The sequence below is a fragment of the Streptomyces sp. NBC_01485 genome (assembly GCF_036227125.1).
Taxonomy (GTDB): Bacteria; Actinomycetota; Actinomycetes; order Streptomycetales; family Streptomycetaceae; genus Streptomyces.
The window spans coordinates 7,558,015-8,480,760 of sequence record NZ_CP109435.1; the positions used below are offsets into that span (position 1 = coordinate 7,558,015).

Consider the following 922,746-nt stretch of genomic DNA (forward strand, 5'->3'; position numbering starts at 1 on the left):
CGGCGGTCTGCCGATGACGTAGTCATGGCTGCAGTTGAGCGCCCAGACCTGGGAGTCGGCGGTCCAGGCGAGCGGTACGCCCGTCGCGGGGGCCGAAGCCTTGCCGCCGGTTCCCGCGACGGTGTCCGGGGAGGGGAAGGACGAGGTGGCGCCAGGTGCGGGGGAGGTGGTCGGGCTTGTGGTGAGTGCGGGGGTGGGGGTGGGGTGAGGGGACGTCGTCCCGTAAGGGGCGGTCGCGGATCCGGAGGGGCGGGAGGAGCCGGCCGGGTCGTCGGAAGCCGACGGGTGGCTGCCGCCGCCGGGCAGCGCGGAGAGGCTGCCGAGGGTGGCAAGGAGCGCGCAGGCGACACCGACGAGGACCGTGGTGCGCCGACGGCGGTACCAACGGCGACGCGGTGCCTGTTGCTCGTCCGGCTTCCGAGGCTCCGTAACTGCCGAAGCCGCTTCCGGTGTTTCCGACGTTTCCGGTGTTTCCGATGTTTCCGATGTTTCGAGTGTCTCAGGAGTCGCCGCCGTGCTTCGCGCCGCCCGCTGTTGCCGTGCCGCCACCGCTCGCAGCCACCGCCGGTGCAGTTCGAGGCGTTCCTCCGGTGTCGCTCCGCAGAACTCCGCGAGCCGTTCCACGGGCGCGAATTCCTGAGGAACCGCTTCCCCCGCGCAGTACCGGTGCAGCGTCGAGGTGTTCATGCCCAGCCGGCGCGCGAGGGAGCCGTAGCTGCGCTCCGTGCGCCCCTTCAGTTCCGTCAGTAACGCGGCGAACTCCGTCACATCGCCCACACCGTCGTCGGTCGACACCGTTCCCCCGTGCTCGTCCGGCCCGGGCGGTCATCCCAGGCACCCGTATACCTGCACGTCAGATGGGCTGGGATGGTTCCACCACGGCCGATCGGGCGAAGACCGTTGCAGCGGGCCACCCGGGCAGCCGATGCTCTTGGTGTCGCACCGACCAGGCCGAACCGACCAACCGGCATCGCGGCGACGACCCACACGCATCCACACACCCATGCACTCACTCCTGCACGGACTCACGGGGGACACCCATGCCCAAGCGCATCCGAACCGTCACGCTCACCGGGCTCACCGCACTCACGGCCGCGGGCCTGGCCCTCGGCACCCTGCTCGCCGTGCCGGCAGGCGCCGCACCCGCCGGCGCCGCCGCCCCGCAGCGGCCCGGCTTCCTCTCGGCCGCCGACCTGCCGCCGCACCCCAGTTCGTCCTGGACGGCCGGCCGGATCACCGCCGGCGCGTCGCCGGAGGTGGAGGTCGACCGCTGCCTCGGCATGGCGCTGGGCGACGGCTGGGACTCCTGGTACCGGGACTTCCGCACCGACCTCGACACGAGCGCCCGTCAGGTCAGCGTCGAGTTGTCGAGCGTCAGCGCGGCGAAGGGGCGGTTCTCGCGGGTCAGCGAGGACATCAAGTCCTGCGCCACGCGCATCGAACAGGCCGACCCGGAGGTCGAGGCCACGCTCAGGGACTACGGGACGGTGAACGTCGAAGAGGGCGCCCACGTCTACGGCCTGCACACCGAGACCACCTGGGGCGCGACCGACATCCGCCTCCTCTCCGTGGGCCGCGACGGCACGACGGTGACGGTCGTGGACTGGCGCCAGCTCGGCGACTTCGACGACGCGCCGGTGAAGGCCTTCAAGAAGACCACCGTCACAGCCGTCAACAAGCTCCACTGACCGCACCACCTGCACCACCCGCACGACCACTGAGAAGAGCCGGGGCCGCCACCCTCCCGCCACGGGGGTCGGGAGGGGCGGCGGCCCCTCACACACGAGACGCACGAGACACGAGACGCACGAGACACGAGAGACACGGGGAACACGCGCATGACCAGCAACATCAGCAACAGCGCCACCACCAGCAGCGCCAGCAGCAACAACGGCGGCAAGAGCACGAACCGTCTTCGCTCCACCCGCCGCCGCACCACCCTGGCCGTCGGCCTCGCCCTGGCGCTCGGGCTCGGCGCGACGGCCCAGGCGTCCGCCGGCAGCCCGCGCAGCGTCAGCGGGAGCCCGTCCGACAACATCACCCGCATCGCCGACTTCTACGGCGCCTACATCGACGCGGTGACCGACGAGGGCGGCGGCAAACTCAAGGACGAACTCCGCAAGCACTACCTCACCCCCGCCTTCCAGAAGGAACTGAACGCCTGGGAGGCCAAGAACCACGCCGACGGCGTCCTGCAGGCCCAGAACGTCCCGCTCGCCTGGAAGGTCACCGACAACGGCACGGCGAACTACACCGAGGCCGGCGTCACCCTCACCTGGAGCAGCGACACGAGCACCAAACTCGTCGTCGGCATGACCCGCGACCACAAGATCTTCCACCTCGGGACGAAGGGAGCCGCAGGCAGCTAGGCACAACCGGGCAAACGGTCGGACCGGTTCCCGTCGAACGTCCGCGTGCGGAACCACTGCATTCCGGCCAACCTCGCCGACTACGGGCAGCCGGTGTCGTCCAGTACCACCCGCCCCGCCCCTTCCCCGGCTACGGCCAGGTCGGCAGCGGTGAATCCGTAGACGGTCCGAGGCCCGGCGGTCGGCAGGCCGCCCAGGTGCGTAGGTTCGAAGGGGTGGGGGACGGCCGGTTCGGCGTCCGCCTCGCGGCGCGGATGCACCGGCTCACCACCGCTCACGGGGGAGGCGAGCGTCGGGCGGGCGTTGCGCGGGTGAGCGCCCCTCAGCGGGACGTCCGCGCCGTCGTACGGCGTCCCCGCCGCCCGGAGGCCGGGGCCGTCACCCGCTGAAACACGCCCGGCGGGCCGGGCGGCGGCACGCGGGGGCCGTGCCGCGCGGGGGCGCACGAACCAGGCCCCGGACGGCGCTGTCGGCCCGACCCCCCACCCCTCTTGGAGCGTTCGGGAGTACTCGGGAGCGTTCGGGAGTACTCGTGAGCCCTCGGGAGAGCCTTCAGGACCGCCCCCCGAGGCCCGCCCGAACATGGCCGAACACCCGGTCGTTGATGATTCGACATGACTGGGCCGGTGCCGACCGGGCAAGGATCCCCGTGAACGTGTTCGAGCAGGAGGGGAACCGACATCGACACGCGGGCGGGGGCCATGGAGAGGCAGGCACGGGGAAGCGGTCCGGCGACGATCGCGAGCACCTCGGCGACGGGACGGACAGGGGAGGACACGGCCGAGGACGGGGCGGAGCAGGACCGGGCGCCTCAGCTCAGCCGGCGACTCGGACGGTCGGATCTACGCGCGGTGCCCGAGGCGCGCCGGGCGGTGCGGGAGCTGTTGCGGGACTGGGGAAGGCCCGGCCGGTCGGAGACGGCGGAACTGCTGACCAGCGAACTCGTCACCAACGCGCTCGTGCACACCGACGACGACGCGGTCCTGACGGCCACCGTCTCGCCGTCCGGCCTGCGGGTGGAGGTGCGGGACTGCGCGGCCCGCCGCCCCCGGCCGAGATTCCCGAGCTCCGACGACGGCACGCACGGCCGGGGCCTGGTCCTGGTGGAGTCCCTCGCGGACACCTGGGGCGTACGGGCACAGGGCGGCGGCAAGGTCGTCTGGTTCGAGCTGGAGGCCGACGCCGCCTGAACGACGTCCGATGCACAGGGGCAATGGGAAGGGGGCGCGACCGTCGTGGTCGCGCCCCCTTCCCGGTGATGCCTGACTGTCCGTCAGCCGAACTGCTGCTCCAGGTCCTTGAGCTTGCGCTCCAGGGAGTCGAGGCGCGGCAGAGCCATGGTGTCGTCCTCCGCGGTGAGGTCGACGGTGATCATCGGGTCAGCGCCCTGGCGAACGGGCTGCAGGGAGTGCCGCGAGCGGGTGGGCAACTGCTCCGCCGAGTTCGCTATGGCAGGCTCCGCGGAGACACGCTCGGCCGTGGCCCGCTCCAGGGCGGCCTGGGCCTCCACCTGACGGCCACCGCCGCCACCGCCGCCGCCACGACCGGGAAAGCGGCCGTGACCTCGGCTGATCGCCTTCAACTGCGCACGCTCGACACGCTGCTGCTCGCGGCGACGCAGCCTGGTCTCCTCTTTGCGGGCCTTGTCGTCGCGGACCTCGTCGACGGCCTCGTCCAGGCTGCGCACGTTCTCCAGCAGCATCAGCGACCAGGCCTTGTAGGTCTCACGGGGAGCACGCACCCAGCGCACGACGCGGATCTGCGGCAGCGGACGGGGCACCAGGCCCTGCTCGCGCAGCGCGGCCCGGCGGGTCTGCTTCAGGGCCCGGTCGAAGAGCACGGCCGCCGACAGCGACATACCGGCGAAGAAGTGCGGGGCGCCAGCGTGGCCCAGGCCCCTGGGCGCGTGCACCCAGTTGAACCAGGCCGCGGCACCCGCGAACGTCCACACGAGTATCCGGGAGCCGAGCGCCGCGTCACCGTGGCTGGCCTCGCGCACCGCGAGCACGGAGCAGAACATCGCCGCGCCGTCCAGGCCGAACGGCACCAGGTATTCCCAGCCGCCGGTGAGGCCGAGGTTCGTCTCGCCGAAGCCGACCAGGCCGTGGAAGGAGAGCGCGGCGGCGACGGCCGCACAGCAGAACAGAAGGACGTAGGAGGCGGTTCCGTATATGGCTTCCTTGCGCCTGCGGCGCTCCTCGGTGCGCTCCCACGAGTCGTCCGCGTTCGCGTCTGCCCCGGAGGAGCGCTTGCCGCGCGCGAGCACCGCCACAGCCGCCAGCATGCCCAGGAGCAGTACGGCGCCGGGAAGCAGCCAGTTCAGCGATATGTCGGTCAGTCTCATCTGGGGGTCCCTTGCATTGGGATAGGGCGTAACGCCCGCCATAGTGGCCCAATCCCGCCGTCCCTCAGGGGGTTTCGGGGCAAGAGGCCGCCAAGGAGGTGCAAGGGGATGCCCAAGGCGACGTTCTGCTCGAACTGCCGCTTGAGGGGCGGGAGTTGAGTTCGAATAAGACTACCCGTACGAGTGGTTCCACGGAAAGTTCCCGTGACGGGTGAGGAAATTGTGAATCGCCTGTGGCCGTCGGGGAGTCTCGTCCGGGTGATCCTACGGGACGGCCGGGCGTGTCCCGTCGTCGGGGGCGTCTGAGTGTGCCTCAACTCGCGGCGGCAGCGGTGAGCTTGGTGACGCGGTCCGCGTCGCAGGTGCGCGGGCAGGTGGCGCAGGTGTCCTCGGGGCGCACCGTGTAGAACATGCAGCAGCTCGCCCGGTCCCTGGTGGGCAGGGCCGCGCCGTCCGGTCCGGTCAGCTCACGGAAGGCCGCCGAGCCGACGTACGGCCGGGTGGCGCCCGGCAGCAGCAGTTCCAGTTCCCGTCGCGCCCGCCGCTGCTCGTCCTCGCCGAGCAGTTGGGCGACGTACCAGAGCCCCTCGACGACCTCGTCGGTCACCATGCCCCACAGGGCCCGGCCGCGACGCCGCGCCCGCGGCCCGAACCCGGCGAGCACCGGCTCGTGGTGCTCGGCTATCGCCGCCCGCACCTCCGCCCGCAGCGCCTCCTCGTCCCCGACGATCCGGGCGCCGGGCAGCAGTGCCGCCGGGTCGCCAGGCAGGCACGCGAAGGAGGAGGGCGGGCGGACGGCCATCCGCATACCGTCGCCGGTGCGGTCGTACGAGACGTGCGTCACGGGAAGCCGGGGCACCCGGCGGTGCAGGAACCAGGGGACGGTGATCAGCAGGCAGGCGGGCCACGCGTACCGGTGCAGTCCGAAGCTCGCGACGACGTCCGGGCGCGCCTTGTGGTCGTAGTCGCGGACGATCTGGGCGTCGTCCCAGGCGAGGAACGCCTCCAACGCGGCTCCGCCCTCCGCGAGCTCGGCCGCGGCGACCCAGCCGCCGCCCCGGGGGAACGGTTCCGCGTGCCCCAGCTCCGTGACGGTCAGGCCCGGGAAGACCTTCGCGAGACGGGTGTAGGCCTCCGCTGTGGCCGACGGGGCTGTGGGCATGCCGGGACCGCCGTTTCGGGAGCGATTATTCGGAAGTGATTAAAGGTAAGCCTTACCTCACCTAGTGTCGTCGGGATTTGAACTGGCGGCCAGTACGCCTAAGGTGCTTGACGGGCGAGTAACAACCCGCCGTAATGACCCCAAGTACCGACAAGGCCGGAGGAGACCCCGTGGAGCAGAGTGCGCAGGGCTCCACGAGTACGGGAACTCCGGCCGGGCCGGGGGGCGACGGCCGTGCTGTCCGGGTGCCGGCGCAGTCGCGCGCCGGGTTCGGGGAGGGCGCGGACCGTGAGCGGTGCGGGCCGACGGGCGACGCGCGCGGCGAGCACACGCACAGCGAGATCCCCATCCCGCGTCCCCGGCCGGTCGTCCAGCGTGCCTCGGTGCGCGGTCAGATCCTCGACGCCCTGCGCACCGCGCTCGTCGCCGGGGAACTGCGGCCGGGCGAGGTGTACTCGGCGCCGGTGCTCGGGGACCGCTTCGGCGTCTCCGCGACGCCGGTCCGGGAGGCGATGCAGCAGCTCGCGCTGGAGGGCGCCGTCGAGGTCGTCCCCAACCGGGGGTTCCGGGTGATCGTGCGGGGCACGCGCGAACTCGCCGAACTGGCCGAGGTGCGGGCGCTGATCGAGGTTCCCGTGATGCTGCGGCTGGCCCGTACGGTGCCTGCCGAGAGGTGGGCGGAGCTGCGGCCCCTCGCCGAGGCGAGCATGTGCGCGGCGGCCTCCGGCTGTCCGGTCACGTACGCGGAGGCCGACCGTGTCTTCCACCGGTCGATGCTCGCGCTCTCCGGCAACGAGCAGTTGGCCGGGATCGCCGAGGATCTGCATCGGCGGTCGCAGTGGCCGCTGGTCGGCGGGGCCGTCTCGCGCGGACGCGCCGATCTCGTGGCGGACGCGACGGAGCACGTGGCTCTGCTGGAGGCGTTGACGGTGCGGGACTTGGACGGGGTGCGGGCGCTGGTGCGTGGGCACTTCGCCGGCGCGGCCTGAACCGGGTTCGTGGCCCGCGCCTGTTGGTGGCGTCCCCCGGGGGCTGCGCCCCCAGACCCCCGCTATCGGCCCTGAAGGGGCCTCGTCCTCAATCTCCCCCAGAGGGGGACCCCCAACGGGCTGAAGGGCACTGACCGGCGCTGAAAGTGTGCCGCCGGCCAGCCCCTGTGCCACTGCCCCCTATACCGCTGCCGGCGGTGGCGCCAACTGCCTTGTCAGCCAGGTTGGTACGCCGCCCAGGAGACGGAACAGGCGGCGGGCCTCCTCCCGTAGGCGGGAGGCTTCCGGCTCGGTTTCTGCGTCTGCGAGTGAGGCGAGGGCCGGGGCGGTGCCCACCAGGTAGCCCAACTCCTCGCGGATGCGGAGGGATTCGGCGAAGCCGTGGCGGGCCTCTGCCATCTCGCCCTCGCGTAGGGCCAGTCCGGCCAGATGGCGCCAGGTGAAGGACAGCAGCAGGGAGTCCGAGTGCGCCGCGGCCGCCGTGTGGGCGCGGCGGTAGGCGGCCCGCGCGGCCTGCGGGGAGCGGGCGATGTTCTCCGCGAGCAGGCCCCGGCGGAAGTCCAGGAGCGCCCGGCCCTGCGCGTCCGGCGGGATCAGCGCCGCCGCCCGGCCGAGCGCGGCCCGTGCCTCGTCCACCCGGTCGCGCACCCCGTGCACCGTGGCCGCGTAGGCAAGTTGCCCGCGTTCACAAGCGGCGGCGCCCCGCTCCTCGTCGTCGTGGGCCAGTGCCTCCGCCGTGCGCAGCGCGTCCTCGGCGTCCTGCCAGCCCTGCTCGGTGTACAGGCACCGTTCCACGAGCAGTGCGGCCCGCTGGATCGCGCCCGGCGCCGTGTCGGGCGGGACCAGTGCCGCCGCGTCGGACCAGCAGGCCCGCGAGCGCAGCCGCCAGACCGCGGTCTGGAGGGGGTCGTCACCTGAGGTCGTTCCGGTACCGGACATGGCGGTGTACGCCACGTTGCCCTCCCCGAGCGCGCCGTCGAGCTTTGAGTGGTGGCCGCATCTCAGCACGAATCCCAGCACCGGGCCAAGGGGGCGGGTGAAGTATTTCACAAAGTCGTGGGGCTCTCCGGCCCGAGCCGGCCCCAGCCGGTGTGCGCCTGTCGTCAACTCATCCTTAGCGCCAGGAAGAAGTCCAGCTTGTCTTCGAGGCGTGACAGGTCACGGCTCGTCAACTGCTCGATGCGTCCGACCCGGTAGCGCAGTGTGTTGACGTGCAGGTGCAGGCGGGCGGCGCACCGGGTCCACGAACCGTCACATGCGAGGAACGCCTCCAGCGTCGGGATCAACTCGGCGCGGTGGCGTCGGTCGTAGTCGCGCAGAGGGTCCAGGAGGCGCGCGGTGAACGCTCTGCGGACGTCGTCCGGGACGAACGGCAGCAGCAGTACGTGCGAGGCCAGCTCCTGGTGCCCGGCCGCGCACACCCGCCCCGGGCGGGCGGCGGCCACCCGCCTCGCGTGCCGTGCCTCCTCCAGCGCCCCGCGCAACCCCTCCGCCGAATGCACGGCCGCGCTGACGCCCAGCGTGAGCCGGCCGTCGCCGTCCAGCCCCGACGACAGCGGTTCCCGTACGGCCGTCAGGAGCGCGTCGGCGAGGACGCCGTTCTCGGAGCCGTCGTGCTCGGTCGACACCGCCGGCAGGGGTACCAGGGCGATGGCCTCGTCGCCGGTGTGGGCGACGGCGATGCGGTCGGAGGGCTCCGGGCCGGTGGCGAGCGGGTCGACGAGGATCTCCTCCAGCAGCGACTGGGCGACCGGGCCGGCCTCCAGGTCTCCGTCCTGCCACTCGACGCGGGCCACGACCACCTGCCACTGCGGGGCGGCCCCCAGGCCCGGCAGCAGCACCGGCGCGGCCACCCGCAGGCGGGCCGCGATCTCCGCCGGGGCCGCGCCCGTCTGGACCAGCTCCAGCACCTCCTGCGCCAGGCGCCTGCGCACCGTGCGCGCGGCGTCCCGGCGCTCGCGTTCGACAGCGATGAGCTGGGTGACGCCCTGGAGCAGGTCGAGGCGTTCGTCCGCCCACTCCCCGGCGTCGGCCTCGACGGCCAGCAGCCAGTCCGACAGCACGCTCTCGCGCACATCCCGACCGGCGTGCGGGGTGCGCGGGGAGCGGCCGCCGCTGCGGATCGGGAACAGCGAGTACGTCGTCTGGCCCAGCAGCACCCGGTGCGGTCCGCGCCGGCCCGTGCGGACGGCCGCCAGATGCTCCGCGGCGAGCTTCGGGCACGCCTCGGGCGGCAGGCCCGGCCCCGCCGCCTTGGGGCCCGCGATGAGCCGGCCGGTGGGGGACAGGACCCAGGCGCGCAGGTCCAGGTCGGAGCCGAGCAGATCCAGGACGACGTCCGGGCCGCCGCCCGCCGGGCCCGAGGTCATCATCCGGCGGTGCCGGTCCACGACGGCCGCGAGGTCCCCGGCGCGCTCGCCGGACACCTGCCGTACGACGTGCTCGGTGATCGCCGCGAAGGCCACCGACTCGTGCACCGCGAACAGCGGGAGCCGGTGCCGGGCACAGGCCGCGACCAGATCCTCCGGGACGTTGCCCAGCTCCGCCTCGCCGGCCCCGAGCGCGGTCACCCCGGCCTGCGCCAGGATCCGTACGAACGGCTCGGAGTCCGCCGCGTCCCGGCGCCACGCCAGGCCCGTCAGCACCAGCTCGCCGCCGGAGAGGTAGCGGCTGGGGTCCCGCAGGTCGGTGGTCATGACACCCCGCACCGTGCGGTCCAGCTCGTCCTCGCCGCCGAGGAGCCTGAGGCCCAGCGCATCGGTGTCCAGCAGTGCGCGCAGCCGCATCTCGTCGCCGCCGTTCTGTGTCTCGAAAACTACGATGATGGGTGAAGGAGGTGGCGGGAAGCATCCGCCGGACGGTCACGAACCGCATTCTTCGACTGCCAGACCGTTTCCTACGTTTCCACAGGAAAACGAAGGGGTTACCGATGGCATACGTTCATACGAATCTACAAGATGCCCCGGTCGACCAGCCAACTCCTTCATGGTTTCCGTGACTGACCCGGTCGGCGCGAGGCGCTGTGTACTGGCCTCACCCCATGTGAACAGGACATGAGCGAGCCGGGCCCGCCGCACCCGATTCTGGCTTGATCGATACGACTCACGAGACGAAGAAGAAGAGAGCCGTTCATGGACTTCCTTCGCCCCGCCAGCTGGGAGGAGGCGCTCGCCGCCAAGGCCGAGCACCCCACCGCTGTGCCGATCGCGGGCGGCACCGACGTGATGGTCGAGATCAACTTCGACCACCGCCGGCCCGAGTACCTGCTCGACCTCACCCGGGTCGGTGACCTCTACGAGTGGGAGGTCGGCGAGGACAGCGTGCGGCTCGGCGCCTCCGTCCCGTACACCCGGATCATGGAGAACCTGCGCGCCGAGCTGCCGGGCCTCGCCCTCGCCTCGCACACCGTGGCCTCCCCGCAGATCCGCAACCGGGGCGGCGTCGGCGGCAACCTCGGCACCGCCTCCCCGGCCGGCGACGCCCACCCCGCCCTGCTGGCGGCCGGCGCCGAGGTCGAGGCCGAGTCGGTGCGCGGGACGCGGCTCATCCCGATCGACGACTTCTACACCGGCGTGAAGCGCAACGCGCTCGCCCCCGACGAGCTGATCCGCGCCGTGCACGTCAAGAAGGCCGACGGCCCGCAGCAGTACTCCAAGGTGGGCACCCGCAACGCCATGGTCATCGCCGTGTGCGCCTTCGGCCTCGCGCTGCACCCGCGGACCCGCACCGTCCGCACCGGCATCGGCTCGGCCGCCCCGACCCCCGTCCGGGCCAGGACCGCCGAGGAGTTCCTGACCGCGGCGCTCGAAGAGGGCGGTTTCTGGGACAACGGAAAGATCATCACCCCGTCGGTCGCCAAGCAGTTCGCGGACCTGTGCGCCGCCGCCTGCAACCCGATCGACGACGTCCGGGGGACGGCGAGCTACCGCCGTCACGCGGTGGGCATCATGGCCCGCCGCACGCTGACCTGGACCTGGGAGTCGTACCGCGGCACCGCCGCCCGCCCGGAGGGAGTCGCGTCATGAGGGTCAACTTCACCGTCAACGGACGTCCGCAGGAAGCCGACGACGTGTGGGAGGGCGAGTCCCTGCTGTACGTGCTGCGGGAGCGGATGGGCCTGCCCGGCTCCAAGAACGCCTGCGAGCAGGGTGAGTGCGGCTCGTGCACGGTCCGGCTCGACGGCGTCCCGGTGTGTGCGTGCCTGGTCGCCGCCGGTCAGGCGCAGGGCCGCGACGTCGTGACCGTCGAGGGGCTCGCGGACTACGCCCGGCAGCGGGCATGCGGTCCGCGAAACTGTGACACTTCAGCGAAAAGTGTCACAGTTTCGCCGGCCGAGGCCCGGACCCGGCAGGCCGAGCCGACCGATTCCCCGACCGATTCCCCGACCGATTCCCCGACCGATTCCCCGACCGACTCCCAGACCGGCGAGGGCGCCGAACTCGCCCCGATCCAGCAGGCGTTCATCGACGCCGGAGCCGTCCAGTGCGGCTTCTGCACCCCGGGACTGCTGGTCGCCGCCGACGAGATGCTGGAGCGCAACCCCAACCCGACCGACGCGGACATCCGCGAGGCGCTCTCGGGCAACCTGTGCCGCTGCACCGGCTACGAGAAGATCATGGACGCGGTCCGCCTGGCGGCCGCCCGGCAGGAAGAGGCGGTCTGACCATGCCTGCCGACACACCCACCAACAGCGCTCCCCTCGGCACTCCCACCAAGGTCACCCAGGGTTCCCGGACCAAGGGCGGCATCGGCGAGTCCACGCTCCGCCCGGACGGCACCCTCAAGGTCACCGGTGAGTTCGCGTACTCCTCCGACCTGTGGCACGAGGACATGCTCTGGGGCCAGATCCTGCGCTCCACGGTCGCCCACGCCGAGATCGTCTCGATCGACACGGTCGAGGCGCTGAAGACCCCGGGCGTCTACGCCGTCATGACGTACGACGACCTGCCGACCGAGGTGAAGAACTACGGCCTGGAGATCCGGGACACCCCGGTCCTCGCCCACGGCAAGGTACGCCACCACGGCGAACCCGTCGCGATCGTCGCCGCCGACCACCCGGAGACGGCCCGCCGCGCCGCCGCCAAGATCAAGGTGGAGTACCGCGAACTGCCCGTCATCACCGACGAGGCCTCCGCGACCGCGCCGGACGCGATCCTGATCCACGAGAACCGCGCCGACCACCACAGCGGCCACGTCCCGCACCCGAACATCGTCCACCGCCAGCCGATCATCCGCGGCGACGCCACCGAGGCCGCCCGGCGCGCAGACGTCGTCGTCAGGGGCGAATACACCTTCGGCATGCAGGACCAGGCCTTCCTCGGCCCGGAGTCCGGCCTCGCCGTGCCGGAGGAGGACGGCGGCGTCCACCTCTACATCGCCACCCAGTGGCTGCACTCCGACCTGTGGCAGATCGCGCCCGTCCTCGGCCTGCCCGAGGACAAGGTGCGGATGACGCTGGCGGGCGTCGGCGGCGCGTTCGGCGGCCGCGAGGACCTGTCGATGCAGATCCACGCCTGCTTGCTGGCGCTGCGGACGGGGAAGCCCGTCAAGATCGTCTACAACCGTTTCGAGTCCTTCTTCGGCCACGTCCACCGCCACCCGGCCAAGCTGTACTACGAGCACGGGGCCACCCACGACGGCAGACTCACCCATGTGAAGTGCCGGATCGTCCTCGACGGCGGCGCGTACGCCTCCTCCTCCCCGGCGGTCGTCGGCAACGCCGCCTCGCTCTCCGTCGGCCCGTACGCCGTGGACGACGTCGACGTCGACGCCATCGCTCTCTACACCAACAACCCGCCCTGCGGCGCGATGCGCGGCTTCGGCGCGGTCCAGGCGTGCTTCGCCTACGAGGCGCAGATGGACAAGGTGGCGAAGGAACTGGGCCTGGACCCGGTGGAGTTCAGGCAGCGCAACGCGATGGAGCAGGGCACCCTGCTGCCGACCGGGCAGGCGGTCGACTCCCCGGCGCCGGTCGCCGAACTCCTGCGCCGCGTCAAGGCGATGCCGCTGCCGCCGGAACGCCAGTGGGAGAGCAGCGAGGGCGCTGACGTACGGCAGTTGCCCGGCGGTCTGTCCAACACCACGCACGGCGAAGGCGTCGTACGCGGCATCGGTTACGCGGTCGGCATCAAGAACGCCGGCTTCTCCGAGGGCTTCGACGACTACTCGACCGCCCGGGTCCGGATGGAGGTCATCGCCGGCGAGCCCGTCGCGACCGTCCACACGGCCATGGCGGAGGTCGGCCAGGGCGGTATCACCGTCCACGCGCAGATCGCCCGCACCGAACTGGGCGTCGCGCAGGTCACCATCGTCCCGGCGGACACGCGGGTGGGCAGCGCCGGTTCGACGTCGGCCTCCCGGCAGACGTACGTCACCGGCGGCGCCGTCAAGAACTCCTGCGAGCTCGTCCGGGAGAAGGTCCTGGAGCTCGGGCGCCGCAGGTTCGGCTCCTACCACCCGGCCTGGGCGACCGCCGAACTGCTCCTGGAAGGCGGCAAGGTCGTCACCGACGGCGGTGAGGTCCTCGCCCACCTGGTCGACGTGCTCGAAGGGGAGGCCGTCGAGGTCGAGGCCGAGTGGCGGCACCGGCCGACCGAGCCGTTCGACCTGCGCACCGGGCAGGGCTTCGGACACGTCCAGTACACATTCGCCGCGCACCGCGCCGTCGTCGAGGTCGACACCGAACTCGGCCTGGTCAAGGTGATCGAGCTGGCCTGCGCGCAGGACGTCGGAAAGGCGCTGAACCCGCTGTCCGTGATCGGTCAGATCCAGGGCGGCACGATCCAGGGGCTGGGCGTGGCGGTCATGGAGGAGATCATCGTCGACCCGAAGACGGCGAAGGTCCGCAACCCCTCCTTCACGGACTACCTGATCCCCACGATCCTCGACACGCCGACCATCCCCGTCGACGTGCTCGAACTCGCCGACGACCACGCCCCCTACGGGCTCCGTGGCATCGGCGAGGCGCCCACCCTGTCCTCGACCCCGGCCGTCCTCGCGGCGATCCGGAACGCGACCGGGCTGGAACTCAACCGCACGCCGGTACGGCCCGAGCACCTGACGGGCACCGCGTAACTCCCGGCGCTGCAAGGCAAGTTCGTCGAACCTCACGTGCGTCGACTCATGTTCGTCTCGGGCCGTCCCCCGGGTCGTGCACCTTCCCAAACCCCATTGAACCTTGGGAGACGGCACCATGACCCAGCAGTCCGTGGAGCCCAGGGCCGTCGCCGGCGACGCGGGTGAAGGCACCCGCGTCCCGGCCGGACGGTCCTGGCTCGACCGGTACTTCCACATTTCCGGACGGGGATCCACGCTCGCGCGCGAAGTGCGCGGCGGCGTCACCACCTTCATGGCGATGGCGTACATCCTTCTGCTCAACCCGCTGATCCTGTCCGGCAAGGACGCGGCCGGGAATACCCTCGGCCAGCAGGCGCTGATCACCGCGACCGCCTTCGCCGCCGCGATCCCGGTCTTCCTGACCGTCGTCGTGATGCCGTTCACCTACAGCATCACCGCCGGTGTCTCCGCGGGCGTCATCTCGTACGTCGCCATCAAGGCCGCCCAGGGCAGGGCGCGGGAGACCGGCGCCTTCATGTGGGGCCTGACGGTCATCTTCCTCGTGTACTTCGCCCTCAACCCGATAGAGAGCTGGCTGGGCGTGCGCTAGCAGGACTCGTAGCAGGTCGTGCACCAGGTCTTGAAAAAGCCTTCCCCACAAACCCGTTAGGAGACCGAGAGATGCTGGACATCGCCGAGGAGCTGAACCGGTGGGTGGAGCAGGGCCGTGACTTCGCCGTCGCCACCGTGGTGGCCGTCGGCGGCAGCGCGCCCCGCCGGCCGGGCGCCGCCCTCGCGGTGGACGCCGACGGCACGGCGATCGGCTCGGTCTCCGGCGGCTGTGTGGAGAGCGCGGTCTACACACTGTGCCAACAGGCCCTGGAAGACGGGGAGTCGGTCCTCGAACGCTTCGGCTACAGCGACGACGACGCCTTCGCCGTCGGACTCACCTGCGGCGGGATCATCGACATCCTCATCACCCCGGTACGGGTCGGCGACCCCGTCCGCCCGGTGATCGCGGCTGCCGTCGAGGCCGCCGCCGACGGCCGGGCCGCCGCGCTCGCGCGGATCGTGACCGGCCCGGCGGACCTCGTCGGCCGCGCGCTCCTCGTCCACACCGACAGAAGTCACCACGACGGTTCCTGCGACGGCGGCCATGAGGGTGGCTTCGGCGCCCATCCCGGGCTGGACCGCACGGTCGCCGCCGAGGCCACCGCCTTCCTCGACGCCGGTCGCACCGGCACCCTGGAGATCGGCGAACAGGGCTCCCGCTGCGGGGCCCCGCTCACGGTCCTCGTCGAGTCGTCCGTCCCCGCGCCCCGGATGATCGTGTTCGGCGCGATCGACTTCGCGTCGGCGCTGGTACGGGTCGGCAAGTTCCTCGACTACCACGTCACGGTGTGCGACGCGCGCCCCGTCTTCGCGACCAGGGCCCGCTTCCCGGAAGCCGACGAGGTCATCGTCGACTGGCCGCACCGCTACCTGGAGCGCACCGAGGTGGACGCGCGGACCGTCCTGTGCGTCCTCACCCACGACGCCAAGTTCGACGTCCCCCTGCTCCGGCTGGCGCTGCGCCTCCCGGTCGCCTACGTCGGCGCGATGGGCTCCCGCCGCACTCACCTCGACCGCAACGCCCGACTGCGCGAAGTCGGCGTCACCGAGCTGGAGTTGGCCCGACTGCGCTCACCCATCGGCCTCGACCTGGGCGCCCGCACACCCGAGGAGACGGCACTGTCGATCGCCGCGGAGATCGTCGCCAACCGGCGAGGCGGCAGCGGCATCCCCCTCACCGGGGCCCACACGCCGATCCATCACGACGCGACGTCGATGCCCGCCGGCCGGATCGGCTCGGTGGCCTGAGTAGCCGCCAAGCGCACGGCCGGCTGATCGGGCCAGGTGAACGCGTAACGCCGGTCACCGCCCTTGCTCAGCCGCAGGTAGCGCAGCAGTTCACGCACGATGCCCGCGTTGCCCATCGCCCACCCGGTCTCCGGTTCGAGGTCGCCCGGAGCGGGCCGGTGCGCGACGTTGGACCAGCGCGCACCTTCGGCGTCCCGGGTCGCGTGCGAGGCGAGATCCGCGACGAGGATCCGGGCGAAGTCGCGGGAGTCGGCGGAGTCGGGGGAGTCGCCGCGCTCGGCGATCCGGTCGCAGGCCAGTGCCAGCACGCCCGCCGTTCCGCAGCAGCGGCCGTTGTTGTCCCAGAAACCGGGCCGCAGCCGCTGCGGCAGACCGGAGCGGGTCACGGTGTGCCAGCAGCGGTCGGCGAGCTCCGCCCAGGACGGCTCGCCGAGGACGTCCCGCAGCAGCCGGAAGACCTGGGCGTCGCCGGCCGGGCCGTGACACCAGCCGTAGCTGTGACGCTGGACGATGTCGGGGCGGTGCGGCGGGTCGGAGTGCGGGACGAGGAAGCCCTCCGGGCCGGCCTCGTCACGGGACACGACCTCCGCGACCCCGGCCCGCGCGAGCTCGACGAGATCCGCCCGGCCAGTGTCCGCTCCGACGGCGGCGAGCGCGTACGCGATGCCGAGCGAGCCGTGCGAGATGTGGTGCAGCCGGGACTCGCGGTCGCTGCGCCACTCCCAGGTCACGCCCGCCGCGGTCGGCTCGGCCGTCCGCACGTACGGCTCCAGTGCGCCGATCGCCGACTCGGCGTCGCCGCACAGCAACACCCCCAGTCCGATGCCCGCGTTGCCGCCCATCAGCTCGAACAGGTCGCCCCAGCGCGTTCCGTCGAAACGGGACCGCACCCGTGCCAGGGCCCGGTCCGCGGCGGCGTCGGCCGCGCTGTCGCCGAGTTCGCGGTGGACGGCGCGCAGCACGAGGGCGATGCCGGTGAGGCCGAAGTACAGGGAGTCGTCGGAGTGTTCGTCGACGGCGTCCGCGAGACTGCGGGCGGCGCGCAGCGCGGTGTCGGCGTACGCGTCGTCCCCGAAGTGCCGCCAGGCCTCCAGGAGCACGGGGACGATCCCGGCCGTGCCGTTGTAGAGCATCGGGTCGACGTCGTCGTCCGAGGGCCGGACGGGCCAGCCGAGCCCACCGCCCCCGGTGTCCCGCGCCGTGCCCCGCATCCAGCGCAGGGCGTCCACCGAAAGTTCCTCGACCTCGTTCACTCCCGTCATGCGCTCACCCTGGCATGCGGCTACGGTCCCGGAACAAGCAGGGTCACCCGAACAGTCAAGGTCTGCGCAGCAGTTGGTTGACGGTCCGTCCGAACACCGTGCGGGCCGTGGCCTTGAGGAGCGGATCGAGGAGCGACGGCAGGAAACGCAGCCGCAGTTCCTCGCGCCAGATCACGCGGGCCCGCCCGCCCGGCCCCGGCCGTACCTCGATCTCGGCCCAGCCCAGGACGACCCGGCCGCGCTTCTCCAGCCGGCACCGGCCCGGCTCGTCGAGGGCCGGCGGCTGCCAGACGGTCACCTCCATCCGGTCGTCGAAGGCGAACGGGCCGAAACCCGAACGCGCGACGATGACCGTGCCTTCGCCGGTCGGTGGCGGAGTGAGCACGGCGACACGGGTGAGCGGCACCGCATCGCCGTGCCGGGACCACTCCGTCAGCCGACGCCACGCGTCGTCCAGGGAGAGCGGTGCCGTGCGTTCGAGCTGGAAGATGACCACGCAGTGATCGTAGGGAGTCGGGGCTGCCTGGTGGAGGAGCACCCTCCGGCTCACAGGTTCGGCCCGGTCTCCCCGTCTTCCCACCGAGCCCGGGTCAGCGGTAGACCCGCCCCGGCAGGGCCTTCCCGGGCGCCAGTAACTGAGGAACCGTCACAAAAACGAATCCGCGCTCCTTCAGCGCGTCGATGATCCCGGGCACGGCCGGTACGGTCCCGTCGTATATGTCGTGCAGCAGGATGATGCCGTCCCGGTCGGCCTGCGCGAGGACCCGGCGCTCGATCAGCGCGGAGTCGGTCGTCGTGTAGTCCTTGGCGGTCACCGTCCACAGCACCTCGGCGAGGCCGAGCTCGCGGGAGATCTCGTGCACGGTCTCGTTCGTACGGCCCTGCGGCGGGCGCATCAGGGTCGGCCGACGGCCGGTGAGGCGCTCTATCTCGTCGTTGGGGCGGCGGAGCTCCTCGCGTATCTCCTCCGGCGTGATCCGCGTGAGGATCTTGTGGTCCCAGGTGTGGCTGGCCACCTCGTGCCCCTCGGCGGCCATGCGTCTGACCAGCTCCGGGTACTTCTCGATGTGCCGCTCACCCAGCAGGAAGAAGGTCGCCGGGACCTGTTTCTCCTTCAGGATGTCCAGCAGGCGGGCGGAGTTCTCGCTCGGCCCCGCGTCGAAGGTGAGCGCGATGCACTTCGCCTGCCGGCAGTCGACGGCGCCGAAGCGGGCGGCCTGGGTGGCCTGAGTCGTGGGCGTGGTCGCAGGGTCCGCGCGGGCGGCGCTCGGCTGTGTGGTGTCGGCGCCGCCGCAACCGGTCAGCGTGACCGCCAGGCATGCGGCCGCCGCGGCGATGGCGACGGCACGCAACCCGGCCCCCGTGTTCTTCATCTTCCTGGTCAGAGAAGGCATAACGAGACTATACATAGAGTGTATACACCCTATGTATAGTCTCGGCGTCATGCTCGCGTCGTGCCCGCGGTCATGCCCTCTCGCGCCCTCACTGGGCGTAGAACGTCGCGTCCCCCTTGTCCGCCGCCGTGCTCGGCGTCTGCACGTACAGCAGGTAGTCGTAGTGGCGGAGGTAGCGGCCGGCGAAGTTGTACGACTCGTACGAGACTCCCGCCGAGTCGGCGAGTCCGGCGCGCTGGTAGAAGCTCGCGTCGGACGCGAACGCCGAGGTGCCGTCGTTCTTCTCCACCCACGCCTCGAAGTTCTTGTGCCGCAGGTAGTACCCGGGGAAGTTCGCCGACTCCAGCGAGACCGTGCCGCTTCCGGCCAGCCCGGGCACCACCCGGAACTGCGAGTCCGCGAGCGGGCTGACGTTCGCCTCGATACGGCCCCGGAACTCCCAGTGCCGGATGAAACGGTCCGCGTAGTTGTACGAGGAGAAACGCTGCGGGGTGACGCCGTCGGCCACCGGGATGCCGAAGTCGGGCGTGCCGTCGGCCTTCCAGTACACCTTCTGCACACGGGTGCGGCGGTTGGGGTCGTTCAGCGGATCGCCGGTGATGTCCTTGTAGCTGCGGTCGTGGTAGACGAGGACGTCGGACTTTCCGTCCTCGGAGACCGTGAACGAGTTGTGGCCCGGCCCGTACTGCGAGGTCGAGGCGTTCGTGGTGAAGACGGGCTGCGAACCCTTGGTCCAGGACGCCGGGTCGGTCAGGTCGGCCGTCGCGGAGGCGGTCAGCATGCCGAGGCAGTAGTTGGCGTCGGTCGCGCTCGCCGAGTAGGTCATGAAGACCTTGCCGCCGTGCTGGATCAGCGCGGGCCCCTCGTTGACCTTGAAGCCGACCGTTTCCCAGGAGAGCGTCGGCTGTGAGATCTCCGCCGGAGTGCCCTGAATCGTCCAGGGGTTGGCCATCTTCGCGATGAACAGGCTGGTGTTGTTGTTCTCGGACGGGTTGCGCTGAGCCCAGGCGAGATAGCGGACACCGTTGACGACGAAGGTCGTGGAGTCGAGCGAGAAGCTCTGCCAGGTCGTCGTGATCTGGCCCTTCTCGGTCCAGGTCGCGGTGAGCGGGTTGGCGCCGGTGCCTTCGAGGACGTACATCCGGATCGCCCATATGTCGGACGTGGACCCGGCCGCGAAGTACACGTACCACTTGCCGTCGATGAAGTGGATCTCCGGTGCCCAGATGTGGGCGCCCATGACCCCGCTGCTGTGCTTGGTCCAGATGGTGACCTCCTGGGCCGTCGACAGGCCCTGGATGGTCGTCGCCCGGCGCAGCACGATGCGGTCGTACTCGGGGACGGTGGCGGTGAAGTAGTAGAAGCCGTCCGTGTGCTTGAAGATGTGCGGGTCGGCGCGCTTCTCGGCGATCGGGTTGGTGTACGTCACGGCGGGGGAGTCTGGCACGGCGGCCTGGGCGGGGGCGCCCAGTCCGGTCAGGCTGGCCGCGAGGGCGACGAGGACGGCCAGGAGCAGCCGAACGGCGTTGCGACTCAAGAGAGTTCTCCTGATGGGCGGGGAAGTGGAGTGGGGGGAGGGGGAGTTGGGGGGAGAGGGGGTGGCTCAGGTGGTCGGCACGAGGCGCCACTGCTGGCAGTTGTTGTTCAGCCAGGTCCACTGCCGTACGTCGGCGCCGTTCGCGGTGCCGCAGTTCGCGACGTCGGCGACCTTGCCGCTGCCCTCGCCCACGAGCCGGACGTAGTCGCCGCTCGCGGTGAAGACGAGCCGGAAACGCTGGCACTTGTTGTTGAGCCACGACCACTGGCGCAGATCGGCGCCGTCGGCGCTGGAGCAGTCGGCGGTGTCCATCACCCCACCGGTGGCCACGTTCACCAGCCGGCTGGTGTCGTCGGCCTGGTCCTCGATCCGCCACTTCTGGTTGGCCGCGCCGGTGCACGCCCACTGGAAGATGTTCGTGCCGTTGGCGGTGGAACCGTTTTCGACGTCCAGGCACTTGCCGCTGTTGCGGTTGACGAGGGTGTACGACGTCGGGGTCGCCGCCGTCTCGCCGGACGGGCCGGGGAGCGTCGTGCCGAGCGCGACCGGGGTGCCGAAGTTCGGGGTGCCGTCGGCGTTCCAGGTGAACTTCTGGGCGCGGGTGGTCCGCCCGTTGCCGCAGCCGCCGTTCGCGGCGGAGTTGGCGTGGTAGACGATCCAGTTCTCGGTGCCGTCGGGCGAGGTGAAGAAACCGTTGTGGCCCGGACCGTAGACGCTGTTCGCGTCACTGCGCTGGAAGACGGGTGTCTGCTTCTTCGTCCAGGACGCCGGGTTCAGCGGGTCGCTGCCCGTCAGCTCCAGTTGGCCCAGCTTGTAGTCGGGCGTCCCGCAGAAACTCGCGGAGTAGGTGAGGAACGTGCGGCCGTCGTGGTACAGCGGCTCGGGCCCCTCGTTGACGGGTTGGCCCGATGTCTCCCAGCTAAGCGTGGGGCTGGAGATCACCGTGAAAGTGTTGCTGGAAAGGGTGTACGGGTTGCTCATCGGCGCGATGACCAGGCTCTGCGTGCTGCCGTTCACGAATCCGCTTCCGACCAGATACAGGTTGCCGTTGTTCTGCAGCACGGTCGCGTCGATCAGCCAGCCGCCCGGGGCGAGGTTGGAGCCGGTGAGGGAGCCCTTGTAGGTGTAGGGGCCCAGCGGATCCGTGCCGGCGCTCTCCAGGACATGGGTGCGCTGGGAGTCGCAGCAGGAGACCCCGCCCTGCCCGGCCGAGTAGTACATGTACCAGTGGCCGTTGAACTGGTGGATCTCCGGCGCCCAGATGTTGGTGTTGCGGGTCGAGGTGGTGTCCGACCACACCTGCACGGTGGGCGCGGTGGCGAGACCCGCCAGGGTCGGCGACTTGCGTATGCCGAGAACGCCCGTGAACGTCGTGGTGACGAGGTAGTAGTTCCCGTCGTTGTACTCCAGCCAGGGGTCGGCGCCCTTGGCCGACTTCAGCGGGTTGGTGTACGGGCGACCGTCGGCCGCGGCCACCGGCTGGGTCGCCGCCACGAGGGCGAGGAGGAGTGACAACACGCAGACGAGCAGAGATCTGCGGCGGTTCGTGAGAGCCATACAGGACCGTCCCTTGTCCAAAAAATTGCCTGTTCGTGATTTCGAACATGGTTCGCAACTTCGGCCAGAAGATAAAGGGCTCGCATGCCGTCGTCAATGGTTTCGGCAGGTCGTGACCCGGGCGTGAAGTGCGGCGACCTCTGTGTCATCGACCTGCCGTGGGTGGCGCGGACCGTCGGATCGCATCTGTATTTACTGGCCACCTTTCTTCCGTACGCTCCGTGAAATTGCTGGGGAAAGGTGGTCGGCTCGGCCCCTGATCCGGCCTTTACCGCCGGGCCTCGACCTGCTGGTTCAAGCCTGGGGCCTGGCCTGAACCGGTCGGTTTCCTCGGGCCGCATTACTCTTCCGAGTGACGGGACACGTCTCGGCTTGGATTCTGCCCTCGGGGCTCCGATAAGCTGATGCAGGTTCGCAAATGCCGGGGGCAATCAGTTTCGGTCCCCGAAAAGAAGGGGTACGACTCATGCCGCCCGTAGTTCCCCCGTTTCTGATCGGTCTCCTCGCCGCGTCGCTCGCCAAGCGGGTCGTCAAACCGCTGATGCGCGGACTGGTGAAAACGTCGGTGGGCCTGGTGCTCGAAGTGAAACGCGCGGCGCAGGAGGCCGGCGAAGGTCTGCAGGATCTCGCCGCCGAGGTCACCGCCGAAGTCGTCGCGGCCCAGATGGCGGGCGGCGGCCAGTTGGAACCGCAGTCGCAGGCCCAGCCGCAGTCGCAGCCGCAATCGCAGGAGCGGGTGGCGGCTCAGGAAACACCCGTTGCCGATGCCCAGCCCAAGGGGCCCGGCAAGGGGCGCACGCCCGCCGTCGCCACCGGCAAGGCGCACTGAACGCCCACGCCTCAAAGAGAAAAAAGCTCGGGGATCTGCTGAACATGACATTGCTGGTGGGGGCTGCGGCCGCACAGGGGCCTGCCCGGGAGAACACGGAAACGTACTCACTGAGAGTGTGCTCGGCGATTCCCGGACGGCAACGCTGGAAGATTCCCGAAATGGAGGGCAGAAAGCACTTCGCGGAAGTCCTGGAAACCGTTCTCGGAAAATCTCCCGGCGTGAGAACGGCAAGGGTCAGCGAGGTCACGGGAAGCGTTCTCGTCCTCCACGATCCGTGTCTGGAAACCGTCGAGGTCGAAAGAATCATCCGTGATTCCCTGGCGGCCGTTTTCCGGGCCGGGGAACGGCGGTCCGCCTCGCCGCCGAGCCGACGCGACCCTGGCACCGCCCCGGCCCCTGCCTCCACTCGCACCCCAGCCCCCGCCCTGGTGCTCGCCGGCGGTGCGACGGTGGCCGCGCTCGCCCTCGGCCCAGGCAAGCTCCTGCGCAAACCGCTCGCGGTGCTCGGAGCCGTCGTCACCGCCACCGTCGTCGTCGTACGCCGCGCCGTGCGCGCGGCGGCCGACGGCACGCACGCCACCGCCCCCGGTCCTGCCCCCGGCTCCACCGCCGACGAGGCGTCACCACCCCGGCCGACGTCCTCCCTGCGCGCCCTGCTCGACATCGTCGGCCCGCACAGACCCCGGCTCTGTCTCGCCTCCGGGCTCTCCGCCGCATGCCAGTTGACCGAGGTGGCGCTCGGCCTCTTCCTCGGCTGGATCGCGCTCGTCCTCATCAAGGGCGAGGCCGCACCCCTTCTCGCCCTCGGACTGACCAGCGCCTCGGCCCAGTTGTGGTTCCTCGCGGGCGCCGCCGCCGTGGCCTGCGCCGCCGTCGCCGGCCTCTCCTACGCGGCGAGCGTGGAGTGGCGGGCGCTCGGCCAGGCCGTCGAGCACGACTGGCGCAACGCCACCTACGCCCAGGTGCAGAAACTCGAACTGCGCCATCTGGAGGGCGAGCGCACCACCCGTATCGCCGGCGTCCTCACCGACGAGGTCTCCCAACTCGGCTCCTTCTTCGCGTCGGCGGCCAGCGACGTCGTCCAACTCGCCGCCAGTTTCCTGGTGTTGGTGCCGGCCTTCCTCCTGCTGGCCCCCGAGATCGCCTGGATCGCCTTCCTGCCGATGCCGATCGTGGCCTGGCTGTCCTTCCACTACCACGACCGGGTCGCCGCCGACTACGCCGTCTCCAGCGAGCACAAGGCCCAACTGCACAGCCAGTTGGTCAACAGCCTGGAAGCCGGCGCCACCGTCAAGAGCTTCTGCACCGAGGAGTACGAGGCCCGACGCGTCGGCGACCTCAGCGAAGTCTGCCGCGACAGCACCCACCGCACCGACCGCTCCACCGTCCGCCACGCCGAGACGATCCGCGCCGTCACCACCGCCTCCATGACCGGCACCCTCCTGCTCGGCGGCCGCTCCGTCCTCAACGGAACCCTGCCGTTCGAGGTGTTCAGCCCCCTCATCGGCCTGCCCCAGCAGGTCCTGCTGCGGCTCACCCGGCTCGGCTCCATCGTCGACCAGTACCAGCGCACCCTCGCCGCCCACGAACGCGTCCTGCACCTGCACGCCCTGCCCACCGAACCCGTCGGCCCCGAACACCGCGTGGACGCCGAGGACGTCAAGGGCGCGGTCACCCTGGACCGGGTCACCTTCGCCTACCCGGGCCGCCCGCCCGTCCTCAAGGATCTCTCCCTGCGCATCGCGCCGGGCCGGGTCACCGGCATCGTCGGCCCCACGGGCTCCGGGAAGACCACCATCGCCAAACTGCTCATGCGGTTCCAGGACACCGACTCCGGCCGGGTCCTGCTCGACGGCCGGGACGTGCGCGACCTGTCCCGCCAAGGACTGCGCGGCGCCGTCGGATTCGTCGCCCAGGACCCCTTCCTCTTCGACGGCACCATCGCCGACAACATCCGTTACGGCAGCTTCGACGCCACCGACGAACTCCTCGTCGACGCCGCCCGCATGGCCGAGGCCCACCCCTTCATCGAGGCCCTGCCGAGCGGCTACGACACGATGATCGGGGAGCGCGGCGCGGCCTTGTCGGGCGGCCAGCGACAACGACTCGCCCTCGCCCGCGCCATCCTCAAGGACCCGCCCGTCGTCGTCCTCGACGAGGCCACCTCCGCCGTCGACAACGAGACCGAGGCCGCCATCCAGCGCACCCTGCGCACCTTCGCCGAGAACCGCACCCTGATCATCATCGCCCACCGCCTCTCGACGATCCGCAACGCCGACCGGATCCACGTCCTCGACAAGGGCGGCCTCGTCGCCGAACAGGGCACCCACACCGAACTCCTCGCCCGCGACGGCCTCTACGCCTCGCTGTGGCACCTGCAGGCGGGCGAACAGGCGGCGTGAGCCGCCCGGTACTTCCTGTACCCCCGGAACCGGGGGTCGCCCGGCCCGGGTGACCGGTTCCGCCCGACTGCTCATCCGACCGTTCGTCACGTCTCCTCTCCGCAGCCTGCGCGTCTGCGCACCTGTGCCCGCGCCCGCGTCCCCGGGCGGCCAGGTGGCCGTCTCCTCGTCTCGCGCCCCGCTCCCGGCGGCCCCAGCTCCACACAGCACCTCTGGAGGTACCCCCATGTCTGCTCGCGATGACGTCGCCCTGCCCCTGACGGCGGCTCAGCGCGAACTCTGGCTCGCCGAACAGCGCACGGACGGGGTGATCCCCACCTACCGCATCGGCGAGTACGTGGACCTCCCCGGCCCCGTCGACACCGACCTGTTCACCACCGCACTGCGCCAGGTCGTCGCCGAGAACGAGGCCCTGCACGTCACCTTCACCGACGGCGCCGACGGCGACCACGGCAATGACGGCGGCGACGACGGACCACGGCAGATCATGGGGGAGCCGGGGGACTACAGCCCCCGACACCTCGACCTGAGCATGCGCGACGACCCGCGCGCCGCCGCCCTGGAGTGGATGGCCGCCGACCGCCTGCGGCCCCTCGACCTCACCCGCGACCGCCTCTTCAGCCAGGCCCTGATCAAGCTCTCGGACGACCACCACCTCTGGTACCACAGCTACCACCACCTCCTCTCCGACGGCCTCGGATACGCCCTGATCGCCCGCCGGGTCGCGGCCGTCCACACCGCGCTCGCCGAAGGGCGTACGCCGGAGCCGACCCCGTTCCCGCCACTCCGGGCCGTCGTGGACCGCGACGCCGGCTACCGCGCCTCCGACCGCTTCACCGCCGACCGCGCGTACTGGGCCGAGCGCCTCGCCGCCCTCCCCGAGCCCGTCCGCATCGGCCGCTCCGCGGGCCGCCTCACCGCCGGCCCGAGGCACACCCCGCTGCCCGCCGAGCCCGTCCGCCACGCCCTCGACACGCTGGCCGCGCGCGCCGGAGTGCGCTGGTCGCGCGTCCTGATCGCGGCCACCGCGCTGTACGTGCACCGCCGCACCGGCGCGTACGACGTCCTCCTCGGCCTCCCCGTCACCGGCCGCGACCACGGCGACCCGGTCCTCACGGCGACTCCGGGCGTGGTCTCCAACATGGTGCCGCTGCGGCTGACCGTACGGCCCGGCATGTCCTGGTCCGCGCTGCTCGGGCAGGTCGACGCCGAGGTCCGGGCGGCGGTACGGCACCAGCGCTACCGCGGCGAGGACATGCACCGCGACCTGGGCCTGCCCGGCGCCCCGGGCTCGGCCTACGCCGCGGTCGTCAACATCATGTCCTTCGACAGCGATCTCCGCTTCGCCGGCCTGGCGGCGACCGCGCACAGCCTCGCCGAGGGCCCCGCCACCGAACTCGCCGTATGGGCGCTGGACCGTCACGACGGCACCGGACCGCACCTCAAACTCCAGGCCGCCGCCGACGCCTGGGACGACGACGAACGCCACGCCCACCGACACGGCCTGACGAGCCTCCTGGAGAGCCTCGCCGACACGGACGAGGAAGACCGCCCGGTCGGCCGCGTCGAGGTGCCGGTGCCGGTGCCGGTGCCGACGTCCGTATCGGTATCGGCATCGGACCCGGCTTCGCCCGCCCACCTCGCAGATCTTTTCGAACAGCAGGTCGGCCGCACTCCGGACGCCGTCGCCGTCGTCGCTTCCGACGCGACCCTCACCTACGCCGAACTCGACGCCCGAGCCAACCGTCTGGCCCACCTCCTCACCGCGCACGGCACCGGTCCGGAACGCCTGGTCGCCCTCGCGCTGCCCCGCTCCGCCGAGCTGATCGCGTCCGTCCTGGCGGTCCTGAAGACCGGCGCGGCCTACGTCCCCCTCGACCCGGACCATCCCTCCGCCCGCCTCGCCGACCTCCTCGACGACACCCGCCCGACCGTCCTGGTGACCGACGGCACCACCCGGTCCCGGCTGCCCCGGCTGCCGCACGACGTGACCGCCGACGTCGTCGTCCTGGACGCCCCCGACACCGCCGCGCGCCTCACCGCCGCCCCGCGAACCGCCCCGCACGCTGTCCGCGACCCACGTCACCCCGCCTACGTCATCCACACCTCGGGCTCCACCGGACGCCCCAAGGGAGTCGTGGCCACCCACGCGGCGGTGACGAACCTGGTGCTCCACCAACTCGGGGCGCTGTACCCGTCCTTGGGCGACCGGATGCGGGTGGCGCTGACCACCTCCCTCTCCTTCGACGCCTCCTGGGACCAGCTCGCCTGCCTGTTCGCCGGGCACGAACTGCACGTCCTCGACCGCGACACCTGGGCCGACCCGCAGGCCTTCGTCGCCCATCTCGCCCGCCACCGCCTCGACTTCGTCAACGCCACCCCGTCGTACCTGCGGGTCCTTCTCGACCACGGCCTGCTCGACGGGGAGCGGGAAGACGGGGAGGGGTGGCGGCCGTCCGTGATCGTCGCCGGTGGCGAGGCCGTGCCGGAGAGCCTCTGGCGGGAGTTGCGCGCCGCCGAAGGCGTACGCGTCCACAACTTCTACGGCCCCACCGAGTGCACCGTCGACGCCGTCACCGCCTCCCTCGACACCACCACCCGGCCCGCGATCGGCAACCCGGTGACCGGCTGCCGCGCCCATGTCCTCGACAGCGCTCTGCAACCCGTTCCCGACGGAGCGCCCGGTGAGCTGTACATCGCGGGCACCGGCCTGGCCCGTGGCTACCTGAACCGGCCCGGACTCACCGGCGAGCGCTTCGTCGCCGACCCCTACGGCCCGCCCGGCACCCGCATGTACCGCACCGGCGACCTCGTCCGGCGCACCTCGCAGGGCGTACTCGAGTATCTGGGCCGCGCCGACGACCAGGTCAAGATCCGGGGCTTCCGCGTCGAACCCGCCGAGATCGAGGCGCAGTTGAGCGCCCACCCGGCCGTGGCCCGCACCTCGGTCGTGGCCCGACAGGACGGCAGCCACCAGGACGGTGACACCGGTACCTCCCGGCTGGTCGCCTACGTCGTCGCCGAGCCCGGCAGCACCCCGCCGCACCCGGACGAACTCCGCGCCCACCTGCGCGAACGCCTCCCCGACCACATGGTCCCGGCCGCGTTCGTCACGCTCGACGCGCTGCCGCTGACCCCCACCGGGAAACTCGATCGGCAGGCCCTCCCCGCCCCCGCCGCCCCGGACGCCCGGGAGAGCCGCGCCCCGCGCACCGCCCGCGAGGAACTGCTGTGCGGACTGTTCGCCGACGTCCTCGGCGTCCCGCACGTCGGCGTCGACGACGACTTCTTCGCCCTCGGCGGTCACTCGCTGCTGGCCATGCGCCTCCTCGCCCGGATCCGCGCGGCCCTCGACACCGACCTGCGGCTCGGCGACCTCTTCGACGCCCCGACCCCCGCGTCCCTCGACACGGTCCTGGACACCACGAACACCACAGGCAGCGCAGACGGCACGGCCACCACCGGCCGCACCCGTCCCGCGCTGCGCCCGTACGAGCGGCCGGACGCCGTACCGCTGTCGTCCGCGCAGCGCCGGCTGTGGTTCCTCCAGCGCATCGAAGGCACCGGCGTCACCTACCACATCCCGCTCGCCCTGCGCCTGTCCGGCATCCTCGATCAGGCCGCCCTCGTGGCGGCCCTGCGGGACGTCGTCACCCGGCACGAGAGCCTGCGCACGGTCTTCCCCGACGAACGCGGGGTGCCCTTCCAGCGGGTCCTGGACGTCGACCGGGCCGCGCCCCGCCCGACCGTCACCCCCGTCACCGAGGCCGAACTCCCCGACCTGCTCGCCGCCGCTGCGCGCCGCCCCTTCGACCTGGCCGCCGAACCGCCCGTCCACACCGAGCTGTTCGCGCTCGCGCCCGACGAGCATGTGCTCCTCCTCGTCGTCCACCACATCGTCGGCGACGGCTGGTCCCTGTCCGCCCTGGCCGACGACGTCACCCGCGCCTACGCGGCCCGCTGCCGGGGCGCGGAGCCCGACTGGTCGCCGCTGCCCGTGCAGTACGCCGACTACACCCTCTGGCAGCGCGACCTTCTCGGCGACGCCACCGACCCCGACAGCCTCTCCGCCCGCCAACTCACCTTCTGGGCAGCCAACTTGGCAGACCTGCCCGAGCGGCTCGACCTGCCCTTCGACCGGCCCCGCCCGGCCGCGACGACCTACCGTGGCGAGCAACTGCCCCTGCGCCTGGACGCCGACCTCCACCGCCGGCTCCGGGAACTCGCCGGCGCCCACGGGGCGACCCTGTTCATGGTCCTCCAGGCGGGCCTGGCCGCCCTGCTCGGCAAGCTCGGCGCGGGCACCGACATCCCCCTCGGCGCCCCCGTCGCCGGCCGCACCGACGAGGCCGCCGACGACATGGTCGGCTTCTTCGTCAACACGCTCGTCCTGCGCACCGACCTCTCCGGTGACCCCACGTTCACCGAACTCCTCGACCGGGTCCGCCGCAACGCCCTGGCCGCCTACGCCCACCAGGATCTGCCGTTCGAGCACCTGGTGGAGGAGCTCAACCCGACACGCTCTCTCGCCCACCACCCGCTGTTCCAGACGATGCTCGCCCTGCAGAACGCCCCCCTCGGCGAGTTCGACCTGCCCGGCCTGCATGTACGGACGAGCCTGGTCTCCACCCGCACCGCCAAGTGCGACCTCACCTTCAACCTGGCCGAACGCACCCACCCCGACGGCACCCCGGCCGGCCTCGTCGGCACCGTGGAGTACAGCACCGACCTGTTCGACCGGGAGACGGTCGAGACGATGGCCGGCCGCTGGACACACCTGCTGAACACACTGGTCGCCCAACCGGCCCTACGGCTCAGCCGGTTCGACGTCCTGACGGAGGCGGAGCGCGAGCTGCTGCTGCCCGCGCCCAGCAGCATCGCCGAAGCGCCGTCCGTCGTGGACGGCGACCTGGTGGGGTTGTTCGAGGGGCGGGTGCGGGAGACGCCGGATGCGGTGGCGGTGGTCGCGTCGGGTGAAGTGGCGTTGTCGTATGGGGAGTTGAACCGGCGGGCCAACAGGGTTGCGCATGCGTTGATCGGGCGTGGGGTGGGTGTCGAGGACGTCGTCGCTCTGGCGTTGCCGCGTTCGGTGGAGTTGGTGGTCGCGGTTCTGGGCGTGTTGAAGGCGGGGGCGGCCTATCTCCCGCTGGACCCCGACTATCCGTCCGCTCGACGGGAGTTGATGCTGGAGGACGCCCGGCCGGTGCTGGTCCTCGATGATCTGGGCGGGGTGGAGGCGGAAGGCCTCCCCGACACCGACCCCATGGTGCCGTTGGACCCGCAGCATCCGGCCTATGTCATCTATACGTCGGGTTCGACGGGGCGTCCGAAGGGTGTGGTTGTTCCGCACGGGAATGTGGTGCGGTTGTTCGCGGCGACGCGGGAGTGGTTCGGGTTCGGTGCGGATGACGTGTGGACGTTGTTCCATTCCTACGCGTTCGACTTCTCGGTGTGGGAGTTGTGGGGTCCGCTGCTGCACGGTGGTCGGTTGGTGGTGGTGCCGTTCGAGATGTCGCGGTCGCCGGAGGCGTTCTTGCGGCTGCTGGCGCAGGAGCGGGTGACGGTCCTGAACCAGACGCCGTCGGCCTTCTATCAGTTGATGCAGGCAGACCGGGAGAACCCGGGCACCCAACTCGCCCTGCGCACGGTCGTGTTCGGTGGAGAGGCGCTGGAGCCGGCCCGTCTCTTCGACTGGTATGCCCGTCATGCGGACGACGCTCCGGTGCTGGTGAACATGTACGGCATCACCGAGACCACCGTCCACGTCACCCACACCGCCCTCACCCGGGACAGCGCCGTCGTCGGCACCGCGAGTGTGATCGGGGCGGCGATTCCCGACCTGCGCGTCCACGTGCTCGACGACCACCTGCGTCCCGTACCGCCCGGCGTGGCAGGGGAGTTGTACGTCGCCGGGGCCGGCCTGGCCCGTGGCTACCAGAACCGGCCCGGACTCACCGGCGAGCGCTTTGTTGCCGACCCCTACGGCCCGCCCGGCACGCGGATGTACCGCTCCGGTGACGTCGTGCGCCGGAACGCCCGTGGCGTGCTCGAGTTCGTCGGCCGAGCCGACGACCAGGTCAAGGTGCGGGGCTTCCGAATCGAACTCGGTGAGATCGAGGCCGCGTTGGCGGCCCATGCCGAGGTGGGCGATGTGACCGTCGTGGCCCGCCAGGACCGTGCCGACGACACCCGGCTCGTCGCCTACGTCGTCCCCGCACCCGGCGGCACGGCGCACCCCGCGACTCTCCGAGAGCACCTCCGTGAACGCCTCCCGGAGTACATGGTCCCGGCCGCGTTCGTGACGCTGGAGGCGCTGCCGCTCACCGTCAACGGCAAACTGGACCGGCGAGCGCTGCCCGAACCGCAGGTCGGTGGCGGTCTGGGCGCGGGCCGGGCACCGCGCACGCCGCAGGAGCAGATCCTGTGCGAGCTGTTCGCCGAGATCCTCGGGGTCGCCGAGGCCGGTGTGGACGACGGTTTCTTCGACCTGGGCGGTCACTCCCTGCTCGCCACCCGGCTCGTCGCCCGCGTCCGGGCCACCCTGGGTGTGGAGTTGGAACTGCGCACCCTGTTCGAGGCCCCGACGCCGGCCGGGCTGGCCGCGAGCCTCGCGGGCGCCGGACAGGCCCGTCTCGCCCTCACCCCGTACGAGGAGCGGCCCGAACTGGTCCCGCTGTCGTTCGCCCAGCGCCGCCTGTGGTTCCTGCACCAGTTGGAGGGCGCGAGCGCCAACTACAACATTCCGCTCGCCTGGCGGCTCACCGGCCCGCTCGACCGACCCGCCCTGACACAGGCCCTCGCCGACGTCCTGGGCCGCCACGAGAGCCTGCGCACGCTGTACCCGCAGATCGACGGCACCCCGTACCAGCGAATCCTCACCGGGTCCGCAGCGGAGGCCCTGCTGCGGCTGACGGCGCGGGAGACGACCGAGGCGGACCTCGACGCCGTACTGGCGGAGGCGCTGCGCCGTCCCTTCGACCTGGCCGTCGACCTGTCCCTGTACGCGGAGCTGTTCGCGCTCGGCCCGGACGAGCACGTACTGCTGCTGGTCATCCACCACATCGCGGGCGACGGCTGGTCCCTCGGACCGCTGGCGCACAACCTCGCCGACGCCTACGCCGCCCGCTGCCGGGGCGCGGAGCCCGACTGGTCGCCGCTGCCGGTGCAGTACGCCGACTACACCCTCTGGCAGCACCAACTGCTCGGCGACGCCACCGATCCCGGCAGCCTGTTCGCCCGCCAGGCCGCCCACTGGACGAGCACGCTGCAAGGACTCCCCGAGCAGATCCAACTCCCCACCGACCGGCCCCGCCCGGCGGTCGCCTCTCACGAGGGAGGCTTCGTCCGGGTCCGGCTGGACGCCGAACTGCACGCAAACCTACGGGAGTTGGCTCGCGACCAGGGCACCAGCCTGTTCATGGTGCTCCAAGCCGGACTCGCCGCGCTGCTGAACAAGCTCGGCGCCGGGGACGACATCCCGGTGGGCAGTCTCATCGCCGGCCGCACCGACCAGGCCCTCGACGACCTGATCGGCTACTTCGTCAACACCCTCGTCTTCCGCAGCGACACCTCCGGCGACCCGACCTTCACCGAACTCCTCGACCGGGTCCGGGACGTGGCCCTGGCCGCCTACGCCCACCAGGACCTGCCCTTCGAGTACCTCGTCGAGGCCCTCAACCCGGTGCGCTCCCTGGCCCACCACCCGCTCTTCCAAGTGATGCTCGTCCTGCAGAACGCACCCGGCGTCGACTTCGCCCCGCCCGGCCTGTCCACCAGCAGCGTCCAGCTCACCACCACCACGTCCAAGCTCGACCTGATCTTCTCCATGTCCGAACGGCACACGGACGACGGAGCCCCGCAGGGCATCGACGGCTTCGTCGAGTACGCCGGCGACCTGTACGACGCCGACACGATCCAGGCCATGTGCGACCGCTGGGTACGCCTGCTGCGTGCGGCGGTCGCCGAACCGGGGTGCCGGCTCAGCCGGTTCGACGTCCTGACGGAGGAGGAACGGCGACTGTCGCTTCCCTCGGCCGAGCCATTCGTTGCGGAAGACAGCCTCGTGGGGTTGTTCGAGGGGCGGGTGCGGGAGACGCCGGATGCGGTGGCGGTGACCGCGTCGGGTGAAGTGGCGTTGTCGTATGGGGAGTTGAACCGGCGGGCCAACAGGGTTGCGCATGCGTTGATCGGGCGTGGGGTGGGTGTCGAGGACGTCGTCGCTCTGGCGTTGCCGCGTTCGGTGGAGTTGGTGGTCGGGGTTCTGGGTGTGTTGAAGGCGGGGGCTGCCTATCTGCCGGTGGATCCGGATTATCCGGCGGCGCGGCGGGAGTTGATGCTTGAGGACGCCCGGCCGGTGCTGGTCGTGGATGACTTGGCGGCGGTGGAGTCGGAGGGCTTGCCGGACACCGACCCCGTGGTGCCGTTGGACCCGCAGCATCCGGCCTATGTCATCTATACGTCGGGTTCGACGGGGCGTCCGAAGGGTGTGGTTGTTCCGCACGGGAATGTGGTGCGGTTGTTCGCGGCGACGCGGGAGTGGTTCGGGTTCGGTGCGGATGACGTGTGGACGTTGTTCCATTCCTACGCGTTCGACTTCTCGGTGTGGGAGTTGTGGGGTCCGCTGCTGCACGGTGGTCGGTTGGTGGTGGTGCCGTTCGAGACGTCGCGGTCGCCGGAGGCGTTCTTGCGGCTGCTGGCGCAGGAGCGGGTGACGGTCCTGAACCAGACGCCGTCGGCCTTCTATCAGTTGATGCGGGCCGACCGGGAGCACCCGGGCACCCAACTCGCCCTGCGCACGGTCGTGTTCGGTGGAGAGGCACTCGAACCCGCCCGTCTCTCCGACTGGTACGCCCGTCATGCGGACGATGCTCCGGTGCTGGTCAACATGTACGGCATCACCGAGACCACCGTCCACGTCACCCACACCGCCCTCGACGCCCGGTCCATCGGCGACAGCTCCAGCGTGATCGGCTCACGAATCCCGGACCTGCGGACGTATGTGCTCGACCGGTGGCTGCGTCCCGTACCGGCAGGTGTGGTGGGGGAGTTGTACGTGGCCGGGGCCGGTCTCGCCCGTGGCTACCTCAACCGGCCTGCCCTGACCGCCGAGCGCTTCGTCGCCGACCCCTATGGACCGGCCGGTGCCCGTATGTACCGCACGGGTGACCTGGTGCGCGTGCGGGCCGACGGCACGTTGGAGTACGCGGGACGTGCCGACGACCAGGTCAAGGTGCGGGGCTTCCGGATCGAACTCGGTGAGATCAAGGCCGTGTTGGCCTCCCATCGCGGCGTCGGTGACGTGGCCGTCGTGGCGCGTCAGGATCGTGCCGACGACACCCGGCTCGTCGCGTACGTCGTCCCCACCGGCGCGGGGGAGGTCGAACCGGACGTCCTGCGGGGGTATCTGCGGGACCGGCTACCGGAGTTCATGGTCCCGGCCACGTTCGTCGCGCTGGAGGCGCTGCCGCTGACCGTCAACGGCAAGCTGGACCGTAAAGGTCTGCCCGAACCGGAGTTCACGCCCGACGCGGCCGGGCGGGTGCCGCGCACTCCGCAGGAGCAGGTGCTCGCCGAACTGTTCGCGGAAGTGCTCGGTGTCGAACGCGTCGGCGTGGACGACGACTTCTTCGGCCTGGGCGGTCACTCCCTCCTCGCCACCCGACTCGTCGCCCGCGTCCGTGCCGCCCTGGGTGCCGAACTCGAACTGCGCGCCCTCTTCGAGACGCCGACCGTGGCCGGGCTTGCGGAAGGGCTGAGTAGTGCCGGGGAGGCGCGGCCCGCGCTGGTGCCGGCCCCGCGGCCGGAGCGGATGCCACTGTCGTCCGCGCAGCACCGCCTGTGGTTCCTGCACCAACTCGACGGGAACAGCGCCGCCTACCACATTCCGCTCGCCTGGCGGCTGAACGGCCCGCTCGACCGTGAGGCCCTCGGTCGGGCCCTCGCCGACGTGGTGGCCCGGCACGAGATCCTGCGCACCCTCTACCCGACGTCCGCCGACGGAGTGCCCTACCAGCTCGTCCTGGACGCCGAACAGGCCCGCCCGGACCTGCCCCTCACCGAGGTCGACGCGACCGACGCGACCGACGAGGGCGATCTGCTGGCGCTGCTCGACCGTGCCGTAGGCCGGACCTTCGATCTCGCCGCCGAACCGCCGTTGCGCGCCGGGCTGTTCACCACCGGAGCCGACCGGCACGTGCTTCTGGTCGTCGTGCACCACATCGCGGGCGACGGATGGTCGCTGGGCCCGCTGTCGAAGGACCTGGCGACCGCGTACGCGGCGCGCAGCGCCGGGCGGGAGCCCAAGTGGGCACCGCTGCCGGTGCAGTACGCCGACTACACCCTCTGGCAGCGTGCGCTGCTCGGCGAACCGGCCGACACCGGGAGCCTGTTCGCCCTTCAGGCCGCCCACTGGACGAGCACGCTGAACGCGCTTCCCGAGCAGATCCAGTTGCCCACCGACCGGCCGCGCCCGGCGACGCCGTCCTTCCAGGGCCGCCAGCTGCCCGTCACCCTCGACGCCGAACTGCACGCCGGCCTCCTCGGCCTGGCCCGGCAGCACGGCGCCAGCCTGTTCATGGTGCTCCAAGCCGCACTCGCCGCGCTGCTGAAGAAACTGGGCGCCGGGGACGACATCCCGGTCGGCAGTCTCATCGCCGGTCGCACCGACGAGGCGCTTGACGATCTCGTCGGGTTCTTCGTCAACACGCTGGTGCTGCGTACGGACACCTCCGGCGACCCGACCTTCTCCGAACTCCTGGGCCGGGTAAGGGAGTCGGCCCTCGGGGCCTACGCCCACCAGGAACTGCCCTTCGACCACCTGGTCGAGGCACTCAACCCGGCCCGGTCGCTGTCCCGCCAACCGCTGTTCCAAGTACTGCTCGCGCTGCAGAACGTGCCGCGCGGCGCCTTCGACCTGCCGGGCCTGCACGCCGAGATCCTGCCGGTGCACCACGCCACGGCCATGTTCGACCTCTCCTTCCACCTGTTGGAGCGCGGCACCGGTGATGCGGCCGGTCTGCACGGCTACGTCGAGTACGCCACCGACCTGTTCGACGACGCCACGGTCGAGCGGCTCCTCGCCCGCTGGACGCGCCTGCTGCACGAGGCGGTCGCCCACCCGGACCGGCCGATCGGCCGCTTCGACGTCCTCCTCGACGACGAACACGACCGGCTTCTCGGAACGACGCCGTCCTACGGGCCGGCTGTCACCGACGTAAGCCTTCCCGAGCTGTTCCAGGCGCGGGTACGGGCCACCCCGGACGCCCCCGCAGTCGTCCTCGAGGACACCGTTGTCACGTATGCGCAGCTCAACGCCCGTGCGAACCGGCTGGCGCACGCGCTCATCGGCCGGGGCGCCGGACCGGAGACGGTCGTCGCGCTCGTCCTGCCCCGCTCGGCCGAGTTGGTCGTCGCGATCCTGGCGGTCCTCAAGACCGGCGCCGCCTACCTGCCCGTGGACCCGGAGTATCCGGCCGCGCGCCGCGCGTTCATGCTGGACGACGCCCGTCCGATCCTCGTCCTGGACGACCCGGCCGCCGTGGACGCGGGGGCCGCTCACCCCGACACCGACCCTGACACCGACCCCGATGTCGCGATCGACGGCCGTCATCCGGCGTACGTCATCTACACCTCCGGCTCCACCGGGCGGCCCAAGGCCGTCGTCATGCCGTCGGCCGCGCTCGCCAACCTGCTGCACTGGCACCACCGCGGTGTGGGCGGCGGCCCCGGCACCCGTACCGCGCAGTTCACCGCGGTGAGCTTCGACGTATCGGTGCAGGAGACGCTGTCGGCGCTGCTGTACGGCAAGACGCTCGTGATCCCCACCGAGGAACAGCGGCGCAGCGCCGAACTCCTCGCCGGCTGGCTGGAGACACACCGCGTCGAGGAGCTGTTCGCGCCGGCCCTGGTGCTGGAGGCGCTCGCGGAGGCCGCCGAGGAACACGGGCGGGACCTGCCGCACCTGCGGACCATCGCCCAGGCCGGCGAGGCGATGCGGCTCGGCGACGCGCTGCGCCGCTTCCACGCCCGCCGCCCGGACCGGCGCCTGCACAATCACTACGGCCCGGCGGAGACCCACGTCGTGACCGCGTACACGCTCCCCGCCGACCTCGGCGACTGCCCGCTGCCGGTGCCCATCGGCCGCCCCGTCGACCACACCCGCGCCTACGTGCTCGACGCCGCGCTGCGACCCGTACCGACCGGCGTGCCCGGCGAGCTGTATCTCGCCGGGGCCTGCCTGGCCCGCGGCTACCAGAACCGGCCCGCCCTGACCGCCGAACGCTTCGTCGCCGACCCCTACGGGCCGGCCGGGGCCCGCATGTACCGCACCGGCGACCTCGCACGATGGCGTACGGACGGCGAGCTGGAGTTCCTCGGCCGCGCCGACCACCAGGTGAAGGTACGCGGTTTCCGCGTGGAACCCGGCGAGGTCGAGGCCGCGCTCACCGCCCACCCGACGCTCGCGCGGGCCGTCGTCGTCCCCCGCGAGGACCGGCTCGTCGCCTACGTCGTCCCGGCCGCCGGAGCGAGCGTCGTACCCGTAGTACTTCTGGACCACCTGCGCGACCGCCTCCCCGACTACATGGTCCCGTCACACGTCGTCGCGCTCGACGCCATCCCGCTCACCCCCAACGGCAAACTCGACCGTGCCGCTCTGCCCGACCCCGCCCCGGACACCCGGGGGAGCCGGGCGCCGCACACCCCGCAGGAGCAGATCCTCTGCGACCTGTTCACCGAGGTGCTGGGGCTCGACCGCGCCGGGCTCGACGACGACTTCTTCGACCGGGGCGGCCACTCCCTGCTGGCCACCCGGCTGGTGTCCCGCGTCCGCGCCACCCTCGGCGTGGAACTCCCCCTGCGCCACCTCTTCGAGGCCCCCACCCCGGCCGGACTCGCCGCCCGCCTCGACGAGGCCGCCGTAGCCCGCCCGGCCCTGACTCCGGCCGCGCGGACCGAGCACCCTCTTCAACTGCCCCTGCCGCTGTCGTTCGCCCAGCGCCGTCTGTGGTTCCTGCACCGGCTGGAAGGCGCGAACGCCGGCTACCACATGCCGCTCGCGCTGCGGCTGCGCGGACCGCTCGACCGGGCCGCCCTCACCGAGGCGCTCACCGACGTCGTCGGCCGGCACGAAACGCTGCGCACGGTGTTCCCGCACACGGACGGCGTACCGCACCAGCGGATCCTGCCCGCCGCCGAGGCCCGGATCCCCCTCACGGTCACCGACGCCGACGAGACCGACCTCCCCGTACTGCTGACCGCAGCCGCCTGCCACGACTTCGACCTCGCCGCCGAACTACCGTTGCGCGCCCACCTGTTCACTCTCGCGGCAGACGAACACGTCCTCCTCCTCGCCCTGCACCACATCGCCGCCGACGGCTGGTCCCTGCGCCCCCTGTCGACGGACCTGGCGACCGCGTACGCGGCCCGCCGCGCGGGGCAGCAGCCCAACTGGGCTCCGCTGCCCGTGCAGTACGCCGACTACACGCTCTGGCAACGCGACCTGCTCGGCGACGAGTCCGACGCGGACAGCACCTACGCCCGCCAACTCGCCCACTGGACGCACACCCTCGCCGGCCTGCCCGACCTCCTCCACCTCCCCACCGACCGGCCGCGCCCCGCCGACTCCACCCACCGGGGCGGCCTGCTCACCACATCCGTCGACGCCGGACTGCACGGCGAGCTGGCCGCCCTCGCCCGCCGCACCGGCGCCAGCCTGTTCATGGTGCTCCAAGCCGGTCTCGCCGCCCTCTACACGCGCCTCGGCGCGGGCACCGACATTCCTGTCGGCAGCCCCTTCGCCGGCCGCACGGACCAGGCGCTGGACGATCTCGTCGGGTTCTTCGTCAACACGCTGGTGCTGCGTACGGACACCTCAGGCGACCCGACCTTCACCGAACTCCTGGGCCGGGTGCGGGAGTCCGCCCTCGCCGCCTACGCCCACCAGGACGTCCCCTTCGAGCACCTCGTCGAGGCCCTGAACCCGGCCCGCTCCCTCTCCCACCACCCGCTGTTCCAGACGCTGCTCGCCGTCCAGAACACCCCCGACGGCGACTTCGCCCTCGACGGCCTGGAGACCTCCCCGCAGCCCGTGCGCACCGGCACCGCCCGGCTCGACCTGGCCTTCGCCCTCACCGAACGGCGTCGCCCGGACGGCACGCCCGACGGCCTCGACACCATCGTCGAGTACAGCGCCGACCTGTTCGACGAGGACACCGTCCGCACGCTCTTCGACCGGTGGGTGCGCCTGCTCACCGCCGCCGTCACGGCACCCGACCGCCCGATCGGCCGCCTCGACATCCTCGACGCCGACGAACGCACCGCACTCCTGCATGCCAACGACAACGACAACGGCCAGGACCACGGCCACGATGCCATCGACGTTCCGGAGACCACGTTTCCCGAACTGTTCCGACAGCAGGCGGCCCGCCGCCCGGACGCGGTCGCGGTCGTCTCCGGCGGCACCGAGCTGGCGTACGCCGAACTCGACGCGCGTGCCAACCAGTTCGCGCATGCCCTCGTAAGCAGTGGTGTCGGTGCGGAGGATGTCGTCGCCCTTGTTCTGCCGCGTTCGGTGGAGCTGGTCGTAGCCGTGCTGGGGACGATGAAGGCGGGGGCCGCCTATCTGCCCGTCGATCCCGGGTATCCCGAGGCGCGTATCGCCCACATGTTGGAGGATGCACAACCTGCCTTGGTCGTGCGGGACTTGGACTTCGCCGACGGTTTCCCGGAGTCGGATCCCGGGGTCCGTGTGGACGTGCGGAATCCTGCCTACGTCATCTACACCTCCGGTTCGACCGGGCGACCCAAGGGCGTCGTCGTCACCCACGGAGGCGTGCCCAGCCTGGTCGCGGCGCAGGTCGCGCGGCTCGGACTCGACGACTCCAGCCGGGTGCTCCAGCTCAGCTCACCGAGCTTCGACGCCTCCTTCTGGGACCTGTGCGCAGCGCTGCTCACCGGAGCGTGCCTGGTCCTGGCCCCGGCCGATGCTCCCCTGACGGGCCTGACCTCGGACATCTCCCATGTGACGTTGCCGCCGTCGGCGCTGGCCGCTGTTGAGGAGCTGCCGGTGTCGACGTTGGTGGTGGCGGGGGAGGCGTGTGCGCCGGAGTTGGTGGCGCGGTGGGCTTCTGGGCGTCGGATGATCAATGCGTATGGTCCGACGGAGACGACGGTGTGCGCGACGATGAGTGGGCCGCTCGCGGCGACGGGTGGGGTGCCGTCGATTGGGCGGGCGATCGTCAACGCGCGTGTGTATGTGCTTGATTCGGGGTTGCAGCTTGTGCCGCCTGGTGTGGCGGGTGAGTTGTATGTGTCTGGTGCGGGGCTTGCGCGTGGGTATCTGCGGCAGCCGGGTCTGACCGCCGGCCGTTTCGTCGCCGATCCGTTCGGTGAGACCCCCGGTGGGCGTATGTATCGCACGGGTGATGTGGTGCGGTGGCGTGCGGATGGTGAGTTGGAGTTCGTCGGCCGGGCCGACGAGCAGGTGAAGGTGCGTGGGTTCCGGGTCGAGCCCGGCGAGATCGAGACCGTACTCGCCGCCCATCCCGCCGTGGCGCACGCCGTGGTGGCCGTGCGGCAGGAGCGGCTCGTCGGCTATGTCGTGGCCGAGCGGGACGCGGAACCGCAGCCGGCCGTGCTGCTCGGCTTCCTGCGGGACCGGCTCCCCGAGCACCTGGTGCCGAGCGCGGTCGTCCTGCTGGACGCCCTGCCGCTGACCCCCAACGGCAAGCTCGACAAGGCCGCCCTGCCCACCCCGGACTTCGCGCCCGAGACCGCCGGGCGGGCTCCGCGCACCCCGAGGGAACAGTTGCTGGCCGGGCTGTTCGCCGAGGTGCTGGGCGTCGAACGCGTCGGCCTCGACGACAGTTTCTTCGACCTGGGCGGACACTCTCTGCTCGCCACCCGGTTCGTCTCACGTGTCCGGGCCGTGCTGGGGGCGGAACTCGCCCTGCGCACCCTGTTCGAGACGCCCACCGTGTCCGGGCTCGCCGCAGCGCTGGACGGCGCCGACCGGGCCAGGCCCGCACTGACGGCGGCCGACCGGCCCGAGCGGACACCCCTGTCGTTCGCGCAGCGCCGGCTGTGGTTCCTCCAGCAGATGGACGGCCCCGGCACCAGCTACAACATCCCCCTCGCCCTGCGCCTGTCCGGACGGCTCGACGAGCGGGCGCTGGCCGAGGCCCTCGCGGACGTCGTCGCCCGGCACGAGACCCTCCGCACGGTCTTCCCCGAGGCCCACGGCGCCCCGTACCAGAACGTGCTGGACCCCGACACCGCCCGCCCACGCCTGTGCGCGACGCACACCGACGAGTCCCGGTTGGCGCAGGCGCTCGCCGAGGCCGCCCGCCACCCCTTCGACCTGTCCGCCGAAGTCCCCCTGCGCGCCCACCTGTTCACGCTCTCGGACGAGGAGCATGTCCTGCTGCTCGTCATGCACCACATCGCAGGCGACGGATGGTCCACCGGACCCCTCTCCCGCGACCTCGCCGAGGCGTACGCGGCCCGCAGCGCGGGGCACAAGCCCGAGTGGGCGCCGCTGCCCGCCCAGTACGCCGACTACACCCTCTGGCAACGCGAACTGCTCGGCGACCCGACCGCCCCCGACAGCGTCTTCGCCGCCCAACTCGCCTACTGGAAAGAGCGGTTGGCGGACCTCCCGGATCAACTCCAGCTCCCTGCGGACCGGTCCCGCCCGGCCGTCGCCACCTACCGGGGCGAGTACCTGCTCGTCGAGCTGGACGCCGAGCTGCACGCCGGACTGGCCCGGCTCGCGCGTGGCTCGGGCGCGAGCCTGTTCATGGTGCTGCGAGCCGCCCTCGCCGCCCTGTTCACCCGTCTCGGCGCGGGCACCGACATTCCCGTCGGCAGCCCCATCGCCGGCCGCACCGACCAGGCCCTCGACGACCTCGTCGGGTTCTTCGTCAACTCGCTCGTCCTGCGCACCGACACCTCCGGCGACCCCTCGTTCGAGGAGCTGGTGCGGCGGGTGCGGGAGAACGCGCTGGGCGCCTACGCCCACCAGGACCTGCCGTTCGAGAACCTCGTCGAGGAGCTCAACCCGGCCCGCTCGCTCTCCCATCACCCCTTGTTCCAGGTGATGTTCGCGCTGCAGAACGCGCCGATGGGCGAGTTCGACCTGCCCGGCCTGCGGGTCGCGCCGGTGACCGTGCCCACCGGCACCGCCAAGTTCGACCTCGGCTTCAACCTGTACGAACGGCACGCCGGCGACGGCTCCCCGGCGGGCATCGCGGGCGCGGTCGAGTACGCCACCGACCTGTACGACCGGGCCACGGTCGCCGACCTCGTCGACCGCTGGACCCGGCTGCTGCACGCCGTCGTCGCCGACCCTGCCCGGCCCGTCGCCCGCATCGACCTCCTCTCCGCCGACGAACGCCACCGTCTGCTCCACGACGCCAACGCCGCCAATGTCGCCAACGACACCGCCGTACCCGTCGACCCGGTACCGCTGCCGACCGCCTTCGCCCGCCAGGTACGGGCCACGCCCGATGCGGTGGCCCTGGTGTCCGACGACGGCACCGAGCTGACGTACGCCGAACTCGACGCGCGTGCCAACCAGTTCGCGCATGCCGTCGTAAGCAGTGGTGTCGGTGCGGAGGACGTTGTCGCCCTAGTCCTGCCGCGTTCCGTGGACCTCGTCGTCGCGATCCTGGGCACGATGAAGGCGGGGGCCGCCTATCTGCCCGTCGATCCCGGGTATCCCGAAGCGCGTATCGCGTTCATGCTGGACGACGCTCAACCGGCGCTCGTGGTCCTTGACTTGGACTTTGTCGGCGGCTTCCCGGAGTCCGATCCCGGGGTTCCTGTGGATGTGCGGCATCCTGCCTACGTCAGCTACACCTCCGGTTCGACCGGGCGGCCCAAGGGTGTCGTCGTCAGTCACGCGGGCATCGCGCACCTGGTGGCCGCGCAGGTCGAGCGGTTCGCCATCGACGCGACGAGCAGGGTGCTGCAGTTCGCCTCGCCCAGCTTCGACGCGTCCGTGTCCGAGCTGTACACGGCCCTGCTCACCGGGGCGACTCTCGTCCTCCCGCCACCGAACAACCCTTTGGCAGGCCTGACTTCGGACATCACCCATGTGACCTTGCCGCCGTCGGTGCTGGCGGCTGTGGGTGTGGGGGAGCTGTCGGTGTCGACGTTGGTGGTGGCGGGGGAGGCGTGTGCGCCGGAGTTGGTGGCGCGGTGGGCTTCTGGGCGTCGGATGATCAATGCGTATGGTCCGACGGAGACGACGGTGTGCGCGACGATGAGTGCGCCGTTGACGGTGTCGGGTGGGGTGCCGTCGATCGGGCGGGCGATCGTCAACGCGCGTGTGTATGTGCTTGATTCGGGGTTGCAGCTTGTGCCGCCTGGTGTGGCGGGTGAGTTGTATGTGTCTGGTGCGGGGCTTGCGCGTGGGTATCTGCGGCAGCCGGGTCTGACCGCCGGTCGTTTTGTCGCCGATCCGTTCGGTGAGATCCCCGGTGGGCGTATGTATCGCACGGGTGATGTGGTGCGGTGGCGTGCGGATGGTGAGTTGGAGTTCGTCGGCCGGGCCGATGAGCAGGTGAAGGTGCGTGGGTTCCGGGTCGAGCCCGCCGAGATTGAGACCGTTCTCGCCGCTCATCCTGGCGTCGGGCGTGCCGTCGTGGCCGTACGCGATGAACGGCTCGTCGGCTATGTCGTCCCCGCCGCCGACACCGCCGCCGACACCACCGTCACGTCCCGTCCGGAGCGCGACCGCGGTCGTGAGCAGGACCACATCGCCGGCTGGCGGGAGATCTACGACGCCCTGCCGGTGAGGGCCGCGCAGGCTGCCCTCGGTGAGAACTTCACCGGCTGGAACAGCAGTTACGACGGCCGTCCCATCCCCGAGGCGGAGATGCGGGAGTGGCGGGACGCCACCGTGGACCGCATCCGGGCGCTGAAGCCGCGCCGGGTCCTGGAGGTCGGCGTCGGCACGGGGCTGCTGCTGGCCCGGGTCGCGCCGGACTGCGAGGCGTACTGGGCCACCGACTTCTCCGCCACGGCCGTCGACGCCCTCGCGGAACAGGTGGGCCGGGACCCGGCGCTGGCGGAGCGGGTCGTGCTGCGCACCCAGCCCGCGCACGACGTCGCCGAACTGCCGGGCGGGTTCGACACCATCATCCTCAACTCGGTCGTCCAGTACTTCCCCAGCGCCGAGTATCTGCTCGACGTCGTCCGGAAGTTGACCTCACTCCTCGCGCCCGGCGGTGCCTTCTTCATCGGCGACGTGCGCAACCTGCGGTCGCAGCGGGCGCTGGCCACCGCAGTCCAGTTGCACCGGGGCAACGACACCTACCCCGACCCTGACACCGACACCGCCCCCGATCCCATGGAGGTCCGCCGAGGCGTCGAGCGGGCGTTGCGCACCGAGGAGGAACTCCTCGTCGATCCCGACTTCTTCGCCGCGCTGCGGGGCCAGGTCGACGCGGTCGGTGCTGTCGCCGTCGAGGTCAAGCGCGGCCGGCACCACAACGAACTCACCCGCCACCGCTACGACGTCACCCTGCACATCCGGCCCGCCGGGCAGTGGAACGGTTTCACGGAGGTCGCCTGGGGCCGTGCCGTGGGCACGCCGGACGACGTACGCGACCTCGTGGCAGCGGAGGACCCCCCGGTGCTGCGGATCACGGGCGTGCCCAACGCCCGGGTGAGCGGCGAGGTCGCCGCCGACCGAGCGGTGCACGGGGACGACAGCGGTACGAAGTCCGGAGCCGACCCCGGTGTTGACCCCGGTATCGACCCCGAGGTCTGGCACGCGCTGGGTGCCTCCACGGGTCGCCGGGCGCACGTCACCTGGTCGCCGGACGCCCCCGACCTCCTCGACGTCGTGCTCGTCGACCCGGCGCGGGCGGACGACCCGGACGCTCCCGTCGAGGCGTACTGGCCGGCCCGCCATACCGGGACGTTCACCAACACGCCTGCCGCCGACCGTACTTCCGGCTCCCTCGTCCGCGACCTGCGGGACTTCGTGCGCGTACGGCTCCCCGAGCACCTCGTGCCGTCCCTGTTCGTCGTGCTCGACGAACTTCCGCTCACCGCCAACGGCAAGCTGGACCGGGCCGCTCTGCCCGCCCCCGCCGACGCGGCGAGCCGGGGCAGCCGGGAGCCGCGCACTCCGCAGGAGGAGCTGCTCGTGCACCTGTTCGCCGAGGTTCTCGGTGTGGGCCGGGTCGGCGTCGACGACAGCTTCTTCGACCTGGGCGGACACTCGCTGCTCGCCACCCGGCTGGTCTCCCGCGTCCGGGCCGCGCTGGGCGCCGAACTCGACGTCCGCGCCCTGTTCGAGGCGCCCACACCGGCCCTGCTCGCCGTACGGCTCGACGAGGCCGGGGAGGCCCGGACGCCGCTCACCGCCCGCGTGGAGCGTCCGGAGCGGGTGCCGCTGTCGTACGCCCAGCAGCGGCTGTGGTTCCTGCACCGGATGGAGGGGCCGAGCGCCGCCACGTACGTCATGCCGCTGGCGCTGCGACTGACCGGTCCCCTGGACCGGATGGCGCTGCGGCTGGCCCTCGGTGACGTCGTCGCCCGGCACGAGAGTCTGCGGACGGTGTTCCCGGAGGCCGACGGCGTGCCCCACCAGCTCGTCCTGGACGTGCGTCCGGAGCTGCCGGTCACCGAGACCGACGAGGCGCGGCTGCCGGAACTGCTCGCCGGGGCCGCCCGGCGCGGGTTCGACCTCGCCGTCGAACCGCCGCTGCGGGCCGAGCTGTTCGCGCTCACGCCCGACGATCACATCCTGCTGATCGCCGTCCACCACATCGCCGGGGACGGCTGGTCGATGGGGCCGCTGTCCCGGGACCTGGCGACCGCCTACGCCGCCCGGTGCGAGGGCGAGGAGCCCAACTGGGCTTCCCTGCCGGTCCAGTACGCCGACTATGCCCTCTGGCAACGGGAGCTGCTCGGTGAGGCGTCCGACACGGACAGTCGGCTCGCCGCCCAACTCGCCTACTGGACACGGACGTTGGTGGAACTGCCCGCGCAGATCACACTGCCGGCCGACCGGCCGCGTCCGGCCGTCGCCTCGCAGCGCGGCAGCACGCTGCCGATCCACCTCGACGCCCAACTCCACCGTGCCTTGCGGGACTTCGCGGCCGAGCGCGGTGCCAGCATGTTCATGGCCCTGCAGGCCGGTCTCGCCGCGCTGCTGAGCCGCCTCGGGGCCGGCACCGACATCCCCGTCGGCAGCCCGGTGGCGGGACGTACCGACCAGGCGCTGGACGACCTCGTCGGGTTCTTCGTCAACACGCTCGTGCTGCGCACGGACACCTCCGGCGACCCGACCTTCGCCGAACTCCTGGGCCGGGTACGGGAGTCCGCCCTCGCCGCCTACGCCCACCAGGACGTGCCCTTCGAGCACCTGGTCGAGGTTCTCAACCCGGCCCGCTCGCTCTCCCACCACCCCCTCTTCCAGGTGATGCTGGCCTTGCAGAACGCCCCCGGCGGAGGCCCCGGCGGAGGCTTCGGCCTCGCTGGGCTGACGACCGTGCCGGTGGCCGTGCCGACCGGCACCGCCCGCTGCGACCTCACCCTCAGCCTCGCCGAGCGGTACGCCGACGACGGCACCCCCGAGGGCCTCACCGGCGCGGTCGAATACGCCACCGACCTGTTCGACGCCCCCACCGTGGCCACGCTCGTCGCCCGCTGGATCCGCCTGCTGGAGGCGGTCGTGGCCCGGCCCGGGGAGCCCATCGGCGGCATCGACCTGCTGGCGGACGACGAACGCCACCTGCTCCTGATCGGCCACAACGACACCGGCGCCGTACTGCCCGCCGCCGCCCGCCGTTCCCTGCCGGAACTGTTCGCCGAGCGGGTACGGGCCACCCCGGACGCGGTGGCCGTGGCGAGCGGCGACGACACGCTCACGTACGCCCAACTCGACGCCCGCGCCAACCGCCTCGCCCACGCGCTCGCCGGTCAGGGAGTGCGGGCCGAGACACCGGTGGCCGTCCTCATGGAACGCTCGGCCGACCTGGTCGTGGCGATCCTGGGCGTCGTCAAGGCGGGCGGCGGATACGTGCCGCTGGACCCGGGGTTCCCGCCCGCCCGCATCGACCTGGTTGTGCGTGAGACCGGCGCCGCCCTCGTCCTCACCGAGGACGTGCTCACCGCCCTGCTGGCCGCCGAGCTACGTACCGACGCACCCCAAGTCGACTGCCGTCCGGACCAGTTGGCTTACGTGATGTACACCTCGGGCTCCACCGGTCGTCCCAAGGGCATCGCCGTCACCCACGCCGACGTGGCCGGGCTCGCCCTCGCCCCGTGCTGGGGCACTCACGACGCCCACGACGCCCGCGACGCCCACGAGCGGGTGTTGCTCCACGCGCCGGCCGCGTTCGACGCGTCCACCTACGAGCTGTGGGTGCCGCTGCTGGGAGGCGGCCGGGTCGTCGTCGCCCCGCAAGGCCGTCTCGACGTACGGGAGTTGTGTGCCGCGATCGCCGAACAGGGGGTGACCGGCCTGTGGTTGACGGCCGGGCTGTTCCGGGTCGTGGCCGAGGAGGAGCCCGCCGGGCTCGCCGGGGTGCGTGAGGTGTGGACCGGCGGTGACGTGGTGTCCGCGACGGCCGTCGCCCGCGTGATGGACGCCTGCCCGGGCCTCCGGGTCGTCAACGGCTACGGCCCGACGGAGACCACCACGTTCGCCGCCCACCACCGCATGGACACCCCGCCCGACCCCGCCCGTTCCGTGCCCCTCGGACGTCCCATGGCCGGCATGCGGCTGTACGTCCTCGACGACCGGCTGCGGCCCGCCCCGGCCGGTGTGGTGGGCGAGCTGTACATCGCCGGGACGGGTGTCGCGCGCGGCTACGCCGGCCGCCCCGCCGCCACCGCCGAACGCTTCACCGCCGACCCCTACGGCCCGCCCGGCGCCCGCATGTACCGCTCCGGCGACCTGGCCCGGTGGCTCGACGACGGCACCCTGGAATTCGCCGGCCGCGCCGACGACCAGGTCAAGCTACGGGGCTTCCGCGTCGAACCCGGTGAGGTCGAGGCCGCCCTCGCCCGCTGCCCCGGCGTCGCCCAGGCGGCGGTCGTCGCCCGCGAGGACCGCCCCGGCGACCAACGGCTCGTCGCCTATGTCGTCCCTGCCGCCAACACCGGAACCGGCACCAACACCCCCACCGGAACTGACCACTTCGACCCGCTCGCCGTCGCCGAGCTCCTCCGTCGCGACCTGCCCGCCCACCTCTGCCCCGCCGCCTTCGTCACCCTCGACGCGCTTCCGCTGACCGCCAACGGCAAGCTCGACCGGGCCGCCCTGCCCGCCCCCGAGTACGGCCCCGGCAGCGACGGCACCGGGCGCGGCCCGCGCACCCCGCACGAGCAGGTGCTGTGCGATCTGTTCGCCGAGGTGCTGGGCCGGGACCGGGTCGGCATCGACGACGGGTTCTTCGACCTGGGCGGTCACTCCCTGCTCGCCGCCCGTCTCGTCGCCCGGATCCGCGACACCCTGGGCGCCGAGCTCGGACTGCGCACCCTCTTCCAGACCCCGACCGTCGCCGGACTCGCCGAACGGCTCGCGCTGCGCGACACCGACGACTCGCTGGACGTCCTGCTGCCGCTGCGCCCGGAGGGCTCGGGCACCCCGCTGTTCTGCGTCCACCCGGGCGGCGGCATCAGCTGGTGCTACAGCGGTCTGCTCAACCATCTCGCCCCCGAACACCCCGTGTACGCGATCCAGGCCCGCAGCCTCGGCCGCGACGAACCCCGCCCCACCTCCTACGAGGAGATGGCCGCCGACTACGCCGAGCAGATCCGCAAGGTCCAGCCGGACGGCCCCTACCTGCTCCTCGGCTGGTCGGCCGGCGGGCTCATCGCGCACGCCGTCGCCACCGAACTCCAGCGGCAGGGGCAGCGCACCGCGCTCCTCGCGATCCTCGACGCCTACCCGGTCGCCGACCTCACCTTCGACGAACCGCCCGTGCCCAGCGAACGCGACGTCCTGGTCGGCATGCTCGACTGCGACCCCGCGGAGGCGGGCCCGGAGCCGCTCACCCACGAGCAGGTCATGGAGGTGCTGCGGCGTCGGGGCAGCGCCCTGGCCGGGCTGACGGAACGGCACATCGAGGCCGTCGTCGCCATCATGATCAACAACGCGAGCCTGGCGCTGACGTTCCGACCCGCCCTGTTCCAGGGAGACATGCTCCTGTTCAACTCCACGATCGACCGCGAACAGGACTCCCCGGGCGCCGACGTCTGGCGCCCCTACGTCACCGGGTCCATCGACTCGTACGACATCACCGCCCGCCACGACCGCATGACCCAGCCGGGCTCCCTCGCGCAGCTCGGCCCGCTCCTCGCCGCCCGCATCACCGAGATCCAGCGGCACCTTCCCGACCGCAACCTGTCCGACCACCACCTGTCCGACCGTCACCCATCCGACAGCCCTCGCACCACGCAGGAGAACCAGTCGTGAACAACCCCTTCGAGGACCAGGACGCCACCTACCTCGTGCTCGTCAACGACGAGGCGCAGTACTCCCTTTGGCCCGCCTTCGCCGACGTCCCCGACGGCTGGACCGTCGCCCACCCCGAGGACACCCGCGCGGCCTGCCTGGAGTACGTCGAGGCCACCTGGACCGACATGCGGCCCAAGAGCCTCGTCGAGGCGATGGCGGCGGGGACGGACACCACGTCATGAGCGCCGTCACCACCGGCGTGGCGGACTTCGCGGCGGCTCTGCAGTCGGACGCGTTCCGCCGCGACCCCTATCCGACCTACGCCCGGATGCGCGCCGAGTGCCCGGTGTACCCGGCGCCGCAGGGCGTCTGGTACGTCACCCGGCACGCCGACGTCGAACAGGCCCTCGGCGACCTGCGGTTGTCGAACGACCGTGAGCGGATGACCGGGGCGCTGGTCGCCCGGGACGGCCGGATGCGCGACCTGAGCCGCCTCACCGCCCGGCTCGGGCGGGTCATGAGCAACACCGACCCGCCGGACCACGCGCGGCTGCGGGGGCTCGTCAACAAGGCGTTCACCGCCCGCCGGGTCGAGCAGTTGCGGGAGAGGGTCCAGGCGGTCGTGGACCGGCTCGTCGACGACGCCGTCGCCGTGGGGCCGCCGACCGACGTGCTCACCGCCGTGGCCTCGCCGCTGCCGCACACCGTGGTCTGCGAACTGTTCGGGATCCCCGAGGCCGACCGGGACCGCGTCAAGGAGTGGTTCCGCGGGCTCGGCCGGATCCACGAGGACATCGAGCGCGCCGAGAAGGTCGTCGACGAGTTCGAGGCGTACCTGACCGCGCTCGCCGCGCAGCGGCGCGCCGAACCAGGCGACGACCTGATCAGCGCCCTGGTCACCGCGCAGGCCCGCGGCGACCGGCTCACCGACCACGAGCTGCTGTCGACGTGCTTCCTGCTGATCACCGCGGGCGACGAGACGACGACGAACCTCATCGGCAACGGCGTCCTCGCCCTGCTCCGCAACCCGGACCAACTGGCCCGGCTGCGCGCCGAACCGGCGCTGATCCGCACGGCCGTCGACGAGATCGTCCGCTACGACAGTCCCAGCCAGGCGATCGTCCGGGTGGCCGCCGAGGACGTGCCGCTGGGCGGGCGCACCCTGCCCGCCGGCGACCTCGTGTATCTCTTCCTCTCCTCGGCGGGCCGCGACCCCGACCGGCACGAGGAGCCCGACCGGCTCGACCTGACCCGTCCCGCCCACCGCCATCTCGGCTTCGGCCACGGGCCGCACTTCTGCCTCGGCGCGCCCCTGGCCCGCCTGGAGACCGAGCTCGCCATCGGCACCCTCGTCCGCCGGCTGCCCGACCTGCGGCCGGCCGTCGAACCCGGGGAACTCCAGTGGCGCCCCAACCCGCTGCAACGCCGGCTGACGGCGCTGCCGGTCACGTACACCACCGTCCGAGAGAGGAAGTGACCCGTATGGTCCGCGAGTTCAGGGTGCGCCGTGAGCAGGTGCTGCCCGCGACACCCGAGCAGGTGTGGCACGCGGTCGCGACCGGCGAGGGCAACCTCGGCTGGCTGTACCCGATGGACATCGAGCCGCGTGTCGGCGGCGCGGTGTCGCGGGGCCAGGCCACCGTCGTCGAGTGGGAGCCGCCCTCCAGGTTCGCCTGCCGGAGCGCCGACCAGGGCGGCTTCAGCAACACCCTCGACTACACCGTCGCAGCGCACGGCGACGGATCCGCCCGGCTGTCGATGGGCGTCCACTGGGTCCACACGGGCGTCATCGACGACGGCTGGGAGACCCGGGCCGACGCCGCCGAGAAGCACATCGACTTCTATCAGCACAGCCTCGCCGAGTACCTGCGGCACTTCGCCGGCCGCCGCGCCGTCTACGTCAAGGCCACCCGCCCCGATCCGGCGGTCTCCGGCAGCCTCACCGCCGTCCGCGACCGGCTCGGGCTGCCCGGGGCGGCCGGCGCGGGCGACACCGTGAAGGTGACCCTGCCGGACCGGCCCGGCGCCCCCGTCGAAGCGGTCGTCGACTTCCTCGACGCCGACTTCCTCGGCCTGCGCACCGCCGACGCCCTGTACCGCTTCTACGACGGCAGCGCCTGGAACTGGCCGGTGTGGCTCGGCCACCACCTCTTCGCACCGCGTGCCGACGCGGAGCCGGTGACCGAGCCGGTGACCGAGGCGGACGACTCCACGCACGCGTGGGACGCATGGCTGGCGGAGGTGGCCCCCTGATGGAGACCCCTCTCTACGCGGCCGAACTCGTCGAGGAGGACGGCGTGTTCAAGCTCGTCGTCACCGATCTGCGCCGGGACACCGTACAGACCGCCCACCTCCCCAAACGGGCCGTGGACAAGCTCCCTTACTTCCTGTCGCTCCTCAACTCCCGCCAGTTCAGCGCGTTTCGTTAACTCAGGAGGACCGTCCGACCATGGCACCGACCCCCCTCACGACCGCCGCCGCGCTTCCCGCGCCCCGGCGGGCCCCGGCGGACCGGTGGTTCCGGGTGCACCGGTGCCGTGCGCCCCGGGCCGCCCGCCGGCTGCTGTGCTTCCCGCACGCCGGCGGCACCGCCCACCTCTTCCACGGCTGGCCCGCGCATCTGCCCGACGACGTCGAACTCCTCGCCGTGCGCTACCCGGGCCGTCAGGACCGGCTGGCCGAGACCTGTGTCGAGGACATGGGGGAACTGGCCGACGCCGTCACCGAGGCCCTCGTCACCGAGGTCCTCGCCCCGTACCCGGACCTGCCGCTCACCCTGTTCGGCCACAGCATGGGCTCCGCCGTCGCCTACGAGGTGGCGCTGCGGCTGGAGGCGCGCGGACTGCGCCCCGCGCACCTGCTGGTCTCCGGCCGCGCCGCCCCGCACCGGGCACGCCCGGCGGGCGTCCGCGACGGGGACGACGAGGCGCTGCTCGCCACGGTGCGGGGCCTCGGCGACTACCAGGCCGAGGTCTACGAGATCCCGGAACTCAGGGAGCTCCTCATGCCCGCCCTGCGCGCCGACTACCGCCTCATCGAGGCCTACCGCCCGGAGCGTCCCGTACCGCTGCGCACTCCCGTGACCGCCTACACGGGCCGTGACGACGGCAGTTGCCCGGCGCGGTCCGTCGGCGCCTGGGCGGAACTCACCGAACCGGGCCGCTTCGCGCTGCGCTCGTTCCCCGGCGACCACTTCTATCTGGTCCCGCACGAGGCGGAGTTGGTCGCGGACATCGCGGCCCGCCTACGCGACCGAACAACCCTGCCTGACTGAACGACCCTGTATGACAAGGGAGTTGACCCATGCCGAACCCGACCGCCCCCCTCCTCTCCCGCCCGCCCGGAGAGCTGTACCTCCTCGACGACGACCTGAAGGCCGACCCCGCCGCCGGTTACGGCAAGGTCCGCGAACAGGGTCCCGTGGTGCGCGGCTGGCTGACCGGGACCCAGCCGGTGTGGCTGGTCACCCGCTACGACGACGTCCGTGACGGCCTGCGCGACAGCCGTTTCGTCAGCAGCCCCGCCGCGATCGAGGGGGACACCGGGGAGGACCCGCGCCGCACCCTGGTGGACATGCTGAACCTGCCGGAGGAGGTCCAGAAGTACTTCCTCGTCTCGGCCCTGGACACCGACCCGCCGGACCACACCCGGGTGCGCGGAGCCGTCGGCCGGGCCTTCAGCGCCCGCCGTACGCAGGCCCTGCGCCCCCGGGTGGAGGAACTCGCCGCGGAGATCCTCGACGACCTCCACCGCCGCTCGGCCGACGGCGTCCTGGAACTGGTCGACGGCTACGCCTACCCGCTGGCCAGCACCGTCGTCTGCGAACTCGCAGGGGTCCCCGAGAAGGACCGGGCCGTCTTCCGGCGCTGGGGCGACGACATCCTGGTCATGGAGCCCCAGCGGCTGCGGGAGTCGTCCCCGGCCGTGGTCGACACCGTCCTGCGGCTGCTCGACCAGCGCCGCCGGGAACCCGCCGACGACGTGCTGAGCGCCCTCGCCGCCGGCCGCGACGACGACCGGTACCGGCTGACGGAGGAGGAGGCCGTGGCGATGGTCCTCAACGTCGTCATGGCCGGTTACGACAACACCGCCCAGCTCGTCGTCAACAGCCTCGCCGCCCTCCTCACCCACCCCGACCAGCTGAAACTGCTCCAGGCCGACCCCGGCCTGATGCCCAGCGCCGTCAACGAGTTCATCCGCTGGTGCGGGCCCGACATCATGGTGCGCATGCGGCTGGCCGCCGAGGACGTCGACTTCCGCGGCACGTCCATCCGCAAGGGCGACTGCGTGCAGTTCGTGCTGGTCTCCGCGAACCGCGATCCGCGCGTCTACGACGACCCCGACCGCCTCGACATCACCCGCCGCCCGCACGACGGCTCCGAGGGGCACATCGGCTTCGGCCACGGCATCCACTACTGCCTCGGCGCGGTCCTCTCCCGCCTCCAGTGCGAGATCGCGCTGACGACCCTGCTGGACCGCCACCCCGGCCTGTGCCTCGCCGAGGGCCCGGAGAGCCTCCGGCGCCTGATCATCCCGGGAACGGCGCCCCGGCTGCCGCGACTGGCCGTACGCGTCTAGGACTCACCGGATGCGGCGTCCGTGACCGCCGGAACGCGCCAGGGCGCCCGGCTCGACCCGTGAGGGCCGGGCCGGACGCCCTGGATTCTCTGGTTTTCCAGTTGTTCTTGTTCTGACCGGGATCAGATCAGGTCGAACCGGTCGAGGTCGGAGACCTTGGCCCACGCCGCGACGAAGTCGTTCACGAACTTCTCCTTCGCGTCGTCGCTCGCGTAGACCTCGGCGAGCGCGCGCAGCTCGGAGTTCGAGCCGAAGACCAGGTCGGCACGGGTGCCGGTCCACTTGACCTCGCCCGTGGCGGCGTCGCGGCCCTCGAACACGGTCTGGTCCGAGGACGTCGACGACCACGCCGTACCCAGGTCGAGCAGGTTGACGAAGAAGTCGTTCGTCAGCTTGCCCGGCGCGTCGGTGAGGACGCCGAGCGCGGACTGGTCGTGGCCTGCGCCCAGCACGCGCAGGCCGCCGACGAGGACCGTCAGCTCGGGCGCGCTCAGGTTGAGCAGGTTCGCCTTGTCGAGCAGCAGGTACTCGGCCGGCAGGCGGTTGCCCTTGCCCTGGTAGTTGCGGAACCCGTCGGCGGTCGGCTCGAGCGCGGCGAACGACTCGACGTCCGTCTGCTCCTGCGAGGCGTCCACACGGCCCGGCGTGAAGGGGACCTCCACGGCGTGACCGGCGTCCTTGGCGGCCTTCTCCACGGCGGCGGCGCCACCGAGGACGATCAGGTCGGCCAGGGAGACCTTCTTCGCACCGGAGTTGAACTCGGCCTGCACGCCCTCCAGGACGCGCAGCACCTGCGCCAGCCCGTCCGGGTTGTTGACCTCCCAGCCGCGCTGCGGCTCGAGGCGGATACGGGCGCCGTTGGCGCCGCCGCGCTTGTCGCTGCCGCGGAAGGAGGACGCCGACGCCCACGCCGTGGACACGAGCTGCGAGACGGTCAGCCCCGAGGCGAGAAGCTTGGCCTTGAGGGCCGCGATGTCCGCGGCGCCGATGACCTCGCCCTCGGCGGCGGGCAGCGGGTCCTGCCACAGCAGGGTCTCCGCCGGGACCTCCGCGCCGAGGTACAGGGACTTCGGGCCCAGGTCACGGTGGGTCAGCTTGTACCAGGCGCGGGCGAAGGCGTCCGCGAACTCGGCCGGGTTCTCGTGGAAGCGGCGCGAGATCTCACCGTAGATCGGGTCGAAGCGCAGCGAGAGGTCGGTGGTGAGCATCGTGGGGCGCTTCTTGGAGTCGCTGTGGGCGTCGGGGATGATCGCCTCGGAGTCCTTGGCCACCCACTGGTTGGCGCCGGCGGGGCTCTGGGTCAGCTCCCACTCGTAGCCGAAGAGGATGTCGAAGAAGTCGTTGCTCCACTGGGTGGGCTTGGTGGTCCAGGTGACCTCGAGACCGGAGGTGATGGCGTCGCCGCCCTTGCCGGTGCCGTAGGTGGACTTCCAGCCCAGGCCCTGCGCCTCCATGGAGGCGGCCTCGGGGTCGTCGCCGACCGACTCGGCCGGGCCCGCGCCGTGGGTCTTGCCGAAGGTGTGGCCACCGGCGATGAGGGCGACGGTCTCCTCGTCGTTCATCGCCATGCGGCGGAACGTCTCACGGATGTCGCGGGCCGCGGCCAGCGGGTCCGGGTTGCCGTTCGGGCCCTCCGGGTTGACGTAGATGAGGCCCATCTGCACGGCGCCGAGCGGGTTCTCCAGCTCGCGGTCGCCGGTGTAGCGCTGGTCGTCCAGCCAGACCTTCTCGGGACCCCAGTACACGTCCTCGTCGGCCTCCCAGACGTCGGCGCGGCCGCCGCCGAAGCCGAAGGTCTCGAAGCCCATCTGCTCCAGCGCGACGTTGCCCGTGAGGATCATGAGGTCGGCCCAGGAGATGGACTGGCCGTACTTCTTCTTGACCGGCCACAGCAGACGGCGGGCCTTGTCGAGGTTGCCGTTGTCCGGCCAGCTGTTCAGCGGCGCGAAGCGCTGCTGCCCGCGCCCGCCACCGCCGCGGCCGTCGCTGATGCGGTAGGTGCCGGCGCTGTGCCAGGCCATACGGACCATCAGCGGGCCGTAGTTGCCGAAGTCGGCCGGCCACCAGTCCTGCGAGGTGGTCAGCACCTCGGCGATGTCCTGTTTCACGGCGGGGAGGTCGAGGTTCTTGAACGCCTCGGCGTAGTCGAAGTCCCCACCGAGCGGGTTCGCCACGGCGGGGTCCTTGGCGAGGATCTTCAGGTTGAGCCGCTCCGGCCACCACTGGCGGTTTCCGCCGCCCTGGGTCGGGTGCGCGGCGCGACCGTGCGCGACCGGGCAGCCACCTGCCTCCGCCGCCTTCGGGTCGGTCACGATCGCATCATGGTTCTCGGTCATGGGGGAATCCTTCTGGGCTGGTCGGATCACATGCTCACGTACCGCAGTTCTCGGGTACTGCGGTACTCGGTACAGCGGGTACTCGGGTGCTCAGTTATTGGCGGCGGTGGAACAGACGGGGCACAGGCCCCAGTAGATGACCTCGGCCTCGTCTATGGAGAAGCCGAGGTCATCGGCGGCGGTCAGGCAGGGGGCGTGGCCGACCGCGCAGTCGACGTCGGCGACGACGCCGCACGAGCGGCACACGAGATGGTGGTGGTTGTCCCCGACGCGCCCCTCGAACCGGGCCGGGCTGCCCGGCGGCTCGATACGGCGCACCAGTCCTGCCGTGGTCAGCGCGTGCAGCGCTTCGTACACGGCTTGCACGGAGATGTGGCCCACGCGGTCGCGCACCCCGGTGGCGATCGCCTCGGCACCGAGGTGGTCGCCACCGCGGACGGTCTCGAGCAGCGCGACGCGGGCGGCCGTCACCCGCAGGCCGACACCGCGCAGCTCCTCGGCGGTGGTCGGTGTACGGGGTGCTGTCATGACACCGAACCTACTCCATAAACACGAACGGTTCAAGAAAACGAACAGTACAGGTCTGGGGAACGGAGAAAGTCGGGGGAAGGGCTGGGGAAAGTCGGTAAGCGCACGTCAGAGGAACGAGGCGAGGCCGTCGAGGAGCCTGTCGACGTCCTCGGTGTCGGTGTAGGGCGCGAGTCCCACCCGCAGGGCGGGGTCGTGGAGCTTCAGCGCGGTGAAGGGCTCGTAGGCGTAGAAGGACCCGGCCGGGGCCACGACCCCCCGGGCGGCCAGATGCGCCTGCGCCTCGCGCGCGTCCCGGCCCTCAAGGGTCATCAGCACGGTCGGGGTGCGGTCCGGCGCCTTCGAGTGGACGGTGACGGCGTCGCCCAGGGCGCGCAGCCCCTCCTCGACGCGGGCGCGCAGCGCGTTCTCGTGATCGTGCAGCGACCGCAGCGACCGCGCCAGCCGCTCCCTGCGCGACACCTCCGGGGTGTTGTCCGTCGTGTCCATCGCGGCCAGGAAGTCCACGGCGGCGGTGGCGCCCGCCAGGATCTCGTAGGGCAGCGTGCCGAACTCGAAGCGCTCGGGGACCGTGTTCGTGGACGGCAGCAGCTTGTCCGGTTGCAGGGCTTCGAGGAGGTCGGGGGCCCCGGCGAGCACACCGCAGTGCGGTCCGAGGAACTTGTACGGCGAGCAGACGAACAGGTCCGCCCCCAGCGCGGGCACGTCCACCAGGTGGTGCGCGGCGTAGTGCACGCCGTCCACGTACACCAGGGCGCCGGCCTCGTGGGCCCGGTCGGCGATGCGGCGCAGCGGCGGCTTGGTGCCCAGCACGTTCGACGCCGCCGTCAGCGCGACCAGCCGCGTCCGGGGCGACAGCGCCCGCTCGTAGGAGTCGAGGTCGAGTTCCGTCGTTCCGGCGTCGATCTCTATCCAGCGGACGGTGACCCCGGTGTGCTCGGCCGCCTGTATCCAGGGCCGTACGTTGGCGTCGTGATCCAGGCGGCTGAGGACGATCTCGTCGCCGACCCGCCACTCCTTGGCCAGGTGCCGTGAGAAGTCGTAGGTGAGCTGGGTGGCGCTGCGCCCGTGCACGACGGCGCTCGAGGGCACGCCGAGCAGGTCGGCGTAGGCGGCCCGGAAGCCGGCGACGGCCTGTTCGGCGTTGCGCTCGGACGGGCTGACGAGCCCCCGGTTGGACAGGGGGCCGGTGAGCGTCCTGGTGATGGCCTCGGCGACGGGGGTGGGGGTCTGGGTCCCGCCCGGCCCGTCGAAGAAGGCGAGGCCGTGCGTGAGGGAGGGGAAGTGGGCCCGAAGGGCGGCGATATCGATGGACATGGCCCAGACTCTGGCATCCGGGGCCGGGGCCCACCAGCCGTTGGACCCGGTTCGTCCGGATCGTGTCGCGCCGCAAGATATTGTAAGACCCTTGACTGTCTTGGTTTTGACGAATGCATGCCGTTGGGTCGGAAGGGGCCACAGGTGACCGAGAGCACCGACAACACCGCGAACGCCGCGAACGCGGAGGGCACTGAGAGCGCCGCGGACTTCGACGCGGACGTGGTGGTCGTGGGGCTGGGTCCGGTCGGGGCCACGGCCGTGAACCTCGCGCACGACCTGGGGCTGCGGGTCGTGGCGTTCGACCGGGCCGCGGAGGTCGAGAAGCGGCCCCGGGCCGCCGGGTTCGACCACGAGGCGATGCGCGTCTTCGCCGGCCTCGGGCTGGCCGACGCGATCGCCGGCCACACCATGCCGTACCGGCCCTCCGAGTACCGCAACGCCGACGGGCAGGTCATCAAGCGCATCGACACCGCGCCGCCGCCCCACCTCCTCGGCTGGGCGCCCAACTACGTCTTCGACCAGCCCCACCTGGAAACCACCCTGCGCCGGCGTCTCGAAGGGGCGGACGGCGTCGACGTGCACCTCGGCACGGAGGTGACGGACGTGCGCCTCGACGAGGACGGCGCCACCGTGCACGCCGTCGACGCGGCCGACCCGGCGGGCCGCCCCCGCACGGTGCGCGCGCGGTACGTGCTGGCCTGCGACGGCGGCGGCAGCCCGTCGCGCAAGCGGCTGGGGCTCAGGATGGACGACCTGGACTTCGACGAGCCGTGGCTGGTGGTGGACGTGCGCCTGCGCCCCGGCGCGGGGGCCGGGCTGCCCCGGACGAACGTCCAGTACTGCGAGCCGGCCCGGCCCAGCACCTTCGTCGTGGGACCGGGGAGCCACCGCCGCTGGGAGTTCATGATCAACCCCGGCGAGCGGCCCGAGGACGTGACCGACCCGGACTTCATCAGCGCCCTGCTGTCGCGCTGGCTGACGCCGGGGGAGTACGACCTGTGGCGGGCGTCCACCTACCGCTTCCACGCCCTGGTCCTCAAGCAGTGGCGCGTGCGGCGGCTGTTCTTCCTCGGCGACGCGGCGCACATGACCCCGCCGTTCCTCGCGCAGGGCATGTGCCAGGGCATTCGCGACGCGTCCAACCTGATGTGGAAGCTCGCCCTGCGACTGCGCGCCGGCGCCGACGATTCGCTGCTCGACACGTATCAGCGGGAGCGTGAACCGCACGTGCGCCAAGTCACGCTCACGGCAAAGGAGTTCGGGCACGTCATCTGCGAGCGCGACGCCGCTACGGCCGCCAAACGGGACGTGGATCTGCTGGCGGAGCTGGCGGCGTGGCCCGAGGGAACGGTCCGGCAGTCCCTGATCCCCGGCCTGCACGCGGGGTTCCTCGCACCCGAGGGGTTCCCCGCGTGCGGCGACCTCCTGCCGCAGCCGAGAGTGACCGACGCCCGGTCCGCCACCGGACTGCTCGACGAGTTCACCGGGAGCACCTTCCGCCTGGTCCTGCGGCACGACACGGACCCGGCCGCGGTCGAATCCGCCCTGCGCGCACACGAGTCGGCGGACGGCTTCCCGATCCGCCTGGTCCGGCTGGTCGGCGGCGTCGAGCCCGTCGAGCGCGTCGGCCCGGACGAGTACCGCGAGGAACAGCCCGTCCTGGACGCCTGGTTGGGCCGGCAGTCGTGTGTCGCGGTACTGGCCCGCCCCGACCACTACGTCTTCGGCGGCGTCCACACGGCGGACGACCTCGACGCCCTGCTCGCCTCCGCCCGCCGGCAACTGCGCGGAGCGGCGCGGGGGTGAGCGGGGAGACCACGGGATGTGGCCTCCCGGGTCCAGGGTGTAGCCGGATTCGGCGTCGGGGCCGGACGCCAGGGGCGCCGACGCGCGATTGTCAGTGCCGGGTGTCAGGCTGAAATGACCGGATCTGCGAAGGGAATCGCCGTGATCACCACTGACACCACTCCCGGCACCCCCTGCTGGCTCGACCTCGGCGCCCCCGACTTCAAGTCCACCGCGGCCTTCTACGGCGCGGTGCTGGGCTGGAAGTACGAACCCATGGAGGGCGAGAGCGAAGGCGAGGAGATGGAAGGGGGGATGTTCCAGAAGGACGGCAAGACCGTCGCCGGGCTCGGCAAACTCACCGAGGAGGGTGCGCGCTCGGCCTGGATGATCTACTTCACCGTCGCCGACGCGGACGCCGCGAGCCAGGCCGTCGAGCGTGCGGGCGGCACGGTGCGGGTGGCGACGAGGGACCTCGGCGACTGGGGTCGGATGGCACAGTTCGACGACCCGCAGGGCGGCCAGTTCGCGGTCTGGCAGCCGGGGAAGAACGCGGGCTTCGAGCTGGCGGACAAGCCGGGCTCGCTGTCCTGGACCGAGCTGTACACGAGCGACGCGGCGGCGGCCAAGGAGTTCTACGGCGGCGTCTTCGACTGGCGGTTCGGCGACATGGAGATGCCGGGCGGCGAGGGGACCTACACCCTCATCACGCCCGCCGGGCTGCCCGAGGAGCGGATGCAGGGCGGCCTGATGGAGCTGCGCAAGGAGGATCTCGCCCTGGCGGGCGGGCGGCCGTACTGGCACCCGGTATTCGCCGTCACCGACTGCGACGCCGCGGTCGCCAAGGTCGCCGAGACCGGCGGCAGCGTACAGATGGGCCCGGCGGACATGGAGGGCGTCGGCCGCCTGGCCGTCTGCCTCGACCCGTCGAACGCCGACTTCGTACTGCTCGCCCCGGACGCCCCTGCCACCCCGGCCGCCCCGGCCTAGGGCTGGCCGCCCCGGCCTAGGGCTGACCGGTCCGGGGGCTCTGAGGGGATAGTTGCACGCCAGTGAGCAATAAATTAGCCTGCACATCGTTGGGCAATTAACTGTTCGCAGTGCCGCTTCCCCTCAGGAGCCCCCGATGCCGCTCGTCGTCAGCACGCCCGCCGAGAAGATGACCGAGCCGTATCCACGGCGCTGGTGGGCGCTGGTGGTGCTGTGTCTGAGCCTGCTGATCGTGGTCATGGCCAATACGTCGCTGATCGTGGCGGCGCCGGACATGACGACCGACCTGGGACTGTCCAGCAGCGACCTGCAGTGGGTCGTCGACGGCTACACCGTCCCGTACGCGGCGCTGATGCTCGTGCTGGGCTCGATCGGCGACATGTACAGCCGCCGCGGAGCGCTGATCGTGGGGCTGCTGATCTTCGCGGCCGGCTCGGTGACGGGCGGACTCGTGCACGGGACCGACCTGGTCGTCGTCGCCCGCGCGATCATGGGCGTCGGCGCGGCCGTCGTCATGCCGGCCACCCTGTCCCTGCTCGTGGCGATCTTCCCGAGGGCGGAACGCGCCAAGGCCATCACGGCCTGGACCGCCACCTCGGGACTCGCCGTCGCCGCCGGTCCGCTGGCCGCCGGCTGGCTGCTGGAGAGCCACGCGTGGGGCTCGACCTTCCTGATGAACGTCCCCGTCGCGCTCCTCGGCGTCGTCGGCGCACTGTTCCTGGTGCCGCCGTCGAAGGCCACGACGGCGGGCGGCATCGACTACGTCGGCGGTCTGCTGTCGATCGTCACCGTCGGCAGCCTGGTCTACGCGACCATCGAGGGCCCGCACTTCGGCTGGGGCGCCGGAACGGTCGCCGCCGCCGTGCTCGCCGCCGTCGGCCTGCCGGCCTTCGTCGCCTGGGAGTTGCGCCACCCCCACCCCATGCTGGACGTGCGCAAGTTCAGGGAGCGCCCCTTCAGCGGCTCCATGCTCGCGGTGATGTTCTTCTTCTTCGGCACCTTCGGCTCGATCTACTACTCCACGCAGTTCCTGCAGTTCGTCCTCGGCTACAACGCGCTGGAGACCGGCGTACGGCTGCTGCCGCTGGCCGGAGCCGTCTTCGCCGGGTCCGCCGTCACCGGGCGGCTGGCGCCCAAGCTGGGTGTGAAGCGCGTGGTCGGCACCGGCATGGCGATCGGCACGGCGGGCGTCCTGCTGCTCACGCGGATCGAGTCGGGCTCGACGTACACCGACTTCCTGGCGCCGCTGCTGCTGCTCGGCTTCGCGATCGGCCTGAGTGTGTCCCCGGCCACCGACACCGTCATGGGCTCCTTCCCCGAGTCGGAGCTGGGCGTCGGCGGCGGCGCCAACGACACCGCGCTGGAACTCGGCGCCTCCCTCGGCATCGCCGTCCTCGGCTCGCTGCTCGCCACGTCCTACAAGGACAAGCTGACCGACCTGGCCGGCGGCCACCTCCCGGCCGCCGCGATGGACGTCGCCAGGGACTCGGTGGGCGGCGGCATCGCGGTCGCCGAGCAGGTCGCGAAGAGCCCCGACGGCGGACCGCAGCAGGCCCGGACCCTGGTCGCGGCGGTCCACGAGTCCTTCGCCCACGCCATCGCCCACACGAGCCTCGTCGGCGGCGTCATCATGGCCGCCGGAACCGTGCTCGTCCTGCTGGTCCTGCCCGGCCGCCGCCGGTCCACCGGCCAGGACCGGCAGACGGAGCCGGCGCAGGCACAGGCGCAGACGGAGAGGGAGGCCGACCGGGACGCGGAGCCCGCGGAACTCGCCGAACCCGCGCAGGACGCCAACTCCGTCCACTGAACCGGGTGTCGTACCGGCGGTGATACGGGCCACCCGGCGGGGGCGATCGAGATCACGCCAGGTGGTGCGCTATTGGCCATGAACCCGACACAGGGTACCGTCGCTCTGTTATCGACGACGGCATCACGGAAGCCGGTGAGAATCCGGCACGGTCGCGCCACTGTGGTCGGTCCGCCCCCGCTGGACGGGGCGCACCGCTAGTCAGACCCGGGAGCGTCGTCCTCTGCACCACCGAGATGGGACGCGAACTCCCAGAGGAGGCCCTGCCATGGCTCAGCACGTCGCCCAGCCGACCGTCAACACCCCTGTCATCCCCGCGAAGCTCCCGTTGAAGGACATCGCCCCGTGGGCGGTCTTCTTCGGCATCCTGATGCTGGTCCTGCTGTACTTCGTCGGCGCCGAGCAGGGCGCGACCTCCGTCGTCTCCGGCGAGGACGTCCACGAGTGGGTCCACGACGCCCGCCACCTCCTCGGCTTCCCCTGCCACTGACCCGAGGGGAAACCAGCACACCCGTGAACTCCGCAACGGTAAGAAACCTGCTCGTGCGGGGCATGCTCGCCGGCCTCGGCGCCGGCGTGCTCGCCCTGATCGTCGCCTACTTCCTCGGTGAACCGAACGTCGACAGCGCCATCGGCTTCGAGGAGTCCCACGCCCCCGCCCACGAGCACGAGGTCGAACTCGTCTCCCGCAGCCTGCAGTCCACCGCCGGGCTCGCCACCGGCGTACTGATCTACGGCGTCGCCTTCGGCGGCATCGCGGCCCTCGCCTACTGCTTCGCCCTCGGCCGCGTCGGCCGCTTCGGCCCCCGGGCCACGGCGCTGCTGCTGTCGGGCGCCGCCCTGCTCGCCGTGTACGTCGTGCCGTTCCTCAAGTACCCGGCCAACCCGCCGTCCGTGGGCGACCCGGACACCATCGGCAAGCGCACCACCCTGTACTTCCTGATGATGGTGCTCAGCGTGCTCCTCGCGGTCGCCGCGGTGATCGTGGGCAAGCGGCTCGCGCCGAAGCTGGGCAACTGGCACGCCACCGTCGTCGCCGTCCTCGGCTTCGTCCTCGTCATCGGGCTGGCGTACGAGTTCCTGCCCGTCGTCAACGAGGTGCCGGGGGACTTCCCGGCCACCCTGCTGTGGCGGTTCCGGCTCTCCGCCCTCGCGATGCAGATCACGCTGTGGGCAGGCTTCGGACTCGTCTTCGGCGAACTGGCCGAGAGGCTGCTGCACCCGAAGCCCGCCACGCTGTCCGCAGGCACGGCGGTGGCCGCCCCGCACTGACGTCACCGACACACCACAAGAGGGCCCACGGAACCGTCCGGGGCCCTCTCGTGTTCTGCGCTCAGCTTCTCCGCTCAGCGACGGCTCCCGTCACCGGGACGCGGCGTCATGACCCGTCGGAGTACCTGGTCGTCGGCTCGGCGGACTCCAGCGGATCCCCGAGGCGCAGGTTCCAGCGGCCGCTTCGCCCGCTGATCGTGGTGGCCGTCAGCGGCGGCACGTCGACCCGCCAGAAGGCCGCCGGGGGCGCCCCCAGCACGTGGACCACCACGGCCCGCACGACCTCCGGCTCGACGACGGCGAGCGTACGGCCGCCCGTGTCCTGGGACGTCTCCAGCCAGCGGGTCACCCGCCCGCACAAGTCCTCGACGGACTCCCCGCCGTGGGGCGCCGACGCGGGATCGGCGAGCCAACGGGCCACCGCCTCCGGCTCATCGGCACCGACCTCGCCCAGGGTCAGCCCCCGCCACCGCCCCACGTCCAGCCCCGCCAACTCTCTTGCTTCCGTTGCCCCCGTCGCCTCCACCGCGTCGAGACCGAGCGCGGCCGCCGTCTCCCGGCAGCGCACACTGGGCGACGTCACGACGCGCACGGCCGCGGGCAGGGTCCCGGCCACGGCACGGGCCCGTACCGCCCCGCCCGCGTCGATCGAGCCCCCGTCGTCGAAACGGGCCTGACGCAGCGACGAGTTCATCGCCGGCGAGACGAAGGTGACGCGACTGGTCACGGGCTGACTCCTCCTGGTGCGGTCACGGTGCGGTGATGGCCCGCACGACTCAGTCTCCCCGCCGGGCTTCACCGCTCGGCTCCGGACCGGACGGGAGGGGGCCCAGGAACCGTATGTGCGGGCGGTCGTCGGGGCCGGTGCGGGTGACGGTGGCGCGGACGCCGTAGACGTCGGCGATGAGGGTCTCGGTGAGGACGTCCCGCGGGCTGCCGCAGGCCACCACCCCGCCCTGCCGCAGGACGACGAGCCGGTCGCAGTACATCGCGGCCAGGTTCAGGTCGTGCAACGCGACGACGCTGGTGAGGCGCAGCTCGGTGATCAGCGTGAGCAGGCCGAGCTGGTGCTGGATGTCGAGGTGGTTGGTGGGTTCGTCCAGCAGCAGTTCCCGTGGCTGCTGGGCGAGGGCGCGGGCGATCTGGACCCGCTGGCGTTCGCCGCCGGAGAGGGTGTGCCAGGGGCGGTCTGCCTTGTCGGTCAGACCGGTGCGGGCCAGTGCGGCGCGGACGGCCGCCTCGTCCTCGGCCGAGGCGGGGCTCCAGGCCCGGCGGTGCGGGATACGGCCGAGGCGTACGACGTCCACGACGCTCAACGCGACCTGGGTGTCGGCCTGTTGCTCCACGACGGCGACCCGCTGGGCGACCGCGCGACGCCCCACCCGATCCAGCGGGCGGCCGTCGAGCGTGACGGCGCCGGAGGCCGGGGCGAGGACACCGGCGAGCAGCCGCAGCAGCGTGGACTTGCCGGAGCCGTTCGGACCGAGCAGACCGGTGACGGTTCCGGGGCGCGGGGTGATGCTGACCCCGTCCAGGATCAGCGTGCCGCCGGCCGAGTAGGTGACGCGCTCGGCGCGCAGCCCGGTGCCGTCGTGAGACAAGCCGGCGTCGGTCATCGCGTACTCCTGGTCCGGTACAGCACGAGGACGAACGCCGGGACGCCGATCAGCGACGTCACCACGCCCACCGGCACCTCCTGCGGGTCCAGGACGGTGCGGGCGAGGGTGTCCACCCAGACCAGGAACACCGCCCCGGCCAGCGCGGTGGCCGGCAGCAGCCGGGTGTGCCCGGGGCCGGTCAGCGCGCGGGTGGCGTGCGGGAGGACGAGGCCGACGAAGCCGATCGCCCCGGCCGAGCTGACCAGGGTGGCCGTCAGCAGGGCGGTGGCGCACAGCAGGATCAGCCGGGTGCGCGCCACGTGCACGCCCAGCGAGGCGGCCGCGTCCTGCCCGAACGCGAACGCGTCCAGTGTCGTCGCGTGGCCGGCGCACACCAGCAGCGTCCCCACCAGGACCGCGAGGCCCACGCCGACTTCGCTCCAGCCGGCCCCGCTGAGCGAGCCGAGCAGCCAGAACAGCACCCCGCGCGTGGTCTCCGCGTCCGCGGCCGTCAGGATGACGAACGAGGTGAGCGCGGAGAACAGTTGCATGGCCGCCACACCGGCGAGCACCACCCGGTCCGTGGTGCCGCCGAGGGTGTGGCTGAGCAGCAGCACCAGCGCGAAGGAGAGCGCCGCGCCCAGGAACGCGCCCCCGGAGAGCGACAGGACACCGCCGCCCACGCCGAGCACGACGACCAGGACCGCGCCGGTCGAGGCCCCGGAGGAGACGCCGAGGACGAAGGGGTCGGCGAGCGGATTGCGCAGCAGCGACTGCATCACCGCGCCGCACACGGCGAGCCCGGCCCCGCACACGGCGGCCAGCAGCGTGCGCGGCAGCCGCAGATTCCATACGATCCCGTCCCGGATCGGCGTCAACTCCGCCTGCCCCCAGCCGAGATGGGCGGCCACCGACGCCCACACGTCACCGACGGCGATGTCGGCCGGGCCGATGGTGATCGCCACGGCGACGGAGAGGACCAGCAGCGCGAGTCCCGCCGCCCACAGCAGCGCGCGACGCAGCCCGCGCACCGCCGCCGGGCTAGCTGACGGGGTTGCCGTCGGGGTCGTCGCCGGCAGGGCGTCGGTCATCCCCCGAGGCCGTACGCGCGCAGCGCCGCCGCCACTTTCTCCACGCCCTCGACGGTCCGGACGGTCGGGTTCATGGCCTGCCCGGACAGCAGCACGTACCGCTTCTTCTTCACCGCCGTCATGTTCTTCGTGACCGGGTCGGACTCCAGGAACTCGATCTTCTTCGCGGCGGTCTCGGCCGTCTCCTGCTTACGGCTCAGGTCGCCGATGACCAGGACGTCGGGGTCGCGGTCGGCGACGGTCTCCCAGTTGACCTGGGGCCACTCGTCGTGGCTGTCCTCGAAGGCGTTCTTCGCGCCGAGCTCGCGGGTGATGATGCCGGGGGCGCCGCAGCAGCCCGCCAGATACGGGGACTGGGAGTTGGCGAACCAGTACATGAGGGTGATGTCCTGGGCGTCGAGCCCCGAGACGGCCTTGTCCACCCGGGCCTTCAGGTCGGCGACGAGCTTCGTGCCGCGCTCCTCGACGCCGAAGACCCTGGCCAGGTCGGTGACTTCGCCGTAGACCGCGTCCATGGTGAGCGGCTCGGTGCGCGAGCCGTCGCCGTCGCCGGTGTTGTCCTTGCCTACGCAGTCGGAGGGGGAGAGGTAGGTGGGCACGCCGAGCTTCTCGAACTGCTCGCGGGTGGCGACGCCGCCCTTGCCGAGGGTGGAGGCGAACGAGGAGGCGACGAAGTCGGGTTCGGCGTCCAGGACCTTCTCGAAGGAGGGGGCCTTGTCGGCCAGCCGCGTCACCTTCGCATTGGCCTTCTCCAGCCCCTTCGCCACCGGGTCGGTCCAGGTGGCGGTGCCCGCCATACGGTCGGCCAGCCCGAGGGAGAGCATGATCTCGGTCGTGCCCTGGTTGAGCGAGACCGCCCGCTTCGGAGGCCCGTCGACGCGGACCTTCTGCCCGCAGTTGTCGAGCGTGACCGGATAGCCGCCGGAGCCCCCCGACGCCGAGCCCTTGCCCGAAGAGGCGGATGAGCCGGACGAGTTGGGCGAGTCGGACGAGCCGGATGCGGCGGTGGAGCCACCGCAGCCGGTCAGCAACAGGCCGCCGGCCAGGAACAGCACGGCAGGACGAACAGGGCGGACGGGGCGTGCGAGCGGCACGGAACTTCCTTCGGTGTCGAGGGCCCTTGCGCGAAGCCCGGTCGTACGGTGCTCCCCCGGCCGTCTTACGGCATCGGAGGCCGCCAGCAGGTCTTCGGACTCGGGGTCAACCGGACGAGGCGCCTTCCCGGACCGCGATCGCGCTCCAGTGGCCAGTGCCCCGCCCGTCGCCCTTACCGCTGCGCGTCAGCTCCGGATTCGCACCGGATTCCCTGGCTCATGCACGTACAAATACGCACATGGGTACGACTGGCTTCGGCAAGTTACCACAGGGGCCCCGGGCTCCCGGCCGGGAGAACGGGGCCGCCGTTACGCGCAGGCCCGGGGGAGTAGCCTCGAAGTACGGAGGACATTTCGCACATCCCGGCCGTCGCCGCCGCGCCGCCGTATCAGCCGTACCAGCCGTACCAGCCGACGGGAAGGTGAGGACGATGGTGACGTTCGTGACCGTGATCGTGATCCTGGCGATGATCGCGCTCGGGGTGTTCCTCATTCACCGGCTCAACACGCAGCACGGCGAACGCATCGCCGCCTTCCACTACGGCCGCTCCGGGACACCGATCGAGGGACCGGACCCGACGGCCCCCCGCAGATCACGCTCGCGCAGACGGCCCCACCTCCGACACCGCACCCACAAGGGAACGCTGTGAGCCCCCGGTCCTGACAGCAGGTCGCCGTCCATGGGCCCACGCATTCCACGCGTCTTCCACGCGTCCTATGCGTCCTGGATGTCGAACTCCGGGATCAGGTCCCCGATCAGCCGGATGCTGCGCAGCACGCTCTCGTGGGGCAGGGCGCCCACCTGCTGGAAGCACATGAGGCGGTCGATGCCCAGGTCGGCGTAGGCGCGGAGCTTCTTGCGGCAGGTTTCGGGGCTGCCGACGATCAGGGAGTCCTGTTCGCTGAGGGCCTCGAACAGCTCGTCGTCGGGGACGGTCTCGCCCTGGAGGATGCGGCCGATGGCCAGTTGGGCGCGGTTCGGGCCGCCGGACGCCGCGGCCTCGGCGCGCAGGAAGGCGCCGGCCAGGCCACCACCGCCCGGGGCGCTGACGAGTTCCTGCTCGCGGGCCATGTTCTCGACGAACGCCTCGGCGGCCTCGAAGAAGATCAGCGCACGTGCGGTGTACCAGGCGGCCGCGGCCGCCGCGCCGTCGCGCATGGCCTGTTCGTCGGTCTCGGCGCAGTGCACGAAGGTGAAGAAGGCGACCTGGTCGTTGACGAACGCGCCGACCGGTTCCCGGCAGTCGGCGGCCGCCGTCCGGTACAGCTCGACCAGCCGCTGAACCCGGTCGAGCGATTCCCACAGCGTGGTGCCGAGCACCCCGACCCCGCGCCGCCCGGCCTCCTCGAACGAGGCGGGGGTGGAGGCCGCCTGCCACAGCGGCGGGTGCGGACGCTGGTAGGGCGCGGGCAGCACCGGCACGCCGCCGGTGACGGTGGTGTCCCCGGCCCACATCCGCGGCACCTGACGGAAGGTGTCGGCGACCTGGTCGCGGACCGTCGCCGGGTCGATGCCGAACAGCCGCCACTCGGGCGCCGTCGACCGGGTCAGGCCCATCTCGACCCGGCCGTTGCTCAGGTGGTCGAGCATGGCGGCCCGTTCGGCCACGCGGATGGGGTGGTTGATGGCGGTGGGGGCGAGGACGGCGGCGTGGCCGAGCCGTATCCGCCGGGTCTGCTGGGAGAGGGCGGCGAGGAAGAGCTCGGGCGCGGAGGAGAGGCTGTGCTCCTCGGCGCCGTGGTGCTCGACCTGCCACCAGCAGCCGTAGCCGAGTTCGTCGGCGAGCCTGGCCTGCTCCAGCGCCTCCGTGATGCGCGTGTGCTCGTGGTCCGGGGACCACGGCCTCGGGTCCTGGATCTCGCTGAACATGTCGAGTTTCATCGGCACGGAAGCCTTTCTGTTGCGCGGTGGCGCGCTGCGCGGTCGTACGCCTTGCGCGGCCTTTCGCCCGCCCGAACGGCATGCGAATTACATTGATAGTTCAAGTATCGGTGATGGTCCCGCAGCCCTCCGCACCGGCCCACCGAGCCGGCCCACGCACCGGCCCACCAGGAACGGCTCCAGGCCTCTGAGCTCACGGGAGCCGCCGGGACGGGAGTACGGTGGCAGTACCGAGCGCACCTCGCACGCCGTCTCCGTTTCGGCGTCGCCCTCGGGGAACGGCAATGCCGGAGCGCATCGCGTCCGGTCGGAAATGAGCCGCCCCACATGAGTCTGATGAGTCTCGGAGTGCTTGCCTCCTCTCACAAGGAGAATGAGTTCCGCCTGCCGCTGCACCCCCGCCACCTCGACCGGATCGCCCCGGACGTCCGCGCGAGGATCTTCCTCGAACAGGGCTACGGCCAACGCTTCGGCGTCGCCGACGGCGCGCTGCGCCCCCTCGTGGCCGGCCTGCGCTCCCGCGAGAGCCTCGTCGCCGAGTGCGACGTCCTGCTGCTGCCCAAGCCGATGCACGAAGACATCGCCGAGCTGCGCGAGGGCCAGGTGCTGTGGGGGTGGCCGCACTGCGTGCAGGACGAGAAGATGACGCAGATCGCCATCGACCGGCGGCTGACCCTGATCGCCTGGGAGGCCATGAACCACTGGACCTCCACGGGCGCCTTCAGCGTCCATGTGTTCCACAAGAACAACGAGCTCGCCGGCTACTGCTCGGTGCTGCACGCCCTCCAGCTCGGCGGACTGACCGGCAGCTACGGGCGCCGGCTGCGCGCGGTCGTCATCAGCTTCGGCGCCACGGCGCGCGGAGCGGTCACGGGCCTGGGCGCCATGGGGGTCTCCGACGTCACGGTCCTCACCCAGCGCGCGGCGGCGGCCGTGGCCTCGCCGATGCCCTCGGTCGTGATGGGCCACTTCGAGGAGCAGGAAGACGATCCGTCGAAGCTGCGGGCCGTCACCGCGGCCGGTCCCGTGCCGCTGGCGGAGTACCTGGCCGGGTTCGACATCATCGTCAACTGCGTCCTTCAGGACACCGACGCGCCGCTCATGTTCGTCACCGACGAGGAACTCGCCCTCTTCCGGCCCGGCACCTTCTTCATCGACGTCGCCTGCGACGAGGGCATGGGCTTCGCCTGGGCCCGCCCGAGCGGCTTCGGCGACCCGATGTCCACGGTCGGGCCGGGCTGCCACTACTACGCGGTGGACCACAGCCCGTCCCACCTGTGGAACTCCGCCACCTGGGAAATCAGCGAGGCGCTCCTTCCCTACCTGCGCAAGGTCATGAGCGGCCCCAAGTCCTGGGACTCCGACGTCACGGTCAGAAAGGCCATCGAGATCCGCGACGGCACCGTCCAGAACCCCAAGATCCTCTCCTTCCAACACCGCTCAGCCGCCTACCCCCACCCTCCCGAGCCCCCGGCGACCGGCACCGGAACCAGCGCCGCCGCCTGAAGACGACGCACAGACCGGTGCGGACGGGGAAGCGCACGGCAAGGGCGAGTGTGGCCTGCCGGCCATGCTCGTTCGCCGAGGGACAGGTGCCCGGGGTAGGGCAGGTCCCTCGGTGGCCTGCTGCCATTCAGCCGGGTCGAGTCCCTGGTGTGTCCGCTCGCGCGGAGAGCACGGTGGCCTTCCGATCCATGCCGGCGACGGTCAGGAGGCTGTGCCAGGATCCGCCGCACCACGGCGTGTCACGGGTTCGTCATCCACCGCGTATGTCTGACCCCCTCGTCTGATATTGGCCTGGGCACGCTGGTACGCGCGTCGGCCCGGCGGGTCCGAGGCCCTGTTCTGTTCGTCGCGGCGCGTGGTCAACTCCGCCAGAACAGCCCGGGCTTCGTCGAGCGGCATCGACGGGAGATCCACGGCGCGGGTCTGGCGGGCAGCTGTCTGTACCTCGAGGTAGGCGTTCGCACAGGTCGTCGCATGGGTCATTCGCTGAGGCGGGTTGACCGTCGTCATGATGGTGCCGAGGCCGGCCGAGACGAGCGCGAGCACCCCGGCGGCGATGCGTCCCGTCGACTCCACCAGCGCGGTCGTGCCCGCGATGGCGGCCAGCAGGCTGGTGGGAATCCCCATCATCAGGTGCACTCCGCGCCAGTGCTTCGCCGTCTCGAACTGCATCTGTGCCGTGTACATGGCGCTTTCTTCGAGTCTGCGGAGTTCATCGCCGATCGCCGCCCGCCGGGCCCGGGCATCTGCCTCAGAGCTCTCTGCCACTGCGTGCCTCCTTGTCGTCGGTCACCGCGGACGGCCCTCATGGCGTCGGTTCTCGACCACGGCCGGGATGAAGTCAGCGACCGCGCTCCTCCCCGTAGAGCCTCAGGGCCACGGCGACGGCGTGATCGGGCGGGAGAGCCGCCGATGCCTGCTTCCACAGGCGCAGCGTCGCCACGGAGGAAGCACGCAGCGAAGGCACCAACTCCACTGCGGGGACGTACCGCAGAGCCGCGAACGGCACGGCTGGCTCGTCAGCCGCCAACTGGAACCGTCCGCGCGGAGTGAACAGGGCCAGGCTCCCTTGCCAGGACTCCCCCGTACCACGCAAGGCGACCCAGAACCTACGCGGTTTCGAGTCCGCCGGATGGAGGACGAGCGGTACGACGAGACCGTCCGGTGCGGCCCAGGCGCCCGCGGCCGCACCCGAGGAAGCCGGCAGTGTCAACGTCACCTTCAGCCGGCCTCCGGACGTCTGCTGCACCTCTGCCTCGAAGAGACCGTCCCGGACGCTTCGTCTGTGGGAGGTCCCGGCTGTACGGGCAGCGGCCGGCAGTACCGGCTCCAGCCGCAGTGTCAGAGAGGTCGGCCGGTCGGCCGTCGCGTCGGGGCGCAGACGGGCGGCGACCAGGCGGGCGGTGTGCTCCAGCAGCGCGTCCTGTCCTCTCAGCCGATCCGCCAGCCGACCGAGCCGGTGGGCGGATCGGCTGGGGATCCGATCCACACGGGCCGTCAGCAGACCCGTCATCAGGGAGGCGGCCTCATGACGCAGGACGGCCGCGTCGCGGCGCTCCCGCATTCCGCGCTCCAGTACCGCGAGAGGGCCGGCCACCCGGGTCACCGCGGGGGTGAACCAGTGGCGCAGTTCGTGGCCGGGGGGCTCGACGGACGACGCCCCGCCGAGCATGGTCAGGACGTTGTCCGCGACCGTGTCCAGCGCGGCCCAGGGAAGCGCGTGAAAGAGAACCGGGGACGGGTCGGTCTCGGCGTCGAGCCGGTGCAGCAGAAAGTACCTGAGGTCCGGGCTCTCCTCGGCCAGCGTGCCGAGGACGTCCGGATCCGCGGACGGGGCATCCCACTCCGTCTCCATCCGGGCCACCAGTTCCGCACCCTCCCGGCTCACCCGCAGGGGCCTGCCCTGGTCGTCCAGCTCGATGTAGGTCGTGTCGCGTACCGGATGGTGAAGTGCCAGTGCGCGGGCCGCCGGGATGCCGTCCCGGCTCGCGACCACGCTCGTCCTGCGCCACGCCTCGTCGCGGAACAGGCGGAGCGTCCGCGCGTCGGTCCGCTCGGCACCGTCGTTCACCGGTCCCGTGATGCGGTGTGCGCCGGTGCCGGAGGCCTCGGCGTGCGCTACCCAGCGGGCGATGGGCCGGTGCGGGGTCGACGCCGCGCCGTTCACTCCGCGTCCTGCCGCAGTGCCCGCACCAGATTCTCCACGCCCGGCCCCAGAATGCCCGCCACGGCCGTCTGCCGGTCCGTCGGCACTCCGTCCAGGCACTCGCGGTGCAGGGTGCGCAGCCGGCTCCAGTTCTGGGGGGCTCGCTCGCGGACGCGGCAGGCCAGGTCGTCCGGAAGCCCCTGCGCCCAGGCGCGCAGCTCATCGGTGTCCACCGGGCCGTCCGCCTCCCACCGCACGACGAACTTCATGGCTCGCACAGCCACGGATGCCTGGACCAGCGGATCGGACGACGTGTTGACGGGCACCAGCGCGCGTCCCGGCACCGCCAGGTCCTCAAGGCCGCGTTCGCTCGCGTCGATGACGAGGTGGCGCTCGACGTCGTAGAGGATGCTGTTCACCGTGAAGTCCCGTTGCAGGCTGTCCGCGACGAGGTCGGTACCGGTGGCCGGGAATCCGAAGTCGCCCACGCCCAGGCCCCGGTATTCGACCAGGGGTGCGGACGGGTCGTCGCCGAGCACACAGCAGACGAGGGTGTCGGGGCTCACGGGGATCCGCAGTTCGTACGTCTCGCCGTCCTCTTCCAGCGCCTGGCGGGTCAGCTCCACGAAACGACCCGCCGGCGCGGTACCCGTCAGATCCAGATCGCGTACCGCCTCGGGCCCGTGGCCGGACAGGAGCTCCCGGGGGGCTCCGCCGCTCAACCAGAGCTCGTGCCCCGCCGCGCGCATTGCCCCGGTGATCGGGCCGATCACCTGTGCCCAGGGCGAGGAAACGGTCGTCAGAAGGCCGTTCACGGCCGACGGGAGACACGGGGACCTCCGGGCGGCGGGCACCACGCAGTGCTCCGGCAGCCTGCGATGGGGCGGCCGTTCGTCGTAGGGTCCCGGGGCTCTGAGAGTAGGGACGGGGCGCTGCGGGGGCACGGCCTTGTCACGGTCGCTCTCTGTCAGAAGACGGTCGTCATGTGCGCTGGGCAGCAACGGTGCCGGCGGTGGAACGTAGCCGAATCCGGCGACGCGTTCCCCGTCGACGACGTCTCCCACCATGATCGGGCCGGTCGGAGCGCGCCGCTCCGTGACCTCATGGGCCGACGAGAACGGGGGACAGGATCGGCCGCAGACGCAGTCCGGCACGTCCGGCGAGGCACCGGCGCCCCCGGAGTGCAGGGCTCCGGCGTCATCCGTACATGTCATGGCGTGAGCCTTCCCACCCAGAGGGCCTTGCCGCCCGATCCCAGCCGAAGTTGTAGCCGGTCGTCGAGTTCCGGCGCGTAGACGGTGCCGTCGTACGAGTCCTCGTCCTCCACCGGGACATCGAGCAGGGCGATGTCCTGAATCTGCTCGGAGGTGCAGCTGACGTCCTGGCCGGGCTCGTCGACGCAGTGGTGGGCCGCGAGCCCCGGGAAGACGACGCCGTTCTCGGTCCGGCCGGGATGGCTGCTCAGCAGCCGTACCAGCGCACGGCGCCCCTCTACCGTCGGGAGGGCCGCCAGGGTCTCCTCGTCGCAGTGGGCGCACAGCGAGCGCAGGAGCGGGACGTCACCGGCTTTTGCCGCGTCCCTGATGCGCTGAGCCAGCGCACGCAGCGGTTGGGGGAAAGGCTCTCCACGGTCGTCGGTACGGGCCACTTCGCTCTGTGCGGGCTGTGGCGTGGCGGGAGGCTCGGCCGCCCTGGCGCTCTCCGCCGGGGTGAAGGAGAAGAAGGACACGCTCGTGCCGATGACGAGACGCCCGCCTTGTCGGTCGGTGAACTCCAGATCGCCGAGGGCGGGGAAGGGGTTCTCGTCCGGCTTCTGGGCCGCCGGCCGCTCGGGGACCAGGAGCCGTGCGGAGCGTCCCTCGGCACCGTAGCCGAGGGCCAGCATGCCTGATCCGATGAAGCGCCAGGCGCCGTCCCTCAGGTAGTAGGACACGAAGCGGGCCGGATGCACTACCTGGCAGCCCACCAGCGGGCCGAAGGTCACGGTCAGGCCCTGGCCTGCCCAGGCGAAGGCGTTGACGGCGATGCGTTCCTTCAGCAGGCTCTGGGCCATCGCCGCGTCGGCGGGACGTTTCGGCGACTGGCGGGCCTTCAGGTCGTACGACGCGAGCCGGATGTCGGCGACGTTCCAGCAGGCTCCGCCGGATTCGTAGGAGTTCCATACGATGCTCTGCCCGTCGGGAGATGCCTGGCCCTCCTGGAAGGACGTGGGCGCCCCGGCCGGACGGAACGGCGACACCGCGCCGGATCTGTCGACCGCGACCAACTGGTACTGGCCGCGGCCCACTTGCATCTCGGGCAACGGACTCACGACGGTGACTCCGTCAGCACCGCCTGCGGCGACCTTGGCGTAGTCGGGTTGCGGGGCGCTCAGCGGCGCACGCCGGGGCGCGCCGTCGTGCGGGAAGAGCAGCAGCGCGTCGCCGTCCGTGGTCACCGTGGCGACGTCGTCGCCGAGGAAGCCGACACCGCGGCAGGGGCACGGCGTCGCCCGCTCACGCCCGGTGGCGATGTCGAGGACGTGCAGCTTCCGCCCGTTGGGGCTGTCGTACTCGGCGTCGATCCACGCCAGGGCGGATGCGTCGGGGGACCAGCGGACATCGTCCGCCGGTGCGGTCAGCCGGGCGCCTCGCCAGGTCCGGCCCGCCGCGTCCGCCAGCACGATCTCGTTCGCCTTCGGCCGGACGAAGGCGAGAACGGGGGAGCCGCGGTCGGCCGCGCCGGGTCTGCCGCTGCCGCCGGGCGATGCGTCGTCCGGGCTCGGCGCACCGCAGCTCGCCCCCAGCAGAGCCGTCCCGGCTGCCAGGACCGCCAGCCGTCTCAGGGCTCTGCCGATCCTGTTCATTCGGTGACGCCTTCGCACAGGTTGATGTACTCGACGGAGCTGTTCACATACTTCTTCCACTCATCGCGTGAGAGGTCGCCGTCCGCCCAGTCGCACATCCGCTTCTCGAGTGATCCCTCGGCCAGCTTCCAGATGTCGACGGGCCCCGGATTCCTGCTCGCCCGTACGGAGGGCAGGGTGGCTCCGACCAGGTAGGCGCCGTCCGGCGACCAGGCCAGGGACACCACGTCGTTGCCGTTGGTGTCGTGGAGCGGCGGCATGGTCTGCCGACCGGAGGCCAGGTTGTGGACGAGGACGTGGTCCCCCTGCGCGGTGGCCACGAGCCGGCCGTCCGGCGAGATCTCGGCTTCGGTGGCGATGTCACCGGCGGGCATGCTCAGCGGCTTGATCAACGGCTTCAGATTCCCGCTGTCCAGGAGGCTCACGGTGTTGGTCTCCCAGTCGAGGGTGAGCAGCCGGGACCCGTCCGCCGAGAGCGACAGCCTGGCGACGCGGGGCGTGGCGACCGTGCGCAGTTTCCTGCGGGTGACCAGGTCCACCTCGACGAGTTGGGTGTCCTGCCCTTCGCCCTCGGTGAAGTAGCCGGTACGGCCGTGGAGCACCATGGCCGTCGTGCCGGGTTCGAGGGAGATCGTTCCCAGGCGGTCCCAGTTCTTGGTGGACCAGATCCCGACGTCTCCGGAGGTGTGCCGTGCCACCATCAGGCCGGCCTCCGGGACGAAGCCGACCTGGGCGACTATGCGGTCGGGCGCCTTGCGCTTCCGATCGTCCTCCGGGGACATCAGGATCTCCTGGAGGAAGGTGCCGTCCTTCTTCCACACCTGCACCGATCCGAGCCCCCCGGACTGACCGGCGGCCGCCACGAACTTGTCCGACATGGCGAGCGAGTTGATGTACGAAGCCGAGGCGCTGTAGTCGACCACGGTCTCGTACGAGGAGCCCGCGGTGCTGATGAAGTCGGGCGCCGAGTCGATGTCGACCGTGTAGGCGCCGTAGGAGGAGTTGGTCATGAAGAAGTCGGAGAGCAGCAGAGTGTGCCCCGGGCCGAAGGTCGCGCCCGTCGAGGGCTTGGCCGGGGGCAGCGCCCGTTGGACGGGAGTGTTGGCGAGCACGGTGACGCGCGCGCCGTCCCCCGCCGCCACCACGGTTCCGTCACTCGCCCGCACAGCCGCGACGGAGCGCCCGCCGCTGGGCACGGACAAGGTCTGGGTGGCGCTGTCGGCGGAGGAGCGCACGGGAATCACCGCGGTCCCGCTCGGTCCGGCGATCACCACCAGGTCGCCGTCCTGCTGCATCCCCTTGGGCTGGCTGGACAGCCCACCCAGGGGGTAGGCGATCCGGCTCTTCTGCTCGCGGTCCCAGGCCAGTACGCCGCCCTCCGTGGCCAGTGTCACCATGTCGTCCGACGCCTGGACCAGTGAGGCGGCGCGGGGCACCTCCGAGGCGGGGACGACCCGCGACACCTTCTTCGTCCGGAGGTCGACGCTCACCACGTCGTTCGTGGTGAGAAGGATGACGGCCTCGTCCGCCGCGCCGTCGAGGCCGGTGCTCCCGGGCACGATGTCCGCGCTCATCACGGGCCGGCCCTGCGGGAGTTGGCCGGCGAGATCCTTCCCGGCGATGTCGCCGAGGTGCAGACACGCGGTCGTCGTACGGCTGACGGGGTCGATGCTCGTCACGCTGCCGTCGTTCCAGACGAGGGTGAGCGCGGAGCTGTTGGCGGTGAACGCCATCCCCTTGATCTCGCTGAACTGCCCCACGCAGGACGGTGCCTTCACGTCGCCCAGCGGTTGGGGGACGTCGCCCGACGTGTCGAAGAGCCTCAGCTCCCTGCCGTCGTGCGCGGCGAGGATGCCTGATTCGGTGTCGCGTACGAGTCCGGCGGCCCGGCCCTTCACCGCCGCCAGTTTCCGGCCCGACCGGGTGTCCCAGACACGGATCGCGTCGGCGCCGCCCGAGGTGTAGACCCGATGCCCGGTGTCGTCCACCGCGAGGACGTCGACGACGGTCTTGTCGGCCACCCAACTGCGCACCATGTTGCGGTTGGTCTCGAGGACCTCCTGCATGGCGTCCTTGGCGTCGGTGTTCTTCGGATCGATCCGGTACCCGGCGAGCGCCAGCAGACCGGCTGTTCGCGGATCGGTGCCGCTGAGCTTGACCGCTTTCGTGGCGAGCCCGATCGCCACCGCCTTGCGGTTGTTCTGCTCGCTCTCGTGACTGGCGAAGCCCCACGCGACCAGGGCAGCGACGAGGCTCGTCACCAGCACGGCGCCCAGCAGACGCGATGTGGCCCGGCCGTCGAGACGGCGGATCGCCTTCGCGGCCTCCTCCACCGTGACCACACCGACGATGGCCGCCTGGTTCGGATTGGACTTCCGCGCTTCCGCCTCGTCGCGTTTCGGCACGACGACCCGGTCGCGTTCGCTCACCACACTGAGCTTGCTGTTGTATCCGGTGACGGACTCGACGACCTGGGGGTTCGCCGCGGACACCGAACCGACGACAGCCGTACTGGGGTTGACCCTGCGCAGCCGCAACGGTCCCCGGAACCTGGCCGCGGTCCTGCCGAGCTCCGTGAGGAGCACGGCGAAGGCCGCGCCGAAGGAGGAGTCGCTCACGTGGTCGACGGGTCCGTCGCCGTCACTCAGCGACCAGAGCACCGCGCCCTTCAGCTTGGCCGGCCGCGCGGTCGCCCACGCGTCGGCGAGCGAGCGGCGGAACCCCTCGTCACCGAGGAACGCCGTCATGCAGCGCGGGTCGGGCAGGAGGCCCGGCGGCAGTTCGCGCACCAGGTCCAGTCGGAGCTCGAACCGCGCGCCTCGGTAATCACCGCGGTCCGCGAGCACCGTCAGCCGCGGTCCGCGCAGGGGTTTGGGCAGTCCTCCGTCGAGTGCGAGAAGGACGAGGGAGAGGTGTCCGCCGACAGAGGCGGGGGCACACTCGGCGGTGACGAGTGTGCCCAGCCGTTCACCGTGGCGCAGGTCCGGGTCTGGGGTCCACGGCGGCGTTGGTATGGCAGTCGGCGCCGCGGCCGCGCTCTGGAGCAGCCAGGACGTTCCCACCCGCAGATGCTCTTCGGCGTTTTCGAGGTCTCCGACCAGGGCGAGCCCGAGCGCGGCGTAGGCACGTAACGCGCGCGCCGGGACCGACTCGTCCTCGACGAAGGGAGCCGCCACGGGCTCGTTCGAATCGACCCAGCTCGGTGCCTCGTCGAGAACGTCGTGCAGGGGCGTCCTGCCTTCCATGAGCAGTCGCAGCGTCTCGGCGTCGTCCTCGGCGACGCACCGGGTGAGGAAGGCCCACAGCGGCTGTTGCGCACCGGTGAGACGGGAGTACAGCTCTGAGACGTTCGTACCGGGTGGCAGGCCGCGCAGCAGATCGCGGACGTCGGTTGCTTGTGGGCGATCTTCGGCCACGGCTGCCTTTCCTTCGCATTTCTCGCGTGGCAGTCATTGCAGCACGATCAGCGGGAGGTCATCTTGGCAGCAACGGAAGCCTGGGGCGACGGAAATAGTCGAATTCAACAAGTGCTCGTCTCGCACGGGACGGCATAAGACCACGTACGCATCACCAGAAACACGGGAAGCAGGAATCACGCATCGCGCGTATGTGCGAGACATGCGAACTGGTTTTCGTTCGCGTATATCCGCACCAGGAGCTCCGGCGCTCTGCCATTCTTTCCCGGACCGTTCACCATCGAAGGAGAGCCGGCGTCCATGGCCTCTTCCCGGAGCCTTCGACGGCTTCTGTGCCTGCTCTGCGCGGCGATACTCCTCTCCGCACCGCTCTCCGCGTGCCAGAGTGGAGGAGATGACGACAAGCCCCGTCCCGACACGGTTGCCGTGAACTGGCGTCAGATTCCGCTCGCCGATCTTCCTTCCGTCTTCTTCGGGCTGACGGCCGGGTCGCTCGTCACCGCGAAGGACGGCTTCCTGTTCGCGGGCCGCCTGCCGGGCGGCGGATCCGAGATGTACCGCTCCGCTGACGGGATCCACTGGCGGGCTTCCCAGCCCTCGGCGGGAAACATGTCGGTGCGCGCGCTGGCGGCGTACGACGGAGAGGTGGTCGCGGGGGGCAAGGTGCTGCGGGACGGGGAGGACTCCCCGGCGGTCATCCGCTATCGCGGAGAGGGGCGGTGGAGTGCCGTCCAGTACCTGCCCGGGGGAAAGCCCTCCGACGTCGTCCTGGCCGCGGCCCGTGGACCGCGTGGCAGCGTGGTGGTGGGCCACGACGGCGGGCCGTTCGAACCGGACACCGAACGGAAGCGGGGCCGGAGCCTGCGTGTGTGGGTCTCGACGGGCACGGACCCGTTCGGCGCGCCGCACGAGGTGACCTGTCCGCAGTGGCCGGACCAGGAACCCGAGGTGGGGGCTCTCGCCGACGAGCACGGATTCACCGTGTGGGCGAGGTGTGCGGATCCCTGGGGCACGTCGAAGTCCCTGGTCATCGACAGTTCGGACGGTGCGGACTGGCACACCGCGGTCGGGCCCCGGACCTCGCTGCCCCTGAACGCGGCCGTGTCCGGCCCGTCGGGCTCCGTCGTTCTGACGGGTCCCCTCACGTCCGCCGCCGCGACGGCGAAGTCCCCGGAGGCATGGAGCCGGAAAGCCTCGGCCGACGGCTCGGGTTGGCGCCGGACCGGGAGCCTCGGCGGGACGGAAGGCGAACGCCGGTTGATCGGTGACGTGGTCGCCGTGCCCGGCGGATATGTGGCCGCGGGGTCGGCCGAGACCACGGCCGGCGTCACCGGTGCCGTGTGGTCTTCCGCCGATGGGCGGCACTGGAACAGGCAGACGGGCGGCGAGGACGGCTTCCGGCAGTCGGTGCGGGTGGATGCCGTCGCGGAGTACAAGGGCACCTTCCTCGCCTTCGGCACCGACCCGGCCACGGACGGGCACCCGCCCTCCAACACCCGGGTGTGGCTGGGCACGTCTCCCGGGCACACGCCGAAGCCGCTCCCCACCAAGGGCACGGGGCTTCGGGCGGTCGCCGGTGACTGGGGCTGGGCGCAGGGCTCACTGAAGATCTCGGAGCAGGGCGAGTTCGCCTACCGCTTCCGGATCTTCCGGGACTGCGCCACCGACGGACCGCCGTGCGACGACGTAGACACCTCCACCTGGGGTGGTGTCGTCACCGGCACGGTGACGGAAGGGTCCGGTGGCGGCTTCCAGGGCCGAGTGATTTCCTCCAACGCGCCCGACCGGCCCTACAAGCCCGGCACGGCGGTCGCCGTGACCCGCGAGCCCTACAGCGCGGTCGGCCTCACCATCGGCAAATCGGTGGTGGGAGTCTTCTGCGCACCCGGTGCCTTCGACGAACGATGCCTTGACGTCCAGGGCTGATTCCTCGCGCCGGCACCATTCATGTCGGCGTTGAAACCAACCGGGGAGCGGCACAGATCACTCCGGCCAGCCCGCCACGGAGGGGCGAGTGACTCGCCCACGTGCAGGCCGTGCGAAAACGCAGTACGTCTGTGAAAGCCGGTCCGCGTTGACCCCTACGTTCTTACGCAGACGTCTGGGCCAGCCATGATGGTCATAGAGGCTCCGCCCCGGGCGCCGGATGCTGTCGGCGAATTCCGCCCGGGCGATCCGGGCCGGGTGAGGGTGAGTCCGTGCTGGAGATCCGGGGTGCTGCCGGCCGCGAACTGTGACACTTCCTAGCGGGAGTGTCACAGTTGCAGAACTGGTACCCGGCCGCCCGTGGATTCGCCAACAGCGTCCGGGCGCCGGGGCGGAGCCTCTTCGTGGGGGAAGGGAATCCGCTGCGAGCGAGTTCGGGACCCATTTCTGAGCCGGCCGATCGTCTCCGCGTTCGCTGAGGCCGCGGTAACGGGCCCGTACAGGGAACTGCCCAGACCTCGCCCCACCGTGCCTGCACGAGCGCAGTCTTGGGGCGTTCGGTGAGGGTGACCGGTGAATCGGCGTCGAGGAGTACTTCCCGTGCCGCGCGAGTCAGTTCGTATGACGCGGTCCGGGCGGAACCTGTACCTCCCCAGCGCGCCTTGCCGCCGCCGTCGACCGGTTCGACGAAGCATCGCCGCCGGGACCAGCCGACGTACGTCACCTGCCGGGGATACACCTGGCGGGGAGACACGACCGAGCCGGCCGGCTGCCGCAGGCCAACGCGGTTCAGACGGCACCTTCCGCAGTCTGATCAACAACTCTCCGCCTCAGGTACTGTGATGGCCGCTGAAGCCGTCTGCCCCGACCCGGCGGCATGCCTTGCGGGAGGCGCCCCACACGTGGACGTGACGCGATCTTCCCTCTTGCGCCCGCGAGACCCCGCCGAGGAGCGACTTGCCGTGTCGCCTGCCCGAGCCGCAGTGCGCAGCACGGGCCACGTCAGCAGGCCTGGCGTCTCTCCCCGCCATACCCCTCTTTTGGAGACCTGAATGACCATTCACACAGCCACAGCATGGGTGCTGCTGGCCTCTGGACTCATCTTCCTGCTGGCACTGATCCTCGGAGTCTGGAAGTGGTTCGCGATGACCGGCTCGCCGGAGGGTCGTGCCCATCCCTACGTCGACGTCGCTCATCGCTCCGCGTTGCTGTACGCGTTCGCGACCCAACTCATTGCCGTCCTCGTCGAACTGTCCGGATGGTCGTCCGTGGTCAACGCGACCGCGGCCTCCGTGATCATCCTGCTGTTCGTGGGGACCATCGGAAACTACATCCGACTCGGACTGCAGGGCGGAACCGACAACCAGATGCGCAACCCGCCTCGAGGTCATCTGTTCGTCCTGCTCACCCTGATAATTGGTGAGATAGGCAGTTTCGGTGTTCTGCTTGCAGGCTTCGTCCAGGCTCAAAGCAGCGTCCTCTTCTGACGGATCGCATGCCCCCTCCGGCCGTCCGCCCGGCAATTGCCCGGGCGGACGGCTCCCTCCGTACCGCCTGCTCGCCGCCGTCTGCGCGGCCCTGTTCCGGCGCCGCCGTCCGTCCCGGAGCTGCCGTGACGGCTGGTCGCGCAGTTCCCCGCGCCCCTTCAGGGCACTGCCGCAGTGGACTTCGCCGGACCCGCTCAGGGAGTGTCTGATCGACGGCTGATCGCGTCGGCCGGCGGCGGGTCGGCTCAACGGTCGTGGAGCAGCCCGGCGTCGTGTGCGAGGACGGCGGCCTGTACGCGGTTGGCGCAGCCGGTGCGGGTGAGGATCCGGCTGATGTGCGCCTTGACCGTGCCGGCGCTCAGATACAGCTGATCGGCGATCTCCGCGTTGGACAGGCCCGTCCCGAGCAGTCGCAGGACATCCCGTTCGGTCGGGGTCAGTTCCTCGGTCCTGTGCAGGGCGGCCTCGGTGTCGCGGCCGGACCGCACGTGCCGTTCCAGTAGCTGCCGGGTGATCCGGGGGGCCAGTACCGGCTCACCCTTCGCGGCGAGTTGCACGGCGCGGATCAGCTCGGCGGGACCGGTGTCCTTGAGGAGGAAACCACTCGCCCCGGCCCGCAGGGCGCGCGTCACGCTCGCTTCCTCGCCGAACGCCGTCAGCATCACGACACAGGTGCGGGGCGAGAGGCGGGCGATGTCCTCGGCGGCGGCGATTCCGTCCCTGGACGGCATCTGGATGTCGAGCAGGGCGACGTCGATGTCCTGTGCGCGGCATGCCGCGGCGGCCTCGCGGCCGTCGCCCGCCTCGGCGACCACCTCGATGTCGTCGGCGTTCTCCAGGATCAGCCGGATTCCCGCGCGCATCAGCGCCTCGTCGTCGGCGACCAGGACTCGGATCATCAGGTCATCTTAGGACCGCGTTCGCCAGCAGTACGACCAGGAAGGCGATCGTCGGCAGGACCACGAGCAGCGCCAGGCAGCCCGATCCCAGGACTCGCGGCCAGGTCAGGATCTCGTCCGGCAGCGGGGCCCGCGCTCCTCTCGGTTCGACGCCGTCGCGATGGAAGCGGGCCGTGTCCGGAAGGGGTTCGGCAGCGGCTCCGGGGAGCGCGGACAGTTTCGCGGGGCCGCTGCCGCGAGTCGGCAGCCAGGCCGCCATGCGGAAACCACCGTTCGGCAGGGCGCCGGCCTCGAACGTGCCGCCGAGCAGCGAGATCCGCTCCTGGCAGCCGGCCAGCCCGCTGTGGTTTCCCCCTTGGGAGCGGCCCGCCGCGCGGGGCGCCTCGTTGGTGACGGACACCTCGATCCCGCTGCCCGTGCCCCTGACCACCACCGTGGTCGGCGCGCCGGACGCGTGCTTCAGCACGTTCGTCAGCGCTTCCCGGACCACTCGGTGGATCGCCTGACGCGTTCGGAGCTCCACATCGGCCGTGTCGGGGACGGACCAGTCCAGCTCGACGAGGCTGCCTGTCCGCCGGGATTCCGTCACCAGAGAGGTGATGTCCGCACGCGTACCCGTCTCGTCTCCGGTCCTGCCCATCGGGTCCGTCATGTCCTCGTACCGCAGGACGCCGAGGATCTCGCGCAGTTCCTCCATGGCCGTACCGGCGGTCGTACGCAGGAGCTCGGCCTGCCCGGCGAGGGCGGGTGCCTTCCGCGCGGCGGCGAGTTCCAGCGCCCCGGCGTGCACCGAGATCAGGCTCAGCCGGTGGCCCAGGAGATCGTGCATCTCTCCCGCGATCCGAGTCCGTTCCTCCATCCGGGCCGCCGCGGCGGTCAGCGTGCGGGCCTGTTCCAGATAGGCGTTGCGCTCCCGCAGCAGGCTGACCAGGGGTCGCCGCCGCCCCAACAAGGTTCCTGCCAGGGCGGGAAGCAGAAGCAGCAGAATCGCCGAGACCGCGTTGTCGGCCAGTTCCGAAGGCAGGTCCTCGGGCAGGACCAGGGCACGGGCGACGGTCAGGACACCGACGGCGGCGCACGCCACCGCGACGAGCTGCCACGCCCGCCGCGGCGGCCCGATACGACGGGTGGCGGACAGGACGACCAGCGGCACCACCGCCAGCGTCCACGCGTTGTCACCCACGACCAGCGGAGCGGACCCCACGATCGCGGCGATCGGCCGGCCGCGCCGAGCGGGGACGAGCAGGGCCGCCCACAACGCCTCCAGAACGGCCGCCGACGGCCGATGCGGGGGCGCCAGCAGCAGCGGTGTCAGACAGAAGGCCGCCGCCAGGGCGCAGACGACCGACTCGACGACGACCGTACGGCGTTCGGCGGCCCGCACCGCGGCCCAGCTCGCGGCCACCTCATGGCGCGTCCACCGTGGCACACCGGTCAGCGCGTGCCTCAGCCGTACGGACGGGCGCGACAGCCGCGTGTCTTCGGACGCCTGACTCATCGGAGGTCCCTTCGTGGATACCCCCGGCTTTGGCCGGGGGCGGAAACGAAACCCCTGCGGAGCAGGGCAAGGAGCTGGGATTCGCTGCCAGGGCGGATCATGGTGTCCTGACCCAGGTTTGCTCTTCACCTGGAGTTGATCTAGTTCGTGAGCGTGACCGCGAACCATGCGAAGCGGGCGTTCAAGTACCGCTTCTATCCGACCGATGCGCAGGTAGCCGAGCTGTCGCGCACGTTCGGTTGCGTGCGGAAGGTCTACAACCTGGCGCTCGCCGCCCGTACCGAGGCGTGGGCGCGGCAGGAGCGGGTCAACTACAACGCCACGTCGGCGATGCTGACGGCATGGAAGAAGACCGAGGAGCTGGCGTTTCTGGGCGACGTGTCGTCGGTGCCGTTGCAGCAGACGCTGCGGCACTTGCAGACCGCGTTCACCAACTTCTTCGCCAGGCGGGCGAAGTACCCGCGCTTCAAGTCGCGGAAGAAGTCGCGCAAGTCGGCGGAGTACACCACCAGTGGGTTCCGCTTCCGTGACGGGAAGCTGACTCTGGCGAAGATGACCGACCCCCTGGGCATCGTCTGGTCCCGTCCCCTCCCTGACAGGGCGAAGCCGTCCACGGTGACCGTTTCCCAGGACGCGGCGGGACGCTGGTTCGTCTCGTTGCTGTGTGACGACCCGTCCGTCCAGCCCCTCCCCGCCACCGACAGCGCGGTCGGAATCGACGTCGGCCTGACACATCTCCTGACCCTCTCCACCGGGGAGAAGATCGCCAACCCCCGGCACGAGCGCCGGGACCGCACCCGCCTCGCCAGGGCCCAGCGCAGCCTCGCCCACAAGGCGAAGGGCGACGGAGCCAACCGCAGGAAGGCCCGGACCAGGGTCGCGAAGATCCACGCGCGGATCACCGACCGCCGCCGGGACCACCTGCACAAACTGACCACCCGGCTCGTGCGTGAAAACCAAACGCTCGTGATCGAGGACCTGACCGTGCGCAACATGGTCAGGAACCGGAGACTCGCCCGCGCCATCAGCGACGCGGCCTGGGCGCAGTTCCGGAGCTTGCTGGAGTACAAGGCCGCCTGGTACGGGCGGGAAGTGATCGCGGTCGACCGCTTCTTCCCCTCCTCCAAACTGTGCTCCGCGTGCGGCGCCCTCGCTGAGAGGATGCCGCTCAGCGTCCGCGCCTGGACGTGCGACAACTGCGGAACGGCCCACGACCGGGACGTGAACGCGGCGAACAACCTTCTGGCCGCCGGGCTGGCGGTGACAGTCTGTGGAGCCGGTGTAAGACCTCAACGGAGCACTCCGGGCGGGCAGTCGGCGACGAAGCAGAAAACCCCACGGCGCGAGCCGTAGGAATCCCCCTCGTTCACGAGGGGGGAGGAAGTCAAGATCCTCCTTTGCCCGTCTCACAGTGGATCCCCCGGGAGGGACGGTAGCCGCGGCGGTGGTCGTCGCGCGGCGGACCCCGGGTGTCACGCGCCGAGCCTGAGGCCCAACTCCGCCCGCAACGCGGCCACATCCACCTGGTCGGCGGCCAGCAGCCGTACGACCATGACGTCGGCGTCGGCGTCGGCGTCGGTGTCGGAGTCCGTGCCCGTGCCCGTGTCCGTCGCCGACTCGTCGAGCAGCGCGGCCAGCAGGTGGACCGTGTCGACCGTGGGCGAACCGTGCTCGGCGGCGGACAGTTGCGCCACTGCCCTGACCCGGTCGGCGGCGGCGGACGGACGCACCTCGCCGCTGTCGGGAACACCGGCGGACGGGATCGCCGAATCCGAAGCCACGACCGAAGCCGACGTCCCGACCGAAGCCGAAGTGACCAGGGAAGACTGCCGTACCCCGTGCCGACGCATCAGGGCCGGAGCGGAGTTGGCCTTCGCCAGCTTCTCGGGAAGCGAGCGCCCGGCGACGAACAGGGCCCGGTCCAGGGCCAGTATCCCGAGCAGAAGATCCACCGGCTCCACCGCGGCGCGCCCGCTCCGTACCGCCTGCCGCGTGGCCTCCATGAACACCACGGACAGAACCGGTGAGCCGTTCATGGGGCTTCCGGAGGTCCACGAAATCAGCGCGCGGGTCAGGCGGTTACCGCTTTTGCCCAGCGTTCCGGCCTGTCGAAGAAGGGTGACACCGCGGGATTCCGGCCCCTCGGTCCACGCCGGGGCGCTCGCGTCCAATGCGTCCAACGCGTCCAACGCGTTCGTCGCGGCGGAGAGATCCAGCCTCTCCAGCACCATCGCCTCCCGTGCCCTGCTGTCCGGCAGTTCCAGCACGGCGCGGGCGACATGCCGGCAGCGCACCGAGATCGTCCCCTCGGCGCGGGCCGACCTGAGCGCGAGCAGCAGGCACGCGCGCAGCGCCCCGGTCGTCCCGGGCGGCACCCGGCCACCTTCCGGGGCTGATCCGCGCACCCCGAGGCCGTAGCGCCACCGGGCCTCACGCCAGGTGGCGTCGACCTCCTTCTCGTCGGCTTCCTGACGGGGGGCTCCCTCATCGGCACCGGCCGCGACCGGCACACCGCGCACCTCGTCGTCGCTCACCCAGCCGTGGCCCGCCCGACCGGCGATCAGACCACTGAGCGAACCGGCCTTCCGCATCCCGGGGGCGATCGCCTCACCGGCTTCCGTGTCCCCCAACACGAGTGCCCCCAGCAGGGTGTCCGTCCCCACGGCCGACAACTCCCCCTTGACCGCCCGGCGCAGTGTCTCCACGAGCAGGTCCATGACGTCCGGCTCGAACTCCGTGGCCGCCCCGATCACGGCCGTGCCGTCGTCGGCGTGGACTCCGGTCGTCTCTTGCTGCCCCATCAACGTTCCCCTCGCAGTGCGGTGGTGGCCTGGTGACGACGACGCTAGGCGCGCCTCCCGCGACACCGCGACGGCCGACCGGCCAGACTCCCGGTCCGATCGGCCATCCGGCTACGGGACTCCGTGCCCCTGCGAGGGATCGTGCAGACCGGCGAGCAGTTGGAGCCGCTCGGCGTCGGGGCCGCCCTCGACGGCGGTGTAGACGATCAGCATCGGGCCGGGAGTGCCCGGCAGCGGGTAGGCGTCCCAGTCCAGGTTCAGCTCCCCGACCAGGGGATGGTTGACGCGCATCCGGCCGCGCGTCGTCTCCGCCACGTCGTGGCGGGCCCACAGCGTCGCGAACTCGTCGCTGTGGACGGCGAGTTCGCCGACCAGCTCCACGGCGCGCGGATTCCCCGGATCGGCGGCGACCTGTGCGCGCAGCATCGCGGTCAGCTCGGCGACGGTGGCGGCCCGTTCCGGGCAGGTCTGGTCGGCCTCCGGGTGCAGCAGGAGCGACAGCAAGTTCCGTTCTGCCAAAGGGAGTTGGGTGAACTCGCCCAGCAGGGCGCCGGCCAGTGGGCTCCAGGCCAGTACGTCCAGGTGGCGGCCCACGACCAGTGCGGGCGAGGGCATCGTGCGCAGCAACCGCTGTGTGGTGTCGGGTACTTCCTCCGGTTCGTACCGGCGTGCGGCGCGGGCCGGTGTCCGCGCGGCGGCGGCGAGGCTGTGCAGGTGCCGGGACTCCTCGGCGGAGAAGCCGAGGGCGCGCGCGAGGGCGTCCAGGACCTGTTCGGAGGGCCGTACGTCGCGTCCCTGCTCCATGCGCTGGTAGTAGTCCGAACTCACCCCCGCCAGCAGGGCCAGCTCCTCACGCCGCAGCCCGGCGACACGCCGCCTCGGGCCGGGTTCGAGGCCGACGTCCTCCGGCCGCAGCCGGGTCCGGCGGGTGCGCAGGAATTCGGCGAGTTCGCGTCGGGGATCGTCGGTCGGTGCGAGGGGGGCGTCGGTCACGGCGCCAGTATGCCGCCGGCGCCGCTCGGGAGGGTGGGTCTGCCAGTCCCAGGAAAAGGCGAACGACCGTGATGCCGCGAGCGGGGACCACTATCGGTTCCACACCAGCCGACCACGGAAGGAACAGCGCCATGAAGGCCGCCCAGATCACGAGTTACGGTGCACCGGACGTCCTGCGGATCAGCGATGTCGACCGCCCCGCTCCCGGTGCCGGCGAGGTCCTGGTGTCGGTCGAGGCGTCCAGCGTGAACGGACACGACGTGATCGTCCGCGCCGGGGAGCTGAAGATGGTGTCGGGGCGCCGCTTCCCGATCGGCGCGGGGCTGGACTTCGCGGGCGTCGTCGTCGAGACCGGCGCCGACGTCGAGGGCTACCGGGCCGGGGACCGGGTGTGGGGCATGGTGCATCCCCGGCAGCGGCACACCACCGCGGGGGCGGCCGAGTACGTCGTGGTCCCCGCGGACCGGATCGCGCCCGCCCCGCCCGGCATCTCACCGGTCGACGCGGCCTCCCTCGTCGTCGCGGGCGCCACGGCGCTGATCGCGCTGCGCGACAGCGTGCACCTCGCGGTCGGGGAACGGGTCCTCGTACGGGGCGCGGCCGGCGGTGTCGGCACAGCCGCCGTGCAACTGGCACACGCGCTGGGCGGCCACGTCACCGCGCTGGCCCGCGACCGCCACGCCCGACCGCTCACCGACCTCGGCGCCGACGAAGTCCTCGACCACGGCTCCACCACGTCGGACCGGATCGGACCGTTCGACGTCATCGTCGACACCGTAGGCTCGGAACTGCACTGCTACCGAAGCCGGTTGGCCAAGGGCGGCCGGATGGTCACCGTCGGCCTGTCCGCGTCGGCCCTGGCCGCGATCGCCGCGTCGAGCGTGCACGGCTCCCGCCGTATCCGCACCTTCAGCGCCAACCCGGACACCGCCCTACTGCGCGCCCTGGCCGACCACGTCACGTCGGGTGCGCTGCGCCCGGTGGTCCACAGCGTGTACCCGCTCGCGGACATCGCCGCCGCGCACGCGGCGTTCGAGCGCGGCGGCGTCGTGGGCAAGCACGTGGTCGCGGTGTCCGCGTAGCTCCGTCTGTTCCTCACGGGTGGGCTTCCGGGTGCGGTGGTGCCGTCCGCTCGGCATCGATGGTGGCGCGGCCGGTGGCGGCCAGGAGTGCGAGCAGTGCGAGCACGGCCAGCAGGACGACGACCAGCAGCAGGATGGTCAGAGCCGTCGGGTGGTTCCAGAGCGCGAAGACCAGGGCCACGATCAGCAGGGCGGCCAGGGCGATCCACCGGCGGTGGGTCTGGGTCCAGGTTCCCACCCGGCCGGTGCGGACCTGGTGGGCGTAGGCCCACTGGGCCGCGGAGCCCGCGGCGCGCTCGGACGTGCCCCGGACAGCGCGCGGCAGTCGTCCGGGGCCGATCAGATAGGCGCCCAGCGCGATGACCACGCCGAGCACGATCGCCGTGCGCAGACTCACCTTGAGGAAGTGCACCAGGGTGTCGAAGACGGCTGCCGCGGCTGCCTCCGACTGGACCTGGGGCGGGAGGTGGTCCAGGTAGTAGCGGCGGGCGACGACCAGGACGACGGCCACGACCAGGCAGGCGAAGGCCGCGCCCAGAGCCGTACGGGCCAGGGCCCGGCGGCGCCGGTGGGCGAGCAGCACACCGGCCGCGCCGATCACCACGACGATCACGGGAAACCAGTTCCCGACCACGTCCAGCAGATGGGCGCCCTTGCGGATCTTTTCCAGTTGGTCGGACTGGAAGAGCACCATCTCCTTGTCGACCTCGGGGATCTTGGAGGCGGGGGATACGCCGGCGTTCACGAGCGCCTGTTTGACCTGTTCGACGGCTTCGCCGACGTCGAGGGTGACCGTCCCGCCGTTCACGCCCACGGCGCCACGGCCCTCGCCGGTGAGCGCGTGGACGACCGCGGCGTGGGCGCGCCGGTTGGCGTTCGTCCAGATCCGCTCGAAGCGGTCGCTCCGCACGAAGCGGGTGGCCACCTTCTCGACCGTGTCGTTGACGGCGGAGTCGAGCTGCGGGCCCAGCCCCTTCACGGCCTGCGCGGCGCGGGGCGGCAGCCCCTGGGCCTGGAGCCAGGCGGCGATGTCCGCGGCGGCCCGGCTGCCGTCCACCCGTACGTCGGCGGCATGGGTGATGCGCTTGACGGCCGCGTCCTCGATCGCCGGATCCGAGGCGAGCGGCGAGACGGTCTCCACGTACCGGTCGGTGTCCAGCGCGATGTCGTGCACCCACACCGTGAGCAGCGCGACCGGCACCAGGATGCAGGTGAGCACGATGAGCACGGCCGAGACGGTGTTCCGGGCGATCCGCGAGGCCGCCGTGCCGTGCTCGGGCCTGCTCCCCGCCGCGCCGCCGGCGCCCCCCTTCGGGACGGCAGCGGGCTCGGACGGCTCGTGCGGGCTGCTCATGGGGTCTCCAGGGCTCCTGGGGGATCGGCCTGCCTCCATTTCCGCCGCTTTACGGCGAGACGGCCCGCCCAGATGGGCCGTACGGGCGAGACGCGGTCAACCGCGCGGCGGCGGTGGTGAACATGCGGCGCACACCGTCGGGTGGTGCACTGGCAGTGGTGGTGGGGGCGCTTCCGCGTGGACGGCTCGCGGCCGTGGACGCGGCGGTGCCGCGTACGGTCGTGTCGGCCGTGCCCGCGACCGGCAGGAGGTTCCATGCACAGGGACTCCGGGGCGCGCGTTCGCCCCGCACAGCGTTGGTCCGCACGCCTTGCCCTCGCGGCAGGGCTCGCCGCGGTCGTGATCCTGCTCCTGTTCGCGGGAATCAGGAGCATCGCGCTCCTGGGCGCCGGGCTGGCCGGGTTGGCCGTATCGGCGGCGAGCCTGTGGTGGGCGCTGACCCTGCGTGGAATCGGCAGGCTGCTCGCCTTCACCCTGGCCGCCGTCGCCCCGCTCGCGGTGCTGGTGCTCTACGCATGGGCGGAGCTGCTGTGGGTCGTACTCGTCTCCCTCGGCCTGTGGGCCCTCGGGGTTTCCGTCGGCGGAGCGGCACTCAGCGCGGACAGGGAGGGCAGCGGGGACAGCGGGGACGGGGAGCCGGCAGGGCCCCCGGAGACGCGGACGGCTCCTCCCAAACACCCCTTCCTCATCATGAATCCACGGTCAGGCGGCGGAAAGGTGGGGAAGTTCCACCTCAAGGAGAAGGCCGAGGCGCTCGACGCCGACGTCCTCCTGCTGGACACGGCTCATCAGCAGGACGTGGTCGCGCTCGCCGAGAAGGCGGTCGAAGACGGCGCAGACCTCCTCGGAGTCGCCGGCGGTGACGGCACACAGGCCCTGGTGGCCGGCGTCGCCGCCCGGCACGGCATTCCCTTCATGGTGATCTCGGCCGGAACCCGCAACCACTTCGCCCTCGACCTCGGCCTGGACCGGGACGACCCGTCGACCTGCCTGGACGCGCTCGCCGACGGCGTCGAACTCCGCGTCGACATCGGTTTCATCGGTGAGCGGGCCTTTGTCAACAACGCCTCCTTCGGTACCTACGCGGCCGTGGTGCAGAGTCCCGCCTACCGCGACGACAAGGTCCGCACCGTCCTGCGGACGCTTCCCGACCTGCTGACCCACCGACGCGGCCCGCGGCTGGCCGTCCAGGCTGCGGACACGGCCATCGACGGGCCGCAGGCCGTGCTCGTCAGCAACAACCCCTACCGGATGGGCGACCTCGCCGGCCTCGGCCGCCGAGAGGTCCTGGACTCGGGCGCCCTCGGCGTCCTGGGCGTCAACGTCGACAACGCCGCGCAGGCGGCCGAGCTGCTCGCGGGGAGGCACGCGCCCGGTCTCACCGCTCTGACCGCCCAGGAGGTCGTCATCGACGCGGACGAGCCCGAGATCGAAGCCGGGGTCGACGGTGAGGCGCTGACCCTGCCGACACCCGTGCGGTGCACGATCCGACCCCGGGCCCTGCGCGTACGCGTACCGCGCCACCGCCCCGGCGCGCCCCGCACGAGGGCCCCGATGGACTGGCGGCGGCTCCGGAAGCTGGCACTGAGCTGAGCTGAACTGAGCTGAACCGGTTCTGGGTGCGTTGCGAGGAGGGGGTCCCGCACGGCTCGTGCGGTGCGTAGCCCGGCCGTGTGACGTGCCGCGCCGAAATCGGCGGCGCAGCGTGCCGGTCGGTACGCCTCGCGGCGCGGGGTGCTTTCGTCTGGAGGCCGGGTGGGCGACGGCTCCTGTGTCTGTCCCGACGGCCGGCCGAGTGCCGGCCTTCCCCATGCGCGTCGCAGGTTTCCCGAGGGCGTGCCGTCCGAATCGGCCAAGGAGAGATCGTGGTGGCAGTGAAAGTCGAGAACCGCGGGACGACGTCAGCGCAGCTTCTCAAGGGCCAGAAGGCGCTGGTCACCGGTGCCAACTCGGGGATCGGCCTGGCGACCGCCGTCGCCCTGGGCCGGGCCGGGGCGGACGTCGTGGTGAACTACGTCGTCGGTGAGCACGAGGCGGACAACGTCGTGAAGGAGATCGAGAGCTTCGGCGTCCGCGCCTACGCCCACGAGGCCGATGTGTCCGACGAGGACCAGGTGACCGCCATGGTCGCGCGGATGGTCGAGGAGTTCGGCACCATCGACATCATGGTGGCCAACGCGGGCCTCCAGCGGGACGCGGCCCTGACGGAGATGACGCTCGCCCAGTGGCAGAAGGTCATCGACGTCAACCTGACCGGCCAGTTCCTGTGCGCGCGGGAGGCCGCCAAGGAGTTCATCCGGCGCGGTGTGGTGGAGGAGGTCTCCCGTTCGGCGGGAAAGATCATCTGCATGAGCTCGGTCCACCAGATCGTCCCGTGGGCGGGGCACGTGAACTACGCCTCCTCCAAGGGCGGTGTGGGCATGCTGATGCAGACCCTCGCCCAGGAGCTGGCCCCGAAGCGGATCAGGGTCAACGCGGTGGCGCCCGGCGCCATCCGCACGCCGATCAACCGCGACGCCTGGTCCACCCCCGAGGCCGAGGCCGACCTGCTGCGCCTGATCCCGTACCGCCGCGTGGGCGACCCGGACGACATCGCCAACGCCGTCGTCGCCGTGGCGTCCGACCTGCTCGACTACGTCGTCGGCACCACCCTCTACGTCGACGGCGGCATGACGCTCTTCCCCGGCTTCGCCACCGGAGGCTGAACTCCGATGCAGGATCACGTCACGCCCCGCCGGGTGGTGATCCTCGGCGGAGGGTTCGCGGGGCTGTTCGCCGCCCGTGCCCTGCGGAAGTCACCGGTCGCGGTGACCGTGGTCGACCGCCGCGCCCACCACCTCTTCCAACCGCTGCTGTACCAGTGCGCCTCCGGGATCCTGTCCGAGGGGCAGATCGCGCAACCGCTTCGCGCGGTCCTGCGGCGCCACCACAACGTGCGCTGCGTGCTGGCCGAAGCCACCGACGTGGACGCGGGCGCCCGGCTGGTCCACGCCCGGCGGCCCGACGGCGCAGCCCTCGCGCTGCCGTACGACGATCTGATCGTCGCGGTGGGCATGCGCCAGTCCTACTTCGGGCACGACGAGTTCGCCGCGCACGCCCCCGGCATGAAGACCCTGGACGACGCGCTGGACATCCGCCGACGGATCTACCGGGCGTTCGAGATGGCCGAGACGGCCGCGGACGAACGGGAGCGGCGGCAGTGGCTCACCTTCGCACTCGTCGGCGGTGGGCCGACCGGTGTCGAACTCGCGGGACAGATCCGGGAGATCGCCGGCCACACGCTCGACCGGGAGTTTCAGCGGATCGATTCCGCCAAGGCCCGGGTGCTGCTCTTCGAGGGGTCCGACGCGGTGCTGGGCGCGTTCGGCCCGCGACTGGCCCACCGCGCGGCCCGGACCCTGCAGGATCTCGGAGTGGAACTCCACCTGGGCACGATGGTCACCGACCTCGACGCGCACGGCCTGACCGTACGAGACCATGACGGCGCGACGACCCGCTTCGACGCGCGCACCGTGCTGTGGACGGCGGGCGTCGAGGCGCCGCCGATCGCCGCCGCGCTGGCCCGGGCGACCGGCGCCGAACAGGACCGGGCCGGACGCATCCTCGTCGAACCCGACCTCACCGTCCCCGGCCATCCGGAGATCCGCGTCACGGGTGACGTGATGAGTCTGAACCGGCTGCCGGGACTGGCCGAGGTCGCCATGCAGTCGGGCGCGTACGCCGGCCGGAGTGTGCGCCACGTCGTCGAGGGCAGGACGAAGAAGCCGAAGCCCTTCAGATACGTGGATCTCGGCAGCGCCGCCTACATCTCCCGCGGCCGGGCCGTCGTCAAGGCCGGTCCGCTGCATCTGTCGGGCTTCACCGGCTGGCTCGCCTGGCTCTTCATCCACCTGGCCTTCCTCACCGGCTTCCGCAGCAGGCTGGGAGCGGTGCTCAGCTGGTCCGTCGCCTTCGCCACGGGCTCGCGCCGCGAGCGCGCCTTCACCATGCCCGACGCCGACGCGCCGACGGCCCAGGCACCCCCGTCGCCCTGAGGAGCGCCCCGGCCGCACCCCCTCCACGTCCCTCCCTCCTCAGCCCCGCCCCCCTCCCTCCCCGCAGGGCAGACCATCGAGGCGCACATGCTCAGCACCGCCGTCCTTGTGGCGAACAGCACCCCGGCCCAACTCCTGCCGGCCCGAGAGCTGATGGCCTTCACCCTGGCCTCGCACATCCTGCTGGTTCCGTTCGGTGTGGCACTGCCGTTCATCACTCTGCTGATGCACCACCGGGCGCTGCGTCGCAATGACCCGGTCGCCCTCACACTCGCCCGGCGCTGGTCGGCGGTGATGGCCGTGCAGTTCGCCATCGGCGTCGTCACCGGCACCGTGCTGTCCTTCGAGTTCGGCCTGCTGTGGCCCGGCATGATGGGCCGCTGGGGAGACGTCTTCGGCCTCGGGTTCGGCATCGAGGCGTGGGCGTTCTTCCTGGAGGCCGTCCTGATCGCGATCTACCTCTACGGCTGGCGCCGGCTCAAGCCCTGGACCCACTTCTGGCTCGCCGTACCGCTGCCGCTGGCCGCCCTGATGGGGGCGTTCGGCATCATCGCGGCCAACTCCTGGATGAACACCCCCCAGGGGTTCAGCCTCGACGCCCAGGGCAAGCCGATCCACGTCGACGTGCGACAGGCGATCTTCACCCCGATGTTCGGCCCGGAGTACTGGCACTTCGTGGTCGCGATGCTCCTGACCGCCGGGTACGTGGTCGCCGGCGTGTACGCGGTCGGCTGGCTGCGCGGCCGCCGCGACCGCTACCACCGGCTCGGCTTCACCGTGCCGTTCACGGTCGCCGCGGTCCTCACGCCGGTCCAGTTCATGCTCGGCGACTCCGCCGCGCGCGCCGTCTTCCACAAGCAGCCGATCAAGTTCGCCGCCACGGAGATCGTCTGGAAGACCGACACCCACGTACCGGAGTACATGTTCGGGCGGCTGCATCCCGACGGGACGATCTCCGGCGGCCTCAAGATCCCCCAACTGGACTCGATCCTCGCCGGATTCAGCCCCGACACCAAGGTGACGGGCCTGTCGTCGGTCGCCGCGAGCGACCGCCCGACGGCGACTCAGGCCACCATCGCCCACTGGGCCTTCGACATCATGGTCACCGTCGGCAGCCTGTTGATCCTGCTCGCGCTCTGGTACGCCTGGTCCTGGTGGCGACACCGGGACAACCCGCGCGGCCGCTGGTTCTACCGCTGCGCCGCGCTCGCGGGAGCCGCCTGCCTGGTCACCGTGGAGTGCGGCTGGATCACCACGGAGGTCGGCCGCCAGCCCTGGATCGTCTACCAGCACATGCGGGTCTCGGAGGCGGTGACCGACACGCGCGCCGGATCGCTGTGGGCGATGCTCGGCATCGTCGTCGTCGTGTACGTGACCGTCTTCGGCGCGTTCCTCGCGGTCGTCCTGAAGATGCGCACCCGCTGGCGCATCGCCGACGAGGGCACGGCCGCCGCGCGCGCCGAACTCCCCCCGGAGACCGACACCCCGTACGGGCCCAGAAGCGAGCCCGAGCCCGCGGCCGCCCAGGCCGCGCCCGGCGGCGGGTCCGACCACACCCCTGGCGGTGCGTCGTGATGGCCGACTTCATCGCATGGGTGCTGGTGCTCGCGATCGCCGCCTACGCCTGCGCCGGAGGCACCGACTACGGCGCGGGCTTCTGGGACCTCATGGCCGGCGGCGCGGAGCGCGGCAAGCGGCCCCGCTGGCTCGTCGACCACGCCATGGCGCCGGTCTGGGAGGTCAACAACGTCTGGTTGATCTTCGTTCTGGTCATCATGTGGACCGGCTTCCCGACGATGTTCCAGGCCGTCTTCTCCGCGATGTGGCTGCCGCTCGCCCTCGCCGCCGTCGGCCTGGTGCTGCGCGGCGCCGGGTTCGCCCTGCGCAAGCCGTCCCGCCGCCTGGCCCAACGGCGGATCTACGGCGCGGTGTTCGCCGTCTCGTCACTGGTGACGCCGTTCTTCCTCGGAACGGTGCTCGGCGGCATCGCCTCCGGCCGGGTCGAGGTCGGCACGACCGCCTCCGCGGACGCCTGGGCCAACGGCACCTCCGTCCTCGTAGGGCTGCTGGCCATCGCCGCCACCGCCTTCCTCGGCGCGGTGTTCCTCTGTTCCGACGCCCTGCGGTTCGGCGCGCACGATCTCGTCGACTACTTCCGCCTGCGGGCGCTGATCGCCTTCGGCGCCGTCGTGGTCCTCGCGCTCATCGGCCTGCCCGTCACCCACGACGACGCCCGGTACGTCTGGGACGGCCTCACCGGGGGCTGGGGGCTGGCGCTGGTCGTCCTGGCCGCGGTCTGCGGTCTGGCCACGGTGCTGCTTCTGCTGCGCCGGTCCCACGGCTGGTCCCGCTACTCCTCGGTGGCGAGCGTCGCCCTGGTCGTCGGCGCCTGGGGCTTCGCGCAGCGCCCCTACGCGCTGCCCACCTCGCTGACGGTGGCCGAAGCGGCCGGCGCCGCGCACACCCTGCGCTGGCTGATGATCGTCACCGGCATCGCGATCGTGCTGGTCGGTCCGGCGCTGGTGCTGCTCTACCGGCTCGACACCATGGGTGAGCTGGAGGAGCTCACCGACGCCGACACACGGGCCGCCAGAACACCCGGCGACAACCTGTAGCGACGTCCCCGTCAGCCCAGGCGGGCGGCGATGTGGTCGCCGACCCGCAGGGCGTTGGCGATGGCGGTCAGGGACGGGTTCACCGCGCCGATGCTGGGGAAGAAGCTGGTGTCCACGACGTAGAGGTTGTCGAGGTCGTGGGCCTTGCAGTTGACGTCGAGGGCCGAACTGCGCGGGTCGTCGCCGAACCGCACGGTGCCGGCCTGGTGCGCGGTGGCTCCGATCGGCATGCCTTTGTGCAGGTAGATGCTGTGATCCAGCAGATGGTGCTCGTGCATGCCCAGGTGCCCGAGCATCCCCCGCAGCTTGTGCTGGAGGCGCTTCAACCCGGCCACGTTGTTCTTCTCGTCGAGCGCCAGGTGGATGGCGTCGTCCTGGTCGAGGGTGACGCGGCTCCCGGGCAGCGGAAGATCCTCGCCGCACAGCCAGAAGTCGACGGCGTGGTGCGCCAGTACCTCGAAGGGCATGTCGGGCGTGACGGCGCCGGCCCAGCGCGGCGCCTCGCCGTGGATCTGGTCGGCGTCCGACTTGCCGAGCATCTGGATGCCGCCGAGCGGATACTCCCAGTCGTCCGCGCCCAGGTACCAGTCGTTCAGCGCCAGGGTCTTCTGGAACCTGGTGGGGTTCGGTTCCTTCGACACCGCCATCAGCGCCAGGTTGTTGTGCCGCATGTAGTGGCGTCCCACCACGTCCGAGCTGTTGGCCAGCCCGCCGGGGTGCTTGTCGTTGGCCGAACGCAGCAGCAGGACGGCGGAGTTGACCGCGCCGGCCGCGACCACCACGATGTCGGCGCTGAACCCCTCGGTCACTCCGTTCCGGAGCTCGGCGACGACTCTGGTGACGGTGCGTCCGGTCGGGTCGGTCTCCAGGCGGCGCACGTTGGCGTCGGTCACCATCGTGACGTTGTCGTACCTGAGCGCCGGGTCGACGCAGATCACCTGCGCGTCGGACTTCGCGCCCACCAGGCAGGGGAAGCCGTCGACCCGGTCGCAGCGGATGCAGACGCTGTCATGGGCGGCCCGGCCGTGCTCGTCCTGGGTGAGGTTCACGCCGATCGGCAGGTGGAACGGGTGCAGCCCGGCCTTCCCCAGATCGTCGCTGAGCTGCTGGATGCGCGCCTCGTGCTCGACCGGCGGGTAGGCGTACTGCGCGCTGGTCGGCCCTCCGGTGGGGTCCTCGCCGTGCCGGCCGTGCACCAGGTAGAGGTGCTCGGCCTGGGTGTAGTACGGCTCCAGGTCCTCGTAGCGGATCGGCCAGGCAGGGGAGATGCCGTCGTGGTGGCGCAGTTCGCCGAAGTCCTCGGGCCGGAGGCGGAAGAGCGCGGCGCCGTAGAACTTGGTGTTGCCCCCGACGTAGTAGTTGACCTCCGGGGGGAACTCGTTGCCGTGCTTGTCGTACCAGAACTCGGGGGCGCGGTACTTGCCCTTGACGAAGACGGCGGTGGAGTCCCAGTTGTCCCGCTCGCGTGGCAGGTAGCCGCCGCGTTCCAGGATCAGGACCCGTTTGCCGGTGGGGGCCAGCCGGTGGGCGAGCGTACCGCCGCCCGCTCCCGTACCGATGACGATGACGTCGTAGTGCTGATCGTCGGTCATGAGAGGGTCCCGTTCCAGGAGTCGTACAGTCGGAACATTCGGCACCGATTACCAAGCTATCGGGTGGGCCGGGTGGCTGCGACCCGGCGGAGTCGAACGGGCGTGCGGCCACCGTGCGGTCACCTCGTGTTCCGTACGGCGTGCACCGCCTGGTCGACGATGGTCCGCGGGTCGGCCACCGCGGCGACGGTCAGGCCGGGCTCGTCCGGCCGCAGCGGTTCGAGGGCGGCGTACTGGGAGTCCACCAGCCGGGCGGGCATGAAGTGGTCCACACGGCCCGCGACCCGCCGGTCGGCCGTCGCGCGGTCGAGCGCCAGATACAGGAACCACGCGCCCGCGCCCGCCCTGCGCAACAGATCCCGGTACTCGCGCTTGAGGGCCGAGCACGCCACCACCCCGCCCCGGCCGGTGTCGGTCGCCTCCCGGATCCATTCGGCGACGGACAGCAGCCACGGCCGCCTGTCCTCGTCGTCGAGCGGGTGACCCGCGGCCATCTTGGCGCGGTTCGCGGCCGGGTGGACGTCGTCCGCCTCCAGGAAGGGCACCCTGAGCCGCCGCGCGAGCAGCGGTCCCACAGTCGACTTGCCCGATCCCGAGACCCCCATGACCACCACGACCGTGGGCGCCGGGGTCACAGGACGGCGATCGGGTTGACCGGCGAGCCGGTGGCGTCCGGCAGTCTCAGCGGGGCGATCACGCAGAGGAACGACCAGCGTCCCTCCGCCTCGCAGACCGGGGCCAGGTCCTCGAACTGCAGGTAGTCCAGCAGGTGAAGGCCCATCGCGTGGACCGCCAGCACGTGCACGGGGAAGTCGACGCCCTCGGTGGAACTCGGGGCGGTGTCGTTGTTCCCGTCGCCGCCGAGCACGGCGACCCGCCGGTCCGCGAGGAACTCCAGCGCCGACGGGTGGAGCCCGGCGCGCTCACGTGCCGCGTGCCACGCCCCGAGTTCGGCGCGGCGCCGACGGTGACCGACCCGGACGAACAGGAGGTCGCCCTCTCCGACGCGGAGGCGCTGGGCGCTCTCGGCCGCGGTGAGGTCGTCGGCGCTCACGTGATCACCCGGTTCGAGCCAGGACACGCCGCGCAGCCGCGGGACGTCCAGCAGCACGCCCCGTCCGACGATCCCGTCGCGCGCCGCCTCGACGGAGAGCGCCGTGGCCCCGCCCGCCGTGACGCTGCTCGCGGACACGTCGCCGTGCAGTGTGCCGTCGTAGATCACGTGACACAGGGCGTCGAGGTGGCTGTCGGCGTCGCCGTGCACGTTCATCGCGAAGCTGTCGAGCGCGAAGTGGAGCCCGCTGGAGGTGTCTTCCTCCGGCCGCCCGCTCATCCGGTGCTTCGCGGGCTCCGGGTTGTCCGGGCCGGGCCGCGTCTCCACCGGGGCGGCGAGCGTGACCGTCCGGCCGGTCCGCACCTCGCGGGTGGCGGCCAGCACCCGGGCGGGAGTGAGCGCGTCCAGCGCGCCCCGCTCACCCGCGGCCCAGGCGGCGCGCGAGCGCAGGCGCCGGTACAGCGCGCCGAACTCGTCCTCGGTCAGCGGCGGCGGTCCTGCCGGACGGGCATGCGTGACCATGGGTCAGCGCCCCTCCTCCGCGTCGAGCGCCTGATCGAGGGTGGTGGCCGCCATGATGAGCGACAGATGGGTGAACGCCTGCGGGAAGTTGCCCAGTTGCTCCCCGCTGGGGCCGATCTCCTCGGCGAAGAGCCCGACGTGGTTGGCGTAGGTCTGCATCTTCTCGAAGGTGTAGCGGGCCTGGGGCAGCCGCCCGGCCCGGGCCAGCGCGTCGACGTAGAGGAAGGTGCACAGACTGAAGGTGCCCTCGGAACCGCGCAGCCCGTCCGGCGACGCGGCGGGGTCGTAGCGGTAGACGAGGCTGTCGGAGACGAGCTTGCGGTCCATCGCGTCGAGCGTGGAGAGCCAGGCCGGGTCCTTCGGGGCGATGAAGCCGACCCTCGGCATGAGCAGCAGGGAGGCGTCCAGGACGTCGCCGCCGTAGTGCTGGACGAAGGCGCCCTCCTGGTCGCTCCAGCCCCGTTCCATGATCTGTTCGAGGATGGAGTCCCTGGCGCCGCGCCACTTCTCCAGGTCGGCCGGCCTGCGGAAGTGGTCGGCCAGGCGCAGCGCGTGGTCGAAGGCGACCCAGGACATGACCCGGCTGTAGGTGAAGTCCTGACGGCCGCCGCGGGTTTCCCAGATGCCCTCGTCCGGCCGGTCCCAGGCTTCGGCGAACCAGTCGAGCGCCCTGGTCAGTGTCTTCCAGCCCCGGTAGGTGGCCTGCTGCGCGATCTCCCGGCCCTGCGACAACGCGTAGACGGCCTCGCCGTAGATGTCCAACTGGAGTTGGCCGGCGGCGCCGTTGCCGATGCGGACGGGGGAGGAGCCTCGGTAGCCCTCGAAGTGTTCGAGTGTCTCCTCGGGCAGGTCGGGGTTGCCGTCCACCCGGTACATCGTCTGGAGCGGCTCTTCCTCCTTGCCCTCGCGCTCCTGCAGCCTTTCGATCAGCCAGTGGAGGAAGGCGGTGGCCTCCTCGGCGAAGCCGAGGTCCATCATGGCGCGCACGGACAGCGCGCTGTCGCGTACCCAGGTGAACCGGTAGTCCCAGTTGCGTTCTCCGCCGACCTGCTCCGGCAGGCCCATGGTGGCCGCCGCGATGAGGGCGCCGGTGGGGGCGTAGGTGAGGAGCTTGAGGGTGATGACCGAGCGGTGCACCAGCTCGGGCCAGCGGCCCCGGTAGCGGGACTGACGCAGCCACTGCTGCCAGAAGAGGCCGGTGTTCTCGACCTGTGCGGTGACGTCTTCGACCGTGAGGGGCGCCGGTGCCTCACCGCCGGACGCGCAGACGGTGAACACGGCGCCGCCGGACTCGCCGGCGCTCAGCGTCACCCTGCCGCGTACGTCCTGGCCGTCCCGCTCCAGCGGGAAGGAGGTCTGCAGGTGCGCGTCCATCCCCGGGGACCGGAACAGGCCGGTGTTCTCGCCGAGTTCCAGCCGGTGCTCGGCCCGGCCGTAGTCGAAGCGCGGCCGGCACTCGAACGTGAAGTCGACGGTCCCCCGCACGCAACGCACCACGCGGATCAGGGTGTGACGGTCGCTGGCGGTGCGGGTCCGGTCCGGAGGCATGCAGTCGACCACCTCGCCCACCCCGTCCGGTGACATGAACCGGGTCACCAGAATGGCCGTGTCGGGGTAGTAGAGCTGCTTGCAGGACGCCTCGGGGTGCTCGGGGGCCAGCAGCATGTATCCGCCGCCGTCATGGTCGAGCAGGGCGGCGAAGATGCTGGGCGAGTCGAACCGGGGTGCGGCGAACCAGTCCACGACACCCTGCGACGAGACGAGCGCGGCGGTCTGCAGGTCGCCCACCAGGCCGTGTTCGGCGATGGGTGGGTAGCGGTCCATGGCTGCTCCGAGTTCTCGGAAAACGCCCCCTGCGTCCACTATCGGCCACTCGGGTGACCCTTGCGCGTCGGAAGCGACCGGCGACCGCCCGCCCACGGCGGCCGGTGACGGCAGCCCCCCGGCCGGCACCAGCACCCTTTCGGCGCAACGGGGACGTGTCGCAGGCCCGCCGCGGTCATGGGGCAGCGGCGGGCGGCCGAAGCGACCGGGGGCGCCGGAGCCGAAGCAGCCGGGGGCGCCGGTGCAGAGCACCGCACCCGGCTTGCCGTCCCCCGCCCGTCGGGCGTTACTGACCGGAGTCGGTCGGTCACAGTCGGGGGAGGCTCGGCGCTCGGGCACCGTGGCGCGCCTCGACAGCGCCTCGGCGGGTCCGTCGGCCGAGCGATGGAGGTGGTGCATGGAGATGATCCACGTCCGACTGGTGAGCCCCCCTGATCTCACCCCCCGGGCGGTCGGGCTGCTGACCGACGACCGCTATGTCTTCAACCTGGTCGTGTTTCCCGAACTGGCGCACAACCCCGACGGCGACGCGATCGAGTGCGACATCCTGGCCGGTGCGGCCAACGCCGTGCTGCGCGGTCTGCGCGAGCTGGAACTCGACCGCCGCGGATCCATCGTCATCGAGCCGGTCGAGATGGCCTTCTCCGGCACCGCGGCCGCGGCGGAGCGCCAGCAACTCGGAGCGCTCGCACACGCGCCGGTCTGGGAGGAGGTGGAGGCGCGCATCCGCGCCGAGGGCACCTATCTGCCGAGCTTCTACGTCTACCTGGTCATCGCGGGCGTCATCGGGGCGGTGGGCATCATCACCAACTCCCAGATCCTGATCGTCGCGGCGATGGTCGTAGGACCGGAGTACGGCGCCATCACCAGCGTCGCGCTGGGCATCGACCGCGGCAACGGCACCAGGGTCCGGCAGGGCCTGTTCGCCCTGACCGTGGGATTCCTGCTGGCCGTCCTGGTGACCTTCCTGTTCTCGTGGGCGATCCGGGGCCTCGACTTCCAGCCCGAGGCGTTCGACCTGGGCTTCAGGCCGGTCTCCACGCTGATCGACGCCCCCAACGTCTTCTCCGTCGTCGTCGCGGTGCTGGCCGGAATCGTCGGGATCATGTCCCTGACCCAGGCCAGGACGAGCGCACTGCTCGGCGTCTTCATCTCGGTCACCACCATCCCCGCCGCCGCCGACATCGGCGTCTCCTGCGCGTTCTCCAGTTGGAGCGAGGCGCGCGGATCCCTGGTCCAACTCCTGCTCAACATCGTGCTGCTGATCCTGGTGGGCGTACTGATGATCAGATTCCAACGGGCTGTCTGGCGGCGCATCGGCCGTCGTACCCACCCGTGACGACGGACCAGGTGCTCATCGGCGTCGGCCTGATCCTGGTCATGGCCGTCGGATCGCAGGTCCTGGCCGGCCGCCTGCGCGTCCCCGCCCTCATCGTCCTGCTGCCGGTCGGCTTCGCCGCCGGCGCGCTGATCGACGACGTCGACCCCGAGCGGCTGCTCGGAGCGGCGTTCTCCCCGCTCGTGTCGCTGGCCGTCGCCGTGATCCTCTACGACGCGGGCCTCGGGCTGGACCTGGCGCGGCTGAAGGGCCACACCCGCCGCGTCGTCGTCCGGCTGATCTGGATCGGCGTCCTGATCACCGGGCTGCTCGGCACGCTCCTCGCCGTGCCGCTGCTGGGCATGTCCCCACGGGCGGCCCGTCATGACCGGCGCGATCCTCGTGGTCTCGGGGCCGACGGTCGTCGGACCGCTGCTCGGCTTCGTGCGACCGAAGGACCGGCTCCAGCGCATCCTGATCTGGGAAGGCTCCCTCATCGACCCGGTCGGCGGCGTCTCGACCTCCGTCGTTCCCGGCGGGCTGCGTCGTACCTGGACCGCGACTCACCCGGCCGCCCGACTCACCGGTGTCCGCGCACGTCACGTCACCCGCATGGACAGTCCCGGTGGCACGTCGACGTACACCGGTGCTTGCTGGTCTTACGCCGCCCGCCGGGCGTGCGCGCGGGCCGCACCGGACGGGGGAACACAGGACCGTCATCGGACGAGGCACACCGGCCGGGAGAGGAAGCGGAAGACCGCCCATGGAAAGGAAGCTTCAGGCGCTGCGCACGCCACGAGCCGCAGGAGTGGTGGGGGTCGCCTTCGCCCTGCTGCTCGCCGCGGCCATCGTTCTGATCCGCGTGGCGGTACCGGACGAGCCCGGGAACATGGGCAGCGACTGGGTCACCGACCCCTCGCGCCGGGGTACCGTGCAGACGGCCCTCAACCTCATTCCCTTCGCGGGCATCTTCTTCCTGTGGTTCATGGGCGCTGTGCGCGCACGCATCGGAGAGGCGGAGGACCAGTTCTTCGCCATGGTCTTCCTGGGCAGCGGTCTGCTGTTCGTGGCGACTCTCTTCGGGGCCGCGGCGGCGGCCGGCGGCCTCCTGGTCACGGCCGATGTGTCCAAGGCCGGCTCCACGCTGCAAGGGTGGCCCTTCGGCCGTCACGTCACCTACAGCCTCCTGACGACCTACGCGATGCGCATGGCCGCGGTGTTCACCTTCACGACCTCCACCGTCGGGCATCGGCTCGGAGTCCTTCCGCGCTGGCTTGCCTTCCTCGGCTATCTCGTCGCTCTGACGCTGCTTCTCCTGACGCGCAGCATCGCCTGGTCCGAACTGGTCTTCCCCATGTGGGTACTTGTCGTCAGCCTGCACATTCTCGTGGCCAGTTTCCGCCCGGGACCCGGACCTGCCGGTGCGTCCTGATCGTGCGTCCTGATCGGTGCTCAGGAATCGAGGATCCTGCGTTTCCCGGCGGAGGTACGAATTACCGGCGCACTCCGCCCCTCGCCGCGCGAATGGCGGTGTTCTGCCGGTCTGTGATTCTCGTGGCAAGCTGATATGAGGGTGACCGGGCCGCGGCCACACCAGTGGCGACGTCTACGTGGGAGGAGCCCGATATGGCTACGACTGGAATGCACCACGAACACAGAACAGGGAGCAGCGGCGAAGGCGCGTGGGTGACCGGCTGGACCGGATTCGCCGGCGTCATGATGATCTTCGGCGGGCTGATGGCGATATTCCAAGGAATTGCCGCCATCGCCCAGGACGACGTCTTCGTCGTCACCCGCGACTACGCCTACAACTTCAACCTGACGAGCTGGGGCTGGATCCACCTCTCCCTCGGCGTCCTGGTGGTCCTCGCGGGCGCCGCCGTGTTCCGCGGAATGCTGTGGGCCCGGGTGGTCGGCATCGCTCTGGCCGGCCTGTCGATGATCGCCAACTTCATGTGGCTGCCGTACCAGCCCGTCTGGGCCATCGTGCTGATCGCCGTCGACGCCTTCGTCATCTGGGCGCTGTGCGTCGGAAAGGGCCGGGAGGCTCGCACCGATTAGTCGACGGCGCGTACCGGTCCATCGAATTCCATTTCATCACCGGGCCGAAATCGCCGTACCTCGGCGGTCAGTGGTGATCATGTCGGTCGCCTTCACGATCCGCGAGTTCCCGGACCCTGGTGGCATCCGCGATCCGGCATCGCAGAACCGCGCCTGAGCAGTTCCCGATTTCCTCGGTGCGTCACCGCCGCACGAATCCGGCGGTGACGCACCGCTGTTCATGACCTTCTCAGTACGGTGCCATCACGAGATCGCCGATCACCCGCAACCCGACCTGCGCCGCCAGCCATGGAGCGCGTTCGGCCTCGATCTGCTTGACGTGGACGAAAACCGTGTGATCGGCCGCGGGCTCCTCCAGATCGAGGTCGCGGACATTCACGCACATCGTCACGAACGCGCCCCTGGTACCCCCCGCATCGAGGCCGACTTCAGGGGCCTCGGGCCAGCACGCGAAGTCCCACCTCACCGTGGCCGGGCTGTCGCCCACCGCCTCGAGGAACGGCTGCACGGTCTCCACCGGCATGGCCCAGCCCCGCAGCCGGATGGGCAGGTGTGCCGACGGATCGTCCCCCTTCCTCGACGAGCCGTCCCTGTCCCCGTCCACCCACCATTCGGCGTCCGGCAACACGACCAGCGCGGCCGAAAGGACGTGCGTCGACGAGATCCGCACGTCGAAATCGACTTCGAGATCACTGAGATCGGCGATACCGAGCAACCGCTCGACAACGGACAGCCCGTCCGAGAGGTCGTTCGTCCTCAGGACGGGTTGCGCGTAGGAGTTGGACATGGCGACCATGGTGCCACCGGGCGCTTCTCAACCACACCGGCGGCGACCGCCGTGGCGCTCCTGGTCATCGGAGTGTCCAGGTCTGGTTGTCCCTCCCGTTGCATTCCCAGAGGACCGCCCCCGTTCCGCTCGCGCCCCCGAAGATGTCGACGCACTTCTGGGATTGATCAGCCATCAGCCGGGTGCCGGCGAGGTGGAACCGCTGGCCGGCGTCGCCGTCGCAGCCGGCGAGTTGGATCTCGGTCCGGTCGTCGGTCGCCCCTCCGGCCAGTGTCATGCATTTCCCCGATGACCGGAGGGTCCCACCCGGTCCGGTCCGCCATCGCTGCGCCGCGGAGCCGTCGCACGTGGCCTGGAACAGTTGCAGTCCCTCGGTCCCGGCGCCGCTGCTCAGGCACTTCCCCGAGGCGGCGACCGCCAGAGCACGGCCGACCGGGGCGACCGATGTGCCGGATCCGCTCTCCGTGGACGTGTCCTTGTCCTCGGATTCCGGCTCGGAGTCGTCCTGCGCGGCTTTTGACGCCGACTGCGATGGGGCGGGCGTCGGCGACGCGGTGCCGGAACTCGCGGCGTGTGACGAGGCGGCCGGGGATGTCGCGGGTGCGGGCGTGTCCGTGGGCTGCGGCGTGCGGTCGTCGGCCGCGAGCGGGCCGCCCGACGCCGTGGCCTTGGCGCCGTTGTTGTGCGTGGGCATGGTGATCAGCACAGCGATCGCGATCAGCAGCGCCGTGGCGACGGCTGCGGCAAGCACAACCGGCTTCTTCGAACGGGCCGGGGACCGCTGCGTCCGCAGTTCGGTCGTAGCGGGCTGCGGACGTTCCGCGGGTCGCCCGGCAGCGGGTGCCTCGTCCGTTCCGCGGCCCGAGTTCAGCCCCGCCCCCGACTCCGACGCCGCCCCCGACTCCGCCCCCGACTCCGACCCCGACCCCGACTCCGACGCCGACCCCGACTCCGACGCCGACGCCGACCCCGACTCCGACCCCGACCCTGACTCCGACGCCGCCCCCCACGCCGCCCCCGACCCCGGCTTCGTCACCGGAGCCGGAGCGTTGTCGGCCGTCGTACGGGCGGCGGGCGCCACGGCGGAAGAGCCCGCTTCGCCTGCCGGTGCTCGCAGCATGCGCTCGGCGTCCTCGGCCGAAAGCCGCTCGGCCGGTTTGGCGGCGAGCAGGCCCTGGATCAGCGGGGTGAGCGGCCCGGCGCCTCGCACCTCGGGAGGCGGCTCCATGGCGATGGCGTACATCGTCTGCGCCACCGTGCTCCGGAGAAACGGCGAGCGGCCCTCGACCGCCTGGAAGAGCGTTGCCCCCAGCGCCCACAGGTCGGCCTCCGGACCCGGCGCGCCGCCGACGAGGCGCTCGGGAGCCATGAAGTCGACCGACCCCACGAGTTGGCCGGTACGGGTGAGGTGACTCCTCCCCCCGGATAAATCCGGGGGGCTTCTCCTGTCGGCGGCTAGGCCACGTCGGGAAGGACCAGCCCGGCCCTGACAACGGCGGGCGGAGGCCGGACCGCTCGACACCGGCTGCTCCGCGAGAGTCCGCCCGGATCGGGGCGCGGCGGATTCCCCCTCACGACGTCTGCTCAGAGCGGGGCCACTTCAGGCACATCGGCCGCCCGGACCCGGACGGCTCACTCCGCGTCGGCGACGACCGAGCCCACCCGCTCGGCCAGGCCGGGGTCACGGCGGACCAGGAGGGTCGCGTAGCCGACGGCCGCGACCAGGGTGGCCAGGGCCGCGTACGGGAACCAGTTGTAGGGGGCGGGCTGGCCGGGCTTGGCGAGGTAGTAGAGCGGAACCAGGATGGCGAGGGTACCGATCGCGGGCAGCACGAGGTGCCGGACGGTCCGGAACTCCTGTGGGCGGTATCTGCGGTAGTACAGCGGCAGGGCGATGTTGGACGCGAGGTAGACCAGCAGGATCAGGATGGTGCCCAGGCTCGAGGACTCCGTGAAGAAGACCACGGGGTTCATCGAACCGTCGTCGGACCCGAGCAGATGGCCCAGCCCCCAGCCTCCGATGATCAGCAGCGCGGTGGCGGCGAAGGTGACGATCGCGTTGTTCGGCGTACGACGGGTGGGGTGGACGTAGCCGAAGAAGGACGGCAGCAGCCCTTCGCGGCCGGCGTTGAACACCAGGCGGGCCTGGGAGTTGATGCCCGCGATGAGTACGCCCAGGGTCGAGGTCAGGCCGCCGACGTAGGCGAGGAGCGCCAGCGCGCCGAGCGTGTGGTGGGCGACGTCGATGAAGGGGATCCGGGAGGCGCCGAGCCGTTCCACGTCGTAGCCGAAACCGGTCACCGTGGCGTAGGAGAAGAGGATGTAGCTCACCGTCATGATCGCGATGGAGGAGAACACGGCGCGGCCGACGTTGCGCCGTGGGTTCTCCGTCTCCTCCGCGAGTGCCGCCGAGTTCTCCCAGCCGATGAACAGGTACACCGCCAGCGGGAAGCCGGCCGCCAGCCCCTTGAGGCCGTGGGTGAGGTGGCTGGGCAGGAACGGGGTGGCGGAGAGGTCGCCGCGGTGCTCGACGATCGTCGCGACCGACACCACGACGAGCACCAGCATCTCCACGCCGAAGAAGTAGCCGGCCCACTTGGTGGAGACCACGATGCCGCGCAGCATCAGCACCACCGACAGCCCGGTCAGCAGCAGCGTCCAGATGATCCACGGCAGGTCCACGCCCGTGTAGTGGTCCAGGGTGATCTGCACGAAGCCGCCCGAGATCGCGATCACCGAGGCCATCGCGATGATGTAGCCCAGTCCGGCCAGCAGCGCCGTGGTCACCGCGCTGACCGGCCCGAACGTCCGGCCGACGAAGGTGGTGAAGCTGCCCGCCGAGGGGTGCGCCCGGGAGAACTCGGCCAGCGTGTTGCCGAGCAGCGCGACCGCCACCCCTGCCGCCACGATGGTCAGCGGGGACGCCACCCCCGCGGTGGTGGCCAGGAAGGCGAAGCCGAAGAAGAAACTCATCGCCGGGCCGACGTTGGCCATCGTGGCGGCGGCGATGTCCGCCATGCCGAGGACGCCGCCGCGCAGCCGCTGGGGCGCGCCGACGGGGGGGCCCGACGTCGACGACGGGCCGACAGCTCCGGGGTCCGGCATGGCGACAACTCCTTCTGCGGGGTGGCGACACGGGGAAGGGAGGGAAAAGAGGAGATCAGTGCAGGCCGGCGTGCCGGTGTGCCTTCACCGCGTGTACCGCCGGGTCCATCGCGCCGCAGGTGAGCTCGTCGAGCAGGTCGGCGTGGCAGCGGTTGCGGGCTCGTACGACCGCGGGGTCCGGCGAGGGCCCCAGCAGGCACTGCCGGCCGAGCAGGTCGGCCGCGAACTCACGGATCCCGGCGCCGCCGAGGGCCTCCGCGAGGCCGAGGTGGAAGCGGGTCTCCAGCTCGAGCAGCCGGGCCGGATCCTCGACCAGGTCCATCTCCTCGACCAGCGCCCGCAGTCCGTTGAGCCGCCCGTCCGGGACCTCGCCGGTGTTGTGCGCCACGAGACCGCATTCGAGCAGCAGATGGAAGGATTCCAACGCGGCCGCCTCGTCGGCGTCGTGCAGTACGGCGACGACCGTGTCCCAGTCGGCGGCGACGAAGGTCCCGCCCGCCCGGCCCCGACGGCGGTCGAGCAGGCCGTCCTGGCACATGGCCTCCAGCGCGCGGCGCACGGTGATCTCACTGATCCCCAGTTCCTCGGCGAGGACGCCCGCGTCCGGCAGCCGGTCTCCCGGCGCCACGGACTTCAGACGCACCCGCAGGGCGATCCTGGACCGGACGAGCTCCGCTCCCGTGGGCCCCCGGCCTGCCAGGACGCGGGTGTCCCATGCCCCGCCGACCGGCGCGGACCGCGCGGGCACCGGCTGGTTGTAGGGACCGAACTTGCCCGCTGCATTCACCACGAAGCCACCCTAACGGCCTGTCGAGCGCGGGCCGGGCCCACGGCGACGGCATCCGCACGGAGGGTTCTCGCGACCGTGCCGCGGTGTGATGCATGGGGCTCCCCAGGGGACCGGAACACGGGGACGACACGGCGGCAGCCACGGGGGACGGAAGACGCCGTGCGCACTGCACGAAAAATAGAGCAGGGTGAACAGTTAAACAAGTCTTGTTCTTTTAGATCGCACTGAACTAATTTCCAGGGGCCCTGGTCCGCACTCCCTCCATGGATGTCGAGATGACCACAACCGTCCCCAAAAGCCCTCCCGCGGAGCCCGAGTCCGGCCTGCAGGCCGGACTGAAGAGCCGCCATCTGTCGATGATCGCGATCGGCGGTGTCATCGGCGCCGGCCTGTTCGTCGGCTCCGGCTCCGGCATCGCCGCCGCCGGTCCCGGCATCCTGATCTCGTACGCCCTCGTCGGCGTCCTGGTCGTCCTCGTGATGCGCATGCTCGGTGAGATGGCCGCGGCCAACCCCACCTCCGGCTCGTTCTCCGCCTACGCCGACCGCGCGCTGGGCCGGTGGGCCGGCTTCACCATCGGCTGGCTGTACTGGTTCTTCTGGGTCGTGGTGCTCGCAGTCGAGGCGACCGCCGGGGCCAAGATCCTGGCCGGCTGGATGCCGGCGGTCCCGCAGTGGGGCTGGGCCCTGATCGTCATGCTCGTCCTCACCGCCACCAACCTGGCCTCGGTGAGCTCCTACGGTGAGTTCGAGTTCTGGTTCGCCGGCATCAAGGTCGTCGCGATCGCCGCGTTCATCGTGGTCGGCGGCCTTGCCATCTTCGGCCTGCTGCCCGGCTCGGACCACCCGGCGAGCGGCTTCTCCAACCTCACGGCGCACGGCGGCTTCCTGCCGAACGGACCCGGAGCGATCCTCACCGGCGTCCTGATGGTGGTCTTCTCCTTCATGGGCAGCGAGATCGTCACGCTGGCGGCGGGTGAGACCGCGGACCCGCAGGCCGCCGTCACCAAGGCCACCAACAGCGTCATCTGGCGGATCGCCGTGTTCTACCTGGGCTCGATCCTGATCGTGGTCTCGCTGTTGCGCTGGGACGACCCGGCCATCCTCAAGGACGGCTCGTACGTCGCCGCGCTCAGCTCCGTCGGCATCCCGCACGCCGGCCAGATCATGAACACCATCGTGCTGACCTCGGTGCTCTCCTGCCTCAACTCCGGCCTGTACACCGCCTCCCGCATGGCCTTCTCTCTCGGCCGCCGCAGCGACGCCCCGGCCGCGTTCGGTCGGACGACGGACCGTGGCGTCCCGCGCTCGGCCATCCTCGCCTCGGTCGTCTTCGGCTTCGTCGCGGTCGCCTTCAACTACCTGTGGCCGGACACCGTCTTCCAGTTCCTGCTCAACGCCTCCGGAGCGATCGCCCTGTTCGTCTGGCTGGTGATCTGCTTCTCCCAGCTGCGGATGCGCAAGATCATCGAGCGGGAGTCGCCGGAGAAGCTGGTCGTCCGGATGTGGCTCTACCCCTACCTGACCTGGGCCACCATCGCCCTCATCACCTTCGTCCTGGGATACATGCTCACCGACACGGCTGACGGCGGAGGCCGCGACCAGGTCGTCCTCTCCACCCTGCTGGCCGTGGCCGTGGTGGTCTTCGCCGTGGTCCGCCAGCGCCGGGCCGCCCGGAACGGGACACACACGCCAGACCGCGTCACGGCGTCCTAGGAGGAAGGAGCACCTTCCGCCCCGCCCCCGCGGTGGTGGCATGAGCCTCCCCGGCCATGGCACCACCGCGGCGTCGCTTCCGCGGAGTGCGAAACCGGCAGGACGTCCTCGATCTCGTCGTGGAGAGGGGATGGAAGTGCCCGTACTCCGCAGGAGAGGCAGTGCTTCCGGTGCCTGGGGCGGAGCGGCTGTGCTGTCCCGACCGGCGGATGCTGAGCGGCCTGACCTGCGTGTCTGGCTGACTGCCGATGTGCCGGCGGTCTTCCGTTTCTCTTCAGTGTCCGGCACACCCGCCCCCTCAGTTCGCAGCCTGGGACCGGGCGGGCAGGTCGCGCGAAGAGCCGTCGGCCAGGATGCGCTCCAGGGATCGTCGGCCCATCCGACTCATGACCGGGTTGCTGTCGACGTAATACCAGACCAACCCCATCGCCTGAACGAAAGCCCACGCCTTGCCCCGCTCCCGTTGAAGGCCGCCGCAACCCAGGTGATCGAGGAGCACCTCGCGCGGCCCGGCCTCCAGCAGATGCCACGCGCTCACGAGATCCAGCGACGGGTCCGCCGGCCCGAAGCCGCCGACGTCGAGAATCCCGGCAAGACGGCCGTCGGACACGAGCACGTTGCCAGGAATCAGGTCACTGTGGGCCATGACGTCCTCAGTCGCGCCTCGCGGGAGATCGCGCAAAGTCGCCCAGATACGGCGGAGCCGAGGAACGTCCAGGAGCTGCCCACTGTGCCTGAAACAGGTCTCCATCCAGGCGTCATGGGTTCGCAGGTCGCCTCCTCGACCTGTGCCGGCGAACGTGCGGCCACGCGTGTCGATCGCGCGTAGGTCGCCGATGAGATCGGCCAGGTCGCGGGCGAACGCCACCGATTCGCCCGGGTCCTCGTCGTCGGCCACGGTCCCCGGCAGCCACGTCTGCACCGACCACGGAAGCGGGTAGCCCGCCCCGGATTCACCGAGTGCGACCAGCTCGGGCGTGGGGAAACGCGTGCGCCCTGCCAGCTCGCGAGCCGCTTCCGCTTCGGCCTTCAGCCGGCGCCGTGTCGGCTCGACGTCTGCGGGTTCAAGAGGGAAGCGAGCTGCGAACCCATCGCCGATGCGGAAGACGGCGTTGACCGTACCCTGTGCAGCGATGCTCCTGACGGGCAGGCTCTGCCACTCAGGAAACTGCTGATCCACCAACATGCGCACCGTCTGAGGCGACACCGTCAGCTGGTTGGCGTGCATCTGCATGGCGGAAGCTTCCGCGTCACCCTAGTGACTCCTGTCCGTCCCCAGGGATGTCAAGACGGCGTCAAGGTCCCCGTGATCGGTGCCAAGGAAGCGCTAACAACCGCCCCGCCCGGTCGCCGGAAGCGTTTCGGTGGAGAGAAGCAACCCGCCTCCCGAGGGAGTTGAGCCAGTGAGCGGAGCGCGTCGGCGGCGATGAGTGGTGACGTACGGCCCGGACGGCTGAAGGTCTACCTGGGGGCGGCCCCGGGGGTGGGCAAGACCTACCGGATGCTCGACGAGGGGCGGCGGCGGGCTGCCCGCGGCGCGGATGTCGTGGTCGGCCTCGCCGAGTGCCACGGCCGGCCGCGCACCGAGGCCATGCTGGACGGCCTGGAGGTCGTCCCCCGTGCCCGCTGTGTCCACCGTGGCGGCGAGTTCGAGGAGATGGACCTCACGGCGGTGCTGGCCCGCCGCCCGCAGGTGGCGATCGTCGACGAGTTCGCCCACAGCAACGTCCCCGGTGACGGCCGCAACGCCAAGCGCTGGCAGGACATCGAGGCGCTGCTCGCCGCCGGCGTCGACGTCGTGACGGCGCTGAACATCCAGCATCTGGCCTCCCTCAACGACGTGGTGGAGAAGATCACCGGGGTGCCGCAGCACGAGACGGTGCCCGACGACGTCGTCCGGCGGGCCCATCAGGTCGAGCTGGTGGACATGCCCCCGGAGGGCCTGCGGCGCCGTATGGCCCACGGCAACGTCTACGCGCCCGAGAAGGTCGACGCGGCCCTCGCGAACTACTTCCGGCCGGGCAATCTGACCGCGCTGCGGCAACTGGCCCTGCTGTGGGTCGCGGACCGGGTCGACGCGGCGCTCCAGACCTACCGCGCCGAGCACTCCATCGGCGGCGTGTGGGAGACCCGGGAGCGGGTGGTCGTCGCGCTGACGGGCGGGCCGGAGGGGGACACGCTCGTCCGGCGGGCCGCCCGCATCGCCGCCCGGTCGGCCGGGGGCGATCTGCTGGCCGTGCACGTGGCCCGCAGCGACGGCCTGGCCGCCGGTGTCTCGCACGCCTCGCTGGCCCGGCAGCGGCGGCTGGTGGAGGACCTCGGGGGCAGCTACCACTCCGTCGTCGGGGACGGCATCGCCACCGCACTGGTGGAGTTCGCCCGTGCCGAGAACGCCACCCAGCTGGTGCTGGGCACCAGCCGCCGGGGCCGCCTGGAGCGGTTCCTGACCGGACCCGGCACGGGGGAGACCGTGACCGAGCTGTCCGGGGACATCGACGTCCACCGGGTCACCCACGAGCGCGCCGGGCGCGGCTCCCTGCTGCCGTCCCGCCGCCGTACCCTGTCCACCGCCCGACTGATCGCGGGGCCGGTGGCGGGGCTGGTGCTGCCGGTGCTGCTGACGGCCGTCCTCGCCCAGGTGCGGGGCACGGTGAACCTGACGAGCGAGGCGCTGCTGTTCCTGCTCGCGGTGGTGGGGGTGGCCTGCATAGGAGGGGTCGCTTCGGCGCTGATCGCGTCGGTGACGGCGTCCCTGCTGCTGAACTACTGGTTCATCCCGCCCATCGGCGCGTTCACACTCGAGGATCCCAACGCGCTTCTCGCGCTGGGGGTGTTCGCGGTGGTGGCCGTCACGGTGGCCGCCGTCGTCGACCGCTCGCTGCGGCTGTCCCGCCGCTCGGCCCGGGCCACCGCGGAGGCCGAGACCATGTCGTCGCTGGCCGGCAGCATCGTGCGCGGTGGCGCGACCATCCCGGCCCTGCTGGAACGGACCCGCGAGACCTTCGGCATGGACTCGGCGGAACTCGTCGACGAACCTCCCGATGCCGAACCGCCCGATGCCGAACCGCCCAACTCCCAACCTCCCGATGCCGAACCGCCCGACGCCGAGGGCGCCACCGCCGTGCCGGCCGGTCCCGGCGCGTATCTGCTGCTGCGGGGGCGGACGCTGTCGTCCTCCGAGCGGCGCGTGCTCGCCGCGTTCGCCGCGCACGTGGGGTCGGCCGTCGAGCGGGCCCGGCTGGCCGAGGCGGCGGCCGAGGTGGAGCCCGTGAAGGCCGCCGACCGGATGCGTACGGCGCTGCTGCGGGCCGTCGGGCACGACCTGCGCACCCCGCTCGCCGCGGGCTGGGCGGCCGTCACCTCGCTGCGCAGCCGGGACGTGGAGTTCACCCCGGAGGACCGCGACGAACTCCTCGCCACCGCCGACGAGTCCATGGCCAAGCTCAGCCGCCTGGTCGAGAACCTCCTCGACCTCAGCCGCCTGGAGGCCGGCGTCCTCCCGCTGAACCTGCGGGCCACGACCCTGGAGGAGGTGCTCCCGATGGCGCTCGCGGACGTGCCGGCGGCCGAGGCGCGGGACATGGAGCGGATCCCGGCGGTGCTGGCCGATGCGCCGCTGCTGGAGCGCGTCGTCGCCAACCTGGTCGGCAACGCGGCCCGGCACACGCCGCCCGGGCAGAAGGTGATGGTCACCGCCAGCGCCCTGGCGGGACGCGTGGAACTGCGGGTCGTCGACCGGGGGCCCGGCCTTCCCACCGACGGCCGGGAGCGGCTCTTCGAGCCGTTCCAGCGGCTCGGGGACACCGACAACACCACCGGTCTCGGCTTGGGCCTCGCCCTCGCCCGGGGCCTGACCGAGGCGATGAACGGGACCCTCACTCCCGAGGACACCCCGGGCGGCGGCCTGACGATGGTCGTGTCGCTGCCCTGCGCGGAACAGGCCGGCACGACGCGGCCGGCGCAGAACCCGCACCCCATGGTGCGCGGGGCGTAGAAGGAGCCTGATAAGCACCGGAACCGGAACCGGAACCGGAACCGGAAGCGGCAGATGGCGGATGCCGCGCCGTACGGGCGGCGCCGGCGCAGCGCACCGTGTCCCGCACGTCGCGCGCCAAGCGGAGGTCGTGCGCCGCGTCAGCGGGTCCGCGCGCGCCGTTGCGGGGGGCCATGCGGTGACCGTAGGGATCCGGAAGGCCGGACCGCCTCCGTTTTGACGGGACGCTGACGGCGCTGTCACCTGCGTCACATCCCCGTCAAGGTCCCGTCAAAGTCGGCCGCTTCGGCGCGAAGAAGCCGCAAAGGACGGTCGGCCTTGGCCGGAAACGGACACACCCTGAGTGCACCGCGCACACCTCAGCCCTCGTGCACGGACCTGGAAGAAGGAGCACGCGCCGATGTCCGTCCTGACCCTGGAGCCGGGCGCGACCCCCGCCGACGAAGAGCCGCCGGATACCGGCGAACGCCACCGGCTCACCGCTGTCACCGGCCTGGCCGCCCTCTCGCTCGACGCCATGGCGTCGGTGGCCTACGGCCCCGAGGCGATCGTCCTCGTCCTCGCCGCGGCCGGTGCCCACGGCCTCGGTTTCACCCTGCCGGTGACGCTGGCCATCGCGGGTCTGCTGGCGGTGCTGGTCGCCTCGTACCGGCAGGTGATCGCCGCGTTCCCGGACGGCGGCGGGTCGTACGCCGTGGCGAAGACGCATCTGGGCGCGCGCACCAGCCTGGTCGCGGCCGCGTCCCTGGTCCTGGACTACGTGCTCAATGTCGCGGTCGCCGTCACCGCCGGTGTCGCCGCGCTGACCTCGGCCTTCCCGGAGCTGTACGGCGACCGCCTGTGGGTGTGCCTGGCGGTGCTCGTGCTGATCACGGCGGTGAACCTGCGGGGCATCGTGGAGTCGGCGAGGGTGTTCATCGTGCCGACCGTGGTGTTCGTCGGCTCGATCCTCGTCCTGATCGTCGTCGGGCTGTTCCGGTCGGCCCCGGTCAGCACGGCCACCGCGGACGGGCATGCGTCGGTCCTGGCCGACAACGCGACCACGGTGGGCGCGCTGCTGTTGCTGAAAGCTTTCGCCTCTGGTTGCGCGGCCCTCACCGGAGTCGAGGCCATCGCCAACGCCGTCCCCTCCTTCCGGGTGCCGCGCGTGAAGCGGGCCCAGCACGCCGAGGTCGCCCTCGGCGCCGTGCTCGGTGTGATGCTGATCGGTCTGTCGGTGCTGATCTCCCGCTTCCACCTCCAGCCGGTCGAGGGCGTGACCGTCCTCGCCCAGCTCGCGGACGCCTCACTGGGGCACAACTGGGCTTTCTACGTCATCCAGTTCGCCACGATGATCCTGCTGGCCCTGTCCGCGAACACGTCCTTCGGCGGGCTGCCGGTGCTGCTGAAGCTGCTGGCCCGCGACAACTACCTGCCGCACGTGTTCGCGCTGAAGGCCGACCGCCAGGTGCACCGGCACGGAGTGCTGGCCCTGGCCGTGGTCTCGGCGGCGCTGCTGGTGTTCTCCGGCGGTGACACCAACACCCTCGTGCCCCTGTTCGCGATCGGCGTCTTCGTCGGCTTCACCATCGCGCAGGTGGGCATGGTCCGGCACTGGCGGCTCGAACGCGGGACGGGGTGGCGGGGCAAGGCCCTGCTCAACGGCTTCGGCGCACTCCTGACCGGTGTGGCGACCATCGTCGTCACCGCGAGCAAGTTCGAGGAGGGCGCCTGGCTGGTCGTGGTCGCGCTCCCGCTGCTCGCGCTGGCCTTCGTCGCCGTGCACCGCGCCTACGCCCGTATCGGGGAGAGTCTGGGCCTGGGGCGGATCCCTGAGCCCCCGCACCGCGAACGCTCGCTGGTGATCGTCCCCGTGTCCTCCCTCTCCCGCCTGACGTCCGAGGCGCTGACCGCGGCGGCCTCCCTGGGCGACGAGGTGCGCGCGGTCACCGTCTGCTACCCCGACCCCGAGGACCGGGTCGCCCTCCACGCGCTGGAGCGCGCCTGGGCGGAGTGGGACCCCGGGGTGCCGCTGGTCCGGCTGACCTGCGAGAGCCGCAGCCTGGGCCGTCCCATCGCCGCGTACGTCCGTGAGGTCACGGCGGCGGAGCCGGCCACCCAGGTCACCGTCCTGATCCCGGAGACCGAGCCGGAGCGGCTGTGGCAGCGGCTGCTGCAGAACCAGCGGGGCGCGGTCGTCGCCCACGCCGTGCGGCGGGAGACGGACGCGGTCATCTGCCGGCTGCGCTTCCGGCTGCTGTGACCCTCGCCTCCAGCGGCGTAAGAGTCCCGTCAAAGGTGTGGGGGCCGCCGTAAGAGACGCGTCAACGACCGCGGAATCCGGCCAAAAAGGCGGTTTCCTCTAATCGTCCGTTCCACCCGAACCTCTTCTAGTTCTAGGAGTTCGCGATGGCCGATCTGGCCTTCGTCGTCACCACGATCGCGGTGTTCGCGCTGGTGGCTCTCGTCGCCAAAGGGGTGACGAAGCTGTGACCGCCGAGAACGTCGTCGGTCTGGTCGTGGCCGTCGCCCTGCTGGGTTATCTCGTCCTCGCCCTGATCTTCCCGGAGAGGTTCTGAGATCGTGATGGGTCCCGTACTCGGCGGCGTGCTTCAGTTGCTCGCACTCATAGCGGCGCTGGCGCTCGCCTACGTCCCCCTCGGCAACTACATGGCCAGGGTCTACTCCTCCGACCGGCACTGGCGCGTCGAGAAGTGGATCTACAAGGGCATCGGCGCCAACCCGAACACGGAGATGCGCTGGCCCGCGTATCTGCGCGGGGTGCTCGCCTTCTCGGCCGTGAGCGTCCTCTTCCTCTATCTGCTCCAGCGGCTCCAGGGGCATCTGCCCGGCTCGCTCGGCTTCAAGGCCATCGACCCGGACCAGGCGTTCAACACGGCCACGTCGTTCGTGACGAACACCAACTGGCAGTCGTACTACGGCGAGCAGGCCATGGGCCATGTCGTGCAGACGGCAGGCCTCGCGGTGCAGAACTTCGTGTCGGCGGCCGTCGGCATCGCCGTCGCGGTGGCGCTGGTGCGGGGGTTCGCGCTCCCCCACTCTCGGCTTCGCTCGAGCGGGGGGACCCCCATGCGCACCGGTGAGCTGGGCAACTTCTGGTCGGACCTGGTGCGCGGGACCATCCGTATCCTGCTGCCGCTGTCCGTCGTCGCCGCGGTCGTCCTGGTCGCCTGCGGCGCCATCCAGAACTTCTCCGGGATCCACGAGGTCGGGCAATTCCTGAATGGGCACAGCATGGGCGGCCACCAGCAGTGGAACGGCGGCGCGGTCGCCTCGCAGGAGGCCATCAAGGAGGTCGGCACCAACGGCGGCGGTTACTTCAACGCCAACTCCGCCCACCCCTTCGAGAATCCGACGCCGTTCACGAACCTCTTCGAGATCTTCCTGCTGCTGGTCATCCCGTTCGCGCTGACCCGCACCTTCGGGATCATGGTCGGCTCGGTCAGGCAGGGGTACGCGATCCTCGCGACCATGGGCACGATCTGGGTGGGCTTCATCGCGCTGATGATGTGGACCGAGTTCGCGCACCACGGCCCGGCGTTCGAGATCGCGGGCGGGGCGATGGAGGGCAAGGAGACCCGTATCGGGGTCGGCGCCTCGTCGATCTTCGCGGTGTCGACGACGCTCACCTCGACCGGCGCGGTGAACTCCTTCCACTCCTCGTTCACCGGGCTCGGCGGCGGTATCACCATGCTGGGCATGCAGTTGGGGGAGATCGCGCCCGGCGGTACCGGTTCGGGTCTGTACGGCATGCTGGTGATGGCGATCATCGCGGTGTTCATCGCCGGTCTGATGGTGGGGCGTACGCCCGAGTACCTGGGCAAGAAGATCGGGACCCGTGAGATCAAGTTCGCGGCGTGCTACATCCTGATCACCCCGGCGCTGGTGCTGGTCTTCACAGCCGCGGCGATGGCCCTGCCGACCCCGGGCAACTCGATGACCAACAGTGGGGCGCACGGGTTCTCCGAGATCCTGTACGCCTACAGCTCGGCGGCGAACAACAACGGTTCGGCGTTCGCCGGGCTGAACGCGGACACGCAGTGGTTCAACAGCACGCTGGGGCTGGCCATGGTGCTGGGCCGGTTCCTGCCGATGGTGTTCGTGCTGGCGCTGGCGGGTTCGCTGGCGGAGCAGAAGCCGGTGCCGGCGACCGCGGGCACCCTGCGCACCGAGAAGCCCCTGTTCACGGGGCTGCTGGTGGGCGCGATCCTGATCATCACCGGTCTGACCTACTTCCCGGCGCTGGCGCTGGGTCCGCTGGCCGAGGGGCTGGCGTCATGACCACCGACACGCAGAAGCAAGAGGACTCCATGTCCACAGCCACCCCGACCCGGGCACCCCACCAGGACGTCCCGACCGGTCACAAGGAAAGCCGTGTCGGCGCGGGCCTCTTCGACCCCAAGCAGTTGCTGAAGTCGCTGCCGGACGCCTGCCGCAAGCTCGATCCGCGGGTCATGGTCAAGTCGCCCGTGATGTTCGTGGTGTGGATCGGCTCCGTGCTGACCACCGTGTTCTCCTTCAAGGACCCGGGCGACTGGTTCGGCTGGACGATCAGCGCCTGGCTGTGGCTGACGGTGATCTTCGCGAACCTCGCGGAGGCGGTCGCCGAGGGCCGAGGCAAGGCGCAGGCGGACACTCTGCGCAAGGCCAAGACCGACACGGTCGCCCGGCGGCTCGTGGGGGAGTCCGAGGAGGAGGTGCCCGGCACCGAACTGCGCATCGGCGACCTGGTCGTCTGCGAGGCCGGTGACATCATCCCCGGCGACGGTGACGTCGTCGAGGGCGTGGCCTCCGTCGACGAGTCGGCGATCACCGGTGAGTCGGCGCCCGTCATCCGGGAGTCCGGCGGCGACCGAAGCGCGGTCACCGGCGGCACGAAGGTCCTGTCCGACCGGATCGTCATCAAGATCACGACGAAGCCGGGCGAGACCTTCATCGACCGGATGATCAACCTGGTCGAGGGCGCTGCCCGGCAGAAGACGCCGAACGAGATCGCCCTCAACATCCTGCTCGCCTCGCTGACCATCGTGTTCCTGCTGGCGGTGGCGACCCTGCCGCCGTTCGCGGACTACGCGGGCACCCACCTCACGATGGTCGTGCTGGTGGCCCTCCTGGTCTGCCTCATCCCGACGACGATCGGCGCGCTCCTCTCCGCGATCGGCATCGCGGGCATGGACCGGCTGGTGCAGCGGAATGTCTTGGCCATGTCCGGGCGGGCCGTCGAGGCTGCGGGCGATGTGTCGACCCTGCTGCTGGACAAGACCGGCACCATCACGCTCGGCAACCGGCAGGCGTCGGAGTTCGTGCCGGTGACCGGGACGACCGAGGCAGAGGTGGCCGACTCGGCCCAGCTCTCCTCGCTGGCCGACGAGACCCCCGAGGGCCGTTCCATCGTCGTCCTGGCGAAGGAGAAGTACGGGCTGCGCGAGCGCCACCAGGGCGAGCTGTCCGGCGCCGAGTGGATCGCCTTCACCGCCCAGACCCGCATGTCGGGCGTGGACGTCGACGGGCGCAGGATCCGCAAGGGCGCGGCCGGCTCGGTCATCACCTGGGTCAAGGAGCAGGGCGGCACCGTCTCCAAGGACGCCGGCACGCTCGCCAACCGCATCTCCGAGGCCGGCGGCACCCCGCTGCTCGTCGCCGTCGAGGACGACAAGGGCGCCCGTGTACTGGGTGTCATCCACCTCAAGGACGTCGTCAAGGAGGGCATGCGCGAGCGGTTCGACGAGCTGCGGCGCATGGGCATCAAGACCGTCATGATCACGGGCGACAACCCGCTGACGGCGAAGGCGATCGCCGAGGAGGCCGGTGTCGACGACTTCCTCGCCGAGGCCACTCCCGAGGACAAGATGGCCCTCATCAAGCGGGAGCAGGCGGGCGGCAAGCTCGTCGCGATGACCGGCGACGGCACCAACGACGCACCTGCGCTCGCCCAGGCCGACGTGGGTGTGGCCATGAACACGGGTACGTCGGCCGCGAAGGAGGCCGGCAACATGGTCGACCTCGACTCCAACCCGACGAAGCTCATCGAGATCGTCGAGATCGGCAAGCAACTCCTCATCACCCGGGGCGCGTTGACGACGTTCTCGATCGCCAACGACGTCGCGAAGTACTTCGCGATCATCCCGGCGCTGTTCGCGGCCGTCTACCCGGGCCTGGACAAGCTCAACGTCATGGGCCTGGCCTCGCCGGACTCCGCGATCCTGTCCGCCGTCATCTTCAACGCGCTGATCATCATCGCGCTGGTGCCGCTCTCCCTCAAGGGCGTCCAGTACCGGCCGGTCAGCGCGGACAGGATGCTGCGGCGCAACCTCACGATCTACGGCATCGGCGGCCTGATCGCCCCCTTCATCGGGATCAAGCTCATCGACCTGCTCATCTCCCTCATCCCCGGGCTGTAATTTCTTGAAAGCGTGCTGAAGGTCATGAACAACTCCGTAACCAACACCGTCCGGTTGCTCTGGGCGGGCCTGCGCGCCCTCCTCGTACTGACCCTGGTGACCGGCGTCATCTACCCGCTGGTGGTGACCGGTATCGCCCAGGGACTGTTCAGCGACCAGGCCAACGGCTCCGAGATCAAGTCGGACGGCAAGGTCGTCGGTTCCTCCCTCATCGGGCAGTCGTACAACCTGCCGCTGAAGACGGGTCAGGAGACTCCGGAGCCCGACCTGAAGTGGTTCCAGGGGCGTCCGCAGAACGGTCTCGGCAGCAACAGCGTCAACACGCAGTACAAGTTGATCCTGTCCGGCGCGACCAACCGGTCCGGTGACAACAAGGACCTGATCGACTGGGTGACCGCCGCGAAGAAGGCCGTCGTCAAGGACAACTCGGTGAACGGCTACACGGTCAAGCCCTCCGACGTGCCCGCCGACGCGGTCACGTCCTCCGGCTCCGGCCTGGACCCGGACATCTCCCCGCAGTACGCGGACATCCAGGTCCACCGGATCGCCGAGAAGAACGGCCTGCCCGTCGCCCAGGTGCAGAAACTGGTCGACGCCCACACCGACGGCCGCACCCTCGGCTTCATCGGCGAACCCCGCGTCAACGTCCTCCAACTCAACATCGCGCTCAAGGAACTCGCGGCGAAGAGCTGATGGAGTTACACGTCCCACAGAGGAGTCGGCGGTCCGGGAGGGAGAGCCCCGTTCCGCCGACTCCCGCCGTCATGAAGCCGGTACGGCCCGACGACGTACGACAGGAAAGGCGCACGCCCATGACACGGGTGCTGGTGGTGGAGGACGACCCGCAGCTCGTGCGGGCCCTCGTCATCAATCTCCAGGCACGCCGGTACGGGGTCGACGCGGCCTACTTCCGGCCCGGCAACCTCACCGCCCTGCGCGAACTGGCGCTGCTGTGGGTGGCCGACCGGGTCGACGCCTATCTGACCGAGTACCGCAGCGCGCACAGCGTCTCCACCATCTGGGGCTCGCGGGAGCGGATCGTCGTCGGGCTCACCGGGGGCCCCGAAGGGCGGACGCTGATACGCCGCGCGGCCCGGCTGGCGGAGAAGGGCGCGGGCGGCGAGGTGCTCGCCGTCTACATCTCCCGCAGCGACGGCCTGACGGCGGCCTCTCCGAAGGAACTGGCCGTCCAGCGCACCCTCGTCGAGGACCTCGGGGGCACCTTCCACCACGTCGTCGGCGACGACATACCGGTCGCGCTGCTCGACTTCTCGCGCGGGGTCAACGCCACCCAGATCGTGCTGGGCGTCTCCCGCCGCAAGGGCTGGCAGTACGCCTTCGGCCCCGGCGTCGGCGCCACGGTCGCCCGCGACTCCGGACCCGACCTCGACGTCCACCTCATCACCCACGACGAGGCCGGAAAGGGCCGCGGACTCCCGGTCAACCGGGGCGCACGCCTGGGCCGGGCCCCGTCTGATCTGGGGCTGGCTGGTCGGCCTCGGCGGCCCCGTCCTGCTGACCTGGCTGCTGAGCAGCGTGTCCCCGGACGTCGGCCTCGCCAACGACATGCTGCTGTTCCTGGCCATGACGGTGGCGGCGGCCCTGCTGGGCGGGCTCTTCCCCGCGCTGGCCTCGGCCGCGGCCGGTTCCCTGCTCCTGAACTGGTACTTCACCCCGCCCGTCCACACCCTGACGATCGCCGACCCGAAGAACATCGTCGCCATCGCGATCTTCGTCGGCGTCGCCGTCTCCGTGGCCTCCGTCGTCGACCTGGCCGCCCGCCGCACCCACCAGGCCGCCCGCCTGAGAGCGGAGTCGGAGATCCTCTCCTTCCTGGCCGGCAACGTCCTGCGCGGCGAGACCAGCCTGGAGGCGCTGCTCGACCGGGTCCGCGAGACCTTCGGCATGGAGTCGGTGGCGCTGCTGGAGCGCGAGAACGAGGTGGCGCCCTGGACCTGCGCGGGCAGCGTCGGCCCGCGGCCCTGCGCCACCCCGGAGGCGGCCGACGTCGACGTGTCGGTCGGCGACCACATGGCCCTGGCGCTGACCGGACGGGTCCTGCCCGCCGAGGACCGGCGGGTGCTCGCGGCCTTCGCCGCCCAGGCCGCCGTGGTCCTGGACCGCCGGCGCCTTCAGCAGGAGGCCGACCAGGCCAAGGAACTGGCCGAGGGCAACCGCATCCGCACCGCCCTGCTCGCCGCCGTCAGCCACGACCTGCGCACCCCGCTCGCCGGCATCAAGGCCGCGGTCACCTCCCTGCGCTCGGACGACGTCGAGTGGTCGCAGGAGGACCAGGCGGAGCTTCTGGAGGCCATCGAGGAAGGCGCCGACCGCCTCGACCACCTCGTCGGCAACCTCCTCGACATGTCCCGCCTCCAGACCGGCACGGTCACCCCGATCATCCGCGAGACCGACCTCGACGAGGTCGTGCCCATGGCGCTCGGCGGTGTGCCCGAGGACAGCGTGGAACTCGACATCCCGGAGACGCTGCCCATGGTCGACGTCGACCGGGGGCTCCTGGAACGGTCCGTCGCCAACATCGTCGAGAACGCGGTGAAATACAGTCCGGCGGACACCCCGGTGCTGGTGTCGGCGAGCGCCATCGCGGACCGGGTGGAGGTGCGCGTCGTGGACCGCGGTCCGGGCGTCCCCGACGAGGCCAAGGACCGCATCTTCGAACCCTTCCAGCGCTACGGCGACTCGCCGCGCGGCACCGGCGTCGGCCTCGGTCTGGCGGTCGCCCGCGGTTTCACCGAGGCCATCGGCGGCACCCTCGCCGCCGAGGACACACCCGGCGGGGGCCTCACCATGGTGCTGAGCCTGCCGAGATCGGCGAGCCACCCCACGACACCGGACCCGGGCCTGCCGGCCACGGCCACACCCTGACGGCAGGCGGACCGGCGGCCAGGCGCTCGTGCTCGCCGTTCCCGTGGTCGGCGCGTACCACCTGCCGATGGCCTCCGGCCACAACCTCGTCGGCCGCCCACCCGTGGCCGCCGTACGAGACGGCCTCGCCCGCCTTCCGGCCCGCCGGGTCCTCACCTTGTGTGCCGGGCGCTCAGGGAGTTGAGAAGGGCGGCTCCGCGTTCGGCGTCGTCCACGCTCACGGCGAACTCCCGGCCCTTGGAGGAGCGGACGACCAGGCACTCGCCGCCGCGCAGCATCACGGTGGTGCCCAGCCCGCTCAGCCGGTACCCCCAGCCGCCGACGTGGCCGGGCGTACGACTCTCCACGCGCGCCGACTCGACGTCCCCGGCGGCCCAGTGCCGCGCGGGCCACCCGAAGGGCCCGAACGAGACGTCCAAACCCCGCTCGTTGACCCGTGCCTGCACGGAGGAACACCCGAGAACCAGAAGAGAGGCGAAGACGAAGGGCGCGGCGGCCAGCAGGAACGAAAGGCCCGCCAGACCCGAGAGCGCCGCCACGCCGACCCCGACCGCGACCAGCCCGCTCAGCGCGGCAAGCGCCTGGAGCCACGAGTTCGACGTACGAGCCAGCCATACGACCCGCTGCCCGACGGGAATGTCCAGGGCCGGGCCCTCTGCCGCGGGCCGGGACAGCGCAGGCGCCCGGCGCGCGGCCAGCAGCCCGACCGCCCCCACAGCGGCCGCGACGGCGACCGTCCCCACGACCCAACTGGTCACCGATTCGGCGTCGCGCCAGTCCGCACGATCCAGATTCGCCCGCACGATGGACGCCTGCCCACCCAGCAGCATCACCCCACCGAACCCGAGGCCCGCGACCGCCCACCCCGGCACCACGCCACCGGCCCCCGTCCGGCGCAGCGTCAGCATGACGACGACTGCCGGCACCCCCCAGATCAGCGCGGGGAACAGTGCGGCGGCCCAGAACGGCATGGAGCCGTCGGGCCTGCCCGAGCCGGCGCCCCAGTGGGTCGCCAGCCGGTCCGGGAGCCGGCCGCTCGCGGCCAACGGCAGCCCCACCAACAGGGCCAGGACGCCGCCGCCCCAGCCGACGGCGCCCCGCGCCGCCCCGCTCCTACGCGCCCGGTCGGTCACGAGATCCCCCTGATCATGTCGATGAGGTCGTCCTTGCCGTAGCCGAGGTGCGTCGCTTCGGTCACCAGGTCGCGTACGCGGTCCAGCAGGACGGAGCGCTGGTCCGCCCCGTCGGCCACCGTCACGCCCCGGCCCCGCCGGAACTCCAGCACCCCTTCGTCACGCAGCGCCCGAAGACCCCGTAGAACCGTGTTGACGTTCACATCCAGGGCCTGGGAAAGATCCCGGGCCGGGGGAAGGCGGTCTCCCGGCCCGCACTCGCCCTCGGCGATCGCGCGCCGGATCGCGCCGGCCACCTGCTCGTGCAGGGGGCGACTGTCCGCAGTGTTCAGTCTCAACAGCATGGTGCTAATGAAGCTAGCACCAACGACTTGAAATGGGGCGAGGTTCTGAGAAGCTAACGGCAGGGGCAGCGGCAGGGGCAGGGGCAGGGGCCGGTTCGCGTGTGCTCACGGCGCACGTTGCTGCTCCTTGAGCACATCTCGCAGCCGCCGCAGCTCGTCCGCGGGCCGTCCCAGGCCGTTCAGCTGCAGCCGGGCCGCCTCGGTGCGGGCGTCCGGATGCCCGGTGTACGCCAGGTTCGCCGACTGCCGCACCATCCACTGGTGGTAAGCGAGCAGCCGCCCCGCGTACGCCCGGGCCTGTACGAGGTCGATGTCGGTGAGCAGCAGCTCCCGCAGCCGGGCTCGCAGGTGGAGGAGAGCTGAACTCGCGTCGCCGCAGGCCCGGGCGGCCCGGCCAGGGACAGGGCCGGGCTCGCCACACGCGGCCACCGCCGCATCGGCGGGCTGCTGGGCGGCCACAGCCTCGTCCAGTACCGCGAGCAGCGCCCGCACCTGGGCCGGGCGCGGCAGGCGGACCGGCGCGGGACGACGACGGCGCAGACGCTCGAGGAGGCGGATTCCACGCTGCCACCGGGGCCGACCGGACCGGGCCACGGACGGGGCGAGGGCGCTCGATGAGGGCATGGCTCCTCCTGGTGGCACCGCTGGATCAAGGGACCACAGCGGACGCCTCCGCGCTGCGGCGAACCCGTCACCGGGCCCACCTGGAAAAGCAGAGGTGTGCCTGGTGGTTCTGACCTGTGGTGATGCCGCTGATCACTCCTCTGGCCTGGGCTGATCCATCTTTCTGGGTCTTTCGGGTTCGTGCCCGGTTGCGCAGTCGATTCTCCCCGCACGTTCCCCGGAGGTCCTCCAGACTCCCCAGGCTCTCCCCAGGCGAGGGTCGCGGTCAGGATGCGTGCGACATGATGTGCGGGCTCGTCTGACGGGTTGCGGGAGCGAACGACGGGTGACTTCTGCGGCGGGTCGTGAGGGGCGGGCGGCGAGCGTCGCCGCGATGACCGCTGGCTGGAGGTCAGGTACCTGTTGCCGGAGAGGTGGCGGGGAACCGGGGTCGTCCCTTGGTCAGCCCGGCTTCCATGGCGGCGAGCAGGGTGAGGGCCGCGTCGAGGTGCCGGGTGTCATGGTCGGCGGCCGCGGAGACGGCCTCAGCCCATTCCTGTCGAACGAGGACGGTGTTGTCGCGTCCGCGTTCCGTGGAGTGGACCGTCACCCCGCGACCATCGCCCGAGTGGGCGTGCCGCTCGATGAAGCCCTTGTGTTCGAGGCCGCGCAGGACCGTGGAGAGGTTGGTGCGCTGCAGCCCGGTTGCCGCGGCGATGCGGCTGGGTGTGGTGGCGGGGTCGCGCTTCAGGTAGCGCATCACCATGCCTTCGGACTGCGACAGGTGGACAGCGCGCTCGTCCGTGTAGCGGCGGAACTGGATCTCCCGGCTGATGATCAGCACCAGGTCGGCCAGATCGGCCCATCGCTGATCTGCATCCGGTGCATCCGGTGCATCCGGTCCGGCCGCGGGGCCCGTCGGCTGGGCTCTGTTGCGCATCACATCTCCCGGGTACGGGTTGCCAAGGAACTAGTTATGACACCATACTCGTCATGCCCTCATAGTTATGAGTGCATAACTACAATCGAGGATCTGTCATGACGACAACCCTTTCCTCCGGGCGGACCGGGACCGCGACGGCCTCGCCCCGCGCCATGGCCCGCGCGGGCGGGCTGCACCCGGTCGGGGTGTTCATCCTGCTGGCCGGCGCGTTTCTGCCGATCATGGACTTCTTCATCACCAACGTGGCCCTGCCCAGCATCGACGCCTCGCTGCACGCCTCCGCGTCCTCGTTGGAACTGGTCATCGCCGGGTACGGCGTGGCGTACGCGACTCTGCTGGTCCTCGGCGGCCGGCTCGGTGACCGCTACGGCCGTCGCCGTATCTTCCTCGGCGCGCTCGTCGGCTTCGTCCTGGCGTCGCTGGCCTGCGGTGTCGCCCCGAGCGTGGGTGCGCTGATCGCGGCCCGCATCGTCCAGGGTGCCACCGCCGCCCTGCTCATCCCGCAGGTGCTGGCGACCTTCCACCACGTCCTCGAAGGCGAACGCAAGGCTCGTGCGGTGGCTCTGTACGGGGCGACCTCCGGCATCGCCGCCGTGGTCGGGCAGCTGGTCGGTGGCCTGTTGGTCAGCGCCGACATCGCCGGAACCTCCTGGCGGCCGATCTTCCTGGTCAACGTGCCCATCGGCGTGGTCGTGCTCCTGGTGGCGGCCCGGATCGTGCCCGCCACCCGCTCGCACCACCCCGTCGGCATCGACCTGCCCGGCACCGTCCTGTTCGCCGCCACCCTGACCGCCCTGCTGGTGCCGCTGACCGAGGGGCACTCCCTGGGCTGGCCGTGGTGGACTTGGCTGCTGCTCGCCGTCGCGGTCGTCCTGGGCGCCGCCACCTACGTCGTGGAGAAGCGCACCGAGCGGCGCGGCGAGGTCCCTCTGCTGCCGCCGTCCCTGCTCCGCCTGCCGTCGATGTCCCGCGGGCTGACCATGGTGTTCGCCTTCAGCGTCGGCTTCGGCGCCTTCATGTTCGTCTTCGCCCTCACCGTCCAGAACGGCCTGCACGCCGACGCCCTGCACAGCGGGCTGGCGATCCTGCCGATGGCCCTGCTCTTCTTCGCCGGTTCGCTGGTCGCGCCCCGCCTGATCACACGGTTCGGCCGGGCGGCGCTGTCCGTCGGTGCCGTCGTCCAGCTCGCCGGACTGGTCTCACTGGTGGCGGTCCTGCTCCAAAACTGGCCGCACGTCAGCCTGTGGGCGATGGCCGTACCGCTCGCCCTGGTCGGTGCCGGACAGTCGATGCTGTTCGCCGGCCTGTTCCGCAGCGTGCTCGCCGACGTCCCCACCCACCTGGCCGGCATCGGCAGCGGAGTGCTGATCACCCTCCAGCAGAGCGGACTCGCTCTCGGCGTGGCCACCCTCGGCACCCTCTACCTGGTCCGGGCGCCGCGCAACGTCGCCCACGCGTTCGCCGGAGTCGAGTACGTGCAGATGGGCATCGTCGCCCTCCTCGCGGTCGGCGCCGCCGCCCTGCCGCGCTTCACCAAGGTCACGTCGGCCGCCACTCCCGTCGTCGACGCCTGAAATCCGACCCTCTCCCAAGGGAGCTGTGATGAGTCTTCTCGACTTGTCGCGATGGCAGTTCGCCATCACCGTCATGTTCCACATGACCTTCCCGGCGATCACTGTCGGACTCTCGATCTTCCTGTCGGTCGTCTACGGCCTGTACTGGCGTACCGGCAGGGCGGTCTACCTCCAGATGTTCCGGTTCTGGCGGCGCGTCTTCGCCGTCGGCTTCGCGATCGGCGTGGTCGCAGGCGCTGTCATCACCTTCCAGATGGGCCTCAACTGGGGCGTGTACGGAGCCAGGACGGGCCCGGTCATCGGGCCGATCATCGGCATGGAGGTCGTGACGGCCTTCTTCGTCGAGGCCGGCTTCATCGGCGTCCTGCTCTACGGGGACGGCCGTGTGCGCAAAGGCACGATGTTCCTGTCCACCGTCATGGTGTCCGTGGGCACCGTCCTGTCGTCCACGTGGATCATCGCGGCGAACTCGTGGATGCAGACGCCCGCCGGATTCAAGGTCGTCCACGGCCGGTTCGAGCCCACGGACTGGACGCACGTCATCTTCAACCCGTCGTTCATCTGGCGCTGGCCGCACATGCTGGCCGCCGTGCTGATCTCGGCGGCGTTCTTCGTCGCCGGGATCTCGGCCTGGTACCTGGTGAAGGGACGCGCGAAGGGCTTCGCCCGCCGCTCGATGTCGATCGCGATCGGGATCGCTGCGCTGGTGATGCCCGTTCAGCTCTACCTCGGTGACAACGTGGCCGGGCATGAACTGCCCCGTCAGCTCTCCAAGTTGGAGGCGATCGAAGGCAACTGGGACAACGGAGACACCGGCTTCGTCCTCTTCTCCGTCCCCGACCAGCAAGCCGCGCGGAACATCGCCGAACTCGACATTCCCTGCCTTGGCAGCTACATCGCCAAGGACCTCACCTGCAAGACGGCCATGCCCGGTCTGAAGCTCACCCCGGCTGCCGACCGGCCGGACATGGCCGCGACCTTCTGGGGCTTCCGCGTCATGTTCCTGGCGGCCGTGCTGATGTTCGGTACGACGTTCGCCGCCACGGTCCTGCGCGTGCGCAACCGCCTGTGGACCGCGCGCCGCTTCCACCGGTTCGTCCTCTGGACGACACCGGCGGGGATTCTGGCCGTCCTCGGGGGCTGGGTCACCGCCGAAGCGGGACGGCAGCCGTGGATCGTCTTCGGGCAACTCCGCACCTCGGCCGCGGTGTCCCGCCTGGCGCCCGGTGAAGTCCTGTTCTCGGTGATCGGTTTCTCCGTGCTCTACCTGATCATGCTGGTGGCGTACGTCGCCTACATCGTCCGCACCATGCGCATCGGCCCGGAACGCGACGACCCGCGACACGAACCTCCACCGCGGGACCTGCCGGACAACGGCCTCGCCGAGGACGGCATACCGCTCGGCTCCCGGGAGGTGGCGGCGCGATGACCATCACCCTCTGGGCGGCGACCGTACTCGTCTGCCTTCTGATGTACGTCGTGCTGGACGGTTACGACCTCGGAGTCGGCGTCGCCACCCTCTTCGAACGCGACCCCGCACACCGGCGGCACATGCTGGAGTCGGTCGCGGTGGGCTGGGACGGCAACGAGACCTGGCTCGTCCTGCTCGGCGTCGCACTCTGGGCGGGCTTCCCCCTGGCCTTCGGCACGATCCTGCCGCACGCCTACCTACCGGTGACCGTGGTGCTGTTCTCCCTCGTCGTGCGAGGCGTGAGCGTCGAGATGGCGTCCCAGGCGCCGCCTGCTCCCCGCTGGACGACCGCCTTCGGCGTGGCGTCTCTGCTGGCCTCGTTCGGGCAGGGCTTCGCCCTGGGGACGCTGACCTCGGCAGTGCATCTGCAAGGCGACGACGTGTACACCGGGTCGGCCTTCGGGGCCTTCAGCTGGTTCTGCGTGCTGTCGGGGCTCACCGTCACGGCCGCGTACACCGCTCTCGGCTACGCCCACACCAAGCACAAGGCGACCGGACGGCTGTGCATGTCGGCGGCGCGACGGGGTGCGGTCGCCACGGCGATCGCCGGGGCCCTGCTCATCCTCGTCCTGGTCACCGTCGACACCACGGCGGCACCGCTGAACCTCGACAGCCCGGGGCGCACCGCCGCCTTCGTCGGCCTGCTGCTGTTCGCCGCCGGGGGAGGGGCCACCGCGCTCGTCACGTTCCCGTGGAAGCGGCGGTCAGGGACGGCGGACGCACTGCCGCTCGGCGGGCTCGTGGTCGCCACGGTGTCCGTTTTCCTCGCGCTCGGCGTGGCCCGCTACCCGGTGCTCGTACCGCCGGGTCTCACCGTCGACAGTGCGGCCGGCCCGCACTCCACGATGGTCTTCATCCTCGTGGGCATCGGCCTGAACATGCCGCTGGCGCTGGCCTACAACGTGTTCGCTCACCGGGCCTTCGCAGGAAAGTTCGCCACCGGACCCACAGGAGCACGCCCATGACCACCCGGGACTCCGGCCACGCGTCGGCGCTGCCCACGCCGTTCCGTGTCGTGCTGCGGCTGCTCGCCGCCGTCGTCTGGACTGTGCTGGGCCTGCTCGCCTACTTCGTCTGCCAGGGGATGTTCGGTGGCTACGCGCAGATCCACTCGCAGCTGCTGACCACCCTGGGCATGATCGCCATCGCTCTGGCCGGTGGCATCGCGTGGATCGTCGACGAGCGGCGCCCTCATGACGACGAATGAGATGTACGAGAAGAGTGAGCACGACGACGCCCGGCTCACCGGGTGCGCGGCGCCGGGGCGGCACTGGTTCGGCCTGTCGGGCACCCTCCGGACACTGGAGACGCTGCTCACGATCGCCCGCTGGGGCGCCCTGGCCTGGACGGCCCAGGCTGTGCTGGATCGAGCCGCGGTGCGTGAGACGCGGGGGCTCGTGGCGTTCGCCGTCACGGGCATGCTGGCGGTGGGCGCCGACTGGACGGCCGACACGCTCGCCGACCGGGGCGCACGTGCCGTCGCGACCGGCCTGCGGCGGCAGTTGACGGGCGCTCTGCTGCCGACCGCCGGGCGGATCAGCGAGACCGGCCCGGCCGAGGCCGCGTGGGCGATGGTCGATCTGGCCGACGACGTCGCCGACTTCCACGCGCAGGCCGCACCCCTGCGCCGGTCGGCACCGCTGTCCATGCTCGCCGTGCTGGCGGTCACGGCCGCCGTGCACTGGCCGGCTGCCATCGTGCTCGTCCTGACCACCGCCCTGCTGCCCCTCAACATGCGCCTCGCGGGACTGTTCGCCCAGCACGGCGCGGACCGGCAGGCGGCCGCGACCCGGCACCTGAACGCCGTCGTCCTCGACAGCTTCCGCGGCCTGCGGACGCTGCGCGAGCTCGGCGCGGTCGGCCGGCGCGGCCGGACCCTGACGACGGCCGCCGAGCAGCTGAACAAGGCGACGATGAGCGTGCTGCGGTGCGCCTTCCTGTCGGGGCTGGTCATGGACGTGGTCATCACGTTCTCCATCGCGGTGAACGCCACCTACATCGGCCTGTCGCTCCTCGGCTACGCACAGGTGCCGCACGCACCACGGCTCGACCTGTTCACCGGTCTGCTGGTGCTGCTCGTGTGTCCGATGTACTTCGCCCCCGTGCGCGCCCGGGCCGCCGCCTTCCACCAGCGGGAGCGTGCGACGAACGCGGCCGGTGTCATCCGCGACATCGTCAAGGACACGCCCGCCCAGGTGACCCACCGGGCCCGTCCGCAGTCGGCCGAGCCGGTCGGTGTGTCGCTGACAGCAGTCCGCTTCCGGTACGGCGGAGCCGACCAGGACACCATCAGAGCCGACGCCGACTTCGCGCCGGGCACCTGGACCGTGATCACCGGTGTCTCGGGTTCGGGCAAGAGCACGCTGCTGTCGTTGATCGGCGGTCTGCGGCGGCCGTCGGCCGGCGAGGTCCGGTGGCGGACCTCGTCCGTACGGCGGGAGCCGACGCTCGGTGGATGCGCCTGGGTCGGACAGCGGACGGTGCTGCTCGACGCGACCGTCCGCGACAACATCCGCCTCGGCCTCCCGGCCGCCACCGAGCAGCAGATCCTGCGGGCCGTCGACGCCGCCGGGCTGAACGCCGTGGTCGAGGGCCTCCCCGAGGGACTGAACACCCGGCTCGGCGAGGGCGGTCGGGGTGTGTCGACCGGTGAGGCCCGCCGGATCGCCATCGCCCGCGCCTTTCTGCGCGGAGCCCGGCTCTGGCTGCTGGACGAGCCGACCGCCCACCTCGACGCGGACAGCGAACGCGAGGTCGTGGAGGCCCTCAGGCGAGCCACCGACGGCTGTACGGTCGTCATCGCCACCCACTCCTTCACACCGGCCGCCGCGGCCGACACCGTGCTCACGATCGACGACGGCCTCCTGCGCGCCGCGAGGCCGGTGAACGCGCGATGAGCAGCAGCCGTCGCCCGAACGTCCGTCGTCGGCGGGGGAGTTCCCTTGCGGCCGGCGGGCTGGTGATCGCGGTCGTCGCCGAACTGTCCTCCGCCGGACTGCTCGGTCTGTCGGGCTGGTTCATCAGCGCCTGCGCCGTCGCCGGGGCGGCAGCCTTCAGCTCCTTCTCCTACCTCGCCCCGAGCGGCGGTGTGCGTGCCTTCGCCCTGGCACGCGTCGCCGGCAACTACAGCAAGCGTCTGGTGCTGCACGCGGCCGCCCTGCGCCGGGTCGCCGGCGCTCGGGCCGCTCTCTTCGACCGCGCCGTGGCCACCGACCGGGCACAGACGGACGGCCTGTGGTCGGGTGAGCTGCTCGACCGCAGCATGGCCGACGCCGACAGCGCGGGGATGGCACTGATCGAGTCCACGACCCCCGTCACCGTCACCGCCGTACTGACCGTCGGCGCTGTCCTCGCCGTCGCGGCGTCCACGTCCGTCGTGCCGGCAGCCGTACTCGCGGCCGGCGTCGTCCTCATTGCGTCGATCGCCCACCGTGCCCCCGGCACTGCCCGCGAAGCCGAGCAGACCACCCGAACCCGCAAGGCGCTGCGCGCCGAACTCGTCACCGCCGTCGACGCATGGACCGAGATGGCCTCGCTCGGCGCCGCCGAGCAGCTCGCGGCGCGTACGACAGCGCGGTTCACCCGACTCGACACCGCTCGGGAAACGGCCGGTCGGCGCCGGCACCGGACGAAGGTGGCCAACGGCCTGATCGGCACAGCCACGCTGACCGCCACAGCCGCCACCGGCAGCGCACCGGATGTCCCCACGTTCGTGTTCGTCGCCCTGCTGTCCCTCGGCGTGCTGGCCCAGGCCGAACAGCTGACGACCGCAGCCGAAGCCCGAGCCATCGCGAAGGCCGCACACCGCAGGCTCACGGCAGGCGTGCCGCTCACCGCGAGCGATCCCACTGTTCCGGAGATGCGGTCATGGTCCACCGAGCAGGGCATCGGCTTCGCCGGATACCCCCTTCCGCCGATGGCCCTCCGGCCGGGGCGCCTCCTCGGTGTCACTGTCGCCCGAGGCGCGATGCTCGTCGTCACCGGCCGCTCCGGCAGCGGCAAGAGCACCCTGCTCCGAGCCCTCGCCTCATCGCTGCGGCAAGCAACCGAAGGCCGCGGAGGCCGGCCCGCCGTCGTGGCCGTCGCCGCCGACGACCACCTCTTCACCGGCACACTCGGCTCCAACTGGCGCCTCGCCGAAGCCGCCCTGACCGACGACGAGATCGACGAACGCCTCGCCCAACTGCGGTTGAACGACAGCGGACTGACCGCCCGAACCCCCGTCGGCCCCGGCGGCAGGCAGCTCTCCGGCGGTGAACTCCGCCGGGTCTACCTGGGCCGGGCCCTGGCCCGCCACCCGCACGTCCTGATCGTCGACGAACCGACCACGGGCCTGGACCACCGAACCGCCCGACACGTACTGGGCATCCTCACCAACCTGCCCGACACCACCGTCGTCATCGCCCTGCACGCCGTACCGGCATGTCTCGAGCCGGCCGGGCAGGTGACGCAACTGCCGCTCGACCACAGGGGACCGTGAATTCCGTACCTCCCAGGAGGCACCATGACCACAGCACAACTCCGCGATGTGCTCGCCGACAGCCGTTGCGGGCGGCCGAACGCGACGCAGGCCGAGGCGGAGCTCCAAGCCGTCCCGGTGGGGCTCGTCCGGGCGGGTCGGCGTGATCACTTGGCAGGATATAGGGGGCAAACGGTCGAGGGTGGGACGGGCGAGGCCCGGCCGGAGGGGGCGTTGCGGACAGCCGGTGTCCGCATGCCCCGTTAGCTTGCGGTGCATGACGAAGACGACGCCCCCGGCGGCCCCCGTGCTCGGCGCCCGCGCCCTCAACCGTGCCACCCTCGACCGGCAACTGTTGCTGCGTCCCTCGTCGCTGTCGGCCGGGGCCGCCGTGCGGCACCTGCTCGGGCTGCAGGCGCAGAACGTCAAGCCGCCGTACTACGCGCTCGCCGCCCGCCTCGACGGCTTCGTCCCGCAGGAGCTGTCGGCGCCGATGGCGGACCGTGAGGTCGTCCGGATCGTGAGCATGCGCTCCACCATCCACACCCACACCGCCGACGACTGCCTGACCCTGCGGCCGTTCGTCCAGCCTGCCCGCGACCGTGAGCTGACGTACTTCCGCAAGGGGCTCACCGGAGTCGATCTCGACCGGCTCGCCGTCCTCGCCCGTGACCTGGTCGAGGCCGAGCCGCGCACCATGAAGCAGTTGCGTGAGGCCCTCTCCGCCGAGTGGCCCGACGCCGATCCCCAGTCCCTCGCGGTCGCCGCCCGGTGCAGGCTGCCCCTCGTCCAGGTCACCCCGCGCGGGCTGTGGGGCAGGAGCGGGCAGGTCGCGCTGACCACCGCCGAGCACTGGCTCGGCCGGCCCGCCGAACCGGCCCCCGCCGCGGACGCCGTCGTCCTGCGCTACCTGGCCGCCTTCGGTCCGGCCTCCGTCAAGGACATGCAGGCCTGGGCCGGCCTGACCCGGCTGCGCGAGGCCTTCGGACGCCTCCGCCCGCACCTGCTCACCTTCCGGGACGAGCACGGCGTCGAACTCTTCGACCTCCCCGACGCCCCGCGCCCCGACCCCGAGACCCCGGCCCCGCCCCGGTTCCTCCCCGAGTTCGACAACCTCCTCCTCTCCCACGCCGACCGCACCCGGGTCGTCCCACCCGAGTACTGGGGCCGCAGTTGGCAGGGCAACCAGGCCTACCGCACGCTCCTCGTCGACGGCTTCCTGGCCGGCCTGTGGAAGCTGGATCAGGACGCCCTCGTCATCGAGCCCTTCGCCCGCCTCACCAAGGCCCAGCAGGCGGACGTGACCCGAGAGGCCGAACGCATGCTGGCCACGATGCACCCACAGCAGCCCCACGACATCCGCTTCGGCACGGTCGTGCGCCCCTGACGGGCCGGCCCCCACCCATGAATGAGAAGCCCCCACCGACAGCAAGCCCCACAGACAAGAAGCCCCACAGACAAGAAGCCCCCACCCGTGAGAGGTGGGGGCTGGATAGAGGGCGCTGCGGGCCGCTCGTGGAGGCTCGCAGCGCCCCCTGGTATTTCCCTGAGGGGTGCTCAGGAGTTCTTGTGGGCTACGAGTTGACCTGTGCGGTCACCACGCTGGAGAAGGTGGTCAGCCGGGTGTAGACACCCGGGAAACCGGCCTGCGCGCAGCCTTCGCCCCAAGAAGTGATCCCTGCCAGGACGCCCCCGATGAGCAGGGGACCGCCGCTGTCGCCCTGGCAGGTGTCTGTGCCACCGGACGTGAGTCCGGCGCAAACCATGTCGGACTGGACGAAGTCCGTTTTGTAGGAGCTCTTGCAGCTGGCGTCGGACACGATCGGGACGGTCGCGGTCCGCAGCTGGTTGGAGGAGCTGCCGTTCTCCGAGGTCGCGCCCCAGCCGAGGATGCGGGCGGTGGTGCCGGCCGCGTACACGCTGGTCTGGGACGAGGAGACGTACGACGCCGTGGTGTACGGCATCGCGGTCGAGAGGGTCAGGACGGCCAGGTCGTCGCCCTTGGTGGCGGTCGTGTAGTCCGGGTTGACCCAGATCTTGCTGACCCGGCTGACCGTGCCGTTGGTGCCGCTGAGGTTCGTGCGTCCACCGACGACACGCACGCCGCTCGCGGTCTCGTCGACCATGCAGTGGGCGGCCGTGACCACCTTGGTCGGCGAGACGAGAGTGCCGCCGCAGAACTGGTTCTGCGAGGCGTCCGTGATCTGCATCATGAACGGGTACGCGGTCGTCGTGGTCGTCGTGCCACCGACGATCGGCTGCGGCGCTGCGACAGCGGTGGGGGCGCTGAGCAGAGCGGTCGCCGCCGCGGCGGCGGTCGCCACCACTACGGCGGCGGTCTTCTTGGCACGGTTGAGCCCGAACATGAGTCTCCTTGCAGGGGGGTTGCCGGTGGGGGGTCGCGCGGGTGTGGGGGTAAGCACGGAGGTCGCGGGACCGACCCCCGTGTGCCCGGGCGAGCGGCACATCCCTTACGCTAGGACCCGCCCCCTGCCGGCCCCAATGAGGGAACCCCCTAAGGGAGTTGGGGAAGGGAAAACCCTCGGTCCCTTCAGGGAACCCACAGGCGCCGCCGAGCGTCCACGCAGGGAGGCCAGGGGAGACCCGGGGGAACCCGCTAAGGGTGAGTAGTCCCCGTGGCGGACCCTGAGGCATCACCTGACGGGGAGTTAACCCGCGGATTCCTCACTTCGCGTGACGCCCCGCCGCCAGTCGGACGATGTCCACGCGCGAGCGGATCCCCAGCTTGCGGTAGACCCGGGTCAGGGTCGCCTCGACCGTCTTGACGCTGATGAACAGCCGCGCGGCGATCTCCCGGTTGGTCGCGCCCTCCATGACGAGCGCGGCGACCTGACGTTCCATCGAGGCCAGGCCTTCGAGGGCGTCGGCGGACGCGGGCGACTGCGGGGCGGCGGCGACCGGCTGTGCCTGCCCCTCCGCCGCGGCCACGTCCACCTGACGCAGCCAGGGCAGCGCCCGGCACCGCCGGAACAGCCGCGCCGCCTCGTCGTACGACGTCGGCCCCGCACCCGCCCCCGGCCGCAGGGTGCGCAGCCGGGCCAGCGCGAACGCCGCCCGCGCTTCCTCCAGGCCGTAGCCCAGCTTGGCGAGCCGGTCCTGCACGGACGTCAGCCGGGACAGGGCAGCCTCGTGGTCGCCGAGTGCCGCCCGCACCATCGCCTCGGACCGGTCGAGCACGGCGAGCACGCTCTCCCGGCCCAGCCGCAGCGCGTGCTCGCGCGTCACGTCGATGACGTCCTGCGCCTCGCCCGGCTCGCCGACCCGCACCAGCGCCTCGGCGAGGTCGCCCTGCCAGCGTCCGCGCGCCGGGTCGGTGATGCCCAGGCCCTGTTCCAGTTCCCGCACCCGGCGCAGCGAGCCGACCGCGCCCGCCGCGTCGCCGGCCACCAACTGGGCGTGGCCGAGGGCGGCCAGGGCGCGGGAGACGTACATCTGGTCGCCGTCCTCCTCGGCGTGCTCCGCCGCCTCCCGGGCCAGCGCCAGCGCCCGGTCGACGTCACCGCCGGAGGCCTCGGCGAGGGAGGCCAGCATCGCGGAGGCGCCCAGACCGATGCCCGAGTCGCGGGCCAGCCTGAGGCTCTCGCGGGCCAGGTCGAGGGCGCGCCCGCAGTGCCCGGAACGCAGTTCGGTCTCGGCGAGGAAGCGCTGGAAGTGCACCTCGCTCTCGACCATGCCGCGCCGGCGCACCTCGCGCAGCAGCGCGGTGATGGTCGAGCGGGCCTCGGGCAACTGGTCGCTCATCAGCAGCCAGCGGAAGCGGGCCGCGCCGACGCCGTTGTGATGGCAGGCCACGTACGGGTCCTGAGGCTCCTTCAGGGCGCGCTTGATGGTCTGGGGGGCGTTCGGATGGCCCATCAGGGTCTCGGTGGACGACTGGAAGGACAGCGCCATCAGCTCGGTGCGCCGGTCGCCGCCGCGCGCGGCCAGCTCCGCCGTGTGCGCGGCCTCCTGCCGGGCCTCGGCGAAGTCGCCCTCGACGATCAGCTTGCGCCAGGCCAGCCGGTAGTGGACCAGGGCGAGCAGCCGCGGATCGTCGCCGGCGTCGGCCAGGGCCTGCGGGAAGACGGCGTCGACCTCGCCGAGGGACTGCCCGGCGGCCTCGATCACCACCTCCCAGGCCCGGATCCGCTCGGCGGGCACGGTGGCCCGGGTCAGCACCTCGCGCGCGATGTCCCGGGCGAGGTCCACCTCACCGGCCGTGATCGCGTCCTCGGCCGCCTGGAGCCGGCGGTCGTCCGGGGCGGGCGTGCCGTCCGGCGGGGTGTGCCGGGCGGCGAGCAGCCCGAGCGAGGCGGCGACCGAGGGCGCGCCCCGGTCGCGGGCGAGCGCCGCGGCCTCGGCGAGCCGGGCTGCCACCTCCGGGTCGGTGCCGGTGGTGGCGAGGGCGAGGTTGCGGGCCCGCTCGATCGGGTCGGAGGCGGCGGTGGACAGTGCGGCGTGCACGGCCCGGCGCTCCTGCGCGGGCGCCTCCGCGTACAGCGCGGCCGAGATCAGCGGATGCGCGAACCGTACGGCCGGACCCTCGGGCTCCGTCGCCAGCAGCCCGAGCGCGGCGGCCTGCGCGGTCTCCGCCTCGGCGTTCTCCCGGCCGGCCGCGTGCAGCAGGGCCAGCGTGGGGCGGGCGCCGGCGCTGGCCACGAGCAGGGTGCGGCGCGCTTCGCCGGAGAGCATGTCGAGGCGGCTGAGCACCAGGGCGCGCAGCGAGGTCGGCACCGGCAGGGGCTCGCCGGGACGCGGCGGCGTCGGGCTCTCGCCCAGGGCACGGCCCAGTTCCAGGGCGAACAGGGGGTTGCCGCCACTGGTGCGGTGGATCTCCCGCATCGTCGAGCGGGGCAGGTCGGTGTAGCCGCGGTGGTCGAGCAGCGCGGAGACCTGGGCGCGGGAGAGCGGGTTGAGGCGGACGGCGAGGGTGTCGGGCGGGGACGCGCGTAGATGACGGTCGTACTCCTGCCCCTCCGTGCGTACCGCGCACAGCAACTGGACAGGTGTGTCGCCGAGTCGGCGGGCGGCGAAGCCGAGCAGTTCGGCGCTGGCGGAGTCCAGCCACTGGAGGTCGTCGGCGACGAGCAGCACGGGCCCGGTGGCGGCGAGGGCGCGCAGGGCGGACAGCACGGCCAGCCGCAGGGCGAGGCCGTCACTTTGCAGAGTCGATTCTCCACGGCCGGTGAGCGCCGACTCCAGGGCGGTGCGCTGGGCGGCGGGCAGCTTGTCCGAGATTTCGTCGAGGACCAGGCCGAAGAGATCGGCCAGGGCCAGGAAGGGGAGGTGGGATTCGGACTCGGTCGCCGAGCAGCGCAGGACGGTGCGCGCCGCCTCGCCGTAATCCGCGGCCAATGCCCGCAGCACGGTCGACTTTCCTATTCCGGCAGGCCCGTGCAGCAGCACACTGCCGCCGCGCGTCAACTGCTCACGGGCGGCCGTGAACAGCTCTTCCCGGCCGATGACCTGGTCGGAGCGGCATCTGGCAGGCTCCTTGAAGTCCCGTCGCACGGTCACCGCTCCCCTCCGAGTGTCGTGTCCGGGCCAAATTCTAGGCAACGTCTCTTTGAAATTCGGAGGCACGGCGTGGTGAGGGATATAACAACGTGACGCATAGGGAAATTCAGGGAGACAGTGAGTGAATGGTCTCTTGTCGTGTGGGACCTCCCTGGCTGGATGTGATCGCTGCTTGCAGGCATCCTGCACCGTCCGCGCTACGGGCGTGTTGCGCACCCCCCGTTAGCCCTCCCGTCCGCGCCCCGGCCGACTCCCCGCCGACTCCTCGCCCACCCTCCCGTCCGCCCCCGCCGGCTCCTCGCCTGCGACCCCCCGGCCGGCTCCTCGCTACGGCAACAGACCCGCCCTGCGGGCCGCGACCACCGCCTCTCCCCGGGTGTGCGCGCCCAGCCTGCGCATCGCCGACCGGAGATAGCCCTTGACCGTCTCCGGGCGCAGCCCCAGCCGCTGGGCCGCCGCCGCGTTCGTCGCCCCCGCCGCCACGCACGCCAGCACGTCCAGCTCGCGCGCGGCGAGCGTGACCCGCTGATCGCCGCTGTCGGACGTGAGCAGCCCGCAGGCGTCGAGGAGTTCGGCGCGCAGGTCCGGGTCGGTGATCCGCGGGGCCAGGGCGCGCAGGGCCGCGTGCGCCTCGCGCACCAGCTCCCAGTCGGCCCCCGCACCGGCCCCCGCACCACCGGTGCCCGCACGGGACCCTCCGCTCGCGCCGCCCGGCCAGGCCGCCGCCGACAGCAGGTCGCGCACCTCGTCCCCGACCACCAGCGCCTGTTCCACGTCCCGCGCCACCTGCACGGCCGCCGTCAGCGTGCGGTCGCCCAGCGGCTGCGCCGTGCGCAGAGCGCCGTACAGCACCCCGCGCACCCGGCGTCGTACGACGACCGGGATCGCCAGCACCGAGCGCAGGCCCTCCTCGGCGACGGCCGCGTCGTACTCGTGGCTGATCTGCCGCGAGAGGGAGTAGTCGACCACGGCGCACGGGCGGGCCAGCGCGACCGCCTTGCCGCCGAGGCCGTTGCCCGGGGTCACCGCGATGCCGCGCAGCGCGAGACCGGTCGCGCCGCTGAACTCGCTGATCCGCATCCGCTGCCGCCCCGGCTCCACCAGGCCGCCGAAGGCGACCGGCAGTCCCGTCGCGCGCCGCAGTCGCGCCGGCGCGGCGCGCATCTCCATCGTTCCGGCCGCGTCTGCCGCCACGTTCTCGCCCTTTCCGTGCGGCTGGGTGCCCGCACACCCCCGTTCGGGGGTAGTGAGACCTGCATCACGGATTACACGATGGCAGAGAGCCGCCCGGCAATGGTCCGGCACCACGGGAGTGAACCCCAGGGCGCATCGGCTCGGCACGCCCCGGCGGTGGACGACCGCGAACGAGGAGGACAGATGACGACGGCGACGGCGACAGCGACGCAGCGATTCCGCACGGCCCGCGACTTCCTGCTGGAACACCGTGAGGACTACACGACCGCCTACGAGCGTTTCGAGTGGCCCCGTCCGGAGCACTTCAACTGGGCCCTCGACTGGTTCGACGTCATCGCCGACGGCAACGACCGCACCGCCCTGCACATCGTCGAGGAGGACGGTTCGCAGGCCCGGCTCACCTTCGCCGAGCTGTCGGAGCGCTCCGACCGGGTCGCGAACTGGCTGCGCGGGCGCGGGGTCGGCGCCGAGGACCGGATCCTCGTCATGCTCGGCAACCAGGCCGAACTGTGGGAGATCGCGCTGGCCGCGATGAAACTGCGCGCCGTAGTCATCCCGGCCACCCCGCTGCTCGGCCCGGCCGACCTGACCGACCGCGTCGAACGCGGCCAGGTCCGGCACGTCCTCGCCCGGTCCGCGGACACCGGCAAGTTCGACGAGGTCCCGGGCCGCTTCACGCGCATCGCGGTCGGCGGCGCCCCCGAGGGCTGGCAGCCGTACGAGGACGCGTACACCGCCCCGGCCGGCTTCACCCCCGACGGCCCCACCCTCGCCGACGACCCGCTGATGCTCTACTTCACCTCCGGCACCACCGCCCGCCCCAAGCTCGTCGAGCACACCCACACGTCGTATCCGATCGGGCACCTGTCGACGATGTACTGGATCGGGCTCCGCCCCGGCGACGTGCACCTCAACATCTCCTCGCCCGGCTGGGCCAAGCACGCCTGGTCCAACCTCTTCGCCCCGTGGAACGCCGAGGCGACCGTCTTCATCCACAACTACACCCGCTTCGACCCGGCCCGGCTCATGGCGGAGATGGACCGGGCGGGGGTGACGACCTTCTGCGCCCCGCCCACCGTCTGGCGCATGCTCATCCAGGCCGACCTCACCCAACTGCGCACCCCGCCCCGCGAGGCCGTGGCCGCGGGCGAGCCCCTCAACCCCGAGGTCATCGAGCAGGTGCGGCGCGCCTGGGGGCTGACCGTCCGGGACGGCTTCGGCCAGACCGAGACGGCCGTGCAGATCGCCAACAGCCCCGGACAGGAACTGAAGACCGGCTCGATGGGCCGGCCCGGCCCCGGCTACCGGGTGGAGCTCCTCGACCCGGTGTCCGGCGCGCCGGGCGCGGCGGAGGGCGAGATCGCGCTCGACCTGTCGGCCCGCCCGGTCGGCCTGATGACCGGCTACCACGGCGACCCCGACCGTACGGCGGAGGCGATGGCCGGCGGCTACTACCGCACCGGCGACATCGGCAGCCGGGACGAGAACGGCTACATCACGTACGTCGGGCGGGCCGACGACGTCTTCAAGGCCTCCGACTACAAGATCAGCCCCTTCGAGCTGGAGAGCGCGCTGCTGGAGCACGAGGCGGTCGCCGAGGCGGCCGTCGTCCCCGCCCCGGACGAACTGCGCCTGGCCGTGCCCAAGGCGTACGTCGTCCTCGCCGAGGGCTGGGAGCCGGGCCCCGACACCGCGAAGGTGCTGTTCGAGCACTCCCGCCAGGTCCTCGCCCCCTACAAGCGGGTCCGCCGCCTGGAGTTCGCGCCGCTGCCCAAGACCGTCAGCGGCAAGATCCGCCGCATCGAGCTGCGCGAGGCGACGGCGGCGGGCTCGGCGGACGAGTACCGCGAGGAAGACTTCAGGTGACCTCGCCCACGATCGAACTGCGGGAGAAGTACGGCCGTCAGCGGCCGGCGGTCAGCGGTCGCCGCCTCGGGCGTCGAGGGCGTCGGCAACCGCGTTGACCGGCTGCGGGGTGCCCGTGAGGTCCAGGACGAACAGCGGGACGCGTAGCTGGTCGGCGCGGGCGCGGGCGTCGTCGGCGTATCCGGCGAGGGAGAAGTAGACGCAGTCCGCGGACTCCGTCATGGCCGTCAGCCACAGACACTCCACGTCGCGCAGCGAGGCCGGGTGCACGCTCGGGTCCACCTGGGCCAGCAGCCCGCGGGCGGCGAGGCCGACGCCGGAGGTGGGCCGCTGGTCGGCCCGCCGGATGTCCCCGTGCCCGAGCCAGTTCAGATACAGCGCGGTGGCCGTGACGGCGTCGCGTGCGGTGCGGATGGCGATGGGGCGGAAGGTGCGCGGTCGCGCCGACTGGGCGGGTGCCGACGGCGGGAGCGGTGGGGACGGCGTCGGCGTCGCGGGCTCCCGGGTGGCATGCGGGGCGGCGTACGGGGTGGCCACCGGGATGCGTAGCACCGTGCCGCAGGCGCAGCCCAGTTCCGGGTGCGGCCACTGGTCCCGGCGGCCGCAGGCGGGGCAGCGAAGGGCGATCCAGTCGTCGTCCCACGTGCGGTGTGCGACGGTCGTCGGCGCCGTCCGCCGGTCGAGGACCGGCGTGACGGGGGCACCGCACGCGCAGGGGTAGGAAGGCGCGGTGTACAGGCGCTCGCGCCGACAGGCCGGGCAACGCACCGGCACGCTCTCGGGCATGGCCCCCATCGTCCTCCTTCGGCCCCCGCTTGTCCGTCTCTTGACGACCTTCGCGCACCCACTTACATTGCTTCCAGATAGCAGAAAACTGTTTCCGCAATGCGGAAAGAGAATGGGAAGAGGAGTTCTCGCCGCGGGGCGCGACGGGAGAGCGAATCCGACAGTCGAAGCAGCCGAAGCAGTCGAAGCAGGAGTACTCCATGGCTCGTATGACCGCTGCCCGCGCGGCAGTCGAGATCCTCAAGCGCGAGGGCGTCACCAGCGCGTTCGGTGTCCCCGGCGCGGCGATCAACCCCTTCTACGCGGCACTGAGGGCCGCCGGCGGCATCACCCACACCCTCGCCCGCCATGTCGAGGGCGCCTCGCACATGGCCGAGGGCTACACCCGCACCCGCCCGGGCAACATCGGCGTCTGCATCGGCACTTCAGGTCCGGCCGGCACCGACATGATCACCGGGCTGTACTCCGCCCTCGGCGACTCGATCCCGATCCTGGCCATCACGGGCCAGGCCCCGACCGCCGTGATCCACAAGGAGGACTTCCAGGCCGTCGACATCGCCTCCATCGCCAAGCCGGTGACCAAGATGGCGGTCACCGTCCTGGAGGCGGCGCAGGTTCCCGGCGTCTTCCAGCAGGCCTTCCACCTCATGCGCTCCGGCCGGCCGGGCCCGGTCCTGATCGACCTGCCGGTCGACGTCCAGCAGACGGAGATCGAGTTCGACCCGGACACGTACGAACCGCTGCCCGTCTACAAGCCGGTCGCGTCCCGCGCGCAGATCGAGAAGGCGGTCCGGATGCTGAACGCCTCCGAGCGCCCGCTGATCGTCGCGGGCGGCGGTGTCATCACCGCCGACGCCACCGAACTCCTCGTGGAATTCGCCGAGTTGACGGGCACTCCGGTCATCCCGACCCTGATGGGCTGGGGCGCGATCCCCGACGACCACGAGCTGAACGCCGGCATGGTCGGCCTCCAGACCTCCCACCGCTACGGCAACGCGACCTTCCTGGAATCCGACTTCGTCCTCGGCATCGGCAACCGCTGGGCCAACCGCCACACCGGCCGCGTCGACGTCTACACGAAGGGCCGCACCTTCGTCCACGTCGACGTCGAGCCCACCCAGATCGGCAGGATCTTCGCCCCGGACTACGGGATCGCCTCCGACGCGAAGGCCGCTCTGGAGCTTCTCGTCACGGTGGCACGGGAGTTGAAGGCGGCGGGCACGCTTCCCGACCGCTCCGCGTGGGCGACCGCCGCGCAGGAGAAGAAGGCGACTCTTCAGCGCCGTACGCACTTCGACGACATTCCCATCAAGCCGCAGCGGGTCTACGAGGAGATGAACAAGGCCTTCGGCCCGGAGACCCGTTACGTCACCACCATCGGCCTCTCGCAGATCGCCGGCGCCCAGATGCTGCACGTCTACCGGCCCCGGCACTGGATCAACTGCGGCCAGGCGGGCCCCCTCGGCTGGACGATCCCGGCGGCCCTCGGCGTGGCGAAGGCCGACCCGGAGGCCCAGGTCGTCGCCCTCTCCGGGGACTACGACTTCCAGTTCATGGTCGAGGAGCTGGCGGTCGGCGCGCAGCACAAGATCCCGTACGTCCATGTCCTCGTCAACAACGCCTACTTGGGGCTGATCCGTCAGGCGCAGCGGGCGTTCGACATCGACTTCCAGGTGAAGCTGGAGTTCGAGAACGTCAACTCGCCCGAGCTGGGCGTCTACGGAGTCGACCACGTCAAGGTCGCCGAGGGGCTCGGCTGCAAGGCGATCCGGGTGACGGACCCCGCCGAACTGGGCGCCGCGTTCGAGCAGGCGAAGAAGCTCGCCGCGGAGTTCCAGGTGCCGGTCGTCGTGGAGGCGATCCTGGAGCGCGTCACCAACATCTCGATGAGCGTCACCAACGACATAGGAAACATCGTGGAGTTCGAGGAACTCGCCACCGAACCGGAACACGCGCCGACGTCGATCAGGCCCCTGAAGGTCTGACACACCTCGCCAACGAGTAAGGGCGGCCCATCCGTTGGGAGGGGTCGCCCTTGTTCGCGCGTGTGTTTACGGTCGGTTCAGTTCAGTTCAGTCCGGGCCGCCGCCGCTCCCGGAGCGCCGCGTGCACGGCTGCCGGCAGGGCGGACAGGGCAGGCAGGCCGTCTTCCGCGTCCTCGGAGGGCGCGGGCGCGACTCCGGTCGCCCGGATCCTCCCCGGCCGGCCCACGTCGATCAGTCCCCGTAGGTGCAGGGCGAGTACGGCGACCGTGACCGCGGCGCGGGAACCGCCCCGCAGCAGCGCGATCTCGTACGGCTCCGGCCGGACCGGCGTACCACCGCTCATGTCGTCCCCCCCGTGGCGGGGCCCGCCGCCCCCGTGTCGGCGGGCCCCGCGTGACCACAATGTGCCCTGTCCTGGGGGTGGTTGAAGCCTCCTGAACCATGTTCAGAGGTTGATTTGAGGTTGCCGCGCCTTACGTCCCGTGCGGCTCGGAGAGTCCCGGCCAGTCCTCGGGGCCGCCGCCCTGCCACTCGATGAGGTCGCTCTCCTCCACCTCGATCCGGTCCAGGTCGGCCAGCCGCAGGATCTCGACGACGTCGTCGAGGTGCGAGGCGACCCCGAGGACGGCATCACCCGAGGTGACCCGGCGGGACCCGTCCAGGGCCGGGGGATGGACCACGATGTGCGGGTACTGGGGCGGGGGCTGGGGCGGGTGCTGCGTCGCGTTGGCCATGCCCTCAGCGTCCTGCGGACGGGGCGGTTCCGCACGCCGGGCAAGGGCGAGGCGGTGCGGGAGGGCGCGGGCGGTGCGGGAGGGCGCGGGCGGTGCGGGAGGGCGCGGGCGGTGCGGGAGGGCGCGGGCGGTGCGGGAGGGCGCGGGGTAACGCGTAGCGCCCCCTCGACGGCCCTGCCGACGGGGAGCGCTGGGGCGTCGAGGGGGCGGGTTTGGCCGTCCGGCGGCGCGAGGCCGGGCGCGACAGGACGTTCGCGCCGCCGGACGGGGTTCGGTACGGCTGGGACCGCGGCGGGTACGACGGAAACCGGGCGTGCCTTCCCTCAGGTCGAGAAGGGCGGCTCGGGTCCTTCACCACCGCACTGGCTCACACGCCGCCGCGGTCCTCACCTCGCCCGCACGCCGCCGACCGGTCACCCCTCATCCGGGCCGTTCGGCTGCCGCGGGCCGCTTGTGTGGTCAAAAAGTGTGGGGAAGTCCTCGTGGTGCGGTGGACGGTGGGGGTGGGGGTGGGTGGACGGGTGGATCAGACCCGGTCGCCGGAGAGGCGCTCGACGGCCCGCAGCAGGGCCGAGTGGTCCAGGCCGCCGTCGCCCTGCGCACGCAGGCTCGCGACGAGTTGGGCGACCATCGAGCCGACGGGCAGGGCCGCGCCGACGCTGCGGGCGGCGTCGGTGACGATGCCCATGTCCTTGTGGTGCAGGTCGATCCGGAAGCCCGGCTTGAAGTCGCGGTCGAGGAAGTTGTCCTTCTTGCGCGTCAGCACCGTCGAGCCGGCGAGCCCGCCGTTCAGGACGTCCAGCGCCGCCTTCAGGTCGACGCCCGACTTCTCCAGGAAGACGACGGCCTCGGCGCAGGCCTGGATGTTGACGGCGACGATCAGTTGGTTGGCGGCCTTCACGGTCTGGCCCGAGCCGTGCGGACCGCAGAGCACGATCGTCTTGCCGAGGGCCTCGAAGAGGGGCTTCGCCTCGTCGAAGTCGGCCTGCCCGCCGCCGACCATGATGGACAGCACGGCCTCGACGGCACCGGCCTCACCGCCGGACACGGGGGCGTCGAGCACCCGGATGCCCTTGTCGTGCGCCGCCCGCGCGAGGTCGACCGAGGTCTGCGGGGTGATCGAGGACATGTCGATCAGGAGTGCGCCGGACCGCGCGTTCTCCAGGATGCCGTCGGGGCCGTACGCGATGGCCTCGACCTGCGGGGAGGCGGGCACCATCGTGATCACGACGTCGGCGTCGCGGACCGCCTCGGCGATGGACGACGCCGAGGTGCCGCCGGCGGCGGTGAGCCGGTCCAGCTTGGCCTGTTCCAGGGTGAAGCCGGTGACGTCGTAACCCGCCTTGATCAGGTTCTCGGACATGGGGGAGCCCATGATGCCGAGGCCGATCCAGGAGACCTTGGGGAGTGCGTTGCTCATCGGGAATGCCTCTCGGTACGGGGGGTCAGCGGGGCAGCCAGTCGAAGGCCTCGGCGCTCGGGCGGTCGCCGGGCTTGTACTCCAGGCCGACCCAGCCGTCGTAGCCGGACTTCTTCAACTGGTCGAGGAGCTCCTCCAGCGGCAGCGTCCCCGTGCCCGGCGCGCCGCGGCCCGGGTTGTCGGCGATCTGCACATGGCCGGTCTTCGAGGCGTACCGCTCGATCACCGACGGCAGGTCCTCGCCGTTCATCGACAGGTGGTACAGGTCCATCAGGAACTTCGCGTTGCCGAGCCCCGTCGCCTCGTTGACCTGGTCGACGACCTTGACCGCGGCCGGTGCGCCGACCAGCGGGTACAGCGGCGACTCGGGCCGGTTCAGCGCCTCGATCAGCAGGACCGCGCCGATCCGGCTCGCGGCCCGGGCGGCGAGGGTCAGGTTCTCCAGCGCGAGCGCGTCCTGTTCGGCCGGTGCCACGCCGTCGACGCGGTTGCCGTACAGGGCGTTCAGCGCCGTGCAGCCCAGGGACTGCGCGAAGTCGGCGGCGACGTCGATGTTGGCGCGGAACCGCTCCGACTCCTCGCCGGGCAGCGACAGGGCGCCGCGGTCGGGGCCCGGGAGCCGTCCGGCGTAGAAGTTGAGGCCGGTGAGCTGTACGCCCGCGTCCTCGATCGCCTGCTTCAGCGCGTCGAGCTCGGACCGCTCGGGGGTGGGGGAGTCGATCCAGGGCCACCACAGCTCGACCGCGGTGAAGCCGGCCGCGGCGGCTGCCGCGGGGCGCTCCAGGAGCGGGAGTTCCGTGAAGAGGATCGACAGGTTGACGTTGAAGCGCTGCTCTTCGAAGCCCATGGTGTTCCGCGCTCCCTTCCGGGTCGACTATTCCGTATTGCGGAAGTTGATTTCTGCTTAATGGAAGATTGCCGCTCTGGGGCGCGGCTTGTCAAGGGGGTGCGGAGGTGTTCCGGTTCCCGCGCGCAGGGGTCGGCCCGGCAGGGCGGGGCGGAATCCCCGGTCCCGCGTGATCGTCCGGCGGGTCCGTTAAGGTCGGGGTTCGGGCGGTGACGGTCCGGTCCTGTTCAGAGAGGTGTGGGGGCGCGATGCGACTGAAAGTGGAGTTCACCACCGAGCCCTTCGATCTCGAGGAGGCGCCCGCGCACGCGCTGGTCGCCCGCGAGGTGATCGAGGCCGCCGACCTGGACGCGGTGGACGTCGGACCGTTCGGCAACACCGCGGAGGGCGCCGCCGACGCGGTCCTCGCCGCCGTGGACGCCCTGCTGCGCAAGTCCCTCGGCGCGGGCGCCACCCGTATCTCCCTCCAGGTCAACGTCGTCGGGGAGGGCGAGTGAGCACCGGCGGCGACGAGGCCTTCATCGCGGCCGTGAAACCGTTGGTCGACGCGATGGGCGGGGAGATGCTCCCGCCGGACGAGGCCGGCCCCGACGACGTGGTGCTCGCCTGGGAGGGCGTCGACAGCGTCGCCGTACGCCTGCCGCAGCTCGCCGACTCCCTCGATCACATCCTGGCCGCCATGGAGCGCAAGAAGGGCAAGCCCCTCGCCGACCTCGACCGCAAGGCCAAGCAGGAGGTCGTACGGATACTCGAGGCGCGTGGCGCCTTCTCCGTACGGCACGGTGTGGAGACCGTGGCGAGCGCGCTCGGGGTGAGCCGCTTCACCGTCTACAACTACCTCAACCGGGAGAAAGAGGCCTGAGGCGTCAGTCCAGGAGTCCGCCCCGAGGGGTCCGCCCGCAGCGTTCCGTTACCCGGAATTTTCAACAAAGTGTTGACGCGGTGTCGTGGAGGGGCGTTAGCTGAACGCAGCCCGCTCAAGCACGAAGGCCGTCTCGCGGCCACGGAGGCTCCCGTGACTTCGACTTTCCCGCCCCCGGGCCTGGCCCGGTTCAACGACCTCGAGGAGGCCGCGGCCCGCGCCGCCCTCCACGAGGCGTGCGCCGCCACGGAGTGGGCGGACCGACTGCTCGCGGCCCGCCCCTACGCCACCGTCGACGCCCTGTACGCCGTCAGTGACGCCGCCATGGCCGACCTGACCGCCGCGGACCTCGCGGAGGCCATGGCCGGACACCCCCCGATCGGCCGCCCCAAGCCCGGCGACCCGACCTCGGCGCGCGAGCAGCGCGGTATGGCCGGCGCCTCCGAGGAGCTGAAGACGGAGATGCTCGAACTGAATCTGGCCTACCAGGAGAAGTTCGGCCACGTCTTCCTGATCTGCGCCACCGGTCGCACCGGCGAGCAGATGCGGGACGCGGTGAAGGAACGGATCGGCAACGCGCCCGAGCAGGAGCGGGAGATCGTCCGGACCGAACTGGGCAAGATCAACCGTATCCGCCTGGCCGGTCTCGTACAGGAAGAAGCGGCATGAGCACCGACACCCCAGCCTTCGACACCACCGCCTCTGACGCCAAGGCGTCCGTCGCCACCGCCTCCGGCGCCCCGGCCTCCGTGTCCACCCACATCCTGGACACCAGCGTCGGCCGGCCCGCCCGGGGAGTCGCCGTCCAGCTCGCCGCACGTGCGGGGCGCGCTGCCGACTGGCAGCCGCTCGGCGGCTCCGCGACCGACGCGGACGGCCGGTGCAAGGACCTCCCGGCGCTGCCGGCGGGGACCACCCACGTACGGCTCGACTTCGCGGTCGAGGCGTACTTCGAGACATCCGCGAAGAAGCAAGCCGATGCGCAGCAGGACGCCCCCGCGTACCGGGACAGCGGTGCCACCGGGGTGTTCTTCCCGGAGGTGGCGATCACGTTCGCCGTCGTGCCCGGCGAGCACTACCACGTACCGCTGCTGCTCAACCCGTTCGGCTACTCCGTATACCGAGGGAGCTAGCAGACACATGCCCACGATCCTGGGACAGAACCAGTACGGCAAGGCCGAGAACCGAGTCGTGAAGATCACGCGGGACGGCGCCACCCACCACATCAAGGATCTCAACGTCTCCGTGTCGTTGAGCGGCGACATGGACGAGGTCCATCTCTCCGGTTCGAACGCCAACGTCCTGCCGACCGACACCACCAAGAACACGGTGTACGCGTTCGCCAAGGAGCACGGCATCGAGTCCGCCGAGCAGTTCGGCATCCACCTCGCCCGTCACTTCGTGTCGTCGCAGGAGCCGATCAGGACGGCCCGGATCCGTATCGAGGAGTACGCCTGGGAGCGCACGACGGGGGGCCACTCCTTCGTCCGCAAGGGCCAGGAGACCCGGCTCACCCAGATCACCTACGACGGCCGGAACTGGGAAGTCGTCTCCGGGCTCAAGGACTTGACGGTACTCAACTCGACGGACTCCGAGTTCTGGGGCTACGTCAAGGACAAGTACACGACGCTGCCCGAGGCGCACGACCGCATCCTGGCGACCGAGGTGTCCGCCCGCTGGCGCTTCAACTGGTCCGACGACGCACAGGAGATGCCGGACTGGGAGGAGTCCTACGAGCGGACGAAGCAGCACCTGCTCCAGGCGTTCGCCGAGACGTACTCGCTGTCGCTCCAACAGAGCCTGTACCAGATGGGTTCGCGGATCATCGACCACCGCGACGAGATCGACGAGGTCCGCTTCTCGCTCCCCAACAAGCACCATTTCCTTGTGGACTTGGCCCCGTTCGGCCTGAAGAACGCCACCTCCGACGGAGCTGTGTACTTCGCCGCCGACCGCCCCTACGGCCTGATCGAGGCCACCGTCCTGCGGGACGGCAGCGAGGCGAGGATCCCGGCGGACCTCACCAACCTCTGACGCGAACCCGGCACGGCAGTACGGAAGTTAGGACGAACGATGGTAACGATGGTTCAGCGCGTCGTCATCGAGAACTGCGCGATCGCGACCGTGGACGCCGCCGACACCGAGTACACCACCGGGTACGTCGTCATCGCCGGCAACCGCATCGAGTCGCTCGGCGCGGGCAGGGCGCCCGAGGGGCTGGCGGACGTGGTCCGGCGCATCGACGCGACCGGTCACCTGGTCACCCCCGGCCTGGTCAACACGCATCACCACTACTACCAGTGGATCACCCGGGGCCTGGCCACCGACCACAACCTCTTCGACTGGCTCGTCGCCCTCTACCCGACCTGGGCGCGCATCGACGAGCAGATGGTCCGCGCGGCGGCCCAGGGCTCCCTCGCGATGATGGCCCGCGGCGGCGTCACCACCGCCATGGACCACCACTACGTCTTCCCGAAGGGCTCCGGCGACCTGTCCGGCGCGATCATCGACGCCGCCCGTGACATGGGCGTCCGCTTCACCCTCGCCCGCGGCTCCATGGACCGCAGCGAGAAGGACGGCGGGCTGCCCCCGGACTTCGCCGTCGAGACCCTCGAAGGCGCCCTCGCGGCGACCGAGGAGACCGTCCGGCAGCATCACGACGCCTCCTTCGACGCGATGACCCAGGTCGCCGTCGCGCCCTGCTCACCCTTCTCCGTTTCCACCGAACTGCTGCGCCAGGGGGCCGAGTTGGCCCGCCGGCTCGGCGTGCGCCTGCACACCCACGGCTCGGAGACGGTCGAGGAGGAGAAGTTCTGCCACGAGCTGTTCGGCATGGGCCCGACCGACTACTTCGAGTCCACCGGCTGGCTCGGCGAGGACGTGTGGATGGCGCACTGCGTCCACATGAACGACTCCGACATCGACGCGTTCGCCCGTACGAAGACGGGTGTCGCCCACTGTCCGTCGTCCAACGCCCGGCTGGCGGCGGGCATCGCCCGCGTCCCCGACATGCTGGCGGCCGGCGTCCCGGTCGGCCTCGGCGTCGACGGCACGGCGTCCAACGAGTCCGGCGAACTCCACACCGAACTGCGCAACGCCCTGCTCATCAACCGCCTCGGAGCCCACCGGGAAGCCGCCCTGAACGCCCGTCAGGCGCTGCGCCTCGGGACGTTCGGCGGTGCCCAAGTCCTGGGCCGGGCACGGGAGATCGGCTCCCTGGAGCCGGGCAAGCTCGCCGACCTGGTGCTGTGGAGGCTGGACACCCTCGCCCACGCCTCCATCGCCGACCCGGTGACCGCCCTGGTCTTCGGAGCGGCGGCCCCGGTGACCGCCTCTTTCGTGAACGGCCGTCAGATCGTCGAGAACGGACGCCTGTTGCACGCCGACGAGGACGAGATTGCCCGCTCCACACGCGCCGAGGCCCAGCGCCTGGCCCGCATCGCCGCGCAGGCGTAGACGCGGGAAGTGCCGAGGCCTGAGAACTCCGGCCGAGGGGGACGGCCCTCGGCCGGAGCCATGGACCCGGGCAGGGCCCATGGCGGACGGTGACCGGGGCGCGCATGGACGGGCGCGCCCCGGAGCCACCTACCCGCGCCCCGGCCACCGCATCAGGCTCGCCGGCAACTCCGCCTGCTCGACGGCGTCGTCCGGCGCACGATGCCCCGGCCACGGCATCGGGTTCGCCGGCAACTCCGCCTGCTCGACGGCGTCGTCCGGCGCACGATGCGTGTGCGGGCGCTTCGACAGCAGCGCCACCGACATCGTCCGGTTCGCCACGAAGGCGGCGCTGCCGCTGGGAACGCCCAGTCGTACGAGGCCGGGAGTCACACATCACCGGCTGCGCGCCGCCTCTCACCTCGCGCACCCAGCGGGTGAACTGGGCCAGCCCGGCCCCGGGGGAGGGACGCTGGTGGCGAATCCACGGGCGGCCGGGTACCAGTCCCGCGAATGTGACACTCCCGGTAGGAAGTGTCACAGTTCACGGCCGACAACACCCCGGGTCTCCAGCACGGACTCACCCTCACCCGGCCCGGATCGCCCAGGCGGAACTCGCCTACAGGTTCGCGATGCCGACTGCGCTGGCACTGTCGCCCCACCGCTCCTGTACTCGCACCGCATCCGCATCCGCATCCGCATCCCCACCGCTTCCGCCTCGGTCCGGGTCAGTCGCCGTTGCGCTGTGGCCGCCTCGTCCGCAGTGCCGTCGCGGCCAGTACCAGTGCTGCCGCCGCGATCACCGAGGCGACCTGGAAGGCGAGTTGGTAGCCCTCCGGCCAGCAGGAGCAGCCCTCCGAAGGGGATGAGATAGGCGTTGACGACCCAGGCCACCCCCGGGCCGCTGAACCCGAGGTCGCGCTGGATGGCGGGCATCGTCAGCCGCCGCATGCTGACCCTCACGCTGCGCAACCTGGAGCGCGACGCACTCGTCACCCACACCGTGCACCCGACGGTGCCGCCGAAGGTGGAGTACGAACTACCTCGGTGGCCCGCGAGTTGCACAAGACGCTGCAACGCCTCACCGACTGTGCGGAGCGCAACAGGGTCTACGTCGCGCAGGCGCGCGCGGCCTACGACGCTGAGAAGGAGCCGGAGTCGGTGTGATCGAGTGGGCTGCTGGCTAGAGCCCGAACAGGCCGGGGTCCTTGGCCAGTTCCCTGAAGTAGCCGTGTGGGTTCTTGATCATCCGGCGGTTCTCCAGGTCCAACAGGCCGCCGACCGAGGTGAGTTCGGCGGCGATCGTGCCGTCCGCCTTGCGGATGGTCTGCTGGATGCGGAAGGTCTTGCCGTCGCCCCACTCGAAGGCACAGGTCACGTCGACCTCGTCCCCGGCGAGGAGTTCACGCCTGTAGCGGATGGTGGTCTCCAGGGCGACCGGGCCCACGCCCCTGCCGATCAGTGCGGCCTGACTGATGCCCGCCGCGTGCAGTAACGACCAGCGAGCGTGTTCCGCGTAGTTGATGTACACGCTCTGGTTGAGGTGTCCCTGCACGTCGGTCTCGTAACCGCGCACAGTGACCCGGACGGAAAACGGCTCGCTCACTGCTTCCCCTTCTCGTCGACGGATCGATCTTGGCATGTCTGCTACACCCGGCGAGGGGAAGCCAGCAGATAACGCGCTCTCGTCCGGGGATCGGTGTGCTCGCCGGCCTGCCAGCCCGTCTTCTCCAGTGTCGCCGCGCAGTCCCGCAGCGTCGCGTCGTCCGGCCCGTGCACGGCCACCGCCTCCGGCTGCGGGGTGGCCCGCACCCGGTAGCCGTCCGTGCCCTGTGGCCCGGCGGGGTGGTGGCCGGCCGCCTCCAGGGCGAGCGCGGCGGCCCGCACGAGATGGGTCCGCTCCCAGCCGCAGGGCCGGTCCGTGCCCCCGTCCGGGTTGGTCATACGGCGCAGCTCCAGCAGCCCCTGCCAGGCACTGTGCACCTCGCGGGCCCGGGAGGGACCGCCCGCCCCGGCATCCTCCTCGCCCCCGACGCGCGCGGCGAACACACCGGTATCGCCGGCATCAGCAGTATGTGGGTCCGCCGTCTTCGCGGGCTCAGGCACCGTCTCCCGTGTCCGATGTCCCGCCGGGGTCAGAAAGTGATCGTGCGGGGGCCGGGGGTGGCGGAACGCGAGCCCGTGTCTGACCAGGGCCGCGAGTTGCGCCTCCGTACCCCGCAGGCGCCCGGTGACCGGGTCGGCGGCGTCGATCACACGCCGCTGCGCGGCGGTCGGCGGTCGTGTCACGGCGTGCGTGCCCCCTCCGAGTGCGTGCCGCCCCTCGGCAGGGCGGCCTCCTCGAAGGCTACGACCCGGGACTGACATTCCAGGCGGCGATCACCGGCCGCCCGTGCTCCGTGCCCAGCCGGCCCAGCGTCCCCGTCGCCAGTTGGAACAGCGCCCCCGCCGACGCGGGCAGTCCGAGCCGCCGTGCGGTCAGCACCCGCAGGAAGTGCCCGTGCGCCACCAGCACCACACCCCCCTCGGTGCCGGCCTGCGCCGCGTCGACCTTGGCCAGCATCCGGTCGGCCCGCTCCCCGACCTGCTCGGGCGTCTCGCCGGGGTGGTCGGGCGGCCCGGGCGCGACGCCGTCCGTGAACAGGAACCAGTCCGGCCGGGTGCGCTGGATCTCGGCCGTCGTGACGCCCTCGTAGCCGCCGTAGTCCCACTCGCGCAGGTCCGCGTCGGCCCGGACGTCGTCCAGCCCGATCAGCTCCGCCGTCTCCCGCGCCCGCTCCAGCGGGCTCGCGAACGCGGCCCCGATCCGGAGCGAGCGGATCAGCGGCGCGAGCCGCCGCGCCTCATCGCGTCCGTGGTCGGTGAGCGGGACGTCCGTCGATCCGGTGTGCCGTCCGGAGCGCGACCAGGAGGTCTCGCCGTGCCGGACGAGGAAGAGATCACCCATGGGTACAGGCTGGCACAGCCGACGGGCGCTACTGCCGGTACCCGCTGAGGAACCGGCCGATGCGCCCGATCGCCGCCTCCAGGTCGTCCGCGTGCGGGAGGGTGAGGATGCGGAAATGGTCGGGGGCGGGCCAGTTGAAGCCTGTGCCCTGGACCACCTGGATCTTCTCCCGCAGCAGCAGGTCCAGGACGAATTTCTCGTCGTCGTGGATCGGGTGCACCTTGGGATCGATGCGCGGGAACGCGTACAGCGCGCCCTTGGGCTTCACGCAGGACACGCCCGGGATCTCGTTGAGCTTCTCCCAGGCCATGTCCCGCTGGTCGTACAGCCTGCCGCCCGGCACGGTCAGCTCGCGGATGGACTGGCGGCCGCCGAGCGCGGCCTGGATGGCGTACTGGGCGGGCGCGTTGGCGCACAGCCGCATGGAGGCCAGCATGGTCAGGCCCTCCAGGTAGTCCTTGGCGTGCTGCCTGGGGCCGGTCACCACCAGCCAGCCCGAGCGGAAGCCCGCCACCCGGTACGTCTTCGACAGGCCGCAGAAGGTGAGGACCACCAGGTCGGGGGCGAGGGCGGCGGCCGAGTGGTGGACGGCGTCGTCGTACAGGATCTGGTCGTAGATCTCGTCGGCGAAGACCATCAGGCCGTGCCGGCGGGCGAGGTCGAGGATGCCCTCGATGATCTCCTTGGGGTAGACCGCGCCGGTGGGGTTGTTCGGGTTGATGATGACGACGGCCTTCGTGCGGTCCGTGATCTTCGACGCCATGTCGGCCAGGTCCGGGTACCAGTCGGCCTGCTCGTCGCAGAGGTAGTGGACCGCCTTGCCGCCGGCCAGCGTGGTGACCGCCGTCCAGAGGGGGAAGTCGGGGGCCGGGATGAGGATCTCGTCGCCGTCCTCCACCAGCGCCTGTACGGCCATCGACACCAGCTCCGAGACGCCGTTGCCGAGGAGGACGTCGTCGACGCCGACCTCCAGGCCCCGTTCCTGGTAGCGCTGGGCCACGGCGCGGCGGGCCGAGAGGATGCCGCGCGAGTCCGTGTAGCCGTGCGCACGCGGGAGCATCCGGATCATGTCCTGGAGGATCTCCTCGGGCGCCTCGAAACCGAAGAGCGCGGGGTTGCCGGTGTTCAGGCGCAGGACGCTGTGGCCCGCCGCCTCCAGCGCGTCGGCGTGCTCGATCACCGGGCCGCGGATCTCGTAACAGACCTCGCTCAACTTGTTCGACTGCCGGAACTCCATGCGCGCTCGCCCCTCCGGTTCGTTGTGTCGCTTGGTTTTACCAAGTATCAGCTTGGAAAGTCCAACGACATGTCTAGACTGCGTGCCATGTCACCTCGCCGAAGCTACGACCAGTACTGTTCCGCCGCCCGCGCGCTCGACACCGTCGGCGACCGCTGGACCCTGCTGATCGTCCGGGAGCTGCTCGCCGGCCCGCGCCGCTACACGGACCTGCACGCCGACCTGCCGGGCGTGAGCACCGACGTGCTCGCCTCGCGGCTGAAGGACATGGAGCGGGACGGCCTGACCACCCGGCGCAAGCTGCCTCCGCCGGGCGCGGCCTATGTGTACGAACTCACCCTCCGGGGGCGGGAGTTGCTGCCCGTCCTCCAGGCGCTGGGGAAGTGGGGCGAGGGCGAACTCGGCGAGCGCCGGCCCACTGACGCCCTGCGCGCGCACTGGTTCGCGTTGCCCTTGTTGCGCGGGCTGGAGGGCGCGGGGGTCCAAGGCGAAGGGTTCGACGGCGAAGGGCTTGTAGGCGAAGGGCTCGTCGAAGTCCGGCTACAGGAAGGGGACTTCCATCTGTTCGTCGGTGTGGAGGGCGGCCCGGTGTACGGACACGGTCCCGCGCCCGTGGAGCCCGACGCGCGGCTCGTCCTCGACATGGACACCTGTACGGCCGTCGCCCAGGGGGAGTTGACCGTGTTCGACGCGGTGCGCGCCGGGCGGATCGGCGTGAGCGGTGACGGCGCTCTGGCCAAAGCGCTGCGGGAGGCCTGAGGGCGGGCCTGGCAGGGGGTGTGTGACAGAAGGCCCACCACGGTGTTGTGGCAGGCCTTCTGGTGATGCGTCAAGTCGTACGTAAGGACGCCGGGGTCTGTCAGGCGCCCGGCGGTACCTGTCGTGGCCGGCCCGATCCTCGGGTCAGCGTGTAGCCGCCGATGCCGGCGAGGGCGGCCAGCATCGCCCCGATCGCGGTCCACACCCAGCGGTCGGACCACCAGCCGGACGCCCAGCCGTCGTCCGGCTCGATGCTCGACAGCACGGCCGAGGCCGGCGAATCGTCCTTCTCCGCCTCGGACTTGACCGCGATGCCCGGAACCAGCGGCTTCGCCAGCGAACCGTCGACGGCTGCGGACCCCCCGATGTCCTTGGAGTCCACCCGCAGTTCGGTACCGACCGGCAGACCCAGGTCGGACGCCTTCAGGTCGAGGACCGTCAACCGGACGTAGTACGTGCCCGGCAGCGGGTCGTTCGCCCACGGCTCCGACCATGCGCGGATCGTGCGCAGCACGCAGGCCAGTTCGACGGAGGCCGTGTCCGCCGCGGCGGTGCGCGTCTGGGCGCCGTACTGGCAGGCCTGACGGCGCCGCAGACCGTCGTACACGTCGACCTGCCAGGTCTGCGCGGTGTGCGTCTGGGGAAGCTTCACCGTCGCCTTCACGGTGGGGCGTTGACCCGAGTCCGCCGGGAACGACCAGTACAGGTAGTCGCCCGCCGAGCCGCTCGCCGTCGCCGTCTGGCCCTGGTCGATCTCCGTCGCCGTACGGAACGACGTGCCCGCCTCCGTGGGCGCGGAGCTGTCGCCGGACGGGCTCGCCGACGGGGTGGAGTCGGCCGCGGCCGACGAGACCGCCGGGCCGAGCGTCAACCCGACCGCCAGTCCGAGCGGCAGGCCGACCGACAGTCCCAGCGACAGCCTCAGCGTCGGCAGGGTTCTGCTCAATGCACGTGTGATACGCATCAGTTGGTCCTCCAGACCGCGACCCGCCAGCGTGACAGCCAGCCCCACAGCACACCCGCGAGGAAGCCCGCGAGCACCAGGACGCCCAGCAGCCACCAGCCGCGGCCGAGGCCGAAGGAGGCCACGTCGCTCGCCTGCGACGGGCCGTCGACCACGTCGACGGTCAGTTCCAGCGGCATGCCCGGCGTGGTCTTCACACCGGCCGCCGCCGAGTAGGAGTTGGTCACCTGCACGCACACCGTCTCGGCTGGGGGTGCCCCCTCTGGGGGAGCCTCGTCGTCGTCACTCTCCGCCTTCGGGTAGCGCAGACCGGTCGAGATGACGTCGGTACGGCCGTTGCCGGCCGCCTCGCCGCGCACGATCTCCCGGCCGTGCGCCGTGACCGCCCGCAGCAGCACCCCGTAGTCGGGGTTCATGGCCCGGTCCGCCGACACGCTCACCGAGGCCCGCAGTTCCTGGCCCGGCTCGACGTCGACCCGGTACCAGCGCTCCTGGCCGAACTCCTCGCGGTCGGTGTACAGACCGGACTTCAGCGTCGGCGCCTTGGCGCAGGAGGCCGCGCCCTCGGTGGCCACCGGCGTCACCACGGGGTCGGCGGCCCGGTCGACCAACTGGTTGACGCGGTCGGCGAGTTCGTCGGTGTGCTCCACCGACGTGTAGGTGCCGCCGGTCGCCTCGGCGATGCAGCTGAGCTGCTGGCGCATCTTGACGTTGGGCACCAGGCCGAGGGTGTCGATGGTCAGGCCGATGCCCTTGGCCGCGATCTCACGGGCCACCTCGCACGGGTCGAGCGGAGCGCAGGTGTCCTCGCCGTCACTGATCAGCACGATGCGCTTGGAGCCGGTACCGCCGTCGAGATCGCCGGCCGCCTTCAGCAGGGCCGGACCGATCGGCGTCCAGCCGGTCGGCGACAGGGTCGCCACCGCCGTCTTCGCCTCGGTCCGGTCCAGCGGGCCGACCGGGTAGAGCTGCGCGGTGTCCTTGCAGCCCGTCTTCTGGTCGTCGCCCGGGTAGTTGGCGCCCAGGGTGCGGATGCCCAGGAGAACGTTCTCCGGGGTCGCGTCCAGCACCTCGTTGAACGCCTGCTTGGCCGCGGCCATCCGCGTCCCGCCGTCCATGTCCTTCGTCCGCATCGAACCGCTGACGTCGAGGACCAGGTCGACCTTGGGCGCGGTGGCGGTGGTCTCGTCGGCGACCGCCCCGGCCGGGAACGCGATCCCGGCCGCGAGCGCGGCGAGCAGGGCGCAGACGCCCGCCGCCAGCCGTTGTGTTCTGATCATCGGCGGATCCTATTGATCAGAGGCGTCCCGCCACAAAACGGAGACGGAGTCGGTATCGATACCGGGGTACCGAAAACGCCGTCAGTCCGCGTCCGCGCGCAGCGGGTTGGGCAGCAGGGCCCACTGGTCGCCGGGCGTCCCCGGCGACAGCCGCATCAGCGTCAGCGCCTTCGTGGGCAGCGGGTTCTCGCACAGCGCCACGAGGTCCGGGGTGCGCGGCAGGTCCCGTACGGCCGTCTCCAGGGCCGTCCGCAGGGCCGGCCGGCTGCCGGCCGTCGCCGCGAGCGCGCCCGCCACGAGGGAGCCGAACAGCTTGCGCCGCAGCGCCGTCACGTCGTCCGTGAGGATCCGCGCGGGCAGGCCGTCCGGCAGTGGGACGCCGTGCCGGGCCAGCCGGGCCGGGCTGACGCGGATGTCGGCCAGGTCCCGGTAGACCAGCCGCAGCGGCGCGCCCGACGCCGACAGCACGACCAGCAGGTTCTGGCCGTGCGCCTCCAACGCCACGCCCAGCTCCAGCAGTCGCAGCCCGACCGTGAGCGCGAGGCGTGCGAACCGCGCCAACCAGGCTGTGGAGCTGGGCAGTTCGGTCCCGGCGAGGGCCGCCACCGGGACGACGTGCTCGCCCGGCGCCCCGTACGCGCGCGGCGACTCGCGCAACACGGCCGCCAGGTCGGGGGAGTCGGCGGTGGCCGCGCCCAGGGTGCGGGTCATGTGCAGCAGGCCGTCCGCACGCGGCGTCAGGCTCTCCGCGAACGCCGACAGGGTCGCGGAGGCGGCGATGGAGCCGACGGAGATGTCCCGCACCGAGGACGTCAGCCGGGTGCTCAGCGCGGTCTTGACGTGCGGCCCGCCCGGCAGCGCGAGCGTACGCAGCGACATCAGCGGATGCGCCACGACGCCCTCCTCGCAGGACCGCTTGAGCACGTGCGCCGCCTGCCACGGGTGCACCGGGATCAGCAGCCGGCCCCCGTCCCGCAGACACTCCGGCCACTCGCCCGACACCAGGCACTCACCGGCCGGCACCGGCAGCAGACCCAGCCGCACCGACGGCCGGTGCTCGGGCCCGTACGCCAACTGCTCGGCCACCGAGAAACCGGGCCGCGTACGGCAGTTGGGGTGATACGGATGCCCGTCGACGACCCGCTGCTCCCACTCCCAGTCGGCCACCGGCCACTCCTGCGAGCCCTGCAAGCCCTGCGGTGCCTTCAACAAGGCCTCGTCGGGCCCCTGTCCGGCCCGTGACAGTGCCAACGACGCGACGCTGTGGCCGAGTTCGGCGGCGAAGGCCGCGCCGTGCGGTACCGCCAGCTCCGTCATCAGCCGCGCGGGATCGTCGTACGCCACCCCGTCCAGCCGTACGTCCGTCACATGGGCGGCGGTCGCGTACGGGTCCGCGCGCGGGCCGTGCAGCCGACGGCCGTCGCGCAGCCGCACCGAGCTCTCCGACCCCGGTCCCCTCGACGCCCCCGACTCCTCCCGGCGCTCGGTCCAGGGCAGCGGCTCGTGGACGAGCGCTCGCCACAGCCGGGTCAGGACGGCCGCCCGCGCCCCGGGCAGCGCGGCCGCGTACCGCGCGCCGAGAACGGGGCGGACGGCCTCCAGTTCCGCGGCGAGCTCGGCCTCGGCGGTGGGGGAACGGTGCACGGGCGGGCTCCTGGGGTACGGGTACGGACGTCACGGAGGGCCGTGACGACAGCGATACTGATCGTCTCCGCCCCGAAGAACCGTAGGGACCCAGGGAATCAGGGAGCCAGTGGATCGCGTGGACCTCATACGCCCGCCCGCCGGGGCCGCGGCACCCGCCGTCGGCATCGCCGAGCGCGCCGACGGCTACGCTGCCGCGCCGCTGCTCAACTGTCTACTGCGGGAACTCGCCGAACCGCTGCCTGGCCCACAGGGGGGTGACGGCCGACTCGTCGTGTACCGCCTGTCCGGCAGCGGCCTGCTGCTGCGCGTACGCGGCACCCGGCGGCCCGCCGCACCCGAGGTGCACACGGCGGGCGCCTGGCACCGCCTCGGCCACCCCGCGCTCGTCGCACTGGTCGCGGACGAACTGCGCCGGCGCACCGGGCTGGCCAACCACGAACTGCCCGCCGAGATGACCGACAGCCGGGACGCGGTCGCCGCGCTGCTCACCGCACGCGCGCGTGCCACTCCGCCGGCCTCTCCCTACCTGCGCTCCGAGCAGTCCCTGATCACCGGCCACCCCCACCATCCCGCCCCCAAGGCGCGTGGCGGGGGCCCGCCCGCAGGCTGGCTGCCGTACGCCCCGGAGGCGCACGCCCGCTTCCCGCTGGCGCTGCTGGGGGTGCGCGAGGACCTGGTCGTCGAGGAGGGCGACACCTCCGCGCTGGACGCGCTCGGCGAGGCCCCGCCCGGCTACCGGCTGCTGCCCGCCCACCCCTGGCAGCTCGACCTGGCCGGCCCGCAGCTCGCGCCCGCCTTCGCCGACGGCCGACTGCTGCGGCTCGGCACGACCGACTTCGACGCCTGGCCGACGGCCGCCGTACGCACGCTGTACGCGCCCGAGCGGGACCTGTGCCTGAAGTTCAGCCTCGACGTCCGCATCACCAACGACATCCGCCGGCTGTGGCGCCACGACCTGCTGAAGCTGCGCCGGACGGACGCGGCGGCGGCCCGCGCCTTCGAGGCCCGCGCTCGCGAGACCCCTGGCGGGACCCCCGGCGGCCCTGCGGTCTGGCTGAGCGACCGCGGCTACCGCACCGCCGCCTTCGCCTTCGAGGAGCTCGCCGCGCTGGTCCGCGACGGCCTGGACGGCCGCCTGCTGCCCGGCACGAGCCCGCTGCTCGCCGCGGGCCTCGTGGAGGGCTTCGACGGCAGCCCCCTGGCCGCGACGGCTGACCCGGCGGCCTGGTGGGAGGCGTACCTCGCCGTCGTCGTCCCGCCGGCGCTGTACGCCTTCGCCGACCACGGCGTCGTCCTGGAGGCGCATCTGCAGAACACCCTGGTCGCCGTCGACGCCGACGGCACCCCCGTGCAGGCCCTGTTCCGGGACGCCGAGGGCGTGAAGCTGCTGCCGGACGTGACGCGGGCGGCCGGCTGGGAGCGACTGGTGTACTGCCTGGTCGTGAACCACCTCTGCGAGGTCGCCGCGGCCCTCGCCGAGCACCACCCCGGCCTCGATCCCTGGCCCGCCGTGCGCCGCGAACTGGCCCGCCACGACCTCCCCGAGGCCGCCGCCCTGCTCACCGCGCCCACCCTGCCCGGCAAGACCAACCTGCTGCTGCGCTGGACGGGCGCGGACGGGGCGGACGCCCGCTACCTGCCGTTGCCCAATCCCCTGGCCGGGGCCGCTGGCATACCCTGACCGGCGTGCTGCGCGATGTGACTGCTGTTCGATACGTGACCCCGCTGAGGTCCGGCGGCTCCGTCCCCGGAGTCGTCGAGGCCGACGACCTGGGCACCTACGTCGTGAAGTTCACCGGCTCCGCGCAGGGCCGCAAGGCGCTGGTCGCCGAGGTGATCGTGGGCGAGCTGGCCCGCGCCCTCGGCCTCAGGTTCCCCGAGCTGGTGCTCGTGCACTTCGACCCGGCGATCGCCGACGGCGAGCCCCACCAGGAGGTGCGGGACCTGCACGGCGCGAGCGCGGGCCTCAATCTGGGCATGGACCACCTGCCGGGCGCGCGGGACTTCACCCCGGAGGTCGCCAAGAGCTTCCCGGTCGACCCCCTGGAGGCGGGCCGCATCGTCTGGCTCGACGCCCTCACCGTCAACGTCGACCGTACGGTCCACAGCTCCAACCTCATGGTCTGGCCGACGCTCGGCATCGCGCCCGCGCGCCTGTGGCTGATCGACCACGGCGCGGCCCTCGTCTTCCACCACCGCTGGGACGGCTCCGACCCCGCGAAGGCGTACGACTTCCGGCATCACGCGCTCGGCCACTGCACGCCCGACGTGCGGGCGGCCGACGCGGAGCTGGCTCCCCGGGTGACGCTCGAACTCCTGCGGGAGATCGCGGGCGTCGTCCCGGACGCCTGGCTGGCCGGCGAGGAGGGCTTCGCCGGCCCGGACGACGTCCGGAAGGCGTACGTCGACTATCTCCACGCGCGCGTGCGGGCCTCTGCGGCCTGGCTGCCCACCGACTTTCCCACCCGGGAGGAACTCGCCGCCGAGGAGGCCCAGCGCGCGGCGAGGACGCAGCAGGGCCGCCCGAACTGGCTCAAGCGGGTCCCCGACCTGCACGGCAGACCGGCGGCTGAACAGGATTGGTCGGTGCACCTCGGATGACCGAGAACGCGCAGGACGCGCAGGACGCGCAGGACGCGGAGGACGCGCAGGACGCGGAGGACGCGCAGGACGCGGAGGACGCGCAGAACACGCAGGTCGTGCAGATCGAGTACTGCACCCAGTGCCGCTGGCTGCCCCGCGCGGCCTGGCTGGCGCAGGAGCTCCTGACGACCTTCGAGACCGAGCTGACGGAACTGTCCCTGAAGCCCGGCAAGGGCGGTGTCTTCGTCGTCCGCGTGAACGACGAGGTCGTCTGGGACCGCCGGGAACAGGGTTTCCCGGAGCCGACGGCGGTGAAGAGGCTCGTACGCGACCGAGTGGCCCCGGGAAAGTCCCTGGGCCACTCGGACCAGCCTGCGTCTTGACGCTCAGCCGTTGATGTTCAAGCGCTACTGCTCAGTGCCTGATGCTCAGCCCTTGAGCTGCTCGTACGCGGGCAGTGTCAGGAAGTCCGCGTAGTCGTCGTCGAGGGCGACCTCCAGGAGCAGGTCGTGGGCCTGCTGCCAGTGGCCGGAGGCGAAGGCCTCCTCGCCGAGTTCGGCGCGGATGTTCGCCAGTTCCTCGGCGGCGACCTCGCGGGCCAGCTCGGGCGTCGCCTTGACCGTCTGTCCGTCGTGCTCGAACTCGACGCCGGCGTTGATCCACTGCCAGATCTGCGAGCGGGAGATCTCGGCGGTGGCCGCGTCCTCCATGAGGTTGAAGATGGCGACCGCGCCGAGGCCGCGCAGCCAGGCCTCGATGTAACGGACGCCGACCTGCACGGCGTTGACGAGACCGGCGTACGTCGGCGCGGCCTTCAGCGAGTCGATCGCGATCAGTTCGCCCGCCTCGACGTGGACGTCCTCGCGCAGCCGGTCCTTCTGGTTCGGCTTGTCGCCGAGGACCTTGTCGAAGGACTCCAGGGCGATCGGGACCAGGTCGGGGTGGGCGACCCAGGAGCCGTCGAAACCGTCGCCGGCCTCGCGGTCCTTGTCGGCGCGGACCTTCTCGAAGGCGACCTTGTTGACCTCGGCGTCCCGGCGGGACGGGATGAAGGCCGCCATGCCGCCGATCGCGTGCGCGCCGCGCTTGTGGCAGGTGCGGACGAGGAGTTCGGTGTACGCGCGCATGAACGGGGCGGTCATCGTCACCGCGTTGCGGTCCGGGAGGACGAACTTGGCGCCGCCGTCACGGAAGTTCTTGACGATGGAGAACAGGTAGTCCCAGCGGCCGGCGTTCAACCCCGAGGCGTGGTCGCGGAGTTCGTAGAGGATCTCGTCCATCTCGTACGCGGCCGTGATCGTCTCGATCAGGACGGTGGCGCGGACCGTGCCCTGCGGGATGCCGACGTAGTCCTGCGCGAAGACGAACACGTCGTTCCACAGGCGTGCTTCGAGGTGCGACTCCGTCTTCGGGAGGTAGAAGTACGGGCCCTTGCCGAGGTCGAGCAGGCGCTGGGCGTTGTGGAAGAAGTACAGGCCGAAGTCGACGAAGCCGCCGGGGACCTGGCTGCCGTCGGCGTCGACGAGGTGCCGCTCGTTGAGGTGCCAGCCACGCGGGCGCATGACGACCGTGGCGAGCTCGCTGTCGTCCTTCAGCGCGTACGACTTGCCCGACCTCGGGTCGGTGAAGTCGATGTTGCGGGTGTACGCGTCGGCCAGGTTGATCTGACCGAGGACGACGTTCTCCCAGGTCGGCGCGGAGGCGTCCTCGAAGTCCGCGAGCCAGATCCGGGCGCCCGAGTTGAGCGCGTTGATCGTCATCTTGCGGTCGGTCGGACCGGTGATCTCGACCCGGCGGTCGTTCAGGGCCGCGGGGGAGGGGGCCACCCGCCAGGAGTCGTCCGCGCGGATCGCGGCGGTCTCCGGGAGGAAGTCGAGCGTGGAGGTGCGGGCGATCTCGGCGCGGCGCTCCGCGCGGCGGGCGAGGAGCTCGTCACGGCGCGGCGTGAACCGCCGGTGCAGCTCGGCCACGAAGGCGAGCGCCGCCTCGGTGAGGACCTCCTCCTGCCGCGGCAGGGGCTCGGCGTCGACGATGGTCAGCGGGGACGGCGCTGGTGCGGACATGAACGGTCACTTCCTTCAGCGGTGGCACCAGGTGCCAGTCGAACCGGGGTAGGGCGAGCAGGTCCCCGGACGGGCCGGGTCCTTCTGAACAGTGGATACTAGTTTCCTCATCGTGGAAGTTCAATGGTTTGTTGATATCAAGATTCTCCGGGTCGAGGCAAGGTGGCGCTCAGTGCCAGGCTCCTCACTCAAGGTTGACGAGATCCCGACTCGAGGTGGACGAGATCTCCGGGGGTGTCGATGTCGAACGGCCGGGCGACGTCCCCGCACTCCACGAGCATGATCGCCGCCTCGTGTTCCTTCAGGTAGGCACGCGCCCCCCGGTCGCCGGTCGCGGTCGCCGCGACGCCCGCCCAGTGGGCGGCCCCGAACAGCACGGGGTGGCCGCGTACGCCGTCGTAGGCGGCGGAGACGAGCGAGGACTCGTCCTCGTAGGCGGCGCGTACCCGGGCCACCGCGTCCGGCCCGATGCCGGGCTGGTCGACGAGCGAGACGAGCGCGGCCCGCGCCCCCGTCCCGGCGAGCGAGGCGAGCCCGGCCCGCAGCGACGTGCCCATGCCCTGCGCCCACTCCGGATTCGGCACGATCACGCACCCTTCCAGCCGCGCCCGCTCCCGTACGGTGCCGGCGGCGGCCCCGAGGACCACGTGCACGCGCGTGCAGCCCGCCGCACGCAGCACCCCGACCGCGTGCTCCACCAGGGGCCGCCCCCGGTGTTCGAGCAGCGCCTTGGGCCGCCCGCCGAGCCGCCGGCCCCCGCCCGCGGCCAGCAGCAGGCCGACCACCTGGTCGCCGGTCGAATCGCCGGCCGAATCGCCGGCCGAATCGCCGGCCGAATCGCCGGCCGATCCGCCGGCCGGGCCGCCGGCAGGGTCTTCCTTTTGCGTCATGCGTCCTGCATACCTGACGCGGCGTCGACCACACGCTTTCCCGGGGCCGAATTTTCGTCCGCGTGGTGGCGCACCCGGCATCGGGTGGCGTTTACTGACCCGCGCGTCCTCCGGCGCCCGCCGGCGCCATGGGGACGCGGGGCGGGACCACGCGCGCGTGCGCGTGTGCGAGGGGGGAGAGCTGTGTTGCGGAGCTTGGGGCAGAGAGCAGTGACCGGCAGCGACGAGGATCCGAAGGTGGCGCGACTGCGGACCGCGGTGTCCCGGCTGCGCCGCGAACTCGCCGCGCACCCGGCCGAGTTCCCCGACCGGGTCATCGCCGAGGACGAACTCGCCGCGCTCGCCGCGATGGCGACCCACGGCGTCCCGGAGATCCGCCGGTTACGCCGTTCCCTGCTCCTGATCGCGGGCGCGATCGGCTCGGTGAGCGCACTGAACCGGGGCCTGTCGGACGTACGCGACGCCGTGGAACTGTTCGGGGACACACCACGTCGCTGAGCCGTGACGGGGCGAGGCGGGCGGGGAGTGCGGGGCGTACTCGGATGTCGCGCCCCGACTCGTGGCCGCCGCCCCGGCGGCTTCTAGGCCGCCGGTCCCGAGCTTGTCAGCGCCTCTGACAGTTCCACCGCCACCTGTTGCAGCACCGGCACGATCCTCTCGATGGCCGACTCCGTGACGCGGCCCGCCGGGCCGGAGATGGAGATGGCCGCGGCGGTGGGGGAGTCCGGCACGGTCACCGCCAGGCAGCGGACGCCGATCTCCTGCTCGTTGTCGTCGACCGCGAACCCGGCCTGGCGCACGTCCGCGAGCGCCGCGAGGAAACCGTCGGGGGTGGTGATCGTCTTCTCGGTGGCGGCGGGCATGCCGGTGCGGGCGAGCAGGGCGCGCACCTCGCCGTCCGGGAAGCCCGCCAGCAGCGCCTTGCCTACGCCCGTGGAGTGCGGCAGGACCCGGCGCCCGACCTCGGTGAACATCCGCATCGAGTGCTTGGACGGCACCTGCGCCACGTACACGATCTCGTCGCCGTCGAGCAGCGCCATGTTCGCCGTCTCGCCGGTCTCCTCGACCAGGCGGGCCAGGTAGGGGCGGGCCCAGGTGCCCAGCAGCCGGGACGCGGACTCGCCGAGCCGGATCAGCCGCGGGCCCAGCGCATAGCGGCGGTTGGTCTGCTGACGGACGTAACCGCAGGCCACCAGGGTGCGCATCAGACGGTGGATGGTGGGCAGCGGCAGTCCGCTGCTCGCGGAGAGCTCGCTGAGGCCCACCTCGCCTCCCGCGTCCGCCATCCGCTCCAGCAGATCGAAGGCGCGCTCGAGGGACTGGACCCCTCCGCCGGCGGACTTGGCGGCGGAGTCGGTGGTGCTGGCGCTGGACGTCGGCACGGCGCGTTCCTTTCGAAACAGGCGGGAAGAGCTGAAGCCTACCCGCCGGTCGGTTGACTCCTCGCTTGTGCCTAGCTACGTTCTGCTTGTCGGAATACTAATTCCGCTTTATGGAAACGTCCAGAGTGGCGGCGGTGGGTGCACTGTGGAAAGTGTGCCCTTGACGGCATGAAGGCGGGAGTGAAGACTTCTTCAACAGAACGTTGAATTCCGTTACGTGGAAGTTTCTGACGGAAGACGAGAGGGGTCCGGGTGTCCGACGCTGAACTGGTGCTGCGCTCGACGCGCGTCATCACTCCCGAAGGGACGCGGCCCGCCGCGGTCGCCGTCGCGGGCGGCGAGATCACGGCCGTCCTGCCGTACGACGCCCCCGTCCCCGAGGGCGCCCGGCTGGAGGACTTCGGCGACGACGTCCTGCTGCCCGGCCTGGTCGACACGCACGTGCACGTCAACGACCCCGGCCGCACCCACTGGGAGGGCTTCTGGACCGCCACGCGCGCGGCGGCGGCCGGCGGCATCACCACCCTCGTCGACATGCCCCTCAACTCCCTCCCGCCGACCACCACGGTCGAGCACCTCCGCGTCAAGCAGCGGGTCGCCGCCGACAAGGCGCACATCGACGTCGGCTTCTGGGGCGGCGCGCTGCCCGACAACGTCAAGGACCTGCGCCCGCTGCACGACACCGGCGTCTTCGGCTTCAAGGCCTTCCTCTCCCCGTCGGGCGTGGACGAGTTCCCGCACCTCGACGAGGACGGACTCGCCCGGTCGCTCGCCGAGATCGCCGCCTTCGACGGCCTGCTGATCGTCCACGCCGAGGACCCGCACCACCTGGCCGCCGCCCCGCAGCAGGGCGGCCCCAGGTACGCCGACTTCCTGGCCTCCCGTCCCCGCGACGCCGAGGACACCGCCATCGCGCACCTCATCGCCGAGGCCGGACGCCTCCACGCGCGCGTGCACGTCCTGCACCTCTCCTCCAGCGACGCGCTGCCGCTGATCGCAGCCGCCAAGGCGGAGGGCGTCCGCGTCACGGTCGAGACCTGCCCGCACTACCTGACCCTCACCGCCGAGGAAGTCCCCGACGGCGCCAGCGAGTTCAAGTGCTGCCCGCCCATCCGCGAGTCCGCCAACCAGGACCTGCTGTGGCAGGCCCTCGCGGACGGCACCATCGACTGCGTGGTCACCGACCACTCCCCGTCCACGGCCGACCTGAAGACCGACGACTTCGCCACCGCGTGGGGCGGCATCTCGGGTCTTCAGCTGAGCCTGGCGGCGGTCTGGACCGAGGCGCGCCGGCGCGGCCACGGCCTGGAGGACGTCGTCCGGTGGATGTCCGCGCGCACCGCAGCCGTCGCCGGCCTCACCCGCAAGGGCGCGATCGAGGTGGGCCGCGACGCCGACTTCGCCGTCCTCGCCCCCGACGAGACCTTCACCGTCGACCCGGCCGCCCTCCAGCACCGCAACCGCGTCACGGCGTACGCCGGCAAGACCCTGTCCGGCGTCGTGAAGTCCACCTGGCTGCGCGGCGAACGGATCGTCGCCGACGGCGAGTTCACCGAGCCGAAGGGCCGACTCCTCACCCGCACCCCCTGAGTCACGGGGGCGCCCGCACCCCGTGCCCCGTACGTACTACGACTCCCCGCACCTGCACCCGCACCGGCCGACCCCCGAAAGGCAGACCTGATCACCGTGACGGCGATAGAGAGCTTCACCGGCGACGCGAACCCCTACGGCGGCGGCGACCCGTACGCGGACTACCGCACCGCCGACTTCCCCTTCACCCAGTACACCGACCTCGCCGACCGGCAGCTCGGCGCTGGCGTCATCGCCGCCAACGACGAGTTCTTCGCCGAGCGCGAGAACCTGCTGGTGCCGGGGCCTGCCGAGTTCGACCCCGAGCGCTTCGGGCACAAGGGCAAGATCATGGACGGCTGGGAGACCCGCCGCCGCCGCGGTGCGTCCGACGACCACCCCTGGCCGACCGCCGAGGACCACGACTGGGCGCTGGTCCGCCTCGGCACGCCCGGCGTGATCCGCGGCATCGTCGTCGACACGGCCCACTTCCGCGGCAACTACCCGCAGGCGGTGTCCGTCGAAGGCACCTCGGTGGCGGGCTCCCCGTCCCCCGGGGAACTGCTCGGCGACGACGTGAAGTGGACGACGCTGGTCCCGCGCACGGCCGTCGGCGGCCACGCGGCGAACGGGTTCTCCGTGTCGGCGGAGCAGCGCTTCACACACCTGCGGGTCAACCAGCACCCCGACGGCGGCATCGCCCGCCTGCGCGTGTACGGCGAGGTCGTCCCCGACCCCGCGTGGCTGGCGGCGCTCGGCACCTTCGACGTCGTCGCCCTGGAGAACGGCGGCCGGGCCGAGGACGCCTCCAACCTCTTCTACTCCCCGGCCTCCAACACCATCCAGCCGGGCCGCTCCCGCAAGATGGACGACGGCTGGGAGACCCGCCGCCGCCGCGACCAGGGCCACGACTGGATCCGCTACCGCCTGGCGGCCCAGGCGCAGATCCGTGCCCTGGAGATCGACACGGCGTACCTGAAGGGCAACAGCGCCGGCTGGGCCACGGTCTCGGTCAAGGACGGCGAGAGCGGCGAGTGGACGGAGATCCTCCCGCGCACCCGCCTCCAGCCCGACACCAACCACCGCTTCGTCCTGCCGGCCCCGGCCGTCGGCACGCACGCGCGCGTGGACATCTATCCCGACGGCGGCATCTCCCGCCTGCGCCTGTTCGGCTCCCTCACGGACACGGGCACGGCGGCCCTGACCGCCCGCCACCAGGAACTGGGCGGCTGACCCGAACCTCCACCACCGTGAACCACGTGGCCACGTGAACACCCGGGCGGGAACGGGGTGTTCACGTGGTTCACCCGCACTCACGCCGCGTGTCCGCCGTCCACGGCGAACTCGGCGCCCGTGACGTAGGCGGCCCCCGCCAGATGCGCGACCGTCGCCGCCACCTCCTGCGCCGTCCCGAAGCGGCCCAGCGCGGTCATCGTCGTCTGACCGGCCGCGTACGGGCCGTCCGCCGGGTTCATGTCCGTGTCGATCGGGCCGGGGTGGACGAGGTTCGCCGTGATCCCGCGCGGGCCCAGCTCCCTGGCCAGGGCCTTGGTCAGTCCCACCAGGGCCGACTTGCTCATCGCGTACAGCGTCCCGCCGGGACCGGGCACCCGCTGGGTCATGCAGGTGCCGATCGTGATGATCCGGCCGCAGCCGTCCGGCATCCGCCCGGCCGCCGCCTGCGAGGCCAGGAACACCCCGCGCACGTTGACGGCCAGCACCCGGTCGACGTCGGAGAGGGCGAGCTCCGCCAGCGGACCGAGGACGCCGACGCCCGCGTTGTTCACCAGCACGTCGAGCCCGCCCAGCGCCCGCACCGTACGGTCCACCGCTCCGGCCGCCTCCGCGGGGTCCGCCGCGTCCGCGCGCAGCGCCGCCGCCCGCCGCCCGAGCGCCTGGACGGCCCCTACGACGTCCTCGGCCGCCTCCTCGCCGTTCACGTACGTCACCGGGTCACCGCCCTCAAGGAGCGCACCGGAGGCGAGCTCCAGGTCCACGGCAGCGGCGCCCTGGCCCGGTCGCTGTTCGCGCAGGACCTCGTGGACACCGTTCACCTGCTGACGTTCCCGGTCGTGCTCGGCTCCGGCCTCCGGCTCTTCGCCGAGGGCGCCCTGCCCACCGCGTTCCGGCACACCGGCGGCCTGATCACCGCCGCGGGCGTCTCCGTCCAGACGTACGACCTCCAGGGCCGTCCGCGCTACGGCTCGTACGAACTCCCGGACAACGGCTAGCCGCAGGTTAACTTCCCGAAAACTCAACGGACTTGCCGGGAAAATCCTCGGAGTTGTCATTGACATGCCACGCTCTACGCGCGTCATCATGAGGGCATGAGATTCCCCCCACGCATCACCCGCATAGGCGCCTCGGCCGCCATCCTCTCCGCCCTGCTCGTCGGCGGCACCGTCTCCGCCACGACGGCGCACGCCGCGGTCGGCAGCATCTGCTACGGCGATCTGCCCTCCCAGGCGTACGACACGCTCGAGCTGATCGAGCAGGGCGGCCCGTTCCCGTACTCCCAGGACGGGGTGGTCTTCCAGAACCGGGAGGGCGTGCTGCCCTCGAAGTCGACCGGTTACTACCACGAGTACACGGTGAAGACCCCCGGGTCGTCGACGCGCGGAGCGCGCCGCATCGTGACCGGCAAGAAGACCGACGAGGACTACTACACGGCGGACCACTACGCCACGTTCGACCTGGTCGACTACGGCTGCTGAGCCGTCGGGCGATCACGGTCGACCGCCGGGGACGGCGAGGCCGTCCAGGAACGGCGCGACCGGCCGGAGGTCCGACTCCCCCCACTCAGTCGGGCCTCCGGCTCTCCGCCTCAGCCGGACTTCTTCCGGCTCTCCGCGGCGGCGAACAGGGCGAACGCCCGGGCGATGAGCGCGACGCCGGCGTAGACCTCGTAGCCGTCGAGGAGGCCGATCCGCTGCACGAGGCCCACGTGCCAGTCGCTGAACTCGTGCACCAGGCCCAGCACACCCTGCACCAGCGCGAGAAAACCGAGCACTTCCAGCAGTTGCTTCATGACCAGAGCCTCGCCCCGCGAACCTCCCACGGGCCATCGGCCGCCGGGCGAGACCCGTCCGACGGAAGGCTCCGGTCCACCGGTCCGGCAGCGCCGAAAGTAGCCGGCGGCACGACTTCGGTCGATCGTCGGCACCCTTCGGTAGGGGATCCCGTCCACAGGGAGGTGACGCGGCCCTTCGCTGCGTGGATTTGCCGACCATGAGGGCAGACGACGAGGCGGGGGCAGAGGCGGAGGCCATGGCCGCCGTGGACACCGCTGACGCCGTTGACGACACGGCACGGCCGGCGTCCGGGTTCACCCGCCACCGGTGGCTGCTGCCGTCCGCCGTGGTCGCGGGGCTCGACCCCGACACCGAGCGGCCCGGCCGGCCGCACCGGCGCACCGCACGCGACCGGGTCGTCGACTTCTGCTGCTTCCTCCTGGCCGTCGCCGTCGGCCGGGGACTGTCCAACGCGGACATCGCCGCCGACCTGTTCATGAGCGTCGCCACCGTCAAGGCCCACGTCTCCCGGATCCTGGCCAAGCTCGACCTCAACAACCGGGTGCAGATCGCCCTGTTGGCGTACGACGCGGGGCTCCTGGAGGACGGGACGGGGGACGGGCACTAGCCGGCGCGTCTGCGCGTCGGGGGAGTGGGAACACACACGCCCGCCCGCACCCCGCGGACGCGCTCACCCGCCCCCCGACGTCTCCGGGATCTCCGCGAGCCACACCGCCCGGCGCTCCCGGCGGGACCGCTCGCAGGCCTCCGCGATGCGTAGGGCCTGGAGGGCCTCGTGGCCGTTGCAGGGGTTGGGGCGTTCGCCGCGTACGACGTCCACGAACGCGATCAGTTCCGCCTCGTACGCGGGTTCGAAGCGCTCCAGGAACCCGGTCCACGGCTTGTCCGCGGCCGGCGGACCGGTGGGCTCGGTGGACGCGATCGGCGTGCGGTCGTCCAGGCCGACGACGATCTGGTCGAGCTCCCCGGCCAGCTCCATGCGGACGTCGTACCCCGCGCCGTTCAGCCGCGTCGCCGTCGCCGTGGCGAGCGTGCCGTCGTCGAGGGTGAGGACGGCGGCGGCCGTGTCGACGTCCCCCGCCTCGCGGAACATCGCGGGCCCGGCGTCGGACCCGGCCGCGTACACGTCCGTCACCTCGCGCCCGGTGACCCAGCGCAGGCAGTCGAAGTCGTGGATGAGCGCGTCCCGGTAGATCCCGCCGGACGCCGACAGCCACGCGGCCGGCGGCGCCGACTCGTCGGACGTCAGTGCCCGTACGGTGTGCAGCCGCCCGAGCCGCCCCGAACGCACCGCCTTCCGGGCCCCCGCGTACCCCGCGTCGAAGCGGCGCTGGAAACCCATCTGAAGGATCGTTCCGGCGGTCTCGACCTCGGCGATCGCCTGTAAGGTCCCCGCCAGATCCAGGGCGATCGGCTTCTCGCAGAAGACCGGAAGCCCCGAGCGTGCTGCCCGACCGATCAGTTCGGCGTGGGCCGAGGTCGCCGTCGTGATCACCACGGCGTCCACGCCCCAGCGGAAGATCTCGTCCACCCCCGGGGCAGCCGTCTCACCCAGCCGGTACGCGAGCTCCTGGGCCCGCGCATGGTCCGCGTCCGTCAGGATGAGGGATCCGACCTCGCGGTGACGGCTGAGTGTGTTCGCATGAATGGTGCCTATGCGGCCCGTCCCGATGACCCCGATGCGCATGAATCCAAAGTGGGGTCGAGGGGCACATGCTGTCAATGCGTATGTCCGGACAATCGAACTACACAACTTCCCGTCACCCGGCCGCAGAGCTACGCTCGGCCCGTGCCGAAACCAGAAGTGGACCCTACCGTGCAGCTCGAACTCCGTGTGGACCGAAGCTCTCCGGTGCCGTTGTACTTCCAGCTGGCCCAGCAGTTGGAGGCCGCTATCGAGCACGGCCTGCTCACCCCCGGCAGCCTCCTGGGCAACGAGATCGAGCTCGCGGGTCGCCTCGGCCTGTCCCGGCCGACCGTCCGCCAGGCGATCCAGTCGCTCGTCGACAAGGGCCTCCTCGTCCGCCGCCGAGGCGTGGGCACGCAGGTCGTGCACAGCCAGGTCAAGCGCCCGCTGGAGCTCAGCAGCCTGTACGACGACCTGGAGGCGGCCGGGCAGCGTCCGGCGACCACGGTCCTGGTCAACATCATGGTCCCGGCGTCCGCCGAGGTCGCGGCGGCGCTCGCGGTGCCCGAGGGCAGCGACGTCCACCGGGTGGAGCGGCTGCGGCTGGCGCACGGGGAGCCGATGGCGTACCTGTGCAACCACCTCCCCTCCGGCCTGCTCGACGTGCACACCGGCCAGCTCCAGGCCACCGGCCTGTACCGCCTGATGCGGACCGCCGGGATCACCCTGCACAGCGCCCGCCAGTCCATCGGCGCCCGCGCCGCCACCCCCGCCGAGGCCGAGCGGCTCGCCGAGCACGAGGGCGCCCCGCTGCTGACCATGCAGCGTACGACCTTCGACGACACCGGCCGGGCGGTGGAGTTCGGCGACCACATCTACCGGCCGACCCGCTACTCCTTCGAGTTCCAGCTACTCGTACGCCCCTGAGGACCGCCGACCACGGCCCGCACGCCTGACGAGATCACGCCGGATGATCTGCGCCACAAGCTGCAACGGAGACAAGGGGCGCGCGGCCGAATCCGATGTGCGGCTCCGCCGCGTGGGCGCGACCAGCCCCGACGAGTCCGCGGGCGGCGATGCCGGCGCAGCCCCCTCGCCGCCCCGCTCGGCACCCGGCGTGACGGTGAGGCAGAATCGGCGACGATGAGCACCTACGGCAACTTCAGCGCCCCCATCGGTTCCCGCCGCGCCCCCGCACTCCGCACCGTGGGCACGAGGGAGCGCCGCTCGCACCTCACCGCGCCCCGGGTACCGACCGTCGGCATCGACATCGGCGGCACGAAGGTGATGGCGGGCGTCGTCGACGCCGACGGCAACATCCTGGAGAAGGTCCGCACGGAGACCCCGGACAAGTCCAAGAGCCCGAAGGTCGTGGAGGACACGATCGTCGAGCTGGTCCTGGACCTGTCCGACCGCCACGACGTGCACGCGGTCGGCGTCGGCGCGGCGGGGTGGGTCGACGCGGACCGCAACCGCGTCCTGTTCGCGCCCCACCTGTCCTGGCGCAACGAGCCCCTCAGGGACCGTCTCTCCGGCCGCCTGGCGGTGCCCGTCCTCGTCGACAACGACGCCAACACCGCCGCCTGGGCGGAGTGGCGGTTCGGCGCGGGCCGCGGCGAGGACCACCTCGTCATGATCACGCTCGGCACCGGCATCGGCGGCGCGATCCTGGAGGACGGCCAGGTCAAGCGCGGCAAGTACGGCGTCGCCGGCGAGTTCGGCCATATGCAGGTCGTGCCCGGCGGCCACCGCTGCCCGTGCGGCAACCGCGGCTGCTGGGAGCAGTACAGCTCGGGCAACGCGCTGGTCAGGGAGGCGCGCGAGATGGCCGCCGCCGACTCTCCGGTGGCCTACGGGATCATCGAGCACGTCAAGGGCAACATCGGCGACATCACCGGCCCGATGATCACCGAGCTGGCCCGCGAGGGCGACGCCATGTGCATCGAGCTGCTCCAGGACATCGGCCAGTGGCTCGGCGTCGGCATCGCCAACCTGGCCGCCGCCCTCGACCCGTCCTGCTTCGTGATCGGCGGCGGCGTCTCGGCCGCCGACGACCTGCTGATCGCCCCCGCGCGGGACGCGTTCAAGCGCCAGCTCACCGGCCGCGGCTACCGCCCCGAGGCCCGGATCGTCCGCGCCCAGCTCGGCCCGGACGCCGGCATGGTCGGCGCCGCCGACCTGGCCCGGCTGGTCGCCCGCCGCTTCCGGCGCGCCAAGCGCCGCCGCGTGGAGCGCTACGAGCGCTTCGAACGGTTCACCGACGCGGCGCGCCGCACCCAGGACACGGCATGACGGCCGCGTCACCCCGCACGACCTGAGACACTGCATGACCGCCGCACCACCCCGTACCACCCGTACCACCTGGGACATCGCATGACAGCATCGCTGCCCCACCAGGCCGCGTCCCCCGAGGAGCCGCCCCGCCCGCCGGAGGACCGCCGCCATGTGATCCGCCGCAGAGCGCTCACCCTGCTGATCATCGTGCTGCTGATCGGTGTCCCGGCCGGCTACCTGGTGATCTCCGCCAACCAGAGCCGCGACAGCGGCAAGGACAAGGAAGCGAAGTACTCGGCGACCGGTCTGACCGCGGCCTGGCCGTCGAAGGTCCAGCGCCGCCTGTACCAGGTGCCGATCCCGCACCCTTCCAACCAGGTCGCCTACTACGAGACGAACAACTGGAAGACCAGCCGCCTCTACGTGCAGTTCCAGACCACACAGGCCGGCCTCGACCAGTTCCTCGCGGACATCGGCGTCAGCCGGGCCGACCTGAAGAGGGGCGACATCGCCATCAGCGCCCGCGACCAGCAGATCACCGGCTGGAAGTTCACGGGCCCCGGCTCCCGCCCCGGCGACGACTTCGGCATCGTCCGCGCGCAGGAGAACCCCGACCCGACGCTGGACGTCGTGGTGAACACCGGCAACGCGATCTACCCCTTCGTCTACGTCGTCTCGCGCACCGTGCCCTGACCGGACCGGACCGGACCGGAGCATCGGCATCAATGTCAGACCCCGCCCGTAGAGTCGAAGACGACTGATCCGACATGCGGGCGGGAGGTGGACACAAGGTATGAGCGCCATGATCGGCGAGACGGCTTCGGCCAAGCCCGGCTCGGGATCCGGCCCGGGTTCCGTCGCCGGATCCGGAACCGGCTTCGTCTCCGTGCGGCTCGCCGCCGTCTTCCTGCCCGCGGCCCTCCCGCGCGAGGGCCGCGTCGCCTTCTGGGACCCGTCGGACGGCCCGCCGACCCTCACGGCGGACGCGGAACACGCCGTACATGATGCTGAAGTCACGGAGCTCAGCGTCGTCCGGCGGCACGGCTCCTCGATCCGCCGTAAACAGGCCCCCGCCCTCTCCCTGCCGCTCGACAAGGCGCTCCCGCTGCTCGTGCGCGCGCGCCGCGACCCCGCCGCCCACCCGGCCACCGCCTGCTGGGGAGCCGCCGCGCTGCACGCGCTGCGGCTCACCGCCCGCGGCCGCCTGCTGCCCGGCCTGACACCCACCGGGCACGACGCCTGGCGGGCGGGGCCGCTGGACCCGGAGGACATCGCCCACCTGCGCGCGGTCGCCGCCGCGCTCCCGTACGAGGGTCACGCGGTGCCGCTGACCGGCCCCGGCCCGCTCCGGCTGCCGAAGCCGGAGGCCCTGATGCGGTCCTTCCTGGACGCCGTCGCGGACACCCTGCCCCGCACCCCGGCCGCGCCCCACGCGTGCGGGAGGCCCTTCGCGGACCGCCGGCCCCAGCGGCTGCCCGGCGCGCACGACTGGGCCGCCGAGGTCGCGGCCGGCATGGACGCGGGCGTGCGGATCTCGCTCCGTCTCGACCTGTCCGCGTACGACATGTTCGACGTCTCCGACGACGACGGCGGGCGGGGGCGCAGCGCGGGAGCCGCGATCGTCCAGGTGCACAGCCTCGCGGACCCGACCCTGGTGACCGACGCGGCGACCCTGTGGGCGGGCGGGGCCGACGCCGCCTTCGGGGCACGCGCACGCGTGGACGCCGCCCTCGCCGTGCGGCGCGCGGCCCGCGTCTGGCCACCGCTCGCCCGGATCGCCGAACAGGACGCACCGGACGTCCTGGCCCTCTCCGAGGACGAACTGGGCGACCTGCTCGGCGTGGCGGCCACCCGGCTCGCCGCGGCCGGGGTCGCCGTGCACTGGCCGAGGGACCTGGCGCAGGACCTCAGCGCGGCCGCCGTGGTCCGGCCCGCGCCGGGCTCGGCGACGGACGGCACCGGCTTCTTCGAGAGCGAGGAACTGCTCCAGTTCCGCTGGCAGTTGGCGCTCGGCGGCGACCCGCTCAGCGAGGCCGAGATGGACGCACTGGCGGAGGCCCACCGCCCGGTGGTCCGGCTCCGCGACCAGTGGGTCCTGGTCGACCCGGCGCTCGTGCGCAAGGCCCGCAAACGCGAACTGGGCCTGCTGGACCCGGTCGACGCCCTGTCCGTCGCCCTCTCGGGCACCGCGGAGGTCGACGGCGAGACCGTGGCGGCGGTCCCCGTCGGCGCCCTGGCCGCACTGCGCGACCGGCTCACCGCCGGGGTGCGGCCCGCGCAGCCGCCCGCCGGCCTGCACGCCACCCTCCGCGACTACCAACTGCGCGGCCTGGCCTGGCTGGACCTCATGACCTCCCTCGGCCTCGGCGGCTGCCTCGCCGACGACATGGGCCTCGGCAAGACGATCACCGTCATCGCCCTGCACCTGAAGCGGGCCCGCACCGAACCGACCCTGGTGGTCTGCCCGGCCTCCCTGCTGGGCAACTGGCAGCGCGAGATCACCCGCTTCGCGCCCGGCGTCCCCGTCCGCCGCTTCCACGGCGCCGACCGCAGCCTGGCGGACCTGACCGGCGGCTTCGTCCTGACCACGTACGGCACCATGCGCTCGGTGGCCCCGGCACTGGCCGACCAGTCCTGGGGCATGGTCGTCGCGGACGAGGCGCAGCACGTGAAGAACCCCTACTCGGCGACGGCGAAGGCGCTGCGCACGATCCCGACGCCCGCGCGCGTGGCCCTCACCGGCACCCCCGTCGAGAACAACCTCTCCGAGCTCTGGGCCCTGCTCGACTGGACGACACCGGGACTCCTCGGCCCCCTGAAGTCCTTCCGCGCCCGCCACGCGCGCGCGGTGGAGAACGGCGAGGACGACCAGGCGGTGGAGCGCCTCGCCCGCCTGGTGCGCCCCTTCCTCCTGCGCCGCAAGAAGTCAGACCCCGGCATCGTGCCCGAGCTGCCGCCCAAGACGGAGACCGACCACCCGGTCCCGCTCACCCGGGAACAGGCCGCGCTGTACGAGGCGGTGGTGCGGGAGTCCCTGCTGGCCATCGAGACGGCCGACGGCATCGCCCGGCGCGGCCTGGTGCTGAAGCTGCTGGGCGCGCTGAAGCAGATCTGCGACCACCCGGCCCTGTACCTCAAGGAGGAGACCGCCTCGGTCGGCGACGCCCTGGCCGCACGCTCCGGGAAACTCGCCCTCCTGGACGAGCTGCTGGACACCCTGCTCGCCGAGGACGGCTCGGCCCTCGTCTTCACGCAGTACGTCGGCATGGCCCGCCTGATCGCCGCCCACCTCACGGCCCGCGCGGTCCCGCTCGACCTCCTGCACGGCGGCACGCCGGTACCCGAGCGGGAGCGGATGGTGGACCGCTTCCAGAGCGGCGAGACCCCGGTCCTGGTCCTCTCCCTGAAGGCCGCCGGCACCGGCCTCAACCTCACGCGCGCGGGCCATGTCGTCCACTTCGACCGCTGGTGGAACCCGGCGGTCGAGGAACAGGCCACCGACCGCGCCTACCGCATCGGCCAGACCCAGCCGGTCCAGGTCCACCGCCTCATCACCGAGGGCACGGTCGAGGACCGCATCGCCGAGATGCTTCAGGCCAAGCGCGCCCTCGCCGACGCGATCCTCGGCTCCGGCGAGTCGGCCCTCACGGAACTGACGGACCGCGACCTGTCCGACCTGGTCAGGCTGCGGAGGGAGACGTGATGGGAGAGCCGGAGAAGGGCGAGATCGGGGCCGGGGCCGAGGTTTTCACGGCAGCGGCAGCGGCTGAGGCTGCGGCGCACCAGGAGCAGGGCATCAGGCCGGCCGACGAGGCCCGCCGTGCGCTGCGCGCGGCTCGGGAACGGCGGCAGGAACAGCAGGCGCGGGAGTCGTCACAGCACCCCGGAGACCCTGCCCCCCGGCCCGCCGACGCGGCCCGCGCGGCCCTGCGGCGCCCGCCGGCCCCGGCTCCCGCAGCGGCCCCCGCTCCCGAAGAGGGCACCTCGGCAGCCGACGCCGTCCCCGTCCCCGCAGCGGCCCCCGTTCCACCGGCGGATGCCGTCCCACCAGCCGACAAGCCGGGCACCCCGACCGCTCCGCCCGCCCCGACCGGCTCGCGCCCCGGGGACATCGCCCGCGAGGCCCTGCGCGCGGCACGCGCGCAAACGCGACAGGGCTCCGCCGAGACCGAGCCCAGGGAACAGGCGGGACGGGAGCCCGTACGCAGCGGCCCCCGCCCCCGCACCGATGCCCACCCCTCCGAAGCCCGGCGCCCCGGCCGTACACGTGACCACGTCGCCGATGAACGAGCCCGTGTCGTAAGGGAGTTGCTCGCGGACGCATTCCGGATGCCACCGGAGGAGACGCCCGAGCAGGAGCCCGAGCTCGCGCCGGAGACAGAGCCGGACCCCGGTCCGCAGATGGAGCCCGAGCCCGAGCCCGAGCCCGAGCCCGACCGGTACAACGCGCCCCCCACCCCCCGCTCCATGGCAGCCCCCTCCCGGGACGGCGACCACCGCCGCACCTTCCCCGCTCTCCCCGTTCTCCCTGCCCTCCCCGCTTTCCCCCCTCGCACCGGCGGAGCCTTCGCCGAGACCTGGTGGGGCAACGCCTGGGTCAGCGCGCTCGAAGAGGGTGCCCTGGACCCCAAGCGCCTGGTCCGCGGCCGGGGTTACGCCGAGCAGGGGCACGTGGACGCGATCACGGTCACCCCCGGGCTCGTCCTGGCGTACGTGCAGGGCAGCCGTCCCCGCCCGTACCGCGTGCAGGTGCGGCTGCGCACCCTCGGGGAGGAGGACTGGGAGCGTTTCCTGGACGCCGCCGTCGAGCGCCCCGGGCACATCGCCGCGCTGCTCGACAAGGAGATGCCCGAGTCCCTGGCCGACTGCGGGGTGCCGCTGCTGCCCGGTCCCGGCGACCTCGACCCGCACTGCAGTTGCCCCGACCACGGTCGCCCCTGCAAGCATGCCGCCGCCCTCTGCTACCAGACGGCGCGGCTGCTCGACGCCGACCCGTTCGTGCTGCTCCTGCTGCGCGGTCGCGGCGAACGCGAAGTGCTCGACGAGCTGTCCCGCCGTAACGCCACCCGTGCCGCCCGCGCCGCACAGGAGCAGCAACCGGAACCGCTGCCGGGCGTACGGGCCGTCGAAGCCCTCGCCGAACGTCGACTCCCGCCCCTCCCGGCCCCGTTGCCCGGGCCCCCGCACCCCGAGCAGCCCCCGGCGTACCCGTCCGCGCCGAACGGCCCCGACTCCTTCGCGCTGGACCACCTCGCGACCGACGCCGCCGCCCGCGCCCACGCCCTGCTGACCACCGGTCATGACGAGATCGGCGAACTGACCCTCTGGCAGGACGCCGTCCGTCTCGCCGCGTCCCGCCCCGGCTCCGGGCTCACCGCCACCACCCGCGCCCTGTACGCCTCGCTCGCGCTGGCCGCCGGCCGCACCCCGTCCGAGCTGGCGCGCGCGGTGGCCGCCTGGCGGCAGGGCGGGCCGGACGGACTCACCGTCCTGGAGGAGACCTGGGACCCGCCGGCCGGCCGCTTCGACCGGGCCCGCCCCCTCCTCCTGGCCGCCGACCTCCCCGCCTTCCGCCCCCGCCGCAACCACCTCACCCACCCGCGCGGCCACGTCCAGCTCCGCTTCGGCCGCGACGGCTTGTGGTACGCCTACGAGTCGGAACCGGGCCACGACGACTGGTGGCCACGCGGCACCCCCGACCCGGACCCGGTGGGCGCCCTCACCGGCCTCGGCGCCTCGGACGAGCTGTGAGCCCCGGAGCGATGCGCGGTGTGATCGCGGTGTGAGCCGCCGGAAGATACCGCACCGACGGGCCTCAGGAGCGGGATCTCCGGGAGGTCCCGGGCCGCGCGGGATGCCTCTGTACGATGCCTGACGCCGGAAAACGGCATGTGGAGGGAGTGTCGAGGATCTTCGCGCCACCGCCACAACGTGGGAGGGACTGCGCAGCGTTCCCACCCGACGCCGTGAGAAAACGTGAGATGTGAGAGCGTGAGTCGAGTGAGTGAGACGACTGCCGCACCCCTGCAATACCGCTTTGACGGTCCGGAAGACGCTCCGGTGCTGATCCTGGCTCCCTCACTGGGTACCACCTGGCACAGGTTGTAGAGACCGTCTTCGGGCGTCCACGTCAGTCCAGGGCGGGTGCGTAGTGGCAGGTCAGAGCATCGCTGTCCGGGGGAGTCGGCGTAGTTGGTGACAGACGTGTGACAGCGCCCGTGAGAGAGGCGTTCGACGGCAAGCCCCTGCAGACGCGGCCGGAGGGCGCTTCCGAGCGGGTGTGCTGCAGCTCCGGCGGTGGCACCGCACCCCCCGGGTTGTCCCCCAACGAGCACTTGACGCGAGGGCGTAGTGATGACACACGCGCCTGCGGTAGATGCGGCCGGGGCTCTTGGCGAGCAACAGGTCATAGCCTTCGCCTCTGCAAATTTGAACGCTTCTGGAGGTGTCTGAGGCGATGCCTGCCCCGCTTGATGTTCCGAATGACAGGCACGCTGGAGCAGAACTTCAAGAGCGTCCTGAGTCGTAACAAGGCCGGCGGGGTGGACTGGATCGCACGTACCGCCGTCTTCACCACCAAGATCCGCCAAGCCGTCGTATCCCAGAGCCGCTATCACATCGAAGGCTGAGCGCTCCAGCGATCCCCCCCGCCGACCGGTCTTGGTCCCAGCCTCGCGTATCTCGCACCTGCGCTCCCGTTGGAGACCAAACCGGCCGGTGGGCTTCCTCGGGTCGGCCACTTCAACAGGGGCCTGGAAGGTGTGAGAACGGTTGACTCGGTTGAGCCCTGCGGTCGTTGGGACGGAGTGGAAATGGAATGAGAATGGCTCGCGGAGCGACCTACGATCGTCTGTCATGGGTGTATACGTGAGCCGGGATCGGACGGATGCGGCGCCGAAGCGGGCGGCCGAGCCACAGGCCGAGTTCTTCGAGAGGGTCGCCGGCCCGTTCTGGGACCAGGTTCGGAATGTGATCAACGAATGGTGGTCGCGATTCCCTGACCAGGCTCAGCCCGGCCTGCTCAGCCGACTGCGGGACCGAAACTCCGACACGAACGTCTACTCTGCGCTGTGGGAGCTGTACCTGCACCAGATGTTGCTCGGTTCCGGTTGCAGCGTGGAGGTTGAGCGGCAGACGGGAACAGGTGGCTACAAGCCCGACTTCCTGGTTACTCGCGACAACGAGCAGTTCGTCGTCGAGGCGATCTGGAAGGCTCAGAAGCGCGACGCAGGGTCTTACCCGCTCCCACCGCAGTTGAGCGATGCCATCGATCGCTTGCCGAGTCCGAACTTCTTCGTATCGTGCGAACTGCACAGCGCCGGTACGGCAACGCCGCCGCAGAGACGATTGAAGTCCGGGCTGACGCGGTGGCTTGAAAGCTTGGACCCCGACCAGGTCATCGCAGACCACGAGCGCAAGGTGCCGCTTCCCAGTCACACTTGGCAAGAGGCTGGCTGGTGCCTCACGTTTCAAGCGATCCCCCGCAGCCCAGGCAAACGTGGCAATCCATCCAGCAGGACAATCGGCGTCTACCCCTCGGCATGGGCGGTCGAGGACGGGTCGGAGCGAGTGCTCCACGCCGTCACACACAAGGGCGGGAAGTATGGTGACCTGGAGCTGCCATTCATCGTGGCGCTAGGCCATGCAGCCGACTTCCCCGAAGATGAGGACATCGAGAGAGCGCTGTACGGGAGTACGGTTGAGTTCGCCTACGACAGCGGTTCGACCTTCAGCCGAAAGCCCGATGGTTACTGGACTGCCACCTACGACCATGCCCACAGCCGTGTCAGCGGCGTGCTCGTCGTGAACAACCCAGCACCTTGGACCTGGACGAAAAACACTCCCGTTCTCTGGCAAAGCCCGGACCCCGCCTCGCTTCCTGCCCCCATCTTCCCTACCTGGGCAACCGCGCAACTGGCTGGGATCCAGGTCAAGCGCCAGCCCGCGATTCGCTCCGTCCACACCGCTCTCGATCTGCCGGAACGCTGGCCGACCGGCGATGCCTTCCCCCGGAGTGCCCCGAGATGACGGCAGCGGCACCGTCGGTCTCGATAGCGGCACCCCGGTGAGATCACCTCATGTGCACGGCAGCGTTCGGTGGGGGCCTCTGCGTGGACTGGGGAGGCCGCTCGACCGGGTTCGGGGAGCATCCGTCGTACACGGGGCGGACGCCCTGATCGGTCGGCCGGCGCTGTGCCGCACCCGAACGTAATGGCCTGCCGCGGGCCGAAGGCTGGGAGGCGGATGTGGCTTGCGGGCGGGTTCTCGCCTGCCAGGCCCCGCTTTAGGCTGCAACCGCTCCGAAATCTGGCGATCTTTTGGAGGGTGCGCAGGATGAAACGAGCTCTCATGACCGCATCGGCGGCAGCAGCGTTGGTCGTGTCCGCGGGCAGCACCACTGCCTCCGCCCACAATGCCCCGCCGCGAACAACGCACGGTCCTTGCCAGTACACCCAGACCCCGGACGAGCCGGCGGCGCGGCCGGTTCCCCTGCCGCCCGACCCGCGGCACACCCTCAGTCATGGCGCGGTCGGTATGGCTGTCCGGACCAGCCAGGGCCCGCTCCCGCTGCGTCTGGACCGGGCGAAGGCGCCGTGCACGGTCCAGAGCTTCGTGCACCTGGCGCGGCACCGGTTCTTCGACCGTACGGTGTGCCATCGGCTGACGGCGTATCCGACGCTGAAGGTCCTGCAGTGTGGCGACCCGACCGGCACCGGCGAGGGTGGGCCGGGCTACGAGTACAAGGACGAGCTGCCGGTGGACCTGCCGCCGGCACCGAGCGATCCGACCGGCACCCGTCGCCTTTACGGGCGTGGTCTGCTGGCGATGGCCAACGCCGGGCCGAACACGAACGGTTCGCAGTTCTTCGTCGTCTACGGCGACTCCGCGCTGCGACCGAACTACACGGTGTTCGGCACGGTCGGTGCCGCGGGCCTGAAGACGCTCGACAAGGTCGCTGCTGGCGGAATCGAGCCAACTACGCAGGACCCGGAGCCTGTCGACGGCACGCCCGTGTTGAGGACCGAACTGCTCAGCGTCCGGCCGTCCTGCCGCCCCTGATGGACTGCGCTGCGGTCACCATGGGTCCAGCCACGTGTCTGGTCTCACGGTGATGTGAAGGAGCCGTTGCCGATGTCCGCACAGGTGACGTCGCCGATGCTGTCGTAGAAGGTGACGGACGACGGTTTCAACGTCACGCACGTCCGCAAAACCGTCGACGTCACCGAACGCCTCTGGAGGTGTCTGAGGCGATGCCTGCCCCGCCGATGGGCGAGTCCGGGCTCGGCGTCGCGAGTGAACAGGCTGCAGCCTGCCAGCGAGTCGGTGTGGCTGGGTTCCACCCCAGGAAAGGGCTGTCGGCCGTGACGCTCATAGGTAGGGCGGGTCATGCGGCTGTCCGTCAATGCCGGTCACGAGTGGCAACCTGGTCAGAACGGTATCCACCGATCCCCACACCGCTCGCGGTCCTGTTGACCGGCGGCAACCGCAACGATGTCACCCAGTTGCTGCCCCTGCTCGATGCGATTCCGCCGGTCCGCGGCCGGGTGGGCCGTCCGCGCCGCAAGCCCGACGCGCTGTTCGCCGACCTGGGCTACGACCACGCCACCTACCATGACCAGGTCCGCGACCGAGGCATCGTGCCCTCGATCACCGCGGGTGTGGTGGGCACCGGGCGGCCTCCTGGGCCAACTGCCCCTCCATGCCGTCGGCTACCACACCGACAGCGCCAGCGATCCAAGGCGGCGCACTGTCATGGACCGGGTAGTTTCCTCCTACACCCCCACCGTGCGCGCACTCCGCTACACCCGACGGCACCCTCCCGGGCCAAGGAGCCGCACTCAAGCCCTGATCGTCGCGATGCCCACCACCCCCGGACTTCCCGATCACGGTTGGCTAGACCACGTCGGCGCCGAGGTCGCCATGCTGGGCGACCGCCTACCCAACCACATGCTCCTTCGCGAACCCGCCCGGCCGACAGCAATCTCACCGACGCTCAACGTCCTCTACCGACCAAGGCCAACGTCCTAGAGTCCCTGCCCACATGCCAAATCGCACACTTCGCCTGCCATGGCGCGAGCGACCGCGCCGACCCGTCGAAGAGCCTGCTGCTGTTGCACGACCATGCCAGTGATCCGCTCACCGTGGCCAGCTTGGCCCCTGTCCGTCTCGACAACGTCCAACTGGCGCGCCTCTCGGCCTGCCACACGGCAGCAATCCATACCCCGAGCTCATCGACGAAGCCATCCATCTGACCGCCGCCTTCCAGCTCGCCGGATTCCCCCACGTCGTCGGCACCCTGTGGGAGATCGACGACCAGATCGCCGTCAATATCGCCGACGCCTTCTACACCAACCTCACGACCGATGAGGGCACCCTCGACGTCAGCCGAGCCGCCTACGCGCTGCACCAGTCTGTACGCGGGGTACGCGACGGCCACGACCTCTCCGGCCAATACGACCGGACCCAGACCCCCTTCCTGTGGGCCGCCTACCTCCACGTTGGAGCCTGACTTGGAACTGGACTAGACAGGTCCCACTGTCCAAGTCAGATTAAGCTCCTGCCGGTGTAGACGATCCTGACCATTACGGTCGCCGTCATGTGGGGCGCCGGCTAGGGCTTGCTCACTCACGCTGGGCCTGCTGGCGTGCCGGATCGGCCAGCTCTCCGAGCAGATCCGGGAGCGTGGACACTCGTCTGATCCGGCTCGTCAAGTGTCATGCCCCGCAGCTGCTCGACGTGGTGGGGATCGGTCCGGACACGGCCGTCGCTTTGCTGATCACGGTGGGGGACCACAACGCCTGGACAGTGAGGCGTCCTTCGCCGTCCTGTCGAGCGTTCCTGGGGACGCTGGCAGTTGCGTCGCCTCAACCGTGGTGGCGACCGTCAGGCCAATGCCGCGCTCCACCGCATCGTGTTCATCCGCCTGCGGGTCGACCCGCGCACTCCGGACTATTACGAGCGCCGGATCAAGGAGGGTAAGGCCCGTCGCGAAATCGTCCGTCGCCTCAAACACTACGCGGCCCGGGACGTCTTCCACCTGGTCGGACAGCTACAGCCAGGACCCCGCTCATAGGTGCTGTCGTCGAGAGCATGGCAGCAGACGCTGAGTACTGGTTTCGCACCTACACCTGGCTTTCCAGTAGGCGTAGCCGCCTCTCCATATTGTCGGCCTCGGTAATCTCGCCCTGGCTGCGGGCGTCCTCAATGCCTTTTCTGATTATTCCACGAGCCTGCTCGGTGAGCAGCTCCGGGTTCTGTTTGAGAACTCGCATGGCAGCTTGGTCGGTCGTGGCTCTCATGAAGCTGTTGATCCCATCAAACAGCGGCTGCATGAAAGTACCCACCACTTCAGCCATTTGACGGGCGAACTCTTCATCGCTTGGGTCGGGTTGCGTTGACATCGCGTCCCACCTCGCAGTAATCAGGAATGCAATCTAATTACTAGTGACCGCCTGAAGAGGCGAGCTCATCCCCTTTATCCAGACCAACACACTAGTGGACGCCCTGCAACTTTCCGAGTCTTTACCCGGATCGTCGGCAGGGTGCGGCCTCGTTGCGTTAGCGATCCTGTCGGGTGATGACGGAGCGGCTGATCGCGGTGTCCGAGCCTTTTGGATCACCAAACCCCGTTCACCGCGCGGGGAGCGTGCTACTTCACCAAGATGCGGCGGAGAGCACGTGGGCAGATCCTGGGAGTACTGATGATTTGGGGGTGAAGCTGCTGAATCTTTGGTTACAGAGGTTTCGCACACAATCGCGGTGGCGTAGATCAGCTCGGTGGTGTGAGGGCTAATTCCGACACACCGGTGACGACCGCGGGCCATCGGATGGCGTCGCCGAGCTGCGGCGACGCGGTGGAGTGAATTATGACAAATGCAGGCTCCCCAGAAGGGGCTGGCGCTGAGTACGGCGAGGATCGCGCTCGGCTAGAGAGGCTGCAGAGGGATAGGTCAGGACCACCTCAGGCTCAAGCCCGTGCGTTGCTTGAGTTTGCCACGGAGCTTGTGACTGCTGGCAATCTCGATGTCGGATGGCTGGCCTCGACTGCTGCCCTGCAACGTCTGGAGGAAGAGGAGGACACAAACTTCATACTCCGTAGCTACGCCCACATGCAGGTGGGTGGGCTAGCCATGATGCAAGGAGACCAAGAGCAGGCCCAGTTGCACATGGAACGGATGGGGCACTTTGCTGAAATTGCTGGGGATTCCGAGGCGCAGACACGAGCTGAGACGTTGCTCGCCGGCCTGGCCCAGGCCCGGGGCGACCTAGCACAGGCACAGCAGCACTGGGGTCAAGTGCTCCGCTTGAGCGCGATGGCCGAGGACGTGGATCAGCAAGCTGCCGCGAACTGGTTCATCGGCATGCTCGCAGTCGACCAGGGAAAGCTAGCGGAGGCAAGATGCCACGTCGAGCAGGTGCTGGAGTTGACGGAAAATCCGCTGCTACTAGGCGGGGCCGAGCTACTCCTCGGCGGACTCGCGCGGCGCCAAGGCAATCTTGTGAAGGCCAAGCAGCATGCGCGGCGATCGATTGAGTTGGCGGAGGCTGCGGATAGCGTGCTCGGGCGAGGGGACTCTTACCTTTTCGCGGCTCAGCTGTCGCGGGACGACGGTGAGCTGGACGAGGCGCAACAGTTTGCTGATCAGGCATTGAACCTGGCCGAGGCGGCCAACGACGAGCTGGAGCCTGAGGAGTCACTTAGATTCCTGAGCCAAGCCCACTGTGTTGTAGGGACGTTGGCCAGGGAACGGGGAGATCTTGCAGAGGGACAACGGCTTGCTGAAAAGGCGTTGGAACTGGCCGAGACCGCCGGAAGTCGTGGGATGCAGGCCGATGCTCACGACCTGCTGGCATTGATTTCGGGGCATGAATGGGGGGATCTATCCCGGGCACGGCAGCATGCGGAGCGGGCGTTGGAGCTGGCCGAGGCTACGGGTGATGTATTGCAGCAGAGTCGAGCCCAACACAAGCTGGGTGAGCTGGCCGGGCATGAGTCTGGTGACCTGACCCAGGCGCGAGAGCAAGTGCAGCGGGCGTTGCAGCTGGCCGAGGCCGCCGAGGACGTGTTCGAACAAGCCCACGACCATGCGATGCTCGGCGAGATAGCCCGGGTCCAGGGTGCCCCCAGCGTGTTTGAAGACCATGTGCAGCGGGCACTGGAGCTGGCCGAGGCTGTCCACCATAGGGTGGGTCAGGGCAACGCCCACCACCTTCTTGCGGAGCTGTACTACCAGCGGGTGGACGTCCCGCAGGCGCGAGAACACCTGGAACAGGCTCTGTCGCTTGCTAGGAGTGCTGGGGATACGCCGGAGCAGAGCAAGGCACACTTGATGCTCGGCGACCTCGCTCGCCTACGCCAGGAATATCCTTCCGCCCGCGATCATGCTCAGAAGGCCCTCGAGCTGGCAGTGGAGGCGGGGGATGATCTCGGTGCAGCCAAGGCCCATGTGGTCCTGTCGAATGCGCTAGTAGCGGACTCGCCCTGGGAGCTAGCGACGGCGCTCAAGCACATGATGGCAGCTATCCGCACACGGGAAAGAGTGCGACTGCGAGTAGGCAGTTCGGCCGACCGGGCGCGCATCCTCGCCGAATCCGCGGACTGGGACCAGGTAGCTCTGTCGCAGGCCGCAAGCCTTGGTGATGGATGGGCTGGCCTAGAACTTGCAGAGATCGGCCGGGGAGAGGCGGTGGCGCAACTTTTGCACTCCCGCGGCACTTACGGTGACGCGCCAGAACCGGTACGAGCCCTGCTACACGATCTGGACGAGCTGCACTCCCGCAAGGGGGCACTGTTGGACCCGCGGCCCATCGCTGACGAGCCTGTCATCAACCCGAGACTGCTGCGCGCCCGTAAGGAGGCCCAGGAGGAACTCGACGAGCGGATCGCACAACTCCACAGGGAACTGGCTACGGCCGTGGGCAGCGCGTTCCAGCGCGCCTTCACGGCTGAGCCGATTGCCGCCGACAGCTTGCGGGGGCGTCTGCATGGAAACGTCCATGCGCTACTGCTCAGACTCTTTCCATACAGCCAGGAGTCTGGCGGCCGGCTCCTGTACTCCGTGTGGGTACCTCCGGAACCCACCGAATCGCCAGTCATCGAAGAGAAGAAGCTAACCGCGGAGCAGGTCAACTGGCTGACCGACCTGACGAGTCCGAGAGACGCACACCTAGCCGGTTGGCGTCTACTAGAAGACACCGGACATCGCTGGCGCCGTGAGCTGGGCGAGTGTCTGCTGCCCGTAGGGCTGCGCACGCTCTTGAGCGACGTGAGCCGGAACACGGAAGGAGAACCGCCAACCCTGCTGATCGTGCCTAGCGGGGAACTTTGGGGGCTACCATTCGCCACCCTTGACGTTAGCGGGCGCTGCCTGCTGGATCTCGCTGCCCTAACCTTGCTGCCTGCTTTGCGGATGCTGCCCGAAACCCCGCCGTTGAGGAAACCACAAAAAGACGGCCGAGGGCCGGCACGAGCCCTGGCATACATAACCAGACCAGACGCGCAAGCCGAACGCGACCAGCTCGCCCACGACTACGGGAGCCAACTAGATGTAGAAACCGACCCCCAACAGCTGGTGACTAAGCTACGCAACGGCGACCGTTACCAACTTGGAGTTCTGTCCGTACACGGGGACGCGGAACTCGGACTGGCGCACAGCATCGAACTCCAGCGCGATCCACCCCACAAACTGTCCGCAGCCCGCCTCCTCGGCCTCAGCCTTCCGTCGCGTCTAGTGATCGGAGCCTGCTGGTCAACGCGCGTGTCGTCCGGCCCAGGCGAGGAGCCGATTGGACTGCCTACTGTGGCCCTCACTCGCGGCGCTACCTCGCTCACGACTGCGCTCTACCCGGTCCCAGACAAGGCCACGGGAACTATTCTTGCCGCCTATTACCAGCAACTGGCTGCCGGCGTGCCACCCGTTCACGCCTTGCGTAACGCGCAGAGAGGCTACGTCGTCGCTGCGCAGCACGACGATTCTCCCGATTGGGAGCTTGGAAGGACTCCTGGGTACTGGGCAGGGTTGACGCTGCTCACCATCGAACCCGGACCGCAAGGCTCTGGCGATCGGGATGGATGACCTCAGCCACCTGCAGTCTCGCCAGCGTCTGGGTGCCAGAGCCAGCACTTCGAGCCATGGTTGAAGCTCAAAGTTCCGGACCCGAAGCGTGACAGATCCAGACTGTGGAGTTGCTCATACGCTTCTTCGGGAAGACCCGGCTCCAGGAGTACCCGCAGCTCCGTTTCCCTGTCCTGGAACGCCGCTTTGCGACCTCCGGCACCGGACGCTTGGAAAAGATCCTCAATTGCTTGCCGAAGTGCTCGGTAGGCATCTTCGCCCATGCTGCTGAGAAACGCCTGCAGCGGGAGAATTACAAGAATTAACAACAGCTCGATACTGCGCACATTTGGGCGAGGGGTAGGGGTATGGACGCCCAACGCCGACAACGTATCGAGGAGATGCTGACTCATGTCTCTTGGTATATCTTCACCGAAGAAGCTGACATCTGCCTCTATCACATCTGACCTGCTCACGAACCCTCCTTCGCGCCCGCCGTCTGGGTAGTTGGCGAGCAGACATCGGATTGCGCCAAGTGACCTCCCCCCACCAGGTCAGCACACACTCGTGTGCCTCGCACCCTTTGAACAGCGCATCGGGGCAATCCCCGAATGCCGCATAGTCTGGATTGCTCCTTGAGGCAGCTTGCCAAGCTCCACTGGCGCATCGAGCACGACTACCGCGAGATGAAGCAGGCCCTGGGGTTGACCCAGGGCCCTGATAGTTTGCCCGGTTCGTCTGAACTTGGTCGGTTGATGTCGGCCGCGAGCCCCGGCCACAGTCGAACACGACCCCTGTGGATCATGGAATTCTCTACGCTTCAAGATCCACGAAGGTGCCGTGCTCGTCCCGCTATCATCCCTCATGCCTGTTCCCGTTTCCCGCGCACCCCGTCTGCAAGTCCTGCGTGAGGGCGCCGCGCGGGACCAAGTCCGCAGTCTGGCCGTCGAGTTCGAATCGCTCACCGATCCACGCGGAGCCAGCGGGGTGCGCTACCGGCTCTCTTCCCTGCTGGCCCTGGTGGTCTGCGTGAGGACGCCCGCGGGACACGATTCGATCACCGCGGCGGCGGAGTGGTGCTGGCGGGCGGCCCCCGAGGAACTGGCCGCCTTCGGCCTGCCCTACCACCCGCTCCTGGGCCGCTACCGGGCGCCGAGTGAGAAGCCCCTGCGCAGCGTGCTGTCACGCCTCGATCCCGCCGAGCTCAGCGCGGCCGGATTCGCCTGCCTGACATCCCTGCTTCCCGACGAGCGCGCGACTCCCGCGCCGCTGATGCCCGACGGCGGCCCCGAGCGCGAACAGCGCCGGGCCTACCAGGCTGCCGCACAGGCCGATCCGGTGCGCCGCAGGCGCCGGGCGATCGCGGTGGACGGCAAGTGCCTCGCCGCCCGTCCCCCAAATCATTGCCGGGAGAACTCGTGACCGTGAGCAAGAACATCAACAACCCTGTGGGCATGGGCGGCGGCCAGCGCAAGACGCTGTCCCGGGCCGAATGAGGTTCCCCCTGCCGGCCGGACAGCTTGATACTGGGACGGATGGTCCCGGAGGAAGCAGTCACAAGTAGTGAGTAACAAGAGCAACATGAGCAAGCGGTACACGGCCGAGTTCAAGCGGGACGCGGTCGCCTTGGCGTTGTCCTCGGAGAAGACGGTCACCGAGGTCGCGCGGGATCTGGGCGTGAGTCCGGAAGGGCTGCGCGGGTGGGTGAAGCAGGCGAAGGTCGACCGCGGTGAGGGGCCCGCCGGGGCTTTGACCACTGCGGAGCGTGAGGAGTTGGTCCGGCTGCGGCGGAAGGTTCGCGAGCAGGAGGCCACGATCGAGGTTCTGGGAAAAGCGACCGCCTTCTTCGCTCAGGACAAGATGAGGTAGACACCGCGGCACGGTGTCGTTTCATCGATGCGGAGAAGGCGTCGGAGGGTAATCCTGCAGGTCAAAGCGTTGCGTTTCTGTGCCGTGTGCTGGGAGTGCCCCGTTCCACCTACTACGCGCACAGGGCGTCACGGCCGGCCCGGACGGTGCGGGAGCGGGCGGAGGAGGCGCTGGTGGGCGAGATCCGGGTGCTTCACGCCGGATCTCGCGGTGCCTACGGGGCCCCGCGGATCCACGCCGCCCTGCGGCGGGCCGGGCGGGTGGTGAACTCCAAGAAGATCGAGCGGCTGATGCGCAGGCACCGGGTCGTCGGGATCACCCGCCGCCGGCGGCGGGGCCTGACCCGGCAGGCGAAGCGGGCGGTGTTCGCGCCCGACCTGATCGGCCGGGACTTCACCGCGCCCCGGCCCGGGATGCGGCTCGTCGGCGACATGACTGAACTCGGCACGCTGGAAGGGAAGTTGTATCTGGCGACCTGTATCGATCTCGCGACGCGGGAGGTGGTCGGCTGGGCGATGGCCGACCACCACCGCGCCGAGCTGCCGGTCGCCGCCTTGCGGATGGCGGCCGGGCGTGGCGGCCTGGAGCACGGTTGCGTCATGCATACGGATCGCGGCAGCGAGTACACGAGTGACGAATTCCGCAGCGAAATACGCAAGTTGCGCATGAGGCAGTCGATGGGGCGCGTCGGCTCTTGTTACGATAATGCCGCCGCGGAAAGCTGGTTCGCCATCCTGAAAGCGGAGATCGGGACGACCATGTGGGAGACCCGCGAGGCCGCCCGGGCCGACGTTTTCCGCTACGTCGAGGTCGAGTACAACCGCAGCCGGCTCCGTCGGCACCCCGACTACGGGTACGTCACCCCGCTCGAAACGAGATCCTTGCTCAGGCAGAACCTCGTCCCGGCAGCGTAAACACCCGCTGTCCAGTTCGCGGGGGGAACTTCAGAACGGCAGAACAACGGTCCGCACCGCAACCTCGACCGCCAGGGTGCAGCCGACCAGAAGGCGGAGCTGATGCGCAAGATGCGCGAGAAGGCAGGCGCAGCCGAGGGCGCCGGGCAGACGAGCGACGACACCGGACTGCGACGCGCGGTCCGGGCCCTGCTGCCGTACCGGGCGTGGCCGGTCCCGCTCAGCTCTCGGCCGAGCATCCGCGTCTCAGTCGACCACCCGGGGCGGCCGCAGATTCAGCAGCCCCGTCACCGCCAACACCCGAGCTGCATCAGCAGGATCAGCACCAGCGCGTTCCCCGTGCCCAGCCCGGGTGACACTGTCAGGAGGAGCGTGCAGGGCGTCCTTCACCGCTTAATTCGGGGTCAGTCCTGTCGAGCGTTCCTGGGGACGCCGGCAGTTGCGTCGCCTCAACCGTGGTGGCGACCGTCAGGCCAATGCCGCGCTCCACCGCATCGTGTTCATCCGCCTGCGGGTCGACCCGCGCACTCCGGACTATTACGAGCGCCGGATCAAGGAGGGTAAGACCCGTCGCGAAATCGTCCGTCGCTTCAAAGGCTACGCGGCCCGGGACGTCTTCCACCTGGTCGGACAGCTACAGCCAGGACCCCGCTCATAGGGGCTGTCGTGACAGGTGAGGATTCCCGTCGGATCGCTCCGGCGGGGGTCCTGCGTAGACGGGGACCTGATACAACGACGCCCCGCTGGCTGCGGCGGGGCGTCGTCGTGCAAATATTCCGTTGATGTTGCGGGCGTCAGGCACTCAGGCCGGACGGGTGTCAGTCCGAGAAGTCGAGGCTCTCCTGACCAGGGCCGGGGGCGCGTCGAGACTTCCGCGGCGGTTTCGGTTCCTTAGTTGCGTAGGCAGGTACGGGCAGGATGCCCTCGCCCCGTAGGTCGTCCGTGCTGATGAGCGGGCCGCTGCTCACTGCATCCAGCAGCCGGGCCTGTCGGGGTTCGAGGGCTACGAGGAGCCCGAGCGCGTTGATGAGGTCAAGCAGATCAACGGTCCACCGGGCAGGCCAGGTCGGGGGCAGGATGTCATTCAACGGGGTCTGTCGTTCCACGTCTGGCTTGCGCTTGCGGAAGCTGAACCACTTGCGGATCACCTGCACCCCGCCGATCCGATAGTCCCAGACTTCCGGCGCCACCGGACGTATGCAGCCCGTGCCCACCGTGAGGGTTCGCGTGGACGCGTCGTAAGAGATGTCCGCGGGTAACCCGTCGTCCTCTCCGATCACGACGACGCATTCCGGTTGTTCCTCGGGGGGAAGCCTCGGGGACGAGCCAGGTGAACTGTCGTGGTGGGAGGCGAAGCGCTGGCCGTACGTGTGGATCCACACCGTGCGCCTGCCCACTTCCACGAGCTCCGCCCATAGAGCCGGGTCGCGTGTTATAGGGATACGGACACCGCGCTCGGCGAGGTTCGCGGCGAAGCGGCGGGTGTAGCCGCTGTGGCCGGCTGTTCCCGCGATGTACGCGAAGAGGTCCTCGGCGGTGACCGTCACGCCGTGCGTCTTGGTGAGAAGACGCAGCAGGCCAGGGGTGACGTTTGGTTCAGCCTGGTGAGTGTGGCGGTAGAGAGGGGCGACGCGGCCGCCTTCGGTGCCTTTGAAGTGGTGCATGTCGGGCAGCAGGGCAGTGAAACTCACCGCCGGCCCCGGACGGCCTGATTCCGTGTGGAGTTCGGACAGGTAGATCTGACGCTGGTCGTTGTGGGCGAACCACAAGGCCGGTCGCGGAAAGTCGATCACTCGTCTGTCCGCGATGATGTACTGCCTGTCGAAGGTCATCCGGCCGTAGGGAACAGTGACCGGCAACGTCTCCTTCTCCGCGGCAAGGCTGTCCCTTTCCTGCTGGCCGGGCAGTGGTGGTTCCGGCTTATCCGGACGGCGGTCTCTGGTTGTTTTCAGCAGTGCGGCCTTGTCCTCCGCTGGGGCTTGGACGAGTCTGCGCCACCGGCTCTCCAGGACGTCGCGGCTGGGTGAGACGGGCCAGCTGCGGTTGTTCTTGTTGCCGGAGCTCGTCCAGGGCAGTAGGGCATCCACCGGTGGCATTGCCGACCACTCGGAGTCGGACAGGACGTGAAAAGGCGCGGTCCACTGTGTGGGGCAGAGTTGCCAGGAGGTCCCGTCGCGATGGCCGTCGAGGCCAAGCCCTTCCAGCCAGTTGAACTTCTCCTCGCGTGTGCCCGCGGGGACGTCGAGTCGCCAGACCCGCGCCGGTGTACTCGCGTCCGGGGCGCCATGGCGGACGAAGACGGCGATGCAGATCTCCCGCTTGACATCCTGGAAGACACGGGTGCGCGTGTCGGAGTAGGCGCCCTCGGGACAGAGACCGATGACCCAGCCCTCGTCGGCGGCCTCGCGTAGGTAGTGGCGCATGCCGGCCGAGCCCTCGCTGTCCAGGTATCCGGAGTTGGTGATGAGGGCGACGATCCCGCTGGGGGCCTTCGGCGCTCCCGAGGCGGTCAACTGGTCGAAGACCTTCCAGGTGGACCACGCCCAGAAGTAGACGTAGAGGTTGTCGAGGGCGTATCCGACGCGTCCGTTGTCCTCTGGGTGGAAGCGGGCGAGGATCGGGCCCTGGCCGTTCGGGTTGCCCTCGGTGACCCAGCGTCCGACGCCCGACTGTCTCGCACCCCGCAGGTAGGGTGGATTGCCGATGACCACCATGACCTTCTCGTCCGCCTTGATCTTGTTCGCCATGCGGCGGTGGCGGGCGATCGCCTCGTACATGAAGCCCAGGTGGTGCTCGACGGCGGGATCGTCGAGTGTGTCGGCCACCAGAAGCCTCGGCGGGCGGCGCGTGATGTCGGCGTCGTGGGACCGGAAGGCGTGGTGCACACGGAGTTCGGCGACGGCGTACGGCCCGGTCTGTTTCTCCAGCCCGGCCAGTCGGCCCGAGAGTTCCCGGAGAAGCCCGGACTTGAGCGTGCTGCCGTACTTCAGTGTCAGGGACTTGGCGACGTGGTCGATGATGTTGATGAGGAAGGTCCCGGTGCCCATGGCCGGATCGACGACGGTGACGTCCTCGCTTCCGTAGCCGTCCTCCTGGCCGAGCCGGTCACGCAGCACTTCGTCGGTGAAGCCGACCATGAAGCGGACGACCTCGCCGGCCGTGTAGTACGTACCCGTCCGCCGTCGCAGTTCCGGGTCGTAGGCGCTCAGAAAGCCCTCGTACAGGTGGAGGTAGGTGTCTCCGGTCTCGTCCTTGAACATCTCGGGGTCGACGGCCGATAAGACGTCGATCAGCGGGTCGATGATGCCCCGCAGATCGTCGAGGGCGTCGTCCGTCAGCACCGCCAGCGCCTTGCCCATCAAGGAATGCCGCTTGCCCAGTCGGATCGCGACCTCGGGGAGCGTGAGCCTGCCCAGATCAATGTGTTCAAGACGAGCCAGCAGCATGGCAAACGTCAGCGTCTGACTGTATTGGTCCGCGAACTCTTCCGGGCGAGCGTCGGGGAAGAGCAGGTCCTTCCAGTTGTCGGCCAGGATTGAGAACGCAGCGTCAGCCTCCCCGTGCTCCTCGCGGGTGAGGCGTTCGGTGACCTCGTCACGCAGCAGGGCGCAGATTCCCGCGATGCGCTTGACCAGTTCGTTGATGCTGTCGTGGACGATGGGCGCTGGCAGGAAGAAGTGTGTGAGGGTGCGCTCGAACCCGGTGTCCGCGACGACGAGTTGCCGGCTACCGGAATCAAGGTCTCCGACCAGGATTCCGGTCGGGCCGACCTGTACGCCGAAACGGTAGACCGCCCACTGGTATCCGTCGGTGTACAGCACATTGTGGAGTGCCTTGATCTTCTCCCACTGTTTGCGGTCGTGGCTCTTCACCGACCACTTCTCCGGATTGGCCCCCGAGCCCGGCTGCTTCAGCTCGACGTGCCCTATGGTCCTGCCGCCGCAGGCGATGGCGAAGTCGGGCCGGATCCCGAGTTCCTTGATGCGACTCTGACCGTGGACGATGAGCTTGAGGCGTTGCCGCGAGGCCATGCCGCGCAGCAGATGCTCCACCGGCGCGGTCAGGGTGTCCTCCTTACTGCTGACCGCCCCTGCGGGACCTTGCAGCTTGGCCCTGACCTCCTCGCCGAACTGGGCAACGAGGTCCGCTACCGATCCGGTCGTGCCCTTTCCCGCCCTGACGTCCCCTCTTGCCATCGGCCCCCCAAGGTTGCACCCACGCCGACGATCAGACCCATACATAATGCCCATGACATCTCAAGCAGCAAACACCAGTGGATGTAGGTTGATTGGTGACAAGCCGCCAAACCCTCGTGCACGTAGGTCGGTTGGAGCGTGAGCCGGGAGTGCGTCCCGGGCGTGCATCAACGTGCGGAGCGCAAACGGTGGACGATACGGCGATCTTGCTGGCACGCTGGGGCGATCGCGGGGCAGCGTGCGTGCGTCAAACGAAGCCATCATGGCTGCGGGGCTCCGGTATGTCCCCGCTGCTGCTCTCGGAGATTGACCACGGCGCCACCCGCGAGCTGGGCCGTGCAGCGGCGCTCAGCGCGGTCGACGACATCCGACATTGGGTGCGACGAGGCCGTGCCGTGCTGTCTGAGATCACGGATGATCATCTGAGTGCCACCCAGTCGGTGCGCGCCCGCTATCGCGGCTCAGGGGCCGTAGGGGCTCCAGTGCCCGAGGAAGGGTTTCAGGTCGTCGGCCCGTGGGTTGGGGATGTCGGGCAGTCGGGGCGGTGTGTTCAGTGGGTCGAGGCGCTCCACAGTGGCTGCTGCCCAGCTGATCCATGCTTCGGCTTCGGTTCTGGTCTGCCCCGGTGGCATGGCCTCGACGCGTGTGCGTACCGCGCTCACGTACTCGGTCAGCCGGGTGGCGTGGCGCCATGCCGCTTCCTGGGCTTCGAGGTGCCTGACGCGGTACGCCTCCGCGTACCGGATGCGGGCTTGTTCCATGGCGGCTTCCCAGCGGATCCGCTTCTGGCGTGCCGCTTCGGCCTCGTCCCGGCGTCTGCGTTCGGCGGCTTCGCCGCGCAGCGTGACCTCCTGTGCGATCTCGGCGAGCTGCTCTTCAAGGGGACGGCCTGGGGTGTCGGCCCATTCGCTCGCTCGGTGTGGCTGGCCGCCGCTGATGATGAAGCGGAGGCGTTCGGACGGCGTGTAGTCGAAGCGGGGGATCCTGACCCAGGAGTACTTCTTGGCGTCGGCGAGTTCCTTCTCGGTGGCGACGTGTTCGGCCCGGTCCTGCTCCTGGAGAACAAGAAACCCCACGGTCTGGCCCTGAACGGTGATGGTGAAGTGAGGATGTGCCCTGCGGCGGCGATGAGACGGGGGTGCGAAGCCGGTTTGACCGGCCGAGCAGGTGCGTCCTGCGGCCTCGGCGGCGGTGATCAGTGCCTGGATGAGTCGGAGAGCGCGTCCTTGGACGGGCCTGGTCAGGCCGAGCGGCTGGCGTTCGTTCTGTATGGCCCGGACCACGGTGTGCGGGCGGGTGAGCCGGGCGGGCACGGGGACGGGTTCGAGGTCGGCAAGGCGCCAGGCGGGGATGTCGACGAGCTTGATCTCGTACCCGCCACGGCGCCAACGCCCGTACAGCTCCTTCGTCTCCGGAATCCTTCCGGATCTGCGTGCCGCGGCGACGCGGGACGGCCACTTCTCCAGGTCCGGACCGCTGCCGAGCTTGACGATCTGGCCGCCTGCCTCCGCGAGCTCTTGCAGCAGTTGCTCCGTGAATGTCATGTGACGCTCTGGAGGAGGGCTTGGCTTTCGCGCGGAGGCTGGAGTTTCCTGCGCTCGGGGGGACGGCGGTTGTGGAGCAGCGGCCTGGGTCTTCCGCGGGCGCGATCCACGGGGAGGGTATGTGCCGTGCGCCAGGTAGTGTCGGCCGGCGCTTGTCAGGGCGACGTTCCACTGCCCACCCTTCCGGGAGACCAGGACCAGGCCGCGGTTATGCAGTGCCTGACAGGTGGTCTTGTAGGAGCTGGTCTCCCAAACGCCGGCAGGGCACCCGTCTTCCACCCACTTCAGCACCGACAGTTGCCGCTCATTGACCTGCCGTTCCAATGGCCCGCCTTCGACTCGAGGTTGAGGTACGACGGTGGCACGGTGTCAGTTCCGTTTGTTAGCGGCGGGTGGTTCGAAAGCATTTCGCTCGAACGAGCGGGGCTGACGTGGACCGTGTCTACGCGGCGATGGCGCGTATCGCCGACCGGTGCGCGGCCGGGTCTTCGACGAAGGGAGCGATGAGCTGCCACTGTGCGGGCGAACTGGGTGTCCGTGCGGCGGCGATCTACGCCGTCGCCGTCAGCTAGTTCTCCGCGCGCTGCTGGCGAGTCAGCCCGGTGGCTTCGGTCGGGGCATTCAGCCACTGAGCTTCGTGCGCAAGCGTTCGTTCTCCTTCTCGAGGGTCATAACGCGTCGTTCGAGGTCGGCTCGTGTCGGCCTCTTCGGGGGCGGCGGAGGTGTGGATTCCGTTGGTTCCGGTGGTTCGCCACGCATCATGGGGTGGAGGTCGAGTTCCGGCCGGGCATCACGCTCCTCGTTGGCGAGGTGGACCGGCTGTCGGCACGGACCCGGCAGGAGGCAGTGCCGCGTCCGATGTGCGGGACACCGACCCGCGCGGGAGCGTGGCTACCACGGTGCACGGTGGCAGACGTGCCGGTGGACGGGCGACGGGTTGTGGTGTCGGCGCAGGTCATTGGGAAGTTCAAGATTCCCTGGAGACGGTCCGGATTCGCGGTGTCAGCTTTTACATCATGGAGCGTCGCAGTGTACGCGCAGGGACATCTGCCAGGATCGGGGGCTCTCGGTCCCCGGAATAGCAGAAGTACAATTCCTGCCTGGCTCGGGTCGTCATGACGTAGTAGCGCATCCTTAATTCGGCTGCTGTCGGATCACCGCTGTCGATATGGGTGTCCGGTATAATCACCGTGTCGAATTCCAGGCCCTTCACGCTGGCACGGTTGATGATGCTGATGCCCGCTTTTCTGGGGGTCAGTGTCCGGTAGCGGCCTTCGGGTGCGTTGCCGATGTACATCTGCGCTTGCTGGCCGTGCGGGGGACGGCTGATCTCGGCGAAGAGTTCTGTTTGCGCGCGGGTGCGCCGCAGGATCACACCAATGCTGCACCGGGGGTTGGCTGTCGCGTAGGCGGACAGCCAACTTGCGAGCCGCTGGCTTCCGCCTGTGTGTCGTAGAAGTTGCGGCACGGGGCCGTCGCGGTCCGGCAGCAGCGGTGGATCACCGTCGACGTGGAAGTGCTCGGCTAGTACGGCGACTGGCTGGCTGTTGCGCTGATTCACGGTGATCTCGTGGCGGGTGGTGCTTCCCATCCCTTTTTCGATCTCCGCCAGTGTGGACTGGGTGTCCGTGATGCGCTGCTGCTCGTCCGCGAATACCGTCATGCGAATCCCGAGCACGCGGCAGAGCTGGTAGAACTGCTGCGGCAGGTCCTGCCCTTCGTCGACCACCAGTTGTTCCAGTTGGCCCAGTCCGACGCTCATGGCTGCGCTCATCAGTTCTGACCAGTCGAAGAGGCCGTCCTCTGTCTGACCAGGCGCCGTGCCGGTCGCCCGTTGGTACCAATTGATCACCCAGCGGTGGAATGTCAGTACTGGGACCGATGAACCCACCGCCACCGCGTCCGCCGCAAGCTGCTGGCGTAGCAGGTTGGATCTCGCCACCAGCACGGTGGAATGTCCCATAAGGTCCAGCAGTGCTGCCCGGTGCATGGCCAGCACGCTCTTCCCGGTGCCGGGTTGGCCGCTTACCAGGTGGTTGCTATCTGGTGCTAGAGATTCGAGCAGATCCTGCTGCGCGGGGGCCAGGTCGAGGAACGTGAGCGTCACCTGAATCCGCCCTTGCTGATGCGGTATTCGCCCGAGGCGTTCACGGCTTCCTCTTGGGCGGCTGTGACGACGGGTTCGAAGAAGCCTGGGACACCAGCTCCGCCGACCACGAGCATCCGGTCGAGGAGCGCGTTGCCGGTCTCGCAGCTGGTCTCGGGCAGCAGAGCACAGGCGTGGCAGGCGGCGCGGTTGAGGTTGGCGTACCCCTGGCCGGTGTGTTCGGCGCACAGAGGGTCGGCTGAGCACCAGGCGGCCTGTTCGAGCAGGCGCACCAGGGTTTCGGCAAGGAAGCCGGGTTCGCCCTGGCGGACGAGTCCTCCCATGGTGCCGTCGGTGTCTCCGGAAGCGGTGTAGATCAGTATCCCGCACTGGGCCTGGTCGGCGTCCTCACTGTGGCGCGGGCGGGCGTACACGCGTTCGCGCAGCGATGCGGTGCTGTATCCAGATTCGTAGGCGAGTTGGCGGATCAGCAGATGCGCGACGGTGTGCAGCAGGGGATAGCGAGGGAGCAGGGCGGGACCGGTGATGGAGGCCAGGCGGTCTTTCTGGAAGGAACTTTCCAGGTCGCTGGCAAGGCCGGCGACCCGGTCGCGCACCTGCTTCTTCTGCTCCCATGGGGCGAGCAGTTCCTCGTCGAGGGTGAGGAAGATTCCTTCTCCGAATACTTCGATGGCCGGCAGCCAGCGGGCACGCCGGGAGGTGTCGACGGGGACGAATTTCTGCTCGGGTGAGACGCGGGTGAAGCCTTGCAGGGCGCGTACTTCACGTAGCCGGTCGGCGACGACGACGGTGGGGATGCGCGCCGCGAGCTGGGCCCAGGGCGCTCCGGCGGTCGGCTCAATTCCGAGTCCCACTGGTCGGATGACGAATTCCCGGGAGTGTTCGGGGACAGGGGCGGTGAAGGCTGCCCATTCCTCCCAGCTGAGGTCGGGGTAGACCGGTGCGTCGCCGATCGGGCTGACCGGCCCGGTGCCTGCTGGATTGGGCGCGGGGTCGCCGAGGCGGCGGCCGGTTTCTTCCTCCAGCAGTGCCTGCATGAGCGCTTCGTCGGCTCCGGCTGCCTCTGCGATCATGTCGCGCAGGGCAGGTGCGCTCGGGCTGTCCAACTGCTGGCACAGAGTCGGCCAGAATTCGTGGTTGCGGACCCGGTCGGCTTCCTCGCTTTCCAGCAGGATGGGGGCCTGGGGAGCGGGAATGTCGAGAGCCGAGTGCATCACGGGGTAGTACACATTGCCGGCGGTGCGCTGGACGATCTGGACTTGTTCACGGCAGTCAACGCGCTCGTTGAACCGCTGCCAGGGATTGCGCCCTCCGCAGCGCAGGCCCTTGGTGCCGAGGATGTCGAGCAGGTCCCGGGAAGCGCCCTCGCACTCCTTGTTGCGACAGCTGATCGACAGGGCTTCGAGACCGGTCGTGCTCTCTTCCACGTGGAAGGTGAGCTTTTCCCGGTCCGGACAGCGGTCGCGCTCGTCCTGGGTGCGTTCGGAGTGGGCCCAGTACCACCAATCGACATCGCCGAGGTGTCCGTCCGGACAGATCGAGACGAAGCGCATCGGGGCGAGTCTGCGCTGCGGTGAGCAGAAGGGGCAGACGGGAGGGTGTCCGAAGCGTTCGTTGGCGATGCGCCATCGGGTCATGCGCCGGCAGGATCCGCAGAACAGCCAGCCGGGGAAGCGGACGTACCGGGGTCCATGCGCATTAGGGACGTCGTAGTCGGCTACCGGGGCCGGCGGAGCGGACCACAGCCCGGTCGCACGGAGCTTGCCTTCCAACCGCGGCGAAGAGATCCGCTGCCGGTGTTTGGGGCCGGGCCAGTCCGCGATTCCGGCTGCGACGAATGATTCCCCTTGGAGGTCGAGGATGGCTCCGACGCCGAAGGGCAGTACGGTCTGCGACTGACGGACCCGCAGTTTGCGGTTCATTCTCCGGCTCCCTTCACGATCACCTGGCACTCCTGGTCGACGCTGCGCATGGAATGCGGTGTTGCCCACAGCCCGTCAGCGCGGCCGAAGTTGCCCAGGAGGTTTGTCTGCCCCTTGCCTGCGTTGCGGTAGTAGTAGTTCTTGCCGGTGTCTTTGGCGTGCTGGGCATGCTCGCGCCATTGCCTGCGCAGGGCGGAGAGATCGCGTTCGGCGGCGTCTGCCGAGGCGGGGTCGCAGCGTGCCACCCAGTCGGCGATCTTGGCGGCGGCATCGGCCAGCTCGGTCGGGTGGTCCAAGATCGCCCCCGCCTGGTTTTCGGCAGCGAGGCCGATCCCATGGCGGACGAGGACCACCAGGGCCGCGTGCAGGGCGCGGCGGCGTGAGGGGATCGACCAAGGGGTGACGCTGGTGGGCTCCACATGCTGGTAGAGGGCCTGGTGGTAGGTGTCGAAGGTTTCGTAGTGGGAGCGGTCTCGGGGGCGGGTGGAGTTCAGGAAGGTCACCACCAGCCCGGGAATCTTGTGCCGGCCGACCCTGCTGGTGGCCTGGATGTACTCGGCGGTGGCCTTGGGCTGGCCGAGCATCAGCATGAGGGCCAGGCGTTTCACATCGACCCCGACGGAGAGCATGTTGGTGCAGACGAGGAAGGACACGCTCCGCTCGTGGTCCCAGGGGCGCTCCAGGTCGTCGAGCAGCTTGGGTTGTTCTGAACGGGCGAGGTTGCTGGTGAGTTCCTGTACCTCGCGCTCGGTGAGTTCCCGGTGGCGTCCCGGTTCTCCCATGCCGGCGAGTTGGGCAGGGATATCGTCGCCGGCGGCGGTCTTGGTCCGGCCCAGTTCGCGCAGGCTGTGATGGTAGGCGACCAGCGTCCAGTAGTCGTCCCTGTGTTCTTGCGGCAGTTCGAGAGGCCCTTGCAGCAGGGCTGCCGCCGTGGCCACGGTGGCGCGGCCGGCGGTGTGGCCCTGTGCCATGACGCCCACGTAGCGACGGCCAGGACTGTCGGTGTCCGGCTCCGCGAAGTACGAGAAGCGGGCGTCAAGTCCCGCAGGAGGGAACAGCTGAACGTCGCGGCCATAGGTCTGGCGCACTTGTTCGCCCGCGCGGCGGATCGTGGCGGTGGACGCGATGACCTTCGGTGCGGGGCCTTCTCCCCATGCGCACAGCTGGAGCACCGCGGCCTCGTACAGGCCCACCGTGGTACCCAGCGGGCCGGTCAGCAGGTGCAGCTCGTCCTGGATCACCAGGGACGGGCGGCGGTGCCCCTGGCCCCCGAACAGGCTCTTGGCCTGGGGGACCCAGGCCAGACGGGCGAATTTGTCGACCGTGCCGAGCAGGAACGTCGGGGGGCGGTCGTAGATGTGTTCGTCGACGACCGCCACCGGAAGCACATCGTGGAACCGGCAGTCATCGCGGGGGCAGAAGAACTTGAAGGAGTCCTCTTTGGCCTGTACGCCGTAGTCCTCGATTTGGGGGGACTTTGAGGCCGGCAGCAGCCGCGTGCCGCACCAGGAGCAGCGGTCGAGGATAAATACGTCCTCGGGGCGCTGGGCGGCGCGTTGGTCTTCGAACGCCCGCCGGGCTTCTTCGTAGGTGTTAGGGGATGTGGCCATGCCCACCCACAGGCCGATGGAGAAGGGCTCCCGGCCTAGCAGGGGCTCCGGTGCCTTGGACGCTTCTTCCGGGGTAAGCCCAGCGGGGTCCCGCAGGTACTCCAGGGCGCACACAGTGGTCGCCGCGCGTTGGAACTGCTGGGTGGTCAGCAGGCTCAGCGTGTAGCGGCTGATCACGGCGGTCCCGCCGCCTGCACTGCCGTACCGCAGTCGACGCAGCAGCATCTCGAAGCTGGCGAGCAGCAGGTACGCCTCAGTCTTGCCACCACCAGTGGGGAACCAGATCAGGTCCACCACCTCACGGTCGGGGTGCGCCTCGTCGATCAGCCCCTGGGCTGCGAGCAGGAAGAACCCCAGCTGGAAGGGATACCAGGCTGCGTCCGCAGCAGGTTCCGGGTCCTTCGGGACAGCGTCGGTACGGCGGCGGCGCTCGCCGGCGAGGTCCTTCTTCACATGCCGCATCTGCAAGGCCATGGCCCGATTGGCCAGCCGGAACGCTTGCAGCTCCGTGCTCTTGTCGTCCCGGCAGAGCGCGTCAATGCCTGCTTCCATGCGTTCCACGGCGATGCGGATACGCTCCAGGATCCGATGGGCAGCCGCCCGGCCCACAGGAGGGATATCGATTTCGCATTGCTGTTCGTACCAATCTCGGTAGCTACGGGTGAAATCACGTAGCTCCGCGCGCAGTTCTTCGGCGGATACGCCAGGGTCGCCGAGGCGCGCGAGTGTGAGGACCGGGGAGCCGGAGGCGCCTGCGGCCTGTACGCCTGGTACTTCCGCCTCCGGCATGACCTGGGTACGCACCTTGGCGATTGTCCCGTTCGCCCGTTCCTCCTCCACGGCACAGCCGTGACCCACCGCATGGGTCACCACGTGGCGGTACTGCAGTCGCAGTTCCTGCTCCTCAAGGTCCCGGCTGGTGAGTCGGACGCTGGGGTAAGGAAGGAACGCGCCGCCGACGGGCTCGACCTCCAGCGACACCTGGAAGAGCATGTCGTCCCACTGCGGCTGGGGGCGCTTCCCGGGGACCGGCTCAGGCGCGAAGGCGCTGTTCACCAGCGCGACAGTGAGAAGGTTGCCGTCGTTGAAGGGCCGCCAGCGCAGCCGGACCTCTGCCCGGCCGTCGAACACCTTGACCTCGGTCTGCCCGATCTTGACGGGCACCGGTACCGCTGGCAAGGACTCCCGCCGCCAGTGCCGAGGCCCCTGACCCCGGACCGTGATGTACCGGGCGGCTCGGCAGTAAAGGATCAGTTCCTCGGCGTTGGTGAAGACCGACAGCCCCAGGGAGGATGGCAGCCAGGCGTTGGACTCGGGCACCGGGTCGTCGGCGAACCGGGTTTCCTCCGTCTCGCCCTCCGCGCGCAACGGTTCGGGCTCCTCCCGGGTTTCGGCCAACCTGCGCTGCAGATCACTGTCCTGCGGGTAGAGCGTGCCCATCAGATACCGTCGGTCAGGAGGTGCGGTGATCTCCTCCGTCTCACCGTTCGCGGGTCCGACCAACTGCCGTCGCAGATAGTCGATGAGTTCCCTACGCGCGTCCATACGTCCCTCCCCGCATGTGCCGCAGCGCGTCTCCCGGGCCAGAGGGGTGAGGCGCTTGCTGCGGCCAACCGTGATCGTAGCAACGGGCGTCCCGGGAGCCGTCAAAGACAGCGATTCTGTACGAACGGGGCTCTTGTCAGTGCCGCGTGGCACAGTCTCTTTTATGTCAACTGCTGCTCCCGGCGTCACAGGCAACAGAGCACCCGGCATGCGCGAGACCATGAGCCAGCTGCTGCAGCGATTCCAGTCCTCGGCCGTCGACGGGAAGGTGCCGTGGGCCGAGTACGAAGCAGCCACCTCACAACTGGGGCTCGACGAGGGGGCACAACAGCGCTTCAGCGCGGCGCTTGGGCAGTTGGGTCTGCAGGTCTCCCCTGCTCCGCAGCCCGCACCGGCGCTGGTGCCGCATACCCGCTCCGGCGCCGAGACAACGGACGCCCCGCATCGGCCCGGCCGCGCAGAGCGCGTGATGGGGCTCGTGCAGCGGAGCGCGGCAAACGGCAGAGTCACGGAAGAGCAATTGCGTCGCCTCGCTGCCCTCTGCGGTCTCACAGCGGGAGAGGCGAAGGAGCTCCAGGCTGTCGCTCGTCGAGCGGGCATCATCATCGTGCAATCGGACGAATATCCCCCGCCTCCTACCGATCAGGATGCTGACACCATCCCGCCGGAACCGGACAGCTCCGAGTCCCATGCGATTTCCTGGACCGAGTCGGACCTTGATGGTGCCATTACCGCCGCGCGCCGCCTTCTTGACGAGGACACCCGCAACCCGCGTCCGCAGAAGCGGCTGCTGCGCGCGGAAGAGGAAGTCGGGCTGAGCGTCCTGCTGCGCGGTGGCGTGGATAAGGTGGGTATCGAACCGGAAGATGAGCTGTTCGCGCAGCTCCCGCCCCATCACATCCGCCGCCGCGCCCGCGATGCGTTCTTGCTCCACAACCAGGGGCTCGTCCACGGCATGGTCAAGAAGTACTTGGACCAGGGCCTGGAGCAGGAAGACCTTGAGCAGCACGGGTTCGCGAAGCTGATGCACGCCGCGTGCAAGTTCGACGCCAGGAAAGGTTTCAAGTTCTCCACCTACGCGACCTACTGGGTGCAACAAGCGCTCCAGCGCGCCATCGCGGACGAAGGCGCCGTGATCCGCATCCCAGTTCACATGCACCAGACCGTACGGAAAGTTGCCGCTGCAGAGTCACGCTTCCGTACAGAAGGCCGCGCAACCACCGCTGCCGCGATCGCCATCGCGTGCGGCCTTGAAGTCACCGACGTCGACAAAGTACGCAAAATCAGCCGGGTCACGGACTCCCTCGACCGCGTCATCGGGGACGGCACCCATCTCGGCGAACTCCTCGGCATCTCCCGGCCCGCCCCAGGACCGGAAGACGTGCTCCGCCACAAGATGTCGCGCGAATGCGTCGATCAGCTTCTCGCACGCCTGACGGAGCGCGAGGCGGACATCGTCCGGCGCCGCCTGGGCCTGATCGACGATGAAGTCCAGACCCTGGAGGACATCGGCAAGGTGTACGGGGTAACCCGCGAACGAATCCGGCAGCTTGAAGCCCGTGCGTTCAAACGGCTACGGGAAGAGCTGGCGCCGCCACCTCCGCCAGAACCTCCAGCGACACCTGCGCCCGCCACCGAGACCGAGCCCGCTGGGGCGGGCTCGTCGCTCCCTGCGCCGGGTGATGATCAGCGCGAAGACAAGCTGCCGGTGCCCACTGCTCCCAAGCCATATGTGCAACCCGCGCTGTTCACCGAGTAAACCGCCCGACAGCAGGCCCCTGCCCAACCGCCGTTGCCGGTTGATTTCCACCGTTCCACGGGGCGTGCCGCGCTGGACTCGATACCCTGACCAATCGGAGATCATCACAGCATTCCGGGGCCGGTACCGCCCGGGTCGCTCTGCGGACGGGGATATGGAACACAACAACCACCAGGGGTGGTTCGGGGAAGCCTTCGTCGGCGTCCTGGCCGCCGCTGCTGGTCTGCAGCACGCGAAGCCCCAGCCCGATCTCGGGATCGACCTGGAGGTGCGGCGCGACGACCCCGACCCATCCATCGACGCTCGGATCGATCTCCAAATCAAAACCCAACGTGTCCCGGATCCCTCCAGCTTGGGCGAGGGCATCACAGTGCGGCTTGAGGCACACCAGTACCGCCGGCTCATCGGGATACGCCAGGTGCCGGCCTTCCTCATCGCCGTCGTGGTTCCGCAAAAGCCCGCCCACTACAGCAATGCCTCTGAACAGTCACTCCAGTTGAACCACAGCGCCTACTGGGTCTCACTCGCGCACGACCCCTACCCGCTGGAAGGAAATCAACAGCGCGTCAGCGTGACAGTTCCCAGCAAGAACCTGCTCACCACCGCAGCCATCCACGAACTCCTCGATAACGGCGCCCCCTCTGGAGCTGCTCTGTGACCGGCTTTCCCGTCGCAGAAGACGACCTGCGCGCGCTGACTCCACGGGACGCCGCCCGCTACCTGCGCACGCGCGGCTGGGTCGAGGGCGAACGTGTCCGCTACAGCATGCGGTGGCGCCTACGGCTTGGTGATCGGGAACACACCGTGCTGCTCCCGGCCATGACCGCGCTGACCGACTACCCCAACCGCATGGCCGATCTTCTGCAGGATCTTGGGCAGGTCGAAGGCCGAACTGTCGTGTCTGTCCACGCCGACATGGTGCTCACTGACGTGGACACCCAAGAGATCAGGACACAGCCGAACACCCCCAGCGGCACCATTCCGCTCCTGGAGGGCGCGGCCGCCGTCACCAGGGTCAAAGATCTGCTGCTGAGCGCCGCCACCGCCGAGGTACTCGACGAACCGAGACTGGTCCTCCCTCGCAACAAGCCCAGGCGGGCCAAAGAGTTCCTCAACCAAGCGCTGCTGGGCACCGCCAAGCCAGGCAGCTATATCTTCAGCGTCCAGATTCCGGTCGAGGCTCATCCGGGAAGCCCCTCGAACACAGTTGTCCCCCGCCGCACCGCCACCGCCGAGCTTCCCTTCGGCCGCAGAGTCTCCCAGCGCCTCTATGAAGCGGTTCACGCCGCACGCAAAGCGGCCATGCTCAGCACCGAATCCGGCGACCTGGCGGTCTTCGCCGAACAGGCTCGACTGGGTGTGTCGGCAGACCTCTGCGAATCATTGGCCGGACTTGCCGGAGACGCCGGCAACGGGTTCGCCATCACTTTCGGCTGGTCCCCCCGGTGGAGCGTCCCGCACACCTACACCCAGCCGAGGGCAGATTTCTCCGCGGAGTTGCTGCCCTCGTTGTCCGGCGCGGCGGAGATGCTCAGAAGCGATGACCCGACGCCTGAGTCGTATCCACAGGCATTGATCCTCGGTCCCTCCTTGTCCCTCGCCCGTGTTGGCACCGACGGCGGACACATCCTTGTGGCCGCTGGGCCGGGCACCAATGAGGAACTCCGGGGACGGCAGATCCGCGTACGGCTGACCGGAGAGCAGTACGACCAGGCCGCCCACGCGCACGCCCAGCACCACGACCTGATCTTCCAAGGCACAGTGGTCCGGCAATGGCGGACGTACGAGATGGCCCACCCCACCCGTTTCGTCGTGAGTTCTACGTGATGACCACCCCGCTGGTTGATCTCCGCCGTCTACGAAGGATTCAGCGGTCAAAGCGCGCAATCTTCGCCCGAAGGCGGCGGTCGCAGTGGCGCTGCCGGACTGCGCCTGCCCCGAACGGGATGGGAGTGGTTGATCCTGCACAGCACTCTGCCGTAGGCGGGCAAATGGTGGACCGACACCGGTCACCCACGACGGGCGCGGGCTGAAGCACCGCCCGCTGGGAGAAACACGGGTCGTCTCCCGCCGCACGGGATGTGCTGTTGTTCAGACGAGGGGAGGGCGGTGATTCAGAAGGGGGGCACACCAGAGGTGCGGAGCCTGGGGCAATGGGGGTCTCGGCGAAGTCGGGCACCAGAGGCCGACCTCGTGCTTTCATGCACGTATGCATTCCCTGACCGTGCAGGTGGACGGTGACCACCTGGCCCGCCTCGTCCGCAGCCCTCGCGCCGGCCTGACGGAGCTCATCTGGAACGCCTTGGATGCGGACGCAGATGTCGTCGATGGGCGGCTTGAATTCAGCACGCTGGGTGCGGTGGAACGCGTTCTTGTCGTGGATCGCGGTCACGGTATGTCGTCGGACGATGTGCAGCAGGGATTCGGTGCACTGGGCGGTTCATGGAAGAGGTCCACCAGGACCACCCGGCAGCAGGGTCGGCGCCTTCACGGAGAGCAAGGTAAGGGGCGGTTCGCTGCATTCGGCATTGGCGATGTCGTTGAATGGTGCACGGTACACGAGGGAGATCCTGCGACCGAGATGAGGATCCGCGCCGCGCGCCACAATCTGCGCCGTTTCGACATCACCACCGCTCCGGCCGAGGCGGGAATCGGCACCCGCGTCTCGGTTGTCTCGGTCAATGAAGCTGCTGGCAAGCAGCTTGAGCAGGACTCACTGATCGACACTCTCTCGGCTGAGTTCGCGATCTATCTCGAATCCTATCCGCATGTCGAGATTTCGTGGCGCGGTCAGAAACTCAACCCGGCGGCACTGCAGGTTGAACGTGAAGAATACGGTCTGGATGTAGACGGGATGGAGGGCCAACCGCAACTTGTTGTCATCGAGTGGCGCCGACAGGTTGACCGGGCCTTGTATCTGTGTGACGAGGCCGGAATGGCGCTACATGACATCAAGCCGGGTATCCAGGCCCCCGGATTCGACTTCACCGCTTACCTCAAGTGGGGTGGATTTAGAGGGCATGACGTGCTACTCGCCGAGTCCGGCCTGGAGCCCATGAGTTCCGTTGTAGTGGCGGCGAAAGAGAAGCTGCGTGAGCACTTCAAACGCCGTAGCGCGGACAGGCGCAGGTCGATCATCAGGGACTGGGTGTCGGAGGGCAGCTACCCGTACAGCGACGGATCGTCCTCTGCTGCCGAGAACGCGGAGCGTCAGGTTTTCGACATCGTCGCCTTCACGGCATCGAAAGTGATCAACGACGGTGACTTCCGATCACGGAAGCTCACCCTCAGGCTCCTCCGAGAAGCCCTCGCGTCGAACCCGGGGAATCTCCACAATGTCCTGAGGGGCGTCCTCGAACTCTCTGCAGAGCGGCTGGCGGAGCTCAGCGAGCTGCTCAACAGAACCACCCTCGCATCGATCATCTCCACCTCGAAGAAAATCGGAGACCGCCTCAGCTTTCTGACCGGACTCGACACGATACTGTTCGACGCCGATCCGCGGCGCGAGACTCTGGAGCGCAGGCAGCTCCACCGGATCCTGGCCAACGAGACCTGGGTTTTCGGTGAAGAGTACGCTCTGACCGGCGACGATGAGTCCCTGACCAAGGTTCTGGCGAAGTACCTCCACCTCCTCGGTGAGGACGTCGGACTCGCTGGCCACACGAAGCCCGTGCTGCGTCACGATGGCACCAATCCGATCCCCGACCTTGTGCTCACGCGCACGTGCGAGATCGCGCAGGACCGAGTCGAGAACATCGTCGTCGAGCTGAAGCGACCGAGTCAGGAGATCGGTGCCGACGAACTCATGCAGATCGAGAAGTACGCACTGGCGGTCATGCGGGACGAACGATTCAACAAACCGAACGTATCGTGGGACTTCTGGATCATCGGCAATTCCCTCGATGAGTTCGCCGAATCCCGTCGGAACCAGACAGGGCTCCCATTCGGCTACATTCAGCGCACCGACCGGCATCGCGTGCAGGTCCGTACGTGGTCCGAAGTGATCAATGACGCCCGGCACCGGCTGAAGTTCGTGGAGCGCAGCCTCGACTACCGGGCTACTCACGACGACGGGGTGGAATACCTGCGCTCGAAGCATGCCCAGTTCTTGCCGCCCAGTCTCGGTGAAGGCCCTGCCCAGTCACCCTCCTCCGAGGGTGACCAGGGCTCATCTGACGGGGACGTGACCGACTTGGCTCAGCAGGCGAGTGACAGTGACGAGTTGGCGGAACGGTCCGGGCGGGAGTTGTCGGGCGAACGTTGATTGGTGAGCCGCGCTGCGTGAAGGTGGCGTCCCGAGTGATGGTGTAAGTGATCACCGTGGGGGTGTGCGCGGGCGGGTGCCGGGACGTGTAGCCGGTGACGGTCTTCGCTCCCGGCTTCCTCAGCGGCGCTTCTGCTTGACTACGGCATCGCTGACCACTCCCTGAGAGGACGGTGCTCATTGTGGTAGTGCACAGATAACATCCAGCTTCCAGGCATGGACGTACCCATTCGGCGTGCGTCCGGCCTTTCACTCTCTGCCGGTGAAGGAGAACGGAAGCGCCCGTGAGCAGTACTCGCTCCGGCGGGCTGGTGTTGCCCGCCCGCCCTGGTGATCCGAAGCGGGTCGGTCCCTACCGGATCATCGGCCGTCTCGGCTCGGGCGGTATGGGTACAGTTCACGCCGGTCTCGACGCCGCCGGCCTCCGTGTCGCGGTGAAGGTCGTTCATTCCGCGCAGGCTGAGGATCCCGAGTTTCGGGCCCGGTTCCGCCGCGAGGTTCAGCTCTCCGCGCGTGTGCAGGGGCCGTTTCTCATACCTCTGCTCGCCGCCGATCCGGATGCCGATTCGCCGTGGCTGGCCACTGCATACGCCCCAGGGCCCACCCTTGATCGGCACCTTGCGACCTACGGACCGCTCGCCGAGAGCACCTTGTACGCCTTCGCGACAGGTACCGCCCAGGCTCTCGAGGCCATCCACGCTGCTGGCGTCGTCCATCGGGATGTCAAGCCGCAGAACGTCATACTCACCCCTGCCGGCCCCCGCGTCCTGGACTTCGGCATTGCCCACGCCGCCGACGGTACGTCCGTGACCCGCACCGGCATCATGACCGGTACCCCCGGTTGGATCAGCCCCGAGTATTACCGCGCCGGCAGCGCCGGCCCCGAAGGTGACCTGTTCGCCTGGGGCGCGCTCGTCGCCTACGCGGCCACCGGACGCCTGCCCTTCGGCACGGGAGCCCCTGACGTGGTCGCCTACCGCGTCATGTCCGAGGAACCCGACCTTCATGGCCTTCCCGACGAACTCCGCACCATCGTGAAGAGCGCCCTTGCCAAGCAGCCGGGCAGCCGAACCACCGCGAGCGAGGCCGCCGAGGAATGCGCGGTTCTTCTCGCGGCTCAGGCCACGCAGGTCATCCCGGCCGGTGCGGAAGCGACGCTGGTCGGTGATCTCGTCGTGGCCGAGTGGGACGTGCCCGCCGTGGACGACCCGGCCTGGCACCCTCCTGCCCGTTCCCGCAGACGCATGGTGGGCATCGCCGTTGCCGCGGGCGTCGTCATCGGTGGCCTGACGGGTGGAGCGCTCGCCCTTCAGCCCGGCGGGACGGAGACACTCCCCTCGAGTTCCCGCCGCCACGTCAGCGCGTCCTCCACGACGATCACCGATGCGTCCTCTCCCGCTTCACCGACGGCAAGTCCCCAGACGCCGGACACATCACCACCCGTGGACGCTGACGAGGCGACGATCACCACATGGCGTGCGGCCCGCCGCGCCAAGGGGGAGGCCGAGATCGAGACCGAGGCCGCGCTGGGCCACGACGTCGGCCTGGGAGTTGGCGAGGAGTACAACTACAGCGGCCAGTACGACGTGAGCTACGCCCAGCCGAGGAAAGAGATCTACGTCGCGATCAGTGGCCCGGCAGTCGAGTCACGCGTCGTCCAGGGAGCGGCCAAGGATGCCTGTCTTACCCTGCGCATGATGGCGGACATCTACAAGGACCTTCCGTACGACGAGTATGTCCTGGTGGACAACACCACTCCCACGGCACCCGCGATCGTGTGGGAAGACGACTTCCGTACCAACACCGGCTGCGTCACACAGACCATCGAACGCACCACCAGCGACCAGGGGCAGGATCCGAACTGGAATCCCACCGAAGCCGGCCTGACGGCCGCGCGGATCCCGAGCGTCGACAAGGACGAGATCCGAGTGGCAACCGAGGCGGTCCACCAGCTTTTCGTGGAGTGGAACGGCAATTCCCGGCTGTTCCATGACCCCCGCTACATCAGCGACGAGAACACCAGCATCGGCTTCGCCCCGGACGAAGGCGTGATGTATGTGTGGGCGACCAAGCCCGAGTGGGACCAGAGCGCGCGGGAGGATTGGGGGCAGACCGCCGCAGGTGTGGCCTGCCGGTCGATCCTTTCCGAATCCCGCTCCCGGCCGGAATGGGGCTATGCCCAGTATGCGGTTGCGGTCCTCGACGGCGCCGGCGGTACGGACTTTCTTCGCTGGGGTTCCGTCGGCAGTTGCGCGAGCTGACCCTCCTCACATTTCGGCTCACCCTCGGCGGTGTCCACCGCCCCGTAAGGCGGGCCACGCGGCTGCCCGTCATTGCCGGTCACGAGTGGGCGAAGAGTCAACGCATTGTCAGCCAGTCCAGGCCAGGTGTGGCGGGTTCGGGCGAAGTCATCCGGCAGTGATCGAGTTATGTCGTTGTGCCGGGATCAGTGGGACTGTTGCGCGATGCCGTCCCGGACGGGGGTCTGACTCATGAGATCTATGACCGAAGTGTCCAGTCACGGGCTTGTCGACTGCCGTTGCGGGATGGCGCCTGCTGGTACCGAGCCACAGGGCGTGTCCCAATAGGGGCCTTGCCGAGTTTCAGGCGCCATCACGGTTCAGACCGCCCGAGCGGGCCGGTGCCATCCACCCAGCACATCGCCACGCGGGAGGCCACCATGACGACCAGACAGCGCAGCACCTCCTCCAGTACGGATCCACCCGTTCCGGGCGAGGTCGTCCTGGGCGTGGACACGCACGGCGAGGTTCACGTCGCCGCCGTGGTCTCCCCGCTGGGGAAGGTCGTGGGTACCGAATCCTTTCCGGCCACGGCGGCCGGCTACCGTCGGCTGCTCGCCTGGGCCCGCAAGCGGGGGACGGTGCGCCGGGCCGGCGTGGAGGGGACCGGCACCTTCGGCGCGGGCCTGTCCCGCTACCTGCTGACCCAGCAGATCCAGGTGTTCGAAGTGAACCGGCCCGACCGCACGGCCCGCCGTCTGCTCGGCAAGTCGGACCTGCTCGATGCGCAGGCCGCAGCGCGAGCCGTGCTCAGCGGTCGCGCCCGGGCCCGGGCCAAGTCCGGCGACGGTCCGGTGCACAGCGCCCGGATCTTCAAGCTCGCCAAGGACTCCGCGGTCAAGGCCCGTACCCAGGCGATCAACCAGCTCAAAGCCGTCCTGGTCATCGCCGATCCCGCACTGCGGGAACGACTGTCGAGCCTGGGCAACCGCGAGCTGTTCCGCACCTGCGCACGCCTCGGGCCAGGCGACGGCGAGAACGCGGTGGCCCAGGCCACCCACATGACCCTGAGAATGCTCGCGGAGCGTATCGAACAGCTCACCGGGCAGATCAATGAGCTGAACCAACGCCTGACCCAGCTCGTCGAACACCACGCCCCACAGCTACTCGTACCGGTGGGTATCGGCCCGGACAGCGCAGTCACCTTGCTGATCACCATGGGAGACAACCCCGAGCGGCTGAACACTGAGGCATCCTTTGCAGCCCTTTGCGGAGTTAGCCCCATCGAGTACTCCTCCGGGCGGCGAATCACGCGCCGGCTCAACTACGGCGGCGACCGTCAGGCGAACGCCGCCCTGCACCGCGTCGTGTTCACCCGCCTGCGCCACGACCCGCGCACCCAGGCGTACTACGAACGCCGCACCCAGGAGGGCAAGACCCGACGTGAGATCATCCGATGCCTCAAGCGGTATGCCGCCCGCGAGGTCTTTAACCTGGTCAGACCGGCTTCGCGCGCCCCCGCGTTATAGGGGCGTCCGTGATACGTGAGAGGGTCTGAGGCGTGAGTGAGACACCGTCGAACACCCTGCAATACCGCTTTGACGGGCCAGAAGAGGCTCCCGTCCTGATCCTGGGTCCCTCCCTGGGCACCACCTGGCACATGTGGGACCGTCAGGTTCCCGAGCTGGCCCAGCAGTGGCGGGTGTTCCGGTTCGACCTGCCCGGTCACGGCGGTGCCCCGGCCTACCCGGCGGGTTCGGTCGCCGAACTCGCCGCGCGCCTCCTCGCCACGCTCGACGCGCTCGGGGTGCAGCGCTTCGGCTACGCGGGCTGCGCGTTCGGCGGCGCGGTCGGCGTGGAGCTGGCCCTGCGGCATCCGGAGCGTGTCGCCTCGCTCGCGCTGATCGCGGCCTCGCCGCGGTTCGGCACGGCCGACGAGTTCCGGCAGCGGGGCGTCATAGTCCGCACCAACGGCCTCGACCCCATCGCCCGCACCTCGCCCGACCGCTGGTTCACCAGCGGCTTCGCGGCCGCCCAGCCCGCGATCACCGAGTGGGCCGTGCAGATGGTGCGCACCACCGACCCCGGCTGCTACATAGCGGCCTGCGAGGCCCTCGCCGCGTTCGACGTACGGGCCGAGATCGGTCTCGTCGGCGTTCCGACGCTGGTCCTCGTCGGCTCCGACGACCAGGTCACCGGCCCCGCCGAGGCGCGCACACTGGTCGCCGGGATCCCGGACGCCCGCCTGGCCGTCGTACCGGGCGCCTCGCACCTGGTCCCGGTCGAGCAGCCCGCCGCTGTGACGGACCTGCTGGTCCGCCACTTCTCCACCGCCTGGCAGCCCGCCCACGACTCCGGCACCGGGCAGACGGCCGTCCCGGGCATCCCCGTCAGAGCCGTCCTGACCGCGCCCCAGCAGTCCCCGCAGCCCCTGGCCATCGCGGAGATCGCGCCCGCCCCCGTCGCCGAACCGCCGCAGCTCATGGGCCGCCCCGACCCGTACGACGCCGGTCTGAAGGTGCGCCGGGAGGTGCTCGGCGACGCGCACGTCGACCGGGCGCTGTCGCAGGCCGACGAGTTCTCGGGCGACTTCCAGGAGTTCCTCACCCGCTACGCCTGGGGCGAGATCTGGGACCGCCCCGGCCTCGACCGGCGCACCCGCTCCTGCGTCACGCTCACCGCGCTGGTCGCCGGCGGCCACCTGGAGGAGCTCGCCTTCCACACCCGCGCCGCCCTGCGCAACGGCCTCACCCCGGACGAGATCAAGGAAGTGCTGCTCCAGGCGGCCGTCTACTGCGGCGTACCGGCGGCGAACAGCGCGTTCACGGTGGCGCAGCAGGTCATCCGCGAGGAGACCACCCCCACCGAGTGAGTCTCAGTGAGGTCTCATTGGTCCGGCCGCCAGGACGACGGCCGGCCCGGACTGGCTCAGGACAGCAAGCGCGTCAGCCAGATAGCGTCGGCTCGCCCGCGCGTGGGCCTGTCGGCTCATTGCCCGGGCGGCACGAAGGCGTCGTAGCCGCCGGCGTCGTCCAGTGCGGCGAGCGTGCCGTGGAACACGACGTTGCGGCGGTGCAGGATGGTCGCGTCCGTGCAGACGCCGCGGACGTCCTCCGCCATGAGGTGAGTGGACAGCAGGACGCACGACGTACGGCCCATCTCGCGCACCAGGGCGTGGAAGCGGGCCCGCTGCCCTACGTCCAGGCCGACTGTCGGCTCGTCGAGGAACAGCAGCTGGGGCGAGTTGATGACGGCTTGGGCGATGCCGACGCGCTGTTTCTCTCCGCCTGAGAGCCGGCCCAGCCGTTGCCCGAGCCGGTCGCCCAGTCCGACCGCCCCCGCGGCCCGCTCCACCGCCGCCGGGATCTCGTTGCGGGACATGTCCCGCAACCAGGCCGCGTACACGAGGAACTCACGGACGGTGTACCCGCGGAACAGGCCGAACTCCTGCGGGAGATAGCCCAGTCTGCGCCGGATCTCCCGGCGCTGCATCGGGATGCGGGGGTCGCGGTCCAGGAGGGTGACACTGCCTTCGGTGGCGGCCGCGGCCGTCGCCAGGATCCGCAGCAGGGTGGACTTTCCGGCCCCGTTCGGCCCGAGCAGCGCGTGCACTCCGGGCCCGAGGCGGAGGTCGATGCCGTCCAGGACGAGGGTGCGCCGGCGTCGTACGCACAGATGTTCCGTGTGGATCATCGGGACCCCAGGCGTCCGAAGGCGTGCCGGCGCAGTACGAGCAGTTCGGCGAGCACGGCGGAGGCCACACCGAACACGATCGCGCCGCCCGCCTGCATGAACTGCTCCTGGACGTCGCGCAGGGCGAGCAGGATCCGGTGGGAGCCGTCGCCTCGGTAATGCTGGGTCAGTGGTTTCGCCAGGGCGTACACCAGCAGGAACCAGCCGGTCCCGGTCGTCAGGGCCGCCGCCCAGCTGCCCCAGTACGAGCTGAGGAGCAGCGTGGTCAGTGTCACCGTGAGGCACGGCAGCAGCCAGCTGGCCGAGGTGTAGGGCGACAGGCCCGCGCGGGGCATCGCGGCGGCCGCGCCCGTCAGCAGTGGCACGCACACCACCAGCGTCTGTGTGGTGCGCACCAGAAGGATGCGCAGGCCTCCGGCCGGGGTGGTCCGGGTCACCTCGGCGAAGGGATCGGCGCGGCCGCCGTAGCTGCCGGCCACGCAGAGCACGGGCAGCACCGGGGCGAGGAAGAGCAGCACCAGGCGGGGTGCCTGGGAGTGGCTGAGGTGCCCGAAAACTACGCCCAGTCCGGACACGCAGGCGACGGCCACGAGCCAGGGCAGCCGCAGGACCTGGGTGCCGGCGAGCCAGGGCGGGAGGCCGTGTCGGAGGCGCGTTGAGGCGCGGATCCGTGCCGGTGCCGGTGCCGGTGCCGGTGCGGGTGCGGGTGCGGGCGGGGTGTGCGGGGGTGGCGCGGGGAGTGGTGGTGGGCCGCCGGTGATGCGGCTCACCAGGGTCCTGTGCAGGGCGTCGAGGCGGGCCGCGTGCCCGCCTCGTCGTACGGCGGTCTCCACCGCGTCCGCGCAGTGACCGCAGCGCATCAGGTGGGGTTCGGCCCGGCCGAGCAGGTGGGGTGCGAGGCGGCCCTCGGCGTAGGCGGTGACCCAGGAGGCGGGCAGATGGTCGGCTGTGGAGGGCGCGGGCGGGGTGATCCGGTGTTCGGTCATGGCGTGGTCGCATTCAAAGGAGGGGTGAGGCGGTCGTCGGTCCGGATCGCGGTGAGGTACTGGCTCAGCCAGTCGGCGCGGTCGGCGCGGGACATGGAGTCGAGCCGGGAGATCACTGCGCGGGCGAGCAGATTGAGCCGCTGTTGCCGGTACTCGGCGGGCAGCAGCCACTGGGTGACGGCGTCGACGACGGCCTGGTCGGTGGTGGAACGGCAGCAGTTCCACCCGGCGAGGTAGCGGGCGGTGATCCGAAACCGCTGCTCCCTGGTGGAGTCGAGCGAGATCTCCAGCGCCCAGCCCCGCTCCTGGGGCAAGTCGCCCACCAGGGTCTCGGCGGTGCCCAGGTAGTGCGTGGGTGCGCCCCGCACACCGGCCAGAAGCCGTCCGAAGTGGGCGGCGACCTCGGTCAGTTCGTCCTTGTGCGCCACGCGGTCCTCCGACAGGCAGACCGCCGGAACGGCGGCGGAACAGCGGACGGCGATGGTGCCGACGCCCGATTCGATGTCGCCCATGCGCAGCGGATCAAGCAGGGTGAGCGGCAGCAGGCAGGCGATCAGGAAGACGGCGAACCTCCACAGCCCCGCCCGCAGGGCCAGGACCGTCGCCGCCGCGAGCAGGAGCGAGGTCAGGGTGATCCAGGGCAGCCAGCCGGGGACGAGTCGGTTCGTCCAGTCGAGCCAGGAATGTCCGGGCACGTCGGGCCCGACGTAGGGCCGCTGGGAGGGCAACTCGAAGCCGAGCACGTCACCGCCGTTGGAGACCATGAGCGGCCAGACGGCTGCCGCTCCCACGAGCAGCGGCACGATCCGCTGCGGCAGGAGCGCGCCCAGGATGTGCGCCGTGCCCGTGGCGCCGGCCAGCACGAGGAGCGCGTAGAGCGCCAGCGGCAATGGTGGCCGTGCTCCGGTGGCGGTGGGCCAGGTGACCGCCAGCACGCCCACGATGCCCAGGCCGAGCAGCACGGTCGGCCACAGCACCGACGGCGTGAGGGACAACAGTGCCCGGGTCCAGGGGCCGCGTGCGGCGCTGTCGCCGACCCACTCGGCGCCGGCCCGTGGTTCCGTGCCGCCCTGCCAGCAGGCGATCGCCATGGCGAACGGCGTGATCTGGACCAGGCTCAGGTGGATGGTCTGTGCGGCGTCGAACCAGTCGCCGTCGACGTGGGCGAAGGAGCCGGTGACCGCCATGACCAGCAGCACGGCGAGCACGGGCGCACCCACGGTCCAGCTCCCGCGCATCATCCGTGCCCGCACGACACCGTGCCGTCGGGTGTCAGGGCGTTGCGCCAGTTGCGCCGCGCACTCCGTCATCGTCGTCACCCCCGTTCCGGTCGCCGTTGCCGGTTGCGTCTTCGTGGACTTCCTCGGTCTGCTCCCGCAGTCGGGTCCGCATGCGTTCGCGGCCGCGAAAGGCCCAGGCCTTGACCGTGCCCTCGGGCACGTCGAGGTGCCGGGCGGTCTGGGCGACGGTGAGCTGGTGGATGTAGCGCAGCTCCATGACCAGGCGTTGCCGTGCCGGCAGATCGGCCAGCGCTGCGCCCAGAGCGGTGTAGTGCGCGGAGGAGGCGATCAGGCAGTCCTCCGCGGACGGGGCCACGGCCGCGTCCGCGGCTAGACCGTCACGGGCGGCGCGGTCGGCGAGCGTCCGTGTCCGTCTGTGGGCTCGCTCCAGGTCGACGGCACGGCATACGGCGATCCGCAGCAGCCAGCCGGTGGTGTTGCCCTGGTGGAAGCGGGAGGCTGTCTTCCACGCGGCCAGGAACGTCTCCTGCACCGCGTCCTCCGCCGTCTCGGTGGGGAAGCCGTGGTTGACGAGGAACGCGAGCACGAGGCCGGCGCGGCGGGCGAACAGCTCGGAGAGGGCCTCCGCGCTGCCCTGCGCCATCGCCCGCACCAGGCATGCGTCACAGACGGCGGGGTCGTCGGGGACAGGAGCGTCCGGTGCGGGCCCCGCGCCAGGGCCGGAAGAGTCCTCCAGGCCGGGGACATCGGATGCGGGGGCGCGCGGAGGGCCGGTGCAGGACCGGCACCCGGGACAATCGCTCATGCGCCCTCGGCGGTGGTCGTGGTCGTCGGTCGAGGCCGCTGCGTTCCCGGAAGCGGCCGTCCATGGCATCACGTCACCTAGACCGATGCGCGAGGCACAAGAGGTTGCGATCGGCGGCGAACGGCATACCGGCGGTCGGAGCACTCTGCCGGCGCGCCCGCGCCCGCGCACCACCCCACACGTCCTGCACGCCCCTCGGCGCCCCCGGTTGCCAAGGCAGGCCGTACCGCCGCCGGTCAATCGTCGGCACCACCGTGTCCCTCGTGCAGGAGCGGGTCACCCATGACAGCAGCCGGTCTCCACGTCGTTACCGATCCCAGACCGGAGCCGCTGCGCTGTCGGGCAGGATGGGCCGATGCCCGTGTCAACGGCCATCAGGATGCCCAGGTGGGCGCTTCTTCAACGATGACCCCGTCGACGGGAGCGCCGACGCTCCTGACCTGCTGGGGCGCCAGCAGTACGCCCGGCATGCCGTCGAACTTCTCCACCAGGTGCGCGAGCAGAGCGAGTCCGGAGTCCTCGCGCTCATCGGCCCCTGGGGCTCCGGCAAGTCATCCGTCCTGCAGATGACGATCCAGCACCTCAAAAACGCGGTCGGCGGCGCCGGCACCAGCATGTGGTCGGTCGCCGAGCTGAACCCGTGGATGTACTCGGACCTCGAATCACTGACGCTGGCGCTGTTCAGCGAGATCCGAGCCGCCCTCCCTGACGATGGCCAGTGGTCCGAACTGCGCTGGAAGGTCGGAGCGTTCGGCCAGTCGGTCAGTCCGCTGGGAAAGCTCACGGGACTGCTCGGCCTGGACTCCTCGGAGCTGATCAAGCTCGTCGCCGAACGCGTGGCCGGGGACACCAGCGCCTCGGCCGCCAAACGCACCGCCGAGACAGCCCTGCGGCAGGCGGCCCTGCCGGTTCTGGTGGTCATGGACGGCCTGGACCGGCTCGCCCCCGAGGAACTACTGGTCGTCTTCAAGCTCATCCGCCCGGTCGGCCACCTGCCGAACGTGTACTACCTGATCAGCTTCGACGAACAGACCCTGCTGGACGTCCTGCAACGGACCGACCTGGTCGGCTCGAACCACCAGCACCCAGGAATTCCTGGAGAAGCTCATCCAGGTCCGGCTCGGCCTCCCGGCCTTCCGCGACCGCGACAGCGCCGCCATGACCACGCGCCTCCTGAACGCACTACTGGACTCCCACGGGGTGTCCATGTGGCTTCAGGAGTGAGTAGTGGCCCCGGGTAGGAGTGAGAGTTGGCCCCAGGCCGACCGCGGCCTTCCTGGACGCCTCCCGCATGGTGGCCCCGACCGCGGCGTACACCGCCGCCGAGGCCCATATGCCCTTGCCGCCCAGCAGTTCGCAGCCCTGGCCGAACAGACCGCAGCCCGCCTTGTCCGCGGCCGCGGGCGGCGAGCTGTCGCCGGCGCAGCGCGTGCTGTACGCGGGCGTTGCCGGGCCCTGCGCTAGAAGGTCAGGTTCCAGGCGTCGATCGTGCCTGTGTCGGAGGCGGCGTTGTCGTTGACGCGCAGCTTCCAGGTGCCGTTCGCGACCTCCGAGGAGGCGTTCACGGTGTAGGTCTGGGCGATGTTGCCGGCGCTGCCGCCGGCGTGGTTGTGCAGCGTGTAGACGGTGCCGTCCGGTGCCACCAGGTCGACCTTCAGGTCACCGATGTAGGTGTGCTTGATGTCCACACCCACCTTGAGGGTGGCCGGGGCGTTGCCGGTCACGCCGGTGACGGCGATCGGGCTCTCCACGGTCGCGTTGTCGTTGATGGCGAAGTCCGCGAGGTTCTCGAAGTACTTGCCGGGCGGCGGGGTGGTCCCGACGGCCTTGAGGGCGTCGACCTGTCCCTCGCCGAAGAACGAGTTGTCGGCCGTCGTGCCCGTGCAGCGGCTGTCCGAGGGGCAGGCGATGTCGTTGGCCTGGGCGGCCAGCTTGGCGCGGATCTGCGCCGGGGTGATGCCCGGGTCGGCGCTGGCGATGAGTGCCGCCACGCCGACCACGTGCGGGGTGGCCATCGACGTGCCGCTCTTGCTGCCGTAGCCGCCGCCGGGGACGGTGGAGTACACGTTGCTGCCCGGCGCCGCGACGTCGATGACGCCCTGCCCGTAGTTGGAGAACGAGGCCTTGGTGACGCCCGTGCCGTTGGCCGAGACCGTGACCACGCCCGGCAGCTCGGTCGGGATGTCGAGGCAGGCGTTGGTGATGGTGCGGGTGACCGGCGTCGAGTCGTTCGGGCTCGCGGAGTCGGTCGTCTTGTGGGCGAGGTCGTAGTTCTCGTTGCCCGCGGCGGCGATCTGGAGGGAGCCCTTGCCCTCGGCGTACTCCTGGGCGCGCTTGACGCCCTCGATGATGGCTGCCTGGTCGATGTTGTCCGGGCAGTTGAACTGCCACGGGTCCGTGTAATAGCTGTTGTTGGTGACCTTGAAGCCGTGGTCACCGGCCCAGACGAAGCCGCAGATGGTGTTCTCGGCGAAGAAGAAGGAGTTGCCCGGCTCGGCGACCCGGACCGCGGAGATCGTCACCCCGGGGGCCACGCCGACGACGCCCTTGCCGTTCTTGGCCGCGGCGATGGTGCCCGCCACGTGGGTGCCGTGCGTGTCGACGTCCCGCCAGGCGCCGGCACGGGTGTCGGGCTTGCCGTAGGCGCAGGAGACCGAGTCGGCCGCGTTGAAGTTGGGCGCCAGGTCCTGGTGCTGGTCGTCCACACCGGTGTCCAGGATGCCGACCTTGACTGAGGCGGAGCCCGGGTTCACGGCCCAGGCCTGGTCGGCCTTGATCTGGCTCATGTCGGCCCGGACCGGTTCTCCGGCCGGGGTCGAGGCCTGAGCCGGATTGGCCGGGAGCGCCGGGTTGTAGGCGTCGGCCGGGACGTCCGAGGTGCGCGTGGCGCCGACCTGCTGCACGCCGGCGACACCGCGCATGGTGGCGGCGAATCCGCTGGACGCCGAGTGGGCGACGATCACGCCGATCGCGTCGAAGTCCGAGAAGACGGTGCCGCCGTTGGCCGCGATCGCGGAGCGGACCGCCGAACTGTCACCGGGGGCGGTGATCACGAGGTAGGCACGCGTGCCGGCCACCCAGGTCGCACTCTGGGAAGCCGGCACGGCGGCCGGAGCGTGGGCCTTGGCGGCCGGCACGGTGGAGGAGGCGATGGGGAGCGCGCCTGCGAGGGCGCCCGGGGCGCCGAACGCGAGGGCGGCGCCGAGCGTGGCCGCCAGCACCAGCGTGCGTCTGGGGCGGCTGGATATGTGGGGTATCAATGCGTCCTCCGGTGACGGCCCGGCCGTGTTGAGGGCACCGGCCGGGCCGTACGAAACGAGTGGTGGATGCAAGATGTCAGACGGGTCCTCCTGTACGGAAGTACCTTTCCGTGCCGGGACGTTATAGGGGCATGGCTGAAAAGAGACGTACTCCGGGCATTGGGGGGTCGGGATCCACTGGGAGCTCGGCGACGCCGACCGCGCCCTGGCGTACGCCGCCGACCTGGTGCCGGCCGTGCTGCCCGCACCAGAGCGCCGGACCCGCGCGGCGACCGACACCGACCGCGCCCCGGTGGCCGTCGGCGACGTGCCGGCCACGTCCGTCCAGCTGCAACTCATGGAGCGGACCGCACCGCAGCCTCATCTGCAGGCGACGTCTCAACAGGCCCGAATCGTGAGGGTTCAGAAGGGGAGCGGTTCGCCGTCCAGTGACTCCGTGTATCCCGATCTGCGGCCTGGCTGTGCTGCGGAGCCGAAGTGGGATGGTTACCGTGCCCAGCTCGCCGTATACGCGGGCGGGCGGGTGCTGCTGCGCTCACGGCGCGGCACGGACACCATGACGGCCTCGTTCCCCGAGATCCGGGCGGCGGCCCTGGCGCAGCTGCCGGAGAACACCGGGCTGGACGGCGTCATGTGACCTGTGGGGGTGTCTCAGCCCCAAGGTGTCTCAGGCGGCGCAGCTCCCATGGACGAGACGTGACGGGCGTCGTGACCACGTGCCGCAGCGGCCGCTCAGAGGTGGCCGTCCAGGAACTTCCGTACCCCGGCGATGGTCATAGGCCCCGTGCCGTGCGCCACCACCTCTCCCTCCTTCAGCAGGACGTAGGACGGGGCTCCGGTGATCCCGTATCGCTCGGTTGCGGACGGACAGCGCGTGATGTCGGTGCGGACGGCCGTCAGGCGGCCCGTGTACTCGTCTGCGATGTCACCCACGACGAGGTCCATCGCCCGGCAGGGCTCGATCGCCTTGGGCCATGTCCCGGTGAAGTATGCGAGGACCGGGACTCCGCTCATCCCGAGGATGAAATCGAACTCCGCGTCCTCACGGGGTTGGTGAACCCGCTTCGCCATGGAAGCTCCAGACCTCGCGTTCCGTCATTCCATCCCCATCATCCCTCGCGCGGTGTGCCAGGCCGACCCGGTCGGTCGTCCGGCTGACCTGCCGGATGGGAGGCACGGGGCCGTCGCAGAACCACGGTGGTCCCCGGCGCGAGCGGCCCGGCCCCCCGCCCCTGGTGCCCCGGCCTGGCCGCCCCGCCGGTCACCCAGCTGCAGCCCGCCGCGCGCCCGTGGGTCAGCTCGTGCCAGGACAGCGCCCTCCACGACGACATGAAAGCCGATTTCCAGGGCATAGCGGCCCAGATCGCCGACCAGATGCTCGATGAGCGCGTCGACGAGCGGGCCGGTGCGCATCGTCCACCGGATCCAGTCGAGCCGTATCCGCCACCGCGCTTCTCAGAGACAGCGCCCCCGACGGACTTCCCGAGGCCTTGTCCGGTCTTCACATCAGCCCCCGGTCTCAGCTGGCTCATACCGCTCTTCGACGGGCCGCATGAGCCAGCTGATGGAACCGAGAACGAGGCGCGATTACTGGACCGCTCGCGGACGCGGTCGTGGACGGTCGAAGTACGCGTCAGCTGACCCGAAGACCGACCGCCAGCGTCAGTTCAAGGACCCGGTGTGGCGATGCGAGATCCGGAAACAGCTCCCGCAGCTGCGACATCCGGTACCGGACTGTCTGGGGATGGACGAACAACGCCGCCGCCACCTCGTCCCGCCTGCCCTGGTGCAGCAGCCACGTCCGCAACGTCTCCTCCAGCCGCCGTGCGGTCGCGACAGGCAAGGTCCGCAACGGTGCGAGGGCTCGGGCACGCAGGTCTGCGAACGCGTCCACGTCGGCGGTCAGCACCAGCTCGGGCAGGTGGTCCTCGGTGTCGCGAATATCAGCGGAGAGGGAGCGGGCGCGTACGGCTCGTGCGTACGAGGCGGACGCACGAGTCCATGGCCGGGCCGGGCCGACCACGGCGGTACGGTCGGTCAGCTGCCGCAAGAGATGTGATCGGTCGGCATCGGGGACGAGCAGCACACCGGTGGCATCCGGCAGATCGTCGAGGACGAGGGTGCTCGGGTCGAGCGCGCGGTAGGCAGGCCGGGCCTGGGCGGCGGGCAGCAGGACCGCGGTCAGCGAAACCGGAGGCTGCCACCCTGCCCGTTGAACGGAGGCCAGCAGCACGTCCGGGCTCGCGCCGGCGAGGAGGTCGCGGGCCAGGTGTTCCAGGTGGCGCTCGTGGGCCCTGCCATGGGCGGCCAGTTCGTCGGCGTGGCCCGCGGCGCTCGCGGCGGAGAGCTCGTCGATGTAGGCGAAGGTCAGCTCGGCGAACTTGGCGACCTCGGCGGCGGGCAGACCTGCGGGTACGGCACCTGCTGCCAGGCATCGCCAGGCCACGCGGGCGCCGACGCGGTAGGCGCTGAGCAGGGCGTCCATCGAACGGCCGTCGCGCGCCTCGCCGCGGCCCAGCTCGTAGGCGGCGTCACCGGCGTCGCCGCCCGTGGCGTTCCCGCTCGCGAGGTCCAGGTAGTGCCCCAGGGCGGTGCGGACGGCTCGGCGGATGGCGGCGCCCATGCGGCCCGAAAGGGCGTTGGCGTAGGGAGGGACCTCGTCGATGATCGCCTGGACGACCTCGTCAGCGGTGGTCTTCAGCGCGGCCCGAAGTGCCGTGACCGTCGTCTCATCCAGGGCCAGTTCGCTGGCCCTCCGGACTGCATAGCTCATATTTTGTTCCCCGCGAACAATTCAGCCGACCAGATTCACGTCCTGCGGTCAGGACTTTACGCCTTCAGGCGCAGCAGGCTGGAGTCATGACGAGTACAGCCCTTCGCAGCAGGGCGTGGAAACTGCTGGAGATGGTCACGACGCCGCTGTTGCCGTCGGACTACCTCGACCTGGTCAGCCCGCTGCGTGCGGGCGCTGATCTGCGTGGGCGCATCGAGGCCGTGCACCCCGAGACGGGTGACGCCGCGACCATCGTGATCAGGCCGGGACGGGGCTGGCGCGGCCACGCGGCCGGTCAGTACGTGCGGATCGGGGTCGACGTCGACGGGGTGCGCCTGTGGCGTGCCTACTCCCTCACCTCGCCGACGAACCGTCAGGACGGCCGCGTCACGATCACCGTGAAGGCGCTCCCGGACGGCAAGGTCAGCAACCACCTGGTCCGCAGGGCGAAACCGGGCACGTTGATCCAGCTCGACCAGGCGACCGGTGACTTCGTGCTGCCGCGGGCCAAGCCCTCCAAGGTGCTCTACCTGACGGCCGGCAGCGGCATCACGCCCGTGATGGGCATGCTGCGCGACATCGAGTTCGACGACGTCGTCATGGTCCACTGCGCGCCACGGCCGCAAGACGTGATCTTCCGCGACGAACTGCACGACCTGGTCGCGGACAAGAAGCTGCGGCTCACCGAGGTGCACACCAATACAGACGGCCAGCTCGACATCGCCCGTCTCGGCGAACTCGTGCCCGACTGGGCCGAGCGCGAGACCTGGGCCTGCGGGCCCGCGGGCCTGCTCGACGCCGCCGAAGAGCACTGGACCGAGCACGGCGTGCAAGAGCGCCTGCACACCGAACGCTTCCGCCCCGGCATCGTCGTCGCCGGCGACGGCGGCGAGGTCACGTTCAGCACCACCGGCAAGACCGTCGACGCGGACGGCGCCACACCGTTGCTGGACATCGGCGAGGAGGCCGGCGTACTCATGCCCTCCGGGTGCCGCATGGGCATCTGCTTCGGCTGCGTCACGCCGCTCAAGGCGGGCGCCGTCCGCGACCTGCGCACCGGCGAGATCACCGAGGCCGAGCCGGGCGTCCTCATCCAGACCTGCGTGTCCGCCGCGGCGGGCCCCTGCGACATCGAACGGTAGGAGCACCTTGACCGCCATCGACCCCACCGCCCACCTGACCGCGGAGCAGATCGAGGAGCTGGGCCGCGAGCTGGACGCGATCCGCGACGAGGTGCTCGCCGACCGCGGCGAGAAAGACGCCGCCTACATCCGTAAGGTCATCTCGGCGCAGCGCAAGCTCGAGCTGGTCAGCAGGGGCGTGCTGCTGTTCTCGATCTTCCCGCCGGCGTGGCTGCTCGGCACCGCCGGGCTGTCCGTGGCGAAGATCATGGACAACATGGAGATCGGCCACAACATCCTGCACGGCCAGTGGGACTGGATGCGGGACCCGAAGATTCACTCCACCACCTGGGAGTGGGATCACGTCTCGCCGTCCGAGCAGTGGAAGCACTCGCACAACGAGGTGCACCACACGTACACCAACGTGATCGGCAAGGACAACGACCTCGGCTACGGCATCATGCGCGTCGACGAGGACCAGAAGTGGCACCCGTTCCACCTCGGCCAGCCGCTGTGGAACTTCATCAACGCCTGCTTCTTCGAGTACGGCATCGCAGCGTACGACCTGGAGCTCGCCAAGAACCTGCACAAGCACCGCCGCATGAACCCGGAGTTCCGCGCGCGGGCCAAAGCCGTGGGCCGCAAGATCCGCAAGCAGGTGCTCAAGGACTACGTGATCCACCCGCTGCTGTCGGGCCCGTCGTTCCTCACCACGCTCGCCGCCACGTTCACCGCGAACCTGGTCCGCAACATCTGGACCCACTCGGTGATCATGTGCGGACACTTCCCCGAGGGCGTACAGGTCTTCGAGCGCCGGTCGATCAAGGGCGAGACGCGCGGCCAGTGGTACCTGCGCCAGATGCTGGGCTCGGCGAACATCAGCGGCAGCAAGGCCATGCACTTCATGACCGGCAACCTGTCGCACCAGATCGAGCACCACCTGTTCCCGGACCTGCCGAGCAACCGGTACGCCGAGGTCGCGGTGAAGGTGCGCGCGCTGTTCGAGAAGTACGAGCTGGAGTACGTCACCGGCCCGCTGCCCAAGCAGGTGTTCTCCGCGTGGCGCAAGGTCTTCCGGCTCTCGCTGCCGAACAAGAAGCCCAAGGTCAGAACGCCGGACCGCGAGCAGGAGCTCGTCGCCGCCTGATTCCCGGTATTGGGCCAAGACGCACGTCCAGCACGTCCTGACAGCGCTCGCGATCAACGTCGAGCGGCTGAGTCTTCAAGAGCCTGCCGGCTGCTCCTACCGACCCCGCCCTCCCACGGCGTTCCAGCAATACCTCGACGCACGCGGCCTGCCCCGCCCCCTGTGGTGGCGGCAAGGCAAATGACCCTGGATCTCAAGATTCCCGACAGGTTCGTGTCAGAGTCGCTCAGTGAGCCCCGTCGCCCGGTGCGGAGGCGACGGAGGCAGGATGGGAGTCATGACGACGGCTACGAAGGCTACGACGGCTCTGAAGCTCACGAAGAAGTTCCACGCGTGCGTGCGCCTGGAGAAGGACGGGCGCACGCTCGTCCTCGACCCCGGCGGGTTCGGCGAGGCGGACGCGGCCGTCGGCGCGGACGCCGTCCTGGTCACGCACGAGCACCCCGACCACTTCGACGAGGCGCGGCTGCGCACGGCCATGGACGCGAACCCGGCGGCCGAGATCTGGACCCTGAGGTCGGTCGCCGAGAAGATCTCCGCCGCCTTCCCCGGCCGCGTCCACACCGTCGGCCACGGCGACACGTTCACCGCCGCGGGCTTCGACGTCCAGGTCCACGGCGAGCTGCACGCCGTCATCCACCCGGACATCCCGCGCATCACCAACGTCGGCTACCTGATCGACGGCGGCCGAGTCTTCCACCCCGGCGACGCCCTCACCGTCCCCGACCAGGCCGTCGAGACGCTGATGCTCCCGGTGATGGCCCCCTGGAGCAAGATCTCCGAGGTCATCGACTACGTCCGCGAACTGAGGCCCGAGCGCGCCTACGACATCCACGACGCCCTCCTCACCGACCTCGCCCGCCCGATCTACGACAACCAGATCGGCGCCCTCGGCGGCGCGCGGCACCTGCGGCTGGCGCCCGGGGAGAGCACGGCACTGTGAGTGTCAGTGGCGCCCGGTAGGTTGTGAGGCATGCGCATCGCGACCTGGAACGTGAACTCGATCACCGCCCGCCTGCCGAGGCTCCTGGCCTGGCTGGAGAGCAGCGGCACCGATGTGCTCTGCCTCCAGGAGGCCAAGGTCGCCGAGGCGCAGTTCCCGCTCGACCAGCTCCGCGAGGTGGGCTACGAGGCGGCGGTCCACGCCACGGGCCGGTGGAACGGCGTGGCGGTGATCTCCCGCGTCGGCCTGGCGGACGTAGTCAAGGGCCTGCCCGGCGACCCCGGCTACGACGGAGCGACGGAGCCCCGCGCCATCTCGGCGACCTGCGGCCCGGTCCGCGTCTGGTCGGTGTACGTGCCGAACGGCCGCGAGGTCGACCACCCGCACTACGCGTACAAGCTCCAGTGGTTCGAGGCCCTCAAGGCGGCCGTCGCGGGCGACGCGGCGGCCGGCCGGCCCTTCGCGGTGCTGGGCGACTACAACGTGGCGCCGACCGACGACGACGTCTTCGACGTGGCCGCCTTCGAGGGCCTCACCCACGTCACCCCCGCCGAGCGCGCCGCCCTGACGTCCCTGCGCGAGGCGGGCCTGTCGGACGTCGTGCCGCGCCCCCTGAAGTACGACCACCCGTACACGTACTGGGACTACCGCCAGCTCGCCTTCCCCAAGAACCGCGGCATGCGCATCGACCTGGTGTACGGCAACGAGCCGTTCGCCAAGGCCGTCAAGGACATCTACGTGGACCGCGAGGAGCGCAAGGGCAAGGGCGCCTCGGACCACGCGCCGGTCGTCGTCGACCTGGACGTGTAGTTCCCGAAGCCGAGCCCCGGCCGGCGAGCGCGTGCCAGCGCGCCTGTGGTGTGCGTGCTGGTGCGAGTGTCACGCTGGGCTTATGAACATCCCTTTCCTGGGCAACAGGAGCAAGAAGTACCGTGCGGCGGTGCTGGCCGAGGACCCCGAGGGGATCGCCGAACTCCTCTCCGAATGTGAGCTGTTGCGTTCCCACGCGGCCCGGGAGGGGATCGGACTCGACGACACCGCCGCCTCGTTGGAGGCGCTGGACCAGCTTCCGCCGCGCTGGCGCGACGACGAGGAGGGCCTGTCGTGGTTCGGCCACGACGCCGGGCTCTACCTGGGGACGGTCGTCGTGCGCACCGTGCCCGGCGCCGCCTGGGCGATCCGGCCCGGCGGGGAGCCGGTCGTCCGGCTGGCGTCCGGCCGGGAGATCGACGTGGCCGCGGCCGGGCGGGACTGGGCCGCGAGCGGGACTCCCGAACTGTCCCAGCTCTACGCGGAGGTGGCCGAGAACTGACCTCCCGGCGTCGCGGCGCCCGGTGTAAAGACAGCTAATGACCGAAAAGTGCGTGTCGTGCCTTAACGCCAGTCCTATGTGGATAGTTTGCGGCAACCACGACACAGCTGAGAGTGAGTAGGGCTGCGCATGGCCGTCGATCCGTTGATCGAGCTGCGTGACGTCAACAAGTACTTCGGGGAGCTGCATGTCCTGCAGGACGTCAACCTCACCGTCGGCAGGGGGGAGGTGGTCGTGGTGATCGGCCCCTCGGGGTCGGGGAAGTCGACACTGTGCCGCGCGATCAACCGGCTGGAGCCCATCCAGTCCGGCTCGATCACGCTCGACGGACAGCCGCTGCCCGAGGAGGGCAAGGGCCTGGCGAGACTGCGGTCCGAGGTGGGCATGGTCTTCCAGTCCTTCAACCTCTTCGCCCACAAGACGGTCCTGCAGAACATCTCGCTGGGCCAGGTGAAGGTCCGCAACCGCAAGAAGGACGACGCCGACCGGCGCTCGCGCGAACTGCTCGACCGCGTGGGCCTCGCCGACCAGGCCGACAAGTTCCCGGCGCAGCTCTCCGGCGGTCAGCAGCAGCGCGTGGCCATCGCCCGCGCCCTCGCCATGGACCCCAAGGCGCTCCTCTTCGACGAGCCCACCTCCGCCCTCGACCCCGAGATGATCAACGAGGTCCTCGAGGTGATGCAGCAACTGGCCCGGGACGGCATGACCATGGTCGTCGTCACCCACGAGATGGGCTTCGCGCGCTCGGCCGCCAACCGCGTGGTCTTCATGGCCGACGGCCGTATCGTCGAGGACCGCACGCCCGAGGAGTTCTTCACCGACCCGCGCAGCGACCGGGCCAAGGACTTCCTCTCCAAGATCCTCAAGCACTGAGCCCCGACGGCGGCAGCCGCCGAGCCCACCCGCCCCGGCAGCGGCCGGAGATCACTGCTCGCGCAGCGGAATCGACACGTACGACGGGTCGTTCACCGGCGAGGAGAAGGTCAGCCGCGCGCCGGACGGGTTGTGCTCGATGTAGAGCGGGTCGACCGTGTCGACGACCAGGGCGAGCCGGTGCCCCGCCGGGACGTCGTAGGCCGTGGAGAACAGGTCCAGGTCGAGACGCAGCGGTGTGCCGGGCGTGCGCCCGTGGAAGGTGTACGGCGTGTTGCTGACCAGCTTGCCGAGGCCGAGCGGCCCCACGTCGTACAGATAGGCGACGAGGGTGCCGCTCTCCTCGGTCGGGGTGACGGTGGTGTGCAACTGCGCGGTGCCGCACACCTGTTGGGGCGTGGCGTACTTCTCCGACTGCAAACGGCGGCCCAGGCGCGGGGGAGCAGGGGGATGACCGCCACCGGGGGGAGCTTCGCCATCTGGTCGAGGACGCTGGAGAGGAAGACGGTTCCGGCGTCCGCGCCCGAGTCCACGTCGGTGCGGAGGGTGGTGGCGCCCGCGAGGGCGATCTTCCTGCGGGTCGCGGTCACCGACTTCCAGTCCGGATAACTCTCGTAACCGTCTGCGATGTTCCGTACGCCGTCGTTCATGGGCGCGCATGGTAGCGGGCGTGCATGACCGGTACGTACCCGTGTTCGACATGTGGCAGTCGTATGACAGTGCCCGGAAGGAGGCTGTCGGGGCCTGGGGAATGTGGTTACGCTGCGCGGACGGTTCCCGACTGGAGGTATGGATGCGTCGCCCTGTCGCGCGAAAACTGTCGGTCCTGGCGGTCTCGGCCGCCGTGGTGACGGTGGGGGCGGCAGCGCCACCCGCCGCGCAGAGAACGGCGGTTGAGAAGGTCCCCGTCGCCGTCGGCTACGGCGGTGCCGTCGCCAGCGTCGACGCGGACGCCTCCGCGGCCGGCATCGAGGTACTGCGGAAGGGCGGCAACGCCGTCGACGCGGCCGTCGCCACCGCCGCCGCCCTCGGCGTCACCGAGCCCTACTCCTCCGGCGTCGGAGGAGGCGGCTACTTCGTCTACTACGACGCCGACTCCCGAACGGTGCACACCATCGACGGCCGCGAGACCGCCCCGCTGACGGCGGATTCCGGCCTCTTCCTGGAGAACGGCCGGCCGCTCGCCTTCGCGGACGCCGTCACCAGCGGCCTGGGCGTCGGCACGCCGGGCACCCCGGCCACCTGGGCGACGGCGCTGGGCAAGTGGGGCAGCGAGAAGCTCGGCACGGTCCTCAAGCCCGCCGAGCGCCTCGCCCGCGAAGGCTTCACCGTCGACGACACCTTCCGCTCCCAGACCGCCGCCAACGAGACCCGCTTCCGCTACTTCCCGGACACGGCGAAGCTGTTCCTGCCGGGCGGCGGGCTCCCCGTCGTCGGCTCGACGTTCAAGAACCCCGACCTCGCGAAGACCTACGCGGAGCTCGGCCGGAAGGGCGTCGGCGCGATCTACCGGGGCGACCTCGGCAAGGACATCGTCGACACCGTCAACCACCCGCCCGTGGACCCGGGTTCGGGCTGGAACGCCCGGCCGGGCAACCTGACCGCCAAGGACCTCGCGGCCTACCGCGCCAAGCCCCAGGCGCCCACGAAGACCTCGTACCGCGGACTGGGCGTCTACTCCATCGCGCCCTCGTCCTCGGGCGGCACGACGGTCGGCGAGGCCCTCAACATCCTTGAGGAGACCGACCTTTCGAAGGCCGGCGAGGTGCAGTACCTGCACCACTACATCGAGGCCAGCCGGATCGCGTTCGCCGACCGCGGGCGCTGGGTCGGCGACCCCGCCTTCGAGGACGTCCCCACCAAACAACTGCTGTCGCAGAAGTACGCCGACTCGCGCGCCTGCCTCATCAAGGACGACGCGGTCCTCACCAGCCCCGTCGCACCCGGCGACCCGCGTAACCCGGCCGCCTGCAACACCGGCGGCACGGCGGCGCCGACGACGTACGAGGGCGAGAACACCACGCACCTGACCGTCGCCGACAAGTGGGGCAACGTCGTCTCCTACACGCTCACCATCGAGCAGACCGGCGGCAGCGGCATCACCGTCCCCGGCCGCGGCTTCATCCTCAACAACGAGCTGACGGACTTCTCCTTCGCCCCCGCCAACCCGGCCGTCCACGACCCGAACCTGCCGGGCCCCGGCAAGCGGCCGCGGTCGTCGATCTCGCCGACGATCGTGCTCGACCGGCACGACAGGCCGGTGGTGGCGCTGGGTTCACCCGGCGGCGCGACCATCATCACCACCGTGCTGCAGACCCTGACCGAGTTCCTCGACCGCGGCCTGCCCCTCGTCGACGCGATCGCCGCCCCGCGCGCCAGCCAGCGCAACGCGGCCCGCACCGAACTCGAACCCGGCCTCTACAACAGTGACGTGAGGACGCGGTTGGAGAAGATCGGGCACGCCTTCACGCTCAACCCCGAGATCGGCGCGGCCACCGGCGTACAGCGACTGCCGAACGGCAAGTGGCTGGCCGCCGCCGAGACCGTACGGCGGGGCGGCGGTTCGGCGCAGGTGGTGTACCCCGCCTCATAGTCCGGCCGTCGGGACGGGCGGCCGCGTACGGAACGCGAGCCGCCCGTCCTCGACCTCCACCCGCACCCGGTCGCCCTGCGCGACCCGCCCGTCGAGCAGCAGCCGCGAGAGCTCGTTGTCGACCTCACGCTGGATGGTGCGACGCAACGGCCGGGCGCCGTACTCGGGTTGGTAGCCGCGCTCGGCGAGCCAGTCGACGGCCGTGTCGCCGAACTCGACCGTGATGCCCCGCGCGTGCACCAGCCGGCGCGTCTTCTCCAGCAACAGGTCGGTGATCCGCCGCAGTTGCTCACCGGTGAGCTGACGGAACACGACGATCTCGTCGATCCGGTTGAGGAACTCCGGCCGGAAGTGCTCGCGCAGCGGCCGCAGGATCTGCTCGCGCCGCGCCTCCTCGTCGGCGTCCGCACCCCACGACCCGAAGCCCAGGCCGGCGCCGCGCCGGGTGATCGCCTCCGAGCCCAGGTTGCTGGTCATCACGATCACCGTGTTGGTGAAGTCGACCGTGCGGCCCTGGGCGTCGGTGAGCCGGCCGTCGTCGAGGACCTGGAGGAGGATGTTGAAGACGTCCGGGTGCGCCTTCTCCACCTCGTCGAGCAGCAGCAGCGAGTACGGGTGGCGGCGGACGACCTCCGTCAACTGCCCTGCCTCCTCGTGGCCGACGTAGCCGGGCGGGGCGCCCACCAGACGGCTGACCGTGTGCCGCTCCTGGTACTCGCTCATGTCGAGCCGCACCATGCGCTCCTCGCTGCCGAACAGCGCCTGCGCCAGCGCGCGGGCGAGTTCGGTCTTCCCCACGCCGGTCGGGCCGAGGAAGAGAAAGCCGCCGATCGGCCGGTCCGGGCTCGCGAGTCCGGCCCGTGAGCGCAGCACCGCGTCCGCGACGACCCGTACGGCCTCGTCCTGGCCCACGACCCGCTCGTGCAGATGCTCCTCCAGGGCGAGCAGCCGGTCCTTCTCCTCCTGGGTGAGGCTGGCGACCGGAATGCCGGTCTGCCGGGACACCACCTCGGCGACGGCCTCGGCGGTGACCTCCAGCCGGCCCTCGTCGACCGCCTCCTCATCGCTCGCGTCCGCGATGCGCTGCCTCAACTCGACGATGCGGTCCCGTAGTCGGGTGGCCTGCTCGTACTGTTCGGCCGCGGCCGCCTGGTCCTTGTCGCGGGCGAGCTGCTCGACCTCGCGCTCCATCGCCCGTACGTCCGTGCCCTTCCTGCGGGCGCCGAGGCGCACCCGGGCGCCGGCCTGGTCGATCAGGTCGATCGCCTTGTCGGGCAGGTGGCGGTCGGTGAGATAGCGGTCGGACAGCTCCACGGCCGCGACCAGCGCCGCGTCGGTGTAACGGACCTGGTGGTGGGCCTCGTAGCGGTCGCGCAGCCCGCGCAGGATCTCCAGCGCGTCCGCGACGGACGGCTCCGGGACGAGGATCGGCTGGAAACGGCGGGCCAGCGCCGCGTCCTTCTCGATCCGCCGGAACTCCTCCAGCGTCGTCGCGCCCACGATGTGCAACTCGCCGCGGGCCAAGGCCGGTTTGAGGATGTTCCCGGCGTCCATCGAGCCGCCCTCGCCGCCTCCGCCCGCGCCGACGACCGTGTGCAGCTCGTCGATGAAGACGATCAACTGGTCGGAGTGCGCGCGGATCTCGTCGACGATGGTGGTCAGCCGCTCCTCGAAGTCGCCGCGGTAGCGGGTGCCCGCGACCACGCCCGCCAGGTCCAGGGCGACCACGCGCCGCGAGGCGAGGGTGTCCGGTACGTCGCCCTCCGTGATCCGCTGGGCCAGCCCCTCCACGAGGGCGGTCTTGCCGACGCCCGCGTCACCGATCAGCACCGGGTTGTTCTTGCCGCGCCGCGAGAGCACCTCGATGGTCTGCTCGATCTCGTCGTCCCGGCCGATCACCGGGTCGATCCGGCCCTCGCGGGCCAGCTCGGTGAGATCACGGCCGAACTTGTCGAGGGTCGGCGTACCGGTGGGCCGCCGGCCGTCCGCCGCGCGGGTGGCCTGGGCGGTGTCCGGAGGCTCGGGCGGCATGCCCGTGGCAGCGAAGCGCGCCGCGTTGAGGATGTGCCCGGCCGCCGAGTCCGGGTTCGCGGCGAGGGCGCCGAGCACGTGCTCCGGGCCGATGTGTCCCGCGCCCCGGGAACGCGCCAGGTCGTGGGCGTCCAGCAGGGCGCGCTTGGCGGCCGGGGTCAGGGACAGCGAGGTGGGCGGCGGTACCTCGCCCGGCGGGTGCTGGACCGGGCCCGAACGCTCGTCGATCTCCGCCGCGAGCGCGTCGGGGTCGGCGCCGGCCCGGCTGAGCAGCGTACGGGTCGGCTCCGCCGCGAGGGCCGCGCGCAGGAGGTGCTCGGTGTCCAGGTCGCGGCTGCCGTGTTCGGCGGCGTACTGGGCCGCGCCCCGGACGAGGTCCCTCGCGGGGCGGCTGAGGAGCTGGCCGATGTTGATCTGGCGGGGGCCGGGGCGGGGCCCGCCGAAGAAGCGGGCCAGGAATTCGCCGAAGGGGTCGCCGTAGCCCTCCGGGCCGGTGAAGCCGCTGGTCATGGCGTTCCGTTCGATCGACGGTACCGTTCGGACGCGGGTGCCCTTGCCTGCGGCGCTGCAGCTGTGGGGTTGGGTAAGGGCCCGTGAACCACCATGGCACGTTCCCTTTTGCGCGGCATGTCCTGCGGGGTTGTGTGGTCCGGCGGCTGCGGTCCGGTGGGGGCTGGTCGCGCCCACGCGGCGGAGCCGCACATCGATACACCCCGCGCCCCCGAGGGGGCTGTCGTTATCGTCGCTCAGTGAGGACCCGGGGACCTGACTCCATGATGGCCACCGTGTGTTCTGCGTGGGCGGCTCTTGAGGCGTCGTTGGTTCGTAGGGTCCAGCCGTCGGGGGCCTCGTGGTAGGCGTCCTTGCCGCCGGCGATCAGCATGGGCTCGATCGCGATGACCATGCCGTGGCGCAGGGGGAGGCCGCGGTGCGGGCGGCCCTCGTTGGGGATCCCGGGGTCCTCGTGCATGTGGCGGCCGATGCCGTGGCCTCCGAAGCCCTCCGGGATGCCGTAGCCCGCCGCCCGGCACACCGTGCCGATCGCGTGCGCGATGTCGCCGACGCGGTTGCCGACGACCGCCGCCTCGATACCGGCCGCGAGAGCCCGCTCGGCGGTCTCGATCAGCCGGACGTCCGCCGGACGCGGCGTGCCGACGGTGAAGCTGATGGCGGAGTCGCCGACCCAGCCGTTCAGCTCGGCGCCGAAGTCGGCGGAGAGCAGGTCGCCGTCGCGCAGCCGGTAGCGGGTGGGGACGCCGTGCACGATCGCGTCGTTCACGGACGTGCAGAGCACCGCCGGGAAGGGCGTCGGGGCGAACGACGGGCGGTAGCCGAGGAACGGTGACGTCGCCCCCGCCTCCCGCAGCACCCCATGTGCCAGCTCGTCCAGCTCCAGCAGGGAAACTCCCACGTCAGCGGCCTCGCGCACGGCTGTCAGGGCCCGCGCGACGACCTGTCCCGCCTCGTACATGGCGTCGATCGATGTGTCCGTCTTCAGCTCAACCATGCCAATTACTATACCGGTATTAGAATGACGGCATGGTGCGTACCCCCCTCACCCCTGAAGAGCACGAACGCGGCGAGCGGCTCGGGCGGTTGCTGCGCGCGGCGCGCGGCAGCCGGAGCATGACCGAGATCGCGGCGCGGGCCGGCATCTCCGCCGAGACCCTCCGCAAGATCGAGACCGGCCGGGCGCCCACCCCGGCGTTCTTCACCGTCGCCGCGCTCGCCCGGGTGCTCGACCTGTCGATGGACGAGCTGGCGGGACTGTGCGTGCTCGCCCCGGCGTGACGCCCGGAGCCGGCCGCCCCCCGCCGTGTACGGGTCAAGATCGTGCAACGGCGCCGTCGCGTCCGCTCTGAGAACTTGACGTAGCCGCGCCGTAACACGAATGGTGTTTTCTACGAACTGGATTGTTCCGGTCGGGGCGGGAGTCGAGCGATGAATGTGCATCAACTCCCGGGCCGGGTGCGGGAGTTCGCCAACCACCTGAGCGGGCTGCTGGCGCGCCTGGATCAAAGCGCGGGCTGGTGCGCGGTGTTCTGGCAGCGCGATCCCGACGGCATGCGGGCCTGCCTCGACGGACGTGAAGTGCCGCCCTGGGACGTGGTGGAGGCGGTACTCCAGGATCTCGCCGCCGAGTACGGCACGGCCGTCGCCGCGCAGGAGGCGGAACGGGTCCGGCCGTTGCACGCCGCCGCACTCGCCGCCCACGACGCCCTGCCCGGCGGCCGCGACGCCCTCGGGGACCGGCTCGACGTCATGCTCCGCGAACAGCGTTACGCCGCCGAGCGGTTGGCCGACCTGGGCCGCCGACTGGCCGCCACCGGCACCCGCGAGCAGGCCGACGCCGTCCGCCTCGACCTCGCCTGGGCCCACGACGACCATGAACGGGCCACCGCCAGGTGCGCCGAACTCCGTTACAGGATGGCGGAGTTGGACCGGCTCCCGGCGACCGGCGCGAACTCCGGGCAGGCCGGGCGCGCTGCCGCCGACCCTGCCGGTCCCGCCGGTCCCTCCCATCCCGCCTACGACGCCCGGAGCGGGTACCGCACCGCCGAGCCTACGGCCGACCCGCACGATGCCGGGGCGCCGACGGCCGCCGACCCCGCCCGCGCCCAGGACGCCCCCGCCACCGCCCCCGACCTCGCCCCGGCCCCCCTGCCCAAGCAGCGCAAGCGCCGCCGTGGCGGTGCCCGCTTCGCCGGCCTGGCCGAGGAGGACGACGACGGCGCCGCTGTCGTACCGCCCACCGCCGAGCCGGTGGCGCCCGCGCCCGCCACGACCGCTCGCCGCAGCCCGCGCGGCGCCCGCTTCGCCGGGGCCAGGGCCGCCGAGAGCGTCGAGCGGCCGTCCGAGCCGCAGCGCGAGCCGCTGGACACGGCGGCCCGGCGGGAGACCGTCGAGGTGGTGCAACGGCTGGTGCGGCTGCGCGGCGAGGGCCGCAGCGGAGAGGCGCACGCCCTGCTCGTCGAGCTCGCGTACTGGCCGGCCGCCCGTATCCCCCTGCTCGCGGCCGAACTCCAGCGTGCCGGGCTCACCGCCGACTGGACCACCCTGCTCTGGGAGGCCGCCTCGCTGCCCGCCGACCGGCTCGTCGCCGCGGCCGACGCGCTGGTCGCGGTGGGGCGCACGACCGACGGCGAGCAGATCCTGCGGCAGGGCGTCGCGCGCCCGGCCGCCGAGATCGGGGAGGCCGTCCTCGGCCTGGTCACGGACGGCAGGCGGCGCGAGGCCCGCGGGCTGCTGGACGCCTACGTCCGCGTCCGCACCCCCGAGGAGGCCGCCCGCAGCGTCGCCCCGGATCCGCGGACCCTCGTCCCGCTCCTGCTGGAGGCGGCCCGGACGGTCTCGGAGGAACGCCGCTGGGACCTGGTGCACGCCCTGCGGGTCGCGGGCTTCACCGCCTGAGCCGAGCCCTGCCCCCAGCCCTGGCCCACGCCCTGGTCGAAAGTCCGCGCGTACGCCGTGCGCGCCGCGACTCACCCACCGGAGTGTGAAACGTGATCGACTTCGCGGGTTAACGACGATGGTCTTGGCAAGCCTGTCCCGGAGGCTTACGTTCATCCCTCTACGACCATTGTCTACGGGCGTAGAGGCTCTGACGTCCCGTCGAAGGAGCAGCTCATGGCCAACGTCGTACGTGCCGCACTGGTCCAGGCCACCTGGACCGGCGACACCGAGTCCATGGTGGCGAAACACGAGGAGCACGCCCGCGAGGCGGCCCGCCTGGGCGCGAAGATCATCGGGTTCCAGGAGGTCTTCAACGCTCCCTACTTCTGCCAGGTCCAGGAGCCGGAGCACTACCGCTGGGCCGAGCCGGTCCCCGACGGGCCGACCGTGCGTCGTATGCAGGAGCTCGCGCGCGAGACGGGCATGGTGATCGTCGTGCCGGTCTTCGAGGTCGAGCAGTCCGGTTTCTACTACAACACCGCCGCCGTGATCGACGCCGACGGCTCGTACCTCGGCAAGTACCGCAAGCACCACATCCCGCAGGTGAAGGGCTTCTGGGAGAAGTACTACTTCAAGCCCGGCAACCTCGGCTGGCCCGTCTTCGACACCGCCGTCGGCAAGATCGGCGTCTACATCTGCTACGACCGCCACTTCCCGGAGGGCTGGCGTCAACTCGGGCTCAACGGCGCCCAGTTGGTCTACAACCCGTCTGCCACCCACCGCGGCCTCTCCGCCCACCTCTGGCAGTTGGAGCAGCCCGCCGCCGCGGTCGCCAACGAGTACTTCGTCGCCGCGATCAACCGGGTCGGCGTCGAGGAGTACGGCGACAACGACTTCTACGGGACCTCGTACTTCGTCGACCCGCGGGGTCAGTTCGTCGGCGAGGTCGCCAGCGGAAAGGACGAGGAACTCCTCGTCCGCGACCTCGACCTCGACCTGGTCGAGGAGGTCCGCCGGCAGTGGGCCTTCTACCGCGACCGCCGTCCCGATGCCTACGAAGGGCTGGTAAAGCCGTGAGCGACCTCTACGACCGCCACCGGAGCGTCCTGCCGGACTGGCTCGCCCTCTACTACGAGGACCCGCTGGAGATCACCCACGGCGAGGGCCGCCACGTCTGGGACGCCGACGGCAACAAGTACCTCGACTTCTTCGGCGGCATCCTCACCACGATGACCGCGCACGCGCTGCCCGAGGTGACGAAGGCGGTGAGCGAGCAGGCCGGGCGGATCAACCATTCGTCCACGCTCTACCTCAACCGGCCCATGGTCGACCTCGCCGAGCGCGTCGCGCACATCAGCGGCATCCCCGACGCCCGCGTCTTCTTCACCACCTCGGGCACCGAGGCCAACGACACGGCGCTGCTGCTCGCCACCACCCACCGGCGCAGCAACACGATCCTCGCGATGCGCAACAGCTACCACGGGCGTTCCTTCAGCGCGGTCGGCATCACCGGCAACCGCGGCTGGTCCCCGACCTCGCTGTCCCCGCTGCAGACGCTGTACGTGCACGGCGGGGTGCGCGGGCGCGGTCCCTTCGCCGACCTCGGCGACGCCGAGTTCGTCGACGCCTGCGTCGAGGACCTGAAGGACCTGCTCGGGCACACCCGCGCGCCCGCCGCCCTGATCGCCGAGGCCATCCAGGGCGTCGGCGGCTTCACCTCACCGCCGGACGGACTGTACGCGGCGTTCCGCGAGGTGCTGAACGCGCACGGGATCCTGTGGATCGCCGACGAGGTGCAGACCGGCTGGGGCCGCACCGGCGAGCACTTCTGGGGCTGGCAGGCGCACGCGCAGAACGGCCCGCCGGACATCGTCACCTTCGCCAAGGGCATCGGCAACGGCATGTCCATCGGCGGTGTCATCGCCCGCTCCGAGATCATGAACTGCCTGGACGCCAACAGCATCTCCACGTTCGGCGGCACCCAGGTCACCATGGCGGCCGGCCTCGCCAACCTCGGCTATCTGCTGGAACACGACCTCCAGGGCAACGCCCGGCGGGTCGGCGGTCTGCTCATCGAGCGGCTGCGGGGCGTCGCCGCCCAGGACCCCGGCGTACGGGAGGTGCGCGGGCGCGGACTGATGATCGGCGTCGAACTGACCAGGCCCGGCACCGACCTGGCCGACCCGGACCGGGCGTCCGCCGTGCTGGAGGCGGCCCGCGCCGACGGGCTGCTGATCGGCAAGGGCGGCGGCCACAGCACCAGCGTGCTGCGCGTCGCCCCGCCGCTGTCCCTGACCGTGGCGGAGGCCGAGGAGGGCGCCGCGATCCTCGAAAGCGCGCTGAGGACCACGCAGTAGCGCCGACGTGAGGAAGCAAGGGAACCCACGCCATGACCATCACCCTGGAGCCCTGGGGCCCCGTGGAGCCCCTGGAACCCGCCCTGTCGGTCCGTCAGGTCCTCGCCCTGGAACGGGTGTTGGCCGGGGAGCCCGAGGTGGTGGCCGGCGAGGGCCAGCTCGACCGGCCGGTGCGCTGGGTGCACGTCGCCGAGGCCGCGGACGTCGGCGTCATGCTCAGCGGCGGCGAGATGGTCCTCACCACCGGCGTGCTGCTGGCCGGCGACGAGAGCGCGCAGACCGAGTACATCCGGTCCCTGCACCGGGCGGAGGCCGCGGCCGTGGTGCTGGGCCTGGGCCGCGCCTTCCCGGCCCCGCCGGACGTGATGCGGCGGGCCGCCGAGCGGTGCGGGCTGCCGATGGTGGTGCTCCACCGGCCGTTCCCCTTCGCCGAGTTGACGGAGGAGGTCCAGTCCAGGCTGGTCCGGCGCAAGTTCGCCGCCATCAGTCTGTCGGAGGCCGTACGGACCGCGCTCACCGGGCTGATCACCGCGGGCGCCCCGCTGCAACTGCTGCTGGACGTGGTCGCCCAGCACGCCGGCTGTCCCGTCGTCGTCACCAACCTCGCCCACCGGGTGCTGGCGACGGCGGGGGAGCGGTCGGCGGTCGACGACGTGCTGCGGGACTGGGAACGTATCGCCCGGCAGGCCGGCGGCAGCGAGGGCGACGGCTGGATCCGCGCCGAACTCGGCGGACGCGGCGAGCGGTGGGGACAGATCATGCTCTGCGGGCACCGCGGCGTCGCGGCGGACGGACGGCTGCTCGCCGACCGGGCCGCCGAGGCCCTCGTCCTGCACCGCATGCTCGGCGGCACCTCCGCCCACACCTGGGAGGAGCAGTCCGCGCAGAGCCTGCTCACCGACCTGATCTCCGGCGTCGTACCGGCCCGGCAACTGCTGCCACGGGCCCGCGCGGCCGGCCTCCCCGTCAACCGGCGCACCTTCGTCCCCCTGGTCGTACGGGACGGCGACCCGGCCCAACTCGACCGGATGCTCCGCCTGTTGGGCCTGCCTGGGCTCGTCGCCGAACTCGCGGACGGGGCGACGGCGGTGCTGCTGAGCCTCGCCCGCGACCAGGACGCCGCCGCACTCGCCGCGCACTTCGCCGCCCGGCTGCGGACCGGGTCGGGGGAGACCCGCAGGATCGTCGCGGCGGCCGAGGAGCGCACCGTCTGGGACGACGTGCCCGCCGGGCTGCGCGAGGCCCAGCACGTCGCGGACGCCGTGGCCGACTCCCCGGCCGCCCCCGACCTCCCGGCCGTCGTCCGCCTCAAGGACGTCCATCTACGGGGCCTGGTAAGGCTGTTGAGGGACGACCCGCGAGTGCAGTCCTTCGCGGAACGGGAGCTCGACGGGCTGCTGTGCGCCGCCGGGGACGACCTGCTCGCCGTACTGCGGACCTATCTGGCGACCGGCCGCAACAAGTCCCGAACCGCCCAGCTCCACCACGTCTCCCGGCCCGCGCTGTACCGACGGCTGGAGGCGATAGAAGGGCGGCTGGGCGTGGACCTCGACGACTTCGAACAGGCCGCCTCAGTACACATCGCGCTCCTCGCGCACGACGCGCAACAGGCCTGAAACATGCGACGACCTGGGAAAACGGCGGTGAAACATGGGCCGACGACGACGTGACACGGTGGCATGCCGGACGCCCGCAGACGTGACACGGTGCAACTCAAAGCCTGCTGACCGGCTTTCTAGCCTTCTCGCACACCGAGCGACCGGAGGTCCCGATGAGCAGAGTGATCCGTGCCGCGATATTCCAGACGGCCTGGACCGGCGACAAGGAATCGATGATCCAGGTGCACGAGCAGGCGGTGCGCGACGCGGCCGCGCAGGGCGCTCAAGTGCTGTGTTTCCAGGAGCTGTTCTACGGACCGTACTTCTGCCAGGTCCAGGACCCGCAGTTCTACGAGTACGCCGAGCGGATCCCCGACGGCCCCATGGTCGAGCGCTTCCAGGCACTCGCCCGGGAACACGGCATCGTCCTGGTGCTGCCGATGTACGAGGAGGAGCAGCCCGGCGTCCTCTACAACACCGCCGCCGTGATCGACGCGGACGGCTCGTACCTCGGCAAGTACCGCAAGCACCACATCCCGCAGGTCAACGGCTTCTGGGAGAAGTTCTACTTCCGCCCCGGGAACGTCGGCTGGCCGGTCTTCGACACGGCCGTCGGCAAGATCGGCGTCTACATCTGCTACGACCGCCACTTCCCGGAGGGCTGGCGCGCGCTGGGGCTGGCGGGCGCGGAGATCGTCTTCAACCCGTCGGCGACCTCACGCGGCCTGTCCGCCTACCTGTGGCAGTTGGAGCAGCCGGCGGCCGCGGTCGCCAACGAGTACTTCGTCGGCGCGATCAACCGGGTCGGAGTCGAGGAACTCGGCGACAACGACTTCTACGGGACCTCGTACTTCGTGGACCCGGAGGCCCAGTTCGTCGGCGAGGTGGCCAGCGACAAGGAGAGCGAACTCGTCGTCCGCGACCTCGACCTGGCCAAGCTGCGCGAGGTCCGTGACCGCTGGCAGTTCTACCGGGACCGCCGCCCCGACGCATACCCCCCGCTGACCGCTCCGTAACCGGGACGCCCGCCGGCCCGGTGCACGGGGATCGGGCCGGCGGGGCCGAACCGGCCCGCACCACACCAGTGTTGAACACGGTAGGAGAGGGAGTATGAGCAGCCGAACCGTCATCCGCGGCGGACTCGTCATCACCGCGTCCGACGAGATCCACGCCGACGTCCTGATCGAGGACGGCCGGATCGCCGCCCTCGCCGCCTCCGGCACCTCGGCCGCCGAGGCCTGGACCGCCGAGAGGGTCATCGAAGCCGCCGGGAAGTACGTGATCCCGGGCGGGGTCGACGCCCACACGCACATGGAGCTGCCGTTCGGCGGCACCTTCGCCTCCGACACCTTCGAGACCGGCACCAGGGCGGCCGCCTGGGGCGGTACGACGACCATCGTCGACTTCGCCGTGCAGAGCGTCGGAAACAGCCTGCGCGAGGGCCTGGACGCCTGGCACGCCAAGGCGGAGGGCAACTGCGCGATCGACTACGGCTTCCACATGATCGTCTCCGACGTGAACCAGGACACGCTCAAGGAGATGGACCTGCTCGTCCAGGAGGGGGTGACCTCCTTCAAGCAGTTCATGGCCTACCCCGGCGTCTTCTACAGCGACGACGGCCAGATCCTGCGCGCCATGCAGCGCTCCGCCGAGAACGGCGCGCTGATCATGATGCACGCGGAGAACGGCATCGCCATCGACGTCCTGGTCGAACAGGCGCTGGCGCGCGGCGAGACGGATCCCCGCTACCACGGTGAAGTGCGCAAGGCGCTGCTCGAGGCCGAGGCCACCCACCGCGCGATCAAGCTCGCGCAGGTCGCGGGTGCCCCGCTGTACGTGGTGCACGTGTCGGCGATGGAAGCGCTGGCGGAACTCGCCAAGGCCCGCGACGAAGGCCTGAACGTCTTCGGCGAGACCTGCCCCCAGTATCTGTTCCTCTCGACGGACAACCTCGCCGAGCCCGACTTCGAGGGCTCCAAGTACGTGTGCAGCACCCCGCTGCGGCCCAGGGAACACCAGGCCAAGCTGTGGCAGGGCCTGCGGACCAACGACCTCCAGGTCGTCTCCACCGACCACTGCCCCTTCTGCTTCGTGGGCCAGAAGGAGCTGGGCCGGGGCGACTTCTCGAAGATCCCCAACGGCCTTCCGGGCGTCGAGAACCGCATGGACCTGCTCCACCAGGGCGTCGTCGAAGGGCGCATCAGCCGCCGCCGCTGGATCGAGATCGCCTGCGCCACCCCCGCCCGGATGTTCGGCATGTACCCGAAGAAGGGGACCATCGCCCCGGGCGCCGACGCCGACGTCGTCATCTACGACCCGCACGCCGAGCAGATCATCTCCGCCGAGACCCACCACATGAACGTCGACTACTCGGCGTACGAGGGCAAACGCCTCACCGGCCGCGTCGAGACGGTCCTGTCACGGGGCGAACTCGTCATCACCGAGCGGGAGTACACGGGACACGCCGGGCACGGCGTCTACACCCCGCGCTCCACCTGCCAGTACCTCAACTAGGCCCAACTAGGAGCAGCGCTAATGGACTTCGGACTCGTCCTGCAGACCGACCCGCCGGCCTCGAAGGTCGTCAGCCTGATGAAGCGCGCCGAGCGCAACGGCTTCAGCCACGGCTGGACCTTCGACTCCGCGGTGCTCTGGCAGGAACCGTTCGTGATCTACAGTCAGATCCTGGCGAACACCAGCAGGTTGACGGTCGGGACGATGGTGACCAACCCGGGCACCCGCACCTGGGAGGTCACCGCCTCCACCTTCGCCACCCTCAACGACATGTTCGGCAACCGCACGGTGTGCGGCATCGGCCGCGGCGACTCCGCGATGCGTGTCGCCGGCCGCGCCCCGAACACCCTCGCCCGGATCAGCGAGGCCATGAAGGTCATCCGGGCGCTCGCCTCGGGCCGGGAGGCCGACCTCGGCGGTACGGTCGTCAGGTTCCCCTGGATCAAGGAAGACGCCCGGCTCCCCGTGTGGATGGCCGCGTACGGTCCCAAGGCGCTGAAGATGACCGGCGAGGAGGCCGACGGCTTCATCCTCCAGCTCGCCGACCTGTACCTCACCGAGTACATGGTGAAGGCGGTCAAGGACGCGGCCGTCGCCGCCGGCCGTGACCCGTCCGAGGTGAAGATCTGCGTCGCCGCCCCGGCGTACGTCACCGACGACGACTCGCCCGAGGCGCTCGCCCATGCCCGCGACCAGTGCCGGTGGTTCGGCGGGATGGTCGGCAACCACGTCGCCGACCTGGTGTCCAAGTACGGCGCGCACTCGTCCCAGGTACCCGAGGAACTCACCGAGTACATCAAGTCCCGTCAGGGGTACGACTACTCGCACCACGGACGCAGCGACAACCCCGACACCGACTTCGTGCCCGACGAGATCGTCGACCGGTTCTGTCTCATCGGCCCCGTCGAGAAGCACATCGAGAAGCTCAACGCCCTGCGCGAGCTGGGCGTCGACCAGTTCGCCGTCTACGACATGCACGACGCGCAGGAGAAGGTCATCGACGTGTACGGCACGACGGTCATCCCGGCGGTCAACGGCTGACCCACCTCCGCAGGATCACCTCCCCAAGCGTCAACTCCCCATCCCCCCACTCCAGTTCTCCCCTCCCCGCCGTCCCCGGGGAGGGGGCCGGAGACCCCCGCACGGCCTTTCCGGATCCGCCCCTCGTTTGATTGGCCTGCCCATGACCGACACCGCTCCCACGGCGATACCGCCGACCGCCCAAGTCACCCTCGCCGACGGCCGGGTGGAGATCGCCTCCGGTTCGCCGCAGCCCAGCGGCCCCTACGCCAACGAGGACCTGCTCCCGGTCCCGGTGGAGAAGCGCACCTGGACCACGTACAACTTCTCCGCGCTGTGGGTCGGCATGGCCCACAACACGGCGTCGTGGACGCTCGCTTCCGGTCTCATCGCCGTCGGCATGGACTGGAAGCAGGCGGTGTTCACCATCGCGCTGGCCAACCTCATCGTGCTGGTCCCGATGCTGCTCACCGGGCACGCGGGACCGAAGTACGGCATCCCCTTCCCGGTCTTCGCCCGCGCCTCCTTCGGCATCCGCGGCGCCAACCTCCCCGCCGTCGTACGGGCGTTGGTGGCGTGCGGCTGGTTCGGCATCCAGACCTGGATCGGCGGCGAGGCGATCTACTTCCTCGCCGGGAAACTCATCGGCAACGGCTGGAGCGACGCCGGGAAGATCGGCGGCTACGCCTGGACGATGTGGCTGTCGTTCGCCGTCTTCTGGGCGATCCAGGTCGCGATCATCTACCGGGGCATGGAGACGATCCGCCGCTTCGAGAACTGGGCGGCGCCCTTCGTCCTGGTCGGCGCGCTGGTGATGCTGATCTGGATGAGCGACAAGGCAGGCGGTTTCGGCCCGTTGCTCGACCAGCCCTCCAAGCTCGGCTGGGGCGCCGACTTCTGGAAGCTGTTCTGGCCGTCCCTGATGGGCATGATCGGTTTCTGGTCGACCCTGTCGCTGAACATCCCGGACTTCACCCGGTACGGCAAGTCGCAGAAGGCGCAGACCTGGGGACAAGCCCTCGGCTTGCCCACGACCATGACGCTCTTCGCGCTGCTGTCGGTGATGGTCACCTCCGGTTCGCAGGCCGTGTACGGCGAGACGATCTGGGACCCGGTACAGCTCGCCGCCAAGACGGACAACGTCTTCGGGCTGCTGTTCGCGCTGGTGACCGTGCTGGTGGCGACCCTGTCCGTGAACATCGCGGCCAACCTGGTCTCGCCGGCCTTCGACTTCTCCAACATCGCGCCCCGGAAGATCAGTTTCCGTACCGGCGCCCTCGTGACCAGCGTCCTCGGCGTGCTGATCTTCCCGTGGAAGCTGTACTCCGACCCGCAGGGCTACATCTTCACCTGGCTCGGTCTGGTCGGCGGTCTGCTGGGCACGGTCGCCGGCATCCTCATCGCCGACTACTGGATCCTGCGCCGCGGCAAGCTCGACCTGACCGACCTGTACCGCACGGGCGGCCGTTACTGGTACGACGCCGGCTGGAACTGGCGGGCCGTGGTGGCCTTCGTCGCCGGTGGCGTCCTCGCGATCGGCGGCGCCAGCTTCAAGCCACTGTTCGACGGGCGGCCCGTCCCGGCACTGGAATCCCTCGCCGACTACGGCTGGGCGGTCGGGCTCGGCACCTCGATGGTGCTCTACCTGGCGCTGATGCTGCCGCGCGGCCGACAGGAGGGCCAGGAAGCACAGGAACAGGAGAGGCAGGAATCAGACGCCGCCTGACGCGTGGCGGAACGGGGACGGCCGGAGGAGCGGTTCAGCTCTTCCGGCCGTCTCGCGTGCGCAATCGGTTCAGTTCAACTCGGTCACAGGTCAGGCGAGTTCAGCTCTTCTTGCCGTTCTGCAGAGCGGCGACCGCTTCCTTCGCGGCCTTGATCGCACCCTTGTTGATCTCGTCGGTGCCGGGCGCCTTCTTCGACTCGAAGTCGCTGCCGTTGTAGTTGACGACGACCAGCGCGTTGGACACCTGGGCGATGACGACGCCCTCCCGGGTCTGCTGCTTGTCCTCGGTCGTGAGGTTCACCACGGAGTAGGCCGCGTTCCCGAGCCCGGGGACCGCCCCGCCGCCGCTCTTCTCCCTGATGCGCTCCTTGTACGAACTCTGTGCCGCGGCATCCGAGTCCGTGATCTCGAAGGAGATGTCGAGCCACCGGTAGTCGTAGCCCTTGAGCGCGTTCCAGGAACACGTGCGGCGCAGGTCGACGTCCGTCGACGGGATCTCCTTGCCCGCGGTCTTGGCACCCGGCACGAGTGCGGTGACCGTCTTCGTGGTCACGCTGGTGCAGGGGACGGGCGCGGCGGCGTACGTCTTGGACACGGCCGCGGAGGAGGGGTCGGACGACGCCTTCTCGGACTGGGTCTGCTGGGTTTCCCTGCCCGCGGTGTCCTGCGTTTCGGTGAGCGGGCCGGACGACATGGCCCAGCCCGCGCAGGCCAGCACGGCCACCGGGGTCAGACGTGCGGTGAGGGCGAGCGGCAGTGGGAGAGAGCGCACGGCGCACTTTCGTGGGGGACGGTGCGGACGACGTCCGCAGTGCGGACAAGGGACGCCAGTGTCACACGACTCCCTGTGCGGCGGAAGTACGAACTCGCTCCGTGGCGGCCCGGTGACCAAGGGGCCCGGACCTACCGGGACATCACGGCGCTTCACGGGATGGACGGGCGGCGCGGGCGCGCGGTGGGGAGCACCGGGTGCGGTGATCGAGGTCCGGCGCGGCGGGGGCCTGCGTACGATCGCGTCACCGGCCGTCGTGCAGTGAGGAGCCCTCCGTGTTCACCACCCGACCCACCCTCCAGGGAACCTTCGGCATGGTGTCCTCCACGCACTGGCTGGCCTCCCAGTCGGCGATGGCCGTCCTGGAGGGCGGCGGCAACGCCTACGACGCGGCCGTGGCCGGCGCCTTCGTGCTGCACGTCGTCGAACCGCATCTCAACGGCCCCGCCGGCGAGGTGCCGATCCTGCTCGCCCCGGCGGGCGGCGAGGTGCGGGTGCTGTGCGGGCAGGGGGTGGCGCCGGCGGGTGCGACGGTCGCGCACTACCGGGGGCTGGGCCTGGACCTCGTCCCCGGCACCGGACCCCTCGCCGCCGCCGTGCCCGGCGCGTTCGACGCCTGGCTGCTCCTGCTGCGCGACCACGGCACCAAGTCCCTCGCCGACGTCCTGAAGTACGCCGTCGGGTACGCCGAGCACGGGCACGCGCCCGTGGAGAACGTCGGCGCGACCGTCGAGACCGTACGGGAACTGTTCGAGACGGAGTGGACCTCCTCGGCGGAGGTGTACCTGCCGGGCGGGCGGTCGCCCCGCACCGGCGAACTGCTGCGCAACCCCGCCCTCGCCGCCACCTGGCGGCGGCTGCTCGCCGAGACCGCCGGGGCGGGCGACCGGGAGGCGGAGATCGAGGCCGCGCGGGAGGTGTGGCGGACCGGGTTCGTCGCCGAGGCGCTCGTCCGGCAGGCCGCCCGGCCCACCCTGGACACCAGCGGCGAGCGCCACACCGGCACCCTCACGGCCGCCGACCTCGCCGACTGGTCCGCGACCTACGAGACGCCGGCGACCTACGACTGGAACGGCTGGACCGTGTGCAAGGCCGGGCCCTGGAGCCAGGGCCCGGCCCTCCTCCAGCAGCTCGCCCTGCTGCCGCCCGAGCTGCCCGCGTACGGCTCGGCCGACTACGTCCATCTCCTGATCGAGGGCTGCAAGCTCGCCATGGCCGACCGCGAGGCCTGGTACGGCGACGCGGCCGAGGTCCCGCTCGGCGAGCTGCTCGCCGCCGGCTACAACGCGGACCGGCGCGGGCTGATCGGCGACAAGGCGTCGTACGAGCTGCGGCCCGGCAGCCCCGGCGGGCGCCCGCCGAGGCTCAGCCCGCACGCGTACGCGGTCGTCAGTGACGATCCCGTCTTCAACCCGATGGGCGCGGGGGAGCCGACCGTCGCCAAGAGGCCGGCCTCGCCGGCGCCCGGGGAGCCGGAGGTGACGGGCGAGGGGCTCACCCGCGGAGACACCTGCCACCTCGACGTCGTCGACCGCTGGGGCAACATGGTCGCGGCCACGCCCAGCGGCGGCTGGCTCCAGTCCAACCCGGTCGTGCCCGAACTGGGCTTCCCGCTCGGCACCCGGCTCCAGATGACCTGGCTGGAGGAGGGCCTGCCCAACTCGCTGACGCCCGGCCGCCGCCCCCGCACCACCCTCACCCCCTCGATCGCGCTGCGCGACGGGGTGCCGGTGCTGGCGTTCGGCACGCCCGGGGGCGACCAGCAGGACCAGTGGCAGCTGCACTTCTTCCTGGCCGTCGCCCTCCGCGCGCGGGTACGCGGCGGACTCGACCTCCAGGGCGCGATCGACGCCCCGAACTGGCACAACGACGCCTTCCCCGGTTCCTTCTACCCGCGCGGCATGCGGCCGGGCAGCGTCACCGTGGAGTCCCGGATGCCGGCGGAGGTGGTGGAGGAGCTGCGGCGGCGCGGCCATGACGTCACCCTCGGCGACCCGTGGTCCGAGGGCCGGCTGTGTGCGGTGGCCCGCGACCCGGAGAACGGAATCCTGTCGGCCGCCGCGAACCCGCGAGGGATGCAGGGGTACGCGGTGGGCCGCTGACCTCCGCATCCCGGTTCTTCATCCCGATTCCACCCGGTGTGCACCGGCGGGCCGGGGATTGTCAGTGGGGCGTGCTCTCATGGAGACATGATCGAAGACACGGAAACCATCGACGAGTTTCTCGCCTTTCTCGCCCGCCACTCGGCCGACGTGGAGGAGGCGCTCCGCAATGCCGCCGCGGCCGAGATCATGCCCCGCTTCCGGCAGCTCGCCGCGCACGAGGTCGACCAGAAGAGCGGACCGCACGACCTGGTGACGGACGCCGACCGTAACGCCGAGCTGTTCCTCACGAAGGCCCTCGGCGCCCTCCTGCCCGGCTCGGTGGTCGTCGGCGAGGAGGCGGTGCACGCCGACCCGGCGACGTACGAGGCGATACAGGGCGACGCGCCGGTCTGGATCATCGACCCGGTCGACGGGACACGGCAGTTCGTGCACGGCGACGACGGCTTCTGCACCCTGGTCGCGCTCGCCCGGCGCGGCGTCCTGCTCGCCTCCTGGACGTACGCCCCGGCCCGCGACCAACTGGCGACGGCCGTGCGCGGCGGCGGCGCGTTCCTGGACGGCGAGCGCCTGTTCGCCGGCCCGCCCGAGCCCGGCCGCGACCTGACGGTGGCCACCTCCCACCCCGACTACACCACCGACGAGCAGAAGCGCGCCCTGCTGGCGCTGTGGACGGACGGCGTCGCACCGCGCGCGTGCGGATCGGCCGGCCTGGAGTATCTCGCCATCGCCCGGGGCGAGTTGGACGCCACGGCCTTCTCCTGGGAGGCCGCCTGGGACCACGCGGCCGGACTGCTGCTGGTCGAGGAGGCGGGCGGCACCCACCTCACCCTCACCGGCGGGCCGTTCCGCATCACGGGGGGCAACACCCTGCCGTTCACAGCGGCCAGGGACGCGGCGACGGCCCGCCGGGTGGCGGACCTGCTCGCGGGAGGCGGACCACTGGGGCGGTGAGGGTCTCCGCGGGGCGGGGGCGGGTTCTGCGGCGCGGGGTGCGGTCGTCGCGGGCGGTGGGGGTGGCTCCTGCTTGCGGTGGGGCGGCTCCTGCGGGCGCGGGTGTGGGTGCGGGCCCGCTGATGTGGGTGCGGGCCTGCTGACGTGGTCGGGCGGCGGCTTCCGCGGTGCGGTGGCGCGGATCCGGCGGTGTGCGGGCCTGGCCGCGTGAGAGCGAGGCTGCCTGGCGGTTCGAGGCCGCCCGGCGGTTCGAGTCTCCCGGCAGTTCGAGGCTTCCGGCGGTTCGATGCTTCCCGACGGACGGATCGAGGCTCCCGACGGTTCGGGGGCACCGCGCCGCCGGTGTTGTCGTGGCACCGGCATATCCTGATTGCGGGGGCCGCCGGTCTACGGAGGTCACCGGCTGACGAAGGGGTCGAAGTGCCGTCGATGCTCGATGCGGTCGTGGTGGGAGCGGGGCCCAACGGGCTGACCGCGGCGGTGGAGCTGGCCAGGCGCGGCTTCTCCGTGGCGCTGTTCGAGGCGCGGGACACCGTGGGCGGTGGAGCCCGCACCGAGGAGCTCACCCTGCCGGGCTTCCGCCACGACCCGTGCGCCGCCGCGCACCCCCTGGGCATCAACTCGCCCGCCTTCCGCGCCCTGCCCCTGGAGCGCTACGGCCTGGAGTGGCTGCACGCCGAACTGCCCATGGCCCACCCGTTCCTCGACGGCAGCGCCGCCGTGCTGTCGAGGTCGGTCGCCGAGACGGCCGCGTCCTTCGGGCCGCGCGACGCGGGCGCGTACCGCCGCCTGGTCGAGCCCTTCCTGCCCAAGTGGGACACCCTGGCCCGCGACTTCATGTCGCTGCCGCTGACCGCGCTCCCGCGCGACCCGGTCACCCTGGCCCGGTTCGGCCTGGTCGGGCTGCCCCCGGCCGCCTGGCTCACCCGCCGCTTCCGCGACGAGCCCGCCAAGACCCTCTTCGCCGGCCTCGTCGCCCATGTCATGGCCCCGCTGACCGGCATCGGCACCGGCGCAGTCGGTCTGGTCTTCGCCCTCGCCGCGCACGCGCGCGGCTGGCCGGTGGCCCGCGGCGGCTCCCAGTCCATCTCGGACGCCCTCGCCGCCTACCTCCAGGATCTCGGCGGCAGCATCCACACCGACTACGAGGTCAAGCGCCTCGACGACCTGCCCCCGGCCCGCGCCTACGTCTTCGACACCTCGCCCACCGCCCTCGCCCGCATCGCCGGCTTCGGCAACTACTACGAGGGCTACAAGTACGGCCCCGGCGTCTTCAAGATCGACTACGCGCTCGACGGCCCCGTCCCGTGGACCGCGAAGGAGGCCCGCGCCGCCGGCACCGTACAGATCGGAGCGGACAGCGCGGAGATCGGCGCCGCCCTGCGCGCCCCGTCCCGGGAGGGCCGGGCCCCCGACCGGCCCTTCATGATCACCGTGCAGCCCAGCGTCGTCGACCCCACCCGCGCCCCGGCCGGCAAGCACGTCTTCTGGGCGTACGGCCATGTCCCCAACGGCTGGACCGGCGACCTCACCGACGCCATGGAACGCCAACTGGAGCGCTTCGCCCCGGGGTTCCGCGACCGCGTCCTCGCACGGGCCACGGCCGGCCCCGCCGAACTCGCCGCCCGCAACGCCAACTACGTCGGCGGAGACATCGCCTCCGGCGCGGCCTCAGGACTCCAGCTCCTGCTGCGCCCCAAGCTGACCCCGTTCCCGTACGCCACCCCGCACCCGGCCGTCTTCATCTGTTCCTCGGCCACCCCGCCCGGCCCGGGCGTGCACGGCATGTCGGGCCACAACGCGGCGAAGGCCGTGTGGCGGAGGCTGCGGCGGCAGGGCTGACGACCGGATCGGACCCGGGACCGGATCGGGGCTCGGCCGGCGGTTGGCCTTGGTATACACAGGCATGACCACGACCACGATCACGCTCGTCCAGGGCGACATCACCCGGCAGTCCGTGGACGCCATCGTCAACGCGGCCAACTCCTCCCTGCTCGGCGGCGGCGGCGTCGACGGTGCCATCCACCGCCGGGGCGGCCCCGAGATCCTCGCCGACTGCCGCCGCCTGCGCGCCGCGCACTACGGCAAGGGCCTGCCCACCGGCCGCGCGGTCGCCACGACCGCGGGCGAACTGGACGCGCGCTGGGTGATCCACACCGTCGGCCCCGTGCACAGCGCGACCGATGACCGGTCGGAGCTGCTGGCCTCCTGTTACCGGGAGTCGCTGCGCGTGGCGGACGAACTGGGTGCCCGCACCGTCGCCTTCCCGGCGGTCTCCGCCGGCATCTACGGCTGGCCGATGGACGATGCCGCCCGGATCGCGGTGGAGACGGTCCGGGCCACGGAGACGGACGTCGAGGAGGTCAGGTTCGTCCTCTTCGACGAGCGGGCGTACGAGGCGTTCGCCGGACAGGTCCGGTGACGGTGGTGGTCGTGCGGCCGCGCACCGACGTGGGGGCAGTCCGGTGAACTGACCGCCCTGTAGCCGCAGTTGGCGAGCTGATACCGCCCCCCCCGGTCGCGGCGGGAGGGCGGTATCAGTATCAGTGGACGAACCGGTGCCGGATCAGGATCAGCCGTCGATGCGGTGGGTCGTCCAGAACGACGTCAGGTCCGTGGTCGTGGCGGCCTGGGCCGCCGCCTTGAACTCGGCCGTGGTCGAGACGCCGTACCAGTGCGAAGTGGCGTAACTCTTCAGCAGGTTGGCCATCGCGGTGTCGCCGATGAGGCGGCGCAGGTCGTGCAGGGCGCACTTGCCGTAGCCGTAGACGACGGTGGAGTACCGGGAGGAGTGGGCGTCCCAGTAGGCCATCGAGTTGGTGATCTTCTCCGCCGACGAGGCCCACGAGACGCTGCTCCAGCAGCCGGAACCGGTCTTGCCCAGTGCCAGGTCGGTGGCGTAGTCGGTGAACGACTCGTCCAGCCAGGGGCTGTTGTACTCGTCGTCGCCGACGATCCCGTACCACCACTGGTGGCCGATCTCATGGGTCAGCGCCGTCGTGCTCACCAGGTCGAGGACGAACCCGGGGTACTCCATGCCGCCGAACCAGAAGTTGTTGTCGATGACGGCGTCCAACTCGCCGTACTGATAAGCCCCGAAGCGGGCGGAGTGGGCGTCGACCGCGGTCTTGGCGGTGGTGAGCATCGACTGCGCGTTGGCCGAGCTGATGCCGGAGACGGAGTAGACGTTGATCGGGGTCCCGGCGGTCGAAGTGCCGGAGATCTTGCTGAACGGGCCCGCCGCCCACGCGAAGTCACGCACCTTGGCGGCGGTCGCCGTGGTGATCGTGCGCCCGCTGGAGCCTGCGGTGTCGACCGAGGCGCCGGTGGCCGGCACCAGCAGGGTGGTCGGGTGGTCGAGGGTCACATGGAAGTCGGCGGCCAGGGAGTAGAACGACTCGCCGTTGTTCGTGTACGGGTCCAGGTGCCAGCCCGTCCCGTCCTTGACCGCGAGCACCGGCAGCGCGTTGCCGATCATGCTGAACGCGCCGTCGTAGCCGAACCGGTCGGCGCCGCTCGGGACGGTGATCCCCAGGTCGAAGCCGATCGTGGCGCTCTGCCCCGGCGCGAGCGGGGTGGGCAGGGCGATCTGGAGGGCCGTGCAGCCGACCGAGAGGGCGCCCGCGGTGCCGCCGGTGACGTTGGTGACCGTGATCGGCATCGCGGAGCAGGTGCCGTGGTAGTTGTCCCACAGCCGCAGGTACACCTCGCTCAGCGCGGTGGCGGAGGCGTTGGTGAAGGTCGCGCTCTCGTGACCGGTCCAGGCCGTGCCGGCCGTGTTGCTGGTGAGGCTGACGGTGTACGACGGGGCGACCGGCGTACGGGTCGAGTCCGCCGGCGGGGCGGTGTCGCCCGAGGTGTTGAGGGCGACGTCGTCGAGGACGAAGCTCGACTGGAGGCTGGAGTCCTCGGTGCCGGTGAAGGCGAGGCTCACGGTCTGGCCCGCGAAGGCCGACACGTCGAACGACTTCTGGACGTAGCCGGTGTTCTTGTCGAGGTTGGAGTACGTCGCCAGCGTCGTCGTGCCGATCTTGGCCGTCAGCTTGTCGTACGCGGTGGACGAGGTCGTCTCGGCCGAGTCGACGTGCAGCCAGAAGGTGAGGGTGGCGGCGGCGCACCCGGACGGGATCGTGACGCTCTGCGACAGCGTGTCGGTGTGCGTGCTGCCGACTCCGTCCAGCCACGCGAAGGCGGTGCCGCCGTGCGCGGACTGACCGGTGCGGCTGGTGATCACGCTCGTCGAGGACGGGGTCCACGCGGAGGTGCCGCTCTCGAAGTCGCCGCCCGCGACCACCTGGGCCGGGGTGCAGGCGGCTGCCGCGGTGGTCGCCTTCTCCGGTGCGGCGGCCACGGGTGTGGCGGGGAGCGAGACGGCGGCCAGCGCGGCGAGGGCGAGTGCGCTCGTGGCGAGGGCCTTGCGGGGGGTGGGTCTCACACGTGGCTCCTTTGCGGCGGCCGGGTTTCCGGCCTGCTCGGTGGCTGTCCCGACGGCGTGGGTGTGCTGTAGGGCAGTGCGCGACGGCGGCTGCCGGAAGCGTGACAGATTTGACGCGGTCATGCCATCCATGATTGGCAAAGGGACTTCACAGCGACGGACGGAACTCCCCGCTCACAGCCCCGCCCGCGCCGAGGAACCCGGCCCACCCATGCCCTGGAGCCCGGCCTGCCGTACCCCGGATTCCGGCCCGCCCATGCCCCGGAACCCGGCCTGCTCACGCTCAGGAACCTGGCACGCCGCACCCCGAAGCCCTGCCCGCCGCGCCTCGGAGCCCCGCCCGTCGGACCCCGGAGCCCGCCCCGCTGTACCCCGGATGTCGCCCCGCTCACAGCCCCGGAACGCCCGTTCGCCTCCCAGGTAGCCTGCTCTTCTGCGGGTCGTCTGCGGGTCGGCAGCCGCCCGCTCACACCCGCCCGCTCTCCGCTGTGCGCCGGGCTTAACTCCCGGCGGCCGGTCCGGGAGACACCTGCGTAATGCGCGGTTCGTACCGTCGCAGAGGCTTGCAGAGGCTCTCATCAGGCCGATCGTCCGAAGGAAAGGGGCGCCCGTGGCCGCGTTGGACCCGCGGACCGACAGCGCGACGGAGACGAAGGTGCGCACGGTCTGCTCGTACTGCGGTGTCGGCTGCGGCATGGTCCTCGACGTGGGCATGGGCCCGGACGGACGCCGTACGGTCCTGAAGGCGTCCGGTGACAAGGCGCACCCGGCGAACTTCGGCCGGCTGTGCACCAAGGGCGCGACCACCGCCGACATGCTCGCCGCGCCAGGCCGCCTGACCACCGCCCTCGTCCGCCCGGACCGCGGCGCGGAGCCGGAGCCCGCCCCCGTGGACGCGGCCGTCGCCGAGACGGCACGGCGGCTGCGGGCGATCGTCGACGAGCACGGCCCCGACGCGGTCGCCCTCTACGTGTCCGGGCAGATGAGCCTGGAAGCGCAGTACCTGGCGAACAAGCTGGTCAAGGGCTACCTCCGGAGCAACCAGATCGAGTCGAACTCCCGGCTGTGCATGGCCAGCGCCGGAACCGGTTACAAGCTGTCGCTGGGCGCCGACGGCCCGCCCGGTTCCTACGAGGATCTCGACCAGGCGGACGTCTTCCTCGTCATCGGCTCCAACATGGCCGACTGCCACCCGATCCTGTTCCTGCGGATGATGGACCGGGTGAAAGCGGGCGCGAAACTGATCGTCGTCGACCCGCGCCGCACCGCCACCGCCGCGAAGGCCGACCTGTTCCTCCAGGTCAGGCCCGGTACCGACCTCGCCCTCCTGAACGGCCTGCTCCACCTCCTGCACGAGAACGGCCACACCGACCCCGACTTCGTCGCCGCGTACACCGAGGGCTGGGCGGCGATGCCGGAGTTCCTCGCCGACTACCCGCCCGCGACCGTCGCGGAGATCACCGGCATCCCGGAGGCCGACCTCCGCACGGCCGCCCGGCTGATCGGGGAGGCGGGGGAGTGGACCAGTTGCTGGACCATGGGCCTCAACCAGTCCACGCACGGCACCTGGAACACCAACGCGCTCGTCAACCTCCACCTCGCCACCGGCGCGATCTGCCGCCCCGGCAGCGGGCCCTTCTCCCTCACCGGCCAGCCCAACGCCATGGGCGGCCGGGAAATGGGCTACATGGGACCGGGGCTGCCCGGCCAGCGCTCCGTCCTCGTCGACGCCGACCGCGCCTTCGTAGAGGAGCTGTGGGGGCTTCAGCCGGGCACGATCCGGGCCGACGGCGTCGGCAAGGGCACCGTCGAGATGTTCCAGAAGATGGCCGACGGCGAGATCAAGGCCTGCTGGATCATCTGCACCAACCCGGTCGCCTCCGTCGCCAACCGCAGGACGGTCATCGAGGGTCTGGAGGCCGCCGAGTTCGTCGTCGCCCAGGACGTCTTCGCCGACACCGAGACCAACGCGTACGCCGACGTCGTCCTGCCCGGCGCCCTGTGGACCGAGACCGAGGGCGTCCTCATCAACAGCGAGCGCAACCTCACCCTGGCCCGGCCCGCAGCCGACCCGCCCGGCGAGGCCACCGCCGACTGGCGGCTCATCGCGGCCGTCGCCCGCGCGATGGGCTACGCGGACGGCTTCACCTACGAAAGCGCCGAGCAGATCTTCGAGGAGATCAAGCGCGCCCACAACCCGGCGACCGGCTACGACCTGCGCGGAGTGACGTACGACCGGCTGCGCGCCACCCCCGTGCAGTGGCCGGCCGCCACCGCCGACGGCCCGGACCGCAACCCGATCCGGTACGTGAACGACGACGGCTCGCTCACCTTTCCCACCGCCTCCGGCCGTGCCGTCTTCCACCCGCGCCCGCACGTCCCGCCCGCCGAGATGCCCGACGACGACTACCCGTTCGTCCTGAACACCGGCCGCCTCCAGCACCAGTGGCACACCCTGACGAAGACCGCGAAGGTGGCCAAGCTCAACAAGCTCGACCCCGGGCCGTTCGTCGAGGTGCACCCCGAGGACGCCGCCGCGCTCGGCCTCGCCGACGGCGACTCCGTCGAGGTCGCCTCGCGGCGCGGGCGGGCCGTGCTGCCGGCCGTCGTCACCGACCGCGTCCTGCCCGGCTCCTGTTTCGCGCCGTTCCACTGGAACGACCTGTTCGGCGAGTACCTGAGCGTCAACGCGGTCACCAGCGACGCCGTCGACCCGCTCTCCTTCCAGCCCGAACTGAAGGTGTGCGCGGTCTCACTGACGAAGGTGTCGACCCCGGTCAGCGTGCAGATCCCGACCACGGGCACCCCTACGACGAGGACGTCGGCCACACACACGCCGGTCCTGGCGGCGCCCACGTCCACGCTCACATCCACGCCCGTCCTCGTGCCGACCGCCGTCCAGCCCTCCGCCTCCGCCGCCGCCGTCTTCGGCCTGGAACCCGCCCCGCCGCCGGTCCTGACCGAGCGCGAACGGCAGTACCTGGTCGGTTTCCTCGCCGGCATCCCGGCCGGCGCCCCCGGCGTCCCCGTCCTCCCGCCGGACGCGCCGTTCAGCCACGAGCACGCCCTGTGGGTCAACGGCACCCTCGCCGGCATGTACTCCCGCACCACTGCCGTTGCCGCGCCCCAGGAGTCGCCGCTGCGCCGGGTCGTGATCCTGTGGGCCTCGCAGACCGGCAACGCCGAGGACTTCGCCGCCACCACCGCCGCCCGGCTCACCGCGGGCGGGCACCCGGCCTCCCTCATATCCATGGACGAGGCCGACCCCGCCGCCCTGCCCGCAGAAGCCGACCTGCTGCTGATCACCAGCACCTTCGGCGACGGCGACGCCCCCGACAACGGCGCCGGTTTCTGGGACGGCCTCGACGCGCTGGACACCGGCCGCCTCGAAGGCCGCCGCTACGCCGTCCTCGCCTTCGGGGACTCCTCGTACGACGACTTCTGCGGCCACGGCCGACGCCTGGACCACCGGCTGGACGAGCTCGGCGCGGTCCGGCTCGCCCCGCGCACCGACTGCGAACCGGACTACGAGACGGAGGCCGAGGCCTGGCTCGACCAGGTGGTCACCGCCCTGAAGGAGGCCACAGAGCTCCTCCCCGCGGCCCCCGCCGAGTCGCCGGGTCCTGGCCTCGCCCCCGCCCCGGCCCTCGGCTCCGCCCAGACGCCCGCCGACACCGCCACCCTCCCCACCACCGCCGCGACGCCCGCACCCCCCGTCCCTCCCCGCGCCAAGCGCCCCGTCCCCGTCACCGCCCGTCTCACCGGCAACCGGCTGCTCAGCCTGCCGGGTTCCGGCAAGGAGGTCCGGCGCTTCACCTTCGACACCAGCGACAGCGAGACCCCGCTCGTCTACGAGGCCGGCGACGCCCTCGGCGTGCGCCCCCTCAACTCCCCGGAGCTGGTGGCGGAGTGGCTGACCGTCACCGGTCTCGACGCGCACACGCCCGTCGTCGTCAACGGTGTCGGAGAGGTCGCCCTCGGCGAGGCCCTGCTGCGCCATCTCGACGTCACCCGGGTCACGTCGGCCCTGCTCCGCTTCACCGCCGACCGCACCCGCGACCCGCGCGAGCTGCGCAAGCTCCTGCGTCCCGACAACAAGGACGAGCTGGCGAAGTGGTCCTGGGGCCGCCAAGCCGTCGACGTGGCCGCCGAGTTCGGCGTCCGCGCCGACGCCCAGGAGTGGGCCGAGCTGTTCGGACGGCTGCAACCGCGCCTGTACTCCATCTCCTCCAGCCCGCTGACCGACCCCCACCTCGTCTCGCTCACCGTCTCGGTCGTGCGGTACGAGAACCTGGCCGGCCGCCCCCGGCAGGGCGTCTGCTCGCCGTTCCTCGCCGACGCCGGACCCGGCACCGAGGTCCCGGTCCACGTGCAGCGCTCCCCGCACTTCCGCCCGCCCGCCGATCCGGCGACCCCGATGGTGATGGTCGGCCCGGGTACCGGCGTCGCGCCGTTCGTCGGGTTCCTGGAGGAGCGCCGGGAGCGCGGGCACCGGGCGCCGAACTGGCTGTTCTTCGGCGAGCAGCACCGGGCGACGGACTACTACTACGCGGACGAGCTGGCCGGTCTGCGGGCCGACGGCACCCTCGCCCGCCTGGACACCGCCTTCTCCCGCGACCAGCGCGCCAAGGTCTACGTCCAGGACCGGATCCGCGAGCACGGCTCCCACCTGTGGTCCTGGCTCCAGGACGGCGCCCACTTCTACGTCTGCGGCGACGCCTCCCGCATGGCCAAGGACGTCGACCGGGCCCTGCGCGACGTCGCCGTCGTCCACGGCGGCATGAGCGAGGAGGCGGCGGCGGCCCATGTGAAGCAACTCGCCACCGACAAGCGGTACGTGCGGGACGTCTACTGACGGGAGTCGCCAGCAGAGCCCGTGGGAGCTCGTTGGAGCCGGGGGGACCTGAGGGAACCGTGGGAACCAAGTGGCGTTGCGCCGAAGAGAGTTGATATTCGGTCAATACGGCGCGTCTATGTTCGTTTTTTCAACAGGAGTGGACAAGATCTGACGCACCCTCCGTCCGTGCACAGCCGCACGGTCGCCCCGAGGAAGGTCGTGGTCATGTCGCACCCGCACGTGTCGTCCATGGACCGGCCGGACCGCCCCCAGCGGGTGGAGCCGGACCACCAGCGGCGGCCGGCCGTCAGCCGACGCCGTCTGCTCGAGGGGTCGGCCGCCGCCCTCGGCGCGGTCGCCCTGTCCGCCCCGTCCACCGCCCACCGGGCCGTCGCGGCGGACGGCACCCCGGGACAGCCGCAGTGGAACGGCTCGATCGACGTCTTCCGGCTCGGCACCGAGGCCCCGCACACCACCCTCATGCCGTACGCGGACCTCGCCCAGGCCCTCGCCGCCGACCGCACCCGCTCCCCGTACCGGCTGAGCCTCGACGGCACCTGGAAGTTCGCCCACGCAGACCGCCCCGACGACCGCGACGCCGACTTCCACCGCACCGACCTCGACGACAGCGGCTGGGACACCCTCCCCGTCCCCTCGGCCTGGCAGTTGCACGGTCACGACCGCCCGATCTACATCAACAGCGACTACCCGTGGTGGGGCGCCAACGGCCTGGGCGAGGAGGCGCAGCCGCCGCACGCCCCCACCCGCTACAACCCCGTGGGCCAGTACCGCCGCACCTTCACGCTTCCGGGCGGCTGGGCGCGGCGGCGGACGTTCCTGCACTTCGAAGGCGTCAAGTCCGCCCACTACGTATGGATCAACGGGGAGTTGGTCGGCTACCACGAGGACTCCTACGACCCCGCCGAGTACGACATCACCCCGCACCTCGAGCCGGGCGCCAACCAGATCGCCGTGGAGGTCTACCGCTACTCCGACGGCGACTGGCTGGAGGACCAGGACATGATCCGGCTGAGCGGCATCTTCCGCTCGGTCTACCTGTACTCCACACCGGCCGTCCACCTGCGCGACTTCAGACTCGACACCCCGCTGACCGACGGCTACCGGGCGGCCGCCCTGTCGGTCACCGCGAGCGTGCGGGACTACGGCGGACAGGGCGCGGGCCGCTACTCCGTCGAGACCCAGCTCTACGACGCGCACGGGCATCCGGTGTGGTCCCGGCCGCTCCAGCAGGCCGTCGCCGTCGGCTCCGGCCAGGAGACGACCGTCCAGGCGGCGAAGGCGGTGCCCGCGCCGCGCCTGTGGTCGGCCGAGCACCCGAACCTCTACACCGCCGTGCTCCGGCTGCGCGACCCGGCGGGGCGGGTGACCGAGACCGTCTCCCACCGGGTCGGCCTGCGCGAGTTCGCGCTCAAGGACGGGCTGATGCGCATCAACGGCAACCCGGTCTCCTTCCGGGGCACCAACCGGCACGAGATGCACCCCGTCCACGGCTCGGCCCTCACCCGCGCGGACATGGTCGAGGACATCGGGATCATCAAGCGGCTGAACATCAACTCCGTCCGCACCTCGCACTACCCCAACAACCCGCTCTGGCTGGAACTCGCCGACGAGTACGGCCTGTACCTCGTGGACGAGACCAACCTCGAGACCCACGGCATCCGGAACGAGTACCCCGGTGACCACGCCGAGTGGACCAGGGCGTGCGTGGCCCGCGCCCAGAACATGGTCCACCGCGACAAGAACCACGCGTCGGTCGTCGTCTGGTCCCTCGGCAACGAGGCCGGCGGCGGCAGCACGTTCACCGCCATGCACGACTGGATCCGCTCCTACGACACCACCCGCGTCATCCAGTACGAGGGCGACGACCGCCCGGGGATCAGCGACATCCGCTCCGAGATGTACGACAGTCCCGCCCGCGTCGAGGCCCGGGCGAAGGACACCGCCGACACCCGGCCGTACGTGATGATCGAGTACTCCCACGCGATGGGCAACTCCAGCGGGAACTTCAAGAAGTACTGGGACCTCGTCCGCGCCCACGACGTACTCCAGGGCGGCTGGATCTGGGACTTCGTCGACCAGGCCCTCGACTGGCCCACCCCGGCGCGCAAGCTGTTCACCGAGGCCGGACCCGCCGCGCTGCACGGCGAACTCATCGCCCCCGGCGGCACGTTCACCCGGGAGCAGGGCGTCTTCGGCGGTACGGTCTTCGCCCGAGACGCGCGCCTCGACCTCACCGGCTCCCTCACGCTGGAGGCCTGGATCACCCCGCACGTCACCGGCTACCACCAGCCGATCCTGGCCAAGGGCGACACTCAGTACGCCCTGAAGCAGTCGGACCGGACCCTTGAGTTCTTCGTCTACGGCAGCGGCCAGTGGATCACCGCGAGCTGGCCGCTGCCGGACGACTGGACCGGCGCCGAACACCACGTGGCGGGCGTCTTCGACGCGGCGGCGGGCACCCTGACCCTCCATGTCGACGGCACGGTCCGGGCCACCCGGACCACCACGGTGCGCCCCGCCGTCAACACCGCGCCCCTGTCGCTGGCCACCGACGTCGACAACCCGACCCGGGAGTTCAGCGGCACGATCCGCCGCGCCCGGGTGTACGCCCGGGCGCTGACCGCCGCCGAACTGGCCTCCGCCGGCCGTGGCCCCGGCGACGACGGCGTGCGGTTCTGGTTCGACGCCGCCACCGTCGGGCTCACCGAGCGACGGCCCCGCGAGGCGTCGTTCCGCGCCTACGGCGGCGACTGGGGCGACAACCCCAACGACGGGGCCTTCTCCGGCGACGGCATCGTCACCGCCGACCGCGGACTCACCGGCAAGTCGGCGGAGGTCAAGCGCATCTACCAGGCCGTGCAGGTCACTTCGGGCCCCACACCCGGCACGGTCACCCTCACCAACGAGTACCTCTTCACCAACCTCCGGGAATTCGACGGACGTTGGGAGCTTGTCGGCGACGGCCACGTACTGGAACGCGGAAAGCTGACCCGTGTCCAACTGGACGTGGCTCCGCTGTCGAGCAGGAACATCACCGTGCCGTTCACGCTGCCGGGCGACCCGGTGCCGGGCGCGGAGTACTTCCTCCAACTGTCGTTCACCACAAGGGAGACGACGAAGTGGGCGAAGGCCGGCTTCGAGGTGGCCAGGCAGCAACTCGCCGTCGACGCGGGCAGCCCCGCCGTCACGCCCGTGTCCCTGGCCGGCGTCCCCGCGCTCAGCTATGCGGACGGCGACGGGTCGGTCACCGTCACGGGCACGGACTTCTCGGTCACCGTCGACAAGAAGACCGGCGTCATCACCTCGTACCAGGCCGACGGCGCCCAACTCATCGCCTCCGGCCCGGCCCCGAACTTCTGGCGCGCCCCCACCGACAACGACCGCGGCAACGGCCAGCACACCCGCAACCAGACCTGGCGCGACGCCGGCGAGCACCGCAAGGTGACCGCGGTGACGGTGCGGGCGCTGCGCGACCGGGCTGTCGAGATCAAGGTCGCCGGCACCCTGCCCACGACGACGGAATCGACGTACACCACCACCTACACCGTCTTCGGAAACGGTGAGATCAAGGTCGACAACACCCTGCACCCGGGCGCGACTTCACTGCCGTACATCCCGGAGGTCGGCACCCTGCTGTTCCTCCCCGCCCGCCTGGAGCGACTGCACTACTACGGCCGCGGCCCCGAGGAGAACCACTGGGACCGCAACGACGCCACCGACGTCGGCCTGTACTCCGGCACCGTCACCGGCCAGTGGACCTCCTACCTGCGCCCGCAGGAGAACGGCAACAAGACCGACGTCCGCTGGGCCGCCCTCACCGACGACGACGGCAACGGCCTGCTCGTCTCCGGCGAGCCCCTCCTGGAGATCAACGCCTCGCACTTCACACCCGAGGACCTGTCGGTCGGCGCCCGCCACGACTACCAGCTCACCCCCCGCAAGGAGGTCGTACTCCGCCTGAACCACCGCCAGATGGGCGTCGGCGGCGACAACAGCTGGGGCGCGCACACCCACAACGAGTACAAACTCTTCGCCGACCGCGACTACACACACACCTACCGGCTGCGACCGCTGACGAACATCGCCGAGGCGACGACCGCCTCACGACGCCCGACGGCGACATCCGAGTAACCACTTCCAGCGCCGTCGGCCGGCCGGGGGCAACGGCCGGCCTCAGCGCGAACGGCCCCCGTCCTCTCCAGCCGACTCCGACGCCGACGCCTGGCCGGCGGGACCCTCCCGCAGCCACCGGTCCACCCGACCCTGGGCGAGGCCGTCAACGAGGCCGTGCACGGCCTGGCCGGCCACATGATCAACATGTAGCTCCCGCACACCGCGCCCGGCGGGACCGCTCACCCGAACGGCCCGCCGCGCTCGCCGCCGCCGTACGCCCGGGATGTGCTGGCATCCACCGGACCGAACCCGGACGGGCCCGACGGGACCTGGACGGAGACTGGCCGGGCCGGACCGGACCCGACGGCGAGGGAGCCCGCCATGCCGGACAGCAGTGCCCCGGACAACGGGGCGCCGGGCAGCGGCGCTCCCGCCCCCGCCGAGCTGGCGGCACTCAAAGCGCGCATCGCCGCGCTGGAAGCGGAACGCACCCGCCGCCCCACCCACCACCGGGTCCGCTCGATCGTCGCGGTCGTCCTCATCGTCCTCGGCTGCGTCCTGGCCCCGCTGGCCGTGGTCGCCGCCTGGACGTCCGACATCGTGGGCGACACGGATCGCTATGTCGACACCGTCCGCCCCCTCGCGCGCGACCGGGACGTGCAGAACGCCGCCGCCACCCGCGTCACGAACGCCGTCATGGACCACATCGACCTCGACGCACTGCTCCAGGACGTGCTCCCGGCCCAACGCCCGCTCGTCCAGAAGGCGTTGGGCAAGCTCGGCGGCTCCATCGAGGGCGCCGTCAGCAGTTTCGTGCACGACAAGGCGCAGGCCGTCATCGCCTCCGACGCCTTCGAACGCATCTGGGTCGACGCCAACCGCCACATCCACAACACCGTGAACAAGGCCCTCACCGGCAGCGGCGGCGGCGCCGTCAAGATCGAGAAGAACACGGTGACCGTGGACCTCGCCCCGGTCGTCGACCAGGTCAAACAACGGCTGGTCGACTCCGGCATGACGATCGCGAAGAGGATCCCCGAGATCCACACCGACTTCACGGTCGTCAGATCCGACGACATCGGCAAGGTCAAGACCTACTTCCGGCTGCTGCAACTGGCCGGTCTGTGGCTGCCCGTGGTCGCCGTCCTGCTGGTGGCGTCCGGCGTACTGCTCTCCACCCACCGCCGACGCGTCCTGATCGTCTCCGCGCTCTGCTTCGCCTTCGCCACCCTCCTGCTGGGCGTCGCGCTCACCGTCTTCCGGGTCGTCTACCTGGACGCCCTCCCGGCCGGCATCTCACAGCCGGCCGCCGGATCCGTCTACGACACGCTCACCCGTTTCCTGCGCACCTCCGTGCGGGAGGTCGTCGCCCTCGGCGTGGTGGTCGCCCTCGCCGCCTGGCTGACCGGACCGGGCCACTGGGCCACCCTCGTCCGAGGGCTGTGGCACTCGGGCATCGGCGCCGTGCGTGCGACCGCCGACCACGCCGGACTGCGCACCGGCCCCGTCGGCCCGTTCGTGCACCGCTTCCGCACCTGGATCACCTGGATCCTGGCCGGGGCGGCCGTCCTGGCCTATCTGCTGTGGCCGTACCCGACCGGCTGGGTCGTCGTCGGCCTCGCCCTCGCCCTGCTCTTCGCGCAGGGCGTCGTCGACTTCCTCGCCACCCGGCCCCGCCGAAAGGACAGCCCCGCATGAGCCCGCACACCCCGACCGGCGACCCGCACGGCGAGATAGGCACCGCCTGGTCCACGCCGCGCGGCGGCCCGCACCGGCCCACCCCGCCGGACAGCAGGGTCGGCGGCGGCATCGCCTTCGCCGGCGTCCTGATGCTGTGCGGCGGCGTGCTCGCCGTCTTCCAGGGCATCGCGGCCATCGCCGAGGACGACGTCTACGCCCGCGTCGGCTCGTACGTCTACGAGCTCAGCCTCACCGGCTGGGGCTGGATCCACCTCGTCCTCGGCGCCCTCGCGGCCGCGACCGGCGCGGCCCTGCTCAAGGGCATGACCTGGGCCCGCTACACGGGCATCTTCCTCGCCGCGCTGAGCATGGTCGCCCAGTTCCTCTTCCTCCCGTACCAGCCGCTCTGGTCGATCACCGTCATGGCGATCGACGTGTTCGTGATCTGGTCACTGGCATCGCCACGGCAGGAGACGGGGTAAGGCAGAGGACGGGAGCGGTGCAGGTGCAGGTGCAGGACACGCGAGGTTGATGTCGGATTCTCGCTAGCACCGGGGCGAGCGCTGGTCGATGCTGGACGTATGCAGAACGGGATGTACACCGACCGCGAGCGCTGTGTGCGCGCCGTGCAGTCCAAGGACGCGCGGTTCGACGGCTGGTTCTTCACGGCGGTCCTGACCACCGGAATCTACTGCCGGCCCAGTTGCCCGGTCGTGCCGCCCAAGCCGGAGAACATGGTCTTCCACCCGAGCGCCGCCGCCTGCCAGCAGGCCGGCTTCCGCGCCTGCAAGCGCTGCCGGCCCGACACCACTCCGGGTTCCCCGGAGTGGAACCAGCGCGCCGACCTGGTCGCCCGCGCCATGCGGCTGATCGCCGACGGCGTCGTCGACCGCGACGGCGTGCCCGGACTCGCCGCCCGCCTCGGCTACAGCACCCGCCAGGTCGAACGCCAACTCCTCGCCGAACTCGGCGCGGGCCCCCTCGCGTTGGCCCGAGCCCAGCGCGCCCAGACCGCCCGCCTCCTCATCGAGACGACCGAACTCCCCATGGCGGACGTCGCGTTCGCCGCCGGCTTCTCCTCCATCCGCACCTTCAACGACACCGTGCGCGAGGTCTTCGCACTCTCCCCGAGCGAACTGCGCGCCCGCGTCCCGCAGAAGAACGCCCCGGCGACGCCGGGCACCCTCCAGTTGAGGCTGCCGTTCCGCGCCCCCCTCAACCCCGACAACCTCTTCGGGCACCTCGCCGCGACCGGCGTACCGGGCGTGGAGGAGTGGCGGGACGGCGCGTTCCGGCGCACGCTGCGGCTGCCGTACGGGCACGGCATCGTGGCGCTCACCCCGAACCCCGACCACATCGGCTGCCGACTCACCCTCAGCGACCTGCGCGATCTCACCGTCGCCATCAGCCGCTGCCGGCGCATGCTCGACCTGGACGCCGACCCGGTCGCCGTCGACGACCAACTGCGCACCGACCCGCTGCTCGCGCCCCTGGTCGACAAGGTCCCCGGCCGCCGGGTCCCGCGCACGGTCGACGAGGCGGAGTTCGCCGTACGCGCCGTGCTGGGCCAGCAGGTCTCCACGGCCGCCGCCCGCACCCACGCGGCCCGCCTGGTCACCGCGTACGGCGACCCGGTCGACGACCCCGAAGGCGGCCTCACCCACCTCTTCCCGACCCCCGAGGCGCTCGCCGCCGTCGACCCCGAGCACCTGGCGATGCCCCGCACGCGTCGCACCACCTTCACCACCCTGGTCGGCCAACTCGCCGACGGCACACTCCACTTGGGTGTGGAGAGCGACTGGTCCGAGGCCCGCGCCCGGCTCCTCGCACTGCCCGGCTTCGGCCCGTGGACGGTCGACGTCATCGCGATGCGCGCCCTCGGCGACCCCGACGCGTTCCTCCCCACCGACCTCGGAATCCGGCGCGCGGCCCAGGAGTTGGGCCTGCCCTCCACCCCGGCGGCGCTCACCGCCCGCGCGGCGGCCTGGCGCCCCTGGCGCGCGTACGCCGTCCAGTACCTCTGGGCGACCGACAGCCACCCGATCAACTTCCTTCCTGTATAGGGACGTTCAATGAACCAGCACACGATCGTCGACAGCCCGTACGGCCCCCTCACCCTCGTCGCCGACGACGGCGTCCTGTGCGGCCTCTACATGACCGAACAGCGCCACCGCCCACCCGAGAAGAACTTCGGCCCCCGCGACGACACCCTGTTCGCCGACACCGAGGACCAGTTGAAGGCCTATTTCGCAGGCGAACTGACGGAGTTCACTCTCGAACTCCGCCTGCACGGCACCCCGTTCCAGCGCACCGTCTGGGCCGAACTGCGCAAGATCCCCTACGGCGAGACCCGCACCTACGGCGAACTCGCCGAAGCCCTGGGCAACCCGGCCGCCTCCCGCGCGGTGGGCCTCGCCAACGGCAAGAACCCCATCGGCATCATCGTCCCCTGCCACCGCGTGATCGGCGCCGGCGGCGGCCTCACCGGCTACGGCGGCGGCCTGCCCCGCAAACAACGCCTGCTGGACTTCGAGAGCGGCACGACCCCCGGCGAAACGACCCTGTTCTAGCGCCAGTTGAAGAGAACCCGGATCGGATCTGGACCCAGACCCAGACCCAGACCTATACCGCGCTGGATTCTGCCAGCTCCCGCAGCAGCCTCGGCAGCGCCGTCCCGATCGGCTCCCTGACGACCTCGTCGGCGAGTTCGTCGTACGGCGTCGGCTCGGCGTTGACGATGACCAGCCGGGCCCCGTGGTCGGCGGCGACGCCGGCCAGCCCGGCGGCGGGCTGCACCCTAAGGCTCGTGCCGACGGCGACGAAGACCTGGCAGGCCTTGGTGATGGTGACGGCCTCGCCCAGCACCACCGGGTCGAGCCGCTCGCCGAACATCACGGTGGCCGACTTCAGGATCCCGCCGCACCCCCGGCACGGCGGATCCTCCTCACCTGCCTCGACCCGCGCGAGCGCCTCCGCCATCGGCCCCCTGGCATGACACTTCGTACACACCACGCTCCGCACGGTGCCGTGCAGTTCGAGCACCTTGCGCACGGGCATCCCGGCGAGCTGGTGCAGCCCGTCCACGTTCTGCGTGATCACCCGCACCGGCACCCCGGCCCGCTCCAGCCCGGCCACCGCCCGATGCGCCACGTTCGGCTCGGCAGCCAGCGCCCGATTACGCCGCCGCGACTGCCACGCCCGACGCCGGATCTCCGGATCACCCATGTAGTACTCGTACGTGACGAGCTTCTCCGCCTCCGGATCCCGCCGCCACAACCCGTTCGGCCCACGGTAGTCGGGGATGCCTGAGTCGGTGGAGATCCCGGCCCCGCTGAGGATGGCGACGAGTGGCTTGCTCATGCGTTCGAGCGTAAGTCGGGGGATCCGGGCACCGCGAGCGGATATCGCGGCGCTCCGCCCGGGGTACGTCGGTCCGGCGGTCAGCCCACCCTGCGGCCGTTCTCGAGTTCGGCCGTCACCGTGCCGTCCGCCAGGGCGTCCAGCGCGGCCAGGACCCGGTGGCCCAGTGAGCCCAGCAGGTGGTCGGTGAGCTCCTCGCGCGGGACCAGCCGCCAGGACAGCAGCTCCGTCTCCTGCAGCCGGATCGCCTCGAAGTCGTCCTCGCCGAGGACCCCGCCGTCGTACACGTACGCCACCAGCGGCGGCCGGCCCGGGCCGACCGCCCAGTCCACCGCGAGCAGCCGCCCGAGCTCGCGGTCGAGACCGATCTCCTCGAGCGTCTCGCGGCGCGCGCCCTGCCGCGGGCTCTCGCCGTCGCCGGACTCGATCGTGCCGCCCGGAAGCGCCCAGCCCGCACGGTAGTTGGGCTCGACCAGCAGGACCCGCCCCGCGGCGTCCCGGAAGATCGCGGCGGCCCCCGCCAGGACCTTGGGCAGGGAGGCGATGTACGCGGCGAATTCGGGCGTCGTGTGGGAGGTACTCATCCGGAAAGGGTAAGTGGTGGTTCGTCGGGCTTGAGGCCGGCCATGACGTTGCGGCAGGCGGCCCGCCCGGCGGCTCACAGCCGTCGCTCAGGCTTGTTCCAGGTTCCGGGCACCGCATCGCACCGCATGACGGCGGGGGTGTCCTGCGGTTAAGGTCGCAGCGGCGCGACTGGCCCCGACATGCGCGGGGCCCGGAGAGCAAGGGGATGGCAAGGTGGCGGACGTTGCAGCGCGGGGCACCCGACGGGTGCTCGTGGCCGCGGACAAGTTCAAGGGCTCGCTGACGGCCGTGGAGGTCGCCGAGCGGGTGACGGCCGGGTTGCGCCGGGTCGTACCGGACGTCGAGGTGGAGGCCCTGCCCGTCGCCGACGGCGGTGACGGGACGGTCGCCGCGGCGGTCGCGGCCGGGTTCGAACGCCGGGAGGTACGGGTCGCCGGCCCCCTCGGGCACGAGATCACCGCGGCCTTCGCGGTGCGCGGCGACACCGCGGTCGTGGAGATGGCCGAGGCGAGCGGGCTGCAGCGGCTCCCGGCCGGCGTGTTCGCACCGCTCACGGCGTCGACGTACGGCTCCGGGGAGCTGCTGCGGGCCGCGCTGGACGCGGGCGTGCGCACGATCGTGTTCGGGGTCGGCGGCAGCGCCACCACGGACGGCGGCGCGGGCATGCTGTCCGCGCTCGGCGCGCGGTTCCTGGACGAGGACGGCGAGCCGGTGGCACCGGGCGGCGGCGGCCTCGCCGAGCTGGCCCGCGCCGACCTGTCGGAGCTGGACCCGCGCCTCGCCTCCGTCGAACTGGTCCTGGCGAGCGACGTCGACAACCCGCTGACCGGCCCGAAGGGCGCACCGGCGGTGTACGGGCCGCAGAAGGGCGCCTCGCCGGACGACGTCGTCGTACTGGACGCGGCGCTCGCGCACTACGCGAAGGTGCTGGAGACGGAGGTCGGGCCGAAGGCCGCGCAGTACGCGGTCGCGCCCGGCGCGGGCGCGGCGGGCGGCATCGGCTACGGCGCGCTGCTCGTCGGCGCCCGCTTCCGCGCCGGGATCGAGGTCATGCTCGACGTGCTGGGCTTCGCGCCCGCGCTCGAACGCGCGGAGCTGGTGATCACCGGCGAGGGTTCGCTCGACGAGCAGACCCTGCACGGCAAGGCCCCCGCGGGCGTCGCCGCGGCGGCCCGGGCGGCCGGCAAGGAGGTCGTCGCCGTGTGCGGCCGCCTCGCCCTGCCGCCGGCCGAACTGGGCCGGGCCGGCATCCGCCGGGCGTACCCGCTGACCGACGTCGAGCCGGACGTGGGCAAGTGCATCTCGGACGCCGGCCCGATCCTGGAACGGGTCGCGGAGCGGATCGGCCGGGACTTCCTGCTCTGAGCCCTACGAGGCCCTATATGGGGAACAGGGCGCCGTCGTCGTCCCGGTAGTAGCTGCCGCTCGTCAGGCCCTCGATCTTGCCCTTGTCGAGCCAGTGCCTCGCGAAGCGCTGCACGACCTTGGAGTTGCGCTCCCAGGGCACGGAGTGTCCCGCGCCGGCCAGCTTGAACATCAGCTTGTGCGGTCCCTTGACGGCCTCGTAGAGGTCCGTGGTGGAGAAGTGCAGGACCGGAGGGAGCGTCGCCGAGGTGTTGGCCTGCGTGTCCTGCTCGCCGTAGAGGATGAGCACGGGGACCCGGTCACCGAGTACGTAGGTGCTTCCCGGGTCCTTCTGCGGGACGGTCTGGTTGTTCCAGCCCCACCAGTAGGTGTTCCGGTACCGCAGGATCCCCTCGAACACGCCTGGTGACAGCTCGGTGCCCCACTTGCTGCCGACGGGGTCGTTCTCCATGAGGGAGGCCCACACCTTGTCCTCGATGCCTGGCTCGCGCTGCAGCGGGCTGGCCTGCTCCTTGTCCCAGCCGGCCGTGAAGCCGGTCTTGCTGCCGACGTTCATCGGGAAGCCGAACGTGACAGCCGGCAGGGACATGGGCAGGGTCGAGGCCTCCGGCGGGCGCCCGAAGGGATCCGCGGGGTTCGTGGACCAGCGGCCCTGCGGCGGGAAGATCGGCGCGAGCAGGAGCAGGTTCCGGACGTCGCCGGGGTGCTGGAGCGTGTAGGGGCCCATGACGAACGCCGCGGCGGACCAGCCGATGAAGTCGATCGGATGGTTCCTGCCGGGCAGCCCCCTGATGAACTTGACGACGGTGTTCAGCTCCGCCCACTCGCTCTCGGAGTTGCCCAGCTGGTGCGGGTAGGGAGGTGCGCACGTGGCGGAGAGGGGGTTCGGGATCAGGATGTTCTGTTGCGCCGGGTTGGCGTTGCACGGCGCGTCCATCTGCGGGCGTGGCGAGCGTCCGCTTCCCTGAAGGTCCATGAGGAACACGTCGTAGCCGTCGTCGGCCAGGTCCTGCGCCCAGCTGTACCGGGTCGCGGAGCCACCGGACCCCGGGGGGAGCAAGAGGTCGAACCCCGTGACCACTGGCACGCTTCTGCCGTGGAGCATCAGGACCGGTTGGGGTGTGTGGCCTGGCTTGGTGCCGTCGTACTCACGGACGAACAGCTTCACGCCGGCGCCCGAGTTCGCCGGGATCGTCGAGGTGTGCGGGACGAAGTGGTCCGTGGGGGTGTGTGCGGGCATGGTCGCCCTCCGATCCATCGAACGGGACGAATCCCTCTGAATCCCCCTGATTCCACCGTCCTCTTCTTCCCGGCCCCCTGCAAATGGGCGTAGGGGAAAGGTAGTTGCCCCGTCAAACGGGTGTGGCCCGAGCCGTTGAAGGCTCGGGCCACACCCGTTTGACGGTGAGGTGACGGTCAGGGCAGCTGGGCTGCCCGTGCCTCGCGGCGGTTGTCGCGGAAGTTGTTCACCCGGCGGGCCGTGGCGAACAGCGGGATGACCGCGCCCATGACCAGTTGCAGCGCGCAGCCGGTCTGGAGCAGGAGCTGACCGCTCGGGGCGTCGAACGCCCAGGCCGCCAGCATGCCCATCGACAGCACGATCCAGGCGAGCATCGCACCGGCGAGGCGGCCCCGCGGCTTCGGGTACTCGACCCGGCTCACCATCAGCCAGGCGGTGCCCAGGATGGCCATGAGCGTCGCCGCGAAGGGCAGCTCGAGGAGCACGATCGAGACGACCGTCAGCGCGCCGAACGGTGACGGCATGCCCTGGAAGGTGCCGTCCTTGACGGTGACGCACGAGAATCTCGCGAGCCTCAGCACCACCGCGAGCAGTACGACGATCGCGCCGACCGCCGCCACCCGCTGGTGTGCGTCGTCGGCGACCATGCCGTAGACCAGGACGAAGTACGCCGGGGCCAGACCGAAGCTGATCAGGTCCGAGAGGTTGTCCAGCTCCGCGCCCATCGGGGAGGAGCGCAGCTTGCGGGCGACCAGGCCGTCGAAGAGGTCGAAGACCGCCGCGCAGAGCATCAGGATGACCGCCGTGGCCGCGCTGTGGCGGGCCATGCCGGATTCCTGGCTGCCGGTGAGGTGCGGGATCAGGATCCCGGTGGTGGTGAAGTACACCGCCATGAAGCCGCACGTGGCGTTGCCGAGGGTGAGGGTGTCCGCTATCGACAGGCGGAGAGAGAGGGGCATCTCCTCCTCTTCGTCCACCTCGTCGGCCTCGGGCACCCAGCCCGCCTGGGTCTCAGGGTCAATCACGGTCAATGCGAGTCACCCCCGCCACTGTCTTCTGCCCCACCTCGACCGCGACGTCCACACCCTCGGGGAGGTAGATGTCGACACGTGAGCCGAAGCGGATCAGGCCGACGCGCTCGCCCTGCTCGACCTTCGTGCCCTCGGGGATGTAGGGGACGATGCGGCGGGCGACGGCTCCGGCGATCTGGATCATCTCGATGTCACCGAGCTCGGTGTCGAAGTGCCAGACGACGCGCTCGTTGTTCTCGCTCTCCTTGTTGAACGCCGGCACGAACCCGCCGGGGATGTGCTCGACCGACGTCACGGTGCCGGCCAGCGGCGCGCGGTTGACGTGGACGTTGAGCGGGCTCATGAAGATCGCGACCCGGGTGCGCCCGTCCTTCCACGGCATGATGCTCTGCACCACACCGTCGGCGGGGGAGATGACCCGGCCCGAGGCGATCTCGCGCTCGGGGTCGCGGAAGAACCACAGCATGCCCGCCGCGAGAGCGGTGGCGGGCACGGCGACGGCCTTGGCGACGCCCGAGTGGCGGGCGCGCAGCAGGCTGACGGCTGCGGTGGCGACGGTCGGCAGAAGCCACGGCGATGCTCCGCGCGCGAGGCGTGCGCCTACCAGGCTGTCGCGGTGTGCAGAGGTTTGGCTGTGGGGCATGGATGACCTTCGTAGCGGACGATGCCGCGCTTCGACGGGGGACGGCGGCTTTCCGCGATGGTAGCGGTTCGTGGCCGCAACTGGGTAAGCCAGGAAGCCGAGTCGACGGCTGACGGAAGTTGACGGGGTGTGATCTTCTTCTCGAAGAAAACACCCCCAACTTGGACAATCAGCCCTGGAACCGATACTCCTCGAGCAACCTGCGACCAATGATCATTTTCTGGATTTCGGCGGTGCCTTCACCGATCAGCAACATCGGGGCCTCGCGGTAGAGGCGCTCGATCTCGTATTCCTTGGAGAAGCCGTAACCGCCGTGGATCCGGAAGGCGTCCTCCACGACCTCCTTGCAGTACTCGGAGGCGAGGTACTTCGCCATCCCTGCCTCGAGGTCGTTTCGTTCTCCGGAGTCCTTTTTGCGTGCAGCGTTCACCATCATCGCATGGGCGGCCTCGACCTTGGTAGCCATCTCGGCCAGCTTGAACTGGATCGCCTGGTGCTGGGCGATCGCCTTGCCGAACGTATGGCGCTGCTGGGCGTACCGGACGCCGAGCTCGAAGGCACGGTGGGCGACGCCGCAGCCACGCGCCGCGACGTTCACGCGGCCCACCTCCACACCGTCCATCATTTGGTAAAAACCCCGGCCGGTGACCCCGCCGAGCACGCGGTCTGCGGGAAGGCGCAGGCCATCCATGATCATCTCGGTGGTGTCGACACCCTTGTAGCCCATCTTCTCGATCTTGCCGGGGATCGTGAGGCCCGGGCGGACCTCGCCGAAGCCGGGCTCCTTCTCGATCAGGAAGGTCGTCATCGACTTGTGGGGGGCCGTGCCCTCCGGGTGTCCTTCGTCACTTCGCACGAGAACGGCCACCAGGGACGACGTTCCGCCGTTCGTCAGCCACATCTTCTGGCCGTTCAGGACGTACTCCTCGCCGTCCTGTACCGCCTTCGACGTGATCGCCGACACGTCCGAGCCGAGGCCCGGCTCCGACATGGAGAACGCGCCCCGGACGTCGCCGAGCGCCATGCGCGGCAGGAAGTGGTCCTTCTGCTCCTGTGTGCCGTGCTGCTTGAGCATGTACGCCACGATGAAGTGCGTGTTGATGATGCCGGACACCGACATCCAGCCGCGGGCGATCTCCTCGACGCAGAGCGCGTAGGTGAGGAGGGACTCGCCCAGGCCCCCGTACTCCTCCGGGATCATCAGGCCGAACAGGCCCAACTCCTTGAGGCCGTCGACGATCTGCTGCGGGTACTCGTCGCGGTGCTCCAGCTCGGTCGCGACCGGGATGATCTCCTTGTCCACGAAGTCGCGGACGGTGGAGAGGATCTCCTGCTGGACGTCGGTCAGACCGGCGGTCTGGGCGAGTCGCGCCATGGCTACTTCCCCTGTTCCTTTTCCTTGAGCTCGGGCCGGCCCGGCTGCTCCCCGCCGCGCTCCTTGATGTACGTCTCGGTCGGCACCAGCACCTTGCGGCGGAACACGCACACGAGAGTGCCGTCCTGCTTGTAGCCCTTGGTCTCGACATACACGATCCCGCGGTCGTTCTTCGACTTCGACGGCCACTTGTCGAGCACGGTCGTCTGCCCGTACAGCGTGTCGCCGTGGAAGGTCGGCGCGACGTGCTTGAGCGACTCGATCTCCAGGTTGGCGATCGCCTTGCCGGAGACGTCCGGCACGGACATGCCGAGCAGGAGGGAGTAGATGTAGTTGCCGACGACGACGTTCTTGCCGAAGTCGGTCGTCCGCTCCGCGTAGTTGGCGTCCATGTGGAGCGGGTGGTGGTTCATCGTGAGGAGACAGAAGAGGTGGTCGTCGTACTCCGTGACCGTCTTTCCCGGCCAGTGCTTGTACACCGCCCCGACCTCGAACTCCTCGTAGGTGCGCCCGAACTGCATCGCGTCACGCCTCCGGGATCTCGAACGTGCTGGTGCGCTTCAGGCCGGCGGCGCGGCCCTTGCCGGAGATGACCAGCGCCATCTTGCGGCTCGCCTCGTCGATCATCTCGTCGCCGAGCATCGCCGAGCCTTTCCTGCCGCCCGCCTCGGACGTGCAGTAGTCGTACGCGTCCAGGATCAGCTCGGCGTGGTCGTAGTCCTCCTGCGAGGGCGAGAAGATCTCGTTGGACGCCTCGACCTGGCCCGGGTGCAGCACCCACTTGCCGTCGAAGCCGAGCGCGGCGGCCCGCTGGGCGACCGCGCGGTAGCCGTCGACGTTGCGGATCTGGAGGTAGGGGCCGTCGATCGCCTGGAGGTCGTTGGCACGGGCGGCCATCAGGATCTTCATCAGGATGTAGTGGTAGGCGTCCGCCGGGTAGCCGGGCGGCTGCTCGCCCACGACGAGCGACTTCATGTTGATCGACGCCATGAAGTCGGCCGGACCGAAGATGATCGTCTCGACCCGTGGACTGGCCTGAGCGATCTCGTTGACGTTGTTGAGGCCCTGCGCGTTCTCGATCTGCGCCTCGATGCCGATCCGGCCGACCTCGAAGCCCATCGTCTTCTCGATCTGGGTCAGCAGCAGGTCCAGCGCGACGACCTGCTGGGCGTTCTGCACCTTCGGCAGCATGATGCAGTCGAGGTTGGGGCCGGCCCCCTCGACCACCGTCACGACGTCGCGGTACGTCCACTCGGTCGTCCAGTCGTTGACGCGTACGACCCTCGTCTTGCCCGTCCAGTCACCCTCGTTGAGGAACTTGACGATGGTGTGCCGCGCCTCCGGCTTGGCGAGCGGCGCGCACGCGTCCTCCAGGTCCAGGAAGACCTGGTCGGCGGGGAGACCCTGGGCCTTCTCCAGGAAGCGGGGGTTGCTTCCGGGGACCGCGAGACACGAGCGGCGCGGACGCAGACGGTTGACTGTCATGCGGGGACCTCCAGGGGGTCGAGCTTGTTCGCTTTCCGGATCTCGTCGACGATGCGGCCGATGATTCCGGTGATGTCGAAGTCCTTCGGGGTGAAGACGGCGGCGACGCCGGCGGCCCTGAGCTGCTCCGCGTCACCATGGGGGATGATGCCACCGGCGATCACCGGAATATCTGTGGCACCGGCCACACGCAGCCGATCCAGCACGTCCGGCACCAGTTGGGCGTGCGAGCCGGACAGGATGGACAGGCCCACCGCGTGGACGTCCTCCTCCAGCGCGGCGTCCACGATCTGCTCGGGCGTCAGCCGGATACCCTGGTAGACCACCTCGAACCCGGCGTCACGCGCGCGTACGGCGATCTGCTCGGCGCCGTTGGAGTGCCCGTCCAGCCCCGGCTTGCCGACCAGGAAGCGCAGCTTGCCGACGCCCATGTCCCGCGCCGTCACATCGACCTTGCGGCGGACGTCGGCCATGGCCGAGCCCTCCTCCGCGGGGACCGCGACCGGCGCCGAGGAGACCCCGGTCGGCGCCCGGAACTCGCCGAACACCTCGCGCAGCGCGCCGGACCACTCGCCGGTCGTGACCCCGGCGCGGGCGCACTCCAGGGTGGCCTCCATGAGGTTGGCGGTGCCCTTGGCGGCCTCCTTCAGCTTCTCCAGCGCCTTGCACGGGCGCGGGTGGTTGAAGGGCGGCTGGTAGCGGGTGTCGCGCCAGTGCTGGAGGGAGGCGATGACCCGGGCCTCGACCGCCGGATCGACGGTCTGGATCGCCGTGTCGAGATCCGCGGTCAGGGGATTGGGCTCGGTCGTCTCGAAGATGTTGACGCCGATGATCTTGTCCTGACCGGATTCGATACGAGCCCGGCGCTCGGCGTGCGAGGAGACGAGCTGCGACTTGAGGTAGCCCGACTCGACGGCGGCCATCGCGCCGCCCATCTCCTGGATCCGCTCGATCTCCGCGAAGGACTCCTCGACCAGTGTCGCGACCTTCGCCTCGATGACGTGCGAGCCCTCGAATATGTCCTCGTACTCCAGCAGGTCGCTCTCGTGGGCGAGGACCTGCTGGATGCGCAGCGACCACTGCTGGTCCCAGGGGCGGGGCAGGCCGAGGGCCTCGTTCCAGGCAGGGAGCTGCACGGCACGCGCGCGTGCGTCCTTCGACAGCGTCACGGCGAGCATCTCCAGCACGATCCGCTGGACGTTGTTCTCCGGCTGCGCCTCGGTCAGGCCCAGGGAGTTGACCTGGACGCCGTAGCGGAAGCGGCGCTGCTTGGGGTTCTCGATGCCGTAGCGCTCGCGGGTGATCCGGTCCCAGATGCGGCCGAAGGCGCGCATCTTGCACATCTCCTCGACGAAGCGGACGCCCGCGTTCACGAAGAAGGAGATCCGGGCGACGACGTCGCCGAACCTCTCGGCCGGCACCTGCCCCGAGTCCCGGACGGCGTCCAGCACGGCGATCGCCGTCGACATGGCGTACGCGATCTCCTGGACCGGCGTGGCGCCCGCCTCCTGCAGGTGGTAGCTGCAGATGTTGATCGGGTTCCACTTGGGGAGGTGGGAGACCGTGTACGTGATCATGTCCGTGGTCAGCCGGAGCGACGGCCCCGGCGGGAACACGTGCGTGCCCCGGGACAGGTACTCCTTGACTATGTCGTTCTGGGTCGTGCCCTGGAGCTGGGTGACGTCGGCGCCCTGCTCCTCCGCGACGACCTGGTAGAGCGCCAGCAGCCACATGGCGGTGGCGTTGATCGTCATCGAGGTGTTCATCTGCTCCAGGGGGATGTCCTGGAACAGCCGGCGCATGTCACCGACGTGGGCCACCGGCACGCCGACCCGGCCGACCTCGCCGCGGGCGAGGATGTGGTCGGAGTCGTAGCCGGTCTGCGTCGGCAGGTCGAACGCGACCGACAGGCCGGTCTGGCCCTTGGCGAGGTTGCGCCGGTACAGCTCGTTGGACGCCTCGGCCGTGGAGTGACCGGCGTACGTGCGCATGAGCCACGGCCGGTCCTTCTCCCGCTTGCCTTCGGCGGGCTGACGCTCAGTCATCTATGACCTCGGGTGTCTCAGATGTTGCGGAAGCGGTTGATGGCGTCGATGTGCCGGGCGCGCTTTTCCTCGTCGCGCACACCGAGACCCTCCTGGGGGGCCAGCGCGAGGACGCCGACCTTGCCCTGGTGGAGGTTGCGGTGCACGTCGTAGGCGGCCTGGCCGGTCTCCTCCAGGGAGTAGACCTTCGACAGCGTCGGGTGGATCTTGCCCTTCGCGACCAGCCGGTTGGCCTCCCAGGCCTCACGGTAGTTGGCGAAGTGCGAGCCGATGATCCGCTTCAGGGACATCCACAGGTAGCGGTTGTCGTACTCGTGGTTGAAGCCGGAGGTCGAGGCGCAGGTGACGATCGTGCCGCCCTTGCGGGTGACGTACACGCTCGCGCCGAACGTCTCGCGGCCGGGGTGCTCGAAGACGATGTCGACGTCCTCGCCGCCGGTGAGTTCCCGGATGCGCTTGCCGAAACGTTTCCACTCGCGCGGGTCCTGGTGGTGCTCGTCCTGCCAGAACCGGTAGTCCTCGGCGGTGCGGTCGATGATCGCCTCGGCGCCCATGGCCCGGCAGATCTCCGCCTTCTGCGGCGAGGAGACGACGCAGATGGGGTTGGCGCCGCCGGCCAGCGCGAACTGCGTGGCGTAGCTGCCGAGTCCGCCGCTCGCGCCCCAGATCAGGACGTTGTCGCCCTGCTTCATGCCGGCGCCGTTGCGGGAGACCAACTGCCGGTAGGCGGTGGAGTTGACGAGCCCGGGGGCCGCCGCCTCCTCCCACGACAGGTGACCCGGCTTCGGCATCAGCTGGTTGGACTTGACGAGCGCGATCTCGGCGAGGCCGCCGAAGTTGGTCTCGAAGCCCCAGATGCGCTGCTCGGGGTCGAGCATCGTGTCGTTGTGGCCGTCGGAGGACTCCAGCTCGACGGACAGGCAGTGCGCGACGACCTCGTCGCCCGGCTTCCAGGCGTTCACGCCCGGGCCGGTGCGCAGGACGACGCCCGCGAGGTCGGAGCCGATGATGTGGTACGGCAGGTCGTGCCGCTTGGTCAGCTCGCTGAGCCTGCCGTAGCGCTCCAGGAAGCCGAAGGTCGCCATCGGCTCGAAGATCGAGGTCCACACGGAGTTGTAGTTGACCGAGGAGGCCATCACGGCCACCAGGGCCTCACCGGGCCCGAGTTCGGGCACCGGGACGTCGTCCAGGTGGATCGACTTGCGGGGGTCCTTGTCGCGGGTCTCGAGGCCCGCGAACATGTCCGTCTCGTCCTTGTGCACGGTGATCGCGCGGTAGGACTCGGGGAGCGGCAGAGCGGCGAAGTCGTCCGGTGTCGAGTCCGGCGACTGGATCGCGTCCAGGATTGCCTGAATGGTCACGGTGTTGCCTCCGGCGGTGAGCGCCCTGAGGGCGGGGCTCTGAGGGTTACGGCGGTGCTGCTGAGGGGTGGGTGGAAGTGCCGTCGGTTCGGCGGTGGTGCTGTTCGGCAGCGCTTTGTGGCGCGGGAGGTTGCCTGTGACGCAGGCGTCCGGGCACGCAGGCCATGTGCTTGCGGGGACAGCCGACGTACGAAAGGTCTCTGCACGCCGGCCGCCCGGACACCTCCAACGTATGACACCGCGTGTCACCTCGCAAGGCACTGAGTGCCATAAGTTCCTCTCGGATGAAATCTTTACGTAACAAATGAGCGATGATCGATCGAACGGGGTCCGAAATCCGCGAAACTCGGGCGGAAATCCGCGGAGATCCGCGCGAAAAGGTGGCCCTGACATGCGAAAACGGCCACCCGGTGGGGTGGCCGTCAGCTTGTCGTCACGCGGTGGAAGGTCGCCTCAGCGCTCCTTGAGCGCCTGCTCGATGGCCCGCATGACCTCGTCCAGCGGGGCGTCGGTGCGGGCGACCGTGACCAGTACCTCGCCGTGCGCGGAGATCGCCGCCGGGGCCTGCGCGGGGGCGCCGGCGCTGCTGCGGCCGGCTCCGATGCCCGTCCCGAACGTCTTCCGGACGATCGCGAAGGCGTGGTCGAGCTGGGTCTCGACGTCGCCCTGGCCGCCCGCCCGCAGCCAGCGGCGCAGGACGTGGTTGTGGGCGGTGACCACGGCGGACGCGGCGACCTCGGCGAGCAGCGGGTCGTCGTTGGCGTCATCGTCGTGCGCGTGCTCGTCGAAGTGGCCGAGCAGGTAGCGGGTGAAGAGGCGCTCATAGCGGGCCACCGACGCGATCTCCGCCTCGCGCAGGGTGGGCACCTCGCGGGTCAGCTTGTAGCGGGCGACCGAGATCTCCGGCCGGGCCGCGTACATCTTCATGACTTCCTTGATGCCGCGGCACACCGTGTCGAGCGGGTGCTCGTGCGCCGGGGCCGCGTTGAGCACCGCCTCGGCCCGGATCAGCGTGTCGTCGTGGTCGGGGAAGATCGCCTCTTCCTTGGAACGGAAGTGGCGGAAGAAAGTCCGGCGGGCGACCCCGGCGGCGGCCGCGATCTCGTCGACGGTGGTCGCCTCGTACCCCTTGGTCGCGAACAGCTCCATGGCCGCGGCCGCCAGTTCTCGGCGCATCTTGAGCCGTTGGGCGGCGGCGCGGCTGCCAGCGGCACTTTCCGGCGCGTCGGACGTGGCTGGTGTACGTGAGGACCTGGCGGGCTGGGGCATGACCCGAACGTACTGCATGTGCGCAGCTCGGTGTGCCTGTCCGGGGTCACCCCCGGCCTCGGCGGGCCCGCCCGTGGGGTCGAGCAGCCCGCCCCAGTCCTCGCCCGCCGGGAGCCGGTGGCCGGGGCCGTCAGCGGCGGGCATGTTCGCGGAAGCCGCGGCCGGTCTTGCGGCCGAGGCAGCCCGCGGCCACCAGGTGCTCCAGAAGCGGGGCCGGAGCGAGTCCCGGGTCGCGGAACTCGCGGTGCAGGACCTTCTCGATGGCGAGGGAGACGTCGAGCCCGACGACGTCCAGCAGCTCGAAGGGGCCCATCGGGTAGCCGCCGCCCAGCTTCATCGCGGCGTCGATGTCGTCAAGAGACGCATAGTGTTCCTGCACCATCTTGATCGCGTTGTTGAGGTACGGGAAAAGCAGTGCGTTCACGATGAAGCCCGCACGGTCCGCACAGTCGACGGCGTGCTTCTTGATCCGTCCACACACCTCGCGAACCGTCGCGTGGACGTCCTCGGCCGTCAACACCGTACGGACGACCTCGACCAGCTTCATGGCCGGCGCCGGGTTGAAGAAGTGCATGCCGATCACGTCCTGCGGGCGCGAGGTGGCGCGGGCGCAGGCGACGACGGGCAGTGAGGAGGTCGTCGTGGCGAGGATCGCGCCGGGCTTGCAGACCTTGTCCAGCGTCGCGAACAACTGCTGCTTGACCGCGAGGTCCTCGGCGACGGCCTCGACGGCCAGGTCGACGTCGGCGAACGCGTCGTAGGTGCCGGCGGCGGTGATCCGGTCCAGGATCTGCGCGGCGGCCTCGGCGGTCAGCCGCCCCTTGTCGACCGACCGGGACAGCGACTTGCCGATACGGGCCTTGGCGGTCTGCGCCTTCTCCTCGCTGCGGGCGGCGAGGACGACGTCGTAGCCCGCCTTGGCGAAGACCTCGGCGATGCCGGAGGCCATGGTGCCGGAGCCCGCGACGCCGACACTGCGCACCGGGCGGCCGGTGGTCGTGATCCCGCCGGAGAGGGGGGTGAGCGCGTCCGGGACGACCGTCGCGCTGCCGGGGGCCTCGTAGGTGTAGAAGCCGCGGCCCGACTTCCGGCCGGTCAGGCCCGCCTCGCTGAGTTGCTTGAGGATCGGCGCGGGGGCGTGCAGCCGGTCGTGCGACTCGGCGTACATGGCCTCCAGGACCGTACGGGCGGTGTCGACGCCGACCAGGTCGAGCAGGGCGAGGGGCCCCATCGGCAGACCGCAGCCCAGCCGCATCGCCGCGTCGATGTCCTCGCGGGAGGCGTACCGGGCCTCGTACATCGCGGCGGCCTGGTTGAGGTAGCCGAACAGCAGGCCGTCGGCGACGAATCCGGGCCGGTCGCCCACCGCGACGGGCTCCTTGCCGAGGTCGAGGGCGAGGTCGGTGACGGCGGTGACGGCGGCGGGGGCGGTCAGCACCGAGGAGACGACCTCGACCAGCTTCATCGCCGGCGCCGGGTTGAAGAAGTGCAGTCCGAGCACCCGCTCCGGACGCGCCGAGTCGGCGGCGAGGCGGGTCACGGACAGCGCGTTGGTGCCGGTCGCGAGGATCGTCTCGGGGCGCACGATCCCGTCCAGCTCGCGGAAGATCTGCTGCTTGATCTCGTACGACTCCGGCGTCACCTCGATGACCAGGTCGGCGTCGGCCGCCGTGCGCAGGTCGGTGGAGACGCGGACGCGGGCCAGGGCGGCCGTGCGCTCCTGCTCGGTGAGCCGGCCGCGCTGCACGGCGCGGGCGGTGGAGGCCTCCAGCGTGGCGAGGGACCGCGCGGCCTGGGCCTCGCTGATGTCGACGCCGATCACCTCGCGGCCGGCCTTGGCCAGAACCTCGGTGATGCCGGTGCCCATGGTGCCGAGGCCGATGACGGCGATCGTCCGGAGCGGGGACAGAGGGGTGTCGGACAGGGGAGCGACCATCGCGGGACTCCAGGAATGAGGTGACGACTGGGAACGCGCCCGGGTGCGCCGAGGGGGCCTGTACGAGGTACGAAGTACGAGGCCTGGACGCACCGAGTGCGGAGAAGGGGAGTGCGGGTGTTGCCGGGCTGCAAGCGCACACGCCCGGTGCCGTAGGTCCGGGGCGTGCACACGCCCGGAGACGAACGGGAGATCCGACCGGCCTCTGTCCCGTGGCCGGGCCGTACAGCGGTACGAGGTACCGAACCGACTTCTCTCGCGGCGACTGCGTCACCAGGCCACCGCGAGGAGGTGTAGCGAATGGGTGAATCGCTCGTCTGAGCCTAACCGGGGAGTAACGAGCGCGCCAGCCCCCGTGGCTGTGATGTAACTCCCTGAGGGGCCGCACAAGTTCTAGGCTCGCCACATGAGCGAAGAGTTGCGAGCGGTCACGGAGCGTTTACGGCGGGAGTCGGGCGGCACGGCGCTGTACGAGCGGCTCACGGCGGCGTGCGATCACGACGAACTGGCGGGCGTGCTCACCGAGCCGGGGCAGCCGTTGTGGGCCCGGGAGCTGGCCGCGTTCCGGCTGGGGCTGGCCGGGGACCGGCGCGCCTTCGAGGCGCTCGTGCTCCTGCTCAACCACCGGGACCCGCCGCGCTGCGCCTCCGCCGCCCACGCGCTGGCCCGCCTCGGCGACCCCCGCACCGCCCGCGCGGCGGCGGCCCTGGCCACCAACGAACTGCGCGTGGCCTACGCCCTGCACCCCGTCCGGCTCCTGGTGGAGCTGCGGGCGCCCGAGTCCGTGCCCGCGCTGATCACGACGCTCCGGCGGCGGCTGCGCCCGCACGACCCCCACCGGCGGGTGGCCCTCGCGTGCGTGGAGGGGCTCGGCGCGCTGGGCGACGGCCGCGCCCGGCCGGTCCTGAGCGACGCCCTCGCCCACCCGGTGCTCGCGGAGGCGGCCGTGCACGCGCTGGCGCGGATCCCTCGGCAGCGGTGAGGAGAACCGGGCCGGCGGGTGTCAGGCGGGGAGACGCCCGAGGTACCTCACCTCGGGCACCAGGGCGCCCGCCACCTCGAACGCCTCGTCCATGTAGGTGAGTTTGACCACCTTCGTCGAAGGCGGCCCCGGCTGCGGTGGGGCCGGAAGGCGACGGGGGGTTATCGGCCACTAGTTCGAGATTCGAATATCTTCACGAGGGGAAGATCGCCCTCCGCTGAACTGCGATGGCTTGGCGTGCCTTTCGGGCTGCCCAAGTGACCGTGGACGAGGCCGGATCGGTCCGGCTATGGAGGGTGATGGACAGTGACGAGTGCGCAACTCCCCGATGAGATATCCGACCTGAACGTGCGTCAAGGCTCGGCAATGACGTTCGGCCGGTTCCTGGAAGAGAAGTGGACGGCGGTCTGCCGTGGCCTGGGGACGGACCAGTGGGAGACGGAGACCGTGCTGGAGGAGCTGCGGGAAGTGATCCACCCGTGGGCCGCGCGGCCCGTCGGAACGCGTTGCGATCCCCCCTCGTTCGTCTCGGCCGACGGCTTTCCCGCCGAACTCTCCGTCAGTTGGAAGGACGGCCGCCCCGAGGTCCGCATCCTGTTCGAGTCGCTCGGCGCCGACGGCACCCCGCTCGGCTGCCAGGAGGCCGGCCGGGAACTGACGCGCCGGCTCGCCGGGAGCCCGGGCGTGGACATCACGCGATACCTGGGCATCGAGGATCTGTTCATCACGTCCGCCCCCGATCACTACCGGGCCACCATCTGGCACTCCTTGGCCTGGCGGCCGGGGAAGCGGCCCCATTACAAGGTCTATCTCAACCCGCAGGTGCACGGCCTGGACGGCGCGTACGAGGTCATGGCGGAGGCCATGCACCGGCTGGGCCTGGCGGACGCCTGGGAACCGGTGGCGTGCCGGGGAGAGGAACTGGCGCGGCGTGGGCACGAGTTGGAGCTCATGGCCCTCGATCTGGACGCCGGAGACGCCTCCCGCGTGAAGGTCTACTACCGGCACCGCCCCATGCCGATGAGCGAGTTGGACACCGTAGGGGCGTTGGCGCACCGCTACGAGCCGGACCGGGCGGCCCGGGCGCGCACCGTCATCTACGGGCGGGACAGCGGCATCGTGAGCAACGAGCCGATGACCTGCCTGGCGTTCCGGGAGGGCGCGCCCGGCCCGGAGGAGGCCAACGTCTATCTGCGGCTGCCGGACAACGCCCGTTCCGACGCGGAGGCGGCCGTACGCATCGCCCGGCTCATGGAACTGGAGGGCATCGACTCGCGCCCGCACGCCGAGATCCTGCGGCAGTTGACGGCGGGACTGCGGGAAGACACCGGAGGGTTGCAGGAGTTGTGCAGCTACCGGACGATCTCGCCGGACATGCCCGCGGACATCGGGGTGTACCTGCGGTTCAGCACGTATGCCGGCCCTGCGGCCTGATCGCGAAGCAGAGCCGCCGGGGCCGCGGCGGCGACTCCGTCGGGGGTGGGTGACAACACCCCCGACGGGGCGGCGGTCAACGGTCAGCCGCGGAATCCCAGCAGCCCGTGCAGCGTCGAGCCGTGGGCCGTGCGCGAGGTGACCTTCGTGGTCAGCGGCTTCGGGTCGGGCTGCGCCTTGCACACGGCGTCGACCCCGCCCGTGCCGCGCGGCACGGTGCCGTCGGTCAGGTAGGTCGCCAGGTGCTTGTCCAGGCAGGTGTTCCCGCTCAGGGTGATGCCGTGGTTCTGGCCGCCCTCCTCGACCACCAGGCTGGAGCCGCGCAGCAGCGCGTGGACCGTCGCGCCGCCCTCGTACGGCGTGGCCGCGTCGTTCGTCGCCTGGAACAGCAGGACCGGCGGGAGGTCGCCGTTGGTGACGTTCACCGGCCCCAGTCGCTCGGTCGGCCAGAACGCGCACGGTGCGTTGTACCAGGCGTTGTTCCAGGTCATGAACGGCGCCTTCGCGTACACCGACCAGTTGTCCGTACGCCACTCGTCCCAGTCGCGCGGCCAGGAGGCGTCACGGCACTGCACCGACGTGTAGACGCTGTACCCGTTGTCCCCCGCGGCGTCGACGGCGGCGAAGTTCTCGTACGCCTCGACCAGCGGGTCGTCGTCCTTGTCGTTCACGTACGCGGCGAACGCCTCGGCGAGGTGGGGCCAGTAGCCGTTGTAGTAGCCGCCGGGCATGAAGGTGTCCTCCAGCTCCGACGCGCCCACCTTGCCGCCGGCCGGCTTCTTCGCGAGGGCCGCCCGCATCGCGTACCACTTGGTCTCGACCTTCTCCGGGTCGGTGCCGAGCTTGTACGTCTTGTCGTACTTGGCGATCCACGCCATCAGGGCCCGGTGGCGGTCGTTGAAGGCCAGGTCCTGCGTGAGGTTGTCCTCGTACCAGACCCCGGTGGGGTCGACGACCGAGTCCAGGACCAGGCGCCGCACCCGCTGCGGGTAGAGCTTGGCGTACACCGCGCCGAGGTAGGTGCCGTACGAGTAGCCGAAGTAGTTCAGCTGCTGCGCGCCGACCGCGGCCCGGATCGCGTCCATGTCGCGGACGGCGCTGAGGGTGTCGATGTACGGCAGCACGCCCGCGTACTTCTTCTCGCAGGCCGCGGCGAACGACCGGGCGCGCGTCAGGTTGGCCTGCTCGATCGCCTCGGTGCTCGGCACCGAGTCCGGGCGGACCGGGGTGAAGTGGCCGGGCCTGCAGTCCAGTGCGGGAGTGCTCTTGCCGACCCCGCGCGGGTCGAAGCCGATGACGTCGTACTGGGCTGCCACCGCCTTCGGCAGCGCCGAGGCGACGAATCCGGCGAGGCTCAGCCCGCTGCCGCCCGGGCCGCCGGGATTGACCAGCAGCGGGCCCTGGTACGTCTTCGCGGTGTGCGGGACGCGCGACAGCGCCAGCGTGATCCGCTTCCCGCCCGGCTGCGCGTGGTCGAGCGGCACCTCCAGGGACGCGCACTGGAGTTTCGGCTGGTCGGTGGTCCCGCAGCTCTTCCAGGAGAGCTTCGCCGCGCGGGCGGGCGCCGCGGGGTGCGACGGGCTCGCCGCGGCGGGCACGGCCGTGACCGTCCCGGCCACGACGACGGCGGCAGCGCACAGCATGGCTGCGCGTTTGTTCATGGAGTACTCCCGGGACGGAGGGACGGAGAGCGAAGTGCTGGAGACGGCCGGACCGCGCAGGTCACGGCCCTCGCCGCATCGTCCCGGGAAGATCGTCGGTAAGAACCTTTTCCGGCGTTACTTGACCCGTTCGGGTTGCCGGATGCGCTCGAACGCGCTCAGATCAGCGTGAGTTGGGTCGGCCCGGAGTCGGTGGGCTCCTCGGCCGGATCGACCGTCCCGACCGGCGGCGGCTGCGGGATACGCCGCGGCATCCCCGCGCGCGTGGGGCCGATGCCGTACTCCTCGGCCAGCTCGTGGATCGCGCGACAGGCTCTCGGCGGCCCTCGACGGTCGTCGGCAGTCGTCGGCAGTCGACGGCGCGCCTCAGGCGGTCCGCGGCGGGTCTCAGGCAGTCCGTTTCGATCGCCCCGCGATCGCTTCGGGGACCCCGATTTGGGTGGCCGTGGACCGGGGTGGTTGGCTTGCCCCGAACCTGAGGAACCCTGATCAACCCTGAGCAACACGGACCTGGAGGAACCCCATGGCGCAGGTCGAGGCCACCACCGAGCGGGTCGTCGCTGCGGACCCGGAGAAGGTGTTCGACACCATCGCCGACTACAGCGGCGCGCGCGCGAAGCTGCTGCCCGAGCACTTCAGCGAGTACGAGGTGCGGGAGGGCGGCGACGGCGAGGGCACCCTCGTCCACTGGCGGCTCCAGGCCACCAGCAAGCGGGTCCGCGACTGCCTCCTGGAGGTCACCGAACCGACCGACGGCGAGCTCGTCGAGAAGGACCGCAACTCCTCGATGGTCACCGTCTGGCGCGTCACCCCGGCCGGCGAGGGCTCGTCCCGGGTGGTCGTCACCACCACCTGGACCGGCGCCGGCGGCATCGGCGGCTTCTTCGAGAGGACCTTCGCGCCCAAGGGCCTCGGCCGGATCTACGACGTGATCCTCGCCAACCTCGCCACCGAGGTCGAGAAGTAGATCAACACCCGTGCGCTCCCTGCGCGTTGATCCCTTTCACCGGTTCGAGTGGATCTCCCTTGTGACCGGGATGGCCCCGTAACTCGTCGCGCTTGCTCGTAGTTGTCGCTTTACGCGGGAATTGTGTGGCAGGTGCGACGAGGGGAGCGGGACATGGGCGGGACCACTCTGGTGCAGGACGAGCCGGTCACGGCACCTCCCGCGGAAGACCCGCCCGCGGCGCCGGCCACCGGGCCGGGACCCGGCCAACGCCGGGTGCGGCTGGTCTTCTTCGCCCTCATGCTCGCGCTGCTCCTCGCGGCGCTGGAGCAGATGATCGTCGCCACCGCCCTGCCGAAGATCGTCGGCGAGCTGCACGGCCTGGACAAGATGTCCTGGGCGATCACCGCCTACCTGCTCACCGCCACCGTCGGACTCCCCGTCTACGGCAAGCTCGGCGACCTCCTCGGCCGCAAGAGCGTCTTCCAGTTCGCGATCGTCGTCTTCGTCATCGGCTCCGCGCTCGCCGGACGCGCGCAGACCATGGACCAGTTGATCGCCTTCCGGGCCGTCCAGGGCGTCGGCGCGGGCGGGCTCATGATCGGCGTGCAGGCGATCATCGCGGACATCGTGCCGCCGCGGCAGCGCGGCCGGTTCATGGGCCTCATCGGCGCCGCGTTCGGCCTCGCCTCGGTCGCCGGACCGCTGCTCGGCGGCTACTTCACGGACCACCTCTCCTGGCGCTGGTGCTTCTACATCAACGTCCCCTTCGGCCTCGTCACCCTCGCCGTGGTCACCGTCGTCCTCGAACTCCCGAAGCCGACGGCGAAGCCCCGATTCGACGTCCTCGGCGCCCTGTTGCTCGCCGTGGCCTCCACCTGCCTGGTCCTGCTGACCAGTTGGGGCGGCACCGAGTACGCCTGGGACTCCAGCGTCGTCGTCGGCCTCGGCGCGGGCGCCGCCGCCGCGACCGTCCTCTTCCTCGTCGTCGAGGGCATCGCCGCCGAACCCCTCATCCCGCTGCGGCTGTTCAGGGACCCCGTCTTCAACGTCACCGCACTGGTCGGGCTGGTGATCGGTGTCGCGCTGTTCGGCGCCGCCAGCTATCTGCCGACCTTCCTGCAGATGGTCGACGGGGCCTCCGCCACCGAGTCCGGGCTGCTCATGCTGCCCATGATGGGCGGCATCGTCGGCGCCTCGGTCCTCTCCGGCCAGCTCATCACTCAGACCGGCCGCTACCGGATCTATCCCGTCCTCGGCAGCGCCCTCGCCGTCCTCGGCATGTGGCTGCTGTCCCGGCTGGAGGTCGACACGCCCCGGCTGCAGTACAGCCTGTGGATGGCCGTCCTCGGCGCCGGCATCGGCCTGGTGATGCCCGTCCTCGTCCTCGCCGTGCAGAACTCCGTACGCCCCGCCGACCTCGGCACCGCCACCAGCGCCAACAACTACTTCCGGCAGATCGGCGGCAGCGTCGGCGCGGCGATCTTCGGCACCCTCTTCGCCGACCGGCTCACCGACGCCCTGCACGACCGCCTGCCCGCCCGCACCGGCGCCGGGCTCCCGGACCCCGAGTCGCTCACCCCGCAGCTCGTCCACGGGCTGCCCCCGGCGCTGCGCGACGCCTACGTCCGCGCGTACGCCGACGCCATGCCGCGGATCTTCCTCTACCTCGTACCGGTGCTCGTCCTCGGGCTGCTCATCGCCTGCTTCCTCAAGGAGAAACCGCTGGTGACCCACAACGCCGCCGACGCCGCCGAAGCCGCCGAGACGGAACCCGCCCCCGTGACCACGCCGATCCCGCAGGCCCGTGTCTTGCCGGCCCGTGTCCCGTACACCGCCGGGATCCCGGTCTGCGGCACGGTGCGGCATCCCGACGGGACCGTCGTGCCCCGCGCGGCGCTCACCCTCATCGACGTGACCGGACAGCAGATCGGCCGGGGCGCCAGCGGCGAGGACGGACGGTACGCGCTGTCCACGCCCGGAGCGGGCGCGTACGTCCTGATCGCCGCCGCCGGCGGCCACCAGCCGCAGGCCGTCTCCGTCACCGTCGGCGAACGCTCCGTCGAACTGGACGTCGTCCTCGGCGGCGCCGGCCGGCTCGCCGGGAGCGTCGTGACGGCGGACGGCGCCCCGGTGCGGGAGGCCACCGTCACCCTCACCAACGTCCACGGCGAGGTCGTCGCCAGCACCCGCAGCGGCCACGAGGGCGGTTACGTCATCACCGAACTCGTCGCCGGGGAGTACACCCTCGCCGCCAGCGCGCCCGCCTACCGCCCGGCGGCCCTGCCGGTCAGCGTCCAGGCCTCCCGCGAGACCCGCCAGGACGTCGAACTCGCCGGCGGCGCCTTGTTGCACGGCACGGTCCGGGCCAGCGGCGGGCGCCCCGTCGAGGACGCTCGCGTGACCCTCCTGGACGCGGCGGGCAACGTCGTGGACACCCTCACCACAGGATCCGACGGCACATTCCGCTTCGTCGACCTGTCCTCCGGCGAGTACACCGTCATCGCCTCCGGTTACCCGCCGGTCGCCACCGTCCTCCAAGTGGCGGGCGGCGACCGCACGGAACGTGACCTGCGACTCGGCCACGCGGACTGACGCCGGCCCGTACGGGTACCCGGACGTGCGGAGTTTCCCGTCGTACCCCGGCGGACCCGGGTGAAACCAATTCCACCATTGCCGCACATGCCGACCGACGTGCGCCGTACGGTGGTGACGGCGGGACAGATCTTGTACAGCTCTGGGGAGAGAGGGCCTGGGCCATGGACCGTGGCACCGAGAGGGACGCACCTCCCAGCCACGAAGCCGGGAGCGACGCGGCGCAGGACGGGGCCGACGCCGGGCGCGTCCCGCTGGCTGTGGTCGTAGTGGACCGCGAGGGCCTCGTGTCCCACTGGAGCACCGGCGCACGCCGCCTCTTCGGCGCCGTCAAGGAAGAGGCGATCGGCCGGCCCGCGATCGACCTGCTCCCCGTCTCCGGCGCGCTCCCCGAGCCCGACGACGACCTTCCGGACGGCGGATACGGGGCAACCGGCGGATACAGCGGATACAAGGGCACCGGCGGATCCGGAGGCTATGGGGGCTCCGGGGGATCCGGAGGCTATGGGGACTACGCGGCCCACGACGGCCTCGGGCCGGGGCTGGACTCCTCCCTCGATCAAGGCCTCGGCTACCCGGCCGCCGGGCGGGCCCGGCTGACCGTGCCCGAGCGGGACGGCGACCGTGTCGACGTCCTGTGGTGGGCGTACCCACTGGTCGGACCGGGAACGGAACGGCTGCTGGTACTGGCGGCCGACGCGGCGGCACTGCACCAAGACGATCAGGAAGATCAGGAAGATCAGGACGAGCCAGCGGACCGGGCGGCCGTCGAGTGCATCGCCCCCGGCTTCGCGCGGCACACCGACTTCCCCGGCGCCGAGGATCTGGCCGGCCGACTGCCCGAGATCCTGCCCAGCATGAGCGTCGGCGAAGGCGCCCGGATCGTCGCCCAGATCCTCGAACTCGGTTACCCCGTCCTGGAGTTCAGCCAGAACGACCGGGTGCCGGTGACTCCCGACTGGGGCGTGACCCGGCGCGTCGAGCGAAGAGCCCGTCGCGAGCGGGCGGCCCGCGCCGCCGCCGAAGGGCTTCCGATACCGGATGACCTAGTAGGCGAAGGCGATGAGGGCGAGGACCTCGAGTACGTCGCCGTCCGGGAACGCCTGGAGTTCCTCAACGAGGTCAGCGGGAAGATCGGCACCTCCCTCGACCTGTCCCGCACGATCCTCGAGGTCAGCAGAGCCGTCGTCCCGCGCTTCACCGACGTCGCCGGCACCTACCTGCGGGAACAGGTCGTCGCCGGTGAGGGGTTCCCCGACGGCGTGCCGGACACGACCACCATGTGGCACCGGGTGGCCGTCGAGCACACCGACGAACCCGGCCGCTGGGACGACGTCATACCCGTCGGCGAGGCGATGCCCTTCCCCGCGCACACCCCGTTCTTCCAGTGCATGACCACCGGCGAGCCGGTCCTCGTGCCGCGTATCAGCGAGCAGTTGGGGCACGCCATCGCCTCGCAGTTCGAGAAGCGCGACATACGGCCCCTCATCACCGGGCGCTCCATGCTCGTCGTCCCGCTGAAGGCGCGTCACGTCGTCCTCGGCTTCATGATCCTGCTGCGCCACCCCGAGCGCGCCGTCTTCAACGACATGGACCGGGTCACCGGCGCCGAACTCGCCGCCCGCGCGGGCCTCGTGCTCGACAACGCGCGCATGTACACCTACCAGGAGAGCGTCGCCGAGACCCTCCAGGACAGCATGCTGCCGCACATCCCGCCCCGCATGGCGGGCTGCGACATCGCCACCCGCTATCTGCCGGGCACGCTGCTCGGGCGCGTCGGCGGCGACTGGTTCGACTCGGTGAAGCTGCCCGGCGCACGTACCGCCCTCGTCGTCGGCGACGTCATGGGCCACGGCCTCAACTCGGCAGCCATGATGGGCCAGTTGCGGACGGCCGTGCAGACCATGGCCGCCCTCGACCTGCCGCCCGCCCAACTCCTGCGCAACCTGGACGACTTGGCGCAACGGCTGGGCGACACCTACCTCGCGACCTGCCTGTACGCCGTCTACGACCCGATCGAGAGCGAACTCCACATCGCCAACGCGGGCCATATTCCACCGGTGTTGGTGCGTGCCGTCGACGGCCGCAGCGAACTTCTCGACCTGCCCACCGGGGCGCCCATCGGCGTCGGCGGGGTGCCCTTCGAGGCGGTACGCGTACGGGTGGAACCGGGCGACCGGCTCGTCATGTGCACCGACGGCCTGGTGGAGATCCGCGGCGAGGACATCGGCGTGGGCCTGGCGGCGCTCTGCGAGTCCGCCGCCCACCCGGCCGCCTCCATGGACGACGCCTGCGACACCATCATCCGCGCCCTCGCCGTGACCTTCTCCGAAGCGGGCCGCGGCAGCCGCAAGGACGACGTCGCCCTGCTCATGGCCCGGCTGAACGGCATCGAACCGGACGACGTCGCCGAGTGGCGGTTCCCCCTCGAACCGGCCGAGGCCGGCCGGGCCCGCGCGGTGGTCCGCGAGCAGCTCCACGACTGGGGCCTGGCGAAACCGGCCGACGCGGCCGAGCTCATGGTGAGCGAACTCGTCACCAACGCCCTGCGGCACTCCCACCGGCGCCCCGTGGCCCTGCGCCTCGTACGCGGCGAGACGTTGCTGTGCGAGGTCGAGGACGACGATCACGAACTGCCGACCCTGCTGAGTGGCGGACCCGGCGAGGAGTTCGGGCGGGGGTTGCGCGTGGTGAGCACGCTGGCCCGCGAGTGGGGCACCAGCCGTACGGGCGCGGGGAAGACCGTCTGGTTCGAGCTGACGCTGCCGCGCCGCTGAACGCGGCCCGCAGGGAGGGCGCAACCGGGCCGAACGAGGCGCGCAACGGGTGTGCGGATCTCGTAGGCGGCGTGAAGGAGTGCGCGGCGCGCTTGTCGCGGAGACCAGGGGGCGGTAGACCGTACTCGCCCGTCACTTGCGGCGGATCGGCCTTGTGTCATGGGGAGTTGGGCATGAGCGTGGCGCGTCGGTACCGGGAGGCGTGGGAGGGCTTCTGGCGGGAGGCGCCAGGTGAGCCGGGCGGTGTGTTCTGGGACGCGGATCCGCGCGTCACCGCCGCCGTCCACCTCGCCCACTTCGAGCCCTATCTCACCGACGCGGAACTCGCGTTGGTGGACCTCGGCTGCGGCAACGGCACCCAGACCCGGTACTTCGCCGACCGCTTCCCGCACGTGGTCGGCGCCGACCTGTCCGCCGCGGCCCTCGACCACGCCCGGCGCGCCGACCCCGCCGGACTGGCGACGTACCGGCTGCTGGACGCGGCGGAGAAGGGCGCGGCCGAGACGCTGCACGCCGAACTCGGGGACGCCAACGTCTACATGAGGGGTGTCCTGCACCAGTGTGAGCCGGCCGACCGGCAGCCGCTGGTTGACGGGATCGCCGCGCTGGTGGGGGAGCGCGGCCGGGCCTTCCTCGTCGAACCGTCGGAGGCCGCCCGCCTCGTCCTCGGCTCGCTGGCGCAGAGCGCGGCCGGTCCGCCGCCCAAGCTCGCGCCGATCCTCCGGCACGGCATCGCCCCCGGCGAGGTCGCCGACGACGCGGTGCCCGAGTATCTGCGCACCGCCGGGCTCAGGGTCCTGGCCTCCGGCGAACTGCCGCTCAGCACCACGGAGTCCGCGCCCGACGGCACTCGGATCGAGCTGCCGTCGCAGTGGTTCGTGACGGCCCGCGCCATGTGACCGACCGCCCTGACAGCCGCAGAAGCAGCGTCACCGTCGTCGGAGCTGTCATGGCGGGCTTCTCGGTCGGCGGCCGGACACTCGAAAACGTTCATGGGCGTTGAGTTTGGCCGCTGTTGACGCTTGGATCAGGGCCGCGAGTTTGCTCTCGATGCTTTTTGAAATTGCCTGCTCAATATCATTCCTGTTCGTGACCTACGTCACACACTTCGGGGAAACCTGCTTGTGTCCTCTCGCCTCATACGGTCCGTAAGGAAGAGGACGGTAAGGAATGGAGATATTCAGCATGGTGGAAATGAAGAGGCCGGACGCGGGACGTCCGGCTGACAGGCAGACGGCCAACCGGGCCTCGGGCCCGGGGCTGATGTCGCGCCGCTGGTGGACAGGAGCGCTCGCGCTCGCCCTGTCGTTGGGGTTCGCGTTCATGAACGCGAACTCCGCGTCTGCCGCGACCTATTACAGATATGTGAACCTCCTGCGCAACTGGGAAACCGGGCGCTGTCTGGACAGCAACGCCGTAGGCCAGGTTTACACAAACCCCTGTCAGCAGGGCAACGACTACCAGACCTGGACTGTGGTCTACAAAGCCCGTATGGACCACGACATCGTCCAGATCGTGAACAAGGCGACCCAACGGTGCCTGTACTGGAACGACAAGCCGGCCCTGGTGCTCGCCACCGTCGCCTGTGAGGTCTCATGGACGCAGGATCCCTCCGCGAGCCTGCTCTGGCGGGCGGCCGGATCGAGCTGGGACAATGTCCAGCTCACGGATATCCACGCGTCGAAGTGCCTGGACAGCAATCGTGGCGGTAGCGCCTACATGCACGACTGCAACGGTGGCGGATACCAGCATTGGAAACTGGGCTTCTGAACCAGACCTCGCTGGGGCGAACCTGACCGAGTCAGGCCGGGGCAGGCCAAGGCCCCGACCAGCGAGCCGCCGCGCCTGCCGGACGGAACCGTGCGCCCCACGGTGAAGCCGGCGGCGCTGATGCGGCACGGGCGCGCCGAGCCGCAGCGACGTCTCCTCGAAACGCGGGGGAGGCCAGCTAGGCTCGGGGCTCCTGCAGTGGACGGGGGCCGGACGTGAAGATCCTCATCAGCGCCGACATGGAGGGCGCCACCGGTGTCACCTGGCCCGCCGACGTGCTGCCGGGGACCCCGCAGTGGGAGCGGTGCCGGTCGATGTTCACCTCCGACGTCAACGCCGCCGTGCTGGGCTTCTTCGACGGCGGGGCGGACGAGGTCCTGGTCAACGAGGCCCACTGGACCATGCGCAACCTGCTCCTGGAGCAGCTCGACGAGCGGGTGGAGATGCTCACCGGCCGGCACAAGTCCCTCTCCATGGTGGAGGGCGTCCAGCACGGCGACGTCGACGGCATCGCGTTCGTCGGCTACCACGCGGGCGCCGGTATGGAGGGCGTCCTCGCCCACACCTACCTCGCCAACTCCGTCACCGGCGTCTGGCTGAACGACGTCCGGGCCAGCGAGGGCCTGCTCAACGCGCACGTCGTCGCCGAGTACGGAGTGCCGGTCGTCCTGGTCACCGGCGACGACGTGGCCTGCGAGGACGCGCTCGGGTACGCGCCCGAGGCGCTGAAGGTCGCGGTCAAGGACCACGTCTCCCGGTACGCGGCCGTGTGCCGTACGCCGGCCCGCACCGCCGCCGACATCCGGGCGGCGGCGAAGGAGGCGGCGGGGCTGGCGATCCGTCAGGAACCGCTGAGCGGTGGGCCGTTCACGGTCAAGGTGGAGTTCGACGCCGAGCATCTCGCGATGGCGGCCACCGTGGTGCCCGGGGTCGCCCGCATCGGCGAGCGGAAGATCGCCTACACCAGCGGCACCATGTACGAGGGCATCCGCACCTTCAAGGCGGTCACCACGATCGTCTCGGCCGCGATCGAGGAGCAGTATGGCTGAGCAGCAGGGGCACGGGTACGGGCGGGAGCTGGAGCGGCATGGTTGACGCGCGGGCGCGGGACGAGGTCGTCCGGTTCACGTCCGATCTCATCCGCATCGACACCACCAACCGGGGCGGCGGGGACTGCCGGGAGCGGCCCGCCGCCGAGTACGCGGCCGCGCTGCTCGCGGAGGCGGGGATCGAGCCGACGCTGCTCGAACGCACCCCGGGGCGCACCAACGTCGTCGCCCGGATCGAGGGCACCGATCCGGCCGCGGACGCGCTGCTCGTCCACGGCCACCTGGACGTCGTCCCCGCGGAGGCCGCCGACTGGAGCGTGCACCCGTTCTCCGGGGAGGTGCGCGACGGGGTCGTGTGGGGGCGTGGGGCCGTCGACATGAAGAACATGGACGCGATGATCCTGGCCGTGCTGAGGGGCTGGGCGCGGCAGGGCGTGCGGCCCCGGCGCGATCTCGTCATCGCCTTCACCGCCGACGAGGAGGCCAGCGCCGAGGACGGCTCCGGGTTCCTCGCCGACCGCCATCCGGGACTGTTCGAGGGCTGCACGGAGGCCGTCGGCGAATCGGGCGCGTTCACCTTCCACGACGGCACCGGACGCGAGATCTACCCCATCGCCGCGGGCGAGCGCGGCACTGGCTGGCTGAAGCTCACCGCGCGCGGGCGCGCCGGTCACGGCTCCAAGGTCAACCGGGAGAACGCGGTGACCCGGCTGGCCGCGGCCGTCACCCGCATCGGCGAGCACGCCTGGCCGCTCCGGCTCACCCCGACCGTCCGCGCCGCCCTCACCGAACTCGCCGCGCTGTACGGCATCGAGACCGACCTGTACGACGTGGACGGCCTGCACGACGTGGACGGCCTGCTGGAGAAGCTCGGCCCGGCCGCCGCCCTCGTCGAGGCGACCGTCCGCAACAGTGCCAACCCGACCATGCTGGACGCCGGTTACAAGGTCAACGTGATCCCGGGCGAGGCCGTCGCGTTCGTCGACGGGCGGTATCTCGCGGGCTGCGAGGACGAGTTCCGGGCGACCCTCGACGAACTCACCGGTCCCGACGTCGACTGGGAGTTCCACCACCGCGAAGTCGCCCTCCAGGCACCCGTCGACGCGCCTCTCTTCGCCCGGATGCGCGCCGCCGTCGGGGAGTTCGCGCCCGAGGGGCACGTGGTGCCGTACTGCATGTCCGGCGGCACGGACGCCAAGCAGTTCTCGCGGCTCGGCATCACCGGCTACGGCTTCGCACCGCTGAAGCTCCCGAAGGGCTTCGACTACCAGGCACTGTTCCACGGGGTCGACGAACGGGTCCCGGTCGAGGCGCTGCACTTCGGCGTCCACGTCCTCGACCGGTTCCTGCGGACGGCCTAGGCGGAGCGGAGAAGGCGGAGAAGAACGTGCAGATCCTGCCGTACGGTTTCTGGCCCTCGCCCATCGACGCGACCCTCGCGGCGACGCACGACGGGCGCCCCGAGTACGTGGGTTTCGTCGGCGACGAGGTGTGGTGGACGGCGCCCCGGCCCACCGAGAACGGCCGCCGCACCCTCGTCCGGCGACGCGTGGACGGCACGGAGGAGTCCGTCCTGCCCGCGCCCTGGAACGTACGCAGCCGGGTCGTCGAGTACGGCGGACAGCCCTGGACCGGCACCGTGCACGAAGGTCAACTCCTGGTCGTGTTCGTCCACTTCGCCGACCAGCGGCTCTACGCGTACGAGCCCGGGCCAGGGCCGGAGCCCGGCGGCGAGCCGCGCCCGCTGACTCCCGTGTCCTCCGTGGGCGGTGGACTGCGGTGGGTGGAGCCGCAGTTGCTGCTCGACCGGGGTGAAGTGTGGTGCGTGCTGGAGGAGTTCACCGGCGAGGGGCCCACCGACGTGCGCCGCGTCCAGGCGGCCGTACCGCTGGACGGCTCGGCCGCCCACGACCGCGCCGCCGTCCGTGAACTCACCGACGACCGCCACCGGTTCATCACCGGAGCCCGCCTCTCACCCGACGGCCACCGGGCCGCCTGGCTGGCCTGGGACCATCCGCGGATGCCGTGGGAGGGGACGGAGGTCGTCGTCGCGGACGTCACGGCCGACGGCACCCTGAGCGACGCCCGGGTCGTGGCCGGCGGGCCCGGGGAGTCGATCGCGCAGGTCGACTGGATGCGGTCGACGGGCGGCGGGCGACGGTCGGCGGTCGACGGAGGACCGTCGACAGGCGAACGAGGACAGTCGTCGGGCGACTGTCTGCTGTATACGAGCGACCGTAGTGGCTGGTGGAACCTCTACCGTGACCACGAGCCCGTCTGTCCGCGTGCGGAGGAGTTCGGCGGGGCGCTGTGGAAGCTCGGGCACCGGTGGTTCGTGCCGTTGGAGAGCGGTCTCGTCGGCGTCGTGCACGGGCGGGGGGCCACCGCGCTGGGGATCCTCGATCCGGAGACCGGTGAGCTCGTCGACGCGGCGGGGCCGTGGACGGAGTTCGCGTCGACCCTCGCCGTGCACGGCGAGCGAAGCGAGATGGGGGTCCCCCCGCCCGGAAGGTGGGGGAGAGTCGTCGCCGTCGCGGCCAGTCCACGCAGCGCGTACGAGGTGGTGGAGCTGGACGCGCGGACCGGCCGGGCCCGGGTGATCGGCGCCGCGCACGACGACGCCGTGGACCCGGCCCACTACCCCGAGCCCCGGATCCGTACCTTCACCGGGCCCGACGGCCGGGACATCCACGCGCACGTCTACCCGCCCCACCACCCCGGCGTCGTAGCCCCCGGCCACGAACTGCCGCCGTACGTCATCTGGGCGCACGGCGGGCCCACCGGCCGGGCACCGCTGGTGCTGGACCTGGAGATCGCCTACTTCACCTCACGGGGCATCGGGGTCGCCGAGGTCAACTACGGAGGGTCGACCGGGTACGGGCGGGAGTACCGGGAGCGGCTGCGCGAGCAGTGGGGCGTGGTCGACGTCGAGGACTGCGCGGCCGTCGCCCTCGCCCTGGCCGACGAGGGCACCGCCGACCGCGACCGGCTGGCGATCCGCGGCGGCAGCGCGGGCGGATGGACCGCCGCCGCCTCGCTGACCGGCACCGACGTCTACGCCTGCGGCACAATCCGCTACCCCGTGCTGGACCTCGTGGGGTGGGCGACGGGGGAGACCCACGACTTCGAGTCGCGCTACCTGGACAGTCTCGTCGGACCCCTCGCGGAGGTGCCCGCCCGGTACGCGCGGCGCTCGGCCGTCGAGCACGCCGACCGGATCACCGCGCCGTTCCTGCTGCTGCAGGGCCTGGACGACGTGATCTGCCCGCCCGCCCAGTGCGAGCGGTTCCTGGCCGGCCTGACCCGACACGCCCGGCTCACGGGGCGGCCGGTGCCGCACGCGTACCTCGCGTTCGAAGGGGAGGGACACGGGTTCCGGCAGGCGGCGACGATGGTGCGCGCCCTGGAGGCCGAGCTCTCGCTGTACGCTCAGGTGTTCGGGCTGCGTCTGCCCGGAATCCCCAGGCTGGAGCTCGTACGGTGAAGGAACTGGTGCGGCCGTCGCGGCTCGCCGCCGGCGCCCGGGTCGCGGTCGTCGCGCCCAGCGGGCCCGTGGCGGAGGAGCGGCTGCAGGCCGGTCTCGACCTGCTGCGCGGCTGGGACCTCGACCCGGTGGTCGCACCCCATGTGCTGGACCGGCACGCCCGGCTGCCCCACCTCGCGGGCACCGACGCCGACCGGGCCGCCGACCTCCAGCGGGCCTGGTGCGACCCGGACGTCGACGCCGTGCTGTGCGCACGCGGCGGTTACGGCGCCCAGCGCGTCGTCGACCTGCTCGACTGGGACGCGATGCGGGCGGCCGGGCCGAAGGTGTTCGTCGGCTTCAGCGACAGCACGACCCTGCACGAGGCGTTCGCCGTCCGCCTGGGCCTGGTCACGCTGTACGGGCCGGTGGCGGCGGGCATCGACTTCATCAAGAACGCCCGGGCGCAGGACCATCTCAGGGCCACCCTGTTCGCCCCGGAGACCGTCCGCACGCTCACCTCCAGCGGCACGGCCATCGCACCGGGCCGGGCGCGGGGCGTCACCCTGGGCGGCTGTCTGACGCTGCTGGCCACCGGCTACGGCACCCCGCACACCCGCGCCGGCGCACGCGGCGGGCTGCTGCTGATCGAGGACGTGGGGGAGCCGCCGTACAGCGTCGACCGCGCCCTGACCCAGCTCCTGCGCACCGGCTGGCTGGACGGCGTCGCGGGCGTCGCGCTCGGCTCCTGGGACCGGTGCGGCCCGTACGAGGAACTGCGCCCGGTCCTCGTCGACCGGCTCGGCGGCCTCGGCGTGCCCGTCGTCGAGGAGCTCGGATTCGGGCACTGCGAGGGGGCGTCGACCCTGCCCTTCGGCGTGGGGGCCGTACTCGACGCGGACGAGGGCACGCTCACCCTCGACGCGCCCGCCCTGCGCTGACCGCACCTCACCCGCAGGGCCGGGCCCTTCCCACCGTGCGTGCGGGCGGCGGAGGGCTCACCCTGGTGGTATGAGCCGGAAGACCTCGAAGACCTCCGAGCGCGGCGGGAGGCACAGCGGCGGGAACGCGGCGGTGACGCCCGCCCGGATCGCTGTCCTGGTGCTCGCCGTCCTCACCCTGATCTTCATCTTCCAGAACACCCGCGACACGAAGATCCGGATACTGATCCCCGAGGTCACGGTGCCGCTGTGGACGGCGCTTCTCGCCATGGGGATCATCGGCGCGCTGTGCGGCGCGTACTTCGCGTACACCAGGACACGGCGGCGCTGACCCCGTCGTACGCTGGCTCGATGCCGCACACCGCGTCCCGCTACCTCGCCGAGGGCCCCCGCGTGGGGCTGCGCCACTTCACCTACGAGGACGGGCCGGAATTCACCGCCCGCGCGCGGGAGAGCAAGGAGATGCACCATCCGTGGCTGGCCCCGCCGGCCACCGCCGACGCGTACACGGCCTACGCGAGCCGGCTGATACAGGACCCGTCGAAGGCCGGCTTCCTCGTGTGCACCCGGGAGGACGGGGCCGTCGCCGGGTTCGTCAACATCAACAACATCGTCGAGGGCGCGTTCCAGAGCGGTGCGCTGGGCTACGGCGCCTTCGCGCACGCGGCCGGGCGGGGGCTGATGCGCGAGGCGCTCGACCTCGTGGTGGGGTACGCCTTCGGGCCGCTGCGGCTGCACCGCCTGGAGATCAACGTGCAGCCCGGCAACACCGCCTCGATCGCCCTCGCCCGGGCCTGTGGCTTCCGGCTGGAGGGCTTCTCCCCGAAGATGATCTACATCGACGGGGCGTGGCGCGACCACGAGCGGTGGGCGATCACCGCCGAGCTGCGGGCTTGAAGTTGATCTTCATGGTGTCGAGGTCCGTGACCGTCGACCGCAGGCCGGTGAAGCCGTGGCCGAGCTCCCGCAACGTCGTCTCGGCGCGCTCCTCGGCGAGCGCGCCCGCCATCTCCGGGCCGTCCGCCGCGTCCGACACCACCACGTACCGCATCGAGAAGTGCTTCAGCGGCGACGGCTCGTACGACAGCGTGCCCTCCTCGGTGAAGCGCATGCTGGTCAGCCCGTGGTCGGCGGCCTCGGCGAGCAGCCGGGCCCGGGCCGCCTCGGTGAGACCGTCCCACGTGCCCCGGACGATGACCCGGTAGGTGTGCTGCTCGCTCACTGTCGCTCGCTCACTTTCGTCCACGCTGCCGTTCCTGCGCGTCGGCCGTCGAACGCCCGACTCTACGTCCGCGTAGCCGCCCCGCATACGGAATTTCGCCCCGCCCGACGCCTCCCGCTAGCGCCCGCGCCGGTCGGCGTACTCGTACACCGCGCCGTCCGGGTGCCGGACGATCAGGTTGCGGCCCGCGGGGGTCGGCACCGGGCCGGCGAGGACGTCCGCGCCCAGCTCGGTGACGGTCTTGTGCACCTCGTCGACGTCCGTGACGGCGATCGTCGCGGCCACCTTGCGCAGCACCTCCAACTCGGCCGGGGGACCGCTCATCAGCAGGAAGCAGCCGACCGCCGCCACCCGCACCCCGCCCCGCTCGAAACGGAGCGCGTCGGTGCCCGTCAGACGTTCGTAGAAGGAGACCGAGGCCTCCAGGTCGTCGACACAGACACGCAGTGTTGCTCCCAGAATGTCCATACGGAAGAGCCTAGTTGGTGCGCCGGCCCGTGGAGTTAGGCGTCCGTGACGTCGGGTACCCGCCGGCCATGGAGCGCAACGAGCACCTGGACCATCCGGATCACCTGGATCACCTGGATCACCTGGAACATCTCGACAAGCATCTGGACAAGCATCTGATCGACGAGCTGGCGCAGGTGGCGCGCGAGACGATCCGCGACGAACTGCGTGAGCAGAGCCGCAAGCAGCGCCGTACGGCCATGCTGTACGCCGCGTCCGGCGCCGTCGCCTTCTACGCGGGTGCGGCCGCGGCCCTCGCGGTGGGCCTGGCCCTCGGTGCCGGTCTGCCCGACTGGGTCGCCGCGCTGATCACCGCGGCGGTCCTCGGCGTCGTGGCGTACCTGCTGCGCGGCGCCGCCAAGCCGCACGCGTCGCGGCCCAAGAGCCCCGGGCGGGTCATCGGCGGCACGGCGCCGGCCGGGCCGCCCGGCGGTACGGGGCTGCCGTACCCGCCGATGCCGCCGGTCGCGCCCGGCGCCGGCCTGCCGGAACCGGGCGCCGCGCCGCGCGCGGACGACATCGACCCCGAGGGCCCGCACCACCGGCTGTGATCAGCGGTCGCCGACGGGAGCCCGGCCGTCGGCCGGCGCACGTTTGGCGGCCGGTGCCGGGGGGACGCGGAGACCCTCGTACGACGACCGTCCGGGACAGCGGCACAACCGTCTCCGGACCCGCCCCCGGCCCGGTCGAGCGCGGTGATGCCCGCGCCGACCGCGTGGCAGCAGAAGTCGAAGCAGAAGGAGATCAGTAGCCCGATGGACACCGCCGAACTCGCTGAACGCACTGAACTCACCGAACTCGGACAGCAGTTGAGGGTGGACAGTGTGCGGGCCTCCGCTGCTGCGGGGTCCGGGCATCCGACGTCCTCCATGTCGGCCGCGGATCTGGTGGCCGTGCTGTTCGCCAACCACCTCCGTTATGACTTCGACCGGCCCGCCCACCCCGGCAACGACCGCTTCGTCCTCTCCAAGGGCCATGCCTCGCCGCTGCTCTACTCCGCCTACAAGGCCGCCGGAGCCATCGACGACGAGGAACTCCTCACCTTCCGCAAGCTCGGGAGCCGGCTCGAAGGGCATCCCACCCCGCAGCGGCTGCCGTGGGTCGAGACGGCCACCGGGTCGCTCGGGCAGGGGCTGCCGGTGGGCGTCGGCATCGCGCTGGCCGGGAAGCGGCTGGACCGCGTCGGGTACCGCGTGTGGGTGCTGTGCGGGGACAGCGAGCTCGCCGAGGGCTCGGTGTGGGAGGCCGCCGAACACGCGGGCCACGAGCACCTGGACAACCTCACCGCGATCGTCGACGTCAACCGGCTCGGCCAGCGCGGCCCCACCCGGCACGGCCACGACCTCGCCGCCTACGCCCGCCGCTTCCAGGCCTTCGGCTGGCACACGGTCGAGATCGACGGGCACGACGTGGACGCCGTCGACCGCGCGTACGGCGAGGCGAGCTCCACCAAGGGACAGCCCACGGTGATCCTCGCCCGCACCCTCAAGGGCAAGGGCGTCGAGTCCGTCGAGAACCGCGAGGGGCTGCACGGCAAGCCGCTGCCGGACGCCGACGAGGCGATCGAGGAGCTCGGCGGCATCCGTGACCTGCGGATCCGGGTGCACGAGCCGGCCGACGCCCGCATGCTGCACTCCGTCCCCACCGGGCACCTGGACCTGCCCCGCTGGGAGGAGGGAGACCCCGAAGAGGGTGTGGCGACCCGGGACGCCTACGGCCAGGCCCTCGCCGCGCTGGGCACCGCACGCGGGGACGTCGTCGTCCTCGACGGCGAGGTGAGCGACTCCACCCGCGCCGAGTTCTTCGCCAAGGAGCACCCCGACCGCTTCTTCGAGTGCTACATCGCCGAACAGCAACTCGTCGCCGCCGCGGTCGGTCTCGCGTCCCGCGGCTGGGTGCCGTACGCCTCCACGTTCGCGGCGTTCCTGACCCGGGCCCACGACTTCGTCCGGATGGCCGCGGTCAGCGGTGCCGGCGTCAACCTGGTCGGTTCGCACGCCGGGGTCGCCATCGGGCAGGACGGGCCCTCGCAGATGGGCCTGGAGGACCTGGCGATGTTCCGGGCCGTGCACGGCTCGACCGTGCTGTATCCCTGCGACGCCAACCAGACCGCCCGGCTCGTCACCGCCATGGCAGGCCTGGACGGCGTCCGCTACCTGCGCACCTCGCGCGGCGCCGGGCCGGTGATCTACGGGCCCGACGAGGAGTTCCCGGTCGGCGGCAGCAAGGTGCTGCGCTCCTCCGGCCGGGACCGGCTGACGATCGTCGCGGCCGGCGTCACCGTGCACGAGGCGCTGAAGGCCGCCGAGGCGCTCGACGGCGAGGGCATCGCCGTCCGGGTCGTCGACCTGTACTCGGTCAAGCCCGTCGACCGGGCCACGCTGCGGCGGGCCGCCGTCGAGACCGGGCTGCTGCTGACCGTCGAGGACCACCACGAGCAGGGCGGCCTCGGGGACGCCGTCCTCGACGCCTTCCTCGACGGGCGGCCGGTGCCCCGGCTGGTGCGCCTCGCCGTCGAGGCGATGCCCGGCTCGGCGAGCCCGGCCGAGCAACTGCACGCCGCGGGCATCGACGCCGAGTCGATCGCCGCGTCCGCCCGGCTGCTCGTGGAGCAGGCGATCGTGCCGTGAGCGGCGGCGGGCCGCGGGCCGTGCGGGCAGGCCCGCCCCCTACTCGGTGCAGCGCGCGCCCTGGGCCCGGCCCGGCGGCGGCTCGACGCGCTGCGCGGGTGACGCCGTCGACGCGCCGCACGGGTTTCCGCGTGGCGGGCATCGCGCGACGAGCGGGCCGCGGGATGCCGAGGACGGCTGCCGGGGGGACGATGAGGTGCAGTATGGGAGGACGAGGACGAATGACGGCTGCGCTGCCGCTGCCAGGGAGGAGTCCCCGTGACCGGACTGCGTTATGTGTACGCCGTCTGCCGGCCCCTCGGCGCGCCCCTTCAGGCCGACCTTTCGGGGGTGGCGGGCGATCCGCCCAGACTGCTCAACCACCACGGCCTGATCGCCGTGGTCAGCCATGTGCCGGAACGGGACTTCGCGCAGGAACCGCTCCGCGCCCGGCTGGATGACCTGGACTGGCGCACCGAGACCGCCCGCGTCCACCAGCAGGTGATCGACGCGCTCACCGCCGTCACCACACCGCTGCCGCTCCGCCCCGCCACCGTGTTCCGGGACGACAGCGGCGTCCGCGTGATGATGGAGGAGCGCGAGGACGACTTCCGGCACACCCTCGACCGGCTCACGGGGCGGGTCGAGTGGGGCGTGAAGGTCTATGTGGAGGGGGAGACGCGGGAGGCCGAGCGGGCGCAGCGTGCCGAGCGGTTCGCCGAGCGTTTGCACACCAGGCTGTCCGCGCACGCCGAAGACACCTGTCTCCATACCGCGCAGGGACAGCCTCCGCAGGGACAGCCTCCGCAGGGACAGCCTCCGCAGGGCCAGCTCCCGCAGGGACGGAATGTGCTGGACGCCGCCTATCTCGTGCCGCGCGCGGCGTCCGAGGAATTCGTGGAAATCGTGGATCGCGCCAATGGTGAGGAATCCGGGATGCGGGTGGAACTCACCGGGCCGTGGGCGGCCTATTCTTTCGTGGATTCCGCCATGGATTCCTCCATGGAATTGTCCTTGGAACCTGTCGTGGAATCCGCCGAAGGCCCGAGGATCTGAACCGAGTCCTCGGGCCGTTCGGACCGCTGCTTCCCCGGGAAGGCGTCACGCAAAACCGGGGATCAGCTCACCACCTGTACCAACGACCCCTGCCTCCGGCCGCCGAAGTCCCGCGGAAGAGGAATCCGAGCAGCCAGACGACGAGAACCGCGATCGCGATCCACCACAGCAACTTCACTGCGAATCCGGCACCGAAAAGAAGCAGCACCAGTAGCAGGACCAGCAGAATGGGAACCATAGTGTGAACCTCCTGGACTTCGGGTTGCCCGGAATCCGGGATCTAGGCGTTCTTTCGGCACAGAATCTCTCCGTGCAGGACACAGAACCAGCCGTCCTCCCGCCGCCCCCACTCCCGCCAGGCCCCCGACACGGCGCGCAGTTGCTCCACCGTGGCGTGTCCGCCCTGCGTGGCGCGCTCCGCGTACGCCGAGGCCAGGGTGCGGTCGGCCCACAGGCCGCTCCACCAGGCCCGCTCCTCGGCGGTGCTGAAGGTCCAGGTGGCGGAGGTGGCCGTGATGTCGGTGAACCCGGCGGTCAGCGCCCAGGACTTCAGCCGGCGCCCGGCGTCCGGCTCGCCGCCGTTGGCCCGGGCCACCCGGTGGTACAGGTCCAGCCAGTCGTCCATCCCCGGCGAGGCGGGGTACCAGGTCATCGCCGCGTAGTCCGAGTCGCGGACGGCGACGTACCCGCCCGGCTTCGTCACCCGCAGCATCTCGCGCAGCGCCTGTACGGGGTCGCCCACGTGCTGGAGCACCTGGTGGGCGTGGACCACGCAGAACGTGTCGTCGGGGTACTCCAGGGCGTGCACGTCGGCGACCGCGAAGTCGATGTTGGCCAATCCCCGTTCGGCTGCCGTGGCCCGCGCCTGTTCCAGGATGCCCGGCGCGTGGTCGACGCCGGTGACGTGCCCGTCGGGGACCAGGGCCGCCAGGTCGGCGGTGATGGTGCCCGGCCCGCAGCCGAGGTCCAGGATCCGCATGTGCGGCTTCAGCGAACCGAGCAGGTAGGCCGCGGAGTTGGCGGCGGTCCGCCAGGTGTGCGAGCGCAGCACCGACTCGTGGTGTCCGTGCGTGTAGACGGCGGTCTCCCGCGCTTCCGGCATGGCTCTACCCCTTCTCGACGTCTCGCCGGACCTGGTCCGACACCGGGTCCGACACCGGGTGTCCGGTGTCGTCACCGTACGCCGGTGATCGCATGGTGAGACCGATTATTTCACTATCTGGACCTCCGCGACGGGCTCCGGGGGGATCTCCGCAGGCGATCCGGAGCTGCTCCCCGGCGACTCCGAGCAGCGACTCCGAGCAGGGCGGGCGCGTCGGTGGCCGGCCGGCGGGCCTGCGCGTTCCCCGGCCATCCGCGTGCCCCGGCCTGCGGGGACAGCCGATAACGGTTTGGCGCATTCTGTGCGCGGCCCGCACAATGCGTCCTCATGGGACACCTGGAAGCCGCGCACCTCGAGTACTACCTCCCCGACGGGAGGGCGTTGCTCGGCGACGTGTCCTTCCGGGTCGGCGAAGGGGCCGTGGTGGCCCTGGTCGGCCCCAACGGCGCCGGCAAGACGACCCTGCTGCGGCTGATCTCCGGTGAGCTGAAACCGCACGGCGGGACCGTCACCGTGACCGGCGGCCTGGGTGTGATGCGCCAGTTCGTGGGCTCCGTACGGGACGAGACGACCGTCCGCGACCTGCTGGTGTCCGTCTCCCAGCCCCGGATCCGCGAGGTCGCGCAGGCCGTCGACAAGGCCGAGCACGCGCTCATGACCGTCGACGACGAGGCCGCGCAGCTCCAGTACGCGCAGGCCCTCTCCGACTGGGCGGAGGTGCGCGGGTACGAGGCCGAGACCCTGTGGGACATGTGCACGACGGCCGCGCTCGGCGTCCCCTACGACAAGGCGCAGTTCCGCCTCGTGCGCACGCTGTCCGGCGGCGAGCAGAAGCGGCTCGTGCTGGAGGCGCTGCTGCGCGGCACCGACGAGGTGCTGCTGCTCGACGAGCCCGACAACTACCTCGACGTACCCGGAAAGCGGTGGCTGGAGGAACGGCTGAAGGAGACCCGCAAGACGGTCCTCTTCGTCTCCCACGACCGCGAACTCCTCTCCCGCGCCGCCGAGAAGATCGTCTCGGTCGAGCCCGGTCCGGCGGGCGCCGACGCCTGGGTGCACGGCTCCGGCTTCGCCACCTACCACGAGGCCCGCCGTGAACGCTTCGCCCGCTTCGAGGAGTTGCGCCGCCGCTGGGACGAGAAGCACGCCCAGTTGAAGAAGCTGGTCCTGAATCTCCGTCAGGCCGCCTCCATCAGCCATGAGTTGGCCTCCCGCTATGCCGCCGCCCAGACCCGGCTGCGCAAGTTCGAGGAGGCAGGCCCGCCGCCGGAGCCGCCGCGCGAGCAGGACATCACCATGCGCCTCAAGGGCGGCCGTACCGGAGTAAGGGCCTTCACCTGCAAGGGACTTGAGCTCACCGGTCTGATGAAGCCCTTCGACCTGGAGGTCTTCTACGGCGAGCGGGTCGCCGTGCTCGGCTCCAACGGCTCGGGCAAGTCGCACTTCCTGCGCCTGCTGGCCGGCGACACCGTGGCGCACACGGGGGAGTGGAAGCTCGGCGCGCGCGTGGTGCCCGGGCACTTCGCCCAGACCCACGCCCACCCCGAGCTCCAGGAGCGCAAACTTCTCGACATCCTGTGGAAGGACCACGCCCAGGACCGGGGCGCGGCCATGTCCCGACTGCGCCGCTACGAGCTGACCCAGCAGGCCGAGCAGGCCTTCGACCGGCTGTCCGGCGGCCAGCAGGCCCGTTTCCAGATCCTGCTGCTCGAACTGGAGGGCGTCACGGCCCTGCTCCTCGACGAGCCCACCGACAACCTCGACCTGGAGTCCGCCGAGGCGCTCCAGGAGGGCCTGGAGGCCTTCGACGGCACGGTTCTCGCCGTCACCCACGACCGCTGGTTCGCCCGTTCCTTCGACCGCTACCTGGTCTTCGGCACCGACGGCCGGGTCCGGGAGACCCCGGAGCCGGTGTGGGACGAGCGGCGCGTGGAGCGGGCCAGGTAGGGCACCCGGGGGCCCGGCGGCCCGAATGTTCGTACAGTGGAGGATAGGCAGTAGGCGGAACGACGAGCGGGGCACACCATGACCGGAGTCGACCCGGACCGGCTGGACGACCAGCAGCTGATGAAAGAGCTGGAGACGATCCACCGCACGCGCCACGACACCCTGCTGTACGGCTCGAACGACGCCCTGCGCGCCCACAACGACCGCATGGCCCGGCTGGAGGGCGAGTACCTGCGCCGCAACCCGCGCCGCTTCGTCTCGCCCGGCCGCACCCGGAACGGCGCCAGGGGCCGGGATACCAAGGCGGGCCCTCCGGTCGGCAAGTGGGGGCCGGGAACGACGGGCGACCCCGGCGCAACCTGAGCCGATCGAGGCCGCCGTCCGCCTCCGACCTCTCCGTTCGACGTCCCCGCTGTTCGGACGTCCGCCTTCGACGTCCGAACAGCGGGGACGATCCTCGAGAAGCCCCGAGTGGGGACCGCTGCTCCGCTAGCGTTCTGCATATCGTCGAACGTTGAACTAGGAGGACCGGTGACCTCGGTGAGAAGCGACGTGCTGGGCGACATCGCCGCGCACGTCCCCGACGAGCGGATCGTGCGCGATCCCGACGTCGTCTCGGGGCTGAGCCACGACGAGGCCGAGTGGGCCCCGGTCGGCGTGCCGCTCGCCGTCGTCCGGGCGGAGTCGAGCGCGGAGGTGCAGGCGGTCGTCCGCGCCTGCCACCGGCACGCGGTGCCCGTCGTCGCGCGGGGCGCCGGCACCGGGCTCTCCGGCGGGGCCAACGCGGTCGACGGGTGTGTGATCGTCGCGTTCGACCGGATGGACCGGATCGTGGAGATCGACCCGCTGGAGCGGCTCGCGGTCGTCCAGCCGGGCGTGGTCAACGACGACCTGCGCGCCGCGGTCGCCGAACACGGCCTCTGGTATCCGCCGGACCCGGCGAGTTCGCCGTGGTCGACGATCGGCGGCAACGTCGCCACCAACGCGGGCGGCGTGTGCTGTGTGAAGTACGGCGTCACCCGCGACTACGTGCTCGCCGTCGAGATGGTGACCGGAACCGGCGAGCTCGTGCGACTCGGCAGGCGGACGGCGAAGGGCGTCGCGGGCTACGACCTGGTCGGCCTGGTCGTGGGGTCGGAGGGGACGCTGGGCGTCGTCACTGAGGTCACCGTCCGGCTGCGTCCGCTCCCGCCGCCCGCGATCACGGTGGCCGGGTACTTCTCGTCGATCGTCGACGCGGGCCGGGCGGTGCGCATCGTCGCTGCCGCGGGGCTCACGCCGGCCGCGCTCGAACTCGTCGACCGGCACTGCCTGCGCGCCGTGGACGCCTGGAAGAACATGGGCCTGTCCGTCGACGCCGACGTGATCCTGCTGGCCCGGCTCGACGAGCCCGGCGCCGCCGGGCAGCTCGCGGCGCAGCGCACCCTCGCCTGCTTCGAGGAGGGCGGCGCCACCTGGGCCGCGTGCTCCACCGACGAGACCGAGGCGGAGGCGCTGTTCGCGGCACGGCGGCTGGCCTACCCGGCGCTCGAACGCCTCGGCCCGGTGCTGACCGAGGACGTGTGCGTGCCGAAGGCGCAGGTCCCCAGGATGCTGGACCGCATCGAGCGGACCGCCCAGCGGCACCGCATCACCATCGCCAACATCGCCCACGCCGGCGACGGCAACCTCCACCCGCTGATCATCACCGAGCCGGGCGACGAGGCGGCGCGCGTCCGCGCCCAGGCGGCGTTCGCCGACATCATCGCCGACGCCCTCGCACTCGGCGGCACGGTCACCGGCGAGCACGGCGTCGGACTGCTCAAGCGGCCCGGTCTCGTCGCCGAGCTCTCCCCCGCCGTACTCGCCCTGCACCAAGCGGTCAAGGACGCGCTCGACCCCGCCGGGATCCTGAACCCCGGCAAGATCCTCTGACCGCACCCGCACCCGCACCCGCCCGCACCACGCACACGCGTACCTGTTCGCACACTCACCCACGCACTGTGTCGCCGATCACATCACGTACCCGTTCCCGGTGATTTACTAGGACGTCCTAGTATTTCTCTGGTCAGTGTCCCTGACTCGTATCGTCCGCCTGCCCGGGAAGGCCCCCATGAGCGACCTGCACCGCCCCGTGCACCCCGTCCGCCTCGTCACGGCTTCGGCCCTGTTCGACGGGCACGACGCCTCGATCAACATCATGCGGCGGATCTTCCAGTCCCAGGGTGCCGAGGTGATCCACCTGGGACACAACCGGTCGGTGCGCGAGGTCGTGGACGCGGCGCTGGAGGAGGACGCCCACGGCGTGGCGGTCTCGTCCTACCAGGGCGGGCACGTGGAGTACTTCGAGTACCTCGTCGAGTCGCTGCGCGCGCAGGGCGCGGAGCATGTGCGGGTGGTGGGCGGCGGGGGCGGTGTCATCGTGCCCGAGGAGATCGTCCGGCTGCGCGCCAGCGGGGTCACCATCTTCACCCCGGAGGACGGTCAGCGGATGGGCCTGGCCGGGATGGTCAACTCCGTGGTGAAGGACTGCGACTTCGACCTCTGGGACGGCAAGCCGGCCGACCCCGCCGCCGTGCTCGCGGGCGACCGGTTCGCGATCGCCCGGGCCGTCACCGGCGCCGAACTCGGCAAGCTGCCCGGGGAGTTCCTGGAGCAGGTGCGTGCCGCGGCGGCGGCCCGCGCGGTGCCGGTGCTCGGCATCACCGGCACCGGCGGCTCGGGGAAGTCCTCGCTCACCGACGAGTTGGTGCGCCGGTTCCGGCTCGACCAGCAGGACAAGCTGCGGATCGCGGTCGTCGCCGTCGACCCGACCCGCCGCCGGGGCGGCGGCGCGCTGCTCGGCGACCGGATCCGGATGAACTCCCTCGACGGGAACCGGGTGTTCTTCCGGAGCCTGGCCACCCGCGGCAGCCGCGAACTGCCCGAGCACCTGTCCGACGTGATCGACGTCGTGAAGGCCGCCGGCTTCGACCTGGTGATCGTGGAGACGCCGGGCATCGGCCAGGGCGATGCGGCGATCGTCCCGTTCGTCGACACCTCGCTGTACGTGATGACGCCGGAGTTCGGCGCCGCCTCGCAACTGGAGAAGATCGACATGCTCGACTTCGCCGACGTCGTGGCGATCAACAAGTTCGAACGACGCGGCGCCAAGGACGCGTTGCGGGACGTGGGCCGTCAACTGGTGCGCAACCGCGAGGCGTTCGGGATGCGGCCCGAGGACATGCCGGTCTACGGCACCTCGGCGGCCACGTTCAACGACGACGGGGTCACCGCGCTCTACCAGCACCTCAGGGCCGGCCTGGACGAGAAGGGGCTGCCGCTGTCCGAGGGCGCGCTGACGCCGGTCGACGTACGTCACTCCTCCGGCATCCGGCAGGTGGTCCCGGCGCACCGGGTGCGCTATCTCGCCGAGATCACCGACGCCGTGCGCGCCTTCCACGCCGAGACCGGCCGGCTGGCCGAGGCGGCCCGGCGGGTGCAGCGCCTGGAGACGGTCGGCGGCGAGCTCCTCGAAGCCGGCTCCGACGCCGCGAACGTGCAGTCGCTGCTGACGGACGCCCGCAGGCAGCTCCCGCAGCACGTCACGGAGCAGATCGCGAACTGGCCCGCCGTCATCGCCTCCTACTCCGGGGACGAGCAGGTCGTGAAGGTCCGGGACCGGGAGATCCGCACCCGGCTGACCCGCGAGTCCCTCTCGGGCAACAAGGTTCCGCGCGTCGCCCTGCCCCGCTTCACCGACCACGGCGAGCTGGTGCGGTTCTGGCGCCGGGAGAACCTGCCCGGCTACTTCCCCTTCACCGCCGGGGTGTTCCCCTTCAAGCGGGACGGCGAGGACCCGGCCCGGATGTTCGCCGGCGAGGGCGACCCGTTCCGCACCAACCGCCGCTTCAAACTGGTCTCCGAGGGCCAGCCGGCCACCCGCCTGTCCACCGCCTTCGACTCGGTCACCCTCTACGGCCGTGACCCGGACGAACGCCCCGACATCTACGGCAAGGTCGGCACCTCCGGAGTCTCGGTGGCGACCCTGGAGGACATGAAGGCGCTCTACGACGGCTTCGACCTGATCGCCCCCACCACCTCCGTCTCCATGACGATCAACGGCCCCGCGCCGACCGTCCTGGCGTTCTTCCTCAACACCGCCATCGACCAGCAGGTGGACCGGTTCCGCGCCGCCGAGGGCCGTGACCCGTCGCCCGAGGAGACGGCCGACCTGCGTGCCCTCGCGCTGGCGAGCGTGCGCGGCACGGTGCAGGCCGACATTCTCAAGGAGGACCAGGGCCAGAACACCTGCCTGTTCTCCACCGAGTTCAGCCTGCGGATGATGGCCGACATCCAGGAGTGGTTCATCGCCCAGAAGGTCCGCAACTTCTACTCCGTGTCCATCTCCGGCTACCACATCGCCGAGGCCGGCGCGAACCCCGTCAGCCAGCTCGCCTTCACCCTCGCCAACGGCTTCACCTACGTCGAGGCCTACCTCGCCCGGGGCATGCACATCGACGACTTCGCCCCCAACCTGTCGTTCTTCTTCTCCAACGGCATGGACCCCGAGTACTCGGTGCTGGGCCGGGTCGCGCGGCGCGTCTGGGCGGTGGCGATGAAGGAGAAGTACGGCGCGAACGAGCGCAGCCAGAAGCTGAAGTACCACGTCCAGACCTCCGGACGCTCCCTGCACGCCCAGGAGATGGACTTCAACGACATCCGCACCACGCTCCAGGCGCTCATCGCGATCTACGACAACTGCAACAGCCTGCACACCAACGCCTACGACGAGGCGGTCACCACCCCCACCGAGGACTCCGTCCGCCGGGCCCTGGCCATCCAGCTGATCATCAACCGGGAGTGGGGCCTGGCGATGAACGAGAACCCCCTCCAGGGCTCGTACGTCATCGACGAACTCACCGACCTGGTCGAGGAGGCCGTCCTCCAGGAGTTCGAACGCATCAGTGAGCGCGGCGGCGTGCTGGGCGCCATGGAGACCGGCTACCAACGCGGCCGTATCCAGGACGAGTCGATGCTCTACGAGCAGCGCAAGCACGACGGCACCCTGCCCCTCATCGGCGTCAACACCTTCCGCAACCCGCACGCCGACACCGCCGAACCCGTCGTCATCGAGCTGGCGCGCGCCACCGAGGCGGAGAAGCAGTCCCAACTGGAGCGCGTACGGGACTACCAGGCCGGCCACCGCGACCAGACCCACGCGGCCCTGGCCGCCCTCAAGGACGCGGCGACGGGCGACCGCAACGTCTTCGCCGTCCTCATGGACGCCGCCCGGGTCTGCTCCCTCCAGCAGATCACCGACGCCTTCTTCGAGGTCGGCGGCCAGTACCGGCGCAACGTCTGACCCGACCGGCGGGGAATGACCGCAAGGAGGCGGAGGAGGCGACCGCGGGTCACCCGGATGGGGGCCGCCGTCCCGCCAATGGCGTCCGGCCGCGCGCGCCCCGGGTTCCGTCGGGCTGTGATGGCGGTGGGGCAGGAAGCCGGCCCCGCCTCCGCAGTCGTCGGCCGAAGGAGCCGCTCCATGGGTCGCACCGCCCATTTCCTGTCCGCTCTCGCCGTGGCCGGTGCCGTCCTGGCCGCCGTCGCTCCGGCCGCGTACGCGGACCCGGCGGCGGAGGTCAGCCCGGGCAGTGTCGCCCCGGGCGGCAGCGTCACCGTGTCCGTCACCTGCGGTCCCCTCGCCGCCGCCGTACCCGAGAGCCTCGACGCCACCTCGCAGGCCTTCGCCGACGGCACCGTCAAACTGAGCAAGGTCCCCGGCGACGACGACGCCCAGGCCGGGCCCGCCTATGAGGGCACCGCCGAGATCGCCCCCGCCGCCGATCTCGAGGTGAGCCCGCTCGCGGCCGGACCGGACGCCGCCTGGACCGTCGACGGCACCTGCCCGGCCGCGCCCGGCGCACCGGGCAAGCCGTGGAGCGCGACCCTGGACGTCGCGCGCGGCGAGACCCAGCCGTGCACCCCGGCGCCCGGCGGCCTGCCCGGCGTGCCCGTCGCGTCCTGCGCCACCGCCCGGCCGTGTCCGCAGCCCCAGGGCGCCGCCCCGACCCGCACCGACGCCTGCCGCACCGCCCCGCCGTGCGCCCGGCCCGTGCCCGTGCCCGAGCCGCAGCCCCGCGTCGCCGCGTCCCACGAGGCCGGCTGCGCCCCCGCCACCGTCGAGCACGGCGTCCAGGCCGGTGAAGGCGGCACCTTCACCGACTCCGTCCCCGCGCTCGTCGCCGGTGGCCTGCTGATCGCCGGCGCGCTCGGCGCCGCCGTCCACCGGCTGCGCCGCCGTGACCCGTCGGGGGACGCCTGACCCGGCCGCAGAGCCGGCCATGAGCGCGGGGTCCAGTGGGTACACGAACCACAGGGGCACGACCGGCCTCGTACGCGTACCCGGCCCCGCACGAGCGCCGAGCCCCTGACGAGACGTCCCGCACCCCACGCACCACCCGGCCCACGACGACGTCCGACGGCCGGCGGCAACGGCACAAGGCACCAGGCACGAGACCAGGCACGAGATCAGGGACGCGACCAGGGACGGCACCCGGGACGGACTGCGCGGAGGAGGACCCCATGCGGCGGACGGAACCGGAGGACCACGGGCCCGTCCGCTACGGTCCACCGCTTCCCCCGGACGGGCTGCCGGTGCTGCCCGAACTCGCCGCAGTGCTCGCCGAGGCCGCCGGCCGCGCCGACGGCGAGCCGGTCGGCGGCGGCCCCGCCCTCCTCGACGCCGCCGACGGCTACTGGGCCCGGCGCGGCATCCCCGCAGGCCCGGGGCGGCTCGTGGCCGGGCCCGGCGCCCCCGCCCTGCTGCTCGCGCTGACCGCCGCCCTCGGCGGCGACGTCCTGGTGCCCCGGCCCTGCGCGGCCTGGTGGGCGCCGTACGCGCGCCTGTTGGGAAGACCCTTCTTCCACGTCGCGACGCCCGCCGAGTGCGGGGGAGTGCCGGACCCGTACGCCCTGCTGGAGACCGTGCGCCGGGTGCGCGACGAGGGCGGCGACCCGCGGCTGCTCGTGCTGTCCGTCGCCGACGACCCCACCGCGACCGTCGCCCCGCCCGAGTTGGTGCACGAGGCGGTGGAGGCCGCCGCGGGAGAGGGCCTGCACCTGGTCAGCGACGAGACCTGGCGCGACACGGTGCACCCCCCGCAGGACACCGTGCCGGTCAGCCCGGCCGAGATGCTGCCCGAGCACGTCACCGTCGTCAGCGACCTGGCCGGCGCCCTGCTGCCCACCGGCTGGCCGGCGGCCGTCGCCCGCTTCCCGGCCTCGGCCGTCGGCGACGACCTGCACGCGCGCGTGCTCGACGTCCTCACCGCCCTCGGCGCGCGCGTGGCCGCACCGGTCGCCGCCGCGGCCGCGTACGCGCTGGCCGAGCCGGAGCCGGTCACCGCGCGCGTGGCCGCCGCCGTACGCCTGCACGCGCGCGTGGCGGACGCCGTGCACGCCGCCGTCGTCGCCGCGGGCGCCCTCGCCCTCCCGCCCCGGGCGGGCCGTCACCTGTACGTCGACCTCGGCCCGCTGCGCGGCGCGCTGTCCGCGCACGGCGTGGGCGACGCACAGGAACTGGAGGACTTCCTCTCCGCCCGGCTCGGCATGCCCGCGCCGGGCGGCCACCGCTTCGGCGACGAACTCGGGGCGCTGCGCGTCCGGCTGTCCACGGGCATGCTGCTCGACGGTACGGAGGCGCAGCGCAGGGAATGCCTCACGTCACCCGCGCCGTTGGAACTGCCACACGTGCAACGCGCGTTGGTGCTTTTGAGGTCGGTTTTCGACGATCTCCGTGACGACGCTCAGCGACGGGAGCCTCCTCGATGACGCAGCAGTCCGAGTCGACCACCACCAGCACGGTGACCACTCCTGGCATGGCGACGACTACCGGCATGGCGACCACTACCGGCATGGCGACCACCGTCGGTACGGTGACCACCAGGGACGCCGACGCCCCGGCCCGCCTGTCCCCGCTCGCGCCCCCCGTCCCGCCGCTCGCCGAACCCCGTCCGCCGGGGGAGCGGCGGGTGTGGCCGCGGACCTTCCACGACCGGCTGACCTCGCCGCTGCCCGGCCTCAAGGCCCTCGCCCGGTTCGCCCGCGAGGGCTCCGTGCGGCCCGGCAAAGAGGGCCTCGCCGACCTCCCCCGGCTTCCCTTCGAGCCCGCCCCACTGCCCCGCGTGGACGCCCGCACGATCGCCGTCACCTGGGCGGGACACGCCAGTTGGGTGGTGAGCGTCGGCGGTCTGACCGTCCTGACCGACCCGGTCTGGTCCCGCCGCATCATCGGCACCCCGGCCCGCATCACCCCCGTGGGCGTCCCCTGGGAGACGCTGCCGCCGATCGACGCCGTCGTCATCAGCCACAACCACTACGACCACCTGGACGCCCCCACGCTGCGCCGACTCCCGCGAGACACACCGGTGTTCGTGCCGGCCGGGCTCGGACGCTGGTTCCTGCGCCGCCGGTTCACCCACGTCACCGAGCTGGACTGGTGGGAGGCGGCCGAACTGTCCGGCGTCCGCTTCGACTTCGTGCCCTCCCACCACTGGTCCAAGCGCAGCCTGACGGACACCTGCCGTTCCCTCTGGGGCGGTTGGGTGCTCACCGCGCCCGACGGGCGGCGCGTCTACTTCGCCGGCGACACGGGCTACGGCCACTGGTTCTCCCACATCGGGCGGCGCCACCCCGGCATCGACCTGGCCCTGCTGCCCATCGGCGCCTACGACCCCCGCTGGTGGCTCAGCGACGTCCACTGCGACCCGGAGGAGGCGGTCCGCGCCGCCCTCGACCTCGGCGCGCGGCGCATGGCCCCGATGCACTGGGCGACGTTCGTGCTCTCCGCCGAGCCCGTCCTCGAACCCCTCACCCGGGTGCGCGCGGCCTGGGAGAAGTCGGGCCTGGACCGCGCGAACCTGTGGGACCTGCCGGTGGGCGGCTCCCGGGTGCTGGAGTAGCCGGAGCAGCCATTGCGGGAGTGGTGAGTGCCGGAGTAGCCGGTGCTGGAGTAGCCGGTGCTGGAGTGGCTAGGCGTCCTTCGGCTTCCGCAGGCGGCGCCACACGCTCGGGGCCGCGCTGATCACTACGGTCAGCGCGACCGCCGCGACCACGCCCTCCCAGGGCTCGGGGAACAGCGAGCCGCCGAGGATCCCGATCAACTGATAGGTCACCGCCCAGGCCAGACACGCCGGGAGGTTGCCCCGTACGAAGCGGCGCAGCGGCCAGTCCGCCATCAGACAGGCCAGCATCACCGGGATGCGGCCGGCCGGCACCAGCCGGGACAGCACCAGCACCGTCGTACCGTGGCCGGCGAGCTTCGCCTGCGCCTGTGCGAGCCGCTCCTCCGGCGCCCGCGAGCGGATCGCCTCCAGCCAGTGCGAGCCGTTCCTCGACCGCATCCCGCGCCGCCCCAGCCAGTACAGCGCCGTGTCCCCGCAGAACGCCGCCAGGGACGCCGTCACGAACACCAGCGCCAGCGCGAACGGCGCAGTCTGATGGAAGGCGACCACCGCCGCCGAACTCACCAGCGCCCCCGTCGGCACCACCGGCACCAGCGCCCCGATCAGCACCAGCAGGAACAGCGACGGATAGCCGAGGGCCTGCTGCGTGGACTCGGTCGGCACGGTCGTCACGGCAGGCGCCGCCGTCACGGTTGTCATGACCGCGGTGGCGAGCCACTCTCTCACCGCGCGGCTCCCACGCGCACGCTCTCCCCGTGCCCGAGCCGGTGCACCGTCACCCCCGGCGCACGCTCCGCCGCGAGGCGTACGAACTCCTCGCCGGGAGCATGGAATTCATGGGGGCGCACGGCGTCCATGCCGATCGGCCAGTACGTGCCGTAGTGCACCGGCACGGCGCTGCGCGGCGCCAGCCGGACCAGCGCCTCGGCCGCACGCCGCGCGTCCAGGTGCCCCTCGCCGAGATACGGCCCCCAGCCGCCCACCGGCAGCAACGCCACATCGACCGGCCCGACCTCCTTGGCCATCTCCTCGAACAGGCCGGTGTCCCCGGCGAAGTACGTCCGCGCCTCGCCCTCGACGACGTACCCGAGCGCGGGGGAGCGGTGCCGGCCGACCGGCAGCCGCCGCCCGTCGTGGCGCGCGGGCACGGCCCGTACCCGCAGGTTGCCGACGGCCGTCTCGTCGCCCGGCTCCATCTCGGTCAGCCGCAGATGCCGCAGGCGGCGCAGCCCGGGGACGGCGCGCGGCGCGCCCCGGGGCACCAGCAGGCGCGTGCCCGGCGTGAGGCGCGCCAGCGAGGGCAGATGCAGGTGGTCGGCGTGCAGGTGGGAGACGAGCGCCACGTCCGCGCGCCAGGCGCCGGGCGGGGGCAGCGCGCCCCGGCGGCGGCGCAGATGCGCGAGACGACGGGCGAACAGGGGATCGGTGATCACACGCACGTCCGAATCCTCGATCGTGCAGGTGGCGTGACCCCACCACGTGATCTCCACCGGCACCTCTTCGCCTCCTTCGCGCGCCTCCCCCGAAGCCTACGGGCAGGAGTAGGGTCGGCGGCGAAACCCGGAGGTGAGGGGGACGCCATGGGACCGGTGCGGGTCATGCGGGTCACGGCGATCGCGAGTCTGACGCCGCTGGAGGAACTGGACGCCGATCCCTTCCTGGTGGACTCCCGCAGCCAGCACGCGATGTGCGCGCGGTGGGCCGCGGAGCGCGGGTACGTCGTCAGCCGGGAACTGCTGGTGCGCGGGTTGCGCGCCGACCACGGCGTGCTGTGGGACGGCGTCCGGCCCGGCGTCGACCTGTTCGTCGCCCCGAGCCGCCGGGTACTGGAGAGCGCGCTGTCGTCCGTGGACGAGTTCTCCGAGGAGTGCGCGCGACGCGGGGTCCGGGTGGAGACGGTCGGCACCGCCGAGCCCGCCTACGACGCCCAGATGAAGGCCCGGGTCCACCGAAGGCTGTCCATGCCGACGGCGGGTTACGACGGGCGGTAGGCGGTAGGCGGTGAGTGAGGGGCGACTGTCGGCAATCGACGGGCGACTGTAGACAGTCGACGGGCGATAGTCGACGGGTGCCTCGTACCGGGGTGTGACAGGGTGGAAGGCGGCCCCCCGTGGGCGTCGGGGCCGGAACGCGAGGTGTGCGGGGCGTGCGTGGGGTGCGGTGGCGGCGGGCCGTCAGCCAGGCCGGGCGGAGCGTCGCGGTCTGGGGTGTCTCCACGCTCACGATGCTGGTGCTCGCGGGGATCCTGCCGGACTTCCGGCTGCAGTCCGCCGACGGCGACAGCGCCACCACCATCGCCGTGACCGCGGCCGTCGGCGCCGGTGTGTTCGGTGTGCTGTCGGCCCTGGTCTGGCCACTGCTGGTGCGCCTCCTCCTGCTCGTACCGGCGCTCGTCCTGGGCCTGCTGGTGTTCTTCCTCAACGGCTCGCTGCTGCTGCTCGCCCTGCGGCTGAACCCCTCCGGGCAGAGCGAGGCGGCCCCCGAGACCGCCGTCATCGTCGCCGCCGTGATGTCCGCCGTCGCCTCCGCGACGGGCGGCGCCCTGGCCGTGCGCGACGACGACGCCTACCGCCGCCGCCTGTACCGCCTCGCCGACCGCCGCCGAAGAGGCGGCCCCGCCTGCCCCGCCACGCCCGGCACCGTCTTCCTCCAACTCGACGGCGTCGGCCACGACGTGCTGGCGCAGGCCGTGTGTAAGGGACTGATGCCGACCGTCGCCCGCTGGCTCGGCGACGGCGACGGCGGCGACGGAGACGGAGACGGAGACGGCGAGGGAACCGGAGGCGGCGACGGAACCAGAACCCAAGGCAGCCACAGCCCCACCCACCGACCCACCCACCGCCTCACCCCCTGGCGCACCGACTGGTCCAGCCAGACCGGCGCCAGCCAGCTCGGCATCCTGCACGGCAGCAACCACGACGTGCCCGCCTTCCGCTGGTACGAGAAGGACAGCGGGGAGGTGATGGTCTGCAACCGTCCCACCAGCGCCGCCGAACTCCAGCGCCGCGCCGTCCAACGCACCGGCGACGGCGGGCTGTTGTCCGCCGACGGCGCCAGCCGCGGCAACCTCTTCAGCGGCGGCGCCGACGAACAGGCGCTCGTGCTGTCCATCGCCGCCCGTCGGCGCAGCCGGGAGACCCGCTCCCGGTCCGGCTACTTCGCCTACTTCTCCGACCCGGCCAACGCCGTACGCACCGCGCTGTCCTTCGTCGCCGAAGTGGTCCGCGAGATCGCCCAGTCCACCCGCGCCCGGCTGCGCGAGGAACGCCCGCGCGTCGGACGCGGCGGCCTCTACCCGTTCGTCCGCGCCTTCGCGACCGTCGTCGAACGGGACGTCGTCGTGGCCGCCGTGACGGGCGACCTGCTCGCCGGACGCACCGCCGTCTACGCCGACCTGGTGGCCTACGACGAGGTCGCGCACCACTCCGGGCCGCTCGGCCGGGACACCGAGCAGGTCCTCGGCCGCCTCGACCGGGCGCTCGCGCTGATCGAGAACGTCGCCGAGCACGCGCCCCGCCCGTACCGGATCGTCGTCCTGTCCGACCACGGCCAGAGCCCCGGCGAAACGTTCCGCGCCCGCTACGGCCTCACCCTCGGCGACCTGGTGCGGGCCGGCAGCGGGCTGCCCGTGCCGCGCAGGGCGGTGGGGGTCCCCCCAGGCTTTAGGCACTGGGGGAGTACCCACAGCGGCGCCGAGGCCCGCGCGGCCGTCCGCGCGGCGCTGCGCCGGCCCGTGGAGGAGGGCGGCGAACACCACCGGCCGTCCGGCCGCCGCTCGGAGCCGGAGCCGATCGTGCTGGCCTCGGGGAACCTGGGGCTGATCTCCTTCCCGGACGTGCCGCACCGGATGAGCAAGGAGGAGATCGACGCCCGCCACCCGGCCCTGCTGACCACCCTCGCGAACCACCCCGGCATCGGCTTCCTCCTGGTGCGCAGCGAGGAGCACGGCGGGGTCGTCCTCGGCGCGTCCGGCGCGGAGCTGCCGCTCGGCCAACTCGACGCGGAGCCCGGCCCGTTGGCCGCCTTCGGGCCCGGCGCGGCCGACGCCGTGCGCCGTACCCACTCCTTCCCGCACACCGCCGACATCATGGTCAACTCCTTCCACGACCCGGCCGACGGCGAGGTGCTCTGCTTCGAGGAGCAGATCGGCTCCCACGGCGGCCTCGGCGGCGCCCAGGCCAGAGCGTTCCTGCTGTCCCCGCTCGCCCTGTCCGCACCCGTCGGGAACGACGAGATCCTGTCCGGCGCGGAACACGTGCACCGCGTCCTGCGCCGCTGGCTGCGCGAGTCGAACGGACCCCAAGTGCCCCTGGACACGGCCCCGGAAGAGCGCGCCGCCTGACCTGAGTTCTCGGCTGCGCCACAGGAAAACCAGGCGACTACGTCGACCTCGACGGTTTCTACCGCCGCGGCCTCGCCCAGGGCTTCGACCTGCACCAGCGGCAGGAACGCGGCTTCCTGCCCGGCGGGTTGGTCGAGGAGATCCGCGCGCTGAGCCACCCGCCGCTGCCCTGGGACGCCCAACTGGCGTGCTGGTTCGACGAGTTCGTACCGCGACCGGCGCCGCTGCGGACGTACGCCCGGCCCGCGCGCCGCCAGGCCTCCACCCCGGACATCCAGCGCGCCGGCCGCTGGTTCCCGCCGGGGAGATCGCCCTCCCCCACGCTCGGCTTCGCTCGCGCGGGGGGACCCCTAACTTTCGGCGTAGTCCTGGACACCTCCGGATCGATGGACCCCACCCTCCTCGGCAAGGCGCTCGGCGCGATCGCCTCGTACGCCGAGGCCCGTGACGTCCCGGCCGCCCGGGTGGTGTTCTGCGACGCCGCCCCGCACGACGCGGGCTACCTGCCGGTCACCGAGATCGCCGGCCGGGTCCGCGTCCACGGGCGCGGCGGTACGGTCCTGCAGCCCGGCGTCGACCTGCTGCACCGCGCCGACGACTTCCCGCCCGGCGCGCCGCTCCTGATCATCACCGACGGCTGGTGCGACGTCCTGCGGGTGCGGCGCGAGCACGCCTACCTGATCCCGCAGGGCCGTCAGTTGCCGTTCACCGCGCGGGGGCCGGTGTTCCGGGTGCGGTGAGGCGGAGTGTGATCGGATGGGGGCAGGGGACCCGGAACGGGCCCGCACAGTCTTCATGCGAAAGGAAGAAACGTGGCCACCACGCGCTCCGCACACACCGTCTGGGAAGGCAGCCTGATCGAGGGCAACGGTGTCGTGTCCTTCGACTCCTCCGGCGCCATCGCCCAGCAGCCCGTGACCTGGGCCGCCCGTACCCAGGAGGCGAACGGAAAGACCAGCCCCGAGGAGCTGATCGCGGCCGCCCACTCCAGCTGCTTCTCCATGGCCTTCTCGCACGCCCTCGCCGGCGCGGGCACCCCGCCCACCAAGCTCGTCACCTCGGCCGACGTCACCTTCCAGCCGGGCGAGGGCATCACCGGCATCCACCTGACGGTGGAGGGCACCGTGCCCGGCCTCGACGAGGACGCCTTCCTCGCCGCCGCCGAACAGGCCAAGGTCAACTGCCCCGTCAGCCAGGCCCTCAAGGCCGTACCGATCACCCTGTCGGCCAAACTCGCCTGAACCGACCGCGACAAGGGGTGCGGGGCGCAGGGTGCGGGGCGAGGAAGCCGGCACGAAGCCCCGCACCCTTGACGCTGTCCGGGCCGACCGGTCGCCCCGGAACTCCTGCTGTCCGCACCCTCGTCGCAGTCGCTGTCGCCGCCCCGTACCCCGTACCCGCCCGCCGTCCGGGAGCTGAGCACCGTGCCACCCCGCCCCGCCGTCTCCGCCCACCGCGGCGGCGCCGAGCGCTTCGACGCCGCGACCCGGGAGGCGTACGAGGACGCGCTCGCCTCCGGTGCCGAGTACGTCGAGTTCGACGTCCGGCGGACCGTCGACGGCGTGTTCGTCGTCCACCATGACGCCCGGGTCGGCGGCGGCGGACCGCCGCTCTCCCGGCTCACGTACGCCGAGCTGTGCGGACGCGCCGGGTACGCCGTCCCTGTCGTCGAGGACGTGATGACGCTGGTCGCCGGGAGACTCGTCGGCCACCTGGACCTGAAGGAGACCGGTTACGAGCGGGAGATCGTCGACCGGGCGATCACCCTGCTCGGCCGGGACGGGTTCGTCGCCACCTCTCTGGAGGACGTCTCCGTCGCCGCGATCACCCGGGCCTTCCCCGGCGTGCGCACGGCCCTGTCGCTGGGGCGCGACCGCAAGGAGGTGGGGCCCGCACGGCTCGCGGGCACCCGGGCGAGTGAACTGTTCCCGATGCGGCGGCTGCGTGCCTGCGGGGCACACGGGGTGGCCGTGCACCAGCGGCTCGCCCGCGCCACCGTGCTGCGCCGGGCGGCCGCGCACCGGCTCTTCATCATGGTCTGGACGGTCAACGACGACCCCGGCCTGCGGACGTTCCTCGCCGACCCCCGGGTGGACGTACTCGTCACGGACCGGCCGAGGCGCGCGGTGGAGCTGCGCGGCGACCCGCACCGGACCCCGCCGCTCCCTCAGTAGCTCGCGCGGACGTCCCGCAGGATCTCCTTGGTGCGCTGCGCGCACGCGGCGTGCGTCGTCATGTGGTCGAGGACCTCCAGGTGCGCGGAGACCTCCTTGCGGTCGTCGAGGTACAGAGCGCCGGTCAGGTACTCGGTGACGACCATGTCGGGCAGTTCGGGCTCGGCGAACCGGAACAGCGAGAACGGCGCGGACGTCCCCGGATGCGGACCGGCCGCGAACTCGGCGACCTGCAGGGTGATCCGGTCGCGCTCGGCGAACTCCACGAGCCTGTCGAGCTGTTGGGCCATCACGGCCGCGTCCACACTCACCGGGCGGCGCAGCACCGTCTCGTCCATCACCACCCACAGATGGGGCGGGTCGGCGCCCGCCAGCAGCCGCTGGCGCGCCATGCGCAGCGACACGTGCCGCTCGGTCGACTCCGGGGTCGTGCGCCCGACCGTCCCGGCCTCCAGCACGGCGCGCGCGTAGTCCTCGGTCTGCAGCAGCCCGGGCACGAAGTGCGGCTCGTACGAGCGGATCAGCCGGGCCGCGCCCTCCAGGCTCACGTACAGGCTGAACCACTCGGGCAGCACGTCGTGGAACCGCTGCCACCAGCCGGGCCGGTTCGCCTCCTCGGTGAGCGAGACGAACGCCTCGGCCTCGTCCTCGGGCACGCCGTACGTCTCCAGCAGCACCTGCACGTACGGGACCTTCAACGCGACGTCGGCCGTCTCCATGCGCCGTACGGTCGCGGGGGCCACGCGCAGCGCGCGGGCAGCCTCCTCACGGCCGAGACCGGCCGCCTCACGCAACTCCTGCAGCCGCCTGCCCAGAACCACCTGACCCACGGTGGGCGCGGGCCGTCGTTCACTCACGCCACGTCTCCCCTACGTGTCAAACACGCGGGCCAGTGTGCCACGTCCCGGCCCGATCTCACCGGAACGGACTCGAACATCTATCTGAGTCTGTCATGTGACGTGCGAACCGGTGCGAGGTGAACATCCTGGGCGCCCGGCACGGCGACGTCGCGCTGCCGCTGGAGTGGCTGGAGCAGGTGGAGGGCCGGGCCGCGGTCGCCGCGCTGGCGGACGACCTGGCCGCGGAAGCGGCCCGCGACTGACTGACCAGGCAGAACCCTCCTGACCAGGGCTGTCATGGCCGTCCTGTGGCACGCTGGACAGGTACGCGACACCGAGGAGCACCCCCGGAGTACCCAGGAAGGGAGCGGGACCATGGCCGTCGAAGCGCTGTCGCAGAAGGAGATCGAGGAGCGTCTGTCGGAGCTGCCCGGCTGGTCCCTGGACGACGGCCGCCTGACCCGCACCTACCGCCTCGACTCCCACTTCGCCGCGACCTCCCTGGTCATCCATGTCGCGCAGATCCAGGAGGAGCTCAACCACCACTCGGAGCTCACCCTCGGCTACAACACGGTCACCCTCGCCGTGAACACCCACAGCGCGGGCGACGCCGTCACCGACCTCGACGCCCAACTCGCCCGCCGGGTGGAGGCGGTGGCACCGGCCCACGGAGCGCACTGACCCGCCGTACCACGGGTAGGGGTTAGGGGTACGGACACGGCGGCGACAGGGCGGGGAGCGCGGGGCGTGCTGGACTACGACAAGGAAGCCGAACGCTACGACGTCCTGCGCGGCGGCGAACCCAGGGCGGCCGCCGCAGCGGAGGGCGTCCTCGGCCTCGTACCGGCACAGGCGCGCAGCCTGCTGGACGTGGCCTGCGGCACGGGCATGGTCACCCGGCGTCTCGCGGCCGGCCGGGACGGGCTGCGGGTGACGGGCGTGGACCGGGAGCCCGCGATGGCCCGGCACGCCACCGCCCGGCTGCCGGGCGCGGTCGTCCTCGCCGACGGCCGCCGACTCCCCTTCCGCAGCGGGGAGTTCGACGCCGTCAGCAGCGTGTGGCTGCTGCATCTCGTGGAGGACCCGGTGGACGCGCGGCGGATCGTCTCCGAGTGCGCCCGGGTGCTGCGGCCCGGTGGGGTGTACGTCACCACGGTCGACAAGGGCGCTTCCCACAACGTGGGCAGCGACATCGACGCCGTCATGGCCTCCCGCCCGCGCCGGCCGGCCTCCGACACCGCCGCGCTCGTGGAGTCGTACGCCGTCGCATGCGGCCTGATTCCGGCCGGGCAGGCCCGCTTCCCCGGCCGGGGGCTGGGCCGCAGCCCGCGCCGGGCCGTCGCCGACCTGCGGCGCGGCTGGTTCATCACCCTGCCGCCCGGACACCCCCTGGCCGACGGCTTCGCCGCCCGCCTCGCCGCCCTGCCCGACCAGGACCGCCCCCGCCCCGAACCCACGTTCACCCTGCGGGCGTTCCGGAAACCGGCTCCGGGTTCGTTGCCGGACGCGTGAAGTCCATGACGTCACCTGGAAATCCCCGCGCTCTTCGGTGAATCCGCCGAACTGGCCGAAAGGTACGGCAACGTGGCCGAACCCCGTGGCGACTGACGGTACGGAACCCGTCCGTCCTCTCTGGAGGTTCGTCCCGTGCAGCACCCGCGCAAGCACCGCAGACGCCGAGCCGTCCTCTCGGCGGTGACAGCGGCGGCGGCCCTCGTCGCCGCCGGGCTGACCACCCTCGCCACCGGCACTTCCCCCACTCTCGAACTCACTCGCGCGGGAGGGGCCCCCATGGCCGCCACGGCCCGCCAGGTCGAGGCCCTCGACCGGGGTGTCGTCAGCGTGCACACCGACAGCGGCAACCTGGTCAGCTGGCGCTGGCTCGGCACCGACCCCGACAGCGTCTCCTTCAACGTCTACCGCGCCGGTACGAAGGTCAACTCGGCCCCGGTCACCGGCTCCACGAACTACTTCCACTCCGGCGCCCCCGCCCAGGCCGACTACACCATCCGGGCCATCGTGGGCGGCGTCGAACAGGCCGACTCCGTCCACGCGATCCAGTTCCGCACGGGCTACAAGGACGTCCCCGTCACCCCGCCGTCCGGCGGCACGACCCCCGACGGCGTCGCCTACACCTACGAGGCCAACGACGCCTCCGTCGGCGACCTGGACGGCGACGGCGCCCTGGACATCGTCCTGAAGTGGCAGCCGACGAACGCCAAGGACAACTCCCAGTCCGGGTACACCGGCAACACGATCGTCGACGGTGTCGAACTCGACGGCACCCGCCTGTGGCGCGTCGACCTGGGCCGCAACATCCGCTCCGGCGCCCACTACACGCAGTTCCAGGTGTACGACTACGACGGCGACGGCGAGGCCGAGGTCGCCATGAAGACGGCCGACGCCACGGTGGACGGCGCGGGCACGGTCATCGGCAACTCGTCGGCGGACTACCGGAATTCGAGCGGCTACGTGCTGTCCGGACCCGAGTACCTGACCATGTTCAACGGCCGGACCGGCAGGGCGATGCAGTCCGTCGACTACGTCCCGGCCCGCGGCACGGTCTCGTCCTGGGGCGACTCCTACGGCAATCGCGTCGACCGATTCCTCGCAGCCACCGCCTACTTGGACGGCAGCCGCCCCTCCCTGATCATGGCGCGCGGCTACTACACGCGTACCGTGATCGCCGCCTGGGACTGGCGAGGCGGCGCCTTCACCCGCCGCTGGACCTTCGACACCGCCTCCTCCACCAACACCGGCAAGGGCTACGACGGCCAGGGCTCGCACAGCCTCTCCGTCGGGGACGTCGACGCCGACGGCAAGGACGAGATCGTCTACGGTGCGATGGCGGTCGACGACAACGGAAGCGGCCTGTGGACGACGAAGACCGGCCACGGCGACGCCCAGCACCTCGGCGACCTCGACCCCTCCCACGCGGGCCTGGAGTACTTCAAGGTCTCGGAGTCCAGCGGCCAGCCGGCCGAGCTGTACATCAACCCGTCGAACGGCACGGTGAACTGGCAGCTCGCCGCCTGCTGCGACAACGGCCGCGGTGTCGCCGCCGACATCTGGGCGGGCAACGACGGAGCCGAGGTCTGGTCCGCCTCCGACTCCGCCATCCGCGACGAGGCGGGCGCGACGAAGGGCCGGGAACCGTCCTCCGTCAACTTCCTGTCCTGGTGGGACGGCGACACCACCCGCGAACTCCTCGACGGCACGCACATCGACAAGTACGGCACGTCCTCGGACACCCGCCTGCTGACCGGCTCGGGCGTCCACTCCAACAACAGCACCAAGGCGACCCCGTCCCTGTCCGGCGACATCCTCGGCGACTGGCGCGAGGAGGTCGTCTGGCCGACGAGCGACAACACGGCGCTGCGCATCTACTCGACGCCGCACGAGACGACGACGAGGATCACGACCCTCCTCCACGACCCGATGTACCGCACGGCGCTGGCCTGGCAGAACACCGCCTACAACCAGCCCCCGCACCCGAGCTTCTTCATCGGCAACGGGATGCCGACGGCACCTCGGCCGGCGGTGTACACGCCCTGAGCGAGAAGGGGTGCGCGTCCCCTGGGGCGGCGCGCACCCACCGTCCTCAACTCACCGTGCGGCTCACCCCAACGAGCAGCTCTGGTCGCCGAGTTGGAATGCCGTCGGCTTCGGGTTGGTGCCCGACCAACCGCCCGTGAAGCCGAAGCTGACGGACGAGCCGGCCGCCACGTCGGCGTTCCAGCCGATGTTCTTCGCCGTCACCGTCGAACCCGACTGGGTGTAGTCGGCGTTCCACAGTTGGGACACGGTCTGGCCGCCCGGGAAGGCCCAGTTGAGACTCCAGCCGGACCAGGCGCTCGCACCCGTGTTGGCCAGCCTGACGTCCGCCTGGAATCCGCCCGACCACTGGTTGGTGATCGTGTACGTCACCGCGCAGGCGCCCGTCGGGGTAGGTGTGGGGGAGGGCGTGGGATCCGTACCTCCGTCGCCTCCCCCGCTTCCGCCGCCGGTGTCGGACGTGTCGCCGTAGACGACACCCCGGCCGTTCGTCGACACGTACACCCGCCCGTAGACGCGTGGGTCGCCCGTGATCGCGCCGCCCGTCCAACCCCACTGGTGGGCATCGTCGTTGACGCGCGTCCAGGTCGCGCCCTTGTCCGTCGAGCGGAAGATGCCGCGGACACCGGCGATCTTCGCGCTGGTGTACAGGGTCTGGTACGACGCTCCCGTCGCCGCCTTGCCGAAGCCGATCGTGTCGGCCTGTTCGACGGTCGACAGCTTGGTGAAGCTCGCGCCGGAGTCGGTGGAGTGCCACAGCCCGTACGCCCCGTCACTCGCCCCACCCGCCAGCCAGACATCGCCCCTGCCGCCGGGCAGCGCCTTGAAGCGCACGCTGTCCCCGCCGGGCAGACCGGTCGCCGCCGACCCGGTGAAGGTGGCGCCGCCGTCCGAACTGACGTAGAACGTGCCCGACTTGAAGCCGTAGAACGTCTTCGGGTCGACCCGGTCCGACTCGACGACCGCACCGGCCGGGATCCCGCTCGACGCCGACCACGACGTACCGAAGCCGGTCGCGTACTGCACGCCGGTGCCCGCCGGGCTCCACACGAAGCGGCTGCCGTCCGCCGCCGCGGCGACCGTTCCGCCACCGCTGACCCCCGAAGGGTCCGTCCCCGCGAACCAGTTGGCGCCGTTGTCCGTGGAGAACGCCACATGCGGGCCGGAGTCCAGGTTGCCGACGCGGACCACCGTGTTCGGGTTCGTCTCGGCGTAGTCCAGGCTGGTCGTCGACGTGAAGTTCGGCGAGGTGAACATCATCGACGGCACCTTCGTCAGGTCCGTGTGGCGGAAGCCGCCGACGTCGCCCAGCGCGCTGAGCAGCGGTGCGCCGGTCGGGGGAGAGGCGAGATCGTTGACCGCCGTCTCCTCCAGCCCCTGCACCATCGGCTTGATCGTGAACTGCCCGCCGCTGTCCCAGTTCCCCAGGTTCTCCGTGCCGTAGACCGTCGCGCCCGTCCCGTACAGCATGCGGCCGGAGTTGAACGGGTCGATCTCCAACGCCTCGGTCATCCAGCCGAGTTTGGGCGCCTGTTCCGGCGGCGACGGATTGGCGCCAAAGGTCAGCCACGGCGCCGAGGAGACGTCCATCGTGTACCGGTTCGCACGGGTGGGATACGAGGTGTAGTCCCACGCCTTCGTCCAGGTGCCGCCGCTGTCCGTCGAGCGGAAGATCTGTGTGTCCGGCCACCAGGAACTGTAGGCGGTGGCCATGACCGTGCCGGGCTTCTGCCGGTCGATGGTCAGCCCGCTGAAGCCGTAGTACGTGTCGGCCTCCGCCACCGGACTGACGTCCGTCCAGGTTCCGGTCGCCGTCGCGTACCGCCACAGCCGGCCCTTGCCGCCGTCGTACGGGCCGCCCTTGTCGCTGTATGCGATGTACAGATAGCCGTTGACGGTATCCAGTACACCCTTGTGCGCCAGATATCCCGTCGGCTGCCCGGCCAGCCGCGTCCAGGTCGCGCCCGCGTCCGTCGAGCGGTACACCGCGTCGTCCTTGTCCGCGACCCCGACGTAGAGCGTCTTCGTCGCGCTGGCGGACGTCCCCGTGGACTCGTCGAACGTGACCCAGACGATGCCCTGGTTGTCGGAGGCGTAGCCGCTCGTGTCGGCCGGATCCTGCTGGTAGTCGCCGACGTTGGGGAAGTTCGTCACCTGCGACCAGGTGACACCGGAGTCCGTGGACCGCCACAGCCCCTTCCCGCTCGGCGCGCCCAGATACAGCACGCTGTTGCGGTTCGGGTCGACCGCGAGGCGCTCGCCCATGCCCCGGCCCGGCATGTTGCCGCCCAGCTTGAACGGCAGGTCCGTCTTCCGCCAGCTTCCGCCCCGGTCGGCGGAGCGCAGCACGGCCCCGTCGCCCGGGTCCCAACTGTTGGTGTACGTGCCGACCGCCGCGTACACCCTGTCCGGGTCGACGGCGTCGGAGGCCAGGCTCACCACGCCCGTGTGCCCCCAGTCCGCCCAGCCGACCGAGTCCAGCAACGGCGTCCACGTCCTGCTCGACTCCTGCCAGCGGTACGCGCCGCCGATGTCGGTGCGCGCGTAGGCGAGGTTCTTCTCCTTGCGGTTGAAGACGATGCCGGGCACGAAGCCGCCGCCGTCGATCCGGGCGTTCTTCCAGGTGTACGACTCTGCGGCGAGGGCCGCTCGCGGGCTGCCGTTCGCGGCCAGCACGGGCGGGCTGCCCGCGATCAGACCGGCGGCGAGCGCCAGTACGGCCGTGAGGATGCCGGTTCTTCGCACGGTGGGGGTCCTTCCTCGCGAAGCCATGTGGGAGGAAAACGGTGCGGGAGGAGATCGGTGCGGGAGGAGATCGGTGGGGGGACGTGCGACTGCCGGGCGGCCCCCTGTGCGGGTGGGGGCCGCCCGGCCCGGGCCCCGCCGTCAGGTGACGGGACCACGTACGCGAAACCTTCGAGCGCCTTTGTGGAAGGCGGTGCCGCCCCGCGCCCTGAGTCCCGAAGGGGCGATCAGGGGCGCGGGGAACGGCGCGACCAGCCACAGCCGGCCCGCAGTTCAAGAACCGCCCAACCCGCGGAGCGCGTTGCGGGGACTATTCGAGAAGCTCCGCGTACGAACCCATGGCCAGGGCGATGTCCGCCTGGGCCCAGAACCGGTGGTACGTGAACACGGGCGCGGCACCGCCCGCGAGATAGCTCTCGATCTTCGACCAGGCCGGGTCGTTCTTGTAGAAGGACCGGAGCGAGGCGAAGGTGGAGGAGGAGTTGACCGTGTCGCCGTTCGGCATCTTGCCGCTCCAGCCGCTCGGGACGTACACGCCGTCGTCGAAGCGGTTGTAGTCGGCGCGGGTCTCCGGGACCGCGATGCCCAGGGCGTCCTGGTCGTTGCTCCACATGCCGTCCAGGAGCGCCTTGGCGACTGTCTTCGCCTCCGTGTCACCGGACTTGGCGGCGTAGTACGTCAGGGTCTTGGCGTACGCGGCCGCCACGCCGACGTCGTTGGTGTAGTCGGCGACCGTGACGTGAAGTCCCGTGTTGGCACCGGGAGTCGACGCGTTCCAGGTGTCGGGCTGGCCCGACCACTGGAGGGTGGAGGGGATCAGGAAGGAGCCGTCCGGGTTGATCGTGGTCTTGGACAGCGCCCAGTCCACCCACTTGTCGAGAACCGCCTTGGCGCCGGCGTTCCCCGTCTGCTGGTAGTACTCGGCGACCCGCTCCATCGACCACGCCTGGAAGCCGAACCACTGGTTGGACGGCGGGTCGTGGTAGACGGGCTGCTGGTCGTAGTACATGCCGTAGAAGGTCGACGTGCCGGCCGGGGGAGTCGCGTAACGGCCCGCCCAACTGTTCGTCGCCCCGCCCGCGATGGCGCCCTCGCTGGACTGCAGCCAGCGATAGAACTCCAGTTGCCGGGTCAGGGACTTGGCCCAATCCGCCTGCCCTGTCGCTGACTTGGGCTTCAGGTCGGCGTAACTGCTCAGCGCGTAGGCGGCCAGCGGGTTCTGGTAGCCGCCGTGCGTGTGGCTGGAGCCGATGCGCCAGGCCCAGCCGGCACTGGTGTCCGTGGCGCCGCCCCAGGCGTAGTACCAGGACATCAGATAGTGCGAGGCGTCCTTGCCGGTGCCGGCCGGGCAGGCGGTCGGTCCGACACAGTTGCCGATCTTCTTGAAGTATTTGTCGTACATCGCGTAGCGCAGGTAGTCGCCCATCTTCGCGGCCTTGCCGACGGCCGTGGAGACGTCGCTGCCCTTGCCTTGCGCCTTGGCCCAGACGTCCGCCCAGTACGCGGCCTGCACGACCCGTGCGTCGGCGTCGGGGGCGTTGGTGTACTTCCACTGCTTCGCGTAGGAGGCGTCGCCGGTGAACAGGTCCAGGTACCCGTTCGTGCCGCCGTACTTGAAGGCGTCGCAGGTCGGCTGCGGCACCGTCTCCCACACCGACTCCTGCGAGCCGCGCTGGAAGGTGTTGATGTACGACGGCCCGGTGTCCGTCGGACCGGCCTCGCACTTGCCGGGCGAGTTGCCGTAGCCATAGGTGTTGTCGACGTCCTGCAGCCAGTGCATACCGTAGACGTCGTCCGTACCGTATGCGGTCTTCAGTTCACCGGCTATCGGATCCGATCCCACGGACACACCGGTGTCCAGCTTCGCCGGATACTCGTTCGGGGTGTCCAGCTCGGGCGCGTACGTCGCCGGCTTCGACGCGTTGTAGAACGAGTTCGTCGGCTGGTCGGCGTGGGTGGGGATCATGTACTTCTCCATGATGTCCCAGGCGCCGTTGAACTTGGTCCAGTCGCCGGTGATCTTCCCGTACATCGCCTGCAGCCAGAGCAGGTAGCTGTACGCCTCCGACGTGGTCTCGTGCCCCTGGTCCGGGGCCTCGACGATCAGCGTCTCGACCGAGTGGTACGGGATGCCCTCGGGGGAGAAGTAGCCGTTCGCCGGGTTGGTGATCTTGCCGTAGAGGTCGAGGAACCGGGCGTCGTACGCCTTGCCGCCCGCGATCTCGGTGGCCGTGACCGTGGCCTTCGCGAGCCCGGTCGCCGTCGACTCGAAGGTCGCGGCGCCCGTCCCGGAGGCGTTGGCGGTGAGGGTCACGGTCTGGGCGGTGCTCCAGTTCGACGGTGTGAAGGTGAGGCTCGCGCCGCCCGTCACCGTCAGGCCCGTGTTTCCGGTGGTGCGGGCGGTCGTGACGGTCACACTGGCCGACGGCTGGGTCGACAGCTTCAGCGTGTAGGTGCCCGTCTTGCCCTGCTGCACGGCCAGTTGGTTCGTGGACGCGACCACGGCGGGTCCCGAGGCGACCGTGATGCCGACCGGGGTCGACGACGCCGACGCGCCCAGGCTGTCGTAGCCCTTGGCGACCAGGGAGTGGCTGCCCACGGACAACCCGGATGCGGACAGGGTGTAGGGCGCGCTCGTGTCCGTGCCCAGCAGGGTCGTGTCGTCGTAGAACTCGATCTTGGAGATCGTCGCGTTGTCGGCGGCCGCGGCGGTCGCCGCGAGCGGCACCGCGTTCCCCTGCGTGTAGACGGCGCCCGCGGCCGGGCTGGTCAGCACGGTGACCGGCGGCTGGTGCGCGCCGACACAGGTCGTGCCGTTGACCGCGAAGCTCGTGGGAGCGGCGTTCGTGCCGCTGTAGGTGAACTGGGCCCCCGTGCTGACCGCCGCGCCGGCGGCGATCGTCGCGTTGAACGAGGCGTTGTTCACCTTGATCTGCTGACCGGACTGCGTCCAGCTGCCGTTCCAGCCGTTGGACAGCTTCTGGTTGCCCGCGTAGGAGTACGTCAGGCTCCAGCCGCTGATCGCGTCGGTGCCCCGGTTGGTGAGGGTCACGTCCGCGGTGAACCCGGAGCCCCAGTCATTGGTCTTGTAGTCCACGCTGCACTGAAGTGCCGCCGCCTGGGCGGGAGTTGGGAGCGTGCTCAGCATGGCGAAGGGAAGCGCGAGGGACGCCACGACGGCGGTCCACAGGCGCCGCGCCGTGCGGCGTCTGCGTGAGGGATCCATGATGCTGGTTCCTCCTTGCGGCTCGGAGAAGTGGGGGAGGAGCAACAAGCCTTGAACCAGTGGGAGCGCTCCCATAGTGGGGATGGGGGTGAACGCGGTCAAGACGCTTGAAGAGTCGAAAAGATTCGACGCCGAGAGTTGAGTGAAAGTCAGGGAAAGTCGGTGACGCCTCTGTTCTTTGCCAGCACTTGGCGCTAACTTCGAGACACCAGTGGGAGCGGTTCCATCAGTCGACGCGTCTGTCACGACGCGCCTGAGCTGCAAGGAGTCGCTCATGCGACACCCCACGCGTTCAGTACTTTTAGCCGTCGCCGGCACGGTCGCCCTCGGGACGGGCGTGACCCTGCCGATCCTGACGGCTCAGGGAGCCACGCCCGCCTGCACGGTGGAGTACACCGTCACCAGCCAGTGGGACGCTGGCTTCCAGGGTGCCGTGAAGATCACCAACAACGCGGCAGCCGTGAGCAGTTGGAGTCTCACCTTCGACTTCGCGAACGGCCAGAAGGTCACCCAGGGCTGGACCGCCAAGTGGTCCCAGTCGGGTACGGCCGTCACCGCCGCGAACGAGAGCTGGAACGGCTCCCTCGGCACGGGCGCGAGCGTCAGCGCCGGCTTCATCGCCTCCAGGTCGGGCGCGAACGCCGTACCGGCGACGTTCAAGCTCAACGGCACCACCTGCAACGTCGACACCCAACCGACCCCCACCCCCACCCCCACCCCCACCCCCAGCCCCCCGCCCTCGACCGATCCACCGGACACCGGTGACGGGCCGCCCGCGCTGCACGTCTCGGGGAACAAGCTCGTGGACGCCGGCGGGAAGACCCGCCGTCTGCTCGGCGTGAACCGCTCCGGCGGCGAGTTCATGTGCGTACAGGGGCGCGGCATCTGGGACGGACCGGTCGACGACGCCTCCGTCAAGGCGATCGCCGACTGGCACGTCAACACCGTCCGCATTCCGCTCAACGAGGAGTGCTGGCTGGGCCTGTCGAACATCAACTCCGCTTACGGCGGCACCAATTACGTCAACGCCGTCAAGGATCTGGTGGCCCGCGTCAAGGCGCACGGCATGACGCCGATCGTCGAACTGCACTGGACCTACGGCCAGTACACGGGCAACTCGGCCGGCTGCTCCGACGTGCACGCCAGTTGCCAGAAGCCGATGCCCGACATGCAGTACACGCCGTCGTTCTGGACCTCGGTGGCCAACACCTTCAAGGGTGACGCGGCCGTCGTGTTCGACCTGTTCAACGAGCCCTACCCGGACCGCGCCACCTCCACGACCACCCAGGCGTGGCAGTGCTGGCGGGACGGCGGCACCTGCCCCGGCATCGGGTATGAAGTCGCCGGTATGCAGGATCTCGTCGACTCCGTACGGTCGACCGGCGCCAAGAACGTGATCCTGGCCGGCGGGATCGCGTACTCCAACGACCTCAGTCAGTGGCTGGCCTACAAGCCCACCGACCCGACCGGCAATCTCGCCGCCGCGTACCACGTCTACAACTTCAACACCTGCGCGAACGAGAGCTGCTGGAACTCGACGCTCGCCCCCGTCGCGGCCCAAGTGCCGCTGGTGGCAGGGGAGATCGGCGAGAACACCTGCTCGCACGGTTTCGTCGACCAGGTCATGAAGTGGTTCGACGACCGCGGACTGTCGTACCTGGGCTGGACCTGGAACACCTGGGACTGCTCCTCCGGTCCGTCCCTGATCTCCGCCTTCGACGGGACGCCCACCGCGTACGGCATCGGACTGCGCGACCATCTGCGCGCACTCGACGGATAGGCGCGACAACAGAGCACGGCCAACGCAAGGAACCAAGGAAACGGACAACTCCCGCGACCAAGAAGGAAACCCGCACTCATGAGCCGTAGCAGAACAGCGGTACTCGCCGCGCTGGCGCTGGTCGCCGGCGCCTCAGGGACGGCGCTCGCCGTCGTCCCCGGCGATCCGGGCATCGCCGCCATCCCGTGCAGCGTCGACTACAAGGTGCAGAACGACTGGGGCACCGGCTTCACCGCCGCCGTCACCGTGACCAACAACTCGGCGGCGAAGTCGAGTTGGTCCGTGAAGTGGGCGTACGCCGGCAGCCAGAAGGTCACCAGCGGCTGGAACGCGAAGGTCACCCAGTCCGGTACGGCCGTCACCGCCAACAACGAGACCTACAACGGGACGCTGGCGACCGGCGGTTCGGTCAGCTTCGGATTCCAGGGCACCTACAGCGGTACCAACGCGATCCCGGCCACGTTCACCCTCGACGGCGTGACCTGCAACGTGGACAGCGGTACCGGCGGGCCCACCGACCCCGGCACGCCGACCGACCCCGGCACCCCGTCCACCAAGGTCGACAACCCCTACGCCGGCGCCAAGGTGTACGTGAACCCCGAATGGTCGGCGAAGGCCGCCGCCGAGACGGGCGGCAGCCGCATCTCCAGCCAGCCCACCGGCGTCTGGCTCGACCGCATCGCCGCCATCAACGGCGTGAACGGCGGCATGGGCCTGCGCGCCCACCTGGACGCGGCCCTCGCCCAGAAGGGCAGCGGCCAGGAAGTCGTCCAACTGGTCGTCTACGACCTGCCCGGCCGGGACTGCGCGGCACTCGCCTCCAACGGCGAGCTCGGCCCGACGGAGATCGACAAGTACAAGACGCAGTTCATCGACCCGATCGCGACGATCCTCGCGGACAGCAAGTACGCCGGTCTGCGGATCGTCACCACCATCGAGATCGACTCGCTGCCGAACCTCGTCACCAACACCGGCAGCCGGCCCACCGCCACCGCGGCCTGCGACACCATGAAGGCCAACGGCAACTACGTGAAGGGCGTCGGCTACGCGCTGAACAAGCTCGGCGAGATCCCCAACGTCTACAACTACATCGACGCCGGTCACCACGGCTGGCTCGGCTGGGACGACAACTTCGCCCCCTCCGCCCAGCTCTTCTACCAGGCCGCCACCGCCGAAGGGGCGACGGTGGACGACGTGCACGGCTTCATCACCAACACGGCGAACTACAGCGCCCTGAAGGAGAACAACTACACGATCAACGACTCGGTGGCCGGCAAGTCGGTCCGCGAGTCGAAGTGGGTGGACTGGAACCGGTACGTCGACGAGCAGTCGTACGCACAGGGCTTCCGCACCCAGTTGGTCTCCGCCGGCTTCCGGTCGGGCATCGGCATGCTGATCGACACCTCCCGCAACGGCTGGGGCGGCACCGCCCGGCCCACCGGCCCGGGGGCGACGACCAGCGTGGACACCTATGTCAACGGCGGCCGTTACGACCGTCGTATCCACGTCGGCAACTGGTGCAACCAGTCCGGCGCCGGCCTCGGCGAGCGCCCGCAGGCGGCTCCGGCCGCCGGGATCGACGCGTACGTGTGGATGAAGCCGCCGGGTGAGTCCGACGGAGCCAGCAGCGCCATCCCGAACGACGAGGGCAAGGGCTTCGACCAGATGTGCGACCCGACGTACACGGGCAACGCCCGTAACGGCAACAGCATGTCGGGCGCACTGGCGAACGCCCCGCTGTCCGGGCACTGGTTCTCGGCGCAGTTCCAGCAGTTGATGCAGAACGCGTACCCGCCGCTGTAGGCAGTGGACAGTAGCGGTGAGCTGAGGTGACGGTGATCCGTCGGGGTCGGTCAGCCCTCCTGGGCCAGATCCCGGCGGATCGCCGACTCCACCGCCGAGTAGTTCCCGTCCGGCCGCTCCAGCTCATAGGGGGCGGCCGGAAGCAGTGGCCATCCTCGGCGAACGGACTTGCCGTCCGCATCCTGTTTTTTGCCGTCCCGGCAACATGAGTGGACCTCGCCCGGTGCGTCGGAGCACGCTGACGGCACACCGGACGAGAGGCTGACGACCATGGCGCACCCCCCGCATCCCCCGCACGAATCCCACGGCGACGAGCACCCCCACACCCACGGCCACCTCCACAACCACGGCCACGCCACCGACATCGACTGGGCCGAGATGGCCCCGCACCTGGAGGCGCAGGCCGAACTGTTCGCGCCCCTGTACGAGCGGGCCCTGTCCTGGCTCGGCAAGGAGGTGACCGAGCCGGGGCTGATCGTGGACGCGGGCAGTGGACCCGGCGTCATCTCCTGTCTGTTCGCCGAGACGTTCCCCGGGGCGCGGGTCATGGCGGTCGACGGCTCCGCGCCGCTCCTGGAACGGGCTCAACAGCGCGCCGAGCGACTCGGGTACGGCGACCGATTCGGCACCCTGGCCGGTGAACTCCCCGGCGTACTCGGCGAGTTGGACTACCCCGTCGACCTGCTGTGGGCCGGCCGCAGCCTGCATCACCTGGGCGACCAGCGCGCCGCCCTGACCGCCTTCGCGCAGCGTCTCGCACCCGGCGGAACCGTGGCGATCATGGAGGGCGGTCTGCCGTCCCGCTTCCTGCCGCGCGACCTCGGCTTCGGGCGGCCCGGCCTGGAGGCGCGGCTCGACGCGCTGCAGGAGGAGTGGTTCGCGCGGATGCGGGACGACCTGCCCGGCTCACTGGCCGAGACCGAGGACTGGGCGGCGCTGCTCGGCGCGGCCGGACTGAAGCACGCCCGCACCCGCAGCTTCCTCCTCGACCTGCCTGCCCCCGCCTCCGACCGGGCCCGTGACTACATCGCCGCGTCCCTGTCCCGGCTGCGCGACGTCTTCGGCGACACCCTGGACCCCGACGACCGCACCGTCCTGGACCGGCTGCTCGACCCGCAGGACGAGGCGGGCCTGCACCGTCGGCAGGACGTCTTCGTGCTGGCCGCCCACACGGTGCACACGGCGGTCAAGCCGGCCTGACGGAGCTTCACTTGGACAGCGCTCGATGTCGACGTACGGCCCATCGAGCGGCCCGGCAGACGAGCCCGGCAGACGAGCCCGGCAGACGAGCCCGACGCACGAGCCCGACGCACGAGCCCGACGCACGAGCCCGATGCACGAGCCCGATGCACGAGCCCGATGCACGAGCCCGATGCACGAGCCCGACGGACAAGCCCGACGGACAAGCCCGACGGACAAGCCCGGCAGACGAGCCCGTCCCAACAGCCCGTCCGACGCGTCGAGGACGCCCCCATCTGGGGGCGCCCTCGACGCGTGCGGGTGAGTTCAGCCGTTCGTTCGGCCCTTCGGAGCTCAGCCCATGTCGAACGTGCCCGGGTCCGGGCCGATGCGCCGGTCCTCGTTCAGCGCGCTGATCGCCGCCAGGTCCTCGGTGTCCAGGCTGAAGTCGAACACCTCGATGTTCTCCTTGATCCGCGACGGCGTCACGGACTTCGGGATCACGACGTTGCCGAGCTGGAGGTGCCAGCGCAGCACGACCTGGGCCGGGGTGCGGTTGTGCTTCTGGCCGATCGCCACGATCGCCGGGACCTCGAGGAGGCCCTTGCCCTGGCCGAGCGGGGACCAGGCCTCGGTGGCGATTCCCTGCTGCGCGTGGATCTCGCGGGAGGCGTGCTGCTGCAGGTGCGGGTGCAGCTCGATCTGGTTGACCGCCGGGATGACCGACGTCTCGCCGATCAGCCGCTCCAGGTGCTCCGGCAGGAAGTTGGACACGCCGATGGCCCGTGCCCGGCCGTCCGCGAGGAGCTTCTCGAACGCCTTGTACGTGTCGACGTACTTGTCGCGGGCGGGCAGCGGCCAGTGGATGAGATACAGGTCCACGTGGTCCAGGCCGAGCTTCTCCAGGGAGGTGTCGAAGGCGCGGAGTGTCGCGTCGTACCCCTGGTCGCCGTTCCAGAGCTTGGTGGTGACGAAGATGTCCTTGCGGGGCACGCCGGAGGAGGCGATGGCCTTGCCGGTGCCCTCCTCGTTGCCGTAGATCGCCGCTGTGTCGATGCTGCGGTACCCGGCCTCCAGGGCGGTGGCGACCGCGCGCTCCGCCTCGTCGTCCGGCACCTGCCAGACGCCGAAGCCCAGCTGGGGCATCTCCACACCGTTGTTGAGGATGATCGGGGGGACCTTGCTGCTCACGAGCTCTTGATCCTTCGGTTGTCCGTCAAAGTGGTACTCCCATCGTCAACGATCACGATGGGTGATGCATTCCTGACCCCTTCATTTCTGACCTCTTCATTGTCATTCCTCCCCGGGTGCCCGCCGCAACCCCGTTCACACCCGGAGGAAACCCTGGAGGCCGTACAGTGCGACCCCTAGGTGCCGTACAGCGCGTCGACTTCCTTCGCGTAGGCGTTTTCGATCGCCTTGCGTTTCAGCTTCAGCGACGGGGTCAGCAGTCCGTGCTCCTCGGTGAACGGCTGGGCGAGGATGCGGAAGGTGCGGATCTGCTCGGCCTGCGAGACCAGGGTGTTCGCCGCTACGACGGCCCGGCGCACCTCCGCCTCCAGGTCCGGATCGCGCACCAGCTCGACGGCGGGCAACCGCGGTTTGTCGCACATCTGCAGCCAGTGCTCGACGGCCTCCTGGTCGAGGGTGACCAGGGCGGCCACGAACGGCCGGTCGTTGCCCACGAGGATGCACTGGTTGACCAGCGGATGGTCGCGCACCCGCTCCTCCAACTGCCCCGGCGAGACGCTCTTGCCGCCGGAGGTGACCAGGATCTCCTTCTTGCGGCCGGTGATCGTGAGGTAGCCGTCCTCGTCGAGTGAACCCAGGTCGCCGGTGGCCAGCCAGCCGTCGTGCAGGGTCTCGTCCGTCGCCTTGGGGTTGTTCAGGTAACCCCGGAAAACGTTGTCCCCGCGCAGCCAGATCTCGCCGTCGTCCGCGATGTGCACGGTCATCCCGGGGATGGCCTGGCCGACGGTGCCGTAGCGGGTGCGTCCGGGCGGGTTGGCGGTCGCGGCCGCCGTCGTCTCGGTGAGGCCGTAGCCCTCGTAGATCTGCACACCCGCGCCGGCGAAGAACAGGCCGAGCCTGCGGTCCATGGCCGAGCCGCCGGACATGGCGTGCCGGACGCGGCCGCCCATGGCCGCGCGCACCTTGGAGTAGACGAGCTTCTCGAACAACTGGTGCTGCATGCGCAGGCCCGCCGAGGGGCCGGGGCCGATGCCCCACGCGTTCGCCTCGACGGCCTCCGCGTAGGTGACGGCCACGTCGACGGCCTTCTCGAACGGCCCCGCCCTGCCCTCCCGCTCGGCCTTGCGGCGGGCCGCGTTGAAGACCTTCTCGAAGATGTACGGCACGGCCAGGAAGAACGTCGGTCTGAAGAGGGCCAGGTCGGGAAGCAGCGCGGACGCGTGCAACTGGGGCTGGTGGCCGAAGCGGACCTTGCCGCGGATCGCGGCGATCTGCACCATCCGCCCGAAGACGTGCGCGAGCGGCAGGAACAGCAGGGTCGCCGCCTCGTCGCCCTTCTTGGAGTGGAACACCGGCTCCCAGCGCTCGATGACGGTGTCCGCCTCGAACATGAAGTTCCGGTGGGAGATGACACAGCCCTTGGGCCGGCCCGTCGTACCGGACGTGTAGATGATCGTCGCGGTCGAGCCGGGAGTGACCGCCTGCCGGTGCCGGTGGACGACGTCGTCCTCGATGGCCGCGCCGGCGTCGTACAGCTCCTGCACACAGCCCGAGTCCACCTGCCACAGTTGCCGCAACCGGGGGAGGCGGTCGATGACGGTGGCGATCGTCATCGCGTGGTCCTCGTGCTCGACGACCGCGGCCGTGCACTCGGCGTCGTAGAGCATCCAGAAGCACTGCTCGGCGGACGAGGTCGGGTAGACCGGCACCACCTGGGCGCCGATCGTCCACAGGGCGAAGTCGAAGAGCGTCCACTCGTAGCGGGTGCGGCACATGATCGCGACGCGGTCGCCGAAGCGGATGCCCTGGGCGAGCAGGCCCTTGGCGAGGGCGAGGACCTCGTCGCGGAACTCGGCGGCGGTGACGTCCCGCCATGCGCCCCGCTCGTCCTTGCGGCCGAGGGCGATGTACCGCGGGTCGTCCTGCGCGTGCTGGAAGACGACGTCGGCCAGACCGCCGACCGGCGGTGCCAACGCCAACGGAGGGTTGGTGAACTCGCGCAAACCCAGCACCCCGCTTCCGCTTCTGGCTTCGAAATGGCCGATTCTCATGCCCGTACAGCGCCGTGAAAGCTACCCCACCCGGCGATGAGGTGGGAACGGGGTGGGAGAGGGGAGCAGAGCGAGCGACGTCCTCGTCTGTGCTGGTCAGGGCGGGGAAACGGGCGCACATGGGGAAGGGGCGGACAGAAAGCTGACGGTTGAGTAAGTTTCGGTACCGTAATCTCCACCGAATCTGCCCGTATCGCTTACTTTGCCCGCCGTCTCCTGTCTGGGCGTTCAGCCCGTCGTCGGACGTCGGTGCAGTCGGTCGCCGCCCGCCAGGATCGCCGCCGCCAGGGCGTCCGCGGCGCCCTGGGCCGACGTCCGCCGGCGTCCGTGCACCAGGACGAAGTCGACCCGCCCCAGTTCGGGCAACCCCGCCCGGTCCGGGATCCGTACCAGGCCCGGCGGGATCAGGCCCCGTGAGTGCGCCATGACGCCCAGGCCCGCCCGGGCCGCCGCGATGAGGCCGCTGAGGCTGCCGCTCGTGCACACGATCCGCCAGTCCCGGCCCTGCCGTTCCAGCGCCTCCAGGGCCAGCGCGCGGGTGATGCCCGGCGGCGGGAACACGATGAGCGGAACCGGACGGTCGGCGTCCAGACGCAGCCGCTCCGCGCCGATCCACACCAGCCCGTCGTGCCACACCAGCTCGCCCCGCGGATCCTCGGGGCGCCGCTTGGCCAGCACCAGGTCCAGCTTCCCGGCGGCCAGTTGCTCGTGCAGGGTGCCCGACAGCTCCACCGTCAGTTCCAGGTCGACCTCGGGATGGTCGTAGCGGAAGCCCTCCAGGATCTCCGGCAGCCGGGTCAGTACGAAGTCCTCCGAGGCGCCGAAGCGCAGCCGGCCGCGCAGCCGGGTGCCGGTGAAGAAGGCCGCGGCCTGTTCGTGGACGTCCAGGATCCGGCGCGCGAACCCGAGCATCGCCTCGCCGTCCTCCGTGAGCTCCACGGAGTGCGTGTCCCGGGTGAACAGCGTCCGCCCGGTCGCGTCCTCCAGACGCCGCACGTGCTGGCTGACGGTGGACTGCCGCAGCCCGAGCCGCCGCGCGGCCTGCGTGAAACTCAGCGTCTGGGCGACGGCGAGGAAGGTGCGCAGATGGGATGGCTCGTACACACCCGTCACAGTAGCCCCTGAGGGGGTTGGTTATCGCATCACGTGATGACAGTGAGTGCGGTGTACGGGATTCCCGATCACGGTCCGGAAGGGGACCATGGAGAGGGGCCCTCCGGGCCCTGACGCAAGCCCGTCGAACCCGTCGAACCGCGGTAGCGAACCCGTCGAACCGCATGTATCGAGCCCATCGAGCCCATCGAACCGCACGTGGAGCACCGTGAAACGCCTGCACTGGCCGAGTTGGATGCCGGTCGACCCCTACATCCTGCTGTTGCTCGGGACCGTCGGGCTCGCGGCACTCTTCCCGGCGCGCGCCGCCGCCGCCGACGTGGCCTCCGGCGCCTCCACGGCCGCGATCGCCTTCCTCTTCCTCCTGTACGGCGCCCGCCTGTCCACCCGTGAGGCGCTGGACGGACTGAAGCACTGGCGACTCCACGTGACCGTCCTGGCCTGCACTTTCGTCGTCCTTCCGCTGCTGGGTCTGGCCGCACGCGGCCTCGTCCCGGTCTTCCTCACCCACCCGCTCTACCAGGGGCTGCTCTTCCTCACCCTCGTCCCGTCGACCATCCAGTCGTCGATCGCCTTCACCTCCATGGCCCGTGGCAACGTGCCCGCCGCGATCTGCGCGGGCTCCTTCTCCTCCCTCGTCGGCATCGTCGTCACCCCACTGCTGGCGGCCGCCCTGCTCGGCAGCGGCGGCGGCGGCTTCTCCGCCGACTCGCTCGTCCAGATCGTGCTGCAACTGCTCGTACCGTTCCTCGCGGGGCAGTTGCTGCGCCACTGGATCGGCGGGTTCGTCACCCGGCACAAGAAGGTGCTCGGACTCGTCGACCGCGGCTCGATTCTCCTCGTCGTCTACACCGCGTTCAGCGAGGGCATGGTCCAGGGCATCTGGCACCAGGTCAGCGCCGCACGGCTGGGTGGACTGCTCGTCGTCGAGGCCGTCCTGCTCGCGGTGATGCTCGCCCTGACGTGGTACGGCGGCAAGGCGCTGCGGTTCAACCGGGAGGACCGCATCGCCATCCAGTTCGCCGGCTCCAAGAAGTCCCTCGCCGCCGGACTGCCCATGGCGAGCGTCCTGTTCGGCGCGCACGCCTCCCTCGCCGTACTGCCGCTGATGCTCTTCCACCAGATGCAGCTCATGGTGTGCGCGATCATCGCCAAACGCCGGGCGCGCGATCCGCTGGAGCCGTCGCGCGAGCGGGCCGAGGAGAGGGCACCGGCTGTGGCGTGATGTGGCGTGATGTGGCGTGATGTGGCGTGATGTGGCGTGATGTGGCGTGGTGTGGCGCGTGAGGTGGTCGGTGGCCGGATTTCCGGCACGGACGGCTGACGGCGGATAACGTTCCGTCATGACCGCAGCTCTCGCGCTCGACCCCGCGCACACCGCCCTTGTCCTCGTCGACCTGATGGACCGCATCGTCGCCCTGCCTCTGGCACCCCGCAAGGGCACCGAAGTGCTCGCCGTCGCCGAGGAGTTGGCGGCGGAGTTCCGCTCGGCCGGCGCCCTCGTCGTCCTGGTCCGCGTCGAGCGCCCCGGCATCGCCGAGCAGCCGCCCGGCAGCGGGCTGGTCCAAAAACTGCTCCAGGACGGCGACTTGGAGATCGTCAAGCGCACGATCGGAGCCTTCCAGGGCACCGGCCTCGACGACCGTCTCCGCGAACTCGGCGTCAGCACCCTCGTGTTCGGCGGCATCGCCACCAACCTCGGCGTCGAGTCCACCGCACGCGCCGCCGGCGACCTCGGCTACGACCTGGTCTTCGTCGAGGACGCGATGTCCGCCCTCACCGAAGCCGAACACGAGGCGTCGGTGAAACTGGACTTCCCCCGGCTGGGGACGGTGGCCCGTGCGGCCGAGGTGCGGTTCACGAGCGGCTGAGACAGGGCAGACGGGCTGGAAGAGGGGGTGGGCCGAGGCGGGACCCCTGCGGCGCAGGGGGCGCTCCCCGCCGGTCGGGGCCCCGCCGCCGTGCAGCGGGGAACCGGATCAGCCCTGAGCGGCCGCGGTCCGCAGGGTGATGCGGTTCTCACCCGCGTACACGTTCATGGAACTGCCCCGCAGGAAGCCCACCAGCGTCAGCCCGGTCTCCGTGGCCAGGTCCACGGCCAGGGAGGACGGCGCGGAGACCGCCGCGAGCAGCGGGAGGCCCGCCATCACGGCCTTCTGCGCCAGCTCGAACGAAGCCCGGCCCGAGACCAGCAGGATCGTCCGCGACAGAGGCAGGTCCCCGTTCTGCAGGGCCCGGCCGACCAGCTTGTCGACCGCGTTGTGCCGGCCCACGTCCTCCCGGACGTCGAGCAGCTCGCCGTCCTCGGAGAACAGGGCCGCGGCGTGGAGCCCCCCGGTCCGGTCGAACACCCGCTGCGCCGCGCGCAGCCGGTCGGGGAGGCTCGCGAGCAGCTCGGGCTCGATACGGAGGGGGGGAGTGTCGGCGATCGGCCAGCGGGTCGTCGTACGGACCGCGTCCAGGCTCGCCTTGCCGCACAGGCCGCAGGAGGAGGTGGTGTAGACGTTCCGCTCGAGGGTGATGTCGGGGATCGGCAGGCCGGGGGCCGTCCGGACGTCGACCACGTTGTAGGTGTTCGACCCGTCGACCGTCGCGCCCGCACAGTAGACGATATTCAGTAGATCGGATGCGGTGGCCAGTACACCTTCGCTGACCAGGAAGCCGGCGGCCAGCGCGAAGTCGTCGCCGGGCGTGCGCATGGTGATGGCGAGCGGCTTGCCGTTGAGCCGGATCTCCAGTGGTTCCTCGGCGACGAGGGTGTCCGGCCGGGTGGAGACCACTCCGTCCCTGATGCGGATCACTTTGCGTCGTTCGGTGACTCGTCCCATGTCCTGATCAGCCTCGGTTCTGTACGTGCTGGTAGCCGAAGCGGCCCTTGATGCAGAGATTGCCGTGGGTCACCGGGTTGTCGTGCGGTGAGGTGACCTTCACGATCTCATTGTCCTGCACGTGCAGGGTGAGGTTGCAGCCCACTCCGCAGTAGGCGCAGACGGTCGTGGTCCGCGTCTGCGCCGATTCGTCCCAGTTCCCGGCCGCGCGCCGGTCGAACTCGGACTTGAACGACAGCGCCCCCGTCGGGCACACCTCGATGCAGTTCCCGCAGTACACGCACGCCGAGTCGGTCAGCGGAGCGTCCTGCTCGACGGCGATCCGGGCGTCGAAACCGCGTCCCGCGACGGAGATCGCGAAGGTGTTCTGCCACTGGTCACCGCAGGCGTCCACGCACTTGTAACAGAGGATGCACTTGTCGTAGTCGCGGACGTAGAGATCGTTGTCGATCTTCGGTTCGTCGTCGAGCCGGGCCGCGTCCGGGCCGAAGCGGTCCGGCTTCGCCTCGTACTCCTTGATCCATTCCGCGACCAGTGGCGTCGTGGACAGGTCGACCGAGGACGCGAGCAGTTCGAGGACGATCTTGCGGCTGTGCCGGGCGCGCTCGGTGTCCGTCTTCACCGCCATGCCCGGTTCGGCCTTGCGGGAGCAGGCGGGGACGAGGGTGCGTGCGCCCTCGACCTCCACGACGCACACCCGGCAGGCGTTCTTCGGCCGCAGCGTGTCGCCCTGGCAGAGGGTCGGGACGTCCTTCCCGGCCGCCCGGCAGGCGTCGAGGATCGTCGAGCCCTCCGGCACCCGGGCCGGCTCGCCGTCGATCGTGAACTCCAGCAGCCGGCGCGGGATCCCCAGCGGTGTCACGGTCATTCGTACGCCCCCAGACGGTCGATGGCGGATTCCACGGCGTTCCACGCGGTCTGCCCGAGACCGCAGATCGAGGCGTCCCGCATGGCCCGGCCGACCTCCCGGAGCAGGGCGACATCGTCGGCCGCGGCGGCCCCGGTCCGTTCCACGATCCGGTGCAACGCCTCCTCCTGCCGCACGGTCCCGACCCGGCAGGGCACGCACTGCCCGCACGACTCGTCGCGGAAGAACTCCGCGATCCGCAACAGCAGTCGGGGCAGCGGGACGGCGTCGTCGAACGCCATGACGACCCCCGAACCGAGCGTGGTGCCCGCCTCCCGGGTGCCCTCGAAGGTCAGCGGGACGTCGAGTTCGTCGGGTCGTACGAAGCCGCCGGCCGCGCCGCCGAGGAGTACCGCCCGCAGGCCTTCGCGCACCCCCGCGAGGGTGAGCAGCTCGCCGAGCGTGGCGCCGAAGGGCAGCTCGTAGACGCCGGGGCGCTCCACACTGCCCGACACGCAGAACAGCTTCGGTCCGGTGGACCGCCCGGTGCCGATCGCCGCGTAGGCCGGTGCGCCCATGGTGAGGATCGGCAGGACGTTGACCAGCGTCTCGACGTTGTTCTCGACGGTGGGCCTGCCGAACAGGCCCTTTTCCACCGGGAACGGCGGCTTCGAACGCGGCTCGCCCCGGTACCCCTCGATGGAGTTGAACAGGGCGGTCTCCTCGCCGCAGATGTACGCGCCCGCGCCCCGCCGGATCTCCAGGTCGAAGGCGAAGCCCTGGCCGAGAATGTCGTCGCCCAGCAGCCCGCGCTCACGTACACGGTCGACCGCATATTGCATGCGGTGTATCGCACGCGGATACTCGCCACGGAGATACAGGTATCCCTTGTGCGCGCCGACCGCATACGCCGCGATCGTCATCGCCTCCACCAGCGCGTACGGGTCGCCCTCCATGAGCACCCGGTCCTTGAACGTGCCCGGCTCGGACTCGTCCGCGTTGCACACCAGGTAGTGCGGGTGGTCGGGCTGGGACGCCGTGGCCTGCCACTTGCGGCCGGTGGGGAAGGCGGCGCCGCCGCGCCCGACCAGGCCGGAGTCGGCGACCTCGCGGATGACTCCGGCGGGGCCGAGCGCGAAGGCCCGGCGCAGGGCCGAGTAGCCGCCGTGGGCGCGGTAGTCGTCGAGCGACGACGGATCCACCGCACCGACCCGGCTCAACAGGATCAGCGACGGATCCCTGGGTTGGGGCGCGGCTTGCGGTGTGGCCTGGCCCCCGGCTTGTGGTCCGGCCTGCGGCGCTGTCTGGTCCCCGGTCCGGGGCGCTGTCTGGCCGCCGGCCTGGGGCACGGCCTTCGGCGCGGTCCGGGGTGCGGTCTGGTCCCCGGCCTGGGGCACGGCCTTCGGTGCGGTCCGGGGTGCGGTCTGGTCCCCGGCCTGGGGCACGGCCTTCGGTGCGGTCCGGGGTGCGGTCTGGTCCCCGGCCTGGGGCACGGCCTTCGGTGCGGTCCGGGGCGCGGTCTGGGGCGCCGCCCTCGCCGCCGGCGGCTCCTCGGGGGCCGAGTCGGGCGCGCTCGCCGCGAGTACGGCCGCCGCCACGGTCGTCGGCGCCGACACAGCCGTACGCACCGGGTCGCCCGCCCTGATCGCGAGCGCCGCCGGAGCCCGTTCGCACAGGCCCAGACAGGGGCTCCGCTCGACGCGCACACCGCTGCCGGGTCCGAGCCCGGCCTCGACGCCCGCGCACAGTGCGGACGCCCCGGCGGCGGCGCACGCGAGGTCCGTGCACACGTGGAGCACGGTTGCGGGCCGGGGCTTCACCGAGAACCTCGCGTAGAAGGTGGCGACGCCGTACGCCTCCGCCGGCGGCACGGTCAGCCGTCGGCACAGGTAGTCGAGGGCGCCCTCACTGAGCCTCCGCCAAGTTCGTTTCCGCAGTTCAGTGGGGCTGGTGTGAGCCGCCGGTGAGGCCCTCACGCTGGCAGGTGGCGTGATCATCGGGGCGAGATCGTCCGCCCTGTCTCGTTACCGCTGCACTTCGCTGTTCGCCAGGACGAGCAGGGCTCGCAGGAGCGTGGTGGCCTGCCGGGTGTCGGTGCGGAGCTTGGTCAGGATCCGCCAGTTCTTGAGGTTCGCGAAGCCGTGTTCGCCTGCGGCGCGTTCGCGGCTGACCAGGCGGTTCGCTTCCTTCTCGGCGGCGGTCAGCTTGTGGTTGCGGGTGGCCTTGCGGCCGGTGATGATCACCGGGTCGTCGTCGGGTTTGTCGTCGAGGCCGACGAAGCCGAGGTCGGCCAGGGCGCCGAGGCCGGCTTCCCGCAGGTGTTCGGTGATCTTGTTGTGGCGGGCGGTGGTGATCTCGCTGGACCGGCCGGGCTTGGCCGCGGAGATCCAGATCAGGTTGCCCTTCTCATCGGTCAGTGCGAGAAACAGCAGGCCATGGGCCTTGTGCTTGCCAGAGTAGTTCTTCCGGTCGTCCTTCCCGGTGCGGCGGTGGGTGCGGATCAGGGTGCCGTCGAGGAGGACCACGACCCCGCCGCTGCGGGCGATCTTCTTCAGCGCCCGGTCCAGGCGCGGGGCGCGGGCGGCCAACAACTTGACGACTTCCGTCACCCATCGGCGGACGGTGGACTCCCCGACACCGTTGCCGCCGGCCATGTCGGCCAGGCGCTGGTCGTGACGCAGGACGGCGAGCACGATGACGGCCTGCTTACCGGGTTCGGCCTTGCGCCAGGGCGAGCGCATCTGGTTCCGGCGCCGGCGTATCAGGCCGGCGACGAGGTCGATGGTCCGCTTCGACAGCGGGAGGCGGACCTGGTAGACAACATCCTGAGCGCCCTCGGCGGGCTGGTTTTTCGTCACACATCAACCAACTCCCGCCGGGGGCCCTCGCGTTACGGCAGGAATCGGCCCGTCCGGCCGCCAACACCGCTGGTCAGCATGGTCGGTAGCGGCCCGATGCGGTGCGGACGAGCCAGCCCCGGTCGGAGAGTTTGCGCAGCTGACCCCGGACCGGCTCGATCTTCCCCGGCGTCGTCTCCCGGCCCAGTCCGACGGCAACGTCCTTGGCCATCACCGGACCGTCCGCCCCGGCCACGATCTCCATGATCCGACGGTATTCCGAGGTCAGGGCCTGAAGCCCCATCCCCTCGACACGATCGGGCACCACCCGCATCCCGCCCGCACCCGGGCCCACCGTCACAGCGACCGGCTCCGGCTCCGGCTCCGGCTCCGGCTCCGGCTCCGGCTCCGGCTCCGGCGACACGATGCCCGACGGTCGCCGTCCACCGTCGGTGGCCTCGGCCCACTGCCCGAACACCACCTCAGCGGCCTCCAACCGGGCCACCTCCAGCTCGAGTTCGCCCAGCTCCTTACGCAGCAGCTCAGCACGTTTCGCCAGCTCAAGCCGCCGCCCGATCGTCCACGTCAGCACGTCTGTCATGAACATCCCTCCCGACGCGGAACCTACGCGGCAGCCCCGAACCTCACGCCAAAACCCGCGAGAACGCCCGCGCCGGACGATCTCGTGCTAACGATCACCCCACCTGTCAGCGCGAGGACCTCACCCGCGCATCACACCAGCCCCACTGAACTGCGGAAACGAGCTTGGCGGAGTCTCACTGATCCAGCCGATCCGGTCGTTGATGGCGTGCAGCCCCGGCAACAGCAGGTCGCGGCGGTCCCGGGCGGCGCGACCGCCGCGTGCCCACCTCAGGTCCGCGTCGGAGCGGTCGGCACCCTCCCAGGAGGACTCCGGGAGCCCCAACAGGGCGTCCACGGCCGTCCGTTCGTCGTCCGTGGGTTTACTGTCGCCGAAGTGCAGGTCCACTCGCGTCACCTCACGATGGTCGCCACGGGAAGTCTCTCGATCCGGATCGCCGACGCCTTGAACTCCGCCGTCCCCGCGATCGGGCAATTGGCCTCGATCGTCAGCTGGTTGGTGTCCACCTCGTCGGGAAAGTGCATGGTCATGAAGGCGAGCCCGGGACGCAGACCGATGTCGACCCACACCGGCGCGACGACCGAACCGCGCCGCGACGACACCCGCACCTCCTCGCCGACCGCGACCCCGTAGCGCTCGGCGTCCTCCGGGCACAGTTCGACGTACTCGCCGCGCCGCAGCGGAGAAGCGAAACTCCCGCTCTGCACACCGGTGTTGTACGAGTCGAGCCGCCGCCCGGTCGTCAGCCGGATCGGGTACTCCTCGTCCGTGAGGTCGACCGGCGGATCGTGCTGGACCAGCCCGAACGGCGCGCGCGGCCCCCGCCGCCCCGGGTCCGACTCCCACAACCGGCCGTGCAGATAGGTCGGTTCGAGCCCGTCGGTGCTCGGGCACGGCCACTGGATGCCCTGGTGCTCCTCCAGGCGTGCGTACGTCATCCCGTAGTGGTCCGGCGACACCGACCTGAGCTCGTTCCAGACGGCCTCGGAGTCGGCGTACTTCCACTGGTGACCGAGGCGTCCCGCCAGGTCGCAGAGGATGTCGATGTCCTCGCGCGCCTCACCGGGCGGTGTGACGGCGCGCCGCACCCGCTGAACTCGCCGCTCGCTGTTGGTGGTTGTGCCGTCCGTCTCCGCCCAGCCGACGGTCGCGGGCAGGACGACGTCCGCCAACTGGGCCGTCTTCGTGAGGAATATGTCCTGGACGACGAAGAAGTCGAGGGCTCGCAGCCGTCGTACCGCCTGCTCGCTGTCCGCCTCCGACTGCGCCGGGTTCTCGCCGATGCAGTAGACGGCCTTGAGCGCGCCCTCCTCCATCGCCTCGAACATCTCCGTCAGGTTCAGCCCGTAGTGCGGCTCGATGACGGTGTCCCAGGCAGACTCGAACCTCAGCCGCGCCTGCGGGTCGAGTATGTCCTGGAAGCCGGGGAGGCGGTTGGGGATGGCGCCCATGTCGCCGCCGCCCTGCACGTTGTTCTGGCCGCGCAGAGGCTGGAGGCCGGAGCCGTAGCGGCCCACATGTCCGGTCAGCAGGGACAGGTTGATGAGCGCACGCACGTTGTCCGTGCCGTTGTGGTGCTCGGTGATGCCGAGCGTCCAGCACAACTGGGCGCGCTCGGCGCGGGCGTAGGCGTGCGCCAACTCCCTTATGGCGGCGGCCGGTACGCCCGTCACCTTCTGGGCGAGCGACAACGTCCAGGACTCCACGAGCTGTTGGTACTCCTCGAAGCCGCTCGTCGCCCGCCCGACGAACGCCTCGTTGACCAGGCCCGCGTGGATGATCTCGCGGCCGATCGCGTGCGCCATCGGGATGTCCGTGCCGACGTTGAGGCCGAGCCAGCTCTCGGCCCACTCGGCGGTACTCGTACGCCGTGGATCGACCGCGTACATCCGGGCGCCGTTCCTGATCCCCTTCAACGCGTGCTGGAAGAAGATCGGATGCGCGAAACGGGCGTTGGAGCCCCACATCACGATGACGTCGGTGTGCTCGATCTCCTCGTACGACGACGTCCCGCCACCGGAGCCGAAGGCGGCCGACAGGCCCGCGACACTCGGCGCGTGACAAGTGCGGTTGCAGGAGTCGACGTTGTTGGTGCCCATGACGACCCGGGCGAACTTCTGTGCCACGTAGTTCATCTCGTTGGTCGCGCGGGCGCACGAGAACATGCCGAACGCGCCGCGCGCCGCCGCCAGACCACGGGCGGCGCGCTCCAGCGCCTCTTCCCAGGTCGCCTGCCGGAACGGCTCGTCCCGGGAGTCCCTGACGAGCGGATGCGTGAGCCGGGTGTAGGTCTGCGGTTCGTGTTTCCTCGGTTCGTGTTTCCTCATGCGGCACTCCTCAGCGCGAGCAGGTCCGAGATGGCGTGCACGGTGCGCAGGGTGGGCACCGTGCACGCCGGTGATCCCCGCCAACTCGACGACGGCCGCGAGGAGTACGTCGAGTTCGAGCGGCTTGCCGCGCTCCAGGTCCTGGAGCGTGGAGGTGCGGTGGTCGCCGACCCGCTCGGCGCCCGCGAGCCGGCGTTCGATGGAGACGCCCACCTCGCAGCCGAGCGTCTCGGCGACTGTGAGCGTCTCGCGCATCATCGTCTCGATGACCTGGCGGGTGCCGCCGTGCAGGCACATCTGCCGCATGGTCGCGCGAGCCAGCGCGCTGATCGGGTTGAAGGAGATGTTGCCCAGCAGCTTGAGCCAGATGTCGTTACGCAGGTCCGGTTCCACCGGGCACTTCAGCCCGCCCGCCCGCATGGCCTCGCTGAGGGCCAGACAGCGCGTCGAGACACTGCGGTCGGGCTCGCCGATCGAGAACCGGGTGCCCTCCAAGTGCCGTACGACGCCCGGCCCTTCGAGCTCGGTCGCCGCGTAGACCACACAGCCGACGGCCCGTTCGGGCGCGAGCACCGCACTGACCGCACCGCCGGGGTCCACGCTCTCGACGCGCCGCCCGTCGTAGGGGCCGCCGTGCCGGTGGAAGTACCACCAGGGGATGCCGTTCTGGGCGGCGACCACGGTGGTGGAGTTGTGCAGCAGGGGCTCGATCAGCGGCCCGCACGCCGCGTACGAGTTGGCCTTGAGGCCGAGGAGGACGAAGTCGGCCGGGCCGATCTCGGCCGGGTCGTCGGTGGTGTGGGCGCGGGCGGTGAAGTCACCGCGCGGACTGAGCACCCGCACCCCGTCCCGCCTCATGGCCGCGAGATGCGGTCCACGGGCGACGAGATGCACGTCGGCGCCGGCGCGGTGGAGCGCCGCTCCGACGTAGGCGCCGATCGCACCGGCGCCGAGGACTGCGACTTTCATTGCGAGGGAGCTCCGTTCGGTCGAGGGTACCGAGGAACTGTCGAAATCTGTCGACGAAATATTGTCTACAGTATGGAGGATGTGGCGGCAAGTGTTCGCGCAAGGCCGGGGAGTGAACGGGTGCCGGACCGGGGCTGGGCTCGGAGTTGGCTGGGGATGGGTTGGAGATGAGTTGGGGGTGAGCTGAGGGTCGTGGGACAAGTGGGACAAGTGGGGCGGGTGGGGCAGGTGGAAACCGGTCGGTCCGACCGTTCGGCGCAGCTCGCATACCGTTCACCGAGAACTGTCGACGCGCCGCCTTTTCAACACCCGCGCGGCTTCCTACCGTTCAGGACTCATGAGTCCCCCTGTCGCACCGCCCGGGTGGAGCCGCTGGCTCGTCCCGCCGGCCGCCCTCTCGGTCCATCTCTCCATCGGCCAGGCCTACGCGTGGTCCGTGTTCAAGCCGCCACTGGAGTCCGCGCTCGGCCTCAGCGGCACGCAGAGCGCGCTTCCGTTCCAGCTCGCCATCGTCATGCTCGGCCTGTCCGCGGCCTTCGGCGGCACGCTGGTGGAGCGCAACGGGCCGCGCTGGGCGATGACCGTCGCCCTGGTCTGCTTCTCGTCCGGCTTCCTGATATCCGCGCTCGGCGCCGCCACCGAGCAGTACTGGCTGATCGTCCTCGGCTACGGCTTCGTCGGCGGAATCGGTCTCGGCATCGGCTACATCTCGCCCGTCTCCACACTGATCAAGTGGTTCCCGGATCGCCCCGGCATGGCCACCGGCATCGCCATCATGGGCTTCGGCGGCGGCGCGCTCATCGCCTCGCCCTGGTCGGCGCAGATGCTGGAGTCGTTCGGCTCCGACAGCTCCGGGATCGCGCTCGCGTTTCTCGTACACGGGCTTTCGTATGCGGTATTCATGACGCTGGGCGTCCTGCTGGTGCGGGTGCCGCGCGGCGAGCGGCCGGTCGCGGGCGGGCCGAGCGCCGTCGACGGGGTGCAGGTCTCGGCGCGCAGCGCGGTGCGGACGCCGCAGTTCTGGTGCCTGTGGGTCGTGCTCTGCATGAACGTGACCGCCGGCATCGGCATCCTGGAGAAGGCCGCCCCGATGATCAAGGACTTCTTCAGTGACACCTCCACCCCGGTCTCGGTCTCCGCGGCCGCCGGCTTCGTCGCCCTGCTGTCCGCGGCGAACATGGCCGGCCGGATCGGCTGGTCGTCGACCTCCGACCTGATCGGACGCAAGAACGTCTACCGGGTCTACCTGGGCGTCGGCGCCCTGATGTACGGGCTGATCGCGCTGATCGGCGACTCGTCGAAACCCCTGTTCGTCCTGTGCACGCTGGTGATCCTCTCCTTCTACGGCGGCGGCTTCGCGACGATCCCCGCCTACCTCAAGGATCTCTTCGGGACCTACCAGGTCGGCGCGATCCACGGCCGGCTGCTCACGGCCTGGTCCACGGCCGGCGTGCTCGGCCCGCTGATCGTCAACTGGATCGCCGACCGGCAGGAGGACGCCGGAAAACACGGCTCGTCGCTGTACACCCTGTCCCTGTTCATCATGATCGGGCTGCTCGCCGTCGGCTTCGTCGCCAACGAACTCGTCCGTCCCGTCCACGCCCGCCACCACATCCCCGCCCAGAGGAAGGCCGCCGATGCCGAACGACAGCAGCCCGAGTCCGCAGCCTGACCGGCGGCCGCTGATCGCCCTCGCCTGGCTGTGGGTGGGGGCCCCGCTCGCCTACGGGCTGTACGAACTCGTACAGAAGGCGACACAACTGTTCACCGGGTAGCGGTGTCCGTTGGGCGGAGGCCCGTGCGGCGGAGGCCCGTGCGGCGGGTGTCCGTGGGGCGGGTGCTGATGGGGCCGGTGGGGCGTGTGGGGCGGGTGACTGCGGGGCGGATGTTCGCCGGGTGGGCGTTCGGCGGTTGCTCGGGCGTCCGAGGGCTATGGGGAAGCCGACAACCAGGGAACCGGTTTCCTGTCGCTTCACGCGCCCTCGTACCCGCGAGTCACTGATCAGACTGGAGGATCCCGCTACCCAAGGCAACGAGGGGGACCCCCCAATGAACGGCTCGCGCATCGCCGCCGTCGGCCACTACCAGCCCGCCAAGGTGCTCACCAACGAGGACCTGGCGGGCCTGGTCGACACCAGTGACGAGTGGATCAGGAGCCGGGTGGGTATCCGCACGCGCCACATTGCCGGGCCCGACGAGCCCGTGGACGAGCTGGCCGCGCACGCCGCCGCCAAGGCGCTCGCGTCGGCCGGCCTCACGCCGCTCGACATCGACCTGGTCCTGGTCGCGACCTCCACGGCCATCGACCGCTCGCCCAACATGGCCGCCCGGGTCGCCGCCCGGCTCGGCATCCCGCAGCCGGCCGCGATGGACGTCAACGTCGTCTGCGCCGGCTTCACCCACGCGCTGGCCACCGCCGACCACACCCTCCGCGCGGGCGCCGCGACCCGTGCCCTGGTGATCGGCGCCGACAAGATGTCCGAGGTGGCCGACTGGACCGACCGCACCACCTGCGTGCTCGTCGGCGACGGAGCCGGCGCCGCCGTGGTCGAGACCTGTCCGGACGGGGTCGAGCCCGGCATCGCACCCGTGCTGTGGGGTTCGGTGCCCGAGATGGGCAACGCGGTGCGGATCGAGGGGCAGCCGGCGCGGTTCGCGCAGGAGGGGCAGAGCGTCTACCGCTGGGCCACCACCCAACTGCCGCCCCTGGCACGCCAGGCCTGCGAGCGGGCCGGACTCACTCCCGAGGACCTCGCCGCCGTCGTCCTGCACCAGGCGAACCTGCGCATCATCGAACCCCTCGCGCAGAAGATCGGCGCCGTCAACGCGGTCGTCGCGCGCGACGTCACCGAATCGGGTAACACCTCCGCCGCCAGCATCCCGCTGGCCTTCTCCAAGCTCGTCGAGCAGGGCGCCGTCTCCACGGGGGACCCGGTGCTGCTGTTCGGCTTCGGCGGCAACCTGTCGTACGCGGGACAGGTCGTGCGCTGCCCGTGAACGGGGGCGGGCCGAGGGCGGTACGCGGGCCGGCCGGGGGCGGTACGCGGTCGTCGGGGTGGGCCTTGCGGGCAGCTCATGGGGCTCGCGGGGGTGGGGCGCGGCATAGTGTGACCCGATCGACCGCGACCGGCTCTGGCTACTGTGCGCCGTAGACTGTAGACGAAAGACAATTGATACTCGGCTGTAGACAGTCGACAGTCGACCGGCTACAGGCGACCACCCGCAGTCGACCGGCTACAGGTCGTCGGCTGCGGAAGGCCGGTTACAGGCGGCCGATACGTCAATCGATGCGTGGCGTTCGGGGTGCAGTTGCCCGGTGTCGCCCAGGAGGGGGACCGACCGATGTTGTCGCCAGGACTGCCGCAGGGTGCGGTGCCCAAGCTCGAACGGCCCGGCCCGCTGCGTGACCGCGTCTACGAGGCGCTGCTCGAACTCATCACCACCCGCGCCCTCCAGCCCGGCCAGCACCTCGTCGAGAGCGAGCTCGCCGCGCACCTCGGCGTCTCACGGCAGCCGGTGCGTGAGGCGCTGCAGCGGCTGAACACCGAGGGGTGGGTCGACCTCAGGCCGGCTCAGGGTGCGTTCGTGCACGAGCCGACCGAGGAGGAGGCGGACCAACTCCTCACCGTTCGCACGCTGTTGGAGGCCGAAGCCGCGCGGCTCGCCGCGCTGCACGCGGACCAGGCCGACATCGAGGCCCTGGACGAGATCCAGGGCCAAGGAATGGTGGCCGTCGCCAAGGACGACGTGGACGCCGCCGTCGCCCTGAACGCCCGCTTCCACGCCAAGATCATGGAGATCGCGGGCAACGCGGTCCTCGCCGAACTGGCGGCCCGGGTCGACCGCCGGGTGCGCTGGTACTACACGCCGATCGCCCGGCAGCGCGGCCATGAGTCCTGGGGCGAGCACCGCGAACTGATCACCGCGATCGTCGCCCACGACGAGCAGTTGGCCACCCGACTGATGCGCGAGCACACCGAGCACACCCGGCGCTCGTACCACGCCCGCGCCAAGTCCTGAGCCTCCAGGGGGCCAAGTTCTGAGCCTGCTGGGGCGTGTGCCGGGCGGGCTGCGTGCCCGGCGTGTCGTGTGGCGGGCGGGGGTGTCCCGGCGGGGCGTGGCGAGGGACGCCGCATCGGTCGGCGCCAGGAACGCGGGCCGGAACGGACTGCCGTACTGCTTTGTCCTGTGAGTGGAGAAAGTTGACGGCAATCCGTGCACTACTTCTTCCCAGGTTCGGCAGTCGCTGCTACGTTCCCTTCGAAAGCCCGATGCTGGTGGCCGAGTTGACGCGGGGAGGGGCTCGTGAGGCGCATGACGGCCCGACCCGCGAACGCTCACCAGGCCCGCCTGCTCACGCTGTTGCGGGACAGCGGCCCCAACTCCCGTGCACAACTGGGTGATCGGGTCGATCTGTCCCGGTCCAAGCTGGCCGTGGAGATGGACCGGCTCCTGGAGACGGGGCTGGTCGTGGCCGATGGACTCGCCGCCTCGCGCGGTGGCCGCCGCTCCCACAACGTCCGGCTCAACCCGGGGCTGCGCTTCCTCGGCGTCGACATCGGCGCGACCTCGGTCGACGTCGCGGTCACCAACGCCGAACTGGAGACCCTCGGACACCTCAACCAGCCCCTCGACGTACGTGAGGGACCGGTCGCGGTCTTCGAGCAAGTCCTGTCCATGGCCGCGAAGTTGAAGGCGACCGGACTCGCCGAGGGCTTCGACGGCGCCGGCATCGGCGTACCCGGTCCGGTTCGTTTTCCCGAGGGCGTGCCGGTCGCGCCGCCGATCATGCCGGGCTGGGACGGCTTCCCCGTGCGGGAGGCGCTCAGCCAGGAACTCGGCTGCCCGGTCATGGTCGACAACGACGTGAACCTCATGGCGATGGGGGAGCAGCACGCGGGCGTCGCCCGCACCGTCGCCGACTTCCTCTGCGTCAAGATCGGCACCGGTATCGGCTGCGGCATCGTCGTCGGCGGCCAGGTCTACCGAGGCACGACCGGCAGCGCGGGCGATATCGGGCACATCCAGGCAGTGCCCGACGGCCGCCCGTGCGCCTGTGGCAACCGGGGTTGCCTGGAGGCCTACTTCAGCGGCGCGGCCCTGGCCCGTGACGCGACGGAGGCGGCCCAGCAGGGCCTGTCGGCGGAACTCGCGGCACGGCTGGAGACGAACGGCCGCCTCACCGCCGTCGACGTCGCGGCCGCGGCCGCCGCCGGCGACGCCACCTGCATCGAGATGATCCGCGAAGGCGGCAACCGCGTCGGCCAGGTCATCGCCGGACTCGTCTCCTTCTTCAATCCCGGCCTGGTGGTGATCGGCGGCGGGGTGACCGGTCTCGGGCACACCCTGCTCGCCGCGATCCGCACCCAGGTGTACCGCCAGTCGCTGCCACTCGCGACCGGCAACCTGCCCATCGTCCTGGGGGAGTTGGGACCCACCGCCGGTGTGATCGGCGCGGCCCGACTGATCAGCGACCACCTGTTCTCGCCCGCGTAAGCCCGCTACCCGACCTGATTTCGGCCCGACCCGATCCCGGCCCGCCCGCCATCGACACGGTCCACCAGCACAGCGCCGCCCTGCCTCGCCCTGCTCTGCATTGCCCCGCCCTGCCTCGTTTGTGCTGCCCTGCTCTGCCCTGAGGAACAACGACGTCGTTCTGCCCTGACTCCGGCCCGCACGCCCGCCGAGGGGAACCCACATGGCATCAGAACCACCGCTGCTCAGCATGTCCGGCATCACCAAGTCCTTCCCCGGAGTACGGGCGTTGGACGGTGTCGACCTCGATGTCCAGGCCGGCGAAGTGCACTGCCTGCTCGGCCAGAACGGTGCCGGGAAGTCCACCCTCATCAAGGTCCTGGCCGGTGCCCACCAGCCCGACGGCGGCGTCATCCGCTGGCAGGGCGACCCCGTCATTCTGCGCTCCCCGATCGCGGCCATGCGCCTCGGCATCGCCACCATCTACCAGGAACTCGACCTGGTGGAGCACCTGTCGGTGGCCGAGAACGTCCACCTGGGCCATGAACCCACGGCCGCCGGATTCGTCGTACGGGGCAAAGCGGCCCGCGCTTCAACGGCCGCTCTCCTGAAACGACTTGGGCATCCTGAGATCGAACCTGCCCGACTGGTGGGCGAGTTGTCGGCGGCGCAGCGGCAGATCGTCTCCATGGCGCGGGCGCTCTCGCACGACGTACGGCTCATCGTGATGGACGAACCGTCCGCCGCCCTCGACCCCGACGAGGTCGACAACCTGTTCCGCATCGTCGGCGATCTGACCGCCGACGGAGTGGCCGTCGTCCACATCTCGCACCGCCTGGAGGAGATCCGGCGGATCGGCGACCGCGTGACCGTACTGAAGGACGGACGGGCGGTGGCCGGCGGACTGCCCGCGAAGGTGACGCCGACGCGCGAAGTCGTGGCGTTGATGACGGGACGCAACGTCGAGTACGTCTTCCCCGAGCGGCCGTCGGATCACGCGGCTGCGGCTGCGGCTGCGGTCGCCGGGGGCCGGAAGCCCGTACTGGAGGTGCGAGGGCTCGCCCGGGACGGTGAGTTCGCGGCCCTCGACCTGGCCTTACGGCCCGGAGAGATCGTCGGGCTCGCCGGGCTGGTCGGCTCGGGACGCTCGGAGATCCTGGAGACGATCTACGGAGCACGAAAGCCCGGTGCGGGCCAAGTCCTGGTCGACGGACGGCCGTTGCGCCCCGGCAGCGTGCGCGCCGCCGTCCGGGCCGGGCTCGGGCTCGCCCCCGAGGAACGCAAGGCGCAGGCCCTGCTGATGCTGGAGTCCGTCACCCGCAACGTCTCCGTCTCCTCCATGTCCCGTTTCTCACGCGGGGGTTGGATCGACCGGCGCGCCGAGCGACGGGCGGCGCAGGCCGCGACGCGTGAGCTGTCCCTGCGCCCCGACAACCCGTCCGTCCCCGTGCGCACCCTGTCCGGCGGCAACCAGCAGAAGGCCGTACTCGCCCGCTGGCTGCTGCGGGGCTGCCGGGTCCTGCTGCTCGACGAGCCGACACGGGGCGTCGACGTGGGCGCCCGCGCCGAACTGTACGCAGTCGTCCGTCGACTGGCTGACGAAGGCCTCGCCGTGTTGCTGGTCTCCAGTGAGGTCCCCGAGGTGCTCGGCCTCGCCGACCGCGTGCTGGTGCTCCGCGAGGGCCGCGTCGTCCACGCGGCGCCCGCCCGTGAGCTGGACGAACACCGCGTACTCGATCTCGTCATGGAAGGAAGCCCGGCGTCATGACGCAGCCCGTCTCCCCACCTCGAAGCAGCACCGACAAGGTGCCGCAGATCCCGGCCCCCGCCGCCTGGCGCACCCTGGTCGCACGCGCCGACCTCCGCACCCTCTCCCTGCTCGGGGTGCTCGCAGTGCTCGTCGTGATCGGCGGGATCACCAAGCCGGACGAGTTCCTCGACACCCGTAACCTCCAACTCGTCCTCACCCAGGGCTCGGTGATCGGCGTGGTCACCGTCGGCATGACCTTCGTCATCACCTCCGGGGGCATCGACCTCTCGGTCGGCGCGATCGTCGCGCTCGCCTCGGTGTGGGCCACCACGGTCGCCACCCAGGAGTACGGTTTCGCGGGCATTCTCTTCACCGCGGTGATCGTCGGCGTGGGCTGCGGCCTGGTCAACGGTCTGCTCATCGCGTACGGCGGGATGGTGCCGTTCATCGCGACGCTCGCCATGCTGGCCTCCGCCCGCGGGCTGGCGCTGCAGCTCACGGACGGCCGGACGCAGATCGTGACGGTCGACGGCCTCCTCGACCTCGGCGAGCGCGACGCATACGTGCTCGGCGTCCCGCCACTCGTGATCGTCTTCACGATCGTGACGGTCATCGGCTGGCTGGTGCTGAACCGCACCACTTTCGGCCGCCGCACGGTCGCCGTCGGCGGCAACGCGGAGGCCGCCCGGCTCGCCGGCATCGACGTACGCCGCCAACGGCTCTACCTCTACCTGCTGTCCGGACTGTGCTGCGGCATCGCCGCCTTCCTGCTGATCATCCTGTCCGGCTCGGGCCAGAACACCAACGGCAACCTCTACGAACTCGACGCCATCGCGGCCGCGATCATCGGCGGCACGCTGCTCACAGGGGGGCGCGGCACCATCACCGGCTCCGTGCTCGGCGTACTGATCTTCACAACGATCACCAACATCTTCGCCCTGAACAACCTGCAGAGCGACGTCCAGCAGATCGCCAAGGGCGCGATCATCGTCGCCGCCGTGCTGGTCCAGCGCCGTGCCGCGAGCACGTCCTGAGGAAAGGGTTCACCGCCATGCCAGAGCCGACACCTTTCACGAACCGCTTCACCAGTCGCAGGGGAATGCTCTTCGGAGCCGCCGCCGTCTCCGCCGGCACCTTCCTCGCGGGTTGCACCAGCAATGATTCCAAGGGCGAGGAACCGGCCGGCAGCGACCAGTCGGCCGCCGACGACAAGCCGGGCAAGCAGGTCACCATCGGCTTCGCCGGACCGCAGGCCGACCACGGGTGGCTCAACGCCATCAACGACAACGCCGAGAGCCGCGCGAAGAAGTACTCCGACGTGACCCTGGAGATCACCGAGGGCTCGAACGACACCGCCCAGCAGATCGGCCAGATCGAGACCCTCATCAACAAGAAGGTCGACGTGCTGGTCGTGCTGCCCGCCGACGGCAAGGCCCTCACCCAGGTCGGTCTGAAGGCGATGCGCGCGGGCATTCCGGTCGTCAACCTCGACCGGATCTTCAACACCCCTCAGGCATACCGGTGTTGGGTCGGCGGCGACAACTACGGCATGGGCCTCAACGCCGGGCACTACATCGGGGAGAAACTCAAGGGGAAGTCCGATGCCCGCGTCATCGAGCTGGCCGGTCTGGACAACCTGGAACTCACCAAGCAGCGCAGCCAGGGCTTCGACGACGCCCTCAAGAACTACCCCAACGTCAAGAAGGTGGCCCGCCAGGCCGCCGAGTTCACGGTCGAGTCGGGACAGGCCAAGATGGCCCAACTCCTGCAGGCGCAGCCCAAGTTCGACGCGCTGTGGAACCACGACGACGACCAGGGCGTGGGCGCGCTGCGCGCCATCGAGCAGGCCGGGCGCGACAACTTCCTGATGGTCGGCGGTGCGGGCGCGCTCGCCGCCTTCCAGGCGATCAAGCAGGACGGCGGCGTCCTGAAGGCAACCGTTCTCTACCCGCCGACCATGGCCGCCTCCGCGATCGACCTCGCCCGCGCCCTCGGCCAGGGCAAGGGCGTCGGCGGCCTCGCCGAGTACGAGATCCCCGCCTCGATCACCCTCTACTCGGCGGTCGTCGACAAGACCAACGTCGACCAGTACATGTCCACCGGCTTCAAGTAGGGCGCGCCGAGCGCCCAGTTCGACGGGCGGGGCCGAAGCGGGCGGAAGCCCACGGCTCCGGTGTAAGGGCCACCGGGTTTCAGGGAGTCGCCCACCGTCCCTGTCCACCGTCCACAGCCCACCGGCCGTCGGAGCCCCGCTTCTGTGGACATCCTCCGTCGCGCCCTCCGTCCCCGTCCGAGCGAGCCCCGCCCAGCGGGCCAGAGCGACCGCCCTCCGGGTCGGCAACACCAGCTCCCACCGGCATCTGCCGGACGGCCGCGCCTTGGGCCCGACGGCGTCCCACCCCCCACCGTGCCACGACGACAAGGAGGACAACCGAATGGAACAGCCGCAGCAGTCAGCAGGTCCGGAGGCCGGCAAGCCGCCGCTCCGTGTGGGGATGGTCGGTTACGCGTTCATGGGCGCCGCCCACTCCCAGGGCTGGCGCACCGTGGGCCGCGTCTTCGACCTGCCCCGCCGCCCGGTCCTCGCCGTGATCTGCGGCCGCGACGCCTCCGCCGTGCGCGCGGCGGCCGACCGGCACGGCTGGGCGGAGACCGAGACCGACTGGCGTGCCCTGATCGCCCGGGACGACATCGACCTCGTCGACATCTGCACCCCCGGCGACTCGCACGCCGAGATCGCCGTCGCGGCGCTGGCCGCCGGCAAGCATGTGCTGTGCGAGAAGCCCCTCGCGAACACGGTCGAGGAAGCCGAGACCATGGCTTGCGCCGCCGAAACAGCCTACAGGCGAGGCCAGTTGGCGATGGTCGGCTTCAACTACCGACGCGTCCCGGCCACCGCCCTGGCCCGGCGGATGGTCGTCGAGGGCAGGCTCGGCACACTGCGGCACGTACGGGCGACGTACCTTCAGGACTGGTTGGTAGACCCGGAGTTCCCGCTGACCTGGCGGTTGCGCAGGGAACGGGCAGGCTCCGGCTCGCTCGGTGACCTGGGCGCGCACATCGTCGACCTCGCACAACACCTGGCGGGGGAGCGGCTCGCCGGAGTCTCCGCGATCACCGAGACCTTCGTACGGCAACGGCCGCTGCCCGGCGGTCCGGCGAGCGGCTTGAGCGCCACGTCCGCCGACGACACCGGCTCCGCCGCCGCTGACGGCACCAACACCGGCATCGGAACCCGCACCAGCACCGACATCAGCACCGGCACCCGCACCGGCATGGTCACCGTGGACGACGCCGCCCTGTTCACCGGCCGCTTCGTCTCCGGGGCGCTCGCTTCGTTCGAGGCGACCCGGTTCGCCACCGGGCGCAAGAACGCCCTGCGGCTCGAACTCAACGGTGAGCGCGGCTCGTTGGCCTTCGACCTGGAGCGCCTGAACGAACTGTGGTTCCACGACGCCACCGAGCCCGGTACGCACGCCGGCTTCCGCCGCATCCTCGTCACCGAACCCGACCACCCCTACCTGGACGCCTGGTGGCCGCCGGGGCACGGCCTCGGCTACGAGCACACCTTCGTCCACCAGGCCCGCGACCTGGTCCACGCCGTCGCCGAGGGCCGCAGTCCCGAACCCTCCTTCGCCGACGGGCTGCAGGTGCAACGGGTCCTTGCGGCGGTCGAGGAGAGCGCCGAGAAGAACTCCGTCTACACCCCCATAGCGGACTGAGAACCGAGGACTGAGCGAGGACCGAGAACCGAGAACCGAGGACTGGGGACTGAGAACCGAGGAGGGCCTGAAGCATGCCGCGCACGTTCACACTCTTCACCGGCCAGTGGGCCGACCTGCCCCTGGAGGAGGTCTGCCGTGTCGCCCGCGACTTCGGCTACGACGGCCTCGAACTCGCCTGCTGGGGCGACCACTTCGAGGTCGACAAGGCGCTCGCGGATCCCGGGTACGTGAAGTCCCGCCACCAACTCCTCGACAAGTACGGCCTGAAATGCTGGGCCATCTCCAACCACCTGGTGGGGCAGGCGGTTTGCGACGCCATCATCGACGAACGCCACCAGGCCATCCTGCCCGCCCGCATCTGGGGCGACGGCGAGCCGGAAGGCGTCCGTCGGCGAGCCGCCGAGGAGATCGCCGACACCGCGCGGGCCGCGGCCGCCTTCGGCGTCGACACGGTGATCGGCTTCACCGGCTCCGCCATCTGGCACCTGGTCGCCATGTTCCCGCCCGTGCCCGAGTCGGTGATCGCGCGAGGCTACGAGGACTTCGCCGAACGCTGGAACCCGATCCTCGACGTCTTCGACACGCAGGGCGTGCGGTTCGCGCACGAAGTCCACCCCAGCGAGATCGCATACGACTACTGGACGACCGTACGCACGCTGGACGCGGTCGACCGTCGACCGGCTTTCGGCCTCAACTTCGATCCCAGTCACTTCGTGTGGCAGGACCTCGACCCGGTCGGCTTCCTGTGGGACTTCCGTGACCGCATCTACCACGTGGACTGCAAAGAGGCCCGCAAGCGCCTCGACGGTCGCAACGGCCGCCTCGGCTCCCACCTGCCCTGGGGTGACCCGCGCCGCGGCTGGGACTTCGTTTCCGCAGGCCACGGCGACGTCCCCTGGGAGGACGTCTTCCGCATGCTGCGCTCCATCGACTACCGGGGCCCGATCTCCGTGGAGTGGGAGGACGCCGGCATGGACCGGCTCCAGGGCGCCCCCGAGGCGCTGACCCGCCTCAAGGCCTACGACTTCGACCCGCCGTCGGCCTCCTTCGACGCGGCGTTCGGCAACTGAGCCTGGTCAGACCTGCCCTGACGTTCCATCAATTTGCAGGGATGACGGCGCATCCCGGCCCACGCCCGCACCCGCCCGTACAACCAGCCCCATCCTGGAGGCCCCCGTGCACGGGAACGACCCCACCGCCCGCACCCGTACCCGCACCCGCAGAACCAGGACCGAGACCAGGACCGCGACCCGGATCGGGACCGGGACCGCGACCCGGATCGGGACCGGGACCGCGACCCGGATCGGGACCGGGACCGACAGGGCCGAGACCCGCGGACGACGACGTCCTTCGCTGCGCAGAGCGATCGCCCTCCTCAGCGGAGCCCTGTTGGCCGGCGCGTCCCTCACCCTCACCACACCCCCGGCCGGCGCAGCCGTCGCCGACCCGGCGGTCGCGGCCGCCGAGGACTTCCAGCAGGTCACCCTCGCCAAGGGGGAGGCGGAGGTCGGCGAGCCCATGTCGCTCGCCGTCCTGCCCGACCGCTCGGTCCTGCACACCTCGCGCGACGGCGAAGTCCGACTCACCGACGCCGCCGGCACACCCGACTGGCCGGCCAGCTCGACGTCTACTCCCACGACGAGGAAGGCCTCCAAGGCGTCGGCGTGGACCCGGAGTTCACCGCCAACCGCTTCATCTACCTCTACTACGCACCGCCGTTGGACACCCCGGCGGGCGACGCCCCCGAGACCGGAACGGCCGCCGACTTCGCCCCCTTCGCCGGAGTCAACCGCCTCTCCCGCTACGTACTCAAGGCGGACGGCACGCTCGACACCACGAGCGAGACGAAGATCCTCGACGTGCCCGCCTCGCGCGGCCTGTGCTGCCACGTCGGCGGCGACATCGACTTCGACGCGGCGGGCAACCTCTACCTGTCCACCGGCGACGACACCAACCCCTTCCAGTCGGACGGCTTCACCCCCATCGACGAGCGCGACGACCGCAACCCCGCCTTCGACGCCCGCCGTTCCGCCGGGAACACCAACGACCTGCGCGGCAAGATCCTGCGCATCAAGGTGAACGCCGACGGCTCCTACGCCGTCCCCGACGGCAACCTCTTCGCGCCAGGCACGGACAGGACGCGGCCCGAGATCTACGCCATGGGTCTCCGTAACCCGTTCCGCTTCAGCGTCGACAAGGCCACCGGCATCCTCTACGTCGGCGACTACGGTCCCGACGCCGGCACCGCCGACCCGGCCCGTGGCCCGGCAGGCCAGGTCGAGTTCGCGCGCGTGACCGGTCCCGGCAACTTCGGGTGGCCGTTCTGCACGGGCGACAATGACCCGTATACCGCATACGATTTCGCGACCAGTGTATCCGGCGCGCCCTTCGACTGCGCCGCCCCGAAGAACACCTCGCCCCACAACACCGGACTCACCGACCTGCCACCGGCCCAGCCCGCCTGGATCCCGTACGACGGCGCGTCGGTACCGGAGTTCGGCGACGGTTCGGAGTCCCCGATGGGCGGCCCCGTCTACCACTACGACGCCTCACTCGACTCGCCGGTGAAGTTCCCGGAGGCGTACGACGGAAGCTTCTTCGCCGGGGAGTTCGGCCGCCGCTGGGTCAAGCGCATCGTCAGCGACGCGAACGGCGCCGTGCAGTCGATCAATCCCGTCCCGTGGACCGGCACCCAGGTCATGGACATGGCGTTCGGGCCCGACGGGGCGCTGTACGTCCTCGACTACGGCACCGCCTGGTTCGGCGGAGACGAGCACTCGGGTCTGTACCGCATCGAGAACGCCACCGACGGCCACTCACCCGTAGCCCAGGCCACGGTCGACCGCACCTCGGGACAGGCCCCCCTGAAGGTACGTTTCTCCGCCGCCGGCACCACCGATCAGGACGGCGACACACTCACCTATCGCTGGGACTTCGGCGACGGCGGTACCTCGACGGCGACCGGCCCCACGCACCGGTACAAGCAGAACGGCACGTACACCGCGACCCTCACCGCCGAGGACGGCACCGGCCGCACAGGCAGCGCGAGTGTGCAGATCGTCGTGGGGAACACGGCACCGAAGGTGGTTCTGGAGACGCCGAAGGACGGGCAGTTGTTCAGCTTCGGCGACCCGATCCCGTTCAAGGTGAGGGTCACCGACCCCGAGGACGGCACGGCGATCGACTGCGCAAAGGTCGAGGTCACCTTCGTCCTCGGCCACGACAGCCACGGCCACCCGGTGACCTCGGCCAACGGCTGCACCGGCACCCTCCAGACCAGCGCCGACGGCGGCCACGACGAGGACGCCAACATCTTCGGGGTGCTCGACGCCGAGTACACCGACGGCGGCGGCGGCGGGCAGGCCGCGCTCACCTCGCACGACCAGAACGTCCTCCAGCCCCGCCACCGTCAGGCCGAGCACTTCGGCGCCTCCTCCGGCGTCACGGTGACCGCGCGCGCGTCCGCCCACGGCGGCCGCACGGTCGGTGACCTCGCCCGTGGCGACTGGATCTCCTTCACGCCGTACGCGCTCGGCAACGCCCGGAAGGTCACCGTCAGGGTCTCCTCCGCCGGTGTAGGCGGCACCCTCGAGGTCCGCGCGGGCTCGCCGAAGGGTGTCCTGCTCGGGAAGGCGACCGTGCCGGTGACGGGCGGGTGGGACACCTATCAGGACGTCAGCGCCGCCCTGTCCCGCGTCCCGAAGGGCACGACCACGCTCTACCTGGTCGTCAAGGGCGGCAGCGGATCCCGGTACGAGAACGGACCCCTGTACGAGGTGGACGACTTCACCTTCACGACGGCAACGGGCTGAGGGAGGCCTGCATGCGCACAGTGCTGAGCGCCGTCGCCGGGGCCTTACTGCTCCTCGGCTGTCTCGCACAACCGGCGGCCTCCGCGTCCCACTCCACTTCGACCGCCGCTTCCATATCCAACTCCGCTTCTGCGGACGACGGTTCACGGGCGCGAGGCCCGTCAAGGGCGACTGAAAGGCGGCGGGCGGGGGACGCCGGACCCCCGCCCGCCCGCCACCACACCTCGCGTAATGACCTCGCGCACGACAAGGAGGCTGCCCCATGTCCGCGTCTCTCTCCCTCTCCCCCTCCCGTCCCCCGCGAGTCGGCGTCTGGCTGATCGGGGCCCGCGGCTCCGTGGCCACCACCGTGGTCGCGGGGTGCGCCGCCGTCACGGCCGGCCTGCACCCGCCGACGGGCCTGGTCACCGAATCGCCCGCCTTCGCCGACAGCGGCCTGCCGGCCCTGTCCTCCCTCGTCTTCGGCGGCCACGACACAACCGACTGCCCGCTGCCCAAACGCGCCGAACAACTCGCCGCCGGAGGAGTCCTCCCGGCCGGCCTGCCCGCAGCGGTCGACGCCGAACTCACCGCCGCCGACCGGGAGATCAGACCCGGAGGCCCGCTCCCGGGGGACACCCGCAACGAGGAGCAACTGATCGCCGCGTTCACCGCCGACCTACGGGACTTCGTACGCCGGTGCGGTCTGGCGCGCGCGGTCGTGGTGAACGTGGCCTCCACCGAGCCCGCCGCCAACGGCCCCGCGCTTCCGCCGAGTTCGCTGTACGCGGCGGCCGCCCTGCGCGCGGGCTGCCCGTACGTCAACTTCACGCCGTCCACCGGGCTGCACCACCCGGCGCTGGCACCCTTGGCGGAGTCGAGCGGACTGCCGTACGCCGGACGCGACGGCAAGACCGGTCAGACGCTGCTGCGTTCCGTCCTCGGCCCGATGTTCGCGCAGCGGGCACTCACCGTCCGGGCCTGGTCCGGCACCCACCTCCTGGGCGGCGGAGACGGAGCCGCCCTGGCCGACCCGGCCGCCGCCGAGGCGAAGAACGCGGGCAAGGAACGCGTCCTCGCCGACACCCTCGGCGTGACCCCCGAAGGACGGGTGCACATCGACGACGTCCCGGTGCTGGGGGACTGGAAGACCGCCTGGGACCACGTCGCCTTCGACGGGTTCCTCGGCACCCGCGTGATCCTCCAGACCATCTGGCAGGGCTGCGACTCCGCGCTCGCCGCACCCCTCGTCCTCGACCTGGCCCGCCTCACCGCCCGGGCCCACGAAGGCGCCCTCTCCGGCCCGCTCACCGAACTCGCCTTCTTCTTCAAGGACCCCGTGGGTGACGCCCCGTCGGCCTTGGCGGACCAGCACGCAGAGCTGCAAAAGCTCGCCCGACGGTTGCGGGGCGGGCGGAGCGGTCAGGGCGGGCGGGGTGCGCGCGGCGGGCTGGACGCCTGCGACGAAGGGGAGACGCGTGACACACAGCGCGTATCCACGACGAGCTCGGGCGAGGAGGCGAGGTGAGCGAGGGCGGTGCGGTGAGCGAGGGCGGTGCCGTGCGCGGAGTCGCCGGGCAGGCCGGAACAGTGGCGGGAACTGATACCGCGGGGACCGATACAGCAGGGACCGATACAGCGGGGACGAGGCGTGCTCGTGCCCGTACGCGCGCCTGGGCCGAACTGCTGCGTCTGCCCGCACTGTTCACCGTCCCCGGCGACGCACTGGCGGGCGCGGCCGCAGTCGTTGCCCGCCCCGACCACCGGACCCTGCTCGCCATCGGTTCCTCCCTCTGTCTGTACGAAGCCGGCATGGCCCTCAACGACTGGGCGGACCGCGCGGAGGACGCAGCAGAACGCCCCCACCGCCCGCTCCCCTCCGGCCGGGTGAGTCCTACCGCCGCGTTCACGGCGGCCTGTGCCTTCACCGCCGCAGGCCTCGCCCTGGCCGCCCGGGCCGGGCGCCCGGCCCTGTCGGTCGCGGCTCCCCTCGCCGCCACCGTCTGGTGCTACGACCTCGCCCTGAAACACACGACCGTGGGCCCGTTCGCCATGGCCGCCGCCCGCGGCCTGGACCTCCTCCTGGGCGCCGTCGCCACGGCAGGCCGCGCCCGCCCGGCCCTCCCCTCCGCGGCGCTCCTGACCACGCACACCCTCGCGGTGACGACCCTGTCCCGCCAGGAGACCCGAGACGGCACACCGACCGCCGCCGTGGCAGCCCTGGCCACGACAGGAGCGCTGACCTGGCTCCTGCAGCGCGGACAGTCACCCGACGAAGAGTCACACAAGCACCGAGGGCGGCCACCGCACGACTGTCGTGCACACGACCGTCCGGCACAAGACCGTCCGGCACGCCGCCGACCCACGCCACTGACCGTGGCCCTCGCCGCCACCTACGCCGCGACCACGGCCCGGCCCTATCTGCACGCCTCCCTCAACCCGTCACCTCCTCTCACGCAACGGGCCGTCGGCGCCGGCATCCGCGCCACCATCCCCCTCCAGGCGGCCCTCACCGCCCGCTCCGGAGCCACCACCACCGCACTGCTCACGGCAGCCCTGGCCCCGGTCGCCCGGAAACTCGCGAGGCGGGTGAGCATCACATGAACCTCGGCCACGCCAACCTCGGCCACGCCAACCTCGGCCACGCCAACCTCGGCCACGCCAACCTCGGCCACGCCAACCTCGGCCACGCCAACTTCGGGCACATGAGCCTCGGGCATGTGAACCGCGCGAACGCCCCGCAAGAGCGCGCCCCGCACGAAAATGCCCTGCACGAAAGCGCCCCGCCCCAGACCGCCCAGCACTCGACCCCTCTGTCTCCCGATCCCGGCGTCAGCGCACCCCCGCCCCCGCCTCTGCCCCCGCCTCTGCCCCCGCTCCCGCCCTCACCCCCACTCCGCTTCGGCTACGGCACCAACGGCCTCGCCGATCTCCGCCTCGACGACGCCCTCTCCCTCCTCGCCGATCTCGGCTACGACGGCGTCGGACTGACGCTCGGCCACATGCACCTCGACCCGTTCGCCCCGGACCTGGCCGCCCGCACGCGACGCGTCGCGCACCGACTGGACGCCCTGGCACTCGACGTCACCGTGGAAACCGGCGCCCGCTACGTCCTCGACCCGCGCCGCAAGCACGGTCCCTCCCTCCTGGACCCGGACCCGGACGACCGCGCCCGTCGCGTCGGTCTGCTGCTGCGCGCCGTTCAGATCGCCGGTGACCTCGGTGCGCACGCCGTCCACTGCTTCAGCGGGACCGTCCCGCCGGGCACGGACCCGGACACGGCATGGCAGCGCCTCGCCGACTCCCTCACCCCCGTCCTGGACACCGCCGCGACCGCCGGCATCCCCCTCGCGATCGAACCCGAACCCGGTCACCTCCTCGCGACCCTCGCCGACTTCCACCGGCTCCGCCGCACCCTCGGCGACCCGGCGTCCCTCGGCCTCACCCTCGACCTAGGCCACTGCCAGTGCCTCGAACCACTCCCTCCCGCCGACTGCGTACGCGCCGCCGCTCCCTGGCTGCGGCACGTCCAGATCGAGGACATGCGCCGCGATGTCCACGAACACCTCCCTTTCGGAGACGGCGAGATCGACTTCCCGCCCGTCCTCGCCGCCCTGGCCGCGACCGGCTACCGCGGGCTGACGGTGGTCGAACTGCCCCGGCACTCCCACGCCGGCCCCCACTACGCCGAACTCTCCCTCCCGTTCCTGCGCCGCGCGGAGACAGCCGCCCGAGGCGCCGACCGCGCCGACCACGCCGACCCGAGGTCGTCGCCCTCCTCCCTCGCCCCGACCGCCCAACTCGCAGACCGGCAACGGCCGCCTTTCCGCGCCCCATTCCCCAGCCGGCCGTCCCCGGCCGCGAACCCGCCCGTCGCGCCGCCCGGCGAGCCCTCCGCCACCCCAGAGGGAAGTACCTCGTGACCCCGCCCCCGGCCGACCCGGCGACCCCGGAACCCGGACACACGGGCACCACCGTCGCTCCCACCCCTCTCGACGTCCTGCACAGCCACCTCGACACCCACCTCACCGGGACCGCCCGCACCTGGTTCCACCAGGCTCTCGACGAGGCCGCCGCCCACCCCGGGACCCATGGGCCCATCTCCGTCTGGGAGTTGCGCCTCGCCGAGGCCGGGCGTCGCTGCGGCAGCCGGTACGCCGACGCCGCCCGTGTGCTCATCCTCCACGCGGCCCGCGCCGACCCGGACGCCCTGGCCCGCGTCTATTTCCAGGGCACCGCCGACGAGCGTCGCGCCGTCCTGCACGCACTGCCCCACCTCGTGCCCGGCCCCGACGCCGTCCCGCTCGTCGAGGACGCTCTGCGCACTCACGACACCCGGCTCCTCGCGGCCGCCGTCGGCCCCTACGCGGCCCGTCACCTCGGCGCCCACGCGTGGCGCCACGCCATCCTGAAGTGCCTGTTCGTCGGAGTGCCCGTCGACGCGGTGGCGGGTCTCGAACAGCGCGCCCGCGCCGACGCCGAACTCGCCCGCATGCTCGCCGACCACGCCGCCGAACGCACCGCGGCAGGCCGTCCCGTACCCCCGGACCTGCACCGCGTCCTGACCCTGGCCGACCCGGGCACGCCCACCGCACCGACCCGCCCAGCACCCCCACCGCAGACCACACCGCCGTCACCGCCCACGGATCCACCCCGGCCAGACCCGAACACCTCAGCCTCACACCGGCCAGACCCGCACACCCCCGGCCCATACAGCCCAGCTCTCGTCCGCACGGACCTCCACGACACGGACCCCCACGGCACGGACAGCCCCCACAGCCCGGCCCACCCCCACGGCAAGGAGTCCTGATGCGCATCTTCGACCCCCACATCCACATGACCTCGCGCACCACCGACGACTACGAGGCGATGCACGCGGCCGGAGTTCGCGCCGTGGTCGAGCCGTCCTTCTGGCTGGGGCAGCCCCGCACCTCGCCCGCCTCCTTCCTCGGCTACTTCGACTCCCTCCTCGGCTGGGAGCCCTTCCGGGCCGCGCAGCACGGCATCGCCCACCACTGCGCGCTCGCTCTCAACCCCAAGGAGGCCAACGACCCGCGCTGCGCCGGAGTCCTGGACGAGCTGCCGCGCTATCTCCTCAAGGACCACGTCGTGGCCGTCGGCGAGATCGGCTACGACTCGATGACCCCCGCCGAGGACACCGCCCTCGCCGCCCAGCTCCAACTGGCCGCCGCCCACGCCCTGCCCGCCCTCGTGCACACCCCGCACCGCGACAAGCTCGCCGGACTGCGCCGCACCCTCGACGTCGTCCGGGAATCCGCCCTGCCCCTGGACCGGGTCCTGCTCGATCACCTCAACGAGACCACCGTGCAGGAGGCGAAGGACGCCGGGTGCTGGCTCGGCTTCTCCGTCTATCCCGACACCAAGATGGACGAGACCCGCATGATCGAGATCCTGCGCGTGTACGGCCCGGAGAAGGTTCTCGTCAACTCGGCCGCGGACTGGGGCAGGAGCGACCCCCTCAAGACCCGCAGGGTCGCCGACCTGATGCTCGCGGAGGGCTTCGGCGAGGACGACGTCGATCTCGTCCTGTGGCGCAACCCCGTCTCCTTCTACGGCCTCAGCGGTCGTCTCACCCTGGAGGTGACCTCCCCCGACCCCACGCACGAGGGCAACTCCATCCTGCGCGGCGGGGAGTGACCGATGCGCTTCCGCCACCCCGACGGCACCACCGTCCACCTCGCGTACTGCACCAACGTGCACCCCGCCGAGACCCTCGACGGCGTCCTCGCGCAACTCCGGGACCACTGCGAACCCGTCCGCCGCCGCCTCGGCCGCGACCGGCTCGGCATCGGCCTGTGGCTCGCCAAGGACGCCGCCCGCGCCCTCGACGCCGATCCGTCCGCCCTGCGCGGCCTGCGAACCGCACTCGACCGGCGCGGCCTCGAGGTCGTCACCCTCAACGGCTTCCCCTACGAGGGATTCGGCGCCGAAGAGGTCAAGTACCGCGTGTACAAGCCCGATTGGGCCGACCCCGAACGCCTCGACCACACCACCGCACTGGCCCGTGTCCTCGCCGGACTGCTCCCCGACGACGTCACCGAGGGCACCATCTCCACCCTCCCTCTCGGCTGGCGCACTGCCTGGAACGCCGAGCGCGCCGAGACGGCCCGCGCCGCCCTGCGTACCCTGGCCGACCGCCTGGACGCGCTGGCGGACCTGACCGGCCGCTCCGTCCGCGTCGGCCTGGAACCGGAGCCCGGCTGCATCGTCGAGACCACCACCGACGCCCTCGCCCCGCTCACGGCCGTCGGCCATCCCCGTATCGGCGTCTGTGTCGACACCTGCCATCTCGCCACCTCCTTCGAAGACCCGCACATCGCCCTGGACGCGCTCGCCGCAGCCCGCGTCCCCGTCGTCAAATCCCAGCTGTCAGCCGCCCTGCACGCCGAACACCCCCATCTCGCAGCCGTTCGCGAAGTCCTCGCCGCGTTCGACGAACCCCGCTTCCTGCACCAGACCCGCACCGTCACCGCCAGCGGTCTGCATGGCACCGACGACCTCGGCGAGGCCCTCGCCGGCACCGCCCTGCCCGCCGACCGGCCCTGGCGCGCCCACTTCCACGTCCCGCTGCACGCGGCCCCCACCGCGCCGCTCACCTCCACACTCCCCGTACTCAAAGCCGCACTGACGCGGCTCGTCGGCGGCCCGCACCCGCTCACCCGCCACCTCGAGGTCGAGACCTACACCTGGCAGGCACTCCCGCCCGAGCTGCGGCCCCGCGCCCGAGCGCAGCTCGCCGACGGCATCGCCGCCGAACTCGCCCTGGCCCGGGACCTGTTGACGGACCTCGGGCTCAAGGAGCTGCCGTGACCGACGGTCCTGTCCCCCTTCTCGTCCTCGACGTCGTCGGTCTCACCCCCCGTCTCCTCGACCACATGCCCCACCTCAAGGCCCTCGCCCAGGCCGGTTCCCGCGCGCCGCTCGGGACCGTCCTGCCGGCCGTCACCTGTGTCGCGCAGTCCACCTTCCTCACCGGCACGCTCCCGGCCGAGCACGGCATCGTCGGCAACGGCTGGTACTTCCGCGAGCTCGGTGACGTCCTGCTGTGGCGGCAGCACAGCGGTCTCGTCGCCGGAGACAAGCTGTGGGACGCCGCCCGCCGGGCGCACCCCGGCTACACGGTCGCCAATATCTGCTGGTGGTACGCCATGGGCGCCGACACCGACTTCACCGTCACCCCCCGTCCGGTCTACTACTCCGACGGCCGCAAGGAGCCCGACTGCTACACCCGGCCCCCGGCCCTGCACGACGAACTCACCGAGAAACTCGGCACCTTCCCCCTCTTCCACTTCTGGGGACCGGGCGCGGACCTGGTCTCCAGCCGCTGGATCATCGACGCGACCCGCCACATCCTGCGCACCCGCCGACCCGACCTGACCCTGTGCTACCTCCCTCACCTCGACTACGACCTCCAGCGCTTCGGCCCCGACGGCCAGCGCTCCCTGCAGGCGGCCGCCGACCTGGACGCGGCCATGGCCCCGCTGCTGGCCGACGCACGCGCGCAGGGCCGTACCGTCGTCGCACTGTCCGAGTACGGCATCACCCGGGTGAGCCGGCCCGTCGACATCAACCGCGCCCTGCGCCGCGCAGGCCTGCTCGAGGTGCATACCCAGGACGACATGGAGTACCTCGACCCGATGGCGTCCCGTGCCTTCGCGGTCGCGGACCATCAGCTCGCCCACGTGTATGTGCGCCGCCCCGAGGACCTGGAGGTCACCCGGTCCGCGCTCGCCGGACTCCCCGGCGTAGAGCAACTCCTCGACGACGAGGGCAAGAAGGCGCACCATCTCGACCATCCGCGCTCCGGCGATCTCGCCGCCGTGGCGGAGCCGGACGCCTGGTTCACGTACTACTACTGGCTCGACGACGCCCGCGCGCCCGACTTCGCACGGCTCGTCGAGATCCACCGCAAACCCGGCTACGACCCGGTCGAGCTGTTCATGGATCCGCTCGACCCGTATGTGAAGGTCAAGGCGGCCACCGCCCTGGCCCGCAAGAAGCTCGGCATGCGCTACCGCATGGCGGTCGTGCCCCTCGATCCGTCACCTATTCGCGGCAGCCACGGCCGCCTTCCGGCGAGCGACGACGACGGTCCGCTCCTCATCTGCTCCACCCCCCGTTCGCTCGGCGACCGCGTCGCGGCCACCGACGTGAAAGCACTGCTGCTCCAACTGGCCGGTCTGTGCTGACTGGTTGCCGACTGGTCACAAGTGAAGCACTCACCACTGACAACGCCCTCCGATTCCGAGGAGTTCCAGACATGAGCCGCATTTTCGACACCGACCCCGAACTCACCCACCGCCTGACCAGACGAGGCATGCTCGGCGTCGCCGCGGGAGCCACCGCGGCCGCGCTGCTGGGAGCCGCCGCGACCCCCGCCACGGCAGCGCCCGCAACCGCCACCGGACCCTCGGCCACCGGCCGCGGCCGTCCCGTCCTGCCTCCCGGCCGGCTCGGCATCCAGCTCTACAGCCTGCGGGACAAGGTCTCCACGCTGGGCTTCGCCGCCGTCTTCGCCGAGTTGGAGAGGTACGGGTACGACGAGGTCGAGTTCGCCGGCTACACCCAGGGCTCCGCAGGCCCCATCACCCTCGCCCAGCTCAAGCGGCTCGCCCGCAACCACGGCCTGACACCGATCGGCAGCCACGTCGGCCACTACTCAGACGACCCGAACGCGTACACCTTCGCCCAGGACCTCACCAAGGTCCTCGACGACGCCCAGGCCCTCGGCCTCAAGCACATCGGCACCGCCTCCGGCCCGTTCCGCTACGGCTCCACCGTCGACGCCTGGAAACGCGCGGCCGAGGAGTTCAACACGTACGGAGCGGCGGCCAGGGCCCGCGGCATGAAGTTCTACCAGCACAACCACTCCGACGAGTTCGGCTTCGCGACCGACAACCCCAAGGTCCGCCTCTACGACGTGCTGCTCGCCGAGACCGACCCCGACCTGGTCTTCCTGGAGATGGACATCTTCTGGGCGTACGCGGGCCAGTTCCGCTTCTCGACGCGGACCGACGGTACGCCCGCGCCCTTCGAGCCGCTGGACTACGTACTCAGGCAGCCGCACCGCTACCCGCTCTTCCACGTGAAGGACGGCATCAGCGACCCCGCCGACCAGTTCGGGTACCGGATGGTCGACGTCGGTGACGGCGACATCGACTACCAGCGGTTCATCTCCGCCGTCACCCGGCTGCGCGGCGAGCGCATGGCCCACCACTGGCAGGCCGAACACGACAACCCGGTCGAGTCGTTCTCCTTCGCCCGGAAGTCGAGCGCGCACCTGCACTCGCTGCGCGAGAAGTGCTGAGCACCGGACGCCGGATAGACCGGATACACCGGATGCGCTGAGCGAGCGCACGCGCGCGTGGAGGCCCACCCCCTACTTCCCTGGGGTCGGCCTCCACGCGCGCGTGCGTCGTCAGCCCGCGGGCCGGGGCTGGGGCAGTGGCTGCGTGGTCGAGGTGATCTCCCCGCTGCTCCGCCCGGGCTGCCGCAGCAGCAGTGCGATGCCCGCCGCCGCCATCGAGACGCCGCCCGCCAGCGCGTACGCGCCGTTGTACCCCCAGGCCCCGACGACCATGGAGCCCAGTCCGCCGCCGAACAGACCGCTGACCAGCTTGCCGCTGTACGCCAGCCCGTAGTTGGTGGCGTTGTAGTTCTCGCCGAAGTAGTCCGGGGTCAGGGCCGCGAACAGCGGGTAGAACGCGCCGCCGCCGAAGCCGGACAGGAAGGCGAAGAACAGGAACAGCCATTCGCTCCTGACGTCACCGGCCCAGATCACGCCGAACTGCGCGAGCCCCAGGACGACGATGACGAACACGAGCGTGGGCTTGCGGCCCCACCGGTCGGACAGCCAGCCCACGACCCCGCGGCCGACGCCGTTGACGACCGCCATGACGCCCATCGACGAGGCCGCGACCAGCGGGCCGAAGCCGACCTCCTTGGCGAAGTCCACCTGGAAGGAGATCCCGAAGATCGACACACCGGCCGTCATCACGATGGAGAGCCACATCAGGGGCAGCATGCCGGTCCTGATGGCCTCCTTCGGCGTGTACTGCCGTACCGCCGGAGGGTTCTTGGCCAGCGCCGCCGCGTTCTTGCGGTCGCCGGCGAACGTCAACGGGTCGAGGTCGGCGGGCCACCAGTTCTTCGGTGGATCCTTGAAGAAGAACGCGCACCCGAACACCACGACCATGATGTAGCAGCCGATGAGGTCGAGGACGCGGTGGTAGTTCGCGGTGTCGAAGCCGTAGTTGAAGATGAAGATGAACGGCAGCGACCCGTACGCGAACCCGCCGTTGACGAAACCGGTCCGGGCGCCGCGCCGCTCCGGGAACCACTTGCCGACCATGTTGATGCAGGTCGCGTAGACCAGACCGGCCCCGATCCCGCCGACCACCCCGAACCCCAGGATCGCCGCCAGGACGTCGTCCAGGTGCGACAGGGCGAGGAAACCGATCAGGCACATGCCGGAGCCCGCGTACATGGCCCTACGGGCCGTCAGGACGCCCTTCTCGCGCAGCCAGCCCGCTGGGAAGGCGATACCGGCCTGGAAGAACACCCAGACGCTGAGGATCCAGAAGGTGTTGCTCTGCGTCCAGCCGTGCGCGTGGGACAGGGTGTCCTCCGCCGAGCCGTACGCGTACTCGAAGACGCTGATCGCCATCATCGCGATCCACGGCAGGTAGATCATGAGCCTGCGGGAGTGGCCCAGGATGTCGCGGTCGGTCTCGCCGACGCGGTAGACGCGGCCGCGGGTGTCGGTCACCTCCCGGTAGGGACGGTGTGCGGCGCCGGTCGAAGAGCTGTTCGTTGCGAGGGGATCTGCCGTCATGTCAGGCCATTTCCTCACCGAGCGGATGCGGGTTGGGGACGATGCGACGACGGGTCTTCGGCCTCCCGGGCGCCTTCAGGAAGAGCGCCAGCACTGCGGACGCCAGACCGATCGAGCCGGCCAGGACGAACGCCCCCTCGTAGTCCCACGCGCCGACCACGATCGAGCCGACGCCGGAGCCCACGAGGCCCGAGACGAGCTTGGAGCTGTAGACCATGCCGTAGTTGCTGGCGTTGTTGTTCTCGCCGAAGTAGTCCGCCGTCATCGCTGCGAACAGCGGGAAGATCGCGCCGCCGCCGAAGCCGGAGACCATGGAGCAGAACAGGAAGAACGGCATGCTGCCCATCTGGCCGGAGACGAGCACACCGAACTGGGCCGTGCCGAGCACCAGGCAGACGATGATCAGGGTGTGGCGGCGGCCGGAACGGTCGGAGATCCAGCCGATGATCCCGCGCCCGGTGCCGTTGACGATCGCCTTCAGGGACATCGCCGTGGCCACGATCCCGCCCGCGAAGCCCATGTCCTTGCCGAACGGCACCTGGAAGGCGATGCCGAAGATGTTGATCCCGGCCGTGCACAGCAGACAGAACCACATCATCCACAGGACGGGGGTCCGGGCGGCCTCCTTAGGGGTGTACTGCTTCACCGCCGGCGGGTTCTTCTCCAGCGCCCGGCGGATCTTCGGGTCGTCGGTGAGCCTGAGCGGATCGACGTGCGCCGGCCACCAGTTCTTCGGCGGGTCCCGGAAGAACCACCCCGCGAACGCCACGACGGCGCAGCAGACGAGGCCCACCGTCACCAGCACGCCCCTGTAGTTGCCCAGGTCCATGTACGACGTGAACAGGAACACGAAGGGCACCGAGCCGTAGGCGAAACCGCCGTTGACCATGCCGGTCTTGCCGCCCTTGCGCTCCGGATACCACTTGCCGACCATGTTCACGCAGGTCGCGTAGACGAGGCCGGCGCCGATGCCGCTGCACATGCCGAAGCCGAGATAGGCGACGGTGACGTGCGGCGCGTACGCGAGCGACACATAGCCGAGGACCGTGCCCAGTGCGCCCAGCATCATCGCGTACCGCGCGGGCAGCCGGCCGCTCTCCCGCAGCCGCCCGGCCGGGAAGGCCACGGCCGCCTGGAAGAACACCCAGACGCCCATCAGCCAGAAGATGTGCCCACTGCTCCACAAGTGGGCGTCGTGCAGTGTGTCCTCGGCCGACGTGAACGCGTACTCCGAGGAGCTGATGCCCAGCATGCCCAGCCAGGGGAAGAGCACCATGGTCCAGCGGGGCCGCCCCATGATGTCCCGGTCGCTCTCGCCGATCCGGTACACGCGGCCGTTGCGGTCCGTCACCTCCCTGTAGGGAGGCGACATCGAATAGTCGGTGGTCGTCATGTCGCTCAGCACCCCTTGCGTCGAAAGCTCTGGCCAGCGCCCCCTGTCCAATGCCTTTCGTGCGCGCACGGGTCCCGGGGCCGGCCGACGCGCACCGTCGGCCGGCCCCGTGCCGGGTCACCTCATGAACCGCCCCCCAACAACCCCGCCGCACGCGCCCACCGGTACTTGGCGCCGAGCACGGCCACCGGCTGCTCCGTCGTGTACGGGTACGCCACAACACCCCGCTCGTAGAGGTACTGGCAGGCCTCCTCGACTTCCACGTCACCCGCGAGCGACGCCACGACGGGCTTCTCTATGCCGCGTTCGCGGAATTCGGCCACCACGCGCGCGGTGAGCTCCGCGAAGACCATCGGAGGAGTGACGATGGTGTGCCAGTAGCCGAGCACCAGCGCGTGGATCCGCGGATCCTCCAGCCCCAGCCGGATCGTCGCCTCGTACGTCGACGGCGGCTCGCCCCCGGTGATGTCGACCGGGTTGCCCGCGGCCCCGAAAGGCGGGATGAACTCCCGGAACGCCGCGTCCAGATCCGGCGGGATCTCCATCAGGGTGAGGCCGTTGTCGGTCACCGCGTCCGACAGCAGCACCCCGCTGCCGCCCGCGCCCGTGATGATCACGATGTTGTCCCCCTGAGGGGTGGGAAGCACCGGCAACGCGCGCGCGTACTCCAGCATGTCGTTCAGCCCGGGTGCCCTGATGACGCCCGCCTGCCGCAGGATGTCGTCGTAGACGGCGTCGTCGCCCGCCAGCGCCCCGGTGTGCGAGCCGGCCGCCTTCGCACCCGCCGCCGTACGGCCTGCTTTGAGGACGACGACCGGCTTCTTCGGCACGGTCGCCCGCGCGGCCTCGACGAAGGCGCGGCCGTCCTTGAGGTCCTCCAGGTGCATCGCGATGCAGTCGGTGTGCGGGTCCTCGCCGAACCAGGTCAGCAGGTCGTCCTCGTCCAGGTCCGACTTGTTGCCGAGCCCCACGATCGCCGACACGCCCGTCTTCGTGGTGCGCGCGAAACCCAGGATGGCCATCCCGATGCCACCGGACTGCGAGGTCAGCGCCACCCCGCCCCTGACGTCGTACGGCGTGCAGAACGTGGCGCACAGGTCCTGCCAGGTCGAGTAGTAGCCGTAGATGTTCGGCCCCAGCAGCCGCACGCCGTAGCGCTCGCCGATGGCCACGATCTCGTCCTGGAGCGCGTGCTCGCCGGTCTCCGCGAACCCGGAGGGGATCAGCACGGCGTTCGGGATCCCCTTGCGTCCCACCTCCTCCAGGGCCGCGGCCACGAACTTGGCGGGGATCGCGAAGACCGCCACATCCACCTCACCGGGAACGTCGGTGACACTCTTGTACGCCTTGCGGCCCAAGATGTCATCGGCGCGGGGATTCACCGGATGAATGTCCCCGGCGAAACCGCCGTCCACGAGGTTGCGCATCACCGAGTTGCCGATCTTGCCCTGTTCGTTGGAGGCGCCGATCACCGCGACGGAGTTCGGCTCCATCAGGCGGCGCATCGAGGTGAGGATCTCCGCGCGCGTGTAGCGTCGGCGCTCCTTGACCGGTGCGTCGGACAGAATCACGCGAATGTCCGCGGCGACCGCGCCCTCCGGCGTCGCGATCACCGGGTTGAGGTCCACCTCGGCGATCTCGGGGAAGTCCGCGACCAGTTGGGACACCCGGCGGATCTGCTCGGCGACCGCCCACCGGTCCACGCCGGCCTGTCCGCGCACCCCGCGCAGGATCTCCGCCGACCGGATCGAGTCCAGCATGGACAGCGCCTCGTCGGCGTCCACGGGCGCCAGCCGGAACGTGACGTCCTTGAGCACCTCGACGAGCACCCCGCCGAGCCCGAACGCCACGACCTTGCCGAACGTCGGATCGGTGACCGCACCGACGATGACCTCCTGGCCCTGCGGCAGCAGCTCCTGGATCTGCACGCCCTCGATACGGGCGGCGGCGTCGTACGCGCGCGCGTTCTCGACGATCCGGTGGAACGCCGCCCGCACGTCCGACGCGCCCTCCACCCCGACGACGACCCCGCCCGCGTCGGTCTTGTGCAGGATGTCCGGCGAGACGATCTTCATCACCACGGGGCCGCCGAAGCGCGCCGCGTACGCGACGGCCTCCTCGACGTCCGTGGCCAGCTCCTCGCCCGGTACGGCGATCCCGTACGCGTCGGCGATCACCTTTCCCTCGGGCGCGGTGAGCGCGGTCCGCCCCTCGGCGCGCACCGCGTCGATCAGCGACCGCACCCTGAGCATCCGGTCCTCGGCCATCACGTCAGATCACCCCGTTCGACTTGAGCAGGCGCAGCTCCTCGTCCCCGAGGCCGAGTTCGCCGACGTACACCTCTTCGTTGTGCTCGCCGAGCAGCGGTGAGCCGGTCACCTCGACGGGGGAGTCGGAGAGCTTGAGCGGGCTGCCCACGGTCACGAACTCGCCGCGCTGCGCGTGCGGTACGCGGACCACCATCTCGTTGGCGATCAGCGACTCGTCCTCGATGATCTCCTTGGTGGACAGGATCGGCCCGCACGGGATGTTGTGGGCGTTGAGCCGCTCCAGCACCTCCCACTTGGGCAGTGTCGAGGACCACTCCTCGATCAGCTGGAACATCTTGCTCAGCTTGGGCAGCCGGGCCCGGGGCGTCGCCCACTCGGGGTCGTCGGCCAGCTCGGGCCGGCCGATGAGCTCGCTGAGCGGCTGCCAGCCGACGGGCTGCACGATGACGTACACGTAGTCGTTCGGCCCGCCCGGCGCGCACTTGACCGCCCAGCCGGGCTGGCCGCCGCCGGACGCGTTTCCCGACCGGGGAACCTCTTCGCGGAAGTCGTCGTTGGGATATTCAGCGAGCGGCCCGTGTGCCAGGCGTTGCTGGTCCCGCAGTTTCACCCGGCACAGGTTGAGTACAGCGTGCTGCATGGCCACGTTGACCCGCTGCCCACGTCCGGTGTTCTCCCGCTGGTACAGCGCCGCGAGAATCCCCGCCACGGCGTGCACACCTGTCCCCGAGTCCCCGATCTGGGCCCCCGTCGCCAGCGGCGGCCCGTCCTCGAAACCGGTGGTCGACATCGACCCGCCCATGGCCTGCGCGACGACCTCGTACGCCTTGAAGTCGGTGTACGGGCCGTCCCCGAACCCCTTGATGGAGGCATAGACGATGCGCGGATTGATCTCCTGGATGCGGTCCCAGGTGAAGCCCATACGGTCGACCGCGCCCGGTCCGAAGTTCTCGACCATGACGTCGGAACGCCGGATCAGCTCGGTGAGGATCTCCTTGCCGCGTTCGGTCTTGGTGTTGAGGGTGATGCTCCGCTTGTTGCAGTTGAGCATCGTGAAGTAAAGGGAGTCGACGTCCGGGAGGTCGCGCAACTGCCCGCGCGTGATGTCACCGGACGGCGCCTCCAGCTTGACGACGTCCGCGCCGAGCCAGGCGAGCAACTGAGTGGCGGACGGGCCCGACTGGACGTGCGTCATGTCGAGGACGCGGATGCCTTCGAGAGCCTTGGTCGACGTTCCTGAGGTCGGGGTCATCGGGGTCATCGGGGTCATCGGGGGCACCTCACTTGTACATCGTCTGGTTCATCGTTCCGGGGGCGTACGCGTCCGGGTCGACCCAGACGTTGATCAGGGAGGGCTTCCCGGACTCACGGGCGCGTTGCAGCGCGGGGCGGATGTCGGCGGGGTCGCGCACCTCCTCGCCGTAACCGCCCAGCATCTGGGCGAACTTGTCGTAGTGGACGTCGCCGAGGGTGTTGCCGACCCGCGCGCGCTCCGGGCCGTACTTGGCGGCCTGGCCGTAACGGATCTGGTTCATGGAGGAGTTGTTGCCGACGATGCCGACGAACGGGAGGTCGTAGCGGACGAGCGTCTCGAAGTCCCAGCCGGTCAGGGAGAACGCCCCGTCGCCGAAGAGGGCGACGACCTCCTTGCCGGGCCGCGCCTGCTTGGCGGCCAGCACGAAGGGGATGCCGACGCCGAGTGTGCCCAGCGGGCCGGGGTCCATCCAGTGGCCGGGTGACTTGGGCTGCACGACCTGCCCGGAGAAGGTGACGATGTCGCCGCCGTCGCCGATGTAGATGGAGTCCTCGGTGAGGAAGTCGTTGATCTCGCTGACCAGGCGGTAGGGGTGGATGGGGGAGGCGTCCGAGCGCAACTGCGGCAGCCGCTTCTCGAGGGCGGTCTGCTCGGCGGCCCGCAACTCGTCCAGCCACTCCTTGCGCCTGGACGCACCCCCATGGCCGTATCCGTTGAAAGCGTGCCCGGAGGCCGCCTCGGTGACCGACTTCAGCACCAGCCCGGCGTCGCCCACGATCCCGAGGTCGATGTCGCGGTTCTTGCCGACGGTGCGGTAGTCGAGGTCGATCTGCACGACGGTCGCGTCCGGCGACAGCCGCTTGCCGTAACCCATTCGGAAGTCGAAGGGTGTGCCGACGATCACGATGACGTCGGCGTTGGAGAAGGCGTAGCGGCGGGAGAGCTGGAAGTGGTGCGGGTCGCCGGGCGGCAGGGTGCCGCGGCCGGCCCCGTTCATGTACGCGGGGATGTTGAGCGTGCGGACGAGGTCGACGGCCGCCTCGGTGCCCCGGGTCGTCCACACCTGGCTGCCCAGCAGGATGACCGGCTTCTCGGCGTGCACGAGCAGGTCGGCGAGCTTCTCGATCGCCTCGGGGTCACCGGCCGACCGGGTCGAGGCGCGGTAGGCGCCCTCCTTCGGCACCCGCGCCTTGGCCACCGGCACCTTGGCGTCGAGGACGTCGCGCGGGATCTCCAGGAAGGACGGGCCGGGCGCGCCGTGGTAGCACTCGCGGAACGCCATCGACACCATGTCCGCCGCGCGCGCCGTGTCCGGCACGGTCGCCGCGAACTTGGTGATCGGCGTCATCATGTCGACGTGCGGCAGGTCCTGCAGGGACCCCATCTTGTGCTGGGTGAGCGCCCCTTGGCCGCCGATCAGCAGCATCGGGGACTCCGCGCGGAAGGCGTTGGCGACACCGGTGACGGCGTCGGTGGTGCCGGGTCCCGCCGTGACGACCGCGCAGCCGGGCTTGCCGGTGATGCGCGCGTAGCCGTCGGCGGCGTGGGCGGCGACCTGTTCGTGGCGCACGTCGACGACTTCTATGCCCTCGTCGACGCAGCCGTCGTAGATGTCGATGATGTGGCCGCCGCACAAGGTGTAGATGCGGTCGACCCCCTCTGCCTTCAGCGCCTTGGCAACGAGATGACCACCGGAGATCACGTCCTGGGTGTCGTCGGGCATGGCGAAGTCCTGTCCCTTCGTAGGGAGATGGGATGCAGTCGTCCGTACATTGCATACAGTCGACGAATACTGTATGAAGCTTGTTATCCCGCATCCGGTGGGTGGTGTCCAGGGGGCGTGCGGCACTTTCGGTCATCGGAGTTCGGCCTCGCGATGACTTCGTCTTTGACTTCACAGACGGGAGCCGAGATGGACCTGTACGAACATCAGGCAAGGCAACTCTTCGAGGAACACGGCATCTTGGTACCGGGGGCCGAAGTGACCGACTCACCCAAGGGGGCGCGCGAGATCGCTCGCCGACTCGGCGGGCGAGTGGTGGTGAAGGCCCAGGTCAAGACGGGTGCCGGGGCAAGGCGGGCGGCGTCAAGCTCGCGGCCGATCCGGCCGCAGCCGAGCTGGCGGCTCGTCAGATGCTCGGTACGCGTATCAAGGGACACACGGTCGGCGCGGTGATGCTGGCCCAACCCGTCGCCATCGAGGCGGAGTTCTACGTCTCCTGCGTGCTGGACCGCGCGGCCGGCCGTTTCCTCGAGATCGCCTCCGCCGAGGGCGGTACGGAGATTGAGGAGGTCGCCGCCACCCGGCCGGAAGCGGTCGCCCGGATCCCGATCGATCCGGCGGAGGGCGTCACCTCGGCGAAGACCGCCGAGATCGCTGCGGCGGCCGGACTCCCGTCGCAGACCGTGGACGTCCTGGCCCGGCTGTGGCAGGTGCTGATCCGGGAGGACGCTCTCCTGGTCGAGGTCAACCCGCTCGTCCGCACCGGGCAGGGACAGATCCTCGCCCTCGACGGCAAGGTCACCCTCGACGACAACGCGTCCTTCCGGCAGGCCCGTTGGGGCACGGGCACGGGCACGGGCACGGACACGGTCGAGCGGGGCGGCGACGCGCTGGAGGCGGCGGCCGCGGCCAAGGGCCTCAACTACGTGAGACTGGACGGTGAGGTCGGCATCCCGCTGGAGGAACGCCGTGCCCGCATCGCGGCCACCCTCGACGCCCTCGCCGAGCACCGGGAACTCCTCGCCCTCCTCCTCGTATGGGAGATCGGCAAGCCCTGGCGGCTCGCGCAGGCCGACGTCGACCGGGCCGTCGACGGCGTGCGCTGGTACGTCGACGGCATCGAGCCGATGCTGACCGGACGGGCCCCGCTGGACGGCCCGGTGTCCAACATCGCGAGCTGGAACTACCCGATGAGCGTGCTCGTTCACGCATTGCTGGTACAGGCACTGGCAGGCAACGCGGTCATCGCCAAGACCCCGACCGACGGCGGTGTCGCCTGTCTGACCCTGGCCTGTGCGCTCGCCGCACGCGAGGGCGTTCCCGTCACCCTCGTCAGCGGCAGTGGGGGCGAGCTGTCCCAGGCGCTGGTGCGAGCGCCCGAGATCGGCTGCGTCTCCTTCGTCGGCGGCCGCGACACCGGCGCCGCGGTGGCCACGGCCGTCGCCGACCTCGGCAAACGACACGTAGTCGAACAGGAGGGACTCAACACCTGGGGCATCTGGAACCACTCGGACTGGGACGCCTTCGCCGCGGCGGTCCCGAAGCTCTTCGACTACGGCAAGCAACGCTGTACGGCGTATCCGCGATTCGTCGTCCAGCGCGCGCTGTTCGACGAGTTCCTCGCGGCGTACCTACCGGCGGTGCGCACGCTGAGGCTCGGACATCCGCTGGCCGTCGAGAAGCGCGACGATCCCCACCCGCGGCTGGACTTCGGGCCGGTGATCAACGCGGCCAAGGCCAAGGAACTCAGCGACCAGGTCGCCGAGGCCATCGACCGGGGCGCGGTCCCGCTGCACCGCGGCAGTCCGGACGACGCCCGCTTCCTGCCCGGCCAGGACACCGCGGCGTACGTCCAGCCCGTCACGCTGCTCGGGCCGCCGCCGTCCTCGCCGCTGCATCACGCGGAGCCGTTCGGCCCGGTCGACACCATCGTCCTGGTCGACGCGGAGGCGGAGTTGCTGGCCGCCATGAACGCGTCCAACGGCGCGCTCGTCGCCACCCTGTCCACGGACGACCGTGCCACCTACGACCGACTGGCCCCGCAGATCCGCGCGTTCAAGGTCGGCCACGGCACGCCCCGCTCCCGCGGCGACCGCGACGAGCTCTTCGGCGGCTTCGGCGCGTCCTGGCGGGGCGCGTTCGTCGGCGGGGAACTCCTGGTGCGCGCGGTGACACGAGGCCCGACGGGGGAACGCCTTCCCGGCAACTTCCCGGAGTACCAGCTGATGCCGTGACGGCGGCGCTGGAACGGCATCGGGCTCGCCGCCGCCGCTGAAGTGATCGAACGGTCACCTGGCGTGAAGAGCGCGCGGCGGCAGCCCTGTCACCTGCGCGGCCAGCGGATATGCAGGTGAAACGCACCCCGAAAGCTTGGTATTGTTGTCCATGTCGCCGCGGGGGAACACCTCCGCATGGCGGCAGACACCTTGTCCGGGTGGCGGAATGGCAGACGCGCTAGCTTGAGGTGCTAGTGCCCTTTATCGGGCGTGGGGGTTCAAGTCCCCCCTCGGACACTTTCACTCTCCGTATCGAGCGGATTCCGTTCGGTGATCACGGTGATTGCTTGTTACCCGCATTCGGCGTTCTGCCGGGTGCGGGTGTTGTTGTTTCCGTGGCCTTTGCCACCCGGATGTCGCGGAAGCCCGTTTATCGGTTGCCCTGTCACGCCGCCGGGCTGCTCTGTCGCCGGGGTCGCTCGCCGGCCGCTCACCGGTCCTTCACCACCCTCTCGCCAGCCCCTCACCGACCAGCCGAGCCGCGACTGACGGCTCGTCAATGTTCATCTCTGTCGGCATATTGGCGGTCTGTGGCTCGTTCCTGTGGTGATACGATCACGCTCGCTTGTAGAGCGGGCGGATGGGTGCAAGACGACATCTCCGACTACGGGGACAGTCCGGGCGGTCAACCCGGTGTGGGCGGTCCGCCGGTCCACCCGCATTGACGGGAATTCAGCAACTGGCCGTCAGTCGCCTGAAGAGAGTCTTATGACTGATTACATACAGAACCCGGTACTCTGGGCTCTCCTCGTGGCCGTACTCCTCGCAGTCGCCCTCATTGTTCGTCAGCGCAGGGCGGCGCGTTCCCTAAGGCAGGAGATCACGGGACTCAAGTCCCACTACTCCGCCTTGGAGAACGAGTACGCGCAATCCGTCGAGGCAGCTCAGGAAAGAGCCGAAGAGGCTACGAAAACGGTCCTCAAGTCCGCGATGCGGACCCTTCAGGGCCTTGCCGCGGAACAGCAGTTGATTGTTTCCCGGCTGCAGAACAAATATGGCGAGTCGGTCATCCTCCAGGACCTTCTGGAGATCGACCACACGAACTCACAGTTCGGCCGACGTGCCCAGTCCATCGCCGTGCTCTGCGACGGCTGGCTGGGGCGCGCACGTGATGTCGCGTCCGTGTACGACGTGGTGCGCAGCGCGCAGGGCAGGGTTCGCCATTACCGGCGGGTGGAGATTCTCTCGCAGGTCGACTTCGGCATCACGAGCCGTGCTGTCGAACCGGTCGCACTGGCCCTCGCCGAACTCCTCGACAACGCGACGAGCTATTCCAGCCCGGACACCGTTGTCGAAATCAACATTCGTACCGTGCCCAAGGGCATTTGCATCGTCGTCGACGACGCCGGTGTCGGTATGAACGACGAAGAGCGCACCCGGGCCGAGAAACTCCTCTCCAGCGATCGGGTCTCGGGTGTCTCCGCACTCGGCAACCCGCCGCAGTTCGGTTTCGCCGTGATCGGCGTGCTCAGTGAGCGCTTCGGTTTCGAGGTGTCCGTGGACTCCTCCTCCCCCTACGGAGGTGTCCGGGGTGTCGTCCTCCTGCCGCACGACCTGCTCACCAACGCGCCCGAGCAGAGGGAGCCGTCTCCGGTCGTTCCCACCGTCGCCGCCACGGGCCACAGTGGCCCCGACGCCGCGCTGACCGGCAACACCACCACCGCCGACGGCCTGCCGAAGCGGCGTCGCAAGCGGCCCATGGCCATCGTGCCGGGCAGTACGTCCGCCCCCGCTCACGCCCGCTCGGGCGCGGAGACGGCGGCGATCATGGGCGCCTTCCAGCGGGGCACCCAGTCGGGCCGGGCCACGCCTGCGGATTCCGCGGAAAAGTCGAGCAGTACACGTGGTGCAAGCAGCGAAGGGCATGAGGTCTCGTGAACGACGATCTGTCATGGATGCTTGACAGTGCCTTGGAGATTCCCGGGGCCCTGCACGCCGTCCTGATATCCGCCGACGGCCTGCTGATGGCCCGGACGCAGGACTTCGACAAGGACGACGCGGACCGCGTGGCCGCCGCGATGAGCGGGGTGCAGTCACTCAGCCGCTCGCTCGCGTTCTTCTGCGAGGACCCGCAGATGCGGTGGCGGCAGACACTGGTCGAGTTCGAGGGGGGCTGGGTCTTCCTGATCTCCGCCGGCGAGGGCGCCTACCTCGGCGTCTCCGCCTCGCCGGACGTCGACATGGCGGACATCACCTTCCGGATGCAGCAGCTCGTCGGCCAGCTCGGCAAGGCCCTGACGACCCCGCCGCGCGAGAACCTCGGCGTGCGGTCATGAACGGTTTCGATGGACTGGAGTCCCAGACGCCGGAGTTAGTGCGTCCGTACGTCATCACCAAGGGGCGCGGCCTGCCTGACGAGGGGCAGCTCTCCCTCATCACCCTGGTCACGGCGGCCGCCGATCACGGGCAGCGGCCGACCCGCCTGTCGCCAGAGGAACAGAACCTGTTGGACCTGTGCGCGGTCGGCTACCTCTCGGTCGCCGAGATCGCCGGGCACACCCAACTGCCCCTGGGCGTGGTGAAGATCCTCCTCGCCGCCCTCACCGAGAGCGGCCATCTCATCACCCGCCCACCCGTGCAGCGGGCACCGCTCGCCGACCGGGACATCCTGGAGGAGGTGCTGAATGGTCTCAGGGCCAAGTTTGGATGAGCAGGCCTACGTCCGCGAAGGGGCGACCCAGACTGCGGTGAAGATCCTCGTCGTGGGCCACTTCGCGGTCGGCAAGACCACGTTCATCGGGGCCATCTCCGAGATCGAGCCGCTGACCACCGAGGAGACGATGACGCGGGCCGCCGAGTCGGTCGACGACCTCAAGGGAGTCCAGGGCAAGACCACCACCACGGTCGCCATGGACTTCGGGCGGCTGACCATCAGCGACCGCGTCGTGCTGTACCTGTTCGGAACGCCGGGCCAGCAGCGCTTCGTGCAGATGTGGGAGGACATGGCGCGCGGCGCGCTCGGCGCGCTGGTGCTCGTCGACCCCGATCGACTCGCGGACTCCTTCGCCGTGATCGACCTCATCGAGCAGTACGGACTCGACTACGCCATCGCCGTCAACCACTTCGACGGCGTCCCCCTGCGGGACGAGATGGCTCTGCGCGACGCACTGGATCTGCTCGACGACACCCCCGTCGTCACCTGCGACGCGCGAGACGAGCGGTCGTCGGCCGACGCGCTGATCACTCTCGTCCGCCATCTGCAGGACCGTGCCCACTAGGAGCAGTAATGGACGCCCAACCCACCGCCCCCGTGCCCCCTCCGGGGTGCCCGGCGCACCAGCCCGGCGGCCGAGTGCCGCTCTACGGGCCGGAGTACGCGGCCGACCCGCAGGCCTACTACGCGTACCTGCGGCACTACGGTCCGACCGCGCCCGTGGAGATCGCTCCGGGAGTCGATGCCACCCTCGTCACCGACTACGCCACTGCCCTCCAACTCCTTCAGGACTCCGGCTCGTTCCGCAAGGACGCCCGCCGCTGGCGGGACTTCAACGAGGGCCGGATCCCCGCTGACAGCCCCGTCCTGCCCGTGCTCGCCTACCGGCACAACGCCATGTGTGCCGACGGCGCCGAACATCTGAGGCTGCGTCAGTCCATCGCGGACAGCATGATGCGCATCGATCCGATGCGGCTGAGCCGGAGCGTCGAGCGGATCTCCGACTTCCTCATCTCCCAGTTCGGCGAACGCGGTTCGGCCGACCTGATCGGCTCCTACGCCAAGCAGCTTCCGCTGTTCGTGTTCAACGAGCTCTTCGGCTGCACCGCCGACATCGGCGACCGCGTCTTCTTCGGCATCACCGGTATGTTCGACGGAGTCAACGCCGAAAAGGCCAGCGAGGTGCTGTTCCAGGCCGTCGGCGAGCTGATCGCCCTCAAGCGGCGCAAGCCCGGCGAGGACGTCACCTCCTGGCTGCTGAAGCATCACACCGGTCTGTCCGACGACGAGATGCTGCACCAGGTCTCTCTGCTGCTGGGCGCGGGAGCCGAGGCCCTGGTCAACCTCATCGGCAACACCCTGCACCGCCTGCTCACCGACCACCGGTACGCTCACGAGGGCGGGTTGATCGACGAGGCGATGGACGACACGTTGTGGGAGAGCCCGCCCATGACGAACTTCGCCGCCCACTACCCGGTGTCCGACATGGAGTTCGCCGGCCAGAAGCTCACCGCCGGCGACCTGATGCTGGTCAGCTTCGCCGCCGCCAACACCGGACCCGCGCTGTCGGCGGCCCGCAAGGCCGGCAGCAACCGGGCGCACCTCGCGTGGAGCGCAGGCCCGCACGCCTGCCCCTCGAAGGAACCCGCACGGCAGATCGCCGTTTCGGCCATCGAGAACCTCCTCAACCGGCTGCCTGACGTCGAACTCAGCGTGCCTGAGGAGAGTCTGACGTGGCGTCCGGGAGCCTTCAGCCGTGGCCTCGTCACGCTCCCCGCGCGGTTCACGCCGATCAAGCCGGTGAGTCGGCCGAGCCGGCAGAGCACCATCCCGGCACCGGCACCGGCACCCCAGAGTGCCGCAAAGCCCCGCCACGAACAGGCAGGAGGGTGGAGCAAGTTCCTCAACTGGCTGACCAAGTGACGCAGCCTCCACACAGCCGTTCCGCCAACGGCGTGTGACACCGCTCCCACCGCTCCCTCTTCGGTACAGCCAAGATCCCGACTTGGCAGGCAGGAAGGCAAGATGCCCGCCCCTCGGGGCGGGCATCTTCCTGTCGTGCGTCTCCTCGGAGGCGTACCGGGCCCGCCCGACCTCACTCCTCGCGCAACTCCTGTAGATACGGTGCCACGTTGACCTGGGTCGACGCGTCCTGCTGCGGCCCGTACTGGCCCGCGACGCCGCTCAGGTACGTGGCGATCTCCTTGTGCATGACCTCCGCCTCAGGCAGCACCGCAGCGCCGGTGACGAGCCGCGCGATCCACCGTGCCTGGGCCTCCACCAGCCGCGTGATCGAACCGACGGGGCGGATCAGACCGGTGAAGAACAGACCGGGACGATCCGGGGCGACGACCCGTTTGTACAGCTCGACCGAGCCCTGCGCGCCGACCGGGCAGCCGGGCTCCAGGAAGGGGAAGGCCATCTGGAAGCCGGTGCAGTACACGATCGCGTCGGCCCTGACCGACGTGCCGTCGGTGAAGGAGACCCGGTCGCCGTCGACGGCGTCGATCGCGGGCTTCGGCGTGACCGCGCCATGGCGGATACGGCTGAGGATCTCGTCGGAGATGGTGATGGCCGAGGCGAAGATCGGGTGGTCCGGCTCGGGCAGCCCGTAGTCGCGGAGCTTGCCGCGGGCGACCAGCAGGGTCTGTTCGATGAAACGCCGCTGTTCCTCAAGGGACATGCTGATCCACCACGGCGCGTCGGCGATCTCGTCCAGAGCCATGCCGAACAACTGCTTGGGCACGATGTGCAGTCCCCGGCGCACTGAGAGCACTGTCAGCTCGGCGTGCCGGGAGAGATCCGCGGCGATGTCCACCGCCGAGCTGCCGAGCCCCACGACGATGACGCGCTGTCCGGCGTGGTCGCTGCCGTCGCGATAGTCGAGAGAATGGCGAATCGTTCCGGTGAACGTTTCGGCGCCCTTCGGCGGATCGGGCATCGACGGCTCCGAGTTGTGCCCGGAGGCGACGATCACGTGCGTGAAGCCGCGGGACGAGATCGTACCGTCGGCGTCCCGGCTGACCACCGTCCAGCCACCGTCGGCCTCCTGCCGTACGGAGTCCACGGTCGTCCCCAGCTCGATGCGGTCCAGTACGCCCGCCCACTCGGCGAACGCGCGTAGATACGATGCTATTTGGCTGTGCCGGGGATAGAGCGGGTAGGAGGCGGGCATCGGGAAGTCCGAGTAACCCGTCAGCTGCTTGGCGGTGTTGAGGTGCAGCGACAGATAGCCCGGGCCGCGTTCGCCCGCCTGCGGACGACGCCAGAGCCCGCCGACGTCGCTCGCCTGCTCCAGGCAGACGAAGTCGACACCGGCGGTCTTCAGGGCGTGTGCCGTCGCCAGCCCCGACAGACCCGCACCGATCACACACAAGCGCACGGATTCCCCCACAAGTCAGACATCGTCCTCACCATTCTCTCGAACACCGGCGAATGAATGCCCGTCCAGCGCGCCACTCACTCTTGATCCGCCCGCGATAAGGATCACATCGGGATCCGAGGGTGAGCCGGGCAGCGGGGGATGGGCCGGGCGTGGGGGGAGGAAAGGGCGAATACGGGGAGCTGGGAGGGGTCGGCAGAGTGCGTCCCGGCCCGTCATTCTCAGGGGGACGCCCACAACTTCCGTACATGGCCGAGATGTCGCGTCATGACCTCGTGCACGGCCCGTTCGTCGCGCGTCAACAGGGCGTCCAGGAGCTCCAGATGCTCCTCGGCGGATGCCAGCAGGCGGCCGGACGCGGAGAGGGCGGTGAGTCCGTAGAGGCGGGCGCGGCCGCGCAGACCGCGGACCACCTCGACGAGGTGCGCGTTGCCGGCGAGCGCGAGCAGGCCGAGGTGGAAACGGGTGTCGGCCTCGACGTAGGCGATGAGGTCGCCCGCGACCGCGGCGGCGACGATCTCCCGGGCGGCCGGGCGCAGCGCCTCCAGCGACACCGGGTCGGCGGTCGTCGCCAGCGCCACCACGGTGGGGATCTCGATGAGCGCGCGGACCTGCGTGTACTCGTCGAGCTGCCGGTCGGAGACCTCGGTGACGCGGAACCCCTTGTTGGGTACGGCGTCCACCAGCCCCTCCTTGGCGAGGTCGAGCATCGCCTCGCGCACCGGAGTCGCCGAGACGCCGAAGCGGGCGGCCAGGGCGGGCGCCGAGTACACCTCACCGGGTCGCAGTTCACCCGCGATCAGCGCTGCCCGCAGGGCGTCGGCGACCCGCTCACGGAAGCTGTCGCGCCGGCCGCCGAGCACGGGGAGCGACGGCGCGGCGGCCGGCGGGCTGCTGCTCTCGGGCAGGGCGGCCATCGTGGGGTCTCCTCGGATGCGGGTTGTGCCATGTCACCGTGTCATCGGTGCCTCTGTCTGTGTCTGCCTGTGCCATGTCACGTACCACCAGTATCCACGGTGCCGGAACCCGCGATGTCACAGGACGAACCCTGCCGGGAACGGGTCCGTCGGGTCGAGCAGGTACTGCGCTGTGCCGGTGATCCAGGCGCGGCCCGTGAAGCTGGGCAGCACTGCCGGACGGCCCGCCACCTCGGTCGTGCCGAGCAGCCTGCCGGTGAACCGGGTGCCGATGAACGACTCGTTCACGAACTCGGTGTGCAGCGGCAGTTCGCCCCGCGCGTGCAGTTGCGCCATGCGCGCGCTGGTACCCGTGCCGCACGGCGAACGGTCGAACCAGCCCGGGTGGATGGCCATCGCGTGCCGTGAGTGGCGGGCGGTGGCGCCGGGCGCGTACAGGTGGACGTGGTGACAGCCGCGGATCGACGGATCCTCCGGATGGACCGGCTCCTCCCCGGAGTTGATCACTTCCATCAGCGACAGTCCGGCTTGCAGGATGTCGTCCTTGCGGGCGCGGTCGAAGGGCAGACCGAACTCCTCCAGCGGCAGGATCGCGTAGAAGTTGCCGCCGTACGCCAGGTCGTACGTCACGGTACGGCCGTCGGGCAGCGTCGCCTTGCGGTCCAGCGCGACCGCGAAGGAGGGAACGTTCTGCAAGGTCACGGACGTGGCCGCGCCGTCCTCGACCGCCACCTCGGCGACGACGAGTCCGGCCGGGGTGTCCAGGCGGATGGTGGTGACCGGTTCGACGACCTCGACCATGCCCGTCTCGACGAGCACGGTCGCCACCCCGATCGTGCCGTGCCCGCACATCGGCAGATACCCGGAGACCTCGATGTAGACGACACCCCAGTCGCAGTCCGGCCGGGTGGGCGGCTGGAGGATCGCGCCGCTCATCGCGGAGTGGCCGCGGGGCTCGTTCATCAGCAACTGCTTGACGTCGTCGCGGTGTTCACGGAAGTACAGCCGCCGCTCGTTCATCGTCGCGCCGGGGATGGTGCCGATCCCACCCGTGATCACGCGGGTGGGCATGCCCTCGGTGTGCGAGTCGACGGCGTGCAGGACGAGCTTGCTGCGCATGAAGGCCCCTTCTGTGCCGCAGAGTTGGAAGGTCGAGTTCTGTACCGCGGAGCTGGAAGGCCGAGTTGGACGGCTGAGCTGGACGCTGGAGGCGGCGTTACGCCAGACCCGCCGCGACGGCCTTCTCGGTGGCCGCGCGGACGGCGGCCTCCTGCTCCGGCAGCAAAGGGAACCGTGGCGGACGGCAACTACCGCCGTGGCGGCCCACGATGTCCATCGAGAGTTTGATCGCCTGGACGAACTCCACGCGGGAGTCCCAGCGCAGCAGCGGGTGGAGCTGACGGTAGAGAGGGAGCGCCGTGGTGAGGTCACCGGCGACGGCCGCCCGGTACAGCTCCACCGAGGCCTTCGGCAGCGCGTTGGGGTAGCCGGCCACCCAGCCCTTGGCGCCCGCGACGGCCAACTCCAGCAGCACGTCGTCGGCGCCGATCAACAGGTCCAGTTCGGGGGCGAGTTCGGCGATCCGGTAGGCGCGTCGGACGTCGCCCGAGAACTCCTTGACGCCGTGGATGTGCCCCTCGCCGTGCAGCCGTGCCAGCAGTTCGGGTACGAGGTCGACCTTGGTGTCGATCGGGTTGTTGTACGCCACGACCGGCAGGCCGGCCTTGGCGACCTCCGCGTAGTGGGCCGTGACGGCGCGCTCGTCCGCGCGGTAGGCGTTGGGCGGCAGCAGCATCACCGCCCCGCAGCCCGCTTCGGCCGCCTGCTCGGCCCAACGGCGGGCCTCCGCCGAGCCGTACGCGGCGACCCCGGGCATCACCCGCGCCCCGCCGATCGCGGCCACCGCGGTCTCCACCACCCTGGTGCGTTCCTCGGGCGTGAGCACCTGGTACTCGCCCAGCGAGCCGTTGGGTACGACGCCGTCGCAGCCGTTCGCCACCAGCCAGGCGCAGTGCTCGGCGTACCGGTCGTAGTCGACGGAGAGGTCGCGGCCGAGCGGGAGCGCGGTGGCGACGAGGACACCACGCCAAGGGCGGTGCCGGGCGGCGGTGGGGTCGGGAGGTGAGGTGGGGGCGGGGGGAGTGGTGGGGGCGGTCATCGGGAAAGTCCCTTCCGTCAGTGGTATGTGAAATAGCACTTCACTGGGGTGTCGTGGGGTCGGTCGGCGGGGCGGCCAGTACGCCGAGAGGTACGGGGCGGGCCAGTAGCCGTCGTGCCGGGGTGAGTTCACAGCCCGCGACGCCGGCCACGCCGGGCTCGCACATCCGGCCCTGGCACCAGCCCATTCCGGCCCGGGTCAGCAGCTTCACGGTGCGCAGGTCACCCGCGCCGAGTGCGCCGACGGCCTCGCGGACGGCGCCGGCGGTGACCTCCTCGCAACGGCACACGACCGTCTCGTCCGTCACCTGCTCCGTCCACCGGACAGGCTGTGCGGCGTACGCGCCGTCCAGTGCCGCGAAGAACGACCGCAGCCGGGTACGGGACCGGGCGGCCGGTGCCCACTCGCTCGGGTCGGGAACCGTGCCGGTCAGCCTCGCCGCCGCCGACCGTCCGGCGATGTGCCCCTCGGCGAGCGACAGGGCCGCGCCGCCGACGCCCGTGGTCTCGCCCGCCGCCCAGACGCCCGGGACGTCGGTGCGCTGTTCGTCGTCGACGCGCACGGTCGGCCCGTCGAGGCGACAGCCGAGCCCCTCCGCGAGATCGGTGTGCGGCAGCAGGCCATGACCGACGGCGAGGGCGTCGCAGGGCAGACGTCGTTCGGTACCGGGCACCGGTCGGCCCTCGGCGTCCAGCGCGGCGACCGTGACGTACTCCAGGCGTTCGATGCCGTGCGCCTCCAGCACTATGTGACGGACCTTCACCGAGATTCGGTGGTGCAGGAGTTGGGCCGTGTAGACGGCGCCCTCGGCCAGCTTCGCCGGGGTCGCGGCCCAAGTCCGGGCGTGACGTACGAAGTTGCCCGGACCGGCCGATTCGACCAAGGCGACGACCCGTGCTCCCGCGGCGGCGAGGCCGGTCGCGACGGGCAGGAGCAGGGGTCCCGTGCCGGCGACGACCGCCGTGCGGCCGGGCAGCACGAGCCCGCCCTTCAACAGCGCCTGGGCGCCGCCCGCGGTGACCACACCGGGCAGAGTCCAGCCGGGGAACGGCAGGATCTTCTCGTAGCCGCCGGTCGCCAGCAGCACCCCGTCGGCGCGGACCGCGACGGACTCCTCCTGCTCCGGACCCAGTAGCGCATGGACGGTGAATCCGTTCGACTCCCTTTCCACACACCACACGTGACGGTCAGTCAGATATGTGACGCGTCCGGCGGCGAGGTGGGCGTCGAGCCCGGCGCGCAGTCGCTCCCAGGTGCGCCACTGGTGGTGAAGTGCCTGCGGGCGCCGAGCGCCGAGTCCGTGCGCGGGCTGCCGGTAGAACTGTCCGCCCGCCTCGGCGCCGGAGTCGGTCAGCACCACCCGCACACCGCGCGCCGCTGCCGCTGACGCGGCGGCGAGCCCGGCCGGGCCCGCGCCGATCACCGCGAGCGTCGGGCGGCGTTCAGTCATCGTGACCTGTCCCTTCCTGGGTACGGACGTCCGCGCCAGGCACGGCCGGTACCAGGCAGGCCCGTTGGTTGGGGCGGCCGTCGACGGTCACCAGGCAGTCGAAGCACACCCCGATGCCGCAGAAGACCCCGCGCGCCTGCCCGCCGTTCCGCGTGGTGCGCCAGGCCGTGACACCGGACGACCACAGCGCGGCGGCGATCGTCTGCCCGGACAGTGCCTCGATCACCCGGCCGTCGAAGGTGAGGGTGAACGGGGCGCCGGGACGCGCCCGGACCAGCTTCAGCGGGTTCCACGAACTCACGGAGCGGCCTCCTCGGCCGAGCTGTCGGGGTGGCCGGTGTTGTGGGAGCGGCTGGGGTGACTGAAGTGGTCGAAGCGGTCGGGGCGGAACGGTGTCAGGCTCGGTTCCGGGTTTTCGCCGGCGAGTGTCCGCGCGATCAGGTGGCCGGTGCCGGTGGCGAGCCCGATGCCCGCGCCCTCGTGCCCGCAGGCGTGGAACAGCCCGGGCACGCGGGGGTCGGGCCCGATGGCCGGCAGGTGGTCGGGCATGTAGGGGCGGAAGCCGAGATACGTGCGCATCGCCCGTACGTGCTCCAGGAACGGGAACAGGCGCGTCGCCCCTGCCGCCAGGGCGCGTACGACCGGCAGCGAGAAGGACCGGTCGAAGCCGACCCGTTCACGGCTCGCGCCGATCAGCACCGGCCCGGCGGCGGTCCCCTCGACGACCGGTGAGGTCTGCAGGGCGGCCGAGTCGCTCGCCACGTCGGCCACGTAGTCGGCGGCGTACACCTTGTGCCGCACCCGGCGCGGCAGCGGCTCGGTGACCAGGACGAAGCCCCGGCGGGGGAGTACGGGCAGCCCCACCCCCGCCAGCGCCGCGACCTCCGCGCCCCATGTCCCGGCCGCGTTCACCACGGCCGGCGCGAGGATGTCACCCCGGTCGGTTCGCACGCCCCGTACGGCACCGTCGGCGCCGCGCAGTATCCGCGTCACCGTGCGACCGGTCTCCAGCCGCGCACCCGAGGCCCGTACGAGGTGAGCGGCGGCCAGGGTGGGCATCACCTGGGCGTCCTGCGGATACAGCACACCGCCCGCGAGACCGGGTGCCAAGTACGGTTCCAAGTCAGGGAGTTGGCCTGCCTTGACGTCGACGGTCGTCACCCCGGCCGCGCGTTGTCCGGCCGCCAGGTCCGTGAGGGCGGTGAGTGCCTCGGGCGTGGAGGCGACGACGAGCCCGCCCTTGGGTTCGTACTCGACGGCCGCGCCCAGTTCTTGAGCCAGCTCGCTCCACAACCGTCCGGACAGCAAGGCCAGTTGGAGTTCGGGGCCGGGCTCCTTGTCCGAGACGAGGAGGTTGCCCTCGCCCGCGCCGGTGGTGCCGCCGGCCACCGGACCGCGGTCGACCAGCACCACCTCGAGCCCGGCGCGGGCCGCGTACAGCGCGCAGGCGGCGCCCACCATGCCGGCGCCGACGACCACGACGTCACCACTCGGTCGCTTGGTCACGCCAGTAATATGTCACATGGCGCTGAGTGGAGGAAGGCCGCCTGAAGACCGCTGGAGGTCGGCCCGAAGGGCTGAGTGGGAGGCGGCTTCAGTCGAACTCGCTGGGCTCCGGGGCCGGGGTGCGGCCTTCCCGGACGTCCTTCAGCCGTGTGGTGCCGTGGCTGACCGCGTCCTCGGTGCTGTCGTGATCGGCGCCGTCGAGTCCGCCGTTGGTGACCGTGATCGCGTCGTCCCCGACCCGTACGGCCGCGACGTCCAGGGTGAGCGTGACCGGGGAGCCGCCGGAGGCGCCCTGCACCGTCACCGTCACGCCCTGCCGGGTGTCGCCCGCCTTGGGCAGGGAGGCCTCGATGACCTGCACGCTGCGTGTGGAGCCGTCGGGGGCGACCGCGTTGAACTGGTCGCACGTGGTCGGGAGCGACTCCAGCCAGTCCAGCGACTTGCCGAGGGCGGCCCGTTGGTAGGCGCCGACCTGGTAGAGCAGCCGGGAGTTGCCCTCGGTGAAGCCGGTGAGCGCCGACGCGCCGGACGGACGGCCGAGGAGGTCGTCGTCGTAGAGACCGTCGAGGAGTCGTTGGCAGTCGGCGGGGGCCTGCGTCTTGGCCGTGAGGAACTGGGACGCGTCGACCTTGCCGATGAGCAGCTTGTCCTGCCAGCTCGCCGCGCTCTTCACCTGCGTCCAGTCGTCCTCCAGGTCTCCCTCGGTGATCAGCGCGGTCCGTGCGCCGGCCGGGGTGAGCGGCTTGGCGACCGGCTTGGTGGGGGACGCGGTGGTCCGTTCGGCGACGGGTTTGGCCGCGACGCCCGAGCCGGTCGACGCGCTGTCGCCGTCCCCGTCGGAACAGGCCGCCGTGGCGAACAGCGTCCCGGCGGCGAGGGCGGCGGCCAGCAGACGGGCCGGGCGGGCGGGACGGGTCGGACCGGCCGGGCCGGAGGGGCGGGCCGGGCAGGGCGGGCGGGACGACGAGCGAGGGGTGGTCACGGGTACCTCCTGAGGACGGGTCGGCTGCCCCTGCCCTCCACGGCACCACCGCCCAGGCCGCTCGACCAGCGCACTGAGCCGTACGAGTGAAGCGGCGGGCGTGCCGAGAGGTGGATGGAGGCGAGGGCGGAGGGGCGGGCGAAGCCGGAAAATGCGAGCGGGTCCGGGCCCGAGCCGGGGCATGATGGGCGTCCCGTCGCCCGACCACGGCGGCGGTGATCATCATCGGGGAACGATCGGGGCACCTGTGACCGTCACCAACATCCTGCTGTCCGGAATCGTCGGCTCGACCGCCTACGGGCTCGCCCGCGAAGGCTCCGACGTGGACCGCCTCGGCATGTTCGCCACCCCCACCGAGGAGCTGCACGGCCTGAGCCGACCGCAGGAGTCGCATGTCAGCACGGCACCCGACCGCACCCTGCACGAGGCCGCGAAGTGGTGCCGGCTCGCCCTCGGCGGCAACCCGACCGTGATGGAACTCGTCTGGCTACCGGACGAGTTGTACGAGGTGCGCACCCCTCTCGGTGACGAACTCATCGCCCTCCGTACGACATTGCTCAGCGCCGGACGTGTCCGCGACGCCTATCTCGGCTACGCCACCCAGCAGTTCCGGAGGCTGCAGAACCGCAGCGAAGGCACCCGTTCCGGGGACACCCGCAACCGGACCGCCAAGCACGCCCGTCACCTCAAGAGGCTCTGCACCCAGGGCTACGAGCTGTACTCCACAGGTCAGTTGACGATCCGGGTCGAGGACCCGGAGAGCTGTCACCGGTTCGGCGAGCAGGTCGCCGCCGACCCCGAGGCCGCGGTGCCTCTGCTGCGCGGATTCGAGGAGGCGTTCGCCGAGACGCGCAGCGTGCTGCCCGAACAGCCCGACGAGACGGCCGCCGACGCGTGGCTGCGCCGGGTGCGGAGGCATTTCTACACGGCACTCCAGCCGACGCCCGTGTGACTCTCCCGTGTGACGCGCACGCGTGAACGCCGTGGTGCGCGGTGCCTACCGCTGAGGCGGCCGAGAGAGCGGAGAGCGCCGAGAGAGTGGTGCGATAAATCGCGTGCCGGGCATGCTCGTTCGCTCTTACACTCGTCGAAGACCGAGCGCGGCCCACGACAGGGCGGCGCCGCACCGAGACGAACGAGGGGAGCCCGGCCATGCGTGACCACACCGCTGTCGCCTCTCCCCGCTCCCGCTACGAGGTGATCCTCGTGTCTCCGTCCGTCCGGTGCTCGCGGCGCGGCCGGCACCGGATGTTCTGACGATCGGCTGAGTGTTCCAACGCTCCGTGCATTCCAACGCGCCGTTGACAGAGTAAATCTGACGGTGCGTCATGCATGTTGGCCCTCGCCTGCTGCTCTTTGCAGCTTCGTCCGGAAATCGCGCTGCCCGTTCTCGGAAAGACCCCGAAAGGCCAAGGGCCGTGCGCAACAACCTCGACCGTCACCTCTCCGCCGTGCGCAATCTGGGCATCCTCGCCCATGTCGACGCGGGCAAGACCACCGTCACCGAGCGGATCCTGTACGCCACCGGGACCACGCACAAGCGTGGTGAGGTCCACGACGGCACGACCATCACCGACTTCGACCCCCAGGAGCGTGACCGTGGGATCACCATTTTCGCCGCGGCCGTCAGTTGCGACTGGGACGGTCACCGCATCAACCTGATCGACACCCCCGGGCACGTCGATTTCGCCGACGAGGTGGGGCGATCCCTGCGGGTGCTCGACGGAGCGGTGGCGGTGTTCGACGCCGTCGCGGGCGTGGAGCCGCAGAGCGAGTCCGTGTGGCGGCAGGCCGATCGGCACGGCGTGCCGAGGATCGCGTTCGTCAACAAACTGGACCGCGTCGGCGCCGACCTCGACACGGCGGTGGCGTCGATCCGCGAACGGCTCCATCCGGTGCCTTTGGTCGTGCAACTGCCGATCGGCACGGAGAACGCTTTCACCGGCGTCGTCGACCTGCTGCGTATGCGGGCGCTGACCTGGAACGACGGCAGTGACACGGCTGCCGAGACGGTCGTCGAAGCGGTTGTCGAGGCGGTTGTGCCGGAGGAGCTTCGGGAGGAGGCGCTGCGTCGGCGTCGGATGCTGGAGGAAGCCGTGGCGGAGCGGCACCCGGCCGCGCTGGAGGAGTTCTGCGACCGGGAGACGCTGTCTGCCGACACCCTCTCCCGAGCCCTGCGCGACCTGACCCGCACGGGTGACGGGGTGGTCGTGCTGTGCGGCTCGGCCTACCGCAACCGCGGGATCGAGCCGCTGCTGGACGCCGTCGTCGCGTATCTCCCGTCACCGCTGGACGTGCCGCCGGTATGCGGTATGCGCGATGGCGTCGACGGTATGCGACATGCCGACGGCGAGATGCATAAGGCAGTCAACGACATGCAGGAAAGTGTCGACCGTATGCAGGATGGTGCTGACGATGTGCAGGGTGGTGTCGACCGTATGCAGGATGGTGCTGACGATGTGCAGGGTGGTGTCGACCGTATGCAGGATGGTGCTGACGATGTGCAGGGTGGTGTCGACCGTATGCAGGATGGTGCTGACGATGTGCAGGGTGGTGTCGACCGTATGCAGGATGTCGTCGGCGAGCAACGGGCCGCCGACCCCGCCGCGCCGTTCGCCGCCCTCGCGTTCAAGGTCAGCGCCACGCCCACCGGCCGGCTCACCTACCTGCGGGTGTACTCGGGCACGATCGAGAAGGGAGACGCGGTATGGGAATCGGGCGCGCGGCGCACCGAGAGGATCGGGCGGATCCTGAGTGTGCAGGCCGACCGGCACGCCCAACTGGAGCGCGCGGTCGCCGGGGACATCGTGGCCGTGGTCGGGCTGAAGTCGGCGCGTGCGGGTTCGACTCTGTGCGCGCCAGGGGCACCGATCGTCCTCGAACCGCCGGGCGTCCCCGAACCGGTCGTCTCCGTGGCGGTCGAGGCGCTTGCGAGCACCGACGCCGACCGGCTGGCCTCGGCACTCGCTCGACTGGCCGAGGAGGACCCGTCGTTGGTCGTCAGGACCGATCCCGAGACCGGTCAGACGGTGCTGTCGGGCATGGGTGAACTGCATCTGGAGGTCGCGGTGGAGAAGGTCCGCCGTGGCCTCGGGGTGGAGGTCAACGTTGGGCGTCCGAGGGTGACTTATCGAGAGACGGTCGCCCGCGGGGTGTCCGGCCTGGTCTTCCGGCACGTGAAACAGGACGGTGGAGCAGGGCAGTTCGCGCAAGTCGTGCTCGATGTCGAGCCGCTCGGCGCGGCCGGGGTGGGAAGCGCGGGAGGTGCGGAAGGCTCGGGAGGTGACACTGAAATCGGTGCTGAATCCGGGTTCGTGTTCCGCTCGGCCGTCGTCGGTGGGCGGGTGCCACAGGAGTACGTCCGTGCCGTCGAGGCCGGCTGCCGGGATGCCCTTGCCGAGGGTCCCCTAGGTGGGCACCCGGTCACCGGGCTGCGGGTCACCCTGACCGACGGGGCGACCCACGTGAAGGACTCCTCCGAGATGGCCTTCCGCACGGCCGGCCGGCTCGGGCTGCGGGAGGCCCTGCGTGGCTGCGCGATGGTCCTGCTGGAACCGGTGGTCGAGGTTACGGTCACCGTGCCCCAGGATGCGGTGGGCGGGGTCCTCGGTGACCTGGCCGCGCGGCGCGGGAGGGTCACCGACTCGACCGTGCGCGGCGGTTCGGCGGTGGTCACCGCCACCGTGCCGCTGGCCGAACTGTTCGGCTACGCGACCCGGCTGCGCAGCCGCACCCAGGGCCGAGGCACCTTCTCGGCCCGGCCGACGGGGTACGCCCCGGCCCCGGCGTCGGCTGCGACCCCGGGGGCGGCGACGATGAAGTAGGCCCCGGATGTGGGGGGCGTAGGTCTGCCGGGCTGCGGGGCGTAAGTCCGTCCCCGGACCCGGACCGTGGGCCTACGCCCCCTACGGGAGCCCGAAGTGCGCCTGCGGCGGCCGCCTACCCGGTGACGTCGCCACCGTCTTCAACCTGCCCGGGCATCAGTACGCCCTCGCCGACCCATACCTGGCTACATGTCAGAATCCTTACCCCGCCCCACGGTTCAGGGATAGGAGACCGCAGTCGACGGCACCGTGGAGGTGCCGGAGGTCGGTTACCCGAGGTCGTTGATGACGTGCTCGTACTGGCCGTTGCCGCCGAGGGAGACCACCAGCAGGTCGTGGAACTTCACGCCCGGTGCGTTCGGGGCGGCGAAGCCGTGGTGCTGCACGATCGTCGGGTCGACGTTGTAGTAGCAGTAGCTGCCCAGGCCCCAGCCCTCGTGCGCGGTGACGTTGTCACCGACCTTGTAGGCGGCGTACCCGTTTACCGCGCCGTTCTGGATCGCGGCCTGGTTCGGGGCGTCGTAGCCTTCTCGTTCTGGAAGAAGATCGTGCGGCCGCGCTGGCCGTACCACTGGACGTCGTACTTGTTGAAGTGCTCCACGAACAGGCCTGTGGCCAGTACGTCGTGGCCGTTGACGACGACGCCGTTGACGACGACGCCGTAGTCGGCCCGGTTGGTCTCCCAGCCGACGCCTTCGCCGTGGTCGGCCCGCCAGACCCAGGTGTGGTCGACGATCGTGTGACGGTTGTTGATCACCATGCTGGTGGTCGCCTTGCCGGCGCCCGCCCCTCCGATGCGGACGAACACGTCCTGGACGGTGGTGGGGTTGGCGGAGTGGTCGCGGCAGGCTCCGGGCGGGCCGACTTCCAGCAGGGTGGCGGAGTTGACCGGCCCGGCGTCGACGAGGAAGCCCGCCAGCCGCACCCCGTCGACGTCGGCGACCTTCAGCGCGCTGACGCCGTTGTCCGGGATCAGGGTGGCGTAACCCAGCCTCCAGCCAGGCCGCGAGCACCGACGCCGACAAGAAGGTCCTTCAGCCAGCCCGGAGTTCGACAGGTTCGAGCGGAGCGACAGACTGGGATCAAGGTGATACTGGAAGTCGTCCGTCGGCCGGAGCTGTGGATGCCGCCCGGCCCGGGCCCCCGGCCGGAGCCGTGGCTTCCGCCCGGACCGGGGCCCTGCTCAGGAACCCGGTTGCCCGTCGCGTCCTGCGCTGTGAGGCTCGCCCCATGCCAACCTTCACCGCCCCCGACGGAACCCGCCTCGCCCACCACGAGTCGGGGGACGGCCCGCCGCTGGTCTGTCTGCCCGGCGGCCCCATGCAATCCGCCGCCTACCTGGGCGACCTCGGCGGACTCGCCGCCCACCGCCGCCTGATCGGGCTGGATCCCAGGGGCACCGGCGAGTCGGCCGCCCCGGCGAACACTGCGTCGTACCGCTGCGACCGCCAGGTCGGCGACGTCGAGGCCCTGCGCGAGCACCTCGGGCTCGACCGGCTCGACCTGCTCGCGCATTCCGGCGGTGCCAACCTGGCGATCCTGTACGCCGCCCGTCACCCCGAACGCGTCAGCCGCCTCCTGCTGATCACGCCGAGCGTGTACGCGGTCGGCCTCGGGATCACCGCCGAGGACCGTCTGACAACCGCCCGCCTGCGCCACGACGAGCCGTGGTTCGCCCCGGCCTACGCGGCGCTTGAGGCGGTCACCGCTGGCCGGGGCACCGCCGACTCCTGGCAGGCCATCGCCCCTTTCTTCCATGCCCGTTGGGACGAGGAGGCCCGGGCCTTCGACGCGGCAGGCGAGCAGCAGCGGAACGACGAAGCGGCGGCCGTGTACGCCGCCGAGGGCGCCTTCGCCCCGGCCGCCACCCGCGAGGCCCTCGCAGCCTTCCCGTCCCCGGTCCTGCTCCTCGCCGGCGAGGCGGATGTGTCGGGTCCGCCACGAGTGATGCGGGAGTTCGCGGAACTGTTGCCGAAGGCCGAGTTCGTCGTGCAGCCGGGGGCGGGGCACTTTCCGTGGCGGGACGATCCCGAGCGGTTCGTGACGACGGTGAGGCAGTTTGTTGACGGCGAATTGCCGGGCTGAGGCGGGTGTGGGCGCCGGTCGTTCACGCGATCGAGTGATCCTCCGGCGGACGGGCACGAGCGAAATCGGCCGACCGTTGTGCGGGTGACGGGATCCTCCAACTGGTGAGGATCACAGGGCGTACGGGGGTACACATGAGCCTGCAATTCCAGCGCAACGCCGACGGCACGATGACCGGCCGTAACACCGAGACCGGCTTCACGGTCACCTCGGCCGACGAGGAGGAGGTGCAGCGGCTGGTACATGAGGACGCGGGCTGGGAATACACCCCGCCGCCCACTCCGCCGCCTCCGGGGTTCCACCGATTCATCCTGGTGCACGACGAGTTCGGTTACGGCAGTTTCGGGGACGAGCCGTACGAACGCCTGCGCACACGGCCGCCCAACGGCTGCGAACCCGTCGACTGGGGCTGCTTCGCCCTGAAGTGCGAGCGACCGGGGCCCTCGCTCCTGGGCGCCGTGTCCGACACCGTCGCGGAGATCCGCCGCGACCACGGGCTCGTGATGAACAGCCTCGGCGTCGAGAAACCCGACGAGTGGTTCGGGGACGACAGAAACGGCTACGGGGCACAGATCGTCGCGCACCTGATGCTCACAGCGGCCCACCGCGCCGCCCGCCTCGGCTACGGGCGGAAGGACTTGGTGCGGCTGCTTGACGCGGCGGGTGTCGAATAGCGGAGGTTGCCGTGTATGAGGAGCGCGGCATGCGGCACGGGGGTAGCGACGGCTTTGGCGGGGGCGATACGGACGAAGTGCTGGGCAGCACGGGCGCGTTGCGCAAGTCGTCGCAGTACGTGACGTGCGGGCGCGGTGTCATGGGGCTCGCGGCCGAGGTCTGAGCGGCGAGGATGCCGGCGGCGTCAGGGCAGGGCGCCGCCGGCATCCCCGGGGCATCGATGACGGCAGTGACACCTTCCCCGCCGGAAGGGAGCGCCGAGCCGCGTCAGCAGTCCCGCAGCACTGCCGACTGGTTCAGTACCTGCGCCCGTGTGGACGTGAAGCGTGCATAGGTCTCTCCGTTCCGCGCGCCGGGCCGGAAGGCGGCTACCCGGTGGCAGTTCTGGAAGGCCAGGGTGATGTCGAAGTGGCGTTCCAGGCTGCTGCGGATGGCGTCGCTGGCGAGGGCACGGAGAAGTTGGCCGCGCTCCTGCTCCGACGCGGGAGGGGTCTGGTTGTCGGCGAACTCGTTGATTCCGGCGTGGAGTTGGGTGGAGAGGTCGGCGACGAGCTCGTAGGCGTAGGGGAGGGACGTACGGATGGTGTCCACGAAGTCCTCCTCGCGGATGGCGCCGGCTTCGGCCTCGGCGAGGAGCTTGGGGGAGACGTCGAGCGACATGGGGGGTGTCCTGTTCTTGTGGAGATAGAGATAGACGTAGAGATGGAGATGGAGATGGAGATGGAGGCGGGGGATGGAGACAGCGACCGAAGGGGAGCGGTGGTGAGGTGGCGCGGTGGTGATGTTGTTCCGGGCCGCTGAGGTCGGTGACGTCTTCGGTTCGTGACGTCTCAGGTCGGTGAGGCCGGGCCCGGGACGAACTCCGGGTCCACCTGGGACGCCAGATCCTGGCCCGTTGCCTTGTTTGCCCAGGAGCGGGCGTTGCGCAGGTGGAAGTCGACGGCGTGGCGGTGGAGTGTCGGCCAGTCCTTTCTGCGGGCGTCGACCGTCTCGCGCAGGATGGTGAGGGCGTGGCGGTTGGTGCCCTCCAACTCGCCCTGGGGGCTGCCCCGTTCGGCCGAGCGGACCCAGGGGGAGAGGGCAAGGTGGGTGAGGAGGTCGTCGCCCACCTCCTCCTTGAGGAAGAGCAGATCGTCCTCGCCGGTCACCTTGTTGCCGACCACGGCGAGGGGGATGCCGAACTCGCGGGCGTGGTCGCGGTACTGGCGGTAGACGGAGACGCCCCTGCGGGTGGGTTCGGCCACCAGGAACGTCATGTCGAAGCGGGCGAACAGGCCGGAGGCGAAGGCGTCGGCGCCGGCCGTCATGTCCATCACCAGGTATTCGCCGGGGCCGTCCACCAGGTGGCTCAGGTAGAGCTCCACCGCGCCGAGCTTGGAGTGGTAGCAGGCCACGCCCAGGTCGCTCTCCTCGAACTCGCCCGTCACCATCAGGGGCACACCGCCCACCCGTTGGACATGGCGCGTGTGCAGCTCGTCGTCGCCCAGTAGGCGCAGCAGCCGGGAGCCGCGGCCCGGTGGGGTCGTCTTGACCATCGCCTCGCGGGAGGTGATTCGCGGGTTGGTGCCGCGCAGCAGGTCCTTGATCTCGCCCAGGTGTGCAGCCAGGGGCGGGGCCGTGAAGGGCGGCGTTTCGGCCGTGGGGTCCAGTGCCTCGGACAGGTGCTGGTTGATGTCGCCGTCCACGGCCAGCACCGGTGCGCCGGACTGCGCCACCTGCCGGGCGAACAGGGCCGACAGCGTCGTCTTGCCGCTGCCGCCCTTCCCCACGAATGCGACGCGCATCACTGCACCGCCCTATTGAAAATGAATGTCATGTGGCTAGATTTAGGGGCGCGTGGTGATCTCTGTCAAATCCGAATCGGGGAGTGGGTGATTAAGTGATCAACCGTCTCCAGCTAATGCATATGATGTGCAAGTGCGTGACTACTGCATCAGGCCTGCGGGCCCAGACGACCTGGACGGTGCCCGGGCTCTCATGCTCGACACCGTGTACCGCGACTTCGGTACCGGTTACGTGCCGCGCTGGCACGGCGACATCATCGACCCGGTCACTGCCTACCTCGTCCCGGCCCGCCACACCCTGCTGGTCGCGATCGAGGGTGCGGACGGTGAGGGTGGTGCGGGCGGCGAGGTCGTCGCCACGGCCGCCCTGGACTCCCGCGGCCCCGTGCACCCGCCGAACCCATGCCATGTCGCCGAGCGCTACCCGTCCGGCACGACCGCGCAACTGCGTCGCGTGTACGTCCGTCGGGAGCACCGTCGGCGCGGCCTCGCCCGGCGGCTGGTCGGCGAACTCCTCGCCTTCGCGGTCGCGGACGGCGGCTATCGCTCCGCCTATCTGCACACGGACCCGGCCGTGGAAGGGGCCGAGGGGTTCTGGCGGTCGCTCGGCACCGTCGTGCACGACGAGCGGGAGAGGGTGAACGGCGGTCAGGGCGTCGTGCACTTCGACGTCCCCCTCGACGCCCTCGCCTCCACCTCTTCCGTCGCGACCTCCGCTCCGTCTTTAGTCCCTGCCTTGTCGTCTCCCCACCCCCACCCCCACCCCCACCCCCACCCCCACCCCCACCCCCACCCCCGTCCCACAGACCGGTAACTTCATGCACTTGCTCAGCCCTCCCCGTCGGCCCTCTCGCCCCCGGCTTCTTGCCGCCGTCCTCCTCACCCCGCTCCTCGCCGGCTGTTTCGCCTCGTCCTCCGGTGATGGTGGTGAGGGGTCCGGTGGTGAGGACGGGTCCCGGCTGCGTGTCGCTCTCGCCTTCCCGCCCGCCGAGAACCTCTCCCCGTACGGCGCCGACGCGACCATCCTCAGTCGGCTCGGCGTCACCGAGGGGCTGACCGCACTCGACGCCAACGGTGCCGCCGCCCCCGCGCTCGCCGCGTCCTGGCGTCGCGAGGACGACCGGACCTGGCTGTTCACCCTGCGCGAGGCCGTTTTCCAGGACGGTACGGAGGTCACGCCCGCCGCCGTCGCCGCCTCCCTCACCCGCGCCACCCAGGCCAAGCCCGCCCCGGCCGCGCTCTCCGGTGTCACCCTCACCGCGAAGGCGGAGGGCGGCACCGGCGTACGGGTCACCACCGCCGCCCCCGACCCTGTCCTGCCGCTGCGGCTGTCCAGCCCCAGCCTCGCCGTCCTCGCCCCGAAGGCGTACGACGGCGCGAAGGGCGCCGTCGACCCGGTCGGCACCGCCACCGGCCCCTTCGAGGTCACCAAGGTGACCGGCGCCACCGCCGCCGATCTCGACCGCTTCGACGACTACTGGGGCGGCCGGGCCCAGGCCCCCGGCATCGACGTGCGGTTCATCGCCGACGGCACCGCCCGCGCCAACGCCCTGCGCACCGGCCAGGTCGACCTCGCCGAGGCGATACCCGTCGCCCAGGCCGCGACCCTGGACGCGGCCACCCGCCGCGAGACCGCCACGACCCGCACCACCAGCCTGCTCCTCAACGCGAAGTCCGGTGTCTTCAAGGACCCGGCGCTGCGCGCCGCCGCCCGCGCGGCCGTCGACACCTCCGCCCTCGCCAAGGGCGTCTACGAGGGTCACGCCGATGCCGGCGCCGGCATCTACGGCCCCGCCGTCACCTGGGCCGAGGGCAAGCGCGTCCAGCCCACCGGACGGGCGAAGGCCGGCACCCCCGGCGGCGCCTCTGTCACCCTCGCCACCTACGACAACCGGCCCGAACTCCCCGAAGTCGCACAGGTGTTGAAGCAGCAGTTGGAGAAGGCCGGGTTCAAGGTGAAGCTGGAGGTGCGTGAATACTCACGGTTGGAGAGCGACGCGCTCGCCGGGAAGTTCGACGCCTTCGTCGGCGCCCGCAACAGCCTTCTCGACACCGGTGATCCCGTCGGCGTCCTCGCCAGCGACTACACCTGCGACGGCGGCTACAACCTCGCCCTGCTGTGCGACAAGGCGGTCGACCGGGCCGTCGCCAAGGCGCAGTCGACCGCCGACACCGACAAGCGGCAGGACGCCGCCCTGGCCGCCGAGGCCCTGATCCTCGGCACCGACGCCGTCGTCCCGCTGGTCCACCAGCGTGTCATCACCGGCGTCGGCGCCAAGGTCAGCGGGGTGCTCCTCGACCCGTACGAGCGCACCCTCGTCGGTACCGGGACCCGGCGCTGACGGCATGAGGAGCAGGGTGGGCGCGCTGCTGTGGCGTGCCGGACTGGCCGCGCTGCTGGTGTGCGGGATCGGGCTGCTGCCCTGGCTCTCGCGCACCGACCCGGCGCTCACCGTGCTGAAGGCGCGGTCCGCCGACCGTGACGCCACCCCCGAGGTGCTCGCCGACATCCGGGCCCAACTCGGCCTGGACGACGGTCCGTTGCACCTTCTCGGGCAGTGGCTCGCGGGGTTGCCGCGCGGGGACGCCGGGCGGTCGTGGATCTCGGGCACCGAGGTCATGCCCGACGTCCTGCAAGCCCTGGGCGTGTCGCTGCTGTTGGTGGTGGTGGCGCTGGCGGTCGCCGTCGTCACCGCCGCCGGTGTGTGCGCCCGCACCCTGTACCTCGGCGCGCGGCGAAGCCTCGACGGGCGGCCCGCCGGCGGCTCCGGCTCCGCCGTGCTCGCCGCGCTGCCGGAGTTCCTCACCGCCTCCGTCCTCGCCACGGTGGTCGGCGTGCAGTGGGGGTGGCTGCCCGCCCTCGGCTGGTACGGCCCGCAGTGGACCGTGCTGCCCGCCCTCGCTCTCGGCCTGCCCGCCGGGGCGGTGCTGGGCCGCCTGCTCGACGACCAACTGCCCGCAGCCTTCGCCGAACCCTGGGCGCTGGCCGCCGCCGCGCGCGGTCTGCCCGGCCGGAGCATCGCCCGCAAGGCGCTGCGCCGGTGCGTGCCCGGACTGCTGCCCAACCTCGGGCTGTTCGTCGTGGGCCTGACCGGCGGATCCGTCGCCGTCGAGCAGATCTTCGACATACCCGGGCTCGGCCGCACCACCCTCCAGGCGGCGATCGCCCAGGATCTGCCCGTGCTCCAGGCAGGCACCCTCGTCCTCGTCGCCCTCGCGGCCGTCACCACCGGCGCCGCCCGCCTCGCCGCCCGGCTGCTCATCGGCCCCGCCCTGCGCGACGGCGCCCTGCATACACTCCACAGGCCACCGCCGCCGGTCCGCAGGATCCCGCCTATTGCATACAGCCTTCTGTTGTTCGTCGTCATCGCCCTCGGCCTGCCCCGCGACCCGCTCGCCCTCGACACCCGAGCCCGTCTCCAACCCCCCTCCGCCGCCCACCCGTTCGGCACGGACGCGCTCGGCCGCGACGTCCTCGCCCGGGTGGCGCACGGCGCCCTCGACACCCTGCTTCTCGCCGTCGCCATCAGCGCGATCGCCCTCATCGCCGGGATCCTGCTCGGGCTGCTGCCGCGGCTGTCCGGGCCGCTCGTCGACACCGTCAACGCCGTACCGCCCGTACTCGCCGCGCTCCTCGTCAGCGCGGTCTGGGGCAGCGGGCCCACGACGCCCGTCCTGGCCGTGGCCGTCGTCGCCTGGGCGCCGCTCGCCGCGCACACCTCCGCGCTGCTGCGGGAGGAGCGGGCCACCGTCCACCTGACCGCCACCCGGGCCCTCGGCGCCGGCCCCTGGTACCTGCTGAGGAGTGAACTCCTGCCCGCCGCCCTGCCGCCCGTCGCCCGCCACGCCCTCCTGCGCCTGCCCGGCATCGCCCTCGCCCTGGCCTCCCTCGGCTTCCTCGGCCTCGGCGCCCAGCCGCCGTCCCCCGAGTGGGGACTGCTCCTCGCCGAGAACCAGCCCTACGCCGAACGCGCCCCCTGGGCCGTCCTCGCCCCCGCCACCGTCCTCGCCGTCCTCGGCGCCCTCGCCGTCACCGCGGCCGGAGCACTGCGACGGCCACGACGACGTCGTACGGCTGACCCCGCAGACCCCACAGATCCGACAGGACTCGCCGACTCGACAGGATCCATGGATCCCGCAGGCCGGCGCACTGGCGAACCACCCGCTCCCGAAGCGGAGTTGGCGGGTATCCGGTGACTCACTCGGTGCCAGCGCCCTCGCCGCCGCCCGCGTCCGTACCCTCGCCCTCGCCTGGGTCCGCGCCCGTGAAGGCACAACTCTCGCCGTTGCTACGGCTCCTGATTTTCACTCAACTAGCCTTCAACATCGGCTTCTTCGCAGTCCTGCCCTTCCTCGCCGAGCATCTGGGCGGCGCGGTCGGGATGGCGGGCTGGATGGTCGGGTTCGTGCTGGGGTTGCGGACCTTCAGCCAGCAGGGGCTGTTCGTGGTGGGCGGGGCGCTGGCCGACCGGTACGGCGTGCGGCCCGTCGTCCTCGCCGGGTGTGCGCTGCGCATCGCCGGGTTCGGCTGGCTCGGGTACGCCGAGCAGCCCTGGACGGTCGTCGGGGCGGTCCTGCTGATCGGGTTCGCCGCCGCGCTGTTCTCGCCCGCCGTCGAGTCCGAGGTGGCCCGGCAGGCCGTCGTGCACGAGGAGTCGGGCGGCGGATCGCGGACCCGGGTGCTGGCGCTCTTCACGGTCGCCGGGCAGGCCGGGGCGTTCGTCGGGCCGCTGCTCGGCGCGCTGCTCCTGGAGCTCGACTTCCGTGCGGTGTGCCTGGCCGGAGCCGGGGTCTTCGTCCTCGTCCTCGCCGCGCACGCGTGGCTGCTGCCGCAGCACATCCCCGGCCGCACGCGCGTCGAGGTGCGCGGCGGTATCGGCCCGCTGCTGCGCAACCGCCGTTTCCTCGCCCTGTGTTGCGCGTACGGCGCCTACCTCCTCGCCTACAACCAGCTCTATCTCGCCCTGCCCGCCGAGGTGGAGCGGGCGGCCGGTTCGCAGGCGCCGCTGGCCTGGCTGTTCGCGCTGTCGTCGCTGCTGGTCGTGACCGCCCAACTCCCGGTCACCCGGTGGGTGGGGGAGCGGCTGAGCCTGCGCCGCTCCATGACGGGCGGGCTCGCGCTGATCGCCGCCGGGTTCGCCGTCGTGGCCGTCGCCCTGCCCGCCGGGTGGACCGGGACGGCCGGGCTGCTGCCGGCGGCCGGTTTCGTCGTGCTGCTCACCCTCGGCCAGATGCTCGTCGCGCCCGCCGCCCGCGCCTGGGTGCCCGACCTCGCCGAGGACGGCCGGCTCGGTCTGTACACGGGGGCGCTGTCCTCGGTCTCCGGGCTGATCGTGCTGATCGGCAGCGCGGCCACCGGCACCCTCCTCGACACCGGACTGCCGTCGGCCGTGCCCTGGCTCCTCCTGGCCGCCGTACCGGCCGCCGCCGTCCTGCTGCTCCCTCGCGGAGCGCCCGGCGGGTCGGTCCCCGACGGAGAGTGAACGTGGGAGCGGCGGCCGACGTATCAGTCGGACATGGGAGGATCCCTCACCATGAGTGCGTCCCCGGCGGTCCGGAGCCTGCGTGCCGCGGTTTTCGCCGCGCTGTGCGTGCTGCTGGCCGCCGCCGGGCACGGACTCGCCACGGGTGACCCGCCGCCGCTCTGGGCGGACGGCGCCGGATTCCTGGCCGTCTTCGCCGCCGGCTGGCTGCTCGGCGCCCGGGAGCGCTCGCTGCCCGGCATCGGCGCGGCCATGCTCACCACCCAGGCGGTCCTGCACATCGCCTTCGACGCGGCCCGCTCCCGTACGACGGCGCAGACCATGCCGGCGATGCCCATGACGTCCATGACGTCCATGACGTCCATGACGTCCATGCACGCTGTGCACCTGCACGCCCACACGCCCACGGCCATGACCCCGCACGCCACGGCCGCCCATGTCCTGGCCGCGCTCGCCGCCTCCTGGTGGCTGCGGCGAGGGGAGGCCGCCCTGTGGTCGCTGCTGCGCTGGGCGGTCGCGTTCCTGCCGGGCCTCGCCGCCTGGTGGCGGGACACCCCCGTCCCGCCACCCGTGCCGTCACTCCTGCCCGCCGCCCAGGCCCCGGCTCCGGTCGCGCCCCGGCAGTCGCTGCTCCGGCACGCCGTGAGCCGCCGCGGACCGCCCACCCCGATCCCGTACGCGATCTGAACCCGGGCCAGACCCACACACCCACGTCTGGCGCACCCACACTCTTCCGGTACGGAGATCACCCACCCATGTCCACGACACGCCTCACCCTGCGCCGCGCCGGTCTCGGCGCCGTGCTGGCCGCCACCGCGGTCCTCACCGCCGCCGGCGTCGCCTCCGCGCACGTCACCGTCCACCCCGAGACCTATGCCAAGGGCGCCACCGACGGCGTCCTCAGCTTCCGGGTCCCCAACGAGGAGGACACCGCGAGCACCACCAAGGTCCAGGTCTTCCTGCCCACCGACCACCCCGTGCTCGGCGTGCTGGTCCACCCGCAGGACGGCTGGACCGCGAAGGTGACCACCACCAAGCTCAAGACCCCGGTCAAGACCGACGACGGCACCATCACCGAGGCCGCCTCCGAAATCACCTGGACCGGCGGGAAGATCGGCGCCGGCCAGTACGAGGACTTCGACGTCGCCTTCGGCCAGCTTCCCGACGACACCGGCCAGTTGGCCTTCAAGACCCTCCAGACCTACTCCGACGGCAAGACCGTCCGCTGGATCGAGGAGGCCGCGGCGGGAGCGGACGAGCCGGAGAACCCGGCACCGGTGCTGAAGCTGACAGCGGCGGCGGACACGGAGGACACGGCCGGCACCAAGAACGCCGGGAGCGCCGGGAACACCGAGACCACCAAGCCCCAACCCGCCGTCTCCGCCGCCGCCTCCGCCAGTGACTCCACCGCCCGTGGACTGGGCATCGCCGGGCTCGTCGTCGGCGTCCTGGGCCTCGCGGCAGCCGCCTTCGCAGTCGCACGGACGCGGCCGACACGCTCGTAGCCCCCTGCCGTGGCACCACGCATGCGTAAGGCCCGGATCGAGTACGAGTACACGTACTCGATCCGGGCCTTACACACGAGACGCGCGAGACGCGCGAGCGGGTTGCCGCTACACGAGCTCCAGCACCTTCTCCGCCGGAGCCTCCGCCTCGGTGCGCGAGGTGCGCCACAGCCACAGCACGTCGCGGCCGAAGGACCACACCAGCGAGCCCAGTGCCAGCAGCACGACGGCGAAGTTGGCCGCGTACGGCAGCAGGTTCGCGCCCGCCAGGAGCAGGAGGACGCCCTGGAGCGCGGCGACCGTCTTGCGGGCGGTGCTGGGCGGGAGCGGGGCGTTGAGCCAGGGGGCGACCCGGGCCGCGGCGACGAAGACGTAGCGCATGCCGCCGATGAGGAGGACCCACGGGCCCAGCGCCATCGAGACGTACACGCTGAGCACCAGGATCAGGAACGCGTCGACCTCCATGTCGAAGCGCGCGCCCAGGGCCGTCGAGGTGTTCGTGCGCCGGGCGACCTTGCCGTCGACGCCGTCGAGGATCAGGGCCACGGCCGTCAGGCCGACCAGGAGGGTGACCGGCGGCGCGCTCTCGAAGGAGTCCGCGACCAGGGCGGTCACCCCGCCGACCAGCGTCGCCCGGCCGAGCGTGACCCGGTTGGCCGGGCCGAACGTGCGCAGGCTGGAGCGGTGCAGCGCCCGGGAGAGCACGGCCCAGGTGGCGATGGCGAAGACGAGACCGGTGACCCAGCCCGCCGGTCCCATGCCGATCGCCGTGCCGAGCAGGGCCAGCAACAGGATCTGAACGCCCGCTCCCACAGCGGTCTCCTGCTGGACCGGCCTTGCGCCGTAAGTGTTGTTCAGGGCCACCGCACGTTCCTCCGGCCAGATGACAGAGATGATCAGTGCCGCGTACTGTGCGCGGACTGTGCACACCTCGGTACGTGAACAGGTTCCCGATCGTTCAGGAGGATGTGGATGTCGATCACCGCACGTGCGTTCTGGGTCACCTCTCCGGGTGAAGGAGAGATCCGCGATGTGGTCCTTCCGGCCCTGGCCGAGGGCGAGGTCCTGGTGCGTTCGCTGTGGTCCGGCGTCAGTCGCGGCACGGAGACCCTCGTCTTCCGCGGCGGAGTGCCCGACAGCCAGCACGCGGTCATGCGGGCGCCGTACCAGGAGGGCGACTTCCCGGCGCCCGTGAAGTACGGCTACCTCAACGTCGGGCTGGTGGAGGAGGGGCCGGCGGCACTGGTCGGGCGTACGGTCTTCTGCCTCTACCCGCACCAGACGCGCTACGTCGTCCCGGCGTCGGCGGTGACGGTCGTACCGGACTCGGTGCCGGCCGAACGCGCCGTGCTCGCCGGCACCGTCGAGACGGCCGTCAACGCGCTGTGGGACGCGGCGCCGCTGGTCGGTGACCGGATCGCGGTGGTCGGCGGCGGCATGGTCGGCTGTTCGGTGGCCGCGCTGCTGGCCCGCTTCCCCGGCGTCCGCGTCCAGTTGGTGGACGCCGATCCGGCGCGGGCGAAGGTCGCCGAGGCCCTGGGCGTCGACTTCGCCGCCCCCGAGGACGCCCGCGGCGGCCTCGACCTCGTCGTGCACGCCAGCGCGACCGAACAGGGCCTCGCCCGGTCCCTGGAGCTGCTGTCGGCCGAGGGCACGGTCCTCGAACTGAGCTGGTACGGCGACCGGAAGGTCTCCCTGGCGCTCGGCGAGGACTTCCACTCGCGGCGGCTGGTCATCCGCAGCAGCCAGGTCGGCACCGTCTCCCCGGCCCGCCGCGCCAGTCGTACGTACGCCGACCGGCTCGCCCTCGCCCTGGAGCTGCTGGCCGACCCGGCGCTCGACGCGCTGGTCACGGGGGACAGCGCTTTCGAGGAGCTGCCCGAGGTGATGCCCAAGCTCGCGTCGGGCGAGATCCCGGCGCTGTGTCACCGCGTCAGGTATGAACATCTGAACAAGAGCGCCTGACCTGAGAAAAGAGTGAGATGGGTCTGAACAGGGGGAAGCCAAGAGCCGTACTAGGAGGTATCCCCCGGCGGCCAACGGCCGGGGGACCAGAGGCGCCGCACCTGGAGGGTCGTCCGTTGTTCAGTGTCACCGTCCGCGATCACATCATGATCGCCCACAGCTTCCGCGGCGAGGTCTTCGGACCCGCGCAGCGCCTGCACGGAGCAACGTTCCTCGTGGACGCCACCTTCCGCCGTGAGCAGCTGGACGACGACAACATCGTCGTCGACATCGGGCTGGCCACGCAGGAGCTCGGCGCCGTGGTCAGCGAGCTGAACTACCGCAACCTCGACAACGAGCCCGACTTCGCCGGGGTCAACACGTCGACGGAATTCCTGGCCAAGGTCATCGCCGACCGGCTCGCGGAGCGGATCGGCAAGGGCGCGCTCGGCGAGGGCGCCCGGGGCATCGCCGCCCTCGCCGTCACGCTGCACGAGTCGCATGTCGCCTGGGCGAGTTACGAGCGTGCGCTGTGACCGACGTGACCCTGGAGAAGACCGTGCAGACGGCCTCGCTCGCGTACGTTCCCGCACAGGCGCCGCTTCCCAAGATCGGCGGGATCATCCCCATGTCCCTGCGCTCCGTGCACTTCGTGATGCCCGGCGGGGTCGACGACACGGCCAACCCGAGCGGCGGCAACGCCTACGACCGGCGCCTGTGCCTGGATCTGCCCGGCTTCGGCTGGCAGGTCCACAAGCACCTGGTGTCCGGTTCCTGGCCCCGCCCGGAGGCTGCCGCCCGCGCCGATCTGGCGCGCACGCTGCGGGAGTTCCCCGACGGCACGGTCGTCCTGCTCGACGGGCTGGTCGCCTGCGGGGTTCCGGAGATCATCGCCCCCGAGGCGGAGCGGCTGCGGCTGGTCGTCCTCGTCCACCTGCCGCTCGGTGACGAGCGGGGCATCGCGCCCGAGGTGGCGGCCGAACTCGACGCCAAGGAGCGGGCCGTGCTGCGGGCCGTCCCCGCCGTCGTCGCCACCAGCGACTGGGCGGTCCGCCGCCTCGTCTCCCACCACGGCCTCGCCCCCGAGCGGGTGCACGTCGCCGCCCCCGGCGCCGACATCGCCCCCCTCGCCTCCGGCACCGACGGCGTCTCCCGCCTGCTGTGCGTGGCCGCCGTCACCCCGCGCAAGGGCCAGCACCGCCTGGTCGAGGCGCTGGCCGCGGCGCGAGACCTGCCGTGGAGCTGCGTGTGCGTGGGCGGCCTCGGGCAGGACCCGGAGTACGTCGCCCACTTGCGCGGCCTGATCGCCAAGTACGGCCTCGAAGACCGGCTGGAGCTGGCCGGCCCGAAGGCGGGCGCGCAGCTCGACGCCGCCTACGCCGCCGCCGACCTGATGGTCCTCACCTCCTACGCCGAGACGTACGGCATGGCCGTCACCGAGGCGCTCGCCCGTGGCATCCCCGTCCTCGCGACGGACGTCGGCGGGCTGCCCGAGGCGGTCGGCCGCGCCCCCGACGGCGGTGTCCCCGGCATCCTCGTCCCGCCGGAGGACCCGGCCGCCCTCGCGGCCGAACTGCGCGGCTGGTTCGGCGAGGCCGATGTGCGGCGCCGGCTCAAGGCCGCCGCGCGGGGCCGCCGGGCGGCCCTGAACGGCTGGGCGACCACCGCCCAGCGCCTGGCCGGCGTCCTGGGCCGGCTTCCCCGCGAACCCCGGAGGGCGGCATGAGGAAGACGACGGCGACACCGGCCGACGTGGCACGGCGCACGGTCGGCATCCCGGTACAGCCGGGCCCGACGGAGGCTGTTGCCGTGGTGGAAGCCGTGGTTCCGGGCGAGTCCGCAGGGATCGGCACCGCGCCGGAGGCAGTGGCTTCCGCCGTGGAGACCATCACGCAGACCGTCATCGCCGGCGCCGGTCCCGTGGGCCGGCCCGGTGAGCGGCCCACCGTGCGGCTGCGGGACAGCGGGCCGGACGAGCAGCCCCGGTACGCCCCCGAGTGGCTGGAGCTGCGCGAGCCCGCCGACGCCGCCGCCCGGTCGATGGAGCTGCTGGACCCGCTGCGGATCCGGCTCGCCAACCTGCCCGGCCGCAGCGGGCTGACCATCCACGACCTGGGCTGCGGCACCGGCTCGATGGGCCGCTGGCTGGCCCCCCGGCTGGACGGCGCCCAGCACTGGGTGCTGCACGACCGCGACCCCTACCTGCTGCACTTCGCGGCCGTCGCCTCCCCGCGGGCGGCCGCCGACGGCAGCCGGGTCACCGTCGAGACGCGGCGCGGCGACGTCGCCCGGCTCACCCCGGACGCCCTGCTCGGCGCGTCGCTGGTCACCGCGTCCGCACTGCTCGACGTCCTCACCCGCGAGGAGGTCGAGACCCTCGCCGCGGCCTGTGCGGGCGCGGGCTGCCCGGCGCTGCTGACGCTCTCGGTCGCCGGCCGCGTCGAACTCAGCGCGCCGGACCCGCTGGACGCGGAGATCGCCGCCGCCTTCAACGACCACCAGCGGCGCGGCGGCCTCCTCGGCCCCGACTCGGTGACCGTGGCCTGCGAGGCGTTCGCCGCCCACGGCGCGACCGTCAAGGTGCACCCGAGCGCCTGGCGGCTCGGCCCCGAGACCGCCGCCCTCACCGCGCAGTGGCTGCGCGGCTGGGTCGGCGCGGCCGTCGAGGAACGCCCCGCACTGGCCGAGCGCGCCGAGTCCTACCTGGCCGCCCGGCTGGCGGCCTGCGCGGCGGGCGAACTGCACGTCACCGTCCACCACAGCGACCTGCTGGCACTGGCCCGGCCGACGGGCGGGGCGTGATGAGCGCGGAGACGGTGGGCCCACGGGTGGGGACCGGGGCACCCGTGGTGTGGGGCGAGGGGGCCGGGCCGGTGCTGCGACGGCCCCTGCGCAGCCCGTCGGTGGCCCGCACCGGCGCCGCCGTGTCCGAGGCCCGCATCGGGGTCATCGTCACCGGACAGCGCCCGAAGAAGCCCTCCCGGCTCCGTGCCCTGCTCGGCAACCGCGCCGTCCGCACCCACTTCGGGACCGTCGCCGGCGTCGTCATCCTCACCGTCCTGCTGTGGCGGCTGGGCACCGGCGTCTTCCTCGACGGGCTGCGCCGGATCGACGCGCCGACACTGCTGATGGCACTCGGGATCGGCGCGGTCACCACCGCGTTCAGCGCCTGGCGGTGGGCGCTGGTCGCCCGCGCGCTGCGCATCCGGCTGCCGCTCGGCGCAGCCGTCGCCGACTACTACCGCTCCCTGTTCCTCAACGCGGCCCTGCCCGGCGGCGTCCTGGGCGACGTGCACCGCGCGGTGCGGCACGGGCAGAGCGCCGGTGACGTCGGACGCGGGGTGCGGGCCGTGGTCCTGGAGCGCACCGCGGGACAGCTCGTGCTGGTCGTGGCAGGCGTAACGGTCCTGCTGACGCTGCCGTCCCCGGTCATGGCGGACGCCCGCCAGGTCGCCCCGCTGGTCCTGCTGGCCGGTGTGGGCGCGCTCGCCGTCTTCCTCGCCGTCCGCATGAACTCCTCGGCGCCGCGCCGCAGCGGGCGGTTGCGGGCGACGCTGGCCGAGGCGCGCGAGGGGCTGCTGTCGCGGCGCAACGGGCCGGGCGTCGCCGTGTCGTCGGCGGTCGTGCTGACCGGGCACCTCGGCATGTTCGTGGTGGCCGCCCGGGTCGCCGGCTCCGGGGCGTCCGTCCTCGCGCTGCTGCCGATCGCCGTACTCGCCCTGCTCGCCATGGGCCTGCCGCTGAACGTCGGCGGCTGGGGCCCCCGCGAGGGCGTCACCGCCTGGGCGTTCGGCGCCGCCGGACTCGGCGCGAGCACCGGCCTCGCGGTCTCCGTCGTGTACGGCGTGCTCAGCTTCGTGGCGGCGCTGCCGGGGGCGGTCGTCCTGGTCGTCCGCTGGTACGCGGGCCTGCGGGCACCTGCCGTGGCCGACGAAACGATCCGCCCCGAGGGTGGCGAGCGGCGCTACGACGACCGCGTGGAGTCGCCCGCCGCGGTGCCGTCCGCTTCGGCGTCGGCCGCTTCGGCGTCGGCCTTTTCGGTTTCCGAATCCGCGGAAGTCGCAGAAGTCACGGAAGTCGCGGAAACCGTCGCAGCCGTCGTGGCCGCCGAAGTCAGCAGCGTGAAATACGCGCCGAAGGAATCCGCCAGGCTCGCCAGGAGTTCCTTCCCCTTTTCCGCCGAACCGAGGGAAGGACGGCCGATGACGCCCGAATCGGTATAGGCGGACATTCCCAGTGTGAGCAGATGACGGCGGTCGTCCGCGACGAAATCGGCCGACTCGTAACCGGGCCGGACGAGTTCGGGGTGGGCGTGCAGCAGGATCGAGGTCTCGATCTCCCCGGCGTGCATGTCGGTGAGCAGCGAGGTCTCGACCCCGGACCGCTGAAGCGCCGCCTCCCAGTCCTCCGGGGCCGGGAAGAGCGCCATCCGTTCACCTGCGGCGGAGGACTCCTGGACGACATTGCCCAGGACGTAGTTCCCGCCGTGTCCGTTGACCAGCACCAGGGCCTCGACGCCCGAGCGGCGCAAGGAAGCCGCTATGTCCCGTACCACCGCGTGAAGGGTCACGGAGGAGATGCTGACGGTCCCCGGCCAGGCCGCGTGCTCGTGCGAGCAGGCGATGGTCACCGGCGGAAGAAGGTGCACCGGGTACGCCTCGGCGATCTCCCGGGCGATGGCGCAGGCCACCAGTGTGTCCGTGGCCAACGGCAGGTACGCGCCGTGCTGTTCGAAGCTTCCGACGGGAAGGACCGCCACCTGTGACGGGACGCGGGCACCCCGGGTCCGTACGTCTTCGGTAGTGTCCGTCGGCACCAGTCCGTACGTCGCCGACGCCGCCGACCGTATTTCCGAACCACTCATCTTTTCCCGGCCCTTCGTCTCTGCTTAGGAACCAGATCATGACAGATAAAATTGGCGTACTCGGCACGAAGACCCCCCAGCGCACCGGTGTGGAACGCGTGGTGAATGCGCCTTTGCCCACCGTGTACGGCAATTTCCAGGCGGTCGGCTACCTGGACCACGACCGCGGCGACGAACAGGTCGCGCTGGTCTACGGGGAGATCGGCGAAGAGGACGTGCTGACCCGGCTGCACTCGGAGTGCCTGACCGGCGACGCGTTCGGCTCCCAGCACTGCGAGTGCGGCGACCAGTTGGAGTCCGCGCTGCGCGCGGTCGTCGCCGAGGGCCGCGGCATAGTCGTCTACCTGCGCGGGCACGAGGGGCGCGGCATCGGGCTGCTGGGCAAGCTGCGGGCGATGGCGCTGCAGGCGGAGGGCCTGGACACGGTCGAGGCGAACGTGGCGCTCGGCTTCCCGGTGGACGCCCGCGACTACAAGGTGGCCGCCGACATCCTGCGCGACCTCGGCGTGCGCTCGGTCCGCCTGATGTCGAACAACCCGCGCAAGCGCGAGGCGCTGGTGCACAACGGCATCCTGGTCGCCGAGGAAGTGCCGCTGCTGATCGAGCCGTGCGAGAACAACATCACCTACCTGCGCACCAAGCGCGAGCGCCTGGACCACCGGCTGCCCCACCTGGACGCGGTCGCCCACTGGTCCTGAGCGCGCTTCGCGCCACCGCCCGGACGGGTAGGGATGAGGGCGGTCACGGCGTACGACAGCCCCGGCACCGGCGAACGGGCCGGGGCCGCCGCCGAAAGGAGCCGCTCGCGTGAACACACATGCCTCGGTCGTCGTCATCGGCGGCGGGGTGATGGGCACCAGCATCGCCTACCACCTCGCCGCCGCGGGCGTCCGTGACGTCCTGCTCCTCGAACGCGACGAACTCGGCGCGGGCTCGACCTCGAAGGCCGCGGGCGGCGTGCGCGCCCAGTTCTCCGACGAGCTGAACATCCAGCTCGGGGCGCGCAGCCTGGAGGCGTTCGGACGGTTCGGCGAGGAGATCGGCCACGACATCGGGCTGCACCGCGTCGGCTACCTCTTCCTGCTGTCCACCCCGCAGGAGGTCGCCGCCTTCGAGACGGGCGTGCGGCGGCAGAACGCGCTCGGTGTGCCCAGCCGGCTGATCGACCCGGCCGAGGCGCAGCGCCTCTCCCCGCTGATCAGGACCGACGGGTTACTCGCGGCCGCGTACTCGCCCGACGACGGCCACTGCACACCGGAAGCCGTCGTCCACGGGTACGCGGCCGCCGCCCGCCAGTGCGGTGCCCGCATCCTGCGGCACACCGCCGTCACCGGCATCGAACGGCAGGGCGCCGCCATCACCGCCGTGCGGACCACCCTCGGCCCGATCACCACGGACACGGTGATCTGCGCGGCCGGCGCCTGGTCCAGGGCCGTCGGCGCGATGGCCGGCGTGGACCTGCCGGTGGAGCCGCTGCGCCGCCAGATCGCGGTCACCGAACCGGTCCCCGCCCTCCCGCCGGACCTCCCCATGACCATCGACTTCACCAGCACCCTCTACTTCCACCGCGAGGGCCCCGGCCTGCTGGTCGGCATGTCCGACCCGGACGAACGCCCCGGCTTCGCCACCGACACCCACGACCGGTGGATCCCGCGCCTCGCCGCCGCCCTGGAGCGCCGCGCCCCCTCAGTCCTCGACCTGCGCCGCACGGGCGGCTGGGCGGGTCTGTACGAGGTCACCCCGGACCACAACGCCCTGATCGGCGAGGCGTCTTCGGTATCCCGTTTTCTGTATGCGACGGGCTTCTCCGGCCACGGTTTCCTCCAGGGTCCGGCGGTCGGCGAGGTCGTCCGCGACCTCTACCTCGGCCGCGTACCCTTCGTGGACGTCACCCCCCTGAGCGCCGACCGCTTCGCGGACGACGCCCCGCGTCCGGAGGTCAACCGCGTATGACCGAACTGACCGAACCGCATCTGTGGCTGCGTCACGAGACCCGCACCACCGAACGGCGCACCCCGGTCGTCCCCGACGACGCCCGCCGCCTCGTCGAGGCCGGCGTGCGACTGACCGTCGAGGACTCCCCGCAGCGCGTCCACCCGACCCGGGAGTACGAGGCCGTCGGCGCCCGGATCGTCCCCTCGGGCTCCTGGACGTCCGCGCCGCCCGACACGGTCGTCCTCGGCCTGAAGGAACTCCCGGACGAACCAAGTGAGTTGACGCACCGGCATATCTTCTTCGGGCACGCCTACAAGCAACAGCCGGGCGCCGCAGCCCTGTTGCGCCGGTTCGCCGCCGGGGGCGGGGCGCTGCTCGACCTGGAGTACCTGGCCGACGACCACGGGCGCCGCCTCGCCGCCTTCGGCTTCTGGGCGGGCTACCTGGGCGCGGCGCTGGCGGTCCTCCAGCACCGGGGCAGGCTCGTCGCCCCCCTGCGTCCCACGGAGAAGGGCGAGTTGGACGAGACGCTGCGCCCCGCCCCCGGCGACGAGGAGTTCACCGCGCTCGTCGTCGGCGCCCTGGGCCGCAGCGGCCGGGGCGCACGTGCCGCGTTCGCCGTCGCCGGCTCCGACCCCACCTGCTGGGACCTGGCCGAGACCCGCGACCTGGACCGCGCCGCCCTGCTGGCCCACGACGTGATGGTCAACTGCGTCCTCGCCACGACCCCGGTACCGCCGTTCGTCCGTGAGGCGGACCTCGACGACCCGGCCCGCCGGCTGCGCACCCTCTCCGACGTCACCTGCGACGTCGGCTCGCCCCTCAACGTCCTGCCGGTGTACGACCGCACCACCGAGTGGACGGACCCGGTGCGCCGCCTGCGCAAGGAGCCCCCGCTCGACCTGATCGCCATCGACAACCTGCCGTCCCTGCTGCCGCGCGAGTCCAGCGCCGACTTCTCGGCGGACCTGACGCCCCACCTGCTGGACTTCGGTGTCGACGACGGCGACGGCGTCACCGGTGGTGTCGGCGGGCCGTGGGGGCGCTGCCTGGACCGGTTCCGTGAGGCGGCAGCCCGTGAACTCGGCGTGACAGAAGGGGAGTTCGGCCGTGTCTGACCTCGTTCCCGCGACCGGCACCGTCCACTGGGTCGGCGCCGGCCTCTCCACCGGCAGCGGCCTCGCCGACCTGTGCGCGCGTACCGGCCGGGTACGGCTGTGGCACCGCACGGTGGAGCGGGCGGCGCGGGCGCTGGACGGGCTGGGCCTGACCGGACGCGCCGAGCCGCGCGCGTACACCCTCGACGCGCTCACGGCCGAACTGGCCCCCGGGGACGTCGTCGTGTCGATGCTGCCCGCGCCCGAACACGCCCCGCTGCTGTCGGCGTGCGTGGCCCGTCAGGCCCACTTCGCCTGCTCCAGCTATGTGTCGGACCCGGTCCTGGAACAGGCGCCGGCCGCCGCCGAGGCCGGGCTCGTCGTCCTCACCGAGGCCGGACTCGACCCGGGCATCGACCACCTCTTCGCGCACAGCCTCGTCGCCCGCGCCCGGGAGGCGATCGGCGACGACACGGCGGCCTCGTACCGGCTCACCTCGTACTGCGGCGGCATCCCCGCCGTCCCCAACGACTTCAGGTACCGCTTCAGTTGGGCGCCCCTCGGCGTCCTCAACGCGCTGCGCTCGCCCGCGCGGCACGTCGAGGACGGCACCGAGACCGTGGTCGACCGGCCGTGGGAGGCCACGCGCGGACACCGCGTCGACGGCGAGATCTTCGAGGTCTACCCCAACCGCGACAGCGTCCCCTTCATCGAGCAGTACGGACTGCCGCAGGCCTGGAAGCCGCGGACCTTCGTGCGCGGCACCCTGCGCCTTGACGGCTGGCTGCGCGCCTGGGACGCGGTGTTCGAGGAGCTGAAGGCGGGCGACGACGCCCGGATCGCCGCCCTGGCACGGGAGTTGGCGGCCACCTACCCCACCACGGACGCCGACCACGACCGCGTGGTCCTGGCCGTGTCGCTCGACGTGGAGACGGACAACGGCCGTACGTGGTCGGGTAGTTGCCTGCTGGACCTGGAGGGCGACCAGGAGGAGAGCGCGATGGCCCGCTGCGTGTCCCGGCCCCTCGCCCTCGGCGTCCGGCACATCCTGGACGGCTCGCTGCCGCCGGGACTGGGCCGGGCGGCCGGGACGGCGGAGCGCTCGCAGCAGTGGCTGCGCGAACTCGGCGCGGAGGGACTGGAGTTCACGGTGCGCGTCGACGACTGACCGATCGGCCGACGTTGCCCGGGTATCGTCGTACGGCATGTTCAAGGTGGAACGGCTGCGGGCCGATCATGTGGACGCCCTGCTGGCCTTCGAGCGGGAGAACCGGAGCTACTTCGCGCGGACCGTGTCGGACCGGGGCGACGCGTACTTCGCCGAGTTCTCCGCCCGGCACCGCGCTCGGCTGGCCGAACAGGACGCCGGGATCTGCCACTTCCATGTCGTGGTGTCCGAGGAGGGCGAACTGCTGGGCCGGGTCAACCTGGTGGACGTCGAGGACGGGAGCGCCGAACTCGGCTACCGGATCGCAGAGCGCGCCGCGGGCCGGGGCGTGGCGACGGGCGCGGTGCGGGAGATCTGCCGACTGGCCGCTGAGGTGTACGGGCTGTCCGCGCTCACCGCCGTCACCACCCATGACAACCTGGCGTCCATGGCGGTGCTGACCCGTACCGGGTTCACCGCCGTGGACGACGTCACCGTCGCGGGACGTCCGGGCGTGCGCTACCGCCTCCGGCTCGGCGCCGGTGACCTGCCCGGTCCGTCCTGGGGCCTGTCCTAGTCGGTCAGCGCCTCATGGACCAGGCGTTTGAGGTCGGGGTAGAGCTCGAGCGGCCTTCGCGGCCTCAGTTGGGTGAGGAACTGGACGGTCACGTCGTGGGCCGGGTCGACCCAGAACGTCGTCGTGGCGACGCCGGTCCAACCGTAGGTGCCGAGGCCCGAGGGGGCCTGGGTGCGGTCCGGGTCGGTGACCACGGAGACGCCGAGGCCGAAGCCGACGCCGTCGTTGCCGGGCTTGTCGTGCGCGGGGCGGCTGCCGAAGGTGCGCAGGTCGGCGCCGCCGGGGAGGTGGTTGCGGGTCATCAGGTCGACCGTCTCCGGGGCGAGAAGACGGACGCCGTCGAGTTCGCCGCGGCGGCGCAGCAGCTCACTGAAACGGTGGATATCGTATGCGGTCGCCACCATACCGCCGCTGCCCGACAGGAAGCGCGGCCGGCCGAACAGCGGCAGGCCCAGGATCGGCTCGATACCGCCGTCGTCGGTGCCGCCGTACAGCTCCGCCAGCCGGCCGGCCTGTTCGTCCGTGACCTGGAAACCGGCGTCCGGCATGCCGAGCGGGCGGAAGACGCGCTCGGCGATGAACTCGTCCAGGGGCTGCCCGGAGACGACCTCGATGATCCGGCCCAGGACGTTGGTGGACACCGAGTAGTTCCACTGGGTGCCCGGCTCGAACTGCAACGGCAGCCGCGCGTACGCCTCCACCGTCCTGGCCAGGTCCGAGCCCGGCAGCACCGCAGACTCCAGGCCGGCCTCGCGGTAGAGCGCGTCGACGGGGTGGCAGTGGTAGAAGGCGAAGGTCAGGCCCGAGGTATGGGTCATCAGGTGCTTCACGAGCAGCGGTTGCTCGACCGGGCGGGTGGTGACGCCGGCGCCGGAGCCGCCCACGTAGACCCGCTGGTCGGCGAAGGCCGGGAGGTGGTCGGCGACCGGGTCGTCGAGCCGCAGTCTGCCCTCCTCCATCAGTATCAGCGCGGCGACCGAGGTGACCGGCTTGGTCATCGAGTAGATCCGGTAGAGGGTGTCGGCCTCGACGGGCAGCCCGGCGGCGACGTCACGACGGCCGTGCGCGGTGAGGTGTGCGACCCGGCCGCCACGCGAGACGGCCACGAGGAATCCGGGCAGGCGCCCCTCGTCGACATAGTGGGCGACGTGCTGGTCGAGACGGTCCAGCGCCTTCGCGTCCAGCCCGACCTCGCTCGGGTCGACCTCTTGCCGCAGCAGTGCCATCGTTCTCCTCCGGTGCGCTCGATCAAGGTGCGGTCCCGGCCTACCCCGCCCGGACGACCTCAGACCTCATGGTCGCGTAGGGAACGCGTGTACGGACCCCTTTCGGCACCCTGACCGGTGTGCGTTGCGTCGCTTCCACCAGCCGGGGGACCGCCGGAAGGGGAACGAGGGCCGGGACGTCCACGACTCGGGGTACGGCTCGGCAGTGTCCGAGGGGGAATGCGCTCCGGGGCGTGCGGGTTGTGCGGGGCATGACTCACGACACGACGCAGAACGCACTGCTCGCGTTGCTCTCCGACGGCCGCAGCGGAGTGCTGGTCACTCTCAAGCGTGACGGTCGCCCCCAGTTGTCGAACGTCAGCCACCACTACTACCCGGACGATGGCGTCATCCGGATCTCCGTCACGGACGACCGCGCCAAGACCCGCAACCTGCGCCGCGATCCCCGGGCCTCGTACCATGTGACCGCCCCTGACCACCGCGCCTACACGGTCGCCGAGGCCAGCGCCGACCTCACGCCGGTCGCCGCGGACCCCTACGACGCCACGGTCGAGGAACTGATCCGCCTCTACCGCGACGTCCTGGGCGAGCACCCCGACTGGGAGGACTACCGCGCCGCCATGGTCCGGGACCGCCGGCTGGTGCTGCGCCTGCGGGTCGAGCGGGCGTACGGCATTCCGAAGGGCGTGGACGGCGGCTGACGCACCGGCCCCCGGGGCCGCGAAGGCGTCCGGGGGCCAGGGAGGTCGGGAGATGGGGGCGGGTCAGGCCGTGACCGTCTCCGGCTGGGGCGCCTTCTGTACGTGCCGCTCGCCGAGCAGTTCCGTCGGGACCTTCACCGTTTCCCGGGCCGTCAGGGCCGCGATCACCGGTGGGACGCACAGCGCCGCCGTGAAGAGGGCGACCGAGGACCAGTCGTCGCCGTCCGGGCCCGCGATCTGTGCGGCGAAGGTGACCGCGAAGCCGGCCACGGCGAAGCCGATCTGGGTGCCGATCGCCGTGCCGGACAGCCGGACGCGGGTGGGGAACATCTCGCCGTAGAAGGAGGGCCACACGCCGTTCGCCGCGCTGTAGACCACGCCGAAGGCGAGGACGCCCAGGAGCATCGTCAGCGGGTAGGAGCCGGTGGAGATCGCCCACAGGTAGGCGAACATCGTCACCGCGCTGCCGGCCGCGCCGATCAGGTACACCGGGCGGCGGCCGATGCGGTCCGACAGCGTGGCCCACAGGGGGATGGCGGCCAGCGCGACCAGGTTGGCCAGCGCACCCACCCACAGCATGGAGGAGCGGCTCATGCCGACCGAGTCGCTCGTCGCGTACGCCAGCGCCCACACCGTGAAGATCGTGCTGACCGTGGCGACCAGCGCGCCCGCGATCACCCGCAGCACGTCCGCCCAGTGCTCGCGCAGCAGCACCACCAGGGGCATCTTCACGACCTCGCCGGAGGCCTGCTGGGCGGCGAAGGCCGGAGTCTCGTCCAGCTTGCGCCGGATGACGTAGCCGACGCCCGCGACCGCGATGCTCAGCCAGAACGGCACCCGCCAGCCCCAGGACAGCAACTGGTCCTCGGGCAGCGCCGCGATCGGGATGAAGACGAGCGTGGCGAGCAACTGGCCGCCCTGCGTGCCGCCGAGGGTGAAACTGGTGAAGAAGCCGCGCCGGTGCGGCGGCGCGTGCTCCAGCGTCATCGAGTTGGCGCTGGCGTGCTCCCCGGCCGCCGAGATCCCCTGCAGGACCCGGCACAGCACCAGCAGGACGGGGGCGAGGGTGCCGACCTGGTCGCGGGTGGGCAGACAGCCGATGAGGAACGTCGAGACGCCCATCAGGATCAGCGTGAAGACCATGATCTGCTTACGGCCCACCCGGTCGCCGAAGTGTCCGAGGAACAGCGCGCCGACGGGACGGGCCGCGTAGGCGACGCCGAACGTGGCCAGTGACAGCAGGGTCGCGGTGGCCGGGTCGGACTCGTCGAAGAAGACCTTCGGGAAGATCAGGGCTGCCGCACTGCCGTAGATGAAGAAGTCGTAGTACTCCAGAGCGCTGCCGATCCAGGCCGCCGTGGCGGCTTTCTTCGGCTGGCCGGGGGGTGCGGCGGTGTCGCGGGGCGCGGCGGGGACGGACACGGCGTGCTCCTTCGGGGGAACTCCGGCATGGCGCGGAGTGAGCGATGGGGAGAAGTGCCGGATCCCAGGGGTGTCGGGACGGTCGGCCGTGCCGGATGCGGGTGTCCGCCCGGCTAATTAACTCACTGGGTAGTTCGTAGCGGATGGCTACGGATGTTGCGCCGTTGTTTCCCGGGTGTCAAGAGGTCGCGCACCCTGTCGTCCGCTCCATCGTCGGCCGTGGTGTCCGCCTCGTCGGTCGCCCCGCCGTCCGCTCGGCCGTCAGATAGGCGATCACCATGTCGCCGAGCATGGTGCGGTAGTGCTCGCGCTGGGCCGGGTCGACCAGGTCGCGGCCGAACAGCGCCCCGAAGGTGTACCGGTTGGCCACCCGGAAGAAGCAGAACGAGCTGATCATCGCGTGCAGGTCGACGGCGTCCACCTCGGCCGTGAACAGGCCGGACTCCTGCCCGGAGGTCAGGATGCGGCGGATCACGTCGAGCGCGGGGGAGCCGATCCGGCCCAGCTTCTCGGAGGCGGCGATGTGCTCGGCCTCGTGGATGTTCTCGATGCTCACCAGGCGGATGAAGTCGGGGTGCTGCTCGTGGTGGTCGAAGGTCAGCTCCGCCAGCCGGCGGATGGCCGCGACCGGGTCGAGGTGCTCGACGTCGAGCCGCTGCTCGGCCTCCCGGATCACGCCGTACGCCCGCTCCAGGACGGCGGTGAACAACTGCTCCTTGCCGCCGAAGTAGTAGTAGATCATCCGCTTCGTGGTGCTGGTACGGGCGGCGATGTCGTCCACCCGGGCCCCGGCGTAGCCGACCCGGGCGAACTCCCGGGTCGCCACGTCGAGGATCTCGGCCTGGGTGCGGGCGGCGTCACGGGTCCGCCCGTTCGGTCGTTCCGGTTCGTCGACGCTGGTCATCGGGTTCCTTCGGGTTCCTTCGGGTGGCGCGGGTGCAGTGCCGCGATTGTAGAAGGGCTTCCCCTCGGACCACTCTCGGTGTATGACTAACTCACCAGTTCGTACATTAGCCCGCCCCGCCGTCCGTCAGACAGCCGTCGGGCAGCCGTCAGGCAGTCGTTCGTCAGCTCCGTCAGCTCCGTCAGTCAGCCGTCAGTCAGCCGTCAGTCAGTCGATCAGGAGGTCCGCCGTGACCGTCGTCTCCAAGGACTCGTATCTCGTCGGGCTGATCGGTTCCGGCATCGGCCCGTCCCTCAGCCCGGCGCTGCACGAGCGGGAGGCCGACCGGCAGGGGCTGCGCTATCTGTACCGACTGGTCGACATCGACGTGCTCGGGGTCGCCCCCGAGGCGGTGGGCGACCTGGTGCGCGGCGCGCGCGAACTCGGCTTCGACGGGCTCAACATCACGCATCCGTGCAAGCAGTTGGTCATCCCGCACCTCGACGGGCTCTCCGCGCAGGCCGAGGCGCTCGGCGCGGTCAACACCGTCGTCTTCGAGGACGGCCGGGCCGTCGGCCACAACACGGACGTCACCGGCTTCGCCGCCTCCTTCGCGCGCGGCCTGCCGGACGTCCCGCTGGAGCGGGTCGTGCAACTGGGCGCGGGCGGTGCGGGCGTGGCCGTCGCACACGCCATGCTCACCCTCGGCGCCGGGCAGGTCACCGTCGTCGACGCGCTGCCCGACCGGGCCGCGGACCTCGCCGACGCCCTGAACCGCCACTTCGGGCCCGGCCGGGCCGCGTCCGCCACCCCGGACCGGCTGGCCGACCTGCTCGCGCGGGCCGACGGCATCGTGCACGCCACCCCCACCGGCATGGCTGCCCACCCCGGCCTGCCCTTCCCCGCGGAACTGCTGCGCCCGGGTCTGTGGGTCGCCGAGGTCGTCTACCGCCCCCTGGAGACCGAACTGTTGCGCACCGCCCGCGCGGTGGGCTGCGCCACTCTCGACGGCGGCGGAATGGCCGTCTTCCAGGCCGCGGACGCCTTCCGTCTGTTCACCGGCCGTGAGCCCGACAGCGTCAGCATGCTGGCCGACTTCGCGGAGCTGGCCCGCGTGGCGGAGCACTCCGTATGACAGCCGCCGTATGACAGCCGCCGTATGACAGCCGCGGGCCGTCCGCGGTCGGCCGCGCCCACGCGGCGGAGCCGCAGGACGTCACGCCCCGCGCCTCCGGGGCGCGGCACAGCCCCCGGCACTGCCCCGCGCCCCCGGGGCGCGGCACAGCCCCCGGCACAGGACCCTGCTCAGGCCCAGGCACAGCCCCCGAAGGAGCACGACCGTGCGGACGTCCATAGCCACCGTCTCCCTCAGCGGATCCCTCACCGAGAAGCTCACGGCCGCCGCCCGGGCCGGTTTCGACGGCGTCGAGATCTTCGAGAACGACCTGCTGGCGAGCCCCCTCACCCCGGAGGAGGTCCGCGCCCGCTGCGCCGACCTCGGCCTCACCATCGACCTCTACCAGCCGATGCGGGACATGGAGGCCGTGCCCGCCGGGGAGTTCGCCCGCAACCTGCGCCGCGCCCGGCACAAGTTCGAGCTGATGGGCCGGCTCGGCGCGGACACCGTCCTCGTCTGCTCCAGCGTCTCCCCGCTCGCCGAGGACGACGACGCCCTCGCCGCCGCGCAACTGAGCCAACTGGCCGACCTCGCCCAGGACTTCGGCGTCCGCGTCGCCTACGAGGCACTCGCCTGGGGACGGCACGTCAGCACGTACGACCACGCCTGGCGCATCGTCGAGACCGCCGACCACCCCGCGCTCGGCACCTGCCTGGACAGCTTCCACATCCTCTCCCGAGACTCCGACCCCAAGAACCTCGAAGGCATCGAGGACATACCCGGCGAGAAGATCTTCTTCCTCCAACTGGCCGACGCCCCGCTGCTCGGCATGGACGTCCTGCAGTGGAGCCGCCACCACCGCTGCTTCCCCGGCCAGGGCGGCTTCGACGTCGCCGGGCTGGTGAAACACGTACTGTGCACCGGCTACGACGGCCCGCTCTCCCTGGAGGTCTTCAACGACGTCTTCCGGCAGGCCGAGGCCGGCCCGACCGCCGTGGACGCCCGCCGCTCCCTGCTGATCCTCCAGGAGGAGGCCGGTATCGAGGCGCTGCCCGCGCCCGCCGCCCCGACCGGCGTCGCCTTCGCCGAACTGGTCACCCACGACGCCGAACCCGTCGTCGCCCTCCTCACCGGCCTCGGCTTCGCCCGCACCGCCCGCCACCGCGGCAAACCGGTCGAGCTGTGGGAGCAGGGCGAGGCCCGCATCCTGGTCAACACCGGCCCGGCCGCCCGCCGTGACGGCACCACCCTCGCCGCGATCGGCCTGGAGTCACCGGACCCGGCCGCCGCCGCCCGCCGCGCCGAGGCCCTGCTCGCCCCCGTCCTGCCCCGCCGCCGCGCCCCCGAGGACGCCCCGCTCGACGCCGTGGCCGCCCCCGACGGCACCGAACTCTTCCTGTGCGCCACAGACCGCCCCGAACTCCCCAACTGGCGCACCGACTTCGAGCCCGCACCGCACACCCCCACAGCCCGGGCGGACTTCCGTATCGACCACGTGGCGCTCACTCAGCCCTGGCATCACTTCGACGAGGCGGTGCTCTTCCACCGCGGTGTTCTCGGGCTGGACGCACAGGAGAGCGTCGACGTCGCCGATCCCTACGGCCTGCTGCGCAGCCGTGCCGTCGTCAGCGCCGACGGCGGCGTCCGCTTTCCGCTCACCGTCGGCGCGGCCCCCGGCGACGGCACCGCGCACGCGCGGCACATCGCGCTGGCCACCGACGACGTGGTGGGCGCGGCCCGCCGCTTCATCGCGGCCGGGGCCCGTCTGCTGCGGATCCCCGCGAACTACTACGACGACCTCGCGGCCCGCTACGAGTTCGCCGACGGCGAGCTGGAGACCTACCGCGACCTCGGCATCCTCTACGACCGCGACGCGCACGGCGTTTTCCGCCACTGCTACACGCACACCGTGGGCCGCGTCTTCCTCGAACTCGTCCAGCGTGACGGCGGCTACCAGGGCTACGGCGCCGCCAACGCGCCGGTGCGGCTGGCCGCCCAGCACGCAGGGCGCTGACCTGACTTGCCCGGCCCGGCCTACTGCCGGCTGACCGTCCTGGTCACACCGGCGACGACCGTCGTGGCCAGGATCCAGCCGGTGACGATGAGGACGTAGGACAGCGTCTGGTACCAGCCGGTCGGCGCGAACGCGCTCTCCTGCCCGAAGGAGATCACCGGCAGCAGCAGGTCGAGGGTGTAGAAGACCGGGTTGAAGTCGGGCGCCTCGCCCGCCTTGAGCGCGGGCGGGTGGTGTCCCGCGTACGCGATCGAGCCGATGGCGAGCAGCGACAGCAGCCAGACGGCGGCACGCAGCGGACGGAAGCCGTAGCCGACGGCGGCGTCCTGGAGACGGCCCCACACCTTCCCGTACCAGGGCAGCGTGGACCGGCGACGGCGCTGCTTGGCGAGCTGGACGAGCCGGGCGGCCTGGTCGTCGCCGATGCGCCGGTACGCGGCGGTGAGCTGCTCGTAGCCGTGCGGGTCGAAGCCGCCCCCGTCGCGCTCCAGCATCGGCAGCCGGCGTTCGGCCGGCTCGTGCGGGGTGAGGAAGGTGTAGGTGAGGTCGAGGAGACGGACCTCGTCGGGGAGCATCTCCGGTTCCAGGTGGAGCTGGTTGATCTCGGCGCGCCGCAGATTCAGCCTGCCCTCGATCTGGGCGCCCTCGCGCAGCCACAGCTCGCCGATCACGCAACTGCTGGCGCGCAGCGCGGTGTCACCAGGGTTGGAGAGCGTCGAGCGCAGCAGGTCCACCCGGCCGGGGACGCGGGCGCCGCGCAGATCGATCCGGCCGTGCGAACGCAGCCGACGGCCCAGCAGGTTGGCGCCCACCTGGAGGGACTCCGCGTCCAGCACGTGCGCGCCGGGGTTGCTCAGCTCGGCGTCCTCCAGGTCGAGCGAGCGGGCGACGGTGGCGCCGTCGAGCCGGATCAGCCCGTGGGCGCGCAGGCCCCGCGCGCACAGGTCGTCGTCGATGGAGATCTGGTTGAGCTGGAGGACGGGCTGCGCGGAGTCCGCCACGAGGGCGTCCGCCACGGCGCTGTCCGCTACGGCGATGACCGCCCCGTCTAGGTACAACGCGCCCTGGATCTGCGCTCTGCTGAGGTGCACCGGGCCGCTGATACGGCAGCGGGTCAGCCGCAGTCCGCCGTCGATGCGGGAGTGCGCCGCGCCCAGACCGGGCAGCTCGGAGTCGCGCAGGCTGACGTAGTTGAGCTGGGCGCCGCCCAGTCGTGGGGCCTCGTCGAAGCGGCAGTGGCCGAGGCGGATCATGCTGTCGACGACCGCTCGCCGCAGGTCGAGCCGGCCCGTGATCCGCGCCCCCAAGAGCTTGAGGGCCGCTATCTCCCCTGGTTCCCGGGGGCCGTTGAGGAGCAAGGCCCGCAACACGACCGCCCGGACGGTCCGTTCGGGACCGTAGGGGATGCCGGGACTGTCGGGGCCGTTCTCGTCGCCCTGTGGGCGGAAGTCCACGGTCGCTCCCGTGGCGAAGGCCCGCCAGATCCGCTGTTCGGCCGGTGTCAGATCGTTGATCTCCATCAGCCGCGACTCTGGCGGGCCTCGCCGAACGGTGTCAACAGGCTAGGCCCGCACGTTCCGTTCGGCGATCACGGGGTCGCCGCGCTCGGTCGACAGCCGGCTGACCGTGACCGTCGCCAACGGAAACAACCGCCCCTCGGCGGGCGGGAGTCCGAGCCGACGGGCCGTCAGAATCCGTAGGGAATGGGCGTGGGCGACGAGGACGACGACGTCACCGTCGCCGCGCGCGAGCGCCGCGTCCATCCGGGCGCGCACCCGGTCGGCGCGCCGGCCGATCTCCAGAGGATCCCCAACGGCCCTCGCTCACTACTCCTCCGCCGACTCGACGGCATGGCCGCCGAACTGGTTGCGCAGCGCCGCGATCATCTTCATCTGCGGCGAGTCGTCCTGCCGGGACGCGAACCGCGCGAAGAGGGACGCCGTGATGGCGGGCAGCGGTACGGAGTTGTCGATGGCGGCCTCGACGGTCCACCTGCCCTCCCCGGAGTCCTCCGCGTAGCCGCGCAGCTTGTCCAGGTGGGTGTCCTCGTCAAGGGCGTTGACGGCCAGGTCGAGCAGCCAGGAACGGATGACCGTGCCCTCCTGCCAGGACCGGAAGACCTCGCGCACGTTCTCCACCGAGTCGACCTTCTCCAGCAGTTCCCAGCCCTCGGCGTAGGCCTGCATCATGGCGTACTCGATGCCGTTGTGGACCATCTTCGAGAAGTGCCCCGCGCCGACCCTGCCCGCGTGGACATAGCCGTACGGGCCCTCCGGCTTGAGCGCCTCGAAGATCGGCTGGAGCCGGTCGACGTGCTCCTTGTCGCCGCCGACCATCAGGGCGTACCCGTTCTGGAGGCCCCAGACGCCGCCGGAGACACCGGCGTCGACGAAGCCGATGCCGTTGGCGCCGAGCTCCTGGGCGTGCTTCTCGTCGTCCGTCCAGCGGGAGTTGCCGCCGTCCACGACGACGTCGCCCGGCTCCAGCAGCCCGGCGAGTTCGTCGACGGTCGACTGCGTGGCGGCGCCGGCCGGCACCATCACCCAGACGATGCGGGGCGCCTGCAACCGCCCGACGAGTTCGGTGAGGTCCTTGACGTCGGAGAGCGCGGGGTCGCGGTCGTAGCCGACGACGGTGTGGCCGGCGTGGCGGATGCGTTCGCGCATGTTGCCGCCCATCTTGCCGAGACCGATCAGGCCAAGCTGCATCGATGTCATGTCAGTCCACTTCCTGAGCGTTACGGAGAGAGCGGTAGGCGGCGACGAGAGTGGCGGTGGAGGCGTCGAGGCCGGGGACCTCGGCACCGGGGGGCGTCAGACATGGGAGGGAGTGTCCTTGGTGGCCTCGCCCCGCAGGGCGACGGCGTACATCTCGTCCGCGTCGAGGCGCCTGAGCTCCTCGGCGATGAGTTCGGAGGTGGCGCGGACCTTCAGCGCGAGGGTGCGCGAGGGCTGGCCGGGCAGCGTGAGCGTGGCCAGCGGGCCCTCGGGGCGGTCGATGAGGATCTCGCCGCTCTCGGTGCCGAGCCGGACGGCCGTCACGACCGGTCCGGCGGTGACGACCCGCTCGACCGTGACGTTCAGCCGGGCCTGGAGCCAGCGCGCGAGCAGTTCCGCGCTCGGGTTCTCCGCCTCGCTCTCCACGGCCGCCGAGGTGATCGGCATCTTGGCCTGGTCGAGGGCGGCGGCCAGCATCGAACGCCACGGGGTGAGCCGGGTCCAGGCGAGGTCGGTGTCGCCGGGCGCGTACGACTTCACGCGCGCCTCCAGGGCCGTCAGGGGCCGCTCGACGGCGTACATGTCGGTGATCCGGCGCTGCGCGAGCGCGCCCAGCGGGTCCTTGGACGGGTTCTGCGGCGCGTCCACCGGCCACCACACGACGACCGGCGCGTCGGGCAGCAGCAGCGGCAGGACGACGGAGTCGGCGTGCTCGGTCACCTCGCCGTACGTCCGCAGGACGACCGTCTCGCCGGTGCCCGCGTCGGCGCCCACCCGGACCTCGGCGTCGAGGCGGGAGGTGGTGCGGTCGCGCGGGCTGCGGGCGTGCCGCTTGATGACGACCAGGGTGCGCGAGGGGTGCTCGTGCGAGGCCTCCTCGGCCGCCTTGATCGAGTCGTAGGCGTTCTCCTCGTCCGTGACGACGACCATCGTCAGGACCATGCCCACTGCGGGCGTCCCGATGGCGCGGCGACCCTCCACCAGCGCCTTGTTGATCTTGCTTGCCGTGGTGTCGGTCAGGTCGATCTTCATGGCCTGCGCCAGCTCCGTCCGTCTCGTGCGAGCATCTCGTCGGCTTCCTCGGGTCCCCAACTGCCCGAGGGGTACTGCGCGGGCCTGCCGCGCCGTGCCCAGTACTCCTCGATCGGGTCGGGGATCCTCCAGGACTCTTCCACTTCCTGGTGGCGCGGGAACAGGGTGGCGTCGCCGAGCAGCACATCCAGGATGAGGCGCTCGTACGCCTCCGGGCCGGACTCGGTGAAGGACTCGCCGTAGGCGAAGTCCATCGTGACGTCCCGGATCACCATCGAGGCGCCCGGCACCGTGGACCCGAACCGCACCGTGGCGCCGTCGTCGGGCCGGACGCGGATGACGATCGTCTTCGCGCCCAGTTCCTCGGTGGCCGTGGAGTCGAAGGGTCGTAGATCGCCGGCATCGGCTTCTTGCGGGACAGGTCGCCGGTCACGCCGAAGATGACCAGGCCGGACGGCCCCGCGACGGCGTGGAGGCGCCGGTCGCGGGGGTCCCGCAGGGGGTTCTCCCAGTCCACGCCGAGCGTGCTGGCACTCATTCCGCGTCAACTCCCTTGCTCGTCGGCGGCTTCGTGACCGCGTCCGGAAGGTCCTGCCACGCCACCGCGAACTTGGCGGCACCTTCCTCCTCCAACCGGGTGACGACCTCGTCGTAGCCGCCGCCGAGCGACTCGACGGCGGCGAGGTCGCCGATGGCGTTCGGCGTGGCCCCGGGCATGGTGTCGACCGTGCCCGGTGCGACGAGATCGTCCACATACAGAGTGTCCCTGTACACAGGATCCTTCACACCGGCGGATGCCCACAGCGGACGCCGCCTGTCCGCCTTCGCCCACGAACCGGTACCAGGTCAGGCCGATGCCCGCCCCGACCGCGACCCGGGCCTTCACCGACGGCGGCAGGACACGGTCGCGGTACTCGCGCGACTGCTCCTCGAACCACTCCACGGACGGCATCGACACCCCCCGGACGCCGACGCCCTCGGCTACTCCCGCCGCACCCTGGTACGCGCGGTCCGCCCGGCCACCGGCGAGACGCCCGACACCCCGGTGGCCCTCCGCGCGGAACCGCGCTGAGACCGACCGGGGTGCGCGTCGTGTGACGCCTCGTCAGGCCTGGGCGGCCACCTGCCCGAAGTAGTGCCCCTCTTCCAAGTCCGCGATGAGACCGGGCTGTTCGGGCTGCCAGCCCAGCAGCTTGCGCGTCTGGGCGCTGGACGCGGGGATGTCCCGGCCGACGAGGATGCCCAGCCAGCCGAAGTGGGCGTCCGCCTCGGCGGCGGGGATCGCGGCGACCGGCAGATCGAGGTGGCGGCCGATGACGGCGGCGAGGTCGCCGAAGCGCACGCCCTCGTCGTCGACGCCGTGCAGCCGGCTGCCCGCCGGGGCCGACTCCAGGGCGAGCCGGTAGAGCCGGGCCGCGTCGAGCCGGTGCACGGCGGGCCAGCGGTTGGACCCGTCGCCGACGTACTCGCAGACGCCCCGTTCGCGGGCGAGGTCGATCAGCCGCGGCACGAAGCCGTGGTCGCCGACGCCGTGCACCGAGGGGGCGAGGCGGACCGCCGAGACGCGGACGTCCCGCGCGGCGAACGCGAGCGCCGCCGCCTCGGTGGGCACCCGCGCCGCGGCGGGCGAGTCGTGGACGAACCCGTCGTCCTCGGTGCCCACCCGGCCCGGCGGCAGCCCCGCGGTGCCGGAGGTGACGACGAACGGCCGTCCGGAGCCCGCGAGTTCCTCGCCCAGCAGCTCGATGGCCCGCCGTTCGGCGCGGGCGGACGCCTCGAAGTTCGCGAAGTCGTGCTGGAACGCCAGATGGATGACCCCGTCGGCGCCGGCCGCACCGCCGCGCAGCCCTTCGGGGTCGGCGAGGTCGCCGCGGTGCACCTCGGCCCCGGCGGAGGTGAGGAACGCGGCACCCGCGTCCGAACGGGCGACGCCCACGACCTGGTGCCCGGCGCCGATGAGCTCCCGGACGACGGCGGAACCGATGAACCCGGTCGCGCCGGTGATGAACACGCGCACAGCGCACTCCTTGAGTGGTTTCGGTGAGGGGGTTTGGTGCCCGGAGGTTTCGCACCTCGGGGCTTCGTGCCTCCATCCTCCGGAGGGGGAGCCGTCCGGGTCCAAGGCCTGTTCCGCATCGGGCCATACGCTTCAGGCATCACCGCAGGTCATGGACAGCAGTGGGCGGTTACCCTTGTGCCATGCCCGACCGCGCCCCGGAACCCGCCCCTGGTCGTCCCACCCCGGTTGCCGACCTCGATCTACGGCTGGTGCGGTACTTCACCGTCGTCGCCGAGCACGGGCACTTCGGTCGAGCCGCGCACGCCCTGCACATCACCCAGCCGTCCCTGAGTCGCCAAGTGCGCCGTCTGGAGCAGCAGTTGGGGGCCCGCCTGCTGGACCGCACCCCGCGCGGCTCGCGACTCACAGCGGCGGGGGAGGTCTTCCTGCCGCACGCCAAGGCACTTCTGCGCTCGGCCGCCGAGGCCGCCACGCGGGCCCGTGCCGCCGCCGAGCCCAGTCGCCTCACCGTCGGCTATGTCACGGCCACCATCGTCACCCCGGCCGTACGCGAGCTGCGCCGCAGGCATCCCGACGCCGACGTCCGCACCCTGCACCTGGCCTGGCAGGACCTGCCTCAGGCGCTGCTCGACCACCGGGTGGACGTCATGGTGGCCCGGCTCCCGTTCCCGACGGACGGGCTGCACGTCACCGTCCTCTACGACGAACCCCGGGTACTGGTCGTGCCCCTCGACCACCGGCTGGCCGGCAAGGAGTCCGTCACCGTCGACGACCTCGCCGGCGAACCCATGCCCCGGGTACGGGGATCCGACCCCGCCCGGAGCGCGTTCTGGCGGCTCGAACCGCGCCCCGACGGACTCCCGGTGCCGGACGGGCCGTACGTGGACGAGGTCGAGGACAAGTTCGAACTCGTCGCGGCGGGACAGACGGTGGCCGTGTCGGCCGCCGCCCCCGGGTTCGTCCTGCGCCCCGACCTCACCGGCGTTCCCCTCGACGGCGTCGAGCCGAGCCATGTCGTTCTGGCGACCCGCGCCGAAGACCGGGGCCGCCTGGTGACCGCCTTCCGCAAGATCGCCCGGACCCACCTGACGGGAACGTCGGGCGACGCCGGGAGTTGACCCGTAGGTGAGGGTCAACCACCCGGCGCCGCCAGGGGTGTTGTTCAGTGCTGTTCAGTGTCCGAAGGTCAACCAGTTGACGTTCACGAAGTCCGACGGCTGGCCGCTGGTGAAGGTCAGATAGACGTCGTGGGTGCCGGTGACGGAGCTGATGTTCGCGGGGATCGTCCGCCATGTCTGCCAGCCACCGGTGTTGGCCACCGAGAAGCTGCCGATGGGCGTGGCCGTACGGCTGTCGAGGCGCACCTCGACCAGTCCGCTGACCCCGCCGGCCGCACCGCTGGCGACCCGCGCCTTGAACTGGGTCGCCGCCGTCGAGCCGAAGGTGACGCCCTTGTACAGCGCCCAGTCGCCGTTCGCGAGGGAGCCGATGTCCTGGCCGCCGCCGGTGTCCGTGGTGGTCTCGGTGGCCGTGCCCGACTGGCTGTCGTAGGACTCGGCCTGGATCGTGCCGTAGGCGTCCCGGCTGCCGGACGGCGGCGTCGTCGTCGGCGTGGTGGTGCCGCCCCCGCTGCCCGCGGCCTGGAGCACCTGCACGTAGTCCACCACCATCGGGTGACCCGGCTCGGTGGCGCCGTCCAGACCGCCTCCGAAGGCGTCCGGGAACGCGCCGCCCATCGCCACGTTCAGGATGACGAAGTAGCCGTGGTTCGTGGCGTTGGTCCAGGTCGCCGCGTCGACCTGATTCGCGGTGACGGTGTGGTAGTTGACGCCGTCGACGTAGAAGCGGATCGCCTCGGGGGTCACCGAGCGGTCCCACTCCATCGAGTAGGTGTGGAACCCGGACTGGCAGGTGGCGCCCGGACACGCGACGGAGTTGCCGATGCCGGTCGTCTCGTTGCACGGGCCGCCCGGGTTGGTGCCGCAGTGCATCGTCGCCCAGACCTTGTTCATGCCCTGGACGTTCTCCATGATGTCCAGCTCGCCGACGCCCGGCCAGTTCTGGTAGTTGCCCCGGTACGGCCCGCCGAGCGCCCAGAACGCGGGCCAGTAGCCCTCGGCGGCGGTGCCGGTCACGTTGGGCATCTGCAGCCGGGCCTCGACCTTGAGCTTGCCGCCGGCCGGGGGCTGGAAGTCGGTGCGCTTGGTCTCGATACGGCCCGAGGTCCAGTTGCCGGCCGCGTCGCGCAGCGGTGTGATGCGCAGGTTGCCGTTGCCGTCGAGCGAGACGTTGCTGGTGCTGTTGGTCATCGTCTCGACCTCGCCGGTACCCCAGTTGGCCGGCCCGCCCGGATACGAGGTCCCGGTGCTGTACTGCCAGTTGGAGGTGTTGACGCCGGTGCCCGCGGCGCCGGTGAAGTCGTCGAGGAAGACCTGCGTCCAGCCGGACGCGGGCGTGGGCGCGGAGGCGTTCGCGGGCAGGGTGACGGCCGCCGCGGCGGCGGCCGCCAGTCCGAGCGTGCTGAGCACGGCGACGAGCGCGCGTCGCCGTCTGGGTATGGCGGAGGTTGCACTCATGGGGGGATGCCTCTCGGGTACGGGGTGCGGTGCGCGGGTGACTTCGGGAACACTCCGAGAACGCTCCATGAACGATCCACGAACGCTCTGAGAGCGCTCTCAAAGTGGCCCCAATGTGCTCTCCGTCCCGGAGACCGTCAAGAGTTAAAGCAAGGAAAGTCCTTTCACTGCGGGGAAGTTCACGGCTTGAACCCGCCCAAACATGGCCGGAAAGGTCCTTAAAGCGCGGTCCTCAAAGTGCGCTGCCCGCCCGCCACTTCGCCCAGGACAGGTTCCAGCCGTTGAGCCCGTTGGCCGGGTCGACGGTCTTCTCGCCCGAGTTCTTCACGATCACCACGTCGCCGAGCATCGAGCTCGCGTAGAACGCGTAGCCCGCGACGGAGGGGTCGCTCGCGCCCTTGGCGTCGTGCAGGCCGACGCAGCCGTGGCTGGTGTTCTGACTGCCGAACAACGAGGTCGCGGCCCAGTAGTTGCCGTGCACGAAGGTGCCGGAGGTGGTCAGGCGCTGGGCGTGCGGCACGTCGGAGATGTCGTACTCGTCGCCGAGGCCGACCGTGGAGGACTCCATCCGGGTCTGCTCGAACCGCTCGCTGATCACCGACCGGTCACGTCGCGCCGCCGGCACGGCGGCCGTGATCCGGGAACGGACGAGCACGGATGAGTCCCCAGGGCCTGGGCCGTCCCGATCGCGCGCGGCCCGCAGCCGGGGCGTCGTCGGCGGCGCGGGGGAGGTCGGCGGGGCGTCGCCCACCCGATGTGCCGGGCGGCGATCCGACGGCCGGATTACTCGGGCCGGCCCTCCGGCTGCCAGCCCAGGGCCCGTGAGATGCCCCGGGCCGCGAGCCGTACCGCCGGCACCAGCACCGGGACGGTCGCGCCGGCGTGCGGGACGACGACCGACACGGCGGCCACCACCGCCCCGCCCGGACCGCGCACCGGAGCGGCCACCGACAGGGCGTCTGCCGTGACCTGACGGCTGCTCACCGCAACGCCCGTGCGCCGCACTTCGGCCAGCACCCGGCGCAACTGGGCCGGATCGGTGATGGTGTGGGGGGTGTAGGACGCCAACGGCCCGGCGCAGTAGGCGTCTTGGAGCTCGGAGCCGCCGTGGGCGAGCAGCGCGAGCCCGACGCCGGTGACGTGCAGCGGCCAGCGGGCGCCCACCCGGATGTGCACGCCGACCGCCGAACGCCCCGACAGCCACTCGGTGTAGACGACCTCGGACCCGTCCCGCACCGCCAACTGCACGTTCTCGTGCGTGGCTTCGTACAGATCCTCCAGGTAGGGCAGCGCGACCTGACGCAGCGCCAGACCGCGCGGTGCCAGTGCCGCGACCTCCCACAGCCGCAGCCCCACGTGGTACGCGCCGGACGGGTCCCGCTCCAGGGCGCCCCACTCGGTCAGCGCACCCACCAGCCGGTGCGCGGTGGAGAGGGTCAGCCCGGCGCGGCGGCTGATGTCGGTGAGGGACAGCGCGGAGTGCGTGTGGTCGAACGCGGCGAGCACGGCCAGCAGCCGGTCCGGCGCGGAACGTGAGGTCATGGCGAGCCCCGTCCGTCAGGTGCTTCTCACCGCGTCAGGCGAGTCCGTCCCCGGCGATCCGCAACAGCAGCGTGTGCAGTGTCTCGCGGTCGGCCGGGCCGAGCGGGTCGAGCAGGTCGTTCGACACCCGCAGGCCCGCCGCGTCGGTGCCGCGCAGGAAGGCGCGGCCGTCCTCGGTGAGGACGACGATACGGCTGCGGCGGTCGTCCGGGGCCGGGCGGCGCTCGGCGAAGCCCAGCTTCTCCAGGTCGTCGACCAGGCCGACGATCGCGCTCGGGTCGTAGCCCAGCCGGGTGCTCAGCTCGCGCTGGAGGGCGCCGTCGGAGGTGGCGAGGAAGCGCAGTACGGCGTAGTGCCGCAGGCGCAGCCCGGACTCCTGGAGGAAGGTGTTGAAGAGCTGACCCGAGCGCAGTCCCAGGCGGTAGAGGAGGTAGCCCGCGTCCGCGTGCAGTTCGCGCATCCACGGCTCGTCCGCGTCGATCGGGGCGGCGTTCACTGCGTTGTCCTGGCGGGCGATGGCGGGCTCCCTGGGGTCGGTCCCCTTCCGGGGGCGGTTCGTCATGTTACGGAGGTGGTGTGTCGCATTCCGGAGGTGGTTCGTCGTACGGATTCCAGCATGACGCACCCCATAGGTCGACAACAACTATTGACGACGACAATTATTGCTCTTAGCTTCGATCTAGAAGCCGCACCCCATGCGAGCCCCACCCCGTATGTGAGCCGTACCCCCCATGTGAAGGGACATCGTCGTGCCCAGCATCGATCTCACCGGCAAGGTCGCCGTCGTCACCGGCAGCGGCCGGGGCCTCGGCCTCGCCTACGCGCACGCCCTGGCCGCCCACGGCGCCTCCGTGGTCGTCAACGACGTCGACGAGGCGGTCGCCGAGCAGGCCGTGAAGTCCCTCACCGCCGCCGGTGGCAGGGCCGTCGCCGAAGTCGTCCCGGTCGGTACGACCGAGGCCGCCGAGCGGCTGGTCAACCGGGCCGTGGAGGAGTTCGGGCGGCTCGACATCCTGGTCACCAACGCGGGCATCCTGCGCGACAAGGTGCTGTGGAAGATGACCGACGACGACTTCGACGCGGTGATCACCACCCACCTCAAGGGCACCTTCACCTGCGCCCGCGCCGCCGCCGTCCGGATGCGCGAGCAGGGCGAGGGCGGCACGCTGATCCTCGTCGGCTCCCCGGCCGGCCAGCGCGGCAACTTCGGCCAGACGAACTACGCCGCCGCCAAGGCCGGCATCGCCGCGTTCGCCCGCACCTGGTCCATGGAGCTGGGCCGTGCCGGCATCACCGTCAACGCGATCGTCCCGGTCGCCGCCACCGCGATGACCGAGACCATCCCCGCCTTCGCCCCCTACATCGAGGCCCTGAAGAACGGCGAGCCGTTCCCGGACTTCCTGCGCAAGGGCGAGGGCTTCGGCACCCCCGAGGACTGCGCCGCCCTCGTGCCCTTCCTGGCCTCCGAGGCCGCCCGGTCCATCACCGGTCAGGCCATCGGCATCGGCGGCGACAAGGTGGCACTCTGGTCGCATCCGCAGGAGATCCGCGCGGCCTACGCCGACGGCGGCTGGACCCCCGAGACCCTGGCCGACGTCTTCCCCACCTCGGTCGGCGCCGAACTCCAGACGGTCGGCATCCCGGCCCCCAAGTTCCCGGAGGCCTGACCATGGCGATCCTCAACGTCGAGGAACTCGTCGCGATCGACGTCCACACCCACGCGGAGGTGTCCTCCAAGGGCCACTCCTCGCTGGACGAAGACCTGCATGACGCGTCCTCCGCCTACTTCAAGGTCGAGGGCAAGCGGAAGCCGACCATCGAGGAGACGGCCGCCTACTACCGGGAGCGGAAGATGGCCGCCGTGATCTTCACGGTGGACGCCGAGTCCGCGACCGGCACGGCGCCGGTGCCGAACGAGGAGGTCGCCGAGGCCGCCGCCGCCAACGCCGACGTCCTCATCCCCTTCGCCTCCATCGACCCCTTCCGGGGCAAGGCGGGCGTCAGGCAGGCCCGGCGCCTGGTGGAGGAGTACGGGGTGAAGGGCTTCAAGTTCCACCCCAGCATCCAGGGCTTCTTCCCCAACGACCGCTCGGTCGCGTACGACCTCTACGAGGTGATCGAGGAGACGGGGACCATCGCCCTGTTCCACACCGGCCAGACCGGCATCGGCGCGGGCGTGCCGGGCGGCGGCGGGATCCGGCTGAAGTACAGCAACCCGCTGCACGTGGACGACGTGGCGGCCGACTTCCCGCACCTCAAGATCATCCTGGCGCATCCGTCGTTCCCCTGGCAGGACGAGGCGCTCGCCGTGGCCACCCACAAGCCGGGCGTGCACATCGACCTGTCCGGCTGGTCTCCGAAGTACTTCCCGCCGCAGCTCGTGCAGTACGCCAACACGCTGCTCAAGGACAAGGTCCTCTTCGGCTCCGACTACCCCGTCCTCACCCCCGACCGCTGGCTCGCCGACTTCGACAAGCTGACGATCAAGGACGAGGTGAAGCCGAAGATCCTCAAGGAGAACGCCGCCCGTCTGCTCGGACTGACCACACCGTAAGGGGCGTCGAAGATGCGCAACGAGGGACTCGGGTCATGGCCCGCACGCCGGGCCCGCAAGACCCCGCACCGCACCGCCCTGGTACACGGTGAACAGTCGACGGACTACCGCACACTGTATGCACGTACCACGCGCCTGGCCCACGCCCTGCGCGCCCGCGGCATCCACCGCGGCGACCGCATCGCCTACCTCGGCCCCAACCACCCCTGCTACCTGGAGACCTTGTTCGCCGCCGGCACGCTCGGCGCGGTCTTCGTCCCCCTGAACACCCGGCTCGCCGGCCCCGAGATCGCCTACCAGCTCGCCGACTCCGGCGCCAAGGCACTCGTCTACGGCCCCGCGCACGCCGGCCTGGTCGCCGGACTGCCCGGGAACTCGGACGTCCGGACCTACGTCGAGGTCGGCACCGAATACGAGGAGGCGCTCGCCGCCGCCTCCGACGAGCCGATCGACACACCGGTCACCCCCGACGACACCTGCATCATCATGTACACCTCGGGCACGACCGGCCGCCCCAAGGGCGCCATGCTCACGCACGGCAACCTCACCTGGAACGCGATCAACGTCCTCATCGACACCGACCTGATCGCCGACGAACGCGCCCTGGTCTCCGCGCCGTTGTTCCACACGGCCGGCCTGAACATGCTGACCCTCCCGGTGCTCCTCAAGGGCGGCTGCTGCGTCCTGGTCGAGGCCTTCGACCCGGAAGCCACCTTCGACCTGATCGCCCGCCATCGGATCACCTTCATGTTCGGGGTGCCGACGATGTTCGACCAGGTGGCCCGGCACCCGCGCTGGGCGGAGGCGGACCTGTCCTCCCTGCGCATCCTGACCTGCGGCGGCTCCCCGGTCCCCACCCCGCTGATAGCCGCCTACCAGGAACGCGGACTCACCTTCCTCCAGGGCTACGGCATGACCGAGGCCGCCCCCGGCACGCTGTTCCTGGACGCCGAGCACTCGATCAGCAAGGCGGGCTCGGCCGGCGTCCCGCACTTCTTCAGCGACGTACGCGTCCTGCGCCCCGACCTCACCCCGGTCGAGGTCGGCGAGACCGGCGAGGTCGTCGTGCGCGGGCCGCACGTCATGCCCGGCTACTGGGGACTGCCCGAGGAGACGGCCGCCTCCTTCGCCGACGGCTGGTTCCGCAGCGGGGACGCGGCCCGGGTCGACGAAGACGGTTACGTGCACATCGTCGACCGCATCAAGGACATGATCATCTCCGGTGGGGAGAACATCTACCCCGCCGAGATCGAGGACCTGCTCCTCGCCCACCCCGACATCGTCGAATGCGCGGTCATCGGCGTGTCCGACGACAAGTGGGGCGAGGTGCCGCGCGCGGTCGTCGTGCCCCGCGAGGGCGCTTCGCTCGACCCCGACGAGGTGCTGGCCTCACTGGCCGGACGGCTCGCCAAGTACAAGATCCCCAAGTCGGTGGTGATCGCGGACGAGTTGCCGCGCACCGCCTCCGGAAAGCTCCTCAAGTCCCGTGTCCGCACGCGGTACGGCAAGCAGTAAGGAACCCCCATGACCATCACCGTCAACGGCCTCGACGAGCTGAAGAAGCTGGCCGGCAGCGACCTGGGCACCAGCGAGTGGATCGAGGTCACCCAGGAGCGGATCGACACGTTCGCCGACGCGACCGGGGATCACCAGTGGATCCACGTCGACCCGGAGAAGGCCGCCGCAGGCCCCTTCGGCGCCCCGATCGCCCACGGCTACCTGACGCTCTCCCTGTTCATCCCGATGTTCACCGAACTGCTGGACGTCCAGGGCGTCACGACAAAGGTCAACTACGGGCTGAACAAGGTCCGTTTCCCCTCGCCGGTGAAGGTCGGCTCGCGCATCCGCCTGGTCGGCAAGCTGGCCGAGGTCGAGGACGTGCCGGGCGGGGTGCAGGTCGCCGTCGACGGCGCGATCGAGATCGAGGGCGGCACGAAGCCGGCGGCCGTGCTGCAGAGCCTTTCGCGGTTCTACGCGTAGGGCTCCGCCGGTTGGGCCGTAGGGGTTTGTGCTGTTGGGAAGCTGCGGGACCGCTGTGGCTGGTCGCGCCCCGCGGCGGAGCCGCACATCGATACAGCCCCGCGCCCCTTTGGGGCGCCTCAGCTGACGACGTCCACGAAGACCGGGTTGGAGTAGAACCAGGTGTCGGACCAGGGGTCGCCGTTGCCGGGCTCGTGGGGGATCGGGCCGTGGGGGTCGACGGAGGCGCCCAGGTAGCCGGTTCCGTGCCGGTTGCCGTCGCTGCCGCGCAGGCGGACGTAGAACGACTCGTCGCCCACCGTGAGCGGAACGCGCAGGGTGTACGTGCCCTTGCGGCCGCTCACGTCCGTCGTGTGGGCGACCCCCGTGTCGGGCGCCCGCCACGTGTCGCGGTCGGACACGGCGCCCCGCACCGCGCCCCGGATCACGTCCACATGCGCCAACTCGGGCAGAATTCCCTGGGGGTTGGGGCGGGAGGCGGTGGTGACGGTGATGTCCAGGGTGAGCTTCTCGCCCTTACGGACCCGCAGCCGGCCGCCGAGCGTGACGCCCCGGCCGTTGCTGTGCTCCCGCCGCAGCCGGACCTCGAGCCCGTCGAGCAGATGCCCGTGGTCGAGCCACACCCGGCCCTCGCGCAGACCCGTCATCACCGCCCGGTAGCCGTACCGGGTGACGCCCACGTGGGTGCGGCTGAACTGGCCCGGCCAGAAGTCGCTGCCCGGCTGCGGGGCGTCGGTCCGCACCGGGTCGGGCAGCTTGCCGGTGGTGTCGAAGTTCTGCCCGGCCGCCCAGTCGCCGTTCTTCCAGGTGTCGAAGACGGTGCGGTGGTTGTCGGAGTTGGTGGTGACCGAGAACAGCCGGCCCTCGGCCAGCATCGAGTCCCACAGGCCGCCGACGGTCGCCGTCGCCCAGTCGAAGCCGCCGTACGTGACATAGGCGTCCGCCGGATAGCCCGCGTGGGACTGCGCGGACGGCTTGTTCTCGTACTCGCCGCGGATGGACGTGGCTCCGCGCCAGCCGGGGATCGCCGCACCCTGGGCGCCGGGCGCGCCCTCCATGCCGATCATGATCTCGGGGGCCGCGTCGCGCCAACTCCGCATCTCGTGCGGGGAGTCGATGCCGAGGCGCAGCGGGTGGTTGGCGAGGACGAGGACGTCGTCGACGTAGCCGGTGCGGCGCTGCTCGGCCAGCCACTGGATCGCCTTGACGGCGTGCGCCTCGTTGCGGGCGGTGTCGGCCGCGCCGGCGGCGCCCTCGGTGTAGCCCAGCAGCTTGCCGTCGTAGGCGAGTTCGAACCGGGTGAGCAGGTCGACCTCGTGCGGGCCGGGTGCGGCGAACACCGTGCCGTGCTCGGCCGCCGGGATGTACCACTCCAGGCCCTGGAAGATCAGTTGGCGCGGGTTCTCGGCGCGCGCCTTGAGGATCTCCTCGTGCTCCAGCGCGGCGCCGAAGGAGGCGTGCCCGAAGTTGGAGTGCTCGTTGAACACCATCCAGTCCAGGCCGTACCGGGCGGCGGCCCGCGCCTGCTGGGAGAACGTGTACTTCGCGTCGTGGCTGTACACGGAGTGCACGTGGTGGTCGCCGACCAGGTAGGCCAGGCGCGGGTCCTCGCCGCCGAAGCCCTGGCCGGCGGCGGCCCCGGCCGGGGTGGCCGCGGCCACCCCGCCCAGGGTGAACGCGGCCCCGAACAGGCCGGCGCGGCGCAGGAGCTGACGTCTCGACACGCCCTGGGCGTCGAGGGCGGCGGGGGAGACGGCCGGGTCGGCCCAGGAGGGCAGTCGCTGCTCGGTCATGATTCTTCGGTGTCCTCTTCGAGGGCTCAGCGGTTCCTGAGGGAGGTCAGTGGTTCATGAAGGAGGTGACGGGCAGCGCCCGTTCGACGATGCGGACGTCGCCGAGGCGGCCGTGCAGGATCTGGTCGATCCGGTCGCCGTACGCGTAGCCGCCGAGCAGCCACGGCAGTCCGACGGAGGTGATGCCGACGGCCGCCGCCTTCGGGTTGCGCACGGTCGGGCAGCCCTCGACGTACAGCGTGGTGTGCTTGCCGTCGTTGACGACCGCGAGGTGCCACCAGGTCTCCAGCGGGGTCTCCTGCCCCCAGTTGGTGGCGATGCCCTGCTGGTTCAGCGGGCGCATCGCCCACTGCGGCTCCCGGTCGTTGGAGAGGGAGAGGGTGGCGAGCGGCTCGTCGGGGTCGTCGCCGGTCCTGCCCGCTGCCCCGCCCGTCCCCGTCCGGCCGACCAGTCCCGACCAGGCGTGGTGCGCGGGGTCCCAGTCGGCCGGCAGCCGGTAGAACGCCTCGATGGTGTAACCGGCCTTGAACGTCGCCGAGTTGAGCGGAGCGCCGTCGACCGTGCGCAGGTACGCCCCCTTCAGCGGGGACTTGAAACCCTGGAACTCCAGGCTGCCGTGCCCGGGTTGGTCGGGGTGGTGGTCGGACGACCAGCCGAGCGTGCCGCCGCCGACCGGGACGACGGTGAGGTCGTTGCCCCACCCGGACAGGTCCCGGACGGTGCCGGACACGGCCGAACCGTCGGCGTGCCCGTCGAAGCGCCAGTACGCGACCGTGCCGGGGACGACGACCTTCGACACAGGGCGTGCGGGGCGCGCCGGCACCGGGTCGAAGCCGGAGAAGCGCGCGGCGAAGTCGATGTCGACCGAGAACCGGTCGGCGGCGCCGCTGAGTTCGATCTCCTGCCGCTCCAGCTCGTTGAGCCCCTTCGCGGCCCGGCCCATGATCCACGGGGAGACCGTCTCGACGTCGATGACGCCGCGGTCGAGGTCGAAGCGGTAGAGGCGGATCATCGCCGCGCCGCCGAAGTAACGGTTCTGATAGTTCGTCAGATGCAGGTGGACGTCATGTCCCGCCGCGTTCTTGCGCGTTGACCGGCCGGCGGGCCAGTAGTGCCCGTTGAGAGTGAGGAAGATCTGGTCGTGGCCCTCGATCAGCCGGTCCCACAACTGCTGCCCGTACGCCGAGAGGGAGTCGTCCTCGAGGACCAGCTCGTGCGTCGTGAGGACGACGGGTGTCTTGGGGTGCCGGGCGAGGACGTCGGCGGCCCAGGCGTAACCCTTCTCCGACAGCCGCCAGTCCAGCGCCAGCACCATCCACTCCCGGCCGCCCGCCCGGAACAGGTGGAACGAGTTGTAGCCGTCGGGGGAGGCCCCGCCGAACGTGGACCTGCCCCGGAAACGCTGCGGACCGAACGCGTCCAGGTACGGGGTCGCGCCGCGCTGGTCGGTAGTCGACGACTGCACGTCGTGGTTGCCGGCCAGGACGCTGTAGCCGACCCCGCGCCGGTCGAGCAGCCCGAACGCCTCGCTGATCGCGGCGACTTCGTCCTTCGACCCGTTCTGGGTGAGGTCGCCGAGGTGGGACAGGAACACGATGTTCTCGTGCCTGCCGTGCTCCAGCAGATAGCGCAGGGACGCCTCGACCGGCTCCTTGTCGATGCTCGGCCCGTCGAAGAGGTACTGCGTGTCGGGCATGACGGCGAGCGTGAAGCGGCGGCTGTCGGGGTCCGGGCGCCAGGTCTTGGCGGAGGCCGCCTCGGCGGTGGCCGGCAGGGCGAGACCGGCCGTGGCGGCGGCGCCGAGCAGTGCGGTGGCGCGCAGGAAACCGCGTCTTGCGGCGCCGGCCTGCGCGGCCTCGCCCTCAATGTGGGCATGCGACGTACACACGTGTGCTCCGTAGGAAGTCCGTTGCTGTAAAGGGGAGTTCAGAGAAAGCGCAGGGTCCAGCTCCAGCGATGGACGCCCGGTGCGACGAGGTAGGACGGGAAGGTGTCGGGGCCGCACGACGCCGTACCGAGGCCGCGGTGCGCCGCGTCGAGGTGCACCACGCACCCGGCGCGCGGGACGAGTTCGTCATGGTGGGCGACGGCGGTCAGGTCCTCGGCTCGGTACCGCGTGACGGAGACCTGGCGCGGCTCGTCCAGCGTGACCGCGAGGCCCGTGGCGTCGGGCGCCGAGAGCGTGAAGCGCCGCATCCCGTGCCGGCCGCCGCTCTCCTGCGGCCGCAGGTACGGAGTGAACAACTCGTCGACGGAAACGGAGTGATGGCCCACCGGCGCGCCACCGCTCCGGTCGGGGTACGACTCCCAGGGCCCCTGCCCGAACCACTCCAGCAGGTCCATCCCGGCGACCGTCTCGAAGACCGAGCCGACCCGCGCCACGTCGTCGAACTCCTCGGGCAGCTCGGCCTGTTCGTCGATCCGGATGCCGCCCGCCACCGGTGTGAACACCTGCCGGTGCCGGACGACGCCGGTGGTGCCGGCGTACTCGGAGAGCACGCTCACCACCCCGTCCCCCTCCCGGCGGACCGAGACCAGCTTGCGCACGAGGGCGTCCAGGCCCCATGTCCGCCAGCGCAGCGCCATGCCGCCCAACTCGTCGTTGTCGGTGGGCGCCCGCCACAGCGACAGCGTGGGCGCGACGGTCAGCAGCGGGTGCACGAGGAGTCCGTCGGCGTCGATCTCGACACGCCCAAAACCCGCGGGCTCCTGCTCCTCGACCGGCTCGGCCGCCCGCAACCGCACCTGCGGTGCGCACACCTGCGTGCCGCGCGGCGCCCACGGCAGATCCTCCGCCGTCGTCACCCGCAGCGTCAGCCACGCCTCGCCGCCCTCTTCGGGCAGCGCGAACGGCAACGGCACCACGGCCGTCTCGCCCGGCCGCAGGTCGGGCAGTTCGGCCGCCGCGGTGAGCGTCCCGCCGCTCGCGAGTGACAGCTCCCACTCGCCCGCGAGCCACTCCAGGCCGCGGAAGTGCTGGTGGTTGGAGAGGACCAGCCCCTCGTGCCGGAAGCCCTGGAGCCGCAGCGGCGCGGCGAGTTCGCGGTGCTCGTACATCACCGGCTTGGGGGTGCGGTCGGGCAGGACGACGCCGTCCGCGATGAACGCGCCGTCGTGGTCCCGCTCGCCGAAGTCGCCGCCGTACGCCCAGCGGTACCCGGGCGCCGTGACACCGTTGTCGTAGAGCCCGGCGCCGCCGCGCCCGACCGGTCTTCCGTCGTTCACGGACTGAAGGATCCCGTGGTCCCAGAACTCCCAGATGAACCCGCCCTGAAGACCCGGGGTGGCCTCGATGGCGGCCCAGTGGTCGGCCAGCGTGCCGTTGCTGTTGCCCATCGCGTGGGAGTACTCGCACTGGATGAGCGGCTTGGTCTGCTCTCCGGACAGCGCGTGCGCCACGCAGTCCTCCAGGGGCGCGTACATCGGGCAGGCGATGTCGGAGGCGACCCCCGGATCGGCCCAGCCGCGCTTGGCGGCCCCCTCGTACTGCAGCGGCCGGGTCGGATCGTGCCGGCGCACCCAGCCTGCGGCCGCGTCGTGGTTCGCGCCGTAGTCGGACTCGTTGCCCAGCGACCAGATGATGACCGACGGGTGGTTCTTGTCCCGCAGCACCATCCGCGCGACCCGGTCGACGAAGGCGTTCAGATAGCGCGGGTCGTCGGCGATCTCGTGGGCGTGGTCGTGCGACTCGATGTCCGCCTCGTCGACGACGTAGAAACCGAGCTCGTCGGCGAGGTCGTACAGCGTCGGGTCGTTGGGGTAGTGCGCGGTGCGGATCGCGTTGAAGCCGAACCGCTTCAGCAGGGCGAGATCCGCGCGCATGTCCTCGGACGACACCGTCCGCCCCGTCAGCGGATGGAAGTCGTGCCGGTTGACGCCCCGGATGAAGACCCGCTCGCCGTTGACCAGCAGATCCCGTCCGACCACCGCCACGTCCCGGAAGCCGACGGGGTGCCGGGAGGTGTCGGCGACCGTGCCGTCGGCGCGGTGCAGGCGCACCGTCAGGCCGTACAGCTCGGGCGTCTCGGCCGTCCAGGTGCGCACCTCGGGCACGCGCGCGGTGAGGCGGGCCTCGCCGAGGAAGGCGGAGACGCGCTCGTCCTCGGCGTTGGCCAGGTCGAGCGCGGCGTCCTGGACCACCGGCAGCCCGTCCAGGTCCCCGCTGACGTACCAGCCCTCGGGCAGCGCGCCGCCCGCGTCCCGCACCCGGCAGTCGACCCGCAGCTCGCCGTCCTGCCCCGCCCGCACGGTCACGTCGGACAGGTGCAGCGCGTCGGTGGCGTACAGCAGCACCGAGCGGGTGATCCCGCCGTGCCACCAGTGGTCCTGGTCCTCGATGTGCGAGGCGTCCGACCACTTGACGACCGTCAGCCGCACGACGGACCGCCCGCCGGGGCGGACCACGTCCGACAGGTCGAACTCGGCCGCCAGATGGGAGTCCTTGGAGATGCCGACGGGCCGCCCGTCCACGTGCACCAGCAGCACGCTCTCGGCGGCCCCGACCTGGAGCACGATCCGGCGCCCGGCCCACTCGGCGGGGACGTCGACCTCCCGCTCGTACACACCCGTCGGATTGTCGGCGGGCGACAGTGGAGGGAATTCTGTATACGGCATACGGATGTTCAGATACTGCGGAAGGTCGTCCGTATCCTGCATGGTCCATACGCCGGGCACGGCTGCCGTCGACCACGCGGCGCCGACCGGCGCGTCCGGGGCGGGCAGCAGCTGGAAACGCCAGTCGCCGTCCAGGGAGCGGGCTCCGAAGCGCCGGTCGACGGCGTTCATGGGCAGCCGCCCCCAGGAGGTCACCTCGGGCGCCTGCCAGGGGCGGAGCGTCAGCAGCGGGTCAGTCACGAGCGGGTCCGTCACTTGATCGCTCCCTTGGCGAGGTCGCCGATCATCTGGCGGGCGCCGATCGCGAACACGATCAGCAGGGGAACGAGGGCGAGGAGTGCGCCGGTCATGACCATTCCGTAGTCGGTGGTGCCGTGCGTGCCGTTGAGCTGGGACAGGGCGACCTGGAGGGTCACGTTGTCCGGGTTGGTGAGGGCGATCAGGGGCCAGGCGTAGTCGTTCCACTGGCCCATGAAGGTGAAGATGCCGAGGAACGCCAGGCCCGGCCGGACCACCGGGAGGGCCACGTGCCAGTACTGGCGCAGGAAGTTCGCGCCGTCGATGCGGGAGGCGTCGAGGAGTTCGTCGTGGATCGCGCTCTTCATGTACTGGCGCATCCAGAAGATGCCGAACGCGTTGGCGGCGGCCGGCACGATCAGCGCCGTCATCGAGCCGATCCAGCCGAGCTTCGCCATGATCACGAACTGCGGGATCGCCTGGAGCTGCGCCGGCACCATGAAGATGAACATGAGCAGCACGAACAGCAACCGCTTGCCCGGGAACGCGAACTTGGCGAAGACGAAGGCCGCCAGCGAGTCGAAGAACAGGACCAGGAACGTCACCGAGCCCGCGACCAGCAGTGAGTTGAACATCGAGCCGAAGAAGTCGATGTTGTCGAAGAGGCTGCGCACGTTCTCCAGGAAGTGCGTGCCCGGCAGCAGCTTGGGCGGGTAGGAGAAGATCTCCGACGACGTGTGCGTCGACATGATCACGGCCCAGTAGAACGGGAAGGCCGAGAGCAGGACGCCGACGACGAGGCTCGCGTGCAGCGCGAACCCTCTGCGGCGGGTCCCGTCGATCCCCTTGGTCCGCCGGGTTCCTTGGATGGATGCCATGGTGTTCTGGCCTTCCTAGTCTTCGCCCCGGCGCTGCACCAGACGCCAGTTGATGATCGAGAAGAGGACGACGACGAGGAAGATGCCCCACGCCACGGCGGCGCCGTAGCCGAAGTCGTTGTTGTCGAAGGTCTGTTGGAAGAAGTAGAGGACCATCGTCCGGCCGGCGTGGCCCGGACCGCCCGAGAACGTCGAGTCGTTCGAGGTGTTCTGCAGCAGGACCTGGGGTTCGGAGAAGCTCTGCAGACCGGTGACCGTCGACACGACGAGCACGAACAGCAGCACCGGGCGCATCATCGGCAGCGTGATCCGGAAGAAGGTCTGCACCGGCCCCGCGCCGTCCATCCGCGCCGCCTCGTACAGCTCGCCCGGGATGGTCTGGAGCCCGGCCAGGAAGATGATCGCGTTGTAGCCGGTCCACTGCCAGGTCATCAGCGTCGCGACGGCGATCCTGATGCCCCACGGGGTGTTGAGCCAGGCGATCTGGTCGACGCCGATCGCTTGCAGGAAGGCGTTGACGAGGCCGAAGTTGGTGGAGAAGACCGAGCCGAAGACGATCGCGATCGCCACGACCGAGGTGACGCTCGGCAGGAAGTAGGCGACGCGGTAGAGGTTCTTGAAGCGGACCGCCGAGTTGAGCATCACCGCCGTCACCATCGCCAGGAAGATCATGGGGAAGGTGGCCAGCGCCCAGATGACGATCGTGGTCCCGATCGAGCTCCAGAACTCCGAGTCGCTCAGCAGGTACTGATACTGCGTCAGCCCCGCCCACTCCATCGAGCCGAGGCCGTCCCAGCGGTGGAAGGAGAGGTAGAGCGAGAAGCCGACCGGGATCAGGCCGAAGCAGAGGAAGAGCAGGTAGAAGGGGGAGATCGCGGCGTAGAGGTGCCAGTACCTGCGGAAGCCCGTGCGGGGTCGCGGCGCGGGTGTGTGCGCCACGACCGTCGGGGGCTCCGGGGGCTTCTCCAGCGTGGGGAGGGTGGCCATCAGTAGCTCACCCCCAGGTGCTTCGCGATGCGCCGGCATGTGCTCATGGCGTCACTCCAGGCCTGCTTCGGGTCCTTGCCGAGGACGCCGACGTTCTTCATCTCGTCCTTGATGGGCTGCCCGAGCGCCACGTCGAAGGGGCTGTTGTAGGCGACGGCGATCTTCTGCGCGGCGGGCCCGAAGACGTCCATCGTGACCTGCCCGCCGAAGAACGGGTCGGGCTCGCGCACCTGCTTGACGCCGTACGAGGCGGGGGTGGAGGGGAAGAGTCCCGCGTCCACGAAGCCCTGCGCCTGGTTGCCCGCGTCGAGCATCCAGGTGATGATCCGGAACGCCCGCTCGGGCTCCCGGCACTCCTTGGTGATCGACAGGAACGAGCCGCCGTTGTTGGAGGGCCGCACGGGCATGTCGGCCACCCGCCACCTGCCCTTGGTCTTCGGCACGCCGTTCTTGAGGTCGCTGGTCGCCCAGGACGCGCCCAGTTGGCTCGGCAGCTTGCCGTCCTCGATGGCCGAGAACTGGTCCGGGGTGCCGTTGACCAGGTTCGACACGAGCTTGCGCTGCTTGGCCTCGACGGCGAGCGCCCAGGCGTGGCGCACATGCTCCTGGTCGCCGATGAAGTGGCGGTCCTTGTCGACGTACCGCTCGCCGCCCTGCTGCACCACGTTCTCGAAGACGCTGTTGACGTCGGTGAGCAGGGAGGTTCCCGGGATCCGCTGCCGCAGCCGCTCACCCGCCGCGAAGAACTTCTCCCACGTGTCGAGCTCCTTCGACACGTCGGCGGGCTCGTACGGCAGTCCCGCCTTCCGGAAGACGGCGTACTGGTAGAAGTGCGCCACCGGCCCGCAGTCGATCGGGAAGCCGACCATCGTGCCGTCGTCCGCGATGCCCTGCTCCCACTTCCAGGGCAGGTACTGGGACCTGTACTTGTCCGCGCCGAGCGTGCGCAGGTCCACGAACTGGCCGGCGTTGGGCAGGTAGGACGCCATGTCCTCGCCCTTCAGGCCCGCGATGTCGGGGACATGGGCGCGGCCGGCCATCGTGGTGATCAGCTTCGACCGGTAGTAGCCGCCGATCTTGATGGCCTTGAGGTCGACCGCGCTGCCGTACCGGGCCGTCGCGTTCTTGACGACCGTGTCGCCCAGGCCGCCGTCCCAGTACCACAGGACCATGTTCCGGCCGGTCGAACCGGTCGGAACACCGCAGCCGGACGCCAGGCCGCCGAGCGCCGTGGCGGCCGAACCGGCCAGTCCCGCGCGGAGCAGGCCTCTACGTGAGAGCCGCACAGCTCCCACCGCCTTTCGGATCTGTTCGCGTCTTCGCAGACGATGTGCAATCGAGGGACATGAGGGGGTTGTCTTCTCGGGCTACGGGCTACGGGCTACTGGATACGAGGTGCCGGATACGGGCTACTGGATACGAGGTGCCGGATACGGGCTACGAGATATGCGATACCGGATACCGGATACTGCATACCGGATACGGGCCCGCGGGCCCGTCAGGGTCGCCGGGCGGGTGGGGTGGCCGGGGCGTACCGCACGGGCGGGCCGACGTCCGCCGGGACGCGGTCGGCCAGGAAGCCGTACGTCCGCTTCAGTTCGGGGTCGGTCACGGAGCGCCACCAGCGGTCGATGCCGTACCAGCCGGGGGCGGCGAGCGCCCCGCCGTGATGCTGCACCGAGAGCCCGGCGGACAGGACGGCGAACCGCAGCCGCTCCGCCAGCGGCCAGCCGCCCAGAGAAGCGGCGACGAAGCTCGCGCCGAACACGTCCCCGGCACCCGTCGCGTCCAGGACGTCGACGTCGACGGCGGGGACCTCCGCGTACTCCCCGGTCGTCTGGTCGACCGCGACCGCGCCGTCGCCGCCCCGGGTGACCACGGCCACCGGCACCAGCTCGGTGAGCGTGCCGAGCGCGGCGACCGCGCTGTCGGTGCGGGTGTACGCCATCGCCTCGGTCTCGTTGGGGAGGAAGGCGTGGCACAGGCGGAGTTGGTCGAGGAGGTCGGTGGACCACTGCTGGGTGGGGTCCCAGCCGACGTCGGCGTAGATCTGCGTGCCGTTCGCGGCCGCCTTGGCGAGCCAGGCGCGCGGTTCGGCCTCCAGGTGCACGAGGGCCGTGCGCGCCTCGGGCGGGTCGCCCATCAGCTCGTCCTGCGAGTACGGCGGCTCCTGGCCGTGGGTGACCAGGGCCCGGTCGTGGCCGTGCGCGAGGGCGACGGTGACCGGGGTGTGCCAGTCGTCCGCCACCCGGGAGAGGGCGAGGTCGACGCCCTCCTGCCCGGCGAGGACCTCATGGCAGTGGACGCCGTAGAAGTCGTCGCCGAAGACCGTGGCCAGCGAGGTCCGCAGGCCGAAGCGGGACGCGGCAACCGCCAGGTTGGCGATGCCGCCGGGGCCGCAGCCCATGCCCGCCGTCCAGATCTCCTCGCCGGGCGTCGGCGGCCTGCCGAGCCCCGTGAGGACGAGGTCGTAGAAGAGCAGCCCGGTGAGCAGCACCTCGGGCCGGTCGTCGTCCACCGCACATCCTCTCGTCAAAACTCTTCATTTCTTGACCGGAATCGTGCGCCGCTCGGCGACATTGGTCAATGCCTCAGCAGAAGTGAGCATAGATTTGATTGAAGATGACGAGTAGTGTTCGCTCCGTGCTGGCAGAACGACGACATCAACTCATCCTGCGGGCCCTGCGCTCCGGTGGTCCCACAGCCGTGACCGATCTCTCCGAGCAACTGGGTGTGAGCCCGGCCACGATCAGGCGTGACCTGGTCAAACTCGAGGAGGACGGCCTGCTCACCCGGGTGCACGGCGGCGCCGTCGCGGAGGAGGGCGACCAGCCCTTCGCCGAGGTCGCCGAGATGCGCGTGGCCGAGAAGGACGTCATCGCCGCGCACGCCGCGGCGATGGTCGCGGACGGGCAGTCGGTGCTGCTCGACATCGGCACCACCGCCTACCGCCTGGCCCGGCAGCTGCACGGCCGCCGGCTGACGGTGATCACCAGCAACCTGGTGGTCTACGAGGAGCTCGCCGACGACGAGGGCATAGAGCTGGTCCTGCTCGGCGGCATGGTCCGGCGCGAGTACCGCTCCCTGGTCGGCTTCCTCACCGAGGACAACCTGCGCCAGTTGCATGCCGACTGGCTGTTCCTCGGCACCAGTGGAGTGCGCCCGGGCGGGCAGGTGATGGACACGACGGTCGTCGAGGTGCCGGTGAAACGCGCCATGATCAAGGCCGGTGAGAAGGTCGTCCTGCTCGCCGACTCGGCGAAGTTCCCGGGTACGGGCATGGCGAAGGTCTGTGGTCCCGAGGAACTGGACGCGGTGGTGACGAACACGCCGGTCGACCCGGTGACCCGGTCCTCCTTCGAGGAGGCGGGCGTCGAGATGGTCGTGGCAGGAAAGGTGCAAGCGTGAAACTGACGATTCTGGGCGGCGGCGGGTTCCGGGTGCCGCTCGTGTACGGGGCGCTGCTGACGGACCGCGGCGAGGGGCGGGTCACGGAAGTCGTTCTGCACGATCTCGACGACAGTCGGCTGTATGCGGTCGCCCGTGTACTGGATGAGCAGGCGGCCCGCGTCCCCGACGCCCCCAGGGTGACCGCCACCACCGACCTCGACGAGGCGCTGCGCGGCGCCGACTTCATCTTCTCCGCGATCCGCGTCGGCGGCCTCGAAGGCCGCGCCCACGACGAGCGGGTGGCCCTCGCGGAGGGCGTCCTCGGCCAGGAGACGGTCGGCGCCGGAGGCATCGCCTACGGTCTGCGCACGGTCCCCGTCGCCGTCGACATCGCCCGGCGTGTCGCCCGCCTCGCCCCCGACGCCTGGCTCATCAACTTCACCAACCCGGCCGGCCTGGTCACCGAGGCCATGTCCCGCCACCTCGGCGACCGCGTGATCGGCATCTGCGACTCGCCGGTCGGCCTCGGCCGCCGGATCGCCCGCGTCCTCGGCGCGGACCCCAAGGAGGCGTGGATCGACTACGTCGGTCTCAACCACCTCGGCTGGGTCCGCGGCCTGCGCGTCGCCGGACGCGACGAACTCCCACGGCTGCTCGCCGACCCCGACCTGCTCGGCTCCTTCGAGGAGGGCAAGCTCTTCGGCGTCGACTGGCTGCAGTCGCTCGGCGCGATCCCCAACGAATACCTGCACTACTACTACTTCAACCGCGAGGCCGTCCGCGCCTACCAGCAGGCCGAGAAGACCCGCGGCGCCTTCCTCGCCGACCAACAGGCCCAGTTCTACGCGGAGATGAAGCGCCCCGACACGGCCGCCCTGACCGCCTGGGACCGCACCCGCGCCGAGCGCGAGGCCACCTACATGGCCGAGAACCGGGAGACGGCCGGCGCCGGCGAACGCGACGCCGACGACCTCTCCGGCGGCTACGAGAAGGTCGCCCTCGCCCTGATGCGGGCCATCGCCCGAGACGAACGCACGACCCTGATCCTCAACGTCCGCAACCAGGGCACCCTTTCGGCGCTCGACGCCGACGCCGTCATCGAGGTGCCCTGCCTCGTCGACGCCAACGGCGCGCACCCGGTGGCCGTGGCCCCGCTGCCCGAGCACGCCACCGGCCTGGTCTGCGCGGTGAAGGGCGTCGAGCGCGAGGTGCTGGCCGCCGCCGAGTCCGGCTCCCGTACGACGGCCGTGAAGGCGTTCGCGCTGCACCCGCTGGTCGACTCGGTGAACGTGGCCCGCAGGCTGGTCGAGGGCTACACCGACGTCCATCCCGGTCTGGCGTACCTTAGGTAAGCGCCCGACGGAAAGCGCTTTCCCCTTATTGGTAGGCCCGGCCTCCGCTTAGCCTCCGCCCAGTCTTCGCCTCGCCTTCGCCCGGCCCTTGCCCGGCTTCTGGCCCGCCCCCGAGCCTCCCCGCCCTTCCTGCCGTCCCGCCTTCCTGCCGTCCCGCCTTCCTGCCCTTCCTGTCCTCCGTGGTCCCTCTCTGGAGATTCCCCATGCATGACGAACGCCGCCGCATCGAGGAGCGCGTCGAGCGCGTCCACAACCAGCGGGTCAAGCCCGCGATCTACGCGGCCACCGTGCCCTTCGAGGTCGAGGCCTGGCAGGCGCCGGGGGAGCCCGTCCCCTTCGCGGAGGCCGCGGCCGCCGCCTACGAGCCCTTCGCGATGGACACCCCGTGGGGGCCGCCCTGGGGCACCACCTGGTTCCGGATGCGCGGACAGGTGCCCGCCGAGTGGGCCGGCCGGCGCGTCGAGGCGGTCATCGACCTCGGCTTCGTGGGCGACTGGCCCGGCAACCAGGCCGAGGCCCTCGTCCACCTCACCGACGGGACTCCGCTGAAGGCGGTCAACCCGCTCAACCAGTACGTGCCGATCGGCAACCCGGCGACGGGCGGGGAGACCATCGACTACCTCGTCGAGGCCGCCTCCAACCCTGACATCCTGGCCAACGACTTCAACGCCCCGACCCCGCTGGGCGATGTACTGACGGCAGGCGACCGTCCACTGTATACATTCCGCCGCGCCGACATCGCCGTCCTCGACGAGCAGGTCTGGCACCTCGACCTGGACCTCCAGGTGCTGCGCGAACTCATGGTCCACCTCGGCGAGCACGAGCCGCGCCGCCACGAGATCATGCACGCCCTGGACCGCGCCATGGACGCCCTCGACCTGGACGACATCTCCGGCAGCGCCGCGGCCGTCCGCGAGGTCCTCGCGCCCGTCCTGGCCCGCCCCGCCCACGCCAGCGCGCACACCATCTCCGGCGTCGGCCACGCGCACATCGACTCCGCCTGGCTGTGGCCGATCCGCGAGACGAAGCGCAAGACCTCCCGCACGTTCTCCAACGTCACCTCGCTCGCCGACGAGTACGACGACTTCGTCTTCGCCTGCTCGCAGGCCCAGCAGTACGAGTGGGTGCGCGACAACTACCCGCAGGTGTGGGCGCGCATCCAGGAGTCGGTGAAGAAGGGGCAGTGGGCGCCGGTCGGCGGCATGTGGGTCGAGTCCGACGGCAACCTGCCCGGCGGCGAGGCCATCGCCCGCCAGCTCGTCCACGGCAAGCGGTTCTTCATCGAGCACTTCGGCATCGAGACCAAGGGCGTCTGGCTGCCGGACTCCTTCGGCTACAACGCCGCCTACCCGCAGCTCGCCAAACTCGCCGGCAACGACTGGTTCCTCACCCAGAAGATCTCCTGGAACCAGACGAACAAGTTCCCCCACCACACCTTCTGGTGGGAGGGCATCGACGGCACCCGCATCTTCACGCACTTCCCGCCCGTCGACACCTACAACGCCCGTTTCAGCGGCGAGGAGATGGACCGCGCGGTCCGCAACTACTCGGAGAAGGGCGGCGGTACGCGCTCCCTCGCCCCGTTCGGCTGGGGCGACGGCGGCGGCGGCCCCACCCGCGAGATCATGGAGCGGGCGCGCCGGCTGGCCGACCTGGAAGGCTCGCCGAAGGTCGTCGTCGAACACCCCGACGCGTTCTTCGCCAAGGCCCGCGAGGAGTACCCGGACGCCCCGGTCTGGGTCGGCGAGCTCTACCTCGAGCTGCACCGCGCCACCTACACCACCCAGGCCCGCACCAAGCAGGGCAACCGGCGCAGCGAACACAAGCTGCGCGAGGCCGAGTTGTGGGCGACCACCGCCGCGCTGCACGCGCCGGGCTACGCCTACCCGTACCAGAAGCTCGACCGGCTCTGGAAGACGGTGCTGCTGCACCAGTTCCACGACATCCTGCCGGGTTCCTCCATCGCCTGGGTGCACCGCGAGGCGGAGGCCGAATACGCCCGTGTCGCCGAGGAGTTGGAGGTGCTGACGGCCGAGGCGGTCGCGGCGCTCGGCGGGGGCGCGGCCGGGGGCGCGGGCGGGACCAGGGTGTTCAACACGAGCCCCTTCGACCGCGCGGAGGTGATCCGCACCTCCGCGGGCGCACCGGCGTACGTGGAGGTGCCCGCGAGCGGCAGCGCGCCCCTCGCCGCGGACACCGCCGGCTCGCCGCGGCCGGTGACGGTCTCCGGCCGGGTCCTCGACAACGGCCTGGTCCGTGTACAGATCGCGGAAGACGGCACACTGTCTTCCGTATTCGATCTACGGGCGAATCGCGAAGTCCTCGCCGGCCAGGGCAACCTGCTGCGCCTGCACACCGACCTCCCGAACTACTGGGACGCCTGGGACATCGACAAGCACTACAAGAACCGCTTCACGGACCTCCTGGACCCGGACTCGGTCACCGTCGTCGAGGACGACCCGCTGCTCGGAGCCGTCCGCGTCACCCGCTCCTTCGGCAAGGGCTCGACGATCACCCAGACGGTCACCCTGCGCGCCGGCAGCCCCCGTGTCGACTTCGAGACCGACATCGACTGGCACGAGGCGGAGAAGATCCTCAAGGCGGCCTTCCTTGTGGACATCCGGGCGCCGCACTCCTCCGCCGAGATCCAGTTCGGCCACATCCAGCGCCCCACCCACACCAACACCAGTTGGGAGGCGGCCCGGTTCGAGGTCTCCGGCCACCGCTGGGTGCACATCGGCGAGCCCGGCTACGGCGTCGCCGTCATCAACGACTCCACCTACGGCCACGACGTCTCCCGCACGGTCCGCGAGGACGGCGGTACGACGACCACGGTCGCCCTCAGTCTGGTCCGCGCCCCGCGCATCCCCGACCCCGAGGCCGACCAGGGCCGGCACCGCTTCGCCTACGCGCTGCTCCCCGGCGCGAGCATCGAGGACGCGGTCGCCGAGGGCTACGCCCTCAACCTTCCGCTGCGCGTGGCGGAGGCGGCGGGTGCGGCGGGCGCGCCCGAGCCGGTCGTCTCGGTGGACGGCGAGGGCGTCACCGTCGAGGCGGTGAAGCTCGCCGACGACGAGTCCGGTGACGTCGTCGTCCGGCTCTACGAGTCCCGCGGCGGCCGGGGCGTCGGCACCCTGCGCACCAGCTTCCCGCTCGCCGGCGCCAAGGTCACCGACCTGCTGGAGCGGCCGCTGGAGCCGGCGACCGTCGGCGCGGACGGCACCGTCGCCGTCGTCCTGCGCCCCTTCCAGATCCTGACGCTCCGTCTGGAACGCGCCGCCACCGCCCGCTAGCAACAACCCCCTCGGGACGGGCGCGCGGCCCACACCGCACCACCCACACCGCGCGCCCGCCCCTGCGTCGAAGTGTCTTGCCCCGAAGTGCCCTGCCCTGCGGAGGAGTTCAGCCGTGCCCATGCAACCCTGGTTCACCGACGCCAAGTTGGGGATCTTCGTCCACTGGGGGATCTACGCCGTCGACGGCGTCCAGGAGTCCTGGTCGTTCTACGACGACATAGTGCCGCACGACCGGTACATGTCCCAGCTCGACCGCTTCACCGGCGCCCACTACGACCCGAAGGCCTGGGCCGACCTGTTCGCCCGGGCGGGGGCCAAGTACGCCGTCCTGACCAGCCGCCACCACGACGGCGTCGCCCTGTGGGACACCGAGTACGGCGACCTCGGCCTCGGCCGCGACTACCTCACCGGCTACGCCGACGCGCTGCGCGAGAAGGGCCTCAAGGTCGGCCTGTACTACTCGCACTCCGACTGGAACCACCCCGACTACGCCACCACCCGCAAGCCGGGCCGCCCGCCGGAGCTGGAGGACAACCGCTACTCCGAGTGTTCGGCCGAGGACGAGGACCTGGTGGCCTGGGAGCGGTTCATGGTCTACCGGGACGGCCAGATCACGGAGTTGGCCTCCCGCTACCGGCCCGACCTGATGTGGTTCGACGGCGAGTGGGACCGCAGCGAGGAGCAGTGGCGCATCACGGAACTCGCCGCGCTGATCCGCTCGTACTCCCCGGACGTCGTCTTCAACGCCCGCATGCTCAGCGAGGGCGACTACGCCACCCCCGAACAGGGTGCCCCTATCGAACCTCCCGCCGGGCCCTGGGAGTTGTGCCTCACGATCAACGACTCGTGGGGGTACCGGCACGAGGACCACAACCACAAGTCGCTTACCCAGTTGGTCCGTTACTTCACGGAGACGATCGGTGGCGGCGGCAACCTGCTGCTGGACGTCGGCCCGATGGAGGACGGCACCATCCCGCAGCCGCAGGTCGAACGCCTCGAAGGCCTGGGGGAGTGGATCCGCAAGCACGCGGAGGCCGTGTACGGGACGGTGCGGGGGCTCCCGGCCGGGCACCACTACGGGCCGAGCACCCTCTCCGCCGACCGCCGCACCCTCTACCTCACCCTGTTCGACATTCCGCGCGCCGAGATCGGTGTCCGGGGTCTGGTCACGCCGGTCCGCAAGGTCACGGTGCTCGGCACCGGAACGGAACTCGCCCACCGGATGGTCGGCGGGCTGCACGAGGCGGTCGGCGTGCTGTGGATCGACCCGCCGGCCGGCTCCGACCTCGACCCGCACGCCACAGTGCTCGCGGTGGAACTGGACGGCGAACTGGAGCTGTACCGGGGGTCGGGACGCTTCTGACGGAGTCCGGGGTCAGGATGCCCCTGACGGACGAGAGCCGGGGGCCGGGACGCTTCTGACGGGTGCCAGGTAGGGGGCGGACGTTCGGGTCGGCCGGTCGCTCCCCGTGGCAGCGGCCGACCGACCCGATCCCCCGTCCCCCGGGAATCCCCCGTCGATTCCCGTCTTTCCCCCGGTTGATCCCCCGTTGATCCCTGTGCTTCCCCCGCAGGACCCCGGTGCGTCCCCCACGCTCCCCCGGTGGGGGCCTTCACCCTTAAGAGCAGGCACCCCGGGTCCTGATACACCTTCCGCGAAAGGAAGTCCCCCGGACCAGAATCCGGGGGACTTCCGCGCGCTTCCCAAGGGGCTCAGCAGAGGCGCAGCACGGGCTCAGCACTGGCCCGCACCTGTTGGGCGTGAGGGGTGTCTAGGCGGGGGCCGCAGCGGGTGCGTCCACTACGTCCGTGGCCGTCTCGACGGAGTCGGCAGGCACCGGCACGGCGGCAGTCGGCAGCAACGGCTCGGTGTCCTCGAACCGCTGGTGCGGCAGCGACACCGCACGCAGCGGCCGCGGCCCCGACACCACCGTGTAGTCCTGCCCCAGGAACGGCGGCACGACTTCGCCCGGGTCCTCGCCGAGCGCCAACTGCACTGCCGCCCAAGGCGCGTTGACGCCGCACTGGGACAGCTGGTGCAGTCCGCCGGCCGGGCGGGTGTTGACGTCCATCAGGACCGGCCGGTCGCCGAACATCCGGAACTGGATGTTGGACAGGTAGTGCAGCCCGAAGCCCTCGGCGATCAGACGCGCCGGCTCCAGCCACTGCTCGTGCTGCGTGAAGCCCCGGCGGCGGCCGTTCTTCGTCCGGCCGATGGCCATCCGCAGGATGTTGTCGGGGCCGGTGAGGCAGTCCACGGACACCTCAGGCTGCTCCAGACGCGGCATGACCAGCCAGTCGACCTGCTCTTCACCTTGCTCGTCGGCCTGCTGCAACGCCTCGACGACCATGTCCAGTTGGACGTACGGGCTCGGGAAGCCGCTGAGGTGCGAGAGCGAGAAGGGGGCGCGCGTGATCACCCGGAAGCCCACACCGCCCGCGCCGGACGCCGGCTTGAAGCACGCCTTGTGTCCGGCCTCCTCCAACTCCTCGACAGCGGCGACGAGTTGGTCGGCCGTCCGGACCCGGTACCACGGCGGCACGGGCACGCCGATCGCCTGCACGGCCTCGTACGCGATCACCTTGTCGTGGAAGACGGCGACGGCCTCCGGCGGCGGCGCGAGCAGCGCGGTGCCGGCCGCCTCGAAGTCGGCGCGGTGCGCGACGATCGCGGCCTGGTGCAGCCGGGGCACGAACACGTCGATGCTGCGGCGCTTGCACTGGGAGAGCGCGTACTCGACGTACCCGGCCGGGGAGAGGCCCTGCGGCTCCAGCTCGGCGGTGTCGGCGGCGGCCAGGACGGGGGAGTCGGCGTCGCCGTGCGTGGCATGGATCTCGACGGCGCGATCGCTGGGATTTCGTCGCAGCTGATCCGTGAAGAACACGTTCTCCGCGTACGTGCGGTTGAGCCAGACGCGTACGCGAGAGACCATGCGAGGCCGCCTTTCACGGTTCGCGGGCAGGGCGAAGCAAGCCCGGCCCGGGCAGGGGGAATGGTGGGTCACCAAAACCGCCCTGCGTGAAGGGACGTCCATGGCGGTGGTGTTGGGGCGATCATACGGCTTCCGGGAGGTCCGCCGTGCAACGCGCGTGTTACGGAATTTCCGATCTTGTTCATGCGTGGCTCGAGTTCGGGTAGTGGCGCGCTCCGGCGCAGGTGGAGCACGTGCCCACGCTCGGTGGACACCCCGGTTCGACCTTGTACCGCAGGCGTGAATATGTTCTCGTGGTGACAGTTGGTGTGTTCGTGAGAATGCGGAGTGTGGACTTGTGAGCGGGGGCGGAAGGTGACGTCGACGGCGGGTGGCGCCGGACGATTGCTGGCGATCAGCGATCTGCACATCGGCTATGCGGAGAACCGGGCCCTCGTCGAGGCCATGGCCCCGGAGTCGGACGAGGACTGGCTGCTCGTCGCCGGCGACGTCTCGGAGAACGTGGCGGACATCCGCTGGGCGCTGAAAACCCTCGCGAGCCGCTTCTCCAAGGTGGTCTGGGCACCGGGCAACCACGAGCTGTGGACCCACCCGAAGGACCCGGTCACCCTGCGCGGGGTCGCTCGCTACGAGCACCTCGTCGAGGTCTGCCGCGACCTGGGCGTGACGACCCCCGAGGACCCCTACCCGATCTGGGAGGGCCCCGGCGGCCCGGTCGCCGTCGCACCGCTGTTCCTGCTGTACGACTACTCGTTCCTCCCGGACGGCTGCACGACCAAGGCGGAGGGGCTGGCCTACGCGGAGAGCACCGGCATCGTCTGCAACGACGAGTACCTGCTGCACCCCGACCCGTACCCGAGCCGCGAGGCCTGGTGCCGGGCGCGCGTCGCCGAGACCGAGCGGCGGCTCGCCGAGATCCCCGACGACCTGCCGATCGTCCCCGTCAACCACTATCCCCTGCACCGGCACCCGATGGACGTCCTGTGGTACCCCGAGTTCGCCATGTGGTGCGGCACCGGGCTGACCGCGGACTGGCACCGCCGGTTCCGGATCGAGACGATGGTCTACGGCCACCTCCACATTCCGCGGACCACCTGGCACGAGGGCGTCCGCTTCGAGGAGGTGTCGGTGGGCTACCCCCGTGAATGGTCCAAGCGGTCGCAGCCCCCGGGCCGGCTGCGGCGCATCCTGCCCCGAGAGGCCGAGGCCGAGTGATCGAGGAACTGTTGCCGGCGTCGGTGGTCGCGGTGGAGGCCTTCGGCGAGGAGGGCGTCCGCGAGTTCGGGGACGCGCCGCTGTACCCGGAGGAGGAGGCGCTCGTGGCGCGGGCGGTCGAAAAGCGCCGCCGCGAGTTCACCGTCGTACGCGCCTGCGCGCGGCGCGCCATGGAGAAGCTCGGCGTGCCCCCGCAGCCCCTGCTGCCGGGCGAGCGCGGCGCGCCGCAGTGGCAGGAGGGGCTGACGGGCAGCATGACCCACTGCGCGGGCTACTGCGGCGCGGCCCTGGTCCGGGCCGGTGATCTGGCCTCCGTCGGCATCGACGCCGAACCGCACGAGCCTCTGCCCGAGGGTGTCCTGTCCGCCGTAGCCCTGCCCGCGGAGGCGGAGCGGCTCGGCCGGCTGGCCGTGGACCGCCCCGAGGTGCACTGGGACCGGCTGCTGTTCAGCGCCAAGGAGTCCGTCTACAAGGCGTGGTTCCCCCTCACCCGCAAGTGGCTGGACTTCAGCGAGGCCGACATCGACCTCGTCGCCGACGGCCCCGCAGGGTCCGCGCACGGTGCCTTCCGGGCCCGGCTGCTCGTGCCCGGCCCGGTCGTGGGCGGCCGGCGGATCGGGCACTTCGACGGCCGCTGGACCGTACAGCGGGGGCTGGTGGCCACGGCGATCACGGTCCAGCACACCTGAGACACCGCTCGTCGAAGCACCGCCCGCGCGGGGGCACGGGCGGGGTCACGGGCCGGGACACCAGTGGTGCAGCAGCCGGAAGAACTCCTCCTCGTTGCCCGCCAGCCCCGCGTCCGCGAGGGCCTGTTCCGCCTCGGCCAGGACGGCGGGCGGGACCAGGCACCCTTCGTGGGGCCCCTCGTCGCCGAAGGCGGCCCGCACGGTGTGCAGCAGCCGTAGGTAGGCCTGTACGGCGGTGCGCTCGCGGTCGGTCAGTACGGCTGTGGGCATCGGTCGGCTCTCTCCGTGTCGGCGTCGTCTCCCCCGCGCCCCTGACGGCGCGTACGCCCCCGTGCGGCGGCGCACCTCCCAGCTTGCCGCCCACCACCGACAATCCGGCCTCGCTCCACGACGGTTCGCCCGCTTAGCGGAGGCGAAACCTGCTCGAAATCCCCTGACGGAAACGGGTCCTACGCTGGTGTGAAGGGCTTTCGGCGAACCGCCGACGGCCGGGGCAGGACAGCCAGGGAAACAGAGGGAGACAGGAGGCGAGCGGGTGGTCGACGTTCCGCAGCGGCGCCCCGCGCGTGCCACACGGCTGCGCCCGGTGGGCGACGGGGAACTGGAGTTGCAGTACCGGGTCGTGCACGGTTACCGGCGCGCCTTCCGGATGGCCGGCGAGGGTCCCGCGCTGGTCCTCATCCACGGCATCGGCGACTCCTCGGCGACCTGGGCCGAGCTGATCCCCGGCCTCGCCCGCACCCACACCGTCATCGCCCCCGACCTCCTCGGCCACGGCGCCTCCGACAAGCCCCGCGCCGACTACTCGGTCGCCGCCTACGCCAACGGCCTGCGCGATCTGCTCAGCACGCTCGGCGTCGAGTCGGCGACCCTGGTCGGGCACTCGCTGGGCGGGGGAGTGGCGATGCAGTTCGCCTACCAGTTCCCCGAGCGCACCGAACGGCTGATCCTCGTCAGCGCGGGCGGAGTCGGCCGCGAGGTCACCCCCGCCCTGCGGCTGGTGTCCCTGCCGGGCGCTCATCTGGCGCTGTCCGCACTCCGGTTGCCGGGTGCCAGGCTCCAAGTCGGTCTCGCCGTACGGCTGATGAAGCTGCTGGATACCGATCTGGGCCAGGACGCACCCGACTTGCTCCACCTCGTCGACGCGCTGCCGGACGAGACCTCGCGCAACGCCTTCGTCCGCACCCTGCGCGCGGTCGTCGACTGGCGCGGTCAGGTCGTCACCATGCTCGACCGCTGCTATCTGACGGCCGGTATGCCGACGATGCTGCTGTGGGGTGACCGGGACAGCGTGGTGCCCGTGCGGCACGCGTACGGCGCCCACGAGGCGATGCCGGGCAGCCGGCTGGAGATCTTCGAGGGCGCCGGGCACTTTCCGTTCCACAGCGACCCCGCTCGGTTCCGTGCCCTCGTCGAGGAGTTCACCCGCACCACGGCCCCGGCCGACTGGAGCCGCGAACACTGGCGCGCACTCCTGCGCGAGGGCGGCCCCGGGGCGGGCACGACGGGCCTCTCGGACGGCGCGGCACGCGCCCTGCGGGACGCCGGCGAACGCAGCGCGACCTGACGCGAGCGTCCGGGCGCGGCGCGATCGGGGCTCAGCTCTGCGGCCCCAGATAGCCGAGCGACGCTTCGATCCGTCCGGCCAGCTGGTCCCGCTGTCCGCGTCCCCGGGGTGACGAACCGGCCAGCCACGTACGGCACTTGCTGGCCAGCAGCAGGCCGAAGCTCTCGGCCTGTTTCTCGTCGGCCAGGTCGAACCGGGTGCGCGCGGCGACACTGCGGACCGTCGCCTGGAGGTCCGCCCCGTCGGTGAGTAAACGCGCCGCGACCGCCGCGCCCTCGACGTGATGGCTGCAGTGGCCCGCCTTCATGTGCCACAGCTCGTGGCCCAGGATCACCAACTGGTGCTCGGGCGCGGTGCGTTCCTCGATGACGACGAGATCCTGGTCGGCCATGTCCAGCCACAGCCCGCTGGCGGTGTCGGCCGGGAAGGCGGCCATCCGGAAGTGCACGGGGCGCCCGCGCCGTCTGCTCATCCCGGCGCACAGGGCGGTGTACAGGTCGGCCGGCGCGGCCGGGGCCGGGAGGGTCAGTTCCGCGACCAGTTCGCCGCTGAGGCGGCGCATTTCCTTGGCGATGCTCACAGTTCTCCCCCGGATCACGACTCGGGCCGCTTCACGCTCTCCAGGAGCATGTCCAGCCACTCGGCGACCTTGTCGCGGTGCTGGTCGGTGGGCAGTTGAGCGGCCCGCCACGCGATCCCGCGCACGCCGTGGTCCTGCAGCAGCCGCTCCAGCGGGTCCGTGGCGGCCGCGGCGGCCTCCCGCGCGGCGAGCTTCTGCAGCAGCTCCTGCTCGGTGTGCTGGAGGGCGCCCGCGAGCGCCTCCGGGTCCTCGGCCGTGAGGAAGCCGGCGTGCACGCGGAAGAAGCGCTGGAGGGCGTCGCAGTGCTCCATCGTGGGGCGCCGGTCGCCGTTGATGAGGGCGCCCGCCTGCTGGCGCGACATGCCGGCACCGTCGGCGATCTCCTGCTGGGTGTATCTGCGGCCGTTCGGCTTGAGCCGGGTGCGGCGCAACAGGCCCAGACGCTGGAGGAAGCGGGCCTGCACATCGGGCTCACCGGCTGGCCGGCCGCTCAGCAGGGCCTTGACCACGGACTCCGGGACTCCCGAGGCGACGGACAGCCGCCCGGTGCCGAAGACCTCCGCGTGCGGCACGCCGAGCCGGTCGGCGAGCGTGGCGACACGGACGACGACGGCCGACAGCAGCACCGTCGCCGTGGCGCCCGGAACCTCGAAGCCATCCTCCGACACCGACAGGTCTCCTAGGTCTCTCACGTCCCTCATACAGGCATGGACGGTCGCCTGAACTGCGTGGAGAGTAGCCGGTTTTTCGAACTCACATCCAGGTCTCGCCACAACTGTGGCCAATTTCAGCCGTCAACGAGCATGGAATGCCACGATAGTTGACATCCCTCGCGTCGGGGCAGCAGGATCGGGGCGCCGCGAGAAGGCCGCATAGGCAAGAGGGGTGACCTCCCGATGGCACATCAGGCAGGAGAGCGGCGGTCCGTACCGCGGCCCGTCCCCGAGAGTCCCGAGGCCCGGGCGTATCTGCAGGACTACGCCACATACCTGGAGGCCGTCCCCTTCCCGTCCGTCGTCCTCGACCACCGCTGGGACGTGGTGCTGTCCAACACAGCTTTCGCGTCACTTTTCCGGGACGTGAGCACGCATCCGACGGCCCTGCCGGGCGACAACTTCCTGCGGTTCGTCCTGTTCCATCCGGACGCGTCCTCGGTCCTCGGCGACCACGAGGCCGGCTGGTGCCTGCCGATGCTCGCCCGCTTCGCGGCGGCCGTGGAACGGCACGGCCACGACCACGGGTTGCAGGCGATCCGCCGCGACATCGCCCAGGACCCGATCATGGAGGCCGCCTACCGGCACGGGCTGCCGCACTGGATCCGCGCGGTCGGCGAGGAGGCCGTCGAGCACGACGGGGCCGTCCGCCCGCTTCTGCACCCCGATCCGCGCTGGGGCGCCACGGAGTGCCGTATCGTCGGTGACACCCCCAGAACCCTCCAGGACATGGGGTACACGCGGCTGACGATGGTGCTGCGTGACACCCGCCCGGTGTTCGCACCCCGCAGGAAGCGCACCGTGCGCCGCACGGCGAGCCACCTCAGCGTGGTCCCGGCCCCCGAGGCCTGAGCGATCCCCGGGACCTGACCGGGCACCGTCGGCGTTCAGGTCGCCGACGGCGCCCTGGTCGGCGGGTCGATAGCCTGCGTCATCATGACGCGCACTTGGATCCTGCCGATACTGCTCGTGCTCTGCGGCTCAGTCGTCGCGACCGGGCTCGTCTTCAGTGGGAGCGCCGGCGAAGCCGCAGCACTCCTGCTGGTGTTCGTGCTGCTCGCAGGCGTGCACTCGCCTCTGGTCTTCCCGAGATCGATCGGTGCGCTGGAGGCACGACGCCGTAGCGCGGTCGACGGCCGGCCGGTCGTCTACTGGCGGTCGGGCTGCAAGTACTGCCTGCGGCTGCGCATCCGGTTGGGCAGGAGCGCCCGCCAGTTGCACTGGGTCGACATCTGGCGTGACCCGGCCGGAGCGGCAGCGGTGAGGGCAGCCAACGACGGCAATGAGACGGTGCCCACGGTCGTCGTGGCGGGCCGGCCGCACACCAACCCCGACCCTGAATGGGTGCGCGAACAGCTCTCCCGTTCCGCCTGATTCACAGATCCAGGACGAGCTTCTTCCCCTTGCACCGCGACACGCAGATCATCATCGTCTCCCCGGCCTCCCGCTCCTCGTCGGAGAGGACGGAGTCACGGTGGTCCGGCGTGCCCTCGAGTACGTCGGTCTCGCAGGTGCCGCAGGTTCCCTCGGTGCAGGAGAAGAGCACCTCGACGCCGGAGGCGCGCACGGTGTCGAGGACGGAGACGCCCGGCACGACGGTCAGCGTACGGCCGCTCTGCGCGAGCTCGACCTCGAACTCGCCGTCCTCACCGACCGGTTGCTCCTTCGCCTGGAACCGCTCGACGTGCAGCGCGCCGGACGGGCAGCGCGCCTCCACCGCGTCGAGCAGCGGGCCGGGACCGCAGCAGTAGACCAGGGTGCCCTCGGGCAGCGCGTCCAGCACCGAACCGAGGTCCAGCAGCCCGGCCTCGTCCTGCGGGGCGACGGTGACCCGGTCGCCGTACCGGGCCAACTCCCCGGTGAACGCCATGGAGTTGCGGGAGCGTCCGCCGTACAGCAAAGTCCACTCGGCGCCCGCCGCCTCGGCCGCCGCCAGCATCGGCAGGACGGGGGTGATGCCGATCCCGCCCGCGATGAAGCGGTACCGCGCGGCCGGGCGCAGGGCGAAGTGGTTGCGCGGGCCGCGCACCCGTACCTTGTCGCCCTGCCCCAACTGCTCGTGCACGTAGGCGGATCCGCCCCGTCCGTCCGGTTCCCGCAGCACCGCGATCCGCCAGGCGGAACGGTCGGCCGGGTCGCCGCACAGGGAGTACTGCCGCTCCAGGCCCGGGCCGAGGACGACGTCGAGGTGGGCGCCCGGCTCCCAGGCCGGGAGCGGCTCGCCCAGCGGGTGGCGCAGGGTGAGGGCGAGTACGCCGTCGGCCGCGAACTCGCGCTTGACGACGATGAGTTCGGTCTCGTGCACGTCGCTCATGAAGGGCTTCCTTGCGGCTCGTGTCCTTGCGGCTCGTGTCCTTCGGGGTGGCCGAGCATCCACTCCCACATCTCGATCGGGTCCTGCGAGGAGTGCTCGGCCCGGCAGTGACAGGTGCCGTGCAGGACGTCGGTGCCCGGCAGCCAGTCGATGCGGTAGATCTCGCCGGTGGCGCCGGTGCTCACAGGACCTTCTCCACGGGCTTGTCGCCCTCTTCCACCAGCCGGGCGAGGATACGGCGGGCGGCCAGGCCACCGGTGTCGATGTTGATGCTCAGCTCCTGGTACCCGGTCCGCTCCGAACCGAGCGTCTTCTGCAGGAGGTTGAGCGCGTCGACGTCCTGCATGACCACCGTGTGGTTGTTGCCGCGCAGGAACTCGGTGACCTCGTCGTCGTCCGTCGCCCAGTCCCGCGAGACCATCCAGAAGTCGTACACCTTGCCGTCGGCGGACGGGGTGATCGCGTACGTGATCTCGGTGTGGAAGCCGTTCGGGTCGCTGCCGTCCGCCTCGGGCAGGACGCCCACCGGCGCGATGCGGCTGTGCAGCAGGTACAGGCAGGGCGCGTGGTACTCGATGTCCTGCCAGCGGGTGATGCGGCCCTCGATGCCGGTCGAACGGGCGTAGAACGGCGGGCACTCGGCGTCGTCCATGTGGCGGCTGACCCGTACGATGCCCGCGCCCTCGTCGACCTCGGTGGTGATCGGCGTCTCGGCGACCTCGGGGGTGCCGATGTAGCCGCCGTGCAGATACGTCTCGTGGGACAGGTCGAGGAGGTTGTCGACGAGCAGTCCGTAGTCGGCGTCGATGGGCTCCATACCGCGGACGGTCGTCCAGCCGGGGGAGTCGAGGTGCCGGGCGCGCGGGATGGTCTGCGGGTCGGCCAGCGCCGGGTCGCCGATCCACACCCACACCAGGGCGTCCTGCTCGACGACCGGGTAGGAGGTGACCCGCGCGGTGCGCGGGATCCGTTTCTGCCCCGGCACGTACACGCACGCGCCGGTCGTGTCGTACGTGAAGCCGTGGTAGCCGCACACGATGCGGTCGCCGTCCAGCCGGCTCTCGGACAGCGGGAAGCGGCGGTGCACACAGCGGTCGTGCAGCGCGACGGGCGTCCCGTCCTCCTCGGTGCGGTAGAAGACGAGCGGCTCACCGAGGATCGTCCGGCCGAGCAGCTCCTCGCGCCCGACCTCATGACTGTAGGCGGCGACGTACCACTGGTTCCTGGCGAAGGCGGTCGTGTGAGGCATGGCGTTCCCGTCCCTGAGAGCGGGGCGCCGTCGCCCCGCGAGCCGTGGTTGGACCCAGGTTCGTGAGGGTTGCGGCAGCTCGGCAAGGGGGCTTCTGCCAGACGGAAGTGCTTCTGTGAAGGTGCAGGTCACAGGCTTGCGGTCGCGGTGCGGGCCAGGGACACGGTTCGGGAGCGGGAGGGGGCCGTGGGGCTGCCCGCCTCGCTGAGGACGACCAGTGTCTTCCCCACGACCACCAGGACCAGGGTCTCCTGCACGGTGAACGTCTCGTTGGTCGTCGTGACCGTGGCGTGCCACGAGGCGTCGCCGATGCCCGCCGAACCGTGCGCCACCACCCGTTCCGTGCCGGTCATGCCGTCGTTCCAGCCGATCGTGAACTCGCCGCACCCCGGCAGCACGGCCGCCGCCTGTTCCAGGTCCTGGCGCGCACCCGTGCCCGGCAGCCAGCGCATCACCTCCTGCAAGAACGGCCCGCTCTGGCTCTGGGCGAACGTGACCCTGGCCTCGACCGCGCCGGGGCGGGCGCTGCGGTACGACTCCAGGGCGTTGAGCGTGCCGAGGCACCCGGGGTGGTCGGAGCGGGTGGGGGGATCGTTCTGCAGCACGGTTTTCACGTACCCGGCGGGCAGTTGACGAGTCGTCAGCAGTGCGGAGGGCACCGCGCTGGAGGTGGGCGGCTTCGGGGTGGCGGGGGTGGTGGGCGTGCTGGGCCTAGGCGTCGAGCGGCCGCCGGAACCGCCGTTGCCGCCGCCTGATCCCCCTCCGTTGCTGCCCGATCCGCCTCCGCTGCCGTCGGAACTCCCGGCCCCGCCGCCTCCGTTACCTCCACCACCGTTCCCGGTGCCGCCGCCCTTGGATGTACCTGAGCCTCTCGTTCCGCTCGGGCTTCCCGAGGGCGACGGGGAGCCCGCCGACGTCTTCGGGGACGGAGACGGGGACGGAGACGGGGAGCCGGAGGGTGCCGGGGTGGACGCGGTCGGGGGCGGCGGGGTGGCGGACGGTGACGGGTCCGTCGGTACGACGGTGTCCGCGTGGTCGGTGGTGTCGCCGCACGCGGTGAGGGCCGTGGCCAGCACCGCCACCACGACCGGCGCGACGACGAACCGGAGTCGCCTTCGTCCGGTGGTGGTCGTCGCGGTGGGTGTCTGATGCACGCATGCCTCCTCGGAGGTCGGGGTGGGGAGGGGCGGGGCGTCGAGCGCGTCGTCGTCGCGGGTCAGCGGTGGTAGCGGAAGTAGAGGTCGCAGCGGAGAAGGGACGCCACCAGCGCGTCGCGGTCCACCGGTCCGGTCGGGTCGCGCAGCAGGACGGTGGAGGCGGCCCGCAGCACGGTGTCGTCGAGGCCGCCCAGCAGGTCGGCCGTGTCCCGCCGGCGCTGCGGGTCGGTCCAGATGCCGGTGCCGCCGAGAGTGAGCGCGCGGCACACGAGGGCGGTGTCGGCGCGCAGTTGAGCCGTGCGCTCCTTCTTGGGCGGGAGGAGGGGGAGTTCGCCGATGGGCACGGTCTCGTCGTCGCCGGGATCCGACGTGTGCGACGCGTCCGATGCGTCCGGCGTGCCCGGCCGGACGGTGACCGTGGCCGGGGGGCCGGAGAACCGGTCGCCGACCGTGGCCCACCCGGCCCCCGCCGCGACGACGATCCCGGCGACCGCGAGCACCGCCACAGGCCGGAACCCTTGTCCCTGCGTCGCGGCCTTCGCCCGGCTCCCGGCGCGGCGGCCGGCCGACACCGCGAGGGGGAGCAGTGCGCCGCAGACGCTCGCCGCGACGCCCGTCGCCCACCACGTCGTGTCGATCACGCCCCAGCGGATGTCCGGGGCCGCGCGGGCCGCCGTCAGCCGGGCGAAGAGGAACCAACTGCCCAGCGGTACGGCGATCAGGAGCCCGGAGAGGGCGACGGCCGCCGCACACGCAGGCGCCGAGCGCGGCCCGGTCACCGTGGCCCGGACGGCCCGGGCGAGGGACGTGGTCCAGGTGGCGAACAACGCCCCGCCGATCACCAGGGCCAGCGCCAGGCCGAGCACCTGCGGCCGGGGAGCGTGGGTGAGGGAGAGCGCCGTGGCCAGTCCGTCCACGGTCCCGGTGTCGTGTATCCAGTCGCCGGCCGCACGGCCGGACAACTGGCTTCCGGCGAGGACGCCGAGCCCGAGCGCGGCCCCGGCGAGCGGCGGGCGCCATCCGGACGCGTCCCGGTGCCCCACCGCGACCGCCCGCCACCAGGCCACCGTCACCACTCCGGCCATCGCCCAGCCGGTCAGCAATCCCGTGATGACGTAGGCGAGTTGGGTCTGTGTGGGCATCAACACCCCGACCAGCAGGGCGAGGTCGGTGAAGAACAGGCCTGCGCCGAGCCCCGTGGTCAGGCACTCGGCGGCCGGGATCCCCCAGGACCGGGCGGGGTCCGCGAGCACGTCGAGGCGGGTCGCGGTGGTGGGATGGCTGGCGAGTCCCGCAGCGCGCAGGAGCCGTTGGCGGAGGTTCGGCGGGAGGCCGGAGCCGATGTGGTCGGCGGTGGCGCCCCACGGCGCGCGTGGATCCGCCGCCGCGCCGAGATCGGCGTCGTGTTCCCGGACCCGTAGCACCGCGCACAGGGTGAGGAGCACGATCACCAGGACGAGCGTCATCCGCACCAGCAGGCCGGTGCCGAGGAGGCCGGGGTCCAGCACCAGGGCGGTGCCCACCGGAAGGACGACGGCCGTGACCAGGATCCACCAGGCCGCGACGGCGAGCCGGACCCGGTCCACGTCCCGCAGCCGCAGATGGGCCAGTTCGTGCCGGAACTTCGCCTCCACCTGCCGATCGGGCAGGTTGAAGACGTTCGAGTCGGCCACGATCCACGGGTCCCGGACGGTGCCCGACGCGCGGGCCAGGACACCGACACGCCGCTGACGCACCCACAACTTCGGCCGGGGGCCGCCGCCCTGGGACAGCTCGGACGCATCGGACGGCTCGGGCAGGACGGCGGTGAGACGTTCGGAGAGCGACGAGTGGTCGGGGGCCGCCGCCCACAGCCACAGGCTCAGCCGGCGTCCGGCGGCCCGGCAGACCAGGGCGAGGGCCAGCAGGGCGAGCGGCCCGCACAGCACCACCGCCGCCTGGGCCAGCCGGACGTCGTAGACGCAGCCGGTGAACCGGGCGAGCACCGCGTCCGGCGAGGCCTCGGCGGCGGGCAGACAGGCGAGTTGGGCGCCCGGCCAGTTGTCCCGGCCCAGGACCAGCCACCACCACGCGGCGAACGAGGCTCCCGCGCCGGCGACAAGGACCAGCAGCACCAGCCGAGTTGTGGTCGGCAGGGGCAGCGGGCTGGACACGAGCGTGCGAGCGGCCTCGCGGCGGGCCTGGTGGTCGGCGGCGGGCGTGGCGGCGCCCGGCGCTCCGGTCACGACGGCGGTGTGTTCGCGGGCGCCTGCAAGTCACCCGGCTCCGCGTGGGAGTCCGGCACCGGGCCGCGCGCCGGCTCCGCGTCCGACCGCACGTCCGACTGTGCGTCCGGTTGCACCACGGCCACGACGATGACGTGGGCGCACGCCGCGGCCTGCGCGTGCGACAGGCCGGCGGCCCGGCTCTGCGCCACGGCCCAGTCGGTGAGTTCCTGCCGCGTCACGTCGGAGAGTTCGGGGACGGCGGAGGTCAGCGCCGCACGTCGGCCCTCGGTCGCGGCGCGGCGCTGCCGGCGTTGCCGCCACCACCGGGCCAGTCGGCTGCCGCCCGCCCGGATGCGCCCCGAGGCGAGGTCGGCGAGGATCTGCGCGACCACGGCCACGAGGACCGGCAGCAGGACGGCCGTCTGGACGCCGTCGCCCAGCGGGTCGCCGGCCGGCCGGTGCAGGGGCTGCGGGCGGTACGGCCGGGCGGCGTAGGCCCGGCAGGTCTCGTCCAGTTTCTCCATTTCGGCCGGCGCGACGCTGCGGACCAGGTCACGCAGGACGTCCTGCCCCGTGTGATGGTGCATGAATTCCTCCCGTGGGACGGACCGGTGGTGCACGTACGAGTCCTCGTACGTGTCCTCGTCCTCGTTCTGTGGCGGTCCCGGTGGCCGCCGGGATCAGTCCCGCCCGTGGCGCGGGCGCCGGGTCACGGCGAGGGCGACCCCGGTGGCGCACACGACAGCGGCCGCGCCGGCGACGGCGGCCACCGCCGGGGTTCCGGTGTCCGCGAGCTGATCGCCTCCGGTGCCGCCGCTCAACGCCGACGGAACCGGTACGGCGGACAGCGTCGGGACGGCGGACGGGACAGCGGACGGGAACGACCAGGACGGTGTCGTGGACGCGGCGCTGGATGCGGAGGCGCTGCCGCTCGCGGAGTCGCTCGGGGTGGCACTGGCGGACGCTGACACGGACACGGACACGGACGCGGACGGTGACGTCGATGCCGAAGCTGACGCCGAGTCGCCGGCCGTCGGTGTCGTGGTGACGGCGTAGGACGCCTTGCCGTCCATCAGGGCCACCGGGTCGACCAGCGGGCTGGGCTGGACGAGGCCCTGGGTGACGAACTGGAGGGTGGTCGCCGTCGGTACCGAGGCGGCGAGCGAGATGCGCAGGCCGATCCGGGCGGTCCCGCCCGCCGGAAGCGAGCCCACGGACGGGGCACCGGCGTCCGTGCTGAGGAAACCGGAGAGCGCGGTGTCGCCCGGCGTCAACTCCACCGCCCGCCACACGGACGCGCCCACGTCGAACCACTCCACGGTGACCTGTTGGGGCGTCAGCGGTGCGGCGGGCGGAGCGAGTCGGATGCCCACGGCGACGATGAAACTGTCCGTGATGGCGGTGGCCAGCGTGTTGTGGAACAGGGCGTCTACGGCCAGTGCGGTGCCGCCCGGCGCCAACTGCCCGAAGTTCGGCGTCAGTTCGACGTACGGGGCGACCGGGTCAGCGGCCTGAGCCGGTACCGCGGAGACGCCGAGTGAGAAACCGACTGAGAAGAGAAACGCGGCACAGCCCAACAGAGTGGTGAAAAACGCTCTACGGCGCACGGCAACCAGCTCCCCCCGACACGCGCCCCCGGCGCGCTCCCTGGCGTGATGGCGGAGAGTTTAAAGGATAAAACACCTAAAGCGATAGCTTCATTACATTCAGTCAATAAGGAACATAAGTGAAATGATTTGCCCTCTGAGGCGTCAGTAATGCCTTTCGAGGTGTCAGCAGGGTTTGCGCCATACCCCCAGTTCCAGCTTCTTCTGCATCGACGACAGCTTCAGCCGGCGGGACTCGGCGCAGAAGCTGCTCGTCGGCTCGGCGTACTCCACGTGGAAGACCGCCTTGCCCGCCGCGATGAACGGGCTGAGCTGCGCACACTCGTCGAACTCGGCGCACTCCTCGTTGACCGCGAAGTCGAAGTCGGCCAGGAGCTGCGGGATCTGCGGCAGGTCGTTCTTGAGGCCCACCGACATGCCGCGCTCGTGCGCGAGCTCCGCGATCATGCGGTTGTAGCGGAGCTGGTCGGCGGCGGTGAGCGGGAAACCGGTCTTGTTGCCGTATCCCTCCACCAGGTCGGGTTCCACCGCGTCGAAGCCCTTGTCGCGGCACATGTCGAAACGCCGTTCCATGATCGGACGCAGCACGGAGACCTTCCGGATGTCCAGCCAGCGTTCGCCCGCCCAGCCGTTCTCCTCGCCCAGTACCGAGCGCGGGAACGTGTCCTTGTCAGGCCGGAAGTCCTCCCATGCGCCCACATTGATGTAACAGATGACCCTGCGACCGTCACGTTTCAGCCGGGACACGTCCGCCGCCGTGTTCTCGAAGCCGTCGATGTCGTAGACGGGCACGTCCACCGACGGATCGACCCTGCTGTCGAGCTGCCACTGCCAGGCCAGTCCGGGACGGGGCCGCCAAGGGGATGAAGTGGGCGAGGGTGAGCGGGTGTTGTCGTCCTCGCCGTCCTCGCCGCCCGTTCCGGAACAGCCCGCCAACGCCAGCACCGTCACCAGCAGGATCGCCCGTACCGAGTGCCGCACCGAGTTCCGTACCGAGTGCCTCATGACGTCTCTCCGGTCAGGGCGGGCGTCAACGCGGCCCAGGGGTTGGGCAGTTCGCCCGTCACCGGACCGCAGACCGCCGCGCCCCGCTCGCCCGCGGTGCGCACGGCGAGCGGGACGAGCGCCTCGGGCACGCCGTAGACGAGGTGGCACAGCCGCTCGGGCGGGTGCCGGGCCGCCCACGCCGGTCTGCTGAACGCCGACACGTACGTCGACCAGTGGCCCTCGAAGGTGACCGTCAGGTCGGCGAGGCGGGCGTAGCCGGGCGCGGGGTGCACACCGGGGTTCAGCACGACCGGGCCGGCGCCGAGCCGGCGCACCGCGCGGACCAGGCGGCGGCAGGCGGGCAGCGCCTCCGGGGTCGCCGTCACCCGGTCGAGGAAGCAGCCGTCGGCCGCGTACCACTCCTGGTGCCGGCGGACGTCGGCGGCGATCTCGGCGCCATCGCGCACCCCGTAGTCGGTGTCGACGTAGCCGAGGAGGCGCGCGCCCGCCGCCCGCAACGCGCCGGCCGCCGCGGCGAACGCGGGGTCGGGGCCCTCGCCCGGCCCGTTCGCGGGGTTGATGATCACCCCGTACGTGCGCCCGGCGGCTTTGATCAGCCGGGCCCAGGCGCCCGGGTCCTCGGCCGGGTGGACGTACAGCGGGATCAGCAGGCTCACGGCGCGCGGTCGCCTTCCCATTCCCACAGCGCGGCCAGTGCCTCGTCGAGGGTGTGGGCCGGGCGCCAGCCCAGCGCCTGTTCGGCGGCGGTGATGTCGGAGCACTGCCAGGACACCTCCGCCGCCCGCACCGAACCGCCGCCCGCCGCGTTCTCCTCGATCCGGCCCCGGAAACCGGCCTGTGCCGCCAGGCCGTGCACCAGCTCGCGCACCGGCACCGCCCGGCCCCCGCCGATGTTGAGCACCGGGGGCAGCGGGCCGGGCGCCGTCACCGCGTCCGCCACGGCCCGGGCCACGTCGCGGGCGTCCACGAAGTCCCGGTACGCGGACAGGTCGCCGAGCCGCAGCACCGCGTCCGCGCCGTCCGGGTCGGCCGCACTCTCCGCACCGGCCGCGCGCAGCAGCCCCGCGAGCCGGCCGGGGAGCCCGGTGGGCGGTGCGCCGCGCCCCACCGGGTTGCCCACCCGCAGCACGACCGCGTCCAGGCCGGAGCAGGTCACCGCGATCGTGCCGGCCAGTTTCGTCGCGCCGTACGGGCCGGCCGGCCGGGTGGCCGCCGACTCCGTCACCGAGGTGTCCGGGACCCCCGGCCCGTACTCGGCGGCCGAGCCCAGATGCACCAGCCGGGCCGAGGGCGCGGCCTCACGCAGCGCCGCGCACAGCACGGCCGGTCCGCGGGCGTTGACCTCGGCGAGGGTGACCGCGTCGCCGCCGGTCGCGCCCGCGCAGTTGACCACCGCGTCGGGCGCGGCCGAGGCCAGGGTCTTCGCCAGTTCCTCCGGGCGCGCCGACGCGAGGTCGACGACGTGGTCGGCGGCGGGGGACCGGCCGGCGCCGAGGACCAGCGCGCCCGGCAGGGTGCGCAGCCGCTCGACGACGTGGCCGCCCAGATAGCCGGTGAAGCCCAGGACGAGAATGCGCATGCGGTGCTCAGGCTCCCTTGAGCAGATGGGACTTGCGGCTGGTGAACTCGGCGTTGGCCCGGTCGTAGTCGTCCGGGCGGCCGATGTCCAGCCAGTATCCGTCGAAGTCGTAGGCGTGCGGATGGTTCTCGGCCTTCAGCAGGTCGAGGACCAACTCGTCGAAGCCCAGGGGCAGTCCGGGCGTGTAGCCGTCGAGCGTGGTGCGGGACAGGCCGTAGACGCCCATCGAGACGCGGTAGTCCATGCTCGGCTTCTCGGTGAAGGCGACGACTCTGCTGTCGGTGGTGGTCAGCACGCCGAAGTCGATGTGCACCTTACGGGCGTACGTGGCGATGGTCAGCGCCGCTCCCGACTCCCGGTGTTTGCTCAGGACGTCCGCGTAGTCGAGGTCGGTCAGGACGTCGCCGTTCATCACCAGGAACGTCTCGGGCAGCCGCTCGCGCAGGGTCAGCAGCGGGCCCATGGTGCCCAGGGGGCTCTCCTCCGTGGCGTAGTCGATCGACATGCCCCACTGGGAGCCGTCGCCGACGTAGGCGCGGATGATCTCGCCGAGGTGGCCGATGGCGATGGTGCAGCTGGTGAAGCCGGCCGTGGCGAGCTGGCGCAGCACGATCTCCAGGATGGCGTGCTGGTCGCCGATGGGAACGAGCGGCTTGGGCAGCGCGGTCGTGTAGGGCCGCAGCCGGACGCCCTTGCCTCCCGCCAGGATCACTGCGTGCATGGGGGCTCCTCCTTCGTCGATGTGCGTGCGGGAACGTGCCGGACGGGAGAGATCAGATGTTGTAGATGCCGGTCTTGTAGCGGGCCAGGTTGGCCGGGTCGCGGAAGAACTCCACGGTGTGAGCGATCCCCTCCTCCAGGCTGTGCGCGGGCTGCCAGCCGGTGGCGGCGGTCAGCCGGCTCGCGTCCGCGACCAGGCGCATCACCTCGGAGTTCGCGGGCCGGATCCGGGCGGTGTCCTCGCGCACGTCGAGGGCGGAGTCCATCACCTTGCCGATCAGCGCGACCAGATCGCCGACCGAGATCTCCCCGCCGGTTCCGGCGTTGAAGGTGCGGCCCACGACCTGCCCGGCGTCCGCGCCGCCCACGGCGAGGAACGCCTGCGCGGTGTCCTTCACGAACGTGAAGTCCCGCGTGGGACGCAGGTCGCCGAGGGTGATCGTCCGTTCCCCGGCGGCGACTTGACCGATCACGGTGGGGATGACCGCGCGCATCGACTGACGCGGACCGAAGGTGTTGAACGGCCGCAGCGTCACCACCGGGGTGTCGAAGCTCGCGTGGTAGCTGTCGGCCAGCCGGTCCCCGCCCGCCTTCGAAGCGGCGTACGGCGACTGGGTGTTGATGGGATGGTCCTCGGTGATCGGCACGGTCTGCGCGGTGCCGTACGTCTCACTGGTGGAGGTGTGCACCAGCCGGGGCGTGCCCAGCGCGCGCACCGCCTCCAGCACGTTGAGCGTGCCGGTGACGTTCGTGTCCACGTAACTGTGCGGCGCCTGGTAGGAGTACGGGATCGCGATCAGCGCCGCCAAGTGGTAGGCGACGTCGGCCCCTTCGAGCAGGCCGCGCACGGAGCCCGGGTCGCGGACGTCGCCGAGGACGATCTCCACCTGGTCGAGGACGTCCGGGTGCAGGGTCTCCAGCCAGCCGTACGAGGAGAAGGAGTTGTACTGGGCCATGGCCCGCACCCGGTGTCCTGAGGCGACCAGCGCCTCGGTGAGGTGCGAGCCGATGAAACCCTCGGCTCCGGTGACGGCGGCGAGCGGTACGGAGGTCAACTCGGGTGTCCTTCCCGTAAGTTCGATGCGAGTCGTGCGATGCAGGTGGTGCGATGCGGGTGGTGCGTGATGCGGGTCGTGCGATGCGGGGGTGGGACGACAGGCGTGCGGATGAGCTGCCGGGCCGCAGGACGGAGGTCGCTGTTCGGACGGGGGAGGTCGTTGGTCAGACGTGCGGCGCCGGGCGGCCGAGCTGCCACAGCGCGCACGCCGACAGACACAGCGCGGCCGCGCCGCAGCACAGCGTCAGCACCGGGGCCGGGCCGGGTGGCAGTCCGAGGAAGGTGACCGCGCCGCCGCTCCCGGCGGCGGCGAGACAGATGACGGCCGACGGCCAGGCCACGCCGAACGCCTGGAGCAGCAGCGCGGTCCACAGGGTGGCCGCGAGCAGCAGCAGCGCGGCCGGATCGGCGCCCGTGAACAGGGCGGCGGGCAGCAGCGGCAGGAGGTAGCCGAGCAGACAGAGGCCGAGGATGCCCGCCGAGCGCAGCAGGAACCCGGCGGGCGTGGCCGTGGCGCGCAGTGCGGCGACCGACAGCCCGCGGTAGCGGTACAGCAGCCACTCGGCCGGTCCCATGCTCACCGTCAGCAGGATCACCGCATACGGTTCCCGCCGCCCCTCCAGCAGCACCAGCACCCCGGCCGCCAGCCCGAACAGGCCGTACGGCAGGGACCACAGCAGGCGCGGCCGGGTCGCGCCGGGCACGGCCGCCGTGGCGAGCGCACCCCACAGCACCCGGCCGGTCACCGCGAGGACGGCCAGCAGCGCCAGCACCGGCAGCCCGGCCCGCAGCAGGTCGCCCGGCTCCCACCAGGGCAGGACGACCGCCCCGGCGATCAGCGGGGTCAGCGCGGCCAGCAGAAGCCGCTCCCGCGCCAGCACGAGCAGGACCCCCGCCGCCGCCAGATACAGCGACTGCGCGCCGGCGACCAGGGTCACCGGGCCGCCCCGGGTCAGCAGCGCCGCGGCCGCCGTGGCCACGACGGCCCCCACGGGCGCGCCGATCAGCAGGGTACGGCCCGCCTCCCGCCGCCCGGTCGCCAGCCGCAGATGGGCCCGGTGGCCCAGCGCCTGCCCCCACGCCCAGGACACGAGCCCCGCCACGATCAGCGCGGGCGCGTGCCGGCCGGCGTTCCACAGGGGAGCGGTGAGCAGATAGGCCAGGCCCGGCAGGGCGAACAGCACGCCCCGCAGCAGACAGCGCACGGTGTCCGGACGCCACGGGTCGGCCGCCCGCGCCGGCTCCGGGAACGTCCGCGGCACCTGCTCGTACAGCGCGGCGGCGAGCGAGAAGAGGTTCGGGTGGCCGTACCGCTCCTTGATCAGGGCGGCGGACAGGCCCTCCGCCTCCAGCAGCGCGGCGACCTCGTAGGGATGGACGGCGGGGCCGATACCGTCGGCCAGTTCGGCGGCGAGCCGGCTGACCGCCTCCTCGTCCGGGCCCTGCCGCGGGAGCCGGACGGCGAGCGTGGTGTCGTCGAAGGACCAGCGCGGGCGGCGGCGCGGCGGGCGGGTGTCGGCGAGCCGCAGCGCCAGCGTGTCCTGTTCGGCGCCGCCGGGGTCGAGGGATATCGGCCCGCTCATCCGGCCACCGTGCCGACCGGCGCGAGCGCCTCCAGGGCGGCTCCCGCCGACTCCGACTCCCGTTCCAGCAGGGGCAGTTCGAGGTAGATGGAGCGGAACGTGTCGATGGTCTGGCGCAGCGTGAACTGCTCGATCACCCGCAGGCGCGCCGCCTCGCCCATCGCCCGCCGCCGCCCGGGGGCGCCCAGCAGCTCCAGCACGGCCCGCGCCATCGCGGCCGGATCGCGCGGCGGCACCACCAGCCCGGTGTCGCCGACGGCCTCCCGTACCCCGCCCACGTCGGTGGATACGGTCGCCCGTCCGCACGACATGGCCTCGATCAGCGTGAACGGGAAGCCCTCGCTGATGCTGGACAGCATCACGACGTTGCCGGCCGCGTAGGCGTCCTTGATGTCGTCCACGCGGCCCTCGAAGGTCACGGCGTCCGCGTGCCCGAGCTCGGCGGCCAGCGCCTCGCACCGCTCGCGGTAGGCCTCGCCGCCGCGCGGTGTCCCGCCGAACAACCGCAGCCGCGCGTGCGGGAGTTGGGCGCGGACCAGGGCGAAGGCCCGGATGAGGGTCTCCAGGTCCTTGATCGGGTCGACCCGGCCCGCCCAGCTCAGCGTGGGCACCTCCGGCTCGGGTCCGGCCGGCGGGAACGCGGCCGGGTCCACGCCGTTGTAGACCGTGCGGATCGACTCCGGGTCGGCGCCGCCCTCCTCCTCCCACAGCCGGTTGTAGCGGTTGCCGGGGGTGATCAGGGCGGCCCGGCGGTAGCTCTCCTGCGCCAGCAGCCGGAAGAAGCCGAGCAGGACCGCCTTCACCGGCCAGCGGTAGGGGGCGGTCCGATAGCCGAGGTAACGTTCCCGCAGATAGACGCCGTGCTCCGTCAACAGCAGTGGCACACCGTGCAGTTCGAGCGCCGCCAGGCCAGGCAGGACGGCGACCCCGCCGCTCACCGCGTGCGCCACCCCCGTCCGTGGCGGCGGCACGGCCAGCGGGCGCAACGCGTGCTCCAGCAGCGCCGTCGCGGTCAGCGCGTCGTGCAGGGTCGGCCCGGCCTCGCGCACGGCCAGGCCCGGCCGGTTCCACACCGACGTCAGGATCGCGATGGCCCGGTCGCCGCGCAGGAACGGGCTCAGCGCCCCGTCCGCCGCCGCCCGCGCCAGCGCGTACAGGGCGGGCGCGAACCCGTCCTCGGCCGCCGGATCGAGCAGTGCGGTCAGGAACCGCTCGTAGGCGGCGGCCAGTTGGCGATGCGCCCGGCCCCGGGGCGCGCGGCCCTCGGGCGGGGCGCCCCACATGGGGACGGACAGCACGCGCGAGACATGGGCGGGCAGCTCCCAGACGACGGGTTCGCGCCCGGTGCCGGTGACGGCGATGACGTCGAAGTCGACGTCGGGCATGCCCTGGACGAGCTGGTCGCACCAGACGCTCACGCCGCCGTGACTGTGCGGATAGGTGCCTTCGGTGAGCAGGGTGACGCGCGTCGCGCCCAGGCGTCGCGCGTCGTCGTGAACGTGCATCGATGTGCTCCACGGCCGAGGTGTGGGGTGGTTCCTGCCCGGTGCGCCCCTGGGACGGGGCTGACCGGCGGGGTCCGGCCGCGCGCTGCGCGCTGCGGCCGGACGGGTCGGTCCTGGGGTCGGCCCCTGGGCCGGTACGCCGCTCAGTTGTGCGCGGTGTGCGGCACCTGCTTGGCGACGGCCGCGGGGACTCGGGTGCGGGGGGCCGGCTTCGGGATCCTGACCTTGACCTTGGCCTTGATCTTGACGGTGCCGGAGGCGCGGCCGGCCGGGGCCGCGGCGGTCGCCGGCAGGGTCAGGGTGAGCGGGGTGCCCGCGGAGGACGTCCAGCCGGACACCCCGCCCGCGTACGCCGTGCCGAAGGCGGCGCCGGTCAGCGTGCTGCCGGTGGGCAGGGTCGCGGTCACGGCCACCCCGGCCGGGGCCTGGACGGTGACGACGCCGCCGATGCGGTAGGCGGTGACCTGGCCGGACTGCAGGGCGGCCGACCAGGCGGCCCGGCGTCGCAGCTCGGTGCCGATGTCCTTCATCCGCAGGTTCACCACGGGGGTGTCGGCCGCGAACAGGGCGGCGTAGCCGTCGAGGACGCCGTCGAGCACCGGGTAGGCGATGCGGTCCTCGGCCAGGTTCGACTGGTGGATGAAGTGCGGCTTCGGGTCGTTGGACAGCACGTGCCCGAGGGCGATCTTCGTCTCCAGCGGCACGATGTGGTCGGTGTAGCCGGTGGTGTTGTTCAGCGGCGCCGCGAGGCAGGTGGTGGTGGCCGGGTTGTCCTCGCAGATGCCGCTGCCGCCCTGGGCGCGGCTGGTGTAGATCCAGTTGTACTCGTCGACCTGCTCGGCCGCGTGGCCCGCGTTGTAGAAGACGTTCATCGGATAGCGCGGGACGGTCGTGGCGGAGCCGACCTGACGCGGGCCGGGGTCACGGGAGTTGTCCGAGCCGGTCCAGGCGATCTGGTTGTCGGTGAGCGCGAGCGCCAGGTTGGGGTTGTCCACGGGCTGTTGCGGCAGGACCTTCAGGCCCGAGTGCTCACCGGTCACCAACTCACTGGTGTCCAGGGGTAGTCCGGCGCTCTGGCCGAAGACGCGGTTGCCCGCGATCTCGTCGGATATCTCCGTGCGGCTCACCCACCGGGTGGAGCCGTCGATGTTCGTGGCGCACTTCCACGGCACCACCGTGGTGTTCTGCACACAGCCGAGGAAGGCGTGTGTGTAGGTGTGGTTGATCCAGCGGAACTTGGCCTTGTTCGCGATGAGTCTGTCGGCGAGCAGGTCCACGCCGCCGTTGTCCGCGCGCTGGTCCACGCTGCCCGCGCCGTTGTAGGCCAGGTCGAGGGTGAAGCCCTTGCTCGTCTGCCAGGCGGTGGCGTGGTCGACGTCGGCGGGAGTCATGCGGATCGGGTCGGGCGTGGCGCTCGGGTCGGTGCAGTCGACGTCGCCGGGCGTGCAGTTGAGGGTGGTGTTCCAGCGGTCGTCGGCCGCGAAGACGTCGTCGACGTGGACGGCGAAGTAGTTCCGGGAGGCACCGAGGTGCACGCCGCCGGTCATCCACTCCACGATGCCGCGGGCCAGCAGCCGGAACTGCTGCTGGTACTGGTTGTAGACGAAGGTGACGACGAGTTCGCGCCGCCCGTCGTGCTTGTACTCGCCCACCAGCGAGCCCCGCGTCGAGCTCCCCGGGATCGGTGCGTCTACGTACGACGTGAAGTCCGCGCCCGCCGCCGGCGTCGAGAGGTAGGCGTAACTCTCGCCGACGGCAGGGTCGTTGTCCTCGAAGGGCACCGCCCCGTCGAGGTAGCCGAAGGGGCCCGCCTGCCCGGCCGCGGTCACCGCCGCCTGCACACCGTCGAGGCTGCCCGAGTAGCCGCCGTACACGGGGTACTGCAGACCGGCTTCCGGACGCGCGTAGGTGTAGGCGTCGACCTGGGGGATCGCGTACGTCTGCTCGTAGGACGCGAGGGCCGTCATCTCGGCGGAGCCGGCCGCGAACGGGTTGTCGTTGGGCAGCACGACCGCCTGGAACTTGGCGCGCGGCCGGCCCGCGACGGTGTCCGCGAGGAAACCGGAGTCGATCACGGGCCGGCCGGCCTGCGTGAGGTCGACCTTCGTGAACGGCGTTCCGGCGGCGGCCAGTTCGGCCGCGATGGCGTCGGTGGCCGGTCCGCCGTCGCTCACCACGAGGACCCGCAGATCGATGCGGGGCGTGGTGCCGTCGGCCTGGGCCGCACCGGCCGGCAGGCCGAGTGCGGCGATGAGCGCGCCCACCGTGAGCACGGTGGTACGTGTGGTCCGCTTCATGCGGTGAAGTCCCCTCCCCGGGCAGGGGTGATCGCCGCTCCCTGGAGCGGGCGCACCCCCCTTGCGCGACGCCGGCGTCCCCCTCAGAAGCCGGCCGTCGTCGCTTCTGTTGCGTCAACATAATGGGGTCTGTGTGTGGCTTTCGTGGTCATGTTGCGAAACATGACGGAAAGCTAAAGTGTCCAACAGTGCTTTTTCGCAACCAGATTGGGCGTTTTTCCGTCCGCGCGCCTTCGCACCGGCGGGCCGATCGGGCCCGCCGGGCAAGGTTTCGGTGTTCTACTCCGTTCTGATAACGCTTGTTTGACGCATCATCAGGTGACGCACCGTCAGGCGCAGAGCACGCGCGTCTCGGGCGTGTAGACCGGCCCGCCGCTGAGGTTCGTGCTGTCGCTGAACTCGGCGTAGAAGTACGAGTAGAAACCGATGTTCCCGTTGCAGCCGGAGTCGGCGGCGACCTGCAGCGTCAGCGTGACCGTGCGGCTCTGCCCGGGCGGGACGGTCGTGCCGTAGTTGGCGCCGAGGTTGGCGGGGCCGGTCCCGGAACAGGGGGTGGCGCCCGCGGCGGTGGCCAGGGTGCAGCCGGTGAAGCCGTACTTGAGGTCGGGGCGCTGGGTGGTCAGCCACGTCGGATCGATCGTCTGGTACACGAACCAGATGTCGTAGGTGTGGTTGTTGGTGATCGTCATCGACAGGTTCACCGTGCCGCCGGGTGTGGTGGTGGCGCTGTCGGTGGCGAACGTCAGCTCGGCCTTCGCGGCAGCCGCGCTCGCGCCGGGGGCCAGGCCGAAGACGGCCAGGACGAGGGCGAGGATCGTGGTGAGGCCGAGACGTCTCATCAGAGGTGATCGCATGGCCCGGGAGGCTAGGCAGGCCCCGCGAGCGACGTCTGCCCCGCCCGGCGTGCCGCGCACGCCGTTCGGCCGGAAGTGCGTCTCGCGCGGAGGCGGCGTGCGGGATCCGTGGACGCGCCGGAAGATCCGCGTCAGCGCACGGTGACGAGGGTGTGACGCAGCGGATCGGTGTGCCGGGCGGGGTCGGACGCCGCCGCGCCTCCCGCCGGACGGTTTGGCGCAATACCGGCCGTTCCGCTCCGCCACCCGCCACCCGCCACCCGCCACCCGCCACCCGCCACCCGCCTCCGTCATCCGGTCCCGCCCCGACTCCCGTACAGTGCCCGGCTGTTGGGGCCGCTTGGCGATCTCTTGGCCCGCCGCACATCCTCCGTACCTTCGACTTTCACATCGGCGTCATCCGACCCTTCCCGCACGTTCGGTGCTCTTGTCACACTCCTTGCGCGCGCATTCCGTCACGAGACCGGCCGGCCGAACCCTTCCGTACGAGAGGTGCCTCACCCATGCCCGAAGTCAACCGGCGCCGCTTCCTCCAACTCGCGGGCGCCACCACGGCGTTCACCGCGCTCTCCGGCTCCATCGAGCGCGCCGCCGCGCTGCCCGCGAACCACCGCACGGGGTCGATCGAGGACGTCGAGCACATCGTCGTCCTGATGCAGGAGAACCGCTCCTTCGACCACTACTTCGGCAAGCTGAGAGGCGTCCGCGGCTTCGGCGACCCGCGCCCGGTGACCCGGGCCGACGGAAAGTCCGTCTGGCATCAGGCGGACGGCGGCGGCAAGGACGTCCTGCCGTTCCACCCCGACGCCGACGACCTGGGCCTCGCCTTCATCCAGGACCTCCCGCACGGCTGGAACGACGGCCACGCCGCCTTCAACGGGGGCAAGTACGACAAGTGGGTGCCTGCGAAGAGCGCCACCACGATGGCGTACCTCACCCGTGAGGACATCCCCTTCCACTACGCGCTCGCCGACGCCTTCACCGTCTGCGACGCCTACCACTGCTCCTTCATCGGCTCCACCGACCCCAACCGCTACTACCTGTGGACCGGATACACCGGCAACGACGGCAAGGGCGGCGGCCCGGTTCTCGGCAACGACGAGGCCGGCTACAACTGGACGACGTACCCCGAACGGCTGGAGCAGGCCGGGGTGTCCTGGAAGATCTACCAGGACGTCGGCGACGGCCTGGACGCGAAGGGCGGCTGGGGCTGGATCCAGGACGCCTACCGGGGCAACTACGGCGACAACTCGCTCCTCTACTTCAAGCAGTACCAGAACGCGAAGCCCGGCGACCCGCTGTACGACAAGGCCCGCACCGGCACCGATGTCCGCACGGGCGAGGGCTACTTCGAGCGGCTGAAGCAGGACGTCAAGGGCGGCAAGCTGCCGCAGATCTCCTGGATCGTCGCCCCCGAGGCCTTCACCGAACACCCCAACTGGCCCGCCAACTACGGTGCTTGGTACGTCTCCCAGGTCCTCGACGCACTGACCGCCGACCCGGAGGTGTGGGCGAAGACGGCCCTGTTCGTCACCTACGACGAGAACGACGGCTTCTTCGACCACCTCCTCCCGCCGTTCCCGCCCGCCTCGGCCGCGCAGGGCCGGTCCACGGTCGACGTCGGCCCGGACGTCTTCAAGGGCGACATCGGCCACACCGCAGGCCCCTACGGACTCGGCCAGCGGGTGCCGATGCTCGTCATCTCGCCCTGGAGCAAGGGCGGTTACGTCTGCTCCGAGACGCTCGACCACACCTCGGTCATCCGGTTCATGGAGCGCCGCTTCGGTGTCCACGAGCCGAACATCTCGCCGTGGCGGCGGGCGGTCTGCGGCGACCTGACCGCCGCGTTCGACTTCTCCTGTACGGACACCCGGCCGGTCGTCCTGCCGGACACCGCCGGTTACCGGCCCCCGGACAAGGTCCGTCACCCCGACTACGTGCCCACCCCGCCGGTCAAGCCCGTCCTGCCGAAGCAGGAGCGCGGCGCGCGCCTCACCCGCCCGCTCAAGTACGCGCCCGGCGTGGACGGTTCGGTGGATCCGGCCGCCGGGACCCTCACCCTCACCTTCGCCTCCGGGGCCGAGGCGGGCGCCGCCTTCCTGGTCACCTCCGGCAACCGCACCGACGGGCCGTGGAGTTACACCACCGGCGCGGGCGCGACCGTCTCCGACACCTGGAACTCGGCGTACTCGGGCGGCGCGCACGACCTGACCGTGCACGGCCCGAACGGATTCCTGCGCGCCTTCAAGCAGGCGGGGAAGACCGCCGGGCCCGAGGTGGTCGCCCGGCACGTCGGCGACGGCGTCGAACTGACCTTCACCCACCGTGGCTCCGGCACGGTCGAGCTGAAGGTGGCCGACGGCTACGGCGGGCCGGCCGCGACCGTGAAGCTGCGGCCCGGCGCCGTGGTCAAGCGCACCGTGGACCTGCGCGCGAGCCGCCGGTGGTACGACCTCACCGTCACGTCCCCCGCCGACCCGGCGTTCCTCAGGCGGTTCGCGGGACACGTCGAGAACGGCGACCCGGGCGTGAGCGACCCGGCGATCGTCACGGAATGACCTTCTTGTGACTCCTTCGGGATAGTGTGCGCCGGTGACCACGCATTCGAACACACCTTCAGGTTGGTACGCCGATCCGCACGGGGCGGCCCAGACCCTGCGCTACTGGGACGGCGCCCAGTGGACCGAGCACACGCACGCCGACGGCAAGGGGCAGGCGCCGCCGCAGGTGCCGCAGCAGGCCGGGCCGGACGGGCGGGTCCAGCAGCAGGTGCAGCAGCAGGCCGGGGTCGCACCGAGCGGCCCCGGCGGCGGCACCCTGTTCAGCGAGCCCGTGCTGGTGGTGAACCAGAAGGCCAAGCTCATAGAGCTGACCAACGAGTACAAGGTCATGGACCAGCAGGGCAACCAGCTCGGCTCGGTCGTCCAGGTCGGGCAGAGCACGCTGCGCAAGATCCTGCGCTTCGTCGCCAGCTTCGATCAGTACCTGACGCACCGGCTGGAGATCCGCGACACCCACGGACAGCCGGTGCTGCTGCTGACCCGGCCCGCGAAGATCTTCAAGTCGAGGGTCATCGTGACGCGCCCCGACGGGCAGCCGGTCGGTGAGATCGTCCAGCAGAACATGATCGGGAAGATCAACTTCGCCATCGAGGCAGGCGGCCAGAAGGTCGGCGCGATCAAGGCGGAGAACTGGCGCGCCTGGAACTTCTCGATCGTCGACCACGCGGACAACGAGGTCGCCCGGATCACCAAGACCTGGGAGGGCCTCGCCAAGACGATGTTCACCAGCGCGGACAACTACGTCCTGCAGATCCACTACCAACTGCCCGAACCGCTGCTGAGCCTGGTCGTCGCCACGGCCCTGACCGTGGACACCGCGCTCAAGCAGGACGCGCGCGGTTTGGGCTGATGCCCGCCGTGGAAATGTGACACTTCCCAGGGGAAGTGTCACATTTCCACGGCGACTACGAGCGACTACAGCGGGGTGAGCTGCTCGGGCCGCCCGGTCGTCGGCCGGGGCAGCAGCGCCGGTTCGGCCGACGCCGTCTCCGGCCGCAGGGCCAGCACCGCCGCCACGGGGTGCTCCTCGTCGTCGACGGCATCGGGTTCCGGCGCGGCCCGCGACAGCAGCACCACGCCCCGCCCCGCGAGCCCCGCCCCCGCCAGCGCGAGGAGCACGCCCGCGGCCCCGCCCTGGAGACGTTCGCCCAGGAGCACGAGGCCGATCGCGGCGGCGGCCACCGGGTTGGCCAGGGTCACCATCGCCAGCGGGGCGCCGAGGCCGCCCCGGTAGGCGGTCTGCGACAGCAGCAGCCCGCCCGCCGCGAACGCCGCGACCAGCAGCGCCACCCCGATCACCTGCGCACTGAGCAGCGGCCCCGAACGGTCCGTCGCGGCCACGGTCACCGTCTGGGTGAGCGCCGAGGCCACCCCGGAGGCGAAGCCGGACGCCGTCGCGTGCCGCAGCCCGGGCTTGGCGCCGCGCCGGGCCAGCAGCCCGATCAGCGCCGCCGTCGCCCCGGCCACCGCCACCGCCTCCGGCAGGCTCAGGACGTCCTCGGGAGCCGGCCCCGAGGCCGTGACCAGGATCGCGGCCAGGCCGGCCAGGGTGAGAGCGGTGCCCCGCCACTCGGCGGCGCCCACCCGGCGCCCAGCGACCCGCGCGCCCATCGGCACCGCCGCGACCAGTGTGAGCGCCCCGAGCGGCTGCACCACGGTGAGCGGACCGTACTTCAGGGCGACCACGTGCAGCAGCGCGGCGGCGGCGTTCAGCGCCACCGAACACCACCAGGCGCCGTTGCCGAGCAGCCGCACCAGGCCCGTGCCGGGATGCCGGGAGGCCAGCCGCTCCTGGGCGACGGCGGCGGCCGCGTAGGCGACGGCCGAGAAGAGGGACAGGACGACGGCGACAAGGGTCGCGTTCATCGGCCCGCCCCCACTTCTACAGGCTCGGTACGGGCGTTCATCCCCCGGCCCCTTCGCTGACTGTGGTGCGTCTGATCGATCGATACGATTGCGTACCGATACGCCAGTGTACCGATACGCGCTCGTATCGGTACACTGGCGTATCGATTGACTTACGCCACACTGGAAGCGGGCACGGAAGACGGAGAGGGAGAGACGATGACGTCGCAGGCCGCGGAGGGACCGGAGCCGGTCGCCGCAACGCGCCGCTCCAAGATCACGCCCGAGCGTGAGCGGGAGTTCTTCGACGCCGTCCTCGAGCAGATCCGCGAGTGCGGATACGAAGCGGTCACCATGGAGGGCGTCGCCGCCAGCACCCGCTGCAGCAAGTCCACGCTCTACCGGCAGTGGAAGACCAAGCCCCAGTTCGTCGTGGCCGCGCTGCGCTCGCGCCGCACGGTGCGGCTCGCCGGCATCGACACCGGTTCACTCGCCGACGACCTGCGCGCGGCCGCGCGGGCCGCGGGCCGCTGGTCGTCGAACGACAGCAAGCTGATGCAGGCCCTCGGCCACGCCGTGACCGGGGACGAGGACCTCGCGCGGGCGCTGCGCGAGGCGCTGATCGACCCGGAGATCGAGGCGCTGCGGGACATCCTGCGGCGCGGGGTCGAGCGCGGGGAGATCCCCGCCGGCCATCCCGCGCTGGAGTACGTCCCGGCGCAGTTGTTCGGCGTGGTCCGCGCCCGGCCGGTCGTCGACGGGCAGTACGCCGACCCGGACTACCTGGTCCGCTTCATGGAGGCCGCCGTCCTGCCCGCCCTCGGACTCGGTACGACGTCACGGTCGTCGTCGTCGCCGTCGCCGTAGAAGACCCAGGCCGCCGTTCCCGGGATGACGGAACGACGGCCTGCTCGCGCCGCACCGTGGGGACGGGGGCGGCGCGCACACCCGGCCGGGTGGGGTGCCCCTTGAACGGGGGGCGCCCCACCCGGCCGTCGTCGTACGGCTCACACGTTCGTGCCGCTGCCGCCGCCCGTCGACACCTTGATACCGGTGGTGATGGTGTCGATGACCGTCAGGCTCTGGTCGGCGTCCACGCCGAAGCGGAGCACCACCAGCCGCTTGGGGTCCGCGGGCGCGGGGAACGCCAGCGACTCGACGACGCCGTCCGCGCCCTTGCTGGTGACCGCCTTCCAGCGCACCAGGTAGCCCTTCTGCCCGGCCACCGTCACCGCCTTCGAGGCGAGCACCTGGTGCGAGGTGATCGCGCCGTACGTCGTACCGCCGTAGGAATCCTCCGCGTTGGCCGATATGTCAGCCTTCGCGACCTGCTCGGCGGTGTCGCCCTTGGTCTCCAGCGCCTCGACGGGCGCCGAGTACACGCCCCCCTTGGTGCAGGTCTTGGAGGTGTCGCCGGGGCACTTGTAGGAGGAGTCGGAGGTCACCTGCGCGCCCACGCTGATCTGCTGGCCGGTCCAGCCGGCCGGGATGGGGATGCTGATCCCGTTGAGCGCGTCGGTCACCGCACCGCTCTTGATCTTCGGCGCCTCGGACTCGTCGGGCGAGGGAGAGGCCCCGCCCGAACCGCCGGAACCGCCCGATCCCCCCGAACCGCCGGAGCCACCGGACCCGCCCGAGCCGCCGCCCGAGCCGCCCTGCCCGCCCGGCCCCTGGGCCGTGCCGCCGCCGCCCGAGCCGTCGTCCTTGGCCAGCGCGTACACGCCGACCCCGATGCTGGCCAGGACCGCGACGGCCGCGGCGACGGCTATGCCCGTCCGCAGCCCGCGCCGCCGGCCCGCGCCCGGCGGAGCCCCGGGGTGTCCCGGATAGCCGGGGTAGTCCGGATATCCCGGGTGCGCCGGATACGCCCCGCCGGCCGGGGTCTGCGCCGGCGGACCCCATACGGCGGCCGTACCCGCGGCGCGGGTCTGGTCCGTCCATGCCTTGCCGTCCCACCAGCGTTCGGTGGTGGGACCGTCACTTGTCTGCCCCGGGTCGGGATACCACCCGGGAGGAGTCACCTGCGTCATGCCCCCACCGTATGAGGCGTCGGTGAAAGCCGGATGAGAGGGCGGGCACTCTTTTGAAATCGGCTCCGACCGACCTACCGCCCGGCTGGCGTGAATTCGACGTCAATTCGACGCGCGTCACTCGCCGTTGACACCAGGAGACCACTTCCGCAGGCCCGCCGGGGCATCCCGGTCCGTTCCCCGTCACCCGTCGAGGCGGTACCTGCCCGGACCGCCCTCCGCTTCGGCCCCGAGGCGGCTACGCTCGAGGTCTGTACGTCGTTCGGGCGACTTGGGGAGGTAGCGGGATGACGAAGGTCAGGCCGGCGGCGGCCGCCTCGGCTTCCCTGTGGGAGCGCGAGGCGGAGGTCGCCACCATCGCGGAGGCGGTGGAGACGCTGTGCGCCGACCGGTCTTCCTCGGGTCATCTGTTAGTGCTCCGGGGTGAGGCGGGGTTCGGCAAGACCGCACTGTTGGCCGAGACACGCCGTATCGCCGAGGCCCGCGGCTGCACGGTGTGGTCGGCCCGCGGCGGCGAGACACTGCGGTCCGTCCCCTTCAACGTGGTACGGCAACTGCTCCAGCCCGCGCTGCTGTCCCTGCACCCGGAGGAGGTCCGCGAGTACCTCGGCGACTGGTTCGACATCGCGGGCCCCGCCCTCGGTGTGGCGGAACCCGGCGAGGGCCACGCCGACCCGCAGGGCGTGTGCGACGGCCTGGTCGTCGCCGTGACCCGGCTGGCCAGGCGGGACTACCCGCTCGTGATGCTCGTCGACGACGCGCACTGGGCCGACCAGGAGACCCTGCGCTGGCTCGCCGCGTTCGTCGAGCGCCTCGAGGAACTCTCCGTCCTCGTCGTCGTGGCCCGCAGGCCCGGCGAGGTCAAGGGCGACGCCGCCCACCACCTCGACGCCGTCGACGCCGTCGACGAGGCCGCGGGCCGCGCCGTCACCAGCCTCAGCGCCCTGACCCCGGCCGCGGTCGCAGGCCTCACCCGCGCCACCCTCGGCGCGCACGCCGACGCCGCGTTCTGCCGCGAGGTGTGGGCCGTCACCGACGGCAACCCCTACGAGACCGTCGAACTCCTCGCCAAGGTCCGCGACAGCGAACTGCGGCCGAGCGAGTCCTCGGCCGCCGAACTGCGCCCCCTGAACCGCGCGGCCCGCGGCAACGGCCTCGTCGACCGCCTGGAGAAACTGGGCGTCGAGGCCACCAAGTTCGCCATGGCGGCCGCGATCCTCGGCGCCGACATCTCCGTCGCCCAGGCCGCCCGGCTCGCCGGTCTCGGCCGGGAGGAGGCGGTGCGCTGCGCCGAACTGCTGCGCAACGCCCGCATCCTCACCGAACCCGGCCCCGGGACCGTCCCCCTGGAGGACGGCGACCTGGAGTTCGTCCACCCGCTGATCGCCTCCGCCGTCTACGACTCCATCCCCAGCGGCATGCGCACCGCGATGCACGGCATCGCCGCCCAGGTCGTCACCGACGCCGGCAAGGGCCTCGCGGCAGCCTCCCGGCACCTGCTCCAGGTGCACGAGGAGGGCGACGAGGAACTCGTCGAGCAGTTGCGCGAGGCCGCCCGCGAACACCTCGCGGTCGGCGCCCCGGACGGCGCCCGCCGCTGCCTGGAGCGGGCGCTGCGGGAACCGCCCGACCTCGACGTCCACGCGTACGTGCTCTACGAGCTGGGCTGCGCGACCCTCCTCACCGCCCCCGCCAAGACCATCGACCACCTGCGCACGGCACTCGCCATGCCGGGCCTGGACGGCGCCGAGCGCGTCGACGCCGTGTACCGCCTCTCCCAGGCCCTCCTGCACAACGACCAGTTGGAGGAGGCCGTCCGCACCATCGAGGCGGAGTCCGCCCGGCAGGCACCCGGACCCGCCCGACTGCGGCTGCAGGCCGTGCAGTTCATGTGGGAGGGCGTCCACGCGGGCGAGGCGGCCTCCCCGCGCCGCTCCGAGAAACTCGCCGCGCTCGCCGAGACCTGCACCGGCCGCGACAACGCCGAACGCGCCCTGCTCATCCTGCGCGGCTTCGACGCGGCGACCCACGGCGAGAACGCCGAGGAGGTCGTCGAGTTCTGCGACCGCGCCCTCGTCAACGGCGGCCTCGCCCCCGGGCTCGGCTGGACCGACCAGGAGTGGGGCATGGAGCTGCTGATGATGCTGGCCGGCACCTACGCCTACACCGACCGGCTCGACCGCGCCGACGCCCTCTTCAACGAAGCCCTGCGCGCCTATGTCTCCGCCGGCTGGAGCGGCGGCCACCTCGCCCTGGCCCACGCCTACCTCGGCGTCGGCCTGCGCCGCCGGGGCCGGCTGAAGGAGGCCGAGGAGTCCCTCAGGGAGTCCCTGCGCCTGGCCGAACGCGTCGGCCGCGGCCTGCCCGTGTACTGGTCGGCGACCTGCAACCTCGTCGACACGCTGCTGGTCCGCGGCCATGTCGCCGAGGCCTGGGAGACGGCGCAGCAGTACGGCTTCGTCCCGCCGTACCCGTCGACGATCGTGCTGCCCGAACCCCGTACCGTGCGCGGCCGGCTGCTGCTGGCCGTCGGCCGCGTCAAGGACGGCGTCAACGAGCTGGAGGCGGCCGAGAAGGCCGCCACCGCCCGCGGCCACCTCAATCCGGTGATGGTCCCCTGGGCCGTCGAACTCGCCCGGGCGCTGGCCGTCGAGGACCCGGACCGCGCGAACCGGCTCGCTCTGGAGGCCCGCCGCCAGGCCGAACGCTTCGGCACCGACACCGCGATCGGCGAGGCCCTGCGCTGCGCCGCCGCCCTGGAGACCGGCCAGCGCGCGGTCCGGCTCGCCCAACAGGCGGTCACCTACCTGGAGTCCTCACCCTGCCAGTACGAACACGCCGCCGCCCGCGTCGAGTTCGGCATCCTCTCGCGCTCGGCGTCCGAACTCGGCCGGGGCCTGACACTGGCCCGCTCCTGCGGCGCGGACGGCCTGGTGGACAAGGCGCAACTGGCCCTGCAAGGGCTGGGCGCACCGCAGGTGGGGCTGGTCCCCGGACAGACCCGGAGGTAGCGGCAAGAGGAGCTAGCGGTGACGGCCGAGCCGCCCTCAGCCGGTCCCGTCCTCCTCCGCCAGCACCCGCTGGGCCGTCGCGAACGCCGAGTTCGCCGCCGGGACGCCGCAGTAGACGGCCGTCTGGAGCAGGACGGCGCCGATCTCCTCGGGCATGAGCCCGTTGCGGCGGGCCGCCCGCACGTGCATGGCCAGTTCGTCGTAGTGGCCGTGGGCCACCAGCGCGGTCAGGGTGATCATGCTGCGCTCGCGGCGGCTGAGGGTCGGGTCGGTCCAGATCTCGCCCCAGGCATAGCGCGAGATGAAGTCCTGGTAGCGCGCCGTGAACGCGTCCTGCCCGGCCTGTGCCCGGTCCACGTGCGCGTTCCCGAGCACCTCGCGGCGCACTTCCATGCCCCGCTTCGCCCCGCCGTCGAGATGGGCGCGCAGCACGGTCAGCACGGCCTCGGGACACTGGGCGGGCGCGAGGTGCGAGGCACCCGGAAGCTCGACCAGCGCCGCGTCCGGCACCGCGTCGGCGATCTCCCGCAGATGCGAGGGCGGCGTCGCCGGATCGTGCCGCCCGGCGATCAGCAGCGTCCGTACGGTGATCTCCGGCAGCCGCTCCCGCAGGTCGAACGCGCCCAGCGCGTCACAGCACGCGGCGTAGGCCGCCGGGTCGGCGTCGCGGTGGTCGGCGATCAGCTCCGGCACCGTGAACCCGGGCGTGAACCAACGGGCGTTCGCGTTCTCGGCGAGCCCCGCCAGCCCCTCCCGGCGCACCAGCGCGGCCCGTTCTTCCCACGGCTTCGTCCCGTTGAAGTGGGACGAGGAGCAGATCATCGCCAGCGACGAGACCCGCTCGGGGTGGTGCAGCGCCAGGTGCAGGCCCACCGCGCCGCCCAGGGACACGCCCGCGTACGCGAACCGCTCCAGGCCCAGGGAGTCGGCGAGCGCCAGCACCAGGCCCGCGATGTCGCCGATGGTGGCCCCGGGACCGATCAGGTCGGCCGCCGAACCCCCGTGCCCCGGCAGGTCCCAGCGGACCACCCGGTGCGTGCTGGACAGTTCCGGCGCGACCTTGTCCCACAGGGCGTACGAGGTGCCCAGCGAGGGGCCGAGCAGCAGCGGGGGAGCGGAAGTCGGCCCCTCGGCTCGGTGGTTGAGCAGCTTCTCGGTCAACGTCGCTCCAGCGCACGGTCGGTGAGGGCTCCGGCGGAGCCCGTGTAGCGGGCGGGGTCGGTGAGGTCGTCGAGGTCCACGACGTCGACGTTCTTCAAGTCCGGCTGCTCGGCCAGGAGTTCGGCCAGCGGACGGTTCTCGGTGTAGGCGCGCCGGGCGAGTTCGGTGAGGAGTTCCCGGGCGCGGGACCGGCCGAGTACGGCGGACAGTTCGGCGGACAGCCGCTCGGAGACGATCAGTCCGTGGGTGAGGCCGAGATGCGCGCGCATAGCGTCCGCGTCCACCCGCAGCCCCTCGGTCAGTTCGGCCGCGTCCCGGGCGGCCCCGCCGGTCAGCCGCAGCAGGTCCCGCAAGGGCTCCCACTCGGCGTGCCAGGCCCCGGCGGGCCGCTCGTCCTCCGCCGCCAGGGATCCGTACAGCGTGGCCGCGAGCTGCGGGGCGCGTCGGGCGGCGGCCGCGATCAGCGTGGACCGTACCGGGTTGGCCTTGTGCGGCATGGCCGAGGAGCCGCCCCCGCTGCCCTCCGCCACCTCGGCGATCTCGGTGCGGGCCAGGGTGAGGACGTCCGCCGCGAGCTTCCCCAGGGCGCCCGCCGTGAAGGCCAGGCAGCCGGCCAGGTCGGCGATCGGCGTCCTCAGGGTGTGCCACGGCAACCGCGGTGCGCGCAGCCCGAGTTCGAGGGCGTACGCGGCGGGCAGCGCGGTCGCGTCGGAGGCTCCGTACGCGGTGAAGGCGGCCAACGTCCCGGCCGCGCCGCCGAGTTGGGCGGGCAGCGCGTCCCGTACGGCCGTCACCCGGTCCCGGGCGTCCAGCACCAGCGACCGCCAGCCGGCCGCCTTCAGCCCGAAGGCCGTCGGTACGGCGTGCTGGGTGAGCGTCCGGCCCGGCATCGGTGTGTCGCGGTGCTCGGCGGCGAGCCGGGCCAGCGCGCGCTGGGTGCGGTCGAGGTCGGCCAGGACGAGGCCGAGCGCCCGCACCGCGACCAGCATCGTCGCCGTGTCCATGATGTCCTGGCTGGTCGCGCCCCGGTGGACGTACGGGCCGTACTCCCCGCCGACCGCCTTCGTCAGGTCGGCGACCAGCGGGATCACCGGATTACCGCCGCCACGGGCGCGTTCCGCGAGGGAACGCACGTCGAAGCCGCCGGCGGCCGCCGAGGTGACCGCCGCGCCGGCCCCCGCCGGGGCCAGCCCCAGCGTCTCCTGGGCGCGGGTCAGCGCGGCCTCCGCGTCGAGCAGCGCCCGCAGGTAGGCGCCGTCGCCGGTGGCGGAGGCGGCGGGGGAGCCGGTCCACCCCGGGGAGAGCAGACCGGACTCGGGCTGGGCAACTGTCACTGGAACTCCAGGAAGACCGTCTCGCCTTCGCCCTGAAGGCGGATGTCGAAACGGTAGGCGCCCAGCGGGCCGTCCGCGGCGATCAGCGTGCCGCGCCGCGCCGGGTCCACTCGCGCCAGCAGCGGGTCGGCGGCCAGCGCGGCCTCGTCGCCGGGCAGGTAGATCCGGGTGAACAGGTGGACCAGGAGCCCGCGCGCGAACACGCACACACTCAGGTACGGGGCGCTGCGCCCGCGCGCGCCCGGCCGCAGCGTCCGCGCCGACCAGTGCCCGTTGGCGTCCGTCTGGACGCGCCCCCAGCCCGTGAACTCGACGCCGTTGCGGCCGAGGAAGCCGCCGCTCGACGGATCGCGCCGCATCGAGCCGTCGACCTGCGGCAGATTGCCCTCGGGGTCCGCGCCCCACAGCTCCAGGAACGCGTCGGGCAGCGGGTTGCCCTCACCGTCGTACACATATCCCTGGAGCGTGATCGTGTCCGGGTGGCCGACCGGGGCGATGTCGCCGCCGCCGGGGAACGGCAGGGCGTGGCCGTAGAAGGGGCCGACCGTGTGCGACGGAGTGGGCAGCACGGTCTCCGGACGGCTCGTGTCGATCTTCGTCATGGCTGGTCAGCGCCCTTCTTCGATCCAGGTGGCCTGCGGCCCGTCGAGCACGATGTCCCAGTGGTAGCCCATCGAGAACTCCGGCACCGACAGGCTGTGGTCGTAGGTCGCGACCAGCCGCTGGCGGGCCGCGTCGTCCGTCACCGACTGGATGATCGGGTCGTACGGGAACAGCGGGTCGCTCGGGAAGTACATCTGCGTCACGAGCCGCTGCGTGAACGCCGTGCCGAACAGCGAGAAGTGGATGTGGGCCGGCCGCCAGGCGTTGACGTGCTGACGCCACGGGTAGGGGCCCGGCTGGACGGTGGTGAACCGGTAGAAACCGCTGTCGTCGGTCAGGGTGCGGCCGACGCCCGTGAAGTTCGGGTCCAGCGGGGCGTCGTGCTGCTCGCGCTGATGTGAGTAGCGGCCGGCCGAGTTGGCCTGCCAGATCTCGACGAGCTGACCGCGCAGCGGACGCCCGTCGCGGTCCAGCAACCGGCCGGACACCGTGATCCGTTCGCCGATCGGCTCGCCGTCGTGCTGGCGGGTGAGGTCGTTGTCGATCTCGGTGATGTCCCGCTCGCCGAAGGCGGGGGAGGCTAGCTCCACCAGCTCCGGGTCCTTGCTGACGTCGATCGCGACCGGCGGCTGCCGCGGGTGGCGCAGCACGGAGGACCGGTACGGCGCGTAGTCGCGGCGCGGCTGGTGCTCGACGGGCGCGCCGTCGGCGAGCCGCTTCTCGTACGCGGCGTGCTCGGCCGCGATCTCCTGGTCGATGTCGGCTTGCGTGAGAGGCATGGTGATTCCTGGGTGTCTTATCGTTCGACTCATCGTTCGAGGACGAGGGCGAGGCCCTGGCCCACACCGATGCAGAGGGTGGCGACGCCGACGCCGCCGCCCCGCCGGGCGAGCTGGTGGGCGACCGTGCCGGCGAGCCGGGCTCCGGAGGCGCCGAGCGGGTGACCGAGGGCGATCGCGCCGCCCTGCGGGTTGAGGACCGCCGGGTCGAACTCGGGCCACTCGGCCACACAGCCGAGCACCTGGGCGGCGAACGCCTCGTTCAGTTCGAGAACTGACAGGTCGTCAAATCCCTTGCCCGCCTTGGCGAGTGCGCGGTTGACGGCCTCGACGGGGGCGAGCCCGAAGTAGTGCGGGTCGATCGCCGACACCCCGCTGGCCCCGACGCGGGCGAGCGGCTCGCGCCCGGTGGCCTTCAACCCCTCCTCGTCCACGAGGAGCAGCGCGGCGGCGCCGTCGTTCAGCGGCGACGCGTTGCCCGCCGTCACCGTCCCGTCCTCGCTCCGGAACGACGGCTTGAGCCGCGCCATCGCCTCCAGCGAGGCGTCCGGCCGTACGCACTCGTCGGCGCCGAACACGACCGGGTCGCCCTTGCGGCGCGGGATCGACACGGGCGCGAGCTCGGCGTCGAACAGACCCGCCTCCTGGGCGGCGGCGGCCTTGAGGTGACTGGACAGCGCGAACTCGTCCTGCTGTACACGGCTGATCTTGTGCTTGTCGGCGATGAGTTCGGCGGACTCGCCCAGCGGGATCGTCCACTGGGGGTCCATCCCCGGGTTGACCATCCGCCAGCCCAGCGTGGTCGAGTACAGCTCGGCGGGCCCGGCCGGGAACGCCCGGTCCGACTTCGGCAGCACATACGGTGCGCGGGTCATCGACTCGACACCACCGGCGACGGCGACGGAAGCGTCGCCGACCGCGATGGCGCGGGCCGCCTGGATGACCGCCTCCAGACCGGAGGCGCACAGCCGGTTGACGGTGACCCCCGGCACGGAGGTGGGCAGCCCCGCCAGCAGCGCGCCCATCCGGCCGACGTTGCGGTTCTCCTCGCCGGCCCCGTTGGCGTTGCCGAAGTACACGTCCTCGACCCGCGAGGGGTCCAACGCGGGCGTACGGGCGAGGAGTTCACGGATGGCGTGCGCGGCGAGGTCGTCCGGGCGCACCGAGGCCAGCGCGCCGTTGTAGCGGCCGATCGGGGTGCGGACGGCGTCGACGACGTACACGGTCCTGAGCCCGTTGCTCATGACTGGACCTCCTCGGCGACGCGGACCTTGGCTGCGGTCTTCGCCACGATCTCCTCGACGGTGACGCCCGGCGCGGTCTCCACCAGCAGCAGACCCTCCTCGGTGACGTCGAGGACTCCGAGGTCGGTGATGATCCGGTTCACGCACGCCTTCCCGGTCAGCGGCAGCGCGCAGTCGGTGAGGATCTTGGGGCTGCCGTCCTTGGCGGTGTGGGTCATGACGACGATGACCGTACGGGCGCCGTGCACCAGGTCCATCGCCCCGCCGATCCCGGTGATCAGCTTGCCGGGGATCGCCCAGTTCGCCAGGTCGCCGCGCTCGGAGACCTGCATCGCGCCGAGCACGGCGACGTCGATGTGACCGCCGCGGATCATGCCGAAGGAGAGCGCCGAGTCGAAGAAGGACGCGCCCGGCAGGACCGTCACGGTCTCCTTGCCGGCGTTGATCAGGTCCGGGTCGACGGCGTCCTCGGTGGGGTAGGGGCCGGTGCCCAGGATGCCGTTCTCGCTCTCCAGCACCACTTCGACGTCGGAGGGGAGGTAGTTGGGGATGAGCGTCGGCAGCCCGATGCCCAGGTTGACGTACTGACCGTCCTGAAGCTCGCGCGCGGCGCGGGCGGCCATCTCCTCGCGTGTCCAGCCCATCACTCGCTCACCGTTCCCTCGGTCGCCGTTCCCTCGGTCGTCGCGGCGGAGACCGTCCGCTGCTCGATCTTCTTGTCCGCCGCCTGCCGCGGGGTCAGCGCGATCACGCGCTGCACGAAGATGCCCGGCAGATGCACCGCGTCCGGGTCGATCTCGCCGGGCTCGACCAGCTCCTCCACCTCGGCGATCGTGATCCTCCCGGCCATCGCGGAGAGGGGGTTGAAGTTCCGGGACGACTTGTTGAAGACCAGGTTGCCGTGCCGGTCGCCCTTCGCCGCCCTGACCAGCGCGAAGTCGGTGCGGATACCGTGCTCAAGCACATACTCCACGCCGTCGAACTCCCGGACCTCCTTCGGCGGCGAGGCCAGCGCGACGCCGCCCTCACCGTCGTAACGCCACGGCAGCCCGCCCTCGGCGACCTGCGTGCCGACGCCCGCGGGGGTGTAGAAGGCGGGGATGCCGGCGCCGCCTGCCCGCAGCCGCTCGGCCAGCGTGCCCTGCGGGATCATCTCGACCTCGAGCTCACCGCCCAGGTACTGGCGGGCGAACTCCTTGTTCGCGCCGATGTAGGAACCGGTCACGCGGGCGATCCGCCCGGCGGCGAGCAGGACCGCGAGGCCCGACTCCATCGCCCCGCAGTTGTTGGAGACGACGCCGAGACCGCTCACCCCCCGCTCGTAGAGAGCCTGGATCAGCACGTTCGGCACACCGCTCAGTCCGAAGCCGCCGACGGCGAGCGTGGCGCCGTCGGGCACATCGGCCACCGCCTCGGCGGCGGTGAGGACCACTTTGTCCATCGGGGAAGCTCCATCTCGTCCGAGCCGATCAGGCAGGCGATCAGTCAGGGCGATCAGCCAGGAAATCAGCCAGGGAAATTAGTCAGGGCACTGAGCATTTCGGCGACGTTTCCCACACGCTGCCACTGGACGGGGGTGGCGTCAAGGGACGAGTATCGTTCAGTACACGTACGAACATGACGACGACCTCGGGAGCGCACATGGCGGCGGTGGACCTCACCAGCCACCCCGGGCACCTGGCCCGGCGGCTGCAGCAGGCGCACTACCTGTTGTGGAACACGATGGTCTCCGAGGAGATCACCTCGCCGCAGTTCGCGGTCCTCAACGCGCTCGTCGCCGAGCCGGGGCTCGACCAGCGCACGGTGGGGGAGCGGGTCGGGCTCGACCGTTCCACCGTCGCGGAGGTGATCAGCAGGCTCATCCGCCGGGGGCTCCTCGACAAGGTCCGCGACCCGCAGGACGGCCGCCGTTTCCTGCTCGGCCTCACGGACGACGGGGTGCGCACCCACCGCAAGCTGACCGTGCGCACGGCTCGCATGAACCAGGTCTTCCTGTCCCCGCTCTCGGCCGCCGAACAGACCCTGTTCCTCGAACTCATCCAGCGCGTCTCGGACGCGGCCGAGGGGCTGCGCAACCCCGGGGATCCCCTGGTCACCCAGCCCTGATCAGGGCGCCGTCGCGAGCACCACCCACACCTGGCCCCGGGCGAAGCCGACCGGTGTGCCGTCGGCGGCGGTGAAGTCGGTGCCGTCCGTGGCCGTCGGCCGCCGCCAGTTCACGTCGAAGACGCGCCCGTCGCGCAGCACCTCCGCCTTCCCCGCGCCCACCGTCTCGGTGTACGGCGTGTTGTTGCCGAGGAAGTCATGGAAGCCGGACGCGCGCACCTTCACGTACTGCACGACCACCGTGGCCGGCGCCACCCGCTGCCCGTCGGACGTCACCGTCGGCGTACCGTCCGTCGAGAGCAGCCAGCGGGCCCGGCTACCGGACCAGGCGAAGGTGAAGCGGGCCGCCGGGTAGCGCACGGTGTACGAGGTCTCCGCCCGGCCGCCGGCGGGCGCGGCGCCGTAGCGGAAACCCGTGGTCAACGCGGCGGCGCCCGGCGCGGAGGGCAGCAGCCGGCCCGGGCGCAGGTAGAGGTTGTGCGGCGCGGCCTGGTCCGTGCCGCGGTAGTAGGCGCCGGACGCCTTCTCGGGCGTGACGGCGTCCAGCGGCGCCCGGTCGATCAGCGGCAGCAGCTTGCCCTGCGCCCCGGAGAACGCCAGCACCGGCTGCTCGAACTGGCGCAGCAGCTCCAGATCGGACTCGCGGGCGCTGCGCACCGGACCGACGGCCTTCGGCAGGCTGGTCGCGTACACGGCCATCAGCCGGCTCAGCCCGCCCTCGACCTGCTCCGCGTACACGACGTCCGCGGAGTCGAGGCCGGTCTGCGGCCGGGCGTCGGGCGCGTTGTCGATCTTCACGGCGAGCACGGAGCCGGCGACGGCGGTGGGACTGGTACCGCTCGGCCGGGGATGCTGCGACGCGCTACGGCTGTCGTCGTGCGTCGACGGCTCACCGCTCGACGTGCAGCCGGCCGCGAGGGCGACCGCCAGGGCGGCGGCGAGCAGGGAGGCGGCGGCCGCGGAGCATCCCGTACGCGCGGTGCGCGCCGCGCGCCACGCGCGGGCCGTACGTCTCGTGCCTCTCGTGCGTCTCGCATCTCTCGGACGACTCGACCGACTCGACCGGCTTGTGACCATCCTGGTCACCCCTGTTCCGCTGTCCGTCCTGTTCTGTCCAGTTTCGCCCTGTTCCCCTGTTCCGTGTCGGACGACGCCGTGCGTCAGTGCTTCCCGGGCGGCGACCCGAGGATCTCCGACAGGTCGTAGCGCACCGGCTCCTCCAACTGCGCGTACGTGCAGCTCTCCGGGGTGCGGTCCGGGCGCCAGCGGCGGAAACGGGCGGTGTGCCGGAACCGAGCCCCGTTCTCCATGTGGTCGTACGCCACCTCGGCCACCCGCTCGGGCCGCAGCGGCACCCAGGACAGGTCCTTCTTGCCCGACCAGCGGCTCGGCGCCCCGGGCAGCCGCGCCGTCTCGTGCGCGGCCTCGTCCGACCAGGCCGCCCACGGATGGCCCGCCGTATCCGCCAGGCGCAGCGGCTCCAGCTCCTCGACCAGCTCAGCCCGGCGCTTCATCGGGAACGCGGCGGACACCCCGACGTGCTGGAGCACGCCCCGGTCGTCGTGCAGACCCAGCAGCAGCGAGCCCACCACAGGGCCGCTCTTGTGGAAGCGGTACCCGGCGACGACGACGTCCGCGGTGCGCTCGTGCTTGACCTTGAACATGGCGCGCTCGTCCTGGAGGTAGCGCAGGGCGAGCGGCTTGGCGATCACGCCGTCCAGGCCCGCGCCCTCGTACTCCTCGAACCAGCGTCGCGCCACCTCGACGTCGGTCGTCGCCGGCGCCAGGTGCACCGGCGGGGTGACCCCGGCCAGCGCCCTGGCCAGCAGCTCCCGCCGGTCGCTCAGCGGCACGTCGAGCAGCGACCTGTCGGCGAGCGCGAGGAGGTCGAAGGCGACGAAGGACGCCGGGGTCCGCTCGGCGAGGGTGCGCACCCGGGAGTCCGCCGGGTGGATGCGCTCGGTGAGCGCGTCGAAGTCGAGCCGGCCCTCCCGCGCGATCACGATCTCGCCGTCCAGCACACAGCGCTCCGGCACCCGCTCCCGCAACGCCGCCACCAGCTCGGGAAAATACCTGGTGAGCGGCTTCCCGGTACGGCTGCCCAGCTCGACCTCGTCCCCGTCGCGGAACACGATCGCCCGGAAGCCGTCCCACTTCGCCTCGTACTGCATGCCCGGCGGAATCGCCGCGACCGACTTGGCGAGCATCGGTTTCACGGGCGGCATCACCGGCAGATCCATGCTCCGATTCTGCGCGCCGATCGCGCGGACCGCCCGGTGTGGGAGCCGGCCCCGGGTGCGGGTGCGGGCCCGGGGCGAGCTGATGCGAGGTGGCACGGGTGTGTCTACCGTGGCTCGCATGGGCGATGCGGTGGAACTGGAAGTGGCCGGGCGGACGGTACGGCTGTCCAGCCCGGACAAGGTCTTCTTCCCGGAGCGCGGCTTCACCAAGCTGGACCTCGCCCGCTACTACCAGGCGGTCGCCCCCGGCATCCTGCGCGCCCTGCGCGACCGCCCCACCACCCTGGAGCGCTACCCGGACGGCGTGACCGGCGAGTCCTTCTTCCAGAAGCGCGCGCCGAAGAACATGCCCGACTGGATCCCGACCGCCCACATCACCTTCCCCAGCGGACGCAGCGCCGACGAGATGTGCCCCACGGAGGAGGCGGCCGTCCTGTGGGCCGCCCAGTTCGGCACCCTCACCTTCCACCCCTGGCCGGTCCGCCGGGACGACGTCGACAGCCCCGACGAACTCCGCATAGACCTCGATCCGCAGCCCGGCACCGACTACGACGCCGCCATCCGCGCCGCCCACGAACTGCGCGCCGTCCTCGACGAGTTCGGCGGTCTGCGCGGCTGGCCCAAGACCTCCGGCGGTCGCGGCCTGCACGTCTTCGTGCCGATCGAACCCCGCTGGACCTTCACCCAGGTGCGGCGCGCCGCCATCGCCGTCGGCCGGGAGCTGGAACGGCGGATGCCGCAGCAGGTGACGACCAAGTGGTGGAAGGAGGAGCGGGGCGAGCGCATCTTCGTCGACTACAACCAGACCGCCCGGGACCGCACGATCGCCTCCGCCTACTCGGTACGACCGCGCCCGCACGCCCCCGTCTCGGCGCCGCTGCGCTGGGAGGAGGTCGACGACGCGCACCCCGCCGACTTCGACCTCGCGACCATGCCGGCCCGCTACGCCCGACTCGGCGACGTGCACGCCGACATGGACGACCACGCCTTCTCCCTCGACGCCCTCCTCGAACTGGCCCGCCGCGACGAACACGACCACGGCCTCGGCGATCTGCCGTATCCGCCGGAGTACCCGAAGATGCCGGGCGAGCCCAAGCGGGTGCAGCCGAGCCGGGCGAAGAAGGAGACGCCCCCGTCGTAGCAGGCGCCGCCTCCTTCGCCCTCTTCCTCCGGCCCTCCTTCGCCCGCTCCGCCCTCTCCGCGGCCTACAGCTCCTTGATCCGGATGTCCCGGTACGAGACGACGTCCGTCGCGCTGTGCACCTGCAGCCCGACGTAACCGGAGGCGAAGCGCCGCCCGTCGGTGCCCGGGTCGTCGGCGCGGGGCGGGACGAACTCCTGGCCGCCGGTGTTGTCGAACTCGTTGATCAGCACGCCGTTGCGGTAGACCGAGTAGTGCTGGTCGACCACCCTGATCTCGTAGTCGTTCCAGGTGCCCTTCTGGGTGACGCCGGCCCCGGACTGTTCCTGGTGAAGAAGCCCGACGGCACGATCCCCGGGTACGAGCCGCACGCGCACTGAGGCCCGGCACAGAGAGCGCTCTCACCGCGCGCATCCCCTGCACCTCCCATACCCCTCCCGTGCCCCTCACCCGGAGCTATCCTGATCGGCAGCCGGCCAGGAGGAGCTCCGAAGTGACCGAGACAGTGTCGCGTCCCACGCTGGAGGCGGTGGCCGCGCGGGCCGGGGTCTCCCGGGCGACCGTGTCACGGGTCGTCAACGGCGGGGACGGCGTCCGGGAACCGCTCGTCGAGCGCGTGCGGCGGGCCGTGGACGAGCTCGGGTACGTCCCCAACCAGGCCGCGCGCAGCCTGGTGACGAAGCGGCACGGCGCTGTCGCCGTCGTCATCGCCGAACCGGAGACCCGGGTCTTCGCCGACCCCTTCTTCGCGCTCCAACTCCGCGGTATCAGCAAGGAGTTGACCGCCCGCGACAACCAGCTCGTGCTGCTGCTCACCGAGGGCCGCGACGACCACGCCCGGGTTGCCCGCTACCTGGCCGGCGGCCATGTCGACGGGGCCCTGGTCTTCTCCCTGCACCTCGCCGACCCGCTGCCCGGCCTGATCCAGGGCGCCGGTGTGCCGACCGTGTTCGGCGGGCGCCCCGGCTGGAGCGACGGCACGCGGGACGTGGTGTACGTCGACAGCGACAACCGCGGCGGCGCCCGCGACGCCGTACGCCTCCTGGCCGGCCTCGGCCGCACCCGCATCGCGCACCTCACCGGTCCCCTCGACCAGACGTCCGCGGCGGACCGGCTCGACGGGTACCGGGAGGTCATGGGCGACGCCGACCCGCGGCTCGTCGTCGAAAGCGATTTCACCCCCGGCGGCGGCGAGCGGGCCATGCGCGAACTCCTCGACCGCTGCCCCGACGTCGACGCCGTGTTCGCCGCCAACGACCTCACCGCCGCGGGCGCCCTGCGCGTCCTGCGCGAACGCGGACGGCGGGTGCCCGAGGACGTCGCGGTGGTCGGCTTCGACGACATGCTGCCCGTCGCCGAACAGACCGACCCGCCGTTGACGACGGTCCGTCAGGACATAGAGGAGATGGGCCGGATCATGGCCCGCCTCCTGCTGCGCCGCCTCGACCGACACACCGCCGACTCCGCTGCCGACGACGCACCGGGCGGTGTGGTCCTCCCGACCACCGTGGTGCGCCGCACCTCGGCCTAGCCCGGTCGGTGCCGGTAACCCGTGCCGGTAAACAGTGCCGGCGCCCGCCCGTCATCGCCTCACGTCTGCTGTTGCGCGCTCTTGATCACCGCGAAGCGTGCCCCGTACGGGTCGGCGAGCTTGGCGATGCGGCCGACGGTCGCCACGTCGGTGGCGGGCATCCGCACCCCGCCACCCTGTTCCTCCGCTTTGGCGACGATCGCGTCCACATCGGTGACCTCGAAGTACGGCAGCCAGTACGGCCCCGACTCGGCCTCCGTCGGATCGTCGGCCAGCGGGACGATCCCGCCGAACATCGACTCCTCCCCGGCGCCGGCGGGGTTGACGCAGGTGTACGTGCCGCCGGGGAAGGACTCGGCCGAGGTCTCCAGACCCAGCGTCGCGCCGTAGAAGGCGGCCGCCGCGGCGATGTCCGGCGTGTACAGCTCGACCCAGCAGAGGGAGCCGGGCGCGTTCGCCACGTCCACGCCCTTGGTGACAGCCGGCTGCCAGAGGCCGAACGACGCGCCCGCCTGGTCGGCGAGGACCGCCATCGTGCCCTTGCCCATCACGTCCATCGGCGGGAAGAACACTCTGCCGTGGGCCTGTTCGGCGGACTTGGCCGTGGACTCCGCGTCCGGCGTCTGGAAGTACACCGTCCACGACGGCGGGCCCTGCTCGGGCGTCGTCTGCATGCCGCCCGCCACGGTCTTCCCGTCCAACTGGAAGAAGCCGTAGCCGCCGGCGTCGGGTCCCGCCGACTGGAACCGCCAGCCGAAGAGGGCGTTGTAGAAGGAAGTGGCGCCGTCGATGTCGGACGTGCCGACGTCGATCCAGTTCGGCGCACCGTTCACGAAGCGGGTGGTCAGCATCATGGGCCTCCTCTGAAGGGTCCCGTTCTCTGTGCCGCCGAGTCTTGCACCGCCCACTGACAATCGCTGCCGGAGCACGCCGGGCGTGCTGCGCGCCGCCGTGCGTCGCGATGCCGGGCGGGCCGTCATCGGGGCGGCCGGGGGCCTCGCCACGGCACGTATATGCGGCGTTGATGGAACGTTTTTCGCCGCCGGGCACGATTCTCGCCATGTACACCGACACGATGCCCACACCCGACCTCGCCTGGCAGCGGGAAGCGCTGTGCGCGCAGACCGGGGCGGACTTCTTCTTTCCCGAGCCCGGCAGTTCCGTGCGGGAGGCGAAGCGCATCTGCGGCATGTGCGAGATGCGCCCCGCCTGCCTCGAGTACGCCCTCGCCAACGACGAGCGCTTCGGCGTCTGGGGCGGCCTGTCCGAGAAGGAGCGCCTGCAGATCAGGCGCCCCGCGCCCTGACCCGTACCGTCGAGCCGACCGTGACGTCGCGCCGACCCGGGAATCCAGAGGACCGCGTCGCGGGGGTGCGGTCAGGATCCGGGGGCACGTCCGAACGCGAACGGCCCGCACCGGGAAATCGATTCCCGGTGCGGGCCGTCGGCGGGGTCCTGCGGTCCTGCGTTCCTACGTCCCGTCAGCCGGCCGCGCGGGCCGCCATACGGGCCTTGCGCGTCGCCAGCTTCTCGTCGAACTTGGACGCCTCCGAGTCGAGGCCGCCCATGTACAGGCCGATCTCCTCCTGCGCCTTCTGTCCCTCGGGGCCGAGACCGTCGATCTCCATGACCTTGAGGAAGCGCAGCACGGGCTGGATGACATCGTCGTGGTGGATGCGCAGGTTGTAGACCTCGCCGATCGCCATCTGCGCGGCGAACCGCTCGAAGCCGGGCATACCGTGACCGGGCATCCGGAAGTTGACGAGGACGTCGCGCACGGCCTGCATGGTGAGGTCGGGGGCCAGCTCGAACGCGGCCTTCAGGAGGTTGCGGTAGAAGACCATGTGGAGGTTCTCGTCGGTCGCGATGCGCGCCAGCATGCGGTCGCAGACCGGGTCGCCCGACTGGTGCCCGGTGTTGCGGTGCGAGACGCGGGTGGCCAGCTCCTGGAAGGCGACGTACGCGACCGAGTGCAGCATCGAGTGCCGGTTGTCCGACTCGAAGCCCTCGCTCATGTGCTGCATACGGAACGCTTCGAGCTTGTCCGGGTCCACCGCGCGCGAGGCGAGGAGGTAGTCGCGCATGACGATGCCATGGCGGCCCTCCTCGGCGGTCCAGCGGTGCACCCAGGTGCCCCAGGCGCCGTCGCGGCCGAAGAGCGAGGCGATCTCGTGGTGGTAGCTGGGGAGGTTGTCCTCGGTGAGGAGGTTCACGACCAGCGCGATCCGGCCGATCTCGGTGACCTTGGACTGCTCCTTGTCCCAGGCCTCGCCGTCCTCGAAGAAGCCCGGGAAGTTACGGCCGTCGCTCCACGGCACGTACTCGTGCGGCATCCAGTCCTTGGTGACCTTCAGGTGCCGGTTGAGTTCCGTCTCGACCACTTCCTCCAGCGCGTACAGCAGCTTGGCGTCGGTCCAGACGGCGGGGCTGCCGAGGTGAGGGGTGGTGATCGTCACGGGTTCTCCAGAAGGGGCGAGAAACGGAGCGGAACCGTCCGGCGAGCGAAACCGGAACTTACGGGATCGTAGGCTACGAACCCGTAGGTTACGAAGCCGTAGGTTAAGAACGCTGTAAAGATCGCTGATCAGCCGTGCTCCACTGGGCAATTCGGACCATGCCGACAGCTCCTGGATGCGCAGGTCCCAGGGCTGAAAAGGTGATCCGATCACCCGTTCAGGCGTACAGCCCGCGCAGCCGCACCGAGAGGCAAGTCACACAGCCCTCGAGCTTCTCGAACTCGCCGATGTCGACCACGACGGGCTCGAGCCCGAGTTCGGCGAGCAGCTCCGCCGTCTTCGGCGCGCCGGCCGCCATGAGCACCTGGGGGCCGCCGAGGAGCACCACGTGCGAGCCGGACTCCTCGGGCACCGACAGGAAGCGCGGGAACAGCGACGGCCGGTCCACCTTGGGGATGTGCCCGATCACCGTGCCGTCCGGCAGCGCCGTGACCGCCGACTTCAGGTGCAGCACCTTGCTCACCGGTACGGCCACGACCCGCGCCCCGAGCGGTTCGAAGGCGGCCCGCAGTTGCTGGACGCCGGCCGCGTTGGTCCGCCCGCCCCGGCCGACGTAGACGGTGTCGCCGACCTTGAGCACGTCACCGCCGTCCAGCGTGCCCGGCTCCCAGATCCAGTTGACCGAGCAGCCCAGGCGGGCCACGGCCTCCTCGACGCCGATGGTCTCGTCGCGCCGGGACTCGGCGCCGGAGCGCGCGATCAGGGCGACGTTCTTGTACATGACCACCGTGTCCTCGACGAACACGGAGTCCGGGCAGTCGTCGGCCGGGTCGACCTCGACGGTCTCCCAGCCGTGCGCGCGCAGCGCCTCGGCGTACGCCTCCCACTGCTCCAGGGCGAGTCCCACGTCGACCTTCTCCCGCTCGACGTGCGTCACCAGGCCTTCGGCGAGTAGCGGGCTGGGGCGGCGTATGAGGGCCTTCTTGCTGGGCACGTCCAGGTCTCCGAATCGGGTGGTACGACCGGCGCCCCGGGCGCGGCGCCGGTCAGCCATCATGCAGCGCGGGACCACGAGGGCAAAACCCCGCGGTAACAACCCGCGGTGACTATTGCGGGTCGGCCACCTCCGCCGCCGTCGTCTCCCGCAGCTCCCCGTCCAGCAGCAGCCACCGGGTGATGCCGATCGACTCCAGGAACGGCAGGTCGTGGCTGGCCACGATCAGCGCGCCCTCGTACGACTCCAGGGCCGTGGTGAGCTGGCGGACGCTGGCCATGTCGAGGTTGTTGGTCGGCTCGTCCAGCATCAGCAGTTGCGGCGCGGGCTCGGCCAGCATCAGTGCCGCCAGGGTCGCCCGGAAGCGCTCCCCGCCGGACAGCGTGGCCGCCTTCTGGTCGGCGCGGGCGCCCCGGAACAGGAAGCGGGCCAGCCGGGCCCGGATCCGGTTCTGCGTGGCGGCCGGCGCGAACCGGGCCACGTTCTCGGCGACCGTGAGCGAGCCGTCGAGGACGTCGAGGCGCTGGGGCAGGAAACGCAGCGGCACGCGCGCGTGCGCCTCGCCCGCCAGCGGCGCCAGCTCCCCGGCGATCGTGCGCAGCAGCGTCGTCTTGCCCGCGCCGTTGCGCCCGACCAGCGCCACCCGCTCGGGCCCGCGCAGGTCGAAGCCGCCCGCCACGCGCGCGCCGTACGCGAGCCGGAGATCCAGGAGCGTGAGCACGTCACGCCCCGGGGGGACGGCCGTGTACGGCAGGTCGACACGGATCTCGTCGTCGTCCCGGACGGCCTCCACCGCGTCGTCGAGCCGCTCCCTGGCCTCGGCGAGCTTCTCCTCGTGCATGATCCGGTGCTTGCCCGCGGACTCCTGCGCCGCGCGCTTGCGCGCCCCCATGACGATCTTCGGTTCGCGTTTCTGGTCGGACATCTTCTGCCCGTACCGCTTGCGCCGGGCCAGCTTGGCCCGGGCGTCGGTCAGGTCGCGCTTTTGTTTGCGCAGGTCGGACTCCGCGACGCGCACCATGCGCTCGGCGGCCTCCTGCTCGGTGACGAGGGCGTCCTCGTACGCGGAGAAGTTGCCGCCGTACCAGGTGATCTCCCCGGACCGCAGGTCGGCGATCTGGTCGACGAGGTCCAGCAGTTCCCGGTCGTGGCTGACCACGATCAGCACGCCCGGCCAGGACGCGACGGCCGCGTACAGCCGGCGGCGGGCGTACAGGTCGAGGTTGTTGGTCGGCTCGTCCAGCAGCAGGACGTCCGGGCGGCGCAGCAGCAGTGCGGCCAGCCGCAGCAGGACGGACTCGCCGCCCGACACCTCGCCGATGGTGCGGTCCAGGTCGATGTGGCCGAGTCCGAGCTCGCCGAGGGTGGCCAGGGCGCGCTCCTCGACGTCCCAGTCGTCGCCGACGGTCTCGAAGTGGGCCTCGGACGCGTCACCGGCCTCGATGGCGTGCAGGGCGGCCCGCTGCGCGGCGATGCCGAGCGCTTCGTCGACCTTGAGCGCCGTGTCCAGGGTGACGTTCTGCGGGAGATGGCCGACCTCGCCGGTGCGGCGCACGGCGCCGTCGGCGGGAGTGAGGTCTCCGGCGATCAGCTTCAGCAGGGTCGACTTGCCGGAGCCGTTGACGCCGACCAGTCCGGTCCGGCCGGGCCCGAAGGCGACGTCGAGTCCCTCGAAGACGGGGGTGCCGTCGGGCCAGGAGAAGGCGAGGGAGGTACAGGTGATGGATCGTGTCAAAGCGGGCCTCGTGGTTGCGTGTGCGGTCAGGGGCATACGCGTGTCGAGACACCGGGAGGCGGCGACCACCACGGGAGCGGGGAGCGCGAGGGCATCGGAAAAGCCCTGTTGCGCAAGGACGGCTCGAACGCCGAGGTCGCACGCGACGCCCACCCCTTCACGGGTGCGGCGCGGTGTCTCAGAACCTCAGACGAGCAACGTCCTTCTCCAATCGGCGACAACAGGACCGTGTCAGACGGTAGGAGGGGCCGGCGACACAGTCAAAGGATTAAAAAAGGTCAGCAGGCGTCCCGCATCAGCTCTGCCAGGTCGTGGTCGAGGTCGAGCTGCCGGTACTCGCTGCCGGCGGGCACCAGCTCGCCGGTGGCGTCGAGGAAGCGGCGGATGTCCGCCGAGTGGACGTGCACGACGGCGGTGCCCTCGGGCGCGTGGAACTCCAGCACCGTGCGGTCGTACCCGTAGGGGCGGACGCGGACGTCGCCGTGGCCCTCGGCCTCGTGCAGCCCCGCGGCCAGCAGCTCACGGGCGAAGGTCCAGCAGACCTCGACGCCCTCCAGGGTGGCCGGAGCGGGGAAGGTCATGCGGACGGCGAACGGATCGTGCCGGTCGTAGTGCAGTGTGGCGGGGATGCTCGGCATCCGGGGTGCGGCGGCGACCAGACGGGCCTCTACGGGCTGCTCGATGACGATGGACAACGCCTTGCTCCCTCGTGACGGCGGGACGAACTTCCGGGCGGTGGGTCCGGACACTGGATGAGACGCCGAACCGGCCCATCAGTGCGCACGAATTCCGAGTGACCTCGGTCACCGTGTTTCATGCGCGGAAGTGATTCAGCTCTCCTCCCGTGCTCCACAAGGCGGTTGAGGCGATCGCGGCCATCTGGACGGCATCGAAAGTCGTGGGCTAGCTTCGCCCGCCATGAGGCGCTTGGGGAACACGCGACGCACGTTACGGACGATATGGGCGGTACGGGCGGTACGAGCGGTGCGGACAGTACGCAGGAGCGGCCGAGTGGCCGCGGCGGCCTGCGGGGCGGCGCTCGCCGTCCTGACCGCCCTGCCCGCCCAGGCGCACACACCGGGCCCCGCGGTCCCGCACTGGGACCTCAAGGACACCGGCGCCCCCGCCGTACGGTTCCGTGGCCTCGCGGCGGTCGACCGCGCCACCGCGTGGGTGGCCGGCACCCAGGGCACCGTCCTGCGCACCGCCGACGGCGGCGCGAGCTGGCGAAACGTCTCTCCGCCAGGCGCCGCCGACCTGCAGTTCCGGGACATCGAGGCGTTCGACGCGCGCCGCGCCGTGGTGCTCGCCATCGGTGAGGGCGAGGCCTCCCGCGTCTACCGCACCGAGGACGGCGGGGCGACCTGGACGGAGTCCTTCCGCAACACCGACGCGCACGCCTTCTACGACTGCCTGGCCTTCTTCGACCGCCGCCACGGCCTCGCCGTGAGCGACCCGGTCGACGGCAGGTTCCGCATCCTGTCGACCAGTGACGGCGGCCGCTCCTGGAAGGTGCTGCCCGACGCGGGCATGCCGGCCGCCCTGGACGGCGAGGCGGGCTTCGCCGCGAGCGGCCAGTGCCTGGTCGCCTCCGGGGCCAGGGACGTCTGGCTGGCCACCGGCGGGGCCGCACGCGCGCGTGTGCTGCACTCGTCCGACCGCGGACTGACCTGGACGGCCACCGACGCCCCGATCCCCGCCGGGGACCCCGCGCGCGGGGTCTTCGCCCTCGCCTTCCGCGACCGCGTCCACGGCCTCGCCGTCGGCGGCGACTACCGCGCGGACCAGCCCTCCCCCCAGACGGCCGCCACGACCGGCGACGCGGGCCGCACCTGGCGGGCCGCCGCCACACCCCCGCCGGCCTACCGCTCCGGCGTCGCCTGGCTCCCGCACAGCCGCACCGCCGCCCTCGCGGTCGGCCCCACCGGCACCGACCTGACCACCGACGCCGGCCGCACCTGGCGCACCGTCGACCCGGGCTCGTACGACACCGTGGACTGCGCCCCCGACCTCGGCTGCTGGGCCGCCGGCGAACAGGGGCGCGTGGCCCGCCTGGAGAACTGAGCCGACGAGCCGCCGGAAAGACGAGCCGCCGGAAACATGATCGCGGGCCCGCGCGCGGGAGCTCTACGCTCGTCCCACTATGACGACCGTAAGCATCCCGGCGGGCTGGCCCGCGACCGAGGAAGAGGCCCGAGCCGTCCAGGACGCGCTGCGCGCGCGGGTGGTGCTCGACGAGCCGGGCCCGCCGCCCGGGACGGGGTACGTCACGGGGGTCGACGTCGCCTACGACGACGAGCGGGACGTCGTCGCGGCGGCGGCCGTCGTGCTGGACGCGGCGAGCCTCGAGGTCGTCGCCGAGGCCACGGCCGTCGGGCGGATCTCCTTCCCGTACGTGCCCGGGCTGCTCGCCTTCCGGGAGATCCCCACCGTGCTCGCCGCCCTGGACGCCCTGCCCCGCCCGCCGGGCCTGGTCGTCTGCGACGGCTACGGCCTGGCCCACCCGCGCCGCTTCGGCCTCGCCAGCCACCTCGGGGTCCTCACCGGCCTGCCCACGATCGGCGTCGCCAAGAACCCGTTCACCTTCACGTACGACGACCCGGACGCCCCGCGCGGTGCGACGTCCCCGCTGCTGGCGGGCGACGACGAGGTGGGGCGGGCGATGCGCACCAGGGCGGGCGTGAAGCCGGTCTTCGTGTCCGTCGGCCACCGCGTCACCCTGGACGGCGCCTGCGCCCACACCCTCGCCCTCACCCCGGAGTTCCGCCTCCCGGAGACGACCCGCAGGGCGGACTCACTGTGCCGGAAGGCGCTTCAGGAGGCGACGATCCGCCACTGACCCACCTCCTGGTACGCGGAATCGTAGATCGCCGAACCGTCCCCGGCCTCCATTGCGTAGTGCTTCAGGTTGCCGCCCCAGTACCGCAGGATGCGCCCCAGCTCACCCACCGGATCCTGGGCCGCCGCACCCTCGTCCACCGTGACCTCGAGAACGAACTTCACACTGCTCCCCTTTCGCTCCGACCGTGCAGATCAAGCAGATCAAGCACTTCAATCGTTTCATTGAAGTGCTCGTTGGCACTTTGGAGCGGAGGCGCCGGGCAGGGGCCGGGTGAGCGGCGCGGAAAGTCTCAAATCAAGGACAGAGGGCAGAGGACACGGGCGGGGCCGGCGGGGCGGGCGAGGCGCGGGCGTCTGAGTACGTCGTCTGAGTACCCGTACGGATGTGCGGCCGGCCCCGCGCCCGGCAGGCTGGCCCGCATGACCACGCACCGAATGGCCACCCACCGTGCCCCGAAGCCCCCCGCCGACCCCCACCGCCCCGTCGAGCGTGCCGTGAACGCCGCTCTGATCCTCGCCGTCCTGGCGGGGCTGGGCTGGATCGTCGGGATGATCTACACGGTCGTGCAGTGGCCCCTGTAGGGCCGGTTCAGCCGTAGGGCCCGTTCAGCGGCTCGCCGCGACCCGGAACCGGATGCCCGCGCGGATCAGCCGCTCGGTCAGCGCGTCGCCCATCGCCACCGCCGTCGTGACCTGCCCCGCCGTCGGCGGGAGGTCGTCGCAGGCCAGGGACAGCGCCGCCTCGGCGAACATCTTCGCCGTCTCGTCGTAGCCGGGATCGCCGCCCGCGACCTCGGTGCACACCCGCCGGCCGCCGCCCTCGCCGACGAACCGCACGGAGAACCAGCTCCGCGCCCGCTTCTCCGCGCTGGGCCCGTCGCCCGGCTTGAGCCGGTCCGACAGCCAGCGCCGGGCGGGCGGCAGTTGGGCCGCCGCGACGAGCGTCCCGACCGCCGCGACCGCGCCCACGGCGACGGGCAGCCGCCGTACGGCCGCGTAGTGCCGGTAGCGGAAGTCGGGCCCGTAGCGCTCCAGCGCCCGCGCCGACCGGAGCACGATCTGCGGGTCGATGGTCGGCAGCGGCAGCGCCCACGCGCCGACCTCCGGGGCGAACCGGGGCGCGCCCACCGGCGCGGCGGCGCGGCGGCCCATCAGGCGCGGTTCGTGCCGCCCGCGCTCCCGCGCGGCGGCCACCATCTGACGGCCGCGCGCGAACTGGCCCAGCGCGGAGGCGAAGGTGCCGCCCGAGAAGGCGGCGTCGGCGGTCACGAAGCCGTCCACGGTCAGGGGCACGCCCTGCGGAAGCTGCCGGACGGTGAAGTACACGCCCAGGTCGTGCGGGACGGAGTCGAAGCCGCACGCGTGGACCAGGCGCGCACCCGTCTCCCGCGCGCGTGCGTCGTGCCGGACGTACATCAGGTCCACGAACTCCGGCTCACCGCTGAGGTCGAGACAGTCGGCGCCGGTGTCCGCGCAGGCGGCGACGATCTCCTCGCCGTGCGCCACATAGGGGCCCACGGTCGTGGCGACCACGCGCGCGTGCTCCGCGAGGGCGCGCAGCGACGCCGGGTCGCGGACGTCGGCCCGCAGCACCCCGACGTCCACGCCGAGCCGTTCGCGCAGCCGCTCCAGCTTCTCCACGCCCCGGCCGGCGATCGCCCAGCGCAGCCCGGCGGGCGCGTGGGCGGCGAGGTACCGCGCGGTGAGCGTTCCCGCGAAGCCCGTGGCCCCGAAGAGCACGATGTCGTACGGACGGTCCGACCTTTTCAGCCTGCTCATGACACCCCTTTGCCGCGCAGCCCGTGCCGCTGTCGGTGGCCGAGGCTAGCGTGAGGAGTACGGAGCCCGACAGCAGGTGCCCCCAAAGTGGCTAAGCGCTTGCTCGTTCGACTCTTGTGCCCACTGGAACGCGTTCCTAGCATCACTGATGTCACATCGGTCGGGTCACGGCGAGGGAGTCGGATGGCAACGGCACGGACGGACGGCCACGGCCCGCTGACCGGCGTGCGCGTGGTGGAACTCGCCGGGCTCGGCCCCGCACCCTTCGCCGCCATGCTCCTGGCCGACCTGGGCGCCGACGTCGTCCGCGTGGACCGCCCCGGCGGCTCCTCCCTCGCCGTCGACCCGGCCCACGACGTCACCAACCGCAACAAGCGCTCGGTGATCGTCGACCTCAAGTCGCCCGACGGCCCCGCGCGCGTGCTCGACCTCGCCGCCCGCGCCGACGTCCTCGTCGAGGGCTACCGGCCCGGCGTGGCCGAGCGGCTGGGCGTCGGACCCGAGGACTGCCACGCCCGCAACCCCCGGCTGGTCTACGGCCGGATGACCGGCTGGGGCCAGGAAGGTCCCCTCGCCCACCGCGCGGGCCACGACGTCACCTACATCGCCCTCACCGGCGCCCTCGGCCTGATCGGCGACCCGGACCGGCCGCCGCCGGCCCCCGCCAACCTGCTCGGCGACTTCGCGGGCGGCTCCCTCTACCTCGTCGTCGGCGTCCTGGCCGCACTGCACCACGCCCACGCGCACGGCACCGGCCAGGTCGTCGACGCGGCCATCGTCGACGGCACCGCCCACCTGTCCGCGATGATCCACGGCATGCTCGCGGCCGGCGGCTGGCAGGACCGGCGCGCCGCCAACCTCCTCGACGGCGGCTGCCCGTACTACGGCACCTACGAGACCGCCGACGGCGGGTATGTGGCCGTCGGCGCCCTGGAGCCGCAGTTCTACGACGAGTTCGTGGACCTCCTGGGCCTCGGGGACTTCCGCGACGCCCGCAAGGACCGGGCGCGCTGGGGCGAGCTGCGCGAGGCCGTCGCCGCCCGTTTCAAGGCCCGTACCCGGGACGAGTGGGCGGCGCTCTTCGAAGGCTCCGACGCGTGCGTGGCGCCCGTGCTGTCGCTGCGCGAGGCCCCGCACCACCCGCACCTCGCGGCCCGCGGCACCTTCACCGACCACGCCGGCATCACCCAGCCAGCCCCCGCGCCCCGCTTCTCCGCGACGCCCACGGCCGTCCGCACCGGGCCCGCGCGACCCGGCGCCGACACGCGCACGGTGGCCCGGGACTGGGACATACCGGGACTCGTGACGGACCTCGCGCAGACCCCCGAGGACGCTCCCGTGAGCACCCCCGGGAACGCGTCGGTGGACCCGTCCGTTCCGTAAAGGATCTTCCGCACCAGGGCGACTGACCCCGCCCGGCTCGCCCACCCTCCCCGAAAGGCCTACCAGTGAGCACCGAAGCGTACGTGTACGACGCGATCCGCACCCCGCGCGGTCGCGGCAAGGCGGACGGCGCCCTGCACGGAACGAAGCCCATCGACCTCGTCGTCGGCCTCATCCACGAGCTCCGCGGCCGCTTCCCCGGCCTCGACCCGGCCGCGATCGACGACATCGTGCTCGGCGTGGTCGGGCCGGTGGGCGACCAGGGCTCCGACATCGCGCGCATCTCCGCGCTCGCGGCCGGCCTGCCGGACACCGTGGCGGGCGTGCAGGAGAACCGCTTCTGCGCCTCGGGTCTGGAGGCCGTCAACCTGGCCGCAATGAAGGTCCGTTCGGGCTGGGAGGACCTGGTCCTCGCGGGCGGCGTGGAGTCCATGTCCCGGGTGCCGATGGCCTCGGACGGCGGTGCCTGGTTCAACGACCCGATGACCAACCTGGCCGTCAACTTCGTGCCGCAGGGCATCAGCGCCGACCTCATCGCCACCGTCGAGGGCTTCTCCCGGCGCGACGTCGACGAGTACGCGGCCCTGTCGCAGGAACGGGCGGCGACGGCCTGGAAGGAGGGCCGCTTCGACCGTTCCGTCGTCCCGGTGAAGGACCGCGCCGGCCTCGTCGTCCTCGACCACGACGAGCACCCGCGCCCCGGCACCACCGCCGACTCCCTGGCCAGGCTGAAGCCCTCCTTCGCCGACATCGGCGAGCTGGGCGGCTTCGACGCGGTGGCGCTGCAGAAGTACCACTGGGTGGAGAAGATCGACCACGTCCACCACGCGGGCAACTCCTCCGGCATCGTCGACGGCGCCTCCCTGGTCGCGATCGGCTCCAAGGAGGTCGGCGAGCGGTACGGGCTCACCCCGCGCGCGCGGATCGTCTCCGCCGCCGTCTCCGGGTCCGAGCCGACGATCATGCTCACCGGTCCCGCGCCCGCCACCCGCAAGGCCCTCGCGAAGGCCGGCCTGACCATCGACGACATCGACCTCGTCGAGATCAACGAGGCGTTCGCGGCGGTCGTCCTGCGCTTCGCGCGGGACATGGGCCTGTCCCTGGACAAGATCAACGTCAACGGCGGCGCCATCGCGCTGGGCCACCCGCTCGGCGCCACCGGCGCGATGATCCTCGGCTCGCTCGTCGACGAACTGGAGCGCCAGGACAAGCGCTACGGCCTCGCCACCCTGTGCGTGGGCGGCGGCATGGGCATCGCCACCGTCGTCGAGCGCGTCTGACCACCCCAGCGCAGCCCAGAGACTTCTACGGAGACCCCGTCATGACACAGAGCACCACCATCCGCTGGGAACAGGACCGCACCGGCCTCGTCACCCTCGTCCTCGACGACCCCGACCAGTCCGCGAACACCATGAACGCGGCCTTCCGCACCTCCCTCGCCGCCGTCACCGACCGCCTGGAGGCGGAGAAGGACACCATCCGGGGCGTCATCATCACCTCCGCCAAGAAGACCTTCTTCGCCGGCGGCGACCTCCGCGACCTGATCCGCGTCACCCCGGAGACCGCCCGGGAACTGTTCGACGGCGGCCTGGAGATCAAGCGCAACCTCCGCCGCATCGAGACCCTCGGCAAGCCCGTCGTCGCCGCACTCAACGGCGCGGCCCTCGGCGGCGGTTACGAGCTCGCCCTCGCCTGCCACCACCGGGTCGCCCTCGACGCCCCCGGCTCGAAGATCGGCTGCCCCGAGGTGACCCTCGGGCTGCTCCCCGGAGGCGGCGGCGTCGTCCGCACCGTCCGCCTCCTGGGCATCACCGACGCCCTCCTCAAGGTGCTCCTCAAGGGCACCCAATACAGCCCGCGGCGCGCCCTGGACAACGGCCTGATCGACGAGGTCGCCGCCACCCCCGACGAACTCCTGGCCAAGGCCCGCGCCTTCATCGACGCGAACCCCGAGTCGCAGCAGCCCTGGGACCGGCCCGGCTACCGCATCCCCGGCGGCACCCCCGCCAACCCCCGCTTCGCCGCCAACCTGCCCGCCTTCCCGGCGAGCCTGCGCAAGGAGTCCAACGGCGCCCCCTACCCGGCGCCGCGCAACATCCTCGCCGCGGCCGTCGAGGGCGCCCAGGTCGACTTCGAGACCGCGCAGGTCATCGAGTCCCGCTACTTCGTCGAACTGGCCGCCGGACAGACGTCGAAGAACATGATCCAGGCGTTCTTCTTCGACCTCCAGGCCGTCAACTCCGGCCTCAGCCGCCCCAAGGGCGTCGAGCCGCGCACGGTCCGCAGGGTGGCCGTCCTGGGCGCCGGGATGATGGGCGCCGGCATCGCCTACGCGTGCGCGCGCGTGGGCATCGACGTCGTCCTGAAGGACGTCTCCGCCGAGGCCGCAGCCCGGGGCAAGGGCTACTCCGAGAAGCTGTGCGCCAAGGCCGTCGCCCGGGGCCGGACCACGCGGGAGAAGTCGGACGCGCTGCTCGCCCGCATCACGCCCACCGCGGACCCCGCCGAACTGGCCGGCTGCGACGCGGTCATCGAGGCCGTGTTCGAGGACACCGCCCTCAAGCACAAGGTCTTCCAGGAGATCGAGCACATCGTCGGCCCCGACGCCCTGCTGTGCTCCAACACCTCCACCCTCCCCATCACCGTCCTCGCCGAAGGCGTCGAGCGCCAGGGCGACTTCATCGGCCTGCACTTCTTCTCGCCCGTCGACAAGATGCCGCTCGTCGAGATCATCAGGGGCGAGCGCACCGGCGACGAGGCGCTCGCGCGCGCCTTCGACCTGGTCCGGCAGATCAGGAAGACGCCGATCGTCGTCAACGACTCGCGCGGCTTCTTCACCTCACGGGTGATCGGCCACTTCATCAACGAGGGCGTCGCCATGGTCGGCGAGGGCATCGAGCCCGCCTCCGTCGAGCAGGCGGCGGCCCAGGCGGGCTACCCGGGCAAGGTGCTCGCCCTGGTGGACGACCTGACGCTCACGCTCCCGCAGAAGATCCGGGGCGAGTCCAAGCGGGCCGTGGAGGAGGCCGGCGGCGTCTGGCCCGAGCACCCCGCGGAAGCCGTCATCGACCGCATGGCCGACGAGTTCGGCCGCACCGGCCGCAGCGGGGGAGCGGGCTTCTACGACTACGGCGACGACGGCCGGCGCGCCGCCCTGTGGCCGGGCCTGCGCGAGCACTTCACGCGCGCGGGCACGGAGATCCCGTTCCGGGACATGCAGGAACGCATGCTCTTCGCCGAGGCCCTCGACACCGTCAAGCTCCTCGAAGAGGGCGTGCTGACGTCCGTAGCGGACGCCAACATCGGCTCCCTCTTCGGCATCGGCTTCCCCGGCTGGACCGGCGGCGTCCTGCAGTACGTCAACGGCTACGAAGGCGGGCTCCCCGGCTTCGTAGCACGCGCGCGTGAACTCGCCGACCGCTACGGCGACCGCTTCACCCCGCCTGCCCTACTGGTGACGAAGGCGGAACGGGGCGAGACCTTCACCGACGCACGCTGACCCCCGGCCGGGTCAGGGGGAGCCGCCCACGGGCGGCTCCCCGAGCCACTCCGGCAGCTCCCCGACTCCTCAGACTGGCGAGTCAGTCGTACTCGCGTAGCGCGGCGACGAGCCGGGCGTGGCCGCGCCGAGGCGGTCGTCGTGACCGCCGGGGCCGAGGGGGCCCACCTCCTGGCCGACGGCGACCTGACCCACATACCGGCGGTCGCGCCGCCCGCACCGGTGGTGGACTCCAACGGCGCGGGCGACGCCTTCGCCGCCGCGTTCGTCTTCGGTCTGCTCAGCGGTGAACCGCCGCACCGCTGCGCCCGGTTGGGCGCTGTGGCCGGGGCGTACGCGTGCACCGTCCCGGCCACCGAGAGCGCCGCCCTGTCCCGCGACGCACTCCTCACGGCGGTCCTCCGCTAGCCGGTGAGCCGGTGAGGAGCCGATGTGGCGGCGACGGCGGCTACTTGCGTCGCGTGACCACCAGCCCGATCAGGCCGACGAAGACGCAGAGCGCCCCCAGCAGACCCAGCACAGGGACCCCGGCGATCAGGCCGATACCGACTCCTATCCCGCCGATCCCCGCCAGCACCCGCCACGTTCGCTCGTTGCCGTTGTCATTGCCCGCCCCCGCCATGACTGACTCCCGTCGGTATCCACGCTTCCTTCACACAGTGATACCCGGCAGACGCGCCGCGACTCAGCCCGCGTGCACGGAGTTCGTCGCCTCGATCTTCTTCCACGACTTCGGCTGCACCGGCGCCACCGCCGTCACCGTCCGCGCGACAGCCGCGGGCTTCGTCGGCTGGAACAGCCAGGCGTCGAACAGCGCGCCCAACTCCTTCCCGGAGACCTGCTCGGCGTACGCCCGGAAGTCGGCGACCGTCGCGTTGCCGTACGCGTACTTCTGCGGCCAGCCCTTCAGGACGGCGAAGAACGCGTCGTCGCCGATCTCGTTCCGCAGCGCCTGAACGGCCAGCGCGCCCCGGTCGTAGACGGCGGCGTCGAACTGGTTCTCGGCGCCGGGGTCGCCCGGCCTCACCGTCCAGAACGCGTCGTCGGCCGGATGCGAGGCGTACGTGTAGTCCGCGAGCTCCTGCGCCGTGCCCTCGCCCTCGTGCTCGGACCACAGCCACTGCGCGTACCGGGCGAAGCCCTCGTTGAGCCAGATCTCCTTCCAGCCCTTGAGAGACACCGAGTCCCCGTACCACTGGTGGGCCAACTCGTGCACCACCACAGAGGTGTTGGAGCCGTTCGCGAACTGCCGCGGGCTGTAGAACACGCGGGTCTGCGTCTCCAGCGCGTAGCTCGTCGTGGTGTTCGGCACATACCCGCCCGCCGTGCCGAAGGGATACGGCCCGAAGTACCCGCTCAGCCAGTCGACGATCTCCCCGGTGCGCTCCACGCTCGCCCGCGCCGCCCCGTCGTTGTCGCCGAGATCCCTGCTGTAGGCGTTGACGACCGGGACCCCGCCCTCCGAGGTGCTCGTCGTGATGTCGAACTTGCCGAGCGCCAGTGTGGCCAGATAGGTCGCCTGCGGTTTGTTCTGACGCCAGGTGTAGCGGGTCCAGCCGAGACGCGAAGTCGTCGACTGGAGCGTGCCGTTGGAGATGGCCTGGGTGCCGTCCGGCACGGCCACCGACACGTCGTAGGTCGCCTTGTCGAGCGGGTGGTCGTTGCTCGGGAACCACCACCAGGCCGACTCCGGCTCGTCCGCCGCGACCGCGCCGTCCGGAGTTCGGTGCCAGGTGGAGAAGCCGTACGCGCTCTTCGTCGACGGCACCCCGCTGTAGCGGACGACGACCGTGACGGAACTGCCCTTCGCCAGCGGCTGCTTCGGCGTGACCACCAACTCGTGCTCGCCCGAGGCGGCGAACGCGGCCGTGGCACCGTTGACCCGGACCTCCTGGACGTCCAGCAGGAAGTCCAGGTCGAAACTCGACAGGTCCTGGGTGGTCTTCGCGAGGATCGTCGCCGTCCCCGCCAACTCGTCCGTGACCGGCTGGTACGTCAGCCGCAGGTCGTAGTGGGAGACGTCGTAGCCGCCGTTGCCGTAGGCCGGATAGTAGGGGTCGCCGATGCCCGACGCACCGGGGGAGTAGCCCGCGGCGGAGGCCGGGATCGCCAGCAACACGGACGCGGCGGCGAGCGCGCCCGGCGCGATGAGTCTGCGGTGCACGAAAGCTCCAAGTAGTGGGGGTACGAAGGCTGTTCGGAGCCTATTGACTCCCTGCCCGGCCCCACAGGACCCAGTGGGCGAGTTCCGGCCAGACAGCACGGTCGTGCCACAACGGCCTCACAATCGCCCTCTTCTGTACGGGAGTTGCCCGCTGTACCGTCCCGCGCATGTCGACACGCATGCGCTTCACGGTCTGGAGACCGCTCGCGACCGCCGCCCTCACCCTCCTGGTGGCCGCCTCCCTCACCCCGGCGGCCGCCCACAGCGCGCCCCGCGAGAGCAGGCCCGTCTACTCCTACGACCACGCCGTCCGCGAAGCGGTCTGGGTCGACACCGGACTCGACGGCGACCGCGACGGGCGGCCGGACCGCGTCGCCGTCGACATAGTCCGCCCCCGCGAACCCGCCGCACAGGGCCGCAAGGTGCCCGTCATCATGGACGCCAGCCCCTACTACTCCTGCTGCGGCCGAGGCAACGAGAGCCAGCTCAAGACGTACGACGCGAACGGCCGCGTCGTCCAGATGCCGCTGTTCTACGACAACTACTTCGTGCCGCGCGGCTACGCCTTCGTCGGCGTCGACCTCGCCGGCACCAACCGCTCCGACGGCTGCGTGGACGTCGGCGGGCGCTCCGACGTCCAGTCCGCGAAGGCCGTCGTCGACTGGCTGAACGGCCGCGCCAGGGCCTACACCACCCGCACCGGCACCACGACCGCCAAGGCGGGCTGGACCAACGGCAGAACCGGCATGATCGGCAAGAGCTGGGACGGCACCATAGCCAACGGCGTCGCCGCCACCGGCGTGCGGGGCCTGAAGACCATCGTCCCGATCAGCGCCATATCGTCCTGGTACGACTACTACTTCGCCCAGGGCGCCCCCCTCTACGACTCCGGCCCCGACTGGCTCTCCGACTACGTCGACAGCCCCGACGCCCGCTCCAAGTGCGCCGCCGTTCAGCGCAAACTCGTCGACGAGGCCCCGCGCACCGGCGACTTGACCTCCCTGTGGGCCGAGCGCGACTACGTCAGGAACGCGTCGAAGGTCAAGGCCAGCGTCTTCCTCGTGCACGGCATGCAGGACCTCAACGTCCGCACCAAGCACCTCGGCCAGTGGTGGGACGCCCTCGCGAAGAACGGCGTCGAGCGCAAGATCTGGCTCTCCCAGACCGGCCACGTCGACCCCTTCGACTTCCGCCGGGCCGCCTGGGTGGACACCCTGCACCGCTGGTTCGACCACGAACTCCTCGGCTACGACAACGGCGTCGACCGCGAGCCCATGGCCGACGTCGAGCGCCACCCCGACCAGTGGGTCACCTCGTCCGTCTGGCCGCCGCGCGGCACACAGAAGACCACCCTGCGCCCGGCCACCGGCGCCCAGGCGGGCGTCGGCACGCTCGGCCTGCGCAAGGGCAAGGGCACCGCCGCCTTCACCGACGACCCGGGCCTCGGCGAGACCGACTGGGCCGCGCGGATCGACTCGCCGACCCCCGCCAAGGCCGGATTCGTCACCGGGCCCCTCACCCGCGACCTGCGCGTCTCCGGCTCGTCCCAGGTCACCGTCACCGCGACGCCCACCACCGCCACGGCCCACCTGACCGCCGTACTCGTCGACCTCGGCCCCGACACCGTCCGCGACTACGGCGGGAGCGGCGAGGGCATCACCACCCTCACCGACCGCACCTGCTGGGGCGCGAGCACGGCGGGCGACAGCGCCTGCTTCAAGGTGACCGCGGCCGACACCGCCGACGTCACCGCCACCGTCGTCAGCCGCGGCTGGGCCGACCTCGGCACCTACGCGAACCCCGGCAAGGGCGTCCCGCTCACCCCGGGCAAGCGCTACACGATCACCCTCGACCTGGCCGCCACCGACCACGTCGTACCGAAGGGCCACCGCCTCGCGCTGATCGTCGCGGGCACCGACAAGGACCTCATCGACCCGCCCGCCGACACCCCGACCCTCACCCTGGACCTGTCCCGCACCTCGGCCCGGGTCCCGCTCGTCGGAGGCGCCGCCGCCTTCGCCCGCGCCACGTCCACGGCACCGGCGACGGCGCAGGTCACGCCCGACGCCGGGCCCCTGGACGTCGTAGGGACACCGCCGCACCACACCTACCGGATCCCGTAGTACCCGTAGTACCCGCAGCTCTGTAGATCGACTAGCGGGAGGCGGCCGAGAGCACCAGCTCGGCCGCCTCGTCCGCGCATCCCCAGGCCACGGTCACGCCCGCTCCGCCGTGCCCGTAGTGGTGTACGACCACCCGTCCGTCCGGCAGCTCCGCCCGCTCCAGCCGTACGGCGTCCCGGGCCGGCCGCAGCCCCACCCGGTGCTCCAGGATCCGCGCCCCGGCGATCTCCGGCCGCAGGGCCGCACAGCGCCGGACGATCGCCTCGGCCACCGTCGGGTCCGGCTCCAGCGACCAGTCGTCGTCCTGCGCGGTGCCGCCCAGCAGCAGCCGACCGGGCTGCGGGAAGAAGTGGGCCATCGTGCCGTCCGGGGCGGTGGAGCCGAGCCAGGTGTCGACACCGGGGTTCTCCACGACGACGAGCTGACCCCGTACGGGTCGCACCGAGGGGTCCGCGGCCAGCTCCCGGGCGCCCAGCCCCGTGCAGTTGACGACGACCGGCGCGTCGGCCTCCGCCAGGTCCGTCACCGTCCGCTCCTCGACCGTGCCGCCCGCCCGCAGCAGCCGCTCCCGCAGCCACGGCAGATACGTCGACATGTCGATCAGCGGTAGCCGTGCCCGGACGCCGGTCCCGGCGCCGTACTCGTGCGCCGTGGCCCGTCGCAGCCCGGTCAGCCGGCCCGCCGTCCAGCTCTCGACGTCCGCCGGGTCGGTCTCGCCCAGCACCCCGTGGACCAGGCGCACCCCGGTCGCCTCGGGCCGCTCGGCGAGTTTCTCGTAGACCTCCAGCGAACGCAGTGCCCACGCCCGCGCCGTCACCTTCGGCTCGATGTGGTACGGCCACCACAGTGCGCCGGCCACGGCCGAGGTGGTCCGCTCGACCGGGTCGCGCGTCCAGACCCGGACCCGCAGACCCCGCTCGGCCAGGACGACGGCCGTCGTCAGCCCGATGACCCCGCCGCCGACCACGATCACTTCGCCGCCCAACCGAGTGTCCACGCCCGGACGTTAGCCGACGACACCGGCGATCGGCGAGACCGCGGGGAGACGGGTGCGACGGTGCTCCCGGACGACCACTAGGATCTACGACCTGATGACTGCCACTCTCGTCGCCAAGAACCTCGCCGCCGGGCACGGCGACCGCTCCCTCTTCTCCGGGCTCGACCTCGTCGTCGCCCCCGGGGACGTGATCGGGCTGGTCGGTGCCAACGGCGCGGGCAAGTCCACCCTGCTGCGGCTGCTCGCCGGGCTCAGCGCGCCCGAACAGGGCGAGCTCAGGCTCTCCCCGCCGACCGCGACCGTCGGCCATCTGCCCCAGGAACCCGAGCGCCGCCCCGGTGAGACCGTGCGGGAGTTCCTCGCCCGCCGCACCGGCGTCGCCGAGGCGCAGGCCACGATGGACGAGGCCACCCAGGCCCTGGTCGACGGCTCGCCCGGCGCCGACGACGCCTACGCCACGAGCCTGGAGCGCTGGCTCGACCTCGGCGGCGCCGACCTCGACGAGCGCGCCGAGGAGGTCACCGACTCACTCGGGCTCCGGGTCGGCCTCGACCAGCTGATGACGTCCCTGTCCGGCGGCCAGGCCGCCCGCGCGGGCCTCGCCTCCCTCCTCCTCTCGCGCTACGACGTCTTCCTCCTCGACGAGCCGACGAACGACCTCGACCTCGACGGCCTGGAGCGCCTCGAACGCTTCGTGACCGGCCTGCGCGCCGGCACCGTCGTCGTCAGCCACGACCGCGAGTTCCTCACCCGCACGGTCACCAAGGTCCTCGAACTCGACCTCGCCCAGCAGCAGATCAACCTCTACGGCGGCGGCTACGACGCCTACCTGGAGGAGCGGGACGTGTCCCGCCGGCACGCCCGCGAGGACTACGAGGAGTACGCCGACAAGAAGTCGGCCCTCCAGGACCGGGCGCAGACCCAGCGTTCCTGGATGGACAAGGGCGTGAAGAACGCGCGCCGCAAGGCGAGCAACGACAACGACAAGATCGGCCGCAAGTTCCGCAGCGAGGCCAGCGAGAAGCAGGCCGCGAAGGCCCGGCAGACCCAGCGCATGATCGAACGCCTGGACGTCGTCGACGAGCCGCGCAAGGAATGGGAGCTGCGGATGGAGATCGCGTCCGCCCCGCGCTCCGGCGCGGTGGTCGCCACCCTGCGCGAGGCCGAGGTGCGGCGCGGCGACTTCCGCCTCGGGCCGGCGTCGCTCCAGATCGACTGGGCCGACCGGGTCGCGGTGACCGGCGCGAACGGCGCGGGCAAGTCGACCCTGCTCGGCGCGCTCCTCGGCCGGGTCCCGCTGGACGCCGGACAGGCCACTCTGGGCTCGGGCGTCCTGGTCGGCGAGGTCGACCAGGCGCGCAAGGCGTTCCACGGCTCCGAGTCGCTGCTGGAGGCGTTCCGCGCCGCCGTCCCCGACACCGAGCCGGCCGAGGTACGCACCCTGCTGGCCAAGTTCGGCCTCAAGTCGGAGCACGTCACGCGTCCGGCGGTCACCTTGTCACCGGGCGAGCGCACCCGCGCCGCCCTCGCGCTGCTCCAGGGCCGGGGCGTCAACCTCCTCGTCCTCGACGAGCCGACGAACCACCTCGACCTCCCGGCCATCGAGCAACTGGAGTCGGCCCTCGACGCCTACGAGGGCACGCTGCTGCTGGTGACCCACGACCGGCGGATGCTGGACGCGGTCCATGTCACGCGGCGGTTCGAGGTCGCTGACGGCAAGGTGACCGAGCGCTAGGACCGGCGGGGGCCCGCTGCCGTGCGCGGGCCCCCGCCGGGTCTCAGCCCCGTCCCTTCTTGGGGTCGGTCAACCCCGCGCGCCGCAGCGCGTCCGCCATCGCACTGTTGGCGGGCGGCGGCGCCTGGCGACCGCCCCGGTCACCACCGCGCCCCTGGCTCTGCCCCTGACGCTGCTGACCTTGACGCGGCTGTCCCTGTCCCTGGCCCTGCTGCTGGCGTTGCTGCGGCGGACGGCCCCCGCCGCGCTCGCCCCCGCCGCGCTGCTGGCGCTCCTGCGGGGCCGCCTCGTCGTCCAGCCGGAGCGTCAGCGAGATCCGCTTGCGCGGGATGTCGACGTCGAGGACCTTCACCTTGACGATGTCACCGGGCTTGACGACGTCCCGCGGGTCCTTGACGAACGTCTTCGACAGGGCCGAGACGTGCGCCAGGCCGTCCTGGTGGACACCGACGTCGATGAACGCCCCGAAGGCCGCCACGTTCGTCACGACGCCCTCCAGGACCATCCCGGAGGACAGGTCGGAGATCTTCTCCACGCCCTCCTTGAAGGTGGCCGTCTTGAACGCGGGCCGCGGGTCGCGGCCGGGCTTCTCCAGCTCCCTGAGGATGTCGTTGACGGTCGGCAGACCGAACGTCTCGTCCACGAAGTCGGTCGGCCGCAGCGAGCGCAGCACGCCCGTGTTGCCGATCAGCGAGGCCACCTCCTGGCCGGACGTCTTCACCATGCGCCGGACCACCGGATACGCCTCCGGGTGCACGCTGGAGGAGTCCAGCGGGTCGCTGCCGCCGCGGATGCGCAGGAAGCCCGCGCACTGCTCGTACGCCTTCGGACCGAGCCGTGCCACCTTCTTCAGCTCGGAGCGGGAGGTGAAGGGCCCGTTGGCGTCCCGGTGCGCCACGATGTTCTCGGCGAGGCCGGCGGAGATGCCGGACACGCGCGACAGGAGCGGCGCCGAAGCAGTGTTGACGTCCACGCCCACGCCGTTCACACAGTCCTCCACCACCGCGTCCAGCGAACGCGACAGCTTCACCTCGGACAGGTCGTGCTGGTACTGGCCGACACCGATCGACTTCGGGTCGATCTTCACCAGCTCGGCCAGCGGGTCCTGGAGCCGGCGGGCGATCGACACCGCGCCGCGCAGCGACACGTCCATGTCGGGCAGCTCCTGCGAGGCGAACGCGGAGGCCGAGTACACGGACGCGCCGGCCTCGGACACCATCACCTTGGTGAGGTTCAACTCCGGGTGCTTGTCGATGAGTTCACCGGCGAGCTTGTCGGTCTCGCGGGACGCCGTGCCGTTGCCGATGGCGACCAGGTCGACCGCGTGCTCCTTCGCCAGGCGCGCCAGCTTGGCGATCGCCTCGTCCCACTTGTTCGCCGGGACGTGCGGGTAGATCACGTCGGTCGCCACGACCTTGCCGGTCGCGTCGACGACGGCGACCTTCACACCCGTACGGAAACCGGGGTCCAGGCCCAGCGTCGCGCGGGTGCCGGCCGGGGCGGCGAGCAGCAGGTCGCGCAGGTTGGCCGCGAACACGTTCACCGCCTCGTCCTCGGCGGCCGTGCGCAGCCGCAGCCGCAGGTCGATGCCGAGGTGGACGAGGATGCGGGTGCGCCACGCCCAGCGGACCGTGTCCGTCAGCCACTTGTCGCCGGGACGCCCACGGTCGGCGATCCGGAACCGCGCCGCCACGATCCCCTCGTACGACGAGGGGCCGGGCTGCTCGGAGGGCTCCTCCGGCTCCAGGACGAGGTCGAGGACGTCCTCCTTCTCGCCGCGCAGCATCGCCAGGATCCGGTGCGAGGGCAGTGCGGTGAACGGCTCGGTGAAGTCGAAGTAGTCGGCGAACTTCGCGCCCGCCTCCTCCTTGCCGCCGCGCACCTTGGCGGCCAGCCGCCCGCGCTTCCACATCCGCTCGCGAACCTCGCCGATCAGGTCGGCGTCCTCCGAGAACCGCTCGGTGAGGATCGCCCGCGCGCCGTCCAGCGCGGCCTGCGGATCGGCGACGCCCTTGTCGGCGTCGACGAACGCGACGGCCGCCGCGAGCGGATCGACCGTCGGGTCGCCGAGCAGTCCCTCGGCGAGCGGTTCGAGGCCCGCCTCGCGCGCGATCTGCGCCTTGGTGCGCCGCTTGGGCTTGTACGGCAGGTAGATGTCCTCGAGCCGCGCCTTGGTCTCGGCGTCGCGGATCCGCGCCTCCAGCGCGTCGGTGAGCTTGCCCTGCTCACGCACCGACTCCAGGATCGCCGTCCGCCGCTCCTCCAGCTCCCGCAGGTAGCGCAGCCGCTCCTCGATCGTGCGCAACTGCGCGTCGTCGAGCATCTCGGTCGCTTCCTTGCGGTAGCGGGCGATGAAAGGCACCGTCGAGCCGCCGTCGAGCAGCTCCACGGCGGACTTCACCTGCCGCTCCCGTACGCCGAGCTCCTCGGCGATCCTGCCTTCGATGGACCCTACTTCGATGGACCCGGGTGTCGTCACGATCCCGTACCGCCTTCTCCACTGGGGTTGCGCGGCAATTGTGGCAGGTGGCGCCGACACCCGCGGCCCAGGGCGCACTCCCGGCGGGGCTTCCTCCGCCGCGTCAGCCCGACGTGGTCCAGGTGAAGCGCGGCTCTCTGCGCTCCAGGAACGCGCTGACGCCCGCCGCGGTGTCGCCGCTGCCGCGGGCCTGCGCGTTCCAGTGGGCGTCCCGGTCCGTGCGCCCGTCCGCGAACTCCTTCGCGGCGGCCTGCGTCAGCTGTGAGCGGGACACCAGGACGCGGGTGAACTCCGCGACCCGCTCCTCGAGTTCGTCCGCGGGCAGCACCTCGTCGACCAGTCCCGTACGCAGCGCCCGCTCCGCGTCGATCAACTCACCGGAGAACAACAGGTACTTGGCGGTGGCCGGACCCACCAGGGACACCAACCGCCGGGTGGACGAGGACGGGTAGACGATCCCGAGCTTCGCCGGCGTCACCCCGAACGACGCGTCCGCCTCGGCGAACCGCAGGTCGCACGCCGCCGCGAGCTGCGTGCCGCCGCCGACGCAGTGCCCCCGGACCATCGCCAGCGTCGGCTTGGGGAACGCGGCGAGGGCCTCCTCGGCGCCCACCGCCAGCGCCTGCGCCTCGTCCGGCCCGCTCTGGAGGGTGGAGATGTCGGCGCCCGCGCAGAAGGTCCCGCCCGCGCCGGTCAGCACCAGCGCCCGCACCCCGGGATCGGCGGCCAGGGCGTCCAGCAGCGGGGGCAGCGCCGCCCACATCGCGGCCGTCATGGCGTTGCGCTTCGCGGGGTGGTGCAGGACGACGGTGGCGACGGCGTCGGTGACGCCGTGCAGCAGTTCGGGCTCCATGTCCCGGATGCTAACCAGCGGGCTCCCCGGCCGGTCGGGGCGGACGACGTGAAAAAGTCGACACCGGAGGTAAAGGCATGCCAAAGGGGGCAGAAAACGGTCTTAATGTCGAGCAGGTCATCCGTGAGCGGTCGGAAACGCTCGATAACTGCTGACTTCTGTTCAGCCTTCCGGCGGGAGCGCCTCGTTGCCAACACTCGACGTGTGGCGACAATCGAGCGCGAGGGCGGCGACCGGACGATGGACGATCACGGGCGCGGTCCCGACCCACGCCCAGAGGGCGGCCCGGGCGGACGTCCCGCACCCCCTGAAGAAGCCGGGCCGCGACCGCTGCCCTACGAAGGCGTCTGGCGGTTCACCGCGGCCGCCGTGGACGCCTCCGTCCCGCAGGCGCGGCACGCGGTGCGCGACCTGCTCCACCGCCAGGGGGTGCCCGTCTCGGACGACCTGGCCCAGGGGCTGCTGCTGATCGTCTCCGAGCTGGTGACCAACGCCGTCCGGCACGCGGCGCTGCTGTCACCGGTGCTCGGGGTGGAGATCGCCGTCGGAGCCGACTGGGTGCGGGTGTCCGTGGAGGACAACCACCCCTACCGCCCGACCGCCCTGGAGGCCGACCACGGCCGCACCGGCGGCCGGGGACTGCTCCTGGTACGGGAGATCACCAGGGAGGCGGGCGGGGTGTGCGACGTCGAGCACACCGCGAGCGGCGGCAAGGTGATCTGGGCCGCCCTGCCGCTCAAACCCGCGCGGGCCCTCTGAGGTTCACCAGCCGGCCGAGGGACCCGTCAGCTCTCTGACCGCCGGCCGCGCCGCGTCCAGCACGGTCATGAACCAGGAGGAGAACGTGTCCTTCGCATGCCGCTCCGCCAGTTCGGCGGGCGTCACGAAGGCCGTGTCGCCCACCTCCTCCACGTCCGGCCGCAACGGAGACTGCACCAGCCCGACGAACAGGTGGTTGTACTCCTGCTCCACCAGACCCGAGTCCGGGTCCGGGTGGTTGTAGCGGACCGTGCCCGCCTCGGCGAGCAGCGACGGGGAGACGCCCAGCTCCTCGAAGGTGCGCCGCGCCGCCGCCGCGAACGGCGCCTCACCGGGATAGGGGTGACCGCAGCAGGTGTTGGACCACACACCGGGGGAGTGGTACTTGCCGAGCGCCCGCTGCTGGAGCAGCAGCCGGCCCCGCTCGTCGAAGAGGAACACGGAGAACGCGCGGTGCAGTTGCCCCGGCGCCTGATGGGCGGCGAGCTTCTCCGCGGTGCCGATCGTGACGCCGTTCTCGTCGACCAGCTCCAGCAAGATCGCTTCCGCGGTGCCGTTCGACGAGTTGTGTGTCGCGGTGGCAGGTGTGATCGGCATACCCATCCTTAGCATCGGTCCTCGCGTCCCCAGTCTGCCGTACGCGTCCGGCGCTCCCGGCACTTCGCGGGAATGCGCGCATGTCCCGCGCGCGGCAAGGGACCCGGTAGGTGATCTTGCCCGGCGCCGGGGGCGCGGAACCGTCGGGAACGCCTGTGCGGATCATCCGACGCGGGCGCCCTCAGTGGCAGAGCCGCGCCTCGTGCTCCGCGTGCCCGACCGGCTCGAGTTGGAAGGTGCAGTGCTCCACGTCGAAGTGGTCGCCCAGGCAGCCCTGGAGCTCGTGCAGCAGCTTCTCGTGGCCGATCGCGTTCAGCACCTCCGAGCGCACCACCACGTGCGCCGACAGCACCGGCATCCCGGAGGTGATCGTCCAGGCGTGCAGATCGTGGACCTCCTCCACCCCGTCCAGGGCGAGGATGTGGGACCGCACGTCCGCCATGTCGACGTCCTTGGGGGCCGACTCCAGCAGGACGTCGAGGGTCTCGCGCAGCAGCTTCACCGTCCGCGGCACGATCATCAGGCCGATGACGAGCGAGGCGATCGGGTCGGCGGTCTGCCAGCCGGTGGTCAGGATCACCACCGCCGAGACGATGACCGCCACCGAGCCCAGCGCGTCCGCCGCCACCTCCAGGAACGCCCCGCGCACGTTCAGGCTCTCCGCCTGGCCGCGCATCAGCAGGGTGAGCGAGATCATGTTCGCGACCAGGCCGATCGCGCCGAACCAGATCATCAGCCCGCCCTCGGTGGCGGCCGGCGTGAAGAACCGCTGGACCGCCTCGTACAGGACGTAGCCGCCCACCCCGAGCAGCAGCAGGCAGTTGGCGAGGGCCGCCAGGATCTCGGCGCGGGCCAGCCCGAAGGTGCGGGTCTCGCTCGGCGGCCGGCTCGCGAAGTGGATGGCGAGCAGCGCCATGCCCAGGCCCAGCGCGTCCGTCGCCATGTGCGCCGCGTCCGCGATCAGGGCGAGGGAGTCGGCGAGCAGCCCGCCGACGATCTCGACCACCATGACGCCGAGCGTGATCGACAGCGCGACGCGCAGCCTGCCGCGGTACGCCGCCGCGGCCGTGCCGGTGGTCGGCGTGTGCGTGTGCGTGTGGCCGTGGTCGTGCCCAGCCCCCATGGAAACAGCCCTTCTGTGGTCCGTCATGGGCCGCGGCGGCCCGTCGTGTCCTGCCCGGGCTCACAGTGAACTACGGGTGGGGGGTATCCGGCAACGCGGCACTGAACACCGTTGTCATGTGCCCTGACCTGCGGAAACGAATCGCAGGTCAGGGCAGCCTCACCTGCTGCTCAGGCGTGGTGCAGCTGCCAGCCCCGCCAGGCCGACCCGACCATCTCGCGCACGTCACGCCGGGCCGTCCACCTCAGCTCCCGGGCGGCCAGCTCCGCCGAGGCCACCGCGCGCGGCGCGTCCCCGGGCCTGCGCCCCTCGACGACCGCCGGCCGGGTGTCGCCGGTGACCTCGCCGATGAGCGTGACCAGTTCGCGCACCGAGACGCCCTCGCCCCGGCCGATGTTCACCGTCAGATCGCCCGCCGCGCCCGGCGCGGCCAGCCGCCGGGCCGCCGCGAGGTGCGCCTCGGCCAGGTCCGCCACGTGGATGTAGTCCCGGACGCAGGTGCCGTCCGGCGTCGGATAGTCGTCGCCGAAGATCCGCGGGGCCTCGCCCCGGGTGAGCCGGTCGAAGACCATCGGGACGATGTTGAAGACACCGGTGTCGGCCAGCTCCGGAGCCGCCGCTCCGGCCACGTTGAAGTAGCGCAGGCAGGTCGTCGCGATGCCGTGCGCCTGCCCCGCCGCCCGGACCAGCCACTCCCCGGCGAGCTTGGTCTCCCCGTAGGGGTTCACCGGGGCGCACGGGGTGTCCTCCGTGATGAGGTCCACGTCCGGGTTGCCGTAGACGGCCGCGGAGGAGGAGAAGAGGAACCGTCGGATCCCGGCCTCGGCGACCGCGTCGAGGAGGGTGGCCAGACCGCCCACGTTCTCCCGGTAGTAGCGGGTGGGCCGCGCCACCGACTCGGCGACCTGCTTGTGCGCGGCCAGGTGCACCACGCCGGTCACGGTGTGCTCGGCGAAGACCCGCCGCAGGAGGTCCGCGTCGAGCGCCGAGCCCTTCACGAGCGGCACGTCCGCCGCCAGGCGCGCGGGGGCACCCGTCGAGAGGTCGTCCAGGACGAGGACGCGCTCGCCGGCCCCGGTCATGGCTCGTGCCACATGTGCCCCGATGTATCCGGCTCCGCCGGTGATCAGCCACGTCATGGCTGTAGACCCTATGCCGACCGGTACCGGCACCCGGGTGGGATGGGCAATGTCCCGGATGTCGGCTCTGCGGGGCACGGTTTGTCGGCCGGGCCGCCGATCACCGATGATGATCTCGGCAAAGGCCGGTTCAAGCCGGTTCAAAGAGGGTTCAAGCCCTGCTGTCGGACCGCGTCGATCGTGCCTGAACGGGCGGTGAACACGGCCTTCCCGGCATCCGATAGCCTCTGCCGACATGCCGCCCGCCTGGCGCGGCCACCGGTGACGTCGCCGGTGCGGCCAAGGGGCACCCCATCGTGTACATGACCGGCGTGAACGCGTCGGACCCAGGGAGTGAGTTCGGTTGCCGACCGCCATCCTCACCGGCTCGCCGGTCCCCGGATCGTCGATCGAGGCAGACCTGCGGTCCCTCGGCTTCGACGTACGGACCGCCGCCGACGCCGGTGACGCCGAGACCCTCCTCGCGGCCGTCCCCGCCGACCAGCGCGTCGCCGTCGTGGACGCCCGCTTCGTGGGCCACGAGCACGCGCTGCGCCTCGGCCTCACAGACCCCCGCTTCCCGCTCGCCGCGATCCCGGGCGCGGTGACCGCCCAGCCGGCCGGCCGTCAGGCCCTGACCCGCGCGATGGCCCGGGAGAACTCCGCGAGCGGCGGTACCGTCCTCGCCGTCGGCAGCCTCGCCGACCGCGTCGTGACCGCCCTCGGCGCCGACGACGTCGACGTGCACCGCCCCGAACTCGGCAGCCTGGTCGCCGAAGTTCCCGCCGACCCGCAGGCCCGCAACGAGGCCCGGCAGGCCGTCGCCGCCGTCGACGACGAGGACGTACGGCTGAAGTCGGCCGTCAAGGCCCGCGACGGCTTCTTCACCACCTTCTGCATCAGCCCCTACTCCCGTTACCTCGCCCGCTGGTGCGCGCGCCGCGGCCTCACCCCGAACCAGGTCACCACCGCCTCGCTGCTCACCGCGCTGATCGCGGCGGCCTGCGCGGCCACCGGCACCCGGGCCGGGTTCGTGGCGGCCGGCGTCCTGCTGATCGCGTCCTTCGTCCTGGACTGCACCGACGGCCAGCTCGCCCGCTACTCCCTGCAGTACTCCACGCTCGGCGCCTGGCTCGACGCCACCTTCGACCGGGCCAAGGAGTACGCCTACTACGCGGGCCTAGCGCTGGGCGCGGCCCGCGGCGGCGACGACGTGTGGGCCCTCGCACTCGGCGCGATGGTGCTCCAGACCTGCCGGCACGTGGTCGACTTCTCGTTCAACGAGGCCAACCACGACGCCACCGCCAACACCAGCCCCACCGCGGCGCTCTCCGACAAGCTCGACAGCGTCGGCTGGACGGTCTGGGTGCGGCGGATGATAGTCCTGCCCATCGGCGAACGATGGGCCATGATCGCCGTCCTGACGGCCGTCACCACTCCCCGCATCACCTTCTACGCGCTGCTCATCGGCTGCGCGTTCGCGGCGACGTACACCACGGCCGGGCGGGTGCTGCGCTCGCTCACCCGCAAGGCCCAGCGCACGGACCGCGCGGCGCAGGCGCTCGCCGACCTCGCGGACAACGGGCCTCTGACCGAGCTGCTCGTGCGCTTCCTGCCGGGCTCGCCCCGTGTCACGGGGCCGCTCAGCGCCGCGGTCGGCGCCGTCCTGGTGACGCTCGGGGCGTGGGCGTGGGGACCGGGCTGGTGGGTCGTCCTGATGGCGGGCGGCTACGTCCTGCTGTCGGCCGAGGCCGTCGCGCACCCCCTCAAGGGCGCCCTCGACTGGCTGATCCCCCCTCTCTTCCGCGCCGCCGAGTACGGCACCGTGCTCATCCTCGCGGCCGAAGCCGATGTGAACGGAGCGCTTCCCGCGGCTTTCGGTCTCGTCGCCGCCGTCGCCTACCATCACTACGACACGGTGTACCGCATCCGCGGCAACGCCGGGGCGCCGCCGGCCTGGCTGGTGCGCGCGCTCGGGGGGCAGGAAGGGCGGACGCTGCTCGTGGCCCTGCTGGCCGCGCTGCTCACCGCCTCGCACTTCAAGGTCGCGCTCACGGTCCTCGCCGTGGCCGTCGCCGTGGTGGTGCTCGTCGAGAGCATCCGCTTCTGGGTGGCCGCCCACAAGGGCGGCGCTCCCGCCGTACACGATGAAGGAGAACCCGCATGATCGGCCTCGTGCTGGCGGCCGGCGCCGGACGGCGTCTGCGCCCCTACACCGACAGCCTGCCCAAGGCGCTGGTGCCGGTGGGGCCCGCGGGTATAGAGGGCGAGCCCACGGTGCTGGACCTGACGCTCGGCAACTTCGCCGAGATCGGTCTGACCGAGGTCGCGGTCATCGTCGGCTACCGCAAGGAGGCCGTCTACGAGCGCAGGGCGGCGCTGGAGGCGAAGTACGGCCTCAAGATCACCCTCATCGACAACGACAAGGCCGAGGAGTGGAACAACGCCTACTCCCTGTGGTGCGGCCGTGACGCCCTCAAGGACGGCGTGATCCTCGCCAACGGCGACACCGTGCACCCGGTCTCCGTCGAGAAGACGCTGCTCGCCGCCCGCGGCGACGGCAAGAAGATCATCCTGGCCCTCGACACGGTGAAGTCCCTCGCGGACGAGGAGATGAAGGTCGTCGTCGGCCCCGAGCAGGGCATGACGAAGATCACCAAGCTGATGGACCCGGCCGAGGCCACCGGCGAGTACATCGGCGTCACCCTCATCGAGGGCGACGCGGCCCCCGAACTGGCCGACGCGCTCAAGGCCGTCTGGGAGAAGGACCCCCAGCAGTTCTACGAGCACGGCTACCAGGAGCTCGTCAACCGCGGCTTCCGCATCGACGTGGCGCCGATCGGCGACGTCAAGTGGGTCGAGATCGACAACCACGACGATCTCGCCCGTGGACGGGAGATCGCGTGCCAGTACTGACCCGGCTGATCCCCACGCCGGTCGTCGTCGACATCCGCCCGGGTGCCCTCGACGACCTGGTAGGGCTCCTCGCCGACGAGCGCATCTCGCACTCGGGCAGGCTCGCGATCGCCGTCAGCGGCGGCTCGGGCGCCCGGCTGCGCGAGCGCCTGAGCCCCGCCCTGCCCGGCGCCACCTGGTACGAGGTCGGCGGCGGCACCCTCGACGACGCCGTGCGGCTGGCCAGTGACATAAGAGCCGGCCACTACGACGCGGTCGTGGGCCTCGGCGGCGGCAAGATCATCGACTGCGCGAAGTTCGCCGCGGCACGCGTGGGCCTGTCCCTGGTCGCCGTCCCCACGAACCTCGCGCACGACGGCCTGTGCTCGCCGGTCGCCACCCTCGACAACGACGCCGGCCGCGGCTCCTACGGAGTGCCGACCCCGATCGCGGTCGTCATCGACCTCGACGTCATCCGCGACGCCCCGGTGCGCTACGTGCGGGCCGGCATCGGCGACGCGGTGTCGAACGTCTCGGCGATCGCGGACTGGGAACTCGCCAACCGCGTCAAGGGCGAGAAGATCGACGGCCTCGCCGCCGCCATCGCCCGCCAGGCCGGCGAGGCGGTACTGCGCCACCCGGGCGGCATCGGGGACACCGACTTCCTCCAGGTGCTGGCCGAGGCGCTGGTGCTCAGCGGCATCGCCATGTCGGTGTCGGGCGACTCCCGCCCGTCCTCCGGCGCCTGCCACGAGATCAACCACGCCTTCGACCTGCTCTTCCCCAAGCGGGCGGCCGCCCATGGCGAGCAGTGCGGCCTGGGCGCGGCCTTCGCGATGTACCTGCGCGGAGCCCACGAGGAGTCCGTCCACATGGCCCAGGTGCTGCGCCGGCACGGACTGCCCGTCCTGCCCGGGGAGATCGGCTTCACGGTGGACGAGTTCGTCCGCGCCGTGGAGTTCGCCCCCGAGACCCGGCCCGGCCGCTACACGATCCTCGAACACCTCGACCTCAAGACCGAACAGATCAAGGACATCTACGCCGACTATGTCAAGGCCATCGGTAGCTGAACTCAGACCGGTCGTCCACCCTCCGGGGGTGAAGGACCGGCGCAGCGGTGAGCACTGGATGGGACGCCTCTACATGCGTGAGGTGTCCCTGCGGGTGGACCGCTATCTGGTGAACACCAGGGTCACGCCCAACCAGCTCACGTACCTGATGACCGTCTTCGGCGTGCTCGCGGCCCCGGCCCTGCTGGTGCCGGGGATCACGGGCGCCGTGCTCGGCGTGGTGTGCGTCCAGATGTACCTGCTGCTGGACTGCGTGGACGGCGAGATCGCCCGCTGGAAGAAGCAGTACTCGCTCGGCGGGGTCTACCTGGACCGGGTCGGGGCGTATCTCACCGACGCCGCCGTCCTGGTGGGCTTCGGGCTGCGCGCCGCCGACCTGTGGGGCAGCGGCCGGATCGACTGGCTGTGGGCGTTCCTCGGCACGCTGGCCGCCCTCGGCGCGATCCTGATCAAGGCCGAGACCGACCTCGTCGGCGTCGCCCGCCACCAGACGGGCATGCCGCCGGTCAAGGAGTCGGCGTCCGAACCGCGCTCCTCCGGCATGGCGCTGGCGCGCCGGGCGGCCTCGGCGCTCAAGTTCCACCGGCTGATCCTCGGCATGGAGGCGTCCCTGCTGATCCTGGTCCTGGCCGTCCTCGACGAGGTGCGCGGCGACCTGTTCTACTCCCGGCTCGGCGTCGCCGTACTGGCCGGCATCGCACTGCTGCAGACCCTGCTGCACCTGGTGTCCATCCTCGTGTCGAGCAGGCTGAAGTGAGCGCGCCCATAACGGGCGGCGCGCCCCTGACGGTCGGCGCGGTCGTCATCACCATGGGCAACCGCCCCGACGAGCTGACAGCCCTGCTCGACTCGGTCGCCAAGCAGGACGGCGACCGGGTCGAGGTGGTCGTGGTCGGCAACGGCTCGCCCGTCCCGGCCGTCCCCGAGGGCGTGCGCACGGTCGAACTGCCCGAGAACCTCGGCATCCCCGGCGGCCGCAACGTCGGCATCGAGGCCTTCGGCCCCAGCGGCCGCGACGTCGACGTCCTGCTGTTCCTGGACGACGACGGACTGCTCGCCCACCACGACACGGCCGAGCTGTGCCGCCGGGCCTTCGACGCCGATCCGAAGCTGGGGATCATCAGCTTCCGGATCGCCGACCCGGAGACCGGGGTCACCCAGCGCCGCCACGTCCCGCGGCTGCGCGCCTCCGACCCGATGCGCTCCTCGCGGGTCACCACCTTCCTCGGCGGCGCCAACGCCGTCCGGACGAAGGTCTTCGCCGAAGTCGGCGGCCTCCCGGACGAGTTCTTCTACGCCCACGAGGAGACCGACCTGGCCTGGCGGGCCCTGGACGCGGGCTGGATGATCGACTACCGGTCCGACATGGTGCTGTACCACCCGACGACCGCGCCCTCGCGGCACGCGGTGTACCACCGCATGGTCGCCCGCAACCGCGTCTGGCTGGCCCGCCGCAACCTTCCCGCCCCGCTGGTCCCCGTCTACCTCGGGGTCTGGCTGCTGCTCACGCTGGCGCGCCGCCCCTCGGGGCCGGCGCTGAAGGCCTGGTTCGGCGGCTTCCGGGAAGGCTGGAGCACTCCGTGCGGACCGCGCAGGCCCATGAAGTGGCGCACGGTATGGCGGCTGACCCGACTGGGCCGGCCCCCGGTGATCTGACAAGCTCGTCCCTGAGGCACCCGGGCCGTACCGCGGGCCCGCCGGCTCATGCCAGCCGTCAAGGCTGCGCATCCCGAAGACGAAAGTTTCCTACTTGTGAGTGAGACAACGCATGACGTCGGAGTCATGGTGAGTGCGCCTCCGCCGGCCGACGAAGGCCTCACGGCCGCCCAACTGGCCGCCAGGTACGGGCTCGCCGTGAGCGGCGCCCGTCCCCCGCTGCGGGAGTACGTCCGCCAGCTCTGGGGGCGCCGCCACTTCATCCTGGCGTTCTCCCAGGCGAAGCTGGCCGCGCAGTACAGCCAGGCCAAGCTCGGCCAGTTGTGGCAGGTGGCCACGCCGCTGCTGAACGCGGCCGTCTACTTCATGATCTTCGGCGTGCTGCTCGACGCCAGCCGGGGGATGTCCAAGGAGGTGTACATCCCCTTCCTGGTCACCGGCGTCTTCGTGTTCACCTTCACGCAGACCTCGGTGATGAGCGGCGTCCGCGCGATCTCCGGCAACCTCGGACTGGTCCGCGCCCTGCACTTCCCGCGCGCCTCCCTGCCGATCTCCTTCGCCCTGCAGCAGCTCCAGCAACTGCTGTACTCGATGATCGTGCTGTTCCTGGTGGTCATCGGCATGGGCAGCTACCCGGACCTGTCCTGGGCGCTGATCGTCCCGGTGCTCGCCCTGCAGTTCTGCTTCAACACCGGTCTGGCGCTGGTCTTCGCCCGGGCCGGCGCCAAGACCCCGGACCTGGCGCAGTTGATGCCGTTCGTGATGCGGACGTGGATGTACGCGTCCGGCGTGATGTTCTCCATCCCGGTCTTCCTCGCGGACAAGCCGTCGTGGGTGGCGAACATCCTGCAGTGGAACCCGGCCGCCATCTACATGGACCTGATGCGCTTCGCGCTCATCGAGGAGTACGGCGCCGAGAACCTCCCGGACCACGTGTGGGCGGTCGCGGGCGGCTGGGCCGCGCTGCTCGCCGTCGGCGGCTTCGTGTACTTCTGGAGGGCGGAGGAGAGGTACGGCCGTGGCTGAGCCGCTCCCGGGGCAGCCGGCGGGCCGGCGGGGCCCGACCGTCATCGCCGACGAGGTCCACATCGTCTACCGCGTCAACGGCGCCAAGACCGGCAAGGGCAGCGCCACCGCCGCACTGAGCCGGATCGTCAAGCGCGGCTCCGACGACACCGCCCGCGGGGTGCGCAAGGTGCACGCGGTGCGGGGCGTCTCCTTCGTCGCCCGCCGCGGCGAGGCCATCGGCCTGATCGGCTCCAACGGCTCTGGCAAGTCCACCCTGTTGCGCGCCATCGCCGGCCTGCTGCCGGCGGAGAGCGGCCGGGTCTACACCGACGGCCAGCCCTCGCTGCTCGGCGTCAACGCGGCGTTGATGAACGACCTCACGGGCGAGCGCAACGTCACCCTCGGCGGTCTGGCCATGGGCATGTCCCGTGAGCAGATCAAGGAGCGCTACCAGGAGATCGTCGACTTCTCCGGCATCAACGAGAAGGGCGACTTCATCTCCCTGCCGATGCGCACCTACTCGTCCGGCATGCAGGCCCGGCTGCGGTTCTCCATCGCCGCCGCCAAGGACCACGACGTCCTGATGATCGACGAGGCCCTGGCCACCGGCGACGCGAAGTTCCGCGGGCGCTCCGAGGAACGCATCCGGGACCTGCGCAGGCAGGCCGGCACGGTGTTCCTGGTCAGCCACAGCAACAAGTCGATCAGGGACACCTGCGACCGCGTGCTGTGGCTGGAACGCGGCGAACTGCGCCTGGACGGCCCGACCGAAGAGGTCATGAGGGAGTACGAGAAGTTCTCCGCCAAGTAGGGCGGTTGGACCAGGGCCCCGCCGGGACGTCCCGGCGGGGCCCTGCGTCTGCAAAGGAAACGTCAACTCCGGGGCGCCTTAGGAATCTTGACGCCAATCGGTGTGTTGTTGTGATGTGCAGGACACCCCCGGGAACCTCGCTGCGTTGTACAACGTAAGCTGGACCGGTCCCGAAACGCGTCAAGTGGGGCGATATTGCGCAGCGCCCACGGTCGGGACCGCCGCGCGGGCGGCCGAGCGGCGTGTCCGAAATAGTGTGTATTAGGTCCGCAGTGTAGAACGGGAGATGTGACGGCATTGGCTACGGAAACTCCCCAGCTCAGCGCAGGCCGTGCCGTCCCGGCCCCGGGTGGCCGACGATGACGGCGCCCGCCGCGCCACGTGTCGGCGACCCGGAGCGCGGCACGCTCGACAAGGCCGCGGACGAGAACTTCCCGGTGGCCCCGTTCTTCCTGCCGAGGGCCTGGCGCGAGGACCTGATGGCCGTGTATGGCTTCGCCCGGCTCGTCGACGACATCGGCGACGGCGACCTCGCACCGGGCGGCGCCGACGCCCGACTGCTCGGCGTGCCGGCCACCGAGGCCGACGACCGCCTCCTCCTGCTGGACGCCTTCGAGGCCGATCTGCGCCGGGTGTTCGACTCCGTGCCCCGCCACCCCCTGCTGCGCCGCCTCCAGCCGACGGTCCGCCGCCGCTCGCTCACCCCCGAGCCCTTCCTCGGCCTGATCGCCGCCAACCGGCAGGACCAGCTCGTCACCCGCTACGAGACCTACGACGACCTGGTCGCCTACTGCGAACTGTCCGCCAACCCCGTCGGCCGTCTCGTCCTCGCCGTCACCGGCGCCTCGACCCCCGAGCGCATCCGCCACTCCGACGCGATCTGCACCGCACTGCAGATCGTCGAACACCTGCAGGACGTGGCCGAGGACCTCGGCCGCGACCGCGTCTACCTGCCCGCCGCGGACATGGAGCGCTTCCACGTGCGGGAAGCCGATCTCGCCACGGCCACCGCGGGCGCATCGGTGCGCGCACTGGTCGCGTACGAAGCGGAACGCGCCCGCGGTCTCCTGAATGAAGGCGCCCCCCTGGTGGGTAGCGTCCACGGCAGGCTGAGGCTGCTGCTCGCGGGGTTCGTGGCGGGGGGAAGGGCGGCGATCCATGCGATCGCCGCCGCCGAATACGACGTACTTCCCGGCCCGCCCAAGCCCGGCAAGCTCCAGTTGCTGCGCGAGGTGGGCGTGACCCTGCGAGGAAAGGGGTGATCCGGACCGTGGAGTCGTCACCTCACGTGTCGGCACCGGTACTCGCCGCCTACAGCTACTGCGAGACCGTCACCGGACAGCAGGCCCGCAACTTCGCCTACGGCATCAGGCTGCTGCCCGCGCCCGAGCGCCGCGCGATGTCGGCCCTGTACGCCTTCTCGCGCCGCGTCGACGACATCGGCGACGGCGCGCTGGACGGCGACGTCAAGACCGCCCGGCTCGAGGACACCCGGGCGCTGCTCACCCGGGTCCGCGAGGGCGAGGTCGAGGAGGACGACACCGACCCCGTCGCGGTCGCCCTCTCGCACACGGCCCGGGCCTTCCCGGTCCCGCTGGGCGGCCTGGACGAGCTGATCGACGGCGTGCTGATGGACGTACGCGGCGAGACCTACGAGACCTGGGACGACCTGAAGGTGTACTGCCGCTGTGTGGCGGGCGCCATCGGGCGGCTCTCGCTCGGCGTGTTCGGCACCGAACCGGGGGCGCGCGGCATCGAGCGCGCGCCCGAGTACGCCGACACACTCGGGCTCGCGCTCCAGCTCACCAACATCCTCAGAGACGTCCGGGAGGACGCGGCGGGCGGCCGGACCTATCTGCCCGCCGACGACCTCGCGAAGTTCGGCTGCTCGGCCGGCTTCGACGGACCGAAGCCGCCCGAGGGATCCGACTTCGCCGGTCTCGTGCACTTCGAGGTACGACGCGCCCGCGCCCTGTTCGCCGAGGGCTACCGGCTGCTCCCGCTGCTCGACCGGCGCAGCGGCGCCTGTGTCGCCGCCATGGCCGGCATCTACCGCCGGCTCCTCGACCGCATCGAGCGCGACCCCGAGGCGGTACTGCGCGGCCGGGTCTCGCTGCCCGGCCGCGAGAAGGCCTACGTCGCTGTCCGTGGTCTGTCGGGCCTGGACGCCCGGCACGTGTCGCGGCAGACCGTCAGGAGGCACACCTGATGGACGCGGCGGGCGACCCGGTGGGCCAAGGCGACGCCACCGGAGAAAAGCGGCGCGCAACCCTCCGGTCCGGCGCGGCGTCCCTGACTGCGACGGCCTGCGGTGCAGAGTTCACACACCACGGCCGACCTGCACGGGAGGGTGCACGATGAACGACGAGCAGCTCGCCGACGCCTCGCAGCCGTCCGGTACTTCAGGGCGCAGCGCCGTCGTCGTCGGGGGCGGACTCGCCGGTGTCACAGCCGCGCTCGCGCTCGCCGACGCGGGCGTGCGCGTCACCCTCCTCGAAGGCCGGCCCCGGCTCGGCGGCCTCGCCTTCTCCTTCCAGCGCGGCGAACTCACCGTCGACAACGGACAGCACGTGTACCTGCGTTGCTGCACCGCCTACCGCTGGTTCCTCGACCGCATCGAGGGCAGCGCGCTGGCACCGCTGCAGGAGCGGCTGGACGTGCCCGTCGTCGACCTCGCCAAGCCCGAGGGGCGCCGGCTGGGCAGACTGCGGCGCGACGCGCTGCCCGTGCCGCTGCATCTGGGGCGCAGCCTCGCCACGTACCCGCACCTCTCGCTCGCCGAACGCGCGCGCGTGGGCAGGGCCGCGCTCGCGCTGAAGGGGCTCGACCTCACCGATCCGGCCCTGGACGCGCAGGACTTCGGCAGCTGGCTGACCGCGCACGGTCAGTCGGCACGCGCCGTCGAGGCCCTGTGGGACCTGGTCGGGATCGCCACCCTCAACGCGGTCGCCGGGGACTCCTCGCTGGCGCTCGCCGCGATGGTGTTCAAGACCGGTCTGCTGTCCGACCCGGGCGCGGCCGACATCGGCTGGGCGCATGTCCCGCTGGGCGAACTGCACGACCGGCTCGCCCGCAAGGCGCTCGACTCCGCGGGCGTGCGTACCGAGGTCCGTTCACGCGTCACCTCCCTCTCTCCCGACGAGAACGGGACCTGGAGCGTTCAGGTTCCCGGCGAGACGCTCCGCGCGGACACGGTCGTCCTCGCCGTACCGCAGCGCGAGGCGTACGACCTGCTCCCCGACGGGGCGCTCGACGACCCGCGGCGGCTGCTGGAGATCGGCACCGCGCCCATCCTCAACGTGCACGTCGTCTACGACCGCAAGGTGCTCGACAAGCCCTTCTTCGCGGCGCTCGGCTCACCCGTGCAGTGGGTCTTCGACCGCACCCACGCCTCCGGGCTGCGCGCGGGCCAGTACCTCGCCCTGTCCCAGTCCGCCGCGCACGACGAGATCGACGCCCCGGTCGCCGCGCTGCGCGAGCGCTATCTGCCCGAGCTGGAGCGGCTGCTGCCGGGCACGCGCGGCGCCGGGGTGCGGGACTTCTTCGTGACCCGGGAGCGCACGGCGACGTTCGCCCCCGCCCCCGGCGTCGGGCGCCTCCGCCCCGGCGCCCGCACCCAAGCCCCCGGCCTGTACCTGGCCGGTGCGTGGACCGCCACAGGGTGGCCCGCGACCATGGAGAGTGCGGTCCGCAGCGGCGTGAGCGCGGCGGACGCCGCCCTGAGCGCCCTGGGCCGGCCCCGCCCCCGCCGCCTCTTCGAGTTCGAGGAGGCGGCGTGATGCTCGATCAGCACGGCTCGGCACACCCCCGCACCCCCTCCGGTACCGCAACAAGAGGAGAAACTGTGCCCACTGTGCCCCCGGCCACGCCGGACGCCCCACGGACCGCGGTGGACGTGACCGCGCTCCTGGAGCGCGGCCGCACCCTGGCCACACCGGTGCTGCGGGCGGCCGTCGACCGGCTGGCCGCGCCCATGGACACGGTCGCCGCCTACCACTTCGGCTGGATCGACGCCCAGGGCAAGCCGACCGACGGCGACGGCGGCAAGGCCGTGCGCCCCGCCCTCGCCGTGCTCTCCGCCGAGGTCACCGGGTCCGCGCCCGAGGTGGGCATCCCCGGCGCGGTCGCCGTCGAGCTGGTCCACAACTTCTCGCTCCTGCACGACGACCTGATGGACGGCGACGAACAGCGCCGCCACCGCGACACCGTCTGGAAGGTGCACGGCCCCGCCCAGGCCATCCTGGTCGGCGACGCCCTGTTCGCCCTCGCCAACGAGGTGCTGCTGGAGCTCGGCACGGCCGAGGCCGGCCGCGCGACCCGCCGCCTCACCACCGCCACCCGCGCCCTCATCGACGGCCAGGCCCAGGACATCTCCTACGAGCACCGCGACCGCGTCAGCGTCGAGGAGTGCCTGGAGATGGAGGGCAACAAGACCGGCGCCCTGCTGGCCTGCGCCAGTTCCATCGGCGCCGTGCTCGGCGGCGCCGACGAGCGCACCGCCGACACCCTGGAGAAGTACGGCTACCACCTGGGCCTGGCCTTCCAGGCCGTCGACGACCTCCTCGGCATCTGGGGCGACCCGGTCTCCACCGGCAAGCAGACCTGGAGCGACCTGCGCCAGCGCAAGAAGTCCCTGCCGGTGGTCGCGGCGCTCGCGGCCGGCGGTGCCGCCTCCGAGCGGCTCGGCGAGATCCTCGCCGCCGACGCCAAGAGCAGCGACTTCGAGAACTTCTCCGAGGAGGAGTTCGCCGCCCGTGCCGCCCTGATCGAGGAGGCGGGCGGCCGGGAGTGGACCGCCGGGGAGGCCCGCCGTCAGCACACCGTCGCCCTCGACGCCCTGAACGCCGTCGACATGCCCGAGCAGGTGCGGGCCCGGTTCACGGCGCTCGCCGACTTCGTCGTCGTACGAAAGAGATGATCACTATCGGTCGAATAGCCCTCGCGTAGTCGCCGGCCGGTGTGCGAGGAGACAGAGCACCGGCCGACGGCGGACCCACAGCAGAAGCACGCCATGCACACTGCACGAAGGGGAAGCCATGACAGCGACGACCGACGGAAGCACCGGGGCCCTGCCGCCCCGCGCTGCCGCGGCCAGCGAAACCGACATCACCATCCCCGTGGCGGCCGGGGGACAAGAAGCCGCCGTACGTGCGATGCAACGCGCCACCGACTTCCTGCTCGCCCGCCAGGACCCCGAGGGCTGGTGGAAGGGCGACCTCGAGACGAACGTCACCATGGACGCCGAGGATCTGCTGCTCCGTCAGTTCCTGGGCATCCGCGACGAGGCCACCACCCGGGCCGCCGCCCTCTTCGTCCGCGGCGAGCAGCGCGAGGACGGCACCTGGGCCACCTTCTACGGCGGCCCGTCCGACCTCAACGCCACCATCGAGGCGTACGTCGCCCTGCGCCTGGCCGGCGACGCCCCCGAGGCGCCCCACATGAGCCGGGCCGCCGCCTGGATCCGCGAGCAGGGAGGCATCGCCGCCGCCCGCGTCTTCACCCGGATCTGGCTGGCCCTGTTCGGCTGGTGGAAGTGGGAGGACCTGCCCGAACTCCCGCCGGAACTCCTTTACTTCCCTAAATGGTTCCCGCTGAGCATCTACAACTTCGGCTGCTGGGCCCGGCAGACGATCGTGCCGCTCACCGTCGTCTCGGCGAAGCGCCCGGTGCGCCCGGCGCCGTTCCCGCTGGACGAGCTGCACACCGACCCGGCCCACCCCAACCCGCCCAAACCCCTTGCGCCGGTGAACAGTTGGGAGGGGCTCTTCCAGCGGCTCGACAAGGTGGTGCGCGGCTACCGGCCGGTCGCGGTGCGCAGGCTGCGCAAGGCGGCCCTGAACTCCGCCGCCCGCTGGATCATCGAACGCCAGGAGAACGACGGCTGCTGGGGCGGGATCCAGCCGCCCGCCGTGTACTCGGTCATCGCCCTCCACCTGCTCGGCTACGACCTCGAACACCCGGTGATGCGGGCCGGGTTGGCGTCGTTCGACCGCTACGCCGTGTGGCGCGAGGACGGCGCCCGGATGATCGAGGCCTGCCAGTCGCCGGTGTGGGACACCTGCCTGGCGACCATCGCGCTCGCCGACGCGGGACTCCCCGCCGACCATCCGCAACTGGTCAAGGCCGCCGACTGGATGCTCGGCGAACAGGTGACGCGGCCCGGCGACTGGTCGGTGCGCAGGCCCCAACTCCCGCCAGGGGGTTGGGCGTTCGAGTTCCACAACGACAACTACCCCGACATCGACGACACCGCCGAGGTCGTCCTCGCGCTGCGCCGGGTCAAGCACCACGACCCGCAGCGGATGGACCGGGCCGTCGCGCGCGGGGTGCGCTGGAACCTCGGCATGCAGTCGAAGAACGGGGCCTGGGGCGCCTTCGACGTCGACAACACCAGCAGGTTCCCCAACCGGATGCCGTTCTGCGACTTCGGCGAGGTCATCGACCCGCCGTCCGCCGACGTCACCGCGCACGTCGTCGAGATGCTGGCGGTCGAAGGACTCTCGCACGACCCGCGCACCCGGCGTGGCATCGAGTGGCTGCTCGCCGAACAGGAGCCGGAGGGCTCGTGGTTCGGGCGCTGGGGCGTCAACTACGTCTACGGAACAGGGTCGGTGGTGCCCGCCCTCACCGCGGCCGGCCTGCCCGCCCGGCACCCCGCGATCCGGCGGGCGGTGAACTGGCTGGAGCGGGTGCAGAACGACGACGGCGGCTGGGGCGAGGACCTGCGCTCCTACGAGGACCCCGTCCGCTTCAGCGCCCGGGGTCCCTCGACGGCCTCCCAGACGGCGTGGGCGCTGATGGCCCTGCTGGCGGCGGGGGAGAGGGACTCCAAGGCCGTCGAGCGGGGCGTCGCGTGGCTGGCGCAGACCCAGCGGGAGGACGGCTCCTGGGACGAGCCCTACTTCACCGGCACCGGCTTCCCGTGGGACTTCTCGATCAACTACCACCTCTACCGGCAGGTCTTCCCGCTGACCGCACTCGGCCGGTACGTCCACGGCGAGCCGTTCGGCAAGCTGCCCGGCGCGCAGCCGGCCGCCGCCGAGGCCGAGGGGAGCTGACTTGAGCACACAGCCCGTCCCCGCCCCGCTGCTGATCGCCTGCGCGCTCGGCATCGAGCACCTCGCCCTGCGCATGGGAGACCGCAGCGGCGCCGACGGGCCGGTCACCGTCCTGCGCACGGGCATGGGGCCCAAGGCGGCGGAGCGTTCCGTCACCCGGGTCCTGGCCGACCCGGTGCTCGGCGGGGCCGCCGTGCTCGCCACGGGGTTCTGCGCCGGGCTCGCCCCCGGCATGCACCCCGGTGACCTGGTCGTCGCCGAGGAGACCCGCGACCCGCGCGGCAGTGTCCCCTGCGTCGGCACCGAACTGCTCGTCAAGGAGCTCGTGCGCACCCTGCCCGGGCGCACCGTCCACACCGGCCCCCTCACCGGCTCCGACCACGTCGTACGCGGTCACGAACGGGCCGATCTGCTCGCGACCGGCGCAATCGCGGTCGACATGGAGTCGGCGGCCACGCTCCTGAGCGCCGTGCGCGCGGATGTGCGCCCGGTTGCGGCCGTCCGGGTGGTCGTGGACGCTCCAGAACATGAACTCGTCCGGATCGGCACGGTGCGCGGTGGAATATCAGCTTTCCGCGTTCTTCGCTCCGTCCTGCCTGCTTTTTTCGAATGGCACCGTAATGTTCTGCTCCCCCGGAGGTGAGCCACATGGCCATGCCGCTGCGCCAGTCCATCAAGGTCGCTACATACCTGGCCGAACAGAAGCTCCGTAAGCGGGACAAGTTCCCGCTCATCGTCGAGCTGGAACCCCTCTTCGCCTGCAACCTCAAGTGCGAGGGCTGCGGCAAGATCCAGCATCCGGCCGGCGTGCTCAAGCAGCGCATGCCGGTCGCCCAGGCCGTCGGAGCGGTCCTGGAGTCCGGCGCGCCGATGGTGTCCATCGCGGGCGGCGAGCCCCTGATGCACCCTCAGATCGACGAGATCGCACGGCAGTTGGTGGCCAAGAAGAAGTACGTCTTCCTCTGCACCAACGCCATGCTGCTGCGCAAGAAGATGGACAAGTTCACGCCCTCCCCGTACTTCGCGTTCGCCGTGCACATCGACGGGCTGCGCGAGCGGCACGACGAGTCGGTGGCGAAGGAAGGCGTGTTCGACGAGGCCGTGGCGGCCATCAAGGAGGCCAAGCGGCGCGGCTTCCGGGTCACCACCAACTCGACGTTCTTCAACACCGACACCCCGCAGACCATCATCGAGGTCCTCAACTTCCTCAACGACGACCTGCACGTAGACGAGATGATGATCTCGCCCGCCTACGCCTACGAGAAGGCACCCGACCAGGAGCACTTCCTCGGCGTCACGCAGACCCGCGAGCTGTTCAAGAAGGCCTTCGCGGGCGGCAACCGGCGCCGCTGGCGGCTCAACCACTCCCCGCTCTTCCTGGACTTCCTGGAGGGCAAGGTCGACTTCCCGTGCACCGCGTGGGCGATCCCGAACTACTCGCTCTTCGGCTGGCAGCGGCCCTGCTACCTGATGAGCGACGGGTACGTGCCGACGTACCGCGAGCTGATCGAGGACACCGACTGGGACAAGTACGGCCGGGGCAAGGACCCGCGCTGCGCCAACTGCATGGCGCACTGCGGCTACGAGCCCACCGCCGTCCTCGCCACCATGGGCTCCCTCAAGGAGTCCCTGCGCGCCATGCGGGACACCGTCGCGGGAAACCGGGAGTGACGGGATGACCGCCGTCTCTCTGGGCGTCCCCGGGATGCCGGTCCGGCCGGTGGCGTCGCGACGTGAGTCGCGGCGCATCCGGGTCGGCCCGGTGGCGGTCGGGGGCGGGGCCCCGGTGTCGGTGCAGTCGATGACGACGACGCGTACGTCGGACATCGGTGCGACCTTGCAGCAGATCGCGGAACTCACCGCGTCCGGCTGCCAGATCGTCCGGGTGGCCTGCCCGACGCAGGACGACGCGGACGCGCTGTCGACGATCGCCCGCAAGTCGCAGATCCCGGTGATCGCGGACATCCACTTCCAGCCGAAGTACGTCTTCTCCGCGATCGAGGCGGGCTGCGCGGCGGTCCGCGTGAACCCCGGCAACATCAAGCAGTTCGACGACAAGGTCAAGGAGATCGCCAGGGCGGCGAAGGACCACGGCACGCCGATCCGTATCGGCGTCAACGCCGGTTCGCTGGACCGCCGGTTGCTGCAGAAGTACGGCAAGGCCACCCCCGAGGCGCTCGTGGAGAGCGCCCTGTGGGAGGCGTCCCTCTTCGAGGAGTACGGGTTCCGGGACATCAAGATCTCCGTGAAGCACAACGACCCGGTGATCATGATCGAGGCGTACCGGCAGCTCGCCGCCCAGAGCGACTACCCGCTGCACCTGGGCGTCACGGAGGCGGGCCCGGCGTTCCAGGGCACGATCAAGTCGGCGGTGGCCTTCGGCGCGCTGCTCGGCCAGGGCATCGGCGACACGATCCGGGTGTCGCTGAGCGCGCCGCCGGTCGAGGAGGTCAAGGTCGGCCTCCAGATCCTGGAGTCCCTGAACCTCAAGCAGCGGCGGCTGGAGATCGTCTCCTGCCCGTCCTGCGGCCGTGCCCAGGTCGACGTGTACAAGCTGGCCGACGAGGTCACGGCGGGCCTGGACGGCATGCAGGTCCCGTTGCGCGTCGCGGTCATGGGGTGTGTGGTCAACGGTCCCGGTGAGGCGCGGGAGGCGGACCTCGGCGTCGCCTCCGGCAACGGCAAGGGGCAGATCTTCGTGAAGGGCGAGGTCATCAAGACCGTCCCCGAGTCGAAGATCGTGGAGACCCTCATCGAGGAGGCGCTGAAGATCGCCGAGCAGATGGAACAGGACGGCGTCGGGTCGGGGGAGCCGGCCGTCACCGTGAGCTGAACAGCACGGACCGAAGGGGGCCCGACGTGACGATCCTGGAGAACATCCGGCAACCACGCGACCTGAAGGCGCTGTCCGAGGCGGAACTCGGTGAACTGTCCGAAGAGATAAGGGAGTTCCTGGTCCAGGCGGTCGCCAGGACCGGCGGGCATCTCGGGCCCAACCTGGGCGTGGTGGAACTGGCCGTCGCCCTGCACCGGGTGTTCGAGTCACCGGTCGACCGCATCCTGTGGGACACCGGCCACCAGAGCTATGTGCACAAGCTTCTGACGGGTCGTCAGGATTTCTCCAAGCTGCGCGGCAAGGGCGGCCTGTCCGGCTATCCCTCCCGTGAGGAGTCCGAGCACGACGTCATCGAGAACAGCCACGCCTCCACCGCGCTCGGCTGGGCCGACGGCCTCGCCAAGGCCCGCCAGGTGCAGGGCGAGAAGGGCCACGTCGTCGCGGTCATCGGCGACGGGGCGCTCACCGGCGGCATGGCCTGGGAGGCGTTGAACAACATCGCGGCCGCCAAGGACCGGCCGCTGATCATCGTCGTCAACGACAACGAGCGCTCGTACGCGCCGACCATCGGCGGTCTCGCCAACCACCTGGCGACCCTGCGCACGACCGACGGCTACGAGAAGGTGCTGGCCTGGGGGAAGGACGTCCTGCTGCGCACCCCGGTCATCGGTCACACGCTCTACGAGTCGCTGCACGGGGCGAAGAAGGGCTTCAAGGACGCGTTCGCGCCGCAGGGCATGTTCGAGGATCTGGGGCTGAAGTACGTCGGCCCGATCGACGGGCACGACGTCAAGGCCGTCGAGTCCGCGCTGCGGCGCGCCAAGCGCTTCCACGGGCCGGTGCTGGTCCACTGCCTCACCGAGAAGGGGCGGGGTTACGAGCCCGCGCTCGCGCACGAGGAGGACCACTTCCACACCGTCGGCGTGATGGACCCGCTGACCTGCGTGCCGCTCGCGCCGGCCGGCGGGCCGTCCTGGACGTCCGTGTTCGGCGACGAGATCGTGGCGATCGGCGAGGAACGGGACGACGTCGTGGCGATCACGGCGGCCATGCTGCACCCGGTGGGCCTGGGCAGGTTCGCCGAGCGCTTCCCGGACCGGGTGTGGGACGTCGGCATCGCCGAGCAGCACGCGGCCGTGAGCGCGGCCGGCCTGGCGGCCGGGGGCCTGCACCCGGTCGTCGCCGTCTACGCCACCTTCCTCAACCGGGCCTTCGACCAGTTGCTGATGGACGTGGCCCTGCACCGCTGCGGGGTGACGTTCGTGCTGGACCGGGCCGGGGTCACCGGCGTCGACGGCGCGTCCCACAACGGCATGTGGGACATGTCCGTGCTCCAGGTCGTCCCCGGACTGCGCATCGCGGCCCCGCGCGACGCCGGCCAACTGCGCGCGCAGTTGCGGGAGGCCGTCGCGGTGGACGACGCGCCGACCCTGGTCCGCTTCCCCAAGGAGTCGGTCGGGCCGGACATCCCGGCGGTCGGCCGGGTGGGCGGCATGGACGTGCTGCACCGGGGCGAGCGGCCGGACGTGCTTCTCGTCGCCGTCGGCGTGATGGCGCCGGTGTGCCTGCAGGCCGCCGAGCTGCTGGCCGCGCGGGGCGTCAACTGCACGGTCGTCGATCCCCGTTGGGTCAAACCCGTCGACCCGGCCCTGCCCGGCCTCGCCGCCGGGCATCGTCTGGTGGCCGTCGTCGAGGACAACAGCCGCGCCGCAGGAATCGGTTCGGCAGTCGCGCTGGCCCTGGGTGACGCCGAAGTCGACGTGCCCGTACGGCGGTTCGGGATTCCGGAGCAGTTCCTCGCGCACGCCAAGCGCGCCGAGGTGCTCGCCGACATCGGCCTCACGCCCGTCGAGGTCGCCGGCCGGATCAGCGCGAGCCTGGCCGTCCAGGACGTCACCTCCGCCGACGGACCCGTCGCCGGCCCAGTGAAGGAGAAGGCGCAATGACCACGGAGTTCGACCTCGGCGCCCTCCTGGCCGAGCGCGGCGCCGAACGCTACGAGCTGCACGGCAGGTACCTCAACCACCAACTGCCGCGCATGCTGCACACCATCGGCTTCGACAAGGTCTACGAGCGCGGCGAGGGCGCGTACTTCTGGGACGCGGACGGCGACGACTACCTGGACATGCTCGCCGGGTTCGGCGTGATGGGCCTGGGCCGCCACCACCCCGTCGTCCGCAAGGCGCTGCACGACGTCCTCGACGCCGGCCTCGCCGACCTCACCCGCTTCGACTGCCAGCCGCTGCCCGGACTGCTGGCCGAGAAGCTGCTCGCGCACAGCCCGCACCTGGACCGGGTGTTCTTCGGCAACAGCGGCACCGAGGCGGTGGAGACCGCGCTGAAGTTCGCCCGGTACGCCACCGGCAGACCGAGGGTCCTGTACTGCGACCACGCCTTCCACGGGCTCACCACGGGCTCGCTGTCGGTGAACGGCGAGTCGGGCTTCCGGGACGGGTTCGCGCCCCTGCTGCCCGACACGGCGGTCCCGCTCGGTGATCTCGACGCGCTGGCAAGGGAGTTGAAGAAGGGTGACGTCGCCGCCCTGATCGTCGAGCCGATCCAGGGCAAGGGCGTCCACGAGGCGCCGCCCGGCTATCTGCGCGCCGCCCAGGAGCTGCTGCACCGGCACAAGGCGCTGCTCGTCGCGGACGAGGTGCAGACCGGCCTCGGCCGGACCGGCGACTTCTACGCCTACCAGCACGAGGAGGGCGTCGAACCGGACCTGGTGTGCGTGGCCAAGGCGCTGTCCGGCGGGTATGTGCCGGTCGGGGCCACGCTCGGCAAGGACTGGATCTTCAAGAAGGTCTACTCGTCGATGGACCGGGTGCTGGTGCACTCGGCGAGCTTCGGGTCCAACGCGCAGGCCATGGCGGCCGGGCTCGCGGTGCTGTCCGTCATGGAGAACGAGCAGATCGTGGCCAACGCCCGGGCGACGGGGGAGCAGTTGACGTCCCGGCTCGCCGCCCTGGTCGACAAGTACGAGCTGCTGGCCGATGTCCGGGGCCGGGGCCTGATGATCGGCATCGAGTTCGGAAGGCCCAAGTCGCTGAAGCTGCGCAGCCGTTGGGCCATGCTCCAGGCGGCGCGCAAGGGTCTGTTCGCGCAGATGGTGGTCGTGCCGCTGTTGCAGCGGCACCGGATCCTCACCCAGGTGTCCGGCGACCACCTGGAGGTGATCAAACTGATCCCGCCGCTGATCGTCGGCGAGCGGGAGGTGGACCGGTTCCTGGACGCCTTCACCGCCGTCATGGACGAAGCGCATAGCGGCGGCGGGCTGATGTGGGACTTCGGCAAGACCCTGGTGAAGCAGGCGGTGGCCAACCGCTGAGCGGCCTCGGGCGGTCTCCGGGTGCCGGATCCGCCTCTGAGGAGTCTCCGGGATTTGCCTCTGAGGCAAGAAATTTGCCGTAGAGGCAACTCGGGCGTGGAATGGAGACATGAGCCCGCCCGAGTCGGAGTCCGATTCCGAGCCCTCGACGGAACACGCCGAGGCTCTTCCCGTCGTCGCCCCCCGACTGCGCGCCCTGCGCCGCCGGGCCGCCCTCACCCTGGAGGCCGCGGCCCGGGCCGCCGGGCTGTCGCCGGGGTACCTCTCCCGCCTGGAGACCGGGCAGCGCCAGCCCTCGCTGCCGATGCTGCTCGCCCTCGCCCGCGTCTACGGTACGACGGTCTCGGAGCTGCTCGGTGAGACGGGCGCCGACCGGGAGGCCGTCGTGCGCGCCGCCGACATGGAACCCACCCGCGCGGGCGGCTGGACGTACTGGCAGGCCAGCGCCTCCGGGCGCGGGATACAGGCGCTGCGCGTCCATGTCCCGTTCGGCTCCCAGGGCGACGTCGTGCGGGTGCACCCCGGGGAGGAGTGGCTGCACGTCCTGCGGGGGCGGCTGCGGCTGCGCCTCGGGGACACCACCGACCTGCTCGGGCCCGGTGACAGCGCGCACTTCGACTCGCTGACCCCGCACCGCATCGCCGCGCAGGACGCCGACGGGGTCGAGCTGCTCTTCGTCCACACCCTGCTGCAGAGCCCCACGGCCACGCTGTGCCTGGGCCCGACCACCCCTTCAGAGACCGGAGAGACGCCATGAGCGACCTCGAGGAGAAGTTCCCCCGCACCCTGTGGATCCGGCTGATCATCTACCTCGCCGTGGGGCACCTCTTCGCGGGATTCCTCTGGCTGCTCTTCGAGGTGGGGGCCAAGCGGTAGAGCTCTCCGGGGAGCAGGTCGGGCGTGGGTCAGTCGAGCAGCCGGTCCCGTAGGCGCTCGCGGGTCTCGGGGGCGAGGCTCAGGCCCTGATCCAGGTAGGCGTCGACGCCGCCCCAGGTCTCCTCGATGGTCTCGAACGCCGCCGCCAGGTACTCCGCGCGGGCGTCGAACAGGGGGCTGAGCAGCTCCATGACCTCGGGGGAGTAGGCCTCGGCGGAGGTGGCGCTGCGGCGCACCCGGTAGCGGCGGTGCTTGGCGTTGGACTCCAGGTAGTCGGCGAGGACCGCCTCGCGCTCCACGCCTACGGCGAGCAGCGTCACGGCGATGGACACGCCCGCGCGGTCCTTGCCCGCCGCGCAGTGCATCAGGGCCGGGACGCTGTCCTCGGCGAGCGCGTGCAGCACCCGCGAGTGCTCCGCCGTGCGCTCCTTGACGATCGAGCGGTAGGAGGCGATCATGCGGTCCGCGCCCTTGCCGTCCCCGAGGATCCCGCGGAGTTGGTCGAGGTGGCCGTCGCGCACCATCTTCCAGAACTGGGAGCCGTCCGCCGGGTCCGACAGCGGCAGGTTCACATTGCGCACGCCCGGCAGTTCGACGTCCGGGCCCTCCAGCTTCTGGTCCGCCGCGTTGCGGAAGTCGAAGATCGTGTGCAGGCCCAGGTCGGAGAGGAACGCGGCGTCCTCGTCGGTCGCGTGCGCGAGGTGGCCGCTGCGGAACAGCACGCCGTGGCGCACGCGCCGGCCGTCGACGGTCGGCAGACCGCCCACGTCCCGGAAGTTGCGCACGGCGGCCAGCTCGGGGTCGGTCGACGGGATCTGCTGCGTCACTGGGCTTCCTCCCTGTCGGTCTCCGTCGGCGCGGCTCGTGGTGGCCGACGGGACACCGCATCGACCATACGACAAGGATTCGCCGGGCAACGAGTTGTCCACAGGCCACAGAAACCGGCCGTCCGCGCAGGTGAAGAGTTGTCCACAGGAAGTTCCCGGCGGAAGTTGCCCGGCGGGCCGACCGCATTCGATGATGTTGGTGCTTGATCGCACCTGTTCGAATTAGTGGGGGTTTGATGCCCGAGATCGCCGACGACGGCCGCACCTGGCTCCTTTCGGGGCCCACGAGCAGCTACACCCTCCACCTCACCGAGGCCGACGAGCTGGTCCACCTGCACTGGGGCCCGGGCATCGCGCTCGCGGACGCCGAGGCGCTCGCCGCAGTCCCGGCGTCGGGGCGCGGGGCGTCCTTCGAGTCCCCGCTCGACGGCCGTGAGGAGTACCCGGTCGAGGGCGGTCCCCGTTTCGTCCGGCCCGCCCTGTCCGTGCGCACCGACGAGCGGCGCGGCACCGAGTGGACCTTCGAGACGTACGAGACCGACGGGGCCGACGCGGCGGACGGTGACGGGCTGCGGCTGCGTTTCCGGGACGGCGGGCTCGCCGTCACCCTGCACTACCGGATGCGAGGGGACGTCGTAGAGCGCTGGACGACCCTGCGCAACGACGGTGAGCAGCCGCTGGAGCTGCTGCGCGCCGACTCCGCGACCTGGACCCTGCCCGAGCGCGACGACTGGCGGCTGTCGCAGTTGCACGGCCGCTGGGCCGCCGAGTCCCGGCTCACGCGCTCCCCCCTCACCTACGGTGAGCAGGTCATCGGCAGCCGCCGCGGTCACACCGGGCACCAGCACCTGCCCTGGGTGGCCCTGGACACCGACGCGACCGAGGAGCGCGGCGAGGTCTACGGCTGCGCCCTCGGCTGGTCGGGCTCCTGGCGGATCGCCGTCGCCCAACTCCCCGACGCGCGCGTGCAGATCACCGGCGGCGCGGGGTACGACGACTCGGGCCTGCTGCGGCTGGCGGCGGGGGAGTCCTTCACCACGCCCGTCTTCGCCGGCCTGTGGAGCGACGCCGGGTTCGGCGGCGCGAGCCGCACCTGGCACGCCTACCAGCGGGCGCACGTGATCCCGGACGCCGGACAGGACCGCCCGGTGCTGTTCAACTCCTGGGAGGCCACCTACTTCGACATCTCCGAGGAGCAGCAGGCGACCCTCGCCCGGCGCGCCGCGGCGATCGGCGTCGAGCTGTTCGTCGTCGACGACGGCTGGTTCGGGGCGCGCACCGGCGACCACGCCGGACTCGGCGACTGGCGGCCCAACCCCGACCGCTTCCCGAACGGCCTGAAGCCCCTCGCCGACCAGGTGCACGGCCTCGGCATGCAGTTCGGCATCTGGGTCGAGCCCGAGATGGTCAACCCCGACAGCGAGCTGTACAGGGCACACCCGGACTGGGTGCAGTTCCAAACAGGGCGAAAGCGGACGGAATTCCGCAATCAGCTCGTACTGAACCTCGCGCGTGAGGACGTTCAGGAGTACCTCTGGGAGCGACTCGACGCCATCCTGTCCAGCGCCCCCGTCGACTATGTGAAGTGGGACTTCAACCGCTGCTTCACCGACGCCGGCTGGCCGGACGACCCCTACCCGCAGCGCCTCTGGGTCGACCATGTGCGGGCCCTGTACGCCCTCCTGGACCGGCTGCGGGCCGCCCACCCGGGCGTCGCCTTCGAGTCCTGCTCGGGCGGCGGCGGGCGCATCGACCTCGGGATCATGAGCCGCACCGACCAGGTGTGGACCTCCGACAACACCGACCCGCTCGACCGGCTCGACATCCAGCACGGCTTCAGCCAGATCCACCCCGCCCGGGTCATGGCCGCGTGGGTCACGGACAGCCCGAACACCCAGCTCAACGGCAGGATCAGCTCGTTGCGCTTCCGGTTCGTCAGCGCCATGGCCGGGGTGCTCGGCGTCGGCGGGGACCTCGCCGAGTGGAGCGAGGCGGACCTCGCCGAGGCCCGGGAGTGGGTGGACCTCTACAAGGAGATCCGGCCCCTCGTGCAGCACGGCGACCTCTACCGGCTGCGGCCCCCGGCCGGCGGCCTGAGCGCCGTCCAGTACGTGCGGGGCGACGAGGCGGTCGTCCTCGCCCGGCTCCAGGCCCAGCGGTTCGGCGAGCCGGTTCCGGCGCTGCGGCTGCGCGGACTCGACCCGACATCTTTGTACGAATGCCTTGAAACGGGCGAAGTTCACCGAGGTGCCGTGCTGTTGCACCACGGGTTGCGTACCGGACTGCGGGGCGACCTTGATGCGATGGTTATCCGCCTGCGTCGCATCTGAGTGTTCTGTCCCGAATTGGATCCTTCCTTCCAACTCGCTCTGGGGTAAAGGGACCTGGAGATGTGTCACGTGAGGAGCGTCATATCAGTGACCGTACGTCGTCCGTCATGTTCACGTAATTCGCGTGCTTTTCCAGGGCGCTTGGCGAAAAGCGGGCCTATTGATTGACGGAGCGTGACTGGGAATACGCACAGGGGATCAAGAGAAAAGCGTTATCCGTGCAACCTCTGCTTGTCCCTGTGCGTCTTGGTCGCTTACGTTCCACCCCAATCCGGACGGACGCCTAATCCTGCCGCCGTCCGGTGTCCGCTCACCCATCCGTGTAAGGCAGGAGCGGGGGACCCACAGGTAGAACCGCCTGTTCCGGTCCCGGAACAGGCTTGGGGTAAAGCCGCGCCTCGGCGCGGCCGGGCATCTCCAGCCCGCACCCGACAGCTGACCTCGCAGGCGCCGGAGAGGAATTGGCCATGCCCGCGAAGGGTAAGCACCGTCGTCCGAAGTCCCAGCGTTTCACCCGCTCCATAGCCGTCGCCGGAACCGGCGGCGCCGCGCTCGCCCTTCCGCTCATAGGCGCCACCGGCGCCCATGCGGCGCCCTCTCAGTCCGTCGCACAGTCCGCCGCGCAGACGGTTTCGCAGTCTGTTTCGGAAAAGGCCGTGCAGTCCGTTCCGGTGGCGCAGAAGAAGGCCGCTGCCACGAGTGCCAGGACCTACACCGTGCGGTCCGGCGACTGCCTCTCGAAGATCGCCGACGAGCAGAACGTCAGCGGCGGCTGGCAGAAGCTGTACCAGGACAACCGTCGGGCCGTCGGCGGCGACCCGTCGCTGATCCACCCCGGCCTGAAGCTGTCGATCGGCGCGAAGGCCACGACCGGCACCACCGGGTCGTCGTCCGGCTGGTCCTCCTCGAAGGCGTCGTCCGACGACAAGGCGTCGTCCCCGTCGTCCTCGTCGCCTTCTTCGTCCGGGGCGTCCTCGTCGTCCGGGTCGTCCTCCTCGAAGGCGACCACCCAGGCCGCCGAGAGCAGCACGAGCACCGGCGCCGACACCGGTACCTCCAGTGGTTACGGCCTCCCCGTGGCCGGCGCGACCGTCGGGACCGGGTACCACGTGGCCGGCAGCATGTGGTCCAGCGGCTACCACACCGGCGTCGACTTCGTCGTCCCGACCGGTACCTCCCTCAAGGCCGTGGGCGCGGGCACCGTCGTCTCCGCGGGCTGGGGCGGCGCGTACGGCAACCAGGTCGTCATCAGGCTCGCCGACGGCTACTACGCCCAGTACGGCCACCTCTCCCAGCTCTCCGTCTCGGCCGGCCAGACCGTGACCCAGGGCCAGCAGATCGGGCTCTCCGGCGCGACCGGCAACGTGACCGGCCCGCACCTGCACTTCGAGATCCGCACCACGCCGGACTACGGCTCGGACGTGGACCCGGTCGCCTACCTCCGCTCGCACGGCGTCGCCGTCGGCTGACCCCGGCCGACGACCTCCGCCCGACACGCTCGACACGCCTGACACGCTGCCGAAGGCCGGACCCCGATCCCCGGGTCCGGCCTTCGGTGTGCGGTCTCTTATTCCCTGATTGGGGAACTCTTTAGGAGTGGCTTATCTCACCGTCCGTCAACCCTTTCCTACGGTCGCGTAAGTCACATTCGAAGGTGAATCATGAACTGCTGTGGCAGACGATTCGAAGAATGACAACAGATCAGTGATCGGGTCGTACGTGGCGGTGGGGGACAGCTTCACCGAGGGCGTCGGCGACCCCGGCCCTGACGGGGCGTTCGTCGGCTGGGCCGACCGGCTCGCGGTACTCCTCGCCGACCGGCGGCCCGAAGGCGACTTCGGGTACACCAACCTCGCGGTCCGCGGAAAGCTGCTCGACCAGATCATGGAGGACCAACTCCCCAGGGCGCTGCGGCTCGCCCCGGACCTGGTCTCCTTCTCCGCGGGCGGCAACGACATCCTCCGACCCGGCACCGACCCGGACGAGGTCGCCGAGCGCTTCGAGCGCGCGATCGCGTCCCTGACCGCCGTAGCCGGCACGGTCATGGTGACCACCGGCTTCGACACCCGTGGCGTCCCCGTGCTCAAGCACCTGCGGGGCAAGATCGCCACCTACAACGGGCATGTCCGCGCCGTCGCCGACCGGTACGGCTGCCCGGTGCTCGACCTGTGGTCCCTCAAGTCCGTGCAGGACCGCAGGGCTTGGGACGGCGACCGGCTCCACCTCTCCCCGGAGGGGCACACGCGCGTGGCGCTGCGCGCCGGAGAGGCCCTCGGCCTCGAGGTCCCGGCCGACCCGGAGCAGCCCTGGCCGCCGCTCCCACCGCGCGGCACCCTCGACGTACGGCGCGACGACGTCCACTGGGCGCGCGAGTACCTGGTGCCGTGGATCGGACGCCGGCTGCGCGGCGAGTCCTCCGGCGACCACGTGACCGCCAAGGGCGCGCTGTCGCCGGACGACATCAGGATGCGGATCGCGGCCGTGGCCTGAGCAGCCGTGGCCTGAGCAGGGAGACCGCGAGGGTTGCGGGTGGACGCGGTCGGCCGTCGAGGTCGTACGGTCGGCCGCTCCACCAGTGAGGTGAGCGCACGGGAGTGGTGCGCGGGCGGGGGCCGGTGCGGGTGCTGGGATGACCGCACCCGTACCAGCCCTACCTGCACCCGCATCCCGTTCCCCCGACGCCTCGAAGGACCGGTCCCGCATGCCTCTTCCCCGCACCCGTCCCCGTACTCCCGTCGCCGTGGCCCTCGTCTCCCTGCTCGCCCTGGGCGTCCCGGCGCTCGCCGCGCCCGCGGCCGTCGCGTCGCCGGCCCACCCGGCCGGGGCCGTCCGTCTCGCGCCGGACAGTCCCGCCACCGTCACGGTGACCGGCGAGGGCAGTGCGAGCGCGGCGCCCGACCTTGCGGTCGTCGGCGCCGGTGTCGAGGCCTCCGCCAAGACCTCGCAGGCCGCGGTGGACGCACAGAACAAGGCGGCCGCCGCGCTGCTGGCCGCCGTCCGCGCCCAGGGCGTCGCCGACCGGGACGTCCGCACGGAGGGCGTCTCCCTCAGCCCCGTCTACGACTACGCGGACAACACCGCGCGGCTGAAGGGCTACCAGGCCGCGCAGGCCTTCTCCGTGAAGGTGCGCGAGGTGGCGAAGACCGGCGCGGTCCTGCAGGCGATCACCGACGCCGGCGGCGACGCGGCCCGGATCAGCTCCGTGGCCTTCGACGTCTCCGACCCCGGCCCGCTGCGGTCCCGCGCCCGCGAGGCCGCGCACGACGACGCCCACGCCAAGGCCGAGCAGTACGCCCGCCTCAGCGACCGCCGACTGGGCCGACTCGTCTCACTCAGCGAGGACGCCTCCAGCTCTTCACGCCCGGCGCCGTCGGCCGGGGACACCCCGGGTGCCGGCATGGGCGCCGTGCCCGTGGCCCCCGGCGAGATCCGGGCGACGGCGACTGTGACGGCGGTGTACGAGCTGGACTGAGTGGGCGGCCGGGTCCTGTGCGGGCGCCGGTCCCGGATTCTCAGCGCTTCCGGGCGCTCAACGTTTCGGGGGCGAGGCCGAGTTCCCGGGTCACGGCCTCGTCGACCCATTCCTGCGCGCGGGTCCGGGACACCGCGCCCGCGTAGGACGTGAGCTGGACGGCGAGACCGTCCAGCAGGGCCGTCAGACGCAGGGCCGTGCCGGCCGGGTCCGGGCAGCGGAATTCGCCCGCGGCCACGCCCTCCGTGATCACCTCGGCGAGCACGGCCTTCCACGCCCTGTCGAGGTCCCGGGCGACCTCCCGCAGGGCGGGCTCGCGCAGCGATACCGCCCAGCCCTCGATCCACAGCCGCCAGCCCTTGGCCTGGCCCGTCGGCGCGTACCAGCGCACGGCCGACCGCAGCCTGCGCAGTGCCGTGGTCCGGCGGCCGACCAGCTTGCGCAGCCGCGCCAGGTCGTCCTCGGCCGCGTACGCGAAGGCGTCGGCGACCAGTTGCTCCTTCGTCGAGAAGTGGTAGAGCACCAGCGCGTTGCTCACCCCGAGGGCCGCGGCCACGTCGGCGATCCTGACCGCCGCCACGCCCCGCGCCTCGATCTGCTCGATGGCGGCCCGCAGCAGCTCCGCACGCCGCTCGGCCACACTCAACCGGACCCTTGCCACGCCGTCACCCTAATCCGTCCTAATCCGTCGTCGCGAACTGCCCCGGATCGCCCGGTTTCGCCGGGCCGAACCGCTGCGCGATCACCGGCAGCCGTCGCGCGGCGATCGTGTGCGCGGCGGCCCGGGGCGTCGTCCCGTCCGCCTCCGCCCGGGTCAGCACCAGCTCCACCAGGGCGCGCATCGAGCGGCGCGTGTACGCGAAAGCCTCCTCGGCGTCCGCGCCGATGTCGCCGAACAGCGTCCACCACCACCAGGCGTTGGTCCCGGAGTTGACGACGACGTCCGGCAAAACACTCACCCCGCGCGCGTGCAGCAGCGCCTCAGCCTCCGGCAGGACGGGCATGTTGGCCGCCTCGGCGATCCACCGGGCACCGATGCGCTCCTGCTCCTCGACGCCGATCGCGTACGACACGGCGGCCGGTACGAGCACCTCCGCCGCCACCGACAGCCAGGCGTCGCCCGGCAGCTCACGGTCCCCGGGGCGCAGTACGGCGCGGTCCACGGTGCCGTGCGCGTCCCGCGCGGTCAGCAGCGCCTTCACATCGAGACCGGCCGGGTTGGCGATCGTGCCCTTGACGTCCGCGACGGCCACGACCGTCAGCCCCGCGCGCGTGAGGAAGCGCGCCGTGGCCCCGCCCATCGTGCCCAGCCCCTGCAGGGCGACCCGCGTCCCGGCGTACGCCACCCCGGCCCGGTCCAGGGCCGTCAGCACGGACTCGGCGACCCCGCAGCCGCCGACCAGCTCGTCCAGGCCGATGCCGTCCACCTCGACGGCGAAGGCGGCGGCGAGCCGCGCGCGGGCGGCGTCCTCGTCCTCCAGCAGGGGGTAGACCGCCTGCACGGACGACACCAGCCCCGCTTCGGCGGCCGCCCGGTCCACCAGATCCTGGGTCAGCCCCAGATCCTCGCCGGTGGTCCAGCAGCTCTCCACGTACGGCCGCACCGCGCGCAGGTACCGCACCAGCAGCCCGTACGCCTGCGGATCCCGGGGATCGCAGTCGATGCCGCCCTTCGCGCCGCCCAGGGGGACGTAGCGCGCCTCGGGGTCGTAGTGCAGGGCCTCCTTGAGGCTCATGCCGCGGGCGAGCCCGGTCACCTCGTCCAGGGTGCAGCCCGCCCGCATCCGCAGCCCGCCGCTGCAGACACCGCGCACGAGCCGGTCGACGACCAGGAAACCCTGGCGGCCGGTGACGTGGTCGGTCCAGGTGAGCGACAGGTAGGGGGCGGGGGCGGGGGCGGTCATACGGGCTCCTCGACCGGCGCGGACGGTGCCGGGGCTACGGCTGGTACTGAACAGTGGGTCAGTATCGGAAGGCGGCGGGCGCGGTGTCAAAGCGGGCTCGCGGCCCCCGAGTCACCGGGACGCCCCCGTGTTGTCGGAGGGGGGCGACCATAATGGAATGCCTCAGCGAATCCACCTGGAGGTACCGTGTCCGGTTTCCGTCCCATGCGCTCCGGGCTTCGCGCTCAGCGGCCCGCGGCCTTCGGCGCGGACCCGAGCGGTGAGCGCCTGGCGCGTATCCGCAGATCGCCCCACTTCAAGGACGGGGTGTTCGAGAACCCCGGCGGCCAGGCGCAGATCCGCCCCTCGGGCGGCGGGATGCTCGACTTCGCCAAGAACTTCTTCGACAAGGAAAAGCGCTCCCTGCGTGCCCCCACGGGCCGGATCCCGGTGCATGCCACCACCCTCGCCGACCTCGCGAAGCCGCCCGTCACGGGCCTGCGCCTGACGTGGATGGGGCACTCCGGTGTGCTCGCGGAGATCGACGGGCAGCGCGTCCTGTTCGACCCCGTCTGGGGCACGCGCTGCTCCCCGTTCCCCTTCGCCGGACCCAAGCGGCTGCACCCGGTGCCGCTCCCGCTGGCCGCGCTGGGCCCGGTCGACGTCGTCGTCATCTCGCACGACCACTACGACCATCTGGACATGCCCACGATCAAGGCGCTGGCCGGCACGGACACCCTGTTCGCCGTACCGCTCGGCGTCGGCGCCCACCTCGAACACTGGGGTGTCTCCGCCGACCGGCTGCGCGAGGTGGACTGGCACGAGGCGACGAAGGTCGGCGGCCTCACCCTGACCGCCACCCCGGCCCGCCACTTCTGCGGCCGCGGCCTCCGCAACACCCAGCACACCCTGTGGGCGTCCTGGGTCGTCGCCGGCGAGGAGCACCGGATCTACCACAGCGGCGACACCGGCTACTTCGACGGCTTCAAGGACATCGGCGCCGACCACGGCCCGTTCGACGCGACGATGATCCAGATCGGCGCGTACTCCGACTTCTGGCCCGACGACGACCCCGAGTCCGCGCCCTTGCCGGGCGGCTGGCCGGACATTCACATGAACCCCGCTCAGGGCGTCCAAACCCACCTCGACCTGCAAGGAGGCGAGGCGAGCGGGGTCCTGCTCCCGATCCACTGGGGTTCGTTCAACCTCTCGCTGCACCCCTGGGCGGAGCCCGGCGAATGGACGCTGGCCGCCGCGCAGGCCGTCGGCCAGGCGGTCGCCCTGCCCGTACCGGGCCTGCCGTTCGAGCCCGCCGGCGACCTTCCCGTGCACCCCTGGTGGCGGGACGTGTCGGCGCCCCTCAGCCGCCGGTGGCCCGTCCCGGCGGGCACCCCCAGGACGACGCGCGAAGACCTCGACCTCGTGGGCGAGGACTGAACCGTGCGGCAGTGTCGGCAGTGACGGCAGTGACGGCGCCCTGAGCCAGGAGTTGGTCGACGGCCGGCGGAATCGACGCGGCGGAGGTGTTGCCGGCGCTGACGACGTCCATGGGCCACGGCGATGTGCGGGGCGAGGCCGAGAGACCGGGCGGCGGCGTCGACGATCGGGGCGTCGGCCTGGTGCGGGATGAACGCGGCGAGGTCGGCGACCGCCGGCGCGACAGATCGCGCCAACGGCAAGGTTCTCAAGCGAGCCGTCCGTGAGCGGTACTGGGCGGGCCGGTCCAGGCAGGTCTGAATGGCGGACGGAAGCCAAGGCCACGACCGATACGGTGAGTGACGTTCGGAAGGCTTCTGGAGGTTTCTGTCGGCGGCGGCGAAGTGCCGGAGGGCGGCCCCGGTGAGCCGATCGGGGTGGGAGAGGATTCGGCGGCGCGGGCCGGGAGGCGGAAGCTCCCCGGCCCGCGCCGTCTTTCCGGGATCACCTCTGACCAGGTCTGATCGACTTCTTTCCGCTCCGCGCCCCGGATCGCGCGAACTTATCGGTCTGCCGTGCGAACCCTCATACCAGAGCGGGACGCTCCCCGTGAGACTTTGTCAACTGCCCACCGCACCTGATGCGTTGACGACTACTGTGAGTGTCCGTCGGGCGACACCGGGCCGAATTCTTGGCTCTCCCGACCGACAGTCAGGCTCGACGGACCAGTACGAGGACACCGATGTCTCACCTCCGCGCACCCGCCACACGCGCAGACCGCCGCGAGGGCGGGCGGCACGGGCGGCCGGTCGCCCGCACCGCACCAGCGCCGGCCGAGACACACATACGGCCCCAGTTGCTGCGGCTCGCCGTGCTCCCCCCGACCGCGGTCGCCCTCAGCGCCTGCGCGGTCGTCCTGTTCACCGTGCGCTCCACCGGCGTCCGGCCCGGCCCGACCCTGTGGGCGGTGCTGGCCGGCGCGGTCGCGGTGACCGGCGTCGGCATCGTGATCGCCGCCGTGGCCGCCGACAGAGCCGCCCGCTCCGTCAGCGACCGCGTCGCGGCCCTGCGCCGGGGCAGCGCGCGCGGCGAGGCCGACCTGCGGGCCGTCATCGAGGCGCTGCGCCGCGGCGAGGTCCCGCCCCAGCGCACCTCGCGCGGCGGCCCGCCCGCCCACGACGCCGACGACTTCGAACTGCTCGCCGCCGACCTGGCCCGGTCTCACGACGGGGCCGTCACCGCCGTCGTACAGGCCGCGCAGTTGTCCAGCCAGGCCGGCAGCGAACAGAAGCTGGAGGTCTTCGTCAACCTCGCGCGGCGCCTTCAGTCCCTGGTGCACCGCGAGATCTCGATCCTCGACGAGCTGGAGAACGAGATCGAGGACCCCGACCTGCTCAAGGGCCTCTTCCACGTCGACCACCTCGCCACCCGCATCCGCCGCCACGCCGAGAACCTCGCCGTCCTCGGCGGGGCCGTCTCCCGGCGCCAGTGGAGCAACCCGGTCTGTATGACCGAGGTGCTGCGCTCCGCCATCGCCGAGGTCGAGCAGTACTCGCGGGTCAAACTCGTCCCGCCCATCGACGGCGAACTGCGCGGGCACGCCGTCGCCGACGTCATCCACCTCCTGGCCGAACTCGTCGAGAACGCCACGGTGTTCTCCGCCCCGCACACCCAGGTGCTGCTGCGCGCCAACCTCGTCACCTCCGGGCTCGCCGTCGAGGTCGAGGACCGCGGCCTCGGCATGCCCGTCGAGGAGCAGGCCCGGATGAACGCCCTGCTCGCCGACCCCGACCAGGTCAACGTCGGCCGCCTGCTGGCCGACGGCCGCATCGGCCTGTTCGTCGTCTCCCAGCTCGCCCGCCGGCACGGCATCCGGGTCCGCCTCCAGTCCAACATCTACGGCGGCGTCCAGGCCGTCCTGGTCGTCCCGCAGGCCCTGCTGGGCTCGCCGCCCGGCATCCCCGGAGCCGCACAACAGGGCCCGGACACCGACGGCACCGGCTTCCCCCTGGCCCCCACCACAACCAACTCGCCCCGCCCCGTCCTGCCACCCGTCCCCCACCCCACCCCCGGGACGGCACCTACGGCGGCCCATGCCCCCGCTCCCGCACACCCGCAAGGCCCCCGAAACACCGCAGGCGGAGGCCGACGGCGGGCACCGGCACAGTCACCGGACACGACGGACACGGGCAACTCCCCGGTCCTGCCCCGGACGCGAGCGGATGTGGGCACCGACCCGGCCAGGTCACCGTTGCCGGGCCGGACACGGGACACCACGCGCACGGGCTGGCCCTCACCCCAAGCCACTCCCGACGCAGCCGTCCCGGAGGGCCCGGCTCAGACCCAGGGCGCCGGTGACACGGGTGAGTCGCGGGGTTCGGCTCGGTTGCAGGGCGCCGGCGATGCGGGCGGGCCGCAGGGTTCGGTGCCGGTGCACGGCACCCCGGATGTGGTCTGGTCTTCGTTCCAGGGCGCCGACGACGTAAGCCTGTCGCCGGGCTCGGCTCAGCGGCAGGGCGTTGCCGAAGCGGGCCGTTCGCACGACTCGGCTCACGTGCGCGGCAGCGCCGACGTGGGCCAGTCGTTCGGCTCGACGTGGGTGCGGGGCTCCACGGCCCCCGGCACCTCCACCGCCACCTCCACCGCCTTGCCGGAAGAGGGGCGGAGCATCTCGGACACGGGCCAGTTCTCGGCCTTGCCGCAGCGGCAGCCGCAGCAGCCAGAGATGCGGCCGCAGCCAGAGATGCAGTCGCAGTCGCCGTCGGAGCCGCAGACGCAGCACACGCCCGCCTCCGGGGTGCCCTTCGTCTCCTCGCGGCCTCAGGGAGTCTCGGACGTCACCCGTGCGGATGCCCCTCGTACGGACACACCCCATGCGAACGGGCGCCGACCCGCACCCCTACCCGTCCGCGGCGCACGCGAGACGCGGCCCAACCCGTCGGAGGCCGTGCCCGGTGTCCGGGGCGGCGACCGGCATGTCGTCGAGGAGAACGAGGGCATCGCACCCACCCCACGCGTCGGCGCCGTGCGCGGCACCATGGGCAAGCCCCAACTGCCCCGCCGCCGCGCCCAGGAGCACATCGTCCCCCAACTGCGCGGCGGTCCGGCCCCACGGCAGGACACCGAGCAGCCCGCCGCCCACGACCCCGGCCTGATGGCCGCCTTCCAGCGGGGCATCGGCCTGGCCGAGGCCCAGCAGAGCCTGGAGGGGGACGTCACGGACCCGCCCCCGCACCCGCTGCCGTACCCGGCGTACGGCGCGCAGGACGGGCTGGACCTGCCCGGTACCGATCAACCCACCGCCCGGCACGACGGGAGCACACCAGCCGGATGAGCACGCTGAGCACAGCCACCCCCACCCCCACCCCCACCCCGATCCTCACCCCCACGCCCACCCCCGCCCCCACGACCCCCACCGCTCCCACAGACCTTCGTACCCCAAGGAGTCGATCCACCATGGCGAGCGACGCACCGACGACCGGCCATGTATCCGATCTCGACTGGCTGATGAGCGGCCTCGTGCAGCGTGTACCGCACACCACGAGCGCGGTGCTGCTCTCCTGCGACGGGCTGGTGAAGTCGGTCCACGGCCTCGACCACGACAGCGCCGACCACATGGCGGCCCTGGCCTCCGGCCTCTACTCCCTCGGCCGCAGCGCCGGCATCCGGTTCGGCGACGGCGGGGACGTACGGCAGGTCGTCGTCGAACTCGACGCGACGCTCCTGTTCGTCACCACCGCGGGCTCCGGCACGTGTCTCGCCGTACTCGCCGGACGCGAGGCCGACGCGGCCGTGCTCGGTTACGAGATGGCGATGCTCGTGAAGAGCGTCCGGCCGTATCTCATGACCGCGCCCCGGCAGTACGCCGTCGAACCGTCGGTGATGGGACCTTGAGCGTGATGGCGGCCGGCGACGGGCCCTGGCTCGACGACGCGGCCGGACGGCTGGTGCGCCCGTTCACGGTCAGCAACGGCCGGACCAAGCCCAGCGTCGCCCTCGATCTCATGTCGCAGGTGAGAGCCACCGGGGCGACCCCCCTCGGCTACCTCGGCCCCGAACACGCGACCGCGCTCGACCTGACCCGGGTACCCGTGTCGGTCGCCGAGATCGCGGCCCATCTGAAGCTCCCGGCAGCGGTCACCAAAGTGCTGCTGTCGGACCTCCTCGACTGCGGGGCGCTGACCACCAAGCCCCCCGAGTTCCACCACAACCCCACCGACCGGGCCCTACTGGAGGCAGTGCTCGATGGACTACGACGACAGCTCTGAGTACGGCGAGCACCGCAACTACGGCGACCATGACAAGCACGGAGATCACGACGACTACGGCGCTCAAGGCGACTACGGGACTCACGGCGACTACGGCGCTCACGAAGGGCGTTCCGACCCCTTCCCCACGGCCCTGAAGATCCTGGTCGCGGGCGGTTTCGGGGTCGGCAAGACGACCTTCGTCGGCGCGGTGAGCGAGATCGCGCCGCTGAGCACGGAGGAACTGCTCACCACGGTCAGTGCCGCCACCGACAACCTCGACGGCATCGAGAACAAGGTCGAGACGACCGTCGCCATGGACTTCGGCCGTATCACCCTCGACCCGGACCACGTCCTCTACCTGTTCGGCACACCCGGCCAGGAGCGGTTCTGGTTCATGTGGGACGAACTGTCCGAGGGCGCCCTCGGCGCGGTCATCCTCGCCGACACCCGCCGCCTGGAGGAGTGCTTCGCCGCCGTCGACTTCTTCGAGGAACGCGGCCTGTCCTTCATCATCGCCGTCAACGAGTTCGACGGCTCCCACCGCTACGCCCCCGAGGAGGTACGCGCCGCCATCGACCTGGACCCGGACGTCCCCATCGTGCGCTGCGACGCCCGGATCTCCGCGTCCGGCGTCCAGACCCTGCTCACCCTCGTCAAACACCTCATCGCCCACGCACCGGCCGCACCTCAGCCGAGCCGCGGCGCCCACATGTGACCGCCGCACCCAACGCCCCGGAGCCGCATATGACCCACGTCCACAGCGACGGAGCCCGGCCATGAGCTACGACCCGCCGCGCCCGGCCGGTCGTCTGCTGCTCACCCCGGAGGACAAGGAAGCTCCCGCCCGCACCCGGAGGCTGCGCCGACTCGGCCTCGGGGAACGGCCGGAGCCCGCCCTTGACGCCTTCGCGGACCGCCTCGCCGAGGTGACCGGAGCGCCGTACGCCATGGTCAACTTCCTTGACGAGGAACGGCAGTTCTTCGCCGGGCTGCACACCCCGGCCGGCGGCCGGGCGGCCCGTGGCGGCAAGCCCGAGATGGGCCGCCGGCTGCCCCGCGACTACGGCTACTGCCCGCACGTCGTCGTCCGGCGCAAGGCACTCGTCCTGGAGGACGTGGGCGACTACCCGCGCTTCGCGGGCAACCCGGTCGTCGACGAGTACGGCATCCGCTCCTACCTCGGCGCCCCGCTCATCGACACGACCGGCATGGTGCTGGGCACGGTGTGCGTCGCCGACCTCGCGCCCCGGCCCTGGGGGAAGGCCGGCCTGGAGACCATCAAGGCGACGGCCGCCGACCTCGTCGGACAACTGCGCTGGCGGGAGGCCGACGAGTTCCTCGCGCCGTGAGAGAGGCGTACGCCCGTCAGGGGGCCCGCCAGATGTTGTCGAAGGCCGCGTCCTCGATGGAGCGCCGTTGCCGTACGGCCTCCAGTTCCGCCAGCGCGTCGCCGACCGCCGCCAGGACCGTCTCGACCGCGTCGTCGTCGGGCAGATCGGTAAAGCCGTCGGCCGGTTCCTCGCGCAGACCGACGGCGGCGGCCAGCGCGGCGAGGACCGGCTCGTCCGCCGTCCAGCGCTCGGTGGCGTGGCGGCGGTCCGGAGAGTCGACGGGCTCCGGCCGCCCGGACCGGACGCGCAGCCGGCGCAGGCGTGGCCGGACGGCCAGCCCGTCCGCCTCCAGCCGGGTGGCATAGGCCGAGGCGAGGCCACGGCCGCGGCGCCACAGCCAGTCCTCGACCGACTCGTACGGCGCCGCCCGTACGAGCGACGACGCGGCCACGTCCAGGAGGGGGTCGTCCGGCGCGGTCGGCGGGCCGGGCACGAGGAGGTCGCCGTCGAGGGCGACCGCGCCGGTCGTGACCAGATCGATCGCCTCGGCGCCCGCGAGGGCGAGCGACAGATCGCCCTGCCCGACGGGACGCATGGGCGTCACGTCCATCACGACGATCATCAGGTCCCGTGCTGTGGTCATCAGGGGCTCCACGTCAGTCGGCCGGCCACGTGAGGGTCGTCTTCCAGCGTGCCACGCCCGGGCATGGCACGGGCGGGACGAGGGCGGGACGCGGGCCGAGCAGAGCGCGGTCGACCGAGCGACGCACCCGTGTGAAGCATAGCTGTGGCGGCGCTTAAGAAAAGCTCGATGGACCCGGGCGGGTGGAGTACGGCAGATTGCTGGCGAATCCACCCGTCTTCCCGGCTGCGGCGCCGCCCTTCGGCCTGCTCGCGTCCGGGCCCTCATCAAGGAGCCGTTGCGTTGAAGGCGCTGGTCAAGGAGAAGGCGGAGCCCGGGCTGTGGCTCGTGGACGTCCCGGAGCCCGCCGTCGGGCCCGGTGACGTACTGATCAAGGTGCTGCGCACCGGCATCTGCGGCACCGATCTGCACATCCGGTCCTGGGACGGCTGGGCGCGGCAGGCGATCCGCACCCCGCTCGTGCTCGGGCACGAGTTCGTCGGCGAGGTCGCCGGGACGGGCCGTGACGTCGTAGACATCCAGGTGGGGGACCGGGTCAGCGGCGAGGGGCACCTCGTCTGCGGCAGGTGCCGCAACTGTCTCGCCGGTCGCCGCCATCTGTGCCGGGCCACCGTGGGCCTCGGCGTCGGGCGCGACGGGGCCTTCGCGGAGTACGTGGTCCTGCCGGCCGCCAATGTCTGGGTGCACCGCGTCCCCGTCGACCTCGACGTGGCGGCGATCTTCGACCCGTTCGGCAACGCCGTGCACACCGCCCTGTCCTTCCCGCTCGTCGGCGAGGACGTGCTGATCACCGGCGCCGGACCGATCGGGCTGATGGCCGCCGCCGTCGCCCGGCACGCCGGCGCCCGCAACGTCGTCGTCACCGACGTCAGCGAGGAGCGGCTGGAGCTGGCCCGCAAGATCGGCGTCAGTCTCGCGCTGAATGTGTCGGAGCGTCAGATCGCCGACGGGCAGCGGGAGTTGGGGCTGCGTGAGGGCTTCGACATCGGCCTGGAGATGTCCGGCCGGCCGGAGGCGATGCGCGACATGATCGCGAACATGACGCACGGCGGCCGGATCGCGATGCTGGGCCTGCCGGCCGCCGAGTTCGCCGTCGACTGGGCGCGGATCGTCACCTCGATGATCACCATCAAGGGCATCTACGGCCGGGAGATGTTCGAGACCTGGTACGCGATGACGGTCCTGCTCGAAGGCGGCCTCGACCTCGCGCCCGTGATCACCGGCCGGTACGGCTACCGCGACTTCGAGGCGGCCTTCGCGGACGCGGCGAGCGGCCGCGGCGGCAAGGTCATCCTCGACTGGACTCTGTAAAGGAACTGATGATGTTCGACTCCGTGCGCGACGACCTGCGCGCCACCCTCGACGAGATCCGCGCCGCCGGTCTGCACAAGCCCGAACGGGTCATCGGCAGCCCGCAGTCCGCGACCGTCGCCGTCACCTCGGGCGGCCGGCCCGGCGAGGTCCTCAACTTCTGCGCCAACAACTACCTCGGCCTCGCCGACCACCCCGAGGTGATCGCCGCCGCCCACGAGGCCCTCGACCGCTGGGGCTACGGCATGGCGTCCGTACGCTTCATCTGCGGCACGCAGGAGGTGCACAAGGAGCTGGAGGCGCGGCTGTCGGCGTTCCTCGGCCAGGAGGACACGATCCTGTACTCCTCCTGCTTCGACGCGAACGGCGGTGTCTTCGAGACCCTCCTCGGCCCCGAGGACGCGGTGATCTCCGACGCCCTCAACCACGCCTCGATCATCGACGGCATCCGCCTCTCCAAGGCCCGCCGCCTGCGCTATGCCAACCGTGATCTCGCGGACCTGGAACAGCAGTTGAAGGACGCGTCCGACGCGCGCCGCCGACTGGTCGTCACCGACGGCGTCTTCTCCATGGACGGCTATGTGGCGCCCCTCGCCGAGATCTGCGACCTCGCCGACCGTTACGACGCCATGGTCATGGTCGACGACTCGCACGCCGTCGGCTTCGTCGGCCCCGGCGGCCGCGGCACCCCCGAGCTGCACGGGGTGATGGACCGCGTCGACATCATCACCGGCACCCTGGGCAAGGCGCTGGGCGGGGCGTCCGGCGGTTACGTCGCCGCGCGCGCCGAGATCGTGGCCCTGCTGCGCCAGCGCTCCCGCCCGTACCTCTTCTCCAACACCCTGGCCCCGGTCATCGCCGCGGCGTCGCTCAAGGTCCTGGACCTGCTCGAGTCGGCGGGGGAGCTGCGCGAGAAGCTGGCGTCGAACACGGCCCTGTTCCGCCGCCGGATGACGGACGAGGGTTTCGACATCCTCCCCGGCGACCACGCCATCGCCCCCGTCATGATCGGCGACGCGTCGAAGGCGGGGCGGATGGCCGAGCTGCTGCTGGAGCGGGGGGTGTACGTGATCGGCTTCTCCTACCCGGTCGTCCCGCAGGGCCAGGCCCGCATCCGCGTCCAGCTCTCCGCCGCGCACTCCACCCCGGACGTGAACCGGGCGGTGGACGCCTTCATCGCGGCCCGCGCGGAGCTGGCGGCCGAAGCGGAGCTGAGGGAATCGGCGGGCTGAGGGGAAGGGGCGTACCGGCCGGCCCGGACATATTGCGATAATCGATCCCATGATCGAAGCGCGGCGGCTCCACATCCTCCGTGCGGTGGCCGACCACCGCACCGTGACGGCGGCTGCCGCCGCGCTGTACCTCACCCCGTCCGCCGTCTCCCAGCAGCTCGCCGCCCTGGAGCAGGAGACGGGCCACCGGCTGGTCGAGCGCAGCGCCAAGGGCGTACGGCTGACCCCGGCCGGCGAGATCCTGCTCAGCCACACCAACGCCGTCCTGGCCCAACTGGAACGGGCCGAGGCGGAACTCGCCGCGTACAGCTCGGGCGCGGCCGGCACGGTCACGGTCGCGGCGTTCGCGACGGGCATCGCGCAGGTCGTAGCACCCGCGGTGACCCGTCTCGCGCGACTGGCGCCCGGCATCCGCATCCGCGTCCAGGACGCCGAGGGCGACGCCAGCCTGCCGATGGTGCTCGACCGGCAGGTCGACGTCGCCGTCGCCGTCGAGTACCGCGGGGCCCCGACCGCCGACGACCCGCGCCTCACCCATGTCCCGCTGTACGCCGAGCCCTTCGACGCGGTCGTCCCGGTCGCCCACCGCCTGGCCGACGCCCCCGAGGTCCCGCTCGCGGAGCTGGCCAAGGACCCCTGGATCGGCCCATACCCCGGCAACCCCTGCCACGAGGTGGTCGTCCTGGCCTGCGAGAACGCCGGCTTCCAGCCCCGTCTGGAACACTCCTCCGACGACTTCCGCGCCGTCGTGGCCCTCGCGTCGGCCGACGCGGGCGTCGCCCTCGTACCCCGCTCGGCGCTGCGCGGCATGGACCTGACGGGAGTGGTCGTCCGGCCGGTCGACGGGGTGGCCCCGACCCGCCGCGTCTTCGCGGCCGTACGACGGGGAGCGGAGGAGCACCCACTGATCCGCCCGGTGCTGGACGCACTGGGCGAGGCGGCCCGGACGTGACCTGCTCGACGTCCGGCTCGATGCCCGGCCGGCCGAGCTACGGGCCGAACGCGGCCGGTCCCCGCCGCACGCCGGGCTGCGCGCCGAACTCGTCGAGGGGCGCCTGCGGGCGGGCGCCGACACCGCCCACGACCGACCGCCCGCCCGTACCCGGTCTGGAACAGCACATCTGGGTCCTGGAAGGCGCGCTCGACGTGACGGCCCAGGACGTCGAACACCACAAGCACGTCGCCGTCGGATGACTGTCAGTGGCAGCCGCTACGGTGCGGAGCATGCCGGACGCCGAAGATGTACGCCGTATCGCCCTGTCCCTGCCGGACACCACGGAGAAGATCGCCTGGAGCATGCCCACCTTCCGGGTCGCGGGGAAGATGTTCGCCACGCTGCCCGAGGAGGAGACCTCCCTCGCCGTGCGCTGCCCCAAGGAGGAGCGCGACGAACTGGTGCTCGCCGAGCCCGGGAAGTTCTGGATCGCCGACCACGAGGCTCACTTCGCGTGGGTGCGCGCCCGGCTGGCCGCCCTGGACGACGAGGACGAACTGCGCGACATCCTCACCGACTCCTGGCGGCAGGCAGCCTCGCCGCGCCTGCTGGAGGCGTACCCGGACCTGGGCGCGGCCACGGGGGACTGAGGGCGCCACGGCGGCCGGGGCGCGCTAAACGGGTGCGCGACCATCGACCCGAGTGCGGTATTGTTTCCATGCACGTTCGGCCACGGGAAACCCCAGGTCAGACAGGCAACGGGACGTGGCGCAGCTTGGTAGCGCACTTGACTGGGGGTCAAGGGGTCGCAGGTTCAAATCCTGTCGTCCCGACTGGAGACAGTCGCAGGTCAGGGCCGGGTTCGGAGGTATTCGAACCCGGCCCTTGCTCATTTTTGGGGACCGGTTGGGGACCGGCGTGCTTGACCGGGGTCAGTGGGTCACGACGATCTCGGGGGCGCACCGGGTGACCGAAAACAGGCTCCCCTTCGTCCGGGACACCGCCTTCCGCGAGGACGCCTCCACGATCCGCACCGGGCACGGCCCGGAGAACACGGCCACCCTGCGCAGCTTCGCCGTCGACCGACTTCGCACCGCGGGCCACACCGGCATCGCCGCAGGACTCCGCACCACAGCCCTCCGCCCCCTACGACCGCAACCCCTGGGCCCATCGGCCTCAACTGACCCGAAGACTGACCCGAAACGATCCACGATCAGGCGACTCTGCCATCGCCCCGACGGCGGCGAAGGCGCGAAACACTGCCTTCGAGTGCTCTCCGAGCTCAAGGAAGAGGCGGCCGAACACGTCGCCGGACAGGCGTGCGAGGAAGCGGGTCGGCATGCCCAGCGGGCCAGGGCCACCGCCGTGTTGGCGGGTCCGCCGCCCGGCAGCACCCGCAGGGCGAGTTCGTTCCGGGTACTTGCGGGTTCGGTGAACGCGTCGGCGACGCACTCTGCCAGGACGGTGATCTGACGCGGGGCATGGGCTGCTCCTCCCTTGGAGCGCGCTGGCAAAACGGGCACGTTACGGACAGTCGCTGAACGGTTTCGGGCGAGAGACGGCTGCGGGTGTTGCCGATGCGTGACGAGTGCAAGGCATTGACGTTGCCAGGGATCGAGTCCATCATCCTCGCCAAGCGGTGTCAACGATGACATAAGTCAACGATGACACCTCGGGACGGTATGCCCCCCATACCGGCCGCTCGCCCGCAATCCCGCAGGAGTTGTTCATGTCACGCATCTCTCGTCCGCCCTCCTCCCTGCTCAGAGCCACTGCCTGCACGGGTGTCGCAGCCCTCGCCCTGACCGCCCGTGGATCCGGATCAGGATCGGGCGCCGCGAGCACCGGATCGGGCGGCGTCAAGGTCGGTCTGATCACCAAGACCGACACCAACCCGTTCTTCGTGAAGACGAAGGGCTACGGGCGTCATTTCGATACGCGGCCCGGCGGGACCGGGACAAGATCGCCAAAGCGCTCAAGCCCGTCTGCACCGCGCCGACCGAGGACGCGGCCACGACACGGTTCCTGGAATTCGCCGAGACCTGGGCCAAGAAGTACCCGGCGAACGTCCGCCTCCGGGGGTCCAGTTGGCCCGACCGGGCAGCTCGTACAGCCGTTTCCGAACGAATGACTTCCGATCTGTTTGTCCTTCTCCTGTTGCCTGCGCTTCCTCCTGTTTCCTGCACTTCCGCCTGTCTCGTCTCTACCGCCTTTTACGCTCCCGCCGATCCGGCTCTGCCCGAGGAAGGCCGCCACATGGAATTCGCCTATTCCGCGCAACAGATCGAACTCAAGCGCCGGGCCAGGGACCTGGTGAAGAAACTGATGGCCTACGAGGACGAGTGCGAACGCGACGGCGGGCTTTCGCCGGGCAGCCGCGTGGAGATCAGGCGTATCGTCCTGGACAGCGGTTTCCCCGCCATGAACACCCCCGTCGCCTGGGGTGGCGCGGGGCTGAACTGGATACAGCAGGTCGTGGTGGAGGAGGAGTTCGGGCGCCTCACGAACGGGCTGTGGGCCGCCGTGTGGAGGCCGACCGCTGCCGCTGTGACACGCTGCACCCCCGAGCAGCGTGAACGGTATCTCCTCCCCGAGATCCGCGGCGAGCGATTCGGGGCCAGGGCGATCACGGAGCCGGAGGCGGGTTCCGACCCGCGGCGCATCGCCACGACCGCGGTGCGCACCGACCGCGGCTACCGCATCAGCGGCGAGAAGTGGTTCGTCACCCTCGGAGACATCGCCGACTACTTCCTCTTACTCGCGATGGTCCCACCGGACAACACGCCGACGATGTTCCTGGTGGACCGTGACAGGCCGGGCGTGGAACTGACTGATACCCCGCGCTACACCCACAACTTCGCCTACGAGCATCCGAACTTCACCTTCACGGATGTCGAGGTCGGCCCCGACGCCGTGCTGGGAGCGGTGGGCGAGGGTTTCCTGCTGACCCAGGAGACGTTCTTCGAGGAGCGGATCCTGGTGGCAGCGCACGCGGTCGGCGCCGCCGACAGAGCACTCGGCCATGCCGTGGACTGGGCCCGTACGCGCAACCAGGGCGGCGACCGCGTCATCAGGCACCAGCTGATCCAGGGCATGCTGGCCGACTCGGCCATCGACATCGCGGTGAACCGTACGTTCGTGCACCAGCTGGCCTGGGAGATCGACCGTGGCGGCGACGCCAAGACGCTCAATGCCAAGGTCGCCATGGCGAAGATCTCGGCGACGGAGGCGGCGGGCCGGGTGGCGGACCGTGCGGTCCAGATCTTCGGCGGCCGCGGATACCTGCGCAGCAATCCGGTGGAGCGGATCTACCGCGACGTGCGAGTCGACCGGATCTGGATGGGAACATCGGAGATCCAACGGATCATGGTGGCCAACGAGATCGACAAGCGCGGCCTGTCCGGCCTGATCCACTTCTCAGGCTCGGCGGAGGCCGACCGATGAGCCCGGAGCCGGTGCCTGCCTCCCTGGCTCGCACGGCACACGAGATCCTGGATGTCTACCACGCCGTGACCTATCTGGCCCCCGAGGCGCAGGAGTCCTTCCGTGCCCTGGGACTGGTCCGGCCCTGGAGTGGTTACTTCGCGGGCCGGGCGGCACCGCTCGGCCCGGTGGGCGCGCCACTGGTGAGTGCCCTTTTCTACCACTTCAAGCCGTCCATGGTCGCCGCCGAGATCCCGCTGGTCTGGCGGACGGCGGCGCCGGACCAGGTGCTCGGCGCGCGGTTGAAGGGGGTGGACGCCGGCCTGCGGAAGCTGCTGGGCGACGCGGTCGGCAGCGCGGAACTGGCCGAGGCGGCGGGGCTGGCCGAGGCGGCGGCAGCGGCATGCGCACCCCCGGGTCGCCCGCTCGGCGCGGCGAACGCCGCCCTGCCCCTTCCGGAGGCTCCCCATGTGGCGCTGTGGCAGGTCCTGACGACGATCAGGGAGTTCCGGGGCGACGGTCACGTCGTGGCGCTCGCCCAGGCCGGGTTCGACGGTGTCGAGGCGCTGGTCACGATCACCGCGGCCGGCGGGGAGCGACGCCGGAGCATCCAGGCACGCAGGGGGTGGACCGACGAGGAGTGGGCCGCGGCCGAACGACGGCTCGCCGAACGGGGACTGCTGGAACCGGACGGCACTCTCACCGCGGTCGGCCGGCTCGCCCGCCAGAACGTGGAGGACATCACCGACCGGCTCGCGCTGCCCGTGTGGCAGCGGCTCGGTGAGGAAGGAACCCGCAGGCTGGTGCGGCTGGTCCGGCCGGCGGTCGAACGGATCGTCACGGGGCTCGGGCTTCCCGTACGGCTGCCGGCGACCACGAGCACCGGGTCATGAGCCGGGCAGCCGGCGGCCGGCCGGAGCACGGGATCCGGTTACCCGCCGAACCGGGCGGCTCTGCGGACGAGCCGGCCGGGTACCGGGCACCGCCCGGGCGGCCCGACCCGGCGACGCCGGACGGACACCCGGCACGATCCGCCCCGGAGGGGACCGGCCCCGTCGTATCACCCGCTCGCGGCATCCCCCGCACACTGGCCGAGATCGCCGACCGTATCGCCCTGCGGGAGCTGGTGGACACCTACGCCCACGCCGTCGACCACCGTCTGCCGGACCTCTTCTCGACGCTCTTCCACCCGGGCGGCCGGCTGATCGTCCCGCACCCGGCCGGCGGCTCCCGGCCGCCGATCGTCCTCGAGGGGCACCACGGCTGGGAGCACGCGTTCGCCGCCGTGGCACCGTTCGCGGTGACCAGCCACTTCGTGGGCAATCACCTCGTGCGGCTGGAGGGCGACAGTGCCACAGCCCGGACGTCCTGCCTCGTCCACGAGATCTACCGTCCCGCCACGGGTGCCGCGCGCATGCAGCTCCGGCTGATCAGCTACGCGGACACCTGCGTGCGCCACGAGGGCCGCTGGTTGTTCCGCACCCGCGCCCTGCATGTCGACTGGCACGACGACCGGGCCCTCGGGGCACCCCGCAACCCTTTCCGGGAGACGGGGACCGGCGTCCGGTCCGGAAAGGAGCGACAGCGGTGACGACCATCGCACCGGCACCGGCCTTCTCAGGAGAGTCCCTGGTGAGGGCCGTTCAGGACCGGCTCAGGGAACCACTGCACATCGTGCGGGACCGAACGGCGCGAACCGTCGGCGTCGCCCCCGACGACCGTTCGGGATCCGGACGGCCCGCTCTCGCCACCACCCTGGAGCTCCTGGGATCCCTGCCTCCCAGCTACCCGGAATGGCTCGGTGACCGGAGTTTCGGCACCGCCCACGGCGTGCGCTTCCCCTATGTCGCGGGGGAAATGGCGAACGCCATCGCCACCACCGACATGGTGGTGGCGATGTCCGAGGCGGGAATGCTCGGTTTCTTCGGGGCCGGCGGCCTCGGCCACCGGCGGGTCGAAGCCGCCGTGGACGAGCTGTGCCGACGGCTCGCGCAGCAGCGCAACTGGGGGGTCAACCTCATCCACTCGCCGAGCGAACCGGCTCTGGAGGAGCGGGTGGCCGCCATGCTGGTCGCCCGGCACGTTCCCATCGTCTCGGCCTCGGCCTTCATGGCGCTCACGCCCGCCGTCGTCCACTGCTCCGCCGGCGGGCTCAGCACGGACCGCTCCGGCAGGGTCGTCCGGCGTACCCGCCTGTTCGCCAAGGTGTCCCGCCCGGAGGTGGCGGAGCAGTTCATGTCCCCGGCCCCGGCGGAGCTCCTCGACGTCCTGGTGACGGACGGGCGGCTGACCCGCGAGGAGGCGCGGCTGGCGGCCCGGATCCCGGTCGCCGAGGATGTGACGGCCGAGGCCGACAGCGGCGGCCACACCGACAACCGGCCGCTGAACGTCCTGCTGCCCGTGCTCCTGGACCTCAGCAGCACGCTGGCCGTGCGGTTCGGCTGCCCGCCCGTGCGGGTGGGCGCGGCCGGCGGACTCGGCACTCCCCAGGCGGTCGCGGCGGCGTTCGCGGCGGGCGCGGCGTACGTCGTCACGGGCACGGTCAACCAGGTCGCCGTCGAGTCCGGACTGTCGGCCGAGGCGAAGGAGCTCCTGTCGGCGGCGGACATCGCCGATGTGTGCATGGCGCCCGCCTCGGACATGTTCGAAGCCGGCGTCAAGGTGCAGGTACTGCGGAGGGGCACGCTCTTCGCCGGTCGCGCCGGCCGGCTGTACGAGGCGTACCAGGCGTACGACTCGCTGGAGGAGATCCCCGCCGCTCTGCGTTCGCGGTTCGAACGGGACATCCTGCGCCAGACCTTCGAGGAGGCCTGGGCCGCCACCCGCTCCTACTGGCTCGACCGGGACGCGGCCGAAGTCTCCCGCGCGGAACGCGACCCACGCCATCGAATGGCGCTGGTCTTCCGCTCCTACCTCGGCCTGTCCAGCCAGTGGGCGATCAGCGGAGAGCCGTCCCGCCGAGCCGACTACCAGATCTGGTGCGGCCCGGCGATGGGCTCCTTCAACCGCTGGGTGCGCGACACGTTCCTGGACCCACCGGGACACCCCTCGGTGGTGCAGATCGCACGGAACCTGCTGGAGGGGGCGGCGGTCGTCACACGCGCACAGCACCTTCGAACCCTGGGGGTACCGGTTCCCCCGGCCGCCTTCGCCTTCCGGCCGCGTCCTCTGCGCTGAGCGGCCCGGCAGGAACGTCCACCACTGGACTCGCCAGTCCGAGGAGAACCATGGAGAGCACACGCCCACAGATACCGCCCATCGCCGTGGTCGGCGTCGGCGCGCTCACTCCCGGAGCCGCTGACGCGCCCGGCTTCTGGCGGACCGTTCTGTCCGGCCGGGACGTGATCACCGACGTACCCGAGAGCCACTGGTCGCTGAAGGACTACTACGATCCGGACCCCGACGCACCGGACCGCACCTACGGGCGGCGCGGGTCGTTCCTCGACCCCGTGAACTTCGACCCGACCGCCTTCGGCATCCCGCCGTCCGCCATGCCGGCGACCGACACCGCTCAGTTACTCGCTCTGGCCGTGGCCCAGCAGGTACTGGAGGATGCCGGAGCGAACAGCTCCCAGCCGCTCGACCGCGAGCGGGTCAGCGTGATCATCGGGGCCGCGGCCCTGGAACTGCTGCACACCATGAGCAACCGGATGCAGCGACCGGTGTGGCTGCGAGCGCTGCGGTCGGGGGAGATCCCGGAGGCTCAGGCCCAGGCGCTGTGCGACCGGATCGCCGCCCAGTACGTGCCCTGGCAGGAGGCCACCTTCCCCGGGCTGCTCAGCAATGTGGTGGCCGGGCGGATCGCCAACCGCTTCGATCTGCACGGCACGAACTACACCACGGACGCGGCGTGCGCGGGGTCACTGGCGGCGGTGTCCGGCGCGATCAACGAACTGTGCATGGGCACGGCGGACCTCGTGCTGACCGGCGGCGTGGACACCCTGAACGACATCGTCATGTACATGTGCTTCAGCAAGACCCCCGCGCTGTCGAAGACGGGTGACTGCCGTCCCTTCTCCGAGGCGGCGGACGGCACCATGCTGGGCGAAGCCCTGGTCATGTTCGCGCTCAAACGGCTGGCGGACGCCGAACGCGACGGCGACCGCGTGTACGCCGTGATCCGGGGCATCGGCACATCCTCCGACGGCCGGGGGCAGGCCATCTACGCACCGGTGCCCGAGGGCCAGGCACGGGCACTGCGCCGGGCGTACGAGACCGCCGGGTACGGGCCCGACACGGTGGAGCTGGTCGAGGCACACGGAACCGGCACGCCGGCGGGGGACGCCGCCGAGTTCGCCGCCCTGCGCACGGTGTTCGACGAGTCGGGCCGCAGCGACCGCCAGTGGTGCGCGCTGGGGTCGGTCAAGTCCCAGGTCGGCCACACCAAGTCGGCGGCGGGAGCGGTGGGCCTGCTGAAGGCGGTGTTCGCGCTTCAGCACAAGATCCTGCCGCCCACCATCAAGGTCGACCGGCCCAACCCCGCGCTGGACCTGACGGGGAGCGCCCTCTATCTCAACACCCGCGCCCGCCCCTGGATTCGGGGCGACCACCACGCCCGGCGCGCCTCGGTGTCCAGCTTCGGGTTCGGGGGGACCAACTTCCACCTCACCCTGGAGGAGTACGTGCCCACTCCCGGGGCGAGCAGCACGCAGGCCGGGTTGATCCGAACCGCCCCCACCGAGCTGGTGCTGCTGGGCGCCGAGACGCCGCAGGCCCTGGCCGAGGCGGCTCGCCGGCTCGCCGCGGACGACCAGCCGTTCGCCGAGAAGGCCAAAAACTCCCAGCTCTGCTTCTCGCCCGCGGACCCGGTCAGGGCCTGCCTGGTCGCCGGGGACGATGCCGACCTCGGTGAGCAGCTGAGGCGGCTGGCGGAACTCGCCCGCACCGCCCCCGACACTCCCGCCCGTCTTCCCTCAGGGCTGTGCTTCGACCCGCGCCCCGCCGCCCCGGGCAGGACGGCGTTGCTCTTCACCGGGCAGGGCAGCCAGTACGTGGGCATGGGAGCCGACCTGGCGATGCACCTGCCGCAGGCCCGTGCCGCCTGGGACCGCGCCGCCACGATCGACGTCGGCGACCGGCCCTTGCACCGGGTCGTCTTTCCCGAGCCGGCCTTCGACGAGGAACAGCGGGCCGCGCAACAGGCGCTGCTCACCCGGACCGAATGGGCCCAGCCCGCCCTGGCGGTGCAGAGTCTGGCTCAGCTCGGCGTGCTGCGCACGCTGGGCATCCGGCCGGACTGCTTGGCGGGCCACAGCTTCGGAGAGCTGGTCGCGCTGCACGCCGCCTCGGCTCTGGACGAGAGGGCACTGATACGTCTCGCCCGGTGCCGAGGCGAGCTGATGGACGAGGCCGCCGCCACGAGCGGCGCGATGCTGGCCGTCGGAGGCCCGGCCGCCCGGGACGCGGCACAACTCGTCGAGGGATACGAGGGCCGGGTGTGGGTGGCCAACCGCAACAGCCCCCGGCAGGTCGTGCTGTCGGGGGAGGCCGGTGCCCTCGCCGAACTGGAGGCGAACCTCGCCGCGCGCGGTGTGGCGGTGCGGCGTCTGCAGGCGTCCGGTGCCTTCCACACACCGCTCCTGGAGGGGGCACGGGACCCGTTCGCCCGCTTCCTCGACGAACTCGACGTCGCGGCGCCCGTCGTCGAGGTGTACGGCAACGCCGACGGCGCCGTGTACCCGGCCGATGCCGAGGCCGTACGCAAACGGCTCGCCGACCATCTGCTCTCGCCGGTCCTCTTCGCCGACGAGGTGGAGGCGATGTACGAGGCGGGAGTCCGGACCTTCGTCGAGGTCGGTGCCGGCTCGGCACTGGGCCGCATGGTCGGTGACATCCTCGGCGAACGCCCCCACACCGCGGTGAGCGTCGACCACAAGGACCGGCACGGAGTGACCGCGCTGCAGCAGGCCCTGGGGCGACTCGCGGTCGCGGGCGTGCCGATGGACCTGGAGGCGCTGTGGCGGCCGTACGCGCAGCCGACGGCGGACCGGCCACGGCCCGCGCCCCGGATGAGCTTTCCGCTGTCGGGGGCGAACCACGGAGCGCCGGACCCGGAGGCGGCCGTCGCCGCGATACCGATGCCGGACCGGGAACGTCCGTCGCGGCAGGAGCTCGCCCGGCAGCCGGAGGAGGGAAGGGTGCCCGTTCACACGGCGGCCACGGTGTCCGCCGGAGCAGTGGCGGCTGCGGAGTCGGCGGCACCCCACCCGCCGATGCCCGGCGACACCGCCGCCGCCTCGGCCACGGCGGCGCCCGCCGGTACGTGGCTACACGCTTTCGAGGAGGCCCAGCGGCAAGCGGCCGACGCCCATACCGAATTCCAGCGGCTCACCGCCGACGCGCACCACGCCTACCTGCAGAGCGCGGAGCGCGCACTGAGCAGCCTGATGGGAACGGCGGCACCCGGCCTCCTCGCGGACCCACCGACGGTCCGGCCGCTCCCGGCCGGGTCGCCCTCCGCTGCCTCCGCTGTCTTGGCCGCAGTGCCGTCTCCGCCGCCGGCCCCGGCCCTCGCCCCGGATCCGGAGGACGTCCCCGCCACGCGACCGCCGGACGACGTACCTGCGACGGCCGACGCCGCCACCGTCCTGTACGAAGTCATCGCCGAACGCACGGGCTACCCCCCGGACATGCTCGAACCCCACATGGAACTCGAAGCCGACCTGGGCATCGACTCCATCAAACGCGTCGAGATCCTCTCACTCCTGCGCCGCCGCATACCCGACGCACCGGACGTCCCCACCGAAGAACTCGCACGACTGCGCACCCTCGGCCAGATCACGGAACGCTTCCGAACGTCCGTCACCACCACCCCGGCCACCACTCCCACCACTCCCACCACCGACACGGCCGAGGCCGGAAGGAGGGGTCCTGCGGCACCGGTTCGCACGCCCCTCCTGTCCCGTTCCGTGACCGAGCCGGTGCCGGCTCCGGCTCCCGGGCTGGAGCTGCCCGGCCTGCGGACGCACTCGTTCGCCGTGGTGGACGACGGGTCCGGTGTCGCCGGTCCGCTGGTGGAGGAGCTGGGCAGGCTCGGAGTCGGCGCCACCGTCACAGCGTCGCCCCGCACCCCGGCCGGCTCGGCGCCGTACGGACTGATTCTGCTCGGCGGACTGCGGCCGGTCGGCTCGGTGGGGGAAGCGGTCGAGGTGAACCGGCGTGCGTTCCGCGTGGTCCGGGACGCCGCTTCGGCACTCGCCGCGCCAGGCGTGCTGGTGGTGGTCCAGGACACCGGGGGCGACTTCGGTCTCCGCGGCGCGGCCGGCGACCGGGCATGGCTGGGCGGACTCGGCGCGCTCGCCCGAACGGCCTCGAAGGAGTGGCCGGACACCGTGGTCAAGGCCGTGGACTGCGAGCGCGGCACGCGCGACGCGCGCGAACTGGCCGGTGCGCTCGCCCGCGAACTGACGTACGGCGGCTCGGGCGCGGACGTGGGACTGCGTGCGGACGGCAGCCGCTGGGTGCTGCGGGAGACACCTCGGGAGGCCGAGGCTCCCCAGGCGCCCCCACCGGCCCCGCAGGGGGACACGGGCCCGTCCGTGATCGTCGCCACGGGTGGAGCGCGTGGTGTGACCGCCGCCGCGATGGTCGCCCTGGCCCAGGGCCGGCAGTCGGCGTTCGTCCTTCTGGGCCGTACCGAACTCACCGAGGAACCCGAGGAGTTGAGGACGGCCCCGGACGAGAGGGAACTGAAGCGGCGGCTCGCCGCCCGGCCGCCGCGGCCGGGCGGCGCACGCCCAGGACCGGCCGCGATCGGAGCGGAAGCCATGCGCGTGCTGTCCGTCCGGGAGATACGTGCCACCGTCGCCGCCGTGGAGGCCGCGGGCTCCACCGTCCGCTACGTGCCCGTCGACATCCGGGACGTGTCAGCCGTCTCCGGGGCGCTGGAGCGGGTACGGGCGGAACTCGGGCCCGTCACCGGGCTGGTGCACGCCGCGGGCGTGCTCGCCGACGCCCGGCTGGCGGACAAGACGGACGACGAGTTCGACACCGTCTTCGGCACGAAGGTGGAGGGGCTGCACGCGCTGCTCACCGCGACCGCCGACGACCCGCTGGACCTGGTGTGCGTCTTCTCCTCGGTCGCCGGACGCTTCGGGAACGCCGGGCAGAGCGACTACGCCATGGCGAACGAGACGATCGCGCAGGTGGCCTCCACCGTCGCCACGCGGCGGCCCGGCTGTGTGGTCCGCTCACTCGCCTGGGGTCCCTGGGACGGCGGCATGGTCGGATCCGGCCTGAGGGAGCATTTCCTCGCCTCGGGAGTAGAGCTGATTCCGCTGGAAGCGGGGGCCGCCGCCTTCGTCCGGGAACTCGACGCCGGTCCGGGCCCGGTGCGCGTCACCCTGGTGGCCGGGAACCGGCCTGACGTCCTGGGCTCCGCACGGTCGGAAGCGCTGGGCACGGTGCGGATCGCCGCCGACACTCATCCCTTCCTCGCCGATCACTCGGTCGCCGGTGATGCTCCCCTGCTCCCGATGGCGCTCGCCCTGGAGTGGTTCGCCACAGCGGTGCGCGGACAGGCGCCCGATGGCGGACCGGTGGTACTGCGCGACGTCGAGGTCGTGTACGGGGTCCGTCTGCCGGACTTCCACGGCACCGGGCACGAGGTCACGGTGCATGCCACGCGCGGTGCCGCGGCGCCCACGGCGCTTCGCCTGACGTTGGAGAGCTACGCCTCGACGCGGTACCGAGCGGTCGTCGACACCGCCTTCGGGACCTGGGCGGGCAGCGGACCGGACGGCGGACCCACCCCTGTGGGTGAGACCGGGCCGGCCCGCACCGACGGGACACGGGACTGGAGCCTTCCGGCCGGTGGACACCCTCGTGCCCACGTCTACGGAGACGGTGTGCTGTTCCACGGCCCGGCCTTCCATTCCCTGGAGGAGGTGTCCGCGGTCGGTGCCGACGGGGCGGAGGCCAGGGTGCGCGGAGTGCGCGCACTCGGCTGGGCGTCAGCCCGCGGCTGGCACACGGATCCGGCAGCCGTCGACGCCGGGCTGCAACTGGCTCTCCTGTGGGCCGAGGAGGCGCTGGGCGCCGCGTTCCTGCCCATGGGTGTCTCAGAGGTGCGCGTGCACGCCCACGGGCCCCTGGACCGAACGGCCCGCTGCGTGCTGCTCGCCCGGGAGACCGATCCGCTCCGTCCGGTGTGCGACCTGGCACTGCTCGACGGTGACGGGGCACCGCTGGTGGAGCTGTTCGGGGTGAGCCTGGTGCGCCGCCCGGACCAGGCCGCCACGGAGCGGATCGTGGTGCTGACCGCCGAAGACAGGGGATGAGCGTGATGGACTTCGAACCGATCGCCGTCGTCGGGCGCGGCTGCGTACTGCCCGGCGCCTCGGACCCCGACCGGCTCTGGAGGAACGTCCTCGCCGGTGAAGTGAGTCTCGGTCCGGTGCCGGCCGGCCGCTGGCGCGTCGCGCACCGCTGGGTCATGGGCGGCCCCGACGACTCCTCGGACCGGACCTGGAGCGATGTCGGAGGCTACGTCCGGGACTGCCCGCCGGCGTCGGGGTGGGCCACGGCGCGCCTCGCGGTGGAACCCCCTGGCAGCGGACACCGGCCGCCGGCCGCGGAACCCGATGACCTGGGTCCGCTCCTCCAGTGGACGCTGCACGGTGTCGGTTCGGCCCTGCGCGAGGCCGGCCAGGAGCGTCTGCTGCCCCGTACGGGTTTGATCATGGGGAACCTCTCCTATCCCCCGACCGGCCTGGCCGCCTACGCCGAACATGTCTGGCGCGGGACCGGGAGCGAGCGGCCGCATCCCTACCACCGCTTCTCGTCCGGGCTTCCGGCGCGACTCACGGCGCGGGCCCTGGGACTGGGCTGCGGCGGACTGGCGCTGGACGCCGCCTGCGCGTCCTCGCTGTACGCGATCGCCCTGGCCTGTGAGCAGCTTCAGGACGGGCGGGCCGACCTGATGGTGGCCGGTGGCGTCAACGCCGCCGACGCTCTCTTCCTGCACATCAGCTTCTGCGGTCTGTCCGCGCTGAGCCGCACCGGGCGCAGCCGCCCCTTCGAGCGGGGCGCCGACGGACTCGTACCCGGCGAGGGGGCCGCCTTCGTCGCGCTGATGCGGCTGAGTGACGCCCTGTCGGCCGATACACGGATTCTGGGAGTCGTCCGGGGCGTGGGCCTGTCCAACGACGGGAGAGGCCAAGGGCTGCTGGTGCCGTCCGTGGCAGGGCAGCGGCGGGCCATGGAGGCCGCCTACCGGGCGGCGGGCGTACCGCCGCAGAGCGTGGGCCTGCTCGAATGCCACGCCACGGGCACGGCGATCGGTGACGCCGTGGAGGTCCGCAGCACCGCCGGGGTCTTCTCGGGCTGCGACGACCTGCCCGTCGGCTCCGTCAAGTCGAACATCGGTCACACGATCACCGCTGCGGGAGCGGTGGGGCTGCTGAAGGTTCTGGGGGCGCTGGGCAGCGGTGTCCGCCCTCCCACCCTGGGGGTCGAGGAGCCCTTGGCGGAGCTGGAAGGGACGCCCCTGCGGCCGCTCCAGGAGGCCGAGGACTGGTCCGGGGCCCGGCGCGCCGCTGTCAGCGCCTTCGGTTTCGGCGGCAACAACGCCCATCTGGTGGTGGACGCCTGGACGGCCGACGACACGGGTGGTCCCGCGCTGCCGGCCGCCCCCGCCGGCGCTTCCCGCCGGCGTGAAGAGGCGAACGGGCCCCGGCCGGCTGTCGCGGTGGTGGCCGTGGGCGCCAGGGTCGCCGACGGCGGCGACGCGGCCGATCTGTCGCGGTCGCTGATGCGGGGTGAGCCCCGCCCCGGCCGGCGTTCCACCGTCGATGTGGCGCTGGACGGTCTCCGTTTTCCGCCACTCGATCTGCACGACACCCTGCCGCAGCAACTGCTGGTGCTGGAGGCGGCCCGGGAGGCCGCGGCCACGGTCACACTGCCCCGGGACGGCACCATGGTGCTGGTCGGCATGGGCTGCGATCCGGAAGCCGCCCGCCCCATAGCACGCTGGCGGGTGCCGGAGTGGCTGCTCACGCCGGAAGAGGCGGCCGACGAGGCGCGTACGGCCGAACTGCGGGACGCGGTGCGGCCCCCGCAGACCTCGGCCGCCGTGATCGGGGCGATGCCCAACATCGTCGCCAATCGGATCAACGCGCAGCTCGATCTGGCCGGGCCCAGCTTCACGGTGAGCGCCGAGGAGGCGTCCGGTCTCGCCGCCCTGGAGATCGGGGCGCGCGCCCTGCGGGCCGGGAAGGCCGACGCCGTCCTCGTGGGTGCGGTCGACCTGTCGTGCGAGCCGGTGCACCGGGCGGCCCTTGCCGAGGCCGGTCTCGACGCCGCCCCGGGGGACGCGGCCGTCGTGCTCGTCCTGAAGCGGCTCGACGACGCCCGGCGGGCCGGGGAGGCTGTCCTGGCGGTTCTCGACGAGGACGGCACCGGACCGGCCGGTCTGACGGTGGGCGACCCGCGGCCGGACGGCGAATCCGCCGCGCCCGCCGGGCAGTCCCCGCAGGCTGACGGGACCGGCCCCGCCGCGGGCCTCGATGCGGCGGGGGACCACTTCGATCCCTGTGCGCTGTACGGCCGCGCGCACGCCGCGAGCGGACTGCTGTCGGTGGCGGTGGCCGTGCTCGCCCTCCGCCACCGTGCTCGCCCAAGGGCCGGGGCAGCGGCCCTGCCGGCGCTGGAGGAGGACATGTCCGCCGAGGTCACCTCCCTGCCTCTGGGCGGCGGACCGGCCCGGACGCGGCTGCGCGCGGAGGATCGCGCCCCGTTCGTCGATGCCCCGCCACCACGCCTGTCCGTGTATTCGGGGCGGGACCGCACCGAGGTGCTGGGCGCGCTCGCGGCCGGGCGGGAGTCCGGCGCGGGGCCGGCCCGGCTGGTCCTGTGCGCGGCCTCCCCGGCCGAACACGCCGACCTCGCCGCGAGGGCCCGCCGCTGGCTGCTCGGCCAGGGGGTGCGCCCCGTCGGCGCCGCCTTCCGCGAACGGCCGCTGGAGGGGGACGTCGCCTTCGTCTATTCCGGCGGTTCCATGGCCTATCACGGCATGGGCCGGGAGGTGATGCTCGCCTTCCCGGACCAGCTGGACGCCGTACGGGAGCGGGTGGGCGACCTGCGGTCCGTCGTCGGCTGGGCTTTCACCGCGCGAGAAGCCGCCCCACCGCACCCCCTGGACCAGATCGGCGGCGCCTCCGTGCTGGGGCAGTTGCACACCCGTGTCACCTGGGACCTGCTCGGCCTGCGCCCGCGGGCGGCGCTGGGCTACTCCTCGGGTGAGTCGGTCGCCCTCGCCGCGCTCGGGGCCTGGCGAGACGTGGCGCCCTTGCTCACCGAGGCCCGGGACTCGGCGCTGTTCACCCACCAGGTCGTCGGGGCCATGAAGGTGCCGCGCCGGGCGTGGCGGCGTCTCGGTGTGCCGGCCTCGGGCTGGGCGAGTCACATCGCGGAGGCGTCGCCGAACCGGATACGGGTGGCCCTGGCCAATGAGCCGGGGGTGCACCTCATGGTCGTCAACGCGCCGGACTCCTGCGTCTTCGGCGGACCGGCCGAAGGCTGCGACCGTGTGCTGAAGCGGCTCCCTGACGTGCCCACCCTGCCCGTCGGGTATCAGATCGCGGCACACGTACCCGAGATCGAGGAGGTGCGGCACGAGTGGTGGCAGTTCCATCACCTGCCCACTCACCCCGTCCCCGGTGTGCGTTTCTACACCTGTGCGTCCGACGAGTGGTACACCCCGACCGCCGACACGGCCGCCGACGCGGTGACCACTCAAGGGCTGGGCCTCATCGACTTCGCCCGGACGGTGGAGCGGGCCTGGGAGGAGGGGGCACGGATCTTCGTCGAGCACGGTCCGCGCGGCCAGTGCTCCGGCTGGATCGGCCGCACCCTGGGCACGCGCGAGCACCTCGCGGTGGCGCTGGACGCCCCGGAGGGACGGGGTGTCCGTCAGATCTTCCACGTGGCCGCCGAGCTGACGGCGGCCGGGGTCGACCTCGACACGAACGCGCTGTACCGCCACCTGGCCGGGTCCGGGCCCGTGGCACGCTCCGCGGGACGACTGCTCACACTGGCCGCGCACCCGCCGGAGATCCGGCTGCCGCGGACGCGGCCGCACGGGCAGGGGATGGCTCCGGCGCCCGATCTGGCTCCGCCCCCCGAACCGGCTCCGGCCCTCGGCGAGCCGACGCCCGCAGCGTCGCCGGCCCTGGTGGGCGGCGTCACGGAGGCCCCCCTTCCCCCGCTTCCCCCGTCGGCGTCCGTTCCGTCCGGGGCCACCGCCGAGCCCGCGCCGATGACCTCGGTCCCCGCCGTGGGCGAGGGCGGACACCGGGCTCCGGACGAGAGGTGCGTCCAGGACGGGCACGGTGGCCTAGCGGCGATGGCCGTGGTGCACGCGCAGCTCGTGGCCGAGGCGCACCGCGGGTTCCTTGCCTCCCAGGCACAGACGCACGCGCGCTATCTCGCCGCACAGCAGTGGGCCGCGGAGCTGGCCGCCCGGGCGAGCCGTGTCACGGCCGGGGTCGCCCCGGCCCCGCCCGCCGACCGCGTTCCGCCGGTCACGCCACCCCTCACGCCGGTCACGCCCGCTCTTCCGGTGCCGGCCGCCGCCACGGCACCCGTGGCGCCGCCCGGCTCTCCCACCGCGGCAGCCTTCCCCATAGCCGGTCCTCGTGAGCGGGCGGCGGACGACGGACCGCCGCAGGAGGCCGGCCGGGGGGAGCCGACAGGTCCGGCCTTCGGCAGGGCCGAGCTGGAACGCCTGGCCACGGGACCGGTGTCCGAGCTTTTCGGCCCGCGGTTCGCCGCCCAGGACCGGTACGCGCTGCAGACCCGGATGCCCGCGCCTCCCATGCTGCTCGCGGACCGGGTCACGGGAATCGACGCGGAACCCGCGTCCATGGGTACGGGCACCATCTGGACGGAGACCGACATCCGGCTCGACAGCTGGTACCTGGACCCCACCGGCCGTGTCCCGGCCGGAATCATGGTCGAGGCGGGCCAGGCCGACCTGCTGCTGATCAGCTGGCTCGGTGTGGACCTGCTCAACCGGGGCGAGCGGGTCTACCGTCTGCTCGGCTGCGAACTGACCTTCCACGGCAGTCCGCCCGGCCCCGGCGAAACCCTGCGCTACGAGATCCACATCGACGGCCACGGCGAACACGGCGGCGTGCGCATCTTCTTCTTCCACTACGACGCCTACGTCGGTGACGAACTGCGGCTGTCCATGCGAGAGGGACAGGCAGGGTTCTTCACGGCCGACGAACTGGCGAACGCGAAGGGCGTGTTGTGGAAACCGGAGGACAACCCGCCCGATCCGGCACGTCCGGCCGACCCACCCGTCGTGCCGGGCGCCGTCCGCGCCTTCGGGCCGGCGCAGGTCCGTGCGTTCGCCGAGGGCCGGCCCGTCGACTGCTTCGGCTCCGACTGGGAGTTCACCCGCTCCCACATCCGCAGCCCGCGCATCGGGGACGGACGCCTCCGGCTGCTGCACAGCGTGCCGGTGTACGACCCGGAGGGCGGGCCATGGGGCCGCGGATACCTGCGCGCCGAGACCCCCGTGTCGCCCGACGACTGGTCCTTCGAGGGACACTTCCCCAACGACCCCTGCATGCCGGGCACTTTGATGTTCGAGGGCTGCCTCCAGGCGATGTCCTTCCACCTGGCCGCCGCCGGCTTCACCCTCGACCGCGACGGCTGGCGCTTCGAACCCGTCAGCGGCGTTGCGTACCCCATGTTCTGCCGGGGCCAGGTCACTCCGGACAGCCGGCTGCTGACGTACGAGGTCTTCGTGTCCGAGTTGTCGGCCGGACCGGAACCGGTGCTGGTCGCCGACGTCCTGTGCTCGGTCGACGGGGTCCGGGCCTTCCACGTCCGCGGACTGGGTGTACGTCTCGTCCCGGACTGGCCGCTCACCCACTGGCGCCGGCTACGGCCGCCCGCCGTGCAGACCAGCGGTGCTCCGGTCCCCCACCGGGAGCTGGCGGGCCTGGCGGACCACCGGGAGAGCACCGTGGTCGCGGAGGTGGACGGATTCCGCTACGACTACGCGGCCATGATCGCCTGTGCCTGGGGCCGGCCCAGTGAGGCGTTCGGCCCGGCCTACGCGCCCTTCGACAGCACGCGGAGGCTGGCGCGGCTGCCCGGACCGCCGTTCCACTTCATGAGCCGGGTGGTGCGGGCCGAAGGGCCGCCGTGGGTCATGGAGCCCGGCGCGGCGGTGGAGGTGGAGTACGACGTCCCGGAAGAAGTCTGGTACTTCGAGCAGAACGACTTCACCGGTGCGATGCCCTTCAGCGTGCTCATGGAGGTGGTGCTCCAGGCCAGCGGCTGGCTCGCCTCCTACGTCGGCTCGGCGCTCACCAGCGACAGCGATCTGCTCTTCCGCAACCTCGACGGCACCGGCACCGTCCACCGCGAAGTGACCCCCGGCATGGGCGTGCTGCACACCAGGACCACGCTGCGGGAGGTGTCCCGCAGCGGGGAGATGATCATCCAGTCCTTCGAGGTGGAGTGCGCCTGCGCCGGCGAACCCGTGTTCTCCCTCACCACGGTGTTCGGCTTCTTCCCGCCGAGCGTCTTCGACCACCAGGTCGGGCTTCCCCCGACCGATGAGGAGTCGGCGCTGCTCTCCGCCGACAGTCCCTTCGCCGTCGAACTGGGCTCCCGTCCGCAGCGGTACTTCTCCGGCCCCCTGCGTCTGCCCGGTCCGATGCTGCTGATGCTCGACCGCGTCACGGGCTACTGGCCGGACGCCGGAAGTGCCGGCCTGGGACGGCTGCGCGCCGTGAAGGACGTGGACCCCGCGGAGTGGTTCTTCCAGGCCCACTTCTTCCAGGACCCCGTGCAGCCCGGATCACTCGGCGTCCAGGCCATGTGCCAGCTCCTGCAGTTCTACGCCGTCGAACGCGGACTCGGTTCCGGCTTCCCGGCCCCGCGGTTCGAACCCGTCCTGACCGGCCGGGCCGTGAACTGGAAGTACCGGGGCCAGGTCACACCGCGCACCGGGCGGATCACCGTCGAGCTGGAGATCCGCGAGGTCGTCGAGGACGAGCACGAGGTACGCGTGACCGCCGACGGCTGGCTGTGGGCCGACGGCACCCGCATCTACCAGGTGCGGGGTCTGGGCATCGGCATCACCTCCGGCACTACGAGTGCTACTGAACCGCCCCGCTGCGCGCTTGTGAACATGGACGGAGACGCACATGGCGAGTGACCAGGGCTTCGCGGACACACCCGACATGCCCGGCCCGGTGGATTTCGGCGCGGAGGCCGTGAGCCGAAACCTGGGCATCCTGAGCGACCGCGAACAGGCCGCGCTGCGGGCGGCGACCGTACTGGTGGCCGGTTGCGGCAGCGTCGGCGGCGCGGTGGTCGAACCGCTGGTGCGCCTGGGCGTCAACCGCTTCCGGCTCGCCGACCCCGACCGTTTCGATGTGTCCAACCTCAACCGGCAGGCCTGCGTGGTGGAAGACGTGGGCAAGGCCAAACCCGAGGTGCTCGCACGCCGTGTGCAGGCGATCAACCCGTGCGCCGAGGTCCGCGTCTACGCGGAGGGGCTGACGCTGGAGAATCTCGATGAAGCGCTCGACGGTGCGCACATCGCCTTCGATGCCATCGACCCCGCGATGTCCTCCTGGGTCAAGTACCAACTGCACGCCGGCGCCGCCCGGCGGGGTATCCCCGTCGTCGCCGGAGTGGACTGGGGCGGGAAGCCCGCGGTGTTCGTCTTCGACTACCGACGCAACCCCGTGCCGTTCCACGGGAAGGCCACCGCCGAATCACACCGGGAGAACCGGTTGTGGGACTCCGTGCGGTGGTTCGGCAGAACCCACTTCCCCACCGACTACCTTCCCGTGCTGTCCGACCGGCTGGAGAACGGGGGGACCTGGCCGCAGATCTCCTACTGCGTCATGGCCATGGGCGCGCTCAGCAGCAGGGTCATCGTCGACCTGCTGATGAATCGCCGAGTGCGTCCCGTCGTCACGGTGGACCTGCACGCCGCGGCCATGCCCTGGACGGCCGCGGTGGTGTACCGGGCACGCATGCCGCTGGAACTGGCACGGACCCTGCGGACCATACGCCGAGTGACCCGGAGCGGCGGTGCGTCGCAGCCCGTCGTGAGCGGACCGGAGCGGCGCCGGCTGCCTCAGGGACTCGTTCCGCTGCTGGAAGGCGCCCGGCTCGCCCCTTCGCCGTACAACTCCCAGCCGTGGCATTTCGACATCCTGGACGACAAAACCATCGGCCTGGCGCCGCAGACCGGACGCTGGCCCGCGGCCGCCCCGGACCGGCTGGGCTGGGCCGAAGCCCTCGGCTGTGCCCTGGCCGCCATGTCCGTTCTGGCGCACGGTGACTGGGAACCCTCCGCGTCCGTCGCCACCCGACTCACGCAGATGGCCGACGGCCCCTCGGACTCCGAGTCGGATACGTCCGTCGGCCGGTTCCATCTCGATCGTCTGCGCGGCGGCGTCCTGATCCGGCAGGGCGTGCTGGGCTTACGCAGCACCCACCGCGGCGACATGTTGCGCACGCCGATCGAGAACACCACGGCGAAACTCATCGAGAAGCTGTGCGTCGACCGGAAGATCACCCTCGACATGGTCACCGGTGCCGCGGCGCTCGACCGCATGGCCAGGGCCGAACACGGTGCCCTCACAGCGATCGACCCCGGCCGGACCGAGGAGGTCTGGACCTGGCTGCGGGAGCGTGCCCGCACCCCGTCCGGCCGTGGCTCCTTCGGTGCCGCTCACGACCTGTTCGCCACCGCCGGCGTCACCGGGTTCCTCGCCCGGGCCGTGGACGGGGTGTCGGTCCCCAGGCAGGTGGCGGGCCGCACGCTGATCGGCGCGGTCGCGCGAGAACGCGCTCGACTGCTGCGCCACTGCGGAGCTGTGCTCGTGCTGCGCGGGCCCCGCAGGACCGTCGGAGACCGGATCAGAGCCGGGGAGTCCCTGATGCACGTGTGGCTGGCCCTGGTCGAAAACGGATACGCCGCGCAACCACTGCGAACGGAGTTCAGCCCGCTGCCGGCCCCGTCGGCGTTCGGCCTCCCCGGTGACGACCAGGTCCTGGCGGTCCTGCGTGTGGGCAGAGCCATCGTGCCACCTGCCGCCAAGGCGGTGCGCTGCCCGGTCGAGTCGTCCGTGCGATGGCTCGACCAGACAGCCGACCAGCGTCCGGCCGACCACTCCAGCCGTACCAGCCCGGGACGTCCGTACCTCAACCCGTAGTGCTTCACACACCCGCGAGGTAACGAAATGAGTGACCAGCACCTCACCGAACTCGCCGAGTTCGCCCGCCGCAACTCCCCCTATTACCAGGATCTCTACGCAGGCGTGAAAACGGACGGGCCCCTCCTCCCCGAGGATCTCCCCGTCATCGACCACGCCGGTTTCTGGGCGGCCAACACGCTCCGGAACAATCGGGTGCTGACCTCGCGCCAGGTCGACGGCGTCGTCTTCAAGACCGGCGGCACCACCAACGACCCCAAGATGACCGTCTACACCCGGGCCGAGCTGCACGCCATGGCGCGACTGCAGGGAGACGGTTACGCGGAGGCCGGTCTGCGTACCGGTGATCGTGTCGCCAACTTCTTCTACGCCGGGGAGCTCTACGCCAGCTTCCTGTTCAACGTGCTGTGTCTGCAGGAGACCTCGGTCCCGGTCGTCCACCTGCCGATCGCGGGGACCCCTTCACCCGCCACCATGGCGGAGATGATGGCGGAGCACGAGGCGACCGTCGCTCTGTCCACACCGACCACCCTCAGCCAGGTCGCGGCGCACCTCGTGGCCCAGAACGAACAGTTGCCGTCCGTCCGTCTCTTCCTGTTCGGAGGCGAGGCGTTCTACGAGGACCAGCGTCCTCTGATCGCCAAGGCCTTCCCCAACGCGGATGTCCGCTCGCTGGGGTACGCCTCCGTCGACGCGGGCGTCCTGGCCGCGCCCGTCCGGGGCGAACCGGACGCCCGCGTCCATCGCGTCCACCGGCTGCAGAAGTCGCTGGAGATCGTGGACGGGAACACCGGCGAGCCGATCCGGGAACCGGGACGGCCGGGGCGGTTGCTCGTCACCGACCTGGTCCGGCGGCTGATGCCGATCATCCGGTACCCGGTGGGCGACACGGCGGAATGGGTGGACTACGAAGACCGCCGGTTCCGCCTGCTGGGCCGGTCCGAGGAAGGTGCCCGGGTCGGACCGGTCACCGTCTACGTGGAGGACCTGCGGGCGGTGGTGGAGGAGGTATCGGGTCACCAGCTCATCTCGGGGATACAGGCGGTGCAGCGCCGCCGGGACTCCAAGGACGAACTGGCGTTGCGGATCGCGGGTGAGATCAGCGACGCCCAGCAGCTCGCCGCCTCCGTGATCAGGCGTTTCGAGGAACTGCGCCCGATGTTCGCCCAACACGTCCGGGCCGGTCTGATCAACCCGCTGAAGGTCGAGTACGTCCCGCTGTCGGAACTGGAGGTCAACACGCGCAGCGGCAAGATCGTCCGGCTGGTCGATCAGCGCCTGGACTGAGCATGGCGGCAAGACCCCGACCACAACGGCCCGAACGCCCGTACGTGAGGAGAACCCGTCATGCTGCCACTCGGTGTGGCCACCCGCAGGTCACCGTGGATGACCGAAGAACTGTCCGCGCTGCGTGATCTGGCACGCTCCTTCTGCGCGAAGGAGATCGCCCCGTACCGGGCCCACTGGGAGGAGACCGGCCAGGTGGACCGGGAGCTGTGGCACAGGGCCGGTGCCGTCGGTCTGCTCTGCCTGAGCGTGCCCGAACAGTACGGCGGCGGAGGCGGCGGCATCGCTCACGAGGCGATCATCCACGAGGAGCGCGCCAGAGTCGGCGACACCGGCTGGGGTGTCGGCGTGCACAACAGTGTGGCGGCCCACTACCTCTCCGCCTACGGCACACAGGAGCAACGACGGCGTTGGCTGCCGCGCATGGCCACGGGTGACCTGGTGGCCGCGATCGCGATGACCGAACCCGGTGCCGGCTCCGATCTCAAAGGCATCAGGACCGCGGCCGTCAGGCACGGCGATCACTACGTCGTCGACGGCTCGAAAACCTTCATCACCAATGGCCGCCAGGCCGACCTGATCATCGTGGTGGTACGTACCCGACCTGGCACCGACCGTTCCGGACTGTCCCTGTTGGTGGTGGAGACGGCACAGGCGGCCGGGTTCAGCCGTGGTCCGGCGCTCGCCAAGGTGGGGATGAAGGCGCAGGACACCTGCCCGTTGTTCTTCGACGGTGTCAGGGTCGCGGCCGACAACCTGCTGGGCGGCGTCGAAGGACAGGCGTTCGCCCAGATGATGCAGCAACTGCCGCGCGAACGGCTGGTCGTGGCCATCGACTGCGTGGCCGTCATGGAGCAGGCTCTGGCCTCCACCGTCGAATACGTCAAACAGCGGACAGCGTTCGACCGCGAACTGATCCGGTTCCAGAACACCCGGATGAAACTGGCCGAGGCGGCCACCGAGGTGACCGTCACCCGCACCTTCATCGACGAGTGCATCCAGCGGTTCGACAGCGGCGCACTGGACGACGCCACAGCCTCGATGGCCAAGTGGTGGGCCTCGGACCGGCTGGGCCGCGTGGTCGACGAATGCGTACAGCTCTTCGGCGGCTACGGATACATGACGGAGTACCCGATCGCGCGCGCCTTCGCCGACGCCCGGGTGCAGCGCATCTTCGGCGGCACGAACGAGCTGATGAAAGAGCTCATCGCCCGCTCCCTGTGAGATCCGCCCCACGAGGGCAGGTACCGCGGCCGGCGCAGATCCTGCACCGGCCTCACCGGCCCACAGTCAGGAGACTCCGCAGATGTCGGACACATCGGCTTCCCGGAACGAGCCGGAGGCCGTCGTCGCCAAGGTGCTCGTCGTGGGCGGCTCCGGAGGCATCGGCAGCGCGGTCTGCCGCGCCCTCGCCGACGACGGCCGTGACGTGGCACTCACCTATCACCGCAACAAAGAGGCCGCCCTGCGGACATACGAGGACGTGGTGGCACGGGGCCGCAGCGCGTCGGTCCATGCCCTCGAACTGACCGACGAGACCGCGGCCGCCGATCTCGTCGCGGAACTCGGTGCGCAGGCACCGCTCGGCGGCCTTGTCTACGCCGCAGGTCCCTTCGCGGCCATGCAGTACGTGTCCGAGACCTCACCCGGCCGGTTCCGGGAACAGGTCGCCCAGGACGCGGTGGGGTTCTTCAACGTCCTTCAGCCGCTCCTGCCCCAGTTGCGCCTCACCTCCGGAGCGGTGGTCGCCGTGACCACCGCCGCGCTGCGCCGGTACGCGAAGAGGGACGTCCTCTCGGTCGGTCCCAAAGCGGCCGTCGAAGCGGTCGTACGCGCGGTCGCCGCCGAGGAGGGACGGTACGGAGTACGGGCCAACTGTGTCGGCGCCGGCGCGATCGAGGCGGGCATGTGGGACGAGCTCAAGGGACGCTACTTCCCTGATGAAGTACTGGAGACCACGTTGCGCGCCATCGCCCTGCGCCGGTTCGGTACCGCCCAGGACATCGCCGCGGCGGTCGGTTTCCTGATGTCCCCGCGGGCCGACTGGATAACCGGGCAGTCCCTGGGGGTCGACGGCGGATATGGCCTCTGAGCTCTGCCTCCGCGGCTCTCAGGACGAACGGGCGCGCGCCCCGGGTGCCTCCCTGAAGCCGCTTCCAGCGCTCGTCCTCGTGATCGACGAGTGGATCCGTTGTCAGGTCATCGTCGCGGTCGGTATGCGGGCGTTGGTGATTGGACGGCCGTCCCGTTCACATCTGCTGTCCCGAAGGCGCACCGAGCGCCCGGCCGCGCCCGGCCGGGGTGCCCGAAACGCCGTACGGTCTTCCGCCGCCTCAGCCCGAGGCCGCCCGCGCCGGGACCGGGGTCGGCGCGGGGGCGGTCGGGGGATGGCCGAACAGCTCGGTGAGGGTGTCGAGTTGGAGGCTGATCGCATCCAGGGCGGCGTGGGCGGTGGCCACCTCGGGCGATCGGGTACCGTCGGCCGGGGCTTCGGGGCCCGCCGGGGCCGCCAGGGGGGTCGACGGGGCCGTCGGGTCCGACCGGTCCCCCGGGGCCGGCGACGCCGCCGGGGATTCCCGGCCGGGCAGTACCTCGGGTGCCGTGCCGTCCCCGGCCGGATCCACGGTCGTGCCGTCGGCCGAGTTCACGGTCGTACCGTCGTCGGACGTGACCGGTGCCGGGGTCGGGCGGCGTCCGATCGCGCGGCGGACCGCTACCCCGTGCGCCGCGACCTCCCGGAGCCGAAGCGACAGCCCGGGGTCGGCGGCGACCGCGTCCGGCGCCGCCGTGACCGCCGTGGCGTAGGCGCCCAGCGGCTCGGCGCACCGTCCCAGCGCGGCCGGTGCCGCCAGGATCGCCAAACCGCCCTTCCGCCACCGCGCGGCCGGTGCCGACGGCACCGGGAGCGACTCCGCGACGCGCAACGGGGCTGCCGCCAGCTTCAGTTGCTCCAGCCGGAACAGGAAGCGGGCCCGGGTCACCCGTACCGCCCGGGTGTCGTGCGGGTCGGCCGACAGGACCTCGCCGAGGCCGGCCAGGGCCGCCGCGGTGCGGGATCGTACCGTCCCCGAGGTGCGGATGGGCAGGACGAGCCAGGAGGCGGCGATCCCCAGCACCGCGCCGACCGCGATCCCCGCCAGCCGGGTGTGCAGCAGGCTTCCGGGATCCTGGCCGAACCAGTCGTAGAGCAGGGAGAGCACCGCGGTGACGCAGCCCGCCCAGTACGCGTAGCTCAGCTCGCGCAGCCAGGTGGCGACGGCGAGGACGCTGAAGATGATGACGACCACGGTGTCCGAGCGTGGGCCGAAGGAACCGGCGACCGCCCCCGCGACCACCGTGCCCGCCACCGCGCCCAGGGTCCGCCAGACGCCCTTGACCAGAACGTCTCCCCGGCTGCGCGCCCCGCTGCCGACCAGGAACGCGGTGAGCACGACCCACGTCCAATGGTCCGGCCACAGCGCCCGCCCGAGCGCGAACGCGGCGCCCAGCGCGGCCGCCGACTGCAGGGCCATGCGGGTACTGGCCCGCAGGCCGGGACGGTCCGGTACGGGCATCGCGGCCACCGAGGCGGACGGCGGGCGGGGGACCAGACCGGTGCGGTGGCCGACCCAGGTGACCACCGTCCCCCAGGCGACCGCGAACAGCGCGGTCAGCGCCGCCCAGCCGGTGGGCGCGTGTCCCTGCGCGGGGGCGACGCCGCCGGGCACGACCAGGACGGCGACCAGTGGCAGCACCACCAGCGTGCCGGCCCGGGTCGCCCGGATCCCGAACCGGCGTACCCAGACGGAGGCGGCGACACCCAGGGTGAACAGGACGTCGCCGGCGTCGGGGTGGTCGTGGATCAGCGTGGTCAGTTCCATGCCGCCGGCCGCCGCGCAGGGCAGCACCAGGCAGGCGATCAGCCGGTCGGTCCGGTCGTGGACGCGCTGGACGCGGGCGAAGGCCGAGGAGATCACCACGGCCTGGACGACGCTGTCGACGTACAGACCGGCCCGGTTCTCGATCCACAGCGACCAGCCGTAGGTGCCGAGCACGGTGGTCATGCCGAGTGCGGTGGCGCGCAGCAGACGGCCGCCGGGGTCGAAGTGGAGAGCGCGGTGGAGAGCCTGGCGGAGACTTTGACGCAGCCGCACCCAGAAACTAAGCATCACGTAACATCATCGCCACTCCGGTGCCACTCCTATGCCCTCAAGAAGGGGTAATGCGGAGGGATTCGTGTCGCGCGGAGAGGTCTACCCGCCCGCATTTAGTAAGTGATATCTTACTCATGTGACGTTGCAGAGGCCAGGGCGTATCCCCGGAGCCGGGGAGGAGGCCGAGGAAACCCCTCGGGTGGGGGACACGGGTGGCGTGGGCGGCACCCCTGGAGCGGCCGGCGGCCGAGAGTCCGCCGAGATCCGGCAGGGGGTCGTGCGGCTCGCGCGCCGGCTCAGCGCCGAGCGGCCGGCGGAGGGGCTGAGCCTCAACAAGAGCAGCGTCCTCGCGCATCTGCGGCGAGGCGGGCCGATGTCCGCCGGGGCCCTGGCGGCGGCCGATCACCAGCAGCCGCAGTCCCTCACCCGGGTCTTCGCCGAACTCGAACGGGACGGGCTGATCAGCCGTGCCCGGGACGAACACGACGGCCGGCAGCGGGTGCTGGAGCTGACGGAGACCGGCAGGGACGCCCTCGCCGAGGACATGGCGCGGCGCGACGCCTGGCTCGACGTGGCCCTCGCCGACCTCACCGAGACCGAACGCCAGGTGCTGCTGCTCGCCGCCCGCCTGTTCCGGCGGCTCGCCGACTCCCCGGCCGAACTGCCCGCCCCCGCACCCCGACCCGCACCCCGATCTTCACCCTCACCCGCACCCCGATCTTCACCCCCACCCACACCCCGATCTTCACCCTGGCCCTCACCCCCGCCCTCACCTTCACCCTGACGAAGGGGCACCCGTGTCCTGGTCCGATCACGCCATCTGGTGGCAGGTCTATCCCCTGGGCTTCCTCGGCGCCGAGCGCGCCGCCCTGTCCTCCGGCTCCGTCCCGGTCCACCGGCTCCCGGCACTCACCGGCTGGCTGGACCACCTGGTGTCCCTCGGCTGCAACGGGCTCGCGCTGGGCCCGGTGTTCGCCGCCGAGACCCACGGTTACGACACAGTGGACCACTTCCGGATCGACCCCCGCCTCGGCACCGAGGACGATCTGACCAAGCTGGTCGAGCGGGCCGGCGAGCGCGGCGTACGGGTCCTGCTGGACGGCGTGTTCAACCATGTCGGCCGGTCCTTCGGGCCGTTCGCCGATGTCACGGCCCACGGCGCCCGGTCCCCGTACGCCGACTGGTTCGTCCCGGAGGGCGACGAATACAAGGTGTTCGAGGGCCACCGCCACCTGGTCGCCCTCAACCACGCCGCCCCGGCGGTCGCCGACCACGTCGTCTCCGTCATGGAGCACTGGCTGGACCGGGGGATCGCCGGCTGGCGCCTCGACGCCGCGTACGCCGTGCCACGCCCCTTCTGGCGCGCCGTCACCGACCGGGTCCGGCGAAGCCATCCGGGCGCCTGGTTCAGCGGCGAGGTCATCCACGGCGACTACACCGCGTATGTCACCGAGGGCGGCCTCGACACCGTCACCCAGTACGAACTGTGGAAGGCGGTCTGGAGCTCCCTCAACGACACCAACCCGCACGAACTGGCCTGGGCCCTCAAACGCCACAACGCCTTCCTCGACGTCTTCGCTCCCCAGACCTTCGTCGGCAACCACGACGTCACCCGTGTCGCCAGCCGGCTGCGCGAACCACGCCACCTCGCGCACGCGCTCACGCTGCTGTTCACCCTCGGCGGTGTCCCGTCGGTGTACGCGGGGGACGAACGGGCGATGCGCGCCGTCAAGGAGGACCGGGTGGGCGGCGACGACGCGATCCGGCCCGCCTTCCCCGCGGATCCCGCCGGGCTGGAGGAGGAGGGGCTCGACGTCCAGCGGCTGCACCAGGCGCTGATCGGGTTGCGCCGCCGCCACCCCTGGCTGGTGCGCGCCCACACTCGGGTCCACACCCTGGGCAACGCGGCGCTCTCCTACACCGCCGTCGACCCGGCGGGGGGCTCCGCCGTCGCCGTCGCCCTCAACTTCGGCACCGCGCCGGTCACCGCGGGGGTCCCGGCCGCCCCCTGGGCGCACGCGGCCGGCGACACCGTCATCGAGCCGGGCAGCGGTACGGCCGTACTGCCCCCGCTCGGCTGGTCGGTCGCCGCCTCGGCGGTGGCGCCGGACTGACCCGGACGGCGTCGAAAAGGTGATCACCCGACGCCCGGCACCACCCGTTGATTTCCGATGGCGAAGCAGTGAGGGAAGAAGCAGTGAGGGAAGAAGCAGTGAGGGAAAGGGGATGGCAGGTCGGGGGCGGTAGGTGACATGACCGACGGGATCGGCCGGTTTCCTCTTCGGTTATTTCGGCGCGACAATCGCGCTTGTGTCGCCGCCGATCCGCTGATTGATTCGTCGGCCGATGCGTCGGCCGATGCGTCGGTCGATGCGTCAAAAGCGACGGCCGTTCGTACGGAATTTCCCGTGCCCGGGGGCGGCGCGGCGCGTCCCGCCCCTCAACCCGGTTCCGCGTTCACCGCCCGCGCCCAGGCCCGCCGCCACTGGACGACATGCTGGCCGTGCTGTCCGCAGGCCCGGACGAAGGCGACCAGCAGTTCCTCCGACGGCATCCGCAAACCGGCCAGCACGTCCGCGACCGTGCTTCGCGGCAACGGGCCGGCACCCAGTTCGCGCGCCCGTCTCTGCATTTCCCGCAGCGAGGGCTGACCCGCCGCCAGCCGCACCCGGTGCATCGCCTCCAGCAGGTGGGCCGGGTGGTAGACGAGTTCCAGTCGGCGCCCCGCCCGGGGGGCCGCCGGGGGCTGCGGACCGCCGGCCGCGGACTCGGCGCCCACCGCCGCTCGTTCCCAGCGCAGCCGCGCCTCCCGCCGGGTCGCGCCGCAGACCTGCGCATACGTCTCCACCACCTGCTGGCGCGGCAGGGCCGCCCCGCTGTCGGCCCGGCACAGGGTGACCGCCGAACAGGCGGGCCCGACGACCCGTGGCCGCTCCGTCAGCTCCGACATCTGCCGGTACGTCAGCCCCGCGCGCTGCCTCAGCGCGCGGAGCCACTGCGCCAGTTCCTCGTACCGCGCGGACGACGGCACGGCTTCTCGCAAGCGAACCACCACTGCTCCTCTGGACGGCAAGACCCTTGGACGTGCGGCTGGATGTGCGGCGTTTCGACGATTCACCGGCGCCGTGCAGGCGCCCGAGGAGTGCAGACACGCAAGCTCACGGCGCGGACGGATCGCGCATGGATCGCTCGGGCCGCTCGTCGATCGGACAGGGACTGCTGGGATCGGTCAGGGGCCGGGGCCGGTTATGGACCGCTCGGATTGCTTACGGATCACTTACGTACCGGAATTGACTTTCCTGGACAACCTTATGGACGGGTCCGTTGAGGGGTCAAGAAGACTTTACTCAGCTTTACCGGCAAACCCTCTTGCGGCTGCGCCTGGCGACCCCTTGTTTCAATCCGTCCGGGAAGTGGAGAAACCAATTCCGTCGATCGACCAGTTTCTTTTTCCGGTAGCTGACTCGGACGCCCCGGAAGGTGTCCGGCGCCCGGCATCCGACGCGGCTTGCCGCCGCATTCCGCGCTCTGTTGGCATGGGTGAGCCGGCCGATCTGGCCGGGTCGACAGTGCCCCCTCATCGAGGCGGGCCGCGCCCATCCACGAAGGAGTTCTTCGATGACGACCGCTTCCCACGCCACCCTCGACGAGATCATCGAGCTGATAAAGGAGGTCAAGCCGGGGATCGCCGACCAGGCTGTCACCGCCGACCAGTCCGTCGTCGAGGACCTGGGCCTCGACTCCCTCGACCTGCTCCAGCTCTCCCGGCGTATCAACCGCCAGTTCGGCGCCGAATTCGACCTCGACAGCTGGAACGCCGAGGCCGACGACCACCGCCGCAGCGTCGCCTCCATCGCCGCCGCCGTCGCGGCCGGCAACCATGCCTGAGGCGGCCGTGCCCGAAGCCGCCGCGAAGGGGGCCAGCGCGACCGGGGCCGCCGTGCCGGGGGCCGCCCCGGCCGGGGCGGCCGGCGCCGGGGCACCCACGACCCCCCGGGTCGCGCTGGTCACCGGCGGCTCGCGCGGGATCGGCGCCGCCATCGCCCACCGCCTCGCCGCCGACGGCCTCACCGTGCACCTGGTGTGCCGCAGCGCGCGGGACGCCGGACTGCGGGTCGTCAAGGAGATCGAGGAGTCCGGCGGCCGGGCGGTCCTGCACCAGGCCGACGTCGGCGTCGAGGCCGACGTGGCGGACCTGGTGGAACGGGTCACCGCACAGGAGGGCGCACTGCACGTCCTCGTCAACAACGCCGCCGTCATCGACGACCAACTGCTCGTGGTGACCCGTACCGCCCGTTGGGAGAACGTGCTGCGGACCAACCTCACCGGCCCGTTCCTCACCAGCCGCGAGGTCCTGCCCGTCATGCTCGACCAGGGCTGGGGACGCATCATCAACATCTCCTCCAACTCGGCCCGCACCCCGGGCCCCGGCCAGAGCGCCTACGCCGCGTCCAAGGGCGGTATCGAGTCGCTCACCCGCGCCCTCGCGGTCGAGGTCGGCCGCAAGGGCATCCGCGTCAACTGCGTGGCGCCCGGCAAGGTCCGTACCGAGATGACCTCGGCCGTCGCCGACAAGCTCGGCTCCGACGGGGACGGCACCCGCTGGGGACTGCCCGAGGACATCAGCGGACTGGTCGCCTTCCTCGCCGGCGACGAGGCCGACTACATCCAGGGCCAGACCTTCACCGTCGACGGCGGACGCATGGTCATGCGCAGCCCCGGCACCGGCCGCCGCCCACGCCGATGAGGCCCACGAAGGCGCCGGAGGCGATGAGAGCGATGAGAGCGATGAGGGAGAGGAGGCGGCTGTGGGGGCCGTGAAGTACTGGGAGGACCTGGCGCAGGCGCCCGTACGGCGGTTCGGACCCGTGGTGTTCGACGAGGCGCTGCTCGATCAACTGCTGGACCTGATGGGCGAGAAGCACCCCGTGCACGACAGCGACTCGTTCGCGCACGGCACCGACCGCCGGCGGCGCATCGTGCCCGGCGGATTCATCCACTCGATCACCTCCGGCTGGGTGGTCCAGCACGGCTCGCCCGCCGCGATCGTCGGGATGCGGCGGATGGGCTGGGACTTCGTACGGCCGCTCTACCCCGACACCCCGTTCTGGTTCACCACCGCCACCGACCGGGCCACCCCGATCGACGACCGGCTCGGCCTGATCGACACCACCCGCCGGGTCTTCGACGAACACGACCGGACCTACGCCATCGGACGGATGAGCGTGGTGCTGCTGCGCCACGCCGCCGTTCCCGCGGCCGAGGCGGCGACGCCGACCGCAATCCCGACCGGAAGGGCTCAGTGATGGACAGTCAGTACCAGCCGCTCAAGGGCAAGGTGGCCCTGGTCACCGGCGGCTCGCGCGGCATCGGCGAGGGCATCAGCCGCAAGCTCGCTTCCTGGGGCGCCACCCTCGCGATCAACTACGTCGACCGGGAGGGCCCGGCGAAGGAGCTCGCCGCCGAACTCGCCGACCAGGGCACCGAGGTGTCGCTGCACCGCGCCGACCTCAGCGACCCCGCGCAGATCCAGAACCTGATCGACGAGATCGGCGCCGTCCACGACGACCTGCACATCCTGATCCAGAACGCCGCCGCCACCAAGTTCAGCCGGCTGGAGGACGCCACCCTCGGCGACTGGCAGTTCGTGCAGGACACCAACTCCCGTGCCACCTGGCTGCTCGCCAAGTACGCGCTGCCGCTGATGAAGAACCGCCCCGGCGCCCGCTTCATCACCATCACCAACTCCACCACCACCCGCATCATCCCCCGGGCCGGCCTGTTCGCCGCCGCCAAGGCGGGCCTGGAGTCCCTGACCGACTACCTCTCCTACGAACTCGCCCCCTACGGAATCGTCGCCAACTGCGTCCGCCCCGGCCTGGTGCAGACCGGCGTGTTCAAGGTGCGCCCCGACTTCGCGCACGGCGTCAAGAAGGAACTGTCGGTGTCCCCGTGGGACGGCGACAGGATGACCACCCCGGAGAACAGCGGTGACGTGGTCGCCCTGCTCTGCCTGCCGGAGGCCGACTGGGTCGCCGGGCAGACCATCACCGTCGACGGCGGCTACCGCCTGTGGGGCGGCATCAGCGGTGGAGGCCGGCGTGCCGAGTGACCGCGGCCCGGACGACGCCCCGGGCCGTACCCCCTACGACGCCTCCGCCGGGATCGTCGTCACCGGCACCGGAGTGATCTCCCCGGCGGGCCTCGGCGCGGCCCGTCTGTGGGAGGCGATGGCGGCCGGCAAGACCTTCTTCGGCACCGGTGACCACGACGGGCCGGCCCCCGCGCTGCCCTGGCCGACGGCCGCCGTCGACACCTCCGAGATCGGCTGGCCGCAGGGCACCGTCTGGGCCAACGCGGGCAAGTACGCCAATCAGTCCGCCCGTTGGGCCGTCGCGGTGGCCGGGCAGGCGCTGGAACAGGCCGGGATCACGGGGGACACCGAGGACGTGCGCGGCGGCACCGTGATGGCCGTCGGCAGCAGCGGCGACGAACTCAGTGAGGTCATGCCCCGGCTCGCCTCCCGCTTCCGCGACGACCCCCGCCCGCTCGCCAAGTTCCTCCATGACGAGGTCCCCGACTACTCCTACATCCGCGGCATCCCCTCCCAGCTCGGCCAGTTCGTCTGCCTCGCCAGCGGCTTCCGCGGCTCCAACGTCGCCGCCTACGGCGAGTCCGCCGCGGGCGGCACCGGCGCGCTCGCCCTCGCGGTACGGCTGCTGGAGGACGGCGAACTCGACCGGGTCCTGGTGGTCGGCGTGGCCGGCCCGCTGTCCACGACCTCACTGGCCGCCTTCGACGCTCACGAGGCGTTCGGCACCCGCGCCACCGCCGGTGCCGGCCCCTTCGGCACCGGCCGCGCCGGCACCCTCCCCGGCCAGGGCGCCGCCGCCGTGCTGCTGGAACGCGCCGACCGGGCACGGGGCGTACCGCTCGCCCGGTTCCTCGGCTGCGAGGTGCTGGCCGCCCGCGACCCGCAGAGCGCGTCCGAGTACGCGGTCGACGCGGTCCTCGCCGACGCCCCGCCGCCCGACGCCTGGTGGGCGCACGGCGCCGGCTCCCGCACCCTGGACGCCGTCGAGGCCCGTACGGTCACCACACGGGCCGGCACCCTGCCGGTCACCGGCTCCAAGGGCACCATCGGCAACGCGTTCGAGTGCGCGGCGCTCCTCGACACCGCCCTCGCGGTGGAGAGCCTGGCCCGCCGCGAACTCCCCCCGGTCGGCCTGCTCGACCGCCCCGACCCGGCACTGGGCGCGCTCGACCCGGTCCTCGGCGGACCCCGCCCGCTGGGGGACGGTACGACCGTCCTGCTCACCGCCTTCAACCAGGGGCGCGGCGCGGCGGCGGCGGGGGCGGCGCTGATCGCGGCGGTGGCCGGCACCGACGGGACAGGCACCGCAGAAGCAGAGGGAGAGGCACCCGCATGAGTTTCCCGAGTCACGAGAACCCCGGCACCGAGGATCCCCTGGACCGTCCCGACGACATCGTCATCACCGGCCTGGGCGTGGTCACCCCCATCGGCGGCGACGTCGAGACCTTCTGGTCGGCCAACCTGGAGGGCCGCTCCGGGATCGTCCTGGAGGAACGGATGGACACCCGGGGCCTGCCCTGCGGCTGGACCGCCGGACTCATCCCGGACGACGTCAAGGACAAGGTCCGGGCCGGGCACGGCGCCCTCGACCGCTCCTGGGGCGACACCCTGATGCACGCCTGCGTCGAACAGGCCCTCGCCGACGCCGACTTCGCCGGCCGGCCGCCCGCCGACGGCCCGGCAGCCCTGGTCTACGCCCGGGTCTGGCCCGGCCCCACCGGCTCCTTCCCCCAGGACTACGTCACCCATATGGCGGACCTCGCCGACCGCTACGACGCCGTCGGCAACGACGCCGTCGGCATTCTCGAACGCCTCCGCGGCAGGCGTCTCTCCCTGGAGACCCAGGACCTGTCCGCCTTCCCCCGCGAGATCGCCGAACGCCTCGGCACCGCCGTCCTCCCGGTCCGGCTGGAGGCCACCTGCTCCGGCGGCCTGCGCGCCATCGCCGAGGCGGCCCGGCTGCTTCGCTCGGGCCGTGCCGAGTACGCGGTCGTCTCAGCCGCCGTGTCCCGTAACACCCCCTATGTGCTCTCCCAGTACGGGCAGTTGATGGCGCTGTCCCGCTGGAAGGGCGACCCGGGGCAGGCGTCCATGCCGTTCGACAAGCGCCGTACCGGCATGGTCATCAACGAGTCGGCGGGCGCCCTCGTCCTGGAGACCGCCGCGCACGCCGCCCGGCGCGGCATGACCCGTCCGCACGCCGTGATCGGCGGCTGGGGCCTCGCCGTGGACACCGCCCATATGACCGCGCCCCGGGTCGAGATGATCGAACGGGTCATGCACACCGCCCTCGCCGAGGCCGGGGCGGAGCCCGACGACGTCGACTCGGTCAACGCGCACGGCACCTCCACCCGCCTCAACGACGTCACCGAGGCCCGCGCCCTGCACCAGGTGTTCGGCGAGCGCATGGCCGAGATCGACGTCTGCGCCGTCAAGTCGCTCACCGGGCACGGCTCGGCGGCCTCCGGCGTGGTGGAGACCGCGGTCGCCGCGCTGACCCTGTGCCGGGGCGTCGTACCGCCGGTGGTGACCTGCACGGAACCCGACCCGGCGTGCGGGGTCAAGACCTCGCTCACCCCGGTACGGCGCCCGGTCGCCGCGGTGCTGAAGAACTCCTTCGGCTTCGGCGGCCAGTACGCGTCGATGCTGTTCCGCCGGCCCGCGACGCCCCGCCCGGCGCCCGGGCAGGCACCGTCGCACGAGCCCCAGCCGGCATGAGCGCCGCGGCCGTGGACCGGCTGGACCACGAGGAGATCGAACCGGCCGGGCGCCACCTCGCCACCGTGGTGTGGCTGCACGGCATCGGCCAGGTCCCCGGCGACCTGGCCGAGGTGGCCGGCCGGCTGCGGCTCGCGGAGGCGGGCGTGCGCGGGGTCTTCCCGCGAGCGCCCGTCACCGCGCCCAGCCTCCTCACCGGACTCCCGGTGACCTGCTGGTTCCCCCAGAGCGTGCTGGCGATCGACCGTATCGACACCGAGGGCCTGCACGCGGTACGCCGCCCGCTCGCCGCCCTGCTCACCGGGGAGGCCGAGCGGATCGGCGCGGACCGGGTCCTGCTCGCCGGCTTCTCCCAGGGCGCCACCGTCGCCCTCACCCTCGCGCTGTCCCACCCCGAGCCCCTGGCGGGCGCCGCCCTGTACGCCCCCTACCTGCCCCCCGACCTGCCCGCACTGCTCGACGGAGGGCGCCCGCACCCGGCCAACGCCGGGCTCCCGGTGTGGATCGGGCACGGGGCGCGGGACTGGGTCGTCCCGGAGAGCAGCGGCGAGAGCCTGCGCGACCTCCTCCGCTCCTGGGGCCACCCGGTGACCTGGCAGCGCTACGCCGACGGCCACGAACCCTTCGCGGGGGTACGGGCCTCACTGCCGGCCTTCCTCACCAAAGCCCTCGACACCCCCGTACCACACGTCCCGGGCCCGCCCCGTCTCCCCCCGAGCCGCCGGCCCGGACTGGACTGACAGTGACCGCTTCCGGCTTCATGACGGTCACGACCTTCACGACGGGCCCGGCGTACGGCGTACCGGGGGAGTGGACGCTGCCGCGACCAGCGTCGGACGGCCCGTACACGGCGACGATCGCTGTACCGCGGGACGTCCGTACCGGAGACGACAAGGACTGGAAGGTTGTCGAGATTGTCCGCACCGATTTCAACGATGCCGTCGGCCATGCCGTCGACCAAGCCGTCGACCACGGCTGATCCTGTATCCGGGCGGGTGCCGGTGCCGGGGGCGGTGGTCCCCGCGACCGCCCTCCTCTTCCCCGGCCAGGGTGCCCAGCGGCCCGGGATGGGCGAGCCGTGGCGGGACACCGCGCACTGGAAGGTGGTCGACCAGCTGTCCGAGGCCTGCGACCGCGACCTCGGCCGGCTGCTGCTGCACGCCGACGCCGCCGAACTGACCCGGACGGACAACGCCCAGATCGCCACGTTCACCCTGGAGATGGTGATCCTCGACGCGCTCGACACGGCCGTCGGCGGTGCCCGGCCGGCCGTGTGCGCCGGGCACAGCCTGGGCGAGTTCGCCGCGCTGACCGCCGCCGGGGTGCTCACCCTGGAGGACGCCGGCCGGCTGGTCTCCGAACGCGGCGCCGCTATGGCGGAGGCGGCCCGCCGGGTGCCCGGAACCATGGCCGTGCTGGTCGGACCCGGTGTCGCCGCCCACGCCGAGCGGCTCGCCGCCCGGCTGCGGGCCGGTGCCGAGGCGCAGATCTGGGTCGCCAACCTCAACGGCCCCGCCCAGGTCGTGGTCTCCGGCACCGCCGACGCCGTCGCCGCGCTGGCCGAGGAGGCGGAGGCGGCGGGCACGCGGGCGGTCCGCATCCCGGTCGGCGGGGCCTTCCACACCCCGCTGATGGCGGCGGCACGCCCCCGCCTCGCCGCCGCTGTCTCCGCCGTCGCGCTGCACCCCGCGCACTGCCCGGTGATCGCCAACGTAGACGCCCGCGCTCACCGGAGCGACCCCGAACGCTGGCGGGACCTGATGCTGCGGCACCTGGTCATGCCAGTGCGCTGGGCGGGCTCGATGCGCACCCTCGCCGCGGTGGCCCGGGGCCCGCTGCGGCTGGCCGAACTCGGTCCCGGCAGCACGCTCAGCGGACTCGCCCGCCGCCTGCTGCCCCCGGAGGTGCCAGTCCGTTCGGTCGCCACCCCGGACCAGTTGGCGGCCCTGGTATCCGACTGGTGGCCGGCGGACGCAGCCTGACCGGGCCCGCCACCCGAGTCTGCCCGGGGCCTTCTTCTTCGCGGCCCGCCTGCTTGATCGCCTCGCGCCGCGCCATGCCGGGCCTCTTCTTCGGCTGCCGGCCACGTGCCGCCTTGGCGGCCTTCTGCGCCGGGGTCTGTCCGACGGGCGGACCGTGGAACCATCGCACCGCGTACGGCCGCGCGCGGTGCTCTCACCTCGTACCCCGCTGTGAGTCGGGCACGCAGCCTGTGGATTCGCCCAACCTCGCGAGACATGCGCGACCCCGCTGCCAGGATCAGGCGCCATGACCGCAGGGCACGCAGGGCACGCAGGGCACACAGGGCACACAGGGCACACAGGGGATGCAGGGCACGACAAGGCCGACAGGCACCGCAGGTCGCAGGACAGCGTCAAGGCCGAGAGGCACCGGGCGCCGCACGGCGCGGGACGCGCGAAGCGGGTCGGTAAGGCGGCAGCGGCCGACGCGTCGACGACCGCGCTGGCGCTGGCAGCACGCGGCGGGGACGCGGTGGCCGTGGAAGGGTTCGTGCGCGCCCTGCACCGGGACGTGGTGCGGTACGTCGCCCATCTCAGCGCCGATCCGCAGGCGGCGGACGATCTGGCGCAGGACACGTTCCTGCGGGCGCTCAGCGGTCTGCACCGGTTCGAGGGGCGTTCCTCGGCGCGGACGTGGCTGCTGTCCATCGCACGCCGGGCGGTGATGGACAGTCACCGGTCCGCCGCCGCCCGGCCGCGTCTGTCGGACGCGGCCGACTGGCAGACCGCCGTCGAACTGGCCCAGCCGCGCGGGCTGCCCGGCTTCGACGACGGTGTCGTCCTGCGGGATCTGCTGGCCGCGCTGCCCGAGGACCGGCGGGAGGCGTTCGTGCTGACCCAGATGCTGGGCCTGCCCTACGCGGAGGCGGCCGCGGTGAGCGGCGTCCCGGTCGGCACCGTCCGCTCACGCGTGGCCCGCGCCCGCGCCACCCTGGCCGCCCTGCTCGCCGAGGCGGGAGAGGACGGGGGAGAGGACGCGGGAGGGGAGTCGGTCAGCGCGGGCCCCGCAGGCCCCGTAGCTCGTCGATCTTCATCAGCCGGGCCAGGCCGAGGTAGACCAGGCCGAGGGTGAGGATGCCGGCCGCCAGGGCCGTCGCCGTCGGCAGGGTGCCGTCGCCGAGCGTGGCCGCGCAGGCCCGGTCGGCCGCCCAGCCCAAGAGGGCGGCCAGGCCCGCCGCGGCGGTCAGCTTCGTGTACGTGCGCCGCAGCGCGCCGTCGTCCAGCCGGCCGCCGGTCCGTCTGCGCAGGAGCCGTGCGGTGAGGGCGAGTCCGGCCAGGTAGGACACGGTGTAGGCCCCGGCCATACCGGTGACCGCCCAGCGGTCGGGCAGCAGCAGATGGCAGGCGGTGGCCAGGACGATGTTGACCGCCGCGATCCAGACCGCCATGAAGAACGGGGTGCGGGTGTCCTCGAAGGCGTAGAAGCCGCGCAGCAACACGTACTGCGCGGAGAACGGGATCAGGCCGAGCCCGAACGCCTGGAGCATGTGCCCGAGCGGCTGCGCCGAGGCCGCGTCGGCCGCGCCGTGCGCGAACAGGAGCGTGGAGAGGTGCGGACCGAGCGCCAGGAACAGGAACGCGGCCGGGACGATCACGACCCCGCTCACCCGCAGCCCGCGCGACAGGTCCGCGCGCACGTCCGCGATCCGCCCCTCGGCCACGGCACGGCTCATCCGGGGCAGCAGCGCCGTCACCAGGGAGACGGTGACCACCGACTGCGGCAGCATCCAGATGGTCTGCGCGTACGTGTACGCCGTGTAGCCCGCGCCGGAGGTAGGCAGTCTCTGGTCGACCGCGTTCGCGTAGTTGGTGACCACCGTCAGCGACACCAGGTTCGTCAGCACCAGCAGCAGGGTCCACTTGGCGGCGTGGACACCGGAACCCAGGCCCGAGCCGCGCCAGTCGAACCGCGGGCGGAAACGGAACCCGGCGGCCCGCGCGAACGGGACCAGCGCGAGGGCCTGCACCGCGATGCCCACGGTCGTCCCGACTCCCAGCAGGCGCACCTGGGCGTCGGTGATGTCCGCGACCTGCGTCGGCACGGTCATCAGGCCGAGATAGACGCCGAACATGCCCAGCAGGACGACGTTGTTGAGGACCGGCGTCCACATCATCGCGCCGAACCGCTCGCGGGCGTTGAGGACTTGGCCGTAGATGTTGAACAGGCCGTAGAAGAAGATCTGCGGGAGCAGGAAGCGCGCGAAGACCACGGTGAGGCGGTACGCGTCGTGGTTGTCCGGGGTGTCGCGCAGGTACACCGATACGATCTGCGGGGCCGCCCACACCGCCAGCACGGTGCCCACGGCGAGGACGGACACGACCAGGGTGACGAGCCGCTGCTCGTAGGCCCGGCCGCCGTCCGGGTGGGTGGCCCGCGCCCGTACCAGCTGCGGCACCAGCACGGCGTTCAGCGCGCCGCCTATGAGCAGGGTGTACAGGCTGGTCGGCACGGTGTTCGCCGTGTTGTACGTGGTGGCCAGCAGGCCGGTGCCCAGGGCCGCCGCCTGGAGCACCTGCCGGATCAGGCCCGTGGCCCGGGACACCACCGTGCCCAGCGCCATCAGTACCGACGACCGCGCCGCCCCGCCGGAACGCTTCCCTACTCGCTCTTCTGTCGTCGCCCCCATCGGGCCAACCTACGACATCAAGATCGGCGGGTCCCAACCCGGCCCTTGCGGGCGGGAGTTGGCGGCTTGATGAACTGGAGTTCCAGGGTCACCGGCGGTGTGGCCAGGCCGGGGCCGCCCGCCGCCGCCCAGGTCAGGATCTCCTCGGTGCAGTCGTCGTCCATGGCGAAGCCGACCCAGGTGGCCCGGCCGCCCGCCCGGCGGCCGGTGGCCGAGGGCTGGACGACGATGACGTTCGCCTGGTCGCAGGGGCCGAGGCAGTCCGTCGTACGGACCTGGAAGCCGCCGCCCGAAGCGGCCGCGGCGGCGCGCAGCCGTTCCAGTTGCCAGGCGTGGTCGAAGCCGGGGTGTTTGCGCACGTCGCCGCAGCAGCAGCCCCTGCACACCACCAGGGTGCAGGGGCGGCTTCCCGCGGCTCCGATCAGTGCTCGCTGGGCGGGTGGTCGCTGAGCGGGAACCATGCCGGTCAGGAGGCCGAGAGGCCCACGTGGGCCAGGGCCTGCCGGAGCAGGAACCCGTGCCCGCCCGGCATCTCGCTCTGTACCGCCGGCGACGCGGCCTCCTCCGGGCTGAACCACACCAGGTCCAGCGCGTCCTGCCGGGGGCGGCAGTCGCCGGTCACCGGCACGATGTAGGCCAGCGACACCGCGTGCTGCCGGGGGTCGTGGTACGGGGTCATGCCGTGCGTCGGGAAGTACTCGGCCACCGTGAACGGCTGGAGCGAGGTCGGCACCCGGGGCAGCGCCACCGGGCCGAGGTCCTTCTCCAGGTGGCGCAGCAGGGCGTCCCGGACGCGCTCGTGGTGCAGGACCCGGCCGGAGACCAGGGTGCGGTTGACATTGCCGTCCGGTCCGATCCGCAGCAGGAGGCCGATGCTGGTGACTTCGCCGCTGTCGTCGACGCGCACGGGCACGGCCTCGACGTACAGGATCGGCATACGGGCGCGCGCCATCTCGAGCTCGTCGGAGCTCAGCCAACCCGGCGTTGTTTCGGTCAAGTCAGACATTCTTTGATCATACTTTCAGTGTCCGTCGGGAAGCCGGTAGACCCGGCGGGCGTTGTCCGCTCCGGCCCAGCGTGCCAGGCGCAGCGCGTCGGGCAGGCCCAGTTCGTCGGCGTCCACCCGGTCCTGGAGGAGATCCCCCAGCCCCCGGCGGAACGCCAGCGCGCCGAGCCCGTAGAACTCGGCCACACCATAGGCGTCGGAGCTGTACAGCAGTTTGCGGAACGGTGTGATCTCCAGCGCCTCCTCCAGGACCGCCCGCGCTCGCGTCGGACCCACATGATGCAGGGTGAGCCCCACATCCAGGTACACCTGCTCGAACACCGCGGCCAGATAGGCGGCCTGCCGCTGGTAGGGCCAGCAGTGCAGGAACAGCACCGGGATCGTGCCCGCCGTCAGGTGCAGCCAGTCCGTCAGACGGGTCGGATCCACGCGGTGGAGCCGGATGTCGTTGTCGCCGAAGCCGGTGTGCAGTTGCAGCGGCAGTCCCAGGTCGACGGCGGTCCACAGCAGATGCCGGACCAGCACCGGTTCCGCCAGCCGTCCGCCGCGCGCCAGCCAGCGCCGGGCGGCCCGGGTGACGTCGGCGTCCGGGGGCCGGGCCGGGTCCAGGCCGAAGCCGGTGCGGTACGCGGCCACCGACTTCACCGCGACCACCCCCGGCCGCCGTACCGCGTCCAGCGCGGCCGCCCGGAACGCGTCGGCGTACCCGTCGGCCTCGACGCCCCGCGCGGCCACCGCCTCCGCGACGGACTCCAGCCGCACGACCTCGTGGGCGACCGCCCGGCCGGCGGCCTTGGCCAGCTCGGCGGGCGTGGTGACGCGCTGCGGGGCGAACCCGGTGTCGACGCAGAACACGCCGGTCCGGGCCGCGGCGAGGAACCGCCGGTTGACCTCCTCCGGGCCCAGTTCGGCGCGGCGGGCCAGGTAGACGTCGGGCGGCGCGTGCCGCTCCAGGTCGAGCAGGGGCGCGCAGTGGCGGCGTACGGCCACGCCCACCGGGGTGTCGAAGGTCGAGACGCCGGGCCACGGGTCGCCCTCGGTGAGCAGCGCCTCGAAGCCCGGCCGGTCCAGCGGGCCGGTGACGACGCCGTGGCAGTGGTGGTCCACCAGCTCCAGTTCGGCGAGCGCCTCGTGGACCGGTCCGCCGGGCATCTCAGTACTTCCAGCGGTACGCCGCGGCCACCCGCTCGTCGTCGAGCCCGTCGACGGCGTCGATCTCGCCCTGCCGTACGGCGCTCACCGCGTCGGCGAGGACCGGGCCGAGCGCGGCCCGCAGCACCTCGTCCTCGCGGAACGCGGCGACGGCCTCGGCGAGCGAGGCCGGCAGCCGGCGCACACCCCGGGCGGCGGCCTCGGCCGCGCCGAGCCGCACCGGATCGCCGTCCGTCTCCTCGGGCAGGACGGCGCCCGACGCGAGTCCGTCCAGCCCGGCGGCGATCAGGCAGCCGAGGGCGAGATACGGGTTGGCGGCCAGGTCGACCGGCTTGACCTCCACGTTCGCCTGCTTCGCGCGCCGCCCCGCCGTACCCCGCACCAGACGCAGCGCGCACTCGCGGGTCTCCAGGCCCCAGGCGGTGAACACCCCCGCCCACTGGGAGGGTTTGAGCCGCAGATAGCTCGCCGGGCTCGGCGCGGTCACCGCCGTGAGGGCCGGCAGCCGGGCCAGGACACCGGCCGTGAACGCCTCCGCGTCGGCCGTCATGCCGTGCCGCCGCTCACCGCCCGCGTGCAGGTTCGCGCCGTCGCGCCAGGCGGAGAGGTGGACGTGCCCGCCGTTGCCGACGCCCTCCGCGACGACCGCCGGGGAGAAGGAGACCCGCAGACCGTGGCGGAGGGCCACCGCGCGGATCGTCTGGCGGACGAGGACGCTGCGGTCGGCCGCCGCCACCGGGTCCAGGGCGCTCACGGAGATCTCGAACTGGCCGGGCGCGTACTCGGGATGGACCTGGTCGACGTCCACGCCCTGCGCCGCGCACGCGGCCAGCAGGTCGGCGGTGTACGCGCTCAGCTCGACCTGGCGCGTCGCGCTGTACGCGGGCCCCGACGTCGCGGGGACGAACTCCCCGGCGGGCGCCGAGTCCAGGCCGACCGCCCACTCGATCTCGATGCCCGCCTTGAAGGCGAGACCGTGCGCGTGGGCCGCGTCCGCGACGACACGGCGCAGGAAGGTGCGCGAGCATCCCGGGTGCCGGCCGCCGTCCTGCGTGAGGCGGTCGACCGGCGCCCACGCCCAGCCGGGCTGCGCCGCCAGGGCCACGAGCCGGTCGAGGTCCGGGTACAGGCGCAGGTCGCCGTCCGGGGAGCCCAGCACGTCGGTCGCGACGATGTGGTCGCCTGCGAGAAACGTGTCGAACACCGGGGACATCCCGACGCCCCAGGCCACCGCCGAGGCCAGCCCCGCCGTGGGGATCGACTTCACCCGGCCGACGCCGGCGGTGTCGACATAGGCCAGGACGACGCCGTGCACGCCCCGGCCGGACAGCTCGCCGCCCAGCGCGGTCGCCCGCTCGACTTCTCCCGGGCGCCCGCCGGTGACGGGATCGGCAAGGCTGGTCATGCGTCCTCCACGATCGGGGCGTCCGGACGGCCTGGTGTGTCCTGGTGTGTCCGGGCCGTCCGGTGTGTGCCGTACGCCCGTCAGGGTTTCACGGCCACCGCGCCGTACTGCGGCACCACGGCGAGGGAGGCGGCCTCGCCGCGCCAGCGCGAGCACGACACCAGGCCCGGTTCCAGCAGCTCCAGACCGTCGAAGAACGCGGTGATCTCCGCGCCGCCGCGGGCGGTGATCGGCGGCTTGGCGTTCTCGTTCCAGAACTTCATCGCCGGGATCTGGCCCTCGCCGCCCACCGCGGCGTCGTGGGTGGGGTGCGTCAGGACCAGGAAGCTGCCGGAGGGGACGTCGGCCATGACCTTCCGCACGATCTCCCGGGCCGCCTCGACGTCCAGGACGAAGTTCAGGATGCCCAGCATCATCACCGCGACCGGACGCGTGAAGTCCAGGGTGCCCGCCGCCCGTTCGAGGATCGCGGCCGGGTCGTGCACGTCGGCGTCGATGTAGTCGGTGACGCCCTCGGCGGTGCCGGTCAGCAGGGTGCGGGCGTGCGCCAGCACGATGGGGTCGTTGTCGACGTACACGATCCGCGCCTTTGGCGCGACGCGCTGCGCGATCTCGTGGGTGTTGTCGGCCGTGGGCAGCCCGGTGCCGATGTCGAGGAACTGCCGTACCCCGCGCTCCTCGGCCAGGAACCGCACCGCCTGCCCCAGGAACCAGCGGTCCGCGCGGGCGATCTCCCTGACGAGCGGGAACATCCCGGCGACGTGCTCGCCGACCTGCTGGTCGACCGCGTAGTTGTCCTTGCCGCCGATCCAGTAGTTCCACACCCGCGCGTTGTGCGCCACGCTCGTGTCCAGCCGTGTCGGCCCGCTCACGTGACCGCCCCTTCCCGCGTCCGGCCCGTGGCCCGGGCCTGTGCCGCCATTGTGCCGCCGGATGATCACCGTTGTCCCCGGTAGGGTGAAATTCCGGTGATCCCGTCGCAGGAAGCAGGACATGCCCTACTCGCAGACACCCGATCCGACTGCAGCCGAGCCATCGGCCGGTTCCGATTCCGGATCCGGCTCTGGTTCCGATTCCGGTTCCGCCGACATACGCCTGATCGTCACAGACATGGACGGCACGCTGCTCGACGACGACAAGAAGGTGCCGGCGGGCCTGTGGGAGACGCTGGCGCGGCTGCGTGCGCGCGGGGTGCTGTTCAGCCCGGCGAGCGGACGCCAGTACGCCACGCTGGCGGCGGAGTTCGCCGAGGTCGCCGACGGGATGGTGTTCATCGCGGAGAACGGCGCGTACGTGGTGCGCGACGGCGCGGAGCTGAGCTCCGATCCGCTGGACCCGGGCGCGGTCGCGGGGGTGAAGGAGACCGTGCGCGCGCTCACGGCCGCCGGCGTCGACGTGGGCGCCGTCGTCTGCGGGAAGCGGTCCGCGTACGTCGAGCGGACCGACGCGGCGTTCCTGGCCGAGGTCGGCCGGTACTACGTCCGCCACCGGGTCGTCGAGGACGTCACCGCCGTCGACGACGACATCCTCAAGGTCGCCCTGTTCGACTTCGGGTCCGCCGAGGAGACCACCGCCCCGGCCCTCGCGCCCTTCACGCGCACCCACCAGGTCGTCGTCTCCGGTGAGCACTGGGTCGACGTCATGAGCCGCACCGCCAACAAGGGCGCCGCGCTGCGCCGCCTCCAGCGGGAACTGGGCATCACCCCCGCGCAGACCATGGTGTTCGGCGACTACCTCAACGACCTGGAGATGCTGGACGCCGCCGACTGGTCGTTCGCCATGGCGGGCGCCCACCCGGAGGTCGTCCGCAGGGCCCGCCACCTCGCCCCCTCCAACAACGACAACGGGGTGCTGCGCACCATCGCCCGCGTCCTGGACCTCTGACGCCGCTCGTCCCCGGAGAGGGAATCGGAATGCGTGAACCGGCCGTCGTCGCCCGCCTGGCCCGGGAGATCACCTCGGGGCTGAAGACCGGGGACCTGGCGGACTTCTACCAGGACCTGCACCGCCACCCCGAGCTCGCCTTCCAGGAGCACCGCACCGCCGCGAAGCTCGCGCTGCGGCTGCGCACGGCCGGGTACGCGGTGACGGAGGGGGTGGCCCGTACCGGTGTGGTGGGGGTGCTCGCCAACGGGGACGGGCCGGTGGTGTGGCTGCGCGGCGACATGGACGCGCTGCCCGTCCGGGAGGCTACCGGCCTGGCGTACGCCTCCACGGTCGACGGCGTGATGCACGCCTGCGGCCACGACCTGCACGTCACCTGGCTGGCGGCTGCCGCCGAGGCGCTCGCCGCCGCCCGCGCGACCTGGTCCGGGACGCTCGTCGTGGTCGGGCAGCCCGCCGAGGAGGCCGAGGGCGGCGCGGCGGCGATGGTCGCGGACGGCATCCACGCCCGCTTCCCGCGCCCCGACGCGCTGTTCGGCCAGCATGCCGCGCCCGGGCTCGCCGGGTTCTACCCGCACACCCCCGGCCTGACCCTGTCGGCCTCGGACGACGTCGACGTCGTCGTGCACGGCGTGGGCGGCCACGGCTCGCGGCCCGAGTCCACCGTCGACCCGGTGGTGACGGCCGCGTACATCGTGACCAGGCTGCAGAGCGTCGTCGCGCGCGAGGTCGCGGCGAGCGAGTCGGCGGTGCTCACGGTGGGGCGGTTCCACGCCGGTACGCAGTCCAACGTCATCCCCGCCGAGGCCCGGCTCGCGCTGAACGTGCGCACCCAGGACACCCGGGTGCGCGAGCGCGTCCTCACCGCGATCCGGCGGGTCGTCGAGGGCGAGTGCGCCGCCGCCGGCTGCCCGGTCCCGCCCGAGGTCACGCTCGTCCCCGGCTATCCGAACACCGTCAACGACCCTGCCCTGGACGGGGAGATCGCCGCCGTGCACCGTGAACTCTTCGGCGAGCACACGGTGTTCGACTTCGGCCAGGCGATGGGCAGCGAGGACTTCTCCCTCCTCGCCCCGCCGGGCGTCCCGTACGACTACTGGTACGTGACCTCGACCCCGGCGGCCGTGTGGGAGGCGGCGCCGGGGGAGGAGTTGCGGGAGAAGTTCGACGAAGTACCGGGAAACCACAGCCCGTTGTTCGCGCCGGACCTGTCGGTCCTGGTGCCGGGCGTACGCACACTGGTGTCGGCGGCGCTGTCCCGGCTCGTCGTCTGACCCGCGGTCAGCCGCCGCGACGTCGCGCAGGGCCGGTCCGGTCGTCCCCACGGGGAAGCACAGTTCGGGGTCCTCGCCCACACAGGCGGCGGCACGCAACCACGCCATGGGGACGAGCACGCCCCGCCGATCTTCCCAGGGGGCCGGGCCGGGGTCTATAGTCAAAAACTAGCAGTGCTAACCAAGGAGTCCCGTCGTGCGCCCCGTCCACTTCGCGGCAGCCCGCCGCACCCCCGTCGGCAGACTGCGCGGAGCCCTGTCGGGCGTACGGCCCGACGATCTCGCCGCTGCCGTCATCCGCGGCCTCGTCGCCGATGTGCCCGCGCTCGACCCGGCCCGCGTCGACGACGTCTACTGGGGCGCCGCCAACCAGGCGGGCGAGGACAACCGCAACGTCGCCCGCATGGCCGCCCTCCTCGCCGGCCTCCCCGAGACCGTGCCCGGCGCCACGGTGAACCGGCTGTGCGCCTCCGGGCTGGAAGCCGTCACGATGGCGGCCCGCACCATCGCCGCGGGCGAGGCCGACATCGTGCTCGCGGGCGGCTCCGAGTCGATGAGCCGCGCCCCCTTCGTGCTGGCCCGCCCCGACGAGGCCCTCCCGCACCGCATCGAGACCGTCGACACCCGGCTCGGCTGGCGTCTGGTCAACCCCGCGATGAAGGACCTGCACGGTCTGCTCGCCATGGGGGAGACGGCCGAGGAGGTCGCCGCGCGCTACGGCGTCTCCCGCGAACGCCAGGACGCGTTCGCCCTGCGCAGCCACCGACTGGCCGCCCTGGCCCGGAAGAACGGCCACTTCGACGACGAACTCCTGCCCGTGCGGCGCCCGGACGGCGTGGTCGTCGACGCCGACGAGAGCATCCGCGAGGACACCTCGCCGGAGAAACTCGCGAGCCTCAAGCCCGTCTTCCGCGAGGGCGGCACGGTCACCGCCGGCAACGCCTCGCCCATGAACGACGGCGCCGCTGGGCTCCTCCTGGTCAGCGAGGAGGCACTCAACGAACTGGGGCTGGAGTCCCTGGGCCGCTATGTCGCCGGCGCCTCCGCGGGCGTCCACCCCGACGTGATGGGCATCGGCCCGGTCCCCGCCACGCGCAAGGCCCTCGCCCGGGCCGAGTGGAGCGTCGAGGACGTCCAGGAGGCCGAGTTCAACGAGGCGTTCGCCGCCCAGGTCCTCGCCTGCGTCGACCAGCTCGGCATCGACCCCGACCGGGTCAACCCCAGCGGCGGCGCGATCGCCCTCGGCCACCCGCTGGGCTGCTCGGGCGCCCGTATCCTCACCACCCTCCTGCACCGCATGCGCCGCACGGGAGCGGAACGCGGACTCGCCACGATGTGCGTGGGCGTCGGACAGGGCAGCGCGGTGCTCGTGGAGCGGCACTGACACCGTCGGCGCAGGTCACCAGGCGAGACGGCCCTGCGGGCGGCCGTTACATGTGCGTAGCATCGGTCCCCGCATGAACACGATGACGTTGTGGCACATAACCGGCTGGGAGTTCGCCGCCCTCGCCCTCGCGGCCTTGCTGGTCGGCTTCTCCAAGACGGCCGTCAGCGGGGCCAACACGGTCAGCCTCGCGATCTTCGCGGCGGTGCTGCCCGCCAAGGCCTCCACGGGCGTCCTGCTGCCGCTGCTGATCGCCGGCGACGTCATGGCCGTCCTCACCTACCGGCGGCACGCCCACTGGCCCACCCTGTGGCGGCTGTTCCCCGCGGTCGCGGCCGGCGTGGTCTTCGGCACGCTCTTCCTGGTGTGGGCCGACGACGGGATCGTCCGGACGTCGATCGGGGCGATCCTGCTGCTGATGGCGGGCGTGACGATGTGGCGGCGCCGCACGGCCGAGACGGCGGACGAACCCGACGCGGTGGTCACCCGGGCCGGCCGGATCAAGGCCCGCTCCTACGGCGTCCTCGGCGGCTTCACCACGATGGTCGCCAACGCGGGCGGCCCGGTGATGTCGATGTACCTGCTCTCGGCCGGCTTCCGCAAGCTCGGCTTCCTCGGCACCTCCGCGTTCTTCTTCCTGATCGTCAACCTCGCGAAGGTGCCCTTCAGCGCGAGCCTCGGCCTCATCGACGGCCACTCGCTGCTCCTGGACGCCGCACTCGTCGCGTTGGTCGTCCCCGGCGCACTGCTCGGCAAGTGGGCGGTGCACCGCATCAACCAGCGGCTGTTCGAGCAACTGGTGATCGCGGCGACGGTGCTGGGCGGCCTGCAACTGCTCCTGCACTGACGGCCCCTTGCGGAAGGGGTGTGCCCGGTACGGGAGTTCAGCTCGGCTCGGTTCGGTACAGGGGGCGGCGGGCGGCCACCCAGTCCGAGGTGGCCCCGAGGCCGCCGAACGTGTAGAAGTGCACGCCGAGATCACCGTGCCGGACGGGGTCGTAGCGCTCGGCCAGGGTGTGCAGGAACCGGTCGGGGCCGGCCGTGCCCATCAGGTTGGTCAGCGAGAACCCGTACTTCTTCGCGATCCCGGCGCTGGTGCCCACACCGAACCGCGTCGCGTACGTCAGCAGCCGCCTGACCCCGGCCGGACCGGGCACCCCGACCCGCACCGGCAGGTCGACGCCCCGCTCGCGCAGCGCCTCCACCCAGGTCAGGACCGGTTCGGCGTCGAAGCCGAACTGCGTGATGACGCTGCCCCGCAGGCCCTGTTCGCGCAGCAGCTGGGACTTCTCCTCGATCGCCGACCACAGCACCCCGTCGGCGATGGCCGGGTGGCCCTCGGGGTAGCCGCTGACGCCGACGTGCCGGACGCCGTACTCCTGGAGCAGCCCGGACCGCAGCACGGCCGACGAGTCGTCGTACGGGCCGTGCGGGACGGCCGGGTCGCCGCCGACGACGAAGACCTCCTCCGTCGCGCCCACGGCCCGCAGCGCGCCGAGGAACTCCGCCAGCTCCGCCTGGGAGCGCAGCCGGCGGGCGGAGATGTGCGGCACGGGCACGAAGCCGGACCGCCGGACCGCGCGGGCGGCGGCGAGCCGTTGCCGCGGGTCCTCGTTGCCGAGGAAGGTGACGTTGATCCGGGTGCCGGGCGGGATGGTGTCCCGGGCCTCCTCCAGGCCGGGCACGTCCTTGCCGGTCATCTCCAGGGAGAATCCGTCGAGAAGGCCGTCGAGAAGGCCGTCGAGGAGGACGGGGGGTGCCGTCGTACGCGTTTCGCTCACGGATGAAGCCTGGGGAACGACGGGCGCGGACGGGAGTCGCTGAATCGATCTAGTGGGCAGGGTAACAGCGGCACGAGCGGGCACGAGCGGGCACGGAGGTCTCGTGAGGCGTCCCGTGAGGGTCTCGTGGGGGCTGCCTAGACTGACCGGCGGGCGGCTGCCGAGCCGCCGGTGACGAGTCGATCGGGGCCGGAGCGATGTGCGCTGCTGCACGGCGGGTGACGTTGAACGACGTCGCCGCGGCGAGCGGGGTCTCCCGCGCCACGGTGAGCTTCGTGCTCAACGACGACCCGCGGCAGACGATCTCCACGCCGACCCGCGAGCGCGTCCTGACGGCCGCCCGCACCCTCGGCTACGTTCCGCACGGCATCGCCCGGGCCCTGCGCGAGGGGTCCTCCCGGATCGTCGTCCTCGACGTCGGGCACGGGCGGACGGAGGGCAGCTTCGCCCGCAGCTACGTCCGTGGCCTCGACGCCGAACTCGCCGCCCACGACCACCTCCTGCTGGTCCGCCACGGCAGCCACAGCCACCACAGTCACCACGACCACCTCGCGCCCCACTCCGACCGCCACCGGCAGGTGCTCGACGCGATCGCGCCTCGCGCCGTGCTGCGGCTCGACGAGGCGGCCTGCGGAGGCGACGGCGACGGGGAGCGCGACGGGGGGAGCGGCTGCGCCGCGCACGCGGACCCGGCCCGGGCGCAGCTCGGCCGCCTCGCCGACCGCGGCCACCGCCACGTCGCCCTGGCGCTGCCCGCCCACGACGTCCCGCCCGCCGAGGCCCGTCTGCGGGTCGCCCGGGAGACGGCCCGCCGACTGGGCCTGGCACCGCTGACCTCCTTCGTGGTGCCCCGGCCGAGGGCGGCGGGCACGGAAGCGGTCCGCGCCCTGCGCGCCGAGCACCCCGAGGTGACGGCGGTCGCCGCCTTCGACGACCCGGTGGCCCTGCGCACCCTCACCGCCGTCCAGGACCTCGGCCTCACCGCCCCCGACGACCTCGCCGTCATCGGCTACGACGACACCGGGTACGGCGAACTCGTCGCCCCCGCGCTCACCACCGTCCACCTCGACGCCGAGCCCTGTGGCCGCCGCGCCGCCCGCATGGTCCTCGGCCTCGACGCCTCCGGTCCGGGGACGACGCGGGGCCGGGTCGTCGTACGGGAGTCGGCGTGACCCGGCACGTCCTGGTGCTGGGCGGCACCACCGAGGCACGTGAACTGGCCGCCGCCCTCGCGGCCCGCCCGGGAGTGCGGGTGACCTCGTCGCTGGCGGGCCGGGTGTCCCGGCCGGGGGCGCTCGACGGGGACGTACGGATCGGCGGGTTCGGCGGGGCGGCGGGGCTCGCCGACTGGCTGCGCGCACAGCGGGCGGACGCCGTCGTCGACGCCACACACCCCTTCGCCACCGGCATCACCGCGAACGCGGCGAGCGCCACGGCGGCGACCGGCCTGCCGCTGGTGGTGCTGCGCCGCCCGGGCTGGCGGGCGGGGGCCGGGGACCGCTGGCACGACGTGGCGTCCCTGCCGGCGGCGGCCGAGCTCCTGCCCGGCATGGGCCGACGGATCCTGCTGACGACGGGCCGCCTGGGCCTCGCCGCCTTCGCCCACCTCGACGGCCCGCACTTCGTCGTTCGGTCCGTGGAACCCCCCAGCCCCCCGATGCCACCCGACGTCGAACTGGTCCTGGCCCGGGGCCCGTTCACCGTCGCCGACGAGCTGGCACTGCTGCGCGAGCACCGGATCGACGTACTGGTGACGAAGGACAGCGGAGGAACGGCGACCTCCGCGAAACTGACAGCCGCCCGGCGACTCGCCCTACCGGTCGTCCTCGTACGCCGCCCGCCACTCCCGCCGGACGTGACACCGGTCCCGGACGTCGCCACCGCACTCAACCGACTGGGGCTCGCTCTGCCGTGACGGGGGCAAGGAGGCGCGGAGGCGGTCGATGGCGCGGAGTGCCGTCGGGCACCCGGATCTCAGGGTGCGGCGGCCGCCGGCTCATGCTCCCGCTTCGGATTCGGCTCCGGGCGGTGTCGGGCCAGTCCGTCGTTGAGGTCCTCGACCAGGAGCCGCTTGGAGATGGTGTCCACCGCTGCCCGTAGGTCGCTGCCCGGACGGCGGCCGATGTCCTGTGCCACCCGTTCCTCCAGCCAGGCGCCCCATGCCTCGGTGATGATCCGGGCCTCGCGGGCGCCCGCCGCCGTGTGGGAGAGGAGGGAGCCGTCGCGGGTCAGGTAGCCCTCGTCGACCATCCGGTCGAACACCGGCAGCAGCACCTCCGGCGGCAGACTGCGGCGGGCGGCGATCAGTCCGAGGCCGGCGTGTCCGACCATCCGGGTGTACAGCTCGACCTGCATCACCGCCCACGCGCCGGCCGCGTCGAGGCGGGTGTCGGACTCCTCGACGATCCGGCGCGCGGTGTCCATGTCCGTACCGCCGATGATCTTCGCGACGGACGCCTCCAGCACCCGCCGCGAGTCCGCGCCGGTCGGCTGGCCGAACCCCTCGCCCATGTCGGTGGAGCCCAGTCGCGCGCTGTCGCGGAGTTGGACCTGCTTGAGGAAGAGGGCGACGACGAAACCGACGGCCGCGACCGGCACCGTCCACATGAAGACCGTCTGGATGGTGTCGGCGTACGCCCGGATGATCGGGGCGGCGACGTCGGAGGGCAGCCGGTGCAGGCCCTCCGGGCTGGTCGCCGCCCTGGTGACGACGGCCGGGGGCACGTTGCCGACAGCGGCCGCCGACGCGATCCCGTCCTTCAGGTTCGGCGTGAGGGAGTTGGTGTAGAGGGTGCCGAAGACGGCCGTGCCGAAGGAACTGCCCAGGGTGCGGAAGAAGGTGACGCCGGAGGTGGCGGTGCCCAGGTCGGCGTACTCGACGGTGTTCTGCACGGCGATCGTCAGCACCTGCATGCACAGGCCGATGCCGGTGCCGAGCACGAACATGTACAGCGACTCCGGCCACACGCCCGTGCCGGGCCCCATGAGGGACATGAGGTACAGGCCGACGCCCGTCACCAGTGAGCCGACGATGGGGAAGAAGCGGTACCGCCCGGTCCTGCTGACCACGGTGCCGCTGAAGATCGACGCGATGAGCAGCCCGAACACCATCGGCAGCGTCCGCACCCCGGAGACGGTCGCCGAGTCGCCGTCGACGTACTGCAGATACGTCGGCAGGTACGTCATCGCGCCGAGCATCGCGAAGCCGACGATGAAGCTGAGGATCGAGCAGACGGTGAAGACCGGGTTGGCGAACAGCCGCATGGGGAGCATGGGTTGCTCGGCCCGGGTCTCGACCCGGCAGAACAGGGCGAGCGCGATCGTGCCGCCCGCGAACAGGCCGACGACGATGCCCGAGCCCCACGCGTATTCCGTGCCGCCCCAACTCGTCGCCAGGATCAGCGCGCTCGCGCCGACCGCGACCAGCGCGATCCCCAGATAGTCGATGACCGGCCGGACCACCGACTTCACCACCGGGATGGTGCGGGCGGCCGCGAAGACGACGAGGATCGCGAGCGGCACGTTGACGTAGAACGCCCACCGCCAGGACAGGTGGTCGGTGAACAGCCCGCCCAGCAGCGGCCCGACGACGGTGGCCACACCGAACACGGCTCCGATCGCGCCCTGGTACTTGCCCCGCTCCCGCAGCGGGATGACGTCGGCGATCAGCGCCATCGCCGTGACCATCAGCCCGCCCGCGCCGATGCCCTGCAAGGCGCGCCAGGAGATCAGCAGCGGCATGTTCGTCGCCAGACCGCACAGGAACGACCCCGTGATGAAGACGGTCGCCGAGACCTGGAAGACCACCTTCCGCCCGAACAGGTCGCCGAACTTGCCGACCAGCACGGTCGCGACGGTCTCCGCGAGGAGGTAGGAGGTGACCACCCACGACATGTGTTCGGCGCCGCCGAGGTCCGACACGATCGTCGGCAGCGCCGTGCCCACGATCGTCTGGTCCAGGGCCGCCAGCAGCATGCCCAGCACGATCGTCGCGAAGACGATGTTGCGGCGTCGCGGGTCCAGAACGGGCGGCTGCGCGACGGCCGGCGCGGATCCCGGCGGCCCGGCGGTGCCCGCCGATTCCTCGGTCACTGTCACGCCGTCACGATCACACCGGTACGCCATCCGCGCACGTGGGGTGGCCCGCTCGGGGGCTACTCCGCGCCAGGGTTGCGGCGCAGCAGGTACGTGTCCATGATCCAGCCCTTGCGCTCACGAGCCTCGGCGCGCAGCCGCTCGATACGCGGGCCGGCCTCGGCGATCGGACCGGAGACCAGGATCTCGTCCGGCGTGCCTATGTAGGCGCCCCAGTAGATGTCGACGTCCTCCCCGGCGTACCGCCGGAAGGTCTGCTGGGCGTCCAGCATCACCACCACGTCGTCCACCCCCTCGGGGAAGCCCTCGGCGAGCCGGCGGCCGGTGGTGATCTGCACGGGCCGTCCCACCCGGTTGAGGCCCGTGCGATGCCGGGCGACGAGCGCGGAGACACTGCTGATGCCGGGCACGACGTCGTACTCGAAGGCCACCGCGCCCCGCGCCAGCACCTCCTCCAGGATGCCCAGCGTGCTGTCGTACAGCGCGGGGTCGCCCCACACCAGGAACGCGCCGCTCTCGTCCTCGCCGAGCTCCTCGGTGATCAGCCGCTCGTAGATGTCGGCGCGGGCGCTGCGCCAGTCGCCGACGGCCGGCGAGTAGGCCGCGCCGCCCGCCCCGCGGTCCCGCTCCGGATCCCGGGCCTCGACCACCCGGTACCCGCCCTGCGGTATGTGCGTCTCCAGCATGTCGTGGCGCAGCCGCGTCAGGTCGCTCTTCACCTCGCCCTTGTCCAGGACGAAGAACACGTCCGTGCCGCGCAGCGCCCTGACCGCCTGCAGGGTGAGCTGGTCGGGGTCGCCCGCGCCGATACCGATGACATGAATCTCTCGCACGCCACGAGTCTGCCGTACGCCACTGACAGTGACCGTGCCGGGTGCCGGGTGCCGGGTGCTGGGGTGCTGGGGTGCCGGGTGTCAGCGCAGGCGCGGTGCCCGGGTCCGCGCGTCCACCGCCGCGCCCGTCCGCTCCACCGTGTCCGCCAGCTCGCGCGCCCAGCCGGCCAGCCCGGCGAGGTCCATCCCGTACGCCCGACCCGGCCCCGGTCCCGCCGCCTTCGCCGCCCACTCCTCCACGGCCCCGGCGCCGCGCCGCAGCAGCCGCGCCCCGCCGGCGAGGTTCCCCCGGGCCGCGTGCGTCAGACCCACCGCGAGCTGGGCGAGCCCGCGCCACAGGGCGCGCTCCGACTCGGGGCCCGACTTCCAGGCGTCCTCGAAGACCTCGTGCGCGTGGAACGGCTTCCCGGCGTCCAGCAGGGCCTGCGCCTCGACGACGGTCTCCGCCGGCGTCCGGACGACGCCCTCGGGCTGCCGCTCCACCCCGGCCGTGCCGTACGGCAGAGGCCGGCCGAGCCCGTCCCGAGGCCGCGCGTTGCGCGCCCGCCCTTCGCCGTCCCGGTCCCGCGTCTCGGCGGGCCGGCCCCCGCTCGTCCCTCCTGTACTGCCCAAACCGTCCATACGGCGATTGTCCCGCGCCCGGCCCCCCGGCGGGCCATCGCCCGGTGTGGGGTAAAGTGCTGTTCGCGCGATCACACGGCACGCCGTGGGCGGCGCACCGGGACGTGGCGCAGCTTGGTAGCGCACTTGACTGGGGGTCAAGGGGTCGCAGGTTCAAATCCTGTCGTCCCGACTGGAGACAGTCGTAGGTCAGGGCCGGTTTCGGAGACGTCCGAAACCGGCCCTTGATCATTCTTGGGGACCACTTGGGGACCAGGATGCTCGGCGGGGGTTGTAGCGCACTTTGACCCGGTCAAGATGCGCCATGGAGCGGGCAGTAAGGCGCAAACGCTCATTTGACGCTTGTTCTGATGGTGTGTCAGGCGCTTGGCTGGCTGGTCGGACCCTGTCAAAAGTGCGAGCATCGATGGGCGCAGAGGGCAGGTGACGCTGAGCGCAGACCTGCTGAGCAGTTCTCCCGCACGCCCCCTGCCCGCTCACCGGGCTCGTGCCTCAGCTGATCGGTGAGCTCGCCCTCCAGTACGGACTCCACCACCCGCTTCGTCAGCTGTTGCAGCAGGCGACCCTCCCCGGTGAGCTTCACGCCACCGGCCTGAGCCCGAGCCGCAAACTCGGCAACCAGCCCGTCATCCACGGCGCGTCTCCCCGGCCTCGATGTCACTCGCCACGTCAGTCACCAACTGGCGTTTCCAGCCCGGGAGTTGCACCACTCACCGTACAGGCCCGCATGTAGGCGTTTCGGGCTCCGGCAAGACCACCTCGGTCCGCGCGATCGTCGGCCTGCAAGCGGCTACCGGTGGCACGATCCTCCTCGACGGCACCGCGCTCGGCAGCGGCCTGCGCGGTCGCGACCGGGCACAGCGGCACCGGGTCCAACTCGTGACGCAGCTCTCGGCTGTCGGTGCGTCGGGCTGAGCACGCTTCAGAGCTTCGGGATCTTCAGCGCGGCCCACGTCCTGGGGCCCGGGATCCCGTCCGCGTCGCCCGCGAGTTCGGGCCGGGAGCGCTGGAAGTCGGCGGTGTTGAGCCTGTCCGCTTCCGTCCATTCAGGGCCGGGACCGGAGGTGTAGTGCTTGCCGAAGCCGAGTTCCACCAGGCGTCTGCCGAGGGCGGTGACGAGAGGGCTGCGGCGGCCGGGATGGAAGTACGCCGTCCCGGGAAACGGCTCGTACAGCGGTGCCGTCGGATTCGCCGGGCCCGTCGTCGGCAGTCTCAGTCTCTGGCCCACGGTGATGGCGTCGGCGTTCTTGATGCCGTTGAGGGACAGCAGAGCAGCCACGGTGGTCCGGTGTGCGGCCGCGATGGAGGTCAGGGTGTCGCCCGCCCGCACGGTGTAGGTACCGGATCCGGTGTCCGGGGCGGCTCCCCCGTCGGCGGAGCGGGGGCTGCCCGGCACGATCCCGGTGTCTATGGCCCCGGGGTCCCAGTGGTCCTGGCCGGGGATCTGGGAGTGCCCGTAGTGGCCGCCCTTGTTCTCCCAGGTGGTTCTGGGACGCTCCGTCGCGAGGGCCGCGGTGGCCGGCGGGGCACCGACGGGCCACACGTCCGGGATGCCGTGCGCGCGTATCGCGGTGAGCAGCCGCTGGAAGTTCGGCTTGGCCTTCGGGTTGAACCCCTTCGTCCACGGAGCTTGCGCACGTCCCAGCACCTCGATCTGGATGCAGACCTTGCCGGTTCGGTTCGTGCGCTTCGTGCCGTCGTTCTTCAGTGCCCTGGCCGACAGGTTCAGGGGCCCGAACTGGCCCAGCCGGTCCGTGACAGGGCAGTAGATCACCTGCGGTTCCACCCCGGCGCGCATCAGGTAGGCGGCGATGGACGTGAAGTAGTCGCCGCCGGCCGGGGACTCGGTGGTGTGCCACACGGCACGCGGCGGCTCCAGCGGGGTGTCCATCGGCCCTCCGATGCGCTGGTCGCCGAACCGGGTCACGCCGTCGATGTACGCCGCGCCCGAGGCGGGGTGCGGTGCGTCGGCCATGCTGCTCAGGGTGGGGACGAACCCCTCGTGGGTCCCGGCCGTTTCGGTGGGCTCGTAGACGTCCAGGTCGCCGTCGTCGCGCAGGACCATGAAGGCGCCCTCGTGCCGGGGGTGTTCCTTGACGTGGCGCGCGGAGCCGGGGAGGGCGGCGATGGCGCGTACTCGGTCGATGTGGGCCTGGTCGACGGTGCCCAGATAGGTGGTGGTGATGTCCTGGGTGTCGGGGTCCGGGTGGTCGACCGCGACGTGGAAGGTGGCCATGCTGGAGTTCCGTTCTCGGGGCGGGGTGAGGAAGCGCGCGGGCGGTCAGGAGCTGAGAAAGCTCACTCGCTCGGCTGTCTCGATCATCTGGCGGGCGAAATCGCCGGAGCCGATGCTGCCGCGCTTCATTGTCGAGGCGATGCTGTCGGCGAGGTCGCCGATGGGCAGTCGGCCGCCCGGCCCCAGGGGGAGGGGGGCCAGGGTCGGGCCACTGGTCCCGTCGGGGGCACGCAGGGACTTGCCGAACCGGCCTTCGCCTGGGAGTTCCACCGCGAAGTGCACTGCCTCGGGCCGTTGCCGGACGTCGAGGCGGGTCAGCGTGCCGGCGAAGAGGCAGAGCATGATGTCGGGGGTCAGGCGGGTCATGCTGATCTGCTCCAGTGGAAGCTCCTGATCCTCGCCGAACGCCTCGACGGCCAGGCCGGGGTAGCCCGACACGACGCCGGATCTGATCAGGGCTCCGGTCACCGTCTTCGCCATGCCTATCGGCGGGCCCGACCGGTCCAGTTCGGCGTCCGCCGAGGTGAGGCGGCCGATGCTGAAGGCGCCGTCCAGGAGATGGCGTACCCACTGCGAGTCGAGGCTGACGAAACGGATGCTTTCCACCGGCAGCAGCCGCTCGTCGGGGACGAGGTACATCAGAGGGACGCCGGACAGGCCCGCCAGGCCCGTCAGCCAGGTGCGTACGGTGCCGGGGAGCGCGTCGTCGATGTCGGGGACTTCGAGCGGGTAGCCCGTGGTGGGTTCCAGGGTCGTCCGGAGCCGTTTCTGGCTGCGGCGGCGTTTCCAGTCGTACAGCGCGGTGGCGTAGTCGGTGCTCTGCAGTGCCAGCAGCCTGCCCAGCTCCCAGGCGGCGGCGTAACCGGTCTCGAACATGCCGATGTCCGGGTGGAAGCGCAGCAGGCGGTCCGCGGTGCGGGTCGCCTGGAGGGGAGCCGCTGCCACCGGGCCCGTCGTCAGAGGGCCTCGGTACCACGACACTGTCGTTCCGCCCTGCCGCAGGGTGTGCCGTACGGGGATCTGGCCCTGGCGCAGCAGGTCGTCCGCGGCGGCGTCACCGCTGTCGGGCAGCCGCAGGGGGCTGCCGTGCTGGGCCAGGTCGCGTACGAGGGTGGCGAAGTTCTGGCTCTCGGCCACGCAGGCGAACCGCCAGGACGCGAGGCTGACCAGGCGTACGGGCGAGCCGGGTTCGGCGGGGCCCAGGTCGAACCCGTCGGCGGTGTACCGGCCTTCCAACGACACCAGGTGTACGGTGCTCGACTCGTTCGCCGGGGGCAGCCTGTTCCCCAGGACCACCGCGACGTCCGGGGCCCCCTCGGTCCGCCGGAGGTGTGCCAGGTAAGGCAGTTCCGCGCCCGAGGGGAGGATCTCCTCCAGCACGGCTCTGGGGACGTCGATGACGGTTGCCTGGTCCTCGGGTGACTGGTGTGCCTCCAGCGGGCCGGAGGGGAAGTACGCCGGCCCGGCGGCGAGGTCGGCGAGCCGGACGGACTTCGGTTCGGGCCGCTGGGACTGGCTGAACAGGAGCAGCGCGAGCCAGGGGCCCTCGACGCCGGACGAGCGTTCCCAGGGCAGTGTCGGGCGGTCCAGCATGACGTGCGGCAGGACGTTGTGATGGTCGCCGAGGCTGCCGTCCGGCGGGAAGAGCGCCGTCACCCGGGCCGCCGGAAGCGAGAATCTGTCCGCGCTGACGGTGAACTGGCGGGTCGCCGCGAACGGCTGCGGGCTCTCGGTGATCGTCTGGGTGGTGGTGATCTCGTACTGTCCGGGCGGCAGGACCGGCTTGGAGTGATCGACGAACGTGATGGTGTCAGCCATGGGTGACCACCTGCGGGACCTCCAGGAACTGGTCGGCGCCGAATCCGGCGAGGTCGATCGAAGCGCCGCCGAGCACCGCGTCGATCAGGGACGCGCGGGCCGTCGTCACGGCGGGGTCGTGCAGCGCGCCGGTGATCGCGGCGGCGTCCTGCACGAGGACGCGGTCCGGTTCCGCGGCCGCCCAGCGGATCGCGTCCGGTTCGGTGAACAGGGGGGTCGCGCTCTGCAGCGCGGCGCTGGGGAGGGTGGGCGAGACGGACGGCTCCGTCGGTGGCAGTGGTCGTACCGTATAGCCGGTGAGCAGCTCTCCCACGAGCTGCGGCCGGTTGAGGGAGGCACCGAACTCGCTTCCCCAGAGCGCCGACGGGAGTTGCTTGGCGACGGGTTCGAAGGCGAACAGGTCGTCCATCGGCTTGCCGTCTTTGGTGATCTCGATCCGGTGTGTCGCGGTCGTGGACGCCACGCCCATCGGGCTGACCCCGAAGACCGTACCGGCGGTGCCTGTCGGCAGCGTCCGGTCCTGACCGTCCGGGCCGTGCACCGCGCGCGTGCTGGGGACGACCGAGTCGGTGACCAGCACCAGGCCGTGCGGGTCGACCACACCGAGGTCGGTGCCGCCGCCCGGGGCCAGCGCTCCGCCGCCCAGCGCGACGGTGGTGATCTCCTCGGCGGGCGGGAGCAGAGTCGCCCGGAACCTGTCCCACGGCATGGGGGCGGGCGCGGCGGAGCCCGAGGCGCCGAAGGAGATGGTGAACGAGATGATGCTCAGGTCGATATGGGCGCGACCGCCGAAGTCCGGGCCCCAGAACTCCACGTCCGCGCCCACGTGGGCGCTGATGGTGTGGCTGCCGAAGAACGAGAACGTGTACGAGGCGCCGACCGAGATGTGCGCGGATGCCTCGTAGTGGTACGGCTGCCACGCGATGAGGAAGTCCATCGACGCGTCGAACCATGCCTGCAGTGAGCCGTCGTGCCAGGTCGCGCTGAGGCTGCCGCCCGCCATCAGTGCCGCGGGGGTCAGCGCGAAGTAGGCGCTGCCTGTGAGCTGCAGGTGCGAGTTCACCTGCCAGTTGAAGCCGAGCCGCGGTACCACCGGGTAGTGCGCGGGCACGGTGAAGTGCGGGTGGTAGCCGCCGACGCTCAGGACGAAGTCACCGCTGTTCGGCCCCGCGAACCAGGTGCTGAACGCGAAGCCGCCGGTCAGCTTGCAGTCCCGGGACAGCAGATAGGAGTTCGGGGTGAGCTGGGCGGCGATCGAGAAGAACCCGTCGTCGGGTACGAAGGTTCCGCGCAGCGCCAGTTGCACCTCGGCGACCGGTGTGACGCCCGCCGCGCCCGCGTCCGACGCCGGCAGGACCAGCGTCGACAGCCCCATCATGTTCAGCTCGAACCGGTGACCGAAGCCGGCCGACAGGAGCAGGAAGGAGTCGACCATCTCGAACGAGGTGAACCGGATCCCGAACATCAGGAAGACGTCACCGGGGGACGGCGGCAGCGAGTCGTTCAGTCGCAGTAGCTGACCGCCCACGTCGGTGACAGGCGAACCGCCCCCGACCACGTCGGCGATCAGCGGGAACTCGGCGAGCCGGTCCACAGCGGGCGGGATCAGCCTGCGGTTGTAGCCGAAGCCCGCCGCCAGCCCGCGCACGAAGAAGAACGCCGGCCCGCCGATCGGCTTGTCGAGGAAGGCGTACACGAACAGGGAGGGGCCCTGCGGGAGTTGGAGGTAGGACCCGATCGCGCCGAGGGAGAAGTCGGCGGTACGGATGGTCGCCGCCCCGCCGTACGCCGGGTAGGTCGTGTCCCCGAACCTGACGGTGTTCTTCAGGAACGAGCCGCCGATCTCGACCGGCCCCGACGCGTACGAGAGGTCGAGTCCCGCCAGCCCGAAGGCCGGTATCGCGGTCGGGTCGGACAGTTCGACCCCGGCCTCCAGGCCGGTCAGGGTGAGGGTCAGCCCGGCCGCCGAGATCGAGGCGTCCAGCAGTACGGCGAGTTCGGCGCTCTGGCCGGGCGGATGGTCGTACCGCACGCCCACCCGCTGGATGTGGATCGGCCCGAAGGACCGCTGCACCTTGTACCAGAGGGCGCTGTCGGCGCTCTGCGTCGACTTGTCGGGTACGGGTGTGGTGGGTGTCGTGGGCTGGGTTCCCGCCCCCGCCACCGGCAGGGCCAGGGGCTTTTCCAGGGCGCCGAGCTTCAGCAGGCCGCTGATCAGGAAACCGGCGGCCAGGTCCCCGTCGGGGAGCTTGGCCACCTGGTCCGGCAGCATCGCGTTGACGGCGGCGACCTCGGCCGCGGCCAGGGCGGTGGAGGCCGCGACCAGCCGGAGCGGATCGAAGCCCATCTCGCCCGCGCCGAGATGGTCGCCGACGACCGGCAGGTGCGACAGGTCGACCGTGAGCGCCAGATCGGCGCCGAACAGGTACTTCGGTCCGTCGACGGCGAGGAAGGCGTCCTTCAGGTCCACGGTCAGCCCGTCCGGGACGAAGACGGCGGCGGACGGCAGCAGGGCGGCGACCAGGTCCTTCAGCGCGGGAACGGGGTCACCGGCCGCGTGGCTGTAGGCGGCGGTGAACAGGGTCGCCGTCGGCGCCTGCGCGAACCTCAGGTCGAACCGGGGCCTGAAGGGCCCGCGAGCCGTCGGTACCGTCGCGGCCAGCGCGGCGGTGAGGCTCCGCTGCCCGGTGTCGATCGCGAGCGTCACGTCCACCTCGGCGGTGTCGAGGGGGAACAGCGCCTCGCCGGTGAGGAAGAGGCGTCCGGTACCGGTGGACACCTCCATGCCGAGGTTCTCGATGACGAGCTGGGCGATCGGCGCGGGCAGGGCGATCGCGCCGAATCGGTCGGCGATGTCCTGGAACAGCCTGCCGACCGCGATCTGCTGGCCGGGGCCGGTCTCGCCGGTGAACTGCCACTGCTTCTCGGGCGCAGGATCGTACGCCGCGGTGATCTTGACCGCGACTCCGCCGATGAGGAACAGCGCCAGCGCCTCGAACGTGGTGCCCTTGTCGTGCTTGACGGAGAACATCACGTCGGTCAGGGAGAGCGAATCCGTCAGATGCCAGTCACCGGCCAGCTCCAGGAAGGCGCGGTAGACGGCGGTGCGTTCCTCGGTGGGCATCGTCAGGCCGAGGTCGAACTTGTCCACCGACAGGTCCGGGACCTCGGTGGGGTCGGCGCCGGTGAGGGCTGTGTAGACCTCGCGCATGCTCAGGGGGCCGTCACCCTCGCGCAGGGATCCGCCCAGCGTGCCGGCGCCGAAGTCGGCGCTGATCTGCAGGGTGCCGCTCTCGCCGATGCCGAACAGCCCCGTGAGGATTCCGGATGTCCGCGGTGACGACAGCGGGCTGTCGATCCGGAAGTGCAGGTCGATCGCCTGGAGATCCAGCAGGTTCGGGACGACCGTCCACTGTTCCCGGGTCTCCAGGGTCACGCTGATGTGGTCGACGGACAGGGTGGCCGGGGTCACCTGCATCTCGACGTCGCTGAGCACCACCGGGCCGGTGACGGAGAAGTCGAAAGGGACCGGCAGGACGGACTGCCCGACGAAGCCGGTCACGTCCGCGAGGCTGAGGTCGCCGAGTTCGCTGAAGTCCCCCGAGAACAGCAGGCTGTCGCCCCAGCCGGCGATCCCTGTGGAGACGAGCACGTTCCGCCGCGTTCCGGCCACGGTGACCGGTACGGCCGCGGTCACGGTGATCGAGCCGCGTGCCTTCCAGTCGATGTCGTAGTAGTTGAAGACGGGGTCCGAGGTGATCTCGTAGCGAAGCTCCGTGAGGGTGAACAGGCCCAGGCCGAGGGTCAGTCTCTCCGGCCCGTACAACAGGATGTCCGGGACGGGAGTCGTCGGGAAGTCCAGTGCCGCCGGGCCGCTCACCATGGTGATCTCACCGGTCAGGGTGTGGGTGACTCCTGGCATCAACAGGTCCAGGGCTGCCATCGGCGTGGTGACGACCAGGACACCGCCGAAGGTCATGGCGGTGGCGGCCGAGTCCAGGACCAGGACCGGTGACCGGAACCGCAGAGTGTCGAAGATCGAGTCCCGCAGGGGCGGGAACGCCTGCGAGAACGTCCAGTCAGGGGCACCGGTGGCCCGTACCACGACCCGTACGGAGTTCGGCGCGCTGGTGAAGGACACCTCCAGCGCCATGCCGGTGAACGGTCCCGAGGCACCGGTGCCCGTCGCCCTGACCCCGTCGGCGGTCTCCGTACGGCCTGTTACGGAGGACAGGACGAGGTGCCCGTCGGGGAAGAACGAGGCGAAGAGGTCGCCCACACCGGTCAGCGCGCCGACCGTGACATCGATCCCGGTGCCGGTCCGGCGCACCGCGTTCCTGATCTCGTCGGGAGTCATCAGCTCTCCGGGTAGTCGAGTGTGACGGTGCCCTGGGAACCGGTGGTGTACACTTTTCGCCTGCTCCAGATGCTGCCGTGGGAATAGTTTCCCCCTTTGTTGGGTTCCCAGACGAACGTCTCGTGTTCGTCCTTCAGCCTGTCGATGCGCTTTTCCTTTTCGAGTTTGTCCACGTAACCCTGGATCACCTCATAACTCGGGTGATGATGCTTTGGGATTTGCATTCCAGCGCTGGCGACGACAATTTTCGGGTTCACCCGGTCGACGAATTCCGGAGAGGACGAGGTCGTGATGCTGCCGTGGTGGGCGGCCTGCACGACGGTCACGTCCTTCAGCCGGTCCTTGGCCGTGTTCAGGAGGAACTTTTCGGTGCTGGTGGTCGCGTCGCCGCACAGCAGCAGCTTTTCGCCGAAGGCCTCGACGAGCGTCACGATGCTCCCCCGGTTGGGGTCCGTACTATGGTCTTTCGCGTAGTCTTTCGTGACACCGGCGGCCAGGATCGACACCTTGCAGTCCTTTTCGTCCACGATCAGAATGCCGTCCTGGTCACCTTTTCCGTCTTTTTGGCCTTTTCCGTCCAGCCGGTCGATTTTTTCCTTGGTGGTCGCCGCCTTCACGGAGGTTCCGTTGAGGCTGACCTCGCCATTCACGCCGTTGAGCGGGTCATGGTTCTTCACGACTCGCAGGATCGCGGGGTCTTTCACCTTCTTACGCAGGAAGGTGCTGGCCTCTCCTCCGGTGTACTCGCCGAACTGGGCACTGTGATAGCACTTGTAAATCTTGCACCCGTCCGGGAGTACTTTCTTGAGCTTGTTGCAGTGGTCGGCATCAGGGTGAGTGAGAATCAGGATGTCGATCTCTTTCACCTTGCCGAGAAACTTGGGATTGTTCAGAGTTTCCAGCGCCCGGTCCACGAGCGCCTGGTCGGCCTCTGCGTCGGTGAGGTTCTCGTCTTCTTTCTCTGTGCCGAGCGCGCCGCAGTCGAACAGGATGACCCGGCCCTCGGGTGTGCACAGCACGATGCAGTCACCCTGGCCCATCTGGATGAAGGCGATATGCAGGCTGCCGTCATTCCGCTCTCCGGGCGCTCCGGGCTTGCGTCTCGCCGCGGCCTGTTCACGCCTTCTTTTGAGGTCTCTCGCTTCCTTCTCGGCTGCTCTGCGAATTTTTCTCAGAGCCGCGTCCCGCTGGGGCTTGGTGGCGGAACGGGTCTCGCGCCTGGTGCTGTAGACCGGGATGGTTTTTATGCGTGCTCGCGATTTCGGGGGCATCGGTCACCTCATCCCGGGAAGGAGATCTGCCAGCGCCCTTGGCTGACCCGCTCGCCCTTGCTGGCCCAGGTGGCCATGGCGCGCCGGTTGTCGCCGATGAAGTTGAAGCCGGCGAAGGCGTATTCGTCGTGCACCACGTTCCGCAGGTCGAACTGCAGTTGCCCGTCCGCCAGTTTCTTCAGGATCTGGAGTTCGCCGGCGCCGATGGTGACGCCACCGATCTGGAGGCTGTTCACGACCGCGGTGTTGGCGTACACGTTGGAGAAGTCGTCGCTGTTGAGGTCGCCGGTCTTGAACGTGAACCCTTCCTGCCTGGCCTCGATGCGGTGCCAGAAGCGTTGGTGCTGGTGGAAACGCAGCACCGGGAAGGTCATGGGACTCGTGCTGTCCTGGAACAGCTCCAGGTACAGCGTCTTCCCGTCGACGGTGTCGGCCGTCGCGTTCTGCCGGCGCACCTGGAGGTGCCCGCTGCCGGTGTCAGCGACGAGCGGCGTGTTCGCGGGCAGCCCGCTGCGCAGGCCCTTCACCACGGCGGTCTGGACGAACACGTCGGAGAAGTCGTCGCTGTTGAGGTCGCCGGTCTTGAACATGAGCCCCTCGGGCCTGCCCTCGACGCGGTGCCAGAAACTGCCGCCGTGATGGAAACGCAGCGAGGGGTAGACCGTGCTGGGGCCGCCCTCCTGGAACAGTTCGAGGTAGAGCCGCTTGCCGCCGCCCGCGTTCGACTCCCGGCGCAGTTGCAGGTGTTCGGCGTCGGCACTGACCGTGAGCCTGGAGCCCGGTGCCGTGGTGCCGATGCCGACGTTATTGCCGAGCGGGTTGAGGGCCAGCGGCTTCGAGCCGTGCGACTGCGCCCAGCTGTAGTTCTGGTGGTAACCGAGCCGCAGGTTCGACTGGTTGGTGGGACCGAGGACGAGGGTGTTTCCGTTCGCGTCCTGGTTGGCGTTGACGATGTGCAGCCTCGCCTCGGGCGTGACGGTGCCGACACCGGTGTTCTGCTGGCTGTACAGCAGCGGCGACTTCTCGGCGAACAGGGTCACCGAGCCGTCCTGGTACCCCGGCACGTTGCGGTAGCCGACGACGATCGGCGCCAGGCCGAGCGACGGAACCGCGATCACCTGGGACAGCTTGACCACCAGCGTCCCGTCGGGCCCGAACGCGGTGGCCGACTGGGGGGTCAGCGTCCATTCGACGCGCTGCCCGAGTCTCTCCGAGGCGATCGTCCAGTCCGAACCGACCCCGCTGGCCTTCAGGCCGTCCAGCGTCGTGCCGGCCGCCGTACCCGCGCTCGTCAGCGCCCACTCGTGGGTCTCGCCGGCCTCCTGAAGGTCGTACGAGAGCGTGAACGAGGCGCCGGCCAGGGAGAGCGATGTGTCCCTCGACCGGTTGGCGATGCGGAAACTCAGGGTGTTCGGTGTGACGCCGTCGCTGAGCACCCGGTTTCCGCCGACGAACCCGATCGCGAGCGGGATGTCACGGCGGCCCCGCCGGTTGACGATGTCGAGGAACGCGGTGCGCTGCCCGGTCAGTTCGCTCTGCTCACCCGCGTACCGCATCCGCTGGTGCGTCAGCTCCACCCGGGTGCCACGGGTGCCGCGGCCCCCGTCGGCCGCCAGCCCCTTCAGCGCCACGTCGAAGGACGTGCCCCGTCCGATGACCATGGACTTGGGCGCCCCCAGATACAGCACGGTTCCGCCGGTCGCCGGGTCCGGGGCCCGCAGCAGCGTCCACTCGGCGGCGGCGACGGCCGGTTCGGGCGGGGTTGTGATGGTGCCCGGGCGCAGCCGCAGCGCGACGTGGTGCTCGGTGGCCGACACCGGGCCCGCCAGGGTCCGCAGCTCGATGTCCTGCCGGGAGGTGTTGGTCAGCCGCAGGATCATCGGCTGCCCTGCGGGGTTGTCGTCGATGAACAGCACCGGCTGCTGGTCCACGTCGAGCAGGGCGAAGTCCAGCGGATGCGCCCGTACGAACGCGGCCAGCGACGCCTCGTCGTCGGCCATGTCCCGCTGGATCTCGGCCTGGCTGAGCGCGTTGTCGTAGATCCGTACGTGGGACAGCAGCCCGGTGTACCGGCCCGTCCCGTCCGTGCCGGCCAGCAGCGGGCTCTGGGCGGTGGCCCGGTCACCGGTGAACGCGTACTCGCTCGCCTTGACCCCGTCGACGTAGATACGGGCGGTGTGCCCGTCGTTGACGCACGCCACGTGGTGCCATGAGTCCGTCGCTACGGCCCCGGGCGCGGTGGCGTGCCCGTCGCCGGGCTTCCCCGTGGTGGCGAACCGGTGCCTGAGCGTGCCGTCCGCGTCGAGTACGACGGCGAAGTCGCCCTGCGCCTTCGCCACGAGGCCCACCCGTGCGGCCCTCTTGGCCGACGGGTTGACCCATGCCTCGACCGTGTACGCGCCGAGTTTCAGCAGTGGTGTTTCGGCGCCGGTCACCTGGACGGTGGTGCCGTCGAACGCCAGTACGCTGCCGAACCGGTCGTCGGGGCGTGTCCCCGGCTTCCCGGCGACGGTGCCGGCCAGATGGTTGTCGGAGCTGTCCGTGACCTGGTTGTTCGAGGTCAGGGCGTCCAGGTGCCAGTGCAGCACCAGGTTGGCCGTCATTCCGCGGCTCCGTCCTGGGCCGCGGCGGACTTCTCCGCCTGCTGGTGGATCTTGCCGATCAGCTCGTACACCTGCGCGTACGGCTGGGTACCGAGCGCCTCCAGCAGGAGGTTGGTCTCGGCGAGCGTCAGCTCCAGGGTGATCATCGTGCTCCTTGGTCGGTCTGCGGGTCGCGCACCGGACGCAGCGTCAGCCAGCCCTCGCGCAGGGTCGCCCGAGCGGGGAGCCGGGCGTCGGGCCGTGGCGGATCGGCCTGCTCGAACCGGCCGGTCCGCCGCTGTTCCTGCCACGACCAGGCGTAACCGGGCTCGTCCGGCAGGGGTACGGCGAGATGGTCCGCGTCGGTGAGGACCGGCGCGGTGCGGAAACTGACGGCCATGCCCTCCAGGGCGTCCCGGAACATCCCGGCCGGGATCCGCAGCGAACGGGTCGGCAGGATCCCCGCCGTCGCGTGCACCGTGCCCCGGGGGTCGATCAGCATCGTCAGGTACTGCGGCGGCGCGTCGAGCGCTTGGACCAGGGGGTCCTCGGGGGAGCGGACGTCGTGCCAGAGAGGGCCGAGGCGCTGCGCCGAATCCTCCAGCCAGAACCCGAGGACCCCGTCGTCGAGGACCTGGTGCTCGCCGATCCTGACCGGGAAGCGGACCAGCGGGAAGTCGTCGGTCTCCCGGCAGGCGCGGCCCATGTCCTGCCGGAAGACGTTCCAGTCCTGGTGATTGGCCGGACGGCCCATCAGCTCCAGCGACACCCGCGCGCGGACCACCGCCAGCGGCTGGCCCATCAGCACGGCCCGGCCCCGGTGCTGGGCGTAGTCCTCCGGCTCGATGTACTGAAGAGTGGCGTCCAGATCCTCCAGGAACGTGCCCAGAGCGGTCGGCCCGGTGTCGTGTAGACGTTGCACGACCGCCCGCAGACGGGGGTTGGCGATCGCCTCGATCGGGCCCAGAGCCCCTCCGGGCAGCTCCCGCCACTGGGCGGACTGCGGCTGGGCGGCGTCCGGCAGGGCGTGCAGTGCGCCGATCGCCGAACCGTCGGCGGCGTACACGGCGAGACCGGCGTCGAGGTGGTCGGGTATCAGCCAGCCGCAGATCGGGGAGGTGTCCGGCAGACCGTTGGTCTGCCGGATGTCGTCCTGCGCGTCGAGCCACTCGAACGACAGCCGTGCGGGCTGGGCCAGCCGGGGCGGCATCGCCACCCAGTCCGGGTGCTCGGGCATCCGCAACTGTGTGGTGGTCCGGATCCGGTCGGCGTTCACGTCCTGGGCGGTGCCGAAGTTGTCCAGGATCCGTAGCCGCAGCACCCGCAGCGCACCCGCGCGGATCGGGTTGAAGTCGCTGAGCGGCTGCGGTGCGTGCCGCGTCTGCGCGCCCACCGCCTGTGCCACGTCGGCGGCGAACCGCTGGTGGCCGGGGAAGCCCAGCGGATCGGCTATCGGGAGCTGCCGGGTGAGCTTGCGCATGAGCAGGGCGTCGTTGAACCCGTTCAGGGCGGCGGACAGATTGCTGTCCTCGTGCTCCGCGAGATGCCGGTAGACACGGACGAGCAGAGCCAGCCGCCGGTCACTTCCGTGGGCGTCGAACCAGTCGAGCACGGGGGCCGGGTCCGCCAGGAACGCCTCGCGGGTCACCTCGGGCTGCCCCGACGCGTTGTGGAGCGGCAGCACAGCGCCCTGCAGGTAACGCAGCACCCGGGAGGACAGCACCGGCCGGGCGCCCGGCGACAGGATCGTCGTACCGGTGTAGACGTTGGCGCCCTTGTCCGGTATCTGCCGGACCGGCTGGAGCTCCACGTCACGGGGCGGCAGGACGTAGTTGCCGGTGACGAAGTCCTCGCTGTACCTGCGGTCGCGCGGATCGTTGTTGTTGCCGATCGTCGCGGGGAAGAACTCCACCTCCCATTCCAGCACCGTGGGATGCCAGGACGGTCCGGTCCACTCGGCGGCCGCGAAGTTCGGCACCGGCAGCTTCACCACGGCGGCGACGGCACTCGCCCGCAGGGCCCGCACGGCTTTCGGCGTACCCAGGTCCGGCTGGCCCTCGGCGGACAGGGCGCACTCCAGCAGCCCCTGAGGATGCAGCGCCCCGTCCTGCCCGTGGCGGTCACCGGGAGTGGCCGCCTGCCCGGTGAGCAGCACCACGGGATCATTGGGGAGCTGGTACGCCGGTGCGGGAATCTCGTGCAGGACGAAGGTGCTGCGGGCGCCCACGGCGATGGCGTTGAAATCCTTCAGCGCGACATCGACGGCCGTGCGCGCGTCGCGCAGCCGCTGGGCCAGGAGTTCGGCCCTCCCGGAGTCCTCGTCGAGCAGGCCCATCGTGCGCCGGAGGAAGAACGCCACCCGGTCCTGGTCCGGATACGAGTCCACCAGGGCGTCGTACGGATAGGCGCAGAGCTGGTACTTGTACCAGTCGGCGAACAACTGCTCGCGCACCGAGGTCAGTTGATGACGCGCCCGGTCCAGGTCGGTCTGGGTGACGTTCAGGAGATTCAGCAGGTCGCTCAACGCGTGGGGCACGGTGAGCTGTTCGCGTGCCTGCTTGTGCTCGGCGGTGACGCCGTCGGTGTCGTCCTGCCGCCGCAGGGACCACTGGATGCCGGAGGGCACGTCGTGGAAGGTGGCGGAGTGCCGGGACTCGCTCAGGCCGAAGCCGAGGTCCAGCGGCTTCGACTCCAGCTCGTCGGCGAAGGCCAGCGCCTCCAGGAGCTCTTCCACCTGGTCGGCGGACTCGGTGGGCAGGACGCTTCCCAGGTGCGCGGCGAGCGCCTCGGTGGCGGTGTTCCCGACGCAGACGCCGGTCTCGTCGTCCGCGTCGGACAGCAGGGGACTCGACTTGATGCCGGTGGCCGCGAAGGTCAGCTGTGCGTAGCAGAGCACCCGGCCCGGCGCCGGAGCGTCGGGACCGGCCGAGGGCGCCGTCCAGCCGAACCGGAGGCGGGCCGCCTCCTGCCAGCCGTGCACGTCCGGCGCCGCCGAGCCGTCACCCAGCGCGGTGGCGGGATCCTGGCCGGGGTCGTCGAACCAGCCGAGCACCTCGTACCGCAGGCCCTTCGGCGGGACGCCCGGATAGTCGGGGTCGTGGAAGCCGAAGACGCTGTGGCAGTTGCCGTACTGCGCCGCGAAGGTGGGCTCCCCGTATCCGACCGCGGTCAGCTCGGGGAGATACCGCGAGCGGTCGGTGGAGCGGCTCCAGACGTCGAGCGGTATCTTCCGGCCGAGCCGCCGGTACGGCAGGCCCGGCCCGGGTACCGGATAGCGGACCGCGGCGGGGTTGTCGTCGGACAGGTAGTCGCTCTCGACGACCCACTCCTCCTCCACCCGCCCGTCTCTGCTCCGGGTCACCAGCCAGCGGTTCGGCACCGCCGGGACGGCGGTGGTGCCGTCCTCGCGCTGGACCATCCGGGTCAGGCCGTCGGGCAGCGCCCAGTGGAGATGGATGCCGGCCCTGAGCCGGAAGTCCTCGTCCTGGAAGGGGGTCCGCACCATGATCTCGCTGACGTACGGGAGATCCTCGTTCTGGTCCAGACCGGTGGCCGGGTCGCGGTACGGGAGCCGGCTGAAGTCGTTGTCCGGTCCCCGCACATCGAGATCGCCGGCCAGGCACAGCGCGTCGAGGTGAACCGGCACGACCAGCGGTCCGCCGACGCTCACCGGTCTTCCGCCGTCGGGGTCGGACATACGACGGCTGTCCCTTGCGACACGGTTCCCCCCAGAGTCCGGCTGCCAGCCGAAAAGTGTCCCGGCCGGTTCAGCGAGCGTCACCGTAGTGGGCAAGTAGCCGTGCGAAACGCGCAGTTGATCCAAAGCGGCAGCACTGGAGGCGGCGGTCGCCACGGGAAAACGGGCCGACGCGTCCTTCACGATTGTGCGACCGCAACGACCGCGGGAAACGAGGCTGTCCGGCCCGCCGGAGGCCGCTGTCGGGACGAGAGTTGGGCAGGGCCCTGGGCGGGAACACGGGCAGGGCCGTCGTTCCCGGCGCGGTGAAGTTCCCTCTTCGCACAACGAGAGCGGCCCAGTCCCTGTCCCCGGGCGTGCCGCCGCTGCCGGTCCGGCCGACGCGGATGACGGGACCGGCTTCGGCGCCGGAAGGTTCCCGCGTGGTTCTTCCGGTGATCCGTCCGGTTGTTCTTCCTGGTGCTCCTGCTCGCCAGTACATGGTCAAAGGGAGGGCGGCCGGTATGTGGTGATCGCCGGTGAGTACCATCCGCTGAACGGCGAGGCGTCGGGGTCCTCGCCCGGATGCTTCGGCAGGCGAAGTAGTGCGGGGGGCACGGGAGTTGACGACGTTCGGTGAGATGCTGCTGGTCTTCCGCCGGGCCGCGGGGCTGACCCAGGAGGAGCTGGCCGAGGCCGCCGGGATGGCGGCCCGGTCCATCCGGGACCTGGAGCGCGGCCGGCGAGCGCGCCCGCAGCGCCGCACGGCGCAGTTGCTGGTGTCGGCGCTGGGGCTGGGCGACGCCGACGCCGCCAAGTTGCTCGCGGCGGGCCGCCCCGGCGGGCAGCCGGTTCCTTCCGCCGACGACGGCACGGCGCCGTCCGGCCTGCTCGGCCGTCAGCACCAACTGATGGTCCTGGAGCGTGCGGCCGGTGAGGCACGGGCGGGCCGGGGCGGCGTGGTGCTGGTGCGGGCGGGCGCGGGGAGGGGGAAGACCGCGCTGCTTGACGCGTGGGCGGGCGTCCAGCAGCCGGGGGAGATCCGGGTGGTGTCCGCGAGTGGGGCGGAGCTGGAGCAGGGCTTCGCCTTCGCGGTGCTGCGGCAACTGGTCGAGCCCCTGCTGGCCCGAGCCGGTGACGAGGGGCGGGCACGGCTGCTGTCGGGTCCGGCGCAGCTGGCGTCGCACGCTCTGCGTGTGGAGGGGACCGGTGAGCTGTCGCCCGAGGCGTCGCTGGGCCTCCTGCACAGCCTGTACTGGCTGATGGTGCATGCCGCCGACGAGGGACCGCTCGCCCTGGTGGTCGACGACGTGCACTGGGCGGACCCACCGTCGGCGCGGTGGCTCGAATACCTGGCGCGGCGGCTGCGGGGTCTGCCCCTGCTGCTGGTGCTGGCGGGGCGGCCGGACGACGGTGCCGGGGCCGGGCCGATGCTGGAACGGATCGCCGCACAGCCCTACTGCCGGCGGATCGACCTGCCCGGGCTGGACATCGACAGTGTGACCCGCCTGGTGCGGGCGAGCCTGGGGCCCGGCGAACCACGGTTCGTCGCCGCGTGCGCCTCGGCCACCGGAAGCAACCCGCTGCTGCTGCACGCGCTGCTGCGGACCCTGGCCGACAACCAGGTCGGCGCCACCGACGACCAGGCCCACCTGGTGGCGGAGTTCCGGGGCCGGATCCTCGCCGAAACCGTGGTCAAACGGCTGGCCGACGAGCCGGAGCCGGTCCTCAGCCTGGCGCGGGCCCTAGTGGTGCTGGGGGACGAGGCCACCTGGAAGGTCACCGCCGAACTGGCGGGCCTCGGCGAGCCGAAGGCACGGGAACTCGGCGGCAGGCTGCGGCAGATCGGCGTGCTGGCGCCGGGCGAGCCGGTGCGGTTCGGGCACGCCCTGGTCCGCACCGCCGTCGCCGAAGCCGTCCTGGGACCGGTGGAACTGGCCGCCGGTCACGCGCGGGCAGCCGAACTGCTGCGCAGCGACGGCGCCGCCGACGACCTGGTGGCGGCCCATCTGCTGCTGGCCGAACCGGGCGGCGAGGGCTGGTGGGTGGACGTCCTGCGGGAGGCGGCGCGGGCGACTCGCGGCCGAGGGGCTCCGGAGGTCACCTCCGCCTATCTGCGCCGGGCTCTGCGCGAGCCGCTCTCCGCCGAAGAGCGCGGTCCCCTGCTGCTGGACCTGGGCAGGGACGAGATACAGATCGACGTCGGCGCCGCCAGGCACCACCTGGCGCAGGCATCGACGGCACTGACCGACCCGTACGCGCTGGCCGAGACGGCCTCTCTGCTCGCCAGCGCACTGTTCCTCAGCCACGAGCACGAGCGCGCCGTCGACGTCCTCGCCCGCGCCGTGGACGATCTGGGGCAGACCGACGACGGCATCGGCCTCGTCCGTGAGGTGTCGTGGTTCCTCCAGGCACAGATGCTGCTGATCGGCTATGACCAGCTGTCCACGCTCCCCGCCGCACGCCGGCACGCTCGACGGCTGCGGGACCACAAGCTGGCCGGCGACACCCCTGGTGAGTGCGTGGTCCTGGCCGCGCTGTCCGCCTGGGCCACCACGGGGGAGGCCAGCGCCCAGGTCGCGGGCGACCTCCTCGACCGGGCCCTGCGGGGCGGACTGGCCGCCGCGGACGCGTCCCACATGTTCGTGACCCTCGCCGGGCTGGCCTTCGTGGCCACCGACCGGCTCGACGACGCGGTCGCGCGCTTCGACCGCATCGGCGACACGGGTGGCCGGTGGGGGTCGTTCCTGATGGTCTCGTCCGCGCTGACCTGGCAACTGCTCGTCCAGGCCCGCCGCGGCCGGCAGCTCCCGCTCACCGCCGACTTCGGACACCCCGCCACCACGGCGGACCAGGGCCTGGAGCCTCGCGTCAGGCTCTCGATGACGACCCAGGTGGGCGAGTCGCTGATCGAGCGGTGCGATCTGACCTCGGCGACGGCGGTGCTCACCGCGGACGCCGACTTCGACCGGGTGGGCTGGACCTGGCAGGGCCCGGCGCTCCTCGCTCGCAGCCGCCTGCACGCGGCGCGGGGCAACCCGGCCGCCGCCCTCGCCGTCCTGCACGAGTACGGCACGCAGGAGAACCGGGCACAGGTCATGAGCCTGGCCGGGGCGCCCTGGCGGTCGCGGGCGGCCCTGCTGCACCTCACGCTCGGACAGCGGACGGACGCGCTCCAACTGGCCACCGAGGAACTGGAGCTGGCCCACCGATGGGGCACCGAGCGAGCGATCGGGATGGCCTCACGCTGTCTGGGCGTCATCCGTGGCGGACACAGCGGGCAGGCCCTCCTGCGCGACGCCGTGGCCGTGCTGAAACGGTCCCCCGCCCGACTGGAACTGGCCCGCGCCCACTACAGCCTTGGCACCGCCCTCCTGCGCGGCGGCGACACCGACGAGGCCCGCCAGGCCCTCACCCAGGCGCTCCACCTCGCGGACACCTGCGGCAGCGTCCTGCTGGGTGGCCAAGTACGCGGAGCGCTCGCCACGGCAGGCGTGCGCGCGAAGCCGGCCCCACCGGCGGCCCCGAGCCTCTCCCTGACCGAACACCGGCTGGTCGAACTCCTGCGCGCAGGCCACAGCGACCGCCAGATCGCCCAGGCCCTGCTCCTGACCCCGCACGACGTGACCGGACTCATCGAGCAAGCAGGCCGCACACTGGGGGTGACCAGCAGGGCGGAGCTGGCGTCCCCGGCCCAGGCCCACCAGCAAGCCGGCGGTGAGTAGACCCTGCGGTCGGCGCGATTCGGCGGCCTGGAGTCGCGAATCGGGGGTGTGACCTGCACGGACATGGCTGAGGGCGCCTGAGAGGCGTTTCAGTGATGTCCCGGCCGCGGCTGCGCATCGTCGGATGCCGGACCTTCTCGCCGATGTGCGGGGCCTGGCCGATCGGCTGCCCGAGCGTGAAGTCAATCGGATGATCCGCCAGCTGAAGAAGACCGCCGATGAGGCTGCCAGTCACATCACGGCGCTGCAGGGTGAAGCGGTCGACTCGTGGGTTGCGGCCACGCATGCTCTTCACCCCGCGGTCTCGGGCAGCCGGTCCGTCAGCCCGGCCCGGGCCGCCCAGCGCCGCGTCCGCTCTGCGCTGCGGCATCTGCGCCGCTTGCCTGACCGGCCGCTCACCCGTGAGGCCCGGCGGCTGATCGAACTGTTGGAGAAGGACCGCGGCGAGGCCGGCGGCGAGTGACGCCGCGCAGCGGCGGCTGGCCGATGCGTGGATCGCGCGCCTGCACGCCTCATGGCCCCGTCCCGAACGCGGCTCGGCCCACGACGTCAGGACGCCGATCCGGTCCCGCTGCGAGAGGTGGCGGGCAAGGCCGCAGGGCGAAACGGCCACACACGGGCTGTAGAGCGGGAGCGAGTGCCCGACGAGAGGGTCGCGGTGGCGGCAGCGGTCCGCGGCGCATTGAAGAAGGCCGCCCGGGAGCGCTCGACGACCTCCTGGGCGCGGCTGCGCCGTCGGCACTCTCTACATGTAGGCGGCCGACCGACTCGGTCGGGACGTGCCCGTTGATCCCCACGCGGCTCGCGCGCGGTGGCAGACCGAGGCCCTCCACCTGCACCGGCTCTATCGCCACGAACAACCACGAAGGTCGACGGATGGTTCGTCAAGCGCGGTGGGGACGGGGCTGGCATGGCCCAAGTACCTTGAGGTGCCGAAGGCGGGGCAGCTGCTTGCGATGTCGATCAAGGGCCGGTCGCAGACCTGCTCGCGCGAGACGACTTCGACTGGCGCGGTGATCTCACAGATGGAAGTACTGGTGGACTGGCGTCCTGGGGACCATTTGGGGACCACACGGTGCTCGCGACCCTGAACAGCGCACGCTGAGGCGCACGTCCTGCACCCTAGTTTTGCCCGATATATGCACGTAATTCCTATGGCTCGCGCTCCTGGGGGTCAAGGGGTCGCAGGTTCAAATCCTGTCGTCCCGACCAGCTTCATCGCAGGTCGGAAGCCGCTTTCCCAACTTTGGGAAGGCGGCTTCGATGCGTTCGGGGGAAGCTACGCTTGGATCATGCCGCTGCCGTCGCCCCGCCGCACCGCCAGACAGGCCGACCTGCTGGAACGCCTCGTCGCGTTGCTGACGGCGGAGGGCTTCGCGGATCTCACGCTGGACGACCTCGCCGAGCGGCTGCGCTGCTCCAAGACGACCCTGTACCAACTCGCCCGCAGCAAGCAGGGGTTGGTGGTGGAGGCGGTCAAGCACTACTTCCGCGGGGCGGCCGAGGCCGTCGAGAAGCGGGTGGCGCAGACGGTCGAACCCTCGGACCGGGTCCGCGCGTACCTGACCGCCGTGGCTGAACAACTGCGCCCGCTCTCACGCCGGTTCCTCGACGACGTGGCGGACTTCCCGCCCGCGCGCGAGGTGTACGAGGCCAACACGCGGATGGCCGCGGAGCGGGTACGCCGGCTGATCGCGGAGGGCGTCTCGCACGGCGCCTTCCGTGAGGTGCACACCGCGTTCGTCGGCGAGGTCGCCGCCGCGACCATGCGGCAGATCCAGCAGGGCGAGCTTCAGGCGCGCACCGGGCTGACCGACGCGGAGGCGTACGAGCAGCTCGCCTCACTGATCGTGCACGCCGTTTCCCCCTGACGTGTGTCCTGAACATGGAAGGAAGTTGCATGTAGGAGCGATTTCCGGAAGTGATGCTGTGCGAGAGATGAAGGTTTCGTGGCCCTTCGGAGCCGCCCTGCGGGGGGAGGCTTCAAACCGCCTCATGCTGCGTTAGCTGAAGACTGTCGTGGTGAGCGATGAGGAAAAGGCGTCGTAAGAGGCGTCAGGTGGGGACCGGAAAGACGAACGCAAGTGAATCGCTGCTGACGTGTCGTAAGGAAACCAGACGACATCGAAACCGGGGTGTGTCAAGAACTCCGGGATGAGCCTGGCGGGTGCCCGTTTATTGGCCAGGCGGTGTCCGGCATGTAGGCGACGTGAGTCCGGTCTGCGGCTCTCGCATGGAACAGGAGAAGGCAGGTCCGATACGCCCTGACGCAAGGTCGGGGGAGAGGGAGTGCCCCAAGCGGAGGACACCGTAAGGGGTCGAGTACCGATGCGGACCCTGCTGGCAGACCGGCCCGTAGTAGTGACGAAGCCCCTGTAATGAGGGTGGAGCGAAGGGGCCGGGTCGTTCGTGACTGAGTTGATCACATCAACCGGGCAGTAGCCCGGGAGGAGTGCGATGGGCCAGTTGAAGTCTCAGATCAAGCCGTTTGATATTTCGAAGTGGGAAGTCAAGGAGGCGTGGGAGGAAGTCAGGTCACATAGGGGCGCACCCGGCGTGGACGGGCAGAGCATCGAGGACTTCGAGAAGGACCTGAAGGGCAACCTTTACAAGGTATGGAACCGTATGTCGTCGGGCTCGTACTTCCCGCCGCCGGTGCGCGCGGTGGAGATTCCTAAGCCAAGCGGAGGCGGCACGAGAATGCTCGGCATTCCCGCTGTCGCCGATCGTGTGGCCCAGACCGTCGTTGCCCGGCATCTGATGCGAAGGGTGGACCCTGTATTCCACCCGGACAGCTACGGATACCGGCCTGGTCGGTCCGCCTTGGACGCGGTGGAAAGGTGCCGGGAGCGCTGCTGGAAGCGGGACTGGGTGGTGGAGTTCGACATCGCCAAGTTCTTCGACAGCGTGCCCTGGGACCTGCTGGTCAAGGCGGTGGAGGCTCACACCGACGCCGTTTGGGTGAACTTGTACGTGCGGCGGTGGCTCGCCGCCCCGCTCGTCCTGCCCGATGGCTCCCTGCTGGAACGGGAACGCGGAACCCCGCAAGGGGCCCCGGTGTCTCCCGTCCTGGCGAACCTGTTCCTGCACTACGCGTTCGACACCTGGATGGCCCGGGAGTTCCCGAGCGTCTGGTTCGAACGCTATGCGGACGATGCGGTGCTGCACTGCGTCACCGAGCGCCAGGCCCGCCATGTGCTGGCCGCGCTCAGGGACAGGATGGTCGAGGTCGGGTTGCAGCTGCACCCGGACAAGACCCGGATCGTCTACTGCAAGGACTCGTACCGGCGTGGCTCCTATGAGCACACGTCGTTCACGTTCCTCGGGTACACGTTCCGCCCCAGGAAGAACCGGAATCGGCACGGCAAGCAGTTCCTGTCGTTCGAGCCGGCCATCAGCAGGCAGGCCCTGACCCGGATCGGTCGCGAGGTGCGTTCATGGCAATTGCACCTTCGTAGCGGCACCTCCTTCGGAGACCTCGCCCGCACGATCAACCGTGTGGTCGGGGGGTGGATCAACTACTACGGACGTTTCCGGCCGTGGGAGCTGTTCCCCTTCGTGATGCGCATCAACGCCTACCTGGTGCGTTGGATCCGCAAGAAGTACAAGCGGCTCGCAAGCCGCCGGAAGGCCCACGCGAAGCTCGTGGAGATCGCACAGCGGTACCCGCGGATGTTCGCGCACTGGCGTCTCACCACCGCGGCCTGCGAGATCTGAAGATCAGAACGACAAGAGCCGTGTAACGGGAGACTTTTACGCACGGTTCTGTGAGGGCCGAGGGGTGAGATCCCCCTCGGCTACTCGATAGCCGGCCTGACCCCTGACCTGACATCCGGCGGGTTGTGGAGGTGCTTCCGCGCGCCCTCTTGTCGTACCGTGAGCGATACGTTCGTACACACTCCAGTATCATTGTCAGTATCACTTCGGTACTCGCCCGAACTCCTACCTGCGGAGGTCGCCATGCCTGCCACTCGCGCCCTTCCGACCGAGGAAGCCGTCGAGCTGATCCAGCTCACCCGCACCTTCGCCGTCAAGGAACTCGCCCCCCGGGTCGCCCTCGCGGAGGCGGACGGGGCGTTCCCCCGGGATGTCTTCCGCACGCTCGGGCGCAGCGGCCTGCTCGGGCTGCCCTTCGCCGAGGAGGACGGCGGGGCGGACCAGCCGTACGAGGTCTACCTCCAGGTGCTGGAGGAGGTCGCCGCGGTCTGGTCGAGCGTCGCCGTGGGCATCTCCGTGCACGCCCTGTCCTGCTTCCCGCTGGCCCGTTTCGGCACCGAGGAGCAGCGGCGCAGGTGGCTGCCGGACATGCTGGGCGGTGAGCTGCTCGGCGCGTACTGCCTGTCCGAGCCGCACGCCGGCTCCGACCCGGCGGCCATGCTGACCCGCGCGGTGCGTGAGGATGGGGGCACCTCCCGCTCGAGCGGAGCCGAGAGTGGGGGAGAGTACGTGCTGAACGGCACCAAGGCGTGGACCACGCACGGCGGTTACGCCGACTTCTACACCGTCATGGCCCGCACCTCCGACGACCGCGCCCACGGCATCTCCTGCTTCCTGGTCCCGGCCGACAGCCCGGGGCTCAGCGCAGACCCCCCGGAGCGGAAGATGGGCCTGACGGGCTCGGCGACCGCGACGATGCGGCTGGAGGACGTCCGGGTGCCCGTCGAGCGCCTGATAGGGGAGGAGGGGCAGGGGCTGAAGATCGCCCTCGCCTCCCTCGACCGCGGCCGGCTCGGGATCTCGGCCGTCGCCGTCGGCCTCGCGCAGGGGGCTCTCGACCACGCGGTGCGCTACGCCCGCGAGCGGGAGACGTTCGGCAAGCCGATCATCGAGCACCAGGGCCTGGCCTTCGTGCTCGCCGACATGAGCGCCGCGATCGAGTCGGCGCGGGCCACCGCGCTCGCCGCCGCCCGGCTGAACGACCTCGGCCTGCCCTTCACGCGGGAGGCTTCCATCGCCAAACTCGTGGCCACGGACAATGCCATGAAGGTGACCACGGACGCCGTGCAGGTCCTCGGGGGATACGGCTACACCCGTGACTTCCCCGTGGAACGCTATATGCGCGAGGCCAAGGTCATGCAGATCTTCGAAGGAACCAACCAGATCCAGCGCATGGTCATCTCTCGTGCGCTGGACCGTGACGAGGGCGGTGCGCTCACCGTCCTCGGCAAGGAGTGATGATGCAGCTCGAGAACACCGCCGCCCTTGTCACCGGCGGTGCGTCCGGCCTCGGCGCGGCCACCGCGAAGGCGCTCGCGGAGCGCGGCGCCCGGGTCTTCGCCCTCGACCTCAAGGACGGCATCGACAAGGCGCCCGAGGTACCCGGTGTGACCTACGTGCCCACCGACGTCACCGACCCCGGGCAGGTGGGCGCCGCAGTCGCCGTCGCGGCGGGATCCGGCGTCCCGCTGCGCACGGCCGTCAACTGCGCCGGCATCGGCCCCTCCGCGCGGATCCTCGGCAAGAAGGGCGTCCACGACCTCGGCCTGTTCGCCAAGGTGATCCAGGTCAACCTGATCGGCACCTTCAACGTGCTCGCGCTCGCCGCCGAGGCCATCGCCGAGACGGAGGCCGACGCGGAGGGCCAGCGGGGCGTCATCGTCAACACCGCTTCCATCGCCGCCTACGACGGGCAGGTCGGCCAGGCCGCCTACGCGTCGTCCAAGGGCGGCGTCGTCGGCCTGACCCTGCCCGCCGCCCGCGACCTGGCCCAGTACGGCATCCGCGTGTGCACCATCGCCCCCGGCGTCGTGGAGACGCCGATGCTGGCCACGGTGTCGGAGGAGTTCCGGGCCGGCCTCGCGGCGGGCGTGCCCTTCCCGCGCCGCCTCGCCCGCCCCGAGGAGTACGCCAAGCTCGCCCTGACGATCGTCGACCACGACTACCTCAACGGCGAGACCATCCGCATGGACGGCGCGCTGCGGATGGCGCCGCGCTAGAGCCTGTCCGCCCAGAGCCTGTCCGGCCCGGCGCCCGGTCGGCGGCGCCTACGGCCTGACCAGCAGCTGGAAGTCGAAGGCGTAGCGGGACGCGCGGTAGATGTGCGTCCCGTACTCGACCGGGCGGCCGGTGTCGTCGTAGGCCGTGCGCTGCATGGTGAGCAGGGCCGCCCCCTCGCGTTCCGTGAGGAGGGCGGCCTCCTCGGCGGTGGCGGAGCGGGCGCCGATGGTCTGGCGGGCGCTGTGCAGGGTGATGCCCGCCGAGCGCAGCAGCCGGTACAGGCCGGTCGACTCCAGGCGGTCCGTGTCGAGGTCGAGGAGGGCCGGGGGCAGGTAGTTGCACAGGAACGCCACCGGCTGTCCGTGGGTGGCGCGCAGCCGCTCCAGGAGCGTGACCTCGCTGCCCTCCGCGATGCCGAGCGCGGCGGCCACGTCGGCGGTCGCCGGTACGCGTTCGTTGCGTACGACGTGCGTGGTGGGCCCCTGTCCGGCCGCCTCCAGGTCGTCGTAGAGGCTGGAGAGTTCCAGCGGTCGTTTCACCTGGCTGTGCACGACCTGGGTGCCGACTCCCCGGCGTCGTACCAGCAGGCCCTTGTCGACCAGGGACTGGATGGCCTGGCGGACCGTCGGGCGGGACAGGCCCAGGCGGGTCGACAGGTCGATCTCGTTGCCCAGCAGGTTGCCCGGGGCGAGCGCGCCGTGTTCGATCGCCGCCTCCAGTTGCTGGGCGAGCTGGTAGTAGAGCGGCACCGGGCTGGTGCGGTCCAGCGCGAAGTGCAGCGCGTCGAGCGCGGAGCCGGGCACGGCACGGGAACGGTCGCCGGTCTTCGCCATCGGGGCACCTCCTCGGTGGGATGGGGTGGGGTACACCCGGTCGCAGGGGGTAGATCGTCTCCCAGGTGTAGGTCCCAGGGGCCCCAATGTCAAGGCTTTGTTCTTACATTCTGACCTGCTCGTGAAAGGATGTCTTAACAAAATATGGGCAGTGGTGTGGGCATTGGTCTCGTCGAGGAAAGTCGCGGACCTGGCTCCATGGCCCCAATCTGAGTAGAAACGGCCCCGCCGTGGCCATGGCCGCGGCGGAGAGAAGTCCGAGGAGAGCGGGGACAGGGCCAACGGCAACTACATGGGCGGCGGGGAACGGCCGGTGCCGACCGGCCCGGTCTTCGTCGACGAGTCCGACGTCGACGCGGTCGCCGCGTCCGCCCCGAAGGGCACCAGGTGATGATCATGACCCACCCTGCCGAGCCGGCGGTGACCCCACCGCCGGCGCCGAGCCGCGAGGAGAGTGACGGCCGGACCACGCAACGCCCGCTGGCTCTCAGACTGTTGGCGCGCCCCGAGGTGGGGGTGTTCCTCGGCGCCGTCGCGGTGTACGTGTTCTTCCTGATCGCCGCGCCCCCGGTGCGGGACGGCAGTTCGATGGCCAACGTCCTGTATCAGTCGTCGACGATCGGGATCATGGCCCTTCCGGTGGCGCTGCTGATGATCGGCGGCGAGTTCGACCTCTCGGCCGGTGTCGCCGTGATCACCTCGGCGCTCGCCGCGAGCATGCTCAGCTACCAACTGACCACGAACGTCTGGGTCGGTGTGGTCGTCGCGCTCCTGTTGTCCCTCGCCATCGGCTTCTTCAACGGCTGGGTGGTGGTCAAGACCGGGCTGCCGAGCTTCCTCGTCACCCTGGGCACCTTCCTGATCCTCCAGGGCGTCAACCTCGCGGTGACCAAGCTGATCACCAGCAACGTGGCGACCGACGACATCAGCGACATGGACGGCTTCGGCCAGGCGAGGAAGGTCTTCGCCTCGTCCTTCGGCGTCGCCGGCGTCCAGGTGAAGATCACCATCGTGTACTGGCTGGTCTTCGCGGCCATCGCGACCTGGGTTCTGATCCGTACGAAGTACGGCAACTGGATCTTCGCGGTGGGCGGCAACAAGGAGTCCGCGCGGGCCGTCGGTGTGCCCGTGACGTTCACCAAGATCTCGCTGTTCATGCTGGTCGGTTTCGGCGCCTGGTTCGTCGGCATGCACCAGCTGTTCACGTTCAACACCGTGCAGTCCGGCGAGGGCGTCGGCCAGGAGCTGATCTACATCTCCGCGGCGGTGATCGGCGGCTGTCTGCTGACCGGCGGTGCCGGTTCCGCGATCGGCCCGGTCTTCGGCGCGTTCATGTTCGGCATGGTGCAGCAGGGCATCGTCTACGCCGGCTGGAACCCCGACTGGTTCAAGGCGTTCCTCGGCGTGATGCTGCTCGGCGCCGTCCTGATCAATCTGTGGGTCGGCCGCGCGGCGACCCGGAGGTGACCCCCCATGACCACCAGTAACGGAAGCGGAACGCACGGCGCGATCCTCACGGACACCGTCCCCGAGAACGGCGGCCGGGTGCTCGTCGAGCTGCGCAACGCAGGCAAGTCCTACGGCAACATCCGTGCCCTGCACGGTGTGAGCCTCGCCGTCCGTCCCGGCAAGGTGACCTGCGTGCTCGGTGACAACGGCGCCGGCAAGTCCACCCTGATCAAGATCATCTCCGGGCTGCACCGGCACACCGAGGGCGAGTTCCTCGTCGACGGCGAACCGGTGCACTTCACCACCCCGCGCCAGGCCCTCGACCGCGGCATCGCCACCGTCTACCAGGACCTCGCCACCGTCCCGCTGATGCCCGTCTGGCGGAACTTCTTCCTCGGCTCCGAGCTCACCAAGGGCCCCTGGCCCGTGCAACGTCTCGACATCGAGAAGATGAAGAAGACCGCCGACGAGGAGCTGCGCAACATGGGCATCGTCCTCGACGATCTCGAGCAGCCCATCGGGACGCTGTCCGGCGGCCAGCGCCAGTGCGTGGCCATCGCCCGCGCCGTCCACTTCGGCGCCCGCGTCCTCATCCTGGACGAGCCCACCGCCGCCCTCGGCGTCAAGCAGTCCGGCGTGGTCCTGAAGTACATCGCCGCCGCCCGCGACCGCGGCCTCGGCGTCATCTTCATCACCCACAACCCCCACCACGCCTACATGGTCGGCGACCACTTCAGCGTCCTGCGCCTCGGCACCATGGAGTTGAGCGCCGACCGCAGCGCGGTCACCCTCGAAGAACTCACCAACCACATGGCCGGCGGCACCGAACTCGCGGCCCTGAAGCACGAGTTGGCCCAAGTGCGCGGCGTGGACGTCGAGGAGCTCCCGGAGGAGAAGGACCTCACCGTTCCCGCGGCGGACCCGGCAGAGGGGACGCCGTGACATGGCGAACGCCCTCGACCGCATCCGCGTCGGCTCGGCCCCCGACTCCTGGGGCGTGTGGTTCCCCGACGACCCCCGGCAGGTGCCCTGGGAACGCTTCCTGGACGAGGTCTCCGAGGCCGGCTACTCCTGGATCGAACTCGGCCCCTACGGCTATCTGCCGACCGACCCGGCCCGTCTCGAAGACGAGGTCGCCAGGCGGGGGCTGAGCGTCTCGGCGGGCACGGTCTTCACCGGACTGCACCGCGGCCCGTCCGTCTGGGAGTCCACCTGGGCACACGTCAGCGAAGTGGCCGCGCTCACCCAGGCGATGGGCGCCCGGCACCTCGTCGTCATCCCGGCCTTCTGGCGGGACGACAAGACGGCCGAGCTCCTGGAGCCGCCGGAACTGACGGGCAGTCAGTGGGCCCATCTCACCAAGGGCATGGAGCGGTTGGGCCACGAGGTGCAGGAGGCGTACGGCCTGGACCTCGTCGTGCATCCGCACGCCGACACGCACCTCGACACCGAGCAGCACGTCGAGCGCTTCCTCGACTCCACCGACAGCGAACTCGTCAACCTCTGCCTGGACACCGGCCATTACGCCTACTGCGGCGGCGACAGCGTCCAGTTGATCGAGACCTACGGCGAACGCATCGGCTACCTCCACCTCAAACAGGTCGACCCGGACGTCCTCGCCGACATCGTCCGGGACGAGGTGCCGTTCGGTCCCGCCGTGCAGCGCGGCGTGATGTGCGAACCGCCGTCCGGTGTACCGGAGTTGGAGCCCGTCCTCGTCGCGGCGCAGCGGCTGGGCGTCGAGCTGTTCGCGATCGTCGAGCAGGACATGTACCCGTGCGAGCCGGACGCGCCGCTGGCCATCGCGATCCGCACCCGGAAGTTCCTGCGCTCCTGCGGGGCGTGAGCGGGCAGGGCCCACGCATCCGCGCAGTCTCCGTCGGCAGGCGGTGGCGTGCGGGCGCTCCTATCCTGGTGCTGATGGGCCGCATGCGGCCCGTGCCCATGGGTGCGGCTGTGGCCTGCGGCGTCAACCTCCTCATGCGGGAGAAGGCCCATGACACACCCGTACACGCGCGTGCGCAGAGGGATCGTCGTCGCCACCGCGGTGGGGGCGCTGGTGGTGCCGATCGCGGGCGGTGCGGCGACGGCACTGCCCGCCTCGGCCGCCGCTGCCCCCACCGTCACCGAACCACCCTCCCCGTCGTCCTCGTCCGGTGATGGCGTCGTCGAACTCACCCCCGCCGTGCAGAAGCAGGTCGACGCGGCCGTGCAGCGGGTCATGAAGCAGGCGAGCATCCCCGGTGTGACCGTCGGCATCTGGACGCCCGGCCAGGGCGACTACGTGAAGTCCTTCGGCGTCCGCGACAAGAGCACCGGCCAGAAGATGGATCCGGGCCTCTACATGCGGATCGGCAGCGAGACCAAGACGTTCACCGTCACCGCGCTGCTGGAACTCGTCGACCAGGGCAAGATCGGCCTCGACGACACCATCGACAAGTACATCGACGGCGTACCGAACGGCGACAAGATCACCCTGCGGCAACTGGCCGGCATGCGCAGCGGGCTCTTCAACTACTCGGCGGACGAGGACTTCTTCAAGGCGCTGACCTCGAATCCGCAGCGGCCGTTCACCCCGCAGGAACTGCTCGACTACTCCTTCAAGCACCCTGTGCTGTTCCCGCCGGGCGAGAAGTTCTACTACTGCAACACCAACCTGATCCTGCTCGGCCTGGTGGTGGAGAAGATCAGCGGCCAGACACTCGCGAACTACATCCAGCAGCACATCCTCGACCGGGCAGGCATGGCGCACACCCTCTTCCCGACCGGCAACGAGTTCCCGACACCGCACTCCCAGGGCTACACCAACCAGACCGCCACCGGGAAGGTCGAGGACTCGGCCGACTGGAACCCCTCCTGGGGCTGGGCGGCCGGCGCGATGATCTCCCAGCTTCAGGACCTGCACACCTGGGCGCGCACAGTGGCCACGGGCGTTCTGCCGAACGGTGAGACGCTGATCAGTCCCGCCACACAGAAGCAGCGGCTGATCACCCCGGCGACCCCGATCCCGGGCGCCGGATACGGGCTCGGCATCTTCAACGTGCAGGGCTGGATCGGCCACAACGGCTCCCTGCCGGGCTACGAGTCCCTGACCATCTACCTGCCGTCGGCGCGGGCGACACTCGTCGTGCTGCTCAACACCGACATCAACTACAAGAACGAGGAGCCGAGCACCCTGCTCGGCGACGCGATCACGACGATCATCTCCCCGGACCATGTCTTCAACCTGCCGGCGGAACCAGCGGCGCAGTGAGAACGTTCAGGGAAGTACAAGGTGTGTGGAGCAGGGGACGGGGAGGGTGAGATGCAGGAAGAAACGCGGGAAGCGATAGAGGAAGAGGCGCAGGAAGGCGCGCGGGACGTGGAGCAGGCCGGCGCCGTGGAGGCCGCGCGCCGGGCCCGGTTCGGGGCGCTGCCCGAGCGGGTGCTCCCGCAGGACATGGTGGAGGAGCGGCCGGCCCACCCCCGGGATCCGGCACGCGACGCCTACGACCCTGACGAGGTCGCGATGCGCTTCGGCCTGTGAGAGCGGAGAAGGGCGACCGGGACCATGCCCCCGGTCGCCCTTCCCGCAGCCCAGGCCTCAGGCTCGGCCTCGGCCTCACCTCAGGCGGCGCGGACCTCGGCGATCGTCACCGGCCGGTGCTCGTGCAGCGACAGCGTGCAGGCGTCCGCGATCCAGCCCGCCTCCAAGGCGTCCTCGATCGTGCAGGGCGAAGGCCGGTGGCCTGCCACGACCTCGGTGAACGCGGTGAGTTCGGCGCGGTAGGCGGCGGCGAAGCGGTCCATGAAGAAGTCGTGCGGGGTGCCGGCCGGGAAGGTCACCCCGGGCTCCACCGAGCGCAGCGGCAGCTTGTCCTCCAGACCCACGGCGATCGAGTCCGCGAAGCCGTGGATCTCCATGCGGACGTCGTAACCGCGGGCGTTGTGGCGGGAGTTGGAGACCACCGCGATCGTGCCGTCGTCGAGGGTGAGGATCGCGCCGGTGGTGTCGGCGTCGCCCGCCTCCTTGATGTAGTCGGCGCCCCGGTTGCCGCCGACCGCGTACACCTCGGTGACCTCGCGGCCCGTCACCCAGCGGATGATGTCGAAGTCGTGCACGGAACAGTCCCGGAAGATGCCCCCGGAGGCGGCGATGTACGCGGCCGGCGGCGGGGCCGGGTCCAGCGTGGTCGAGCGGACCGTGTGCAGCTTGCCCAGCTCACCGGCCTGTACGGCGGCCCGCGCGGCCACGAAGCCCGCGTCGAAGCGGCGGTTGTAGCCGATCTGGATGGGGACGGAACTGCCCTGGACGGCCTTGAGCACGGCGACGCCCTCTGCCATCGTCCTGGCGACGGGCTTCTCGCAGAAGACGGGGATGCCCGCCTCGACGGCGGCCAGGATCAGGCCCGGGTGGGCGTCGGTCGCGGCGGCGACCACGACACCGTCCACACCGGCGTCCAGCACGGCTTCGGGGGAGTCCGCGACCTCGGCGCCGAACCGCTCGGCCGCCTTCTTGGCGGCTTCCGCGAACGGGTCGGCCACGACGAGCGACTCGACGGCGTCGAGTCCGGAGAGGGTCTCGGCGTGGAAGGCGCCGATGCGGCCGAGGCCGAGGATTCCGATGCGCATGTGCTTCGCTGCTTCCCTGAGAGTGGTTGGTCCGTCGCCGGGGCTCCGCACCGGAACCCCGATCGCCCGTCCGGCTCGGCCTCGACCGCCGGACGGGCTTGTTGTTTCCCTTAGTCCATCCCGCCCAGCACGTTCTGGTCCCAGTCGATCACCGAACCGGTGACCACGCCCGAGCGCTCGGACAGCAGGAAGACCACGAAGTCGGCGATCTCGTCCGGCTGGCCCAGCTTGCCCATCGGCAGCCGGGCCGCCGCCTGCTCGCGCCAGTCGTCCCCGGCGTCGTGGAACGCCTTCTGCGTCGCGTCCTCGCCCTCGGTGGCCGTCCAGCCGATGTTCAGGCCGTTGATCCGCACCCGGTCGAAGCGATGGGCGTGCGCCGCGTTGCGGGTCAGCCCGACCAGGCCGGCCTTGGAGGCGACGTACGGCGCGAGGAACGGCTGACCGCCGTGCGACGAGGTGGTGATGATGTTGACGATCGTGCCGGGCGCCTCGCGGGCCAGCATGTCCGCCACCGCCGCCTGCATGGCGAAGAACGGCGCCTTGAGGTTGATCGCGATGTGCTCGTCGAACAGCTCGGGCGTGGTGTCCAGGAGCGTGCCCCGGGACGTCAGACCGGCCGAGTTGACCAGGCAGTCGACCCGGCCGTACGCGGCGACCGTCTCGGCCACCGACGCCTTCGCCTGCCCGGCGTCCGACAGGTCGGCCCGGACGAAGAGCGCCTTGCCGCCCGCCGCGGTCAGCTCCGCCGCCAGCGCCTCGCCCGGCTCGGGCCGCCGTCCGGTGACGGCGACGAGCGCGCCCTCGCGGACCGCCGCCCGCGCGATGGCCGCGCCCACCCCCTGGCTGCCGCCGTTGACGAGGACGACCTTGTCGTCGAGAAGTCCCATGTGCGGTGGATCCTTTCAGCTGATGCGCCGCTCGGCGCCGGCCCGCAGCTCGTCCCGGAGTGCCTGCGGGGTCCACTCCTCGTGCAGCGCCCGCCGTACGACGTCCGCCTGTGTGGCCGGGGCCAGACCGTCGACCGGCGGGTCGTTGTCGAGGTTGGTGGGGAAGGGGTAGCCCTCGGCGCTCGCGGCCACGACCCGCTCCAGCCACTCCTGGCCCACGCCCTGCGCCCGGCGCTTCAGCAGCACGGGGAAGACCGCGTTCGCCACCGCCTCGCGGTCCACGGTCTCCATCGCGCGCCCGAAGGCCGAGGACACCTGGAGCAGGTTGGCCATCCGGCGTACGCCGGCGGTGCGGTTGGTGCCGGCGGCGTGGAAGACGGCCGGGTTGAAGAAGGCCGCGTCGCCCTTCGCCAGGGGGAGTTGGACATGGTGCTGCTCGAAGTACTCCTGGAACTTGGGCAGTCGCCACGCCAGATAGCCGGGCTCGTACCCTTGCGAGTAGGGCAGGTACAGCGTGGGGCCGGACTCCACCGGCATGTCGCAGTGCGCCACCGCGCCCTGGAGCGTGAGCACCGGGGAGAGGCGGTGGACGTGCGCCGGATAGGCGGCGGCCGCGTCGTTGGAGAGGAACCCGAGGTGGTAGTCGCGGTGCGGGCTCTGCGCCGCGCCGCCCGGGTTGACCACGTTGACCTGCGAGGTCACCTGGTAGCCGGGGCCCAGCCAGGCTCGCGAGACCAGCGCGAGGACGTCGTTGGCGTAGTAGTCGGCGAACGCCTCCGGGTCGTACAGGGCGGCCTTCTCCAGGGCGTTCCAGACGCGGTCGTTGGCGCCCGGCTTCGCGAAGTGGTCGCCGGCGGTCGCACCCGAGGCGTGCTGCTCGGCGATGAGCGCGTCGAAGACGGCGGTGGCCCGGTCGACGACCGCCGGATCGGGGAAGGCGCCCCGGAAGACGACGACGCCGGGACCGTCGGTCAGGGCCCGCACCAGCTCGGCGCGCACCGCACGGTCCGCGCCGGCGGCGCGCAGGCGCTCACTGTCGTAGACGAGGACGTTCCCCTCGACCGCGGCGGCGTGCGGGAAGTCGGCGAGTTCGGCCTTGCGCTCGACCAGCGAGCGGAAGGCGTCGAGGTCGCAGTCCTGCTCGGACAGCCAGGAGCGGTCCCCGGCAGCCCCGGCACGGTCCGGCCCGGAAGTGAAGGACATCGGCGTCCCTTCGATGACTTCGATGACAATGGCGGCTCAGCACTGACAACGGTGGCTCAGCGCTGCCATTGTTGTCATGACAAACCCGTCGAACAACCAGCAGGCGGCCATCAAAAACCCCTCAAGCGCATCCTCAAGCGCACCCCCAAGGCAATCTTCGAGCGCAATCCCGGGAGCTTTCCGTGGGTCACCCCTTCCCCATCCGTGAGATCGCACGTCAGGCGGGCCTCAGTGAGGCCACCGTCGACCGGGTCCTCAACGGCAGGGGAGGGGTGCGCGAGTCCACCGTGCAGGAGGTCCAGCGGGCCATCGCCGACCTGGACCGCCAGCGCACGCAGGTCAGACTCACCGGCCGCACCTTCATGATCGACATCGTGATGCAGTCGCCGGAACGGTTCAGCACCGCCGTCCGGGCCGCCCTGGAGGCCGAGCTGCCGTCCCTGCACCCGGCAGTGCTGCGCTCCCGCTTCCACTTCCGGGAGACCGGACCGGTGCGGGAGCTGGTCTCGACCCTGGACCGGATAGTGCGGCGCGGTTCGCAGGGGGTGATCCTCAAGGCGCCGGACGTCCCCGAGGTCACCGCCGCCGTCGGCCGGCTGGTGGCCGCCGGCATCCCGGTCGTCACCCTGGTCACGGACCTGCCCGCCAGCGCCCGCCTCGGCTACGTCGGCATCGACGACCGGTCCGCCGGCGCCACCGCCGCCTACCTCACGGGCCAGTGGCTCGGAGACCGCCCCGGCAATGTGCTCACCAGCCTGAGCAGCGGATTCTTCCGCAACGAGGAGGAGCGCGAGATGGGCTTCCGCAGCGTGATGCGGGCCCGCCATCCCGAGCGCGCGCTCGTCGAGATCGCCGAGGGACAGGGGCTGGACGCCACCCAGTACGACCTCGTCCGGGCCGCGCTGGAACGCGACCCGGACATCCGCGCCGTCTACTCCATCGGCGGCGGCAACATCGCCACCCTGCGCGCCTTCGCCGACCTCGGCCGGGAGTGCGCCGTGTTCGTCGCGCACGACCTCGACCACGACAACACCCGGCTGCTGAGCGAGCACCGGCTGTCCGCCGTCCTCCACCACGACCTGCGCCACGACGTGCGCGAGGCCTGCCACACCGTGATGCGGGCCCACGGCGCGCTGCCGCCGGCCGGGCCCATGCTGCCGTCGCCGATCCAGGTGGTCACCCCGTACAACATGCCGCCCCAGACGACGGCCGGCTGAAGCGGGCCGCCACCTGGGGCGCGGGCTGTGCGGTGGTCAGTGCCGGAGTGCCGGTGACGTGGGCGTGGACGTGGTCGCCGGGGTGACGCGGGCCGCGCTGCGGTACGTCGAGACGCCCAGGGCCAGCAGCCAGTAGCTGAGGACGGCCCCCGTCAGCGCGGTCGTGCCCCAGCCGTTCGCCGCATAGAAGAACGACGGGTCGTTGCCGAAGAACAGCGACGGCACGAAGGCCAGGTTGATCCCGGCCAGGACGTACGCCGAGCGGCCGGTCCAGCGCGGCAGGAGACGGGTCCGGGAGACGGCGTACCCGAGCGCGGTCAGGAAGAGCGCCAGCATCAGACGGGAGATCGACCCGTAGAGGATGTAGGTGCCACTGACGTCGATGGTCGGGTCGATCGGATGGTCGACGGCGATGACCGCGCCCGCCTCCAGGCCCATGGAGACGAGGGTGACCGTCGCGTAGACCATCCCCGTGGCGGTCGCGATCGAGCCCACCCACGCATGGTCCGGGCTCACCCGCCCGACCAGCTCCTGGAAAGCGGTCACGAACACGACCAGGGACGCCAGCGCGACGATCCCGATCAGCAGCCGGGCCAGCACGTTCGCGTCCGGAGGCGGTCCCGCGTAGACGAAGTACAGCGGTACCTGGACGATGAGAGCGACCGCGGCGACGATGCCCGCGAGTCCGGTCAGTCGCCGGGCGAGGAATTCCGACATGGGTGTCCCCCGAGTTCGGTGTGGCGGATCCGGTGCCGGCGTGCGTGCCGACACCGAGAAGCCTGCCGTTCCCGGGGCTCGCGGTCCCTGGGCCTGAGCACCGAGTCGGGGGTGCCCCCAGCACCCACCCCTACGGGTGCACATCAACACCCCCCTACGGGCGCACGTCCACCCAGGAGCCGCTTTCCGCCGACCGGGTCATGGCCTCCAGCACGGTCGCGCTGTGCACCGCGTCCGCGAGGGTCGCCCCGTACGGGGTGCCCTCGGCGACCGAGCGCAGGAAGCGGTACGCCTCCACCACCTTCAGGTCGTCGTAGCCCATGGCGTTCGCCGCGCCCGGCTGGAAGGCGCCGAACTCGCCGTCGCCCGGGCCGACGTACACCGTGCTCACCGGCTGGTCCTGGTACGTCGTGCCGCGGCTGACGCCCAGTTCGTTCATCCTCCTGAAGTCCCAGAACACCGCGCCCTTGGTGCCGTGCACCTCGAAGCCGTAGTTGTTCTGCTCGCCGACCGAGACCCGGCAGGCCTCCAGCACGCCCCGCGCGCCGGAGGCGAAGCGCAGCAGACAGTTGACGTAGTCCTCGTTCTCGACCGGGCCGAGCTCACCGCCGGCGGCGCGGCTGTGGCCCGCCGTCGCCCCGGTCGGGCGGGCCCGCTCGGGTACGAAGACCGCTGTGTCGGCCGTCAGGGCGGCGAGGTCGCCGAGCAGGAAACGGGCCAGGTCGGCGCCGTGCGAGGCCAGGTCGCCCAGCACTCCGCTGCCGCCCCGCTCCCGCTCGAACCGCCAGGTCAGGGCGCCGTCCGGGTGGGCCGCGTAGTCGCTGAACAGGCGTATGCGGACGTGGGTGACCGCGCCGATCTCACCGGCGGCGATCAGGTCGCGGGCCGTCTCCACGGCGGGCGCGTTGCGGTAGTTGAAGCCGACCGTGCCCTGGACGCCCGCCGCGGCCACCGCGTCCGCCACCGCCCGGGCGTCACCCGGGGTGAGGCCGACCGGCTTCTCGATCCAGATGTGCTTGCCGGCCTCGGCCATCGCGACACCGATCTCACGGTGCAGGAAGTTCGGCGCGGTGATGCTGACGGCCCGCACGCGCGGGTCGGCGGCCACCTCGCGCCAGTCCCGGGTGACGGCGGCGAAGCCGAACTGGTCGGCGGCCTCCTCCGCCCGGCCGGGCACCTCCTCGGCGACGGTCACCAGCTCGGGACGCAGCGCCAGCCCCGGATAGTGGTGCCGGACGCGGGCGTACGCCTGGCTGTGCACCCGGCCCATCCAGCCGAACCCGACGACGGCGACTCCGAGCGCATCCACCACTACAGCCCCTCTTTGGACCGGTCCATACCTGTCCAGGTCACCCTGAAGGCCGTTTCCCGAGGGTGTCAAGCCCCTCACCACCCCTTCAGTGCTCTTTCGGGCACCCTTTGACAACCACTGTCTTCCATGGAACGGTCCACACCATGAGACCGCCGACCATCCGTGACGTCGCCGACCGGGCCGGTGTGTCCAAGTCGCTGGTCTCCCTCGTGCTGCGCGGCTCCGAGCAGGTGCGCGCCGAGAAGCGGGAGGCCGTCCTGCGGGCCGTGCGCGAGCTGGGCTACCGGCCCAACGCGGCCGCTCGCAGCCTCAGCGAGCAGCGCACCCGCACGGTCGGCGTCCTGCTGCACGACCTGCGCAACCCCTGGTACGTCGACCTCCTCGACGGCCTGAACTCCCTGCTGCACGCGAGCGGCCTGCACATGCTGCTCGCCGACGCCCGCCTCAACCGCCGCGCAGGCCAGGACCCGGCCGGTCCCTTCCTCGACCTGGGGGCGGACGGACTGGTCGTCGTCGGCACCCTGCCCGACCCGGCGGCCCTGGAGACCGTCGCCGCCCGGATGCCGGTCGTCGTCGCGGGGGCCCGCGAGCCGGTGCCGGCCGGGGTGGACCTGGTCGCCAACGACGACGAGCACGGCGCCCGCCTGGCCACCGAGCACCTCGTCGGACTCGGCCACCGCCGCATCGCCCACCTCGCGGGGTACGGCGCCGCCGCCGACCTGCGCCGACGCGGCTTCGAGGCCACCATGAGCGCGCGGGGAGCGGCCGCGGCCGACGGGGCGCCGGTCGAGGCGGGTGACATGACCGAGGAGGGCGGCTATCGGGCCACCGTCCGGCTGCTCGCCCGCGCCGACCGGCCCACGGCCGTGTTCGCCGTCAACGACATGACGGCGGTCGGGGTGCTGTCGGCGGCCGAGGAACTGGGCCTGCGCGTACCGCGCGACCTGTCCGTGGTCGGCTACGACGACACCAGCATCTCCCGGCTGCGCCATGTGTGGCTCACGACCGTCGACGGCGCCGGCCGCGAGGTCGGCCGCCGGGCCGCCCGCTGCCTCCTCGACCGTCTCGAACAGCCCGGGGGAGAGGGGCGCGTGCACCTGGCCGCACCGACCCTGGAGGTCCGGGGGACGACGGCGCCTCCGCCGACGGACTGATCGCGTACGCCCCGCGTGGCATCCCGGCAGAACTGGTCGGTACGACGGGTCGGCACGACTGGCGGGCCGTGCGGGGCCGGGTGATCGTGGGGCCCATGGCGGACGACACCGCGGCGGCGGGCCGGCCGCACCGGCAGGACACGCGCGAGGCGCTGCTCTTCGGCGGGGTCTACGGCGCGGTCCTGGCGAGCTCGATGGTCGCCGCGCTCACCCAGTACGGGCACAGCTCACAGGACAGCCGCCGCTACGACGCCATCTGGCTGCTGGTCACGGCCCTCGCCTCCGCGCTCGCGCACGGCTACGCCCACTACATCGCCGAGCGCGCCCCGCACCGTCGCGGGGACGCGCTGCGCACCCTCGCCGAGGAGTGGCCGTTGGTCGCGGCCGTGCTGCCCACGGTCCTGGTGCTCGCGGGCGCGGGCTGGGGCTGGTGGCCGGCGAACGGGGTGGAGTACCCGGCGTTCGCCCTGAACATCGTCATGCTGTTCGCCCTGGGCCTGGTCACGGCCCGCTGGTCGCACCGCCCGTGGCGGGTCGCGGTGCTGATCGGCGCGGTGGACGCGCTGCTCGGCGTGATCGTCGTCGTGGCGAACGCGGTCATCAAGTAGTGAGCCCATAGCCCATGCAACGGGTGGCCTGCTGGTGCGCATGCCGGTCGCCGGGCGTGCCGTCGACCGGTCCGGTGCCCATTTGAGCCGGGGTTGGATTCGGCGTTCGGCGTTCGGCGTTCGGGGTGCGGTCGGGAGGGTCCGGGGGCACGCTCGAGGTATGGGTGAGCGTCGGGATGTTCGCCGGGCGGGCGCGTCGAACGCCTCGCACCGGGTGCTGATGATTCCGGGCGCGCTGTGCACGACCGAGTTCTACGCGGACGTCATGGCCGAGCCTGCGGTGGCGGGCCTGGGGATGGTCGCGGCGACCCAGCCGGGCTTCGGCCGTACCGAGGCGCCCGAGGACGTGTCCATGGAGAACTACGCCCGGCTGATGGCGGAGTTCGCCGCCGAGTCCGGTTGCGACGCCGTCGTCGGGCACAGCCTGGGCGCGAACGTGGCGATCGAGATGGCCGCGCTGGGCCTGTTCAAGGGGCCACTGGTGCTGCTGTCGCCGACCTTCTCGCGTGGCGACGAGGCGACGTTCCTGACCGTGCTGAACGCGGTGGGCAGGGTGCCCGGCCTGGGCGGCGCGGCCTGGACGGCCCTGCTCAAACTGCTGCCCTGGTCCGTGAAACACGAACTGCCGCCGCAGCGCGCCGAGGCGCTGGCGGCGGTCATGGGCGGCAACGATCCGACGGCCTGCCGACGGATCGTGCGGGGCTACTACGCCTACCTGGACCGGTATCCGTCGCTGGCCCCGAGGCTGTGCGGGGCGGGCGTGCCCGCCTGGGTGGTGCGCGGCGACCGCGACATGATCGGCCTGACGGACGGCGAGCGGCGCGACCTGCGGGCCTGCCCGCAGGTCCGCATGGTCACCGTGGCGGACGCGGGGCACCTCCTCCTCGTCGACCAGCCGGCCGCGGTCGCCGAGATCGTCGCGGAGGCGGCCACGGCGTCGGTGCGCTGAATCGCGCGTGGTCGGGGCCGGGGCCGGGGCCGGGGCGACCGGAGGTCGGGATGGTCAACTCCCGTACGCCGTACGGGTACTGCGCGCATCGCCCGTCAGTCGCGGCGGGCCACGAGCCGGTACGCGTTGGAGACGCCCAGCCGGTGTGACAGCGGACGCACCGCGAAGCGGTCGAGCAGGGTGCCCGCGATCAGCGCAGGGATCCCGGCGACGAGCAGCGCTGCGCGCAGGGTGCGGCGCAGCGCGCCCGGCGGTCTGGGCAGCCAGGGCGCGTCGTCGCGGGGGGCCGCGTGGTCCAGCGCCAGCCAGACGGCGGCCAGCAGGTCGACCGGGTCGTGCGGCTCGGCGTGCTGCTCGTCCACCACGGTGAAGCCCAGGTCCGTCAGACGGCGGCGCAGATTGGCCACCGGGACGAAGTGCAGGTGCTGCGGCTGCAACCAGGGCAGCCAGAAGCGGCCCAGGAGGCGGGCGTAGCGGCTCTCGGGGTCCGGGACCTCGATCAGCAGATGTCCGCCGGGTCGCACCGTCTGCCAGGCGGCGCGCAGTTCGCGGTCGGGGTCGGTGCTGTGCTCCAGGTAGTGGAACATGCTCACCACGTCGTAGCGGGCGGCCAGTTCGGGCGCGAGGTCGGGGAAACTGCCCCGGTAGCCGTGCTCCACCCGGCCCTCCCGTTCGGCGAGTTCGACGCCGTCGGTGAAGTCGAGCCCGTCGAACGTCGTCCCGGGCAGCACCTCCTGGGCGGCCGCGCAGAAGTGACCGTGCCCGGTGCCGACGTCCAGCCAGGTCTTCGGCCCGGGATCGTGCGGCAGCATCGACTCGGCCCGCCCCCGGTACATCTTCGTACGGCCCCCGAAGGTGTCGCCGAGCTTCTTCTCGCCCAGCCCGTCGTAGAAGTCCCGGTAGTAGAACTCCAGGCCTTCCGCGCTGAGTCGGGGGTTCTGGAAGGTGTGCCCGCAGGCCTCGCAGCGGTCCAGGACGAAGCGGCCCGGCTTGTGCTGGAGCAGGTCGGTGGTGCGCAGCCGGGTGGTCAGTTCGCCCGAGCCGCACCAGGGGCAGGTGGTGCTCCGGGGCTCGAAGAAGCGCTCCAGGCCGGCCGCGATGTCCGCCTGGTAGGCGGGGCGCAGCGCGGCGATCCGCTCGCCGGTCGAGGTCGAGGTCGAGGTCGAGGGCGCGGCCGTACTCGCGGTCGGCTCGGTCTCGTCGCGCTCGGTCTTCTCGCTGCTCATCTGAACTCCCTGGCCAGCTCGTCGAGATGGGCCGCGGCGGCCTGGGCGCCGCCCGCGGCGCGGAACGCCGTACGGATCCGGTCCGCCGCGGCGCGGTACCCGGGGTCGTCCAGCACGGAGTCGAGTGCCGCGCCCAGTTTCTGCGCGGTGACCCGGCCGAAACGGACCCGCACCCCGGCCCCCGCGTCCGCGACCTGCCCGGCCACGACCGGCTGGTCGTCGCGGATGGGAGCCACGACGAGCGGAACCCCGTGCCACAGCGCCTCGCACACGCTGTTGTGCCCCGCGTGACAGACCACCGCCCCGACTCCTCTTCCCAGCAAGGTGAGTTGAGGCACGGACGGCACGATCAGTACGTCCTTGTCGTCGCCCTGCGGCGCCAGCGTGCCGCCCGGATCGACGATCACCCCCTGCACGCGGTCGGCCCGCTCCCGCAGCGCGCTCCGGCACTCGTCGAGGAACCGGCCGCCGACGTCGGTGTTCGCGGTGCCGAGCGTGACCAGCACGGTGGCGCGGCCGGGGTCGAGCCACTCCCAGGGGAAGCCGGAGGCGGACGGGCGGGCCGTGATCGACGGACCCACCCAGCGCACCCCCGTGTGTGAGCCGCCCGCCAACTCCGGTGCGCTGAAGGCGAGTACGAGATGCGGGGAGAAGCGGGGGTCGGCCGTGCCCGCCGGATCCCCGACGGCGGCCCGGAGTTCGGCCAGCCGCGTGTCCAGCCACTCCCTGACCTTGGGCAGCCCGGAGAGCGGGTCGGTGAACTCGGCCGACGTGGTCGCCGAGGTCGCCCACGGCAGCCCCAGCCGCTCCGCCACCAGCGCCCCGGCGAAGGCCTGTTGGTCGGCGACGACCACGTCCGGCCGGAACTCCCGGACGGCCGCCCGCACGCCCGGCGCCATCGCCTCCGCCAGCGGCAGCAGGTACCACTCCCACAGGAACTTCAGCGCCTCCGGACCGCGCAGTTCGGCGGGCCGCTCACCCTGCGGGCCCCCGGCACACGCGAAGACCGCCCCGGCCCCGGGGCCCGCCAGCCGGCTCACCAGCTCCGGATCGGGACAGGCCCACGCCACCAGGTGCCCACGCGCGGTGAGTTCGGCGGCGACGCCGACCGCCGGGTTGATGTGCCCGACCAACGGCGGTACGACGAACAGGAATCGGCTCACCCGGCCGCCTCCGCCGCCACCCGTCCGGCCTCCTCGACGAGCGACAGGATGTGCCCGCCGACCGTCCCCGAGGCCTCCACGAGGACCGAGTGCTCGTGCCCCGGTATCACCACGGTCCGGCAGTCCGGCAGCATCGCCTCGAGCCAGGGCGCGAGTTCGGCGAGGTCGGAGTCGCCGCCGTACAGACCCAGCACCGGGCAGCGCACCGCCGCTATCTGATCGTCCGTCAGGACACGGCTGGCCGGGATGTCCCGGCCGAGGCTGGTCTCGCGGGCGAGCCGGGCCGCGCCCCTGGCCAGCCGGGCGGTGTTGGGGCCGCGGTGGGCGGTGATCCAGGCGATCGCGTCCGGCTCGTTGTGTGCGAGCTGGCTCACGACCCGGTCGAGGATCCCGCCGAGCTTCACCGCCCAGGCGGCGGTGGCCGGTTCGGACTCGATGAGGCTGACGCTCGCCGCCCGCCCGGGGTTCCGGGCCGCGTAGCCGAACGCGATCGTGCCGCCGTAGGAGTTGCCGACCAGGTGCACGGGGCCGGTCACCGCGAGCCGGTCGAGCAGCGCCTCCAGGTCGTCGATGTTGTCGTCCAACGTGTAGCCGTCGACGGGGCGTTCACTGCGGCCGTGGCCGCGCAGGTCGTACATGACGACGTCGAGGCCGGCCGCCGCGAACGCGGGTGCGACGGTGAAGTAGTAGCTGGCCAGGCTGTCGGTGAGCAGACCGTGCACCAGTACCACGGTGGCGGTGGCCGGCCGGCCCGCCGGGGGACCGATCCGCTGTACGTGCAACCGGACGGCGCCGGTGTCGACCATCGCCATGACTCAGCTCGCCCCCGCGCTCTTCAGGCTGGTCACGACGTACTCGACGAGCCGGCCCACGGTCAGCTCGATGATCTCGTCGAACTCCATGCCGGCCAGGAACTCGGCGAAGTTGACCCGGTCGCCGTACCGCTCCTGGAGCAGTCCGGCCAGGGTGACCAGGTCGATGCTCTCCAGCTCCAGATCGCGGTTGAAGGTCGTCCGCATGCCGATCTCGACGTCGTCGACGCCGTACTCGTCCTCCAGAAGCCGCGCGAGCATGCCGGTGAGGTCGGCGAGGACGGACTCCTCGTCGGCGGTGATCTCGGCGGTGGGCTCGGTCGGCTCGGTGGTGACGGGGGTGTGGGGGGTGGGGGAGGTCATCGGGCTTCGTACTCCTCTGGGGTGGTGTGTCCCGTCGTCCATGCCACTACGTACGAACGGTCCGGCAGCCGGGGCGGGTTGGCGGCCGGTGCGCAGTGCACGGTGTAGGCGCGTTCCAGGCGGCCCGCGACGGTCAGCCGGTCGCCGGACGGCGTCGCGTCGAGGACCGTGAAGTCCCGTGGCCGGCCGCCGAATCCGGTGCCCTCCGCCTTGGCTACGGCTTCCTTCGCCGCCCAGAAGCGGGCGAACCACAGGGCCTCGCTGTCGCCGGTGCGGCCCGTGCTGTCGGTGTCGCCGGTGTTGGTCGACAGGCCGTGCAGCAGCCGCAGTTCGTCCGTGCCGAGGGCTGCGGCGAGGGTCTCCGGGGTGCGGTCGGCGACCTCCGCGATGTCGATCCCGGGGCCCGGGCCCGGGGTGTGCGGCCGGACGATCGCGACGCCCGCCTCCGCGCAGTGGGCCAGCGAGACGTCCAGCGCGGGCAGGACACGGCCGTGCACGCCGGTGACGTACGGGCGGCCCGCCTCGTCGTTGTGCACCCGCAGCTCCGCCGGGAAGACGGGGCCCTCGCCCTGGTCCCACAGCCACTGCCGGACCGCGTCCTTGACCGCGATCCGGCCCAGCAGCCACTGCCGGCGCCCGCGCGGCGGATGCTCGGCGTATCGCGAACGCTCCACGCCGCCAAGCGAGTTGCGCATGATCAGCTCGCGGGACGCCAGGTCCGGCCACCGCTCGTGCAGCAGTTGCCAGCCGCCCGGCCGGGCCTCGGACAGGGTGTTGAACTCCGGGAAGCGCTCTACGGGTTTGGTCGTGGGGTCGTTGTCGAAGCGGCGGTCCTGCCAGCCGTACAGCTCCGCCCACACCGCGCCCTCGACCGTCAGTTGGACGTCGGCCTCCAGGAACGTGTCGGTGAGGTCGGTGATCCGCACCAGGCAGCCCACCTCGGTCCCCGGCACCGGATGCGGCCCGTGGAACCGCATCTCGCGCATCCCGACCGGGAACACGACCGTCCGCTCCGTCCGCGTCGCCATGATCCAGTAGCCGAGGATCTGGCCGACGTTGTCCAGCAGCGCGCCGGGCGCGGGCGGGGTGGTGATGACTCCGCGTACGTGGCGGTCGCCGATCGCGGTGAGTTCGGTGACGCCCTGGAACGCCGGGCCGTGGAACATCCACCGCTCGTCGTAGAGCTGGGCGGCGGTGTGGTCCGGGGCGCGCTCGGCGTCGGGATCGACGGGCCAGGGGGCGGGGGAGGGAGTGGGGTACGCCGTGGCGAGTTCCACCGTGGCGCGGGCCCGGGGACCGAAGGAGACGGCGAGCCGGTCCGGGTCGTCCTGGCCCTCGGGGGTCACGGTCACCTGCACGTCGACGGCGGGGGTGGCGGTGAGCCACTCCTCGAACCGCGCGCCGTGCACGGCGACCGGCACCCTGCCGGGAGCCGACCCCTGAGCCGCGTCCGCCGCCGCGTCCCTCGCCGCGTCCATGATGTGCTGCACGATCGTCGTCGCCGGGACGACCGGCCACCGGTCGGCGACGTCGGGCCAGCCGGGCCGCTGCGGGAAGAAGCAGTGGTCCAGGAGGTAGGGCATGGTGTCGGGGGAGACGTGGACGGTGCTGTGCCTCGGGCCGACTGGCCGCTGAGGCGCAGGGGTTGCGGCCCTGCTGGCCCCGGCGGTCATGAGGGCGGCGGCCGTGTCCGCCGTCTCGCGGAGCAGGGCGCTGAGTTCGGCGGCCATCGGCGAGCGGGCGACGAGGGCGTCGAGTGGCGAAGGTGCGCCGGAGCTTGCCGTGTGGATGGGGGCGGGGCGCAACTCCGCCCGTAGTTCGGCCCGTAGTTCGGTGAGTCTCTCGGGTGCGAGGGAGACCAGAGCACCCCCCAAGTCCAGTTGCACAGGGGGTCGTTGGGCTTTGGCGCCTGTAGCCGGTGTGAGGGAGGGGGCCACCGTCGCCCCGGCCGCCCACAACGCGGTGGCCACCCGGCGGAGTTGGGCCAGGCCGGTGCGGTGGGGCGAGTTGGCGGCGACGACCAGGTGGTCGTGGCCGCCCAGGGTGTCGCCGACGAGGGAGCCGAGCTGACCGGGGCCGACCTGGACGTACACCCGGTGACCGGCCGCGTACAGGGACTCGGCCAACTGCCGGAAACGGACGGGCTCCAGCAGGTGCCGGACGAACAGGGACCGTATCCCCGTCTCGTCCGCGGGGAACGGCGCGGCGGTCGTCCCCGACCAGACCGGGGTGTGCGGCGGATGCAGCCGGAACCGGTCGGCGGCCTCCTTGATCGGGCCGAGATGGGGTTGGAGCATCGGCGTGTGGAAGCCCGACCGGAACGGCAGCACCTGGCTGAGGACACCCCGGGCGCGGAAGGCCCGCACGAAGGCGTCGACCGCCGCCTCCGGGCCGCACACCATCGACTGGCCGGGCGCGTTGTCGTGCGAGAGCACGAGGCCCGCCGCCGTCCCGCCCTCCTCGCGCAGGGCGGCCAGGACCTGTTCGGCGGACGCGCCGATCGCGCCGAAGGCGAGCCCGGGGACCGTCACCGAGTCCGGGTCGAAGCCCGCCATGAACGCGTCGACCTCGTCCCCGGCGTACAGCCCGGCCGCCGCCATCGCCGTCCATTCGCCCACGCTGTGCCCGGCGACCGCGTCCGGCACGATCCCGCTGCGGCGCAGCGCCGTGTCGAGGAGACGGCCGACGGCGACGACACCGAAGCCGTGCCGGCCCACGTCGCCGGTCCGGTCCCCGTCGACCGGGAGGGCGGGCAGGCCGAAGTGGGCTGCCACGTCGTCGACTTGGGGAGTGAAGTCGCCCTCCAGGCCGGGGAACAGGAACGCCAGCCTGCCGTGGCCTTCGCCCAGCAGGGGGCTCGGCCGGAACCAGACGTCGCTGCGGCCGTGCCAGGGCCGCTGCTTGGCGATTGCGCGACGGGCCAGGGAGAGACGCTTGGCGGTCGGGTCGACGATGCCGAGACGGGCCGGGCCCGCGTCCTGGTGCGGGTGGGAGGGGTCGAGTCCGGCGGCCCGTACGGCGCTGTCGTCGGCGTCCAGGAAGGCGGCGAGGCGGGTGGGGGAGTCGGCGGCGAGCAGCAGGATCCGCTCGGGTTCGGCGACTTGAAGTGCCGGACGGGCCGGGGCGGCGGGGCGGTTCCCGCGGGCGCCCGGCGCTTCCTCCAGTACCACGTGCGCGTTGATCCCGCCGAAGCCGAACGCGTTGACGGCGGCCCGGCGCACGGGCTGTCCCGCGGTGGTCTCCCAGTCGGCGGCCTTCTCCAGGGTGCGGAACCGGGTGCGGGCCAGGGCCGGGTGAGGGTCGTCGCAGTGCAGCGTCGGGAGCAGCGTGCGGTGGTGGACGGCGAGCGCGGCCTTGACCAGGCCGGCGACCCCGGCGGCGGGCATGGTGTGCCCGATCATCGACTTGACCGACCCCAGCACCGCTTCACCGTCGCCGGGTCCGAACACCTCGGCCAGTGTGATGAGTTCGGCGCCGTCGCCCGCCGGGGTCGCGGTGCCGTGCGCCTCCAGCAGGCCGATCGAGCCGGTCTCGGCGGGGTCGAGCCCCGCGGCCCGCCACGCCTGCCGCACCGCCTGCGCCTGACCGCCCGGATCGGGGTTGACCAGCCCGGCCGCACGGCCGTCGCTCGCCACCCCGGTGCCCCGGATCACGGCGTAGATCCGGTCGCCGTCGCGCTCGGCGTCGGCGAGCCGTTTGAGGACGACGACGCCCGTGCCCTCGCCGATCAGGATGCCGTCGGCGTCCCGGTGGAAGGGGCGGCTGCGCTGGCTGGGGGAGAGGGCGCGGAGCTGCGAGAAGACGCTCCACAGGGTGATGTCGTGGCAGTGGTGGACGCCCCCGGCGAGCATCAGGTCGCAGCGCCCGGAGGCGAGTTCGCCCACCGCCTGGTCCACGGCGACCAGCGACGAGGCGCAGGCCGCGTCCACGGTGTACGCGGGTCCGCGCAGGTCCAGCCGGTTGGCGACCCGGGAGGCGGCGAGATTGGGCACCAGGCCGATCGCCGACTCGGGACTGTCCGGGCCGAGCCGCTCGGTGAACGCCGCCCGCACCCGGTCCAGTTGATCGCCCGTCAGATCGGGCAGCAACTCGCCCAGGGTGCGTACGAGTTGGCCCGCCGTCCGCACCCGCTGGTCGAGCCGGACCAGGCCGGGGGTGAGATAGCCGCCCCGGCCGAGGACGACGCCGACGCGCCCTCGGTCGGGGAGGCGGTCCGTGCCGCCCGCGTCGTCCAGGGCGGCCGAGGCCACGTGCAGGGCGATCAACTGGTCGGGTTCGGTCCCGGCCACCGAGTTCGGCATGATCCCGAACCGGGTGACCTCCACCGCCGCGAGCCCGTCCACGAACCCGCCCCGCCGCGCGTACACCCGGTCCGCGACGGCCGGGCCGGACGCGCTGCCGGGACGGTAGTACTCGGCGTCCCAGCGCCCGTCCGGCACCTCCCGGATCGCGTCCACGCCGTCCCGCAGGTTCCGCCAGTACGCGTCCAGGTCGCCCGCGCCCGGCAGCAGCACCGCCATCCCGACGATGGCAACAGGAACTTGACGTGCAGTCACCATGTCATGTCTGTCGGCGAGTTGGGACGACGTCACCGCGGCTCTCACCAGCCCGAGGCGGTGTAGACGACGGCGGTGGCCGACTCCTCGCCCCAGGCGAGCTCCCGCAGCAGCGCGGCGGTGCCCTCCTCGGGGTCGATCAGCCGGATGCCGCGCCGGGCGTACTCACGGGCCAGCTCCACCCCGACCATGCCGCCGTGACCGGCCGCGGGCGCCCACGGACCCCAGTGCACGGTCACCGCGCGCTGCCCGCTGCGGGCGGCGAAGGCCGCGCCGAGGGTCTCCAGCGCGTCGTTGGCGGCGGCGTAGTCCACCTGGCCCCGGTTGCCCAGGACCGCGGAGATCGAGCCGAACAGCACGGTGAACGCGGGCGCGGCGGGCAGTTCCTCCAGCGCGGTGAGCAGGGCGTCCGCGCCGGTCGCCTTCGTGCCGTAGACCCGCTGGAAGGACTCGGCGGTCTTCTCGGCCACGAGCCGGTCCTCGATCACCCCGGCCGCGTGGACCACCCCGTCGAGCCGGCCGTGCTCGGCGTGGATCTCCTTCACCGCCTGGAGCACCGCCTCGGGCTCCCGGAAGTCGACGGAGCGGTAGCGCACCTGGCTGCCCAGCGCGGTGAGTTCACTCAGCGTGGCGGTGATCTCCCGCTGGGCCAGCAGGAGTTCGGCGGCGCGGTTGATCTCGGCCGGCTTCATACCGCCGCGGGCGGCGAGCGCCGCGCGCAGTTCGGCCGGGGTGCGCGCGGCCACGGTGTCCGAGGCCTCGGGACCCTCCGGTGCGGGGGTACGGCCGAGCAGTTCGAGACGGCAGCGGGCGGCACCGGCGAGCGCGGCGGCGAACTGCGCGGTGATGCCCCGCGCCCCGCCCGCCAGCAGCACCACCGAGTCCCGGTCCAGCCCGAGCGCGGCGGCCTCGGCGGCCCCGTCCCCGGCCGGTCCGGCGCCCGTGCCGCCGAGCGCGCCGAGCGGCGCCTCCACCAGCTCGAAGCCGTGCCGGCCGGCCGCCGTCCGCAGCACGACCGGGGTGCGGTCCGGCGCGACGGCCTCCGCGACCACCGCGTCCGCGACGGCGGACGGCGAGGCGTCGGCGAGGTCGACGACCCGGGCGAGGGTCTGCGGGTACTCGTGCGCCACGGTCCGGAACAGACCGCGCAGCCCCGCCGTCCGGGCGTCGGGCGCCTCGTCGTCGACGCCCCGGACGGCCAGCAGCCACCGCGGACCGCGCGCCAGGGCCGCCTTGAGGACGGGGAACGCGTCGGGCAGGACGGGCGTGTCGTCGGCGGCCGGGAGGGCCCCGAGGTACAGCACGCCGTCCACCGGCCCGTCCGCCTCCGTCAGGACGTGATCCCGGGCGCGGACGTCGACCTCGGCGCCGTGCGACACCAGCCGCGCGGCGACCTCGGAGGCGTCTTCCCCGAGGACGGTCCAGCGGGTACCGGAGAGGGCGGTCGCCGGGTCGGCGGGAGCGTCGTCGAGCAGGACCGGCCGCAGCACGAGCCGCCGGGGCGGCTCGCCGGTCACCTCACTCGCGACCTCCGCAGCCGGTACGGGCTTCCTGGCCGTGACGGACTGACCGGCGTCGGTCGCCGGTACGGGTACGGGCGCGGGTGCCGGTCCGCCCAGCCGGGCCGTCAGCCAGTCGGTCACCGCGGCGGCCGTGCGCGCCTTCGTCAGCTCCTCCAGCTCGTCGTCGTCCATCGCGGTGAGGTCCGCGCCGGCCCCGGCGCCCAGCCGCTTGGCCAACTCGCCCGCGATCTCGGCCCGTTTGATGGAGTCGACGCTGAGGTCCGCCTCGAGGTCGAGGTCGGGCTCGATCATGTCGATGGGGTAGCCGGTGCGTTCGCTGATGATCTCCAGGACGAGCTGCTGGACGTCGGTGCTCCCGGTCGGCTCCGCGGAGACGGAGGCGGACACGGCGGCCGGTTGCGGTGCCGGGGCCGCCATCTCGATCTGTGCCGTGGGGAGTTGCGGCACCGCCTGGACGACCTGCGGTGTCACCACCACCGGCGAGGCGATCTGTGCGCCCGGGGCGGACCCGAAGTAGGTGAGCAGCACGTCCCGTTGGGCGGCGATCATCTCCCGGCTGGTGCGCAGGAATTCGGAGACCAGCGCGTCCCGGTCGGACGGGACGCCGTGCGGGGGGTTCGTCGTCACAGTCGTCGCTGTCCTTTCGGCGGGGTCTACGACTCGTCTGGCCGGTGCGAGGGCACCGGGCAGGAGGGCGCCGGCGGCGGTGCGGACCAACTGCCCGTCGACCGTCCAGCCGGGCCGCTTCGGCGCAGGGGTGCGGACGGCGTCGACCGCGTCCCGGCCGCGCAGCAGCCACCCGGTGCGCACCGGCTGCCCAGCGACGGCGAGCCTGGCCAGCGCGTCGAGCCAGTCGCGCAGTCCGCCGCCGGGCCGGGGCTCACAGGCCACCGTGCGGTGCGGACGGTCACCGAGGATCTGCCCGACCAGCCGGGTCAGCACCGACCCCGGACCGGCCTCGACGAAGACGCGCGCCCCCGCCTCGTACATCGCCTCGATCTGCTCGGCGAACGCGACCGGCGCGCCGATCTGGGCGGCGAGTTCGGCCCGTACCGCGTCCGCGTCGAGGGGGTACGGGGCGGCCGTGCGGTTGGACCACACCGGGAACTCGGGCGCGTGCACCGGGCGGGCCGCGAGCGCCCCGGCGAACCGGTCGGCGGCACCGGCGACCAGCGGGCTGTGGAAGGCGCAGGCGACCGGGATGCGCTTGGCCCCCAGACCGGCATCGCGCAAGAGCCGTACGGCCTCGGCCACGGCGTCCGACGGACCCGAAATCACCGTCTGCGTGGGCGAGTTGCGGTTGGCGACGACGACGGAGTCCGGCGCGGCCGCCGTCTTCAACGCCTGCGCCACCTCCTCGGCACCGGCCGCGACGGCGGCCATGGTTCCGGGATCACCGCCATCGGACCCGTGGGATCCGTCGGGCCCGCCGGACCCGCCAGACCCGTGGGACCCGGCGGCTTCGAGGATCGCCGCCGCCCGTTCCGAGCTAAGTTCCAGCAGGGTTTCCGGGGTCAGGGCGCCGGCCGCGCAGAGGGCGACCAGTTCGCCGTAGCTGTGTCCGGCGGCCATGTCCGGCCGTACCCCGGCCGCGGTGAGCACGGCGTGTGCGGCGAGGCCCGCGATGCCCAGGGACGGCTGTGCCACGCGGGTGTCGGTCAGCGCGGCCTGCTGCCGGTCGTGTACGGCGTCGTCGAAGGCGGCCGGCGGGTACAGGGTGTCGGCGTGGGCGCGGCCGAGCTCCAGGTAGGCGCGCAGCTCGGGGAAGGCGACGAACAGGTCGGCGAGCATGCCGGTGCGCTGGCTGCCCTGGCCGGGGAAGAGGAAGGCGACCTTGGCGTCGCCGGGACCGTCCTGCCCGGCCCGGTGGACCCCCTGTACCGGTTGGTGCTCGGCGGGGTCGGCGAGTACGCGTCGCAGCTTTGCGATCAGGTCGTCCACGTCCGTGGCCACGACCGCGACCCGTGCCGGGTCCCCGATGGCGTCCGCGCGGCGCGCCGCGCCGAGCGCCAGGTCGCGCAGGCGCCACGGCCGGCCCTCCGCCTCCGCGGCCTTGAGGAGTTCCTCCATGGCGCGGCGGGCCGTGGCCTCGTCGCGCCCACGGAAGACGAACAGTTCGGCCGGCCAGGCGTCCAGTCCGCGCACCGGCGGCACGCCGTCGGCGTAAGCACCCAGCACCACATGGAAGTTGGTGCCGCCGAAGCCGAACGCGCTGACCCCGGCGACCCGTTCCTCCGCAGGCGTCGCCCAGGGCCGGGCCTGCGCGTGGAAGGCGAAGGGGCTGCTGTCCGCGTCCCAGGCCGGGTTGGGGGCCTCGACGTGCAGGGTGGGCGGCCGGACGCCGGTGTGCAGGGCCAGCAGGGTCTTGATCAGGCCGGCGAGTCCTGCCGCGCACTTGGTGTGCCCGATCTGCGACTTCACCGAACCGATCACACAGCCGCCCGGCTTCGCCCCGGCCTCCCCGAACACCTCGCTGAGGATGCGGAGTTCGGTGCGGTCGCCGACGACCGTCCCGGTGCCGTGCGCCTCGACGAGCCCGACGTCGGCCGGGGAGACGCCCGCGTTGCGGTAGGCCCGCTCCAGGGCCGAGCGCTGGCCCTCGGGCCTGGGGGCGGTGAGGCCGAGGGAGCGGCCGTCGCTGGAGGAGCCGAGGCCCTTGATGACGCCGTAGATGCGGTCGCCGTCGCGTTCGGCGTCCGCGAGCCGCTTGAGGACGACGCAGGCCACGCCCTCGCCGAGCGCGATGCCGTCCGCCGAGCCGTCGAAGGCCCGGGAGCGGCCGGTCGGGGACAGCGCGTGCACGGAGGCGAAGAGGACGAAGTCGTTGATGCCGTTGTGCAGGTCGGCTCCGCCGCACAGCACCACGTCGGAGGTGCCCCCGACCAGCTCCTTGCAGGCGACGTCGACCGCGGCCAGCGAGGAGGCGCAGGCGGCGTCGACGGTGTAGTTGGCGCCGCCGAGGTCGAGCCGGTTGGCGATCCGCCCGGAGATGACGTTGGCGAGCATGCCGGGGAAGGAGTCCTCGGTGAGCTGCGGGAGCTGGTCGTCCAGGGCCGCCGGGACCTCGCCGTAGTACGAGGGCAGCACTGCCCGCAGCGTGGCCGCGTTCGACAGGTCGCTGCCGGCCTCCGCGCCGAACACCACGGAGGTGCGCGAGCGGTCGAACTCCCGTCCCCCGTCGCCGTATCCGGCGTCCTCCAGGGCCCGCCGGGCGGCCTCCAGGGACAGCAGCTGCACCGGCTCGACACTGCCGAGGGAGGTGGGCGGGATGCCGTAGCGCAGCGGGTCGAAGGGGATGCGGGGCAGGAAGCCGCCCCACTTGGACGGCGTCGACTCACCGTGGTGGACGGCCGGGTCCCAGCGGTCGGCAGGGACCTCGCCGACCGCGTCCACGCCCCCGACGACGTTCGCCCAGAAGGTGGGCAGGTCGGGCGCCTGCGGGAACATGCAGGCCATGCCGACGACGGCGATGTCGAGCGGCACGGGAGCCGGTGCCACCGGCTCCCGCACCTCCCACGACAGGCCCAACTCGGCGGCGCGCAGGGCGAGATGCTCCGCAGCCCCCGTGGTCACCGACTCGTGCAGCGCCGTGACCGTGGTGGTCGCCGAGCGCAGTACGGCAACCTCCCCGGCCATGAACATCCCCTCGGCGAGCTGGCGTTGCTCGTCGACGGGGGTGAGGGCGCCGTCGGTGTCCCGGGTCGTGCCCTTGCTGGCCATGCGCAGCCGGCCGACGTTGAGCCGCTCCAGCTCCTCCCAGATCCGGCGGTCGGCCACCCCCTCGGCGCGCAGCCGGGCCTCCTGCTCGCGGTAGCCGGCGGCGAACGGGCTCGGCACGCAGCGCGTGGCGTGACCCGGCGCCGACTCCAGGAGCGTGGTGCGCTCGGCGTCCATGACCTGCCGCTGGAACAGCGGCCGGATCGCCCCGTGCGCCACCGCCTCCTCGGTGAACAGGTACGCGGTGCCCATCAGCACGCCGACGGCCGCCCCGCGCGCGGTCAGCGGCGCGGCGAGCGCGGCCACCATCGCAGCCGACCGCTCGTCGTGCACACCGCCCGCGAAGAACACCTCGACGTCCGACGCGTCGCCGCCGCCCAAGTAGTCGTCCAGGACGGCCAGTTGGGCCTCCCAGAGGGGGAAACTGCCGCGCGGTCCGACGTGCCCGCCGCACTCCGAGCCCTCGAACACGAACCGGCGCGCCCCGGCTTCGAGGAACTGCCGCAGCAGCCCCGGCGACGGCACGTGCAGGAAGGTCCGGATGCCGTCCCGCTCCAACGCCTGCGCCTGGGACGGCCGTCCGCCCGCGATGATCGCGTGCGTCGGCCGCAGCTCCCGTACGGCCTCCAACTGGGCGGTGCGCACGTCCTCCGGGGCGAAGCCGAGCACGCCCACGCCCCAGGGCCGGCCGGCCACCGCGTCCCGGGTCTCGGCCAGCATCGCCCGCGTCCGCGCGCCGTCCGCCAGCGCCAGCGCGAGGAACGGCAGCGCCCCGTCGGCCGCCACCGCCGCGGCGAACGCGGCCCCGTCGCTCACCCGTGTCATCGGCCCCTGCGCGACGGGCAGTCGCGTCCCGAGCGCCCGGCTCATCGGCGACCCGTCCCGCAGCGCCCGTACCGCCGTGTCGTCGCCTGCGGCGTCCAGGACCGCGTCCCGCAGCCCACGCACCGTCCGCCGTACGTCACCCCAGCGCTCGGCGAACCGGGCGGCGAGGAAACCGTCCTGGCCCACCGGGAGCAGTTGGGTGCGAAGGTCCTGCGCGCCGAGCAGGGCCGCCACCGCCTCCGGCCCGGCGCCCTCCGCGAGCCGCGGGGCGTCCGGGCCGCGCCGCAGCAGGACCCGGTGACCGGCCAGGACGACGGTCTCCGAGCCGTCGAGGGTGCGCAGCGCCGCGGCGGCCGGCTCGGGCAGCGCCGACTCGGCGAGCAGCGCGAGCTGGCTGTCCAGGACGACACCGGCCGCCCCGCCGGCCACCGCGGCGGCGGCCGTGCGCGGGCCGATGCCGCCGCACGCCCACACCGGCAGGGCCAACTCGGGTGCAGCGAGGAGCTGTTGGAGCAGGACGAAGGTGTTCAGCTCGCCGATCCGGCCACCGCACTCGGCGCCGCGAGCGATCAACCCGTGCGCTCCGGCGCGTACCGCGTCCCGCGCGTCCGCCAGGTCGGTGACCTCCACCAGCACGCGGTGGCGCGCGGTGAGGTCGGCGATCGGCCACGACGCGGCGGCAGCCTCTGTAGTGAGTACGACCGTGTGCGGGCCGTCGGATCCCAGGTCGGCGGGGGTGAGCCGGCAGCGTGCGCCGACCCGGACGCCGAAGCCGCCCGGGGACGCGCGGCGCAGCCGGGAGAGGGCCTCGCGGGATCTTCGGTCGCCGGACCCCAGGTCGAGCACGCCGAGACCACCGGCCCGGCCGACGGCGAGAGCGAGCCCCGCGTCGGGTTCGCCGAAGGGAGTGATGCCGATGATCATGTCCTCGGAACGCACAGCGGACGTCATGATTCTCCGAATCAAGGGTGAGACTGCACGGTGGGGGTTCGGGACAGCAAAGGCGGCTCACCGGATTCCGGCGGGGATCAGGTCCACCGCGGAACGCCGTTCTAAAGCGCGTGCTCGAAACGCGTTGAAAGGTAGTGCGCTTGTTACTCACTGGTCAACGATCGAACGAGCGGCCGGTATCCAGCCGTAGTTTTTCGGTCAGTGAGGGTCGCAGGTCCAGGGCGTAGGAAAACGGTTGAATTCCTTTCGGGCGCTGCTGCGTTCACTCCCCACTCACACTGTGGAAACATGAACGACCGTAAGAAATAGGTTCCTTTGGACCGCATGTCCGCATCGGAACGCACATTCCCGGCGTGGCGCGGGCTGGCGGGAAAATTCTGCGTGTCGGCCATGGAGTGACCGGGAAGAGTGCGTGCAGCCGTCCTGTGAGACAGGTCTTGACGTGGGTCGAGCCGTCGCGAAGACTGGAATGACTACGTAGTCAGGCCGGTCCTCGGGAGGTCGTCGACCGGCCTGGCTGCGTGGCCACCGCCCCGATCGGAGCGCCCCCATGTCGTCGAGCAGACCCCGTCGCGGTCCCGGGATGACGGAGGTCGCCCGCGCGGCCGGCGTCTCGCAGAAGACGGTGTCGCGGGTCGTCAACGGCGAGCCGCACGTCAGTCCCGAGGTGCGCGACCGCGTCCTGCGGGCCGTCCGTGAACTGGACTACCGCCCCAACACCGCTGCCCGCGCCCTCCTGTTGGGCCGCTATCGCAGGATCGGCGTCGTCTCCCTCGGCTCCGCGCTGCACGGCCCGACGTCCCTGCTCTTCGGCCTGGAGACGGCCGTGCGACGGGCCGGGTACGCGTTCGCGCTGGCGACCACCGAGGAGGGGCAGGGGAGCGCAGTCGCCGCCGAGTCGCTCCTGGAGCAGGGCGTCGACGGCGTCGTCCTCGTCGAGCCGGTCGACGTCGGCACCCCGGCCCGCCTGCACACCGACCTGCCGGTCGTCGGGCTGTGCGGCCCGGTCGACACGGCGGGCGGCCGTAGCGCCGTCGTCCGGTCCGACGGGGTCGCCGGCGCCCGGCTGGCCACCGAGCACCTGCTCGCCCTCGGCCACCGCACGGTGTGGCACGTCCCCGGTCCGCGGAACTGGTTCGGCGCCCGCGACCGGGTACAGGGCTGGCGCGAGGCCCTCGCCGCCGCGGGCGCGCCCGAGCCGCCGCTGCCCGCCGAGGGAGACTGGACCCCCGCCTCCGGATACGCGGCGGGCCGGGAACTCGCCCGACTCCCTGACGTCACCGCCGTGTTCGCCGCCAACGACGACATGGCGATCGGCCTGGTCCGGGCCTTCGCCGAGGCCGGACTGACCGTGCCGCACGACGTCAGCGTGGTCGGCTTCGACGACATCCCCGCCGCGGCCTACCTGTCCCCGCCGCTGACCACCCTCCGGCAGGACTTCGCCGCCGTCACCGCCCACGCCGTGGCCGTCCTCACCGCGACTATCGAGAACCGGCCACCCCCACCCGAACCGACCGGCCTGGCAGTCGAGTTGCGGGTACGCGGCTCGACGGCACCGGTCCGAGCCCGCGGATGGTGAAGGCGGAGGGCGGAGGGCGGAAAGTGGAGGGCGGAGGGCGGAGGGCGGAAGGTGCCGCCAGGCCCGACGGGCCCGCCCCGGCCACCTGGAACTTATGCCGGTGGCGGCACGACACGCACGGGAGCGGCGTTCGTGCTCCTCCGTACGGGTCCCGGGCGGCGGCGTCCGGAGTGTTGGCGTCGGGGCCGGTGTGACGATCAGCCCATAGTGCGCGTATGACGCGTACCCGTACTCGTACCCGTGGCCGTGCGGCGCTGCTGTGCGCCGCCGCCCTCCTCGCCTCCACCCTCCAGACGGCGGTCGCGACCGCCCTCCCAGACCGCCACGACCAGGCGTGCACCGCCACCCGGCAGCCCAAGGGCCAGGCCCGCCAGGTCCTCGACATCGTCCGCCGGGCCAAGAAGGAGCTCGACCTCAAGGCGGCCCTCGTCAAGGTCACTCTCGACGGGCGGGAGGTCGTCACCGGCGCGGTCGGCGAGTCCCTGACGGACGTCCCCGCCACCCCCGCCATGCACTTCCGCACCGGTTCCGTCGGCATCGCCTTCATGGGCACCGTCCTGCTCCAACTGGTCGACGAGGGGAAGGCGGACCTCGACGCCCCCGTCTCCCGCTGGCTGCCCGACCTGCCGCACGGCGACAAGATCACCCTGCGCATGCTCGGCGACTCCACCTCGGGTCTGCACGACTACGTCACCGACCCGGTCTTCCTGAAGAAGCTCTACGCCGACCCGTGGCAGCACTGGACGCCGAAGGAGGTCGTCGGGATCTCCCTGAGCCACCCCCTCTGGTACGAGCCCGGCACCAACTGGAGCTACTCGCACGCCAACTTCGTCCTCCTCGGCCGCGCCCTGGAGAAGATCAGCGGCACCCCGCTCGACCGCCTCCTGCACGAGCGGATCATGGGCCCGCTGGACCTGCGCAACACCCGCAACAACGACACCGCGCTCATCCCGCCGCCCGTCCTGCACGCCTACGACAGTGAACGCGGCACGTACGAGGAGTCCACCTTCTTCAATCCGTCCTGGACCACCGCCCCCGGCGCCGTCCTGACCCAGGACATCTGCGACCTGGCCCGCTCCGGGCAGGCCATCGGCTCGGGCGAACTGCTCTCGCGGGCCGCCTTCCGCACACAGTTGAACCCGGGCACGGTCGGCCTCGGACACCCGACCGACACCTGCCCCGCCACCGTCTGCCTGCCGATGACGGAGGACTTCCACTTCGGCGTCGGCGTCGTCGTCGTGAACGGCTGGGTGGTGCAGAACCCGTCCTTCTTCGGCTACGCGGCCGTGATGGCGTACGAGCCGCACAAGCGGCTGTCCATCGCGGTGTCGACGACCGTGGGCCCGAACGCGCCCGGCGGCAACACCGCCCAGACGATCGTCGAGCGGATCGCGACACTGCTGGACCCGCAGCACCCGCTCGCGGGCTGACCCGGGAGCGGCTCAGCGCCCGGCGCGCACCCCGTCCAGGGCGATGGCCAGGACGCGGTCGCGCTGGGCGTCGTCCACGAAGGCCGTCGCCGTGACGCCGGCGACCAGCCGCAGCAGATCGCCGAAGTCCATGTCCGGCCGGGCCGCCCCCGCCTGCTGCGCCCGCTCGAACAGCGGGCCGCCCGCCGCGTACATCGAGTCGCGGCAGGCCTGGAAGATCTCCGACCCGTCCTCCAGCGCCTCGCGCACCGCCCGCTTGGTGACCATGTAGCCGGCGAACCGCTCGAGCCAGGCGGTGAGCGCCTTCCACGGCTCCAGGCCGGCGAACTCCACGGCCGACCGGCACAACGCGTTGACGTCGTCCGCGTAGACGCTCTCGAAGAGCGCCCGGCGGGTCGGGAAGTTCCGGTACAGCGTGCCGATGCCGACGCCCGCGCGCCTGGCGATGTCCTCCAGCGAGGCCTCCGAGCCGTGCTCGGCGAACGCCTCGCGCGCGGCCGCGAGCAGCGCGTCGTAGTTGCGGGCGGCGTCCTTACGGGTGGGGCGCTGGGCCGCGACGATCTCGCTGACGGGGAACTGCTGGGCCGGCACTGCTGCCTCCTGGGCGGACTCGGTTGAACCGGAGGTATGCCTCCGCTATGGTGGAGGGGTGCCTCCACTTTAACAGTCCGAGGCCCTCTTCCCGGCTTCCCGAAGCTCTGCCGGAAGCTCTGCCGGAAGCTCTTCGCCATGTTCTTTCGGCTGTTCTTTCCGCTGTTCCTGTCCGGTCCCGTTTCCGATCCTCTTTCCGAGAGGCTCCGCCATGCCCCGCAAGTCCACCCGCCTGACGTTCGCGGTCCTCTCGACCGGTGCGGGCGTGTTCTCGATGCTCCAGTCGCTGATAGCGCCGGCCCTGCCGACCGTCCAGCACGCCCTGCACACCTCGCAGTCCACGGCGACCTGGGTGATGACCGCGTATCTGCTGTCCGCGTCCGTCTTCACGCCGATCCTCGGCCGCGTCGGCGACCTGATCGGCAGGAAGCGCACCCTCGTCGCGGTCCTCGTCACCGTTCTGGCGGGCTGCCTGCTCGCCGCGCTCGCGCCGAACATCGGCGTCCTGATCGTCGCCCGCGTGGTGCAGGGCGTCGGCGGCGCCCTGTTCCCGCTGTCCTTCGGCATCATCCGGGACGAGTTCGCCCCGGCCCAGGTACCCGGCAGCATCAGCAACCTGTCCGCCGTGATAGCCGCGGGCGGTGGCGTCGGCATGGTCGCGGCCGGACCGATCGTCTCCGCGCTCGACTACCGGTGGCTGTTCTGGATCCCCGTCGGCATCGTCGCCGCCGCGGCCCTGATCTCTCTGCGCTACGTCCCTGAGTCGCCCAACAGGGGTGAGGGCAGCGTCAGTTGGCTCGGCGCGGTGCTTCTGTCGGGCTGGCTGGTGGCCTTGTTGCTGCCGCTGAGCAAGGCGGGCGGTTGGGGTTGGGGCTCGGCCCGGGTGGTCGGCCTGTTCGCCGTGGCCGTCGCACTGTTCGCGCTGTGGCTGGTGATCGAGGCCCGCTCCCGCACCCCGCTGATCGACCTGCGCATCATGCGACTGCCGGCCGTGTGGACCACCAACCTCGCCGCCCTGTTGTTCGGCGCGGGCATGTACGCGATCTGGTCCTTCCTGCCCGGCTTCGTCCAGACCCCGAGCTCGGCCGGCTACGGCTTCGGCGCGAGCGTCACCGCCTCCGGACTCCTGATGCTGCCGATGCTGGTCGCGATGTTCGTCTCCGGCGTGCTCAGCGGTCGCCTCGAACCCCGCGTGGGTGCCAAGGCGTTGCTCACGACCGGCGCCGCACTGGGCGCGCTCGCCCTGGGCTTCCTCGCCCTCTGGCACGACGAACCATGGCAAGTCGCCTTCGTGTCAGGCGTGTTCGGCCTCGGCATCGGTCTCGCCTTCGCCTCCATGGCCAACCTGATCGTCGCCAGCGTCCTCGCCGCGCAGACCGGCGCCGCCACCGGCATGAACGCCAACATCCGCACCATCGGCGGCTCCATCGGCGCCGCCGTCACCGGCGTCCTGGTCACCGGCCGCCTCCAGCCGTCGGGCCTGCCCTACGACTCCGGCTACACCCACGGCTTCACCCTGCTGGCCCTGCTCTGCCTGGCCGCCGCCCTCGCCGCCCTGCTGGTCCCCGCCCGGCGCGCCGCCCGCCCGACGACCCCGGCCGCCCACGAGACACCGACCGCCGCACCCACCCCCGTACGGTAGGGTTCACCTGCGTGTTCCCGCAGCCCACCGCAGCGGAAACACCGCGGGACGTGGCGCAGCTTGGTAGCGCACTTGACTGGGGGTCAAGGGGTCGCAGGTTCAAATCCTGTCGTCCCGACTGGAGACAGTCGCAGGTCAGGGCCGGTTTCGGAGATATCCGAAACCGGCCCCTGGCTGTTCTTGGAGACCAGTTGGGGACCGGCGTCCTTGACCGAGGTCAGCGGGCCCGGGACTGACTGGTTCGTCCGACCGGTTCGGGCCCGGGCCTCGTCGTACGCCTCGCGGGCCTGCTGTACGTCGTCCATGCGGTCCTTGGTCCAGGTCGCCAGGGCGCGTACCTGCTCGGCGGCCTCACGGACCAGGCGGGGCGAAGTAGCCCGCCTCTGTGAAGAAGTCGACATGCTTCCGGAACAGCTCCCGGTCGGCCGGCGGACAGATGATGCCGCTGCCCGCCAGAGCCGCGGCTGTCCCGCTGTCGTCCACGGCCGGGGAGAAGGCGCCCGGGTCGGCCGCCATGACATCGAAGGCGTCGAGCAACGGCAGGAGCGCATTGCCGGGGTCGGCGGTCACCAGGTCGCGCCAGGTGCCAGGGTCCCGGACGGGAAGGGCGTAGCCGCGGGCGCGCAGTTCCTCGATCATCTCCCTGAAGGTCACTCCTCCGTGGTTGCACACGTGGAACGTGCCGTTGGCGGTGCCGGGCCGCCTGGACAGGTACAGGATGGCGGCGCTGGTGTACCCCACCGGCATCAGCGGGAAGGCGACCGGGATGTCGCCGGGCACGGCTCCGACCTGGAGCACGCCCTTCAGACTGAGCCAGACGAAGTCCCGGGTCTGGCACGCGCCCGTCCCTTCGTCGCCGGCGATCAGACCGACCCGGTACACGGTGACGGGGAGGCCACGGCCCCGGGCGAGGCCGATGATCTGTTCGGCCACCCATTTGCTCTGTGTATAGCCGGTGGACAGCATGTCACCCGGCCCCGTGGGATCGGCGACTCTCAGGGGCGCTCCGCCGGTGTCCCGACCCACGTAGACGCCTAGGGTCGACACGTAGTGGACAGGCACGGTGCGATGGCGGGCCGCCAGGCGCAGAATTTCCTCTGTGCCGCGCACATTGGCCGCTTTCAGGTTGGTGTAGGGCTGAACCCAGTTGACCGCGGCGCCGGCGTGATAGACCGCGTCGACAGTGCGGGCCAGGGTGTCGAAGTGCTCGGGGGCCAGGCCGAGGGCCGGTTCCGCGAGATCGCCGACGACAAGTGTGAGGCGGTCGGGGTCGACCTGGTCCCAGATTCGGTACCACTCCAGATTGGCCCGCAGCCGCACCAGCGCGTCTGCCTCGTCTCGGGCACGTATCAGACAGTGCACCCGGGCCCGGGTCGTCCGCATCAGATCACGCAGCAGAAACGCACCGAGGAAGCCAGTGGCACCGGTGAGCAGCACCTCGCGGGGGTCTTCGACGACTTGACGGACCTCGCTCGCGGGACGGATGTCGTCGGCGAGGCGTGTCTCGGCGGGGAAGTCCACAGCGGGCGAGCCGCTCGCGGCGCCCTGTCCGCTCCCGCGCAGTTCGCCGAGCAGGAAGGCGGCGAGCTCCGCGAGGGTGGGATGGTCGAACACCAGGGTGGGGGCCAGCCGCAGACCAGTGAGGGCACCGAGGCGGTTGCGGAACTCCACTCCGGTGACGGAATCGAAACCGAGGTCCGAGAAGCGCCGGTCGACGCCGATGGTTGCGGGGGCGCCGTGCTCCGGGAGGGCGTCCGCATCGGCACGCGCTGTCTCCGGCACGTGCTCGTGCCCCAGCACGACGGCCGCATGGGTACGGACCAACTCCACAACCGCGCGGTGCTGTTCCCTCGGCGAGAGCCCTTCCAGGTTCCGGGCGAGCGAGGGGACGCTGTCGGTCGCGCTCGCCTGCGCCGAGCGTCGTGCCGGGGCCCGGACAAGCCCCCGAAGCATGGACGGCGGCCTGGTCCCGACCGGGGGCACGCCGAAGTCCAGGGCGACCGGGACAAGCAGCGGCTGCCCACTGCGGAACGCGGCGTCGAAGAGGGCGAGCCCGTCCCGCGGTGACATCGCCAGGCATCCCGGGCGACCGGTCTCGGCCCTGTCGGCATTGCTCACGGGGGAGGTCGGACATGGGACCTGCTCCCACGGTCCCCACGCCATGGAAGTGGCGGGCAGCCCGCGGGCCCGTCGGTGGTGTGCCAGCGCGTCCAGGAAGGCGTTGGCCGCGGCACAGGCTGCCCCGCCCACGGAACCGAGCACAGCGGAGGCCGAGGAGAACATCGCGAACATGGCGATGTTCTGCCCACGGGTGAGTTCGTGCAGGTTCCATGCCCCCCGGACTTTCGGTGCCATCACCCGTGCGAGCTGCCGCGGGGTCAGCGTTTCGAGGGCGCCTTCGTCGAGTGCCCCCGCGACATGCACCACCCCGGTCAGCGGCCGCTCCACGGGAATCCCGGCGAGTACGGCCGCCAACGCCTCGCGGTCGGCCGTGTCACAGGCGGTCACCGTGGCATGCGCGCCCAACTCGGCCAGTTCCGCGCACAGTTCCGCGGCCCCCGGTGCCTCGGGGCCGTTCCGGCTGGTGAGCACCAGATGGCGGATCCTGTACGCCGTCACCAACTGCCGGGCCACCATGCGCCCGAGGGTGCCGGTGCCTCCGGTCACCAGCACCGTCCCACGTGGGTCGAGCGCCGGGGGCAGGGTCAGCACGATCTTGGCGGCAGAGCTGGTCTCATCGATGGAACGGAGGGCTTCGGGTGCCCGCCGTACGTCCCAGGCGGTGACCGGCAGCTGTTGTGGCGTGCCCGGTCCGAGCAGGTCCAGGATCTCGGTGAGCATCCGTCCGGCGTGCTCCGGGCCGACCGGTCCGAGGTCGTAGGCCTGGTACCGGACTTCAGGGCGATGCCCGGCGACCTGGTCAGGATCGCGGACATCAGCCCTGCCGATCTCCAGGAGCCGACCGCCGCGCGGCAACAGACGCGGCGAGATGTCCTCCGGGTCCGCCGGCGACGGACGGAGTACCAGATCCACTCCCCGGCCTCCGGTCGAGGCGAGGAACCGGGCTACGAAGCCGTCTTCGCCCGAGGAGAAGATGTGCTCCTCGTCCAGACCGAGTGCGCGCAGGATGTCCCACTGCTCTCGAGGCGCGGTGCCGTACACCTCGGCGCCGAGGCCCTGGGCGAGCCGCACCGCGGCCATGCCCACGCCGTCGGCGGCCCGGTGGATCAGTACTGCCTCACCCGGTCGCAGAGCCGCGAGGTCGACCAGGCCGTAGTAGGCCGTCAGGAAGGTGGTCGGGACCGCTGCCGCCTCCGTGAACGACCAGTCGGCCGGCATCCGGACCATCGCCCGGTGGTCGGCCACGGCAGCCGGTCCGATGCCGTCCGTGACATATCCCATCACCCTGTCGCCCACGGCGATGTCCGATACGCCGGCGCCGACCTCCACGACCACTCCGGCGGCTTCCTGGCCCACCGGTAGCGGGCTGACGAAGGGTGTCTCCCGCTCCCCGCTGTGTGTGTCCCGCGTCGGCCGCACATGGGGCGCGGTCAACCCGGCGGCACGTAGGTCAAGGCGCAGCCGGCCGGTTTCCAGAGGTACGGTCGCGGCGGTGGACGCCCTGAAGCCGGGGGCGTCGGACACGCCGTCCCGTGCGGTGTCCAACTGCCAGTCTCGCGCTCCCGGCGGCACCAGCCACCGGGGCGCACCACCTCGCGCCAGCCGGGGAACCAGGATGCCACCCTGCCGGATCGCGAGTTGCGGTTCGCCGGCCTCTGCCGCGGCGATCGCGGCGGGCAGCGCCTCCAACGATGCCGGTGTACTGTCCACGTCGATCAGGGTGAACCGATCCGGGTGTTCCGTTTCAGCCGTCCTGACCATCCCCCACACAGGAGCCGCGGCCAGGTCGGTGACATCCTCGCCCGGCCCTGCGGCCACTGCTCCTTCGGTGAGCACCACCAGCCGGGACGCTCCCCGCGTCTCGTCCCCGAGCCACTCCTGGAGCAGCTCGAGCATGTGGCGGGCCGTATCGGACGCGCTGTCCCCGAGGTCGTTCCCGAGAGAAGCGGTGCACCGGACGACGACCACGTCAGCGCGCGCTCGGCCGGCGGCGGCCGCCTCGCGCAGGGTCTCCAGATCGGCGAAGACCGGCGCACAGGCCGCTGTCCGGTCGGCCGTCGTGCGAAGGGAGGTGTCCTCGGCGCCGACCACGGCCCATCCCTGGGGGGACCGCGGTAGCCCGGCGGGGGGCAGCGGCTGCCAGTCGACGTGGAACATCAGCCGCTCGGCGGGATCTGATGCCTCCGCCAACCGGGTGGCGTCGACATCCCGCATGACCAGCGACCGTACGGAGGCCACCGGTCGGCCCGCGCTGTCCGTCATGTCGATCTCGACGGCCCGGTCGCGGATCCGCCTGGCCCGGACACGCAGGAATGTGGCCCCCTCCGCGTGCAGCGACACCCCGTGCCAGGACGACGGCAGCAACAGCTCGTCCCCCACGGCGCCGGTGAAGGACGCCGCCTGGACGACCGCTTCCAGCAGGGCCGGATGCAGACCGAACCGTGCCGCCTCGTCGCGTCGCTCGGCCGGCACTTCGACCTCGGCCAGAACCTCCTCACCTCGCCGCCATACGGCACGCAGTCCACGGAGCGCGGGACCGAATCCGTGTCCGCGTTCGGCGGCGTCGTCGTAGTAGTGCTCGATGTCCACAGCCCGGGCGTCGGCCGGCGGCCATCGGCCCGGCTCATCCACCGGGGGTCGGTCCGCCGAGCCGGTCCCGGCGGCCAGCAACGTTCCGGTCGCATGCCGAGTCCAGGGTTGCCCGGCCACCGCGTCGTCCGGCCGTGCGTACACACTCACAGGCCGCTGCCCGGAGTCCTGTGCCGTCCCGACGCGCACCTGCACTTGTACGCCGCCCCGCTCGGGCAGCACCAGCGGTGCCTCTGACGTCAGTTCCTCGACCAGTGGACAACCCACTTCGTCGCCTGCCCGCACCACCAGTTCCACGAACGCCGCACCGGACAACAGCACCACACCGGCCATCGAGTGGTCGGCCAGCCATGAATGAGTCCGCGGCGAGAGCCGTCCGGTCAGGAGCGTCTCACCCGACTCCGCGATCTCCACCGCGGCGCCCAGGAACGGATGGTCCGTCGCGACGAGGCCCAGACCGGTCGGATCCCCGGCCGATGCCCGCGCGCTGTCCGCGGACCAGTAGCGCTCATGTTGGAACGCGTAGGTCGGCAGATCGGCCGGGGCGCTGGGATGGTTGCCGGGGAACACCGCTTCCCAGTCGGGCGTCACTCCGTGGACGTACGCCTGTGCCAACCCGAACAGAAGCTGCTCGGTGTCGTTCTGACCGCGGCGCAACGACTCCACCACGGCTGCGTCGCCCGTCGTCGCCTCCGCCGTCTGCGCGACGGCCAGGCTCAGCACGGGATGTGGACTGACCTCGACGAACACTCCGTACCCATGCTCCAGCATGGTCTCGGTGGCACGTTGGAACTCCACGGTCTCACGCAGGTTCCGGCACCAGTACTCCGCGTCCAACTCCGAGGTGTCCAGCACCCCGCCCGTCACGGTCGAGCAGAACACCACTTCTCCCGAGCGCGGAGCCACTGCGGCCAGCGTCTCCCTGAGCCGCCCGGCGACCGTCTCGACCTGTTTCGAATGCGCGCCGTAGTCCACCGGGATCAGCCGGGCCCGAATGCCCTCGGCCTCCAGGCGGGCCGTCAGTTCCCGTACGGCCTGTCCTTCCCCGGACACAACGGTCAGCGCCGGTCCGTTCACTGCGGCTGCCGAGATCCGTCCGCCCCACGCCGCCAGCCGCTTCTCCACTTCCGCCCGGCCCGCCATCACCGACGCCATCGCTCCCGCACCGGCCAGCTCCACCAAAGCCTGGCTCCGCAGCGCCACCACCCGTGCCGCGTCCTCAAGACTGAGCGCCCCCGCCACGCAGGCTGCGGCGATCTCACCCTGTGAGTGCCCCACCACCGCCATCGGCACCACTCCGTAGTGGCGCCAGACCTCTGCCAGCGACACCATCACCGCCCACAGGGCGGGCTGCACCACATCGACCCGCGCCAGCGACGGTGCTCCGTCCTCTCCGCGCAGCACCGCTTCCAGGGACCACCGCACATGGGGTGCCAGCGCACGTTCACAGGCCGCTATCGATGCCGCGAACACCGGAGCGGACTTCAGCAGTGCCTGTCCCATGCCCTCCCACTGGGAGCCCTGCCCCGGGAAGACCAGCACTGTCCCCGCGCCACCGGCCGCTGTGCCGGACACCAGGTTGGCCGCGGGTTCCCCCGCCTCCAGAGCCCGTAGCCCCGCAAGCGCCTCCGCCCGGCTCCTGGCCAGCACCACCGCGCGGTGTTCGAATGCCGTACGATGCCGCGCGAGCGCGTATCCGATGCCGGTCAGGTCCAGCTCGGGCTGTCGCTCCACGAATCCGGCGAGCCGTCCCGCCTGAGCCCGCAACGCGGCCGGCGAATGCCCCGACACGACCCACGGCACGAGTCCGCCGAAGCCATCGGCGGCGAGACCGCCCGACGGGCCGGCCTGCGCGTCACCGCTCGTGCGGAGGATCACTCCGTCCGTCTCCGGGGCTTGTTCGACGATGAGATGGGCGTTGGTACCGCTCATGCCGAAGGCGGAGATCGCGGCGCGGCCCGGGCGCTCGCCGCTCGGCCACGGGACGGCTTCGGTCACCAGCCGCACCGCCCCCGCGGACCAGTCCACCTCGCGCGACGGCTCGTCCACATGCAATGTCGGCGGCACGACACCGTGTCCGAGTGCCATCACCATCTTGATCACACCCGCGACGCCCGACGCCGCAGCGGTGTGACCGATGTTCGACTTCACCGAACCGAGCAGTATCGGCCCACCTGTCCGCTGCCCGTACGTCGCCAGCAGAGCCTGCGCCTCGATCGGGTCACCGAGCCTGGTGCCCGTACCGTGTGCCTCCACCACGTCGATGTCGTTCACCGTCAGTCTCGCGTTGGCCAGCGCTCGGCGGATCACCCTCTGCTGCGACGGACCGTTCGGCGCCATCAACCCGTTGGACGCCCCGTCCTGGTTGACCGCCGAACCCCGCACCACCGCCAGCACCCGGTGACCATGGCGACGCGCGTCCGACAACCGCTCCACCAACAGCACTCCCACCCCCTCCGCCGGACCGAACCCGTCCGCGGCGGCGGCGAATGCCTTGCACCGGCCGTCCTCCGACAGCCCTCGCTGCTGACAGAACGCCAGCCATATGGCGGGGGACGACAGGACGGTGGCCCCGCCGGCGAGCGCGAGTGAGCACTCACCTGCCCGCAGTGCCTGCACCGCCAGGTGCAGCGCCACCAACGACGACGAGCACGCCGTGTCCACGGTCACCGCCGGCCCCTCCAGGCCCAGGGCGTACGCCACTCGGCCCGAAGCGACACTGCCGGACTGGCCGAGCATCGTGTAGCCGTCGATGTCTTCCGGGGACCGCGCTCCTTCCGCGATGTGCTCACCGCCGGCCGTACCGACGAACACCGCGGTGTCGCTGCCCTTCAGGGACGTCGGATCGATACCCGCGTGCTCCAGCGCCTCCCAGGACACCTCCAGCAGGAGCCGCTGCTCCGGGTCCATCGCCGAAGCCTCCCGCGGTGAAATCCTGAAGAATCCCGCGTCGAAGTCCCCAGCGTCGTACAAAAACCCTCCGGCGCGCACATAGAACGACCCCGGTCGGTCCGGATCTGGGTCGTACAACCTCTCCAGATCCCATCCCCGGTCCGCCGGAAACGGCCCCACGGCGTCCGCTCCAGAAGCCACCAATTCCCACAGCTCCTCCGGAGAGCCCACGCCCCCGGGAAAACGGCACCCCATACCCACGATCGCCACGGGTTCCGCCGAGGCCGAGAGCAACTGCTGGTTTTCGCGACGGAGTCGCTGCGTCTCGGCCACCGAGGCCCGCAATGCCTCGACGATCCGCTCGTTTGCCGCAGCCATCATGAACCTCGCTTCTCTGACAGACCGACAGTGAGACGACGAGTCGGAGCATCGTCCTCCCGGGCCTGGCCGGGTCGGGTACGTACGCCGTCACGGCGTCGTGCTCTTCTACGCGTGGACGGCTTCGAGGGCTGCAGAAGGAGATCGCCCGCGATCCAGAAAGGGAAAGAACGGAATAGCCGTCAGAAATGCTCAGCTGTATCAGATTTACTCGTGATCCCACCCTATTCGGAACCTGGCGAAGGCAGTTGGGCGAGGTCAGGGATGCGTATAATGATGAGACGTCTGGTCCCCGTGCTACTCATCGGGGGTCAATGTTTGCGACGCGTTTGGCCAGCTCCGCCCGGGTCTGAACGCCGAGTTTGCGATAGATTCGCGTGAGATGCTGACTCACGGTGCTCACGGTGATATGTAGATTACCGGCTATCTCCCGGTTGGTCTGCCCGAGGCCGACCAGCCTCGCGACCCGGCGTTCGGCTCGGCTCAGCAACTTCGCCACATCGTGTTCGGCCTTGGCGTGCCCATTGGGTTGAGAGTCGAAACGACCGGCCTGGGCGCGGACCGCCTGATCCGCCGTACGTGGCAAGAGGCCCGTCGTCCACCGACCGAGCGCCTCCGCCGCCGCCTCCGAGGTCCGCGACGACACAAGCTCCTCCGGCTCTGGCGTCCTGCCGTCGCATCTGGGCGAACCGACCGCCCCCAGGACGGCGAGGGTTCCGGCCGCAGCACGGGTACGCACACCGCGGCCGGCAAGTGTGGCAACCACACCGTTGGCGAGGTTGTCACCTGCAGCAGGCTCGGCCCCCAACCGGCTGTGGCCGGGGCCGTGCGACGGTTCGCCGTCGACACCGCCGAGCATCGTGTCGATGATTTTCTCCACCGGGCCGGTCCGCGTCGGTCGTTCCGGGTGCGGGACCGCTTCCGGAGCTGCCTGGCAGCCGTTCGCGCCGACCGCGTGGTGGATCAGGCCGCTGCCCCACGACAAGGACCGAGCGGTGCCGTGGTTGGCTCGCGCGATGATCTCCGCCGTAATGAACACCGCCGTCTCCTCGGGAGTAAGAGCACCGAGATCCAGACCGATCGGAACACACAGACGAGCCACCTGATCCTCGGGAACACCCGCCTCCCGCAGCAGATCGAGACGCCGTCGATGCGTACCCCGCGAACCCATCACACCCACATAACCGACCGGAAGCGCCAACGCCAGACGCAGCAACGGAACATCGAACTTCGCGTCATGGGTCAGCACACACACAGCGGTACGCGGATCGACACCGGTCGACGCCAGATAACGATGCGGCCAATCGGTCACGACCTCGTCGGCGTGCAGAGAACGGGCCACAGTGGCAGAGACCGGACGGGCGTCACATACCGTCACCCGGTAGCCGAGGAAGCTGCCCGCCCTGCTGAGGGTCCCGGTGAAATCGGTGGCACCGAAGATCAGCATACGAGGACGGGACACCCGGGCATGAACCACGACCGTCAACCGCCGCCCACCAGTGCCGCTCCCCGGGACCCCGGCAACTCCCGCCTCACCACCGACCTCGACCCGCTCGGTACGGCCCGCCCGCAGGACCCCAAGGGCACGAGCCACGACCGCCCGGTCCATGTTCCGCTCGCCCAGAGTGCCCTCAGCAGCCCCCTCACCTGGGACATGAAGCATACGGCCGACCAACTCACCAGGACCGTCGACCACGTGAGCCACAGCCACAGCCACATCCCGCCCCGCAGCCACGGCACCGAGCGCGGCAACGAGCTGCGGCTCCGCAACAGGGTCCACACGCTGCACCAGCACATCGACCTCCCCGCCACAGGCCCGACCGACAGCCGAGGCATCCGAATTCGCGCAGTCGAAGCTGGCGCGGGCAGGTGGCTCTTTGCGCACAAGGACGCGTCGGCACAGTTTGTGCACGGCCTCTTCGACGCAGTCGCCGATCGCATTGCCCTCCGCATCCAAAGCCAGCGCGGTTCCGATCGGCAGGGGTGCACTGCCTCTGACACCGACAATGGTGGCGAGAGCGAAAGGACGGGCCGCACGGCACCACTCGTACAGCGTGTCCGCAATTTTCAGCATGACGGGCCTTCCGTGAGGTGGATGACTGACGGGCCGTCACCGTGCATGAGGAAGCCGCGATGACGACCCTGGCTCCCGGCGGTGTGGCGTGACCGGCTGCGCAGGCGCTCAGCGCACTACGTCAGGATTGGGACTCGGTGGATCATGGCTCGGGGGTGAGTCGAGCGCGGCACACTGGTGTCATCGGGGTCGGGGCCGCCGTGCACCAACTCCTCCAGGAGCAGCCCGGCGGGACTCGTGAATCGGAGCGAGGCCGCCGAGCTCGCCGCGGAATTCCGTTAGTCGGGCGACTCCGGCGGTCGATCGGTCCACGACGGCGGCGCGCAGTCGTCAGTGGCGAGGTTGTTCGGCAGGCCCACCCGGGAGGGCACCGTGACGAAGTCGTGGTCGGCGGCCAATGGCAGGCCGACTGCAGCAGCGCTGGTCGAGGAACCGCCGGTGTTCATGCCAGGGTTCGGGGAACACTCGCAGAATTCACCTCCTGACCCATCTCAAGCAAGTCCAGTCTTATCAAGCTCCTTTCATGCCGGGCAAAGCGCACACCGTGACCGCGTCGAGGGTGGCTCCATGCCTCGCGGTCCGGGCGCGGCCGAACACAAGGGAAGCGCTCGCCCGTTGTGGAAGGATGTGAGGTACCAGCGCCGTGCTGCGCTGATTCAAGTTGCTCCTACTCCCCGAACTTCCCCGGTGGCGGATTCATGATGGCGAGCCGAGCTTTTCCCTGACTTTTTCCACCGGACTCCTCCCAGAATCTACAGGTGGTGTCGATAAGAATCCAAGGGCCTTCTTCGATGCCCTCCCACTGCGAGGTTCCAACTATCTTCAGTTCCCCCCAAAATCTCTTTCCGTTCATTCGGCGCCGGAAGCTGCTGTGCAGATAGTCGATGATGAACATGTCCGGAAGCTGACGCTCCCAGAACTGCTCCATCGTCCAGCTGTCGAAAGGCTCAGCCACCCCTTCCTTCACCGACTTGGCAAGAATGTAGTACACCATCTGGTTGTAGCAGATATTGAACTCAACCGCGTTGAAGTGACCGGTGTCATCGATATAACAGGACTCGGGTATTTCGAATGCGCAACGAATGCTTGAGATGGCATCTCCGCCGCTTTCCGTGGCCACTGACAGCTCTGCCGATTTCAAGTACCGACAGTTCGGCTTGTACGGAACGAGTACCTTTTCGAGGAGCTCCGCATCATTTTCGTGAACCACGCTTCCCTGGTCGGCAACAACCGTGGGAGGGGGCTGTGAACTCATCTCTACTCCTCGTTCCGGAGGGCGTGCTGACGGGGCGGCGGTTCGCTTCGGCGACTAGTGCTTCGGGCGGGCTTCACCGGGGACCTTCACATGGCCGGAGGAGGCAGTACCCAACCCCAGCCTGCTTCGCAGCTGTCCCGACAACTCAGTGGCGGTCGGGTGATCGAAGAGCAGGGCCGTCGGCAGCCGCAGCCCAATGGCCTTGCTCAGGCGCTCGCGCAGTTGGACAGCGCCCAGGGAATCGAGGCCCATGCCGATGAAGTCCCGTCCGGGCTCGACATCCTCCGCTGAGGCATGGCCGAGAACGGAAGCCACCTGGGACCTCACAAAGTCCAGGAGGGCCTGGTCGAGCGCCTCGCCGGCCAGTCCGGACAGCCGCCGGGCCAGGGGTTGATGCTGCTTCCGCGGGTTTGCGGCGTTGCGCTTCCCCGGGGCGTCCGCCACCAACTCGGTGAACAACGGAAGGGTGCCGGTGTCCCCTGTTCGAACGGCGGCGAGGTCCAACTTGGCGACCGCCAGATGAGAACGGTCGGTGGTGAGCGCCTTGTCGAAGAGGGCAAGGCCCTCGTCGGCGGAGAGCGGCGCGATACCGGTCCGGGAAAGCCGGCTGAGATCGGTGACACCGAGCGCGTCGGCCATACCACCGACCCCGGCCCACGCCCCCCAGCCAAGCGAGATCGCCGGCAGGCCCTGGGCGCGTCGGTGCTGAGCCAGGGCGTCCAGGAAGGCGTTGGCCGCAGCGTAGTTGGCCTGTCCGGGGTTCCCGGTCAGAGCCGAGAGCGAGGAGAACAGGACGAACGCGGACAGTCCGGCGCCCTTGGTGAGCTCATGCAGATGCCACGACGCGGTGGCCTTGGGATGCATCACCGCTGTCATCCGCTCAGGAGTCAGGGACTGCACTGTGCCGTCATCCACCAGCCCGGCCGCGTGTACCACAGCGGTCGGGGAGTGTGCGGCGATGACAGCGGCCAGCGCTTCGCGGTCACCGGTGTCGCAGACGACGACCGTCGCGTGCGCACCCAGGCCGGCGAGGTCGGCCTCCAGCTCCGCGGCGCCTTCCGCCGCCGGGCCGCGGCGACTGGCCAGCACCAGCCGCCGCACTCCGTACCGGGTTGCCAGGTGCCGTGCCACCAGGCCCCCGAGTGCGCCGGTGCCACCTGTGATCAGGACCGTTGAATCAGGCCCGAAAGCCGCAGCGTCCAAGACCCCTTGTGCTGCTGTGTCCGTCGAGCGGGCCAGCCGAGGCACGTACAGTCTGCCGTCGCGTATCGCGATCTGGGTCTCGCCGCCGGCCAGGGCCGCTGCGACCGCGCGGCGGGATTGTTCCTTGTCATCGAGGTCGATGAGCACGAAACGGCCAGGGTTCTCCGCCTCGGCCGTGCGCACCAGCCCCCACAAGGGGGCGGTGACGCAGTCGGATCCGCTGTCCGTCGGACCCGTGGTGACCGCTCCACGGGTCATCACCACCAGCCGGGACTCGGCGAACTGCTCGTCGGCGAGCCACTGTTGGATTACGCCGAGGGTTCGGCGGACCGCTGCTTGCGCGCTCGCCGGCACGTCCGTGGCCGCGCGGTCGGGCAGGACCGTCATCAGCACGCCGTCGGGGACGGGTTCGCCGACCTCGATCGCGTACCCGAGGCCGGTCAGGTCAGGATGGACGCCGGCGATACCGAGCGTCGTGTGCAAGCCCAACGGGTCGCTGCCGACCAGATCCCACCGGCCCGACGGAGGGGTCTGCGGCAGTGGAAGTCCGGTCCACTCCACCGTGAACAGCCCTTGCCCGGTACCGGCGGCGTCGGCACCGGTCCGTCCCGGCGGGAGGCTGCGCAACAGCAGAGACTCGACTCGGGCCACCGGTGTGCCCGTGTGGTCGGCGAGGTCGAGGGCGACGGTGTCGCGGCCGGTGGCCCGCAGCCTCACGCGAAGGGCGGTGGCGGAGGTCGTGTGCAGGGTCAGCCCGTTCCATTCGAACGGCAACCGGGCTCGCCCCAGGGGTTCCGAACGGTCCATCCCCTCCGTCAGCAGGAGAGTGTGCAAGGCCGAGTCCAGCAGCACGGGGTGCAGGCCGTAGGAGGCACGGTCGGCCGCCTCCGGCAGACTGACCTCGGCGTAGATCGCGTCGTCGCAGCGCCAGGCGGCGGTCAAGCCCTGGAAGGCGGGTCCGTAGTGGTAGCCGCGATCGGTGAAGCCTTCGTCGTACTGGCCCGTCACATCCAGAGGTGTCGCGGCGGCAGGGGGCCATTCGGCGTCCAGGCCCATTTCCGGGACCGCCGCTCCGGGTGCCAGGACGCCTGTGGCGTGCCGGGCCCACTGCGACGCGGTCCCGGGTTCATCCGGCCGTGAGTGGACGGTGATGGACCGCTGTCCTGTGGCGTCCGGACCTTCCACGGTGACCTGCAGCCGGACCGCGCCGTGCGAAGGAAGCAGCAGCGGCGTGTCGATGGTGAGTTCCTCGACACGGTCGCATCCGTTGCGGCCACCCGCGTGGAGTGCCAGTTCGGCGAAAGCGGCTCCGGGCAGCAACACGGCACCGTCGACCTCGTGGTCGGCCAACCACGGGTGGGTACGCAACGAGATCCGGCCCGTATACACAAGCCCGCCCTCCGCGAGTTCGAGCGGAGCGCCGAGCAGCGGGTGGGCCGAACCGTCCGTCGGAATCCCTACTGGTGCCGACTCCTCCAGCCAGAAGCGGCGGCGCTGGAAGGCGTAGGTGGGCAACTCCACTCGCTGTGGCGCGGTGCCGAGAACGCCGGCCCAGTTCGGCTCGGTGCCACGGGCGACGGCGTGGGCGAGTGCGGTCAGGGTCGTGCGGATGCCGGATCGATCGCGGCGCAGGAGCGGGACCAGCTCCGGCTCGCGTGGCGCCGGCTGGGTGGCGAGGCAGTCGTGCGCCAACGCGGTGAGCACGGAGTCGGGCCCGATTTCCAGGTAGTCGGTGACGCCCAGGAGACTCAGATGGCCGATGCCGTCGGCGAAGCGGACGGTTCGACGGATGTGCTGGGCCCAGTAGTCGGGCGTGCGCAGTTCTTCCGTGGTCGCCGCTCGGCCGGTGAGGTTGGAGACGACGGGAATCGTGGGGGGCCGGAAGGTCAGCGTTTCCGCGAGGCGGGTGAACTCGTCGAGGGCGGTGTCCATATGAGGGGAGTGGAAGGCGTGGCTGACCCGCAGCGCGGTGGTCCTGCGGCGCCGTGACCTCCAGTGGTCAGCGATCCGGGCGACGGTTTCCGCATCGCCGGAGATCACCACCGAGTCGGGGCCGTTCACAGCGGCGATGGCGATCGCGTGTTCCTGCCCCGCCAGCAGCGGCAGCATCTCCGCCTCGGTGGCCTGGACGGCGACCATGGCTCCGTCGTCCCGGGCGCTCTCCATGAGCCGGCCCCGGGCCGCGACAAGCGTGCAGGCGTCCGCCAGGTCGAGCACACCGGCTGCGTGCGCCGCCGCCAGTTCTCCGACGGAGTGGCCCATCAAGTGGTCCGGTTCGAGACCCCAGGATTCCACGAGCCGGAACAACGCCGTTTCGAGTGCGAACAGGGCGGCCTGGGCGTGAACGGTCCGGTCGAGCCGCGCCGCGGCGGCCGAACCGGGCTCGGCGAACAGTACGTCCCGCAGCGGCCGGTCGAGGTGCTTGTCGAACTGCGCGCAGACCTCGTCGAGGCTGCGGGCGAAGACCGGGAAGGCTTCGTACAGGTCATGGCCCATGCCGGGATACTGGCTTCCCTGACCGGTGAAGAGGAATGCCGTCCGGCCGCGTTCCGCAGGCCCGCCGAGCACCGTCGCTTCGCCGGGGCTGCCTGCCGCGAGTGTTTCGAGCTGGTGCGTCAGTTCATCACGATCCCCGGCCACCACGATGGCCCGGTGGTCGAAGACGGTCCGGGAAGTGGCCAGGGAGTGCGCGAGGTCGGCGAGCCCGAGTCCGGGGTTCGCCTTGAGATGCCCGGCCAATCTGCCGGCCTGCGCCGACAGGGCCGAGTCACCGGCCGCGGAGATGACGTAGGGCAGCACGGCGTCGGCCGACGGCGGGTCCGCCCCTTCGGTGCCGGTGGGCCGGGCCTCGGCCACGGCCTCTTCCAGCACCATATGGGCGTTGGTGCCGCTGATGCCGAAGGACGACACCCCCGCCCGGCGTGGCCGGTCCCTCTGTGGCCACGGCACCTGTTCCGTCAGCAGTGACAGGGCGCCGGACGACCAGTCGATGCGGGGTGAGGGCTGGTCGGCGTGCAGGGACTTCGGCAGCGCGCCGTGCCGCATGGCCTGCACCATCTTGATCACCCCGGCCACCCCGGCGGCGGCCTGGGTGTGGCCGATGTTCGACTTCACCGTTCCGATCCGAAGTGGAGCCCCCGCCGGCCGCAGCGGACCGTAGACGGCGGTCAGTGCCTCGGCCTCGATGGGGTCGCCGAGGGCCGTACCGGTACCGTGCGCCTCGACCGCGTCGATGTCGGTGGGAGTGAGCCGCGCGTCATCGAGGGCCTGCCGGATGACCCGCTGTTGCGAAGGGCCGTTCGGTGCGGTCAGGCCGTTGCTGGCGCCGTCCTGGTTGACGGCGCTGCCGCGGATGACAGCCAGCACCGGATGCCCGTTGCGCCGGGCGTCGGAGAGCCGCTCCAACAGCAGCAGGCCGGCACCTTCTCCGAAGCCGGTGCCGTCCGCGCCGGCCGCGAATGCCTTGCACCGCCCGTCGGCGGACAGCCCGCGCTGGCGGCTGAACTCGGTCAGCAGATGCGGAGAAGCCATCACAGTGGCGCCGCCGGCCAGGGCCAGGGAGCATTCCCCACCACGCAGCGCCTTGGTGGCCAGATGCACGGCGACCAGCGACGACGAGCAGGCGGTGTCCACTGTGATGGCCGGGCCCTCGAAGCCGAGTGTGTACGAGATCCGTCCGGAGGCCACGCTGGCCTGGTTGCCTGCCAGCAGGTAGCCCTCCAGATCGCTCTGTACGTGACGCAGTCGCGCGGCGTAGTCGTGGTGGATGACGCCGGTGAAGACTCCGGTCCGGCTTCCGCGCAGAGTGCCGGGTCTGATGCCGGCCTGCTCAACGGCCTCCCAGGCCAGCTCCAGCAGCAGGCGCTGCTGCGGATCGGTGGCGAGTGCCTCACGGGGGCTCATGCCGAAGAAGTCGGGGTCGAAGTCGCCGGGAGCGGGCAGGAAGCCACCGTTGCGGGTGTAGGCGGTGCCGGGCCGACTGGGATCCTCGTCGTAGAGCCGGTCGAGGTCCCAGCCCCGGTCGGCGGGGAAGTCACCGATGGCGTCGGTGCCCTCACTGAGCAGGCTCCAAAGATCTTCAGGGGACTCCACTCCGCCGGGGTAGCGACAGCTCATCGCGATGATGGCGACGGGTTCGTCCTGCGGGGCCGCCGCCTGCACGGCGGCGGGGGCGGCGGTGTCGGGGTTGTGGAGCATCCGGGACCGCAGGTGTTCGGCCAGGGCCTGTGGGGTGGGGTGGTCGAAGATCAGTCCGGCAGGCAGCCGCAGTCCTCCGCGAACGCTCAGGCGGTTGCGCAGCTCAACCGCGGTGAGGGAGTCGAAACCGATGTCCTTGAAGGTGTGCCGGGGTGCCACGGCGTCCGGTCCGCCATGGCCGAGGACCATAGCGGCCTCGCCTCGCACCACGTCCAGCAGCAGGCGATCCGCGTCGGCGTCGGCGAGCCCCGCCAACTGCTCCGCGAGGGTGGTACCCATCGTGGCGGGGGTGACGCCTGCGGCGGGCCTTTTGGGGGTTCCGGCGATGTCCCGGAGAACCGCCGGCAGACTTCCCGAGGCCGACCGGGCACGCAGAGCCGCGGGAGCGAACCCGGCGGCCACCAACAACGGCCGGTCCGCCGACCATGCCCTGTCGAACAGGGCCAGGCCTTGTTCGGGCGCGAGCGCGGTAACACCCGCGCGGGCCATCCGGTCGAGGTCATCGCGTTCCAGATGCCCGGTCATTCCGCTCGGTTCGGCCCACAGTCCCCAGGCGAGCGAGACGGCCGGCAGTCCCTGGGCGTGACGGTGCTGGGCGAGAGCGTCCAAGAAGGTGTTGGCCGCCGCGTAGTTGGCTTGTCCCGCGCCTCCCAGCGTACCGATGACCGAGGAGAACAGAACGAAGGCGGAAAGGTCCTCGCCCCGGGTCAACCGGTGCAGATTCCACGCCGCGTCCACCTTCGGTCGCAACACCGCCGTGAGCCGGTCAGGCGTCATCGAATCCACGGTGGTGTCGTCCAGCACCCCCGCCGCATGTACCACGGCTGTCAGCGGATGCCGGGCCGGCACGGCGTCGAGCACACGCTTGAGCGCCTCGCGATCGGCGGCGTCGCATGCCACCACTGTGGTCCGAGCGCCCAGCCTTTCCAGTTCGGCCACCAGCTCCGGCACGCCGTCGGCCGCGGCGCCGCGGCGGCTCAGCAGCAGCAGCCTCCGTACTCCGTGGACAGTCACCAGGTGGCGGGCGAGCAGGCTGCCCAGCCCTCCTGTTCCGCCTGTGATGAGGACGGTCCCGGCCGGATCGAGCGAGGCCGGAATGGTCAGGGCGACCTTGCCGAGATGACGGGCCTGACTGAGGTGCCGGAAGGCTTCGGGGGCACGGCGGATGTCCCAGGCGGCCAGCGGCAGAGGCTTCAGCACCCCGCTGTCGAACAGGGTGGAGAGTCCGGCCAGCATGCGCTGGATGTCCTCCGGATCGATGGTCATCAGGTCGAACGCCCGGTACACCACACCCGGGTGGTTTCGTGCGACCTCTTCGGCGTCCCGGACGTCGGTCTTGCCCATTTCGAGGAAGCGGCCTCCGTGGGGCAGAAGCCTGAGTGAAGCGTTGACGAATTCACCGGCGAGCGAGTCCAGGACGACGTCCATTCCACGCCCGCCCGTGGATGCGAGGAAATGGTCGAGGAAGGCCAGGGTGCGGGAGTCGCCGATGTGCCGGGTGTCCAGGCCGAGCGCACGCAGCGTGGCCTGCTTGCCGGAGCTCGCCGTCGCGTACACCTCGGCTCCCAGGTGCCGGGCGAGTTGCAGGGCGGCCATGCCCACTCCGCCGGTGGCCGCGTGGATGAGCAGCGCCTCTCCCGGCTTGATGGCAGCAAGGTCGACGAGGCCGTGGTAGGCGGTGAGGAAGACGATGGGAGCCGTGGCCGCCTGGGCGAACGTCCAGCCGGTCGGTACCTGGGTGAGCAGGCGGTGATCGGTGGTCACGACCGGCCCGACGCCGTCGGGGAACAGCCCCATCACGCGGTCGCCCGGACGGATCCCGCTCACGCCCTCGCCCACCTCGACGACGATGCCGGCTCCTTCGACCACGGGGGGCCGGCCACCGTCGTCGACCATGCCGAGGGTGAGCACGACATCGCGGAAGTTCAGCCCCGCCGCCCGCACGGACACACGGACCCGGCCCGTGGCCAGCGGTGTGCCGACGCCCGCGTCGTCCAGCAGCGCGAGGTTCTCCACTGTGCCCCGGCCGACGGTGCCAAGGCGCCACATCCCACCGTCGGGGGGCAAGGAGAGCGCCCCGTCCGAGGTCTCGCGGGCCAGTCCGGGGACGAAACCGGCTCCGTGCCGCACGGCGATCTGCGGTTCGCCGGCGGCCGACAGGAGCGGCAGTGCCGCGGTGCTGGACTCCTCGCTGTCGAGGTCGATCAGTACAAATCGTCCGGGATGTTCCGACTGGGCGGTGCGCAGCAGGCCCCACACCGGTGCGTGGGACAGATCCGGGACGAGTTCACCCCGGCGTGTGGCGACGGCGCCGCGGGTGACCACCACCAGTCGTGTGTCGGCGAGACGGTCGTCGGCGAGCCATTCCTGGACCAGTGCCAGGGCGTCGCACGCCGCGGTGTGAGCCGCCGCAGCCGGGTCACTCGTGGGGCGGCCGGAGGGAACGGGCACGTCCGCGTCGAAGAGCGGGGCGAGGACGGTTTCGGGCAACGGCAGGCCATCGTCCAAGGCCTGGCGCAGCGCCACGAGGTCCGGGTACACCGCCAGGTCCACCCCGGCCGGCCGCAGACTGCCGGTGCCCAGTTCCACCCAACGCCGTACGGCCCGAGTGGTCGTCGCTTCGGCCTGCAACGATGTCCACAGTGTCGCGTACAGCGAGCCGGGGCCGAAGGCCCGGCCACTGCGCAGGCGGTCCGCCTGGATCGGCCTGAACAGCACGGACTCAGCCCGTGCCACGATGGCTCCGGTGGGGTCGGCGACGGTGAGCGCGGCGGTTTCCGCCCCGGCCGGGGAGAGCCGTACCCGTAGTGCGGAAGCGCCGACGGCGTGCAGCTCCACTCCCGACCAGGAGAAGGGCAGCCGTATGCCGTCCGTGGTCGACCGGCCGCCGAGCAGCAGCGCGTGCAGCGCGCCGTCCAACAGCGCGGGGTGAAGGTGGTAGTGCGCGGCGTCTGCCTGCTGCTCGGCGGTCAGTCCGATCTCGGCATGGATCTCGTCGCCGAGGCGCCATACTCCGGTCAGCACCTGGAAGGCGGGCCCGTAGTGGTATCCCCGCTCGGCGAGGCGGGAGTACACCTCGGCCATGTCCACCGGCACAGCACCGGTCGGCGGCCAGGCGGAGAACGTGCCGTCGTCCCGGAGCCGTCCGTCGGATTCGGCCAGCACACCCTCGGCGTGCCGTGTCCATCCCGGGCCGTCGGTGAGCGTGGCGGCGGGAACGCGCGCATGGACGGTGAAGCTCCGGTGTCCCTCTCCGTCCGGGCTCCCGACCTCCAGCTGGATCTCCACCGTGCCGTGTTCGGGAAGCAGGAGCGGCGCTTCCAGGGTGAGGTCCTCGATTCGCCCGCACGCCGTCCGCTCACCGGCGTGCAGTGCCAGTTCGACGAAGGCGGTGCCGGGCAGCACGACGGTGCCTGCCACGGCGTGGTCGGCGAGCCACGGCTGCGTGGCACGCGAGAGCCGGCCGGTGAACAGAACCCCACCACCTCCGGCACGCTCCACGAAGGCGCCCAGGAGCGGGTGCCGCGCGGCTTCCAGCCCGAGGGCCTCGGACTGCCCGTCGGAGGCAGGCACGTTCAGCCAGTGGCGGCGGCGTTGGAAGGCGTACGTGGGGAGGTCGACCGGTGTGGCCGGGTCGTCGGCGAACGGTGACTTCCAGTCGACGGTCGCGCCGTGGACCCACGCATGGGCCAGCGAGAGCAGAAAGCGGTCGGGACCGCCCTCACCGCGCCGGAGCGAATCAGTGACGGCAACCTCCGCTCTCATGTCCTCGACGGTCTCCTGGATGCCGACGGTGAGCACCGGGTGCGGGCTGACCTCGATGAACAGCCGGTGCCCCTGCTCGACCAGGCCGCGGGTGGCCGGTTCGAAGAGGACGGGACGGCGCAGGTTGCCGTACCAGTACTCGGCGTCCAGAGCAGCTTCCTCGGGCAGACGGGTGCCGTTGAGGGTCGAGAAGAACGGCACCTTGGGGGCCCTGGGCGAGATGGGTGAGAGCACATCGAGCAGGTGGTCGTGGAGCGGCTCGACATAGGGCGAGTGTGAGGCGTAGTCCACGGGGATCCGGCGGGCGCGGACCCCGTCGGCCTTGCACGAGGCGAGCAGCTCGTCGAGTGCCGCCGCATCGCCGGAGACGACCGTGGACGCGGGGCCGTTGAGTGCCCCGACGTATATCTGGCCGGGCCATCGGGCGATGCGGGCCTCGGTCTCGTCGGTGGGAAGCGCGAGCGAGACCATGCCGCCGGTGCCGGACACTCCGGCCAGGGCCCGGCTGCGCAGCGCGACCACGCGGGCCGCGTCGTCCAGCGTCAACGCTCCGGCGACGTACGCGGCGGCGATCTCTCCCTGGGAGTGGCCCACGACCGCGGCGGGTTCGACACCCCGTGACCGCCACAGCGCGGCCAGCGAGACCATGACGGCGAACAACAGGGGCTGGACGACCTCGGCCGTGTCCGGGGACGGGCTGTCGGCCTCGCCGCGCAGAACGGCGGTCGCCGACCAGTGCGTGAAGGGCCGGAGTGCCGCGTCGCACTCGTCCATGCTCCGCCGGAACACCTCGGAGCTGTCCAGCAGTTCCCGCGCCATTCCGGTCCACTGGGAGCCCTGGCCGGGAAAGACGAAGACGGTGCCCGGGTCGCCGATGGCCGTGCCACGCACGGCCAGGGGCGACGGCTCGCCCAGGGCGACGGCCCGTAGGCCGTCCAGGAACTCTTCGCGGTCGTGGGCCACGATCACGGCGCGGTCCGGGAGCACCGCCCGGGTGGTGGCCAAGGCACGCCCCACGTCGGCCGGCGTTGCGGCAGGGGCGGTCTCGGCGAATGTCCGCAGCCGCTCGGCCTGTTCCCGTAGTGCCGTCGCGCCCCGGCCCGAGATCGTCCACGGGACTGCGGCAGTATGTGTGACGGCCGGTGCCGGCTCCGCGCCGTCGGATACGACCCGGTCGTCGGCGGGTGCCTGTTCCAGGATCAGGTGGGCGTTGGTGCCGCTGATGCCGAAGGACGAGACCGCGGCGCGCCGCGGCCGGTCGCTCCATGGCCAGGAAACCGGCTCGGTCAACAGCGACACGGCCCCGGCCGACCAGTCCACATGCCGGGTGGGCCGGTCGACGTGCAGGGTGCGGGGCAGGATTTCCCGCCGCATGGCCATCACCATCTTGATGACGCCGCCGACGCCGGCGGCGGCCTGTGCGTGGCCGATGTTGGACTTCAGTGATCCGAGTCGCAGCGGACGGTCGGACGGCCGGTCCCGTCCGTAGGTGGCCAGCAGCGCGCGGGCTTCGATGGGGTCTCCCAGGGCGGTGCCGGTGCCGTGCGCCTCGACCGAGTCGATGTCCGAGACCGAGAGGCCGGCGTCGGCCAGTGCCTGTCGGATGACCTTCTCCTGGGCCTGCCCGCTCGGCGCCGTCAATCCGTTGCTGGCGCCGTCCTGGTTGACGGCGGAGCCTCTGATCACCGCCAGTACCTGATGGCCACGACGGCGGGCATCGGACAGTCGTTCGAGTACGAGGACTCCGGCTCCCTCGGCCCACGCGGTGCCGTCGGCGGCGTCGGCGAACGCCTTGCAGCGGCCGTCCCGAGCCAGTCCCCCCTGCCGGCTGAACTCCACGAACATCCCTGGTCCCGACATGACAGCGACGCCTCCGGCCAGCGCAAGACCGCACTCGCCCTGGCGCAGCGCGCGTACCGCCATGTGGAGGGCGACCAACGAGGAGGAGCAGGCGGTGTCGACCGTGACCGCCGCCCCTTCGAGGCCCATGGTGTAAGCGAGCCGGCCGGAGAGCACGCTGGTGGTACTGCCTGTGAGCAGGTAGCCCTCGAAACCCTCGGCACGCTGGTGCAGCCGGGGCCCGTAGTCCTGCGGCATCGCGCCCATGTAGACGCCGACCTGACGCCCCCTCAGAGTGCCGGGGTCGATACCGGCCCGTTCCAGTGCTTCCCAGGAAGTCTCCAGGAGCAGTCGCTGCTGAGGATCCATCGCGGTGGCTTCCCGGGGGCTTATCCCGAAGAACTCCGCGTCGAACCCGTCTGCGTCGTGCAGGAACCCGCCGCTACGGGTGTAGGTGGTGCCGTGCCGGTCGGGATCCGGGTCGTAGAGTCCGTCGATGTCCCACCCTCGGTTGTTCGGGAACTCCGAGATCGCGTCAGTGCCCTGCTCCACGAGGTGCCACAGGCCCTCCGGGGACTCCACTCCGCCGGGGTAACGGCAGCCCATGCCGACGATCGCGATCGGGTCGCCGACGATCGCGACGAGCTGTGGCTCTCGCGCTGTGTCGGCCTCGCCCGTGGAGAGGCTCCGCAGACGGCGGATCAGCGCGGCGGGCGTGGGGTGGTCGAACAGCAGGGTCGCGGCCAGGGGCAGGCCGGTGGCTTCGGTCAGCCGGTCCCGCAACTCGACCGACCCCAGCGAGTCGAACCCGAGATCCTTGAACGACGTGTCCAGATCGATGCTGCCGGGATCCGCATGCCCCAGCACGGCCGCCGTGTGACCGCGTACCAGGTCCCGCGCACTCCGCCCTCGCTCGGCCGTAGGCGGCTCGACGGTGCGGCCCTCGGCCACGATGGTGGTCACCGGTGCGTCGACCGGTGTCGCCGGACCTTCATCCGACGGCACCTGTCGGTCAGCGAGCCAGTAGCGCGAGCGCTGGAACGCGTAGGTGGGCAGAGCGACCCTGCCGGGCCGGTGCTCGGCGAACACGGCGGCCCAGTCGGGGCTCGCACCGTGTACATGGGCCTCGGCCAACGCGGCGGTCAGCGCCTCCTGCTCGGGGCGGTCGTCACGCAGCACGGGCACGGCCGTGGGGACCGGCCGCGCGCCTTCCCCGAGGCCGCCTCGGACCAGGGCGCTGAGCGTTCCGCCCGGCCCTAGTTCCAGGCAGGTGGTGACCTGCTCCGAGGCAAGGCTGCGGAGTACGTCCAGAAATCGGACGGTTTCCCGGATGTGCGCGGCCCAGTAGTCCGGCGAGGAGAGCTGCTCGACGCCGGCGGGGAGACCGGTGAGGTCGGAGATGAACGAGATCGTCGGCGGGTGGAAGGAGATGCCCTCGGCGATACGGCGGAACTCCTCGACCGCGCCGTCCATATGGGGCGAGTGGAAGGCGTGGCTGACTCGCAGTCTGCTGGTCCTGCGGCCTTGGGCGGCGAACCGCGCGGCGGTCTCCTCGACGGCGTCCGCGTCGCCGGACAGGACGACCGCGGAGGGTCCGTTGACCGCGGCGAGGTGGATTCGGCTGTACTGCGTGTCCAGGAGCGGCCGTACCTCCGCCTCGGTGGCCTGGACCGCGATCATGGCGCCGTCGGCGCGGGCAGCCTGCATCAGCCTGCCGCGGGCGGCGACGAGGGTGCAGGCGTCGGGCAGGGTGAGCACCCCGGCGGCATGTGCGGCCGACAGCCCGCCGATCGAGTGTCCGGTCACGACGTCCGGTACCAGACCGTAGCTCTCCATCAGCCGGAACAGCGCGGTCTCCAGGGCGAACAGAGCCGGTTGGGTGTAGCTGGTCCGGTCGAGCAGTTCGGCTTCCCGGGTGCCCGGGCGGGCGAACAGCAGGGGCTGCAGCGGCCGGTCGAGGTGCCCGTCCAACTGTGCGCAGATCTCGTCCAGTGCCTGGGCGAACCGAGGCACCGCGGCGTACAGCTCGCGTCCGGCCCCGGGGCGCTGGCTGCCCTGGCCGGCGAACAGGAACGCGGTCCTTCCGGCGGAGCCGTCAGCCGTGCGCCGGACGCGTCCGCGTAGCAGGCCGGCCACGGGGTCGCTGTCTGCCAGGGCGTCCAGGCCGCGCAGCAGGGCGCCCTGTTCGTCGCCGACCACGGCTGCGCGGTGCTCGAACGCCGTCCGTGTCGCCGCGAGGGAGAAACCGATGTCGGCGCTGTCCGGGCCAGGTTGGGCGCGAAGCCACGCGGAGAGTCGTCGTGCCTGTGCACGCAGCGCGGGTTCGGTGCGGGCGGACAGCACCCAGGGCAGCATGCGCGGAGCTGTCCGCTCCGGCGTTCGCTCCGGTCCGCCCTCGTCCTGCGTGTGGGGGCCGGACGAGCTGATCGCGCAAGACGGCTCGGAGAGTACGACATGGCAATTGGTCCCGCCCATGCCGAAGGAACTCACGCCCGCGGTCAGCGGTTCGTCCGGCTGAGGCCACGGCCCCTGGTGCCGTTGCAGCCGCAGCCGCAGCCCTTCCATGTCGATCTCGGGGTTGGGAATCTCGAAGTTGAGGCTCGCGGGGATTTTCCGGTGGCTGATGCTCAGCGCGGTCTTGAGCAGCCCGACGATGCCGGCGGCTCCTTCGAGGTGGCCGACGTTGGTCTTGGCGGAGCCGATCAGCAAGGGTGATTCGGCCGGCCGGCCGACGCCCAGTGCCGCGCCGAGCGCGGCCGCTTCGACAGGGTCGCCGACTCTGGTGCCGGTGCCGTGCAGTTCGACGTACTGGATGTCGGCGCGCTCGACGCCGGCGTTGTGGCAGGCCGCTCGTACGACGTCCGCTTGCCCCTGGGCGCTGGGCACGGTGAGGCTGTCGGTGGCCCCGTCATTGTTCGCCGCGCTGCCCCGGATCACGCAGTAGACGCGATCGCCGTCTGCGAGGGCGGCGGCCAGGGGCTTGAGGAGGACGACCGCGCCGCCTTCGCCGCGTACGTATCCGTTGGCCCTGGCGTCGAAGGTGTAGCAACGGCCGTCCGGGGAGAGGCCACCGAAGGCGGCGGCCTGCCGTGTGCTGCCTGCCGCGAGGTTGAGGTTCACTCCGCCGGCCAGCGCCAGGTCCGACGCTCCGGTCCGCAGGCTCTCGCAGGCGAGGTGCACGGCCATGAGAGAGGACGACTGGGCGGTGTCGACGGTCAGGCTCGGCCCGCGCAGGCCGAGGGTGTAGGAGATCCGGTTCGCGATGATGCCGCGGTTCAGTCCGGTGAGCGTGTGGCGGTTCTCTGCTTCGCGGTAGAGGGTGGACAGCGTGGCGTAGTCGTCCCGGACCGCACCGATGAAGACTCCGGTTCGAGACTCTTCGAGGGTCTCGTGGATGATCCCGGCGTCTTCGACGGCCTCCCATCCGAGCTCCAGCATCAGGCGCTGTTGAGGATCCATGGCGATGGCCTCGCGCGGTGAAATGCCGAAGAACCCCGGGTCGAAGTCCCCGATCCCGTCCAGGAACCCACCGTGCCGGACACCACTCGGCGCGGAACGATCGGATCCCGTGTCCCAGCGCCCTTCGGGCACCTCGGTGATCGCGCTCACGCCCTCTTCGAGGAGCTGCCAGAACTCGGCCGGATTCGAAGCGGACGGGAGGCGGCAAGCTAATCCGATCAGGGCTATTTCACTGTCCGGGAGGGCGGGCATCGGAGAAGACCCGGAATGGTTCACCACTGCGTCAACTTTCTCTTTAAACAGCATCAAAGAAAGGGCAGACGGAATGAATTAGAGATGGCGAATGATATCGATCAGGACACTCGGAGCAATTCAAAGCCGAAGGTAAATAAAGACCACGACCGCTTGGCTGCCGGCAGTACTCGAGGCGCTCAACCGGGAGTTCCCGCCCCCTCATCCCTCGTTGGCGATCATAGGGACAGCACTCCACCTCGGCAAGATTACACATTGCACTTGTTCATGCACTGAAGGTAATCGATGCTGCTCGCATGACATGGGAAAGCGGATGGACTCAGTCAATTTAGGGGGTCCTAAACCGCCTGGGGCCGATTTACAGTGCCGAGTGCCACAGGCAGGATGGAGCGTGAGATGCCCACGGGGCTGACAGATGAAGCGCCCTGTCCATTGTTCCGGAATCGACACTGCGCCCCCCTCCCGAGTCGGCCATCGCCCACCCCTCCAATCGCCTGCCCGTTCGGGGCCGATCGGTTCTGGACCGAACAGCTCGCGACGTCGCAAGCGGATCGCGAGTCATCAAAATCCCAGGAGGATCACCATGGACATAACGGCTCAGTTGGATGCCTCCCTCGGTGTCGCCGTCGAGGGGTTCAATCCGGCCACCGCCCCCGAGGAGGAGATCCGGGAACTCAAGAAACTTGTTTACTCGGAGAAGATCGTCATCCTGAAGAACCAGGATCTCGAACCCCCCGACTTCATCTCTTTCGGGCGCCGACTGGGAAGGGTGGAAACCTACTACCAGCCGATGTACCACCACCCGGAGTACAAGGAGATATTCGTCTCGTCGAACGTGAAGAAGAGTGACACTCAGATCGGCGTACCGCAGACCGGGAAGTTCTGGCATGCGGACTACTCCTTCATGCCGAATCCCTTCGGATTGACCCTCATCTATCCTCAGGTCGTGCCCAAGAAGAATCGCGGCACCTACTTCATCGACATGGGAGCGGCGTACGAAGCCCTCTCCGACGATCTCAAGGCGAGGGTCGCGGGGAAGAACGCGGTCCACACCGCGGGCATCTACTTCAAGATCAGGCCGAGCGACGTGTACCGGCCGATCTCGGAGGTGCTCGCGGACATCGAGCGTGAAACCCCGCCGGTCCGGCATCCCGCGGCCCTCGAACACCCGGTGACCGGTGAGACCGTGCTGTACGTCAGTCGGGGCCTTACCTCGGCGATCGAGGAGCGGGCGAACCCCGGGCAGCCGGACGCCGACCTGCTCACGGAACTATTCGAGGCCAGCGGCCAACTGGACAGCACCTTCACGCACGAGAGCATTCACCTGCAGACCTTCGACAGGGGCGATCTCCTGGTCTGGGACAACCGCAGTCTGATCCACCGTGCGCTGCACACCGAGAAGCCGGAGCCGACGGTCTCCTACCGGGTCACGGTGCACGACGAGTTCCCGTTCTACCAGGGCATCGCCTCCAGTTGACCACGCCCGGGGCCGGCGGTCCCGCTGAAGGAGTACTGATGGACGGTCACACTGCCGAACTGCTGGAACTGGACACCCTGGGCGCGACGTTGGCCTTCCACGCGGCCACCCGGCCGGAGAGGACCGCGATCATCTGTGACGGCCGTCGGGTCACCTACGGCCAGTTGCACCGCGAGAGCGACAAGGGTGCCCGCGCACTGTGCAACGCCGGCCTCGGGCAGGGAGAGCGGGTCGCCTTCTTCGGGAGGGAATCAGAGCTCTACTACGAGATCCTCTTCGCCTGCGCGAAGAGCGGGACCGTCCTGGTCCCGGTCAACTGGAGGCTGGCCCCGGACGAGATCGAGTACATCCTCCAGGACGCCGAGACAGCGGTGCTCTTCGTCGAGGAGGAGTTTCTCGGCGTTGTCGAGCGGCTGCGCACAGTCTCAGCCCGGCTGCGGACGGTGGTCCTGCTGGACGGCTCCGCCCCTTCGGGAATCACCTTCGAGGAATGGAAGTCGGGCGGTCCTGGGTCGCTCCCGCTGCCGACCGGCCTCTGCACGGACGATCCGATCGTCCAGCTCTACACCAGCGGGACCACGGGAGCGCCCAAGGGAGCCGTGCTGGCGCACCGCAGCTTCTTCGCAGTCCGGGATTCGCTGGCCCGCGGCGGATTGGACTGGGTCGACTGGAAGCCGGACGACATCAGCCTTGTGGCCATCTCCGCCTCTCATGTGGGGGGCCTCTGGTGGGCCACCCAGGGTTTCAACGCCGGCGTCACCAACGTGACGCTCGGAACCTTCTCCAGCAAGGAGGTGCTGGCTCTCATCAGGGAGCTCGGGGTCACCACCACCTGCGTCGTACCCCAAATGCTGAGGCTGCTCCTGGCCGATCCCGAGGTCAGCGGCGGCGACTTCGTCACACTGCGCAAGGTGGCGTACGGCGGCTCCCCCATGTCGAAGGAACTGTTGCTCCGCTGCATGGAGATGATGGACTGCGACTTCGTCCAGTTCTACGGTCTCACCGAGACGGGCAACACCGTGGTGTGCCTGCCACCGTCCGACCACGGTCCGGGCGCGGCCCCGCCGGAAGCCGCCGGACGCGCCTACCCGGGCTTCGAGGTGAAGATCACGGATCCGGCGGGCGGCGTCCTTCCCCACGGGGAAAAGGGCGAGGTTCGGGTCAGGACGCCGGGGCTCATGGTCGAATACTGGCGTTTGCCCGAGGCGACCGCGAGCACCGTCCGCGACGAGTGGATACGGACCGGCGACGCGGGCCATCTCGACGAGACCGGTTATCTCTTCATCGAGGACCGCATCAAGAACATGATCATCCGGGCGGGGGAGAACATCTACCCCGCCGAGATCGAGAAGGCACTCGACGCACACCCGTCCGTCGCCGAAGCCGCGGTCGTCGGCATCCCGGATGAGCGGTGGGGGGAGGCGGTGTACGCCTTCGTCTCCCTTCACCCCCTGCTGGAGGCAAGCCCGCAAGAACTCAGGGTGTTTCTGAGAGGGCGAATCGCCGACTTCAAGATTCCCACCCGGTTCGAGTTCGTCGACAAGATACCCCGCAACCCCACGGGGAAGATCCTCCACCGCACCCTGCGGGACCAGTTCTGGGAGGCGCGGGACAAGAAGGTCAACTGACGGACATCACGGGTCGATCGGCCCCACGGAGGCATGGCCCCCGGCACCCGCAGAAATCGAGCAAGGAATACGTGCGACAAGGAGTACGTGTGATGACTGTCACCGACAACACCGAGGTGGTGCTGCGGTTCTTCGAGAACTTCAGCGCGGGGAACGCGGAGGCGGCGTTCGCCCTGCTGGATGAGCAGGCGGAGTGGTGGATAACGGGCCGGCCCGACCAGTTCCCCCTCGCCGGCACCTACGACAAAACCCGGCTCCTCCAGATGCTGGGCACAGTCGGACAGGCCATGCCGAACGGCGTCGATCTCAAGGTCACCTCCACCACGGCACAGGACGACCGGGTCGTGGTGGAAGCCGAGAGTCGGGGTGTCTCCGCCACCGGCAGGGTCTACGACAACCGGATCATCTACGCCTGCCAGCTGCGCGGCGACAAGATCCTGCACGTCCGGGAGTATTTCGACACCATCCATGCCAAAGACGTACTGGTGACGAAGTAGGTTTCCCTCCTGGCGGCGCGCCCGATGGCGGGGCACCCCCCGGACCGGATGGCGAACAGGGCTTTGCGCACCCTGGTACCGCACGGGACACGGTGGCGTGGGACGCGGAAGCCTCCCGGAGGCACCTCGCACATCCGCGCACCGGACGCGGGCCGGTCGGAGCCCGGAGCAGATCCGCTCCTGGCTCCACCGCTGTGCGAGGTGGTCCTGAATGAAGCCCCGCGGCCCGGAATCCTGGCGTCCCCTCACAGCGCCGCCGTTCCCCTGACGCGTCGGCCTCGTACAGGCCTCGGCCTCCACTCGCGCACCTCTTGAGCCGGGATGTCTCGAAGAACACCGGAAGCCCGCTGTCCACGTTCCGTATCCGAAGCGCATGGTTTGCTCGCAGTGCTGTGGATCCCAACCCACCGGCGCCGACCACGTCGTCGACGGCGCTTTAGTCAAAACTGTCTAGTTGCTGATCAACCTGGCGGGTCCGGTCGGGATCGGCCGGGGTGGCGACGTCGCATCCTGTATGGCGTCCGTCCCGGTCGGCCGTGTATCGGCAGGCCGGGACGCACGCCGAATGCAGTGGCACGCCTGTTGGGCGGAGCATGGCGAGTCGTCACTGAGCCGCTGACGTACTTCAGTCCGGGCTCCGGGCCTTGTGATCAGACACCTGCGTACGTCGAGCAGAACCGGCCTGTGCCGTGCGGCAGAGCGGGCTTCGCCCGCCTCCGTCGCCGAAGGTGAGCCCGGGGTCGTCGGCCGGACAGAGCCGCACCCAGGCGAGACCGGCCGACCCGGGGCGTCATACTTCTCGGGGTTTGTCGTCTCCCAGGACCAGGGCCACGAGATCCTCTGCATCCATCGTGTCGACGGATCCGCTCTCTGGCACCGGGTCGGGCTCTTCCCCACCTGTGCCGGCGAGCCGCAGCAGCTGATCCACCAGCCCGGCCTGCTGCAGTCGGGCCAGGGGAACGGATGCCAGGACTCTGCGAACCGCCGCTTCCCGCGGATCCTCGGCAGTGGTACCGCCGTCCACGGCGTCCACGGAACCGAGCCGGTCCCGCAGATGCCGGCTGAGCGCGGCTGGGGTCGGATAGTCGAACACCAGGGTGGCGGTCAGTCGCAGGCCGGTGGCCGCGACAAGCCGGTTGCGCAGTTCGACCGCGGTCAGCGAGTCGAACCCCACCTCCTGCAAGGCCCGGTCCGGTTCGATGTCCTTGGCCGAGGTGTGTCCGAGTACGGCGGCGACGTGGCTGCGGACCAGGTCCAACAACGTCCGCTCTTGCTCGGGTTCGTTCATTCCCGTGAGTTGTCGTACCAGTCCAGCCGTCGCGGTGTCGGTGCCGAGACGGGCGGTGGGCCGGGCGGGCCCGCGGACGAGTCCGCGCAGCAGGGCAGGCGCGGTGTCTCCCTGGGTACGGGACGCGGCACGCAGTCCGGCCAGGTCCAGCTGCACCGGGACGAGCAAGGCGTCGTCCCGCCCGAGGGCCAGGTCGAACAGGGCCAGTGCCTCCGGGGTGGGCATCAGGTTTATGCCACCGCGGTCCAGCCGAACCAGATCGGCCTGCTTCAGACGGTCGGGTACGGTGTCGGCCCACAGCCCCCAGGCCAGCGAGGTTCCCGGCAGACCCTGGGCCTGCCGGTACCGTGCCAGTCCGTCCAGGAACGTGTTCGCTGCCCCGTAGTTGCCCTGCCCCGGCCAGCCGAGGACCGACGCCGCGGAGGAGAACAGCACGAAGGCGGCCAGGCCGGTGTCGGCCGTCAGCTCATGCAGATGCCACGCCGCGTCGGCCTTCGGCCGCATCACCGCCTTCATCCGGCCGGGCGTCAGCGACGCGGTCACCCCGTCGTCCAGCAGGCCCGCGGCATGCAGCACCGCGGTCAACGGGCGGCCCTCCCGCGCGATCCGCTCCAGCAGTCCGGCCAGCGCGTCACGGTCTCCCACATCACAGGCGGTGACCGTGACCGTCGCGCCGGCTTCCCGCAGCTCACCGGCCAGCTCCGTCGCGCCGGGTGCCTCCGGACCGCTGCGGCTGGCCAGCATCAGATGCCGGACACCATGTCCAGCGACCAGATGACGGGCCAGCAAGCCGCCCAGAGCCCCTGTCCCGCCCGTGATGAGTACGGTCCCGTCCGGATCCAGGCCGACCGGCACGCGCAGCACGATCTTCCCGGTGTGACGGGCCTGGCTCATGAACCGGAACGCTTCCGGAGCACGGCGCAGATCCCGCACCGTCACCGGCAGAGCATCCAGAACGCCCCCTTGCAGCAGCCCCACCACCTCGGCGAGTACCTCGCCGATCCGGCCCTCTCCTGCCTGATCGAGGTCGAGTGCCTGGCAGATGACGCCGGGGTGGGTCTCTCCAACGCCGCCGGCGTCCCGGAGGTCGGTCTTGCCCATCTCGATGAACCGGCCGCCTCGGGGCAGCAGCCTCAGGGAGGCATCCACCAGATCACCGGTCAGGCAGTTGAGCACGATGTCCACGCCGTGGCCGTCGGTGGCTGCCATCACCCGCTGCTCGAACTCGGCGCTGCGCGACGTGGCGACATGAGCGGCGTCCAGGCCCATCCCGGCCAGCACCCCGTGCTTGCCGGGACCGGCCGTGGCGAACACCTCCAGGCCCAGATGGCGCGCGATCGTCACAGCGGCCATCCCCACCCCGCCGGTGGCGGCATGGATCAACACCCGCTCCCCGGGACGTGCCCGAGCCAGATCCACCAGCGCGTACCAGGCCGTCGTGAACGCCACCGGGACCGAAGCAGCCCGGACGAACGACCAGCCTGCCGGGAGTGGAACCAGCAACCGCTGATCGGTCACGGCAACCGGACCGAACCCGCCCTCCAGCATCCCCAGCACACGATCGCCCGGGGCCAGACCTTCGACCCCGGGCCCGGTCTCCAGCACCACACCCGCGCCCTCGTCGCCCACCGGCGCGGCACCGGGGTACATGTCGAGTGCGATCAGCACATCACGGAAGTTCATCCCCGCCGCACGCACCCCCACCCGCACCTGACCGGGCTCCAGTGGGGCGGTGACCTGCGGGCACGGCACCAGCGTGAGACCCTCCAGCGTGCCAGGCGTGCTCGCATCCAGCCGCCATGGACCATCCCCGTCCGGGGGCGTCAAGGCGTCGTTCCCGGCCCTGTACAGCCTCCGCACGTACACCTCGCCCGAGCGCACCGCCAACTCCGGTTCACCGGAACCCAACGCGCGGGCAAGGGCGGCGGCGTCACCGCGGTCCAGGCCCGCACCGTCGAGATCGACCGCCATTAGCCGGTCGGGGTTCTCCGACTGTGTGGAGCGTACAAGCCCCCATATCGCCGCGCCCGCCAGATCCGTCACGCTCTCATCCGCACCGACAGCCATCGCGCCGAGTGTCACCACCACCAAGCGGGAGACCACCAGGTCCGCGTCGGCCAGCCACGCCTGCACCACACTCAGCACTTCCGTCACAGCCGTGTGCGCGGAAGCAGCCCGGTCACGGGTACCCTCGGCCGTGTGCGCCGCAGGTGCGCAGGTCACGGCCACCGCATCGGGAACCGGCACACCCGCGGTGACGGCCTGCGCCAGTGCGGTCAGGTCGGCATACGTGGCGACCTCCATGCCGGCATCGTTCAAACCAGCGGCCACGCCGAGGTCGTCGGGACCTACGACCGCCCATCGCCCCGCTGGAGCCTTGGCGTCGAGCCGTACCCACTTCACCTCGAACAGGTCCTGATGGTGGCCGTCTCCGGCGGCCTCGAGCCGGTTGTCGGAGATCGGCCGCAGGACGATCGATTCCACACTGACCACCGGCGCACCCGTCTCGTCCGTGGCTGTCAGCGACAACACACCATCAGGTGCCCGTCGCAAGCGGACCCGCAGCGTTCGTGCCCCGGACGCATGCAGCGATACCCCGCTCCACGCGAAAGGCAGCAGCACCTGCCGGACGTGGTCGCCACCCGACTCGATGTCCTCGCCCGGTCCACGGTCGCCGAGGCCGACGGCCTGCAGGGCCGCGTCCAGGAGCGCCGGGTGGAGCCCGAACTGCGATGCCTGCTCGGCTGTGTCCTCGGGCAGCCGTACCTCCGCGAACACCTCGCCCTCACCCAGCCAGGCCGCGCGCAACCCCTGGAAGACCGGCCCGTACTCGTATCCCCGCGCCGCCAGCCCCTCGTACAGCTCGTCGATCTCCACCGCCGACGCGCTCGGTGGTGGCCAGAGGCCCGATGTCGCCGCCTCCAGCAGCCGGTCCACGGGTTGTGTGGGGGCCAGGGTGCCACCGGCATGGCGCGTCCACATGTGTTCTGCCTCCGTGTCCGCGTGCTCCGGACGCGAATGGACAACCACGCTCCGCCGCCCCGAGGCGTCCTCGGCGCCGACGGCGACCTGCAGCCGCACACCACCACGCTCGGGCAGGATCAGGGGAACCTCCAGGGCGAGATCCTCAATCAGGCCGCATCCGGCCTGATCTCCCGCCCTGATCACGAGATCCACGAACGCCGCGCCCGGCAGCAGGACCACGCCCCGCACCGCATGGTCCGCAAGCCACGGATGGGACTGCAGCGACAACCGGCCGGTGAACACGAATCCCTCCCCGCCGGCCAGATCGATCCCGGTCCCCAGCAAGGGATGCCCCGTCGCGCTCAACCCCAGCGAAGCAACGTCCCCCAGGTCCCCCGCCCCAGGCCGCGGCCAGTACCGTTGCCGCTGGAACGCGTAGGTAGGCAGTTCCACCCGCCGCCCGCCGGCCAGCATCCCGGCCCAGTCCACGGCCACCCCCTGGACATGGACCTCGGCCAGCGACTGCATCCATCGTCTGGGACCGCCGTTGTCGCGCCGCAGGGACCCCGCCACCACGCAGGCGCCCCCCGCCGAGGCCGCTTCGCCCGGTGTGAGGTCTTCCAAGGTTTCCTGGATACCGGCCGTCAGTACGGGGTGCGGAGAGCACTCGATGAATATCCTGTGTCCGGCCGCGGCCAAGCCGCGGATCGCGTCTTCGAAGCACACCGTCCGACGCAGGTTGCCGTACCAGTACTCGGCATCCGCTTCCGGTCCCTGGAGCTGGCCCGGCTCAACAGTGGAGTACATCGGCAGTCGTCCCACCCGGGGCGCCACCGGAGCCAGGGCCTCCACGATCTGTGTGCGGATCACCTCCACCGCGGGCGAATGTGAGGCGTAGTCCACCGGTATCCGCCGGGTCCGGACCCCGGCCTGCGTGCACGCCGCCTCGAACTCCGCAAGTCCGGCCACCTCGCCCGACACCACGACCGTGCCCGGGCCGTTGACCGCAGCGATCGACACCCGGTCCGCGAAGCCACCGGCCAGCAGGTCCTTCACCGAGCCCGTCGGTGCGGCGACCGACATCATCCCGCCGGCGCCGGCCAGCCGGTCCAACGCTCTGCTCCGCAACGCCACGACACGGGCGCCGTCCTCCAGTGACAGCACACCGGCCACACACGCGGCTGCGATCTCCCCCTGACTGTGTCCGACCACCGCGGCAGGTACCACACCCGCCGACTCCCACAGTGCCGCCAGGGACACCATCACGGCCCACAGCACCGGCTGGACCACATCCACCCGTTCCAGACCCGGCGCACCGGTCCCGCCCCGGACCACGTCGAGCAAGGACCACTCCACGAACGGTTCCAGAGCCCGCCCGCACTCCGCCATCGACTCCGCGAATATCGCGGAGGACTCCAGCAACTCCCGGCCCATGCCTGCCCACTGAGACCCCTGGCCGGGGAAGACGAACACCACCCGCTCTCCGGCGCCCGTCGAGCCATGCGCCACGCAGGCAGCCGGCTCACCTGCAGCCAGCGCGCCCAGACCTTGCAGCAACTCCAGCCGGTCCCCGCCGACCACCACTGCCCGGTGCTCGAAGCGCGATCGCGAGGCCACCAGGGACAACCCCACGTCGAGCGGATCCAGCCCGGGATCAGTCTCCACGAACTCCCGCAGACGCTCCGCCTGCGCCTGCAACGCCGCCTCGCTCGTCGCCGACACCACCCAAGGCACCACCGGCAGCGGCTCCAGTGATGCCGCTCCCGCGTTCCCCGCGCCCGTGGCGGGTAGACCGTGATCCCCACCGCCGTCGTCGGCGGCGGCAGGAGCCTCTTCGAGGATCAGATGGGCGTTGGTCCCGCTCATGCCGAACGACGACACTCCAGCACGGCCCGGGTGTCCGGTCTCGGGCCAGGGAACCGACCGCGTCACCGGAGTGACAGCACCGGCCGTCCAGTCCACATGCGGGGTCAGCGGCTCGGCGTACAGGGTGGGCGGCACGGTCCGGTGACGCAGCGCCATCACGGTCTTGATGACGCCCGCGATCCCGGCGGCGGCCTGTGCATGTCCGATGTTGGACTTCACCGATCCGAGGAGCAGCGCCTCCTGGTCCGGGCTCCGCTGCCCGTAGGTGGCCAACAGGGCCTGGGCTTCGATGGGGTCGCCCAGGGGAGTTCCCGTGCCGTGGGCCTCCACCACGTCCACGTCCGACACCGACAGACCCGCGTCCGCCAACGCCTGGCGGATGACCCGCTGCTGTGCCGGGCCGTTGGGTGCGGTCAGTCCGTTCGAGGCGCCGTCCTGGTTGACCGCCGAGCCTCGGACCACAGCCAGCACCGGATGGCCGTGGCGGCGGGCGTCCGAGAGGCGTTCGACCAGCAGAACACCCACACCCTCGGCTATGCCCATCCCGTCCGCGTCCGCTCCGAAGGCCTTGCACCGTCCGTCCGCGGACAGCGCCCGCGCCCGGCTGAATCCCAGGAAGCCGGTCGGGGCGGAAAGCACCGCGGCCCCGCCCGCCAGTGCGAGCGAGCACTCGCCCCGCCGGAGTGCCTGAACCGCGAGGTGCAGGGCCACCAGGGCCGAGGAACAGGCCGTGTCCACCGTGAGTGCGGGCCCCTCCAGCCCCAGCACGTAGGCGACCCGGCCCGACGCGACACTGGCCGTGGTTCCCGCTGTGTAGTAGAGATCGGTGTCCTCGGGTGTGCTGCGGAGCAGCGACGTGTAGTCGAAGGACGTCAGCCCCGTGAACACTCCGGTCAAAGTGCCCTTGAGTGAAAGGGGGTCGAGTCCGGCCCGCTCCAGGGCCTCCCAGGAGACCTCGAGCAGCAGTCGTTGCTGCGGGTCCATGGCGAGGGCTTCGGCCTGCGTGATACCGAAGAACGGGGCGTCGAAGAGGTCCGCGCCGTCGATGAACCCGCCGGCGCGCGCGTAGATCGTGCCAGGACGGTCGGGGTCGGAATCAAGCAGGTGCTCCAGATCCCAGCCCCGGTCGGCCGGGAATCCCTGCACCGCCTCTTTGCCGGAAGCGACGAGTTCCCAGAGGTCCTCCGGAGAGTGCACGCCCCCCGGCAGTCGACAGGCCATGCCCACGATCGCGATCGGCTCGTCACCCGACTGCGGTGCGGGGCCACCCGGTTGAGCCCGCGCATCCCGTGATGGCGAGCCCAGGTATGCGGCGAGGGCCCGTGGTGTCGGGTGGTCGAAGACCATCGTGGACGGCAGCCGCAGGCCGGTGGCCTCGTCGAGAAGGTCGCGCAGGTCCACGGCTGAGAGTGAGTCCATCCCGAGGTCCAGGAACGCCTGGTCCGCCTCGATGGCCCCGGGCCCGGTCAGGCCGAGCACCGTGGCCACGCCCTGCCGCACCAGGTCGAGCAGACCTGGATTGCGCCGGGCATCGGAAACGGCAGCGGACGCCTCGTCGAAAGGAGGATTGATTGCGTCGGCCACTACGGCTCCCGGGCTGTTGAGTCACGGACTACGAATGGCGGGAGTGTCCTGTCGCCGACATGTTCCGTCACACCCTCGGGACTTGTCGGTCGCACGGGTACGTCGAGACAGATTTCCGATCAGGTGGAGAATTCCTTCGGAGAAAGAGCACACGTTTCGGAACAGCACTGATCTCAGGTGCGGCGGGTTGCCCACTCCTTGCTCTGCATGAGGATTGCCGAGGCTGTCGAGCGAGCGCAATATGTACGGCGAGTGACCAGCGGAGGCGAACAGTGATATCTGCTGGGCAGGCCAGGGGGAGGGGTTACGAAAACGGGTCAGGGACAGGGGGTCCTATTTTGTCGCGGGACGCCCGGAAGCCACCTGCCGTGGCAGGTGTTCGGCGCACGCGTCTGATGTCCGGTTCGTGATCAGCTGTGGCCGCGGAGAGCCGGGCGGGCGTCGCGGAGGATGTGGCGGAGGCCGCCCGCTGCGATGCCGGTGGTCCGGAAAAGGTTGTAGGCGCCGATGGCCACGTCACCGTCGTGCACGGCGTGTTGGCGGTCCGCAGTCGGGCTGGTGACGGCGTAGTCGGTTTTGGCGGTCGTCTCGCGGACCCGGGCGCGAGGTCTCACGCGGTGGCGAGCCCTGTCGAGCCGGCCTCTTGACCCGGCGGCGACCGGTTGCACACGGGCGTCACGGCAATGCCCCATGGGGACCAGTCGGGGACCACACGGTACGCGCGATGGCACACGACGGAGCCTCGGACGCACAAATCGCATTCAGGTTAAGTCTGTTGTGTCCAGAAAATACCCCGACCCTCACTCCTGGGGGTCAAGGGGTCGCAGGTTCAAATCCTGTCGTCCCGACTGGAAGTTCCTTCCTGGTCGCAGCTCAAGGGGCCGTGTCAGAGAGATCTGACACGGCCCCTTGATCGTTTCTGGGGGCCTGCTCGTTCGCCCTTGGTGGCTTTGCCGATCAGCCGGGGAGCGGGCGCCGCCGGTCGGGGCATGTGGTGTGGGCGGGCCCGGTCGCTGTCAGCCGGGAGCCACTGCGCGCCCGGTCTGCGGGGAGATCATGCCGGCGCACAGGCCGCGCGCGGCCAGCCCCTGGGCGATCCTCGGGATCGCGGCGAGGGTGTTGGCCGACCAGTCGTGCATGAGGATGACCTGACCGTTGGTGAGCCGCCCGGCGGCGGCCACGATCGCGTCGGTGCTCGCGCCGTTCCAGTCCTGTGAGTCGACGTCCCAAGTGACCTGTGTCAGGCCGTACTTGGTCGCGACCGACCGAACCGTCGCGTTGGTCTCGCCGTACGGGGGCCGGAAGATCCGCGGAATTCCGCCGCCCGCGCCCGCGATGGCCTGCTGGGTCCGGGAGATCTCCGAGTCGATCTGCGCCTGGCTCAGTTGGGTGAGGTGGGGGTGCGTGTAGCTGTGGTTGCCCACCCACATCCTGGCGGACACCTGGGCCCGTACCTGGGTCGGGTTGGCGGCGGCGTACTGGCCCTCGTTGAACATCGTGGCCCGAAGCCCGTTCCGGGTGAGGGAGTTGAGCAGGGCGGGGGTGTTGCCGGACGGGCCGTCGTCGAAGGTGAGCCCGACGTACCCGGTGCAGGCGGCGGCGCGCGCCGGAGCGGTGTCGACGGCCAGGGCGCCCGCGGCGGCCAGCGTGACGACGGCCGATGCGGCGACCAGGGGACGGAGCGCGAGGCCTTTCATGAGCGCACCGTGATGTTGGAGTTGCCGCTGCTCTGATAGCCCTCGGTCGCCATGATCATGTAGTAGCGGAAGCTGCCGAGAGGCATTCCGGCGCGGGCCCAGGCGTCGAAGTGGTTGCCGGTGGTGATGGTGCCGCCGGTCCGCTTCGACTGCCGCACGCTCCAGTACTGGTCGAAGGTACGAGTGCCTTCGACGGACGGGGCGTTGTACCGCGTCGTCTTGTAGATGTCGTACGTGCCGCCGTCGCTGGTGACGGTGCCCTTGTACGTTCCGGTGGGCCGGTAGGTGCCCCAGTTGTCGACGATGTAGTACTCGACGAGGGGGTTGGACGTCCACCCGTAGAGCGCCAGATAGGCGTTCCCGGACGGGTTGAAGCTGCCCGAGTAGGTCACGCTCCTGCGGCCACCGTTGCTCCAGCCCTTGCCGGCGACGAAGTTCCCGGTGTTCCTCCAGGACGTGCCGTAGTTCCCGCCGGAGCCCAGGGTCATGGAGACCGTGCCCGGCGCGTCCGTCCAGAACGAGTAGTAGTACCCGTTGTTGGTTCCGGTCTGGTTGGTGGTGATGACGGTGTCGGCGTGCGCGGTGTCCGGCAGGGCCAGCGCGAGCACGGCGACGAGCGCCGTGGCGCAGGCACTCCCGACGAGCAGCCTGAAGCGGCTGAACGGTCTGCGGTACGTGCGGTGGGCGGCTGTCGGCGCGAGTGCGGGTGCGGGTGTGGCGTTCATGTGCGTGCTTCCTCCTCGTCATCGTGCAGGCGATGGGGGTCCCAACGGCGACAGTGTTGGTATGGCCCCTTCAACTGTCAATAGTTTCGGCATTTGATCCGAAACATTCGATCACGTGAGGGTCTTTCAGAGGGCTCGTGTGCCCAGGTCGCCGCCTCGGTGGGGAAGGGTGAGTCGATTTGGTCGCGGATGCGCGCGCACGCAAGATCAGATGCTGACTCAGGAAGGCTCCGAATGTTTCGAAGCGCTTTCCGGTCGTATCCGTCCCCCTGGGACGCGGTCAGGCGGGCTGCCACAGTTCGATCCGGTTGCCCTCGGGATCGGTGACCCAGCCGAATCGACCGACGCCCTCCATGTCCTGCGTCTCTTCGGCCACGTCCGCTCCCTTGGCGCGCAGTTGCGCGAGCATCGCGTCGAGGTCGCGGACCCGGAAGTTGAGCATGGACTGCTGGGCGCGGGACCCGAAGTAGTCCGTCTCGGACTCGAACGTCGCGAACACCGTCGGCCCGGCTCCCTGACGCCACAGGCCATGCTCATCGGCGTCCAGGCCCAGGCAGTCGCGGTACCACGCGCCCAGGGCCGCCGGGTCTGCGGCCCGCATGAAATATCCACCGATTCCCAGCACACGTTCCATGCCGCCATCGTGCCAGGACGGCGATCGACAGGGTCGGCACCACACCATCGCCCGCCTCACCCACCCTCCCCGTCTCCGTCGCGGGGGAACTCCGCGGGTCTGTAACAGCCGTCCATCGTTTCCGATCGACGGCGGTGACACGACGGCCGGGCCACTGTTACACGCCGTTGGTTTCTTGGCGCACGTTCCACTTCCCCTGAGCGAAATGAGGAGCTGTGCGTACGAGATACAGCCTGACCAGGCTGGCGCTCACGGCGACGGCCACCGGCGTGCTGGCGTTGAGCGCGCCGGCCGTCGCCCTGGCGGCGGCGGTCACCGGCCCGACGCCCGTGTCCCCGGCCCCGTCCCCGGGTTCGGTCACCGCCCTGGACACGTCCGCCACGAAGTCGACGCTCGTCGACATCCCCGAGAAGAGCCCGGTGACCGCGTCCCAGTGGGCCGACGTCACCAAGCTCGCCAAGCAGCGGCACGCCCTGGTCACGCTGTACGACCAGGGCACCAAGAAGCCCGTGATCGTGCTTCCGGCGGACACGCCCACGACCCAGCGGGTGTCCACGCTGTCCGTGGGGGACGACGCCGCCTCCGGTGACCCCGCCTCCGGTGACTCCGCCTCCGGTGACTCCGCCTCCTCCACCTCCGCCACGGTCTCCGGCGTCAAGGCCGAGGTCAAGGTCAGCAAGTTCACGACCAAGCGGATCGACCAGATCTCCAACACCCTCACGGCCCGCAAGTGGGACCAGAACGCCGTGCGTTACGGGTTCGCGGTCCACTACGACGCCAAGACCGACAAGGTCGCCTTCGTGTCCGACGCGCCCCAGGACGTGACGGACGCGGCCAGGAAGACCTTCCCGGCGGACGTCGAGGTGATCGAGGGGCACGTCAAGCCCCTGCAGGTCGACCGGTTCCTGGACGTCCCGGCGTACTACTCCGGGCTCTCGCTCATCAACACCAACGGCGGGCTCTGCACGGCCGGCCCCGCCTTCTGGTCCTACCCGGACGGTGCCGAGCACTACACGGCCAAGATGGTCACCGCCGCGCACTGCGGATCGGTCAGCTCGCTCTTCCACAACTACAAGTGGAACCGCGGTTATGTGGGCACGGTCGACCACCGCGACACCGGGTCGGACACCGAGGACATCATGTACAGCCACAACATCGGTGACGGTGACGGCGGGTGCTCGCACGGCGAGATCCGCTGCTACAGCTACCACATGTTCACGGGCGGCACCTCGACGAGTTCGTCCGATGCCGCGGTGGTGTCCTGGCAGGAGCCGGAGGTGGGCGACACCGGTCTCCACGTCAGCGGGCAGACCACCTACCAGTGGGGCGGAAACGTCGTCACGAACACCAACTTCCGGACCTGCTACAAGAACACCGACGTCTGCATCAGGAACGGCGGCTTCCTGATGCGGCACTACAACAACGGGTGGGACAACAAGACGGCCCAGCCGGGCGACTCCGGCGGCCCCATCTACAAGGACAAGACCGACTTCACCGGCGCGAGGGACGCCTGGCCGGTCCAGGTCATGGGCATCGTCTCGGGCGGCTACAGCGAGTGCGACCGCTGCAGCAACCACCCCGTCAACTACACCGTGGGCATCGACATCGAGTGGGTCCGCATCGCGTCCAACAACTACGAAATCATGACCTATCAGAACCGCAACGGCTTCTAGGGCCTGCTGCCCGGCCCCAGCCGCGTAGACCCACTCGCGGATCACCGGTCAACACCGGTCAACACCGGTCAACACCGGTCAGGGAGGGATGCCGCCCCCCATTCGGCATCCCTCCCTTCCCCCTCCTCTCCTGCGCAACGGAGCTCGACCATGCCTCGCTCGACCATGCCCCAAGACCCCCGGACCTCCCGCACGACGGCCCCCATGAACGAGAACGCATCGCCCGGCGAGCACGTCGGCATCAGGTTCGGTCGCTGGCTGGGCGGTGGCATCGCCTACATCGGGCCCATCGCCGCGGTGGGCGGCCTGCTGCTCGCCGCGGCCTATCTGATCAGCGGCTGGCAGATCAGCGTGACCGGGGCCAAGATGACGGAGCAGTCGTTCGCCTGGACCCACGCCGACAGCTGGGCCGCGCTGATGCTCCGCTCCGGCGTCTCGGCGCTCGGGTTCCTGGTCCCGGCCATCGCCGCGTACGTCGCCTACGGCATGGCGGGCCGGCCGGCGCTGATTCCCGGAGTGGTCGGCGGGCTGGTCGCCATGGACGTGGAGAGCGGCTTCCTCGGCGGGCTGGCCGCCGGCCTCGTCGCCGGCGCGCTCACCGTGGCACTGGCGCGGATCCGTGTACCCCACGCGCTGCGCGACGTCTTCGACGACGTGGCCGTACCCCTGGTCTCCGCCCTGGTCGTGTCGGTCCTGATGTTCGCGCTGGTCAGGGAGTGGCTGGCCGACCTGGAGACCGGCATGAACGACATGCTGACCAGCCTGACGGAGGGCAGCGCCCTCGTGATGGGCCTGGTGATCGGCGCGCTGGTCTGCTCCGACCTGGGTGGCCCGATCAGCAAGATCACGTTCGGTTTCGTCGCCGGCGGGATGAGCGTCGCCAACTCGTACAACCTGGGCCTCGTGGCCGCCATGGTGGCGGCCGGCATGGTTCCCGCGCTGGGCATGTCGCTGGCGACGATGGTGCGACGCAAGGCGTTCCGCCCCGCCGACCGGCAGTACGGCAAGGTCGCGTGGCTGCTGGGCCTGGCCGGGGTGTCCGAGGGCGCGATCCCCTTCGCGGCGGCCGACCCCCTGCGGGTGCTCCCGGCCTCCATGGCGGGCGGCGCGGTCACCGGCGTCCTGACGATGGCGTTCGGCAGCACGCAGAAGGCCCTGTACGGCGGGTTCTTCGCGGCCGGCGAGATCGGCGGCCTGCTGCTCTACGTGGTGGCCGTCGCCGCGGGTGTCCTGGTCACGGCCGCGACGGCCGTCGCGCTCAAGAGCCTCGGCAAGCAGCCCGCGACGAGCACCGCGAGCCCCGCGGTCAAGGCCGGGGGCAAGGCTGGAGTCAAGACCCGGGTCAAGGCACGCCGGAAGGTCTCCCTGGCCCGCTGAGCACACCCGACCACAGCGGGACGGATCGCGACGGATCAAGGAGCCGCCATGTCTCCGGCCGAGGTAATGGAGGATCCGGAAGGGCCGGAAGGGCCGCGCGCAAAGCAGTCCGAGCAGTCCAACCAGTCCACGTCGTGCCGTCCACGGCTCCGCGCCCGGCTCGCCGCGATACCGGCCGTACTCCTCGGTCTCACCGTCGGCAGCCTCACCATCGGCGGGGCGTTCTCCGCCCTCGCCCACGCCGCCGGGAACTGCGAGAACGGGCCCGGCCCGAGGCCCGCCGCCCAGTGCCCGGCGAAGCCGCCGGCGCGCGGACGGCAGCCGTCCCAGGTCTCCGACCAGCAGTGGCGTGGCGCCCTGGGCGCGGCCGACTTCTGGAACGCGCACGTCCCGGGACAGGCCTGGCCCGTCAGCCCGGACCCCCACGCACGAGGCTGGTACCCCGTCGAGACCGGTGCCCGGCCCGGTCACCAGCGGCACGCCATCTACTACGGGGGCGTCTTCCCGGACCGGGAGCACCGGGTCCAGCACCTGGAGGAGTCCCATCACGTCCCGGCGAACCAGGCCAGCGGCTCGAACGACGTCTACCGCGAGTACGACGTCAACGCCCGGGCCGGCCACACCGCCCCCCGGGGCGCGGAACGCATCGTCCGCAACGTCCGCACCCACCACGTCTACGCGACGTTCGACCACTGCGGGTCATTCCACTACCTGGGCCACTGGTAGCCGAAGAGGCCGCCTTTCCCCCTCACCACCTCCCTCACCACCAGGAGCGACGCAATGACATCGACAGCTTCGACAGCTTCGACAGCTTCGACAGCTTCGACAGCATCGGCAGCATCAGCGGCGCCACCGGCGAAAGAGGTTCGCGGCAGTCACTGCCGTACCACCCTCGACCTCTTCGCCGAGTGGGCCGACGTACTCGACTTCCCGGACTACTTCGGGCACAACTGGGACGCCTTCGAGGAATGCCTGTTCACCGTGATCGAGTCGGTCGAGTCGGCTCAATCCGCCGAGTATGTCGGCCCCGTCACGGTCGTCGTCCGGGACGCCGCGCTGCTCCTCGTGGACGAGGAACCGCGGCAGCTCGCGACGTTCCTGGCGATCGTCGACACCGTGGGCAAGGAGGGCCGCTTCACGCTCAAGGCCGGTCCGGAAGCGTGAGCACCGCCTCCGCCCCGCCCTCGGGATGGTTGCGGAAGGTCAGGTCGGCGTCCAGGACACGGGCCTGGCCGACCGCGATCGTGAGGCCCAGACCGGTTCCGGCGCCCGGCGCGGTCGTACGGAAGCGCTGGGGTCCGGAGGTGTGCAGGACCGCGAAGAGGTCGGGCGGGAAGCCCTTGCCGTGGTCGCGGACGCGGACGACCGGCCCGTCGACCTCGACCTCGACCGGCGGGGCGCCGTGCCGGAGCGCGTTGGCGGCCAGGTTGGTGAGGATCCGCTCGACGCGCCGCGGGTCCGTCGTCACCACCGTGTCGGCCACCACCCGTACCTCCACTCCCTCCAGCCCGGCCACCGCCCGCCGGGCCATCGCGCTGACCTGCCGCTGCTCCGTCTCCAACGTCGCGACCTGCGCGTCCATGCGGGCCACCTCCAGCACGTCCTCGACCAGCCCGCGCAGGTTCTGCACGGCGCGCTCGACCAGGTCCGAGGCCGGGCCGGGCGGCAGCAGACCGACCGCCGCCGACATGCCGGCGACCGGTGTGCGCAGTTCGTGTGCGATGTCGGCGGTCACCCGGCGTTCGGCCTCCAGCCGGGCGCCGAGCGCGTCCGCCATGGTGTTGACGGACGCCGACAGGCGGGCGATCTCGTCCCGGCCGTCGGGCGGGACCCGGGCGTCGAGGTCGCCGTTCGCGATGCGTTCCGCGGTACGGGCCGCGGCCGTGGCCCGGCGGCCCATCCGCACCCCGAGGAACAGGCCCGCCAGGGACACCAGGACCGTGGCGGTCGCGCCCACCGCGAGCAGCGTCCGGTCCAGCGAGGCCAGCGACCGCGTCTCCCGCGCGTAGGACTGCGACAGCGCGAGCACCTCGCCGTCGGAGACCCGGCTGGCCGCCCACAGCACCGGGCGGCTGCCGCTGCGCAGGTAGGTCACACGGACACCGCTCTGCACGGACTTCGCCACCGGGCCGGGCAGGTTCGGCGGGTTGATCCGCGCCGGGGACTTGCGGGCGGCCGCGTAGTCGTATGCCGCACTCAGCAACTGCTGGTCCAACTCGGAGCGAGCCGTGGCGAGTTGGTTGGCGGCGGTGATGTGGTGGACCAGGACGCCGACCGCGGCCGCCACCGCCACGGCCGCCGCGGCGACGGCGAGGGCGACCTTCGTGCCGACGGTCACGGCCTTGGGCCGCCTCATGTGCGCAGCTTGTAGCCGAAGCCGCGCACCGTCTCGATCCGTTCCCGGCCGATCTTGGCGCGCAGCCGCTGCACATGGACGTCCACGACCCGGGTGTCGCCGGACCAGGCGTAGTCCCACACCCGCTCCAGGAGCAGATCCCGGGTGAACACCATCCCGGGCGAGGTGGTGAACTCCCGCAACAGCTTCAGCTCGGTCGTGGTCAGGGAGAGGGACTGCTCGCCCCGGCGTACGGCCAGCGTCACCGGGCAGAAGAGCAGGTCCCCGAAGCGGAGCGGAGCGGCCGTCGCGGACGGCGCGGGTGCCGCGGTCGTCGCGCTCGTCGTGGGTGTCGCGGTCGTCTCGACGGGTGCCACACGGCGCAGCAGACAGCGGATCCGGGCGACCAGCACCGGGCCGTCGAACGGCTTGGTCACGTAGTCGTCGGCGCCCGCCTCCAGGCCCATCACCACGTCCACCGGGTCGTTGCGGGCCGAGATCAGCAGCACCGGCACGCCCGACTCCTCGCGGATACGGCCGGCCAGGCTCACGCCGTTGAGCCCCGGCAGCATGATGTCGAGCACGGCCAGGTCGGGCCTGTGCTCCCGGAACATGTCGAGCCCGGTCACGCCGTCGGCCGCCGTACGGACGCGGTACCCCTGCGCCTCCAGCGTGAGCCGGGTGGCCTCGCGGATCATCTCGTCGTCCTCGACCAGCAGGATGTCGTGCATGGGCGTCCTCTTCAGATGGGCAACGTTGTCAGGGCTTCGTCGTCAGGGCTTCGGGACATGCAGGCGCACGCTGCTCACGTCCTCCGCCCAGTGGGGCGCCGCCGCGCCGACGGGGGTGACGGACGCCCGGCTGTAGTACGCCGCGTACTGGCGCTTCACCAGCCCCTCGAACACGATCGTGACCGCGTAGTCGGGGTAGTCCCCGTGGGGGCAGCCCGACCGGCAGGGCAGGTCGAGCACGCTGCCGGTGCCGGTGGCCCGGGGCGAGCCCCAGTTCTGCCACTTCACGCCCCACAGAACGGTGTGGCCGGTCAGGTCCAGCCCGTCCGGGTGCTGCCAGGCGAGGGACTTCCAGTCGAGTACGTACACCGGTCCCGACCACGGGATCCGGGACGGGGCCGGACCCTCGACCCGTATCCCGCTCCCGCCGCCCGCCGCGCCGCACCCGGTCAGGCAGGCCAGCAGACAGGCGGTGAGCGAGGCGCGGAGCGCCGAACGACGAAGTGCCATGCCCGTTTCCCCCGTGCGACGAATGATTCCGTCTGAATCGTGCATGTCGTGACATGAACCCTGGGTTAACTCGGCCCGTGATTTCCGCAACAGCAACCACGGGCCGCAATCGCGCATCAGGGATCAGAAGCCGCCCTTGAGGAACTCGTCGTCGGATGTGGTGGACGTGGTGGTGACGTTGTAGCGGTCGCCGCCCGCGTCCCGGTTGCCCTGGGCGTGGTTGTACTGGACCTTGAAGAGGTAGGTGCCGGGGTTCAGCGTGACTCCCGACTTCAGGGTGACCACGTAGTCCACCTCGCCACCGCTCGCGGCGGAGGACACCGACACCTGGTCGCCCAGGGAGGTCCAGGTGCCGGTGCTGACGACTCCGCCGGTCTGGATGATCTTGACGACCACCTTGAGGCTGCTGAGGGACTTCGTGGACTTCACGGTGATGACGCTCTGGTCCCAGTAGGCGTTGTTGTCCGCCGAGTCCACGCTGCCGTCGGACCAGAGGTAGCCGGTCGACGCCTTCTGCGGGGAGGTCGTCTGGTGCGACCCCGTGTCCGGGGTGTTGGCGGTCGTACCGCTGTCACCACCGGTCGTACCGGAACCGCCGGAGCCGGACCCTCCGCCGGACGTGCCGCCGCCGGAGCCGGGGAGCAGGGCGCCGCCGGCGGTCTTGTCCTGCTTCGTCTCGGCCGGCGCGCTCGAGTGCGCGGCGGCGCTCGGTACGCCGCTGCCGTCCGCGGCGCCCTTCTCCTTCGTGCCGGCCTTCTTCGCGGAGGCCGTGGTCGCCTTCTCGGGGCCGCTGCTCCAGTCGATCCGGGAGACGATCGCCGTGGCCCCGACGAGCACCAGGACCACGGCCACGGAGCCGCCGATGGCGTTCCAGACCCTGCGGCCGGGCAGGAACCCGCGCAACGGCGTCCGCGCCTTACGGGCGAACAGTTCGGCGAACTCGCTGTCCGAGCGGGTCGGTCGATCGGGGGTCTGCGGCATGGAGCGGGTCCTTAGGAGAGTGAGTCTCGTGGAGGCTTGGGGTTTTCAGGAGTTCGGGGCTTGCTACTTCGGGGCTCATGGGGCGCGTTCGGCGTCCTACGGGAGGTCTCCCGGTGTGAGGGTCATCAGGTCGGACTCCGAGGCTTCGGGGAGTTCGGCGACCCGGTAGGCCTGGCGTTCCGTCATCGCCTGGAACAACTGGCGGGCCGCGCGGCCGTTGCCGAAGCCGCGTTCCCGGGGGAGCGCGTCGAAGTGCGCCGCCAGCGCCTCGGCGGCGGCCGGCGTCAGCTCGTACTGGTGCTGCGCGGCCTGGAGTTCCACGATGCTGACCAGTTCGGCGGAGCCGTAGTCCTCGAAGAGCAGGGTGCGGTTGAAGCGTGAGGCCAGGCCGGGGTTGGAGCGGACGAACACCTCCATCTCCCTCGGGTATCCGGCGACGATCACCACGACGTCGTCACGGTGGTCCTCCATCAGCTTCAGCAGGGTGGCGATCGCCTCCTGGCCGAAGTCGTTGGAACCGGCGTACTGGGTGAGGGAGTAGGCCTCGTCGATGAAGAGGACACCGCCCCGGGCCTGCTGGAAGACCCGCGCGGTCTTGGGGCCGGTGTGTCCGACGTACTCGCCGACCAGCGCGGAGCGGTCGGCCTCGACCAGGTGGCCGCGCTCCAGCAGGCCGACGGCGGCCAGGATGCGGCCGTAGAGCCGGGCCACGGTGGTCTTGCCGGTGCCCGGGTTGCCGGTGAAGACCAGGTGGCGGCTGAGCGGGGGAGCCGCGAGGCCCATCTCCTCGCGGCGGCGTACCGTCCGCATCAGCTTCACCAGGGACGACACGTCGTGCTTGACGCGCTCCAGTCCCGCCAGTCCGTCGAGTTCGGCGAGCAGGTCCTCCAGGGTGTCCTCCGAGGGCGCCTCGGTCTCCCGCGCGCCGGTCCCGGCCGCCGTGTCCCCGCCGGCCGCGTTCGGCAGCGCCGCCTTGGCGCCGGTCGGCAGGGCCGGGTTCGTCACGTTCCGCGACACGCAGTCGTCGAACACCGGCCGGGCGCCCTTCTCGGCGGCCACGTCCTCCTCGGCGTCGCGCACCAGGCAGCCGCGCAGCACGGGCGCGCTGCCGGCCGACACATGGACGGCCGGGAACGCCGGACCGTCGGTGCCGGACCCGGAGAAGACGCAGTCCTCGAAGGTGCCCCTCGCCTTCTCGCCGACGAACAGGCTGTTCTTCCCGGTACGGGCCACGGTGACGGACCTGACGCGCGGTTCGGCGGCCGGGCCCAGGACCAGACCGGAGCCGGCGGTGTCGCGCACCGTGCAGTCCTCGATGCTGGGGGTCGCCCGCTCGCCGATCACCAGCCCCGCGGTACCGGTGCCGCTGATCCGGCAGTCCCGCACCACGGCCGACGTCCCGGTTCCGCAGGCGATTCCGGCGCGCTCGGCGCCGGTGACGTCGCACTCCTCCAGGACGACCGTCCCGGTGGACTCGGCGCTGATGCCCGTACGGCCCCGTACGACGGACAGACCGCGCACCCGGGCCCCGGCCGCGGCGTCGATCTGCAGGCCGGACAGTCCGCAGTCGCTGATGCGGACGCCCTCGACGGTGAGTTCGGCCCGGTCGGTGGCCCGGACGCCGTGCTCGGGTGTGGAGCCGATCCGGCAGGAGGTGAGGGACAGCCGGGAGTCGTCGCAGGCGTGCACCGCGCTGAAGCCGCAGTCCGTCACGTCGCTGGACGCCAGCCGCACCAGGGAACGGTCGCCCGCGAGCAGGCCGTTGGCGCGGCTGCCGTGCATCGAGGTGTCCTGCGCGGACAGCCGGGCGTTGCCCCGCGCCACCAGGCAGGAGCCGCGCGGCCGGTCCACCTGGCAGTCGGCCAGGACGGCCGTGCTGTCGTCCTCGGCACTCACGCCGGCGCCGGCGCCGTCCCGCAGCCGGCAGTTCAGCAGCAGGACGTCACCGGAGCCGGAGACGGCCACCCCGTCCGAGCCGGTGCGCAGCACCTGGCAGTCGGCGAGCACGACCCCGCCGTCCGCGCCGTCCGTGGCCGCCGGGCGCCCCTCGCCCGCCTCGGGGCGGGGGGAACTGCCCAGCACCCGGACGCCCTCCGCGCCCGTCTCCTCAAGGCGGCACTCCAGGGCGGTCACGGCCGCGTCGTCCTCCACCAGCAGTCCGCTGCGGCCGGGGGCGGTGATCCGGCAGTCGCGGAGCACCGCCCGGGCCCGGCCCCGCACCCGGACTCCGGAACCGGTGACATGACGCACCGTCAGCCCGGTCGCCTCGGCGGTCGTGGCCGAGCCGAGGACGACACCCGTGCCGTCGACGTCCTCGACCAGCGTGTCGGTCAACGCGGTCGGGCCGGTGGTGTTCGCGTGCACCCCGGCCAGCGCGGCACCAAAGACGCGGCAGCCGCGCATCGTCAACGACGCGTCACCGCCCGCCTCGACCCGCCCGCCGGAGACCTCGCAGCCGTCCAGTTCCAGGCCCCCGCCGGCCACCAGCACGGCGGGCAGCCCGGGGTCCTGCCCCACCAGGGCGATACCGCCGACGCGGGCGCCGGGCGCGGTGACCTCCAGGACCGGCCGGCCCGGGTCGGCCGCCAGCACCCGTACGGCCTGGTCCGGACCGTCCTCCGGCAGCAGGCACACCGCACGGTCCAGGACCAGCACCTCGACGTACTCGCCCGCGGCGATCCGGATCTCGTCACCGTCGGCGGCGGCGCGCAGGGCGGCGGTGATGCTGCGGTGGGCGCCGCGCCCCTTGGGCGCGACCCGGTGCAGGGTGGCGGTGGTGGCGGTCACGGGAGCTCCATTGTCTCGGTGAGAGCCGCGGACGGCTCGGACGCGGCCTGCGGGGCCTGCGGGGCCTGCGGGGCCTGCGGCGGTGGCGGGGTCTGCGGTGGCGGCGGTGGTGGTGTCGTCTTGGGCGGCGGCGGGAACGCGCGGCCAGGACCGGGGAGGTTGTTGCCGTTCTGGCTGTCCGCCTGCGTGATCACGAACGTGAGGTACCGGGACAGCGCGGACTCGGCCCAGTTCATCCCCAGCTCGCCGAGGCCGCCCTTGTGGAAGACGCGGGCGCCGGTGCTCAGATGCCAGACGTTCCTCGTGAGACCGGTGGTCACCCCGCCGAACAGGGAGCCCGCGGCGCCCCACCCGCCGGCCAGCAGCGCGTCCGCGCCCTGCACCTCGTTGCCGTTGACACCGAAGACGGCGGCGCTGACGGCGTTGCTGACGAAACCGCTGAGCGCGCCGGTGGCGAGGCCGACGGTGTTGGCGTACGTGGCGCCGCGCCAGCGGGTGGCCCTTTCCTGGGCGCTGAAATCGCCCGCCCAGTCCTCGGACTGGGGGGTCAGGGACTGGTTGGGGTGCCCGCCCCAGTCCGTCGTGCCCATGCTGCTCTTCAGCCAGCCCAGCCGGGTCTGGTTGTACAGCACGTTGAGCCCGCCGCTGAAGGTTCCGCCGACCGTGCCGCCGAGCAGCGCCTTGAAGACGTCGACGTCCTTGACGTTGCCGTTGTTGGTGGCGGCGGTGATCGCCAGGCTCGCGGTGAAGTCGGTCAGGAAGCCGGTGGTGAACGAGGTCAGCCCGCTGCGCAGCTCGCGCTGCCACATGGGCATCTCGACCGCCTCGCCGTTCCGGAAGGCGGTGAACGGCCCGTGCCACACGTCCTGGATCTCCCGCAGGTGGGCCATGATCTCGACGTCCGTGCCGCGGAAGGGGACCTCCCGGCCGATCAGCGACCAGCCGCCGCTGCCGGGCAGGCCGACCTCGCCGCCGACCCGGGGCAGGCCCCCGGCCAGGAACTGGGTGGCCCTGGCCGGTCCGGAGGTGCCGAAACGGCCGAACGCGTCCGTCGCCCAGACCCGTCCGTCGATGGTCCGCCACTGGACCACGTGACCGTCCTGGTACTCCACCCACTGGCCCCACTGCTTGTCGACCAGACGGTGCCGGCCCGGGACGCCGTCCACGGCGACCCGCTCGCGGAAGACCTTGCCGGCCTCGAACTCCTTCCAGACGTCCGGGTCGACACGGACCGTGGCGGGCGTCTGGAAGTGGTGGACGGACGCGTTGAGCAGATCCCGCAGCGTCGTCCTGACGGGCGTGCCGGCGGCCGGTTCGGCCGTCCGGGGGGACTCGGCGAACAGGTCCCGCAGCGTCGTCCTGGCAGGAGTGGCAGGAGTGGCAGGAGTGGCTGGAGTGGCTGGAGTGGCAGGGGTGTCGGGGGCGGCGGGGGTCGGGGCGATCGGGGTCGCCGGCGACGGCTCCGGAGCGACCGTGACCGGCTCGTACCGGTACTCCCGGACCCGGTCCTCGACCCGCCGCCGCACCACCTGATCGTCGATGAGGTCGTGCCAACGGCCGGCCGTGACGTCGTCGTAGACGCGGACGCCCTCGGAGTGGACGGTGCCGTCCGCCGCCCTCTTGGTCCACCTCCAGGTGCCGTCGTCCTGCTTCACCGCGTCGATCCAGGAGCTTCCGGTGTCGGTGGCGTTGCGCTCGCGGACGAGGTCGCCGCCGCGGTCGAAGTCCTTGAACGAGTCGTCCCAGGGCCGCGAGTAGATCGAACCGCGGCTTTGCAGGCGCTGCCCCTCGCCGATGACGGTGTCCGGGGCGCTCGGGTCGTACGCCTTCCAGGTCCACCTGGTGCGGTAGGGGTCGCCCGACGACTCCACGACCGTTCCGTCCACCAGATCGCGGCGGCCGGAGACGTGCTGCTGGGCGTTCTTGTCGACCCAGAAACCCGCGTTGTCGTCGAGGCGGAGTTCCTCGGAGGACGGAGCGGTGTGCAGGTACTCCCGGGTGCCCCTGCCCTGGCTGCGCAGTTGGAGCCGCTCGACGCCCTGGTCGTCGCGGAAGAGGTCCTGCCACCTTCCCTGGTCGTCGACGTGCCGGGTGCCGCTGCGGCCGCTCGTCGTGTCCCGCCAGTGCAGCTCGTACGAGCCGCCCTCGCGGTGCTCCGGGACCGGCGCCCAGCGCGTCGGGTCCTCCGGGCTGCGTCCGACCTCGACGACATGGCCGTTCTCCAGCGTCCGGCTCTCCCGTACGAGCCGGCCGAACCGGTCGACGTCGACCCAGTTGGCGCCGGTCGCGTTGAGCCGGACGCCGGTCGTCTCGGTGCCGTCGGCGGCGGTCTCGGTCCAGTGGCTGACCCGGTTCAGGGACTCGCCGCCGAACAGGTCGCGGAAGAAGCCCTCGAACGGGTTGCGGCCCGCCGCCCCCTTCCAGAAGAAGGCCGGCGTACGCATGTCGGAGAACCGCTTGACGAGCAGACTGCCGCCGTCCGACAGCGCCTCCAGGCGCTCGGTCTGGGCGTTCGCGTGGTAGCCGGTGTGGTCGCCGGGGTCGATCCGGCCTCCGGCGGGGGCGTGACCGGGCAGTACCGCGTGTTCCCGGTACAGCCCGGAGCCGTGCAGACCGTCGAAGGGCCAGGTCTGTCCGCGCCGTTGGGCCACCGTCTCCATCCCGGTGGCCGGATCACGGTAGGTGTCCTGGAAGGCGACGTGGTTCCAGCTCCAGTGCCGGTCGCCGGAGAGCGCCTCGCCGCCGTCCTTGTCGAAGCGCTGCCACGTCCAGTGGCCGTCCGCCCCCTTCTCGGCCCGGACGAGACCACCGTCGACGGCCTTCGTGTACGTCCGTACGTCGACGGTGTTGAGGACCCGCCAGGAACCGGACGGCACGTCGTGCATCGTGCGGTTGTCGACGTCCCCGATCCGCTCGCCGTGCCGGAACCGGTTGCCGGCGTCGTCGAACTCCGTCCACCGGGCGTGGCCGGAGCGGTGCAGGTCGACGTGCAGGACGTTGCCGTTCCTGAGCACCTCGCGCTCGAAGAGCGTCACCTTGCCGGGGCTCGTGCCGGTCAGCCTGAACTGGCCGGTGCCGGACCGCTCCACCGTGGCGGTGTCGTAGCGGCCGGTGAACGCGGTGCCGTCGGTGTCGGTGCGGACGGCCCTGCCGGTCACGTGGTCGATGTTCCAGTACTCGCCGGTGGGCCCGCCGCTCCTGCCGCGGACGGCGACGGTCTCCGCCAGCAGGGTGGTGCCGTCGCTGTCGAAGAGGGTCCGCTCCAGCGGCTGGGCGGCGTCCGACGTGGGGATCAGGGCGAGCCGGCCGTCGTCGAGCCGCTCCGCGCGCAGTGCCGCGGACGGACGGCCCGCCGTGTCGAGCACCTGGGGCACGCCGTCGGGCGCGCCGGCGTCGAAGCGGAAGGTGCCCCGGTCGCCGGGGAGTCCGACGTCCCGCAGCGCGGCCGTGCCCTCGGGACCGTAGTGCCACCGGGTGAGACCGGACGCGTCGGTGACGGTGAAGCCGCCGCGCAGTTCCGCCGGGGCGCCCGGGGCGAGGCCCGCGAGGGTGTGGGAGCCGTCGGCCGGGCGGGCGCCCACGAACGCGAAGGAGTCGGGGGTCCAGTGCCCGCCCTCGGTCGTGCGGCCGGTGATCCCCAGCCGCAGCCGGTCGACGTCGCCGGGCCCGCCCCTGAGGAACACCTCCTGGTAGAGGCGCTCGCGGTGCGGGCCGAAGCCCATGGCCAGGTCCGTCGCCGCGTGGGTGACGGTGTACTGGCTGCCGCCGGGCCCGCCGTGCGGGGTCGGCGTGACGGTGAAGTCGCCGACGGTGCGGCCCCCGCCTGCCTGGAGATCCTCGAGGCGGACGGCGAGCGGCAGGTTCTGGTACTCCCGCAGCGCGGTGGCTGCGCCCTGCCGGAGGTTCTGGTGCGCCTGGACGGTCATCTGACGGAGCTGGTCGTGCAGGAGGTCCGGGCTCAGGCCGAACCTGTTGAGCGAGTCGGTGGCCGCGTCGGCGAGTCGCTGGACGCGGGGGAGGTCGAGGGTCTGGAAGACCTGGGAGTCGGGCGCGACGCGCAGGAAGTCCATGGCTCCCGAGATGTCCGACAGTTCGGCGGCCGTGCCCTCGATCGGCGCGCGCAGGCCCGCCGACTCGTCGAGCGTGATGTCGAAGATCCGCGCCATCTCGTCGGGGCCGTCGTGCCCGACGCCGCCGAGGATGCCGAGGTCGCCGGGGTCGTCCAGCCGGATCGGCGGGGCGTCAGGGGCGTTCTCGGTGAAGCGGAGGAATCCGTCGCCGTCGGGCGCCGGGACGTCACGGAAGGCGAGCTGCCCGTCGGCGCCGAAGTGGAACCGGCTGCCGGTCACCCTGTCGACGGCGGTGAAGCCGCCCGGCAGCCGGCCGGCCGGCCCGGCGTCCAGCGGTGCGACCCGGAAGCCGCTGGTCGCGCCGGACGGGCCGATCAGCTCGAAGACCCGGGTGGTCGACGTGCCCGCGGCGTCCGAGGTGAACGTCGTCCCCACCCGCAACCCGGCCAGCCCGCCCAGCCGTTCGCCCGCCAACGGCGTCTGCTGGTACGTCAGCTTCCCGGCGGCGTCGAACCGCCACGCCACCGGAGTCTCGCCCGCTCCGGGCAGCCGTACGGTGAAGCCGGCCGGCCCGCCCGAAGCGTCCCGGACCGCTTCCACCATCGCGTCGCCCGGCGGCCTCGCGGGCCCGTCCCACCCGGTCACCCGGGGCAGTGCGTCGGCGCCGGAAGCGTCGAAGCGCAGGGCCAGCTCCGTTCCCGGCAGCCGTACGTCGCGCAGCTCCGGCCGCCCGGCCACGTCGAGGTGCCAGCGTGTGTCCCCCGTGGGTGTGGTCACGGTGAACCCGCCGCCGTCCCGGGGCCCCACGGTGAACCCGCTGTCGACCGGCAGTCCGCGGTGGTCGATGAGTTCCAGGTCCCTGGACGCGTGCAGCGTCTCCGAGGCCGGAGCCTCGCTGATCCGCACCCGCATCCCGTCCAGCCCCGGCCCGGCCAGGGCGATGTCCGTGACGGTCCCCTCGGGGATCGCGTCCAACGGGAACCGCTGGGCGAGATGCCTCCCCGGCACGGCGTTCTCGGGAATGCCGGTCAGCGGGAACCGCTGAGCCAGGGGGACCGCCAAATCCTCCTCCACGCGGCGTACCAGCTCGGTCATCCAGTCGATGCCGTAGTGCGCGTCCTTGTCCCACGCGGTCTCGTTCGCCCACGGGGTGAACCCCGGATTGTCCTTCCACGCCCTGGGCGCGCCATGGGTATCGAGCTGGTAGGCGCCCTTGACGAACCGGGCGTGCACACCGCCCGGGAACGAGACCTCGTGCTCGTCCCAGTGGATGTTTCCGGGCTTGTCGCGCATGGTCTGGTAGGTGCCGTCGAGGGTCTTGTTGACGTCGATCCCGCCGGGGGCGTGGATTTCGTACTTGTACCGGCTTCCCCAGGAGAGGTCGAAGTCGTACGTGGTGCTCACGAAGGCCGCGTCGTCGTTCGTCACCACGAACTTGGGGAGGTCGACCGAGCTGACGTCCTTCGGCTGGAAGCCCTCCTTGAAGATCACCGCCGGGCCTCTGTCGTCGTACCGCCACAGCAGTTCGGTGCCGCGCCGCCACGCCGGGGCGTCCGGGACCATCCGGTTCAGGTCCACCGCGGGGTTCGCCGCCGCTTCGAGCCGGCCCGGACCGCGGCTCGCGTAGAGCACCCGGTCGGCCTCTCCCACCAACTGGAACTCGCCGTTGGGCTCGGGCTTGAACACCGCGGTGTCGAGCCGGCCGGTCAGCGGCCGGCCCGTGTCGTCCAGCCGTACGGCCGTCTCCGTCAGGTGGTCGATCTTCCAGTAGGGGCCCATGAGGTCGCCGCGCTCGCCGAACGCGGCGACGGTCCGCTCCACCAGACTGCCGGTGCCGGTGTCGAAGACCATCTGCTCCAGCCGCCGGTTCGGGAGCCCGTCGGCCGGTACGAGCGTCACGCGCCCGCCGTCCACGGACCGGGGCACCAGGCGTGTGGCCGTCCCGTCACGTGTGGTGTGGGCGAAGGCCGCTCCGGTCTCCGGGTCGAACCGCACGACCCCCCAGTTCCCGTCGAGCCGCAGCTCCCGCATGGTCATGGCGCCGTCGGGGCCGAAGTGGAAACGTCCACCGGTGACGTCGTCGGCGATGACGAAGCCGCCGGCCCGGTCCGAGGACGTGGTGAGGGTGAAGCGGGCGGTCGCCTCGGGGGAGCCGGTGAGGTGGTACGCGTCGGTGAGCCGCCCGTCGTCGGCGGCGGGGGTACGGACATGGGTGACCCGCAGCCCGGACAGTTCGGCGGGCGTGAGACCGCCCGGCGTCGCGTCCCCGAGGACGCGGCCCAGGTCCAGCCGCCCGAAGGCGGCGGTACGGAAGTCCGTGGCCTCGGCGAGCGTGCGGTCGAAGATGTCCGTCGCCGTGGCGGCGGCCTCGTCCAGGACGCCGTTCTCGGGGATGGCGCCCAGCGGGAACCGCTCGGTCACGCCGCCGAATTCGCCCGCCTCGCCAGGCCCGCCCAGCTCGTCCAGTCGGAGGGGCGGGGTGCCGGGGGCGGCGCCTTCGGTGACGCGGGCGAGGCCGGAGCCGTCCTGGGCGGGCAGGTCGCGGAAGGCGAGACGGCCGTTCAGGTCGAAGTGGAAGCGGCTGCCGGTGACCGTGTCGGACAGGGTGAAACCGCCGGGCAGCCGGTCGGCGAGCGTGCCTTCCACCGGGGTGAGCCGGAACGAGCCGCGTGGTCCGGCGGGACCGATCAGTTGGACGGCGGTCCGCGGTGCCCCGTCCGGACCGGAACCCACCGTCACGCCGATCCGCAGTCCGTCCGGCAGCCCGTCACCCGTGAGGGCCGTCTCACGGCCGAGGAAGCGGCCGTCGGGACCGAGCGTGAACCGGGTGTTCCCGGTCGGGTCGGTGACGGCGATCCGGCCGCCGTCGTCCAGCACCTCGACCGTGAACTCCGACGCGCGTCCCGGCCCGCCGCCCGCCGTGGCGACGTCGACGAGCTCCAGCCGGATCGAGTCCGGCGCCGTACCGGCGTCGGGCAGGCGGGTCACCCGCAGCTCCAGACCCGCCAACTCGTCCGAGCCGGACAGGGGTATCCGGGTCGGGTCGCCCAACGCCCGCCGGTACTCGTCCAGCACCTGCCGGTGCTCGTCGAGAGTCGCCCGGAGGGCCGACTCGCCGAGGTCCGGAAGACCGTCGAGGTCCGGCGCGGACGTGACCACCTCGTCGACGCGGACCTGTGACGGCATGCCGACCTGCGGGAGGGAGACCGGACCGGCATCACCGAGGCGCGCGGGCAGGCCGTCCGGCCCGAACCCGGTGACGACGCCGTCGGGCGCGGTGACGGTGAATCCGCCGTCGACCCTGTCCACCCTGACCTCCGGGACGATCCCGGTGTCCGCCCTGAGGACCCAGTTGAGCTCCGTACCGGGCTCGAACGTGATCCACTGCCCGGTCGGCCGCCCCAGCTCGTCCGCCAGCCGCAGCTCACCGGGGCGCAGATCCAGCGGCACCGCGGAGTCGGGGGCGGTGCGCCATTCGACGAGGACGGGGAGGACGTCGGCGTCCGTCTTGACCGTGTCCACCAGGCGGAGGTTCGCGGCGGCCTCGTCCAGGGCAGGGGTGGACGGTGTCGTCGTGGGGTGCGGGCCGTCGAGGTACTTCTCGGGGATGACGCCCTTGATCAGCCACTCCTGGTCCCGCCTGGTGTTCAGCAGGACACGGACGTCCTGGGCGAACGTGGTGCTCATGTCCGCGCCGCCCCGGCCCGCGAACTTGACGTCGTTCTGCTTGAGGAAGGCGATGGCGTCCTGGGTGGTGCTGTCCGCCTTGAGCGAATCGAAGTCGAGGCGCTTTCCGAACTTCCAGTCGAGCTGTTCGCGGATCAGTTGCTGGAGGTTGTGCGCCGGAAGTATCCCGACGTTCTGCAGCTTTCCGGCCTTGATGTCCGCGCCCAGCCTGTGGACGTCCAGGGTGAACTGGAACTTGCCGTACACCTTGTGATCGCCGTTCGCGACGGCGAAGGACGTGAACGGGCTCTCGCTCTTCAGCTGCACGTTTCCGGCGCCCCGCACATGTTGGAACGCGGTGGTGTTCCCCTCCGGATTGGCCGGAATCATGCCGATGTCGGAGGCGAAGTGCGACTTCCTCAGGCCCTTGTCCACGTCGATGATCTGAACGAACGGGTTGTCGTCCTGCCGGACGAGGGTGACCTGCCGCAGTTCGTCGAGCTCGAACCGGTTGACGAAGAAACCGTCCCCCTGGGGCGCCAGATTCAGGGTCTCCAGGGGCCGGCCGCCCGATCCGGAGGCCCGGCCCGCGGCTTCCAGTGCGTCCGGGGGCACCGCGAGCGGTGTCGTCGGCGTGGCCGGTACGAACTTCAGGGAGTCGGCGGTCGGGTAGGGCCCGGTCAGATACCGCTTCGGAATGTCCCCCTGCACCAGCCAGGTGCCGTCGCGGCGCACTTGCAGCAGCGCCTTGATGTCCGGGGTGACCTTGGTGGCGATTCCCTTGGTGATCTTGTTGTCGACGGTGAGGAAATTCTGGATCTCCTTGTTGCTGGTCATGTGGTTGAAATTCGGCGGGACGGTCAGTTGGGCGTTTTCGACCTTGAGTCGGATCTCGTTCAGGATTTCATGCTGCAATTGCGTGTTGGAGAGGATCCGTACGTCCTTGACGTTTTCGAGGCCGGCCCTTATGTCATTGCCGAGGGCGACCACATCGAGTCCGACCTCGCTGCCTCCGTAGGGCTTGGCGATGGTGCCGGGCGGCGAGAACGCGGTGAACGGACTGTTCTCCTTCAGCGTCTTGGCGTTGACCGTGGTCACCGCCTGGAGCGGTGAGATGGTTCCGTCGACCTTGACCGGGACGAGGCCGTCCTCGGTCAGCCGCGTCTTCATGCCGGACTTGAGGCTCGCCGCCGTGAAGTCCATGTCCTGCCGCACCAGCCAGTGGACCTGGGGGATCACAGGAGCCGTGGGAGTCGTGGGAATCGAGGGAGCCACGGGAGTCGAGGGGCCCGCCAGCGACTCCGGACGGACCGGGGCGTCGACGAGGAGGGTCCGGCCGTCCGCGCCGAGCGTGGTGCGGACGCCGTCGGGGGCGGTCACGGTGAACATGCCGTCGGCCATGTCCACCTTGACGTGCGGGACGATCCCGGTGTCCGTCCTGAGGACCCACGTGAGGTTCGCTCCGGACTCCATCGTGATCCACTGACCGGTGGGCTGCCCCAGGTCGTCCAGCAGCCTCAGTTCACCGGTCGGCATGCTCGCCGCCGGACCGTCCAGGCGGGCCATCATCACGGTGATGTCCTGGTGGACCGTGTCCAGGCTCATCCCGAGCCTGCCGAAGTCGATCCTGGCCTGACCGACCTTCACTTCCGCGGCGCTCAGATCGAGTTCGGCCTGCGCGCGGCTCAGCGGGGGCAGGTCGGGCTGCTCGGCGAACCGGGTGAGGTTGCGGCCGGCCGAGTCCAGCTCGACTCCGGCCTGCTGCGCGCGCAGCCAGGCCTGGAAGCGGTCCGTGGCGGTCTTGCCGACCGCCCCGCCCGTGACGATCTCCCGCAGGGTCAGGGCCGGCCCACCGGCCTGCGTCATGACCGGCTTGACGGGGAGTTCGGTCCGGACCGGGCCCAGTCCGAGCAGCTCACGCGCGTCGCCCAGGCCGTCGGTGCTGTCCGGAAGCAGGCGCGCGAGGTCGTCCAGCTTGACGCCCAGCCGGGCCGGCGAGTCCGGTCCGGTCAGCGTTCCCAGGAACCTGGGCGCCCCGGCACCGACCTCCTCGGGGGTCAGGACACGGATCGTCACCGCGTCCCCGAACCCGACGTGGAGGTCCACCGGGTCGGTCTTCCCGACGCGCAGGACCACCCCGTCCGGTGTGATGTTCACGAGGTCGATCTCTCCGTCGAACACCTTGCCCAACTGTTCCTCGGTCAGTCCGCCGAGCTTCCCGTCGATGCTCAGGGAGGCCAGGTCCGGCACGTCGTCGAGGGGCTTCAGCAGGCCGGTCCCGGTGCGCTCCAGGCCCGCGAGGGCGTCCAGGTCCTGAAGCCGGGCGACCGCGTTCGGCGGCCGCTCCAGCAGCACGCTCCGGGGCGGCCCCGGAACGGTCGGCGCGCCGAACGCGTCGAGGTCGTCGAAGGCGTCGGACAGGGTGCGGAGCTGCGGAGACACGGGTCCGCCGGCCCGCACGCCGAGCGCGTCGAGGGAGTCGGGCGCGTCGGAACCCGTCCTGCCGAAGGGAGTGCCGAAGCGGGAGCCGCTCGCGTCGAGGCCGTTGAGGACGCCAGGCTCCACCAGGTCGTCGAGGCTGCCCGGGGCCCGGCCGGGCGCGGTGCCCGGACGGCCCAGGGAGCTGAAGCCCGGCGTACGCGGCAGCGTGACCGGTGCGACCGCGCTCTCGCGGAGGGTGTCCAGCGCGTCGCCCCAGGCCGGGGTGCCGGGAACGACCAGCGTGCGGGCGCTCGTGTCGCCGAACGGCCTGCCGGATCCGGGCGTGAGCGGGCTCTTGGTGGTGAGGCCGGTGACGTCGGCGCCGAGCCTGCCCGCCCCGGTGACCCGTGTGCTGACCGGCGACCCCCTGAGCAGGCCGCGCTCGAGGATGCCCGCGCGCCAGGCACCCCGGAAGCCGAGGCCGGCCAGCTCCGAGTACTTGAGCGGCAGGACCGCGGACACCGCCAGGTCGAAGAGGCGGCCCGTGTTGATGACCGAGTAGACGCCCAGCCGCTGGGCCATGCTGCCGCCGACGAACGCGGTGGACATGAAGAAGTCGCGGCGCAGCGCGAACCGGCCCTGCTGCCAGACCCCCTTCAGGAACCCGGGACCTGACCTCAGCAGCCCCGCCGCCATCCGGGTCGTCCGGGAGGCGAGGCCGGGAACGCGCGACATCGCGCCGAGGCCCCAGTCGCCCAGGCTGCCCATCCGCGCGGACCACTTGAGCAGGTTCGCGCCCGTCATGGTGAACAGGGACCGGGGCGAGGTCAGCAGCCGGCCGCCCCGGAGCAGCATGCGCGAGGTGGAGGAGAGGCCCGCCGACAGTCCGCCGAGCGCGAGTCTCGACGCGCCCTTCGCCAGTTGCAGCCCCCTGGTGAGGGTCATCAGGCCCTTGGTCGACGGGAAGAGGATGCCCACCAGGGCCAGGCCCAGGCCGAGGGCGTTCGTCTTGCCCATCGCGTAGTCGGCCACGGCCTTCAGGAAGAGAACCGCGCCCAGACCGAAGGCGACCAGGCCCACGGGTCCCGTGAAGATGACGGCGGCGAACGCCAGCACCATCGTGAGGATCTCGAGGGCCTGCCAGAACTTCTCGACGAACTTCTTCCAGAAGCTCTTCTTGGGGGGCTTGACGGGCCGGGACACCAGCTCGGCCGCGGCCCGCAGGGCGTCCTCGAGGACCTTCCCCGCGGCGGTCATCGCGTCGACCTCGGCCGACACGTCGTTGCGGGCGGCGGTCAGCTCCGCGGGGGGCGGGGCGTTCTTCCCCACGACGCCGGCCGGCGGCACCTCGACCTGCCCGGCCCGGTTCGCGGCGTCCTCGGCCCTGCCCCGGGAGTTTCGCAGGGCGTTCGCATACCGCGTCACGGCCCAGCTCGCGTCCTCGAAGGAGGTGGTGACGTTCGCGGTGAAGGTCTTGAGCTCGGTCTTGATGTAGGTGCGCAGCGCGTCCGCGGTCCGACCCTCGAAGCCGCCGTCCTCCGACGTGCGCAGCATGGCGTCGAGCCCCGCGTCGACATCACTGGCCAGGTCCCGGAGCTCGCCGAGGTCCCTGGCGATGCCGTCGAGGAAATCAGGGTTTCCCGAAACCGGATTTCCGTTGTGACCGACTTTTGTCCAGTCGTCGGGGGTGGCCACAGGGTCCTCCAAGGTGTTCCAGGACTCGAGGGTCGCCGTGCGCTCGCAGTTGTCGTGCTGGTGACGTAATAGGAAGGGCCATGAGTTCACCCGAGTGACGCACGGCACATACTTACCGGTCGGTGGGAACGGGTCGAAATTCGTTTGAACCCTGCGGACCCGTTCTTGCGTCTACAGGGCATCACGATGCCCATGGCCGTCACCCGTCGCGGGAGCCATTCGCCGCCGCGGCCGGAATAGGGAAAGGACGCAAGACGTGGCTCGCATATCGATCGACTACGATTTGATGTACGTCCTCGCGCGGCAGGTGTGGCACCTTCGCGATGAACTCGACGTCACCTCGAAGTCGAAGCACGCCTTCGCCGCATCGGACATCGGTCCCCGCAAGCAGACGGCCGAGGCTCTGAACGACTTCTACGGCGACTGGCAGAAGTCCTTCGGCGACGCGTGGCAGGTCATGACCGACCTGGGCAATCTCCTCGACGAGATCGGCAAGGCCTTTTACGACCAGGACGCGTCGTTCGCCGTGTCCGGGGCCCAGCAGGCGGCTTTCTTCCAGCGGAAGCAGGCAGAGGCGGAGAACGACGCCTACCAGCACCGCAACGACTCGCAGCGCAAAGAGGCGCAGGCCGATCGGCTTCGCGTGCGGTATGGGCTCCAGGAGCAGCTCCTCGCCAGGAAACAGGCCGAACTGGAAAGCAGACGCGGGGAATTGGAGAAGGAGCAGGCGGAGCAGCAGAAGCGTCAGGAGGACCTGGACGGGAAAGGCGCGACCCTGTCGCGCGACGAACTGCTGAAACAGCAGCAGGCCCTGTGGCAGGACCAGGCCCGTACCGACGAGGCGCTGAAGCAGCTCGACAAGGACGAGGAGCCCCTGCGGCAGCAGGCGGAGACGCTGCAGAAGAACTACGCGGACGACTTCGGAGCGCTGAACAGGCAAGGCCCTTGGACCCCGGAGAGCGGCGATCCCGACCCGCTGTCCAGGAACCGGGAGTACGGGGGCACGGACCCCGAGGGACCGGCCCCACCGCCCCCGCCCAACGGCTTCACCTGGCAGTCCGACGAGGGCACCACGACGGTCACGTACCAGCTCGACGAGAACGGTCGGATCGAGGTCGACAAGAACGGCGATCCCGTCGAGACGACCACCACCATCACCAACAACAACGGGCTGGTCCACTCCGAGACGTACCGCTCGCTCTCCGACGACGGCGACTCCGTGACGACGATCCGCAGCGCCGACGGTTCCGTCCGCAAGGACTACGTCGACGCCAGCCCCGAGGGCGTCACCGACGGGTCCATGACGCGCTATGTCACCGACGAGGCCGGCAACACGCTCCAGATCTGGACCAAACGCCCCGACAGCGGGTGGGAGTTGTCGATGGACCGGGACACCTACCTCAACTCGGCGGCGGGCCGGCAGGACGACCAGCAGTACCTGGACCGGCCCCCCGCGTATCTGACGGTCGAGCACCCCGTCGTCGACGGCGACGGCCGTCCGGCCGGTGCCGCGCCCTCGAAGGAGACGACCACCGCGCTGCCGGACGGCGCCAGCCGGACGGACTTCACGAACTCCGACGGCTCGGTCACCAGGGTCGTCACGACGGAGTCCACGCGGTACGTCGCCTACGGGAGCAACAACGAGATCCGGGAGATCTGGCAGAAGCGCCCGGACGGCGGCTGGTACCTGCGGGACTCCATCACGCAGCACACGCGCTACAACGACGAACCGCCCCTCGGGACGCTCGGGATCAACTGGCAGTGAGCGTCCCCGGCCGGCCGCGCGTCTCCGGCCGCCCACCCCCATGACTCCCTGCGGGCGCCTCCTCCCCCTTCGGACGCCCGCAGGGCCACCACCGGGCCCGCCCCGACCTCGGTCGCGTGCCCGGCGCTCCACCCATCACCCACGTGCACCGGCCGGTCCGGCCGGTCGCACCGCGACGAAAGAGGCCACGATGCCCCGTACCACGGTCGACGACGAGCAGATCAATGCCACGGCCGCGAAGCTGAACAACGCCGTCAACTCCACGCTGGTCCCCCAACTCGCGGATCTGCAGCGGGAGGTGCAGACCCTGCTCGACCCCTCGAGCGGCGGCCTGGCGCTGGCGCAGACCAGCCCCAAGCTGCAGCACTCCTACGAGACCTTCAACAAGTCGGTGACCGACGCGGTGCACAACATCACCGAGTTCGCCAAACAGTTCCAGCAGATCTCCAGCTCCGTGAAGGACCTGGACGGGCAGATCGCCGGAGGCATCCCCTCCTGACACCCCCCCAGGTGATCGAAACGGTGGTGCCGGCCCGGCCTCCGCATACCGGGCCGGCACGCCCTTTCTACGTTTTCTATGCAGAACCTCACGTTCACCTAACGGCCCCTTGAAAGTCGTGCAACCCCACATAGACTCACGCCGCAAAAGGAACAACCGGTTCCGATTGTGGACGTGGTGAATCCGCGTTCACCCCGCCCAGCTCACGCCGCACGCGCGGCGCCTGACCGGACCGGCTCGCGGCAGCGTCGCCGGTGCTGGGGGAGGTATCCCATGACAACGTCCATATCCAGACCCTCCGCCTCCTGCGACGGATCCGTCCGTGAGCTCTACGACCGGCATCACGGGCCGCTCCTGCGCTACACCTGCGGCCTGCTGCGCGGTGACCGGCAGCGCGCGGAGGACTTCGTCCAGGAGACGCTGCTGCGCGCCTGGCTGAGCACCGAGGAGCAGCCGCCGGGCTGGTCACCCTCACGGGCCTGGCTGTTCCGGGTGGCGCACAACCTGGTGATCGACTGGATGCGACGCGAGCAGGCGCGCCCCGAGTACCACCCGGAACTCCTGGAGGCGCACGCCGAACCCGTGGACCCGATCGGGCAGGCCGTGCAGCGCTGCTTCCTCGTGGACGCCCTCTCCCGCCTCTCACCGGCTCACCGCGAGGTGCTCTTCTACGTCTACGTGCTCGGCTGGACCGGCCCGGACGCCGCGCACGCCCTGTCCATCCCGCCGGGCACGGTGAAGTCCCGGACCCACCACGCCCTACGGGAGCTGCGCCGACGGCACCCCGAGCCCGCGCCGGCCGCCGCATGAGCGCGGGTGCGGCCCACGGCCGCCTGGTGGCGCTGGGCAAGCCCGACGAGTCGATGCTGATCCTGGTCCTCGTCGCCGTCGTCGTGCTCCTGCTGTTCTTCCTGCTGCTGCGGCACGTCGTGCGCAAGCGCGGCGGCTGGCGGCGGTTCCGGCGGAGCATCGCCCGGGAGGCCGCGCTGACCCGGCGGGCGTTCGGCGAGCCGCTGCGCGCCTGGCGGCGCCATCGCCGAGGCGTACGGGCCCTGGCCCGTCAGCTCGGCGACCCCCGGGGCGGGCTGCGCGTGCGGCGGCTGCTGGACGCGGCCGGGGCGGCCCTCGGCGACGTGCCCGGGGCCTTCGCCTACGGGCTGCGGCTGGAGCCGGGATGGGCCGAGGTCCAGGTCGCGGCCCGCCGGCTGCCCGAGCCCCCCGCCCCGTGGGAGACCGACGACGAGGCCGGCCCGCAGTCCTGGTGTCTGGACCTGGACCGCCTGGAGGAGACGGCGGCGCTGCTGCCCGAGGGCCCGCCCCGCTCGGGTGCCCGGATCCGGCCGCTGCCGGTCGCCGTCGGCCTGGCGGCCGACGCCTGCGTGCACCTCGACCTGGCCGCCGGACCACGGATGATCACGGTCGAAGGCGATGCCGCCGCCCGCACCCATCTGCTCCAGGCGCTCGCCGCGCAGCTCGACCGGCCGGGCAGCGGAGCCTCGGTCACCGTGACGGACGGTGTCCACCCGCACTACCCCGCCGAGCGCCTCGACACCGTGCTGCGGCGACTGGAGAACACCCCCGCCGACCCGACGCGGGAGGCCGTCGGCGCCGCCACCGAGGTCGTGGTCTGCGCCGCCCCCAGCCGGGAGCAGGCCCGGCGGCTGGGCGCGCTCGCCGCCTCGGGCACCGTCGTCTGCCTCGCCGACGGCCCGGTGCCCGGGCACAGTTGGGCCCTGCGGGTCGACGCCCGGGGCCGGGTCACCGCACCGGAACTCGGGCTGCACGCGGACTGCGCCCCGCTGGGCAGGGCCGTCGCCGCGGCCGTCCGGGCGGACCGGCGCCGCGCCCGCCGCGCACCGCAGCGGCACCTGCGGGCCGAGCCCGCCGTCGAGCCGCGCGCGCAGCCGCAGCCGTGGGCGCCGGAACACCCCGAACTCACCGAGGAACCCGCGCCCACACCCACGGGCCCGCCCCCGCCCCGGACGGACACCGGTTCCCCCCTGCTGTCCGAACCGGCCACCGCCCGGTCGCGTTCCGCCGAGGCGTCGTCCACCGGCGGCGAGTAGCCCGCACCCGGCAGCCCCGCAGCGTCGCCGTACGCCGTTACCACATCCCACCGCCCGCCCGCGAACCACCCGAAGGGGAGACGTGAAACTCCTCGTCACCACCATTGCCGACGGCGACCCCGCGAGCCGTCAGGACATCGTGCTGAGTGTCGACGCCGCCACCCCCGTTCAGGAAGTCGCCGAACACCTGACCCGGATACGCGGCGACGGGGCGCCCAGCACCCCCGTCTGCTACCTGGGCGGTGAACCGCTGTCGCCCGGAGCCCCGCTGGCCGGCACCCCGGTGATGGACGGGAGCGTCATCGGCCTCGGAGCGCCCGTTCCGCGGGCCGGCCGGGAGTACGGGCCCGAGCGCTCCGCTATGCCGCAGCCGCGGTCGGTCGGCCATGCGCCGGTCGTCGAACTGCAGGTGGTGGGGGGACCGGACGCCGGACGGGTGTACGCCCTGGGCCTGGGTACCCACGGCATCGGCCCGCTGGAGGGCTCCGCCGTACCGCTCCAGGGCCGTGGCGTGCCGTCCGACGGCGTACGGATCACCGTGCGCTGGGACGGCTCCGCCGTCGTCGAGCTGCCTTCCCCCAGGCTCCCGGCCTCGCTCGAACAGGGCGGTACCCTCCTCGGCGCGGTGCGGTTGTCCGTCCCGGAGCCGCCGGAGCACCGGGGCAAGCCCGACGTCCCCCTGCTCCCGCCCGTGCCGCAGGACGAGGAGCGTGAGGAGGACGCGGCGGCGGAGGCCGCCGACGGGGAGCCCGACCCGGTCGCCCTCCCCGACGGCCGGGAGCCCTGGCCGCTCGGCGGCGAACTGGCCCTCGGCGAGTTCCTGCTGCGGCTGGCCGAGCCGACCCCGAGGGACGCCGCGGTGGTGCCGTCCGAGGGGGGCGGCGGTCTGGACTACAACCGGCCGCCGCGCATCCTGCCGCACCTCGAACCCGAGCGTTTCCGGCTGCCCGGACCGCCCGAGCCGCCCAAGCGCAGGCCCATTCCGTTCCTCGTGGCGTTCGCCCCGATGATCATGGGCCTCGTCATGGTGCTCCTCTGGAACTCGTACTACTACCTGATCTTCATGCTCCTGTCGCCGCTGCTGATGGCGGCGAACCAGGTCAGCGGACGGCGACAGGAACGCAAGGACTACGAGGAGCGGTCCCGCGTCTACCGCCTGCGCCGCGCCTCGCTGGAGGAGGACGTCCGGCAGAAGGTCGCCGGCGAGCAGCGGCTGCGCACCGAGAGCGCGCCCGACCCGGCGGCGGCCGGACTGTGCGCGGTCGGCCCCGGCCGCCGGCTGTGGGAGCGCCGCCGGGGCGACCCCGACCACCTGGCCCTGCGCCTCGGCACGGCCGACCAGCCGTCCCTGCTCGGCATCGACGACGCGTCCCGCGAGGACAACCACACCTCCGTGCACTGGACCATCCCGGACGCGCCCGTCAGCGTCGACCTCGCGCACTGCGGGGTGGTGGGGCTGGCCGGCGAGACCGGTGCGGTGCAGGCCCTGGCCCGCTGGATGACCGCCCAGGCCGCCGTCCTGCACACCCCCCGCGACCTGCGGATCGTCGTCCTCACCGACAAGGCGTCCGAGGAGTCCTGGGACTGGGCCCGCTGGCTGCCGCACTCCCGGGACGGTCTGCCCGGCTCCCGGGGCGGCGCCGTCACCCTCATCGGCAACGACCCGGAGACGGTCGCCAACCGGGTCGCCGAACTGGTCTCCACCCTGCGGACCCGGCAGCGGGCCGCCGAGTCGACCATGAGCAAGGCGCTGCTCAGCGAACCGGACGTGCTGGTCGTGATGGACGGCGCCCGCCGCCTGCGCGACGTCCCCGGCGTCGTGTCCATCCTCAAGGAAGGCCCGGCGGTCCGGATCTTCCCCCTCTGCCTGGACCACGAGGAACGACTCCTTCCCGAGGAGTGCACCGCGGTCGTCCGGTACGAGCACCAGCGGCTGACCCTGCGCCGCACCGGACAGCCCGACCTCCCCGGCATCCGCCCCGACCTGGTCGAACCCGCCTGGTGCGAGCGCCTCGCACGCGGCATCGCCCCGATCCACGATGTCACCCCGGACGCCTCGGAAGGGCTGCCCGACCGGGTCGGCCTCCTCGACCTGCTGGGCCTGCCGGAACCGAACGGCCCCACCATCGCGGCCCGTTGGGCGCAGCGGCCGTCGTCCACCGGGCTGCTGCTCGGCGCGGGCTACGACGGCCCGGCCGCCTTCGACCTGGTGAAGGACGGCCCGCACGGCCTGGTCGCGGGCACCACCGGATCCGGCAAGTCGGAGCTGCTGCAGACCTTCGTGGCCTCGCTCGCCGTCGCCAACCGGCCCGACGAGCTGACCTTCGTCCTGGTCGACTACAAGGGCGGCAGCGCCTTCAAGGACTGCGTGCGGCTGCCGCACACCCTCGGCATGGTCACCGACCTCGACAGCCACCTGGTGCAGCGGGCGCTGACCTCGCTGTCGGCCGAACTGATCCGCCGTGAGCACGTCCTCGCCGGGGTCGGGGCCAAGGACCTGCCCGAGTACCAGAGCATGCGCCGCCGCAGCCCCGAACTGGCGCCCGTGCCCCGGCTGGTCATCGTCATCGACGAGTTCGCGACCCTGTTCCGGGAGATCCCGGACTTCATCCCCGGCCTGGTGAGCATCGCCCAGCGCGGCCGGTCCCTGGGCATCCACCTGATCCTGGCCACCCAGCGCCCCGCCGGTGTGATCAACGCCGACATCCGCGCCAACACCAACCTGCGGATCGCCCTGCGCGTCACCGACGCCGGCGAGAGCCAGGACGTCATCGACACCAAGGACGCCGTCAGCATCTCCCCGAACACCCCCGGCCGCGCCCTGGCCCGCCTCGGACACGGCACGGTCGTCCCCTTCCAGACCGCGTACAGCGGCGCGACCCGGCCCGGGGCCGCTCCGGCCCAGGAGCGGCAGTGGGCGACGGAGGGGGAGACCCGTCAGGTGTGGGGGACCGGCCTGCCGTGGCAGCGTCTCGGCCGCGCCGTCGGCGGGCCGGGACCCGACGAGCCCGGGGTGCCCGCCACGGACGACGATCTCCCCACCGACCTCAAGGTGCTGGTGGAGGCGGTGCGCGAGGCGGCGGAGCTGGTGGGCTGCGCCCCGCAGCCCAGCCCGTGGCTGCCCCCGCTCGGCCACCACGTGCTGATCGACGACCTGCCGCAGCCCCAGCCGACCGGTGCCGCCCGACTCGCCCCGGTGTCGTGGGCGCTGTCGGACCTGCCGGGCGCCCAGGCGCAGTTGCCGGTCCAGCTCGACCTCGCCACCTTCGGGCACCTGTACGTCGTCGGCATCCCGCGCTCGGGGCGCTCCCAGGTACTGCGGACGATGGCCGGAGCGCTGGCCGCCGGCCACTCCGCCGCCGACGTGCACCTGTACGGCATCGACTTCGCGGGCGGCGCGCTGTCCGCGCTGGGCGTGCTGCCGCACTGCGGCGCGGTCGTGCCCCGCGGCGACGCCGAACGGCTGGAGCGGCTGTTCGCCCGGCTCGACGCGGAACTGGGCCGGCGCCAGGAACTGCTGACGCGGCATCACGCCGCGAATCTGCCGGAACTGCGCGAGATCGTCCCGGCGGCCGCCCGTCCGGCGCACATCCTGCTGCTCATCGACGGCTGGGACGCGCTCGCCGACCTCATCGGCGACCACAGCGGCGGCCGGCTGATGGACCAGGTCAACCGCCTGCTGAGGGAGGGCGCGGCGGCGGGCCTGCACGTCGTCGCCACGTCCGAGCGGGCCCTGCTGTCCGGACGGGCCACCGCGCTCAACGACAACAAGCTGCTGCTGCGGCTGAACGACCGCAGCGACTACCACGTCGTCGGCAGACGCCCGCGCGACCTGCCCGACGTCATCAGGCCCGGACAGGCCTGGACCTCGGACGGCGTCGAGGTCCAGGTGGCGTTGCTCGCGCCCGGCGCGTCCGGGCAGGAGCAGGCGGAGGCGCTGCGCGCGATCGGCGCCGAGGCGACCCGCCGCGACGCGGGGCTGGCCGCCGCCCGGCGGCCGGCCCGCATCGGCTCGCTGCCCGCGCAGGTGGACTTCACGGAGGCGTACGAGAAGGTGCGCGAGGAGTTCCGCCGGCCCATGTGGGGACTGCTGGGGCTGGGCGGCGACGACGTCGCCCCGGTCGGCGTGGACTTCGCGGACACCACGTCGACGTTCGCGGTCGCCGGGCCGCCCGGCTCCGGCCGCAGCACCACCCTGGCGAGCCTCGCCGTCTCACTGCTGGCCTCCGGCACCCGCCTCGTCGTCCTCACCCCCCGGGAGTCGCCGCTGCGCGCCCTGGCCGGGCATCCGGGAGTACGGCTGCTCAGCTCACCGGTGCCCACGGCAAAGGAACTCGCCGCCGCCCTGGGCACCGGCTCCGAGCCCCGGGTGGTCCTCGTCGACGACGCCGACCTGCTCGGCATGACGGAGATCGACCAGGATCTCCGCGCCCTGGTCGACGCCGGCAGGGACCGCGGCATCGGCGTGGCCGTCGGGGCGACGGGCGAGAGCATGGTGGGAGCGATGGGCTGGCTCAGCGCCCTGAAACGCCGACGCCGAGGCGTGCTCCTGGACCCCCAGAGCCTGATGGAGGGCGACATCGTGGGCACCCGCCTCACCCACGCCCACCTCCGCAACCGCCAACCCGGCCGAGGCCTGACCGTCGACCCCCGCACAGGAGAACTGATCAACGTACAGATCCCGGAGACCGCACTCGACTGACCCTTCCGGCCGCGCACGGAGCTCGGGGCCGAACCCGGGCTCCGTGTCACGAGAACGCGTGCACCACCTCGATCTCGCCCACGATGTGGGCGTTGAACTCCGCCAACTCCTCGGCCGGCACCCACAGTTCGAGGATCGTCCGGCCGCCCGCCTGCTGGACCGGGTACCTGCGCAGGAACTCGGAGTCGACCTCGAAGCGGGTGACGTAGCCCGCGCCGTCGTGCTTGACGTTCCAGTCGTGGGCGATCCTGACGGCGTAGTCCTCGTTGAGGACCGGGTAGAAGATCGGCTGCTCGGGGAGGCGGGGCGGCCAGGCGCGCCAGTCGAGGGCGCGCAGCAACTCCAGCTCCTTGGGGCCGGTGGGACGCCAGAGGGTCGTGGTGGCGCGGTGCTGGCTGGTCACGGGAATCGCTCTCCGGGTGCGGTGACCGCCGGTGCGGTCGGCTTCGGGGGCCGACGGTATCGACCGGCCGGGTGGGGCGGCCAGCGACTTTCGGGCTCCGGTGCTGCTACCGCCGCTCGTAGCGGGCGGTGACCTCGGTGAGGTAGGCGCGCAGCATCGCCTTCGCCTCGTCGAGGAGGGCCGTGTCGCCCTCCGGGGCGCGGCGGAACGCCTCCTGGGCGAGCGCGTCGGCGGTGAGGATCGCGGCGTGGCAGGCCCGGACCAGGTCCTCGTCGTCCCGTACGACGCCCAGCGCCAGCAGGACCCGGCGGATCCCGTCGGCCATCCGGCGCTTGTGCTCGCGGTCCGCCGCCCGGGTCCGCTCGGTCAGCCCGCTGCCGAACCACAGGGCGCGGAAGCCGTGTTCGGTGCGGTAGACGCCGGCGTACGTGTCGATCAGCACGCCCACGGGATCGTCCCACCGATCCTCCGACGCCGTCCGGACCAGGTCGTCCATGACGGCTTCCAGGCGGGCGAAGTAGCCCGCCGCCAGGGCGTCGATGATCGCGCCGCGGTCCGGGAGGTACTGGTACAGCGAGCCGACCGACACCTTCGCCTCGGCCGCCACCCGCGTCGTCGTGAGCGCCTCGACGCCCTCGCCGACCAGGATGCGCTCGGCGGCCTCCAGCACCAGGGCCAGCCGTGCCTTGCTGCGCGCCTGCCGGGGAGTGCGGCGCAGGGGAGCGCCACCGCCCTGGCCCGCGGTCGCCTGGGGGACCAAGGAACTGCCTCCAAACCTGAACGTGACTTTGTTTCACGTTTACGCTACCTTCGCGCCCATGACCGCCTCAAGCTCGGCGCTGAGTCAGGAGCGGGCCGCCGTCGCGGACGCCTGCCGGCGCCTGGGGGCCGAAGGCCTCCTCATCGGCACGGCCGGGAACGTGAGCGTGCGCGTCGAGGACCGGGTCGCGATCACCGCGACCGGAGCGGTCCTCGCCGGGCTCACCCCGGACCAGGTGACCGTGGTCGACCTCGACGGGAAGATCGTGGCCGGGACCCTGCGGCCGACCTCCGAACTGGACCTGCACCTCGGCGTCTACCGCCGCTACGGCACCGGTGCGGTCGTCCACACGCACGCCCCGATGGCCACCGCCGTCTCCTGCGTGCTCGACGAACTGCCCTGCGTCCACTACCAGTTGCTCGCCCTCGGCGGCACCGTGCGGGTCGCCCCGTACGCCACCTTCGGCACCCCCGAACTCGCCGAGTCGGTGCTCGCCGCGCTCGACGGCCGCAGCGCCGCCCTCATGGCGAACCACGGCGCGGTCACCCACGCGACGACCCTCGACAAGGCCGTGGAGAACGCGCTGCTCCTCGAATGGGCCTGCGGGGTCTACCAGCGCGCCGCCGCCATGGGCCGCCCCCGCTTCCTCGACGAACGGCAGCAACTCGCGGTGATCGAGGCCGCGATAGCCCGCGACTACGGCACCACCCACCCCGTTCCACCCGCGCAGGAAGAGACGCCGATGAAGGGTGAAAGCAGATGAAGGTCTTCACGATGGGCGTGCACGTGCTCGACGTACTGGTGCGGCCGGTGCAGGAGATACCCGAGGGGCAGGGCGCGACGCTCGTCGACGACATCCGGATGACCGCCGCCGGGACCGCGGGCGGCACCGCCCTCACCCTCGCCAAACTGGGCGCCGAGGTGCGCAGCGCCGGCGCCGTCGGCTCCGACCCGACCGGCGACATGCTGGTGCGACTGCTCGAGCGGGCGGGCATCGACACCGAGTTCCTCGTCCGCCGCACCGACACCGCGACCTCCGCGAGCGTCCTGCCGATCCGGCCCAACGGCGACCGCCCCTCGCTGCACCTCCTCGGCGCGAACATCACCTACGGTCTGGCCGACGTCCCCTGGGACGCCCTCGCCGACGCCACCCATCTGCACCTCGGCGGACCGGAGCTGATCGGCGTCGACGTCGCGACGCGCATCCTGTCGTACGCCAAGGAGCGCGGTGTCGTCACCTCCGTGGACCTGCTCGCCCCCGGTGTCCTCGGCAGCTTCGAGCAGTTGGAGGCGGCCCTGCCGTACATCGACCATCTCCTGCCCAACGAGGACCAGGTGCTCGGCTTCACCGGCGAGAGCGACCTGCTGACGGGCGCGCGCAGGCTCCTCGACGCCGGTGCGGGCGTCGTCGCCGTCACGCGCGGCGGCGAGGGCGCGCTCGTGGTGACGGCGGACGGCGCGGAACCGGTGCCCGCCTTCGTGATCGACGTCGTCGACACCACCGGGTGCGGCGACGCGTTCTCGGCGGGCTACCTGCGGGGCGTGAGCCTGGGCCGTACGCCGGGCGACGCGGCCGTGCTCGGCAGCGCCGCCGCGGCGCTCGTCGCGCAGGGGCTCGGCAGCGACCACGGCGACTTCGACCTCACGGCCGCCGACGCCTTCGCGGCAACGGCCAAGCCCCGCACATGAGGTGACGGTAAGTCAGTTGCAGTCACCTGGCCTTCGAGGGGACCTTCCGCGGCTCCGAGTGGTCGTGGAAGCCGCGCCCGGACTTCCTGCCGAGCAGTCCCGCCTCCACCATGCGCAGCAGCAGCGGAGGCGGGGCGTGCAGCGGGTCCTTGAAGTCCGCGTACATCGCCTCCGCGATGGCCGTGAGGGTGTCCAGGCCGATCAGGTCGGCCAGGCTCAGCGGCCCCATCGGGTGGGCGCAGCCCAGGACCATGCCGGTGTCGATGTCCTCCGCCGAGGCGTGACCCGACTCCAGCATCCGGATCGCCGACAGGAGATACGGCACGAGCAGCGCGTTGACCACGAAGCCGGCCCGGTCCTGGGCGCGGATCACCTTCTTGCCCAGGATCCCCGTGACGAACTCCTCGGCCCGCGACTGGGTCTGAGGGGCTGTCAGCAGCGACGGCACGATCTCCACGAGCTCCAGCACCGGCACCGGGTTGAAGAAGTGCACGCCGATCACCTGGTGCGGGCGGGTGGTGGCCATGCCCAGTTTCATGATGGGGAGGGAGGAGGTGTTCGACGCGAGCAGCGCGTCCTCCCGGACGACGATCCGGTCGAGCTCGGCGAACAGCTCGGCCTTCACCTTCTCGTCCTCCGTCGCCGCCTCCACCACCAGATCCCGGTCCGCGAAGTCCGACAGGTCGGCGGAGACCCGCACCCGGCCGAGCGCGGCCTCACGGTCCGCCCAGGAGAGCTTCCCGCGCCGTACACCGCGGTCGAGCGAGCCGGCGATCCGGGCGTGGCCGGCCTCGGCCGCACCCGGGTTCACCTCGTGGACGACGACGTCCAGCCCGGCCCGGGCGCAGACCTCGGCGATGCCCGCGCCCATCAGACCGCAGCCGACGACCCCGACCCTGCGTATGTCCGCGCCCGGCCCGGTGCTCACCGGAACGCCGCCTGGCCCGTCAGGGACTGGCCGATCACCAGCGTGTGCATCTCGACCGTGCCCTCGTAGGTGAGGATCGACTCCAGGTTGTTGGCGTGCCGGATGACCGGGTACTCCAGCGAGATGCCGTTCGCGCCCAGGATCGTGCGCGAGGTCCGGCAGATCTCCAGCGCCGTACGCGTGTTGTTGAGCTTGCCGTAGCTGACCTGCTCGGGCCGCAGCCCGCGGTCGTCCTTGATCCGGCCGAGGTGCAGAGCCAGCAGCGTGCCCTTGGACAGTTCGAGCGACATGTCGGTGAACTTGGCCTGGGTCAGCTGGAATCCGCTGATCGGCCGGCCGAACTGGACCCGGTCGCCGGCGTAGGACAGCGCCGCCCGGAAGGAGGAGCGCGCGGCGCCCATCGCACCCCAGGCGATGCCGTACCGGGCCTCGTTGAGGCAGGACAGCGGACCGCGCAGCCCCCGCACCTCCGGCAGCACGGCCGTCGCCGGCAGCCGTACGGCGTCCAGGACCAGCTCGCTCGTCACCGATGCCCGCAGCGACATCTTGTGCTTGATGGCCGTCGCCGAGAAGCCGGGGGAGTCGGTGGGGACGACGAAGCCGCGGATGCCGTCGTCCGTACGGGCCCAGACCACGGCGACGTCGGCGACCGAGCCGTTCGTGATCCACATCTTGCGGCCGTCGAGGACCCAGTCGTCGCCGTCCCGGCGGGCCACGGTGCGCATGCTGCCCGGGTCCGAGCCGGAGTCGGGCTCGGTGAGGCCGAAGCAGCCGATGGCGGTGCCCGCGGCCAGGCGCGGCAGCCACTCCTGCTTCTGCTCCTCGGAGCCGAAGGCGTGGACGGCGTACATGGCCAGCGAGCCCTGCACCGACACCAGGGAACGCAGCCCGGAGTCGGAGGCCTCCAGTTCCAGGCAGGCGAGGCCGTAGTCGACCGCGCTCATCCCCGCGCAGCCGTAGCCTTCCAAGTGCATGCCCAGCAGGCCGAGTTCGCCGAGTTCCTTGGTGAGTCCGCGAATATCCTCGATCTCGCCCTGCTCGAACCAGTCGGCGATGAAGGGGTCGACGCGCCGGTCGCAGAAGGTGCGCACCGTGTCGCGCACGGCGCGCTCCTCCGGGGTGAGCAGGCTGTCGAGTTCGAGCAGGTCGAGGGGGTCGGCCGGGCGCCCGGCGTGCGGTGTGTGCATCGGGGTCTCCTAAGTCGTCGCTCAAGTCTTCGCTGGGGTCAGGCCGTCGGGCTGATGACGAAGTTGCTGAAGCCGCCGTTGCGCTCGGCGATCCCGCCGATGGCGTCGTTGACCTGCTCCAGCGGGTACACGTGGTGCTCCAGCGGGCTCAGGTCCAGCAGGCCCGCCTCCGCCAGGTCGGCCATGGCCTGCCCCTCGCCGGAGGTGAACCAGGCGGAGCCGATCAGCCGCAGTTGCTGGTCCATCATCCGGTGGATGTCGATCGGCAGATCACCGGCGACGGCGCCGATGTTGACGGCGATGCCGCCGCGCGCCATCGCCCGCATACCGGCCCGGAAGGTCTCGTGCGGGGCGCCCGGACCGAGGGCGTCGATGTAGATGTCGGCGCCGTAGCCGCCGGTCTCCTCGTGGATCCACTCGTCGAGCGGGCCGTCGTCCAGGGAGTGCAGCCGCAGCCGGCCGCCCGCCAGCTTGCCGACCTGCTCCAGGAGGCCCCTGTCGCGGCCCGTGCCGTAGACGTGGGTCAGGCCGAGGGCGGGCGCGAGGAGCGCGGCGCCGATGCCGAGGGTGCCGCTGATGCCGTTGATCAGGACCCTCTTGCCCGGGCCCGCCCCGGCCTTGCGCAGCGCCGAGTACATCGTGCCGAGGTAGCCGAAGCGGGCGGCGGCCTCGAAGGACAGCGAGTCCGGCAGCTTCACCAGGCTGTACGCCGGGGCGATCGTGTACTCGGCGAGGCCGCCCTGGTAGCGGTCGAGCAGGTTCAGCGCGGTCGGGGAGAAGCCGAAGTAGCCGGCGAAGGCGTAACTGGCGCAGTTGATCGAGTCGTTGTCGCGGCACGAGCGACAGGAACCGCAGGAGCGGCCCGGGTTGACGTACACCCGGTCGCCGACCTCGAAGCCCTCGACGCCCTCGCCGACCTCCTCGACGACCCCGGCCGGGTCCAGGCCGAAGATCGCCGGCAGGGTGGGCAGCGGGCTGTGCGGGAACCAGGTGGTCCACATGTTCAGGATGTTGGCGAGGTTCGGGACGATGTTGACGGCGTGGACGGCCACGCGGACATCACCACGGCCGGGCTCGGGAACGGGCAGTTCCTCGAGCTTCATCGGCTCTCCGACGTGGTGCATCCGCGCGGCTCGCATGGTCGCACTCATGGCGTCTCCTCAGGGAGGGGAGGGAGAGACGGCGCCGACAGGGGGCGCGGTCTCGGGGGGAGATGTGGGGGTGCCGACGCCGGGTTCGCGTCGTCCTCGAGCGGTGAGGCGGGTGTGGCGGGTGTGGCTGTGTGGGGGGTGTGCGGTCAGTCGTCGAGCAGCGTCGTCAGCCGGGCGCGCTGCAGTTTTCCGGTGGCCCCGCGCGGCAGCGCGGGCACGACGCACAGTCGCCGGGGCCACTTGTGCCGGGCGAGCCGGCCGTCGAGGTGACCGCGGACGTCGTCCAGGGTCGGGCTGCCGGCGTCGGTGACGAGGAAGGCGGTCACGACCTCGCCCCAGACCGGGTCCGGAGCCCCCGACACCGCGATCTCGACCACGCCGGGGAAGTCGGCGAGGGCGTTCTCGACCTCGGCGGGGTCGACGTTCTCGCCGCCGGTGATGATGGTCTCCTTGAGCCGGCCGACGACCGTGAGGCGGCCCTCGTCGTCGAACCGTCCCCGGTCACCGCTGTGGAACCAGCCCTCGGCGTCGGTCGCGGGCACCGGCCCGGCGGCGGTCCAGTACACGGATGCCACCGAGGGCCCGCGCACCCAGATCTCACCGGGCAGGTCGACCGGCGCGGGAACGCCGGTCACGTCCACGACCGTCATCTCGACCCCGGGGACGGGGGAGCCCGTCGAGGTCGCCGGTTCGTCGGGCGCGGAGTACGTGACCCCCGCGCTGGTCTCGGTCAGCCCGTAGGAGTTGACCACGCCGATCCCGCGGGCCCGGAACTGCTCGCGGGTGGCGGTCTGGGCCGGTGATCCGCCCGACAGGATCCATCGCAGGGTGTCCAGGTCGCCGCCGGTGAAGCGCGGGTGACGGGCCAGCAGGGCGGACATGGCGGGGACGGCGAAGGCGCAGGTCACCCGGTGGTCGCGGACCAGATCGGCGAACAGGTCCGGGTCGAACCGCGGAGCCAGGACGACCGTCCCGCGCCGCGCCCAGGTGCACTGCGGCAGCCCGCCCAGGACGGCGACGTGCGCCAGCGGGGTGGCGACCAGCGCGGTGTCGTCCGCGCCGAAGGGCAACCCGGCCAGGCCGCCCGCCATGCTCCGGTCCAGGTTGTCGTGGGTGAGCGCGACGCCCTTGGGACGGCCGGAGGTCCCGGACGTGAACGCGATCACCGCGACGTCCGAGCCGGCCGGCGGATCGCAGACCGGCGCCTCGGGACCCTCGTCCTCGGGATGCAGGTCCGCCCAGGTCAGCCGCAGGCCCGTGCCCGCCGGGAACCCCTCGTCGGCGACCACGGCCGTCGGGGTGGTCTCCTCGCACACGACGGCGAGTTCGCCGCCCGTCACCTGCGGGTGCAGCGGGACGAGGACGGCGCCCATGCGCGTCACCGCGAACAGCGTGATCAGCGCCTCGGGCCGGGCCGCGCCCTGCATCACCACCCGGTCGCCGCCGCGCACCCCGAACTTGTCGAGCCGGGCGACCGTGCGGCGGACCGCGAGGTCCAGCTCGCCGTAGGTCCAGGAGCGGTCCTCGAAGACGAGGGCGAGCCGGGAGCCCGCCTCCGCCGCGCTGGCCACGAGGTGAGCGCCGAACCAGGAAGCGGCGGTCATGCCCGCACCTCCGCGGCCCGTCTGGCGCGCGCGAGCCCGCCCAGCGTGGTGTCCGTCAGTTCGTCGGCCAGGACCGGTGTCTCCCGCTCCAGCAACCGACGGGCGGCCAGGTGCTCGGCGGGCCAGTCGAGCGTCTCGACGGCTGCCAGCCGGCCGCCCCGGAAGGCATACGCGGCCAGTCGTCCCGGGGTGTCGCCCGCGACCAGCCGGACGTCGTCGGAGGGCGCCCGCAGCCCGGCTATCTGCAGCTTGACGGCGCCCTGGTCGCTCCAGAACCACGGCAGGTTCGCGTACGGGGCGGGGGGCTGCCCGGCGAGGCGCCGGCCGACCAGGGCTCCCTGGTCGGTGGCGTTCTGTACGGACTCCAGCCGGACCAGGCCCGGCGCGTGCGGGTGGGGGTGGCGGGCGCAGTCGCCGACGGCGGAGACCCGCGGGTCGCTGACCGAGCGGAGCTGCTCGTCGACCAGCACACCGTCGTCGACGGCGAGGCCGGCGTCGCGCGCCAGCTCGTCCCGGGGGACGGCGCCGATGCCGTACACGACCAGGTCGGCGGGGAGGGTCCCGGCCGACGTCACGACCTGCCGGACCCGGTCGGTGCCCTCGATGGCCTGCACGGCCGTCCCGGTGTGGACGTGGACCCCGGACTCCTCGTGCCGCCGGCGGAGGTGTTCCGCGAGCTGCGGGGAGACGGCCCGGCTCAGCAGCCGGTCGGCGAGTTCGACGACGGTCACCCGTGCGCCGCGCGCCCGGGCCACCTGGGCGAGTTCCAGCCCGATGAAGCCGCCGCCGATGACGACCACGTCCTGGGCCGTCGTCAGGGCCCGGCCGACGGCCAGGGCGTCGTCGAGCGAGCGCACGGCGTGCACGCCGGCCAGATCGGCGCCGGGGACGGGCAGCGGCCGGTTGCGGGCGCCGGTCGCCAGCACCAGGTGGGCGTAGGGCACGCTCAGCCCGGCGCGGCTGCGGACCGTGCGGTCGGCGGTGTCCAGGGCGACCACGTCGTCACCGAGCCGCAGCTCGATGTCGCGCTCGCCGTAGAAGGACTCCGGGACCAGCGACACCCGCAGCTCGTCCGGCTCGGTGTGCGCCTTCTTGGACAACGGCGGCCGCTGGTACGGCAGATGGGGCTCGTCGGCGAACACGGTGACCGGGCCGTCGTAGCCGCCGGCGCGCAGCGTCGAGACGACGCTGAAGCCGGCCTGCCCGCCGCCGACCACCACGACTCCCGCCACGCCGGGTCTGTCCGCGCTCATACCTGCTCCTCGGGCACGTGGACCAGCATCGGGTCGAGGGCGTCGGAGAGCTGGACCTGGCAGCTCAGCCGGCTGGTGGGCCGGCGTTCGGCGGCGGTGAAGTCGAGCATCTCGTCCTCGACGTCGTTCGGCCCGCCCGCCAGCTCGGACTGGGCGGCGTCGAGATAGACGTGGCAGGTGGCGCAGGAGGCGTTGCCCCCGCACTCGGCGACGATGCCTGCGACGCCGTTCGAGACGGCCGCCTGCATGAGCACGGTCCCCGACGCGGCCGTGACCTTGCGTTCGGTCCCGTCGGGCAACTGGAAGATGACGGTGGGCATGAAGTCCTCCGGAAGGGGACGGCTCAGGCTGCTTGCCAGGTGACGTTCAGAGAGGTCGGCCCGCGGAACACCCAGCCCTCCATGGGGCTCTCCGTGCCTTCTTCGAGGCGGAGTCCCTTGAGGCGGCTGAAGACCAGGGGCCAGGCGATCGCGCTGACCTCGTGGCGCGCGACCCACGCGCCCATGCAGAAGTGCGGTCCGCCGCCGAAGGCGAGATGCGGACGGTTCGGCCGGTCGAGGTCGAACTCGTCGGCCCGCTCGAACACCGACTCGTCGCGGTTGCCCGAGGCGATGACGAGGGCGACGCGGCTGCCGGCCGGGAGGGTCAGCCCGGCGATCTCGTGGTCCTGGGTGAGCTGGCGCGGGTACATGCCGATCGGCGACACCCAGCGGGCGGTCTCCTCGAACACCCGCTTCCAGGACGCGGCCGGATCGGCGAGGACCCGGTCCAGTACCGCCGGGCGGTTCAGCAGGGCCCAGGCGCCCACGCCGAAGACGTCACGCGGCTCGTTGACGCCTCCGCCGATGATGACCTTGACGTTGTTCTGGATCTCGGTGAGGTCCACCGGCTCGGCCGCGTGGACCATGGAGGAGATCACCGAGCCGTCGGGCTCGCGCCGCGCGGCCTCCGCCGCCTCGGCGACCGCGTCGTCGATGGCACGGGTGGCCCGTTCGGCGCGCAGCCAGATGTCGGGGTCGTCGGCGTAGTTGCTGTTGCCGGCCATCATGGCCCGCGACCAGTCGGCGATGTCCTCGGCGCCCGCCTGGTGCAGGCCCAGGACGAGGGCCAGGTTGGCGGCGGCGAGCGGCTCGGCGAAGTCGGCTATCAGGTCGGCCTCGCCGCGGCCGGCGATCCGGTCGAGCAGGTCGTGCGCCGTACGCTCGAAGGCGCCTGCCCACAGGTCACGGACCTGGCGCGGCCGGGTCGGCGGCTCGGCCGCGGACCGCAGCCGCCGGTGGTTCGGGTCGTCCTCGCGGAGCATGTTCGGGCCGACCGTGCGCAGCAGCAGCGAGCCCTCCTCGCGTGAGCTGAACACCTCGGGCAGCTTCTCCGCGTGGACGATGTCCTCGTACCGGGTGAGCAGGTGCCGGCCGACCGAGGGGACCCAGGCGAGCGGGGCGTCGGCGCGCAGCTCGGCGTAGGCGGGGTAGGGGTCGTGGCGGAGGTCGGCGAGATCGAGATCGACGACGGGCGCTCCGGGCGCCGCCGTCGTCACCGCGCTCACGGCGTTCACGCCGTGCCGCCCGCGCCGATCAGGACGAAGAAGACGGTGGCGGGCTCGGTGCCGTTGTTGCGCCAGGCGTGCCGGGTGCCGTTCTGCACGACCAGGTCGCCGGGCGTCAGCAGGGCCGTCTCGCCGCCGTCGAGGTCGAGGACGATCTCGCCGCTGAGGACGACGGCGTAGTCGACGGTGGGCGTGGTGTGCATGCCGGGGTTGTCGAGCTCGAAGAGCTCGGCCAGGCCCGGGGTGCCCGCGAGCTGCTCGGCGCCCGCGGCCACCGGGTCCCAGTCCGGGTCGGCGAAGACACTGGCCGGCGGGAAGGTGACGGTCAGGGCTATCGTCTCGCCCGGGGCGGGTACGTAGGACTCCAGCGCCCGGGTCGGGTCGGCCGACGCGACGGCCGGGGACGCCGTGTTCCACACCAGGGAGCGGGCGAAGCCGGGGGTGTGGGTGTACTGGAGGGTGACCGGCGGCTCGCCGTCACTCACGATCACGGGCTTGCCGCTCTGGCCGACACCGGTGACAACACGACGGACCATGATTCTCTCCCTTGAGAAACCAGCCTGCTGTTAGATGCTTGACGGTAAGGGTTCTAACTGTTTTCGAGGGGCGCGTGACGACGGCTCCGAGTGTGGTCGGTGGGCCGGTTCCCGGGCCCGTTCACTCCGCGGGCGGGGTCTCCTGGTTGACCAGCGTACGCAGCAGATGGACCAGTTCACTGAGTTGGTCGTCACGTAGGACGCCCGTCCAGGCGTGCTCGCGCTTCGTCTGGGCCGCGATGGCCAGCCGTAGCGTCTCGCGGCCCTCCGGTGTGAGTTCGACCACCAGTTGCCGGCGGTCGGTCTCGACCCGCTCGCGGGTGACGAGGCCGCGGCCCTCCAGCGTCGCGAGGGCGCTGGAGATGCTGGCCCGGGTGGATCCGGAGACCCGGCCGATGTCCTGCTGGCCGAGTGGACCGTACACCCACAGGGCGTTGAGGATCCGGAAGCCCGCCCAGGTCAGGCCCAGCGGCCGGTGGACGTGCTTCTCGAAGTCCTTGGTCAGCCGGGCTTCGAGGCGGGTGAGGTCGGTGACCATCTCGATCGCGTCGAGACTGCGGGGATCGGTCGTGCCCAGCTCACGGTGCTGGTGGCGCAGCAGCTCCGAGAACTCCCGGGTCCGTCGCGCGCCTGCGGTCTCCGGTTCACGCACGGTGTCCGTCACGATCTCCCACCCTTCCCTCTCCGGCCTCGCCGGTGTCAGCCGCCGACGACCGGATTGACCATAGTGCCCACACCTGTCACCTCGGTCCGCAGGACCTTACCCTCGGTGAGGTACAGGCGCGGGGTGCGGCGGACCCCGCAGCCGGCCGGGGTGCCGGTGAAGATCAGGTCGCCGGGCTCGAACGTCACCCGCTTCGACAGCCAGGCGATCAGCTCGGGCACGCTGAAGATCAGGTCCGAGGTGCGGCCCCGCTGCACCTCGAGGTCGTCGACCCAGCCGGCCACCTCGATGTCGTCGGGGTCGGCGAACTCGTCGAGCGTCACCAGGTACGGGCCGATCGGGCTGAAGGTGTCGTACGACTTCGGCAGCGTGAACTGGTTGATCGGCTTGCGCCACTGTTCCCTGCGGTCGCTGACGTCCTGACCCGCGGTGACACCGGCCACGTGGGACCAGGCGTCGGCCTCGGAGATGTTCTTGCCCTCCTTGCCGATGACGACCACGAGCTCGGCCTCGAAGTCGACCTTGTCGTACTGCGCCTCGACCACGATCGCGTCGTACGGGCCGACCACCGACGAGGCGAACTTGGCGAACACCGACGGTTCGTCCGGCACGGGGAGGCCTGACTCCTCGGCGTGCGCACGGTAGTTCAGGGCGACGCCGATGGCCTTGTACGGCTTGGCGACACGGCCCAGGTCGGCCGGTGCGAACGGCTTCCAGTCCGCCTCCGCGGCCTGCTCGGCGAGGGCGCGCAGCTCGTCGTGGAGGGCGAGGTCGGAGAGCACCTCCAAGCGGGGCTCGATCGCTCCCTTGCTGGCGTCCGCGATGTCGAGGGCGCGGTCGTCCCGGACGACCACGGGGCGTCCGGCGAGGTTGGCGAGCTTCATGCGGCTTCTTCCTTACTGCTGGTCCATGGCCGGTCTGCTGGTCTACGGCTGGTCGAGGACCGGTCTACGGCCGGTCGACGGGCTGGGGGAGGGGCAGGGCGAGGTCGCCCTCCACCTGGACGCCCAGGGTGTTGATGACGGTGGCGATGGTGAGGTACTGGCCGACGGTGTAGAGGACGTCGATGACCTGCTCGACGCTCAGGTGGTCGGTCAGCCGGCCCCACAGCTCGTCGTCCACGCCCTGGCGGTCCAGGAGCGAGTCGGTGGCGGTGAGCAGCACCTGGTCGAGCTCGTCCAGCCCGGCCCAGTCGCCGTTCACGGCGGCCAGGATCGTGTCGTCGGTGAGTCCGGCGCGGCGGGCGATCCGTACGTGCTGGTCCCACTCGTACGCGGCCTGCGCACGGGCCGCGATCCTGAGGATCATCAGCTCCCGGGACGGCAGCGGCAGGGTGTTCTTCCCCAGGACGTGGTTGCCGAAGACGACGAAACGGCGCAGCGCGTCCTCGTGGTGCGCCAGGGTCGCCCAGATCGTGTAGATCCGGCCGTCCTGATCGCGGTAGGGCGCCAGTGACGCCAGTGTCTTCTCGTGCAGCTCGCTCTCGTCGCGTGGCAGCACGCGGGCCTTCTCTGGCACTTCTGCCGGCATCGGAGACCTCCTCGGCTCGATGGCGTCAACGTATTCGTATGAGTCTTGACCGTCAAGGGTCTAACAAATATCGTCCTCGTCATGACGATCCAGAGCCTTGGGTATGTGGGCATCGGTGCGCCCGACCCGACAGCATGGGCGGAGTACGCCCGCAACGTGATAGGCCTCGCGGTCGAGCCCGGGGACTCCGAGGGCCCCGTGCGCTACCGGCTGCGGATGGACCAGCACCCCTTCCGCATGTGGCTGACCGAGGCGCCGACAGGCGGTGTGACGGTCATCGGGTGGGAGGTCCGTGACCCGGCGGCGATCGACGAGACGACGGTGCGCCTCAAAGAGGCCGGCGTCGACGTGTCGGTCGGCACCGACGAGGAGTGCCAGGACCGGCAGGTGGCCCGGATGGTGCACTTCACCGGCCCGCTCGGCATCCGCACCGAGCTGTTCTGCGGCCGCCGGCTGGCCTCCAGCCAGTTCGTGTCACCGCTCGGCGTCGACTTCGTGACCGGGGAGCAGGGGCTCGGGCACGTGGTGATGAAGACACCGCACGTGCAGGAGGCGGTGGACTTCTACTGCGACGTCCTGGGGTTCCGGCTCAGCGACACCGCCGACTACCCCTGGGGCACCTTCCACTTCCTCGGCTGCAACCCGCGCCACCACAGCATCGCCTTCATCCGCTCGTTCAAGAACGAGGGCACCCACCACATCCTGTGCGAGGTGACCAGCCCGGACGAGGTCGGCCGCGCCCTCGACCGCACGCGTGAGCACGACGTGAAACTCATGGCCACGCTCGGCAAGCACGCCAACGACGGGATGTTCTCCTTCTACATGACCTCGCCGGCCGGATTCGGCATCGAGATCGGCGCGGGCGGCGTGCAGGTCGACGAGAGCACCTGGGTCAGCCGGGTCTACACCGCCGACATCTGGGGCCACCACCCGGCCGACTGACGGCCACGGCCCGCCCTCCCGTCACTTCCGCGTCCTCCGACGAAAGCAGCCGCACCCATGCTCCAGAGTTATCTGCAGGACACCTGGGTCACTCCCACGGCCACCGCCGACGACACGGCGGCCGACGTACGCGACGCGGTCACCGGAGAGTTCGTCTGCCGGGTCTCCTCCGCGGGCCTCGACCTGGCTGGGGCGTTCGACCACGCCCGCCGCGTCGGCGGCCCCGCGCTGCGCGCCCTGACGTTCCACCAGCGCGCCGACCTCCTGGACACCGTCGCCGCGGCCGTCCGCGCCCGCCGCGAGGAGCTCTACACCCTCTCCGCCCGCGCCGGCGCCACCCTGAACGACGCCCGCTACGACGTCGACGGCGGCATCCGCGTCCTGCGCGACTACGCCGCCCGCGCACGGGCCGAACTCCCCGACGCGCCGCACCTGGTGGAGGGCCCCGCCGAACGTCTCGCCCGGGGCGAGGACTTCCTGGGCGCCCACCTGGTCACGCCCTCCCCGGGCCTGATGCTCCAGGTGAACGCATTCAACTTCCCCGTGTGGGCGCCCCTGGAGAAGCTGGCGCAGGCCGTGCTCGCGGGCATGCCGAGCGTGGTGAAGGCGGCCACCCCGACCTCGTACCTCACCGAGCACCTGGTCCGGATCGTCGCCGCGGCCGGTGTCCTGCCGCCCGGGGCGCTGCAACTCGTCGTCGGCTCGGTGCGGCCCGCGCTCGGTCTGCTCGGCGAACAGGACGTCCTGTCCTTCACCGGCTCCGCCGCCACCGCCGAGACCCTGCGCACGCATCCGAACGTGGTGGCCCGCTCGGTCCGCTTCAACGCGGAGGCGGACTCCGTCAACTCGATCGTGCTCGCCCCGGACGTCACCCCCGGCACCCCGCTCTTCGACGCGTTCGTGCGCGAGGTGGTGACCGAGATGACGGTCAAGGCGGGCCAGAAGTGCACCGCGATCCGCCGGGTCCTCGTCCCCGGCGCCCACGAGTCCGCCGCCCTCGACGCGATCTCCGCCGGGCTGGCCGGCGTCGTCATCGGCGACCCCGCCGCCGAGGGCGTCACGATGGGCGCGGTCGTCAGCCTCGCGCAGCGCGACGACGTCCGCCGGGCCGTGCGCAGGATCGCCGAGTCGGGCCGCTTCGTGCACGGCGACCCGGAGAAGGTGCGCGTCCTGGACGCCGACCCCGAGCGGGGCGCCTTCCTCGACACCCTCCTCGTCTCCGCCGACCCGGACGCCGCCGCACCCCACGAGGTCGAGCCGTTCGGCCCGGCGGCGACCGTCCTGGCGTACCGCGACACCGGGCACGGCGCGGACCTGGTGGCCCGGGGACGCGGCAGCCTCGTCGCCTCGGTCGTCAGCGACGACCTCGCCTGGACGACCGCCTTCGTGCGGGAGGCGGCACCATGGCACGGCCGCCTCCACCTCCTGGACTCGGCGAACATGGCGCAGACCACGGGCCACGGCTCACCCCTGCCGGCGCTCCGCCACGGCGGCCCCGGACGGGCCGGCGGAGGATCGGAGATGGCCGGAACCAGGGGAGTCCTGGACCTCATGCAGCGGACCGCGGTGCAGGGATCGCGCCGGATGCTGGACTCACTGGGCGGCGCGTAGCGGCACCGGAGGACGAGAGGAACAGGCGGAGGCCGCCCCGTGGGATCTGGGATCACGGGGCGGCCTCTCCATGTACACCTCACCCCCCAGGTGATACGCCACGACCAGCCGGGCGTGCGCACAGGCGCTGCCGACGGAGAAGGGACGTGGGATGAGCGAGGCTTCGGACACCGCTCTGCTGCTCGTACGGGTCGTACTCGGCGTGGTCATGGTGGTCCACGGCTGGAACCACTGGCGCGGCGGCGGAGGCATCACCGGCACGGCGGGCTGGTTCGGCGGCCTCGGCCTCACCCGCCCACGCCTCCAGGCCTGGCTGAGCGTCCTCACCGAACTGGGCGCCGGGACCCTGCTGTTGGCCGGCTTCCTCACGTCCCTGGCCTGCGCGGCGGTGCTGTCCGTGATGCTGGTGGCCGGACTGCTCGCCCACCGGCGCAACGGGTTCTTCGTCTTCAAGGAGGGCTACGAGTACGTCCTCGTCCTGGGCGTCCTCGCGGTGGCGCTGGGAGCGTGGGGGCCGGGGAAGTACGCGATCGACGAGGCCGCGGACATCAGCGTGACCGGATGGGCGGGTGCGGGAGTGGTGCTCGGGGTGGGGGGCATGGCTACGGCTGGGTTGTTGGCGGTGTTCTGGCGGCCGCAGAAGGCTGGTTGAGGAGCAGGGGTGCCGACTCAGGTTCACTGCAGCCCGGACTGCTGGGCGGGGGAGGTGTCGGCGCCGGTGATCCTGGAGTCGTTGTGCGCGAACCCGTTGATGCTGATGCGCAGGTGGGGAGCGATTTCCCATCCCTCCAGGTTCACCAGTGTCTTGCCGCCCGGCACTGACCAGAGCGTGAGTTCGAGCAGGGCGGGAAACGCCGACAACAACTCCGAGAGGACGACGCGCTGCGGAGCGTCGTCGAGGAGGAGGAACAAGTGGGTCACTCCGGGATGTACGGGAGTCGGCGGCAGCACGTAGTCGGAATGTGATGCCAGGAGCAGGTGGGTGAGGGCGGGGAGGGCGGCGAGCGTACGCATCCCCGCCTCGACCTGACCGTAGAGGGCCAGGTGGCTCAGGCTTGTCCAGTCGGCCGTGTGCTCGGCCCAGTCGGCGGGCAGGCCGACGAGGGACAGTTCTTGCAGATGGGGAAGTGCGGGCAGGGTGACGCGCACCTTGCCGATGTACTCGGACCAGTAGAAATCGGAGGAGTTGAGGCGTCCGTTGAACAGCGCTCTGACGGGGGAGGAAGGGCTTCCGAGGTTCAGGCTGGACAGACTCCGCACGCTGTGCAGTGGAGCGAGCGACACCTTGCCCCAGAGCATGCCCCTGTCGAGATGCAGAGAATCGACGGTGTGCTCGTTCGCGAAGACGGCGATTTCCGCCGACGGAAGGCGGTTGGTCACTCTGAGTCTGCTGACGTGACCGATGCCCCGCCCTTGGGTGAGCTGTTCGCCCTGGGAGATCGGCAGGACGCTGACGTCCAGACCGGCGAGCATCTCGTCGGCGAACTCCTGGCCGGGAAAGTCCGTCCAGGCATTGGCGAGATTGCGGGACAAAGCTGTGCGCCGATCAGCCGGGATGGTCGCGAGGAAACGCAGGGCTTCGGGGCCGCCGATCCGCCTGGCCAGCAGGATGAGGTCGTAGGACGCGAGGGGTTCTTTCCAGGTGAAGCCTCGTTGCAGCTCCGCCAGCAGATCGGGCCCCACGGCCGCGAACTCGTCCAAGGACGCCTGTACGGAGAGGACGTCGCCCCGAAAGGACTTGGCAACCCCCGAGACCAGCACCCGCCGGTCCTCCTCGGACATCTGCACCGCATACGGAATGCACGCGGCGGCAGCCATCCGCATGCGTTTCTTCTGCTTCCGGTTGGTCACCAACCGCAGCTTCTTGCGGAACTGTGAGACGAATTCATGGGTGTCGGCCAGACTGCACTGGCTCATGGCGAAGCGCAGGATGTCGTCCCAGCTCTCGTCCCCGGCGTGGCCGGCCAGTTGGCCGAAGGCGCGCTGGGCGACCATGTCGGTGGCCGCGAGGTAGTCCTGGAAGGTGCGGTGGCTGAAGCGCAGGGTGTCCTCGCTCGGCGCGACGAGCAGCCCGCTCCGCTCGTGCAGGGCCTTGCGGATCTCCTCGGGAGTGTGGGTACCGGCTTCGTGGCCGAGGCTGCGCAGCCGCTCCCGGACCTTGTCGTCGAAGCGGTCCAGGGTGATCTCCCGTTCGCCCTCGGTCGTCAGGTATCCGGCCACCCAGGACAGGATCGCGCGGCGCTGGTCCACGTCCACTTCGGGCAGCGGGTCCGGGACCTTGCGATCCGCGTCGCGCAGGCCGAGCATCATGTCGACGGTCTTGGCGTACAACTCCTGCCGGAAACGCGGCAGTCGGGCGCCGTGCACCTCGTGGAGCTTGCACAGGACGGCGCACAACAACGGGGTGGCGGCGAGCGTCGAGAGATCGTGGGACTCGTCGATGCGGCTGATCAGTTTGGTCTCGAGCTCGGTCAGCCGGGTGATGCGGCGCTCACGCTCCTCGTCGTCGAGGTGGGGGGCCGCGACGCCGAGGATGGCCGCGGCATGCCACTTGTGGATGAGCTCAGCGCGCTGCTCCTTGTTGAGCTCAAGGAGTTTGAGCTCGACGAAGCCGAGTTTCGGCGGCGGGCTCCAGCGCAGGAGTGCCTCGGGCCGCCCGGTGACGATCACGGGCAGGTCATGGAAGTCCCTCAGCAGTCTGCTGACCCAGGCCAGAACTCCGTCGCGATGGGACTCCAGCACCTCGTCCAGTCCGTCCACGAGGAGGAGCGCCCGGTTCTGCTCCAGGACGCGGCGGATCCACCCGTCCGGGAGCGGGGCGGCGGTGGCCATCCGGTTGAACCGGAGGAACTCCTCGGGTGCGGGCGGAACGCCGTCCCGCCCCTCCTCCTGCTTCCACCGGGGCGCGTACATGTCGCGCAGGCGGATGAGGAAGGGCACCCGGTGGTTGAACGGCTCCAGAGGGCCCTTGCAGGAGTTGCGTGCCATGGAGACGGTCAGCCATTCGAGCAGGGTGGACTTGCCCGCCCCCGGATCGCCGCGCAGCAGAAGACGGGGGTTCTTCGGAATCAGCTGCTCCACCGGCCTCGACTGGTCGATGGACGACAGCCCCAGGGTGGTCAGACCGGCGTCGAGGCTGACGTAGGCGTGCTCGATGCCGATGTCGTCGTCGAGGTGCCCGTGCCTGCCCAGGCCGAACAGCTCGATGTGCCCGTAGCGGCGGATCACGTCCTTGCGGTACGCGTCCAGGAACGCGGCATCCCTGGCGTCCGCCTCGGTGAGCGGGTCCGGCACCCGGAACACGGCGTCGGCCAGCGGCGAGGCCTCGAAGAAGGCGCCGATCGGAGCGGCCTCCAGCCGGGAGTGGTTCCAGCCGGCCGAGTCACGGACGATGACGCCCACCAGCCAGCGGCCCGCGTGGAAGACCGGCGCTCCCGACATGCCGCTCCACGGCTTGGCGCCCTCCGGTGGATGACTCTCCACCTCAAGGGAGAGGTAGCCGTGGCGGTCGGCGGTGTTCGGCGCGATCCGGAAGGCCGCCTCCAGCGGAGCGGCACCACGGGCAGGCCTCGTCATGACCCCCGGCAGGCCGAGGGCCGAGCAGTCGCCGAACCGGGTGTCGGGCGCCAGATCGGCCATCGGCACGGGAGACAGGTCGCCGGGTTCGGCGAGATCCTCGGCAAGGTGCAGGAACGCGACATCGCTCTTGACGCCCACCACCTCGGCCGGACTGCTCCCGAGCGTCGACAGGCGGCACACGCGCAACTCGCCCGGCGGCACGTCTGAGACGACATGCCCGGCCGTCAGGACCAGGCGCGGGTTGAGGAGGTAGCCGCTGCCGCGCACCTGGTCACCGGATGTGGTGACGGCGACCAGGTGGGCCCGGCTCGGATGCCGAGGAGCGTTCACGGAACGAGACGGTGACCGGCGTCGGTGTTGCGGATCTCGGGGCTCTCACCCGTCGAGGCGAGGATCGGGGTGAGGTTGAGCGTCACCCGGTGGGTCTGTGCGTTCGACCACCTGCCCTCGGCGCCCGCGGTGACGACCCATGCCTTCACCCCGCCCTGGACGGTGCGGTCCTTGGTCAGCGCCACGGTGAACTCCAGTTGGATCGGACCGACCTGGAAGCGGATATCGGAGCCGGGGTCCGTGGCGGCGGCCTCGGTGATCTGGGTGCGCAGGGCCTGGACGGCCGAGACCAGGTCGATCGAGAGGGCCGCGTCGTCGTCGGGCGGGTTAGCCATGGTGGGTCAACTCCCTTGATGCTCAAGCGGCATGAAGTTCAGCGCTGCCCGACATCATGCTGCACGGCACCCCCTCTGAGCAGGAGGATCCGACATTTCCCGGCACGCCCTGCACCTGGCACACCCCGGCACCCGGTGCCCACCCGCTACTCACCGAGTGCCTGCCCGGTACCCGCCCGGTACCCACCTGGTGGACGCCCCCTTGACGGGCGCTGCGGGCGGATCGACACTCGATCCGGGAATCCTAGTGAACAGGTAGGGAAGCAATGGGGCGCCAAGAGCCGGTCACCAGCCGAGTGAGCCGTACGGCGTGGTCGTCGCCCCTTCTCACCTCCCGCCGTCACATCGACCTGCAGCGCGTCTGCAGCGCGATCCCCCTGGGCTGAGCTCAGGCCCGTTCCCGCGCCGCCCCCCGGCACCGCATGGTCCGGCACCGCACAGTCCGGCGCGCGCGGACGAGTGCCACGCCCCCGCCCTGCCCCGCCCCGCCCGACGTCGCAACCGCCGCGCGCACGTCCTCAGCGCGCCCGCCCCCGGGGAGAGACATGTCCGTCACACCACTGGCCGCCGCCCACCCGTCTGCCCGGCCCGCCCCCGCCTTCCGGGGCCGGATCGGCCGGGACACGCGCAGCGGCCACTACGCCGTGCCCCGCCGTTACCGCCTCCACCTGGCCGCGGCCGACCCCGACTGTCTGCGCATCGCCGTCACCCACAGCCTCCTCGGCCTGGACGGTGCCTGCCCGGTCACCTTCCTGCCGGCCGTCCCGGACTGTCCCGACGGCGGCCACTCCGCGCTGCGCCCGCTCTACGACGCCAGCGCGCACCGCTACACCGGACCGGCCCTCGCGCCCGTGCTCAGCGACGACTGGTCGGGGCGCATCGTCAGCAGCCACGGCCCCGACATCGCCCGTGACCTGGCCGAGCACAGCGAGATGGGGGTCCCCCCGGCCGAAGGCTGGGGGAGTTTCGGCGGCGGCCGGGCCACGCTGTACCCGTGCGGCGCCGAGTCGCAGATCGAGGCCGTCGAGCGGATGTGCGCGCAGGGCATCGAGGAGGCCGCACAGCGCGCCGGGGCGGCCGAAGTGGGCGAGGTGGAACGTGCCGCCGCGCTCGACACGCTGCTCACCACGCTCGGTGTGCTGGAGCGCGGGCTCGGCGTCCATCAGTATCTGATCAGCGATCAGATCACCGCCGCCGACGTCGAGTTGTGGGTCACACTGGTCCAACTCGACACCGTGCACCGCAATCACCTCGACGCGACCGCCGTGCACCGCATCGCCGACCACCCCGCCCTGTGGGCCTACGCCCGGCGGCTGGCCGCCCACCCCGCCTTCGGCGTCCACGTCGACCTGGACGCCATCGCCCGCCGCCACCACGCCCGTTGCCAGGGCCTGGAGGCCGCCGGCGCGGCTGTCCAGATCCTGGACTGGGCGACCCACGCGGCGGACGGCACCGAGGCCCGACCGCAGGTCAACGCGCCCGGCCTGCGGTCGGACAACTCCTGACCGACCGTCACCAGGGCAGGAGGGGGCCGGTCCCCGCGACCGGGAACATCCGAGCGGGCCGGGCCGTTGTGACTGGTGACGAGAGGCATGAGGCGAGGCGCGACAGCGCGCCCAGAAGGAGAGGATCGATCCGCGACCTGGCCATCGAGGCCGGCAACCGCCAGAACTTCGTCGGCACCCCGGCGACCGTCGCCCGGACGATCAACGACTACGTGCAGTCCGACGCCGCCGACGGCTTCAACCTCGTCCCGCACATCACCCCGAGCGGCCTCGACGAGTTCGCCGACAAGGTCGTCCCCCTCCTCCAGGAACAGGGCGTCTTCCGCACCGAGTACGAGGGCACCACGCTCCGCGAGCACCTCGGCCTCACCCACCCCGACGCCCCCAGGACCCAGCGGGCGGCATCCTGAAACAGTGACGAGTACGGCCAGGGGTGCGGTGTGGCCGGGGACACGTCTCCCTCCCCCGAGGTGACGTGTCCCCGGCGCTTCCCCCGGCGCCGGACTGCGGTCTCTACCCGGCCGTACGGCTCACCAGCACATGACGGCCGTCTCGCCCGAACCCCAGCCGGAGTACAGGCGGACGCGGACGAAGTAGCGGCGGCCCCGGACGAGCCGGGCACGGATCGTGGCGTTGTGCGCAGTGCCCCCGTCGTCGTACCCCGCGAAAAAGCGGGGCTCGCCGTCCCGCTCCTCGAAGACCACGACCACCGAGTCGCTCTCCCCGAAGGCGGCGAACGTGTACGCGCGGGTCTCACGCGGCTCGATGGTGAAGTCGGCCTGCTCACCCGGCCCCAGCGACAGCGGCACCGAACGGAACGGCAGCAGCGCGGGCGGTCGCGGCGCGTCGAGCGGCGGGTACCAGCCGAGCACGAACTCCTTGTCCAGCGGCGACAGCGAGCCGGGCGGATGCACACCGCCGCGGAACTGCTCCGGCTCGAGGACCAGCCCCGCCGAGAAGGGGTACTCCATCACGGACTGCGGATCCCACACCGACCCGTTCACCTCGGCCGGGTCCAGCTTGCGCAGGATGTTGAAGTAGGTCCGGTCCCGGCTCCAGTGGTTGGGCGGGCCCGCCAGATCGGCGTACACGGCCTCGTCGTCCCAGTGCAGGCCGGCGAACGGGCTCTGGTGCTCGTGCTGCATGCCGAGCGCGTGCCCGATCCCGTGCAGGGCCGTCGCGCGCTCCCCGGGCGCGGTCAGGTCCCAGCCGAAGTTCATGGTGCGCTCGTTGAGACCGGCCGACAGCGCGTCCCGGCCCACCGCCGACCAGGAGCCGTCACCCGACTGGAAGCCGATGCGCAGCTCCGCCTCGCAGCGGTCGGCGACCTCGGCGAAGGACACCCCGATGCCCAGCTCCCGCCACTCGCGGAAAGAGTCGCGCACGACGTCCCGCTGGTCCTCGCCGCCGACCCACGACACCCGCCGGGTCCCCCCGGAACCCGGCAGCGCGATGACCGATCCGGCGCCCTCGCCGTCGAAGAAGCAGTAGTGCAGCACGGTGCCGTTGACCCACATCCGCCGCCCGCTCATCAGCGCGCCCAGCCGCTCGGCGGCCAGCCCCGGGGCGAACACGGGGGCCGACTGCTGGGCGAGCGAGCAGTAACGGGCGGTCATGGGCTCCAGGGTGCCGCGCGCAGCCGTCCGGGGGCCTGAGTCGGGGGCTACTCAAGTCGCCGTGTATCAGGCGTGAGTATGCCGACTCCCATAGACGTGACGACCTACGCACCCCAAGCCGGGACCTTGCAACCCCTGCGACCGCCATGGCCGTTCACCGGCCGGGACGAGGAACTGGAGCTGGTCCGCCGCTCCTTGGCGGGCGGCCGGCCGGGCATCGTCCTCACGGGACCGGCGGGCTGCGGCCGCACCCGCCTCGCCCTGGAGGCGGTCCGCGGAACGGACTGCGCACGGGCGGCCGGCACCCCCGAGACCCGCGGCATGCCCTTCGCCGCTTTCGCCCACCTGCTCCCCGAGAACGTCACCCTGCACCGCGCCGTCCAACTCCTCTCCTCCGTACGGCTGTTGCTGGTCGACGACGCGCACCTGCTGGACGACGCCTCCGCCGCCCTGCTCCACCAACTGGCCGTCCAGGGCCGCACCCGGCTGCTCGTCCTCGTCACGGACGGAGCCCCCGCGCCCGGCGCCGTCTCCCGCCTGTGGACCGGCGAACTGCTGCCCCGCCTCGCCCTGGAACCCCTGCCCCACGAGGAGTCCCGCCACCTCCTCACGGCCGGCGCCGGCGGCCCCGTGGAGCCCCTCACCGTCAACCGGATGCTCCGGCTGTGCCGGGGCGACCTGCGCCTCCTGCGCGACCTGCTGGACGCGCTGCGCGAGCGGGACCTGCTCACCCGGGGCGCGGACACCGACGCGTGGACCTGGCGCGGCCGGGTTCCGGTGACCCCGGCCCTGCGGGAACGCGCCGCCGCCGTCCTCGCCCGCGCCTGCCCCGACGAACGCGAGACCCTCGACCGCCTCGCCTTCGCCGAACCCCTGCCGTTGCCGGCGGACGCCCTGGACCTGCGGATCCTCGAACACCTGGAGGCGGACGGCCTTCTCGACGTCACCGACGACGACCACGACACGACCGTCCGCCTGGCCCACCCCCTGCACGGCCCGGTGCTGCGCGCCGCGGCCGGCCGGCTGCGCGCGAGGCGGCTCACCGGCCGACGGCGGCCCACCGCACCCGCCCTCGACACCGAGGCGGCCGAGCTGACCCGCCGCATCGAGCGGGCCGACGTCCGCACGACGCCCACGCCCGTGGGGGAGTGGCTCGTCGCGGAGGGGGAACCGGTACCGCCGTGGTACGCCGCCGTCCGCGCACGGTTCTCACGGCTGCGGGGAGAGCTGCGCGAGGCGGCGGCCTGGGCGCGGGAAGGCCTGGCCGAGGCCCCGCACGACCACGCCTGCCGTACCGAACTGGCCCTGGCCGCCGCCCAGTCGGGGGAGACCGGCGCCCTGCTCGAACCCCTCGCAGACCACCCCGGCACAGCCGCCTGGCCACCCGCCGCCCGCGGAGACCTCGACACGGCCCTGAAGACACTCGGCACCACCGATACCTGCGACACCACCGATACAGGCGGCGCCGCCTACGACGCCGTACGCCTCGGCGCTCCCGAGCGTGCCGTGCGGCTGCTCCCGGCCGACGGTGTCTTCGCCCGTCACGCCCGGGCGCTCGCGCGGGGCGACGGACCCGCCCTGGACCTGGTGGCCGCCGAGTTGGAGGAGCGCGGCTTCCTCCTCTTCGCGGCCGAGGCGCACGCGCAGGCCGCATCGGCCCATCGCGACCCCAGCGCGGCCCGCACCGCCCGCACCCGTGCCGTCGCCCTGGCCCGGCGCTGCCAGGGCGCCCGCACCCCGGCCCTGTCCGGCCTGGTCCTCGGCGAACTCACCGCCCGTCAGCGGCAGATCGTCACCCTCGCCGCGGCCGGACTCAGCAACCGGCAGATCGCCGAACGCCTCACCCTGTCCGTCCGTACCGTCGGCAACCACCTCTACGGCGCCTACACCCGCCTCGGCGCCGGCGACCGCGGGGCCCTGCCGTGGCTGGTGGAGCAGCCGGCCTGAACCCAACCGGCCCGGGGCGTCTCAGGCCGCGCCGAACGCCGTGAACGCCCACCCCGTCGCCTGGTGCACCGCGTCACCCGGCAGCGCGGCCCGCGCGTCCCGCAGCGCCTCCGCCAGGGACAGCCCGGCGCTGATGCCCTTGTGCAGGGCCAGCATCAGCGGGACGACCGCCGCGTCGTTGACGGGCGCGCTGCTCGCCACCACGCCCGCCGTGCCCAGCGGCAGCAACGCCGTGACCAGGCCCAGGAGTTCGTCCGCGCCGACCGAGGCGAGCCGGGCGGTGTCGCAACTGGAGAGGATGATCCGGTACGGACTGCGGGCGAGCCGCTCGAAGTCGTGGACGATCAGCGGACCGTCCGCCATCTGCAACGACGAGAACATCGGGCTGTCGCCGCGGAACGTCCCGTGCGCGGCGATGTGCGCCAGCGCCGCCCCGTCCAACTCCTTGAGCACGCGCGGCACATGGGCGTCGGCCTGCTCCAGGACGATCGGTGTGCCGTACCGCCCGGCGACCTCCGGCACCTCCGCCCCGCCGGTCGCGAGCCCCGGTCCCCGTACCAGGACCTGCCGGCCGCCCGGGGGCGGCTCGGTCTCCCGCGCCCGCAGCCAGCCGCTCGCCGACGGCGACACGCTCACCACCCGCTCCCGCAGCGACGGCAGCAGCGCCCACGGCACCCGGTGCAGCCGGGCCGGCGGCACCACCACGAGCGGCCCCGGCCGCAGTTGCTTCGCCGCCTCGCCCAACAGCAGCTCCTCCAGCCGCCGTCCGGCCGCCTCCACCACCGGCAGCCGGCCCTCCGCCCCGGGGTGGGCCAGCCGCCGCAGCCCGGCCTGGACATGCTCGGCCTCCCGCTCCGCCTCGGCCAGCAGCCCGCCCGCGAACCGGCGCACCCGCCCGCCCCCGCACAGCAGCACCTGAACCCGCCCGTCCAGTACGGCGAGTTCGACCAACCGCCCTTCGCCGAGCCGCTCCAGCAGCCGGCCCGCGTCGAAGCGGTCGCCGCCGAACCGGTCGCCGCCCCAGGGCGTGACCCCGCGGATGTGCAGGGTCCGGGAGCGGATCTCCCGCTCCAGACGCCGCTGTTCACGCTCCAGCGTCGGCATCGGCTTGCCGTCCATCCGGGCGGCCTGCGCGCGGGCGGCGATCACCCGGAACGCGGTCAGCCCGCTGAGCAGCGCCGGATCGGCCGGCGGCCGGGTGGGCGGCGTCGACAGCGCCGTGGCCCGCCACCGCTCGCTCCACACCAGCAACTGCCGTGGCCCGCCCCGCTCCAGACTCACCTCCTGGGCCAGCGCGGCGAGTTCGGCGCCCTGCGCGGTCGCCCGCGCCCGCAACTCCGAGGCGCCCAGCGTCGTACGGTGGTCGTCGAGGACGTCGAGTCCGCGCCGGCAGGCCTCCAGCACGCCCCGGCCTGAACCGGCCGCCCGCGCCCACAGCGCCTGCGCCGCCCAGCCCGTCATCCGGGCCAGCGGCGGGCCGCTGCGCCGGCTGCGGGCGGCGATCCGCAGATACCGTTCGGCGTCCGTCTTCCAGTTCAGGTCCAGCGCGATCCGGCCCGCCAGCAGCCAGGCCTCCGGCGCGGCCGGCGCCTGGAACGCGGCGAGCCGCTCGGCGAGCCGGGCGGCGTCCGCGACCAGCCGGCCCGAGGCGCGCCCGGTGGCGACCCGCGCCTCGATCAGCACCAGCCGCGCGTGCGCCTCCCACCAGGTGCGCCGCTGCCCCGCGAAGAGCCGCTCGGCCACCGCCGCGCGCGCGATCGCCGTCCCCGGATCACCCGCCAGCCGCGCCGCCCGCGCGGCCGCCAGCAGCAGTTCCGCCTTGCGCGTGGACTGTCCGCCGATGCCGTCCAGCACCACGGTCGCCGCGTCCGCCTCGGCCAGCGCCTCCGGTGCGAGCCCGGCCGCCATCAGGACCTCGCAGCGCCGGATGTTGAGCATGAACGTCGGAGTGCCGAGCTTGGCGTACCGCTCCCGCGCCTCGTCGAGGAGCCGCAGCGCGGCAGGAATGTCCCCGGAGCGGAACGCGGCCAGCCCGCGGCTCTCCACCGCGTCCGCCTTGTCGTGCTCCTGACCGGTGGTGTCCCACAGCGCCTCCGCCGCCGTGAAGTCGGCCTCGGCCCGGTCCACCGCGCCGAGGGCCAGGTGCACGGTGGCGCGCAGGGTGAGGGCGCGCGCCGTCCAGATGACGTCGTCCGCCGCGCGCAGCACGGGAATCGCCCGGCGTACGTCCTCCAGCGCCTCGCGGTGATGGCCGAGCACCCAGAAGGAGTAGGCCCGCCGGAACAGCACGCGCGCGCGGGTGTGGCCCGTGCCGCGTTCGACGCCCCGCTCGAACGCCGCCAGGCCCTGCCGGGTGCGGCCCGCGTGCACCAGGGCCACGCCGAGCGTGCCGAGGACGTCCGCCTCCCGCTCGGCCGACTCCGCGCGCGCCGCGAGATCCCGGGCGCGCCGCAGATGGTCCAGGGCGAGCCGCATGTCGCCCCAGTCGCGCTGCCAGATGCCGATCACCTGGTGGGCGACCGAGGCGTGCAACGGCGTCGGCTCGGTGCCGAGCACTTCTTCCGCCCGCGACAACGCTTCGTTGGGGGCGGCGAACACCATCGGCAGCAGTTCGAGAACCGAGTCGTTTCCCGCTGTCACTCCACGGATGGTAGTGCTCCGGCCTGCCCGCCACACCGGTTCGGCGACGTATCCACCAGTAACAATTGGACGTCGCGTCAACGGACTCGGTAGGGACTCGACAGCGGACTCGGCAGGGGACCGGGTGGCGGACTCGGCGCACCGAGGGGGCGCGTGACCGCAACCGCACCACCCCCACCTGCCGTCGCACCACCTGTATCAGACGGCCGACTCGCGGCTCTTGCTGACGACCACCGGCCGTAGGGGGAGGACACGCCATGGCACCACAGCGATTCCACGAGCAGTTCGACCAGATCCAACGCGCCCTGCCCGACGTCCCGTTGGCGATGGGGCCGGACGACTCCGCCGAGTTCATCTACGAGAAGGGAGTCGTCCTCGCCCGCGACGGCGAGGAGGCCCAGGTCGTCGAGGACGCCGTCCGCTCGCACTTCACCGCGACCGAGGGCCTGGTCCCGGACCACGTGCGCCGGGCGGGCCCGCAGACCAACCGCTCCGGGATCACCCGCATCCACGTCGGCGACCCGGGGGAGGGCGGCCGCGGCGCCGACCACACCGTCGCGGGGGCCCTGCGCGCGCTCCGGGAGGCGGAGGGGCGCGCGGGCCGCCGCCTGGTCAGCCGCAACCACGTGGTGTCGATCGCGGTCAACGCCTGCCCCGGCGACGAGCCGGTGCCCGCCCCGCGCACCGAGCCGCCCAACCCCTCCGCGGCGCAGGCGGCCCGTACCGTCGACGGCACCGGCGCCGTCGGTGTGCTCGTCATCGACACCGGACTGACCCACGACTACCGCTCCTACCCGCTGCTGGCCCACACCGGGGGCGACGCCCAGGTCAGGGAGACCGACGACGACGGGATCCTCCAGCAGTACGTCGGCCACGGCACGTTCATCGCCGGGCTCGTCGCGGCCGTCGCCCCCGACACCGACGTCACCGTGCGCAACACCCTCCACGACTGCGGCGCGATCCTGGAGTCCGAGTTCGGCGAGAGGCTCTTCGACGCCGTCGAGAGCGGCTGGCCCGACATCATCAGCCTCTCCGCAGGCACCTCCAACGGCCGCGTCGACGGCCTGCTCGGCGCGGCCGCGTTCATGGATCAACTCCGCGCGCACGACACCCTGTTGGTCGCCGCCGCCGGCAACAACGCCAGCGCCGCGCCCTTCTGGCCGGCCGCCTACGCCACCCTGCCCGACTACGCCGACGCGGTGCTGTCGGTGGGCGCGCTGCGCGGTGACGGAGCGTTCGGCGCATGCTTCAGCAACCACGGCCCCTGGGTGCGGGTGTACGCCCCCGGCGAGCGCCTCACCAGCGCCCTCACCGGCTTCGACACCCCCGTCCCGTACGTCTACCAGCACTCCACCTACGACGCCTGCCGCTACGGCTTCACCTACGCCTGCACCTGCCGATCCCCGCGCCACACCGGTGTGTTGAGCGAGGCGCAGCAGGTCACGCCGGGCAAGCCGGACCAGGTGATGTTCGAGGGGCTGGCCGCCTGGAGCGGGACGTCCTTCGCAACTCCCCTGGTGGCAGCGCTCGTTGCCGCCTACATGACCACACACCAGGAGACCGATCCACGTGCCGCCGCCCGCCGACTGCTCGCCGAGAACACCGAGTTCGCGGAGGTGCGCGGGGCGCACGTCCCGGCCCTCCTTCCGCCCACCTGGCGCCCGGTGCAGGTCGGTCCGGCGTGAGGGCGTCATGAGGTCTGAGGCGAACCCCGCCACGGCGTACGATGACAGGCCGTACACGAGGGGTGGGACCGTGGACCGTACTGATGTCGGCGCGCTCGTCCAGTCCGCCGTCGACGGGGACGCGGCGGCCTGGAAAGCGCTGGTGGACGGGTTGAGCCCGTTGGTCTGGTCCGTGGTGCGCGCACACCGGCTCTCCGACGCCGACGGGCACGAGGTGTACCAGACCGTATGGTTCCGCTTCGCCCAGCACCTCGGCCGGATCCGCGAGCCGCACAAGGCGGGTTCCTGGCTCGCGAGCACCGCGCGCAACGAGTGCCTGAAGGTGATCAAGGCCTTGCGGCGACTGACGCCGACCGACGATCCCCAACTGCTCGACCGGGCCAGCGAGGACCGCACCCCGGAGCAGTCGGTGCTGGACTCGGAGGAGGCGGCCGCGCAGAGCGAGCGCGTCCGGTTCCTGTGGCAGGAGTTCGAGGCGCTCGGCGAGCGCTGCCGGCAACTGCTGCGGGTGCTGATCGCCTCGCCGCCGCCCAGCTACCAGGAGGTGTCGGCGGCACTGGGCATCGCCGTCGGCAGCATCGGACCGATGCGCCAGCGATGCCTGCGCCGGCTGCGCGCCCGACTCGACGCACGGGGAGCACGGTGACCGACATGGACAACGCGAACGGCATGGGTAACACGAACGGCATGGGTAACACGAACCACTTGAACGACGGCGAGCGCGACGACATCTTCGGCGAAGTCCCCTTCGTCGACGAGGAGTTGGACCACGACCGGCTGGAGGAGGAACTCCGCCAGGCCGCCGCCATCCTGGACCCGGTGCCGGCCGAACTGCGGCGGTCCGCCATCGAGGCCTACGCGCTGCACGACCTGGACGCGCGGATCGCCGAGCTGACGTTCGACTCGCTGGTCGACGCCATCCCGGTGCGCGGCGCGGGGGACGTGCCGCGGATGCTGACCTTCCACACCGGCGGGCTGACGGTCGACGTCGAGGTGACCGGGGAAGGGCTCATGGGCCAGTTGCTGCCGCCCCAGTCGGCCTCGATCGAGGTCCTGCACGGCCCCCGCGCGACCGCCGCCCTCACCGCCGACGACATGGGCCGCTTCGCCTGCGACGCACCCCCCACCGGCCCGTTCGCCCTGCGCCTGCGGACCGGCGGGGAGGTGGTCGTCACGGAGTGGCTGCGCACCTGAGACCTTGCCAGGTCCCTGCCAGGTGACGGGCAGGCTCTGCGGTACCCGGATCGTGGTCTTCATCCGACGTTCATATGCAACCCGCGTCACGACGCATTCATTCTGATGAACCGATCATCAGCAGCTCGGCGGCATGTCGTTCCTCGTCGGTGGTCGTGAACCTAGAGGAACTCTTCGTGTACGAACGAGTCATCTCCAGAATCTCGATCGTGTAGTCCTCCAGAATCTGCTCCCTCCCGACAACCTGTACCGCGCGGTGCTCGGGGTCGTGGTACCAGGCGTCCATCGCCTCGGCCGTCTCGAAGTAGGCAATCGCCAGTTCACGCCCATCGGGTACGTCGAACTTGTGCAGGGCCACGAACCCGGGCATCGACGAGGCACGCTCGAACATTCGCATGCCGATCGACGCGTATTTCTCGTTCTGCCATTCGGGCCGAACCTTTGCCCAGAACATTGCCACGTACATCAGAACTCCCTTGCGGCGTTCTACACCGGAGCGTTCTTCGGGTTTGCCTGAAGATTCGGCAACGCTCGCCAGGTGATGTCACCGTGACGAGAAATGGATCAATGCCGACCACGGAATCCGGCTGCGGATGATCACCTGGGGTGGTTTGCAGGACCTTCGAAGACCCGGTTCGTACCCCAGCGGTCACATCGAGTGAGGCTCGGGTTTGGATCGACGAGCCACGGCTACGGATTCCCAGGATACCCGCGAACCGAGTGGCAGCGCTTTTCGAGGTCCGCCCAAGACGTCGCTCGCGTACCGGTACAACCGGTCAGGCCCCCGTTTCGCGAGCCGTCATTGCCACGCGCCGAGAAGTGCCGTGCGAACCACCAGATCGGGGCGGTTCGCACTGATGCGAAAGGCCGCGTCCGCCTCGTGCCATCCGAAGCGATGCGTGATGACCGTTTCCGGATCGACCACGCCGTCTGCCACCAGTCGCACCGCTTCCGGGTACTGTCCTGGTCCTCCTTTCACACCGACCAGGGACAGTTCCTTCAGCAGAACGCTGGGCGGCGCGATGGAGTGGGGTGCCCGGCCGACCACCGCCACCACGGAACCGGGTGTCGCCAGTTCGTCCGCCAGCGCGACGCCGGCCGGCGCGGCCGAGGTCTCGACGACCAGCCGCGGGCCGTCGCCAAGGTTGACCGGCTCGGCCGGATGCACGTCCAGGCCGACCGTGGCGGCGAGGTCGCGCCGTGTCACCTGCGGCTCGAAAAGGTGGGGCACATAGCCGTGGTGGCGTAGCACCACACCGAGCAGGATGCCCAGCGGCCCACCGCCGACGACCGCGCAGGGAACCGGCTCCGTCGGCAACAGCGGCGACACCCGCTCAAGCAGGTGAAGCGCGACCGCGACCGGTTCCAGAACGGTGGCCGCGAGATCGGACACCGAATCGGGCAACGGCACGAGGAGCCGGGCCGGAACGCACACGTACTCTGCCAGCAGACCTGGTCCCAGCATGCCCAGGTAGCCCCCGTCGGGGCACAGTTGCACCGCGCCTCGCGTGCAGTCGGCGCACTTTCCGCAGTGGGCGACGGGGTCGACGGTCACGCGCTGGCCGACAGCCACGCCGGTCACTCCGTCTCCCCTGGCCGCCACGACAGCGGCCCCGTCATGGCCGACCACGTGGGGATAGTCGGCCGCCCTGCCCCCGTACATGTGCAGGTCCGTGCCGCACAGACCCAGCGCGCGCATCGCCACGACCACCTCACCGGCCGCCGGCTCGGGCACCGGACGCCTGGTGGGCGCGAACACGTGTGGTTCGACCAGTTCCATGACCGTGCCGCCGGGCCGCACACTCGGCTCAGGCATCAGACACCCCCGCGCTTCACGGGGGCGCTGCCCCTGCCGGGATCGGATGCGCTCCTGAGCACGGTGAGGCGCCGCAGGAACAGGGGGCCTGTCGCGGCTGGAGGAAATTCGCCCGGCGCGTGAGGGAATCCGTACCGTCGGATTTTTTCGAACATGCCCGACTCCTTTCCTGGCTTGCGCGGCCCGTCAGCTGGGAAGGGGCAGTTGCGCCCAGATGGTCTTCCCTGTGCGCGTATGGCGACTGCCCCAGCGTTCCGAGAGCTGCGCGACGATGAGAAGGCCACGGCCGCCTTCGTCGAACACCCGGGCGCGGCGCAGGTGGGGAGCGGCGATGCTGGCGTCGGAGACTTCGCAGATGAGGGTGGTGTCACGAATCAGCCGGAGCCGGATCGGGGGACTTCCGTAGCGGATGGCGTTCGTGACGAGTTCGCTGACGACGAGCTCGGTCGTGAAGGCGTCGCCGCCCAGGTGCCACGCCGCCAGCTGGTCGCTGGCCAGGGCGCGAGCCTGGACGACGACCGAGGATTCGGCGGGGAGATACCAGGAGGCCACGTGCTCGGCGTCCAGGGCATGGGTCCGCGCCAGGAGGAGCGCGGCGTCGTCGGTACGGCCATCGGGCATCAGGGTGCGCAGCGCGCGGTCGCACGTTTTCTCCAGATCGCGGCCCGGGCCGGCGAGGACGTCGTGGAGCAGGTCGCATCCCTCGTCCATGTCGCGGCCAGCGGCTTCGATGAGACCGTCGGTGTAGAGGGCCAGGACGCTTCCCTCCGGCAGCTCGAACTCGGCGACCTCGAAGGGCAGGCCGCCCAGACCCAGGGGTGGTCCGGCCGGCAGGTCGAGGAACTCGACCTTGCCGTCCGGGGTGGCCAGGGCCGGCAGCGGGTGACCGGCCCTGGCCATGGTGCATCGGCAGGAGGAGGGGTCGTACACCGCGTACAGGCAGGTGGCGCCCACCTCGCCGTGGCTCCCTTCAGCCTCCGCGCGATCCAGCCGCAGCACGAGGTCGTCGAGCCGGGTGAGCAGCTCGTCAGGGGCCAGGTCGACGTCGGCCAGGGTGCGTACGGCCGTGCACAGCCGGCCCATGGTGGCGGCGGCCTCGATGCCGTGGCCGACCACGTCTCCCACCACCAGTGCCACCCGCTGCCCGGACAGCGGGATGACGTCGAACCAGTCACCGCCGACGCCGGTGCCCGCGTCGGCGGGCAGGTACCGGGAAGCCACCTCCACGGCGGCCTGCCCGGGCATCCGGTGGGGGAGGAGGGTGCCTTGCAGGACAAGCGCGGTCGCCCGCTCGCGGGCGTAGCGGCGGGCGTTGTCGACGCATACCGCCGCGCGGGCCGCGAGCTCCTCGGCCAGCAGCAGGTCGCTGTCGTCGAAGTAGTCGGGCGTGCGGTGGCGACAGAAGACCGCCAGCCCGAGAGTGACCCCGCGAGCCCGCAGCGGCACCAGCATCAACGAGTGGATGCCGTGCTTCCGGATGCTGTGGGCTCGTTCGGGACGCCCCTCGGCCCAGTCACGTATGGCGGCGTTGTCGACACGATGGCTTATCGCCCGACCGGCCGACAGGGCGCGGCCCGGCGGTGAGTCGGCGTGGTAGGTGTGTATCCCTCCGATCGGAACCACCGACTCGGGGCAGCCTGGCAGCACCGACCGCTGGGCGGCTCGACTGAAGACCAGAGGGGCGCCGGGCAGGCGGGTCTCCGTCTCCTCGCCGCGCAGGACGCTGTCGAGCAGGTCCACGATCACGAAGTCGGCGAAATGGTCCATACCGACTTCCGCGAGCTCATCGGCCGTACGGGTCAGATCCAGGGTGGTGCCGATCCGCAGTCCGGCCTCGTTCAGAATGCTCAGCCGTTGACGGGCTCGGTACTGCTCCGTCATGTCCATGATCGCCATGGACATGCCCCACGTGCGCCCCACCTCGTCCTTGACCGGGCAGAGAGAGGTGAGCCAGGCGCGCTCGAGGGCTTCGCCCGGGGCTCGCAGACGCACTTCGCGAGTCACGGGCACACCGGCGCGCGTGACCTGCTCCTCGACCTCGCCGATGTCGTCGAGCGCGGCGACCAGGTACCCCGGCAACGTCTCGGCGACCGTCCTGCCGACCAGGTCCCGCTGCGGTTCGCCCAGGCTGTGCGCCATGGCCGCGTTGACGGCCGACGCCCGCCCCTGGCGGTCGAAGAGGGCTATCGGAAGCGGAAGCTGATCCAGGGCCCATTGCTTGAGCATCGCGATGTCCGGCACGTCGCGGGCGTCCGTACGCGGCTCGCCGGGCGATTCGGCCGGGGTGGCCACGAGTACCCAGAGCGCGTCTCCAGCGGCGCCCAGCAGGGAGCCTGCCGCGAGCTCCAGCTCTACGCGGTGGCCGTCCCGGTGCCGCACGGCGATCCGGCCGCTCCAGTCCGTTCGCCCGGCGCAGTGGAGCCGGGCAGTCGCCGGAAGAGGGGCGGCGAGCAGGTCCGTCGCCGTTCGGCCGACCAACTCCATCGGGTCGTATCCGACCACCAGCCCGGCGGCCGGGCTGCACGCGATCACCACGCCGCCGGCGCCCACCATGATCGAGGCGGCCCCGTCGGGCACCGAGCGCATCTTGGCAGGTGGGGGGAACGGCATGGCGATGTTCTTGTCCACCTGCGTTCATCTCCCTCCCTGCCGCGAGCGCGCCCGCGGCACCCGCTCGCCGTGATCGTAGGAGTTCCAGAGGAAAGTAATAGAAATACCCTATTTCACGACACGCACTTTCACGCTACTACAGAGCTGCTCAACCCGCCGTTGCCCTATGACGTCGTCAGGGGAGAGCACCGCCGCGGACGACCTCGTCGCCGGTTGGCCGGACCAGGCCCAGCCCTCGCCGTGCGACAGCCGGATCCGGGTCGGGGCGACGGGCGGGCGAGCTCTCCCGCATCAGCCCTGGCGGGACCGGTTCGCAGTCCGTCCCGCCCAGGCCGAGCGGGGCCGGTCCCGCACCGGGCCTCGGCCGCCTGTCGCGCGAGAGTGCTCCAGCCGGAGGTCAGCCGGTGACGGCGGTCACGAGGGACGCCAGTGCCGAGGCGAGCCGGGTGAGCCCCGGACCGGGCGGACCGCCCGGCTCCGTCATGTACGTGTCCCGCCGGATCTCCACCATCAGCGCGCTCACCCGCGGGTCGTTCCCGTAGTACTCCAGAGGTACGTACGTCCCGGAGAACGGGCTGTCGAGCCCGGTCTCCCCGACCGCCGACCCGAACGCCTCCCGCGCGGCGGCGAGCAGCTCGGGCGGGGTGTGGAAGGCGTCGGTGCCCAGACAGACCGGCGGCCGCGCCCCCGCGCCGTGCAGCTCGTAGGGCAGCGGCTCGCGGGGGTAGGAGTGCACATCGACGACGACGGCCCGCCCGACCGCCGACAGCCGCTCGGCGACGGCGTCGGTCATCGCCTGCGCGTACGGCCGGAAGTACCGCGCGACCAGCGGCTCGGGGTCGGTCTCCGCGGGCCGCAGCACCGAGCGATGCGTGGTCCGCGTGTACACGGCGCCCATGCCGACGGCCCGCATCTCCTCCCGCTCGTCCGGGAACCGCTCCGGATCGACGACCAGCCGCGACAGCCGGTTCACGAACCGCCAGGGCCTGACGGCCGTCAGCCGGGCCGCCTCCTCGGCGAGCCGCGCGGTGTGCGAGTCGGTGATGTGGTCCAGCTCCCGCTCCAGCGCCCCGTCGTCCAGCACGATGCCCGCCCGGACCTCGGCCGGTATCTCCCGCGCCGAGTGCGGCACATGCAGGATCACCGGTGAGTCGGCGGCGCCGGGCAGGAACTCGAAGGGCGGTGCGGCAGGGGGCATCGGGCTGCTCCGGGGGCGTTGTCAGTGGTGTGGTGCATGATCAAGGTGCCACATCGACACATAGGGGAAGGGCGGGGAGCGGCATGGCTGTCGGCGACCAGCAGGTGACCGGGCGCGAGTTTCTCAAGGTGCTGTATCGGGACGACTACTACCCCGATGCGGTGCTGGATCGCGGCAAGGATGTTCTGCTGCGCCTGTGCGCGCGCATCGAGGCCGAGCGGCCCGTCGGCCTTGCCGCGCTGTATGTGCTGACCCAGGCTGCCACCGGGGAGTTCAACGACCTGCAGGAGGCTTTTGAGGAGGCCGGCAGTGATATCGAGACGGTGGCGCGTGAGGCGATAGCCGAGGACTTCTGGTTCGTCGCCCAGGCGTACGGGTTCGCTGACGCGGACGTGGAGGAGCTGATCGCCACGCGGGAGTGGTGAGGAGGAGGCCGTGGGGTTTTCGCCCCCGCCGCCCCTACCCGTTCCCATCCCGTCCCTGGGGGCTGCGCCCCCAGATCCCCGCTTCGGCGCTTGAGGGGCCTCGTCCTCAAGCTCCCCCAGAGGGGGGTACCCCCAACGGGCTGGAAGCAGCCGGTCTGCGTCGAGAAAGGCGCCCCCTTGCCTGGAAGGCAGACACCCGGCCGGTGTTTTGAGGCCGGACATGCCTCCGCCCCGGCCGGGTGGTGTGCCGGTCGGGGCGGAAGGGGTGGTTCAGGTGGGGTCAGACCAGGGACGACAGGGTCTCGGTCCAGGTCGTCGACGGGCGCATGACCGCCGCCGCCTTGGCCGGGTCGGGCTGGTAGTAGCCGCCGATGTCGGCCGGCTTGCCCTGGACGGAGAGGAGTTCGGACAGGATCTTCTCCTCGTTCGCGGAGAGCGACTCGGCGAGCGGGGCGAAGGCCTTGGCCAGGTCCGCGTCGTCGGTCTGCGCCGCCAGCTCCTGCGCCCAGTACAGGGAGAGGAAGAAGTGGCTGCCGCGGTTGTCGATGCCGCCGACGCGACGGGTCGGGGACTTGTCCTCGTTGAGGAAGGTCGCCGTGGCGCGGTCGAGGGTGTCGGCGAGGACCTGTGCGCGGGTGTTGCCGGTGAACGTCGCGTACTGCTCCAGGGAGGGGACCAGCGCGAAGAACTCACCGAGCGAGTCCCAGCGCAGGTAGTTCTCCTTGACGAGCTGCTGGACGTGCTTCGGGGCGGAGCCGCCGGCGCCCGTCTCGAACAGGCCGCCGCCCGCCATCAGCGGGACGACCGACAGCATCTTGGCGCTGGTGCCCAGCTCCAGGATGGGGAAGAGGTCGGTCAGGTAGTCACGCAGGACGTTGCCGGTGACGGAGATCGTGTTCTCGCCGCGGCGGATGCGCTCCACCGACAGCTTGGTCGCCTCGACGGGGGCGAGGACGCGGATGTCCAGGCCCTCGGTGTCGTGCTCCGGCAGGTACGCGTTGACCTTGGCGATCAACTGGGCGTCGTGCGCGCGGGTCTCGTCCAGCCAGAACACGGCCGGGTCGCCGGTCGCGCGGGCGCGGGTGACGGCGAGCTTGACCCAGTCGCGGATCGGCGCGTCCTTGGTCTGGCAGGCGCGGAAGATGTCGCCGGCGGCGACCGCCTGCTCGATGACCACGTTGCCGGCCTGGTCGACCAGACGGACCGTGCCGGCCGCCTTGATCTCGAAGGTCTTGTCGTGGGAGCCGTACTCCTCGGCCTTCTGCGCCATCAGACCGACGTTCGGGACGGAGCCCATGGTCGACGGGTCGTAGGCGCCGTTGGCGCGGCAGTCCTCGATCACGGCCTGGTAGACGCCCGAGTAGGAGGAGTCGGGCAGGACGGCGAGGGTGTCGGCCTCCTGGCCGTCCGGGCCCCACATGTGGCCGGAGGTGCGGATCATGGCCGGCATCGAGGCGTCGACGATGACGTCGGACGGCACGTGCAGGTTGGTGATGCCCTTGTCGGAGTCGACCATCGCCAGCGCCGGACCCTCGGCGATCTCCGCCTCGAAGGACGCCTTGACCGCGTCGCCCTCGGGGAGGGACTCGAGGCCCTTGAGGATGCCGCCGAGGCCGTCGTTGGGGGACAGACCGGCCGCGGCCAGCGTCGCGCCGTACTGCTCGAAGGTCTTCGGGAAGAACGCGCGGACCACGTGACCGAAGACGATCGGGTCGGAGACCTTCATCATCGTGGCCTTGAGGTGCACCGAGAACAGGACGTCCTCGGCCTTGGCGCGGGCGATCTGCGCGGTCAGGAACTCGCGCAGCTCGGCCACGTGCAGCACGGACGCGTCGACGACCTCGTCCGCGAGGACGGGTACGGACTCGCGCAGCACGGTGGTGGCGCCGTCCTCGGCGACCAGCTCGATCTTCAGCGAGCCGGCCTCGGAGATCACCGCGGACTTCTCGGTGGAGCGGAAGTCGTTCTCGCCCATCGTCGCCACAGCGGTCTTGGACTCCGACGACCAGGCGCCCATGCGGTGCGGGTGGGTCTCGGCGTACTTCTTGACCGACGCGGGGGCGCGGCGGTCGGAGTTGCCCTCACGCAGGACCGGGTTGACCGCGGAGCCCTTGATCTTGTCGTAGCGGGCCTGGATCTCCCGCTCCTCGTCGGTCTTCGGGTCGTCCGGGTAGGCCGGCAGCGCGTAGCCCTGCGCCTGGAGCTCGGCGACCGCGGCCTTGAGCTGCGGGATCGACGCCGAGACGTTCGGCAGCTTGATGATGTTGGCCTCGGGCGTCTTGGCCAGCTCGCCGAGCTCGCTCAGCGCGTCCGGGATGCGCTGGTCCTCGGTCAGGTACTCCGGGAACACGGCGATGATGCGCCCGGCCAGCGAGATGTCCCGCGTCTCCACGGAGACACCGGCCTGCGCGGCGTACGCCTGGACCACCGGCAGGAAGGAATACGTCGCCAGGGCCGGGGCCTCGTCAGTGTGCGTATAGATGATGGTCGAGTCAGTCACCGGTGCTCCGCTCCACGTCTGCAACATTGCTCGACATCAAGATATCTCGTGCCCGGCGTCGACTCGACAGCGGACCGCGCCCCAGCGCCCGACGCGTGAACCGGGCGCCTGAACCGGGTGCGTGAAGAAGTACCGCTCTCGTGCAACCGCCGCGGCCCGACCGGTGGTCATGGATGGTGATTGACCACTGAACGACCACTGATCGCCCACACATCCGGCGGCCGGACCGACCACCCGGCCGCCCGAGCGGAAGCGGACCATGAGATATCGCAGCAGAGTGACGGCCCCGGCGGCCGTCCTGACCGGCACGGCAGCCGTCCTGACCGGGGGAAACGCGGCCTACGCGGGCACGAAGGACGCGGACGCGAAGGGTACGGAGGGTGAGGGCACGAAGGACGGTGGCGTTCCGGCGCCCGAGACCCTCGGCGACCCCGTCTTCCCGGCCCTCGGCAACGACGGCTACCGCGTCGGCGCCTACCACCTCGACTTCTCCTACGACCCCACGACCGCCCTCGTCGACGCCACGGCGACCCTGGAACTGCGCACCACCCAGGCCCTCACCCGCCTCTCGCTGGACTCCCTCGGCCTGGACATCCACACGGTCCGCGTCGACGGCCGCACGGCCGCCTTCGAGCAGGTGGACGAGAAACTGCGGATCACCCCCGCCCGGCGCCTGTCCGCCCGGACCCGGGTCACCGTCTGCGTGACGTACACGGCGGACCCGCGCCGTACGCTCCCGCACACCGCGTGGGTGCCCACGGCGGACGGGTTCGCCGTCTGCCCCCAGCCGGACTCGGCGCACACCGTCTTCCCGTGCAACGACCACCCGTCGGACAAGGCGGACTTCACCTGCCGCATCACCGTCCCGGCCGGTCTGCGCGGCGTCGCGAGCGGCGCGCTCGTGCGCACCGAGCACCTGGCCGGCGACCGGACCGCGTACACCTACCGCTCCCGCTCGCCGATCGCCACCGAACTGGTGCAGATCACGGTCGGCGACTATGTCGTGAAGAAGCGCCGGGGACCGCACGGACTGAACCTGCGGGACGTCGTCCCGACCGCGCGGGCCGAGGCGCTGGAGCCCGCGCTCGCCCTCACCCCGGGCCTGGTCGGGTGGATCGAGGAGCGGCTCGGCGCCTACCCGTTCGAGACGTACGGACTGCTGCCCTGCAACTCCGACGCCCCGAACGCCTTCGACTTCACGGGCCTGGAGACCCAGACCCTCACCCTCTACAAGCCGAACTTCCTCCTCCAGGCGGAGCCGAAGATCGGCTCGCACATGATGCACGAGCTGGTCCACTCCTACTTCGGCAACAGCGTCAGCCCCGCCACCTGGGCCGACCTGTGGCTCAACGAGGGCCACGCCGACTTCTACGGGCTGCTCTACCGCTACGAGCGCGGCTGGCCGGACTCCCTGGGCCTGACCACCTTCGAGGCCCGGATGAAGGACACCTACGCGCGCGGCGACCAGTGGCGCAGGTCCTCAGGCCCGGTCGCCGCGCCGAACGCCGTCAACCTCTTCGACAGCCAGCGCTACGTGGGCGGCGTCCTCGTCCTGTACGCGCTGCGGCAACTGATCGGCGAGGACGCCTTCCACGCGGTCGAGCGCGCCTTCCTGGCCCGCTTCCGCAACTCCTCGGCGTCGACCGAGGACTACATCGCCGTCGCCTGCCGGGTCTCCGGCCGCCAGGACGTGTCCGGCTTCCTGCGGGACTGGCTGTACGGCACGACGACACCGAGGATGCCCGGCCATCCGGACTGGACGGTCACCCCGGTACCGCCGTCCCTCACCGCCCCGCCCCGGCGCGCGCCCGGGCGTTGGCACGAGAACTCGGCCACCCTGTAGGGCGGGTGTCAGTCGTGCAGGGCGGGCGACACCTCGCCCTGCACGGCGTCCTCGCCCGTGCGCTGCTGCGGGATGACCACCGCGCCCTGCTGCAACGCCACGGTCCGCGTCGGCGCCGGGATCCGGATGCCCTCCGCGCGGTAGCGGCGGTGCAGCCGCTTCACGAACTCGTGCTTGATCCGGTACTGGTCGCTGAACTCGCCGACGCCCAGGATCACCGTGAAACCGATCCGCGAGTCGCCGAACGTGTGGAAGCGGATGGCGGGTTCGTGGTCCGGAAGAGCGCCCTCGACACCCTTCATGACCTCCTCGACGACCTCCAGGGTCACCTGCTCCACATGCTCCAGATCACTGTCGTAGGCCACGCCCACCTGCACCAGGATCGTCAACTGCTGCTCGGGACGCATGTAGTTGGTCATGTTCGTCTTCGCGAGCTGCCCGTTGGGGATGACGACGAGGTTGTTGGAGAGCGCGCGCACGGTCGTCTGACGCCAGTTGATGTCCTCGACGTAGCCCTCCTCGCCGCTGCTCAGCTTGATGTAGTCGCCGGGCTGGACGGTCTTGGAGGCGAGGATGTGGATGCCCGCGAAGAGGTTCGCGAGGGTGTCCTGCAGGGCGAGCGCGACGGCCAGACCGCCGACGCCCAGGGCCGTGAGCATCGGGGCTATCGAGATGCCCAGGCTCTGCAGCGCCACCAGGAAGCCGATGGCCAGGACCAGGACCCGGGTGATGTTCACGAAGATCGTGGCCGATCCCGCGACCCCGGGACGGGAGGCGGTGACCGACTGCATCAGCCCGGCGACCACCCGCGCCGCCGACACCGTCACCACGAAGATCAGCAGGACGGTCAGAGACTGGTTGACGGTGTGCTGGACCGCCTTCGTCAGCGGCAGCACCGCCGCCGCGGCAGCCGCGCCGCCCGCGATCGCCGCCCACGGCACCACGGTGCGCAGCGCGTCCACGACGACGTCGTCGCCGCTCCACCTCGTGCGCTTGGCGTGCTTCGCCAGCCAGCGCAGCAGCGTGCGCGACAGGAAGGCCGTCAACAGACCGGTGGCCAGGGCGATTCCGGCGAGGACCCCGTCGTCCAGGGTCAGCGTGCGGTTCACCGGTCACCTCCGGGAAGTCGCTGCGCGGCACACGGGGCCGCCGACGGCCGGATGTGAAGTCTCGTCACAATGCCACCTGTTCGTTGTCACCTGTACGGTTCCGGGACGCACGGTCGCGTCATGAAGGCCGCCCGGCACGACCGACCGTCCATCCTGCCGTATCCCGTAAGGGAGTTCGTACCGGACCGGGCGCGGTCGGACGACCTCCGGTCTCAGATCACCTTCCACCGCACCAGCGCGCCCAGCGTCAACGCCCCCGGCAGCAGCGGCAGCCAGACGGTGATGATCCGGAAGGCCAGCACGACGGCCGTGGCGAGCGCGACCGGGCCGCCCGCCGCGACGAGCGCCAGCACCAGCGCCGCCTCCACCGAGCCGATCCCGCCCGGCGTCGGCACCAGCGCGACCGCCACCGTCGCCGCCAGATACGCGACCGCGACGTGCGCCACCGGCACCGGCAGCCCCAGCGCCCGCCCCACCGCGGCGAACCCGGCCGCCTGGAGCACCGGGAACGCCAGCGAACCGCCCCACAGGGCCAGCGCCCGCGCCGGCCGGGAGTGCACCGAGCGCGCCTCGCCGAGCGCCGTGCGCAGGAACGAGCACACCGCCGACCGCAGCCGCCCTACGAGGACGAGCACACCCGTCGCCACGAGCGCCGCCACCCCGAGCGCGCCCAGCAGCGGGCCGAGCACCCCGTCGGGCAGCAGGGAACCGAGCCGCAGCGCGTCCGGGAAGACGAGCAGCAGCACGGCCAGCAGACCCACCCGCGCCACGCCCTCGGCCAGCAGATACAGCGCGAGTGCCGCCGACGAGCGGGCCAGCGGCACCCCGCACACGGCCATGAACCGCAGATTGACCGCGCTCGCGCCGAGGCCCGTCGGCAGCAGGTGGTTGGCCGCGCCCGCCGCGAACTGTGTGGCCAGCAGCCGCCGCCCGGGCAGCCGCTCCACGACCGCGCCCTGCCGGGTGACGGCCGCCGCGACCCACGTCAGACACGTCGCCCCGACCGCGGCCAGCAGCCAGGGCCACTCGGCGCTCCGCAACTGGGCGAAGCCCTCGGCGAGGACGGACCGGTGCCGCACCGCGACCACGGTGACGAGCAGGAGCGGAAGCAGACACAGGACCTGGCGCACCGGCACCCGCCGGACCGGCCTGACTGGAGGAACGGAAACCGCTGTCACACTCGAAGAGCCTCCCCGCACGGCGCCAACGGCGGGTTGCGGAAGCGGGGCCGGAACATTACGTACGGTCATCGGGTCCTTCGTCTGGGGACGGGGATATGGGGAGAACATTGACCTCAAGGATGCTTGAGGTTCTACGGTCGGACCCATGAGCATGGAGACCACCGCCTGGATGCAGCTGCACAGCGTCCTCACCGCCCAGCAGGAACGCCGCCCCTTCGACCGCGAGACACTGCGCCGCATCGGCGCGTTCGCCCGCCCGCACCGCCGCCGTATCGCGCTGTTCGTCGTGCTGGGGGTGCTCACCGCGCTGCTCGCCGTGGCCACCCCCGTCCTCGCCGGGCGGGTCGTCGACGCGATCGTGTCGCACGGCGACGAGGGCGCGGTCGTCCGGCTGGCCCTGCTCATCGCGCTCATCGCGGTGCTGGAGGCGGCGCTCGGCATCCTGGGCAGGAGGCTCTCGTCGACGCTCGGGGAGGGACTCATCCTCGATCTGCGCACGGCCGTGTTCGATCATGTGCAGCGGATGCCGGTCGCGTTCTTCACACGTACCCGTACGGGAGCGCTCGTCTCCCGACTCAACAACGACGTGATCGGCGCCCAGCGCGCCTTCAGCAACACGCTCTCCGGAGTGGTCTCCAACCTGGTCACCCTGGTACTCACCCTCGTCGTCATGCTCACCCTGTCCTGGCAGGTCACCCTGCTCGCGCTGGTCCTGCTGCCGGTGTTCGTGATCCCGGCGCGCCGCATGGGCAGCCGGATGGCCGGCATGCAGCGGGAGGCCGCCGCGCTCAACGCGGCGATGGGCACCCGGATGACCGAACGGTTCTCCGCACCCGGCGCCACCCTGATCAAACTGTTCGGCCGCCCCGGGCAGGAGTCCGCGGAGTTCACGGCCCGGGCCGCCCGGGTCCGGGACATCGGCGTCCGCACGGCCACCGCCCAGTCCGTCTTCATCACCGCCCTGACCCTCGTCTCCGCCCTGGCCCTCGCCCTCGTCTACGGCCTCGGCGGCCGCCTCGCCCTCGAAGGCACCCTCGAACCGGGCGCCGTCGTCGCCCTCGCCCTGCTCCTGACCCGCCTCTACGCCCCGCTCACCTCCCTCGCCGGCGCCCGCGTGGAGGTGATGAGCGCCCTGGTCAGCTTCGAGCGGGTCTTCGAGGTGCTCGACCTGAAGCCGCTCATCGAGGAGAAACCGGACGCCCGCGAGGTCCCCGAGGGCCCCGTCCGCGTCGAGTTCGACGACGTCCGCTTCGGCTACCCGTCCGCCGACAAGGTCTCCCTCGCCTCCCTGGAGGAGGTCGCCGCCCTCGACACCCGCGACGGCGCCGAGGTCCTGCACGGCGTCTCCTTCCGCGCCGACCCCGGCCAGACCGTCGCCCTCGTCGGCTCCTCCGGCGCCGGCAAGTCCACCATCGCCCAGCTCATGCCGCGCCTCTACGACGTCGACGCGGGCGCCGTCCGCATCGGCGGGGTCGACGTCCGCGACCTGAGCGCGGAGTCCCTGCGGGCCACCCTCGGCATGGTCACCCAGGACGGCCACCTCTTCCACGACACCGTCCGCGCCAACCTCCTGCTCGCCCGCCCGGCAGCCACCGAGGACGACCTCTGGGACGCCCTGCGCCGCTCCCGCCTCGACGACCTCGTCCGCTCCCTGCCCGACGGCCTGGACACGGTCGTCGGCGAACGCGGCTACCGGCTCTCCGGCGGCGAACGCCAGCGCATGACCATCGCCCGGCTGCTGCTGGCCCGCCAGCGCGTCGTCATCCTCGACGAGGCCACCGCCCACCTCGACAACACCTCCGAGGCGGCCGTCCAGGAGGCCCTCGCCGAGGCCCTCGCGGACCGCACCGCGGTCGTCATCGCCCACCGGCTGTCCACCGTGCGCGCCGCCGACCTGATCCTCGTCGTCGAGTCCGGCCGGATCGTGGAACGCGGCACGCACGACGAACTGCTCGCCGCGGACGGACGCTACGCGGAGCTGTACCGGACACAGTTCGAGCAGCCGGAGACGACGGAGGCGGCCGCTCTGTGACGGGTGTTCCGTAGGCGCGCTCCGAGGGCAGCAGGTCGGGCGGACCGACCTGCTGCCCTCGGGCCCGCTTCAGACGACGCGCCAGGCCAGGGCGTACGGCTGGGCGAACACGGTGATCCGATGGGCGCGCACGACGACTTCGGCGTCCCCGGCGGGGATGCCCTCCCAGTTGACCTGTTCGACGTTGTTGACGCGGTCGAATCCTGGACCCGTGCCCATGTTGCCGTGGCGTTCCCGGCCGCCCGCGCGGACGATCAGGTCCAGGTCGTTCTGCAGCGCCGCACCGGGCGGGTCCGTCCAGACCAGGGTGATCTTCAGGGCGTGATCCGCCCCTTGCGGAACCGTGATGCGGAACGAGCGCTCCTCGCCCTGGTCCAGCTCCCCGGCGTCGGTGAATCCGGCCCGGTCGCCCGCACCCGGGAGGATGATGGAATGTTCGAGGTTGACCAGGCCGAAGCCGGAGTTGTTGTTGGGGGAGGGGCCCGCCTCGCTGGGGTCGTACTGGCCGGGGAGCTCCTGCGCCCCGTTGATCAGCATGGCCTTCAGGAGCGCCGCGCTCGGGTCGGGGGTGCCGTTCTTGACCAGGGTCTCGCGCAGCACCGCGACACAGCCCGCGACCAGCGGGGTGGCCATGCTGGTGCCGCTGAGGAAGAAGTAGTCCGGGTCCGAGGAGACGCCGAAGTCCTCGTCGGGCCCCGCCACCCGCGAGTGGGTCGACAGGATCGACGTGCCGGGGGCCACGATGTCGGGCTTGATGCGGCCTTCCTGGGTCGGCCCGCGGCTGCTGAAGGCCGCCATTCCGTCCGGGTTGTTCGCCTGGAGGTCGTCGCGGATCGGGTTGGCAGAGAAGGAGATGATGTCCAGCGTGCCGTAGGTGAGAGGGATGTCCGGGCGGTCGTTCTCACTCGCGCCGACCGTGATGACGTTCTTGGCGCCCGTCTCTCCGCTCACGGAGGCCAGGTTGACCCGGCCGTTCCGGTCCCGGTCGTGACCGCTGTTGCCCGCCGCGAAGCAGATGACGAGGTCCTTGTGGTCCCAGAGCATCTTGTCGACCTCGGACGCGCTGCGGCCGTACGGCAGGCTCGGGTCCGTCGGACCCCACGAGTTGGTGTGGATCCGGGCCCCGTCCTCCAGGAACGGCGGTTCGAACAGATCGCGCAGGTCGGGCGGGATGCCGCCGAGTTCGCCGTTCTTGTCCAGAAGCGACTGCAGGACCAGCTTCGCCTCCGGAGCCGTGCCGGTGACGGCGCCGCCCATCGACGCCGACGTGCCGTCGCCGAGGACCGACCCCGCGACATGGGTGCCGTGGCCGTCGGGGTCGTCCGTCCTGCGCGGGTGCTTACGGCCGAGGGCGGTCAGGCGCTGGACCCGGCCGGTGAAGGCGGGGTGCACGTCCGTGGTGGAGCCGAGGTCGAAACCGGTGTCGGCGACCGCCACGACCTGCCCCTGGCCCCGGAACCGCGTCCCGTTCAGGGACACGTCGGCGTGCATCAGGTGCCCGGCGAGCGTGTTGTACAGCACCCTCTCCGGGACCTCTTCGACCTGGCGCACCTCGTCGAGGGAGGCCAGCGCGGCGAGGTCCGTCTCCTGGACCGTCATCCGGACCTTGCCCCGGCCGGCCTGGACGTCGTCGGTGGACACGCCGACGGCCTGGGCGATCCGTTCCCGCACTCCGTCCGAGGCCATGTCGACGTCGTCGTGCAGGACGACGTCGATCGTGTGGGTGCCGGGCGCCGCGGCCTCCATGGGTTCGGCCAGGACGGCGATGGCCGGCCGCAGCCGCTCCGACCGCAGCGAGGACGCGATCTTGAAGCCCTCCATGTACACGTCGGCCCAGGCCACGAAGGGGAGTGCGCGCACGGCGTCCAGGTCCGAGGGCCGGTAACCGCAGAGGTAGGTGCTCTCCGGAACGTACTCGTGGACTTCCACGCCGAGCGCCGTGAGCCGGGCCTTCTCCTCGGCGCTGGGCGCGTGCGTGGTCTGCACGAGCAGATAGTTCGACTGTGAGGCGTCCTCCGACGCCAGCGACGCACGGGCGAGCTCGGCGGACTGGACCAGCGGGTCCATGCTCACGCCGTTGATGGTGATGCGTGCCATGCCGGCCTCCTGAGTGGGAGTGAACGGGCCGCTCGTGGGGCGCCGAGTCAGGGCCACACGCCGGAGAAATCGATCTTGCGCGCCCATTCCGGGTGGTCTATCAACGGGTTGCGGTTGCCCTGGAGCTCCGCGACGGCGGCATTGCGGTGCAGCTCGTACTCAGTCACCGCCTCGTTGTCGTGCCAGGTCAGGAGGGTGCGCAGCCGGTCCTTGGGGAACTCGCGCGGAGCGTCGCCGACCAGCCCCGGGTAGCGCAGCAGGAAGTACAGGGTGGCCCGGGCGACCGTTCCCTTCCCCTCCTCCGGTTCGAATCCCACGTCCTCGCGCATCCCGCAGTCCTCCCGGACCGCTTCCTCGAAATGGGGGAAATCGAAGAAGGGGAAGTTGCCGCGGAAGCTGTTGCATTCCATTTCGCACGCGAACAGGTGGTGAAGGTCGCCCCGCATGGGCTCCTGTTTGGCGAACCACGACTGCGGCACGACGTGTTCGCAGTTGAAAGGCATCGACGCCTCCAGAGCGTCGAACTCCGCCTCGAACTCGGCCGGGCCCGCTGTGCTTTCGTGCAGGAGAAGCTCCTGGACGCGGGCCAGCCGGGTCTCCATCACGGCGGCGTCCGCGCGGATGAACTCCTCCGCGGAGAAGTCCTTCCCGGAGTAGATGCTGTGCAGCAGGCCGTCCTTGTGCAGGTCGACCCACGGATAGACCAGCCGGATCGGCTTGTACCGGGGGCGGGGCGAGTGGGTCTCCTCCAGCCGCCGGGTGAGCGCGCGGCGCAGCGCGTCGCCGTCGGAGGTGCTGATGCCCGCGTAGTAGGCATCGCGTGCGGCGGCGTCGGCGGCCCGGTCGTAGTAGGGCCGCTCCCGCCCCAGCCCGAGGTTGACGAGGGCCGCGTTCACCTCCCTCTCGACCGCTGAGTTCGTGTCCGTCCGCCCGGCGGAGGCAGGCGTCGGCGCGGTCGCCGGCGTGGGCGTGAGGACGGACCGCGGGGTGGCCACGGCGGCCACCGGAGACGCCGACGTGTCGAACCCGACCGTGATCCGCACCGGCACGGTGAGCTGCGCGGTGCCGTCGGTCACGTACGCCCCCGACCCGTAGGCCCCCGACCAGAAGGCCCCCGACCCGTCGGCCGCAGGCAGGCCGGCCGCCCCGTCGGGCACGGGCGCGGGAGCGGCGCTCTCGACCGGGGACGCAGGGGTCCCGGCGGTGAACACCTCGTCCCGCAGCCGGGCCGCGCTGCCGGTCAGGGTGATCTCGTGCAGGGCGCGCAGCACCTGGCTGATCCGTACTCCCTCGTTGGCCTTCCACGCCAGCCGGTCCTCGCCCGTCTCCGGCCGCCAGACGGTGCCGTCGACGCTCAGGGGCCGGCCCTCGGCGTCGGTCTCCGGGACGGCCGAGTGGTGCAGCGCGACGACCTCCCACTGGTCGTTGAAGACCGCCGAGCCCGACGATCCCTTGAGGGTGTCGGTCGAGTACTGCAGGAACCTGTCGAGCACGTCGACGACCTGGTTCTCGCGCAGCGCGAGCTGCTTGGGCTCGCCCCTGGGGTGCTGGACGATGTTGACGAACTCCCCGATGAGGACCTTGCCCTGCGCCTCGGTGAGCGTCAGCCGGCCGAACGACGAGAGAGCCTCGCCCTGCGTGCCGCGTTCGGCCACCGCGACCAGGCTGAAGTCCAGATCCCGGTCGGTGACGAAGAACCGCTGCGGCTCCAGCTCGAAGACCGCCGGCACGAGCGGACGCCCGTCGACCCCGGCCTGGAACCCGAACGCGACGACGCTGCGAGCCGCTTCCTCCCCGCCGCGCAGCACATGGTTGTTGGTGAGCAGCAGGGAGGGGGACACCATGAAGCCGGTGCCATGGCCGCCCCCCGGTCCGCTGATCGTGACCCGGCCGACCGAGCGGGAGACCAGGGCGCCTTCCTCCAGGAAGGCGACCGGAGCGAGGTTGTTGCTCCCGATCAGGCGTTCCAGCCCGAGTACCTCACTGCCGAAGCTTTCCGGCGGCAGCGGGAGGGCGCTTCCCGTCGCCCTGACGGGATCCGACGACGGCCGCTCGATCGCCCGGACCAACGACCAGTCGGCGCCGAGACGCGCCAGCCTCTTCTCGACCCGCTCCGGGGCATCGGCGTAGAGCACACCGCGCGTCTCCAGCACGGCCTGGCTTCTCTCCCGTTCCGCGGTCCGGTCCGTAAAACGGGCCGCGGCCATGGTGAGTTGGTGGAGGTAGTCCGATTCCCTTTCGGAAACAAGCTCTGCTGTTGCCATGAGTCCGTCTCCTGGCGTGAGTTGGCCGTACCGAGGCGTCAGAGGCGTCATGGGACGGGTCGTCGGGTGGTCGTGCTCGACCGGGCGAGAGGGCTTCAGTGCCGAGAGGGCGGCTTGCTTGCCGTCGCACGGAGCCTCGACGAAATCCCTTCCAAGGCCGTCGCTTTGCTCCGACGCCACGGTGCTCCCCGTGTTCGCGTCCGTCCCTTCAATGCTCGCAGGTGTGGCAAACATGCGCAAAAGGTGCATAAGTTGGCCGACCGGACTTGCCCGGCCCTCTCGGCCGACGTGACGGCGCTCTCAGTGCGGTCCGGTGCGCCGTTCCGTAACCTGGTCCCGCCTGTCGGTCAGGGGTATTGCCGGAACGGCAGAGCGGACGTCAGTCGAAAGCCGGGTCGTTGTAGAGTGAAGAACGCCCTTGACCTGCGGAAAGCAGGCAGGGAGCCGAATTCTAGGAGCATTTGATGCTGAGGACTCTCTTCAAGTCGAAGATCCACCGCGCCACCGTCACCCAGGCCGACCTGCACTACGTGGGATCGGTGACCATCGACGCCGACCTGCTGGACGCCGCCGACCTGCTGCCGGGTGAACTGGTCCACATCGTCGACGTCACCAACGGGGCACGGCTGGAGACGTACGTCATCGAGGGGGAGCGCGGTTCGGGCGTCGTCGGCATCAACGGGGCCGCCGCCCATCTCGTGCACCCCGGCGATCTGGTGATCATCATCAGTTACGCTCAGGTGACCGACGCGGAGGCGCGGGCTCTGAAGCCACGGGTCGTGCACGTGGACCGCGACAACCGGATCGTGGCCCTGGGAGCCGACCCCTCGGAGCCGGTACCGGGCTCCGACCAGGAGCGCAGCCCGCAGGCCGTGCCGGTCTGACCGAAGCACGCATCGCACGGGGAGTGCCCATGAGCACCATCGAGATCCGCGACGACCGGGCGGCGGGCCGCCTCGAGGCCCTCGGTGACGGCGGCGAAGTCGTGGGCCGCGTCGAGTACTTCGTCCTGGAGTCGCCCGCACCCGCCCTGGTCCCGGTGCACACCATCGTCGAGCCGGCCCACGAGGGCCAGGGCATCGCGGGATCGCTGGCGCGCGAGCTGTACGGCATCTCCGGGCGCGAGGGCATCCCCGTCGCCCCGCTCTGCCCGTACGTCGTGAAGTGGGCCGCCCGCCACCCCGAGGAGGCTCCGGCGGCCGACCCCGAGCTGCTGAGCGCCGCCAAGGACTGGCTGCGCGCACACCCCGGACGGTTCTGACCGGTGACGGTGACGCCGGCCCTGCTGCGGCCGACACCGTCACCGACGCCGACGTGATCGTCCTGGCCCGGGCATCCATGGCCCCGGTCCGGGCGGGCGTACCCGGTCCTGTCACCGGGTGACTGGCCGCGCCCGGGCCGGGTACGCGGGGGAGTAGTCCAGAGCCGAGCTTCACGACTGCCCGGAGGACACGATGACGACCCCACAGCCCGACCCGGTCCGGCCAGGACCCGTCCCCGGCCCACCGGACCCGTACCCGAGTCCGGTACCGCCCCCGGAACCCACGCCTTCCCCGGAGCCCCCGTCCCCCACCCCGCCGCCGATCCCCGGCCCGCCCCCGGAGCCGTCCCCGATCCCACCGGGCCCGGAGCCGGTCCCGAGCCCGGAGCCGGGACCGCCGCTCAGCTGAGCCGACCGGGATCACGCCGGACGGCTCCGCGGCTCCCTCGTCGGCCGGGACCGGTGTGCCCGCCGCGCGTCTTTCCTGCGGCTGGTTGTCGTCTTGTCATGGCCTGTTCGCAGCCCATACTTTTGCCCCTCCTGACGTATGTCGAGGGGGATCTCCATGGCCGTACGCGGCCGGCACCGCCGGTATCAGCCGAACAGGATCAACCGCGCCTCACTCACCGTCACGGCGGGCGGCGCCGGCATGGCGATACCGCTCATCGGCACCGGAGTCGCCCAGGCGGCCGACGTGGACACCTGGAACAAGGTCGCCGCATGCGAGTCGACCAACGACTGGGACATCAACTCCGGCAACGGCTTCTACGGCGGACTGCAGTTCACCCAGTCCACCTGGGAGGCGTACGGCGGCACGCGGTACGCGCCCCGTGCGGATCTGGCCACCAGGGACCAGCAGATCGCCGTCGCCGAGAAGGTGCTGGACGGGCAGGGCCCCGGTGCCTGGCCGGTGTGCTCGGTGCGGGCCGGACTGAGCAGGGGCGGCGACGCCCCCGACGTCCACCCGGACGGCACGTCGACGAAGGCCACACAGGGCACGCAGGGGACGAAGCCCGCCGCGTCCGCCAAGGCGGCGAAGACGTCCCTCGACGACGTGCGGCCCCAGAGCACGCCCCAGTCCCGGGCGGGCACCGCGGAGATGTACACCGTCGTCCGCGGCGACACCCTCTCGGGCATAGCCGACGCCGAGGACGTCAAGGGCGGCTGGCAGGGGCTGTACGCCGCCAACCGGAAGGCCATCGGCAGCGACCCGGACCTCATCCTGCCGGGCCAGCGGCTCAGCCTGCGCGACCGGGCGACCGCCGCCGGCACGGCCCCGGGCAAAGCTCAGGGCAAGGCGCCGAGCGCCAAAGAGAGCAAGCCGGCCAAGAGCACGAAGCCCAAGGACGACGGCGACGGCAAGGCGACGACCGGCCATTCCCTCGTCGCGCCCGTCAGCGCCGGCACCGGAACGCCGTACCACGCGAGCGGCTCCTCCTGGTCGAAGGGCTACCACACCGGCGTCGACTTCCCCGTGCCCACCGGCACCTCCGTGAAGGCGGTCAAGGCGGGCAGCGTGGTGAGCGCGGGCTGGGGCGGCTCCTTCGGCTACCAGGTGGTCATCCGGCACGCCGACGGCCGCTACACGCAGTACGCCCACCTGTCGGCGATCTCCGTACGGGACGGGCAGTCGGTGAGCGGCGGCCAGCGCATCGGCCGGTCCGGCTCCACCGGTAACAGCACGGGCCCGCATCTGCACTTCGAGGTGCGGACCGGGCCCGATTTCGGGTCGGACGTCGACCCGGTGGCCTATCTGCGGGCCGGGGGCGTCAGGATTTGATGCGGACCCGATGCCGGTCGACGGTCGGCATCGGGACGTACAGCCCTCCGTGCACCGGGGTGTAGTACCACGGACTTTCGTCATCGGTTTCGGAGCCGGAGCCGGAGTCGGATTCGAAGTCTGAGCCGGACGAGATCTCCTCGGGTACGAGCCGTTCCTCCCGTACGTCGCGCGCGTCCTCCAGCAGCGGGGCGACCGGCTGCTTCGGGATCCGGACCCCACCGAGGACCTGCACCCGCGCCTCGTCCGCCACGGTCGAAGGGGCGGAAGAGGCCGAAGAGGCCGAAGGGTCCGGCACCGCCGCCTCCGCGTGCGCTCCCTGCAGGCGTTCCGTCGTGAGCAGGATCAGGCCGCCCGCCGCCACCACACCGCAGCTCAGGGCGAGCGCGGTGCCCGTCGTGCCGTAGCGGAAGGTCTCGCCGAACATCGTGATGCCGACCGCCGCCGCCACCACCGGGTTGACGACCGTGAGCGTGGCCAGCGGGGCCGCGAGGCCCGCGCCCCGGTAGGAGGCCTGCGACAGCAGCATGCCGGCCGTGGCCAGCACACCGATCACGGCCAGCGACGGCATGTCGGCCGCCGACACGCCGCCGGTCCAGTCCACGGCGACGGTCTTGGTGAACACCGACGACATGCCGAACGCTATGCCCGACGCCGTCGCCAGCAGCACGCTGCGGATCGCCGGGTGCCGGTGCGCGGCCCGCGCGGCGACCATCAGGGCCACCACCGCACCGGCGGTGACCACGGCCACCGTCACCCGCTGCGGGGTGCTCAGCGACTGCGCGTCGGCCTGCCCGACCAGGGACAGCAGACCGGCCAGACCGACCGTCGCCATGATCGCGCCCCGCCAGGCCGTCGCCCCGGCCCTGCGGCCGACGAACAGCGCCGCCATCGGCAGCGCGAACACGATGGTCAGCGCGCCGAGCGGCTGGACCAGGCTGAGGGGACCGTAGGCGAGCGCCACCACGTGGAGGACTCCGCCGAGACCGTTCAGCGCGACCGCCGCCCACCAGCCCGGCCGGCGCAGCGGCGCGTACTCGTCGGCGGGCGAGGACACCGCGACCCGCTCCTGCACGATCGCCCCGCCCGCGTACGCGACAGCGGAGACGAGCGACAGGACGACGGACAACGCGAGGGCGCTCATGAGCTGCTCCTCTGCGTGAGGCGTGGGCGCATGGCCCGGCGCGGCGAACGGTCGGCTCTCATAACCAACACGATGCCTTGTGGATCTGTTCCCGTCGTCGTCCCTGAGCACCCAATGGGTCCTACTGCCGATGGAGTACGAGAGGCCCGCCATCCTCCCTCAGGTGGGTGACGTACCAGGGATCCCCCTGATCGCGACCCCTACCTTCCTTGGTACTACTGCACCTCGTGGACCTCGACCCCGCTCTTGCCGCGCTCCGCCCGCTCGGCGGCTTCTTCGCCCTGCACACTCCACCAGGCGGCTCAGTAGAACCGTCCGGGCCGCTGCCGACCCTCGCGCAGGCCTATGCGGAACCCCTGGAAACCCCGCAGAACCCGGAGACCCCGGACAGCGCGACCTCGGATGTCTACCGGGATCCGCTGACCTTCCGGGTCCGGAAAGTGACCCGGGCGCTGCGGGCCCCGGAGGGCCGGATCGGCGCGTCCGTGGCGCAGCAGGGGCTGGCGGCCCGGCTGTGGTCGGTGACGCTGGGCTGCGCCGTCCTCTACGGGTCCGTCCCCGACCTCGCCCCCGGGCTGCTGCGCTGGGACCCCGACGCCGGCGCCCCGGACGACCTGTGGCTGACGGAGGTGCGGGCCCGGCCCGGGGACGCGGCGACCGTGGCCGCGACCGTCCTCGACGGCCACCTCGAACCCCTCTCCGCAGCCCTGCGCGCCCGTCACCCGGTCGCGCCGGGTCTGCTGCGCGGCAACGCCGGATCGGCGCTGGCCGGCACCGCCCGCCAACTCGGCCAGTGGGCCCGCGCGCACGGCCGCCCCGACGTCGCCGCACGCGCGCGTGCCCTCACCGCCGAGTTGTTCACCCACCCCCTCCTCGCGGACACCGGCACGCTGACGGGCACCGCCTTCCGCCGCCGCAGTTGCTGCCTGTACTACCGGGTACCGGGCGGCGGCCTCTGCGGCGACTGCTGCTTCACGCGGCCCCCGCGCTCTTCCCCACGCGCCCCGTCTGGGTGACCATGAGGGGGAGCCGGCCGCGGAGACTGGGGGTTGCGGGTGCGAGTGGGACTGCTGACCCGGGAGTATCCGCCGGACGTGTACGGCGGCGCGGGCGTCCATGTCGAGTTCCTCGCCCGCGAGTTGAGGCGGCTGGTCGACGTCGACGTGCACTGCTGGGGCGAGGGCCGCACCGACGGCGTGCTGCGCCACCGCCCCTGGCCCGTGCTCGACGGCGCCAACGACGCGCTGCGCACGTTCTCCGTGGACCTCGCCATGGCAGCCGCCCTCGAAGGCCGCGAACTCGTCCACTCCCACACCTGGTACGCCAACCTCGCCGGCCACCTCGCCAAGGAGCTGTACGGCGTCCCGCACGTGGTGACCGCGCACTCGCTGGAGCCCCTGCGCCCCTGGAAGGCGGAGCAACTGGGCGGCGGCTACGCCCTGTCGAGCTGGGCGGAACGGGGCGCGGTGGAGGCGGCCGACGCGGTGATAGCCGTCTCGGGCGCCATGCGCGAGGACATACTCACCTGCTATCCGACGCTGTCCCCGGACCGCGTCCACGTCGTGCACAACGGCATCGACACCGCCCTCTACCGCCCCGACCACGGCACCGACGCCCTCACCCGGACCGGCCTCGACCCGGACCGCCCGTTCGTCCTGTTCGTCGGCCGCATCACCCGGCAGAAGGGCGTGCCCCATCTGCTGCGCGCCGTACGGGACATCGACCCCGCGGCGCAGGTCGTGCTGTGCGCGGGAGCGCCCGACACCCCCGAGATCGACCGGGAGTTCCGCGACCTCTTCGCCGAACTGAGCCGCGCCCGGGACGGCGTGCACTGGATCCCGAAGATGCTGCCGCGCCCCGAGGTCATCCAACTCCTCACGCACGCGGCCGTGTTCGTCTGCCCCTCGGTGTACGAGCCGCTCGGCATCGTCAACCTGGAGGCGATGGCCTGCGGCACCCCGGTGGTGGCCTCCCGGGTCGGCGGGATACCCGAGGTCGTCGAGGACGGGGTGAGCGGGACGCTCGTACCGGTGGACGAGGATTTCGAGGCGGGCCTCGCGCGGGCACTGGACGCGATCCTCGGCGACCCGGCGGCCGGGCGCCGGATGGGCGAGGCCGGGCGGGTCCGGGCGGTGCGCGAGTTCGGGTGGGACGCCGTCGCCCGGCGTACGGTCGGGTTGTACGAGGAGATCCTCAAACAGGCGTAGGGAGCCCCGTGCCGGGGCAGCCATGAGTGATCGACAGGGTGAGGGGAGCGGCCATGCGTCGTGGTGGGCCATCGGTGCTCGGAATCGTGCTGGCGGGCGGTGAGGGCAAGCGCCTGATGCCGTTGACCACGGACCGCGCCAAACCGGCGGTCACCTTCGGCGGCACGTACCGGCTCGTCGACTTCGTCCTGTCCAACCTCGTCAACGCCGACGTCCTGCGCATCTGCGTGCTGACGCAGTACAAGTCGCACTCGCTGGACCGGCACATCACCACCACCTGGCGGATGTCGAGCCTGCTCGGCAACTACGTCACCCCGGTCCCGGCCCAGCAGCGGCTGGGCAAGCGCTGGTACCTGGGCAGCGCCGACGCCATCCTGCAGTCGCTGAACCTGGTCTACGACGAGCGGCCCGAGTACGTCGCCGTGTTCGGCGCCGACCACGTGTACCGCATGGACCCGCGCCAGATGCTCGCCCAGCACATCGACAGCGGCGCGGGCGTCACGGTCGCCGGGATCCGCGTCCCGCGCGGCGAGTCCTCCTCCTTCGGGGTGATCACCCCGGGCTCGGACGGCCAGACGGTCGAGGGGTTCCTGGAGAAGCCCGCCGACCCGCCCGGCCTCGCCGGCGACCCGGAGAACGTGTTCGCCTCGATGGGCAACTACCTCTTCACCACCAAGGCCCTCATCGAGGCCCTCCAGCGGGACGCCGAGGACGAGGACTCCGTGCACGACATGGGCGGCTCGATCCTGCCCCAGCTCACCCAGCGCGGCGAGGCCCACCTGTACGACTTCAGCGGGAGCCACGTCCCCGGCGAGACCACCCGCGACCAGGGCTACTGGCGGGACGTCGGCACGCTCGACGCCTACTACGACGCCCATATGGACCTGATCGCCGAGCGCCCCGCGTTCAACCTGTACAACCGCAGCTGGCCGATCTACACCCACGCCAACCAGCTCTCCCCGGCCCGCTTCGGCGCGGGCGGCATGGCGAGCGAGTCGATCATCAGCGCGGGCTGTCTGATCCGCGGGCAGGTGACCCGGTCCGTCCTGTCGCCCGGTGTCGTGGTCGACCCGGGAGCGGTCGTCCAGGGCTCGATCCTGCACGACAACGTCCACATCGGGCGGGGCGCGGTCGTGCGCGGGGCGGTGCTCGACAAGAACGTCGAGGTCCCTCCGGGTGCGACCATCGGCGTGAACCCGGAGCGTGACGCCGAGCTGTACACGGTGTCGGAAAACGGCGTGATCGCCCTGGGAAAGGGCCAGCGGGTGTCCTGAACTTAATGAACTGTTAACTGTGCGTAGCTTGATCGTACTTGACCGTAATCACGCGAGGGCGCTTGACTGGGGCCTCACTCTTCGTCGACGCGAGGCAGGCCCGTGACTGCTGATGATCTGCTGGCGCCCCTCGACCTGGCGTTCTGGAACCTCGAGTCGGCCGAGCACCCCATGCACCTGGGCGCGCTCGGCGTCTTCGCCGCGCCCTCGCCCACCGCGGGCGCCCACGCGGCCGACCTGCTCGCCGCCCGCGCGGCCGCCGTCCCCGGCCTGCGCATGCGCATCCGGGACCTGTGGCGGCCGTTCGACTCCTCCCAGCCGTTCGACCTGCGCCGCTCGCTCGCCTTCGGCGGCGCGACCCGCGAGCCGGACCCCGACTTCGACCCCGTCCACCACGTCACGCTGCACGCGCCCACCGCCGACTTCCAGGCCGGGGCGGGCCGGCTCATGGAACGGCCCCTGGAGCGCGGCCGCCCGCCCTGGGAGGCACACGTGCTGCCGGGGGCGGACGGCGTCTCCTTCGCCGTGCTCTTCAAGTTCCACCACGCCCTCGCCGACGGCCTGCGCGCCCTGACGCTGGCCGCCGCCGTCCTCGATCCGCTGGACCTGCCCGCGCCCCGCCCCCGCCCCGCCGAGCCGCCCCGCTCGCTCCTGCCCGACGTGCGCAGACTGCCCGGCCTGCTGCGCGGGGCCGTCTCCGACGTGGGCCGCGCCCTCGACATCGGCGCCTCCGTCGCCGTCCACACCCTGGGCATGTGCCCCACCCCCGCCCTCACCGCCCGGCCCACCGGCACCCGCCGCACCGCCGGCGTCGTCATCGACCTCGACGACGTGCACCGGATCCGCAAGACCGAGGGCGGCACCGTCAACGACGTGCTGATCGCCGTCGTCGCCGGGGCGCTGCGCCGCTGGCTCGACGAACGCGGCGACGGCAGCGACGGCGTCGTGCCGCGCGCCCTCATCCCCGTCTCCAAGCGCCGCCCGCGCACCGCCCACCCGCAGGGCAACCGGCTCTCCGGGTACCTGATGAGGCTTCCCGTCGACGACCCGGACCCGCTGCGCCGCCTCGGCACGGTCCGCGCCGCCATGGACCGCAACAAGGACGCCGGACCCGGCCGGGGCGCCGGCGCCGTCGCCCTGCTCGCCGACCACGTCCCGGCCCTCGGGCACCGCCTCGGCGGCCCGCTGGTCGGCCAGGCCGCCCGGCTCTGGTTCGACATCCTCGTCACCAGCGTGCCCCTGCCCAGCCTCGGCCTGAAGCTCGGCGGGAACCCGGTCACCGAGGTCTTCCCGTACGCCCCGCTCGCCCGCGGCCAGGCCCTGGCGGTCGCCGTCTCGACCTACCGCGGCAGCGTCCACTACGGGCTCGTCGCCGACGCCGAGGCCGTCCCCGACCTCGACCGGTTCGCCCACGCCCTGACCGCCGAGGTGGAGACGCTCATCACGGCCTGCGGCTCTTGACGGCAACGCGTTTGGAGGACGGGCCAGGCGCTCCGTAAAATTCCCGGTTCGAGGCGGGCGCGGTCGGAGCGCCGCACGGGTGATCAGGGAAGCGGCAGCGCGATGACGGTGACAGAGGACGGCTCGACGGCGGTCACGGAGGAGGTCGGGGACGAGACCGTGGACGACATCGTCCACGGGCCCGGCATCGACCCGGAGCGGCTCGCCCTCTGCCTCGCGGTACTGGAGGAACTCGACAAGCTGGACGTCGACCACCCCGACGCGATCACCGTGCGCCGGGCCACCGCCGGCGTCTACCGCACCGTGAAGCAGCGCCGCCGCCAGGACCGCCGGGCCGCCAAGACCGCCCACGACAAGGCCGTCACCGAGGCCACCGCGACCGGCTCCGCCCAGCGCATCGACGACGAGACCGAGGGCATCCTGCCGTCCTCCGTCACCGAGGAGGGCAGGGTCGCGGGGATACTCCAGCGCCCGCGCTCCTGCTACACCTGCAAGACCCGGTACGTCGAGGTCGACTACTTCTACCACCAGCTCTGTCCGGACTGCGCCGGCCTGAACCGCGCCAAGCGCGACGCCCGCGCCGACCTCACCGGCAAGCGCGCCCTGCTCACCGGCGGCCGCGCCAAGATCGGCATGTACATCGCGCTCCGGCTGCTGCGCGACGGCGCGCACACCACCATCACCACGCGCTTCCCGAAGGACGCCATCCGCCGCTTCAAGGCCATGGACGACTCGGCCGACTGGCTGCACCGTCTGGAGGTCGTCGGCGTCGACCTGCGCGACCCGGCGCAGGCCGTGGCCCTCGCCGACCAGGTCGCCGAGGCGGGCCCGCTCGACGTCCTCATCAACAACGCGACGCAGACCGTGCGCCGCCTGCCCTCCGCCTACGCCGCCCTGGTCGACGGCGAGAGCGCCCCGCTGCCCGCCGGTGAGCTGCCCGCCCACCACGTCATCGGCGCGTTCGGCTCCGGCGCGGTCGGTGATCTCGGCGGGCCGGCGGCACTGCCCGTCGGCATCAGCGGCCTCGACGCACAGCAGGTCGCCGACCTCGCGCTGGTCGCGGGCAACGCCAGCGTCGCCCGGCACCTCGACGGCACCGCCATCGACGCGGGGGGTCTCGTCCCCGACGTCGTCGACACCAACACCTGGGTGCAGACCATCGAGCAGATCTCCCCGGTGGAGCTCCTCGAGACCCAACTGTGCAACTACACCGCGCCGTTCATCCTGATCAGCAAGCTCCGCCCGGCCATGGCCTCGGCCGCCGGGAAGGCGACGAGCGGGCGCGCGTACGTCGTGAACGTCTCCGCGATGGAGGGGGTCTTCGGGCGCGGTTACAAGGGCGCCGGTCACCCCAACACGAATGCCGCGAAGGCCGCGATGAACATGGTCACGCGGACCAGCGCGCAGGAGATGCTCCAGACCGACGGGATCCTCATGACCTCCGTCGACACCGGGTGGATCACCGACGAGCGCCCGCACTACGACAAGCTGCGGCTCGCGGAGGAGGGGTTCCACGCGCCGCTCGACCTCGTCGACGGGGCGGCGCGCGTTTATGACCCGGTGGTGCGGGGGGAGGCGGGGGAGGACGTGTACGGGGTCTTCCTGAAGGACTACGCACCCGGTAAGTGGTAGGGCTGACTTACGTCGGTGGGCGGGTGCGGGCCGTATGTGGCTGGTCGCGCCCACGTGGCGGAGCCGCACATTCACACAGCCCCGCGCCCCTAGGGTGCGGTGCGCGCCCTTCCCACATTCGTGCCGCCGTCCACCAGTAGGTCCGCGCCTGTGATCCACTCCGCCTCGTCGGAGCACAGCCACAGCACCGCCCTCGCCACGTCCTCCGGCTCGCCGATCCTGCCCAGTGGCAGGGTCGGCGCGATCTCCGCTTCCCGGGGCTCCCACATGAAGCGGGCCATCTCCGTGCGTACCAGGCCGGGGGAGACGGCGTTGACCCGTACGCCTGGGCCCAGTTCGCCCGCCAGTTGCCGGGTGAGGTGGAGGAGGGCGGCCTTGGTGGTGCCGTAGGCGCCGACGTGGGGGCCGACATGGGTCGCGCCCTCCGTGCAGATGTTGACGACCGCTCCGCCGTGCTCGCGCATCCAGCCCCGCCACGCGCACTGCACCAGCCGTAGCGGTGCCTCGACGTTCACGGTGAACGCCTCGCGCCACAGAGCCGGGTCGGCGTCCATGAGCGGGCCGTAGGGCCGGTTCGTCGCCGCGTTGTTGACCAGGATGTCCAGGCGGCCGAACTCGCGCAGGCACAGCGCGGTCAGCTCCTCGGGATGCCCGGGGTCCCCGACGCCGCCGGCCAGGCCCACCCCGCCCAGCTCCTCGGCGGTCCGCCGCACCTCCGCCGCGTCCCGTGCGCTGACGCACACCCGTGCCCCGGCGTCGGCGAGCGCCTGTGCCACCGCCCGGCCGATGCCCCGGGTGGCCCCGGTGACGACGGCGGCCCTGCCTCGTAACGCGTGCGACGACGTCATCGGCGTACGGTCTCACGCGGGGTCGTCAGTCGACAGCCCCGAGACGTGAGGTGCGTGCCGCGACCAGTTCCAGCACCGTGCGCCAGTCCTCCAGCACCCCGGCGTCGAACCTCGCGACGCGGCCGTCCTCGTCGGCCTGGCGCAGGCTGAGCAGGTCGTCGTCGGCGGGAGCGTCCAGCCAGGGGTGGAGGCCGATGAGGCGGGCGACACGGGTGCCGAGCAGGGGGCGTACGGCGTCGGCGGCGCGCTCGGCGCGGCCGGTGGGGTCGGTCGGGCACAGGAGGTGGCCGACGGGGTGGACCAGCCCGGTGAGCTGGAGTTCCTTGTCGGCGGGGCGACTCCGGCGCAGCAGCGCGGCCGTCTGCAACGCGTGATCGTGCAGGTCGACGCCGGACCCACCACGTGCACCTGCCGGGGCGTGCGGGGCGCCCCGCACGCCCCGGCAGGCGTACAGCAGGTCCATCAGCTCCTCGACGCTGCGCAGCTCCATGCGTCTGTCCTTCCGCGAGACGAGACAGGGACAGCCGTTGCCGGATGTCAGCAGACCATGGCCGGCTTGCGATCGGACGAACGGCACTTGAACTGCACTGTCCGCACTCGAACGGGTGAACATAAAAGGTACATAAGGCCGGATAGGGGTTCAATTCATCTATGGAAATCCGCGAAGATCCATAGGGATCCAGCAGGGGCCTACGGGTGACTTGCCATGGTTACCCCAAATCTTCAGCCCTATCGAGCGGACCCCCGCTCATTTGGTTACCCTGTAGCGGAGCTGCCGGCACCAGCGCTTCCTTGACCGGCTTGAGCCAGACCCGAGGGATCGTCAGGTGCTGGACCGCAGACTGGTCGGCACGCCCCGAGGGTGACCCGACACATAAGGAGTGCGCGGTGACACCGGAGAACACGAATCGCGAGCAACGTCCCAAGGAACGCCCGGAGCGGGCAAACCGTCGGCCGGGCGAGATCGGCAGCCTCGACGTGTGGGCCCGCTCCGCCCCGATCCGCCTGGCGGGTTACGAGGACGACCTCGCCGAGCCCCACATCCTGCCCAGCGTCGACTGACCCGCTCGCGACCGCTCACCGCATGGGCGTGCCACCCCGCACGCCCATGCCGTGAGCGCCGTCGTCAGTCGAGCGGAGCCGTCCGGCGCCACGGACGCAGCTCCTCCAACTGCCCGGCCAGCCGCAGCAGTTCGTCCTCCGACCCGGGCCGGCCCACCAACTGCACCGCCGTGGGGGCGCCCGACGGCAGCGTGCCGAAGGGGACCGCCATCGCGGGCCAGCCGGTCAGGTTCCACGGCGGGGTCAGCGGCGAGTAGTTCGTGTTCGCCAGGACATTGCGCAGCCAGCCCCGCTCGTGCCACGCCACCGACTTCGGCGAGCGTCGTGCGAGCGCCGGTGTGAGCAGGACGTCGTACTCCGCGAAGAACGGCTCGAGGCGCCGGCGCAGTTCCTCCCGCGCCGAGCCGTCGCGCACCCCGTTCAGGAAGCGCCGGCCGATCGCCGCGTGCACCCGGGTGCGCCGGGTCAGCAGCCGCGGGTCGAGAGGCGCGGCGTCCACGGCCGTGCCCGCCGTCCAGTGCGCGAGCGAGGTGATGCTCAGCGACAGCGGATACGGCGGCTCGGCCCGCTCCACATGGTGCCCGGCCCGGACCAGCACCCCGGCCGCCTCCCGCGCCGCGCCCGTGTACGGACCGCTCACCGTGACGCCGGCCAGCGGGCTGCGCACGGAGACGGCGATCTTCAGCGCGCCGCGCTCCGCGGACCGTACGGTGTCGGCGGCGTCGGTGCCGGTGTCTGCGTCGGCGAGGATCGCCAGCATCAGCCGAGCGTCCTCGACCGTCGTCGCCAGCGGACCGTTCTCCGACATCCCGAACCAGTCGCCGTCCCCGATCCCGGCCGGGACGACGCCGTGGCCCGGCTTGATCGTCACCAGGCCGCAGTTGGCCGCCGGGATGCGCAGCGAGCCCATCCCGTCGTTGCCCAGCGCGATCGGCACCATCCCGGCGGCGACCGCGGCGGCGCTGCCGCCGGACGAGCCGCCCGCCGTGCGCGAGGTGTCCCACGGGTTGCGGGCGGTGCCGTGCACGCCCTCCGTGGTACCGAAGACGCACAGCTCGGGCACGTTCGTCAGGCCCACGACGACCGCGCCGGCCGCCCGCAGCCGGGCCACGGTGACATGGTCGGCGTCGGCCGGGAGGTCCGGCGTCGCGGCCGAGCCGACGCGGGTGGACTCGCCCCGTACGGCCAGGTTGTCCTTGACCGCCACCGGGACGCCGGCCAGCGGCAGTTCGGCCAGGTCGGCGCGGGCGGCCACCTCGTCGGCCTCGGCGAGCGCCGCCTGCGCCCGCACCACGCGGAACGCGCCGATCCGGCCGTCCAGACGCTCGATCCGCGCGAGATGCTCCGCCACCACCTCACGCGGTGTGACCTGCTTCTCCCGCACGGCGGCGGCGATCTCGACGGCGGTCCGGCCGACCCAGCTGGTCACAGCAAGCTCCCTCGGTGTACGTGCACTACTCGCGAGTACGTCGCGTAGGGAGAACTGTGCCCCGCCCGGAGCGCCGCGTCGAGGGGCGGCCGTACGCCACGCCGGGCCCGACCCCGCGGCCCGGTCAGGGATCCACCCGGGCCCGCGACCTCAGCCACTCCTCCACCTCGCCCACATGGGCGGCCGCCGCCGCCCGGGCGGCCTCCGGGTCGCGGGCGGCCAGGGCGCGGTGGATCGCCGCGTGTTCGCGGCGGGTGCGGGCGAAGGCGCCCTCCTCCTGGTAGCCGCGCCAGACGCGGGCGCGGAACGTGCGCGAGGACAGGCCCTCCAGGATCGCCGCCATCGTCTCGTTGCCGGCGGCCGTCGCGATGGCGCGGTGGAAGGCGAGATCGTGGGCGAGGATCTCCTCCGGGTCGTCGGTGGCGTTCATCGCCGCCACATGCCCCGCCACGACGGCCAGTTGCTCCTCGGTGATGCGGGCCGCGGCCAGCGCCGTCGCCGTCGACTCCAGGACGCGCCGCACCTCCAGCAGCTCGACCAGACGCGGCCCGCGCGAGAGGTCGGCCACCACCCCGAACGTCTCCAGCAGGTCGCCGGCCTTCAACGCGGTGACGTAGATGCCGGAACCGTGCCGGGCCTCCAGCACGCCCAGGACCGTGAGCGCGCGGATCGCCTCACGCATCGAACTGCGGGAGATGCCGAGCTGCGCCGCGAGATCCCGCTCGGTCGGCAGCCGCTGGCCCGGCTCCAGCAGACCGTCGGCGATCAGCGCCTTGATCCGCTCGATGGCGCGCTGCGTCACCGTGCTCTTGGGGGCGGGCGCGCTGGGCGGGATGTCTTCCACGGGGCCTCTCCTGTCGCCGGTGCGCCGCAGTCTAGCCAGGGCAGTGGTCGGACCACTTGCGGCGAAAGCGCGCCGATTCTCCGGCCGAAGGGTGTTGTGGCACCGAAGTGGTCTGATAAATATGGTGATCCGCGAGGTCACTGCACGGCACCCGTCGCGCCCGGTTTCTCGGCGGCCATGCGGCCCGATCCGGTCGTGCGGTACACGTATCCAGGCGGCGACTTGTGGGCCGCCGACCTCAAGAGCCGGAAGGAGAAGGCGGCGTGAGCGACTTCGAAGGGCTGACGGCCCTGGTGACGGGGGGTGCGTCCGGCATCGGCCGGGCCACCGCGGAACTCCTGGCCGAGCGCGGCGCGCGGGTCGCCGTCCTCGACCTGGACCCGTCGGGAGTGGACAAACCCCTCCTCGGTTATCGGGCCGACGTCGGCGACGACGCCTCGGTGCGGGTGGCGGTCGCGGCCGCCGTCGCCGACCTGGGGGGCCTGGACATCCTGGTCAACAACGCGGGCATCGGCGCCCAGGGCACCGTCGAGGACAACGACGACGCCGAATGGCACCGCGTCCTCGACGTCAACGTCGTCGGCATGGTCCGCATGACCCGCGCCGCCCTGCCCCACCTGAGGAACTCCTCCCACGCGGCGATCGTCAACACCTGCTCCATCGCCGCGACCGCGGGCCTGCCGCAGCGGGCCCTGTACAGCGCGACCAAGGGCGCGGTGTACTCGCTGACCCTCGCCATGGCCGCCGACCACATCCGCGAGGGCATCCGCGTCAACTGCGTCAACCCCGGCACCGCCGACACCCCCTGGGTCGGCCGGCTCCTCGACAAGGCCGACGATCCGGCCGCCGAGCGCGCCGCCCTGGAGGCCCGCCAGCCCACCGGCCGCCTGGTCAGCGCGGCCGAAGTCGCGGGCGCCGTCGCCTACTTGGCGAGCCCCCTGTCCGGCGCCACCACCGGCACCGCCCTCGCCGTCGACGGCGGCATGCAGGGCCTGCGGCTGCGCCCGGCGGGCCCCCGATGACCGGCCTCGGCCGCACCGGCGTCCAGGTCACCGGTCTCGGCCTGGGAGCCGCCCCGCTCGCCAACCTCTTCACCGAGGTCACCGACGAGCAGGCGAACGCCACCGTGGCCGCCGCCTGGGAGCGCGGCGTGCGCTACTTCGACACCGCGCCGCACTACGGGCTGGGCCTGTCCGAACGGCGTCTCGGCGCCGCCCTGCGGGACCACCCGCGCGACCGGTACACGGTCTCCACGAAGGTGGGCCGCCTCCTCGAACCCGCGGACCCGCCGGGCGGCGACGACCTGGCCAACGGCTTCGCGGTGCCCGCCACGCACCGGCGGGTGTGGGACTTCAGCGCCGACGGCGTACGCCGCTCCCTGGAGGCCTCCCTCGAACGGCTCGGCCTCGACCACGTCGACGTCGTGTACCTGCACGACCCCGACGACCACGCCGAACAGGCCTTCCGCGAGGGCTATCCCGCCCTGGAGAAGCTGCGCTCGGAGGGCGTGGTGGGCGCGATCGGCGCCGGCATGAACCAGGCCGAGATGCTCACCCGGTTCGTCCGTGACACCGACGTGGACGTGGTGCTCTGCGCGGGCCGCTACACCCTGCTCGACCAGCGCGCCGCTGCCGAGCTGCTGCCCGCGGCCGTCGAACGGGGCGTGTCGGTGGTCATCGGCGGCGCCTTCAACTCCGGTCTGCTGGCGGACCCCAGGCCCGGGGCGACGTTCAACTACGGCCAGGCACCGGCCGAGTTGGTGGAGAAGGCCCTGCGGATGAAGGCGGTCGCCGACCGGCACGGCGTCACCCTGCGCGCCGCCGCGCTGGCCTTCTGCGCCGCGCATCCCGCGGTCGCGAGCGTCCTGGTCGGCGCCCGCTCGGCGGCCGAAGCCGCCGACTGCGCCGAGCAGTTCGCCACCCCCGTCCCCGCCGCCCTCTGGGACGAGTTGAGGGCCACCGGGCTGCTCCCCGCACAGGAGCCGTCATGAGGGTCGCCCTGCACACCAAGGTCCGCGCCGACCGGATCGACGCGTACGAGGCCGCGCACCGCGAGGTCCCCGCGGAACTGACGGACGCCATCAGCGCCGCCGGGGCCACCTCCTGGACCATCTGGCGCAGCGGCGCGGACCTCTTCCACGTCCTGGAGTGCGAGGACTACGCGCGCCTCCTCGCCGAGCTGGAGAAGCTGCCGGTCAACGTGGCCTGGCAGGCCCGGATGGCCGAGCTGCTCGACGTGGCGCACGACTACTCCGGCGAGGGCGCCGGCGCCGGTCTGCCGGTCGTCTGGGAGCTGCCATGACCGTCGTCGACGCCCACCACCACCTCTGGGACCTGTCCGTACGGGACCAGGACTGGATCGGCCGAGGCAGCCCGCTCCGCCGGGACTTCACCGCCGGGGACCTGCTTGCGGAGGCTCGCGCGGCCGGGGTCGACCGTACCGTCCTCGTCCAGACGGTCACCGTGGCCGAGGAGACCCCCGAGTTCCTCGCCCTCGCGGCCGAGCACGAGGTGATCGCGGGAGTCGTCGGCTGGACCGACCTCACCCGCCCGGACGTCGCCGACGAACTGGCCCGGCTGCGCGAACTCCCCGGCGGCCGGTACCTCAAGGGCGTCCGGCACCAGGTCCAGAGCGAGCCGGACCCGGAGTGGCTGCTGCGCGCGGACGTACGGCGGGGGCTGGCCGCCGTCGCCGAAGCGGGCCTGGTCTACGACCTGGTGGTGGTGCCCCACCAGCTCCCGGCCTGCGCCAAGGCGGCCGCCGCGCTGCCCGAACTCACCTTCGTCCTCGACCACTTGGGCAAGCCGCCGATCGCCGCCGGGGCGCTGGAGCCCTGGGCGTCCGACGTCAGGGTCCTGGCCGCCCTGCCCAACACGGTCTGCAAGCTCTCCGGGATGGTCACCGAGGCCGACCCCGTGTCCGGGACCGTCGACGACCTGCGCCCGTACGCGCACACGGTCCTGGAGGCCTTCGGACCGGCCCGGCTGATGTTCGGCTCGGACTGGCCGGTGTGCACCCTCGCCGCCTCGTACGGCGAAGTCCTCGACCTGGCACGGCAGTTGACCGATCCGGGCGACCACGCCCAGATCTTCGGGACCACCGCCGTCCGCGTCTACGACCTCTGAGACACCCGAGCCAGCCGCGTCGGCGGCAGGTACTCCCGCACGTACGTCCGCTCCCAGCACGCGCCCGTCTCCCGCAGCTCACGCCAGGTCGTGTAGCGGTAACGGAAGAGGCGGGCGCGGATGTGGCGCGGTGGCTCGTCGGGCGGGAACGGGGAGCGGCGCAGCAGTCTCAGGGTGTCGCGGTCGTTCTCCAGCAGCCTTTCCACCAACGCGCCGAACCAGGACTCGGCGTACGCGGGGGAGAGCGCGGCGAACCACATCATCCAGTCCAGGCGCAGGTGGTACGGGGCGAACTGGCGTGGCCAGTAACGGGGATCGCCGGGCTTGCCCTTGAACTCGTACTCCCGCCAGTCGGATTCCTCGCGCGGCACGTCGTCGAGCGTGCCCTCGACCACCACCTCGTGGCGGATCCGGCTCACGGTGCCGAACGCGCCGTAGGTGTTGACCAGGTGCAGCGGATCGAAGGAGCGGTTCATCACCTGGCGGCGGGAGAGCATGTTGACCACCGGGCGGTAGCTGAGGAACAGCAGGAGCGCTGCCGCGGCGAGGACCACGATCTCGAACCAGAGCGGCGTGGCGGGAGCCGGCGGGTGGTCGGAGGGGAGTGCGAGCGCGGGCACGGCCAGGACGACGGTGATCCAGTTCAGCCAGGCGAAGTTGCCCGACAGCACCAGCCACAACTGGGTCAGGATCATCAGCGACGCGGCCGCCGTCGCGACGGGCTGCGGGGCGAACAGCAGGAACGGCACGACGAGTTGGGTGAAGTGGTTCGCGGCGACCTCGACGCGGTGCAGCGGCCTCGGCAGGTGGTGGAAGAACCAGCTCAGCGGGCCGGGCATGGGCTGGGTCTCGTGGTGGTGGTAGAGGCAGGTCAGCTTCCGCCAGCAGGGGTCGCCGCGCATCTTGATCAGACCCGCGCCGAACTCGACCCGGAACAGGATCCAGCGCAGCAGGAAGAGCACGAGGACCGGCGGGGCCACCTCGTCGTTGCCGAGGAACACGGCGAGGAAGCCGGTCTCCAGCAGCAGGGACTCCCAGCCGAACGAGTACCAGGTCTGGCCGACGTTGACGATCGACAGATACAGCGCCCACGGCGCCAGCCACAGCAGCATCCCCGCCCACAACGGCATCTGCCCGTCCAGCCCCGCCAGCAGCGCCCCCGACACCGCGCAGCCCGTCCAGGCGACGGCGGCGAAGAGGCGGTCGGAGTAGCGCAGATGGAACAGGCTCGGGGCGGTCCAAAACGGCACCCGCTCGACGAACCGGGGGATCGGCAGCATCCCGCGCTCACCCAGCAGCGCCCGGAACTGCCACGCCGCCGTCAGGAACGCGACCAGGTACACACCGGCCAGGGCCCGCTGGAAGACCAGCCGGCTCAGCCCGTACCCGGGTGCGGTGAACCAGTCCACGGCCGTGTGCTCCTGTTCTCCAGTCTGACCCCCACCCCGCATCATCACGGTACGTGATCACCTCATCCGCGCATGTGATGCCCGAACAAAGGCCTCCCGGTCGAATAATCGGGCAAACCCTGACAAAGTGGCTCCATGGTTGATCGGGGAGCGAGCGCCCTGTCACTCCCGGACGACTGGCCCGCCCACCCGGATCCGATCCTGGCGCTCAACCGCATGGGCAGCTTCGACTGGGACCTCGACACCGGGCAGTTCCGCATGGACGCCCGGGCGCACGAGATCTTCGACCTGCGGCCCGACGAGTACGACGGCGACCCCGTCTCCCTCGGAGTACGGGTGCCGCCGGGGGAGGGCATTCGGCTGGACGAGGCGGTCGCCCAGGCCATCAAGGACGGCAGCGAGAACTACGGCGCCTACTTCAGGCTGCGGCGGCGCGACGGCACGCTGCGCTGGACCCACACCCAGGGCTACATCCGGCGCGACGACACCGGCCGCCCGCGCCGCATCGTCGGCATCATCCGCGACGCCACCGACGAGCTCGGCGACCTCGCCGCCCGCGACGACGAGCCCGCCCTGGACGACGCGCGCCGCGCACAGACCAACGAACAGACCAACGTCGTCCAGCTCACCACGGCGGCCCTGGCCCACGCCCGCACCGTGCAGGACGTCATCGACGTCCTCAAGGACACCCACGGCCTCACCCACCTCGGCGCGACCAGCCTCGTCATGGGCCTGGTCGAGGCCGGCCGGATCCGGCTGATCGCCGAAGGACCGGAGGGCAGCTTCGTGCCCGGCACGCTGGTCACCCGGATCGACGAGCCGTACCCGATGAGCGAGGTCGTCCGCACCCTCACCCCCCGCTTCATCGAGTCACCGGAGGAGTTCGCCGGCGGCTACCCCATGCTCTGGTCCTACCTGACCGACCTGGAGATCACCTCGGCGGCCTATCTGCCGCTCATCGTGCAGGCCCGCCCGATCGGCGCGATGGGCCTGCTCTACAGCGACCGCCGCGGCTTCACCCCGGAAGAACGCAACATCCTCGTCGCGCTCGGCAGCAGCATCGCGCAGAGCCTGCAGCGGGCCATGTTCTACGAGCAGGAGAAGGACATCGCCCAGGGCCTCCAGCAGGCCATGCTGCCGCGCACCATCCCCAGCGTGCCCGGCGCCGACGTCGCCGTCCGCTACCGCGCCGCCACCATCGGCGGCTCCCTAGGCCGCGACATCGGCGGCGACTGGTACGACCTGATCCCGCTGCCCGGCGGCCGGGTCGGCGCCGTCATCGGCGACGTCCAGGGCCACGACACGCACGCCGCCGCCGTCATGGGCCAGCTACGGATCGTCCTGCGGGCCTACGCCGCCGAGGGGCACCCGCCGGCCACCGTGATGGCCAGGGCCTCCGTCTTCCTGCACGAGCTCGACACCGACCGCTTCGCCACCTGCCTGTACGCGGAGGCCGACCTCTCCACCGGCGTCGTCCAGATGGTCCGCGCCGGGCACATCGACCCCCTGCTGCGCGCCCCCGACGGGACCTGCCGGCGCGTCTCCGTGGCCGGCGGGCTGCCGCTCGGGCTGTCCGCCGAGTTCGGCAGCCTCGACTACCCGGTCGCCACCGTCGAGCTCGACCCCGGCCACACGCTGCTGCTGTGCACCGACGGTCTGGTCGAGCAGCCCGGCGCCGACCTCGACGACGGCATGCGCGCCCTCGCCGCCATGATCGCCGCCGGCCCCGCGGACGTACGCAAGCTCGCCGACCTGCTGATCGACGTCGCCGAGGAACGCGGCGGCGACGACGACGTGGCCCTGCTCCTGCTGCGCCGCCGCAGCCCGGACGCTCCGCAGGCCGGCAACCGGCTCCAGCAGCACGTGGCGCCCGGCGACCCGGAGGCCCTCACGATGGCCCGGCACATGATCCTCGCCGCCGTCCGCGCCTGGGGCTCCCGGGACCGCTCCGACGAGATCGAGCTGGTCGCCGACGAGCTGATCACCAACGCCCTCATGCACACCGAGGGCGCCGCGATCGTCACCCTGCGGGCGCTCACCGGCGGCGACCGCCGGCTGCGCGTCGAGGTCGAGGACTCCTCCAGCGCCCTGCCGCGCCGCCGCGAGGCGGGCGTGTCGGGCGTCTCCGGGCGGGGCCTGCTCCTGGTCGACCTGCTCGCGGACGCGTGGGGCGTGGAGGCGCGCGGCGGCGGCAAGTGCGTGTGGTGCGAGTTCGTCGTACGCGAGACCCGGCGGCGCGAGGGCTCGTGACGTCGCGAGGACGGTGACGCGGGGACGCGTGACGGGAGGCCGGAGACCCCGCGTGGCACTCTGGACGTATGCCCGAGCTTCCCGAGGTCGAAGCGCTCAAGGACTTCCTGGCCGAGCATCTCGTCGGCCACGAGATCGTGCGCGTGCTGCCCGTCGCGATCAGCGTGCTGAAGACGTACGACCCGCCGGTCACCGCCGTCGAGGGCCGGGAGGTCACCGCCGTGCACCGGCACGGCAAGTTCCTCGACCTGGCGACCGGCGACGGCCCGCACCTCGTCACGCACCTGGCCCGCGCGGGCTGGCTGCACTGGAAGGACCGCCTCCCCGACGGCCCGCCCCGCCCCGGCAAGGGCCCCCTCGCCCTGCGGGTCGCCCTGGAGACGGGGGAGGGCTTCGACCTCACGGAGGCCGGCACCCAGAAGCGGCTGGCCGTGTACGTCGTCCACGACCCGCAGCAGGTCCCCGGCGTCGCCCGCCTCGGCCCCGACCCGCTCGCCGCCGACTTCGACGAGCCCCGCTTCGCCGCACTCCTCGCGGGGGAGCGGCGTCAGCTCAAGGGCGCCCTGCGCGACCAGAGCCTGATCGCCGGCGTCGGCAACGCCTACAGCGACGAGATCCTGCACGCGGCGCGCATGTCCCCCTTCAAACTCGCCGCGTCCCTGACGCCCGAGGAGACCCACACCCTGTACGAGGCCCTGCGCGCGACGCTCACGGAGGCGGTCGGGCGCTCACGGGGTCTGGCGGCGGGGCGGCTCAAGGCGGAGAAGAAGGGCGGCCTGCGGGTCCACGGCCGCACCGGCGAACCCTGCCCGGTCTGCGGCGACACCGTCCGCGAGGTGTCCTTCAGCGACTCCTCGCTCCAGTACTGCCCGACCTGCCAGACGGGCGGCAAGCCGCTGGCGGACCGGCGGCTGTCCAGACTGCTGAAGTAGCCGACCGCTGACGTACGCGACTGTCGAGGTGGGCGACTGCTGATGTACGCGACTGCTGGAGTAGGCACGAAGTGACCTGAACTCACTTCGGGCCGACGTCAGTGGGCCGGGAGCGTCACCAGGTGCTCGCCGGCCGCCGTGCGCAGCTCGTAGCGGGCGATCTGGTCGGCGTGCCAGGCCGCGGCGCCCTGCACGGTGTTGGGACGGGCGTCGTGCTCGGGGACGGTCCAACTGGTGACCGTCTGCTCGGAGCCGTCGACGCCGATGGCGATCAGCCGGCAGGAGCGGGGACCGGCCCCGTCCTTGACCTGCAACTCCACGTGGCTGCCCCACGCTTCGTTCTCCGTGGTGACCTGCGCCCACACCCCGGACTTCTCGTCCGTCGCGGTGACCCGTACGGGGGCCTCGGCGCTGTCGCCGCCGCTGCCGCCCGCCATCATCGCGAGCACCGGACCGGCCAGCGCGACCACCACCGAGGCGGCCACGGCGTACAACACCCGGCGGCGCACGGCCCGGTGACGGACCGCCACCTCGCCGAGCAGCCGGTCCAGCAGTTGCGGGCCGGGCCCGGCGAAGGGGTGCACGGCGCGCGGGGTGGCGCGCCGGTAGAGCATCATCTGCCGGGCGGTGGGGCCGAACTCGGTGACCTGCGCCGCGCATTGAGGACACTCCATGAGGTGGTCCTCGAAGCGGAAGGCTTCCGTTTCGTCCAGCACGCCGAGCGCGTACGCGCCGACGTCGCGATGCCTTTCCAGGGACCTCATGCCGAAACCTCGTACCGTTGAGTGCCAGTGGGGTTACTCCTTGCTCCCATCGGTACGCACTCGGCCGGCGAATCACTCAAGCCACGTACCGAATCGTGACCCAGATGTTCGGAGCGGACCGGCCCGCGGATTGGTGCGAATCTAGAAAAGATGAATCGCGAGATGGCCGAGGGGCAGTCCGAGCTGCCAGGCGGGCGTCCAGACCTTCGGTCCGTCGTCCTCGCCGACCACCGGCGCACCGCCCGGCACCGCGTTGAGGTCGGGAGCCAGCAGCTCCGTCTCCTCCAGCCAGCGCCAGGCCGCGGCCGCCAGTTCGAGATCCGGAACAGGACCGTCGGACTCGGCGGCCTCAGCCGTCAGTTGGGACATACGTTCACCGACCCAGTCCTGCCACGGCCGGTCGTACGCCGTGAGCGAAAGCCAGGTCTCCAACTGGGTCACGACCCGGATGCCGGGCAGCTCACCGTCGGTGTCGGACAGGAAGATGGTCAGCGCCAGGGCGTCGCGCCCGGCGCGGAACTCGAAGGACGTCGGCGGCATCAGATCGCCGGTCCGCAGCAGTTCGTCGGCGATGTACTCGGCGTACAACCAGGCCATGGGGACGGTGAGTTCCCCGCCGCCGGTGCCGTCCGTGTCCTGGTGACCTCTGTGCAGCATCCCTTCCTGCCTTCCTCCGGTGCGTGCGCGTCGCCCGATGCCGGGATCCCGAGCCGGGACCCCAACCGGAACGCGGATAAGGACACCCGATTACTCAAAGGGGGTCCTCGGCAAGGCGCTTTGCGGAGGCTTTACCTAGCCGTGGGTTTCAGCGCAGGTCGGCCGCATAACCCGGGAGCACCCGGCGCAGGGCGCGCAGCGCGTAATACGCGCGGGACTTCACGGTACCCGGCGGAATGCCGAGGGCCTCGGCGGCCTCCGCCACACTCGCCCCACGGAAATACACCAGCACCAGGACTTCACGGTGCTGCGGAGTGAGTGTCTTCACAGCCTCGCGCACATCGAGGGCGGCGGCCGCCCGCTCGGCGTGGTCGGCGTACACCGGCGCGTTCTCCAGCACCGCGTCCCCGACCTCGGCCGGGCGCGCCTGCCGGGCCCGCCGCGCGTCGATGGCGAGCCGCCGGCCCACGGTGAGCAGCCAGGGCCGTACGGAGTCGAAGGCGTCGGCGCGCAGTGCCTCGGGGTGCTGCCAGGCGCGCACCAGGGTCTCCTGGACGAGGTCCTCGGCGCGCTGGCGGTCGCCGTCGGACAGCCTCAGCAGCAGCGCGAAGAGCGGCCGGCCGTGTTCGCGCTGGAGCGCGGCGAGCTCGTGCTCGGCGGTCGTCGACCCGGTGGTCGACCCGGTCGGCGGCCTGGTCGTCGGCTCGGTCGCGGTGAGGGTGGTTCCGGCGGTCATGGGCGTATGGCACCGCAGTGCGCCGGTTCGGGACAGGGTGCGCACAGGTATCTGCGGCGGACGGTCGATCGCGTCGACGAACGGTTCGACGAACGGTCCGGGCTACGCCGATCGCGGGCATCGGGCCCGGCCGAAGGGAGCGGCGGGGCGGCCCGCCGCCTCTCATGGATTAGTAGTGATACGTGCGTAAATATGACAATTCCTGTGAAGTGGGGTGACCCGGTGATCGCGCGCAGACACCAAGTGGCCCTGGCCCTGACGGCCGTCCTCACGTCGGCCGCCGCCTGCCAGGCCCGAGACCACCAGTCGGCCGAGCGGCCCGGCCGCCCGGCGCCGTCCGCCGCCCGCGGGTTCACCCTCGTGGCCTCCGGCGACATCCTCCCGCACACCAGCGTCATCGACCGCGCCCGCTTCGACGCGGGCGGCATCGGCTACGACTTCCGCCCGATGCTCGACGGCATCGAACCCGTCGTCTCCCGCGCCGATCTGGCCCTGTGCCACATGGAGACCGTCTACGGAGCGAACGGCGACTACACCGGCTACCCCGCCTTCAAGTCCCCGCCCGAGATCGCCCAGGCCCTCGCCGCCACCGGCTACGACGGCTGCTCCACCGCCTCCAACCACAGCCTCGACGACGGCGCCGCCGGCGTACAGCGCACGCTCGACGCGCTCGACGGCGCCGGCGTACGGCACGCGGGCACCGCGCGCACCGAGGCCGAGGCCAACTCGGTCACGCTGCTGCGCGCGGGCCCGGCGCAGGTCGCCCACCTCGCCTACACCTACGACACCAACGGCTACCCGCCCCCGCCGGGCCAGCCCTGGACCGTCAACCTCATCGACGAGACCCGGATCGTCGCCGACGCCAGGGCCGCCCGGAAGGCGGGCGCCGACGTGGTCGTCGTCTCCCTGCACTGGGGCACCGAATGGCAGGACGCCCCGGACGACCGCCAGCTCACCCTGGCCCGCGCGCTCACCGCCTCCCGCACCGGCGGCCGCCCCGACATCGACCTGATCCTGGGCACCCACGCGCACGTCCCGCAGGCCTACGAGAAGGTCAACGGCACCTGGGTCGTCTATGGCATGGGCGACCAGATCGCGGGCGAGATGTCCAACTACCAGGGCGTCCAGGACCCACGCGGCAACCAGTCCACCATCGCCCGCTTCACCTTCGCCCCGCCCGCCCGCCACGGCGCCCGCTGGGAGGTGCGCAAGGCCGAGTTCGTCCCCCAGATGTTCGACATCGACGCCGGCCGGGTCGTCAACCTCAACCAGGCCCTCGCCCAGGGCGCCGGCGTCGAGGGCGTCCGCGACCGCATCAGGGACGTCGTCCTCAGCCGGGGCGCGGCCAAGGACGGGCTGGTGATGGGGGAGTAGCGGCGGCGGGGCTCCGGGCTTCTGCGGGTGGCGAGGTGACGCGGCGCCGATGCCTTCCCAGCACACGGCGCCTGGCCGGCCGGGCAGGCGCCGTGTGCGGGCCGCTCGACGGGCGGCGCGGCGCGGGTGTTCCTACAGTCGGAGCATGAGTGCCACCGTGGAGAGAGCCGCGGCCGAGGACACCCCGGGCCCGCCACGGCGGCCCGCGGGCCGCCACCTCGGCCGGGTGCCCGAAGCCTTCGCCGCCTTCCTCGGCGCCCTCGGCCTGCTCTGCGTCCTGCTCGCCCTCGTCCCGCCGCTGCGCCGCCTGCTGCGCCCGGTGGTCCGCTTCCTGGACCTCCTCACCGTCCCGGTCAGCGCCAACCTCGCCTACGCCGTCTTCCTCTTCCTCCTCGCCGCCGCCACCGCCGCCCGCAAGAAGGTCGCCTGGTGGCTGGTCGTCGTCTACCTGGGCCTGCTCGTCCTCACCGACATCCTCGGCGTCGCCCTCGGCCTGTACGCGGAGTCCGTCCCGTCCCTCGTGGTGTGCGCACTCGCCCTGGTCCTCCTGGTCGTCGCCCGACGGGAGTTCTACGCCGCCTCCCGCCGCGCGGCCCTGCGGCGGGCGCTCGCCGTCCTGTGCGTCGGGCTCGGCCTGGCGATCCTCGCGGGCTGGGGCCTGGTGGAACTGTTCCCGGGCACCCTGCCGCGAGGCCAGCGCTTCGGCTGGGCCGCCAACCACGTCCTGGGCGGCCTGGTCTCCACCCGCTCCTTCGACGGCCGCCCGCCCCACGCCCTGTTCTTCCTCCTCGGCCTGTTCGGCGCCCTCGCCCTCCTCAACGCCGCCGCCACCCTCTTCCGCTCCCAGCGCCTGGAAGCCGCCCTGCACGGCGACGAGGAGTCCCGCATCCGCGCCCTGCTGAAGGCCTACGGCGAGCAGGACTCCCTCGGCTACTTCGCCACCCGGCGCGACAAGGCCGTCGTCTTCTCGCCCAGCGCCAAAGCCGCCGTCACCTACCGAGTCGAGGCCGGCGTCTGTCTGGCCAGCGGCGACCCCGTCGGCGACCGCGAGGCCTGGCCGCACGCCATCGCCGCCTGGCTGGACGCGGCCCGCCGGCACGCCTGGGCGCCCGCGGTCATGGGCGCCTCGGAGGACGGCGCGAAGGCCTTCGCCCGCGCCGGCCTCGGCGCCCTGCAACTCGGCGACGAGGCCATCCTGCACGTCGCCTCCTTCGACCTCGCCGGGCGCGGGATGCGGGTCACCCGGCAGGCCGTGAACCGGGTCCGCCGCACCGGCGCCACCTGCCGGGTCCGCCGCCACTCCACCCTCACCGACCAGGAGATGGAGGAGGTGGTCGACCGCGCCGACGCCTGGCGCGACACCGAGACCGAACGCGGCTTCTCCATGGCCCTGGACCGCCTCGGCGACCCCGCCGACGGCGACTGCCTCCTCGTCGAGGCCCTGGACGAGGACGGCCGCCTGCTCGCCCTGCTCTCCTTCGTCCCCTGGGGCACGGACGGCATCTCCCTGGACCTGATGCGCCGCGACCGCTCCGCCCCCAACGGCGTCATGGAGTTCATGGTCGCCGACGTGTGCGCCGCCGCCCCCAAACTCGGCGTCCACCGGATCTCCCTGAACTTCGCCGTCTTCCGCTCGGCCTTCGAGGAGGGCGCCCGCATCGGCGCCGGACCGGTCCTGCGGCTCTGGCGCCGCCTGCTGCTGTTCTTCTCCCGGTGGTGGCAACTGGAGGCCCTCTACCGCTCCAACGCCAAGTACCGCCCCGCGTGGTACCCCCGCTTCCTCTGCTACGGCGACGCCGGCTCCCTCGCCCGGGTCGGCCTCGCCTCCGGCATCGCCGAGGGCTTCGTCTCCGTACCCTCCCTGCGCAAGCTGTGGGGCAAGCGGCTGCCGAAGGGCGCGCTGCGCCCCGCCACCACCGAAGGCCTGCCGTCCCTGGCGGCGCTCGGCCTCGACGGAGGGGGCGAGGCCGCAGGCGCCGGCCCGGACGCGGGCCGGCCCGAACAGGTGCGCGTCCGGCACCACACACTCGACCGGCTGCGCGCCGCGGGCACCGACCCCTACCCGGTCGGCGTCCCGACCCGCACCCACACCCTCGCGGCCCTCGCCGGGATCCCCGCGGGCGAGACGGTCACCGTCGCCGGCCGGATCATGCGCGTCCGCGACTTCGGCGGCATCGTCTTCGTGACGCTGCGCGACTGGTCCGGCGACCACCAACTCGCCCTGACCCGCGAGGCCCTCACGCGCCAGGCCCTCGGCTCCTTCCGGGCCGGCACCGACCTCGGCGACCACCTCTGCGCGACGGGCCGGGCGGGCGTCAGCGACCGGGGCGAACCGACCGTCTTCGTGACGTCCTGGCAGCTCACCGCCAAGTGCCTGCGCCCCCTGCCCGACAAACGCCGCGGCCTCACCGACCCGGAGTCCAAGGTCCGGCTGCGCTACCTCGACCTGGTCGCGAGCCCCGCCGCACGCGACGTCGTCCGGGCCCGCTCCACCGCCGTACAGGCCCTGCGCCAGGGCCTGTTGGAGCGCGGCTACCTCGAGGTCGAGACGCCGATGCTCCAGCAGATCCACGGCGGCGCCAACGCCCGCCCCTTCACCACCCACATCAACGCCTACGACCTCGACCTCTACCTGCGCATCGCCCCCGAGCTGTACCTGAAGCGGCTGTGCGTCGGCGGCCTGGAGAAGGTCTTCGAGATGGGCCGCACCTTCCGCAACGAGGGCGTCTCCCACAAGCACAACCCCGAGTTCACGATGCTGGAGGCCTACCAGGCGTACGCCGACTACGACGTGATGCTCGACCTGGTCCGCGAGCTGATCCAGGGCGCGGCCACGGCCGCCTTCGGCTCGCCCCTCGCCCGCAAGGACGGGCGGGAGTACGACATCTCGGGGCAGTGGCCGGTCCGGACGGTCCACGGCGCGATCTCGGAGGCCCTCGGCGAGGAGATCGACGCCGACACCCACCTGACGGTCCTGCACCGGCACTGCGACCGCGCCAAAGTCCCGTACACACCGGACGACGGCCGCGGCGACGTCATCCTGGAGATGTACGAACGCCTCGTCGAGGAGAAGACCCGACTCCCCACCTTCTACAAGGACTTCCCCACGGACGTCTCACCGCTGACCCGACAGCACCGCACGGACCCCCGGCTGGCCGAACGCTGGGACCTGGTCGCCTTCGGCACCGAACTGGGCACCGCCTACTCGGAGTTGACCGACCCGGTCGAACAACGCCGCCGCCTCACCGAGCAGTCCCTGCTGGCCGCCGGCGGAGACCCCGAGGCGATGGAACTCGACGAGGACTTCCTCGACGCCCTCGAATACGCCATGCCCCCGACCGGCGGCCTCGGCATCGGCGTCGACCGCCTCGTCATGTTCCTCACCGGCCTCACCATCCGCGAGACCCTCCCGTTCCCCCTGGTACGCCACCGCTGACGAGCCTCGGTCGACCGTCCGGGGCCGCCGTTGCGCCGGGCGGGTGGAATCGTGCCGCCGATGCGGTGTCGGTGTGGTGCGTCGGGGGCCGGCCGGGCGACTGATGACTGCATGAAGAAGGATCAGTTGTTCACCCGGCGCCGGGCGTTGCTCGCCGCCGGCGCCGCCGCCGTCGGAGCCGTCGGCACGGCCGGAGTGTTCGGGTGGGGCGGCGACGGCAAGCCGGTCAAGGCCGCCCCCGCCGCCGGCGCCCCGCCGCGCAGCCTCCCGCTGAAGCCCTCCGCCTACCGCCTCCAGCCGCTGACCGGATACGCCCCCCCACGCGCCGCGCCCGCCCTCACCCCGGTGCGCAGCGAACCGCTGCTGAAGATGACCGGCCCCGGCAGCACCATGGTGCTGACCTTCGACGACGGCCCCGACCCCCGCTACACCCCCGGCATCCTCGACACCCTGGCCGAGTACGACGTGCGCGCGATGTTCTTCGTGTGCGGGGAGATGGCCGTCGACAACCAGGACCTGCTGGAACGCATGGCCGACGAGGGCCACATCGTCGGCAACCACACCTGGTCCCACCCCCTGCTCACGAAGCTCACCCGCCGTCAGATCCACTCCGAGATGGCCCGCACCAGCGACGTCATCGAGGAGGGCTACGGCGAGCGGCCCCGCTGGTTCCGCGCCCCCTACGGCGCCTGGAACCGCGCCGCCTTCCAGCTCGGCGCCGAACTCGGCATGGAACCCCTCGCCTGGACGATCGATACCCTCGACTGGACCACCCCCGGCACCGGCTCCATCGTCCAGCGGGTAGAGCACGGCGCCGCCCCCGGCGTCGTGGTGCTCTCGCACGACGCCGGGGGCGACCGCTCCCAGAGCGTGCGGGCCCTGCGCGCCTATCTGCCGGAGCTGCTGAACTCCGGCTATCGCATCACCGTCCCGCACCGGCAGTACACCTGACGCAGGCCCCGCCCCGCCCCTCTCCCCCCGCCCCGCCCGCCTGGTCGAGAACCGCTCAGCGGACCTCGACCAGGCGGGCGAAGGCGACGACGTTCCCGTCGTATCCGTTCGCCTTGGAGAAACCGCCGCCGCAGGTGATGACCCGCAGTTCGGGAGAGCCCTTGGAGGCGTAGACGCGGTCGCCGGGGAAGTTGTTCTTCGCGAAGACCTCGATGCCGTAGATCTCGAAGACCGCGGTCTTTCCGTCCTGCCGCGCCACTTCGACGCGGTTTCCCTTCTTCAGCGCCCCGAGACCGTAGAAGACGGCGGGGCCCAGTTTGTTGTCGACATGGCCGACGACGACCGCCGTGCCCTTCTCGCCGGGCGAGACCCCGCCCGTGAACCAGCCGGCCAGGTTCGGGTCCTCCGGCGGCGGCGCGCCGACCCAGCCGTCCGTGTCCAGACCGACCGCCATGACCGGCGCGTCCACCCGGATCGCGGGGATCCGCACCCGGTTCGGCGCGGCGTACGGCAGCGCGGCCGCGGCCACGCCGAAGGTGCCGCCGGCGGTGCGGCTGTCCGCGGCCGCCGCCGAGGCCGGCTGCGGCGGGCCGATGTCGAATTCTCCCGACCCGTTCCGGATGAGCGCGAGACCGGCCAGCAGAACAAGCGCTATCACCCCCCAAGGGGCGCGCTTCTTCTGCCGCTCCTCGTCTTCCGCCGCCTCGGACAGCTCGTACGCAGACATTCGCCATCCCCTTTCGACGCGGCCGTCGCCACGTCCTTCTCGCGCATATGAGAACGCTAAGTCCCGCGCGGGAAACCGGCGACGGGGCAGCGGCGAACGGGTGGCACCGGTGTCCCTCGGTGCGCCATCCGAGTTGCCGACGGCAGGAATTTTCTGACGGTCCGTGACCTGCGGCGATATCCGATTGTGTGCATTTCGCTCGGCGTGTCCTCTCACCAGGACGGACCATTCCCGAAATGCGGGCGCGCGCACGGCATCTGAGGGTCAGTCCGGGAGGTGCTTTCTCGCCGACATGCCGGGGCCGGGCCCCGGGGCGCCTTCCGCGGAGGATCACATGCGAACCACTCGTGTCCTGGCGGCCTCGGCGGTCTCAGCCGTCGCCGTCGCCGCCCTCGGCCTCGCCGCACCCACGGCGCTCGCCCGCGACGGCATGGGCGCCAACCCGAGCAACATCGTCGTCCTGCCCAGCGTCATCGCCCGCGGCGGCCAGATCAGCGTCACCGTCGACGGCTGCCCCGGGGGCGGCACCATGACCTCGCCCGCCTTCGGGACGGCCCCCCTGACCGCGCTCCTCGGCAGCAGCAGCCAGACCGCCAAGGGCACGGCCACCATCAACGACAACGCCCAGCCCGGCACCTACGACATCACCGTCACCTGCTCCGGACGGCCCCTGACCCGCCCCGCCGCCTTCACCGTCATCGGCGGGGTCCGCGGCGGTCTCGGCGGCAGCACCACCACCGGCGCCACCCCGACCGACATGGCCATCGGCGGCGGGCTCGTCGCCGCGGCCCTGGTCGGCGGTGGTCTGTTCTGGATGCGGCGCCGCGCCGAGCGCCACATCTGAGCCGCACCCCGTCCCCTCGAACGACCGCACACAGCGCAGGCCTTCGCCCCGGATCCCAGCAGGGACAGGGGCGAAGGCCTGCGCGCGGCGGGACCGTCGGCCGTCAGCCGGCGTCCTCACCGGCGCGGCGCCGGGAGAACCAGTACGCGGCACCGACCGATCCGGCGATGAGCGCGGCGCCCATCCCGATCTCCTTCAGGTCGAACCCGGCGACGCTGCCGCCCTCACCGGCGTGCACACCCTGCGGCACCGGATAGGGCTCGGGCGTGGGACGGGCCGGACGGCCGCCGGCGATCGTCAGCTCCTTGACGGCGCTGATGCCGCCGCAGCCGAACGTCACCCGGTACGACGCGCCCGCCTTGGCCTCCCAGTGGATCAGAGCCACCGCCGACGAGGACCCCTTCGGGATGACGACCGTGCCGAACACCTCCGACGAGACCGTCACGGAACTGCGGCAGCCACTGGCGCTCCGGTCCACCTGAAGGGTGACCTGCCCGCCCGCCACGATGGTCGAGGGCAGCGCGGTGTAGCCGTTGGACATGACGTAGTGGTTGTCGTCGCCGTCACTGGCGACGGCGGCGGGTGCGGAGAAGGTCAGGGCGGTGACGCCCAGCAGAGCGGCCGAAGCGACGCGTATCGCGCGCATGGTGGATCCTCCGGTCCCCGAGGAGCAGCCTGCGGACCTCTTCCGCTTGCGCCATAAATGCACCTCGATGACCGAAACGCTAGGAACATGTGTGCGCCTCCGCGATCGGGGTCGCGCGAATGGGGCAAGCGTGTGGGCCGCACGGGGGACGCCGTTCGTGCGACCGGGGGACGGCGGCGGCGTGGCGGCCGTCCCCCGGCGCGGGAACGTGAGGTGAGCGGGCGTCGACCCTTGAGGAGCCCCAGTCCCTGAAGAGTCCCCGCCCCTGAAGAGCCTCAGCCCTTGATGTGCGGGAAGAGGTGGAGGAACGGTTCCGCCGATGCGGTGATGCCCCGGCTGTAGGGCGCGTCGAAGTCCCAGATCAGGAAGAGCAGGAAGGCGATGAGCGCGGAGAACAGTCCGGCCAGGACCAGTTCCCGGGGCGTACGCCGGATCTGCAGCGCGAAGACCATGCCGATGGTGATCGCGGCCCCGGCCAGCAGCCCGAACCACACCACGCCGGGCATGGTCGCCCCGGTCGACTCCGCGCGGGCGTTGCGTGCCTGGTCCGCGGCGGCCATCTGGTCGAGCAGCGGCTGGTAGGCCTGCGCCTGGAAGTCGGTCGCCGGCTGGTAGTCCGTGACGTCGACCCGGACCCGCTGGAGGAGTTCGTCGCCGCGCTCGGTCACCTCGCCGTCGTCGGCCATCTTCTTCCACTCGACGGTGACGACGTGTCCGACATAGGCGTTGACATCCTCCCGAATGCGGTCACGGACGTCGGCCGGGTAGACCCGCACCCGCTCCGAGATCTCGTGCAGCGCCTGGGCCTCCGCCTGGACGTGGTCCTGGGCGACGCTGCGCGCCTCCCAGACGCCCGCGATGGCCAGGCCCAGGACGATGGCGTACACCACGCCGATCCACATCGTCATGTACTCGATGACGTCCGGGGTCTCGGAGGGGTCCTCGTCCTCGGGCGCCCTGCGGTGCCGTACGAGGGTGACGATGACCACCACCGCGCAGGCGGCGAGCATCGCGAGGGTGAGAACAAGCCATTCCGGCAAGAGATGCCTCCAGCATCGGCGTTAACGCGGTCGCAGCGCGGCGACGGCGATCACCGCGGGCACGGTGATGAGCAGGACGTAGGTGACCGGCGACTGGCCGCCGCGGGCGGGCCGCTGGTGCGCCGAGGGGTGGTACGCCGGGTAGTGCACCGGGGTCACGGAGGGGCGCGGCGTGGGCGTGGGCGTCGGCTGGGGGGTGGGAGTCGGCGTGGGCTTCGGCGGCGGTGGGGGAGCCGGCCGGGGGAGTGGTGCCGCGGGCCGGGGCGGTGCGGGCGCCGGGGGCGGCGGCTTCGGGCGCGGCTTCGGCGCCGGAGGTTTCGGCTCCGGCGTCGGCGTCGGCTCGGGGGTGGGTGCCGGCGGTGGGGTCGGGGGCGGTGTGGGGGTCGGCGTCGGCTTGGGGGGCTTCGGTTTCGCCGGCGTGGGAGTCGGGGTGGGCGTCGGCGTCGGTTTGGGGCACACCGGGGGAGTCGGCCACGGGTGACTCCCCGCGACCGCCACCGCCTCGATGCCGTCCGGGCCCGTCGAGGTGTACGCGCACGCGTCGGCCGCGGCCACCCCGGCCGGTGCGGCCGCGAGGATCCAGGCCACGGTCATCAGGGCCAACGCCCTGGTGACGAGGGCGGATCGGGTCAGTTCGGGTCCATGCACGACGGAGATCATGCGGCCTCGCGCACCGGCGCACGCCCACGCCGGGCGAGGATTGCCCCGAACGGGGGAAGTTCACGTTCAGAGGTTTGACCTGGGCGCGGAGCCGGTCGGATGCCTGGTCGATTCGGAGGCCGATCACAGGTCGCGGAAAGTTTTTTGTGCCGGGTTTGAACGCAACGACCACCCCTCTGCGTATTCAGGACCGTGCGGCGGCGCAGCAGGGCGCTGCAACACCCTTGTGACGATCGGGGAGTTGTTGACGATGAAGACCACCTGGCGGAGCGCCTCACTCGCGGCGGGCACTGTGGCCGTTCTGGCGCTGACTACGGCGTGCGGATCGGAAAGCGGCACGTCGGCGTCGAGCCAGAACGTCGGGGCCACGGCTCCCGCCGGTGGCATCGCGGGCGTCGGCGGCGGCTACGGCGGTGTCGGCGCCGGTGCGAGCGCCAGTGCCAGTGCCCCGGCCGGTGTCGGCGCGGGTACGGGCACCGACACCGGTGCCCAGTCCACCGATGCCGGTGAGCTGGCCATCTCCGCGAACGCCGAGCTCGGCAAGATCCTTACCGACAGTGCAGGCAAGACCCTCTACCGCTTCGACGCGGACACCGCTGAGCCCCCGAAGTCCAACTGCGAGGGCGACTGCGCGACCACCTGGCCGCCGGTGTCCGCCGACGACATCAGCGCCGGCGACGGCATCGACAAGTCGCTGCTGGGCGAGACCACCCGTCCCGACGGCAGCAAGCAGCTCACCGTGGGCGGCTGGCCCGCCTACTACTACGCGAAGGACGCCAACCCCGGTGACACCACCGGCCAGGGCGTGGGCAACAAGTGGTTCGCGCTGGCTCCCGACGGCAAGAAGGCCAAGACGGAGTCCCAGTCCGCCCTGGCGGGGCTGTCCGTGCGCAAGGACCCGAAGCTGGGCGACATCGTCGTCGACAAGAACGGCATGACGGTCTACCGCTTCCTCAAGGACAAGGCGTGGCCCAAGCCGGTGTCGAACTGCAACGGTGCCTGCCTGGAGAAGTGGCCGGTCGTCGCGCCGGTCGAGGCCAACGACACCGAGGGCGTCCAGAAGAAGGGCCTCATGAGCTTCACCCGGGGCGACGGCGTCAAGCAGCAGACGGTCAACTGCTCGCCTATCTACACCTTCACCGGTGACAAGGCCGCCGGCGACACCAACGGCCAGGGTGTGGGCGGCACGTGGTACGCCGTCGCGCCCGACGGAAAGCTGGTCGGAGCGCCGGCGCAGTAGGGATCACCTCCCCAGGGCCGATCCCGCAGCTGCCCCGATCACGCACGACCTCAGGTCCGCCCCCTCCGCGCCGCACGGAGGGGGCGGACCGTTGTGCTTGTCCGCCACCCGCGTCCTGTGCGTAGACTTTCGCCGCCCTGAGGGCCGCTCCGGAGCGCTCCGGGACGCCTCGGGCACTTTTCGTAGCCCTCGGGGTCGCCGATTCGGCACGTGCCGCAGGCAGTGACCGGGAACGGACGGTCAATTTCCGTTTCCACTCGCCCGTTTGGCGGGCGATCAGTAGCCTCAGCTCGAACACCGGATCGCCTACGCCTTGGAGAGATAGATGGAGCGTCCCGCCTGGGCCCCTCGGAGCATCGACATCTCGGTGCCGAGCGTCTCGCGGATCTACGACTACTACCTGGGCGGGTCGCACAACTTCGAGGTCGACCGGGAAGCGGCCCGCAAGGCCATGGAGTTCATGCCGGGGCTGCCGAAGATCATGCAGGCGAACCGGGCGTTCATGCGCCGCGCCGTGCGGTACGCGGTCGCCGAGGGCGTCACCCAGTTCCTCGACATCGGCTCCGGAATCCCCACCTTCGGCAACGTCCACGAGGTCGCCCAGGCGGCCGGCCCCGGGGCGCGTGTGGTCTATGTCGACCATGACCCGGTGGCCGTCGCGCACAGCCAGGAGGTGCTGGCCGGCAACGCCGACGCCGACGTCGTGGCCGCCGATCTGCGCAAGCCGCACGAGATCCTCGGCAGCCCGCAGGTGGAGCAACTGATCGACCTGGAGCGGCCGGTGGCGCTGCTGCTCGTCGCGATACTGCACTTCGTGGAGGACGCGGACGACCCGTACGAGACGGTGGCCGAGTTCGCCGCCGCGCTCGCGCCGGGCAGTCTGCTCGTGCTCACGCATGCCTCGTACGAGGGAATCCCGTTGCCGCCGGAGCGGACCCAGGGCGCGGTGGACGTGTACAAGGACATTCGCAACCCGCTGATCATGCGCTCGCGTGCCGAGATCGAGCGGTTCTTCGAGGGGTACGACATGGTGGAACCGGGACTGGTGCCGATGCCGCGCTGGCGGCCGGACACGGCGCCGGAGGACGAGGACCCGTGGGGCTTCTCCGGTTTCGCCGGCGTGGGGCGTACGGCGTGAGTGCGGAGCCGGACGGTCCGGAGGACAGACTGCGGCGGTTCGTGACGATCTGGAGCCGGGCCGTGTTCCCGGTGACCTCGACGTCGCTGACCCGGCCCGAGCTGGAACAGCGACTTCTGCCGCTGGCGCGGCGGTTGCGCGAGGCGCTGCTGGAGCGGGCCTTCGACGCCGAGGCGGGCAAGACGGTGGGCGCCGCCCTCGTCGACGCGCACTGCACCGACCCCGAGGCGCTGAGCAGATCGCTCGACTGCGTCGACGCCTACCTGGTGCTCTACTGCGGCGAGGACGGCCCCCAGGAGGACCTGCGCACCCGTGCCTCGCGGCTGCAGCACGCCATGGCGGCCGGGTTCGCGCAGGCGCTGCGCGAGCGCACGCTCGCCGAGCAGGAGGCCATCGCCCAGGCCGCGTTGCGCGCCCAGGGTGTCGTCGCACAGGCGCTGCACGCGAGCGAGGCCCGCTTCCGCGCGGTCTTCGAGGGCGCCGCGATAGGAATCGGCATCGCCGACCTGGACGGCAACGTCCTCCAGATCAACGGGGCGTTGCTGCGCATGTTCGGCGGCTCCGAGCAGACCCTGCGCGGCCGCAGGGTCCAGGAGCTGACCCATCCCGAGGACGCGCCGCAGACCTGGAAGCTCTACGACGAACTCGTCCGCGGCGACCGCGAGCACTACCACACGGAGAAGCCGTTCAGCCGCCCCGACGGCACGGTCCTGTGGACCAACCTGACGGTCTCCCTGCTGCGCGACGCCGACGGCGAACCGCAGTACACGCTGGCCCTGATGGAGGACACCACCGAGCGCCGGCTGCTCAACCTCCGGCTGCGCTACGAGGCCACCCACGACGCGCTGACCGGCCTGCCCAACCGCACCCTGTTCTTCGAACGCCTGGAGAAGGCGCTCGGGGCCGGCGAGGGCCAGCGCTTCGGTCTGTGCTACCTCGACCTGGACGGTTTCAAGACGATCAACGACAGCCTCGGCCACGCGGCCGGCGACCGGCTGCTCGTCGAGGTCGCCGACCGGCTGCAGTCCTGCGCGACGGCGCCCGGCGAGATGGTCGCGCGCCTGGGCGGCGACGAGTTCGTGGCGCTGACCACCGGCCCCGACACCCGCCACGAGGTCGACGAACTCGCCGCGCGCATCATGAACGCCCTGCTCGCACCGGTCAGCATCGACGGCCGGGAGCTGACCGTGCGCGGCAGCATCGGCATCGTCGAGGGGCCGGCCGGGGAACGCAGCGCGGCGGAGGTGCTGCGCAGCGCCGACATCACCATGTACCGGGCCAAGTCGGCGGGCGGCAACCGCTTCGAGCTCGCCGACCCCGAGGCCGACGCCCGCGCGATCACCCGGCACGGCCTGACCACGGCGCTCCCGGCGGCCCTCGAACGGGGCGAGTTCTTCATCGAGTACCAGCCGCTCGTCCACCTCGGCGACGGCAGTGTGCGCGGCGCGGAGGCCCTGGTGCGCTGGCTGCACCCGCAGCACGGGGTGCTCGGCCCCGACCGGTTCATCCCGCTCGCCGAGCACACCGGGCTGATCGTGCCGCTGGGCCGCTGGGTCCTGGAGGAGTCGGTACGGCAGGCCGGCGAGTGGCGGGAGCGCAACGGGGACACCGCCCCCGTCCGCATCAACGTCAACCTCTCCCCGTGCCAGCTCACCCACCCCGGTCTGGTGCAGGACACCGTCGACATCCTGGAGCGGGCGGGCCTCGCACCGGAGGCCCTGTGCCTGGAGGTGACGGAGTCGGCGCTCATCGGAGCCGACGACGACCTGCTCAAACCGCTGCGCCGGCTCGCCGAGATGGGCGTCGACATCGCCCTGGACGACTTCGGCACCGGCTACTCCAACCTGGCCAACCTGCGCCGTCTCCCGGTGAGCGTGCTCAAGCTGGACCGCTCCTTCACCCAGGGCATGCAGCAGTTCCCGGCGGACCCCGTCGACCTCAAGATCGTCGAGGGGATCGTGTCGCTCGCCCACAGCCTGAACCTCGCGGTCACGGTGGAGGGCGTGGAGACCGGCGCGCAGGCCGAGCAGCTCCGCATACTGGGCTGCGACACGGCCCAGGGCTGGTACTACGCCCGCCCGGGCCCGGCGGACCGGCTCCACGAACTGGCCCTGGTGGACGCGACGGGGTGAGCGGCGTGAACGACGACGGATACGACGTGAACGAAGACGGATACGACGCGAAGGACGACGTGAAGGACGACGTGAACGCGGCGATCGCCGGCGAGCTGGCCCTCATGGATCCCGCCGTGCGCGCCTCCCGCGCCGACTTCGAGCGGCTGCTCGACCCCGAGTTCGTCGAGGTCGGCTCCTCGGGCCGCCGCTACACGTACGCGGACATGCTGGCCTGGCTGCCCGAGCATGCGGGCAGCGCGCGGGGCGGCCCCCGCTACGAGCCGTCGGCGATCGAGGGCGTCCTGCTGGCCCCCGGCCTGGTCCACCTCACCTACGAGACGGACTTCGACGGCCACCGCGCCCGCCGCAGCTCGCTCTGGCGCAGGCGGAGCGAGGAGACGGGCTGGCGGATATACTACCACCAGGGGACACCGGTACCGCCCGAGGCCGCGTGACACGCACCCGTCCCGGCCGTCAGCCCGCTTCCGCCACGGACATGGCAGCCCGGACGAGGGCGGCTGTCGCCGTCGAGCGGGACTGCTGCGGCCAGGCGATCGTCAGGACCGCGGGCGGGGCATCCAACACCGGGCGGTAGACGACGCCCGGACGCGGGTAGCGGACGGCGACGGAGGCGGGGAGCAGCGGCACGACCCGGCCCAGGCCGACCAGGGTGAGCAGTTGGGCGAGGTCGTGGCCCTGGCTGCGGATCTCGTGCAGGTACTGGGGCAGGTCGCCGGGGCGCAGGTCCAGGTCGGCCAGGGTCAGGCGGTCACGGGCGGCGAGCGGGTGGCTCGTGGCGAGGGCGGCGACGCGCGGCTCGGTCGTGAGCGTCTCGGCGTCGAGGCCGGCGTGGTCGAACGGCTCGTAGATCAGGGCGGCATCGGCCTCGCCGAGCCGCAGCAGCCGGGGCTGCTCCTGCCAGCCGGACAGGCGGACGGTGACCGGCAGCGCCTCCGGCTCCTGTGCGTAGCGTGCGCACAGTGCCTCCAGCAGCCCCCCGTCACCGTCGGCCTTCATGGCCAGGACGAGCCTCGGCTCCGTGGCCGCCGCCCGCCGGGCCCGTCGACCGGCGGCCTCCAGCGCGTCCAGCGCCGTCCTGGCCTCGGTCAGCAGCACGGTCCCCGCCGGGGTCAGCGCCACGCTGTGGGTGGTCCGCGCGAACAGGGTGACGCCCAGCTCCGTCTCCAGTCGGCGGATCGCCCGGGACAGCGGCGGCGGCGAGATGCCCAACCGCTCGGCCGCGCGGGCGAAGTTGAGCTCCTCGGCGACGGCGACGAAGTAGCGCAGCGGACGGGACTCCACGGGCGGCCCCCTCGGTTCGGTATTGCTCTGAGGGTAACAACCGTGAGCGGAACGGTCCTTCAGTTCGGCGGCGCCAGGCAGCAGGCTCGACGGCATCCCAACCGCCTTTGTCCCTGGAGCAGTTCATGATCGTCGTCACCACACCCACCGGGCAGATCGGCCGTGAGGTCGTCGCCCGCCTGCTCGACGCCGGCGAGGGTTCCGTACCGGTCCGGGTGATCGCCCGCGACCCCGCCGCGCTCGCCCCGCAGGTGCGCGAGCGCGTGGAAGTCGTCCACGGGTCGCACGCCGACCCCGTCGTGCTGAAAGAGGCCTGTCAGGGTGCCGACCAGGTGTTCTGGCTGGTCCCGCCGACCTCGACCGCGCCCGACTCCGAGGCGCACTACGGCGCCTTCACCGACCGGCTGTGCGAGGTGATCGAGGCGCAGGGCACGAAGCGGGTGGTGGCCGTCTCCACCCTCGGCCGTGGAGTCGCGCAGAACGCCGGGCTGATCTCCACCGGCCTCGCCATGGACGAGCGGATCGCGGCCACGGGCGTCCACTACCGGGCGCTGTGCCCGCCGGCCCTGATGGAGAACACGCTCCGCCAACTGGCCGCGATCCGTGACACCGGCGTGTTCGACACCTCGCACGTGGCCGACCGTGTGCTGCGGCTGTGCGCCACGCGCGACGTCGGCGCCGCGGCGGCCCGGCTGCTGCTCGACGACTCCTGGACCGGGCGGGCGGACGTCCCCCTGGTCGGTCCGGACGACCTGACCCCCGAGGGCATGGCCGCAGTGCTCGCCGAGGTGCTCGGCCGGCCCGTGCGCACCCGGTTCGCACCCGTCACCGAGCTGCGGGCGGGGCTGCTGCGTGCCGGGGCGACCGAGGACTGGGTCCGTTCCTACACCGCCATGGTGACGGCCCAGAACGAGCAGGGTTTCTACGGCGCCTCCCAGCTCCCCACCCCCGGCCTCGCGCCCACCACCTTCCGCCAGTGGTGCGAGGAGGTGCTGCGGCCGGCGGCCGAGAGCTGACCGCTCATCTCTCCAGCAGCATCCGCTGCAACTCCCGCGCGGCCCGCGGCGGAGCCACGTCGCTGCGGTGGGCGAGGGCGATCGTGCGGTGCAGGCCGGGCCGGGTGAGCGGGGTGACCCGTAGCCCCCGGCCCGACCGGGCGGCCACCATCCGGGGGACGACGGCCATCCCGAGCCCGGCCCGCACGAACCCGAGCACCGCGTCCATCTCCCCGCCCTCGACCGCGAAGTCCGGCTCGAACCCCTCCGCCCGGCACGCGGCCACGGTGAGTTCCCGCAGGTCGTAGCCGTGCCGGAACATTACCAGGCGCTCGCCCTCCAGATCGGCGATCCGTACGGTCCGGTGTCCGCCGCCCGGTTTGGGCACCTCGGGGGAGGACACCACGACCAGGTCCTCCCGCAGCAGTTCCACCGTCGTCAGCGCCGGGGACGGGGTCGGCAGGGGGAGCACCACCAGGGCCAGGTCCAGCGCGCCGCGGGCCAGCTCCCGGACGAGGTCGTGCGAGCCGCCCTCCTCGATCAGCAGCCGGATGCCCGGGTAGCGGTCGTGGAAGGCGCGCAGCACGTCCGGCAGCAGACCGGTGAGCAGACTCGGCGTCGCCCCGAGCCGTACCCGCCCGCTGCGCAACTGCACCAGCTCCTGCACCTCGTACCGCGCGGTCTCCGTGTCCGCCAGGATCCGCCGGGCCAGGGGCAGCAGTGCCTCGCCCGCGTCGGTGAGCGTGATGTTGCCGCGCGCCCGCAGGAACAGATCCGCGCCCAACTCCCGCTCCAGCGCCTTGATCTGCTGCGACAGCGAGGGCTGCGCGACATGTACGAGCTCGGCGGCCCGGGTGAAGTGCCGGGTCTCGGCGACCGCCACGAAGTACTGGAGCTGCTGGAACTGCATCCAGCCATGATAGGCACCTCGATAGGCGCAGGCTATGGAAACGAGCCGGACCATGTCTTGGACCGATGGGGTCGCCCGGCTCTAGCGTCTTGGCCATGGCACTGGCAACGCGGACGGACCGACGGCCGTCGATGGCGCGCACCGTGTGGGACTCCTCCGTCGGCAAGAAGACGGTGATGGCCGTCAGCGGCCTGACCATGCTGCTGTACCTGGTCGTCCACATGATCGGGAACCTGAAGATCTTCTTCGGGCCGGGCGAGTTCAACCACTACGCGCACTGGCTGCGCACGGTCGGCGAGCCGTTCATGCACTACGAGTGGACGCTCTGGCTGATCCGCGTGGTGCTGGTCGTCGCGGTCGTCGCCCACGCCGTCTCCGCGTACCAGCTCAGCCGCCGCGACCTCAGGGCCCGGCCCAGCGGGTACGTGCACAGGAAGCCCCGGGCGAGCTACGCCACGCGCACCATGCGCTGGGGCGGGATCATCCTCGGCCTGTTCATCGTCTGGCACGTCCTGGACCTCACGACCGGCACCGTGCACAGCGGCGGCTTCCAGGATGGCCATCCGTACCAGAACGTCGTGGACACCTTCTCCACCTGGTACGGCAACGTCGTCTACATCGTCGCGATGCTCGCGCTCGGCCTGCACGTGCGGCACGGCTTCTGGGCCGCGGCCCAGACCCTCGGCGTCGGCAGCCGCACCCGCGACCGCGCCCTGAAGACCATCGCGAACGTCCTCGCGCTGCTGCTCACGGCCGGCTTCGTCGCCGTACCCGTGGGCGTCATGACCGGAGTGGTGAGCTGAACATGACTGTCTCCTTCCAGTACGCGGACTACGGGACCGGCGAGCCCCTCGTCGACGCCAAGGCCCCGGCCGGCGCTGTCGCCGAGCGCTGGGACAAGCGCCGCTTCGAGGCCAGGCTGGTCAACCCGGCCAACCGGCGCAAGCACACGGTGATCGTCGTCGGCACCGGCCTCGCCGGAGGCGCCGCCGGTGCCACGCTCGCCGAACAGGGCTACCACGTCGTCCAGTTCTGCTACCAGGACTCCCCGCGCCGCGCCCACTCCATCGCCGCGCAGGGCGGCATCAACGCGGCGAAGAACTACCGCAACGACGGCGATTCGATCCACCGGCTGTTCTACGACACCGTCAAGGGCGGCGACTTCAGGGCGCGGGAGTCCAACGTCCACCGGCTGGCGCAGATCTCCGTCGAGATCATCGACCAGTGCGTGGCACAGGGCGTGCCCTTCGCGCGGGAGTACGGCGGTCTCCTCGACACCCGCTCCTTCGGCGGCGTCCAGGTGTCCCGGACGTTCTACGCCCGCGGTCAGACGGGCCAGCAGCTCCTGCTGGGCGCCTACCAGGCGCTGAGCAGGCAGATCGCCGCCGGGAACGTCGAGATGCACCCGCGCACCGAGATGCTCGACCTGATCGTGATCGACGGGCGGGCGCGCGGGATCGTGGCCCGGGACCTGATCACGGGGAGGACCGACACGTACTTCGCCGACGCCGTCGTACTCGCCAGCGGCGGCTACGGAAACGTCTTCTACCTGTCGACCAACGCCATGAACTCCAACGCCACCGCGATCTGGCGGGCGCACCGGCGGGGCGCGTACTTCGCCAACCCCTGCTTCACGCAGATCCACCCCACCTGCATCCCGCGCACCGGCGACCACCAGTCGAAGCTGACGCTGATGAGCGAGTCGCTGCGCAACGACGGGCGGATCTGGGTGCCGAAGGCCAAGGGCGACGACCGTCCGCCGAACCGCATCCCCGAGGACGAGCGCGACTACTACCTGGAGCGCATCTACCCCTCCTTCGGCAACCTGGTCCCGCGCGACATCGCCTCCCGCGCCGCCAAGAACGTCTGCGACGAGGGCCGGGGCGTCGGACCCGGCGGGCAGGGCGTGTACCTGGACTTCGCCGACGCCGTCGAGCGGATGGGCCGCAAGGCCGTCGAGGAGAAGTACGGCAACCTCTTCGACATGTACGCGCGGATCACCGCCGAGGACCCGTACACGGTCCCGATGCGGATCTACCCCGCCGTGCACTACACGATGGGCGGCCTGTGGGTCGACTACGACCTCCAGACCACCGTCCCGGGCCTGTTCGCGATCGGCGAGGCCAACTTCTCCGACCACGGCGCGAACCGACTCGGCGCGTCCGCGCTGATGCAGGGGCTCGCCGACGGCTACTTCGTCCTGCCGGCCACCATCAACGACTACCTCGCCCGCCACCCGCACCAGGACCCGGTGAACGACGAACACCCCGTCGTGCAGGAGGTGTTGGCCGAGACCCAGGACCGTCTGAACCTGCTGCTGTCGGTCGACGGCGACCGCACCCCCGACTCCTTCCACCGTGAACTCGGCGAGCTGATGTGGGAGTTGTGCGGCATGGCCCGCTCGGACACCGGACTGCGCAAGGCACTTGAGCGCATCCCGCAGATCCGCGAGGAGTTCTGGCGGCGCATCAAGGTCCCGGGCACCGGCGAGGAGTTCAACCAGTCCCTGGAGAAGGCCAACCGGATCGTCGACTACCTCGAACTCGCCGAGCTGATGTGCCTCGACGCACTGCACCGCGCCGAGTCCTGCGGCGGCCACTTCCGCGAGGAGTCGCAGACCCCGGACGGCGAGGCCGCGCGCCGGGACGAGGAGTTCGGCTACGCCGCCGCCTGGGAGTTCACCGGCACCGGCGAGGCACCGACCCTGCACAGGGAAGACCTGGTCTTCGAGTACGTCCACCCCACCCAGCGGAGCTACGCATGAAGCTCACCCTGCGCGTCTGGCGGCAGCGCGCCGCCGACGCCGACGGCGCCATGTCCACGTACGAGGTGGACGGCATCTCGCCCGACATGTCCTTCCTGGAGATGCTCGACACCCTCAACGAGGAACTCATCCTGCGCGGCGACGACCCGGTCGCCTTCGACCACGACTGCCGCGAGGGCATCTGCGGCGCGTGCAGCCTGGTGATCAACGGTGACGCGCACGGACCGGAGCGGACCACCACCTGCCAACTGCACATGCGGTCCTTCCGGGACGGCGACACGATCGACGTCGAGCCGTGGCGGGCCGCCGCCTTCCCGGTCGTCAAGGACCTGGTGGTCGACCGCAGCGCCTTCGACCGGATCATCCAGGCCGGCGGTTACGTCACCGCCCCCACCGGCGCCGCGCCCGAGGCCCACGCCACGCTGGTGCCCAAGCCCGACGCCGACTTCGCGTTCGAGCACGCCGAGTGCATCGGGTGCGGGGCGTGCGTCGCCGCGTGCCCCAACGGGGCGGCGATGCTGTTCACTTCCGCCAAGGTGAACCATCTCAACGTGTTGCCGCAGGGGGCGCCCGAGCGCGAGACGCGGGTGCTGGACATGGTGGCGCAGATGGACGCGGAGGGGTTCGGGGGGTGCACGTTGACGGGTGAGTGTGCGACTGCCTGCCCCAAGGGGATTCCCCTCGTGTCCATCACCGGGATGAACAAGGAGTGGTTGCGGGCCACGCGCAGGGTGGGGAAGCGGTAGCGGCGCCGGCGGGTGCGGGTCGGCTGTGGCTGGTCGCGCCCGCGCGGCGGAGCCGCATATCGGGACAGCCCCGCGCCCCTATCGGGGCGCTTCAAGTGAACGTTCGCCGAAGAGTGCGGACGGGCGGGGCCGGGAGTGGTGCTCATTTCCGGCCCCGTCTGGGTTTTCGGCGTCCGGCTCTCGCCGTTCAACAACCCCACATCCCCGCTCCTGGCACAGGTCACGTACACGCCAACCGCCGTAGGAAGAACAGACCCGGCGGCACCGCTCGCCGTCCCCGGCCCGTGACCAGGAGAAGCCATGAGTGGCGTATCGACCCTAGACCGTCCCCAGCAGAATGTGACACCTGCCCGCTACGCTGTCACATTTGCCCGTGACGAGGACGACGTGCGGGCCGCGCAGCGGCTGCGCCACGACGTGTTCGCCGGCGAGCTGGGCGCCCTGCTGGCCACGCCCCGACCCGGCCTCGACATCGACCCCTTCGACGCGTACTGCGACCACCTGCTGGTCCGCGACACGGAGACCGGGCAGGTCGTGGGTACCTACCGGCTGCTGCCGCCGGAGCGCGCCGCGGTCGCCGGACGCCTCTACTCGGAGGGCGAGTTCGACCTGACCGCGCTCGACGCCATCCGGCCCGGCATGGTCGAGGTCGGCCGCTCCTGCGTGCACCCCGACCACCGCGACGGCGCCGTCATCGGCCTCATCTGGGCCGGGATCGCCCGCTACATGGTGGACCGCGGCCACGAGTGGCTGGCCGGCTGCTGCTCGATCCCGCTCGCCGACGGCGGCGCTCTCGCCGCCGGCACCTGGGACCGGGTACGCGAGAAGCACCTCGCGCCCGAGGAGTACCGGGTCCGCCCGCTGCTGCCCTGGGTCCCGCAGACGCCCGCCCCGGCCGGCCGCACCGAACTGCCCGCCCTGCTGCGCGGCTACGTCCGGCTCGGCGCGTGGGTGTGCGGGGAGCCCGCCCACGACGCCGACTTCGGCGTCGCCGACCTGTACGTGCTGCTGTCGATGCGCCGGATCGACCAGCGCTACCTGCGGCACTTCCTCTCCCTCGTCCCGGCGTGATGAGCGTCTGGCTGCCCAGCGCGCCCTGCACCCCGCGGGCGTGCGTGGACGCGACGGCGTCCCTGACGGCCGTACCGCGGGCCGTGCTGCGGCTCACGGCGGTGGTCGCGCTGGTCCTGGCCGGGGTCCTTCTGTTGCCGCTGGCCGGGCTGATCCCGGCCCGTGCGGTACGGCGGTGGAGCCGGGCCGTCGTACGGGCGGCGGGGGTACGGGTCCGGGTGACCGGCGTACCCGTGCCCACCGCCACCGGGCTGCTTCTGGTCGCAAACCACATCTCCTGGCTGGACATACCGCTGCTGGCCGGCGTCCGCCCGGCCCGGATGCTCGCCAAGGCCGAGATCCGGGGGTGGCCGGTGGCGGGCGCGCTGGCCGCACGCGGCGGTGTCCTGTTCATCGACCGCGACCGGCTGCGCGCCCTGCCCGGCACGATCGCCCGGATCACCGACGTGCTGCGGGCCGGGCGGGCCGTCGCGGTGTTCCCGGAGGGGAGCAGTTGGTGCGGGCGCGCCCAGGGGCACTTCCGGCGGGCCGTGTTCCAGGCCGCGCTGGACGCCCGCGTGCCCGTCCAGCCCGTACGCATCCGCTACCTGGACCACGCGGGAGCGGCCAGCACCGCCGCCGCGTTCGTCGGCGACGACCCGCTGCTCGCCTCGCTGTGGCGGGTGGTGTCGGCGCGCGGCCTGGTGGCGGAGGTCGAGGTACTGCCCGCGCTCGCCCCGGGCGCCCACCCCGACCGCAAGTCCCTGGCGACGGCCGCGGGCGCCCGGGTGCTGGGCGGACGCCATGAGCCTTATGAGCGGCAGGCCTTCACCCCGGCCGGCCGGTCCGCGGGCGTGCCCGGTCCGCCGGGCCACCGTCTCGACCCACGCGCACAACGCCCACCGCGCCGCCGGCTCGCGGTACGCCGCACCGCGCACCAGGGCGCGGAACTCCCGTCCGGCGTGACGAATTCCCGGTGAACGAGGGGCTGTTGGCCGTCGGTGGTGGGATCATGACGCGTCCCGACCTCTGAGGGGAGCGTGCGTGAGCGGAAACCCGGCCGGCCGGACGGTGCTCGTGACGGGAGGCAGCGGCTTCGTGGCCGCCCATCTCGTAGGGCAGCTCCTGGAACGCGGCCACCACGTGCGCACCACCGTGCGCGGCACGGCGAACACGGCCAAGCTCCGGCCCCTGCACGCCCTGCGGGACGCCCATCCCGGCCGCCTCGACCTCTTCGAGGCGGACCTGCTCACGGAGGGCTCCTTCGACGAGGCGGCGAAGGGCTGCGCGGTGGTCTTCCACGTGGCCTCGCCGTTCCTGATGCCGGAGAAGATCAAGGACGGCCTGCGGGACGTCGTGGAACCGGCGCTGCGGGGCACCCGCAACGTCATCGCGGCGATCGAGCGCACGGAGACCGTCGAACGCCTCGTCTTCACGTCCACGGTGGGCGCGATCTTCGGCGACTACGCCGACGTACGCGAGATGGCCGACCAGACCCTGTCGGAGAGGTACTTCAACACCACCAGCACGGCGGCGAACAACCCGTACCACTACGCCAAGACGGTCGCCGAGCGCGCGGCCTGGGAGGCCGCGGACGCACAGGACCGCTGGCGCATGGTCTCCGTCAACCCCGGCCTGATCCTCGGCCCCTCCCTCACTCCAGCCTCGGACTCCGGCAGCCTGTTCCTCCTGGACGAGCTGTTCAAGGGCTACTTCTTCTACGGCGCCCCCGACTTCAGCTTCACCACCGCCGACGTCCGGGACGTGGCGGCGGCCCACATCGCGGCGGCGGAGCACCCGCAGGCGCACGGCCGGTACATCGTCGCCGCCGCGGAGATGACGTCCTTCCACCAGATGGCGCGCATGCTCCTCGCCCACCATCCGCGAAACCTGAGGCTGCCCCGCACCGCCCTCCCGCACTGGCCGGTCCGCGTCCTCGGCCCCGCCTTCGGCCTCTCCCAGGACTACATCCGCAAACACCTCGGCATCCGCTTCCCCGTCGACAACCGACGCGGCATCGAGGAACTGGGCCTGACCTACCGCCCCGTCGAGGAAACCCTGCTGGACCACCACCGGTCCTGGCGGGAACAGCGCCGCTGACCGGCGTCAGCCGTCGCGTGCGACCGCGGCCAGCCGCCGGTAGGAGTCCAGCAGCCCTTCGCGGTCATGGGTGCTGGTCGTGACGAGGACCTCCTGCGCGCCGGTCTCCTCCACCGCGACCGTGCCCGAGACGACGACGTAGGGCTCCGGCGCCCAGACGGACGGGCGGACATGGTGGAGCAGCGTCGTCCTGCCCGCGCCGAGGAAGCCGGACAGCACGGTGACGGGCAGACGGCCGGCCTGGGCCTTCGGCATCCCGGTCAGCCCTCGGGGTGCAGCAGGCCGCGCTCGTACGCCTTCAGCAGGTGCTGGGGCACGAGGTGACGGACGCCGTCGACGGTGATGGGTACGAGCTGCGGCGTGCTCGCCTTCCACTGGGCGCGGCGGTGCCGGGTGTTGCTGCGGGACATCTTCCGCTTGGGGACGGCCATGGGAACCTCCTCGATGGGCTCGGGGTGAGCTTCGAGGACGCTATATGAAAATGGATCCCATTAGCAATTGGGTGGGCTCGGCGTCCGGCTCGGCGTCCGTCCCGCCGGTCTGTCTAGGGTGGGTGTCGTGACCGACAGCAGCAAGAGGCCCCTCGCCGTGTTCGATCTGGACAACACCCTCGCCGACACGGCCCACCGGCAGCGCTTCCTGGAGCGGGCGCCGCGCGACTGGGACGCGTTCTTCGCGGCCGCGCCGCAGGACCCGCCGATCCCGGAGGGCGTCGCGCTGGCGCTGGCCCACGCCGAGGAGTGCGAGGTCGTCTACCTCACCGGCCGGCCCGAGCGCTGCCGACGGGACACGCTGGCGTGGCTCGCCGCGCAGGGGCTGCCGGAGGGGAGCGTCCACATGCGGCGCAACGACGACCGCAGGCCCGCCCGGCGTACCAAGCTGGACGTCCTCCGCCGCCTGGCCCGCAACCGGGACGTGCGGGTCCTCGTCGACGACGACCAACTGGTGTGCGACGACGCCGAACGGGCCGGCTTCACCGTCGTCCGGGCGCGCTGGACGGCCCCCTCGGGCGCCCTGGAGCAGGCGCAGGAGGGAGAGGGCCGTACCTGAGGGGCGTACGTGAGGGCCGGGCCGTATGTGGTCGTGTGTGAAGGGCGGCCGCCGGTCCGGCGTCAGTCGTCGGACTCGTCCAGGCGGAAGCCGACCTTCAGGCCCACCTGCCAGTGCGCGATGTCGCCGTTCTCGATCTGGCCGCGCACCTGGATCACCTCGAACCAGTCCAGGTTGCGCAGGGTCTGCGAGGCGCGGGCGATGCCGTTGCGGACGGCCTGGTCGACGCCGTCCGGCGAGGTGCCGACGATCTCCGTGACCCGGTAGGTGTGGTTCGACATGCGGGTGCTCCTCTCGACCGTGACGGCGTCGTCACGTATGTCACGCGTCACTCCACCGTGCCCCAAGCCGCGACGCGGCGCGAGGGGAGGGACGGGTGAGCGCGGCTCACGGTGTGCTCATGCGGCGTTGACGGTGCTCAGCGACAGCGCGAAGCGGCCCTCGGCGTCCGTCCACCAGTGGGTCGACTCCAGCCCCGCGGCGGACAGTTCGGCTCGCACCCCGGCCTCCCGGAACTTCGCCGACACCTCCGTGCGCAGCTCCTCGCCGGCCGCGAAGTCGACGGCCAGGTCGAGCGCGGGCACCTTCACGGTCTGCGCCGTACGGGAGCGCAGCCGCATCTCGATCCACTCGTTCTCGGCGTCCCAGAGCGCGACGTGGTCGAATCCGGCGGGGTCGAAGTCGGCGCCCAGCTCACGGTTGACGACGGCCAGGACGTTCTTGTCGAACGCGGCCGTCACACCGGCCGCGTCGTCGTACGCCCGCACCAGGACCTGTTCGTCCTTGACGAGGTCCGTGCCGAGCAGCAGCGCGTCGCCCGGCGCGAGCAGCGCGCGCACCGAGGCCAGGAACGCCGCGCGTTCGGCCGGCAGCAGGTTGCCGATCGTGCCGCCGAGGAAGGCGACGAGACGCGGGCCCGGCGTGTCCGGCAGGGGCGACTTCCCGGTGAAGTCGGCGATCAGGGCGTGCACGTTCAGTCCGGGCCGCTCGGCGATCAGGGCCTGCCCGGCCTGGGTGAGGGCGCTCTCGCTGACGTCCACGGGCACGTACGTGTCCAGGTCGGTCAGCGCGTCGAGCAGGTAGCGGGTCTTCTCCGAGGAGCCCGAGCCGAGTTCGACGAGCGTGCGGGCGCGGGCCGCCGCGGCGATCTCCCCGGCGCGGTGCGCGAGGATCTCGCGCTCGGCGCGGGTCGGGTAGTACTCGGGCAGTTCGGTGATCCGCTCGAACAGTTCGCTGCCGTGCGCGTCGTAGAACCACTTGGGCGGCAGTGTCTTGGGGTCGGAGGTGAGGCCGCGCCGGACGTCGGCGCGCAGGGCGGCGTCGGTGGCGTCCTCGGGGAGGGTGCGGGTGACACGGAACGGACTCACGGGCAGGGCTCCTTGGGTGGTGCGGATGCCACGTCCGGGCTCGGCTCCTTGAGCGGGGTGAGCAGGACGTCGCTGCGGCTCGCGGTGAGAAGGGTGTGGTCGGGTACCTCCTGCCAGCGCGGATCGTCGTCGTACGGTTCGGAGGCCACGACCGTGCGCGGGCCGGGCCCGGTCAGGTACCAGAGGGTGTCGCCCCAGGCGGTGGCCGTGATGGTCTCGCCGTTGGTGAGGAGCAGGTTGAGCCGGGAGCCGGGGGCCGCCGCGGCGACCTCGACCACCGTGTCGGCCAGCGCCTGGCCCTCCGCGTCCCCGCCGCGCAGCCGGGCCAGGACCAGCGCCCACACGAACGCGGAGTCGTTGCGGGCCTCCATCGACAGCAGTTCGGCGGCGGGCAGGGTCCCGGTGAGGTGCTCCAGCGAGCGCGGCCAGCCCGCGACCGCCCCGTTGTGGCTGAACAGCCACGGCCCGGCCGCGAACGGCGCCGCCGCGGCCTCCGCGTCGGCCCCGGCCAGCGTGGCGTCGCGTACGGCGGCCAGCAGCGCCCGGCTGCGTACGACGCGGGCCAGGTCGGCGAAGGACAGGTCCGCCCAGATGGGTCCCGCCCGGCGGTAGCGGGCCGGCACCGGATCCCCGTCGGCGTACCAACCCACCCCGAAACCATCGGCGTTGACCGTCCCGTACCGCTGCCGGCGCGGTGCCCACGACTGGCGGTACAGGCCGTGCGGGGGATCCACGAGGAGCCGGCCGAGCGGCTCCTCGGGTCCCAGGCAGGCGAGGTGACGGCACATCAGACGGCTCCGGCCGAACGGGCGGTGCGGAACCCGGAGAAGATCTGCCGCCTGATCGGATAGTCCCAGTTGCGGAACGTGCCGCGGCAGGCCACCGCGTCCACCGCGAACGAACCGCCGCGCAGCACCTTGTACTCGGGGCCGAAGAACACCTCCGAGTACTCCTTGTACGGGAACATCCGGAAACCGGGGTAGGGGAGGAAGTCGCTGGACGTCCACTCCCACACGTCGCCGATCAACTGCCGTACCCCGAGCGGCGATTCACCGGCCGGGTAGCTGCCCGCCGGGGCCGGGCGCAGATGGCGCTGGCCCAGGTTGGCGTGTTCGGGGCCTGGTTCGGCGTCGCCCCACGGGTAGCGCGTCGAGCCGCCGGTCGCCGGGTCGAAGCGGGCCGCCTTCTCCCACTCGGACTCGGTGGGCAGCCGGCGTCCGGCCCAGCGGGCGTAGGCGTCGGCCTCGTACCAGCACACGTGCAGCACCGGCTCCTCGGGCGGCACCACCTCGGTGACCCCGAAGCGGCGGCGCAGCCACTGCCCGCCGTCGCGCCGCCAGAACTGCGGGGCGTGGATGCCGTGTTCGCGGATGTGCGCCCAGCCCGCCTTCGTCCACCAGCGTTCCTCGTCGTAGCCGCCGTCCTCGATGAACGCCTGGTACGCGGCGTTCGTCACCGGGGTCGTGTCGATGTGGAAGGGCGCCACCTCCCGCCGGTGCGCGGGCCGTTCGTTGTCCAGCGCCCAGGGTTCACCCGACGTGCCCATCGTGAACGGGCCGCCGGGGACGAGGACTTCGGCGGGGCCGGTGAACAGCGGCACCGGATCCGGATCGGGAGCGGTGAGGGCCTGCGGGCCGGTGCGGAGCTGATGGGTGATCAGCATCGTCTCGTCGTGCTGCTGTTCGTGCTGCGCGATCATCCCGAAGGCGAAACCGGCCTCCGTCAGCCGGGTGCCCTCGAAGTCGGCCGACTCCAGCAGATCCGTCACCCGGCCGCGCACCTCCGCCGCGTACCGGCGGGCCTCGGCGGGCGGCAGCAGCGGCAGCGTGGGGCGTTCGGCGCGCGAGTGCTCGAAGGCGTCGTACAGGCCGTCGATCTCGGGGCGCATCGGCGCACGGCCGGCCACCGCGCGCAGCAGCCACAGCTCCTCCTGGTTGCCGATGTGCGCGAGGTCCCAGACCAGCGGCGACATCAGCGGGGAGTGCTGGGCGGTGAGGTCGGGCTCCTCCACGCAGCTCGTCAGCAGCGTGGTGCGCTCGCGGGCCGTGGTGAGCGAGGCCAGCACCCGGGCGCGGAGGGTCTCCCCGTCCGTGTCGGGGGCGGGCTCGGTGTCCAGGGCGGGCTCGGTCATGGGCGGAGGTCCTTCCCGTACGCGCGGGTGTCCGTGCCGCGCAGGCGGTCGAGCTGGTCGTCGGCGGGGGTGCGGCCCTGGAGGACGTAGCGGTGGTGGTAGTCCTTCACCGCGTCCATGACGCCGTCGGTGGCGCCGAGGCGGGGCAGGGCCCGCAGCGCCGTGTCGAAGCAGGTGACGGCGACCTCGTGCAGCTCGGGGTCGGTCAGGCCGTACCGGGCCGCGTCGATCCACAGCGGATTGTGCGGGGCCGGCAGCGGCCGGGCCCGCTCGGCCAGCGGTTTCACGGTGCGGTAGGCCGTCTCGGCGGCCTCCGGATCGTCGAACAGCGCCGTCGTCACGGCGAGCGGGACGATCCAGCCGTCGTCGCCCGGCTGTGCGTCGATCATGCGCAGTTCCAGGTGGCCGCGTGGTCTGACCGGCGGGAACAGGGTGGTGATGTGGTAGTCGAGATCCTCCCGGGTCGGCACTCCCGCCCGGGTCCACTCCCGGAACGTGAGCCGTTCCGGCACCTCCCACGGCCCGCTGTCGCGCCGGACGCACATCACCGGCGCGTCCAGTACGTGCCGGGCCCAGGCGGTGCGCGGATCGCCGTCCAGGGCGGGTCCGCCCGCGCGGCCGGCGCCGATCTCCGTCCACAGCAACTGCCGGGTGGAGCGCCAGCCGGTGGGGTCGCCGCCGAGCAGCGGGGAGTTGGCGAAGGCCGCCACCAGCACCGCGCCCAGCGTGTGCGACAGCCACCAGCGCCGCCCGTGCCCCAGCGGGCCCGGCTCCTCGTATCCGGCGTCCAGGCAGACCTGCACGGAGGCCGAGGTGCACATCATCGCCCGGCCTGCCGGGCCCGTGCGGTCGAGGCAGGCCTCCATGGCGTCGTAGCGCGGCTCGTGCAGGAACCGGCGGGGGGTGCGCCAGGGGTCCGTGCCGTTGCCGGAGATGGCCAGGCCGTGCTCGGCCAGGGCCGTGCGGACGGCGGCGAGGTCGGCGGAGACGGTGCCCACGCACTCCATCAGGGAGGCGGCGGGCGGCGAGCTCAGCTCCAGCTGGCCGCCGGGTTCGACGGTGAGCGGGGAGCTCAGGGGCACCGTGCGCAGTGCGGCGTAGGCCGCTTCGAGTCGTTCGGGGGAGACGGGGAGCTGCGGTGACCGCACCTCGTGGACGAGCCATTCCACCTCGACCCCGACGGTGCGGGGCGGGCCGGTCTTGAAGCAGATACCCCTGACCAGGGCCTCCACCTCGGCTTCGGTGAGCGCCGTACGGGGCTCCGTACAGTCGCCCACCGAGATGTTCGACGAATCGGACATGTCGGGATCCTCCTGAGATTCCACCATGCCACTGGTCCGGCCTCGGTGCGGCCGGACCGGCATCACACTCGTCCCACCCAAGACGCTCGCATCGAATCGCACAAGGGTGCAAAACAGGGCTTCAGGGACTCGGAAAACTCTGTTGCACCGCCCGTCCAGCATCGCTCACGATGCGTTCATGAGCACGACGGGGGAGACGGGCGGGGCGTGCGTGACCGCGCGGCGCGCGAGCATGGAGTCCACGGGGGTGGCGCCATGAGCGCGCGGCTGCGCGGTATCGCGCGGGGGACGGAGGAGATCGTCGAGGCGGGCGGTGGCGGCTACCGCGCGTCCGGGGCTCTAGGCACCTGGCCCTGGTCGATCTAGTCGATCGGTACGCAGATCGGTACCGGCAGCTTGGGCGACCAGGTCCGTGTGGTCCAGTCGTACGCCTGCGCGTAGCCGTTGTCGCCCGGTGCGCACGGCGAAGCCACGGTCGTCTCCACGTAGATGGCGCCGCCCGGGGTGATGGGGTGCGTCCGCGCGATCACGTTCGTGTGGAAGAAGACCGCGCCGTTGTTGAACCTGACCGCGAGGTAGACGCGGCCTCCGACGGTGAAGTTGCCGCCGCCGATCTTCAGGTGATGGTTGAACGTGTACTTGAAGAGGAAGGACTGCGGGGCCTTCGTGACGGAGGCCGTCGTGTTCTGCGGTGCGAGCGGTGTGGCGGGGGCGGCCGTCGCCAGAGGCGCGGTGCCCAGTGTCGCGGCGACGGCAGCCGTGACGGCGGTGATCCAGAGACGTCGGACGGCAGGCCGGGCAGGTCGGTGGAGCGTACGCATGAGTACTCCCAGAGGCGAGTGGTGGGGGATGCACCGGATCCGGGTGCGCGCCCGCCCCTGCGCGGGGCGGTTCTGCGGTTTTCCTGCTCCGTTTCCACCCTAGGCCCGGCGCCCTCGACTCGCAGGACGGACCCGCGTGAGCAGCGCTGACGGGGTCTCAGGTCCAGCCGTAGCGCTCGTGCAGCCGCTGCCGCACCAGGTTGAACCGCATCCGGTCCAGCGCGCAGGCCTCGCGGCGCATGCCGTCCTCGTGGAGCCGCAGGACGCGGTCGACGTCCACCCAGGAGTCCCGCCCGGTCCGGTCCCAGGGGCCGCTGCCGATCGCCACCCACTCCCGGTCGCCGTCATGGCGCTTGCTGGAGAGCTGTACGGCGAGGAACGTGCCGCCCGCCTCCCGGGCGACGACGAGCACCGGGCGGTCCTTGCCCCGGCCGTCGTTCTCCTCGAACGGCACCCAGGTCCAGACGATTTCGCCGGGATCGGGGTCGCCGTCGTGCGCGGGGGAGTACTCGGTACGCACCCGGCCGACCTCGCGGGGGTCGGCCTCGATCGTGGCGGAGGGGCCGGAGCGGCCCGGGACGTCTGCATCTTCTTCGGTAATCGCGGTCACGGGGGCACCCTAAACGGTGCCCCCGTGACCGCGATTCACCGGCGTGTTCTCACTCCTCGACCGGCACCTTCTGCGAAGGCGGGCCCGCGATCCCGCCGACGGGCGAAGTCCCGTTCGGGGCCTGCCCGTTCCGGTCGTTCCGGCCGTTCTGGCTGCTTTGGTGCTGGTCGTTCTGGTTCATCGAGGCCAGCAACTGACGGGCCAGACCGAGTCCCGTGCCGCCCATGGTGAGCGCCTTGGCGAACACGTCCGCCATCCCGTCCGCGCCGTTGAGCAGCACCATGTTGTCGACGTTGCCGAAGGCGGACGCGCCGGCCCGGACGATCTCCGGCCAGTTCTCGGCGAGTTGCTGGGCGACGACCGCCTCCTGGTTCTCGGCGAGCGCGGCGGCCCGCGCCTTGATGGCCGCCGCCTCCGCGAGCCCCTGCGCCTTGGTCGCCTCGGCCGCCGCGAGACCCCTGGCCTGGGCGGACGCCGCCTCGGCCTCACCGGTGGCCCGGGTCGCCGCGGCGCTCGCCACACCCCGGGCCTTCGTCGCCTCGGCCTCGGCGCCGGCGGCCTGCTTGACCCGGGTCGCCTCCGCGGCGGCCGCGAGCTCGGTCTCCTTCGCCTTGGCCTGCGCCGCCGAGATCCGGGCGTCGCGCTCGCCCTCGGCCAGCGTGCGCTTCTCGTACGCCTTCGCGTCCGCGGGCTTGCGGACGTCCGCCTGGAGCTGCTGTTCGCGCCGGTGCGCCTCGAGTTCGGCGACCCGCGTCTCCTGGACGACGACCTCCTGCCGGGCGGCCGCGTCGGCGAGGGGTCCGGCCTGCCGGGCCTTGGCGCCCGCCTTGTCGCGCTCGGCCTGGTAGCCGGCCTGGAGGATCTCGCTGTCCCGCGTCGCCTGCGCCATCCGGGCGAACGACGCCTGCTCCGCCTCCGTGGCGAGCCGGTTCGCCTCCGCCTGCGCGATGCGCGCGTCCCGCTGCACGGCCGCCGCGTGCGGCATCGCCAGGTTCTGGATGTAGCCGGTCGGGTCCTCGATCTCGTGGATCTGCAGCGAGTCCACGATCAGGCCCAGCTTCTCCATCTCCGTACCGCAGGCGGCCCGGGTCTGGCCGGTGAGCTTCTCCCGGTCGCGGATCATGTCCTCGACCGTCAACCCGCCCACGATGGAGCGCAGATGACCGGCGAAGACGTTGTGCACCCGCTCCGACATCAGCTTCTGCTGGTCGAGGAAGCGGCGGGCCGCGTTGGCGATCGACACGAAGTCGTCGCCCACCTTGAAGATGACCACGCCCCGCACCTTGAGCGGAATGCCCTGGTGCGTCACGCAGTCCACGTGCAGTTCGGTCTCGTTCAGATCCAGCGACAGCTTGCGCACCACCTGCACGCCGGGCATCACCAGCGTGCCGCGCCCCGTGACGATCCGGAAGCCCATACCGGCTTCCAGGCCCTCCGTGCGGTGGTTGGAGCCGGAGATGACGAGCGCCTCGTTGGGTTCGGCGACCCGCCACATCATCTTGAACAGACCGAGCAGAACGAGAACGGCGACAACCGCCGTGCCCGCAACGACGCCGATGATCATCGGCATACGCCCCCTTGTGATGGTGCCCTTTCGGCACCGAACGAAGGGAGTGTGCGCCTGCGCGAGCCGGGGGTGAAGACGTCGGGGGATCCTTGTTGCAATCTTGACGCTTACGTTCCCGAAGCCTCACACAACGGCTCTCACCTGCGCCGCAGCAAGCTCAACTGTCGTACGCCCGGGTGACGTAGACCGTTCTGGGCGGCAGATGCTCCACCACCATCACCACCGTGCCGCACTCGATCCGGCCCGTGCCGTCCGCCGCGTAGGCGAGGAAGTGCTCGGCCCCGCCGCGCACCCGGACGATCACCTCGCCGACGAGCCCCGGCCCGACCGTCCCGGTGACCCGCCCCATGAGCCCGACCATCGACGCATCGTCCATGGCCACAGGGTACGGGCGGAACCCGCTGATCCGGCGGTCCTCGGTTTCTGCGCAAAGGATTGACGTGCACCTGCCGCACCCCTACCTTCCGATCGATGTTCCGAACCATGTCCGGAATCTCGAACGTTGAGCCGTAGGAGAGAGCCGCACCATCCGTAGGAGAGCCGCACCATGACGACACGTCCCCCCACCCCGTCCCGCCGTGCCCTGCTGCGCGCGATGGCCGCGCTGCCCGCCACTGCACTCGTGCTCGGCGAGACGCCCGGCCTGCTCGGCACGGCCCTCGCCGCCGCGCCCGCCGCCGGATCGGCCACCCGCTACACCATCGTCCCGTTCCTCGACAGCGACGACGGCACGGTGAACGTCTACCAGTCCGACGACGCCACCGACTTCCGGCTGGTGCGGTCCGCCGCCTACGCCCCGCCGAGCAACCGCATCCGCGACGCGAGCGTCTTCAAGCACACCGACGGCTCCTACTACGTCACCTACACCACCCACACCTGGCAGGACACCAGCACGACCATCGGTTTCGCCCGCAGCTCGGACCGGGTCAACTGGACGTTCCTGTACGACTATCCGGTCCCGATCGCCAACCTGTCCCGCGCCTGGGCCCCGGAGTGGTTCGTCGACAGCGACGGCAGCGTCAACGTCATCGTGTCCTGCTCCACGGCCAACGACGAGTGGATCTTCACCCCTTACGTACTCAGGGCCACCAACTCCACGCTCACCGCCTGGAGTTCACCCGTCGCCCTGTCCGGCATCGGGCCGAACCACATCGACACGTACGTCGTGAAGACCGGCTCGACCTACCACGCGTTCACCAAGAACGAGACGGCGAAGTACATCGAGTACGGCACCGCGTCGCGCCTCACCGGCCCCTACACGATCACGAAGACCGGCGACTGGGCGGGCTGGGGCAGCTACCGGGAGGGCCCGTCCGTCATCCAGCTCGACAACGGCGGCTGGCGGATCTTCTTCGACGGGTACGGCGACGGCACCTACTACTACAGCGACAGCCACGACACCTTCGCCACCTGGACCGCGCCCAAGGGCCTGCCCGGCATCTCGGGCACGGCGCGCCACTTCACGGTCATCAAGGAGACGGTGACCGGCGGCCCGACCCTCACGAAGAACACCACCCGCTCCCTTCGCTCCGCCAACTACACCACCCGCTACTGGCAGGAGCAGCCCGCCCTGCTCAACCTGCCCGTGATGAGCGGCTCCAGCGCCGCCGCCGAGAAGCAGGCGGCCACCTTCACCGTCGTGGCCGGCCTCGCCGACGCGAACGCCTACTCCCTGCGCGACGCGTCCGGCAACTACCTGCGCCACTACTCCTTCCGCGGCCGATTCGACGCCGACGACGGCACGTCGACCTTCGCCAGGGACGCCACCTTCATCGCCCGGACGGGCACGACGAGCGACGCGATCCGCTTCGAGTCGTACAACTACCCCGGCTACTACCTGCGCCACTACGCCTACCAACTCCGCGTGGAACAGCCGGACGGCACCGACCTGTTCCGCCAGGACAGCTCGTTCGTGCCGGTGACTCCCTGGGCCTGAGCCGCACCCTGGCCTGCTCTCCTGGCCTGGTCAGATCCAGCCGCGTTGGGTGGCCCGCCAGCCCAGTTGGATGCGGTTGTCCGCGCCGGCGAGGTCCATCAGGTGCCGGATCCGGCGGGTCACGGTGCGCAGGGACACGCCGAGTGTGCCGGCGACGGCGCGGTCGGTGAGTCCGGCCAGCAGGAGATCGAGGATCTTGGCGTCGAGCGGGGCGAGTCCGGCCGGGCCGGGGGTGCCGTCCGCGTACGGGATCGGGTCGCCGTCTCTGACCGTGCGCGGGCGCAGGGGGTACGCAGCGGCCCAGGTCTTCTCGAAGAGGGCGACGAGCGGGCTGAGCAGGCCGCTGGAGTTGATCAGGATGGCCCGCGGGGTGTCCTGCGGGTCGGCGAAGGCCGGCACCAGCGCGATGGACGAGTCCGCGATGACCATGGACACGGGCAGTTCGGCGGCGATGGCGATCTCCTGGCCCCGGCCGAGGGCCTGGTCGATGTCGACTCCCGAGTGGGGGTCGGCCAGGTACGACTGCTCGATGACCGTCCGCATCCGCAGCCCTCGTCCCGCGACGACGGGTTCGGCGGGGTTGTCCCTCGGGCCGACGGCGACCGGCGGGGACTTGGTGAAGCCGCATATCTCGCGGTCGGCCGACTCCAGGACCTGGAGGAAGCGCCGGCTGATGGGCTGTACGCCGGTCACGATCTCGATGAGGCCGCCGAGATCGCGACCGGCGGCGGCGCGGTGACGTTCGGCGAGTTCGGTGATGGCCAGCTCGGCCTGGTGCAGTACGTCGCGCCGGGCGGCGAGCAGCGAGCCGAGGGTGACGGTGGGCGGGCCGACGACATGGCGGCCGGGTTCGTCGGGCGCGGTGCTGACCAGCCCGTGACGGGCGAGGGCGGCGAGTGCTTCGGCGATGGCGTCCGCCGGGTGGGCGAGGGCCGCGCCGAGTGCGGCGGTGGTGGCTTCGCCGCGGTCGACGAGGTGCAGGTAGACGTCTTCCTCGACGGGGCTCAGGCCGAGACCGCCCAGCATGGGGCCCGCCCTCCTTCCGGCCGGCAGCAGAGGGATCAGCACAGGGTAGATCTCCGGCGGCTCGTGCGACAGGCGGCTCGTGCGGCATGGGGCCCGGCCCGGCCTCTCCTCGGAGAGACGGGCCGGGCAGGGCAAGGCCGGGAAGGACCGTGGCACAGGTGGTCAGTTGTCGAGTGGGGTGACCTTGAACGCGCGGATGATCGTCTGCTCGGCCGTGTTCCCTCTGCCGTCCACCGCCTTGGCGCGCAGCGACACGGAGGCGGAGTCCGTGGGCGGCCGCAGCAGCAGGGCGCGGCCCGCGTGCACGGGCGCTCGCTGCCAGGACCTGCCCGCGTCGTAGGAGACGTCCACGGTCAAAGTCCTTACGCCCGCGCGCGCTCCTTCCACCGTGACCGGCACGAGGACCGGCTTCCCGGCGGGTGTGGTCGAGTCCGTCGCGAGGCGGGGTGCGTAGCGGACGTTCAGCAGGGGAACGCGCTGGGTGCCGGTCGGGACCGTGGCGGAGCGGAACGTCCAGGTGGAGGTGATCCGGGAGGAGACGTCGGTGATGGTGGCCTGTTGGTTGAGGTCGGTGGACAGGGTGTAGCGGGCGTCGCCGGCCGGGACGGTGATGTCGCCGGTGGAGGGCGGTGCGGCGATGTTGAGGAGGGAGGTGCCGTCGGCCACGAGTGTGGTGCGGGCGCTGCCGCCGAAGCGCAGGCCGGTGGTGCCCGGGTGGCCGGCGCCGTCGGTGTGGAGGGGGATGCTCATCCGGAGGGTGTCGCCGGTGCGGAAGAGACCCCAGCCGGTGCCGCCGAAACTGTCGCGGCCTTCGGCGAGGCCCAGCCCGGGGCCGAAGACGCCGACTCCGTAGGTGGCCCGGTAAGTCCGGCCGGGACGGTACCGGCGTTCAGGGGTGTAGTAGTTGGCCTCGTTCTGGAGCGTCTGGCCGTTCTGCGTCACGATGAAGCCCCAGGACACCGCGGCCTCGGTGTTGACGTAGTCGGTCTGCACGCGGGGCAGGGCGGTGGTGGTGCGGATGGCGACGCCCGCGGAGCTCATGCCGTCCGCCGCGTAGGGAACCGCCGAGATGTCGGCCCGCTTCTTCGTGACGGAGGCACCGAGGGTGCTGTCGATCCGGGCCAGGTCACGACGGGTGAGATGCCGGGTGAGACCGGCGTACGGCTTCTCCGGCAGTGAGTAGGCGAGCCGGTATTCAGGCGGGTTGGCGCCCTCGTAGGCCTCCGGGCGGGTCCAGACGCCGCCGATCATCGCCTGGAGCGACCCGGTAGCGGTACCGGTCGTGGACCCTTTCTTGGCTCCTGTCGTGGAGGGGCCGCCGATCTGCGCGAACGAGAGCCGGTCGAGCGAGCCCAGCCAGGAACTCGTCAGTCTGCCCTGCCCGTTGGCCATGGTCCGTCGGACGGCCAGGACACCGGAGGAGGCCGTGGCCTGAGGGTCGGGCAGGGTGACGCTGATCGGCTTGGCGACGCGGGCGTCGAGCGTCAGGGACGTGTCCCTGTCCACGACGATCTCGGGCTGGTAGAGGGCCGCTCGCGCGTACGAGCCGTCCGTCCGGCGCGTGTAGACGGTGCTGGTGAGGTGGTAGGTGCCGGGGGGAACGCGCACCACCGCGGTGCCGTCGGACTTCATCGAGATCGAGTGGATCTCGCCGGTGACGACGTCGTAGAGGGTGTCCCCGGTCGCCGGCGCCGGGGCGTTCCCGTCGGCCCCGATGTGACGGAGCGTCAGGTCGTAGCGTTCCGTCTCCCGGACGATGCCGAGCGGGGTGCGGGCGACGACGGCGGCGGCGGCAGCGGTCGCGGAGGCAGTGGTGGCCGTGACCGTGCCGGACAACTGGCCGAGGGTCGAGCCCACCCGGGTGTCGGAGGTGACGGTGGCGGTCGCGGTGCCGCCGGCCGGGACGGTGACCCGCTCCGGGGAGACGGTGAACGTGCCGTCGTTGACCGCCCGGCCCGCACGGTCGGTCGTCGACGCGGCCAGGTCGAGGACGACGTCCTCGTCGCCGCTGTTGCGGTACGTCAGGGTCTTGCCGGCCGGCGCGTCGTCGGTGTGCGGATAGGCGGCGAGACCGAAGCTCAGCGACGCCGGGTCACTGGTGACCCGCTCGTTCATCGCGGCGGCGACGTCGACCCGGCCCGCGCCCTGCTGGAACGCGCCTCGGTCGGCGGTGGGCCTGGCGGAGGCCATCAGCGCGCGTTTCAGTTGCCCGCCGGACCAGTCGGGGTGCGCGCTCGCCAGGAGCGCCGCCGCACCGGCGACATGCGGCGTGGCCATGGAGGTGCCGGACGCCGAGGTGTAGTGGTCGTCGACCGGCCCGTCGCCCGGCTGCACGCAACTGTTCTGACACAGCGCCGTGCCGGCCGCGCGGGCGGCCACGATGTGCACACCGGGGCCGGTGATGTCGGGCTTGACGGCGTTGTCGTCCACCCGGGGACCGGTGCTGGAGAACGAGGCCAGGGCGTCGGAGTCGTCGACGGCGCCCACCGTCAGCGCGGCGTCCGCGCTGCCCGGGCTGCCGACCGTACTGTCACCGTCGTCGCCCTCGTTGCCCGCGGCGACGACGAACAGGGTGCCGTACCGGGCGGACAGGGTGTCGACGGCGTCCTCGAGGGGGTCGGTGCCCGGGCCGTCCGGGCCGCCCAGGCTCATGTTGACGACCTTCGCGCCCTGGTCGACCGCCCACTGCATCCCCGCGAGGATGCCCGATTCGCTGCCGCTGCCCTGGTCGCCCAGCACCTTGCCGTTCAGCAGGGTGACGCCCGGGGCGACGCCCTTGAACTTGCCGTCGGAGGCGGCGCCGCTGCCCGTGATGATCGACGCCACGTGGGTGCCGTGGCCGAAGTGGTCGACCGCGTCGGCGGCACCGGAGAAGTTCCTCTCGCCGACGACACGGCCCGCCAGGTCCGGGTGACTTGAGTCGATGCCGGTGTCCAGGACGGCGGTCCTGACGCCCTGTCCGGTGTAACCGGCCGCCCACGCGCTCGGCGCCCCGATCTGCGGCACGCTGCGGTCCAACGTGGCCCGCACCGTGCCGTCGAGCCAGATCTTCCGGATTCCGGCCGCCGCCCGGGAGGCGTTCGGGAGGGTCAGCGCCTTCCACAGCTCACCGGCCGTCTCCTTGCCGACCTCGACGGCGACGCCACGGACGGCCGGCAGCTTCTTCGTGACGACCGTCCCCTCGGGAACGGGCCGCGAACCCAGCCGGGTGGCGGACAAGGACGTGGACGTGGTCCCGCCGAGGATCAACGGGAGTTCACCGCGCCGCGCGTCGTCGTACCCGGCGTCCAGCAGGGCCTTGAGGTCGAACAGCCCACGGTCCAGGGTGCCTTGCGCGATCATCCGCTCCGCGTCCGTGGGAATCGCGTACAGGTGATCGCGGGAGGCCTCGACCCGGAAGCCGACCTCCTCGCGCCCTTCACCGGGCGTGACCGACACGAGGTCGCCGTCCCGGTCCACGAGAAACCGGTCCCCGGTGATCAGCGTCACCGCCCGCAACCCCGGCTCGCTGCGAGACTCCTGGACAACTCCCGCCTTGAACAGGGGAGTCGGGGACGCCATGGCCGCCGAGGACACCGACGCCACGAGCGCCAACGCCGTACAGAGCGCCGTACCGAACGTCGTACGGACAACCCGCGGTCTTCGAAGGGGTAACACGTGTCGGCCTCCGTAGCGATGATGGGGTGGGCACACGCACCACAAGGTGGCAGACGGGCCGACCCGCAACAACGAAGTGACCTGACGCGTCTACGCCATGGCGCGAACGAGCCACACAGAGCGTCGAGTTGGACCACCAGACGCGAAGCGGGTCACCGGCCGCCGTCGAACGGTCACGCCGGGACCGGAACCGGTTGCAGCACGATGTCGAAGCGGGCCTGGCGGAACGGGTTGGCCAGGCCGAGCGCCTCCGCCCGCACCGGCGCGTCCACCTCGACGAACTCCTGCACGAGGCTCTTCCTGACGGCGAAGACCGCGTCCGACTCCAGATAGTCGCTGCCCGCCACGAAGATGTGCGTCGTGACGGGCCGGTGTCCTTCGGCCGCCACGATGAAGTGGACGTGCGCGGGACGGTAGGGATGGCGGCCGGTCGCCTCCAGCAGCGCTCCGACCGGTCCGTCCGTCGGGATCGGATAGGGGCTCGGGACGCACGAGCGGAACCAGAAGCGGCCCTCCGCGTCGGCGGTGAACAGTCCGCGCCCGTTGCCCTGCGGCTGCTCGCCCGGCTGCTGGACGTCGTAGAAGCCGTGGTCGTCGGCCTGCCACACGTCCAGGGTGGCGCCGGGCAGCGGGGTGCCGTCGACGGAGACGACCCGTCCGGTGATCAGACAGGGTTCGCCGGTGCCGGTCAGGTCGATCGAGTCCCCGAGCGCGCGCGGCGGGGAGGCGACCATGTGGAAGGGGCCGAGGACCGTGGAGTCGGTGGCGGCGGCCTCCTTGCGGTCGTTGACCGCCTCGACGAGCATCGACACGCCCAGGACGTCCGAGAGCATGATGAACTCCTGCCGGGTGTCGTCGCACCGCTGCCCGGTGGCGGTGAGGAAGGCGATCGCCTGCTCCCATTCGGCCCGGGTCGGTTCGACGTCCCGTACGAAGTCGTGCAGATGCCGCACCAGACCGGACAGCAGCTCCCGCAGCCGGGGGTCGCCGGTGCGGGCGAAACTGTCCACGACCGCTGCCGTCGCGGTCTCGATGCTGAAGTCCGTCGTCATGGTGATCTCCCGGTCGGCCCTGTCCCAGACGGTCCCCAGACGGTACCCACCCCGCAGGTGATCAGGACCAGTGCCACACCTGGTTGCTGCTGCCCGCGCATCCCCAACCCTGGACCCGCTGGCCGTCGTTGCCGGACGTGGTGGCCTCCGCGTCCAGGCAGAAGCCGTCCGGGACGCTGACCAGCGTTCCGCCGCCGCCGAGCCGCCGAGCCGCCACCGCTGGGCGCCGAGTCCGTCGCAGTTCCTGGCCTGGACCTTCTGGCCGTTGACGCCTGCGGTGCCCGTGTCGGCGTCCAGGCAGAGGTGGCTGCCCTGATTGACGGCGAGGTACTGGGAAGCCTTACCGGGCACGGCGTACGCCGCCCACTTCTGCGTGGCCGTGCCCTTGCACCGTTGTTGGCTTGGATCCGGTGCCACTCCGATGCCGTTCCGGTGTCAGATCCCTTCCGCGAGGGCGATCCGCTCGTCCGCCGCTCGCCCGGCGAGGACCGAGCGGACGGCCGTCAGCCGGGAGGCGTCCAGGTCGTACAGGGTCACCTCGGTGACGCGTCCTTCGCCGCGATCGCCAGCGGCGCCCGGTGGACCAGCGGGACCCGGAAGTCACCGCCGCCCAGGATCGTGAGTCTCATACTTCGACCACCTCGACTCCCGCCTCACGCAGCCGACTGCAGGTCCTGTCGTCCGCCGGGGCGTTGGTCACCACGACGTCGAGCTCCTCGGGCCCGCACACCCGGGCCATCCCGGTGCCGGGGAACTTGCCCGCGTCCGCCAGCAGCACCACCTGCGCGCTGGCCGCGATCATCGCCCGCTTGACGGGCACCTCCACGGCGGTGGTGTCCAGCACCTGCCCGTCGGGGCGGATCCCGCTCGTGCCGAGGAACAGCCGGTCGGCGTGGATCTGCCGCAGGTTGTCCTCGGTGAGGAAACCGACCAGCGAGCGGTAGTCGCGCCGCACCACGCCGCCCAGCAGGATCAACTGGACGCTCTTGTCGTCCTGGAGTTCCTCGTAGACGGCCAGGTTGCTGGTGATCACGGTCAGGTTCCGGCCGTGCAGATGCCGGGCCACCCGGTGGGCCGTGGTGCCGATGTCGAGCAGCACGGTCTCGCCGTCCCTGACGAGGGTCGCGCACCAGGCGGCCAGGGCGTCCTTGGCCTCCACCCGGACCGAGGCCACGTCGGCGAACGGGTCGTCCTCGCCGACGACGGGGGCGGCGCCGCCGTAGACGCGTTTGAGCAGGCCCTCGTCCTCCAACTGCACGAGGTCGCGCCTGATGGTGGCCTGGCTGGCCCCGACCTTCTCGGCCAGGGAGACCACCGAGGTGGGCCCGTCCATGCGCAGGACACGCAGGATCAGCTGTTGCCTTCGGTCAGGGAGCATGCCGCAGACCATACTCGCGAACTCTCCAAACTCAAGCAAAGTCGCGCATGCATGTCTCGATATCTGCTTGACCCTTGTCAAACCCGCTCACCGGGTGCACTCTCTTGCGTAATTCGAAGCCAGGTCCGGTCCCCACTCCGGTCGGCCGAAGCGGATGAACGGTGCACCACCACCCTCATCGACGCGTCGGCACCGTCTGAGAAGACCCGGTCACCCACGCCGGCTGGCTGAAGAGTCCACCACCCCGCCGATGCTCTTCGGCCACCCCGTCCCTCGAGCCCGTCCCCTTGCCCTTCCTCACCCCCTTCCCCATCCCATGCTCACAGGTCCCCGCCGGACGTCCCGGATGCCCCGGAACGCGCCTGAGCGGCCGGACCCGCCGAAACACCCAGGAGAACGCCGTGGACCTTTCCCGCAGACGATTCCTTCAGGCCGCCGTGCTGACGGCCGCCACGGCAGGTGCCACCGCGGCGTGCGGCGGCGGCTCCGGGACGAGCGGCGCCAAGGACAGCAAGGACCTGAGCCTCTGGTACTGGGCCGGCGGCCTCAGTGACAAGGTCGTCGCGGACGCCAAGCAGCACTTCTCCGACGTCACCCTCAAGACCTCCGTGGTCGGCGGCGACTTCAAGACCAAGCTGCTCACCGGCCTGCGGGCCGCCCAGTCCGCCCCGGACATCACCGGCGTCAAGGGCGAGGACATCGCCTCCTTCCTGCCCAACGCCGACCGCTTCGTCGACCTGAACACCGTCGGCGCGGACAAGCTGGCCCCGCAGTACCTGTCGTGGAAGCTGAAGCAGGCCACCACGAAGGACGGCAAGCTCATCGGCTTCCCGATCGACATCGGGCCGTGCGCCACCTACTACCGCGAGGACCTCTTCGCGAAGGCGGGCCTGCCCACCGACCCCGCCCAGGTCTCCGCCCAGCTGTCCACCTGGGACGACTACTTCAAGGCCGGCGTCGAGCTGCACAAGGCCGTCCCCGCGACCTACCTGATCAACAACATCGGCTCGGTGTTCTCGATGATCATCGGCCAGGGCACCCAGCGGTTCATCGACGAGGACGGCGAATTCATCGGCGACCAGGACCACATCCGCGCCGCCTGGACCACCGCCGTGAAGCCCTGCACCCTCGGTATCGACGCCAAGATCAACGACAACACCTGGAACGCGGCCATCGGCAGCGGGGCCCTGGGCACCGAGATCGGCGCCGCCTGGCACGCGCTGGACATCAGCAACGCCGCCCCGGGCACCAAGGGCAAGTGGCGGGTGGCGAGCCTGCCCGGCGGGCCGTCCAACCTCGGCGGGTCCTTCCTGGCCATCCCCGCGACCAGCGGCAACCCCGAGGAAGCCTTCAAGATCATCAGCTGGATCCTCGACCCGGCGAACCAGGCCCGCGGCTTCACCGACGCGGCCCTCTTCCCGACCGCACCGGCCGCCTACAAGCTGCCGGCGCTGACCGGCGGCGACGCCTTCTTCGGCGGCCAGAAGACCATCGAGATCTTCGGCCCGGCGGCCGAGAAGATCCCCTCCGCCTACGAGGCTCCGGCCGACGCGGCGGTCTCGGCGCCCTACTTCAGCGAGCTGACCAGCATCGAGGCCAAGGGCAAGGACCCCGACGAGGCCTGGAAGGACGCGGTCGCCCAGGCCAAGCAGATCGCCCAGCGTCAGGGAGTGAAGTGACATGTCGCCAACCCCGGTAGCCGGCCCGGCACCCACCGGACCGACCTCGGGACCGACCTCGGGACCGACCTCGGGACCGACCTCCGGATCCGGCGCGGCCCCCGGGCCCGCCGGCCGGTCGGCCCCGGGCCGCTCCTCCGGTCCGGGGCGCCGCCGCCGGGTCCGGCCGGTGTCGGCCGGGGCCCCGCGCGGGCCGCGGCGGCGGGTCGCCAGGTACTGGCCGCAGTACCTCGCCATCTCGCCGTACTACCTGCTCTTCACGGCCTTCATGCTCTTCCCGGTCCTCTACACCGTCTTTCTGGCGTTCCAGAAGTGGGACGGCATCGGGGACATGCACTTCGTCGGGTTCCAGCAGTTCCGCTTCCTGTGGGACGACCCGGTGTTCTGGCTGTCCATCCGCAACACCCTCGTCATCTGGGTGCTGTCGACCGTGCCGATGCTCCTCATGGCGCTGGTGCTCGCGGTGCTGGTGAACTCCACCAAGCGCTTCACCGCGTTCTACCGGGTCGCCCTGTTCATCCCCAGCATCACGTCGCTGGTGGCCATCGCGATCTTCTTCGGCGCGATCTTCAGCAACAACTTCGGCCTGATCAACGCCGTCCTCCGGTCGGTGCACCTGTCCGCCGTGCCGTGGATGAGCAACGAGTGGACGATCAAGCTGGTGATCGCGGCGCTGATGACCTGGCAGTGGACCGGCTACAACGCGATCATCTACCTGGCCGGCCTCCAGTCGATCCCCTCGGAGGTCTACGAGGCCGCCAGGATGGACGGCGCCGGTCCGGTCCGGATCTTCTTCTCCATCACGATCCCGCTGCTGCGGCCCATCATCCTGTTCACCGTGGTGATCTCCACCGTCACGGGCCTGCAGAGCTTCACCGAACCGCAGGTGCTGTTCGGCAGCGAGGCGTCCACCAATCCCAACTCCGGCGGACCGGGCCAGGCGGGTCTGACCACCTTGCTGTACTTCTACCACCAGGCCTTCGACAACAACGACTTCGGCTACGGGGCCGCGATCGTCTGGGCCTTCTTCCTGCTGATCCTGCTCATCGTCGTCATCAACTGGCGCCTGGTGCAGCGTAAGGAGCGACGGCCATGAGCAGCGGCACGAGCGGCGGTACGAACGGTCTGAACCGCCGGCGCGTCCGGGGGCTGAGCGTCCATCTCATCCTGATGACCGGTGTGGCCGTCTCGGTGTTCCCGTTCTACTGGATCGTCGTCATGGCGACGAACACCTCGCAGGACATCTACAGCTACCCGCCGAAGCTGTGGTTCGGCGATCATCTGCTGACCAACGTCCAGCACCTGTTCGACAGGATGGACTTCTTCGGGTCGCTGTTCAACACGATGATCGTGGCGGTCTGCACGACCCTGCTGGTGCTGTTCTTCGACTCCCTGGCGGCCTTCGCCTTCGCCAAGTACGACTTCCCCGGCAAGAAGTACCTGTTCGGCCTGCTGCTGTCGATGTACATCCTGCCGACCCAACTGGCGATCATCCCGCAGTACGAGATCATGGTGCAGTTGGGCTGGCTCGGCACGCTCAAGGCGCTCATCGTGCCCGCCGCCGCCAACGCCTTCGGCATCTTCTGGATGCGCCAGTACACCAGCACCAGCGTCCCCGACGAGCTGCTGGACGCCGCCCGGATCGAGGGCGCCGGGTTCTTCCGCCTGTACTGGCACGTGGTGCTGCCGTGCGTCCGCCCGGCGCTCGCGTTCCTCGGCATCTACACCTTCATCGGCGCCTGGAACGACTACATCCTGCCGCTGGTGATGCTGGTCGACCCGGGCCGCCTCACCCTCCAGGTGGCGCTGGCGCAGTTGTACTCCGGCCACTCAACGGACTACAGCATGGTGATGGCCGGGGTGCTGCTGTCCGTCATCCCGCTGGTGCTGGTGTTCACCTTCTTCGCCCGCGGCTTCATCGCCGACGCCACCAAGGGCGCCCTGAAGTGACGGCACCGGCCGCCAGACATCAGGGCACACGGAACCCCTGGGACCCGTCCTAGTCGACGTCCACCCGGCCGTTGTCCGTCTTCTTGTCCTTGTTCTTGGCCTTGGCGGCCTCGCCCGAGTGGAGTTGGAGCAGAGCGCTGGCGTTGCCCGGCTCGGGGCGGCGGTTCTCGGAGGAGTCCGGGCCGTTCAGGTTCTGGCGGACCGAGTCGAGGATCGTCAGGCCCTGGGACACCAGGCCCGCGGCGATCTCGCCCAGGCCGTCCGCGCCGTTCAGGACGTTGACGTTGGCGCCGGCGAGGCCGCCGGCCGCCTCCTTCACGATCTGCGGGAGCTGGTCGATGATCATCCGGTCGAGCGCGACCCGGTCGTAGGAGGCCGCCGCCTCGGCCTGGATCTTCATGCGCTCCGCCTCGGCGATGGCGAGCAGCTTGATCCGCTGGGCCTCGGCCTCGGCAGGCTTGACGATCTCGGCGACCAACTGCTGCTGGCGCAACTGGGCCTGGCGCTGGGCCAGTTCCGTCTGGGCCGCGAGCACCTCCTGCTGGGCGTGGGCCTGCGCCAGCGGTCCGGCCTGGGCGGCCTTCGCCTGCGCGCGGTCCACCTCGGCCGAGTACTCCGCCTTGACCACCGCGGTCTGCCGGGCGTACTCGGCCTGGTTGCGCGCCGCGACCTGCTCCGCCTCGACCGAGGCCTGCGTGGCCTGCGCCTGGGCGATCTGGGCCTGCCGGTGGATGGCCGCCTTGTGCGGCGCCGACATGGCCTCGATGTAGCCGACCTCGCCGTCGTCGATCGACTGGATCTGCAGCGAGTCGACGATCAGGCCGATCTTCGCCATCTCGACCTTCGACGTGTCCAGCACCTCCGCGGCGAGCTTCTGCCGCTCGGTGACGATCTCCTCGACCGTCATCGAGCCGATGATGGCCCGCAGGTGGCCGGCGAAGATCCGGCCGGTCAGGACCGACATCTGGTCCTGGTCGGAGAGGAAGCGCTGGCCCGCGTTGATGATGCTCTCGTGGTCGTTGCCGACCTTGAACGCGATGACGGCGCGCACGTGCAGCGCGATGCCCTGCCTGGTCACACACGTCTCGGTGACCTCGGCCTCGCACATCGACAGCGTGAGGAAACGGGTCTTGCGGAAGACCGGCAGCACGAACTTCCCGTGCCCCGTCACCACTCGGAACGGCGCGCCCCCCAGTCCCCGCCGGCCCCCCGAGATCAGCATCGCCTCGTCGGGAGCGGGAACGCGGTATCCGAACATTTTTCTTTCTACTCCTCAGTCGGCGTCGGCGGCATCGCCGAGCGCGTCCAATGGATCCACCCACTCGATGACGCCGACCTCGCGACAACCACGCGACTCGATCACGAGCACCGTCGCCCCCAAGGGCAGTGGATCTTCGGACCAGGCGAGGAAGGTCTCGGAGCCGCCTCTGACCCGCACCAGGATCTCGCCGGGACCCGCGGAACCGCGGGTGGCGACGAGCACCTGCCCCGTGCAGCCGATCACGGCTTCGTCCTGCGGCATCATGGCCGCTCCCCTATGTTCTGGCCCACGATTCAGACGATAGTCCCACCCGGGCCGTGGACCCAATGGGGATCCGGCGCGGACCCGACGGCCACGACGTCCCGGCCCGGCGCCGGCGGCCCCGCACCGCTCAGAGGCGTGGTGACCGGCGGACGGTCAGGACGGCGACGTCGTCGTGGCGGAGGCCGTCCCCGGCGAACGCGCGGGCGTCCTCGTACAGGGCCCGGGGGAGTTCGGTGGGGGAGAGGTCGAGGTGTTTCATGAGGCGCTCGTCGGCCGGGTAGAACGTGCCGTCCGCGGCGCGCGTCTCGGTGAGGCCGTCGGTGGTCAGCACCAGCGTCGAACCGGCCGGGAAGCCGAACCAGTCCACCGTCGTGGGCTCGTCGGCCAGTTCGGCGAGGCCCAGCGGGACGCCGGTGTCCAGCGCGGGCGTGGTGACGGCGCCCTCGTGCACCAACCGGGGAGGAACATGGCCGCAGTTGACGACCTGCGCCTCCGCGCCCGCGTCGACGCAGATGATGAGGGCGGTGACGAACCGTTCGTCCTCGCCGGTCTGTTCGGCGTAGGAGTTGTGCCGGACGACCGAGGCGTCCAGGGCGTCGACGAGCGCGGTGAGCGTGGGCTCCCGGTGCGCCGCCTCGCGGAAGGCGCCTATGACGGCGAACGCGGCGCCCACCGCGGCCAGCCCCTTGCCCTGCACGTCGCCGATCAGCACCCGCGTGCCCCAGGGCGAGGTGACCACGTCGTAGATGTCGCCGCCGACGAGCCGGTCCTCCTGTACGGGCTCGTAGACGCCGTTGACCAGGACGTCGTCGGTGAGCAGGGGCAGGGGGTGCAGGATGTGCCGCTGCATGGCGGCGGCGGTGGAGCGCAGCCGCACCATCTCGTGCTCACGCCCGATGCGCCGGTGGCAGGCGTAGACGGACGCGGCTCCCAGGGCGAGGGTGAGCAGTACGAGCAGGGCGCGGTCGAGCCACCTCGCTCCGTCACCGGCCCGCAGCACCACGGTGAGGGTGACGAAGAGGCTGGTCCACGCGGCGATGAACCTCGTCTGCTGAACCGTGCACAGCGCCGACGCCGTGCCCGGCAGGAAGACCAGCAGCCCGAGGAGCCACACCTCGGACCCGGACAGGACGCCGAGCACCTCCACCAGGACGGTCACCGACAGCACACCGGCGACCGTCTCCGCGTTACCCGGCGGCTCGATGGCATCGAGGGCGTCGGCGGGTCTCTTCCGACGGATACCGATCATGGGCGCTCCCGGGCAGGCGGTGATCTCTCTACCTTAGGCAGAACCTCAGGCGGACGACCGGCCCGGCGGGGTGCGTCAGACGTCGCGGCACTCGTCCTCGTCGACGGTGATCTTCAGCGGGGGTTCACGGGGATCTCCGGGGGTCCACATGGATCTTGGGGCCGGGGCCGGCGCCGACCGGGCGTCCGCCGGCGAGTACGGGGCCGACCTCGTCGAGGCCGACGGTGGCGGCGACGAGCGGTCGGGGGTCGACCGTCCCGTCGGCGTAGGCGCGGATGGTGGCGTCGAGGCCGGGGGAGGCGGACAGGACGCCCACCGCGGTCACGTCCTTGAGGGCGAGTACGCGGGTGTCGATCCCGCTGGGTTCGCCGGCCAGCCCGATGTACACGACGCGACCGCCCGGCTCCACCAACTCCAGGGCCCTGCCCGGCAGATGGGCGGCGTTGGAGGCGTCGACGACGGCGTCGTACGGCAGGTCCGGGACGGAAGCCCCGGTCCACACGTGGTCGAAGCCCAGACCGCGGGCGAAGGCCAGGGAGTCGTCCGTGGCGCCCATCAGGTGCACCTCGGCGCCGGCGGCCCGCAGGAACATCGCGACCAGCAGGCCGATCGTCCCCGGCCCCAGCACCAGGGCGCGGTCCCCGGGGTACGGCGCGGCGGCCTGCGCGGCGCGCAGGGCGTTGCCGCCCGGCTCCACGAGCGCGCCGAGCACCGCGTCGACGGAGGCGGGCAGCGCGTGCAACGAGGCGGCCGGCACCGCGAGTTGCTCCGCCAGCGCCCCGGCCCGCGCCCCGCGGATGCCGACCTCCTGCCGCTCCTCGCACACGTGCCGGCGGCCCCGCAGGCAGCGGCGGCAGGCACCGCAGCCGAGCATCGTGTCGCCCATGACGCGGCGGCCGAGCCAGCCGGGGTCGACGCCCGCGCCGACGGCGGCCACGCGGCCGGACCACTCGTGGCCCGGCCGCATCGGATAGGACGAGTGGCCCTGGTGGAGGTAGGCCATCGCGCCGGTGTAGAACTCCATGTCGGTGCCGCACACGCCGACCCGCTCGACGTCGACGACGACCTCCCCGGCGCCGGCCACCGGCGCCGGGAGATCCCGCACCTGGTACGCGCCGGGGGCGGTCAGTACGAACGCGCGCATGAGGCGGGTGCTCACCGGGGGGCGAGCACGTGCTGACGCTGGGTGCCGAGGTGCCTGATGCCCAGTTCCATCACGTCACCGGGCTGGAGCCACACGGGCGGGTTGAGGCCCATGCCGACGCCGGGCGGCGTGCCGGTGTTGATCAGGTCGCCGGGCTCCAGGACGAGGAACTGGCTCAGGTAGTGCACGATGAAGTACGGGTCGAAGACCATCGTCTTGGTGCTGCCGGTCTGCCGGCGCACCCCGTTGACGTCCAGCCACATGTCGAGTGCGAGGACGTCGTCGATCTCGTCGGCGGTCGCGAGCCACGGACCGGCCGGGTTGAAGGTCTCGGCGGACTTGCCCTTGGACCACTGCCCACCGCGTTCCAACTGGAAGGCGCGCTCACTGACGTCGTTGACGACCACGTACCCGGCGATGGCGTCGCGCGCCTGCGCCACGTCGTCCAGGTAGCTGGTGCGCTTGCCGATCACGATGCCGAGCTCCACCTCCCAGTCGGGTTTGGTGGACCCGCGCGGGATGCGCACGTCGTCGTTCGGGCCGACGAGGGTGTTGGGCGACTTGGTGAACAGGATCGGCTCGTCGGGCACCGGCATGCCGCTCTCGGCCGCGTGGTCGCGGTAGTTCAGCCCGATGCACAGGATCTGGTGCGGGCGGGCGATGGGGGCGCCGACGCGCTCCCCGGCGAACAGGGCCACCCGGCCCTCCGCCACCCGCCTGGCCACGATCGGGCGCACCCGGTCGACGCCGCCCGTGCCGAAGAACGCCTCGTCGAAGTCCATGACGACGTCGGAGAGGTCGACGTACGTCTCGTCGTCGATACGGGCAACGGGCTTCTCGGCGCCGGGGGCGCCGATACGCATGAGGTACACGGGTCTTTCTCCAGGGTTCGCAGGGGGCGGTGACACGGGGTCGGTGACACAGGGTCGGTGACGCGGGGGCGGTGTCGGGGAGTGGCAAGGGATCAGGGCAGTGGTGCGCCCAACGGGCCGAGGAGGGCGCGGATCTCGTCGAGGGCGTCGACCAGGGTCGACAGCGGCGTCCGGTAGGCCAGGGCGCTGATGCTCACGGCTCCGGAGGGGGTCGTCGGTGAGGTCAGGTACACGGGTACGGCGAGGCAGTTGACTCCGGTCTCGGTCTCCTGGTCGTCGACGCCGTGGTCCCGCAGCCGGGTGGCCGTCAGCTCGCGGTGCAGGTCGGCGGCCGTGCACAGCGTCCGTGGCGTCCGGCGCTCCAGGGGGGAGCCGCCGATCCACGCCTCGACCTCCGCCAGGGAGCCCAGCCGCCGGGCGAGCAGCAGTTTGCCGACGGCGGTGGAGTGGGCGGGGTTGCGGCCGCCGATCGTCGACGTCAGCCGGACGGCGCCCGTGGGCGGGTCGACCTTGGCGCGGTAGACCACTTCACGGTCGTCGAGACGCCCGTCGAGACGGCTGTCGAGCACCGCGTAGTGCGCGGTCTCGCCGAACCGGCGGGCCAGCGCCTCCAGCACCGGGCGCACCCGGACGTGCTCGGGCCGGGCCTCGTGGTGGGCGAAGGCCATGCGCAGGAACTCGTCGCCGAGCACGTAGTGGCCGCGCGTGTCCTGGTCGGCCAGACCGGCGCGGCGCAGCGCGCCGAGCGCCCGGTGCACGGTCGGCTTGGGGCTGCCCATCGCCCGGGTCAGCTCCTCGAGGCCCACGCCGTCGGGATACCGGGCGAGCTCCCTGAGGACCGCGAGCACCCGGTCCGAGCCCACGAGCCGGCCGCCCTCGGCGCCGGCCGTGCCGTCCTCGCCGGGGCCTGCCGACCGGGCGTCCGGCGAACCGTGGTCTGCCGAACCGTGGTGTGCCGTTCCGTGGTGTGCCGACTCGCCGTCTGTCGGTCCGTCGTCCGTCTGCGTATGCTCCATCGCGTTCCAGACTTTAGATCGGCGTACCGATTATTGGAAGAGGTTCCGGGATGGGGCTCCGCAGCGCACAGTGGTACGCGGGTCAGGACCGCAACGCCTACATCCACCGGGCGTGGATGCGACGGGGCGTGCCGGACGACGCCTTCACCGGCCGGCCGCAGATCGCCATCGCCAACACCGCCTCGGACCTGACTCCCTGCAACGCGCATCTCAACGAGGTCGCGGCCTCCGTCCGCAACGGCGTGTACGAGGCGGGCGGCATCCCGCTGGACCTGCCCGTGGTGTCGCTGGGCGAGACGCAGGTACGGCCCACGGCCATGCTCTGGCGGAACATGGCCGCGATGGCCACGGAGGAGATGCTGCGGGCCAACCCCGTCGACGGCGTGGTCCTGCTGGGCGGCTGCGACAAGACGATCCCCTCGCTGCTCATGGCCGCCGCCTCGGTGGATCTGCCGGCCGTGGTCCTGCCCGGCGGCCCGATGCTCACCGGGACCTTCCGCGGCACGCCGCTGGGCTGCGGCACCGACGTGTGGCGGCTGTCGGAGGAGGTCCGGGCCGGCACGCTCTCCCAGGAACAGTTCACCCGGTCCGAGTCGGCGATGATCCGCAGCCGCGGGCACTGCAACACCATGGGCACCGCCTCGACGATGGCGCTGGTCGCCGAGGCGCTGGGCACGGTCGTCCCCGGGGTGGCCGGGACCCCGGCCCCCGACAGCCGCCTGCCGGCCGCCGCGCACCACACCGGCCGGCTCGCGGTGGACATGGTCGCCGCGGACCGGCGGCCGGGGACCTTCCTGACCAAGGCGTCCTTCCACAACGCGATCGTGGCGCTGGCCGCCATCGGCGGCTCCACCAACGCGGTCGTCCACCTGCTGGCGATCGCCGGCCGGCTCGGCGTCGACCTGACGCTCGACGACTTCGACCGCGTCGGCTCCCGGGTACCGGTCCTGGTGGACCTCCAGCCGGCCGGCCGCTTCCTCATGGAGGACTTCCACCGCGCCGGCGGGCTGCTCGCCGTCCTGCGAGAGGTCCGTGACCTGCTCGACCCCGACGCGCTGACCGTGACCGGCACGCCCCTGGTCGACTCGCTCGACGACGCCCCGATCTGGGACGGCGAGGTCATCCGCACCCGCGCCGAGCCGCTGGTCGCCGAGGGCGGCATCGCCGTCCTGCGCGGCAACCTCGCACCCGACGGGGCGCTCATCAAGCCCGCGGCGGCCTCGCCGCACCTGCTCAGCCACCGGGGCCGGGCGGTCGTCTTCGACTCGGTCGAGGACTTCCACGCCCGCGTCGACGACCCCGGACTCGACGTCGACGCCGACTCGGTCCTCGTCCTGCGCGGCTGCGGCCCCAGGGGCTACCCGGGCATGCCCGAGGTCGCCAACATGCCGCTGCCCAAGAAGCTGCTCGAACAGGGCGTCCGGGACATGGTCCGCGTCTGCGACGGCCGGATGAGCGGCACCGCCTACGGCACCGTGGTCCTGCACGTCGCCCCGGAAGCCGCGGCCGGCGGCCCCCTCGCGCTGGTGCGGACCGGGGACTTCATCACCCTCGACGTCGCGGCCCGCCGCATCGACGTCGACGTCCCGCAGGACGAACTCGCCCGCCGAACCCCCGGCGAGGCCACCGTCACCGGCTACGCCGCCCCCCGGCGCGGCTGGGAACGCCTCTACGTCGACCACGTCCTCCAGGCCGACACGGGCGCCGACCTGGACTTCCTGATCGGCTCCAGCGGCTCGGAGGTCAGCCGGGAGTCCCACTGACGCCTGGCGGCGACTCTGGCCGCCAATTTTTGTGGATGGTAGATTTTGGATGGCCGAAGCATCGCGGTCACTCGGGGCGGTGTCGGCGAGCCGACTACTCATGGAGTCCACATGATCCGCACGTCCTTCAACGACGCCTGGCAGGTCCGGCCCAAGGTCAACCCCTTCGCCGAACTGTCCGGTCATGTGGTCCCCTTCCGGCCGGTGACGCTGCCGCACGACGCGATGATCGAGCAACGGCGGGCCGCCCCGGACGGCGAGGTCACGATGGACGGCGCGGCGGGCGCGTACTTCCCCGGCGGCGTCTTCGAGTACCGCAAGACCTTCGCCGTCCCCGAGGAGTACCGGGGCCGGCGCGTCTTCGTCGAGTTCGAGGGCGTGTACCGCGACGCGACCGTGTACATCAACGGCGACTACGCGGGCCAACGGCCGTACGGCTACTCGCAGTTCCGCATAGACGCCGACCGCTTCCTGCGCTTCGGCGAGGACAACGAGATCCGCGTCGAGGCCCGCGCCCACCGTGACTCCCGCTGGTACACCGGCGCGGGCATCTACCGCGACACCTGGCTGCTCGTCGGCGAGGTGGTGCGGATCGTGCCCGACGGCGTGCGGATCACCACCCCCGACGTCGACGCCTCGCGCGCGGTCGTCGAGGTCGCCACGGAGGTCGTCAACGACTCGATCGAGGTCCGCACGCTCCCCGTCGTCACCGAGCTGCGGGACGCGTCCGGGGCGGTCGTCGCGAGCGACGTGTCGCGGGTGACGGTGCTCCCCGGCGAGCCGGCGACCGTCCGCCAGCGCCTCTACGTCCCCTCCCCGGCCCGGTGGAGCCCCGAGGCGCCGCACCTCTACGGCTGCCGGGTCGCCCTGGGCGAGGTGGACGAGGAGCAGGTCACCTTCGGCATCCGAACCCTGCGACTCGACCCCGAGCACGGCCTGCGCGTCAACGGCGAGACCGTCAAGCTGCGCGGCGCCTGCATCCACCACGACAACGGGATCCTCGGCGCGGCGACCTGGGCCCGGGCCGAGGAACGCCGCGTCGAACTCCTCAAGGACGCCGGATTCAACGCGATCCGCATGTCCCACCAGCCGATGAGCAAGCCGATGCTGGACGCCTGCGACCGCCTCGGCATGCTCGTCGTCGACGAGGCGTTCGACGTGTGGACCTCCGGCAAGTCCGAGTTCGACTACAGCCTGAACTTCCCCGAGTGGTGGGAGCGCGACATCGAGGCGATGGTCGCCAAGGACGTCAACCACCCCAGCGTCATCATGTACTCGATCGGCAACGAGATCCCCGAGACCGGCTCGCCCTTCGGCGCCGCGTGGGGCCGCAGGCTCGCCGAGAAGGTCCGTTCCCTGGACCCGACGCGCTACGTCACCAACGCGGTGAACGGCCTGCTGGCCGTCATGTCCGAACTGGGCGCCCTGATGCAGCAGCAGCCGCAGGACAAGGCGGCGGACGCGGGTGAGGGTGAGCAGAAGGGCATCAACACCTTCATGGCCGACGCCGGGGACATGATGAACGCGATCAGCGCCTCCGACCTCGTCACACAGAAGACGGCCGAGTCCTTCGCCGTGCTCGACGTCGCCGGCATGAACTACGCCGAGGCCCGCTACGTCCTGGACCGCGACCTGTTCCCCAACCGGATCATCCTCGGCACCGAGACCTTCCCCACCCGCGTCGACGGCAACTGGCGGCTGGTCGAGCAACACGGCCATGTCATCGGCGACTTCACCTGGACCGGCTGGGACTACCTCGGCGAGGTCGGCATCGGCCGCCCCCAGTACGTCACCCCCGCCACACCCGCGCCCTCCCACACCGCCCCCTACCCCTACCTGGTCGCGGGCTGCGGCGACCTCGACATCACCGGCCATCGCCGCCCCGCCTCCTACTACCGGGAGATCGTCTTCGGCCTGCGGGCCGAGCCGTACATCGCGGTCCGCCGCCCCGAACACCACGGCAAGGCCGCCGCCGGGACGCCATGGGCCTGGAGCGACTCGATCGCCGGCTGGACCTGGCCCGGCTTCGAGGGCGCACCGGTCGCGATCGAGGTCTACGGCGACGCCGACGAGGTCGAACTCCTAGTCAACGGAGGCTCGTCGGGGCGTCAACCGGTGGGCGAGGACCACCGCTTCCGCACCGAGTTCGACACGGTGTACGAGCCCGGCGAACTCCTCGCCGTCGCCTATCGCGACGGCGTCGAGACCGGCCGCCACGCGCTGCGTTCGGCGACCGGCCCGGTGGGGCTGCGTGCCGAGGCCGAACGCCCGGTGATCGAGGCGGGCGGCGGCGACCTCGCGTACGTGACCCTCGCCCTGGTGGACGCGGACGGCACCCTGCACACCTCGGCCGACCGCCCGGTGCGTGTCGAGGTCTCCGGCGCCGGCGTCCTGCTCGGCCTCGGCAGCGCGGACCCGTGGACCGAGGAGCCGTTCGGCAGCACGGAACGCCTCACGTACGAGGGCCGCGCGCTGGCCGTCCTGCGCCCCACCGGGCCCGGAAAGATCCGCCTCACCGCGACGGCCGAGGGCTGCGAACCGGTCGACGTCGTCGTCACCGTCGAATAGCGGCCGAGCAGCAGCCGAACAGCGGCCGAGCAGCCGAAGAGCACCTGTCGCCGAGCGAAGGAATCTGACATGGCCACTGGTGAATGGACCCCCGACGGGATCGGGAAGCTGGTCTCCCGGCTCACGTTGGAGCAGAAGGCCGCCCAGCTCGCCGGCCTGAGCGCCACCGACGTGCTCACCCGGTCGGACACCGGTCCCGGCGTCGAACCGCGGCGCGTCAAGGAGCTGCGTCCGCACGGCGTGGGGCACCTGTCCCTGGCCTGGTTCCTGGGCCACGACGCCGACAGCTTGCGCGGACTGCTCGCGCGGATCCAGGACGCCGTCCGCGAGGTCTCGCCGTTCGGGATCGGCGCGCTCGGTGGTCCGTCCGGTGCGGCAGCTCATCGCGTTCGAACGCGTCGCCCTCGGGGCGGGGGAGACCCGGACCCTCGTCCTGGAAGCCCGTGGAGCGGCTCCACTACACCCTGGCCGACGGACGTCGCGGCATCGAGCCCGGCGACGTCACCGTCCTGGCCGGACTCGCCGCCGACGCGCTCCCCTGCGCGGCGACGGTGACGGTGCCGGCGACGGGCGGTCAGCGATGGCCGATTCCCACAACAGCCCAGGCCGTACGCCGTCTTGCGCACGTACGGCGTGAAGTACGGTCTGACGGGTGACGAACCAGCGAAAGCCGCGCGGCCCCTACCGCAAGAGCGCCGAGCGACGGGAACAGATCCTCCAGGCCGCCTACGAGGCCATCGACGAGCACGGCGAACGCGCGTCCCTCCAGGACATCGCCGACCGCGTCGGGGTGACGCAGCCCGCGCTGACGTACTACTTCCCCACCCGCGACGACCTGTTGCTCGCGGTGCTGGAGCGGCGCGACGTGTTGGGCAAGGCGACCGCCGGCGGCGCCGCCCGGAGCGAGAACATGGTCGAGAGCATGGCGGCCAGCGCCCGGCACACCACCGGTCACCCCGGGCTGGCCAAGCTGTACGTCACGCTGTCGGCGGCGGCCACCGATCCGGAGAGCCCCGCGCACAGCTACTTCCGCGACCGCTACCGCACCATCGCCGCCGAGGTCACGCAGGACTTCGAGGAACAGCAGCGAACCGGCGGCATCCGCGCCGACGAACCGGCCGAGCACCTGGCCAGGACACTGCTCGCGGTACTGGACGGCCTCCAGATCCAGTGGATGCACGACCCCACGGTGGACATCGCCGCGATCGCCGAGACGTTCACGCGGATGCTGGTGCCTGTGGCGGATCCCGGGCCGGAGACGAAGCCGGCCGGCGACTGACCGCAGGACCCGAGCTCACGGCCTGCGCTCACCTCAGGAGTCGGCGGGCGGTGACACCGGCATCCGGGTCGCCGGCACCGGGTCCGGGTCGGGGGCGTAGGTGAAGCGGGTGAGCAGGGCGTCCGTGCCCAGGGCCTCGACGCCGATCACCCGGCCGGTGAAGCCGCCGGCGACCTCGGTCGTGAGGTAGCGCCCGTCGATCGTGGCGAGCGTACGGAACTCGCCGTCGACGAGGTGGCCGAGGTGGAGGTCGTCGGGTCCCTTGGCGAAGCTGTACTGCTCGGTGTTCGCGACGGAACGCAGGGCGAGCGGGTGGTCCGCCGGGACGCCCTCGGCGGTGGCCAGCACCTGGTCGAACGGGCCGACGACCGCACGCGCCGACACGGTGGTGCCCTGGCGCTGCACGGCCGCCCAGTGGGCGTCGTCGATCCGCACGACGAGGGCCGCGTCGCCCTGCGGCACGGTGGCGGTCGCGGTCCAGGACGAGTCACGGGCCCGGACCGCGAGCAGCCGCTCGGCGTCCCGCGCCCCGGGCGCCCGCCCGGCCGACAGACGCAGGCCCCCGCCCGGGACGGGCACGGCGAAGGAGCGGGGGTCGGTGCCCGGCGCGATCCAGCGCGGGTGGAGCCGCCCGGCGTCCGAGCCGTCCGAGGTCTCGAAGTCGTCGGTGAAGGCGGTGGGCGCCTGCGGGACGTCGTACCGGTCCTCGACGATCACGGGCCAGCCGTCGGCCCAGTCCACGCCGGTGAGGAACGTCTCGCGGCCGTTGACGTGCGCCGCGGGGAACGATCCGCGCGGCCGTACCCCCAGGTGCACCATCGCCCAGGAGCCGTCGGGCAACTCGACGAAGTCGCCGTGGCCGGTGTTCTGCACCGGGTGCGAGGTGCTGCGGTGGGAGAGGATCGGGTTGGCCGGGTGCGGCTCCCACGGGCCGGACGGGGAGTCCGAGCGCGCGACGCAGATCCCGTGACCGGGACCGGTGCCGCCTTCGGCGACCAGGAGGTACCAGTACTCGCCGCGCCGGAACAGGTGCGGGCCCTCCGGGTGGGCCATACCGGTGCCGTTCCAGATGACGCGCGGCTCGGAGAGCAGCTTGCCGGTCGCCGGGTCGACGACGGCCTGACTGATGGCTCCCGGGAACGCCCAGGTCAGGTAGCAGGTGCCGGCCTCGTCCCAGGCGAGGTCGGGGTAGATGCCGATCGCGCCCGAGGTGTGCACGGGCTCGCTCCACTCGCCCGCGGGGTCGCTCGCCCGGACGATCAGGTGGCCCTTCATCACGTCCTCCCGGTTCGTCGTCACCATCCAGAACTCGCCGTCGTGGTGGCGGATGGTGGGCGCGTAGATGCCCGCGCTGGCACCCTCCCGGCCCAGGCCCACGGTGAACTGGCTCGGCCGGTCCAGGACGTTCCCGATCTGCTCCCAGCGCACGAGGTCGCGGCTGTGGAAGACCGGGACCCCGGGGAAGTACTCGAAACTGGAGTTCACCAGGTAGTAGTCCTCGCCGACACGGCAGACGGACGGGTCCGGATAGAAGCCGGGGATGACCGGATTGATGTTGGTGGTCATGGGCGGCCCTCCGGTGTGCGGTGGTGACGAAGGCGGTGGTGCGGTGCGGTCACCCTGGCCATGAAATTCTTTGATTGGTAGATTTTCAACCCCCTGTGGCAGGCACCGGTCACGTGAGAGGACTGGCCGGTGTGCCGTCGGCGACCGGCCCTGGGGTAGTGGTCGGTGCGGGTGCGGGTGCGGGTGCGGGTGCGGGTGCCGGTGCCGGTGCGGGTGCCGGTGCGGGTGCGGGTGGCTGGGGTGGCAGGTCGGATCCGTAGACGAGGACGATCTGCGGGCCGGGGATCGCCACGAACCGGGCCCGGTGGCGGACCCTCGCCTTGCCGGGCTCGGTGAGCGCCAGCGGCCACTGGAGTACGAGGTCGCCCTCGCCGAGCACGTCGCGGTCGCCGTCCATGCTCAGCAGCTTGCCCTCCCACAACCGTCCGTCGGTCAACTCGACCGCCAGCCACAGGGAATGCCCCGGCGGGGTCAGCTCGACGGCCTTGCGCAACGGCGGGTACGGGGTGTGCCGGACCGCCGTGCCCCCGTACCGCGCGACGACCACCCCGGCCGACACCGCGCCCACCAGGCTGATCGTGAACGCCAGAACGCCCGACCAGACGGCCTGCCAGGGGTGGACGGTCAGATAGGAGGAGCCTTTCAGCAGCCCTTCGAGCGGCAGCAGCGCCGTCCAGTGCGGCGCCGTCAGCAGCACCACCAGCGTCCCCGCGGCGCTGCCCACGGCGCCCACGCAGACCAGGTCGACGAGTTCCAGGAGTGAGGTGCGCCGGCGCCGGGGCCGACGCACCTCGACGATACGGACGTAGACGTACCCGGGTGCGGCGGAGACGAGCAGCACGACGAGCGCGACGACACTGGTCGGCATGGTCAGCCGGTCCCGCCGCCGCCCGTCGAACCGCCGTTGCCGGTGGCCGGGGGCGGATTTCCGTCGCCCGGCTGCGGTTGGGGCGGCAGTTGGGCGGCCGGGGTGCCGAACGGGTCCGGGAGTGCGGCGGCCCCCGGGTCCGACTCGGTCGGCATGTCGACCCCTCGCCGTCCATGGGTCTCGTCCAACTCGCCCTGGTTCACGAGATCCTGGAGGTCGACGTGCGTGCCGACGAGTTCCTCGAGGCGCTCGTCGAACTCCTCGTGGTCGAGACCGGCGGCGCGGTCGTAGAACTCGGTGAGGGCGGCTCGGGTCCCGTCGGAGACCTCGTGCCACCCGGGGCCGCGGAGGGCGGCTCGGACCCGCACGTCGGTGACGGTGCGCGGCAGGCCGGGAAAGGCGGGACCTCCGGAATCGGAACGGCTGGAACGCACGATTGCGACACCTCCGGATACGGCTGGCTCAGGGAGCCCGCCCATCCTGCCAGTCTCAGTCCTGTCAAGGTGTCCCTTTTCTCGCACAAATCTGTTCATCGGTACGTAATGTGGGGGACGAGAGCACGCCTCGCCTCGGTCGTCCGAAGACGTCCGGGCCTGGGGCCCGGGCAAGGGAGCACGGCACGGTGGTCGGGCAGAACAGGCCTTGTGAGTACCGGGACTTCACCGTTCGACTGGTCAGGAGGACGTCCCCGACGGACGGCACCGGGGAGGCCGGAGAAACCGATGTGGCGGGGGACGGCTCCGGGCGGGTCTGGTTCGACGTGCACGCGGTGGAGGCCGGCGTCCAGGTCCCCGGCAGGTCTCTTCACCTCGACCGCGTACGGCGGTTCGCCGCGGAGTTCGATCAACGCGGCACCACCGAATCCCTCGTAGCGCGTGGCATGGGGGACGCGCTGCTTCCCAGGGCGGTCGTCGACGCCCGCTTCCGGACCGCTCTGGAGGACGCCCGTCAGCGGCGGGCCGGAGTCCGGCTGTGCATCGAGACCACCGACCCCGAACTGGCCTCCGTCCCCTGGGAGATCAGCGTCGTGAACGTGAACACCACGGGCGCCGGACCGGAATGGCAGTTCCTGTACCGCCACGAGACGGTCTCCGTGGCCCGCAGACGTGTCGACTCCTTCCTTCCGGCGGAAGCGGAGGCATTCGCGCGCGAGGCCAAGGGGCCGGTGGTCGTGGCCACCGCGCTGGACGTCTTCGACCGCCACGGGCGCTTCGGACTCCTGACCGGGGAGCCCGGTGCCGGAGGGCACGTCTCCGCGGTCAGCGCCCTCCAGGCGGCCGGTCGGCTCCAGGGCACCCGGTTCGAGCCGGTCGTGCCCCAAGACCCCATCAGCCGCGACCAGTTGTGCGCAGCCCTCGCCACGCGCGCCTGGGCGTTCGTGTTCGGCGGCCACGGCACCGCCGACGGCATCCTGGTCACCGGCCCCGACGGCCGGGAGGATCTGCGACTGATGACCTCGGCCGACCTCGCCGACACACTTCGCGAGGCGAACGTGCAGGTCGCCGTCCTCGCCGCATGCCACACGGCTACGGCTACGGCTACGGCTACGGCCACGGCCACGGAGAGCGGCGCCGCCGTCGCGGACACGGCCAGTGGTTGGAGCAGCGTGGCCGGGACGCTCGTCGACGGCGGAGTGCCGTGGGTGATCGGGATGCGCGGCCTGGTCGACGACAAGGTGGCGGCCGAGCTGACCCGTGAGTTCCTGGCCGGGCTGCACGACGGCGACTCCGTGGAGAACGCGCTGGCCCGGGCCCGCGCCGCCGTACCGAAGTCCGGCTGGCTCCCCGTACTGCACACCTCCGCGTCCGTGCCGGACGCCCGGTTCCGGCCACCGGCGCCGGTCGTGGCCCGAGAGGAACTCGCGGCGTTTCCCGTCGTGTCGCGGGAGCGGGCCATGGCGGGCGGGCTCGTATACGACAAGGGTCCGTGCCGGCTCGACGTCCTCTGGGGCCTCGACCGGGGCCCGATCCGCGGCGTCCTGGCCGACCGGCCCGGCACCCGGCTCGCCGACGAACTCCACCTCGTCGAGTACGGCCCGCTGTCCCCAGTCACCAAACCGCACGGGCGGCCGGCCGCCCTCGGCCAGCAGACGGCCGCCGGGACCGCGCTGTTACCCCGGAGGCAGTGGTACGAGGTGCTGCACAGGGACGGCGGCGAGCTCCCGGGCTCCTCGGACGCCCTCAACCTCCTGGTCTCCCGCCCGTACGGCTGGAGCGCGCACCTGAAAGCGCAGCCCGACGGTTCCTCGATGGGGTTCGAGGTGTGCTGGGACGCACCCCGCGGCTGCGCTCCGGGCGCCGTCCGCCCCGCGGTGGACCTCATGCGGGCGATCGCCTCGCTGCTTCCCGGCGCGGCCATGGTCCTGCACATCAGAGGGGACGACGAGGAAGCCCTGCTCAGCGCCGCCGAAGAGGCGGCCGGGTCGCTGCCCGCGCGGGACGACGGCTCGGTGATCGCACCTGCGGTGCTGACCCGGGTGCGATGGGGGGACACCGCCTGGCAGCCCCCCACGGAGCCCGGTCCGGCGGCGGGCGGCTCGACGGCCGGCACCGCCGGTCGCCTGGCGGTCCGCGACAGGGTCGACCGCTACAAGCGAAAGCGGGATCAACCGGCCCTGGCCGAGCGGCGGTTGAACGACGCGAGGCGGGTCATTCAGGAGTTGGAGGAGGACGAGGAGGGATCTGCTCTGCTGAGGGAACCGGAGTTCCTGGCGGCCGAGTTGTTCCGGGTCGGCACCCGACCCGAGATAGAGGCCCTGCTCAGAGTTCTCGCGCTGGAGCGGGACGACGACGAGGAGCGCTACGCCTCCCTGGCCGCCGCGGCCACCCGGGACGATCACCTGGACGTCTGGCTGGCCGCCGCGGAAGGGCTTCCCGCGTCGAGGGGCGAACTCGCCGGGCCGGCCGAGGCAGGCGAACTCGCCGCGGGCGCCAGGCCGGTGGACCCGCTGTGGCTGCCGCCCGCCCTGTTCCCCGAGCCGGTGCGGACCCGCGTCGTGCTGGGGCTCCTGCGACGCGGGGACGATCCCGCCCGGGCCGTCCCGCGGCCGGTCTGGGACGGTCAGGTCTCCCGGGAGCTGCGCCGGGTGCTGGAGTATCTGCGATCCGCGCCCAAGGGCCGTGACACGGCCGACGGCAGAGCGGCCGACCAGGAGTTCCTGCTCGGCCTCGATACCTACGAAGCCGCGGACATGGCGCTCCGGGCCGGCGTCGGCCGTTTCCTGACGATACGTCAATTAGCGCCCGTCGGCGGGCAGTTCCCGCACGGTCGGCTGTCCCCCGCAGGCTGGGCGGCGCTCGCGTCCCGGCCGCTGGAGCGGGCGTCCGTGAAGCTGCTGGGGAGTGAACCCGCGGAGTGGATGCGGCGAGCCGTCGGCCTCCACGAGAAACCCGCCGAACCCGACGGCGACAACCTCCGCTTCGCCGAGGGCCTGCGCCGCGCACTCTTCACCCCGCACCCGCCCCTCGACCCGCCCTCCGGCCCTCCCGTCCGATCCTGACCCGCACCTGTTCATCGCGCCCCACCTTCACCACCCCTCATCGACACACGAGGAGAGCCCGTGCTCGCTGCCTGGTACCTCTGTTCCTGTCTCGGTCTCACCATCCGGCAGAGCGCCGACTACCTCGACATCCTCGAGATCCTGCGCTCGAAGAAGAGCGACGAGCATCAACTGTCCGCCGCCGTCGAGAAACTGACGGAGTGTGAGCCCTCGCTGCGGCTGCACGGACTCGCGCACGTCCTCGCGGCGGCCAGACGACCCGAGCACGGGGCTGCCGAGCACGGGGCTGCCGAGCACGGTGGACCCGAGCATGACGGTGCTGAGCCCGGTGGGGCCGAGTCCGGTGGGGGTGCGTTCGGTGTGAGTACGTTCGGAGTGGGTGCGCTGGCCATGGCCACCCGGCTCTGTGACGGACTCGTCGAGTGGGCCGCGCCCGCCGACCCCGCGCGGCGGCAGACGTTGAGCGACCTGCTGAAGGACGCCCTGGACGGCTCCTCCCACCCCGGGTACGTCGAGCGGGTCGCCGAACTGCTGCGCGACTGTGGCCAGCGGGCCTCGTCCGTGCCCACCGAGGCGATCCCGTACCAGGATCTCGGCGACGCCGTGCGCCAGACTCTGGCGCTCACCCTCCTGGTGGCCGCCGTGGCGCAGGACCCGGGCGACGCGGCCAAGTTGTGCGTGGGGGACGACCGCCCCGAGGTCGTCACCGACGCGCTGGCGAACCGGCTGGGACGGCTGCCGCTGCTCGTCGCCGTCGACGCCGTCCTGTCCGCCTCCCCCGAGGAGGCCGACGACACCGTACGCACGGCCGTGTGGCACGCGGGACAGGGCTCGGCGGACCTCGAACCCGATCTGCTGACGGCCGCCGCCCGCTCCTGGTTCCGCGCCCGCGCCCATGACTCCCATGACTCCCATGACTCCCATGACGCTCATGACGCTCATGACGGGGACAACGCGTCCGCCGACGACCTGCGGGACCTGGAAGACCTCGCCCAGCGGTTCGAGACCGAGTTGGGCACCGGCCTGCTCCTGCGCGGCTGGGCCGGGGAGAGACGCGGCGGCGGGACGCGCGGCAGGGAGGTGCTGACCCGGCTCGGCTGCGGGTCGGCCGGCATCGCGGACGCGCGGATGCGCACCGCCCTGTGGCAACTGGTCCTCTGGGAACTGTTCGCCGAGGAAGCGCCCGTGCAGGCGCTGGCGTCGGCCGCGCGCTGGTGGGGCGCGCCCGCCAGGTACGAGAAGCGGACCCTGTCCGGCGGCGCGCTGGCCGTCCTGCCGACCGCCGAGGCGACCGACTCCGAGCGGCAGACGGCCGTCGACTGGATCGGCACGATGGTGCGCAAGCCCTACCGGCCCGGCGGCGCGCCCTCGGTCACCGGTCGCGACGATCCCGACGGCCTTCCCCCGCACGTGGTGTGCTCGCCCTGGATGTGGCGGGCCGACAACCGCTTCTCCCTCAAGGGCAAGGAGCAGGCCCCGCCCACCTGGTACCGGAACTGGGACCACCTCGACCTGCTGCGCGTCACCGCGCTGGCCCCGGTCGCGGTGCGGCTCCTGCGCGAGGCCCACGATGCGGTCCCGGCCGCGGACCCCGCCGGGCAGCGGCCGACCGACCCGGCCGTGGCGTTCCTGTTCCACGTCAAGGACGTCTTCACCGACTCCAGTTGCCGGTTCTTCCTCAGCTCCCTGCGCACCCAGTCCCGTCCGGACGACCTGACGGTGGACGTCCGCCTGGCCGCGCTGGTCCTGCACGGCCATCTCACCGTGGGACGCGCCGGGCGGGGCCTGCACCCCGAGATCCCCGTGTCGGTGCTCGCTGACTTCCTGATCAAAGGCCCCGGCGACGTGAGCGCGGCCCAGGACAAGGGCCAGTGGTACCAGTTGTTCTCACGCCCCGCGTTCAACGGCGCACAGGACTGGATCAGGGAGTCCGCGGCCGGTGCCCGGCTCACCGGCACCGACGAGGCCCACGGGCCGCACTGGCTCGACGGCAGCGTGCCGCACGCCCGCCGGGTGCTGACGACGGCCGTCGACCGGCTCCTGCCCCTCGACCGGGTGGAGGACGCGGCCAACGCGGAGAAGGCACTCAGGGAGGGCAACAGCGCCGTCTGGCAGACGTACGCGTCCACCAAGCCGTTCCTGACGTCGCTGGGCGAGTACTTCACGCCGGACCTCGGCACGGCGGCCCTCGCCGAGATCGACCGGGACTGGCTGACGGAATCCCGGCTGGCGCAGCTCATCGAGCGCAACCGGGGGAAGCGGGAGTACGCCGAGCGGAAGGGCGCGGCGGTATCGCCTGGACTCGGTCTGAACGAGCTGCTCGTCGCCGACCGCTACGACGCGCAGACATGGCAGCAGTACCAGGGGCGGGTCGACCTGCTCGTCCCCGACCCGCTCGACCCGAAGGAGTGGGAGAGCTATCGGAAGCCGTTCGAGCCGTTCCTCTCCGACATCGGCGCCGTCCCGCTGACCCTGCAGACGCTCAGGGTGGCTGCCCTGCTGAACGCGGAGCAGCCGGACGCCATCGACGGCGGCGAGCTGTGGCTCACTTCCTGGCACCGGCTCATGGACAGCGTCACCCACCGCAACCAACTGGGCCGTTTCATCCGCAAGGCGGCCCTGGACATGTTCCGGACACCGGACCGGGGCGTGGCCGCCCAGGACCGGGTCCGACGCGTCCTGGAACGGGTCGTCGCAAGCGTCGTGGCCTTCAGTGCCGAAGCGCCGCGCTACTACCAACTCCTGCTGTCGGAAGAGGCGTTGAGGCCCGGTCCCGATGACGACGCAGGGGCCGCGCGGCCGTTGCCGCCGGAAGGCATGAACCGGCTGCGGGAACAGGCCCTGGACGCGATCCGCCGCCGTCACTGGCACGCGCAGCGGGCCCCCGAGCCGACGACCGGGCCGTGGGAGGTGATCGACGGGCGGCTGGCCCGTGCGCAGATCGACGCGCAGGTCCGCGCGTTCGTCGCCGCGGCGGCCACCATGAAACTGACGTCCGACCCCGGGAAGACCCTGGGGGACACCTTCGTACGGTCGTGGGAGCGGTACGCGCTGAGCCTGCCGGGCCGTCCCGGGGACGAGCGGGCGGACCCCCGGCTGGTCGTCGCCCAGGGCATGCGGCACCGGACCGGCGAGCCGTGGTCCGACCTCGGCCCCTGGAAACTGGAGTCCACGGATCTCAGCACCCTCGTTCCGGACGCACGACAGGCGCGGCTCGAGACCTGGCGGAGCAGCCCGCAGCCCCGGACCGTCCTGGGCGTGGTCTGCGCGCGCGACGGCGCACCGGCCGGGGTACCGATCACCGGGGTACGGATCAACTGGGGCACCGGGTCGCCGCTGGCCGCCGACGACGGCGGGAAGCTGGCCGTCGGCGACCCCTGTGTGGTGCAGGTGCAGTGGGACGGGGCGGGTCAGGTCTGGCGGCAGGCGGCCGGGGACACGGCGCGCCGGGCGGGCCGCGCCGACCCGCGCGACGGCGAGGTGCGCCGCGCCCGTGTCCGCAACGACGACGGCAGGGTGCGCGTCGCCGTGGAGGGCGTACCGGGCGACGTGGTCGACGGCGGAGCGACCGCCGTGCTCTGGGAGCCGGACCTCTCGCAGGTGGTCGTCCGGCGGGGCGACGGCGTCGTACCGGAGGCCCTCGCCACCCTCGCACGCTGGGACGCGGCGACGGGCCGGTGGCTGCCCGTCGACCGCTCGCTGACCGAACTCGTCGCCGACGACCTGCCGTACCCGCTGCCGGACGGCCGGCGCGCGACGGTCCTGGTGTACGCGGGCCACGGGGAGGGGGACGGCCCCGAGGAGTT

At 71.4% G+C, this 922,746-nt stretch carries 688 protein-coding genes, 4 tRNA genes, 41 pseudogenes and 2 riboswitches (2 of these 735 cut by a window edge); of the genes and pseudogenes, 407 read left to right on the forward strand and 326 right to left on the reverse strand.

Annotation, left to right across the window (positions count from 1 at the left end):
* On the reverse strand, nt 1-795 hold the 5' portion of the coding sequence (locus tag OG352_RS33475; protein WP_329222098.1) for a transcriptional regulator. It extends 546 nt beyond the left edge of the window; 795 of the gene's 1,341 nt are visible here — the first part of the coding sequence; it begins with the start codon at nt 793-795; its stop codon lies off the left edge, out of view.
* Nucleotides 796-1,040: 245 nt separating this feature from the next.
* On the opposite strand from OG352_RS33475, the gene OG352_RS33480 reads away from it, so the two are divergent.
* Together OG352_RS33480 and OG352_RS33485 are read left to right on the forward strand one after the other, a co-directional pair.
* Nucleotides 1,041-1,688, forward strand: a complete 648-nt coding sequence (locus OG352_RS33480) for a hypothetical protein (protein WP_329222099.1) — start codon at nt 1,041-1,043, stop codon at nt 1,686-1,688.
* A gap of 150 nt (nt 1,689-1,838) precedes the next feature.
* On the forward strand, nt 1,839-2,369 hold the full coding sequence (locus OG352_RS33485; RefSeq protein ID WP_329222101.1) for a hypothetical protein: 531 nt from the start codon (nt 1,839-1,841) through the stop codon (nt 2,367-2,369).
* An 80-nt stretch (nt 2,370-2,449) separates the two neighbouring features.
* Here OG352_RS33485 and OG352_RS33490 read toward each other — a convergent pair whose 3' ends face one another.
* Nucleotides 2,450-2,647 (reverse strand): hypothetical protein, encoded by a 198-nt coding sequence (locus OG352_RS33490; protein ID WP_329222102.1) that lies wholly within the window; start codon nt 2,645-2,647, stop codon nt 2,450-2,452.
* Nucleotides 2,648-3,070: 423 nt separating this feature from the next.
* Between OG352_RS33490 and OG352_RS33495 the strand changes: the two genes are divergently transcribed.
* Nucleotides 3,071-3,559 carry an ATP-binding protein gene (locus OG352_RS33495; RefSeq protein WP_329222103.1) on the forward strand — a complete coding sequence of 163 codons (489 nt, stop codon included), beginning with the start codon at nt 3,071-3,073 and terminating at the stop codon, nt 3,557-3,559.
* 83 nt (nt 3,560-3,642) lie between these two features.
* Here OG352_RS33495 and OG352_RS33500 read toward each other — a convergent pair whose 3' ends face one another.
* Entirely contained in the window at nt 3,643-4,713 is a 1,071-nt protein-coding gene (locus OG352_RS33500; RefSeq protein ID WP_329222105.1) for a DUF2637 domain-containing protein, read from the reverse strand.
* A gap of 313 nt (nt 4,714-5,026) precedes the next feature.
* Nucleotides 5,027-5,875, reverse strand: coding sequence for a (2Fe-2S)-binding protein (locus OG352_RS33505; protein WP_329222106.1), 849 nt, complete (start codon nt 5,873-5,875; stop codon nt 5,027-5,029).
* 170 nt (nt 5,876-6,045) lie between these two features.
* On the opposite strand from OG352_RS33505, the gene OG352_RS33510 reads away from it, so the two are divergent.
* Nucleotides 6,046-6,864, forward strand: coding sequence for a GntR family transcriptional regulator (locus OG352_RS33510; protein ID WP_329222108.1), 819 nt, complete (start codon nt 6,046-6,048; stop codon nt 6,862-6,864).
* Between the two features lie 180 nt (nt 6,865-7,044).
* Here the strand turns inward: OG352_RS33510 and OG352_RS33515 are convergent, their stop codons facing one another.
* Both OG352_RS33515 and OG352_RS33520 read right to left on the reverse strand, forming a co-directional pair.
* Nucleotides 7,045-7,818 carry a hypothetical protein gene (locus OG352_RS33515; RefSeq protein ID WP_329222110.1) on the reverse strand — a complete coding sequence of 258 codons (774 nt, stop codon included), beginning with the start codon at nt 7,816-7,818 and terminating at the stop codon, nt 7,045-7,047.
* Between the two features lie 149 nt (nt 7,819-7,967).
* On the reverse strand, nt 7,968-9,650 hold the full coding sequence (locus OG352_RS33520; RefSeq protein WP_329222111.1) for a PucR family transcriptional regulator: 1,683 nt from the start codon (nt 9,648-9,650) through the stop codon (nt 7,968-7,970).
* Between the two features lie 345 nt (nt 9,651-9,995).
* Between OG352_RS33520 and OG352_RS33525 the strand changes: the two genes are divergently transcribed.
* From OG352_RS33525 to OG352_RS33545, 5 genes and pseudogenes are all read left to right on the forward strand, one after another.
* Nucleotides 9,996-10,889 carry an FAD binding domain-containing protein gene (locus OG352_RS33525; RefSeq protein WP_329222113.1) on the forward strand — a complete coding sequence of 298 codons (894 nt, stop codon included), beginning with the start codon at nt 9,996-9,998 and terminating at the stop codon, nt 10,887-10,889.
* A complete protein-coding gene (locus tag OG352_RS33530) occupies nt 10,886-11,527 on the forward strand; it encodes a 2Fe-2S iron-sulfur cluster-binding protein (RefSeq protein ID WP_329222114.1) in 642 nt (213 codons plus the stop codon). The genes OG352_RS33525 and OG352_RS33530 overlap by 4 nt, the downstream gene beginning before the upstream one ends.
* A 2-nt stretch (nt 11,528-11,529) precedes the next feature.
* The gene (locus OG352_RS33535) at nt 11,530-13,938 is read left to right on the forward strand and encodes a xanthine dehydrogenase family protein molybdopterin-binding subunit (protein ID WP_329222115.1); all 2,409 of its coding nucleotides are present in this window, start codon (nt 11,530-11,532) and stop codon (nt 13,936-13,938) included.
* 118 nt (nt 13,939-14,056) lie between these two features.
* Nucleotides 14,057-14,404: pseudogene (locus OG352_RS33540) on the forward strand (NCS2 family permease); the annotation flags it as partial.
* Nucleotides 14,405-14,601: 197 nt separating this feature from the next.
* The gene (locus OG352_RS33545; protein WP_329222117.1) at nt 14,602-15,780 is read left to right on the forward strand and encodes an XdhC family protein; all 1,179 of its coding nucleotides are present in this window, start codon (nt 14,602-14,604) and stop codon (nt 15,778-15,780) included.
* Here OG352_RS33545 and OG352_RS33550 read toward each other — a convergent pair.
* The 5 genes from OG352_RS33550 to OG352_RS33570 all read right to left on the reverse strand — a co-directional run bounded on the left by OG352_RS33550 (nt 15,732) and on the right by OG352_RS33570 (nt 21,530).
* A complete protein-coding gene (locus OG352_RS33550; protein WP_329222119.1) occupies nt 15,732-17,042 on the reverse strand; it encodes a lanthionine synthetase LanC family protein in 1,311 nt (436 codons plus the stop codon). The genes OG352_RS33545 and OG352_RS33550 overlap by 49 nt on opposite strands.
* A 55-nt stretch (nt 17,043-17,097) precedes the next feature.
* A complete protein-coding gene (locus OG352_RS33555) occupies nt 17,098-17,538 on the reverse strand; it encodes an SRPBCC family protein (protein WP_329222121.1) in 441 nt (146 codons plus the stop codon).
* 94 nt (nt 17,539-17,632) lie between these two features.
* Nucleotides 17,633-18,415: a polysaccharide deacetylase family protein gene (locus OG352_RS33560; RefSeq protein WP_443072516.1), complete on the reverse strand. Its 783-nt coding sequence runs from the start codon at nt 18,413-18,415 to the stop codon at nt 17,633-17,635.
* A 109-nt stretch (nt 18,416-18,524) separates the two neighbouring features.
* Complete coding sequence (locus OG352_RS33565) at nt 18,525-19,973, reverse strand: family 43 glycosylhydrolase (protein ID WP_329222123.1); 1,449 nt, start codon at nt 19,971-19,973, stop codon at nt 18,525-18,527.
* 66 nt (nt 19,974-20,039) lie between these two features.
* Complete coding sequence (locus tag OG352_RS33570; RefSeq protein ID WP_329222124.1) at nt 20,040-21,530, reverse strand: family 43 glycosylhydrolase; 1,491 nt, start codon at nt 21,528-21,530, stop codon at nt 20,040-20,042.
* Nucleotides 21,531-21,996: 466 nt separating this feature from the next.
* On the opposite strand from OG352_RS33570, the gene OG352_RS33575 reads away from it, so the two are divergent.
* The 9 genes from OG352_RS33575 to OG352_RS33615 all read left to right on the forward strand — a co-directional run bounded on the left by OG352_RS33575 (nt 21,997) and on the right by OG352_RS33615 (nt 53,763).
* Nucleotides 21,997-22,359, forward strand: coding sequence for a DUF5132 domain-containing protein (locus OG352_RS33575; RefSeq protein ID WP_329222125.1), 363 nt, complete (start codon nt 21,997-21,999; stop codon nt 22,357-22,359).
* Nucleotides 22,360-22,580: 221 nt separating this feature from the next.
* Nucleotides 22,581-24,764 carry an ABC transporter ATP-binding protein gene (locus OG352_RS33580; protein WP_329222127.1) on the forward strand — a complete coding sequence of 728 codons (2,184 nt, stop codon included), beginning with the start codon at nt 22,581-22,583 and terminating at the stop codon, nt 24,762-24,764.
* A gap of 226 nt (nt 24,765-24,990) precedes the next feature.
* Nucleotides 24,991-49,203, forward strand: a complete 24,213-nt coding sequence (locus tag OG352_RS33585) for a non-ribosomal peptide synthase/polyketide synthase (protein WP_329222128.1) — start codon at nt 24,991-24,993, stop codon at nt 49,201-49,203.
* Nucleotides 49,200-49,427, forward strand: coding sequence for an MbtH family protein (locus tag OG352_RS33590; RefSeq protein WP_329222129.1), 228 nt, complete (start codon nt 49,200-49,202; stop codon nt 49,425-49,427). Before OG352_RS33585 ends, OG352_RS33590 begins: the two co-directional genes overlap by 4 nt.
* Complete coding sequence (locus OG352_RS33595; RefSeq protein ID WP_329222130.1) at nt 49,424-50,662, forward strand: cytochrome P450 family protein; 1,239 nt, start codon at nt 49,424-49,426, stop codon at nt 50,660-50,662. The genes OG352_RS33590 and OG352_RS33595 overlap by 4 nt, the downstream gene beginning before the upstream one ends.
* 5 nt (nt 50,663-50,667) lie before the next feature.
* Nucleotides 50,668-51,438 carry an SRPBCC family protein gene (locus tag OG352_RS33600; protein WP_329222131.1) on the forward strand — a complete coding sequence of 257 codons (771 nt, stop codon included), beginning with the start codon at nt 50,668-50,670 and terminating at the stop codon, nt 51,436-51,438.
* Nucleotides 51,438-51,614 (forward strand): hypothetical protein, encoded by a 177-nt coding sequence (locus OG352_RS33605; RefSeq protein WP_177244747.1) that lies wholly within the window; start codon nt 51,438-51,440, stop codon nt 51,612-51,614. Before OG352_RS33600 ends, OG352_RS33605 begins: the two co-directional genes overlap by 1 nt.
* Before the next feature lie 20 nt (nt 51,615-51,634).
* On the forward strand, nt 51,635-52,459 hold the full coding sequence (locus OG352_RS33610) for a thioesterase II family protein (protein WP_329222133.1): 825 nt from the start codon (nt 51,635-51,637) through the stop codon (nt 52,457-52,459).
* A gap of 29 nt (nt 52,460-52,488) precedes the next feature.
* A complete protein-coding gene (locus OG352_RS33615; protein WP_329222135.1) occupies nt 52,489-53,763 on the forward strand; it encodes a cytochrome P450 family protein in 1,275 nt (424 codons plus the stop codon).
* A 122-nt stretch (nt 53,764-53,885) separates the two neighbouring features.
* Here OG352_RS33615 and katG read toward each other — a convergent pair whose 3' ends face one another.
* The 3 genes from katG to OG352_RS33630 form a co-directional block, all read right to left on the reverse strand.
* Nucleotides 53,886-56,099 (reverse strand): catalase/peroxidase HPI, encoded by a 2,214-nt coding sequence (katG, locus tag OG352_RS33620; protein WP_329222137.1) that lies wholly within the window; start codon nt 56,097-56,099, stop codon nt 53,886-53,888.
* Between the two features lie 90 nt (nt 56,100-56,189).
* Nucleotides 56,190-56,627, reverse strand: coding sequence for a Fur family transcriptional regulator (locus OG352_RS33625; protein ID WP_329222138.1), 438 nt, complete (start codon nt 56,625-56,627; stop codon nt 56,190-56,192).
* Between the two features lie 108 nt (nt 56,628-56,735).
* The gene (locus tag OG352_RS33630; protein WP_329222139.1) at nt 56,736-57,944 is read right to left on the reverse strand and encodes a cysteine desulfurase-like protein; all 1,209 of its coding nucleotides are present in this window, start codon (nt 57,942-57,944) and stop codon (nt 56,736-56,738) included.
* A 144-nt stretch (nt 57,945-58,088) separates the two neighbouring features.
* On the opposite strand from OG352_RS33630, the gene OG352_RS33635 reads away from it, so the two are divergent.
* From OG352_RS33635 to OG352_RS33655, 5 genes are all read left to right on the forward strand, one after another.
* Nucleotides 58,089-59,753: a bifunctional 3-(3-hydroxy-phenyl)propionate/3-hydroxycinnamic acid hydroxylase gene (locus OG352_RS33635; RefSeq protein ID WP_329222140.1), complete on the forward strand. Its 1,665-nt coding sequence runs from the start codon at nt 58,089-58,091 to the stop codon at nt 59,751-59,753.
* A 141-nt stretch (nt 59,754-59,894) separates the two neighbouring features.
* On the forward strand, nt 59,895-60,722 hold the full coding sequence (locus OG352_RS33640) for a VOC family protein (RefSeq protein WP_329222142.1): 828 nt from the start codon (nt 59,895-59,897) through the stop codon (nt 60,720-60,722).
* A 136-nt stretch (nt 60,723-60,858) separates the two neighbouring features.
* Nucleotides 60,859-62,529, forward strand: coding sequence for an MFS transporter (locus OG352_RS33645; protein ID WP_329222144.1), 1,671 nt, complete (start codon nt 60,859-60,861; stop codon nt 62,527-62,529).
* Nucleotides 62,530-62,797: 268 nt separating this feature from the next.
* A complete protein-coding gene (locus tag OG352_RS33650) occupies nt 62,798-63,019 on the forward strand; it encodes a CbtB domain-containing protein (RefSeq protein WP_329222145.1) in 222 nt (73 codons plus the stop codon).
* A gap of 23 nt (nt 63,020-63,042) precedes the next feature.
* Nucleotides 63,043-63,801, forward strand: a complete 759-nt coding sequence (locus OG352_RS33655) for a CbtA family protein (RefSeq protein WP_329222146.1) — start codon at nt 63,043-63,045, stop codon at nt 63,799-63,801.
* 106 nt (nt 63,802-63,907) lie between these two features.
* Here OG352_RS33655 and OG352_RS33660 read toward each other — a convergent pair whose 3' ends face one another.
* The 4 genes from OG352_RS33660 to OG352_RS33675 are packed head-to-tail and all read right to left on the reverse strand — an operon-like array spanning nt 63,908 to nt 67,584.
* A complete protein-coding gene (locus OG352_RS33660) occupies nt 63,908-64,528 on the reverse strand; it encodes a histidine phosphatase family protein (protein ID WP_329222147.1) in 621 nt (206 codons plus the stop codon).
* A 49-nt stretch (nt 64,529-64,577) separates the two neighbouring features.
* The gene (locus tag OG352_RS33665) at nt 64,578-65,417 is read right to left on the reverse strand and encodes an ABC transporter ATP-binding protein (protein WP_329222148.1); all 840 of its coding nucleotides are present in this window, start codon (nt 65,415-65,417) and stop codon (nt 64,578-64,580) included.
* Complete coding sequence (locus OG352_RS33670; RefSeq protein WP_329222149.1) at nt 65,414-66,490, reverse strand: FecCD family ABC transporter permease; 1,077 nt, start codon at nt 66,488-66,490, stop codon at nt 65,414-65,416. The genes OG352_RS33665 and OG352_RS33670 overlap by 4 nt, the downstream gene beginning before the upstream one ends.
* Nucleotides 66,487-67,584: an ABC transporter substrate-binding protein gene (locus tag OG352_RS33675; protein ID WP_329222151.1), complete on the reverse strand. Its 1,098-nt coding sequence runs from the start codon at nt 67,582-67,584 to the stop codon at nt 66,487-66,489. Before OG352_RS33675 ends, OG352_RS33670 begins: the two co-directional genes overlap by 4 nt.
* A gap of 68 nt (nt 67,585-67,652) precedes the next feature.
* Nucleotides 67,653-67,853: riboswitch (cobalamin riboswitch) on the reverse strand.
* A 162-nt stretch (nt 67,854-68,015) separates the two neighbouring features.
* Here OG352_RS33675 and OG352_RS33680 point away from each other — a divergent pair.
* Complete coding sequence (locus tag OG352_RS33680) at nt 68,016-68,234, forward strand: hypothetical protein (RefSeq protein WP_329222153.1); 219 nt, start codon at nt 68,016-68,018, stop codon at nt 68,232-68,234.
* 65 nt (nt 68,235-68,299) lie between these two features.
* Here OG352_RS33680 and OG352_RS33685 read toward each other — a convergent pair whose 3' ends face one another.
* Nucleotides 68,300-69,466 carry an LLM class flavin-dependent oxidoreductase gene (locus OG352_RS33685; RefSeq protein ID WP_329222154.1) on the reverse strand — a complete coding sequence of 389 codons (1,167 nt, stop codon included), beginning with the start codon at nt 69,464-69,466 and terminating at the stop codon, nt 68,300-68,302.
* Nucleotides 69,467-69,793: 327 nt separating this feature from the next.
* Here OG352_RS33685 and OG352_RS33690 point away from each other — a divergent pair, with 327 nt between their 5' ends.
* Nucleotides 69,794-70,972, forward strand: a complete 1,179-nt coding sequence (locus OG352_RS33690) for a N(5)-(carboxyethyl)ornithine synthase (RefSeq protein ID WP_329222155.1) — start codon at nt 69,794-69,796, stop codon at nt 70,970-70,972.
* Nucleotides 70,973-71,173: 201 nt separating this feature from the next.
* Here OG352_RS33690 and OG352_RS33695 read toward each other — a convergent pair whose 3' ends face one another.
* The 5 genes from OG352_RS33695 to OG352_RS33715 all read right to left on the reverse strand — a co-directional run bounded on the left by OG352_RS33695 (nt 71,174) and on the right by OG352_RS33715 (nt 79,379).
* Nucleotides 71,174-71,740 carry an SLATT domain-containing protein gene (locus OG352_RS33695; RefSeq protein WP_329222156.1) on the reverse strand — a complete coding sequence of 189 codons (567 nt, stop codon included), beginning with the start codon at nt 71,738-71,740 and terminating at the stop codon, nt 71,174-71,176.
* 73 nt (nt 71,741-71,813) lie between these two features.
* Nucleotides 71,814-73,139, reverse strand: coding sequence for a hypothetical protein (locus OG352_RS33700; RefSeq protein WP_329222157.1), 1,326 nt, complete (start codon nt 73,137-73,139; stop codon nt 71,814-71,816).
* A complete protein-coding gene (locus tag OG352_RS33705) occupies nt 73,136-73,933 on the reverse strand; it encodes a hypothetical protein (RefSeq protein WP_329222159.1) in 798 nt (265 codons plus the stop codon). The genes OG352_RS33700 and OG352_RS33705 overlap by 4 nt, the downstream gene beginning before the upstream one ends.
* Before the next feature lie 395 nt (nt 73,934-74,328).
* A complete protein-coding gene (locus OG352_RS33710; RefSeq protein ID WP_329222161.1) occupies nt 74,329-75,963 on the reverse strand; it encodes a hypothetical protein in 1,635 nt (544 codons plus the stop codon).
* Complete coding sequence (locus tag OG352_RS33715; protein WP_329222163.1) at nt 75,960-79,379, reverse strand: WD40 repeat domain-containing protein; 3,420 nt, start codon at nt 79,377-79,379, stop codon at nt 75,960-75,962. Before OG352_RS33715 ends, OG352_RS33710 begins: the two co-directional genes overlap by 4 nt.
* Nucleotides 79,380-79,805: 426 nt before the next feature.
* On the opposite strand from OG352_RS33715, the gene OG352_RS33720 reads away from it, so the two are divergent.
* Together OG352_RS33720 and OG352_RS33725 are read left to right on the forward strand one after the other, a co-directional pair.
* The gene (locus tag OG352_RS33720) at nt 79,806-81,305 is read left to right on the forward strand and encodes a hypothetical protein (RefSeq protein ID WP_329222165.1); all 1,500 of its coding nucleotides are present in this window, start codon (nt 79,806-79,808) and stop codon (nt 81,303-81,305) included.
* 1,052 nt (nt 81,306-82,357) lie between these two features.
* On the forward strand, nt 82,358-82,792 hold the full coding sequence (locus OG352_RS33725; protein WP_329222166.1) for a hypothetical protein: 435 nt from the start codon (nt 82,358-82,360) through the stop codon (nt 82,790-82,792).
* Between the two features lie 245 nt (nt 82,793-83,037).
* Here the strand turns inward: OG352_RS33725 and OG352_RS33730 are convergent, their stop codons facing one another.
* Nucleotides 83,038-83,691 carry a response regulator transcription factor gene (locus OG352_RS33730; protein WP_329222167.1) on the reverse strand — a complete coding sequence of 218 codons (654 nt, stop codon included), beginning with the start codon at nt 83,689-83,691 and terminating at the stop codon, nt 83,038-83,040.
* Nucleotides 83,692-83,695: 4 nt separating this feature from the next.
* A complete protein-coding gene (locus tag OG352_RS33735) occupies nt 83,696-85,189 on the reverse strand; it encodes a sensor histidine kinase (RefSeq protein ID WP_329222168.1) in 1,494 nt (497 codons plus the stop codon).
* 153 nt (nt 85,190-85,342) lie between these two features.
* Here OG352_RS33735 and OG352_RS33740 point away from each other — a divergent pair, with 153 nt between their 5' ends.
* The gene (locus OG352_RS33740; RefSeq protein ID WP_329222169.1) at nt 85,343-86,542 is read left to right on the forward strand and encodes an RNA-guided endonuclease InsQ/TnpB family protein; all 1,200 of its coding nucleotides are present in this window, start codon (nt 85,343-85,345) and stop codon (nt 86,540-86,542) included.
* A gap of 119 nt (nt 86,543-86,661) precedes the next feature.
* Here the strand turns inward: OG352_RS33740 and OG352_RS33745 are convergent, their stop codons facing one another.
* Nucleotides 86,662-87,990: a hypothetical protein gene (locus OG352_RS33745; protein WP_329222170.1), complete on the reverse strand. Its 1,329-nt coding sequence runs from the start codon at nt 87,988-87,990 to the stop codon at nt 86,662-86,664.
* 111 nt (nt 87,991-88,101) lie between these two features.
* Entirely contained in the window at nt 88,102-88,983 is an 882-nt protein-coding gene (locus tag OG352_RS33750) for a helix-turn-helix transcriptional regulator (protein ID WP_329222172.1), read from the reverse strand.
* 131 nt (nt 88,984-89,114) lie between these two features.
* On the opposite strand from OG352_RS33750, the gene OG352_RS33755 reads away from it, so the two are divergent.
* Nucleotides 89,115-90,065 carry an NAD(P)-dependent alcohol dehydrogenase gene (locus OG352_RS33755; protein ID WP_329222174.1) on the forward strand — a complete coding sequence of 317 codons (951 nt, stop codon included), beginning with the start codon at nt 89,115-89,117 and terminating at the stop codon, nt 90,063-90,065.
* A 13-nt stretch (nt 90,066-90,078) separates the two neighbouring features.
* Here OG352_RS33755 and OG352_RS33760 read toward each other — a convergent pair whose 3' ends face one another.
* The gene (locus OG352_RS33760; protein WP_329222176.1) at nt 90,079-91,419 is read right to left on the reverse strand and encodes a hypothetical protein; all 1,341 of its coding nucleotides are present in this window, start codon (nt 91,417-91,419) and stop codon (nt 90,079-90,081) included.
* A gap of 255 nt (nt 91,420-91,674) precedes the next feature.
* Between OG352_RS33760 and OG352_RS33765 the strand changes: the two genes are divergently transcribed.
* From OG352_RS33765 to OG352_RS33785, 5 genes are all read left to right on the forward strand, one after another.
* Nucleotides 91,675-93,012 (forward strand): diacylglycerol/lipid kinase family protein, encoded by a 1,338-nt coding sequence (locus OG352_RS33765; RefSeq protein ID WP_329222178.1) that lies wholly within the window; start codon nt 91,675-91,677, stop codon nt 93,010-93,012.
* Nucleotides 93,013-93,287: 275 nt separating this feature from the next.
* Nucleotides 93,288-94,124 carry an SDR family oxidoreductase gene (locus tag OG352_RS33770; RefSeq protein WP_329224052.1) on the forward strand — a complete coding sequence of 279 codons (837 nt, stop codon included), beginning with the start codon at nt 93,288-93,290 and terminating at the stop codon, nt 94,122-94,124.
* Between the two features lie 6 nt (nt 94,125-94,130).
* Nucleotides 94,131-95,453 carry an NAD(P)/FAD-dependent oxidoreductase gene (locus OG352_RS33775; RefSeq protein ID WP_329222180.1) on the forward strand — a complete coding sequence of 441 codons (1,323 nt, stop codon included), beginning with the start codon at nt 94,131-94,133 and terminating at the stop codon, nt 95,451-95,453.
* Between the two features lie 87 nt (nt 95,454-95,540).
* Nucleotides 95,541-97,028 carry a cytochrome ubiquinol oxidase subunit I gene (locus OG352_RS33780; protein WP_329222181.1) on the forward strand — a complete coding sequence of 496 codons (1,488 nt, stop codon included), beginning with the start codon at nt 95,541-95,543 and terminating at the stop codon, nt 97,026-97,028.
* Nucleotides 97,028-98,068, forward strand: coding sequence for a cytochrome d ubiquinol oxidase subunit II (locus OG352_RS33785; protein WP_329222183.1), 1,041 nt, complete (start codon nt 97,028-97,030; stop codon nt 98,066-98,068). Before OG352_RS33780 ends, OG352_RS33785 begins: the two co-directional genes overlap by 1 nt.
* 11 nt (nt 98,069-98,079) lie before the next feature.
* On the opposite strand, the gene OG352_RS33790 is transcribed toward OG352_RS33785, so the two are convergent.
* The 4 genes from OG352_RS33790 to OG352_RS33805 form a co-directional block, all read right to left on the reverse strand.
* On the reverse strand, nt 98,080-99,660 hold the full coding sequence (locus OG352_RS33790; RefSeq protein WP_329222184.1) for a GMC family oxidoreductase: 1,581 nt from the start codon (nt 99,658-99,660) through the stop codon (nt 98,080-98,082).
* 119 nt (nt 99,661-99,779) lie between these two features.
* Nucleotides 99,780-100,265 (reverse strand): gluconokinase, encoded by a 486-nt coding sequence (locus OG352_RS33795; protein WP_329222185.1) that lies wholly within the window; start codon nt 100,263-100,265, stop codon nt 99,780-99,782.
* 26 nt (nt 100,266-100,291) lie between these two features.
* Nucleotides 100,292-101,236 (reverse strand): cyclase family protein, encoded by a 945-nt coding sequence (locus OG352_RS33800; protein WP_329222186.1) that lies wholly within the window; start codon nt 101,234-101,236, stop codon nt 100,292-100,294.
* 3 nt (nt 101,237-101,239) lie between these two features.
* Nucleotides 101,240-103,060, reverse strand: coding sequence for a glycoside hydrolase family 15 protein (locus OG352_RS33805; protein ID WP_329222187.1), 1,821 nt, complete (start codon nt 103,058-103,060; stop codon nt 101,240-101,242).
* A 397-nt stretch (nt 103,061-103,457) separates the two neighbouring features.
* On the opposite strand from OG352_RS33805, the gene OG352_RS33810 reads away from it, so the two are divergent.
* The 4 genes and pseudogenes from OG352_RS33810 to OG352_RS33825 all read left to right on the forward strand — a co-directional run bounded on the left by OG352_RS33810 (nt 103,458) and on the right by OG352_RS33825 (nt 106,439).
* Nucleotides 103,458-104,399 carry a DUF389 domain-containing protein gene (locus tag OG352_RS33810; RefSeq protein ID WP_329222188.1) on the forward strand — a complete coding sequence of 314 codons (942 nt, stop codon included), beginning with the start codon at nt 103,458-103,460 and terminating at the stop codon, nt 104,397-104,399.
* Nucleotides 104,396-104,909, forward strand: a pseudogene (locus OG352_RS33815) (cation:proton antiporter domain-containing protein); the annotation flags it as partial. The gene OG352_RS33810 and the pseudogene OG352_RS33815, both read left to right, overlap by 4 nt.
* A 280-nt stretch (nt 104,910-105,189) precedes the next feature.
* Nucleotides 105,190-105,810: a hypothetical protein gene (locus OG352_RS33820; RefSeq protein ID WP_329224053.1), complete on the forward strand. Its 621-nt coding sequence runs from the start codon at nt 105,190-105,192 to the stop codon at nt 105,808-105,810.
* 194 nt (nt 105,811-106,004) lie between these two features.
* Nucleotides 106,005-106,439, forward strand: coding sequence for a DUF7144 family membrane protein (locus OG352_RS33825; protein ID WP_329222190.1), 435 nt, complete (start codon nt 106,005-106,007; stop codon nt 106,437-106,439).
* Between the two features lie 229 nt (nt 106,440-106,668).
* Here OG352_RS33825 and OG352_RS33830 read toward each other — a convergent pair whose 3' ends face one another.
* The 4 genes from OG352_RS33830 to OG352_RS33845 all read right to left on the reverse strand — a co-directional run bounded on the left by OG352_RS33830 (nt 106,669) and on the right by OG352_RS33845 (nt 111,121).
* On the reverse strand, nt 106,669-107,226 hold the full coding sequence (locus OG352_RS33830; RefSeq protein ID WP_329222191.1) for a hypothetical protein: 558 nt from the start codon (nt 107,224-107,226) through the stop codon (nt 106,669-106,671).
* Nucleotides 107,227-107,290: 64 nt separating this feature from the next.
* A complete protein-coding gene (locus tag OG352_RS33835; RefSeq protein ID WP_329222193.1) occupies nt 107,291-108,748 on the reverse strand; it encodes a ricin-type beta-trefoil lectin domain protein in 1,458 nt (485 codons plus the stop codon).
* 110 nt (nt 108,749-108,858) lie between these two features.
* Nucleotides 108,859-110,331: an APC family permease gene (locus tag OG352_RS33840; protein ID WP_329222195.1), complete on the reverse strand. Its 1,473-nt coding sequence runs from the start codon at nt 110,329-110,331 to the stop codon at nt 108,859-108,861.
* Between the two features lie 55 nt (nt 110,332-110,386).
* The gene (locus OG352_RS33845; protein WP_329222196.1) at nt 110,387-111,121 is read right to left on the reverse strand and encodes a FadR/GntR family transcriptional regulator; all 735 of its coding nucleotides are present in this window, start codon (nt 111,119-111,121) and stop codon (nt 110,387-110,389) included.
* Nucleotides 111,122-111,396: 275 nt separating this feature from the next.
* On the opposite strand from OG352_RS33845, the gene OG352_RS33850 reads away from it, so the two are divergent.
* Nucleotides 111,397-112,836: an amino acid permease gene (locus OG352_RS33850; RefSeq protein ID WP_329222197.1), complete on the forward strand. Its 1,440-nt coding sequence runs from the start codon at nt 111,397-111,399 to the stop codon at nt 112,834-112,836.
* A gap of 86 nt (nt 112,837-112,922) precedes the next feature.
* A pseudogene (locus OG352_RS33855) lies at nt 112,923-113,107 on the forward strand (hypothetical protein); the annotation flags it as partial.
* A gap of 27 nt (nt 113,108-113,134) precedes the next feature.
* On the opposite strand, the gene OG352_RS33860 reads toward OG352_RS33855, so the two are convergent.
* Nucleotides 113,135-114,070 (reverse strand): aminoglycoside phosphotransferase family protein, encoded by a 936-nt coding sequence (locus OG352_RS33860; RefSeq protein WP_329222199.1) that lies wholly within the window; start codon nt 114,068-114,070, stop codon nt 113,135-113,137.
* A 192-nt stretch (nt 114,071-114,262) separates the two neighbouring features.
* Between OG352_RS33860 and OG352_RS33865 the strand changes: the two genes are divergently transcribed.
* From OG352_RS33865 to OG352_RS33895, 7 genes and pseudogenes are all read left to right on the forward strand, one after another.
* Nucleotides 114,263-116,830, forward strand: a complete 2,568-nt coding sequence (locus OG352_RS33865; RefSeq protein ID WP_329222201.1) for a sensor histidine kinase — start codon at nt 114,263-114,265, stop codon at nt 116,828-116,830.
* Between the two features lie 400 nt (nt 116,831-117,230).
* Nucleotides 117,231-119,072 carry an APC family permease gene (locus tag OG352_RS33870; RefSeq protein WP_329222202.1) on the forward strand — a complete coding sequence of 614 codons (1,842 nt, stop codon included), beginning with the start codon at nt 117,231-117,233 and terminating at the stop codon, nt 119,070-119,072.
* A gap of 226 nt (nt 119,073-119,298) precedes the next feature.
* Nucleotides 119,299-119,388 carry a K(+)-transporting ATPase subunit F gene (kdpF, locus tag OG352_RS33875; RefSeq protein WP_009326374.1) on the forward strand — a complete coding sequence of 30 codons (90 nt, stop codon included), beginning with the start codon at nt 119,299-119,301 and terminating at the stop codon, nt 119,386-119,388.
* 7 nt (nt 119,389-119,395) lie between these two features.
* The gene (kdpA, locus tag OG352_RS33880; protein ID WP_329222204.1) at nt 119,396-121,111 is read left to right on the forward strand and encodes a potassium-transporting ATPase subunit KdpA; all 1,716 of its coding nucleotides are present in this window, start codon (nt 119,396-119,398) and stop codon (nt 121,109-121,111) included.
* Nucleotides 121,108-123,231: a potassium-transporting ATPase subunit KdpB gene (kdpB, locus tag OG352_RS33885; protein WP_329222205.1), complete on the forward strand. Its 2,124-nt coding sequence runs from the start codon at nt 121,108-121,110 to the stop codon at nt 123,229-123,231. The genes kdpA and kdpB overlap by 4 nt, the downstream gene beginning before the upstream one ends.
* A 24-nt stretch (nt 123,232-123,255) precedes the next feature.
* Nucleotides 123,256-123,924 carry a potassium-transporting ATPase subunit C gene (locus tag OG352_RS33890; RefSeq protein WP_329222207.1) on the forward strand — a complete coding sequence of 223 codons (669 nt, stop codon included), beginning with the start codon at nt 123,256-123,258 and terminating at the stop codon, nt 123,922-123,924.
* A gap of 200 nt (nt 123,925-124,124) precedes the next feature.
* Nucleotides 124,125-126,117, forward strand: a pseudogene (locus OG352_RS33895) (DUF4118 domain-containing protein); the annotation flags it as partial.
* A gap of 152 nt (nt 126,118-126,269) precedes the next feature.
* On the opposite strand, the gene OG352_RS33900 reads toward OG352_RS33895, so the two are convergent.
* The 4 genes from OG352_RS33900 to OG352_RS33915 form a co-directional block, all read right to left on the reverse strand.
* On the reverse strand, nt 126,270-127,250 hold the full coding sequence (locus tag OG352_RS33900) for a DUF1648 domain-containing protein (RefSeq protein ID WP_329222208.1): 981 nt from the start codon (nt 127,248-127,250) through the stop codon (nt 126,270-126,272).
* The gene (locus tag OG352_RS33905) at nt 127,247-127,594 is read right to left on the reverse strand and encodes a GntR family transcriptional regulator (RefSeq protein WP_329222209.1); all 348 of its coding nucleotides are present in this window, start codon (nt 127,592-127,594) and stop codon (nt 127,247-127,249) included. Before OG352_RS33905 ends, OG352_RS33900 begins: the two co-directional genes overlap by 4 nt.
* Nucleotides 127,595-127,699: 105 nt before the next feature.
* Nucleotides 127,700-128,218 (reverse strand): hypothetical protein, encoded by a 519-nt coding sequence (locus tag OG352_RS33910; protein ID WP_329222210.1) that lies wholly within the window; start codon nt 128,216-128,218, stop codon nt 127,700-127,702.
* Nucleotides 128,219-128,609: 391 nt separating this feature from the next.
* Nucleotides 128,610-129,137 (reverse strand): MarR family winged helix-turn-helix transcriptional regulator, encoded by a 528-nt coding sequence (locus OG352_RS33915; protein WP_329222212.1) that lies wholly within the window; start codon nt 129,135-129,137, stop codon nt 128,610-128,612.
* Between the two features lie 98 nt (nt 129,138-129,235).
* Between OG352_RS33915 and OG352_RS33920 the strand changes: the two genes are divergently transcribed.
* From OG352_RS33920 to OG352_RS33950, 7 genes are all read left to right on the forward strand, one after another.
* Nucleotides 129,236-130,714, forward strand: coding sequence for an MFS transporter (locus tag OG352_RS33920; RefSeq protein WP_329222213.1), 1,479 nt, complete (start codon nt 129,236-129,238; stop codon nt 130,712-130,714).
* A 28-nt stretch (nt 130,715-130,742) separates the two neighbouring features.
* A complete protein-coding gene (locus tag OG352_RS33925) occupies nt 130,743-132,143 on the forward strand; it encodes a cytochrome ubiquinol oxidase subunit I (RefSeq protein ID WP_329222214.1) in 1,401 nt (466 codons plus the stop codon).
* On the forward strand, nt 132,140-133,150 hold the full coding sequence (locus tag OG352_RS33930; RefSeq protein WP_329222216.1) for a cytochrome d ubiquinol oxidase subunit II: 1,011 nt from the start codon (nt 132,140-132,142) through the stop codon (nt 133,148-133,150). Before OG352_RS33925 ends, OG352_RS33930 begins: the two co-directional genes overlap by 4 nt.
* Nucleotides 133,147-133,392 (forward strand): hypothetical protein, encoded by a 246-nt coding sequence (locus OG352_RS33935; RefSeq protein ID WP_329222218.1) that lies wholly within the window; start codon nt 133,147-133,149, stop codon nt 133,390-133,392. Before OG352_RS33930 ends, OG352_RS33935 begins: the two co-directional genes overlap by 4 nt.
* Nucleotides 133,379-135,082: an ABC transporter ATP-binding protein/permease gene (locus tag OG352_RS33940; RefSeq protein ID WP_329222220.1), complete on the forward strand. Its 1,704-nt coding sequence runs from the start codon at nt 133,379-133,381 to the stop codon at nt 135,080-135,082. Before OG352_RS33935 ends, OG352_RS33940 begins: the two co-directional genes overlap by 14 nt.
* Nucleotides 135,079-136,665, forward strand: coding sequence for an ATP-binding cassette domain-containing protein (locus tag OG352_RS33945; protein WP_329222221.1), 1,587 nt, complete (start codon nt 135,079-135,081; stop codon nt 136,663-136,665). Before OG352_RS33940 ends, OG352_RS33945 begins: the two co-directional genes overlap by 4 nt.
* 256 nt (nt 136,666-136,921) lie before the next feature.
* Nucleotides 136,922-138,031: a winged helix DNA-binding domain-containing protein gene (locus OG352_RS33950; protein ID WP_329222223.1), complete on the forward strand. Its 1,110-nt coding sequence runs from the start codon at nt 136,922-136,924 to the stop codon at nt 138,029-138,031.
* 187 nt (nt 138,032-138,218) lie between these two features.
* Here the strand turns inward: OG352_RS33950 and OG352_RS33955 are convergent, their stop codons facing one another.
* From OG352_RS33955 to OG352_RS33965, 3 genes are all read right to left on the reverse strand, one after another.
* Entirely contained in the window at nt 138,219-139,010 is a 792-nt protein-coding gene (locus OG352_RS33955; RefSeq protein ID WP_329222225.1) for a S1 family peptidase, read from the reverse strand.
* 319 nt (nt 139,011-139,329) lie between these two features.
* The gene (locus tag OG352_RS33960; RefSeq protein ID WP_329222226.1) at nt 139,330-142,161 is read right to left on the reverse strand and encodes a helix-turn-helix transcriptional regulator; all 2,832 of its coding nucleotides are present in this window, start codon (nt 142,159-142,161) and stop codon (nt 139,330-139,332) included.
* A 327-nt stretch (nt 142,162-142,488) separates the two neighbouring features.
* Nucleotides 142,489-143,355: a response regulator transcription factor gene (locus OG352_RS33965; protein ID WP_329222228.1), complete on the reverse strand. Its 867-nt coding sequence runs from the start codon at nt 143,353-143,355 to the stop codon at nt 142,489-142,491.
* 183 nt (nt 143,356-143,538) lie between these two features.
* On the opposite strand from OG352_RS33965, the gene OG352_RS33970 reads away from it, so the two are divergent.
* The gene (locus OG352_RS33970) at nt 143,539-145,221 is read left to right on the forward strand and encodes an AMP-binding protein (RefSeq protein WP_329222230.1); all 1,683 of its coding nucleotides are present in this window, start codon (nt 143,539-143,541) and stop codon (nt 145,219-145,221) included.
* A 51-nt stretch (nt 145,222-145,272) separates the two neighbouring features.
* Here OG352_RS33970 and OG352_RS33975 read toward each other — a convergent pair whose 3' ends face one another.
* Complete coding sequence (locus OG352_RS33975) at nt 145,273-146,016, reverse strand: hypothetical protein (RefSeq protein ID WP_329222232.1); 744 nt, start codon at nt 146,014-146,016, stop codon at nt 145,273-145,275.
* Nucleotides 146,017-146,207: 191 nt separating this feature from the next.
* Here OG352_RS33975 and gcl point away from each other — a divergent pair, with 191 nt between their 5' ends.
* On the forward strand, nt 146,208-147,992 hold the full coding sequence (gcl, locus tag OG352_RS33980; protein ID WP_329222233.1) for a glyoxylate carboligase: 1,785 nt from the start codon (nt 146,208-146,210) through the stop codon (nt 147,990-147,992).
* 82 nt (nt 147,993-148,074) lie between these two features.
* On the opposite strand, the gene OG352_RS33985 is transcribed toward gcl, so the two are convergent.
* The 4 genes from OG352_RS33985 to OG352_RS34000 form a co-directional block, all read right to left on the reverse strand.
* Complete coding sequence (locus OG352_RS33985) at nt 148,075-148,395, reverse strand: TIGR04222 domain-containing membrane protein (RefSeq protein WP_329222234.1); 321 nt, start codon at nt 148,393-148,395, stop codon at nt 148,075-148,077.
* A 70-nt stretch (nt 148,396-148,465) separates the two neighbouring features.
* Nucleotides 148,466-148,726 carry a hypothetical protein gene (locus OG352_RS33990; protein ID WP_329222235.1) on the reverse strand — a complete coding sequence of 87 codons (261 nt, stop codon included), beginning with the start codon at nt 148,724-148,726 and terminating at the stop codon, nt 148,466-148,468.
* A 526-nt stretch (nt 148,727-149,252) separates the two neighbouring features.
* Complete coding sequence (locus OG352_RS33995; protein WP_329222237.1) at nt 149,253-150,146, reverse strand: 2-hydroxy-3-oxopropionate reductase; 894 nt, start codon at nt 150,144-150,146, stop codon at nt 149,253-149,255.
* 25 nt (nt 150,147-150,171) lie between these two features.
* Entirely contained in the window at nt 150,172-150,993 is an 822-nt protein-coding gene (locus OG352_RS34000) for a TIM barrel protein (RefSeq protein WP_329222239.1), read from the reverse strand.
* A gap of 248 nt (nt 150,994-151,241) precedes the next feature.
* Here OG352_RS34000 and OG352_RS34005 point away from each other — a divergent pair, with 248 nt between their 5' ends.
* The 6 genes from OG352_RS34005 (at nt 151,242) to OG352_RS34030 (ending at nt 155,311) form a co-directional block, all read left to right on the forward strand.
* Entirely contained in the window at nt 151,242-151,490 is a 249-nt protein-coding gene (locus OG352_RS34005) for a hypothetical protein (RefSeq protein ID WP_329222240.1), read from the forward strand.
* The gene (locus OG352_RS34010) at nt 151,487-151,855 is read left to right on the forward strand and encodes a helix-turn-helix domain-containing protein (protein ID WP_329222241.1); all 369 of its coding nucleotides are present in this window, start codon (nt 151,487-151,489) and stop codon (nt 151,853-151,855) included. Before OG352_RS34005 ends, OG352_RS34010 begins: the two co-directional genes overlap by 4 nt.
* A 153-nt stretch (nt 151,856-152,008) precedes the next feature.
* Complete coding sequence (uraD, locus tag OG352_RS34015; protein ID WP_329222243.1) at nt 152,009-152,524, forward strand: 2-oxo-4-hydroxy-4-carboxy-5-ureidoimidazoline decarboxylase; 516 nt, start codon at nt 152,009-152,011, stop codon at nt 152,522-152,524.
* The gene (uraH, locus tag OG352_RS34020) at nt 152,521-152,988 is read left to right on the forward strand and encodes a hydroxyisourate hydrolase (RefSeq protein ID WP_329222245.1); all 468 of its coding nucleotides are present in this window, start codon (nt 152,521-152,523) and stop codon (nt 152,986-152,988) included. Before uraD ends, uraH begins: the two co-directional genes overlap by 4 nt.
* A gap of 7 nt (nt 152,989-152,995) precedes the next feature.
* Nucleotides 152,996-153,889 carry a factor-independent urate hydroxylase gene (gene pucL / locus OG352_RS34025; protein ID WP_329222246.1) on the forward strand — a complete coding sequence of 298 codons (894 nt, stop codon included), beginning with the start codon at nt 152,996-152,998 and terminating at the stop codon, nt 153,887-153,889.
* 48 nt (nt 153,890-153,937) lie between these two features.
* Entirely contained in the window at nt 153,938-155,311 is a 1,374-nt protein-coding gene (locus OG352_RS34030) for an 8-oxoguanine deaminase (RefSeq protein ID WP_329222247.1), read from the forward strand.
* A gap of 129 nt (nt 155,312-155,440) precedes the next feature.
* On the opposite strand, the gene OG352_RS34035 is transcribed toward OG352_RS34030, so the two are convergent.
* Nucleotides 155,441-155,683 (reverse strand): hypothetical protein, encoded by a 243-nt coding sequence (locus tag OG352_RS34035; RefSeq protein ID WP_329222248.1) that lies wholly within the window; start codon nt 155,681-155,683, stop codon nt 155,441-155,443.
* A 484-nt stretch (nt 155,684-156,167) separates the two neighbouring features.
* On the opposite strand from OG352_RS34035, the pseudogene OG352_RS34040 reads away from it, so the two are divergent.
* Nucleotides 156,168-156,457: pseudogene (locus OG352_RS34040) on the forward strand (winged helix-turn-helix transcriptional regulator).
* Nucleotides 156,458-156,473: 16 nt separating this feature from the next.
* On the opposite strand, the gene OG352_RS34045 reads toward OG352_RS34040, so the two are convergent.
* From OG352_RS34045 to OG352_RS34060, 4 genes are read right to left on the reverse strand one after another with little or no spacing between them, the layout of a single operon-like run.
* Nucleotides 156,474-156,896 carry an acyl-CoA thioesterase gene (locus tag OG352_RS34045; RefSeq protein ID WP_329222250.1) on the reverse strand — a complete coding sequence of 141 codons (423 nt, stop codon included), beginning with the start codon at nt 156,894-156,896 and terminating at the stop codon, nt 156,474-156,476.
* 41 nt (nt 156,897-156,937) lie between these two features.
* The gene (locus OG352_RS34050; RefSeq protein ID WP_329222251.1) at nt 156,938-157,579 is read right to left on the reverse strand and encodes a hypothetical protein; all 642 of its coding nucleotides are present in this window, start codon (nt 157,577-157,579) and stop codon (nt 156,938-156,940) included.
* A gap of 58 nt (nt 157,580-157,637) precedes the next feature.
* Nucleotides 157,638-158,237: a histidine phosphatase family protein gene (locus OG352_RS34055; RefSeq protein ID WP_329222252.1), complete on the reverse strand. Its 600-nt coding sequence runs from the start codon at nt 158,235-158,237 to the stop codon at nt 157,638-157,640.
* A gap of 28 nt (nt 158,238-158,265) precedes the next feature.
* Complete coding sequence (locus tag OG352_RS34060) at nt 158,266-159,474, reverse strand: pyridoxal phosphate-dependent aminotransferase (RefSeq protein WP_329222254.1); 1,209 nt, start codon at nt 159,472-159,474, stop codon at nt 158,266-158,268.
* Between the two features lie 87 nt (nt 159,475-159,561).
* On the opposite strand from OG352_RS34060, the gene OG352_RS34065 reads away from it, so the two are divergent.
* The gene (locus tag OG352_RS34065) at nt 159,562-160,233 is read left to right on the forward strand and encodes a helix-turn-helix domain-containing protein (RefSeq protein ID WP_329222256.1); all 672 of its coding nucleotides are present in this window, start codon (nt 159,562-159,564) and stop codon (nt 160,231-160,233) included.
* Between the two features lie 100 nt (nt 160,234-160,333).
* Here the strand turns inward: OG352_RS34065 and OG352_RS34070 are convergent, their stop codons facing one another.
* The 3 genes from OG352_RS34070 to OG352_RS34080 form a co-directional block, all read right to left on the reverse strand.
* Nucleotides 160,334-161,197 (reverse strand): hypothetical protein, encoded by an 864-nt coding sequence (locus OG352_RS34070; protein ID WP_329222257.1) that lies wholly within the window; start codon nt 161,195-161,197, stop codon nt 160,334-160,336.
* Nucleotides 161,197-162,477 carry a VWA domain-containing protein gene (locus tag OG352_RS34075; protein WP_329222258.1) on the reverse strand — a complete coding sequence of 427 codons (1,281 nt, stop codon included), beginning with the start codon at nt 162,475-162,477 and terminating at the stop codon, nt 161,197-161,199. The genes OG352_RS34070 and OG352_RS34075 overlap by 1 nt, the downstream gene beginning before the upstream one ends.
* A gap of 81 nt (nt 162,478-162,558) precedes the next feature.
* Nucleotides 162,559-164,121 carry an IucA/IucC family protein gene (locus tag OG352_RS34080; RefSeq protein WP_329222259.1) on the reverse strand — a complete coding sequence of 521 codons (1,563 nt, stop codon included), beginning with the start codon at nt 164,119-164,121 and terminating at the stop codon, nt 162,559-162,561.
* A gap of 109 nt (nt 164,122-164,230) precedes the next feature.
* Here OG352_RS34080 and OG352_RS34085 point away from each other — a divergent pair, with 109 nt between their 5' ends.
* The 3 genes from OG352_RS34085 (at nt 164,231) to OG352_RS34095 (ending at nt 167,090) form a co-directional block, all read left to right on the forward strand.
* Nucleotides 164,231-165,805 (forward strand): IucA/IucC family protein, encoded by a 1,575-nt coding sequence (locus OG352_RS34085; RefSeq protein WP_443072418.1) that lies wholly within the window; start codon nt 164,231-164,233, stop codon nt 165,803-165,805.
* A 5-nt stretch (nt 165,806-165,810) separates the two neighbouring features.
* Nucleotides 165,811-166,725, forward strand: coding sequence for a HipA family kinase (locus OG352_RS34090; RefSeq protein WP_329222262.1), 915 nt, complete (start codon nt 165,811-165,813; stop codon nt 166,723-166,725).
* A 98-nt stretch (nt 166,726-166,823) separates the two neighbouring features.
* A complete protein-coding gene (locus OG352_RS34095) occupies nt 166,824-167,090 on the forward strand; it encodes a SelT/SelW/SelH family protein (protein WP_329224054.1) in 267 nt (88 codons plus the stop codon).
* Between the two features lie 45 nt (nt 167,091-167,135).
* On the opposite strand, the gene aceB is transcribed toward OG352_RS34095, so the two are convergent.
* Both aceB and OG352_RS34105 read right to left on the reverse strand, forming a co-directional pair.
* Nucleotides 167,136-168,770 carry a malate synthase A gene (gene aceB, locus OG352_RS34100; RefSeq protein ID WP_329222264.1) on the reverse strand — a complete coding sequence of 545 codons (1,635 nt, stop codon included), beginning with the start codon at nt 168,768-168,770 and terminating at the stop codon, nt 167,136-167,138.
* A 188-nt stretch (nt 168,771-168,958) separates the two neighbouring features.
* A complete protein-coding gene (locus OG352_RS34105; RefSeq protein ID WP_329222266.1) occupies nt 168,959-169,660 on the reverse strand; it encodes a nucleotidyltransferase family protein in 702 nt (233 codons plus the stop codon).
* Nucleotides 169,661-169,870: 210 nt separating this feature from the next.
* On the opposite strand from OG352_RS34105, the gene OG352_RS34110 reads away from it, so the two are divergent.
* Nucleotides 169,871-170,158: a DUF5955 family protein gene (locus OG352_RS34110; protein WP_329224055.1), complete on the forward strand. Its 288-nt coding sequence runs from the start codon at nt 169,871-169,873 to the stop codon at nt 170,156-170,158.
* 83 nt (nt 170,159-170,241) lie between these two features.
* Here the strand turns inward: OG352_RS34110 and OG352_RS34115 are convergent, their stop codons facing one another.
* Nucleotides 170,242-171,042: an IclR family transcriptional regulator gene (locus OG352_RS34115; protein WP_329222268.1), complete on the reverse strand. Its 801-nt coding sequence runs from the start codon at nt 171,040-171,042 to the stop codon at nt 170,242-170,244.
* Nucleotides 171,043-171,294: 252 nt separating this feature from the next.
* Here OG352_RS34115 and allB point away from each other — a divergent pair, with 252 nt between their 5' ends.
* Together allB and alc are read left to right on the forward strand one after the other, a co-directional pair.
* Entirely contained in the window at nt 171,295-172,632 is a 1,338-nt protein-coding gene (gene allB, locus OG352_RS34120) for an allantoinase AllB (protein WP_329222269.1), read from the forward strand.
* A gap of 96 nt (nt 172,633-172,728) precedes the next feature.
* Nucleotides 172,729-173,844, forward strand: coding sequence for an allantoicase (gene alc / locus OG352_RS34125; protein WP_329222270.1), 1,116 nt, complete (start codon nt 172,729-172,731; stop codon nt 173,842-173,844).
* Nucleotides 173,845-173,924: 80 nt separating this feature from the next.
* Here the strand turns inward: alc and OG352_RS34130 are convergent, their stop codons facing one another.
* Complete coding sequence (locus tag OG352_RS34130) at nt 173,925-174,608, reverse strand: SDR family oxidoreductase (protein WP_329224056.1); 684 nt, start codon at nt 174,606-174,608, stop codon at nt 173,925-173,927.
* Here OG352_RS34130 and OG352_RS34135 point away from each other — a divergent pair.
* Both OG352_RS34135 and OG352_RS34140 read left to right on the forward strand, forming a co-directional pair.
* The gene (locus tag OG352_RS34135; protein ID WP_329224057.1) at nt 174,507-174,842 is read left to right on the forward strand and encodes a dihydrofolate reductase family protein; all 336 of its coding nucleotides are present in this window, start codon (nt 174,507-174,509) and stop codon (nt 174,840-174,842) included. The genes OG352_RS34130 and OG352_RS34135 overlap by 102 nt on opposite strands.
* 96 nt (nt 174,843-174,938) lie before the next feature.
* Nucleotides 174,939-175,325: a ribonuclease gene (locus OG352_RS34140; protein ID WP_329222271.1), complete on the forward strand. Its 387-nt coding sequence runs from the start codon at nt 174,939-174,941 to the stop codon at nt 175,323-175,325.
* Between the two features lie 110 nt (nt 175,326-175,435).
* On the opposite strand, the gene OG352_RS34145 is transcribed toward OG352_RS34140, so the two are convergent.
* Nucleotides 175,436-175,639: a hypothetical protein gene (locus OG352_RS34145; protein WP_329222273.1), complete on the reverse strand. Its 204-nt coding sequence runs from the start codon at nt 175,637-175,639 to the stop codon at nt 175,436-175,438.
* 200 nt (nt 175,640-175,839) lie between these two features.
* On the opposite strand from OG352_RS34145, the gene OG352_RS40115 reads away from it, so the two are divergent.
* Nucleotides 175,840-176,250 carry a response regulator transcription factor gene (locus OG352_RS40115; RefSeq protein WP_443072419.1) on the forward strand — a complete coding sequence of 137 codons (411 nt, stop codon included), beginning with the start codon at nt 175,840-175,842 and terminating at the stop codon, nt 176,248-176,250.
* Between the two features lie 63 nt (nt 176,251-176,313).
* Here the strand turns inward: OG352_RS40115 and OG352_RS34155 are convergent, their stop codons facing one another.
* Nucleotides 176,314-177,330: a Gfo/Idh/MocA family protein gene (locus OG352_RS34155; protein WP_329222274.1), complete on the reverse strand. Its 1,017-nt coding sequence runs from the start codon at nt 177,328-177,330 to the stop codon at nt 176,314-176,316.
* 129 nt (nt 177,331-177,459) lie between these two features.
* Between OG352_RS34155 and OG352_RS34160 the strand changes: the two genes are divergently transcribed.
* The 12 genes and pseudogenes from OG352_RS34160 to OG352_RS40130 all read left to right on the forward strand — a co-directional run bounded on the left by OG352_RS34160 (nt 177,460) and on the right by OG352_RS40130 (nt 190,054).
* Nucleotides 177,460-178,197, forward strand: a complete 738-nt coding sequence (locus tag OG352_RS34160; RefSeq protein WP_329224058.1) for a GntR family transcriptional regulator — start codon at nt 177,460-177,462, stop codon at nt 178,195-178,197.
* A 216-nt stretch (nt 178,198-178,413) separates the two neighbouring features.
* The gene (locus OG352_RS34165; protein WP_093772420.1) at nt 178,414-179,562 is read left to right on the forward strand and encodes an ROK family glucokinase; all 1,149 of its coding nucleotides are present in this window, start codon (nt 178,414-178,416) and stop codon (nt 179,560-179,562) included.
* 81 nt (nt 179,563-179,643) lie between these two features.
* Nucleotides 179,644-180,237 (forward strand): sugar kinase, encoded by a 594-nt coding sequence (locus OG352_RS34170; RefSeq protein ID WP_329222276.1) that lies wholly within the window; start codon nt 179,644-179,646, stop codon nt 180,235-180,237.
* Between the two features lie 109 nt (nt 180,238-180,346).
* Nucleotides 180,347-183,247: a DEAD/DEAH box helicase gene (locus OG352_RS34175; protein WP_329224059.1), complete on the forward strand. Its 2,901-nt coding sequence runs from the start codon at nt 180,347-180,349 to the stop codon at nt 183,245-183,247.
* Nucleotides 183,247-185,295, forward strand: a complete 2,049-nt coding sequence (locus OG352_RS34180; RefSeq protein ID WP_329222277.1) for an SWIM zinc finger family protein — start codon at nt 183,247-183,249, stop codon at nt 185,293-185,295. Before OG352_RS34175 ends, OG352_RS34180 begins: the two co-directional genes overlap by 1 nt.
* A gap of 731 nt (nt 185,296-186,026) precedes the next feature.
* Complete coding sequence (locus OG352_RS34185; protein ID WP_329222278.1) at nt 186,027-186,173, forward strand: hypothetical protein; 147 nt, start codon at nt 186,027-186,029, stop codon at nt 186,171-186,173.
* 226 nt (nt 186,174-186,399) lie between these two features.
* Nucleotides 186,400-187,572 (forward strand): hypothetical protein, encoded by a 1,173-nt coding sequence (locus OG352_RS34190; RefSeq protein ID WP_329222280.1) that lies wholly within the window; start codon nt 186,400-186,402, stop codon nt 187,570-187,572.
* 507 nt (nt 187,573-188,079) lie between these two features.
* Complete coding sequence (locus tag OG352_RS34195) at nt 188,080-188,604, forward strand: peptidylprolyl isomerase (protein WP_329222282.1); 525 nt, start codon at nt 188,080-188,082, stop codon at nt 188,602-188,604.
* A gap of 392 nt (nt 188,605-188,996) precedes the next feature.
* A pseudogene (locus tag OG352_RS34200) lies at nt 188,997-189,194 on the forward strand (transposase); the annotation flags it as partial.
* The gene (locus tag OG352_RS40120; RefSeq protein WP_443072420.1) at nt 189,157-189,573 is read left to right on the forward strand and encodes a CHAT domain-containing protein; all 417 of its coding nucleotides are present in this window, start codon (nt 189,157-189,159) and stop codon (nt 189,571-189,573) included. The pseudogene OG352_RS34200 and the gene OG352_RS40120, both read left to right, overlap by 38 nt.
* 41 nt (nt 189,574-189,614) lie before the next feature.
* Nucleotides 189,615-189,797 (forward strand): annotated as a pseudogene (locus OG352_RS40125) (CHAT domain-containing protein); the annotation flags it as partial.
* Complete coding sequence (locus OG352_RS40130) at nt 189,794-190,054, forward strand: CHAT domain-containing protein (RefSeq protein ID WP_443072517.1); 261 nt, start codon at nt 189,794-189,796, stop codon at nt 190,052-190,054. The pseudogene OG352_RS40125 and the gene OG352_RS40130, both read left to right, overlap by 4 nt.
* 613 nt (nt 190,055-190,667) lie before the next feature.
* Here the strand turns inward: OG352_RS40130 and OG352_RS34210 are convergent.
* Nucleotides 190,668-190,946, reverse strand: coding sequence for a hypothetical protein (locus OG352_RS34210; protein WP_329222283.1), 279 nt, complete (start codon nt 190,944-190,946; stop codon nt 190,668-190,670).
* Between the two features lie 603 nt (nt 190,947-191,549).
* On the opposite strand from OG352_RS34210, the gene OG352_RS34215 reads away from it, so the two are divergent.
* The gene (locus OG352_RS34215) at nt 191,550-194,621 is read left to right on the forward strand and encodes a tetratricopeptide repeat protein (RefSeq protein ID WP_329222284.1); all 3,072 of its coding nucleotides are present in this window, start codon (nt 191,550-191,552) and stop codon (nt 194,619-194,621) included.
* A 2-nt stretch (nt 194,622-194,623) separates the two neighbouring features.
* On the opposite strand, the gene OG352_RS34220 is transcribed toward OG352_RS34215, so the two are convergent.
* Nucleotides 194,624-195,076 (reverse strand): hypothetical protein, encoded by a 453-nt coding sequence (locus OG352_RS34220; RefSeq protein WP_329222285.1) that lies wholly within the window; start codon nt 195,074-195,076, stop codon nt 194,624-194,626.
* 364 nt (nt 195,077-195,440) lie between these two features.
* Here OG352_RS34220 and OG352_RS34225 point away from each other — a divergent pair.
* The 6 genes and pseudogenes from OG352_RS34225 to OG352_RS34250 form a co-directional block, all read left to right on the forward strand.
* Nucleotides 195,441-196,010: pseudogene (locus OG352_RS34225) on the forward strand (transposase family protein); the annotation flags it as partial.
* An 8-nt stretch (nt 196,011-196,018) separates the two neighbouring features.
* Nucleotides 196,019-196,093: pseudogene (locus tag OG352_RS34230) on the forward strand (DUF6243 family protein); the annotation flags it as partial.
* An 88-nt stretch (nt 196,094-196,181) separates the two neighbouring features.
* Nucleotides 196,182-196,469 (forward strand): transposase, encoded by a 288-nt coding sequence (locus OG352_RS34235; RefSeq protein ID WP_060902739.1) that lies wholly within the window; start codon nt 196,182-196,184, stop codon nt 196,467-196,469.
* A 23-nt stretch (nt 196,470-196,492) separates the two neighbouring features.
* Complete coding sequence (locus tag OG352_RS34240) at nt 196,493-197,383, forward strand: IS3 family transposase (protein WP_329224060.1); 891 nt, start codon at nt 196,493-196,495, stop codon at nt 197,381-197,383.
* A 30-nt stretch (nt 197,384-197,413) separates the two neighbouring features.
* Nucleotides 197,414-197,548, forward strand: a pseudogene (locus tag OG352_RS34245) (DUF6243 family protein); the annotation flags it as partial.
* Nucleotides 197,549-197,783: 235 nt separating this feature from the next.
* Nucleotides 197,784-198,041: pseudogene (locus OG352_RS34250) on the forward strand (transposase); the annotation flags it as partial.
* Between the two features lie 160 nt (nt 198,042-198,201).
* Here OG352_RS34250 and OG352_RS34255 read toward each other — a convergent pair.
* Complete coding sequence (locus tag OG352_RS34255) at nt 198,202-201,579, reverse strand: type ISP restriction/modification enzyme (protein WP_329222287.1); 3,378 nt, start codon at nt 201,577-201,579, stop codon at nt 198,202-198,204.
* A 244-nt stretch (nt 201,580-201,823) separates the two neighbouring features.
* Between OG352_RS34255 and OG352_RS34260 the strand changes: the two are divergent.
* Nucleotides 201,824-202,037, forward strand: a pseudogene (locus OG352_RS34260) (VapC toxin family PIN domain ribonuclease); the annotation flags it as partial.
* Between the two features lie 3 nt (nt 202,038-202,040).
* On the opposite strand, the gene OG352_RS34265 reads toward OG352_RS34260, so the two are convergent.
* Nucleotides 202,041-203,123 carry a hypothetical protein gene (locus OG352_RS34265; protein WP_329222289.1) on the reverse strand — a complete coding sequence of 361 codons (1,083 nt, stop codon included), beginning with the start codon at nt 203,121-203,123 and terminating at the stop codon, nt 202,041-202,043.
* Between the two features lie 431 nt (nt 203,124-203,554).
* Here OG352_RS34265 and OG352_RS34270 point away from each other — a divergent pair, with 431 nt between their 5' ends.
* The gene (locus tag OG352_RS34270) at nt 203,555-203,695 is read left to right on the forward strand and encodes a hypothetical protein (protein ID WP_329222290.1); all 141 of its coding nucleotides are present in this window, start codon (nt 203,555-203,557) and stop codon (nt 203,693-203,695) included.
* A gap of 437 nt (nt 203,696-204,132) precedes the next feature.
* Here OG352_RS34270 and OG352_RS34275 read toward each other — a convergent pair whose 3' ends face one another.
* The 3 genes from OG352_RS34275 to OG352_RS34285 are packed head-to-tail and all read right to left on the reverse strand — an operon-like array spanning nt 204,133 to nt 210,202.
* Nucleotides 204,133-205,230: an AAA family ATPase gene (locus OG352_RS34275; RefSeq protein WP_329222292.1), complete on the reverse strand. Its 1,098-nt coding sequence runs from the start codon at nt 205,228-205,230 to the stop codon at nt 204,133-204,135.
* A complete protein-coding gene (locus OG352_RS34280) occupies nt 205,227-207,152 on the reverse strand; it encodes a DUF1998 domain-containing protein (protein ID WP_329222293.1) in 1,926 nt (641 codons plus the stop codon). Before OG352_RS34280 ends, OG352_RS34275 begins: the two co-directional genes overlap by 4 nt.
* Nucleotides 207,149-210,202 (reverse strand): helicase-related protein, encoded by a 3,054-nt coding sequence (locus tag OG352_RS34285; RefSeq protein ID WP_329222295.1) that lies wholly within the window; start codon nt 210,200-210,202, stop codon nt 207,149-207,151. Before OG352_RS34285 ends, OG352_RS34280 begins: the two co-directional genes overlap by 4 nt.
* A gap of 313 nt (nt 210,203-210,515) precedes the next feature.
* Between OG352_RS34285 and OG352_RS34290 the strand changes: the two genes are divergently transcribed.
* The 7 genes from OG352_RS34290 (at nt 210,516) to pcaDC (OG352_RS34320) (ending at nt 221,442) form a co-directional block, all read left to right on the forward strand.
* Nucleotides 210,516-212,066, forward strand: a complete 1,551-nt coding sequence (locus tag OG352_RS34290; protein WP_329222296.1) for a sigma-70 family RNA polymerase sigma factor — start codon at nt 210,516-210,518, stop codon at nt 212,064-212,066.
* Between the two features lie 154 nt (nt 212,067-212,220).
* The gene (locus OG352_RS34295; protein WP_329222298.1) at nt 212,221-212,724 is read left to right on the forward strand and encodes a DUF4365 domain-containing protein; all 504 of its coding nucleotides are present in this window, start codon (nt 212,221-212,223) and stop codon (nt 212,722-212,724) included.
* Complete coding sequence (locus tag OG352_RS34300; protein WP_329222299.1) at nt 212,721-213,893, forward strand: hypothetical protein; 1,173 nt, start codon at nt 212,721-212,723, stop codon at nt 213,891-213,893. Before OG352_RS34295 ends, OG352_RS34300 begins: the two co-directional genes overlap by 4 nt.
* 382 nt (nt 213,894-214,275) lie before the next feature.
* Entirely contained in the window at nt 214,276-216,330 is a 2,055-nt protein-coding gene (locus OG352_RS34305; RefSeq protein WP_329222300.1) for an ATP-binding protein, read from the forward strand.
* Nucleotides 216,331-216,614: 284 nt separating this feature from the next.
* Nucleotides 216,615-218,591 carry a serine/threonine-protein kinase gene (locus OG352_RS34310; protein WP_329222301.1) on the forward strand — a complete coding sequence of 659 codons (1,977 nt, stop codon included), beginning with the start codon at nt 216,615-216,617 and terminating at the stop codon, nt 218,589-218,591.
* Nucleotides 218,592-219,010: 419 nt separating this feature from the next.
* Nucleotides 219,011-220,099 carry an IS110 family transposase gene (locus OG352_RS34315; RefSeq protein ID WP_329222302.1) on the forward strand — a complete coding sequence of 363 codons (1,089 nt, stop codon included), beginning with the start codon at nt 219,011-219,013 and terminating at the stop codon, nt 220,097-220,099.
* A gap of 32 nt (nt 220,100-220,131) precedes the next feature.
* Nucleotides 220,132-221,442 (forward strand): bifunctional 3-oxoadipate enol-lactonase/4-carboxymuconolactone decarboxylase PcaDC, encoded by a 1,311-nt coding sequence (gene pcaDC, locus OG352_RS34320; RefSeq protein ID WP_329222303.1) that lies wholly within the window; start codon nt 220,132-220,134, stop codon nt 221,440-221,442.
* A 116-nt stretch (nt 221,443-221,558) separates the two neighbouring features.
* Here the strand turns inward: pcaDC (OG352_RS34320) and OG352_RS34325 are convergent, their stop codons facing one another.
* The 4 genes from OG352_RS34325 to OG352_RS34340 are packed head-to-tail and all read right to left on the reverse strand — an operon-like array spanning nt 221,559 to nt 225,133.
* Nucleotides 221,559-222,263 (reverse strand): ATP-binding cassette domain-containing protein, encoded by a 705-nt coding sequence (locus tag OG352_RS34325; protein WP_329222304.1) that lies wholly within the window; start codon nt 222,261-222,263, stop codon nt 221,559-221,561.
* Complete coding sequence (locus tag OG352_RS34330; protein ID WP_329222305.1) at nt 222,260-223,249, reverse strand: hypothetical protein; 990 nt, start codon at nt 223,247-223,249, stop codon at nt 222,260-222,262. Before OG352_RS34330 ends, OG352_RS34325 begins: the two co-directional genes overlap by 4 nt.
* The gene (locus OG352_RS34335) at nt 223,246-224,469 is read right to left on the reverse strand and encodes a hypothetical protein (protein WP_329222306.1); all 1,224 of its coding nucleotides are present in this window, start codon (nt 224,467-224,469) and stop codon (nt 223,246-223,248) included. The genes OG352_RS34330 and OG352_RS34335 overlap by 4 nt, the downstream gene beginning before the upstream one ends.
* Before the next feature lie 52 nt (nt 224,470-224,521).
* Nucleotides 224,522-225,133 (reverse strand): RNA polymerase sigma factor, encoded by a 612-nt coding sequence (locus tag OG352_RS34340; RefSeq protein WP_329222307.1) that lies wholly within the window; start codon nt 225,131-225,133, stop codon nt 224,522-224,524.
* Between the two features lie 653 nt (nt 225,134-225,786).
* Between OG352_RS34340 and OG352_RS34345 the strand changes: the two genes are divergently transcribed.
* Nucleotides 225,787-226,536 (forward strand): KAP family P-loop NTPase fold protein, encoded by a 750-nt coding sequence (locus OG352_RS34345; RefSeq protein ID WP_329222308.1) that lies wholly within the window; start codon nt 225,787-225,789, stop codon nt 226,534-226,536.
* Nucleotides 226,537-226,755: 219 nt separating this feature from the next.
* On the opposite strand, the gene OG352_RS34350 is transcribed toward OG352_RS34345, so the two are convergent.
* A complete protein-coding gene (locus OG352_RS34350) occupies nt 226,756-228,516 on the reverse strand; it encodes a S8 family peptidase (RefSeq protein WP_329224061.1) in 1,761 nt (586 codons plus the stop codon).
* Nucleotides 228,517-228,790: 274 nt separating this feature from the next.
* Between OG352_RS34350 and OG352_RS34355 the strand changes: the two genes are divergently transcribed.
* Nucleotides 228,791-229,192 carry a hypothetical protein gene (locus OG352_RS34355; RefSeq protein WP_329222309.1) on the forward strand — a complete coding sequence of 134 codons (402 nt, stop codon included), beginning with the start codon at nt 228,791-228,793 and terminating at the stop codon, nt 229,190-229,192.
* 95 nt (nt 229,193-229,287) lie between these two features.
* Here OG352_RS34355 and OG352_RS34360 read toward each other — a convergent pair whose 3' ends face one another.
* Both OG352_RS34360 and OG352_RS34365 read right to left on the reverse strand, forming a co-directional pair.
* Nucleotides 229,288-229,626, reverse strand: coding sequence for a thioredoxin family protein (locus OG352_RS34360; protein ID WP_329222310.1), 339 nt, complete (start codon nt 229,624-229,626; stop codon nt 229,288-229,290).
* 562 nt (nt 229,627-230,188) lie between these two features.
* Entirely contained in the window at nt 230,189-231,328 is a 1,140-nt protein-coding gene (locus tag OG352_RS34365; protein WP_329222311.1) for a PucR family transcriptional regulator, read from the reverse strand.
* Between the two features lie 86 nt (nt 231,329-231,414).
* On the opposite strand from OG352_RS34365, the gene OG352_RS34370 reads away from it, so the two are divergent.
* From OG352_RS34370 to OG352_RS34395, 6 genes are all read left to right on the forward strand, one after another.
* On the forward strand, nt 231,415-232,470 hold the full coding sequence (locus tag OG352_RS34370; RefSeq protein ID WP_329222313.1) for a ferredoxin reductase: 1,056 nt from the start codon (nt 231,415-231,417) through the stop codon (nt 232,468-232,470).
* A 7-nt stretch (nt 232,471-232,477) separates the two neighbouring features.
* Entirely contained in the window at nt 232,478-233,596 is a 1,119-nt protein-coding gene (locus OG352_RS34375; RefSeq protein WP_329222315.1) for a fatty acid desaturase family protein, read from the forward strand.
* Nucleotides 233,597-233,903: 307 nt separating this feature from the next.
* Nucleotides 233,904-234,539, forward strand: a complete 636-nt coding sequence (locus tag OG352_RS34380; protein WP_329224062.1) for an MBL fold metallo-hydrolase — start codon at nt 233,904-233,906, stop codon at nt 234,537-234,539.
* 30 nt (nt 234,540-234,569) lie between these two features.
* Complete coding sequence (locus OG352_RS34385; protein WP_329222316.1) at nt 234,570-235,349, forward strand: exodeoxyribonuclease III; 780 nt, start codon at nt 234,570-234,572, stop codon at nt 235,347-235,349.
* 82 nt (nt 235,350-235,431) lie between these two features.
* Complete coding sequence (locus OG352_RS34390; RefSeq protein ID WP_329222319.1) at nt 235,432-235,851, forward strand: DUF6278 family protein; 420 nt, start codon at nt 235,432-235,434, stop codon at nt 235,849-235,851.
* A 129-nt stretch (nt 235,852-235,980) separates the two neighbouring features.
* The gene (locus tag OG352_RS34395; RefSeq protein WP_329222320.1) at nt 235,981-236,724 is read left to right on the forward strand and encodes an amino acid ABC transporter ATP-binding protein; all 744 of its coding nucleotides are present in this window, start codon (nt 235,981-235,983) and stop codon (nt 236,722-236,724) included.
* 51 nt (nt 236,725-236,775) lie between these two features.
* Here OG352_RS34395 and OG352_RS34400 read toward each other — a convergent pair.
* A pseudogene (locus OG352_RS34400) lies at nt 236,776-237,344 on the reverse strand (CocE/NonD family hydrolase C-terminal non-catalytic domain-containing protein); the annotation flags it as partial.
* A gap of 173 nt (nt 237,345-237,517) precedes the next feature.
* On the opposite strand from OG352_RS34400, the gene ggt reads away from it, so the two are divergent.
* Nucleotides 237,518-239,317, forward strand: coding sequence for a gamma-glutamyltransferase (ggt, locus tag OG352_RS34405; protein ID WP_329222322.1), 1,800 nt, complete (start codon nt 237,518-237,520; stop codon nt 239,315-239,317).
* Here ggt and OG352_RS34410 read toward each other — a convergent pair.
* Together OG352_RS34410 and map are read right to left on the reverse strand one after the other, a co-directional pair.
* Nucleotides 239,312-241,858, reverse strand: coding sequence for an ATP-dependent Clp protease ATP-binding subunit (locus OG352_RS34410; protein WP_329222323.1), 2,547 nt, complete (start codon nt 241,856-241,858; stop codon nt 239,312-239,314). The genes ggt and OG352_RS34410 overlap by 6 nt on opposite strands.
* 226 nt (nt 241,859-242,084) lie before the next feature.
* Nucleotides 242,085-242,855, reverse strand: coding sequence for a type I methionyl aminopeptidase (gene map, locus OG352_RS34415; protein ID WP_329222325.1), 771 nt, complete (start codon nt 242,853-242,855; stop codon nt 242,085-242,087).
* A gap of 32 nt (nt 242,856-242,887) precedes the next feature.
* Between map and OG352_RS34420 the strand changes: the two genes are divergently transcribed.
* From OG352_RS34420 to OG352_RS34460, 9 genes are all read left to right on the forward strand, one after another.
* The gene (locus tag OG352_RS34420; RefSeq protein WP_329222327.1) at nt 242,888-243,139 is read left to right on the forward strand and encodes a helix-turn-helix domain-containing protein; all 252 of its coding nucleotides are present in this window, start codon (nt 242,888-242,890) and stop codon (nt 243,137-243,139) included.
* 150 nt (nt 243,140-243,289) lie between these two features.
* Complete coding sequence (locus OG352_RS34425) at nt 243,290-244,759, forward strand: hypothetical protein (protein ID WP_329222329.1); 1,470 nt, start codon at nt 243,290-243,292, stop codon at nt 244,757-244,759.
* Nucleotides 244,760-244,975: 216 nt separating this feature from the next.
* On the forward strand, nt 244,976-245,818 hold the full coding sequence (locus OG352_RS34430; protein ID WP_329222331.1) for a nitrilase-related carbon-nitrogen hydrolase: 843 nt from the start codon (nt 244,976-244,978) through the stop codon (nt 245,816-245,818).
* Entirely contained in the window at nt 245,815-247,098 is a 1,284-nt protein-coding gene (locus tag OG352_RS34435; RefSeq protein ID WP_329222332.1) for an aspartate aminotransferase family protein, read from the forward strand. The genes OG352_RS34430 and OG352_RS34435 overlap by 4 nt, the downstream gene beginning before the upstream one ends.
* A gap of 32 nt (nt 247,099-247,130) precedes the next feature.
* On the forward strand, nt 247,131-248,714 hold the full coding sequence (locus OG352_RS34440) for a PucR family transcriptional regulator (protein WP_329222334.1): 1,584 nt from the start codon (nt 247,131-247,133) through the stop codon (nt 248,712-248,714).
* A gap of 155 nt (nt 248,715-248,869) precedes the next feature.
* Nucleotides 248,870-249,712: a nitrilase-related carbon-nitrogen hydrolase gene (locus OG352_RS34445; protein ID WP_329222336.1), complete on the forward strand. Its 843-nt coding sequence runs from the start codon at nt 248,870-248,872 to the stop codon at nt 249,710-249,712.
* 94 nt (nt 249,713-249,806) lie between these two features.
* A complete protein-coding gene (gene hydA, locus OG352_RS34450) occupies nt 249,807-251,210 on the forward strand; it encodes a dihydropyrimidinase (protein ID WP_329222338.1) in 1,404 nt (467 codons plus the stop codon).
* 21 nt (nt 251,211-251,231) lie between these two features.
* Nucleotides 251,232-252,251, forward strand: coding sequence for a TIGR03842 family LLM class F420-dependent oxidoreductase (locus tag OG352_RS34455; protein WP_329222340.1), 1,020 nt, complete (start codon nt 251,232-251,234; stop codon nt 252,249-252,251).
* 142 nt (nt 252,252-252,393) lie between these two features.
* Nucleotides 252,394-253,956 (forward strand): NCS1 family nucleobase:cation symporter-1, encoded by a 1,563-nt coding sequence (locus tag OG352_RS34460; RefSeq protein WP_329222342.1) that lies wholly within the window; start codon nt 252,394-252,396, stop codon nt 253,954-253,956.
* A 100-nt stretch (nt 253,957-254,056) separates the two neighbouring features.
* Here OG352_RS34460 and OG352_RS34465 read toward each other — a convergent pair whose 3' ends face one another.
* On the reverse strand, nt 254,057-254,728 hold the full coding sequence (locus OG352_RS34465; protein ID WP_329222343.1) for a hypothetical protein: 672 nt from the start codon (nt 254,726-254,728) through the stop codon (nt 254,057-254,059).
* Between the two features lie 275 nt (nt 254,729-255,003).
* On the opposite strand from OG352_RS34465, the gene OG352_RS34470 reads away from it, so the two are divergent.
* The 4 genes from OG352_RS34470 to OG352_RS34485 all read left to right on the forward strand — a co-directional run bounded on the left by OG352_RS34470 (nt 255,004) and on the right by OG352_RS34485 (nt 260,206).
* Nucleotides 255,004-256,830: a gamma-glutamyltransferase family protein gene (locus OG352_RS34470; RefSeq protein ID WP_329222344.1), complete on the forward strand. Its 1,827-nt coding sequence runs from the start codon at nt 255,004-255,006 to the stop codon at nt 256,828-256,830.
* Between the two features lie 87 nt (nt 256,831-256,917).
* Complete coding sequence (locus tag OG352_RS34475; protein ID WP_329222345.1) at nt 256,918-257,784, forward strand: inositol monophosphatase family protein; 867 nt, start codon at nt 256,918-256,920, stop codon at nt 257,782-257,784.
* A gap of 429 nt (nt 257,785-258,213) precedes the next feature.
* Nucleotides 258,214-259,626: a phytoene desaturase family protein gene (locus tag OG352_RS34480; protein WP_329224063.1), complete on the forward strand. Its 1,413-nt coding sequence runs from the start codon at nt 258,214-258,216 to the stop codon at nt 259,624-259,626.
* A gap of 64 nt (nt 259,627-259,690) precedes the next feature.
* On the forward strand, nt 259,691-260,206 hold the full coding sequence (locus tag OG352_RS34485) for an O-acetyl-ADP-ribose deacetylase (RefSeq protein ID WP_329222347.1): 516 nt from the start codon (nt 259,691-259,693) through the stop codon (nt 260,204-260,206).
* Between the two features lie 150 nt (nt 260,207-260,356).
* On the opposite strand, the gene OG352_RS34490 is transcribed toward OG352_RS34485, so the two are convergent.
* Nucleotides 260,357-262,219 (reverse strand): M1 family aminopeptidase, encoded by a 1,863-nt coding sequence (locus OG352_RS34490; RefSeq protein ID WP_329222349.1) that lies wholly within the window; start codon nt 262,217-262,219, stop codon nt 260,357-260,359.
* 694 nt (nt 262,220-262,913) lie between these two features.
* Between OG352_RS34490 and OG352_RS34495 the strand changes: the two genes are divergently transcribed.
* From OG352_RS34495 to OG352_RS34520, 6 genes are all read left to right on the forward strand, one after another.
* A complete protein-coding gene (locus tag OG352_RS34495; RefSeq protein ID WP_443072518.1) occupies nt 262,914-267,074 on the forward strand; it encodes a molybdopterin-dependent oxidoreductase in 4,161 nt (1,386 codons plus the stop codon).
* 207 nt (nt 267,075-267,281) lie between these two features.
* Nucleotides 267,282-271,208 (forward strand): glycoside hydrolase family 2 TIM barrel-domain containing protein, encoded by a 3,927-nt coding sequence (locus OG352_RS34500; protein WP_443072519.1) that lies wholly within the window; start codon nt 267,282-267,284, stop codon nt 271,206-271,208.
* Between the two features lie 363 nt (nt 271,209-271,571).
* Nucleotides 271,572-272,888 carry a hypothetical protein gene (locus OG352_RS34505; protein WP_329222352.1) on the forward strand — a complete coding sequence of 439 codons (1,317 nt, stop codon included), beginning with the start codon at nt 271,572-271,574 and terminating at the stop codon, nt 272,886-272,888.
* Nucleotides 272,885-273,352: a DUF7144 family membrane protein gene (locus OG352_RS34510; RefSeq protein WP_329222355.1), complete on the forward strand. Its 468-nt coding sequence runs from the start codon at nt 272,885-272,887 to the stop codon at nt 273,350-273,352. Before OG352_RS34505 ends, OG352_RS34510 begins: the two co-directional genes overlap by 4 nt.
* Before the next feature lie 99 nt (nt 273,353-273,451).
* Nucleotides 273,452-274,933 carry an AlkA N-terminal domain-containing protein gene (locus OG352_RS34515; RefSeq protein WP_329222356.1) on the forward strand — a complete coding sequence of 494 codons (1,482 nt, stop codon included), beginning with the start codon at nt 273,452-273,454 and terminating at the stop codon, nt 274,931-274,933.
* Nucleotides 274,934-274,942: 9 nt separating this feature from the next.
* Complete coding sequence (locus tag OG352_RS34520; RefSeq protein ID WP_329222358.1) at nt 274,943-275,440, forward strand: methylated-DNA--[protein]-cysteine S-methyltransferase; 498 nt, start codon at nt 274,943-274,945, stop codon at nt 275,438-275,440.
* 52 nt (nt 275,441-275,492) lie between these two features.
* On the opposite strand, the gene OG352_RS34525 is transcribed toward OG352_RS34520, so the two are convergent.
* Both OG352_RS34525 and OG352_RS34530 read right to left on the reverse strand, forming a co-directional pair.
* Nucleotides 275,493-276,230 (reverse strand): SIR2 family NAD-dependent protein deacylase, encoded by a 738-nt coding sequence (locus OG352_RS34525; protein ID WP_329222360.1) that lies wholly within the window; start codon nt 276,228-276,230, stop codon nt 275,493-275,495.
* Nucleotides 276,231-276,310: 80 nt separating this feature from the next.
* Complete coding sequence (locus OG352_RS34530) at nt 276,311-276,814, reverse strand: NUDIX hydrolase (protein ID WP_329222361.1); 504 nt, start codon at nt 276,812-276,814, stop codon at nt 276,311-276,313.
* 247 nt (nt 276,815-277,061) lie between these two features.
* Here OG352_RS34530 and OG352_RS34535 point away from each other — a divergent pair, with 247 nt between their 5' ends.
* Nucleotides 277,062-278,180 carry a glycerate kinase gene (locus OG352_RS34535; protein WP_329224065.1) on the forward strand — a complete coding sequence of 373 codons (1,119 nt, stop codon included), beginning with the start codon at nt 277,062-277,064 and terminating at the stop codon, nt 278,178-278,180.
* A gap of 13 nt (nt 278,181-278,193) precedes the next feature.
* On the opposite strand, the gene OG352_RS34540 is transcribed toward OG352_RS34535, so the two are convergent.
* The 10 genes from OG352_RS34540 to OG352_RS34585 form a co-directional block, all read right to left on the reverse strand.
* Entirely contained in the window at nt 278,194-279,420 is a 1,227-nt protein-coding gene (locus OG352_RS34540) for an alpha/beta hydrolase (protein ID WP_329222363.1), read from the reverse strand.
* 176 nt (nt 279,421-279,596) lie between these two features.
* Entirely contained in the window at nt 279,597-280,415 is an 819-nt protein-coding gene (gene pssA, locus OG352_RS34545; protein ID WP_093772056.1) for a CDP-diacylglycerol--serine O-phosphatidyltransferase, read from the reverse strand.
* A 22-nt stretch (nt 280,416-280,437) separates the two neighbouring features.
* Nucleotides 280,438-281,094: a phosphatidylserine decarboxylase gene (locus OG352_RS34550; protein WP_329222365.1), complete on the reverse strand. Its 657-nt coding sequence runs from the start codon at nt 281,092-281,094 to the stop codon at nt 280,438-280,440.
* Between the two features lie 169 nt (nt 281,095-281,263).
* Nucleotides 281,264-282,469 (reverse strand): acyl-CoA dehydrogenase family protein, encoded by a 1,206-nt coding sequence (locus OG352_RS34555; protein WP_329222367.1) that lies wholly within the window; start codon nt 282,467-282,469, stop codon nt 281,264-281,266.
* A gap of 2 nt (nt 282,470-282,471) precedes the next feature.
* Nucleotides 282,472-282,990 carry a MaoC family dehydratase gene (locus OG352_RS34560; RefSeq protein WP_329222368.1) on the reverse strand — a complete coding sequence of 173 codons (519 nt, stop codon included), beginning with the start codon at nt 282,988-282,990 and terminating at the stop codon, nt 282,472-282,474.
* Between the two features lie 4 nt (nt 282,991-282,994).
* Nucleotides 282,995-283,954: an HpcH/HpaI aldolase/citrate lyase family protein gene (locus tag OG352_RS34565; RefSeq protein ID WP_329222370.1), complete on the reverse strand. Its 960-nt coding sequence runs from the start codon at nt 283,952-283,954 to the stop codon at nt 282,995-282,997.
* Nucleotides 283,951-285,999: a protein meaA gene (locus OG352_RS34570; protein WP_329222372.1), complete on the reverse strand. Its 2,049-nt coding sequence runs from the start codon at nt 285,997-285,999 to the stop codon at nt 283,951-283,953. Before OG352_RS34570 ends, OG352_RS34565 begins: the two co-directional genes overlap by 4 nt.
* A gap of 17 nt (nt 286,000-286,016) precedes the next feature.
* Nucleotides 286,017-287,360 carry a crotonyl-CoA carboxylase/reductase gene (gene ccrA, locus OG352_RS34575; RefSeq protein ID WP_329222373.1) on the reverse strand — a complete coding sequence of 448 codons (1,344 nt, stop codon included), beginning with the start codon at nt 287,358-287,360 and terminating at the stop codon, nt 286,017-286,019.
* A 453-nt stretch (nt 287,361-287,813) separates the two neighbouring features.
* Entirely contained in the window at nt 287,814-288,647 is an 834-nt protein-coding gene (locus OG352_RS34580; RefSeq protein WP_329224066.1) for a TetR family transcriptional regulator, read from the reverse strand.
* 112 nt (nt 288,648-288,759) lie between these two features.
* Complete coding sequence (locus OG352_RS34585; RefSeq protein WP_329222374.1) at nt 288,760-290,565, reverse strand: 3-hydroxyacyl-CoA dehydrogenase family protein; 1,806 nt, start codon at nt 290,563-290,565, stop codon at nt 288,760-288,762.
* Nucleotides 290,566-290,971: 406 nt separating this feature from the next.
* Between OG352_RS34585 and OG352_RS34590 the strand changes: the two genes are divergently transcribed.
* Together OG352_RS34590 and OG352_RS34595 are read left to right on the forward strand one after the other, a co-directional pair.
* Nucleotides 290,972-291,547 carry an adenylosuccinate lyase gene (locus OG352_RS34590; RefSeq protein WP_329222375.1) on the forward strand — a complete coding sequence of 192 codons (576 nt, stop codon included), beginning with the start codon at nt 290,972-290,974 and terminating at the stop codon, nt 291,545-291,547.
* A gap of 366 nt (nt 291,548-291,913) precedes the next feature.
* Nucleotides 291,914-292,981 carry a tryptophan dimethylallyltransferase family protein gene (locus OG352_RS34595; RefSeq protein ID WP_329222376.1) on the forward strand — a complete coding sequence of 356 codons (1,068 nt, stop codon included), beginning with the start codon at nt 291,914-291,916 and terminating at the stop codon, nt 292,979-292,981.
* 83 nt (nt 292,982-293,064) lie between these two features.
* On the opposite strand, the gene OG352_RS34600 is transcribed toward OG352_RS34595, so the two are convergent.
* Nucleotides 293,065-294,642 (reverse strand): alpha/beta hydrolase, encoded by a 1,578-nt coding sequence (locus OG352_RS34600; protein ID WP_329222378.1) that lies wholly within the window; start codon nt 294,640-294,642, stop codon nt 293,065-293,067.
* A 523-nt stretch (nt 294,643-295,165) separates the two neighbouring features.
* Between OG352_RS34600 and OG352_RS34610 the strand changes: the two genes are divergently transcribed.
* The 11 genes from OG352_RS34610 to OG352_RS34660 all read left to right on the forward strand — a co-directional run bounded on the left by OG352_RS34610 (nt 295,166) and on the right by OG352_RS34660 (nt 309,080).
* Nucleotides 295,166-295,609: an SRPBCC family protein gene (locus OG352_RS34610; RefSeq protein WP_329222380.1), complete on the forward strand. Its 444-nt coding sequence runs from the start codon at nt 295,166-295,168 to the stop codon at nt 295,607-295,609.
* Between the two features lie 153 nt (nt 295,610-295,762).
* Nucleotides 295,763-298,183, forward strand: coding sequence for an MFS transporter (locus tag OG352_RS34615; protein WP_329222382.1), 2,421 nt, complete (start codon nt 295,763-295,765; stop codon nt 298,181-298,183).
* Nucleotides 298,184-298,347: 164 nt separating this feature from the next.
* Nucleotides 298,348-300,960 carry a SpoIIE family protein phosphatase gene (locus OG352_RS34620; protein WP_329222383.1) on the forward strand — a complete coding sequence of 871 codons (2,613 nt, stop codon included), beginning with the start codon at nt 298,348-298,350 and terminating at the stop codon, nt 300,958-300,960.
* A gap of 173 nt (nt 300,961-301,133) precedes the next feature.
* Nucleotides 301,134-301,859 carry a class I SAM-dependent methyltransferase gene (locus OG352_RS34625; RefSeq protein WP_329222384.1) on the forward strand — a complete coding sequence of 242 codons (726 nt, stop codon included), beginning with the start codon at nt 301,134-301,136 and terminating at the stop codon, nt 301,857-301,859.
* A 271-nt stretch (nt 301,860-302,130) separates the two neighbouring features.
* Nucleotides 302,131-302,730 (forward strand): RICIN domain-containing protein, encoded by a 600-nt coding sequence (locus OG352_RS34630; protein ID WP_329222385.1) that lies wholly within the window; start codon nt 302,131-302,133, stop codon nt 302,728-302,730.
* A 215-nt stretch (nt 302,731-302,945) separates the two neighbouring features.
* Nucleotides 302,946-303,779 (forward strand): M55 family metallopeptidase, encoded by an 834-nt coding sequence (locus OG352_RS34635; protein WP_329222386.1) that lies wholly within the window; start codon nt 302,946-302,948, stop codon nt 303,777-303,779.
* Between the two features lie 38 nt (nt 303,780-303,817).
* On the forward strand, nt 303,818-305,140 hold the full coding sequence (locus OG352_RS34640) for a M20/M25/M40 family metallo-hydrolase (RefSeq protein ID WP_329222388.1): 1,323 nt from the start codon (nt 303,818-303,820) through the stop codon (nt 305,138-305,140).
* Nucleotides 305,141-305,166: 26 nt separating this feature from the next.
* Nucleotides 305,167-307,263 (forward strand): S9 family peptidase, encoded by a 2,097-nt coding sequence (locus OG352_RS34645; RefSeq protein WP_329222389.1) that lies wholly within the window; start codon nt 305,167-305,169, stop codon nt 307,261-307,263.
* Nucleotides 307,260-308,183 (forward strand): S66 peptidase family protein, encoded by a 924-nt coding sequence (locus OG352_RS34650; RefSeq protein ID WP_329222390.1) that lies wholly within the window; start codon nt 307,260-307,262, stop codon nt 308,181-308,183. Before OG352_RS34645 ends, OG352_RS34650 begins: the two co-directional genes overlap by 4 nt.
* 70 nt (nt 308,184-308,253) lie before the next feature.
* Nucleotides 308,254-308,514: a LapA family protein gene (locus tag OG352_RS34655; protein ID WP_329222392.1), complete on the forward strand. Its 261-nt coding sequence runs from the start codon at nt 308,254-308,256 to the stop codon at nt 308,512-308,514.
* 20 nt (nt 308,515-308,534) lie between these two features.
* Nucleotides 308,535-309,080: a GNAT family N-acetyltransferase gene (locus OG352_RS34660; protein ID WP_329222393.1), complete on the forward strand. Its 546-nt coding sequence runs from the start codon at nt 308,535-308,537 to the stop codon at nt 309,078-309,080.
* Here OG352_RS34660 and OG352_RS34665 read toward each other — a convergent pair.
* Both OG352_RS34665 and OG352_RS34670 read right to left on the reverse strand, forming a co-directional pair.
* Entirely contained in the window at nt 309,058-309,405 is a 348-nt protein-coding gene (locus tag OG352_RS34665) for a DUF6204 family protein (RefSeq protein WP_329224067.1), read from the reverse strand. The two genes, OG352_RS34660 and OG352_RS34665, sit on opposite strands and share 23 nt — an antisense overlap.
* A gap of 117 nt (nt 309,406-309,522) precedes the next feature.
* On the reverse strand, nt 309,523-309,873 hold the full coding sequence (locus tag OG352_RS34670) for a VOC family protein (RefSeq protein ID WP_329222394.1): 351 nt from the start codon (nt 309,871-309,873) through the stop codon (nt 309,523-309,525).
* A gap of 68 nt (nt 309,874-309,941) precedes the next feature.
* Between OG352_RS34670 and OG352_RS34675 the strand changes: the two genes are divergently transcribed.
* The 3 genes from OG352_RS34675 (at nt 309,942) to OG352_RS34685 (ending at nt 313,577) form a co-directional block, all read left to right on the forward strand.
* On the forward strand, nt 309,942-310,463 hold the full coding sequence (locus OG352_RS34675; protein WP_329222395.1) for a phage holin family protein: 522 nt from the start codon (nt 309,942-309,944) through the stop codon (nt 310,461-310,463).
* Nucleotides 310,464-310,610: 147 nt separating this feature from the next.
* A complete protein-coding gene (locus OG352_RS34680; protein ID WP_329222397.1) occupies nt 310,611-312,542 on the forward strand; it encodes a transketolase in 1,932 nt (643 codons plus the stop codon).
* A gap of 258 nt (nt 312,543-312,800) precedes the next feature.
* Nucleotides 312,801-313,577, forward strand: coding sequence for a GvpL/GvpF family gas vesicle protein (locus OG352_RS34685; RefSeq protein WP_329222399.1), 777 nt, complete (start codon nt 312,801-312,803; stop codon nt 313,575-313,577).
* Between the two features lie 67 nt (nt 313,578-313,644).
* Here OG352_RS34685 and OG352_RS34690 read toward each other — a convergent pair whose 3' ends face one another.
* Together OG352_RS34690 and OG352_RS34695 are read right to left on the reverse strand one after the other, a co-directional pair.
* Complete coding sequence (locus tag OG352_RS34690) at nt 313,645-313,815, reverse strand: hydrophobic protein (protein ID WP_329222400.1); 171 nt, start codon at nt 313,813-313,815, stop codon at nt 313,645-313,647.
* A gap of 42 nt (nt 313,816-313,857) precedes the next feature.
* Complete coding sequence (locus tag OG352_RS34695; protein WP_329222401.1) at nt 313,858-314,679, reverse strand: class I SAM-dependent methyltransferase; 822 nt, start codon at nt 314,677-314,679, stop codon at nt 313,858-313,860.
* A 327-nt stretch (nt 314,680-315,006) separates the two neighbouring features.
* On the opposite strand from OG352_RS34695, the gene OG352_RS34700 reads away from it, so the two are divergent.
* The 7 genes from OG352_RS34700 to OG352_RS34730 all read left to right on the forward strand — a co-directional run bounded on the left by OG352_RS34700 (nt 315,007) and on the right by OG352_RS34730 (nt 325,547).
* A complete protein-coding gene (locus OG352_RS34700) occupies nt 315,007-316,626 on the forward strand; it encodes an ABC-F family ATP-binding cassette domain-containing protein (RefSeq protein WP_329222402.1) in 1,620 nt (539 codons plus the stop codon).
* A gap of 78 nt (nt 316,627-316,704) precedes the next feature.
* Nucleotides 316,705-316,989 carry a DUF6158 family protein gene (locus tag OG352_RS34705; RefSeq protein ID WP_329222403.1) on the forward strand — a complete coding sequence of 95 codons (285 nt, stop codon included), beginning with the start codon at nt 316,705-316,707 and terminating at the stop codon, nt 316,987-316,989.
* Nucleotides 316,990-317,190: 201 nt separating this feature from the next.
* Entirely contained in the window at nt 317,191-318,540 is a 1,350-nt protein-coding gene (locus tag OG352_RS34710) for an FAD-binding oxidoreductase (protein WP_443072520.1), read from the forward strand.
* 178 nt (nt 318,541-318,718) lie between these two features.
* A complete protein-coding gene (gene icmF, locus OG352_RS34715) occupies nt 318,719-321,949 on the forward strand; it encodes a fused isobutyryl-CoA mutase/GTPase IcmF (protein WP_329222404.1) in 3,231 nt (1,076 codons plus the stop codon).
* A 180-nt stretch (nt 321,950-322,129) separates the two neighbouring features.
* Nucleotides 322,130-322,909 (forward strand): hypothetical protein, encoded by a 780-nt coding sequence (locus tag OG352_RS34720; protein WP_329222405.1) that lies wholly within the window; start codon nt 322,130-322,132, stop codon nt 322,907-322,909.
* A 260-nt stretch (nt 322,910-323,169) separates the two neighbouring features.
* On the forward strand, nt 323,170-324,417 hold the full coding sequence (locus tag OG352_RS34725; RefSeq protein WP_329222406.1) for an aminotransferase class I/II-fold pyridoxal phosphate-dependent enzyme: 1,248 nt from the start codon (nt 323,170-323,172) through the stop codon (nt 324,415-324,417).
* Nucleotides 324,414-325,547 (forward strand): MBL fold metallo-hydrolase, encoded by a 1,134-nt coding sequence (locus OG352_RS34730; RefSeq protein WP_329222407.1) that lies wholly within the window; start codon nt 324,414-324,416, stop codon nt 325,545-325,547. The genes OG352_RS34725 and OG352_RS34730 overlap by 4 nt, the downstream gene beginning before the upstream one ends.
* 69 nt (nt 325,548-325,616) lie before the next feature.
* Here the strand turns inward: OG352_RS34730 and OG352_RS34735 are convergent, their stop codons facing one another.
* Nucleotides 325,617-326,249, reverse strand: coding sequence for a DedA family protein (locus tag OG352_RS34735; protein WP_329224069.1), 633 nt, complete (start codon nt 326,247-326,249; stop codon nt 325,617-325,619).
* Nucleotides 326,250-326,272: 23 nt separating this feature from the next.
* Complete coding sequence (locus tag OG352_RS34740) at nt 326,273-327,046, reverse strand: MBL fold metallo-hydrolase (protein WP_329222408.1); 774 nt, start codon at nt 327,044-327,046, stop codon at nt 326,273-326,275.
* Nucleotides 327,047-327,130: 84 nt separating this feature from the next.
* Between OG352_RS34740 and OG352_RS34745 the strand changes: the two genes are divergently transcribed.
* The 5 genes and pseudogenes from OG352_RS34745 (at nt 327,131) to OG352_RS34765 (ending at nt 332,066) form a co-directional block, all read left to right on the forward strand.
* The gene (locus OG352_RS34745) at nt 327,131-327,541 is read left to right on the forward strand and encodes a hypothetical protein (protein WP_329222409.1); all 411 of its coding nucleotides are present in this window, start codon (nt 327,131-327,133) and stop codon (nt 327,539-327,541) included.
* A 155-nt stretch (nt 327,542-327,696) separates the two neighbouring features.
* Entirely contained in the window at nt 327,697-329,892 is a 2,196-nt protein-coding gene (locus OG352_RS34750) for a phage holin family protein (protein ID WP_329222410.1), read from the forward strand.
* Between the two features lie 5 nt (nt 329,893-329,897).
* A pseudogene (locus tag OG352_RS34755) lies at nt 329,898-330,632 on the forward strand (vWA domain-containing protein); the annotation flags it as partial.
* A gap of 72 nt (nt 330,633-330,704) precedes the next feature.
* A complete protein-coding gene (locus OG352_RS34760) occupies nt 330,705-331,133 on the forward strand; it encodes an OsmC family protein (protein ID WP_329222411.1) in 429 nt (142 codons plus the stop codon).
* Nucleotides 331,134-331,316: 183 nt separating this feature from the next.
* Complete coding sequence (locus OG352_RS34765) at nt 331,317-332,066, forward strand: glycerophosphodiester phosphodiesterase family protein (RefSeq protein WP_329222413.1); 750 nt, start codon at nt 331,317-331,319, stop codon at nt 332,064-332,066.
* Here OG352_RS34765 and OG352_RS34770 read toward each other — a convergent pair.
* The gene (locus OG352_RS34770) at nt 332,060-332,923 is read right to left on the reverse strand and encodes a helix-turn-helix domain-containing protein (RefSeq protein ID WP_329222415.1); all 864 of its coding nucleotides are present in this window, start codon (nt 332,921-332,923) and stop codon (nt 332,060-332,062) included. The genes OG352_RS34765 and OG352_RS34770 overlap by 7 nt on opposite strands.
* 119 nt (nt 332,924-333,042) lie before the next feature.
* Here OG352_RS34770 and OG352_RS34775 point away from each other — a divergent pair, with 119 nt between their 5' ends.
* From OG352_RS34775 to OG352_RS34790, 4 genes are all read left to right on the forward strand, one after another.
* Nucleotides 333,043-333,168 (forward strand): hypothetical protein, encoded by a 126-nt coding sequence (locus OG352_RS34775; RefSeq protein WP_443072424.1) that lies wholly within the window; start codon nt 333,043-333,045, stop codon nt 333,166-333,168.
* 112 nt (nt 333,169-333,280) lie between these two features.
* Nucleotides 333,281-333,586: a 4a-hydroxytetrahydrobiopterin dehydratase gene (locus OG352_RS34780; protein ID WP_329222417.1), complete on the forward strand. Its 306-nt coding sequence runs from the start codon at nt 333,281-333,283 to the stop codon at nt 333,584-333,586.
* Nucleotides 333,587-333,652: 66 nt separating this feature from the next.
* A complete protein-coding gene (locus OG352_RS34785; RefSeq protein WP_329222418.1) occupies nt 333,653-334,417 on the forward strand; it encodes a class I SAM-dependent methyltransferase in 765 nt (254 codons plus the stop codon).
* 135 nt (nt 334,418-334,552) lie between these two features.
* Nucleotides 334,553-336,460, forward strand: coding sequence for a rhamnogalacturonan lyase (locus OG352_RS34790; protein WP_329222419.1), 1,908 nt, complete (start codon nt 334,553-334,555; stop codon nt 336,458-336,460).
* A 63-nt stretch (nt 336,461-336,523) separates the two neighbouring features.
* Here OG352_RS34790 and OG352_RS34795 read toward each other — a convergent pair whose 3' ends face one another.
* Complete coding sequence (locus tag OG352_RS34795; RefSeq protein ID WP_329222420.1) at nt 336,524-339,205, reverse strand: cellulose binding domain-containing protein; 2,682 nt, start codon at nt 339,203-339,205, stop codon at nt 336,524-336,526.
* Nucleotides 339,206-339,515: 310 nt separating this feature from the next.
* Nucleotides 339,516-342,431: a glycoside hydrolase family 48 protein gene (locus OG352_RS34800; protein ID WP_329222421.1), complete on the reverse strand. Its 2,916-nt coding sequence runs from the start codon at nt 342,429-342,431 to the stop codon at nt 339,516-339,518.
* A 274-nt stretch (nt 342,432-342,705) separates the two neighbouring features.
* Between OG352_RS34800 and OG352_RS34805 the strand changes: the two genes are divergently transcribed.
* Both OG352_RS34805 and OG352_RS34810 read left to right on the forward strand, forming a co-directional pair.
* On the forward strand, nt 342,706-344,211 hold the full coding sequence (locus OG352_RS34805; RefSeq protein WP_329222422.1) for a cellulase family glycosylhydrolase: 1,506 nt from the start codon (nt 342,706-342,708) through the stop codon (nt 344,209-344,211).
* Between the two features lie 78 nt (nt 344,212-344,289).
* Nucleotides 344,290-346,014 carry a glycoside hydrolase family 6 protein gene (locus tag OG352_RS34810; protein WP_329222423.1) on the forward strand — a complete coding sequence of 575 codons (1,725 nt, stop codon included), beginning with the start codon at nt 344,290-344,292 and terminating at the stop codon, nt 346,012-346,014.
* Nucleotides 346,015-346,064: 50 nt separating this feature from the next.
* Here the strand turns inward: OG352_RS34810 and OG352_RS34815 are convergent.
* Nucleotides 346,065-346,163: pseudogene (locus OG352_RS34815) on the reverse strand (phytanoyl-CoA dioxygenase); the annotation flags it as partial.
* 121 nt (nt 346,164-346,284) lie between these two features.
* Between OG352_RS34815 and OG352_RS34820 the strand changes: the two are divergent.
* Nucleotides 346,285-347,214 (forward strand): class I SAM-dependent methyltransferase, encoded by a 930-nt coding sequence (locus tag OG352_RS34820; protein WP_329222424.1) that lies wholly within the window; start codon nt 346,285-346,287, stop codon nt 347,212-347,214.
* 333 nt (nt 347,215-347,547) lie between these two features.
* Here OG352_RS34820 and OG352_RS34825 read toward each other — a convergent pair whose 3' ends face one another.
* From OG352_RS34825 to OG352_RS34835, 3 genes are all read right to left on the reverse strand, one after another.
* On the reverse strand, nt 347,548-348,384 hold the full coding sequence (locus OG352_RS34825; RefSeq protein ID WP_329222425.1) for an aldo/keto reductase: 837 nt from the start codon (nt 348,382-348,384) through the stop codon (nt 347,548-347,550).
* A gap of 176 nt (nt 348,385-348,560) precedes the next feature.
* Nucleotides 348,561-350,387, reverse strand: coding sequence for an AMP-dependent synthetase/ligase (locus tag OG352_RS34830; protein ID WP_329224070.1), 1,827 nt, complete (start codon nt 350,385-350,387; stop codon nt 348,561-348,563).
* A 276-nt stretch (nt 350,388-350,663) separates the two neighbouring features.
* Complete coding sequence (locus OG352_RS34835) at nt 350,664-351,539, reverse strand: LysR substrate-binding domain-containing protein (RefSeq protein WP_329222427.1); 876 nt, start codon at nt 351,537-351,539, stop codon at nt 350,664-350,666.
* Between the two features lie 244 nt (nt 351,540-351,783).
* On the opposite strand from OG352_RS34835, the gene OG352_RS34840 reads away from it, so the two are divergent.
* Both OG352_RS34840 and OG352_RS34845 read left to right on the forward strand, forming a co-directional pair.
* On the forward strand, nt 351,784-352,773 hold the full coding sequence (locus OG352_RS34840; protein WP_329224071.1) for a bile acid:sodium symporter family protein: 990 nt from the start codon (nt 351,784-351,786) through the stop codon (nt 352,771-352,773).
* 118 nt (nt 352,774-352,891) lie between these two features.
* Nucleotides 352,892-353,419: an isochorismatase family protein gene (locus tag OG352_RS34845; protein ID WP_329222428.1), complete on the forward strand. Its 528-nt coding sequence runs from the start codon at nt 352,892-352,894 to the stop codon at nt 353,417-353,419.
* A 108-nt stretch (nt 353,420-353,527) separates the two neighbouring features.
* Here OG352_RS34845 and fdhD read toward each other — a convergent pair whose 3' ends face one another.
* The 8 genes and pseudogenes from fdhD to OG352_RS34885 form a co-directional block, all read right to left on the reverse strand.
* Nucleotides 353,528-354,376 carry a formate dehydrogenase accessory sulfurtransferase FdhD gene (fdhD, locus tag OG352_RS34850; protein ID WP_329222429.1) on the reverse strand — a complete coding sequence of 283 codons (849 nt, stop codon included), beginning with the start codon at nt 354,374-354,376 and terminating at the stop codon, nt 353,528-353,530.
* A gap of 7 nt (nt 354,377-354,383) precedes the next feature.
* Entirely contained in the window at nt 354,384-355,244 is an 861-nt protein-coding gene (locus tag OG352_RS34855; protein ID WP_329222430.1) for a 2Fe-2S iron-sulfur cluster-binding protein, read from the reverse strand.
* Nucleotides 355,241-357,160 (reverse strand): NADH-ubiquinone oxidoreductase-F iron-sulfur binding region domain-containing protein, encoded by a 1,920-nt coding sequence (locus OG352_RS34860; protein ID WP_329224072.1) that lies wholly within the window; start codon nt 357,158-357,160, stop codon nt 355,241-355,243. The genes OG352_RS34855 and OG352_RS34860 overlap by 4 nt, the downstream gene beginning before the upstream one ends.
* An 87-nt stretch (nt 357,161-357,247) precedes the next feature.
* Complete coding sequence (locus OG352_RS34865) at nt 357,248-358,081, reverse strand: transposase family protein (RefSeq protein ID WP_329222432.1); 834 nt, start codon at nt 358,079-358,081, stop codon at nt 357,248-357,250.
* A 73-nt stretch (nt 358,082-358,154) separates the two neighbouring features.
* Nucleotides 358,155-358,661 (reverse strand): hypothetical protein, encoded by a 507-nt coding sequence (locus OG352_RS34870; RefSeq protein ID WP_329222433.1) that lies wholly within the window; start codon nt 358,659-358,661, stop codon nt 358,155-358,157.
* Between the two features lie 174 nt (nt 358,662-358,835).
* Nucleotides 358,836-359,048, reverse strand: a pseudogene (locus tag OG352_RS34875) (NADH-quinone oxidoreductase subunit E); the annotation flags it as partial.
* Nucleotides 359,049-359,053: 5 nt separating this feature from the next.
* Nucleotides 359,054-360,988 carry a molybdopterin oxidoreductase family protein gene (locus tag OG352_RS34880; RefSeq protein WP_329222434.1) on the reverse strand — a complete coding sequence of 645 codons (1,935 nt, stop codon included), beginning with the start codon at nt 360,986-360,988 and terminating at the stop codon, nt 359,054-359,056.
* Nucleotides 360,985-361,957 (reverse strand): annotated as a pseudogene (locus OG352_RS34885) (2-dehydropantoate 2-reductase). The gene OG352_RS34880 and the pseudogene OG352_RS34885 overlap by 4 nt, the downstream one beginning before the upstream one ends.
* 337 nt (nt 361,958-362,294) lie before the next feature.
* Between OG352_RS34885 and OG352_RS34890 the strand changes: the two are divergent.
* The 20 genes and pseudogenes from OG352_RS34890 to OG352_RS34985 all read left to right on the forward strand — a co-directional run bounded on the left by OG352_RS34890 (nt 362,295) and on the right by OG352_RS34985 (nt 386,026).
* Complete coding sequence (locus OG352_RS34890) at nt 362,295-363,629, forward strand: OFA family MFS transporter (protein WP_329222435.1); 1,335 nt, start codon at nt 362,295-362,297, stop codon at nt 363,627-363,629.
* Complete coding sequence (locus tag OG352_RS34895) at nt 363,595-363,732, forward strand: MFS transporter small subunit (RefSeq protein ID WP_329222436.1); 138 nt, start codon at nt 363,595-363,597, stop codon at nt 363,730-363,732. The genes OG352_RS34890 and OG352_RS34895 overlap by 35 nt, the downstream gene beginning before the upstream one ends.
* A 274-nt stretch (nt 363,733-364,006) precedes the next feature.
* Nucleotides 364,007-364,954: a beta-ketoacyl-ACP synthase III gene (locus OG352_RS34900; protein WP_329222437.1), complete on the forward strand. Its 948-nt coding sequence runs from the start codon at nt 364,007-364,009 to the stop codon at nt 364,952-364,954.
* Between the two features lie 345 nt (nt 364,955-365,299).
* Complete coding sequence (locus OG352_RS34905; protein WP_329222439.1) at nt 365,300-365,977, forward strand: GntR family transcriptional regulator; 678 nt, start codon at nt 365,300-365,302, stop codon at nt 365,975-365,977.
* 294 nt (nt 365,978-366,271) lie between these two features.
* Nucleotides 366,272-367,453, forward strand: coding sequence for an ROK family transcriptional regulator (locus OG352_RS34910; RefSeq protein ID WP_329222440.1), 1,182 nt, complete (start codon nt 366,272-366,274; stop codon nt 367,451-367,453).
* Between the two features lie 202 nt (nt 367,454-367,655).
* Nucleotides 367,656-369,200, forward strand: coding sequence for a sugar ABC transporter ATP-binding protein (locus OG352_RS34915; RefSeq protein WP_329222441.1), 1,545 nt, complete (start codon nt 367,656-367,658; stop codon nt 369,198-369,200).
* The gene (locus tag OG352_RS34920) at nt 369,197-370,216 is read left to right on the forward strand and encodes an ABC transporter permease (RefSeq protein WP_329222443.1); all 1,020 of its coding nucleotides are present in this window, start codon (nt 369,197-369,199) and stop codon (nt 370,214-370,216) included. The genes OG352_RS34915 and OG352_RS34920 overlap by 4 nt, the downstream gene beginning before the upstream one ends.
* Nucleotides 370,217-370,233: 17 nt before the next feature.
* Nucleotides 370,234-371,295, forward strand: a complete 1,062-nt coding sequence (locus tag OG352_RS34925) for a substrate-binding domain-containing protein (protein WP_329222444.1) — start codon at nt 370,234-370,236, stop codon at nt 371,293-371,295.
* A gap of 322 nt (nt 371,296-371,617) precedes the next feature.
* Nucleotides 371,618-372,904 carry a Gfo/Idh/MocA family protein gene (locus tag OG352_RS34930; RefSeq protein ID WP_329222446.1) on the forward strand — a complete coding sequence of 429 codons (1,287 nt, stop codon included), beginning with the start codon at nt 371,618-371,620 and terminating at the stop codon, nt 372,902-372,904.
* A gap of 74 nt (nt 372,905-372,978) precedes the next feature.
* Nucleotides 372,979-373,977: a sugar phosphate isomerase/epimerase family protein gene (locus OG352_RS34935; RefSeq protein WP_329222447.1), complete on the forward strand. Its 999-nt coding sequence runs from the start codon at nt 372,979-372,981 to the stop codon at nt 373,975-373,977.
* 232 nt (nt 373,978-374,209) lie between these two features.
* Nucleotides 374,210-376,719: pseudogene (locus tag OG352_RS34940) on the forward strand (PQQ-dependent sugar dehydrogenase).
* 262 nt (nt 376,720-376,981) lie between these two features.
* Entirely contained in the window at nt 376,982-378,226 is a 1,245-nt protein-coding gene (locus OG352_RS34945; protein ID WP_329222448.1) for an inositol-3-phosphate synthase, read from the forward strand.
* On the forward strand, nt 378,223-379,302 hold the full coding sequence (locus OG352_RS34950; protein WP_443072426.1) for an SCO3242 family prenyltransferase: 1,080 nt from the start codon (nt 378,223-378,225) through the stop codon (nt 379,300-379,302). The genes OG352_RS34945 and OG352_RS34950 overlap by 4 nt, the downstream gene beginning before the upstream one ends.
* Nucleotides 379,299-379,385, forward strand: a pseudogene (locus OG352_RS34955) (pentapeptide repeat-containing protein); the annotation flags it as partial. The gene OG352_RS34950 and the pseudogene OG352_RS34955, both read left to right, overlap by 4 nt.
* Before the next feature lie 18 nt (nt 379,386-379,403).
* A complete protein-coding gene (locus OG352_RS34960; protein ID WP_329224074.1) occupies nt 379,404-380,621 on the forward strand; it encodes a sugar phosphate isomerase/epimerase family protein in 1,218 nt (405 codons plus the stop codon).
* Entirely contained in the window at nt 380,618-381,508 is an 891-nt protein-coding gene (locus OG352_RS34965; protein ID WP_329222449.1) for an EboA domain-containing protein, read from the forward strand. The genes OG352_RS34960 and OG352_RS34965 overlap by 4 nt, the downstream gene beginning before the upstream one ends.
* Nucleotides 381,508-382,356, forward strand: coding sequence for a TatD family hydrolase (locus OG352_RS34970; RefSeq protein ID WP_329222450.1), 849 nt, complete (start codon nt 381,508-381,510; stop codon nt 382,354-382,356). Before OG352_RS34965 ends, OG352_RS34970 begins: the two co-directional genes overlap by 1 nt.
* 3 nt (nt 382,357-382,359) lie before the next feature.
* On the forward strand, nt 382,360-383,529 hold the full coding sequence (gene eboE / locus OG352_RS34975; RefSeq protein WP_329222451.1) for a metabolite traffic protein EboE: 1,170 nt from the start codon (nt 382,360-382,362) through the stop codon (nt 383,527-383,529).
* Nucleotides 383,526-384,908: a nucleotide pyrophosphatase/phosphodiesterase family protein gene (locus OG352_RS34980; RefSeq protein WP_329222452.1), complete on the forward strand. Its 1,383-nt coding sequence runs from the start codon at nt 383,526-383,528 to the stop codon at nt 384,906-384,908. The genes eboE and OG352_RS34980 overlap by 4 nt, the downstream gene beginning before the upstream one ends.
* A gap of 71 nt (nt 384,909-384,979) precedes the next feature.
* Nucleotides 384,980-386,026 (forward strand): sugar phosphate isomerase/epimerase family protein, encoded by a 1,047-nt coding sequence (locus tag OG352_RS34985; RefSeq protein ID WP_329222453.1) that lies wholly within the window; start codon nt 384,980-384,982, stop codon nt 386,024-386,026.
* A gap of 111 nt (nt 386,027-386,137) precedes the next feature.
* On the opposite strand, the gene OG352_RS34990 is transcribed toward OG352_RS34985, so the two are convergent.
* From OG352_RS34990 to OG352_RS35010, 5 genes are all read right to left on the reverse strand, one after another.
* Nucleotides 386,138-387,553: an OFA family MFS transporter gene (locus OG352_RS34990; protein ID WP_329222455.1), complete on the reverse strand. Its 1,416-nt coding sequence runs from the start codon at nt 387,551-387,553 to the stop codon at nt 386,138-386,140.
* 1 nt (nt 387,554) lies between these two features.
* Nucleotides 387,555-388,946, reverse strand: coding sequence for an OFA family MFS transporter (locus tag OG352_RS34995; RefSeq protein WP_329222456.1), 1,392 nt, complete (start codon nt 388,944-388,946; stop codon nt 387,555-387,557).
* A gap of 122 nt (nt 388,947-389,068) precedes the next feature.
* Entirely contained in the window at nt 389,069-391,213 is a 2,145-nt protein-coding gene (locus OG352_RS35000; RefSeq protein WP_329224075.1) for an acetate--CoA ligase family protein, read from the reverse strand.
* A gap of 4 nt (nt 391,214-391,217) precedes the next feature.
* A complete protein-coding gene (frc, locus tag OG352_RS35005) occupies nt 391,218-392,477 on the reverse strand; it encodes a formyl-CoA transferase (protein ID WP_329224076.1) in 1,260 nt (419 codons plus the stop codon).
* A 19-nt stretch (nt 392,478-392,496) separates the two neighbouring features.
* Nucleotides 392,497-394,194, reverse strand: coding sequence for a thiamine pyrophosphate-binding protein (locus OG352_RS35010; protein ID WP_329222457.1), 1,698 nt, complete (start codon nt 394,192-394,194; stop codon nt 392,497-392,499).
* Nucleotides 394,195-394,383: 189 nt separating this feature from the next.
* Here OG352_RS35010 and OG352_RS35015 point away from each other — a divergent pair.
* The 8 genes and pseudogenes from OG352_RS35015 to OG352_RS35050 form a co-directional block, all read left to right on the forward strand.
* Nucleotides 394,384-395,198 (forward strand): annotated as a pseudogene (locus OG352_RS35015) (ATP-grasp domain-containing protein); the annotation flags it as partial.
* Nucleotides 395,172-396,428: an aldehyde dehydrogenase family protein gene (locus OG352_RS35020; RefSeq protein WP_443072521.1), complete on the forward strand. Its 1,257-nt coding sequence runs from the start codon at nt 395,172-395,174 to the stop codon at nt 396,426-396,428. The pseudogene OG352_RS35015 and the gene OG352_RS35020, both read left to right, overlap by 27 nt.
* 194 nt (nt 396,429-396,622) lie before the next feature.
* Nucleotides 396,623-396,707: transfer RNA gene (locus OG352_RS35025), tRNA-Leu, on the forward strand.
* A 471-nt stretch (nt 396,708-397,178) separates the two neighbouring features.
* Nucleotides 397,179-398,348, forward strand: a complete 1,170-nt coding sequence (locus OG352_RS35030) for an ATP-binding protein (RefSeq protein WP_329224077.1) — start codon at nt 397,179-397,181, stop codon at nt 398,346-398,348.
* Nucleotides 398,345-398,746 (forward strand): roadblock/LC7 domain-containing protein, encoded by a 402-nt coding sequence (locus tag OG352_RS35035; protein ID WP_329222459.1) that lies wholly within the window; start codon nt 398,345-398,347, stop codon nt 398,744-398,746. The genes OG352_RS35030 and OG352_RS35035 overlap by 4 nt, the downstream gene beginning before the upstream one ends.
* Nucleotides 398,743-399,120, forward strand: coding sequence for a DUF742 domain-containing protein (locus OG352_RS35040; RefSeq protein WP_329222460.1), 378 nt, complete (start codon nt 398,743-398,745; stop codon nt 399,118-399,120). Before OG352_RS35035 ends, OG352_RS35040 begins: the two co-directional genes overlap by 4 nt.
* Nucleotides 399,095-399,688, forward strand: coding sequence for a GTP-binding protein (locus OG352_RS35045; RefSeq protein WP_329222461.1), 594 nt, complete (start codon nt 399,095-399,097; stop codon nt 399,686-399,688). The genes OG352_RS35040 and OG352_RS35045 overlap by 26 nt, the downstream gene beginning before the upstream one ends.
* A gap of 8 nt (nt 399,689-399,696) precedes the next feature.
* The gene (locus OG352_RS35050) at nt 399,697-401,046 is read left to right on the forward strand and encodes a cytochrome P450 (protein ID WP_329222463.1); all 1,350 of its coding nucleotides are present in this window, start codon (nt 399,697-399,699) and stop codon (nt 401,044-401,046) included.
* A 172-nt stretch (nt 401,047-401,218) separates the two neighbouring features.
* Here the strand turns inward: OG352_RS35050 and OG352_RS35055 are convergent, their stop codons facing one another.
* The 8 genes from OG352_RS35055 to OG352_RS35090 form a co-directional block, all read right to left on the reverse strand.
* Nucleotides 401,219-402,505, reverse strand: a complete 1,287-nt coding sequence (locus tag OG352_RS35055) for a flavin-containing monooxygenase (RefSeq protein WP_329222465.1) — start codon at nt 402,503-402,505, stop codon at nt 401,219-401,221.
* A gap of 221 nt (nt 402,506-402,726) precedes the next feature.
* On the reverse strand, nt 402,727-403,422 hold the full coding sequence (locus tag OG352_RS35060; RefSeq protein WP_329222466.1) for a GntR family transcriptional regulator: 696 nt from the start codon (nt 403,420-403,422) through the stop codon (nt 402,727-402,729).
* Nucleotides 403,423-403,539: 117 nt separating this feature from the next.
* Nucleotides 403,540-404,541, reverse strand: a complete 1,002-nt coding sequence (locus tag OG352_RS35065) for a proline racemase family protein (RefSeq protein WP_329222468.1) — start codon at nt 404,539-404,541, stop codon at nt 403,540-403,542.
* A gap of 97 nt (nt 404,542-404,638) precedes the next feature.
* Nucleotides 404,639-405,580, reverse strand: a complete 942-nt coding sequence (locus OG352_RS35070) for a dihydrodipicolinate synthase family protein (protein ID WP_329222469.1) — start codon at nt 405,578-405,580, stop codon at nt 404,639-404,641.
* A gap of 40 nt (nt 405,581-405,620) precedes the next feature.
* The gene (locus tag OG352_RS35075) at nt 405,621-407,030 is read right to left on the reverse strand and encodes an NAD(P)/FAD-dependent oxidoreductase (RefSeq protein ID WP_329222470.1); all 1,410 of its coding nucleotides are present in this window, start codon (nt 407,028-407,030) and stop codon (nt 405,621-405,623) included.
* On the reverse strand, nt 407,023-407,331 hold the full coding sequence (locus OG352_RS35080; RefSeq protein ID WP_329222472.1) for a (2Fe-2S)-binding protein: 309 nt from the start codon (nt 407,329-407,331) through the stop codon (nt 407,023-407,025). The genes OG352_RS35075 and OG352_RS35080 overlap by 8 nt, the downstream gene beginning before the upstream one ends.
* The gene (locus OG352_RS35085) at nt 407,328-408,536 is read right to left on the reverse strand and encodes an NAD(P)/FAD-dependent oxidoreductase (protein WP_329222474.1); all 1,209 of its coding nucleotides are present in this window, start codon (nt 408,534-408,536) and stop codon (nt 407,328-407,330) included. Before OG352_RS35085 ends, OG352_RS35080 begins: the two co-directional genes overlap by 4 nt.
* Nucleotides 408,537-408,624: 88 nt before the next feature.
* Nucleotides 408,625-409,428: a hypothetical protein gene (locus OG352_RS35090; protein ID WP_329224078.1), complete on the reverse strand. Its 804-nt coding sequence runs from the start codon at nt 409,426-409,428 to the stop codon at nt 408,625-408,627.
* A 337-nt stretch (nt 409,429-409,765) separates the two neighbouring features.
* Between OG352_RS35090 and OG352_RS35095 the strand changes: the two genes are divergently transcribed.
* The gene (locus tag OG352_RS35095) at nt 409,766-410,470 is read left to right on the forward strand and encodes a nucleotidyltransferase domain-containing protein (protein WP_329222476.1); all 705 of its coding nucleotides are present in this window, start codon (nt 409,766-409,768) and stop codon (nt 410,468-410,470) included.
* Nucleotides 410,471-410,936: 466 nt separating this feature from the next.
* Nucleotides 410,937-413,342, forward strand: coding sequence for an elongation factor G (locus OG352_RS35100; RefSeq protein ID WP_329222477.1), 2,406 nt, complete (start codon nt 410,937-410,939; stop codon nt 413,340-413,342).
* Between the two features lie 269 nt (nt 413,343-413,611).
* Here the strand turns inward: OG352_RS35100 and OG352_RS35105 are convergent.
* Nucleotides 413,612-414,333 (reverse strand): annotated as a pseudogene (locus tag OG352_RS35105) (coagulation factor 5/8 type domain-containing protein); the annotation flags it as partial.
* A gap of 239 nt (nt 414,334-414,572) precedes the next feature.
* On the opposite strand from OG352_RS35105, the gene OG352_RS35110 reads away from it, so the two are divergent.
* The 3 genes from OG352_RS35110 (at nt 414,573) to OG352_RS35120 (ending at nt 416,265) form a co-directional block, all read left to right on the forward strand.
* Nucleotides 414,573-415,427, forward strand: coding sequence for an alpha/beta fold hydrolase (locus OG352_RS35110; protein ID WP_329222479.1), 855 nt, complete (start codon nt 414,573-414,575; stop codon nt 415,425-415,427).
* Nucleotides 415,428-415,561: 134 nt separating this feature from the next.
* The gene (locus OG352_RS35115; protein WP_329222480.1) at nt 415,562-416,101 is read left to right on the forward strand and encodes a hypothetical protein; all 540 of its coding nucleotides are present in this window, start codon (nt 415,562-415,564) and stop codon (nt 416,099-416,101) included.
* Nucleotides 416,102-416,112: 11 nt separating this feature from the next.
* Nucleotides 416,113-416,265 carry a hypothetical protein gene (locus tag OG352_RS35120; RefSeq protein ID WP_329222481.1) on the forward strand — a complete coding sequence of 51 codons (153 nt, stop codon included), beginning with the start codon at nt 416,113-416,115 and terminating at the stop codon, nt 416,263-416,265.
* A gap of 104 nt (nt 416,266-416,369) precedes the next feature.
* Here OG352_RS35120 and OG352_RS35125 read toward each other — a convergent pair whose 3' ends face one another.
* Nucleotides 416,370-416,762: an SCO5389 family protein gene (locus OG352_RS35125; RefSeq protein ID WP_329222482.1), complete on the reverse strand. Its 393-nt coding sequence runs from the start codon at nt 416,760-416,762 to the stop codon at nt 416,370-416,372.
* Between the two features lie 18 nt (nt 416,763-416,780).
* Between OG352_RS35125 and OG352_RS35130 the strand changes: the two genes are divergently transcribed.
* A complete protein-coding gene (locus tag OG352_RS35130) occupies nt 416,781-416,903 on the forward strand; it encodes a hypothetical protein (protein ID WP_329222484.1) in 123 nt (40 codons plus the stop codon).
* A gap of 29 nt (nt 416,904-416,932) precedes the next feature.
* Here the strand turns inward: OG352_RS35130 and OG352_RS35135 are convergent, their stop codons facing one another.
* Nucleotides 416,933-417,886, reverse strand: a complete 954-nt coding sequence (locus OG352_RS35135) for an ATP-binding protein (RefSeq protein ID WP_329222486.1) — start codon at nt 417,884-417,886, stop codon at nt 416,933-416,935.
* Nucleotides 417,887-418,019: 133 nt separating this feature from the next.
* Between OG352_RS35135 and OG352_RS35140 the strand changes: the two are divergent.
* The 6 genes and pseudogenes from OG352_RS35140 to OG352_RS35165 form a co-directional block, all read left to right on the forward strand.
* Nucleotides 418,020-418,565 (forward strand): annotated as a pseudogene (locus tag OG352_RS35140) (GNAT family N-acetyltransferase); the annotation flags it as partial.
* Between the two features lie 145 nt (nt 418,566-418,710).
* Nucleotides 418,711-420,228, forward strand: coding sequence for an ABC transporter substrate-binding protein (locus OG352_RS35145; protein WP_329222488.1), 1,518 nt, complete (start codon nt 418,711-418,713; stop codon nt 420,226-420,228).
* A 4-nt stretch (nt 420,229-420,232) separates the two neighbouring features.
* On the forward strand, nt 420,233-422,083 hold the full coding sequence (locus tag OG352_RS35150; RefSeq protein WP_329222489.1) for an ABC transporter permease subunit: 1,851 nt from the start codon (nt 420,233-420,235) through the stop codon (nt 422,081-422,083).
* Between the two features lie 68 nt (nt 422,084-422,151).
* Nucleotides 422,152-423,369, forward strand: coding sequence for an MDR family MFS transporter (locus tag OG352_RS35155; RefSeq protein WP_329222490.1), 1,218 nt, complete (start codon nt 422,152-422,154; stop codon nt 423,367-423,369).
* Between the two features lie 51 nt (nt 423,370-423,420).
* A complete protein-coding gene (locus OG352_RS35160; RefSeq protein WP_329222491.1) occupies nt 423,421-424,056 on the forward strand; it encodes a hypothetical protein in 636 nt (211 codons plus the stop codon).
* 68 nt (nt 424,057-424,124) lie between these two features.
* Nucleotides 424,125-424,874, forward strand: a complete 750-nt coding sequence (locus OG352_RS35165) for a YcnI family copper-binding membrane protein (RefSeq protein ID WP_329222493.1) — start codon at nt 424,125-424,127, stop codon at nt 424,872-424,874.
* Nucleotides 424,875-424,982: 108 nt separating this feature from the next.
* Here the strand turns inward: OG352_RS35165 and OG352_RS35170 are convergent, their stop codons facing one another.
* The gene (locus OG352_RS35170; RefSeq protein WP_329222495.1) at nt 424,983-425,738 is read right to left on the reverse strand and encodes a CDP-alcohol phosphatidyltransferase family protein; all 756 of its coding nucleotides are present in this window, start codon (nt 425,736-425,738) and stop codon (nt 424,983-424,985) included.
* A gap of 108 nt (nt 425,739-425,846) precedes the next feature.
* On the opposite strand from OG352_RS35170, the gene OG352_RS35175 reads away from it, so the two are divergent.
* From OG352_RS35175 to OG352_RS35195, 5 genes and pseudogenes are all read left to right on the forward strand, one after another.
* A complete protein-coding gene (locus OG352_RS35175) occupies nt 425,847-426,839 on the forward strand; it encodes a zinc-dependent alcohol dehydrogenase (RefSeq protein WP_329222496.1) in 993 nt (330 codons plus the stop codon).
* 116 nt (nt 426,840-426,955) lie between these two features.
* Complete coding sequence (locus OG352_RS35180) at nt 426,956-427,354, forward strand: 6-pyruvoyl trahydropterin synthase family protein (protein ID WP_329222498.1); 399 nt, start codon at nt 426,956-426,958, stop codon at nt 427,352-427,354.
* Entirely contained in the window at nt 427,351-428,544 is a 1,194-nt protein-coding gene (locus OG352_RS35185) for a glycosyltransferase family 4 protein (protein WP_329222499.1), read from the forward strand. Before OG352_RS35180 ends, OG352_RS35185 begins: the two co-directional genes overlap by 4 nt.
* A complete protein-coding gene (locus tag OG352_RS35190; RefSeq protein WP_329222500.1) occupies nt 428,541-429,620 on the forward strand; it encodes a trans-aconitate methyltransferase in 1,080 nt (359 codons plus the stop codon). The genes OG352_RS35185 and OG352_RS35190 overlap by 4 nt, the downstream gene beginning before the upstream one ends.
* Nucleotides 429,620-430,633: pseudogene (locus tag OG352_RS35195) on the forward strand (lysylphosphatidylglycerol synthase transmembrane domain-containing protein); the annotation flags it as partial. The gene OG352_RS35190 and the pseudogene OG352_RS35195, both read left to right, overlap by 1 nt.
* Nucleotides 430,634-430,782: 149 nt before the next feature.
* Here OG352_RS35195 and OG352_RS35200 read toward each other — a convergent pair.
* Nucleotides 430,783-431,682 (reverse strand): creatininase family protein, encoded by a 900-nt coding sequence (locus OG352_RS35200; protein WP_329222501.1) that lies wholly within the window; start codon nt 431,680-431,682, stop codon nt 430,783-430,785.
* A 38-nt stretch (nt 431,683-431,720) separates the two neighbouring features.
* Here OG352_RS35200 and ribA point away from each other — a divergent pair, with 38 nt between their 5' ends.
* The 5 genes from ribA (at nt 431,721) to OG352_RS35225 (ending at nt 436,438) form a co-directional block, all read left to right on the forward strand.
* Complete coding sequence (ribA, locus tag OG352_RS35205) at nt 431,721-432,380, forward strand: GTP cyclohydrolase II (RefSeq protein WP_329222503.1); 660 nt, start codon at nt 431,721-431,723, stop codon at nt 432,378-432,380.
* A 109-nt stretch (nt 432,381-432,489) separates the two neighbouring features.
* Nucleotides 432,490-433,635 (forward strand): NAD(P)/FAD-dependent oxidoreductase, encoded by a 1,146-nt coding sequence (locus tag OG352_RS35210; RefSeq protein ID WP_329222504.1) that lies wholly within the window; start codon nt 432,490-432,492, stop codon nt 433,633-433,635.
* 5 nt (nt 433,636-433,640) lie between these two features.
* On the forward strand, nt 433,641-434,735 hold the full coding sequence (locus OG352_RS35215) for a saccharopine dehydrogenase (RefSeq protein ID WP_329224079.1): 1,095 nt from the start codon (nt 433,641-433,643) through the stop codon (nt 434,733-434,735).
* Entirely contained in the window at nt 434,728-435,882 is a 1,155-nt protein-coding gene (locus OG352_RS35220; protein WP_329222505.1) for a saccharopine dehydrogenase family protein, read from the forward strand. The genes OG352_RS35215 and OG352_RS35220 overlap by 8 nt, the downstream gene beginning before the upstream one ends.
* A gap of 37 nt (nt 435,883-435,919) precedes the next feature.
* Entirely contained in the window at nt 435,920-436,438 is a 519-nt protein-coding gene (locus OG352_RS35225; protein WP_329222506.1) for a GNAT family N-acetyltransferase, read from the forward strand.
* Here OG352_RS35225 and OG352_RS35230 read toward each other — a convergent pair.
* A complete protein-coding gene (locus tag OG352_RS35230; protein ID WP_329222507.1) occupies nt 436,435-437,664 on the reverse strand; it encodes a serine hydrolase domain-containing protein in 1,230 nt (409 codons plus the stop codon). The two genes, OG352_RS35225 and OG352_RS35230, sit on opposite strands and share 4 nt — an antisense overlap.
* 251 nt (nt 437,665-437,915) lie before the next feature.
* Here OG352_RS35230 and OG352_RS35235 point away from each other — a divergent pair, with 251 nt between their 5' ends.
* A complete protein-coding gene (locus OG352_RS35235; RefSeq protein ID WP_329222509.1) occupies nt 437,916-438,365 on the forward strand; it encodes a TIGR03618 family F420-dependent PPOX class oxidoreductase in 450 nt (149 codons plus the stop codon).
* A gap of 63 nt (nt 438,366-438,428) precedes the next feature.
* Here OG352_RS35235 and OG352_RS35240 read toward each other — a convergent pair whose 3' ends face one another.
* Both OG352_RS35240 and OG352_RS35245 read right to left on the reverse strand, forming a co-directional pair.
* Nucleotides 438,429-439,787: an MFS transporter gene (locus OG352_RS35240; RefSeq protein ID WP_329222511.1), complete on the reverse strand. Its 1,359-nt coding sequence runs from the start codon at nt 439,785-439,787 to the stop codon at nt 438,429-438,431.
* Nucleotides 439,788-440,031: 244 nt separating this feature from the next.
* Nucleotides 440,032-440,691, reverse strand: a pseudogene (locus tag OG352_RS35245) (TetR/AcrR family transcriptional regulator); the annotation flags it as partial.
* Nucleotides 440,692-440,920: 229 nt separating this feature from the next.
* Here OG352_RS35245 and OG352_RS35250 point away from each other — a divergent pair.
* Nucleotides 440,921-441,805, forward strand: coding sequence for a shikimate dehydrogenase (locus OG352_RS35250; protein WP_329222512.1), 885 nt, complete (start codon nt 440,921-440,923; stop codon nt 441,803-441,805).
* Between the two features lie 205 nt (nt 441,806-442,010).
* On the forward strand, nt 442,011-443,801 hold the full coding sequence (locus OG352_RS35255) for a bifunctional sugar phosphate isomerase/epimerase/4-hydroxyphenylpyruvate dioxygenase family protein (RefSeq protein WP_329222513.1): 1,791 nt from the start codon (nt 442,011-442,013) through the stop codon (nt 443,799-443,801).
* Between the two features lie 20 nt (nt 443,802-443,821).
* Here the strand turns inward: OG352_RS35255 and OG352_RS35260 are convergent, their stop codons facing one another.
* From OG352_RS35260 to OG352_RS35295, 8 genes and pseudogenes are all read right to left on the reverse strand, one after another.
* On the reverse strand, nt 443,822-445,321 hold the full coding sequence (locus OG352_RS35260; RefSeq protein WP_329222514.1) for a membrane-associated oxidoreductase: 1,500 nt from the start codon (nt 445,319-445,321) through the stop codon (nt 443,822-443,824).
* Nucleotides 445,322-445,363: 42 nt separating this feature from the next.
* A pseudogene (locus OG352_RS35265) lies at nt 445,364-445,606 on the reverse strand (histidine phosphatase family protein); the annotation flags it as partial.
* 21 nt (nt 445,607-445,627) lie between these two features.
* The gene (gnd, locus tag OG352_RS35270; RefSeq protein WP_329224080.1) at nt 445,628-446,509 is read right to left on the reverse strand and encodes a phosphogluconate dehydrogenase (NAD(+)-dependent, decarboxylating); all 882 of its coding nucleotides are present in this window, start codon (nt 446,507-446,509) and stop codon (nt 445,628-445,630) included.
* 105 nt (nt 446,510-446,614) lie between these two features.
* Nucleotides 446,615-447,550: a glucose-6-phosphate dehydrogenase assembly protein OpcA gene (gene opcA / locus OG352_RS35275; RefSeq protein WP_329222516.1), complete on the reverse strand. Its 936-nt coding sequence runs from the start codon at nt 447,548-447,550 to the stop codon at nt 446,615-446,617.
* Nucleotides 447,547-447,936, reverse strand: a pseudogene (locus tag OG352_RS35280) (glucose-6-phosphate dehydrogenase); the annotation flags it as partial. The gene opcA and the pseudogene OG352_RS35280, both read right to left, overlap by 4 nt.
* A gap of 148 nt (nt 447,937-448,084) precedes the next feature.
* Nucleotides 448,085-448,378, reverse strand: a pseudogene (locus OG352_RS35285) (transaldolase family protein); the annotation flags it as partial.
* A pseudogene (locus OG352_RS40135) lies at nt 448,356-448,532 on the reverse strand (transketolase-like TK C-terminal-containing protein); the annotation flags it as partial. The pseudogenes OG352_RS40135 and OG352_RS35285, both read right to left, overlap by 23 nt.
* 123 nt (nt 448,533-448,655) lie before the next feature.
* Complete coding sequence (locus OG352_RS35295) at nt 448,656-449,567, reverse strand: SDR family oxidoreductase (protein ID WP_329222517.1); 912 nt, start codon at nt 449,565-449,567, stop codon at nt 448,656-448,658.
* 182 nt (nt 449,568-449,749) lie between these two features.
* Here OG352_RS35295 and OG352_RS35300 point away from each other — a divergent pair, with 182 nt between their 5' ends.
* Nucleotides 449,750-450,688 (forward strand): LysR family transcriptional regulator, encoded by a 939-nt coding sequence (locus OG352_RS35300; RefSeq protein WP_329222519.1) that lies wholly within the window; start codon nt 449,750-449,752, stop codon nt 450,686-450,688.
* 54 nt (nt 450,689-450,742) lie between these two features.
* Here OG352_RS35300 and OG352_RS35305 read toward each other — a convergent pair whose 3' ends face one another.
* The 4 genes and pseudogenes from OG352_RS35305 to OG352_RS35320 all read right to left on the reverse strand — a co-directional run bounded on the left by OG352_RS35305 (nt 450,743) and on the right by OG352_RS35320 (nt 454,148).
* Complete coding sequence (locus OG352_RS35305; protein ID WP_329222521.1) at nt 450,743-452,146, reverse strand: glycoside hydrolase family 16 protein; 1,404 nt, start codon at nt 452,144-452,146, stop codon at nt 450,743-450,745.
* A 232-nt stretch (nt 452,147-452,378) separates the two neighbouring features.
* Nucleotides 452,379-452,744 (reverse strand): annotated as a pseudogene (locus OG352_RS35310) (L,D-transpeptidase); the annotation flags it as partial.
* A 185-nt stretch (nt 452,745-452,929) separates the two neighbouring features.
* The gene (locus OG352_RS35315) at nt 452,930-453,688 is read right to left on the reverse strand and encodes an IclR family transcriptional regulator (RefSeq protein ID WP_329222523.1); all 759 of its coding nucleotides are present in this window, start codon (nt 453,686-453,688) and stop codon (nt 452,930-452,932) included.
* Nucleotides 453,689-453,722: 34 nt separating this feature from the next.
* Entirely contained in the window at nt 453,723-454,148 is a 426-nt protein-coding gene (locus OG352_RS35320) for a MarR family winged helix-turn-helix transcriptional regulator (protein WP_329224081.1), read from the reverse strand.
* Between the two features lie 289 nt (nt 454,149-454,437).
* Here OG352_RS35320 and OG352_RS35325 point away from each other — a divergent pair, with 289 nt between their 5' ends.
* Genes OG352_RS35325 through OG352_RS35340 form a run of 4 tightly spaced genes read left to right on the forward strand, consistent with a single transcriptional unit; the run spans nt 454,438 to nt 458,222 of the window.
* Nucleotides 454,438-455,355: an SDR family NAD(P)-dependent oxidoreductase gene (locus tag OG352_RS35325; RefSeq protein WP_329222524.1), complete on the forward strand. Its 918-nt coding sequence runs from the start codon at nt 454,438-454,440 to the stop codon at nt 455,353-455,355.
* A gap of 2 nt (nt 455,356-455,357) precedes the next feature.
* Nucleotides 455,358-456,242, forward strand: coding sequence for an amidohydrolase family protein (locus OG352_RS35330; RefSeq protein ID WP_329222526.1), 885 nt, complete (start codon nt 455,358-455,360; stop codon nt 456,240-456,242).
* 12 nt (nt 456,243-456,254) lie between these two features.
* Nucleotides 456,255-457,757 (forward strand): acyl-CoA synthetase, encoded by a 1,503-nt coding sequence (locus tag OG352_RS35335; protein ID WP_329222527.1) that lies wholly within the window; start codon nt 456,255-456,257, stop codon nt 457,755-457,757.
* A 9-nt stretch (nt 457,758-457,766) separates the two neighbouring features.
* Nucleotides 457,767-458,222: a MaoC family dehydratase gene (locus OG352_RS35340; protein ID WP_329222528.1), complete on the forward strand. Its 456-nt coding sequence runs from the start codon at nt 457,767-457,769 to the stop codon at nt 458,220-458,222.
* Between the two features lie 119 nt (nt 458,223-458,341).
* On the opposite strand, the gene OG352_RS35345 is transcribed toward OG352_RS35340, so the two are convergent.
* The 7 genes from OG352_RS35345 to OG352_RS35375 form a co-directional block, all read right to left on the reverse strand.
* On the reverse strand, nt 458,342-460,015 hold the full coding sequence (locus OG352_RS35345; protein WP_329222529.1) for a histidinol-phosphatase: 1,674 nt from the start codon (nt 460,013-460,015) through the stop codon (nt 458,342-458,344).
* Nucleotides 460,016-460,061: 46 nt separating this feature from the next.
* Entirely contained in the window at nt 460,062-461,903 is a 1,842-nt protein-coding gene (locus OG352_RS35350) for a LamG-like jellyroll fold domain-containing protein (protein ID WP_329222531.1), read from the reverse strand.
* Nucleotides 461,904-461,941: 38 nt separating this feature from the next.
* Nucleotides 461,942-464,869, reverse strand: a complete 2,928-nt coding sequence (locus OG352_RS35355; protein WP_329224082.1) for a glycoside hydrolase family 2 TIM barrel-domain containing protein — start codon at nt 464,867-464,869, stop codon at nt 461,942-461,944.
* A gap of 11 nt (nt 464,870-464,880) precedes the next feature.
* Entirely contained in the window at nt 464,881-465,744 is an 864-nt protein-coding gene (locus tag OG352_RS35360; protein WP_329222532.1) for a carbohydrate ABC transporter permease, read from the reverse strand.
* Between the two features lie 15 nt (nt 465,745-465,759).
* On the reverse strand, nt 465,760-466,731 hold the full coding sequence (locus OG352_RS35365; protein ID WP_329222533.1) for a carbohydrate ABC transporter permease: 972 nt from the start codon (nt 466,729-466,731) through the stop codon (nt 465,760-465,762).
* Complete coding sequence (locus OG352_RS35370; protein WP_329222534.1) at nt 466,731-468,017, reverse strand: ABC transporter substrate-binding protein; 1,287 nt, start codon at nt 468,015-468,017, stop codon at nt 466,731-466,733. Before OG352_RS35370 ends, OG352_RS35365 begins: the two co-directional genes overlap by 1 nt.
* Before the next feature lie 212 nt (nt 468,018-468,229).
* Entirely contained in the window at nt 468,230-469,249 is a 1,020-nt protein-coding gene (locus tag OG352_RS35375) for a carbohydrate kinase family protein (RefSeq protein ID WP_329222535.1), read from the reverse strand.
* 125 nt (nt 469,250-469,374) lie between these two features.
* Between OG352_RS35375 and OG352_RS35380 the strand changes: the two genes are divergently transcribed.
* The 4 genes from OG352_RS35380 to OG352_RS35395 all read left to right on the forward strand — a co-directional run bounded on the left by OG352_RS35380 (nt 469,375) and on the right by OG352_RS35395 (nt 476,132).
* A complete protein-coding gene (locus OG352_RS35380) occupies nt 469,375-470,139 on the forward strand; it encodes a DeoR/GlpR family DNA-binding transcription regulator (RefSeq protein ID WP_329222536.1) in 765 nt (254 codons plus the stop codon).
* A complete protein-coding gene (locus OG352_RS35385; RefSeq protein ID WP_329222537.1) occupies nt 470,136-471,473 on the forward strand; it encodes a 6-phospho-beta-glucosidase in 1,338 nt (445 codons plus the stop codon). The genes OG352_RS35380 and OG352_RS35385 overlap by 4 nt, the downstream gene beginning before the upstream one ends.
* A 203-nt stretch (nt 471,474-471,676) precedes the next feature.
* Nucleotides 471,677-474,766, forward strand: a complete 3,090-nt coding sequence (locus OG352_RS35390) for an alpha-mannosidase (RefSeq protein WP_329222538.1) — start codon at nt 471,677-471,679, stop codon at nt 474,764-474,766.
* 115 nt (nt 474,767-474,881) lie between these two features.
* Nucleotides 474,882-476,132: an alpha-L-fucosidase gene (locus OG352_RS35395; protein ID WP_329222539.1), complete on the forward strand. Its 1,251-nt coding sequence runs from the start codon at nt 474,882-474,884 to the stop codon at nt 476,130-476,132.
* A 409-nt stretch (nt 476,133-476,541) separates the two neighbouring features.
* Here OG352_RS35395 and OG352_RS35400 read toward each other — a convergent pair whose 3' ends face one another.
* Nucleotides 476,542-477,702 (reverse strand): ATP-grasp domain-containing protein, encoded by a 1,161-nt coding sequence (locus OG352_RS35400; RefSeq protein ID WP_329222540.1) that lies wholly within the window; start codon nt 477,700-477,702, stop codon nt 476,542-476,544.
* A 354-nt stretch (nt 477,703-478,056) separates the two neighbouring features.
* On the opposite strand from OG352_RS35400, the gene OG352_RS35405 reads away from it, so the two are divergent.
* Together OG352_RS35405 and OG352_RS35410 are read left to right on the forward strand one after the other, a co-directional pair.
* On the forward strand, nt 478,057-478,917 hold the full coding sequence (locus OG352_RS35405; RefSeq protein ID WP_329222541.1) for a metallophosphoesterase family protein: 861 nt from the start codon (nt 478,057-478,059) through the stop codon (nt 478,915-478,917).
* Nucleotides 478,914-479,606 (forward strand): 4'-phosphopantetheinyl transferase family protein, encoded by a 693-nt coding sequence (locus tag OG352_RS35410; protein ID WP_329222542.1) that lies wholly within the window; start codon nt 478,914-478,916, stop codon nt 479,604-479,606. Before OG352_RS35405 ends, OG352_RS35410 begins: the two co-directional genes overlap by 4 nt.
* A 45-nt stretch (nt 479,607-479,651) precedes the next feature.
* On the opposite strand, the gene OG352_RS35415 is transcribed toward OG352_RS35410, so the two are convergent.
* Nucleotides 479,652-479,876, reverse strand: coding sequence for a hypothetical protein (locus OG352_RS35415; protein WP_329222543.1), 225 nt, complete (start codon nt 479,874-479,876; stop codon nt 479,652-479,654).
* Between the two features lie 265 nt (nt 479,877-480,141).
* Here OG352_RS35415 and OG352_RS35420 point away from each other — a divergent pair, with 265 nt between their 5' ends.
* On the forward strand, nt 480,142-481,173 hold the full coding sequence (locus tag OG352_RS35420; protein ID WP_329222544.1) for an alpha/beta fold hydrolase: 1,032 nt from the start codon (nt 480,142-480,144) through the stop codon (nt 481,171-481,173).
* A 31-nt stretch (nt 481,174-481,204) separates the two neighbouring features.
* On the opposite strand, the gene OG352_RS35425 is transcribed toward OG352_RS35420, so the two are convergent.
* The gene (locus tag OG352_RS35425; RefSeq protein ID WP_329224083.1) at nt 481,205-481,735 is read right to left on the reverse strand and encodes a toxin-antitoxin system, toxin component; all 531 of its coding nucleotides are present in this window, start codon (nt 481,733-481,735) and stop codon (nt 481,205-481,207) included.
* Nucleotides 481,736-481,767: 32 nt separating this feature from the next.
* On the reverse strand, nt 481,768-482,421 hold the full coding sequence (locus OG352_RS35430; protein ID WP_443072429.1) for a helix-turn-helix domain-containing protein: 654 nt from the start codon (nt 482,419-482,421) through the stop codon (nt 481,768-481,770).
* A gap of 228 nt (nt 482,422-482,649) precedes the next feature.
* Between OG352_RS35430 and OG352_RS35435 the strand changes: the two genes are divergently transcribed.
* On the forward strand, nt 482,650-483,318 hold the full coding sequence (locus tag OG352_RS35435) for an MmyB family transcriptional regulator (protein WP_329222546.1): 669 nt from the start codon (nt 482,650-482,652) through the stop codon (nt 483,316-483,318).
* 84 nt (nt 483,319-483,402) lie between these two features.
* Nucleotides 483,403-483,840: a glutaredoxin domain-containing protein gene (locus tag OG352_RS35440; protein WP_329222547.1), complete on the forward strand. Its 438-nt coding sequence runs from the start codon at nt 483,403-483,405 to the stop codon at nt 483,838-483,840.
* Nucleotide 483,841: 1 nt separating this feature from the next.
* Here the strand turns inward: OG352_RS35440 and OG352_RS35445 are convergent, their stop codons facing one another.
* From OG352_RS35445 to OG352_RS35520, 16 genes are all read right to left on the reverse strand, one after another.
* Complete coding sequence (locus OG352_RS35445; RefSeq protein WP_329222548.1) at nt 483,842-484,780, reverse strand: PDR/VanB family oxidoreductase; 939 nt, start codon at nt 484,778-484,780, stop codon at nt 483,842-483,844.
* The gene (locus OG352_RS35450; protein ID WP_093772324.1) at nt 484,777-484,965 is read right to left on the reverse strand and encodes a hypothetical protein; all 189 of its coding nucleotides are present in this window, start codon (nt 484,963-484,965) and stop codon (nt 484,777-484,779) included. The genes OG352_RS35445 and OG352_RS35450 overlap by 4 nt, the downstream gene beginning before the upstream one ends.
* A complete protein-coding gene (locus tag OG352_RS35455) occupies nt 484,962-486,029 on the reverse strand; it encodes an aromatic ring-hydroxylating dioxygenase subunit alpha (RefSeq protein WP_329222549.1) in 1,068 nt (355 codons plus the stop codon). Before OG352_RS35455 ends, OG352_RS35450 begins: the two co-directional genes overlap by 4 nt.
* Nucleotides 486,030-486,157: 128 nt before the next feature.
* A complete protein-coding gene (locus OG352_RS35460) occupies nt 486,158-487,183 on the reverse strand; it encodes a hypothetical protein (RefSeq protein WP_329222550.1) in 1,026 nt (341 codons plus the stop codon).
* Between the two features lie 62 nt (nt 487,184-487,245).
* Nucleotides 487,246-489,411, reverse strand: coding sequence for a hypothetical protein (locus OG352_RS35465; RefSeq protein ID WP_329222551.1), 2,166 nt, complete (start codon nt 489,409-489,411; stop codon nt 487,246-487,248).
* Nucleotides 489,408-489,980, reverse strand: a complete 573-nt coding sequence (locus OG352_RS35470) for a hypothetical protein (RefSeq protein WP_329222552.1) — start codon at nt 489,978-489,980, stop codon at nt 489,408-489,410. The genes OG352_RS35465 and OG352_RS35470 overlap by 4 nt, the downstream gene beginning before the upstream one ends.
* A 93-nt stretch (nt 489,981-490,073) precedes the next feature.
* Complete coding sequence (locus OG352_RS35475; RefSeq protein ID WP_329222553.1) at nt 490,074-491,000, reverse strand: hypothetical protein; 927 nt, start codon at nt 490,998-491,000, stop codon at nt 490,074-490,076.
* A gap of 165 nt (nt 491,001-491,165) precedes the next feature.
* A complete protein-coding gene (locus tag OG352_RS35480) occupies nt 491,166-492,005 on the reverse strand; it encodes an endo alpha-1,4 polygalactosaminidase (protein ID WP_329222554.1) in 840 nt (279 codons plus the stop codon).
* Complete coding sequence (locus tag OG352_RS35485; protein WP_329222555.1) at nt 492,002-492,664, reverse strand: spherulation-specific family 4 protein; 663 nt, start codon at nt 492,662-492,664, stop codon at nt 492,002-492,004. Before OG352_RS35485 ends, OG352_RS35480 begins: the two co-directional genes overlap by 4 nt.
* On the reverse strand, nt 492,661-493,587 hold the full coding sequence (locus OG352_RS35490) for an NAD-dependent epimerase/dehydratase family protein (RefSeq protein ID WP_329222556.1): 927 nt from the start codon (nt 493,585-493,587) through the stop codon (nt 492,661-492,663). The genes OG352_RS35485 and OG352_RS35490 overlap by 4 nt, the downstream gene beginning before the upstream one ends.
* 7 nt (nt 493,588-493,594) lie before the next feature.
* Nucleotides 493,595-494,308 (reverse strand): nucleotidyltransferase family protein, encoded by a 714-nt coding sequence (locus tag OG352_RS35495; RefSeq protein WP_329222557.1) that lies wholly within the window; start codon nt 494,306-494,308, stop codon nt 493,595-493,597.
* Between the two features lie 52 nt (nt 494,309-494,360).
* Nucleotides 494,361-495,362, reverse strand: a complete 1,002-nt coding sequence (locus tag OG352_RS35500) for a GDP-mannose 4,6-dehydratase (RefSeq protein WP_329222558.1) — start codon at nt 495,360-495,362, stop codon at nt 494,361-494,363.
* Nucleotides 495,363-495,528: 166 nt separating this feature from the next.
* Complete coding sequence (locus OG352_RS35505; protein WP_329222559.1) at nt 495,529-496,947, reverse strand: hypothetical protein; 1,419 nt, start codon at nt 496,945-496,947, stop codon at nt 495,529-495,531.
* The gene (pelF, locus tag OG352_RS35510; RefSeq protein WP_329222560.1) at nt 496,944-498,452 is read right to left on the reverse strand and encodes a GT4 family glycosyltransferase PelF; all 1,509 of its coding nucleotides are present in this window, start codon (nt 498,450-498,452) and stop codon (nt 496,944-496,946) included. Before pelF ends, OG352_RS35505 begins: the two co-directional genes overlap by 4 nt.
* Nucleotides 498,453-498,595: 143 nt before the next feature.
* Nucleotides 498,596-500,749: a hypothetical protein gene (locus OG352_RS35515; RefSeq protein ID WP_329222561.1), complete on the reverse strand. Its 2,154-nt coding sequence runs from the start codon at nt 500,747-500,749 to the stop codon at nt 498,596-498,598.
* Between the two features lie 329 nt (nt 500,750-501,078).
* The gene (locus OG352_RS35520) at nt 501,079-501,603 is read right to left on the reverse strand and encodes a hypothetical protein (protein ID WP_329222562.1); all 525 of its coding nucleotides are present in this window, start codon (nt 501,601-501,603) and stop codon (nt 501,079-501,081) included.
* Between the two features lie 503 nt (nt 501,604-502,106).
* Here OG352_RS35520 and OG352_RS35525 point away from each other — a divergent pair.
* Nucleotides 502,107-504,161: a phosphocholine-specific phospholipase C gene (locus tag OG352_RS35525; RefSeq protein WP_329222563.1), complete on the forward strand. Its 2,055-nt coding sequence runs from the start codon at nt 502,107-502,109 to the stop codon at nt 504,159-504,161.
* Between the two features lie 34 nt (nt 504,162-504,195).
* The gene (locus OG352_RS35530) at nt 504,196-505,014 is read left to right on the forward strand and encodes a phospholipid scramblase-related protein (RefSeq protein WP_329222564.1); all 819 of its coding nucleotides are present in this window, start codon (nt 504,196-504,198) and stop codon (nt 505,012-505,014) included.
* Between the two features lie 65 nt (nt 505,015-505,079).
* Here OG352_RS35530 and OG352_RS35535 read toward each other — a convergent pair whose 3' ends face one another.
* Nucleotides 505,080-506,030: a hypothetical protein gene (locus tag OG352_RS35535; RefSeq protein ID WP_329222565.1), complete on the reverse strand. Its 951-nt coding sequence runs from the start codon at nt 506,028-506,030 to the stop codon at nt 505,080-505,082.
* Between the two features lie 198 nt (nt 506,031-506,228).
* Here OG352_RS35535 and OG352_RS35540 point away from each other — a divergent pair, with 198 nt between their 5' ends.
* Nucleotides 506,229-506,876: a TetR/AcrR family transcriptional regulator gene (locus tag OG352_RS35540; protein ID WP_329222566.1), complete on the forward strand. Its 648-nt coding sequence runs from the start codon at nt 506,229-506,231 to the stop codon at nt 506,874-506,876.
* Nucleotides 506,877-507,016: 140 nt separating this feature from the next.
* Here the strand turns inward: OG352_RS35540 and OG352_RS35545 are convergent, their stop codons facing one another.
* Nucleotides 507,017-508,039, reverse strand: coding sequence for a DUF2510 domain-containing protein (locus OG352_RS35545; protein WP_329222568.1), 1,023 nt, complete (start codon nt 508,037-508,039; stop codon nt 507,017-507,019).
* Between the two features lie 287 nt (nt 508,040-508,326).
* Between OG352_RS35545 and OG352_RS35550 the strand changes: the two genes are divergently transcribed.
* Nucleotides 508,327-511,050, forward strand: a complete 2,724-nt coding sequence (locus tag OG352_RS35550) for an ATP-binding protein (protein WP_329222569.1) — start codon at nt 508,327-508,329, stop codon at nt 511,048-511,050.
* A gap of 36 nt (nt 511,051-511,086) precedes the next feature.
* Here OG352_RS35550 and pcaDC (OG352_RS35555) read toward each other — a convergent pair whose 3' ends face one another.
* Genes pcaDC (OG352_RS35555) through OG352_RS35585 form a run of 7 tightly spaced genes read right to left on the reverse strand, consistent with a single transcriptional unit; the run spans nt 511,087 to nt 517,612 of the window.
* Complete coding sequence (gene pcaDC, locus OG352_RS35555; RefSeq protein ID WP_329222570.1) at nt 511,087-512,211, reverse strand: bifunctional 3-oxoadipate enol-lactonase/4-carboxymuconolactone decarboxylase PcaDC; 1,125 nt, start codon at nt 512,209-512,211, stop codon at nt 511,087-511,089.
* Nucleotides 512,208-513,545, reverse strand: a complete 1,338-nt coding sequence (gene pcaB, locus OG352_RS35560; protein ID WP_329222571.1) for a 3-carboxy-cis,cis-muconate cycloisomerase — start codon at nt 513,543-513,545, stop codon at nt 512,208-512,210. Before pcaB ends, pcaDC (OG352_RS35555) begins: the two co-directional genes overlap by 4 nt.
* Nucleotides 513,542-514,147: a protocatechuate 3,4-dioxygenase subunit alpha gene (gene pcaG / locus OG352_RS35565; protein ID WP_329222572.1), complete on the reverse strand. Its 606-nt coding sequence runs from the start codon at nt 514,145-514,147 to the stop codon at nt 513,542-513,544. Before pcaG ends, pcaB begins: the two co-directional genes overlap by 4 nt.
* A 6-nt stretch (nt 514,148-514,153) precedes the next feature.
* The gene (gene pcaH / locus OG352_RS35570; protein WP_329222573.1) at nt 514,154-514,927 is read right to left on the reverse strand and encodes a protocatechuate 3,4-dioxygenase subunit beta; all 774 of its coding nucleotides are present in this window, start codon (nt 514,925-514,927) and stop codon (nt 514,154-514,156) included.
* Between the two features lie 29 nt (nt 514,928-514,956).
* Entirely contained in the window at nt 514,957-516,171 is a 1,215-nt protein-coding gene (locus OG352_RS35575; RefSeq protein ID WP_329222574.1) for a thiolase family protein, read from the reverse strand.
* Nucleotides 516,168-516,815 carry a CoA transferase subunit B gene (locus OG352_RS35580; protein WP_329222575.1) on the reverse strand — a complete coding sequence of 216 codons (648 nt, stop codon included), beginning with the start codon at nt 516,813-516,815 and terminating at the stop codon, nt 516,168-516,170. The genes OG352_RS35575 and OG352_RS35580 overlap by 4 nt, the downstream gene beginning before the upstream one ends.
* Entirely contained in the window at nt 516,815-517,612 is a 798-nt protein-coding gene (locus tag OG352_RS35585; protein WP_329222576.1) for a CoA transferase subunit A, read from the reverse strand. The genes OG352_RS35580 and OG352_RS35585 overlap by 1 nt, the downstream gene beginning before the upstream one ends.
* A gap of 200 nt (nt 517,613-517,812) precedes the next feature.
* Between OG352_RS35585 and OG352_RS35590 the strand changes: the two genes are divergently transcribed.
* On the forward strand, nt 517,813-518,277 hold the full coding sequence (locus OG352_RS35590; protein ID WP_329224084.1) for a MarR family winged helix-turn-helix transcriptional regulator: 465 nt from the start codon (nt 517,813-517,815) through the stop codon (nt 518,275-518,277).
* Here the strand turns inward: OG352_RS35590 and OG352_RS35595 are convergent, their stop codons facing one another.
* Nucleotides 518,278-519,354, reverse strand: a complete 1,077-nt coding sequence (locus OG352_RS35595) for a DUF3048 domain-containing protein (protein WP_329222577.1) — start codon at nt 519,352-519,354, stop codon at nt 518,278-518,280. It abuts the gene before it with no gap.
* An 83-nt stretch (nt 519,355-519,437) separates the two neighbouring features.
* Nucleotides 519,438-520,517: an ATP-dependent DNA ligase gene (locus tag OG352_RS35600; protein ID WP_329222578.1), complete on the reverse strand. Its 1,080-nt coding sequence runs from the start codon at nt 520,515-520,517 to the stop codon at nt 519,438-519,440.
* A 118-nt stretch (nt 520,518-520,635) separates the two neighbouring features.
* Between OG352_RS35600 and ligD the strand changes: the two genes are divergently transcribed.
* On the forward strand, nt 520,636-521,658 hold the full coding sequence (ligD, locus tag OG352_RS35605) for a non-homologous end-joining DNA ligase (protein WP_329222580.1): 1,023 nt from the start codon (nt 520,636-520,638) through the stop codon (nt 521,656-521,658).
* A 64-nt stretch (nt 521,659-521,722) separates the two neighbouring features.
* Here the strand turns inward: ligD and OG352_RS35610 are convergent.
* Nucleotides 521,723-521,977 (reverse strand): annotated as a pseudogene (locus tag OG352_RS35610) (3-keto-disaccharide hydrolase); the annotation flags it as partial.
* A gap of 173 nt (nt 521,978-522,150) precedes the next feature.
* Here OG352_RS35610 and OG352_RS35615 point away from each other — a divergent pair.
* Nucleotides 522,151-523,188, forward strand: coding sequence for a LacI family DNA-binding transcriptional regulator (locus OG352_RS35615; protein WP_329222581.1), 1,038 nt, complete (start codon nt 522,151-522,153; stop codon nt 523,186-523,188).
* A 59-nt stretch (nt 523,189-523,247) separates the two neighbouring features.
* Here OG352_RS35615 and OG352_RS35620 read toward each other — a convergent pair whose 3' ends face one another.
* Nucleotides 523,248-524,039 carry a VOC family protein gene (locus OG352_RS35620; protein WP_329224085.1) on the reverse strand — a complete coding sequence of 264 codons (792 nt, stop codon included), beginning with the start codon at nt 524,037-524,039 and terminating at the stop codon, nt 523,248-523,250.
* A gap of 209 nt (nt 524,040-524,248) precedes the next feature.
* On the opposite strand from OG352_RS35620, the gene OG352_RS35625 reads away from it, so the two are divergent.
* Nucleotides 524,249-524,494, forward strand: coding sequence for a WhiB family transcriptional regulator (locus OG352_RS35625; RefSeq protein ID WP_329222582.1), 246 nt, complete (start codon nt 524,249-524,251; stop codon nt 524,492-524,494).
* A 175-nt stretch (nt 524,495-524,669) separates the two neighbouring features.
* Here the strand turns inward: OG352_RS35625 and OG352_RS35630 are convergent, their stop codons facing one another.
* From OG352_RS35630 to OG352_RS35645, 4 genes are all read right to left on the reverse strand, one after another.
* The gene (locus OG352_RS35630) at nt 524,670-525,644 is read right to left on the reverse strand and encodes an acyl-ACP desaturase (protein ID WP_329222583.1); all 975 of its coding nucleotides are present in this window, start codon (nt 525,642-525,644) and stop codon (nt 524,670-524,672) included.
* A gap of 217 nt (nt 525,645-525,861) precedes the next feature.
* Entirely contained in the window at nt 525,862-526,638 is a 777-nt protein-coding gene (ddaH, locus tag OG352_RS35635; RefSeq protein ID WP_329222584.1) for a dimethylargininase, read from the reverse strand.
* A 112-nt stretch (nt 526,639-526,750) separates the two neighbouring features.
* A complete protein-coding gene (locus OG352_RS35640; protein ID WP_329222585.1) occupies nt 526,751-528,373 on the reverse strand; it encodes an ABC-F family ATP-binding cassette domain-containing protein in 1,623 nt (540 codons plus the stop codon).
* Between the two features lie 278 nt (nt 528,374-528,651).
* Nucleotides 528,652-529,068: an SsgA family sporulation/cell division regulator gene (locus tag OG352_RS35645; RefSeq protein WP_329222586.1), complete on the reverse strand. Its 417-nt coding sequence runs from the start codon at nt 529,066-529,068 to the stop codon at nt 528,652-528,654.
* Between the two features lie 316 nt (nt 529,069-529,384).
* Between OG352_RS35645 and OG352_RS35650 the strand changes: the two genes are divergently transcribed.
* The gene (locus OG352_RS35650; protein ID WP_329222587.1) at nt 529,385-530,437 is read left to right on the forward strand and encodes a WD40/YVTN/BNR-like repeat-containing protein; all 1,053 of its coding nucleotides are present in this window, start codon (nt 529,385-529,387) and stop codon (nt 530,435-530,437) included.
* Between the two features lie 79 nt (nt 530,438-530,516).
* Complete coding sequence (locus OG352_RS35655) at nt 530,517-531,212, forward strand: endonuclease V (RefSeq protein WP_329222588.1); 696 nt, start codon at nt 530,517-530,519, stop codon at nt 531,210-531,212.
* On the opposite strand, the gene OG352_RS35660 is transcribed toward OG352_RS35655, so the two are convergent.
* Nucleotides 531,188-531,376 carry a hypothetical protein gene (locus OG352_RS35660; RefSeq protein ID WP_329222589.1) on the reverse strand — a complete coding sequence of 63 codons (189 nt, stop codon included), beginning with the start codon at nt 531,374-531,376 and terminating at the stop codon, nt 531,188-531,190. The genes OG352_RS35655 and OG352_RS35660 overlap by 25 nt on opposite strands.
* 273 nt (nt 531,377-531,649) lie before the next feature.
* Here OG352_RS35660 and mmpA point away from each other — a divergent pair, with 273 nt between their 5' ends.
* On the forward strand, nt 531,650-531,796 hold the full coding sequence (gene mmpA, locus OG352_RS35665) for a morphogenic membrane protein MmpA (RefSeq protein WP_443072522.1): 147 nt from the start codon (nt 531,650-531,652) through the stop codon (nt 531,794-531,796).
* A 24-nt stretch (nt 531,797-531,820) separates the two neighbouring features.
* On the opposite strand, the gene OG352_RS35670 is transcribed toward mmpA, so the two are convergent.
* On the reverse strand, nt 531,821-532,993 hold the full coding sequence (locus OG352_RS35670) for a saccharopine dehydrogenase family protein (protein WP_329222590.1): 1,173 nt from the start codon (nt 532,991-532,993) through the stop codon (nt 531,821-531,823).
* A 183-nt stretch (nt 532,994-533,176) separates the two neighbouring features.
* Between OG352_RS35670 and OG352_RS35675 the strand changes: the two genes are divergently transcribed.
* From OG352_RS35675 to OG352_RS35690, 4 genes and pseudogenes are all read left to right on the forward strand, one after another.
* Nucleotides 533,177-534,376 carry a CaiB/BaiF CoA transferase family protein gene (locus OG352_RS35675; RefSeq protein WP_329222591.1) on the forward strand — a complete coding sequence of 400 codons (1,200 nt, stop codon included), beginning with the start codon at nt 533,177-533,179 and terminating at the stop codon, nt 534,374-534,376.
* Nucleotides 534,377-534,441: 65 nt separating this feature from the next.
* The gene (locus OG352_RS35680; RefSeq protein WP_329222592.1) at nt 534,442-535,656 is read left to right on the forward strand and encodes an acetyl-CoA C-acetyltransferase; all 1,215 of its coding nucleotides are present in this window, start codon (nt 534,442-534,444) and stop codon (nt 535,654-535,656) included.
* A 41-nt stretch (nt 535,657-535,697) separates the two neighbouring features.
* A complete protein-coding gene (locus tag OG352_RS35685) occupies nt 535,698-537,875 on the forward strand; it encodes a 3-hydroxyacyl-CoA dehydrogenase NAD-binding domain-containing protein (RefSeq protein WP_329222593.1) in 2,178 nt (725 codons plus the stop codon).
* Nucleotides 537,876-537,968: 93 nt separating this feature from the next.
* A pseudogene (locus tag OG352_RS35690) lies at nt 537,969-538,283 on the forward strand (PfkB family carbohydrate kinase); the annotation flags it as partial.
* A 40-nt stretch (nt 538,284-538,323) separates the two neighbouring features.
* On the opposite strand, the gene OG352_RS35695 reads toward OG352_RS35690, so the two are convergent.
* Entirely contained in the window at nt 538,324-538,497 is a 174-nt protein-coding gene (locus OG352_RS35695) for a hypothetical protein (protein ID WP_329222594.1), read from the reverse strand.
* Between the two features lie 63 nt (nt 538,498-538,560).
* Nucleotides 538,561-540,039, reverse strand: coding sequence for a M1 family metallopeptidase (locus OG352_RS35700; RefSeq protein ID WP_329222596.1), 1,479 nt, complete (start codon nt 540,037-540,039; stop codon nt 538,561-538,563).
* Nucleotides 540,040-540,206: 167 nt separating this feature from the next.
* On the opposite strand from OG352_RS35700, the gene OG352_RS35705 reads away from it, so the two are divergent.
* Complete coding sequence (locus OG352_RS35705; protein ID WP_329222597.1) at nt 540,207-542,162, forward strand: Xaa-Pro dipeptidyl-peptidase; 1,956 nt, start codon at nt 540,207-540,209, stop codon at nt 542,160-542,162.
* Nucleotides 542,163-542,193: 31 nt separating this feature from the next.
* Here OG352_RS35705 and OG352_RS35710 read toward each other — a convergent pair whose 3' ends face one another.
* A complete protein-coding gene (locus tag OG352_RS35710) occupies nt 542,194-543,159 on the reverse strand; it encodes an FAD-dependent oxidoreductase (RefSeq protein WP_329222598.1) in 966 nt (321 codons plus the stop codon).
* A gap of 94 nt (nt 543,160-543,253) precedes the next feature.
* On the opposite strand from OG352_RS35710, the gene OG352_RS35715 reads away from it, so the two are divergent.
* Nucleotides 543,254-544,894, forward strand: coding sequence for an ABC-F family ATP-binding cassette domain-containing protein (locus tag OG352_RS35715; RefSeq protein WP_329222599.1), 1,641 nt, complete (start codon nt 543,254-543,256; stop codon nt 544,892-544,894).
* 43 nt (nt 544,895-544,937) lie between these two features.
* Here OG352_RS35715 and OG352_RS35720 read toward each other — a convergent pair whose 3' ends face one another.
* Together OG352_RS35720 and OG352_RS35725 are read right to left on the reverse strand one after the other, a co-directional pair.
* Nucleotides 544,938-547,373, reverse strand: coding sequence for a Tex family protein (locus tag OG352_RS35720; RefSeq protein WP_329222600.1), 2,436 nt, complete (start codon nt 547,371-547,373; stop codon nt 544,938-544,940).
* A 103-nt stretch (nt 547,374-547,476) separates the two neighbouring features.
* Complete coding sequence (locus OG352_RS35725) at nt 547,477-548,226, reverse strand: enoyl-CoA hydratase/isomerase family protein (RefSeq protein WP_329222601.1); 750 nt, start codon at nt 548,224-548,226, stop codon at nt 547,477-547,479.
* A 240-nt stretch (nt 548,227-548,466) separates the two neighbouring features.
* Between OG352_RS35725 and OG352_RS35730 the strand changes: the two genes are divergently transcribed.
* The gene (locus OG352_RS35730) at nt 548,467-548,985 is read left to right on the forward strand and encodes an ATP-binding protein (RefSeq protein WP_329224086.1); all 519 of its coding nucleotides are present in this window, start codon (nt 548,467-548,469) and stop codon (nt 548,983-548,985) included.
* A gap of 3 nt (nt 548,986-548,988) precedes the next feature.
* Here OG352_RS35730 and idi read toward each other — a convergent pair whose 3' ends face one another.
* The 3 genes from idi to galE form a co-directional block, all read right to left on the reverse strand.
* Nucleotides 548,989-549,582, reverse strand: a complete 594-nt coding sequence (gene idi, locus OG352_RS35735; protein WP_329222602.1) for an isopentenyl-diphosphate Delta-isomerase — start codon at nt 549,580-549,582, stop codon at nt 548,989-548,991.
* A 181-nt stretch (nt 549,583-549,763) separates the two neighbouring features.
* Nucleotides 549,764-550,705 carry a cation diffusion facilitator family transporter gene (locus OG352_RS35740; RefSeq protein WP_329222603.1) on the reverse strand — a complete coding sequence of 314 codons (942 nt, stop codon included), beginning with the start codon at nt 550,703-550,705 and terminating at the stop codon, nt 549,764-549,766.
* A 170-nt stretch (nt 550,706-550,875) separates the two neighbouring features.
* Nucleotides 550,876-551,844: a UDP-glucose 4-epimerase GalE gene (gene galE / locus OG352_RS35745; RefSeq protein WP_329222604.1), complete on the reverse strand. Its 969-nt coding sequence runs from the start codon at nt 551,842-551,844 to the stop codon at nt 550,876-550,878.
* 343 nt (nt 551,845-552,187) lie between these two features.
* On the opposite strand from galE, the gene OG352_RS35750 reads away from it, so the two are divergent.
* The 20 genes from OG352_RS35750 (at nt 552,188) to OG352_RS35840 (ending at nt 573,361) form a co-directional block, all read left to right on the forward strand.
* Entirely contained in the window at nt 552,188-553,990 is a 1,803-nt protein-coding gene (locus tag OG352_RS35750) for a DUF5941 domain-containing protein (RefSeq protein ID WP_329222605.1), read from the forward strand.
* Nucleotides 553,987-554,739, forward strand: a complete 753-nt coding sequence (locus OG352_RS35755; protein ID WP_329222606.1) for a phosphocholine cytidylyltransferase family protein — start codon at nt 553,987-553,989, stop codon at nt 554,737-554,739. Before OG352_RS35750 ends, OG352_RS35755 begins: the two co-directional genes overlap by 4 nt.
* Nucleotides 554,727-555,788, forward strand: a complete 1,062-nt coding sequence (locus OG352_RS35760; protein WP_329222607.1) for an iron-containing alcohol dehydrogenase family protein — start codon at nt 554,727-554,729, stop codon at nt 555,786-555,788. The genes OG352_RS35755 and OG352_RS35760 overlap by 13 nt, the downstream gene beginning before the upstream one ends.
* A complete protein-coding gene (locus OG352_RS35765; RefSeq protein ID WP_329222608.1) occupies nt 555,766-556,545 on the forward strand; it encodes a CDP-alcohol phosphatidyltransferase family protein in 780 nt (259 codons plus the stop codon). Before OG352_RS35760 ends, OG352_RS35765 begins: the two co-directional genes overlap by 23 nt.
* A gap of 53 nt (nt 556,546-556,598) precedes the next feature.
* Entirely contained in the window at nt 556,599-557,444 is an 846-nt protein-coding gene (locus OG352_RS35770; RefSeq protein WP_443072523.1) for a glycosyltransferase family 2 protein, read from the forward strand.
* A gap of 96 nt (nt 557,445-557,540) precedes the next feature.
* On the forward strand, nt 557,541-558,470 hold the full coding sequence (locus OG352_RS35775) for an ABC transporter permease (RefSeq protein ID WP_329222610.1): 930 nt from the start codon (nt 557,541-557,543) through the stop codon (nt 558,468-558,470).
* The gene (locus OG352_RS35780) at nt 558,463-559,263 is read left to right on the forward strand and encodes an ABC transporter ATP-binding protein (protein ID WP_329222611.1); all 801 of its coding nucleotides are present in this window, start codon (nt 558,463-558,465) and stop codon (nt 559,261-559,263) included. Before OG352_RS35775 ends, OG352_RS35780 begins: the two co-directional genes overlap by 8 nt.
* A gap of 359 nt (nt 559,264-559,622) precedes the next feature.
* Nucleotides 559,623-560,525 (forward strand): squalene synthase HpnC, encoded by a 903-nt coding sequence (gene hpnC / locus OG352_RS35785; protein WP_329222612.1) that lies wholly within the window; start codon nt 559,623-559,625, stop codon nt 560,523-560,525.
* Nucleotides 560,522-561,472, forward strand: coding sequence for a presqualene diphosphate synthase HpnD (gene hpnD / locus OG352_RS35790; protein ID WP_329222613.1), 951 nt, complete (start codon nt 560,522-560,524; stop codon nt 561,470-561,472). The genes hpnC and hpnD overlap by 4 nt, the downstream gene beginning before the upstream one ends.
* A complete protein-coding gene (locus OG352_RS40140; protein ID WP_443072430.1) occupies nt 561,472-561,624 on the forward strand; it encodes a DUF6380 family protein in 153 nt (50 codons plus the stop codon). Before hpnD ends, OG352_RS40140 begins: the two co-directional genes overlap by 1 nt.
* Entirely contained in the window at nt 561,621-563,042 is a 1,422-nt protein-coding gene (gene hpnE / locus OG352_RS35795; RefSeq protein WP_329222614.1) for a hydroxysqualene dehydroxylase HpnE, read from the forward strand. Before OG352_RS40140 ends, hpnE begins: the two co-directional genes overlap by 4 nt.
* A gap of 65 nt (nt 563,043-563,107) precedes the next feature.
* Complete coding sequence (locus OG352_RS35800) at nt 563,108-564,181, forward strand: polyprenyl synthetase family protein (protein ID WP_329222615.1); 1,074 nt, start codon at nt 563,108-563,110, stop codon at nt 564,179-564,181.
* A 118-nt stretch (nt 564,182-564,299) separates the two neighbouring features.
* A complete protein-coding gene (gene shc / locus OG352_RS35805) occupies nt 564,300-566,321 on the forward strand; it encodes a squalene--hopene cyclase (RefSeq protein WP_329222616.1) in 2,022 nt (673 codons plus the stop codon).
* A gap of 1 nt (nt 566,322) precedes the next feature.
* On the forward strand, nt 566,323-566,964 hold the full coding sequence (locus OG352_RS35810; protein ID WP_329222617.1) for a phosphorylase family protein: 642 nt from the start codon (nt 566,323-566,325) through the stop codon (nt 566,962-566,964).
* A 5-nt stretch (nt 566,965-566,969) separates the two neighbouring features.
* Entirely contained in the window at nt 566,970-567,992 is a 1,023-nt protein-coding gene (gene hpnH / locus OG352_RS35815) for an adenosyl-hopene transferase HpnH (protein WP_329222618.1), read from the forward strand.
* Between the two features lie 4 nt (nt 567,993-567,996).
* Entirely contained in the window at nt 567,997-569,154 is a 1,158-nt protein-coding gene (ispG, locus tag OG352_RS35820; RefSeq protein ID WP_329222619.1) for a flavodoxin-dependent (E)-4-hydroxy-3-methylbut-2-enyl-diphosphate synthase, read from the forward strand.
* A gap of 26 nt (nt 569,155-569,180) precedes the next feature.
* Nucleotides 569,181-571,103 carry a 1-deoxy-D-xylulose-5-phosphate synthase gene (gene dxs, locus OG352_RS35825; protein WP_329222620.1) on the forward strand — a complete coding sequence of 641 codons (1,923 nt, stop codon included), beginning with the start codon at nt 569,181-569,183 and terminating at the stop codon, nt 571,101-571,103.
* On the forward strand, nt 571,100-572,485 hold the full coding sequence (locus tag OG352_RS35830) for an aspartate aminotransferase family protein (protein ID WP_329222621.1): 1,386 nt from the start codon (nt 571,100-571,102) through the stop codon (nt 572,483-572,485). Before dxs ends, OG352_RS35830 begins: the two co-directional genes overlap by 4 nt.
* A 109-nt stretch (nt 572,486-572,594) precedes the next feature.
* Nucleotides 572,595-573,242 (forward strand): helix-turn-helix domain-containing protein, encoded by a 648-nt coding sequence (locus tag OG352_RS35835; protein ID WP_329222622.1) that lies wholly within the window; start codon nt 572,595-572,597, stop codon nt 573,240-573,242.
* Nucleotides 573,239-573,361: a DUF6126 family protein gene (locus OG352_RS35840; protein ID WP_329222623.1), complete on the forward strand. Its 123-nt coding sequence runs from the start codon at nt 573,239-573,241 to the stop codon at nt 573,359-573,361. Before OG352_RS35835 ends, OG352_RS35840 begins: the two co-directional genes overlap by 4 nt.
* A 29-nt stretch (nt 573,362-573,390) precedes the next feature.
* Here OG352_RS35840 and OG352_RS35845 read toward each other — a convergent pair whose 3' ends face one another.
* Entirely contained in the window at nt 573,391-574,188 is a 798-nt protein-coding gene (locus OG352_RS35845; RefSeq protein WP_329222624.1) for a tyrosine-protein phosphatase, read from the reverse strand.
* A 236-nt stretch (nt 574,189-574,424) separates the two neighbouring features.
* On the opposite strand from OG352_RS35845, the gene OG352_RS35850 reads away from it, so the two are divergent.
* From OG352_RS35850 to OG352_RS35865, 4 genes are all read left to right on the forward strand, one after another.
* Nucleotides 574,425-576,518: an alpha-galactosidase gene (locus tag OG352_RS35850; RefSeq protein ID WP_329222625.1), complete on the forward strand. Its 2,094-nt coding sequence runs from the start codon at nt 574,425-574,427 to the stop codon at nt 576,516-576,518.
* Between the two features lie 301 nt (nt 576,519-576,819).
* Nucleotides 576,820-576,983, forward strand: a riboswitch (cyclic di-AMP (ydaO/yuaA leader).
* Nucleotides 576,984-576,985: 2 nt separating this feature from the next.
* Nucleotides 576,986-577,987, forward strand: a complete 1,002-nt coding sequence (locus OG352_RS35855; RefSeq protein WP_329222626.1) for a M23 family metallopeptidase — start codon at nt 576,986-576,988, stop codon at nt 577,985-577,987.
* Between the two features lie 235 nt (nt 577,988-578,222).
* Nucleotides 578,223-579,008, forward strand: coding sequence for an SGNH/GDSL hydrolase family protein (locus OG352_RS35860; protein ID WP_329222627.1), 786 nt, complete (start codon nt 578,223-578,225; stop codon nt 579,006-579,008).
* A gap of 211 nt (nt 579,009-579,219) precedes the next feature.
* Entirely contained in the window at nt 579,220-579,990 is a 771-nt protein-coding gene (locus OG352_RS35865; RefSeq protein WP_329222629.1) for an SIMPL domain-containing protein, read from the forward strand.
* Between the two features lie 40 nt (nt 579,991-580,030).
* Here the strand turns inward: OG352_RS35865 and OG352_RS35870 are convergent, their stop codons facing one another.
* Together OG352_RS35870 and OG352_RS35875 are read right to left on the reverse strand one after the other, a co-directional pair.
* Nucleotides 580,031-580,651: a TetR/AcrR family transcriptional regulator gene (locus OG352_RS35870; protein WP_329222631.1), complete on the reverse strand. Its 621-nt coding sequence runs from the start codon at nt 580,649-580,651 to the stop codon at nt 580,031-580,033.
* A gap of 19 nt (nt 580,652-580,670) precedes the next feature.
* Entirely contained in the window at nt 580,671-581,894 is a 1,224-nt protein-coding gene (locus OG352_RS35875; RefSeq protein ID WP_329222632.1) for a glutamate dehydrogenase, read from the reverse strand.
* 186 nt (nt 581,895-582,080) lie between these two features.
* Here OG352_RS35875 and OG352_RS35880 point away from each other — a divergent pair, with 186 nt between their 5' ends.
* From OG352_RS35880 to OG352_RS35905, 6 genes are all read left to right on the forward strand, one after another.
* Nucleotides 582,081-583,310 carry an MBL fold metallo-hydrolase gene (locus OG352_RS35880; RefSeq protein ID WP_329222634.1) on the forward strand — a complete coding sequence of 410 codons (1,230 nt, stop codon included), beginning with the start codon at nt 582,081-582,083 and terminating at the stop codon, nt 583,308-583,310.
* 721 nt (nt 583,311-584,031) lie between these two features.
* A complete protein-coding gene (locus OG352_RS35885; protein ID WP_329222636.1) occupies nt 584,032-586,623 on the forward strand; it encodes a sensor histidine kinase in 2,592 nt (863 codons plus the stop codon).
* A 122-nt stretch (nt 586,624-586,745) separates the two neighbouring features.
* Nucleotides 586,746-587,183, forward strand: a complete 438-nt coding sequence (locus OG352_RS35890; protein WP_329222638.1) for a roadblock/LC7 domain-containing protein — start codon at nt 586,746-586,748, stop codon at nt 587,181-587,183.
* A 2-nt stretch (nt 587,184-587,185) separates the two neighbouring features.
* Entirely contained in the window at nt 587,186-587,557 is a 372-nt protein-coding gene (locus OG352_RS35895) for a DUF742 domain-containing protein (RefSeq protein ID WP_329224087.1), read from the forward strand.
* Nucleotides 587,535-588,254 (forward strand): GTP-binding protein, encoded by a 720-nt coding sequence (locus OG352_RS35900; RefSeq protein ID WP_329222640.1) that lies wholly within the window; start codon nt 587,535-587,537, stop codon nt 588,252-588,254. The genes OG352_RS35895 and OG352_RS35900 overlap by 23 nt, the downstream gene beginning before the upstream one ends.
* Nucleotides 588,255-588,315: 61 nt before the next feature.
* The gene (locus OG352_RS35905) at nt 588,316-588,888 is read left to right on the forward strand and encodes a GAF domain-containing protein (protein WP_329222642.1); all 573 of its coding nucleotides are present in this window, start codon (nt 588,316-588,318) and stop codon (nt 588,886-588,888) included.
* Nucleotides 588,889-588,904: 16 nt separating this feature from the next.
* On the opposite strand, the gene OG352_RS35910 is transcribed toward OG352_RS35905, so the two are convergent.
* Nucleotides 588,905-589,513 carry a GPP34 family phosphoprotein gene (locus OG352_RS35910; RefSeq protein ID WP_329222644.1) on the reverse strand — a complete coding sequence of 203 codons (609 nt, stop codon included), beginning with the start codon at nt 589,511-589,513 and terminating at the stop codon, nt 588,905-588,907.
* Between the two features lie 282 nt (nt 589,514-589,795).
* Here OG352_RS35910 and tdh point away from each other — a divergent pair, with 282 nt between their 5' ends.
* The 6 genes and pseudogenes from tdh to OG352_RS35940 all read left to right on the forward strand — a co-directional run bounded on the left by tdh (nt 589,796) and on the right by OG352_RS35940 (nt 593,823).
* Entirely contained in the window at nt 589,796-590,824 is a 1,029-nt protein-coding gene (tdh, locus tag OG352_RS35915; RefSeq protein WP_329222646.1) for an L-threonine 3-dehydrogenase, read from the forward strand.
* Nucleotides 590,825-590,835: 11 nt separating this feature from the next.
* Nucleotides 590,836-592,056 (forward strand): glycine C-acetyltransferase, encoded by a 1,221-nt coding sequence (locus tag OG352_RS35920; protein ID WP_329224088.1) that lies wholly within the window; start codon nt 590,836-590,838, stop codon nt 592,054-592,056.
* A gap of 49 nt (nt 592,057-592,105) precedes the next feature.
* Entirely contained in the window at nt 592,106-593,008 is a 903-nt protein-coding gene (locus OG352_RS35925) for a LysR family transcriptional regulator (protein WP_329222648.1), read from the forward strand.
* Nucleotides 593,009-593,057: 49 nt separating this feature from the next.
* A pseudogene (locus OG352_RS35930) lies at nt 593,058-593,229 on the forward strand (transcriptional regulator); the annotation flags it as partial.
* A gap of 51 nt (nt 593,230-593,280) precedes the next feature.
* A complete protein-coding gene (locus OG352_RS35935) occupies nt 593,281-593,640 on the forward strand; it encodes an MmcQ/YjbR family DNA-binding protein (protein WP_329222650.1) in 360 nt (119 codons plus the stop codon).
* A gap of 109 nt (nt 593,641-593,749) precedes the next feature.
* Nucleotides 593,750-593,823, forward strand: a tRNA-Pro gene (locus tag OG352_RS35940).
* A gap of 454 nt (nt 593,824-594,277) precedes the next feature.
* Here the strand turns inward: OG352_RS35940 and OG352_RS40145 are convergent.
* Nucleotides 594,278-594,504 (reverse strand): annotated as a pseudogene (locus OG352_RS40145) (hypothetical protein); the annotation flags it as partial.
* Nucleotides 594,505-594,719: 215 nt separating this feature from the next.
* Between OG352_RS40145 and OG352_RS35950 the strand changes: the two are divergent.
* The 11 genes and pseudogenes from OG352_RS35950 to OG352_RS36000 all read left to right on the forward strand — a co-directional run.
* A pseudogene (locus tag OG352_RS35950) lies at nt 594,720-594,905 on the forward strand (sugar ABC transporter substrate-binding protein); the annotation flags it as partial.
* A gap of 341 nt (nt 594,906-595,246) precedes the next feature.
* On the forward strand, nt 595,247-596,434 hold the full coding sequence (locus tag OG352_RS35955) for an acyl-CoA dehydrogenase family protein (protein ID WP_329222652.1): 1,188 nt from the start codon (nt 595,247-595,249) through the stop codon (nt 596,432-596,434).
* On the forward strand, nt 596,431-597,306 hold the full coding sequence (locus OG352_RS35960) for an SCO6745 family protein (protein ID WP_329222653.1): 876 nt from the start codon (nt 596,431-596,433) through the stop codon (nt 597,304-597,306). The genes OG352_RS35955 and OG352_RS35960 overlap by 4 nt, the downstream gene beginning before the upstream one ends.
* Nucleotides 597,303-598,004: a nuclear transport factor 2 family protein gene (locus OG352_RS35965; RefSeq protein ID WP_329222655.1), complete on the forward strand. Its 702-nt coding sequence runs from the start codon at nt 597,303-597,305 to the stop codon at nt 598,002-598,004. Before OG352_RS35960 ends, OG352_RS35965 begins: the two co-directional genes overlap by 4 nt.
* Entirely contained in the window at nt 598,001-599,590 is a 1,590-nt protein-coding gene (locus OG352_RS35970) for a PfaD family polyunsaturated fatty acid/polyketide biosynthesis protein (RefSeq protein ID WP_329222656.1), read from the forward strand. The genes OG352_RS35965 and OG352_RS35970 overlap by 4 nt, the downstream gene beginning before the upstream one ends.
* Nucleotides 599,591-599,640: 50 nt before the next feature.
* Nucleotides 599,641-605,691 carry an SDR family NAD(P)-dependent oxidoreductase gene (locus OG352_RS35975; RefSeq protein WP_329222657.1) on the forward strand — a complete coding sequence of 2,017 codons (6,051 nt, stop codon included), beginning with the start codon at nt 599,641-599,643 and terminating at the stop codon, nt 605,689-605,691.
* Nucleotides 605,692-605,696: 5 nt separating this feature from the next.
* Nucleotides 605,697-612,590, forward strand: coding sequence for a beta-ketoacyl synthase N-terminal-like domain-containing protein (locus OG352_RS35980; protein WP_329222659.1), 6,894 nt, complete (start codon nt 605,697-605,699; stop codon nt 612,588-612,590).
* On the forward strand, nt 612,580-614,607 hold the full coding sequence (locus OG352_RS35985; protein WP_329222661.1) for a ThiF family adenylyltransferase: 2,028 nt from the start codon (nt 612,580-612,582) through the stop codon (nt 614,605-614,607). Before OG352_RS35980 ends, OG352_RS35985 begins: the two co-directional genes overlap by 11 nt.
* A gap of 27 nt (nt 614,608-614,634) precedes the next feature.
* Complete coding sequence (locus OG352_RS35990; RefSeq protein ID WP_329222662.1) at nt 614,635-615,894, forward strand: phenylacetate--CoA ligase family protein; 1,260 nt, start codon at nt 614,635-614,637, stop codon at nt 615,892-615,894.
* 60 nt (nt 615,895-615,954) lie between these two features.
* Nucleotides 615,955-617,118 (forward strand): acyl-CoA dehydrogenase family protein, encoded by a 1,164-nt coding sequence (locus OG352_RS35995; protein ID WP_329222663.1) that lies wholly within the window; start codon nt 615,955-615,957, stop codon nt 617,116-617,118.
* Nucleotides 617,119-617,200: 82 nt separating this feature from the next.
* Complete coding sequence (locus OG352_RS36000; RefSeq protein WP_329222665.1) at nt 617,201-617,986, forward strand: SDR family NAD(P)-dependent oxidoreductase; 786 nt, start codon at nt 617,201-617,203, stop codon at nt 617,984-617,986.
* A gap of 241 nt (nt 617,987-618,227) precedes the next feature.
* Here the strand turns inward: OG352_RS36000 and OG352_RS36005 are convergent, their stop codons facing one another.
* Entirely contained in the window at nt 618,228-620,042 is a 1,815-nt protein-coding gene (locus OG352_RS36005) for an FUSC family protein (RefSeq protein ID WP_329222667.1), read from the reverse strand.
* Nucleotides 620,043-620,226: 184 nt separating this feature from the next.
* Between OG352_RS36005 and OG352_RS36010 the strand changes: the two genes are divergently transcribed.
* Nucleotides 620,227-620,811, forward strand: a complete 585-nt coding sequence (locus OG352_RS36010) for a MarR family winged helix-turn-helix transcriptional regulator (protein WP_329222668.1) — start codon at nt 620,227-620,229, stop codon at nt 620,809-620,811.
* 13 nt (nt 620,812-620,824) lie between these two features.
* Nucleotides 620,825-622,141 (forward strand): alpha-amylase family glycosyl hydrolase, encoded by a 1,317-nt coding sequence (locus OG352_RS36015; protein WP_329222670.1) that lies wholly within the window; start codon nt 620,825-620,827, stop codon nt 622,139-622,141.
* Between the two features lie 326 nt (nt 622,142-622,467).
* Here OG352_RS36015 and OG352_RS36020 read toward each other — a convergent pair whose 3' ends face one another.
* Nucleotides 622,468-623,079, reverse strand: coding sequence for a helix-turn-helix domain-containing protein (locus OG352_RS36020; RefSeq protein WP_329222672.1), 612 nt, complete (start codon nt 623,077-623,079; stop codon nt 622,468-622,470).
* A 566-nt stretch (nt 623,080-623,645) separates the two neighbouring features.
* On the opposite strand from OG352_RS36020, the gene OG352_RS36025 reads away from it, so the two are divergent.
* The 10 genes from OG352_RS36025 to OG352_RS36070 all read left to right on the forward strand — a co-directional run bounded on the left by OG352_RS36025 (nt 623,646) and on the right by OG352_RS36070 (nt 631,932).
* A complete protein-coding gene (locus OG352_RS36025) occupies nt 623,646-623,915 on the forward strand; it encodes a phosphopantetheine-binding protein (RefSeq protein WP_329222673.1) in 270 nt (89 codons plus the stop codon).
* Nucleotides 623,916-623,922: 7 nt separating this feature from the next.
* Entirely contained in the window at nt 623,923-624,774 is an 852-nt protein-coding gene (locus OG352_RS36030; RefSeq protein ID WP_329222674.1) for a 3-oxoacyl-ACP reductase family protein, read from the forward strand.
* Between the two features lie 61 nt (nt 624,775-624,835).
* Nucleotides 624,836-625,333: a MaoC family dehydratase gene (locus tag OG352_RS36035; protein ID WP_329222676.1), complete on the forward strand. Its 498-nt coding sequence runs from the start codon at nt 624,836-624,838 to the stop codon at nt 625,331-625,333.
* Nucleotides 625,333-626,139 carry an SDR family NAD(P)-dependent oxidoreductase gene (locus OG352_RS36040; RefSeq protein WP_329222678.1) on the forward strand — a complete coding sequence of 269 codons (807 nt, stop codon included), beginning with the start codon at nt 625,333-625,335 and terminating at the stop codon, nt 626,137-626,139. The genes OG352_RS36035 and OG352_RS36040 overlap by 1 nt, the downstream gene beginning before the upstream one ends.
* Nucleotides 626,129-627,457, forward strand: coding sequence for a beta-ketoacyl synthase N-terminal-like domain-containing protein (locus OG352_RS36045; protein WP_329222680.1), 1,329 nt, complete (start codon nt 626,129-626,131; stop codon nt 627,455-627,457). Before OG352_RS36040 ends, OG352_RS36045 begins: the two co-directional genes overlap by 11 nt.
* On the forward strand, nt 627,454-628,839 hold the full coding sequence (locus OG352_RS36050; protein WP_329222682.1) for a beta-ketoacyl-[acyl-carrier-protein] synthase family protein: 1,386 nt from the start codon (nt 627,454-627,456) through the stop codon (nt 628,837-628,839). The genes OG352_RS36045 and OG352_RS36050 overlap by 4 nt, the downstream gene beginning before the upstream one ends.
* The gene (locus OG352_RS36055; RefSeq protein ID WP_329222684.1) at nt 628,836-629,579 is read left to right on the forward strand and encodes an alpha/beta hydrolase; all 744 of its coding nucleotides are present in this window, start codon (nt 628,836-628,838) and stop codon (nt 629,577-629,579) included. Before OG352_RS36050 ends, OG352_RS36055 begins: the two co-directional genes overlap by 4 nt.
* Nucleotides 629,580-629,599: 20 nt before the next feature.
* A complete protein-coding gene (locus OG352_RS36060) occupies nt 629,600-629,818 on the forward strand; it encodes a hypothetical protein (protein ID WP_329222686.1) in 219 nt (72 codons plus the stop codon).
* Complete coding sequence (locus OG352_RS36065; RefSeq protein WP_329222687.1) at nt 629,787-630,821, forward strand: ACP S-malonyltransferase; 1,035 nt, start codon at nt 629,787-629,789, stop codon at nt 630,819-630,821. The genes OG352_RS36060 and OG352_RS36065 overlap by 32 nt, the downstream gene beginning before the upstream one ends.
* Nucleotides 630,822-631,107: 286 nt before the next feature.
* The gene (locus tag OG352_RS36070; protein ID WP_329222688.1) at nt 631,108-631,932 is read left to right on the forward strand and encodes a sigma-70 family RNA polymerase sigma factor; all 825 of its coding nucleotides are present in this window, start codon (nt 631,108-631,110) and stop codon (nt 631,930-631,932) included.
* Here OG352_RS36070 and murJ read toward each other — a convergent pair.
* From murJ to OG352_RS36100, 6 genes are all read right to left on the reverse strand, one after another.
* Nucleotides 631,853-633,421, reverse strand: coding sequence for a murein biosynthesis integral membrane protein MurJ (gene murJ, locus OG352_RS36075; protein ID WP_329224090.1), 1,569 nt, complete (start codon nt 633,419-633,421; stop codon nt 631,853-631,855). The two genes, OG352_RS36070 and murJ, sit on opposite strands and share 80 nt — an antisense overlap.
* An 83-nt stretch (nt 633,422-633,504) precedes the next feature.
* Nucleotides 633,505-633,948, reverse strand: coding sequence for a (2Fe-2S) ferredoxin domain-containing protein (locus tag OG352_RS36080; RefSeq protein WP_329222689.1), 444 nt, complete (start codon nt 633,946-633,948; stop codon nt 633,505-633,507).
* A gap of 5 nt (nt 633,949-633,953) precedes the next feature.
* Nucleotides 633,954-634,493 carry an NUDIX hydrolase family protein gene (locus OG352_RS36085; protein WP_329222690.1) on the reverse strand — a complete coding sequence of 180 codons (540 nt, stop codon included), beginning with the start codon at nt 634,491-634,493 and terminating at the stop codon, nt 633,954-633,956.
* A 15-nt stretch (nt 634,494-634,508) separates the two neighbouring features.
* Complete coding sequence (locus OG352_RS36090; RefSeq protein ID WP_329222691.1) at nt 634,509-635,645, reverse strand: amidohydrolase family protein; 1,137 nt, start codon at nt 635,643-635,645, stop codon at nt 634,509-634,511.
* A gap of 1 nt (nt 635,646) precedes the next feature.
* Nucleotides 635,647-637,050, reverse strand: a complete 1,404-nt coding sequence (locus OG352_RS36095) for a glutamine synthetase family protein (protein ID WP_329222692.1) — start codon at nt 637,048-637,050, stop codon at nt 635,647-635,649.
* A gap of 80 nt (nt 637,051-637,130) precedes the next feature.
* Nucleotides 637,131-637,922: an SAM-dependent methyltransferase gene (locus OG352_RS36100; protein WP_329222693.1), complete on the reverse strand. Its 792-nt coding sequence runs from the start codon at nt 637,920-637,922 to the stop codon at nt 637,131-637,133.
* A gap of 121 nt (nt 637,923-638,043) precedes the next feature.
* On the opposite strand from OG352_RS36100, the gene OG352_RS36105 reads away from it, so the two are divergent.
* Nucleotides 638,044-638,934: a Cof-type HAD-IIB family hydrolase gene (locus OG352_RS36105; RefSeq protein ID WP_329222694.1), complete on the forward strand. Its 891-nt coding sequence runs from the start codon at nt 638,044-638,046 to the stop codon at nt 638,932-638,934.
* A gap of 29 nt (nt 638,935-638,963) precedes the next feature.
* A complete protein-coding gene (locus tag OG352_RS36110; RefSeq protein WP_329222695.1) occupies nt 638,964-640,208 on the forward strand; it encodes an amidohydrolase in 1,245 nt (414 codons plus the stop codon).
* Nucleotides 640,209-640,211: 3 nt separating this feature from the next.
* On the opposite strand, the pseudogene OG352_RS40150 reads toward OG352_RS36110, so the two are convergent.
* Nucleotides 640,212-640,316 (reverse strand): annotated as a pseudogene (locus OG352_RS40150) (WhiB family transcriptional regulator); the annotation flags it as partial.
* Between the two features lie 88 nt (nt 640,317-640,404).
* Here OG352_RS40150 and OG352_RS36115 point away from each other — a divergent pair.
* Both OG352_RS36115 and OG352_RS36120 read left to right on the forward strand, forming a co-directional pair.
* Nucleotides 640,405-641,592, forward strand: a complete 1,188-nt coding sequence (locus OG352_RS36115) for a thiolase family protein (protein ID WP_329222696.1) — start codon at nt 640,405-640,407, stop codon at nt 641,590-641,592.
* Nucleotides 641,593-641,665: 73 nt separating this feature from the next.
* Complete coding sequence (locus OG352_RS36120; protein ID WP_329222698.1) at nt 641,666-642,439, forward strand: sulfite exporter TauE/SafE family protein; 774 nt, start codon at nt 641,666-641,668, stop codon at nt 642,437-642,439.
* Nucleotides 642,440-642,476: 37 nt separating this feature from the next.
* On the opposite strand, the gene OG352_RS36125 is transcribed toward OG352_RS36120, so the two are convergent.
* Nucleotides 642,477-643,292 carry a methylenetetrahydrofolate reductase gene (locus OG352_RS36125; RefSeq protein ID WP_329224092.1) on the reverse strand — a complete coding sequence of 272 codons (816 nt, stop codon included), beginning with the start codon at nt 643,290-643,292 and terminating at the stop codon, nt 642,477-642,479.
* Between the two features lie 299 nt (nt 643,293-643,591).
* Between OG352_RS36125 and OG352_RS36130 the strand changes: the two genes are divergently transcribed.
* Together OG352_RS36130 and OG352_RS36135 are read left to right on the forward strand one after the other, a co-directional pair.
* Nucleotides 643,592-644,545 carry a LacI family DNA-binding transcriptional regulator gene (locus OG352_RS36130; protein ID WP_329222699.1) on the forward strand — a complete coding sequence of 318 codons (954 nt, stop codon included), beginning with the start codon at nt 643,592-643,594 and terminating at the stop codon, nt 644,543-644,545.
* Complete coding sequence (locus tag OG352_RS36135) at nt 644,542-645,288, forward strand: cobalt-precorrin-6A reductase (RefSeq protein WP_329222701.1); 747 nt, start codon at nt 644,542-644,544, stop codon at nt 645,286-645,288. The genes OG352_RS36130 and OG352_RS36135 overlap by 4 nt, the downstream gene beginning before the upstream one ends.
* Before the next feature lie 59 nt (nt 645,289-645,347).
* Here the strand turns inward: OG352_RS36135 and OG352_RS36140 are convergent, their stop codons facing one another.
* The 3 genes from OG352_RS36140 to OG352_RS36150 form a co-directional block, all read right to left on the reverse strand.
* Nucleotides 645,348-647,471 (reverse strand): MDR family MFS transporter, encoded by a 2,124-nt coding sequence (locus OG352_RS36140; protein ID WP_329222702.1) that lies wholly within the window; start codon nt 647,469-647,471, stop codon nt 645,348-645,350.
* Nucleotides 647,472-647,527: 56 nt separating this feature from the next.
* A complete protein-coding gene (cobF, locus tag OG352_RS36145; RefSeq protein ID WP_329222703.1) occupies nt 647,528-648,301 on the reverse strand; it encodes a precorrin-6A synthase (deacetylating) in 774 nt (257 codons plus the stop codon).
* Between the two features lie 81 nt (nt 648,302-648,382).
* Complete coding sequence (locus OG352_RS36150; protein ID WP_329222705.1) at nt 648,383-648,922, reverse strand: DUF309 domain-containing protein; 540 nt, start codon at nt 648,920-648,922, stop codon at nt 648,383-648,385.
* 98 nt (nt 648,923-649,020) lie between these two features.
* On the opposite strand from OG352_RS36150, the gene OG352_RS36155 reads away from it, so the two are divergent.
* Nucleotides 649,021-649,094: transfer RNA gene (locus OG352_RS36155), tRNA-Pro, on the forward strand.
* 258 nt (nt 649,095-649,352) lie between these two features.
* Here OG352_RS36155 and OG352_RS40155 read toward each other — a convergent pair.
* Nucleotides 649,353-649,599, reverse strand: a pseudogene (locus OG352_RS40155) (IS256 family transposase); the annotation flags it as partial.
* Here OG352_RS40155 and OG352_RS36160 point away from each other — a divergent pair.
* Nucleotides 649,577-649,837 carry an ATP-binding cassette domain-containing protein gene (locus OG352_RS36160; RefSeq protein ID WP_329222706.1) on the forward strand — a complete coding sequence of 87 codons (261 nt, stop codon included), beginning with the start codon at nt 649,577-649,579 and terminating at the stop codon, nt 649,835-649,837. The pseudogene OG352_RS40155 and the gene OG352_RS36160 overlap by 23 nt on opposite strands.
* Before the next feature lie 7 nt (nt 649,838-649,844).
* Here the strand turns inward: OG352_RS36160 and OG352_RS36165 are convergent, their stop codons facing one another.
* The 7 genes from OG352_RS36165 to OG352_RS36195 are packed head-to-tail and all read right to left on the reverse strand — an operon-like array spanning nt 649,845 to nt 664,883.
* Nucleotides 649,845-651,158, reverse strand: a complete 1,314-nt coding sequence (locus OG352_RS36165; RefSeq protein ID WP_329222708.1) for a LysM peptidoglycan-binding domain-containing protein — start codon at nt 651,156-651,158, stop codon at nt 649,845-649,847.
* Between the two features lie 45 nt (nt 651,159-651,203).
* Nucleotides 651,204-652,976, reverse strand: coding sequence for a hypothetical protein (locus tag OG352_RS36170; RefSeq protein WP_329222709.1), 1,773 nt, complete (start codon nt 652,974-652,976; stop codon nt 651,204-651,206).
* Nucleotides 652,969-657,333 (reverse strand): DUF6603 domain-containing protein, encoded by a 4,365-nt coding sequence (locus OG352_RS36175; RefSeq protein WP_329222711.1) that lies wholly within the window; start codon nt 657,331-657,333, stop codon nt 652,969-652,971. Before OG352_RS36175 ends, OG352_RS36170 begins: the two co-directional genes overlap by 8 nt.
* Nucleotides 657,333-658,604 (reverse strand): ComEC/Rec2 family competence protein, encoded by a 1,272-nt coding sequence (locus OG352_RS36180; RefSeq protein WP_329222713.1) that lies wholly within the window; start codon nt 658,602-658,604, stop codon nt 657,333-657,335. Before OG352_RS36180 ends, OG352_RS36175 begins: the two co-directional genes overlap by 1 nt.
* 8 nt (nt 658,605-658,612) lie before the next feature.
* Nucleotides 658,613-661,207 carry a LamG domain-containing protein gene (locus OG352_RS36185; protein WP_329222715.1) on the reverse strand — a complete coding sequence of 865 codons (2,595 nt, stop codon included), beginning with the start codon at nt 661,205-661,207 and terminating at the stop codon, nt 658,613-658,615.
* A complete protein-coding gene (locus OG352_RS36190) occupies nt 661,204-661,353 on the reverse strand; it encodes a hypothetical protein (RefSeq protein WP_328477694.1) in 150 nt (49 codons plus the stop codon). Before OG352_RS36190 ends, OG352_RS36185 begins: the two co-directional genes overlap by 4 nt.
* Nucleotides 661,350-664,883 carry a hypothetical protein gene (locus OG352_RS36195; RefSeq protein WP_329222716.1) on the reverse strand — a complete coding sequence of 1,178 codons (3,534 nt, stop codon included), beginning with the start codon at nt 664,881-664,883 and terminating at the stop codon, nt 661,350-661,352. Before OG352_RS36195 ends, OG352_RS36190 begins: the two co-directional genes overlap by 4 nt.
* Before the next feature lie 602 nt (nt 664,884-665,485).
* On the opposite strand from OG352_RS36195, the gene OG352_RS36200 reads away from it, so the two are divergent.
* The 6 genes from OG352_RS36200 (at nt 665,486) to OG352_RS36225 (ending at nt 674,523) form a co-directional block, all read left to right on the forward strand.
* Nucleotides 665,486-668,587, forward strand: coding sequence for an ATP-binding protein (locus OG352_RS36200; protein ID WP_329222717.1), 3,102 nt, complete (start codon nt 665,486-665,488; stop codon nt 668,585-668,587).
* 124 nt (nt 668,588-668,711) lie between these two features.
* The gene (locus tag OG352_RS36205) at nt 668,712-669,050 is read left to right on the forward strand and encodes a hypothetical protein (protein ID WP_329222718.1); all 339 of its coding nucleotides are present in this window, start codon (nt 668,712-668,714) and stop codon (nt 669,048-669,050) included.
* 829 nt (nt 669,051-669,879) lie between these two features.
* Complete coding sequence (locus OG352_RS36210) at nt 669,880-670,458, forward strand: TetR/AcrR family transcriptional regulator (protein ID WP_443072433.1); 579 nt, start codon at nt 669,880-669,882, stop codon at nt 670,456-670,458.
* Nucleotides 670,459-671,044: 586 nt separating this feature from the next.
* A complete protein-coding gene (gene ltrA / locus OG352_RS36215; protein ID WP_329220876.1) occupies nt 671,045-672,304 on the forward strand; it encodes a group II intron reverse transcriptase/maturase in 1,260 nt (419 codons plus the stop codon).
* A 243-nt stretch (nt 672,305-672,547) separates the two neighbouring features.
* The gene (locus OG352_RS36220; RefSeq protein ID WP_329222719.1) at nt 672,548-673,762 is read left to right on the forward strand and encodes an acyl-CoA dehydrogenase family protein; all 1,215 of its coding nucleotides are present in this window, start codon (nt 672,548-672,550) and stop codon (nt 673,760-673,762) included.
* Nucleotides 673,763-673,764: 2 nt separating this feature from the next.
* Nucleotides 673,765-674,523: an SDR family NAD(P)-dependent oxidoreductase gene (locus tag OG352_RS36225; protein WP_329222720.1), complete on the forward strand. Its 759-nt coding sequence runs from the start codon at nt 673,765-673,767 to the stop codon at nt 674,521-674,523.
* A gap of 48 nt (nt 674,524-674,571) precedes the next feature.
* Here OG352_RS36225 and OG352_RS36230 read toward each other — a convergent pair whose 3' ends face one another.
* Nucleotides 674,572-675,357, reverse strand: a complete 786-nt coding sequence (locus OG352_RS36230) for a GntR family transcriptional regulator (protein ID WP_329222722.1) — start codon at nt 675,355-675,357, stop codon at nt 674,572-674,574.
* Nucleotides 675,358-675,747: 390 nt separating this feature from the next.
* On the opposite strand from OG352_RS36230, the gene OG352_RS36240 reads away from it, so the two are divergent.
* From OG352_RS36240 to OG352_RS36260, 5 genes are all read left to right on the forward strand, one after another.
* Entirely contained in the window at nt 675,748-676,824 is a 1,077-nt protein-coding gene (locus OG352_RS36240; RefSeq protein WP_329222723.1) for an ABC transporter permease, read from the forward strand.
* A gap of 6 nt (nt 676,825-676,830) precedes the next feature.
* Nucleotides 676,831-677,748: an ATP-binding cassette domain-containing protein gene (locus OG352_RS36245; protein ID WP_329222724.1), complete on the forward strand. Its 918-nt coding sequence runs from the start codon at nt 676,831-676,833 to the stop codon at nt 677,746-677,748.
* 1 nt (nt 677,749) lies between these two features.
* Nucleotides 677,750-678,652, forward strand: coding sequence for a sugar phosphate isomerase/epimerase family protein (locus OG352_RS36250; RefSeq protein WP_329222726.1), 903 nt, complete (start codon nt 677,750-677,752; stop codon nt 678,650-678,652).
* A 150-nt stretch (nt 678,653-678,802) separates the two neighbouring features.
* Nucleotides 678,803-680,059, forward strand: a complete 1,257-nt coding sequence (locus OG352_RS36255) for a serine hydrolase domain-containing protein (RefSeq protein ID WP_329222727.1) — start codon at nt 678,803-678,805, stop codon at nt 680,057-680,059.
* Nucleotides 680,060-680,110: 51 nt separating this feature from the next.
* Nucleotides 680,111-680,332: a hypothetical protein gene (locus OG352_RS36260; protein WP_329222729.1), complete on the forward strand. Its 222-nt coding sequence runs from the start codon at nt 680,111-680,113 to the stop codon at nt 680,330-680,332.
* Nucleotides 680,333-680,412: 80 nt separating this feature from the next.
* On the opposite strand, the gene OG352_RS36265 is transcribed toward OG352_RS36260, so the two are convergent.
* The 3 genes from OG352_RS36265 to OG352_RS36275 form a co-directional block, all read right to left on the reverse strand.
* Nucleotides 680,413-681,417, reverse strand: a complete 1,005-nt coding sequence (locus OG352_RS36265; RefSeq protein ID WP_329222730.1) for a Gfo/Idh/MocA family protein — start codon at nt 681,415-681,417, stop codon at nt 680,413-680,415.
* Between the two features lie 110 nt (nt 681,418-681,527).
* Entirely contained in the window at nt 681,528-682,304 is a 777-nt protein-coding gene (locus tag OG352_RS36270; protein WP_329222732.1) for an SDR family oxidoreductase, read from the reverse strand.
* A 15-nt stretch (nt 682,305-682,319) separates the two neighbouring features.
* A complete protein-coding gene (locus tag OG352_RS36275; RefSeq protein ID WP_329222733.1) occupies nt 682,320-683,507 on the reverse strand; it encodes a phytanoyl-CoA dioxygenase family protein in 1,188 nt (395 codons plus the stop codon).
* 182 nt (nt 683,508-683,689) lie between these two features.
* Here OG352_RS36275 and OG352_RS36280 point away from each other — a divergent pair, with 182 nt between their 5' ends.
* A complete protein-coding gene (locus OG352_RS36280) occupies nt 683,690-684,724 on the forward strand; it encodes a LacI family DNA-binding transcriptional regulator (protein ID WP_329222734.1) in 1,035 nt (344 codons plus the stop codon).
* 36 nt (nt 684,725-684,760) lie between these two features.
* Here OG352_RS36280 and OG352_RS36285 read toward each other — a convergent pair whose 3' ends face one another.
* Nucleotides 684,761-685,441 carry a hypothetical protein gene (locus OG352_RS36285; protein WP_329222736.1) on the reverse strand — a complete coding sequence of 227 codons (681 nt, stop codon included), beginning with the start codon at nt 685,439-685,441 and terminating at the stop codon, nt 684,761-684,763.
* Between the two features lie 154 nt (nt 685,442-685,595).
* The gene (locus OG352_RS36290) at nt 685,596-686,753 is read right to left on the reverse strand and encodes a Gfo/Idh/MocA family protein (protein WP_329222737.1); all 1,158 of its coding nucleotides are present in this window, start codon (nt 686,751-686,753) and stop codon (nt 685,596-685,598) included.
* Nucleotides 686,754-686,896: 143 nt separating this feature from the next.
* On the opposite strand from OG352_RS36290, the gene OG352_RS36295 reads away from it, so the two are divergent.
* The 3 genes from OG352_RS36295 (at nt 686,897) to OG352_RS36305 (ending at nt 689,464) form a co-directional block, all read left to right on the forward strand.
* The gene (locus tag OG352_RS36295; RefSeq protein ID WP_329222739.1) at nt 686,897-687,907 is read left to right on the forward strand and encodes a LacI family DNA-binding transcriptional regulator; all 1,011 of its coding nucleotides are present in this window, start codon (nt 686,897-686,899) and stop codon (nt 687,905-687,907) included.
* 95 nt (nt 687,908-688,002) lie between these two features.
* Complete coding sequence (locus OG352_RS36300; RefSeq protein ID WP_329222740.1) at nt 688,003-688,515, forward strand: hypothetical protein; 513 nt, start codon at nt 688,003-688,005, stop codon at nt 688,513-688,515.
* Nucleotides 688,516-688,675: 160 nt separating this feature from the next.
* Complete coding sequence (locus tag OG352_RS36305) at nt 688,676-689,464, forward strand: alpha/beta fold hydrolase (protein ID WP_329222742.1); 789 nt, start codon at nt 688,676-688,678, stop codon at nt 689,462-689,464.
* A 95-nt stretch (nt 689,465-689,559) separates the two neighbouring features.
* Here OG352_RS36305 and OG352_RS36310 read toward each other — a convergent pair whose 3' ends face one another.
* The 6 genes from OG352_RS36310 to OG352_RS36335 all read right to left on the reverse strand — a co-directional run bounded on the left by OG352_RS36310 (nt 689,560) and on the right by OG352_RS36335 (nt 704,600).
* On the reverse strand, nt 689,560-690,597 hold the full coding sequence (locus OG352_RS36310) for a class I SAM-dependent methyltransferase (RefSeq protein WP_329224096.1): 1,038 nt from the start codon (nt 690,595-690,597) through the stop codon (nt 689,560-689,562).
* An 89-nt stretch (nt 690,598-690,686) separates the two neighbouring features.
* On the reverse strand, nt 690,687-691,853 hold the full coding sequence (locus OG352_RS36315; protein WP_329222744.1) for a glycosyltransferase: 1,167 nt from the start codon (nt 691,851-691,853) through the stop codon (nt 690,687-690,689).
* The gene (locus tag OG352_RS36320) at nt 691,850-692,665 is read right to left on the reverse strand and encodes an alpha/beta fold hydrolase (RefSeq protein WP_329222746.1); all 816 of its coding nucleotides are present in this window, start codon (nt 692,663-692,665) and stop codon (nt 691,850-691,852) included. Before OG352_RS36320 ends, OG352_RS36315 begins: the two co-directional genes overlap by 4 nt.
* Before the next feature lie 3 nt (nt 692,666-692,668).
* A complete protein-coding gene (locus OG352_RS36325) occupies nt 692,669-693,028 on the reverse strand; it encodes an acyl carrier protein (protein WP_443072435.1) in 360 nt (119 codons plus the stop codon).
* On the reverse strand, nt 693,025-697,587 hold the full coding sequence (locus OG352_RS36330; RefSeq protein ID WP_329222748.1) for a polyketide synthase: 4,563 nt from the start codon (nt 697,585-697,587) through the stop codon (nt 693,025-693,027). Before OG352_RS36330 ends, OG352_RS36325 begins: the two co-directional genes overlap by 4 nt.
* Before the next feature lie 41 nt (nt 697,588-697,628).
* Nucleotides 697,629-704,600 (reverse strand): SDR family oxidoreductase, encoded by a 6,972-nt coding sequence (locus OG352_RS36335; protein WP_329222750.1) that lies wholly within the window; start codon nt 704,598-704,600, stop codon nt 697,629-697,631.
* 583 nt (nt 704,601-705,183) lie between these two features.
* Here OG352_RS36335 and OG352_RS36340 point away from each other — a divergent pair.
* Both OG352_RS36340 and OG352_RS36345 read left to right on the forward strand, forming a co-directional pair.
* Complete coding sequence (locus OG352_RS36340; protein ID WP_329222752.1) at nt 705,184-706,179, forward strand: LacI family DNA-binding transcriptional regulator; 996 nt, start codon at nt 705,184-705,186, stop codon at nt 706,177-706,179.
* 215 nt (nt 706,180-706,394) lie between these two features.
* Nucleotides 706,395-707,609 carry a serine hydrolase domain-containing protein gene (locus OG352_RS36345; protein WP_329222753.1) on the forward strand — a complete coding sequence of 405 codons (1,215 nt, stop codon included), beginning with the start codon at nt 706,395-706,397 and terminating at the stop codon, nt 707,607-707,609.
* Between the two features lie 12 nt (nt 707,610-707,621).
* Here OG352_RS36345 and OG352_RS36350 read toward each other — a convergent pair whose 3' ends face one another.
* Nucleotides 707,622-708,200, reverse strand: a complete 579-nt coding sequence (locus tag OG352_RS36350) for a TetR/AcrR family transcriptional regulator (RefSeq protein ID WP_329222754.1) — start codon at nt 708,198-708,200, stop codon at nt 707,622-707,624.
* A 211-nt stretch (nt 708,201-708,411) separates the two neighbouring features.
* On the opposite strand from OG352_RS36350, the gene OG352_RS36355 reads away from it, so the two are divergent.
* Entirely contained in the window at nt 708,412-709,842 is a 1,431-nt protein-coding gene (locus tag OG352_RS36355) for an MFS transporter (RefSeq protein WP_329222755.1), read from the forward strand.
* 44 nt (nt 709,843-709,886) lie between these two features.
* Nucleotides 709,887-709,960 (forward strand) — tRNA-Pro (locus OG352_RS36360).
* A 139-nt stretch (nt 709,961-710,099) separates the two neighbouring features.
* Here the strand turns inward: OG352_RS36360 and OG352_RS36365 are convergent.
* The 5 genes and pseudogenes from OG352_RS36365 to OG352_RS36385 form a co-directional block, all read right to left on the reverse strand.
* Nucleotides 710,100-710,204: pseudogene (locus OG352_RS36365) on the reverse strand (winged helix-turn-helix transcriptional regulator); the annotation flags it as partial.
* Nucleotides 710,194-717,822: a thioester reductase domain-containing protein gene (locus OG352_RS36370; RefSeq protein ID WP_443072524.1), complete on the reverse strand. Its 7,629-nt coding sequence runs from the start codon at nt 717,820-717,822 to the stop codon at nt 710,194-710,196. The gene OG352_RS36370 and the pseudogene OG352_RS36365, both read right to left, overlap by 11 nt.
* 301 nt (nt 717,823-718,123) lie before the next feature.
* Nucleotides 718,124-719,896 carry an XdhC family protein gene (locus tag OG352_RS36375; RefSeq protein WP_329222758.1) on the reverse strand — a complete coding sequence of 591 codons (1,773 nt, stop codon included), beginning with the start codon at nt 719,894-719,896 and terminating at the stop codon, nt 718,124-718,126.
* 667 nt (nt 719,897-720,563) lie between these two features.
* Nucleotides 720,564-721,151: an FcoT family thioesterase gene (locus OG352_RS36380; protein ID WP_329222759.1), complete on the reverse strand. Its 588-nt coding sequence runs from the start codon at nt 721,149-721,151 to the stop codon at nt 720,564-720,566.
* A 54-nt stretch (nt 721,152-721,205) separates the two neighbouring features.
* Nucleotides 721,206-735,866, reverse strand: a complete 14,661-nt coding sequence (locus OG352_RS36385) for an SDR family NAD(P)-dependent oxidoreductase (RefSeq protein ID WP_443072525.1) — start codon at nt 735,864-735,866, stop codon at nt 721,206-721,208.
* Nucleotides 735,867-736,449: 583 nt separating this feature from the next.
* Between OG352_RS36385 and scoE the strand changes: the two genes are divergently transcribed.
* From scoE to OG352_RS36400, 3 genes are all read left to right on the forward strand, one after another.
* Nucleotides 736,450-737,343 carry a (3R)-3-[(carboxymethyl)amino]fatty acid oxygenase/decarboxylase gene (scoE, locus tag OG352_RS36390; protein ID WP_329222763.1) on the forward strand — a complete coding sequence of 298 codons (894 nt, stop codon included), beginning with the start codon at nt 736,450-736,452 and terminating at the stop codon, nt 737,341-737,343.
* A 38-nt stretch (nt 737,344-737,381) separates the two neighbouring features.
* Nucleotides 737,382-738,971, forward strand: coding sequence for a long-chain-fatty-acid--CoA ligase (locus OG352_RS36395; protein WP_329222764.1), 1,590 nt, complete (start codon nt 737,382-737,384; stop codon nt 738,969-738,971).
* A 92-nt stretch (nt 738,972-739,063) separates the two neighbouring features.
* A complete protein-coding gene (locus OG352_RS36400) occupies nt 739,064-739,468 on the forward strand; it encodes a nuclear transport factor 2 family protein (RefSeq protein ID WP_329222766.1) in 405 nt (134 codons plus the stop codon).
* Between the two features lie 790 nt (nt 739,469-740,258).
* On the opposite strand, the pseudogene OG352_RS36405 reads toward OG352_RS36400, so the two are convergent.
* From OG352_RS36405 to OG352_RS36425, 5 genes and pseudogenes are all read right to left on the reverse strand, one after another.
* A pseudogene (locus tag OG352_RS36405) lies at nt 740,259-747,122 on the reverse strand (SDR family NAD(P)-dependent oxidoreductase); the annotation flags it as partial.
* Between the two features lie 458 nt (nt 747,123-747,580).
* Nucleotides 747,581-747,784 (reverse strand): hypothetical protein, encoded by a 204-nt coding sequence (locus OG352_RS36410; protein ID WP_329222770.1) that lies wholly within the window; start codon nt 747,782-747,784, stop codon nt 747,581-747,583.
* Nucleotides 747,785-748,186: 402 nt separating this feature from the next.
* On the reverse strand, nt 748,187-748,867 hold the full coding sequence (locus tag OG352_RS36415) for a polysaccharide deacetylase family protein (protein WP_329222772.1): 681 nt from the start codon (nt 748,865-748,867) through the stop codon (nt 748,187-748,189).
* Nucleotides 748,864-749,592: a glycoside hydrolase family 11 protein gene (locus OG352_RS36420; RefSeq protein ID WP_329222774.1), complete on the reverse strand. Its 729-nt coding sequence runs from the start codon at nt 749,590-749,592 to the stop codon at nt 748,864-748,866. Before OG352_RS36420 ends, OG352_RS36415 begins: the two co-directional genes overlap by 4 nt.
* Nucleotides 749,593-749,872: 280 nt before the next feature.
* Entirely contained in the window at nt 749,873-750,226 is a 354-nt protein-coding gene (locus tag OG352_RS36425; RefSeq protein WP_329222776.1) for a VOC family protein, read from the reverse strand.
* Nucleotides 750,227-750,441: 215 nt separating this feature from the next.
* Here OG352_RS36425 and OG352_RS36430 point away from each other — a divergent pair, with 215 nt between their 5' ends.
* From OG352_RS36430 to OG352_RS36445, 4 genes are all read left to right on the forward strand, one after another.
* On the forward strand, nt 750,442-751,899 hold the full coding sequence (locus tag OG352_RS36430) for a hypothetical protein (protein ID WP_329222778.1): 1,458 nt from the start codon (nt 750,442-750,444) through the stop codon (nt 751,897-751,899).
* A gap of 204 nt (nt 751,900-752,103) precedes the next feature.
* Entirely contained in the window at nt 752,104-753,276 is a 1,173-nt protein-coding gene (locus OG352_RS36435) for a PTS fructose transporter subunit IIC (protein ID WP_329222779.1), read from the forward strand.
* A gap of 48 nt (nt 753,277-753,324) precedes the next feature.
* Nucleotides 753,325-754,002, forward strand: coding sequence for a ribonuclease domain-containing protein (locus OG352_RS36440; RefSeq protein WP_329222780.1), 678 nt, complete (start codon nt 753,325-753,327; stop codon nt 754,000-754,002).
* Nucleotides 754,003-754,056: 54 nt separating this feature from the next.
* On the forward strand, nt 754,057-754,440 hold the full coding sequence (locus OG352_RS36445) for a barstar family protein (protein WP_329222782.1): 384 nt from the start codon (nt 754,057-754,059) through the stop codon (nt 754,438-754,440).
* Here OG352_RS36445 and OG352_RS36450 read toward each other — a convergent pair.
* The 6 genes from OG352_RS36450 to OG352_RS36475 all read right to left on the reverse strand — a co-directional run bounded on the left by OG352_RS36450 (nt 754,418) and on the right by OG352_RS36475 (nt 772,472).
* On the reverse strand, nt 754,418-755,632 hold the full coding sequence (locus OG352_RS36450; RefSeq protein WP_329222784.1) for a HAMP domain-containing sensor histidine kinase: 1,215 nt from the start codon (nt 755,630-755,632) through the stop codon (nt 754,418-754,420). The genes OG352_RS36445 and OG352_RS36450 overlap by 23 nt on opposite strands.
* Nucleotides 755,629-756,342, reverse strand: a complete 714-nt coding sequence (cseB, locus tag OG352_RS36455) for a two-component system response regulator CseB (RefSeq protein ID WP_329222785.1) — start codon at nt 756,340-756,342, stop codon at nt 755,629-755,631. Before cseB ends, OG352_RS36450 begins: the two co-directional genes overlap by 4 nt.
* 42 nt (nt 756,343-756,384) lie before the next feature.
* Nucleotides 756,385-756,852 carry a hypothetical protein gene (locus tag OG352_RS36460; protein WP_329222786.1) on the reverse strand — a complete coding sequence of 156 codons (468 nt, stop codon included), beginning with the start codon at nt 756,850-756,852 and terminating at the stop codon, nt 756,385-756,387.
* Between the two features lie 123 nt (nt 756,853-756,975).
* The gene (locus OG352_RS36465; RefSeq protein WP_329222787.1) at nt 756,976-757,833 is read right to left on the reverse strand and encodes a hypothetical protein; all 858 of its coding nucleotides are present in this window, start codon (nt 757,831-757,833) and stop codon (nt 756,976-756,978) included.
* A 96-nt stretch (nt 757,834-757,929) separates the two neighbouring features.
* Nucleotides 757,930-760,620 carry a right-handed parallel beta-helix repeat-containing protein gene (locus OG352_RS36470; protein ID WP_329222788.1) on the reverse strand — a complete coding sequence of 897 codons (2,691 nt, stop codon included), beginning with the start codon at nt 760,618-760,620 and terminating at the stop codon, nt 757,930-757,932.
* Complete coding sequence (locus tag OG352_RS36475) at nt 760,617-772,472, reverse strand: scabin-related ADP-ribosyltransferase (RefSeq protein WP_329222789.1); 11,856 nt, start codon at nt 772,470-772,472, stop codon at nt 760,617-760,619. The genes OG352_RS36470 and OG352_RS36475 overlap by 4 nt, the downstream gene beginning before the upstream one ends.
* Before the next feature lie 256 nt (nt 772,473-772,728).
* Here OG352_RS36475 and OG352_RS36480 point away from each other — a divergent pair, with 256 nt between their 5' ends.
* The 5 genes from OG352_RS36480 to OG352_RS36500 all read left to right on the forward strand — a co-directional run bounded on the left by OG352_RS36480 (nt 772,729) and on the right by OG352_RS36500 (nt 781,504).
* Nucleotides 772,729-774,237: a hypothetical protein gene (locus OG352_RS36480; RefSeq protein ID WP_329222791.1), complete on the forward strand. Its 1,509-nt coding sequence runs from the start codon at nt 772,729-772,731 to the stop codon at nt 774,235-774,237.
* A gap of 190 nt (nt 774,238-774,427) precedes the next feature.
* Entirely contained in the window at nt 774,428-774,736 is a 309-nt protein-coding gene (locus OG352_RS36485; protein WP_329222792.1) for a hypothetical protein, read from the forward strand.
* A 273-nt stretch (nt 774,737-775,009) separates the two neighbouring features.
* Nucleotides 775,010-775,546 (forward strand): sigma-70 family RNA polymerase sigma factor, encoded by a 537-nt coding sequence (locus OG352_RS36490; RefSeq protein WP_329222794.1) that lies wholly within the window; start codon nt 775,010-775,012, stop codon nt 775,544-775,546.
* On the forward strand, nt 775,543-776,802 hold the full coding sequence (locus OG352_RS36495) for a hypothetical protein (RefSeq protein ID WP_329222796.1): 1,260 nt from the start codon (nt 775,543-775,545) through the stop codon (nt 776,800-776,802). Before OG352_RS36490 ends, OG352_RS36495 begins: the two co-directional genes overlap by 4 nt.
* An 82-nt stretch (nt 776,803-776,884) precedes the next feature.
* The gene (locus OG352_RS36500) at nt 776,885-781,504 is read left to right on the forward strand and encodes an FtsK/SpoIIIE domain-containing protein (RefSeq protein ID WP_329222798.1); all 4,620 of its coding nucleotides are present in this window, start codon (nt 776,885-776,887) and stop codon (nt 781,502-781,504) included.
* A 46-nt stretch (nt 781,505-781,550) separates the two neighbouring features.
* On the opposite strand, the gene OG352_RS36505 is transcribed toward OG352_RS36500, so the two are convergent.
* Entirely contained in the window at nt 781,551-781,913 is a 363-nt protein-coding gene (locus tag OG352_RS36505; protein WP_329224100.1) for a hypothetical protein, read from the reverse strand.
* Nucleotides 781,914-782,013: 100 nt separating this feature from the next.
* Nucleotides 782,014-782,667, reverse strand: a complete 654-nt coding sequence (locus OG352_RS36510; protein WP_329222799.1) for a TetR/AcrR family transcriptional regulator — start codon at nt 782,665-782,667, stop codon at nt 782,014-782,016.
* A 58-nt stretch (nt 782,668-782,725) separates the two neighbouring features.
* Here OG352_RS36510 and OG352_RS36515 point away from each other — a divergent pair, with 58 nt between their 5' ends.
* Nucleotides 782,726-783,430 (forward strand): class II aldolase/adducin family protein, encoded by a 705-nt coding sequence (locus OG352_RS36515; RefSeq protein ID WP_329222801.1) that lies wholly within the window; start codon nt 782,726-782,728, stop codon nt 783,428-783,430.
* On the forward strand, nt 783,427-784,356 hold the full coding sequence (locus OG352_RS36520; RefSeq protein WP_329222803.1) for a carbohydrate kinase family protein: 930 nt from the start codon (nt 783,427-783,429) through the stop codon (nt 784,354-784,356). The genes OG352_RS36515 and OG352_RS36520 overlap by 4 nt, the downstream gene beginning before the upstream one ends.
* A 22-nt stretch (nt 784,357-784,378) precedes the next feature.
* Here OG352_RS36520 and OG352_RS36525 read toward each other — a convergent pair whose 3' ends face one another.
* The 11 genes from OG352_RS36525 to OG352_RS36575 all read right to left on the reverse strand — a co-directional run bounded on the left by OG352_RS36525 (nt 784,379) and on the right by OG352_RS36575 (nt 794,755).
* On the reverse strand, nt 784,379-785,284 hold the full coding sequence (locus OG352_RS36525; RefSeq protein WP_329222804.1) for a 3-hydroxybutyryl-CoA dehydrogenase: 906 nt from the start codon (nt 785,282-785,284) through the stop codon (nt 784,379-784,381).
* Nucleotides 785,281-786,471 (reverse strand): acyl-CoA dehydrogenase family protein, encoded by a 1,191-nt coding sequence (locus OG352_RS36530; protein WP_329222806.1) that lies wholly within the window; start codon nt 786,469-786,471, stop codon nt 785,281-785,283. The genes OG352_RS36525 and OG352_RS36530 overlap by 4 nt, the downstream gene beginning before the upstream one ends.
* Before the next feature lie 38 nt (nt 786,472-786,509).
* On the reverse strand, nt 786,510-787,622 hold the full coding sequence (locus OG352_RS36535; protein ID WP_329222807.1) for an alcohol dehydrogenase catalytic domain-containing protein: 1,113 nt from the start codon (nt 787,620-787,622) through the stop codon (nt 786,510-786,512).
* A 146-nt stretch (nt 787,623-787,768) separates the two neighbouring features.
* On the reverse strand, nt 787,769-789,226 hold the full coding sequence (locus OG352_RS36540; protein ID WP_329222808.1) for a class I adenylate-forming enzyme family protein: 1,458 nt from the start codon (nt 789,224-789,226) through the stop codon (nt 787,769-787,771).
* Complete coding sequence (locus tag OG352_RS36545; RefSeq protein WP_329222810.1) at nt 789,223-790,479, reverse strand: NAD(P)/FAD-dependent oxidoreductase; 1,257 nt, start codon at nt 790,477-790,479, stop codon at nt 789,223-789,225. The genes OG352_RS36540 and OG352_RS36545 overlap by 4 nt, the downstream gene beginning before the upstream one ends.
* Nucleotides 790,476-790,799, reverse strand: a complete 324-nt coding sequence (locus tag OG352_RS36550) for a 2Fe-2S iron-sulfur cluster-binding protein (RefSeq protein WP_329222812.1) — start codon at nt 790,797-790,799, stop codon at nt 790,476-790,478. Before OG352_RS36550 ends, OG352_RS36545 begins: the two co-directional genes overlap by 4 nt.
* A 23-nt stretch (nt 790,800-790,822) precedes the next feature.
* Nucleotides 790,823-792,034 (reverse strand): cytochrome P450, encoded by a 1,212-nt coding sequence (locus OG352_RS36555; protein ID WP_329222814.1) that lies wholly within the window; start codon nt 792,032-792,034, stop codon nt 790,823-790,825.
* Nucleotides 792,031-792,561 (reverse strand): cupin domain-containing protein, encoded by a 531-nt coding sequence (locus OG352_RS36560; RefSeq protein ID WP_329222815.1) that lies wholly within the window; start codon nt 792,559-792,561, stop codon nt 792,031-792,033. The genes OG352_RS36555 and OG352_RS36560 overlap by 4 nt, the downstream gene beginning before the upstream one ends.
* Before the next feature lie 121 nt (nt 792,562-792,682).
* Nucleotides 792,683-793,225 (reverse strand): MarR family winged helix-turn-helix transcriptional regulator, encoded by a 543-nt coding sequence (locus OG352_RS36565; protein WP_329222817.1) that lies wholly within the window; start codon nt 793,223-793,225, stop codon nt 792,683-792,685.
* Nucleotides 793,226-793,260: 35 nt separating this feature from the next.
* Nucleotides 793,261-794,109 (reverse strand): fumarylacetoacetate hydrolase family protein, encoded by an 849-nt coding sequence (locus OG352_RS36570; protein WP_329222818.1) that lies wholly within the window; start codon nt 794,107-794,109, stop codon nt 793,261-793,263.
* A gap of 64 nt (nt 794,110-794,173) precedes the next feature.
* Nucleotides 794,174-794,755, reverse strand: coding sequence for a carboxymuconolactone decarboxylase family protein (locus OG352_RS36575; RefSeq protein WP_329222819.1), 582 nt, complete (start codon nt 794,753-794,755; stop codon nt 794,174-794,176).
* 81 nt (nt 794,756-794,836) lie between these two features.
* On the opposite strand from OG352_RS36575, the gene OG352_RS36580 reads away from it, so the two are divergent.
* From OG352_RS36580 to OG352_RS36590, 3 genes are all read left to right on the forward strand, one after another.
* Nucleotides 794,837-795,697, forward strand: coding sequence for a VOC family protein (locus OG352_RS36580; protein WP_329222821.1), 861 nt, complete (start codon nt 794,837-794,839; stop codon nt 795,695-795,697).
* Between the two features lie 57 nt (nt 795,698-795,754).
* Entirely contained in the window at nt 795,755-797,308 is a 1,554-nt protein-coding gene (gene paaZ / locus OG352_RS36585) for a phenylacetic acid degradation bifunctional protein PaaZ (protein WP_329222822.1), read from the forward strand.
* A 151-nt stretch (nt 797,309-797,459) separates the two neighbouring features.
* Nucleotides 797,460-797,960: a DoxX family protein gene (locus tag OG352_RS36590; RefSeq protein ID WP_329222824.1), complete on the forward strand. Its 501-nt coding sequence runs from the start codon at nt 797,460-797,462 to the stop codon at nt 797,958-797,960.
* Nucleotides 797,961-797,983: 23 nt separating this feature from the next.
* Here OG352_RS36590 and OG352_RS36595 read toward each other — a convergent pair whose 3' ends face one another.
* Together OG352_RS36595 and OG352_RS36600 are read right to left on the reverse strand one after the other, a co-directional pair.
* Complete coding sequence (locus OG352_RS36595) at nt 797,984-801,217, reverse strand: NACHT domain-containing protein (protein ID WP_329222825.1); 3,234 nt, start codon at nt 801,215-801,217, stop codon at nt 797,984-797,986.
* On the reverse strand, nt 801,214-801,552 hold the full coding sequence (locus OG352_RS36600; RefSeq protein ID WP_329222827.1) for a trypco2 family protein: 339 nt from the start codon (nt 801,550-801,552) through the stop codon (nt 801,214-801,216). The genes OG352_RS36595 and OG352_RS36600 overlap by 4 nt, the downstream gene beginning before the upstream one ends.
* Before the next feature lie 266 nt (nt 801,553-801,818).
* On the opposite strand from OG352_RS36600, the gene OG352_RS36605 reads away from it, so the two are divergent.
* The 3 genes and pseudogenes from OG352_RS36605 to OG352_RS36615 all read left to right on the forward strand — a co-directional run.
* Nucleotides 801,819-801,938 (forward strand): putative leader peptide, encoded by a 120-nt coding sequence (locus OG352_RS36605; RefSeq protein ID WP_329222829.1) that lies wholly within the window; start codon nt 801,819-801,821, stop codon nt 801,936-801,938.
* Nucleotides 801,939-802,097: 159 nt separating this feature from the next.
* On the forward strand, nt 802,098-803,057 hold the full coding sequence (locus OG352_RS36610) for a glutathione S-transferase C-terminal domain-containing protein (protein ID WP_329222831.1): 960 nt from the start codon (nt 802,098-802,100) through the stop codon (nt 803,055-803,057).
* A 26-nt stretch (nt 803,058-803,083) separates the two neighbouring features.
* Nucleotides 803,084-803,467: pseudogene (locus OG352_RS36615) on the forward strand (F420-dependent methylene-tetrahydromethanopterin reductase); the annotation flags it as partial.
* 120 nt (nt 803,468-803,587) lie between these two features.
* Here OG352_RS36615 and absR1 read toward each other — a convergent pair.
* Complete coding sequence (gene absR1, locus OG352_RS36620) at nt 803,588-804,673, reverse strand: beta-glucuronidase AbsR1 (RefSeq protein WP_329222833.1); 1,086 nt, start codon at nt 804,671-804,673, stop codon at nt 803,588-803,590.
* Between the two features lie 78 nt (nt 804,674-804,751).
* On the opposite strand from absR1, the gene OG352_RS36625 reads away from it, so the two are divergent.
* On the forward strand, nt 804,752-806,620 hold the full coding sequence (locus OG352_RS36625) for a LuxR family transcriptional regulator AbsR2 (protein WP_329222834.1): 1,869 nt from the start codon (nt 804,752-804,754) through the stop codon (nt 806,618-806,620).
* Nucleotides 806,621-806,641: 21 nt separating this feature from the next.
* On the opposite strand, the gene OG352_RS36630 is transcribed toward OG352_RS36625, so the two are convergent.
* Entirely contained in the window at nt 806,642-809,221 is a 2,580-nt protein-coding gene (locus OG352_RS36630) for a CHAT domain-containing protein (RefSeq protein WP_329224101.1), read from the reverse strand.
* 296 nt (nt 809,222-809,517) lie between these two features.
* On the opposite strand from OG352_RS36630, the gene OG352_RS36635 reads away from it, so the two are divergent.
* The 3 genes from OG352_RS36635 to OG352_RS36645 are packed head-to-tail and all read left to right on the forward strand — an operon-like array spanning nt 809,518 to nt 812,139.
* Nucleotides 809,518-810,945, forward strand: a complete 1,428-nt coding sequence (locus OG352_RS36635; protein ID WP_329222835.1) for a S8/S53 family peptidase — start codon at nt 809,518-809,520, stop codon at nt 810,943-810,945.
* 7 nt (nt 810,946-810,952) lie between these two features.
* On the forward strand, nt 810,953-811,591 hold the full coding sequence (locus tag OG352_RS36640) for an RNA polymerase sigma factor (protein ID WP_443072436.1): 639 nt from the start codon (nt 810,953-810,955) through the stop codon (nt 811,589-811,591).
* A 5-nt stretch (nt 811,592-811,596) separates the two neighbouring features.
* Nucleotides 811,597-812,139, forward strand: coding sequence for a hypothetical protein (locus tag OG352_RS36645; protein ID WP_329222838.1), 543 nt, complete (start codon nt 811,597-811,599; stop codon nt 812,137-812,139).
* A gap of 97 nt (nt 812,140-812,236) precedes the next feature.
* Here the strand turns inward: OG352_RS36645 and OG352_RS36650 are convergent, their stop codons facing one another.
* From OG352_RS36650 to OG352_RS36665, 4 genes are all read right to left on the reverse strand, one after another.
* Nucleotides 812,237-812,605 carry an antibiotic biosynthesis monooxygenase family protein gene (locus OG352_RS36650; RefSeq protein WP_329222840.1) on the reverse strand — a complete coding sequence of 123 codons (369 nt, stop codon included), beginning with the start codon at nt 812,603-812,605 and terminating at the stop codon, nt 812,237-812,239.
* Between the two features lie 333 nt (nt 812,606-812,938).
* The gene (locus OG352_RS36655) at nt 812,939-813,919 is read right to left on the reverse strand and encodes a zinc-dependent alcohol dehydrogenase (protein ID WP_329222842.1); all 981 of its coding nucleotides are present in this window, start codon (nt 813,917-813,919) and stop codon (nt 812,939-812,941) included.
* 222 nt (nt 813,920-814,141) lie between these two features.
* The gene (locus tag OG352_RS36660) at nt 814,142-816,541 is read right to left on the reverse strand and encodes a SpoIIE family protein phosphatase (RefSeq protein WP_443072526.1); all 2,400 of its coding nucleotides are present in this window, start codon (nt 816,539-816,541) and stop codon (nt 814,142-814,144) included.
* 421 nt (nt 816,542-816,962) lie between these two features.
* Nucleotides 816,963-817,763 carry an N-formylglutamate amidohydrolase gene (locus tag OG352_RS36665; RefSeq protein WP_329222845.1) on the reverse strand — a complete coding sequence of 267 codons (801 nt, stop codon included), beginning with the start codon at nt 817,761-817,763 and terminating at the stop codon, nt 816,963-816,965.
* 83 nt (nt 817,764-817,846) lie between these two features.
* Between OG352_RS36665 and OG352_RS36670 the strand changes: the two genes are divergently transcribed.
* On the forward strand, nt 817,847-818,188 hold the full coding sequence (locus tag OG352_RS36670) for a DUF5713 family protein (protein ID WP_329222846.1): 342 nt from the start codon (nt 817,847-817,849) through the stop codon (nt 818,186-818,188).
* Nucleotides 818,189-818,468: 280 nt separating this feature from the next.
* Here the strand turns inward: OG352_RS36670 and OG352_RS36675 are convergent, their stop codons facing one another.
* The gene (locus tag OG352_RS36675) at nt 818,469-820,688 is read right to left on the reverse strand and encodes an NADP-dependent isocitrate dehydrogenase (RefSeq protein ID WP_329222847.1); all 2,220 of its coding nucleotides are present in this window, start codon (nt 820,686-820,688) and stop codon (nt 818,469-818,471) included.
* 259 nt (nt 820,689-820,947) lie between these two features.
* Between OG352_RS36675 and OG352_RS36680 the strand changes: the two genes are divergently transcribed.
* Entirely contained in the window at nt 820,948-822,531 is a 1,584-nt protein-coding gene (locus OG352_RS36680) for a M1 family metallopeptidase (protein ID WP_329222848.1), read from the forward strand.
* An 8-nt stretch (nt 822,532-822,539) separates the two neighbouring features.
* Here the strand turns inward: OG352_RS36680 and OG352_RS36685 are convergent, their stop codons facing one another.
* Nucleotides 822,540-823,640, reverse strand: coding sequence for a mechanosensitive ion channel family protein (locus OG352_RS36685; RefSeq protein ID WP_329222849.1), 1,101 nt, complete (start codon nt 823,638-823,640; stop codon nt 822,540-822,542).
* Nucleotides 823,641-823,852: 212 nt separating this feature from the next.
* Entirely contained in the window at nt 823,853-824,818 is a 966-nt protein-coding gene (locus OG352_RS36690; RefSeq protein WP_329222850.1) for a lysylphosphatidylglycerol synthase transmembrane domain-containing protein, read from the reverse strand.
* A 154-nt stretch (nt 824,819-824,972) separates the two neighbouring features.
* Between OG352_RS36690 and OG352_RS36695 the strand changes: the two genes are divergently transcribed.
* Complete coding sequence (locus tag OG352_RS36695; protein ID WP_329224103.1) at nt 824,973-826,853, forward strand: ABC transporter ATP-binding protein; 1,881 nt, start codon at nt 824,973-824,975, stop codon at nt 826,851-826,853.
* A 69-nt stretch (nt 826,854-826,922) separates the two neighbouring features.
* On the opposite strand, the gene OG352_RS36700 is transcribed toward OG352_RS36695, so the two are convergent.
* Together OG352_RS36700 and OG352_RS36705 are read right to left on the reverse strand one after the other, a co-directional pair.
* A complete protein-coding gene (locus OG352_RS36700) occupies nt 826,923-828,950 on the reverse strand; it encodes a S8 family serine peptidase (RefSeq protein WP_329222852.1) in 2,028 nt (675 codons plus the stop codon).
* Between the two features lie 47 nt (nt 828,951-828,997).
* Nucleotides 828,998-831,214 (reverse strand): endonuclease, encoded by a 2,217-nt coding sequence (locus tag OG352_RS36705; protein WP_329222853.1) that lies wholly within the window; start codon nt 831,212-831,214, stop codon nt 828,998-829,000.
* A 464-nt stretch (nt 831,215-831,678) separates the two neighbouring features.
* Here OG352_RS36705 and panD point away from each other — a divergent pair, with 464 nt between their 5' ends.
* From panD to OG352_RS36720, 3 genes are all read left to right on the forward strand, one after another.
* Nucleotides 831,679-832,098, forward strand: a complete 420-nt coding sequence (panD, locus tag OG352_RS36710; protein WP_329222855.1) for an aspartate 1-decarboxylase — start codon at nt 831,679-831,681, stop codon at nt 832,096-832,098.
* A gap of 29 nt (nt 832,099-832,127) precedes the next feature.
* Entirely contained in the window at nt 832,128-832,475 is a 348-nt protein-coding gene (locus tag OG352_RS36715) for a GNAT family N-acetyltransferase (RefSeq protein ID WP_329222857.1), read from the forward strand.
* A 565-nt stretch (nt 832,476-833,040) separates the two neighbouring features.
* Nucleotides 833,041-834,255, forward strand: a complete 1,215-nt coding sequence (locus tag OG352_RS36720; protein WP_329222858.1) for a transglycosylase family protein — start codon at nt 833,041-833,043, stop codon at nt 834,253-834,255.
* Here the strand turns inward: OG352_RS36720 and OG352_RS36725 are convergent.
* The gene (locus tag OG352_RS36725) at nt 834,245-835,399 is read right to left on the reverse strand and encodes a DMT family transporter (RefSeq protein ID WP_329222859.1); all 1,155 of its coding nucleotides are present in this window, start codon (nt 835,397-835,399) and stop codon (nt 834,245-834,247) included. The two genes, OG352_RS36720 and OG352_RS36725, sit on opposite strands and share 11 nt — an antisense overlap.
* Before the next feature lie 227 nt (nt 835,400-835,626).
* On the opposite strand from OG352_RS36725, the gene OG352_RS36730 reads away from it, so the two are divergent.
* The 5 genes from OG352_RS36730 (at nt 835,627) to OG352_RS36750 (ending at nt 841,973) form a co-directional block, all read left to right on the forward strand.
* Nucleotides 835,627-836,415: a (2Fe-2S)-binding protein gene (locus OG352_RS36730; protein ID WP_329222860.1), complete on the forward strand. Its 789-nt coding sequence runs from the start codon at nt 835,627-835,629 to the stop codon at nt 836,413-836,415.
* A 39-nt stretch (nt 836,416-836,454) separates the two neighbouring features.
* Complete coding sequence (gene glgA / locus OG352_RS36735; protein ID WP_329224105.1) at nt 836,455-837,606, forward strand: glycogen synthase; 1,152 nt, start codon at nt 836,455-836,457, stop codon at nt 837,604-837,606.
* A gap of 53 nt (nt 837,607-837,659) precedes the next feature.
* Nucleotides 837,660-838,880 (forward strand): glucose-1-phosphate adenylyltransferase, encoded by a 1,221-nt coding sequence (gene glgC, locus OG352_RS36740; protein ID WP_329222861.1) that lies wholly within the window; start codon nt 837,660-837,662, stop codon nt 838,878-838,880.
* A gap of 102 nt (nt 838,881-838,982) precedes the next feature.
* Nucleotides 838,983-840,341, forward strand: coding sequence for a wax ester/triacylglycerol synthase family O-acyltransferase (locus OG352_RS36745; protein WP_329222862.1), 1,359 nt, complete (start codon nt 838,983-838,985; stop codon nt 840,339-840,341).
* 102 nt (nt 840,342-840,443) lie between these two features.
* Nucleotides 840,444-841,973, forward strand: coding sequence for an SDR family NAD(P)-dependent oxidoreductase (locus OG352_RS36750; RefSeq protein ID WP_329222863.1), 1,530 nt, complete (start codon nt 840,444-840,446; stop codon nt 841,971-841,973).
* An 89-nt stretch (nt 841,974-842,062) separates the two neighbouring features.
* Here OG352_RS36750 and OG352_RS36755 read toward each other — a convergent pair whose 3' ends face one another.
* A complete protein-coding gene (locus OG352_RS36755) occupies nt 842,063-842,821 on the reverse strand; it encodes an SDR family oxidoreductase (protein ID WP_329222865.1) in 759 nt (252 codons plus the stop codon).
* Nucleotides 842,822-842,846: 25 nt separating this feature from the next.
* Nucleotides 842,847-843,311 (reverse strand): hypothetical protein, encoded by a 465-nt coding sequence (locus OG352_RS36760; RefSeq protein WP_329222867.1) that lies wholly within the window; start codon nt 843,309-843,311, stop codon nt 842,847-842,849.
* Between the two features lie 398 nt (nt 843,312-843,709).
* Here OG352_RS36760 and OG352_RS36765 point away from each other — a divergent pair, with 398 nt between their 5' ends.
* Nucleotides 843,710-843,883 (forward strand): hypothetical protein, encoded by a 174-nt coding sequence (locus tag OG352_RS36765; protein WP_329222868.1) that lies wholly within the window; start codon nt 843,710-843,712, stop codon nt 843,881-843,883.
* A gap of 64 nt (nt 843,884-843,947) precedes the next feature.
* Here the strand turns inward: OG352_RS36765 and OG352_RS36770 are convergent, their stop codons facing one another.
* Nucleotides 843,948-845,312, reverse strand: a complete 1,365-nt coding sequence (locus OG352_RS36770; protein ID WP_329222869.1) for an amidase — start codon at nt 845,310-845,312, stop codon at nt 843,948-843,950.
* Nucleotides 845,313-845,436: 124 nt separating this feature from the next.
* The gene (locus OG352_RS36775; protein ID WP_329224107.1) at nt 845,437-846,147 is read right to left on the reverse strand and encodes a FadR/GntR family transcriptional regulator; all 711 of its coding nucleotides are present in this window, start codon (nt 846,145-846,147) and stop codon (nt 845,437-845,439) included.
* Between the two features lie 272 nt (nt 846,148-846,419).
* Between OG352_RS36775 and OG352_RS36780 the strand changes: the two genes are divergently transcribed.
* The 4 genes from OG352_RS36780 to OG352_RS36795 are packed head-to-tail and all read left to right on the forward strand — an operon-like array spanning nt 846,420 to nt 849,281.
* Nucleotides 846,420-847,178 carry an SDR family NAD(P)-dependent oxidoreductase gene (locus OG352_RS36780; RefSeq protein ID WP_329222870.1) on the forward strand — a complete coding sequence of 253 codons (759 nt, stop codon included), beginning with the start codon at nt 846,420-846,422 and terminating at the stop codon, nt 847,176-847,178.
* Nucleotides 847,175-848,146 (forward strand): aldo/keto reductase, encoded by a 972-nt coding sequence (locus tag OG352_RS36785; protein WP_329222872.1) that lies wholly within the window; start codon nt 847,175-847,177, stop codon nt 848,144-848,146. The genes OG352_RS36780 and OG352_RS36785 overlap by 4 nt, the downstream gene beginning before the upstream one ends.
* Nucleotides 848,143-848,457: an L-rhamnose mutarotase gene (locus OG352_RS36790; protein ID WP_329222873.1), complete on the forward strand. Its 315-nt coding sequence runs from the start codon at nt 848,143-848,145 to the stop codon at nt 848,455-848,457. Before OG352_RS36785 ends, OG352_RS36790 begins: the two co-directional genes overlap by 4 nt.
* Nucleotides 848,454-849,281, forward strand: coding sequence for an amidohydrolase family protein (locus tag OG352_RS36795; protein WP_329222875.1), 828 nt, complete (start codon nt 848,454-848,456; stop codon nt 849,279-849,281). Before OG352_RS36790 ends, OG352_RS36795 begins: the two co-directional genes overlap by 4 nt.
* On the opposite strand, the gene OG352_RS36800 is transcribed toward OG352_RS36795, so the two are convergent.
* The gene (locus OG352_RS36800) at nt 849,269-850,690 is read right to left on the reverse strand and encodes a lipase maturation factor family protein (RefSeq protein ID WP_329222876.1); all 1,422 of its coding nucleotides are present in this window, start codon (nt 850,688-850,690) and stop codon (nt 849,269-849,271) included. The genes OG352_RS36795 and OG352_RS36800 overlap by 13 nt on opposite strands.
* A 135-nt stretch (nt 850,691-850,825) precedes the next feature.
* Here OG352_RS36800 and OG352_RS36805 point away from each other — a divergent pair, with 135 nt between their 5' ends.
* Together OG352_RS36805 and OG352_RS36810 are read left to right on the forward strand one after the other, a co-directional pair.
* Nucleotides 850,826-852,940 carry a SpoIIE family protein phosphatase gene (locus OG352_RS36805; RefSeq protein ID WP_329222878.1) on the forward strand — a complete coding sequence of 705 codons (2,115 nt, stop codon included), beginning with the start codon at nt 850,826-850,828 and terminating at the stop codon, nt 852,938-852,940.
* Nucleotides 852,941-853,008: 68 nt separating this feature from the next.
* Nucleotides 853,009-853,872 (forward strand): Fpg/Nei family DNA glycosylase, encoded by an 864-nt coding sequence (locus OG352_RS36810; protein WP_329222879.1) that lies wholly within the window; start codon nt 853,009-853,011, stop codon nt 853,870-853,872.
* Between the two features lie 98 nt (nt 853,873-853,970).
* On the opposite strand, the gene OG352_RS36815 is transcribed toward OG352_RS36810, so the two are convergent.
* From OG352_RS36815 to OG352_RS36825, 3 genes are all read right to left on the reverse strand, one after another.
* Complete coding sequence (locus OG352_RS36815; protein WP_329222881.1) at nt 853,971-854,636, reverse strand: zf-HC2 domain-containing protein; 666 nt, start codon at nt 854,634-854,636, stop codon at nt 853,971-853,973.
* A gap of 141 nt (nt 854,637-854,777) precedes the next feature.
* Nucleotides 854,778-855,293: a hypothetical protein gene (locus tag OG352_RS36820; protein ID WP_329222883.1), complete on the reverse strand. Its 516-nt coding sequence runs from the start codon at nt 855,291-855,293 to the stop codon at nt 854,778-854,780.
* Between the two features lie 148 nt (nt 855,294-855,441).
* Entirely contained in the window at nt 855,442-856,029 is a 588-nt protein-coding gene (locus tag OG352_RS36825; protein WP_329222884.1) for a sigma-70 family RNA polymerase sigma factor, read from the reverse strand.
* 222 nt (nt 856,030-856,251) lie between these two features.
* Here OG352_RS36825 and OG352_RS36830 point away from each other — a divergent pair, with 222 nt between their 5' ends.
* The 3 genes from OG352_RS36830 to OG352_RS36840 all read left to right on the forward strand — a co-directional run bounded on the left by OG352_RS36830 (nt 856,252) and on the right by OG352_RS36840 (nt 861,790).
* Complete coding sequence (locus tag OG352_RS36830; protein WP_329224108.1) at nt 856,252-857,403, forward strand: CapA family protein; 1,152 nt, start codon at nt 856,252-856,254, stop codon at nt 857,401-857,403.
* Between the two features lie 145 nt (nt 857,404-857,548).
* Nucleotides 857,549-860,839, forward strand: coding sequence for a bifunctional lysylphosphatidylglycerol synthetase/lysine--tRNA ligase LysX (gene lysX, locus OG352_RS36835; RefSeq protein ID WP_329222886.1), 3,291 nt, complete (start codon nt 857,549-857,551; stop codon nt 860,837-860,839).
* Between the two features lie 111 nt (nt 860,840-860,950).
* Nucleotides 860,951-861,790, forward strand: a complete 840-nt coding sequence (locus OG352_RS36840) for a polysaccharide deacetylase family protein (protein WP_329222888.1) — start codon at nt 860,951-860,953, stop codon at nt 861,788-861,790.
* Nucleotides 861,791-861,845: 55 nt separating this feature from the next.
* Here the strand turns inward: OG352_RS36840 and OG352_RS36845 are convergent, their stop codons facing one another.
* Nucleotides 861,846-862,517: a class F sortase gene (locus OG352_RS36845; RefSeq protein WP_329222890.1), complete on the reverse strand. Its 672-nt coding sequence runs from the start codon at nt 862,515-862,517 to the stop codon at nt 861,846-861,848.
* Between the two features lie 334 nt (nt 862,518-862,851).
* Between OG352_RS36845 and OG352_RS36850 the strand changes: the two genes are divergently transcribed.
* Nucleotides 862,852-863,361 carry a hypothetical protein gene (locus OG352_RS36850; protein WP_329222892.1) on the forward strand — a complete coding sequence of 170 codons (510 nt, stop codon included), beginning with the start codon at nt 862,852-862,854 and terminating at the stop codon, nt 863,359-863,361.
* A gap of 103 nt (nt 863,362-863,464) precedes the next feature.
* On the opposite strand, the gene OG352_RS36855 is transcribed toward OG352_RS36850, so the two are convergent.
* The 3 genes from OG352_RS36855 to OG352_RS36865 all read right to left on the reverse strand — a co-directional run bounded on the left by OG352_RS36855 (nt 863,465) and on the right by OG352_RS36865 (nt 865,695).
* Nucleotides 863,465-864,007, reverse strand: a complete 543-nt coding sequence (locus OG352_RS36855; protein WP_329222894.1) for a hypothetical protein — start codon at nt 864,005-864,007, stop codon at nt 863,465-863,467.
* 275 nt (nt 864,008-864,282) lie between these two features.
* Nucleotides 864,283-865,047, reverse strand: a complete 765-nt coding sequence (locus OG352_RS36860) for a bestrophin-like domain (protein WP_329222896.1) — start codon at nt 865,045-865,047, stop codon at nt 864,283-864,285.
* A 21-nt stretch (nt 865,048-865,068) separates the two neighbouring features.
* Complete coding sequence (locus tag OG352_RS36865; protein WP_329222898.1) at nt 865,069-865,695, reverse strand: hypothetical protein; 627 nt, start codon at nt 865,693-865,695, stop codon at nt 865,069-865,071.
* Between the two features lie 262 nt (nt 865,696-865,957).
* On the opposite strand from OG352_RS36865, the gene OG352_RS36870 reads away from it, so the two are divergent.
* The 4 genes from OG352_RS36870 to OG352_RS36885 all read left to right on the forward strand — a co-directional run bounded on the left by OG352_RS36870 (nt 865,958) and on the right by OG352_RS36885 (nt 870,654).
* Nucleotides 865,958-866,947 carry an SCO0930 family lipoprotein gene (locus OG352_RS36870; protein ID WP_329222899.1) on the forward strand — a complete coding sequence of 330 codons (990 nt, stop codon included), beginning with the start codon at nt 865,958-865,960 and terminating at the stop codon, nt 866,945-866,947.
* A 325-nt stretch (nt 866,948-867,272) separates the two neighbouring features.
* Entirely contained in the window at nt 867,273-868,085 is an 813-nt protein-coding gene (locus OG352_RS36875) for an SAM-dependent methyltransferase (protein ID WP_329222900.1), read from the forward strand.
* Nucleotides 868,082-870,217: a putative bifunctional diguanylate cyclase/phosphodiesterase gene (locus OG352_RS36880; protein WP_329222901.1), complete on the forward strand. Its 2,136-nt coding sequence runs from the start codon at nt 868,082-868,084 to the stop codon at nt 870,215-870,217. Before OG352_RS36875 ends, OG352_RS36880 begins: the two co-directional genes overlap by 4 nt.
* A gap of 104 nt (nt 870,218-870,321) precedes the next feature.
* Nucleotides 870,322-870,654 carry a nuclear transport factor 2 family protein gene (locus tag OG352_RS36885; protein WP_329224111.1) on the forward strand — a complete coding sequence of 111 codons (333 nt, stop codon included), beginning with the start codon at nt 870,322-870,324 and terminating at the stop codon, nt 870,652-870,654.
* A gap of 19 nt (nt 870,655-870,673) precedes the next feature.
* On the opposite strand, the gene OG352_RS36890 is transcribed toward OG352_RS36885, so the two are convergent.
* Nucleotides 870,674-871,501 (reverse strand): LysR family transcriptional regulator, encoded by an 828-nt coding sequence (locus OG352_RS36890; protein ID WP_329222903.1) that lies wholly within the window; start codon nt 871,499-871,501, stop codon nt 870,674-870,676.
* Nucleotides 871,502-871,626: 125 nt separating this feature from the next.
* Here OG352_RS36890 and OG352_RS36895 point away from each other — a divergent pair, with 125 nt between their 5' ends.
* Nucleotides 871,627-872,517 carry an NAD(P)H-binding protein gene (locus OG352_RS36895; RefSeq protein WP_329222905.1) on the forward strand — a complete coding sequence of 297 codons (891 nt, stop codon included), beginning with the start codon at nt 871,627-871,629 and terminating at the stop codon, nt 872,515-872,517.
* 4 nt (nt 872,518-872,521) lie between these two features.
* Here the strand turns inward: OG352_RS36895 and OG352_RS36900 are convergent, their stop codons facing one another.
* The gene (locus tag OG352_RS36900; RefSeq protein ID WP_329222906.1) at nt 872,522-873,406 is read right to left on the reverse strand and encodes a LysR family transcriptional regulator; all 885 of its coding nucleotides are present in this window, start codon (nt 873,404-873,406) and stop codon (nt 872,522-872,524) included.
* 131 nt (nt 873,407-873,537) lie between these two features.
* On the opposite strand from OG352_RS36900, the gene OG352_RS36905 reads away from it, so the two are divergent.
* From OG352_RS36905 to OG352_RS36930, 6 genes are all read left to right on the forward strand, one after another.
* The gene (locus OG352_RS36905) at nt 873,538-874,209 is read left to right on the forward strand and encodes a succinate dehydrogenase (protein WP_329224113.1); all 672 of its coding nucleotides are present in this window, start codon (nt 873,538-873,540) and stop codon (nt 874,207-874,209) included.
* 2 nt (nt 874,210-874,211) lie between these two features.
* The gene (locus OG352_RS36910; RefSeq protein ID WP_329222907.1) at nt 874,212-876,170 is read left to right on the forward strand and encodes a fumarate reductase/succinate dehydrogenase flavoprotein subunit; all 1,959 of its coding nucleotides are present in this window, start codon (nt 874,212-874,214) and stop codon (nt 876,168-876,170) included.
* The gene (locus OG352_RS36915; RefSeq protein WP_329222909.1) at nt 876,167-876,916 is read left to right on the forward strand and encodes a succinate dehydrogenase/fumarate reductase iron-sulfur subunit; all 750 of its coding nucleotides are present in this window, start codon (nt 876,167-876,169) and stop codon (nt 876,914-876,916) included. Before OG352_RS36910 ends, OG352_RS36915 begins: the two co-directional genes overlap by 4 nt.
* A 300-nt stretch (nt 876,917-877,216) precedes the next feature.
* The gene (locus tag OG352_RS36920; RefSeq protein WP_329222911.1) at nt 877,217-877,987 is read left to right on the forward strand and encodes a GNAT family N-acetyltransferase; all 771 of its coding nucleotides are present in this window, start codon (nt 877,217-877,219) and stop codon (nt 877,985-877,987) included.
* Nucleotides 877,987-878,946 carry a lysophospholipid acyltransferase family protein gene (locus OG352_RS36925; RefSeq protein ID WP_329224115.1) on the forward strand — a complete coding sequence of 320 codons (960 nt, stop codon included), beginning with the start codon at nt 877,987-877,989 and terminating at the stop codon, nt 878,944-878,946. The genes OG352_RS36920 and OG352_RS36925 overlap by 1 nt, the downstream gene beginning before the upstream one ends.
* A 64-nt stretch (nt 878,947-879,010) precedes the next feature.
* Nucleotides 879,011-880,066, forward strand: a complete 1,056-nt coding sequence (locus OG352_RS36930) for an NAD-dependent epimerase/dehydratase family protein (RefSeq protein WP_329222912.1) — start codon at nt 879,011-879,013, stop codon at nt 880,064-880,066.
* A 6-nt stretch (nt 880,067-880,072) separates the two neighbouring features.
* On the opposite strand, the pseudogene OG352_RS36935 reads toward OG352_RS36930, so the two are convergent.
* Nucleotides 880,073-880,177, reverse strand: a pseudogene (locus OG352_RS36935) (LLM class flavin-dependent oxidoreductase); the annotation flags it as partial.
* Between the two features lie 149 nt (nt 880,178-880,326).
* A complete protein-coding gene (gene rpmF / locus OG352_RS36940; RefSeq protein ID WP_329222914.1) occupies nt 880,327-880,497 on the reverse strand; it encodes a 50S ribosomal protein L32 in 171 nt (56 codons plus the stop codon).
* 127 nt (nt 880,498-880,624) lie between these two features.
* Here rpmF and OG352_RS36945 point away from each other — a divergent pair, with 127 nt between their 5' ends.
* On the forward strand, nt 880,625-881,116 hold the full coding sequence (locus OG352_RS36945; protein ID WP_329222915.1) for a phosphatase domain-containing protein: 492 nt from the start codon (nt 880,625-880,627) through the stop codon (nt 881,114-881,116).
* Nucleotides 881,117-881,178: 62 nt separating this feature from the next.
* Here OG352_RS36945 and OG352_RS36950 read toward each other — a convergent pair whose 3' ends face one another.
* The 5 genes from OG352_RS36950 to egtA form a co-directional block, all read right to left on the reverse strand.
* Nucleotides 881,179-881,397, reverse strand: a complete 219-nt coding sequence (locus OG352_RS36950) for a dodecin (RefSeq protein WP_329222917.1) — start codon at nt 881,395-881,397, stop codon at nt 881,179-881,181.
* Nucleotides 881,398-881,514: 117 nt separating this feature from the next.
* Nucleotides 881,515-882,483: an L-histidine N(alpha)-methyltransferase gene (egtD, locus tag OG352_RS36955; RefSeq protein ID WP_329222920.1), complete on the reverse strand. Its 969-nt coding sequence runs from the start codon at nt 882,481-882,483 to the stop codon at nt 881,515-881,517.
* Nucleotides 882,480-883,271, reverse strand: a complete 792-nt coding sequence (egtC, locus tag OG352_RS36960) for an ergothioneine biosynthesis protein EgtC (RefSeq protein WP_329222922.1) — start codon at nt 883,269-883,271, stop codon at nt 882,480-882,482. The genes egtD and egtC overlap by 4 nt, the downstream gene beginning before the upstream one ends.
* Nucleotides 883,271-884,614, reverse strand: coding sequence for an ergothioneine biosynthesis protein EgtB (gene egtB / locus OG352_RS36965; RefSeq protein WP_329222924.1), 1,344 nt, complete (start codon nt 884,612-884,614; stop codon nt 883,271-883,273). Before egtB ends, egtC begins: the two co-directional genes overlap by 1 nt.
* Entirely contained in the window at nt 884,611-885,915 is a 1,305-nt protein-coding gene (gene egtA, locus OG352_RS36970) for an ergothioneine biosynthesis glutamate--cysteine ligase EgtA (RefSeq protein WP_329222926.1), read from the reverse strand. Before egtA ends, egtB begins: the two co-directional genes overlap by 4 nt.
* A 207-nt stretch (nt 885,916-886,122) precedes the next feature.
* On the opposite strand from egtA, the gene OG352_RS36975 reads away from it, so the two are divergent.
* The gene (locus tag OG352_RS36975; RefSeq protein WP_329222927.1) at nt 886,123-886,281 is read left to right on the forward strand and encodes a hypothetical protein; all 159 of its coding nucleotides are present in this window, start codon (nt 886,123-886,125) and stop codon (nt 886,279-886,281) included.
* Here the strand turns inward: OG352_RS36975 and OG352_RS36980 are convergent.
* The 4 genes from OG352_RS36980 to OG352_RS36995 all read right to left on the reverse strand — a co-directional run bounded on the left by OG352_RS36980 (nt 886,278) and on the right by OG352_RS36995 (nt 889,289).
* A complete protein-coding gene (locus tag OG352_RS36980; RefSeq protein WP_329222929.1) occupies nt 886,278-886,736 on the reverse strand; it encodes a hypothetical protein in 459 nt (152 codons plus the stop codon). The two genes, OG352_RS36975 and OG352_RS36980, sit on opposite strands and share 4 nt — an antisense overlap.
* Before the next feature lie 157 nt (nt 886,737-886,893).
* Nucleotides 886,894-887,346 (reverse strand): type II toxin-antitoxin system PemK/MazF family toxin, encoded by a 453-nt coding sequence (locus OG352_RS36985; protein ID WP_329222930.1) that lies wholly within the window; start codon nt 887,344-887,346, stop codon nt 886,894-886,896.
* Between the two features lie 49 nt (nt 887,347-887,395).
* Entirely contained in the window at nt 887,396-888,916 is a 1,521-nt protein-coding gene (locus OG352_RS36990) for a flotillin family protein (RefSeq protein ID WP_329222931.1), read from the reverse strand.
* A 154-nt stretch (nt 888,917-889,070) separates the two neighbouring features.
* Nucleotides 889,071-889,289, reverse strand: a complete 219-nt coding sequence (locus tag OG352_RS36995) for a hypothetical protein (RefSeq protein WP_329222933.1) — start codon at nt 889,287-889,289, stop codon at nt 889,071-889,073.
* Between the two features lie 171 nt (nt 889,290-889,460).
* Here OG352_RS36995 and OG352_RS37000 point away from each other — a divergent pair, with 171 nt between their 5' ends.
* On the forward strand, nt 889,461-890,849 hold the full coding sequence (locus tag OG352_RS37000) for a glycoside hydrolase family 43 protein (RefSeq protein WP_329222934.1): 1,389 nt from the start codon (nt 889,461-889,463) through the stop codon (nt 890,847-890,849).
* A gap of 30 nt (nt 890,850-890,879) precedes the next feature.
* Here OG352_RS37000 and OG352_RS37005 read toward each other — a convergent pair whose 3' ends face one another.
* The 6 genes and pseudogenes from OG352_RS37005 to OG352_RS37030 form a co-directional block, all read right to left on the reverse strand.
* Entirely contained in the window at nt 890,880-891,875 is a 996-nt protein-coding gene (locus OG352_RS37005) for a helix-turn-helix domain-containing protein (RefSeq protein WP_329222935.1), read from the reverse strand.
* Between the two features lie 162 nt (nt 891,876-892,037).
* Entirely contained in the window at nt 892,038-895,436 is a 3,399-nt protein-coding gene (locus OG352_RS37010) for a S8 family serine peptidase (RefSeq protein ID WP_329222937.1), read from the reverse strand.
* A 269-nt stretch (nt 895,437-895,705) separates the two neighbouring features.
* Nucleotides 895,706-896,584 (reverse strand): dioxygenase family protein, encoded by an 879-nt coding sequence (locus OG352_RS37015; protein ID WP_329222939.1) that lies wholly within the window; start codon nt 896,582-896,584, stop codon nt 895,706-895,708.
* Between the two features lie 61 nt (nt 896,585-896,645).
* Nucleotides 896,646-896,801: a hypothetical protein gene (locus OG352_RS37020; RefSeq protein WP_329222941.1), complete on the reverse strand. Its 156-nt coding sequence runs from the start codon at nt 896,799-896,801 to the stop codon at nt 896,646-896,648.
* Between the two features lie 221 nt (nt 896,802-897,022).
* A pseudogene (locus OG352_RS37025) lies at nt 897,023-897,213 on the reverse strand (6-phospho-beta-glucosidase); the annotation flags it as partial.
* Entirely contained in the window at nt 897,210-897,962 is a 753-nt protein-coding gene (locus OG352_RS37030) for a DeoR/GlpR family DNA-binding transcription regulator (protein WP_329222943.1), read from the reverse strand. The gene OG352_RS37030 and the pseudogene OG352_RS37025, both read right to left, overlap by 4 nt.
* A 401-nt stretch (nt 897,963-898,363) precedes the next feature.
* Between OG352_RS37030 and OG352_RS37035 the strand changes: the two genes are divergently transcribed.
* The 3 genes from OG352_RS37035 to OG352_RS37045 all read left to right on the forward strand — a co-directional run bounded on the left by OG352_RS37035 (nt 898,364) and on the right by OG352_RS37045 (nt 901,591).
* A complete protein-coding gene (locus OG352_RS37035; RefSeq protein ID WP_329222945.1) occupies nt 898,364-899,641 on the forward strand; it encodes an extracellular solute-binding protein in 1,278 nt (425 codons plus the stop codon).
* 169 nt (nt 899,642-899,810) lie between these two features.
* Nucleotides 899,811-900,737, forward strand: a complete 927-nt coding sequence (locus tag OG352_RS37040) for a carbohydrate ABC transporter permease (RefSeq protein ID WP_329222947.1) — start codon at nt 899,811-899,813, stop codon at nt 900,735-900,737.
* Nucleotides 900,734-901,591: a carbohydrate ABC transporter permease gene (locus tag OG352_RS37045; protein WP_329222948.1), complete on the forward strand. Its 858-nt coding sequence runs from the start codon at nt 900,734-900,736 to the stop codon at nt 901,589-901,591. Before OG352_RS37040 ends, OG352_RS37045 begins: the two co-directional genes overlap by 4 nt.
* A gap of 49 nt (nt 901,592-901,640) precedes the next feature.
* Here OG352_RS37045 and OG352_RS37050 read toward each other — a convergent pair whose 3' ends face one another.
* The 6 genes from OG352_RS37050 to OG352_RS37075 form a co-directional block, all read right to left on the reverse strand.
* Nucleotides 901,641-902,849: an SPFH domain-containing protein gene (locus tag OG352_RS37050; RefSeq protein WP_329222949.1), complete on the reverse strand. Its 1,209-nt coding sequence runs from the start codon at nt 902,847-902,849 to the stop codon at nt 901,641-901,643.
* Nucleotides 902,850-902,864: 15 nt separating this feature from the next.
* Nucleotides 902,865-903,113 (reverse strand): hypothetical protein, encoded by a 249-nt coding sequence (locus OG352_RS37055; RefSeq protein ID WP_329224117.1) that lies wholly within the window; start codon nt 903,111-903,113, stop codon nt 902,865-902,867.
* 130 nt (nt 903,114-903,243) lie between these two features.
* Nucleotides 903,244-904,365: a PP2C family protein-serine/threonine phosphatase gene (locus tag OG352_RS37060; RefSeq protein ID WP_329222950.1), complete on the reverse strand. Its 1,122-nt coding sequence runs from the start codon at nt 904,363-904,365 to the stop codon at nt 903,244-903,246.
* 124 nt (nt 904,366-904,489) lie between these two features.
* Nucleotides 904,490-905,509 (reverse strand): zinc-dependent alcohol dehydrogenase, encoded by a 1,020-nt coding sequence (locus OG352_RS37065; RefSeq protein ID WP_329222952.1) that lies wholly within the window; start codon nt 905,507-905,509, stop codon nt 904,490-904,492.
* 11 nt (nt 905,510-905,520) lie between these two features.
* Nucleotides 905,521-906,381 carry a fumarylacetoacetate hydrolase family protein gene (locus tag OG352_RS37070; protein ID WP_329222953.1) on the reverse strand — a complete coding sequence of 287 codons (861 nt, stop codon included), beginning with the start codon at nt 906,379-906,381 and terminating at the stop codon, nt 905,521-905,523.
* Nucleotides 906,382-906,473: 92 nt separating this feature from the next.
* The gene (locus OG352_RS37075) at nt 906,474-907,397 is read right to left on the reverse strand and encodes an IclR family transcriptional regulator (protein WP_443072437.1); all 924 of its coding nucleotides are present in this window, start codon (nt 907,395-907,397) and stop codon (nt 906,474-906,476) included.
* Between the two features lie 50 nt (nt 907,398-907,447).
* On the opposite strand from OG352_RS37075, the gene OG352_RS37080 reads away from it, so the two are divergent.
* The 4 genes from OG352_RS37080 (at nt 907,448) to OG352_RS37095 (ending at nt 913,007) form a co-directional block, all read left to right on the forward strand.
* The gene (locus OG352_RS37080; protein WP_329222954.1) at nt 907,448-909,160 is read left to right on the forward strand and encodes an IlvD/Edd family dehydratase; all 1,713 of its coding nucleotides are present in this window, start codon (nt 907,448-907,450) and stop codon (nt 909,158-909,160) included.
* Between the two features lie 111 nt (nt 909,161-909,271).
* Complete coding sequence (locus tag OG352_RS37085) at nt 909,272-911,728, forward strand: glycoside hydrolase family 2 TIM barrel-domain containing protein (protein ID WP_329222955.1); 2,457 nt, start codon at nt 909,272-909,274, stop codon at nt 911,726-911,728.
* Between the two features lie 370 nt (nt 911,729-912,098).
* Complete coding sequence (locus OG352_RS40160) at nt 912,099-912,365, forward strand: hypothetical protein (protein ID WP_443072438.1); 267 nt, start codon at nt 912,099-912,101, stop codon at nt 912,363-912,365.
* A gap of 15 nt (nt 912,366-912,380) precedes the next feature.
* Nucleotides 912,381-913,007 (forward strand): TetR/AcrR family transcriptional regulator, encoded by a 627-nt coding sequence (locus tag OG352_RS37095; RefSeq protein ID WP_329222957.1) that lies wholly within the window; start codon nt 912,381-912,383, stop codon nt 913,005-913,007.
* 33 nt (nt 913,008-913,040) lie between these two features.
* On the opposite strand, the gene OG352_RS37100 is transcribed toward OG352_RS37095, so the two are convergent.
* From OG352_RS37100 to OG352_RS37110, 3 genes are all read right to left on the reverse strand, one after another.
* Nucleotides 913,041-914,573, reverse strand: a complete 1,533-nt coding sequence (locus tag OG352_RS37100; RefSeq protein ID WP_329222959.1) for a glycoside hydrolase family 43 protein — start codon at nt 914,571-914,573, stop codon at nt 913,041-913,043.
* A 109-nt stretch (nt 914,574-914,682) separates the two neighbouring features.
* Nucleotides 914,683-915,441 (reverse strand): DUF6338 family protein, encoded by a 759-nt coding sequence (locus OG352_RS37105; RefSeq protein ID WP_329222961.1) that lies wholly within the window; start codon nt 915,439-915,441, stop codon nt 914,683-914,685.
* Between the two features lie 2 nt (nt 915,442-915,443).
* On the reverse strand, nt 915,444-915,875 hold the full coding sequence (locus tag OG352_RS37110) for a hypothetical protein (protein WP_329222963.1): 432 nt from the start codon (nt 915,873-915,875) through the stop codon (nt 915,444-915,446).
* Nucleotides 915,876-916,165: 290 nt separating this feature from the next.
* Between OG352_RS37110 and OG352_RS37115 the strand changes: the two genes are divergently transcribed.
* Both OG352_RS37115 and OG352_RS37120 read left to right on the forward strand, forming a co-directional pair.
* Nucleotides 916,166-918,940 carry a CHAT domain-containing protein gene (locus OG352_RS37115; protein ID WP_329222964.1) on the forward strand — a complete coding sequence of 925 codons (2,775 nt, stop codon included), beginning with the start codon at nt 916,166-916,168 and terminating at the stop codon, nt 918,938-918,940.
* A gap of 60 nt (nt 918,941-919,000) precedes the next feature.
* Nucleotides 919,001-922,746: the beginning of a hypothetical protein gene (locus tag OG352_RS37120; protein ID WP_329222966.1), read on the forward strand. The gene runs 5,854 nt beyond the window's last position; only the first 3,746 of its 9,600 coding nucleotides appear in the window; the start codon lies at nt 919,001-919,003; its stop codon lies off the right edge, out of view.

Coding starts and splice junctions, on each gene's coding strand:
- OG352_RS35725 (WP_329222601.1), bottom strand. CDS start 548,226: ATGGAGCCCGAACTGCTGCACGGCGTCACCGACGCCGTCGCCACCGTC.
- OG352_RS35875 (WP_329222632.1), bottom strand. CDS start 581,894: ATGACCGCCCCCGCCCCCGCCCCCTACCTGTCGCTCACCTGGACCGAC.
- OG352_RS36330 (WP_329222748.1), bottom strand. CDS start 697,587: ATGGTGACTGCACGTCAAGTTCCTGTTGCCATCGTCGGGATGGCGGTG.
- OG352_RS34190 (WP_329222280.1), top strand. CDS start 186,400: ATGGGTGTATACGTGAGCCGGGATCGGACGGATGCGGCGCCGAAGCGG.
- OG352_RS34640 (WP_329222388.1), top strand. CDS start 303,818: ATGGTTGACGCGCGGGCGCGGGACGAGGTCGTCCGGTTCACGTCCGAT.
- OG352_RS34165 (WP_093772420.1), top strand. CDS start 178,414: ATGAGCACCTACGGCAACTTCAGCGCCCCCATCGGTTCCCGCCGCGCC.
- OG352_RS36855 (WP_329222894.1), bottom strand. CDS start 864,007: ATGCGCGCGATACGCGTCGCTTCGGCCGCTCTGCTGGGCGTCACCGCC.
- OG352_RS36125 (WP_329224092.1), bottom strand. CDS start 643,292: ATGACCGGCAAGGACGTGCCCGGCCTGGAGGAGGCCCGGGACACCATC.
- OG352_RS34305 (WP_329222300.1), top strand. CDS start 214,276: ATGCATTCCCTGACCGTGCAGGTGGACGGTGACCACCTGGCCCGCCTC.
- OG352_RS35625 (WP_329222582.1), top strand. CDS start 524,249: ATGTACACCGACACGATGCCCACACCCGACCTCGCCTGGCAGCGGGAA.
- OG352_RS36385 (WP_443072525.1), bottom strand. CDS start 735,866: ATGCCCGCCCTCCCGGACAGTGAAATAGCCCTGATCGGATTAGCTTGC.
- OG352_RS35715 (WP_329222599.1), top strand. CDS start 543,254: ATGACTGCCACTCTCGTCGCCAAGAACCTCGCCGCCGGGCACGGCGAC.
- OG352_RS35360 (WP_329222532.1), bottom strand. CDS start 465,744: ATGGCATCCATCCAAGGAACCCGGCGGACCAAGGGGATCGACGGGACC.
- OG352_RS36230 (WP_329222722.1), bottom strand. CDS start 675,357: ATGGCGAAGACCGGCGACCGTTCCCGTGCCGTGCCCGGCTCCGCGCTC.
- cseB (WP_329222785.1), bottom strand. CDS start 756,342: ATGCACGACATCCTGCTGGTCGAGGACGACGAGATGATCCGCGAGGCC.
- OG352_RS35900 (WP_329222640.1), top strand. CDS start 587,535: ATGGACTACGACGACAGCTCTGAGTACGGCGAGCACCGCAACTACGGC.
- OG352_RS33780 (WP_329222181.1), top strand. CDS start 95,541: ATGCTCAGCACCGCCGTCCTTGTGGCGAACAGCACCCCGGCCCAACTC.
- OG352_RS34105 (WP_329222266.1), bottom strand. CDS start 169,660: ATGACGCAAAAGGAAGACCCTGCCGGCGGCCCGGCCGGCGGATCGGCC.
- OG352_RS35755 (WP_329222606.1), top strand. CDS start 553,987: ATGATCGGCCTCGTGCTGGCGGCCGGCGCCGGACGGCGTCTGCGCCCC.
- OG352_RS33710 (WP_329222161.1), bottom strand. CDS start 75,963: ATGAACAGGATCGGCAGAGCCCTGAGACGGCTGGCGGTCCTGGCAGCC.
- OG352_RS34000 (WP_329222239.1), bottom strand. CDS start 150,993: ATGGGCTTCGAAGAGCAGCGCTTCAACGTCAACCTGTCGATCCTCTTC.
- OG352_RS35905 (WP_329222642.1), top strand. CDS start 588,316: ATGAGCTACGACCCGCCGCGCCCGGCCGGTCGTCTGCTGCTCACCCCG.
- OG352_RS36425 (WP_329222776.1), bottom strand. CDS start 750,226: ATGGAACGTGTGCTGGGAATCGGTGGATATTTCATGCGGGCCGCAGAC.
- OG352_RS35415 (WP_329222543.1), bottom strand. CDS start 479,876: ATGCCCACAGCCGTACTGACCGACCGCGAGCGCACCGCCGTACAGGCC.
- OG352_RS34555 (WP_329222367.1), bottom strand. CDS start 282,469: ATGGCGCGACTCGCCCAGACCGCCGGTCTGACCGACGTCCAGCAGGAG.
- OG352_RS33665 (WP_329222148.1), bottom strand. CDS start 65,417: ATGACCGACGCCGGCTTGTCTCACGACGGCACCGGGCTGCGCGCCGAG.
- OG352_RS33915 (WP_329222212.1), bottom strand. CDS start 129,137: ATGCGCAACAGAGCCCAGCCGACGGGCCCCGCGGCCGGACCGGATGCA.
- OG352_RS36120 (WP_329222698.1), top strand. CDS start 641,666: ATGAACACGATGACGTTGTGGCACATAACCGGCTGGGAGTTCGCCGCC.
- OG352_RS35705 (WP_329222597.1), top strand. CDS start 540,207: ATGTCGACACGCATGCGCTTCACGGTCTGGAGACCGCTCGCGACCGCC.
- OG352_RS33785 (WP_329222183.1), top strand. CDS start 97,028: ATGGCCGACTTCATCGCATGGGTGCTGGTGCTCGCGATCGCCGCCTAC.
- OG352_RS37005 (WP_329222935.1), bottom strand. CDS start 891,875: ATGCTGGGCGGTCTCGGCCTGAGCCCCGTCGAGGAAGACGTCTACCTG.
- OG352_RS36825 (WP_329222884.1), bottom strand. CDS start 856,029: ATGACCGCCGGAACCACCCTCACCGCGACCGAGCCGACGACCAGGCCG.
- OG352_RS33935 (WP_329222218.1), top strand. CDS start 133,147: ATGACCACCCGGGACTCCGGCCACGCGTCGGCGCTGCCCACGCCGTTC.
- OG352_RS34440 (WP_329222334.1), top strand. CDS start 247,131: ATGACCATCACCCTGGAGCCCTGGGGCCCCGTGGAGCCCCTGGAACCC.
- OG352_RS34925 (WP_329222444.1), top strand. CDS start 370,234: ATGCCAGAGCCGACACCTTTCACGAACCGCTTCACCAGTCGCAGGGGA.
- OG352_RS34145 (WP_329222273.1), bottom strand. CDS start 175,639: ATGAAGCAACTGCTGGAAGTGCTCGGTTTTCTCGCGCTGGTGCAGGGT.
- OG352_RS35000 (WP_329224075.1), bottom strand. CDS start 391,213: ATGGCCGAGGACCGGATGCTCAGGGTGCGGTCGCTGATCGACGCGGTG.
- OG352_RS35955 (WP_329222652.1), top strand. CDS start 595,247: ATGGAATTCGCCTATTCCGCGCAACAGATCGAACTCAAGCGCCGGGCC.
- OG352_RS34805 (WP_329222422.1), top strand. CDS start 342,706: ATGCGACACCCCACGCGTTCAGTACTTTTAGCCGTCGCCGGCACGGTC.
- OG352_RS36090 (WP_329222691.1), bottom strand. CDS start 635,645: ATGCCCGGCGGACCGGTCCACGAGGCGCTCGCCGAACTGGAGCTGGTG.
- OG352_RS34395 (WP_329222320.1), top strand. CDS start 235,981: ATGGCCGTCGATCCGTTGATCGAGCTGCGTGACGTCAACAAGTACTTC.
- OG352_RS36000 (WP_329222665.1), top strand. CDS start 617,201: ATGTCGGACACATCGGCTTCCCGGAACGAGCCGGAGGCCGTCGTCGCC.
- OG352_RS37100 (WP_329222959.1), bottom strand. CDS start 914,573: ATGACCACCAACATCAATCCGGTCATCCCCGGCTTCTATCCGGACCCG.
- OG352_RS35975 (WP_329222657.1), top strand. CDS start 599,641: ATGGAGAGCACACGCCCACAGATACCGCCCATCGCCGTGGTCGGCGTC.
- OG352_RS35330 (WP_329222526.1), top strand. CDS start 455,358: ATGGCGATCCTCAACGTCGAGGAACTCGTCGCGATCGACGTCCACACC.
- OG352_RS35320 (WP_329224081.1), bottom strand. CDS start 454,148: ATGCGCGAACTGCACGCGGACGCGGGCTACCTCCTCTACCGCCTGGGA.
- OG352_RS33810 (WP_329222188.1), top strand. CDS start 103,458: ATGGAGATGATCCACGTCCGACTGGTGAGCCCCCCTGATCTCACCCCC.
- OG352_RS36195 (WP_329222716.1), bottom strand. CDS start 664,883: ATGTCCGACCCCGACGGCGGAAGACCGGTGAGCGTCGGCGGACCGCTG.
- OG352_RS36110 (WP_329222695.1), top strand. CDS start 638,964: ATGCGTGAACCGGCCGTCGTCGCCCGCCTGGCCCGGGAGATCACCTCG.
- OG352_RS36170 (WP_329222709.1), bottom strand. CDS start 652,976: ATGGCTGACACCATCACGTTCGTCGATCACTCCAAGCCGGTCCTGCCG.
- OG352_RS35490 (WP_329222556.1), bottom strand. CDS start 493,587: ATGCGCATTCTCGTCCTGGGCTTCACCGGCTATCTGGGCGGCCACGTC.
- OG352_RS36845 (WP_329222890.1), bottom strand. CDS start 862,517: ATGTCTGCGTACGAGCTGTCCGAGGCGGCGGAAGACGAGGAGCGGCAG.
- paaZ (WP_329222822.1), top strand. CDS start 795,755: ATGCTCCAGAGTTATCTGCAGGACACCTGGGTCACTCCCACGGCCACC.
- OG352_RS36005 (WP_329222667.1), bottom strand. CDS start 620,042: ATGCTTAGTTTCTGGGTGCGGCTGCGTCAAAGTCTCCGCCAGGCTCTC.
- OG352_RS36995 (WP_329222933.1), bottom strand. CDS start 889,289: ATGGACGATGCGTCGATGGTCGGGCTCATGGGGCGGGTCACCGGGACG.
- OG352_RS34330 (WP_329222305.1), bottom strand. CDS start 223,249: ATGACCGAACACCGGATCACCCCGCCCGCGCCCTCCACAGCCGACCAT.
- OG352_RS33975 (WP_329222232.1), bottom strand. CDS start 146,016: ATGGGGGCCATGCCCGAGAGCGTGCCGGTGCGTTGCCCGGCCTGTCGG.
- OG352_RS33860 (WP_329222199.1), bottom strand. CDS start 114,070: ATGCAGATGCACGCCAACCAGCTGACGGTGTCGCCTCAGACGGTGCGC.
- OG352_RS35135 (WP_329222486.1), bottom strand. CDS start 417,886: ATGCGCGTCGCATTCGTGGGGAAGGGCGGCAGCGGCAAGACGACGCTG.
- egtC (WP_329222922.1), bottom strand. CDS start 883,271: ATGTGCCGTCACCTCGCCTGCCTGGGACCCGAGGAGCCGCTCGGCCGG.
- OG352_RS33535 (WP_329222115.1), top strand. CDS start 11,530: ATGCCTGCCGACACACCCACCAACAGCGCTCCCCTCGGCACTCCCACC.
- OG352_RS36065 (WP_329222687.1), top strand. CDS start 629,787: ATGCCGTCGACCAAGCCGTCGACCACGGCTGATCCTGTATCCGGGCGG.
- OG352_RS37010 (WP_329222937.1), bottom strand. CDS start 895,436: ATGGCGTCCCCGACTCCCCTGTTCAAGGCGGGAGTTGTCCAGGAGTCT.
- OG352_RS33645 (WP_329222144.1), top strand. CDS start 60,859: ATGCCGCTCGTCGTCAGCACGCCCGCCGAGAAGATGACCGAGCCGTAT.
- OG352_RS33615 (WP_329222135.1), top strand. CDS start 52,489: ATGCCGAACCCGACCGCCCCCCTCCTCTCCCGCCCGCCCGGAGAGCTG.
- OG352_RS33830 (WP_329222191.1), bottom strand. CDS start 107,226: ATGTCCAACTCCTACGCGCAACCCGTCCTGAGGACGAACGACCTCTCG.
- OG352_RS36695 (WP_329224103.1), top strand. CDS start 824,973: ATGGAGACCACCGCCTGGATGCAGCTGCACAGCGTCCTCACCGCCCAG.
- OG352_RS33995 (WP_329222237.1), bottom strand. CDS start 150,146: ATGAGCAACGCACTCCCCAAGGTCTCCTGGATCGGCCTCGGCATCATG.
- OG352_RS35525 (WP_329222563.1), top strand. CDS start 502,107: ATGCCCGAAGTCAACCGGCGCCGCTTCCTCCAACTCGCGGGCGCCACC.
- OG352_RS34420 (WP_329222327.1), top strand. CDS start 242,888: ATGGTGCGTACCCCCCTCACCCCTGAAGAGCACGAACGCGGCGAGCGG.
- gnd (WP_329224080.1), bottom strand. CDS start 446,509: ATGCAGCTTGGCCTGATCGGTCTCGGCAAGATGGGCGGCAACATGCGC.
- OG352_RS36980 (WP_329222929.1), bottom strand. CDS start 886,736: ATGCGTACGCTCCACCGACCTGCCCGGCCTGCCGTCCGACGTCTCTGG.
- OG352_RS35980 (WP_329222659.1), top strand. CDS start 605,697: ATGGACTTCGAACCGATCGCCGTCGTCGGGCGCGGCTGCGTACTGCCC.
- OG352_RS33795 (WP_329222185.1), bottom strand. CDS start 100,265: ATGGGGGTCTCGGGATCGGGCAAGTCGACTGTGGGACCGCTGCTCGCG.
- OG352_RS35365 (WP_329222533.1), bottom strand. CDS start 466,731: ATGGCCACCCTCCCCACGCTGGAGAAGCCCCCGGAGCCCCCGACGGTC.
- OG352_RS35585 (WP_329222576.1), bottom strand. CDS start 517,612: ATGGACAAAGTGGTCCTCACCGCCGCCGAGGCGGTGGCCGATGTGCCC.
- OG352_RS36325 (WP_443072435.1), bottom strand. CDS start 693,028: ATGACCTCCCCCACCCCCCACACCCCCGTCACCACCGAGCCGACCGAG.
- OG352_RS34880 (WP_329222434.1), bottom strand. CDS start 360,988: ATGAGGAAACACGAACCGAGGAAACACGAACCGCAGACCTACACCCGG.
- OG352_RS37105 (WP_329222961.1), bottom strand. CDS start 915,441: ATGCCGACCAGTGTCGTCGCGCTCGTCGTGCTGCTCGTCTCCGCCGCA.
- OG352_RS36535 (WP_329222807.1), bottom strand. CDS start 787,622: ATGAGTGCGACCATGCGAGCCGCGCGGATGCACCACGTCGGAGAGCCG.
- hydA (WP_329222338.1), top strand. CDS start 249,807: ATGAGCAGCCGAACCGTCATCCGCGGCGGACTCGTCATCACCGCGTCC.
- OG352_RS37080 (WP_329222954.1), top strand. CDS start 907,448: ATGGGGCTCCGCAGCGCACAGTGGTACGCGGGTCAGGACCGCAACGCC.
- OG352_RS34550 (WP_329222365.1), bottom strand. CDS start 281,094: ATGCCCCACAGCCAAACCTCTGCACACCGCGACAGCCTGGTAGGCGCA.
- OG352_RS34625 (WP_329222384.1), top strand. CDS start 301,134: ATGAGCGTGGCGCGTCGGTACCGGGAGGCGTGGGAGGGCTTCTGGCGG.
- OG352_RS36650 (WP_329222840.1), bottom strand. CDS start 812,605: ATGTACGTGGCAATGTTCTGGGCAAAGGTTCGGCCCGAATGGCAGAAC.
- OG352_RS34530 (WP_329222361.1), bottom strand. CDS start 276,814: ATGAGTACCTCCCACACGACGCCCGAATTCGCCGCGTACATCGCCTCC.
- OG352_RS34620 (WP_329222383.1), top strand. CDS start 298,348: ATGGACCGTGGCACCGAGAGGGACGCACCTCCCAGCCACGAAGCCGGG.
- OG352_RS35540 (WP_329222566.1), top strand. CDS start 506,229: ATGACGTCGCAGGCCGCGGAGGGACCGGAGCCGGTCGCCGCAACGCGC.
- OG352_RS33610 (WP_329222133.1), top strand. CDS start 51,635: ATGGCACCGACCCCCCTCACGACCGCCGCCGCGCTTCCCGCGCCCCGG.
- OG352_RS34600 (WP_329222378.1), bottom strand. CDS start 294,642: ATGAACAAACGCGCAGCCATGCTGTGCGCTGCCGCCGTCGTCGTGGCC.
- OG352_RS36715 (WP_329222857.1), top strand. CDS start 832,128: ATGAGCACCATCGAGATCCGCGACGACCGGGCGGCGGGCCGCCTCGAG.
- OG352_RS35575 (WP_329222574.1), bottom strand. CDS start 516,171: ATGAGCAACGGGCTCAGGACCGTGTACGTCGTCGACGCCGTCCGCACC.
- OG352_RS35060 (WP_329222466.1), bottom strand. CDS start 403,422: ATGGCCGCCCTGCCCGAGAGCAGCAGCCCGCCGGCCGCCGCGCCGTCG.
- OG352_RS33790 (WP_329222184.1), bottom strand. CDS start 99,660: ATGACCGACGATCAGCACTACGACGTCATCGTCATCGGTACGGGAGCG.
- OG352_RS35935 (WP_329222650.1), top strand. CDS start 593,281: ATGCCGGACGCCGAAGATGTACGCCGTATCGCCCTGTCCCTGCCGGAC.
- OG352_RS35520 (WP_329222562.1), bottom strand. CDS start 501,603: ATGCGATCACCTCTGATGAGACGTCTCGGCCTCACCACGATCCTCGCC.
- OG352_RS35910 (WP_329222644.1), bottom strand. CDS start 589,513: ATGACCACAGCACGGGACCTGATGATCGTCGTGATGGACGTGACGCCC.
- OG352_RS33970 (WP_329222230.1), top strand. CDS start 143,539: ATGACGACGGCGACGGCGACAGCGACGCAGCGATTCCGCACGGCCCGC.
- OG352_RS35345 (WP_329222529.1), bottom strand. CDS start 460,015: ATGACCGAGCAGCGACTGCCCTCCTGGGCCGACCCGGCCGTCTCCCCC.
- OG352_RS34370 (WP_329222313.1), top strand. CDS start 231,415: ATGACGAGTACAGCCCTTCGCAGCAGGGCGTGGAAACTGCTGGAGATG.
- OG352_RS35260 (WP_329222514.1), bottom strand. CDS start 445,321: ATGGAGATCAACGATCTGACACCGGCCGAACAGCGGATCTGGCGGGCC.
- OG352_RS36605 (WP_329222829.1), top strand. CDS start 801,819: ATGGGGCGCCAAGAGCCGGTCACCAGCCGAGTGAGCCGTACGGCGTGG.
- glgC (WP_329222861.1), top strand. CDS start 837,660: ATGCGTCGTGGTGGGCCATCGGTGCTCGGAATCGTGCTGGCGGGCGGT.
- OG352_RS36805 (WP_329222878.1), top strand. CDS start 850,826: ATGGTTGATCGGGGAGCGAGCGCCCTGTCACTCCCGGACGACTGGCCC.
- OG352_RS36515 (WP_329222801.1), top strand. CDS start 782,726: ATGACCGCCTCAAGCTCGGCGCTGAGTCAGGAGCGGGCCGCCGTCGCG.
- OG352_RS40120 (WP_443072420.1), top strand. CDS start 189,157: ATGACCAGGTCCGCGACCGAGGCATCGTGCCCTCGATCACCGCGGGTG.
- OG352_RS36850 (WP_329222892.1), top strand. CDS start 862,852: ATGCGAACCACTCGTGTCCTGGCGGCCTCGGCGGTCTCAGCCGTCGCC.
- OG352_RS36575 (WP_329222819.1), bottom strand. CDS start 794,755: ATGCCGGCAGAAGTGCCAGAGAAGGCCCGCGTGCTGCCACGCGACGAG.
- OG352_RS34660 (WP_329222393.1), top strand. CDS start 308,535: ATGCCGCACACCGCGTCCCGCTACCTCGCCGAGGGCCCCCGCGTGGGG.
- OG352_RS34855 (WP_329222430.1), bottom strand. CDS start 355,244: ATGACCGTGACACCGCTGGGGATCCCGCGCCGGCTGCTGGAGTTCACG.
- OG352_RS35150 (WP_329222489.1), top strand. CDS start 420,233: ATGAGGAGCAGGGTGGGCGCGCTGCTGTGGCGTGCCGGACTGGCCGCG.
- OG352_RS33940 (WP_329222220.1), top strand. CDS start 133,379: ATGACGACGAATGAGATGTACGAGAAGAGTGAGCACGACGACGCCCGG.
- OG352_RS34325 (WP_329222304.1), bottom strand. CDS start 222,263: ATGATCCACACGGAACATCTGTGCGTACGACGCCGGCGCACCCTCGTC.
- OG352_RS36340 (WP_329222752.1), top strand. CDS start 705,184: ATGACGGAGGTCGCCCGCGCGGCCGGCGTCTCGCAGAAGACGGTGTCG.
- OG352_RS33595 (WP_329222130.1), top strand. CDS start 49,424: ATGAGCGCCGTCACCACCGGCGTGGCGGACTTCGCGGCGGCTCTGCAG.
- OG352_RS36055 (WP_329222684.1), top strand. CDS start 628,836: ATGAGCGCCGCGGCCGTGGACCGGCTGGACCACGAGGAGATCGAACCG.
- OG352_RS35925 (WP_329222648.1), top strand. CDS start 592,106: ATGATCGAAGCGCGGCGGCTCCACATCCTCCGTGCGGTGGCCGACCAC.
- OG352_RS33650 (WP_329222145.1), top strand. CDS start 62,798: ATGGCTCAGCACGTCGCCCAGCCGACCGTCAACACCCCTGTCATCCCC.
- OG352_RS33505 (WP_329222106.1), bottom strand. CDS start 5,875: ATGCCCACAGCCCCGTCGGCCACAGCGGAGGCCTACACCCGTCTCGCG.
- OG352_RS35175 (WP_329222496.1), top strand. CDS start 425,847: ATGTCGATCACCGCACGTGCGTTCTGGGTCACCTCTCCGGGTGAAGGA.
- OG352_RS33870 (WP_329222202.1), top strand. CDS start 117,231: ATGTCCGTCCTGACCCTGGAGCCGGGCGCGACCCCCGCCGACGAAGAG.
- hpnC (WP_329222612.1), top strand. CDS start 559,623: ATGACGGCGCCCGCCGCGCCACGTGTCGGCGACCCGGAGCGCGGCACG.
- OG352_RS33690 (WP_329222155.1), top strand. CDS start 69,794: ATGAGTCTGATGAGTCTCGGAGTGCTTGCCTCCTCTCACAAGGAGAAT.
- OG352_RS36820 (WP_329222883.1), bottom strand. CDS start 855,293: ATGCTGCACAGAGGTCACCAGGACACGGACGGCACCGGCGGCGGGGAA.
- OG352_RS36150 (WP_329222705.1), bottom strand. CDS start 648,922: ATGGACGGTTTGGGCAGTACAGGAGGGACGAGCGGGGGCCGGCCCGCC.
- OG352_RS33500 (WP_329222105.1), bottom strand. CDS start 4,713: ATGAGACTGACCGACATATCGCTGAACTGGCTGCTTCCCGGCGCCGTA.
- OG352_RS34915 (WP_329222441.1), top strand. CDS start 367,656: ATGGCATCAGAACCACCGCTGCTCAGCATGTCCGGCATCACCAAGTCC.
- OG352_RS35840 (WP_329222623.1), top strand. CDS start 573,239: ATGAGCGACCTCGAGGAGAAGTTCCCCCGCACCCTGTGGATCCGGCTG.
- murJ (WP_329224090.1), bottom strand. CDS start 633,421: ATGGCGCTGGGCACGGTGGTGTCCCGGGCCACGGGCCTGATCCGGCAG.
- OG352_RS36040 (WP_329222678.1), top strand. CDS start 625,333: ATGGACAGTCAGTACCAGCCGCTCAAGGGCAAGGTGGCCCTGGTCACC.
- OG352_RS35400 (WP_329222540.1), bottom strand. CDS start 477,702: ATGGTCTCTCGCGTACGCGTCTGGCTCAACCGCACGTACGCGGAGAAC.
- OG352_RS36420 (WP_329222774.1), bottom strand. CDS start 749,592: ATGAACGCCACACCCGCACCCGCACTCGCGCCGACAGCCGCCCACCGC.
- OG352_RS34655 (WP_329222392.1), top strand. CDS start 308,254: ATGAGCCGGAAGACCTCGAAGACCTCCGAGCGCGGCGGGAGGCACAGC.
- OG352_RS36070 (WP_329222688.1), top strand. CDS start 631,108: ATGACCGCAGGGCACGCAGGGCACGCAGGGCACACAGGGCACACAGGG.
- OG352_RS36320 (WP_329222746.1), bottom strand. CDS start 692,665: ATGGCGATGGTCGACACCGGCGCCGTCCGGTTGCACGTACAGCGGATC.
- OG352_RS35920 (WP_329224088.1), top strand. CDS start 590,836: ATGTTCGACTCCGTGCGCGACGACCTGCGCGCCACCCTCGACGAGATC.
- OG352_RS34360 (WP_329222310.1), bottom strand. CDS start 229,626: ATGGCGAAGCGGGTTCACCAACCCCGTGAGGACGCGGAGTTCGATTTC.
- OG352_RS34910 (WP_329222440.1), top strand. CDS start 366,272: ATGACGGCCCGACCCGCGAACGCTCACCAGGCCCGCCTGCTCACGCTG.
- OG352_RS35965 (WP_329222655.1), top strand. CDS start 597,303: ATGAGCCGGGCAGCCGGCGGCCGGCCGGAGCACGGGATCCGGTTACCC.
- OG352_RS36445 (WP_329222782.1), top strand. CDS start 754,057: ATGACATCGACAGCTTCGACAGCTTCGACAGCTTCGACAGCTTCGACA.
- OG352_RS35835 (WP_329222622.1), top strand. CDS start 572,595: ATGAGCCCGCCCGAGTCGGAGTCCGATTCCGAGCCCTCGACGGAACAC.
- ribA (WP_329222503.1), top strand. CDS start 431,721: ATGACAGATAAAATTGGCGTACTCGGCACGAAGACCCCCCAGCGCACC.
- OG352_RS35125 (WP_329222482.1), bottom strand. CDS start 416,762: ATGTCGCTCGACGTCTCCCCCAAGCTCCTCGCCGAGGCCGAAGCCGGC.
- OG352_RS36550 (WP_329222812.1), bottom strand. CDS start 790,799: ATGCCCACCGTCATCTTCCAGTTGCCCGACGGGACCGAACGCAAGGTC.
- OG352_RS35340 (WP_329222528.1), top strand. CDS start 457,767: ATGACCATCACCGTCAACGGCCTCGACGAGCTGAAGAAGCTGGCCGGC.
- OG352_RS36275 (WP_329222733.1), bottom strand. CDS start 683,507: ATGTCCTTCACTTCCGGGCCGGACCGTGCCGGGGCTGCCGGGGACCGC.
- OG352_RS34265 (WP_329222289.1), bottom strand. CDS start 203,123: ATGACATTCACGGAGCAACTGCTGCAAGAGCTCGCGGAGGCAGGCGGC.
- OG352_RS36245 (WP_329222724.1), top strand. CDS start 676,831: ATGACCACCAGTAACGGAAGCGGAACGCACGGCGCGATCCTCACGGAC.
- OG352_RS36665 (WP_329222845.1), bottom strand. CDS start 817,763: ATGCCCCCTGCCGCACCGCCCTTCGAGTTCCTGCCCGGCGCCGCCGAC.
- OG352_RS36190 (WP_328477694.1), bottom strand. CDS start 661,353: ATGATCACCCTGGAGCTGACGCTCGCCGAGACCAACCTCCTGCTGGAG.
- OG352_RS35300 (WP_329222519.1), top strand. CDS start 449,750: ATGCCCGACCGCGCCCCGGAACCCGCCCCTGGTCGTCCCACCCCGGTT.
- OG352_RS34920 (WP_329222443.1), top strand. CDS start 369,197: ATGACGCAGCCCGTCTCCCCACCTCGAAGCAGCACCGACAAGGTGCCG.
- OG352_RS34290 (WP_329222296.1), top strand. CDS start 210,516: ATGCGCGAGACCATGAGCCAGCTGCTGCAGCGATTCCAGTCCTCGGCC.
- OG352_RS36660 (WP_443072526.1), bottom strand. CDS start 816,541: ATGCGCTCGGTGCCCGACGGGGCCGCCTCGATCATGGTGGGCGCCGGC.
- OG352_RS36700 (WP_329222852.1), bottom strand. CDS start 828,950: ATGGCACGCATCACCATCAACGGCGTGAGCATGGACCCGCTGGTCCAG.
- OG352_RS35580 (WP_329222575.1), bottom strand. CDS start 516,815: ATGGGCTGGACACGCGAGGAGATGGCCGCCCGCGCCGCGCGCGAGCTT.
- OG352_RS33560 (WP_443072516.1), bottom strand. CDS start 18,415: ATGAAGAACACGGGGGCCGGGTTGCGTGCCGTCGCCATCGCCGCGGCG.
- OG352_RS33850 (WP_329222197.1), top strand. CDS start 111,397: ATGACCACAACCGTCCCCAAAAGCCCTCCCGCGGAGCCCGAGTCCGGC.
- OG352_RS33805 (WP_329222187.1), bottom strand. CDS start 103,060: ATGGACCGCTACCCACCCATCGCCGAACACGGCCTGGTGGGCGACCTG.
- OG352_RS36295 (WP_329222739.1), top strand. CDS start 686,897: ATGAGACCGCCGACCATCCGTGACGTCGCCGACCGGGCCGGTGTGTCC.
- OG352_RS36905 (WP_329224113.1), top strand. CDS start 873,538: ATGGCGCGCACCGTGTGGGACTCCTCCGTCGGCAAGAAGACGGTGATG.
- OG352_RS34495 (WP_443072518.1), top strand. CDS start 262,914: ATGGTCCTCGACGTGGGCATGGGCCCGGACGGACGCCGTACGGTCCTG.
- OG352_RS35855 (WP_329222626.1), top strand. CDS start 576,986: ATGCCCGCGAAGGGTAAGCACCGTCGTCCGAAGTCCCAGCGTTTCACC.
- OG352_RS34460 (WP_329222342.1), top strand. CDS start 252,394: ATGACCGACACCGCTCCCACGGCGATACCGCCGACCGCCCAAGTCACC.
- OG352_RS36900 (WP_329222906.1), bottom strand. CDS start 873,406: ATGCAGTTCCAGCAGCTCCAGTACTTCGTGGCGGTCGCCGAGACCCGG.
- katG (WP_329222137.1), bottom strand. CDS start 56,099: ATGACCGAGAACCATGATGCGATCGTGACCGACCCGAAGGCGGCGGAG.
- OG352_RS35040 (WP_329222460.1), top strand. CDS start 398,743: ATGAACGGTTTCGATGGACTGGAGTCCCAGACGCCGGAGTTAGTGCGT.
- map (WP_329222325.1), bottom strand. CDS start 242,855: ATGGTTGAGCTGAAGACGGACACATCGATCGACGCCATGTACGAGGCG.
- OG352_RS35455 (WP_329222549.1), bottom strand. CDS start 486,029: ATGCCTCACACGACCGCCTTCGCCAGGAACCAGTGGTACGTCGCCGCC.
- OG352_RS33630 (WP_329222139.1), bottom strand. CDS start 57,944: ATGTCCATCGATATCGCCGCCCTTCGGGCCCACTTCCCCTCCCTCACG.
- OG352_RS36220 (WP_329222719.1), top strand. CDS start 672,548: ATGCCTGCCACTCGCGCCCTTCCGACCGAGGAAGCCGTCGAGCTGATC.
- OG352_RS36755 (WP_329222865.1), bottom strand. CDS start 842,821: ATGACGTCGTCGCACGCGTTACGAGGCAGGGCCGCCGTCGTCACCGGG.
- OG352_RS34425 (WP_329222329.1), top strand. CDS start 243,290: ATGAATGTGCATCAACTCCCGGGCCGGGTGCGGGAGTTCGCCAACCAC.
- OG352_RS33530 (WP_329222114.1), top strand. CDS start 10,886: ATGAGGGTCAACTTCACCGTCAACGGACGTCCGCAGGAAGCCGACGAC.
- OG352_RS36560 (WP_329222815.1), bottom strand. CDS start 792,561: ATGGTCCGTCGTGTTGTCACCGGTGTCGGCCAGAGCGGCAAGCCCGTG.
- OG352_RS34075 (WP_329222258.1), bottom strand. CDS start 162,477: ATGATCAGAACACAACGGCTGGCGGCGGGCGTCTGCGCCCTGCTCGCC.
- OG352_RS36025 (WP_329222673.1), top strand. CDS start 623,646: ATGACGACCGCTTCCCACGCCACCCTCGACGAGATCATCGAGCTGATA.
- OG352_RS34065 (WP_329222256.1), top strand. CDS start 159,562: ATGTCACCTCGCCGAAGCTACGACCAGTACTGTTCCGCCGCCCGCGCG.
- OG352_RS35595 (WP_329222577.1), bottom strand. CDS start 519,354: ATGGTCACAAGCCGGTCGAGTCGGTCGAGTCGTCCGAGAGATGCGAGA.
- OG352_RS34525 (WP_329222360.1), bottom strand. CDS start 276,230: ATGAGCAAGCCACTCGTCGCCATCCTCAGCGGGGCCGGGATCTCCACC.
- OG352_RS36795 (WP_329222875.1), top strand. CDS start 848,454: ATGACCGTCGTCGACGCCCACCACCACCTCTGGGACCTGTCCGTACGG.
- OG352_RS35995 (WP_329222663.1), top strand. CDS start 615,955: ATGCTGCCACTCGGTGTGGCCACCCGCAGGTCACCGTGGATGACCGAA.
- OG352_RS34005 (WP_329222240.1), top strand. CDS start 151,242: ATGCGACTGAAAGTGGAGTTCACCACCGAGCCCTTCGATCTCGAGGAG.
- OG352_RS35315 (WP_329222523.1), bottom strand. CDS start 453,688: ATGACCTCACGTTCCGCGCCGGACCGGCTGCTGGCCGTGCTCGCCGCG.
- OG352_RS34675 (WP_329222395.1), top strand. CDS start 309,942: ATGGAGCGCAACGAGCACCTGGACCATCCGGATCACCTGGATCACCTG.
- OG352_RS36285 (WP_329222736.1), bottom strand. CDS start 685,441: ATGTCGGAATTCCTCGCCCGGCGACTGACCGGACTCGCGGGCATCGTC.
- OG352_RS34935 (WP_329222447.1), top strand. CDS start 372,979: ATGCCGCGCACGTTCACACTCTTCACCGGCCAGTGGGCCGACCTGCCC.
- egtA (WP_329222926.1), bottom strand. CDS start 885,915: ATGTCCGATTCGTCGAACATCTCGGTGGGCGACTGTACGGAGCCCCGT.
- OG352_RS37060 (WP_329222950.1), bottom strand. CDS start 904,365: ATGATCGGTATCCGTCGGAAGAGACCCGCCGACGCCCTCGATGCCATC.
- OG352_RS34905 (WP_329222439.1), top strand. CDS start 365,300: ATGTTGTCGCCAGGACTGCCGCAGGGTGCGGTGCCCAAGCTCGAACGG.
- OG352_RS35115 (WP_329222480.1), top strand. CDS start 415,562: ATGAGCCTGCAATTCCAGCGCAACGCCGACGGCACGATGACCGGCCGT.
- OG352_RS36540 (WP_329222808.1), bottom strand. CDS start 789,226: ATGACCGCCGCTTCCTGGTTCGGCGCTCACCTCGTGGCCAGCGCGGCG.
- OG352_RS36670 (WP_329222846.1), top strand. CDS start 817,847: ATGGCTGTCGGCGACCAGCAGGTGACCGGGCGCGAGTTTCTCAAGGTG.
- OG352_RS34485 (WP_329222347.1), top strand. CDS start 259,691: ATGACCACGACCACGATCACGCTCGTCCAGGGCGACATCACCCGGCAG.
- hpnH (WP_329222618.1), top strand. CDS start 566,970: ATGGCCATGCCGCTGCGCCAGTCCATCAAGGTCGCTACATACCTGGCC.
- scoE (WP_329222763.1), top strand. CDS start 736,450: ATGGACATAACGGCTCAGTTGGATGCCTCCCTCGGTGTCGCCGTCGAG.
- OG352_RS34870 (WP_329222433.1), bottom strand. CDS start 358,661: ATGACAGACGTGCTGACGTGGACGATCGGGCGGCGGCTTGAGCTGGCG.
- OG352_RS34520 (WP_329222358.1), top strand. CDS start 274,943: ATGAACCAGCACACGATCGTCGACAGCCCGTACGGCCCCCTCACCCTC.
- OG352_RS36840 (WP_329222888.1), top strand. CDS start 860,951: ATGAAGAAGGATCAGTTGTTCACCCGGCGCCGGGCGTTGCTCGCCGCC.
- OG352_RS33760 (WP_329222176.1), bottom strand. CDS start 91,419: ATGAGCAGCCCGCACGAGCCGTCCGAGCCCGCTGCCGTCCCGAAGGGG.
- OG352_RS34540 (WP_329222363.1), bottom strand. CDS start 279,420: ATGCCCGCACACACCCCCACGGACCACTTCGTCCCGCACACCTCGACG.
- pelF (WP_329222560.1), bottom strand. CDS start 498,452: ATGCACGTTCACGACGACGCGCGACGCCTGGGCGCGACGCGCGTCACC.
- OG352_RS36345 (WP_329222753.1), top strand. CDS start 706,395: ATGACGCGTACCCGTACTCGTACCCGTGGCCGTGCGGCGCTGCTGTGC.
- OG352_RS36095 (WP_329222692.1), bottom strand. CDS start 637,050: ATGACCAGCCTTGCCGATCCCGTCACCGGCGGGCGCCCGGGAGAAGTC.
- OG352_RS36085 (WP_329222690.1), bottom strand. CDS start 634,493: ATGTCTGACTTGACCGAAACAACGCCGGGTTGGCTGAGCTCCGACGAG.
- OG352_RS34385 (WP_329222316.1), top strand. CDS start 234,570: ATGCGCATCGCGACCTGGAACGTGAACTCGATCACCGCCCGCCTGCCG.
- OG352_RS36885 (WP_329224111.1), top strand. CDS start 870,322: ATGGATCCCGCCGTGCGCGCCTCCCGCGCCGACTTCGAGCGGCTGCTC.
- OG352_RS33800 (WP_329222186.1), bottom strand. CDS start 101,236: ATGGTCACGCATGCCCGTCCGGCAGGACCGCCGCCGCTGACCGAGGAC.
- OG352_RS36460 (WP_329222786.1), bottom strand. CDS start 756,852: ATGGCACTTCGTCGTTCGGCGCTCCGCGCCTCGCTCACCGCCTGTCTG.
- OG352_RS34560 (WP_329222368.1), bottom strand. CDS start 282,990: ATGCAGTTCGGGCGCACCTACGAGGAGTTCGAGGTCGGGGCGGTGTAC.
- OG352_RS35160 (WP_329222491.1), top strand. CDS start 423,421: ATGAGTGCGTCCCCGGCGGTCCGGAGCCTGCGTGCCGCGGTTTTCGCC.
- OG352_RS33550 (WP_329222119.1), bottom strand. CDS start 17,042: ATGACGGGAGTGAACGAGGTCGAGGAACTTTCGGTGGACGCCCTGCGC.
- OG352_RS35070 (WP_329222469.1), bottom strand. CDS start 405,580: ATGACCGCCCCCACCACTCCCCCCGCCCCCACCTCACCTCCCGACCCC.
- OG352_RS36950 (WP_329222917.1), bottom strand. CDS start 881,397: ATGTCGAACCACACCTACCGGGTCACGGAGATCGTCGGCACCTCGCCG.
- OG352_RS34510 (WP_329222355.1), top strand. CDS start 272,885: ATGAGCCCGCACACCCCGACCGGCGACCCGCACGGCGAGATAGGCACC.
- OG352_RS35200 (WP_329222501.1), bottom strand. CDS start 431,682: ATGAGTGGTTCGGAAATACGGTCGGCGGCGTCGGCGACGTACGGACTG.
- OG352_RS34585 (WP_329222374.1), bottom strand. CDS start 290,565: ATGGTCGCTCCCCTGTCCGACACCCCTCTGTCCCCGCTCCGGACGATC.
- OG352_RS35685 (WP_329222593.1), top strand. CDS start 535,698: ATGACACAGAGCACCACCATCCGCTGGGAACAGGACCGCACCGGCCTC.
- OG352_RS34565 (WP_329222370.1), bottom strand. CDS start 283,954: ATGACAGTCAACCGTCTGCGTCCGCGCCGCTCGTGTCTCGCGGTCCCC.
- OG352_RS36750 (WP_329222863.1), top strand. CDS start 840,444: ATGACGGTGACAGAGGACGGCTCGACGGCGGTCACGGAGGAGGTCGGG.
- OG352_RS36815 (WP_329222881.1), bottom strand. CDS start 854,636: ATGAGGTCCCTGGAAAGGCATCGCGACGTCGGCGCGTACGCGCTCGGC.
- OG352_RS34515 (WP_329222356.1), top strand. CDS start 273,452: ATGCAGAACGGGATGTACACCGACCGCGAGCGCTGTGTGCGCGCCGTG.
- rpmF (WP_329222914.1), bottom strand. CDS start 880,497: ATGGCCGTCCCCAAGCGGAAGATGTCCCGCAGCAACACCCGGCACCGC.
- OG352_RS36435 (WP_329222779.1), top strand. CDS start 752,104: ATGAACGAGAACGCATCGCCCGGCGAGCACGTCGGCATCAGGTTCGGT.
- OG352_RS36440 (WP_329222780.1), top strand. CDS start 753,325: ATGTCTCCGGCCGAGGTAATGGAGGATCCGGAAGGGCCGGAAGGGCCG.
- OG352_RS33600 (WP_329222131.1), top strand. CDS start 50,668: ATGGTCCGCGAGTTCAGGGTGCGCCGTGAGCAGGTGCTGCCCGCGACA.
- OG352_RS34390 (WP_329222319.1), top strand. CDS start 235,432: ATGAACATCCCTTTCCTGGGCAACAGGAGCAAGAAGTACCGTGCGGCG.
- OG352_RS36265 (WP_329222730.1), bottom strand. CDS start 681,417: ATGCGCATCGGAATCCTCGGCCTCGGCCGCATCGGCGCCTTCCACGCC.
- OG352_RS35445 (WP_329222548.1), bottom strand. CDS start 484,780: ATGAGCGACGTGCACGAGACCGAACTCATCGTCGTCAAGCGCGAGTTC.
- OG352_RS36465 (WP_329222787.1), bottom strand. CDS start 757,833: ATGCCGCAGACCCCCGATCGACCGACCCGCTCGGACAGCGAGTTCGCC.
- OG352_RS34615 (WP_329222382.1), top strand. CDS start 295,763: ATGGGCGGGACCACTCTGGTGCAGGACGAGCCGGTCACGGCACCTCCC.
- OG352_RS36870 (WP_329222899.1), top strand. CDS start 865,958: ATGAAGACCACCTGGCGGAGCGCCTCACTCGCGGCGGGCACTGTGGCC.
- OG352_RS34800 (WP_329222421.1), bottom strand. CDS start 342,431: ATGGATCCCTCACGCAGACGCCGCACGGCGCGGCGCCTGTGGACCGCC.
- OG352_RS34630 (WP_329222385.1), top strand. CDS start 302,131: ATGGAGATATTCAGCATGGTGGAAATGAAGAGGCCGGACGCGGGACGT.
- OG352_RS35190 (WP_329222500.1), top strand. CDS start 428,541: ATGAGGAAGACGACGGCGACACCGGCCGACGTGGCACGGCGCACGGTC.
- OG352_RS35890 (WP_329222638.1), top strand. CDS start 586,746: ATGGCGAGCGACGCACCGACGACCGGCCATGTATCCGATCTCGACTGG.
- OG352_RS34970 (WP_329222450.1), top strand. CDS start 381,508: ATGCGCATCTTCGACCCCCACATCCACATGACCTCGCGCACCACCGAC.
- OG352_RS36240 (WP_329222723.1), top strand. CDS start 675,748: ATGATCATGACCCACCCTGCCGAGCCGGCGGTGACCCCACCGCCGGCG.
- OG352_RS36305 (WP_329222742.1), top strand. CDS start 688,676: ATGGGTGAGCGTCGGGATGTTCGCCGGGCGGGCGCGTCGAACGCCTCG.
- OG352_RS33765 (WP_329222178.1), top strand. CDS start 91,675: ATGCACAGGGACTCCGGGGCGCGCGTTCGCCCCGCACAGCGTTGGTCC.
- OG352_RS36530 (WP_329222806.1), bottom strand. CDS start 786,471: ATGCACACACCGCACGCCGGGCGCCCGGCCGACCCCCTCGACCTGCTC.
- OG352_RS33910 (WP_329222210.1), bottom strand. CDS start 128,218: ATGCCCTCATCGAGCGCCCTCGCCCCGTCCGTGGCCCGGTCCGGTCGG.
- OG352_RS35495 (WP_329222557.1), bottom strand. CDS start 494,308: ATGCACGCAGTGATCCTGGCGGGAGGCAAGGGCGTCCGGCTGCGGCCC.
- OG352_RS34430 (WP_329222331.1), top strand. CDS start 244,976: ATGGCCAACGTCGTACGTGCCGCACTGGTCCAGGCCACCTGGACCGGC.
- absR1 (WP_329222833.1), bottom strand. CDS start 804,673: ATGACCGCCCGTTACTGCTCGCTCGCCCAGCAGTCGGCCCCCGTGTTC.
- OG352_RS35335 (WP_329222527.1), top strand. CDS start 456,255: ATGCGCAACGAGGGACTCGGGTCATGGCCCGCACGCCGGGCCCGCAAG.
- OG352_RS35960 (WP_329222653.1), top strand. CDS start 596,431: ATGAGCCCGGAGCCGGTGCCTGCCTCCCTGGCTCGCACGGCACACGAG.
- OG352_RS36910 (WP_329222907.1), top strand. CDS start 874,212: ATGACTGTCTCCTTCCAGTACGCGGACTACGGGACCGGCGAGCCCCTC.
- OG352_RS34720 (WP_329222405.1), top strand. CDS start 322,130: ATGGGTCGCACCGCCCATTTCCTGTCCGCTCTCGCCGTGGCCGGTGCC.
- galE (WP_329222604.1), bottom strand. CDS start 551,844: ATGACGTGGCTGATCACCGGCGGAGCCGGATACATCGGGGCACATGTG.
- OG352_RS34210 (WP_329222283.1), bottom strand. CDS start 190,946: ATGTCAACGCAACCCGACCCAAGCGATGAAGAGTTCGCCCGTCAAATG.
- OG352_RS37000 (WP_329222934.1), top strand. CDS start 889,461: ATGACGACACGTCCCCCCACCCCGTCCCGCCGTGCCCTGCTGCGCGCG.
- OG352_RS33575 (WP_329222125.1), top strand. CDS start 21,997: ATGCCGCCCGTAGTTCCCCCGTTTCTGATCGGTCTCCTCGCCGCGTCG.
- OG352_RS34340 (WP_329222307.1), bottom strand. CDS start 225,133: ATGGCGCAGGGCAGCGCGGAGGCCCTCTCCGAGCTGTTCGCCCGCCGC.
- OG352_RS35075 (WP_329222470.1), bottom strand. CDS start 407,030: ATGACTGAACGCCGCCCGACGCTCGCGGTGATCGGCGCGGGCCCGGCC.
- OG352_RS35990 (WP_329222662.1), top strand. CDS start 614,635: ATGAGTGACCAGCACCTCACCGAACTCGCCGAGTTCGCCCGCCGCAAC.
- pucL (WP_329222246.1), top strand. CDS start 152,996: ATGCCCACGATCCTGGGACAGAACCAGTACGGCAAGGCCGAGAACCGA.
- OG352_RS34820 (WP_329222424.1), top strand. CDS start 346,285: ATGGCGCACCCCCCGCATCCCCCGCACGAATCCCACGGCGACGAGCAC.
- OG352_RS34690 (WP_329222400.1), bottom strand. CDS start 313,815: ATGGTTCCCATTCTGCTGGTCCTGCTACTGGTGCTGCTTCTTTTCGGT.
- OG352_RS35655 (WP_329222588.1), top strand. CDS start 530,517: ATGACGACCGTAAGCATCCCGGCGGGCTGGCCCGCGACCGAGGAAGAG.
- OG352_RS36335 (WP_329222750.1), bottom strand. CDS start 704,600: ATGACGTCCGCTGTGCGTTCCGAGGACATGATCATCGGCATCACTCCC.
- OG352_RS36205 (WP_329222718.1), top strand. CDS start 668,712: ATGCCGGACCTTCTCGCCGATGTGCGGGGCCTGGCCGATCGGCTGCCC.
- OG352_RS34680 (WP_329222397.1), top strand. CDS start 310,611: ATGCCCGCGCCGACCGCGTGGCAGCAGAAGTCGAAGCAGAAGGAGATC.
- OG352_RS36400 (WP_329222766.1), top strand. CDS start 739,064: ATGACTGTCACCGACAACACCGAGGTGGTGCTGCGGTTCTTCGAGAAC.
- OG352_RS36580 (WP_329222821.1), top strand. CDS start 794,837: ATGACGATCCAGAGCCTTGGGTATGTGGGCATCGGTGCGCCCGACCCG.
- OG352_RS35985 (WP_329222661.1), top strand. CDS start 612,580: ATGGCGAGTGACCAGGGCTTCGCGGACACACCCGACATGCCCGGCCCG.
- opcA (WP_329222516.1), bottom strand. CDS start 447,550: ATGAAGATCGACCTGACCGACACCACGGCAAGCAAGATCAACAAGGCG.
- OG352_RS35770 (WP_443072523.1), top strand. CDS start 556,599: ATGGGCAACCGCCCCGACGAGCTGACAGCCCTGCTCGACTCGGTCGCC.
- OG352_RS36370 (WP_443072524.1), bottom strand. CDS start 717,822: ATGGCTGCGGCAAACGAGCGGATCGTCGAGGCATTGCGGGCCTCGGTG.
- OG352_RS33495 (WP_329222103.1), top strand. CDS start 3,071: ATGGAGAGGCAGGCACGGGGAAGCGGTCCGGCGACGATCGCGAGCACC.
- OG352_RS36060 (WP_329222686.1), top strand. CDS start 629,600: ATGACGGTCACGACCTTCACGACGGGCCCGGCGTACGGCGTACCGGGG.
- OG352_RS35885 (WP_329222636.1), top strand. CDS start 584,032: ATGTCTCACCTCCGCGCACCCGCCACACGCGCAGACCGCCGCGAGGGC.
- OG352_RS33905 (WP_329222209.1), bottom strand. CDS start 127,594: ATGCTGTTGAGACTGAACACTGCGGACAGTCGCCCCCTGCACGAGCAG.
- OG352_RS35010 (WP_329222457.1), bottom strand. CDS start 394,194: ATGCCCGACGACACCCAGGACGTGATCTCCGGTGGTCATCTCGTTGCC.
- OG352_RS33725 (WP_329222166.1), top strand. CDS start 82,358: ATGACCATTCACACAGCCACAGCATGGGTGCTGCTGGCCTCTGGACTC.
- OG352_RS36760 (WP_329222867.1), bottom strand. CDS start 843,311: ATGGAGCTGCGCAGCGTCGAGGAGCTGATGGACCTGCTGTACGCCTGC.
- OG352_RS36050 (WP_329222682.1), top strand. CDS start 627,454: ATGAGTTTCCCGAGTCACGAGAACCCCGGCACCGAGGATCCCCTGGAC.
- OG352_RS35225 (WP_329222506.1), top strand. CDS start 435,920: ATGTTCAAGGTGGAACGGCTGCGGGCCGATCATGTGGACGCCCTGCTG.
- lysX (WP_329222886.1), top strand. CDS start 857,549: ATGAGTGCCACCGTGGAGAGAGCCGCGGCCGAGGACACCCCGGGCCCG.
- OG352_RS34580 (WP_329224066.1), bottom strand. CDS start 288,647: ATGCAGTACGTTCGGGTCATGCCCCAGCCCGCCAGGTCCTCACGTACA.
- OG352_RS34170 (WP_329222276.1), top strand. CDS start 179,644: ATGACAGCATCGCTGCCCCACCAGGCCGCGTCCCCCGAGGAGCCGCCC.
- OG352_RS34570 (WP_329222372.1), bottom strand. CDS start 285,999: ATGACTGAGCGTCAGCCCGCCGAAGGCAAGCGGGAGAAGGACCGGCCG.
- OG352_RS35165 (WP_329222493.1), top strand. CDS start 424,125: ATGTCCACGACACGCCTCACCCTGCGCCGCGCCGGTCTCGGCGCCGTG.
- OG352_RS34255 (WP_329222287.1), bottom strand. CDS start 201,579: ATGGCAAGAGGGGACGTCAGGGCGGGAAAGGGCACGACCGGATCGGTA.
- OG352_RS35695 (WP_329222594.1), bottom strand. CDS start 538,497: ATGGCGGGGGCGGGCAATGACAACGGCAACGAGCGAACGTGGCGGGTG.
- OG352_RS34060 (WP_329222254.1), bottom strand. CDS start 159,474: ATGGAGTTCCGGCAGTCGAACAAGTTGAGCGAGGTCTGTTACGAGATC.
- OG352_RS33585 (WP_329222128.1), top strand. CDS start 24,991: ATGTCTGCTCGCGATGACGTCGCCCTGCCCCTGACGGCGGCTCAGCGC.
- OG352_RS36520 (WP_329222803.1), top strand. CDS start 783,427: ATGAAGGTCTTCACGATGGGCGTGCACGTGCTCGACGTACTGGTGCGG.
- OG352_RS36720 (WP_329222858.1), top strand. CDS start 833,041: ATGGCCGTACGCGGCCGGCACCGCCGGTATCAGCCGAACAGGATCAAC.
- OG352_RS33545 (WP_329222117.1), top strand. CDS start 14,602: ATGCTGGACATCGCCGAGGAGCTGAACCGGTGGGTGGAGCAGGGCCGT.
- OG352_RS35470 (WP_329222552.1), bottom strand. CDS start 489,980: ATGCACCATCACACGGGGCAGGACGTCCTGCGTGACCTGGTCCGCAGC.
- OG352_RS36920 (WP_329222911.1), top strand. CDS start 877,217: ATGAGTGGCGTATCGACCCTAGACCGTCCCCAGCAGAATGTGACACCT.
- OG352_RS33480 (WP_329222099.1), top strand. CDS start 1,041: ATGCCCAAGCGCATCCGAACCGTCACGCTCACCGGGCTCACCGCACTC.
- OG352_RS33735 (WP_329222168.1), bottom strand. CDS start 85,189: ATGAGTCAGGCGTCCGAAGACACGCGGCTGTCGCGCCCGTCCGTACGG.
- OG352_RS34070 (WP_329222257.1), bottom strand. CDS start 161,197: ATGCGTATCACACGTGCATTGAGCAGAACCCTGCCGACGCTGAGGCTG.
- OG352_RS33920 (WP_329222213.1), top strand. CDS start 129,236: ATGACGACAACCCTTTCCTCCGGGCGGACCGGGACCGCGACGGCCTCG.
- OG352_RS34410 (WP_329222323.1), bottom strand. CDS start 241,858: ATGACCAGCGGCTTCACCGGCCCGGAGGGCTACGGCGACCCCTTCGGC.
- OG352_RS37075 (WP_443072437.1), bottom strand. CDS start 907,397: ATGGAGCATACGCAGACGGACGACGGACCGACAGACGGCGAGTCGGCA.
- OG352_RS34895 (WP_329222436.1), top strand. CDS start 363,595: ATGCCGAACGACAGCAGCCCGAGTCCGCAGCCTGACCGGCGGCCGCTG.
- OG352_RS34480 (WP_329224063.1), top strand. CDS start 258,214: ATGCTCGATGCGGTCGTGGTGGGAGCGGGGCCCAACGGGCTGACCGCG.
- OG352_RS34595 (WP_329222376.1), top strand. CDS start 291,914: ATGACGTTCGGCCGGTTCCTGGAAGAGAAGTGGACGGCGGTCTGCCGT.
- OG352_RS34995 (WP_329222456.1), bottom strand. CDS start 388,946: ATGACGACCACCGACTATTCGATGTCGCCTCCCTACAGGGAGGTGACG.
- hpnE (WP_329222614.1), top strand. CDS start 561,621: ATGAACGACGAGCAGCTCGCCGACGCCTCGCAGCCGTCCGGTACTTCA.
- OG352_RS34845 (WP_329222428.1), top strand. CDS start 352,892: ATGACCGCAGCTCTCGCGCTCGACCCCGCGCACACCGCCCTTGTCCTC.
- OG352_RS36915 (WP_329222909.1), top strand. CDS start 876,167: ATGAAGCTCACCCTGCGCGTCTGGCGGCAGCGCGCCGCCGACGCCGAC.
- OG352_RS35065 (WP_329222468.1), bottom strand. CDS start 404,541: ATGCGCAGCAAGCTCGTCCTGCACGCCGTCGACTCGCACACCGAGGGC.
- OG352_RS34695 (WP_329222401.1), bottom strand. CDS start 314,679: ATGCCGGAAGCGCGGGAGACCGCCGTCTACACGCACGGACACCACGAG.
- OG352_RS34990 (WP_329222455.1), bottom strand. CDS start 387,553: ATGACGGCAGATCCCCTCGCAACGAACAGCTCTTCGACCGGCGCCGCA.
- OG352_RS36185 (WP_329222715.1), bottom strand. CDS start 661,207: ATGACGGCCAACCTGGTGCTGCACTGGCACCTGGACGCCCTGACCTCG.
- idi (WP_329222602.1), bottom strand. CDS start 549,582: ATGCCGATCACACCTGCCACCGCGACACACAACTCGTCGAACGGCACC.
- OG352_RS35600 (WP_329222578.1), bottom strand. CDS start 520,517: ATGGATCTGCCGGTGATGCCGCCCGTGAAACCGATGCTCGCCAAGTCG.
- OG352_RS34930 (WP_329222446.1), top strand. CDS start 371,618: ATGGAACAGCCGCAGCAGTCAGCAGGTCCGGAGGCCGGCAAGCCGCCG.
- OG352_RS34590 (WP_329222375.1), top strand. CDS start 290,972: ATGAGCGAAGAGTTGCGAGCGGTCACGGAGCGTTTACGGCGGGAGTCG.
- aceB (WP_329222264.1), bottom strand. CDS start 168,770: ATGTCCGCACCAGCGCCGTCCCCGCTGACCATCGTCGACGCCGAGCCC.
- OG352_RS34315 (WP_329222302.1), top strand. CDS start 219,011: ATGACGACCAGACAGCGCAGCACCTCCTCCAGTACGGATCCACCCGTT.
- OG352_RS35050 (WP_329222463.1), top strand. CDS start 399,697: ATGGACGCCCAACCCACCGCCCCCGTGCCCCCTCCGGGGTGCCCGGCG.
- OG352_RS34140 (WP_329222271.1), top strand. CDS start 174,939: ATGAGATTCCCCCCACGCATCACCCGCATAGGCGCCTCGGCCGCCATC.
- OG352_RS36625 (WP_329222834.1), top strand. CDS start 804,752: ATGCCGACTCCCATAGACGTGACGACCTACGCACCCCAAGCCGGGACC.
- ligD (WP_329222580.1), top strand. CDS start 520,636: ATGGGCGATGCGGTGGAACTGGAAGTGGCCGGGCGGACGGTACGGCTG.
- ggt (WP_329222322.1), top strand. CDS start 237,518: ATGCGTCGCCCTGTCGCGCGAAAACTGTCGGTCCTGGCGGTCTCGGCC.
- OG352_RS36255 (WP_329222727.1), top strand. CDS start 678,803: ATGACACACCCGTACACGCGCGTGCGCAGAGGGATCGTCGTCGCCACC.
- OG352_RS33685 (WP_329222154.1), bottom strand. CDS start 69,466: ATGAAACTCGACATGTTCAGCGAGATCCAGGACCCGAGGCCGTGGTCC.
- OG352_RS36680 (WP_329222848.1), top strand. CDS start 820,948: ATGAGATATCGCAGCAGAGTGACGGCCCCGGCGGCCGTCCTGACCGGC.
- OG352_RS34280 (WP_329222293.1), bottom strand. CDS start 207,152: ATGAACCGCAAACTGCGGGTCCGTCAGTCGCAGACCGTACTGCCCTTC.
- OG352_RS34900 (WP_329222437.1), top strand. CDS start 364,007: ATGAACGGCTCGCGCATCGCCGCCGTCGGCCACTACCAGCCCGCCAAG.
- OG352_RS35830 (WP_329222621.1), top strand. CDS start 571,100: ATGACCACGGAGTTCGACCTCGGCGCCCTCCTGGCCGAGCGCGGCGCC.
- OG352_RS36225 (WP_329222720.1), top strand. CDS start 673,765: ATGCAGCTCGAGAACACCGCCGCCCTTGTCACCGGCGGTGCGTCCGGC.
- OG352_RS35435 (WP_329222546.1), top strand. CDS start 482,650: ATGGCACATCAGGCAGGAGAGCGGCGGTCCGTACCGCGGCCCGTCCCC.
- OG352_RS36875 (WP_329222900.1), top strand. CDS start 867,273: ATGGAGCGTCCCGCCTGGGCCCCTCGGAGCATCGACATCTCGGTGCCG.
- OG352_RS33755 (WP_329222174.1), top strand. CDS start 89,115: ATGAAGGCCGCCCAGATCACGAGTTACGGTGCACCGGACGTCCTGCGG.
- OG352_RS34295 (WP_329222298.1), top strand. CDS start 212,221: ATGGAACACAACAACCACCAGGGGTGGTTCGGGGAAGCCTTCGTCGGC.
- OG352_RS33625 (WP_329222138.1), bottom strand. CDS start 56,627: ATGACAGCACCCCGTACACCGACCACCGCCGAGGAGCTGCGCGGTGTC.
- OG352_RS33520 (WP_329222111.1), bottom strand. CDS start 9,650: ATGCGGCTGCGCGCACTGCTGGACACCGATGCGCTGGGCCTCAGGCTC.
- OG352_RS34455 (WP_329222340.1), top strand. CDS start 251,232: ATGGACTTCGGACTCGTCCTGCAGACCGACCCGCCGGCCTCGAAGGTC.
- ispG (WP_329222619.1), top strand. CDS start 567,997: ATGACCGCCGTCTCTCTGGGCGTCCCCGGGATGCCGGTCCGGCCGGTG.
- OG352_RS34285 (WP_329222295.1), bottom strand. CDS start 210,202: ATGGGCACGCTCTACCCGCAGGACAGTGATCTGCAGCGCAGGTTGGCC.
- OG352_RS36300 (WP_329222740.1), top strand. CDS start 688,003: ATGGCGGACGACACCGCGGCGGCGGGCCGGCCGCACCGGCAGGACACG.
- OG352_RS36105 (WP_329222694.1), top strand. CDS start 638,044: ATGCCCTACTCGCAGACACCCGATCCGACTGCAGCCGAGCCATCGGCC.
- OG352_RS36160 (WP_329222706.1), top strand. CDS start 649,577: ATGTCACTCGCCACGTCAGTCACCAACTGGCGTTTCCAGCCCGGGAGT.
- OG352_RS37065 (WP_329222952.1), bottom strand. CDS start 905,509: ATGCGCGCGTTCGTACTGACCGCCCCCGGCGCGTACCAGGTGCGGGAT.
- OG352_RS34185 (WP_329222278.1), top strand. CDS start 186,027: ATGACAGGCACGCTGGAGCAGAACTTCAAGAGCGTCCTGAGTCGTAAC.
- OG352_RS40115 (WP_443072419.1), top strand. CDS start 175,840: ATGAGGGCAGACGACGAGGCGGGGGCAGAGGCGGAGGCCATGGCCGCC.
- OG352_RS33570 (WP_329222124.1), bottom strand. CDS start 21,530: ATGGCTCTCACGAACCGCCGCAGATCTCTGCTCGTCTGCGTGTTGTCA.
- OG352_RS36270 (WP_329222732.1), bottom strand. CDS start 682,304: ATGGGACTTCTCGACGACAAGGTCGTCCTCGTCAACGGCGGCAGCCAG.
- panD (WP_329222855.1), top strand. CDS start 831,679: ATGCTGAGGACTCTCTTCAAGTCGAAGATCCACCGCGCCACCGTCACC.
- OG352_RS35865 (WP_329222629.1), top strand. CDS start 579,220: ATGCCTCTTCCCCGCACCCGTCCCCGTACTCCCGTCGCCGTGGCCCTC.
- OG352_RS34725 (WP_329222406.1), top strand. CDS start 323,170: ATGCGGCGGACGGAACCGGAGGACCACGGGCCCGTCCGCTACGGTCCA.
- OG352_RS34365 (WP_329222311.1), bottom strand. CDS start 231,328: ATGAGCTATGCAGTCCGGAGGGCCAGCGAACTGGCCCTGGATGAGACG.
- OG352_RS36640 (WP_443072436.1), top strand. CDS start 810,953: ATGAGGTCTGAGGCGAACCCCGCCACGGCGTACGATGACAGGCCGTAC.
- OG352_RS35030 (WP_329224077.1), top strand. CDS start 397,179: ATGACTGATTACATACAGAACCCGGTACTCTGGGCTCTCCTCGTGGCC.
- OG352_RS35850 (WP_329222625.1), top strand. CDS start 574,425: ATGCCCGAGATCGCCGACGACGGCCGCACCTGGCTCCTTTCGGGGCCC.
- OG352_RS33890 (WP_329222207.1), top strand. CDS start 123,256: ATGAACAACTCCGTAACCAACACCGTCCGGTTGCTCTGGGCGGGCCTG.
- OG352_RS36355 (WP_329222755.1), top strand. CDS start 708,412: ATGCCCCGCAAGTCCACCCGCCTGACGTTCGCGGTCCTCTCGACCGGT.
- OG352_RS36705 (WP_329222853.1), bottom strand. CDS start 831,214: ATGGCAACAGCAGAGCTTGTTTCCGAAAGGGAATCGGACTACCTCCAC.
- OG352_RS33840 (WP_329222195.1), bottom strand. CDS start 110,331: ATGCCGGACCCCGGAGCTGTCGGCCCGTCGTCGACGTCGGGCCCCCCC.
- OG352_RS36610 (WP_329222831.1), top strand. CDS start 802,098: ATGTCCGTCACACCACTGGCCGCCGCCCACCCGTCTGCCCGGCCCGCC.
- OG352_RS35480 (WP_329222554.1), bottom strand. CDS start 492,005: ATGAGGCACTCGGTACGGAACTCGGTGCGGCACTCGGTACGGGCGATC.
- OG352_RS34475 (WP_329222345.1), top strand. CDS start 256,918: ATGATCGAAGACACGGAAACCATCGACGAGTTTCTCGCCTTTCTCGCC.
- OG352_RS34505 (WP_329222352.1), top strand. CDS start 271,572: ATGCCGGACAGCAGTGCCCCGGACAACGGGGCGCCGGGCAGCGGCGCT.
- OG352_RS34175 (WP_329224059.1), top strand. CDS start 180,347: ATGATCGGCGAGACGGCTTCGGCCAAGCCCGGCTCGGGATCCGGCCCG.
- OG352_RS34030 (WP_329222247.1), top strand. CDS start 153,938: ATGGTTCAGCGCGTCGTCATCGAGAACTGCGCGATCGCGACCGTGGAC.
- OG352_RS36415 (WP_329222772.1), bottom strand. CDS start 748,867: ATGAAAGGCCTCGCGCTCCGTCCCCTGGTCGCCGCATCGGCCGTCGTC.
- OG352_RS33485 (WP_329222101.1), top strand. CDS start 1,839: ATGACCAGCAACATCAGCAACAGCGCCACCACCAGCAGCGCCAGCAGC.
- kdpB (WP_329222205.1), top strand. CDS start 121,108: ATGACCACCGACACGCAGAAGCAAGAGGACTCCATGTCCACAGCCACC.
- OG352_RS33955 (WP_329222225.1), bottom strand. CDS start 139,010: ATGTTCGGGCTCAACCGTGCCAAGAAGACCGCCGCCGTAGTGGTGGCG.
- OG352_RS36375 (WP_329222758.1), bottom strand. CDS start 719,896: ATGCTGAAAATTGCGGACACGCTGTACGAGTGGTGCCGTGCGGCCCGT.
- OG352_RS35390 (WP_329222538.1), top strand. CDS start 471,677: ATGCATGACGAACGCCGCCGCATCGAGGAGCGCGTCGAGCGCGTCCAC.
- shc (WP_329222616.1), top strand. CDS start 564,300: ATGACAGCGACGACCGACGGAAGCACCGGGGCCCTGCCGCCCCGCGCT.
- OG352_RS33745 (WP_329222170.1), bottom strand. CDS start 87,990: ATGGGGCAGCAAGAGACGACCGGAGTCCACGCCGACGACGGCACGGCC.
- OG352_RS36210 (WP_443072433.1), top strand. CDS start 669,880: ATGCCGCTGCCGTCGCCCCGCCGCACCGCCAGACAGGCCGACCTGCTG.
- OG352_RS36785 (WP_329222872.1), top strand. CDS start 847,175: ATGACCGGCCTCGGCCGCACCGGCGTCCAGGTCACCGGTCTCGGCCTG.
- OG352_RS33930 (WP_329222216.1), top strand. CDS start 132,140: ATGACCATCACCCTCTGGGCGGCGACCGTACTCGTCTGCCTTCTGATG.
- frc (WP_329224076.1), bottom strand. CDS start 392,477: ATGACCCCGATGACCCCGACCTCAGGAACGTCGACCAAGGCTCTCGAA.
- OG352_RS35670 (WP_329222590.1), bottom strand. CDS start 532,993: ATGAGCAGGCTGAAAAGGTCGGACCGTCCGTACGACATCGTGCTCTTC.
- OG352_RS33925 (WP_329222214.1), top strand. CDS start 130,743: ATGAGTCTTCTCGACTTGTCGCGATGGCAGTTCGCCATCACCGTCATG.
- OG352_RS36180 (WP_329222713.1), bottom strand. CDS start 658,604: ATGCCCCCGAAATCGCGAGCACGCATAAAAACCATCCCGGTCTACAGC.
- OG352_RS35620 (WP_329224085.1), bottom strand. CDS start 524,039: ATGCTGACCACCCGCTTCGTGAACGGTGCGCCGAACTGGATCGACGTC.
- OG352_RS34705 (WP_329222403.1), top strand. CDS start 316,705: ATGACCGGAGTCGACCCGGACCGGCTGGACGACCAGCAGCTGATGAAA.
- OG352_RS36485 (WP_329222792.1), top strand. CDS start 774,428: ATGCCCCGTACCACGGTCGACGACGAGCAGATCAATGCCACGGCCGCG.
- OG352_RS33950 (WP_329222223.1), top strand. CDS start 136,922: ATGACGAAGACGACGCCCCCGGCGGCCCCCGTGCTCGGCGCCCGCGCC.
- OG352_RS34780 (WP_329222417.1), top strand. CDS start 333,281: ATGGCCGTCGAAGCGCTGTCGCAGAAGGAGATCGAGGAGCGTCTGTCG.
- OG352_RS34670 (WP_329222394.1), bottom strand. CDS start 309,873: ATGGACATTCTGGGAGCAACACTGCGTGTCTGTGTCGACGACCTGGAG.
- OG352_RS35230 (WP_329222507.1), bottom strand. CDS start 437,664: ATGGCACTGCTGCGGCAAGAGGTCGACCCGAGCGAGGTCGGGCTGGAC.
- OG352_RS36165 (WP_329222708.1), bottom strand. CDS start 651,158: ATGGCCACCTTCCACGTCGCGGTCGACCACCCGGACCCCGACACCCAG.
- OG352_RS34890 (WP_329222435.1), top strand. CDS start 362,295: ATGAGTCCCCCTGTCGCACCGCCCGGGTGGAGCCGCTGGCTCGTCCCG.
- OG352_RS36450 (WP_329222784.1), bottom strand. CDS start 755,632: ATGAGGCGGCCCAAGGCCGTGACCGTCGGCACGAAGGTCGCCCTCGCC.
- OG352_RS34055 (WP_329222252.1), bottom strand. CDS start 158,237: ATGGGTGATCTCTTCCTCGTCCGGCACGGCGAGACCTCCTGGTCGCGC.
- gcl (WP_329222233.1), top strand. CDS start 146,208: ATGGCTCGTATGACCGCTGCCCGCGCGGCAGTCGAGATCCTCAAGCGC.
- OG352_RS36260 (WP_329222729.1), top strand. CDS start 680,111: ATGCAGGAAGAAACGCGGGAAGCGATAGAGGAAGAGGCGCAGGAAGGC.
- OG352_RS34180 (WP_329222277.1), top strand. CDS start 183,247: ATGGGAGAGCCGGAGAAGGGCGAGATCGGGGCCGGGGCCGAGGTTTTC.
- OG352_RS36790 (WP_329222873.1), top strand. CDS start 848,143: ATGAGGGTCGCCCTGCACACCAAGGTCCGCGCCGACCGGATCGACGCG.
- OG352_RS33865 (WP_329222201.1), top strand. CDS start 114,263: ATGAGTGGTGACGTACGGCCCGGACGGCTGAAGGTCTACCTGGGGGCG.
- OG352_RS35110 (WP_329222479.1), top strand. CDS start 414,573: ATGCCAACCTTCACCGCCCCCGACGGAACCCGCCTCGCCCACCACGAG.
- OG352_RS34195 (WP_329222282.1), top strand. CDS start 188,080: ATGGCTGTCCGGACCAGCCAGGGCCCGCTCCCGCTGCGTCTGGACCGG.
- OG352_RS35235 (WP_329222509.1), top strand. CDS start 437,916: ATGACTCACGACACGACGCAGAACGCACTGCTCGCGTTGCTCTCCGAC.
- OG352_RS33775 (WP_329222180.1), top strand. CDS start 94,131: ATGCAGGATCACGTCACGCCCCGCCGGGTGGTGATCCTCGGCGGAGGG.
- OG352_RS33525 (WP_329222113.1), top strand. CDS start 9,996: ATGGACTTCCTTCGCCCCGCCAGCTGGGAGGAGGCGCTCGCCGCCAAG.
- OG352_RS34960 (WP_329224074.1), top strand. CDS start 379,404: ATGAGCCTCGGGCATGTGAACCGCGCGAACGCCCCGCAAGAGCGCGCC.
- OG352_RS36495 (WP_329222796.1), top strand. CDS start 775,543: ATGAGCGCGGGTGCGGCCCACGGCCGCCTGGTGGCGCTGGGCAAGCCC.
- OG352_RS36725 (WP_329222859.1), bottom strand. CDS start 835,399: ATGAGCGCCCTCGCGTTGTCCGTCGTCCTGTCGCTCGTCTCCGCTGTC.
- OG352_RS33730 (WP_329222167.1), bottom strand. CDS start 83,691: ATGATCCGAGTCCTGGTCGCCGACGACGAGGCGCTGATGCGCGCGGGA.
- pcaG (WP_329222572.1), bottom strand. CDS start 514,147: ATGACGAAGATCGACACGAGCCGTCCGGAGACCGTGCTGCCCACTCCG.
- OG352_RS33990 (WP_329222235.1), bottom strand. CDS start 148,726: ATGGCCAACGCGACGCAGCACCCGCCCCAGCCCCCGCCCCAGTACCCG.
- OG352_RS34445 (WP_329222336.1), top strand. CDS start 248,870: ATGAGCAGAGTGATCCGTGCCGCGATATTCCAGACGGCCTGGACCGGC.
- icmF (WP_329222404.1), top strand. CDS start 318,719: ATGAGCGACCTGCACCGCCCCGTGCACCCCGTCCGCCTCGTCACGGCT.
- ltrA (WP_329220876.1), top strand. CDS start 671,045: ATGGGCCAGTTGAAGTCTCAGATCAAGCCGTTTGATATTTCGAAGTGG.
- OG352_RS36925 (WP_329224115.1), top strand. CDS start 877,987: ATGAGCGTCTGGCTGCCCAGCGCGCCCTGCACCCCGCGGGCGTGCGTG.
- fdhD (WP_329222429.1), bottom strand. CDS start 354,376: ATGGGACGAGTCACCGAACGACGCAAAGTGATCCGCATCAGGGACGGA.
- OG352_RS35545 (WP_329222568.1), bottom strand. CDS start 508,039: ATGACGCAGGTGACTCCTCCCGGGTGGTATCCCGACCCGGGGCAGACA.
- OG352_RS35505 (WP_329222559.1), bottom strand. CDS start 496,947: ATGAGCGGGCCGATATCCCTCGACCCCGGCGGCGCCGAACAGGACACG.
- OG352_RS34745 (WP_329222409.1), top strand. CDS start 327,131: ATGGGACCGGTGCGGGTCATGCGGGTCACGGCGATCGCGAGTCTGACG.
- OG352_RS34945 (WP_329222448.1), top strand. CDS start 376,982: ATGTCCGCGTCTCTCTCCCTCTCCCCCTCCCGTCCCCCGCGAGTCGGC.
- OG352_RS35535 (WP_329222565.1), bottom strand. CDS start 506,030: ATGAACGCGACCCTTGTCGCCGTCGTCCTGTCCCTCTTCTCGGCCGTC.
- kdpA (WP_329222204.1), top strand. CDS start 119,396: ATGGGTCCCGTACTCGGCGGCGTGCTTCAGTTGCTCGCACTCATAGCG.
- OG352_RS36645 (WP_329222838.1), top strand. CDS start 811,597: ATGGACAACGCGAACGGCATGGGTAACACGAACGGCATGGGTAACACG.
- OG352_RS36990 (WP_329222931.1), bottom strand. CDS start 888,916: ATGCCGATGATCATCGGCGTCGTTGCGGGCACGGCGGTTGTCGCCGTT.
- OG352_RS36810 (WP_329222879.1), top strand. CDS start 853,009: ATGCCCGAGCTTCCCGAGGTCGAAGCGCTCAAGGACTTCCTGGCCGAG.
- OG352_RS36655 (WP_329222842.1), bottom strand. CDS start 813,919: ATGGAACTGGTCGAACCACACGTGTTCGCGCCCACCAGGCGTCCGGTG.
- OG352_RS33605 (WP_177244747.1), top strand. CDS start 51,438: ATGGAGACCCCTCTCTACGCGGCCGAACTCGTCGAGGAGGACGGCGTG.
- OG352_RS35440 (WP_329222547.1), top strand. CDS start 483,403: ATGACGCGCACTTGGATCCTGCCGATACTGCTCGTGCTCTGCGGCTCA.
- OG352_RS36490 (WP_329222794.1), top strand. CDS start 775,010: ATGACAACGTCCATATCCAGACCCTCCGCCTCCTGCGACGGATCCGTC.
- pcaH (WP_329222573.1), bottom strand. CDS start 514,927: ATGCCTCTCACGCAAGCCGACATCGACCAGGAGATCGCGGCCGAGCAC.
- OG352_RS34810 (WP_329222423.1), top strand. CDS start 344,290: ATGAGCCGTAGCAGAACAGCGGTACTCGCCGCGCTGGCGCTGGTCGCC.
- OG352_RS35305 (WP_329222521.1), bottom strand. CDS start 452,146: ATGAGTGCAACCTCCGCCATACCCAGACGGCGACGCGCGCTCGTCGCC.
- OG352_RS33680 (WP_329222153.1), top strand. CDS start 68,016: ATGGTGACGTTCGTGACCGTGATCGTGATCCTGGCGATGATCGCGCTC.
- OG352_RS36250 (WP_329222726.1), top strand. CDS start 677,750: ATGGCGAACGCCCTCGACCGCATCCGCGTCGGCTCGGCCCCCGACTCC.
- OG352_RS40140 (WP_443072430.1), top strand. CDS start 561,472: ATGGACGCGGCGGGCGACCCGGTGGGCCAAGGCGACGCCACCGGAGAA.
- OG352_RS37085 (WP_329222955.1), top strand. CDS start 909,272: ATGATCCGCACGTCCTTCAACGACGCCTGGCAGGTCCGGCCCAAGGTC.
- OG352_RS36395 (WP_329222764.1), top strand. CDS start 737,382: ATGGACGGTCACACTGCCGAACTGCTGGAACTGGACACCCTGGGCGCG.
- OG352_RS33825 (WP_329222190.1), top strand. CDS start 106,005: ATGGCTACGACTGGAATGCACCACGAACACAGAACAGGGAGCAGCGGC.
- OG352_RS35730 (WP_329224086.1), top strand. CDS start 548,467: ATGGACGATCACGGGCGCGGTCCCGACCCACGCCCAGAGGGCGGCCCG.
- OG352_RS37055 (WP_329224117.1), bottom strand. CDS start 903,113: ATGCCGCAGGACGAAGCCGTGATCGGCTGCACGGGGCAGGTGCTCGTC.
- OG352_RS35675 (WP_329222591.1), top strand. CDS start 533,177: ATGGCAACGGCACGGACGGACGGCCACGGCCCGCTGACCGGCGTGCGC.
- eboE (WP_329222451.1), top strand. CDS start 382,360: ATGCGCTTCCGCCACCCCGACGGCACCACCGTCCACCTCGCGTACTGC.
- OG352_RS37050 (WP_329222949.1), bottom strand. CDS start 902,849: ATGTTCGGATACCGCGTTCCCGCTCCCGACGAGGCGATGCTGATCTCG.
- OG352_RS34985 (WP_329222453.1), top strand. CDS start 384,980: ATGAGCCGCATTTTCGACACCGACCCCGAACTCACCCACCGCCTGACC.
- OG352_RS34610 (WP_329222380.1), top strand. CDS start 295,166: ATGGCGCAGGTCGAGGCCACCACCGAGCGGGTCGTCGCTGCGGACCCG.
- OG352_RS35045 (WP_329222461.1), top strand. CDS start 399,095: ATGGTCTCAGGGCCAAGTTTGGATGAGCAGGCCTACGTCCGCGAAGGG.
- OG352_RS34235 (WP_060902739.1), top strand. CDS start 196,182: ATGAGCAAGCGGTACACGGCCGAGTTCAAGCGGGACGCGGTCGCCTTG.
- OG352_RS35765 (WP_329222608.1), top strand. CDS start 555,766: ATGTCAAGGCCATCGGTAGCTGAACTCAGACCGGTCGTCCACCCTCCG.
- egtB (WP_329222924.1), bottom strand. CDS start 884,614: ATGACCGAGCCCGCCCTGGACACCGAGCCCGCCCCCGACACGGACGGG.
- OG352_RS35550 (WP_329222569.1), top strand. CDS start 508,327: ATGACGAAGGTCAGGCCGGCGGCGGCCGCCTCGGCTTCCCTGTGGGAG.
- OG352_RS37030 (WP_329222943.1), bottom strand. CDS start 897,962: ATGCTCCCTGACCGAAGGCAACAGCTGATCCTGCGTGTCCTGCGCATG.
- OG352_RS35515 (WP_329222561.1), bottom strand. CDS start 500,749: ATGAAGCGGACCACACGTACCACCGTGCTCACGGTGGGCGCGCTCATC.
- OG352_RS35590 (WP_329224084.1), top strand. CDS start 517,813: ATGGCGGCGGTGGACCTCACCAGCCACCCCGGGCACCTGGCCCGGCGG.
- OG352_RS36080 (WP_329222689.1), bottom strand. CDS start 633,948: ATGGTTCCCGCTCAGCGACCACCCGCCCAGCGAGCACTGATCGGAGCC.
- OG352_RS33945 (WP_329222221.1), top strand. CDS start 135,079: ATGAGCAGCAGCCGTCGCCCGAACGTCCGTCGTCGGCGGGGGAGTTCC.
- OG352_RS34735 (WP_329224069.1), bottom strand. CDS start 326,249: ATGACAACCGTGACGGCGGCGCCTGCCGTGACGACCGTGCCGACCGAG.
- OG352_RS36590 (WP_329222824.1), top strand. CDS start 797,460: ATGAGCGAGGCTTCGGACACCGCTCTGCTGCTCGTACGGGTCGTACTC.
- OG352_RS34500 (WP_443072519.1), top strand. CDS start 267,282: ATGTCGCACCCGCACGTGTCGTCCATGGACCGGCCGGACCGCCCCCAG.
- OG352_RS36895 (WP_329222905.1), top strand. CDS start 871,627: ATGATCGTCGTCACCACACCCACCGGGCAGATCGGCCGTGAGGTCGTC.
- OG352_RS36635 (WP_329222835.1), top strand. CDS start 809,518: ATGGCACCACAGCGATTCCACGAGCAGTTCGACCAGATCCAACGCGCC.
- OG352_RS36175 (WP_329222711.1), bottom strand. CDS start 657,333: ATGACTCCCGACGAGATCAGGAACGCGGTGCGCCGGACCGGCACCGGG.
- OG352_RS33670 (WP_329222149.1), bottom strand. CDS start 66,490: ATGACCGACGCCCTGCCGGCGACGACCCCGACGGCAACCCCGTCAGCT.
- OG352_RS37045 (WP_329222948.1), top strand. CDS start 900,734: ATGAGCAGCGGCACGAGCGGCGGTACGAACGGTCTGAACCGCCGGCGC.
- OG352_RS34730 (WP_329222407.1), top strand. CDS start 324,414: ATGACGCAGCAGTCCGAGTCGACCACCACCAGCACGGTGACCACTCCT.
- OG352_RS36570 (WP_329222818.1), bottom strand. CDS start 794,109: ATGAAGCTCGCCAACCTCGCCGGACGCCCCGTGGTCGTCCGGGACGAC.
- OG352_RS34155 (WP_329222274.1), bottom strand. CDS start 177,330: ATGCGCATCGGGGTCATCGGGACGGGCCGCATAGGCACCATTCATGCG.
- OG352_RS36545 (WP_329222810.1), bottom strand. CDS start 790,479: ATGAGCGCGGACAGACCCGGCGTGGCGGGAGTCGTGGTGGTCGGCGGC.
- OG352_RS34700 (WP_329222402.1), top strand. CDS start 315,007: ATGGGACACCTGGAAGCCGCGCACCTCGAGTACTACCTCCCCGACGGG.
- OG352_RS37015 (WP_329222939.1), bottom strand. CDS start 896,584: ATGACGACGGACTTCAGCATCGAGACCGCGACGGCAGCGGTCGTGGAC.
- OG352_RS34840 (WP_329224071.1), top strand. CDS start 351,784: ATGCCGGTCGACCCCTACATCCTGCTGTTGCTCGGGACCGTCGGGCTC.
- OG352_RS35425 (WP_329224083.1), bottom strand. CDS start 481,735: ATGCGCCGCCTCAGCGGCGAACTGGTCGCGGAACTGACCCTCCCGGCC.
- OG352_RS36380 (WP_329222759.1), bottom strand. CDS start 721,151: ATGAGTTCACAGCCCCCTCCCACGGTTGTTGCCGACCAGGGAAGCGTG.
- OG352_RS36630 (WP_329224101.1), bottom strand. CDS start 809,221: ATGGTGTTCGCCGCCCCCAACGAAGCGTTGTCGCGGGCGGAAGAAGTG.
- OG352_RS36600 (WP_329222827.1), bottom strand. CDS start 801,552: ATGGCTAACCCGCCCGACGACGACGCGGCCCTCTCGATCGACCTGGTC.
- mmpA (WP_443072522.1), top strand. CDS start 531,650: ATGGCCACCCACCGTGCCCCGAAGCCCCCCGCCGACCCCCACCGCCCC.
- OG352_RS35740 (WP_329222603.1), bottom strand. CDS start 550,705: ATGGGGGCTGGGCACGACCACGGCCACACGCACACGCACACGCCGACC.
- uraH (WP_329222245.1), top strand. CDS start 152,521: ATGAGCACCGACACCCCAGCCTTCGACACCACCGCCTCTGACGCCAAG.